Source organism: Telluria sp. AIW5 (assembly GCF_056680575.1).
The window spans coordinates 2,973,460-3,883,667 of the sequence record NZ_CM155289.1 but is presented as its reverse complement, the minus strand read 5'-3'; the positions used below and the strand labels follow the sequence as shown (position 1 = coordinate 3,883,667).

791 protein-coding genes, 4 tRNA genes, 3 rRNA genes, 8 pseudogenes and 2 riboswitches (1 of these 808 running past the window's edge) are annotated in these 910,208 nt (G+C 65.8%); of the genes and pseudogenes, 368 read left to right on the top strand and 438 right to left on the bottom strand.

What is annotated here, in order from left to right:
- From AC1MEM_RS17190 to AC1MEM_RS17180, 3 genes are all read left to right on the top strand, one after another.
- Nucleotides 1-1,024: the 3' portion of a porin gene (locus AC1MEM_RS17190; RefSeq protein WP_499472498.1), read on the top strand. Its footprint begins 2 nt before the window's first position; the window shows 1,024 of its 1,026 coding nt (coding positions 3-1,026); the start codon is cut by the window's left edge — 1 of its three bases falls inside, at nt 1; it ends in the stop codon at nt 1,022-1,024.
- A 73-nt stretch (nt 1,025-1,097) separates the two neighbouring features.
- The gene (locus AC1MEM_RS17185; RefSeq protein WP_499472496.1) at nt 1,098-1,394 is read left to right on the top strand and encodes a hypothetical protein; all 297 of its coding nucleotides are present in this window, start codon (nt 1,098-1,100) and stop codon (nt 1,392-1,394) included.
- Nucleotides 1,364-1,672 carry an MmyB family transcriptional regulator gene (locus AC1MEM_RS17180; protein ID WP_499472494.1) on the top strand — a complete coding sequence of 103 codons (309 nt, stop codon included), beginning with the start codon at nt 1,364-1,366 and terminating at the stop codon, nt 1,670-1,672. Before AC1MEM_RS17185 ends, AC1MEM_RS17180 begins: the two co-directional genes overlap by 31 nt.
- Before the next feature lie 13 nt (nt 1,673-1,685).
- Here the strand turns inward: AC1MEM_RS17180 and AC1MEM_RS17175 are convergent, their stop codons facing one another.
- Nucleotides 1,686-5,222 carry an indolepyruvate ferredoxin oxidoreductase family protein gene (locus tag AC1MEM_RS17175; RefSeq protein WP_499472492.1) on the bottom strand — a complete coding sequence of 1,179 codons (3,537 nt, stop codon included), beginning with the start codon at nt 5,220-5,222 and terminating at the stop codon, nt 1,686-1,688.
- Between the two features lie 168 nt (nt 5,223-5,390).
- On the opposite strand from AC1MEM_RS17175, the gene AC1MEM_RS17170 reads away from it, so the two are divergent.
- Complete coding sequence (locus tag AC1MEM_RS17170) at nt 5,391-5,858, top strand: Lrp/AsnC family transcriptional regulator (RefSeq protein ID WP_499472490.1); 468 nt, start codon at nt 5,391-5,393, stop codon at nt 5,856-5,858.
- Nucleotides 5,859-5,873: 15 nt separating this feature from the next.
- On the top strand, nt 5,874-7,073 hold the full coding sequence (locus AC1MEM_RS17165) for a YbfB/YjiJ family MFS transporter (RefSeq protein ID WP_499472489.1): 1,200 nt from the start codon (nt 5,874-5,876) through the stop codon (nt 7,071-7,073).
- A 51-nt stretch (nt 7,074-7,124) separates the two neighbouring features.
- Here the strand turns inward: AC1MEM_RS17165 and AC1MEM_RS17160 are convergent, their stop codons facing one another.
- Both AC1MEM_RS17160 and AC1MEM_RS17155 read right to left on the bottom strand, forming a co-directional pair.
- Nucleotides 7,125-7,481, bottom strand: coding sequence for a translation initiation factor Sui1 (locus tag AC1MEM_RS17160; protein WP_499472487.1), 357 nt, complete (start codon nt 7,479-7,481; stop codon nt 7,125-7,127).
- Nucleotides 7,482-7,778: 297 nt separating this feature from the next.
- Nucleotides 7,779-8,252 carry a hypothetical protein gene (locus AC1MEM_RS17155; RefSeq protein WP_499472485.1) on the bottom strand — a complete coding sequence of 158 codons (474 nt, stop codon included), beginning with the start codon at nt 8,250-8,252 and terminating at the stop codon, nt 7,779-7,781.
- A 248-nt stretch (nt 8,253-8,500) separates the two neighbouring features.
- Between AC1MEM_RS17155 and AC1MEM_RS17150 the strand changes: the two genes are divergently transcribed.
- From AC1MEM_RS17150 to AC1MEM_RS17125, 6 genes are read left to right on the top strand one after another with little or no spacing between them, the layout of a single operon-like run.
- On the top strand, nt 8,501-10,147 hold the full coding sequence (locus AC1MEM_RS17150) for an AMP-binding protein (protein ID WP_499472484.1): 1,647 nt from the start codon (nt 8,501-8,503) through the stop codon (nt 10,145-10,147).
- The gene (locus AC1MEM_RS17145) at nt 10,144-12,537 is read left to right on the top strand and encodes a bifunctional salicylyl-CoA 5-hydroxylase/oxidoreductase (RefSeq protein WP_499472482.1); all 2,394 of its coding nucleotides are present in this window, start codon (nt 10,144-10,146) and stop codon (nt 12,535-12,537) included. Before AC1MEM_RS17150 ends, AC1MEM_RS17145 begins: the two co-directional genes overlap by 4 nt.
- Before the next feature lies 1 nt (nt 12,538).
- Complete coding sequence (locus tag AC1MEM_RS17140; protein WP_499472481.1) at nt 12,539-13,048, top strand: MarR family winged helix-turn-helix transcriptional regulator; 510 nt, start codon at nt 12,539-12,541, stop codon at nt 13,046-13,048.
- Between the two features lie 40 nt (nt 13,049-13,088).
- The gene (locus AC1MEM_RS17135; RefSeq protein WP_499472479.1) at nt 13,089-13,943 is read left to right on the top strand and encodes an enoyl-CoA hydratase family protein; all 855 of its coding nucleotides are present in this window, start codon (nt 13,089-13,091) and stop codon (nt 13,941-13,943) included.
- A 7-nt stretch (nt 13,944-13,950) separates the two neighbouring features.
- Nucleotides 13,951-15,123 (top strand): acyl-CoA dehydrogenase family protein, encoded by a 1,173-nt coding sequence (locus tag AC1MEM_RS17130; RefSeq protein ID WP_499472478.1) that lies wholly within the window; start codon nt 13,951-13,953, stop codon nt 15,121-15,123.
- Nucleotides 15,124-15,160: 37 nt separating this feature from the next.
- Entirely contained in the window at nt 15,161-15,553 is a 393-nt protein-coding gene (locus AC1MEM_RS17125; RefSeq protein WP_499472476.1) for a RidA family protein, read from the top strand.
- Nucleotides 15,554-16,231: 678 nt separating this feature from the next.
- On the opposite strand, the gene AC1MEM_RS17120 is transcribed toward AC1MEM_RS17125, so the two are convergent.
- The 6 genes from AC1MEM_RS17120 to AC1MEM_RS17095 all read right to left on the bottom strand — a co-directional run bounded on the left by AC1MEM_RS17120 (nt 16,232) and on the right by AC1MEM_RS17095 (nt 23,662).
- Complete coding sequence (locus AC1MEM_RS17120) at nt 16,232-17,197, bottom strand: extracellular catalytic domain type 1 short-chain-length polyhydroxyalkanoate depolymerase (protein ID WP_499472474.1); 966 nt, start codon at nt 17,195-17,197, stop codon at nt 16,232-16,234.
- A 457-nt stretch (nt 17,198-17,654) separates the two neighbouring features.
- Nucleotides 17,655-18,458, bottom strand: a complete 804-nt coding sequence (locus tag AC1MEM_RS17115; protein WP_499472473.1) for an ABC transporter permease — start codon at nt 18,456-18,458, stop codon at nt 17,655-17,657.
- Nucleotides 18,455-19,141 (bottom strand): ABC transporter ATP-binding protein, encoded by a 687-nt coding sequence (locus AC1MEM_RS17110; protein WP_499472471.1) that lies wholly within the window; start codon nt 19,139-19,141, stop codon nt 18,455-18,457. Before AC1MEM_RS17110 ends, AC1MEM_RS17115 begins: the two co-directional genes overlap by 4 nt.
- Nucleotides 19,142-19,177: 36 nt before the next feature.
- Entirely contained in the window at nt 19,178-19,642 is a 465-nt protein-coding gene (locus tag AC1MEM_RS17105; protein ID WP_499472470.1) for a DUF2127 domain-containing protein, read from the bottom strand.
- 35 nt (nt 19,643-19,677) lie between these two features.
- Nucleotides 19,678-22,566, bottom strand: a complete 2,889-nt coding sequence (locus AC1MEM_RS17100; RefSeq protein WP_499472468.1) for a molybdopterin oxidoreductase family protein — start codon at nt 22,564-22,566, stop codon at nt 19,678-19,680.
- Nucleotides 22,567-22,768: 202 nt separating this feature from the next.
- The gene (locus tag AC1MEM_RS17095; RefSeq protein WP_499472466.1) at nt 22,769-23,662 is read right to left on the bottom strand and encodes a LysR family transcriptional regulator; all 894 of its coding nucleotides are present in this window, start codon (nt 23,660-23,662) and stop codon (nt 22,769-22,771) included.
- Between the two features lie 94 nt (nt 23,663-23,756).
- Between AC1MEM_RS17095 and AC1MEM_RS17090 the strand changes: the two genes are divergently transcribed.
- The 7 genes from AC1MEM_RS17090 (at nt 23,757) to AC1MEM_RS17060 (ending at nt 31,067) form a co-directional block, all read left to right on the top strand.
- Nucleotides 23,757-24,242, top strand: a complete 486-nt coding sequence (locus AC1MEM_RS17090) for a (R)-mandelonitrile lyase (protein ID WP_499472464.1) — start codon at nt 23,757-23,759, stop codon at nt 24,240-24,242.
- Nucleotides 24,223-25,173 (top strand): carboxymuconolactone decarboxylase family protein, encoded by a 951-nt coding sequence (locus AC1MEM_RS17085; protein WP_499472462.1) that lies wholly within the window; start codon nt 24,223-24,225, stop codon nt 25,171-25,173. Before AC1MEM_RS17090 ends, AC1MEM_RS17085 begins: the two co-directional genes overlap by 20 nt.
- Nucleotides 25,089-25,517: a (R)-mandelonitrile lyase gene (locus AC1MEM_RS17080; protein WP_499472460.1), complete on the top strand. Its 429-nt coding sequence runs from the start codon at nt 25,089-25,091 to the stop codon at nt 25,515-25,517. The genes AC1MEM_RS17085 and AC1MEM_RS17080 overlap by 85 nt, the downstream gene beginning before the upstream one ends.
- Before the next feature lie 260 nt (nt 25,518-25,777).
- Entirely contained in the window at nt 25,778-26,092 is a 315-nt protein-coding gene (locus AC1MEM_RS17075) for an EthD family reductase (RefSeq protein WP_499472458.1), read from the top strand.
- A 316-nt stretch (nt 26,093-26,408) separates the two neighbouring features.
- Complete coding sequence (locus AC1MEM_RS17070) at nt 26,409-27,389, top strand: aldo/keto reductase (RefSeq protein WP_499472457.1); 981 nt, start codon at nt 26,409-26,411, stop codon at nt 27,387-27,389.
- An 82-nt stretch (nt 27,390-27,471) separates the two neighbouring features.
- The gene (gene hmpA, locus AC1MEM_RS17065) at nt 27,472-28,686 is read left to right on the top strand and encodes an NO-inducible flavohemoprotein (protein ID WP_499472455.1); all 1,215 of its coding nucleotides are present in this window, start codon (nt 27,472-27,474) and stop codon (nt 28,684-28,686) included.
- 161 nt (nt 28,687-28,847) lie between these two features.
- Nucleotides 28,848-31,067, top strand: a complete 2,220-nt coding sequence (locus tag AC1MEM_RS17060) for an NADP-dependent malic enzyme (protein ID WP_499472453.1) — start codon at nt 28,848-28,850, stop codon at nt 31,065-31,067.
- A 22-nt stretch (nt 31,068-31,089) separates the two neighbouring features.
- Here AC1MEM_RS17060 and AC1MEM_RS17055 read toward each other — a convergent pair whose 3' ends face one another.
- Together AC1MEM_RS17055 and AC1MEM_RS17050 are read right to left on the bottom strand one after the other, a co-directional pair.
- Nucleotides 31,090-31,680: a DUF4123 domain-containing protein gene (locus AC1MEM_RS17055; protein WP_499472451.1), complete on the bottom strand. Its 591-nt coding sequence runs from the start codon at nt 31,678-31,680 to the stop codon at nt 31,090-31,092.
- A complete protein-coding gene (locus tag AC1MEM_RS17050; protein WP_499472449.1) occupies nt 31,677-32,255 on the bottom strand; it encodes a hypothetical protein in 579 nt (192 codons plus the stop codon). The genes AC1MEM_RS17055 and AC1MEM_RS17050 overlap by 4 nt, the downstream gene beginning before the upstream one ends.
- A 225-nt stretch (nt 32,256-32,480) precedes the next feature.
- On the opposite strand from AC1MEM_RS17050, the gene AC1MEM_RS17045 reads away from it, so the two are divergent.
- From AC1MEM_RS17045 to udk, 6 genes are all read left to right on the top strand, one after another.
- Nucleotides 32,481-33,377: a LysR family transcriptional regulator gene (locus tag AC1MEM_RS17045; protein ID WP_499472447.1), complete on the top strand. Its 897-nt coding sequence runs from the start codon at nt 32,481-32,483 to the stop codon at nt 33,375-33,377.
- 290 nt (nt 33,378-33,667) lie between these two features.
- Entirely contained in the window at nt 33,668-34,453 is a 786-nt protein-coding gene (locus tag AC1MEM_RS17040; protein WP_499472445.1) for a dioxygenase family protein, read from the top strand.
- 493 nt (nt 34,454-34,946) lie between these two features.
- Nucleotides 34,947-36,392, top strand: a complete 1,446-nt coding sequence (locus tag AC1MEM_RS17035; protein ID WP_499472443.1) for an NAD-dependent succinate-semialdehyde dehydrogenase — start codon at nt 34,947-34,949, stop codon at nt 36,390-36,392.
- Nucleotides 36,393-36,476: 84 nt separating this feature from the next.
- A complete protein-coding gene (locus AC1MEM_RS17030; protein ID WP_499472441.1) occupies nt 36,477-37,433 on the top strand; it encodes a diguanylate cyclase in 957 nt (318 codons plus the stop codon).
- Nucleotides 37,434-37,538: 105 nt separating this feature from the next.
- Nucleotides 37,539-37,841 carry a DUF5076 domain-containing protein gene (locus AC1MEM_RS17025; RefSeq protein WP_499472439.1) on the top strand — a complete coding sequence of 101 codons (303 nt, stop codon included), beginning with the start codon at nt 37,539-37,541 and terminating at the stop codon, nt 37,839-37,841.
- 168 nt (nt 37,842-38,009) lie between these two features.
- Nucleotides 38,010-38,663 (top strand): uridine kinase, encoded by a 654-nt coding sequence (gene udk, locus AC1MEM_RS17020; protein ID WP_499472437.1) that lies wholly within the window; start codon nt 38,010-38,012, stop codon nt 38,661-38,663.
- A 199-nt stretch (nt 38,664-38,862) separates the two neighbouring features.
- Here udk and AC1MEM_RS17015 read toward each other — a convergent pair whose 3' ends face one another.
- A complete protein-coding gene (locus tag AC1MEM_RS17015; protein WP_499472435.1) occupies nt 38,863-40,029 on the bottom strand; it encodes an ABC transporter substrate-binding protein in 1,167 nt (388 codons plus the stop codon).
- A 348-nt stretch (nt 40,030-40,377) separates the two neighbouring features.
- Here AC1MEM_RS17015 and AC1MEM_RS17010 point away from each other — a divergent pair, with 348 nt between their 5' ends.
- From AC1MEM_RS17010 to AC1MEM_RS16995, 4 genes are read left to right on the top strand one after another with little or no spacing between them, the layout of a single operon-like run.
- Complete coding sequence (locus tag AC1MEM_RS17010) at nt 40,378-41,433, top strand: branched-chain amino acid ABC transporter permease (protein ID WP_499472433.1); 1,056 nt, start codon at nt 40,378-40,380, stop codon at nt 41,431-41,433.
- A complete protein-coding gene (locus AC1MEM_RS17005) occupies nt 41,430-43,214 on the top strand; it encodes a branched-chain amino acid ABC transporter ATP-binding protein/permease (RefSeq protein ID WP_499472431.1) in 1,785 nt (594 codons plus the stop codon). The genes AC1MEM_RS17010 and AC1MEM_RS17005 overlap by 4 nt, the downstream gene beginning before the upstream one ends.
- The gene (locus AC1MEM_RS17000) at nt 43,214-43,960 is read left to right on the top strand and encodes an ABC transporter ATP-binding protein (protein WP_499472429.1); all 747 of its coding nucleotides are present in this window, start codon (nt 43,214-43,216) and stop codon (nt 43,958-43,960) included. Before AC1MEM_RS17005 ends, AC1MEM_RS17000 begins: the two co-directional genes overlap by 1 nt.
- Before the next feature lie 7 nt (nt 43,961-43,967).
- A complete protein-coding gene (locus tag AC1MEM_RS16995; protein WP_499472427.1) occupies nt 43,968-44,906 on the top strand; it encodes a 3-hydroxyacyl-CoA dehydrogenase NAD-binding domain-containing protein in 939 nt (312 codons plus the stop codon).
- Between the two features lie 223 nt (nt 44,907-45,129).
- Here AC1MEM_RS16995 and AC1MEM_RS16990 read toward each other — a convergent pair whose 3' ends face one another.
- Together AC1MEM_RS16990 and AC1MEM_RS16985 are read right to left on the bottom strand one after the other, a co-directional pair.
- Nucleotides 45,130-45,966 (bottom strand): universal stress protein, encoded by an 837-nt coding sequence (locus AC1MEM_RS16990; RefSeq protein WP_499472425.1) that lies wholly within the window; start codon nt 45,964-45,966, stop codon nt 45,130-45,132.
- A gap of 179 nt (nt 45,967-46,145) precedes the next feature.
- Nucleotides 46,146-47,051, bottom strand: coding sequence for a LysR family transcriptional regulator (locus AC1MEM_RS16985; protein WP_499472423.1), 906 nt, complete (start codon nt 47,049-47,051; stop codon nt 46,146-46,148).
- Between the two features lie 154 nt (nt 47,052-47,205).
- Here AC1MEM_RS16985 and AC1MEM_RS16980 point away from each other — a divergent pair, with 154 nt between their 5' ends.
- The gene (locus AC1MEM_RS16980) at nt 47,206-48,165 is read left to right on the top strand and encodes a 2-hydroxyacid dehydrogenase (RefSeq protein ID WP_499472421.1); all 960 of its coding nucleotides are present in this window, start codon (nt 47,206-47,208) and stop codon (nt 48,163-48,165) included.
- A 47-nt stretch (nt 48,166-48,212) separates the two neighbouring features.
- Here AC1MEM_RS16980 and AC1MEM_RS16975 read toward each other — a convergent pair whose 3' ends face one another.
- Both AC1MEM_RS16975 and AC1MEM_RS16970 read right to left on the bottom strand, forming a co-directional pair.
- On the bottom strand, nt 48,213-49,604 hold the full coding sequence (locus tag AC1MEM_RS16975) for a nucleobase:cation symporter-2 family protein (protein WP_499472419.1): 1,392 nt from the start codon (nt 49,602-49,604) through the stop codon (nt 48,213-48,215).
- 61 nt (nt 49,605-49,665) lie between these two features.
- Complete coding sequence (locus AC1MEM_RS16970) at nt 49,666-52,095, bottom strand: hybrid sensor histidine kinase/response regulator (protein WP_499472417.1); 2,430 nt, start codon at nt 52,093-52,095, stop codon at nt 49,666-49,668.
- A gap of 281 nt (nt 52,096-52,376) precedes the next feature.
- Here AC1MEM_RS16970 and paoA point away from each other — a divergent pair, with 281 nt between their 5' ends.
- From paoA to AC1MEM_RS16950, 4 genes are all read left to right on the top strand, one after another.
- Nucleotides 52,377-53,051: an aldehyde dehydrogenase iron-sulfur subunit PaoA gene (gene paoA / locus AC1MEM_RS16965; protein ID WP_499472416.1), complete on the top strand. Its 675-nt coding sequence runs from the start codon at nt 52,377-52,379 to the stop codon at nt 53,049-53,051.
- A complete protein-coding gene (locus tag AC1MEM_RS16960; protein WP_499472414.1) occupies nt 53,048-54,001 on the top strand; it encodes an FAD binding domain-containing protein in 954 nt (317 codons plus the stop codon). Before paoA ends, AC1MEM_RS16960 begins: the two co-directional genes overlap by 4 nt.
- 4 nt (nt 54,002-54,005) lie before the next feature.
- Nucleotides 54,006-56,207 (top strand): aldehyde oxidoreductase molybdenum-binding subunit PaoC, encoded by a 2,202-nt coding sequence (gene paoC / locus AC1MEM_RS16955; protein WP_499472412.1) that lies wholly within the window; start codon nt 54,006-54,008, stop codon nt 56,205-56,207.
- Between the two features lie 100 nt (nt 56,208-56,307).
- Nucleotides 56,308-57,909: a TerC family protein gene (locus AC1MEM_RS16950; protein ID WP_499472410.1), complete on the top strand. Its 1,602-nt coding sequence runs from the start codon at nt 56,308-56,310 to the stop codon at nt 57,907-57,909.
- A gap of 378 nt (nt 57,910-58,287) precedes the next feature.
- On the opposite strand, the gene AC1MEM_RS16945 is transcribed toward AC1MEM_RS16950, so the two are convergent.
- The 3 genes from AC1MEM_RS16945 to AC1MEM_RS16935 all read right to left on the bottom strand — a co-directional run bounded on the left by AC1MEM_RS16945 (nt 58,288) and on the right by AC1MEM_RS16935 (nt 62,017).
- The gene (locus tag AC1MEM_RS16945) at nt 58,288-59,379 is read right to left on the bottom strand and encodes a hypothetical protein (protein WP_499472408.1); all 1,092 of its coding nucleotides are present in this window, start codon (nt 59,377-59,379) and stop codon (nt 58,288-58,290) included.
- Entirely contained in the window at nt 59,379-60,797 is a 1,419-nt protein-coding gene (locus AC1MEM_RS16940) for a hypothetical protein (RefSeq protein ID WP_499472406.1), read from the bottom strand. The genes AC1MEM_RS16945 and AC1MEM_RS16940 overlap by 1 nt, the downstream gene beginning before the upstream one ends.
- Before the next feature lie 941 nt (nt 60,798-61,738).
- The gene (locus AC1MEM_RS16935; protein ID WP_499472405.1) at nt 61,739-62,017 is read right to left on the bottom strand and encodes a hypothetical protein; all 279 of its coding nucleotides are present in this window, start codon (nt 62,015-62,017) and stop codon (nt 61,739-61,741) included.
- 226 nt (nt 62,018-62,243) lie between these two features.
- Between AC1MEM_RS16935 and AC1MEM_RS16930 the strand changes: the two genes are divergently transcribed.
- A complete protein-coding gene (locus AC1MEM_RS16930) occupies nt 62,244-62,402 on the top strand; it encodes a hypothetical protein (protein WP_499472404.1) in 159 nt (52 codons plus the stop codon).
- Between the two features lie 157 nt (nt 62,403-62,559).
- On the opposite strand, the gene AC1MEM_RS16925 is transcribed toward AC1MEM_RS16930, so the two are convergent.
- Complete coding sequence (locus tag AC1MEM_RS16925; protein WP_499472402.1) at nt 62,560-64,095, bottom strand: FAD-dependent monooxygenase; 1,536 nt, start codon at nt 64,093-64,095, stop codon at nt 62,560-62,562.
- 32 nt (nt 64,096-64,127) lie between these two features.
- On the opposite strand from AC1MEM_RS16925, the gene AC1MEM_RS16920 reads away from it, so the two are divergent.
- From AC1MEM_RS16920 to cphA (AC1MEM_RS16910), 3 genes are all read left to right on the top strand, one after another.
- Complete coding sequence (locus AC1MEM_RS16920) at nt 64,128-65,420, top strand: 6-phosphofructokinase (RefSeq protein WP_499472400.1); 1,293 nt, start codon at nt 64,128-64,130, stop codon at nt 65,418-65,420.
- A 292-nt stretch (nt 65,421-65,712) separates the two neighbouring features.
- Nucleotides 65,713-67,167, top strand: a complete 1,455-nt coding sequence (locus AC1MEM_RS16915) for an iron-containing redox enzyme family protein (protein ID WP_499472398.1) — start codon at nt 65,713-65,715, stop codon at nt 67,165-67,167.
- A gap of 91 nt (nt 67,168-67,258) precedes the next feature.
- Nucleotides 67,259-69,892 carry a cyanophycin synthetase gene (gene cphA, locus AC1MEM_RS16910; protein WP_499472396.1) on the top strand — a complete coding sequence of 878 codons (2,634 nt, stop codon included), beginning with the start codon at nt 67,259-67,261 and terminating at the stop codon, nt 69,890-69,892.
- Between the two features lie 609 nt (nt 69,893-70,501).
- On the opposite strand, the gene cphA (AC1MEM_RS16905) is transcribed toward cphA (AC1MEM_RS16910), so the two are convergent.
- From cphA (AC1MEM_RS16905) to AC1MEM_RS16890, 4 genes are all read right to left on the bottom strand, one after another.
- The gene (cphA, locus tag AC1MEM_RS16905; protein WP_499472394.1) at nt 70,502-73,093 is read right to left on the bottom strand and encodes a cyanophycin synthetase; all 2,592 of its coding nucleotides are present in this window, start codon (nt 73,091-73,093) and stop codon (nt 70,502-70,504) included.
- Nucleotides 73,090-73,974, bottom strand: a complete 885-nt coding sequence (locus AC1MEM_RS16900) for a cyanophycinase (protein WP_499477671.1) — start codon at nt 73,972-73,974, stop codon at nt 73,090-73,092. The genes cphA (AC1MEM_RS16905) and AC1MEM_RS16900 overlap by 4 nt, the downstream gene beginning before the upstream one ends.
- Before the next feature lies 1 nt (nt 73,975).
- Nucleotides 73,976-74,884: an isoaspartyl peptidase/L-asparaginase gene (locus tag AC1MEM_RS16895; RefSeq protein WP_499472393.1), complete on the bottom strand. Its 909-nt coding sequence runs from the start codon at nt 74,882-74,884 to the stop codon at nt 73,976-73,978.
- A 151-nt stretch (nt 74,885-75,035) separates the two neighbouring features.
- Nucleotides 75,036-75,515 carry a DUF2244 domain-containing protein gene (locus AC1MEM_RS16890; protein ID WP_499472391.1) on the bottom strand — a complete coding sequence of 160 codons (480 nt, stop codon included), beginning with the start codon at nt 75,513-75,515 and terminating at the stop codon, nt 75,036-75,038.
- Between the two features lie 171 nt (nt 75,516-75,686).
- On the opposite strand from AC1MEM_RS16890, the gene AC1MEM_RS16885 reads away from it, so the two are divergent.
- From AC1MEM_RS16885 to AC1MEM_RS16850, 8 genes are all read left to right on the top strand, one after another.
- Entirely contained in the window at nt 75,687-76,973 is a 1,287-nt protein-coding gene (locus tag AC1MEM_RS16885) for an Hsp70 family protein (protein WP_499472389.1), read from the top strand.
- A gap of 9 nt (nt 76,974-76,982) precedes the next feature.
- A complete protein-coding gene (locus tag AC1MEM_RS16880; RefSeq protein WP_499472387.1) occupies nt 76,983-77,621 on the top strand; it encodes a 3'-5' exonuclease in 639 nt (212 codons plus the stop codon).
- 41 nt (nt 77,622-77,662) lie between these two features.
- A complete protein-coding gene (locus AC1MEM_RS16875; RefSeq protein ID WP_499472385.1) occupies nt 77,663-78,028 on the top strand; it encodes a hypothetical protein in 366 nt (121 codons plus the stop codon).
- Nucleotides 78,029-78,090: 62 nt separating this feature from the next.
- Nucleotides 78,091-79,494: a putative porin gene (locus AC1MEM_RS16870; RefSeq protein WP_499472383.1), complete on the top strand. Its 1,404-nt coding sequence runs from the start codon at nt 78,091-78,093 to the stop codon at nt 79,492-79,494.
- 10 nt (nt 79,495-79,504) lie between these two features.
- A complete protein-coding gene (locus tag AC1MEM_RS16865; RefSeq protein WP_499472382.1) occupies nt 79,505-80,416 on the top strand; it encodes a metal ABC transporter substrate-binding protein in 912 nt (303 codons plus the stop codon).
- A 2-nt stretch (nt 80,417-80,418) separates the two neighbouring features.
- Nucleotides 80,419-81,192: a metal ABC transporter permease gene (locus tag AC1MEM_RS16860; RefSeq protein ID WP_499472381.1), complete on the top strand. Its 774-nt coding sequence runs from the start codon at nt 80,419-80,421 to the stop codon at nt 81,190-81,192.
- A 198-nt stretch (nt 81,193-81,390) separates the two neighbouring features.
- Entirely contained in the window at nt 81,391-82,782 is a 1,392-nt protein-coding gene (locus tag AC1MEM_RS16855; RefSeq protein ID WP_499472379.1) for a tetratricopeptide repeat protein, read from the top strand.
- A 336-nt stretch (nt 82,783-83,118) separates the two neighbouring features.
- Nucleotides 83,119-85,251, top strand: coding sequence for a prolyl oligopeptidase family serine peptidase (locus tag AC1MEM_RS16850; protein ID WP_499472377.1), 2,133 nt, complete (start codon nt 83,119-83,121; stop codon nt 85,249-85,251).
- 335 nt (nt 85,252-85,586) lie between these two features.
- Here the strand turns inward: AC1MEM_RS16850 and AC1MEM_RS16845 are convergent, their stop codons facing one another.
- The gene (locus AC1MEM_RS16845) at nt 85,587-86,165 is read right to left on the bottom strand and encodes a helix-turn-helix domain-containing protein (RefSeq protein ID WP_499472375.1); all 579 of its coding nucleotides are present in this window, start codon (nt 86,163-86,165) and stop codon (nt 85,587-85,589) included.
- Between the two features lie 206 nt (nt 86,166-86,371).
- Here AC1MEM_RS16845 and kbl point away from each other — a divergent pair, with 206 nt between their 5' ends.
- The 6 genes from kbl (at nt 86,372) to moaD (ending at nt 93,341) form a co-directional block, all read left to right on the top strand.
- Entirely contained in the window at nt 86,372-87,586 is a 1,215-nt protein-coding gene (gene kbl / locus AC1MEM_RS16840; protein WP_499472373.1) for a glycine C-acetyltransferase, read from the top strand.
- Nucleotides 87,587-87,609: 23 nt separating this feature from the next.
- Entirely contained in the window at nt 87,610-88,566 is a 957-nt protein-coding gene (locus AC1MEM_RS16835; RefSeq protein WP_499472371.1) for an NAD-dependent epimerase/dehydratase family protein, read from the top strand.
- A 37-nt stretch (nt 88,567-88,603) separates the two neighbouring features.
- Nucleotides 88,604-89,989, top strand: coding sequence for an L-serine ammonia-lyase (locus AC1MEM_RS16830; protein ID WP_499472369.1), 1,386 nt, complete (start codon nt 88,604-88,606; stop codon nt 89,987-89,989).
- 316 nt (nt 89,990-90,305) lie between these two features.
- Nucleotides 90,306-91,781, top strand: a complete 1,476-nt coding sequence (thrC, locus tag AC1MEM_RS16825; RefSeq protein ID WP_499472367.1) for a threonine synthase — start codon at nt 90,306-90,308, stop codon at nt 91,779-91,781.
- A gap of 35 nt (nt 91,782-91,816) precedes the next feature.
- On the top strand, nt 91,817-93,079 hold the full coding sequence (locus tag AC1MEM_RS16820) for a molybdopterin molybdotransferase MoeA (RefSeq protein ID WP_499477669.1): 1,263 nt from the start codon (nt 91,817-91,819) through the stop codon (nt 93,077-93,079).
- Between the two features lie 4 nt (nt 93,080-93,083).
- Entirely contained in the window at nt 93,084-93,341 is a 258-nt protein-coding gene (gene moaD / locus AC1MEM_RS16815) for a molybdopterin converting factor subunit 1 (protein WP_499472365.1), read from the top strand.
- A gap of 50 nt (nt 93,342-93,391) precedes the next feature.
- Here moaD and dctP (AC1MEM_RS16810) read toward each other — a convergent pair whose 3' ends face one another.
- The 15 genes from dctP (AC1MEM_RS16810) to dctP (AC1MEM_RS16740) form a co-directional block, all read right to left on the bottom strand.
- A complete protein-coding gene (gene dctP, locus AC1MEM_RS16810; protein WP_499472363.1) occupies nt 93,392-94,432 on the bottom strand; it encodes a TRAP transporter substrate-binding protein DctP in 1,041 nt (346 codons plus the stop codon).
- Nucleotides 94,433-94,645: 213 nt separating this feature from the next.
- On the bottom strand, nt 94,646-94,870 hold the full coding sequence (locus AC1MEM_RS16805; RefSeq protein ID WP_499472361.1) for a hypothetical protein: 225 nt from the start codon (nt 94,868-94,870) through the stop codon (nt 94,646-94,648).
- A 10-nt stretch (nt 94,871-94,880) separates the two neighbouring features.
- Nucleotides 94,881-95,813, bottom strand: a complete 933-nt coding sequence (locus tag AC1MEM_RS16800) for an alpha/beta fold hydrolase (RefSeq protein ID WP_499472359.1) — start codon at nt 95,811-95,813, stop codon at nt 94,881-94,883.
- Nucleotides 95,810-96,013 carry a helix-turn-helix transcriptional regulator gene (locus AC1MEM_RS16795; RefSeq protein WP_499472357.1) on the bottom strand — a complete coding sequence of 68 codons (204 nt, stop codon included), beginning with the start codon at nt 96,011-96,013 and terminating at the stop codon, nt 95,810-95,812. Before AC1MEM_RS16795 ends, AC1MEM_RS16800 begins: the two co-directional genes overlap by 4 nt.
- Nucleotides 96,010-96,396: a hypothetical protein gene (locus tag AC1MEM_RS16790; RefSeq protein WP_499472355.1), complete on the bottom strand. Its 387-nt coding sequence runs from the start codon at nt 96,394-96,396 to the stop codon at nt 96,010-96,012. Before AC1MEM_RS16790 ends, AC1MEM_RS16795 begins: the two co-directional genes overlap by 4 nt.
- An 82-nt stretch (nt 96,397-96,478) precedes the next feature.
- The gene (locus AC1MEM_RS16785) at nt 96,479-97,381 is read right to left on the bottom strand and encodes an acyltransferase domain-containing protein (protein ID WP_499472353.1); all 903 of its coding nucleotides are present in this window, start codon (nt 97,379-97,381) and stop codon (nt 96,479-96,481) included.
- Nucleotides 97,378-98,274: a triphosphoribosyl-dephospho-CoA synthase MdcB gene (gene mdcB, locus AC1MEM_RS16780; RefSeq protein ID WP_499472351.1), complete on the bottom strand. Its 897-nt coding sequence runs from the start codon at nt 98,272-98,274 to the stop codon at nt 97,378-97,380. Before mdcB ends, AC1MEM_RS16785 begins: the two co-directional genes overlap by 4 nt.
- Nucleotides 98,271-98,924, bottom strand: coding sequence for a malonate decarboxylase holo-[acyl-carrier-protein] synthase (gene mdcG, locus AC1MEM_RS16775; RefSeq protein WP_499472349.1), 654 nt, complete (start codon nt 98,922-98,924; stop codon nt 98,271-98,273). The genes mdcB and mdcG overlap by 4 nt, the downstream gene beginning before the upstream one ends.
- Nucleotides 98,908-99,624, bottom strand: coding sequence for a biotin-independent malonate decarboxylase subunit gamma (locus AC1MEM_RS16770; RefSeq protein WP_499472347.1), 717 nt, complete (start codon nt 99,622-99,624; stop codon nt 98,908-98,910). Before AC1MEM_RS16770 ends, mdcG begins: the two co-directional genes overlap by 17 nt.
- On the bottom strand, nt 99,624-100,520 hold the full coding sequence (locus AC1MEM_RS16765) for a biotin-independent malonate decarboxylase subunit beta (protein WP_499472345.1): 897 nt from the start codon (nt 100,518-100,520) through the stop codon (nt 99,624-99,626). Before AC1MEM_RS16765 ends, AC1MEM_RS16770 begins: the two co-directional genes overlap by 1 nt.
- Nucleotides 100,517-100,831 carry a malonate decarboxylase acyl carrier protein gene (mdcC, locus tag AC1MEM_RS16760; RefSeq protein ID WP_499472343.1) on the bottom strand — a complete coding sequence of 105 codons (315 nt, stop codon included), beginning with the start codon at nt 100,829-100,831 and terminating at the stop codon, nt 100,517-100,519. Before mdcC ends, AC1MEM_RS16765 begins: the two co-directional genes overlap by 4 nt.
- A 20-nt stretch (nt 100,832-100,851) precedes the next feature.
- Nucleotides 100,852-102,519, bottom strand: a complete 1,668-nt coding sequence (gene mdcA / locus AC1MEM_RS16755) for a malonate decarboxylase subunit alpha (protein WP_499472341.1) — start codon at nt 102,517-102,519, stop codon at nt 100,852-100,854.
- The gene (locus tag AC1MEM_RS16750; protein ID WP_499472339.1) at nt 102,516-103,868 is read right to left on the bottom strand and encodes a TRAP transporter large permease; all 1,353 of its coding nucleotides are present in this window, start codon (nt 103,866-103,868) and stop codon (nt 102,516-102,518) included. Before AC1MEM_RS16750 ends, mdcA begins: the two co-directional genes overlap by 4 nt.
- Nucleotides 103,865-104,419 (bottom strand): TRAP transporter small permease, encoded by a 555-nt coding sequence (locus AC1MEM_RS16745; RefSeq protein WP_499472337.1) that lies wholly within the window; start codon nt 104,417-104,419, stop codon nt 103,865-103,867. The genes AC1MEM_RS16750 and AC1MEM_RS16745 overlap by 4 nt, the downstream gene beginning before the upstream one ends.
- Nucleotides 104,416-105,432: a TRAP transporter substrate-binding protein DctP gene (gene dctP / locus AC1MEM_RS16740; protein WP_499472335.1), complete on the bottom strand. Its 1,017-nt coding sequence runs from the start codon at nt 105,430-105,432 to the stop codon at nt 104,416-104,418. The genes AC1MEM_RS16745 and dctP (AC1MEM_RS16740) overlap by 4 nt, the downstream gene beginning before the upstream one ends.
- A gap of 159 nt (nt 105,433-105,591) precedes the next feature.
- On the opposite strand from dctP (AC1MEM_RS16740), the gene AC1MEM_RS16735 reads away from it, so the two are divergent.
- The 4 genes from AC1MEM_RS16735 to AC1MEM_RS16720 all read left to right on the top strand — a co-directional run bounded on the left by AC1MEM_RS16735 (nt 105,592) and on the right by AC1MEM_RS16720 (nt 108,890).
- The gene (locus AC1MEM_RS16735; protein ID WP_499472333.1) at nt 105,592-106,254 is read left to right on the top strand and encodes a GntR family transcriptional regulator; all 663 of its coding nucleotides are present in this window, start codon (nt 105,592-105,594) and stop codon (nt 106,252-106,254) included.
- A gap of 88 nt (nt 106,255-106,342) precedes the next feature.
- Nucleotides 106,343-107,587 (top strand): TIGR03862 family flavoprotein, encoded by a 1,245-nt coding sequence (locus AC1MEM_RS16730; RefSeq protein ID WP_499472331.1) that lies wholly within the window; start codon nt 106,343-106,345, stop codon nt 107,585-107,587.
- Nucleotides 107,588-107,638: 51 nt separating this feature from the next.
- Complete coding sequence (locus AC1MEM_RS16725; RefSeq protein WP_499472329.1) at nt 107,639-108,142, top strand: MarR family winged helix-turn-helix transcriptional regulator; 504 nt, start codon at nt 107,639-107,641, stop codon at nt 108,140-108,142.
- A complete protein-coding gene (locus AC1MEM_RS16720) occupies nt 108,132-108,890 on the top strand; it encodes a class I SAM-dependent methyltransferase (RefSeq protein ID WP_499472327.1) in 759 nt (252 codons plus the stop codon). The genes AC1MEM_RS16725 and AC1MEM_RS16720 overlap by 11 nt, the downstream gene beginning before the upstream one ends.
- A gap of 13 nt (nt 108,891-108,903) precedes the next feature.
- Here AC1MEM_RS16720 and AC1MEM_RS16715 read toward each other — a convergent pair whose 3' ends face one another.
- The 6 genes from AC1MEM_RS16715 to hpnC all read right to left on the bottom strand — a co-directional run bounded on the left by AC1MEM_RS16715 (nt 108,904) and on the right by hpnC (nt 113,822).
- On the bottom strand, nt 108,904-109,707 hold the full coding sequence (locus tag AC1MEM_RS16715; RefSeq protein WP_499472325.1) for a head GIN domain-containing protein: 804 nt from the start codon (nt 109,705-109,707) through the stop codon (nt 108,904-108,906).
- 9 nt (nt 109,708-109,716) lie between these two features.
- Entirely contained in the window at nt 109,717-110,493 is a 777-nt protein-coding gene (locus AC1MEM_RS16710) for a DUF1700 domain-containing protein (RefSeq protein ID WP_499472323.1), read from the bottom strand.
- Nucleotides 110,494-110,496: 3 nt separating this feature from the next.
- On the bottom strand, nt 110,497-110,646 hold the full coding sequence (locus AC1MEM_RS16705) for a hypothetical protein (RefSeq protein ID WP_499472321.1): 150 nt from the start codon (nt 110,644-110,646) through the stop codon (nt 110,497-110,499).
- A gap of 32 nt (nt 110,647-110,678) precedes the next feature.
- Nucleotides 110,679-112,097, bottom strand: a complete 1,419-nt coding sequence (gene hpnE / locus AC1MEM_RS16700; RefSeq protein ID WP_499472319.1) for a hydroxysqualene dehydroxylase HpnE — start codon at nt 112,095-112,097, stop codon at nt 110,679-110,681.
- The gene (gene hpnD / locus AC1MEM_RS16695; RefSeq protein WP_499472318.1) at nt 112,084-112,917 is read right to left on the bottom strand and encodes a presqualene diphosphate synthase HpnD; all 834 of its coding nucleotides are present in this window, start codon (nt 112,915-112,917) and stop codon (nt 112,084-112,086) included. Before hpnD ends, hpnE begins: the two co-directional genes overlap by 14 nt.
- 92 nt (nt 112,918-113,009) lie before the next feature.
- Nucleotides 113,010-113,822, bottom strand: coding sequence for a squalene synthase HpnC (gene hpnC, locus AC1MEM_RS16690; protein ID WP_499472316.1), 813 nt, complete (start codon nt 113,820-113,822; stop codon nt 113,010-113,012).
- A 294-nt stretch (nt 113,823-114,116) separates the two neighbouring features.
- Here hpnC and AC1MEM_RS16685 point away from each other — a divergent pair.
- The 9 genes from AC1MEM_RS16685 (at nt 114,117) to AC1MEM_RS16645 (ending at nt 123,380) form a co-directional block, all read left to right on the top strand.
- Nucleotides 114,117-114,203 (top strand) — tRNA-Leu (locus AC1MEM_RS16685).
- A 31-nt stretch (nt 114,204-114,234) separates the two neighbouring features.
- Nucleotides 114,235-115,575: a trigger factor gene (tig, locus tag AC1MEM_RS16680; RefSeq protein WP_499472314.1), complete on the top strand. Its 1,341-nt coding sequence runs from the start codon at nt 114,235-114,237 to the stop codon at nt 115,573-115,575.
- A 65-nt stretch (nt 115,576-115,640) separates the two neighbouring features.
- A complete protein-coding gene (gene clpP, locus AC1MEM_RS16675; protein ID WP_499472313.1) occupies nt 115,641-116,258 on the top strand; it encodes an ATP-dependent Clp endopeptidase proteolytic subunit ClpP in 618 nt (205 codons plus the stop codon).
- Nucleotides 116,259-116,433: 175 nt separating this feature from the next.
- Nucleotides 116,434-117,702 (top strand): ATP-dependent Clp protease ATP-binding subunit ClpX, encoded by a 1,269-nt coding sequence (gene clpX, locus AC1MEM_RS16670; RefSeq protein WP_499472311.1) that lies wholly within the window; start codon nt 116,434-116,436, stop codon nt 117,700-117,702.
- 270 nt (nt 117,703-117,972) lie between these two features.
- Nucleotides 117,973-120,381 (top strand): endopeptidase La, encoded by a 2,409-nt coding sequence (lon, locus tag AC1MEM_RS16665; RefSeq protein ID WP_499472309.1) that lies wholly within the window; start codon nt 117,973-117,975, stop codon nt 120,379-120,381.
- Nucleotides 120,382-120,715: 334 nt separating this feature from the next.
- Nucleotides 120,716-120,988, top strand: a complete 273-nt coding sequence (locus tag AC1MEM_RS16660; protein ID WP_435756335.1) for an HU family DNA-binding protein — start codon at nt 120,716-120,718, stop codon at nt 120,986-120,988.
- Nucleotides 120,989-121,067: 79 nt separating this feature from the next.
- Nucleotides 121,068-121,144: transfer RNA gene (locus AC1MEM_RS16655), tRNA-Asp, on the top strand.
- A 17-nt stretch (nt 121,145-121,161) separates the two neighbouring features.
- Nucleotides 121,162-121,238, top strand: a tRNA-Asp gene (locus AC1MEM_RS16650).
- 225 nt (nt 121,239-121,463) lie between these two features.
- Nucleotides 121,464-123,380 (top strand): SurA N-terminal domain-containing protein, encoded by a 1,917-nt coding sequence (locus AC1MEM_RS16645; RefSeq protein WP_499472307.1) that lies wholly within the window; start codon nt 121,464-121,466, stop codon nt 123,378-123,380.
- Between the two features lie 288 nt (nt 123,381-123,668).
- On the opposite strand, the gene mnmH is transcribed toward AC1MEM_RS16645, so the two are convergent.
- Together mnmH and AC1MEM_RS16635 are read right to left on the bottom strand one after the other, a co-directional pair.
- Nucleotides 123,669-124,724, bottom strand: coding sequence for a tRNA 2-selenouridine(34) synthase MnmH (gene mnmH / locus AC1MEM_RS16640; RefSeq protein ID WP_499472305.1), 1,056 nt, complete (start codon nt 124,722-124,724; stop codon nt 123,669-123,671).
- The gene (locus AC1MEM_RS16635) at nt 124,721-125,362 is read right to left on the bottom strand and encodes an arylesterase (protein WP_499472303.1); all 642 of its coding nucleotides are present in this window, start codon (nt 125,360-125,362) and stop codon (nt 124,721-124,723) included. The genes mnmH and AC1MEM_RS16635 overlap by 4 nt, the downstream gene beginning before the upstream one ends.
- On the opposite strand from AC1MEM_RS16635, the gene AC1MEM_RS16630 reads away from it, so the two are divergent.
- Nucleotides 125,361-126,077 carry an ABC transporter ATP-binding protein gene (locus AC1MEM_RS16630; RefSeq protein WP_499472301.1) on the top strand — a complete coding sequence of 239 codons (717 nt, stop codon included), beginning with the start codon at nt 125,361-125,363 and terminating at the stop codon, nt 126,075-126,077. The genes AC1MEM_RS16635 and AC1MEM_RS16630 overlap by 2 nt on opposite strands.
- Nucleotides 126,078-126,171: 94 nt before the next feature.
- On the opposite strand, the gene AC1MEM_RS16625 is transcribed toward AC1MEM_RS16630, so the two are convergent.
- Nucleotides 126,172-127,692, bottom strand: a complete 1,521-nt coding sequence (locus tag AC1MEM_RS16625; RefSeq protein ID WP_499472299.1) for an NAD(P)H-hydrate dehydratase — start codon at nt 127,690-127,692, stop codon at nt 126,172-126,174.
- 109 nt (nt 127,693-127,801) lie between these two features.
- On the opposite strand from AC1MEM_RS16625, the gene AC1MEM_RS16620 reads away from it, so the two are divergent.
- The gene (locus AC1MEM_RS16620; protein WP_499472297.1) at nt 127,802-131,413 is read left to right on the top strand and encodes a hydantoinase B/oxoprolinase family protein; all 3,612 of its coding nucleotides are present in this window, start codon (nt 127,802-127,804) and stop codon (nt 131,411-131,413) included.
- 119 nt (nt 131,414-131,532) lie between these two features.
- On the opposite strand, the gene AC1MEM_RS16615 is transcribed toward AC1MEM_RS16620, so the two are convergent.
- The gene (locus tag AC1MEM_RS16615; RefSeq protein WP_499472295.1) at nt 131,533-133,158 is read right to left on the bottom strand and encodes a tetratricopeptide repeat protein; all 1,626 of its coding nucleotides are present in this window, start codon (nt 133,156-133,158) and stop codon (nt 131,533-131,535) included.
- Nucleotides 133,159-133,339: 181 nt separating this feature from the next.
- Between AC1MEM_RS16615 and purL the strand changes: the two genes are divergently transcribed.
- Together purL and AC1MEM_RS16605 are read left to right on the top strand one after the other, a co-directional pair.
- Nucleotides 133,340-137,377, top strand: coding sequence for a phosphoribosylformylglycinamidine synthase (gene purL / locus AC1MEM_RS16610; protein WP_499472293.1), 4,038 nt, complete (start codon nt 133,340-133,342; stop codon nt 137,375-137,377).
- 198 nt (nt 137,378-137,575) lie between these two features.
- The gene (locus AC1MEM_RS16605) at nt 137,576-138,415 is read left to right on the top strand and encodes a hypothetical protein (RefSeq protein WP_499472291.1); all 840 of its coding nucleotides are present in this window, start codon (nt 137,576-137,578) and stop codon (nt 138,413-138,415) included.
- Between the two features lie 202 nt (nt 138,416-138,617).
- Here the strand turns inward: AC1MEM_RS16605 and AC1MEM_RS16600 are convergent, their stop codons facing one another.
- The 6 genes from AC1MEM_RS16600 to AC1MEM_RS16575 all read right to left on the bottom strand — a co-directional run bounded on the left by AC1MEM_RS16600 (nt 138,618) and on the right by AC1MEM_RS16575 (nt 143,220).
- Entirely contained in the window at nt 138,618-139,397 is a 780-nt protein-coding gene (locus tag AC1MEM_RS16600) for a peptidylprolyl isomerase (protein ID WP_499472289.1), read from the bottom strand.
- Between the two features lie 81 nt (nt 139,398-139,478).
- Entirely contained in the window at nt 139,479-140,270 is a 792-nt protein-coding gene (locus AC1MEM_RS16595; RefSeq protein WP_499472287.1) for a peptidylprolyl isomerase, read from the bottom strand.
- A 158-nt stretch (nt 140,271-140,428) separates the two neighbouring features.
- On the bottom strand, nt 140,429-140,731 hold the full coding sequence (locus AC1MEM_RS16590; protein ID WP_499472285.1) for a BolA family protein: 303 nt from the start codon (nt 140,729-140,731) through the stop codon (nt 140,429-140,431).
- On the bottom strand, nt 140,728-141,360 hold the full coding sequence (locus AC1MEM_RS16585; RefSeq protein WP_499472282.1) for a septation protein A: 633 nt from the start codon (nt 141,358-141,360) through the stop codon (nt 140,728-140,730). The genes AC1MEM_RS16590 and AC1MEM_RS16585 overlap by 4 nt, the downstream gene beginning before the upstream one ends.
- Before the next feature lie 22 nt (nt 141,361-141,382).
- Nucleotides 141,383-141,778: a peptide-methionine (R)-S-oxide reductase MsrB gene (gene msrB / locus AC1MEM_RS16580; protein ID WP_499472279.1), complete on the bottom strand. Its 396-nt coding sequence runs from the start codon at nt 141,776-141,778 to the stop codon at nt 141,383-141,385.
- Nucleotides 141,779-141,825: 47 nt separating this feature from the next.
- Complete coding sequence (locus AC1MEM_RS16575) at nt 141,826-143,220, bottom strand: protein adenylyltransferase SelO (protein WP_499472277.1); 1,395 nt, start codon at nt 143,218-143,220, stop codon at nt 141,826-141,828.
- Nucleotides 143,221-143,524: 304 nt separating this feature from the next.
- Here AC1MEM_RS16575 and AC1MEM_RS16570 point away from each other — a divergent pair, with 304 nt between their 5' ends.
- Both AC1MEM_RS16570 and AC1MEM_RS16565 read left to right on the top strand, forming a co-directional pair.
- A complete protein-coding gene (locus AC1MEM_RS16570; RefSeq protein ID WP_499472275.1) occupies nt 143,525-145,177 on the top strand; it encodes a 3-(methylthio)propionyl-CoA ligase in 1,653 nt (550 codons plus the stop codon).
- A gap of 62 nt (nt 145,178-145,239) precedes the next feature.
- On the top strand, nt 145,240-145,728 hold the full coding sequence (locus tag AC1MEM_RS16565; RefSeq protein WP_499472273.1) for a DUF1579 domain-containing protein: 489 nt from the start codon (nt 145,240-145,242) through the stop codon (nt 145,726-145,728).
- A gap of 158 nt (nt 145,729-145,886) precedes the next feature.
- Here the strand turns inward: AC1MEM_RS16565 and AC1MEM_RS16560 are convergent, their stop codons facing one another.
- Nucleotides 145,887-146,627, bottom strand: coding sequence for a hypothetical protein (locus tag AC1MEM_RS16560; RefSeq protein ID WP_499472271.1), 741 nt, complete (start codon nt 146,625-146,627; stop codon nt 145,887-145,889).
- 199 nt (nt 146,628-146,826) lie between these two features.
- On the opposite strand from AC1MEM_RS16560, the gene AC1MEM_RS16555 reads away from it, so the two are divergent.
- The 3 genes from AC1MEM_RS16555 (at nt 146,827) to AC1MEM_RS16545 (ending at nt 150,922) form a co-directional block, all read left to right on the top strand.
- Complete coding sequence (locus tag AC1MEM_RS16555; protein WP_499472269.1) at nt 146,827-148,914, top strand: 3-hydroxyacyl-CoA dehydrogenase NAD-binding domain-containing protein; 2,088 nt, start codon at nt 146,827-146,829, stop codon at nt 148,912-148,914.
- A 140-nt stretch (nt 148,915-149,054) separates the two neighbouring features.
- A complete protein-coding gene (locus AC1MEM_RS16550; RefSeq protein ID WP_499472267.1) occupies nt 149,055-150,302 on the top strand; it encodes an MFS transporter in 1,248 nt (415 codons plus the stop codon).
- Nucleotides 150,299-150,922, top strand: coding sequence for a helix-turn-helix transcriptional regulator (locus tag AC1MEM_RS16545; protein WP_499472265.1), 624 nt, complete (start codon nt 150,299-150,301; stop codon nt 150,920-150,922). Before AC1MEM_RS16550 ends, AC1MEM_RS16545 begins: the two co-directional genes overlap by 4 nt.
- 94 nt (nt 150,923-151,016) lie before the next feature.
- Here the strand turns inward: AC1MEM_RS16545 and AC1MEM_RS16540 are convergent, their stop codons facing one another.
- Nucleotides 151,017-152,717 carry an MFS transporter gene (locus AC1MEM_RS16540; RefSeq protein ID WP_499472263.1) on the bottom strand — a complete coding sequence of 567 codons (1,701 nt, stop codon included), beginning with the start codon at nt 152,715-152,717 and terminating at the stop codon, nt 151,017-151,019.
- Nucleotides 152,718-153,007: 290 nt separating this feature from the next.
- Between AC1MEM_RS16540 and AC1MEM_RS16535 the strand changes: the two genes are divergently transcribed.
- The 4 genes from AC1MEM_RS16535 to AC1MEM_RS16520 are packed head-to-tail and all read left to right on the top strand — an operon-like array spanning nt 153,008 to nt 156,270.
- A complete protein-coding gene (locus AC1MEM_RS16535; RefSeq protein WP_499472261.1) occupies nt 153,008-154,186 on the top strand; it encodes an acetyl-CoA C-acyltransferase in 1,179 nt (392 codons plus the stop codon).
- 55 nt (nt 154,187-154,241) lie between these two features.
- Nucleotides 154,242-154,544 carry a Dabb family protein gene (locus tag AC1MEM_RS16530; RefSeq protein WP_499472259.1) on the top strand — a complete coding sequence of 101 codons (303 nt, stop codon included), beginning with the start codon at nt 154,242-154,244 and terminating at the stop codon, nt 154,542-154,544.
- A 36-nt stretch (nt 154,545-154,580) separates the two neighbouring features.
- Nucleotides 154,581-155,363: an SDR family oxidoreductase gene (locus AC1MEM_RS16525; RefSeq protein WP_499472257.1), complete on the top strand. Its 783-nt coding sequence runs from the start codon at nt 154,581-154,583 to the stop codon at nt 155,361-155,363.
- A 10-nt stretch (nt 155,364-155,373) separates the two neighbouring features.
- A complete protein-coding gene (locus AC1MEM_RS16520; protein ID WP_499472255.1) occupies nt 155,374-156,270 on the top strand; it encodes an SDR family oxidoreductase in 897 nt (298 codons plus the stop codon).
- A 324-nt stretch (nt 156,271-156,594) separates the two neighbouring features.
- On the opposite strand, the gene AC1MEM_RS16515 is transcribed toward AC1MEM_RS16520, so the two are convergent.
- Genes AC1MEM_RS16515 through ygfZ form a run of 3 tightly spaced genes read right to left on the bottom strand, consistent with a single transcriptional unit; the run spans nt 156,595 to nt 158,676 of the window.
- Nucleotides 156,595-157,338 (bottom strand): NRDE family protein, encoded by a 744-nt coding sequence (locus tag AC1MEM_RS16515; RefSeq protein WP_499472253.1) that lies wholly within the window; start codon nt 157,336-157,338, stop codon nt 156,595-156,597.
- Nucleotides 157,329-157,613, bottom strand: coding sequence for a DUF4936 family protein (locus tag AC1MEM_RS16510; RefSeq protein ID WP_499472251.1), 285 nt, complete (start codon nt 157,611-157,613; stop codon nt 157,329-157,331). Before AC1MEM_RS16510 ends, AC1MEM_RS16515 begins: the two co-directional genes overlap by 10 nt.
- 1 nt (nt 157,614) lies before the next feature.
- Nucleotides 157,615-158,676: a CAF17-like 4Fe-4S cluster assembly/insertion protein YgfZ gene (gene ygfZ / locus AC1MEM_RS16505; protein ID WP_499472249.1), complete on the bottom strand. Its 1,062-nt coding sequence runs from the start codon at nt 158,674-158,676 to the stop codon at nt 157,615-157,617.
- Nucleotides 158,677-158,773: 97 nt separating this feature from the next.
- Here ygfZ and mltG point away from each other — a divergent pair, with 97 nt between their 5' ends.
- The 11 genes from mltG to lpxO all read left to right on the top strand — a co-directional run bounded on the left by mltG (nt 158,774) and on the right by lpxO (nt 166,938).
- Nucleotides 158,774-159,775 carry an endolytic transglycosylase MltG gene (gene mltG, locus AC1MEM_RS16500; protein WP_499472247.1) on the top strand — a complete coding sequence of 334 codons (1,002 nt, stop codon included), beginning with the start codon at nt 158,774-158,776 and terminating at the stop codon, nt 159,773-159,775.
- Entirely contained in the window at nt 159,772-160,386 is a 615-nt protein-coding gene (gene tmk, locus AC1MEM_RS16495; RefSeq protein WP_499472245.1) for a dTMP kinase, read from the top strand. The genes mltG and tmk overlap by 4 nt, the downstream gene beginning before the upstream one ends.
- The gene (locus AC1MEM_RS16490) at nt 160,386-161,420 is read left to right on the top strand and encodes a DNA polymerase III subunit delta' (RefSeq protein ID WP_499477668.1); all 1,035 of its coding nucleotides are present in this window, start codon (nt 160,386-160,388) and stop codon (nt 161,418-161,420) included. The genes tmk and AC1MEM_RS16490 overlap by 1 nt, the downstream gene beginning before the upstream one ends.
- Before the next feature lie 21 nt (nt 161,421-161,441).
- Nucleotides 161,442-161,819, top strand: coding sequence for a PilZ domain-containing protein (locus tag AC1MEM_RS16485; RefSeq protein ID WP_499472243.1), 378 nt, complete (start codon nt 161,442-161,444; stop codon nt 161,817-161,819).
- 31 nt (nt 161,820-161,850) lie between these two features.
- On the top strand, nt 161,851-162,372 hold the full coding sequence (locus tag AC1MEM_RS16480; protein ID WP_499472241.1) for a GNAT family N-acetyltransferase: 522 nt from the start codon (nt 161,851-161,853) through the stop codon (nt 162,370-162,372).
- 209 nt (nt 162,373-162,581) lie between these two features.
- Entirely contained in the window at nt 162,582-163,364 is a 783-nt protein-coding gene (locus AC1MEM_RS16475) for a TatD family hydrolase (protein ID WP_499472239.1), read from the top strand.
- 1 nt (nt 163,365) lies between these two features.
- Nucleotides 163,366-164,052 (top strand): ankyrin repeat domain-containing protein, encoded by a 687-nt coding sequence (locus AC1MEM_RS16470; RefSeq protein WP_499472238.1) that lies wholly within the window; start codon nt 163,366-163,368, stop codon nt 164,050-164,052.
- Nucleotides 164,053-164,196: 144 nt separating this feature from the next.
- Nucleotides 164,197-165,129: a class I SAM-dependent methyltransferase gene (locus tag AC1MEM_RS16465; protein ID WP_499472236.1), complete on the top strand. Its 933-nt coding sequence runs from the start codon at nt 164,197-164,199 to the stop codon at nt 165,127-165,129.
- Nucleotides 165,130-165,304: 175 nt separating this feature from the next.
- Nucleotides 165,305-165,505 carry a hypothetical protein gene (locus AC1MEM_RS16460; RefSeq protein WP_499472234.1) on the top strand — a complete coding sequence of 67 codons (201 nt, stop codon included), beginning with the start codon at nt 165,305-165,307 and terminating at the stop codon, nt 165,503-165,505.
- 121 nt (nt 165,506-165,626) lie between these two features.
- The gene (locus AC1MEM_RS16455; RefSeq protein WP_499472232.1) at nt 165,627-165,851 is read left to right on the top strand and encodes a DUF6139 family protein; all 225 of its coding nucleotides are present in this window, start codon (nt 165,627-165,629) and stop codon (nt 165,849-165,851) included.
- Between the two features lie 187 nt (nt 165,852-166,038).
- Entirely contained in the window at nt 166,039-166,938 is a 900-nt protein-coding gene (gene lpxO, locus AC1MEM_RS16450) for a lipid A hydroxylase LpxO (RefSeq protein WP_499472230.1), read from the top strand.
- A 57-nt stretch (nt 166,939-166,995) separates the two neighbouring features.
- Here the strand turns inward: lpxO and AC1MEM_RS16445 are convergent, their stop codons facing one another.
- Nucleotides 166,996-167,433 (bottom strand): universal stress protein, encoded by a 438-nt coding sequence (locus AC1MEM_RS16445; RefSeq protein ID WP_499472228.1) that lies wholly within the window; start codon nt 167,431-167,433, stop codon nt 166,996-166,998.
- 424 nt (nt 167,434-167,857) lie between these two features.
- Nucleotides 167,858-168,850, bottom strand: a complete 993-nt coding sequence (locus tag AC1MEM_RS16440; RefSeq protein ID WP_499472226.1) for a site-specific integrase — start codon at nt 168,848-168,850, stop codon at nt 167,858-167,860.
- A 316-nt stretch (nt 168,851-169,166) separates the two neighbouring features.
- On the opposite strand from AC1MEM_RS16440, the gene AC1MEM_RS16435 reads away from it, so the two are divergent.
- The gene (locus AC1MEM_RS16435) at nt 169,167-170,348 is read left to right on the top strand and encodes an NADH:flavin oxidoreductase/NADH oxidase (protein WP_499472224.1); all 1,182 of its coding nucleotides are present in this window, start codon (nt 169,167-169,169) and stop codon (nt 170,346-170,348) included.
- A 1,561-nt stretch (nt 170,349-171,909) separates the two neighbouring features.
- Here the strand turns inward: AC1MEM_RS16435 and AC1MEM_RS16430 are convergent.
- The 5 genes from AC1MEM_RS16430 to AC1MEM_RS16410 form a co-directional block, all read right to left on the bottom strand.
- Nucleotides 171,910-173,087 (bottom strand): IS3 family transposase gene (locus AC1MEM_RS16430; RefSeq protein ID WP_499471930.1). Its coding sequence is split into 2 segments (ribosomal slippage): nt 171,910-172,820 and nt 172,820-173,087, totalling 1,179 coding nucleotides; the frame shifts between segments, so codons are not numbered across the junction.
- A 50-nt stretch (nt 173,088-173,137) separates the two neighbouring features.
- Nucleotides 173,138-173,446 (bottom strand): hypothetical protein, encoded by a 309-nt coding sequence (locus tag AC1MEM_RS16425; RefSeq protein ID WP_499472222.1) that lies wholly within the window; start codon nt 173,444-173,446, stop codon nt 173,138-173,140.
- 624 nt (nt 173,447-174,070) lie between these two features.
- Nucleotides 174,071-176,449 (bottom strand): heavy metal translocating P-type ATPase, encoded by a 2,379-nt coding sequence (locus tag AC1MEM_RS16420; protein WP_499472220.1) that lies wholly within the window; start codon nt 176,447-176,449, stop codon nt 174,071-174,073.
- A gap of 86 nt (nt 176,450-176,535) precedes the next feature.
- The gene (locus tag AC1MEM_RS16415; RefSeq protein ID WP_499472218.1) at nt 176,536-177,120 is read right to left on the bottom strand and encodes a cytochrome b/b6 domain-containing protein; all 585 of its coding nucleotides are present in this window, start codon (nt 177,118-177,120) and stop codon (nt 176,536-176,538) included.
- A 39-nt stretch (nt 177,121-177,159) separates the two neighbouring features.
- Nucleotides 177,160-177,621 carry a universal stress protein gene (locus AC1MEM_RS16410; RefSeq protein ID WP_499472216.1) on the bottom strand — a complete coding sequence of 154 codons (462 nt, stop codon included), beginning with the start codon at nt 177,619-177,621 and terminating at the stop codon, nt 177,160-177,162.
- Nucleotides 177,622-177,942: 321 nt separating this feature from the next.
- Between AC1MEM_RS16410 and AC1MEM_RS16405 the strand changes: the two genes are divergently transcribed.
- The 10 genes and pseudogenes from AC1MEM_RS16405 to AC1MEM_RS16360 form a co-directional block, all read left to right on the top strand.
- Complete coding sequence (locus AC1MEM_RS16405; RefSeq protein WP_499472214.1) at nt 177,943-178,446, top strand: universal stress protein; 504 nt, start codon at nt 177,943-177,945, stop codon at nt 178,444-178,446.
- Entirely contained in the window at nt 178,446-181,067 is a 2,622-nt protein-coding gene (locus tag AC1MEM_RS16400; protein ID WP_499472212.1) for a cation-translocating P-type ATPase, read from the top strand. The genes AC1MEM_RS16405 and AC1MEM_RS16400 overlap by 1 nt, the downstream gene beginning before the upstream one ends.
- Nucleotides 181,064-181,888: a universal stress protein gene (locus tag AC1MEM_RS16395; RefSeq protein ID WP_499472210.1), complete on the top strand. Its 825-nt coding sequence runs from the start codon at nt 181,064-181,066 to the stop codon at nt 181,886-181,888. Before AC1MEM_RS16400 ends, AC1MEM_RS16395 begins: the two co-directional genes overlap by 4 nt.
- Nucleotides 181,889-182,063: 175 nt before the next feature.
- The gene (locus tag AC1MEM_RS16390) at nt 182,064-182,501 is read left to right on the top strand and encodes a universal stress protein (protein WP_499472208.1); all 438 of its coding nucleotides are present in this window, start codon (nt 182,064-182,066) and stop codon (nt 182,499-182,501) included.
- 7 nt (nt 182,502-182,508) lie between these two features.
- Nucleotides 182,509-182,868 carry a hypothetical protein gene (locus AC1MEM_RS16385; RefSeq protein ID WP_499472206.1) on the top strand — a complete coding sequence of 120 codons (360 nt, stop codon included), beginning with the start codon at nt 182,509-182,511 and terminating at the stop codon, nt 182,866-182,868.
- A gap of 100 nt (nt 182,869-182,968) precedes the next feature.
- A complete protein-coding gene (locus AC1MEM_RS16380) occupies nt 182,969-183,145 on the top strand; it encodes a universal stress protein (RefSeq protein WP_499472204.1) in 177 nt (58 codons plus the stop codon).
- Nucleotides 183,146-183,199: 54 nt separating this feature from the next.
- Nucleotides 183,200-184,255: an NAD(P)-dependent alcohol dehydrogenase gene (locus AC1MEM_RS16375; RefSeq protein WP_499472202.1), complete on the top strand. Its 1,056-nt coding sequence runs from the start codon at nt 183,200-183,202 to the stop codon at nt 184,253-184,255.
- Nucleotides 184,256-184,291: 36 nt separating this feature from the next.
- Nucleotides 184,292-185,116, top strand: a complete 825-nt coding sequence (locus AC1MEM_RS16370) for a universal stress protein (protein WP_499472200.1) — start codon at nt 184,292-184,294, stop codon at nt 185,114-185,116.
- 8 nt (nt 185,117-185,124) lie between these two features.
- Nucleotides 185,125-185,265: pseudogene (locus AC1MEM_RS16365) on the top strand (hypothetical protein); the annotation flags it as partial.
- A gap of 38 nt (nt 185,266-185,303) precedes the next feature.
- Nucleotides 185,304-185,732, top strand: a pseudogene (locus AC1MEM_RS16360) (poly-beta-hydroxybutyrate polymerase); the annotation flags it as partial.
- 241 nt (nt 185,733-185,973) lie between these two features.
- Here the strand turns inward: AC1MEM_RS16360 and AC1MEM_RS16355 are convergent.
- Together AC1MEM_RS16355 and AC1MEM_RS16350 are read right to left on the bottom strand one after the other, a co-directional pair.
- Nucleotides 185,974-186,561, bottom strand: coding sequence for an NAD(P)H-dependent oxidoreductase (locus AC1MEM_RS16355; RefSeq protein WP_499472198.1), 588 nt, complete (start codon nt 186,559-186,561; stop codon nt 185,974-185,976).
- Nucleotides 186,561-189,242 (bottom strand): bifunctional acetate--CoA ligase family protein/GNAT family N-acetyltransferase, encoded by a 2,682-nt coding sequence (locus tag AC1MEM_RS16350; protein WP_499472196.1) that lies wholly within the window; start codon nt 189,240-189,242, stop codon nt 186,561-186,563. Before AC1MEM_RS16350 ends, AC1MEM_RS16355 begins: the two co-directional genes overlap by 1 nt.
- 183 nt (nt 189,243-189,425) lie before the next feature.
- Between AC1MEM_RS16350 and mgtA the strand changes: the two genes are divergently transcribed.
- Entirely contained in the window at nt 189,426-192,032 is a 2,607-nt protein-coding gene (mgtA, locus tag AC1MEM_RS16345; RefSeq protein WP_499472195.1) for a magnesium-translocating P-type ATPase, read from the top strand.
- A 110-nt stretch (nt 192,033-192,142) separates the two neighbouring features.
- Here mgtA and AC1MEM_RS16340 read toward each other — a convergent pair whose 3' ends face one another.
- Nucleotides 192,143-193,042 (bottom strand): LysR family transcriptional regulator, encoded by a 900-nt coding sequence (locus AC1MEM_RS16340; protein WP_499472193.1) that lies wholly within the window; start codon nt 193,040-193,042, stop codon nt 192,143-192,145.
- A 105-nt stretch (nt 193,043-193,147) separates the two neighbouring features.
- Between AC1MEM_RS16340 and AC1MEM_RS16335 the strand changes: the two genes are divergently transcribed.
- Together AC1MEM_RS16335 and AC1MEM_RS16330 are read left to right on the top strand one after the other, a co-directional pair.
- Complete coding sequence (locus AC1MEM_RS16335) at nt 193,148-193,570, top strand: tellurite resistance TerB family protein (protein WP_499472191.1); 423 nt, start codon at nt 193,148-193,150, stop codon at nt 193,568-193,570.
- A gap of 12 nt (nt 193,571-193,582) precedes the next feature.
- Nucleotides 193,583-194,563: a TerC family protein gene (locus AC1MEM_RS16330; RefSeq protein WP_499472190.1), complete on the top strand. Its 981-nt coding sequence runs from the start codon at nt 193,583-193,585 to the stop codon at nt 194,561-194,563.
- Here the strand turns inward: AC1MEM_RS16330 and AC1MEM_RS16325 are convergent.
- The 4 genes from AC1MEM_RS16325 to AC1MEM_RS16310 all read right to left on the bottom strand — a co-directional run bounded on the left by AC1MEM_RS16325 (nt 194,474) and on the right by AC1MEM_RS16310 (nt 197,902).
- On the bottom strand, nt 194,474-195,586 hold the full coding sequence (locus AC1MEM_RS16325) for a zinc-binding alcohol dehydrogenase family protein (RefSeq protein WP_499472189.1): 1,113 nt from the start codon (nt 195,584-195,586) through the stop codon (nt 194,474-194,476). The two genes, AC1MEM_RS16330 and AC1MEM_RS16325, sit on opposite strands and share 90 nt — an antisense overlap.
- Nucleotides 195,587-195,629: 43 nt before the next feature.
- Nucleotides 195,630-196,076: an Hsp20/alpha crystallin family protein gene (locus AC1MEM_RS16320; protein WP_499472187.1), complete on the bottom strand. Its 447-nt coding sequence runs from the start codon at nt 196,074-196,076 to the stop codon at nt 195,630-195,632.
- Between the two features lie 291 nt (nt 196,077-196,367).
- A complete protein-coding gene (gene phbB / locus AC1MEM_RS16315; protein ID WP_499472185.1) occupies nt 196,368-197,090 on the bottom strand; it encodes an acetoacetyl-CoA reductase in 723 nt (240 codons plus the stop codon).
- 71 nt (nt 197,091-197,161) lie between these two features.
- A complete protein-coding gene (locus tag AC1MEM_RS16310; protein ID WP_499472183.1) occupies nt 197,162-197,902 on the bottom strand; it encodes a lipid-binding SYLF domain-containing protein in 741 nt (246 codons plus the stop codon).
- A gap of 216 nt (nt 197,903-198,118) precedes the next feature.
- Here AC1MEM_RS16310 and AC1MEM_RS16305 point away from each other — a divergent pair, with 216 nt between their 5' ends.
- On the top strand, nt 198,119-198,862 hold the full coding sequence (locus AC1MEM_RS16305) for a helix-turn-helix domain-containing protein (RefSeq protein WP_499472181.1): 744 nt from the start codon (nt 198,119-198,121) through the stop codon (nt 198,860-198,862).
- 116 nt (nt 198,863-198,978) lie between these two features.
- The gene (locus AC1MEM_RS16300; protein ID WP_499472180.1) at nt 198,979-199,266 is read left to right on the top strand and encodes a hypothetical protein; all 288 of its coding nucleotides are present in this window, start codon (nt 198,979-198,981) and stop codon (nt 199,264-199,266) included.
- Nucleotides 199,267-199,483: 217 nt separating this feature from the next.
- Here the strand turns inward: AC1MEM_RS16300 and AC1MEM_RS16295 are convergent, their stop codons facing one another.
- Nucleotides 199,484-200,008 carry a universal stress protein gene (locus AC1MEM_RS16295; protein ID WP_499472179.1) on the bottom strand — a complete coding sequence of 175 codons (525 nt, stop codon included), beginning with the start codon at nt 200,006-200,008 and terminating at the stop codon, nt 199,484-199,486.
- 219 nt (nt 200,009-200,227) lie between these two features.
- Here AC1MEM_RS16295 and AC1MEM_RS16290 point away from each other — a divergent pair, with 219 nt between their 5' ends.
- On the top strand, nt 200,228-200,614 hold the full coding sequence (locus AC1MEM_RS16290; RefSeq protein ID WP_499472177.1) for a hypothetical protein: 387 nt from the start codon (nt 200,228-200,230) through the stop codon (nt 200,612-200,614).
- A gap of 6 nt (nt 200,615-200,620) precedes the next feature.
- Here AC1MEM_RS16290 and AC1MEM_RS16285 read toward each other — a convergent pair whose 3' ends face one another.
- From AC1MEM_RS16285 to AC1MEM_RS16275, 3 genes are read right to left on the bottom strand one after another with little or no spacing between them, the layout of a single operon-like run.
- Nucleotides 200,621-201,745: an ABC transporter permease gene (locus AC1MEM_RS16285; protein ID WP_499472176.1), complete on the bottom strand. Its 1,125-nt coding sequence runs from the start codon at nt 201,743-201,745 to the stop codon at nt 200,621-200,623.
- 2 nt (nt 201,746-201,747) lie between these two features.
- Nucleotides 201,748-204,501: a ribosome-associated ATPase/putative transporter RbbA gene (gene rbbA, locus AC1MEM_RS16280; protein ID WP_499472174.1), complete on the bottom strand. Its 2,754-nt coding sequence runs from the start codon at nt 204,499-204,501 to the stop codon at nt 201,748-201,750.
- Entirely contained in the window at nt 204,498-205,571 is a 1,074-nt protein-coding gene (locus AC1MEM_RS16275) for an HlyD family secretion protein (protein WP_499472172.1), read from the bottom strand. The genes rbbA and AC1MEM_RS16275 overlap by 4 nt, the downstream gene beginning before the upstream one ends.
- A gap of 139 nt (nt 205,572-205,710) precedes the next feature.
- Here AC1MEM_RS16275 and AC1MEM_RS16270 point away from each other — a divergent pair, with 139 nt between their 5' ends.
- Nucleotides 205,711-206,853 (top strand): GGDEF domain-containing protein, encoded by a 1,143-nt coding sequence (locus tag AC1MEM_RS16270; protein ID WP_499472170.1) that lies wholly within the window; start codon nt 205,711-205,713, stop codon nt 206,851-206,853.
- A 23-nt stretch (nt 206,854-206,876) separates the two neighbouring features.
- On the opposite strand, the gene AC1MEM_RS16265 is transcribed toward AC1MEM_RS16270, so the two are convergent.
- Nucleotides 206,877-207,347 carry a hypothetical protein gene (locus AC1MEM_RS16265; protein ID WP_499472168.1) on the bottom strand — a complete coding sequence of 157 codons (471 nt, stop codon included), beginning with the start codon at nt 207,345-207,347 and terminating at the stop codon, nt 206,877-206,879.
- A 109-nt stretch (nt 207,348-207,456) separates the two neighbouring features.
- Nucleotides 207,457-207,828, bottom strand: a complete 372-nt coding sequence (locus tag AC1MEM_RS16260; RefSeq protein ID WP_499472166.1) for a hypothetical protein — start codon at nt 207,826-207,828, stop codon at nt 207,457-207,459.
- 373 nt (nt 207,829-208,201) lie between these two features.
- Between AC1MEM_RS16260 and AC1MEM_RS16255 the strand changes: the two genes are divergently transcribed.
- The 3 genes from AC1MEM_RS16255 to AC1MEM_RS16245 all read left to right on the top strand — a co-directional run bounded on the left by AC1MEM_RS16255 (nt 208,202) and on the right by AC1MEM_RS16245 (nt 212,823).
- Nucleotides 208,202-209,734 carry a L,D-transpeptidase family protein gene (locus tag AC1MEM_RS16255; RefSeq protein ID WP_499472164.1) on the top strand — a complete coding sequence of 511 codons (1,533 nt, stop codon included), beginning with the start codon at nt 208,202-208,204 and terminating at the stop codon, nt 209,732-209,734.
- A 57-nt stretch (nt 209,735-209,791) separates the two neighbouring features.
- The gene (gene ppsA, locus AC1MEM_RS16250) at nt 209,792-212,221 is read left to right on the top strand and encodes a phosphoenolpyruvate synthase (RefSeq protein WP_499472162.1); all 2,430 of its coding nucleotides are present in this window, start codon (nt 209,792-209,794) and stop codon (nt 212,219-212,221) included.
- Nucleotides 212,222-212,466: 245 nt separating this feature from the next.
- On the top strand, nt 212,467-212,823 hold the full coding sequence (locus AC1MEM_RS16245; protein WP_499472160.1) for a hypothetical protein: 357 nt from the start codon (nt 212,467-212,469) through the stop codon (nt 212,821-212,823).
- A 173-nt stretch (nt 212,824-212,996) separates the two neighbouring features.
- Here AC1MEM_RS16245 and AC1MEM_RS16240 read toward each other — a convergent pair whose 3' ends face one another.
- The 4 genes from AC1MEM_RS16240 to AC1MEM_RS16225 all read right to left on the bottom strand — a co-directional run bounded on the left by AC1MEM_RS16240 (nt 212,997) and on the right by AC1MEM_RS16225 (nt 216,113).
- Complete coding sequence (locus AC1MEM_RS16240; RefSeq protein WP_499472158.1) at nt 212,997-213,455, bottom strand: carboxypeptidase regulatory-like domain-containing protein; 459 nt, start codon at nt 213,453-213,455, stop codon at nt 212,997-212,999.
- 275 nt (nt 213,456-213,730) lie between these two features.
- Nucleotides 213,731-213,907 carry a hypothetical protein gene (locus AC1MEM_RS16235; RefSeq protein ID WP_499472156.1) on the bottom strand — a complete coding sequence of 59 codons (177 nt, stop codon included), beginning with the start codon at nt 213,905-213,907 and terminating at the stop codon, nt 213,731-213,733.
- Between the two features lie 189 nt (nt 213,908-214,096).
- Nucleotides 214,097-214,696, bottom strand: a complete 600-nt coding sequence (gene wrbA / locus AC1MEM_RS16230; RefSeq protein ID WP_499472154.1) for an NAD(P)H:quinone oxidoreductase — start codon at nt 214,694-214,696, stop codon at nt 214,097-214,099.
- A gap of 241 nt (nt 214,697-214,937) precedes the next feature.
- Nucleotides 214,938-216,113, bottom strand: a complete 1,176-nt coding sequence (locus AC1MEM_RS16225; protein ID WP_499472153.1) for a tyrosine-type recombinase/integrase — start codon at nt 216,111-216,113, stop codon at nt 214,938-214,940.
- 111 nt (nt 216,114-216,224) lie between these two features.
- On the opposite strand from AC1MEM_RS16225, the gene AC1MEM_RS16220 reads away from it, so the two are divergent.
- Nucleotides 216,225-216,815 carry a nicotinamidase gene (locus AC1MEM_RS16220; protein WP_499472151.1) on the top strand — a complete coding sequence of 197 codons (591 nt, stop codon included), beginning with the start codon at nt 216,225-216,227 and terminating at the stop codon, nt 216,813-216,815.
- A gap of 113 nt (nt 216,816-216,928) precedes the next feature.
- Here the strand turns inward: AC1MEM_RS16220 and bcaP are convergent, their stop codons facing one another.
- The 3 genes and pseudogenes from bcaP to AC1MEM_RS16205 form a co-directional block, all read right to left on the bottom strand.
- Nucleotides 216,929-218,323 carry a branched-chain amino acid transporter BcaP gene (bcaP, locus tag AC1MEM_RS16215; RefSeq protein ID WP_499472149.1) on the bottom strand — a complete coding sequence of 465 codons (1,395 nt, stop codon included), beginning with the start codon at nt 218,321-218,323 and terminating at the stop codon, nt 216,929-216,931.
- Nucleotides 218,324-218,844: 521 nt separating this feature from the next.
- Nucleotides 218,845-219,213, bottom strand: coding sequence for a DUF2784 domain-containing protein (locus AC1MEM_RS16210; RefSeq protein ID WP_499472147.1), 369 nt, complete (start codon nt 219,211-219,213; stop codon nt 218,845-218,847).
- A gap of 24 nt (nt 219,214-219,237) precedes the next feature.
- Nucleotides 219,238-221,772, bottom strand: a pseudogene (locus AC1MEM_RS16205) (alpha/beta hydrolase fold domain-containing protein).
- 285 nt (nt 221,773-222,057) lie between these two features.
- Between AC1MEM_RS16205 and AC1MEM_RS16200 the strand changes: the two are divergent.
- Complete coding sequence (locus AC1MEM_RS16200) at nt 222,058-222,465, top strand: hypothetical protein (RefSeq protein ID WP_499472145.1); 408 nt, start codon at nt 222,058-222,060, stop codon at nt 222,463-222,465.
- Between the two features lie 11 nt (nt 222,466-222,476).
- On the opposite strand, the gene AC1MEM_RS16195 is transcribed toward AC1MEM_RS16200, so the two are convergent.
- From AC1MEM_RS16195 to AC1MEM_RS16185, 3 genes are all read right to left on the bottom strand, one after another.
- On the bottom strand, nt 222,477-222,986 hold the full coding sequence (locus AC1MEM_RS16195; protein ID WP_499472143.1) for a pyridoxamine 5'-phosphate oxidase family protein: 510 nt from the start codon (nt 222,984-222,986) through the stop codon (nt 222,477-222,479).
- Between the two features lie 230 nt (nt 222,987-223,216).
- On the bottom strand, nt 223,217-224,875 hold the full coding sequence (locus AC1MEM_RS16190) for an FAD-binding oxidoreductase (protein ID WP_499472141.1): 1,659 nt from the start codon (nt 224,873-224,875) through the stop codon (nt 223,217-223,219).
- Entirely contained in the window at nt 224,872-225,624 is a 753-nt protein-coding gene (locus AC1MEM_RS16185) for an N-acyl amino acid synthase FeeM domain-containing protein (RefSeq protein WP_499472139.1), read from the bottom strand. The genes AC1MEM_RS16190 and AC1MEM_RS16185 overlap by 4 nt, the downstream gene beginning before the upstream one ends.
- Before the next feature lie 415 nt (nt 225,625-226,039).
- Between AC1MEM_RS16185 and AC1MEM_RS16180 the strand changes: the two genes are divergently transcribed.
- Nucleotides 226,040-227,248 (top strand): glycosyltransferase, encoded by a 1,209-nt coding sequence (locus tag AC1MEM_RS16180; RefSeq protein WP_499472137.1) that lies wholly within the window; start codon nt 226,040-226,042, stop codon nt 227,246-227,248.
- A 57-nt stretch (nt 227,249-227,305) separates the two neighbouring features.
- Here AC1MEM_RS16180 and AC1MEM_RS16175 read toward each other — a convergent pair whose 3' ends face one another.
- Genes AC1MEM_RS16175 through AC1MEM_RS16165 form a run of 3 tightly spaced genes read right to left on the bottom strand, consistent with a single transcriptional unit; the run spans nt 227,306 to nt 230,747 of the window.
- Nucleotides 227,306-229,129, bottom strand: a complete 1,824-nt coding sequence (locus AC1MEM_RS16175) for an asparagine synthase-related protein (RefSeq protein WP_499472135.1) — start codon at nt 229,127-229,129, stop codon at nt 227,306-227,308.
- Nucleotides 229,126-230,178, bottom strand: a complete 1,053-nt coding sequence (locus tag AC1MEM_RS16170) for an AMP-binding protein (RefSeq protein WP_499472133.1) — start codon at nt 230,176-230,178, stop codon at nt 229,126-229,128. The genes AC1MEM_RS16175 and AC1MEM_RS16170 overlap by 4 nt, the downstream gene beginning before the upstream one ends.
- Nucleotides 230,085-230,747: an AMP-binding protein gene (locus AC1MEM_RS16165; RefSeq protein ID WP_499472131.1), complete on the bottom strand. Its 663-nt coding sequence runs from the start codon at nt 230,745-230,747 to the stop codon at nt 230,085-230,087. The genes AC1MEM_RS16170 and AC1MEM_RS16165 overlap by 94 nt, the downstream gene beginning before the upstream one ends.
- A gap of 328 nt (nt 230,748-231,075) precedes the next feature.
- On the opposite strand from AC1MEM_RS16165, the gene AC1MEM_RS16160 reads away from it, so the two are divergent.
- From AC1MEM_RS16160 to AC1MEM_RS16145, 4 genes are all read left to right on the top strand, one after another.
- Complete coding sequence (locus tag AC1MEM_RS16160) at nt 231,076-231,918, top strand: hydrolase 2, exosortase A system-associated (RefSeq protein WP_499472129.1); 843 nt, start codon at nt 231,076-231,078, stop codon at nt 231,916-231,918.
- Nucleotides 231,915-232,697 (top strand): alpha/beta hydrolase family protein, encoded by a 783-nt coding sequence (locus tag AC1MEM_RS16155; RefSeq protein WP_499472127.1) that lies wholly within the window; start codon nt 231,915-231,917, stop codon nt 232,695-232,697. Before AC1MEM_RS16160 ends, AC1MEM_RS16155 begins: the two co-directional genes overlap by 4 nt.
- Nucleotides 232,698-232,795: 98 nt before the next feature.
- A complete protein-coding gene (nadB, locus tag AC1MEM_RS16150) occupies nt 232,796-234,424 on the top strand; it encodes an L-aspartate oxidase (RefSeq protein ID WP_499472125.1) in 1,629 nt (542 codons plus the stop codon).
- 71 nt (nt 234,425-234,495) lie between these two features.
- The gene (locus tag AC1MEM_RS16145; RefSeq protein WP_499472123.1) at nt 234,496-235,392 is read left to right on the top strand and encodes a DMT family transporter; all 897 of its coding nucleotides are present in this window, start codon (nt 234,496-234,498) and stop codon (nt 235,390-235,392) included.
- Nucleotides 235,393-235,418: 26 nt separating this feature from the next.
- On the opposite strand, the gene AC1MEM_RS16140 is transcribed toward AC1MEM_RS16145, so the two are convergent.
- Nucleotides 235,419-235,949 (bottom strand): hypothetical protein, encoded by a 531-nt coding sequence (locus AC1MEM_RS16140; protein ID WP_499472121.1) that lies wholly within the window; start codon nt 235,947-235,949, stop codon nt 235,419-235,421.
- Between the two features lie 144 nt (nt 235,950-236,093).
- Between AC1MEM_RS16140 and AC1MEM_RS16135 the strand changes: the two genes are divergently transcribed.
- Both AC1MEM_RS16135 and AC1MEM_RS16130 read left to right on the top strand, forming a co-directional pair.
- Nucleotides 236,094-237,011, top strand: coding sequence for an NAD-dependent protein deacetylase (locus AC1MEM_RS16135; RefSeq protein ID WP_499472119.1), 918 nt, complete (start codon nt 236,094-236,096; stop codon nt 237,009-237,011).
- Complete coding sequence (locus tag AC1MEM_RS16130; protein ID WP_499472117.1) at nt 237,008-238,066, top strand: alpha/beta fold hydrolase; 1,059 nt, start codon at nt 237,008-237,010, stop codon at nt 238,064-238,066. Before AC1MEM_RS16135 ends, AC1MEM_RS16130 begins: the two co-directional genes overlap by 4 nt.
- A 135-nt stretch (nt 238,067-238,201) precedes the next feature.
- Here the strand turns inward: AC1MEM_RS16130 and nadC are convergent, their stop codons facing one another.
- The 8 genes from nadC to queE all read right to left on the bottom strand — a co-directional run bounded on the left by nadC (nt 238,202) and on the right by queE (nt 245,821).
- Nucleotides 238,202-239,080, bottom strand: a complete 879-nt coding sequence (nadC, locus tag AC1MEM_RS16125; RefSeq protein ID WP_499472115.1) for a carboxylating nicotinate-nucleotide diphosphorylase — start codon at nt 239,078-239,080, stop codon at nt 238,202-238,204.
- The gene (gene nadA, locus AC1MEM_RS16120) at nt 239,077-240,210 is read right to left on the bottom strand and encodes a quinolinate synthase NadA (RefSeq protein ID WP_499472113.1); all 1,134 of its coding nucleotides are present in this window, start codon (nt 240,208-240,210) and stop codon (nt 239,077-239,079) included. The genes nadC and nadA overlap by 4 nt, the downstream gene beginning before the upstream one ends.
- 139 nt (nt 240,211-240,349) lie before the next feature.
- Nucleotides 240,350-241,951 carry an ABC-F family ATPase gene (locus AC1MEM_RS16115; protein WP_499472111.1) on the bottom strand — a complete coding sequence of 534 codons (1,602 nt, stop codon included), beginning with the start codon at nt 241,949-241,951 and terminating at the stop codon, nt 240,350-240,352.
- Between the two features lie 95 nt (nt 241,952-242,046).
- Nucleotides 242,047-242,964 (bottom strand): muramoyltetrapeptide carboxypeptidase, encoded by a 918-nt coding sequence (gene ldcA / locus AC1MEM_RS16110; protein ID WP_499472109.1) that lies wholly within the window; start codon nt 242,962-242,964, stop codon nt 242,047-242,049.
- A 29-nt stretch (nt 242,965-242,993) separates the two neighbouring features.
- On the bottom strand, nt 242,994-243,920 hold the full coding sequence (locus AC1MEM_RS16105) for an alpha/beta fold hydrolase (protein ID WP_499472107.1): 927 nt from the start codon (nt 243,918-243,920) through the stop codon (nt 242,994-242,996).
- Between the two features lie 277 nt (nt 243,921-244,197).
- On the bottom strand, nt 244,198-244,719 hold the full coding sequence (gene tadA / locus AC1MEM_RS16100) for a tRNA adenosine(34) deaminase TadA (RefSeq protein ID WP_499472105.1): 522 nt from the start codon (nt 244,717-244,719) through the stop codon (nt 244,198-244,200).
- Nucleotides 244,712-245,158 (bottom strand): 6-carboxytetrahydropterin synthase QueD, encoded by a 447-nt coding sequence (queD, locus tag AC1MEM_RS16095; protein WP_435756518.1) that lies wholly within the window; start codon nt 245,156-245,158, stop codon nt 244,712-244,714. The genes tadA and queD overlap by 8 nt, the downstream gene beginning before the upstream one ends.
- A 27-nt stretch (nt 245,159-245,185) precedes the next feature.
- Complete coding sequence (queE, locus tag AC1MEM_RS16090) at nt 245,186-245,821, bottom strand: 7-carboxy-7-deazaguanine synthase (RefSeq protein WP_499472103.1); 636 nt, start codon at nt 245,819-245,821, stop codon at nt 245,186-245,188.
- A 187-nt stretch (nt 245,822-246,008) separates the two neighbouring features.
- Here queE and AC1MEM_RS16085 point away from each other — a divergent pair, with 187 nt between their 5' ends.
- Entirely contained in the window at nt 246,009-246,938 is a 930-nt protein-coding gene (locus AC1MEM_RS16085) for a sensor histidine kinase (protein WP_499472101.1), read from the top strand.
- Nucleotides 246,939-247,194: 256 nt separating this feature from the next.
- A complete protein-coding gene (locus tag AC1MEM_RS16080; RefSeq protein WP_499477666.1) occupies nt 247,195-248,109 on the top strand; it encodes a sensor domain-containing diguanylate cyclase in 915 nt (304 codons plus the stop codon).
- Nucleotides 248,110-248,359: 250 nt separating this feature from the next.
- Here AC1MEM_RS16080 and AC1MEM_RS16075 read toward each other — a convergent pair whose 3' ends face one another.
- From AC1MEM_RS16075 to AC1MEM_RS16060, 4 genes are all read right to left on the bottom strand, one after another.
- Entirely contained in the window at nt 248,360-250,009 is a 1,650-nt protein-coding gene (locus AC1MEM_RS16075; protein ID WP_499472099.1) for a YsnF/AvaK domain-containing protein, read from the bottom strand.
- 24 nt (nt 250,010-250,033) lie between these two features.
- The gene (locus tag AC1MEM_RS16070; protein ID WP_499472097.1) at nt 250,034-250,420 is read right to left on the bottom strand and encodes a DUF2382 domain-containing protein; all 387 of its coding nucleotides are present in this window, start codon (nt 250,418-250,420) and stop codon (nt 250,034-250,036) included.
- Between the two features lie 253 nt (nt 250,421-250,673).
- Complete coding sequence (locus AC1MEM_RS16065) at nt 250,674-250,934, bottom strand: hypothetical protein (protein ID WP_499472095.1); 261 nt, start codon at nt 250,932-250,934, stop codon at nt 250,674-250,676.
- A 30-nt stretch (nt 250,935-250,964) separates the two neighbouring features.
- On the bottom strand, nt 250,965-251,750 hold the full coding sequence (locus tag AC1MEM_RS16060; RefSeq protein ID WP_499472093.1) for a DNA/RNA non-specific endonuclease: 786 nt from the start codon (nt 251,748-251,750) through the stop codon (nt 250,965-250,967).
- A 190-nt stretch (nt 251,751-251,940) separates the two neighbouring features.
- Between AC1MEM_RS16060 and AC1MEM_RS16055 the strand changes: the two genes are divergently transcribed.
- The 4 genes from AC1MEM_RS16055 to AC1MEM_RS16040 all read left to right on the top strand — a co-directional run bounded on the left by AC1MEM_RS16055 (nt 251,941) and on the right by AC1MEM_RS16040 (nt 253,182).
- Entirely contained in the window at nt 251,941-252,333 is a 393-nt protein-coding gene (locus tag AC1MEM_RS16055) for a hypothetical protein (protein ID WP_499472092.1), read from the top strand.
- The gene (locus AC1MEM_RS16050; protein ID WP_499472090.1) at nt 252,334-252,591 is read left to right on the top strand and encodes a DUF5985 family protein; all 258 of its coding nucleotides are present in this window, start codon (nt 252,334-252,336) and stop codon (nt 252,589-252,591) included. It abuts the gene before it with no gap.
- Between the two features lie 2 nt (nt 252,592-252,593).
- A complete protein-coding gene (locus tag AC1MEM_RS16045; RefSeq protein WP_499472088.1) occupies nt 252,594-252,863 on the top strand; it encodes a DUF5985 family protein in 270 nt (89 codons plus the stop codon).
- Nucleotides 252,864-252,930: 67 nt separating this feature from the next.
- Nucleotides 252,931-253,182, top strand: coding sequence for a hypothetical protein (locus AC1MEM_RS16040; protein WP_499472086.1), 252 nt, complete (start codon nt 252,931-252,933; stop codon nt 253,180-253,182).
- A gap of 77 nt (nt 253,183-253,259) precedes the next feature.
- Here the strand turns inward: AC1MEM_RS16040 and AC1MEM_RS16035 are convergent, their stop codons facing one another.
- The 3 genes from AC1MEM_RS16035 to AC1MEM_RS16025 all read right to left on the bottom strand — a co-directional run bounded on the left by AC1MEM_RS16035 (nt 253,260) and on the right by AC1MEM_RS16025 (nt 258,695).
- Nucleotides 253,260-254,096 (bottom strand): phytanoyl-CoA dioxygenase family protein, encoded by an 837-nt coding sequence (locus AC1MEM_RS16035; protein ID WP_499472084.1) that lies wholly within the window; start codon nt 254,094-254,096, stop codon nt 253,260-253,262.
- Between the two features lie 133 nt (nt 254,097-254,229).
- On the bottom strand, nt 254,230-254,655 hold the full coding sequence (locus AC1MEM_RS16030; protein WP_499472082.1) for an NUDIX hydrolase: 426 nt from the start codon (nt 254,653-254,655) through the stop codon (nt 254,230-254,232).
- On the bottom strand, nt 254,652-258,695 hold the full coding sequence (locus AC1MEM_RS16025; RefSeq protein ID WP_499472080.1) for a PAS domain S-box protein: 4,044 nt from the start codon (nt 258,693-258,695) through the stop codon (nt 254,652-254,654). Before AC1MEM_RS16025 ends, AC1MEM_RS16030 begins: the two co-directional genes overlap by 4 nt.
- Before the next feature lie 198 nt (nt 258,696-258,893).
- Here AC1MEM_RS16025 and AC1MEM_RS16020 point away from each other — a divergent pair, with 198 nt between their 5' ends.
- Nucleotides 258,894-259,976 carry a mechanosensitive ion channel family protein gene (locus AC1MEM_RS16020; RefSeq protein WP_499472078.1) on the top strand — a complete coding sequence of 361 codons (1,083 nt, stop codon included), beginning with the start codon at nt 258,894-258,896 and terminating at the stop codon, nt 259,974-259,976.
- 150 nt (nt 259,977-260,126) lie between these two features.
- Here the strand turns inward: AC1MEM_RS16020 and AC1MEM_RS16015 are convergent, their stop codons facing one another.
- From AC1MEM_RS16015 to AC1MEM_RS16005, 3 genes are all read right to left on the bottom strand, one after another.
- The gene (locus tag AC1MEM_RS16015; RefSeq protein WP_499472076.1) at nt 260,127-261,314 is read right to left on the bottom strand and encodes a glycosyltransferase family 1 protein; all 1,188 of its coding nucleotides are present in this window, start codon (nt 261,312-261,314) and stop codon (nt 260,127-260,129) included.
- A 555-nt stretch (nt 261,315-261,869) separates the two neighbouring features.
- Entirely contained in the window at nt 261,870-263,105 is a 1,236-nt protein-coding gene (locus AC1MEM_RS16010; protein ID WP_499472074.1) for a hypothetical protein, read from the bottom strand.
- Between the two features lie 44 nt (nt 263,106-263,149).
- Complete coding sequence (locus tag AC1MEM_RS16005; protein ID WP_499472072.1) at nt 263,150-265,414, bottom strand: hybrid sensor histidine kinase/response regulator; 2,265 nt, start codon at nt 265,412-265,414, stop codon at nt 263,150-263,152.
- Nucleotides 265,415-265,657: 243 nt separating this feature from the next.
- Between AC1MEM_RS16005 and AC1MEM_RS16000 the strand changes: the two genes are divergently transcribed.
- The 3 genes from AC1MEM_RS16000 (at nt 265,658) to AC1MEM_RS15990 (ending at nt 268,248) form a co-directional block, all read left to right on the top strand.
- Nucleotides 265,658-266,950: an NCS2 family permease gene (locus tag AC1MEM_RS16000; RefSeq protein ID WP_499472070.1), complete on the top strand. Its 1,293-nt coding sequence runs from the start codon at nt 265,658-265,660 to the stop codon at nt 266,948-266,950.
- Nucleotides 266,951-267,204: 254 nt separating this feature from the next.
- Complete coding sequence (locus AC1MEM_RS15995) at nt 267,205-268,017, top strand: DUF481 domain-containing protein (protein WP_499472068.1); 813 nt, start codon at nt 267,205-267,207, stop codon at nt 268,015-268,017.
- Between the two features lie 36 nt (nt 268,018-268,053).
- The gene (locus tag AC1MEM_RS15990) at nt 268,054-268,248 is read left to right on the top strand and encodes a hypothetical protein (protein ID WP_499472066.1); all 195 of its coding nucleotides are present in this window, start codon (nt 268,054-268,056) and stop codon (nt 268,246-268,248) included.
- 204 nt (nt 268,249-268,452) lie between these two features.
- On the opposite strand, the gene AC1MEM_RS15985 is transcribed toward AC1MEM_RS15990, so the two are convergent.
- Nucleotides 268,453-269,538: an endonuclease/exonuclease/phosphatase family protein gene (locus AC1MEM_RS15985; protein ID WP_499472064.1), complete on the bottom strand. Its 1,086-nt coding sequence runs from the start codon at nt 269,536-269,538 to the stop codon at nt 268,453-268,455.
- Nucleotides 269,539-269,742: 204 nt separating this feature from the next.
- On the opposite strand from AC1MEM_RS15985, the gene AC1MEM_RS15980 reads away from it, so the two are divergent.
- On the top strand, nt 269,743-271,179 hold the full coding sequence (locus AC1MEM_RS15980) for an App1 family protein phosphatidate phosphatase (RefSeq protein ID WP_499472062.1): 1,437 nt from the start codon (nt 269,743-269,745) through the stop codon (nt 271,177-271,179).
- Between the two features lie 186 nt (nt 271,180-271,365).
- On the opposite strand, the gene AC1MEM_RS15975 is transcribed toward AC1MEM_RS15980, so the two are convergent.
- Entirely contained in the window at nt 271,366-272,649 is a 1,284-nt protein-coding gene (locus tag AC1MEM_RS15975; protein WP_499472060.1) for an MFS transporter, read from the bottom strand.
- A 56-nt stretch (nt 272,650-272,705) separates the two neighbouring features.
- Entirely contained in the window at nt 272,706-273,023 is a 318-nt protein-coding gene (locus AC1MEM_RS15970; RefSeq protein ID WP_499472058.1) for a thioredoxin family protein, read from the bottom strand.
- Between the two features lie 297 nt (nt 273,024-273,320).
- Here AC1MEM_RS15970 and AC1MEM_RS15965 point away from each other — a divergent pair, with 297 nt between their 5' ends.
- The 3 genes from AC1MEM_RS15965 (at nt 273,321) to AC1MEM_RS15955 (ending at nt 275,686) form a co-directional block, all read left to right on the top strand.
- On the top strand, nt 273,321-273,503 hold the full coding sequence (locus AC1MEM_RS15965) for a DUF3606 domain-containing protein (RefSeq protein WP_499472056.1): 183 nt from the start codon (nt 273,321-273,323) through the stop codon (nt 273,501-273,503).
- A 169-nt stretch (nt 273,504-273,672) separates the two neighbouring features.
- A complete protein-coding gene (locus tag AC1MEM_RS15960; RefSeq protein WP_499472054.1) occupies nt 273,673-274,815 on the top strand; it encodes a mechanosensitive ion channel family protein in 1,143 nt (380 codons plus the stop codon).
- Between the two features lie 31 nt (nt 274,816-274,846).
- Nucleotides 274,847-275,686, top strand: a complete 840-nt coding sequence (locus AC1MEM_RS15955; protein WP_499472052.1) for a glucose 1-dehydrogenase — start codon at nt 274,847-274,849, stop codon at nt 275,684-275,686.
- A gap of 2,262 nt (nt 275,687-277,948) precedes the next feature.
- Here AC1MEM_RS15955 and AC1MEM_RS15950 read toward each other — a convergent pair.
- Nucleotides 277,949-280,375 (bottom strand): penicillin-binding protein 1A, encoded by a 2,427-nt coding sequence (locus AC1MEM_RS15950; protein ID WP_499472050.1) that lies wholly within the window; start codon nt 280,373-280,375, stop codon nt 277,949-277,951.
- A gap of 152 nt (nt 280,376-280,527) precedes the next feature.
- Here AC1MEM_RS15950 and AC1MEM_RS15945 point away from each other — a divergent pair, with 152 nt between their 5' ends.
- Together AC1MEM_RS15945 and AC1MEM_RS15940 are read left to right on the top strand one after the other, a co-directional pair.
- On the top strand, nt 280,528-281,022 hold the full coding sequence (locus AC1MEM_RS15945; RefSeq protein WP_499472048.1) for a MarR family winged helix-turn-helix transcriptional regulator: 495 nt from the start codon (nt 280,528-280,530) through the stop codon (nt 281,020-281,022).
- 174 nt (nt 281,023-281,196) lie between these two features.
- Nucleotides 281,197-281,730 carry a PEP-CTERM sorting domain-containing protein gene (locus tag AC1MEM_RS15940; protein WP_499472046.1) on the top strand — a complete coding sequence of 178 codons (534 nt, stop codon included), beginning with the start codon at nt 281,197-281,199 and terminating at the stop codon, nt 281,728-281,730.
- A gap of 292 nt (nt 281,731-282,022) precedes the next feature.
- Here the strand turns inward: AC1MEM_RS15940 and AC1MEM_RS15935 are convergent, their stop codons facing one another.
- From AC1MEM_RS15935 to AC1MEM_RS15925, 3 genes are all read right to left on the bottom strand, one after another.
- Nucleotides 282,023-283,147: a YbdK family carboxylate-amine ligase gene (locus AC1MEM_RS15935; RefSeq protein WP_499472044.1), complete on the bottom strand. Its 1,125-nt coding sequence runs from the start codon at nt 283,145-283,147 to the stop codon at nt 282,023-282,025.
- Between the two features lie 2 nt (nt 283,148-283,149).
- On the bottom strand, nt 283,150-284,346 hold the full coding sequence (locus tag AC1MEM_RS15930) for a cation:proton antiporter (RefSeq protein WP_499472042.1): 1,197 nt from the start codon (nt 284,344-284,346) through the stop codon (nt 283,150-283,152).
- A 215-nt stretch (nt 284,347-284,561) separates the two neighbouring features.
- Nucleotides 284,562-285,953, bottom strand: a complete 1,392-nt coding sequence (locus tag AC1MEM_RS15925) for a metallophosphoesterase family protein (protein WP_499472040.1) — start codon at nt 285,951-285,953, stop codon at nt 284,562-284,564.
- Between the two features lie 124 nt (nt 285,954-286,077).
- Between AC1MEM_RS15925 and AC1MEM_RS15920 the strand changes: the two genes are divergently transcribed.
- Complete coding sequence (locus AC1MEM_RS15920) at nt 286,078-286,848, top strand: ZIP family metal transporter (RefSeq protein WP_499472038.1); 771 nt, start codon at nt 286,078-286,080, stop codon at nt 286,846-286,848.
- Nucleotides 286,849-286,890: 42 nt separating this feature from the next.
- On the opposite strand, the gene AC1MEM_RS15915 is transcribed toward AC1MEM_RS15920, so the two are convergent.
- Nucleotides 286,891-287,541, bottom strand: coding sequence for a hypothetical protein (locus AC1MEM_RS15915; protein WP_499472036.1), 651 nt, complete (start codon nt 287,539-287,541; stop codon nt 286,891-286,893).
- Nucleotides 287,542-287,770: 229 nt separating this feature from the next.
- On the opposite strand from AC1MEM_RS15915, the gene AC1MEM_RS15910 reads away from it, so the two are divergent.
- Nucleotides 287,771-288,115, top strand: coding sequence for a DUF5710 domain-containing protein (locus tag AC1MEM_RS15910; RefSeq protein ID WP_499472035.1), 345 nt, complete (start codon nt 287,771-287,773; stop codon nt 288,113-288,115).
- Nucleotides 288,116-288,277: 162 nt separating this feature from the next.
- Nucleotides 288,278-288,814 (top strand): DUF2726 domain-containing protein, encoded by a 537-nt coding sequence (locus AC1MEM_RS15905; protein ID WP_499472033.1) that lies wholly within the window; start codon nt 288,278-288,280, stop codon nt 288,812-288,814.
- Nucleotides 288,815-288,859: 45 nt separating this feature from the next.
- Here AC1MEM_RS15905 and AC1MEM_RS15900 read toward each other — a convergent pair whose 3' ends face one another.
- The 7 genes from AC1MEM_RS15900 to cyoA are packed head-to-tail and all read right to left on the bottom strand — an operon-like array spanning nt 288,860 to nt 295,624.
- A complete protein-coding gene (locus AC1MEM_RS15900) occupies nt 288,860-289,408 on the bottom strand; it encodes a response regulator transcription factor (protein WP_499472031.1) in 549 nt (182 codons plus the stop codon).
- Nucleotides 289,401-290,744 carry an ATP-binding protein gene (locus AC1MEM_RS15895; protein WP_499472029.1) on the bottom strand — a complete coding sequence of 448 codons (1,344 nt, stop codon included), beginning with the start codon at nt 290,742-290,744 and terminating at the stop codon, nt 289,401-289,403. Before AC1MEM_RS15895 ends, AC1MEM_RS15900 begins: the two co-directional genes overlap by 8 nt.
- Nucleotides 290,728-291,558, bottom strand: coding sequence for an SURF1 family protein (locus tag AC1MEM_RS15890; protein ID WP_499472027.1), 831 nt, complete (start codon nt 291,556-291,558; stop codon nt 290,728-290,730). Before AC1MEM_RS15890 ends, AC1MEM_RS15895 begins: the two co-directional genes overlap by 17 nt.
- Complete coding sequence (cyoD, locus tag AC1MEM_RS15885; protein ID WP_499472025.1) at nt 291,555-291,965, bottom strand: cytochrome o ubiquinol oxidase subunit IV; 411 nt, start codon at nt 291,963-291,965, stop codon at nt 291,555-291,557. Before cyoD ends, AC1MEM_RS15890 begins: the two co-directional genes overlap by 4 nt.
- Complete coding sequence (cyoC, locus tag AC1MEM_RS15880) at nt 291,962-292,609, bottom strand: cytochrome o ubiquinol oxidase subunit III (protein ID WP_499472023.1); 648 nt, start codon at nt 292,607-292,609, stop codon at nt 291,962-291,964. Before cyoC ends, cyoD begins: the two co-directional genes overlap by 4 nt.
- Entirely contained in the window at nt 292,602-294,605 is a 2,004-nt protein-coding gene (cyoB, locus tag AC1MEM_RS15875; protein WP_499472021.1) for a cytochrome o ubiquinol oxidase subunit I, read from the bottom strand. Before cyoB ends, cyoC begins: the two co-directional genes overlap by 8 nt.
- A gap of 2 nt (nt 294,606-294,607) precedes the next feature.
- Nucleotides 294,608-295,624 (bottom strand): ubiquinol oxidase subunit II, encoded by a 1,017-nt coding sequence (gene cyoA / locus AC1MEM_RS15870; protein WP_499472019.1) that lies wholly within the window; start codon nt 295,622-295,624, stop codon nt 294,608-294,610.
- 139 nt (nt 295,625-295,763) lie between these two features.
- Here cyoA and AC1MEM_RS15865 point away from each other — a divergent pair, with 139 nt between their 5' ends.
- Together AC1MEM_RS15865 and AC1MEM_RS15860 are read left to right on the top strand one after the other, a co-directional pair.
- Entirely contained in the window at nt 295,764-297,119 is a 1,356-nt protein-coding gene (locus AC1MEM_RS15865) for an MFS transporter (protein WP_499472017.1), read from the top strand.
- Nucleotides 297,120-297,216: 97 nt separating this feature from the next.
- Nucleotides 297,217-297,855 (top strand): dienelactone hydrolase family protein, encoded by a 639-nt coding sequence (locus AC1MEM_RS15860; RefSeq protein WP_499472016.1) that lies wholly within the window; start codon nt 297,217-297,219, stop codon nt 297,853-297,855.
- A 52-nt stretch (nt 297,856-297,907) separates the two neighbouring features.
- Here the strand turns inward: AC1MEM_RS15860 and AC1MEM_RS15855 are convergent, their stop codons facing one another.
- Together AC1MEM_RS15855 and AC1MEM_RS15850 are read right to left on the bottom strand one after the other, a co-directional pair.
- A complete protein-coding gene (locus tag AC1MEM_RS15855) occupies nt 297,908-298,816 on the bottom strand; it encodes a ZIP family metal transporter (RefSeq protein WP_499472014.1) in 909 nt (302 codons plus the stop codon).
- A 137-nt stretch (nt 298,817-298,953) separates the two neighbouring features.
- Nucleotides 298,954-299,862 carry a manganese catalase family protein gene (locus AC1MEM_RS15850; protein ID WP_499472012.1) on the bottom strand — a complete coding sequence of 303 codons (909 nt, stop codon included), beginning with the start codon at nt 299,860-299,862 and terminating at the stop codon, nt 298,954-298,956.
- Nucleotides 299,863-300,272: 410 nt separating this feature from the next.
- On the opposite strand from AC1MEM_RS15850, the gene AC1MEM_RS15845 reads away from it, so the two are divergent.
- Entirely contained in the window at nt 300,273-300,908 is a 636-nt protein-coding gene (locus AC1MEM_RS15845; protein ID WP_499472010.1) for a hemerythrin domain-containing protein, read from the top strand.
- 45 nt (nt 300,909-300,953) lie between these two features.
- Here AC1MEM_RS15845 and AC1MEM_RS15840 read toward each other — a convergent pair whose 3' ends face one another.
- The 3 genes from AC1MEM_RS15840 to hppD form a co-directional block, all read right to left on the bottom strand.
- Entirely contained in the window at nt 300,954-301,691 is a 738-nt protein-coding gene (locus AC1MEM_RS15840; protein WP_499472008.1) for an LrgB family protein, read from the bottom strand.
- Entirely contained in the window at nt 301,684-302,034 is a 351-nt protein-coding gene (locus AC1MEM_RS15835) for a CidA/LrgA family protein (protein WP_499472006.1), read from the bottom strand. The genes AC1MEM_RS15840 and AC1MEM_RS15835 overlap by 8 nt, the downstream gene beginning before the upstream one ends.
- Before the next feature lie 218 nt (nt 302,035-302,252).
- Complete coding sequence (gene hppD / locus AC1MEM_RS15830; RefSeq protein ID WP_499472004.1) at nt 302,253-303,341, bottom strand: 4-hydroxyphenylpyruvate dioxygenase; 1,089 nt, start codon at nt 303,339-303,341, stop codon at nt 302,253-302,255.
- Nucleotides 303,342-303,408: 67 nt separating this feature from the next.
- On the opposite strand from hppD, the gene AC1MEM_RS15825 reads away from it, so the two are divergent.
- A complete protein-coding gene (locus AC1MEM_RS15825) occupies nt 303,409-303,534 on the top strand; it encodes a hypothetical protein (protein WP_499472002.1) in 126 nt (41 codons plus the stop codon).
- Nucleotides 303,535-303,605: 71 nt separating this feature from the next.
- Here the strand turns inward: AC1MEM_RS15825 and AC1MEM_RS15820 are convergent, their stop codons facing one another.
- Both AC1MEM_RS15820 and mtoX read right to left on the bottom strand, forming a co-directional pair.
- A complete protein-coding gene (locus tag AC1MEM_RS15820) occupies nt 303,606-304,316 on the bottom strand; it encodes an SCO family protein (protein WP_499472001.1) in 711 nt (236 codons plus the stop codon).
- Entirely contained in the window at nt 304,313-305,641 is a 1,329-nt protein-coding gene (mtoX, locus tag AC1MEM_RS15815; RefSeq protein ID WP_499471999.1) for a methanethiol oxidase, read from the bottom strand. Before mtoX ends, AC1MEM_RS15820 begins: the two co-directional genes overlap by 4 nt.
- Before the next feature lie 219 nt (nt 305,642-305,860).
- Between mtoX and AC1MEM_RS15810 the strand changes: the two genes are divergently transcribed.
- From AC1MEM_RS15810 to kefC, 18 genes and pseudogenes are all read left to right on the top strand, one after another.
- Nucleotides 305,861-306,274, top strand: a complete 414-nt coding sequence (locus AC1MEM_RS15810; protein WP_499477665.1) for a secondary thiamine-phosphate synthase enzyme YjbQ — start codon at nt 305,861-305,863, stop codon at nt 306,272-306,274.
- 695 nt (nt 306,275-306,969) lie between these two features.
- A pseudogene (locus tag AC1MEM_RS15805) lies at nt 306,970-307,056 on the top strand (PEP-CTERM sorting domain-containing protein); the annotation flags it as partial.
- Between the two features lie 407 nt (nt 307,057-307,463).
- Nucleotides 307,464-308,816 (top strand): hemolysin family protein, encoded by a 1,353-nt coding sequence (locus tag AC1MEM_RS15800; protein ID WP_499471998.1) that lies wholly within the window; start codon nt 307,464-307,466, stop codon nt 308,814-308,816.
- 137 nt (nt 308,817-308,953) lie between these two features.
- Complete coding sequence (locus tag AC1MEM_RS15795; RefSeq protein WP_499471996.1) at nt 308,954-309,697, top strand: TlpA family protein disulfide reductase; 744 nt, start codon at nt 308,954-308,956, stop codon at nt 309,695-309,697.
- Between the two features lie 247 nt (nt 309,698-309,944).
- A complete protein-coding gene (locus AC1MEM_RS15790) occupies nt 309,945-311,297 on the top strand; it encodes an amino acid permease (RefSeq protein WP_499471994.1) in 1,353 nt (450 codons plus the stop codon).
- Between the two features lie 215 nt (nt 311,298-311,512).
- Complete coding sequence (locus AC1MEM_RS15785; protein WP_499471992.1) at nt 311,513-312,061, top strand: TetR/AcrR family transcriptional regulator; 549 nt, start codon at nt 311,513-311,515, stop codon at nt 312,059-312,061.
- Nucleotides 312,062-313,744, top strand: a complete 1,683-nt coding sequence (locus AC1MEM_RS15780; protein WP_499471990.1) for an MFS transporter — start codon at nt 312,062-312,064, stop codon at nt 313,742-313,744.
- A gap of 5 nt (nt 313,745-313,749) precedes the next feature.
- Complete coding sequence (locus AC1MEM_RS15775) at nt 313,750-314,964, top strand: HlyD family secretion protein (RefSeq protein WP_499471988.1); 1,215 nt, start codon at nt 313,750-313,752, stop codon at nt 314,962-314,964.
- The gene (locus AC1MEM_RS15770) at nt 314,961-316,349 is read left to right on the top strand and encodes an efflux transporter outer membrane subunit (RefSeq protein ID WP_499471986.1); all 1,389 of its coding nucleotides are present in this window, start codon (nt 314,961-314,963) and stop codon (nt 316,347-316,349) included. The genes AC1MEM_RS15775 and AC1MEM_RS15770 overlap by 4 nt, the downstream gene beginning before the upstream one ends.
- 293 nt (nt 316,350-316,642) lie before the next feature.
- On the top strand, nt 316,643-317,875 hold the full coding sequence (locus AC1MEM_RS15765) for a 3-methyl-2-oxobutanoate dehydrogenase (2-methylpropanoyl-transferring) subunit alpha (protein ID WP_499471984.1): 1,233 nt from the start codon (nt 316,643-316,645) through the stop codon (nt 317,873-317,875).
- 19 nt (nt 317,876-317,894) lie between these two features.
- A complete protein-coding gene (locus AC1MEM_RS15760) occupies nt 317,895-318,938 on the top strand; it encodes an alpha-ketoacid dehydrogenase subunit beta (protein ID WP_499471982.1) in 1,044 nt (347 codons plus the stop codon).
- Complete coding sequence (locus AC1MEM_RS15755; RefSeq protein ID WP_499471980.1) at nt 318,939-320,330, top strand: dihydrolipoamide acetyltransferase family protein; 1,392 nt, start codon at nt 318,939-318,941, stop codon at nt 320,328-320,330.
- Between the two features lie 4 nt (nt 320,331-320,334).
- Nucleotides 320,335-321,732, top strand: coding sequence for a dihydrolipoyl dehydrogenase (lpdA, locus tag AC1MEM_RS15750; RefSeq protein WP_499471978.1), 1,398 nt, complete (start codon nt 320,335-320,337; stop codon nt 321,730-321,732).
- A 259-nt stretch (nt 321,733-321,991) separates the two neighbouring features.
- Nucleotides 321,992-325,276, top strand: coding sequence for a P-loop NTPase fold protein (locus tag AC1MEM_RS15745; protein WP_499471976.1), 3,285 nt, complete (start codon nt 321,992-321,994; stop codon nt 325,274-325,276).
- 233 nt (nt 325,277-325,509) lie between these two features.
- A complete protein-coding gene (locus AC1MEM_RS15740) occupies nt 325,510-326,535 on the top strand; it encodes an aldo/keto reductase (RefSeq protein WP_499471974.1) in 1,026 nt (341 codons plus the stop codon).
- Between the two features lie 130 nt (nt 326,536-326,665).
- On the top strand, nt 326,666-327,157 hold the full coding sequence (locus tag AC1MEM_RS15735) for an outer membrane beta-barrel protein (RefSeq protein ID WP_499471972.1): 492 nt from the start codon (nt 326,666-326,668) through the stop codon (nt 327,155-327,157).
- A 244-nt stretch (nt 327,158-327,401) separates the two neighbouring features.
- On the top strand, nt 327,402-327,953 hold the full coding sequence (gene kefF, locus AC1MEM_RS15730) for a glutathione-regulated potassium-efflux system oxidoreductase KefF (RefSeq protein WP_499471970.1): 552 nt from the start codon (nt 327,402-327,404) through the stop codon (nt 327,951-327,953).
- Between the two features lie 3 nt (nt 327,954-327,956).
- Complete coding sequence (gene kefC, locus AC1MEM_RS15725; RefSeq protein ID WP_499471968.1) at nt 327,957-329,762, top strand: glutathione-regulated potassium-efflux system protein KefC; 1,806 nt, start codon at nt 327,957-327,959, stop codon at nt 329,760-329,762.
- 12 nt (nt 329,763-329,774) lie between these two features.
- On the opposite strand, the gene AC1MEM_RS15720 is transcribed toward kefC, so the two are convergent.
- Nucleotides 329,775-330,452, bottom strand: a complete 678-nt coding sequence (locus AC1MEM_RS15720) for a TetR/AcrR family transcriptional regulator (protein WP_499471966.1) — start codon at nt 330,450-330,452, stop codon at nt 329,775-329,777.
- Nucleotides 330,453-330,554: 102 nt separating this feature from the next.
- Between AC1MEM_RS15720 and AC1MEM_RS15715 the strand changes: the two genes are divergently transcribed.
- The 5 genes from AC1MEM_RS15715 (at nt 330,555) to AC1MEM_RS15695 (ending at nt 335,986) form a co-directional block, all read left to right on the top strand.
- Nucleotides 330,555-332,039: a flavin-containing monooxygenase gene (locus AC1MEM_RS15715; protein ID WP_499471964.1), complete on the top strand. Its 1,485-nt coding sequence runs from the start codon at nt 330,555-330,557 to the stop codon at nt 332,037-332,039.
- A complete protein-coding gene (locus AC1MEM_RS15710; protein WP_499471962.1) occupies nt 332,036-332,845 on the top strand; it encodes an SDR family NAD(P)-dependent oxidoreductase in 810 nt (269 codons plus the stop codon). Before AC1MEM_RS15715 ends, AC1MEM_RS15710 begins: the two co-directional genes overlap by 4 nt.
- On the top strand, nt 332,842-333,801 hold the full coding sequence (locus AC1MEM_RS15705; RefSeq protein ID WP_499471960.1) for an alpha/beta fold hydrolase: 960 nt from the start codon (nt 332,842-332,844) through the stop codon (nt 333,799-333,801). Before AC1MEM_RS15710 ends, AC1MEM_RS15705 begins: the two co-directional genes overlap by 4 nt.
- A gap of 115 nt (nt 333,802-333,916) precedes the next feature.
- On the top strand, nt 333,917-334,876 hold the full coding sequence (locus AC1MEM_RS15700; protein WP_499471958.1) for an MYG1 family protein: 960 nt from the start codon (nt 333,917-333,919) through the stop codon (nt 334,874-334,876).
- A complete protein-coding gene (locus AC1MEM_RS15695; protein ID WP_499471957.1) occupies nt 334,877-335,986 on the top strand; it encodes a metallophosphoesterase in 1,110 nt (369 codons plus the stop codon).
- Between the two features lie 4 nt (nt 335,987-335,990).
- On the opposite strand, the gene AC1MEM_RS15690 is transcribed toward AC1MEM_RS15695, so the two are convergent.
- The 3 genes from AC1MEM_RS15690 to AC1MEM_RS15680 all read right to left on the bottom strand — a co-directional run bounded on the left by AC1MEM_RS15690 (nt 335,991) and on the right by AC1MEM_RS15680 (nt 338,014).
- Nucleotides 335,991-336,923: a polysaccharide deacetylase family protein gene (locus AC1MEM_RS15690; protein WP_499471955.1), complete on the bottom strand. Its 933-nt coding sequence runs from the start codon at nt 336,921-336,923 to the stop codon at nt 335,991-335,993.
- Nucleotides 336,924-337,023: 100 nt separating this feature from the next.
- Nucleotides 337,024-337,365 (bottom strand): hypothetical protein, encoded by a 342-nt coding sequence (locus tag AC1MEM_RS15685; protein WP_499471953.1) that lies wholly within the window; start codon nt 337,363-337,365, stop codon nt 337,024-337,026.
- 136 nt (nt 337,366-337,501) lie between these two features.
- Nucleotides 337,502-338,014, bottom strand: a complete 513-nt coding sequence (locus AC1MEM_RS15680; RefSeq protein ID WP_499471951.1) for a hypothetical protein — start codon at nt 338,012-338,014, stop codon at nt 337,502-337,504.
- Nucleotides 338,015-338,209: 195 nt separating this feature from the next.
- On the opposite strand from AC1MEM_RS15680, the gene xth reads away from it, so the two are divergent.
- A complete protein-coding gene (xth, locus tag AC1MEM_RS15675; RefSeq protein ID WP_499471949.1) occupies nt 338,210-339,028 on the top strand; it encodes an exodeoxyribonuclease III in 819 nt (272 codons plus the stop codon).
- Nucleotides 339,029-339,121: 93 nt separating this feature from the next.
- Here xth and AC1MEM_RS15670 read toward each other — a convergent pair whose 3' ends face one another.
- The 6 genes from AC1MEM_RS15670 to AC1MEM_RS15645 form a co-directional block, all read right to left on the bottom strand.
- Nucleotides 339,122-339,850, bottom strand: a complete 729-nt coding sequence (locus tag AC1MEM_RS15670) for an amino acid ABC transporter ATP-binding protein (RefSeq protein ID WP_499471947.1) — start codon at nt 339,848-339,850, stop codon at nt 339,122-339,124.
- On the bottom strand, nt 339,847-340,563 hold the full coding sequence (locus AC1MEM_RS15665) for an amino acid ABC transporter permease (RefSeq protein WP_499471945.1): 717 nt from the start codon (nt 340,561-340,563) through the stop codon (nt 339,847-339,849). Before AC1MEM_RS15665 ends, AC1MEM_RS15670 begins: the two co-directional genes overlap by 4 nt.
- A 7-nt stretch (nt 340,564-340,570) precedes the next feature.
- Nucleotides 340,571-341,263, bottom strand: coding sequence for an amino acid ABC transporter permease (locus AC1MEM_RS15660; RefSeq protein WP_499471944.1), 693 nt, complete (start codon nt 341,261-341,263; stop codon nt 340,571-340,573).
- Between the two features lie 10 nt (nt 341,264-341,273).
- Nucleotides 341,274-342,116 (bottom strand): ABC transporter substrate-binding protein, encoded by an 843-nt coding sequence (locus tag AC1MEM_RS15655; protein ID WP_499471942.1) that lies wholly within the window; start codon nt 342,114-342,116, stop codon nt 341,274-341,276.
- Between the two features lie 151 nt (nt 342,117-342,267).
- Nucleotides 342,268-343,179 (bottom strand): hypothetical protein, encoded by a 912-nt coding sequence (locus AC1MEM_RS15650; protein WP_499471940.1) that lies wholly within the window; start codon nt 343,177-343,179, stop codon nt 342,268-342,270.
- A gap of 95 nt (nt 343,180-343,274) precedes the next feature.
- Nucleotides 343,275-344,588, bottom strand: a complete 1,314-nt coding sequence (locus AC1MEM_RS15645; RefSeq protein ID WP_499471938.1) for a S8 family serine peptidase — start codon at nt 344,586-344,588, stop codon at nt 343,275-343,277.
- Between the two features lie 104 nt (nt 344,589-344,692).
- Between AC1MEM_RS15645 and AC1MEM_RS15640 the strand changes: the two genes are divergently transcribed.
- The 3 genes from AC1MEM_RS15640 (at nt 344,693) to AC1MEM_RS15630 (ending at nt 346,459) form a co-directional block, all read left to right on the top strand.
- A complete protein-coding gene (locus tag AC1MEM_RS15640) occupies nt 344,693-345,178 on the top strand; it encodes an RNA polymerase sigma factor (protein ID WP_499471936.1) in 486 nt (161 codons plus the stop codon).
- Complete coding sequence (locus AC1MEM_RS15635; protein WP_499471934.1) at nt 345,175-345,927, top strand: anti-sigma factor family protein; 753 nt, start codon at nt 345,175-345,177, stop codon at nt 345,925-345,927. The genes AC1MEM_RS15640 and AC1MEM_RS15635 overlap by 4 nt, the downstream gene beginning before the upstream one ends.
- Before the next feature lie 145 nt (nt 345,928-346,072).
- Complete coding sequence (locus AC1MEM_RS15630) at nt 346,073-346,459, top strand: cupin domain-containing protein (RefSeq protein WP_499471932.1); 387 nt, start codon at nt 346,073-346,075, stop codon at nt 346,457-346,459.
- 563 nt (nt 346,460-347,022) lie between these two features.
- On the opposite strand, the gene AC1MEM_RS15625 is transcribed toward AC1MEM_RS15630, so the two are convergent.
- From AC1MEM_RS15625 to AC1MEM_RS15600, 6 genes are all read right to left on the bottom strand, one after another.
- Nucleotides 347,023-348,200, bottom strand: a protein-coding gene (locus AC1MEM_RS15625; RefSeq protein WP_499471930.1) for an IS3 family transposase whose coding sequence is annotated in 2 segments (ribosomal slippage) — nt 347,023-347,933 and nt 347,933-348,200 — 1,179 coding nt in all. Because the reading frame shifts where the segments join, the coding sequence is not laid out codon by codon here.
- A gap of 1,235 nt (nt 348,201-349,435) precedes the next feature.
- Entirely contained in the window at nt 349,436-350,764 is a 1,329-nt protein-coding gene (locus tag AC1MEM_RS15620) for an RNA polymerase sigma factor (RefSeq protein WP_499477664.1), read from the bottom strand.
- Nucleotides 350,764-351,174: a VOC family protein gene (locus AC1MEM_RS15615; RefSeq protein WP_499471928.1), complete on the bottom strand. Its 411-nt coding sequence runs from the start codon at nt 351,172-351,174 to the stop codon at nt 350,764-350,766. The genes AC1MEM_RS15620 and AC1MEM_RS15615 overlap by 1 nt, the downstream gene beginning before the upstream one ends.
- Nucleotides 351,141-351,593: an SRPBCC family protein gene (locus tag AC1MEM_RS15610; protein WP_499471926.1), complete on the bottom strand. Its 453-nt coding sequence runs from the start codon at nt 351,591-351,593 to the stop codon at nt 351,141-351,143. Before AC1MEM_RS15610 ends, AC1MEM_RS15615 begins: the two co-directional genes overlap by 34 nt.
- Nucleotides 351,594-351,603: 10 nt before the next feature.
- Nucleotides 351,604-352,041 carry a YciI family protein gene (locus AC1MEM_RS15605; protein ID WP_499471924.1) on the bottom strand — a complete coding sequence of 146 codons (438 nt, stop codon included), beginning with the start codon at nt 352,039-352,041 and terminating at the stop codon, nt 351,604-351,606.
- 126 nt (nt 352,042-352,167) lie between these two features.
- Nucleotides 352,168-352,524: a YciI family protein gene (locus tag AC1MEM_RS15600; RefSeq protein WP_499471922.1), complete on the bottom strand. Its 357-nt coding sequence runs from the start codon at nt 352,522-352,524 to the stop codon at nt 352,168-352,170.
- 236 nt (nt 352,525-352,760) lie between these two features.
- On the opposite strand from AC1MEM_RS15600, the gene AC1MEM_RS15595 reads away from it, so the two are divergent.
- The 3 genes from AC1MEM_RS15595 to AC1MEM_RS15585 all read left to right on the top strand — a co-directional run bounded on the left by AC1MEM_RS15595 (nt 352,761) and on the right by AC1MEM_RS15585 (nt 354,509).
- Nucleotides 352,761-353,156 (top strand): hypothetical protein, encoded by a 396-nt coding sequence (locus AC1MEM_RS15595; protein ID WP_499471920.1) that lies wholly within the window; start codon nt 352,761-352,763, stop codon nt 353,154-353,156.
- A gap of 168 nt (nt 353,157-353,324) precedes the next feature.
- On the top strand, nt 353,325-353,870 hold the full coding sequence (locus tag AC1MEM_RS15590) for a M23 family metallopeptidase (protein WP_499471919.1): 546 nt from the start codon (nt 353,325-353,327) through the stop codon (nt 353,868-353,870).
- Between the two features lie 114 nt (nt 353,871-353,984).
- On the top strand, nt 353,985-354,509 hold the full coding sequence (locus AC1MEM_RS15585) for an ankyrin repeat domain-containing protein (protein ID WP_499471917.1): 525 nt from the start codon (nt 353,985-353,987) through the stop codon (nt 354,507-354,509).
- A 10-nt stretch (nt 354,510-354,519) separates the two neighbouring features.
- Here AC1MEM_RS15585 and AC1MEM_RS15580 read toward each other — a convergent pair whose 3' ends face one another.
- Nucleotides 354,520-356,604 (bottom strand): sensor domain-containing protein, encoded by a 2,085-nt coding sequence (locus tag AC1MEM_RS15580; protein WP_499471915.1) that lies wholly within the window; start codon nt 356,602-356,604, stop codon nt 354,520-354,522.
- 219 nt (nt 356,605-356,823) lie between these two features.
- Here AC1MEM_RS15580 and AC1MEM_RS15575 point away from each other — a divergent pair, with 219 nt between their 5' ends.
- Nucleotides 356,824-357,903, top strand: a complete 1,080-nt coding sequence (locus AC1MEM_RS15575) for a serine hydrolase domain-containing protein (RefSeq protein WP_499471913.1) — start codon at nt 356,824-356,826, stop codon at nt 357,901-357,903.
- On the opposite strand, the gene AC1MEM_RS15570 is transcribed toward AC1MEM_RS15575, so the two are convergent.
- Entirely contained in the window at nt 357,904-359,031 is a 1,128-nt protein-coding gene (locus AC1MEM_RS15570) for a branched-chain amino acid ABC transporter substrate-binding protein (RefSeq protein WP_499471911.1), read from the bottom strand. It abuts the gene before it with no gap.
- 377 nt (nt 359,032-359,408) lie between these two features.
- Here AC1MEM_RS15570 and AC1MEM_RS15565 point away from each other — a divergent pair, with 377 nt between their 5' ends.
- The 5 genes from AC1MEM_RS15565 (at nt 359,409) to AC1MEM_RS15545 (ending at nt 363,395) form a co-directional block, all read left to right on the top strand.
- Entirely contained in the window at nt 359,409-359,738 is a 330-nt protein-coding gene (locus AC1MEM_RS15565; protein ID WP_499471909.1) for a hypothetical protein, read from the top strand.
- A 384-nt stretch (nt 359,739-360,122) separates the two neighbouring features.
- Entirely contained in the window at nt 360,123-361,820 is a 1,698-nt protein-coding gene (leuA, locus tag AC1MEM_RS15560) for a 2-isopropylmalate synthase (RefSeq protein WP_499471907.1), read from the top strand.
- 75 nt (nt 361,821-361,895) lie between these two features.
- The gene (locus AC1MEM_RS15555; RefSeq protein WP_499471905.1) at nt 361,896-362,348 is read left to right on the top strand and encodes a hypothetical protein; all 453 of its coding nucleotides are present in this window, start codon (nt 361,896-361,898) and stop codon (nt 362,346-362,348) included.
- Between the two features lie 13 nt (nt 362,349-362,361).
- Entirely contained in the window at nt 362,362-363,024 is a 663-nt protein-coding gene (locus tag AC1MEM_RS15550) for a TetR/AcrR family transcriptional regulator (RefSeq protein ID WP_499471903.1), read from the top strand.
- Complete coding sequence (locus AC1MEM_RS15545) at nt 363,021-363,395, top strand: c-type cytochrome (protein ID WP_499471901.1); 375 nt, start codon at nt 363,021-363,023, stop codon at nt 363,393-363,395. The genes AC1MEM_RS15550 and AC1MEM_RS15545 overlap by 4 nt, the downstream gene beginning before the upstream one ends.
- 2 nt (nt 363,396-363,397) lie before the next feature.
- Here AC1MEM_RS15545 and AC1MEM_RS15540 read toward each other — a convergent pair whose 3' ends face one another.
- Nucleotides 363,398-363,847, bottom strand: a complete 450-nt coding sequence (locus AC1MEM_RS15540) for a MarR family winged helix-turn-helix transcriptional regulator (RefSeq protein ID WP_499471899.1) — start codon at nt 363,845-363,847, stop codon at nt 363,398-363,400.
- 72 nt (nt 363,848-363,919) lie between these two features.
- Between AC1MEM_RS15540 and AC1MEM_RS15535 the strand changes: the two genes are divergently transcribed.
- Nucleotides 363,920-364,654 (top strand): siderophore-interacting protein, encoded by a 735-nt coding sequence (locus AC1MEM_RS15535; protein WP_499471897.1) that lies wholly within the window; start codon nt 363,920-363,922, stop codon nt 364,652-364,654.
- Nucleotides 364,655-364,661: 7 nt separating this feature from the next.
- Here AC1MEM_RS15535 and AC1MEM_RS15530 read toward each other — a convergent pair whose 3' ends face one another.
- A complete protein-coding gene (locus AC1MEM_RS15530) occupies nt 364,662-365,330 on the bottom strand; it encodes a glutathione S-transferase family protein (protein WP_499471895.1) in 669 nt (222 codons plus the stop codon).
- 127 nt (nt 365,331-365,457) lie between these two features.
- Here AC1MEM_RS15530 and AC1MEM_RS15525 point away from each other — a divergent pair, with 127 nt between their 5' ends.
- A complete protein-coding gene (locus AC1MEM_RS15525) occupies nt 365,458-367,248 on the top strand; it encodes a GAF domain-containing protein (protein ID WP_499471893.1) in 1,791 nt (596 codons plus the stop codon).
- A gap of 22 nt (nt 367,249-367,270) precedes the next feature.
- On the opposite strand, the gene AC1MEM_RS15520 is transcribed toward AC1MEM_RS15525, so the two are convergent.
- Together AC1MEM_RS15520 and AC1MEM_RS15515 are read right to left on the bottom strand one after the other, a co-directional pair.
- The gene (locus AC1MEM_RS15520; protein ID WP_499471891.1) at nt 367,271-367,747 is read right to left on the bottom strand and encodes an acyl-CoA thioesterase; all 477 of its coding nucleotides are present in this window, start codon (nt 367,745-367,747) and stop codon (nt 367,271-367,273) included.
- Between the two features lie 116 nt (nt 367,748-367,863).
- Nucleotides 367,864-368,760, bottom strand: a complete 897-nt coding sequence (locus AC1MEM_RS15515; protein ID WP_499471889.1) for a MaoC/PaaZ C-terminal domain-containing protein — start codon at nt 368,758-368,760, stop codon at nt 367,864-367,866.
- A gap of 188 nt (nt 368,761-368,948) precedes the next feature.
- Between AC1MEM_RS15515 and AC1MEM_RS15510 the strand changes: the two genes are divergently transcribed.
- Nucleotides 368,949-370,001: a branched-chain amino acid aminotransferase gene (locus tag AC1MEM_RS15510; protein WP_499477662.1), complete on the top strand. Its 1,053-nt coding sequence runs from the start codon at nt 368,949-368,951 to the stop codon at nt 369,999-370,001.
- Between the two features lie 129 nt (nt 370,002-370,130).
- Nucleotides 370,131-371,042 (top strand): LysR substrate-binding domain-containing protein, encoded by a 912-nt coding sequence (locus AC1MEM_RS15505; protein WP_499471887.1) that lies wholly within the window; start codon nt 370,131-370,133, stop codon nt 371,040-371,042.
- A gap of 228 nt (nt 371,043-371,270) precedes the next feature.
- Here the strand turns inward: AC1MEM_RS15505 and AC1MEM_RS15500 are convergent, their stop codons facing one another.
- From AC1MEM_RS15500 to AC1MEM_RS15485, 4 genes are all read right to left on the bottom strand, one after another.
- A complete protein-coding gene (locus tag AC1MEM_RS15500) occupies nt 371,271-372,578 on the bottom strand; it encodes an ISNCY family transposase (protein ID WP_499471885.1) in 1,308 nt (435 codons plus the stop codon).
- 169 nt (nt 372,579-372,747) lie between these two features.
- A complete protein-coding gene (locus AC1MEM_RS15495) occupies nt 372,748-373,449 on the bottom strand; it encodes a pirin family protein (RefSeq protein WP_499471883.1) in 702 nt (233 codons plus the stop codon).
- 168 nt (nt 373,450-373,617) lie between these two features.
- Nucleotides 373,618-374,202 (bottom strand): flavin reductase family protein, encoded by a 585-nt coding sequence (locus tag AC1MEM_RS15490; protein WP_499477660.1) that lies wholly within the window; start codon nt 374,200-374,202, stop codon nt 373,618-373,620.
- An 8-nt stretch (nt 374,203-374,210) separates the two neighbouring features.
- Nucleotides 374,211-375,125, bottom strand: coding sequence for a LysR family transcriptional regulator (locus AC1MEM_RS15485; protein WP_499471881.1), 915 nt, complete (start codon nt 375,123-375,125; stop codon nt 374,211-374,213).
- Between the two features lie 126 nt (nt 375,126-375,251).
- On the opposite strand from AC1MEM_RS15485, the gene AC1MEM_RS15480 reads away from it, so the two are divergent.
- A complete protein-coding gene (locus tag AC1MEM_RS15480; protein ID WP_499471880.1) occupies nt 375,252-376,481 on the top strand; it encodes an MFS transporter in 1,230 nt (409 codons plus the stop codon).
- On the opposite strand, the gene AC1MEM_RS15475 is transcribed toward AC1MEM_RS15480, so the two are convergent.
- On the bottom strand, nt 376,450-377,250 hold the full coding sequence (locus tag AC1MEM_RS15475) for a ferritin-like domain-containing protein (RefSeq protein ID WP_499471878.1): 801 nt from the start codon (nt 377,248-377,250) through the stop codon (nt 376,450-376,452). The two genes, AC1MEM_RS15480 and AC1MEM_RS15475, sit on opposite strands and share 32 nt — an antisense overlap.
- A gap of 477 nt (nt 377,251-377,727) precedes the next feature.
- Here AC1MEM_RS15475 and AC1MEM_RS15470 point away from each other — a divergent pair, with 477 nt between their 5' ends.
- The 3 genes from AC1MEM_RS15470 to AC1MEM_RS15460 all read left to right on the top strand — a co-directional run bounded on the left by AC1MEM_RS15470 (nt 377,728) and on the right by AC1MEM_RS15460 (nt 379,330).
- Nucleotides 377,728-378,255 (top strand): PEP-CTERM sorting domain-containing protein, encoded by a 528-nt coding sequence (locus tag AC1MEM_RS15470; protein ID WP_499471876.1) that lies wholly within the window; start codon nt 377,728-377,730, stop codon nt 378,253-378,255.
- Between the two features lie 93 nt (nt 378,256-378,348).
- Nucleotides 378,349-378,603, top strand: coding sequence for a hypothetical protein (locus tag AC1MEM_RS15465; RefSeq protein ID WP_499471874.1), 255 nt, complete (start codon nt 378,349-378,351; stop codon nt 378,601-378,603).
- Nucleotides 378,604-378,658: 55 nt separating this feature from the next.
- On the top strand, nt 378,659-379,330 hold the full coding sequence (locus tag AC1MEM_RS15460; RefSeq protein ID WP_499471872.1) for a DUF1345 domain-containing protein: 672 nt from the start codon (nt 378,659-378,661) through the stop codon (nt 379,328-379,330).
- A 14-nt stretch (nt 379,331-379,344) separates the two neighbouring features.
- Here AC1MEM_RS15460 and AC1MEM_RS15455 read toward each other — a convergent pair whose 3' ends face one another.
- Nucleotides 379,345-380,529 carry a YncE family protein gene (locus tag AC1MEM_RS15455; protein ID WP_499477659.1) on the bottom strand — a complete coding sequence of 395 codons (1,185 nt, stop codon included), beginning with the start codon at nt 380,527-380,529 and terminating at the stop codon, nt 379,345-379,347.
- 77 nt (nt 380,530-380,606) lie between these two features.
- Nucleotides 380,607-381,458 carry a creatininase family protein gene (locus AC1MEM_RS15450; RefSeq protein ID WP_499471870.1) on the bottom strand — a complete coding sequence of 284 codons (852 nt, stop codon included), beginning with the start codon at nt 381,456-381,458 and terminating at the stop codon, nt 380,607-380,609.
- Between the two features lie 383 nt (nt 381,459-381,841).
- Between AC1MEM_RS15450 and AC1MEM_RS15445 the strand changes: the two genes are divergently transcribed.
- Complete coding sequence (locus tag AC1MEM_RS15445) at nt 381,842-383,044, top strand: ammonium transporter (protein WP_499471868.1); 1,203 nt, start codon at nt 381,842-381,844, stop codon at nt 383,042-383,044.
- 114 nt (nt 383,045-383,158) lie between these two features.
- Here the strand turns inward: AC1MEM_RS15445 and AC1MEM_RS15440 are convergent, their stop codons facing one another.
- Genes AC1MEM_RS15440 through AC1MEM_RS15425 form a run of 4 tightly spaced genes read right to left on the bottom strand, consistent with a single transcriptional unit; the run spans nt 383,159 to nt 387,521 of the window.
- Nucleotides 383,159-384,685, bottom strand: coding sequence for a tripartite tricarboxylate transporter permease (locus tag AC1MEM_RS15440; RefSeq protein ID WP_499471866.1), 1,527 nt, complete (start codon nt 384,683-384,685; stop codon nt 383,159-383,161).
- Nucleotides 384,686-384,697: 12 nt separating this feature from the next.
- Entirely contained in the window at nt 384,698-385,216 is a 519-nt protein-coding gene (locus tag AC1MEM_RS15435; RefSeq protein WP_499471864.1) for a tripartite tricarboxylate transporter TctB family protein, read from the bottom strand.
- A 10-nt stretch (nt 385,217-385,226) separates the two neighbouring features.
- Nucleotides 385,227-386,246 carry a Bug family tripartite tricarboxylate transporter substrate binding protein gene (locus AC1MEM_RS15430; RefSeq protein ID WP_499471862.1) on the bottom strand — a complete coding sequence of 340 codons (1,020 nt, stop codon included), beginning with the start codon at nt 386,244-386,246 and terminating at the stop codon, nt 385,227-385,229.
- A gap of 51 nt (nt 386,247-386,297) precedes the next feature.
- Nucleotides 386,298-387,521, bottom strand: coding sequence for a pyridoxal-phosphate-dependent aminotransferase family protein (locus tag AC1MEM_RS15425; RefSeq protein ID WP_499471860.1), 1,224 nt, complete (start codon nt 387,519-387,521; stop codon nt 386,298-386,300).
- Between the two features lie 251 nt (nt 387,522-387,772).
- On the opposite strand from AC1MEM_RS15425, the gene AC1MEM_RS15420 reads away from it, so the two are divergent.
- From AC1MEM_RS15420 to AC1MEM_RS15400, 5 genes are all read left to right on the top strand, one after another.
- Nucleotides 387,773-388,480 carry a GntR family transcriptional regulator gene (locus AC1MEM_RS15420; protein WP_499471858.1) on the top strand — a complete coding sequence of 236 codons (708 nt, stop codon included), beginning with the start codon at nt 387,773-387,775 and terminating at the stop codon, nt 388,478-388,480.
- A 5-nt stretch (nt 388,481-388,485) separates the two neighbouring features.
- Nucleotides 388,486-391,524 carry an FAD-binding and (Fe-S)-binding domain-containing protein gene (locus tag AC1MEM_RS15415; RefSeq protein ID WP_499471857.1) on the top strand — a complete coding sequence of 1,013 codons (3,039 nt, stop codon included), beginning with the start codon at nt 388,486-388,488 and terminating at the stop codon, nt 391,522-391,524.
- Between the two features lie 129 nt (nt 391,525-391,653).
- Entirely contained in the window at nt 391,654-392,436 is a 783-nt protein-coding gene (locus AC1MEM_RS15410) for an enoyl-CoA hydratase/isomerase family protein (protein ID WP_499471855.1), read from the top strand.
- Nucleotides 392,436-393,668, top strand: coding sequence for a CaiB/BaiF CoA transferase family protein (locus AC1MEM_RS15405; RefSeq protein ID WP_499471853.1), 1,233 nt, complete (start codon nt 392,436-392,438; stop codon nt 393,666-393,668). Before AC1MEM_RS15410 ends, AC1MEM_RS15405 begins: the two co-directional genes overlap by 1 nt.
- 1,128 nt (nt 393,669-394,796) lie before the next feature.
- Nucleotides 394,797-394,967 carry a hypothetical protein gene (locus AC1MEM_RS15400; RefSeq protein ID WP_499471851.1) on the top strand — a complete coding sequence of 57 codons (171 nt, stop codon included), beginning with the start codon at nt 394,797-394,799 and terminating at the stop codon, nt 394,965-394,967.
- 17 nt (nt 394,968-394,984) lie between these two features.
- Here AC1MEM_RS15400 and AC1MEM_RS15395 read toward each other — a convergent pair whose 3' ends face one another.
- The 7 genes and pseudogenes from AC1MEM_RS15395 to AC1MEM_RS15365 all read right to left on the bottom strand — a co-directional run bounded on the left by AC1MEM_RS15395 (nt 394,985) and on the right by AC1MEM_RS15365 (nt 405,293).
- Nucleotides 394,985-397,684 (bottom strand): bifunctional acetate--CoA ligase family protein/GNAT family N-acetyltransferase, encoded by a 2,700-nt coding sequence (locus tag AC1MEM_RS15395; RefSeq protein WP_499471849.1) that lies wholly within the window; start codon nt 397,682-397,684, stop codon nt 394,985-394,987.
- Nucleotides 397,685-397,730: 46 nt separating this feature from the next.
- A pseudogene (locus AC1MEM_RS15390) lies at nt 397,731-398,787 on the bottom strand (NAD(P)-dependent alcohol dehydrogenase).
- A gap of 92 nt (nt 398,788-398,879) precedes the next feature.
- On the bottom strand, nt 398,880-399,437 hold the full coding sequence (locus AC1MEM_RS15385; protein ID WP_499471847.1) for a DUF1003 domain-containing protein: 558 nt from the start codon (nt 399,435-399,437) through the stop codon (nt 398,880-398,882).
- 637 nt (nt 399,438-400,074) lie between these two features.
- Complete coding sequence (locus AC1MEM_RS15380; protein ID WP_499471846.1) at nt 400,075-400,272, bottom strand: hypothetical protein; 198 nt, start codon at nt 400,270-400,272, stop codon at nt 400,075-400,077.
- A gap of 172 nt (nt 400,273-400,444) precedes the next feature.
- Nucleotides 400,445-402,841: a sensor histidine kinase, YfiR-like protein-associated gene (locus AC1MEM_RS15375; protein WP_499471844.1), complete on the bottom strand. Its 2,397-nt coding sequence runs from the start codon at nt 402,839-402,841 to the stop codon at nt 400,445-400,447.
- On the bottom strand, nt 402,841-403,425 hold the full coding sequence (locus tag AC1MEM_RS15370) for a TOL_0243 family YfiR-like periplasmic protein (RefSeq protein ID WP_499471842.1): 585 nt from the start codon (nt 403,423-403,425) through the stop codon (nt 402,841-402,843). Before AC1MEM_RS15370 ends, AC1MEM_RS15375 begins: the two co-directional genes overlap by 1 nt.
- A 2-nt stretch (nt 403,426-403,427) precedes the next feature.
- Nucleotides 403,428-405,293 (bottom strand): TOL_0244 family TonB-dependent receptor, encoded by a 1,866-nt coding sequence (locus AC1MEM_RS15365; RefSeq protein ID WP_499471840.1) that lies wholly within the window; start codon nt 405,291-405,293, stop codon nt 403,428-403,430.
- Between the two features lie 748 nt (nt 405,294-406,041).
- On the opposite strand from AC1MEM_RS15365, the gene AC1MEM_RS15360 reads away from it, so the two are divergent.
- A complete protein-coding gene (locus AC1MEM_RS15360) occupies nt 406,042-408,390 on the top strand; it encodes a nitric-oxide reductase large subunit (protein ID WP_499471838.1) in 2,349 nt (782 codons plus the stop codon).
- Between the two features lie 119 nt (nt 408,391-408,509).
- Here the strand turns inward: AC1MEM_RS15360 and AC1MEM_RS15355 are convergent, their stop codons facing one another.
- The 6 genes from AC1MEM_RS15355 to AC1MEM_RS15330 all read right to left on the bottom strand — a co-directional run bounded on the left by AC1MEM_RS15355 (nt 408,510) and on the right by AC1MEM_RS15330 (nt 411,410).
- On the bottom strand, nt 408,510-409,205 hold the full coding sequence (locus AC1MEM_RS15355; RefSeq protein ID WP_499471836.1) for a succinate dehydrogenase iron-sulfur subunit: 696 nt from the start codon (nt 409,203-409,205) through the stop codon (nt 408,510-408,512).
- 160 nt (nt 409,206-409,365) lie between these two features.
- Nucleotides 409,366-409,704 (bottom strand): succinate dehydrogenase, hydrophobic membrane anchor protein, encoded by a 339-nt coding sequence (sdhD, locus tag AC1MEM_RS15350; protein WP_499471834.1) that lies wholly within the window; start codon nt 409,702-409,704, stop codon nt 409,366-409,368.
- Nucleotides 409,701-410,195 carry a succinate dehydrogenase, cytochrome b556 subunit gene (gene sdhC / locus AC1MEM_RS15345; protein WP_499471832.1) on the bottom strand — a complete coding sequence of 165 codons (495 nt, stop codon included), beginning with the start codon at nt 410,193-410,195 and terminating at the stop codon, nt 409,701-409,703. The genes sdhD and sdhC (AC1MEM_RS15345) overlap by 4 nt, the downstream gene beginning before the upstream one ends.
- A gap of 69 nt (nt 410,196-410,264) precedes the next feature.
- Entirely contained in the window at nt 410,265-410,462 is a 198-nt protein-coding gene (locus AC1MEM_RS15340) for a hypothetical protein (protein WP_499471830.1), read from the bottom strand.
- A gap of 175 nt (nt 410,463-410,637) precedes the next feature.
- Complete coding sequence (locus AC1MEM_RS15335) at nt 410,638-410,934, bottom strand: TehB family protein (protein WP_499471828.1); 297 nt, start codon at nt 410,932-410,934, stop codon at nt 410,638-410,640.
- A 257-nt stretch (nt 410,935-411,191) separates the two neighbouring features.
- Nucleotides 411,192-411,410 carry a hypothetical protein gene (locus AC1MEM_RS15330; protein WP_499471826.1) on the bottom strand — a complete coding sequence of 73 codons (219 nt, stop codon included), beginning with the start codon at nt 411,408-411,410 and terminating at the stop codon, nt 411,192-411,194.
- A gap of 64 nt (nt 411,411-411,474) precedes the next feature.
- Here AC1MEM_RS15330 and AC1MEM_RS15325 point away from each other — a divergent pair, with 64 nt between their 5' ends.
- The 9 genes from AC1MEM_RS15325 to AC1MEM_RS15285 all read left to right on the top strand — a co-directional run bounded on the left by AC1MEM_RS15325 (nt 411,475) and on the right by AC1MEM_RS15285 (nt 428,207).
- Nucleotides 411,475-415,806, top strand: a complete 4,332-nt coding sequence (locus tag AC1MEM_RS15325) for a DEAD/DEAH box helicase (RefSeq protein ID WP_499471824.1) — start codon at nt 411,475-411,477, stop codon at nt 415,804-415,806.
- Nucleotides 415,807-415,900: 94 nt separating this feature from the next.
- Nucleotides 415,901-416,647: a FadR/GntR family transcriptional regulator gene (locus AC1MEM_RS15320; RefSeq protein WP_499471822.1), complete on the top strand. Its 747-nt coding sequence runs from the start codon at nt 415,901-415,903 to the stop codon at nt 416,645-416,647.
- A 359-nt stretch (nt 416,648-417,006) separates the two neighbouring features.
- Complete coding sequence (kdgD, locus tag AC1MEM_RS15315) at nt 417,007-417,921, top strand: 5-dehydro-4-deoxyglucarate dehydratase (RefSeq protein ID WP_499471820.1); 915 nt, start codon at nt 417,007-417,009, stop codon at nt 417,919-417,921.
- A 216-nt stretch (nt 417,922-418,137) separates the two neighbouring features.
- Nucleotides 418,138-419,715 (top strand): aldehyde dehydrogenase (NADP(+)), encoded by a 1,578-nt coding sequence (locus tag AC1MEM_RS15310; protein ID WP_499477657.1) that lies wholly within the window; start codon nt 418,138-418,140, stop codon nt 419,713-419,715.
- Between the two features lie 284 nt (nt 419,716-419,999).
- On the top strand, nt 420,000-423,293 hold the full coding sequence (locus tag AC1MEM_RS15305; protein ID WP_499471818.1) for an EAL domain-containing protein: 3,294 nt from the start codon (nt 420,000-420,002) through the stop codon (nt 423,291-423,293).
- 244 nt (nt 423,294-423,537) lie between these two features.
- Nucleotides 423,538-423,990, top strand: coding sequence for a MarR family winged helix-turn-helix transcriptional regulator (locus tag AC1MEM_RS15300; RefSeq protein WP_499471816.1), 453 nt, complete (start codon nt 423,538-423,540; stop codon nt 423,988-423,990).
- A 15-nt stretch (nt 423,991-424,005) separates the two neighbouring features.
- Entirely contained in the window at nt 424,006-425,562 is a 1,557-nt protein-coding gene (locus AC1MEM_RS15295) for an MDR family MFS transporter (protein ID WP_499471814.1), read from the top strand.
- A 30-nt stretch (nt 425,563-425,592) separates the two neighbouring features.
- Nucleotides 425,593-427,047, top strand: coding sequence for an efflux transporter outer membrane subunit (locus tag AC1MEM_RS15290; RefSeq protein ID WP_499471812.1), 1,455 nt, complete (start codon nt 425,593-425,595; stop codon nt 427,045-427,047).
- Nucleotides 427,048-427,055: 8 nt separating this feature from the next.
- A complete protein-coding gene (locus AC1MEM_RS15285; protein ID WP_499471810.1) occupies nt 427,056-428,207 on the top strand; it encodes an HlyD family secretion protein in 1,152 nt (383 codons plus the stop codon).
- A gap of 9 nt (nt 428,208-428,216) precedes the next feature.
- Here the strand turns inward: AC1MEM_RS15285 and AC1MEM_RS15280 are convergent, their stop codons facing one another.
- Together AC1MEM_RS15280 and AC1MEM_RS15275 are read right to left on the bottom strand one after the other, a co-directional pair.
- Nucleotides 428,217-434,903: a PAS domain S-box protein gene (locus AC1MEM_RS15280; RefSeq protein WP_499471808.1), complete on the bottom strand. Its 6,687-nt coding sequence runs from the start codon at nt 434,901-434,903 to the stop codon at nt 428,217-428,219.
- A 130-nt stretch (nt 434,904-435,033) separates the two neighbouring features.
- Complete coding sequence (locus AC1MEM_RS15275; protein ID WP_499471806.1) at nt 435,034-436,434, bottom strand: GntP family permease; 1,401 nt, start codon at nt 436,432-436,434, stop codon at nt 435,034-435,036.
- Between the two features lie 599 nt (nt 436,435-437,033).
- On the opposite strand from AC1MEM_RS15275, the gene AC1MEM_RS15270 reads away from it, so the two are divergent.
- From AC1MEM_RS15270 to AC1MEM_RS15250, 5 genes are all read left to right on the top strand, one after another.
- Nucleotides 437,034-438,008, top strand: coding sequence for a tripartite tricarboxylate transporter substrate binding protein BugD (locus AC1MEM_RS15270; protein ID WP_499471804.1), 975 nt, complete (start codon nt 437,034-437,036; stop codon nt 438,006-438,008).
- A 136-nt stretch (nt 438,009-438,144) separates the two neighbouring features.
- Nucleotides 438,145-438,606 carry a tripartite tricarboxylate transporter TctB family protein gene (locus AC1MEM_RS15265; protein WP_499471802.1) on the top strand — a complete coding sequence of 154 codons (462 nt, stop codon included), beginning with the start codon at nt 438,145-438,147 and terminating at the stop codon, nt 438,604-438,606.
- A gap of 12 nt (nt 438,607-438,618) precedes the next feature.
- A complete protein-coding gene (locus tag AC1MEM_RS15260) occupies nt 438,619-440,121 on the top strand; it encodes a tripartite tricarboxylate transporter permease (protein ID WP_499471800.1) in 1,503 nt (500 codons plus the stop codon).
- Between the two features lie 323 nt (nt 440,122-440,444).
- The gene (locus tag AC1MEM_RS15255) at nt 440,445-441,554 is read left to right on the top strand and encodes a porin (RefSeq protein WP_499471798.1); all 1,110 of its coding nucleotides are present in this window, start codon (nt 440,445-440,447) and stop codon (nt 441,552-441,554) included.
- An 88-nt stretch (nt 441,555-441,642) separates the two neighbouring features.
- Nucleotides 441,643-442,101, top strand: coding sequence for a PaaI family thioesterase (locus AC1MEM_RS15250; protein WP_499471796.1), 459 nt, complete (start codon nt 441,643-441,645; stop codon nt 442,099-442,101).
- A 75-nt stretch (nt 442,102-442,176) separates the two neighbouring features.
- Here AC1MEM_RS15250 and AC1MEM_RS15245 read toward each other — a convergent pair whose 3' ends face one another.
- The gene (locus AC1MEM_RS15245; protein ID WP_499471794.1) at nt 442,177-443,004 is read right to left on the bottom strand and encodes an IclR family transcriptional regulator; all 828 of its coding nucleotides are present in this window, start codon (nt 443,002-443,004) and stop codon (nt 442,177-442,179) included.
- 533 nt (nt 443,005-443,537) lie between these two features.
- Here AC1MEM_RS15245 and AC1MEM_RS15240 point away from each other — a divergent pair.
- From AC1MEM_RS15240 to AC1MEM_RS15220, 5 genes are read left to right on the top strand one after another with little or no spacing between them, the layout of a single operon-like run.
- Nucleotides 443,538-444,401, top strand: coding sequence for a branched-chain amino acid ABC transporter permease (locus tag AC1MEM_RS15240; protein WP_499471792.1), 864 nt, complete (start codon nt 443,538-443,540; stop codon nt 444,399-444,401).
- Entirely contained in the window at nt 444,401-445,435 is a 1,035-nt protein-coding gene (locus AC1MEM_RS15235) for a branched-chain amino acid ABC transporter permease (RefSeq protein WP_499471790.1), read from the top strand. Before AC1MEM_RS15240 ends, AC1MEM_RS15235 begins: the two co-directional genes overlap by 1 nt.
- Nucleotides 445,428-446,192, top strand: coding sequence for an ABC transporter ATP-binding protein (locus AC1MEM_RS15230; protein ID WP_499471788.1), 765 nt, complete (start codon nt 445,428-445,430; stop codon nt 446,190-446,192). The genes AC1MEM_RS15235 and AC1MEM_RS15230 overlap by 8 nt, the downstream gene beginning before the upstream one ends.
- Complete coding sequence (locus tag AC1MEM_RS15225; RefSeq protein ID WP_499471786.1) at nt 446,179-446,886, top strand: ABC transporter ATP-binding protein; 708 nt, start codon at nt 446,179-446,181, stop codon at nt 446,884-446,886. Before AC1MEM_RS15230 ends, AC1MEM_RS15225 begins: the two co-directional genes overlap by 14 nt.
- Nucleotides 446,887-446,944: 58 nt before the next feature.
- Nucleotides 446,945-448,120 (top strand): ABC transporter substrate-binding protein, encoded by a 1,176-nt coding sequence (locus AC1MEM_RS15220; protein WP_499477656.1) that lies wholly within the window; start codon nt 446,945-446,947, stop codon nt 448,118-448,120.
- A gap of 6 nt (nt 448,121-448,126) precedes the next feature.
- Here AC1MEM_RS15220 and AC1MEM_RS15215 read toward each other — a convergent pair whose 3' ends face one another.
- The 7 genes from AC1MEM_RS15215 to AC1MEM_RS15185 all read right to left on the bottom strand — a co-directional run bounded on the left by AC1MEM_RS15215 (nt 448,127) and on the right by AC1MEM_RS15185 (nt 456,560).
- Nucleotides 448,127-448,519, bottom strand: coding sequence for a CzcE family metal-binding protein (locus tag AC1MEM_RS15215; protein ID WP_499471785.1), 393 nt, complete (start codon nt 448,517-448,519; stop codon nt 448,127-448,129).
- A 264-nt stretch (nt 448,520-448,783) separates the two neighbouring features.
- Entirely contained in the window at nt 448,784-449,989 is a 1,206-nt protein-coding gene (locus tag AC1MEM_RS15210) for a CaiB/BaiF CoA transferase family protein (protein ID WP_499471783.1), read from the bottom strand.
- A gap of 42 nt (nt 449,990-450,031) precedes the next feature.
- A complete protein-coding gene (locus tag AC1MEM_RS15205; RefSeq protein WP_499471781.1) occupies nt 450,032-450,838 on the bottom strand; it encodes an oxepin-CoA hydrolase, alternative type in 807 nt (268 codons plus the stop codon).
- Nucleotides 450,835-451,983 carry an acyl-CoA dehydrogenase family protein gene (locus AC1MEM_RS15200; protein ID WP_499471779.1) on the bottom strand — a complete coding sequence of 383 codons (1,149 nt, stop codon included), beginning with the start codon at nt 451,981-451,983 and terminating at the stop codon, nt 450,835-450,837. Before AC1MEM_RS15200 ends, AC1MEM_RS15205 begins: the two co-directional genes overlap by 4 nt.
- A 10-nt stretch (nt 451,984-451,993) precedes the next feature.
- Nucleotides 451,994-453,202, bottom strand: coding sequence for an acyl-CoA dehydrogenase family protein (locus AC1MEM_RS15195; RefSeq protein WP_499471777.1), 1,209 nt, complete (start codon nt 453,200-453,202; stop codon nt 451,994-451,996).
- Nucleotides 453,203-453,223: 21 nt separating this feature from the next.
- Nucleotides 453,224-454,405, bottom strand: a complete 1,182-nt coding sequence (locus tag AC1MEM_RS15190; protein ID WP_499471775.1) for an acetyl-CoA C-acyltransferase — start codon at nt 454,403-454,405, stop codon at nt 453,224-453,226.
- 31 nt (nt 454,406-454,436) lie between these two features.
- On the bottom strand, nt 454,437-456,560 hold the full coding sequence (locus AC1MEM_RS15185) for a 3-hydroxyacyl-CoA dehydrogenase NAD-binding domain-containing protein (RefSeq protein ID WP_499471773.1): 2,124 nt from the start codon (nt 456,558-456,560) through the stop codon (nt 454,437-454,439).
- Between the two features lie 318 nt (nt 456,561-456,878).
- Between AC1MEM_RS15185 and AC1MEM_RS15180 the strand changes: the two genes are divergently transcribed.
- The 7 genes from AC1MEM_RS15180 to AC1MEM_RS15150 all read left to right on the top strand — a co-directional run bounded on the left by AC1MEM_RS15180 (nt 456,879) and on the right by AC1MEM_RS15150 (nt 463,498).
- Nucleotides 456,879-457,685, top strand: a complete 807-nt coding sequence (locus tag AC1MEM_RS15180) for an IclR family transcriptional regulator (protein WP_499471771.1) — start codon at nt 456,879-456,881, stop codon at nt 457,683-457,685.
- A gap of 127 nt (nt 457,686-457,812) precedes the next feature.
- A complete protein-coding gene (locus tag AC1MEM_RS15175; RefSeq protein WP_499471769.1) occupies nt 457,813-458,973 on the top strand; it encodes an ABC transporter substrate-binding protein in 1,161 nt (386 codons plus the stop codon).
- Between the two features lie 69 nt (nt 458,974-459,042).
- On the top strand, nt 459,043-459,915 hold the full coding sequence (locus tag AC1MEM_RS15170) for a branched-chain amino acid ABC transporter permease (protein ID WP_499471767.1): 873 nt from the start codon (nt 459,043-459,045) through the stop codon (nt 459,913-459,915).
- Nucleotides 459,912-460,865, top strand: coding sequence for a branched-chain amino acid ABC transporter permease (locus AC1MEM_RS15165; protein ID WP_499471765.1), 954 nt, complete (start codon nt 459,912-459,914; stop codon nt 460,863-460,865). The genes AC1MEM_RS15170 and AC1MEM_RS15165 overlap by 4 nt, the downstream gene beginning before the upstream one ends.
- On the top strand, nt 460,852-461,577 hold the full coding sequence (locus AC1MEM_RS15160; protein ID WP_499471763.1) for an ABC transporter ATP-binding protein: 726 nt from the start codon (nt 460,852-460,854) through the stop codon (nt 461,575-461,577). The genes AC1MEM_RS15165 and AC1MEM_RS15160 overlap by 14 nt, the downstream gene beginning before the upstream one ends.
- Nucleotides 461,570-462,271 (top strand): ABC transporter ATP-binding protein, encoded by a 702-nt coding sequence (locus AC1MEM_RS15155; RefSeq protein ID WP_499471761.1) that lies wholly within the window; start codon nt 461,570-461,572, stop codon nt 462,269-462,271. Before AC1MEM_RS15160 ends, AC1MEM_RS15155 begins: the two co-directional genes overlap by 8 nt.
- 51 nt (nt 462,272-462,322) lie before the next feature.
- The gene (locus AC1MEM_RS15150) at nt 462,323-463,498 is read left to right on the top strand and encodes an acyl-CoA dehydrogenase (protein ID WP_499471759.1); all 1,176 of its coding nucleotides are present in this window, start codon (nt 462,323-462,325) and stop codon (nt 463,496-463,498) included.
- A gap of 56 nt (nt 463,499-463,554) precedes the next feature.
- Here the strand turns inward: AC1MEM_RS15150 and AC1MEM_RS15145 are convergent, their stop codons facing one another.
- Complete coding sequence (locus AC1MEM_RS15145; protein ID WP_499471757.1) at nt 463,555-464,799, bottom strand: glycoside hydrolase family 1 protein; 1,245 nt, start codon at nt 464,797-464,799, stop codon at nt 463,555-463,557.
- 165 nt (nt 464,800-464,964) lie between these two features.
- On the opposite strand from AC1MEM_RS15145, the gene AC1MEM_RS15140 reads away from it, so the two are divergent.
- The 4 genes from AC1MEM_RS15140 to AC1MEM_RS15125 all read left to right on the top strand — a co-directional run bounded on the left by AC1MEM_RS15140 (nt 464,965) and on the right by AC1MEM_RS15125 (nt 469,145).
- Nucleotides 464,965-465,744 carry a DUF2076 domain-containing protein gene (locus AC1MEM_RS15140; protein ID WP_499471755.1) on the top strand — a complete coding sequence of 260 codons (780 nt, stop codon included), beginning with the start codon at nt 464,965-464,967 and terminating at the stop codon, nt 465,742-465,744.
- A gap of 76 nt (nt 465,745-465,820) precedes the next feature.
- Entirely contained in the window at nt 465,821-467,167 is a 1,347-nt protein-coding gene (locus tag AC1MEM_RS15135; RefSeq protein WP_499471753.1) for an MBL fold metallo-hydrolase, read from the top strand.
- Nucleotides 467,164-467,871 carry a hypothetical protein gene (locus AC1MEM_RS15130; protein WP_499471751.1) on the top strand — a complete coding sequence of 236 codons (708 nt, stop codon included), beginning with the start codon at nt 467,164-467,166 and terminating at the stop codon, nt 467,869-467,871. The genes AC1MEM_RS15135 and AC1MEM_RS15130 overlap by 4 nt, the downstream gene beginning before the upstream one ends.
- A gap of 116 nt (nt 467,872-467,987) precedes the next feature.
- Entirely contained in the window at nt 467,988-469,145 is a 1,158-nt protein-coding gene (locus tag AC1MEM_RS15125) for a hypothetical protein (protein ID WP_499471749.1), read from the top strand.
- Between the two features lie 95 nt (nt 469,146-469,240).
- Here the strand turns inward: AC1MEM_RS15125 and AC1MEM_RS15120 are convergent, their stop codons facing one another.
- The 10 genes and pseudogenes from AC1MEM_RS15120 to AC1MEM_RS15075 form a co-directional block, all read right to left on the bottom strand.
- Nucleotides 469,241-469,891, bottom strand: a complete 651-nt coding sequence (locus tag AC1MEM_RS15120; protein WP_499471747.1) for a dihydrofolate reductase family protein — start codon at nt 469,889-469,891, stop codon at nt 469,241-469,243.
- 221 nt (nt 469,892-470,112) lie between these two features.
- Nucleotides 470,113-470,625 carry a hypothetical protein gene (locus AC1MEM_RS15115; protein WP_499471745.1) on the bottom strand — a complete coding sequence of 171 codons (513 nt, stop codon included), beginning with the start codon at nt 470,623-470,625 and terminating at the stop codon, nt 470,113-470,115.
- Between the two features lie 138 nt (nt 470,626-470,763).
- Nucleotides 470,764-471,201 (bottom strand): hypothetical protein, encoded by a 438-nt coding sequence (locus tag AC1MEM_RS15110; protein WP_499471744.1) that lies wholly within the window; start codon nt 471,199-471,201, stop codon nt 470,764-470,766.
- A 1,932-nt stretch (nt 471,202-473,133) separates the two neighbouring features.
- Nucleotides 473,134-473,342: pseudogene (locus AC1MEM_RS15105) on the bottom strand (DUF6984 family protein).
- Between the two features lie 356 nt (nt 473,343-473,698).
- Entirely contained in the window at nt 473,699-474,079 is a 381-nt protein-coding gene (locus tag AC1MEM_RS15100) for a hypothetical protein (protein ID WP_499471742.1), read from the bottom strand.
- A 53-nt stretch (nt 474,080-474,132) separates the two neighbouring features.
- Complete coding sequence (locus tag AC1MEM_RS15095) at nt 474,133-475,224, bottom strand: type I restriction endonuclease (RefSeq protein ID WP_499471740.1); 1,092 nt, start codon at nt 475,222-475,224, stop codon at nt 474,133-474,135.
- A 536-nt stretch (nt 475,225-475,760) separates the two neighbouring features.
- On the bottom strand, nt 475,761-475,988 hold the full coding sequence (locus tag AC1MEM_RS15090; protein WP_499471738.1) for a hypothetical protein: 228 nt from the start codon (nt 475,986-475,988) through the stop codon (nt 475,761-475,763).
- A gap of 1,490 nt (nt 475,989-477,478) precedes the next feature.
- Nucleotides 477,479-478,906 (bottom strand): annotated as a pseudogene (locus tag AC1MEM_RS15085) (IS1182 family transposase); the annotation flags it as partial.
- A gap of 512 nt (nt 478,907-479,418) precedes the next feature.
- Entirely contained in the window at nt 479,419-480,033 is a 615-nt protein-coding gene (locus AC1MEM_RS15080; RefSeq protein ID WP_499471736.1) for a hypothetical protein, read from the bottom strand.
- Nucleotides 480,033-481,868: an acyl-CoA dehydrogenase gene (locus tag AC1MEM_RS15075; protein ID WP_499471734.1), complete on the bottom strand. Its 1,836-nt coding sequence runs from the start codon at nt 481,866-481,868 to the stop codon at nt 480,033-480,035. Before AC1MEM_RS15075 ends, AC1MEM_RS15080 begins: the two co-directional genes overlap by 1 nt.
- Nucleotides 481,869-482,035: 167 nt before the next feature.
- Here AC1MEM_RS15075 and zwf point away from each other — a divergent pair, with 167 nt between their 5' ends.
- The 3 genes from zwf (at nt 482,036) to AC1MEM_RS15060 (ending at nt 486,322) form a co-directional block, all read left to right on the top strand.
- On the top strand, nt 482,036-483,514 hold the full coding sequence (gene zwf / locus AC1MEM_RS15070) for a glucose-6-phosphate dehydrogenase (RefSeq protein ID WP_499471733.1): 1,479 nt from the start codon (nt 482,036-482,038) through the stop codon (nt 483,512-483,514).
- 378 nt (nt 483,515-483,892) lie between these two features.
- Nucleotides 483,893-485,482, top strand: a complete 1,590-nt coding sequence (mqo, locus tag AC1MEM_RS15065; RefSeq protein ID WP_499471731.1) for a malate dehydrogenase (quinone) — start codon at nt 483,893-483,895, stop codon at nt 485,480-485,482.
- A 144-nt stretch (nt 485,483-485,626) separates the two neighbouring features.
- Nucleotides 485,627-486,322 carry a trimeric intracellular cation channel family protein gene (locus AC1MEM_RS15060; protein WP_499471729.1) on the top strand — a complete coding sequence of 232 codons (696 nt, stop codon included), beginning with the start codon at nt 485,627-485,629 and terminating at the stop codon, nt 486,320-486,322.
- A gap of 72 nt (nt 486,323-486,394) precedes the next feature.
- On the opposite strand, the gene AC1MEM_RS15055 is transcribed toward AC1MEM_RS15060, so the two are convergent.
- Both AC1MEM_RS15055 and AC1MEM_RS15050 read right to left on the bottom strand, forming a co-directional pair.
- Nucleotides 486,395-487,312 (bottom strand): cupin-like domain-containing protein, encoded by a 918-nt coding sequence (locus tag AC1MEM_RS15055; RefSeq protein ID WP_499471727.1) that lies wholly within the window; start codon nt 487,310-487,312, stop codon nt 486,395-486,397.
- 83 nt (nt 487,313-487,395) lie between these two features.
- Nucleotides 487,396-487,881 carry an Lrp/AsnC family transcriptional regulator gene (locus AC1MEM_RS15050; protein ID WP_499471725.1) on the bottom strand — a complete coding sequence of 162 codons (486 nt, stop codon included), beginning with the start codon at nt 487,879-487,881 and terminating at the stop codon, nt 487,396-487,398.
- Between the two features lie 75 nt (nt 487,882-487,956).
- Between AC1MEM_RS15050 and ilvB the strand changes: the two genes are divergently transcribed.
- Complete coding sequence (gene ilvB / locus AC1MEM_RS15045) at nt 487,957-489,735, top strand: biosynthetic-type acetolactate synthase large subunit (RefSeq protein WP_499471723.1); 1,779 nt, start codon at nt 487,957-487,959, stop codon at nt 489,733-489,735.
- A gap of 177 nt (nt 489,736-489,912) precedes the next feature.
- On the opposite strand, the gene AC1MEM_RS15040 is transcribed toward ilvB, so the two are convergent.
- Both AC1MEM_RS15040 and AC1MEM_RS15035 read right to left on the bottom strand, forming a co-directional pair.
- Nucleotides 489,913-492,453: a sensor domain-containing protein gene (locus AC1MEM_RS15040; RefSeq protein WP_499471721.1), complete on the bottom strand. Its 2,541-nt coding sequence runs from the start codon at nt 492,451-492,453 to the stop codon at nt 489,913-489,915.
- Between the two features lie 166 nt (nt 492,454-492,619).
- The gene (locus AC1MEM_RS15035) at nt 492,620-493,936 is read right to left on the bottom strand and encodes an MFS transporter (RefSeq protein WP_499471719.1); all 1,317 of its coding nucleotides are present in this window, start codon (nt 493,934-493,936) and stop codon (nt 492,620-492,622) included.
- A 172-nt stretch (nt 493,937-494,108) separates the two neighbouring features.
- On the opposite strand from AC1MEM_RS15035, the gene AC1MEM_RS15030 reads away from it, so the two are divergent.
- Nucleotides 494,109-494,747 carry an NUDIX hydrolase gene (locus AC1MEM_RS15030; protein ID WP_499471717.1) on the top strand — a complete coding sequence of 213 codons (639 nt, stop codon included), beginning with the start codon at nt 494,109-494,111 and terminating at the stop codon, nt 494,745-494,747.
- A 14-nt stretch (nt 494,748-494,761) separates the two neighbouring features.
- Here the strand turns inward: AC1MEM_RS15030 and AC1MEM_RS15025 are convergent, their stop codons facing one another.
- The 3 genes from AC1MEM_RS15025 to AC1MEM_RS15015 all read right to left on the bottom strand — a co-directional run bounded on the left by AC1MEM_RS15025 (nt 494,762) and on the right by AC1MEM_RS15015 (nt 496,153).
- Complete coding sequence (locus AC1MEM_RS15025) at nt 494,762-495,445, bottom strand: SOS response-associated peptidase (protein WP_499471715.1); 684 nt, start codon at nt 495,443-495,445, stop codon at nt 494,762-494,764.
- 21 nt (nt 495,446-495,466) lie between these two features.
- The gene (locus AC1MEM_RS15020) at nt 495,467-495,766 is read right to left on the bottom strand and encodes an antibiotic biosynthesis monooxygenase family protein (protein ID WP_499471714.1); all 300 of its coding nucleotides are present in this window, start codon (nt 495,764-495,766) and stop codon (nt 495,467-495,469) included.
- A gap of 189 nt (nt 495,767-495,955) precedes the next feature.
- Nucleotides 495,956-496,153 (bottom strand): hypothetical protein, encoded by a 198-nt coding sequence (locus AC1MEM_RS15015; protein WP_499471712.1) that lies wholly within the window; start codon nt 496,151-496,153, stop codon nt 495,956-495,958.
- Between the two features lie 229 nt (nt 496,154-496,382).
- On the opposite strand from AC1MEM_RS15015, the gene AC1MEM_RS15010 reads away from it, so the two are divergent.
- From AC1MEM_RS15010 to eutC, 3 genes are all read left to right on the top strand, one after another.
- Complete coding sequence (locus AC1MEM_RS15010) at nt 496,383-496,757, top strand: group III truncated hemoglobin (RefSeq protein ID WP_499471710.1); 375 nt, start codon at nt 496,383-496,385, stop codon at nt 496,755-496,757.
- A 119-nt stretch (nt 496,758-496,876) separates the two neighbouring features.
- Nucleotides 496,877-498,268 (top strand): ethanolamine ammonia-lyase subunit EutB, encoded by a 1,392-nt coding sequence (locus AC1MEM_RS15005; RefSeq protein WP_499471708.1) that lies wholly within the window; start codon nt 496,877-496,879, stop codon nt 498,266-498,268.
- A 9-nt stretch (nt 498,269-498,277) separates the two neighbouring features.
- Complete coding sequence (gene eutC / locus AC1MEM_RS15000) at nt 498,278-499,090, top strand: ethanolamine ammonia-lyase subunit EutC (protein ID WP_499471706.1); 813 nt, start codon at nt 498,278-498,280, stop codon at nt 499,088-499,090.
- 64 nt (nt 499,091-499,154) lie between these two features.
- Here the strand turns inward: eutC and AC1MEM_RS14995 are convergent, their stop codons facing one another.
- The 6 genes from AC1MEM_RS14995 to AC1MEM_RS14970 form a co-directional block, all read right to left on the bottom strand.
- Entirely contained in the window at nt 499,155-500,540 is a 1,386-nt protein-coding gene (locus AC1MEM_RS14995; protein WP_499471704.1) for a beta-barrel domain-containing protein, read from the bottom strand.
- Nucleotides 500,537-502,033 carry an FHA domain-containing protein gene (locus tag AC1MEM_RS14990; RefSeq protein WP_499471702.1) on the bottom strand — a complete coding sequence of 499 codons (1,497 nt, stop codon included), beginning with the start codon at nt 502,031-502,033 and terminating at the stop codon, nt 500,537-500,539. Before AC1MEM_RS14990 ends, AC1MEM_RS14995 begins: the two co-directional genes overlap by 4 nt.
- A 69-nt stretch (nt 502,034-502,102) precedes the next feature.
- Nucleotides 502,103-503,542 carry an efflux transporter outer membrane subunit gene (locus AC1MEM_RS14985; protein ID WP_499477655.1) on the bottom strand — a complete coding sequence of 480 codons (1,440 nt, stop codon included), beginning with the start codon at nt 503,540-503,542 and terminating at the stop codon, nt 502,103-502,105.
- 135 nt (nt 503,543-503,677) lie between these two features.
- Nucleotides 503,678-505,621, bottom strand: a complete 1,944-nt coding sequence (locus AC1MEM_RS14980) for an HD domain-containing phosphohydrolase (protein ID WP_499471700.1) — start codon at nt 505,619-505,621, stop codon at nt 503,678-503,680.
- Between the two features lie 6 nt (nt 505,622-505,627).
- A complete protein-coding gene (locus AC1MEM_RS14975) occupies nt 505,628-506,047 on the bottom strand; it encodes a DUF4399 domain-containing protein (RefSeq protein ID WP_499471698.1) in 420 nt (139 codons plus the stop codon).
- A 16-nt stretch (nt 506,048-506,063) separates the two neighbouring features.
- Nucleotides 506,064-506,525, bottom strand: a complete 462-nt coding sequence (locus tag AC1MEM_RS14970; protein ID WP_499471696.1) for a DUF4399 domain-containing protein — start codon at nt 506,523-506,525, stop codon at nt 506,064-506,066.
- A gap of 120 nt (nt 506,526-506,645) precedes the next feature.
- On the opposite strand from AC1MEM_RS14970, the gene AC1MEM_RS14965 reads away from it, so the two are divergent.
- Nucleotides 506,646-507,719, top strand: coding sequence for a formylglycine-generating enzyme family protein (locus tag AC1MEM_RS14965; RefSeq protein WP_499471694.1), 1,074 nt, complete (start codon nt 506,646-506,648; stop codon nt 507,717-507,719).
- 6 nt (nt 507,720-507,725) lie between these two features.
- Here AC1MEM_RS14965 and AC1MEM_RS14960 read toward each other — a convergent pair whose 3' ends face one another.
- The gene (locus tag AC1MEM_RS14960; protein ID WP_499471692.1) at nt 507,726-509,813 is read right to left on the bottom strand and encodes a serine/threonine protein kinase; all 2,088 of its coding nucleotides are present in this window, start codon (nt 509,811-509,813) and stop codon (nt 507,726-507,728) included.
- A 336-nt stretch (nt 509,814-510,149) separates the two neighbouring features.
- Between AC1MEM_RS14960 and AC1MEM_RS14955 the strand changes: the two genes are divergently transcribed.
- From AC1MEM_RS14955 to AC1MEM_RS14905, 11 genes are all read left to right on the top strand, one after another.
- On the top strand, nt 510,150-510,428 hold the full coding sequence (locus tag AC1MEM_RS14955; RefSeq protein ID WP_499471690.1) for a hypothetical protein: 279 nt from the start codon (nt 510,150-510,152) through the stop codon (nt 510,426-510,428).
- Between the two features lie 49 nt (nt 510,429-510,477).
- Nucleotides 510,478-510,753, top strand: a complete 276-nt coding sequence (locus AC1MEM_RS14950) for a hypothetical protein (RefSeq protein WP_499471688.1) — start codon at nt 510,478-510,480, stop codon at nt 510,751-510,753.
- Between the two features lie 15 nt (nt 510,754-510,768).
- On the top strand, nt 510,769-511,020 hold the full coding sequence (locus AC1MEM_RS14945; protein WP_499471686.1) for a hypothetical protein: 252 nt from the start codon (nt 510,769-510,771) through the stop codon (nt 511,018-511,020).
- 76 nt (nt 511,021-511,096) lie between these two features.
- Entirely contained in the window at nt 511,097-511,294 is a 198-nt protein-coding gene (locus AC1MEM_RS14940) for a hypothetical protein (RefSeq protein WP_499471684.1), read from the top strand.
- A gap of 279 nt (nt 511,295-511,573) precedes the next feature.
- Entirely contained in the window at nt 511,574-511,759 is a 186-nt protein-coding gene (locus AC1MEM_RS14935) for a hypothetical protein (RefSeq protein ID WP_499471683.1), read from the top strand.
- Between the two features lie 557 nt (nt 511,760-512,316).
- Nucleotides 512,317-512,595 carry a hypothetical protein gene (locus AC1MEM_RS14930; protein WP_499471681.1) on the top strand — a complete coding sequence of 93 codons (279 nt, stop codon included), beginning with the start codon at nt 512,317-512,319 and terminating at the stop codon, nt 512,593-512,595.
- 49 nt (nt 512,596-512,644) lie between these two features.
- Nucleotides 512,645-512,941, top strand: a complete 297-nt coding sequence (locus AC1MEM_RS14925; protein WP_499471679.1) for a hypothetical protein — start codon at nt 512,645-512,647, stop codon at nt 512,939-512,941.
- Between the two features lie 62 nt (nt 512,942-513,003).
- The gene (locus AC1MEM_RS14920; protein WP_499471678.1) at nt 513,004-513,255 is read left to right on the top strand and encodes a hypothetical protein; all 252 of its coding nucleotides are present in this window, start codon (nt 513,004-513,006) and stop codon (nt 513,253-513,255) included.
- Between the two features lie 56 nt (nt 513,256-513,311).
- Nucleotides 513,312-513,590, top strand: coding sequence for a hypothetical protein (locus AC1MEM_RS14915; protein ID WP_499471677.1), 279 nt, complete (start codon nt 513,312-513,314; stop codon nt 513,588-513,590).
- Between the two features lie 74 nt (nt 513,591-513,664).
- The gene (locus tag AC1MEM_RS14910; protein WP_499471675.1) at nt 513,665-513,952 is read left to right on the top strand and encodes a hypothetical protein; all 288 of its coding nucleotides are present in this window, start codon (nt 513,665-513,667) and stop codon (nt 513,950-513,952) included.
- A gap of 33 nt (nt 513,953-513,985) precedes the next feature.
- Nucleotides 513,986-514,744 (top strand): PP2C family protein-serine/threonine phosphatase, encoded by a 759-nt coding sequence (locus AC1MEM_RS14905; protein ID WP_499471673.1) that lies wholly within the window; start codon nt 513,986-513,988, stop codon nt 514,742-514,744.
- Nucleotides 514,745-514,898: 154 nt separating this feature from the next.
- On the opposite strand, the gene AC1MEM_RS14900 is transcribed toward AC1MEM_RS14905, so the two are convergent.
- The 12 genes from AC1MEM_RS14900 to AC1MEM_RS14845 form a co-directional block, all read right to left on the bottom strand.
- The gene (locus AC1MEM_RS14900) at nt 514,899-516,182 is read right to left on the bottom strand and encodes a sigma-54 interaction domain-containing protein (protein WP_499471671.1); all 1,284 of its coding nucleotides are present in this window, start codon (nt 516,180-516,182) and stop codon (nt 514,899-514,901) included.
- Between the two features lie 15 nt (nt 516,183-516,197).
- Entirely contained in the window at nt 516,198-519,263 is a 3,066-nt protein-coding gene (locus AC1MEM_RS14895) for a peptidase domain-containing ABC transporter (RefSeq protein ID WP_499471669.1), read from the bottom strand.
- 51 nt (nt 519,264-519,314) lie between these two features.
- Entirely contained in the window at nt 519,315-520,082 is a 768-nt protein-coding gene (locus AC1MEM_RS14890; protein WP_499471667.1) for a peptidylprolyl isomerase, read from the bottom strand.
- Between the two features lie 241 nt (nt 520,083-520,323).
- Nucleotides 520,324-520,539: a hypothetical protein gene (locus AC1MEM_RS14885; RefSeq protein ID WP_499471665.1), complete on the bottom strand. Its 216-nt coding sequence runs from the start codon at nt 520,537-520,539 to the stop codon at nt 520,324-520,326.
- A 91-nt stretch (nt 520,540-520,630) separates the two neighbouring features.
- Complete coding sequence (locus tag AC1MEM_RS14880; RefSeq protein ID WP_499471663.1) at nt 520,631-521,452, bottom strand: FAD-dependent oxidoreductase; 822 nt, start codon at nt 521,450-521,452, stop codon at nt 520,631-520,633.
- A 370-nt stretch (nt 521,453-521,822) separates the two neighbouring features.
- Entirely contained in the window at nt 521,823-522,362 is a 540-nt protein-coding gene (locus AC1MEM_RS14875) for a hypothetical protein (RefSeq protein ID WP_499471661.1), read from the bottom strand.
- A gap of 82 nt (nt 522,363-522,444) precedes the next feature.
- Nucleotides 522,445-524,568 (bottom strand): FUSC family protein, encoded by a 2,124-nt coding sequence (locus tag AC1MEM_RS14870; protein WP_499471659.1) that lies wholly within the window; start codon nt 524,566-524,568, stop codon nt 522,445-522,447.
- Between the two features lie 104 nt (nt 524,569-524,672).
- A complete protein-coding gene (locus AC1MEM_RS14865) occupies nt 524,673-525,452 on the bottom strand; it encodes a molybdopterin-binding protein (RefSeq protein WP_499471657.1) in 780 nt (259 codons plus the stop codon).
- Nucleotides 525,449-526,369 carry a cytochrome b/b6 domain-containing protein gene (locus AC1MEM_RS14860; RefSeq protein ID WP_499471655.1) on the bottom strand — a complete coding sequence of 307 codons (921 nt, stop codon included), beginning with the start codon at nt 526,367-526,369 and terminating at the stop codon, nt 525,449-525,451. The genes AC1MEM_RS14865 and AC1MEM_RS14860 overlap by 4 nt, the downstream gene beginning before the upstream one ends.
- A gap of 132 nt (nt 526,370-526,501) precedes the next feature.
- Entirely contained in the window at nt 526,502-528,010 is a 1,509-nt protein-coding gene (locus tag AC1MEM_RS14855; RefSeq protein ID WP_499471653.1) for an argininosuccinate lyase, read from the bottom strand.
- A gap of 118 nt (nt 528,011-528,128) precedes the next feature.
- Nucleotides 528,129-529,400 carry a cation:dicarboxylate symporter family transporter gene (locus AC1MEM_RS14850; protein ID WP_499471652.1) on the bottom strand — a complete coding sequence of 424 codons (1,272 nt, stop codon included), beginning with the start codon at nt 529,398-529,400 and terminating at the stop codon, nt 528,129-528,131.
- Entirely contained in the window at nt 529,397-530,308 is a 912-nt protein-coding gene (locus AC1MEM_RS14845) for a LysR family transcriptional regulator (RefSeq protein WP_499471651.1), read from the bottom strand. The genes AC1MEM_RS14850 and AC1MEM_RS14845 overlap by 4 nt, the downstream gene beginning before the upstream one ends.
- A gap of 157 nt (nt 530,309-530,465) precedes the next feature.
- Here AC1MEM_RS14845 and AC1MEM_RS14840 point away from each other — a divergent pair, with 157 nt between their 5' ends.
- A complete protein-coding gene (locus AC1MEM_RS14840) occupies nt 530,466-531,518 on the top strand; it encodes a porin (RefSeq protein ID WP_499471649.1) in 1,053 nt (350 codons plus the stop codon).
- Nucleotides 531,519-531,590: 72 nt separating this feature from the next.
- Entirely contained in the window at nt 531,591-532,916 is a 1,326-nt protein-coding gene (locus AC1MEM_RS14835) for a M20/M25/M40 family metallo-hydrolase (RefSeq protein ID WP_499471647.1), read from the top strand.
- A gap of 303 nt (nt 532,917-533,219) precedes the next feature.
- Here AC1MEM_RS14835 and AC1MEM_RS14830 read toward each other — a convergent pair whose 3' ends face one another.
- The 4 genes from AC1MEM_RS14830 to AC1MEM_RS14815 all read right to left on the bottom strand — a co-directional run bounded on the left by AC1MEM_RS14830 (nt 533,220) and on the right by AC1MEM_RS14815 (nt 540,578).
- Nucleotides 533,220-535,424 (bottom strand): OsmC domain/YcaO domain-containing protein, encoded by a 2,205-nt coding sequence (locus tag AC1MEM_RS14830; protein ID WP_499471645.1) that lies wholly within the window; start codon nt 535,422-535,424, stop codon nt 533,220-533,222.
- A gap of 219 nt (nt 535,425-535,643) precedes the next feature.
- Nucleotides 535,644-535,756 (bottom strand): 5S ribosomal RNA (gene rrf, locus AC1MEM_RS14825).
- A gap of 126 nt (nt 535,757-535,882) precedes the next feature.
- A 23S ribosomal RNA gene (locus AC1MEM_RS14820) occupies nt 535,883-538,774 on the bottom strand.
- Nucleotides 538,775-539,043: 269 nt separating this feature from the next.
- Nucleotides 539,044-540,578: ribosomal RNA gene (locus tag AC1MEM_RS14815) — 16S ribosomal RNA — on the bottom strand.
- Together the 16S, 23S and 5S rRNA genes form the textbook arrangement of a ribosomal RNA operon.
- Nucleotides 540,579-541,129: 551 nt before the next feature.
- Here AC1MEM_RS14815 and AC1MEM_RS14810 point away from each other — a divergent pair.
- Genes AC1MEM_RS14810 through AC1MEM_RS14800 form a run of 3 tightly spaced genes read left to right on the top strand, consistent with a single transcriptional unit; the run spans nt 541,130 to nt 545,158 of the window.
- Entirely contained in the window at nt 541,130-542,677 is a 1,548-nt protein-coding gene (locus AC1MEM_RS14810) for an amidohydrolase family protein (protein ID WP_499471643.1), read from the top strand.
- Nucleotides 542,678-542,688: 11 nt separating this feature from the next.
- A complete protein-coding gene (locus tag AC1MEM_RS14805) occupies nt 542,689-544,578 on the top strand; it encodes a S41 family peptidase (protein ID WP_499471641.1) in 1,890 nt (629 codons plus the stop codon).
- Between the two features lie 16 nt (nt 544,579-544,594).
- The gene (locus tag AC1MEM_RS14800) at nt 544,595-545,158 is read left to right on the top strand and encodes a uracil-DNA glycosylase family protein (protein WP_499471639.1); all 564 of its coding nucleotides are present in this window, start codon (nt 544,595-544,597) and stop codon (nt 545,156-545,158) included.
- Nucleotides 545,159-545,452: 294 nt separating this feature from the next.
- On the opposite strand, the gene proX is transcribed toward AC1MEM_RS14800, so the two are convergent.
- From proX to AC1MEM_RS14765, 7 genes are all read right to left on the bottom strand, one after another.
- A complete protein-coding gene (proX, locus tag AC1MEM_RS14795) occupies nt 545,453-546,502 on the bottom strand; it encodes a glycine betaine/L-proline ABC transporter substrate-binding protein ProX (RefSeq protein WP_499471637.1) in 1,050 nt (349 codons plus the stop codon).
- Between the two features lie 18 nt (nt 546,503-546,520).
- The gene (gene proW / locus AC1MEM_RS14790; RefSeq protein ID WP_499471636.1) at nt 546,521-547,630 is read right to left on the bottom strand and encodes a glycine betaine/L-proline ABC transporter permease ProW; all 1,110 of its coding nucleotides are present in this window, start codon (nt 547,628-547,630) and stop codon (nt 546,521-546,523) included.
- Nucleotides 547,627-548,862, bottom strand: coding sequence for a glycine betaine/L-proline ABC transporter ATP-binding protein ProV (gene proV / locus AC1MEM_RS14785; RefSeq protein ID WP_499471634.1), 1,236 nt, complete (start codon nt 548,860-548,862; stop codon nt 547,627-547,629). Before proV ends, proW begins: the two co-directional genes overlap by 4 nt.
- Nucleotides 548,863-549,994: 1,132 nt before the next feature.
- Entirely contained in the window at nt 549,995-550,648 is a 654-nt protein-coding gene (locus AC1MEM_RS14780) for a flavin reductase family protein (protein WP_499471632.1), read from the bottom strand.
- Nucleotides 550,649-550,672: 24 nt separating this feature from the next.
- On the bottom strand, nt 550,673-551,938 hold the full coding sequence (locus tag AC1MEM_RS14775) for an MFS transporter (RefSeq protein WP_499471630.1): 1,266 nt from the start codon (nt 551,936-551,938) through the stop codon (nt 550,673-550,675).
- 81 nt (nt 551,939-552,019) lie between these two features.
- A complete protein-coding gene (locus AC1MEM_RS14770; protein WP_499471628.1) occupies nt 552,020-553,174 on the bottom strand; it encodes an acyl-CoA dehydrogenase family protein in 1,155 nt (384 codons plus the stop codon).
- A gap of 57 nt (nt 553,175-553,231) precedes the next feature.
- The gene (locus AC1MEM_RS14765; protein ID WP_499471626.1) at nt 553,232-554,050 is read right to left on the bottom strand and encodes an IclR family transcriptional regulator; all 819 of its coding nucleotides are present in this window, start codon (nt 554,048-554,050) and stop codon (nt 553,232-553,234) included.
- A 283-nt stretch (nt 554,051-554,333) separates the two neighbouring features.
- Between AC1MEM_RS14765 and AC1MEM_RS14760 the strand changes: the two genes are divergently transcribed.
- Genes AC1MEM_RS14760 through AC1MEM_RS14740 form a run of 5 tightly spaced genes read left to right on the top strand, consistent with a single transcriptional unit; the run spans nt 554,334 to nt 560,106 of the window.
- Nucleotides 554,334-555,863 carry a 3-hydroxyacyl-CoA dehydrogenase gene (locus tag AC1MEM_RS14760; RefSeq protein ID WP_499471624.1) on the top strand — a complete coding sequence of 510 codons (1,530 nt, stop codon included), beginning with the start codon at nt 554,334-554,336 and terminating at the stop codon, nt 555,861-555,863.
- Between the two features lie 31 nt (nt 555,864-555,894).
- Nucleotides 555,895-557,097: a 3-oxoadipyl-CoA thiolase gene (locus tag AC1MEM_RS14755; protein WP_499471622.1), complete on the top strand. Its 1,203-nt coding sequence runs from the start codon at nt 555,895-555,897 to the stop codon at nt 557,095-557,097.
- Nucleotides 557,098-557,121: 24 nt separating this feature from the next.
- Complete coding sequence (locus AC1MEM_RS14750) at nt 557,122-558,345, top strand: CaiB/BaiF CoA transferase family protein (RefSeq protein WP_499471620.1); 1,224 nt, start codon at nt 557,122-557,124, stop codon at nt 558,343-558,345.
- A 31-nt stretch (nt 558,346-558,376) separates the two neighbouring features.
- A complete protein-coding gene (locus AC1MEM_RS14745) occupies nt 558,377-559,126 on the top strand; it encodes an electron transfer flavoprotein subunit beta/FixA family protein (protein WP_499471618.1) in 750 nt (249 codons plus the stop codon).
- A 26-nt stretch (nt 559,127-559,152) separates the two neighbouring features.
- Nucleotides 559,153-560,106 carry an electron transfer flavoprotein subunit alpha/FixB family protein gene (locus AC1MEM_RS14740; protein WP_499471616.1) on the top strand — a complete coding sequence of 318 codons (954 nt, stop codon included), beginning with the start codon at nt 559,153-559,155 and terminating at the stop codon, nt 560,104-560,106.
- A 45-nt stretch (nt 560,107-560,151) separates the two neighbouring features.
- Here AC1MEM_RS14740 and AC1MEM_RS14735 read toward each other — a convergent pair whose 3' ends face one another.
- Nucleotides 560,152-561,657: a L,D-transpeptidase family protein gene (locus tag AC1MEM_RS14735; protein ID WP_499471614.1), complete on the bottom strand. Its 1,506-nt coding sequence runs from the start codon at nt 561,655-561,657 to the stop codon at nt 560,152-560,154.
- Nucleotides 561,658-562,355: 698 nt separating this feature from the next.
- Here AC1MEM_RS14735 and ftsZ point away from each other — a divergent pair.
- The 4 genes from ftsZ to AC1MEM_RS14715 all read left to right on the top strand — a co-directional run bounded on the left by ftsZ (nt 562,356) and on the right by AC1MEM_RS14715 (nt 566,234).
- Nucleotides 562,356-563,480 carry a cell division protein FtsZ gene (gene ftsZ / locus AC1MEM_RS14730; protein WP_499471612.1) on the top strand — a complete coding sequence of 375 codons (1,125 nt, stop codon included), beginning with the start codon at nt 562,356-562,358 and terminating at the stop codon, nt 563,478-563,480.
- A 358-nt stretch (nt 563,481-563,838) separates the two neighbouring features.
- The gene (locus AC1MEM_RS14725) at nt 563,839-564,429 is read left to right on the top strand and encodes an HD domain-containing protein (RefSeq protein WP_499471610.1); all 591 of its coding nucleotides are present in this window, start codon (nt 563,839-563,841) and stop codon (nt 564,427-564,429) included.
- Nucleotides 564,430-564,450: 21 nt separating this feature from the next.
- On the top strand, nt 564,451-565,209 hold the full coding sequence (locus AC1MEM_RS14720; protein WP_499471608.1) for a class II aldolase/adducin family protein: 759 nt from the start codon (nt 564,451-564,453) through the stop codon (nt 565,207-565,209).
- Nucleotides 565,210-565,352: 143 nt separating this feature from the next.
- A complete protein-coding gene (locus tag AC1MEM_RS14715) occupies nt 565,353-566,234 on the top strand; it encodes a bile acid:sodium symporter family protein (RefSeq protein ID WP_499471606.1) in 882 nt (293 codons plus the stop codon).
- 7 nt (nt 566,235-566,241) lie between these two features.
- Here the strand turns inward: AC1MEM_RS14715 and AC1MEM_RS14710 are convergent, their stop codons facing one another.
- Together AC1MEM_RS14710 and AC1MEM_RS14705 are read right to left on the bottom strand one after the other, a co-directional pair.
- Nucleotides 566,242-568,485: a molybdopterin-dependent oxidoreductase gene (locus AC1MEM_RS14710; RefSeq protein ID WP_499471604.1), complete on the bottom strand. Its 2,244-nt coding sequence runs from the start codon at nt 568,483-568,485 to the stop codon at nt 566,242-566,244.
- 211 nt (nt 568,486-568,696) lie between these two features.
- A complete protein-coding gene (locus AC1MEM_RS14705) occupies nt 568,697-568,840 on the bottom strand; it encodes a hypothetical protein (protein ID WP_499471603.1) in 144 nt (47 codons plus the stop codon).
- Between the two features lie 162 nt (nt 568,841-569,002).
- On the opposite strand from AC1MEM_RS14705, the gene AC1MEM_RS14700 reads away from it, so the two are divergent.
- Both AC1MEM_RS14700 and AC1MEM_RS14695 read left to right on the top strand, forming a co-directional pair.
- Nucleotides 569,003-569,284 carry a UxaA family hydrolase gene (locus AC1MEM_RS14700; RefSeq protein ID WP_499471602.1) on the top strand — a complete coding sequence of 94 codons (282 nt, stop codon included), beginning with the start codon at nt 569,003-569,005 and terminating at the stop codon, nt 569,282-569,284.
- Nucleotides 569,285-569,330: 46 nt separating this feature from the next.
- Nucleotides 569,331-570,500, top strand: a complete 1,170-nt coding sequence (locus AC1MEM_RS14695) for a UxaA family hydrolase (RefSeq protein WP_499471600.1) — start codon at nt 569,331-569,333, stop codon at nt 570,498-570,500.
- A 45-nt stretch (nt 570,501-570,545) separates the two neighbouring features.
- Here AC1MEM_RS14695 and AC1MEM_RS14690 read toward each other — a convergent pair whose 3' ends face one another.
- A complete protein-coding gene (locus tag AC1MEM_RS14690; RefSeq protein ID WP_499471598.1) occupies nt 570,546-571,445 on the bottom strand; it encodes a LysR family transcriptional regulator in 900 nt (299 codons plus the stop codon).
- Between the two features lie 152 nt (nt 571,446-571,597).
- Here AC1MEM_RS14690 and AC1MEM_RS14685 point away from each other — a divergent pair, with 152 nt between their 5' ends.
- From AC1MEM_RS14685 to AC1MEM_RS14630, 12 genes are all read left to right on the top strand, one after another.
- On the top strand, nt 571,598-572,314 hold the full coding sequence (locus tag AC1MEM_RS14685; protein ID WP_499471596.1) for a succinate dehydrogenase/fumarate reductase iron-sulfur subunit: 717 nt from the start codon (nt 571,598-571,600) through the stop codon (nt 572,312-572,314).
- A complete protein-coding gene (locus AC1MEM_RS14680; protein ID WP_499471594.1) occupies nt 572,311-572,655 on the top strand; it encodes a succinate dehydrogenase in 345 nt (114 codons plus the stop codon). Before AC1MEM_RS14685 ends, AC1MEM_RS14680 begins: the two co-directional genes overlap by 4 nt.
- Nucleotides 572,652-573,008 (top strand): succinate dehydrogenase, cytochrome b556 subunit, encoded by a 357-nt coding sequence (sdhC, locus tag AC1MEM_RS14675; RefSeq protein WP_499471592.1) that lies wholly within the window; start codon nt 572,652-572,654, stop codon nt 573,006-573,008. Before AC1MEM_RS14680 ends, sdhC (AC1MEM_RS14675) begins: the two co-directional genes overlap by 4 nt.
- A 23-nt stretch (nt 573,009-573,031) precedes the next feature.
- Entirely contained in the window at nt 573,032-573,907 is an 876-nt protein-coding gene (locus AC1MEM_RS14670) for a fumarate hydratase (RefSeq protein WP_499471591.1), read from the top strand.
- A 2-nt stretch (nt 573,908-573,909) separates the two neighbouring features.
- Nucleotides 573,910-574,521 carry a fumarate hydratase C-terminal domain-containing protein gene (locus tag AC1MEM_RS14665; RefSeq protein ID WP_499471589.1) on the top strand — a complete coding sequence of 204 codons (612 nt, stop codon included), beginning with the start codon at nt 573,910-573,912 and terminating at the stop codon, nt 574,519-574,521.
- Nucleotides 574,518-576,260: an L-aspartate oxidase gene (locus AC1MEM_RS14660; protein WP_499471587.1), complete on the top strand. Its 1,743-nt coding sequence runs from the start codon at nt 574,518-574,520 to the stop codon at nt 576,258-576,260. The genes AC1MEM_RS14665 and AC1MEM_RS14660 overlap by 4 nt, the downstream gene beginning before the upstream one ends.
- Nucleotides 576,261-576,469: 209 nt before the next feature.
- Complete coding sequence (locus tag AC1MEM_RS14655) at nt 576,470-577,477, top strand: ABC transporter substrate-binding protein (RefSeq protein ID WP_499471585.1); 1,008 nt, start codon at nt 576,470-576,472, stop codon at nt 577,475-577,477.
- A 55-nt stretch (nt 577,478-577,532) separates the two neighbouring features.
- Nucleotides 577,533-578,336 (top strand): ABC transporter ATP-binding protein, encoded by an 804-nt coding sequence (locus tag AC1MEM_RS14650; RefSeq protein ID WP_499471583.1) that lies wholly within the window; start codon nt 577,533-577,535, stop codon nt 578,334-578,336.
- Nucleotides 578,329-579,204: an ABC transporter permease gene (locus AC1MEM_RS14645; RefSeq protein WP_499471581.1), complete on the top strand. Its 876-nt coding sequence runs from the start codon at nt 578,329-578,331 to the stop codon at nt 579,202-579,204. Before AC1MEM_RS14650 ends, AC1MEM_RS14645 begins: the two co-directional genes overlap by 8 nt.
- Nucleotides 579,205-579,217: 13 nt before the next feature.
- Nucleotides 579,218-580,189, top strand: a complete 972-nt coding sequence (locus AC1MEM_RS14640) for a hydroxyacid dehydrogenase (protein WP_499471579.1) — start codon at nt 579,218-579,220, stop codon at nt 580,187-580,189.
- Nucleotides 580,162-581,166, top strand: a complete 1,005-nt coding sequence (locus AC1MEM_RS14635) for an Ldh family oxidoreductase (protein WP_499471577.1) — start codon at nt 580,162-580,164, stop codon at nt 581,164-581,166. Before AC1MEM_RS14640 ends, AC1MEM_RS14635 begins: the two co-directional genes overlap by 28 nt.
- A 16-nt stretch (nt 581,167-581,182) precedes the next feature.
- Nucleotides 581,183-581,923, top strand: coding sequence for a sulfite exporter TauE/SafE family protein (locus tag AC1MEM_RS14630; protein WP_499471575.1), 741 nt, complete (start codon nt 581,183-581,185; stop codon nt 581,921-581,923).
- 417 nt (nt 581,924-582,340) lie between these two features.
- Here the strand turns inward: AC1MEM_RS14630 and AC1MEM_RS14625 are convergent, their stop codons facing one another.
- Nucleotides 582,341-583,672 carry a dicarboxylate/amino acid:cation symporter gene (locus AC1MEM_RS14625; protein WP_499471573.1) on the bottom strand — a complete coding sequence of 444 codons (1,332 nt, stop codon included), beginning with the start codon at nt 583,670-583,672 and terminating at the stop codon, nt 582,341-582,343.
- Between the two features lie 196 nt (nt 583,673-583,868).
- Nucleotides 583,869-584,888 (bottom strand): YeiH family protein, encoded by a 1,020-nt coding sequence (locus AC1MEM_RS14620; protein ID WP_499471571.1) that lies wholly within the window; start codon nt 584,886-584,888, stop codon nt 583,869-583,871.
- A gap of 102 nt (nt 584,889-584,990) precedes the next feature.
- Between AC1MEM_RS14620 and AC1MEM_RS14615 the strand changes: the two genes are divergently transcribed.
- From AC1MEM_RS14615 to sorB, 4 genes are all read left to right on the top strand, one after another.
- Entirely contained in the window at nt 584,991-585,929 is a 939-nt protein-coding gene (locus tag AC1MEM_RS14615; protein ID WP_499471569.1) for a LysR family transcriptional regulator, read from the top strand.
- 49 nt (nt 585,930-585,978) lie between these two features.
- Nucleotides 585,979-586,725: a GntR family transcriptional regulator gene (locus AC1MEM_RS14610; RefSeq protein ID WP_499471567.1), complete on the top strand. Its 747-nt coding sequence runs from the start codon at nt 585,979-585,981 to the stop codon at nt 586,723-586,725.
- A gap of 139 nt (nt 586,726-586,864) precedes the next feature.
- The gene (gene sorA, locus AC1MEM_RS14605) at nt 586,865-588,103 is read left to right on the top strand and encodes a SorA family sulfite dehydrogenase catalytic subunit (protein ID WP_499471565.1); all 1,239 of its coding nucleotides are present in this window, start codon (nt 586,865-586,867) and stop codon (nt 588,101-588,103) included.
- An 11-nt stretch (nt 588,104-588,114) separates the two neighbouring features.
- Complete coding sequence (gene sorB, locus AC1MEM_RS14600) at nt 588,115-588,765, top strand: SorB family sulfite dehydrogenase c-type cytochrome subunit (RefSeq protein ID WP_499471563.1); 651 nt, start codon at nt 588,115-588,117, stop codon at nt 588,763-588,765.
- Nucleotides 588,766-589,450: 685 nt separating this feature from the next.
- On the opposite strand, the gene AC1MEM_RS14595 is transcribed toward sorB, so the two are convergent.
- The 19 genes from AC1MEM_RS14595 to AC1MEM_RS14505 form a co-directional block, all read right to left on the bottom strand.
- Entirely contained in the window at nt 589,451-590,248 is a 798-nt protein-coding gene (locus tag AC1MEM_RS14595; protein WP_499471561.1) for an FRG domain-containing protein, read from the bottom strand.
- A gap of 65 nt (nt 590,249-590,313) precedes the next feature.
- Nucleotides 590,314-591,396, bottom strand: coding sequence for a porin (locus tag AC1MEM_RS14590; protein WP_499471559.1), 1,083 nt, complete (start codon nt 591,394-591,396; stop codon nt 590,314-590,316).
- Nucleotides 591,397-591,553: 157 nt separating this feature from the next.
- Nucleotides 591,554-592,507, bottom strand: coding sequence for a PDR/VanB family oxidoreductase (locus AC1MEM_RS14585; protein WP_499471557.1), 954 nt, complete (start codon nt 592,505-592,507; stop codon nt 591,554-591,556).
- 16 nt (nt 592,508-592,523) lie between these two features.
- A complete protein-coding gene (locus AC1MEM_RS14580) occupies nt 592,524-593,546 on the bottom strand; it encodes a Rieske 2Fe-2S domain-containing protein (protein ID WP_499471555.1) in 1,023 nt (340 codons plus the stop codon).
- A 17-nt stretch (nt 593,547-593,563) separates the two neighbouring features.
- Entirely contained in the window at nt 593,564-593,791 is a 228-nt protein-coding gene (locus AC1MEM_RS14575) for a recombinase-like helix-turn-helix domain-containing protein (protein WP_499471554.1), read from the bottom strand.
- A 34-nt stretch (nt 593,792-593,825) separates the two neighbouring features.
- Entirely contained in the window at nt 593,826-594,794 is a 969-nt protein-coding gene (locus AC1MEM_RS14570; RefSeq protein ID WP_499471552.1) for a VOC family protein, read from the bottom strand.
- Nucleotides 594,791-596,287 (bottom strand): aldehyde dehydrogenase, encoded by a 1,497-nt coding sequence (locus AC1MEM_RS14565; RefSeq protein ID WP_499471550.1) that lies wholly within the window; start codon nt 596,285-596,287, stop codon nt 594,791-594,793. Before AC1MEM_RS14565 ends, AC1MEM_RS14570 begins: the two co-directional genes overlap by 4 nt.
- 7 nt (nt 596,288-596,294) lie before the next feature.
- Nucleotides 596,295-597,095 carry an aspartate dehydrogenase gene (locus AC1MEM_RS14560; protein ID WP_499471548.1) on the bottom strand — a complete coding sequence of 267 codons (801 nt, stop codon included), beginning with the start codon at nt 597,093-597,095 and terminating at the stop codon, nt 596,295-596,297.
- A 10-nt stretch (nt 597,096-597,105) separates the two neighbouring features.
- Nucleotides 597,106-598,794, bottom strand: coding sequence for a thiamine pyrophosphate-binding protein (locus AC1MEM_RS14555; protein WP_499471546.1), 1,689 nt, complete (start codon nt 598,792-598,794; stop codon nt 597,106-597,108).
- The gene (locus tag AC1MEM_RS14550) at nt 598,787-599,590 is read right to left on the bottom strand and encodes an SDR family oxidoreductase (protein WP_499471544.1); all 804 of its coding nucleotides are present in this window, start codon (nt 599,588-599,590) and stop codon (nt 598,787-598,789) included. The genes AC1MEM_RS14555 and AC1MEM_RS14550 overlap by 8 nt, the downstream gene beginning before the upstream one ends.
- 13 nt (nt 599,591-599,603) lie before the next feature.
- Nucleotides 599,604-600,440 (bottom strand): IclR family transcriptional regulator, encoded by an 837-nt coding sequence (locus AC1MEM_RS14545; protein WP_499471542.1) that lies wholly within the window; start codon nt 600,438-600,440, stop codon nt 599,604-599,606.
- Between the two features lie 20 nt (nt 600,441-600,460).
- Complete coding sequence (locus AC1MEM_RS14540) at nt 600,461-601,354, bottom strand: alpha/beta fold hydrolase (RefSeq protein ID WP_499471540.1); 894 nt, start codon at nt 601,352-601,354, stop codon at nt 600,461-600,463.
- Between the two features lie 5 nt (nt 601,355-601,359).
- Complete coding sequence (locus AC1MEM_RS14535) at nt 601,360-601,899, bottom strand: cupin domain-containing protein (protein ID WP_499471538.1); 540 nt, start codon at nt 601,897-601,899, stop codon at nt 601,360-601,362.
- A gap of 17 nt (nt 601,900-601,916) precedes the next feature.
- Entirely contained in the window at nt 601,917-602,681 is a 765-nt protein-coding gene (locus AC1MEM_RS14530) for an SDR family oxidoreductase (protein ID WP_499471536.1), read from the bottom strand.
- 11 nt (nt 602,682-602,692) lie between these two features.
- Nucleotides 602,693-603,532 carry an ABC transporter permease gene (locus AC1MEM_RS14525; protein WP_499471534.1) on the bottom strand — a complete coding sequence of 280 codons (840 nt, stop codon included), beginning with the start codon at nt 603,530-603,532 and terminating at the stop codon, nt 602,693-602,695.
- Complete coding sequence (locus tag AC1MEM_RS14520) at nt 603,529-604,512, bottom strand: ABC transporter substrate-binding protein (RefSeq protein ID WP_499477654.1); 984 nt, start codon at nt 604,510-604,512, stop codon at nt 603,529-603,531. Before AC1MEM_RS14520 ends, AC1MEM_RS14525 begins: the two co-directional genes overlap by 4 nt.
- A gap of 55 nt (nt 604,513-604,567) precedes the next feature.
- Complete coding sequence (locus AC1MEM_RS14515; RefSeq protein WP_499471532.1) at nt 604,568-605,356, bottom strand: ABC transporter ATP-binding protein; 789 nt, start codon at nt 605,354-605,356, stop codon at nt 604,568-604,570.
- Between the two features lie 350 nt (nt 605,357-605,706).
- On the bottom strand, nt 605,707-606,990 hold the full coding sequence (locus AC1MEM_RS14510) for a Glu/Leu/Phe/Val family dehydrogenase (protein ID WP_499471530.1): 1,284 nt from the start codon (nt 606,988-606,990) through the stop codon (nt 605,707-605,709).
- Nucleotides 606,991-607,131: 141 nt separating this feature from the next.
- Nucleotides 607,132-608,076 (bottom strand): LysR family transcriptional regulator, encoded by a 945-nt coding sequence (locus tag AC1MEM_RS14505; RefSeq protein ID WP_499471528.1) that lies wholly within the window; start codon nt 608,074-608,076, stop codon nt 607,132-607,134.
- A 231-nt stretch (nt 608,077-608,307) separates the two neighbouring features.
- Between AC1MEM_RS14505 and AC1MEM_RS14500 the strand changes: the two genes are divergently transcribed.
- Nucleotides 608,308-608,622, top strand: a complete 315-nt coding sequence (locus AC1MEM_RS14500; protein WP_499471526.1) for a hypothetical protein — start codon at nt 608,308-608,310, stop codon at nt 608,620-608,622.
- 335 nt (nt 608,623-608,957) lie between these two features.
- Here the strand turns inward: AC1MEM_RS14500 and AC1MEM_RS14495 are convergent, their stop codons facing one another.
- Complete coding sequence (locus AC1MEM_RS14495) at nt 608,958-611,795, bottom strand: cation-translocating P-type ATPase (RefSeq protein ID WP_499477653.1); 2,838 nt, start codon at nt 611,793-611,795, stop codon at nt 608,958-608,960.
- A 180-nt stretch (nt 611,796-611,975) separates the two neighbouring features.
- On the opposite strand from AC1MEM_RS14495, the gene AC1MEM_RS14490 reads away from it, so the two are divergent.
- From AC1MEM_RS14490 to AC1MEM_RS14480, 3 genes are all read left to right on the top strand, one after another.
- Complete coding sequence (locus AC1MEM_RS14490; RefSeq protein ID WP_499471524.1) at nt 611,976-612,854, top strand: DUF6920 family protein; 879 nt, start codon at nt 611,976-611,978, stop codon at nt 612,852-612,854.
- 8 nt (nt 612,855-612,862) lie between these two features.
- Complete coding sequence (locus AC1MEM_RS14485) at nt 612,863-613,834, top strand: alpha/beta fold hydrolase (RefSeq protein WP_499471522.1); 972 nt, start codon at nt 612,863-612,865, stop codon at nt 613,832-613,834.
- A 328-nt stretch (nt 613,835-614,162) separates the two neighbouring features.
- On the top strand, nt 614,163-614,477 hold the full coding sequence (locus AC1MEM_RS14480; RefSeq protein ID WP_499471520.1) for a BON domain-containing protein: 315 nt from the start codon (nt 614,163-614,165) through the stop codon (nt 614,475-614,477).
- Between the two features lie 870 nt (nt 614,478-615,347).
- On the opposite strand, the gene AC1MEM_RS14475 is transcribed toward AC1MEM_RS14480, so the two are convergent.
- The 6 genes from AC1MEM_RS14475 to guaB form a co-directional block, all read right to left on the bottom strand.
- Nucleotides 615,348-615,962, bottom strand: coding sequence for a DUF1353 domain-containing protein (locus AC1MEM_RS14475; protein ID WP_499471518.1), 615 nt, complete (start codon nt 615,960-615,962; stop codon nt 615,348-615,350).
- Nucleotides 615,963-615,967: 5 nt separating this feature from the next.
- Nucleotides 615,968-616,249, bottom strand: a complete 282-nt coding sequence (locus AC1MEM_RS14470) for a hypothetical protein (RefSeq protein ID WP_499471516.1) — start codon at nt 616,247-616,249, stop codon at nt 615,968-615,970.
- A 45-nt stretch (nt 616,250-616,294) separates the two neighbouring features.
- Complete coding sequence (locus AC1MEM_RS14465) at nt 616,295-617,167, bottom strand: hypothetical protein (protein ID WP_499471515.1); 873 nt, start codon at nt 617,165-617,167, stop codon at nt 616,295-616,297.
- Nucleotides 617,139-617,843 carry a hypothetical protein gene (locus AC1MEM_RS14460; RefSeq protein ID WP_499471513.1) on the bottom strand — a complete coding sequence of 235 codons (705 nt, stop codon included), beginning with the start codon at nt 617,841-617,843 and terminating at the stop codon, nt 617,139-617,141. The genes AC1MEM_RS14465 and AC1MEM_RS14460 overlap by 29 nt, the downstream gene beginning before the upstream one ends.
- Before the next feature lie 873 nt (nt 617,844-618,716).
- Nucleotides 618,717-620,327: a glutamine-hydrolyzing GMP synthase gene (gene guaA, locus AC1MEM_RS14455; RefSeq protein ID WP_499471511.1), complete on the bottom strand. Its 1,611-nt coding sequence runs from the start codon at nt 620,325-620,327 to the stop codon at nt 618,717-618,719.
- Between the two features lie 130 nt (nt 620,328-620,457).
- Entirely contained in the window at nt 620,458-621,918 is a 1,461-nt protein-coding gene (guaB, locus tag AC1MEM_RS14450) for an IMP dehydrogenase (protein ID WP_499471509.1), read from the bottom strand.
- 163 nt (nt 621,919-622,081) lie between these two features.
- On the opposite strand from guaB, the gene AC1MEM_RS14445 reads away from it, so the two are divergent.
- Nucleotides 622,082-622,567, top strand: a complete 486-nt coding sequence (locus AC1MEM_RS14445; protein ID WP_499471507.1) for a DUF4124 domain-containing protein — start codon at nt 622,082-622,084, stop codon at nt 622,565-622,567.
- 18 nt (nt 622,568-622,585) lie between these two features.
- On the opposite strand, the gene AC1MEM_RS14440 is transcribed toward AC1MEM_RS14445, so the two are convergent.
- From AC1MEM_RS14440 to AC1MEM_RS14430, 3 genes are read right to left on the bottom strand one after another with little or no spacing between them, the layout of a single operon-like run.
- The gene (locus AC1MEM_RS14440) at nt 622,586-623,779 is read right to left on the bottom strand and encodes a GGDEF domain-containing protein (RefSeq protein WP_499471506.1); all 1,194 of its coding nucleotides are present in this window, start codon (nt 623,777-623,779) and stop codon (nt 622,586-622,588) included.
- A 12-nt stretch (nt 623,780-623,791) separates the two neighbouring features.
- Nucleotides 623,792-624,124: an RnfH family protein gene (locus AC1MEM_RS14435; protein ID WP_499471505.1), complete on the bottom strand. Its 333-nt coding sequence runs from the start codon at nt 624,122-624,124 to the stop codon at nt 623,792-623,794.
- On the bottom strand, nt 624,117-624,548 hold the full coding sequence (locus AC1MEM_RS14430) for a type II toxin-antitoxin system RatA family toxin (RefSeq protein ID WP_499471502.1): 432 nt from the start codon (nt 624,546-624,548) through the stop codon (nt 624,117-624,119). Before AC1MEM_RS14430 ends, AC1MEM_RS14435 begins: the two co-directional genes overlap by 8 nt.
- A 98-nt stretch (nt 624,549-624,646) precedes the next feature.
- Here AC1MEM_RS14430 and smpB point away from each other — a divergent pair, with 98 nt between their 5' ends.
- The gene (gene smpB, locus AC1MEM_RS14425; RefSeq protein WP_499471500.1) at nt 624,647-625,096 is read left to right on the top strand and encodes an SsrA-binding protein SmpB; all 450 of its coding nucleotides are present in this window, start codon (nt 624,647-624,649) and stop codon (nt 625,094-625,096) included.
- 134 nt (nt 625,097-625,230) lie between these two features.
- Here the strand turns inward: smpB and AC1MEM_RS14420 are convergent, their stop codons facing one another.
- Nucleotides 625,231-626,397, bottom strand: coding sequence for a multidrug effflux MFS transporter (locus AC1MEM_RS14420; RefSeq protein ID WP_499471498.1), 1,167 nt, complete (start codon nt 626,395-626,397; stop codon nt 625,231-625,233).
- Nucleotides 626,398-626,692: 295 nt separating this feature from the next.
- Here AC1MEM_RS14420 and AC1MEM_RS14415 point away from each other — a divergent pair, with 295 nt between their 5' ends.
- Entirely contained in the window at nt 626,693-627,115 is a 423-nt protein-coding gene (locus AC1MEM_RS14415) for a hypothetical protein (protein WP_499471496.1), read from the top strand.
- Between the two features lie 35 nt (nt 627,116-627,150).
- Here AC1MEM_RS14415 and lepB read toward each other — a convergent pair whose 3' ends face one another.
- The 3 genes from lepB to AC1MEM_RS14400 all read right to left on the bottom strand — a co-directional run bounded on the left by lepB (nt 627,151) and on the right by AC1MEM_RS14400 (nt 629,285).
- Entirely contained in the window at nt 627,151-627,834 is a 684-nt protein-coding gene (gene lepB, locus AC1MEM_RS14410; protein ID WP_499471494.1) for a signal peptidase I, read from the bottom strand.
- 99 nt (nt 627,835-627,933) lie between these two features.
- Nucleotides 627,934-628,110 carry a hypothetical protein gene (locus AC1MEM_RS14405; RefSeq protein WP_499471493.1) on the bottom strand — a complete coding sequence of 59 codons (177 nt, stop codon included), beginning with the start codon at nt 628,108-628,110 and terminating at the stop codon, nt 627,934-627,936.
- Nucleotides 628,107-629,285: a PepSY-associated TM helix domain-containing protein gene (locus AC1MEM_RS14400; protein WP_499471491.1), complete on the bottom strand. Its 1,179-nt coding sequence runs from the start codon at nt 629,283-629,285 to the stop codon at nt 628,107-628,109. The genes AC1MEM_RS14405 and AC1MEM_RS14400 overlap by 4 nt, the downstream gene beginning before the upstream one ends.
- Nucleotides 629,286-629,438: 153 nt before the next feature.
- Between AC1MEM_RS14400 and AC1MEM_RS14395 the strand changes: the two genes are divergently transcribed.
- Nucleotides 629,439-631,631, top strand: coding sequence for a TonB-dependent receptor (locus AC1MEM_RS14395; protein WP_499471489.1), 2,193 nt, complete (start codon nt 629,439-629,441; stop codon nt 631,629-631,631).
- 32 nt (nt 631,632-631,663) lie between these two features.
- On the opposite strand, the gene AC1MEM_RS14390 is transcribed toward AC1MEM_RS14395, so the two are convergent.
- From AC1MEM_RS14390 to AC1MEM_RS14370, 5 genes are all read right to left on the bottom strand, one after another.
- Nucleotides 631,664-632,473, bottom strand: coding sequence for an SDR family oxidoreductase (locus AC1MEM_RS14390; protein WP_499471487.1), 810 nt, complete (start codon nt 632,471-632,473; stop codon nt 631,664-631,666).
- A gap of 88 nt (nt 632,474-632,561) precedes the next feature.
- Nucleotides 632,562-632,930, bottom strand: coding sequence for a hypothetical protein (locus AC1MEM_RS14385; RefSeq protein WP_499471485.1), 369 nt, complete (start codon nt 632,928-632,930; stop codon nt 632,562-632,564).
- A 58-nt stretch (nt 632,931-632,988) separates the two neighbouring features.
- On the bottom strand, nt 632,989-633,909 hold the full coding sequence (locus AC1MEM_RS14380; protein ID WP_499471483.1) for an SPFH domain-containing protein: 921 nt from the start codon (nt 633,907-633,909) through the stop codon (nt 632,989-632,991).
- A gap of 23 nt (nt 633,910-633,932) precedes the next feature.
- Complete coding sequence (locus AC1MEM_RS14375; RefSeq protein ID WP_499471481.1) at nt 633,933-634,355, bottom strand: NfeD family protein; 423 nt, start codon at nt 634,353-634,355, stop codon at nt 633,933-633,935.
- A gap of 30 nt (nt 634,356-634,385) precedes the next feature.
- On the bottom strand, nt 634,386-634,778 hold the full coding sequence (locus AC1MEM_RS14370; RefSeq protein WP_499471479.1) for a hypothetical protein: 393 nt from the start codon (nt 634,776-634,778) through the stop codon (nt 634,386-634,388).
- A gap of 616 nt (nt 634,779-635,394) precedes the next feature.
- Between AC1MEM_RS14370 and AC1MEM_RS14365 the strand changes: the two genes are divergently transcribed.
- Entirely contained in the window at nt 635,395-635,535 is a 141-nt protein-coding gene (locus AC1MEM_RS14365) for a hypothetical protein (RefSeq protein WP_499471477.1), read from the top strand.
- Nucleotides 635,536-635,663: 128 nt separating this feature from the next.
- On the opposite strand, the gene ppsA (AC1MEM_RS14360) is transcribed toward AC1MEM_RS14365, so the two are convergent.
- Nucleotides 635,664-638,018: a phosphoenolpyruvate synthase gene (ppsA, locus tag AC1MEM_RS14360; RefSeq protein ID WP_499477651.1), complete on the bottom strand. Its 2,355-nt coding sequence runs from the start codon at nt 638,016-638,018 to the stop codon at nt 635,664-635,666.
- Between the two features lie 268 nt (nt 638,019-638,286).
- Here ppsA (AC1MEM_RS14360) and ppsR point away from each other — a divergent pair, with 268 nt between their 5' ends.
- Nucleotides 638,287-639,135: a posphoenolpyruvate synthetase regulatory kinase/phosphorylase PpsR gene (ppsR, locus tag AC1MEM_RS14355; RefSeq protein ID WP_499471475.1), complete on the top strand. Its 849-nt coding sequence runs from the start codon at nt 638,287-638,289 to the stop codon at nt 639,133-639,135.
- 264 nt (nt 639,136-639,399) lie between these two features.
- On the opposite strand, the gene AC1MEM_RS14350 is transcribed toward ppsR, so the two are convergent.
- Complete coding sequence (locus AC1MEM_RS14350) at nt 639,400-641,799, bottom strand: PAS domain-containing hybrid sensor histidine kinase/response regulator (RefSeq protein WP_499471473.1); 2,400 nt, start codon at nt 641,797-641,799, stop codon at nt 639,400-639,402.
- A 49-nt stretch (nt 641,800-641,848) separates the two neighbouring features.
- On the bottom strand, nt 641,849-643,390 hold the full coding sequence (locus AC1MEM_RS14345) for a hypothetical protein (RefSeq protein ID WP_499471471.1): 1,542 nt from the start codon (nt 643,388-643,390) through the stop codon (nt 641,849-641,851).
- Nucleotides 643,391-643,541: 151 nt separating this feature from the next.
- Here AC1MEM_RS14345 and AC1MEM_RS14340 point away from each other — a divergent pair, with 151 nt between their 5' ends.
- The 4 genes from AC1MEM_RS14340 (at nt 643,542) to AC1MEM_RS14325 (ending at nt 649,037) form a co-directional block, all read left to right on the top strand.
- A complete protein-coding gene (locus tag AC1MEM_RS14340; protein ID WP_499471469.1) occupies nt 643,542-644,525 on the top strand; it encodes an HDOD domain-containing protein in 984 nt (327 codons plus the stop codon).
- A 55-nt stretch (nt 644,526-644,580) separates the two neighbouring features.
- The gene (locus AC1MEM_RS14335; RefSeq protein ID WP_499471467.1) at nt 644,581-645,408 is read left to right on the top strand and encodes a metallophosphoesterase; all 828 of its coding nucleotides are present in this window, start codon (nt 644,581-644,583) and stop codon (nt 645,406-645,408) included.
- Nucleotides 645,409-645,595: 187 nt separating this feature from the next.
- On the top strand, nt 645,596-647,689 hold the full coding sequence (locus AC1MEM_RS14330) for a PAS domain-containing protein (protein ID WP_499471465.1): 2,094 nt from the start codon (nt 645,596-645,598) through the stop codon (nt 647,687-647,689).
- A gap of 1 nt (nt 647,690) precedes the next feature.
- Nucleotides 647,691-649,037 (top strand): chemotaxis protein CheW, encoded by a 1,347-nt coding sequence (locus AC1MEM_RS14325; RefSeq protein ID WP_499471463.1) that lies wholly within the window; start codon nt 647,691-647,693, stop codon nt 649,035-649,037.
- Here the strand turns inward: AC1MEM_RS14325 and AC1MEM_RS14320 are convergent.
- The 18 genes from AC1MEM_RS14320 to rpsB all read right to left on the bottom strand — a co-directional run bounded on the left by AC1MEM_RS14320 (nt 649,027) and on the right by rpsB (nt 666,772).
- The gene (locus AC1MEM_RS14320; protein WP_499471461.1) at nt 649,027-649,614 is read right to left on the bottom strand and encodes a DUF6151 family protein; all 588 of its coding nucleotides are present in this window, start codon (nt 649,612-649,614) and stop codon (nt 649,027-649,029) included. The genes AC1MEM_RS14325 and AC1MEM_RS14320 overlap by 11 nt on opposite strands.
- Before the next feature lie 35 nt (nt 649,615-649,649).
- On the bottom strand, nt 649,650-650,846 hold the full coding sequence (locus AC1MEM_RS14315) for an EAL domain-containing response regulator (RefSeq protein WP_499471459.1): 1,197 nt from the start codon (nt 650,844-650,846) through the stop codon (nt 649,650-649,652).
- 68 nt (nt 650,847-650,914) lie between these two features.
- Entirely contained in the window at nt 650,915-651,700 is a 786-nt protein-coding gene (locus AC1MEM_RS14310) for a TrmH family RNA methyltransferase (protein WP_499471457.1), read from the bottom strand.
- Nucleotides 651,697-652,380: a ribonuclease HII gene (gene rnhB / locus AC1MEM_RS14305; RefSeq protein ID WP_499471456.1), complete on the bottom strand. Its 684-nt coding sequence runs from the start codon at nt 652,378-652,380 to the stop codon at nt 651,697-651,699. The genes AC1MEM_RS14310 and rnhB overlap by 4 nt, the downstream gene beginning before the upstream one ends.
- Before the next feature lie 149 nt (nt 652,381-652,529).
- Nucleotides 652,530-653,696 carry a lipid-A-disaccharide synthase gene (gene lpxB / locus AC1MEM_RS14300; protein WP_499471454.1) on the bottom strand — a complete coding sequence of 389 codons (1,167 nt, stop codon included), beginning with the start codon at nt 653,694-653,696 and terminating at the stop codon, nt 652,530-652,532.
- A complete protein-coding gene (gene lpxA, locus AC1MEM_RS14295; RefSeq protein ID WP_499471452.1) occupies nt 653,680-654,480 on the bottom strand; it encodes an acyl-ACP--UDP-N-acetylglucosamine O-acyltransferase in 801 nt (266 codons plus the stop codon). Before lpxA ends, lpxB begins: the two co-directional genes overlap by 17 nt.
- Nucleotides 654,480-654,983, bottom strand: a complete 504-nt coding sequence (gene fabZ, locus AC1MEM_RS14290) for a 3-hydroxyacyl-ACP dehydratase FabZ (protein ID WP_499471450.1) — start codon at nt 654,981-654,983, stop codon at nt 654,480-654,482. Before fabZ ends, lpxA begins: the two co-directional genes overlap by 1 nt.
- Nucleotides 654,976-656,019: a UDP-3-O-(3-hydroxymyristoyl)glucosamine N-acyltransferase gene (lpxD, locus tag AC1MEM_RS14285; RefSeq protein ID WP_499477650.1), complete on the bottom strand. Its 1,044-nt coding sequence runs from the start codon at nt 656,017-656,019 to the stop codon at nt 654,976-654,978. Before lpxD ends, fabZ begins: the two co-directional genes overlap by 8 nt.
- Before the next feature lie 49 nt (nt 656,020-656,068).
- Complete coding sequence (locus tag AC1MEM_RS14280; RefSeq protein WP_499471448.1) at nt 656,069-656,599, bottom strand: OmpH/Skp family outer membrane protein; 531 nt, start codon at nt 656,597-656,599, stop codon at nt 656,069-656,071.
- A 41-nt stretch (nt 656,600-656,640) separates the two neighbouring features.
- Nucleotides 656,641-658,998, bottom strand: a complete 2,358-nt coding sequence (bamA, locus tag AC1MEM_RS14275; RefSeq protein ID WP_499471446.1) for an outer membrane protein assembly factor BamA — start codon at nt 658,996-658,998, stop codon at nt 656,641-656,643.
- Between the two features lie 78 nt (nt 658,999-659,076).
- A complete protein-coding gene (gene rseP, locus AC1MEM_RS14270) occupies nt 659,077-660,414 on the bottom strand; it encodes an RIP metalloprotease RseP (protein ID WP_499471444.1) in 1,338 nt (445 codons plus the stop codon).
- A gap of 2 nt (nt 660,415-660,416) precedes the next feature.
- Nucleotides 660,417-661,595, bottom strand: a complete 1,179-nt coding sequence (gene ispC, locus AC1MEM_RS14265; protein ID WP_499471442.1) for a 1-deoxy-D-xylulose-5-phosphate reductoisomerase — start codon at nt 661,593-661,595, stop codon at nt 660,417-660,419.
- An 11-nt stretch (nt 661,596-661,606) separates the two neighbouring features.
- The gene (locus AC1MEM_RS14260; protein ID WP_499471440.1) at nt 661,607-662,440 is read right to left on the bottom strand and encodes a phosphatidate cytidylyltransferase; all 834 of its coding nucleotides are present in this window, start codon (nt 662,438-662,440) and stop codon (nt 661,607-661,609) included.
- Nucleotides 662,440-663,192, bottom strand: a complete 753-nt coding sequence (gene uppS / locus AC1MEM_RS14255) for a polyprenyl diphosphate synthase (RefSeq protein ID WP_499471438.1) — start codon at nt 663,190-663,192, stop codon at nt 662,440-662,442. Before uppS ends, AC1MEM_RS14260 begins: the two co-directional genes overlap by 1 nt.
- Nucleotides 663,193-663,344: 152 nt before the next feature.
- Nucleotides 663,345-663,905 (bottom strand): ribosome recycling factor, encoded by a 561-nt coding sequence (gene frr / locus AC1MEM_RS14250; RefSeq protein ID WP_499471436.1) that lies wholly within the window; start codon nt 663,903-663,905, stop codon nt 663,345-663,347.
- 31 nt (nt 663,906-663,936) lie between these two features.
- Nucleotides 663,937-664,653, bottom strand: coding sequence for a UMP kinase (pyrH, locus tag AC1MEM_RS14245; protein WP_499471434.1), 717 nt, complete (start codon nt 664,651-664,653; stop codon nt 663,937-663,939).
- Between the two features lie 309 nt (nt 664,654-664,962).
- Nucleotides 664,963-665,871 carry a translation elongation factor Ts gene (tsf, locus tag AC1MEM_RS14240; protein ID WP_499471432.1) on the bottom strand — a complete coding sequence of 303 codons (909 nt, stop codon included), beginning with the start codon at nt 665,869-665,871 and terminating at the stop codon, nt 664,963-664,965.
- 151 nt (nt 665,872-666,022) lie between these two features.
- Complete coding sequence (gene rpsB / locus AC1MEM_RS14235) at nt 666,023-666,772, bottom strand: 30S ribosomal protein S2 (RefSeq protein ID WP_499471430.1); 750 nt, start codon at nt 666,770-666,772, stop codon at nt 666,023-666,025.
- 459 nt (nt 666,773-667,231) lie between these two features.
- Between rpsB and map (AC1MEM_RS14230) the strand changes: the two genes are divergently transcribed.
- The 7 genes from map (AC1MEM_RS14230) to AC1MEM_RS14200 all read left to right on the top strand — a co-directional run bounded on the left by map (AC1MEM_RS14230) (nt 667,232) and on the right by AC1MEM_RS14200 (nt 678,829).
- Nucleotides 667,232-668,068 (top strand): type I methionyl aminopeptidase, encoded by an 837-nt coding sequence (gene map / locus AC1MEM_RS14230; protein WP_499471428.1) that lies wholly within the window; start codon nt 667,232-667,234, stop codon nt 668,066-668,068.
- 5 nt (nt 668,069-668,073) lie between these two features.
- Nucleotides 668,074-670,653 (top strand): [protein-PII] uridylyltransferase, encoded by a 2,580-nt coding sequence (locus AC1MEM_RS14225; RefSeq protein ID WP_499471426.1) that lies wholly within the window; start codon nt 668,074-668,076, stop codon nt 670,651-670,653.
- Nucleotides 670,654-670,705: 52 nt separating this feature from the next.
- Nucleotides 670,706-671,452 carry a pseudouridine synthase gene (locus AC1MEM_RS14220; RefSeq protein ID WP_499471424.1) on the top strand — a complete coding sequence of 249 codons (747 nt, stop codon included), beginning with the start codon at nt 670,706-670,708 and terminating at the stop codon, nt 671,450-671,452.
- 1,174 nt (nt 671,453-672,626) lie between these two features.
- Nucleotides 672,627-673,469, top strand: a complete 843-nt coding sequence (locus AC1MEM_RS14215; protein WP_499471422.1) for a phosphate/phosphite/phosphonate ABC transporter substrate-binding protein — start codon at nt 672,627-672,629, stop codon at nt 673,467-673,469.
- A 13-nt stretch (nt 673,470-673,482) separates the two neighbouring features.
- Nucleotides 673,483-676,287: a putative bifunctional diguanylate cyclase/phosphodiesterase gene (locus AC1MEM_RS14210; RefSeq protein ID WP_499471420.1), complete on the top strand. Its 2,805-nt coding sequence runs from the start codon at nt 673,483-673,485 to the stop codon at nt 676,285-676,287.
- Between the two features lie 326 nt (nt 676,288-676,613).
- Complete coding sequence (locus AC1MEM_RS14205) at nt 676,614-678,059, top strand: peptide MFS transporter (RefSeq protein WP_499477648.1); 1,446 nt, start codon at nt 676,614-676,616, stop codon at nt 678,057-678,059.
- 233 nt (nt 678,060-678,292) lie between these two features.
- On the top strand, nt 678,293-678,829 hold the full coding sequence (locus tag AC1MEM_RS14200) for a GNAT family N-acetyltransferase (protein WP_499471418.1): 537 nt from the start codon (nt 678,293-678,295) through the stop codon (nt 678,827-678,829).
- Between the two features lie 106 nt (nt 678,830-678,935).
- Here AC1MEM_RS14200 and AC1MEM_RS14195 read toward each other — a convergent pair.
- From AC1MEM_RS14195 to AC1MEM_RS14185, 3 genes and pseudogenes are all read right to left on the bottom strand, one after another.
- Nucleotides 678,936-680,503: pseudogene (locus AC1MEM_RS14195) on the bottom strand (IS3 family transposase).
- 74 nt (nt 680,504-680,577) lie between these two features.
- Nucleotides 680,578-682,158, bottom strand: coding sequence for a class I adenylate-forming enzyme family protein (locus tag AC1MEM_RS14190; RefSeq protein ID WP_499471416.1), 1,581 nt, complete (start codon nt 682,156-682,158; stop codon nt 680,578-680,580).
- 61 nt (nt 682,159-682,219) lie between these two features.
- A complete protein-coding gene (locus tag AC1MEM_RS14185; protein ID WP_499471414.1) occupies nt 682,220-682,996 on the bottom strand; it encodes a crotonase/enoyl-CoA hydratase family protein in 777 nt (258 codons plus the stop codon).
- A gap of 59 nt (nt 682,997-683,055) precedes the next feature.
- On the opposite strand from AC1MEM_RS14185, the gene AC1MEM_RS14180 reads away from it, so the two are divergent.
- On the top strand, nt 683,056-683,874 hold the full coding sequence (locus AC1MEM_RS14180) for a PaaX family transcriptional regulator (protein ID WP_499471412.1): 819 nt from the start codon (nt 683,056-683,058) through the stop codon (nt 683,872-683,874).
- A gap of 108 nt (nt 683,875-683,982) precedes the next feature.
- On the opposite strand, the gene AC1MEM_RS14175 is transcribed toward AC1MEM_RS14180, so the two are convergent.
- The 3 genes from AC1MEM_RS14175 to AC1MEM_RS14165 are packed head-to-tail and all read right to left on the bottom strand — an operon-like array spanning nt 683,983 to nt 687,228.
- Nucleotides 683,983-685,332, bottom strand: a complete 1,350-nt coding sequence (locus AC1MEM_RS14175) for a hybrid sensor histidine kinase/response regulator (RefSeq protein ID WP_499471410.1) — start codon at nt 685,330-685,332, stop codon at nt 683,983-683,985.
- 12 nt (nt 685,333-685,344) lie between these two features.
- Nucleotides 685,345-686,814: a DUF7125 family protein gene (locus AC1MEM_RS14170; RefSeq protein WP_499471408.1), complete on the bottom strand. Its 1,470-nt coding sequence runs from the start codon at nt 686,812-686,814 to the stop codon at nt 685,345-685,347.
- The gene (locus AC1MEM_RS14165; protein ID WP_499471406.1) at nt 686,815-687,228 is read right to left on the bottom strand and encodes a hypothetical protein; all 414 of its coding nucleotides are present in this window, start codon (nt 687,226-687,228) and stop codon (nt 686,815-686,817) included.
- A gap of 214 nt (nt 687,229-687,442) precedes the next feature.
- Here AC1MEM_RS14165 and AC1MEM_RS14160 point away from each other — a divergent pair, with 214 nt between their 5' ends.
- Nucleotides 687,443-689,242, top strand: coding sequence for a DUF885 domain-containing protein (locus AC1MEM_RS14160; RefSeq protein WP_499471405.1), 1,800 nt, complete (start codon nt 687,443-687,445; stop codon nt 689,240-689,242).
- A gap of 224 nt (nt 689,243-689,466) precedes the next feature.
- Here the strand turns inward: AC1MEM_RS14160 and AC1MEM_RS14155 are convergent, their stop codons facing one another.
- From AC1MEM_RS14155 to AC1MEM_RS14125, 7 genes are all read right to left on the bottom strand, one after another.
- Nucleotides 689,467-689,856 carry a SpoIIAA family protein gene (locus AC1MEM_RS14155; RefSeq protein WP_499471403.1) on the bottom strand — a complete coding sequence of 130 codons (390 nt, stop codon included), beginning with the start codon at nt 689,854-689,856 and terminating at the stop codon, nt 689,467-689,469.
- Complete coding sequence (def, locus tag AC1MEM_RS14150) at nt 689,856-690,392, bottom strand: peptide deformylase (RefSeq protein ID WP_499471401.1); 537 nt, start codon at nt 690,390-690,392, stop codon at nt 689,856-689,858. Before def ends, AC1MEM_RS14155 begins: the two co-directional genes overlap by 1 nt.
- A complete protein-coding gene (galU, locus tag AC1MEM_RS14145; protein WP_499471399.1) occupies nt 690,379-691,290 on the bottom strand; it encodes a UTP--glucose-1-phosphate uridylyltransferase GalU in 912 nt (303 codons plus the stop codon). Before galU ends, def begins: the two co-directional genes overlap by 14 nt.
- 18 nt (nt 691,291-691,308) lie before the next feature.
- Complete coding sequence (gene ligA / locus AC1MEM_RS14140) at nt 691,309-693,702, bottom strand: NAD-dependent DNA ligase LigA (RefSeq protein ID WP_499471397.1); 2,394 nt, start codon at nt 693,700-693,702, stop codon at nt 691,309-691,311.
- Nucleotides 693,703-693,715: 13 nt separating this feature from the next.
- A complete protein-coding gene (locus AC1MEM_RS14135; RefSeq protein ID WP_499471395.1) occupies nt 693,716-694,882 on the bottom strand; it encodes a cell division protein ZipA C-terminal FtsZ-binding domain-containing protein in 1,167 nt (388 codons plus the stop codon).
- Entirely contained in the window at nt 694,879-698,403 is a 3,525-nt protein-coding gene (gene smc / locus AC1MEM_RS14130; RefSeq protein WP_499471393.1) for a chromosome segregation protein SMC, read from the bottom strand. Before smc ends, AC1MEM_RS14135 begins: the two co-directional genes overlap by 4 nt.
- 182 nt (nt 698,404-698,585) lie before the next feature.
- Complete coding sequence (locus tag AC1MEM_RS14125; RefSeq protein ID WP_499471391.1) at nt 698,586-701,015, bottom strand: DUF1631 family protein; 2,430 nt, start codon at nt 701,013-701,015, stop codon at nt 698,586-698,588.
- Nucleotides 701,016-701,253: 238 nt separating this feature from the next.
- On the opposite strand from AC1MEM_RS14125, the gene AC1MEM_RS14120 reads away from it, so the two are divergent.
- Both AC1MEM_RS14120 and AC1MEM_RS14115 read left to right on the top strand, forming a co-directional pair.
- Entirely contained in the window at nt 701,254-702,546 is a 1,293-nt protein-coding gene (locus AC1MEM_RS14120; protein ID WP_499471389.1) for a methyl-accepting chemotaxis protein, read from the top strand.
- A 221-nt stretch (nt 702,547-702,767) separates the two neighbouring features.
- Nucleotides 702,768-703,094: a hypothetical protein gene (locus AC1MEM_RS14115; protein WP_499471387.1), complete on the top strand. Its 327-nt coding sequence runs from the start codon at nt 702,768-702,770 to the stop codon at nt 703,092-703,094.
- Nucleotides 703,095-703,434: 340 nt separating this feature from the next.
- Here the strand turns inward: AC1MEM_RS14115 and AC1MEM_RS14110 are convergent, their stop codons facing one another.
- Nucleotides 703,435-703,995 (bottom strand): ATP-dependent Clp protease proteolytic subunit, encoded by a 561-nt coding sequence (locus AC1MEM_RS14110; protein WP_499471385.1) that lies wholly within the window; start codon nt 703,993-703,995, stop codon nt 703,435-703,437.
- A 172-nt stretch (nt 703,996-704,167) separates the two neighbouring features.
- Nucleotides 704,168-704,254, top strand: a riboswitch (glycine riboswitch).
- A 15-nt stretch (nt 704,255-704,269) separates the two neighbouring features.
- Nucleotides 704,270-704,385, top strand: a riboswitch (glycine riboswitch).
- A 63-nt stretch (nt 704,386-704,448) separates the two neighbouring features.
- Here AC1MEM_RS14110 and gcvT point away from each other — a divergent pair.
- From gcvT to gcvP, 3 genes are all read left to right on the top strand, one after another.
- Complete coding sequence (gene gcvT, locus AC1MEM_RS14105; protein ID WP_499471383.1) at nt 704,449-705,567, top strand: glycine cleavage system aminomethyltransferase GcvT; 1,119 nt, start codon at nt 704,449-704,451, stop codon at nt 705,565-705,567.
- 55 nt (nt 705,568-705,622) lie between these two features.
- Nucleotides 705,623-706,003, top strand: a complete 381-nt coding sequence (gene gcvH, locus AC1MEM_RS14100) for a glycine cleavage system protein GcvH (protein ID WP_499471381.1) — start codon at nt 705,623-705,625, stop codon at nt 706,001-706,003.
- A 123-nt stretch (nt 706,004-706,126) separates the two neighbouring features.
- Nucleotides 706,127-709,012, top strand: a complete 2,886-nt coding sequence (gene gcvP, locus AC1MEM_RS14095) for an aminomethyl-transferring glycine dehydrogenase (RefSeq protein WP_499471379.1) — start codon at nt 706,127-706,129, stop codon at nt 709,010-709,012.
- Nucleotides 709,013-709,430: 418 nt separating this feature from the next.
- On the opposite strand, the gene AC1MEM_RS14090 is transcribed toward gcvP, so the two are convergent.
- The 3 genes from AC1MEM_RS14090 to AC1MEM_RS14080 form a co-directional block, all read right to left on the bottom strand.
- Entirely contained in the window at nt 709,431-710,759 is a 1,329-nt protein-coding gene (locus AC1MEM_RS14090; RefSeq protein WP_499471378.1) for a PQQ-dependent sugar dehydrogenase, read from the bottom strand.
- Entirely contained in the window at nt 710,756-711,196 is a 441-nt protein-coding gene (locus AC1MEM_RS14085; RefSeq protein WP_499471376.1) for a DUF2231 domain-containing protein, read from the bottom strand. Before AC1MEM_RS14085 ends, AC1MEM_RS14090 begins: the two co-directional genes overlap by 4 nt.
- 309 nt (nt 711,197-711,505) lie before the next feature.
- Nucleotides 711,506-713,218, bottom strand: a complete 1,713-nt coding sequence (locus AC1MEM_RS14080; RefSeq protein WP_499471374.1) for a methyl-accepting chemotaxis protein — start codon at nt 713,216-713,218, stop codon at nt 711,506-711,508.
- A gap of 213 nt (nt 713,219-713,431) precedes the next feature.
- On the opposite strand from AC1MEM_RS14080, the gene AC1MEM_RS14075 reads away from it, so the two are divergent.
- Nucleotides 713,432-714,445: a DUF3108 domain-containing protein gene (locus AC1MEM_RS14075; protein ID WP_499471372.1), complete on the top strand. Its 1,014-nt coding sequence runs from the start codon at nt 713,432-713,434 to the stop codon at nt 714,443-714,445.
- Between the two features lie 91 nt (nt 714,446-714,536).
- Here AC1MEM_RS14075 and AC1MEM_RS14070 read toward each other — a convergent pair whose 3' ends face one another.
- The 11 genes from AC1MEM_RS14070 to AC1MEM_RS14020 all read right to left on the bottom strand — a co-directional run bounded on the left by AC1MEM_RS14070 (nt 714,537) and on the right by AC1MEM_RS14020 (nt 727,402).
- Nucleotides 714,537-716,228, bottom strand: a complete 1,692-nt coding sequence (locus AC1MEM_RS14070) for a peptide chain release factor 3 (protein WP_499471371.1) — start codon at nt 716,226-716,228, stop codon at nt 714,537-714,539.
- A gap of 149 nt (nt 716,229-716,377) precedes the next feature.
- Nucleotides 716,378-720,988, bottom strand: a complete 4,611-nt coding sequence (locus tag AC1MEM_RS14065; RefSeq protein WP_499471369.1) for a pilus assembly protein — start codon at nt 720,986-720,988, stop codon at nt 716,378-716,380.
- Nucleotides 720,989-721,055: 67 nt separating this feature from the next.
- Nucleotides 721,056-721,655, bottom strand: coding sequence for a pilus assembly PilX family protein (locus AC1MEM_RS14060; RefSeq protein ID WP_499471367.1), 600 nt, complete (start codon nt 721,653-721,655; stop codon nt 721,056-721,058).
- Complete coding sequence (locus AC1MEM_RS14055) at nt 721,652-722,812, bottom strand: PilW family protein (protein WP_499471365.1); 1,161 nt, start codon at nt 722,810-722,812, stop codon at nt 721,652-721,654. The genes AC1MEM_RS14060 and AC1MEM_RS14055 overlap by 4 nt, the downstream gene beginning before the upstream one ends.
- 8 nt (nt 722,813-722,820) lie before the next feature.
- Nucleotides 722,821-723,252, bottom strand: coding sequence for a hypothetical protein (locus tag AC1MEM_RS14050; protein ID WP_499471363.1), 432 nt, complete (start codon nt 723,250-723,252; stop codon nt 722,821-722,823).
- Entirely contained in the window at nt 723,249-723,881 is a 633-nt protein-coding gene (locus AC1MEM_RS14045; protein ID WP_499471361.1) for a pilus assembly FimT family protein, read from the bottom strand. Before AC1MEM_RS14045 ends, AC1MEM_RS14050 begins: the two co-directional genes overlap by 4 nt.
- A gap of 11 nt (nt 723,882-723,892) precedes the next feature.
- A complete protein-coding gene (locus AC1MEM_RS14040) occupies nt 723,893-724,306 on the bottom strand; it encodes a type IV pilin protein (protein ID WP_499471359.1) in 414 nt (137 codons plus the stop codon).
- Between the two features lie 184 nt (nt 724,307-724,490).
- Nucleotides 724,491-724,631: a hypothetical protein gene (locus tag AC1MEM_RS14035; RefSeq protein WP_499471357.1), complete on the bottom strand. Its 141-nt coding sequence runs from the start codon at nt 724,629-724,631 to the stop codon at nt 724,491-724,493.
- Nucleotides 724,624-725,322 (bottom strand): hypothetical protein, encoded by a 699-nt coding sequence (locus tag AC1MEM_RS14030; protein ID WP_499471356.1) that lies wholly within the window; start codon nt 725,320-725,322, stop codon nt 724,624-724,626. The genes AC1MEM_RS14035 and AC1MEM_RS14030 overlap by 8 nt, the downstream gene beginning before the upstream one ends.
- A gap of 80 nt (nt 725,323-725,402) precedes the next feature.
- Nucleotides 725,403-726,725 (bottom strand): sensor histidine kinase, encoded by a 1,323-nt coding sequence (locus AC1MEM_RS14025; RefSeq protein ID WP_499471354.1) that lies wholly within the window; start codon nt 726,723-726,725, stop codon nt 725,403-725,405.
- Nucleotides 726,722-727,402, bottom strand: a complete 681-nt coding sequence (locus AC1MEM_RS14020; RefSeq protein WP_499471352.1) for a response regulator transcription factor — start codon at nt 727,400-727,402, stop codon at nt 726,722-726,724. The genes AC1MEM_RS14025 and AC1MEM_RS14020 overlap by 4 nt, the downstream gene beginning before the upstream one ends.
- A 299-nt stretch (nt 727,403-727,701) precedes the next feature.
- Here AC1MEM_RS14020 and AC1MEM_RS14015 point away from each other — a divergent pair, with 299 nt between their 5' ends.
- Nucleotides 727,702-728,511 carry a Crp/Fnr family transcriptional regulator gene (locus AC1MEM_RS14015; RefSeq protein ID WP_499471350.1) on the top strand — a complete coding sequence of 270 codons (810 nt, stop codon included), beginning with the start codon at nt 727,702-727,704 and terminating at the stop codon, nt 728,509-728,511.
- Between the two features lie 158 nt (nt 728,512-728,669).
- Here the strand turns inward: AC1MEM_RS14015 and AC1MEM_RS14010 are convergent, their stop codons facing one another.
- The 15 genes from AC1MEM_RS14010 to AC1MEM_RS13940 all read right to left on the bottom strand — a co-directional run bounded on the left by AC1MEM_RS14010 (nt 728,670) and on the right by AC1MEM_RS13940 (nt 744,914).
- On the bottom strand, nt 728,670-730,139 hold the full coding sequence (locus AC1MEM_RS14010) for a CHASE3 domain-containing protein (protein WP_499471348.1): 1,470 nt from the start codon (nt 730,137-730,139) through the stop codon (nt 728,670-728,672).
- A 250-nt stretch (nt 730,140-730,389) separates the two neighbouring features.
- Nucleotides 730,390-731,022, bottom strand: a complete 633-nt coding sequence (locus tag AC1MEM_RS14005) for a response regulator (RefSeq protein WP_056334485.1) — start codon at nt 731,020-731,022, stop codon at nt 730,390-730,392.
- Nucleotides 731,023-731,402: 380 nt separating this feature from the next.
- Nucleotides 731,403-731,807 (bottom strand): MerR family transcriptional regulator, encoded by a 405-nt coding sequence (locus AC1MEM_RS14000; RefSeq protein ID WP_499471346.1) that lies wholly within the window; start codon nt 731,805-731,807, stop codon nt 731,403-731,405.
- A 47-nt stretch (nt 731,808-731,854) separates the two neighbouring features.
- Nucleotides 731,855-732,208 (bottom strand): integration host factor subunit alpha, encoded by a 354-nt coding sequence (locus AC1MEM_RS13995; RefSeq protein WP_290424311.1) that lies wholly within the window; start codon nt 732,206-732,208, stop codon nt 731,855-731,857.
- A gap of 114 nt (nt 732,209-732,322) precedes the next feature.
- Nucleotides 732,323-734,749 (bottom strand): phenylalanine--tRNA ligase subunit beta, encoded by a 2,427-nt coding sequence (gene pheT / locus AC1MEM_RS13990; RefSeq protein WP_499471344.1) that lies wholly within the window; start codon nt 734,747-734,749, stop codon nt 732,323-732,325.
- A gap of 84 nt (nt 734,750-734,833) precedes the next feature.
- Nucleotides 734,834-735,850: a phenylalanine--tRNA ligase subunit alpha gene (gene pheS, locus AC1MEM_RS13985; RefSeq protein ID WP_499471342.1), complete on the bottom strand. Its 1,017-nt coding sequence runs from the start codon at nt 735,848-735,850 to the stop codon at nt 734,834-734,836.
- A 190-nt stretch (nt 735,851-736,040) separates the two neighbouring features.
- Nucleotides 736,041-736,400, bottom strand: coding sequence for a 50S ribosomal protein L20 (gene rplT, locus AC1MEM_RS13980; RefSeq protein WP_499471340.1), 360 nt, complete (start codon nt 736,398-736,400; stop codon nt 736,041-736,043).
- Nucleotides 736,401-736,420: 20 nt separating this feature from the next.
- Entirely contained in the window at nt 736,421-736,618 is a 198-nt protein-coding gene (gene rpmI, locus AC1MEM_RS13975) for a 50S ribosomal protein L35 (protein WP_026354218.1), read from the bottom strand.
- A gap of 357 nt (nt 736,619-736,975) precedes the next feature.
- Nucleotides 736,976-737,446: a translation initiation factor IF-3 gene (infC, locus tag AC1MEM_RS13970; RefSeq protein WP_499471339.1), complete on the bottom strand. Its 471-nt coding sequence runs from the start codon at nt 737,444-737,446 to the stop codon at nt 736,976-736,978.
- An 89-nt stretch (nt 737,447-737,535) separates the two neighbouring features.
- The gene (gene thrS, locus AC1MEM_RS13965; protein ID WP_499471337.1) at nt 737,536-739,446 is read right to left on the bottom strand and encodes a threonine--tRNA ligase; all 1,911 of its coding nucleotides are present in this window, start codon (nt 739,444-739,446) and stop codon (nt 737,536-737,538) included.
- 219 nt (nt 739,447-739,665) lie between these two features.
- Nucleotides 739,666-739,742: transfer RNA gene (locus AC1MEM_RS13960), tRNA-Val, on the bottom strand.
- A 348-nt stretch (nt 739,743-740,090) separates the two neighbouring features.
- Entirely contained in the window at nt 740,091-741,089 is a 999-nt protein-coding gene (locus AC1MEM_RS13955; RefSeq protein WP_499471335.1) for a Bug family tripartite tricarboxylate transporter substrate binding protein, read from the bottom strand.
- Between the two features lie 95 nt (nt 741,090-741,184).
- Nucleotides 741,185-742,930, bottom strand: coding sequence for an IlvD/Edd family dehydratase (locus AC1MEM_RS13950; RefSeq protein WP_499471333.1), 1,746 nt, complete (start codon nt 742,928-742,930; stop codon nt 741,185-741,187).
- A 112-nt stretch (nt 742,931-743,042) separates the two neighbouring features.
- Complete coding sequence (locus AC1MEM_RS13945; protein ID WP_499471330.1) at nt 743,043-743,996, bottom strand: 2-hydroxyacid dehydrogenase; 954 nt, start codon at nt 743,994-743,996, stop codon at nt 743,043-743,045.
- The gene (locus tag AC1MEM_RS13940; RefSeq protein ID WP_499471329.1) at nt 743,997-744,914 is read right to left on the bottom strand and encodes a dihydrodipicolinate synthase family protein; all 918 of its coding nucleotides are present in this window, start codon (nt 744,912-744,914) and stop codon (nt 743,997-743,999) included.
- Between AC1MEM_RS13940 and AC1MEM_RS13935 the strand changes: the two genes are divergently transcribed.
- The 6 genes from AC1MEM_RS13935 (at nt 744,901) to AC1MEM_RS13910 (ending at nt 750,921) form a co-directional block, all read left to right on the top strand.
- Entirely contained in the window at nt 744,901-745,197 is a 297-nt protein-coding gene (locus AC1MEM_RS13935) for a hypothetical protein (RefSeq protein WP_499471327.1), read from the top strand. The genes AC1MEM_RS13940 and AC1MEM_RS13935 overlap by 14 nt on opposite strands.
- 42 nt (nt 745,198-745,239) lie before the next feature.
- Nucleotides 745,240-746,787 carry a UxaA family hydrolase gene (locus tag AC1MEM_RS13930; protein WP_499471325.1) on the top strand — a complete coding sequence of 516 codons (1,548 nt, stop codon included), beginning with the start codon at nt 745,240-745,242 and terminating at the stop codon, nt 746,785-746,787.
- A 72-nt stretch (nt 746,788-746,859) separates the two neighbouring features.
- Nucleotides 746,860-747,858, top strand: a complete 999-nt coding sequence (locus AC1MEM_RS13925; RefSeq protein WP_499471323.1) for a Bug family tripartite tricarboxylate transporter substrate binding protein — start codon at nt 746,860-746,862, stop codon at nt 747,856-747,858.
- A gap of 131 nt (nt 747,859-747,989) precedes the next feature.
- Nucleotides 747,990-748,886, top strand: coding sequence for a LysR family transcriptional regulator (locus tag AC1MEM_RS13920; RefSeq protein WP_499471321.1), 897 nt, complete (start codon nt 747,990-747,992; stop codon nt 748,884-748,886).
- A gap of 62 nt (nt 748,887-748,948) precedes the next feature.
- Nucleotides 748,949-749,941: a cation diffusion facilitator family transporter gene (locus AC1MEM_RS13915; protein WP_499471319.1), complete on the top strand. Its 993-nt coding sequence runs from the start codon at nt 748,949-748,951 to the stop codon at nt 749,939-749,941.
- A 32-nt stretch (nt 749,942-749,973) separates the two neighbouring features.
- Nucleotides 749,974-750,921 carry an NAD(P)/FAD-dependent oxidoreductase gene (locus AC1MEM_RS13910; protein WP_499471317.1) on the top strand — a complete coding sequence of 316 codons (948 nt, stop codon included), beginning with the start codon at nt 749,974-749,976 and terminating at the stop codon, nt 750,919-750,921.
- A gap of 121 nt (nt 750,922-751,042) precedes the next feature.
- On the opposite strand, the gene AC1MEM_RS13905 is transcribed toward AC1MEM_RS13910, so the two are convergent.
- The 6 genes from AC1MEM_RS13905 to AC1MEM_RS13880 form a co-directional block, all read right to left on the bottom strand.
- Nucleotides 751,043-751,678: a hypothetical protein gene (locus AC1MEM_RS13905; RefSeq protein ID WP_499471315.1), complete on the bottom strand. Its 636-nt coding sequence runs from the start codon at nt 751,676-751,678 to the stop codon at nt 751,043-751,045.
- Nucleotides 751,675-752,604 carry an MlaD family protein gene (locus AC1MEM_RS13900; RefSeq protein WP_499471313.1) on the bottom strand — a complete coding sequence of 310 codons (930 nt, stop codon included), beginning with the start codon at nt 752,602-752,604 and terminating at the stop codon, nt 751,675-751,677. The genes AC1MEM_RS13905 and AC1MEM_RS13900 overlap by 4 nt, the downstream gene beginning before the upstream one ends.
- Before the next feature lie 15 nt (nt 752,605-752,619).
- Entirely contained in the window at nt 752,620-753,426 is an 807-nt protein-coding gene (locus tag AC1MEM_RS13895; protein ID WP_499471311.1) for an MlaE family ABC transporter permease, read from the bottom strand.
- A gap of 150 nt (nt 753,427-753,576) precedes the next feature.
- Nucleotides 753,577-755,823 (bottom strand): RelA/SpoT family protein, encoded by a 2,247-nt coding sequence (locus AC1MEM_RS13890; RefSeq protein WP_499471309.1) that lies wholly within the window; start codon nt 755,821-755,823, stop codon nt 753,577-753,579.
- Nucleotides 755,824-755,829: 6 nt separating this feature from the next.
- Nucleotides 755,830-756,180 (bottom strand): RidA family protein, encoded by a 351-nt coding sequence (locus AC1MEM_RS13885; RefSeq protein ID WP_499471307.1) that lies wholly within the window; start codon nt 756,178-756,180, stop codon nt 755,830-755,832.
- Nucleotides 756,181-756,202: 22 nt separating this feature from the next.
- Complete coding sequence (locus AC1MEM_RS13880; protein ID WP_499471305.1) at nt 756,203-757,129, bottom strand: alpha/beta fold hydrolase; 927 nt, start codon at nt 757,127-757,129, stop codon at nt 756,203-756,205.
- A gap of 139 nt (nt 757,130-757,268) precedes the next feature.
- On the opposite strand from AC1MEM_RS13880, the gene AC1MEM_RS13875 reads away from it, so the two are divergent.
- Both AC1MEM_RS13875 and AC1MEM_RS13870 read left to right on the top strand, forming a co-directional pair.
- The gene (locus AC1MEM_RS13875) at nt 757,269-758,063 is read left to right on the top strand and encodes a 3-hydroxybutyrate dehydrogenase (RefSeq protein WP_499471303.1); all 795 of its coding nucleotides are present in this window, start codon (nt 757,269-757,271) and stop codon (nt 758,061-758,063) included.
- A 144-nt stretch (nt 758,064-758,207) separates the two neighbouring features.
- Nucleotides 758,208-758,855: a CatA-like O-acetyltransferase gene (locus tag AC1MEM_RS13870; RefSeq protein WP_499471301.1), complete on the top strand. Its 648-nt coding sequence runs from the start codon at nt 758,208-758,210 to the stop codon at nt 758,853-758,855.
- A gap of 17 nt (nt 758,856-758,872) precedes the next feature.
- On the opposite strand, the gene AC1MEM_RS13865 is transcribed toward AC1MEM_RS13870, so the two are convergent.
- A complete protein-coding gene (locus AC1MEM_RS13865) occupies nt 758,873-759,955 on the bottom strand; it encodes a DUF5694 domain-containing protein (RefSeq protein WP_499471299.1) in 1,083 nt (360 codons plus the stop codon).
- A gap of 140 nt (nt 759,956-760,095) precedes the next feature.
- Here AC1MEM_RS13865 and AC1MEM_RS13860 point away from each other — a divergent pair, with 140 nt between their 5' ends.
- The 3 genes from AC1MEM_RS13860 (at nt 760,096) to AC1MEM_RS13850 (ending at nt 762,912) form a co-directional block, all read left to right on the top strand.
- Nucleotides 760,096-760,704 carry a TetR/AcrR family transcriptional regulator gene (locus tag AC1MEM_RS13860; protein WP_499471298.1) on the top strand — a complete coding sequence of 203 codons (609 nt, stop codon included), beginning with the start codon at nt 760,096-760,098 and terminating at the stop codon, nt 760,702-760,704.
- An 87-nt stretch (nt 760,705-760,791) separates the two neighbouring features.
- Entirely contained in the window at nt 760,792-761,496 is a 705-nt protein-coding gene (locus tag AC1MEM_RS13855; RefSeq protein WP_499471296.1) for an SDR family oxidoreductase, read from the top strand.
- A 12-nt stretch (nt 761,497-761,508) separates the two neighbouring features.
- Nucleotides 761,509-762,912, top strand: a complete 1,404-nt coding sequence (locus AC1MEM_RS13850) for an MFS transporter (RefSeq protein WP_499471294.1) — start codon at nt 761,509-761,511, stop codon at nt 762,910-762,912.
- Here the strand turns inward: AC1MEM_RS13850 and AC1MEM_RS13845 are convergent.
- Nucleotides 762,909-764,411 carry a tetratricopeptide repeat protein gene (locus AC1MEM_RS13845; protein WP_499471292.1) on the bottom strand — a complete coding sequence of 501 codons (1,503 nt, stop codon included), beginning with the start codon at nt 764,409-764,411 and terminating at the stop codon, nt 762,909-762,911. The two genes, AC1MEM_RS13850 and AC1MEM_RS13845, sit on opposite strands and share 4 nt — an antisense overlap.
- 96 nt (nt 764,412-764,507) lie before the next feature.
- Between AC1MEM_RS13845 and AC1MEM_RS13840 the strand changes: the two genes are divergently transcribed.
- The 3 genes from AC1MEM_RS13840 (at nt 764,508) to AC1MEM_RS13830 (ending at nt 768,015) form a co-directional block, all read left to right on the top strand.
- The gene (locus tag AC1MEM_RS13840; RefSeq protein WP_499471290.1) at nt 764,508-765,797 is read left to right on the top strand and encodes a metal-dependent hydrolase family protein; all 1,290 of its coding nucleotides are present in this window, start codon (nt 764,508-764,510) and stop codon (nt 765,795-765,797) included.
- Between the two features lie 233 nt (nt 765,798-766,030).
- Nucleotides 766,031-767,332: a dicarboxylate/amino acid:cation symporter gene (locus AC1MEM_RS13835; RefSeq protein ID WP_499471288.1), complete on the top strand. Its 1,302-nt coding sequence runs from the start codon at nt 766,031-766,033 to the stop codon at nt 767,330-767,332.
- Nucleotides 767,333-767,556: 224 nt separating this feature from the next.
- Nucleotides 767,557-768,015: a YciI family protein gene (locus AC1MEM_RS13830; RefSeq protein ID WP_499471286.1), complete on the top strand. Its 459-nt coding sequence runs from the start codon at nt 767,557-767,559 to the stop codon at nt 768,013-768,015.
- Between the two features lie 4 nt (nt 768,016-768,019).
- Here AC1MEM_RS13830 and AC1MEM_RS13825 read toward each other — a convergent pair whose 3' ends face one another.
- Nucleotides 768,020-768,268, bottom strand: a complete 249-nt coding sequence (locus AC1MEM_RS13825; RefSeq protein ID WP_499471284.1) for a hypothetical protein — start codon at nt 768,266-768,268, stop codon at nt 768,020-768,022.
- A 176-nt stretch (nt 768,269-768,444) separates the two neighbouring features.
- Between AC1MEM_RS13825 and AC1MEM_RS13820 the strand changes: the two genes are divergently transcribed.
- The 4 genes from AC1MEM_RS13820 to AC1MEM_RS13805 all read left to right on the top strand — a co-directional run bounded on the left by AC1MEM_RS13820 (nt 768,445) and on the right by AC1MEM_RS13805 (nt 771,302).
- Nucleotides 768,445-768,828 (top strand): BlaI/MecI/CopY family transcriptional regulator, encoded by a 384-nt coding sequence (locus AC1MEM_RS13820; RefSeq protein ID WP_499471282.1) that lies wholly within the window; start codon nt 768,445-768,447, stop codon nt 768,826-768,828.
- On the top strand, nt 768,825-770,099 hold the full coding sequence (locus tag AC1MEM_RS13815) for a TonB family protein (RefSeq protein WP_499471281.1): 1,275 nt from the start codon (nt 768,825-768,827) through the stop codon (nt 770,097-770,099). Before AC1MEM_RS13820 ends, AC1MEM_RS13815 begins: the two co-directional genes overlap by 4 nt.
- A gap of 108 nt (nt 770,100-770,207) precedes the next feature.
- Nucleotides 770,208-770,825, top strand: coding sequence for a PAQR family membrane homeostasis protein TrhA (gene trhA / locus AC1MEM_RS13810; RefSeq protein ID WP_499471279.1), 618 nt, complete (start codon nt 770,208-770,210; stop codon nt 770,823-770,825).
- Nucleotides 770,826-770,915: 90 nt separating this feature from the next.
- The gene (locus AC1MEM_RS13805; protein ID WP_499471277.1) at nt 770,916-771,302 is read left to right on the top strand and encodes an energy transducer TonB; all 387 of its coding nucleotides are present in this window, start codon (nt 770,916-770,918) and stop codon (nt 771,300-771,302) included.
- 33 nt (nt 771,303-771,335) lie between these two features.
- Here AC1MEM_RS13805 and AC1MEM_RS13800 read toward each other — a convergent pair whose 3' ends face one another.
- From AC1MEM_RS13800 to AC1MEM_RS13790, 3 genes are all read right to left on the bottom strand, one after another.
- Complete coding sequence (locus tag AC1MEM_RS13800) at nt 771,336-771,734, bottom strand: hypothetical protein (protein ID WP_499471276.1); 399 nt, start codon at nt 771,732-771,734, stop codon at nt 771,336-771,338.
- A gap of 250 nt (nt 771,735-771,984) precedes the next feature.
- The gene (locus AC1MEM_RS13795; protein WP_499471274.1) at nt 771,985-772,635 is read right to left on the bottom strand and encodes a 3-oxoacid CoA-transferase subunit B; all 651 of its coding nucleotides are present in this window, start codon (nt 772,633-772,635) and stop codon (nt 771,985-771,987) included.
- Between the two features lie 35 nt (nt 772,636-772,670).
- Nucleotides 772,671-773,369, bottom strand: coding sequence for a CoA transferase subunit A (locus AC1MEM_RS13790; RefSeq protein ID WP_499471272.1), 699 nt, complete (start codon nt 773,367-773,369; stop codon nt 772,671-772,673).
- A gap of 106 nt (nt 773,370-773,475) precedes the next feature.
- Between AC1MEM_RS13790 and AC1MEM_RS13785 the strand changes: the two genes are divergently transcribed.
- A complete protein-coding gene (locus AC1MEM_RS13785; protein WP_499471270.1) occupies nt 773,476-774,069 on the top strand; it encodes a LuxR C-terminal-related transcriptional regulator in 594 nt (197 codons plus the stop codon).
- A 12-nt stretch (nt 774,070-774,081) separates the two neighbouring features.
- On the opposite strand, the gene AC1MEM_RS13780 is transcribed toward AC1MEM_RS13785, so the two are convergent.
- From AC1MEM_RS13780 to AC1MEM_RS13670, 23 genes are all read right to left on the bottom strand, one after another.
- Nucleotides 774,082-774,705 carry a 4'-phosphopantetheinyl transferase family protein gene (locus AC1MEM_RS13780; RefSeq protein ID WP_499471268.1) on the bottom strand — a complete coding sequence of 208 codons (624 nt, stop codon included), beginning with the start codon at nt 774,703-774,705 and terminating at the stop codon, nt 774,082-774,084.
- Nucleotides 774,706-774,722: 17 nt separating this feature from the next.
- Complete coding sequence (locus AC1MEM_RS13775; RefSeq protein WP_499471266.1) at nt 774,723-775,169, bottom strand: excinuclease ATPase subunit; 447 nt, start codon at nt 775,167-775,169, stop codon at nt 774,723-774,725.
- A 29-nt stretch (nt 775,170-775,198) separates the two neighbouring features.
- Nucleotides 775,199-775,786 (bottom strand): hypothetical protein, encoded by a 588-nt coding sequence (locus AC1MEM_RS13770; RefSeq protein WP_499471264.1) that lies wholly within the window; start codon nt 775,784-775,786, stop codon nt 775,199-775,201.
- A gap of 25 nt (nt 775,787-775,811) precedes the next feature.
- Nucleotides 775,812-777,035, bottom strand: a complete 1,224-nt coding sequence (locus tag AC1MEM_RS13765; RefSeq protein WP_499471262.1) for a beta-ketoacyl-ACP synthase — start codon at nt 777,033-777,035, stop codon at nt 775,812-775,814.
- On the bottom strand, nt 777,032-777,775 hold the full coding sequence (gene fabG, locus AC1MEM_RS13760; protein WP_499471260.1) for a 3-oxoacyl-ACP reductase FabG: 744 nt from the start codon (nt 777,773-777,775) through the stop codon (nt 777,032-777,034). The genes AC1MEM_RS13765 and fabG overlap by 4 nt, the downstream gene beginning before the upstream one ends.
- Entirely contained in the window at nt 777,772-778,245 is a 474-nt protein-coding gene (locus AC1MEM_RS13755; RefSeq protein ID WP_499471258.1) for a hotdog family protein, read from the bottom strand. The genes fabG and AC1MEM_RS13755 overlap by 4 nt, the downstream gene beginning before the upstream one ends.
- The gene (locus tag AC1MEM_RS13750) at nt 778,242-779,426 is read right to left on the bottom strand and encodes a beta-ketoacyl-ACP synthase (RefSeq protein WP_499471256.1); all 1,185 of its coding nucleotides are present in this window, start codon (nt 779,424-779,426) and stop codon (nt 778,242-778,244) included. Before AC1MEM_RS13750 ends, AC1MEM_RS13755 begins: the two co-directional genes overlap by 4 nt.
- Nucleotides 779,427-779,430: 4 nt before the next feature.
- Nucleotides 779,431-779,985, bottom strand: coding sequence for a DUF3261 domain-containing protein (locus AC1MEM_RS13745; RefSeq protein WP_499471254.1), 555 nt, complete (start codon nt 779,983-779,985; stop codon nt 779,431-779,433).
- Complete coding sequence (locus AC1MEM_RS13740; protein WP_499471252.1) at nt 779,963-782,329, bottom strand: MMPL family transporter; 2,367 nt, start codon at nt 782,327-782,329, stop codon at nt 779,963-779,965. The genes AC1MEM_RS13745 and AC1MEM_RS13740 overlap by 23 nt, the downstream gene beginning before the upstream one ends.
- Nucleotides 782,326-782,934, bottom strand: coding sequence for a LolA family protein (locus AC1MEM_RS13735; protein WP_499471251.1), 609 nt, complete (start codon nt 782,932-782,934; stop codon nt 782,326-782,328). The genes AC1MEM_RS13740 and AC1MEM_RS13735 overlap by 4 nt, the downstream gene beginning before the upstream one ends.
- Complete coding sequence (locus tag AC1MEM_RS13730) at nt 782,931-783,365, bottom strand: acyl-CoA thioesterase (protein ID WP_499471249.1); 435 nt, start codon at nt 783,363-783,365, stop codon at nt 782,931-782,933. Before AC1MEM_RS13730 ends, AC1MEM_RS13735 begins: the two co-directional genes overlap by 4 nt.
- Nucleotides 783,358-784,926, bottom strand: a complete 1,569-nt coding sequence (locus tag AC1MEM_RS13725) for an HAL/PAL/TAL family ammonia-lyase (RefSeq protein WP_499471248.1) — start codon at nt 784,924-784,926, stop codon at nt 783,358-783,360. The genes AC1MEM_RS13730 and AC1MEM_RS13725 overlap by 8 nt, the downstream gene beginning before the upstream one ends.
- Nucleotides 784,913-785,860: a lysophospholipid acyltransferase family protein gene (locus tag AC1MEM_RS13720; RefSeq protein ID WP_499471247.1), complete on the bottom strand. Its 948-nt coding sequence runs from the start codon at nt 785,858-785,860 to the stop codon at nt 784,913-784,915. Before AC1MEM_RS13720 ends, AC1MEM_RS13725 begins: the two co-directional genes overlap by 14 nt.
- Nucleotides 785,848-786,588: a glycosyltransferase family 2 protein gene (locus tag AC1MEM_RS13715; RefSeq protein WP_499471246.1), complete on the bottom strand. Its 741-nt coding sequence runs from the start codon at nt 786,586-786,588 to the stop codon at nt 785,848-785,850. Before AC1MEM_RS13715 ends, AC1MEM_RS13720 begins: the two co-directional genes overlap by 13 nt.
- A 1-nt stretch (nt 786,589) precedes the next feature.
- Nucleotides 786,590-787,666 carry a methyltransferase gene (locus AC1MEM_RS13710; protein WP_499471244.1) on the bottom strand — a complete coding sequence of 359 codons (1,077 nt, stop codon included), beginning with the start codon at nt 787,664-787,666 and terminating at the stop codon, nt 786,590-786,592.
- 6 nt (nt 787,667-787,672) lie between these two features.
- Entirely contained in the window at nt 787,673-789,379 is a 1,707-nt protein-coding gene (locus AC1MEM_RS13705) for an ApeI family dehydratase (protein ID WP_499471242.1), read from the bottom strand.
- The gene (locus tag AC1MEM_RS13700; RefSeq protein WP_499471240.1) at nt 789,372-789,932 is read right to left on the bottom strand and encodes a COG4648 family protein; all 561 of its coding nucleotides are present in this window, start codon (nt 789,930-789,932) and stop codon (nt 789,372-789,374) included. Before AC1MEM_RS13700 ends, AC1MEM_RS13705 begins: the two co-directional genes overlap by 8 nt.
- A gap of 4 nt (nt 789,933-789,936) precedes the next feature.
- Nucleotides 789,937-790,209 (bottom strand): acyl carrier protein, encoded by a 273-nt coding sequence (locus AC1MEM_RS13695; RefSeq protein WP_499471238.1) that lies wholly within the window; start codon nt 790,207-790,209, stop codon nt 789,937-789,939.
- 22 nt (nt 790,210-790,231) lie between these two features.
- Entirely contained in the window at nt 790,232-790,486 is a 255-nt protein-coding gene (locus AC1MEM_RS13690; RefSeq protein ID WP_193685382.1) for a phosphopantetheine-binding protein, read from the bottom strand.
- A complete protein-coding gene (locus AC1MEM_RS13685; protein ID WP_499471235.1) occupies nt 790,479-791,252 on the bottom strand; it encodes a lysophospholipid acyltransferase family protein in 774 nt (257 codons plus the stop codon). Before AC1MEM_RS13685 ends, AC1MEM_RS13690 begins: the two co-directional genes overlap by 8 nt.
- Nucleotides 791,245-791,979: a beta-ketoacyl synthase chain length factor gene (locus tag AC1MEM_RS13680; RefSeq protein WP_499471233.1), complete on the bottom strand. Its 735-nt coding sequence runs from the start codon at nt 791,977-791,979 to the stop codon at nt 791,245-791,247. Before AC1MEM_RS13680 ends, AC1MEM_RS13685 begins: the two co-directional genes overlap by 8 nt.
- A gap of 382 nt (nt 791,980-792,361) precedes the next feature.
- Nucleotides 792,362-792,781 carry an acyl-CoA thioesterase gene (locus AC1MEM_RS13675; protein ID WP_499471231.1) on the bottom strand — a complete coding sequence of 140 codons (420 nt, stop codon included), beginning with the start codon at nt 792,779-792,781 and terminating at the stop codon, nt 792,362-792,364.
- A 71-nt stretch (nt 792,782-792,852) separates the two neighbouring features.
- Nucleotides 792,853-793,629: an SDR family oxidoreductase gene (locus tag AC1MEM_RS13670; RefSeq protein ID WP_499471229.1), complete on the bottom strand. Its 777-nt coding sequence runs from the start codon at nt 793,627-793,629 to the stop codon at nt 792,853-792,855.
- Between the two features lie 222 nt (nt 793,630-793,851).
- Between AC1MEM_RS13670 and AC1MEM_RS13665 the strand changes: the two genes are divergently transcribed.
- Nucleotides 793,852-795,528 (top strand): electron transfer flavoprotein-ubiquinone oxidoreductase, encoded by a 1,677-nt coding sequence (locus tag AC1MEM_RS13665; protein WP_499471227.1) that lies wholly within the window; start codon nt 793,852-793,854, stop codon nt 795,526-795,528.
- A 193-nt stretch (nt 795,529-795,721) separates the two neighbouring features.
- Nucleotides 795,722-796,942 carry a porin gene (locus AC1MEM_RS13660; protein WP_499471225.1) on the top strand — a complete coding sequence of 407 codons (1,221 nt, stop codon included), beginning with the start codon at nt 795,722-795,724 and terminating at the stop codon, nt 796,940-796,942.
- Between the two features lie 54 nt (nt 796,943-796,996).
- Here AC1MEM_RS13660 and AC1MEM_RS13655 read toward each other — a convergent pair whose 3' ends face one another.
- The 10 genes from AC1MEM_RS13655 to AC1MEM_RS13610 all read right to left on the bottom strand — a co-directional run bounded on the left by AC1MEM_RS13655 (nt 796,997) and on the right by AC1MEM_RS13610 (nt 805,431).
- Entirely contained in the window at nt 796,997-797,962 is a 966-nt protein-coding gene (locus tag AC1MEM_RS13655) for a Bug family tripartite tricarboxylate transporter substrate binding protein (protein WP_499471223.1), read from the bottom strand.
- Nucleotides 797,963-798,075: 113 nt separating this feature from the next.
- Entirely contained in the window at nt 798,076-799,446 is a 1,371-nt protein-coding gene (gene gudD, locus AC1MEM_RS13650) for a glucarate dehydratase (protein ID WP_499471221.1), read from the bottom strand.
- A 79-nt stretch (nt 799,447-799,525) separates the two neighbouring features.
- Nucleotides 799,526-800,608, bottom strand: a complete 1,083-nt coding sequence (locus tag AC1MEM_RS13645; RefSeq protein WP_499471219.1) for a porin — start codon at nt 800,606-800,608, stop codon at nt 799,526-799,528.
- 199 nt (nt 800,609-800,807) lie between these two features.
- Nucleotides 800,808-801,692, bottom strand: a complete 885-nt coding sequence (locus AC1MEM_RS13640; protein WP_499471217.1) for a LysR family transcriptional regulator — start codon at nt 801,690-801,692, stop codon at nt 800,808-800,810.
- 156 nt (nt 801,693-801,848) lie between these two features.
- Nucleotides 801,849-802,661, bottom strand: coding sequence for a transporter substrate-binding domain-containing protein (locus AC1MEM_RS13635; RefSeq protein ID WP_499471215.1), 813 nt, complete (start codon nt 802,659-802,661; stop codon nt 801,849-801,851).
- A gap of 87 nt (nt 802,662-802,748) precedes the next feature.
- Complete coding sequence (locus AC1MEM_RS13630) at nt 802,749-803,156, bottom strand: hypothetical protein (protein ID WP_499471213.1); 408 nt, start codon at nt 803,154-803,156, stop codon at nt 802,749-802,751.
- A gap of 69 nt (nt 803,157-803,225) precedes the next feature.
- Complete coding sequence (locus AC1MEM_RS13625) at nt 803,226-803,684, bottom strand: metallophosphoesterase family protein (RefSeq protein WP_499471211.1); 459 nt, start codon at nt 803,682-803,684, stop codon at nt 803,226-803,228.
- Nucleotides 803,685-803,703: 19 nt separating this feature from the next.
- Entirely contained in the window at nt 803,704-803,997 is a 294-nt protein-coding gene (locus AC1MEM_RS13620; RefSeq protein ID WP_499471209.1) for a DUF378 domain-containing protein, read from the bottom strand.
- A gap of 131 nt (nt 803,998-804,128) precedes the next feature.
- Nucleotides 804,129-804,782, bottom strand: a complete 654-nt coding sequence (locus tag AC1MEM_RS13615; protein WP_499471207.1) for a YcbK family protein — start codon at nt 804,780-804,782, stop codon at nt 804,129-804,131.
- A gap of 124 nt (nt 804,783-804,906) precedes the next feature.
- Nucleotides 804,907-805,431, bottom strand: coding sequence for a GNAT family N-acetyltransferase (locus AC1MEM_RS13610; protein WP_499471205.1), 525 nt, complete (start codon nt 805,429-805,431; stop codon nt 804,907-804,909).
- Nucleotides 805,432-805,708: 277 nt separating this feature from the next.
- Between AC1MEM_RS13610 and AC1MEM_RS13605 the strand changes: the two genes are divergently transcribed.
- Complete coding sequence (locus tag AC1MEM_RS13605; protein ID WP_499471203.1) at nt 805,709-806,722, top strand: sulfate ABC transporter substrate-binding protein; 1,014 nt, start codon at nt 805,709-805,711, stop codon at nt 806,720-806,722.
- 253 nt (nt 806,723-806,975) lie between these two features.
- Complete coding sequence (locus AC1MEM_RS13600; RefSeq protein WP_499471201.1) at nt 806,976-807,956, top strand: serine hydrolase; 981 nt, start codon at nt 806,976-806,978, stop codon at nt 807,954-807,956.
- A 344-nt stretch (nt 807,957-808,300) separates the two neighbouring features.
- On the opposite strand, the gene AC1MEM_RS13595 is transcribed toward AC1MEM_RS13600, so the two are convergent.
- A complete protein-coding gene (locus tag AC1MEM_RS13595; RefSeq protein WP_499471199.1) occupies nt 808,301-808,438 on the bottom strand; it encodes a hypothetical protein in 138 nt (45 codons plus the stop codon).
- 243 nt (nt 808,439-808,681) lie between these two features.
- Here AC1MEM_RS13595 and AC1MEM_RS13590 point away from each other — a divergent pair, with 243 nt between their 5' ends.
- Complete coding sequence (locus tag AC1MEM_RS13590) at nt 808,682-808,945, top strand: hypothetical protein (protein ID WP_499471197.1); 264 nt, start codon at nt 808,682-808,684, stop codon at nt 808,943-808,945.
- 206 nt (nt 808,946-809,151) lie between these two features.
- Here the strand turns inward: AC1MEM_RS13590 and recD are convergent, their stop codons facing one another.
- The 4 genes from recD to AC1MEM_RS13570 all read right to left on the bottom strand — a co-directional run bounded on the left by recD (nt 809,152) and on the right by AC1MEM_RS13570 (nt 821,411).
- Nucleotides 809,152-811,119: an exodeoxyribonuclease V subunit alpha gene (gene recD / locus AC1MEM_RS13585; RefSeq protein WP_499471196.1), complete on the bottom strand. Its 1,968-nt coding sequence runs from the start codon at nt 811,117-811,119 to the stop codon at nt 809,152-809,154.
- A gap of 3 nt (nt 811,120-811,122) precedes the next feature.
- Complete coding sequence (recB, locus tag AC1MEM_RS13580) at nt 811,123-814,782, bottom strand: exodeoxyribonuclease V subunit beta (RefSeq protein ID WP_499471194.1); 3,660 nt, start codon at nt 814,780-814,782, stop codon at nt 811,123-811,125.
- Nucleotides 814,779-818,186 carry an exodeoxyribonuclease V subunit gamma gene (gene recC / locus AC1MEM_RS13575; protein WP_499471192.1) on the bottom strand — a complete coding sequence of 1,136 codons (3,408 nt, stop codon included), beginning with the start codon at nt 818,184-818,186 and terminating at the stop codon, nt 814,779-814,781. The genes recB and recC overlap by 4 nt, the downstream gene beginning before the upstream one ends.
- Before the next feature lie 78 nt (nt 818,187-818,264).
- Complete coding sequence (locus tag AC1MEM_RS13570; RefSeq protein WP_499471190.1) at nt 818,265-821,411, bottom strand: CHASE domain-containing protein; 3,147 nt, start codon at nt 821,409-821,411, stop codon at nt 818,265-818,267.
- A gap of 88 nt (nt 821,412-821,499) precedes the next feature.
- On the opposite strand from AC1MEM_RS13570, the gene AC1MEM_RS13565 reads away from it, so the two are divergent.
- Nucleotides 821,500-823,563, top strand: a complete 2,064-nt coding sequence (locus AC1MEM_RS13565; RefSeq protein WP_499471188.1) for a prolyl oligopeptidase family serine peptidase — start codon at nt 821,500-821,502, stop codon at nt 823,561-823,563.
- Nucleotides 823,560-824,108, top strand: a complete 549-nt coding sequence (locus tag AC1MEM_RS13560; protein ID WP_499471186.1) for a GNAT family N-acetyltransferase — start codon at nt 823,560-823,562, stop codon at nt 824,106-824,108. Before AC1MEM_RS13565 ends, AC1MEM_RS13560 begins: the two co-directional genes overlap by 4 nt.
- Before the next feature lie 114 nt (nt 824,109-824,222).
- Here AC1MEM_RS13560 and AC1MEM_RS13555 read toward each other — a convergent pair whose 3' ends face one another.
- Nucleotides 824,223-824,834, bottom strand: a complete 612-nt coding sequence (locus AC1MEM_RS13555; protein WP_499471184.1) for an acyl-homoserine-lactone synthase — start codon at nt 824,832-824,834, stop codon at nt 824,223-824,225.
- A gap of 211 nt (nt 824,835-825,045) precedes the next feature.
- Between AC1MEM_RS13555 and AC1MEM_RS13550 the strand changes: the two genes are divergently transcribed.
- A complete protein-coding gene (locus AC1MEM_RS13550; RefSeq protein ID WP_499477646.1) occupies nt 825,046-825,261 on the top strand; it encodes a helix-turn-helix domain-containing protein in 216 nt (71 codons plus the stop codon).
- On the opposite strand, the gene AC1MEM_RS13545 is transcribed toward AC1MEM_RS13550, so the two are convergent.
- Nucleotides 825,236-825,970, bottom strand: a complete 735-nt coding sequence (locus AC1MEM_RS13545; RefSeq protein ID WP_499471182.1) for a helix-turn-helix transcriptional regulator — start codon at nt 825,968-825,970, stop codon at nt 825,236-825,238. The two genes, AC1MEM_RS13550 and AC1MEM_RS13545, sit on opposite strands and share 26 nt — an antisense overlap.
- Nucleotides 825,971-826,321: 351 nt before the next feature.
- Between AC1MEM_RS13545 and AC1MEM_RS13540 the strand changes: the two genes are divergently transcribed.
- Together AC1MEM_RS13540 and AC1MEM_RS13535 are read left to right on the top strand one after the other, a co-directional pair.
- Entirely contained in the window at nt 826,322-831,241 is a 4,920-nt protein-coding gene (locus tag AC1MEM_RS13540; RefSeq protein WP_499471180.1) for a response regulator, read from the top strand.
- Nucleotides 831,229-832,080, top strand: coding sequence for a CheR family methyltransferase (locus AC1MEM_RS13535; protein ID WP_499471178.1), 852 nt, complete (start codon nt 831,229-831,231; stop codon nt 832,078-832,080). Before AC1MEM_RS13540 ends, AC1MEM_RS13535 begins: the two co-directional genes overlap by 13 nt.
- Before the next feature lie 305 nt (nt 832,081-832,385).
- On the opposite strand, the gene AC1MEM_RS13530 is transcribed toward AC1MEM_RS13535, so the two are convergent.
- The gene (locus tag AC1MEM_RS13530) at nt 832,386-833,012 is read right to left on the bottom strand and encodes a glutathione S-transferase family protein (protein ID WP_499471176.1); all 627 of its coding nucleotides are present in this window, start codon (nt 833,010-833,012) and stop codon (nt 832,386-832,388) included.
- 152 nt (nt 833,013-833,164) lie between these two features.
- Here AC1MEM_RS13530 and AC1MEM_RS13525 point away from each other — a divergent pair, with 152 nt between their 5' ends.
- Nucleotides 833,165-835,819 carry a M1 family metallopeptidase gene (locus AC1MEM_RS13525; protein ID WP_499471174.1) on the top strand — a complete coding sequence of 885 codons (2,655 nt, stop codon included), beginning with the start codon at nt 833,165-833,167 and terminating at the stop codon, nt 835,817-835,819.
- 67 nt (nt 835,820-835,886) lie between these two features.
- Here the strand turns inward: AC1MEM_RS13525 and AC1MEM_RS13520 are convergent, their stop codons facing one another.
- The 3 genes from AC1MEM_RS13520 to glpD all read right to left on the bottom strand — a co-directional run bounded on the left by AC1MEM_RS13520 (nt 835,887) and on the right by glpD (nt 839,639).
- Nucleotides 835,887-837,347, bottom strand: a complete 1,461-nt coding sequence (locus AC1MEM_RS13520) for a PA domain-containing protein (RefSeq protein ID WP_499471172.1) — start codon at nt 837,345-837,347, stop codon at nt 835,887-835,889.
- The gene (locus AC1MEM_RS13515; RefSeq protein WP_499471170.1) at nt 837,334-837,756 is read right to left on the bottom strand and encodes a post-PEP-CTERM-1 domain-containing protein; all 423 of its coding nucleotides are present in this window, start codon (nt 837,754-837,756) and stop codon (nt 837,334-837,336) included. Before AC1MEM_RS13515 ends, AC1MEM_RS13520 begins: the two co-directional genes overlap by 14 nt.
- A 344-nt stretch (nt 837,757-838,100) precedes the next feature.
- Complete coding sequence (gene glpD, locus AC1MEM_RS13510) at nt 838,101-839,639, bottom strand: glycerol-3-phosphate dehydrogenase (protein ID WP_499471168.1); 1,539 nt, start codon at nt 839,637-839,639, stop codon at nt 838,101-838,103.
- 194 nt (nt 839,640-839,833) lie between these two features.
- Between glpD and AC1MEM_RS13505 the strand changes: the two genes are divergently transcribed.
- Genes AC1MEM_RS13505 through AC1MEM_RS13495 form a run of 3 tightly spaced genes read left to right on the top strand, consistent with a single transcriptional unit; the run spans nt 839,834 to nt 841,683 of the window.
- Complete coding sequence (locus AC1MEM_RS13505; protein WP_499471167.1) at nt 839,834-840,451, top strand: phosphohydrolase; 618 nt, start codon at nt 839,834-839,836, stop codon at nt 840,449-840,451.
- 25 nt (nt 840,452-840,476) lie between these two features.
- Nucleotides 840,477-840,842 (top strand): hypothetical protein, encoded by a 366-nt coding sequence (locus AC1MEM_RS13500; protein WP_499471165.1) that lies wholly within the window; start codon nt 840,477-840,479, stop codon nt 840,840-840,842.
- Entirely contained in the window at nt 840,823-841,683 is an 861-nt protein-coding gene (locus AC1MEM_RS13495) for an SIR2 family NAD-dependent protein deacylase (protein WP_499471164.1), read from the top strand. The genes AC1MEM_RS13500 and AC1MEM_RS13495 overlap by 20 nt, the downstream gene beginning before the upstream one ends.
- 282 nt (nt 841,684-841,965) lie before the next feature.
- On the opposite strand, the gene AC1MEM_RS13490 is transcribed toward AC1MEM_RS13495, so the two are convergent.
- Nucleotides 841,966-844,062 carry an ATP-dependent helicase gene (locus AC1MEM_RS13490; protein ID WP_499471162.1) on the bottom strand — a complete coding sequence of 699 codons (2,097 nt, stop codon included), beginning with the start codon at nt 844,060-844,062 and terminating at the stop codon, nt 841,966-841,968.
- 442 nt (nt 844,063-844,504) lie between these two features.
- A complete protein-coding gene (locus AC1MEM_RS13485; protein WP_499471160.1) occupies nt 844,505-844,720 on the bottom strand; it encodes a hypothetical protein in 216 nt (71 codons plus the stop codon).
- 196 nt (nt 844,721-844,916) lie between these two features.
- On the opposite strand from AC1MEM_RS13485, the gene AC1MEM_RS13480 reads away from it, so the two are divergent.
- From AC1MEM_RS13480 to AC1MEM_RS13450, 7 genes are all read left to right on the top strand, one after another.
- Nucleotides 844,917-845,093, top strand: a complete 177-nt coding sequence (locus tag AC1MEM_RS13480; RefSeq protein WP_499471158.1) for a hypothetical protein — start codon at nt 844,917-844,919, stop codon at nt 845,091-845,093.
- Nucleotides 845,094-845,174: 81 nt separating this feature from the next.
- Nucleotides 845,175-845,747 (top strand): chromate transporter, encoded by a 573-nt coding sequence (locus tag AC1MEM_RS13475; protein WP_499471156.1) that lies wholly within the window; start codon nt 845,175-845,177, stop codon nt 845,745-845,747.
- Entirely contained in the window at nt 845,744-846,328 is a 585-nt protein-coding gene (locus AC1MEM_RS13470; RefSeq protein ID WP_499471154.1) for a chromate transporter, read from the top strand. The genes AC1MEM_RS13475 and AC1MEM_RS13470 overlap by 4 nt, the downstream gene beginning before the upstream one ends.
- A 106-nt stretch (nt 846,329-846,434) precedes the next feature.
- Entirely contained in the window at nt 846,435-847,274 is an 840-nt protein-coding gene (gene fghA, locus AC1MEM_RS13465; RefSeq protein WP_499471152.1) for an S-formylglutathione hydrolase, read from the top strand.
- Between the two features lie 316 nt (nt 847,275-847,590).
- A complete protein-coding gene (locus AC1MEM_RS13460) occupies nt 847,591-848,274 on the top strand; it encodes a phosphoribosyltransferase (protein ID WP_499471151.1) in 684 nt (227 codons plus the stop codon).
- Between the two features lie 32 nt (nt 848,275-848,306).
- Nucleotides 848,307-849,566, top strand: a complete 1,260-nt coding sequence (locus AC1MEM_RS13455; protein WP_499471149.1) for an SRPBCC family protein — start codon at nt 848,307-848,309, stop codon at nt 849,564-849,566.
- A gap of 4 nt (nt 849,567-849,570) precedes the next feature.
- Nucleotides 849,571-850,911 carry an erythromycin esterase family protein gene (locus AC1MEM_RS13450; protein WP_499471148.1) on the top strand — a complete coding sequence of 447 codons (1,341 nt, stop codon included), beginning with the start codon at nt 849,571-849,573 and terminating at the stop codon, nt 850,909-850,911.
- 83 nt (nt 850,912-850,994) lie between these two features.
- On the opposite strand, the gene AC1MEM_RS13445 is transcribed toward AC1MEM_RS13450, so the two are convergent.
- A complete protein-coding gene (locus AC1MEM_RS13445) occupies nt 850,995-851,333 on the bottom strand; it encodes a hypothetical protein (protein ID WP_499471145.1) in 339 nt (112 codons plus the stop codon).
- A 346-nt stretch (nt 851,334-851,679) separates the two neighbouring features.
- Between AC1MEM_RS13445 and AC1MEM_RS13440 the strand changes: the two genes are divergently transcribed.
- The 3 genes from AC1MEM_RS13440 to AC1MEM_RS13430 all read left to right on the top strand — a co-directional run bounded on the left by AC1MEM_RS13440 (nt 851,680) and on the right by AC1MEM_RS13430 (nt 856,958).
- The gene (locus tag AC1MEM_RS13440; protein ID WP_499471143.1) at nt 851,680-852,834 is read left to right on the top strand and encodes a pyridoxal phosphate-dependent aminotransferase; all 1,155 of its coding nucleotides are present in this window, start codon (nt 851,680-851,682) and stop codon (nt 852,832-852,834) included.
- Nucleotides 852,831-855,089 carry a hybrid sensor histidine kinase/response regulator gene (locus AC1MEM_RS13435; protein ID WP_499471141.1) on the top strand — a complete coding sequence of 753 codons (2,259 nt, stop codon included), beginning with the start codon at nt 852,831-852,833 and terminating at the stop codon, nt 855,087-855,089. The genes AC1MEM_RS13440 and AC1MEM_RS13435 overlap by 4 nt, the downstream gene beginning before the upstream one ends.
- Before the next feature lie 240 nt (nt 855,090-855,329).
- Entirely contained in the window at nt 855,330-856,958 is a 1,629-nt protein-coding gene (locus tag AC1MEM_RS13430; protein ID WP_499471139.1) for a Na+/H+ antiporter, read from the top strand.
- 133 nt (nt 856,959-857,091) lie between these two features.
- Here the strand turns inward: AC1MEM_RS13430 and AC1MEM_RS13425 are convergent, their stop codons facing one another.
- The 3 genes from AC1MEM_RS13425 to AC1MEM_RS13415 form a co-directional block, all read right to left on the bottom strand.
- Nucleotides 857,092-857,526: a hypothetical protein gene (locus tag AC1MEM_RS13425; protein WP_499471137.1), complete on the bottom strand. Its 435-nt coding sequence runs from the start codon at nt 857,524-857,526 to the stop codon at nt 857,092-857,094.
- Between the two features lie 153 nt (nt 857,527-857,679).
- Nucleotides 857,680-858,447 carry a type I methionyl aminopeptidase gene (gene map, locus AC1MEM_RS13420; RefSeq protein WP_499471136.1) on the bottom strand — a complete coding sequence of 256 codons (768 nt, stop codon included), beginning with the start codon at nt 858,445-858,447 and terminating at the stop codon, nt 857,680-857,682.
- A complete protein-coding gene (locus tag AC1MEM_RS13415; protein WP_499471135.1) occupies nt 858,444-858,656 on the bottom strand; it encodes a ParD-like family protein in 213 nt (70 codons plus the stop codon). Before AC1MEM_RS13415 ends, map (AC1MEM_RS13420) begins: the two co-directional genes overlap by 4 nt.
- 199 nt (nt 858,657-858,855) lie before the next feature.
- On the opposite strand from AC1MEM_RS13415, the gene AC1MEM_RS13410 reads away from it, so the two are divergent.
- Entirely contained in the window at nt 858,856-859,995 is a 1,140-nt protein-coding gene (locus AC1MEM_RS13410) for a DNA topoisomerase IB (RefSeq protein ID WP_499471133.1), read from the top strand.
- Nucleotides 859,996-860,021: 26 nt separating this feature from the next.
- The gene (locus AC1MEM_RS13405; RefSeq protein ID WP_499471131.1) at nt 860,022-861,116 is read left to right on the top strand and encodes an L-dopachrome tautomerase-related protein; all 1,095 of its coding nucleotides are present in this window, start codon (nt 860,022-860,024) and stop codon (nt 861,114-861,116) included.
- 35 nt (nt 861,117-861,151) lie between these two features.
- Here the strand turns inward: AC1MEM_RS13405 and AC1MEM_RS13400 are convergent, their stop codons facing one another.
- The 18 genes from AC1MEM_RS13400 to AC1MEM_RS13315 form a co-directional block, all read right to left on the bottom strand.
- Nucleotides 861,152-861,868 (bottom strand): NlpC/P60 family protein, encoded by a 717-nt coding sequence (locus AC1MEM_RS13400; RefSeq protein WP_499471129.1) that lies wholly within the window; start codon nt 861,866-861,868, stop codon nt 861,152-861,154.
- Nucleotides 861,869-862,125: 257 nt separating this feature from the next.
- Nucleotides 862,126-863,316 carry a nicotinate phosphoribosyltransferase gene (pncB, locus tag AC1MEM_RS13395; RefSeq protein ID WP_499471127.1) on the bottom strand — a complete coding sequence of 397 codons (1,191 nt, stop codon included), beginning with the start codon at nt 863,314-863,316 and terminating at the stop codon, nt 862,126-862,128.
- A 19-nt stretch (nt 863,317-863,335) separates the two neighbouring features.
- Nucleotides 863,336-863,824: an SET domain-containing protein gene (locus tag AC1MEM_RS13390; RefSeq protein WP_499471125.1), complete on the bottom strand. Its 489-nt coding sequence runs from the start codon at nt 863,822-863,824 to the stop codon at nt 863,336-863,338.
- Between the two features lie 282 nt (nt 863,825-864,106).
- Nucleotides 864,107-865,795, bottom strand: coding sequence for an AMP-binding protein (locus AC1MEM_RS13385; RefSeq protein ID WP_499471124.1), 1,689 nt, complete (start codon nt 865,793-865,795; stop codon nt 864,107-864,109).
- Nucleotides 865,796-865,972: 177 nt separating this feature from the next.
- Nucleotides 865,973-867,640: a 4Fe-4S binding protein gene (locus AC1MEM_RS13380; RefSeq protein ID WP_499471122.1), complete on the bottom strand. Its 1,668-nt coding sequence runs from the start codon at nt 867,638-867,640 to the stop codon at nt 865,973-865,975.
- A 76-nt stretch (nt 867,641-867,716) separates the two neighbouring features.
- On the bottom strand, nt 867,717-868,457 hold the full coding sequence (locus AC1MEM_RS13375) for a DUF3306 domain-containing protein (RefSeq protein WP_499471120.1): 741 nt from the start codon (nt 868,455-868,457) through the stop codon (nt 867,717-867,719).
- A gap of 9 nt (nt 868,458-868,466) precedes the next feature.
- Nucleotides 868,467-868,907 carry a DUF3305 domain-containing protein gene (locus AC1MEM_RS13370; RefSeq protein WP_499471118.1) on the bottom strand — a complete coding sequence of 147 codons (441 nt, stop codon included), beginning with the start codon at nt 868,905-868,907 and terminating at the stop codon, nt 868,467-868,469.
- Nucleotides 868,904-869,599 (bottom strand): hypothetical protein, encoded by a 696-nt coding sequence (locus tag AC1MEM_RS13365; RefSeq protein ID WP_499471116.1) that lies wholly within the window; start codon nt 869,597-869,599, stop codon nt 868,904-868,906. The genes AC1MEM_RS13370 and AC1MEM_RS13365 overlap by 4 nt, the downstream gene beginning before the upstream one ends.
- Entirely contained in the window at nt 869,596-870,060 is a 465-nt protein-coding gene (locus AC1MEM_RS13360; protein WP_499471114.1) for a hypothetical protein, read from the bottom strand. Before AC1MEM_RS13360 ends, AC1MEM_RS13365 begins: the two co-directional genes overlap by 4 nt.
- A gap of 22 nt (nt 870,061-870,082) precedes the next feature.
- A complete protein-coding gene (locus AC1MEM_RS13355) occupies nt 870,083-871,180 on the bottom strand; it encodes a formate dehydrogenase subunit gamma (RefSeq protein ID WP_499471112.1) in 1,098 nt (365 codons plus the stop codon).
- Nucleotides 871,181-871,189: 9 nt separating this feature from the next.
- Nucleotides 871,190-871,411, bottom strand: a complete 222-nt coding sequence (locus AC1MEM_RS13350) for a YceK/YidQ family lipoprotein (protein ID WP_499471110.1) — start codon at nt 871,409-871,411, stop codon at nt 871,190-871,192.
- Complete coding sequence (gene fdh3B / locus AC1MEM_RS13345) at nt 871,408-872,091, bottom strand: formate dehydrogenase FDH3 subunit beta (RefSeq protein WP_499471108.1); 684 nt, start codon at nt 872,089-872,091, stop codon at nt 871,408-871,410. Before fdh3B ends, AC1MEM_RS13350 begins: the two co-directional genes overlap by 4 nt.
- 31 nt (nt 872,092-872,122) lie before the next feature.
- On the bottom strand, nt 872,123-874,945 hold the full coding sequence (locus AC1MEM_RS13340) for a formate dehydrogenase subunit alpha (protein ID WP_499471106.1): 2,823 nt from the start codon (nt 874,943-874,945) through the stop codon (nt 872,123-872,125).
- Nucleotides 874,946-874,964: 19 nt separating this feature from the next.
- Entirely contained in the window at nt 874,965-875,189 is a 225-nt protein-coding gene (locus AC1MEM_RS13335) for a twin-arginine translocation signal domain-containing protein (protein ID WP_499471104.1), read from the bottom strand.
- A gap of 19 nt (nt 875,190-875,208) precedes the next feature.
- The gene (locus AC1MEM_RS13330; protein ID WP_499471102.1) at nt 875,209-875,913 is read right to left on the bottom strand and encodes a TorD/DmsD family molecular chaperone; all 705 of its coding nucleotides are present in this window, start codon (nt 875,911-875,913) and stop codon (nt 875,209-875,211) included.
- Between the two features lie 92 nt (nt 875,914-876,005).
- Nucleotides 876,006-876,155: a DUF2474 domain-containing protein gene (locus AC1MEM_RS13325; RefSeq protein ID WP_499471100.1), complete on the bottom strand. Its 150-nt coding sequence runs from the start codon at nt 876,153-876,155 to the stop codon at nt 876,006-876,008.
- Complete coding sequence (gene cydB / locus AC1MEM_RS13320) at nt 876,155-877,162, bottom strand: cytochrome d ubiquinol oxidase subunit II (protein WP_499471098.1); 1,008 nt, start codon at nt 877,160-877,162, stop codon at nt 876,155-876,157. The genes AC1MEM_RS13325 and cydB overlap by 1 nt, the downstream gene beginning before the upstream one ends.
- 1 nt (nt 877,163) lies before the next feature.
- Nucleotides 877,164-878,615 (bottom strand): cytochrome ubiquinol oxidase subunit I, encoded by a 1,452-nt coding sequence (locus tag AC1MEM_RS13315; RefSeq protein WP_499471096.1) that lies wholly within the window; start codon nt 878,613-878,615, stop codon nt 877,164-877,166.
- A gap of 259 nt (nt 878,616-878,874) precedes the next feature.
- Between AC1MEM_RS13315 and AC1MEM_RS13310 the strand changes: the two genes are divergently transcribed.
- From AC1MEM_RS13310 to AC1MEM_RS13300, 3 genes are all read left to right on the top strand, one after another.
- Entirely contained in the window at nt 878,875-880,326 is a 1,452-nt protein-coding gene (locus tag AC1MEM_RS13310) for a peroxidase family protein (protein ID WP_499471094.1), read from the top strand.
- Nucleotides 880,327-880,670: 344 nt separating this feature from the next.
- Nucleotides 880,671-881,438: a fumarate/nitrate reduction transcriptional regulator Fnr gene (fnr, locus tag AC1MEM_RS13305; RefSeq protein WP_499471092.1), complete on the top strand. Its 768-nt coding sequence runs from the start codon at nt 880,671-880,673 to the stop codon at nt 881,436-881,438.
- A 138-nt stretch (nt 881,439-881,576) separates the two neighbouring features.
- Nucleotides 881,577-881,978 (top strand): TraR/DksA family transcriptional regulator, encoded by a 402-nt coding sequence (locus AC1MEM_RS13300; protein ID WP_499471090.1) that lies wholly within the window; start codon nt 881,577-881,579, stop codon nt 881,976-881,978.
- Nucleotides 881,979-882,054: 76 nt separating this feature from the next.
- Here the strand turns inward: AC1MEM_RS13300 and AC1MEM_RS13295 are convergent, their stop codons facing one another.
- The gene (locus tag AC1MEM_RS13295) at nt 882,055-883,620 is read right to left on the bottom strand and encodes a methyl-accepting chemotaxis protein (protein ID WP_499471089.1); all 1,566 of its coding nucleotides are present in this window, start codon (nt 883,618-883,620) and stop codon (nt 882,055-882,057) included.
- A 163-nt stretch (nt 883,621-883,783) separates the two neighbouring features.
- On the opposite strand from AC1MEM_RS13295, the gene AC1MEM_RS13290 reads away from it, so the two are divergent.
- The 7 genes from AC1MEM_RS13290 (at nt 883,784) to AC1MEM_RS13260 (ending at nt 892,150) form a co-directional block, all read left to right on the top strand.
- The gene (locus tag AC1MEM_RS13290) at nt 883,784-885,004 is read left to right on the top strand and encodes a metal-dependent hydrolase (protein ID WP_499471087.1); all 1,221 of its coding nucleotides are present in this window, start codon (nt 883,784-883,786) and stop codon (nt 885,002-885,004) included.
- Between the two features lie 272 nt (nt 885,005-885,276).
- Nucleotides 885,277-886,599: a sigma-54 dependent transcriptional regulator gene (locus AC1MEM_RS13285; RefSeq protein ID WP_499471085.1), complete on the top strand. Its 1,323-nt coding sequence runs from the start codon at nt 885,277-885,279 to the stop codon at nt 886,597-886,599.
- A 462-nt stretch (nt 886,600-887,061) separates the two neighbouring features.
- Nucleotides 887,062-888,882 (top strand): hypothetical protein, encoded by a 1,821-nt coding sequence (locus AC1MEM_RS13280; protein WP_499471083.1) that lies wholly within the window; start codon nt 887,062-887,064, stop codon nt 888,880-888,882.
- A gap of 77 nt (nt 888,883-888,959) precedes the next feature.
- Complete coding sequence (locus AC1MEM_RS13275; protein WP_499471081.1) at nt 888,960-889,415, top strand: hypothetical protein; 456 nt, start codon at nt 888,960-888,962, stop codon at nt 889,413-889,415.
- Nucleotides 889,412-890,107, top strand: a complete 696-nt coding sequence (locus AC1MEM_RS13270; RefSeq protein WP_499471079.1) for a C39 family peptidase — start codon at nt 889,412-889,414, stop codon at nt 890,105-890,107. The genes AC1MEM_RS13275 and AC1MEM_RS13270 overlap by 4 nt, the downstream gene beginning before the upstream one ends.
- A gap of 15 nt (nt 890,108-890,122) precedes the next feature.
- Nucleotides 890,123-890,677: a hypothetical protein gene (locus AC1MEM_RS13265; protein WP_499471077.1), complete on the top strand. Its 555-nt coding sequence runs from the start codon at nt 890,123-890,125 to the stop codon at nt 890,675-890,677.
- Between the two features lie 24 nt (nt 890,678-890,701).
- Nucleotides 890,702-892,150, top strand: coding sequence for an acetate kinase (locus AC1MEM_RS13260; RefSeq protein ID WP_499471075.1), 1,449 nt, complete (start codon nt 890,702-890,704; stop codon nt 892,148-892,150).
- Here AC1MEM_RS13260 and AC1MEM_RS13255 read toward each other — a convergent pair.
- On the bottom strand, nt 892,053-893,162 hold the full coding sequence (locus AC1MEM_RS13255) for a glycosyltransferase family 2 protein (protein ID WP_499471074.1): 1,110 nt from the start codon (nt 893,160-893,162) through the stop codon (nt 892,053-892,055). The two genes, AC1MEM_RS13260 and AC1MEM_RS13255, sit on opposite strands and share 98 nt — an antisense overlap.
- A gap of 237 nt (nt 893,163-893,399) precedes the next feature.
- Nucleotides 893,400-894,566, bottom strand: coding sequence for a 4-hydroxybenzoate 3-monooxygenase (locus tag AC1MEM_RS13250; RefSeq protein ID WP_499471072.1), 1,167 nt, complete (start codon nt 894,564-894,566; stop codon nt 893,400-893,402).
- Between the two features lie 126 nt (nt 894,567-894,692).
- Here AC1MEM_RS13250 and AC1MEM_RS13245 point away from each other — a divergent pair, with 126 nt between their 5' ends.
- Nucleotides 894,693-895,640 carry a helix-turn-helix domain-containing protein gene (locus AC1MEM_RS13245; RefSeq protein ID WP_499471070.1) on the top strand — a complete coding sequence of 316 codons (948 nt, stop codon included), beginning with the start codon at nt 894,693-894,695 and terminating at the stop codon, nt 895,638-895,640.
- On the opposite strand, the gene AC1MEM_RS13240 is transcribed toward AC1MEM_RS13245, so the two are convergent.
- From AC1MEM_RS13240 to AC1MEM_RS13225, 4 genes are all read right to left on the bottom strand, one after another.
- Nucleotides 895,607-896,155 carry a GNAT family N-acetyltransferase gene (locus tag AC1MEM_RS13240; RefSeq protein WP_499471068.1) on the bottom strand — a complete coding sequence of 183 codons (549 nt, stop codon included), beginning with the start codon at nt 896,153-896,155 and terminating at the stop codon, nt 895,607-895,609. The genes AC1MEM_RS13245 and AC1MEM_RS13240 overlap by 34 nt on opposite strands.
- 87 nt (nt 896,156-896,242) lie before the next feature.
- On the bottom strand, nt 896,243-896,893 hold the full coding sequence (gene leuD / locus AC1MEM_RS13235; protein WP_499471066.1) for a 3-isopropylmalate dehydratase small subunit: 651 nt from the start codon (nt 896,891-896,893) through the stop codon (nt 896,243-896,245).
- Nucleotides 896,890-898,290 (bottom strand): 3-isopropylmalate dehydratase large subunit, encoded by a 1,401-nt coding sequence (gene leuC, locus AC1MEM_RS13230; RefSeq protein WP_499471064.1) that lies wholly within the window; start codon nt 898,288-898,290, stop codon nt 896,890-896,892. The genes leuD and leuC overlap by 4 nt, the downstream gene beginning before the upstream one ends.
- 28 nt (nt 898,291-898,318) lie before the next feature.
- The gene (locus AC1MEM_RS13225) at nt 898,319-899,290 is read right to left on the bottom strand and encodes a tripartite tricarboxylate transporter substrate binding protein (protein ID WP_499471062.1); all 972 of its coding nucleotides are present in this window, start codon (nt 899,288-899,290) and stop codon (nt 898,319-898,321) included.
- A 121-nt stretch (nt 899,291-899,411) separates the two neighbouring features.
- On the opposite strand from AC1MEM_RS13225, the gene AC1MEM_RS13220 reads away from it, so the two are divergent.
- Nucleotides 899,412-900,344 (top strand): LysR family transcriptional regulator, encoded by a 933-nt coding sequence (locus AC1MEM_RS13220; RefSeq protein WP_499471060.1) that lies wholly within the window; start codon nt 899,412-899,414, stop codon nt 900,342-900,344.
- 149 nt (nt 900,345-900,493) lie between these two features.
- Entirely contained in the window at nt 900,494-901,279 is a 786-nt protein-coding gene (locus AC1MEM_RS13215; RefSeq protein WP_499471058.1) for a PEP-CTERM sorting domain-containing protein, read from the top strand.
- On the opposite strand, the gene AC1MEM_RS13210 is transcribed toward AC1MEM_RS13215, so the two are convergent.
- Nucleotides 901,183-901,701, bottom strand: a complete 519-nt coding sequence (locus tag AC1MEM_RS13210; RefSeq protein WP_499471057.1) for an ankyrin repeat domain-containing protein — start codon at nt 901,699-901,701, stop codon at nt 901,183-901,185. The two genes, AC1MEM_RS13215 and AC1MEM_RS13210, sit on opposite strands and share 97 nt — an antisense overlap.
- A 204-nt stretch (nt 901,702-901,905) precedes the next feature.
- Here AC1MEM_RS13210 and AC1MEM_RS13205 point away from each other — a divergent pair, with 204 nt between their 5' ends.
- Nucleotides 901,906-902,475, top strand: coding sequence for a hypothetical protein (locus tag AC1MEM_RS13205; RefSeq protein ID WP_499471055.1), 570 nt, complete (start codon nt 901,906-901,908; stop codon nt 902,473-902,475).
- Between the two features lie 28 nt (nt 902,476-902,503).
- On the top strand, nt 902,504-902,995 hold the full coding sequence (locus AC1MEM_RS13200; protein ID WP_499471053.1) for a hypothetical protein: 492 nt from the start codon (nt 902,504-902,506) through the stop codon (nt 902,993-902,995).
- Nucleotides 902,996-903,046: 51 nt separating this feature from the next.
- Here the strand turns inward: AC1MEM_RS13200 and AC1MEM_RS13195 are convergent, their stop codons facing one another.
- Nucleotides 903,047-903,820: an IclR family transcriptional regulator domain-containing protein gene (locus tag AC1MEM_RS13195; protein WP_499471051.1), complete on the bottom strand. Its 774-nt coding sequence runs from the start codon at nt 903,818-903,820 to the stop codon at nt 903,047-903,049.
- Between the two features lie 141 nt (nt 903,821-903,961).
- Between AC1MEM_RS13195 and pcaH the strand changes: the two genes are divergently transcribed.
- From pcaH to pcaCD, 4 genes are read left to right on the top strand one after another with little or no spacing between them, the layout of a single operon-like run.
- Nucleotides 903,962-904,654 (top strand): protocatechuate 3,4-dioxygenase subunit beta, encoded by a 693-nt coding sequence (gene pcaH / locus AC1MEM_RS13190; protein WP_499471049.1) that lies wholly within the window; start codon nt 903,962-903,964, stop codon nt 904,652-904,654.
- A 12-nt stretch (nt 904,655-904,666) separates the two neighbouring features.
- Nucleotides 904,667-905,188, top strand: coding sequence for a peptidase associated/transthyretin-like domain-containing protein (locus AC1MEM_RS13185; RefSeq protein WP_499471047.1), 522 nt, complete (start codon nt 904,667-904,669; stop codon nt 905,186-905,188).
- Nucleotides 905,189-905,221: 33 nt separating this feature from the next.
- Complete coding sequence (gene pcaB, locus AC1MEM_RS13180) at nt 905,222-906,628, top strand: 3-carboxy-cis,cis-muconate cycloisomerase (protein WP_499471045.1); 1,407 nt, start codon at nt 905,222-905,224, stop codon at nt 906,626-906,628.
- The gene (pcaCD, locus tag AC1MEM_RS13175; protein WP_499471043.1) at nt 906,625-907,887 is read left to right on the top strand and encodes a bifunctional 4-carboxymuconolactone decarboxylase/3-oxoadipate enol-lactonase PcaCD; all 1,263 of its coding nucleotides are present in this window, start codon (nt 906,625-906,627) and stop codon (nt 907,885-907,887) included. Before pcaB ends, pcaCD begins: the two co-directional genes overlap by 4 nt.
- 169 nt (nt 907,888-908,056) lie before the next feature.
- Here pcaCD and AC1MEM_RS13170 read toward each other — a convergent pair whose 3' ends face one another.
- Both AC1MEM_RS13170 and AC1MEM_RS13165 read right to left on the bottom strand, forming a co-directional pair.
- Nucleotides 908,057-909,013: a PDR/VanB family oxidoreductase gene (locus AC1MEM_RS13170; protein WP_499471041.1), complete on the bottom strand. Its 957-nt coding sequence runs from the start codon at nt 909,011-909,013 to the stop codon at nt 908,057-908,059.
- Nucleotides 909,010-910,053 carry an aromatic ring-hydroxylating dioxygenase subunit alpha gene (locus AC1MEM_RS13165; protein WP_499471039.1) on the bottom strand — a complete coding sequence of 348 codons (1,044 nt, stop codon included), beginning with the start codon at nt 910,051-910,053 and terminating at the stop codon, nt 909,010-909,012. Before AC1MEM_RS13165 ends, AC1MEM_RS13170 begins: the two co-directional genes overlap by 4 nt.
- Nucleotides 910,054-910,208 lie beyond the last annotated feature (155 nt).

The following is a 910,208-nucleotide window of genomic DNA, read 5'->3' as shown; positions in this document are numbered from 1 at the left end:
GAGACACTCACGATTCATGCATTACAGCGTGGGCCTGGTCATGGCCGGCGCGTCGTTCGGGGCACTGGCCCAGGCCGGAACCCAGGTCCAGCTCTACGGGCTGGTCGGCGCCTACCTGGGCAAGATGGAGCGTAGCGGCGGCCCCGGGGCGGTGACGCAGCTGGGTCATGGTGGATTGACGACCTCGTTCTGGGGCGTGCGCGGCGCCGAGCAGCTGGGCGCCGGCTACAAGGCGATCTTTGCGCTGGAAAGCTTCTTCCAGACCGATACCGGGGGGCAGGGACGCAGCGCCGCCGACCCGCTGTTCTCGCGCAACGCCTTCGTCGGTATCGAAGGCGGATTCGGCAAGCTGGCGGTGGGCCGCCAGACCAATCCGACTTACATCAACATGGCCGTCGTGAGTCCGTTCGGGAACTCGGTCGTCTTCTCGCCGCTCGTGCTGCACAACTTCGTCGCCGGCTATAACGGTGCGCTGATCGGCGACACCGTCTGGAACAATGCGATCCAGTATGTCACGCCGCGCATCAACGGCCTGGCGGCCAACCTCGTCTATGGCCTCGGCGAAACCGCGGGCAGCACCGGCACGGCCAACCTCGGCCTGCACGCCAACTACGTCAACGGCCCCTTCAGCGCGGTCATCTCGGCGCAGCGCTTCCGCATCCCCGTCACGGCGCCGCTCGCCCAGCAGAAAGGCTATCTGCTGGGCGCCGCCTGGGACTTCAAGGCGGTCAAGGTGTACGGCTCGCTGTCAGGCTCCGAGGCTGGCGGCACGGTCAACGACACGAAGACCTGGGATCTCGGGCTCAAAGTGCCCGTAACGGCGAGCGGCGCGGTGCTGGCCGAGTTCGCGCACACGAAGCGCACGCGCGCGGCGCTGGCGGACAATCTGCGCAAGACCGCTTCGCTCGGCTACGACCACTTCCTGTCGAAGCGCACCGACCTGTATGCGGTGTACTTGCGCGACAAGCAGACCGGCTTCGACGCGGGCGACAGCCTGGCCCTAGGCATCCGCCACACCTTCTGATGCGCGAAGCGCTCCGCAGCGCCGCCCGGTTCTTTGCTAGACTGGGCGGATGAATATCGCTGCGGAGCACAGAGTGGACGTCGATCGACTGATGGAACTGGCGCAGTCGTCTGCCGCCGTGACGCGCGCCTGCGCCTGCGCGATCGAGACGTATCGCGGATGGACGCGGGTCCCGGTCGACTTTCCGCAAGCGCAGATGCGCACGGTCGCTAGCTTGCAGGGTGATCCCTATGCCGACCCGACCTATACCGAATACCGTCCCGGCGGAACGGATTACTGGTCGCCCGAGGCGCCCATCGCGCCGGCCTATTTTCCCTACAACCGCTGTACGGTCCAGCAATGCACGGTCTGCGGCCGGCACTCGTCATAGACTGGCCGCAACGCGCGCGGCGCCTGGTGGCGGAGTTTCGCGCGGAATGCGGCAAGGGCGCGGATGCGCCGCCGCTCAGGGAGCTGGTGGCGGCGCTGCAGGAGCACAGCGCTGACTTCCTGCAGTTCTGGAATGCGCAAGAAGTGCTGGTGCGCGAAGGCGGCACCAGGACCTTCATGCATCCTGCCGCCGGACGCCTGGTGTTCGAGCAGGCCACGCTGCAGCTCCAGGGACGGCCGGACCTGAAGCTCACCATGCTGCTGCCAGCCGCAGGCTGATTGCGCGAGCCGCTTATTGCACCCGCCGGATCGGGATCGCGACCGTCGGCGAGTTGAACTGCTCCACGAGCGCCAGCTGTTCCTTCTTCGCCGCCGCCATGTTCGCGTGCTTGACGTGGCCATAGCCGCGGATCTTTTCCGGCAGCTGGGCCAGCTTCAGCCCGGCGTCGAGATTGTGCCCGTTCAGCCCCGCCACGATGGCGCGCACCAGCGCGATATAGCCGTCACGCAGCGCGCGCTCGCTGCGGCGTTCCTGCGTATAGCCGAACAGGTCGAACGGCGTCGCGCGCAGGAATTTCAGGCGCGACAGCAGCTCGAATCCGCGCATCATCCATGGGCCGAAAGTGCGCTTGGCGGGAATGTCGGAACCCGGCCGTTTCTTCGACACCAGCGGCGCCGCCAGGTGGAACTGGAGCGTATAGTCGCCTTCGAACTGCTCCGCGATCATCTGCCTGAACGCCGGGTCGGCGTGCAGCCGCGCGACCTCGTATTCGTCCTTGTAGGCCATCACCTTGTAGAGGTTGCGCGCGACCGCACGGGTGATCGGCAGCCTCGATGCGGCGCCCGCGACATCGCGCTCCTTGCGCTCGATCGCGCCGACCAGGTCGAGGTACTGCTGCGCATAGGCTCCGTCCTGGTAGGCGCTCAACAGCGCGCGCCGGTACGCGATCGTCTCTTCCAGCGATTTTGGCGCCGCGAACTGGATCACTTTCGCTTCGCTGCGCTTCAGGCGCGCCAGCGCGGCCTGGTCAAAGGCGAGCACGCGCCCGACGGTGAAGGCGCGCTTGTTCATGTCGATGGCGACGTTGTTGAGTTCAATCGCGCGCATCATCGCCGCCAGGCTCACGGGGATCAGGCCGCGCTGCCAGGCGTAACCCATCAGGAGGATGTTGGCGACGATCGAATCGCCCAGCACTTCCAGCGCCACTTCCTGCGCATTCAGGGTATGGGTACCGGCTTCGCTGGCCGAGGCATGGATCTTCGCCAGCAGGTCTGCCTTCGGTACGATGGCGTCCGGATCGCCGGTGAAGGCGGCCGTCGGGATCTCGCGCTCGTTGGCGACCACGCGGGTGACGCCGCGCTGCATCACCGCCAGCGCGTCGGGCATGGCGGCGACCACCAGGTCGCAGGCGAGGATGGCGTCGGCCTGCTGCAGGTCGATGCGTACCTGGTTCAGGCGCGCCGGCGAAGCGGCCAGGCGCACGTGCGACATGACCGCGCCGCCTTTCTGCGCGAAGCCCATGAAGTCCAGCGTCGACGCGCCTTTGCCTTCCAGGTGGGCCGCCATCGTGACCAGGGCGCCGACCGTGACCACGCCGGTGCCGCCGACGCCGGCAACCAGCATCTCGAACGGCCGCTCGAAATCGTGCGGCGCGGGCGGCGGGGCCGTGGCCAGCAGCGCTTCGAGGTCGGCCAGCGTGATCGTCGAGGCGGCCGGCTTCTTCAGCTTGCCGCCGATGACGGACACGAAGCTCGGGCAGAAGCCTTCCACGCACGAATAATCCTTGTTGCACGAGGACTGTTCGATCTGGCGCTTGCGGCCCAGCTCCGTTTCCAGCGGGAGGATGGACAGGCAGTTCGACTGCACGCCGCAGTCGCCGCAGCCTTCGCACACTGCCGGGTTGATGAGGAGGCGCTTGGGCGGGTCCGGGAATTCGACGTGGGTGCCCTTGTTTTTCTTGCGGCGGCGGCGCTTCTCGGCGGCGCAGGTCTGGTCGTACACGAGCACCGTCACGCCGGCCATCTCGCGCATCTGCCGCTGCAGCAGGTCGAGTTCGCTGCGGTGGTGCACCTTCACGCCCGGCGGAAGGGCGATTCCCTCGTATTTTTCCGGCTCGTCGGTGACCACGACGGCATACGCCGCGCCTTCGCTGACGACCTGCTGCAGGATCTGGGGGACGCTGAGCTTGCCGTCGACCGGCTGGCCGCCGGTCATCGCCACCGCGTCGTTGTACAGGATTTTATAGGTGATGTTGGTGCGCGCCGCGATCGCCTGGCGAATTGCCAGGTAGCCCGAATGGTAATAGGTGCCGTCGCCCAGGTTCTGGAAGACGTGCTTTTCGTTCGTGAAGCGCGAAGCCGCGACCCAGGGCACGCCTTCGCCGCCCATTTGCGTCAGGTTCACGGTGGAGCGGTCCATCCAGGTCGCCATGAAATGGCAGCCGATGCCGGCCATCGCGCGGCTGCCTTCCGGTACTTTGGTCGAGGTATTGTGCGGGCAGCCGGAGCAGAAATAGGGTGTGCGCTTCACATTGTCGCCGCCGTTCGACAGCGCGTCGGCGCGGCAGAATGCGGGCAGGTGCTGCTCCAGCGCGAGGCCGGGGAAGCGCGGCGCCAGCCAGCCGATGAGGGCGGGCGCGATGCGCGAGGGACGCAGTTCGCCGATCGCGGAGAGCAGGGGAGCACCGTCGATCCGGGTCTTGCCGAGGATGTAGGGACGCGTCGCCGGCGGCAGGTTGTACAGGGCCGTCTTGAGCTGGTCTTCGATGACGGCGCCCTTTTCCTCGACCACCAGGATTTCGGCGAGGCCTTGCGCGAATTGCAGCAGGCGGGTGCGCTCCAGCGGGAAGGTCAGGCCCGGCTTGTAGACGCGCACACCCAGTTCTGCCAGGCGCGCTTTGGTCAGTCCCATGCGCTCGAGCGCTTCCATCAGGTCCAGGTAAGCCTTGCCGGCACTGATGATGCCGAGCGCGGCGCCGGGCGCGGCGACGATCGTCCGGTCGATCGAATTGACGGCGGCGAAGGCAGCCACGGCGCGCAGCTTTTCCTCGGTACGCGCCTCGAGCCCCAGGCTCGGCAGGTCGGGCCAGCGCATGTGCAGGCCGTCGGGCGGCGCGACGTAATCAGTGGGCGTGACGAAGGGCGCCGTCGGCCTGACCTCGATGGCGGCGCCGCCTTCGACGGTTTCTGAAATCGCCTTGAATCCGACCCAGGCCCCGGTGAAGCGCGACATGGCCCAGCCGTACAGGCCGAACTCCGTATATTCCTCGATGTTCGCGGGATTCAGGACCGGCATCGACCACGCCATCAGGGCCTGTTCGCTCTGGTGCGGCATCGAGGACGACACGCAGCCGTGGTCGTCGCCGAGCACGACCAGCACCCCGCCTTTGGCCGAGCTGCCGTAGGTATGCCCGTGCTTGAGGGCGTCGCCGGCGCGGTCCACGCCGGGCCCTTTGCCGTACCACATGGCAAACACGCCGTCGACGGTGCGTTGCGGGTCGGCGCCCACCTGCTGGGTGCCGAGGACGGCGGTCGCGCCCAGTTCCTCGTTGATCGCCGGCAGGAATTCGATCGCGTGCTGCTGCAGGATGTTCGCGGCGCGCCACGCTTCCTGGTCTACCGCGCCGAGCGGCGAACCGCGGTAGCCGCTGATGAAGCCGGCCGTGTTCAGGCCGGCCGCGGCATCCATCTTCTTCTGCATGATCGCCAGGCGCAGCAGCGCTTGCGTGCCGGTGATGAATACGCGGCCGTCTTCGCAGACCAGGTTGTCGTCGAGCCGGTAGTCCGGATAAGCCAGCGCCGCGCCGGGCGAGAAAAGGGTTTGTGGCATGTCGCCCATTGTTGTTGTCTCCAGGTCTTGTTCGTTCGCCGGCAGGTTGCAAACAGTGCTGAAGCGCCGGCTCTGCGCACCATCTTAGGCAAGCCCCGAGAACTATTTTTCCTATCTTCTCGCGTTTGGTCCTAGAATAGGCATGCCATTTCTGAAACAAGCCATAAAATGACAAATCCTTCCCTGGACAAGCAATCCCTGAAAATCCTGCGCGAATTGCAGGCAAACAGCCGGATACCGTCGGCCGAGCTGGCCGAGCGCGTGGCCATGTCGACGTCGCCATGCTGGCGCCGCCAGAAGGAGCTCGAGGAGACCGGCGTCATCGAGCGCTACGTCGCCCTGGTCGACCGGCGCAAGGTCGGGCTGCCGGTATGCTGTTTCCTGCACATCTCGCTGACCGGCCATACCGAAGGCACGGTCAAAACCTTCGAAGAGGCGATGAACCTGCGCCCCGAAGTGCTCGAGTGCTACGAGGTGACCGGCAGCTTCGACTACCTGGTGAAACTGGTGTTTGCGTCGATGGACGGGTATCACGACTTCCTGCACAACGTGCTGGTCAAGCTGCCCGGCATTTCCCAGGTCAATACGAGCGTGGCCCTGCGCGAAGTGAAGTACGAGACGGCCTTGCCGATCTAGCCGCATGGAGCCGACATGAGTTTATTGGCGGACGAAAGGGTGGGGCAGGCAGCGGACATCAAGCGCTACCAGGTGGTCCTTGCCGGCATCTGCGCCCTGATCCTGACCGTCGGCCTGGCGCGCTTCGCGTATACCCCGCTGCTGCCCCTCATGCGCGAGCAGGCCGGGCTGTCGCACCTGGCCGGTGGCTGGCTCGCGACCATCAATTACGCCGGATACATGGCAGGCACGCTGCTCGCCACGCGCATCAGCGATATTCGCTGGAAGTTCTGGGGCTACCGGATCGGCCTGGTGCTGGCGGTGCTCAGTACCGCGGCCATGGCCTGCACCTCGGATGTCGTCGTGTGGGGCGTGTTCCGCTTTCTTGGCGGCCTGTCGAGCATCGCCGGCATGCTGTTCGGTTCCGGGCTGGTGCTGAACTGGCTGGTGCGCCGGGGCTACCAGGCTGAACTCGGCCTGCATTTCATGGGCATTGGTCTCGGCATCGTGGTGTCCGGCCTCGCGGCCGGCGGGATGGCCGACTGGCTGGAATGGCGCGGCCAGTGGCTCGGGCTCGGCCTGCTGGGCGTCGCGTTCTTCCTGCCCGCCTGGTGGTGGATGCCGGAACCCGCACACATCGATGCGGCCACGGGTGCGCAGCCGGGAACACCGGTGCCGGGCCAGCACGCGTCGATGCGCCTGCTGCAGGCGATGTATTTCTGCGCCGGCTTCGGCTTCGCCATCAGCGCCACCTTCCTCGTCGCGATCCTCGTCAAGCTGCCGCTGCTCGCCGGCAGGGGCAGCTGGATCTGGGTGATCGTCGGCCTGGCGGCGACGCCCTCCTGCTTTTTGTGGGACCGGGCCGCTGCCGCGTTCGGACCGCTGCGGGCCTTGCTGATGGCGTTCGCCCTGCAGACGCTCTCGCTCCTCATCCCGGCACTCACGGACGGCGCCTTCCTCAACGTCTGCGGCGCGCTGTTGTTCGGCGCGACCTTCGTCGGGATCGTGAGCCTGACGCTGGCGCTGGTCGGCCGCCGCTTCCCGGACAATCCCGCCAAGGCGATGGCCAGGATGACGCTGGGCTATGGCGTCGCGCAGATCATCGCGCCGGCGATGGCCGGGTATATCGCCGCGGGCACGGGGAGCTACCGCAATGCCTTGCTGATCACGGCCGGGGTGATGGTGTGCGGGATGGTGGTGCTTCAGGTACTGAGCCGGGAAGGGCGCCGGGCCTGACCAGCCGGGATTGCCGGCCGCAGGCCTGGTGAAGTGATGCCCGTGCCGGTGTCAGCCGCCGGCACGCTTCGCGCGGTGGCCATGCCGTCCGAGGACCTCCATGACCAGGTCGCAGTGGTCGCCCTGCACCTCGATCACGCCATCCTTCACGGTGCCACCCGAACCGCAGGCCGTGCGCAACTGCTTGGCCAGCGCGGCCAGCGCCGTGGCGTCGAGCGCGAGCCCCTTGACGAGCGTGACGCTCTTGCCGCCCCGGCCCTTGGTCTGGCGCGACACGCGTGCCACGCCATCGCCGGTGGGGGCGGCGCTGGCCTTGCACACGCATTCCGTGAGCGGCCGCCGGCATTCCGGACACATGCGCCCGCCATCGGTGGAATAGACAAGGCCGCCTTTTGCACTGCTCTTCATGATGTACTCGAATGTCTTGGGATGGTAAGCATGCGAGTGTAGCAGTGGCGCACCGTAGGGTGGGCACTGCCCACGCGGATGCGGCCGATGCACGTCGAATCCGTCGTCGGAACACCCGGAAGTCGGAATTGCGAATACGATCAATCGAACGTTAACGCAAAAAATGACGGCGCCGTTGAGCAACTGTGAGTCCGCGTGGGCACGAGTGCCCACCCTACGGTGCGCCGCGGCCAACGGCATGATCGAAGCACGCGTTGCCTGCCTCTCCGACTGCCCGCATCTGGCCTTTCTACGACCTTAGCCCCGCCCCGGCCGCGTCGACAGCGCCACCAGCGCAGCACCTGCGGCTACGACCAGCGCGTCCTCGATCAGCCCGCTGCGGGTCTGGCCGATCCGCGCCATGGCCTGCTTACGGCCGGCCAGCGTCAGGTAGGCGAGCGGCACGGCGGTGGCGACCGCGAGCGCCGCGCCGGCCCGCTCCCGGCCCCGCGGCGCCAGGGCCGCACCGGCAATCCCTGCGCTCGCGACGCGCGCCAGCAGTCCGAGGAAGACGGTGCGGTCGGGCGCGCTCTTCATTTTGTCGCCGAACAGTTCGCCCACCCCCATCGCCATCGCACCGTATTTGAAGAGCGGGCGATCCAGGAGGGCGAGTTCTCCGGGTGTCTCACGGTCCGCGAGGCGGGCGGCGGCGATCGTCGCCATCGGCGTCATGGAGCGCGCGCTGGCGATGGCGCCGATCAGGGCGGAGGGGAGCAGGCTGGGAATATTCATCTTGACTGGTTCCTGTGCAATGGAAGTTGCTCGAAGCGCCGGACGGTCGAGCCCGGCAAACCACGATTGTAGACATCCCACACGCTCGTGGCGCCACCGAGGATTGCGCGGCCGCGCTGGCGCCGGCCGCCGGAATTGCTTGCGCCCGGAACTAGTTTAGGCTTAAAGTAGTTTGGTGATGTGCTGAGCGATCGGCATGAGGGCGCACCGAGCGTTTTCATGCTGCCCCTGGACTGGCCGGAGACACCATGAGCGGAACCGCGTACCTGGACACGTTTGCGAACGACAACCTGCCGCCACGCGAACAGTGGCCCGAGCTGCTGTTCGAACTGGACGAACTGGCCTATCCCGAGCGCCTCAACTGCGCCGCCGAACTGCTCGACGCGATGGTGGCGCGCGGCCATGGCGCCTCGACGGCAATCCGCGGCGCCAGCGTCAGCTGGACCTATGCCGGGCTGCTGGAAAAGGTCGACCGCATCGCCGGCGTGCTGCGCACCGGGCTCGGTCTCGTCCCCGGTAACCGGGTGCTGCTGCGCGGCGCCAACAACCCGATGATGGCGGCCTGCGTGCTGGCGGTCTGGAAGGCCGGCCTGATCGCCGTGCCTACCATGCCGCTGCTGCGAGCGAAGGAACTCGGCACGATCATCGCGCTGGCGCGGGTGGACGCGGTGCTGTGCGCCGCCGACCTGCTGGCGGAGCTCGATCTCGCCTGCGCGGCGCTTGAGAGCGCACCGCGTGTGCTGCCCTTCAACGACACCTCACCCGGTGCGCTCGATGGCCTGATGGCCGCCATGCCGCCGCGCTTCGAGGCCGTCGACACGTCGGCGGAAGACGTCTGCCTGCTCAGCTTCACCTCCGGCACCACCGGCCGGCCCAAGGGCACCATGCACTTCCACCGGGACGTGCTGGCGGTCTGCGACTGCTTCCCGCGCTCGATGCTGGCCACGACAAGGTACGATGTTTTCATCGGCACGCCGCCGCTTGCCTTTACCTTCGGGCTGGGCGGCCTGCTGCTGTTCCCGCTGCGTTATGGGGCATCAAGCGTGCTGCTGGAAAAACTTACGCCCGACCTGTTGCTCGCCGCAATTGCGCAGTACCGGGCCACCGTGTGCTTCACCGCGCCCACCTTTTACCGGCAGATGGCGCCGCTGGTCGAAAAGCACGACGTCGGCAGCCTGACCCGCAGCGTCTCGGCCGGCGAAGCGCTGCCGCTGGAAACGCGAAAGGCCTGGCAGGGCGCCACCGGACTGGCCATGATCGACGGCATCGGCGCCACCGAAATGCTGCACATCTTCATCTCGGCCGCCGGCGACGCCATCCGCCCCGGCGCCACCGGCCGGCCGATCCCCGGCTACCGTGCCTGCATCCTCGACGACGACGGCAAGCCGGTCGGCCCCGGCGTCACCGGGCGCCTTGCCGTCAAAGGCCCGACCGGTTGCCGCTACCTGGCCGACCCGCGCCAGCGCGATTACGTCTGCCATGGCTGGAACCTCACCGGCGACGCCTACCAGGTCGATGCGGACGGGTATTACTGGTACCAGGCGCGCACCGACGACATGATCATCTCGGCCGGCTACAACATCGCCGGGCCGGAAGTCGAGGACGTGCTGCTGCAGCATCCGGCAGTGGCCGAGTGCGGCGTGGTCGGCGCCCCCGACCCGGAGCGCGGGCAGGTGGTGCTTGCCTATGTCGTGCTGCGCGCGGGCGAAGAAGGCACGCCCGGGATGGCAAAGGCGCTGCAGGACCACGTCAAGCAGACGGTCGCGCCCTACAAGTATCCGCGCCGGATCGAGTTCCGCAGCGCCTTGCCGCGCACGGAAACCGGCAAGCTGCAGCGTTTCAAACTGCGCCAGGAAGCACGCCAGGCAGCGGACCAACCCATGGAGCAGAAATGAAGATCGTTTGCATCGGCGGCGGCCCGGCCGGCCTGTACTTCGGGCTCTTGATGAAGAAGCAGGATCCGTCCCACGACATCACCGTAATCGAGCGTAACCGGCCCTACGACACCTTTGGCTGGGGCGTCGTGTTCTCGGACCAGACCCTGGGCAACCTGGTGGCGGCCGACGAGGAAACCGCGCGCACCATCCTGCAGTCCTTCAACCACTGGGACGACATCGACGTCCACTTCAAGGGCCGCACCATCTCCTCGGGCGGGCACGGCTTCTGCGGCATCGGCCGCAAGCGCCTGCTGAACATCCTGCAGGCGCGCTGCGAGGAACTCGGTGTGCGCCTGGTCTTCGAAACGGACGTCGGCGACGACCAGGCGCTGGCAAGCCAGTACGGCGCCGACCTGGTGATCGCCTGCGATGGCCTGAACAGCCGCGTACGCACCCGTTATGTCGAGACCTACCAGCCCGACATCGACACCCGCAACTGCCGCTTCGTCTGGCTCGGCACGAAGAAGAAATTCGATGCCTTTACCTTCGCATTTGAAGAGACGGAACATGGCTGGTTCCAGGCCCACTGCTACCAGTACGACGGCGACACTTCGACCTTCATCGTCGAAACGCCGGAAGACGTCTGGCGGAAAGCGGGCCTGGCCGACATGAGCCAGCAAGAGGCCATCGCCTTCTGCGAGCGGCTGTTCGCCAAGTACCTGGACGGCCACGCCCTGATGAGCAATGCCTCGCACCTGCGCGGTTCCAGCATGTGGATCAAGTTCCCGCGCATCGTCTGCCGCGAATGGGTGCACTGGAACGCGATCGATGGCCGCCGCGTGCCGGTCGTGCTGATGGGCGACGCCGCCCATACCGCGCACTTCTCGATCGGTTCCGGCACCAAGCTGGCGCTGGAAGACGCGATCGAGCTGGCGCGCTGCTTCGAGCGCCACGCGGCGGACGGCATGGACGGGGTGCTGGCCGCCTACCAGGACGTGCGCGCGATCGAAGTGCTGAAAATCCAGAGCGCTGCGCGCAATTCGATGGAGTGGTTCGAGAACGTCGAACGCTATACCGCGATGGAGGCCGAGCAGTTCGCCTATTCGATGCTGACCCGCAGCCAGCGCCTGTCGCACGAGAACCTGCGGCTGCGCGACGCCGGCTACGTGGGCCGTTTCGAAGACTGGATCGCCAGCCGTGCCTTCGCCGAGGCCGGCCTCGAGATGCCGAGCGTGGCGGGCAGCGTGCCGCCGATGCTCACGCCGTACAAGATGCGCGGCACGGTGCTGAAGAACCGGGTCGTGGTCTCGCCGATGGCGCAGTATTCGGCCGTGGATGGCGTGGCGGGCGACTATCACCTGGTGCACCTCGGCAGCCGCGCGCTCGGCGGCGCCGGCCTCGTGTTCGCGGAGATGACCTGCGTCTCGGCCGACGCCCGCATCACGCCCGGCTGTCCCGGCATGTATACGGCCGAACACACGGCGGCCTGGAAGCGCATCGTCGATTTCGTCCACGCCGGCAGCGACGCGAAGATCGCCCTCCAGTTAGGGCACGCCGGCGCCAAGGGATCGACCCGGCGCGCCTGGGACGGCACCGACTTGCCGCTGGAAGAGGGCAACTGGCCGCTGGTGTCGGCATCGAAGCAGCAGTACCTGGAAGGCGTGTCGCAGGTGGCGCGCGAAGCCACGCACGAGGACCTCGAACGCATCAAGGCCGATTTTGTCCGCGCCACCGGCGAGGCGGCCAGGGCCGGCTTCGACTGGCTGGAGCTGCACTGCGCCCACGGCTACTTCCTCTCCAGCTTCATCTCGCCGCTGACCAACCAGCGCGAAGACGGCTACGGCGGCAGCCTGGAGAACCGCTGCCGCTACCCGCTCGACGTGTTCGCCGCCATCCGCGCCGCCTGGCCGCAGGACAAGCCGATCAGCGTGCGCCTGTCGGCCCACGACTGGGTAGACGGCGGGCTGACCCCGGACGATGCGGTGCAGGTGGCGCGCCTGTTCAAGGAGGCCGGCGCCGACATGATCGACGTCTCCTCCGGCCAGGTCAGCAAGCAGGAAAAGCCGGTGTATGGGCGCATGTTCCAGACCCCGTTCGCCGACCGTATCCGCAACGAAGTCGGCATCCCGACCATCGCGGTGGGCGCGATCTTCGAAGCGGACCACGTCAACAGCATCATCGCCTCCGGCCGCGCCGACCTGTGCGCGATCGCGCGCCCGCACCTGGCGGACCCGGCCTGGACCCTGCACGAAACCGCGAAGCTCGGCTACACCGCGATCGCCTGGCCGAAGCAGTACTATGCCGGCAAGCTGCAGCTCGAGCGCAATCTCGAACGCGAACGGCAAATGGCGGCGGCCAGCACCGGCCTCAGCCCGCAGCAAGTTGCGGCCAGATTGCTGGAAGGCTGACATGGCACGCAAACAGGCCACGCTTGCCGTCGCCACGGACGATGTACTCGACGTCGAGAGCCGCCTCACCGACGGCAACCACGCCTCGCTCAAATTGTGGCTGCGCCTGCTCTCGTGCACGACGATGATCGAAACCGAGATCCGTTCGCGCCTGCGCACGGAATTCGGGATCACGCTGCCGCGCTTCGACCTGATGGCCCAGCTCGACCGCCATCCCGAAGGCCTGCGCATGGGCGACCTGTCGAAGCGCATGATGGTCACCAGCGGTAACGTTACCGGCATCGTCGCCTTGCTCGAGCAGGAAGGCCTGGTGGCGCGCGACCCGGTGCCGGACGATGGCCGTGCGTACAGCGTCAGGCTGACGCCGGCCGGGCGGCGCGCCTTCCGGCGCATGGCGGCCACCCACGAAGGCTGGATCACGGAATTGATGGCCGGCTTGACCGAACACGAACGGACGACGCTGATGGCACTGCTGTCGACCTTGAAGCGGGGCCTTGCCGCCCCCGATTAACCGCAATTCCAGCAAAACCCAGGAAAACCCAGGAGAACCCATGCGTCACCTCAGAGGCGAACCGCAGCAGCTGCCGGGCAACCGCGCCAGCCTTGCCGATTACGCGCCGCGGCACTTCCTGTTCAGTGTGCAGGCGGGCGTGGCCACGCTCACGCTGAACCGTCCCGAGCGCAAGAACCCGCTCACCTTCGATTCGTACGCCGAGCTGCGCGACCTGTTTCGCGCGCTCGCCCATGCGGACGACGTCAAGGCGATCGTCATCACCGGCGCGGGCGAGAATTTCTGTTCCGGCGGCGACGTGCACGACATCATCGGCCCGCTGACGAAACTCGACATGCCGGGCCTGCTGGCCTTTACCCGCATGACGGGCGACCTGGTGAAGGCAATGCGCGCCTGTCCGCAGCCGGTGATATCGGCCATCGACGGCATCTGCGCCGGCGCCGGCGCCATCCTCGCGCTGGCCTCCGACATCCGCTACGGCACCGCGCGCAGCAAGACCGCCTTCCTGTTCACGCGCGTCGGCCTGGCCGGCTGCGACATGGGCGCCTGCGCGCTGCTGCCGCGCGTGATCGGCCAGGGCCGGGCGGCCGAACTGCTCTACACCGGGCGCAGCCTGGGTGGCGAGGAAGCGGAGCGCTGGGGCTTCTTCAACCGCCTGTGCGCGCCCGATGCCGTGCTGCCCGAGGCGCAGGCCTTCGCCGCCGCGCTGGCCGCGGGACCGACTTTCGCCCACGGCATGACCAAGAAAATGCTGCAGCAGGAGTGGAACATGGGCGTCGACGAAGCCATCGAGGCCGAAGCCCAGGCCCAGGCGATCTGCATGGCCACCAATGACTTCCACCGCGCCTACCACGCGTTCGTGGCCAGGGAAAAACCGGAATTTGAAGGAGACTGAACACGCCATGGCTGATACCGACTACCTGGACTGGCCCTTTCTCGACGGCCGCCACCGTGAACTGGCGCAAGCGCTCGACGCCTGGGCCGCGCAGCATATCCAGCAGCAGCACGCGCACGACGTCGACGCGGCCTGCCGCGGCCTCGTCAAACAGCTGGGCGAGGCGGGCTGGCTGAAATACGCGATCGGCGGCCGCGAATACGGCGGCGCGAGCGAGGCGATCGACACGCGCGCCGTCTGCCTGATCCGCGAAACCCTGGCACGCCATTCGGGTCTCGCCGACTTCGCGTTCGCCATGCAGGGCCTCGGCAGCGGCGCCATCACCTTGTTCGGCAGCGAAGGGAACAAGCGCGACTACCTGACCCGGGTCGGCCGCGGCGAGGCGATCGCCGCCTTCGCGCTGTCCGAGCCCGATGCCGGTTCCGACGTCGCGGCCATGGCCTGCGCGGCCACGCTCGATGGTGATCACTACGTACTGAACGGTGAGAAGACCTGGATTTCCAACGGCGGCATCGCCGATATGTATGTGGTGTTTGCGCGTACCGGCGAAGCCCCGGGAGCGCGCGGCATCTCGGCCTTCATCGTCGATGCCGGCGTGCCGGGCTTCGAGATCGCCGAGCGCATCGACGTGATCGCGCCGCATCCGCTGGCGCGCCTGCGCTTCACCGATTGCCGGGTCCCGGTATCGAAGCGCCTGGGCGAGGCCGGGCAGGGTTTCAAGGTGGCGATGGCAACCCTCGACATTTTCCGCACCTCGGTGGCCGCGGCGGCGCTCGGTTTTGCGCGCCGTGCGCTGGACGAAGCGCTGGCGCGCGCGACCTCGCGCAAGATGTTCGGCAAGACCCTGGCCGACTTCCAGCTGACCCAGGCCAAGCTGGCCCAGATGGCGACCGGCATCGACGCCGCCGCCTTGCTGACCTACCGCGCCGCCTGGCAGCGCGACCAGGGCCGGCGCGTCACGAAGGAAGCCGCGATGGCCAAGCTGACCGCCACCGAAACGGCGCAGCAGGTCATCGACGCGGCCGTGCAGATGTTCGGTGGGCTGGGCGTGGTGAGCGAACAGCCGGTCGAGCGGCTGTACCGGGAGATCCGCTCGCTGCGCATCTACGAAGGCGCGACCGAAGTGCAGCAACTGATCATCGCCCGCGAGTTGTTGGCCGAAGCGGTGCCGCGTGGCTGAGCACACCACAGAAAACGAATCAGGGAAAGGCAATCGCATGGAATTCCTGCAACCAGAGGGCTGGCCGCGGCCGCGCGGCTACGCCAACGGCATCGCGTGCTCGGGTCGGATGGTGTTTGTGAGCGGCATGGTCGGCTGGGACGCGCAGGGCGTCTTCCACACCGACGATCTCGCCGGCCAGGTGCGCCAGGCCTTGGCGAACATCGTCGCGGTGCTGGCCGAGGGCGGTGCACGACCGGAGCACATCGTGCGCATGACCTGGTATGTGCTCGACAAGAAGGAGTACGTCGCCGCCTATCCGGAGATCGGCGTGGCCTACCGGGAGCTGATCGGGCGCCACTTCCCGACCATGAGCGCGGTGCAGGTGGCCGGCCTGGTCGAGGACCGGGCGCGGGTCGAGATCGAAGTCACCGCGGTCGTGCCGGAATAGACGCGACGGCCTCGCCAGTTTCCGGGATAAACCTGCGCCCAGGGGCGACGCTCGACATGAGGCGATCCGTAGGGTGGACTCTTGAGTCCACGCGGTACCACGCATGCACCTCGAAACGCCGCGCACAGCCCAAAGCTCATGCGTAGAGCGATCTTCGCAAGCGCTGCGGCTGGCAACGGTACAAGCGCGTGGACTCAAGAGTCCACCTTACGGACCGCGAGACTCAGGCCCTGCGACGCTGCTCAGATGCGCAGGCCGCCGAGGTCTGCTGTTCGACTTGCCGGCATAAACCTGCGCCCAGGGCGACACGCGACATGAGGCGATCCGTAGGGTGGACTCTTGAGTCCACGCGGTACCACGCAAGCACCTCGAAATGCGGCGCACAGCCCAAAGATCATGCGTAAAGCGGTCTTCGCAAGCGCTGCGGCTGGCAACGGTACAAGCGCGTGGACTCAGGAGTCCACCCTACGAGCGTGTGAAAAAATCGCCATGGCTGCGTTGCATCGTCTCGCCGTACCCACGTACTGTCTTCGACGCTGCGTCGGGCGGCCGCATCCCTTGCCCTGACGTTTTTTTCACACGCTCTACGGACTGCGAGACTCAGGCCCGGCGACGCTGCTCGGCGTCGGCGAAAAGCGCTTGCACCAGGCTTGACTGGACGGGCATGAGCCCAGGCTCTCACTCCCGCATGAAGAAACGCAGCATCTCCCTGCTCGCATCGGGCCCGCGCCTGTCGGTGTAGCTGCCCTCCAGGTGTCCGCCGGACCATGCATGGCCAGTGCCGTGGATGGTCCAGTGTTCGGCGATGACGCCGCCATCCTGGCCGCGGTGCGTATGCCGCGTAAAGTTGCGGCCGCTCGTTTCGCCCGTCTCTTCGACCATCACCGTTTCCGGCGCTTCTCCAGGTGCCTGCGCCGTATAGCATTCGATCGTCTGGCGTACCACGTCGCTGGCGTTCTTCTGGTTGACGGTGCAGTCCACGTCGCCATGAAAGACGATGATCGGGATGCTGGCCGGGGGCATGGCTTGCTTGCACGACGCCAGGTCGGCGCCGTCGCGCATGGCCGACATGGCGCTCAGGCCGTCGGTCGCGCTGCCATGGGCCAGGCCGGAGTGGCAGCCGACGGCCGTGAACAGGTCGGGATAGGTGCGTCCCAGGATGACCGCCATCGCGCCGCCCGACGACAGGCCCGCCACCGCCACGCGGGCGCTGTCGACCGCATATTGCGCGATGATCGATTGCGTCACGCCTGCAATGACGGCCGGTTCGCCTTCGTCGCGTTCGTGGTGGGCCTCGTCGTACCAGTTCCAGCACCGGTTCCAGTTTGCCTGGCAAGACTGTTCGGGATAGAGCACCAGGAAGTTCTCCTGTTCGGCGAGTTCGTTCATGCCGGTGCCGAGCGCGAAATCGGTGGCGTCCTGTCCGCAGCCATGCAGCATGACGACGAGCGGCAGCGGCTCGCCGCAGTAGCTGGCCGGGACATACAGTTTATACCGCAGGGAGCGGGCGCGGGTTTCAAACAACCCGGCGATGAATTCGCCCTGGGCGGGACGGGGCGCGGCGGACCCGCGCGCACCCTCGTGCGCGGTGGCCCACGGATGGAAGCCGAAAAACGGCCAGCTGTCTGTTGCCAGGTTAATCATGTCGACCTCGTGAAACGCATAGTGGAAGTCTCCGGTATGTTTTCTCCAGTGTAGCGACATGCTGCGATGCAGCATGTCGGCGCATCGCGACAATTCGCGTAGGACCGGAACCCGAGACGGCCGGCACTGGTCCTGCGACCCGTCTGCTCGCCACTGATGTGCGCCACCGCCATGACCTTACCGTCGGCTGTCGCATACCGTAGGGTGGGCATGCCCACGCGTTACGTTCGTCGCTTGCATACGTGGCACCGACAGCTCGATCACGCATATCCGGCAGTACGAGCTGTTTGCCATAGCCGTAGGGCGGAGCATATGGTCGTAACGCATGGGCATGCCCACCCTACGGTTATGCGGCTGCCAACGAAAAAACGAGTGAAAGTGGCAAGGCTTTGCTTGCGTGACTGGCATCAGGGATGCCGGCCATATCGCCCTGTTCGAATCGAACGAGCCCTGATCGTCAGCGTTCGGTACTGGCGATCCGGTCCAGCCGCAACCGCTGGCGCTCGTCGCTCAGCGCGCGCACGGCCAGCACGGCGGCGCCCACCGATGCCAGTCCGCTGGCACCGGCCAGCAGGAACATCAGCAGGATCTGGTATTTCACCGCCTCCATCGGTTCCATGCCGGCGATCAGCTGGCCGGTCATGATGCCGGGCAGGGTGATGATGCCCGCCGCCGACATCTGGTTCACGACCGGGAGCATGCCGCGCCGCGTGGCGCTGCGCACCAGGGGTGCGACGGCCTCGCGAAACGGCGTGCCGAGCGCCAGCCGTGCTTCGATGCCGGCGCGCTCGCGCACTACCGCATCGAGCACCGCGTCGAGCGCGATGCTGGCGGCGTTGAGCACGCTGCCGAGCACGATGCCCATCAGCGGTATCGCATACCGTGGCGCGTACCAGGGGTCGGGCCGCACGGCCGTGGTCAGGGCCAGCAGGACCGTGGCGACGCCGGCGCATGCCACCACGGCCGCGCTGATGCGGTAGTTCATGTGGCGCGCCAGCCGCTGGCGGGGCCGGGTGGCGACTTCGCGCGCCGCGGCGCCGATCATGAACAGGACCACGGCCGCGGTCATGGCCGGCGAGGCGGTGGCGAACACGTAGCGCAGGACCAGGCCGACGAGCGTCAGCTGCAGCACCATGCGCAGCGCCGCGACGAGGACCTGGCGGTGCACGCCGAGGCGCAGCGCGAGCGACAGCGCGGCGTCGACGACGACCAGGAGGGCCGCGCCCAGGAGGTCCCAGGCGCCCAGGTGGATTGCACTCATCCCGGGCTCAGGTTTCCATGGTCGAGATAAAAGGTCCGCTGCGCCAGGCGCCGTGCCTGTTCGCCGGAATGGGTCACGATCAAGAGCGCCATGCCGCGCGCGAGGAAGGACCGCAGCAGGTCCTCGGCAGCCGCCACGGAGGCCGGATCGAGTGCGGCGGTGGGTTCGTCGAGCAGCAGGACTTGCGGGGCGCAGGCCAGCGAGCGCAGGAGGGCGAGCCGCTGGCGCTCGCCGGTCGACAAGCGTTCGATCGCGGTGTCGAGCGACTTCGGCGCCAGGCCGAGCGCGGCAAGCGCGCCAAGAATGAAGCCGCGCTGCGCGGGCGCGAAATGCGCGCCCGCGGTCGGCTCCCACCAGGCCGGTTCGGCCGGCTGGTAGACAACCCGGGCGCGCCAGTCCGGCGCCGCCATCGCGGCGCAGGGCCGGCCGTCGAGGAGGGCCTCGCCTTCGTGCGGATCGAGGTCGGCGAGCATGCGCAGCAGTACGCTCTTGCCGGCGCCGGACGGGCCCTGGATGGCGATGCATTCGCCGCCGTGCAGCGCGAAGTCGAAGGGGCCGGCGAAGGGCGAGCGCAGGCCGCGCACGGCCAGGCGGGCTGCCTGGGCAGGGCCAGGCGAAGGCTTCGGCTCGGGAATGGACACGGTGCGGCCCTGGGCGTTATCGACCGGTGCATTGTAAGGCACGCGGGCGCGGCCGGGCCTCTTGCCCGGAACTGGTCGTCAACGGGATGTCCGTGCACGGGCATTGCGCCGCATGCTGTAGACCATGAACCCGACGATGCCCAGGTTGACCGCCAGCAGGCAGGCGTGCAGCACGCTCGGGCGGTGGACCAGTTCCCTGAGCTCGAAGGGAACGTAGACCGCGCCGCTGGCCGCGGCAAACGCTTCGCCCCAGGTACGGCAGTACCACAAGCCGTAGGCCTCGACCAGGCGGACCAGGGAATAAGCGAACGCGCCGGCCGCGAGCTGCCAGAGACGCGCATCGTTCAGTTTGCCGGCAAGCTCCAGGAACACCCGGGGCCTGTGGGAAGCCGGATTCAGGTGCGCGTGCCGCACCAGGGACTCGGCAATTCCCTGGACGTCGTGGTGTACCAGGGAAAACAGGCCAAAGCCCGCCAACAGGACGAGGATGCCCTTTGCCGCTTCAAGCAGGGCCACGGTGCGAATCCCTTGCGAGAGATGCATCACGCTTTACTCATGGTGGCGGGCCGTCCATGCGTTCACGAAGGCACCACCAGCGTCTGCGGCGCGGCTTGCCGAATGCGCCCGTGCAGCCACTCGAGCTGGCGGGTGTTCTGGTGGCGGATCTGGCGGATGGCCGCTTCGAAGGCGTCGTCGTGCAGGGAGCGCGCGCCCTGTTCCAGGACGTCGAGCGAGATCATGCTCTCGTTGACCATCAGCCAGAGGTCGTGCAGGTCGCGCAGCATGTCGAAGCCGCCCTGTTTGCGCTGCACCAGCAGCGCCTTGTCCAGGCGTTCTGGTTCGCCCTCCTTGCGTTCGCCGTACTTCCGCACGAAAGGATCGAGCGCATCTGCCGAGGCGCGCGACCATTCTGCCAGGACGTGGGACAGCGGGCCGATGTCGGGTTCGTCCGGGTGGGTGGCGCGCAGCTGCTCGAAGCCCTTGACCAGGCGCCGCTCGCTTTCCTGCAGCAGACCGAGGTAGTCGGCCACGTGTGCGCGCTTCGGTGTTGCCTTGTTCACCCCTTCGACAAAGGCTTCCTTCATCGCGTGCAGGATGCCGCCCATGGCTTCGATGCCGGCCTCGCCAGGCGCGGCCGGGTCCATGCGCTCCGGCTGGCGCAGCGTCGGCGCTGCGACCTTCTCGATGCGCACGGAGCTGTACTTGTAGTGCGGCTGCTTGCTGACCGGGTCCCATTCATAGATCGTCAGCTCGTTGGCGGCGCGCGCCCGGCCTGGCTCGTCCCAATAGCCGAAGTGGAAGGACAGGAACACTTCGCCGGCGCCGATCCCGCCGACTTGCGCCCTGGCCTCGATGCTGCCGCGGCGCGAGGTGAGGCGGACCCAGTCGCCGTCCTTGACGCCGAGCCGCGCGGCGTCTTCCCCGGACAGCTGGACGTGGTCGTCCGGCGCGGCGGCGGCCAGCTCGGGCGAACGGCCGGTCTTGGTGCGCGTGTGGAAGTGATATACCAGGCGGCCGGTGGTGAGGAAGAAGGGATACTCGGCGTCCGGCTCCTCGAAGGGCGCCATGTAGCGCGCGCCCTTGAGGATGGCGCGCCCGCCCGGGTCGGCGGCCTTGTATTTCACGGCCGGCACCGGGGCCCCGGTGATGATGTCGTGGCCGAAATCTTCGCAGGTGTCCGCGTGGGTCCGGAACACGTGGTCCTTGTAGAGGTGGTGTTCGCCGTCCGGGTGCTCGGCGTTGCAGGGCCATGGAATGCCGGAACCCCGGCTCAGCTTTTCATAGGACAGGCCGGTGTAGTCGCAGAACTGGCCGCGCGTGCATTCCTTCCAGCCCTCGAATGCGCCTTCCGGTGTGGTCCACTTGATCAGCGGTGCGCCGTCCTTGTCGCGAAAATCCATGCGGCGCGCGAAGTCGAGGAAGATGTCCAGGTCCGAGCGGGCCTGGCCCGGCGGCTCGACCGCCTTGTGGCTGATGTGGACGGTGCGGTCGACGTTGGTGAAGCAGCCCGTCTTCTCGCCCCACAGCGCGGCCGGCAGCACGACGTCGGCCAGTTGCGCGGTCTCGGTGAGAAAAGCGTCCTGCACGACCACGAACAGGCGGGGTTTTTGCAGGATCTCGCGGATGCGCTGCAGGTTCGGCAGCGACACGGCCGGGTTGGTCGCCTGGATCCACAGCATGTGGATGGAGCCGGTCTCGCAGTAGCGGAAGATCTGCATCGCGTGGGTCGGCGGGGTCCAGTGCGGGATGATGTCCGGGTCGACGTTCCAGACCCGCGCCAGGTCCTTGATATGCGCGAAGTTGTTCCAGTTGCGGAAGGCCGGCAGGTCGCCGTCGGCGCCGCTCTCGCGGGTGTTCTGGGCGGTCGGCTGCCCGTTCATCTGCAGGATGCCGCAGCCGGGGCGGCCGATGCGGCCCAGGACCAGGTTGACGTTATTCACCTGCACGGCCGCGGCGGTGGCCTGGTTCGACTGGTACACGCCCTGCAGGCAGCTCGACAGGAGCAGTTTCGAGCTGCCGATCATTTCGGCGGCCCGGCGCAGGTCCGCTGCCGGCACGCGCGTGATTTCCTCGACCTTCTCCGGCGGGTACTCCGCCACGAGTTCCTTGAGGTCCTCGAAGCCGACCGTGTGCTTGTCCACGAAGTCCTGGTCCGCGTAGCCGCCTTCGATCAGCAGGTGCAGCAGGCCGTTGAGCAGCGCGACGTTGGTGCCGATCTTCGGGGCCAGGTGCAGGTCGGCCTCGCGCGCCGTCATGGTGCTGCGCGGGTCGATCACGATCAGCTTCGGCGGATTCGCGTGGCGGCGGCGGTCGAGCACCCGCATCCACAGCACGGTGTCGGTGTTCGACATGTTGTGCCCGACCATCATGATGCAATCGGTGGTGTCGACGTCGAAGTAGGAGCCGGGCTGGCCATCGCTGCCGAAGCTTTCCTTCAGGGCGGCGGCGGAGGTCGCCGTGCACAGGCGCGTATTGCCGTCCATGTGCGGCGTCCCCAGCCCGGCCTTGCCGATCATGCCGAGCGTGTAGTACTCCTCGAGGAAGAGCTGGCCGCTGGTATAGAAGCCGATGCCGCCGGCCGAGTACTCGCGCTGGATGCGCCGGGCGTTGGCGACGATGAGTTCCATCGCCTCGTCCCAGCTTGCCGGCTCGAGCTTGCCGTTGCGGCGCACCAGCGGCTCGGTCAGGCGATCCGGGCTGTTGTTGGCTTCCCATCCGTGCAGGCCCTTCGGCCCCAGGCGCCCGCGATTGACCACGTCCTGGGCGCGTCCGCGCACGCCGACGATGCGGCCGTCCTTGACGCCGATATCGCAGCCGCAGCCGTTCGAGCACAGCACGCAGGCCGACTGCACCCAGCGCTCGGGTTCCTCCAGCGTGCGCTGGTCGACGCGGACCGGCCACTGGTCCCGGCCTTCGTACGGCGTGCGCTCGCCCCAGATGTCGGCGATGCTGTCTCTCGATTCCATACAGTTTCTCCAAAGTGCGCGAGCAGGTTCAGGGTCGCGTCGGGGGGCCGTGCGCCGTTTTGCGCAGTGTTGTCAGTGGATTTATATCAGAATGTGACTATATTTCCGCCGCCCGGTACGGGTCCGTTAAGGGCCTAACATATGTGTCCCGACACCGAAAATAATGTTGTACGAATGGATGGACGCCTTCGGCCCATTCCCATCAGGCCCGGTGGCGCAGCGCGTCCACCACCAGCGAAAACGCGGGCGATGCCTGGCGCCGGCTCGGGTAGTACAGGTGGTAGCCGGGGAACACCGGCGTCCAGTCGTCCAGCACCCGCACCAGGCTTCCCTCCGCAACCAGGGGCTGCGCCACATCCTCGGGCACGTAGGCCAGGCCGTTGCCCTGTGCCGCCGCGGCCAGCATCTGGGGCGTGGTGTTGAAGATCATCTGTCCCGGCACCTGCACGTCCAGTTGCCGGCCATCCTTCTCGAACTCCCAGGCGTACAGGCCGCCATGTGTCGGCAGGCGCAGGTTGGCGCAGTTATGGCTTGTGAGGTCTTGCGGGACCAGCGGCGGCGCGCGCCTGCTGAAGTAGGCGGGCGCGCCCACCACCACCATCTTCATGTCGGGCGCGATGCGCACCGCGATCATGTCCTTCGCCACCTGGTCGCCGAGCCTGACGCCGGCGTCGTGGCGTTCGGCGACGATGTCGATCAGGCCGTAGCTGATCGTGATTTCGATACGCAGTTCCGGATACTCCGGCAGCAGCGCGGCCAACTTCGGCCACAGGATGGTGCTGGCCGCATGGTCGTGCGCGCTGATGCGAATCAGGCCGGCCGGCTTGTCGCGCAGCTCGCCCAGTGCCGCCAGTTCCGCTTCGATGCCGTCGTAGTAGGGGCCGACGTTCGCCAGCAGGCGTTCGCCCGCTTCGGTCGTCGCCACCCCGCGGGTGGTACGCGTCAGCAGGCGGACGCCCAGCTTTTCTTCCATCGACCGGATCGTATGGCTCAGTGCCGACTGCGACACCCCGAGCCGGGCGGCCGCACGGGTGAAGCTGCGCTCGCGCGCGACGGCGACGAAAGCGGACAAGGTATTGAGGTTGAGCTTTGCCATATGAATCTTTTGCATATCGGTTAGAAGAGTTTAGCTGTTCTCTCATGGCTCTGCCTCGCCTATAGTGCGGTGGAACCGCCTCAGGGGAGAACAAATGAAGACAGTGATTCCAAGGGCGCTGGCGCTGGCCCTGGCCCTGGCCGCGCCGGCATGCGCACAGACCGGCGCCGGCAAGCCCCCCGGGATGACCATCGCCCGCGCCGGCAGCCAGGCTTCAAGCAAGGGCCCGGCGCAGTATTTCACCGGGACCGTACGGGTCGATCCGCTGTTCGGTGTGCATGCGCCCTCGGCTACCTCGGGCGCCGCCGTGACTTTCGTGCCGGGCGCGCGCTCGGCCTGGCATACGCACCCGATGGGGCAGGTGCTGGTCGTCACCGCCGGCGTCGGCCGCGTGCAGCAGGCGGGCGGCCCAGTGCAGGAGCTCCGTCCCGGCGACGTCGTCTGGACGCCGCCCGGCGTGAAGCATTGGCACGGCGCGGCGCCGACGACGGCCATGACGCACCTGGCGATCCAGGACTCGGCCAACGGCAAGAACGTCGAATGGATGGAAAAGGTCAGCGATGACCAATACAGTAAATAAGACGGCAAACACGACGGCAAACACGACGGTAAACACGACGGTAAACAAGCGGCGCGCGGCGGCGCAAGCGCTGGCCGCCATGGCCGCGCTGTGCTGCGCAGCGGCGCAGGCCGCGCAGCCCACATCACCCAAGGAGAACCATATGGTGGCACCCGCACTCGAGCATTACACCCGGCACCTGTTGCTGGACGAGGTATGGAAGCGTCCCGGCCTGTCGCCGCGCGACCGCAGCATCGTGACCTTGTCCTTGCTGGTCGCACGCAACCAGCCGGCCGAGCTGCCGACTTACCTGAACCTGGCGCTCGACAAGGGCGTGACGCCGGGCGAGATCTCGGAGCTCGTCACCCACCTCGCTTTCTACTCCGGCTGGCCGAACGCGATGGCAGCCGTGCATACCGCGAAAGGCGTGTTCGCCGCGCGCAAGATCGGCGCCGACCAGCTGCCTGCCGCGCAAGTACCCTTGCTGCCGCTCGACAGGGAAGCCGAGGACAAGCGCGCCGCGATGGTCGAAGAGAATTTCGGCAAGGTGGCGCCGGGCGTGGTCCAGTACACGACCGATGCGCTGTTCCGCGACCTCTGGCTGCGGCCGGGCCTGGCGCCGCGCGATCGCAGCATGGTCACCGTGAGCGCGCTGGTCGCAAGCGGCCAGGTAGCGCAAATCGCCTACCACCTGAACCGCGATGGACAATGGGCTTACAGGGAAACAGGCGTCCGAGATGCTGACCCAGCTGGCCTTCTATGCCGGCTGGCCGAACGTGTTCTCGGCGCTGCCGGTCTTCAAGGACGTGTTCGCGAAACGTCCGGGCGCGGCAGCCGTCAAATAAACCACAATCAAAAGGAACAGACATGGAACTCAAACGCGTGGGCTCGCAGCCCTCCATCAAAGGCCCTGAAGCCTGGTTCACCGGCACCGTCCGCATCGACCCACTGAATGCGCCGCCGGCGCCATCGCGCGTCTCGTGCGCCAGCGTCACCTTCGAACCGTGCGCACGTTCGGCCTGGCACACCCACCCGCTGGGGCAGACGCTGATCGTGACCGCCGGCTGCGGCTGGACCCAGTGCGAAGGCGAACCGCGCGTGGAGATCCGCGCCGGCGACGTGATCTGGTGCCCGCCCGGCCACAAGCACTGGCACGGCGCGACGGCGACCACGTCGATGACCCACATCGCCATCCAGGAAGCGCTCGACGGCGTCAACGTCGTGTGGATGGAGCAGGTGACCGACGAGGAATATACGTCGGGACCGATTGCCGACGCGCCGGCGCACACGCATTGACCGCAGCACAGGGCCAGGTGCGCGGCGGCGCCCCAGGTTCGTGACGGGGCGTCCGCAATCGCGAACCCGGACCAGCGCCATCAACGCCCGCGGGAGCTACGACGAGCTGCCCGAGCCGTTCAACAGCTGGGACCTCGGCATGGTCGGGCACGACAAGGGAGTGGCACGCGCCCGGACCTCAACGTGCTACTTGCAAACTGCGCGCCAAGGGCGCACGATGAGTTCGGCTACCTGAGCCAACCACAACGAGGAGACCGACGATGATCAAGGTAAGCGTGATGTATCCAAACGGACCGGACGCCCGTTTCGACGAGGCCTACTACCGCGACCGGCACATGCCCATGGTGAAGAACCTGATGGGCGAGCATTGCAAGTACTACACGGTGGACCGGGCGATCGCCTCCGGCTCGCCTGACGCGAACGCTCCCTACATCGCGATGGGCCACCTGTTCTGCGATTCGGTCGAGGCCTTCCAGTCCAGCTTCGGTCCCCATACCAAGGCCATCATGGCCGACATCCCCAACTACACCAACCAGACGCCGGTGATTCAGATCAGCGACGTCCTGGTCGGCTGAGCCGAGCCGGGCCGTTCGCTTCGACAACCAGGGAGACACCCTGTGTACGCCGCGACGGGATCTGATATCCGTAGGGTGGGCGGGTTCCCCGCCCACGCGTTCAACCAACGCAGGAATAGTCGCGCTGCCACCAATATCGTCTTTACTCCAGCTTCCGCCCCCCAAGCCATCTGCCCCCGAGCTTGTCTTGCCTGTTTCGCGCGCACCCCATCGTCAGAGAGACTAATCAAGCGCCGCCCGCAGGCGTAGCATTGACCCTGCAAGACGGGAGCGCAGTGACCGGCGCGATCCGCGTCCACCCATACAGGAGAACACAATGCAAAAACGAACACTCGGCAACAGCGGCCTCGAAGTCTCCGCCATCGGCCTCGGCTGCATGGGCCTCAGTTACGCCTACGGCCCCGCCATGGAAGCGACAGATGCCGTCGCCCTGATCCGCGCGGCCGTCGAGCGCGGCGTCAGCTTCTTCGATACGGCCGAAGCCTACGGCGCCATCAACGAACAGGTGGTCGGCGAAGCGCTGGCCCCATGCCGCGAGCAGGTCGTCATCGCGACCAAGTTCGGCTTCCGCGACGGCGACACCAAGGCCGGCCTCGACAGCCGCCCGGAGCGCATCCGCGCGGTGGCGGAAGAATCGCTGAAACGCCTGCGCACGGACCGCATCGACCTGTTCTACCAGCACCGGGTCGACCCGAACGTGCCGATCGAGGACGTGGCCGGCACCGTGGCCGACCTGATCCGCGAAGGCAAGGTCGGGCATTTCGGCCTCTCGGAGGCGGGCGTCGACACCATCCGCCGCGCCCATGCGGTGCAGCCGGTGACGGCGCTGCAAAGCGAGTATTCTCTCTGGTGGCGCGAACCGGAAACGGAGATCCTGCCGGCGCTCGAGGAACTGGGCATCGGCTTCGTTCCCTTCAGCCCGCTGGGCAGGGGCTTCCTCACCGGCGCCATCGACGAGCACACCAGCTTCCACAGCAGCGACTACCGCAACACGGTGCCGCGCTTCAGCCAGGAGGCGCGCAAGGCGAACGGGGCGGTGGTCGAGGTGATCAAGGAGATCGCCCGCCACCAGGGCGTAACGGCGGCGCAGATCGCACTGGCCTGGCTGCTGGCGCGCAAGCCGTGGATCGTGCCGATTCCGGGCACGACCAAACTGCACCGCCTGGAAGAAAACATCGCCGCGGTGGATGTGCGGCTCGGCCCGCAGGACGTGGCCGACATCGAGAAGGCGATCGCCGCCGTTCCCGTGCTGGGCGCGCGTTATTCGCCGGAGCGGCAGAAGCTCGTCGGGCGCTGAAGGGGGGCGGCTCCCCCCGGTCCGGTGCGCCGGGCTCCCTGCGGCTGGCGGACAATCGACACCCCGACAAAGGAGACAGTCCATGCTTACTCAACAGACCAAGGACACCGTCAAGGCCACCGCACCCGTCCTCGCGGCGCACGGCTACGACATCATCAAGCATTTCTACCGCAGCCTGCTGGACGCCCATCCGGAGCTCAAGAACGTCTTCAACATGCGCCACCAGGAGCGCGGCCAGCAGCAGGAGGCGCTGGCGCGGGCGGTGTATGCCTACGCCGCCAACATCGAGGATCCCTCCTGCCTGGCGGCCGTGCTCGAAGGGATCGCCAACAAGCACGCCAGCCTGGGCGTGAAGCCCGAACACTATCCGATCGTCGGCGAGCACCTGCTGGGGGCGATCAAGGCGGTGCTGGGCGATGCCGCGACCGACGACATCATCTCGGCCTGGGCCCAGGCCTACGGCAACCTGGCCGATATCCTCATGGGCCGCGAGAGCGAGCTGCGCGAGCACACCGTCGCGGAACAGGGCGGCTGGACCGGCTGGCGCGACTTCGTGGTGGCGGCGAAGCAGCCCGAGAGCGATGTCATCACTTCCTTCGTGCTGGAGCCGGCCGACGGCCAGCCGCTGGTCAATTTCGAGCCCGGCCAGTACATCAGCCTGCGCCTGGCCGTGCCGCGCCTGGGCCTGCAGCAGATTCGCCAGTACAGCCTGTCGGATGCACCGAATGGCCGCAGCTACCGCATCTCGGTCAAGCGCGAAGGCGGCGCCGATCCGGACCAGAAAGGCTATGTGTCGACCCTGCTGCACGACGAGGTGCAGGCCGGCGACACGCTCCAGCTGGCGGCGCCCTACGGGAATTTCTTCGTCGACGTGAATGCGGCGACGCCGGTCGTCCTGATCAGCGGCGGGGTCGGGCTGACGCCGATGATCAGCATGCTCAACCGCGTGCTGCAGTCGCCGAACCGCCAGATCGTGTTCGTCCACGGCGCCCGCAACAGCAGCGTGCATGCGATGAAGGACCACCTGCGCGCCACCGCGGCGCAGCATCCGAATTTCACGACCTTCACCTTCTATAACGAAGCGCTGCCGCAGGACCAGCAGGGCAGGGATTTCGACTTCCCCGGCCTGGTCGACATCGACAGGATCGCCGACGCCATCCTGCTGCCGGACGCCGACTACTACATCTGCGGCCCGATTCCCTTCATGCGCCAGCAGCACGATGCGCTGCTCAGGCGCGGGATCCCGGAAACGCGGGTGCATTACGAGGTATTCGGTCCGGACCTGTTCGCGGAGTAGCACGCTTCGTCCCGCCGCATTTCCGGCAACCGGACCACGCCTTTGCGCCGCCGCGCTACACTTGACGCTGCATGGCGTGGCGCCAGCGCCCGCCATGCCCACGGCATACGGAAGCGCACGGCCATCGCCGAACTCACACACCAACCAGGCCAGGAGACAGCATGAGTACTGAATCGACCCAAAACGAAGAGCGCGACACCCAATTGCGCGCCGACGCCCTCGAATACCACCGCAGCCCGACCCGCGGCAAGATCGAGGTGGTCGCAACAAAGCCGCTGTCGAACCAGCGCGACCTGTCGCTGGCCTATTCGCCGGGCGTGGCCTATGCCTGCGAGGAGATCGCGGCGGACCCCGCCATGGCGGCCGAGTACACCTCGCGCGCCAACCTGGTGGCGGTGATCACGAACGGCACCGCCGTGCTTGGCCTCGGCAACATCGGGCCGCTGGCCTCGAAGCCGGTCATGGAGGGCAAAGGTTGCCTGTTCAAGAAATTCGCCGGGGTCGACGTGTTCGACCTCGAGCTGGCCGAGAACGATCCCGACAAGCTGGTCGAGGCAATCGCCATGCTCGAGCCGACGGTGGGCGGCATCAACCTGGAAGACATCAAGGCGCCCGAATGCTTCTACATCGAGAAGCAGCTGCGCGAGCGCATGAACATCCCCGTCTTCCACGACGACCAGCATGGCACCGCGATCATCTCGAGTGCCGCGCTGCTGAACGCCCTGAAGGTGGTCGGCAAGGAGATCGGCCAGATTAAACTCGTGGCCTCCGGCGCGGGCGCGGCGGCGATCGCCTGCCTCGACATGATGGTGGTGCTGGGCGTAAAACGCGAGAACATCTTCGTCACCGATTCGAAGGGCGTCATCTACGTCGGCCGCGAAGCGAACATGGAGGCCAACAAGGCGCGTTACGCGCAGCAGACCGGTGCGCGCACACTGGCCGACATCGTGCTTGAGGCCGACGTCTTCCTCGGCTGCTCGACCGCGGGCGTCCTGACCGGCGAGATGGTCAAGACGATGGCGCGCCAGCCGGTGATCCTGGCGCTGGCCAATCCCGAGCCGGAGATCCGGCCCGAAGTGGCGCGTGCCGCGCGGCCCGACTGCATCATCGCCACCGGCCGCTCGGACTATCCGAACCAGGTCAACAACGTCCTCTGCTTCCCCTACATCTTCCGCGGCGCCCTGGACTGCGGCGCGACCCGCATCACCGACGAGATGAAGCTGGCCTGCGTCACGGCGATCGCCGAACTGGCCGAAGCGGAAGCGAGCGATGTCGTGGCGTCCGCCTACGAAGGCCAGGACCTGTCCTTTGGTCCCGAGTACATCATCCCGAAACCCTTCGACCCGCGCCTGCTGGCGGCCATTGCGCCGCGCGTGGCCGAGGCGGCCGCCGCCTCCGGCGTGGCCTCGCGGCCGATCACCGACATGGCGGCCTACCGCGAGAAACTGGCGCAGATGATCTATCACACCGGCTTCTTCATGAAGCCGGTGTTTGCGCGCGCCAAGGCCAACGGCCGCCGCGTCGCATATGCGGAAGCCGACGACCGCCGTGTGCTGCGCGCGGTTCAGACGGTGGTCGACGAGGGCCTGGCAAAGCCGGTGCTGATCGGGCAAGGCGCGGCGGTCGAACGCGCGATCCGGGAAGCGGGCCTGCGCCTGAAGCGCGATGTGGATTACACGCTGGTCGAAGCCGAGGGCGACACCACCTTGCAGGGCACGCGCCTGCTGAATGCCGGCGAGGTCGACGCCCTGATCTGCGGCATGAAGGGCAGTTACGACAGCCACCTGGCGCACGTACAGAAGGAGATCGGCCTCGCGCCCGGCGCCGAGGTGATGGCGGCGATGAACGCGCTGGTGCTCGACAAGCTGACCCTGTTCATCACCGACACCTATGTCAACGACCAGCCGAGCGCCCGGGAACTGGCGGCAATCGCGCGCATGGCGGCGGATGAACTGCGCCAGTTCGGCCTCGAGCCGAAGGTGGCCCTGCTGTCGCATTCCTCGCTCGGTTCCTCCGAGCGGCCGTCGGCGCGCCGCGTGCGCGAAGCACGCGCACTGCTGGCGCAAAGCGCGCCGGGGCTGGCGGCGGTCGGCGAAATCCACGGCGACGCGGCGCTGTCGGAAGAGATCCGCTCGCTCTACGCGATCGAGGACGGCTTCGCCGGCAGCGCCAACCTGCTGGTGATGCCGTCGCTGGACGCGGCCAACATCCTGTTCAACGTGCTGAAGGTGGCGGCGGGCAAGGGCGTCACCGTCGGGCCGATCCTGCTCGGGGCGGCGAAGCCGGTGCACATTTTGAGTCCGAGCGCGACGGTGCGCCGGATCGTCAACATGACGGCGCTGGCGGCATCGAACAGGGGCGAGGGCGACCCGGCGCCTTGAGCGCCTTGCCGGATGCGCCGGATCATCCGGCGCCGGCCGCGCCGCCCGCGTCACCGTGCACCCTGTCGGACAGGGTGACGCCGACACTGCCTCCGCCTGTGTAATCGGAGCGGAACATGCGCAGGCCAGCGCCTTCGTTCGTCTCCGCCACCAGGGTATGCAAGGGGCCGAACACGGTCTGCCGTTCCTGTTTCGTACAGGTTGGCAGATACAGGTTGAGGACGCGCGGATCGTAGTAGCGGAATGCGAGGACGACGCCTTCCTCGGTCTGTACGCGCAGCAGTTTTTTGAAATGCAGCCTGTGCTGGCCCAGGCTGATGCCGGTGGGCGCGACGGCCAGGATACCCCAGGCCTTGCCCCATCCCTGGCGCAGCAGGCGGTCCGTGCTGGGCGAGCGGGCCGACAGGTGAACCAGGTAGGGCGCGGCAGCCTCGAGGCGCGGATGCAGGCGCCCGCTGAACAGGCAGGTGTATTCCAGCCCGCCGGAACGGACCAGCCGGGAAATCTCGGGATCGCGCGCTCCGTCGAGCAGCCAGTGCACCTGGGCTGTGCCGGGCCTGTCGCCGTCCGGCCAGAGTGCATCGGTCAGCTTGCCCAGGGCCCGTTTGTTCATGCGGCAGCCGCCTCTCGCTGCGCGGCCAGGCGGGCGCAGACTTCACAAAAAGGCGCTGCCTCTTTGGCGGCGCGCTCCAGCACCTCGGCAAATGCGGCCTGGTCGATGGATTCCGTCCATTCGGCCGCGGACGGTGCGCTCCCGGCGGCCTCGCGCGCTGGCGCCGCGCGCACGGGCGCGGCCGCATGCGGAGCAGGGGGCGCTTCGACCCGGCGCCGCGCCGGTGCCGGTGCCCCTCCCGCGGCCCTGCTTGCCGCGACGCCGGCAGTATCGGCGTGGAGACGGTATTCGTGGCCGACACGCCAGGTGCCGTCACGCAGTTGTCGCGCAGCGGCTGCACGGACGTCCTCATCGCTCATGCGGGTGAGGTCGTGGCTACAGGGCAGCAAGGCCTCGCGCAACGCGCGCACCGCACAGGCATCGGAAAAATGCTGGCGAAAGAAATCGTGGGACGAGCAATCATCCCAATCAGGGGTTTCCCACGGCGCGATGTGGCCGGACGCCAGCGCGCGTTCGAAATCGGATAACGACAGCAGCAGGAGGTGTCGGCCGAGCGCGTGGGTCCGTATTTGCATGCGATGTGCGTTGTCGTTTAACGGTGGCACGGTGCCGTCAGCGTCGGCGGCATGTCGGGGATCCCTGGATTTCTCTCCCGGGCCCTGGTCAGAGCGAACTTGTCCATTCGAATACCATTCCATCGCTGGTGGCGTCCTCGGCCGAACTTTTGCACGCGCGGATGGCCCCACCGGCGCTGGAATAGTCGGCGTAAAATCGCGCTTATTATTTCACTTGGCAGGACAATGGACCGTTTCCTCGAAATGCAGGTGTTCTCCGCCGTGGTCGAAGCCGGCAGCTTCACCGCCGCCGCCGACGTGCTCGACATGTCGAAAGCCGCCGTCTCGCGCTACGTCGCCGAACTCGAAGAGCGTCTCGGCGTACGCCTGCTGCACCGGACGACGCGCAAGCTGTCGCCGACGACCGAAGGCGGCATCTTCCACGCCCGCTGCCGCGAACTGCTGGGCAACCTGGACGAAGCCGAAGCCGAGATCACCTCGCGCAGCGGCGAGGCCAGCGGCCTGCTGAAAGTGAACGTGCCGGTCAGCTTCGGCCTGATGCACCTGGCGCCGCTGTGGCCGGCCTTCCTGGCGCGCCACCCCAAGCTCCTGCTCGACATCAGCCTGTCGGACCGCGTCGTCGACCTGGTCGAGGAGGGCTTCGACGCCGCGGTGCGCATTGGCCAGCTTCCGCCATCGACGCTGATCAGCCGCCGGCTTGCCTCCACGCGCCTGGTACTGTGCGCCTCGCCCGCTTACCTCGCGCGGCGCGGCGAGCCGGCCGAACCAGGCGAACTCCTCGACCATGACACCATTTCGTACAGCCTGTTCTCGACCGGCGAACACTGGCCCTTCACCGGTCCCGGGGGCGCGCAAACCGTGCAGGTGCGCCCGCGCGTGCGCACCAACAGCGGCGACACCTGCCGCGCCGCAGCCTTGCAGGACCAGGGCATCATCCTGCAGCCGACTTTTATCGTGGGGCCGGACCTGGCGGAGGGAAGCCTGCGCGAAGCCATGGCCGGCTACCGCTCGCTCGATCTCGGCATCCACGCCGTCTACCCGTCGCGCAAGTTCGTGTCGCCGAAGGTGCGGCTGCTGGTTGATTTCCTGGTCGAGGCCTTTGCGGACCCGGCGTGGGAGTGACGCCCGCGCGCCGTAGGGCGGGCATGCCCACGCGTTCGTGCCCATGCATACCGCACATTGTCCGGAGATCGCGGCGATGGCAATGACCGTGCTTTTCGACGGGCGCGGTCTCCGGGGGAGGGAGGTGGAATGCGTCGGTACGTAACGCGTGGGCAGTGCCCACCCTACGGTTGTTCCAGTTTTTGGGACAGTGTTCCCCTGTAAGCCATATTTATCCTCCGCGCCGATCCAATTAGAATGGCTTTCATGTTGACGCGGCCTCTGCCGCTCTGAAGAAACGAGGTAATCACATGGCATCCCTTCCCACCCTGTTCGTCTCCCACGGCTCCCCCATGCTGGCCCTGCAGGACAGCCCGGCACGCCGCTTCCTGGAACAGCTAGGCACGACGCTGCCGCGCCCGAAAGCCATCCTGGTCGTCTCCGCCCACTGGGAAACCGCCGGTGCCCCGGCCGTGAGCCTGGCGCGGCAACCGGAAACGATCCACGACTTCGGCGGCTTCCCGCGCGCCCTGTTCGAGATGCAGTACCCGGCCCCGGGCGCCCCGGAGACCGCCGAACGCGCCGCCGCGCTGCTCGAAGCGGCGCAGCTTCCGGTCGGCCGCAGCGCCACCCGCGGCCTCGACCACGGCGCCTGGGTCCCGCTGCGCCTGATGTATCCGCAGGCCGACATCCCGGTCGCGCAAATCTCGATCGTGCGCGGTGCCGGTCCCGCCCTGCATGAACAGATCGGCCGCGCACTGGCGCCACTGCGCGAGGAGGGCGTGCTGATCCTCGCCTCGGGTTCGCTGACACACAACCTGTACGAGTTCCGCGGCCAGGCGGTCGACGCTCCGGCGCCGGAATGGGTGAGCGAATTCGGCGCATGGATCAAGTCGCGCATCGAAGCCGATGACCGCGCCGCGCTGCTCGACTATCGGCAGGAAGCGCCGTTCGCGGTCCGGAACCATCCGACCGACGAACACCTGCTGCCGCTGTTCGTCGCGCTCGGCGCGGGCGGGCCGGGCGCGCACGCGACGCAGATCCATTCGAGTTTCGAACATGGCGTGCTCGCCATGGATGCTTATGCATTCGCCTGACACGAGCACGCACATCCGGCCTGCCGGGTAATGCCGGTCACTCGAGCCGGAAACCGGCCTTCTGACTCTGCGCCACCGCCATGACGGTACCGCCGGCTGTCGCATCACGTACGGGGTCATCGGGCATGCCCACGCGTTACGTTCGTCTCTTGCATACGTGGCGCCGACCGCCCGACCACACAGACCCGGTGGCCCGGAGCGCTAGGTAGCAGGGCGGGGCATGTGTACGTAACGCGTGGGCATGCCCACCCTACGTTGATACGGCTGCCAACGAAAAAAGACGCGTGAAAGCGGCAACGGCTTTAGCTTAAGTGACTGGCACCAGGCCTGCCGGGCGCCTGCGGCTACCTGGTCTGCATCGGCGAAGTCGTCGCGCCGCTGCTGATCCTGATCGGCAGGTGCGTGCATGCGCCTCCTCGTGGCGGCGCATGCCTGCAAGGCGGTCGCGCACGGAGTATGATCACGTTCTCAACCAAATACAGGACCTGATCCCATGACGACGTCCAGCTATCCCGACACCCGCCTCCTGATCGCCAACGAATGGCAAGACGCCAGCGGCGGCAAGACCATCCCCGTCGTGAACCCGGCCACCGGCCAGCCGATCGGCAAGGTGGCCCATGCTTCGATCGCCGACCTGGACCGCGCGCTGGCCGCCGCCCAGAAGGGTTTCGAAACATGGCGCGCCGTGCCGGCATTCGAACGCGCCGCCATCATGCGCCGCGCCGCCCAGCTGCTGCGCGAGCGCGCCGGCGACATCGCCCGCCTGCTGACCCAGGAGCAGGGCAAACCGCTGGTCGAAGCCAAGGGCGAGACCCTGGCCGGCGCCGACATCATCGACTGGTTCGCCGCCGAGGGCATGCGCGTGTACGGCCGCATCGTCCCCTCGCGTAATCCGGCCGCGCAGCAGCTGGTGCTGAAAGAGCCGGTCGGCCCGGTCGCCGCTTTCACGCCATGGAACTTCCCGATCAACCAGATCGTCCGCAAACTCGGCGCGGCCCTCGCCACCGGCTGCTCCTTCCTGTGCAAGGCGCCGGAAGAGACCCCGGCCTCGCCGGCCGCGCTGCTGCAGTGCTTCGTCGACGCCGGGATTCCGCCGGGCGTGGTCGGCCTCGTGTTCGGCGACCCGGCTGAAATCTCGTCCTACCTGATCCCGCATCCGGTGATCCGCAAGGTCACCTTCACCGGCTCGACCCCGGTCGGCAAGCAGCTGGCCGCGCTGGCCGGCGCCCACATGAAACGCGTGACGATGGAGCTGGGCGGCCACGCGCCGGTGATCGTCGCGGACGACGCCGACGTCGCGCTGGCGGTGAAAGCCGCCGGCGGCGCCAAGTTCCGCAATGCCGGCCAGGTCTGCATCTCGCCGACCCGCTTCCTGGTGCACAACGCGGTCAAGGAAGAGTTTACGCGCGCCTTCGTGGCGCATGCCGAGCGTATCAAGCTCGGTAACGGACTTGAAGAAGGCACGACCCTCGGCCCGCTGGCCAACGCCCGTCGCCTCACCGCGATGTCGAAGGTGATCGAGGATGCCCAGGCCAAGGGCGCGACGCTGGCCTTCGGCGGCAAGCGCGTCGGCGACACCGGCAATTTCTTCGCGCCGACCATCCTGGCCGACGTGCCTCTGGAAGCGAGCGTGTTCAACGACGAACCGTTCGGCCCGGTCGCCGCGATCCGCGGTTTCGACAGCCTGGAAGACGCGATCAACGAAGCCAACCGCCTGCCCTACGGCCTGGCCGGCTACGCCTTCACGCGCTCGATCAGGAACGCGCACCTGCTGATGAACCGCGTGGAAGTCGGCATGCTGTGGATTAACCAGCCGGCCACGCCGAGCGCCGAGATGCCGTTCGGCGGCATCAAGGATTCGGGCTATGGCACCGAAGGCGGCCCGGAGGCGATGGAGGGCTACCTGAACACCAAGGCGGTATCGATGGTCGGCGTGTAAGCGCATTCCACGTCTGTAAAAAAAAGGCCGCCGGTTCCGCCCGGTGGCCTTTTTGCATTGACGCAATACCATTACACTGTCGGCATGACGATTTCCACCGACCTGACCGACGGCCTCGCCGTGAATGCCCTGAATTTCCTCGACTGCGGCGTCATCGTCCTCGATGGCGAGCATCGCATCCTGCTCTGGAACCGCTGGATGACGACGCGCTCCGGCCGTTCCGCGGCGCGTGTGCGCGAGCAGTCGCTGTTCGAGGTCTTTCCAGAATTGCGCGGTTCGCGTGTCGAAGCGGCCGTGCTGGGCGCGCTGGTCGACGGCGCTGCCAAATCCGTGTCGCAAGGCCTGGAGCGCGCGCCGTTCCCGCTGCGGGAAGCCGGCAGTTTCGACGGCGCGCGTATCGAGCAGGGGATTGCGGTGACGCCGTTCAGGGAGGGCAAGGCGGCCTTCTGCACGATCGAGATCCGCGACCTAACCGGCGTGCTCGATCGCGAACGCCACCTGCTCGAACACGCCGAATCGCTGCGCGCCCGCTCGTATGTCGACGGCCTGACCGGCATCCACAACCGCCGCTATTTCGACATGACGCTCGAGCGCGAACTGCGCCGCGCCCAGCGCAACGGCGGGGCGCTGTCGCTGCTGCTGATGGACATCGATTCCTTCAAGGCCTACAACGACCACTTCGGGCACCAGCAGGGCGACACCTGCCTCATCACCGTGGCGCAGGGCCTGGCCGGCATGCTCAAACGCCCGGCGGACGTCGCCGCCCGCTACGGCGGGGAGGAGTTCGCGGCGATCCTGCCCGACACCACGGCCGGGCAGGCGGCCGGCGTGGCCGAAGCGATCCGTCTCGATATCGCCGGGCGCGCGCTGGCGCATGCGCCGGCCGCGGTCAAGGACCATGTTACGCTCAGCATCGGGGTGGCGAGTTTCAGCAAGGACCGCCTGAACGAGGCGGCGAGCCTGATCGCCGCGGCGGACGGGGCGCTGTATGCGGCCAAGCGCGGCGGGCGCGATAGGGTGGTGGTGGACGGCGAGTATTGAAAAGGAAGCGGGCTGGGACGAATCGGTGTGGACGCCAGGAGGGGCCGCAATCGGCCAAGAGCAGACGTTTGGTCGCAGTACTCAACACGTTGAAACGGAGACCCAATGAACGAACGTCCGATACCGGAAGCAGCCTTGCAAGACCCAAATTCCGTGGAAATGCTTCGGGTATGGGTGGCTGGAGGTCAACTGCATTGTTCGTTGAAAATTGGGATGTACCGTGATGGGATGGGTATCGATGAGGAGGTTGCATGGGGAACCATCCTCGCAGATGCAGCGCGTCACATCGCTAAAGCACTGCAAGATGGCGGGAACTTGAACGAGACCGAGAGCCTTGCCAAACTAGTCGCGAAGTTCAACGACGAGGTGGCCGTGCCCTCATCTGAACTAAAGGGCGAATTTGTTTGAATCGTTCCTTCCGCTTCGGGCCGAAAGCGGACGGCTGAGAGGTCTGCATTCGGCCAGGCGCAGCCGTTCACGTTCAATCCTCAAGCAGGCGTCACAAGACTACCGAAGACTGCATCCTGGTTCAAGCGTCCCCTGTCGGTTCGGCCGCCGCTCCGGTATCATGCGGGGATGAATCAGATTTCCAACCTTCCGTTTGTCATTGGTGTCGCTGGCGGCAGCGGCAGCGGCAAGTCGACGGTAACCCAGCAGGTGCTCGCTTCCTTCGGCGCCGAGATGGTGTCGGTCGTGATGCAGGACGATTACTACCGCGACCAGTCCGACCTCAGCCCGGAAGTGCGCCGCAAGCAGAATTACGACCATCCGCAGGCCTTCGACTGGCCATTGCTGGTAGAGCACGTGCGCGCGCTGCGCAATGGCGAAGCGATCGAGATGCCGGAGTACGACTTCACGATCGACAACCGCTCCAGCAAGACCATTCCGGTCAAACCGGCGCCGGTCATCGTGATCGAAGGCCTGTTCGCCTTGTACGACGCGGACTTGCGCGACATGATGTCGCTGAAGATCTTTGTCGACACCGCCGCCGACGTCCGCTTCATCCGCCGCATGCAAAGGGATATTACCGAGCGCGGCCGCACGGTGGAGAGCGTCGTCAACCAGTACCTGGAAACCGTACGCCCGATGCACAAGCAGTTCATCGAGCCGACCAAGCGTTATGCCGACGTCATTTTGCCGCACGGCGCGAATGGCCCGGCGGTCGATGTGATTACCACCAAGGTGGCGAGCGTCATCGGCCAGCTGAAAAAAGGCCAGGGTCAGGTCTGACATTCGGACACGGCCTCTTCAATGGCCTGCATGTCGGGACGCTGCTACGCGAGGGATTCCGACAGGCATGCGGCGTAGCGCGTGGACTCAAGAGTCCACCCTGCGGTCACGAACGATCGGGCTTCCTGGCTGAACCAGGGCGCATCGACAAAAAAATGGCCGGCTGAAGAGCCGGCCATCGTTTACGCTGCCCTGATGCTTACGGCACGTACTTCCACGCACCCTTTTCAACCTTGACCATCACCTGCGCGCGCTGGTCCAGGCCCTGGTGGTTGGTGGCGCTCATGTTGAAGATGCCGTGCGAGGCCGGCAGGTTCTTGATGCCCTCGAGCGAATCGCGCAGCGCGGCGCGGAATTCCTTCGTGCCCGGCTTGGCCTTCGGCAGCGCGGTCTTGGCCGCTTCCGCCAGCAGCAGCGAGGCGTCCCAGGCGTGGCCCCCAAAAGTAGACAGGCTGTCCTTGCCGAACGCACCCGTGTACTTGTTCGCATAGGTCAGCGCGGTCTTCTTGACCGGGTTCGTGTCCGGCAGCTGGTTTGCCACCAGCACCGGGCCGACCGGAACGAAGGTGCCTTCGCAGTCGGCGCCGCAGACGCGCAGGAAGTCGCTGTTGGCGACGCCGTGGGTCTGGTAGATCTTGCCCTTGTAGCCGCGCTCGCGCAGCGCCTTTTGCGGCAGCGCGGCCGGGGTGCCGGAGCCGGCGATCAGGATCGCGTCCGGGTTGGCCGACATCAGTTTCAGGACCTGGCCGGTCACCGAGGTGTCGGTGCGGGCGAAGCGCTCGTTGGCGACGACCTTGATCTTGCGTGCCGGGGCGTATTTCGCGATCTCGCCGTACCAGCCTTCGCCGTAGGCGTCGGAAAAGCCGATGAAGCCCATCGATTTCACGCCGTTGTTCGCCATGTGCTGGGTGATCGCGTTCGCCATCTGGCCATCGTGCTGGGTGGTCTTGAAGACCCAGCGCCGCTTGGCGTCCATCGGCTCGACGATGCGCGCGGCGCCGGCGATCGTGATCATCGGCGTTTCGGTTTCGGCCGCCACTTCCACCATCGCCAGCGAAGTCGGGGTGATCGAGGAGCCGATCAGCAGGTCGACCTTGTCTTCGGAGACGAGTTTGCGGGCGTTCTTGACGGCCTGGGTCGCGTCGGACGCGTCGTCGAGCACGATGTATTGCACCTTCTGGCCGCCGATCTCGGTCGGCAGCAGGCCGAAGGTGTTCTTTTCCGGGATGCCGAGCGAGGCCGCCGGGCCCGTGGTCGAGATCGAGACGCCGACCTTGATCTGCGCGTGGACGTTGAGGGCGGCGGTCAATGCGGCGAGCGCGAGGACGCTCTGGCTGATGCGGGTGAGGCGGGGCGTGCGGGTCATGCTCTCTCCTGTTGTTTTAAAAACTGCCGCGGCAAGGCGGCAAGGTGCTTCGTTCAACCGATACCTGGCCCGGCACCTGGTGGCGCCTGGACCTCCCTGGGCAATAGTATAGGCTGGCTCGGAGGAAAAAATGCCGGTTCCTCAACTGTTTTCGCATATCATTTAACCATGGCGGATGGAAAAAGGATGCCCACGCCCTGTCCGGTAGTGGAAAATTCGCACGCCACCGGCCGCATAACAACATTCACGACATCGAAAAAAGGAGGGCCTGGCGGGCAGCATCGATGCGCGGCGTGACGAGGAGACGCGTCAGGCCCCAGACAGTATCGGCATGCCCTTGGCAGCGGTATGGATTTAACGATTTTCGCCATCCTGACGCAGGACGGCATCGCCAGTGGGGCGGTCTATGTGCTGCTGGCACTGGCGCTGGTGCTGGTGTTCTCGATCACCCGCGTGATCTTCATTCCCATCGGCGAATTCCTCGCTTTCGGCGCGCTGACCATGGCCGCGCTACAAGCCGGCAAGGTGCCGCATAGCGCCGCCCTGATGCTGGTCCTCGGCCTGGCCGCCTTCCTGCAGGAAGCCTGGAGCACGCTGCGCAGCGCCGCCGGCCAGGTCAACCGCTCACGCGCGCTGCTGCTCAGCCTTGCCAAATTCGTGCTGTACCCGGGCGCCGTATTCCTGGCCGCGCGCTCGGCCGAAGGCGCCTCCTGGCCGATGATCGCGCAGCTGGCGCTCACCTTCGCCATCGTCGCGCCGATGGGGCCGATGATCTACCGCGTGGCCTTCCAGCCGCTGGCCGAAAGCCCGGTGCTGGTGCTGCTGATCGTGGCGGTCGCGGTGCACCTGGTCCTGCTCGGCCTCGGCCTCGTCATCTTCGGCGCCGAAGGTTCGCGCACCACGCCGTTCAGCGAGGCCAGCTTCACCGTCGGCTCGCTCACGGTGTCCGGCCAGAGCATCGTCGTGATCGTCACCGCGCTGCTGCTGATCGGCGCCCTGTACCTGTATTTCGACCGCACGCTCTCGGGCAAGGCGCTGCGTGCGACGGCCGTGAACCGCCGCGGCGCGCGCCTGGTGGGCATCGGCACCACGCAGGCCGGGCGCCTCGCGTTCTTGCTGGCCTCGAGCATCGGCACCCTGTGCGGCGTGCTGATCGCACCGATCACCACCATCTATTACGACAGCGGCTTCCTGATGGGCCTGAAGGGCTTCGTCGGCGCCATCATCGGCGGCCTGGCGAGCTATCCGCTGGCGGCCGGCGGCGCCCTGATGGTCGGGCTGCTGGAAGCCTATTCGTCCTTCTATGCCAGCGCTTTCAAGGAAGTCATCGTGTTCACCCTGATCATCCCGGTGCTGCTGTGGCGCTCGATCGTCCATCCGCAGATCGACGAGGAGGAGGCATGATGCGGCGTCCCCTGACTTTACTGGCGCTCGCCGCCCTCGTGTTCGGCCTGCTGCCGCTGCCGGCCTACTGGATCACGCTGGCCAACTACATCGGCCTGTACGCGATCGTCGCGCTCGGCCTGGTTTTACTGACCGGCGTCGGCGGCCTGACCTCCTTCGGCCAGGCTGCCTTCGTCGGCCTCGGTGCGTATGCGACGGCCTACCTGTCGACTGCGCACGGTCTTTCGCCCTGGCTGGGCCTCGTGTGCGGGCTGGTTGTGACCGCGGCGTCCGCGCTGTTCATCGGCGCCATCATGCTGCGCCTGTCCGGACACTATCTTCCACTTGGCACGATTGCCTGGGGCCTGTCCCTGTATTTCCTGTTCGGGAACCTGGAATTCATCGGCAAATACGACGGCATCGGCGGCATCCCCGCGATTCACCTGTTCGGCCTCGATCTCGGCTCCGGCAACAGCATGTTCTTCCTGATCTGGGCGATCCTGCTGGCCGCGGTCGCGCTGCTGCGCAACCTGCTCAATTCGCGCTCGGGCCGTGCGATCCGCGCGCTCAGGGGCGGCGGCCTGATGGCCGAAGCGATGGGCGTGAACACGGCGGCGATGAAGATCCGCATCTTCGTGATCGCCGCCTTGCTGGCCTGCGTGTCCGGCTGGCTGTATGCGCACCTGCAGCGCGCCGTGAATCCATCTCCCTTCGGCCTGAACTCGGGCATCGAATACCTGTTCATGGCCGTGATCGGCGGCGCCGGCTACCTGTGGGGCGCCATCCTCGGTGCCGTCGTGCTGACGGTGCTGAAGGACCAGCTGCAAAGCATCCTGCCGAATTTGCTCGGCTCGAACGGCAACTTCGAGATCATCGTCTTCGGCATCCTGATGGTGCTCCTGCTCCAGCATGCGAGGAACGGCATCTGGCCTTTCATCGCGCGCTGGCTGCCTTCGCGTCCTGAAGCGGTGGCGCCCGACAGTGCAGCGGCCCTGGCGCAGCGTGACAAGCCGGCCATCGGCCATCCACTGCTGGTGATCGACAAGGCGCGCAAGCAGTTCGGCGGGCTGGTCGCGGTCAACGACATGGCCTTCACCGTCAACAGCGGCGAGATCGTCGGCCTGATCGGCCCGAACGGGGCCGGCAAGTCGACCATGTTCAACCTCGTGACCGGCGTGCTGCCGGTCACGAGCGGCGAGATCCGCCTGCAGGTCGGCACGAAAGGCGGCGACGAGCTGCGCCGCATCGATTCGCTGCCCTCGCGCGAGATCGTGAAACTCGGCATCGGCCGCACCTTCCAGCACGTGCACCTGCTGCCGGAAATGACGGTGCTCGAGAACGTGGCGATTGGCGCCCACCTGCGTGCGAAGCATGGCGTGGTGTCGAGCGCGCTGGGGCTCGACCGCGGCGAGGAAACGGCGCTGCTGTTCGAGGCGCGCACGCAACTGGAGCGCGTGGGCCTCGGCGGGATGCTGTACGAGCAGGCCGGCAACCTGGCGCTCGGCCAGCAGCGTATCCTCGAGATCGCGCGGGCGCTCTGTTGCGATCCGGCGCTGCTGCTGCTCGACGAACCGGCGGCCGGCCTGCGCTACAAGGAAAAAGAGGCGCTGGCGACTTTACTCAAGAAACTGAAGGGCGAGGGCATGAGCATCTTGCTGGTGGAGCACGACATGGACTTCGTCATGAACCTGACCGACCGCCTGGTGGTCATGGAATTCGGTACCAAAATCGCGCAGGGCCTGCCAGCCGAAGTGCAGCAGGACCCGGCCGTGCTGGAAGCCTACCTGGGAGGGATCGACTGATGACGACGCCGATTCTTCAAGTGAAAGACCTGCACGTCGCCTACGGCAAGGTCGAGGCGCTGCATGGCCTGAACATTGCGGTGCCTGCCGGCCAGATCGTGACCGTGATCGGCCCGAACGGCGCCGGCAAGTCGACCATGCTCAATGCGATCGCGGGCGCGCTGGTGGCCAACGCCTCGACGCGCGGCGCGGTGCTGCTGCGCGGGGTCGATGTGGGCAGCTATCCGGTCGAACAGCGGGTCGCGCAGGGCATGAGCCTGGTGCCCGAGAGCCGCGACCTGTTCACCACCATGAGCGTCGAGGACAACCTGCTGCTGGGCAGCTACACGCGTTATAAACGGCGCGAAAAGGATTACGCGGCGCAACTGGAATCCGTGTATGAACTGTTCCCGCGCCTGCGCGAACGGCGCATGCAGGCGGCGGGCACGATGTCCGGCGGCGAACGCCAGATGGTGGCGCTGGGGCGTGCGCTGATGGCGAAACCTGCCTTGCTGATGCTGGACGAACCGAGCCTCGGCCTGGCGCCGCTGATCGTCAAGGAAATCTTCCGCGTCATCGTGCGCCTGAAGGAAACCGGCGTCGGTATCCTGCTGGTCGAACAGAACGCGCGCGCCGCGCTGCAGGCCGCCGACTACGGCTATGTGCTGGAGACGGGCGAAGTCGTGATGGAAGGGCCGGCCGCGCAACTGGCGAACGATCCGAAGGTCATCGACACGTATCTGGGACTGAACAAGAAATCTGCGTGAGGAAAAAATGAAAGATATTCGCTGCGTTGGCGTCATCGGCACCGGCGTCATCGGCGCCAGCTGGGCCGCTTACTTCCTGGCGCGCGGCTTCGACGTGTCCGCGAGCGACCCGATGCCGGGCGCCGAAGCGAAGCTGCGCGATGCGGTACGCGCCCACTGGCCGATTCTGACGCAAATGGGCCTGGCCGAGGGCGCTTCGCCGGATCGCCTGCGTTTTTCGACCGACCTGAAAGAGGCGCTGGCCGGTGTCGACTTCGTGCAGGAGAACGGTCCCGAGCGCGAAGACCTGAAACTGGCCCTGTTCCGCGAGATGGATGCGCTGTTGCCGCCCGAAGTCATCCTGGCGTCGAGCTCATCGGGCCTGTTGATGAGCCGGGTGCAGGAAGCCTGCGCGCACCCGGAACGGGTCGTGCTCGGCCATCCCTTCAATCCGCCGCACATGATTCCGCTGGTCGAAGTCATCGGCGGCGCGCTGACGTCCAGTGAGACAGTCGAGCGCGCCATGGCCTTCTACGCCGCGATCGGCAAACGCCCGATCCACGTGCGCAAGGAAGTGCCGGGTCATATCGCCAACCGCCTGCAGGCCGCGCTCTGGCGCGAAGCGTTTTATCTCGTCGAGCAGGGCGTGGCGACGGTGGCCGACGTCGACACGGCCATTGCCTACGGACCCGGGCTGCGCTGGGCCCTGATGGGACCCTTCATGAACCTGCACCTGTCGGGCGGCGAGGGCGGCATCCGCCATATGCTCGACCACCTGGGCGAACCGATCGAAAGCTGGTGGGCGGACCTCGGCACGCCGATGATCACCGAAGAGCTGAAACAGCAGCTTTCCGCCGGCGTCGAGGCGGCGCTGATTGGCCGGGACAGCACGCAGCTGGCGCCGACGCGCGACGCGCTGCTGGCTGGGTTGATCGAGGCGAAGGCAGGGACGGACAAGCTGCCCTGACGAGGGGGCTCGTATGGGGTCATTGTGGCCAATGGCCACAATGACGGGTTCACCGGGCATGCCCACCCGGACCTTCGTGTCACGTTGGCACCGCGCCGCGGGGGCCGCGAGTGCAGCCGGGAAGCCGTTTCGAGGCGCAGTCAAGTTGGCGTCAAAACGGGGCAAACACGACGCAAAGTTCCGCGTGGGCATGCCCACCCTACGATGGTCGGCCCGCGCGGCCTCAGTGCGCCACCATCACCGGCAGCGTACTGCGCTCCAGCAGCACGCGCGACACGCCGCCCAGCACCAGCTCGCGGTAGCGGCTGTGGCCGAAGGCTCCCGTCACCAGCAGCCCGGCGCCGCATGCATGCGCGATCCCGAGCAGCGCCTCGCCGACCGGCCCCGTCGTCTTCTCGGTGACGACATCGACGCTCACCCCGTGGCGCGCCAGGTACAGGGCCATGTCGGCACCGGGCTCCTCGCCGTGCAGCCCCGGTTCGCGCTCGGCATTGACCAGCGCAAGCACCACGCTGCCGGCATCCACCAGCAGCGGCAGCGCGCCCTGTACCGCGCGCGTCGCCTGCACGCTGCCGTCCCAGCCGACCACGATTTGCCCGCCGATCGGCTCGCCGGCGTAGGCCTGCGGGACCGCCAGCACCGGCCGCGCGCCGTGCATGGCCACGTATTGCGCCAGGCCGGGCACAGGATTGCGTACCCCATCGCGCGCGCCCGTGTTCAGGCCCGTGACGACCAGGTCGGCATAGCGCGACTGCAGTAGCAGCGCACGCCGATGGTCGTCCTCGGTCATGCGTTCTTCGACCGACTCCACGCCGAGCCGGCGCGCGCGTTCGGCGAATTCGCGCAGGCTGTCGCGCGCACTCGTGCATAGCGCGTTGAATTCGTCGATCGGGGTCACCGCCATCGAGCCGGTCAGCAGGGCGTAGGACGGCCAGGACAGGCCGGTGGACGCGCTGCCCACCAGATGGGCCCCGTGCGCGTTGGCCAGCTGCGCCGCGGCCTGCAGGCGTGCATCCATGGCGCTGCTGTCGTCGACATGCACGACGATGGTCTTGTACATGCTTCCTCCTGTTGTTTAACTTGCCGTAAAGCGGGGACACGGGGCGGGCACGGGAGCGGGCGGCCCGTCGCTGTGATGACTGTACGCCGCGCGGCCGGCCCTGTCAGGCGCACGAATGACAATCGTCAAATGGGTGTTCCATTTTCGCTGCGGCACTTGCCCCGCGCTTTGTCCAGCGCTCAGCCCTGGTAGCGGATCGCGTCGATCACCAGCCTCAGAGCGCGCGAGGAATGGCGCCGGCTCGGGTAATAGGCGTAATAGCCGGGCCACAGCGGACACCAGTCTTCCATCACGGAGACCAGGCGCCCGGCCTGGATGTGCGCACCCGCCATTTCGTCCGGCACGAAGCCGAGGCCGGCGCCGTCGAGGGCGGCCGCGAGGATGTGCTGGGCGCTCGTGAACACGGCCTGGCCGCGCACCCGGGCTTCGATGTCCTGTCCCTCGTGCCGGAGTTCCCAGGCATAGATGCCGCCGCTGCTGGCCAGGCGCAGGGTGATGCAGTTGTGCTTCATGAGGTCCGCCAGGGTTGCCGGAATCGGGCGGGGAACCGGACGCCGTTCGAAATAGGCGGGCGACGCGACGATGCGCATTTGCACGTCGGGTGTCAGGCGCACCGCGATCATGTCCTTGTCGACCTGGTCGCCATGGCGCACGCCGATGTCGTAGCGTTCGGCAGCGATGTCGACGATGCGGTAGTCGGCGCTGAACTCCACATGTAGATCGGGATACTGCGGCAGCAGCGGCGCGATGCGCGGCCACAGCACCTGGTCGATCACGTGGTCGATCGCGGTGATGCGGATCGTGCCGGCCGGCTTGTCGCCCAGGTCGCTGACCGCGGCGATCTCGGCTTCGATCTCTTCCAGGCGGGGCGCCACGTTCTGCAACAGGCGTTCGCCCGCCTCGGTGGGCGAGACGCTGCGCGTGGTGCGGGTCAGCAGGCGCACGCCGAGGCGCGCCTCCAACGAGCGCACGGTGTGGCTCAGGGCCGATTGCGTCATCCCGAGCTTGGCGGCGGCGCGGGTAAAACTGCGCTCGCGCGCGACGGCGAAGAAAACCAGGATGTCGTTAATGTTGTCGCGGGCCATGGGGATGTCGGGATTGGTCGTGTGGAGGGAAGCGGCTCATGAAGAGACGCACTGATTCTAACAGCGGATTGATGAAGCGCGTTCATGAGGCCGAAGCGCCGACCCGCAAGCCCTGCTTTATACTCGTCCGATCCGAAACGAATGGGAGAGCAGGGTGCGTGCAGAAATACTGTTACTGGGTTCCGGCTGGGTTGCCGAAGTCGATGACGCGCTCGCGCGCCATTTTACTTGCCACCGCATGGCGCAGGTGGCGCCGGCCGAACGCGATGCCTTCATCGAACGCATCGCCCCGAAGGTGCGCGGCGTGTACACCACCGGCACGGTCGGCATCGATGCCGCGCTGGCGGCGCGCCTGCCGGCGCTCGAGATCGTGGCGGTGCACGGCGTCGGCGTCGACGCGGTCGCTTTCGACGCACTCGACCCGCGGGGTATTCCCGTCACCAACACGCCGGACGTGCTGACCGACGATGTCGCCGACCTTGCCGTGGCCCTGCTGCTGGCGATCAACCGGCGCCTGCCCCAGCTCGACCGCTATGTGCGCGCCGGCGCCTGGGAGGCGAAGGCGCCGCTGGCGCCGGCCCGCAGCCTGCGCGGCAAGGTGGCCGGCATCGTCGGCCTGGGGCGCATCGGCAGGGCGGTGGCCGCGCGCCTGGACGTCTTCGGCATGCAGGTGCGCTACTTCCAGCGCAGCACGGCCGATTGCGCTTACCCGCGCAGCGACTCGCTGCTGGCACTGGCGCGCGAAAGCGACTACCTGGTCGTGTGCGCTCCGGGCGGCGCGGCGACGCGCGCGATGATCGACGCCGATGTGCTCGAGGCGCTCGGCCCCGGGGGCACGCTGGTCAACATCGCGCGCGGTTCGCTGGTCGACGAGGCGGCGCTGGTGGCGGCCCTGCGCGCGGGTCGCCTGGGCGCCGCGGCGCTGGATGTGTTCGCCGACGAGCCGTGCGTGCCGGCTGCGCTGCGCGAGCTCGACAACGTCGTGCTGGCGCCGCACGTGGGCAGTTTCACGGTCGAGACGCGCACGGCGATGGGCATGCTGGCGCTCGCCAACCTGCTGGCGCATTTCGAAGGGAAGCCCTTGCCGACCGCCGTTGCCCGGTCGCCGGCCTGAGTCCTTCTTTCCCGAGCTTCCGATGTGTGCGCTTTCCGCGCGCTTCCTCAGGCCGGCCCGGTATGGCGTTCCGGGCTGGCCGGCAGGAACCAGTTGAGCAGCACCGCGCAGATGCCGCCGGTGGCCACGCCCGATTCGAGGACGTTGCGCAGGGCCGGCGGCATGTGGGCCAGGAATTCCGGCACCTGCGACACGCCCAGGCCGAGCGCGAGCGAGACGGCCACGATCAGCAGCGCGCGCCGGTCGAGGTGGACGCTGGCGAGGATGTTGATGCCCGCCGCCGCGACTGCGCCGAACATGACCATGGCCGCGCCGCCCAGCACCGGCTCGGGCACGGCCTGGATCACGCCGGCCACGGCCGGGAACAGGCCGAGCACGACCAGCATCAGGGCGATCCAGATGCCGATGTGGCGGCTGGCGATGCCGGTCAGCTGGATCACGCCGTTATTCTGGGCAAAGATTGAACTCGGGAAGGTATTAAACACGCCGGCCAGCAGCGAATTGGCGCCATTGAGCAGCACGCCGCCCTTGATGCGGCGCATCCAGAGCGGGCCTTCGACCGGTTCGCGCGAGATCTTGCTCGTCGCAGTGACGTCGCCGATCGCTTCCAGCGAGGTCACCAGGTAGATCACGATCATCGGGATGAACAGCGACCACGAAAAATCGATGCCGAAATGCAGGGGACGCGGCACCTGGAACAGCGGCGCCTCGTGCATGCCGCTGAAATCGAGCCGGCCCATCGAACCGGCCAGCGCATACCCCACGGCCAGCGCGATGACGATGGCACAGCTGCGCACCCACACCACTGGCACCCGGTTGATGGCGATGATCAGCGCCAGCACCACGCCGGACAGCAGCAGGTTCTCGCCATTTGCGAAGCTGCCGTTCTGCATGGCCGCGAAACCGCCGCCCATGCTGATCAGGCCGACCTTGATCAGGGTGAGGCCGATCATCAACACGACGATGCCCGTCACCAGCGGCGTGATCATGCGTTTCACGAAAGGCAGGATGCGCGACACGCCCATTTCGACAAAGGACCCGGCCACCACCACGCCGAAGATCGCCGCCATGACGCCTTCCACCGGCGTGCCCTGTTTCACCATCAGGCTGCCGCCGGCGATCAGGGGACCGACGAAATTGAAGCTGGTGCCCTGCACGATCAGCAGGCCCGCGCCCAGCGGCCCGAAACGGCGGCACTGGACGAAGGTCGCAATGCCCGAGATCACCAGCGACATCGAGACGATCAGGTTCGTATCGCGTGCCGACACGCCCAGCGCCTGGCAGATCAGGAGGCCCGGCGTGACGATCGGCACGATGATCGCCAACAAGTGCTGCAGGGCGGCCAGGATGCCGATCAGGGGACGGGGACGATCTTCGAGGCCGAGGATCAGGTCCGATCCGGGTTGCGGCGCAGGGGCGGGCGGGGCTTGTTTGGTCATGGCTGGGCTGGAGGCAAAACCGTGATTTTACCGCGCCTTGCCCGGTGGCTCAGCCGGCGGCTCAACCGACCGGGCCGTCCGCGCCCGCATGCAGGATGCGCTCGAGCTGTCCGAGGTCGGCCGGCTTGACCAGGTGATGGTCGAAACCGGCCGCTTTCGAGAGCGTGAAGTCGTGCGCCTGGCCATAGCCGGTGAGGGCGATGAGCAGGGCGCGCGGGCAGGGACCCGCCTCGCGCAGCCGGCGCGCCAGCTGGTAGCCGTCGATGCCGGGCAGGCCGATGTCGAGGATATAGGCGTCGACCGGGCAGCCATCGTGCGCGTTGTGCGCCACGTGTGCGTCCAGCAGCGACTGGGCGTCGTCGAACAGCACGGTACTGTGCCCGCGTGCTTCGAGCGCCGCCGCCAGCGAGGCGCCCGCATCGCGATGGTCGTCGACGATGACGATGCGCCGCGGCGCCCACGGCAGCGACTGGGCCTGGGCATCCGGCGCGGCATGCAGGTCCGGCGCCGCGACGACGGGCAGGCGCAGGGTGAAGGTGCTGCCCTGGCCCTGGCCGCCGCTGGCGGCGTGCACGCTGCCGCCGTGGTGTGCGGCAATGCTTTTTACCAGCGTCAGCCCGAGGCCAAGCCCGCCCTGGGCCCGGTCGGGCGTGCGTTCGCCCTGGGTAAACAGCTCGAACACGTGCGGCAGCAGCCCGGGCGCGATACCGCTGCCGTTGTCGCGCACGGCGAGCGTCGCCACGCCGTCCTGGATGCCGAGGTCGAGTTCGATGCGGCCATGCTGCTGGGTGTACTTGGCGGCGTTGTTGAGCAGGTTCGACACGGCCTGGGTCAGGCGCGTGCGGTCGCCGCTGACCCAGGCGGGCGTGGCGGCGACGTGCATGAACAGGTCGTGGTGGCGCGCCTCGATCAGCGGGCGCGCCTGTTCGACGGCGTTGTTGACGACCGTTTTCAGGTCGACCGGTTCGCTCTCCATCTGCACCTGCCCGCGCGTGACGCGCGAAACGTCGAGCAAGTCATCCACCAGGTCGGTCATGTGCCGCACCTGGCGCCCGATGATCTCGCTGGCGCGCTTGACGTACTCGGCATCGTTGTAGCGCAGGCGCATGACCTGGGCCGCGGTGCTGATCGGCGCCAGCGGGTTGCGCAGCTCGTGGGCGAGCATGGCGAGGAATTCGTCCTTGCGCTGGTTGGCGAGGCGCAGTTCGTTCTCGGCCAGTTTCTGGTCGTGGATGTCGGTGCAGGTGCCCATCCAGCGGATGATCGCGCCGGCCCCGTCGCGCACCGGCAGCGCGCGTCCGAGCACCCAGCGGTAGTCGCCCGAACGGTGGCGCAGGCGGTATTGCACCTCGTAGGTCTCGCCGCTGGCCAGGCTGCGCGACCAGCGGGCCCAGGCCTCGTCGCGGTCGTCGGGGTGGAACATGTCGGCCCAGTGGACACCGTCGGTTTCGCCGGGAACGGCGCCGGTGAAATCGTACCAGCGGTCGTTGTAGTAATCGTGAAAGCCGTCGGGCAAGGTCGACCAGACCATCTGCGGCATGGCGTTGGCGATCGAGCGGAACTTCGCTTCGCTCGCGGCCAGCGCGGCCTGGCTGCGCAGGCGTTCGGTGGCGGTACGTGTACGCTCGGCCACTTCGCGCACGAGAGCGATGTCGTCCGGGCTCCAGCTGCGCGCCTGCGCACTGTTGACGTACACGAGCGCAACGAGCCGGCCGTCCTCGAGTACCGGCAGATTGACGAAGCCGGCGGAATCGAGCGCGACCAGCGCCTGGGCGGCATGCGCCGTACGCGGGTCGAGCCCGACATCGCCAATCGCCACCGCCGTGCCTGCCTTCAGGTCGTCGATGAAGTCGCCGAACTGGCGCAGGTCGATGGTGTCGGGAAGCAGGGCCGCGCCGGGGAGCTGCCAGTTGCCGCTAAGGCGCACGGTGTCGCCGGCGGTCTCCGCCACGGCGAACCCCACCCGGCTCGCGCCCAGCGTCTCGCCGAGGATGCGGCAGGCGCCGGCCACGATGTCCTGCGCATCGCCGCTGTCGCGTACCAGGTCGGTCAGGCGGATCAGCGCGTCGCGCCGGATTTCGATCAGGACGCGGTCGGTGACGTCCGTGCCGAGGATGAAGATTCCGCTGACGGCGCCGGCCGCGTCGCGTACCGGCTGCAGCACGAAGTCGATATAGCGCTCGCTGACGGGACCGTCGGGCGCCGCCTGCATCGCATATTTCGCGCCGGCGGCGGTGATCGGAACGCCGCTGCGGTAGACCTCGTCGAGCATGGCGACATAGCCCTGGGCGGCGACGTCCTCGAGCACCTGCGCCATGGGTTCACCCAGCACATCGCGGTGCCCGATCAGGCGCCGGTAGCCCGGGTTGATGAACTCGAACCGGTGTTCCGGGCCATGCGTCAGGGCCATGAAGATCGGCGCTTCCTCGAACAAGCCGGCGAATTCGCGCCTGCGCTGGTAATACGTGTCGTCGAGGGCCGATGCGTTCATGTTGGTTCCGGGCTGTGCTGCATGAGGGGAGATGGCGCCCTGCCGCACGCGAGCAAACGCGATGAGCAGGCTCGGCAGGACGACCCCTGAAACGGGCATCATACCTTGCCGCGGCGCTGGCCGTGCACGCCCGTCCGGCAAGCAGTCAACCGTGCCGCCCGCTATCAGGAATGTCTCTATCATAAGGCGATTGCCCAGGCGCGGCGTCCGCACGCCCGCACCTGGAACCCACCCACGCAGGGCGCCCCGCTGTGCCCATCAGTACGGAAGGCTTTGACGATATGGACGACTTGAGCGACATGAAGCTGTCGCGGCGCGACTTGCTCATCACGGGCGCGGCGGCTGCCACCAGCGCGGCGCTTCCAGCCGGGGCGCTGGCCCAGGCCGCGGCACCCCAGCCGGCGGTCCACGCAGAAACGCCGCCGCCGGCGATGGCGAAAACCACGCTGCGCGTGAACGGCCAGGCCCGCGAGCTGACCGTCGACACCCGCACGACCCTGCTCGACGCGCTGCGCGAGCACCTGAAAATGAGCGGCACCAAGAAGGGTTGCGACCAGGGCCAGTGCGGCGCCTGCACGGTCATCGTCAATGGCCGCCGCATCAATTCCTGCCTGTCGCTCGCGATCATGCACGACGGCGACGAGGTGACGACCATCGAAGGCCTGGGCCGGCCCGGCAAGCTGCATCCGATGCAGGCGGCTTTCGTGAAACACGACGGCTACCAGTGCGGCTATTGCACGCCCGGCCAGATCTGCTCGGCCGTCTCGGTGCTCGAGGAAATCCGCGCGGGCATCCCGAGCCATGTCAGCGCGGACCTGAACGCGAAACCATTGCTGAGTGTGGACGAGATCCGCGAACGCATGAGCGGCAACCTCTGCCGCTGCGGGGCCTACTCGAACATCCTCGAAGCGATCACCGAAGCAGGGGGCGCAGTCGTGAAGGGAGGCAAGGCATGAAAGCGTTTACTTATGAACGTGCCCGCACCCCGGCCGAAGCGGCCGCGGCTGCCGAGCGCCATCCCGGTGCGCGTTTCATCGCCGGCGGCACCAACCTGCTCGACCTGATGAAGCTCGAGATCGAGGCGCCGCCGCACCTGATTGACGTCAATGGCCTGAAACTGGACAGGATCGAGCCGCTTGATGGCGGCGGCCTGCGCGTCGGCGCGCTGGTACGCAACACCGACCTCGCCAGCGACCTGCGCGTGCGGCGCGATTACGCCGTGCTGGCCCGCGCACTGCTGGCCGGCGCTTCGGCCCAGCTGCGCAACAAGGCGACCACGGCCGGCAACCTGTTGCAGCGCACGCGCTGTCCGTACTTCTACGACACCAACCTGCCCTGCAACAAGCGGGTCCCGGGCAGCGGCTGTTCGGCCATCGGCGGCTATACGCGCAACCATGCCATCGTGGGCACGAGCGATGCCTGCATCGCCACCCATCCGAGCGACATGGCGGTGGCCATGCAGCTGCTGGATGCCGGCGTCGAGACGGTGCGCGCCGACGGCAGCACGCGCGTGATCCCGATCGCGGATTTCTACCGCTTGCCGGGCAACACGCCGCATATCGAGAACACGCTGATGTCGGGCGAACTGATTACCTCCGTCGTCCTGCCGCGCCCGCTCGGCGGCGTTCACGCCTACCGCAAGGTGCGCGACCGCGCCTCCTATGCGTTCGCGCTGGTGTCGGTGGCGGCGGTGGTGCAGCCGGACGGCAGCGGCCGCGTCGCCGTGGGCGGCGTCGCGCACAAACCCTGGCGCGTGCCGGCCGCCGATGCCGCCATGGCGCGCGGCGCCGGCGCCACATCGGAGGCCTTGCTCGCGGGCGCCAGAACCACGAGCGAGAACGCTTATAAAGTCCCGCTGGTCCGGCGCACGCTGGAATCGGTGCTGGTCGACGCAAAGAAAGGCTGAGGGCATGAAATTCACCACACCCGCCACCACCAACCCGATCGACCAGCTGAAGGTCATCGGCAAACCCACGGACCGCATCGACGGGCCGTACAAAACCACCGGCACCGCGACTTACGCCTACGAGCAGCATGCGGCTGCGCCGAACCCGGCCTATGGCTATGTGATCGGCGCGGCAGTCGCCAAGGGCCGCATCGCCGCGATCGATACCGCCGCCGCGAAACGCGCGCCCGGCGTGCTGGCGATCGTCACCCACGAAAACGCGGGCAAGATCGGCAAGGGCAAGTTCAACACGGCGCGCTTGCTGGCCGGGCCGGAAGTGCAGCACTACCACCAGGCCGTGGCGGTCGTCGTCGCCGACACCTTCGAGCAGGCACGCGCCGCCGCCAGCCTGGTGCGGGTCGAGTATGTCAAGGCGAAGGGCGAGTACGACCTGAAGCATGCGAAGGACAGCGCCAAACTGCCGAAGAAGGAAGAAAAGCCGGAGACGAAGACGGGCGATTTCGCGGGCGCCTTTGCCAGCGCGCCGGTGAAGCTGGACGCCACCTACACCACGCCGGACCAGTCGCACGCGATGATGGAGCCGCACGCGTCGCTCGCCGTGTGGCAAGGCGATAAATTGACGCTCTGGACCTCGAACCAGATGATCAACTGGAGCCGCGGCGACATGGCGGCGACGCTGGGCATCCCGAAGGAAAACGTGCGCCTGGTCTCGCCCTTCATCGGCGGCGGCTTCGGCGGCAAGCTGTTCCTGCGCTCGGAAGCGCTGATGGCCGCCCTCGGCGCGCGCGCCGCCGGCCGCCCGGTGAAGGTGGCGCTGCAGCGTGCGCTGATGATCAACAACACGACGCACCGTCCGGCGACCATCCAGCGCATCCGCATCGGCGCCACGCGGGAAGGCCGCATTACCGCGATCGCCCACGAAAGCACTTCCGGCGACCTGCCCGGCGGCCAGCCGGAAACGGCGGTCCAGCAGACCCGCCTGCTGTATGCCGGGCCAAATCGATTTACACAGCTCAAGCTGGCGGTGCTCGACCTGCCCGAGGCGAACGCGATGCGCGCGCCGGGCGAGGCCCCCGGCATGATGGCGCTCGAGATCGCGGTCGACGAGATGGCGGAAAAGCTGAAAATGGACCCAGTCACTTTCCGCATCGTCAACGACACGACGGTCGACCCGCAAGCGCCCGGCCGCAAGTTTTCCCAGCGCCGCTTCGTGGAATGCATGCGCCAGGGCGCCGAGCGCTTCGGCTGGAAGAACCGCAATCCGGAGCCGGGCAAGCGGCGCGAAGGACGCTGGCTGATCGGCATGGGTGTCGCTTCGGCCTTCCGCAACAACATGAACATGAAATCGGCCGCGCGCGCCCGGCTGGAAAAGAACGGCAATGTCACCATCGAAACCGACATGACCGACATCGGTACCGGCAGCTACACCATCATCGCCCAGACCGCGGCCGAGATGATGGGCCTGCCGATCGAACGGGTTGCCGTGCGCCTGGGCGACTCGGACTTTCCCGTGTCCTCGGGCTCGGGCGGCCAGTGGGGCGGCAACTCGTCGACCGCCGGCGTGTACGCGGCCTGCATGAAACTGCGCGAGGCGGTCGCGGCAAAGGCCGGGCTTGATCCGGCAACGGCCGAGTTTGCGGACGGCAGCGTGCGCCTCGGCACGCGTTCGGTGCCGCTGGCCCAGGTCGCAAGGGACGGCGAGATCACGGCCGAAGACATGATGGAATACGGCGACTTGGAAAAGAAGACCCAGCAGTCGACCTTCGGCGCGCATTTCGTCGAAGTGGCGGTCGACTCCGCCACCGGCGAGACGCGCGTGCGGCGCATGCTGGCCGTCTGCGCGGCGGGGCGCATCCTGAACCCGAAATCGGCGCGCAGCCAGGTCATCGGCGCCATGACGATGGGCGTTGGCGCCGCCCTGATGGAACACCTGGCCGTCGACAAGCGGATCGGCTTCTTCGTGAACCACGACCTCGCCGGCTACGAGGTGCCGGTGCACGGCGACATCCCGCACCAGGAGGTGATTTTCCTGGACGAGACCGACCCGATGAGCTCGCCCATGAAGGCCAAAGGTGTCGGCGAACTGGGCATCTGCGGCGTCGCTGCGGCGGTGGCGAACGCCATCTACAACGCCACCGGGGTGCGCGTGCGCGACTATCCGATCACGCTCGACAAGCTGTTGCCGAAGCTGCCGGCCTACGTCTGAGGCAGCTGATGCAGGGCGGACGGCGCCGCCGTCCACCTACGGCAAGGCCAATCGGCGCGCATGCACAGCGCTGCACCGGCGCAACGAGGAGACGCGGAACATGGAATGGCTGCTTGACCCGACCATCTGGATAGGGTTCTCCACCCTCGTCGTCCTCGAGATCGTGCTCGGCATCGACAACCTGATCTTCATCGCCATCCTGGCCGAAAAGCTGCCCCCGCAGCAGCGCGACCGCGCGCGCCTGCTGGGCCTGTCGCTGGCGATGCTGATGCGCGTCGGCCTGCTCACCATGATTTCCTGGATCGTCACGCTGACCGAGCCCCTGTTCGCGCTCGGCAGCCTGGCCTTGTCCGGGCGCGACCTGATCCTGTTGCTGGGTGGCCTGTTCCTGCTGTTCAAGGCGACCATGGAATTGCACGAGCGGGTCGAGGGCCGCACGGCGCAGAGCAGCGGCCCCGTCGAGTACGCGGGTTTTGTCGCCGTCGTCGCCCAGATCATCGCGCTCGATGCGGTCTTTTCGCTCGACTCGGTGATCACGGCGGTCGGCATGGTCGACGAACTCTCGGTCATGATGGCGGCCGTGGTGGTGGCGATGGGCGTGATGCTGTTTGCCTCGAAAGCCCTGACCCGGTTCGTGAACGCCCACCCGACCGTGGTCGTGCTGTGCCTGAGTTTCCTGCTGATGATCGGCCTGGCGCTGATCGCCGAGGGCTTCGGCTTCCACATTCCGAAGAGCTATTTGTACGCGGCGATCGGCTTCTCGGTGGCGATCGAAGCGTTCAATCAACTGGCCTCGCGTAATCTCGCGAGGGAAGAAGCCAGGGCGCCGCTGCGTGAGCGCACGGCGGACGCGATCTTGCGCATGTTGGGCGGCAAGACGGAGGCGGCAGCGCCGGGCCCGTCGGCGCAAGCGAGCGTGGCGGAGGCCTTCGAGCCGGCCGAGCGCAACATGGTCAGCGGCGTGCTGAGCCTGTCGCAACGCTCGATCCGCTCGATCATGACCAACCGTTCGGACATTTCCTGGATCGACATCGATGCCCCGGCCGAGCGCATCCGTGGCCAGATCATGGAAACGCCGCACAGTTTTTTCCCGGTCTGCAAAGGCGAACTCGACGAGATCATCGGCGTGGTGCGGGCGCGCGACCTCATGGCCGACCTGGCGCTGGGCGGCAGGATCGATACGGCCCATGTGCGCACGCCCATCATCATGCCCGAGAGCGGCGACGTATTGAAAGTCATGGACACGCTGAAACGTTCGCACGGCCAGCTGGTGCTGATCGCGGACGAATACGGCACCCTGCAGGGGCTGGTGACGCCGATCGACATCCTGGAAGCGATCGCCGGCGAATTCCCGGACGAGGACGAACAGCCGGCTGTCTCGCGCCAGGGCCCCGGCCGCTGGCGCATCGACGGCGCGGCCGACCTGCATTACGTGCAGCAGGAACTCGGTATCGACAGCCTGGTGAGCGAGAGCGACGACTACAGTTCGCTGGCCGGGTTCATGCTCGAACGGCTGGGGACGCTGCCGGCCGTGGGCGAACAGGTGGTGGTGGACGACCTGCGTTTCGAGGTGGCGGAGGTGGAGGACCGGCGTATCGCCGCCGTGCTCGTTACGCGTACCGAGGCCCCGGCGGCACCGGCACGCAGCGGCAGGAGCGCACGCGGCGCCGCTGGTCAGGGCCTGCCGCGGGCACCCGGCTGAGGCGCCCGACGGTTCCTCTTGCTTGCCAGGGTAGCAAAAACTCCGTACAGTAAGCTGGTCTGACCGTCCGCTATCGCGCCAACAGCAGGCATGAACTAGTGGTACCCGATCTTGCTCAAGTCGCACCAATATTCGGCAATGGAACCCGCTAATCTTTCGAAAATGTATCGGTGGCAGTGAAGACGAATGAGACGCCTGCGTTACCGGCGCGGTGCGTCATGAATTCAGACACGAGCTCAACGGCCCATCGACGCCTGCCCCGTAACGGTTTGCAAGGCGCCGAAGCCGGAAGACGAAGACAGAGAATGGATCCTGATGCCAGACGTGCCTTGCGCGCCGTGTGGCGCCGGGTTCCGACCTAAACGTGATCTCGGCGGTTTAAGAAAATATCGTTCTACCAACTTCCGCTAGACAAAGTGGATCGTCCGTTTTGACGGAAAGTAGATTCACCACGTCAGCTCGAGGGATACTCATCAGCGTCTTGCGGTACAAGGGAACCCGAGCCTGGCGGAGAAAGGTTGCCGGCAGCGGCGCCGGTGTATCTTTGGCACCGTTTCCTTCCGGAGCATGCGCCGAGGTATATAGTCCGGCAGTTTCGTTAAGAAACACTGGGTGGAGCGCCTCGCTGTCGAGAAGTCCGACAAACTGATCGGGCGCTACCTGTGGAAACACCCCCTCGCGCATCCAAGTCAGCGCATTTATCCAGGCATGATCAAAATTGCCGTGTCCGTCGACCTCCAGCTTTGCCTTGACCAATCGCTTGGGTGCAAAATAGGCAAAAGGCAGCCCCTGGAGCGCATACAGCCTGATTTGCAGTAACTCGTAACAGTGGGCCAAGAGATGAGCGCAAGAAGGTACGCAACTCTTGATTTCGGCGTTCCTGACATAAGACTCGTGCAAGATAGTCGGCATATGCGAGTGGATCATTAGCGGCGGCGCAGGCAGGACGCCTCGGTCTTCGGTGACTGGAGAACCGTTTGGTGGGGCATCCGTACTGCGGCAGTTGGTGATCCGGGCATTCCGAACGATATCGCCGATGGCTTTGCCAACACAGGCACCGTTTGGCAGGCCCTCGCCTTCACGCTCTACCCAGCTGAGAACGCGCTCCCACGGGTGACTGAAAGGCTGTCCCAAGAAATAAAGCGCGAGTGAAGTTGCGGTCAGGTATTCCGCATAGTTCGCGCCATAAAGGTCGCGCGACAGCGTGTGATTTAGCGATGAGCATCGTTCGATAAAGGCCCCTTGCCCCGCCATCTCGTTCCCGTCCTTCATTGCCAACAGGCCACGAGCGAAGTTGAAGAAGAAGGTTCGGAACCCGCTCGATCCACCTTCCTCGGTTGCCAATCCATCAGCAACGACCCGAAAGATCGGCTCGGAGATATCCGCCGGCCGTTTATCGCAAGTCAGGTTCATCACTACTTTCGTCAAAATTTCAAGCTTGGTATCGAATTGTTGGAAATTTAGCGACATCACATCACCTCACGCTGGAGATAAAGGAGCGGGCAAATAGGGTCCGTTTCTTCGCCAAAATCCTGTTGGGCCGTCGTTTCCAAATAATTGGAGAAATGCACTAGCGCCTTTTCAGCTGTGACGATTCTGAGAAACCCCTCGAAAATCTCCAGGCAGCGTTCGAGGGTTTGCGCTTCATTGATCGACCATCCTTCGACATAATCTTCTTTTCTAGCTACCCACTCTCTCATTCCAAGTTTTTCCAAACCATCCCGTAGCAGAGATTTGGTCAGCCAAGCAGACTGCAACAGGCGGTCTTGCAGTAAATCAGCGATTATCGTGCACAGGTATTGTTCGCCGCTACAACCGCGCCGTCCTGCGCTCTCAATCTCAAGGCGTGCCCATTCGAGCAGGCTGGCATGTAAACCCTTCTGGTTTCGTATGTCCAGGGCAAGGTCGCGTACCTTACTTTCCCTGCCCACATAACCAGCTATCAGCTGATAAACATGTCCACCGACCAAGTGAATCCAGTTCGATGTGGAAGCGATTCTAATCTCGGACCGAAAGCTTGATTTTCCCTGCCGGCGGGCTGCGATTTCGTGCATCATGCACCATTGCCACGCCAGCCCAAGTAGGTTATTGAATTGATTTGCCAAATCGGTGTCAGCCGGTCCGCCGTGGTGTGTTCTGTATACCGGTAGCGGTAGGTCAGCCACAAAAAGCGCACCTTTCCCGTCTTTTAAAGCGTTGTAAAAGGCGCCCAGCTCCTCGCCTTGCAGGAATTCTTTGAGATTGCACTTAGCGTCGAACCATTCGCGGTCCAGGTCAAAAAAGCGTATCACTGCCCGGATTTCTTGCTCCTTGCTTTCGCCATAGGCTTGATAGATGACCTTTTTCCCGTGTTGCAGGCCGGACGCATTGGCTAGGCTTTCCAAGCTATGTTCGTAATCGACAAGCAACTGGCGTTGCTCATCCAATCCGCCCAAGTGTTCTGCAGCGACAAAGATCGCTATCAGCGCCATCGCGTATATCGCGGGTTCCTGCTCGTGAAGTATGACGAAAATATATGAGAATAAAACGACGATAATGATGGACCTGGGAAGCGAAGGATGGGCAATCAGGATTGTCCTTTCTACAATATTAGGAAGTTTTCCGCCCGCCTTGTGCCAGCGTTTGGCCTTAATCTGCAACTTCGGAAGCGTGATAGCCAGGACCGTAAACAGGAAAATGTTGGCGGTTCTGCCAACCGCCTCGGACGTATTCCACGGTAGGGTTTTGATCTTGTCCGGCGACGCATATCCGATATTGTCGAGGAGGAGGTAAATCGTAATGAGAAAAGCAGCCGCGAACAATACGTGAAAAAACACGGTCGGCGGCTTGGGGTCGGCCTCTCCATTCTCGTCGGGCGGCTCGACACTGCCGAAGCGCAATGCAGTCATAGTATGCTCCTTGGGTAATGCACTACACGCGCCAAACGGTACCCGTAAATCATGCGTTGCGAGGAGTACTATTGTGGTTGATTCGCTTCTGCTGAATCAGGTCGCGGGAATAGCTTGACCGGGTTGGGATACCTGTTCCGACGGATCCCAGAGGCGTTTCTTACACGTGTCTGGTCTTTCCATAGTGCACCCCCGAATCTGGGAGAGTGGTTTAATGCACGAGGATGCGAGGCGTGAGCTTATCGACGGCGGTAGGAACTTGATTGCTGAGGGTCTCTTACGCGATGCTGATAATTCGCCATCGATCCTGCTGTTTTCTGGGGAACTGCCTTATACAGCTTGGGGAGTGGACGCTGTTGCAGGATTCAACTGAGCCTAACGCTCGCGCCGCTGAGCAGGACGCCATGCCGACCTCGCGCAGTTCGTAGACGGGCGCTCCGGCGTTGTCGTAAGACCTGAGCGTAATCAGGCCGACGCAAATAGCCAGTCCCTTTTCTTTTGCGTGGAGATAATTTGGAGTTTAATGCTGATATCGACCAGTGTCGACTTGTAAACGTAAGAGTACAGATTCTGTACCAAATACCCAACTCGTCAGATGGCGGCGTCCGGTCCACAACGCGTGGTTACATTTCGCACATGTTTACGCTACATAACTTGCATTGGAAAGCGAGTACTAAACATGAGAAAAGCCTGGTGGTTACCACAGCGCCCGAGGAAAACGCGTTCTCGAACTAATGCCTCCACTGCGGTTGAGTATTGGGTAACATGAGCCGTGCAATAAACGACCGAGATCATTAATAGTCCAGTTAGCGCCGCGACGTCTCCTTTGGGTCGATAGCGGCCGTCTGGCTTGGCTCAGTGTGCGATGTAGCCGCTCCAGGCACAAGCGCGCGCTTATGACAGCACGTCCCGGGCGCAGCGCGGCAGCTGCCGCGCCCGATTCAGACGGGGATGATCGAGGTGCCGCCGCCGGCCGCGCCGTAGTTCTGCAGGTCGCCGAAAGGCAGCCGCCGCTCGTTGAGGGCTGCCAGGATCGCCGCCAGCTGCTCTTCGTCCGGGGAGATGTAGACGATTACCTGGTCTAACTCGTTCTCGAAATAGGGGGTGTAGGGCACGTCGGTTTCCGGCATGACCTTGGCGACGAAGCGGCCGTCCTGGAGTTCGGCGAAGACCGTGACGAGGGTAGCGGCCGTGGTGCTGTTGTTGACGGTAAGTTCCATGATTCTCCTGTACGTTGGCGTTCATTGACGGTTCGATCATCGCGCCAAACCGGCTGAGGTGGCGCAGCTTTGCCGTGCGTAAATTGTCTCGGCGCGGGGCGCAGTTGCGGGCGATGACCAGCGGTAACGTGCGCACGTGTCGATAGCGAAATGCTAATTTTGCAGCCAGCGCCGTTCGCTTTCGTGTCCAGCGCCCACGCATCGTTTCATACAAGGAGGAATCATCATGCCCCAGGGAGATAAATCGTCCTATACGGACAAGCAGAAACGCCAGGCCAAGCACATCGAGGAAAGCTACGAGAAGCGCGGCACGCCGGTAGCCGAAGCGAAGCGCCGGGCCTGGGCGACCGAGAACAAGGTCTCGGGCGGCGGGAAGAAGCACTAGGCATCGCTCATCCGGTGAAGTGGGCCGGCCGCGATCGGACCCTGTGCCCACGGGGATGCGGATTATTGATCGCGGCGATGGCTGCTAACACTGCGCACGCGTCCGCGTGGGCTCGGGGCGCCCACCCTACGGCTCATACAGCCCGGGTCCGCGCACCCTACAACCTGAGTGCATTCGCGCGCAGGTAGTCGTCCAGCGCCTCGACCGACGGCGTTCCCGCGGCAAGGCCGACATAGCTGTCCGGCCGCAGCAGGTAGATGGCGTCGCGCGCCAGCCCGGCCGTGGCGCAGGCCTCCTGCCAGTCGAAGCGGCGCAGTGCCACGCCGTGCAGCGCGCACCAGGTCGCCAATTCGGCCTGCACGCTGCCGTAGACATGCACCTGCCAGCCCAGGCGCGGCAGCGGCGCAAAATTGTCGCCGCCACCGTTGTCGCCGCCAGTGAACTGCACCCAGGACAGGCGGTCGCCGCCGTGCACCTTGCCGGCATGGCCTGCGTTCAGCGGTGCTGTCCGGTAATGCACCAGGGTTTGCGAGATGGTGCGAAAGAGAAATTCGCGTGCGGCGGGCAGCTTGCCGATCAGGGGCATGATGCGCGGGACTATGCCCGTGCGCACGATCTCGGCGACGGGACCATCGGCCGTGAGGAAGCTGAAGGCGCGGTCGGTGGTGTGCACCAGGCGCTGCGCGAAGGGCAGGCGTTCGGCTTCATAGCTGTCGAGCAGGCTCTCGGGCGCCTGGCATCCCAGGACCGCGGCCAGCTTCCAGGCGAGGTTGATCGCGTCGCCGATGCCGGTGTTCATTCCCTGGCCCCCGGCCGGACTATGGATATGGCCGGCATCGCCGACGAGAAAGGCACGCCCGCGCCGGAAGTGCTCGGCCACGCGGTGATGCACCCGATAGGTCGAGAACCAGTTCACCATGCGCACGCTGATCATCAGGTTGTCGATCGCACGCTGGCTGACATCGGAAAATTGCAGGGCCTCCGGATGCGCGGCCCGGTCGTCGCGCACGGTGCCGACCAGCCGGCCGCGGCCTTGCGGCGCGGTCGCGAACACGGCGAGCAGGTCCGATTCGTCCAGGTCCAGGTTGAGCTCGCCGTTCAGGGCGGGACTGTCGCCTTCGATGTCGGCCACATAGAAGACCTGGCGATAGGTGCCGCCCGGGAAGCCGACGCCCATGATATCGCGCACCTTCGAGCGGGCGCCGTCGCAGCCGATCACCCAGCGTGCGCGGCAGCGCGCTTCGTTTCCGTGCGCGTCGAGCAGGCTTGCTTCGATGTGGTCGCCATGCTCCTCGTAGCCGGTGAGGGCGGTGTCGCGCTCGACCTCGATGCCGGCCGCTGCCAGGCGCTCGACCAGCAGCCGCTCGTGGCGATCCTGCGGGTAAATGAAGAAAAATGGGTAAGGCGTCAGCCCGGCGCCGATCGCGCCCAGGGGGATACGCGCCCGATGCTGGCCCTCGGCCCAGAGGTTGAAATACTCGATGGGATGGCCTGCGTCGACGACCGCCTGCGCCAGGTCGAGCTGGCGGTACAGCTCCAGCGTGCGTGCCTGCACCGCCAGCGCGCGCGAAGTCGTGCCGGGGCCACTCGCGGCATCGACGATGCGGGCCTTGACGCCAAAGGCATGCAGCCACAGCGCCAGCACCAGCCCGCTCGGGCCGGCGCCGACGATCAAGACCTCGGACTCATTCATGGCCGGCCCCCGCTTCGCATGTCGAGAGCACCATGCTACGCCAGATGGGCATCGAAGGTGCATCTCGCAGCGTGTCGCCGGCTGCGAAGGCCGGGCGCCGCAACAGCGTTGCGATCGTGTCCGCACCCGTGCGCCGCAAGGTCGCCCGTCCCCGCATGATGTGCGTACTGCCGTTCACAAGCGGAGGCAAGGTGACTGCACAGCTACCCGATTCTAGCCCTGGCGCGATCCGCCGCATCGCACTGCTGACCGGCGGGGGCGATGCGCCGGGCCTGAACGGCGTGATCCGCGCGGTGGTGCTGGCGGCCGAAGGACTCGGCTGGGAATGCCACGGCATCCGCGACGGCTTCAATGGCCTGCTGGCGCCCGCCACCTGTGCCGGCGAACCGGTCACGCGCCTGCGGGGGATCGACGTGCAGTCGATCGGCCACCTGGGCGGCACCATCCTCGGCAGCACCAATCGCGGCAATCCCTTGCACTATCCGGCCGTGGACGGCACCGGCCAGGTCGTCGAGCGCGACCGCACGGCGGAGGTCGTCGCATTGTGCCGGGCGCGCGGCCTCGACGCGCTGGTCGTCATCGGCGGCGACGGCTCGATGGCGATCGCACAGGCTCTGCACGCACAGGGGATGCCCGTGGTCGGGGTGCCGAAAACGATCGATAACGACCTCGACAAGACCTTCTTTACCTTCGGCTTCGATACCGCGGTCGGCTTTGCCGCCGAATGCATCGACCGCCTGCACACGACCGCCTACAGCCAGCATCGCGTGATGGTGGTCGAAGTCATGGGGCGCTACGCCGGCTGGATCGCGCTGCATGCGGGCATCGCCGGCGGCGCGCACGCGATATTGATTCCGGAAATCCCGTACCGGATCGAGGCGGTGCTGGACGCCATCGCGCGGCGCGACGCAAGCGGCCATCACCACGCGATCGTCGTCGTGGCCGAGGGCGCGCATGCGACAGGCGGCGAGCGCGAAGTCCGCCATGCGGCCGAGGCGGGGCACGCGGAACGCCTGGGCGGCATCGGCGCGCGGGTCGAGGCGCAACTGGCGGCCGCCAGCAGCAAGGAATGCCGCAGCGTCATGCTCGGGCATTTGCTGCGCGGCGGCAGTCCGTCGAGCTTCGACCGGGTAATCGCCGCCCGCTTCGGCGCGGCCGCGGTGCGTGCGCTGGCGGCGGGACGGAAAGGCGTCATGGTCGCGCTCGGACCGCAGGCGATCGAACTGGTGCCGCTCGACGCCGTCGCCGGCCATACGCGGACGGTGCCGGTCGACGGCGACACGGTCGCCACTGCCCGCGAACTGGGCATTTGCATGGGCGACTGAGAGCTGGGGTCAGGTCTGACATTTAGACACGGCCTCAGCGATACGAAGCCGAGTAAGGCAGAGGTCGTGTCCGAATGTCAGACCTGACCCCAGCTTTTTCAAGTAAGGCAGAGGTCGTGTCCGAATGTCAGACCTGACCCCAGCTTTTTCACCGCTGGATACAAAATGTAGACATTTTTACATTTTTGTAAGGCTTGTCTTACATGCTCTGGCGATGCGTGCCGATGTGCGCTGCATAGCCCAGCCCGGATAATTCCGGTAATCATTTCAACAAGATTGTGAACACAAGCCCATGACGTCATCGCTCGTTTCCAATGTATCCGTTCCACGCCAGGCGCTGCGTCGCCCCAGCGCGCCGCAGCAGGCGAAGGAACTCTACTTTGCCCTGTACGCCGATCCGCTGAACAATGCCCGCGCCGGCGAAGCCTTCCTGCGCGAGCAGGTCGCCGCCGTGCAGGACATCCCGGCCGACCTGCCGCCGACGCTCGCCCAGTTGCCGGCCTGGATCGAAGCACGCAGCGAAGCCGTGGGCATCCAGTACCGCGAATACCTGGCCGCACGCAAGGGCGGTGCACCGCGCCGTTATTTCGGCAACAAGTCGCACGCGCTGAACTTCATCAAATCGGTCGCGCCGACCAAGCTGGTCGACGGTTCCTGGCTGTATGGCATGCTGAAACACTGGGACAGCCCCGACTTCCATCCGCTGATCAAGACCTATCTCGAAGAGCTGGGCGAGGGCGTTCCGGACAAGAACCACGTCACGCTCTACCGCAAGCTGCTGGCTACCCACGGCGTCGACCACTGGGAGGGCTTGAGCGAGGACCATTTCATGCAGGGCGCGATCCAGCTGGCGCTCGGGCATAACGCCGAGCACTTCTTGCCGGAGATCATCGGCTTCAACCTGGGCTACGAGCAGCTGCCGCTGCACCTCCTGATCACGTCCTATGAGCTGAACGAATTCGGCATCGATCCTTATTATTTCCAGTTGCACGTCACGGTCGACAATGCGGCCACTGGCCACGCGCAAAAGGCGGTGCAGGCGCTGCTGGACTTGATGCCGCGCGTGGGCGACCGCGCCGCTTTCTACAAGCGGGTGCAGGACGGCTACCGCTTGAACGAACTGGGCGCGAGCACGAACTCGGTGATCGCCGACTTCGACCTGCAGGAGGAACTGGTCGACATCCTGGCCCACAAGAGCACCGTCGGCAAGAACATGCACTCGGACTATTGCCGCGTCGCGGGTCGCTCGGTCAACGACTGGCTGGCCGTACCGGGCCAGATCCCGGGTTTCCTGGCGGCGCTGGAGAGCGCGGGCTGGATCAAGCGCGGCGAAGAGGTCGAGCACAGCCGCTTCTGGCGCCTGGTCGAAGGCGAGCGCGCCGAGATGTTCGGCGTGTTCTCCGCCTACGAGCAGCAGGTGTTGCGCGACTGGATCGTGAGCGCACCGGGCGCCACGGCGAAGCAGGAGCGCACGCTGACTTACCGTGCGCGCCAGCGTACCCTCGACAACCTGGGCGGGCATGCGGACCGGAGCAGCAACTTCCCCGAGCGCGGCCTGATCCGCCGCCGCGCCGCCCGCGACACCGAGTCCGACAACGAACTCGGCCTGCTCGAACAGCGCGTGGCCGCCGCTGCCGGCAAGGCCGAAGCGATGTCGCTGCTGCTCGCGCTGATGACGCCGGCGCACCACCACAGCGCGGCCGGGCTGATGGCAACCCGCATGTACACCCAGCTGCTGGACATCTGAGATAAAGCGTATCAGTTTCACCCAACCGGTGGGCGCCCGCCGCGCGCCGGTTGCTCAACACATAAAAATAGCAACCATTAGGGACATTCTCGTGTACATCCTCGAACAACGATTCCTGCGCGGACCCAACGTCCACGCGGATACCCCCTGCCTGCTCAGCGTGATCGACCTGGAAGACCTGTACGGCGTCTCCTCGAAAGACCTCCCCGGCTTCAACGACGCGCTGCTGGACGCATTGCCTTCGCTGCACGGCCAGTTGCTGCCGACCGGCCAGCCAGGCGGCTTCGCCCAGCGCCTGCGCGCCGGCACCTATCTCGCGCGCGTGGTCGAACACGTGACGCTGACACTGCAGTCGATGGCCGGCCCGACGGTCGGCTACGGCCGTACCCGCCCGGCCAGCGGGCGTCCCGGGCAATATCGCATCGTGGTGCAGTATGCGATCGAAAAGCTGGCCGAACCGAGCTTCCAGCTGGCGGTCGACCTGGTCACGGCGCTGGCGAGCGGCGAGACCTTCGATATCGAACCGCGCCTGCAGGAACTGCGCTCGCTCGGGTCGCGCTATTCCATCGGCACCAGCACCGCGGCCGTGCTGGCCGCCGCCCACGAGCGCGGCATTCCCACCAGCCGCATCACCGACGAAGCGAATCTGTTCCAGCTCGGCTGGGGCTCGAAGCAGAAGCGCCTGCAGGCCACGACCACCGGCGACACCAGTTACGTGGCAGTGAAAATCGCCAGCGACAAGCAGCTGACCAAGGCGCTCCTGATGGAAGCCGGCGTGCCGGTGCCCGAAGGCGGCACCGTCACCACCGTCGAGGAAGCCCAGCGCATCGCGCGCCGCCTGCGCGTGCCGGTCACCCTGAAGCCGCTCGACGGCAACCAGGGCAAGGGCGTGACGACGAAATGCGCGACCCCCGAAGAAGTCGAGAAAGCCTTCGCGTTCGCCCGCGAATACGGTCGCCGCATCATCGTCGAGCGTTTCGTCGAAGGACGCGACTACCGCGTGCTGGTGGCGGGCGGACGGATCGCCGCGGCCTCGTTCCGGCGTCCGGCCCACGTGCTGGGCGACGGCGTGTCCACGATTACGGAACTGGTCGAGATCGAAAACCAGAACCCGGCGCGCGGCGCAGGCCACAGCAATGTATTGACGCGCCTGGCGCTCGACGCCCACGCCGAAGACATGCTGCGCCGCCAGGGCTATGCGCCCGACTCGGTGCCGGCGCCCGGCGTCTGCGTCGAACTGCGCAGCAACGCCAACCTGTCGACCGGCGGCACCGCTGAAGACGTGACCGACTCACTGCCCGAATCCACGCGCGCCCTGTGCGTGCGCGCGGCGAACAAGATCGGCCTGGACGTTGCGGGCATCGACATCGTCTGCCGCGACATCTCGGTGCCGCTCGACGAGCAGGGTGGGGCGGTCATCGAAGTGAACGCCGCGCCGGGCATCCGCATGCACCAGCACCCGAGCGCGGGCGAACCGCGCGACGCCGGCGAGGCGATTGTCGACGGCCTGATGGGCCAGTCGAACGGCCGCATCCCCTTGGTGGCCGTGACCGGCACCAACGGCAAGACCACGACCACGCTGATGATCGCGCACACCGCGCGCGTGGCGGGCCTGGGCACTGGCGTCACCACCACCGAAGGCGTCTTCGTGAACGGCAAGCGCCTGGTGAAAGGCGACTGCACCGGCTACTGGTCGGCGCGTACCGTGCTGTCGGCGCCGGACGTCGACTTCGCCGTGCTGGAAACGGCACGTGGCGGCATCCTAAAACGCGGCCTCGCGTTCGACCAGTGCGACGTCGGCGTGGTGCTGAACGTCGCCGCCGACCACCTCGGGCTCGACGGCGTCGATACCATCGAAGACCTGGCCCAGGTGAAGGCGGTGGTGGCAAGTTCCGCGGCGAAGGCGGTCGTCCTGAATGCCGAGGACCCGTTCTGCGTGGCGATGACCCGGCGCGCCAAACCGGACGCGGAAATCATCTACTTCTCGATGGACGCCGAAAACCCGACCTTCCTGCAGCACCTGGAAGATGGCGGGCGCGGCGCCTACCTGCAAGACAACGCCATCGTCATCGCCGACGGCAACCTGCACCAGGAACTGATGCGCGTGGAGGCGATGCCGGCCACCTTCGGCGGCCGCGCGCGCTACAACATCGCCAATGCGCTGGCCGCGAGCGCGGCGCTGATGGCGTCCGGCTTCACGAACCTGCAGATCGCCACGGGCCTGTCGACCTTTGTCTCGGACAGCAAGACCAATCCGCTGCGCACCAATGTGTTCGACGTGCGCGGCGTAACCGTGATCGTCGACTACGCCCATAACCCGGCGGCCTATGCGGCCCTGGCCGAGATGGCGCGCGCGCTGCTGCCGGGGCAACTGGTCGGCATCGTGACCGCGCCGGGCGACCGCCGCGACAGCGACCTGGTCCAGATCGGCGAAGTCTGCGGCGAACGCTTCGACGAGCTGGTGGTGTACGAGTCGCAAAGCCGCGGCCGTCCGGTGGGTGGGGCGGTCGACCTGATCATCGAAGGCATCGAGAACGTGGTCGGTCCGTCGGACACCACGCACCGCGAGATCGAGGTCGACGAGGCGATCCGCCTCGGCCTGTCGCTGTGCCGGGCAGGGGACGTGCTGGTGTTTGCCTGCGGGTCGTCGCTGAAGACCTTTATCGAGGCGTTGCGGGTGGATGATCCGGAGAGCGCGGACCGGATCGAGGCGCAGACGATTTGAGTGGCTTGAGTTGATCGAAGAGCCCCGCCGAGTGCGGGGTTTTTTGTGCCCGCGCCTTGCATGCGCACGCCTTGATTCGACGTTTGAACGCGTGGGCATGCCCACCCTACGTTACGCGACGGCCTGTGGCGGCGGTGCACCGTAGGGTGGGCATGCCCACGCGTTGATGGCGGTGACCGGTGTTTGCCTGGCCATGGTCGAGACCGTCGCGTAACGTAGGGTGGGCATGCCCACGCGTTGATGGCGGTGACCGGTGTTCGCCTGGCCATGACCGAGACCGTCGCGTAACGTAGGGTGGGCATGCCCACGCGTTGACAGCGGTGACCGGTGTTCGCCTGGCCATGATCGAGACCGTCGCGTAACGTAGGGTGGGCATGCCCACGCGTTGATGGCGGTGACCGGTGTTTGCCTGGCCATGACCGAGACCGTCGCGTAACGTAGGGTGGACATGCCCACGCGTTGACAGCGGTGACCGGTGTTTGCCTGGCCATGATCGAGACCGTCGCGTAACGTAGGGTGGGCATGCCCACGCGTTGACAGCGGTGGCTTGCCTGCGACGCCCACAAAAAAGCGGCCACGCGGGCCGCTTATCATGGAGCGATCAAGGCATCACACCGCTTCCGCCTGGATCCTTTGCGCGATCTCCGGCTCGGTCGGCCGCAGCGCCTCGGTCAGTTCCGAGATCGACGAACCGCAGCCGAACACCAGCACGTCGCCCGCCTGGCACAGGGCCAGTCCCCGGCGGATCGCACTGTGCACGTTCAGCTCGAGCGAGAGCTTGTCGGAAGCGATGCGCCCCAAACGCGCACCCTGCACCAGCAGCGCAGCCACGTCGCCATCGGCACGCCCCCGGTTTTCGGTCTCGTACACCACCAGCTCGTCGAAGCCGGCAGCGCAGGTGCGCCCAATGTCGACCAGGTCCGCGTCGCGCCGGTCGCCCGGCGCAGCCACGACGCCAACCACGCGCCCCGGCGTCATCGCGCGCGCCGTTTCCGACAGCGCCGCGTAGGCCGCGCAGTTGTGGGCATAGTCGACGATCACGGTCACGCCCTCGACGTCGAACACGTTCGAGCGCAGGGGATTGTGCTTGCTGTCGGAAACGAACGAGCGCATGCCGGCCACGATCTCGGCGTTGCCGAAACCGCTCGCGGCCAGTGCTGCGGTGGCCGCCAGCGCGTTGGCGATGTTGTAGCGCGCGCAGCCATTCAGGGACACCGGCATCTGGCGCACGTCGACCAGTGCTTCATGGCGTGCACCCGTCGCCAGCACCACGGTATTGTCTTCCAGATAGACACCGCGGCCGCCGCGCTCGAGGTGGCGCAGCAGGACCGGGTTGTCGGCATCCAGCGCGAAGTACAGCACTTCGACATTCTCCGCCAGGTCCCTGGCCATCCCCACGCAATGGTCGTCCTCGGCGTTGAGCACCACCGCGCGCGAGGCGCGCTGCGCAACCACGGCCTTCACCCGCGCCAGGTCGTCGATGGTCTCGACACCGTCCAGCCCCAGGTGGTCCGAGGACACGTTCAGTACCACCGACACGTCGCAGCGGTCATAGGCCAGGCCGCGCTTCAGGATGCCGCCGCGCGCCGTTTCCAGCACGGCGAAATCGACTTCCGGCGAGGCCAGGATGCTGCGCGCCGAACGGTAGCCGGTGCAGTCGCCCTTCATCGTCAGCTGGCCGTCGACATACACGCCTTCGGTCGTGGTCACGCCCGTGCGCAGGCCGGCCATGCGCGCGGCGTGGGCGATCAGCAGGGAAGTGGTGGTCTTGCCGTTGGTGCCGGTGATCGCGACCACGGGAATGCGGCCGTCGTCCTGGCCGAACAGGGCTTCGACGATGGCATCGCCGGCGTCGCGCGGCGTGCCGCGGCTCGGGTACTGGTGCATGCGGATGCCCGGCGCCGCGTTGACCTCGATGATGCCGCCTTTCTGTTCGCGCAGCGGTTGCGCGATGTCCTGGCAGATGACGTCGATGCCGGCGACATCCAGGCCGATGGTGCGGGCGGCGCGGATGCAGATGTCGCGCGTTTCTTCCGGCAGCAAATCGGTCACGTCCTCGGCGGTGCCGCCGGTCGACAGGTTGGCGTTGCCGCGCAGGTCGACGGTGATACCCATCGGGACGATGGAATCGACACCGTAGCCCTGTCTCGCGAGCGTGCTTTCGGCCAGCGCATCGAGCGGGATTTTGGTCAGGATGTTGGTGTGGCCTTCGCCGCGCGCCGGGTTGCGGTTCTCGACTTCCACCAGTTCGCGCACCGTGGACTTGCCGTCGCCGGTCACGCAAGGGGGACGGCGCCAGGAAGCGGCCGCGATCTTGTTGCCGGTGACGAGCACGCGGTAATCGCGCCCGGCCAGGAATTCTTCGACGATCACGTGGCGGCCGTACTTGCGGGCGTGTTCAAAAGCGCGCTCGACTTCCTCGGGCGTGGTGCAGGTCGTGGTCACGCCCTTGCCCTGGTTGGCGTCGAGCGGCTTGATGGTGGCCGGGCCGTTGAGGCGCCGGGCGACGCGCTGGGCGTCGGCCAGCGTGGTGACGGTGGAGCCCCCCGGGACCGGCACGCCGGCCTGCTCGAGCAGGGTCTTGGTCAGCTGCTTGTCGCTGGCGATGCCGACCGCGATCGAGTTGGTGGCGCCGGTGATGGTCGCCTGCAGGCGCTTCTGCTTCGAGCCCCAGCCAAGCTGGAACAGGTTCGCCTCATCCGTGATGCGCAGGTTCGGGATGCCGCGCTTGTGCGCCGCGTTGACCACGGCGCCGGTGCTGGTGCCGATCGCATAGTCCTCGGCGGTCTCGTGCAGCGCCTCGAGGGCGGGGCCGAGATCGAAATCCTCGGCGCGTGCAACGGCCTTGACCAGGTCGATCGCCGTATCGAAAGCGGCGCGCGCGACCTGCTCGGTGCGGTAGCCGCAGACGGCACGGCGCGCATCGGGCTTGCGCGGCACGTCCAGCGTCTGGCTGAAATCGGCGGGGGCGCCCGCCAGGCGTTGCAACTCCATCACGACCGGCTCGATGGCCTCGGCGGCGTTGGTGAGGCCCGCGAGGCGCGCCGCGACTTCCGGCGACAACTCCGGCAGCAGCGCCAGCAGGCGCGCGCCGAAGCCGGGCGTCGTGTCAAGGCCGGCGCCGTCGATGACGGCCATCAGGCAGGGTGCGGCCGCAAACAGGTTGGGGCCGCGCAGGAAGCGTTGTTCGATGATTCTCATGAGATCGGGTTCCGTTTCGTCACATTTTCTAAAAAATCGCGCAGCGAGGGCGACATCGGCTTCGCCAGCGGCTCCTCGTCGGTCGGCAGGTAGTAGCGGCTGCCAGCGGGCAGCAGGTGCAGGCGCACGTCGATCAGTTCGGGCGTGTCGCGTTCCTGGATGTCGGCCATGTTGGTGTCCATGGTGCGGCCGTCGACGATCGTGACCGAGCCTTCGCCCAGCACTTCGATGCCGCGTCCGCGTTCGATCACGAGGGCGGTGTCTTCGTCGATGCCGATGCCCTGTAAATACGGGTTCTGCGCCACCACCGACAAGAGCCGGGACAAGCGCTGGCGCTCCGAGAAGTGCTGGTCGATGACGACACGGTGCAGGAAGCCGAGGCCGGCACCAAGGCTGACCGCGCCTTTTTCGGGCAGCAGGTCGGTCTTGCCCTGGGCTAGCATGTGGCCCGACATGGCCGAGGCGCCGGCGCTGGTGCCGCCGATGCAGGCGCCGCGCACCTTGAGCGCCGTGTGCATCTCGGCGTCGAGCGCGGTGCCGCCGATGATGGCCAGCAGGCGTTTCTGGTCGCCGCCGGTCATGAAGATGCCGTCGGCCTCGGCCACCATGCGCACTTTCTCTTCGTTGTTCGCGTCCTGGCGGCTGGTCAGGGGCAGGTGCGCGCGCTGCTTCACGCCGAGGTCGCCGAAGGCCTTGTCATAGACTTCCCACATTTCGTCGGCGACCTGGCTGGCGGCGGTGATGACGACGATGCGTGCATGCTCGCCGCCCGCCAGTTCGACGAAACGGGTCAGGATTTCTTTGCCGTGCTTGCGGTCTTCATGGCCGCCGATGATGACGAGGTGGCCGTGGGATGCGGTGTGGTGCGGTTCGGTTTTCATGTTATTCAAGGATTTTCCCAATGGGCATATGCGTGTTGCTGCAGGAAGCTGCTTCCGTTTTGGTCACGCCGATCAGGCCGGTATCGACGTCCTTGTCGATCAGGTCGATGCCGCGCTGCAGGGCCTGCTGCAGCGGCATGCCCTGTTCCAGATAGCCGTAGACGGTGCGCGCCAGCATGTGGCGCACGATGTGTTCGCCCACGCCGGTCGCGGCGATCGCGCCCAGCGGGCCGGCATAGAATCCGCTGCCCATGATCGCGGTGTCGCCCACGCGTCCCAGCAGGGAGGGCGCGGAGCCGCCGGTCGAGCCGGCGACGGCGAAATGGCCGTCCGCTCCGCGCACGACGGCGCCAACGGTATCGTGGGCCGCGCCCGGCGGCAGCTGCAGCGGGGTCTTGTAGTTCCAGAAGCGCTCGAACATGCGGTTGTCGATGCCGGGCATGGCGGGCACGGAGCCGGCGAGCTGCTTCATCAGCTTTTCGTGCTTTTCGCGCTGGCCGGCGCTGATCGGTTTCGAGCGTTCGAAACCGAGTGCGCGGGCCAGGCGATCGGCGCCTTCGCCGGCGATGAACACGTGCGGGGTGTCGGCCACCGCGCGCGCCAGCAGGATGGGGTTGCGCACGTTGCGTACGCCGGCGATCGCGGCGAGGCGGCCGCGCGTATCCATGACCGAGGCGTCCATTTCGATGGTAGCGCCGTCCAGGCACAGCACCGCGCCGGTGCCGGCGTTGAAGCGTTCGTCTTCTTCGAGCACCATGACGGCGGCAATCGCGGCGTCGAGGGCGTCGCCCGTTTCGAGCAGCTTCTCGCGGCCGCGCTCGGCAGCCTTCTCGCAACCGTCGGCGAACGCCAGCGGCTCGCCTGCGCCCCCGTGGGTGACGATGGCGAATCCTTGCTCCTTGTTGCTCACTTTGTCTTCCTCTCTGTTGTTGCCTTGACGCTTGTGACGCTTGGCATATCTGATAGAAGATTATGCAAAATGGGATAGGAAACACCTATCGGTAGCGCCGCCGTGTGAATGTAAGAAGAAACTTACATGGAAGACAACATTTCGATTTGGGCTACAGCAGGCGTGCCGGGTGTCCCCGCATCGCGCGTGCCAGCTCCTGCGCCACCTGCTGGCGGATGGGCTCCGATACGTAGCTGCCGATCTCGACGCTGGTGCCGGGCGACTCGAGCAGGATTAGCTTGCGCGCGCGCGGCGCCGGCGGCTTGACGCGGGTGCGCAGCGGGTCGAGCCGGAACTGGCTGCGCCGCCCGGCGTCGATGCGCTCGATAACCAGGCAGCGCTCGGTGAGTGCCACGCGTTCGACGTCCAGCGCATGGCGCGCGTAATGCAGCAGGGCCCAGCCGACCGCAGCCATCTCGACCAGCGAAAACGCGAGCACGATCCAGATTCCCTGCACCAGGAAGACCAGGGCGATGCCGAACGATGCCGTGCAGAGGAGTGCATACGCCGCCGCCGACTGGCGGGGCGTCAGCGAGCAGTTGCGTTTCAGGATCCAGGTGCAGGCAGCGGCAGGGGCTTGGGCAGGGAGCATCGCATTCTCCGGCCGGAGGAAGTGTCGTTCGATTATAGGAGAGGGTGCTTTCCCGCGACGCCCGCGTGGGGCGTGACTGCAACACAACGGCCGGGCTCTGGGCTTCGCCAGAGAAGCTGATTTCTGTTAAGATCTCGCCCCTTCAAAACACGTCCCCAGACAAAGGCAGACATGACGAACGCTTGCGGCGTCGACTTCGGTACGTCGAATTCCACGGTTGGCTGGATCAGGCCGGGCCACGAGAGGCCGGGGCCAGGCCGGGCGCCGGGCGGCGCGAATGCACTGCTGACCCTCGAGGACGGCAAGGCGACGCTGCCGTCAGTGGTGTTCTTCAATGCCGACGACGAAGAGGTGCGTTACGGCCGCGCGGCCCTGGCCGACTACCTGGCGGGCTACGAAGGGCGCCTGATGCGCTCGCTGAAAAGCTTGCTGGGAACGAGCCTGATGGACGGCCAGACCGAAGTGGGCGGCCGTGCGCTGCCGTTCAAGATGCTGCTGGCCCAGTTCATCGGCGAAGTCAAACGCCGCGCGGAAAGCGAAGCCGGGCGTGGTTTCGAGCACGCCGTGTTCGGCCGTCCCGTGTTCTTCATCGACGAGAACCCGGTCGCCGACAAGCTGGCCGAGGATACCTTGCTGGAAGTGGCGCGCAGCGTGGGCTTTCGCGAAGTCGCCTTCCAGTACGAGCCGATCGCCGCCGCCTTCGACTACGAATCCCAGATCGACCGCGAGGAACTGGTGCTGATCGCCGACATCGGCGGCGGTACCTCGGACTTTTCGCTGGTGCGCCTGGGACCGGGCCGCGCCGGCAAGCCCGAACGCCGCGACGACATCCTCGCCACCGGCGGCGTGCACATCGGCGGCACCGACTTCGACAAATACCTGAGCCTCGCGTCCGTCATGCCGCTGCTCGGCTACAAGAGCGCGCTGCGCTCCGGCGCCGAGATTCCGTCGAGCTATTATTTTAATCTCGCGACCTGGCATACGATCAACCAGGCGTACACGCGGAAGAGCATCGCCCAGCTCGACGACCTGGTGCGCGACGCGCGCGAGCCGGCCAAGCTGACGCGGCTGCAGGGCCTGATCGAGGAGCGCGCCGGCCACTGGCTGGCCATGCAGGTCGAGGGCGCCAAGATCGGCCTGTCGTCGCACGAGCGGGTCGCGCTCGACCTCGACCGCCTGGCGCCGCCGGAAACGCTGACCGTGGAACGCGCGACCTTCGAGGCCGCGATCGGCCAGCTGCTCGATGCGATCGACGCCACCGTGCTGCGCCTGCTGGACGATGCGGGCGTGGCCCCGGGTGCCGTCGATACCGTCTTCTTTACCGGCGGCTCGAGCGGCGTGGGCCTGCTGCGCGCGCGCGTCGGCGCACTGCTGCCGGACGCGCGCAAGGTCGAGGGCGACCTGTTCGGCAGCATCGGCGCCGGCCTGGCACTGGACGCGCTGCGCAAATTCGGCTAAAAGGATTGCATGTCTATTTTTGAACGCCCCATCGTGATGCTCGACTTCGAGACCACGGGCCTGTCGCCCGCCATGGGCGACCGCATCACCGAGGTTGCCGCCCTGCGCATCGTCGGCGGGCAGGTGACCGATCGTTATGTCTCGCTGGTGAACTGCGGCGCGCGCATCCCCTCGTTCATCACGGGCCTGACCGGCATCACGCAGGAGATGGTCGATTCGGCGCCGCCCGTGCGCCAGGTGGTGCCGGAGCTGCTGGACTTCATCGGCAGCGATACCCTGTCGGCCCACAACGCCAGCTTCGACGAGAAGTTCCTGGCGGCGGAAGCCGACCGCCTGGGCCGCGCCTGCGGCCACGTGGGTCTCGTCTGCTCGCTGAAACTCTCGCGCCGCGTGTTCCCGGGCATGCCGAGTTATAAACTGGGCACCTTGTCGCGCCAGCTCGGCATCGCCTTTCGCAGCGCGGCGCACCGGGCCGAGGCCGATGCGGAGGTGGCGGCCGAAGTCCTGATCCATATCGGGCGCCATATCGGCAGCTCCTACGGGCTACCGCAAGTCGCGCCGGACTTGCTGGTGTCGATCAACAAGCTGTCGGCCGCCAAGGTGCCGGCCTGGCTGGGTAAATACGCGGCTGAAAAAAAGACCACGTAGTTGTTCCGTAGTTGGCTTGAGAGCATTACAATGCCGCCATCATGATGCGTCGCCGTATAGTCCACGTCCTGCTGTCGCTGCTCCTGCTGGTTTCCCAGCAGATGGCGTTCGCGCATGCGATGTCGCACCTGACCGGCAAGCTTGGCAACCCGCATCCGGTCGCGGCACTCGGCCAGCCCGACACCGATAAAGACCTTTCCAGTTCGGTCGCGCAAGACCGCAGCTGCTCCCAGTGCCTCGTCTTCGCCCAGATGGCCACGGCCGTCGGCAGCACCCCACGCCAGTTCGCGCCGCTCGACCTGCAGGACGAACGCATCATCGCGCTCGTCACCACCGAGGCCGCGCCGCGCACCGTCTGCGCCTTCCGTTCGCGCGCGCCGCCTTCTTCGATCCAGAGACCCGTTTAGCCGCCGGCCTTCCCGCGTTTGCGGGAAGCTGCCTGTCATTCTCTGTCGATTGAAAGAACACGATGTCGAAACACACCCTCATGTCGGTGGCGATCGCTGCCGCCTTTGCATTGCCCCTGTCCGCCAGCGCCGCGGACTCCCCTGAACTGGCCGCGATCCGCGCCCAGATCCAGGAAATGAAACAATCCTATGAAGCCCGCCTGCAGGCGCTCGAACAGCGCCTGCAGGATGCGCAGGCGGCCGTGGCCGAAGCGCAGAATGCGGCGGCCAATGCCCAGCAAGCAGCCGCTCCGGCCGCGGCAGCGCCGGCGGCCCCGGCGGCGCCCGCGGCGCAGGGCGACAACGCCTTCAACCCGAGCATCTCGCTGGTCCTCGGCGGTACCTTCTCCAACCTGTCTCAGGACCCCGCCACCTATCGCTTCGGCGGCTTCATGCCGCCGGTGGGCGAGGTCGGGCCGGGCAGCCGCAGCTTCAACCTGGGCGAGTCGGAACTGACCATGGCGGCGAACATCGACCCGATGTTTGCCGGCCAGCTGACCTTTGCGCTGAGCGGCGAGAACGAAGCCTCGGTGGAGGAAGCGTTCTTCCGCACGCGCGAACTGGGCGGCGGCATGAACATCAAGGCGGGCCGCTTTCTCTCGGGCGTGGGCTACCTGAACGGCCAGCACAGCCACACCTGGGACTTCGTCGATGCGCCGCTTGCTTACCAGGCCTTCTTCGGCGGCCAGTACAAGCCTGACGGCGTACAGGCACGCTGGCTCGCGCCCTTCAATACCTTCCTCGAAGTGGGTGCGGAACTGGGCAGCGGGCGCAGCTTCCCCGGCAACGACCGCAACAAGAACGGCTTCGGCGCCGGCAGCGTGTTCGCGCACGTGGGCGACGACATCGGCGACTCGGCCAGCTGGCGCGCCGGTCTCTCGTACCTGCGCACCGGCGCGGCCGAACGTTCCTACGAATTCGACGGTATCCCGAATGCCTTCAGCGGCCGGTCCTCGATCTGGATGGCGGACGCGGTCTACAAATGGGCGCCGAACGGCAATCCGACCCGGACCAATGTCAAGCTGCAGGGCGAATACATGCGGCGCAAGGAAAGCGGCACGCTGGCCTCCGGCGCGCTCGCGGACGCCTCCGCTGGCGACTACGCCGCCACCCAGTCCGGCTGGTACCTGCAGGGCGTGTACCAGTTCATGCCTTACTGGCGCGCCGGCCTGCGTTTCGACCGCCTGGCCTCCGGCAGCCCGTTCATCGGCCTGGTCGACAGCGGCGTGCTGGGCATGGACGCCTTTCCGGCGCTGGCGAGCTACAACCCGAAGCGTACGAGCGTGATGCTCGACTGGAGCCCGTCGGAATTCTCGCGCCTGCGCCTGCAGTTCGCGCGCGACGAAGCGCGTCCGGGGCGGCCTGACAACCAGGTCTACCTGCAATACATCATGAGCCTCGGCACGCACGCCGCCCACACCTTCTAAGGAGAACGAGATGACAAACCTCATGAACAAACTGGTGGCCGGCTGCACCCTCGCGCTGGCCGCCGCCCTGCCGGCGCAGGCCGCGATCAACGTCCTGACCTGCGAACCCGAATGGGCCGCGCTGACCACGGAGCTGGCCGGCGACAAGGCCAATGTCTCGAGCGCGACCAACGCCTTGCAGGATCCGCACCGGGTCGAAGCGCGTCCGGGCCTGATCGCGCGCACCCGGAATGCCGACCTGGTGGTGTGCACGGGTCTCGACCTGGAAGTGGGTTGGCTGCCCCTGCTGGTCCAGCAGTCGGGCAATGCGAAAATCGGACGCGGACAGCCGGGCTATTTTGAAGCCGGCAGCTTCGTGCCGCGCCTGGACGTCCCGACGAAACTCGATCGTGCGGAAGGCGATGTCCACGCAGCCGGCAATCCGCACGTGCACCTGAACCCGCACAACATCGCCCTCGTCAGCGCCCAGCTGGCCAAGCGCCTGGCCGCCATCGATCCGGCCAACGCCGCATACTACGCCGCGCGCCAGGCCGATTTCGCGGCCCGCTGGTCGCAGGCGATGCGCAAGTGGGAAACCCAGGCGGCGGCGCTGCGCGGCGTGGCCATCGTCGAACACCACCGCAACATGGAGTACCTGATGAACTGGTTGGGGATGCACCAGGTCGGGACCCTGGAACCGAAACCGGGCGTCGAGCCCAGCGCGGCCCAGTTGGGCCAGCTGCTCGCGCAACTCCAGCAGCAACCGGCGAAACTGGTGCTGCGCGCGGCCTACCAGGATGAACGCGCCTCGAACTGGCTGTCGCAGCGCGCGCACATCCCGGCCGTCGTGATTCCGTTTACCGTCGGTGCCGACGCCGAGAGCCGCGACCTGTTCTCGATGTTCGACACGACGGTGCAGCGCCTGACCGCGGCGGTAAAATAAACGTGGAAAACTTCGCTCAACACTTCGATTTCCTGATCGTACTGCCGGCCTTCGTCGCCGGCCTGCTGGTGCTCGCCACCCACATCCCGCTCGGCGCACAGGTGCTCAAGCGCGGGATCGTCTTCATCGACCTGGCGATCGCGCAGATCGCGGCGCTTGGCGTCATCATTGCCAGCGCGGCTGACTTCGACCCGCACGGCTGGACCATCCAGGTGGCCGCCGGCGTGGCCGCCGTGCTTGGCGCCGTGCTGCTGACCTGGACCGAGAAGCGCTGGCCCGAGGTGCAGGAAGCGCAGATCGGCGTGCTGTTCGTACTGGCGGCCACGGCCGGCCTGCTGCTGCTGGCGCACAATCCGCACGGCGGCGAACATTTACAGGATCTGCTGTCCGGCCAGATCCTCTGGGTCAGCTACGACCAGCTGCTCATGCCGGCGATTGGCGCGGTGCTGATCCTCGCCTTGCTGGCGGTGTTTCGCAACCGGCTCGGGCGGCTCGGCTTCTATCTCGTGTTCGCGCTGGCAGTGACGGCCTCGGTGCAGCTGGTCGGCGTCTACCTCGTGTTCGCCAGCCTGATCGTGCCGAGCCTGGCCGTGCGCCACTATCGCGAGGGGCGCAAGCTGCCCTTCGCCTACCTGGTCGGCATTGGCGGCTATGCGGCCGGGCTGGTGCTGTCGGTGATCCTCGACCTGCCGTCCGGTGCGCTGATCGTCTGGTGCCTGGCCCTGCTGGCGATGCTGGTCTACGCCCTCGGACCGAACCGCTCGGCGCTGTCCTGACCTTCCGGACGCCCGCTTCCAGGACCCGCCGCGCTCGCGCCCGGCGGGTTTTTTTATGGGGCGCGCACCGGCACGATTGTGCACCGTCAAACCCGTCGCGGGTCGCTGTCATTAAAATTTTGTTAATACTTATGAGGCCGCCTGACTTGATCGGGTGCCATTCGAAGGCGGCGGACGTCGACTCCAGCGGGGAACCCAATGAACCAGAAGCTCCACAACGAGAGCCACCAGACCTATCAGTGGTTCCGCGACGCCGCCGAGCGCGGCAATGCCTATGCCCAGTTCAACCTCGGCCTGATGTACAAGAAGGGCAACGGCGTCGAGCGCGACGATGCCTGCGCCGTGCGCTGGCTGCGCATGGCCGCCGCCCAGGGCCTGGCCTTCGCCCAGAACCATCTGGGCGCCATGTACTACCACGGGCGCGGCGTCGAACGCTGCGACCTCGAGGCCGCGCGCTGGTTCCGCCGCGCCGCCGAGCAGGGCGACGCCTCGGCCCAGCAAAACCTCGGCCACATGTTCCGCCAGGGGCGCGGCATGGCGATCGACCCCGAGCGCGCCCTGTCCTGGTATTACCGCGCCGCCGAGCAGGGCATGGCCGGCGCCCAGAACCAGCTAGGCGAGTGCTACCTGAACGGCGTCGGGGCCGCCATCAATTACCCGCTGGCGATGGCCTGGTTCCGCAAGGCGGCGCTGCAGGGCGAGGCCGCGGCGCAGCTGAACCTGGGCCTGATGTACCAGCGCGGGCAGGGCGTCGAGGCCAGCGCCAGCCAGGCCCTGTACTGGTTCCGCAAGGCCGCCGCCGCCGGCGACCGCAGCGCCCAGCGCGAACTCGGCATCGCCTACGCTGAAGGGCAGGGCGTGCGCCCGGACGCGCGGCGCGCCTGCGCCTGGCTGCAGCGGGCGGCCGAACATGGCGACCGCGAAGCCCAGTTCCTGTTCGCCACCATGTGCGTCAACGGCAAAGGCGTCGAGCGGGACGAGGCGCGCGCCCTCGAGTGGTACACGAAGGCCGCGAGCGGCGGCCACATGGCGGCCCAGTACAACCTGGCGAATATGTACGCCCACGGCCGCGGCACCGACCGCGACCCGGCCCGCGCCTTCGACTGGTACCGGCGCGCGGCCGAGCAGGGCGCGCCGAACGCCCAGTTCAACCTCGGCGTCATCTACGCCAACGGCCAGGGCGTCGACAAGGACGAGGCGCGCGCCGCCTACTGGTACCGGCTCGCCGCGGAACAGGGCGACGCCAGCGCCCAGAACAACCTGGGCGTCATGTACGCCAGCGGCCAGGGCCTGCCCCAGGACGACACCCAGGCCGTCCACTGGTACGAGCAGGCAGCCGAGCAGGGCCATGCGCTGGCCCAGTACAACCTGGGCGGCATGTACGGCAGCGGGCTCGGCGTGGCGCGCGACCCGGTACGCGCCTACATGTGGATGCTGCTTGCGGCCGAGGGCGGCGACAGCGCGGCCAACGTCAACAAGACGATCGTCGCGCGCCGCCTCAGTCCCGCCGAGATCGGCTGGGCGCTGGACCTGTCGCACAAGTGGCAGCTGAGTCACCGCGAGGTGCTGGCGCGGCGGGCTGCGCCATAAATCCTATCGAATCGTCGGCCTGTCGTAGGGTGGGCACTTGTGCCCACGCGGTGCGGCGGTCGATCATTGATGACGGTCGCCCTCGCTAACGACCGCGATTCGTCCGTCCGGGCCGTCATGGCGGGCCGCGTTGAATCCACCGGTGAACCGCGTGGGCATACCCACCCTACGGTACACCGCAGCCAACGTAGCGATCACCGGCCGTCAGTCACTCCGCGCTACCTGTACGTACGGGCTGCAATGCCCGGTCGCTTCCCGCCGGGTTTCGCGCTATGATTCCTCTCGGCACATTCCGCCCTCCAACGTTCCGAGAAGAATATCCACATGAATGTTCAGATGAGACACGCAAGCCTTGCCCTCGCCCTGATGACGGTGTTCGGCACCTCGCACGCAGCCGATCCGGCCGCCTGCCCGGCGGGCTCCGCGCTGACCTACCCGGTCACGGCGAAGAGCGCGCAGATCGACGATTACCACGGCACCAGCGTGGCCGATCCCTACCGCTGGCTGGAAGACGCCAACAGCGCGCAGACCAAACAATGGGTCGACGCCGAGAACGCCGTCACTCAGGCTTACCTGGGCCAGATCCCGCAGCGCGAAGCGATCCGCCAGCGCCTGACGAAACTGTGGAACTACGAGCGCTATTCGGTGCCGTCGAAAGAGGGCGGCCGCTACTTCTACAGCCGCAACGACGGCCTGCAGAACCAGTCGGTGCTGTACACGATGAAAAACCTGAACGACACGCCGCGCATGCTGCTCGACCCGAACACGCTGGCGGCCGACGGCACGGTCGCGCTGTCCGGCGTCGAAGTCAGCCCGGACGGCAAACTGCTGGCCTACGGCACGGCTGCCTCCGGCTCGGACTGGAACGAGTGGAAGGTGCGCGACATCGAGACCGGCAAGGACCTCGACGACCACATCAGATGGGTGAAGTTCTCGGCCACCGCGTGGACGAAAGACGGCAAGGGCTTCTTCTACAGCCGTTACGACGAACCGACCGAAGCGACGAAACTTGCTGCGGTGAACTACTTCCAGAAACTGTACTTCCACAAGATCGGCACCCCGCAAAGCGCGGACGTCCTCGTCTACGACCGCCCGGACGAAAAGGAATGGGGCTTCGGCGCCCATACCACGGACGACGGCAGATACCTGCTGATCACCGCGACCAAGGGTACGGCGCATAAATACCGCGTCTTCATCAAGGATTTGAGCAAGCCCGATTCGAAAGTCGTGCCGCTGATCGACAACTTCGACGCCGCCTGGGACTTCATCGACAACGTCGGCTCGACCTTCTATTTCAGCACCGACAGCAAGGCCCCGCGCCAGCGCATCGTCGCCATCGACGTGACCAGGCCGGCGGAAAGCAACTGGAAAGAGATCGTCGCCGAATCGAAGGACACGCTGTCGAATGCCCACATCGTCGGCAAGCGCCTGGTCCTTGAATACCTGAAGGATGCGCGCAGCGTCGTGCGCGTCAATGACCTGAACGGGAAACTGGTGCGCGAGATCGCGCTCCCGGGCATCGGTTCGGTGTCGGGCTTCACGGGCAAGCGCGGCGACACGGAGACCTTCTTCTCCTTCACCGGCTTCACCACGCCGACGACGATCTACCGCCTCGACATGAAGAGCGGCAAGACCAGCGTGTTCCGCCAGCCGAAGGTCGACTTCGACCCGAACGCCTACGAGACGCGCCAGCAGTTCTTCACCAGCCGCGACGGCACCAGGGTGCCGATGTTCATCGTGTCGAAGAAGGGCCTCAAGCTCGACGGCAACAACCCGACCTATTTATACGGTTACGGCGGTTTCAACATCTCGATGACGCCGGGCTTCTCGCCGGCCAACCTGGCCTGGATGGAAATGGGCGGCGTGTACGTCATCGCCAACCTGCGCGGCGGCGGCGAGTACGGCGAATCCTGGCACCAGGCCGGCACCAAACTGCAAAAGCAGAACGTCTTCGACGACTTCATCGGCGCAGCCGAGTGGCTGGTGGCGAACAAGGTGACCCAGCCGTCGAAGCTGGCGATCGGCGGCGGCAGCAATGGCGGCCTGCTGGTGGGCGCGGCGATGACCCAGCGTCCCGACCTGTTCGGCGCGGCGATCCCGATGGTGGGCGTGATGGACATGCTGCGCTTCCACAAGTTCACGATCGGCTGGGCCTGGACTTCGGATTACGGCTCGGCCGATAACGCCGACGAGTTCAAGGCGCTGGTGAAGTATTCGCCGCTGCACAACCTGAAGCCCGGTACCGCCTATCCAGCGACGATGATCACCACGGCCGACCACGACGACCGCGTGGTGCCGGCGCACAGCTTCAAGTTCGCCGCCACGGCGCAGGCCGCGCAGGCGGGCTGCAACCCGATCATCATCCGGATCGACACCAAGGCCGGGCATGGCGCGGGCAAGCCGACCGCGAAGCAGATCGAGGAAGTGGCGGATCGTTGGGGCTTCCTGACGAAGGCCTTGAAGATGTAAACGGCACAGGCGGCCTTTCGGCCGCCTGACCAGGGATGCAGACGGGCCAGTCGGATCGCGTGATTCGACTGCCCGATTTCATGCGTTTCCGGTGGTAGCTGCGTTTTGGTGAAACGCTGATCATGCGCCGTAACGCGTGGGCATGCCCGGTGAACCCGTCATTGAGGCCATTGGCCTCAATGACCCCATACGTTACACCACGGCTACAGGTTCTCATCGAGACCGTGGCGCACCGTAGGGTGGGCATGCCCACGCGTACAAGGCCGGCATTCCGCTTGCGGACCAAAACATTTGTCTGCATACGAAAAACAAATGTTTTAACACTCGGTCGTGCACTATCTATGCACCACCACCAGCAAGGCCTTCGCCTCCGTCTTCCCCACGTTCCTCACCACGTGATCCTGGTCCGCCGGGTAGCGCGCCGTCCCGCCGGCCTTCACCTTGCGCTTCGAAGTCCCGACTTCGACTTCGAGCGTCCCGTTAATCACCGTCATGTGCTCCTTGGTCCCCGGATCGTGCGCCTGCGAGGCCAGTTCGCCCCCGGGCGCCAGCGTCAATTCGTACCACTCGTACTGGCCCGCGAGCTCCATCGGCCCCAGGATACGCAACGTATAGCCGGCATGGGTGCCGGGCAGGGTGGGCGTCTCGTGCGCGTCGAGCACCCGGATCGCCTCGACCTCGCGCGTTTCGGAGGATAGCAATTCGCCGATCTGCACGCCGAGCGCGTTCGCGAGACGCCAGGTAATCGCAATGGTAGGATTCGCTTTTTCGCGCTCGATCTGCGACAGCATCGACTTCGACACGCCGGCGATGCGCGACAGGTCCTCCAGGGTCAGGCCGCGCGCCAGGCGCAGGCGCTGCAGGGTGGCGCCGACTTCGGGCGGGGCGTTGTTGGTCGGGACCAGGGTTTTCATGTGGGAGACAGCTCTAATCAGGCAGTGCTAATTTGGTGGAAGGCCGGTCCTTGCCAAGTTCAACAGGTCGGCGTAATATTCATTATATTGAATTTCAGTTCGAGATACCGAAAACACGGCGACGCAGTAAATATGTGCGACGCTCGAAGAACGGTACAGCATAGTCCAACCGCCGGTCAAGCCGGCATCACAGACGAGGAAACCAGATGAGCGAGCAAGCGAAGAACGCGTTCTACAGCGGCCTGCAACAGAACCTGTCCACCCTGCGCGACCAGGGCCTGTTCAAGCCGGAGCGCGTGCTCGCCTCGCGCCAGGGCGCCGAGGTGCAGTCCGAAGACGGGCGCACCCTGATCAATATGTGCGCCAACAACTACCTCGGCCTGTCGGGCGACATGGAAACCCAGAAGGCGGCCGAAGAAGCCCTGAAAAAATACGGCTACGGCCTGTCTTCGGTGCGCTTCATTTGCGGCACGCAAACCGTGCACAAGGAACTCGAACGCAAACTGTCCGAATTCCTCGGCACCGAAGACACGATCCTGTACGCCGCGGCCTTCGATGCCAACGGCGGCGTGTTCGAGCCCCTGTTCGACGAAAACGACGCGATCATCTCGGACGCGCTGAACCACGCTTCGCTCATCGACGGCATCCGTCTCTGCAAGGCCGCGCGCTACCGCTATGCCAACAACGACATGGCCGATCTCGAAGTCCAGCTGCAGGCCGCGACCGCCGCCGGCAAGCGCCACAAGGTGATCGTCACCGACGGCGCCTTCTCGATGGACGGCACGATCGCGCAACTGGACAAGATCGTAGAGCTGGCCGACAAGTACGGCGCGCTGACCCTGATCGACGAATCGCACGCCTCGGGCTTCCTCGGCGCGACCGGCCGCGGCACGCACGAACACTGCGGCGTCGTGGGCAAGATCGACATCATCACCGGCACCCTGGGCAAGGCCCTGGGCGGCGCAATGGGCGGTTTTACGTCGGGCCGCAAGGAAGTCATCGAGACCCTGCGCCAGAAGTCGCGTCCTTACCTGTTCTCGAACACGCTGGCCCCGATGATCGCGGGCGCCTCGATTTCGGTACTCGACCGCATTTCGAAGTCGACAGAACTGCGCGACCGCCTGATGGAAAACACCGCTTACTTCCGCAAGGAGATCGAGCGCATCGGCTTCACCATCAAGCCGGGGACCCACCCGGTGGTGCCGGTGATGCTGTTCGACGCGCCGGTGGCGCAGAAATTCGCGGCGCGCATGTTCGAACTGGGCGTGCTGCTGTCGGGCTTCTTCTATCCGGTGGTGCCGATGGGGCAGGCGCGCGTGCGCGTGCAGCTGTCGGCGGCGCATACCCGAGAGCAGCTCGACACCGTGCTCAAGGGCTTCGAGCAGGCCGGCCGCGAGCTCGGCATCCTCAAGAATATTTAATTCAGCTTAGTCTAGGAATCTACATGGAACGCATCCTCGTCATCGGCGCCAACGGTCAGATCGGCAGCGAACTGGTGTCCGCACTGGCCGCACAACACGGCGCCGCCAACGTCCTTGCCACCGACATCGGCGCCCGCAACGTCTACGGCGCGGCGCGCTACGCCCAGCTCGACGTGCTGGACAAGGCACGCCTGATGTCGCTGGTCGAGGAAGAGGGCGTGACCCAGGTCTACCAGCTGGCCGCGCTGCTGTCCGCCACCGGCGAACAGGCGCCGCTCAAAGCCTGGACCCTGAACATGGACGGCCTGCTGAACATCCTCGAAGTCGCGCGCGAACGCCTGGAAGCGGGGAAGCCTTTGAAGGTCTTCTGGCCTTCGTCGATCGCCGCCTTCGGCCCGAACACGCCGAGCGAGAACACGCCCCAGTACACGGTGATGGACCCGACCACGATCTACGGCATCAGCAAACTGGCCGGCGAGCGCCTCTGCGAGTACTACCACACCAAGTATGGCGTCGACGTGCGCAGCATCCGCTACCCTGGCATCATCAGTTTCAAATCGCCTCCGGGCGGCGGCACCACCGACTACGCGATCGCGATCTTCCACGCGGCCCTGAAGGGCGAGACCTACGAATGCTTCCTCGGCCCGGAAACCACGCTGCCGATGATCTACATGCCGGATGCGATCCGCGCTACCATCGAACTGATGGATGCGCCCGCCGACAAGGTCGTGATCCGCTCTTCCTATAACGTTGCCGGCGTGTCCTTCAACCCGCGCGAACTGGCGGTCGCCATTCGCAAGGCGGTACCGGCTTTCGAGATCGCGTATCAACCGGACAGCCGCCAGGCGATTGCCGATACCTGGCCGAAGAGCCTGGACGACAGCCGCGCGACGAGCGACTGGGGCTGGAAGGCCCGGGTCGGCATCGAGGAGATGGTGGCCAGCATGCTCGAGAATATCGACGTCGGCGCCACCGCCTGAATCAATAAAATAATAAAAATTAAAGAGACAAACCAAGATGGACATGAGCGTTTTCGATTTATTCAAGATCGGTATCGGCCCATCGAGCTCCCACACCGTGGGACCGATGGTAGCGGCGCGCCGCTTCCTGCTCGAGTGCGGGCCGCTCGATGACGCAGCCGGCGTCGAGGCCCATTTATACGGGTCGCTGGCGCTGACCGGCGTCGGCCACGCGACCGACAAGGCGGTCATCCTCGGCCTGATGGGCGAGACGCCCCAGGATATCGATCCCGATACGGTCGACGACAAGCTGGCCGAGGCCGAACTCGACGGCGTGCTGCGCTTGCTCGGCACGCAAGAGGTGCCGTTCTCGATGAAGTCGAACCTGGTCTGGCACAAGACCTCGTCCCTGCCCGAACACCCGAACGGCATGCGCTTCGTGCTGCAGCTGCGCGACGGCAGCGCCATCGAACGGATTTTCTATTCGGTCGGCGGCGGCTTCATCACGGCCGCCGGCGAAACCCAGCGCGCCCCTGAGCCGGGCGCGGTGTCGGTGCCGTTCCCGTTCGCGACGATGGCCGAGCTGCTGGCCCAGGGCCGCGAGCACGGACTGTCGATCCCGCACATGCTGCGCGCGAACGAGCTGGTACGCATGAGCGAAGCGGAGCTGGACGCGGGCCTGGACCGCATCTGGGCCGTGATGGGCGATTGTATCGCGCACGGCCTGGTGACGAACGGCCAGCTGCCGGGCGGCCTGAACGTCAAGCGGCGGGCCGCCACGCTGTGGAAGCAGGCGCACTGCGTCGAAGGCAAACGGGTGAACGAACTGCCGCACGACTCGACCCACCAGGTCACGCTGTATGCGATGGCGGTGAACGAAGAAAATGCCGCCGGCGGACGCGTCGTGACGGCGCCGACCAATGGCGCAGCCGGCATCATCCCGGCGGTGGTGCGCTACTACGCCGAAGACTGCCGTCCGACGGATGCCGTAAAAGGCATCCGCGACTTCCTGCTGACTTCCGCCGCGATCGGCATGCTCTGCAAGCGCAACGCCTCGATCTCGGGCGCCGAAGTCGGCTGCCAGGGCGAAGTCGGCGTGGCCTGCGCGATGGCGGCGGCAGGCCTGGTGGCGGCGCTCGGCGGCTCGAACGAGCGGATCGAGAACGCGGCCGAAATCGGCATCGAACACCACCTCGGCATGACCTGCGACCCGATCGGCGGCCTGGTGCAGATCCCCTGCATCGAGCGCAACGGCATGGGCGCGATCAAGGCGATCACGGCGGCTTCGCTGGCGCTGAAGGGCGACGGCACCCACTTCGTCAGCCTGGATAACGCCATCGAGACGATGCGCCAGACGGGGGCGGATATGCAGGTGAAGTACAAGGAGACTTCGCTGGGTGGGCTGGCGATACATGTGGTGACCGTTAACCACGCGGCTTGCTGATCGGCGGTGTTCCGACGCCCGCAATCTTCGCCGGCGCCCGGGTAGTCGTTGGCAGGTACTGACCGGTGGGCTTCCCGCGCCGCCGATGCGAATCGGCGGCCGGGTTTTCATTGGCACGTACGCGTGGGCATGCCCACCCTACGTTACGCGACGGCCCACGAAGGAATCGAGACGGTGGTGCACCGTAGGGTGGGCATGCCCACGCGTTACGGTGGTGTGGCCGCGAAGCGCCGCCCCCCAAAACCCTCCTTGCACAGGATTCTCCGGCGCGCACTATAATAAAAGGTCAACGCCTGCCCAACCGGAACATCCAAACATGCAATATGTGTCTACCCGCGCGACCAGCGCGTCCGCTTCCCGCAATCCCGAAACCTTCTCATCCATCCTCCTTGGCGGCCTGGCCCCCGACGGCGGACTGTTCATGCCGGCCGAATACCCGCGCGTCAGCAGCGAGGAACTCGACGCCTGGCGCAAGCTGTCCTACGCCGAACTGGCCTACGAGATCCTGCGCAAATTCGCGACCGATATTCCGGATGCCGACCTGAAGGCCTTGACGAGCAAGACCTACACGGCCGAGGTCTACCGCAACGCCCGTGCCGAGGAGCGCGCGAGCGAGATCACGCCGCTGCGCACCCTGGAAGAAGCGGGCGGACGCACATTGATCCTGCAGGCGCTGTCGAACGGCCCGACCCTGGCCTTCAAGGACATGGCGATGCAGTTGCTGGGTAACCTGTTCGAATACGCGCTGGCGAAGAACGAGGATGAGCTGAACATTTTCGGCGCCACCTCCGGCGACACCGGCAGCGCCGCCGAATACGCGATGCGCGGCAAACGCGGCGTGCGCGTGTTCATGCTCTCGCCGAGCGGGAAGATGAGCCCCTTCCAGACGGCCCAGATGTTCAGCCTGCAGGACCCGAACATCTTCAACATCGCCGTCGATGGCGTGTTCGACGACTGCCAGGACCTGGTGAAAGCGGTTTCCAACGACCTGTCCTTCAAGGCGCGCCACAAGATCGGCACGGTCAACTCGATCAACTGGGCGCGCGTCGTGGCCCAGGTCGTGTACTACTTCCGCGGCTACCTCGCGGCGACCACGAACAACGCGCAGACGGTGTCCTTCACCGTCCCTTCCGGGAATTTCGGGAATATCTGCGCCGGCCACATCGCGCGGATGATGGGCCTGCCGATCGACAAGCTGGTCGTCGCGACCAACGAAAACGACGTGCTCGACGAATTCTTCCGCACCGGCGTGTATCGCGTGCGCAAGTCCGCCGAGACCTTCCACACCAGCAGCCCGTCGATGGACATCTCGAAGGCCTCGAACTTCGAGCGCTTCATCTTCGACCTGGTCGGGCGCGACAGCGAACGCACCCACGCCTTGTTCCGCAAGGTCGACACCCACGGCGGCTTCGACCTCTCGGGCGGCCCGGGTGCCGATGGCGACGAATTCAGGCGTGTGGCCGCTTACGGCTTCGTGTCGGGCAAGTCGACCCACGAAGACCGCCTCGAGACCATCCGCATGGTGGCCGACGATTACGGCATCGTGATCGACACCCACACGGCGGACGGCATCAAGGTGGCGCGCGAACACATGGCGCCCGGCGTGCCGATGATCGTGCTCGAGACTGCGCTGGCCGCGAAATTCAACGAAACCATCCTCGAAGCACTGGGCACGGACGCCGAGCGCCCGGCCGGTTTCGAGGACATCGAGTCGCTGCCGCAGAAATTCGTGCTGATGCGTCCAAACGTCGACGAAATGAAAACCTTCATCGCCGCACATACGGGGCTGTGACGATGAGCGCTCCCGAGAAAGCAGCGCCTCGGCCGATGCTGTCGGTGCGCGAAGCGCTCGATACGCTGCTCGCGAGCGCACGGCCGGTCCAGGACATCGAGCAGGTCGCGACCCTGGAAGCCAACGGCCGCGTGCTGGCCGAGGACCAGGCATCGACGATTGCCGTGCCTTCGGCCGACAACACCTCGATGGATGGCTACGCCGTGCGCGCGCTCGACTGCGTGAATGGCGGCGCGACGCTGCGCGTGGCCCAGCGCATCCCGGCCGGCCAGGTGGGCGAGCCTCTGGCGCCCGGCACGGCGGCGCGCATTTTCACCGGCGCGATGATCCCGGCGGGGGCGGACGCGGTCGTGATGCAGGAGCAGTGCGAGGTGGGGAGCAATGCGGCGGGCGACGTGGTGACGATTCGCCACACGCCGAAAAGCGGCGAATGGATCCGGCGCACGGGCGAAGACATCCAGGCCGGCGCCACCATCCTGGCAGCGGGCACGCGCCTGCGCAGCCAGGAGCTGGGCCTGGCCGCCTCGGTGGGCCTGGCCAGCCTGCCGGTGCGGCGGCGCCTGCGCGTGGCCGTGTTCTTCACCGGCGACGAGCTGACGATGCCGGGCGAAGCGCCGGGCGGCGTGCTCGCCCCGGGCGCGATCTACAACTCCAACCGCTTTACGCTGCGCGCGCTGCTGGAGAACTTCGGCTGCGCCATCACCGATTTCGGCATCGTGCCCGACACGCTGGACGCGACGCGCGCCACGCTGCGCGCGGCGGCGCGCGAGCACGACCTGATCATCACCTCGGGCGGCGTGTCGGTCGGCGAGGAAGACCATATCAAGCCGGCGGTCGAGGCCGAGGGCCAGCTGAACATGTGGCAGATCGCAGTCAAGCCGGGCAAACCGCTGGCGTTCGGCGAAGTGCGTAAACGGAGCGGTGATGCGGGGAGCGGTGATGCGGAGGGCGGCAGCGCGTTCTTCCTGGGCCTGCCCGGCAATCCGGTATCGAGCTTTATTACCTTCCTGCTGTTCGTGCGGCCCTTCCTGCTCCGCCTGCAGGGCGTGACGGGAAACGTCGAACCGCGCGCCTGGCAGTTGCGCGCCGATTTCACGCTGCCGAAAGGCGACCGCCGCAATGAATTCCTGCGCGCGCGCGTGAATGCCGGCGGGGGCCTCGACCTGTTCCCGAACCAGGGCTCGGGTGTGCTGACCTCGACCGTCTGGGGCGATGGCCTGATCGACAATCCGCCCGGACGCACGATCAACGAAGGCGATATCGTGCGCTTCATCCCCTTCGCCGAACTCCAACACTGATACCATGCATATCGAACTGCGATTTTTCGCGTCCGTGCGCGAAGCCCTCGGCCTCGCCAGCGAACGCATAACCCTGCCCGCGGGCGTGACGACGGTGGGCGGCGTGCGCGAACACCTGGTCGAGCGCGGCGGTAGCTGGGCGACGGCCCTCGGCCACGAGCGCGCCCTGCGCATGGCGTTCAATCACGTGATGTGCGGACCGGAGACGGTCGTGGAAGAGGGCGGGGAAGTGGCGTTCTTCCCGCCTGTGACCGGCGGATAAATCCCGCCTGCCAGGGAGGTAAATCCGGGCGGCGCGGCCGCCCGGGCTCCTTACATCGAAACGATAGCCTTTTCCGCCAGCGCCATCAGCTTCGCGCAGTTGTCGCTGCGCGTGCTGAAGTCCGCCCAGGCGGTGGTGCGTGCCATCTCCTGCCACTTTTTGAGCGCCTCGCCATCCATGTCGACCACGCGCGCACCGTTGTGCGCGTACACGTTCGCCACCGCCGTGTCGTCGCCCTGGGCCATGCGCAGCGCGAATTTTTCGAGGTCGGCGCCGACCGCCATGATGGCGGCCTGCTGGTCCTTGTGCAGGCGGTCGAACACGGTCTTCGACATCAGCAGCGGCTCGAGCATGAACCAGTAGGCGCCGCTGCGCGCCGTGGTGAGCGAACGCGAAACGTCCTGCAGGCGGAACGACATCAGCGACGTCGAGGAAGTAAAGGCCGCGTCCAGCGCGCCGCTCTTCATTGCGGCATGGATGTCGTTCGAGGGCACGTTGACGATGGTCGCTCCCGCTTCCTGCAGGATCAGGTCCATTTCGCGCGAGCCGCCGCGCACCTTCAGGCCGCGCGTGTCTTCCGGCGACACGATGGGCGTGCCGCGCGCGGCGACGCCGCCGGCCTGCCAGATCCAGCTGATCACGACCAGGCCCTGGTCGGCCAGAATGCGGGTCAGCTCCTTGCCCACTTCCGCGTTCTTCCAGCCGTAGCCCTGCGCGTAGGAAGTGACCAGGCCCGGCATCAGGCCGATATTCGTCTCCGGCGCTTCCGCCGCGGCATACGACAGCGGCACCAGGGCGAGATCGAGGCTGCCCTTCTTCAGCGCGCCGAACTGGGCGTTCGGGGCCATCAGGGCGGCGTCCGGGTAGATCGAGAACTTCAGGCTGCCGCGGGTACGCTTTTCGACGTCGGCGGCGAACATGCGGCACAGGCGGTCGCGGAAGTCGCCTTCCATGACGCTGCCGCCGGGGAACTGGTGCGAGATTTTCATCGACTGCGACGCGGCCCAGGCAGTGCCAAGCCACAGGGGGCTGGACGCGATCGCGCCCAGCAGGGTTCTACGAGCCAGGATCGGCCCTGTCTTCAACGACATATTCATCCTCCAAGATGAGTAAAACGAACTACCGGGCAAATCGTGCATGCCTGAGGACACACATCGTTCACATTGGTGCCTACAAGAATATTCTCTTGATAATGATTGTCAAGAGGTATCTTATTGTCTTGACACATGCACGGTGAATAACACGCCAGTATCGCTTCCGGGGAAGCGTACTGGCGCGGGGGCCATCAAGGAGGATCGCGGAACCTACTTACGGTCGAGCGTGTCGCAGACGCGGCAGGCGATGTTGCGCTTCATGTTGCGGTAGCGGGTGCCGATGAACAGCGCCGAAGCGATGGCGGACCAGGCCAGGGCCGAGAGCAGGGCGCGCACGAAGCTCTCGCCCCCCATCATGTCGACCGCCAGCAGCAGCGCGGTCATGGTCACGACGGCGATCAGGTACTGGATGATCCAGTGGAAGGTGGACGGCATGAGATCTCCTTCAGAGGGTTTTCATGAAACGGCGCAGTGCATCGTGCACGGCGCCGGGCTGGTCGATCATGGCGAAGTGGCGCGCGTTGTCGACCGGCGCGACGTCCAGCCTCAAGGTGCCGGTCATCAGTTCCCGATAATACGCCAGCTTGTCGGCGGAAGATATGCCGCCGAGGGCGGCGCTGTCCGGGCCGTAGAAGGGCGAGAGCACGAGCACCGGGGCCTCGATCTTCGCGAGGCCCGGACGCAGGTCGAGGGCCAGCACCGCGCCCACGTAAGCGCCCACCGCGGCCGGGTCGCTGCGGCTGGTGAGCCGGGCGAGGTCGTCGGCCTTGCCCATGTCGGTCGTGCCGATCGCACGCATGTATTGCCGCTGCTGGTCGGCGAAGGCGGCAGGGGTGCTTGCCGCCATCCGCTGGCGCATCGATTCGGCCATGGGGGCGCGCTGTTCCGGGGGCATGTCCTCGGTACGCGGCATCACGGGCAGGCCGTCGATGCTGGCCGCGCCGCCGATTTGCGCAGGCAGTTCCTCGGCCAGCGCGATCGCCAGCATGCCGCCCAGGCTGTGCCCGACCAGCACGGGCTTCACGAGGCGGCGCGCAGCGATCAACTCCTTCAGCGCGCCCTTCGCCGCATCGAAGGGGTTGCCCTCGACCGCCGGACGGCCGTCGAAACCGGGCAGGGTGACGACATACACCGTGTGGCTGCCTGCGAACTCGCGCACCGTGTCCTGCCACACCCAGCCGCCGGTGGACAGGCCCGGGATCAGGATCATCGGCTGCGGGCCGCTGCCGTGGCGCTCGACCAGCATGCCCTGCACCTCGAAGCGCTCGGCGGGTGCGATCGATGCGGCGAAGCGGTTCGGCGCAGCCGGCGCCGCGTCGGCGGCGAATGCCGGGACTGCGCCGGCTACGAGAAGTGCGAACAACAGAGACGCTTTCATGCTGGCTCCTGGTCAGGGTTGAAGATGGCTTCGATCGGTTGCTGGAACAGTCGGGATATCGCAAAGGCAAGCGGCAGGCTGGGGTCGTAGCGGCCGGTTTCGATGGCGATCACGGTCTGGCGCGACACGGATAACAGCTCGGCCAGGTGGGCCTGGCTCCAGCCATGTTCGGCGCGCAGTTCGCGAATATGGTTGTTCATCGGCCGAGTAGTTTGCGGGTCAGCTGCACCACGCCCAGCGACAGGCACAGCACGCACCAGACGGTAAACATCGGCAGCTTCGGAAAGCCGGCCGTCTCGAGGAAGCCGTACGTAAAGGTCAGGCCGGCCGTGATGGCGGCGGCCAGCGCAATGTTTTCCAGCAGGCGCATGCGGATGTATTCGTCGGCGCGCTGCACCTGGCGCGCGATGGCCCAGATGGCGGCGCCGAAACCGATCATCGGGCTGGCCAGGATGGCGGTGCGCAGGACGCCGTCCGGCATCGGCCGGCCGAACCTGATCGCTGCGGTCAGGAGGATGGTGTACAGCACGAGCGCGGCGAACAGCTCGCGGTAGTAGATTCTCGCGATACGTTTTTCGTGCATGATGCGCTCCCATGTAAAGTATGCTTTACATGGTAGGCAGCGTTTTCCGGGATGTCAAGCTCCCTTTACATGCGATCGATGTTCATGCGTCGAACTGGCGTTCGACCCAGGCCACGACTCCCGCGAGGCTGCGGAACTCGGCCACCGAGCGGCAGGCCACCTGCGGGTGACGCCCCTGGAACATGCGCGCCAGCGCCGCGCCGGGCCCCAGTTCGAGCGCCACGGTGATCCCGCTCTCGACGGCCGCGTCCATGCAGGCGCGCCATTCGATCGTTTCCGCCAGCTGGCGCGACAGGTGTTCGATCGCCGCCTCGCGGGTGCCGATGCGCGCACCCGAGATCCCCGACAGCACCGGGCAGCGCCACGCGCCGAACGGGGCCGCGCCGAGGGCCGCGGCGAAAGGCTGCACGGCCGCCGCCATCAGCGGCGTATGCGAGGCGACCGCCACCGGTAGCTGCTGGACGCGCCCGCCGGCCGCTTCGCAGGCGGCGGCAAGGGCCGCATAGCCCGTACCCGGCCCGCCGGCGACGCAGGTATCTTCCCCGTTGACGATGGCGATGTGAAAACCGGCCGCCTGCGCCAGTTCGCGCGCCCGCGCAAGCGCAATCGCGCCGATGGCGGCCATCGTCTGGTCGGGATGGCGGGCGGCGGCGTGGTCCATGCCCGCTGCGCGTACGCGTGCCAATGCGACGGCATCCTGCGCAGGCAAGGCGCCGGCGATGCCATGCGCCGCCAGTTCGCCGATGCTGTAGCCGGCCGCGAGCGAGGGCGCGGGCAGGTGTGGGCGCAAGGCTTCCCAGGTCGCGAGCGTGGCGGCCACGATGGCCGGCTGCGCGGCCTGGTTCTCGAACAGGGTTGCAGCATCCAGCGCGGGCGCGCAGGCGTCGAGCAAGGCGGCGCCTGCCGGATCGCCGCGCGCCAGGTCGTACATGCCGGCATGCTGGCCGCCCTGGCCCGGACACAGGATCAACAAGCGCGCGCTCATGGCAGGGCGCCCGTCGTCGCCGCGTGCACCAGGCAGGTGGCGGCCAGCAGGTCGGCCGCGCCGCCGGGCGACAGGCCTTCGGCGACGAACAGGCGGTGGCAGTCGAGTGCCCGGGCCTGCCAGTGCGGATCGGCCGTCGCCCCGGCGTCGAGGAAGGCCTGTGCGTGTTCGCGCACCGTCTCCGCGCCGGCCGCGCCGCCCCGGTGCAACACGTTGGTGTCTTCGACGCGCGCCATCAGCGCGAACAGGGCGTCGACGCGGGCGTGCCGCATGCCGCGTCCGGCGGCCAGCGCCGCGCGCAGCGCCGGCAGGCCGGTCTCGAACACCGAGGGCAGTCCGAGCGCCGCTTCCTCGCGTGCACCACCGGCGCCGTGCAGGTCGGCCATGCGCAGGCCATTCGACTGCTGCGCGCCCGGTACCGTATGCGCCGCCAGCGCTTCGCCCCAGCGCAGCAGCAGGACCGCGCGCAGGCTCGCCGGCGTGAGGGCGATGCCCTGGGCGCGCGCCCGGCCGATGGCCGCGCACAGGAGGCCGAGGCAGAAGATGGCGCCGCGGTGGGTATTGATGCCGGCGGTCGCGCGTAGCATGCGCGCTTCGGCCTCGATGCCGAGGCGTTTCAATTCGGCGAAGGGCGCGCCTGCCGCGCCGGCCCGGCTGATGCGCGCAAAATAATGGCGCAGCGCGAACAGGCTGCGCATGAAGGTGGCGGCGTTCATGTCGGTGTGGCTGCCGTTGTCGACCAGCGAGACCAGGCCCGGTTTCGGGTACAGGGTCAGCTCGGCGTACAGGCAGTGCAGCGCCAGGCGCGCGAGCTCCCGGTGCAGCGTTTCGCCCGGTACGACGGGCGGATGCGGCGAAACAAAAGCCCTGCGGGCGGCAGCGGCGAGGTTCATCGCTCCGCCAGCATGGCAAGCAGCGCGGCGCGCTCGGCCAGGCGCACCGCGTCGACGGTTTTCACCAGCACGCGCGCGCGCGGGCCGGCGTCGCGCCACTCCTTCCAGGCCACCGCCGCGCCGCCGGGGAACACGACTTCGCCATCGAGCGGCAGCGTGTCCGCGTAGCGCGACAGCAGGGCGATTCCGGCATCGAGGTCGGCGCGGCTGACTGGCGCCAGCAGCAGGTCGATGTCGGAGGCGGGCGTCAGGTAAGGCAGGCCGGTCATGGCCTGTAGCGCGAGCGAGCCGTAGGCGCGCAGTGTGAGGCCGGCGCCGGCGCCGGCCAGGGCAGCGAGACCGGCGCGCCAGGCCGCGGGCGCGGCCGCCATCGCCTCAATCAGCCCGAGCGCAGGCAACCGCCGCTGGACGTGCGCCGCATCGACGCGCAGGCCGATGCGCTCCTTCGGCGCATCGGCGCCCGACGGCGGCAGCGCGATCCCGAGCGAGACCACGTGTCCGGGCGCGCCGACGTCGCGCCGTCGCACGACGGCCGGCCAGCCCTGGCGTTCCCACAGCGCGAGCGAACCCAGGTCGCCGGGGCGCACCGAGGCGGCTGCCTCCTTCCAACCCTGCGACGTCAGCCAGACCAGTTCATGACGCGAGTGCATCGCGCCCCGCCACGATGGCTTCGATCACCGGCTGCGCGGACTTGCGTCCGCCGCGCGCCAGGCCCAGGGCCGCGCGCTCGTCTTGCGGTGTAGCGCCTGCCAGGGCCGCTTCCAACTGCGCGGCCAGGTCGCCCTTCCAGATTTCCTGGACGCCGCCCATGCGCAGGTAGTTCTCCGGTCCCGGCGCGAAGACCGGGTTGCTCACGGCGAGTTCCGTCAGCCGCTCCTCGGGCACCTTGGTGATGCGCGCCATCGCCGGCAGGCCCATCACGCGGATGGTCGAATCCGGCAGCGCATAGCAGGCGTCGGCCATCAGGCCGCTGGTAATGAAGCCGCCGGACAGGGCCTGGTCGTACACCAGGCCGAGCACCGGATGCCCCTGCCGGCGCGCCAGTTCCACGCATTTGCCGAGGTGGGCCATGTAGCTGTTGATGCCCAACATCTCGTCGCGGTGGCGCAGGCGCTGGCCGACGGTGTCGACCAGGATCAGGATCGGCCGCCCCGGATGTTCGCGCACCGTTTGCAGGATGAAGCGCGCCTGCAGCAGCGCGATCTCGACCCCGATCGGCGCGTGGCCGGTGGTGCCGACGACGGCCACCGTCTTCTCCCCGACCCGGGCCGTCCCGCTCAGGAACAGCTCGTGTTCGACGATATCGTGCCCTGCCGGGAACAGGGCGCGCGTGATTGTATTCCAGTCCATCAGTTCGCTCCAATCCGCCAGCCGGCAACTTGTTCCACGAAAGGCCCGGCCTCCAGCAGCGGCAGGCCGCGCGGCTCGGCGACGCCGAGCGCGGCCCAGACCTGCATCGGCTCTTCCAGGCCGCCGAAGCGTTCGAGGCGCTGCGCCAGCATGGCCTGCTCGGCTTCGAGCGCGGCCAGCGTCAGCGCCGTTTCCTGGTCGCGCAGGCGCTTGAGTGTCGCCAGTGCCGCGGCGCGGAAGGCGGGCACGCTGTCGGCCACCAGTTCCTGGCAGTCGCCCAGCAGGTAGCGGTGCTTGCCGCCGGTGGTGCGCCAGACCAGGGCCCGGTCGCGCGAGTCGAATTCCTCGACGCCGGCCGCGGTCTCGATGACTTCCGGTCCCGACATCGCCAGCCGCGCTTCCTCCGACATGATGACGGCATTCGTGCAGCGTGCCACGATGCCCATGCCGCCGAAGCAGCCGTTCGCGCCGCCGATCAGTGCGATCACCGGCACCCCGGCATTCCTTGCATCGAGCACGGCGCGCATCACTTCCGAGACCGCCACCAGGCCCGCATTTGCTTCGTGCAGGCGCACGCCGCCGGATTCGAGCAGCAGCACGACCGCCGTGGGTTTTTCGGCGACAGCGCGCCGCAGCAGGCCGACCAGCTTGGCGCCGTGTACCTCGCCGACCGCGCCGCCCATGAAGCCGCCTTCCTGGGCGGCGGCAAAGACAGTCTGGCCATCCAGGCGCGCGCGGCCCACGGCCACGCCATCGTCGAAGGCAACCGGTGCGTCGAGCTGGGCCAGGTGCGGGCTGATGACGCGCGCCTTTGGAGGCAGGAACTCCACGAAGCTCCCGGCGTCGAACAGCTGCGCCAGGCGCTCGCGCGCCGACAACTCCAGGTAGCTGCTCATGCCGGCCCCCCCAGCATCGTCTCGACCGCCTGGTCGAGGCGCAGGCTGACGACGGCCGGCGTCGCGCCCATGTCGTTGATCGCGATGCGCGCGTCCTTCAGCTGCCAGCGCTCCTGGAAGTCGCGCATGACGGCTTCCCAGGTGGCGCCGAATCCCAGCGCCGCGGTGTTCACCTCGATCGCGCAGTCCCCGCCCAGCGGGCTCGATTCGATCAGCACCTCGAGGTTGCCGGAGCCGACCACGCCCACGAGTTCTGCCTGTTGCGGCAGCGCGCGGCTGCCGCCCTGAAATCGGTATGCAAGCTTTTCCATAATCTTCTTACCAGTCGTCGTTACCAGTTGCGGAAGCGCTTCGGCGGCTCGTACATGCCGTGCGATGCGCGCACCAGGTCTTTCATGTTCTTGGCCGCCAGCAGGTCGCGCGTGGCAAGCCGCTTGTCGACCCCGAGGTCTTCGGCCCGTTTGATGACGCCGCGGTCGCGCAGGTTCTCGACCATGCGGCGGTCGCGTCCGAGTCCGACCGGGGTATAGCCGGCCACGCCGCGGATCGCCTGCTCGCGTTCTTCCTCGTTGCGGCACAGGAGCAGGTTGGCGATGCCTTCCTCGGTCAGGATGTGGGTCACGTCGTCGCCGTAGATCATCACCGGCGGAATGGCGAAGCCGGCCTGCTCGGCCAGTTCCCAGGCGTCCAGCTTCTCCACGAATGCCGGCTGCATATGCTCGCGGAAGGTCTCGACCATCTGCACCACCAGCTTCTGCCCGCGCGGAATGCCTTTGCCGCCGGCGCGCGCTTCCTGCCCGGCCTTGAGCCAGGCCGGGCTGACGTGACGGCGTCCGCGAGCATCGGCGCCCATGTTCGGCGCGCCGCCGAAACCGGCGATGCGGCCAACCACCGCGGTCGACGAATTGCCCTGCAAGTCGATCTGCAGGGTCGAACCGATGAACATGTCGCAGGCGTAGTGGCCGGCCGCCTGGCACAGCGCCCGGTTGCTGCGCATGCTGCCGTCCGGCCCGACCGCAAAGACGTCGGGGCGGGCGCGGATGTATTCTTCCATCCCCAGTTCCGAGCCGAAGGAATACACGGATTCGACGAAGCCCGATTCGATCGCCGGGATCAGGGCCGGATGCGGATTGAGCGCCCAATGACGGCCGATCTTGCCCTTCAGGCCGAGGTCGGTCGCATAGGTCGGCAGCAGCAGTTCGATGGCGGCCGTATCGAAGCCGATGCCATGGTTCAGGCGCTCGACCGCATACTCGGCGTAGATGCCCTTGATGGCCATCATCGCCATCAGCACCTGGATTTCCGAGATCAGGGCCGGGTCGCGCGTGAACAGCGGCTCGATGTAATAGGGCTTCGGCGACTGGATGACGTAGTCGACCCAGTCGCCCGGGATGTCGACCCGCGGCAGCGTGTCCATGATGCGGTTCACCTGGACGATGACGATGCCGTTCTTGAAGGCGGTCGCCTCGACGATGGCCGGCGTGTCCTCGGTGTTCGCACCCGTGTACAGGTTGCCGTTGCGGTCCGCCGCTTCGGCCGCCACCAGCGACACGCGCGGCGGCAGGTCGATGAAATAGCGCGAAAACAGCTCGAGATAGGTGTGGATCGCACCGATATTGAGCTTGCCGGCGGAGGCGAGTTTCGCCACGCGCCCGGCCTGGGGACCGGAGAACGAGAAGTCCAGGCGCGAGGCCACGCCGCGTTCGAACACGTCCAGGTGTTCCGGCAGCGCCAGCACCGATTGCAGCATGTGCAGGTTGTTGATGCGCGCCGGGTCGAGGCCCGCCAGCGCCCCGGCCAGGAAATCGGCCTGCTTCTGGTTGTTCCCCTCGAGGCAGACGCGGTCGCCGCAGGCCAGCACGCTGTGCAGCAGGTCCTGGACCCGCGCGCTCGGGACGGCCTTGCCGTCCAGGTCGCGCCCCAGCACCCGGGCCGTGCGTTCCAGGCGCGCCCTGCGGTCGGCCTGCAAGGTATTCCAGACTTTGCCGGGCGCGTTCATCCTGCGCCTCCCATCAGCATGGCCGGCAGGCCGGTGGCGATCTGCGGGAACACGCACAGCAGCACGACGGCGACGAACATCAGGCCGACGAAAGGCATCACGCCGTAGATCACGTCGCGCAGCGGTATGTCGGGCGCGATGTTCTTGATCACGAAGATGTTCAGGCCCACCGGCGGGTGGATCAGGCCCATCTCCATCACGATCGTCATCACCACGCCGAACCAGATCAGGTCGAAACCGGCTTCGCGCAGCGGCGGCAGGATGATCGGCGCCGTCATCAGGATGATCGAGACCGGCGGCAGGAAGAAGCCGAGCACGATCACCATGAACAGGATTACGGCCAGCAGGATCCAGCGCGACAGGTGCATGTCGACCACCCACTGCGCGGCCGACTGGCTGATGTGCAGGTAGCTCATGACATACGAATAGAGGAGCGACATGCCGATGATCAGCAGCAGCATGGTCGACTCCTTGATAGTCGCCGCCAGGAAGGGCGACAGGTCTTTCGGGCGCCACAGCTTGTAGACGATGGCGATCAGGACGATGGCCAGCAGCGCGCCCAGGCCCGCCGTCTCCGATGGGGTGGCATAGCCGCCGTAGAGCGCGATCATCACGCCGATCAAGAGGACCAGGAAGGGCAGCACGCGCGGCAGCATTTCCACCTTTTGCGAGAGCGTGAAGTGCTCGTCCTCGAGATAGGCCGACTTCACGCCGCCGCCTTCATAGGCCGCCAGCGCCAGGCCGTATTCCTTGCGGGCGCGGTAGACGGCATAGCCGGCGAACAGCAGCACCAGCAGCAGGCCGGGGCCGATCCCGGCGAGGAACAGGCGACCCAGCGACTGCTCCGCCGCCACCGCATACAGGATCATCGTGATCGAGGGCGGCAGCAGGATGCCGAGGGTGCCGCCGGCGGCGATGATGCCGGCCGCGAAACCGGGCGAGTAGCCGCGCTTCCGCATTTCCGGGATGCCGGCCGAGCCGATCGCGGAGCATGTCGCGGGCGAGGAGCCGGCCATGGCCGCGAACAGGGCGCAGGCAAAGACGTTGGCGATACCGAGCCCGCCCGGCACCTTGTGCAGCCAGGCGTGGATCGCGCCGTACAGGTCGCGTCCCGCGGGCGACTTGCCGATCGCCGCGCCCTTCAGGATGAAGAGCGGGATCGACAGCAGGGTGATCGAGGCCATCTCTTCGTACACGTTCTGGCTGATCGTGTCGAGCGAGGACGAGGGCATGAAGAAATACATGAAGCTCGTCGCCACCAGGCCGAGCGCGAACGCGATCGGCATCCCGGAAAACATGACGACCAGGGTGACGGCGCCGTAGAGGGCGCCCAGGGTCAGGTCGCTCATGGGGCGCTCCGCTTGGTAGTGAAGTGGGCCAGCACCTGGACCAGGATCTGCAGGGTCAGCAGGGTCATCCCGGCCGCCATCATCGAATACGGAATCCACAGCGGCGGCGCCAGCGTCGAGGAGGTGGTCTGGCCGTCGACCCAGGCTTCATGGCACAGCGCCCACGATTTCCAGGCGAAGAAGGCGCAGAAGGCGAACGACAGCAGGTCGACCAGGAACAGGCGTACGGCATTCGCTTTCGGCGGCAGGATGGCTGCCAGGGCCTCGATGCCGATGTGCCCGCGGAAGGACTGCACGTAGGCGGTGCAGAAGAAGGTCACGCCGACCAGCATGAAGACCGAGGCCTCGTCCTGCCAGTCGGTCGGGGTCTTGAAGAAGTAGCGCGTGACGACCGAATAGGTCAGCACCAGGGCGGTCAGCAGCATGGCCGCCATCGACAGCTTCAGCAGCAGGCCGTTGACGCGCATCAGCAGCAGCTGGAGCGCCGCTACCGGTGCGCTGCCCGACACGGCGGGCAGCCGTGCCGTCTCTAACTCGAAGCCATGGCTCACAGGGTCTTCTCCGCCAGGGCCAGCAGCTTGGCACAGTTGGGATTGCGCGCGCCGTAATCCTTCCAGGCGGTGTTGCGGGCGATTGCCTGCCACTTCTTGATGGTGGCGAGGTTCAGGTCGACCACCTTGGCGCCGACTTTCGAATACACCGCGGCCACGGCCTGGTCGTCCGCCTGTGCTTCCTTGCGGGCGAAGGCTTCGAGCTCGCCGCCGGCGGCCATGATCGCGGCCTGCTGGTCCTTCGGCAGGCGGTCGAACACGGCCTTCGACATCATCAGCGGTTCGAACATGAACCAGTAGGCGCCGGTGCGCCCGGTGGTCAGGGCTTTCGAGACTTCCTCGAGGCGGAACGAGATCAGCGAGGTCGAGGAGGTCAGTGCCGCATCCATTGCGCCGGTCTGCATGGCGGCGTAGATCTCGTTCGAAGGCAGCGTGACGACGGCGGCGCCGGCTTCTTTCAGGATCAGGTCCATCTCGCGCGAGCCGCCGCGCACCTTCAGGCCGCGTGCGTCTTCCGGGTCGACGATCGGCTTCGAGCGCGAGGCGACGCCGCCCGCCTGCCAGATCCAGCTCACCACGACGATGCCCTTTTCGGCCAGGATGCGCGCCAGTTCCTTGCCGACCTCTTCGTTCTTCCAGCTGTAGCCCTGTTCGTAGGACGTCACCAGGCCGGGCATCAGGCCGATATTGACTTCGGGGACTTCGCCACCGGCATACGACAGCGGCACCAGCGACAGGTCGAGGGCGCCCTTGCGCATCGAGGAGAACTGCGCGTTCGTCTTCATCAGCGAGGAGCCCGGGTAGATCGAGAACTTGAGCGCGCCCTTGGTGCGCTTTTCGACCTCGGCGGCGAACATGCGGCAAAGACGGTCGCGGAAGTCGCCCTGGGTGATGGAGCCGCCCGGGAACTGGTGCGAGATTTTCAACGAGCCCGATTGTGCACGTGCAGCCTGGAACCACAGCGGGGAAGTAGCGAGCGCGCCCAGGACGGCCCTGCGAGTCATTGCGACCATTTGTATCCTCCAAGATTGTGTTTTATTTATCGGATCGTGCCGGAGTAGTCCGTATGCATCGTCCGTCTTTGTGTATACAAGAATAAGCTTAAAATAGTCGTTGTCAAGCTATACGTAGCTTTTATAATGAGATATCGAATACATGAATGGCGAGTGGATATGAAGAGCAGGTCGGAAACCCTGAAGGATGCAATCGAAGAGATGATCGCCGTCGGCAAGTTCGCCCCCGGCCAGCACCTCGACGAGACCGAGCTGGCGGCCACCTTCGGCGTCTCGCGCACGCCGATCCGCGAAACCCTGATCCAGCTCGCATCGATGGGGCTGGTCGTGATCCGTCCGCGCCGCGGCGCCGTGGTGGCCGAGCTGGGGCCGCAGCAGCTGGTCGAGCGCTTCGAAGTCATGTCTGAACTGGAGTCGGTCTGCGCCCGCCTGGCCGCGCGCCGCATGACACCAAACGAGCAGGAAGCGCTGCTGGCGGCCCACGCCGCCTGCAAGGAAGCGATGGGTTCGCAGGACCCGGACGATTATTATGTCAAGAACGAAGCCTTCCACGAGGCGATCTACGCCGGTAGCCACAACGGCTTCCTGATCGAGCAGGCGCGCAGCCTGTACCGGCGCCTGCGGCCGTACCGGCGCCTGCAGCTGCGCGTGCGCGACCGCGTCAGCAATTCGTATGCGGAACACGACGAGATGGTGCGCGCCATCATCGATGGCGACGGCGAACTGGCCGCGCGCCTGACGCGCGAACACGTCATGATCCAGGGCCAGCGCTTCGCCGATTTGATGGCCTCGCTCCCGCAACTGACGGCCGCCGCGGCCTGAGTCAGGCCTGAACCCCGGCCCGGCGGGGCTGACCGGCAGCGCCCTTGTCGTCTACAATGCGGCTCCTGTTCTTCTCTGCCGCTGCCCCATGCCGAACCCTTCCTCACCTCCACCACGCGTCGCCGTCATCGGCGGCGGACCGGCCGGCCTGATGGCGGCCGAGGTCCTGGCCGCCGGCGGCGCCCGGGTCGAGGTGTTCGACGCGATGCCCTCGGTGGCGCGCAAATTCCTGCTGGCCGGGAAGGGCGGCATGAACATCACGCATTCGGAACCCTACGCCGACTTCGTGCGCCGCTATGGCGCGCGCAGCAGCGAAGTCGCGGCCTGGCTGGACGATTTCGGGCCGGAAGCGGTGCGCGCCTGGATCCATGGCCTCGGCGTCGACACCTTTATCGGCAGCTCGGGCCGCGTCTTCCCGACCGACATGAAGGCCGCGCCCCTGCTGCGCGCCTGGCTGCATCGCCTGCGCGAAGCCGGCGTGCGCTTTCACATGCGCCATCGCTGGCTGGGCTGGGAGGGCGAGTCGCTGCGCTTCTCGACGCCGGAAGGCGAAGCGTGCGTGCAGTTCGACGCCGTCATCCTGGCCCTGGGCGGCGCCAGCTGGCCACGCCTCGGTTCGGATGGGGCCTGGGTGCCGCTGCTGGAGGCGCGCCGCGTGGAGGTGGCGCCGCTCGTGCCCGCCAATTGCGGCTTCGACGTCGACTGGTCGCAGCACTTCAGCGACAGGCATGCGGGCGCGCCTTTGAGCACGGTGGCGGTTCGGTACGAGGACCGCGATGGCGGCCGCGCGTGGCGCCAGGGCCAGTTCGTCGTGACGGGCACCGGCATCGAGGGCAGCCTGGTGTATGCGGTGTCGAGCGTGCTGCGCGACCAGATCGCCGAGAAGGGCACGGCGACGATCTGGCTCGACCTGGCGCCCGATCACGATGCCGGTCGCGTACGCGCCGAGGTCCTGCGTCCACGTGGCGCGCGCTCGATGTCGAGCCACCTGCAAAGCCGGCTCGGGATCAAGGGCGTCAAGGCGGGACTGCTGCGCGAAGGCCTGTCGCAGGCGGACTACATGGACGGAGAGACCCTGGCGGCGGGCATCAAGGCGCTGCCGCTGGTGCTGAAACGTCCGCGCCCGATCGCGGAAGCGATCAGCAGCGCCGGCGGGGTGCGCTTCGAAGCGCTGGACGCGAACGGCATGCTGCGCGCGCTGCCGGGCGTGTTCGTGGCCGGGGAGATGCTCGACTGGGAGGCGCCGACCGGCGGCTATTTGCTGACCGCCTGCTTTGCCAGTGGGCGCGCGGCGGCGCAGGGCGTGCTGCGGCGCGCCGGCGCCAAAGACTGAGCGCCGCGCATTCGCCTTGAATTTGCATTAGCGCTAATGTATTATCGGCGCATGACATCCAGGCAGACACCGGGACTGGGCGAACTCCTCCGCTATGTCGGCGAACTTGTCGAACGGGGCGCCGAAGACCACTACCGCGCGATGCACCTCGATTACCGGGCGCGCTATACACCCGTGCTGCGGGCGCTGGCTGCGGGCGCGCAAACGGTGACCGGCATTACCGGGCGAACCCGCCTGACCCAGGGGGCGATCAGCCAGACCGTCGCCCTGTTGGAGGCCGACGGTCTCGTTGCGCGCCACGCCGTGAACGACGGACGCAAGACGGGCATCGCACTCACGGCTGCGGGACGCGTCCTGGTCGGCCAGCTCGAACAGCACTGGACGGCGACGTTCGCCGCGATTGCCGCTCTCGAGGCGGAAACCGGCTATCCGCTGATCCGTAGCCTGGAAGCGGCGGCCGTCGCACTGGAACGTGAAGGATTTGCGGCCCGGGTAGCGGCCGCAACAACCGCTTTACAAAATGAACAAGCAGGAGAACAAGCACATGCCGACTGATGTCGCCTCCGCCCGCAACTGGTTCGACCAGGGCGGCCAGGACTATGCCCGCTTCCGGCCCGAGTACCCGCCCGAGCTCGGCGCCTTCCTCGCCGCGCAGGCCCGGCACCACCAGCTCGCGGTCGACGTCGGCTGCGGCAACGGGCAACTGACACGGCTGCTCGCGCCGTGCTTCGACAGGGTTGTCGGCCTGGACCCGAGTGCCGACCAGATCGCCAATGCCATCCCGCATGAGCGAATCAGCTACCAATGCGCGGCAGCCGAACAGTTGCCGCTGCCTGAAGCGAGCGCGAACCTGATCACCGCGGCCCAGGCGGCGCACTGGTTCGACCTGCCGGCGTTTTATCGGGAAGTGCGCCGGATTGCCGCGCCGGGAGCGATCCTGGCGCTCATCAGCTACGGCGTGCTCAGGCTCGAGCCCGCGCTCGACGGGCGTTTCCAGGCATTCTATCGGGATGAGATCGGGCCCTATTGGCCACCGGAGCGAAAGCTGGTCGATACCGGCTACGCGTCGATCGCATTTCCTTTCGCAGAGCGCAAGGGGCCTGCCCTCGAGATGCGCCTCGAATGGAACCTGGCCGAATTCCTCGGCTATCTCCAGACCTGGTCGGCCGTGCGCAGCGCAAAGGAAGCGGGGAGAGAAGCGCTGCTGCTGGCCTTCGCCGGGGATATTGCGGCGGCTTGGGGCGACGCCGGCGTGAAACGCGTCATTTCCTGGCCCATCAACATGCGCATCGGGGAGCTGTAAGGGCCCGGCGGCCTCAGTGATCGAAATGGACCTCGCCGCTGCCGGTGCGGCTGACGTTGCGCTGGGCCGGGTCGCCATAGACATCGACGTCGCCGCTGCCGCTGACTGCCGCCGCGAGGCTCGCATGGGCGGTGACGCTGGCGTTGCCGGAACCCGCCTGGCGTACCTTGACCTCTTCGGCACGCAAACGCTGGGCGTCCAGCGTGCCTGAACCGTTCGACACGGCCTGGAAGCTGCGCGCGGCGCCTGCCAGCACGATCGTGCCGCCGCCTGTCAGCTCGGCCTCGACGCTGTCACCATTGCCGGCATCGAGCGTCAGTTCGCCGGTGCCGTGTACCGTCGCCCTGGCGTGGCGGTAGCGGCCGTTGAAGTCGACGCTGCCCGAGCCGTTCAGTTCAAGCTCGATGCGTTCGCCCGAAAAACCGTTGATGCGGGTGTCGCCGCTGCCGTCCACGCCGACCCGGTCCAGCCCTGGCAGGGTCAGTTCGACTTCGATCGGCTGGCGGTGGCGCAGCACGATGCCGCGCGTGCCGATGTGCAGCACGCGTCCTTCCTGGCTGGTCTCGACGTTCGCCAGCAGGCGCTGTTCGCCGCGCACGACGAGGGCCGGCTCGGCCCCGTAGCGCAGGGTGAGGTCGATCGGGCCGCTCAGTTCGACCGCGCGCACCTGGCGCGTAACCGGGCGCGTCTCGTCGCCGACGATGCGCGCGTCCAGCCGTGCGGTGCCGCCCTGGGTACGCAGCGCGCCGTAGGACAGACCGATCAGGACAAAGGCGAGGACCAGCAGGCCAAAACCCACCCGTAACAGGGAACGCATCGTCTCTCCTCAACTGCCGCGCAGCAGCGACAGGTTCATTTGCAGGTAGCGTTTCACGCCCAGTGCCGCATAGCGCGTGACGACGATCGAGACCAGGAACAGCACGATCCCGCCCAGCACCATGGCCAGGCCCAGCACCGTCTGCGTCGCACGCGCGTCTTCGTCCATGTCGCTCGTAATGCGGATCCCGCCGCCGACCATCCGCTCGGCGCGGCGCACGGCGCGCGCGGTGTCGCTGCCACCCCGGCCGGCCCTGGGCTCGGCATCGGCGCCGGCATCCTTGTCCTGGGTGACCTCGATGCCCCTGTCGCCGATCGACACGCGGGTGCGCGCGCCTTCGGACACGTCGCCACCGACGATGTAGCGCAGCGGCCCGTCGAACACCAGTTCGTTGGCGCCGGCCAGGCCGCTGGCGGTGATCGCGATGCCGCTGACATACAAGGCAAAGGCGCCCGCGTACAGCGCCGCCAGCAGCGAGCCGAAGACCGCGGCGGGAATGACCATGAACAGGTTGAAGATCAACAGGCCGGCCACCGACACCAGCAGGCGCACGAGGTTGGCCGGGTTCTTCTGTTCCTTGAACGCGTGCATGTGGGCGCTGGTGCGCAGGGTCAGGGCGACCTTTTTCGGATCGTCCAGTTCGCGTGCGATCTCAGGCTCGGGCCGGCCTGCGGCCATGCCGTCGACGAAGCGCTGTTCGTACCATGCCAGGGTTTTGGCTTGCAGCTCCGGCGGCAGGCCGAGCATGGCGCGCTTGAGCGCGTCGAGGTATTCGAGCTTGCCCATCGGTCAGGCATGTCCCACGGCCAGCATCGACAGCAAGGCCTGGCCATGGGCGTTGGCGCGCACGCCGAAGAGTTCGGGCGCGACCAGCACCAGCGTGCTGGCGGCCACGAGGGCCAGCAGGAGCAGGGTGCGCAATCCGAGTCGGGCTGTCATGTCGGGGTCCGTGATCCAGGTAGTCGATGCTGCTACTGTACGGATCCGGCCTTGTCCGCGCCAGCGGCGTGCGACCGGCTGCCGTTTTTGCGGCTTGACCGGTTCCCACGCAGGATGGCCGATGCCGCCCCCTGGCCGCTCCGCACCGCCGCCTCGAGCGTGGCGGGGTAGTCGCCCGCCGTGTAGTCGCCGGCCAGCACCAGGCCGGGTAGCATCGTGGCGTTCGCCGGACGCGCCAGTCCGGGCGTGCAGGCGAAGGTGGCGCGCTTTTCCGTGATCACGCGGCTCCATGCGGGCGCGGCCAGGCCGAGGCCGGGGAAGGCCGCGTCCAGCTGCGCGGCGAGGGCACGCGCCAGGCAGTCCTGCTCCAGCGCGGCAGCGGCGCCGGCGGCACTGACCACGACCGCCAGCAGGCCGGCCTGGCCGGGGTCGAGCTGGCCGCGGTCGAACACGAACTGGCCGAAATGCTGCCGCTCCGGCGTGTCGAGCAGGGCGCAGAAGGGAAGCGGCAGGCGTACGCCCGGGCCGTAGTGCAGGTAGCAGGTGGCGATCGGCTCGTAGTCGAAGGCTTTCAGTTGCGCGGCCAGGCCGGCCGTTTCGGGGAAGGCGGCGAGCAGGGCGCCCGATTGCGCTGCCGGGGTGGCCAGCACCACCGCATCGAAGTCGCCGCGCCAGTCGGCGCCGAGCGCCTGGCCGCTGGCGCTCACTGTCCAGCTTTCGCCGCTGCGCTCCACGGCGTTCACCTTCGCGCCCGTGTGCACCGCCGCCCCCTTCGATGCCAGGTAGCGCGCGGCCGCCTGCGGGAACAGTGCGCCCAGTTCCAGGCGCGGAAGCAGCATGTCGGACGCCGCGCGCTTCGCGCCCAGGCTGTCGCGCAGCACGGCAAGGAAGACGTTGGCGGACGCACGTTCGGGGGGCGTGTTCAGGGCCGCCAGGCAGAGCGGATGCCACATCAGGCGCTGCAGGCGGGCGGTCTGGCCGAAGCGTTCCAGCAGCACGCTGACGCTGACATCGAGGTCCAGCCGCCAGCCCATCCAGCGCGCCGCGGTCGTGAAGCGGGCCAGTGCCAGCCTGTCCTCGCGCACCAGGCCTTTCGCACGCATCAGCGCGACCATCATGTGCCAGGGCGCGGGCAGGCGCGGGGCGAGGAAATCCATGCCGTCGCTCGCCGCCGGATAGCGCATCTGCAGCGGCAGGCGCAGGAAGGCCGTGGACGGGTCGACGCCGACGCGTTTCAACAGGGTGAGGGTGTCCTTGTAGGCGCCGAGCAGGATGTGCTGGCCGTTGTCGAGCAGGCGGCCGTCGATCTCGACCCCACGCGCGCGACCGCCCAGCGTACGCGCCGCTTCGAACAGCGTGACCTGTGCGCCGCGCCGCGCCAGTTCGACCGCGGCGGCGCAACCGGCCCAGCCGCCGCCGACGACGGCGACCTTGGCTTCAGCTGCGGACATAGGTCTTCCACGCCAGCCAGAGCTTGCGCAGCGGCGTGAGCGAAATGCGCTGGTTCAGCACGTGGAAGTTGTCGTGGGCGATTTCATCGAGCAGGGTGCGGTAGATCGCGGCCATCATCAGGCCGGGACGCTGGGCGCGCCGGTCCTCCTTCGGCAGTAGTGAAAGGGCCTCGTCGTACATGGCCTGCGCACGTTCGGTCTGGAAGCGCATCAGCGCTTCGAACTTCTCGCTGTGGCGCGCGCTCAAGAGGTCCTGCGCGGTCACGCCGAACTGCTGCAGTTCGTTCACCGGCAGGTAGATGCGGCCTCGGCGCGCGTCGTCGCCGACGTCGCGGATGATATTCGTCAGCTGGAACGCCAGACCCAGCTTCTCGGCATACTGCAAGGTCTGGGGATTGGCATAACCGAAGATGCTGGCCGACAGGATGCCGACCACGCCCGCCACGTGCCAGCAATACTTGCGCAGGCCCGGATAGTCGAGGTAGCGGCTCTGGTCGAGGTCCATCTCCATGCCGTCGATGATCGCCTGCAGGTGCTGCTCTTCCAGGTGGTAGACGTCGATGTGCGGCTTCAAGGCCTGGGTCACCGGATGCGTCGGCGTGCCCTTGTACATGGTCGAGACTTCGGTGCGCCACCAGGCCAGCTTGATGCGGGCCAGCGAGGCGTCGGTCGCTTCGTCGACGGTATCGTCCACCTCGCGGCAGAACGCGTACAGGGCCGTGATCGCACGGCGGCGTTCTGGCGGCAGGAACAGGAAGCTGTAATAGAAGCTGGAACCGCTCTGGACAGTCTTTTGCTGGCAGTATTCGTCAGGAGACATGTAAAAAAGGCAAGATCAGGGATGCGAATCCGCTATCTTAGCCGATGCGCGTGCCTGCCGGGTCCGCTCAATGGCTTTTTTGCTTACATTCCTCACATGCGTACGGCGGCGCGCCAGCCCATCACGAGGTAGTCGCGCTTGCCCAGTTGCGGGCGGTGGCGGAAGACGTCGTAGCCGGCCGACTCGATGCGCTCGAGGATGCGCAGCCCGCCCTGGATCACCAGCCGCAGCTCCCAGCCGATGCGGCCCGGCAGCCGGGTTGCGAGCGGCGCCCCCGAGCGCAACAGTGTGCGTGCGCGCTCGACCTCGAAGGCCATCAGCGCGCGCCATGCTGGCGTGTCGGCTTCGGCAACGATATCGGCTTCGCCGACGCCGAAGCGGATCAGGTCTTCCTGCGGCAGGTAGATGCGTCCTTTTTTGATGTCGACGCCTACGTCCTGCCAGAAATTAATCAGCTGCAGGGCGGAGCAGACAGCATCGGCCTCGTGCAGGTTTTGCGCCCCGCCGACGCCATACAGGGCCAGCATCAGGCGCCCGACCGGATCGGCCGAGCGGCGGCAATAGTCGAGGAGGGCAGGGTAGTCGGGGTAGCGGGTGGTGACCACGTCCTGGCGAAAAGCGGACAGCAGGTCGCGCAGGGGCTGCAGGGGGAGCCTGAAGTCGGCGACCACGCCGGCCAGGCGCGCGAACATCGGACGGCCCGGCACGCGCCCGGCCGCGATCTCGTCGAGTGCGGCTTCGTAGTCGGCCAGCTGCGCCAGGCGCTCGGCCGGCAAGGCATCGCCCTCGTCGGCCACATCGTCGGCCCCGCGCGCAAAGGCATAGATGGCTTCGACCGCCGGCACCAGGCGGCGCGGCAGCAGGATCGAGGCGACGGGGAAGTTTTCGTAGTGGTCGACGGGCATGCTGCTATGTGTGATGGGAAAGATGCGGCGCATTATATAAGTGTGGGCGACTCCCTGAGGCCGCCGATGACGCAGCGGTTCGTTGACTCCACGCGTTCCACCGTATGGGCAACCGGGCCGCCAGCCGCATATGTATATTGTCCATGCCCCGCACGCCGATAAAAATCACTCCTGTAGTGTCAGAAAATCCAGTAAAATACCGGGTTGAAGTTGTAGCCCCTAAACAATGGAGTGCAAGGGCGGCCGGATTTACTGTCGGGCGCCCTTTGTTTATGTGGCAGTATGCAATCCTGCGCGAGGATGGCGAAATTGGTAGACGCACCAGGTTTAGGTCCTGACGCCAGCAATGGTGTGGGGGTTCGAGTCCCCCTCCTCGCACCACGAACAATTATTTTTTTGGACGATTTTTACGATGGCAACTGCAGTCGAAACCCTGGATAAACTCGAGCGTCGCCTGACGATCACTTTTCCGCTGAGCGATGTCCGTTCGGAAGTTGAAAAACGCCTCAAGAAGCAGGCCAAGACCGCCAAGGCTCCTGGTTTCCGTCCTGGCAAAGTGCCTCTGAAAATGGTCGCAGCCCAGTACGGCTACCAGATCGAGTCGGACGTGCTGAACGACCGCGTCGGCCGCGCCTTCAACGAGGCAGCGAACGAAAACGGCCTGCGCGTTGCCGGCTTCCCGAAGATCGAGCCGAAAGAAGACGCAGCCGAAGGCATGCTCGCTTTCGACGCAACCTTCGAAGTCTTCCCTGAAGTCGTCATCGGCGACCTCGCCGGCGTCGAAGTCGAAACCGTGGCTGCCGACGTGTCGGACGCCGAGATCGACAAGACCATCGACATCCTGCGCAAGCAGCGCGTGCACTACCACACCAAGGGTGAGGCAGGCGAGCACGGCGACGGCGGCGAGCCGGTCGCAGCCAGTGGCGACCGCGTCACCGTCGACTTCGTCGGCGTGATCGACGGCGTCGAATTCTCGGGCGGCAAGGCGGAAGACTACGCCTTCGTGCTCGGCGAAGGCCGCATGCTGCCGGAATTCGAAGCAGCCACCATCGGCCTGAAAGTCGGCGAAAGCAAGACTTTCCCGCTGGCTTTCCCAGCCGATTACCACGGCGCCGATGTTGCCGGCAAGACTGCCGAGTTCACCATCACGCTGAAGAAGCTGGAATGGGCGCACCTGCCGACCGTGGACGACGAGTTCGCCAAGTCGCTGGGCATCGAAGACGGCTCGATCGAAAAGATGCGCGCCGACATCAAGATGAACCTGGAGCGTGAAGTCAACGCCCGCGTCAAGGCCCGCAACAAGGAAGCCGTGATGGACGCCCTGGTCAAAGTGACCGAGATGGACGTTCCGACCGTCATGATCCAGCAGGACGCCGAGCGCCTGGCCGAGCAGACCCGCCAGGACATGGCCCAGCGCGGCATGGACGTCAAGGGCATGCCCTTCCCGACCGAACTGTTCGCCGAAAAAGCCGAGCGCCGCGTGCGCCTGGGCCTGATCCTGTCGCAACTGGTCGCCGACAACAGCCTGCAGGCAACGCAAGAGCAGGTGAAGGCCCAGATCGAAGATTTCGCGCAGAGCTACGAAGACCCGAAAGAAGTCCTCAAGTACTACTACGCCGACCGTCGCCGCCTGGGTGAAGTCGAAGCCCTTGTATTGGAAGAAAACGTCGTCAACTATGTGCTTGGCAAGGCGAAGGTCAGCACGAAGGCCGTCGCTTTCGACGAATTGATGGGCAGCAACCCACAAGCTTGAGCGAGAGCGTAGGCTCTCTGTTTTGAGCCTCCTTTTTAAGCCCTTTTTCAAGGAACGAGACAGGTATGAACCGTAATCCGGCATTGGACACCCAAGCACTCGGCCTCGTGCCGATGGTAGTTGAGCAAAGCGGCCGCGGCGAACGCGCGTACGACATTTACTCGCGTCTGCTCAAGGAGCGCGTGATTTTCCTGGTCGGTCCAGTCAACGATCAGATGGCCAACCTGATCGTCGCCCAGCTGCTGTTCCTGGAGAGCGAGAATCCCGACAAGGATATTTCGCTCTACATTAACTCGCCGGGCGGCTCGGTCTCGGCCGGCCTCGCGATCTTCGACACGATGAACTTCATCAAGCCCGACGTATCGACGCTGTGCACGGGCCTGGCTGCCTCGATGGGCGCCTTCCTGCTCGCCGCCGGCGCCAAGGGCAAGCGTTTCTCGCTGCCGAACTCGCGCGTCATGATCCACCAGCCGTCGGGCGGCTCGCAGGGCATGGCCTCGGATATCGAAATCCAGGCCAAGGAAATCCTGTACCTGCGCGAGCGCCTGGCGCGCATCATGGCCGAGAACACCGGCCAGAGCGTCGAGCAGATTCACAAGGATACCGACCGCGACCGTTTCATGTCGGCTGAGGAATCCGTGGAGTATGGCCTGATTGATAAGGTATTGACGAGCCGCGCTTGATGCATCGCATAAGGTGTTGCTGAAAAACGCCCGGGCGCAAACACGTTCGGGCGTTTGTTTTTTATTTCGGGTAGCATGGTGGTGTACGCGTGCATTGTCGCGTGCCCCGCGCACCTTATATTCTTGCGTTATTCTTGCGGTATATTCCTAGATCTTCACACGAGACAAGCCCCCCATGTCTGACAAAAAATCCTCCAGCGGCGAAAAGCTTCTGTACTGCTCGTTCTGCGGCAAGAGCCAGCACGAGGTCAAAAAACTCATCGCGGGACCATCGGTCTTCATCTGCGACGAGTGCATCGACCTGTGCAACGACATCATCCGCGACGAGACATCGAATGTCGAATCGGTGACGGGCACCAAGTCCGACCTGCCGACTCCGCACGAGATCGCCGAACTGCTCGATCAATACGTGATCGGCCAGCAGACCGCCAAGCGCATCCTTTCGGTGGCGGTGTACAACCATTACAAGCGCCTCAAGCACCTGGGCAAGAAGGATGACGTCGAGCTGGCCAAGAGCAATATCCTGCTCGTCGGCCCGACCGGTTCCGGCAAGACCCTGCTGGCGCAGACGCTGGCGCGCATGCTGAACGTGCCTTTCGTCATCGCCGACGCGACCACGCTGACCGAAGCCGGTTATGTGGGCGAAGACGTCGAAAACATCATCCAGAAGCTGCTGCAAAGCTGCAACTACGAGGTGGAAAAGGCGCAGCGCGGCATCGTCTACATCGACGAGATCGACAAGATTTCGCGCAAGTCCGACAATCCATCGATCACGCGCGACGTGTCGGGCGAGGGCGTGCAGCAGGCACTCCTGAAACTCATCGAAGGCACGATGGCCTCGGTGCCGCCGCAGGGCGGGCGCAAGCATCCGAACCAGGACTTCGTCCAGATCGACACGACCAACATCATGTTCATCTGCGGCGGCGCCTTCGACGGCCTGGCGAAGATTGTCCAGAACCGTTCGGAAAAGGGCGGCATCGGTTTCGGCGCCAGCGTCAAGAGCGCAACCCAGCGTTCGAACAGCGAAATCATGATGGAAGCCGAGCCGGAAGACCTGATCAAGTTCGGCCTGATTCCGGAACTGGTCGGCCGCCTCCCTGTCGTCGCTACGCTCAATGAATTGACGGAAGAAGCGCTGATCCAGATCCTGATCGAGCCAAAGAATGCGCTGATCAAGCAGTATTCGAAACTGCTGGAAATGGAAGGCGCGGAACTTGAAATTCGTCCAGCGGCTTTGCACGCGATTGCAAAAAAAGCATTGGCGCGCAAGACCGGTGCACGTGGCCTGCGTTCGATCCTGGAACACGCGCTGCTCGACGTGATGTACGAGTTGCCGAACCAGCAAAACGTGGTGAAAGTCGTGGTTGATGAAAATACGATCACGAACGGCGCCAAACCTTTGCTGATTTACAGCGAAAGCGCCAAAGCCTCCGGAGAAAATTAAAAAATATCCGCGCGGAAACCACAAAAGCACTTGTGCGCTGGGAGCTTGAAGGTACAATTTACCTCAATAAAAGCATCCGGCTTCAATCGAAAAGCCACTCGTGACCCCGGTCACGTGGTGGCTTTTTCATTTCAAATCGGGATTTTATTGGAACGTCCAGATTGCATTTCGCGAATATGCTTTTTTATTCACAGAAATAATTTGACGGACGGTCTTGAGTTTTAACCGTGTACGCCCAACATCGTCTACACGCTTTTTATAAGGTATACCATGACAACTTCGAAATTAACCGAGCAAACGACGCTGCCCCTGCTGCCGTTGCGCGACGTGGTCGTATTTCCCCATATGGTAATACCCCTGTTCGTTGGCCGCCCAAAGTCGATCAAGGCGCTTGAAGCCGCGATGGAACAGGGCAAGAGCATCATGCTCGCCGCCCAGAAGGCTGCCGCCAAGGATGAACCGTCCGCTGCGGACATCTACGAGATCGGCTGCGTCGCCAACATCCTGCAAATGCTGAAGCTGCCCGACGGTACAGTGAAGGTGCTGGTCGAAGGCTCCCAGCGTGCCCGAATCGATCACATCAGCGATGCGCCGACCCATTTCGTTGCAGAACTGACCCCGCTGCTCTCGGAAGTCGGCGACGATTCCGAAGTGGAGGCGATGCGCCGCGCCATCGTCCAGCAGTTCGACCAGTACGTTAAACTCAACAAGAAAATCCCGCCCGAGATCCTCGCGTCCCTGGCTGGCATCGACGACGCCGGCCGCCTGGCCGACACCGTCGCCGCGCACCTGCCGCTCAAACTCGAGCAGAAGCAAGTCATCCTGGAGATCTTCAACGTCGCCAAGCGCCTCGAGCACCTGCTCGGCCAGCTGGAAGGCGAACTGGACATCCTGCAAGTCGAGAAGCGCATCCGCGGCCGCGTGAAGCGCCAGATGGAAAAGTCGCAGCGCGAGTACTACCTGAACGAGCAAGTCAAAGCCATCCAGAAGGAACTGGGCGAGGGCGAAGACGGCGCCGACATCGACGAGCTCGAGAAGAAAGTCATCGCCGCCAAGATGCCGAAGGAAGCGCTCGACAAGGCTACCGCCGAGATCAAGAAGCTGAAACTGATGTCGCCGATGTCGGCCGAAGCCACCGTCGTGCGCAACTACATCGATACCCTGGTGTCGCTGCCGTGGAAAAAGAAATCGAAGGTCACGAACGACCTGTCGAACGCCGAGAAAGTGCTGGAAGCCGAGCACTACGGCCTCGACAAGATCAAGGAACGCATTCTTGAGTATCTTGCAGTCCAACAGCGCGTCGACAAGCTGAAAGCCCCGATCCTGTGCTTCGTGGGCCCTCCAGGCGTGGGTAAAACCTCGCTCGGACAGTCGATCGCCCGTGCCACGAACCGCAAGTTCGTGCGCATGGCCCTGGGCGGCGTGCGCGACGAAGCCGAGATCCGCGGCCACCGCCGTACCTATATCGGCTCGATGCCGGGCAAGGTGCTGCAGTCGCTCGCAAAAGTAGGCGTGCGCAATCCGCTGTTCCTGCTCGACGAGATTGACAAGATGGGTGCGGATTTCCGCGGCGACCCGTCGTCGGCCCTGCTCGAGGTGCTGGATCCCGAGCAAAACCACACCTTCTCGGACCACTACCTGGAAGTCGACTTCGACCTCTCGGACGTGATGTTCGTTGCCACCTCGAACTCGTTCAACATCCCGCCGGCGCTGCTGGACCGGATGGAAGTGATCCGCCTGTCGGGTTACACCGAGGACGAAAAGACCAATATCGCGCAGCGCTACCTGCTGCCGAAACAGGTCAAGGCCAACGGACTGCGCGATGGCGAGATCAAGGTCGAGGAATCGGCGATTCGCGACATCATCCGCTACTACACCCGGGAAGCCGGCGTGCGTTCGCTCGAGCGTGAAATCTCGAAGATCTGCCGCAAGGTCGTCAAGATGCTGCTCCTCAAGAAGAGCGAGAAGGCGGTCGTGGTCAACGGCAAGAACCTGGACAAGTTCCTGGGCGTGCGCCGCTACGATTTCGGTGTGGCCGAGAAGGAAAACCAGGTCGGCCAGGTGGTGGGTCTTGCCTGGACCGAAGTCGGCGGCGACCTGCTGACGATCGAAGCGGTGAACGTGCCGGGCAAGGGCGGCATCATCCGCACCGGTACCCTTGGCGACGTCATGAAGGAATCGATCGAAGCTGCCCGCACCGTGGTTCGTAGCCGTGCGCAGCGCTTCGGCATCAAGGCGGAAGCGTTCGAAAAGAGCGACATCCACATCCACGTGCCGGAAGGTGCGACGCCGAAGGACGGCCCGTCCGCCGGTATCGGCATGACGACGGCGCTGGTGTCGGCCTTCACTGGCATCCCGGTGCGCGCCGACGTGGCGATGACGGGCGAGATCACGCTGCGCGGCGAAGTGCTGCCGATCGGCGGCCTGAAGGAAAAGCTGCTGGCAGCCCATCGCGGCGGCATCAAGACGGTCCTGATTCCCGAGCAGAACGTGAAGGACCTGGCCGAGATTCCGGACAACGTCAAGAACAAGCTCGAAATCGTGCCTGTTCGCTGGATCGAGAAGGTGCTGGAAATCGCACTGGAACGCCAGCCGGAGCCCATCGTCGAGGTGCCCGCCGTATCGGCGGTCGCACCGACGGCGACCACCGAAGGGCAGGGCGGTGTGGTGAAACACTGATCGAGGCCTGATCGAACGAGAGGCGCCCTGCGGGGCGCCTTTTTTATTGCGCACCCTAGGGTGGGCATGCCCACGCGGAAATGGGCGTCGCGTTTGCTTGAACCGGTGACGCGATTTCAAATCAACGGTGGGCGGTGCACATCGCGTTCCGTTGACGCATCGTTCCGCGTGGGCATGCCCACCCTACGGTGCACCCCGGCTAACAATTTGCGCTAATCCATGCATTCACGGATGAATGTTGCTTGACAGAAGCAATCCCCCCTTGTTTAATACGCGCTTGCACTTTTTGCAGGAAGGCGCAGCGCCGCCGCGTCAGAACGACTAGAGGATACGAGTGAACAAGACTGAACTGATCGAAGAGATCGCGAAATCCGCGGACATCACCAAGGCCTCGGCCACGCGTGCCCTGGATGCGATGATCGAAGCGGTGACGAACACCCTGAAGAAGAACGACAGCGTGACCCTGGTCGGCTTCGGTACCTTTACCGTCGGCGATCGCGCCGCCCGTACCGGCCGCGATCCACGCACCAAGGAACCAATCAAGATTAAAGCAGCCAAGGTTCCGAAATTTAAGGCTGGTAAAGCGTTAAAAGATGCTGTAAACTAATGCCTTCTTTGCAGTGACATGCAAATGAAACATCCTGCAAGAAGCCTGGTGCAGGATGAGGTAGTGCCCAGTGTTTTGTGGAGCGGTAGTTCAGTTGGTTAGAATACCGGCCTGTCACGCCGGGGGTCGCGGGTTCGAGTCCCGTCCGCTCCGCCACAAAACGCACAAAATTTGGAGCGGTAGTTCAGTTGGTTAGAATACCGGCCTGTCACGCCGGGGGTCGCGGGTTCGAGTCCCGTCCGCTCCGCCAGATTTTAGTGATAAGAGTGTCGTCCTGCGGACGACACGAGCGGGACGAGAAAGGATTTCCCTGCAGGGAAATCCGCGGCCGGCGGAACGTCGGCGAGTCCATCTTATCGCTTCCGAAGTCGTATTTGCGGTGCCCTTGCGGCGTCACAACAGAGAAGAGGCGAACGCGAGTTCGCCTTTTTTTTAACTTGTGCTTTGAAGCCATTTCTACAGCGATTGGTGGACCATGTTTGATTTCGTTCGTAATAACAAGCGCGTACTGCAGGTCGTCCTGCTGTTGCTGATCATTCCCTCGTTCGTGCTCGTGGGCGTGGAGAGCTACCAGAACCGCGGTGACAGCGGTGCAGGCGTGGCCAGCGTCGATGGCCGCAAGATCACCCAGCAGGAATGGGACGATGCGCAGCGCCGCCAGATCGACACCGCACGCCAGCAGATGGGTCCGCAATTCGACCAGAAAGTGTTCGAGACGCCCGAAGCCAAGCGCGAAGTACTGGAAAACCTGGTGGCCGAACGCGCCGTCAACGCCGAAATCGCGCGCAGCCACCTGACCGTTGGCGATGCCTCCATCGCCAAGTCCATCAACGCGATCGAGGCCTTTCGCAAGGCCGACGGCAGCTTCGACATGGACGCTTATCGCGCCGCCCTGGCCGCGCAGAACATGACGCCGCAAATCTTCGAAGCGCGCATGCGCCGCGACATGGCGATCCAGCAGCTGGCCGGTTCGATCCAGGCGACCGCCTTCGTGCCGCGTTCGGTCGCCAGCCGCGTGTCCGACATCAACGACCAGGAACGCGAAGTGCAGGAACTGGTCTTCCCGGTGGCGCAGTACGTGCCCCAGGTGAAAGTCACCGACGATATGGTGAAGGCTTTCTACGACAAGAACGCCACCCTGTTCCAGATCCCGGAAACCGTGAAGGCCGAGTACATCGTGCTCGACGCCGCCGCCGTGGAAGGCCAGGTGTCCGTCAGCGACGCCGAGATCGCGCAGTTCTACGAAGCCAACAAGAAGCGCTTCACCACCCCTGAGCAGCGTACCGCCAGCCACATCCTGATCACCAAGGCGCAGGGCGCCAAGCCGGCCGAAGAGGCCGCCGCCAGGGCGAAGGCCGAAGCGGTGCTGGCCGAAGTGCGCAAGAACCCGGCCGATTTCGCGGCAATCGCCAAAGCGCAATCGCAGGATCCCGGCTCGGCACCCCAGGGCGGCGACCTCGGCACGATCGAGCGCGGCGGCATGGTGAAATCGGTGGAAGACGCGATCTACGGCATGAAAGAAGGCGAAGTCAGCGGCATCGTGCCCTCGGAATTCGGCTACCACATCATCAAGGTCACCTCGGTCAAGCCGCAGACGCAGAAGTCGCTGGCTGAGGCGAAAGACGAAATCGCGGCCGAAGTCAAGAAGTCCAAGCTCTCGAAGAAATATTCGGAGCTGGCCGAGCAGTTCAACGACAGCGTCTACGAGCAGTCGGACAGCCTGAAGCCGACGGCCGACAAGCTGGGCCTGAAAATCCAGACCGTCGAGAACCTGACCCGCAAGCCGAATCCCGCACTGGGCGCCGCGCCGTACAACAACGAGAAGTTCCTGACCGCCCTGTATTCGACGGACGCGATCAAGAACAAGCGCAACACGGAAGCGGTCGAAGCCGCCCCTGCAGTGCTGATCGCCGGCCGCGTGGTCGAGTTCAAGCCTGCCGCCAAGCGTCCGCTGGCCGAGGTCGAAGCGCAAATCCGCCAGCGCGTCACCCAGGAGGAAGCGCTGCGCCTGGCACGCCAGGCCGGCGAAGCGAAGCTGGCGGCCGCCAGGGCCTCGGGCGACGCCACCGGTTTCGGCGAAGCGAAAGTGCTGTCGCGCACCAAGCAGCCGACCATCAACAGCGCCGGCGCGCTGGCCGTATTCAAGGCCGACGTGACCAAACTGCCGGCCTATGTGGGCGTCGAACTGCCGGGTACCGGGTATGCCGTCTACCGCATCGGCAAGGTGTCGCAGCCGGCCCAGCCGGACGCCACCCGCCGCGCCCAGGAAGCGCAGCAGATGGGCACCCTGGTTGGCCAGGCCGAGCTGTACAACTTCGTCGAAGCGATCAAGGCCAAGGCGAAGGTCAAGATCAATGCCGCAGGCGGCGCTGCGCCGGCCAAGTCGGAGTAAATCCAGGCGGGCCCGCGGGCCCGCCATGACGTAAAAAAAACCCGGGTGCTTGCGCATCCGGGTTTTTTTTACGTTGTACGAGACAGGGACCGCGAGGCTTTGCCGAAGGGACGTAGGGTGGGCGGCTCTACCTCTGCCGGTTGCGCAAACGCGCCGTCAATGCCGCCCACGCGTTCAAGCAGCCGGTGATCAGCCGATTCGCCCCGGCAACCGTGCGTTGAACGCGTGTGCGGCGTCATGGCCGCGTGGGCGCTCGCGCACGGGTGGAGCCGCCCACCCTACGACGTATCAGCCTGCGTGCAGCGTCTGCGCAGCCTTGACGAAATCCTGCTCCGCGATATCGCTCAATTCCAGCACCCGCGCCTGTCCGAACTGCACGAAATTGCGGTCGATCGAGCGCAGGTAGGCCGGGTCATAGTGCTCGACCAGCAGTTGGTCCACCAGCGCCGGCATCGCGCCGCCCTTGGCCAGCGCGTGCCAGGCGTCGATTTTCGCGCGCCCGTGCAGCTGGACCAGGTGGTCGAGCTGGGTATTCAGCGCTTCCGGATCGCGCGCGAAGTGTTCATAGTCTTCCATCAGCAGGCGCACGCGGTTCGGGCGCGACAGGGTGAGGGCGATGCAGGGCGAGGCGCGCATGCGCTCCATGACGGCGTCGGGCACGCGCAGGTTGCCGACCTTCTTGCTTTCGGACTCGACGAACACCGGACGGCTCGGGTCGAAGTGACGCAGCTTGTTCCAGATGCGCGTTTCAAACATCTTCTGGGTCGGCTGCGGTTCGTGCGGCAGGTGGCCGAGCACCGAACCGCGATGCGCGGCCAGCTGTTCGAGGTCGAGCACCTGGGCGCCGATGCGGTCGAGCGTCTCGAGCAGGCGGCTCTTGCCGCTGCCGGTGGTGCCGCAAATGACGCGCCAGTCGAGCTGTGGCGGCGCGTCGAGCGCGGCGCTCACGGCGGCGCGGTAGGCCTTGTAGCCGCCGTCGAGCTGGATCGCGGGCCAGCCGATCCTGGCCAGGATGTGCGCCAGCGATCCGCTGCGGTTACCGCCGCGCCAGCAGTAGACCAGCGGCTTCCAGTCCTTCGGTTTGTCGGCGAAGCGCTCCTCGATATGGCGGGCGATGTTGCGCGCGACCAGGGCCGCGCCGAGCTTCTTGGCCTCGAATGAACCGACCTGCTTGTAGAGCGTCCCGACCCGCACCCGCTCCTCGTCGTTGAGCACGGGGCAGTTGATGGCGCCGGGAATGTGGTCGAGCGCAAACTCGCCTTCGCTGCGGGCGTCGATGATGGCGTCGAAGCGGTGGAGGTCGGGAAGGATGTCGGCAAAGCTCAGTACGGCGGGGTATTTCATCGTGTGGTAATCAATTTCGAAAAGGTCGGCCAGATATTGTTCAGGATAATCGGGTGCGCTTGCGCGCTGGGGTGCAGGCGGTCGGGCTGGAACAGCGCCGGCTTGTCGGCTACGCCATCGAGCATGAAGGGCACGAGCGGCGCCTTGTATTCTTTGGAGAGCGCGCCGAACATGCCGAAGAAGCGTTCGGTATACGCGCGGCCATAGTTCGGCGGCATGCGCATGCCGATCAGCATGACCTTGGCGTGCTGCTGCTGCGACATCGTGATCATCTGGCGCAGGTTCGTTGAGGCGGCCTCGACCGGCAAGCCGCGCAGGCCATCGTTGGCGCCCAGTTCGATGACGACGACGTCCGGCTTGTGCGCCGTGAGCAGCGCCGGCAGGCGTGCGCGTCCGCCGCTGGTGGTCTCGCCGCTGATGCTGGCGTTGACGATGTTGGCGTCGATCTTTTGCGCTTTCAGCTTTTGCTCGAGCAGGGCAACCCAGCCCGCGCCGCGTGCCAGGCCGTATTCGGCCGAGAGGCTGTCACCCACCACGAGTACGGTTTTTGGTGCAGAATAGGCGCTCGCCGCGGCAAGCGCCAGGCCGGCGGCGACGGTGAATTTTTTGAATAATGCGGTTTTGAAACAAGCGAGCATGCGCGATAACCCCGAGGCTTTGAAAAATGAGTCCGCCACGATAGCGGGCGGGACGGCTGCAATCCAGGTGGAGGGCCTGTCCAAGCGGGTGGCGGACGCCAGCGGCGAACTCACCATCCTGCACAGCATCGATTTTACCGTGCAACCGGCCGAGACGCTCGCGATCGTCGGCGCATCGGGCTCGGGCAAGTCGACCCTGCTCGGGCTGCTGGCCGGCCTCGATACCCCGAGCGGCGGCCGCGTGCTGCTCGGCGGCACCGACATCTTCGCGCTCGACGAAGACGGGCGGGCGGCGTTTCGCAAGGCCAGGCTCGGTTTCGTGTTCCAGTCATTCCAGTTGCTGGCCCACCTGAACGCGCTCGAAAACGTGATGCTGCCGCTGGAACTGCGCGGCGACCGCGATGCGCGGGCGAAAGCGGAGGCGATGCTGGGGCGGGTCGGCTTGTCGAGCCGGCTGCGCCATTATCCGAAATATTTGTCGGGCGGCGAGCAGCAGCGCGTGGCCCTGGCGCGCGCCTTCGTCACCGAGCCGCCGCTGCTGTTCGCGGACGAACCGACCGGCAGCCTCGATGCGGCGACGGGGGAGGCTGTCATCCAGCTGATGTTCGAGCTCAATCGCGAGCGCGGGTCGACGCTGGTGCTCGTGACGCACGATCCGGCGATGGCGGCACGGTGTGGAAGGACGATCACGATTGCGGCGGGGAGGCTGGTTTAAGGGCGTTTTTTAACATGCATCGGTGCGTTGAACGCGTGGGCGGGAGACCCGCCCACCCTACGTCCCTGATCATCGGTATCGACAGGATTCGCGTTCAACGAACGGCCGAATCTCCGCGATCGCGAATCAACCCGTTCAACACGCCGCGTATCGCCGCCGGCAATTCCCCCGCGGTCAATCCCACCGGCCCGACTCCTTGCTCGACCAGCCGGTCGGCCGCCGCCCCGTGCATCCACACGCCCCCGATCGCCGCCTCCCACGCCGGCCAGCCCTGGGCCAGCAAGGCGCCGCACACCCCCGCCAGCACGTCGCCGCTCCCACCCGTCGCCAGCCCGGCATTCCCGGTCGGGTTGACGACCACCTCGCCATCCGGCCGCGCCACCACCGTCCCCGAACCCTTGAGCACGACCACCGCCCCCAGCCGCTTGGCCAGGTTGCGCGCCGCGCCCAGCCGGTCGGCCTGCACCTCGGCCGCCGAACTGCCCAGCAGGCGCGCGGCCTCCAGCGGGTGCGGCGTGACGATCGATTCGGCGTGGCGCCGCGTCATGCGCCCCTGAAGCTCGGTGCTGGCCGCAATCAGGTTCAGGGCGTCCGCGTCGAGCACGACGGGCGCCGCACTGTCGATGCCGTGCCCGAGCACGCGCATCGCTTCCATCGCGCCGCCCATGCCGGGGCCGAGCACCAGCACGCGGCCGGCGAGCTCGAAATCGTGGGCGAGGCGGAACATGATTTCGGGCTGCAGCGGATCGAACGCCTGGACCGGATCGATCGTCACCGCGAACACGCGCCCGGCGCCCCCGTACAGCGCACCGCGCGCCGCCAGCACGGCCGCACCGGCCATGCCGCGCGCGCCGCCGATCACGGCCAGGTCGCCGAACTGCCCCTTGTGCGAGTTCTCGCGGCGCGGCGCCAGGTATGCGCCGAACAGGGAAGGGTTGCCGATGCCGGCATGCGCCGGTTCGAACAGCGCCTCGTCGAGCTCGAGGGTCGCCACCTGCACCAGCCCGGCATGGTCGCGTCCCTCGGCCGTGTGCAGGCCGGGCTTGTCGCCGATGAAGGTGATGGTGTGGGTCGCGCGCACGGCCACGCCATTCTGGCCGGCGCCGGTACCGACAATGGTACCGCTGTCGGCGTCCAGTCCGCTCGGCACGTCGAGGGCCAGCACCGGGCAGCGCACGTCTTCGATGGCCGTCACCAGGTCGCGGTAGCGCCCCTCGAGCGGCCGTTCGAGCCCGATGCCGAACAGGCCGTCGATGACCAGCGCCCAGTCGCGCACGTCCGGTGCGACGTCGGCGAAGTTGGCGCGGCTGGCGCGGGCGCGCGCGAGCGCGTGAGCCGCTTCCGGCGAGACCTTGCCGCTCCCGGCCAGGTGCAGCACGACCACGTCGACCCCGGCTTCCCCCAGGTTGGCCGCGGCTTCCAGCGCGTCGCCGCCGTTGTTTCCCGGGCCGGCCAGTACCAGCACCGGCCGTTCGCGCGCCTCGCCCAGCAGCGCAAGGGCCGCCTCGAATGCGGCGCGGCCGGCGCGGCGCATCAGTTCGCCGGGCTCGAGCTGTTCGGCGGCGGCAGCTTCCGTGGCGCGTATCTGCGCCACGCTGTAAAGACGATTGTCCATGTGGGTTCCAAACATTTTCGTTGATGCTGCTTGTTCATGCGTTCGCGCTATTTTACGGGCGGTCCGCGCATACAATACGCGAATACCTGAAACGGGACGGAGCATTTACATGGATTGGCAGTTCTGGATCGACCGCGGCGGCACCTTTACCGACATCGTGGCGCGCCGTCCCGACGGGACCCTGGTGACGCACAAGCTGCTCTCCGAGAATCCGGAACAGTACCGCGACGCCGCCGTGGCGGGCATCCGGCACCTGCTGAACGTGGGTCCTGGCCAGCCGCTGCCGGTGGAAAGTATCGAAGCGGTCAAGATGGGCACGACGGTCGCCACCAACGCGCTGCTTGAGCGCAAGGGCGCGCCGACGGCGCTGGCGATCACGCGCGGGTTCCGCGACGCGCTGCGCATCGCCTACCAGAGCCGTCCGAAACTCTTCGAGCGCCACATCGTGCTGCCCGAGCTGCTGTACGGCCAGGTGGTCGAGGTCGACGAACGGATCGGCGCGCATGGCGACGTCGTGCGCGAGCTGGACGCGGGCAAGGCGCGGGCCGACCTGCAGGCCGTGTTCGACAGCGGCACCCGCGCGCTGGCCATCGTCTTCATGCACGGCTACCGGCACACGCGGCACGAAGCGGCCGTGGCGGGGATCGCGCGCGAGATCGGTTTTACGCAGGTCTCAAGCTCGCACGAAGTCAGCCCGATGATGAAACTGGTCGCGCGGGGCGACACCACCGTGGTCGATGCCTACCTGTCGCCGATCCTGCGTCGCTATGTCGACCAGGTCGCGGGCGAACTGCCCGGGGTGCACCTGCAGTTCATGCAGTCGAACGGGGGCCTCGCCGATGCGCGCGCCTTCCAGGGCAAGGACAGCATCCTGTCCGGCCCGGCGGGCGGCATCGTGGGCATGGCGAGGGCCAGCCGCCTGGCCGGGTTCGAGCGCGTCATCGGCTTCGACATGGGCGGCACTTCGACCGACGTCTCGCACCATGCGGGCGAATTTGAACGCGTCTTCGAGACCCAGGTCGCCGGCGTGCGCATGCGCGCCCCGATGATGAGCATCCACACGGTCGCGGCGGGCGGCGGCTCGATCCTGCATTTCGACGGCGGCCGGTATCGGGTCGGCCCGGACAGCGCCGGCGCCGATCCGGGGCCGGCCAGCTACCGGCGCGGCGGGCCGCTGACCGTCACCGATGCGAACCTCATGCTGGGGAAGATCCAGCCGGATCATTTCCCGCACCTGTTCGGACCTGATGGCGATGCGCCGCTCGACGTCGAGGTCGTGCGCACGAAGTTCGCGCAGCTCGCAAGCCGGATTCTTCAAGCGACCGGCGACGAACGTACGCCGGAACAGGTGGCCGAGGGCTTCATCCAGGTCGCGGTCGGGAACATGGCCAACGCCATCAAGCAGATCTCGGTGCAGCGCGGCCACGACGTGACCGACTATGCGCTCACCAGTTTCGGCGGCGCCGGCGGCCAGCACGCCTGCCTGGTCGCCGATGCGCTGGGCATGAAGACGGTCTTCGTCCACAGCCTGGCCGGGGTGCTGTCGGCCTACGGCATGGGCCTCGCGGACCAGGGCGCGATGCGCGAACAGGCCGTCGAGGAGCGGCTCGACGGCGGCGCCGAAGCTGCGCTGTCCCTGCGCCTGGACGCGCTGGCCGCGGCCGCGAGCGGCGATCTGCGGGCCCAGGGCGTCGCGGACGAACGCATCGCTGTCGCCAGGCGCGTGCACCTGCGCTACGAAGGCACCGATTCGGCGCTGGTGGTCGGTTTCGCCTCGGCGAGCGAGATGCAGGCGCAGTTCGAAGCCGCTTACAAGCGCCGCTTCTCCTTCCTGATGCCCGCGCGCGCGCTGATCGTCGAAGCGGTTTCGGTCGAAGCGCTGGGCCGCTCGGAAGCGCCGCCCGAGGCGATCGCCCCCCACGCGCCGCGCGAGGGGACGCTGGCGGCATTCGATACGGTGCAGATGTTCGGCGCCGGCGAATGGCGCGCCACCGGCATCTACCGCCGTGCCGACATCAGGCCCGGCGACACGATCGAGGGCCCGGCCATCGTCGCCGAGGATAATGCGACGACGGTGGTGGAAGCCGGCTGGCGGGCCGAAGTCACGCCGTACGGCCACCTCGTGCTGCGGCGCGTGCAAGCACTGCCGGAACGGCGCGCGATCGGCACCACGGCCGACCCGGTCATGCTCGAAGTCTTCAACAACCTGTTCATGTCGATCGCCGAGCAGATGGGCCTGCGCCTGCAGAACACGGCCTATTCGGTGAACATCAAGGAGCGGCTCGATTTCAGCTGCGCCATCTTCGACGCCGCCGGCAACCTGGTCGCGAATGCGCCGCACATGCCGGTGCACCTGGGCTCGATGGGCGAGAGCATCAAGACCGTGATGCGCAGGAATATCGGAATGAGCGCGGGCCGCATGCGGGCCGGCGACGTGTATATGCTGAACGACCCATACAACGGCGGCACCCATCTTCCCGACGTGACGGTGATTTCGCCCGTGTTCGACGAGGCGGGCGTGGACATCCTGTTCTACGTCGGCTCGCGCGGCCACCACGCCGACATCGGCGGCACCACGCCCGGTTCGATGCCGCCGGATTCCAGCCACATCGAGCAGGAGGGCGTCCTGATCGACAATTTCAAGCTGGTGGACGGCGCGGACGGTGTCTTGCGCGAGCGGGAAACGCGGGCGCTGCTCACCGGCGCGCGCTACCCGGCGCGCAACCCGGACCAGAACATGGCCGACCTGCGCGCCCAGGTCGCCGCCAACCAGAAGGGCGTCGAGGAACTGCACCGGATGACGGCGCACTTCGGTTTGGAGGTCGTGCGCGCCTACATGGGACACGTGCAGGACAATGCCGAGGAAGCCGTGCGGCGCGTGATCACCGCCCTCAAGGACGGCAGCTTCACCGTGGAGCTCGACAACGGCGCGCAGATCGTCGTGGCGATCACCGTCGACCGTGAGGCCCGCAGCGCCCGCATCGATTTCAGCGGCACCTCGCGCCAGCTGCCCAACAACTTCAACGCGCCGTCCAGCGTGTGCATGGCCGCGGTGCTGTACGTCTTCCGCACCCTGGTCGAGGACGAGATCCCGCTCAACGGCGGTTGCCTGAAACCGCTCGAGGTCATCATCCCGCCCGGCTCGATGCTCAACCCGCATTACCCGGCCTCGGTCGTCTCGGGCAATGTCGAGACCTCGACCTGCATCACCAACGCCCTGTACGGGGCGCTCGGCGTGATGGCGGCCTCGCAGGGGACGATGAACAACTTCACCTTCGGGAACCACCGTTACCAGTACTACGAGACGATTTCCGGCGGCAGCGGTGCGGGCGAGGGCTTCGACGGCACCGATGTCGTGCAGACCAACATGACCAACTCGCGCCTGACCGATCCCGAGATCCTCGAATTTCGTTTTCCGGTGCGGCTGGAGAGCTATGCGATCCGGCCCGGTTCCGGTGGGGCGGGGCGCTGGCACGGCGGTAATGGCGGCGTACGCCAGGTGAGGTTCCTGGAACCGATGACGGCCGCCATCTTGTCGAACAACCGGATATATGCGCCGTTCGGGATGGCCGGCGGTGCGCCCGGAGAGCGAGGGGTCAATACCGTCGTGCGGGCGGACGGCAGGGTCGAGAAGATCGGGCACATCGGGAAGGTCGAGATGGCGGCCGGGGACATGTTCGTGATCGAGACTCCGGGCGGAGGAGGCTACGGCGACCTGTAGCGAAAAAAAGCTGGGGTCAGGTCTGACATTTAGACACGGCCTCAACAATGCCCTGCCGAATAAGGCAGAGGTCGTGTCCGAATGTCAGACCTGACCCCGGCTCTTGACCCCGGCTCTCACTACGAAATACCGTACTTCCGGCGCAGCGCGAGGTATTCGGCTTCGAGGGGCGCCAGGCGCGGATGCTCGGCATCGATCGCCCGGATCTTCTCCAGCTGCGCAAAACACAACTCCCCGAGCGGGTGATCCCAGCCCAGTTCGTTGATCTGCCTGAGCACCCCGCCGGCCACCGCAACCACGACCTGCAAATTCGAAGGCGCCATGTGCAGCGCTTCGAGCAGGGTCTGCACCGCACCACGCACGTCGCCCATGTTGCGCTTTTCGTCGGCCACGCCGAGCAGGATCTGGGCCTGCGCCTTGAGCTGCTGCTGGACGCCATCGGCCAGGTCGCGCCGGCCGGCCTGGGCGAACAATTCGAGCGCGTGCTGGCTGGTGACGCCGCTGGCGGCGTCGTTCACCACCGCCATCATCACGTCCTGCGCCCCCTTGTCCAGGCGGTGGTCGAGGCAGGCGCGTACCAGCCCCAGCTTCAGCCCGGTCGACAGCCCGCTGCTCGAACGCACCGCCGTCACCGCGCCCTGCAGGTCGGCCTGCGCCGCCGCACGGTCGCCGGCCGCGTCGTGCAGGGCGGCGTTTGCGACCGCGACACAGGCCTCGGTTTCCGGACCGGCGCGCAGCGAACGCTCGAGGTCGCGCACAACGCTGGTCGCACCGGGCACGTCGCCGCGTTTCACCAGCGCTTTCACCAGGCGGACATGGTCTTCCGGATCGCGGAACTCCGAATAGCGCGCCTTGCTCACCACCTGCTTGAAGGACTTCTCGGCGGTCGCCGCGTCCCCGGCTTCGAGCGCGACCTCGCCCAGTTTGCGCAGGCGGCGCACCATGTGCGGCGAAATCGAGACCGCTTCCTCGAGGATCTTTTGCGCCTGGGCGTGGTTGCCGAGCGCCTCATGGCAGCGCGCGAGCAAATCGTAGCCGGCCATCAGGCGCGGGTTCGCGGCCACCAGCACCTGCAGGGTCTCGCGCGCGTCCTCGACGCTGCCGAGCGCAAACTGCGCGCGCGCCAGCCCCAGCGCGGCCCAGCCGAGCGGCTTGTGGTCGAGCACCTTGCGGCAGATTTCCGCTGCCTCGCCATGCTCTTTCAGGCTCACATGCAGGTCCGCGCGCAGGCGGGCGAAGTCGAGGGCATGGCGCGGATGGGCGATCTCGGCGGCCGAGGCCGAGCGGATCGCTTCGCGCACGTTGCCCTGGGCGACCAGCTGCCAGGTCGGCAGGAAGACGGCGCGCCGCTCGATGGCGCGGGCGATGCGCGCGCCCAGGGTCTCGGCCGTGAAGGGTTTGAGCACATAGTCGGTCGGCGCCAGCTCAGCCGCGCCCATGACCTTGCCGTACACGGCTTCCGAGGTCAGCATGATGAAGATCGCCCACGGACTGACCAGGCGGTGGTGGCGCAGGTCTTCGAGCAACTGCTGGCCGTCCTGGCCGTCCCCGGACCCGCTGCCAAGGTCGTATTCGCAGAGGATCAGGTCATACGAACGGCGCGTCAGCTGGCGGATCGCGGTGCCGGAATTGACGGCATACTCGATCTTGTTGATGCCCGTAAGATTGAGCATGTTCTGCAGGTTGCTGCGCATGCCCGGATTGGGGTCGATTACCAGGACCGACAGTTGGCTGTTCTCTTGCATCGTCTCTCTCATGGGCGGTGCGGCGCCGCCTGCGTTTTACGTAATGATCAATCGCTACAATACCCACAAGCGTCCCCCGGAGCAACAGGAAGAACCCCTATGCGCAGGCAATATTGTCAACCCTGTATAATAGCGGGCTATCTTCCACCCGCAGCCACGCTGCATCAACCGACTTTCAGCCATGTTGATTCTGCCGGGTTCCAATGCCCTGTCCGTATTCCGTAGCCAACGCCTCCTGAACCAACTGCAGGCAGCCGCACCCGCGATCGCCGCAGTCCAGGCCCGCTTCTACCACTTCATCGACAGCAGCGCCGCTTTGTCGATTGACGACACACAGCGCTTGACCGCCATGCTGACCTATGGCGAGCCGGTTCCCGAAACGTTGTACGAGGGCAGCACCGTCGAGTTCTTCGTCATCCCGCGCCTGGGCACGATTTCGCCATGGGCCTCGAAAGCGACCGACATCGCCCATAACTGCGGCATGACGCACGTGCACCGCATCGAGCGCGGCGTGGCCTACAAGGTGGTGCTGAAAAGCGGCATCCTCGGCAGCAGCATCGGCGCCCCGAAAAAGCTGTCGGACGAAGAGCTGGACAAGGTTGCCGCGCTGCTGCACGACCGCATGACGGACACCGTGCTGCGCAGCGCCGACGAGGCCGCGCAGCTCTTTACCGAACTCGAAGGCAGGCCGCTCGAATCGATCGACGTGCTGGGGCTGGGCCGCGACGCCCTGCTGCGCGCGAACACGGAACTCGGCCTGGCCATGTCGATCGACGAGATCGATTACCTGAACGAGGCCTTCACGAGGGCGCAGCGCAACCCGACCGACGTCGAGCTGATGATGTTCGCCCAGGCGAACAGCGAGCACTGCCGCCACAAGATCTTCAACGCCGACTGGATCATCGACGGCGTGAAGCAGGACAAATCGCTGTTCGGCATGATCAAGAACACGCACCAGCTGCAGCCGAAGGGCACGGTGGTGGCATACAGCGACAATTCGTCGATCATGGAAGGTGCGGTCGTCACGCGCTTCTTCCCGCAAGAGGGGCAGGAATACGCGACCATCACCGAGCTGACGCATACGCTGATGAAGGTCGAAACGCACAACCACCCGACCGCGATCTCGCCATTCCCCGGCGCCTCGACCGGCGCCGGCGGCGAAATCCGCGACGAAGGCGCGACCGGCCGCGGCGCCAAGCCGAAGGCGGGCCTGACCGGCTTCACGGTGTCGAACCTGCTGCTGCCGGATGCCCAGCGTCCGTGGGAAAACGCGGCGGACGTCACGGCACCCGGCGACAAGGCGGAGGCCTCGGTGTACGGCAAGCCGGAACGCATCGCCTCGCCGTTGCAGATCATGATCGACGGCCCGCTCGGCGGCGCCGCCTTCAGCAACGAATTCGGCCGGCCTGTACTGGGCGGCTATTTCCGCACCTATGAGCAGAACGCGCAGGCCGCCGGCGGCGTCTATGGCTACCACAAGCCGATCATGATCGCGGGCGGCATCGGCAACATCTCCGACCAGCACACGTTCAAGAACGACATCCCGCCCGGCAGCCTGCTGATCCAGCTCGGCGGCCCCGGCATGCGCATCGGCATGGGCGGCTCGGCCGCTTCCTCGATGGCGACCGGCACGAATACGGCGGACCTGGACTTCGACTCGGTCCAGCGCGGCAATCCGGAAATGGAACGGCGCGCCCAGGAAGTCATCAACGGCTGCTGGCAGCTGGGTGAACACAACCCAATCATCTCGATCCACGACGTCGGCGCCGGCGGCCTGTCGAATGCCTTCCCGGAAATCGTGAACGACGCCAAGCGCGGCGCGATTTTTGACCTGCGCAAGATCCAGCTGGAAGAATCCGGCATGGCGCCGAAAGAAATCTGGTCCAACGAATCGCAGGAGCGCTACGTGCTGGCGATTGCACCGGAAAGCCTGGGCGTGTTTGCAGCGCTGTGCGAGCGCGAGCGTTCGCCCTTCGCCGTCATCGGTGTCGCCACGGAAGAGCGCCAGCTGAAGGTGATCGACCAGCAGGCCGGCAACAACCCGGTCGACATGCCGATGGACGTCCTGCTCGGCAAGCCGCCGAAGATGACGCGCGACGTCAAGCACGTCGCTCTTGAACTCCCGGCAATCGATCTCACCGGCATCGAACTCGGGGAAGCCGCGCGCCGCGTGCTGCTGCTGCCGACCGTCGCCGACAAATCCTTCCTGATCACGATCGGCGACCGTTCGGTCGGCGCCATGACCGTGCGCGACCAGATGGTCGGCCCATGGCAGGTGCCGGTGGCAGACTGCGCCGTCACCGCGATGAGCCACGAAGGATACAAGGGCGAAGCGATGGCGATGGGCGAGCGTACGCCGCTGGCCGTGATCGACGCCGCCGCCTCGGGCCGCATGGCCGTGGGCGAGGCGATCACCAACATCGCCGCGGCGCCAATCGCCTCGATCGAAGACATCAAATTGTCGGCCAACTGGATGGCGGCCTGCGGCCAGCCGGGCCAGGACGCGGCGCTGTTCGACACCGTCAAAGCGGTCGGCATGGAACTGTGCCCGGCGCTGGGGATCAGCATCCCGGTCGGCAAGGATTCGCTGTCGATGCGCACTACTTGGAATGAAGGCGGGAACGACGAAGGTGGGGCCAAGTCGGTCATTTCTCCGGTGTCGCTGATCGTGTCCGCCTTCGCGCCTGTGCCGGACGTGTGCGCGTCCCTGACGCCGCAGCTGCGCGCGGACCTGGGCGAGACGGCCCTGATCCTGATCGACCTCGGCCGCGGCAAGAACCGCCTGGGTGCCTCGGCGCTGGCGCAGGTCACGCAGCAACTGGGCGACTCGGTGCCGGACGTCGATTCGGCGGACGACCTGAAAGCCTTCTTCGCCGCGATCCAGCGCCTGAACGCGGAAGGCAAGCTGCTCGCCTACCACGACCGCTCGGACGGCGGCCTGTTCGCGACCCTGGTCGAGATGGCCTTTGCCGGCCGCGCCGGCGTGTCGGTCAACCTCGACATCCTGACCATGGAAGGCGAGCACGCTTCGGACTGGGGCGACGCCAAGAACTGGACCGGCCAAGTCGGCGAGCGCCGCAACGAAATGACGCTGCGCGCACTGTTCTCGGAAGAACTGGGCGCCGTGGTGCAGGTGCGGGCCGAGGACAAGCGCGACGTGATGAACGTGCTGCGCGAGCTGAACCTCGGCGCCTGCAGCCACATCATCGGCAAGGTCAACGACCGTGGCGCAATTGAATTCACGCGCGACGCGAAAGTCATCTACAACGAGAAGCGCAGCAGCCTGCACCGCCTATGGTCGGAAACGAGCTGGCGCATTGCGCGCCTGCGCGACAATCCGGACTGCGCGGACCAGGAATACGAACGCCTGCTGGACGAAACCGATCCCGGCATCACGCCGCAGCTGAGCTTCGACCCGAGCGAGAACATCGCCGCATCCTTCATCGCCACCGGCGTGCGTCCACGCGTGGCGATCCTGCGCGAGCAGGGCGTCAACTCGCACATCGAGACCGCCTGGGTGATGCACCAGGCCGGCTTCGCCGCGGTGGACGTCCACATGAGCGACCTGATCGCCGGCCGCGCGAAGCTGGCCGACTTCCACGGCGTGATCGCGGTGGGCGGCTTCTCCTACGGCGACGTGCTCGGCGCGGGCGAGGGCTGGGCCAAGACCATCCTGTTCAACGCGCAACTAGCCGACCAGTTCGCAAGCTTCTTCGCGCGCCCGGATACCTTCGGCCTGGGCGTATGCAACGGCTGCCAGATGCTGTCGAACCTGAAGGCGATCATCCCGGGCGCGCAAGCATGGCCGAAGTTCACGCGCAACAAGTCGGAACAGTTCGAAGCGCGCTTCGGCATGGTCGAAGTACTCGACTCGCCGTCGATCTTCTTCGCCGGCATGGCGGGCACGCAAGCGCCGATCGCGATCGCGCACGGCGAAGGCTTTGCCGACTTCTCGCTGACCGGCAATCTTGACGAGGTGGTGCAGTCGCTGCGCTATGTCGATAACCGCGGCCAGGCCACCGAGCAGTATCCGTTCAACCCGAACGGCTCGCCCGGCGGCCTGACGGCGGTGACCACGCCGGACGGGCGCTTCACGGCGATGATGCCGCACGCCGAGCGCGTGTTCCGTACGGCCGTGCATTCGTGGGCGCCGCCGTCATGGGGTGAGGATGCGCCATGGATGCGCATGTTCCGCAACGCGCGCAAGTGGGTCGGCTGATTCCCTTAGTCCCTTGGCGAGCCAGAAAAAGCGCTTCTTCCGAAGCGCTTTTTTTTCGCCTCAACATTCCTGCTGTTCAATATTTCTTCGTTTAAATTCAATCGCTTAGACTGATGAGCCCGCACAATCACGCAGCGGGCCTCTTCCCCGATCATGAAGGCAGGCGGCACGGCCGCCCCCTACCAAAAGGAGACCCGGATGAATCCCGGCACCCTGTATCTGCGCGTATGCGCGCCGGCCATCCTGGCCGTCGCGCTCGCATTCGGCTTGTCCGCCCCCAGCGCCATGGCGCAGAAGGCGCCGGCGGCGGCCAGCGCGACGCTGGACGTCACCAGCAACGAGGCGACCGGGCGATGGCGCTATTCGGGCGTGGTGACGGTGCCCGCGGCCGCGGGCGCGCGGATCCTTGTCGACGGCCGCATCCAGAACCAGACCTCGCGCGAAGGGTACCGCGATGCGGCCAGGGCGGCCACGGGCGCCGCCGTGGCGCGGGCAGGGGATACGCTCGTGGTGCCGTATTCGTTCGAGGGGCCGCCCCTGACGCTGGGCGTGCTGCGCAGCGCGCTGACGGTGCAGGTGCAGGACTCCCTGCGCGACCCGGTCTTGCGCACCCTGTTCGCGGTAAGCCCGGCGGTGACGGCGAGCGCGGTCTGCGGCTGCCCGCCGAAGGGCTGCGTACGCACGCAAGGGTATTGGGGCAATAAACCGGGCGTGACCTGGCCGGCGCCCTACAGCGGCGGCGCGCTGTTCTTCTCATCAAGCCTGAGCTGGCAGCAAGTCCTCGACACGCCGCCGCGCGGCAGCGCCTACATTATCCTGGCGCACCAGTACATCGCCGCCGTGCTCAACCGCGCTGCGGGTGCGTCGGCCCCGGCAGGCGTGCAGTCGGTGATCGACGCGGCCGCCACCTGGCTGCGCAGCGGCAGCACCCCAGCCACCTGCGGACCGGGCGATTGCGCGCAGCAGAAGACCTGGGCCGGGATCCTCGATACCTACAACAACGGACAGTATCCGGGCGCGCCGAAGCATTGCGATTAAGGGCAGCGGCGCCGGCAGCAGGCTGGGGTCACGGCGGCAGGCTGGGGTCAGGTCTGACATTTAGACACGGCCTCGACGATAGCCAGCCTAAAACGGCAGAGCTCGTGTCCGAATGTCAGACCTGACCCCAGTTTTTTTTGCCGCCGCAACAATAAAAAAAGGCGCTTCCGGGGAAGCGCCTTTCTCGTTCGGCCGGTCCGAATTACTGGACCTTGGCCTTCTTCAGCAGCGACTCGCGGTATTCCGCCAGTTTGCGCTGTTGCACCTGTTCTGCGACTTGCTGCTTGACCTGCTCCAGCGGCGGGATCGTCAGTGGGCGGGTTTCTTCCAGCTTGATGACGTGGTAGCCGTACTGGGTCTTCACCGGGGTCTCGGTGATGGCACCTTTTTGCAGCGAGGTCATGGCCTTCGAGAACTCAGGCACGAAACGCGCAGGGTCGGTCCAGCCGAGGTCGCCACCATTGGCGGCCGAGCCTGGGTCCTTGCTCTGCTTGGCCAGCTCTTCGAACTTGGCGCCGCCCTTGAGCTTGGCGATGATGGCTTTCGCGTCGTCTTCCTTCTCGACCAGGATGTGGCGCGCGTGGTATTCCTTGTCCGGTGCGGCGGCTTTTGCCTTGTCGTACTCGGCCTTGATGTCGGCATCCTTGACCGGGTTCTTCTTGACGTAGTCGGCCAGCATCGCGTTGATGATGATGCTCTGGCGGGCGTTGTCGATGGCGGCCTTGACTTCAGGGCGGGCGCCGACGTTCTGCTTGTCCGCTTCCTGGATCAGCACTTCGCGGCCGATCAGGTCTTTCTTGATCATTTCGCGCAGCTGCGGCGAATCCGTGGCGCGGCCCTGGGCGACGACCTGCTTGACCATCTGGTCGACCCGCGCCGCCGGGATCGGCTTGCCGTTCACGGTCGCAACGTTTTGGGCGAAGACAGGTGCTGCCACGATGAAAGACATGGCGAGCAACAGGCGGGTTGGCTTCAAAATCATTGTTCAGATCCTATAAAAACTCGAAAAGTCGCCCGCTGGCGACGAAAGCCGGCGCCAGCGACGGCGCCGGTGGCAAACATATTACTTCACCTTTGCCTTCTTGACCATTTCCTCTTGGTAAGCCGCCAGTTTGGCCTGGGTGAGGCTTTCCGCGATCTGGGACTTTACTTCTTCCATCGTCGGCACTTTCACCGCGCGCACGTCGTCGACCTTGATGACGTGGAAGCCGGCGCCGGTCTTGACCGGGGTGTCGGTGACCTGGCCTTTGCCCAGCTTGGAGAAACCGGCTGCGAATTCAGGCGGGAAGGCCGATGGGGCCGCCCAGTCGAGGTCGCCGCCATTGGCAGCCGAACCGGTGTCCTTGCTGGTCTTGGCCAGTTCTTCGAACTTGGCGCCACCCTTCAGCTTGGCGATGACGGCCTTGGCTTCGTCTTCGGTTGCCAGCAGGATGTGGCGCAGGTGGAATTCCTTCTCGCCAGCCTGGGTTTTCGAGAAGCGGTCGTACTCGGCCTTGATGTCGGCGTCCGTCACCGGGTTCTTGGCGATGTAGTCGCGGGCCAGCTGGTTCACGACGATGGCCTGGCGCGCGCTGTCGAGCGCTTGCTTGACTTCCGGCTTCTTGTCGTAGCCTTGCTTGATGGCTTCCTGCATCAGCACTTCGCGCGAGATCAGGTCGCGCTTGATCGCTTCGCGCAGCTGCGGCGAATCCGTGCCCTGGCCCTGGGCGACGACCTGCTTGACGATCGCGTCGACGCGCGAGGTCGGGATGGCCTTGCCGTTCACGACGGCCATGTTTTGAGCGAATGCGGGCGCTGCGAGAGTCGCAGATGTGGCGATCAAGGCTAACAGCAGGCGTGCTGGCTTAAAAGTCATTATTGAATTTCCTGTGGAGGGAGTTGCTTGGACGTGATTGGTTTAGTTCTTTTTTGCAGAGCAGTTCAATCGTGATTGTGCGATACGATTCTTAAGCGAGGCTGATTAACCGGTTACTAAGCAGTTACCCGGCCTCGCTACGCGATTCCGAACCGGCCTCAGTCCCGTTCGGAAGGCGCCAGGGCCGTGATCGCCAGGGCGTGGATCTCGGCCTGCATCATATCGTGCACGGCATCATACACCAGTCGATGACGCATGACGAGTCTCAGTCCATGGAAGCGTTCCGACACGATTTTCACGCTGTAATGACCGCCGCCGGAGGCCGCGCCGGCGTGTCCGGCGTGGAGGTGCGAGTCGTCGCCGACCTCGAGCAAACTGGGGTTCAAGGCTTCCTGCAATGCGCTGCGGATGCGTTCGACGCGGGTGTCCACGCGCTTATTGGCCTTGCTATCCAAACTCATGCTTCCTCCTGGGGAATGTGCTTCATGAGCAGCATCGACTGGGCGACGGTGAACAGGAAGAAAATGGAGGTCATGCCGAAGACCTTGAAGTTGACCCAGGCCGCCGTGTTGTTGCGGAAGACAACGAAGGCCATCAGCAAATTCAGGGCGCCGAGCAGGAACAGGAAGACGACCCAGCTGTAGCCGACGCGCGGCCAGACCGCGTCCGGCAGCGGCAGCGCTTCTTCCATGGCGGTGCGCATCAGGTTCTTGCCGAAGAAGCGCTGGCTGACCAGGAGCGCCGCGGCGAACACCCAGTACAGGATGGTCGGCTTCCACTTGATAAAGTTTTCGTCGTGCAGGTAGATGGTTGCGCCGCCGAAGACGAGGATCACGAACAGCGAGACCCACAGCATGCCGTCGACCTTGCGCCGGCGCACCAGCAGGTAGCCGACTTGCAGCACGGTGGCAAAGATGGCGACGACGGTGGCCAGCATGGTCGGCGCCTGGCTGGCGACGATCTTGCCGCCCGCGACCAGGCCACCCAGGTACTGGTCGGCGATGGCAAGCGCGGCCGCTTCGTTTCCGTTCGCGATCTTGTAGACGACGAAGAACAGGGCCAGCGGGAAAAAGTCGAACAGGAATTTCATGGTGCTCCAGGAAGATCGGGTGTCAGATTTCTTCGAATCGCAGGGCGGCCGAGTTGATGCAGTAGCGCAGGCCGGTCGGCGGCGGGCCGTCCGGGAACACGTGGCCGAGGTGGGCGTCGCACACCGCGCAGATGATCTCGGTGCGCAGCATGCCGTGGGTGCGGTCGCTCTTTTCGATCACGTTGGCCGGGTCCAGCGCCTTGAAATAGCTGGGCCAGCCGCAGCCGGACTCGAACTTCGCATCGGATTCGAACAGCGGCGTGTTGCAGCAGACGCAGTAATAAATGCCGTGGTCGTGGTGGTCCCAGTACTTGCCGGTGAAGGCGCGTTCGGTGGCGGCGTGGCGCGTCACCTGGTATTCCATCGGGTCGAGCTGGGCGCGCCACTCGGCGTCGGTCTTGGTCACTTTATTGGTCATATTGGTCTTTCAAGGGTAAATCAGGAAGAGCAGAGTGGGAAAGCACCTCAGGACGAGCAGCTCACCTCGAGGTGCGCCGCCCAGTCCGGCGGCAGCGCCGCATAGGCTTCATGCCCGGGCTGCTCGTCGAAAGGCTGCTCCAGTACGGCCAGCAACGCGCGCACGCCCGCATAGTCGCCGTTCTGTGCACGTTCGATCGCCTGCTGGGCCAGATAGTTTCGCAGGATGTACTTCGGATTGACGCCGTTCATGGCAACGCGCCGCTCGGCATCGACGCTGGCCTCGGCGCGCAGGCGTTCGCGGTAGCGCACAGCCCACGCGTCGAAAGCGGCGCGGTCGATGAACAGGTCGCGCAGCGGGGCGTCTTCTTCAGGTGCGTCCAGCTTCAAATCGCCCAAGCGACGGAACAGCAGCGTGAAATCGACATGGCCGGCCTGCATGATGGTGAACAGTCCGTCGATCAGGGCGCGGTCGCCTTCGACCACGGTCGCCAGGCCCAGCTTCGCATGCAGCAAGGCATCCATCTTCGTTTCGAAGGCCGGCATGTAGACGTCGAGCGCCTGCTGGGCATCGTCGACGGTGCCGATCAGCGGCAGCAGGGCATTCCCCAGCGCATAGCAGTTCCAGTGGCCGATCGCCACCTGGTTCGCATACGAATAGCGCCCGCCCTGGTCGGTGTGGTTGCAGATGTGGTTGACATCGAAGGCTTCCATGAAGCCGAAGGGGCCGTAGTCCAGCGTCAGGCCGAGGATCGACATATTGTCCGTGTTCATGACGCCATGCATGAAGCCGACCGACTGCCAATGCGCGATCATGCGTGCCGTGCGGCGCGTGACCTCGGCCAGCAGTTCTTTATAGGGGTTCACCGCGCCGCGCAATTCGGGATAGAAGCCGTCGATGACGTAATCCGCCAGCAGCTTGAGTTCATCCGGCTTGTCGCGGTAATGCCAGTGTTCGAAGGAACCGAAGCGCACGAAGGAGGGCGCCATGCGGGTGACGACCGCGGCCGTCTCGATGTTCTCGCGCATCACGTGCTGGTTGGAACCGGTCACGACGAGGGCGCGCGTGGTCGGGATGCCGAGCGCGGCCATTGCTTCCGAACACAGGAATTCGCGGATCGAAGAGCGCAGCACGGCGCGCCCGTCGCCCATGCGCGAATACGGCGTCTTGCCGGCGCCTTTCAGTTGCAGCTCCATGCGGCCTTCAGGCCCGTCGAGTTCGCCGAGCAGGATGGCGCGCCCGTCGCCGAGCTGGCCGGCCCAGACCCCGAACTGGTGGCCCGAGTACACGGCCGACAGCGGTTCCGAGCCGGGCAGCAGCGCGTTGCCGGTGAAGGCGGCGACGAGATTGGCTTGCGCCAGGGTTTCCACGTCGAGTCCCACCAGCGCGGCCGCGCGGCTGCTGGCCGCGACGAAATACGGCGCGGGCAGCGGCGTCGGCATCAGGCGCGTGTAGAAGGCGGGCGGCAGCGCGGCGAAGCCGTTGCTCAGTTGTAGTTCGTCGGGCGTAATGGCAGCTCCATATCATAAAGAGGGAGAACAGCGGGATTCTACCGTAACGGGCCCATTCTATTCGCGCACGCCTGATCCGCAACGCCGCTTACATCCGGTAACGCGCCGCTGCGCGAGTCGGTTCAACGAATAGAACGACCGTGCTGCATCGCACCATCGAAACGTCTTGACGGGGTGCGGCGGCCCGAATCACACTCGACTGGAGTTAATAATCCGACCACTGGAGACACCCGACATGACGTCCTTCCCGAAGAGCCCGCTCATGGGCCAGATGATGAACCAGCCCCTGCTCATTTCGAGCATCATCGAATTCGCCGCCCGCCATTTCGGCAACAATGAAATCGTGTCGCGCCGCGTCGAGGGCGACATGCACCGCTACACTTACCGGGAATGCGAACAGCGCGCGCGGCGCATGGCCAAGGTGCTGGAAGGGCTCGGCGTGCGGATGGGCGACCGGGTCGCGACCCTGGCCTGGAACGGCTACCGCCACCTCGAGCTGTATTACGCGGTGTCCGGTTCGGGCGCGGTGATGCACACGGTCAATCCCCGTCTCCACCCGGAACAGATCGCCTATATCGTCAACCACGCCGAAGACCAGTACCTGTTCTTCGACCTGACTTTCCTGCCGCTGGTGGAAGCCGTCGCCGCCCACTGCAAGACCGTGAAAGGTTTCGTGCTGATGAGCGACCGCGCGCACATGCCGGCGGAGACGAAGATCGCCAACCTGCTGTGCTACGAAGACCTGATCGCGTCCAGCAGCGACGACTACGCCTGGCCGCTGTTCGACGAGAACTCGGCCGCGACCCTGTGCTATACCTCGGGCACGACGGGCAACCCGAAAGGCGCGCTGTACTCGCACCGCTCGACGCTGCTGCACGCCTACGCCTCGAGCATGCCGGGGGCGCTGAACGTGTCCTGCCTCGACGCCGTGGTGCCGGTGGTGCCGATGTTCCACGTGAACGCCTGGGGCCTGCCGTATTCGGTGCCGCTGTCGGGCGCGAAGATGGTGTTCCCGGGCGCCGCGCTGGACGGCAAGTCGCTGTACGACTTGTTCGAGGCGGAGGGCGTGACCTTCTCGGCCGGCGTGCCGACCGTCTGGCTGGGCCTGATCAACTACGCGATCCAGAACAACCTGCAGTTCTCGACCTTCCGCCGCACCGTGATCGGCGGCTCGGCGTGCCCGCCGGCGATGATGGACACGCTGATCGACAAGTTGAATGTCCACGTGATCCACGGCTGGGGCATGACGGAAATGTCGCCGCTCGGCACCACCGGCGGCCTGCAGATGAAGCACCTGGCCCTGCCGAAGGAAGAGCAACGCAAGATCCTGCAGAAGCAGGGCCATGCGATCTTTGGCGTGGACATGAAGATCGTCGACGACGACGGTGCGGAACTGCCCTGGGATGGCGAAACCTTCGGCCACTTGTATGTGAAGGGGCCGTGGATCGTCTCCGGCTATTACCGCGACGAGGGCGGCGACGTGCTCAAGGACGGCTGGTTCCCGACCGGCGACGTGGCGACCATCGACGGCGACGGCTATATGCAGATCACCGACCGCAGCAAGGACGTGATCAAGTCGGGCGGAGAATGGATCGGCAGCATCGACCTGGAAAACATCGCAATGGCGCACCCGAGCGTGCTGCAGGCTGCCTGCATCGGCGTTGCGCACCCGAAATGGGACGAGCGGCCGATGCTGGTCGTGGTCAAGCGTCCGGGGCAGGAAGTGTCGCGCGAGGAGTTGCTCGGCTTCTTCGAGGGCAAGATCGCGAAATGGTGGCTGCCGGATGACGTGGTCTTTACGGACGCGCTGCCCACTGGGGCGACCGGCAAGATCCAGAAGAACCGGCTGCGCGAGCAGTATCGGGACCACAAGCTGCCGACGGCCTAAAACGATGGGGCGCCTGCAGGGCGCCCCGGTCATCTGCACCAACACCTGATTCGAAAAAGAACATGCCGCTACCGCCAGCCCTGGATGCACCTGCCGATTTCGATTTCATCATCGGCGACTGGAATGTAAAACATCGCCGCCTGAACGCACGCCTGAGGGGCTGCCGCGACTGGACCGAATTCGACGGCCTGTCGTCGACCATGCAAACGCTGGGCGGCTTCGGCAATCTCGAGGACAACCTGCTGCATTTCCCCGACGGCGACGTCCGCGCCATCGCGGTGCGTTCGTACTGCGCCGCCTCGAAAAGCTGGTCGATCTGGTGGCTCGACGGACGCAATCCGACCGCGCTCGACGTACCGGTGGTGGGTCGCTTCTCGAACCACGTCGGCTTGTTCTTCGCCGACGATGTGCTGGACGGGCAAGCGATCAGGGTGCGTTTCATGTGGACGGCCACGCCGGGAGCGAATCCGCGCTGGGAGCAGGCCTTCTCGAACGATGCGGGCGCCAGCTGGGAGACCAACTGGACCATGGAGTTCGTCCCGCGCGCCTGACGCGGGACCTGGCGCGCCCGCAGGGTGGGCATGCCCACGCGTACGTGCCGATGCATGTTGCAACGCATCTCCCGCTCGGAAGCATGCATACCCGCTGTCGGCTTGCCTTGCCGCTGCTCCACCGTCGCGGACGCGTGGGCATGCCCACCCTACATTAATCAGGCCCGCGGGAGCAGGTGGCGGAAAGTCGGCTCGATGTTTTTCGCGTGCAGGTGGCGCACGATGTCTTCCAGCGTGGCATCGCGCAGCAGGAGTTCGTCCGAACCCTCGGCCGCGGGCGGGGCCGGCGCCATGGCGGGTGTGGGCGCAGGCTGCAAGGCCGCCAGCGCAGTGCGGAACTGCTGCGGGCCGATCATTTCGAGCTGCTCCAGGAAAGCCGCCTGGGCCACCGCCGGCGGCGCCATTTCCAGGCCCGGTTCGTCGATGAAGGAAGCGCCCATGCCGGGATGGATGAAGGCGGCCCAGCGGCCCGTGTCCTGGTTACGGCAGGGCGGCAGCTCGACCGGCCGCGTGGCCGCGTCAAGCGCGACGGCAAGCTCCGGGCAGGCGGCGTCGCGCAGTCTTTCGAGGAAGCGCTGCGCTTCGCTGGCCGGCACCGGCGTCTCGAACGACAGCCACAGGCAAAAACCCGAAGCGGCGGAAATGCTCACGCCCGGCGCCGGAAAACCATAGTTCGCCTGCAAGGCATGGGCGACCTCGCACAGGCGCGTCCAGTGCTGCCCGTCTTCCTCGTACCTGGCCTTGTCGAAGGGGATGACGAGGGCGCGCGTCATGCCGCCCGCCGTCGTCAGCGCAATGGGCGCGGTCGCTTCGCCGAGTACTTGCCGGGTCAGCAGGCCCGGGTCCACCTGGCCGGCGGGGAGGTACAAGCGCATCAGCTGCGCAATCAGTTTTTCCATGGTTTCTCTCTGTTCGGGCGCGCCGGCAAGTGGCGAGCGGCGGCTTACGGAGCGCATTCTGACACAGCGGCGCCACCATTGCCGCCTCCGGGCGGACGCCGGCAAAAAAGAGTCCAGAGGGACCCCAGGAAATAACACGACCGTACTTTTTGGCGTTATAGTTGACCGTGCTGGTTCAACCAATTAAAAAGGAAGAGACATGAGTGCAGACTACGTCGTGCATGGCAGGGTTGCCGTCATCACCCTGAACAATCCGCCGGTCAACGGCCTCGGCATGGCGACGCGGACCGCGGCCGTCGAGGCGCTGCGCCGTGCGGAAAACGACGGGGCCGTCAAGGCGGTCGTCATCACCGGCGCGGGCAAGGTGTTCTCGGGCGGCGCCGACATCCGCGAATTCAATTCGCCGAAGGCCATGACCGAGCCGACGCTGCACACCCTGATCGCCACCGCCGAGAATCTGAATAAACCCGTCATCGCGGCCATCCATGGCGTCTGCATGGGCGGCGGCCTCGAGCTCTCGCTCGGCTGCCACTACCGCGTGGCCAGTTCCGGCGCGCAGATCGGCCTGCCTGAAGTCAAAATCGGCCTGGTGCCGGGCGCCGGCGGCACCCAGCGCCTGCCGCGCGCCGTCGGCCTCGAGCAGGGCCTGAACATGATCGTGTCGGGTAACCCGGTGCTGTCGGAAAAGCTGGCCGAGACCAAATTGTTCGACAAGGTGTTCGCAGAGGGCGCTGACCTGGTGAACTCGGCCGTCGAATTCGCCAACAGCATCGCCGACGCCCGTCCGCTGCCGAAAGTGCGCAACCTGAAGGTCGATTATCCGAACCACGAAGCCTTCCTGCAATTTTCGCGCAACACCGTCAAGGCCATGGCCGGCCCCTTCCCGGCGCCGCTCGAGTGCGTCGAATGCGTGGCGGCGAGCGTGACGATGAAGTTCGAGGATGGCCTGAAGTACGAGCGCGAGCGTTTCATGGCGCTGGCCCAGACGACCGAATCGAAAGCCCTGCGCCACGCTTTCTTCGCTGAGCGCGCCGCGAGCAAGGTGCCGGACGTCCCTGCCGACACCCCGACCCGTTCGATTGCAAAGGCGGCCGTGATCGGCGCCGGCACCATGGGCGGCGGCATCGCCATGAATTTCGCGAACGCGGGCATCCCGGTGACGATCCTGGAAACGAAGCAGGAAGCGCTCGACAAGGGTCTCGCCACCATTCGCAAGAACTATGAAAACACGGTCAAGAAGGGCAAGCTGACGCCGGAAAAGGCCGGCCAGCGCATCGGCCTGATCAGCGGCACGCTCTCGTATGACGAGATCGCCCAGGCCGATATCGTGATCGAAGCCGTGTTCGAAGACCTGAACGTGAAGGAAACCGTGTTCCGCCAACTGGACGCGGTGATGAAGCCGGGCGCGATCCTGGCTTCGAACACCTCGACGCTCGACCTGGACAAGATCGCCGCGTTTACCAAGCGGCCGCAGGACGTGATCGGGCTGCATTTCTTCAGCCCGGCGAACGTGATGAAGCTGCTGGAAATCGTGCGCGGCAAGGAAACCGGCAAGGACGTGCTGGCCACGGCGCTGGCGCTCTCTAAAAAAATCAAGAAGACTGGCGTGGTTTCGGGCGTGTGCGACGGCTTCATCGGCAACCGCATGCTCGAACAATACCTGCGCCAGGCCTTCTTCCTGCTCGAGGAAGGGGTGCTGCCGGAACAGATCGACAAGGCGATCGAGAAATTCGGTTTCGCCATGGGCCCGTTCCGCATGAGCGACCTCGCCGGCAACGACGTCGGCTGGTACATCCGCAAGCGCCGCTACATCGAGACCCCGGACATCGAATACTCGAGGGTGCCGGACCTGCTGTGCGAACAGGGCCGCTTCGGCCAGAAGACGGGCGCCGGCTGGTACGACTACAAGGCGGGCGACCGCACAGCCTATCCTTCGCCGCTCGTCAACGAGATGATCCTGTCGCAGGCGCAGGCCAGCGGCGCCGAGCGCCGTACGGTAACGAATGAGGAAATCGTGCAGCGCCTGGTGTTCGCACTGGTGAACGAAGGCGCGAAGATCCTGGAAGAGGGCATCGCCCTGCGCGCGTCAGACATCGACATGGTCTACCTCACCGGCTACGGCTTCCCGCTGTACCGCGGCGGGCCGATGCTGTATGCGGACACGGTCGGCCTGCCGAATGTGCTCGAGGCCATGCGCGGTTTTTCCCGCGGCAATCACGGCGAGGCCTGGGCGCCGGCGCCGCTGCTGGAACGCCTGGCGGGCGAAGGGAAGGGCTTCAACGACTAAGCTGTTCTTCCCCGTTTGACCCACGACGCCGCTGATCCCAGCGGCGTCGTCGTTTTCGCGCCTTGGTCGGCAATATGGCAATAAGGCAATAAATAAACAATGTCGTTTACTTATTGCCGAGCCGGAGGCAGAATGGCCGCATGAGCTCCCATGGCCCGTCGACGAAACATGCCCTGCTGATCGCCAGCGCCTGCCTGCTCGGGCTGCTGTCGACGACCGGCGCCTCGCTGCCCTATCCCATCCTCGCTCCGCTGTTCGGAAACGATACCGGCAGCGCGCTGACTTCCTTCTTCGGGCTGCCGCCGAGACTCCTGCTGGGGGTCGCGCTGATGGTCAATCCGCTCGGCCTGTTGATCGGCAGCGCGGTGCTCGGCGCCATATCGGACCGCTTCGGGCGGCGGCGTATCCTGCTGTCCACCGCCGTCGGCTGTGCGCTCGGCCATGCGCTCACCGCCGTGGCCCTCGTCATGCAGTCCTATCCGCTGTTCCTGCTGGCGCGCTTCGCGACCGGCCTGCTTGAAGGAAATGGAGCGATCATGCGGGCCATGCTGGCGGAAAGGCTCACGGGCGGCTTGCGCAACCACGCACTGTCCTGGCTGAACGGCGCTTTCCACCTGGGCTGGCTGGTCGGCCCGCTGCTGGCGGGCTTCACCGTGGGCTTCTCGATCACCTTGCCGTTCGCCAGCGCCGCCGGCGCCTTGCTGCTCGGCGCGGCCCTGGCTGCGATAGCGCTGGAGCGCACGGCCGTGGCCCCGCCACCTGGCGAGCCCTGGTGGTCGGTGGCGCGCGAACGGCATGCCTTGACCCTGCTGCGCCACAGGCCGCTGCGCATGCTCTTCAGCGTCCACTTCGCCTACGCCTGCGGGGTTGCCGCCTTCTACGAGTTCTTCCCGCTGTGGCTGGTCGATGTCGGGCGCTACGAGGTAGGCCAGATCGCCTTCGTCAACATGGGCATGTGCGCACTGATGACCTTTGCCGCGCTGTTCGCCGGCCGCGCCAGCGCCCGCGACCCACGCCGCCGTGCGAGCGGCCAGGCCGGCCTGGCCGCGCTCGCCATCCTCGCGGTCGGGTTCGGCAACCTGGCGGTCGGTGTGGCGGCCATCGTGCTGTTCGGATTGCCGCACGCCTACTACAACGCGACCGTGCAGGGCTGGGCCGCCGACCAGTTCGCCGGCTATGGGCAGGGCGCCGTGATGGGCCTGCTGTCGACGACCTTTTGCCTGGCCAACATCGTGATGGCGCTGGTCGGTGGCCTGCTGGCGCTGGTCGATACCCGCAGCGTGCTGGTGGCCGGCGGCGCGATGGCGGTGTGGGCCGCCCTGGCGATGCGCAACTGGAGCGCACGCGCCATCGAGCGGCCCGCAGGCGCCGCGGTGGAGCTGCGATGAAGACCCATGACCAGATCCTGATGCTGCTCAAGACCCGTGGCCCGCAAACGGCCCAGGCGCTGGCCGGGCTGGTCGGATTGACGGCCATGGGCGTGCGCCGCCAGCTGGAAGCCGCGGTTGACGATGGACTGGTACGCTTCCTGGACAGCCCCGGCAAGGTCGGGCGGCCAGTGCGGCGCTGGATGCTGACCGACAGCGGTCATGCGCGCTATCCGGACCGGCATGCGGAGCTGACGCTCGACCTGATCCAGGGCGTGCGCACACTGTTTGGCGATACCGGTCTCGAAAAGCTCATCGCCATGCGCGAGGATGCCAGCGAGCGCGCCTACCGCGAGCGCATCGACAGCAAGGCCCCGCTCGACGACCGGGTGGCGGCCCTGGCCGCGGCGCGGTCCTTCGAGGGCTATATGGCCGATTCCGAGCCGCGGATCGATGGCAGCGTACTCCTGCACGAGAACCATTGCCCGATCTGCACTGCGGCCCAGGCCTGCCAGCAGTTCTGCCGCTCAGAACTCGAGGTATTCCGCCGCGTGCTCGGCCCGGGCACGGTCGTGGTACGCATCGAGCACCAGCTCGAGGGGGCGCGGCGCTGTACCTATCTGGTGAGCGAAGCCGGATAGGGCGGCAAGAGGGAAAACGAACGCGCGCCCGCCAGGCGGCGAAAAAAAATGCCGCTGTCTCCAGCGGCATTTTCAGTTTCCGGCAGGCTGGGGCTCAGTCGGCGGCGTAGATATTGTTGTCCTTGGTTTCGCGAACGAAGATCGCGCCGATCACGACGGTGACGAGGGCGATGATGATCGGGTACCACAGGCCATAGTAGATGTTGCCCTTGGCCGCCACGAGGGCGAACGAGATGGTCGGCAGCAGGCCGCCGAACCAGCCGTTACCGATGTGGTAAGGCAGGGACATCGAGCTGTAGCGGATGCGGGTCGGGAACATCTCGACCAGCATGGCCGCGATCGGGCCATAGACCATGGTCACGTACAGGACCAGGATGAACAGCATCAGCACCAGCATCGGCTTGTTGATCCGGGCGGCATCGGCCTTCTCGGGGTAGCCCGCCGTTTTCAGGCTGCCGGCCACTTCCTTCTTCAGCGCCGTCTCACGTGCCTTGCTGTCGGCGTCGAAGTTCAGGCCGTCCGGGGTCATGGCGGCGTTGAACGACTGGATCACCTTGTCGCCCACCTTGATTTGCGCGACCGAGCCGGCCGGCGCGTCGACGGTGGTGTAGTTCACCGAGGCGTTGGTCAGCATGCGCGTGGCGATGTCGCAGGAGGCCGGGAATTTCTTGGTGCCGGTCGGGTCGACCTGGAAGTTGCAGGTGGCCGGGTCGGCGACGACGGTGACCGGCGCCGTGGCGATGGCCTGCTCGAGGGCCGGGTTGCCGTAGTGGGTGATGGCCTTGAAGATCGGGAAGTAGGTGGCCGCGGCGATGACGCAGCCGCCGAGGATGATCCACTTGCGGCCGATCTTGTCCGACAGCGAGCCGAAGAAGATGAAGAACGGGGTGGCCAGGGCCAGTGCGACGGCCATCAGGATGTTCGCGGTCGCGCCGTCGATCTTCAGCGTTTGCGTCAGGAAGAACAGGGCGTAGAACTGGCCGGTGTACCAGACCACGGCCTGGCCCATCGTCAGGCCGACCAGGGCCAGGATGACGATCTTGGCGTTCTTCCAGTTCAGGAAGGCTTCCGACAGCGGCGCCTTCGAGGTCTTGCCTTCGGCCTTCATCTTGGCGAAGGCCGGCGACTCGTTCATCGACAGGCGGATCCAGACGGACACGCCCAGCAGCAGGACCGAGACCAGGAAGGGGATGCGCCAGCCCCATGCCGTAAACGCATCTTCGCCCATCGCGCTGCGGGTGCCGAGGATGACCAGCAGCGACAGGAACAGGCCGGCCGTGGCGGTGGTCTGGATCCAGGCGGTGAAGGCGCCGCGCTTGCCTTCAGGGGCGTGCTCGGCGACATAGGTGGCCGCGCCGCCGTATTCGCCGCCCAGGGCCAGGCCCTGCAGGATGCGCAGCGAGACGAGGATGATCGGCGCCGCGACCCCGATCGAGGCGTAGCCTGGCAGCAGGCCGACGATGAAGGTCGAGCCGCCCATGATCAGGATGGTGACCAGGAAGGTGTATTTGCGGCCGATCATGTCGCCGAGGCGGCCGAAGACCAGGGCGCCGAACGGACGGACGATGAAGCCGGCCGCGAAGGTGAGCAGCGCGAAAATGAACGAGGTAGTGGGGTCACCGAGGAAGAACTGCTTGCCGATGATGGCGGCAAGCGAACCGTAGAGGTAGAAGTCGTACCATTCGAAAACGGTACCGAGGGAAGAAGCAAAGATCACCTTGCGTTCTTCCTTCGTCATCCCCGAGGAGGAAGGCACTGCCTTGCCGCCCGCGGTCATGCCGGGTGTGATAGCCATTTGTTGTCTCCGTATAATATTTTAAAACGTCGGATAGCCGAAGCTGGGTCGGAGTGTGGACCGTTAAACTTACGTCATGCTTGCTCCAAACTTACCCGAAACTTACGGTTCATTGATGCGTTCGGTGGCGGCAAGCGGCGTGGACTTCGCTCTCATTAGTTGGACTGCATGACCGGCCGAAAAGATCCGGAACAAGGTGTTGAGGCCGGTCAGAGAATTTGCGAACGGTCGTACTTAATTGTGCTATTCTCATTTGGTCCAACATCAAAAACCATACCAGGGAGACCAGCATGCAAGACGCAGTGATCGTATCGACCGCCCGTACGGGCCTTGCCAAGTCGTGGAAGGGCGCTTTCAACATGACCCATGGCGCCACGCTCGGCGGCCACGTGCTGGCCGCGGCCATCGAACGCGCCGGCATTGCGCCCGGCGAAGTCGAGGACGTGATCATGGGCTGCGCCAATCCGGAAGGCGCAACCGGCGCCAACATCGCGCGCCAAGTGGCGCTGCGCGCCGGCTGCCCGACGACGGTGCCGGGCATGACGGTCAACCGCTTCTGTTCCTCTGGCCTGCAGACGATCGCGCTGGCGGCCCAGCGCATCATCGCGGGCGAGGGCGAGATCTTCGCCGCCGGCGGCGTCGAGTCGATCTCCTGCGTGCAGCAGGAAATGAACACCCACATGCTGCAGGACCCCTGGCTGCGTGCCAACAAGCCGGAAATCTACGGGCCGATGCTGCAGACGGCCGAAACGGTCGCCAGGCGCTACGGCATTCCGAAGGAGCGCCAGGATGCCTATGGCGTGCAGAGCCAGCAGCGCGCCGCCGCCGCCCAGGCCGCCGGCCGTTTCGACGCCGAGATCGTGCCGATGACGACCGTCATGGGCGTGGCCGACAAGGCCTCGGGACGCCTCTTGACGCGCGAAGTGACGATTTCCGCCGACGAGGGCATCCGCGCCGACACCACCATTGAAGCCGTCTCGAAAATCCGCACCGCGCTGCCGGGCGGCGTGATCACGGCCGGCAATGCCAGCCAGTTTTCGGACGGCGCCTCGGTCTCGATCCTGATGAGCCGCGGCATGGCCGAATCGAAGGGACTGCAGCCGCTGGGCGTCTTCCGCGGCTTCGCGGTGGCCGGTTGCGAGCCGGACGAGATGGGCATCGGTCCCGTGTTCGCGGTGCCGAAATTGCTGCGGAAGGCCGGCCTGACCGTCGCCGACATCGGCCTGTGGGAACTGAACGAGGCCTTTGCCGTGCAGGTGCTGTATTGCGCCGACAAGCTCGGCATCCCGATGGACGGCCTGAACGTGAACGGCGGTGCGATTGCGGTCGGCCATCCGTATGGCGTGTCCGGTGCGCGCCTGGTCGGCCACGCGCTGATCGAAGGCAAGCGCCGCGGCGTGAAATATGTCGTGGTCACGATGTGCATCGGCGGCGGGCAGGGTGCCGCGGGCCTGTTCGAGGTACTGTAACGGCGCCTGTGATTCGTAAAACCTTACAAACTTATTGCTGAGAGTCGAGAAAGATATGATCAAACACATCGTCATGTGGAAGCTGAAGGACGAAGCCGAGGGCGCCGATCGCCTCGCCAATGCACGCGAGATGAAGCGCCGCCTCGACGCCTGCGCCGGCATTGTCCCCGGCATCCTGAAATTCGAGGTCACGCTGGCCCAGCCGGGCCTGGAAGCGACCTATGACGTCGTGCTGTACTCGGAATTCGAGGACAAGGCGGCGCTCGACGCCTATGCCGTGCACCCGACGCACAAGGCGCTGGTGCCCTTCATCGGCGCCATCCGCGAAGGGCGCCAGTGCATGGACTACGAAGTGTAAGCAGCAAACCCCACCATAAAATATAACGGAGACAGCATGCGCAAACCCCAGGAACTTTTTTCGTTGCAAGGCAAAACCGCGCTGGTGACCGGCGGCTCGCGCGGGCTCGGCCTGCAGATGGCCGAGGCGCTCGGCGAGCAGGGCGCACGGATCGTGATTTCGGCGCGCAAGCAGGAGGAACTCGACGAAGCCGTCGCCCACCTGGCCGCGCGCGGCATCGAGGCGTCCGCCGTCGCGGTCGACCTGCAGGACGAAGCGAACGTGCGGCCCTTCGTCGAGGAAGCGCTGCGCCGGCTCGGCCAGATCGATATCCTCGTCAACAATGCCGGCGCCAGCTGGGGCGCCCCGGCCGAAGACCTCCCTTTGGAAGCCTGGGACAAGGTGATGAACCTGAACGTGCGCAGCATTTTCCTGGTGTCGCAGGCAGTCGCCAAGCTGTCGATGATTCCTCGCCGTTACGGCAAGATCATCAACATCTCCTCGATCGCCGGACTGAAAGGCAATGCGCCGGGCACGATGAGCACGATCGCCTATAACACCTCGAAGGGCGCCGTGGTCAATTTCACCCGCGCACTGGCGGGCGAATGGGGCCGCCACGGCATCACCGTGAACTCGATTGCGCCGGGCTTCTTCCCGTCTAAAATGACCAAGGGCGTGCTGGCCTCGATCGGCGTCGACAAGCTGGTCCAGGGTTCGCCGCTGGGACGCCTGGGCGACGACGAAGACCTGAAGGGCGCGGTGGTGCTGTTCGCTTCCGACGCGAGCAAGCACATCACGGGCCAGATCCTGGCCGTCGACGGCGGCGTGTCCGCCGTCTGAGGAGAGTCGCATGAAACATTTCAAGGGCAAGGTCGCCGTCATCACGGGCGCCGGCAGCGGGCTCGGTCGCGAATTCGCCCTCACGGCGGGCGGCCTCGGCATGAAGCTGGTGCTGGCCGACGTCCAGGCCGACGCGCTCGAGCGCACCACCGACGAATTGCTGGACCAGGGCGCGGAAGTGCTGGCGATGGTCTGCGACGTCAGCAAGGGCGCGCACGTGCAGGAGCTCGCCGACGCGGCGATCGCGCGCTTCCACGGCATCCACCTGGTGTTCAACAACGCCGGCGTCGGTTCGGGCGGCCTGGTCTGGGAAAACACGGAAGCCGACTGGGAATGGGTGCTCGGCGTGAACCTGTGGGGCGTGATCCACGGCGTGCGTGTCTTCACGCAGGCGATGCTCGAGTGCGCGAAACGCGACCCCGACTTCGAAGGCCACATCGTCAACACGGCCTCGATGGCCGGTTTGCTGAACGCGCCGGCGATGGGGGTCTACAACGTCTCCAAGCACGCGGTGGTATCGCTGTCGGAAACCCTGTACCACGACCTGCAGCTGGTGAATGCCCCGATCGGCGCCTCGGTGCTGTGTCCGTATTTCGTGCCTACGGGGATCCATCAATCGCACCGCAACCGGCCCGAAGACCTGAAGCCCGAGGTGGGGCCGACGGCCAGCCAGCTGGCGTCGCAGGCGCTGACGACCAAGGCGGTCGAATCGGGCAAGGTGTCGGCAAGCGACGTGTCGCGCATCACCTTCGAGGCGATTCGCGAGGGACAGTTCTATATCTATTCGCACCCGCAGGCGCTCGGCGGGGTGCAGGAGCGGATGGAAGCGATCGTGCAGGGCAGGAATCCGCCCGATCCGTACGCGGCGACGCCGCACCTGCGCGAGATGCTGCGTTCGAAGCTTTGACCTTGCAGGGTGGGCACTTCACTTGTGCCCACGCGGCATGGCACCGTCGATCATTCGTGCCGCGTTTCGATTGCACGGCCCTGCCAAACGCGTGGGCATGCCCACCCTACGGTGCGCTACGGCCGGGGGTTTCCCGAGGCGAATCGATGACGGCTGCGTCACACTGCGTTCGCGGCCGACAAGAATCCGCGGCGGCGGTGCACCGTAGGGTGGGCATGCCCACGCGTCACGCAACCGTCGAGCGACCCCAGTGGATCAGGCGGCCGCAGCAGGGATCATGCGTTTCGATTCTCATCCGTACCATGCCGCGTGGGCATGCCCACCCTACGGCTGCACGACCCGCTCGTGCAACTCGGCGGGCGCATTCTCGTACAGCTTCACCACCGTCGAGGTTCGCGTCCCATACCCCGGCGTCTCGATGCACACCGCCGACAGCACCCGCTCGAGATCCAGCGGCACGCCCGTTTCCGGCAAGCGCATGTCCGGCGCGCGCGTGGTGTCGGCCAGCATCTCGAAATAGGCATCCTCGGGCGCGCCCTGGCAGAGCAGGCTCGCGAATTGCGCCTTGGTACGCGTCACTTTCGGCCACGGGGCGTCGAGCAAGCCGTTCGACACGCCATAAATCCGGCCCGGTTCGAGCGGCTGGCCGTTGCGCGGGTCGTCGCCGGCGCGGTTCGAATACCAGTACAGGCTCTCGCGGTCGCCGAGCACCAGGTTGAAGCCGTTGTAGACATCCCCGCGCGCGGCAATGACCTCGAGATACTCGGCGGCCGTGAACGAACCCTTCAGGAAGTCCGCCACCAGTTCGCCACGCGAGGGCGCATTCGCGCGGCCTTCGCCGGGCGCGCGGATATTCGTCAGCGCGGCGAATTTCGGGCCGTTCGGCCCTTCGCGCGTGATGCCCATCCAGCTGCCGCCGTGTTCGAGGTCGCGCCCGGCGATCAGGTTCGGGTGTTCCGGCCACGGCGCCGCGGGGGCGGCCGGGCGGTCATAGAATTCGTCGCGGTTGGCAACGGCGATCACCGGCACGCCGGGAATCACGCGCCAGGCAAATACGATCAGGCACATGGTGGAAACTCCGTGAAAACTTCGACGCGGCGCGGACCTTCCACCAGGCCCGCGAGCCCGGCCTCGCTTGCCGCTTTTTCCAGCTCGGCGGCAAAGCTCTTCGGCACGTCGGGATAGACTTCCATCCAGGTCTGCACGCCGTTCGTGCTTTCGGGACGGCGCAGCAGGCGCGCGGCCCCGGGCTGGATCACCCGGGACTGCAGCGCACAGACCAGCGGCGCCAGGCGGTCGGCGTGCTCGTCGCGCACCTTGTAATACACGTAGAGGTCGATCATGCTAGAGGTCGAGCGCGTCCAGCGCATACGGCATCGTCAGGAAACGCAGGGGCGCGCCGGCGGCGGAGCCGAGGTGCACGTCTTCCTCCAGCGCGGCCAGCTTCATCTCGACCAGCAGGTCGGCGCCGCCTTCTCCATTCGGCGCGGCGTTGACCACCATGCCGCAGGGCTGGTCGGGGTCAGCCATGGAGAAGACTTCGTCGCCCGCACGCGCGGCCGCGTTGTCGACGCTGGCCAGCGCCGTGCGCCGTTTCAATTTGCCGAGATACTGGCTGCGGGCGACGATTTCCTGGCCCGGATAGCAGCCTTTCTTGAAATTCACACCGCCGAGCAATTCGAAGTTGATCATTTGCGGAACGAACTGTTCCTGGGTGGCAAGCGTGACCTGCGGCACCCCGGCGTGGATGGCGGCCAGCTGCCAGGCGGCGTTGCCGCCCAGCGCCAGTTCCGCAGCCAGCGCCGGCAGCGCTACCTCCGCGGATTGCGGGGAGCCCAGCCACAGATAACGCGGCGCCCCGAACGCGTCGCCGAGGCGAATCACGGTGCCGCGTTCTCCGCTCACCAATCCATACGGTGCGCCCGGCAATTCCAGGCCCTGCGCGCGCAGGGCGGCTTCGCCCTTCGCACCGCCGATGCCGATCACCGCCGCCACCGATTCTTCGTCGGTCGCATCGCGCAGTTTGGCTTTCGAGCGCATCACGAACATCGACAGGCGCTTTTGCAGCGGCGCCTGTATGGCGCGCGGCAATTGCAGCCAGACGGTGCCTGCGCTGTCGCGCCACATCAGGAAAGTGGCTTGCAGGCGGCCCTTCGGCGTGCAGAATCCCGCCAGGCGCGCCTCGCCCGTCCCGAGGTGCTCGACGTCGTTCGTCAGCTGGTTGTGCAGGAAGCGCGCGGCGTCCTCGCCGGCGACGGCGATCAGGCCGAGGTCGGTGACGGGCGCGACGAAACCGGCGGCCAGGTCGGCGGCGGTGAGGGTGCGGCCGAAGTCTTCGACCTGCGTGGCTTCATCCATATGGAAGCGGGCGTCCAGCGACGCCAGATATTCTGTCCAGTTGCTCATAAATCCAATATGCTTCGCGGTTTAGGCTTTATCATTACGGCCTCATTATAGAGTTGTCGAGCATTTCGCGCCGGAGACGGCGTAAACCCCAAATCAAATGGCATTTATAAAAAAAACTATCGTTACCGCGGTGATCGTTTCCATCGTCGCCGTCGGCGGCTTCAGCTGGTGGTCGAAGCAGCCGCTGACCTCGGCCGAGCCGCCCATCGAATTCACGATCACCCCGGGTAGCGGGGTCGGCGCGGCCGCCCAGCAGATGGTCAAGGCGGGCGTACCCGTCAATCCGACGCTGTTCCAGATCCTGGCGCGCGTCACCGGACACAGCGGGCGCATCAAGGCCGGCAGCTATGAGCTGAAACCGAACACCTCGCCGCGGCGCCTGCTGAGCCAGCTCGTGCGCGGCGAATTCGCCCAGGAAGCGGTCACCATCATCGAAGGCTGGACCTTCCGCCAGATGCGCGACGCGATCGCCGCCACCAAGACCTTGCGCCACGAAACGGCGACGCTGACCGACGCCGAACTGATGGCCAAGGTGTCGACCGAATACAAGCAGCCTGAAGGCCTGTTCTTCCCGGACACGTATTTGTTCGCGAAAGGAGCAAGCGACTTGCAGATCTACAAGCAGGCGCACCAGATGCTGCTGAGCCGCCTGAACGCCGCCTGGGAAAAACGCGCGGAAAACCTGCCGTATAAAACGCCCTACGAAGCGCTGATCATGGCCTCGATCGTCGAGAAGGAAACCGGCCAGAAGAGCGAGCGCTCGATGATTGCCGGCGTCTTCGTCAACCGCTTGCGTACCGGCATGATGCTGCAGACGGACCCGAGCGTGATCTACGGCATGGGCGCGCGCTACGAGGGCAAGATCGCCAAGAAAGACTTGCTGACCGACACGCCGTACAACACCTATACCCGCTATGGCCTGCCGCCGACGCCGATTTCGCTGCCGGGCGTGCAATCGCTCAGCGCCGCACTGGCGCCGGCGAAGACCGAAGCGCTGTATTTCGTTTCGCGCAACGACGGCACCAGCCATTTTTCGAACGACTTGAACGAGCACAACCGCGCGGTGAACCAGTACCAGCGCGGCGCGGCCAAGCCATGACCGCTCGCGGAAAGTTCCTCACCGTCGAAGGCATCGACGGCGCCGGCAAGTCGACCCATATCGGCTTTGTCACGGATTTCCTCGAGTCACGCGGCAAGACCGTCGTGACCTCGCGCGAGCCAGGCGGCACGCCCTTGGGCGAGAAGCTGCGCGAGCTGCTCTTGCACGAAAAGATGCATCTGGAAACCGAAGCCCTGCTGATGTTCGCCAGCCGCCGCGAGCACATGGCGCAGGTGATCGAACCGGCCCTGGATGCCGGTTCCTGGGTGTTGTCCGACCGGTTTACGGATGCCAGCTTCGCCTACCAGAGCGGCGGGCGCGGCATGGACCGCACTAAAATGGAAGCGCTCGAAGCCTGGGTCCATCCGCAACTGCAGCCGGACATGACCCTGTTGTTCGACGTGCCCCTGGAAGTGGCGCGCGAGCGGCTGGATGCGACGCGCACCCTCGACAAGTTCGAGCGCGAGCAGGGCGAATTCTTCGCCCGCTGCCGCGCGGAATACCTGCGCCGGGCAGCGCAGTTCCCGGGCCGCTTCGTCGTCATCGATTCGACGCGCAGCATCGCGGAGACGCAGGTGAAGATCAGTGAGGCGCTGGAGAGACTGTTGTGATGATCTTCCCTTGGCAGCAAACCGCCTGGACCCAGCTCCAGGCCATGCGCGGGCGCCTGCCGCACGCAATCCTCTTCCACGGCCCGGCCGGCATCGGCAAGGCCGGCTTCATCGAAGCCTTTGCCCAGTCGCTGCTGTGCGAAAACGTCCAGCCCGACGGCCAGGCCTGCGGCAGCTGCGCCTCCTGCGGCTGGTTCGTCCAGCACAACCACCCGGACTATCGCCGGGTGCGCCCGGAAGCGCTGGAAGACGAGCCCTCGTCCGAAGGCGACGGGGTAGAGGGCAGCGAGGGCGAGAAGAAATCGAAGTCGGCCAAGGCGCCCTCGAAAGAGATCAAGATCGAGCAGATCCGCAACCTGTCCGACTTCATGAACATCTCGACCCACCGCCAGGGCTTGCGCGTGGTCGTGCTGTATCCGGCCGAGGCGCTCAACATGCCGGCCTCGAATGCACTGCTGAAAACGCTGGAAGAGCCGCCGCCGGGCACCGTGTTCCTGCTCGCCTCGAACGGGCTGGACCGCCTGCTGCCGACGATCCTGTCGCGTTGCCGCAAGTTCGCGCTGCCGATGCCGGACCATGCCGCGGCGCTGGCCTGGCTCAAGGAGCAGGGCGTGCCGGACGCCGACAGCTGGCTGCGCGAGGAGGGCGGGGCGCCGCTCGCCGCTTTGGCCCGCTCCGCCAGCGGCAGCCGCGAGGAACTCGACGCACTGCTCGGCTTCCTGGCCCGGCCCAATGTCGAGTCGGCCTTGCGCCAGGCCGATAAACTGAGCAAGACGCCTTTGGGATCGCTGGTCTCCTGGCAGCAGCGCTGGCTGTACGACCTGCTCTCGAGCAAGCTGTCCGGTAGCGTGCGCTACTATCCGCGCTACCAGAAGGAACTTGCAGCCTTGGCCGGCAACGTGCACACTGCGAACCTGTTACGTGCAATCAAGTCCGCGAACGAACGCCGCGCCGTGGCCGACCATCCGCTGTCGGCGAAGCTGTTTATCGAGGACATGTTGCTGGACTATACAGCGTGCTGCACCAAGGTTTGAACTGAGCCTGAAAGGACCGACATGACCGGCAATACCACCGACCCGAACGCACCACTCGTGCCGCGGCCGTCGGTCCTGTCGCTTGCTATCAAGGAAAAGGCGGCCCTGTACGCCGCCTACATGCCTTTCCTGAAAAACGGCGGCATGTTCGTGCCGACCAATAAAGCGTACAAAATGGGCGACGAGGTCTACCTGATCCTGTCGTTGATGGACGACGTTAACAAATACCCGATCGCGGGCAAGGTCGCCTGGATCACGCCGGCCGGCGCCAACAACAGCAAGGCGCAAGGCATCGGCGTGCACTTTCCGCCCGACGAAACCGGCCAGCGCGCCAAGGCCCGCATCGAAGAAATCCTGGGCGCGGCGCTGCGCTCGTCGCGCGCCACGCATACCCTGTAAGCTCTCTTTTTTAGCTCATTTTTCCGCTCCAATGCCGTCCTACGTCCACCGTCTTGCCCGCCGCGATGATTTACCTGTCATCGTCGACATCTATAACTCCACCATCGCCTCGCGTGAAGTCACCGCCGACACCGAACCCGTGAGCGTCGCCTCGCGCGAAGCCTGGTTCAACGAGCACACGCCCGAGCGGCGGCCGCTGTGGGTCATCCACGATGCGAACGATGTGTCCGACGATCCGACGGTCATCGGCTGGATGTCGTATTCGAACTTCTATGGGCGGCCGGCGTACTCGGGCACGGCGGAATTGTCGATCTACATCGCCGAGGAATGGCGCGGGCGCGGGCTCGGACGGTATTGCCTGGAGCAGGCGATTGCGTTTGCGCCGAAGATCAAGGTGCATACCTTGCTCGGGTTTATTTTTGGGCACAACGTGCCGAGCCTGGCCTTGTTCCGCAAGTTCGGGTTCGAGACCTGGGCGAATTTCCCGCGGGTGGCGAACCTGGATGGGATCGAGCGCGATTTGATTATCCTGGGCAAGCGCGTCGTCGATTGATCGGGCGTTGGAACGCGTGGACTCAGGAGTCCACCCTACGGTTCCCAGCTGATTTGACCTCGGTGGATGAGCGCGCCAGGCGGTATACGTAGGGTGGACTCCCGAGTCCACGCGTCGTAGCACAGCCGTCAGTCGTCGAGGGCCCCGTCCATCCCGGATCGACATCGCCGCGCGTGACGCGACTTGCCGGCACCCCGTACAATATCGGGATGTACATCGATTCCCACTGCCACATCAATTTCCCCGAGCTCGCCGCCCGGATGCCCGAAGTCCTCGCCAAAATGGCCGAGAACCGCGTCACCCACGCCCTGTGCGTCTCGGTCGACCTGCCGGACTTTCCCTCGGTGCTCGCCCTGGCCGAGCAATATCCGCACATTTACGCCTCGGTCGGCGTGCATCCGGATTATGAAGACACGCCGGAACCAACGGTCGAGCAGCTGGTCGAACTGGCTCAGCATCCGAAGATCATCGCGATCGGCGAGACCGGCCTCGATTATTACCGCCTCGAGGGCGACCTCGAATGGCAGCGCGAGCGCTTCCGCACCCATATCCGCGCCTCGCGCGCAACGCGCAAGCCGCTGATCATCCATACCCGTTCCGCCAGCGCCGACACGATCCGCATCATGAAGGAAGAGGGCGCTGGCACGCAGGACGGTGGCGTGGGCGGCGTGATGCATTGCTTTACCGAGTCGCTCGAGGTGGCGCAAGCCGCCATCGAGATGGGTTTCTATATCTCGTTTTCCGGCATCGTGACGTTCAAGAGCGCGAAAGACCTGCAGGCGGTGGCGCGCGCGGTGCCGCTCGATCGCATCCTGATCGAAACCGATTCGCCCTACCTGGCGCCCGTGCCTTTCCGCGGCAAGATGAACGAGCCCGGCTATGTGGCCCACGTGGCGGAGTACATCGCCACCCTGAAGGAGGTGCCGCTGCGCGAAGTGGCGGACCGTACGACCGGGAGTTTCTTCAACCTGTTCCAGCACGCAAAGGCCTGACATGCATCCACCGCGCCGCCTCGTCCTCAAAAGCCTCGTCCTCGGCCTCGGCCTGGCTTGCGGCCTGTCCGTGGCGGCACCGTCGGCTCCCGCAGCGCCCGACGAAGCCGCACTGACGAAATTCTTCCGGGCGGTGCAGCTGGACGATGCAAAAACGGTGAATGCCATGCTGGGGAGCGTCGTGAATGCCAACCAGCCCAATCCCATCGGCGGCGACACCGGCCTGGTGCTGGCGCTGCGCGAAGATGCGATGGAAGTGTTCAAAGCCTTCCTCGCCCATCCCGGCACCAACCTGGAAGCCAGGGCGGCCAACGGCAATACGGCCCTGATGATGGCCGCCTTCAAGCGCAACCGTCCGGCGGTCGAGGCCTTGCTCGCCAAGGGGGCGAAAGTCAACCAGCCGGGCTGGACGGCTTTGCACTACGCCGCGGCGGCCGGCGACGACGAGATCGTGCGCCTCCTCCTCTCGCGTGGGGCCAGGGTGGATGCGGTGTCCCCGCCAAGCAGCGGCGGCTACACGCCGATGATGATGGCCGCGCGCGAAGGCCACGACGACACCGCCCTGGTCCTGATCGCCCATGGCGCCGACCGCATGCGCAAGAATACCGAGGGCCTGACCGCCGTCCAGCTCGCCGAGCGCGCCGGCAAGACGCGCGTGGCCGACGCCCTGAAGCGCGGCGGCCGCTGAGCGCCGGCGTGCAGGGCGTCGCCCGAACTGGCGGGTAATCCCGTCTTTCCTCTTTGCATCGATCGCCTGCCCGGCGTCGGATAATCTCGTCATCGAAACGATTATTGCGACACGGAAACGCCGCGTCGCCAAAGGGGATCTTCCATGCTGAACGAACGCGAAATCGAAAGCTGCTACCTCGGGCAATTCATCCCGGTCCATTATCACCACAACATGCTGATGGACCAGAACCGCATGAATGCCTTCCAGGCCGCGATTTGCCACGCCGTGCGCCCCGGCATGAAAGTGCTGGAGCTCGGCGGCGGTACGGGAGTGCTCTCGTATTTCGCGGCCCAGCAGGCCGACAAGGTGTACTGCGTGGAATTCAATCCGGACCTGGTGCTCGAAGCGCGCCGCTTCCTGGCGCTGAACCCGAACGGCCACAAGGTCGAGGTGATCCACGCCGATGCCTTCGACTACCTGCCGCCGGAGCCGGTCGACGTCGTGATCTGCGAAATGATCCACGTCGCCATGCTGCGCGAAAAGCAGGTGGCCGTGATCGAAGCCTTCAAGCAGCGCTACCTCGCACGGTTCGGCGGCCCGCTGCCGATCTTCATGCCGGAGGCGGTCGTGATGGCCGTGCAGCCCTTGCAGCAGGACTATGGCTTCCACGGTTACTACGCGCCGATCGTCCAGTTCCAGGACACGAGCGTCGCCTATCCCGGCACGGTCGAGCTGGCCCAGCCCGCGGTGTACAGCGTGCTCGACTTCGCCGAACCGGTCGACAGCCTGATCGCCTGGCGCGGCAGCTTCGCGGTAGAGCAGGACGGCTCGCTCAATGCCCTGCGTTTCGTCACCAAGAACGTGCTGTCCATCGTGCAGGAGCGGGGCACGACGATCGACTGGCTGAATCATTACCTGACGCTGCCGCTGGCCAAAGCCCTCGACGTGATCGCGGGCGACGTGGTCGAGGTGGCTTTCCAGTACCGGGCCGGGGCATCGATCCCGAGCCTGCAGGCATCGATCCGGGCGACCCTGGCCGGCGACGCAGCGGACGTTGTGGCGCCGGTCGCGCTGCGCGCCGTCGAGTTCGCATAAGCCACGCCTTGCGCGCAGCCGCCCCGGCTGACGCCCCGGAACCAGCCTCGCCCCGAGGCTGGTTCGTCGCCGTTTTCTGCAGGTCGGCCGCGCCAGGCTGCCATTCGTCGCATTCGGCGCGCGCAGGCGCCCGGCACGCCCTACACTCGCTCCACACCTTCACCTGGAGCGCACGATGTTCGGTTTCCTGCTGTGGCTGCTACTTCTGTTCTTCTGCTGGCCGCTCGCGCTGCTGGCCCTGGTGCTGTATCCGGTCGTCTGGCTGCTCCTGCTGCCGCTGAGGCTGCTGGGGATCGGCGTCGACGCCGTGTTCAGCCTGCTGCGCGCGGTGCTGCTGCTGCCGGCGCGCGTGCTCGGCCTGTCTCCGGGAAGATAAGTTCCTGCACGGCCTGGTCCGGTAGAGTGTGGGGCAATTAACAGACGCCCCGTTGCCGATCGCCTACTGTGGAGTCCTACGCTTTCATCCGAAAGCGCGCTTTCATTGTAAGGAAACGATTATGCGCCTGGACATCTACCGCAGAGCCGAAAGCGACGGCAAGTTCTCCTACTTGGCCGTGCCGGAAACTCGCAACATCCCTGAAGAAGCAACCAATACCGATTGGGAAGTGGAGGCCCGCGCCTTCGAGATCGACGATAACGCCGATCAGTTGCCCGACTATGCGATCGACAACCTGAGTGGCCAGCTCGCCGAAAAGGGCTACGCCATGACGGCGCTCCATTAATTCCGCAGTCTCGACAGCCGCCGCACAGCGCTGTTTGCTGTCGACGAATCACCTTGGCGTGCACGCTTCGGCATGCACGCGACAAGCGATGCCGGTTTCACCGGGCCTCCGACGGGCGCCCGGTGGATATGCTATTCTTGCGCCCTGTTTAAATTGATGCCGGTCGCACAAGCCGGATGGGGGCAAGATGAAGTGGGCGTTGGTCGGGTTTTATTTCCTCGCAGTTCTTCATATCCACTTCCGCGGCAGGGTACGCCTGCCGTTTGGACGGCAGCTGTTCGACCATTCGTCGTTCATGGCGCCCATCAATGTCTTCATGCACCTGTTCTCGAAGGTGCCGAGCACGCCATACATTCCCGTGCGCGATTTTGCCGAACTGGCGCCGCTGCAGGCGAACTGGCAAATCATCCGCGCCGAAGCGGAAAACATGCTGGCGCTGAAAAAGATCAAGGCAGCCGAGCAGAATGACGACGCCGGCTTCAATTCCTTCTTCAAGACTGGCTGGAAGCGCTTTTACCTGAAGTGGTACGACGCCAGCCACCCGTCGGCGCAGCGCCTGTGCCCGCAAACCTACGCCATGCTGCAGGCTATCCCGACGGTGAAAGCGGCCATGTTCGCCGAACTGCCGCCCGGCGCCAAGCTCAACCCGCACCGCGACCCGTTCGCCGGCTCGATGCGCTACCACCTGGGCCTGGCCACGCCGAACGACGACCGCTGCTTCATCGAAGTCGACGGCGAGCGCCACAGCTGGCGCGACGGCGAGGGCGTGATCTTCGACGAAACCTATATCCACTGGGCGATCAACGGCAGCGACAGCGACCGCATCATCCTGTTCTGCGACGTCGAGCGCCCGATGCGTTACCGCTGGATGGCGGCGATCAACCGCTGGCTGGGCCGCACGATGATGACGGCCGCCAGCTCGCCCAACGAAACCGGCGACCAGACCGGCCTGGTGAGCAAGCTGTTCAAGATTTCGCACGTGATGGGCCAGTACCGCCGCCGCTACAAGGCCTGGAACAAGACGGCCTACAAGGCGACCAAGGTGGCCCTGATCGTCGGCCTGGCGGCCTTCATCTACTGGATTTGAGTTCCATCCGGCACGCCGCACGGCCTGCCGGATAGCGCCGTACGGCGCGCGGCATTCCTACCGGTACACCAGCACCGGAATGCTGCTGTGTACCAGCACTTTCTGCGTTTGGCTTCCCAGCAGCATCCCCGCCACCCCATGACGGCCGTGCGAGGCCATCACGATCAGGTCGCACTGGCGTTCGCGCGCGCTGCGGATGATCGCTTCGTAGGGCTGGTCGGAGCGCGGCAGCAGCGTCGCGCAGGGCACGCCCACGGCGTTTGCCGCATTCGTCACCGTCGACAGGATTCTGGCGCCGCGCTGTTCGCTGCTGGCCAAGTACTCGTCCTCGGTCGCTTCAAGCAGCTCGGCGTCGGCGGTGAAGGTGCGGAAGTCCGGCAGGACCGTGACGCCGACCACCGATGCGCCGACTTCCTTCGCAAAGCTCACCCCGGCGAGTACGGCACGCTCGGACAGTTCGGACCCGTCGGTGGGCAACAGAATCTGCTTGTACATGATCACTCCTTGAATTGTCCGGCCTTCGCGCCTTACAAAATCCACGTGGCGGCCTTGCACCGCTTAGTCTGCGTTTCGCGGCCTGGCGCCGGTTGATCTGCGTCAAACGGGTACTCCACGGCCTGCCCTGGCCGATGTCGCGCTGCCAGGCCCGGCAGCCCGGAATGTTTGCTCTGCACTCCGCCGCTGGGGCGCTGCGGCCAGGACCTGGCGTGCGTTTCGTGCGCCGCGCAGCGACGCCGCCCGATGGAAAATCGGGCGCCCGGCAAGGGACGCATTGCTGGTAAACATCGGGGTCGGGCTGCGGTGCCGGTCTGAGTGTATACCACGCCGGGCCGGGTGCAAGGCACTTGGACGAACAGCCATTCACGTAGCGCGTCGACAGCTGCCGACACCCGCGGTGATTCGGAAACGACGAACAGTTTCAGCTCAGCGGATCGGGTTTCACGCGGGTGAGATTGTAGTCGGCGGCGGAACGTTCGAGCGCCAGGCCGAGCGCGTCCTTGAGCTCGTCGGGGCTTGTGCCACTGTCGAGCTGGCGCCTGGCGAAGGTATTGCGCAAGGTGCGCCCGCCGGAGCGCGCCAGGTCCATTCCGGCACGTTCGAAAGTCGCCCGCATCTGCACGTAGACGGTTTTCCTCGTCATCCTGGCGCCGGTCAGGTTGGCCGGGAAGACGAACTGGCCCGGGATCGCCATCGCTTCCCGCTCCTGCAGCCATGGCAGCAGCTCATCGGCACCTTCGCGGGGGAGGGTGACCGTATGTTCGTGGCTGGTGTCGTGCTTCTCGTCGGGGGTGATCGTCAGCTCGATCGATCCGTCGAGCGCGACCTGGCGCCCGACTTCCGCAATGAGCAAGCCGACCGCTTCGGACACCCGCAGCCCGGCCAGCGCGATGACGACCTGCATGGCCCGGTCGCGCCGGCGTTTCCAGCCATCGAAAGGGGTGTTGCGCCGGCGCCGTGGTGCGTCCGCGGGCAGCGCCGCGAAGAAGCGCTCCAGCTGCTCCTCGGACAGCACCCGCCCGGCCTCGTCTTTCGTCATGTGGGCGCGGTCGATGCCGAGGATGGCGCCTTGCGCCGGATTGGGCCTTACTTCAAGGTGCTCGTAGCAGCGCTCCAGCAGGCGCAGGTAACGGTAGGCGATCTTGCTGTTCAGGACGCGCTTGCCGTTCACCGTGCGCTCGATGAAGCGTGCCAGGTCGGCCTGCGTTACCGTTGAAAAGCTGAGTCCTTGCTCGAGCATCCAGCCCGCCACGTTCGCGAACATGAAAACATAGATCTTTGCCGATTCGGCGGACAAGACCCTGAGGGTACCGTCGGCGCGCAGGCGCCGGCCGGTCTCGGCGAAGGCCGTGGTGGACACGAGTTCCTTGAATGCCCGGATCGGGTCGGCATCCCACGAAGTCAGGGTGTGCATGGCAGGGCGCATCGAATTGGGAAGCTGCACCTTATCATAAGAAGGTAACTAACCGACGCACGCCCAACACCTGGACGATAAATTAAACGGTAACAACTCCGGACACATGGCGACATTCGAACAAGGCCTCCAGGAAAAGGGCGCGACCAGCTTCCCGGCCCCGTTCTGGCCGACCCTGTATGGGCACCTGGCAAAAAAGACTGAGGTCCGGGCCGCAGGACGGCTGGCGCTGAAGCGCTGTGGATGGCACGAACCGGGAGCTTATGCACCCGGTTCCTGTCTAAATTAGCTTCCCGTTTTCAGCCGGAGACAAGCAATGAACCCGGATAATACCCAACCCACGGGGCCGGCCGCCCAGGCATCCCAGCCGAGCCCACACGGCGCGATGGCCGGCGCCGCCCACGACCAGGAAGTGCCGGAAGTCGACCTGCTCAGCCCGCTAACCCTGCGCAGCCTGACCCTGCGCAACCGCATCGCCATGGCGCCGATGTGCCAGTACTCGGCCGAGGAAGGCATGGCCAACGACTGGCACCTGGTGCACCTGGGCAGCCGTGCGGTGGGCGGAACCGGGCTCGTGATCGTCGAGGCGACCGGCGTCACCCGGGACGGCCGCATTACCCCGGGCGACCTGGGCATCTGGAGCGACGACCACATCGAACCCCTGGCGCGCATCGCCCGTTTCGTGGACAGCCAGGGCGCCATTGCGGGCATCCAGCTGGCGCACGCCGGACGCAAGGCGAGCACGGCCGCGCCCTGGACGGGCGGCGCGACCCTGAAAACGCTTGAAGAGGGCGGTTGGCCGGTGGTGGCGCCGAGTTCGATCCCGTTCCATCCGGGCGATCCGGCGCCCGTCGCGCTCGACGAAGCCGGCATCGACGGCATCGTCGACGCCTTCGAGGCGGCCGCGCGGCGCGCCCTGGCAGCCGGATTCAAGGTGCTGGAAATCCGCGCCGCGCACGGCTACCTGCTGCACCAGTTCCTGTCGCCGCACAGTAACCAGCGCGATGACGGGTACGGCGGCAGCCTGGAAAACCGGATGCGTCTCGTGCTGCGCGTGGCCGAACGGGTGCGCGCCGCGGTTCCCGCCGAGCGGCCGCTGTTCGTGCGCATTTCCGCCACCGACTGGGCCGCCGGCGGCTGGGACATCGAGCAGTCGGTGGAACTGGCGCGGCGCCTCAAGGGCCTGGGCGTCGACCTGATCGACGTGTCGACCGGCGGCAATCTCCCGACCGCGCGCATTCCCGTGGCCAAGCGTTACCAGGTGCCGTGCAGCCGCCGCATCCGCGACGACGCCGACATCCTTACCGCCGCCGTCGGACTGATCACGGATGCGAAGGAGGCCGACGACATCGTCACCGGCGGCGACGCCGACCTGGTGCTGGTGGGGCGCGAACTGCTGCGCGAACCGTACTGGGCGCTGAAAGCCCAGCATGCGTTCGAGGAAGAGCCGAGCTGGCCGGTGCAGTATGGATATGCGGTGAAGCGGCGGGCGAAATAAGTGAGGATCTGTCGATTTCATCGTGGCAGAGCGCGGAGCTCGTGAGGAATTGCAACATACGCACCTCGGCACCGAACTACGCATAATCTATATTATGTCAAATACGCTTTCCATCGAGCCGGTCGATCCTACCCCTGCCGTCGTAGTCGACCGTTCGGCGAAGTAAATGTAGTCGACCGACAGAATGGTCCCACTCGTAGCGACAGCATGTTGTGATTCCTTGCACGCACGGAAAAAAATTCGACTTACTCACATCATTCTGTCGCGAGCTCGGGGGCGGCTACGCAATTCTCACGCTATTCTGTCGCTACCCAAACCTTCCTCTTATGTCGAAACAACCCGAATTCGAACACACTCACATGGTTCTGTCGCTTCTTCCTGGGCCTTGGGACGTGGGCTGACGACATATTCACATTATTCTGTCGCTTCCAGAACACTCACATCATTCTGCCGCTGGCTGGACAGCGCGCAATCACCGCTCACGCTGTCTTGTTGGGCTCGGTCTGTTTGCCACTAGTCTGGTGAGGCTTAGATCTTGAGCCGCGGACAGACGAGACACGATTCGATGCCTCGATAGTTTACCTCGTTCTGCCGTGAGGAACGGCAACAGGCGCTGGAACCATCCTTTGGAACGAACGAGCTGGACAAGGTTCCGGCAAGCTTTCGCCTTACAAAAGTCTACCTTTGGGAACACGAAATTTTGAAGTCCCGGAATGTTGCGAGCAGATTTTAAGTTATCGCTAGAGGCGTCACCGGCTCTGCGCGCCTATCTGCATTGGGCACAGGCGAAACTGCGATAGCGGAAATCGTTAGGGCCTGCCATGGCGGCAGCTGTCTTCGTACTGGTCGTGTTCCACATTGCCGAAGCCGGACTAACTTGCTTATTCAAATCGGCTGCCATGAGCAAGCGTAGGATTGCAGCGCAGGGATCCTGGGCCATCGCGTTCGAAAAGGATTTCGATTAGCTCGAAGCGACGCTACCCGATGGACGCCGGCACCTAAATTACTGGCGTCGCTTGCGATTCAGATACATCATTGCCCAACAGCGGGTTACTGCTCTGACACGGGAAAACCTGTGGGAATACCGAACTCGACAATATAAAACCTAATGTCGAGTTGGTAGCATGGCGCACTTACGATGTCGAACTATGAATTACTTAAACGCTCACCTCTAAAAATACCCTCTTTTTTCACCTGATAGCTACCTGTTTTCACGGATCGAAGCTTTTTGCGATTACGGGGTATGTGTAGATGTACGCGTTTATTGCATTTTTTTCGTGTCTATTTAGGTGTATCGCGCTACAGCCACCTCCCTGGGGAGACATTCGACGCGTCTGCGTTACTCCTAAAGTATTGGCGCCAACGCTCGCTCCATGTGTTGTCGCGCGCGGGCTCTCTTCCCCTGCTGGACCAAGCCGTGCCTGCAGTTGCCATGGGAAGGAAACACCGTCAAGAATGGATCTGTACTGAGGGCGTGGTTAAGCCACATACGGTTATTTTGCCCCCCACCCCGCGGTAGGGTTAGACGTGTTTTCCGGGGCGACTTCGTGAACTGTAGTGGTCAAGTAATTTCGGACACGACGATAGGTTCTTTTGCTGCCATGGTGCGTTCATAGACGCTGGGCGGCAGATTGCCCAATACAGAATGCAGGCGCTCGCAGTTGTAGAAGCCGGCGATGTAATTGGCCACATCAAGCTTGGCTTCGGCGTGGTTCTCGTAACTGCGCTGCCAGACGCGCTCCATTTTCAGGTTCAGGAAGAAGCGTTCAGCAACTGCGTTATCCCAGCAGTTCCCTTTGCGGCTCATGCTGCAGACGAAGCCGTGTTCGGCCAGCAAGGCCTGGTACTGGTCGCTTGCATATTGACTGCCGCGGTCGGAATGAACAACCAGTCCGGCGGCTGGCCGGCGCGCCTGGATTGCCATGCGCAAGGCATCGCAGACCAAGGTGGCTGGCATGCTCGGCGCCATTGCCCAGCCCACGACTCTGCGCGAGAATAGGTCGAGCACGACAGCCAGATACAGCCAGCCGGCGCCGGTCCGGATATACGTGATATCCGACGCATAAGCCAAGTTGGGCGCTGCTGGATTGAACTGCCGGGCGAGTACGTTTGGTGCAATCGGCAGTGCATGCTTGCTGTCGGTCGTGTGCACGAATTTGCGTTTCCAGACTGGTTTCAGGCTGGCCTGTTGCATCAGGCGGCGCACCTTGTAACGGCCTACCTGAAGGCCGCTATTGGCCAGTGCCGTAACCAGGCGACGGCTGCCGTAACTCTGGCCGCTGCTCATGAACGCGGCACGCAGATGCACGCTCGCTTTGCAAAAAGTCGGCGTGGCTGCACGACGCTTGGCTTCGTAAAATCCGGCCCGGCTCACGCCCAGCAGGCGGCAGGTTTGTGCGACAGGTACGGCCTTCATTTGCAGCTCGTCAATGAGCCGATAGCTCACTTGAGCTCGCGGGCAAAGAAGGCCGATGCCTTTTTTAATACGTCTACATCACTACGAAGCTGGCGGTTTTCCTGCTCCAGTTGCCGAATACGCTGCTGCTCAGCCGTCAGCGGTTTGCCGATGCCTGGCTGGCCTTGTTGCTCGGCCTCGTACTGCTCCATCCAACGACGGATTGCGGTCACACCGATATCCATCGTCTGGCTGACATGCGAGATGCTAAGGCCTTGTTCTTTGATCATACGGACGACCTCGAGCTTAAAGCTGGGGTCAAAATTGCGGCGTTGCCTGGTCATGTAAACTCCTTCGAAGGTGAATTATCCACCTATCGAGGTGTCCGGAGACATTAGACCACTACAAACTCTTTGACGCCTGATGCGCGTGTTTTGTGGGGACGATTCGTCTCTTCCCTCTCGCGCATGCGATCTATCTCATCGTTAAGTTGTTCGACCCTCGCGCTTTGTGCGGTTGATGTTGCGATTGCGTTGTCGCGTTGTAGGCGCATCGTCTGGGTCTCTTCTCGCGCGAAGTCACGCTCCTGAGTGAGCGTCGTCAGCGCGTTTTGAACGGCGCTAAGTTCGCCACGCAACTCCCCTGCCGCTTCCTGAACGGCGGCTTGCTCTGCGCGGAGGTGCTCTAGTGACTTGGCATGCACGTTCCGCTCGCTTGCATGTTCGAGCGTTACCCGCGAACGCTCTCGTACCATCACGATCCGAAATGCCAGTATCGTTGGGGCAAATACACCATAAGGCCCTCTGGCAGCTCATCCATGACAATCTAATGGATCCAGGACGTCTGCTGCGCGCTCTGCACACGATCGGCGGAAACGCCGGCCTGCACATGTCGTCTTTCGACAGTCCAGCTGCAGGATCAGCACTGTGGCCACATGAAAGTTCAGGACGACGGGCGGCGTTGTTCCGGCAGGGATCTGGCGCAATGTAAGCTGAGACACGGCGGCCAATTTCAGCATCGGCGACGTTGGTCGAGGTCCTGTGGCGAGCACAGTTCATGGGCTTCATGAACGCACTCTTTCACGGGATCGACTTCCCCCCGCTGCAGACATCCGAACTGCGTCCCTTGCGCGACTCTGTTCATGCCTTGGGTGTCATTGCATTATGGGCCTTTGCGATCGGTGCTTTCTTTGCGCAGGTACATAGCGCGATCTCGCACATGCATTTTCACCGCCCCGTCCGGCACGCACAGCCTGGCTGGCGCTTTCGACCTCCGCGGCTGCTGGGTCCCGGACGTCTTTCCGGTTGCATCGGGGGCTCACCGCAAGTTACTTCGCGGTGCCGCGCAGCCTGAGCGCATTGGTAATGACAGAGACTGAACTCAGGCTCATTGCCAGCGCCGCGATCATCGGCGACAGCAGCCTTCCGGTGAAGGGGTACAACAGGCCGGCAGCCAGCGGAATGCCGAGGGCGTTGTAGACAAACGCGAACGCCAGGTTCTGGCGCATGTTGCGCACCGTCTCCAGCGACAGCGAGCGCGCCCGCGCGATGCCGCGCAGGTCGCCCTTGACCAGGGTAATGTGCGCCGAGTTGATGGCGACATCGGTTCCTGTCCCCATCGCGATACCGACGTCGGCTTTGGCCAGTGCGGGAGAGTCGTTGATACCGTCGCCGGCCATGGCGACCGTCCTGCCCTCGGCCTGTTTGTGTTCGACCAGCGCCAGCTTGTCCCGCGGCGTGACTTCGCCATGCACCTCCGGAATACCGAGCTTCCCGGCGATCGACTTTGCGGTCGTGATGCCGTCGCCCGTCGCCATCACGACCGTAATGCCGGCTTCCTTCGGCGTTGCCAGCGCTTCCGGTGTAGTCGCCTTGACCCGGTCAGAGACCGCAACCAGGCCTTGCAGCTGCTGGTCTGTCGCAAGATACATCACGCTGGAACCCTCGAGGCGCCAGGCCTCTGCCTGCCCCGCCAGCGCTTGCCAATCCACCTGTTCCATATCCATGAGGGTGGTATTGCCCAGTGCGATCCGTTTGCCATCGACGGTGCCGCGGACGCCGATGCCACTGGCGGATTCGAAAGTGTCGGGCCTGGACAGCACCAAACCGCGGCTACGCGCTTCAGCGACGATCGCATGGGCCAGCGGATGCTCGCTGCCCTGGTCGATGCTGGCGGCAATCCGCAGCACCTCATGTTCGCTTCCACCGGGCACCGCCGCAGCTGCCTGAAACGCGGGCTTGCCTTCCGTGAGGGTACCGGTCTTGTCGACGATGAGCGTGTCGATCTTGCGCATGCTTTCGATTGCTCCCGCATCCCGAAACAGGATACCTTGCATAGCGCCACGCCCGGTCGCAGCCATGATGGACATCGGCGTCGCCAGTCCCAGCGCGCACGGGCACGCAATGATCAACACCGAAACGGCGTTGACGAAGCCGTACACCCAGCTGGGTTGGGGCCCGAACATTCCCCAACCTACCAGGGTCAGCAGCGCGATCGCCACCACGACCGTCACGAAGTAACCGGCGACCACGTCGGCCAGCCGCTGCATCGGCGCACGCGACCGCTGTGCCTGCGCGACCATTTGCACGATCTGCGACAGCATCGTCTGCGCCCCGACCTTTTCCGAGCGCACAATCAGGCTGCCACTGGCATTGATCGTGGCCCCGATCACCTTGTCGCCAGGGCGCTTCGTGACGGGCACGGGCTCGCCGGTCAGCATTGATTCATCGACCGCACTTTCGCCTTCCAGGACCACACCGTCGACTGGCACTTTTTCGCCGGGACGTACCCGGAGGGCGTCGCCTACGTGCACGTGGGTCAAGGGCACGTCCTCTTCCGTCCCACCTGGATTGACGCGCCGCGCCGTCTTCGGCGCCAGGCCGAGCAGCGACTTTATCGCCGCGGAGGTCTGGGCGCGCGCGCGCAGTTCCAGTATCTGACCCAGCAAGGTCAGCGATATGATGACGGCGGCCGCTTCGAAGTACACGCCGATCCGTCCATGCATCAGAAAGGTTCGTGGAAACAGTCCCGGTGCGACGGTCGCGACGACACTGTAGCCGTAGGCCGCGGCGACGCCCAATCCGATCAGCGTCCACATATTGGGCTTTCGATTCCTGACGGATTGCGCGCCTCGCACGAAGAATGGCCATCCGGCCCACAACACAACCGGGGTACTCAGCGCGAGTTCGATCCAGCTTTGCCCGGGCAGACCAGCCTGGAAGATACGATGTCCGGCCATCGCGAGCACCGTGACGATGACGGTCAGCGGCAGCGTCCACCAGAAGCGGTGCTTGAAATCGACGAGTTCCGGATTCTCCTCCTCATCCAGCGATGGCAGCACCGGTTCAAGCGTCATGCCGCAGATCGGACAGTCCCCGGGTTGTGGCTGCCGGATGTCCGGATGCATCGGACAGGTGTAGATAGTGCCCTCCCGTGCCTCCGCCGGAGATGCAGGGCTAGCCCGGGCCCGCCCAATGTACTGCTGCGGCGACAGACGGAACTTGTCGATGCAATTCGTACTGCAGAAATGGTAATCTTCGCCCTCGTACCAGATTTCCTTAGCGGGATCGCTGACGACTTTCATCCCGCACACCGGATCCGTGAACGGCTTGTTTTCAACTCCAGTCCCGTGGCGTGACCAGTCGACAGTTTCATGATCGTGGCGGTGATCGTGTCCATCGTGACGGTGGGACGAAATGTCACTCATATCCCGGCCTTTCCGGTCTTGCGGCCTCGTTCCGCCTCCGTGGTCAGCCAGCCTCGAATCGCAGGGATGGCCAATAATGCGTTTTGTTACCCATTATCGCCATGACCGGTGGCGGTCGCTGTTGGCTCAGGCGTAACGGCCATACCTTCCTGCAGCGTATGCAGTTGAAACCACCAAAAAAGTAGAACGCACACTAGCACCACAGCAGCCACGCTACGCCATGCGCTACGTATGCCATCTTGCGACCGCCCGATCTTGCGTCCGCTGATCATTGCCCTGATCAGGTTTTCCCGGTGAAGCCAACTGCTGACCAACACGCCGGCCACATGCACGCCAATCACCGCCAGCATCAGGTTCGCAAAGGTCTCGTGCAGTTCTTCTATCGTATCGCCTCCAAGCTCATAATAGGTCGCCCAACCGGAGGCGGCAACGATAACAGTCAGGAGCAAGAAGGCAATGATCGTCACCGCCCCCGCAGGATTGTGGCCAATATAATCGTCTGGGCCGCGGTGAAAAACTGTACTGAAGTAATGCATCACTTCCCTGGGACCTCGTACGAAGTTCGCAAACCGGGCATAGCGTGTACCGATTAGGCCCCAAGCCAGTCGAAACGCGACCAGGCCCGCCATGGTGTAGCCAAACGTCACGTGCAGCAGGCGCCAATTATCCATTTCATGGCAGCTCCTTGCAAGATGAGGACCGTGATCAGGTCACAGCACGTTATCCGGGCAGGCAGCCTCGCGCAGCACCAGGACCGGGACGGGTGAATAAGCGAGCACCTGCTGGGCGACGCCTCCTGTCAGCACCGGCGGGACGATGCGTCCGCCGTGCGCACCGAGGACGATCAGGTCGCAGGCATTCTGCTCCGCGGCGTGGATGATTTCGTCGCCCGGGAACGCCGAGACCGCGGTGACCGCCTGGCAGGGCACGCCTGCTTCATGGGCGAATCCCGCCACCCGGGCGGCGTGATCGATCGCGTCCCGGTGCGCGCATGCAAAGACCGCATCGAGATCGGCTTTCGTCTCCATGCCGCCCGGCCTGGCAACAGCCGGGTGCGCGACCGACAACGCCACGAGCCGGCCGGCGTTGCTCTGCGCCAGCGCAACGGCGACACGTGCGGCACGCTCGGCCAGCCAGGAACCGTCGCTGGCGACAAGTATTGCCCGGAACATCTTCCCTCCTGCAAGCCTTTGCGAGACGAGGCTCTGTTCCACATCAGGATGGAAGCCTTTACCTGAAAAAGCTTTGATGTCGATCAAATCTATTCGAATGCCGCCGGCCAGCGTGGCGCGTCTGACGCCAGCCGCCTGTGGCGTCGGGGAGATCGCTAACACGTTGTCCGGCTCGCGCAGGCCTGGTGATCCAGGCCCCGAAGCAAGGCCTGTGAACGCGCGGGCGTATTTGATCTATATCAAAGACGTAAGCGGTCTGGGCGCCCATTCTGGCAGAGCGGCCATCCGGCGTGCATAAAAATTCTTCTGCGGGAGACGGCAATGTATCAGCGCATTCTCGTTCCTACCGACGGTTCCGAGCTGGCGGCGGTCGCGGCCAATGCAGCGATCTCCTTCGCGCAGGCCTGTGGCGGCAACGTCGTCACGCTCTCCGTCGCCTACCCCGAACCCGTGCTACTGTCGGCCGAAGGAGCTGTCGCGGCAGGCACCGAGCTGGGCGTCGACGTGCTGCTCGAGCAGGCGCAGCAGTACGTCGGGCAGGTGGCGGACGCTGCTCGCCAAGCCGGTGTTGCCTGCACGGCGCTCACCGCCTACGGTTACTCGCCGGCCGACGAGATCATCGAGGTGGCCAAACGCCAGCATTGCGACCTGATCTTCATTGCCTCCCATGGACGCCGCGGCCTGAGCCGGCTGATCGCCGGCAGCGTGACCCAACGCGTCCTGGCCTACTCACCGGTACCGGTCATGGTCTATCGGCCGCACATCGCCCATGCGCGGGGTCGGATCGCCCCGGATTCCCCCGCAGCACTGCGGTCACCCGGCTGATGGGATACCGGGAGCCGCCGGCGGCAACTGGCGCCGGCCCCAGCCCGCCCGCAGCCGGCGCCCCTGTCGGGCTCGACAGTGACGAAGCGGCGCGGCGGCTCGTGCGCGACGGGCCGAACGCGCTCCCTTCCGGAGGACAGCGCGGCTGGCGCGCCATCGCCTGGCAGGCTGCGCGCGAACCGATGTTCGCGCTGCTGTTCGCGGCCGGCCTGCTCTATCTGCTTCTGGGCGAGCCGCGAGAAGGCACCCTGATGTTCGCCCTGGTCGTTGCCACGCTCGGGATGACGCTGTACGAGGAAGGCAAGGCCGAACGTGCGCTTGAGGCCCTCCGCGACCTGAGCACGCCCCGCGCAATCGTGGTCCGCGACGGCCGCCGGCTGCAGGTGGATAGCCGCGAGGTAGTCGTTGGCGACCTGTGCGCGATCAGCGAGGGCGACCGCGTTCCCGCCGATGCACTGCTGGTGGAGGGCCAGGACGTCCATGTCGACGAGTCGCTGCTGACGGGAGAATCGGTGCCGGTACCGAAAAGCCCCGCCCACGCCATCCCCGGTCACGCAACACGCCCTGGCGCAGGCGATACGGCTGCCCTGCTCTCCTGGACACTGGTGGTGCGCGGCCACGGCATCGTACAGGTCACCGCCACCGGCGCCGCGAGCGCCATCGGCGGCATCGGCCAGTCGCTGGCGGCCATGGCGCCGGAACGTTCGCCGCTGCAGAGGCAAATGGCGTCCGTAACCGCCCGCTTTGGCCTGGCCGGCGGCGCCCTGAGCCTGCTGCTAGTAGCATATCAATTGGTCCGTGGCAGCGCCCTGCTGCAGGCGCTGCTGGCCGGGCTGGCGCTGGCGCTGGCCATGCTGCCAGAGGAATTTGTGGTGGTGCTAGCCTTGTTTCCGGCCCTGGGCGCCTCGCGTCTGGCGCGCGCGAACGTCCTGACGCGCAACCTGGCCGCGATCGAAACGCTCGGCGCCACGACCGTGCTCTGCGTCGACAAGACCGGCACGCTCACCGAGAACCGGATGAGCGTGGCGGCGCTGTACGCCGGCGGCCTGGAGTGGCAGGCCGGCGCGCCGCCCGTCCAGGCATTGCCGGACGCATTGGCCGCCCTGCTCGACGTCGGCATGCTGGCGAGCCGGGCCGACGGCTTCGAGCCGATGGACCAGGCCCTGCACCGCCTCGGCGCCGAATTTCCCGACGCACTCGGCGGCGGGCGCGAGGACTGGACCCTGGCCCGCGAATACGGCATGAGCGCGGCGCTGCGCGCGGTGGCGCATGGCTGGCACGCCGGCGCCGGACAAGCCGCCATGGTGGCGGCCAAGGGCGCCCCCGAAGCCATTGCCGAGCTGTGCCACCTGCCGGCGGCCGCGTCCGCGCCGTTGCTGGCGGCAGCCGACGCGATGGCAGCGCGCGGATTGCGCGTACTGGCGGTCGCCCAGGCTGCGCACGCCAGCCGCCGCTGGCCGGACGCGGTGCACGACTTCGATTTCGTGCCGCTCGGACTGGTCGGTTTTGCCGACCCGCTGCGTGCCGGCGTCGCCGAGGCCGTCGGCGAGTGCCGCGCGGCGGGCATGCGCGTCATGATGATCACCGGCGACTATCCGGCGACCGCGCTGAACATCGGGCAGCAGGCCGGCCTGGCCGGGACGGAACCGCTGACCGGGGCGCACATCGCGATGATCAGCGAGGAAGAGCTTGCGCACAGCCTCGCGCACACCGACATCTGCGCGCGCATCGCGCCCGAACAGAAACTGCGCATTGTGCGCGCTCTGCAGCGCGCTGGCGAAATCGTCGCCATGACCGGGGATGGCGTCAACGACGCCCCTGCCCTGCAGGCAGCCCATGTCGGCATCGCCATGGGCCGGCGCGGCACCGACGTGGCACGGGAAGCGGCGGACCTGGTGCTGACCGACGACCATTTCGCCTCGATCGTGCGCGCCGTGCGTGCCGGCAGGCACGTGTATGCGAACATGCGCAAGGCAATGGTCTACATCGTGGCCGTACATGTGCCGACGGCCGGTTTGGCACTGCTGCCGGTGATGCTCGGATGGCCGGTCGTACTCGACCCGGTCCACATCGTGTTCCTCGAGCTGGTGGTCGCCCCAGCCTGCGCGCTGGCCTTTGAAAACGAGCCCGAGGACGGCGATCTCATGCAGTGCCCGCCGCGTCCACGCAATATGCCCCTGCTCGACCGCGGCACGCTCGTGCCGGCGCTGGCGCAGGGAATGATCGTGCTCGCGCTGGCGACAGCCACCTACGCATGGGCACTTGAGGCATTGGCACCCGTGCAGGCGCGGGCTATCGCTTTCACGGTATTGGTGGCGGCGAATGTGGGACTCATCTTCGGTAACCGCTCGCACAGCCTGACCGTGTTCGAATCGCTTCGCCTACCCAACCGCGTCGCCTGGCTGGTGGCCGGCACGGCCCTGGCTGCGCTCGCGGCCGTGCTCTACCTGCCACCGCTGGCCGAACTGTTCCGCTTCGCTGCGCCGACGCCGCTCCACGTGCTGGCTGCCCTCCTCATCGGCCTGGGCGCCGCCATGCCCTTCGACCTGCTCAAGCTGGCCCGGCGGCGTGCGCGGGGCGCGGCCCCGGCATCAACATCATCCGTACGGAGGAAAACATGAACTGCAAGACCATCCTGGTTCACGTCGACGAGTCCGCGCACACGGCCACACGCACCGCGCTGGCGTCGCAACTGGCGCTGCAACACGATGCCCACCTGGTCGGGGTCGCCCTGACCGGGGTGTCGCGCTACTACTACCGGGAAGGCGCGGCCGACCTGGCGCGCACCGTGCTGGCCCCCCATATGGACATGCTGTTCGCCCGGGCCGGCGCAACGCTCGACGGGTTCGAGCGGCAGGCCGACGCCGCCGGCGTACGTTCGTACGAGCGGCGGCTCGTTGACGACGAGGCCGGCGCTGGCCTGGCATTGTGCGGACTCTACGCCGACGTGCTCGTCCTCGGACAGCGCGAACCCGGCATGCCTTCCCCGCCGCCGGGAGGCGAGCTGGCGGCGCACGTCCTGCTCGCCTGTCCCCGCCCCGTGCTCGTCGTTCCCTATATCCAGCGGGACGCCGTCATCGGCAAGCGCATCCTGATCGCCTGGAACGGCAGCGTCGAGGCGGCCCGCGCCCTGAGTGCGGCGCTTCCCTACCTGCGCCGGGCCGAACGGGTTGCGGTCGCCGTCTTCCGCCCCGCGGACCAGCCAGCAGCCGATCCGGACCTCCTGCCCTACCTGAAGCGGCATGGTATCGAGGCGATCCTGCTCGAGGAGTCTCCTGGCCTTGCAGGCGGCGAACCTTTGCTGTCGCTGGTAGCCGACCAGGCTGCGGATTTGCTCGTGATGGGCGGCTACGGCCGGGCTCGCTTAAGCGAACTGCTGCTCGGCGGCGTCACACGCACGATCATGGCATCCATGACCGTCCCGGTGCTTATGGCGCACTGAGCTGTACGCACGGCGCAGCATCATTGTCCAGTGCGTCACGCAAAGTTCTTGCATTCAACTCGAAGAATTTGATTCAGATCGTAGCAATCGGCTAACAACGATCGCAGACTGTTCCGAAGCAGGGCGTCCGACGCTGCGCCATTCCTGTTCATCAAGCCATCTCAAGGAGGCACGCATGTCCAGACGGATATTGGTTCCAACCGATGGATCCACGGGCGCGAATGCCGCGGTCGACGCGGCAATCGGATTGGCCCACGACAGCGGCGCCCGCATCATTGGCCTGCATGTCACGAGCCTGCCCGTGCTGTTGAGCGAGGGGACTGGCGTTGTCGGCGTCCCACAAACCGCGGATGCCTCGAGGGAATATCTCGGCTATGTCGAGCGCCGCGCCGCCCAGGCCCATGTGCCCGTCGAGGTGCTCACCCGGCGTGCCGACGCCCCCAGCGATGCGATCCTCGCCACCGCGCGCGAGCTGCAGTGCGACCTGATCGTCATGGGCGCGCACGGCACAAACACGGCTGTCGCCCACAGGCTCGGCAGCCAGACGTCCGCCGTGCTGGCACAAGGCATGGTTCCCGTGCTGGTGGTCCCGGTCCATCGCCCGGCAGGGTGAGCCTGCCATGCGATTCAAAACCGTCCTGGTCCATGCCGACCTGTCGTGCCACGCCCAGGCACGCATCGAGCTGGCCGCCGCCATCTGCGCCGAGCACGGCGCCCACCTCGTCGGCGCGGCCATGACGGGGGTCTCGCGCGCAGTCTTTCCCAACGGTTGCGACACCAGCCCGGGCACGCTGCTCGCCAGCTACGTCGATCCGCTCGTGCAGGCGGCGCGGCGCGCCTCGTGCTGGTGGTACCGCGCATGGGGGCTGCGCCGGATTGCCCGCGCCGGGTGCTGCTGTGCTGGAACGGCAGCCGCGAAGCGGCGGTGGCGATGGCCGTCGCCGTGCCCTTCCTCCAGCGCGCAACCCATGTCAGCGTAGCCGTGTTCAGCCCCGCTTTTCCAAACGAAGCGGTCGACGCGGCGGACCTTGACGACGCGCTCGCCTTCCTCGGCCGCCATGCGGTGCGCGCCGGGCGGCCATGCGCGACCCCGGCCGCGACACCGGGAGGGCGATCCTCGACCTCGCCGCCGAACAGGGATGCGACCTGGTCGTCATGGGCTGCTTCGGCCATACACGCTTCCAGGAACTCCTGCTCGGCGGCGCGAGCAGGACCGTATTACAGGAGGCGACGCTGCCCGTGCTGATGGCGCGCTGAGAGCGAAGCTGCATAGAGGCGCCGCCGCAGTTGGGATCGAACCAGGAGAATGCCATGACGAACATGAATGCAGCCGTTTTTACCGGCCCCGGCCGGATCGTGCTGGGACGCAAACCGATTCCGCGCGCCGGCCCCGGCGAGGCGATCGTCAAGATCACGATGACGACCATCTGCGGTACCGACGTCCACATATTGAAGGGAGAATACCCCGTCGCCGACGGCCTGACTATCGGGCACGAGCCGGTCGGCACCATCGCCGAGCTTGGCGATGGCGTGACCGGCTACACGCTCGGGCAGCGCGTCGTCGCCGGTGCCATCTGCCCCTGTGGCCAGTGCTTTTCCTGCCTCGACGGCCACCAGGCCCAATGCGGTGGGCATGCCATCGGCGGCTGGCGCTTCGGCAATACCATCGACGGCTGCCAGGCCGAGTATGTGCGGGTGCCGTTCGCGATGGCCAACCTGGCGCCGATTCCCGACGGCCTGAGCGACGAGCAGGTCCTGATGTGCCCCGACATCATGAGCACCGGCTTCGGCGGCGCGGAAAACGGCGGCATCCGCATCGGCGACACGGTGGCCGTGTTCGCCCAGGGGCCGATCGGCCTGTGCGCGACGGCAGGCGCGCGCCTGCGCGGCGCGTCACGCATCATCGCCGTCGACAAGGTTCCCGAACGACTGGCGATGGCACGGCGCCTGGGGGCCGACCACGTCATCGACTACAGCGCGCGCGACCCGGTCGAGGAGATCCTGCGGCTGACCGACGGCCTGGGCGCCGACGTGGCGATCGAGGCGCTCGGCACCCAGCAGACCTTCGAAAGTTGCCTGCGCTGCCTGCGTCCCGGCGGCACGCTGTCGAGCCTGGGCGTGTATTCGGGCAAGCTAAGCCTGCCGGTCGATGCCTTCGCCGCCGGACTCGGCGACCACCGCATCGTCACGACGCTTTGCCCGGGCGGTAAGGAGCGCATGCGGCGCCTGATGAATATCGTCGCTTCAGGCAGGCTCGACCTTCAGCCCCTGGTCACCCACCGTTTCCGCCTCGAGCAGATCGAGGACGCCTACGAACTCTTCGCCAACCAGCGCGACGGTGTGCTGAAGGTGGCAGTCGTTCCCTGAACGCCTCCGGCTCTGACAACAACCGAAAGGATTCCCATGTACAAGACTATCCTCGTTCACGTGGACGACAGCCCCGGTTTCGACGCGCGGATGCATGCCGCCGCACAACTTGCCGATAGCGACGGCGCGCACCTGGTCGGCACCGCCTCGACCGGAATGTCTTTCGCCGCCTTCGCCATGCTGACCGGCTCGATGCCAGTCATGCCGGGCGAAGAATTCGACGCATTGCGGGCGACTGCCAACGCGAGCCTGGCGCGCTTCGCCGAACGTGCGCGCCAGCTCGGCGTGGAGTCGATGGAGGGGCGGATGGTCGAAGACGAGAGCCGCGCCGCGCTGCTGCTGCAGTCGCGCTATGCCGACCTGGTCGTGGTCGGCCAGGACGGACCCGACGCGCCGACCGTGCGCGGATTGCCGCAATACCTCGCGCTCCATGGGCCACGGCCGGTGCTGTCCGTGACGGCCATCCATATGGGGGAACCGATCGCCGACTGCATCGTCGTCGGCTGGGATGGCAGCGTGCCCGCACTGCGCGCGATCGACGGCGCGCTGCCGCTGCTGGCGCGCGCCCGGACCGTGCGCCTGGCACTCATCAACCCCGAGCGCGAGACCGGCCTGCATGGCGACGAACCAGGCGCCGACATGGCCCTGTACCTGGCGCGCCACGGCGTGCCGGTCGATGTGCTTGTCGAGCGCACCGAGTCGCACGCCGGCGAAGCCCTGCTGCGCATCGCGCACGACAACCAGGCCGGCCTGCTGGTCACCGGCGCGTTCGGCCACAGCCGCTACCGCGAAATCGTGCTCGGCGGCGTTACACGTCTGCTGCTCGAGCGTGCCCGGCTGCCGGTCCTGTTCGCGCACTGAGCCGCCGCATGAGCCCCCCTGACAACGCCCCGGCTGGCGTGCGCGAACGCGACGCCAGCGCCTGGCAAGGCACCCGGCATCATTACCCCGAAGAGGACGCCGCCCACGCGGCGCTCGACCTGCCCTTGCACGCCTGGCTCGGGCGCTTCACCGGCAATGTTTCGCCCGCGGCGCTGGCCATGGCCTGCAATGGTGGCACCGCGCTACCAGGAGCGTGCGCGGGGTCTCCCCGCACCACGCCGATGTGGCGACCTTCGTCGCGCGCCAACTGCTCGACGCGGTATCGCCGTCGAACTTCGTGGCGACCAACCCGGTCGTGATGGAGACGACCTGCGCGCGCGGCGGCATGAACCTGCTCTCCGGCGCAGCGCGCGCCGCCGGCGACGCCTGGCGCGCGGCCAGCGGGACCGCGCCACCTCCCAGTCTGCGGCCTGGGCACGAGGTCGCGCTCACGCCCGGACGCGTGGTGCTGCGCAATCGCCTGGTCGAACTGCTGTGCTACGACCCGGTCACGCCGCAGGTACATGCCGTGCCGCTGCTGATCGTGCCCGCCTGGATCATGAAATATTACATCCTCGACCTGTCGCCTGCCAATTCGCTGGTGCGCTACCTCGTGGCGAAGGCAGCTGGTGGCCGGCCTGGGAAGCATGGCTTGCGCAGCGCGCCGGACCGTGGGTCGCGCCACCGCCGCCGGCCGCGTCGCTTGGGCCGGCACCGGGACGCTACGTGCTGGAACCCTAGCGCCTTGCGCCGTCACGAAGCTGGCGGGAGGGAGCGGCCCTGTCCTTCGCCGTCAACGGCCGGGCCGCCCTGTCGGCGTATCGCGATCAAGCGGGACCACTGGAACCGGCCCACGATTAGCGCGCCGCGGCGCCGAGCAGGCGCAGGCGAGCGCACCAGCGCTCGACCTGCTGTGGCGTGAGCGATGCTGCGCCGCCCACGACGCTCGTGCGCACGGGCTTGATGCCGGCAAAGCCGAGAATATTGCGTTGCAGCGCCTTCAGGCTGTGTGCCCGGTAGAACCAGCGGTACAGCGCCGCCGGCATGCCCATCGTGACGATCACGCGCGCGCTTCGTCCACGCAGCAGCCCTGCCTTCAGGGGATTGCGGCTTTCCGCCGCGATGGCGAAGCCCGGACGCGCGACCTGCTCCAGGAAAGCCTTGAGCAGCGCCGGCATCTCGCCCAGCCACAGCGGATACACGAGCACCAAGTGGGTGGCGTCCCTGATCGCGTGCTGGGCCGGGACCAGCGAGGCTGGCACGCTGCCATGCTGCCATTCCTCGGCGCTATGAAGTAGGGGAAAGTCGATCAGCCCCGGCTCGATCGTCTCGACGGTATGGCACGCGCCGCGCGCGCCGTCGGCATAGGCCCGGGCCAGCACGTGGCACAGGTGGCGGCTGCCGCAATCCGGATGTCCCTGGATGATGAGGATGCGGGCAGCCATCACTTGCGTTCGTCCGTACCCAGGACGCGCTGCAGGGCGACCGTTCCGTCCCCGTCGGCGTGCACGGAAAACCCGTTGCGGCGCGCGAGCGCATGCATGCCGAGGTTCTCGGCGAGCGCGATGCCGTCGATCTCGCGCAAGCCGTGCGCGCGGCAGTAGTCGACCAGCGCCTCCATCAGGATCGTGCCCAGGCCCTTCCCCTGCAGGTCCGAGCGCACCACGATGGCAAATTCCCCGACGATGTTGTCGGGATCGGCGACCACCCGCGCAACGCCGAGCGTTTCGCGGCCGTCCGCGCCTGGTCGGGTCAGGATGAAGGCCATTTCGCGCGCGTAGTCGATCTGGGTGAAGCGCGCCAGCTGCGCGTCCGAGAGCTCGCGCGCGCTGCCGAACATTCGGAAGTGGACGTCGCGCGGGCTCAGGGCCCTGAAAAAGGCCTGGTGCGCCGGGGCGTCCTCGGGTCGGATCGGGCGCAGGGTCAACGTGCCGAGGCTGGAGTCGACCTCGCGCTCGAGCGCGTCCGGATAGGGCAGGATGGCGAAACGCGCCAACGGGTCGGCGCCGTCCGCCACCGCCAGGCGCATGCGGGCATCGAGCGCCAGCACGCCCTGGCTGTCGGCCAGCAGCGGATTGATGTCCAGTTCGCACAGTTCAGGCAGGTCGGCGGCCATCTGCCCGACCCGCACCAGCACGTCGCACACGGCGTCGAGGTCGGCCGGGGGTGTGTCGCGAAAACCGGCCAGCAGCCGTGCCACCCGGGTACGCGACACCATGTCGCGCGCCAGCACCCGGTTCAGCGGCGGCAGCCCGACCGCCTGGTCGGCGTTGGCTTCGACCGCGACACCGCCCTGACCGAACAGGACGACAGGACCGAACACGGGGTCGACCGACAGGCCGACGATCAGCTCGAGGGCGTGCGTGCGGCGCGCCATGGCCTGGACGGTAAAGCCGAACAGCCGTGCTTCGGGCCGCAGGGCCCGCACCCGCTCGGTCATGCGCGCCAGCGCCTCGCCGAGTGCTTGTGGATCGCCAAGGTCGAGGGCGACGCCGCCGACCTCGGATTTGTGGGAAATGTCGGGCGAGAGGATCTTCAGCGCGACCGGGTAGCCGATGCGCGCCGCGGCCGCCAGCGCATCCGTTTGGTCGGAGACGACCTCGGTCGCCACCGACGGAATCCCATAGCAAGCGAGGATCAGCTTCGCGTTGGCCTCGCCCACCGCTTCGCAGCGGGTTGCCATCAGGCGCGCCACGTGCGCACGCGCGCCAGCGCGGTCGGGCGGGCCCATGCGCCCGGCAGCAGGCGCCTGCATCAGAAGCGCCTGGTTGCGCCCGTAGTCGACCAGCTGCATCAGCGCACGCACGGCCTCCTCGGGCGTCTCGAAGACCGGCAGTCCGGCATCGAGGCAGAGCCGGCGCGCCTCCGCCACGCTGGCGCCGCCGAGCCAGCAGCACAGTACCGGCTTCTCGGCGGCGCGCAGCAGCGGCAGCAGTACGCGCGCGACATCCGCCGCCGGCACGATCGCGGTCGGCGCATGGATCAGCAGCACTGCATCGGCGTCGGGCGACGCGAGCAGGGCCTGCAGCGCATGGCGGTAGCGTGCTGCCGGTGCGTCGCCGACGATGTCGACAGGATTGGCACGCGGCCAGTTGGGCGGCAGGCCCTCGTCCAGCTGCGCCAGCGTGTCCGCGCCGAGCCGTGCCAGGGCGCCGTGCGCCTCCACCAGGGCGTCCGTCGCCATCACACCGGGACCGCCGCCATTGGTCAGGATCGCAAGCCGGCCCGCGCCCGGGCGCAGCCGGTGCGCCAGCATCGCCACTGCATCGAACAGCTCGGCCGTTGTATGCACGCGCAGCATGCCCGCCCGGCGCAGCGCCGCATCGACCACCAGGTCCGCGCCGGCGAGCGCACCGGTATGGCTGAAGGCGGCGCGCGCCGCGTCCGGGGCGCGCCCGGCCTTGACGATCACGGTCGGCTTCGCGCGGGCTGCGCCGCGCGCGGCCGACATGAACTTGCGCGCCTGGCGGACGCTTTCGGCATACACCAGGATGGCGTCGGTGCCGGGGTCCCCCGCCAGGTAATCGAGCAGGTCGCCGAGGTCGACGTCGGTGCCATCTCCGAGCGAGACGAAGGAGGAAAACCCGATCCCGCGTTCGCGCGCCCAGTCGAGCACGGCCGTCACCAGGGCGCCGGACTGGGCGACGAAGGCGAGGCGCCCCGGCAGCGCCGCCACTGGTGCGAAGCTCGCGTTCAGGCCGACGCCGGGCACCAGCAGGCCGACGCAATTCGGGCCGAGGATGCGCAGCAGGTAAGGACGCGCGGCGTCGAGCATGGACTGGCGCAGGCTGGCGCCTTCCGGTCCCGCAGCGTCGAGCCCGGCACTGAGCACGACCACGCTGCGGCATCCGAGCGCGCCGAGCTGGCCAACGATGCCTGGTACGGTCGCCGCCGGCGTGCACACCACCGCCAGCGCCGGCGCGCGCGGCAGGCGCGAGACGTCGGAAAATACGTCCAGGCCCAGCAGCTGGCGATACTTGGGGTTGACCGGCCAGACAGGTCCGGCAAAACCGCCGCTGACGAGGTTAGCCAGCACGGTCGCGCCCACGCTTCCGGCACGGCTGGAGGCACCGACCAGAGCGACGGAATCGGGTGCGAAAAAGGTGCTGAGGTTGCGGATACTCATCTGGACCTCCACTGGCGTGCCGCCCGCGGCGGCCACGCATCCAGCTTACGTGCACTCCTGCCAGCTCAAAACACCCCCATTTGATCTGGGTCAAATATTTCAGAAAGGAGGAGCAAGACACTGCATTCGTTACAACAACCGGTCGGCGCTGCGCCAATATGTCGGCCGCGCGGACGAAGCGACATGAGCCGGATGGGCGAAGCGGACGGGCAGTTGCGCGCGGACCTGGCAGCGATCGCTGCGCTCGACGCAGCCGCTGCCCTGCGCGCTTTCGATACCTGCGCTGCCGGCCTTACGCCTGTCGAGGCCGCTGTGCGCCTGTTGCGCCACGGGCGCAACATCGTCGCCGAACAGCGCAGTGCCCGTCCCCTTTCCCTGCTGCTGGCCGGTTTCGCACGCCCGCTGCCCCTTCTGCTGCTGGCACTTGCCGCGCTCGACCTCGGCACCGGACAGGGCATCAGCGCCGCTTTCATCGGCGCCATCGTGGTGCTGTCCTGCCTGCTCGGTTTCTTTCAGGAATACCGCTCGCAGCGCGCTGTGGAGCGCCTGCGCGCCTTGGTGCGCACCGAAGTGCAAGTGCTTCGGCCGGGCCCGGATGGCCGTACGGGGATCCCGCAAGCCTGCCCCTTGCAAGAACTGGTACCGGGCGACGTCGTGGCACTGGCTGCCGGCGACCTGGTTCCGGCCGACCTGCGCTTCCTCGAGACGGTGGACCTGTTCGTCGACCAGTCGGCGCTGACCGGGGAAGCGCTGCCCGTCGAAAAGCATGCACGGCCGCTGGCGGGCGCCGCCCAGGATGCCGATTTCGCCAACCTCGGTTTCATGGGTACCCACGTCGGGAGCGGCAGCGCCCGTGCGCTGGTGATCGCCACCGGCGCGGCGACGGGATTCGGCCGGCTTGCCGCCGCGCTGGCCGAGGCGCGCGAGCGCACCGATTTCGACCGCGGCATCGACCGCGTGGTCGGCCTGCTGATGCGCTTCATGCTGGCGATGGCGCCGCTGGTGCTGTTGCTGAACTGGGCCGGCAAAGGCGACTTTCACCAGGCCCTGCTGTTTGCCAGTGCGGTGGCGGTCGGCCTGGCTCCGGAAATGCTGCCGATGATCGTGACCGTCAACCTCGCGCGCGGGGCGCTGCTCCTGTCGACACGCGGCGTCATCGTCAAGCGCCTTGGCGCGGTCCAGACCCTCGGCGCCATCGACGTCCTGTGCACCGACAAGACCGGCACCCTGACCCAGGACCGGGTGGTGCTCGAGCGGCATGTCGATATCGCCGGCAAGGAATCCGGACGCGTCCTCGACTATGCCTACCTGAACAGCTACCACCAGACCGGGCTGCGCAATCTGCTCGATGCCGCCGTCCTGCGCCACGCCCACGTCCATGCCCGCCTCGCCGCCGGGCGCGACTGGCGCAAGATCGGCGAGATTCCGTTCGACTTCGAGCGCCGGCGCATGTCGGTGGTACTCGAACGCCCCGGCGGAGAACGGGTGCTGATCTGCAAGGGCGCGGTGGAAGAGATCGCCAGCGTCTGCGCCAGCGCTGAGCTCGACGGCAAACAGGTCTGCTTCGGCACGGGCCACGCCGCCACCCTGGGCGGCGTGGTCGAGCGCCTGAACGCGGAAGGCCTGCGGGTGATTGCGATTGCCTGGCGCACGCTGGATCCGGACGAGGCCTGCCTTACCGACCGCGCGCTGGAACGCGGCCTCGTCCTGCTCGGCTATACAGCCTTCTTCGATCCGCCCAAGGATTCGGCGGCACCGGCGATCCGCGCGCTGGCAGGGCGCGGCGTCGGCGTCAAGGTGCTCAGCGGCGACAATGCCGCCGTTTGCGCCCATGTCTGCGGCCTGGTCGGGATCGACGCGCAGGTCGTCCTGCTTGGGGCCGACGTCGACCGCCTCGACGATGCGGCACTCGGCGCCGCGGCGCCGCGCACGACCGTCTTCGCCAAGCTGAACCCCCAGCAGAAAACGCGCGTGATCCGCGCCCTCCAGGGCCAGGGTCACGTCGTCGGCTTCCTCGGCGACGGCATCAACGACGGCCCGGCGCTGCGCTGCGCCGACGTCGGCATCTCGGTCGATACGGGCGCCGATATCGCGAGGGAATCGGCCGACCTGATCCTGCTTCAAAAAAGCCTGGTGGCGGTCGACGACGGCGTGCTCGCCGGGCGCACGGTGTTCGGCAATATCGTGAAGTACATCCGCATGAGCGCCAGTTCGAATTTCGGGAACATGCTCAGCGTGCTGGGCGCCAGCGTCCTGTTGCCCTTCCTGCCGATGGCGCCGCTGCAGGTGCTGCTCAACACCCTGCTGTACGACTGCTCGCAGACGGCGCTCACGGCCGACCGCGTCGACGCCGGCTACCTGGCGCTGCCGCACCGCTGGGAGGTTGACAGCATCCGCCGTTACGTACTCTGCTTCGGCCCGCTGAGCTCCCTCTTCGACTACGCCACCTTTGCCCTGCTCTGGTTCGGCCTCGGTGCGTGGGCGAACGTCGCACTGTTCCAGACCGGCTGGTTCGTCGAGTCGCTGCTCTCGCAGACCCTGATCGTGTATGTCATCCGCACCGGCATGCCGGGCGCGGGCGCCACGCGTCCGGCAGCCGTGCTGGTGGCGGCCAGCCTGGCGGTGTGCGCGCTGGGACTGTGGCTGCCGCTCTCGCCGCTGGCGCCGCTGTTGGGAATGGTCCCGCTGCCGGGCGCCTACTGGTGGGGACTGTGGACGATCCTGGCCGCGTATGCCGGACTCACCCTGCTCGTCAAGTCCTGGCTGATGCGGCGTTTCGGCATCGGCTGAAACGGAGCCGGTCGGCACTGAGGATGCGTCCGTCCGCATCATGCACGACGACGCCGGCCGGCAAGGGGTCGAGCAAGTCGTCCGCGTATGGCACCGCCGGCCGCGCCGGTCTACGGCCCCGCGTCGAATACGGCGCCGGCGCCATCGAGGATCCGGCGCAGCGCCGGGTGGTCCTGGCGGCGCTCGACCGAGACCGCATGGAACTGCTCGACGATGGAAGGAATACGGCCCAGCTCTTCGAGCCCGTACTCGGCGCACACGGCTCCGGACAGCACCGCCGGCGCCACCATGAAGCCGGCACCGGCGCGCGCGAAGGATTTCAGCAGCGCGCCGTCGTCGAACTCGCCGACGATGATCGGGCGCAGCGCGTGTGCGTCAAGCCAGGCGTGCAGCTGGCTCTGGACCGAGGCTTGCGCTCCCGGCAACAGGAAAGGCGCATGTTCCAGGCGCCGGGGAAAGGTCCCCGGCCAGGCGCGCGTGAGCTGGGGGTGCCCGAACACGGCCAGTTCGCTTGCCCCCAGCAAGCGGCTGTAACCGCGCAGCGCGCCGCCGGGCGGCAGTGCGCGGTCGGCAATCACGAGGTCGAGCTGATGCGTGGCCAAGTCCGCGACCAGGTCCTCGAAGCGTCCTTCGCGGCAGATCAGGTGCATCGCCAGGCCGGCCTCGCGCGCCGGCTGCAGGAGCCGGAACGCCATCGTTTTCGGAATGATGTCGCAGATGCCGACGCGGAGCGTTTCCTGCCCGGTCAGGATACCGCGCCGCACCGCCTGCTCGAGTTCGTTGCCGAGATCGAAGATGCGGCTGGCGTACTGCAGCACGGTCCGGCCGGCGTCGGTCAGCTCCAGCCGCCGCCCCTGTTTCCGGAACAGGGCCTCGCCGAGCTGTTCCTCGAGCAGCCCGAGCTGCATGCTGATCGCCTGGGCCGTCACATGCAGGCGCTGTGCCGCGCCCGCCACCGTTCCCTGGGTCGCCACGGCGTGAAAATAAGCGAGATGCTTATAGTTGAGCACGTCGATACCTCAGTTTAGGTTGGCGATTCGCCCAGTTTAATCGAATTTATTTTTGGCTTGGCCCGTTCTACATTGGATGCACACCATTCACCCGAGGAGAACGCAATGAAAAGCCATGCCACCGATAGCCCCGAGGCGCTGGCGCGCATCCTGGCCCTGTCGATGATCGTGGACGGCCATGTCAGTCCGTCCGAAGTCCGCGCGTTCAACAGTGCGCCCTTCCTCCGGCAGGCCGGGGTGGACGGCGACACGTTCGACCGCGCCATCCAGGAAGTCTGCGAAGACCTGCTGGAAGCGGCGCCGCGGCATCCCGCCGGCCTGGTCGAGATCGATGCCGGCTGCCTGGACGCGATCCTGGGCGAGGTGCGCGATCCGCTGCTGCAGATCTGCATGCTCAAGACCATGCTCGACATCGTGCACGCCGACGGCCTGCTCGACAGCCGCGAAACGCTGCTGGTCAGGCGCGCGGCGCGCCGTTGGTTCCGCCAGCCGCATGGAACGAACCACGTTGCGGATAACGCGCTCTGACGGGAGAAAATCATGGAATGGCTCACCGTATTATGGCTCGGCGCACCGGCCTGGACCTGGCTGGTGTTCCTCGCGGTCGTGGTCCTGCTGCTGGTGCTGGACTTGGGCGTGCTCAACCGTGAGGACCATGTCATCGGGGTGGCCGAGAGCCTGAAGCTCTCGGCCCTGTATCTGTCGGCCGGCCTGCTGTTCGGCTTGTGGGTGATCCACGAGTTCGGCGGCGAGAAGGGACTCCAGTACTACACCGGCTTCTTGATCGAGAAAAGCCTGTCTCTCGACAATATCTTCGTGATTTCACTGATCTTCGCCACCCTGGCCATCCCGCCCGCCTACCAGCACCGCGTGCTGTTCTGGGGCATCGTCGGCGTCATCCTGACGCGCGGCGTCATGATCGGCGCCGGATCGGCGCTGGTGGCAAGCTACTACTGGACCCTGTACATCTTCGGGGCGCTCCTGGTGGTGACCGGCATCCGGATGTTCTTCGTCACGACCGGCAGCGACGACATCCGCGACAGCGCGATCCTGTTCTGGCTGCGGCGCCACCTGCGGGTGACGGATTCACTCCACGGCAACGCCTTCCTGGCGCGCGTCCCGAATGCGGCCGGCAAGCCCCTGCTGCACGCGACGCCGCTGTTCCTGGCGCTGTGCATGGTCGAGGCGACCGACGTCGTGTTCGCGGTGGACAGCGTACCGGCCATCTTCGCCATCACCAGCGACCCCTTCATCGTCTACACCTCGAACATCTTCGCCGTGCTCGGCCTGCGCGCACTCTACTTTGCGCTGGCGGCGATGGTGCAGCGCTTCGTCTACCTGAAGTATTCGCTGGCGGCGGTGCTGGTGTTCATCGGCTCGAAGATCTTCATCGGCGACCTCGTCTTCGACGGCAAGGTACCGGCTACTCTGTCACTTGCGGTCACGGCCGTACTGATCCTGTCCGGCATCGCGTTCTCGCTCTGGCGTACCCGCGCCGGCAGCGGCGGGGCGCCGGGCTAGCGCAAGCGGCCGGGCGGCGCGGCCCCTCATGCCTGCAGTGCCGGCATGAGGGGCCGCGGCGCCGTCGATCCGGCCCGCGCGCAGGTCGGCCAGGGCTTCGTTGGCCGCTTCCAGCGCGTAGGGCACGACCGTGGTCGCCACCTCGCCATGGGCGACCGCGCGGAACCAGGCGGCGCCGTCGGCACGGGTCAGGTTCGCCACCGAGCGAACGCAGCGCTCACCCCACAGCAGCGCATACGGGAAGGACGGGATGTCGCTCATGTGGATGCCGGCGCAGACCACCGTGCCGCCCCTGGCGGTGGCCGCCAGCGCCAGCGGCAGCAACTCGCCGGCCGGGGCGAACAGGATGGCGGCGTCCAGCGGCGCCGGCGGCGGCGCGGCGGCCGGTCCCGCCCAGCGCGCACCGAGGGACAGCGCGAAGTCCTGCGAACGCAGGTCGCCGGGACGCGTGAAGGCGAATATCTCCCGCCCCTGGCGCAGCGCCAGCTGGGCCAGCAGGTGGGCGGCGGCGCCGAAGCCGTACAGGCCGAGCCGCCGCGCGGCGCCGGTCATGGCATACGCGCGGTAGCCGATCAGGCCGGCACACAGCAGCGGCGCAGCGTGGATGTCATCGTAGACGGGGGGCAGTTCGAAGCAATACCGCTCGTCGGCCAGCGTATATTCGGCAAAGCCGCCGTGCCGGTCATGCCCCGTGAACAGCGCGCGTTCGCACAGGTTCTCGCGTCCGTGCGCGCAGTACGGGCAGGCAGCGCAGGAGCCGGCGAGCCAGGGCACGCCGACGCGTGTGCCCGCCGCGAAGCGCGACGACTGCGCCCCTGCGCCGGCGACCACGCCGACGATCTCGTGGCCGGGCACCAATGGCAGCAGGTGGGGCGCCAGTTCGCCATCGACAATGTGCAGGTCGGTACGGCAAACGCCGCAGGCAGTGACCCGCACCAGGATGTCGCGGCCCGATGGACGCGGCACCGGCAAGCGCGCGAGCCGCAGCGGCCGGCCGGGCGCGTCCAGCAGCATCGCCCTCATCGACGAGCCGGCCACGGCATCCTCGCCCGGACGCTGCCCTGCCTTACTGCACGGAGATCTGCTTGTGCGCCGTGCCTGGCTTCTTGGGCAGGGTCAGGTGCAGCACGCCATCCTGGTATTTCGCTTCGGTCTTGGTATCGTCGACTTCCTGGGGCAGGCTGAAGCTGCGGTATTGCGAACCGCTGTAGCGCTCGGTGTACAGGGTACCACCGGTTTTTTGCTCTTTCTCTTCCTGGATCGTCGCGCTGATCGCCACGCGGTTGCCCTCGACCGAGACCTTGATATCCTCCTTCTTGAGGCCAGGCATGTCGGCCTTGACCGTGTAGGCCTGCTCGGTTTCCGATACGTCCAGGCGAATGGCGCGTTCGGCGTCGATGCTGCGCAAGCTGGAGGACATGGGGAATTCGCGCATGAATTCCTCGATGCTGCGGAACGGGTCCATGCGCATGATGTCGCGGATGGGGTCGTAACGGGTCAGATTGCCTGCCATGGTGTGCTCCTCGATGGTGGTATGAATAAAGTCGGCGCGGCCTGTTTGGCGAACACAAGTCGCCCATGGACTCACGGCCGCGCTGATCTTTGCGCTGCATCCATGACAGGGTACGCGCATGGACAATACAAAATTTGATCGAGATCAAGATGATCCATAAGGTTTCCTTCTCTTGAGCAGATCAGGCTCCTCTCACTACGGCGTAAGACTCCTTATGTTTTCAGCTCGTGGCCGCTACAGGCAATCCCAAACGACGGATTACCATCGCTGGCCAGGAGTGAGAGGTAATGGCTACGCGAGGTACTGGCCGCCGTTGACGTCGAATGTGGCCCCAGTGATAAAAGCAGCCTGCTCGTCGGCCAGGAAGGCGACAACCCGGGCCACGTCCGTAGGGGTGCCGAGCCGGCCGACAGGTATACCTGACACGATTGCCTGCAACACGTCCGGAGCGAGTGCGGCGACCATCGCGGTGTCGCAATAGCCGGGTGCAATCGCGTTGACTGTCACATTCTTCCGTGCATTTTCCAGTGCAAGCGATTTCGTGAAACCGAAGATTCCGGCCTTGGCGGCCGCGTAATTCGATTGTCCGACCTGTCCCTTGCGCCCGTTGATGGAACTGATGTTGACGATGCGCCCATAGCCGCGCTCCCGCATGCCACCGATAGTGTGGCGGCTCATGTTGAACATCGAGCCGAGGTTCGTCTGGATGACTTCCCACCACTGCTCTGGTGTCATTCGATGGAGGGTAGAATCCCGCGTAATCCCCGCATTGTTGACGAGGACGTCGACCGGTCCCAGCTCGCGCTGGACTTGGGCGACGCCATCCGCACACGCTGCATAGTCGGCCACATCCCAGCAGAAAACAGGGATGCGCGACTGATCCGAGAACGCTGCCGCAGTTTCCTCGTCGCGGTGAAATACCGCAGCCACCTTGTAGCCGGCATCCTGCAGCGTCTTGGAAATGGCTGCTCCGAGACCGCGGGTCCCCCCGGTTACCAACGCAACTTTGCTCATGTCTGCTTCCTTTGACTTCGCCAGCATGGCAGGCTGGCCCACATGCGGTTTCTTGAACAGGCAGCTCGGGCTTAGCGCGTCGCCGCCGCGACCAGTTCTTTCATCAGTGAATCGGCCTGCGTATTGTTCGCGTTACCGGCAATGACGTCGCTGACCGACAGCGAGCGCTTGTAATACGCATTTGTAAGCTTCTGATTGAAACGCACGTCGTTGAGCTCGACCGTCGCAAGATCACCGAACAAACCTTTGGTGCCAGACCAGGCGACGATGTCGCCCGTGCCTGCCGAACCCTGCGCCAGCTTTGTCCAGTTGAAAATCGTCAACCCGGCCTTCGCATTGAGCGAGAAGTTATTCTTCTTCGTAAATTCACGGACAGCCTTATCATTCATGAGCAAGAAAGCAACGGCACCCCCTTCTGCTCCCACCTGCAGGCCGACGTTAAGGCCACCCGTGTTATAGAACACGGGGCTGCTCCAGGTGCCGTCGGCGCGTCTTGCAAGCAACATGCCAGTCCCGCCGCTGGCACCGACGCCGAGCGCGACCCGTCCGTAGGATGGAACGATAAAGACAGCTTTCGAACGCTGAAGCAGCGGGTGCATGCGAGGGTCGCTTGCCAGGTCAAGTACTACCGCGGTGGCGTCCGTCACATAAGTGCCTGCGCGCGCTTCCTGCCTTTCGGCGGATGAACTTGTGTCGGCAACCTGCCCGCCGTCAGGCGGCGCAGTCGTTTGCGCATCGACCGCCCCGGCAAGCAGGGCCAGCATTCCAAGCACTGCTGTGTGTGTCATACGGGTTCCATTCACGCTTTTCATAGGGTTCTCCTAGGGAAATGAGGTATCGGCTAAACTCGATGTTATTGCGTTGCACAACACGAAAAGTGTGCGTCAGATCAAAAAGTCGACAGCTAGCGGTGTGATACGCGAAGATCAGTAACCTGGCGAAGCGAAATGACAGGTCAGGCAGGCTTGCCCCCTCCCCCTGTTTCCCGCATACTGACCCATTGGCCGCTCATGGTCCATGGGGGACGTATGAATGATCCGATGTTCCAGGCCCGCATGATTGCGCCAGCCCGGCCGGTCGCGAATAGTCCGGACCGCGCTGTCCGTGACCTGTGTTTTCCATTCGCTATCGGCGTCCATGACATCTTTCGGTTTGATCGGCTGGCCGTGTATCCTCGGCGCCTGCTGCGCGACGACGTCCTGTTCCGCAGGGACCAGCCCTTTGCCATGGTGTACGCGGTCCGTTTCGGCCATCTGAAATCGTCGCGGCCCGATCACCGGGGGCAGCCGCATATCACCGCTTTCCACATGAGCGGCGAACTGCTGGGCCTGGATGCGATTTACACAGGACGACACGCATCGACGATGTGCGCACTCGAGGACTGCGAAGTATGGGAGCTCCCCTATGGCAGGCTCCAGGAAGCAATGCTCGATTCCGCACCCTTGATGCAGCGCTTCCATTCCGCATTGAGCCACGAGATCGTACGCGAACAAGCGGTACTGCTGTATGCGAACATGAATGGGGCCGAGCGCCTTACCAGCCTGCTGCTTGACCTGTCGTCGCGGTACGCCGAGCGTGGGTATTCAGGGCGGCGGTTCCGCCTGCGCATGTCGCGCGCCGATATCGCTAACTACCTTGGATTGACAATCGAAACCATCAGCCGCCTGCTTGGGCGCTTTCGCAATGAGGGATGGATCGCCTTGCATAAGCGCGAGATCGAGTTGCTCGATTACGAAGGGATGGAAGGCCTTCTGACGACCGCCCCCCTCTGAACCGGGAAAGCCATCAGGGAACCCGGTTGCATCCATGATGATTGAGGATAGTCCCAGCCACTGCGCTCGGGATCGATACCGTCGACGCGGTCCTGACTTTTCAAAGGTGAGCGAACATGAAGGCGAAATCCAACGACATTGCTCTCGCACTCCCCGGCGCATCCTACGATACGCTTGACGAAAAAACGAAGCGTGTCGCTCGCCACGTTGCAGACCGAACGCATATCGCCAGGGACATGTCAAAGGAAACCGCGGCGAGTATCACCTTGGGGCAACGCGCAGCCGATGCAGTGGCAGGCTTTGGCGGCTCATGGAAATTCATCGGACTGTTTGCGGCCGTCCTGGTCTGCCAGGTAGGATTGAATTCGTTTTTCCTCGTCCGCTATGCTATGAAGTCAACCTGAAAGCCGAGCTCGAAATCATGCTTTTGCACGAGAAGATCGATCTGTTGAGAGAGGGTCAGTGGAGCAGCCTGCTGGAGATTCAACAGGAGCAGATCAGACTCCTGGAAAGGCTGGTCGTCAAAGTACCGACCGGGTGATACGTTCAAGGTGCGGTGTCACGCAAAGCGCTCACGCTGCCGCGGCCGGCAAGCATCGTCGAAGCGGAGATTCACAGCGCCTACGCAGGCGCAGGCCGCCCTGGGCTATCCGTGCCCGCTGGACCATGGTTGTCCTCGCCGTACTCGGGCCTGGCCGCCTCCCCGGGGTCGCGCAAGACCAGCACCGGAATGGTCGACCAGGCCAGCACGTGCTGGGCGACGCTGCCGGTAAAGAGCGGATTGGCATCGGCGGGGCCGTGCGCGCCCATGACGATCAGGTCGCAGCCCTGCTCCCGCGCAGCGCGCACGATCTCGAGACCGGGTGTGGTCGAGATCCTGGTGCAGGTGTCGCACGCAAGACCGGCATCGTGCGCGATCCGGGCCACGGTGGCGACATGGGCACGTGCGGCCTCCAGCGCGCGGCGTACTTCGGCGCCGGCGTCGAAGTTTCCGATCGCCTCGGCCGGCAGCGAAAAGCGCGGCTGCGCGACGGAGAAGGCGACGAGGTGCCGCCCGCCGGTGCCGGCCAGCAGCGCGGCCACCTGGGCCGCGCGCACGGCCAGGTCGGAACCGTCGGTGGCAACGAAGATCTTTTCGATGAACATGGTGACGGCTCCGAATCTTTCGGTTCAGGAAGGCCACGCAGGTACAGCGGCGATACTAGCACGGGTACCTTGCCGCGGTCGGGGTCCCGTGCCGAACGGGAGAACGGAGCCACCCCGCCGGCGGCTGCCTGGATTCGGGCGTCTTTGATCTGCATCAAAGAATAACTGCTTCCCTCCCCGGACACTATTCCCTTCAATCGAAAGACATCGGGGCAAGCCATGAAGTTCCGTCATATCGCGATGCCTCCGAAAATGGCCTGCGCGGCGCTGCGCCACCGGCGCAGGCTGCTGCTGGGCCGCATCGGCGTGCTGCGCGCCGGCACCGACGCCAATTTCGCCCGGCACTTCCCCGGCTTAGTGGCTGCGGTCGAAGCCGCGTTCCGCCACGAAGAGGCACTGCTCGAACTGGTCGGTGATGCCTGCCTGCGTCCACGCCGCGCCGATCACGCCGTCATCCTGTGCGCGCTGCACCGGACCGCCTCGCAGGTAGAGCGTGGCGACCTGGTGCTGGGACGGCAGGTGCTGGCCGCCCTGGCCGCGCTGCTGGGCCAACCCGGCGCGATGCCGCCGGCCGCGCCGGCGCGCCTGGTGGCGCCACCACCCTGAACCGGATCAGCCGGCGCGCATTGCCTTGCCGAAGCGCGCCAGCGCTGCGCCGAACAGGACGGCGCCGATCCCCAGAGAGGCCAACAGTGGCCGCCATACGGTCTCGAGCCCGGCGCCGCGAAACAGGATCGCCTGGCTCACCTCGACGAAATGGGTGGTCGGCGCCAGCAGCATCGCCTGGCGCAGGAGGTAGGGAATGCTCTCGCGCGGCGTGTTCGCGCCGGACAGCATTTCCAGCGGCAGCAGCACCAGGATCACCAACATGCCGAATTGCGGCATGCTGCGCGCAACGGTCGCCATCAGGATGCCCAGCGAGCAGGTCGCGAACAGGTGCACCAGGGTGGCGGCCATGAACAGTGCGAGCGAACCCTGCACCCCGACGCCGAGGAGCCCGCGCAACACCGCCAGCAGCGCAAGGGCTGCCGCCAGCAGCACCACCGCAGCCATGGCCACCAGCTTGGCGACCATGATCTCGAGGCGGCTGACCGGCATCACCAGCAGGTGCTCGACGGTGCCGTGCTCGCGTTCGCGAATCAGGGCCGCGCCGGTCACGATCACAGACAACATGGTGATGTTGTTGACGATCTCCATCAATCCGCCAAGCCAGGCCGGCGTCAGCGCGGGATTGAAACGCGCGCGCAGCACCAGGGCGACCGGCGGCACCTGTCTACGCCCCGCCCCGAGAAAGGCGGCGACTTCGCCGAGCGCGATTGCGCGGATGTAGCCGCTGCCGGTAAATGCCTGGCTCATGCGGGTGGCATCGACGTTCAGCTGCAGCGCGGCATCGCGTCCGGCGAGCACGCGGCGCTGAAAGCCCGCCGGGATCACCAGCACGAATGTGGCGCGGCCCCGGTCCAGCCTGGCGTCCACCGCGTCGAGTGCGATCGCCTCGGGCGGCATGAACTGCGGCGGTGCGAAGGCTGCGCGGATGCGCAGCGACAAGGGCGATGCGTCCTCGTCGACGATCGCCAGCGCGGCGCGGCTCAGCGTGTCGGGCTGGGCCGTGGCCGCGACATAGACGCCGGCCGTGAAGCTGTACACGATGAGTACCAGCATCACCGGGTCGCGCGCCAGGCTCCATAGCTCCTTGATGCCGAGGCGCCAGACCTTGCGCAGCGACAGGGCTGCCACGGTCAGCGCTCCTGGCGCGGCAGCGCAAGGACTGCCAGACCCAGTATCGCCGGCACGGCGGCCAGCAAAGCCAGGAAATCCGGCATCAGCTCGTTAAAGCCGAGCCCCTTGCTGAACACGCCGCGCGCGATAGTCAGCATGTGCGAGGCCGGATACGCTTCGCCGATCGCCCGGCCCGCGCCCTGCAGCGCCGTCACCGGGTTGATTAGTCCGGCGAACTGGATGGCCGGCAGCATGGTGCCGATCATCGTGAAGAAGATGGCGCCGATCTGGCTGCGGGTAAAGCTCGAGGCGAGCAGGCCGATTCCGGTCGAGCAGATGCAGAACAGGAAAGACGCGACCAGCAGGGCCGCGACGCTTCCCCGCAGCGGCACGCCGAGCAGGCCCACGGCGGCGCCGGTCATCAGGACCGCATTGACCATGGCCAGCACCACGTAGGGCGCCTGTTTGCCAAGCAGGAATTCGCTGCGGCGCAGGGGCGTCACGTACAGGTTGACGATCGAGCCGAGTTCCTTTTCGCGCACCACGGCCAGTGCGGCCTGCATCGCGGGCAGGTTCAGCAGGAGGATGGCGATGATCGCCGGCACCATGGCCGGCAGGCTGCGCAGGTCGGGATTGTAGCGAAAGCGGGTCTCGATCGCGACCGCCACCGTCTCCGGCCCGGAGGGTCCGGCCCGGCCATCGAGCCAGTGCCGGTGCAAGCCTTCCACGTAGGCGCCCACGGTTTCGGCGCGTACCGGATTGGCGCCGTCGATCCAGGCGCCGACTTCCGCCGGGCGGCCGGCATCGACCGCCCGCCCGAAGCCGGGCGGTATCTCGATCGCCAGCGCCAGTTCGCCCGAGCGCATGCGCCGGTCAAGCTCGTCATAGCCGGACAGGGGCGGACGCCCGACGAAATAGCGGGAACCGGCGAATCCGGCGGCGTAGTCGCGGCTCAACACGGTCTGGTCGCGGTCGAGGACGGCGTAGCGCAGGTCCTCGACATCCATGCCGATGCCGTAGCCGATGACGACCATCAGCAGCAGCGAGCCGAGCATCGCCAGCGCGGCGCGCACCGGATCACGCGCCAGTTCCAGCGTCTCGCGCCGGCAGCAGGCCGCGGCGCGCATCAGCCACCCGCCCATCGGCCCGCGGCCGCGGCCGGGTGACGCGCGCGCCGGCCAGGCGGCCGGTCGATTGGCGTCGCCCTCGCCTGCCGCTTCGCGCAGCCAGGCGATGAAGGCCTGCTCCAGGGTCGCCGCGCCGCGTTCCTCGCGCAGGGCCCGGGGCGTACCGCTGGCCAGCACGCGGCCCGCATGCATCAGGGCCACGCGGTCGCAACGCTCTGCTTCGTTCATGAAGTGCGTCGAGATGAAGATCGTGACCCCGTCCTGGCGCGCCAGCCGCAGCATCTGCTCCCAGAAGCCGTCGCGCGCTACCGGGTCGACGCCCGAGGTCGGTTCGTCGAGGATCAGCAGCTCGGGCCCGTGTACCAGCGCCACCGCGAGCGACAAGCGCTGGCGGATGCCGGGGGGCAGCCGGCCGGGCAACGCGTCGAGCACCGGCACCAGGCCAAAGCGCTGCGCGAGTGCAGCGCAACGCGTGGCCGCCTGCGCCTCGGGCAGGTCGAACAGGCGCGCGTGCAGCAGCAGGTTCTGGCGCACGGTCAGTTCGCCGTACAGAGAAAAGCCCTGCGACATGTAGCCGACCCTGCGCCGCGCTTGCGGATCGCGGTGTGCCTCGGCCTGGCCGAACAGGCGTACCTCGCCAGCGCTGGGCGCCAGCAGGCCGGTCAGCATCTTCATGGTGGTGGTCTTGCCGCAGCCGTTGGAACCGATGAATCCGAAGATTTCGCCGCGGCCGATGCGAAAGCTGACGTCTCGCACCGCGACGAAGTCGCCGAAGCGGCACGACAGCCCGCTTGCCTCGATCGCCGGAACGCCGGCGTCGACCCGCAGCCGGGTGGCCGCCTGCGGCGCGGGGTGCGGTGCCACTGGCCCGCCAGTGCGCCGGGCCGGGGGCAGCAGCGCGATAAAGGCCTGTTCCAGGGTGGCGCGGCCGGTGCGCGCCAGCAGTTCGCTTGGCGATCCCTCGGCCAACACCCGGCCGCCATCGAGGGCGACCAGGCGATCGAAGCGGCTGGCCTCGTCCATGTAGGCAGTCGCCACCAGTACCGTCAACCCGGGGCGTGCGCTCCGGATCGCGGCGATCAGTTCCCAGAACTGCACGCGCGCCAGCGGGTCCACGCCCGTGGTCGGCTCGTCGAGGATTAACAAGTCGGGCTCATGAATGAGTGCGCAGCATAAGCCCAGCTTCTGCTTCATCCCCCCTGATAACTGCCCCGCAGGCCGGCCGAGAAAAGGGGCCAGGCCGGTCGCCTGCGCCAGCAAGTCGATGCGCGCGCGCCGCGCCTGGGGCGCCTGGCCGAACAGGCGCGCGAAGAACTGCAGGTTTTCCTCGACGCTGAGGGTCGGGTACAGGTTGCGCCCCAGCCCCTGGGGCATGTAGGCGATCCGCGGGCAGGCCTGGGCGCGCCACCCGGCGCGCCGCATGTCGCCGCCCAGTACCTCGACCCTGCCCTGCCTGACCCGGCGTGCGCCCGCCAGCACCGCCAGCAGGCTCGACTTGCCGACCCCGTCCGGGCCGACCAGCCCGGTCAGGGCGCCGGCCGGCACCACCAGGTCGATGCCGTCGAGCGCAGTGGCCTGGCGGTAGCGCAGGACGAGGCCGGCAACCCGCGCCGCGGCCGGCGCGCTGCCGCTCACCGCGCCATTCATTGCGCCCCTCGCAGCGCTAGTTCCGGCGGCCAGGGCTGGCGCGGGTCGAGCCGGATGAAGGCCACGCCAGGCACGCCTGCCTTCACGTGCCTGGCATACCGCTCCAGGATCGCGCGGTCGACCTGGGCCTTGACGCGGAACATCAATTTCTCGCGCTCGCTGGCGGTCTCGACCGACTTTGGCGTGAACTGGGCCGTGCTCGCGATGTAGGTGAGCGCGGCCGGCACGACGAAGTCAGGGGCGGCGTCGAGCCGCAGGCGCACTTCGGCACCCAGTGCGAGACGGCCGGCTACCGCTTCCGGTACGAAAAAGCTCATGTAGACATCACCCAGGTCGATCAGGTTCAGCACCTTGCCGCCCGCAGGCAGGACTTCGCCGGGCTGGGCCACCCGATACTGGATGCGCCCCGCGCGCGGGGCTACCAGCATGCCCTCGCGCAGCTCGGCCTCGACGCGCGCCAGCGTCGCCTGCGCGGCGGCGACCGCCGAATGCGCTCCGACCGTCTGGGCCGCTGCGGCATCGATGGTCGCACGGGCGGCCTCGCGCTGGGCCTTGGCCGCCGCCACCGCCGCCGCGCCGGCGGCGACCCGCGCGCGGTCGTCGTCGAGTTCCTGGGCCGCTGCCGCGCCGGCCCCGGCCAGGGCGGCCGAGCGCGCAAGGCGCCGTTCTGCCGCGTCCAGTTCGCCGAGCCGTTGCGTGGCCAGGGCCGCCGCTGCGGTCTCGTCGCTGCGCCGCACGGCCAGCCCGGCCCGCGCCGCGGCGACGCCATCGCGCGCCTGCTGCAGCCGCGCCAACGCTTCGTCGCGTGCGGCCTGCAGCGCCGCCAGGTCCATGCGGGCCACAAGCTGGCCCGCCCGCACGAGGTCGCCCTCGTCGACGAGGATCTCGGCAATCCGCCCGGGCTGCTGGGTGGCGATGTCGATTTCGGTCGCCTCGATGCGGCCGTTGCCGCTCACCAAGCCGGCATCCGGAGCCGGCGGACGCATGCCGCGCCAGCCCCATGCCGCGCCCAGCACGAGCAGCACGCCCAGTGCGACCGCCCCCACGCGGCGTGGCGAAGTTCGGTTCATGGCCCTCCCGGATGGCGCGTGAAGCGCTTTGACCCAAGGTAGCGCTCGCGCCTCCTGTCCGCATTTGATTCAAATCAAAGAATGACGCCGGACCGGCGCCGATGCTGGATGCCACGCCCGCCGGCGCCCAGGGGAGACCATGCCTGCTCGACCGCCACCCATACCGGCCAATGCCGTGCCCGCCCTGCACCACCTGTTCCAGCCGCTGCCGGGTGAACTCGGCGCCGCGTTCGACAGCCAGCTCGATGCCGGCATCGCCCGGCTGTTGCCGGTACTGGGCCCGGTATTCGGGCTCTTCGTGGTCCTGTTCGCGGCCTGGGACGCCTGGATCGACGCCGCGCGCGCGCCTGTGACGGTGCGCATCCGCGTGGCCCTGGTGCTGCTCGGCGCGCCCGCCTGGGCTGCCGGGAGTCAGCGCTGGAATTCCGGCCTGCGCTGTGCCTGGCTGTATGCGACCCATGTCGGAGCGATGGTGACGTGCGCGGCCATGCTGCCCGACGGCCTGGTGCTGGCCCTGCCGGGACTGACGGGGTCGCTGTTCCTGCTCGCCCTGGTCGAGCCGCGCCCGCGCCGCTTCATGCTGGCCACCCTGCCGCCCTCGCTCCTGCTGGCGCTGCTGGCCGGGCTGAACCTGCCGACAGACCCGCGTCTGCATGTGCTGCTCCTGTACGCGCTGTCCTGGCCGCTCGCCTTGTGCGTGGCGCTGGCCACCCTGCAGCTGCGGCGCCGCGCCTTCCTGGTCGAGCAGGCGGTGCTGGACGCGGTCCGTCACGACAGCCTGAGCGGCGCCCTGTCGCGCCGCTACGTGACCGAACTGGCGCAGCACGACCTGGCGCTGGCGCGCCGTTACGACCGTCCCCTGGCGCTGGCGATGCTCGACATCGATCATTTCAAGCGCGTTAACGACACCTGGGGGCATGCGGCCGGAGACCGGGCACTGTGCGCCCTGGTAGCGGCCTGCAAGGAGAACCTGCGCGCGAGCGACTACATCGGCCGCCTCGGGGGCGAGGAATTCGTCTGCGTGATGCCGGAGACCGGCGCCGGCGAGGCCATGGCCTGCGCCGAGCGCATGCGCGCCGCCGTCGCCGCGCTGCGCCTGCCGGCCGGGGAGGAGACAATGCGCTTCACGGTCAGCGCCGGCGTCGCCGTGCTGGATGCGCAGCACAGCGGCTGGGAAGCGCTGCTGCGCGCGGCCGACGCGGCGCTCTACCAGGCCAAGGAGAGCGGGCGCAACCGAACGGTGCTGGCGCGGACGCCCGCGCCGCCCGCGCGGGCAGGATGAGGCAACCGCGGGCGCCAACCGGCTTACACCCCGAGCCGGATCGGGCCGCATTCCGCGCCGCTGTCGGCCAGTACCCCGCTCCAGTCGCGGATGATGCGCCGGTACTCGATGCCGGCGCGGCGGATGCGGCGCTCCATGTCGTACAGGCCGTTGTGGTTGACATGGCCGCGCGCTTCGCGCAGCTCGATGTCCGAGTCGACCTGGTCGGCGAGGCTGTACCAGGTGAAGCCGATGATCGGGCAGCCCTCCTGGCGCAGGCGCAGCACGTTTGCCCACTGGCGCTCGAGCCAGAAGGCGGCATTCAGGTCTTGCGGCTGGTTGGTTTCCGTGTGCATCACAGGCAGCCGGTAGCGTTCGTAGTACTGGCGCGTCAGGCCATGGTAGCCCAGCACGTTCGATCCGCGCGTGCTGCCGTCGGGATGGACGACCTGCTCGCTGCCTTCGTCATAGTCGGTTCCCATGACGCTGCGTGCGCGCGACGGGCGGTGCCGCATGAAGGTGTCGGAGCGTGCGTCCGCCAGCCGTTCGCGCGCAGGTAGTCGACCATCTCCGGACAGGGCATCTTGCCGTAGTTCAGGTCGAGGGAGAGGAAGCGGTGCTCGTTCAGGTAAGCGGAGCGAACCACGGCGCGCGGATCATGGGGATGGTAATAGCGTGTCGTCTCGCTCTGCACGAACCAGGCGTCGCACACGCCGCCGATCGCCTCGGCGGCGCGCAGATTGGCCTCGACCACGTGGCCAGCGCGGTGGCGAAGGCACGGTCGTCGGCCAGCTGTTCGTTCCAGTAGCCACGTAGGGCCGAGTATTCGGCGGTCACCAGCATCTCGTTGACCGGGGTGTACAGCCAGACCCAGGGATAACGGCGAGCGAAGGCGGGCGCGTATTCGGCGAAGAAGGCGGGAAACTCCGGATTCTGGAAATCGCCCAGCCAGTCGGGCAGCTTCGCCGACGAAACCGATACGATGCCGGCGTCCATCGGGGCCGGTAACGACCGGGGCGCTGTTCTCGATGCCGGTGCAAAACGAAAAGGACTCGGTCAGCGTGGCGGGCGACAGCGGCCGGCACACACTGCCGGGAGGGATTGCACTCATGAGCATCTCCGTGGGAGGGCAAGCATGCCGGCTGCATGCCGGTGGGTCAGCCCAGCATGGCGTGCGGCAGTGCATGCGGATTGAGGCATATCAAACCACCGCCACCAGGCCCAACGCGAAATGCGCGCACAGATACTTGCTGAATTTTGATCTGTATCAATGGCAAAAAGCTCGATATCCACCTATCGTGAACAAGTCTGCCATCGCGCGGTTAAACGAGAAAGGTGCCGATTCAATGCATGCCCTGCCCTGCGCGACATGAAAACCGATCCACGACTTGCCTGGCGCACCTTCCGCTGCGTGCAGGCGGCCCTGCTCGTCGTCCTGCTGGCGCTCGCCGCCGCGCAGGCGCCCGCGGCCACTTCCGCTCAACTGCCTTGGCTCGCCGATGGCGCGAGCCAGGCGCGCATTGCCCTGCGGCTGTTGGACAATGCCGATGCGCATGGCCTCGACCCGGAACGCTACGGCGCCGCCGACCTGGCGCGCCGGCTCGACGGGCCGCGTAATCGGGACGATGCCGCGGCGTTCGAGCGCGACCTGAGCGATGCCCTGGCCCGCTACCTGGCCGACCTGCACCAGGGGCGCGCGCCCTCGGCCTACCGCAGCGCAGGCGATGCATCCGGATTTGTCCCGGCAGCGCTGCTGGCGCGGGCCTTCGCGGAGGGGCGCCTCGAGCAAATGGTGGAGGCCGCCGTGCCGGCCATCCCGCTCTATTCGAGGGTGATGACAAGCCTCGCCCACTATCGGGAACTTGCGCGCCTGCATCCGCAATGGCCGGCGCTGCCCGCCCCAGCCGGCAGCGCCGCCGGCGTCAGCTACCCGGGCGCGGACCTGCTGCGTGAACGCCTGCAGATACTGGGCGATCTCGACGCGGACGGTGCCGGGGGCGAGCTCGACCCGGGCGTCTACACTGCCACGCTGGCTGACGCCGTGCGCCGCTTCCAGGCGCGCCACGGACTCGCCGAAGACGGCGTGCTCGGGCCGCGCACGCTGGCCGCACTGGCGGTGCCCCTGCCGCACCGCGTCGCGCAGCTTGCGCTGACGCTGGAGCGCCTGCGCTGGCTGCCGCCGCTGCCGCCCGGGCGGATGGTGGCGGTCAACCTGCCGGCCTACCGCCTCTGGGCCTTCGACAGCAGCCTGGCCGATCCGGCCCCGCCTCTCGAAATGCGCATCATCGTCGGCACCGCCGCCCGCACGCCCACGCCGCTGTTCATTGGCCAGATGCGCTACCTCGAACTGAACCCGTACTGGAACGTGCCGCGCAGCATCGCGGTTGGCGAGATCCTGCCGAAACTGGCGCGCAGTGCGGCCTATCTCCAGCAGAACGACATGGAGCTGGTGGCGGCGGACGGCCGGGTACTGCCGGCCTCGGGCGCGGCACTGGCCGCACTGCGCGCCGGCACGGCGCGGGTCCGGCAGAGGCCGGGCGCGCGCAACGTGCTCGGAGCGCTCAAGTTCGCCATGCCGAACCCGATGAACATCTACCTGCACTCTACCTCGTCGAGGGAGTTGTTCGAGCGCAGCCGGCGCGACCTGAGCCATGGTTGCATCCGCGTCGAAGGCCCGGTGGCGCTGGCGCGCTTCGTGCTGGCCGATCGGCAGCGCTGGGACGAGGACGGCATCGAGACGGCGATCAAGAGCGGCAGGACGCGCACCCTGCCCCTGCCGACGCCCGTGCCGGTAGTCCTGTTCTATGCCACCGCGGTGACCGACCGCGGCGGCCGCGTCCTGTTCGCCGACGACATTTACTGGCAGGACGCGCCGCTGATCGAGATGCTCGGCCTGCGCTAAGGACCCTGTCCGCCCGCTCATCGAAAAACCGGTTTTCGCCACACAGAGGAGGATACAATGGACACCCAGCCTGCATACATTCGCTGGTTTTCGGAACTGGGCATCGGCGACGTGCCCCTGGTGGGCGGCAAGAACGCCTCGCTCGGCGAGATGTATAGCGAACTGGGCAGTCAGGGCTGCCGGGTGCCGAACGGCTTTGCCGTCACCGCCGCCGCCTACAGGGCAACGCTCGACCACGCCGGCGCCTGGGAGCCCCTGCATGCCGCACTCGACGGCCTCGACCCGGCCAGGGTCGACGACCTGGCGCGGCGCGCCGCGCAGGCGCGCGCGCTCGTGCATGGCGCGCCGCTGCCGCCGGAACTCGAGGCGGCCATCCTCGCGGCCTATGGCGAACTGCGCGCGGAGTATGGCGACACGCTGACCGTGGCCGTGCGCAGCTCCGCCACGGCCGAGGACCTGCCCACCGCCAGCTTCGCGGGCCAGCACGACACCTACCTGCACATCGAGGGCGAGGCGGCGCTCCTCGAGAGCGTGCGGCGCTGCTTCGCCAGCCTGTTCACCGACCGCGCGATCGTCTACCGCATCGAGAACGGCTTCGACCACTTCAAGGTCTGGCTGTCGGTGGGGGTGATGAAAATGGTGCGTTCCGACCTCGACTGTTCGGGGGGCGCCTTCACGCTCGACACCGAAACAGGTTTTCGCGATGTGGTCCTCGTGACCGGCGCCTACGGGCTCGGGGAAAACGTGGTGCAGGGTACGGTCGACCCGGACGAGTTCACGGTCTTCAAGCCCATGCTACGCGCCGGCAAGCGCACGGTGCTGCGCCGTACGCTGGGCAGCAAGGGAGTGCGCATGGTCTACGCCGCGCCCGCCAGCGGGACGGCCACGCGCAACGAGCCCACCACGCCGGAGGAGCAGGCCCGCTTCTGCCTTGACGACAATGCCGTCCTCGAACTGGCCGCGTCCGCCTTGCGCATCGAAGAACACTACGGAAAGCGCGCCGGGCATCCGGTACCAATGGACATCGAGTGGGCGCGGGACGGCCTCGACGGCAAGCTGTACCTGGTCCAGGCACGGCCCGAGACGGTGGCGTCGCGCCGCTCGGGCACCGAGCTCGACGAATACCGGCTCGAAGCGCGCGGCGGCGTGCTGGCGTCCGGCCGCGCGGTAGGCGGCAAGATCGCCAGCGGCACGGCGCGCGTGGTCGCCCATGCGGACGAGCTCGGGCGGTTCCAGCCGGGAGAAATCCTGGTCGCCTCGACCACGATGCCGGATTGGGGCACGGTCATGAAGACGGCCGCGGGCGTCGTGACCGACCATGGCGGCCGCACCTGCCACGCCGCCATCGTGGCGCGCGAAATCGGCGTGCCGGCGCTGGTCGGCTGCGGCGACGCCACCACGGCCATCCGCACCGGCGACGAGGTGACCCTGTCCTGCGCAGAGGGTGAACTCGGCCACGTGTATGCGGGTCGCCTGCCCTTTCGCAAGACCAGCACCGACCTGGCTGCGCTGCCGATGCCGCGCACCCACATCATGGTCAACATCGGCAATCCCGAGACGGCGCTGCGCACTTCCTTCCTCCCCAACGACGGGGTGGGACTGGCACGCATGGAGTTCATCGTCGCGGAGCACATCCGCATCCACCCGATGGCGCTGGTCCATCCGGAAAAGGTCGAGGACGCGGCGCAGCGCGCCGAGATCGCCCGGCGCACCCGCGGCTACCCCTCCCCGGCCGACTTCTTCGTGCGAGAACTGTCCGAGGGCGTCGGCACCATCGCGGCGGCGTTCTGGCCCAAGCCGGTCATCGTGCGCATGTCCGACTTCAAGACCAACGAATATGCCAGCCTGCTGGGCGGCGCCGCTTTCGAGCCGGTGGAGGCGAACCCGATGCTGGGTTTTCGGGGCGCCGCGCGCTATGCCCATCCCGCCTACGCGGAGGGCTTCGCGCTCGAATGCCGGGCCATGCGGCGCGTGCGCGAGGACATGGGCCTGGCCAACCTGCGCCTGATGATCCCCTTCTGCCGCCGCGTGCAGGAGGCGCGCGGGGTGCTGGAAGCGATGGCGCAGCACGGGCTGGAACGCGGCCGCGACGGGCTCGAGGTCTACGTCATGTGTGAGATCCCGAACAACGTGATCCAGATCGACGCCTTTGCCGCCCTCTTCGACGGCTTCTCGATCGGCTCGAACGACCTGACCCAGCTCGTGCTCGGGGTGGACCGCGATTCCGACCTGGTCGCCTTCGACTTCGACGAGCGCGACCCGGGCGTGCTCGAGATGCTGCGCCAGGCGATCGTTGGCGCCAAGCGCAACGGCCGCCACGTCGGCATCTGCGGCCAGGCGCCGTCCGACTATCCGGAAGTGGCGCGCTACCTGGTGGAACAGGGGATCGATTCGATCAGCCTGAATCCCGATTCGGTCGTGGCCACGGTGCGCAACCTGGTTGAGGTCGAGCGCGCGCTCGGGATTGCGCCCCGGGCCGTGACGTGAATCGAACCGCACTTCCCGCCAGGCGCCGCGTCTAGGCAGCCATCGGGTTTTGCACCCTGCAGGAGGCAATCATGGTCCACATGACAATCGACATGCCGGTCGTCGGAGCCCGCCCCGGGTTCACCTTGCGGACTGTGGCCGGTGGCGCGCGCGACACCGTCAGGCGCCGCTTGACGGGAGCCGCACTATGACCAATAGTTTGTTCACGCGGGCTATACATTCTTCAAACAACCGGGAGTGCGACCATGAAGACCAGTCCAATCAATCCGATGCGTGTTCTTGCAATGCTGCTCGCGGGGGCGGGCCTGGCTGCCTGCGCCTCGATGCAAGAAGGCCAGGACCATCAGCGCCATCATCCGGGACGCTCGGTGGATGCGATGGCGCCCTCTCCGGGCCAGCAGTCCGCCATGGGAGGAATGGGTGCGAATATGACCGGCGGCATGGGGCCGGCGGACACGGAAACGATGTGCGCGCGCTACCGCGGCATGCGCGACGCCCCGAATGAGCAGGCGCGGCAGGCCATGATGCCCCGGGAAATGGGCGCAATGTCGCCCGGCATGCAGCAGCAGCACATGGAAATGATGCGCAAGCAATGCCAGTGATCGCCAGCGGCCGGGTGTGGAACGCTGCGGCCGCGAAGCGCAGGCACGCTGGTCCGGTCAGGCAAACGGACGGGTTGGCGGCGGGAGGCGCCGGGCGCGGCCCCGCAGGCGACTCTCCGCCCGCGGCAAACCGGGCCGCTCGCCTGCGGTCTCGCCCTGGCAATCGCCTCCGTTCATCCGCTTTCGCCCTGGGCGGCCGGCACTACCAGGTGCAGGGGCGTGCCTTTCGCGCCGGGCCGGAGCAGCGCGTTCCCGGAAGCGGCGCGCCCCTCGATTTCTCCGCGAATGTGATAGCGGCCACCCTTCGGCAGGTCGACCAGCATGATGGGCCCGCTGCAAGTGGTGTTCAACAGCGAATGGCCGCGGGCGTCCGCAATGTCGACCTGGACGTCGCTCAGGTAACTGCCTGTGTTCGTTGCAAACGTCAGTATCAAATCATAATCGCGGGCGGCACGCTTCATCCGCCCGGCCTCATCGCTTCCGACGCCGCCGCACACATAGGTGATGCCGTTCTCGGTACTCGCCTGGGGCAGGGCATCCTTGCCGCCCCCTTCGTCCTCTTGTTGCGCATGCGTGAACGAAGCGGCGCACATCAAGCCTGCCAGCGCAGCGAACATGGTCCGGGTTTTCATGACTATTCTCCTGAACACTGAGCTCCCGTCGACAATTCCTACATCCTTGAAGTGTAGCTTCGTCGCTCCGGGTTTCAAGCAGCCTCCCGCTTGCAAGCGCGACGACGTCGGCAGAAGCTGCTGTCGTCGTACCACGCGCTAGCAATTCACGGGTTCGACTCCGGTGGGGTAAACAGGGATGCGATCCCGTCCGCGTACCGGGTGCGGATGGCCTCGCACTGGAGACGGCAAGTTGGAGTCGGCAGGCCGTTCGCCAGCCGCGCCGGGCTCTGCATTCAATTGCTTCCGGAAGCGCCGCGAAGGCCGGCGTGGTAGATGAGATGGTAGACCAGGCCAACCAGCACGCTGCCGCCGATCAGGTTGCCCAGCAAGACTGGGATCGGCAACAGCGGCAGCTGCGCCTTGGCGACGCCGACCGTCCCGCCCGCTCGGTAATCTCCTTGGGGGAGCATGCATCGAATCCAAACAGCTCAGGCATGGCCGGGGTGCAGTTGGCTTTGCATGGCCGCTCCCTTCGTATGAAAGTTGGATCGACTACATGCTGCGCCTCCTCGTGATTGAAGTACGCACAGCCGGTCAGGGTCGGGCCGGCATGAGTGACAGCACCGGGCCGGCACCCGCGATACGCCGCCCCGTCCGGCTCAACCGAACAGCTTGACCGCCGTCTTCGCCACCAGTTCCCCCTGCTGCCGCGCGCCTTCCAGTTCGTTCTGGCTCGGCTGGCGCTGCCCCTGCCCTCCCGCGATGGTGCTGGCGCCATAGGGACTGCAGCCAGTGATCTCGTCGAGCGTCATCTGCCCCGCGAAGCTGTACGGCAGGCCGACCACGACCATCCCGAGGTGCAGCAGGTTCGTGATGATCGAGAACTGCGTCGTCTCCTGGCCGCCGTGCTGGGTCGCGGTCGAGGTAAAGGCGGCGCCGACCTTGCCGTGCAGCGCTCCCCTGGCCCACAGGCCGCCGGTCTGGTCGAGGAAGGCGGCCATCTGCGACGGCATGCGGCCATAACGGGTCGGTGCGCCGATGACGATGGCGTCGTAGTCGGGCAGCTCGTCGACGGTGGCGATCGGCGCCTGCTGGTCGAGCTTGAAATGGGCGGGACGTGCGACCGCCTCGGGCACCGTTTCCGGCACCCGTTTGACGACGACCTCGGCGCCGCCGGCGCGCACGCCTTCGGCCATCGCCGTCGCCATCTGCTCGATGTGGCCATACGTGGAGTAATACAGGACCAGTACCTTTGCCATGCGACTCTCCTTCGTGAATGAATGAAAAAACGGATTCGAACAGTGCCCGGCCCGCCTGAGGGGCCGGCCCATGCTACCCCGATCCGGGTTCGCGGCGCGCCCTGCTTGTGCCCTGCCCGGCCGCAGGGGCGGCACGCCTGTGACCGCCCTCACCAGGGATGCGCGATTGCGGTACCGGATGGAGAAGTACAACATCCGGAACCGGTTGGCGCAGGAGACGCAGCGCCGCGCCGGACGGGGCTCACTTTTCCTTCTTCCCGGCGTTGCCACCCCTGGCGGCCGAGCCGATGATCTCGTCGTGGCGCTCGTGATCGGTCTTGTGCAGGTAGCCCGCCGTGGTGGCGATGTTCGCGTGCCCGGCCGTGTCCTGCAGCGTTTTCAGTTGCACGCCGTTGTTGGCGTGGTTGGTCAGCATGCTGTGGCGCAGCCAGTGGGCCGAGGCGTGGCGCAGGCTGGCGGCGATGTCGTGCAGGCCGGCACCGGCGGCGGCCAGCGCGGCTTCGGCGAAGACGCCCTTGATCGCTTCGGACGCGGCCTCGTCCGTGAGGCGGGTCACGGCCCGGCTGCGGCTCGACAGGACGAGCGGCATGCGGTCCGCGCGCGCCGTGTACGGCGGCAAACCGTAGGCTTCCCGGTATTGGCGGAGGGCATCCAGCATCTCGTCCGGGACCGGCAAGCGGCGCGGCTTGTTTCCCTTGCCCATGACGTCGAGCCACCAGCGGTCGTCGCCTTCCGAATAGATCGCGCCCATGTTCGCGCTGACGAGCTCGTTCAGGCGGGCACCGGTGTGGGCAAATGCGATCAGCAGGAAACGGTCGCGTGCACGGCGCCGGGCGGCGGCCGCCGAATCGGGCACCCGGCGCGAGACCGTCTCGACAGCCAGGGCGATTGCTTCGGGCGTCAGGTAGCGGGTGATGCGGCTGGCGATGGGGGTACGCACATTGCGCACCATCGCCGCCGGGTTGCGCCGCAGGTAGCCGGTCTGCTCGGCAAACGCCAGCAAGCCTTTCACCGCAATCATCGCCTGGCGCCGGCTGGGGTCGGACAAGGGACCGGTAAAGGGGCGGTAACGCGGGTCGCTGCGCGGCCACTTGGTCTTCGAAATCCAGTCTTCGGGAGGATTGCGCAGGAATTCCTTGTAGGCGTTCAGGTCGGCGACGTTCAGCTGGGACAGCGTTTTCTTCGCTTCTTCGCGGCACCAGGTCAGGAAGCGGAACAATTCCTTCTGGCTATTGGCGATTGATTTCGGGCTGAGTTCGCCGTTGCCGATGAATTCGCGGGCGATCTCGGCGTCGGTCTGCGCCTCGGTAATCGGGTCGTCGGCGACGCGGAACATCTTGACGTCGAGACGGGCGCTCGGGGTGTCGGCTTGCCCGGGAAGGCGTGGTGCGAGATCGATGGGGGCAAACTTGGTCATGTTGGCTTAGGGAAGTACTGTGTTTTTATACAGTATATCATGTGGCACCACCAGTCCGATACGGCTTTGTCGTGCTAATCTGCCTATATCAAACAGCCGACAGGACAAGGCATGTATCCGCTCCCGCTTACACCCGAGGACGCCCTCCTCGTCATCGACATGCAGGTCGATTTCCTCCCCGGCGGCAAGCTCGGCGTACCGAACGGGCACGCGGTGCTGGCCCCGATCAACCGGCTGCTGAGCCTGTTCAACAGCCGCGACTTCCCGATTTACGCTTCGCGCGACTGGCATCCGCCCAATCACTGCTCCTTCGTCGGGCGCGGTGGTCCCTGGCCGCCGCATTGCGTGGCCGGTACGCCCGGCGCCGCGTTTTCCGATCAGCTCGACTTGCCGGCCGGCGCGGTGGTCGTGTCGAAGGCGGATAGCGCCGACGCGGACGCCTACTCGGCCTTCAACGGCACCAGCCTGGCGGCCCAGTTGCATGCGCGCGACGTGCGCCGGGTCGTGGTCTGCGGCCTGGCCACCGACTACTGCGTGCTCAATACTGTGGTCGACGCGCTCGAAAACGGGTTCGAGGTGATCATCGTGCCGGAGGCGATGCGTGCCGTGGATGTGGCGCCCGGCGATGGCGAGCGGGCGATCGCGCGCATGACCGCGCTCGGCGCCCGGAGCGCAACGGTGGACATGCTGGCCGGGGCCTGAGCGGAGGCCTGCGGCGGCACAGCGGGGACGAAAAAAAACCTGGCCACGGCGGACGCCGGCGGCCAGGTTGTTCGTGTGTTCGCTGCCCGGCCCCAGCCGGGCAGTCGTGCGTTTTACTTGCCGTTCAGCAGCGAGCGCGAGCGCGCGTAGCCGAAGTAGACGACCAGGCCGATCACCAGCCAGACCAGGAAGGCCATCCAGGTGGTGGCGGACAGGAAGGACATCAGCGCCAGGCAGAAGATGATCGCCAGTGCCGGGACCACCGGCACGCCGGGGCAACGGAAGGCGCGGTGCAGGTCTGGACGTTTCTTGCGCAGGATGATGACGGCCAGCGACACCAGCGAGAATGCGGCCAGCGTGCCGATGTTGACCAGTTCGGCCAGCACGTCCAGCGGCACGACGGCGGCGATCAGGCCGAAGACGATGCCGACCATCCAGGTGGCGAAGAACGGGGTGCCGTATTTCGGGTGCACGGTCGACAGGCGGGCCGGCAGCAAGCCATCGCGCGACATGGCGTAGAGGATACGGGTCTGGCCGAAGGCCATCACCAGGATCACGGTGCTCATGCCCAGGATGGCCGCCAGGTCGACGAAACCGGCAACCCAGTCCTGGCCGGCATACTGCAGCGCCAGCGACACCGGGTGGTCGACGCCCTTGAAGTTCGGGAACGGGACGATGCCCGTCATGATCGCGGCAACCACCACATACAGCACGGTGCAGATGGCCAGCGAACCGATGATGCCGATAGGCAGGTCCTTGCTTGGATTCTTCACTTCTTCGGCGGCCGAGGTGACGGCGTCGAAGCCGATGAAGGCAAAGAACACGAGTGCCGCGGCGCTCATCACGCTGCCCGCGCCGAATGGCATGAACGGATGCCAGTTCTCCGGCTTGACGTAGTTGACGCCGACAACGATGAACAACAGGACGACGCCGGTCTTGATCAGCACCATGATGTTGTTCAGGCGCGCCGATTCGCGCACGCCGAGCGAGAGCATGAAGGTCAGGACCATCATGATCAGGAAGGCCGGCAGGTTGAACAGGGTGTGCACGCCGGGAACGGCGCCCGGCGCGGCGCGCAGGGCTTCGGGCAGCACCACGCCGACGCCCTTGAGCAGCGACTGGAAATAGCCCGACCAGCCGACGGCAACCGTCGAGGTCGCCAGGCCGTATTCGAGCAGCAGGTCCCAGCCGATCATCCAGGCGACGATTTCGCCGAGGGTGGCATAGGAATACGTGTAGATCGAGCCGGCCACCGGCACGGTCGAGGCGAATTCCGCATAGCACAGCGCCGCGAAGCCGCAGGCCACGGCAGCGATGATGAAGGAAAGGGTCAGCGCCGGGCCGGCCGTGACCGCGCCGGTGCCGGTCAGCACGAAGATACCCGTGCCGACAATCGCCCCGATACCCATGAGGATCAGGTCCATCGGTCCGAGGACTTTTTTGAGCCCGCCAGGCTTTTGGCTGGCCGCGACCATGGCATCGAGATTTTTCGTCCTAAAAATGCTCACTACGTGTTCTCCTGTTATTCATGATGTCTCCTCCGGTAGCCCTCGGATTATTCCGCTCGGCCATCTTGCTTGTTTGCTACGCTTGTCTGCGTCGCTTTTCAGCTTCGCTCTTCCGCTTCGCTTTTCGGCTTATTTCTCGCAAGGCCCATGTTACGCACGCGCGCCCTGCCGCGCCCGCAGGCAATGCGGACGACAGGCGTCCGCACCGCACACAGGCGGCGGCAGAGTGTCACGCCGAAGGGATCAGGTACAGACAGCACTACCGACAGCGCTACCAGGAAAAAGCGCCCGCGAACCGCCAGGCGCCGATCGACCCGCTACGTTCGCATGCGGTCGAATCGACAACGCACACGAAAAGCAATAACAATAAGCCAGCACATCCGCATTATTGCTCCGGCAACCCCTGTTGAGCAAGCGCTCGCGTCGCCGGGCCTGCTTCATTCCTCCTTTTTCGGCGGGCGCGCAGGAATTGCTTGCATGAGGGTGGGAAATGTGCCGGATGGCGGCGCTGGCAAGTGTCTTTACGGGGAGCCAGGGCGCCGGAGCCAGAGAAATGCGTATAGCACTAGGTTGACCAGCAGGACGATGCCGGCGAGGACGAACTGGATTGCGCGGGTCAGGCCGCCTGGATACAGCAGCCACACCATATAGTGCTCGACGAAACCACCTGCGTAGCCGGCCAGGCCCGCGCGCAGGCGCAGCAGGTTTTCCAGCGTCGTCAACGGACAGCCGCGCCCGCTCAGCTCGATGTACACGCCCCAGGCGGCCGCCGGCAGGTGCAGCCAGGCCAGCCGCGGCCGGCGCAGCACGATGAAGGCGCCGCAGACGACGAACAGCACGAAGGCCAGGTGGGCCAGCAGGACCAGCAGGGCTGCGGTGGCGTAGAACACGGTTTGATCCGCACGGAGCGCGGCTCAGCGCAGCGCGCCTTCGTCCGCGACGGGCCCGGAAGTCTGCGCGTCGGCCGGCGCGTCCGCAATCGAGGCGGCCCGGATGCGTTCACGGGCAAACTGGGCCAGCGCGCCAATCGCATTCGCGGCCGAGCGCAGGTAAAACGCCTGCAGGTGAAAGACATGCCAGCGTCCGCGATGGAGTTCGAAGCGGCAGGCCAGGCCGCAGGCAAGCGCGTGTTCGACGAGTTGCTCGGCGTCGGGCAGCAGGATTTCCTCATCGCCCCCCTGGACGAGCATCGGCGGCAGGCCGCGCAGGTCGCAGCGCAGCGGGTGATGGGCCTCGTCATCCGCTGCGCAGGCATACCATGCGATGCCCTGGCGCACCCAGGACGCGCGTACCATCGGATCGACGGCGGCGTTCTGGTGCGTCTCCGGACCGGGCGGCGGCATCCGGGTAACGGGGGAAATCAGCGCCAATGCCGCCGGCATGGGTGCGCCGCGTGCGCGCAGGCGGATCGCGGCGGCCAGCGCCAGCGACGCGCCCGCCGAGTCGCCGGCCAGCACGATGCTGTGCGCCGGGATCCCCGCTGCGACCATGGCGTCGTAACAGGCGAACGCATCCTCGAGCGCGGCCGGATAGGGATGCTCGGGGGCGAGGCGGTAGTCGGGCACCCAGAGCGGCAGGCGCGCATCGCGGGCGAAGCGCGAGGTGATGCTGCGGTGGGTGCGGGGATTGCCCAGGCAGAAGGCGCCCCCGTGCAGGAAGAGCACGGCCCCCTCCTCCCGTCGTTCGGGCGTGACCAGTTCGACCCGCAGGCCGCCGACCTAGACCTGGCGGTAGCTGACGCCCGGGACACCCGGCATCAGCGGCGCGAGCAGCGTAATGATGCGGCGCTGCGCGCGGGCGCTGAACGGAGGCCCGATGAAGGGCTTGAAGCAGGTGCGCAGGAAGCCGCGCTGGAAAGCCGCACTGAAACGTTCCGGCACGGAGCGTGGCGCGGCGATGGACACGGCGCCCGGCTGGCCCGGCAGGGGCGTGCTGAACCGATAGGCGAGCAGGCTCGCGCGGCGGGTCAGGACCCGGTAGCTGAAAGTGAACCCCGGCCAGTTGGCGCTGTTGCGCCCGTGCCGGTCGAGGTACCAGCTGCTGCAGCCCTGCCAGACGGTACCGGCCAGGCGCCGCTGCAGGCGGGTATTGAAACGCCGGTGCGCGCCAGGCTCGACCTCGACCGACGCCGCGCCCGCCACGCGCATCGCTTCGCGGCAACGCATGACGTGGCGCACCTGGCTCTCCAGCATATAAATGATCGAATTGTGGCCGAGGTTGGTGTTCGGGCCGTACAGCATGAAGAAATTCGGAAAGCCGGGCACGGTCATGCCGAGATAGGCTTCGGCGCCTCCGCGCCACGCATCGTTCAGGTCGCGTCCGCCGCGCCCCTGGATCGACATCGGGGCCAGGAAGTCGGTGGCGGCGAACCCGGTTCCGTAGATGATGACGTCGACCTCGTGCTGGCGGCCGTCTTCGGTCTCGATTCCCGTCGGCGTGATGCGGCGGATCGGCTCCGTCACCAGGCTGACCGAGGGTTTGGCGAAGACGGACAGGTAATCGTCGCTGACCAGGATGCGCTTGCAGCCGATCGGGTAGTCGGGCGTCAGGGCGGTGCGCAGGGCGGCGCCCCTGACTTCGCGTTCGAGCATGCGCTGGAACGGCAGGCCGACCGCCAGCCACATCATGCTCCTGAGTCGCGTGAATGCCAGGGCCCGCGCTTCGTATTTGGCGTAGATGAGACCACGATGGGCGCGCATCACCCATGGCAGGCGCCGGAACAGGTGCTTCTGCCATGGCCGGTATGGACGGTCGTTGCGCGGCTTCAAGTAGGATGGCGAGCGCTGGAAGACAAGCAGGCGCGCAAGCCGGCCCGCGATCGCCGGAACGAACTGGGTCGCCGAGGCGCCGGTGCCGATGACGGCGACACGCTTGCCGTCCAGCTGGCAGGCGTGGTCCCAGCGCGCCGAATGGAAGGCCGGGCCACGGAAGCTGTCGATGCCCGCCAGGCGCGGCAGCAGCGGACGGCTCAGCAGGCCGGTCGCGCTCACCAGCAGCCGCGCCAGGAGGCGCTCGCCGCCTGCCAGGCGCACCTCCCACAGCGCGCGCTCCTCGATGTAGCGTGCCCCCGCCACCTCGCTGCCGGGGCGGATATGCTGGGCGATCGAAAACCGGTGCACGCAGTCGTGCAGGTAGGCGTGGATTTCGGCCTGCCGGGCAAAAGTGTGCGACCAGTCGGGGTTCGGCGCGAAGGAAAACGAATACAGGTGCGAGGGAACGTCGCAGGCGGCGCCGGGATAGGTGTTGTCGCGCCAGACGCCGCCGACGTCGCCGCCCTTTTCCAGGATCAGGAAATCCTCGACGCCCGCGCGGCGCAGCGCCACCGCCATGCAGATGCCGCCGAAGCCGGCGCCGATGATCAGCGCCTCGAGAATGGCAGTCGATGCAGTGCCGGGGCTGGAGGCGGCGCCCCGCGCGGGGCCGGTGCTGGGTGGTGGCAAGGCTGTCATCTGCTGTCTCCTCGGCTTACGGACCAGGCGAACATTCCCATCCGCAACGATACACCAGGAGTCCGCTCGCGGGTCCGATTCCGTCACGCGCCGCGCTGCGCGCATGCGGCCTGCATGTTTCCCGTCCCCCAGGGCCGCGGCGCCCTGTCCAGATGCGCAGCCGCGGCCTGGGGCCGCTTCTTTTGCGCTCGATGAGTCTTCCTCCTACAGCGTCACGCTGCACACACCGATGGTACAAGAAGCCTGCGCGGGCATAATCGGGAGACTGAATCACGGGAGACCAGAATGGCTACGCAAACCTCGAACAATGCAGGCACAGGACAAGGCACGGCGTCCAACACGGCATCCAGCACGCCAGCGGACGCGGCATCGACCACGCTCGGCCTTGGCGGCCTCACCAGCGGCCAGGCCGGCGCGACGCCGCGGCACGAGACCCAGCAGGAGACCGGCGGCAGCGGCGGCGCCCAGCTGACGCACAGCACCGGCGAGATCGACTCCCCGCCGGGCCAGCGCGCAGCCGCAACGCCGGCGGCGCCCGAGCCAAGGCCGGAGGCGGACGATAGCGCAGTCCAGAGCGGCGCGCGCGGTGCCCAGGATACCCGCGGCCAGCAGGCCGGCGGCACCGGGACCGGGCTGGGATCGCCCGAGACCGGCGCGAACCAGTCGGAAGCCGACCTGCCCCCTGCGCGTTAGGTTTTTTCGGATCAGGATTGCAGCTTGATCCTCCCATGCTCTCCCGGATCGACGTCCGGGGAGGTGCCGGTCACGGCCGCCCTGGCCATCTGGAACAGGCGCACCATCTTGCTGTCGTTCGAGTCCCAGTACTCGGCGCTGTGCGGCGCAACCCGCACCAGCACGACGTGTTCATCGTCGGGACCGTGCGGGAACCAGGCCTGCACCATCGGATTCCACAGGGCGCGGATGCGTTCGCGGTCGACGACGCGCTCGGCGGTGCCGCTGATCGAGACGTACAGGCTGTCCTCCGGCTGGGCGAAGCTGACATTGACTTCGGGCTGGAGCGCGATGTTTTGCCACAGCGGCGCGTGGATCGAGGTGTAGAACCAGAGGCCGCCCTGATCGTCGGTCTCCTGGTTGGTCATTGGATGGCTGATCAGGTGGCCGTGTTCGTCGACGGTGGTAAACATGGCAAAGCGCATCGAGCGGATCTTGTCCGCCAGCGCAGCCGCCTGTACAGAAGCATTCGTCATGGACATGGTGTTTCCTTAAAGATTGGGTGAACCGACATGCTAGGCCGCGCGGCCGCAACGCTCGGTGCGGCGGCGTACGCAGGAGCACGCACGGCGGCTTCGAGCCTCCATGTGTTTAGTCCCGCGCCGCCGGAACTGGTTCGGTCGCGCAGATTGACGCCGCGCAGGTGCGACCTGGACGCGGGGCCGATACTGGCCCCTGCCCTTGCGCCCACCCAACCATGCCCACCGCAGCCCTACATCATGCCTTGCGCCACACCCGGCTGGTAGCGTCCCGGCGCCAGGATCCCGGCCGGGTCGAGCGGTGCCTTGATCGCGCCCACCGTCCGCCAGTAGCTGTCGCCCGCCGGGTCGAGCCGGCCCATCGCGTGGTTGCCGACGCGGTAGGGAATATAGCCGGCCTCGAACATGCGCCCGAAGACTTCATCATGGCAGGCCCGGGCGCGCGCGGCTTCGTCGCTGTCTTCCTTGTCGTAGGCCACGGTCAGCACGCCGCCGAGCGTGCGCTCGTTGATCATGCTGAAGGTGGCGAACAGGTCGAAGCCGTACTTGTCGAAGCTTGCCTGCGCGAGTGCATGTACGGCGAGCATGTCCTCGCCGCGCAGCGGCAGCACCGGCGAGACCCACAGCAGCCCGCAGTTGTCGCGCGCCGGGTCGGCTTGCGCGGGAAAACCAGCGGGCAGCGCCTCGCGCCGGCGCCAGTAGGCGCCGGCCAGGAAGCGTCCGTCGGGCACGCCGCGATTCATCGCGAACAGCGATTCGCCCAGTGCCACCCTGGCGCGCAGGCGCCGGCCGGCGTCCGAGCCGCCGAGCAGGCGCGCGGCAAGGGCTCCGGCGCGCAGGCTACGTTCGCTGATGAAGACCGGGCGCGCGGCGGTGCCGCGCAGGGCCCGCCGCAGTGCCGCCCGCGCCGCGCTCACCTGGGCGTGTGTGCCGTAGAGTGCGCCGGAGACGCTCCAGGCGCCGACCCCGGCTTCGCGGCGCATGGCGGCGCGCAGCACGTCGGGCAGGCGTGCGCCCTGCGGCACCGCCGTGCGCGGGAAGGTGCCGCCGCCCGACAGCACGCGCATGTCGTTGCCGATGTGCAGGATGCTGCGCAGGGTCCCGTCCAGGCGCAAGGGGCGCAGGGCGTCGACGACCGGTGCGATATCGACGTGTTCCGGCACGCTGCACAGGAAATGGTTGACGCATTCGGCCTGCGGCATCAGCCAGATTCCCAGCCTGGTCACGATCCCCATGTTCGACTGCGTGAACAGGCCGTCGAGGAAGGGACCGACCCCGTACGGGAACAGGTGGGTGGTACGCGACTGCGCATAATGGCCGAAACCGGTCTCGAGCAGGTCGCCGCCGGCCAGCACCACCTGCATGCCGGCCACGTGCTGCAGGCGGTTGCCGTAGGGCGAGTGGCCGAAGCCGCGCTCCATGATATTGCCGATATAGCTCGTATCCGGTCCGGCGCCGGTGCAATCGGCCCACAGGCGGTGGCCCTGTTCGCGCAGGTAGTCGGACAGCTGGCGCTGCGTGACGCCGGGCTCGATGACCGCGTAGGCCAGTTCCGGGTCGACGTGGATGATCCGGTTCATGCGCGACAGGTCGAGGATCACCTGGCCGGCGCCGACCGCGCAGGCGTCGCCGTAGCCCCAGTTCTTGCCGGTGCTGATCGGATACACGGCAAGGCGCGCCTGCGCGGCGATTTTCACCAGTTGCGCCACTTCCCCGGCATCCGCCGGGCGCACCAGGGCCAGCGGGAGCACCGGCCGCGCCGCCGTGCTGCGCGCATAGCGTTCGCGCGTGCCCTCGTCGGCCAGCACGTGCGCGGCGCCAACCACGCCCGCCATCGCGGCCAGCGCCGCTTCGAAGCCCGCGTGTTCCTGCAGATCGTTCAGTTGGCTCATGCCCATTCCCCTCCCCGGCACAGGGCCGTTAGGCGCGCACTGATGGCGGGTACTTCGGAGGCGGGAAAGAAATAGGGATAGAAGGAGCGCTCGCCGGCATACTCCTCGAAGCTGCCGCCCCATTTGCGGATCCTGGCGCCCATCTCGTCCAGCGGCAGGCGTAGCAGTACCGCGGGCGCGCCGACCCGGCTGCAGGGGCGCTCGCCGCCGAAGTTGGCGAACCCGAGCATGCGCTGGTAGAACGCGACGTGGCGCGGATTGACCTCGATGACGTAATCGGTGTAGCCGTGCAGCTCGCAGGCATACAGGTAGGATATGTGGATCAGCGCAGCGAAGACGCGCTTGGACATGCCGGCATCGATTGCCAGGCGCGAGGGTTCGCACAGGCGGCGCCCCTGGTGGCGCAGGATGTCGAGGCGGTCGCGGAAATTCTCGTCGGCAGGCAAGGCCGTGCCCTTGTCGAGGCACAGGCTCATCGTGCCGACCAGCTCGCCGCCGGTCTCGGCATACAGCGTCACCTTGTGCGCATCGCCCTCGCCGCTCTCGAAGGTATAACCGCGCCAGGCGTACATGCGGCGCACCAGGGCGCCGCTGTCGGCATGGCGCCCGGCCGACAGCGCGACCCGGACGCTGAATACCTGCGGCTCGGTGCGCAGCGCCGCCTGTCCGCTTGCGGGGGTGGGCCGCACGGCCGACGGCCGGGCTGGTGCTGCCTGGAACGATGCGATCGGTAATTCGTCTACCAACATGCTGGTCTCCCTGAAAAAGCGTCCCGCCGTCATTGGCGAAAACACATGACTGCCATTCAGACAAGGTCAGCAGTAAGCAGGTTCCGCGGATTTTGGCCAGATCTTTTCTATCTGAACATAGATCAAGCTCCGAAGAAGTTTGTCACAAGCACTTGGCGAATTGTCGGCCCGCAACGTGCCGTTTCGCTGCGGCACGCGAGCGCTTTGACCGGTATCAACGAGAAAAAGGGTTACGCGGTGCGCGCCACGCGCAGCCATATAATCGACAGACCTGCCGCCGCGCGCCGGCCAGGCTCTCACCGGAGACCGTCCCATGTCCTTCGTCCACCGCTCGCGGCCGGCCCGGCCACGCCGTTCTCTGCGCCCTTCTCTGCGCCGTTCTCTATCTTCCTGCGCACACCCATGAGATCCGGCCATGTTCCCGTGCGGCGCCGGGCGGGCGCTGCCTGCCATGGGTAATCGTCCCGTTGCGGCGATGACCCCGGCCTTTGCGCCGCCGCGCCTGGTCGCCCATGTCGTCAACCGCCTCGACCGCGGTGGCGCCGGTAACGGCCTGCTCGACCTCATTGCCCACATGCCGGGAGAACGCTATCGGCACGCGGTCCTGTGCCTGCGCGACCACGGCATGTTCCATCACGACTTGCGCGAGCATGGTGTCGAACTCATCGATTTGCACAAGCGCGATGGCGCCGACCCCGGCCACTTCCTGCGCATGGTGCGCGCCCTGCGCGCGCTGCGGCCCGACCTGGTTCATACGCGCAACCTCGGCGGGCTCGAAGGCCAGCTGGCGGCGGCGCTGGCCGGCGTGCGGCTGCGCGTGCACGGCGAATATGGGCGAGAATACTCCGAGCCCTCCCCCTCCCAACCGCCGAGCCTGCTGCGCCGCGCGCTGCGTCCGCTGGTCGGCCATTACATCGCCGCCAATGCCGAGCAGGAACGCTGGCTGATCGAACAGGTCGGCGCCGAACCCTCGCGCGTATCGCAGATATCGAACGGCGTCGACAGCCTCGAATTCCACCCGCGCCTCGGGCCCCACGCGGCCGTCGGGCCCGACGGCTTCATGCACGACGATGCCTTCGTCATCGGCAGCGTCGGGCGCATGGACGACGCCAGGAACGACACGACCCTGGTCGAAGCTTTCCTGCGCCTCATTTCCTCGCCCCACGCTTCGCACAGCCGGCTGCGCCTGCTGATCGTCGGCGATGGTCCGATGCGCGCCGAATGCCAGGCCATGCTGGAACGTGCGGGGGCCGGGCACCGTGCCTGGCTGCCGGGCGAGCGCCTCGATACCGCCCAGCTGATGCGGGCGATGGACTTGATGGTGCTGCCGGCTTTGGCCGCAGGCAGCGGCAAGGTGCTGCTGGAAGCGATGGCGACCGGCTTGCCGGTGGTCGCGACTTCGGTCGGCGTGCACAGGGAGCTGGTCCAGCCGGGGCTGACCGGCATCCTGGTGCCGCCCATGTCGCCCGATGTGATGGCGGCGGCGATCGCGGACTATTGCCGCATCCCGGAGATGGGCGCCCGCCACGGCGCGCGGGCGCGTGGCCAGGTGATCGCGCACCACAGCCTCCCGGCAATGGCGCGCAGCTATCTTGCAGTGTACGACGCGCTGGCGGGAGGCTGAGCACCCGCGAGCGCCGGCCCAGGCCGGAGGCCGGGCGCGGCCGGGCGCCGGTTCGGACTAGGCTTCCACCAGCGAAGCCTCGTTGCGCTGCCGTTCGGCCGCGAAACCATCCCGCCGCGCCCGCGCCAGCCACTGTTCCAGCATCAGGAGCCGCCACACCGCCTGGCCGTGGATTGCCGGGTCTTCCGGCAGGCGCCGGCCGAGCAGCAGGTCGATGAATTCACGGCGCACGATGCGGCGCCGCGCCAGGTCGGACAGGCTGTCGTAAACCAATGCGCGCAGCCGGGCGTCGCCTTGCAGCCAAGCCCCGAAGGGAAGCACCGGTGTCCCGGCGGCGACCGCAGGCAGCACGCCGTCGAGCTCGCGCAGCGCCTGGCCGAACAGGCGCCGCGGCCCCTTGCCGCTCTTGTGCGCCGGCGCCAGGCGCGCCGACATGGCGACGACCGCATCGTCCAGGCAGGGAAGCGCCGCCTGCACGCCGGCCGCTGCACAGGCGGCCGCGAAGGCGGGGACGATCCGGCACGGAAGGTCACCCTGCAACGCCAGGTCGACCGCGCGGTTGGCGGCGCTGCGCGCCTGCGCCAGCCACCATGCCTCTTCCTGCGCCGCGGCCGGCGCGCCCGGATCGACCAGTTCGAGAAAGGCCGGTTCGAACACGCTTGCCGCGCCGTGGGCAAGCAGTGCATTACGCCGGCGCAGCCGGTTCACGGGCGGCGCCATCGATTGTTCGATGCGCGTGCGCACGCGTTCGAAGGCGCCCGGCAGGCGTGCGCCGAGCCCGAACAGCAAGGGTTCGATCGCCAGCTGGCGCAGCGCCGCGGGCAGGCGTTCATAGCGGTTCGCCCGCGCCATGTGGGCGTAGCGGCCACGCCCGAACAGCTGGGCGGCGCCGAATGCGCCGTGCAGATTGCGGCAGCCATCCTCGCGCGTCATCTGCGCTGCGAACAGCATGGCGACCGCGCCGGGGTCGCCGCAGGGGGCGTCGCTCGCAGCGGCCAGCGCCGCCACGGCGTCGGCGACGTCGCCGGCATCGAGGATGTGCTCGCGGTGCCGGCTGCCGATCCGGCGCGCCGCCGCGCGCGCCCCCGCCAGGCCGCGCCCGCCGTTGGCGCCGAAGCCGACCGCGTAGCTGTGCACGGCCTCGCCGGCGCCGCGCTGCAGGAGCGTCGCCAGCAGCGCACTGGCAACGCCGCCGCCGAGCATCACGGCGTCGCGCTGGCGCGTCCTGCCGGCGTCAACGGCGCAGGACAGCGCGTCGAGCAGTTCCGTGTGCGGTGCGGCGTCGGCGGCGTGTTCCGTGTAGCGCATGCGCCAATAGCGGATGCGCTCGAGCCGGCCGCCATGCAGGTGCAGGCATTCACCGGGCGCCAGGCGGCGCTGGCCGGCAAACATCGCGCGCGGGCCGTGCACGGCGTGCAGGTACAGGTAATCGAACAGGGCCTGCGGATCGACCGTGCGCCCCGCGCCGGGGTGGCGCGCCAGCGCCTCGCTGCTGCTGGAAAACAGCAGGCTGCGGCCGGCCATCTGGTAGAACAGCGGACGCGTGGCGCAGCGGTCGACGGCCAGCAAGGCTTCGCCGCGGCGCTCGTCGAGCAAGGCGAAGGCAAAGTGGCCCGACAGCGCGGCGCAGGCCCGGGGGCCGTGGGTCCGCCAGAGGCGCGCCAGGGCCTCGACCCGTTCGCCCCAGTGCACGATCAGCAGGCCATCCTGGTGGTACAGGCTGGCTTCCCCGGGGCCGGCCGCGAGTGCGACGGCGCCCAGGCTGTGCCGGGCGCTGCGCAACTGGCGCGCGCCCGCGAAAGGCGCGGCCATCTCTTCCAGCGGCATGCCGGGCGGCTCGGTCGAGCACCACCCACAGAGTCCAGTCGCGGCGCCGCTCATGGCGCCACCTCGGCAAACAGCGGCGCCAGCTCGCCGGCCAGCAGTGCGCGGTCGATCTGGCCGTCGCGCGAACGCGGCAAGGGTGCGCGGCGCACGTCGACCATCGCCGGCAGCATGTGCTGCGGCAGGCGCGCACGGCAGGCGCCAAACAGGATCGCGGAGTCGAGCCGTGCCCCGGGCCGGGGCGTGGCCAGCACGGCGATCACCTGTCCCAGCACCGGATGGGCAACCCCGACCGCCGCAGCCTCGGCCACGAGGCCGGTGCCGACGACGATTTTTTCGACTTCGCGCCCGCTGATCCGGTAGCCGCCGCTCATGATCGTGTCGTGGCGTCCTTCGGCGAGATACAGGTAGCCTTCCAGGTCCTTGCGCGCGGTGACGCCGGGCCAGTAACCGGTGTCGCGGCCCGCCAGGCCGGCAGCCGGGGGCAGGAAGCGATATTCTTCGCTGCTGGCGCATGGATCGTTCCAGTAACCCAGGGCGATGAGCGCGCCGCGGCGCACCAGTTCGCCCGTCTCGCCCGGGGCGCATTCGCGGCCGTCCGGGCGCAGCACCAGCCAGTCCGAATACGGCGTGGCGCGCCCAATCGATCCCGGGTGCTCGTCGAGCTGCGCCGGCATCAGGCTGGTCGAGCGGCAGGCCTCGCCGATGTCGTACAGCAGGTGGATCCGGGTGTGCGGCAGCGCCGTGCGCAAGGCGGCCAGGGCATCGCGCTCGAGCCCGCCGCCGGCGCAGGCGGCGTAGCGCAGGCAATCGGCGGCGCGCGCGAGATCATGTTCGGCCAGGGCATTGAAGGTGGACGGCAAGGCGGCCAGCCCGGTAATGTCGCCGCGCTCGAGCACGCGCGCCAGCGCCGCCGGGTCGGGCAAGGCGCCGGGGACCGTGCCACGCGCCGTGCCGCCGACGGCATCGAGCACGACCGTCGCGCCGGCCGCCAGCGCCGACAGCAAGGCGTTCAGGCCGTAGTCGCCGTGAAACGGCAGCGCCGCCACCACCCGGTCGGCCGGCTTGATGCCGAGACAGCGCGCCGTCGACGCAGCGCCGGCCACCAAGTTGCGGTGCGACAGCGCCAGCGCGCGGGGCGCAGCGGGCGCACTGCCGGCACCCGGATAGACCAATGCGGCGAGCCCGGCGCTCGCCGGTGCGGGCAGGCTGGTTTGCGCGGCCGATCCCAGGAAGCTGTCCCAGGGAGCACGGGAACCCCCACGCGGCGCGGGGCGCCACCGCCATGCACGACGATGCAGCGCAGCGAAGGACAGTCCTTGAGCGCGTCGCCGAGCGCATGCAGGCCGACCGCGTCGATCACGAGCAGGCGCACGCCGCAGTCGCGCAGCAGGGCCGTGCAGCCGGCTGCGCCCAGCGTCGGGTCGACCGGAACGAAGGCGCAACCGGCGCCGGAGGCGCCCAGCAGGGCTGCCACGGCCGGCGTGGAGGCCGGGAGGCAGACCGCCACCCGGTCGCCGGCGCCGAGGCCGGCTGCGTGCAGCCCCCCGGCAAAGGCGGCGATCGCACTCGCCAACCCGGCGTAACTGATGCGCTCGACGCCGTGGCGCAGGGCGGTTGCCTGGGGTGTCCAGGCGGCTGCCGCGTCAACCAGTTCGTGTGCCAGCTGGGCCATTATTTCCTCCGATCACGCTCAAGGTAAAAATGCATGATTGAGAAAAACTGCAAACAGGTCATTGACCCTCGTCAATAGAAATTGCTCGGCCACAGCTGTGTGGGCGCAAGGTCAGCGGGCGGCACGCGTGTCTAATTGACATAAATGCACGATCGTTATGCCGACAAACCGGCCGCGACACGCCGCGCCGGCGTGCCGGGCCCCACGAGCGCGTGAACAAGCGCCATGGCTGCCTTGCATCGTCTCGCCGTACCCGCGTACTGTCTTCGACGAAGCGCCTTGCCATGAAGCTTTTTCACACGCTCTACAATGCAGGAGACACCCGGCCATGAATGCTCCGCTGCTGACCACGCCGCGCGTGGAGCCGTTTTTCTTCGATGCCGAGCCCGGCACGCGCTTTTCCCTGTACCACGCGCCCAATCCGCACGTGGCGCCGCGCGGGGCGATCCTCTACGTCCATCCCTTCGCCGGCGAGCTCAGCCGGACGCGGCGCATGGCCGCGCTGCAATCGCGCGCCTTCGCCGAGCTCGGCTATGCGGTACTGCAGATCGACCTGTTTGGTTGTGGCGACAGTTGCGGCGAATTCAACGCCGGCCGTTGGCAGATCTGGCACGACGACCTGGCCCTGGCAGCAGGCTGGCTGGCCGAGCGCGGCAGCGGCCCGCTGACGCTGTGGGGCCTGCGCCTGGGCGGCCTGCTCGCGCTCGACGCGACGGCGCGCCTGCGGGCGCGGCGCGTGCTGCTGTGGCAGCCGTTCATGAGCGGACGCGCCTGCATCAACCAGTTCCTGCGCCAGTCCGAACAACTCCAGGATCCCGCGCCCGGCGCGCCGCGCAGCACGGCGGCGCTGCGCGCGCAGTTGGCCGTGCATGGCGCGATCGAGGTGGGCGGCTTCGAAGTGGCCGTGCCGCTGGTCAAGGCCATCGATGCCTGCGACGCCGCCCACCTGGTGTTGCCGCCCTGCCCCGTGCACTGGTTCGCCTACAACGGCCCGGCGCCTTCGAAACTGGCCGCCAGCGCAGCGCGCCTGGCCGAACGCTGGCGCCCGGCCGGGGCCGCATTGCATTTTCACCCGCTCGACGGCTCGCCGCTCTGGACCGGCGACGGCGAGCTCGATTGCCCGGCGCTGCGCGCGGCGACCTGCCGTCTGTTCCTGGAGGACCCGGCATGAAACTCGAACAGCGCGCGCTGCGCTTCCACTGCGCCGGCAACGCCCTGATCGGCATCGTCGACGTACCCGAGCGGCCCCTGGTGCGCGGCATGCTGATCCTGGCCGACAGCACCCAGTACCGCGCCGGCAGCCACCGCCAGTTCACACTGCTCTCGCGCCTGCTCGCCGCACGCGGCGTGGCCGTGATGCGCTTCGACCGCGTGGGCGCCGGCGACAGCGATGGCCATGCCGCCCTGCAGGGGGTGGACGACATCGGCGCGGCGATGAAAGAATTCTTCATCCACGTGCCCGAAATGAAAGAATCCGTCATCCTCGCCACGGGCGACGCCGCCGCCGGCGCCGCCCTGTATGCCGCGGGCGATGCGCGCGTTACGGGCCTCGCGCTGCTCGACCCGCTGCTGCCGGGAGCGCCCGCCGCAGTCGGAGCCGCCGCCGAGGAAGGCGCTCCGGTGCTGCGCTACGGCCCGCGCTCGGCGGCTGACCGGCTGTTCCGGCGCGCCGCCGCTTTCCGCCGCGCTGCCAGCCGCGCCGTCGGGCGCGAGGGGCCCGGCCAGGGTGTGCAGCCCAGGCTGGCGGAGGCGCTGGCCGGCTTTGGCGGGCGCGTGCTGCTGGTCTGCGGCGGGGCCCAGCCGGCAACCCGGGATGCGGCGCGCGCGCTCGAGGGGCAGTACCCGCGCAGCCGGCGCGTCGAGATCGCCCATGCCGGCCCCGACGCGCGGCGCAGCGCCTGGCGCGACGCGGTTGCCTTTGCCTGCGCGAGCTGGCTCGGCTCCTGGTAGGCGGGAGCGGCGACGACAGGCGTAAGGACAAGATTGTCGGAAACGCATCCGCTGCAAATCGTCTATAGTGATGCTTCTGCACAAATCTTATACGCCCCATGAAATTTGACGTCGCAATCGTCGGCAGCGGCCTGGCCGGCCTGTCGGTGGCCCTGCACCTGGCGCAAACGCGCAAGGTTGCCATCATCTCGAAACGCGCGCTGCTCGACGGCGCCAGCAACTGGGCCCAGGGCGGTATCGCCGCCGTCCTCGATTCCGGCGACAGCCACGACCAGCACATCGCCGACACCCTGGTGGCCGGCGCCGGCCTGTGCGACGAAGCCAGCACGCGCTATATCGTCGAACACGGCCGCGAAGCGATCGAATGGCTGATCGAGCAAGGTGTGCCGTTCACGCGCGACGCGACGGCCGAACTGGGCTTCCACCTGACGCGCGAGGGCGGCCACAGCCAGCGCCGCATCATCCACGCCGCCGACGCCACCGGCCACGCGGTGCAGGTCACGCTCGAACAGAAGGTGCGCGCGCACCCGAACATCTCGCTGTTCGAACAGCACTGCGCGATCGACGTCATCACCTCGGACAAGCTGACCGGCAAGGGTGTCCACCGCGGCACGCCGCACCTGGTCGGCCAGCCGCGCTGCCATGGCCTCTACGTGCAGGATGAAACGAGCGGCAAGGTCCTCACTTTCGAGGCCGAGCACACGGTGCTGGCCACCGGCGGCGCCGGCAAGGTGTATCTCTACACGACCAATCCCGACACGGCCACCGGCGACGGCATCGCCATGGCCTGGCGCGCCGGCTGCCGCGTCTCGAACATGGAATTCATCCAGTTCCATCCGACCTGCCTGTACCACCCGTATGCGAAATCCTTCCTGATCACCGAGGCGATCCGCGGTGAAGGTGGCTTGCTGAAATTGCCGCCGGAAGCGGGCGCCGCAGCGGGCACGCGCTTCATGCCGGCCCACGACGAGCGCGGCGAACTGGCCCCGCGCGACGTGGTGGCGCGCGCCATCGACTTCGAAATGAAAAAGCGCGGCCTCGATTACGTCCACCTCGACATCAGTCACCAGCCGCCTGAATTTTTAAAAGAGCACTTCCCGACCATCTACGCGCGCTGCCTCGAACTGGGCATCGACATCACCAAAGAACCTATTCCCGTCGTACCGGCGGTGCACTTCACCTGCGGCGGCGTGGTCACCGACCTCGCCGGGCGCACCGACATCCCCGGCCTGTATGCAGTCGGCGAGACCGCCTGCACCGGCCTGCACGGCGCCAACCGCCTGGCCAGCAATTCGCTGCTCGAATGCGTGGTGGTGGGCCGCGCCTGCGCCAGCCAGATCGCCGCCGCCCCGCGCGTCGACAATCCGGTACTGCCGCCCTGGGACGAAAGCCGGGTCACCAACGCCGACGAGGAAGTGGTCATCGCCCACAACTGGGACGAGCTGCGCCGCTTCATGTGGAATTATGTCGGCATCGTGCGCACCACCAAGCGCCTCGAACGCGCCCAGCACCGCATCAAGCTGCTGAAGGAAGAGATCGACGAGTACTACCGCAATTTCCGCATCACGCACGACCTGCTGGAACTGCGCAACCTGGTCGATGTCGCTTCGCTGATCGTCAACAGCGCACTGTCGCGCCACGAAAGCCGCGGCCTGCACTATTCGCGCGACTATCCCGATACGCTGCCGAAAGCGCTGCCGAGCGTGCTCACCCCGGAACGGCGCTAGGATCCTCCCGTTTTCACGCAGCCCGTCGCCACGACGGGCTGCTTTCGCTTGAGCCCGCTGAACTGAATGCAATGACCCGCAAACTGAGCCTCTCCACCGCGTTGCTGCTGACCGTGCCGCCCGTCCTCTGGGCCGGCAACGCGATCGTCGGGCGTCTCGTGCGCGATGCCGTGCCGCCGATGACGCTGAACCTGCTGCGCTGGACCATCGCGCTGCTGATCCTGCTGCCGCTCGGGCGTGCCGCCTTGCGACCCGGTTCCGGCGCGCTGTCGAACTGGCGCCGCTACGCCCTGCTCGGGCTGTTCGGCATTGGCCTCTACAACTCGCTGCAATACCTGGCCCTGCAGACCTCGACGCCAATCAACGTCACCCTGGTTGCCTCCGGCATGCCGGTATGGATGCTCCTGGTCGGGCGCCTGTTCTTCAAGGCGCCGGTCCGGCCGCGCCAGGTCGGCGGCGCCCTGCTGTCGATCCTCGGGGTGCTGGTGGTGCTGTGCCGGGGCGACGTCGACCAGCTAGCCGCGCTGCGGCTGGTCACGGGCGACCTGTACATGATCCTCGCGACCATCGCCTGGTCGTTCTACAGCTGGCTGCTGATGCAGCAACGCGACCTCCCGTCGCTGCGCGCCGACTGGGCCGCCTTCCTGCTGGTGCAGGTCGGCTATGGCGTGCTGTGGTCGGCTGCCTTCACGGGCGCCGAACTGGCCCTGGGCAGCGTCGCGGTGGCGTGGAGCTGGCCCGTGGCCGCCGCCCTGCTGTACGTGGCCATCGGACCGGCGATCCTGGCGATGCGCTGCTGGGGCGCCGGCGTGCAGAAAGCCGGCCCGACGCTCGGTTCCTTCTTCATCAACCTGACGCCGCTGTTCACGGCGCTGCTCTCGTCCGCTTTTCTGGGCGAGGCGCCGCACCTGTACCACGCGCTGGCGTTCGGGCTGATCGTCGGCGGGATCGCGGTGTCGGCACGCTGAGCGGCAAGCCGGGTCGGCGCGCTGGATCAGCTTTTCTCCATCGGGTTATACGTCCACCAGACGCTGGCGATCTTCCACTTGCCCTCGACGTCCTGCATCATCTGCCAGGTCTCGATCCCGTAGTTGTACACCTTGCCGTCCTCGACGAATTCGTAATCGAACATCACCCAGGCGACGTTCTTGTCCTGGGTGATTTTCACGTTGTAGAAGCGCTCCTCGACCGGTACCTTGCTCTCGCGGATGAACTTCGCGAAATCGTGGAAGCCGCCGGCGCGCAGGCCGTTCGCGTTGGGATCGTGCATTTCTCGCGCCTTCTTGATCCACTGGGGCGCGGCCGGCGACGAGAAGGGAATGTCGGTGTTGAGCATCAGCGATGCCAGCAGCCGGATATCCCTGGTCTTGAGCGCCGCCTGGAAGTCGGCCACGACCTGCGCGATGGCGCGCTGGTCCTCGGGCGTGGTCGTGTGGCGCCCGACGTGGGCCGGCACCTCGGCGCAGACCGCGGGTGCTGCGCCTATAGCCAGCGCACTCAATGCAGCAATCAACAAGAATCGCATGATTTCCTCTTCGGTTGGGTTGGAGTCCCCACGCTATCCACGGATGAGCGATGCGGCAAGCGGCGTGTGATGAACACCCGGAATCGTGTGTCGTATGAACCCGCAACGGTGCTACGATTCCCCGAAAGGGGAGGATGCATCACGATGGCTGAGGGATTCGATGGACACGATAGCGCGGCCGAAATGGCACACCTGTTGGCGGACTTCCTGGCGCGCCATCCGAAGACACTGGTCCTGACCGGGGCTGGCCTGTCCACCGCTTCGGGGATCCCCGATTACCGCGACCGCGATGGAGTGCGGCGCGGCAGGCAGCCGATCCAGGGTCCCGAGTTCCGGCGTTCGCAGGCGGTGCAGCGCCGTTACTGGGCGCGCAGCATGATCGGCTGGCCGGTGCTGGCCCAGGCGCGGCCGAACGCGGGCCACGAGGCCCTGGCCGCGCTCGAAGCCGCCGGCCATCTCGGCGCCCTGCTCACGCAAAACGTCGACGGCCTGCACGGACGCGCCGGCAGCCATGCGGTGCTCGAACTGCATGGGAATATCCACTCGGTGGCCTGCCTCGATTGCGGGGCCAGGGTGCCGCGTGCTTTCGTGCAGGCCGAGCTGACCGCGCTGAACCCGCAGGTGGCGGGCGCCGGCGCGCAACCCTTGCCCGATGGCGACGCCCAGGTCGAGCCGGAAATGCTCGACGACTTCCGTTTGCCGGTCTGCAGCCATTGCGGCGGCGCCCTGATGCCGGACGTGGTATTTTTTGGCGATAACGTCCCGGCGGCGCGCACGGCCTGCGCGCTGGCCCGGATGGAAACGGCCGACGCCTTGCTGGTCGTCGGCTCGTCCCTGATGGTGTATTCGGGCTTTCGCTTTTGCCGCCTGGCGCACGAATCCGGCAAACCGATCGCCGCCGTCAACCTCGGCCGCACCCGGGCGGACCACTTGCTTGCCCTGAAACTCGAGCACTCGGCCGAACGGCTGCTGCCGCAGGTCGCGAGGCTGCTGCGCGCCGGTTCCGTACCGCTACCGATAGGCCTACCACCAGGCATCATCAACGAAAGGGGAGTATTTTGACGACAAAGCTGACCCGTAGCTTCAATCGCAGCATCACCGACAGCCGCTTGCGCACCGGTTTGCTCGTGGCCGGACTGGGCCTGGTCGCATCCTGGCTGGTCGTGCGCAGCAAGACCGCGCAGGCCGAACGCGAGAATCCGCCGCGCGGCAAGTTCGTCGAGGTCGACGGCGTGCGCCTGCACTATCTCGAACGCGGCAGCGGCCCGGCGCTCGTCCTGCTGCACGGCAACGGCGTGTTTGCCAACGATTTCGAGTACAGCGGCCTGTTGAACCAGCTGAGCGGACGCTACCGTGTGATCGCTTTCGACCGCCCCGGCTACGGCTACAGCGAGCGCCCGCGCAGCACGGTCTGGACGCCGGACGCCCAGGCCCGCCTGCTGCACCACGCGCTGCAGCAGATCGGCGTCGACTCGGCCATCGTGCTGGGCCATTCCTGGGGCACGATGGTCGCCATGGCCATGGGCCTGCAGGTGCCGGATTTCGTGCGCGGGCTGGTGCTGCTGTCGGGCTACTACTACCCTACCCTGCGCCTCGACGTGCCGCTCGCCGCGCCGCCGGCCATTCCCATCGTCGGCGACCTGATGCGCTATACGGTCTCGCCGCTCACCGGACGCATGCTGTGGCCGCTCACCAGCAAGCACATGTTCGCGCCACGCGAGGTGTCGGAGCGCTTCCGCCAGATGTCCCCCTGGATGGCCTTGCGGCCCGGCCAGATGCGCGCCAGCGCGGCCGAGGCGGCGCTGATGATTCCTGCCGCACTGTCGCTCTCGAAGCGCCTGGAAACGCTGCGGGTGCCGGTGCAGATCGTGAGCGGCACCCAGGACAAGGTCCTCAAGCCGGCCAGCCACTCGGAGCGCCTGCACGAGGAGCTGCAGGCCGGCGGGCAGTCGACCGAATTGCACCTGGAGCCGGGCGTGGGGCATATGGTGCATTATGCGCATCCCGAGCAGGTGGCGAATGCCGTCGATGCGATCGCCGCGCAGGTCGGGGAGCCGGTCGCAATGCGCAGTCCGCGCGCGGAAGCCTTGGCGCGGGCGAGCGAGAGCGGCGTTTAGGGAGAGCGGCGTTTAGCGAGAGCGGCGTTTGAACAGATCCGGTACCGGGTTTCGCAGCGTGGACGGGAACCCGTCCACGCGATAAAAAAATGGGCCGGATAACCGGCCCATCTTCATTCAAGCAAAGCGGCCGATTCAGCCCACGATACGCAGCGAATAATCCGTCGCCCGCACATCCTTGGTCAGGCTGCCGATCGAAATCCGGTCCACGCCCGTCTCCGCAATCGCGCGCACGGTCTCCATGTTGATGCCGCCCGAGGCCTCGAGCAGCGCCCGTCCGCCATTCACTTTCACCGCCTCGCGCATCATGTCGAGCTTGAAGTTATCGAGCAGCACCGACTTGACGCCTGCCGCCAGCGCTTCTTCCAGCTGGGCGATGGTCTCGACTTCGATCTGCACCGGGACGTTGCAACCCCGGCCCGCGTCCAGCGCCGTCGCATTGGCCAGCGCGCGCGTCACGCCGCCCGCGGCGGCGATATGGTTTTCCTTGATCAGGATGCCGTCGTACAGGGCCATGCGCTGGTTCTTGCCGCCGCCGACGCGCACCGCGTATTTCTGCGCCTGGCGCAGGCCCGGCAGCGTCTTGCGCGTGTCGAGGATGGCGGCATTCGTGCCGGCGATGACGTCGACATAGGTGCGGGTCGCCGTGGCCACGCCGGAGAGCAGCTGCAGGAAGTTCAGTGCGGCGCGTTCGGCCGTGAGCAGCGAACGTGGCGAACCGGAGATCATGCAGACCACGCTGTCCTTCGCCATCAAATCGCCCTCGGCATAGTGCCAGTCGATCTCGATGTCCTGGTCCACGGCCAGCATCACGCCTTCGAACCAGGGTGCGCCGCACAGCACGGCCGCCTCGCGCACGAGGACGCGTGCCCGTGCACGCGGTTCCTCGGGCACCAGCATGCCGGTCAGGTCGCCGGTCCCGATGTCTTCCAGCAGCGCGGCCAAAATATTTTGTTCGAACGACGCCTGCAGCTTGTCGTCAAAGGCGGCGTGGGGATTACGCAGGTTTGTCATGCCGGGCCCACATTCGAAAAGAGATTGTTATTCTGTTCCAGCGCGCCTGTTGGCAGCGCTTGTGCCTTTTTCGCGGCGGCGAAATCGAGCATGCGGTCGATCGAGCGCACGGCCTGGCGGCCGATCTCCGGGTCGACAAACACCTCGTTGGCGCCCGACTCCAGCACTTCGGCCAGGTTTTTGAGGCCGTTCATCGCCATCCACGGGCAATGCGCGCAGCTTTTACAGGTGGCGCTGTTGCCGGCGGTCGGCGCTTCGATGAAGTGCTTGCCGGGTGCGGCGGCGCGCATCTTGTGCAGGATGCCGTTGTCGGTGGCGACGATGAACTGCGTCGCCGGCAGCGTCACCGCGGCGTTGATCAGCTGGGTGGTCGAGCCGACGACGTCGGCCTGGGCCACCACGTTGGCGGGCGACTCGGGGTGCACCAGCACCTTCGCGTCCGGGTATTCGGCCTTGAGCAGGTCGAGTTCGATGCCCTTGAACTCGTCGTGCACGATGCAGGAACCCTGCCACAACAGCATGTCGGCGCCGGTCTGCTTCTGGATATACGAACCGAGGTGGCGGTCCGGCGCCCACAGGATCTTCTTGCCCTGCTCGTGCAGGTGCTTGACGATGTCGAGGCCGATCGAGGAGGTCACCATCCAGTCGGCGCGCGCTTTGACGGCAGCGCTGGTGTTCGCATAGACCACGACCGTGCGGTCGGGGTGCTGGTCGCAGAAGGCGGCGAATTCGTCGGCCGGGCAGCCCAGGTCGAGCGAACAGGTCGCCTCCAGGTCCGGCATCAGGATGGTTTTTTCGGGGCTCAGGATTTTGGCGGTTTCACCCATGAAGCGCACGCCGGCGACGACCAGCGTTTTCGCCGGATGGTCGCGGCCGAAGCGCGCCATTTCGAGGGAGTCGGAGACGCAGCCGCCGGTTTCCTCGGCGAGGTCCTGCAGGTCGGGGTCGACGTAGTAGTGGGCGACCAGGACGGCTTCTTTTTCTTTCAGGAGGCGGCGGATACGCTCTTTGAGTTCAAGCTTTTCGGCGGGCGACGGGACTGCCGGGGTGCGTGCCCAGGCCTGGGCGGTGCAGGCGTTGCCGCCTTGCGGGTGGTCGTAGTCGTAGGTCTGGATGGGCAGGATGTTCATGCGCGATGTGCTCTTCTATGTGGGCAGTAATGCCGGCGTCGAGTCAGTGGCGCCGGTTGAACGCGTGGGCGGGGGACCGCGGGGCCGCCGAGGCCCACCCTACGGGTCAGGGATCCCGGCCGCGCGGTGCATCAACGACTTAATCGATACCCTGGCTGGTCAGGTACTCTTCATAGGTGCCGCGGAAGTCGACGACTTCGTTTTCCTTCACTTCCAGCACGCGCGTGGCGAGCGAGGACACGAATTCGCGGTCGTGCGAGACGAAGACCAGCGTGCCTTCGTACTTGTCCAGCGCGATGTTCAGCGACTCGATCGATTCCATGTCCATGTGGTTGGTCGGCTCGTCGAGCAGCATGACGTTGTGGCGGCCGAGCATCAGCTTGCCGTACATCATGCGGCCCTTCTCGCCACCGGACAGCACGCGCACCGATTTTTTCACCTCGTCGCCGCTGAACAGCAGGCGGCCGAGGATCGAGCGCACGGCGAGGTCGTCGTCGCCCTCTTTCGTCCAGCGCCCCATCCAGTCGGTCAGGATGTCGTCTTTCGGGAATTCCTCGGTCGGGTCCTGCGGCATGTAGCCGACGCTCGCGTTCTCGGCCCATTTGGTACGGCCATGATCGGCGTCGAGGCCGGTGATGTCCTTGCCGCCGATGCAACGCAGCAGCGTGGTCTTGCCGGCGCCGTTGGCACCGATGATCGCCACGCGCTCACCGGCTTCGATCATGATCGAGAAGTTCTTGAACAGGGTGCGGTCGTAAGCCTTGGTCAGGCCCTCGGTCTCCACCGCCAGGCGGTGCAGCTTCTTCTCGCCTTCGAAGCGCACGAACGGATAGGCGCGCGAAGATGGCTTGAAGTCTTCAATCTTGATCTTGTCGATCATCTTGGCGCGCGAGGTCGCCTGGCGTGCCTTGGACTTGTTGGCCGAGAAGCGGCGCACGAATTCTTGCAGCTCCGCAACCTTTTCCTTGGCCTTGGCATTGTTCGCCAGCTGCTGGTTGCGCGCCTGGGTCGAGGCCAGCATGTAGTCGTCGTACGAGCCCGGATACACCTTCAGCGTGCCGTAGTCCATGTCGGCGATGTGGGTGCAGACCTGGTTCAGGAAGTGGCGATCGTGCGAGATGATGATCATCGTCGAGTTACGCTGGTTCAGCACGTCTTCCAGCCAGCGGATCGTGTTGATGTCCAGGTTGTTCGTCGGCTCATCTAACAACAGGATGTCGGGATTCGAGAACAACGCCTGGGCCAGCAGCACGCGCAGTTTCCAGCCCGGCGCCACGGCGCTCATCGGGCCCTGGTGCAGCTCGCTGGAGATTTCCAGGCCGAGCAGCAGTTCGCCGGCGCGCGCTTCGGCCGAGTAGCCGTCGTATTCGGCAACCTTGCCCTCGAGCTCGGCCGCGCGCATGTAGTCGTCGTCGGTCGCTTGCGGGTTGGCGTAGATGGCGTCGCGCTGGGCGATGGCGTCCCACAGCTCGGTGTGGCCCATCATGACCACGTCGAGGACGCGCACGTCTTCGTAGGCAAACTGGTCCTGGCGCAATTTGCCGAGGCGCTCGCCCGGGTCGAGGCTGACGTTGCCGGCCGACGGGTCGAGGTCGCCGCCGAGGATCTTCATGAAGGTCGACTTGCCGCAGCCGTTCGCTCCGATCAGGCCATAACGGTTGCCATCGCCGAACTTGACGGAGATGTTCTCGAAGAGCGGCTTGGCGCCGAATTGCATTGTGATGTTAGCTGTGGAAAGCACTGGTAGAAACCTTTAGAAGCGTGTTCGATTAACCGGGTATTTTACCATCGTGCGCGCGCGCCGGGTTGCCGGGAAGTTCACAGCTCGGCTGCAGTTCAGGCAAGGGGCAGCGTCGGGTAATCGCTCATCGTCAGCCGGAAACCTTCGGCGTTCGACACCAGGGTCGCCTGTGCGCCGAACGGGATCGTGACGTGACGCGCAATGTGCCCGAAGCTGAGGCCAGTGACGACCGGGATCGGCAGCGTCTCGCGCAGGTAGGCCAGCATGGCCTCGAAATCGTAGCCATTGTCCATCGCGCCCAGCCTGTAGCCGGAAAAGTCGCCCAGCACGAGGGCTTGCTGGCGTGCCAGCACCCCGGCCTGGTTCAACTGCAGCAGCAGGCGCTCGACCCGGTAGGGGTGCTCGGCAATGTCTTCGACGTAGAGGATGCCGTTCTCGATGCGCGGGAACCATTCCGTGCCCAGCAGCGACACCAGCATCGCCAGGTTGCCGCCCCAGACCGTGCCCGTCGCTTCGGCGCGCGGGTTGCCGCCGGCGGTCTCGATGATCGTATGCGTGGGACCGGCCAGGCAAGACCAGAAATTGTCCAGCGTGAACTCGACCGGTTCGAGCGCGCCGAAGTCGACGGCGGCGAACGGGCCGGCATAGCTGAGCGCGCCCGTTTTCGCGTACAGGCCCATGTGCAGCGCCGTGAGATCCGAGTAGCCGACGAAGAGCTTGCCGCTGGCGGCCAGCCGGTCGAAATCGATGTGGGGCATCAGGCGCGTCAGGCCGTAGCCGCCGCGCACGGCCATCACGATATCGACTTCCGGATTCCCGGCCGCCGCATACAGCGCCGCCAGGCGCGCGGCGTCGGTGCCGGCGAAACGCTGGTGGATCGCGCCGTGGTCGTAATAATTGTGCACGCGGCAGCCGCGCGCTTCGAAACGGGCGATACCGCGGTCGACGGCAAGCGGGTCCGGCACATAGCCGGCGGGCGCCACGATGGCGACGCCAAGTTGAGATGTAGTCACTGAACGGTTACTAAGTGGTCACTGAATGGTCACTGCCTGACGAAGAGGCGCGGTATTGAGTCCGGCGTCATCTTACCGCGCGCATTGGCGTCGATCAAGGCAAGCATCCGCTCGTTCAGCTGGGCCGGCAGGTCGTGCCCCATGCCCTGGATGACTTCCAGGCGTGCATCCGGGATTTGCGCCGCCGTGTCTTCGCCGCAGGCGAGCGGCACCAGCGGGTCGGCCGCGCCGTGGATGACCAGGGTGGGCGCGGTGATCGCGCGCAGCAGGCCGCTGCGTTCAGGCGCGCCTGTGATCGCCAGCATCTGGCGCGCCACACCGGCCGGGCAATAACAGCGCCGCAAGGCGCGCGCCGCACGCCGGCGCAATTGCTTTTCCGGCGTCGGATAGGCCGGGCTGCCGATGGCCTGCTGCAGCGCCACGGCCGCGTCGATGATCGACTCGACTTCGTTCGGGTTGGCGGGCCGGCGCAGCAGCGCCTCGCGCACCGCCGGGCTCGGTCCGGGCAGGCCGCGCTTGCCGCTGCTCGACATGATGGAAGTGAGGCTGAGCACGCGCTGCGGATGGCGTGCCGCGAGGATCTGCGCGACCATCCCGCCCATCGATACGCCGACCAGGTGGGCGCGCGCCACGCCCAGCGCCGACAGCACGCCGAGCGCATCCTCGGCCATGTCGTCGAGGTGGTAGGCGGGTTTCGCGGGCAGCCTGAAGCGCGACCTGAGCCAGCTCCAGGCCAGGTTCGGCTTGCCGGCGCGGTCGAATTTGGTGGACAGGCCACAGTCGCGATGATCGAAACGGATCACGTAGAAACCCAGCTCGACGAGGCCATCAACGAATTCGTCGGGCCAGCTCGTCAGTTGCATGCCGAGGCCGTGCACCAGCAGCACCGGTGCCGACTTGGCGTCCCCGGCGGTGTCGAAGGCGATGCGGATTCCGTTGGCGGTCAGCGTCGGCATGGTTGTGAAGTCGGGCTCTAAACTCGGGCTATGAAGCCGGGCTCATCCCCTGCCGCGCCAGGCGGCGGCAGATCGACGCCAGCATAACATTTTCACAGCACCCGCGGCGCCCGTGGCTGTGCGTGCGCGCCCTTGCGGCAGGGACGCCACGCTGCACGCTAAGAGCGTGTGAAAAAATCGCCATGGATGCGTTGCATCGTCTCGCCGTACCCACGTACTGTCTTCGACGACGCGTCGGGCGGCCGCATCCCTTGCCCTGATAACTTTTTCACACGCTCTAAGGGGCGGGAGTTCGACGCGCAGCGGCGCGCCGTTCGGCAAAGAAGCCTTTGAGCATGGCGCTCGCTTCCCCGGCCAGCACGCCGCCGACGACTTCGGTGTGGTGGTTCAGCACATCGTGCGCGAACAGGTCGAGCACCGAGCCGCAGACGCCGGTCTTCGGGTCGCTCGCGGCATACACGACACGCGCCAGGCGCGCGTGCATCATCGCCCCCGAGCACATCGCGCAGGGCTCCAGCGTCACGTACAGCTCACAGCCCGGCAGCCGGTAGTTGCCGAGCTTTTCGGCCGCCGCGCGCAGCGCCATAACCTCCGCGTGCGCGGTCGGGTCGTGGCGCCCGATCGGCTGGTTGTAGCCGACCGCGACCACTTGCCCATCCTTCACCACGACGGCGCCGACCGGCACTTCGCCCTCGGCCCGCGCCAGCTGCGCCTGCTCGAGCGCGATGCGCATGAAGGCGGCATCCGGCGAGACGGCATCGAGCGCAGTCGGCACGGGCGTCGGCAGGCTGTCAGGCATCGGTAATCTCGGCCCAGCAGTTCGGGGTTTCGTGCAGCACCAGTTTATGCAGGTGCAGGCCGGTGCCGAAGCGGTCGGTGTAGGCCGCCTTCAGGATGCCGAAAGCGACCTGCGCCAGGTTTTCCACGGTCGGGATGCGGTCGATCACGACCGTCTTGTGGCCGGGCAGGCTGGCCAGGAATTCGCGCACCTTGTCGTCCTTTTCGTAGACGATGAAGGCGTGGTCCCAGACGTCGACCAGGTGCTCCTTGGCGAGCGCCTTGATGTCGGAGAAGTCCATGATCATGCCGTTGTCCGAATTGCCTTCGGCCTGGATCACGGCGCCCACCAGGGTAATTTCAAGGGTGTAGCGGTGCCCGTGCAGGTTGCGGCACTGGCTTTTATGGTCGGGAATCCGGTGTCCGGCATCGAATTCGAGCTTGCGGGTAATAGTCAACATCGGGTCAGCATCAGCCTAGTAAAAAAATCAGGGGATTTGTAGCAGTTTATGGGTCTGGAGGCTGAGCTTCCACTTCGGATTGTTACGGCAAGTCTCGATGGCCAGGCGCGTGTTCTGCGCGGCCAGCAGGCCGTCCATCGGCTGCACGAAAAAGTTGTCGAAATCGAGATGCTCGTAGGCGGACAAGTCCTGGTTCGCCTGCGGGATCACCACCTTGATCTCGTTGCCCTTGCCGACGACCAGTTTCGAACCCATCTTCGGGCTCACGCAGATCCAGTCGACGCCAGGCGGCACCGGCAGGGTGCCGTTCGTCTCGATGGCGATCGTGAAGCCATGCGCGTGCATGGCCGCGATCAGGGCCGCATCCAGCTGCAGCAGCGGCTCGCCGCCCGTGAAGACGACGTACTTGCTCGGCGCGTGGGTGGCCGGCCACAGGCTGTCGATTTCGGCAGCGAGCGCTTCGGCATCGCGGAACTTGCCGCCGCGTTCGCCGTCGGTGCCGACGAAATCGGTATCGCAGAAGGTGCAGACGGCGCTGGCGCGATCCTGCTCGCGCCCGGTCCACAGGTTGCACCCGGAAAAGCGGCAGAACACCGCCGGCCTCCCGGCGTGCGCCCCTTCTCCCTGCAAGGTGTAGAAAATCTCTTTAATGCTGTAAGTCACGGTAAGCCTCTCGTCAACCTTCCATTATAACCGCCCGCCATGGGCCTTGCCGAGTGCCCGCTGGCCACCCGCCGCCGCTGTTGCACTTGCTATACGACACGGGTATTGACTCACGACAAGACAAATCGACGCAAGCCGCAGTAACTTGACGAGAGGAAATTTCTTATAGCCCGTCGGAAGGAGCGTCATGAAAACAGCCGGCTTCATCCCCGCCATCGCGATCGCATTCGTCTGCGCTGCCTGCGCTTTCGGCGCAACGCTGCCCGTGTCGACGCCCAGCCTGTCGACGCTGATGACGATCCTCTGGCTGCTCGGTGCCGGCGGCGCCATCTGCCTGCTCCTGCGCCGTGCGATCGACGCCGACGACCGCACGCGTGAGCTCGCCTCGCGCCTGGCGCGCGAACAGGACGCCCGCCGCAACGCCGAACAGATCCTGGCCGATACCCAGACGGTCCTGTCGCGGGTCGTACGCCAGCAGGACAGCGCACGCGATGGCGAGCGCGGCCGGATCGCGCGCGAGATCCACGACGAGCTCGGCGAGACCCTGCTGACCCTGCGCGTCGAACTATGCCTCATGCAGGTGGCATCGAACGGCGTCCACCCTTCCGTGCACCAGAAGAGCAGCGCCATGATCGGCACGCTCGACGTGGCGCTGCAGTCGCTGCGCGCGGTCGTCAACGGCCTGCGTCCGCTGGCCCTGGGTGAAGGCTTGCGGGCGGCGATGGAAGCTCAGCTCGACGAATTCACGCGCCTGAACGGTATTTCGCACGAGCTCGACATCGCACCCGGCACCCTGCAGGAACCCGAATGCGCCGCGTTCGACACCGAAGCGCTGCTCTACCGCGTGCTGCAGGACGCGCTCGCCGATGTGGGCCACCGGGCCAGCGCGACGCGGGTGCGTGTCGCCTTGCAGCACGGCCGCGATGGCCTGACGTTGCGTGTTGACGACAATGGCGAGGGCAGCCGGCGCTCCGCCCTGCCCTGCACTTGCGGCCTGGCGGGCATGCGCGAACGGGTCGAAGCCTCGGGTGGCGCCCTGCGTATCGGGACCAGTCCCGATGGCGGAACGATGCTCTCCCTGAAGCTCCCCTCCGCACGGGGGCTCGCGCTGAACTGAATGTCAAGCCGGAGGACATTGCTCCACATCAATAGCCCGCAGGCGCTGCGGTCGCAGAATCGGCTCTTGTCAGCAATCAATAGATTGCTCAACGGAATGTTGAAAAGGCCGACTGATGACCAGTACCGCAATGCAATGCGTGACCAATCCGGCGACCGACGGCATGCAAGCCGCGAGCGGGCACGCCGCCGCGCTGCCCGCCAGCCTGGCGAGCACCATCGCGCCGGCCGCCGACCTCGCCTTTGCCTGCCAATTGATGGAAATGCTGGCGATCCCGGCATTCGTGCTCGACAGCCGCGCCCACGTCCTGATCTGGAACCGCGCCTGTGAACGCCTGACGGGCGTGCCCGCCAACGAAGTCGTCGGTACCGACCACCACTGGCGCAGCTTTTACGACGAGCCGCGCCCGACCCTGGCCGACCTGGTGATCCAGAACCGGCTCGATGAGGTCCGCCACATCTACCCACGCCACGGCAAGACGCAGGTGACGGCCTCGCCGCTGTCGGTCGAAACCTGGTGCGACATGCCGCGCGCCGGCAAGCGCCGCTACCTGGCGGCCGACGCCAGCCCGATCTTCGACGAGCAGGGCCGCCTGAAGGCCGTCGTCGAAACCCTGCGCGACCTGACCGAGGAAAAGATGGCCCGCCTCGCGCTCGAAAAACTGGCGACGCGCGACGGCCTGACGGGCCTGGCCAACCGGCGCTGCTTCGACGAGACCCTGGCCGCCGAATGGGCGCGCGCGCTGCGCCAGCGCCAGCCAATTTCGCTACTGATGGTCGACGTCGACAATTTCAAAGCCTATAACGACGCCAACGGCCACCTGGGCGGCGACGAATGCCTGAAGCGGATCGCCACCGCGGTCGCCAGCGAGATGCGCGCCAACGACCTGGTGGCCCGCTACGGCGGCGAGGAGTTCGCCGTGATCCTGCCGAACCAGGCGCTGAAGGGGGCGGCCATCGTCGCCGAGCGCATTCGCCGCCGCGTCGAGCAATTGCGGCTGCCGAACGGCCTCGCCCCGCTGCGCCAGGTGACGGTCTCGATCGGCGCCGCCACCGCGATCGCCGGGGCCGACAATTCTGCCAACGAGCTGGTGGCCATCGCCGACGCCGCCCTCTACCGCGCCAAGCACCTCGGGCGCAACCGCATCAGCCTGCCGTTGGCCGACGGCTGAGAGCAGGCCCGAGAACGTGAAGGCCACGCCGGCGGCGCCGGCGTTTGCCGAGTGAGCGTTCTGGTGCTGATGAGGATTGGTACGGCCTGCGCTTCGCGATCCGTAGGGTGGACTCGTCCCGGGCGTCACCGCTTGACGCCGTTTGCAGGAACTGAAAAAAGGCCACGCCGATCAATGCCGGAGTGGCCTTTCGGGCCTCGCGTGACCGGAAGCGTGCCCAAAGGGGCCCTTCCGGATCAGCGCTGGCTGCTTACTTCGTCATCTTGTCCCAGCCGTGACGCACGGCCGCCTTCATGTTTTCCCAGGTCGAGCCAGTGGAGCCGGCGTTGCGGGCTTCCCAGCCGCTGCGCAGGTCGGGTTCGACTTCGTCCCATGGGCGGTTGCGGTACATCTGGCTCTGGCGCATTTCGGTGCCATAGCTGTAGGCCGGCTTGTAGCTGTCGTACCCGCTGGCGCCCGAGGTGCTGCTGTAGGTGGCGTCGTAGTGGTTACGGTAGTAGCTGTCGTCGTCGTCCGTGGTCATGCGGTCCCAGCCCGACTTGACCGCATCCTTCATTTTTTCCCATGTCGAGCCGGCCTTGTTGCCGGCGCGGGTGGACCAGTCGGCGCTCAGGTCTTTCTCGACCTCGCTCCACTTGCGGCCGCTGTACTTCTGGTTGCGCGCCATTTCCGAGCCATAGCTGTAGGCCGGCGCGTAGTCGTCGTACGAACCGCCGGTGCTGCCGTAGTTGCTGGTGAAGTGCTTGCGGTAGTAGTCGTCGTCGCTTGTCATGGCCGAACGGGCCGACCCGGCGCCGAGCTGCTCGACTTCGACTTCGGTGTGGCGCACGGTGTCCTTGATCTGCTGCTCGCGCTGCGTCACTTCCTTGTTGATCGTGACTTCCTCGACCACGCGCGCCGATTTCTCGACCACGGCTTCCTCCGCCGTTTCGCGCATCTCGATCGACTGCTCCTTGAAGGCGGCCGCATTGGCGCCGGTCAGCGGTTCGTTGACCGGACGGCGTTCGACGTTCACATGCTCTTCGCGCAGGCCGATGCTTTCGTTGACCGGCGTTTCGACGACGCGCGAGTACACGCGCACGCCGCCGCGCTGGACTTCACGCTTGCCGATTTTCAGCTGTTCCTGGACGACAGGAATCGCTGCCATGTTGGTGTCGCGTGCCATCGCGGTATCGCGCTGCATCGAGCCCGCGGTCGAGCCGGTGAGCGACGAGCCCTGCAGGTTGGCGGTCGAAGCGGCCGAGCCTTCCAGCGAGGAGCCGGCCAGCGCCCCGGTCTGCAGGTTGCCGGTGCCGGCGCCGTAGCTGCCGGTGCTCAGTTCGTCGCGCGAGCCGAGCGGCTCCTGGTAGGTGGTGCCCATCGGGTTCGGGTCGTTCAGCGACTGCTGGTTCAGTGGCAGGCGGTCGCCGTCGGACTGCAGCGACATCGAGGCGCCGCCGCTCATGCTGCCGGCGCTGCCCATCATGGCACCCGACCCTTCGGTCATGCCGATGTCGCCGCCCATGCCCCACTTTGCCGATTGCTCGTCGATGTCGATCGGGCCGAAGCCTTCGACGATGTCGGCGGCGCGCTCGACTTCCGGCTCGCTGTCGGCGTTCACGGTCAGCACGTGGTTGCCGCGCTCGATGGCGGTCGAGTACTTGGTGCTGTGTTCGTGGTGATCGGTGCCGAAGATATCGCTGAAGAAGTTCCTGATGCTGGCGCCGATACCAGGCTCGTTGTCGGTGCTGGTGGAATCGGCCGAGCTGCCGCCGGTGCTGGACATCGATCCGCCCGGTGCGGTTTCGTCCCCATGCGACAGCCGTACGTCGCTGCTCGAGAAGCCTCCCGACAGCAGTGCGTTCTTGGCGCTGACGGCGTCATTGTGATTGTCGAATACGGCGATCAAAGTATGTTGCATGATGAATCCTCCAGATGCTGTTGATTACTCCATTGGCGGGGTGCCGGATTCGTCGAAACGTTCGACACTGACCTGTTCGGCCTTCAGGACGACCTGCTCCTGGTGGTGTTCCTCGCGACGGATCCGGGTGATGTGAAGCTCTTCCTTGATGCGCACGCGGCGCTCGACAACCAGCACTTCCTCGAGGACCGGCACGACCAGCGTGTCGCCCTCGTAGCGGTTGGCGGGCGCCTCGTCCGGGGCGACGATGCGGTCGACCGGAACGTGCCGGATCTCCACCTCGTCGCGCCCCAGGCGCTCGTCGATGGTGACCGGTTGTTCGACCACGGTCTTGTGAACGCGAACACCGCGTCCCGTGTCCACCGTACGGGTGCCGATGGCGAGTTCTTCCGCGATAACGGGGATCCGCAATGGGTCCTGTGTAATTGGTTCTGCGGGGTTACCTGCCATTGATCAGACTCCGTGTGGTTGCTTGCGCGAGACAGAATCAGATTACTCCAAACCGTTGGGGCACCGCGCACCATTGACTGCTGTAAATGTTGAGGTATGAAAAACGCATAGACGGCGTAAATAAAGGCGAAACGCGAAGTCGAGAGGCCTTGAAAACGCTAAAAAAGAAAGGGGGGGACGCGGTCCGGAACCGGACCGCGGGAAGGCGGGAAGGCTAGTTGAAGGGATTGGCGACGTTCTTCACGTCGGGCGCCGGCAGTCTTTCGGGCAGCGCCTGTCCCTCGAGCTTTTCAAGCACGGCCGTGATCACTTCATGCAGGCGCCGCGCGTGCGCCAGGCCCTGCTGGTCGGCGGTCAGGTCGACGTCGCCCGAGATCGTGATGCGGTCAAGCCGGTTCTCGATCATCAGGTTATCGATCTGCAGCACGTCGGCTTCGTTCGCATACGGTACAAAGGTTTTCTTTTTCGCGGTCATGGATGGCTCCGGTATTTAAAAACGAAAGCGTCAGGAGAAAAACCCGCCCTTCTTCTGCGGGCGGACCTTCGGCAGGGCGAGCATGCGCTCCTTCTGCTGGCGCGACAGGGATGGCAGGAATTCGATGCCGACGATGCGTTCGAGTTCGGCCACCGGGATCACCTGGACCTCGGCGCCGGCCCGGTTCTCGGTGAAGTAAGCCGCGGCCGCCTTCTGGCGCGGGCTGTACACCACTTTATACAAGTGCGTCGGCACCAGCACGTTGCCGACCTTGCGCAGGCTGGTGCCGAGGAAGGCCGGGCCGGTAATGACATACAGCTGCCCTTCCTTCTTCGCCATCTTGCGCACCGCCCCTTCGATCGGCGCCCAGATGTGGCGGTTGTGGTCGCCGTCCTGCGGCACCATGTTGGCCAGCGTGAAGCTCTCGCGCTGGGTGACGCGGTCGGGCATGTCGCCGTTCGGCGTCATGTGGCCGCGGTCGAAACCGCTGCGCGCATAGTCCTCGAGCTCGGCGCGCTGGCCGCGCGGCAGGCGCGATTCCGGGTGAAAGGCATTGTCGCGCTTCATGCCCTGTGCCGACGCCACGTTTTCGGCGCGCAGGTTTTCGGCCGACCAGAGCGGGGTACGGGTGACGCCCGAGTGCATCACGGCGAACACGCCGTAGCACAGTTCGCGCGTGCTCACGGCCAGCCTGGGATTACGGATTTCGGGCGCGCGGCCGTCGGCGTATTGTTCGGGACAGCTCGATGCAAAGGCGAGTGCGGGCGCCAGCAGCGCGCAGGCCAGGCCGGCGCCGGCCAGGAATTTCTTGAACATGAATGAGTCGAAATATTGTGACGAAAGCACATTGTAGCCGACACAGTTTGGATGCGGCGAGCCCGCGCAGGACGGCGCCAGGCCGTCAATACGGGCGCACGATACGTAAATGCCGGGTGCATTGTCGACCGGAATGCTCTAGAATTGCGGCTCTTTCGATAACATTCCATACCGGAAACAGCCCCCGACAATGGAAAAGGTCCCGTTCCCGGAGGAGTTGCGGCGCTTCGTGCTCACAAGCATACCGTCCGTCCCCTTCCTTGAAGCATTGCTGTTGCTGCGCGCGAATCCGACGCAGCAATGGCATGCCGACGCCCTGGCGCAGCGCCTCTACGTGCGCGAGCGCACCGCGCAGGCGCTGCTCGATGACCTGTGCCGCGCCGGCATGATCGCGCCCTGCGCGGCGCCGCACGACGCCTGCTATCAATATCATCCGTCTTCCCCCGGGCTGGGCGAGCGCATCGACGCGCTGGCCGACCTGTACGCGCGGCACCTGGTCGAAGTCACATTGCTCATCCATTCTTCCCTTGACCGCAAGGCCCAGCAATTTGCCGACGCCTTCAAACTGCGAAAGGATTCGTAAGTGGCGGTAACGATCTATATCCTGTGCATCCTGACCTCGCTTGCCTGCACCTGGCTGCTGTTCGGCAGCTACCGGCGCACGCGCTACCGCCTGCTGTTCTGGAGCGGCGCCTGCTTCGCGGTCATGACGCTGAATAACCTGTTCCTGCTGCTCGACAAGATCGTGTTCCCGGCGATCGACTTCCTGCCTGCGCGGCTGATCAGCGCACTGGTCGCCATCCTGTTGCTGCTGTACGGCCTGATCTACGAGAAGGAATGAGCATGACCGACCTGTTCACCGGCGCCATCTGCCTGGGATCGCTCCTGATCGCGCTGTTCTTCCTGCGCTTCTGGCGCGATTCGAACGACCGCTTCTTCCTGTATTTCGCGCTCTCCTTCCTGATCGAAGGGCTGCACCGCCTGTATTCGGCGCTGCACGACGCCGGCGGCGAGGATTCGCCGCTGCACTACGTGATCCGTCTGCTGGCCTATGGCCTGATCCTGTGGGCGATCCTGGAAAAGAACCTGCCGCGCGGGGGCGACCGGAAATAGCGTGCGCCCCGCTGCTGCGCGCCCGGACATAATGAAGCCATGTGAACAGTTTGATATGGAGAACAACATGGCAACGAACGATCCACGCGGGCAGCCGCAGGCGCCGCAGACAAACACGGACGAGCACAATCGCTCCGACAACCTGCTGCCGGGCGACGAAGGCGCGGAAGACGGCCGCTTCGAAGTGGCGGAAGAAGTCAGCCTCGACATCCAGGGCGACGACGCCCGCCGCGTCGGCCAGCTGCCGGGCAATGTGAAAGATTCGATGCCCGACACCGTGGACACCGAACCAGAGGACGAGAACAAGGGCACGCCCTGATTCGCCGTCCGTAACACCCGGCGGCCCCGTTCCCCGGCCGCCCGCCGCCTCCCCTCCCATTTCCCCGAGATCCGCCCTCAGACCTTGACGCCCATGCGCAGGCCTTCGATCGTATGCGCCTGCACGATCGGCTCCAGGCGCTCGACCACGCGGCAGGTGATGTGGCGGCGCAGCTCGGGCGCGAGGCTTTCGTAATAGCCGTGGGTCAGCTGCAGGTCGTGCTTGTCCGCGTTGTGCGCGTCGGGTGCGTCGACGCCGAGCACGAACACGGGACGCGACCGGTCGGACTCGTTGGCCGTGCCGCGGTGGATCGCCAGTGCGGAGCGCCCCGAGATATCGCCCATCTTCGGCAGCTTGCGCTGCGCGCGCGCCTCGTAGCGCGGCCAGAGCTCCCGGGGCGGGAACATCGGGTCGCCGCCGGCCAGGTCGTCCCACTGGGTGCCGGGCGCGATCTCGAACGGTCCCATGTCTTCCGTCACGTCGACCGTCGTGATGTTGAATGCCAGCGAATTGATGCGCCGCCCGATCAGGGTCGCGTCCGGGGACTTGAAGTCGCGGTGCCAGGGCTGGTGCAATGCGCCGGGTCCGGGCACGTCGAAGCCGGCCTCGACGACCCGATACTCCGGCCCGAGGATGGCGCGGCAGACGGCCACCACCCAGGGATGGCCAATGATGTCGGCGAAGCCCGACACGCGTTCGGGATGCACCTCGACGTAATAGCGGTTCGGTCCCCGTGCGAGCGCGCCGCCGGGCCGGCGCTGCGCCTCCTCGAACAGCACGGCGATGTCGCGCCCGAGCCGTTCGACCCAGGTCCGTTCGAAGGCGCCCTTGCAGGCGATGATGCCGTCGCCGTAGATGCCGCCCATGATGGTGGCGACGTCGTAGGATTCAAAAGTGGTGGGTTGGCTGCTCATGGCGGTCCTCCTGTTTTCCGGGCCGGTCCATGGTACTGCGAAAGACCGCTGCCGGCGCGCACGAGGCGGGTTTTTAACCAGGGCACATGAAGCGGCGCCGGATGAACCAGCGCGATCAGCGGTTCGCGCGCCGTCACCAGTCCAGCGTCAGCAACAAAGCCCCCATCCTGGGCCAGCACAGGCGGCTGATCTCCCCGCGCCCGGCCCACCTGAAACCATCCATCTCCGGCGTCGGCTTGCCCGACTTCGGGTGCGGAAAAAAACTGGTGCAGGCCAGGTGCGCCAGGTCGCCCAGCTCGTCCCCGGCGTCGACGCGGAACAGGTGCAGGCGCTTGTCGCGCCGGTACTCGAATTCCCCCAGGTCGGCAAAACGCGCGGCATCGAAAGCGACGCCGGCCTCCTCGCGCAGCTCGCGCACCGCCGCTTCCAGGCTTGTCTCGCCCGGATCGCGCATGCCTTTCGGGATGTTCCAGGCTGCCGTATTGGTCACATGGCACAGCAGCAGCTGCCCCGCCGCGTTGAGCACCAGCGTGCCGCAGGAAACCGTGTGTTTGCTCATGTGCGTCCTTCGGTGCGGCTTTCAGTGCGTCCTTCAGTGCGTCCCTCCATCGCGGCGGCCAGCGCCTGTTCCAGCGCTTCACGGCTGACAGGCTTCGTCAAATGCTGGTCGAAGCCGGCCTGCTGCGAGAGCGCCAGGTCGCTCGCGGCGCCCCAGCCGGTCAGGGCGACCAGCACCGGGCCGCGCAGCTCGCTGCCGGCGCCGGACGATCGGATGGCGCGCGCCAGTTCGTGGCCGTTCATGCCGGGCAGGCCAATGTCGAGGAAGGCGAGATCGGGCCGGAATTCGCGTGCGGCCGCCAGGCCCGAGGGCCCGTCGTGCGCCATCCGGGTCTCGTGGCCCAAGGCGCCGAGCAGCGCGACCAGGCTCTCGGCCGCATCGTGGTTGTCGTCGACGACCAGTACCCGCAGGCGGCGCGCAGGCGCCGGCGCCGCGTGGCCGCTGGCCGCGGCCTGCTGCTGCGCGCCGTCGCGCCGCAGCGGCAGGCGCACCGTGAAGGTGCTGCCGCGCCCGCGCCCCTCGCTGAAGGCCTGCACGCGCCCGCCGTGCAGCTCGACCAGCCTGCGCACCAGCGACAGCCCGATCCCGAGTCCTCCCTGGGCGCGATCGAGGCTGCTGCGCACCTGGGTGAACATCTCGAACACCGAACCGATGGCCTCCGGCGCGATGCCGATACCGCTGTCGGTAACGGCCACCACCGCCTGCGTGCCCTCGCGCCAGGCCTGCAGCGCGATGCGTCCGCCCGCCGGCGTGTACTTGGCCGCGTTGTTGAGCAGGTTCGACAGCACCTGTACCAGGCGCGTCAGGTCGGCGTCGAGCGGCAGCGGCTCCTCGGGCAGCGTCACCTGCAGCGCGTGCTTGCCCGCCTTGACCAGCGCGCTGCTGCTTTCGACCGCCATCGAGACCGCCGTGCGCAGGTCGACCTGGCTCCTTTTCAGCTCGATGCGCCCGCGCGTGATGCGCGCGATGTCGAGCAGGTCGTCGACCAGGTGGATCAGTTGCCCGAGCTGGCGGTCCATCATCTCGTGTACGCGCCCGGCCGTGTCGGTCGCAGTGGACGCACCGGTAGCCGCATTGGCGGGCGCCATCCGCAGCAGGTCCAGGCCCGTGCGGATCGGCGCCAGCGGGTTGCGCAGTTCGTGCGCCAGCGTGGCCAGGAATTCGCTCTTGCGGTGGTCCGCTTCCGACAGATCGACCGCGATCCGGCGCAGGTCGTCTTCGGCGCGCTTTTGTTCGGTGATGTCGCGCGTGATCGTCGCCAGGCCCAGGTGGGCGCCGTCGCTGCCGTGCACGGCGAAGCCCTTGAAGTACACCGGGACCGCCTCGCCCCCGGCACGGGCCGCGAACTTCAGTTCGCCTTCCCATTTCTGCTCGGCGCCGGTCAGGGCCGGCAGCACCTCGCTGCGCACGAAAGCGCGGCAGTCGTTCGCAAAGAAGTCGAGCAGGCGCGCGCCGCCGATATCGGCCTCCAGCCCAAGGCCCGCCATCGCGCGTCCGGCCGGATTCAGGTAGACCCCGGCGCCATCGGGCGCGAAGATGCCGATGAAGTCGGACGACTGCTCGGCCACCGCCGCCAGCCGCCGCACGCCCTCTTCCGCAAGGCGCCGCTCGCTCTCGTCGCGCAGGTAGAGGGCGATGCCGCCGTCGGGGGTCGGGAAGCAGTTGATCTCGTACCAGCCGCCCCAGGAGGAGATATGGGCTTCGGACCGGGTCGCCGTGCGTTCGAGGGCGCAGCGGCGGCAGGTCTGTTCGTGGGTGCTGCCCTGCCAGTCCGGGAACAGGTCCCAGAACACGTCGCCGAACAGCTGCGAACGGTCGAGACCCGTGATGCGTTCCGCCGCCGCGTTCGCGTAGCCGATGCGCCAGCTGCCGTCCATCGCGAGGAAGCCATCGGTCATGCTTTCCAGGATCGCGTGCGAGCGCTCTTCGGCGGCCTGGCGCGCCGCGGCTTCGGCACGCTGGCCGATCACGAGGGAAGCGGTATTGGCCAGCAGGGCCAGCGCCGCTTCGTCGCGCGCGGCGCGCACCGTCCCTTCCCGGTAATACCAGCTGAAGGCGCCCAGCACCGCGCCAGCCGGCGAGAGGATCGGCAGCGCGCGGCATGCGGCCAGGCCCGCGGCCAGCGCCTCGGCGCGGCAGCGCTCCCACAACGGGTCGCTGGCGATGTCGGGACAGTCGACCGGCTCGGCGCGCCAGGCCGCGGTGCCGCCAGCGCCGCCGAGAGGCGCCATGCCGAGCCGGTCGAGCGCGTCGCGCAGGCCGCCAGGCAGGCCGGGCGCCGCCGCGTGGCGCAGGCCGCCGCCGGGGCTTGTCAACTGGATTCCGGCCAGCGCCGCACCGGCCGCGTATTCCTCGGCGGTGCGCGCCAGCAGGTCGAGCACGTCGTCGAGCGGCGCATCCGACACCGCCAGCTCGAGGGCTCCGCGCTGGCCCACCGCGAGCAGGTCGGCGCGGGTGCGCTCGGTGACGTCGACCCCGTGGACCAGGACCCCGGACACGCTGCCGTCCGGCTCGCGCAGGGCCATGTAGATGAAGTCGACGTAATACGTGTCGAGCGCCCCGCTCTCGGTGTGCAGCTGCAGGCGCACATTGCTGCCCTCGTGCGCTTCGCCGCTGCGGTAGACCGCTTCCAGCAGCTCGAACAGGCCCTGGCCCGCCAGCTCGGGCAGCGCCGCGTGGAGGGGTTTGCCGAGCAGATGGCGGCGGCCCACCAGGTCGGCGAAACGCTGGTTGGCCATCTCGAACACCATGTCCGGACCGCGCATGACGGCCATGACGGCCGGCGCCCGGTAAAAGATGTCGCGCATGCGTTCGCCCGCAGTGCGCAGCTGCGCCACCAGGCGCTCGCGTTCGCGCCCGGCGAGCTGGCGCGCGCTGATGTCGGTAAAGGTGAGCACCGCACCACCGGCGCCGGTGCCGGACTGCGACCCGTTGTCGAGCGGGTGCACCGAACAGGCCACCGGCAGGGGCGTGCCGTCCTTGCGCAGCAGCTGGGCCTCGTCGAGGCGCAGCACGCCGCCGCTTTGCACGGCGGCGAGCAGCGCCTCCTCTTCGAAGCCGCCTCCGCCTGGCGGCAACAGCGTGGCGACTGCCGCTCCGGCGAGTTCGGCCGGTGCGTAGCCGAGGCAGGCGGCGCCGGCCGCGTTGAGGAAGGTGCAGCGGCCCTGCGCGTCGAGCCCGACGATGCCCTCGCCCGAGGATTCGAGCAGGCGCGCAAAGCGCTCGGTGCTGTCGAACAGGGCGCGCTCGCTGGCCGCCAGCTGCACGGCCGCTTCGTGTTCCGCGGTGGCGTCGCGCATGATCTTGGCGTAGCCGCGGAGCTCCCCCTTTTCGCGCAGCGCGATCATCATGCCGTCGGCGAAGAAGCGCCGGCCGTCGCGCCGCAGGTGCCAGCGCCGGTCTTCCGAGCGGCCGGTGGCGCGGGCGCGCTCCGCTTCCTCGTCCGGCCGGCCGGCAGCGATGTCCTCGGGGACGAAGATCATGTCGGCCGACTGGCCGATCGCCTCTTGCGCGCTCCAGCCGGTGACGGCCTGCGCCCCCGCTTCCCACTCGGTGATGCGGCGCGCGGTGTCGGTGCCGATGAAGGCGTAGTCGTGCAGGTTATCGAGGATCAGGCGCAGCCGGCTTGCGTGCCCGCCTGCCGGTTCGGGCGCGGGCTCGGGAGCGGATGCACCGGCGCTGCGCAGGCGATCGAGTTCCAGGAACTGGCGCACCTTGGCGCGCAGCGCATGGGCATTGACCGGTTTGGGCAGATGGTCGACGCAGCCCAGCGCCTCGACCCGCTCCCAGAGAAAATCCTCGCTGTCGCCGGCCGTGATGAAGACGATCGGCACCGACTGCGCGCGCGGGTGACGGCGCATCAGTTCGGCCGTCTCGAAGCCGTCCATGACCGGCATCCGGACGTCCAGCAGCACCAGGGCGAACTCCTGCGCCAGCAGCGCGCGCAGCGCCGCTTCGCCGGAATCGACCGGTACCAGCACGGCGTCGAGGCCGGCCAGCAGCGCCTCGAGCACCGCAAGGTTGGCAGGCTGATCGTCCACAAGCAGGATACGGGGTTGGACGGCAGCGCTCATCGATAGGCAGTTGGTCGACGCGCCGGGCGCGATAGATTTGGTGAGTAATTGCGAAGAAAGCAATGTAGGCCTCAGCCTTTCAATTGTCAATTGTGCGCGCCTTCCGGCTGGCGACCCGCACACTAGCGGATCTCGCTGCCGCAGCGCAGCAAGCCTGGAGTGACAATGGATTTTACCGTTCTGAACAATACCCTGGAGAGCTGGGCGATCGCCCTCGCCGTCCTGTTGGGCGCAACGCTGGCCATGCACTGGCTGCGCCGTCTCGCCCTGCACAAGATGCAGGCGCTGTCGCTACGCACCGAGACCCTGGCCGACGACCTGGTCGCCAGGATGCTGCGCAAGACCTACCTGCTGATCCTGCTGGTGCTGGCCGCCTACCTCGCCAGCCTGGCCCTCGAACTGACCGACAAGCAGCGCCTCGTCGTGTCGCGGGTGGCGATCGCGGCCCTGATCCTGCAACTGGCGATCTGGGGCGACACCCTGCTGCGCGCCTGGCGCGACCATTACCCGGGCAACGGCGACGCGCCGCGCAAGGCCTCGCGCACCATCGTCTGTTTCATGACGCGCCTGGCGCTGTGGGTGATCGCCTTTTTGATGGTGCTGGATAACTTCGGCTTCAACATCACGGCCCTCGTGGCGAGCCTGGGCGTGGGCGGCATCGCGGTCGCCCTGGCCGTGCAGAACATCCTCGGCGACCTGTTCGCATCGCTCTCGATCATGCTCGACAAGCCCTTCGAGATCGGCGACTTCATCATCGTCGGCGACGTGCTCGGCTCGGTCGAGCACATCGGCCTGAAAACCACGCGCCTGCGCGGGCTGGGCGGCGAACAGGTGATCTTCTCCAACGGCGACCTGCTGAAAAGCCGGATCCACAACCACAAGCGCATGGAAACGCGCCGCGTCGCCTTCGTGTTGCGCGTGGCCTATGGCGCCAGCGATGCCAAGCTGGCGCGCGTGCCGGTCCTGATCCGCGAGGTGGTCGACGCCGAGCCGTCCGCCGCCTTCGAGCGCGCACACTTCTTCAACTACGGCGAGTGGTCCCTGAACTTCGAAGTCGTGTATCACTTCCAGAGCCCGGACTACATCGCCCACATGGATACCCAGCAGGCCATCCTGCTCGAGATCTACCGCCGCTTCACGCGCGAAGGCATCGAGTTTGCGCATCCGCTGTCGATCGTCAGGCTGGCCGATGCGCAGGCCTTGCCACAGCCGGAAGCCGTGCGCGCCGCGGGGGCCTTCCGGCATTAAGGAACGAACGAGGCGGCGCACGCTGCCGCCGGGTGCCGGTACCGATCACCACGTGAAATCAGTCCCCCGGACGATTCCCCCGAGCGTAAAAAAAACGTAAAAAAACCCGCCCGGCCGTCAGGCGGGGCGGGTTGCTCGACACCTGGATAATCAGGCGGCGGACTTCTGCGCGACCGGCAGCGGGCTGACGCGCGCGGCGGTGCCGGCTTCCAGCGCTTCCGCAGCGGCGGAGCGGGCCGCGCCGGGCGCCGTGGTGCTGATCAGCTCGTGCATGCGGGCGGCGGTCTTGTCCCACGAAGTGTTGGCGACGATGTCACGCATGCGCTCGAGCAGCCGGGCCTTTTCGGCTTCGTCCAGGGCCAGCATGCGCTCGCAGGCGGCGATGTACTCGTCGGCGGTCGAGGCGATGGCCACGACGTCGCCGTATGGCACCTTGACGTCGGTGATCGGGGTGCTGACGCTCAGCTTTTCCGCGGCCATGTACTCGAGCACCTTGGTCGGGCTGATGAACTTGGTCGAATCGTTCATCGCGAACGGCAGCAGGCAGAGGTCCCAGCCGGCCAGGAACTTCGGCAGTTCGTCATAGTTGCGCTGGCCCATGTAATGGACGTTGTCGGCGCGCGGCAGTTCGGCCGGGTCGATCTTGACCACGGGGCCGACCAGAACGATCTGCCATTCCGGGTGGGCCGCGGCCATCTGGCGCACCAGCTCGGTATCGAAACGCTCGTCGATCACGCCGTAGAAGCCCAGGCGCGGACCGGGGATGTTGGCCTGCTCCGGATGCGAGATGGCGGCATCAAGCGCCTGGCGGAAGTGCCTGGCGTCGACGCTGCTCGAGAAGCAGTGGGCGTTGGCGTGGCGGTCTTTCTTGGCTTCGTACAGGCTCGGGCCGCCGGTGAAGACCAGGTCGGCGATGTTGAGCAGGGCCGATTCGCGCTGCAGCAGCTGCTTCGGCGGGTTCTTGAAGGCAGCCAGTTCGTCCATGCAATCGTAGACCACCAGCGACGGGTTCAGGCCCTGCAGCAGCGGCAGCGCCATCGGGGTGTAGAACCAGACCACCGGACGCTCGCCTTCAGGGACGAGGTCGGCCAGCAGGCCTTGCAGGGTCGGGATCTGGTCGTCGTGGAAGCCATGGGTATGGAGGATCGGGGTATGCGGGCGGCACACCGTGATGTTCGGCGCGACGGCCGTCTTTTGCAGGTGTGCTGGCCCTTCGCTATGCACCGGTTCTTCGACAAGCAGGATCTGGTAGTGTTCCGCCAGGCGCGTCATCAGATGTTGTGGGCGCTGGAAGACGAAGTCCCAGCGCAGGTGGCAAAACACGATCAGGGTCGGCATGTTGATTTCCTTTCGCCTTGGTGGCGCTTTAGTTGATCTTGGGTCCGTGGCAGTCATGGCCGCGGCGGAGATGATTCACGCCTTCGCCATGAAGCCGAACGGCAGAATCGTAACATGCAAATTTACTATTATTTTCATTTATGCATCGCAACATTAGTCGCTAGAAAGGACTCCACGGAAACGCAGAGCATTTCCTCATAGGAGAGTTCGGTGTCCTGCAGGAATTTTTGTAGGCATAGTCCTACTGATATACAAGGAAATCCACTACGAAAACTCATCCATACGGGAGGCATGCGCAACCGTGCGCAGCCCCTGAAACGCGCCGCAGAGGCGGGTTGCGTGGCATGGCCGGCCGCGCCGGGAGCGAATAGAGGGTGTAGGCATACTCTGCCGTAGCGTGGGCAAAAAGCGAAGCCGTAGCGAGCGCCGGAGGGGGAAAAGGCTGCGCACGGGCCGCCGCCGGGCGCTGATGTTGCGCTGCGGCGGGGACCATGCGAGATTCAAGCGGGGTTCACGCGGGGTTCAGGCGCCTTCCGGGCGAAATTCAGGCGAAATTCAGGCTGGCGGATACGGCTGGGCACCTTCCGGATGGCCCTCCTCGTCGAAGCTGTCGGCGGTGGAGACGTCGTCGATGCCGATCGACCCGAGGGCATCGCACAATTCGTCCACTTCGGCGCCGAGGTCGGCGGCCAGGTCGACCGCCTTCGCCACGCCGCCCCAGGGCGGACCGCGGTCGAGGGCGTACAGGTTCACGCGCAGTTCGATGTGTTCGCCCGCGTCCCTCGGAGCGACGACGGCGCGCACGCGGTCGGCCGCCAGTTCCTTGCCGGCCAGCAGGCCGTTGATCTCGGAAAGCGTCCCCAGCATCGCCAGCTCGGCCACGCCCTGCTCCTTGGCGCCGTGGAACAGGTCCTGGTAGAGGAAGTCGACGCTGAGCGATTCCGGATCGGCCGCCAGGCAGCGGCGCACCAGCGGCGCCACGCGTTCGGTCCAGGCGCGGTAGCGGCGCATGCGGTCGGCGAAATACACGTCGGCGTCGATCTCGTCCTTCGGCACCGCATAGAAGGGATCGTCCACGCGTTTCAAAGAAAAGCCGAACAGGAAGCGAAGTTCCATCGCCGTCTCGTCGGGTGCGAAGCGCTCGCCGGTCCAGCCGCGGATGCTGGCCTCGAGCAGGGGCGCCGCCACCGGCTTCCGGCTCGTCATGCTGGCGGCCGCTTCGCGCAGCAGGTCCTGCAGGGTCGAAAAGCCGATGTGGTCGGCCTCGGCCAGGTCGTAGGCGTGACGCACCAGGGCGACTTTGGCCTTTGGGCTGTCCAGTTCGGCAGCGACGAAGCTGGCCGCCAGTTCCTCGTAGGCGGCGTCATCGATAAAGGTTTCCTGGGCCACCAGGCCGCCCGTGCTGCGCACGAACAGGGGGATCAGGAAGGCGTCGATCTCGAGCTCGTCCTCGCCCTCGCGGCGCAGGCGCAGCATCGCCGACTGTTCGCCGATGTGGCCGCGCAGCAGGCGGCAGGCTTCGGGATCGGTGAAGCGTGCCAGTTCGATCGCGCCGTACAGCACTTCGTCGCGCTTTTTGCGCAGCGCCTTGCGGATCGCGACCAGCAACTCTTCCTCGCGCGCGGCCGCCAGTTCCGGTTCAAGCTCCTCGCCCTCGGCCACCTCGAGCGCGAGGTCGGCCAGGGCCTGGGCCAGCGCGTCGGTATCGGGTTCGGCGGGAGTGGCGCCCTTGCGCGGCACGGGCTTCTTATTTTTCGGCATGGTCGGCTTGATGAATGATGAAAGCGCCATGGTAGCGCATCGGCCGGCCGTTACCCAATAGAGCGTTGCGCGCTCTATGTACGTTCGACCTCGGTAGGGCAAACACTGACAGTCGCCAGCGCCGCCAGGATCTCTTCCGGCTCGGCCGGCTTGGCGATGTGCATGTCGAAGCCGGCTTCGCGCGCCCTCACCTTGTCGGCCAGCTGGCCGTAGCCGGTCAGCGCGATCAGGAGCGTACCGGCGAACTGCGGCATCGCGCGCAGGCGCCGCGCCAGTTCGTAGCCGTTCATGTCGGGCAGGCCGATGTCGAGCACGAACACGTCGGGCCGCTCGAAGGCCGCCCACTCGAGCGCGCTGGCCGCATCGTAATAGGTCGAGACCAGGTGGTCGCCGGCCGCTTCCAGCAGCAGCGACAGGCTGACGGCGGCATCGATGTTGTCGTCCACCAGCATCACGCGCAGCGCCGCCGGCGGGGCGTCGCGCTTCGACTCGCGGCTTGCGCGGCGCGGACCCGGCAGCGGCGCGGCCAGCGCGGCCAGCTCGTGCTTGAGCGGCAGGCGCACGGTAAAAATGCTGCCGCCGCCGCGACCCGAACTGCTGGCGTCCACATTCCCGCCATGCAGCTGCACCAGGCTGCGCACCAGGGCCAGCCCCAGGCCGAGGCCGCCCTGGGCGCGGTCGGGCTTGCGCTCGCCCTGGGAAAACAGGTCGAACACGCGCGGCAGGAGTTCGGGAGTGATGCCTTCGCCGTCGTCGGCCACGCTCAGCGTCGCCTCGTCGCCGGCGCCGCTGAGGGACAGCTGGATCGCGCCATGCGGCGGCGTGTATTTCGCGGAATTGGTGAGCAGGTTGGCCACCACCTGGGTCAGGCGGGTCTGGTCGCCGCGCACCATCACCGGGTGCTGCGGCAGGCGCAGTTCGAGGCGATGCTGGCGATCTTCCATCAGCGGCCGGGTCTGCTCGACGGCGCGCTCGACGGCATTGCGCAGGTCGACATCCTCCAGGTTCAGCGTGACCAGCCCGCGCGTGACGCGCGACACGTCGAGCATGTCCGAGAGCAGCCGGTTCATGTGCTCGACCTGGCGCCCGATCACGTCGCCGGCGTAGCGCGCGCGGTGGCCGTCGAGGTCGGGGAGTTTCAGCAGCTGGGCCGCAGTCCCGATCGGCGCCAGCGGATTGCGCAACTCGTGGCCGAGCATGGCCAGGAACTGGTCCTTGGCGCGGTTCTCCTCTTCGGCCATCTGGCGCGCCTGCTGGGCCCGCTCGAGCTGGGACTGGCGCTCGTTGCCGGCCGAATCGCGCGTGGCCTGGGCCCGGGTCAGTTCATTGCCGGCCTGGCGCAGGGCGGCCAGCAGGCGGTCGATCTCGACGATGCGCGAGCGGCGATGCGGCGGCATTTCGCCGCGTCCGAGGCTGCTTGCCGCCTCGACCGCGCGTCGGATCGAGCGCGCATGGCTACGCCCGAACCAGGCCGCGACCGCGGCCGCACCGGCCAGTGCCGCGACCAGCGCGAGCGCGGCCGCGCGCGGCGCCCCGCCCGGCGCCGCAGCCAACGCGCGCGCCGGCGCACCGACGGCGACGACCCAGCCTGCGGCCGCATGGTTGAGCGCCACGATGCCGCGCCCGCCATTACGCAGCGGGATGTCGAGCATGCCTTGCGGTGCACGGGCGCCCGCGGCCACCACCGCCGGCGGCGCATCCTGCCCCACGAGCTCGGCGGGTCCGCTGCTCGACGCGACCAGCTTGCCGGCGCGGTCGAAGAGGTCGATTTGCCAATCCGGCGGCAGGCCGGCAGCGGCCAGCAGGTGGATGAAATGATCGGTGCCGTAGCCGACCGCCAGCACATGGCGCCGCCCGTCCTTCATGAGCGGCATGGCGACCGCGGTCACCAGCCGGCCGCTGGCGCGTCCCGGCATGACGTCGGTCACGTAAGCGCCGTCGTGGGCGAACATCTTCGCGAAATACGCGGGTTCCGGGTCGCGCGGCAACACCGACGTGCTGGCCAATGGCGCCAGGGTGTTGAACAGCAGCGCGCCGTGCTCGTCCATCAGGACGCACCAGGCGTCGTGGGGGCCGGCGGCCGCTTTCGCTTCATCATAAAAGGATGGGAGGTCGCCGCGCGCCAGCGAGGGCGATGCTGCCAGCACCCGCAGCGCGGCTACGGTCGCGCGATGCTCGCCGTCGACCAGCAAGGCCACGCGCTGGGCCGCGGCCTCCACCCGGGTGCGCGCCAGGTCGCTTTCGGCGCCGTCGAGCAGGCGCAGCGCGAAGCCGGCGAACAGGATCACCGGGACCAGGATTGCTGCAGCCATCAGATACAGGTAGGCACGGATCTGCATCACGAGCTCACAGTCGGACGGCCATCGACATGACAGCCAGCAAATCGATGATACCAATCCTGCAATGTAAAGCAAGAAAAGAGTAGAAAAACCGCCGGGAGAGCCCATGGGCATGGCCGGCCCGGCAGATTGCCGACGTTTTTGTCTTCCTCTGCGTCATGGAGGGGCCGCGGCGGTGTTATGCTTCGGTCATCCCAACCGCGCAGGCCAGGCTTTGCGCAATCATCCGGAACCCACTCGACGATGCTCGACAACTATTTCAAACTCAAGGAAAGCGGCACGGACGTACGCACCGAACTGCTCGCCGGCCTCACCACCTTCCTGACGATGGCCTACATCATTTTCGTCAACCCGTCGATCCTCGGCGACGCCGGGATGCCGAAAGAGGCCGTGTTCGTGGCCACCTGCCTCGTGGCCGCGCTCGGCAGCGCGGTGATGGGCCTGTACGCCAACTATCCGATCGGCATGGCGCCGGGCATGGGCCTGAACGCGTATTTCGCCTACGCGGTCGTGCTCGGCATGGGCGTGGCCTGGCCGGCGGCACTGGGCGCCGTGTTCATTTCCGGCTGCCTGTTCATCCTGGTCTCGGTGCTGGGCTTGCGCGGCATGATCGTGAACGGCATCCCGCATTCGCTGCGGGTGGCGATTACGGTCGGCCTCGGCATGTTCCTCGCCCTGATCGCGCTGAAGAACGCGGGCATCGTCGTCGGCAGCGAGCCGACCCTGGTCAAGGCCGGCGACCTGCACAAGCCGGAGGCGATCATGGCCATCTTCGGCTTCATCCTGATCGTCACGCTCGACCGCCTCAAGGTGCGCGGCGCGATCCTGATCGGCATCATCGTCGTCACCGTGCTGAGCTTCTTCTTCGGCGGCAACACTTTCCACGGCATCTTCTCGGCGCCGCCCTCGATTGATCCGACCCTGTTCAAGCTCGACATCCCGGGTGCGCTGAAGGTCGGCATCATCAACGTGGTGCTGGTGTTCTTCCTGGTCGAACTGTTCGATGCGACGGGCACCCTGATGGGCGTGGCCAGCCGCGCCGGCCTGCTGGTCGAAGGCAAGATGGCACGCCTGAACAAGGCCCTGCTGGCCGACAGCGGCGCGATCGTCGCCGGCGCCGTGCTCGGCACCTCGAGCACCACGGCCTATATCGAGAGCGCGGCCGGCGTGCAGGCCGGCGGACGCACCGGCCTGACGGCCCTGAGTGTGGCGGTACTGTTCCTGGCCTGCCTCTTCATCGCGCCGCTGGCCGGCGTGGTACCGGCCTACGCCACCGCGCCGGCCCTGCTGTTCGTGGCCTGCCTGATGCTGCGCGACCTCGGCGACATCGAATGGGGCGACACCACCGAAAGCATCCCGGCGGCGATCACGGCGCTGGTGATTCCGTTCACCTATTCCATCGCGGAAGGCATCGCCTTCGGCTTCATCACCTATGCGGCGCTGAAGCTGACCACTGGCCGCGCGCGCGACGTGAAGCCGGTCGTGTGGGTGATTGCGGCCTTGTTCATCTTCAAGATTGTCTATATCGGGACCTGAGCCGGCACCTGAGCGCGGACCTGAGCCGGGCTCGTCCGGCGCGCCTCCGGTTTACTGCCGAGTCGCGCCGGTGCCGCAATTTGCTCGATTCAGTTGGCTTCATACGGCATTTTTACTGCTTCTAGGATACAATCTCGGCCGAGCCCCTTTGCCGCACAGCGTGCACCGGCGCTCTTTTCCGCGATTCTTTTCCGATGACGACCGGCAGGCAGGTGGTCCAGCCCGCAAGCTGGGCCGCGGCCGCAGACAAGCTTATGAAATCATTCCCGCTGTACGCGCTGGCCCTTCTCGGCCTGGCGCACCTTCCCGCCTTCGCCGACGGCGCCGCCGACGACCTGCCGCAAATCGGCAGCATCCACAGCGCGCTGACGGTGTCGCGCCCCGAGAACATTCCCGACGGCACCTGGTTCACCTCCGCCGAACTGGGTGCGATCAGCACCTCGGGCAATACCACCGGCACCTCGATCAGCGGCAAGATCGATGCCATCCATGAAACGGCTGACTGGAGCAACGAATACGTCGTCAGCGGCTACTTCAAGGAAGACGAGATCACCGACGACGACGGCGACCGCTACCGCACCCGTTCGGCCGAGCGCTGGACCGCCTCTGCGAAAGCCGCCTACAAGCTGATGAAGGAAGGTTCGCGCGCCTTCGTCCTCGCCTCCCACGTGAACGACAAGTTCGGCGCCTACACGCGCTACAGCTCGTTCGCCGTCGGCCACGGCTCGCAGCTCTACAACACCGACGACAAGGCGCTCGACGTCGAAATCGGTCCGGGTTACTTCAGCGGCGAGCGCCCGGCGGGCGAACGTGAGAGCGGCCTGACCGTGCGTGGCGCCGCGCGTTTCCGCTGGCAGGTGAGCCCGTCGGCGGCATTCGTGCAAACCGTCAGCGTCGAGCGCGGCACCTCGAACGTGCACTCGATCGCGGAATCGGCCCTCTCCGCCAAGATCAACGACACGATGCAGATGAAGGCGGCCTTTTCGGCCCGCAACGACACCAATGTGCCGGTGGACAAGAAGAATCTGGATACGCAGACCTCGCTGACGCTGGTGTATTCGTTCTAGGGTCCCAAAGCTTGGGCCGCATGCGAGAATACGCGCATGGACCGACGAACCGACTACAAGACCGCGCTCCTGATCGACGCGGCAATCAAGACCCCGGCCTCGCAAGGAGGCACCCCGGCGCGGGTGATGGCCGGCATGGGCGTGCCCTTCGACGTGGCGCGCCGCGTGCTGACGCGGCCGGACGAGCGGCGCCATCCGCTGCCCGCGCCGGAGTTCCGGCGCGAGTCCTGAGTTTTCCGTAGGGTGGGCTCCGCCCAAAATAAACGCAAGCCCGAAGCACACCGTTTGCCGATGCGCACCGTAGGGTGGGCTCTCGAGCCCACGCGTAGGCCGGCGCAACAGACGCGGCGTCGAGCCACTGTGCGTCCGGCAGCGTTCCGGTACAGGCTCCGCCGAGTTACAGACCGTGCGTCGGCGTGGGCACAAGTGCCCACCCTACGCCTGCGGCTCGTGCACGTCCTCCACCGACACCGGTTCCGCCGCGATCTTTTCCTCGGCCAGTGCATGGTCGTCCTCGTCCGCCTCCAGCCCCTGCTGGCCGGCGCCGCGCGCGCGGTCGTAGACCAGTTCGACCAGCACCGGGAAATGGTCGGAGCCAAAGGATGGCAGGCGCCGGATGAAGCCGAGCGTGAAATGACGGCTGTGGAACAGGTGGTCGAGCGGCCAGCGCAGGAACCAGTGGTCGGCGTGGAAGGTGTTTAACATGCCGCGCCCGATGCGCGGGTCGAGCAGGCCGCTGATCTTGCGAAACAGCCGGGTCGTGGTCGACCAGGCGACGTCGTTCAGGTCGCCTGCGACGATCACCGGCGTATCGAGACCGGCCACGCTTTTCGCCACCACCAGTAATTCCGCATCGCGCTCGGTCGATTCGTCGTGTTCGGTCGGGCTCGGCGGTGCCGGGTGCAGGAAATGCATGCGCACCTTGCGCCCCGAGGGCAGCACGGCCAGCGCATGCATCGAGGGGATATCATCCTCGACCAGGAACTGGATCGCACAGTCCTGCAGCGGCAGCTTCGAATACACGTGCATGCCGTACAGGTTGTCGAGCGGACATTTCATCGCGTACGGATACGCGGGTTCGAGCACGTCCAGCCGCTCCTGCCACCAGCGGTCGGTCTCGAGCGTCACGAAGACATGCGGCTTGTGCTCGCGAATGAGGGCGACCAGGCCGTCGGTATTCCGGTTCGGCGTCAGCACGTTCGCGGTCAGGATGCGGAGACGGTCGCCCGGCGCCCCGCCCACCGCATGTGTCACTTCGTTCGGCCAGGGCCGGGTATAGGGAAGGATCCACCAGGCCTGGTAAGCGAGGCAGGCGGCGGTGGCGAGCATCAGGAGCAGCGATGCGGGTTCGCCCAGGTCGAGCAGGAAGGCCTCCGCCACCAGCACGCCGAGCGCGACGATCGCGATCTGCAGGCGCGGGAAATCGAGGTCGCGCACCCACCATTCGGTATGGCGCGACAGCGGCAGCAGCGTTGCGATGACAATCAGCACGACCAGCGTTGCGATGATGACGAAAGACATGGCGAAAGATCCTGTGGGCTGTTCGGTATCTCATGACAAGAAGACAATGCCAGCAGTATGCCCGGTTCGCATGAATCGGACTGTGCGCTAGCGTGCACAGCGCGCCGAAGGGGCAACAGTGGCCAGCCGTGCGTTGCCAGATCGACCAGATACGCGATACTGGCGCCTTGATTCAGCCAGGACGCCGCTGCGACGCATGAACCGATGACCAATCCCGCCCTCGAAACCGCCTTCCTGATCCTGACCCGCGCCGGCTTCGCCGACGTCAACGCACGCGTGGCGCCCGCGGGCGCCGTCTTCTACCTCAACCCCGGCGTCGCGCAAGCGCCCGAGATCGCGCGCCTGGCCGCGGCCGGGGCAAGGGTGCAGGTCCTGCCGCAGCCGCTGCCTCCCGGATTGTCCGGCCAGTTCGAGGCGGCCCTGCAGGCGGCGGGACTCGCTGCGGGCCGGCTCTGGATCGAGCATCCGGAACCCGAACGCCGCCCGCTCGTGCCCGAAGAAAATGTCGAACCCGGCGCGCCCGCCCTGCACGAACGCCTGGCCAGCACGGCCGGCCGCTTTGCCCGTGGCGCCCTGCGCCGGCTGCGCCAGGTCGGCACCGAGCGGCCGCTGCTGGTCCTGCCCTACCTCGGTTTCGGCAATGCGCAAAAACTCTGGATCAAGGGCCGCGTCCTCGACGAGGCGAGCTTTCGCGAGCAGACTGGCCAGGACAGCAGCTGGAGCAACCTCGTCGCGCTGTATCACCGCCTCGAATCGGACGAGGTGGCGGGCGCGCGCGTGACGGCGCATTTCGATGGGCGGCGCTGGGAGACGGTGACCGACAGCGACGGCTATTTCGAGTTCGAGATCGTTCCTGCCGCGCCGCTGGCCGGCGGCAGCCACCGCATCGACCTCGAACTGCCCGACTCGTCAGCCGACGACGGCAAGCCGGTGCGGACCGTGGCCGAGGCCTTCGTGCCGGCGCCGACGGCCCGCTTCGGCATCATCAGCGACATCGACGACACGGTGCTCTGGACCAATGTCACGAACAAGCTGAACATGGCCCTGATGCTGGCGCGCACCAATGCGCACACCCGTAAACCGTTCAAGGGCGTGGCCGCCTTCTACCGCGCGCTGCGCGACGGGGCCGGCGGCAATGAAGACAACCCGCTGTTCTACGTCTCGAGCAGCCCTTGGCACCTGTTCGGCTTCCTGGTCGACTTCCTGCGCCTGCAGGGCATTCCCGTCGGCCCCCTGCTGCTGCGCGAACTGGGCATGCGCGACGTGTTCAAGCTCACCAAACACGGCAACCACAAGCTGGAGAAAATCGCGCTGATCCTGAGTTTTTATCCGGGCATGCAGTTCGTGCTGATCGGCGACAGCGGCGAAAAAGACCCGGAGATCTACGCCGAGATCGTGCGCCGCCATCCGCAAGCGGTGCGCATGATCTATATCCGCAATGTGAACCCGGACCCGGCCCGGATCGAGGCACTCGACCGGCTGATCGAGGAAGTGAGCAGCACCGGGATTCAGCTGGTGCTGGCGCCGGACAGCGTGTTTGCCGCTTCGCACGCGGCGGCGGAGGGGCTGATCAAGGTCGACCGGCTGGCGGGGGTAAGGTCGGACAAGAAGGAAGACGACAAGTCGTTCCCGTCGGGGTAAGGCGAAATGTGGGTGTCGTGGGGCTGATGCCTGCGGCGCTATCGGGGTGCAAGGTCCGCATGGGAATGCCCATCCTACGGGACACGGTGCAGCCGGACTTGCAAGGTCTTCCGTAGGGTGGACATGTCCACGCGGATGAAAGGGGCCGTTACCTTCCCAGGCAACAGCCCCACGAACGTCAAGCGCTCAAACTCGTGCCGCCTCCGGCTGGCGTGCCGGACTACGCACCAGCAGCAGCGCAATCAAACTCAGCAGCGCTGCACCCGTCAGGTAATAGCCGACGTAGGCGATACCGTGCTTCGTCGCCAGCGAGGTCGCGACATACGGCGCCAGCGAGGCCCCGAGGATGCCGGCCAGGTTGAAGGTCAGCGACGAGCCCGTATAGCGCACGGCCGGCGGGAACAGTTCGGCCAGCAGCGTGCCGAGCGGTCCGTAGGTCAGGCCCATCAGGGACAAGCCGATCACCAGGAACAGGCCCGCCTTCGGCAGGTTGTCGGCGACGAACAGCGAACCGAAGGTCAGGCCGAAGATCATGATGGCCACGGTCACCCCGATCATCGCGGCGCGGCGTCCGAAGCGGTCGGCGATCAGGGCCGAGGGCGGGATCAGGAAGCCGAAGAAGCACACGGCGCCCAGCTGCAGCAGCAGGAACTGGGTACGCGAATAATGCAGCCCGGTCGTGCCCCAGCTCAGCGCGAACACCGTCAGCAGGTAGAACAGCACGAAGGTCGAGGTCGCCATCAGGGTGCCCAGCAGCAGCGAGCGGCCGTGCTCCTTGAACACGGTCACGAACGGCACCTTGACGCGTTCGCCCTTGTCGAGCACGGCCTGGAAGTCCGGCGTCTCGTGGATTTTCAGGCGCACATACAAGCCCACGGCGACCAGGACGGCGCTCGACAGGAATGGAATGCGCCAGCCCCAGGCGAAGAACTGTTCGTCGCCCATCACTTGCGTCAGGATCAGGAAGATGCCGCCCGAGAGCAGGAAGCCGATCGGGGCACCGAGCTGCGGGAACATGCCGTACCAGGCACGCTTGCCCGGCGGCGCGTTTTCGGTGGCGAGCAGGACCGCCCCGCCCCATTCGCCGCCCAGGCCCAGGCCCTGGCCGAAGCGGCACAGCGCCAGCAGCAGCGGCGCCAGGGTGCCGATCGTGGCATAGGTCGGCAGCAGGCCGATCACGATGGTCGACAGGCCCATCGTCAGCAGCGCCGCGACCAGCGTGGCCTTGCGGCCGATGCGGTCGCCGAAGTGGCCGAACAGGGCCGAACCGACCGGACGCGCGAAGAAGGCGATCGCGAAGGTGGCGAAGGATTGCAGCACGGCGGAGGCCGGATCGGCCGCCGGGAAGAACAGTTTCGGGAACACCAGCACGGCGGCCGTGGCGTAGATATAGAAATCGAAGAATTCGATCGTGGTGCCGATCAGGCTTGCGAACAGGACGGTCCGCGCTTTGTTGGCTGGCTGTTTCATTGACGGGTTCGCTGGCTGATTCATCGGCTGATTCGTTGGCTGTTTCATTGGCTGACTCATGGGCTCACCGCCTTCGACAGGGCTTCTCGCACCTCGTCGATGCTGTCGGGACGGGTCACGCGTGCGACCTCGGCGCCGTCCTTCAGGACCACGACGGTGGGCCACAGCTTGACCTTGAACGAGCGGCCGAGCGGCCGGCCGGGGCCGTCCTCGACCTGAATGTGCTTCGCGTCCGGGTAATCCTTCAGCGCGCCCGCGATCAGCGGCTCGCCGGCGCGGCAATAGCCGCACCAGTTGGTGCCGAAGTCGAGGGCGACGAGGCCGGGCAGCGCGTCGACCGCGCTACGCTCGGGCTGGGAGGTTTCGTAAGACATTGGGTAACTCCTCAATAGTGCCGATTCAACAAGCGTACCTGAAACACCATCGGGGAGCCAAGCAATTTATTGCACTAACGGAACGATATCGCGTTTGTGGGGCCGGCGCGAGGATTTCGCCCAGCGTAAGCACGCGCCCGTTCTCGCGCACGTTCTCATCAAGCAGTAGCGCTGCCTAACGGGAAATTTTCCTGGTTGAGCTTCAACTGGACAAAAGCTGCTCTAGGTGAAGTGCTTAACGGACGGGCACCCCTGCGGGTGGCATAGTCGTTCCAAACTCATCGATAGGAGCTCATCATGTCCGACAATCTGCAAAAATCCGGTCAGCAGGACCGTAGCCGCATCAACGTGCACGAAGAGTGGGAAGTGCGCCACTGGACCGAGGCGCTGGGCGTTACCCGCGAAGAGCTCGAACGCGCGGTGTCCGAAGTCGGCGTGTCGGCCGAGGCCGTGCGCCAGCACCTGAAGCAGCGCAAGTAAGCGTTTCGATTGTCCTGGACGCCCTGCGCGTCCAGGAAGCGCCGCGGCTCGCGCCGCGGCCACGCCGCAGCGGCAAGCCCGCTGCGCGATCCGGCGGCGCCCGCCACCGGACGATGTGTGTCCCTTGCGCGCCCTTGCGTCCCCTCTTCCGTGAAAAAAGGAGCTCATAGTGGATATCCGCGCCTTCGTCGCATCCCTCGACATCACCCTGCCCAACGCCCTGTTCGCGCTGGCCCTGGCGGTTGCCAGTTTCGTCGCCATCCATGGCGCCCTGGCCCTGTTCCGGCGCCGCCTCGACCAGCTCGGCGACGAGAGCGCGCACCGCCCGGTCGCCGAAGTGCTGCGCAAGACCCTGGCGCGCACCAGCAACCTGGTCGTCATCCTGACCAGCCTCCTGATCGGCCTGTCGGCGCTCGACCTGCCCGCGCCCTGGAATACGCGCGTCAGCCACCTCTGGTTCCTGACCCTCGGCCTGCAACTGGCGATGTACCTGCACAGCGCGATCAAGGTCACCGCGCGCCGCTATTTCCGCACCCATGAACACGTCACCGACGACGCCCAGGTCACGGTTGCCCACACGCTCATCATCTGGGTGCTGCAGACCAGCGTCTGGGTGATCTTTGCGCTTGCCCTGCTGGCCAACCTCGGCATCAACATCACTACTTTTGTGGCCAGCCTCGGGATTGGCGGTATCGCCATCGCGCTGGCGGTGCAGAACGTGCTCGGCGACCTGTTCGCCTCGCTTGCGATCGCCATCGACAAGCCCTTCGAAGTGGGCGACTTCATTTCGACCTCCGATACCTCGGGCACGGTGGAGAAGGTCGGCCTGAAGACGACCCGCCTGCGCGCCTCCAGTGGCGAGCAGATCATCGTCTCGAACGCCGAACTGCTGAAGGACACGGTATCGAACTTCAAGCGCATGGTCACGCGCCGCATCGTCTACAACCTGCGCGCGCATCCGGATACGCCGGCGGCACTGGCGGCGAAAGTGCCGACGGCGGTGGCCGAATTCATCGGCAAGCGCGACAAGGTGCGCTTCGACCGCGCCCACCTGTCCAAATACACGCAGGACTACATCGAGTGGGAGATCATCTACACGGTCCTCGACGCGGACTACAACCTGTTCATGGACACCCAGCAGGCGGTCATCCTGGCCTCGATGCAGATGTTCGTCGACCTCGGCATCTCGACGGCGCCACGTGCGCAGCAACTGCTGCTGCAGGAAGCGGTCGAACCGGATGCACCCGGCCTGCCGCAAGGCCCGGCGGTGCGCCATCCGGCAGCCTTGCGCAGCCTGCCGAAGGGAACCTGAGTTTGCGCGTTAACGTCAAGAGGAGCATGCGATGAACCAGCCGAAGCAACAGCAGCAGCCACCGGGCCGCGAGTCGGCCCTGACGCCGAAGGCCGACCACGGCGAAACCAGCTACCAGGGTTCGGGCAAGCTGGCCGGCAAGGCCACCGTGATCACCGGCGGCGACAGCGGCATCGGCCGCGCGGTGGCGCTCGCGTTTGCGCGCGAAGGCGCCGACGTCCTGGTCGCCTACCTGAACGAGCACGACGACGCCGAGGAGACCGCGCGCCTGGTGCGGGAAGCGGGCCGGCGCGCCGTGCTGGTGCCGGGCGACCTGGCCGAACCCGCCCACTGCCGCGCGATCGTCGCGCGCGCCGTGCAGGAGTTCGGCCGCATCGATGTATTGGTGAATAACGCCGCCTTCCAGATGACCCGCGATGCGATCGAGGAGATCCCGGACGAGGAATGGGACTACACCTTCCAGGTGAACATCACGGCCATGTTCCACATTTGCAAAGCCGCGGTAAAACACATGGCGCCGGGCTCGTCGATCATCAACACCGCCTCGATCAACTCCGACAACCCGAAGCCGACCCTGCTCGCCTACGCCGCCACCAAGGGCGCGATCGCCAATTTCACGGCGGGCCTGGCGCAGCTGCTGGCCGAGAAAGGCATCCGCGTCAACTCGGTCGCGCCGGGGCCGATCTGGACGCCGCTGATTCCGTCGACCATGCCGCCGGACCAGGTCGAGAGCTTCGGCCAGCAGGTGCCGATGAAGCGTCCCGGCCAGCCGGCCGAAGTGGCGCCGGTCTACGTGCTGCTGGCGTCGGACCAGGCCAGCTACATCTCCGGCGCGCGGATCGCGGTGACGGGCGGCACACCGATTTTGTGACCGGGGGCGAGCAGCCGAAGTAACGTAGGGTGGGCATGCCCACGAGTATGTGCGGCCGCCCCCCTCCACCGCTCCCGGAGACCGTGCGGCACGGGTCCGCACGCACGCGTGGACGGTGTCCACCCTACGGTGCGCGGCGGTGAGCGGCTCCGGAGACCGGTATCAATCGACGTAACGTAGGGTGGGCATGCCCACGCGTACGTGCGGCCGCACCCCTCCACGGCTCCCGGAGACCATGCGGCACGGTTCCGCACGCACGCGTGGACGGTGTCCACCCTGCGGTGCGCGGCGGTGAGCGGCTCCGGAGACCGGTATCAATCGACGTAACGTAGGGTCGGCATGCCCACGCGTACGTGCGGCCGCACCCTCCACCGCTCCCGGAGACCGCGCGGCACGGTTCCGCACGCACGCGTGGACGGTGTCCACCCTGCGGTGCGCGGCGGTGATCAGCTCCGGAGACCGGTATCAATCGACGTAACGTAGGGTGGGCATGCCCACGCGTACGTGCTCCACCGCTCCCGGAGACCGTGCGGCACGGTTCCGCACGCACGCGTGGACGGTGTCCACCCTACGTTGCGCGGCGGTGAGCGGCTCCGGAGACCGGTATCAATCGACGTAACGTAGGGTGGGCATGCCCACGCGTACGGGCGGCCGCCCCCCACCGCTCCCGGAGACCGTGCGGCACGGTTCCGTACGCACGCGTGGACGGTGTCCACCCTACGGTGCGCGGCGGTGAGCGGCTCCGGAGACCGGAATCAATCGACGTAACGTAGGGTGGGCATGCCCACGCGTACGTGCGGCCACACCCCTGCACGGCTCCCGGAGACGGTGCGGCACGGTTCCGCGCGCACGCGTGGACGGTGTCCACCCTACGGTGCGCGGCGGTGAGCGGCTCCGGAGACCGGTATCAATCGACGTAACGTAGGGTGGGCATGCCCACGCGTACGTGCGGCCGCACCCCTCCACGGCTCCCGGAGACCGTGCGGCACGGTTCCGCACGCACGCGTGGACGGTGTCCACCCTACGGTGCGCGGCGGTGATCAGCTCCGGAGACCGGTATCAATCGACGTAACGGAGGGTGGGCATGCCCACGCGTACGTGCGGCCACACCCCTGCACGGCTCCCGGAGACGGTGCGGCACGGTTCCGCGCGCACGCGTGGACGGTGTCCACCCTACGGTGCGCGGCGGTGAGCGGCTCCGGAGACCGGTATCAATCGACGTAACGTAGGGTGGGCATGCCCACGCGTACGTGCGGCCGCACCCCTCCACGGCTCCCGGAGACCGTGCGGCACGGTTCCGCACGCACGCGTGGACGGTGTCCACCCTACGGTGCGCGGCGGTGATCAGCTCCGGAGACCGGTATCAATCGACGTAACGGAGGGTGGGCATGCCCACGCGTACGTGCGGCCGCACCCCTCCACGGCTCCCGGAGACGGTGCGGCACGGTTCCGCACGCACGCGTGGACGGTGTCCACCCTGCGGTGCGCCGCGGTGAGCGGCTCCGGAGACCGGTATCAATCGACGTAACGTAGGGTGGGCATGCCCACGCGTACGGGCGGCCGCCCCCCTGCACGGCTCCCGGAAACCGTGCGGCACGGTTCCGCACGCACGCGTGGACGGTGTCCACCCTGCGGTGCGCGGCGGTGAGCGGCTCCGGAGACCGGTATCAATCGACGTAACGTAGGGTGGGCATGCCCACGCGTACGGGCGGCCGCACCCCTCCACGGCTCCCGGAGACCATGCGGCACGGTTCCGCACGCACGCGTGGACGGTGTCCACCCTGCGGTGCGCGGCGGTGATCGGCTCCGGAGACCGGTATCAATCGACGTAACGTAGGGTGGGCATGCCCACGCGTACGGGCGGCCGCCCCCCTGCACGGCTCCCGGAAACCGTGCGGCACGGTTCCGCACGCACGCGTGGACGGTGTCCACCCTACGGTGCGCGGCGGTGAGCGGCTCCGGAGACCGGTATCAATCGACGTAACGTAGGGTGGGCATGCCCACGCGTACGTGCGGCCGCACCCCTCCACGGCTCCCGGAGACGGTGCGGCACGGCTCCGCACGCACGCGTGGACGGTGTCCACCCTGCGGTGCGCGGCGGTGAGCGGCTCCGGAGACCGGTATCAATCGACGTAACGTAGGGTGGGCATGCCCACGCGTACGTGCGGCCGCACCCCTGCACGGCTCCCGGAGACCGTGCGGCACGGGTCCGCACGCACGCGTGGACGGTGTCCACCCTACGGTGCGCGGCGGAGACCGGTATCAATCCAGGGGCGTCTGCTGAGGCGGTGGTGGCGGCGGAGGCGGCACGCCTTCCATCGGCGCGTCCTGGACCTCCTCAGCCTCGTCCTGCGGCGCCGGCTCGGGCTGCGCCGGTTCGGCCGGGATGCCTTCGGTCAGGTCGCCCGGTTCGATGAATTCCTCTTCCGGTTCTTGCTGCTGGACCCGTGCCGGGGCTGGTGGACGTCCGCCGGGGAACAGAGCCTCGCGGTCGACCTTGCCGGCGTCGAGCGCGCTCCTGAAGAAGTCGCCGACCAGCAGGACCGCATTGTGGCCGCCCTGCCCCCAGTAGCTCGAACGCATCGTGACGCGGTTGTCGTTGAAGCCAACCCAGGCGCCGGCGACCAGGTTCGGATGCATCAGGATGAACCAGCCGTCCGCATTGTTCTGGGTGGTGCCGGTCTTGCCGGCGACGTCGCCGTTGATGCCGAAGCGCGAGCGCACCTGCGTGCCCGTGCCGCGATTCACGACCCCGCGCATCATGTCGATCAGGGTCACGCTCGCCGCCTGCGACATCGCGCGCTCCGGTTTGGTCGTGGCAAAGTCGGCGATCACGTTGCCGTCACGGTCGCTGATGCGGCGCACGAAGACCGGCTTGCGGTACTCGCCCTGCGCCGCGATGCTGGCATAGCTGCTGACCATCTCGAGCAGGGTCACGGGACTCGTGCCCAGCGCCAGCGACGGCACGGCGGCCAGCTTGCTCTGGCGGATGCCGAGGTTCTGGGCCAGCTTGATGACGGGCGGCAGGCCGACGTCGCGCATCACCTGGGCCGTGATCGTGTTCTTCGAGAACACCAGGCCGTCGCGCATCGTCATCTGGCGGCCGGTGGTGCCGGACATGTCGGTCGGGCGCCAGACGGTGCCGTCGGCGGCGCGGATGTCCATCACCGCGTCGACATACGGCTGCTCGGGCGGGATGCCGTTTTCCAGCGCGGCGCCATACACGAAGGGCTTGAAGGTCGATCCCGGCTGGCGCGCAGCCTGGGACACGTGGTCGAACTGGTCGCGCGCGAAATCGCGGCTGCCGACCCAGGCTTTGACTTCGCCCGTCGTCGGGTCGATGGCGACGAAACCCGCTTCCAGGCGCGCCTTCGATTCGCGCAGCTTGCGCATGAAGTCGCGGTCGCCCTTGATGCGCTTCAGGGCCGCTGCCGGCGCCTCGCCGCCCTCGACCGCCTTGCGGTAGTCCGGCGTCTCGCGGACAAAAGCGTCCAGTTGCGCGCCGTGCGTGTGCCAGTAGTAGTCGAAAGGCGCGATGCTGCTGCGCATCGAGGTGTAGGTGCCGGTGGAGGTCGCATTCGGCGGGCTCGGATTGGCCCACTCGACATCGGCCACCGCCTGCAGGGCGCTGGCCTGTTTCTCGACCGCGCGCAGCGCCGCTTCCTGCAGGCTGGTGTCGAGCGTGGTCTGCACCACCAGGCCGTCCAGTTCCAGGTCGTAGTCGTTGTCGTTGTCGTTCGCCCATTCGAGCAGCCACTTGCGCACGTGCGCGGTGAAATGGTTGTCGCGCCCGCTGCGCTCCACCTGGCGTTCGAAGTCGAGGCGCAGCGGACGCTTGATGAGCGCCTTGTAGCGCGCCTCGTTGAAGGCGCCGTGCTTGAGCATCTGGCCGAGCACCACGTTGCGGCGCGCGAGCGAACGCTGCGGATTGGTGACCGGATTGTAGTAATACGTCCCCTTCAGCATCCCGACCAGGGTCGCCGCTTCCAGCACGTCGAGCTTCGAGGCAGGCTTGTCGAAATAGGTGCGCGCCGCCATCTCGATGCCACGCGCGTTGTACAGGAAAGGCACCGTGTTCAGGTAGGCCTCGAGGATCTCGGTCTTGCTGTAGGTGTTCTCGATCTTGATCGCGGTGATCAGTTCTTTCAGCTTGCGGTTGATGCTGCGCGCGCGCCCGATCTCTTCCGGGAACATGTTGCGGGCCAGCTGCTGGGTGATCGTCGAGCCGCCCTGGGCGTCGCCCTTCAGGCTGGCCAGCATGGCGCCGCCGATGCGCGTGAAGTCGACGCCGTGGTGTTCGTAGAAGCGGTGGTCTTCGGTCGCGATGAGCGCCGTCACCACATGCGGCGACACCTGCGCCAGCTTGATCCGCTCCTGCAGGCCCTGCTCGAAGGTGCCGAGCTCCTTGCCGTCAGCCGACATGATGACGGTCGGGCGCGCGCTGCTGACCTGTTTCAGGTCGGCGATGCCGGGCGTAAGCGGAATCAGGATGATCAGGTAGACGATGAGTACGGCGGCCAGTGCGGCAAACGAGGCCAGCGCAATGATGAGCACCTGCTGGCGGCGCGAGCGGCCGGACAGGAAACCATGCGCATGGCGCACACCCGCCCTGGCCCTGCCGCCGGCGCTGCCGAACAAATCCCTGGCCTGCTGCCGGATGCCGTTCTCGGTCTTCTCGTCCTGATCCACTGTTTTCCTTGCTAAATTGATCCGCTTGCGCGCAGTATAGCCGACCGCGCGCCACGGCCGCGTCCACGGCTGCACTCGCGCCCGCAGCCCGGCCCTGGTCCCGCGCCCCCGCCGCACTCGCGACGGGATGTACTTTCGCTTATGATGTCACGATGTCTTTACAAGTTACCCCCACCGAAGTCCCCGATGCCGAACCCGCCACGCGTGTCCTGCGCCAGTTCCGCATCGTGTTCAACTCCGTCAAAACCCATTTCCGCCAGGTCGAGCGCGAAGCCGGCCTCGGCGGCGCCCAGCTGTGGGCGCTGTCCGTCATTGCCCAGTCGCCCGGCATCGGCGTCACCGAACTGGCCCGTTCGCTCGACATCCACCAGTCGACCGCCAGCAACCTGGTGCGCACGCTCACGACGCGCGGCCTGGTCTCGACCGCGCGCGATGGTTCCGACCGGCGCGGCGTCGCGCTGCGCGCCCTGCCCGCGGCCGACGCCCTCTTGAAGAACGCGCCGCTGCCCTTCGCCGGGGTCTTGCCGGACGCCTTGTCCAGCCTCGACGCGGCCACCCTGCACCGCCTGGAGGCCGACCTCGGGCGCCTGATCGCGCTGCTGGCCACCGACGAAACGAGCGCCCAGGTCCCGCTGGCCCAGCTGTAGGCGGCCGCTTACGACCCCGCTGGTATGTCGGCAGTCTTTACATCCGGCTAAGCTTGCCGATCCATGTCGTTTGCAACACCTTGTTTACATGGAAAATTAATTTCCTGGCACAAATCATGCTATTGGGAATGCACGGCCAGGGAGGCCGCATTCAACCAGACAGGGATAATAAAAATGAACAAGTCAGTGAAGAAACTGGTATCTGCCACGCTGCTGGCGCTCGCCGCAGGCTTCTCCGGGTCGGCAAGCGCCGGCACCATGCTCGGCCAGGCCCCCGATCCGGCCCTGATCGTCCAGGCCGGCGGCTTTGAATGGGTGTACGCCGGCCCATGCGCGGGGGCTGAGCCAAGCTGCGGCACCGTGCAACTGCACCACGGCTTCGAGTTCGCGACCGACGCGCAGTGGAACGCCAGCTTCACCAGCATTGCGGCGCTCGAGTCCGCATTTACCGACAACGGCAACGTCCTGTGTGCTTCGCGCTACTTCAATACGGTCTACGACCATTGCGATTTTGGCGATATCGGGGCCGGCTACATCTGGCACTCGCCCCTGGCCCCCGACCAATCCCGGCGCGACAGCGCTATCGCCGAGACCTTCCTCGTGCGCGCCGTCGACGCGCCGGCCGACGTGCCGGAACCAGGCAGCATCGCACTGCTCGCGCTGGGACTGGCAGGCTTCGCGGCTGCACGCCGCAGGCTGCCGAAATAATCGTCCACACGCTGCAGGGCCCGCCACGTGCGGTAATACCATTCAGTTAACAAGGCCGCTTCGATTCACGTCGGAGCGGCCTTTGTTCTCGAGGTCGACGCGCGGGCATGCCCGCCCTACGTTACACAGCGGTCTCGACCGACAATGACGACGGTGGCGCACCGTAGGGCGGGCATGCCGGCGCGTTATGCTGGCCCGGCTTAGCTCATCCGCGCTTGACTGAACGGCATTACGCCGCGTGCGGGCCTTTTTTTGCGTTGGAGCGCCTGACGCTCCTGGCCGGGCCGTGCCCTCAGTCGCGGTCCTCGCGGAAGCGCCGCAGCGCGGCGTCGACGATCCCCTCGGTGCTGCCCGCTTCGGCATGCGCTTCGCGCAGCATGTGGGCGTCGCTGCCGGTGTGGGTCTCGCGGCCGATGTGTTCCAGCGCGGCCTCGCTGCCGAGCGCCTTCGCATGCGGCTCGAGCCGGCGCAAGGTCGTCAGGATGTCTTCGCGCAGCGAGATCGTCTCGTGGCTCTGCGGATGCACCAGGGTGCCGTCGAGGCCGAAGCGGCAGGCCTGGAAGCGGTTGTAGTTATACACCAGGTAGTCGTCTTCCAGCGGCGGCGGCTCGTTCCCTTCGAGCAGGTAGCGGCACAGGGCCTGCATGTAGCAGGCGAGCGCCGCCGCGCGCTCGACCGTGAGCGGCGTATCGCAGACGCGCAGTTCGATCGTGCCGTATTCGGGCTTGGGGCGCAGGTCCCAGTAAAAGTCTTTCATGCTGCGCACGATGCTGGTCTTTTCCATGCGCGCGAAGTAATCGCGCTCGAAGGCGTCCCACTCCAGGATGAAAGGCGCGCGTCCCGACAGCGGAAAAGCGAACACCGAATTGAGGCGCGCCGAATTGAACTGGGTGTCGCTGCCCTGCAGGAAGGGCGATGAACTCGAGAGCGCGATGAAATGCGGGATGTAGCGGTTCAGCGCATGCAGCAAATACAGGGCTTCGTCGCCCGAGTTGCAGCCGATATGGACGTGCTGGCCGAACACCGTGAACTGTTTGGCGAGATAGCCGTAGAGCGCCGACACTTCTCGAAAGCGCGGCTTGGAAAAGATCTTACGCTGCGACCACTGCTGGAACGGGTGGGTGCCGCCGCCGCAGACGCCCACGTTCAGGCGGTCGCCGGCGCGCAGCAGCGTGTCGCGGATCTCGCGCAGTTCGGCCAGCAGTTCGCCGTGGTGGGTATGCACGCTCGAATTAATTTCGATCATGCTCTCGGTGATTTCGGGCGTGACGTTACCGGGAAAAGGCGCGCGGCCCAGGAGTTCGAGCATGTCGGGCGAGGCGGCGACCAGGTCGAAGTCCGACAGGCTGACCAGCTGCAGTTCGAGCTCGACGCCCATGGTGAGCGACTGCGATTGGGCGAATGGTGGGAGTGCCATGTTCACGCCTCCTTGATGTGACGGGTTTCATTGGCCCAGACGACGGCGCGCTGGGTGAGCACCGGGCCGAGCACGTCGAGCAGCAGCATCACGGCCGCCAGCGGCGCCAGGCTGTCGAACAGGTCGATGCCGATCCAGCGGGTCTGCTCCATCAGCAGGATCGCGAACACCGCCATCGGCGTCAGCGCCAGGCCGGACAAGGCGCCTTTTTTCGCCGAGATGCCGGAGACACGCGCGAAGGCCGTGCAGACACCCACTTTCACCAGGCCGCGCACGAGTACCAGCAAGAGGCCCAGCGCAATGCCGCCGCCCAGGTGCTCGACCTCGACCTTGGTGGCGACAAAAAAGAACATCAATACCGCCAGCAGGTCGCCCAGCACGCCGAAATTGCGCTGCGCCGGAGAGAGGACGATGCGGCGGTGGCGCGCGACAAGACCAAAGGTCAGCGCGGCCAGCACCGGCGAAAACTGCAGCACGTAGGTGATGGCCACCAGCAGCACGACCGCCAGCGCGAAGGCGAGCGTGGCATCGCGCGCGGCGTCGCGCGGGGAGGCGATCATGCGCAGCCAGAGCGGCACCAGGGCGCCGAACAGCGCGCCCAGCACGCTCGAGGCGCCCAGCACCAGCAAGCTGCTGCCGGCCGCATGGGCAAGGTCGCCCGAGGTCTGGAACACGCCGATGCCGACCACCACGTTGAAGGTGAACACGGCCATCACGCAGTTCAGCGCGGTCAGGTGCATGGCGCGTTCGGTCACCTGGCCGGCGGCGCCCTGCTCGTTCAGCACGCGCAGCAGGCCGGCGGGGGAACTCGACATCGCCAGCGAGGCCGTCAGCGCGGCCGGCAGGCTCTCCATGCCGCAGGCGCCGGCCACCACGTAGACGGCGGCGAAGGTCAGCACCGCTTCGAGCAGCGAGGTCGCGACGATCCACGGGTTGCTGCGCAGCCAGCGCAGGTTGATGCGGTAGCCCAGTTCGAACAGGATCAGGCCGAAACCGAGGTTCGCCAGCAGCATGAAGTTTTTCGATTCGGACGGCGGCAGGTAGCCGGCGGCCAGGTTGCCGAAGACGAAACCGGCGACGCCATACACGGCGATGCGCGGCAGCGCGGTCCAGCGGAAAATCAGTTCGCCGGCCATCCAGGACAGCGCGATGGCCAGCGGCCAGGCAAGTTGCAAGCCGAGATCGGCGTAGTCGGGCATGGAAACCTCCTCGATGGGCGGGAGAACTGCTGCACACCGGGCGGTGCCTGTCCCGCGAAAAAACCGCCCCCGGAATGGCACCGGGGGCGCAAAAGAAACGCAATAGCGCCTCATCGCTGATCGAAAGCCCCACCATGGCGGCGGCGCTCCGAACCCGGCCATATTGCCTGAACTATATATCCTTGGCAACTACATTTGTGCGAACGTATGGACGCTCAGTGCACCTGGCCCAGCTCGCAGCGCGACTTCCTGCCAACCACCTTGCAGCGATTGCGCTCGAGGCCGTCGCGGTCGTGGACCCGGACCAGCCAGGCGTCCGGACCCGTTCTCTCCATGGTCATGAAGCCGAAACCGTCGATCCAGGAACTCATGTGCTCGACGACGGCGCCGGGCGCCGGCGCCGTGCCCGGTGGCACCACGGCCGGCAGCGGGACGATGTCCTCGGCGGTGCCGGAAAAGCCCGCCACGAACTGGGTCGGATGATCGCTGGCGAAGCTGAGCTGCTCCCACAGGTGCACGTGGCCCGAGAGCAGCATCGACACCGATGGCGGCAGGTAGCCGGGATCGACGTCGCCGAAGGCGTCGAGCAGGCCCCTGTCGCCGCCGAACAGCGTCACCTCGCCCGTCTTGCCGTCGCGGGTGGCACCGAAGGCGAACAGCGGATGGTGGTCGACCCCGATGTTGTAGGTCGCGCCGCGCGCCAGCTGCGCGATCTTGCGGTAGCTGTCGGCATAGGCGGCGCGCCGCGGATCGGTGCCGGGCAAGCCCTTGTGGCTGGTGTTGGCGGTGTCGAAGACGATCAGTTGGGCGCCCGCGCCGAGCGGCACGGCATACGGGTCGCTGTACTCGCCCACCGCGTCGTTCGCCGGCGCATCGCAATCGCGTCCGGTTTGATAGGGGCGCGGATCGAGGTAGCGCCACCAGCCCTGGCCGGCGCGCGTGCAGCTTTCGTGGTTGCCGCGCGCGAGTACCCAGGGCGCGGCTGCGAACAGCTTGCGCGCCGGCGTGAAGAAATCCGCGGCCCAGGCGTCGAAACCGTAGCCGTAAGGGCTGCCCGCGCAGCCGGGCCGGCCGGCCGGGCACGGATCTTCGCGGTAGTGGTAGTCGCCGACATGGATGACGAGATCTGGCGCGAAGCCGGCGGCACTGGCGGCAATCCGCGCGAACGGGAACGCCGCCGGATCGTTACAGTCCTGCGCTTCCTTGCCCTTCAGGCGGCAGCCGGTATCGCCGATGACGACGATGCGTTTCGGCGCGGCTTTCGGCACCGGCAAGGCCTGGCCGGCGACGCTCGCCGTCACGCTGCCGGCGGCAATCGGCGCTTCGCAGACGAGCATCGCGCTGGAAGCCGGCGCATGCGCCTGGCCGGGCCGCCCCGGAATGACGGACTTCGGCACGCGCACGCGCATCGGCAGGGCGCGGCTATCGACGAGCAGCGGCGGACAGGTCGGCGCGGCCGTGATCAGGCGCGCGGTCGCGGCGCCATCCTCGCCGATCACGACGAAGGCGACATCGTCGGGGCCGGGATCGGCGACCAGGCCGGCGCAACCGGCCAGCAGCAAGGCTGGCAACAAGGCACACAGCCGGGCCGTTGGAGAAAAAGTCATGGCTGCTCCATGCAAAGTGGCGAATGTATCACAGCCGTAGGACGGTTTCGTGGCGCCGCCGGCGAAGCGAACGCTGCGGTTTCCCGGTTCGTCGTAACATTTTGACAAAATCGAAGGAGGCAGGATGGAACAGGTACCAATGTGGCTGCAGGCGGGATTCTGGGGGCTGGTGGCGGGAGCGGCGCTGCTGCTGGGGGCGGCGGTCAGCTACTGGGTGAAGGTGCCGGCGCGGCTGGTCGCGGGCATCATGGCCTTTGGTTCCGGGGTGCTGATCTCGGCCCTGTCCTTCGAACTGATGGACGAGGCCTACCGCACCGGCGGCTTCGCCTCGACCGCGATCGGCTTTCTCGGCGGCGCGGCCATTTACACGCTGGCGAACTGGCTGCTCGCCCACCACGGGGCGAAGCACCGCAAGCGCTCTGGCGACCAGCAGAAGAGCGAAGCGGACAAGAGCGGCGGCGGCGGGGGCGCCGCGATTGCGATCGGCGCCCTCCTCGACGGCATTCCCGAATCGATCGTAATCGGCCTGTCGATGCTCGGCGGCGGCAAGGTGAGCATGGTGGCGGTGACGGCGATCTTCCTGTCGAACGTGCCCGAGGGCCTGTCGAGCGCGGCCGGCATGAAAAAGGCCGGACGTGGCGCCGGCTATATCTTCGGCATCTGGGGCGGCATCGCGTTCGCCTCGGGCCTGGCAGCGCTGGCCGGCTACACGCTGTTCGAGGGCGTGCCGCCCGGCGGCGTGGCGGCCACCACGGCGACCGCCGCCGGCGCGATTCTCGCCATGCTGGCCGACACCATGATTCCGGAAGCCTTCGAGGAGGCCCACGATTTCGCCGGCCTGATCACGGTGGCCGGCTTCCTCGCCGCGTTCGCACTCAGCAAGATGGGCGCTTGAGAAGCCGGGGGCGGCAGCCCCGCGCCGCAAGCCGGCCCGACCTTATTTGGGCCCGAAATCGGGACGGAAGGTCACTTTCGGCGGTGTGCAGCGCTCGACGGCATGTGGCTTGCTGTCATCGTCGTCGCTGCTCAGGTAGCACTCGTCGAATACCGAGCAATAGCAGGCCGAATACGAAATCTGGTTCATCTGCTTGTGGAGCGCGTCGAACACCGGGTTCGGGGTCTTCGGCTCGTCCCAGGTGAACATGTGCACCATCGCGCCGGGACGAATCAACGAGCCCGCGATGCCGCCGCGGGCGTCGAGGCCGGCGAACCGGCCGCGGACGGGTGCGGAAGCGGCCGAACAGCATTTCTCGACCAGCTCGGCCAGGTTACGCACCGGTTCGCCCTTGAACCTGAACTCCACCCATTCGATCCGCGCCGGCCCGACGCCATTGTTTTCCAACATGTATTTCACGCGCCGGCGGAAGTCGTCGGGATCGCCCCCGCTCTTTTCCATCGACGTCGAGCGCATCAGTTCCACGTACGGATAGCTGTTCGCAGCGACCAGCTTTTCCATCGAATGGGCCGAATGCAGGCCGAGCCAGAGCGAAACGAGCGAAACGACCGCTGCGGCTACGCCGAGCCCGAGGTCGAGCCAGGGCACGCCGGTCTTGTGCGGGTGGTGGTGATGGTGACTTTCGTGTTCCAAGCCTGCTCCCGGAAAATGTTGTTCAAAATTAATAGTATAGCAATTGAACAAGGATCTGGAACATGTTGGCTTGCAAAAAATTACACTGCGAGCGCCCGAGTCGCTGCGGCAATCGTTCCTGACCGCGTTGGCTCGAGAGCGCACCCTGCACTCCGGCATATCACGCCCCGCCGCACTTCCCTTACAATACCGGGCGCCGCACCGACGCGGCTTAGCCGAAAGAACACGCATGATTCTCCTGAAGGTCCCGTACGCCGAGAAAGACGAAGCCAAGGCGCTGGGCGCGCGCTGGAACCCGACGCGCAAATGCTGGTACGTCCCCGATGGGAAAGATGCCGAGCCCTTCGCGCGCTGGGTGGCCGGCGGCGGCGCCGCCGACAGCGCCGATGGCGCACCGAAGGCGCCCTCTTCGCGCGACGCCCACGGCGCCAAGCCGGTGGTCGGATCGAAGTACGTCGAGCTCTCCCACGCCTGCAACCCGTTCGAGGAATGCGGCGAATGCCGGCCCAAGCTGATCGAAAGCGGCTGGCTGGAAGCGTACCAAGCGGTGCGCAAGCTCTTGTCCGGACTCTGAAACAAAGGCGTGTGAACACGCACTTAACCCAGCCCGCACCATCTCCCGAAGCTTGATGACAAATCCGCGAAACGCGGCAATAATATGATTCCGTAGGGAAACATATTATTGCGCGCTCACGCGTATTCCCATCAACCACCGCGAGCACGAGGGCACGCTTCAATGAAAACAGTATTCACCATTCTCATTCTCTTCATCCTGGCCGCGGCCTTCGTCGCGGTGCAATGGAAGGGGGCGAAGGGAAAAGATCGTGCAGGCTCCTACCGCGGCCGGACACTAATGACCGATAACGAACGCGAGTTCTTCGGCAGGCTCGTGGCCGCCCTTCCCGACCACTATATTTTCCCCCAGGTCGCCATGTCGGCGCTGATCGAAGCGGCCAGCAGCGACAGGAAAAAGGCGCACAGCGACCGCCTGAAGATCGCCCAGCAGCGCGCCGATTACGTGGTCTGCACGATGAGTGGCGATATCGTCGCGGTCGTGGAACTGGACGACCGCACCCATTCGGCCGCAAAAGACCAGCTGCGCGATTCACGGCTCGAACAGGCGGGTATTCGTACGGTCCGCTTCCAGTCGCGTGCCAGGCCCACCCCGGCTGCGATCCGCGTCACCGTCTGCGGTCCGGCTCCCGCCGCCCCGGCCCCGATCACCGCGGCGACGGTACCTGCCGCACACCTGGCAGCGGCAAGCCAGGCCTAAGGCGCCGGGCAGGCGCCCGGGATCGGCCAGGCAGTCGGCCTGGCCCTACTTCACCCGCTGCTTCTCCAGCTTCCGCGCCAGCGTCCTCCGGTGCATCCCCAGCCTGCGCGCCGCTTCCGAGATATTGAAATCCGTCTCGGCCAGCACCGCGTGGATATGCTCCCACTCCAGCGTCTTGATCGAGGTCGAGCGGTTCGTGACCTCGATGTCGGCATTCCCCGCCACGTGGCCGAAGGCGGCCTCGATATCGTCCGTATTCGAGGGCTTGGCCAGGTACTGGCAGGCGCCCAGCTTGATCGCCTCCACCGCCGTGCCGATGCTGGCGAAGCCGGTCAGCACGACGATCAGCATCTCGGGGTCGTGCGCATGCAGGAGCTGCACGCAATTCAAACCCGAGGAATTGCCCTTCAGCTTGAGGTCGACCACCGCATAGCCGGGGTCGTGCTCCTCCAGCACCCTGGCCGCCTCTTCATGGCCCGGCGCGTGCAGCACGCGGTAGCCGCGCCGCTCGAACGAGCGCCCAAGCGTACGCGCAAAGGCTTCGTCGTCCTCGACGATCAGCAGCAGCGGCGTCTCCAATGGCAGCTCAGACATGCTCGTCCTCCCCGCTCAGCTCGATCGAGGCGACGGGAATCGTCAGCGTCACTTCCGCACCGCCGTCCTCGCGGTTGCGCGCGGCCACGCCGCCGCCCAGGGTGCGCGCCACGTTCACCACCAGGAACAAGCCGACGCCGGCGCCGGCCCGGTTCTTGGTCGACTGGTAGGGTTTGCCGAACTGGGCCAGCATGACCGGGGCGAAACCGGGGCCGCGGTCGGACACCACCAGGCGCAAGATCCCGTCCTCGACGCTCGCCTCCAGCCCCACCCAGCCGGGCGAGGCCTCGAAGGCGTTGTCGAGGAGGTTGTCGATGGTTTGCTTCAAAGCCGAATCGAAGGCGACCGGCACGTCGTCGCCAATCCGGTTCTCGTACCCGAACACGCTCACCTGGTGGCGATCTTCCCATTCCTCGACCAGGCCGTCCAGGAAGGTGTGGAGCGTCGTGCGCACCGCCGACTCGCCGCGCGCGCTGCCGGCCGACAGCAAGATCCCGCTGACGATCGACTTGCAGCGTTTCAGTTGCGTCTGCATCTCGGCGATTTCCTCGCGCAGGTCGGGATTGTCGCGAAATTCCGGCATGCGCTTCCAGTCGCCCAGGATGACGGACAGGGTCGCCAGTGGCGTGCCCAGTTCGTGCGCCGCGCCGGAAGCGAGCAGGCCCATGCGCACGATATGGTCTTCCTCGGCGGCGCGCTGGCGCAGGTCGGCGAGATCCGCCGCCTTGGCGCGCAGTGTGCCGCTGATGCGCGAAATGAAGATGACCAGCAGTGCCGCGTTCAGGGCAAAGCACAGCAGCATCCCCTGCACGTACAGGCTGGCGATCCCGCGCGCATGGTCGAAGGGGAGCGCGAGCGGCTCGGCGAACACGGCCAGCAGGGCCAGGCAAACCAGGGTCACGGCGACGATGGTCCAGGTCGACCAGGCTTCCAGCAGCACGGCCGAGATGATGATCTGCAGCAGGAAGAGGAAAGCGAAGGGATTGGTGGTGCCGCCGGAAAGGTAGAGCTGGACCGTCAGCGCGGCGACGTCGACCAGCAAGGCCATGAACAGCTCGCTGTTGGCGACCGGGCGCCGCTCATGCCAGCGCAGGTGGCTGGCGATGTTGAAGGCGATCAGGCAGGCCAGTACCTGCAGCATGTGGACCAGCGGCAGGTTGACGTCGAAGACCAGGATCGCCGCGGCGATCGTCGTGACCTGGCCGATGACGGCGATCCAGCGCAGCTCGATGAGCTGCAGCATGTTCTTGTGACCGGCGGCGTATTCGAGGTTCGCCTCGGCGCTCGCTGCGATCGAAGGGCTTATTTTTGTGAGTAGATCAAGCTTTACTGCCATCGTTCCTTGCCTTGCCGGCTTCCCTGTCCAGGCCCGAGCGGGCAACGTACCACCACGCCCCGGCAACCATCAAAGCGAGAGCATACCAAGTGATGGCATACCCGAGGTGATTGTTTTGGAAGGAAATGACCGTCAGGCCGCCGACCGGGTGTTCCGGAGCGCTGGCAGGGTCTTGCCCGCGCGCGGCGTCGACGAAGTACGGAGCGACCTGATGCAGGCCGCGCGCCGCGGCGATGCCGGCGACGTCGCGCGAGTACCAGCGGTTTTTCGCCGGATCGTTCTCGCGCAGGAAGCCGCCGCCCGGCTCGGCGAGGCGCAGCAGGCCGGTAAGGCTATGCGGCGCGCCCGAGGCGGCCGTGCACGGATTGGCGCCCGCGCGCCGCGCAGGATAGCGCCCGGGGCGATTTTCGGCAGCGGGAATGAAGCCGCGGTTCACGAGGACGATGCTGCCATCGATCGTGCACAGCGGCGTGACCAGCCAATAGCCCGCGCCCAGTTCGGACACGGCCTGGACCGGCGTGGAGTATTCGTAGAGGAAGTGCCCGGCGAGACTGACGTGCCGGTATTCGTCCGATTCTTTGGAGACTGCAGGCCAGCGCGCAACCGGCGGTACCGCCACCGGTGCTGCGCCGACACGGGTATTCACCCGTTCGATCAGGGCCAGTTTCCATTGCAGGCGTTGCACCTGCCAGGTCCCCAGCCCCGCAAACAGCACGATCAGGAGGAGTGCGAGAACCGCCATGACCAGCCTGGCGATGCTCGTTTTGCGCCCCGTTGCCGGGACGCCCCCTGCCGGATCGTGCCGGCCCATCATGGCATGTCGTGGGCACCGTGGCCGGTAACGGCCGCTGCATCACCCATGCCGGGCATCATGTTGACGTTCATGTGGTACATGACCCAGATCGAACCCGACAGGACGATGCCCAGCAGGATCAGCGTCAGGAGCAGCGCCATCATGTTCCAGCCGCCCTCGGACTTCGCGTTCATGTGCAGGAAGTAAATCATGTGCACGACGAGCTGGACGCCGGCGAAGGCCATGATCACGAAACGGGTAGTGCCCGGATCGAGGACATTGTTCATCACCAGCCAGAACGGGATGACCGTCAGGATCACGGCCAGCGTGAAGCCGATCGTGTAGTCCTTCAGGGTGTAGTGCACCGCGTGGGCGTCGTGGTGGCCGTGGCCGTGGTCGTCATGACCGTGGTTGTGATGTTCGCTCATGGCAGCGTTCCCATCAGGTAGACAAAGGTGAAGACGAAGATCCAGACGACGTCCAGGAAGTGCCAGAACAGCGACAGGCACTGCATGCGGCGCATGTTTTCCGGCGTGATGCCGTGTTTGGCCAGCTGGACGACCAGCGTGACCAGCCACACGATACCGAACAGCACGTGCAGGCCGTGGGTGCCGACCAGCGAGAAGAAGGCCGTCAGGAAGCCGCTGCGCGACGGACCCGCACCTTCGTGGATCAGGTGGACGAACTCGTAGATCTCGAGCGTCAGGAAGCAGGCGCCGAGGATGCCGGTCACGGCCAGCCAGAGCTGGGCGCGCTTCAGGTTCTTCGCTTGCGCGGCGATCATGGCGAAGCCGAAGGTGATCGACGACACCAGCAGGAAGGCCGTGTTCAGGCCCACCAGCGGCAGCTCGAACAGTTCGGCGCCCGACGGACCGCCGGCGTAGTTGCGGCCCAGTACGGCATAGGTCGCGAACAGGCTGGCGAAGATGAGGCAGTCGCTCATCAGGTAGATCCAGAAACCCAGCAGGGTGCCGTGTTCCGGATGATGCTCGCGCACGTGGTAGCGCGAGCCGATGTCGGCGCCAGCGGCGCCGCCGTCGTGAGAACTAAGGGTAGCGTTAATGTCAGACATGGGCTTCCAGCAGTTTGGTGCGTGCATTCTCGGTACGGGTCACTTCGTCCGCCGGAATGTAATAGTCACGCTTGTAGTTGAACGTGTGGGCAATCGTTGCCGCCAGCATCGCGAAGAACGCCAGGCCGGTCAGCAGCCACATGTGCCAGATGATCGCGAAGCCGAGCACCATCGACAGTGCCGAGATCACGAAACCAGCCCAGGTGTTCTTCGGCATGTGGATCGCGACATAGCCCGCCAAAGGACGCGTCCAGCCGTTCTTCTTCATGTCGGCGAAGGTGTCGTTGTCGTACACCCGTGGGGTGAAGGCGAAGTTGTAGTCCGGCGGCGGCGACGAGGTCGACCACTCGAGCGTACGGCCATCCCATGGGTCGCCGGTGAGGTCGCGCAGCTGCTTGCGGTCACGCCAGGTGGCGTAGAACTGCATCAGGAGCGCGCCGATGCCGCCCGCGATCATCACGGTGCCGATGAACGAGATCACGAACAGCCACTGCAGCTCCGAATCCTCGAAGTGGCTCGAGCGACGGGTCACGCCCATGAAGCCGAGGATGTACGGTGGCGTGAAGGCCACCCAGAAGCCGATCGACCAGAGCCAGAACGACACCTTGCCCCAGAACTCGTTGAGCTTGTAGCCGAATGCTTTCGGGAACCAGTAGTTCATGCCTGCGAAGATGCCGAACACCACGCCGCCGATGATGACGTTGTGGAAGTGTGCGATCAGGAACAGCGAATTGTGCAGCACGAAGTCGGCCGCCGGGATCGCCAGCATCACGCCGGTCATGCCGCCGATGGTGAAGGTCAGCATGAACGACACCGTCCACATCATCGGCAGTTCGAAACGGATACGGCCGCGGTACATCGTGAACAGCCAGTTGAAGATCTTGGCCCCGGTCGGGATCGAGATGATCATCGTGGTGATGCCGAAGAACGAGTTGACGCTTGCGCCCGAACCCATGGTGAAGAAGTGGTGCAGCCAGACCAGGTAGGACAGGATCATGATGACGACGGTCGCATACACCATCGAGCTGTAGCCGAACAGGCGCTTGCCGGTGAAGGTCGAGACCACTTCGGAGTAGATGCCGAAGGCCGGCAGGATCAGGATGTACACCTCCGGGTGGCCCCAGATCCAGATCAGGTTCACGTACAGCATGGCGTTACCGCCCTTGTCGGCCGTGAAGAAGTTGGTGTCGAACAGGCGGTCCATGCCCAGCATGGCCAGCGTCGCGGTCAGGATCGGGAAGGACATCACGATCAGGATGTTGGTGCAGAGCGAAGTCCAGGTGAAGACTGGCATCTTCATCAGGTCCATGCCCGGCGCACGCATCTTGACGATGGTGACGATCAGGTTGACACCCGATAGCAAGGTGCCGACACCCGCAATCTGTAATGACCATATGTAATAGTCGACGCCGACACCCGGACTGGCCAGGATGCCCGACAGCGGCGGGAAGGCCAGCCAGCCGGTACGCGCGAATTCACCGACGAACAGCGAGGCCATGACCAGCACGGCGCCCATGGTCGTCATCCAGAACGAGAAGTTGTTCAGGAAGGGGAAAGCCACGTCGCGGGCGCCGATCTGCAGCGGCACGACGTAGTTCATCAGGCCGGTCACGAACGGCATCGCCACGAAGAAGATCATGATCACGCCGTGGGCGGTGAAGACCTGGTCGTAGTGGTGCGGCGGCAGGAAGCCGGCGTTATCGCCAAAGGAGATCGCCTGCTGGGCGCGCATCATGAGCGCGTCGGCAAAGCCGCGCAGGAACATCACGAGGCCCAGGATCATGTACATGATGCCGATTTTCTTGTGGTCGATACTGGTGATCCAGTCGTGCCACAGGGTGCCCCACAGGCGGAAGTAGGAAATGAGGCCGACAAGGGCCGCACCACCGACGAGTACGCCTGCAAAGGTAGCGAGCAGGATCGGCTCGTGGAACGGAATCGCGTCCCAGCTGAGCCGTCCGAAGATTAGCTTCGTCAAGTCAAATGAGTCTTGCATGGTTACTTCTTCACAGGATTGGTAGGGGTTTCGCAAACTTCAGCCGGCGCATCCGCCTTGGCGACCTGGCGGCTTGCGTCTTGCGGCAGTTGCCTGAGCGCGATGTCGTTGCGCACGCGTTGCATGTCTTGTGCCATCTGGTGGTTCGCGCAGACGGCGCCTTCGGCGACGCAGCGGTTCACGATCGACAGGAACAGGTTCGGCATCACGTCGCCGTACAGGCGCACCGGCTCTTTTTCCGACGGTTTCTCGAGCGCCAGGTAATCGGTGCGGCCGAGGGTGTTGCCGCTGGCCTTGGCCTTGGCCACGAAGGCGTCGAAATCGGCCTGGCTGGTGCCGCGGAAGGCGAACTTCATGTGCGAGAAGCCGTCGCCGCTGAAGTTCGAGGACTGGCCCTTGTAGTCGCCGGCCTTGTTGACCACCGCGTTCAGGGTCGTTTCCATGCCGGGCATCGTGTAGATCATGCCGGCCAGGGTCGGGATGTAGAACGCGTTCATCACGGTCGACGAGGTCAGCTTGAAGCGGACCGGGGTATCGACCGGGGCGACCAGTTCATTCACGGTAGCGATGCCCTGCTCCGGGTAGATGAACAGCCACTTCCAGTCCAGCGACACCACCTGCACTTCGAGCACCTTGGTGCCGGCCGGGATCGCACGCTTCTCGTCGAGGCGGTCGAGCGGGCGGTAAGGGTCGAGCTTGTGGGTGCTGATCCAGGTGATCAGGCCCAGCGCGATGATGATCAGGAGGGGCGCGCCCCAGATGACCAGTTCGAGCTTGGTCGAGTGATCCCAATCGGGTTCGTACCTCGCGTTGGCGCTCTTTCGATACTTCCAGGCGAACAGGACAGTCAAAATCATCACCGGAATGATGATGATTAACATCAGCAAGACCGAGACCTTGATCAGGTCGGCCTGCTGTCGTGCGATATCACCGGCCGCATTCATCGTCACCGTGTTGCAGCCGGACAGCACCGCAACAAGGAGGAGTGAAAGCCCGGGACGGACAATTTTAGGAATCATGCTAAGTATCTAACGTTACATGGGAATGAGAACATGCTACTGTAATGCCATCGGCCTTCGTTGCATATTGGACGTTTTGTCCCACCCTCGCCCAGGCAAGGGAACATTGAAAGCCGACGACTACCTGGAGACGAAGAACATGCAAAGCACAAATAACTTTGGCGGCGCCGGTGCTACTCCGGCTACTGCCCCCATCAGCGCCCCTCATAGCGGCGCCCGCAACATCAATGCCCGGGATGGCCATATCTCCCCGAGCGAAATCGCAGTCGGCGTGGTCATCGGCCGCGCCTCCGAGTATTTCGACTTCTTCGTCTACGCGATCGCTTCGGTGCTCGTCTTCCCTGCGGTCTTCTTCCCCTTCGCTGACCGGCTGGAGGGCACACTCTACGCCTTTACCGTGTTTGCCTTCGCCTTCATCGCGCGCCCCATCGGCACCATCCTGTTCATGGGGATCCAGAAGCGATTCAGCAGGGAAATCAAGCTGACCATCGCGCTGTTCCTGCTCGGCACCGCGACCGTCGTGATCGCCTTCCTGCCGAGTTATTCGCAGATCGGGACCGCCGCCATCATCCTGCTGTCGCTGATGCGCATCGCCCAGGGTGTGGCGCAGGGCGGCTCCTGGGACGGCCTGCCGTCGCTGCTGGCCCTGAACGCGCCGGAGCACAAGCGCGGATGGTACGCGATGCTCGGACAATTGAGCGCACCGCTAGGGTTCCTGATTGCCGCCGGCCTGTTTGCCTATCTGCTGGACAACCTGCAAGGCGACGATTTCCTCGTCTGGGGCTGGCGTTTTCCCTTCTTCTGCGCCTTCGCGATCAACGTCGTCGCCCTGTTCGCGCGCCTGCGCCTGGTCTCGACCTCGGAATACGCGCGCCTGCTCGATGCCCACGAACTCGATCCGGCTCCGGTTGGCGAACTGGTCAGCACCCAGGGTGCGAACATCGTCATCGGCGCGCTGGCCGCGCTGGCCAGCTACGCGCTGTTCCACCTGGTGACCGTGTTCCCGCTCTCCTGGATGCAGCTCTACGACACGCGCCCGATCGGCGGCTTCCTGCACATCCAGATGTGGGGCGCGGCGGTGGCTGCCGTCTGCATCGTGATCTCGGGCCTCATCGCCGATAAAGTCGGGCGCCGCACCACGCTCGGCACCCTCGCCGCCCTGATCGCCGTCTTCTCGGCCTTCGTGCCGATGCTGCTCGACGGCGGCGAAGCCGGCCAGAATACCTTCATCCTGGTCGGCTTCGGCTTGCTGGGCCTGTCCTACGGCCAGGCAGCGGGCGCAGTGACCTCGAACTTCGCATCGCGCTTCCGCTACACGGGCGCGGCATTGACGTCGGACCTGGCCTGGCTGGTCGGCGCCGCGTTCGCCCCACTGGTCGCGCTCGGACTGGGCGCCAACTTCGGCCTCGGTTATGTCAGCCTCTACCTGCTGTCGGGCGCGGTCGGCTCGCTGGCGGCGCTGAGCCTGAACCGCAAGCTGGAGATCCGCGACTAAGCTCCCCGCGCATCCCACCGAAAATCCGGCCGGACCGCGTGTCCGCCCGGATTTTTCTTTTTGGGGCGAGGTCTAACGGTTTTTTGCGGAGGCCGGCATGACACACAAGCTATCGACCAGCATCCCCGCCGGCGCCGCGCGGCTCGAAGGCATGCTGGAACTCCCGGCCGCGCCGATCGGCGTCGTGCTGTTCGCCCACGGCAGCGGCAGCAGCCGCTTCAGCCCGCGCAATAACCAGGTGGCGTCGGAATTGCGCGATGCCGGTATCGCCACCCTGCTGCTGGACCTGCTCACGCCGGAAGAAGACGCCAGTTACCGCAACCGCTTCGACATCGACGTGCTGTCGGGGCGCCTGCACGCGGCCGTGACCTGGCTCGGCACCGAACCCTTGACGGCGCCCCTTCCCCTCGGCCTGTTCGGCGCCAGCACCGGCGCGGCGGCAGCCCTGCGCGTGGCGGCCGACAGCGGCACGGGGATTGCCGCCGTTGTCTCGCGCGGCGGGCGGCCCGACCTGGCGGGCGCGGCACTGGGACGGGTGATCGCGCCGACCTTGCTGATCGTGGGTGGCGAGGACGGGGTCGTGGTCGAGCTGAACCGGCAGGCGTACGCGGACCTGGGGGGCGAAAAGGCGCTCGAGATCGTGGCGGGGGCGACGCATTTGTTCGAGGAGCCGGGGGCGCTGAAGCAGGTGGCCGTGTTGGCAACGGGGTGGTTTGTGAAACACTTCGAGCCCTAGGGTTTCGCAGGGTGGGCAGGCGCCCGGAACCGGTGGGCACCGAGTGCCCACCCTACGCCAGCGCCGTATCCAGCACCGTCATCAAGATGAATCCGAATATCACCGCAATCGTCGCCGTGGTCCCATTCCCGTTCTCGCGCATCTCGGGAATCACGTCATTGACGATCACGAACAGCATCGCGCCGCCGGCCGCGGCCAGGGCCACCGGCAGCATGCCGCCGGCGATCCCGATCAGGGCGACCCCGAACGCGGCGGCGATCGGTTCGATCACGCCCGACAGCACGCCCAGGCCCACCGACACCAGGCGGCTGTAGCCGACCGTGCGCAGGGCCAGCGCCACGACCAGCCCTTCGGGGACGTCCTGGATCGAGATCCCGGTGGTGAGCGAATGCGCCTTCTCGATGTCGATGCCGGCGTAGGCGACACCGATCGCCATGCCTTCAGGCATGTTGTGCAGGGCGACGGCGGTGACGAATAGCCAGGCGCGGCGCAGCGAACTGGCGCCGGCGTTGTTCTCGAGCACGTGCGCCGGCTCGATTGCCTTCCCCATCAGGAGGATGGCGCCGGCCCCCAGCATGATGCCGGTGCCCGCCAGCAGGCTCGCCTCCCACGGCCCGGCGCCCGAGGAGCGCGCGGCGGCCAGGGCCGGGATCACCAGCGAAAATGCGGTCGCGCCCAGCATCACGCCGGCGCCGAAACCGAGGAAGCAGTCGTAGGTGCGCTTCGAAAAATTCTGTGAAAACAGCACGGGCAAGGTGCCCAGCGCGGTCGCGGCGGCGGCCGTCGCGCCGCCCAGCAGGGCGGCATGCATCTTCAGGTTGGCGCTCATGAGCTGCTCGACCAGGCTGCCGAGCATGAGGAAGCAGCCGACCGAGAAGATCAGCAAGCCGATGATGCGCCGCGGCGTCAGCGCGCGCAGGAAGGCGCCGGCCCAGCCCGCCTTATGTATGTCGAGGTTCATGCACGATTCCTTCGTTCCGCCCGCACCGCACTAGCCTGCCCGGGAACAGGGTAGCGCGGAGCCGGGCGGGCACGGCGCGCGCGACGATCGGGCCGGCCATCCGGCCCGGAAAACCGGTGCGCGCCATGTCTTGGAGATTACGGCTTGCTGACGGCCGAAGCGCCCTTCGGCGTCGACGGGTCGAGGCCGAGCTCGGCGCCGGTCTGCGGATCCTTGCTCGGATCGGACATCGTGCGCTGCTGCATCTGCTTGAGCACTGCGATGTCTTCCGATGGAAGCTTCACTTCGGCTTCGCCGGAACCGCCGTCGACCGCCATCTGCTTCTCGCGGTCCGTGACGAAGTCCCACTGCGGACCCTGGTTCCATGGACCGCGCATCTCGCCGGGACCCTGGGACATATTGAAGTAGACGCTGGAGAAGCGCGGATCGACCGGCATTTTGCCTGGAGGGAAATTCGACTCCATCGAATACAGGGCTTTTTCGAAGGACTTCTGGTGCGCCACTTCGCGCGTCATCAGGAAGCCCAGCGCCTCTTTCACGCCAGGGTCGTCAGTCAGGGCGATCAGGCGCTCATAGACGATTTTCGCGCGCGCCTCGGCGGCGATGTTCGAACGCAGGTCGGCGCTCGGCTCGGTGATCGAATCGATGTAGGCCGCGGTCCAGGGCACACCGGCCGAATTGACCAGCGGCGTACCACCGCCATACAGGACCTGGGTCAGGTGGGAGTCGTTGCCGGCGCCGGTGATCTTGCGGTACATCTCGGCTTCCGTATCAACCGCCTCGGCCAACTGGCCCTTGGCGCCCTTGTTGAGCATGGCGACGATGTGGCCGATCACCTCGAGGTGGCTCAGCTCCTCGGTCGAGATGTCGTACAGCATGTCCTTGCGGCCTGGATCGTCTTCCGAGACCGCCTGGGTGAAGTAACGCATGGCGGCGGCAAGCTCGCCCTGCGGCCCGCCGAACTGCTCGAGCATCAGGTTGGCGAGGCCCGGGTTCGGTCCGGCAACGCGAACCGTATATTGCAGGCGTTTGTTGTGTGCAAACATTCCGACTCCTCCGATAGATGAAAACTAAGCGTCCACGCGAAAGCGTGCGACGCCTTCTCGAAGCGGCTGTACGGCGCTAGGCCGTCAGTCGAACGTGGCTTTATCTTGGCAGTCGGCGCCGGGCATGTAATCAGTAGCTTGGCCGTGCCGGTGTAGGACATCGGTGACAACCTGTTAAGAGACCGTTAAGCGACAGCAAATGAACTGTGAAGGAACTGCCATAGGAGGAGCTGCGCTTATCGCCACTCGGAAAGTCTACTGTCGGTTACGAAACTGTTGCCGTTCGTATCGCCCAATGGCGGCGTTTCAGGACGCGCCCTTGGCCGACAGACGGTTGCGCCCCCCTCCTACGCCGAACGCGCACGAGCCGGGCTACGATCTTGATTATTCGTCAACCTGGAGGGTCCGATATGTTTTCCATGAACCAGCTGAGCCCGACCGTCACCGACATGATCCGTTTCGATCACTCGCATGTGATGGTGACGTTTCACCAATACACGAAAGACAAGTCGCAAAGCGTCAAGAAAGCCCTGGCCGATACCATTTGCGATGCCCTCGAGATCCACGCCACGCTGGAAGAAGAAGTCTTTTATCCGGTGATGCGCCAACTCGACAAGGGCGAGCCCTTCGTGCACAAGGCCGAGCCCGAGCACAACGACATGCGCCGCCTGATCGCGGAGCTGCGCCGCACCAGCGCGTCCGATCCGCGCCACGACAAGGTCCTGTTGGAACTCATGCGCGACGTGATCCACCACGTGGCCGACGAGGAAACGACCTTGCTGCCGCAGGCCGAAACCCTGATGAGCAAGGCGCGCCTGTCCGAACTCGGCTCGCAAATGACCAGGCGCCGCATGGAACTGCTGGCGCCGAAAGCGGGCAAGCTGGCCAAGAGCCACGCGGTCGGCTTCTCGGGCAGCACGACCGCCATGGTCGTCGGCGGCTTGAGCGCTATTTTCGCGCTGCGCAGCCTGGTCAAAAAACCGGGTACGCCATCGGCCAACACCCATACCTGGGCCAACGCCAATTCGATGCCGCACGAAAGCTGATCGTATCCGACTGACCTGTAGTACCGGCGCCTGCCGGGCGGATTGCTAGCCCAGCAGGCGCATCACCATCGGCACCAGCCAGGGCGCCAGGACGGCCGTCAGGATCCCGTTCAATCCCATCCCCAGTCCCGCAAACGCGCCCATTTCAGCGCTGACCTGGAAGGCGCGCGCCGTGCCGATCCCGTGCGCTGCCACGCCCAGCGCAAAGCCGCGCGCCGCGTGCGATTCGATCTTCAACGCATTGAACAGGAAGCGCGCCGTCACCGCGCCGAAGATGCCGGTGCCGATCACCAGCACGGCGGTCAACGCCGGCACGCCGGCGAGGCGCTCCGAGACTGCCATCGCGATCGGCGTCGTCGCCGACTTCGGACCGACAGTGCGCGCCAGTTCGCCCGATCCTCCCAGCAGCAGTACCACGGCCACCGCCGACACGATCGCCGTCACGCAGCCGGTAAGGAGCGCGCACGTCAAGGGAAGAAACGCGCGCCGCATGCGCGGCAGCTGGCGCGCGAGGGGCACGGCCAGGGCTACGGTTGCCGGTCCGAGCAGGAAGTGGACGAACTGGGCGCCGGCGAAATAACGCTGGTAGGACATACCGCTGAGCAGGAGCGCGATGCTGACCAGCACGATGGCGATCGCGACCGGGTTCGCCAGCGCCGAGTAGTTGCAGCGCGCATGGATTGCCTGGGCCACGACATAGGCGCACAGCGTGATCGTCAGGCCCAGCAGGGGCGAGGCCGAGAGGTAGACCCAGAAATGGGTCAATTGCGCAAAATCAGGCATCGCCCTCTCCTTCCGGCTTCATCCTGCGCAGCACGAGGGCGGTGACGGCCAGGGTCAGCAGGGTGCTGGCGATCAAGGAAGCGGCGATCGCAAGCCAGTGGCCGCTGCCGCTGCCTGCGGCGGCGACGATGCCGACGCCGGCCGGGACGAACAGCAGGGACAGGTGGCGCAGCAATTCGTTGGCGGCCGTTTCGATGCGCGTTTGCAGCGCTGGCCAAAGCAGGAGAGAGATGAAGAGGAGCACCATGCCCGCGACGGGCCCGGGTACGGGAAGGCCGAGCAGGAAGACGGCACCTTCGCCGAGGCATTGGAACAGGAGCAGGAGTGCGAATGCGGGGAGCAAGGGTTTCCTTCGAGCGAGCCGGTATTCGTAGGGTGGAGCCGTCACTCCACGCGGTACGGCGTTCGAATATCGCCGCCGCGTGAACTTGCTATTAAAGGGAGGCAAGGATGGAAAAACGTTTCGACCGTCACGCGCCGGACGCGTGGAGTCGGGACTCCACGCTACGGTTACCTCAATGCCGGCGGTCGGATACCCCGACGCGCCAGCCCGTAAAACGACTATGCCACTTCCGCCGCCTGGCCGATCGCCCCGCGCTTTACCTGGTCGCGCTCGATCGACTCGAACAGGGCCTTGAAATTACCTTCGCCGAAGCCATCGTCGCCCTTGCGCTGGATGAATTCGAAGAATACCGGGCCCAGCTGCGCTTCGCCGAAGATCTGCAGCAGCAGGCGCGGTTTGCCGTCCGTGACCGTGCCGTCCAGCAGCAGGCCGCGCGCCTGCAGTTCCGAGGCATTCTCGCCGTGGCCCGGAATCCGGCCGTCGAGCATCTCGTAATAGGTCGCCGGCGGCGCGCTCATCAGCGGCACGCCGGCCGCGCGCAGCGAATCGACGGTCGTGATCAGGTCGTCGCAGAGCAAGGCGATGTGCTGGATGCCTTCGCCGTTGAACTGCATCAGGAATTCCTCGATCTGGCCGCCGCCCGCCTTGCCCTCTTCGTTCAGCGGGATGCGGATCTTGCCGTCGGGCGCGGTCATCGCCTTCGAGGTGAGGCCCGTGTATTCGCCCTTGATGTCGAAATAGCGGATTTCGCGGAAGTTGAACAGTTTCTCGTAAAAGCCGGCCCAGAAGGCCATGCGGCCGCGGTAGACGTTGTGGGTCAGGTGGTCGATGATTTTCAGGCCATGCCCGGCCGGGCGGCGCTCGACGCCGGGGAGGAATTCGAAATCGATGTCATAGATCGACTTGCCGTCTTCGAAACGGTCGATCAGGTACAGCGGCGCGCCGCCGATGCCCTTGATGGCCGGCAGGCGCAATTCCATCGGGCCGGTCGGGATCTCGACCGCCTGCGCGCCCAGTTCCAGCGCGCGCCGGTAGGCCTTGTGCGAATCTTGGACACGGAAGGCCATGCCGCAGGCCGACGGGCCGTGCTCGGCGGCGAAATAGGCGGCATAGCTCTTCGGCTCGTTGTTGATGATGAAATTGATCTCGCCCTGGCGGTACAGGCTTACGTCCTTCGAGCGGTGCACTGCGACCTTGGTAAAGCCCAGCTTTTCGAAGATCGGCTCGAGCACGCCCGGCGTCGGGGATGCGAACTCGACGAACTCGAAGCCCATCAGGCCCATTGGATTCTCAAACAGGTCAGCCATCTTGTTTTCCTTTTATTGCAACATTGTCTCCTCCAGACGGCGCGCGCACCGGATAGGCAGCGGCGCCGTGCGGAACCATCCAGCCGGCGTGGTGTCGCCGGCCGGCAAGCGTACGCCCGCCGCCCTGGCAGGGCTGGGCGGCGTCAACGACCGCAATGATACGCCAGTTGGGCGCCTCATCACTTCGTCATGATATCGGATCGGCATGCCCGCGGCGCAGCATGCCCGAGAACCTTGCGCGCAAGGAAGGTGTCCGAAACGGGGTCAGCGCCGCGGCTGCTCCAGCAGCAGGGTCCTGATGTCGCCCAGCAGCACGGCCGGATGCAGCCAGGAGGTCGAATAGATTTCCCGCACTTCGCCGCCGGCATCGAGCAGGTAGACCTTCAGCAGGTGGCTCAGCACCGGTACGCGCTGGCCGGCGGGCTTGATCGTGGCGACCGAGACGTCCTGGCCGAAGCCATCGAGCAGCGGCGCCAGTTCCCTGCCGTTGCGTGTCGTCAGAAAATGCCAGTCGAGGCCTTGCCGGTCGCGCCCTTCCTGTCCACCATAGCTGCGCATCGCCGCCGGCGTGTCGTATTCCGGATCGAAGCTCATGCTCACAAAGCGCACCCTGCCGCGCAAGGAGGCCGTGCCCTCGATCGTGCCCTTGAGGCTGTGCAGGGTGGCGTAGGCCAGCGGGCAGCCGTGGGGATCGGTGCAATAGGTATAGATGAACGAGAACAGCGTGACCTTGCCGGTCGTAAATTCCGACAGGCGGTGCACGCTGCCGTCGCTCTCGAGCACGATCCCGTCGGGCGCCTTCATGATCCGCTCGAGCCGGTAGCTGCCGGGGGCCGGAGGCACGAAGCCGAGCGTCGGCACGCCGGGCGGCCCGGCGGCCTGCGCCGCTGACGGAGCACCCGCGCACAAGGCGAGCGCCAGCCAGGCGGCGCCGAGGGCGGCGCGCCCCAGTCGCGGATCGCTCGCGGCCGTCACCGGGCCGCGACCCGGCCCGCGTCCGCGCCCCAGGCCGCCTGCAGCCCGGATTTGGCCCCAAATTTCATGTGGTGCGGCCGCCCCAGCTTGAGCTTGTAGAAGTCGACGTTCCATTTTTCGCTCAGCTCCTTGCCGTCCCAGGCGAACAGTTTGACGAACTGCTCGTTTTCAAGCCCGGTCTTGTCCCAGTTCGCCAGCAGCGACGAGCTCACATACACGCGCTTGCCGTCCCAGCTTTGGGAAATCATGTTGACCTGGGATCCGGTCTTCTTCGCATAGGTCTGGCGCGGCGCTTCCGGATTGCTGAGGTCGAAGTAGCGGGTGGTGCCGTCCATGAAGGTGTTGACCCAGAGTCCCTTGCCGTCCGCGCGCATCGAGATGTCGACCGGCAGCGGCGTCCTGGCCGGGTCGCCGATCGCGGCGACGTCCTTCGCCTGCCATTGGCCCTTCGTATCCTTCTTCACCAGCCACAGCTTCGAGGTGAGCGCGGTGGCGGTGATCGCCCAATCGGCGCCTTCCTTCAGCGACCAGCGGATCTCGAGCGGCGCGCCCGGCACGCTGAGGACCTGCTCGGGCTGCATCGACTTCAGGTTCCACACCACCATCGTATTGCCGAACTGTTTCATGGCGCCCTGGTCCTTGATCAGGGTGCCCAATGAAGTCATGTAATTTGTCTTGCCGGTGAAGCTGGAGCTGAGCATCGCGTTCCTGGCCGGATTGATGGCCAGGTCGTAGCCATAGCCATCGCCCCCTTTCGCGGCGGGCGCGACGGGCATGTCATAGGTCCGGATGAATTCGCCCTTGTTGTTGTAGAGGGCCATGCCGGTCTTGCCGCCGCCATCCTTCGCGTTCGAGAGCGCCCCGATCAGCATCCTGCCGGGCATCGCATAGAAGGTGTGCGGGCCGACCAGTCCCGTGCGTTTGGCGAAGTCGCCGATGGTATTGACCAGCCGCGGCTTGCCCGGGTCGGTGTGGATGTCGAACACGTAGATCTTGCTGTCGTCGAGTCCGCCGGCCCAGAGGAAGCGCCGGTCGTCGGTAAAGCCCGCGTGATGCGCCTCGCCGCGGCCGCCCACCGACACCTGGGTCACCACTTGGCCGAACTTCGGCGACTTCGGGTTGACGTCGAGCGTGACCAGCTTGTCGGAGCCGTCCCCCATGCCGGGCACGCCGAGCGTCCACACGTACAGGTAATCCTCTTGCCCCTTGACCAGGTTCGACATGTAGGGGGAGTTGCAGGTCTCGTCGGCGAGGGCAAACGGACTGTTAAAACCGAGCAAAATGACGGCAACCGCCGCCGCCCGCGTGAAGTGATTCAGTCGCATCTTGATCTCCTGTGAGGGGCTATCCGGTTCGACGCGCGGGCAGGAATGCTCCAGGCCCGCTGGCAGCATGGTTGACAAAGCAAGCATACGCTTGCCGGCCGAAAATGGCGATGCACCATGGGTGCTTTGGTCTTTCGCCACAAAGACGCCGCCGACGCGGACCTTCTGGAGTCATCCTCGCGTCGTAAAATACGCACTTTCGGCACATGGGGAGACCTGATGGCGCACCAGGCGATATTGCAGTTCCAGACCCGCGGGCGCGGCACCTTGGACATCACCCGCGACGTAGCTGGGGTGGTCGCGGAATCCGGCGTGGCCTGCGGCCTGGTGCAGGTATTCGTCCAGCACACGAGCTGCTCGCTGACGATCACGGAAAACGCCGACCCCGACGTGCGGCGCGACCTCGACACGGTGTTGCAACGCCTGGCGCCCGACGGCGACCCGGCATGGCGCCACGACGACGAGGGGCCGGACGACATGGCGGCGCACGTGCGCAATGTACTCACTGATACCGGGATCACGATTCCCGTCGGCGCCGGCCGCATGCTGCTCGGCACCTGGCAGGGCGTCTTTCTGTGGGAGCACCGATTGGCGCCGCACCGGCGCACGGTGGTGATTACGGTGTTGAATTGAAACCCCGGCCCAGCGCGCCTGGATCCTCCCTCGGGATTTCCTGAAATTACTTTGCGGAATCTATTAATTACTGTCGGAATTCTTTGCATTTGTTAACATATGTTGTTTTCAATGCAATGCGACTCCCAATAAAATCAACTGCTTAGGAAGGTGGCACGCTGCTTGCTCCTAGTGGGACTCACAGACACTAACAAGGGGTTTCCATGACAGCGTTGAAATTGAAGAGCATTCTGATTGCGGCAATCGCAGCAACGGGTTTGGTCGCAGGCAGCGCAATGGCGGCACCGACGATGGATACCTTCCTGAAGGCGTACGCAAGCCCGAACTCGGGTGCGGCCGAGGAACTCGGCTATTTTGAAGACGCCAGCGGCGAAGACTTCGCTGCGGGCGACCTGAACAAATCCGACGGCATCAACGGCGCCAGCTTCGATACGGCGACCCAGCTCTGGGTCATCAACGTCGCCCCCAGGGAGCCAGGCTACTTCCTGCTGAAGTTCGGCACGGGCGGCACCCGCACCAATGTCGACACCTATGTCTTCGAGAATACGGGCGACCTGACGCAACTGGTCTGGAGCAACTCCCAAGTGAACTTCCTGAGCGGCGGCAACTGCTCGCGCAAGGGCAGCAACTGTAACATCCGCCGCCTCAGCCACATCAGCTGGGTACCGGGCACAGTGGAGGAAGGCGGCGAAACCCCGCCGGGCGGCGAAGTGCCCGAACCGGCTTCGCTCGCCCTGCTGGGCGCGGGCCTGGTCGGACTGGCCCTGCGCCGCCGCAAGTAAGGCAGGCATGGGGCCGCGAAGAGGGCGTCCCACGACGCACCTTTTTTCGTCCGCGCATCCTGGCCCGCCCTGAGCGTATGAAAAAAGCGCCAGGGCAAGGCCTGGGGGCGAGGCCCCGAGGGCGAGGCGACATCGTCGAAGCCAGTACCCCAAAGGCCATTCGAACGCCCCGCTCCCGGCGCATCACGACAATCATCCTGGATGACGCGGCGATCCAGCGAGCACGGCGGAGCGCACGCGCACGACCGCCTGGGGCGCCGGTCGGGCTCTCCCGGCCGTCCCTGCGGTGCGGGCCACTCCTTGCCGATCATGCGATGATGTCATTTCGTTATCGATACCGGCGCCATGCAGACAAAAGGCGCCCCGGCACCGGCCCGGCAAGCCGCTGGAGACCCCACGCACACGCCATGATGACCGATATCCTGATCATCCTTTTCCTCATCTTGCTCAATGGCGTATTTGCGATGTCGGAACTGGCGCTGGTCTCGGCCAGGCGCATGCGGCTGGAAAAATCGGCCGCGGAGGGCAGCCGCGGCGCGCGCATTGCGCTCCGGCTCGCCGACGAGCCGAGCCACTTCCTCTCGACGGTGCAGGTCGGCATCACCCTGATCAGCATCTTCAACGGCGCCTTCGGCGAAGCCTCGCTGGTGGCCCACATGACGCCCCAGCTCAAGGAAGTGCCCGTGCTCGCGCCCTACGCCTACCAGGCCTCGCTCGGGCTGGTGGTGGTCTGCATCACGGTGGCGTCCATCATCCTCGGCGAACTGGTCCCCAAGCGCATCGCCATGCAGTATCCGGAGGCGATGGCGACGCTGATCGCGCCGCCGCTGCGGGTGCTGTCGACGATCATGCTGCCTTTCGTCAAGGCGCTGGCGCTGGCCACCGAAGCCATCGTCCGGCTGGTCGGGATCGGCCGCCACAAGGAAGAGGCGCCGACCGAAGAAGACATCACCGGCATGATCAAGGAAAGCACCGACGCCGGCGTGTTCGAGAAGACCGAATACGACATCGTCTCGCGTGCCCTGCGCCTCGACGACAAGCACCTGAAAGCCCTGATGACGCCGCGGGTCGACCTGACCCTGGTGGACCTCGACGACCCGCGCGAAGAGAACCTCGCGCGCGTGGCCGCGAGCCGCTACAGCCGCATGCCGGTCTGCCGCGGCGAGCGCTCGCAGATCCTCGGCTACGTGCACACGCGCGAACTGCTGGCGCAGGCCGTGCGCGCCGGCTCGCTCGATGCGATCGATATCGAGGCGGCCGTGCAGGAGATCCTCTACGTGCCGGAAACGGTGAGCGCGATGGCCCTGCTCGAGCTGTTCAAGAAGAACAATGCCGAGATCGCCCTGATCGTCGACGAGTACGGCGACATCCAGGGCATGGTGACGCTGACCGACGTGATGAGCGCGCTGGTGGGCGACGTCACCGTGATCGGCGAGGAAGGCGACCCGGACGCCGTACGGCGCGAGGACGGCAGCTGGCTGCTCGACGGCGGCGTGGCGCTGGACCGCTTCCGCGACCTGATGGAGACCAGCCTGCGCTTTCCCGGCGAGGAAGCCGGCGCCTACCACACGCTGGCCGGCTTCATGCTCTACCAGCTCGGCATCATCCCGAAGCCGGCCGACACGGCGCGCTGGGGCGACTACCTGTTCGAGGTGGTGGACATGGACGGGAACCGGATCGACCGGCTGCTGGTGACGCACGCGCCGGCGGTGCAGGAAAAAGAAGATGCCGGCGAGGAGCCGGGTCGGAGCGCCTCTTAATCTTCCATTAATACTGTTGGGCTAATCTGGACGCCTGGAGCCGGATCCACCGGCCAAAGGAGAGCGTCCTGGATGCCATCACCCTCGGGCCACTGGTCCTGCCCCTGCGCGTACTGAGCCCCCTCGCCGCGCTCGCCGTGGCCAATTGTGCCGCCTGGCTCTGGCAGCGCAAACACGGCATCGATGCCGGACCCGCCCTGTGGCGCATGACAGCCTGGGGCTTCATCGCGGCCCGCACCGCCTTCGTGCTGATGCACCTCGATACCTACCTCGAGGCGCCGTTGAGCGTCCTCGACATCCGTGACGGCGGCTTTGTCGCCTTTGCCGGCCTGCTCACGGCCTGGGCGGTCGGCTTCGAGCAGCTGCGGCGCGCGCCGCTGCTGCGCCGGCCGCTGGTCGGGGCCGCGCTGGCGGGAATCCTGGCCTGGGCGGGTGCCGGCCTTGCCATCCACGCCAGCCAGCCGTCGAACACAGCCCTGCCCGACATCGCCCTGCAGCGCTTGGGCGGCAGCGCGGTGCGCCTCGCCGAATTCAAGGGCAGGCCAATCGTCCTCAACCTCTGGGCCACCTGGTGCCCACCCTGCCGGCGCGAGATGCCGGCGATGGCGGCCGCGCAGGCCGCCAATCCGGACGTCGCCTTTGTCTTCGTCAACGCCGGCGAGGAGCCTGCGGCCGTGCGCGGCTATCTCGACGCCGGCGGCTTGAGAATGCCGAACGTGCTGCTCGACGCGCCGCTTGCGCTGGCCGGCGCCGTGGGCGCGGTCGGCTATCCGACCACGCTGTTCTACGACCGTCACGGCATGCTGGCGGCGCGCCACATGGGGGAACTGTCGCGCGCGGGGCTCGATGAGCAGATGGAAGCGCTGCGGAAAAAGCCGTAGGCGGAACGATCTATCATCCAATAGTTTATTGAGTGATAGGATATCGTCCGGAATAACCAACCCGCATGTGAAGCGGCTGACTGCCGGCGGTGACCGTAGGGTGGCATGCCCACGCGGTTGGCGGCACCGATAACAGCACAGGCGACAGCCCAACCCACGTTTGCCCCGGCGAGACGTCCGCACTACATCACCGCTGATGCTTGGATGCATTAGAATCATTGACTTTTGCAAACTGGCGCAGGCGGCAATGGCAGAACCCAAACAAGAACTCAGGCGCGGCCTCAAGAGCCGGCACATCCAGCTGATCGCCCTCGGCGGCGCCATCGGCACCGGCCTTTTCCTCGGCATCGCGCAAACCATCCAGATGGCCGGCCCCGCAGTGCTGCTCGGCTACGGCATCGCCGGCGTGGTGGCCTTCCTCATCATGCGCCAGCTGGCCGAACTGGTGGTCGAGGAACCGGTCGCCGGCTCGGTCAGCTATTTCGCCGACAAATACGGCGGCCACATGGCCGGCTTCATCGCGGGCTGGAACTACTGGGTGATGTACATCCTCGTCAGCATGGCCGAACTGTCGGCAGTCGGCATCTATATCCAGTACTGGTTCCCGGAAGTGCCGACCTGGATGTCGGCGCTGGTCTTTTTTGCGGTCATCAATTCCTTCAGCCTGCTCAACGTGAAGGCATTCGGCGAACTGGAATTCTGGTTCGCCGTGATCAAGGTACTCGCCGTGATCGGCATGATCCTGTTCGGCGGGTGGCTGCTGGTCTCGCAGTCGGCCGGTCCCGAAGCGGGGGTGGCGAATTTGTGGCGCCACGGCGGCTTCTTCCCGAACGGCGTGCAGGGGCTCGTGATGTCGATGGCCGTCATCATGTTTTCCTTCGGCGGGCTGGAACTGATCGGCATCACCGCGGCCGAAGCCGACGACCCGGCGCGCTCGATCCCGCGCGCGACCAACCAAGCCTTGTGGCGCGTGCTGATTTTTTATATCGGTGCCCTGTTCATCCTGCTCTCGCTGTTCCCGTGGCAGAAGGTCGTCAGCGGCGGCAGCCCCTTCGTGCTGATCTTCGCGGCCCTGGACAGCAAGTTCGTCGCCACCGCGCTGAACGTCGTCGTGTTGACCGCCGCGCTGTCGGTCTACAACAGCGGCGTGTACGCCAATACGCGCATGCTGTACGGCCTCGCAGCCCAGGGCAATGCGCCGCGCGCGCTGCTCAGGCTCACCCGCAGCGGCGTGCCGCTGGCCGCGCTCGGCGTATCGGCGCTGGCGACGGGCACGTGCATCGCCGTGAACTACTTCCTGCCGGCCGAAGCCTTCGGGCTGATGATGGGCCTGGCCACGGCGGGCCTGATCATCAACTGGGGCACGATCTCGCTGGTGCACCTGCGTTTTCGCGCCGTCAAGGCGGGCAAGCGGACGGGCTTTCCGAGCCCGTTCCATCCGCTGGCAAATTACCTGTGCCTGGCCTTTTTGGCGGGGATCACGGTGGTGATGTACCTGACGCCGGGGCTGCGTGTGTCGGTGTACCTGATTCCGGTGTGGCTGATCGTGCTGTGCGCGGGGTATGCCGTGCGCCAGCGCAGAAGCGCCAAATCCGGTTGACGATGGCGGCGCTGTTGCGTTTGGCGTTTGTCGTTCCTCCAGTCCGCGTGGGCACGGGTGCCCACCCTACGGCCGGCCTTATGGGCGAGCGCATACGAAACCCGTAGCGTGGGCGCCCCGCGCTTCCTCCCTTCCCCACCCGTGCGCTCACTGCGCGCGCATCGCAGTATTCTGGTAGCAAACCGACAATCAACCGGACAAGGGTGTCCACAACCATGACCCTGTTGCGCTCCGACGCCGCGCTGCGGCGCGACCAGATCCTCGATGCCGCCGACGCGGTCTTTTCCGAGCGCGGCATCACGGCCCCGCTCGACCTGGTCGTCACGCGCGCCGGCGTCGGGCGCGCGACCCTGTACCGCAACTTCCCCGATCGCGCGGCGCTGGTGGAGGCGCTGTTCGAACGCGCGATGGGCGCGCTGGAAGCCGCCGCGCCCGGACGCGAGCTGCTGGCCCTGGTCGAGCAGGTCGGCCTCGACCTGGTCGCCGCACCGGCCCTGGCCGACTACTGGCGCGCCCTCGAACCCGGCCATCCGGCGGCGAAAGCCGCGCGCGAGCGGCTGGCGCGCCTGTTCCGCGCGCCCCTGGCCGCGGCCATCAAGCGCAAATCCTGCCGTCCCGACCTGCGCGCGGCCGACCTCGTGCTCCTGTGCGGGATGCTCGGCGCGGCGCTGCGCGGCGGTACGCCCGCGAATCGCCGCACGCTGGTGCGGCGTGCCCTCGAACTGGTGGGAGACGGAGTCAAGCCGCCCGCGCGAGGACGCTAAATGGCGCAGCTGCTCCGCCCCACGCCGAACTGGGAAGAACACGAAAAGCCGTCCCTGCCCGGCTCGGCCTCGATGCCCTACCATACGCCCGCCGTGCGCCTGGCCTACGCGCTGGTCGCGCTCCTGGTCGGCATCACCGGCGGCCTCGGCAACGCGCTGGTGTCGGCCAACCTGCCCACCATCCAGGGCCAGCTGGGCCTGACGCCTTCGGAAGCGACCTGGCTGCCGGCCGCCTACGTGATGGTCAACATCACGGTGAACCTGCTGGTGTTCAAGTTCCGCCAGCAGTTCGGCCTGCGTTTGTTCGCCGAGATCGGCCTGGTCCTGTATGCCGCCGTCACCTGCCTGCACCTGATGGTGGGCGGCTTCACGATGGCGGTGGCCGTGCGCGCCGTCAGCGGCTTTGCCGGCGCCACCGCCACCACGCTGTCGATGCTCTACATGCTGCAGGCCATGCCGCGCGCCTACACCGGCAAGATGGTCGTGATCGGGGTCGGCATCCCGCAGCTTGCCACGCCGCTGGCCTGGCTGCTCTCGCCGACGCTGCTCGTGTACGGCCAGTGGCACAACCTGTACCTGTTCGAGGCGGGCCTGGCCCTGTGTTCGCTGGCCGCCGTGGTGGTGCTCAAACTGCCGCCAGGGATGTTCATCAAGGCCTTCGAGAAGCTCGACTTCCTCACCTTCGCCCTGATGGCGCCGGGGGCGGCGATGCTGGTGGCCGTGCTGGCGCAGGGCTACTCGCAGTGGTGGTTCGACGAACCCTGGCTGGCTTACCTGCTCATCGGCGCGCTGGTCCTGATCAGCGCCGCCTTGTACATCGAGCACCACCGGGAGAACCCGCTGATCCAGACGCGCTGGCTGGTCACGCCGACCGTCCTGCGCTTCATCATCGGCGCATTTTTGATCCGTTTCCTCACCACCGAGCAGACCGTCGGCGCGGTCGGCATGCTGCGTGTGCTGGGCATGGGGCCGGACCAGATGCAGCCGCTGTTCGGCGTCATCCTGATCGGCACCATCTGCGGCATCGCAGCCAGCTCGCTGACCTTCAGCCCGAAGACCCTGATCCCGCAGATCATCGTCGCCATCATCCTGTTCGGTACGGCCGCGGCCCTCGACTACGGCCGCACCAGCCTCGATCGGCCGCAGGATTTTTATGTGAGCCAGTTCCTCGTCGCCGTGGGCAGCGGCATGTTCCTCGGGCCGCTGGTCCTGCTCGGGATCACCCAGGCCCTGAAATTCGGGCCAAATTACGTGATCACCTTCAGCGTGGTGCTGTCGATGACGCAGTCGCTCGGTGGCCTGACCGGCTCTGCACTGCTCAGCACCTACCAGGTGCACCGCGAACAGGTGTATTCCAGCGACCTGGTGTCGCAACTCAATCCCGCCGACCCGATCGTCGCCCAGCGCCTGCAGCTGCAGGGCGGGATCTACCGCGGCACCATCACCGATCCGACCCTGCGCGCGGCGCAAGGCGCCGCCCTGCTGGCGCAGGTCACGCGGCGCGAAGCGAACGTGCGCGCGTATAACGATGTCTTTGCACTGAGCGGCGTGCTGGCCCTGCTGTTCCTGTTCTGGTCCCTGTTCGTGGCGATCCGCGCCCACATCCGCGACCGGCGCGCGGCCGCCCTGGCCGCCGCAGCACCCACCGATAACCCGGCGCCGGCAGGCGCCACCAAGGCTTGAAACACATGAATAACGAGCACCACCCGACCCGCGAAGAAACCGCAGCGCTTGAATGCAATCCGCCGGCACCGACCGATTCCGACGACAGCGTCGCGCCTTCCCCTGCCCCGGCGGCGGCGCAGCCCGAGGCGCCACCAAAGAAGATCAAGGCCACGCCGGTCTCGATCGGCATCATGGCGGTGGTGGCCGCCGTCGGCATCGCCCTCATCATGTGGGCCTGGAACCTGGGCCCCTTCAACAGCACGCGCGTGAGCACCGATAACGCCTACGTGCGCGGCGCGATCACCGTGCTCGCACCCCAGGTCAACGGCTACGTGGCGGAGGTGCTGGTCAAGGACTACCAGTACGTCAAGGCGGGCCAGGAACTGCTGCGCATCGACGACCGCATCTACCGCGAACGGGTGCGCGCGGCCGAGGGCCAGGTCGCGAACGCCACCGCGCAGCTGAACAACGCCGAGCAGACCCAGGCCCAGAACACGGCCACCGTCGGCTCGGCGCGCGCAAATCTCGCGGCCGCGCAGGCCGAGCAGGCGCGCGCCCGTGCCGAGCAGGCCCGGGTCGACGAACTGGCGGAACGCGGCTCGGTGTCGCTGAGCGAGCGCGATCGCGTCCGCACCTCGGCGCGCCTGGCCGCGGCGAACGTGCTGAAAGCGCAGGCCGAGATCGAGATCGCGCAGCAGCGCGTGAAAGGCACCACGGTCTCGCGCGGCGGCCTGGAAGCACAGGTCAGCATGGCACAGGCCCAGGTGGAGCTGGCGAAGATCGACCTCGCCAACACCGTGATCCGGGCGCCGCGCGACGGCCAGGTCAGCGAAGCGACCGTGCGCCGCGGCCAGTACGTCACGGCCGGCTCGCAGTTGCTGTTCCTGGTACCCGACACAATGTGGGTGGTCGCCAATTTCAAGGAAGGCCAGACCTGGCGCATGCGCGTCGGCCAGCAGGCCAGCTTCAAGGTCGATGCCTTCGAGGGCGCCGCGCTGACCGGCCACGTCGAACAGATCGCGCCGGCGACCGGTTCCGAATTCTCGGTGCTGCGGCCCGATAACGCCTCCGGCAATTTCACGAAAGTCGTGCAGCGCCTGCCGGTGCGGATCGCCATCGACCCGGACCAGGAACTGGCCGGGCGGCTGCGGCCCGGCATGTCGGTGACCGCCGAAGTGGATACCGGCGCGGCCGCACGCGAGCCGGCCCGCGGGACTGCGAACGAGAACGCCCGATGAGGCGGCGCAGCTTCAACGCCGCGCTGGCCCTGGTCGGCGCAGGCGCCCTCACCGGCTGTCTCCCTACTTACCGCGCGGTACCGGAAGCCGCACGGGTGGAGCCGCCCGGCGCATGGCGCGAGCCCGTGGCCGGCAGCGCCGCCGTCGATCCGCACTGGTGGCGCGGTTTCGGCGACCCGGTACTGGCCGGCCTGGTCGAAGCGGCATTGGCGCGCAACAGCGACGTGGCGATCGCGGTGGCGCGCGTGGACGAGGCCCGCGCCCAGGCTGAACTGGCCGAAGCCGCACGCCTGCCGGCACTGAACGGCGCGCTCGGCGTGCAGGCGGGCCGCTCCCTGACAGCGACGGGCGTCAGCACCAGCCGCTCGCTCCAGCCCGGCCTCCAGGCGAGCTGGGAACCCGACCTCTTCGGCCGCATCCGCAACCAGGTCCGCGCCGCCGGGCTGCAGTACCGGGCGACGGAAGCCGAGCGCGATGCGGCGGCGCTGTCGGTGGCTGCTACGACCGTCCAGAACTACGTCGCCCTGCTCGCCCTCGATACGCAACTGACGATCACGCGCGAGACGGTCGCCTCGCGCAACGAGGCGCTGCGCCTGGCGCAGGACCAGGCCCGCGTCGGCTATATCTCGCAGCTGCAGCTGACGCAAGCCCAGTCCGAATACCAGTCCGTGCTGGGCGCGATTCCGGAGCTGGAACTGGCGGTGCGGCGCCAGGAAAACGCGGTGCGCCTGCTGGCCGGCGAGTTGCCGGGACCTGTCGCGCGCGGCGCCGCCTTCACGGCCTTGCGCCTGCCGCCGGTGCCGGCCGTCCTGCCCTCGCAACTGCTGGCGCGCCGGCCCGACATCGCCCAGCGCGAACTGCTGCTGGCCGCCAGCGACGTCAACCTGGCCCTGCGGCGCCAGGCCTTCCTGCCGCAGGTTTCGCTCAGCGCGCAACTCGGCAGCCTGTTTATCAATGCGCTCGACTACGATCCGGTGACGGTCTGGAGCCTGGGCGGCAGCGTGCTGGCGCCGCTGTTCACGGGCGGACGCCTGGACGCGCAATACGAAGCGGCCGCCTCGCAGCGCGACCAGGCGGCGTTTGCCTACCGGCGTACCGTGCTGACGGCTTTTTCCGAAGTCGAAAATGCGCTGGCGGGCGTGCCGCGCCTCGCGCAACAGGTCGACCACGCGCGCGCGCGGCGCGACATCCTGATGCGCTCGCTGGGCTATGCGCATGACCGTTACCAGGCGGGATATGCCTCCTATCTCGAGGAATTGGATGCGCAGCGCAATCTGTACCAGGTCGAGGTGAGCCTGGTTACGTTGCGGCGCACACAGGTCGAGAACCTGATTGGGCTGTACCGGGCACTGGGGGGTGGGTGGTCGGCGGCGACCGCGCGTTGACGTCCGAACGTTTGCTTTGATTGGGGTTGTCCGTACGGTCCGCGTGCTAGGTTCGGGAACACGTGGGCGTCGGCGCGGGCGCGATCTGCAAACGGCGGGTATCACCGCGTGGGCGGAGCCCACCCTACGCCACACGCGGTGAAACGCGCCGTTTGATCATCCGCGTTCGCGCCGACATCCACAAATATGCTGCAAAGCACCACGAAAATACTTCTCTGCAATGCCCGTGCGCCCCCGCGCACGATTTATGATCTCAGCTTGCCGCACATCACCTCACAAAGGAAAAGCGCATTATGAGCCAGGGTAATCCTCTGTCGCTGCATGTCCCGGAGCCAACCGGCCGGCCGGGTTGCAAGACCGATTTTTCGTACTTACAAATGAGTCCCGCCGGCGCCGTCCGCCGGCCCGAGGTCGACGTCCTGTTCGGCGACACTGCCGACCTCGTGACCGCGCTGATCCGCGTGCTCGACGACGAAGGCAATGCCGTCGGCCCGTGGGCGCCGCAGATCGAAGTCGAACAGCTGCGCTTCGGCCTGCGCACGATGATGAAGACGCGCATTTTCGATGCGCGCATGGTCATCGGCCAGCGCCAGAAGAAGATGTCCTTCTACATGACCTCCCTCGGCGAGGAAGCCATCGGCACCGCGCACGCGCTGGCCCTGAAAGACGGCGACATGTGCTTCCCGACCTACCGCCAGCAAAGCCTCCTGATGGCGCGCGAATACCCGATGGTCGACATGATCTGCCAGCTGCTCTCGAACGAGCGCGACCCGATGAAGGGGCGCCAGCTGCCGGTCATGTACTCGGTCAAGAGCAAGGGCTTCTTCAGCATCTCCGGCAACCTCGCGACCCAGGTGCCGCAAGCGGTCGGCTGGGCCATGGCCTCGGCGATCAAGGGCGACACGAAAATCGCCTCGGCCTGGATCGGCGACGGCGCCACCGCCGAATCCGACTTCAACACCGCCCTTACCTTCGCCCACGTCTATCGCGCGCCCTGCATCATCAACGTCGTCAACAACCAGTGGGCGATCTCGACCTTCCAGGCAATCGCCGGCGGCGAGAGCGTGACCTTCGCCGCACGCGGTGTGGGCAGCGGCATCGCATCCTTGCGCGTCGACGGCAACGATTTCCTCGCCGTGTACGCGGCCTCCTGCTGGGCCGCCGAACGCGCCCGCCGCAACCTCGGCCCGACCCTGATCGAATGGGTGACCTACCGCGCCGGCCCCCACTCCACCTCCGACGATCCGTCGCGCTACCGCCCGGCCGACGACTGGTCTCGCTTCCCGCTCGGCGACCCGATCGCCAGGTTGCGCCAGCACCTCACCAGGATCGGTGCCTGGTCCGACGAGGAGCACGCACAGGTGCAGTCGGAACTCGAGGCCGAAGTCCTGGCCGCGCAAAAGGAAGCGGAACAATACGGCACGCTGGCCGATGGCCGCGTCCCGAGCGCGGCGTCGATGTTCGAGGATGTCTATAAGGACATGCCTGAACACCTGCGCCGCCAACGTCAACAATTGGGGGTGTGAGATGGTACGCGACGATGGTATGAACCCGAACGACAAAGACGTGGCCACCACGCAGATGACGATGATCCAGGCCCTGCGTTCGGCCATGGACGTCATGCTCGGACGCGACGAGAACGTCGTGGTCTATGGCCAGGACGTCGGCTATTTCGGCGGCGTGTTCCGCGCCACCGATGGATTACAGGTGAAGTACGGCAAGCAGCGCGTGTTCGACGCGCCGATTTCCGAAGGCGGCATCGTCGGCACCGCCGTCGGCATGGGCGCCTATGGCCTGCGGCCGGTCATCGAAATCCAGTTCGCCGATTATTTTTATCCGGCGTCCGACCAGATCGTCTCCGAAGCGGCGCGCCTGCGCTACCGCTCGGCCGGCGATTTCACGGCGCCGCTGACGATCCGGATGCCCTGCGGCGGCGGCATCTACGGTGGCCAGACCCACAGCCAGAGCCCGGAAGCGATGTTCACCCACGTCTGTGGCCTGCGCACCGTGATGCCCTCGAACCCCTACGACGCCAAAGGTTTGCTCATCGCCTCGATCGAGAACGACGACCCGGTCATCTTCCTCGAGCCGAAGCGTTTATATAACGGCCCCTTCGACGGCCACCACGACCGCCCGGTCGTCTCCTGGTCCAAGCACCCGATGGGCGAGGTCCCGGACGGCTACTACACGGTCCCGCTGGACAAGGCCGCCATCTTCCGTCCAGGCGCCGACCTCACCGTGATCACCTACGGCACCATGGTCTGGGTGTCGGAAGCGGCGGCGATGGAAACCGGTATCGACGCCGAGATCATCGACTTGCGCACCCTGTGGCCGCTGGACCTCGACACCATCGTCGAATCGGTGAAGAAGACCGGCCGCTGCGTGGTCGTGCATGAAGCGACGCGTACCAGCGGCTTCGGCGCGGAACTCGCGGCCCTCGTGCAGGAACACTGCTTCTATCACCTGGAAGCGCCGATCGAGCGCGTCACCGGATGGGACACGCCCTATCCGCACGCGCAGGAATGGGCCTATTTCCCCGGCCCCGACCGCGTCGGTGCCGCGTTCAAACGTGCGATGGAGGTGAAATAAATGGGTATTCACGTCATTAAAATGCCGGACCTGGGCGAAGGCATTGCCGAAGTCGAGGTCGTCGCCTGGCACGTCAAGCCGGGCGACACGGTCAAGGAAGACCAGGTGCTGGCCGACGTCATGACCGACAAGGCGACCGTCGAGATTCCGTCGCCGGTGCACGGCACCATCACTTCGCTGGGCGGCAAGCTGGGCGAAGCGATGGCCGTGGGCGCGGAACTGATCCGCATCGAAGTCGAAGGCGCCGGCAACTTCAACGGCGACACCACCGCGGCGCGGCAGCAAACGGCCAGTGCGGCACCAGCCAAGGCAAGCGCGCAGTCCACCGCCGGCACCGCCGAGGAGTTCCCGCCAATCATCGTGGCCCAACCGGAAACCGTCGTCACCACCGTGACCAGTGCCGAAACCGCGGCGCCCGCGCAGGCGGCGCCATCGCGCCCGGCGCCTGCATACACACAATCGGGCGGCGCGCCGGCGCCCGCCCACCATGGCCGCGCGCCCGGCGAAAAGCCGCTGGCCGCGCCCGCCGTGCGCCAGCGCGCCTGGGATATGGGGATCGAACTCCAGTTCGTCACCGGCTCCGGCCCGGCCGGCCGCATCAGCCACGCCGACCTCGACGCGCACGTGTCGCGCGGCCAGCAAAAGGCGGTCGAAGGCGACCGCCGCTACGCCGTATTGGAGGGCGAGCAAGCCATGCCCGTGATCGGCATGCGCCGCAAGATCGCCGAGAAGATGGCCGAGGCGAAGCGGCGCATCCCGCACTTCACCTATGTCGAGGAAATCGACGTCACCGAACTCGAAGCACTGCGCGTCCAGCTGAACGCGCGCTATGTTGGGAAAAACCCGGGCGGCCAGCGTCCGAAGCTGACCCTGCTGCCGCTGATCATGCGCGCAGTCGTGCTGGCGATCCGCAAATACCCGTCGGTGAACGCGCGCTTCGACGACGACGCCAACATCGTCACCACCTACAACCCGGTCCATCTCGGCATCGCTGCCCAGACCGACGCCGGCCTGATGGTGCCCGTCGTGAGGAATGCCGAAGCACGCGACCCGTGGTCGGCGGCCGCCGAAGTGGCACGCCTCGCCGATGCTGCCCGTACCGGCAAGGCGCTGCGCGAAGAGCTCACCGGGTCGACCATCACCATCACCAGCCTGGGTGCGCTGGGCGGCATCGTCACGACGCCCGTGATCAACCGTCCGGAAGTGGCGATCATCGGCGTCAACCGCATCGTCGACAAACCCGTCATCCTGAATGGCGCGATGGTCGCACGCAAGACCATGAACCTGTCTTCCTCCTTCGACCATCGCGTGATCGACGGCATGGTCGCGGCGGAATTCGTCCAGACCATCCGCGGCTACCTCGAGTGCCCGGCAACCCTGTTCGTGGAGTGAGCCGATGAACCAGTCCGTTACCACACTGCTTGTCATCGGCGGCGGTCCCGGCGGCTATGTCGCCGCCATCCGCGCCGGCCAGCTCGGCATCCCGACCATCCTGGTCGAAGCCGGCCAGCTGGGCGGCACCTGCCTGAACATCGGCTGCATTCCCTCGAAAGCCCTGATCCACGCGGCCGAGGAATTCGAGAAAGCCCGCCACTACGCAGGCAATTCCCCGCTCGGTATTTCGGCCGCCGCGCCGAGCATCGATGTCACCCGCACCGTCGGCTGGAAGGACGGCATCGTCAAGCGCCTGACCGGCGGCGTCGGCGCGCTCCTGAAGAAGAACGACGTGCAGGTCATCAACGGCTTCGCGCGCATCCTCGACGGCAAGACAGTCGAAGTCAAGCGGGCCGACGGCGAGGTGCAGCGGATTCGCTGCGAACACCTGCTGCTCGCCGCCGGTTCGGAGCCGGTCGAACTGCCCTTCATGCCCTTCGGCGGAAATGTCGTCTCCTCGACGGAGGCGCTCTCCCCGCAGACCATTCCGCAGCAGCTGGTCGTCGTCGGCGCCGGCTACATCGGCCTGGAGCTGGGCACGGCTTATCGCAAGCTCGGCGCGGAAGTCACCGTCGTCGAAGCCGCCGACCGAATCCTGCCGGCCTACGATGCGGAGCTGACCAAGCCGGTCGCGGCCAGCTTGACACGCCTCGGCATCGACCTGCGCCTCAACTCGTCGGTGCTGGGCATGAATGCCGCAGGCGATGGCGTGCGGGTGCAGCAGGCCAATGGCGAAGAGATTGTCTTGTCGGCCGACCGCGTACTGGTGGCCGTCGGCCGCCGTCCGCGCGCGGGCGGCTGGGGCCTCGAATCGCTGCAGCTCGACATGAACGGGCGCGCGGTGAAAATCGACGACCAGTGCCGCACGTCGATGCGCAATGTCTGGGCGATCGGCGACCTCGCGGGCGAACCGATGCTGGCGCACCGCGCGATGGCGCAAGGCGAGATGGTGGCCGAGATCATTGCCGGCAAGCGCCGCCACTTCACGCCCGCCGCGATGCCGGCGGTCTGCTTCACCGACCCGGAAGTGGTGGTGGTCGGGATGGTGCCGGGCGAGGCGGAAGCGGCCGGGATCGACGCGATTTCCGCCAACTTCCCGTTCGCGGCGAATGGCCGGGCGATGACGATCGAGTCGACGGATGGCTTTGTGCGCGTGGTCGCGCGGCGCGACAACCACCTGATCCTCGGCTGGCAGGCCGTGGGGCGCGGGGTGTCGGAACTGAGTACCGCTTTCAGCCACTCGATGGAACTGGGCGCAACCCTGGAGGATGTGGGCGGCACGATCCACGCGCATCCTACGCTGGGTGAAGCGGTGCAGGAAGCGGCGCTGCGGGCGCTCGGGCATGCGCTGCATATCTAAGCTGCTTGGTCAGACGCACCGGGTCGTCGCCACAGTTCGCCGCAGCGGACGCGGCGACGGCCCCACCCGGCGAATCGATCGATAATCCAGGCGAAAAATTACGCAAGCGCCATGTTTCGCCGTATCATTTGCTCATCAATGCCTCGCCGGCAAGGTTCACGGACTCCGACTGATCACGTCGATCGCACTCGTGACCGAAGGTGACGCCGACGTCCCCGCGCATCGCGCCTCTGCACCTTGCAGCAACCAAGGAGCCAGGATGGAAGCAAGCAGCACGGAAGGATATGTCCCGCTCTCCTCGCAGGTAGCCGCGCAATTCGATGCCGGCGTCGAAGACGCGCTCCGCCAGCTGGTCGATGGAAACGAGATCCAACGCGCAGCCACGCTGTCGACGGTCAGGCACTGGGATGAGGCCAATCGCACAGCGCTTGGCCGACGACTACGCCAGGAAATTAGCGGGCGGTTCAGCCCCGGCGCGGAAGCAAACTTCACGGAAGCGGCTCGCGATCCGAAACGCATGGCGGCCGTTCGTTCCTGGATGATCAGTACCTTACTGGTCTGCGACCCGCTTCACCCGGAAACAGTCTCGCTGCTGTGGAAAGAGATATCGGAATCGCACGAGCCCGATGAACACGTACGTTTCTGGACCCTGTCAGGCTGCCATCTAAACAAACACCCGGCCGTGGCCGAGATGGCGCGAGCGTCGCTGCACGATAGCGCCCGCCAGGTGGCCATTCTTGCGGCGGCAATCCTGAACCCCGACGACCCGGCGATCCGGACTGGTTTCGAAGAAACCATCAAGGGTAAAAACTTCGAGAAGATATGGCCGTATCTTCGTGTAATGCGAATGGTCGAGATGCCGGCGTTCGCAGACACGCTGGTCGAACTGCTCGAGCTCAAATTCGGCGACAAGGCCCTCGGCTACGATGTCTTGTTTACGCTGGCCAACCCCACCATGGCCATTGCCGCCAAGCCTTTCCTGGAACGCGGCCCGGGTCTTGCGCGAACCCTGGCCGTGATCATGGAAGCGTCGGCCGATGCGGCGCCCACGTCGGTGGACAGCTTCGCCCACCTGCTGCTCGTATTCGACCAGGCACAAGTGCAGGGACTGGTGTCGTCCTACCTGGACCAGGGACGCTATCGCACCGCCGCGCAACGGATCTTGCGGGTACTTCGGCGCCGCGCCGACAGCGCCTCAGGCGCGGACGTTCCCATCGTGAGCTATGCAACCGATGTCGTCGACGGCCAGGCCGACCAGCTGGGCGTCGCGCGCGAGGTATCGGTGCTGGCCGCCCTGATCCTGTCGAGGGAAGCGATTCCGCCGCTCGCGATAGGCTTGTTCGGGAACTGGGGCTCCGGAAAAAGCTTTTTCATGCGGATGATGCAGGACACCGCGGACGCGCTGGCGAAGCGTTCGAAGGTCTCGGGCAGCAAGCGATTTTGCGGCAATATCGTCCAGATAAAATTCAATGCCTGGCACTATACCGACACGAGCCTCTGGGCCAGTCTCGCCACCTACATCCTCGAAACGCTCAACGCCCATTTCTCGCCGATTGCATCGGTCGCCGAAGCGCAAGGCGCCGCGATGGAGCGCGTTGCCAGGGCAAGGCGCGCAGTCGACGACGCCGAGACGGAGCGCCAACAGCTGAGCGCCGTCCTGGCGCGGGAAAAGGCGACACTGAAAGCACTCGAGGCCGAACGCGAGTCCGGCCCTGTTTCCCTGTCCCGATTCTCCGCCGCCGACCTCTCCGGGGTCATCGACAGCAATCCCGCACTCAAGGAACGGATGGGAACCGCCCTCGCGAACCTGGGCCTGCCAAAAACGGTGGAAAGCATTGCGGAACTGGCGACATCGTTACGGGATGTCCGCAACGCGTCAGGCGGATTCGTCTCCTTGCTCCAGTCGCTGCTCCGCCCGCGCACGGCAGGGCTGTTCATTGCTGTGGTACTGGTGGCCGTGTTCGGCGCTCCGCACCTGTACGATGCCCTGATGGGATCGGGTTATGTCGACGGCGCGGTGGCAAGGACAAGCACCGTCATCACCGAAGTCGGCCTGGCTGCGATGGCATTTGCCAACTGGGTCAGGCAAGGCACCAGTTTCCTGCGCACGAACATCGACGCAGTCAGCAAGGCAAAGCACGACATCGAGCTCCTGCTCGCGAAAGAGAAGCCGCTGCCGTCCGAAAAAGAAAAGCAGGTCGCGGCCACAATCGAGGCGCTCGAGGCCGACCAGACGAGGCTCGCACAAGAAGCCGAAGCAGCGCAGAAGCTACTGTCGGAATCCGAAGTCCAGGCTGCGCAATCGAGCCCGACCGCACTCCTCAAACAATTTCTGTGTGACAGACTCAGTGGCGACGATTACCGCAAGCACCAGGGTCTCGTCGCCACCGTCCGCGACGATTTCGACAAACTGGGCCGGCTGATCGCAAGCCAGGACCTGCAGGACGCGAAGGCCAGGCCCATCGAGCGCGTCGTGCTGTATATCGACGACCTCGACCGCTGCCCGGCGCCGAAGGTCGTGGAAGTGCTGCAGGCGGTCCATCTGCTGTTGGCCTACCCGCTGTTCGTGGTCGTCGTCGGCGTCGATTCGCGCTGGCTGATTCACTCGCTGACCTCACATTATCGGCAACTGGCTGGCAACAACGAAAATAGCATTGATGCCGACTGGACCGCGACGCCGCAGCACTACCTCGAAAAGATCTTCCAGATCTCGTATGCGATCAAGCCGATGGACAACAAAGGATACGAGAACCTCATCGGGCAGCTCATGCCCCCCCAGGAAACCGAGGCTGCGCAAGGCGCCAGCACGCGGGACCCGCAAGCCGGTATCGCCGCGGGCCTGGATGCCTCCCCGAATGGGCTGGCCAGCGAAGCACATGGTGACACGCCTCGCGTGATCGACGGAACGGAGGCAAACGCCGGCACGGCCGAGGTCCTGGCGCGCCCTGCGGTGGCCGGACCTGGCACGGGCGCCGGTACGGCTGGCCGGCAAGAGGCCGGAAACCCCGGCGCCGCGACCAGCGAAGAAGCAAGCCAGGGCAGCGGCCCGGAATCAGGCGGCGACGCCGACATTGCGTTCCTGATCGAAGAGGCCGCAATGACCATCCATCCGCTCGAATCGGCATTCGCCAAAGAGCTGCATGAATTCATCGGTTCGCCACGCTCGGCCAAACGGCTTGCCAACCTTTACCGGATTCTCAAGGCAGGCCTTCGCAAGCATGAGCTGCCGCTGTTCGAAGGGAACGATGAGGTGCCGGGCACCTTCCAGGTACCAATGCTGTTGCTCGCGATCCTGATCCACGATTCGGCGACCGCGGAAGCGGTCTTTTCGGCCTTGCTCGCTGCCCCGCCCACCGAGTCCGGCCTGAGCGATGCCCTGGAGGGCGCCGAACTCGAACCGTCCAGGCGGCGGGAAGCGATCGCCAGGATCACCGCGATCACGTCGCGCGCGAATTTCCCGCACGACCCCGCACTATTCCGATTCTGGATTCCCAGGGTGACGCGCTTTTCGTTCGGAATGGCGCAGTTCCAGACACGCGCCTGAGCTGACCAGATCGACCTGTACGGCCTCGGCCTGGGTTACTCCTTTCCGGTCGTCCACGGCCGCCTGGAAGTGCGGAAGCCAGCCAGCGACATGACCACGATCGTGGACCGTGGCGCCTTTACGTTCCAGGGGCCACCTGCCGGCGCTCAGGACCGAAACCGGGATGACGCCGCGTCCCGGTTTTTCTTTCGTCCACCCAAGCGCGCGCCGGGCCCGGCGCCGCAGCGGGCATCATGAACGTCCGTGAACGAAGAGACAAAGGACGCATCGTGAACCAGCGCTATCGACCAATCACGCCCCTGGGCCTTGGCGGCACCGGCCTGGGCGACATGTACCATACCACGAGCGACGAGGCGGCCCGCACGACGGTGGACGCGGCATGGGAAGCCGGCATCCGCTATTTCGATACCGCGCCGCACTATGGCGCCGGCCTGTCCGAACATCGCTTCGGGCAAGCCCTGCGCCGCCGCCCGCGCGACGAATATACGCTCTCGACCAAGGTCGGCCGCCTGCTGGCGCCCGCCCCAGACGGCGAGATCGCCGCGCCCTTCGTGTCTGCGCTGCCCTTCCGGCGCGTGATCGACTATACGGCCGGCGGCGCGCGGCGCGCGGTCGAGGACAGCCTGCAGCGCCTGGCACTCGGCCATATCGACATTGTCTATGTCCACGACCTGTCGCCCGACCAGTTCAGCCGCAGCGAGTTCGAGCATTACTACGACATCGCGGCGGGGCCCGGCGGCGCCTTCGAGGGCCTGGTGCGGATGCGCGAGGAAGGCTTGATCAAGGGCTGGGGCATGGGCGTGAACACGGTCGAACCCTGCCTGCGCGCGCTGCAAGCATCCGATCCCGACATTTTCCTGCTCGCCGGGCGCTACACGCTGATGGAATGCACGCCGCTGGCAGAGTTCTTCCCGCTGTGCGCCGCGCGCGGCGCATCGGTGGTGCTGGGCGGTCCCTTCAACTCGGGCTTCCTCGCCGGCGGCGAGCATTACGACTACGCGCCGGCCAGCGCGGAGAAGCACGCCCAACGCGAACGCCTGCGCCGGGTCGCGGCGCGCCACGGAGTCGACCTGGCGGCGGCCGCGCTGCAGTTCGGCGCCGCGCATCCGGTGGTGGCGGCCACCATTCCCGGCGCGAGCAGCGCCCGGCACCTGCACCGCAACGCGGCCCTGATGCAGGTCGACATCCCGGCCGCGTTCTGGGAAGAACTGGTGGCGGAAGGCCTGCTGCCCGCCGCTGCACCGCTGCCGCCTGTATAAAACGTGAAGTTGCTGCAGCGCACAATTGACATGCTGCCAAGCAAGAAAAGTACGTAGGTGCGATAATCGGGGCTGGCCGAAACCACAAGTGTTTCGACCTTTCCATTCATCGCATGAAAAGGCAATAAAAATGTTCAAGAAAATCGCAGTTGCAGCAGCCCTGGTCGCCGCATCGTCGGCAGTGTTCGCCGCCGAACCTACCCCGTTCTACGCCGGCGTCGACGTGTCGTCGACCAAGGTCACCGGTTTCGACGACGAAGGTGGCTACGGCGCCTTCATCGGCTACAAGCTGAACCAGAGCGTCGCCGTTGAAGCCGGCTATCACCGCCTGGCCGACACCACCATCGACGGCGCCGACGTCACCGCGGACCAGACGGACATCTCGCTGATCGGCAGCGTTCCCCTGACCGACGGCTTCAGCATGTACGGCCGCATCGGTTACAACCGTGTCGACCTCAAGACCTCGGGCAACGGTTTCAGCCAGAAGGATCATAGCAACAACGCCCTGTACGGCATCGGCCTGGGCTATGCCTTCACGCCAGTCATCAGCGGCCGCCTGGAAGTGCAGAAGCCTGACAGCGACATCACCAAGATCGTCGCCGGCGTCGCCTTCAAGTTCTAAGCATCGAACCGTCCCGGTCCCCGGGGCCGGTCGGACGAAACCGGGCTGCCCGCGCAGTCCGGTTTTTTTTTCGCCGCCGCCTGCCCGGCGGAGAGCTGGGGTCAGGTCTGACATTCGGACTCCCGCCTTGGCGCGATCTCTGCCTTGCGGGTCCTTGTACCGATGAGGCCATGTCTAAATGTCAGACCTGACCCCAGCCTTCACTCGCCTGTACAATCTGTACAAGATAACAAGCCGCGCCCCTATGCCGAACCCACGCATCCTCGTGATCTACGCCCATCCGGCCCCCCACCGCTCGCGCATCAACCGCAAGCTGGCCGACGCCGCGCGCGCGCTCGACGGCGTGCTGGTGCACGACCTCTACGAGACCTATCCCGATTTCTTCATCGACGTGGCGCGCGAACAGGCGCTGCTCGAGCAGGCCGAGCTGGTCGTCTTCCTGCATCCGATCCGCTGGTACAGCATGCCCTCGCTGCTCAAGGAATGGGTCGATACCGTGCTGGAAGCCGGCTGGGCCTACGGACCGGGCGCCACCGCCCTGCTCGGCAAAGGCTACTGGCTGGCGGTGACGACGGGCAGTCCCGAGGAAGCGTATCGGCCGGGCGAGCGCCACGGGCGCCCCTTCGATGCCTACCTGCCACCCTTCGAGCAGACGGCCCTGCTGTGCGGCATGCACTGGTGGCCGCCCCACATCCTGCATGGCGCGAACGGCGCCGACGAGGCAGCCATCGAGGCCCACGTCGCGACTTTCCGCGCGCGCCTCGAGGCTTTCCTGCTGACTCCTCCGAAAGAATAAGCCATGGAACACAGCCTGCTCGCGAATGCAGTCGTCTACCTGGGCGCGGCAGTGCTCGCGGTCCCGCTGGCCAGGCGCCTCGGCCTGGGCGCCGTGCTCGGCTACCTGCTGGCCGGGATGGCGATCGGTCCGTGGGGATTGAAACTGATCACCGAGGTCGAGACCATCCTGCACTTTTCCGAGTTCGGCGTCGTGCTGCTGCTGTTTTTGATCGGCCTCGAACTGGAACCGGCGCGCCTGTGGTCGATGCGGCGGCCGATCTTCGGCTGGGGCGCGGCGCAGGTGCTGGGCGTGGCCGCGGTCCTGTTCGGCGCGGCCCTGCTGCTTGGCGTCGCCTGGCAGGTGGCCCTGGTCGGTGCGCTCGGCCTGTCGCTGTCCTCGACTGCCATCGCCCTGGCCACGCTGGGCGAACGCAACCTGATGGGCACGCCTGCGGGACAGGCCGGCTTCGCCATCCTGCTGTTCCAGGACATCGCGGCGATCCCGATGATCGCGCTGATCCCCTTGCTCGGCGTGGCTGCAAACGACAGTGCCGGCGGTGCAGGCTGGGCCGGCGCCGCGCGCCTGGGCGCAGTCGTCCTGGGCGCGATCGTCGCCGGCCGCTTCCTGGTGCGCCCGGCGCTGCGCATCATCGCCAAGTCGGAAATGCGCGAGATCTTCACCGCCTTCGCGCTGCTGCTCGTGATCGCTATCTCGCTGCTGATGCAATGGGTCGGCATGTCGATGGCGCTGGGCGCCTTCATGGCCGGCGTGCTGCTGGCCGATTCCGAATACCGCCACGCGCTGGAGACCGACCTCGAACCGTTCAAGGGCTTGCTGCTCGGGCTGTTTTTCATCGCGGTCGGCATGTCGGTCGACTTCGGTGTATTCCTCTCGAAACCCTGGCTGATCCTGGGACTGGTGCTCGGCTTCCTGGCGCTGAAGCTGGGCGTACTGTTCGCCCTTTCGGCGCGTTTCGGGATCGCGCGCGGCCAGCGCTGGCTGTTCGCCTTCCTGCTCTCGCAAGGCGGCGAATTCGCGTTCGTCGTATTCGGCGCAGCCGGCGCGGCGCGCGTGTTCAGCCCCGAGACCGGCTCGATCCTGGTGGCGGTCGTGGCGCTGTCGATGGTCACCACGCCCTTGCTGCTGCTCCTGCACGACAAGGTACTGGAGCCGCGCTACCACGGGCAAAACCTGCGCGAGCCCGATGCGATCGACGACAACGAGGGCCACGTGATCATCGCCGGCTTCGGGCGCTTCGGCCAGATCGTCGGGCGCCTGCTGAACGCGAATCGCATCCGGCTGACGGTGCTCGACCACGATCCCGACCAGATCGAGCTGCTGCGCCGCTTCGGCTTCAAGGTCTTCTACGGCGACGCCACCCGGCCGGACCTGCTGCATGCGGCAGGCGCGGGCAAGGCGCGCGCGCTGGTGCTGGCGATCGACGACATCGAGGACAGCCTCGCCCTGGCCGACGCCGTGCGCGAGCATTTCCCCGACTTGCCGATCCTGGCGCGGGCACGCAACGTCACCCACCTCTACCAGCTGATGGACCGCGGCGTCACCGTCATCGAGCGCGAAACCTTCGAATCGGCGCTGCAACTGGGCCGGCGCGTCCTGTCCCAGCTCGGCTACGGCGCCTACCGCGCGCGCGAAGCGACGCTGAAATTCCGCGAACATAACAAGGCCAGCGTGGAGGCTGTCTATCCGGTCTACAAGGACCGCGAGCAGTACGTGTCGATGTCCAAGCGCGCACGGGACGAGCTGAACGAGATGTTCGCGCGCGACCTCAAAAGCTACGAGAAGGAATCGGAGAAAGGCTGGGATTGAGCGGGACGCCGGTCACTCAAGGAGCGTCGCAGGGTGGGCGGGAACGCGCCCACCCTGCGAGCGCATCCGCACAATCCGGCCGGGCCTTGCCAGCACCATCCCGAGGCGCAGCGCCGTATCGGTCACCGTGGCCAGCGGCGGCTGGTAGCCGGCGTCGATCCAGCGCAGCGCGATGTGCATCACGCCGCCGACCACGCCGGCCTGCAGCAGCTCGTCGGACGGCGCACCGGCGGGCGCGATCTGGCGCGCGACCTCGAGCCCGATCGCGCGCAGCGCCGCATCGAAGGCCTTGTCCACTTCGCGGCTGACGCCGCGGATCTCGACCAGGTAGACGCGCGCCGACGGCGGGTCGCGCTGCAGCGCGCCGAAATAGGCGTCGAGCATGGCGCGCGCACGGGCGACCCGTCCGCGTCCCGCCGCCTGCGCCGCGGCCCTGATCTCGTCGAACACCGCATACGTGACGGCATTGAAGGACGTGACGAGCAGGTCTTCGCTGTTGCCGAACGATTCGTAGAAATAGCGTTCGGTCAGCCCGGCCGCCTCGCAGACCGCCTTGACGGTCGCCTGGCGGTAGCCACGTTCGCCGTACACGGCAATCGCCGCGGCGATCAGTTTTTCGCGGCGGTCGGCGCGGCGCTGTTCGGGAGAGACGCCGCGGTAAGCGCGCGACGCGGTCGGTTCTGGAGTCATCGCTCTATTTTGCCATAGTTGCAAGCCATCCCGCGGGTTTCAGCTTGTCATCGAGAATGTGACAATGTACAGTGTCAACACCAGAAAACGACCAGGGACATCATGCACACGGCCACCCCCAAGGGCGAAGACGCACCTCTCGACGTGTTGATCGTCGGCGCCGGCCTGTCCGGCATCGGTGCGGCGGCGATGCTGCAGGAGCGCTGCCCGGGCAAGCGCTACGCCATCCTCGAAGCGCGTACAGCGATCGGCGGCACCTGGGACCTGTTCCGCTACCCCGGCATCCGCTCCGACTCCGACATGTACACGCTCGGCTACGGCTTCAAACCCTGGGTCGATGCGAAAGCGATCGCCGACGGCCCGGCGATCCGCGCCTACATCCGCGAGACCGCGCACAGCCGCGGCATCGACCGCCACATCCGATTCGGGCACAAGGTGGTGCGCGCCTCCTGGTCGAGCAGCGAGGCGCTGTGGACGGTGGAAGCCGAATGCGGCGAAGACCGGGCCATGCGCACGATCCGCACGCGCTTCCTGCACATGTGCAGCGGCTATTACAGCTACGACCACGCTTACCGCCCGCGCTTCGAGGGCGAAGACGAGTTCAGGGGCCGCATCGTCCAGCCCCAGTTCTGGCCCGAAGACCTGGACTACGCGGGAAAACGCGTCGTCGTGATCGGCAGCGGCGCCACCGCCGTGACCCTGGTGCCCGCGATGGCCGCGACCGCCGCGCACGTGACGATGCTGCAGCGCTCCCCCAGCTACGTGGTGTCGCGCCCCTCGGTGTACGGTTTCGCGCAGCGCCTGCAGCGCCGCCTGCCCGCGGGACTCGCCTACTGGGCCACGCGCTGGCGCGTGATCGCCGAGAGCATGCTCCTCTACCGCATCGCGCGCGGCAAGCCGGAACTGGTCAAGAAGAGGATCGTGCAGATGGCCGCCCACCAGCTCGGGCCGAACGTCGACGTCGCCCATTTCACGCCCGACTACAAGCCCTGGGACCAGCGCGTGTGCGTCGTGCCCGACGGCGACCTGTTCAAGGCGCTGCGGCGCGGCCAGGCGGAAGTCGTCACCGACCATATCGCGCGCTTCACGGCGGACGGCATCGTCCTGGAATCGGGGCGCGTGCTGGAGGCCGATGTCGTCGTCATGGCGACGGGACTGTCGCTGTCGGTGCTGGGCGGCGCGCACATTACGGTCGACGGCAAGCCCTACGCACCGAACGAAGCGATGGCCTACAAGGGCATGATGCTGAGCGATATGCCCAACAGCGTCATGACCTTCGGCTACACGAATGCCTCGTGGACGCTGAAGGCCGACCTCACCGCGGCCTGGGCCTGCCGCCTGCTGAAGTACATGGACCGCAAAGGCCAGGCGATCGCCGTCGTGCGGCTTGACGCGGGTGTGGCGCCGGAGCCCTTCCTCAGCTTCACTTCCGGCTATGTGCAGCGCGCCGCGTCGCTCCTGCCGAAGCAGGGTAGCCGCCGCCCGTGGCAGGTCTATCAAAACTATTTGCAGGACATGTTCACGATCCGCTTTGGACGCATCGCCGACGGCGTGATGCGCTTCGGCCCGAAAGGAAGCTTGCCATGAACGTTTCGAACCGGGTTGCCGTGATTACCGGCGCCGGCAGCGGCATCGGCCGCGCCACCGCATACGCCCTCGCCAGGCGCGGCTGCCACCTGGCGCTGGCCGACATCGACCCCGAAGGCCTCAAGGAAACCGCCTGGATGCTGTCCACGCTCGGCGTGCGGGTGACCACCCACCCTCTCGACGTGGCCGACCGCGCCGCGGTGCGCCTGCTGCCGGACGCCGTGCACGCAGCGCACAAGCGCGTCGACCTCCTCGTCAACAATGCCGGCGTGGCGCTCGGCGGCAGCTTCGAGCAGGTCGGCGAGGACGACTTCGACTGGCTGATGGACATCAATTTCAACGGCGTGGTGCGCATGACGCGCGCCTTCCTGCCCCTGCTGCGCCATAGCGACGAAGCGCGCATCGTCAACGTGTCGAGTATCTACGGCATCGTCTCGCCGCCCGGCCAGGCCGCCTACTCGGCCAGCAAGTTCGCGGTACGCGGCTTTTCGAACGCGCTGCGCCACGAGCTCGAAGGCAGCACGGTGGCGGTGAGCGTGGTCCATCCGGGCGGCGTGGCCACCGCGATCGCGCGCAACGCCCGCGTGCCGCGCGATGCGCCGCCGGAAGAAATCGCGCGCGGGCGCAAACTGTCCGAAAAGCTGCTGCGCCTGGCGCCCGAGACGGCCGGCGAGACCATCGTGCGCGGCATCGAGCGGCGCGCCGCGCGCATCCTGGTCGGCAGCGACGCCAAATTCGTCTCCTTCCTCGAACGCCTCGTGCCCGTGAATTACTGGCGCATTCTCAAGAAAGCGACTGCCCGATGAGCATCCTCCTCACATTACTCGCACTGATCGCGCTGGTGGTCCTCGGCCTGGTGTGGTTCACCCACCGCACCGCGAACCGCATCGATGCCTTCCTGCCGCCGAAAGGACGCTTCGTCGAAGTGCCCGGGGCGCGCCTGCACGTCCGCGAGTCCGGCCAGGGACCGGCGGTCCTGCTGGTGCACGGCCTGGGCGGACAGGCCGCACACTTCGACTACGGCGTGGCCGAGCAGCTGGCGAAACACCACCGCGTGGTCGCGGTCGACCGGCCGGGCTCAGGCCACTCGACGCGCTGGGCCGGCGCGTCGGCAGACGTCTCGGCCCAGGCCGCGGCCCTGGCCGCCCTGATCGACAGGCTCGGGCTGGATCGCCCGACCGTGGCCGGCCATTCGCTGGGCGGCGCGATTGCACTGACGCTGGCGCTCGAGCATCCGGACAAGGTCGGCGCCCTGGCCCTGGTCGCGCCGCTCACGCACGTGCAGGACACGCCGCCCGCGGTGTTCCGGGCGCTGGCGATCGAGTCGACCTGGGTACGCAGGCTCTTCGCATGGACCCTGGCCACGCCCGGCGCGATCGCCGGCAGCAAGAAGGTGCTCGGCGCCGTGTTCGCGCCGGAAGCCGCGCCGCGCGACTTCGCCGTCAAGGGCGGGGGCTTGCTGAGCCTGCGCCCGCGCCAGTTCCTGGCTTCGTCCGCCGACATGCAGGCGCTGCCGGGCCACATGCCGTCGGTGCAGGCGCGTTATGGCGAGCTGACCGTCCCGACGGGCGTGCTGTATGGCCGCGAAGACGCCATCCTCGACTGGCAGACGAACGGCCAGGCACTGGCCGACAAGGTGGCCGGAGCGCGCCTGCAACTGGTCGACGGCGGCCATATGCTGCCGGTGACCCAGCCGCAAATCGTTGCAGAGTTCATCGCGCAGTGCGCGCAGTACGCCGTTCCCCTTCGCGCCGCATCCTGAACCGCGTCCGTGCAGGCGCACGCCGATCGGCCTGAACCGGTATCATCTGGCCTCAGGGCTTGTGCGCGCAGACGCGCCGCAGCCGTATTGACCGGATTTCAGGATGGGAGCAGGTATGGTAGTGGTAACGCATAGCGGCAAGTTTCACGCGGACGACGCATGGGCGGTGGCCGTCCTCTTCATCCTGTACCCGGATAGCCAACTGGTGCGCACGCGCGACACCGCCACGATCGAGGCAGCCGATTTCGCGATTGACGTCGGGGGCATCCACGACCCGGCCACGGGCCGCTTCGACCATCACCAGAAGGGCTTCGACACCGCGCGCCCGAGCGGCGTGCCCTATGCCAGCGCGGGCCTCGTGTGGCGCGAATACGGCGCGCGCTGCGTCGCCGCCCTGGCCCTCGAACACACGGGCAAGGCGCTGTCGCCGGACGCCTGCCAGCAAATGGCCTGGGCGATCGACGCCGACATCGTGCAATACCTCGACCTGTCGGACGTGGGCGCGGCCAAGAACGCGCCAGGCGGCTATGGCCTGTCGGCCGTGGTCTCGGGCTTCAATCCGAACTGGATGGACGAGCAGCGCCTGGGCTATGGCGAAGCGGCCGACGCCTACCGCCTGAGCCAGTTCCGCAAGGCGATGGCCATGCTGACCGACATCATGATCAACTCCGTCAAGTACCGGGTCGGCGCCCTGCTGGCGCTGGAACAGGTGCGCGGCGCCGAGGCGCTCGAGGGCGGCAAGGTCCTGCTCCTGAATAACGGCGCGCTGCCCTGGACGACCGTGGTGCGCAAGGAGATGCCGAAAGTCCTGTTCGTCATCAGCCACAGCATCGCCGAGCAGCGCTACATGATCCATGCGGTGCCGCTCAATGCCGAGAGCTTCGATGCGCGCGCCGACCTGCCCGAAGCCTGGGCCGGCCTGCGCGACGCGGATCTCGCGGCCGTGACGGGCGTGCCCGATGCGACCTTCTGCCACAACGGCCGCTTCATCGCGGCGGCCAAGTCGTATGAGGGCATCCGCGCGCTGGCGCGGCTCGCGCTGCAGGATGTGGCGCAAGGGGCGGTCGCCGGGTAAATGTTTTCGGTCGTCCTGAACCTCGTCGGCACCCTCCTCCACTTCTACGTCGCGCACCGCCTGTTCCGTATCGATGCGATTCGTGGGCGGGTACCGGCCAAAGCCTGGTGGCTGGGCGCGGTGCTGGCCTGGATCGTCTACCTGGCAGGCGTTCACCTGGGCGGCGACGCGCTCGACTGGCGCTGGTGGCCGGAGCAGTTCGCGTTGAACTGGCTCGGCCTGATGCTGATGATGACCATGTGCCTGCTGGTGGCGGACCTCGCGACCGGCTTCGGCCTGTGGTGGCGCGCGCGGGTGTCACGCCTGCTGGTCATCGGCGCGGTCGCTGGCGTGCTGCTGGGCGCCTTCGCGGCGTGGCAGGCGCTGCGCGCACCGGTCGTCGTCGAATATGAAGCCGCGATGAAGAAGCTGCCCGCGGCGCTGGACGGCACGGTGCTGGTGATGGTCACCGACCTGCACCTGGGGCCCCAGCGCGGCGCGGACTGGATGGCAAAGCGCGTGGCGCAGATCAATGCTCTGCAACCCGCGGCGGTCGTGATGGTGGGCGACCAGGTCGACAACAAGCCGCTCGCCGACCCGCGCCTGGCGGCCGTGCTGCGCGGTTTGAAGGCGCCACGCGGCGTCTGGGCCGTGACCGGCAACCACGAGTTTTACGGGGATGCCGAGACGACGGTTGCGCAATTCGCGGCCGGCGGCGTGCGCTGGCTGCGCGACGAGCGGGTCGAGTTGGCGCCCGGCCTGGTGCTGGCCGGGGTCGAGGACGTTGGCAGCAGGATGCGCGGCGGCGGCGATATCACCGGCGGCCTGGCGCGCGTGCTGCCCGTATCGGCGGACGAGGCAACGATCCTGCTGGCGCACATTCCGGCGAAGCCACTGATCGACATGGCCGCGGCGCGCGGCGTCGGCCTGATGCTGTCGGGGCACACGCACGGCGGCCAGATCTGGCCGTTCAGCTATCTGGTGCAGCGGCGCTTTCCGCAGCTGGTCGGGCAGCACGCGATCAGGGGGATGGAACTGGTGATCAGCCGCGGCGCCGGCAGCTGGGGGCCGCGCATGCGCCTGTGGCAACCGGGCGGAATTGTCCGGATCACGCTGCGGGCGAGATCCTGACGCGCTACCAACCCTGGCGTCCCAGGGCCTCGATCTCGAAGTCGCCATCGTCCACCAGCCGCTCCCAGCCTTCGAACTTGCCGAGGCCCAGCGAGCGCGCCATCGACAGCAGCAGGCTCTGGCCGGGCGCGGCGCGCTCGGGCTGCAGCCGGTAGACCGGGTCGGCAAAGGCGGCGGCCGGTGTCGTGAAACGCCAGCCCATGCTGCGGAACTGGCTCAGCACGTCGTCCAGCCATAGCGCGTTGATCAGGTTATGGTGCAGCAGCAGGACCTGCGGAATGTCGCGACCCTGCAGCTTCTGCGACAAGGAACGGTAAGCTTCTGCGCGCTGGCGGATGTGGGACAGGTAGGCGGCCTTGATCGGCGCAAGGTCGGCATCCGGATTCTTGCCCAGCACCTCGACCAGCTTGTCGTTCAGGCGCCAGTCGCTGGTGTCGAGCGTGACATAGGCGTTGCGGTAGCCCTGGGCCTGCAGGAAGCTGCGCATGCCGTCGCGTTTTTCCGGCGTATTCCCTTCGCGCAGGAAGGTGTAGCGGAACCATTTCTGGTACCCGGGCAGGGCTGCGATGATGCGGTCGCAGTCGAGGACCTGCTGCTGGTAGGCAGCGAGCGTCATGCCCGGCGCGTGCAGGTCCGGATGCGACATCGTGTGGTTGCCGATGGCGTGGCCGGCCTCGCCCCAGGCGCGCGCCAGCGCCAGGCCTTGAGGTTTGATGGCGCCGTTGTTGGCGGTAACGAACAGGGCCGCGCTTACCTTGTGCTTCGCGAGCGCGGCCAGCAGCGCGGCATTGCGTTCGGCCGGACCCAGGCGCGGCGTACTGGCCAGCGAGGGGCCGTCGTCGAACGTGACGGCGACCGTCTGGGCAAAGGCTGCAGGTGCGCCCAGCAGCGTGCCAAGCCAGAAAAGACGGGCGGCGAACAAATGGACAATGGACATGCTACTTCCTCGATGACGTGACGGGACCCGGTTTCGATACCGGTGCCCCGCAGTGTAATCGATCAGCCCGCTTGAGACGGGTTGCCGCCGCGGAGGTGGTTCAGCGCTTCTGCTGCCCCTTGTCCTCCGGCTTGTCGTCCTGGGCGCCTGGCGTACCCGAATGACGATTGCCCTGGGCACCGCCGCCCTGCTTGCCCATGCCTTCCAGGCCAGTGTCGACCCGTCCGTCGCCGATCGAAAAACCCTTGTCGCCTTCCGGAGCGGAACCGTCGTCGAGCAGGTCGTCGGTGCGCCCGGCCGATTGCGCGTTGCCCTCGCCCGAGAGCTTGCCTTTGTTGCCGGTCCCGCCCGCGCCCATGCTGCCGGCGCTGCTGCTGCCGCCTTTCGTGACCTGGTCCCAGGAACGGCCCTTCGCGTCCTTCTTGTCGTCGTAGGTCGACATGCTGTCCTCCTCTTTCATGGTATCCGGAGATCACAGGATGCCAGTGCGCGCCAGAACTCAGCGCACGGGAGCCATCCACGGGACCAAAAAAAAAGCGGCGCCATCGACGGCGCCGCTTCGTGTCGGCCGCAGCCGATTATTTTGCCAGGTACAGCGCGCGGCCCGACAGCTTGATGTTGCCGGCGCCCGTGATCATGTCTTCGCCGCCCGTCAGCAGGCCGCCGCCGGTGGCCTTGGCGAACTTGCCGGTGCCGCCGGTGATCTGGAAGCTCGCGTTCGAAAAGACGTATTTGGCGCCTTCGCCGGTCGGCACCATCTGGCCGCTGTAGTTGGCGAAGATCTGGTCGCCCGAGGTCGTCATGACGATGAATTTGCCGTTGCTGAAGTTGAACAGCGGTGCGACGGGCGTGATGCAGTCGGTTGCGATGAACACGACCTTGCCGCCCATCATTACGCTGTTGCCGTGGCCGCTGATGGTGCCGCCGAATTTCGACAGGCAGCGGTCCGCGGGGCCCACGGCCTCGACCAGCGTGCCTTCGACATCCAGCGTTTCCATTTTCCATTGCGCTGCCGAAGCGGAAGCGGCCGCGGCCAGCAGAAGGGTGACGGCGGCTGGACGGGCGATGGCGCGCAGGATGGAAGTGAACATGTGTGTCTCCGGAGGTAAGTAAGATTTAATAATGATATCTAGATTACAAAAAACACCGCGCACGCTCAGCAGTTTCTGTCGTTAGCAAGATACATATATTTTCAGCAACATAATTTTTGCTAATAAGTTCAGGCTGCCGTGCGCCGGTTACGGCCCGGCTGGGTTACAACACCAACTCATCACTTCGGAGAAAACATGCGCGTCGCCACCTTCAACATCAACGGCATCGGCAGCCGGCTGCCGGCCCTGCTCGAATGGCTCGAGGAAACAAAGCCGGATGTGGCGTGCTTGCAAGAATTGAAGTCGCCGCAGGAGCGCTTCCCGCTGGCCGAAATCAAGGCCGCCGGCTACGGCGCGATCTGGCAGGGGCAGAAAAGCTGGAATGGTGTCGCCATCCTCGCGCGCGGGATCGACCCGGTCGAAGTCACGCGCGGCTTGCCGGGTGACGACAGCGACGAGCAGAGCCGCTACCTGGAAGCCGTGATCGGCGACCTGGTCGTCGCCTGCCTCTACCTGCCAAACGGGAATCCGGCGCCGGGCCCGAAATTCGACTACAAACTCGCCTGGTTCGAGCGCCTTATCGCGCGCGCGCAGCAGCTGCTGGAGACGGGCGCGCCGGTCGTGATTGCCGGCGACTACAACGTGATGCCGACCGAGCTCGACGTCTACAAGCCCGAGCGCTGGCTGACCGACGCCCTGTTCCGGCCCGAGTCGCGCGACGCCTTCCATCGCCTCATGGCCCAGGGCTGGACGGATTCGCTGCGCACCATGCATCCGGGCGAAGTGATCTACACTTTTTACGATTACTTCCGGAATGCCTACGGCCGCAACGCGGGCCTGCGCATCGACCACCTGCTGCTCAGCCCAGCCCTGGCGCCGGCCCTGCGCGCAGCCGGGACCGACCACGCGATCCGCGGTCGGGAAAAGCCGAGCGACCACGTGCCGACCTGGATCGAACTGGACATGAACGCGCTCGCCCCGAAAAAGGGCGCGAAAAAACCCGGGAGCGCCTGAGAGGTCCCCAGGGCAAGGCGCAGCGTCGAAGACAGTACGCCAGTACGGCGAGACGCTGCAACGCCGCCATGGGGGCCTCTCAGGCGCTCCCGATCAGCGCTCGCTGCGGTCGGCCAGAAACTGTTGCGCGCGGGGGTGCGTCGGTTTCGTGAAGAAGTCCTGCGGGCTTCCCTCTTCGAGGATGCGGCCCTCGCTCATGAACCAGACGCGGTCGGCCACGTCGCGCGCAAAACCCATTTCGTGGGTCACGCAGACCATGGTCATGCCCTGCCCGGCCAGCTTGCGCATTACCTGCAGCACTTCGCCGACCATCTCCGGGTCGAGTGCGCTGGTCGGCTCGTCGAACAGCATGACCGGCGGGCGCATCGCCAATGCGCGCGCGATCGCCACCCGCTGCTGCTGGCCGCCGGACAGTTCGTGCGGATAGGCGTCCGCCTTGTGCGCGAGGCCCACGCCGTCGAGCAGCTCGAGCCCGTAGGCACGCGCTTGCGCTTTCGTTGCGCGCTTCAGGTTCACCGGCGCCAGCATGCAGTTCTCCAGCGCGGTGAGGTGCGGGAACAAATTAAAGTGCTGGAACACGAAGCCGATCCCGGCACGCAGCGCGTTCACGTCATGGCCGCGCGCGTGGATGTCGCGCCCATCGATGGCGATCGTGCCGCCGTCGATTTCCTCGAGCCGGTTCAGGGTGCGGATCAGGGTCGACTTGCCGGAGCCCGAGGGGCCGCAAATGACCACGACTTCGTTTTGTTCGACGCGCTGCGTCACGTCGGCCAGCGCGTGATACTGGCCGTACCACTTGTTGACCTGGTCGAGGACGATCATGGTGTCACCTTTGATGCAGGAGGGGTTGCCGATGCGGGCCGCCGGTTCAGGCGGCGTTCGAGCAGGAAGGCCAGGCGCGACAGGCCGAAGCACAACATAAAATAGGTCAGTGCCAGCACGATGTAGACCTCGACCGCCTTGGTGAACACCAGGGTGTTGACCTGGGTGGCGATGAAGGAGACTTCGGACAGGCCGATGATGTAGCCGAGCGAGGTGGCCTTGATGGTGGCCACCAGCTGGCTCACGAGCGAGGGCGACACGTGGCGCAGCGCCTGCGGCAGGATCACCAGGCGCAGCGCCTGGCCGTAGGAGAGTCCCAGCGAGCGCGCGCCTTCGAGCTGGCCTTTCGGCAGCGAGCGGATGCCCGCGGCGACGATTTCGGCGAGATACACGGCGTCGAACAGGACGAGCGTCATCAGCATGGTCGTGGCCTGCCCCGTCTTCACGCCGGTCACGGCCGGCAGGAAAAAATAGGCCCAGAACACGACCAGCAGCAGCGGCACGGCGCGCACCAGCTGTACCAGCACGGCGGTCGGCCAGCGCACGGCGCGCCAGGGGCTCACGCGCGCCACGCCCAGCAACAGGCCGAGCGGCATCGCCAGCGCCAGCGCCGCGGCGGACAAGAGGACGGTCAGCGTAAGGCCGCCGAGCGGCCCGTTCGGGTATTGGCCGACGAGGAAGTACAGCCAGTAATCGTGAACAAGTTCCAGCATCCCGGCCTCAGGTCCGCACCGGGAAGCGGCGCGCGTACAGCTGCGCGGCCAGCGAAATCGCCAGCGACACCGTCAGGTAGGCCAGCGTCGCAAACGTAAACGCCTCCACGCTGCGGAAGGTCGCCGTCTCGACGCGCGCGGCCTGGTACATCATCTCGGCCGCGCCGATGACGGTGGCGACGCTGGTGTCCTTCCACAGGTTGACCGTCTGCGACAGCAGCGGCGGCACGGCGATGCGGATCGCCTGCGGCAGTAGTACCAGGCGCAGGCTGGCGATGCGCCCGAGTCCCAGCGAACGGGCCGCCTCCATCTGCGACGCGGGCACCGCGCGCATCCCGCTGCGGATATCCTCGGCCATGTGCACGGCGGCGTACAGCGAGAGCGCGATGGTGGCGCAGATGAATTCGGGATTGCTGTCATAGAGCGCCATTTTCACCGGCTCCGGCAGCAGCTCGGGGAAGGCGAAGTACCAGAACAGCAGATGCGCCAGCAGCGGCACGTTGCGGATGCCTTCGACCACGGTCGCACCGATACCGCGCAGGACGCGGCTGGTGGAGGTGCGCATCAGCGCGATCGCCACGCCCAGCGGCAAGGCGATGATGAAGCTGGCGGCGAGGAGCTGCAGCGAGAGAATAAAACCCTGCACCAGCCAGTCGTGGTACTCGCCGGACCGGAGCAGGCTTGCATCGAAAAACGTCAACTTGTAAGACTCAGAGCTTGTCGGTGTGGATCGTGAAAGCGCGCTTGGCGATGTTCGGGCGCGTGCCCGGGCCATACCACTTGTTGAACAGTGCGTTGGCCGCGCCGCTCGTCTCCAGCTCGCGCAAGGTGGCGTCGACCACGCCCTTCAGGCCCTTCTCGCCCTTGCGCAGGCCAAGCGCGATCGATTCGACGCCGATGCTGTTTGGGAGGATCGTGAAGTTCTTCGCGGCCGGGCCCAGCTTGCCGTAATCGGCCAGCAGCGAGGATTCGTCGTTGACATAGGCGATGCCTTTGCCCTGCTGCAGGGCCTGGAAGGCTTGCTGGGTGTTTTCGAAGGTGACGATGGTGGCGGTCGGTACGGCGGCGTGGATATTCGTTTCCTGGGTGCCGCCGCGGACGGTGACGACCTTCTTGCCTGCCAGTTGCGGCAGCGCGGTGACGCCGCTCGCGGCGCGCACCATGACTTTCGAGCCGGTCACGAAGTGGGTCAGCGCGAAATCGACCTGCGATTCGCGCTCCTTGTTGTGGGTGAGCGTGGCGGCCAGCACATCGACGTGGCCCTGCTGCAGCTCGGGAATGCGCGCGGCGACCGACAGTTGCCTGAACACGGGTTTCACGCCGATCTTGTTGGCGACGGCTTTCGCCAGGTCGATTTCATAGCCGACCAGTTCGCGCGTTTTCGGGTCGATGAAGCTGTTCGGCTCGTCGGTGCCGAGCACACCGAAGACGATCTCGCCCTTTTTCTTGATGTCGGCCAGCTGGTCGGCATGGGCGCTCGCCGCGGCGAACTGGGCGGAAAGCGCGATCGCGCAACTCAGAAGGGTACGGCGCAGGGTACGGCGAGTGGCCATGAGATCTCCAACGGCTGAATAAACGAACCGTGAAGTATACGCTATATGAATGAGGGGGCGAAGGACTGAATTCCCATAAGAACATGGCTTTATGGCATAAAGGCGCAGCGCCGGGTGGTGGCGCTGCGCCTTTTCAAGCTGTTGCAAGCGCTTAGTTAGCGCCGCCGGCCTTGCCGCTGGCGCTGCCGCTGCCCTCGGCCGAGGCCGAGCCGCTCACCGAAGCCGATGCCGGTAGCTGGGCCGACCTGGCCTTGCCCGCCAGGCCGCGCGCACCGCCGACGGCAGCGCCGCCTGCGCCCTGGGCCGCGCCGCGTGCATTCGCGGCGGTGCCGGCCGCATAGTCGCGCGTGCTCGCTACCTGGCTGCGCACGGCGCCTGCCACCGGCGAGGCCGCGGAACGCGCGCTGCCGGCGGCGCTGCCGGCCAGCTCGCGTGCACTGCCGAGGGTCCCTGCCGGCGCGATGGCGGCGGATGCGCCGGCGCCGCCCTGCCCTGCTGCGCTGCCGTTCGCGCTCCCCGCGGCCGGGCTGGCCGGCGCGGCCGCGCTGGTGTCACCCGCCGCCGTACCCGCACCGGAACCGTTCGCCGCCGCGCCGCCGGTCAAGCCTGCCGTGCCGCGCCCGAGGCTGCCGGCCAGGCCTGCGTCGCCCCTGCCGCTACCGCTGCCGCTGTCCGTGGCACTGCCGGCGCCGCGCCCGCCGGCCAGGCCGGAACCCAGGCCGCCGGTCAGGCCGCCCGTGCCGCCGGCGCCGGCGTCCGCGCTGCGCCCGGATTGCGCCAGGTTGCCCACGAGGCCGCCGTTGCCGCTGCCCGAGGCCGCAGGCGCGGGGCGGTTCGGCACGGCGCGTTCGACCGGGGCCGGACGCTCGACGCGGCGCATCTCCGGCATCGGCGCCATGCCGCGCATGCCGCCGCCGAAGCCGCCGCCTCCGCCTCCGCCGAGCATGCCGCCGACGGCGCCGCCGAGGTGGCCGCCTCCGCCGAGCAATTGCGCCTGCGCCGATGCGGCGGCGGACAGGGCGAAGACGATGGCGAGCTGGCGAACGATGTTTTTGGTTTGCATGGTGGTTTCTCCTGTTAGAGGCGCTCGATTGCGCGCCGTTATCAGGAAAACGAGCGGACCCGGCCGTTTATTCCATCCATCCGAAAATATTTTTTTTATCGAAAGCGCGACGGATCGATGCGCAGCGACGCACCGACGACGCCGTGTCCGGTCGCATTGCTGACGGAATCGCTTTCGCGCACCGCCTGCGCAGCCAGCAGCGCCAGGGCGCGCGCCGCGGCGGCGCGGTCCGGCTGCGGCAGTGTCTTCGACAACAAAGCAGCCACGATCGGCGCGGCGAACGAAGTGCCGCGCACCTGGCGATACGGCGGCGCGCCCGGTGCGGCGCTGACCATCTGGCTGCCCGGCGCGGCAAACATGACTTGCGGGCCGCGTCCCGCTTCCGGCAGCGGCCGGCCCTCGCGATCGACACCGGTCACGCCGACGACGCCCGGGTAGCCAGCCGGATACAGGGGCGGCGCCGCCGGTCCGTCGTTGCCGACTGCCGCCACCAGCAAGTGCCCGCGCGCGATCATCGCCGCCACGACACGCTCGAGGGTCGCGTTCGGCGGGCCGACCAGGCTGATGTTGACGACGCCGACCCGCGAGCGCGCCATCCAGCCGAGCGCGCCCGCGATCTTGTCCGCGGAACCGCCGGTCGGGCTGTCGCAATAGATGTCGGCCGCGAACAGCCGGGTGCCGGGCGAGCCGCCGCTGAAGCGACCGGCGCGTCCGATCATCAGGGCCGCGACCGCCGTGCCGTGCGGCGCGGGGAAAGACTTGCCGCCGCAGCCGAAGGATTCGATGGCTGCATCCTCGAAGACGGGATGCGCCAGGTCGACGCCGCTGTCGACCAGGCCGACCGCGCCCTTTCCCGTCCCGGCGGCCCGCCCGGCTTCGCCCGCGCCGCCCTCGAGCGGCAACGCGCCACTGCCCGTATACAAATGATTGAAGTCGTAGGAACCGCCGGGGTCGAGTTCGCGCAGGCGCACCAACGCTTCCTGCGTGCCCAGGTTGGCGGGGACACGCAGCACCACGAGCGATTCGCCGAGCTCCGCGAAGCCTTCCTCGCGCACGATCTCGAAACCGAGGCCGGCGGCGGCGCGCAAGGCGGCGGGGCTGGGCGAATTGGCGAGGAGTTCGCGCCGCACGATCGGCTCGCCGCGCGGATCGGCCTCGACCAGCGTCGGGTGGCGCTGCAGCAGCGTTGCAACGGCGTTCAGCCGCAACGCACGCAGGTCGCCCGGCACGGTCCGCTCGAGGAGGCGCTCGCCCGGCCGCATGAGGCTGTCCAGCCCACCATGTCCGAGGGCTTGCGGCAGGTTCAGGGCCGGCAGGCGCAGTTGCGCCTGGGCGCCGCCGGCCCAGCACAGCAGCAGGGCGCAGGCCAGGCGGCCGAGGCGTTTCGCAGGAGTTTGACGAGCTGTCATGGTCGCGATCATAAAGGATGGGGACGGTGTTCATGAAAAACGATTGGCGGATGGAATAAAATCCATGCCGCCAACGTTTTATTCATGTGAACCCAGCCAACCCCATGCTTGCCAACGAACTAGCCGCCCTGCTCCCCCGGATGCGCCGCTTTGCGCGCTCCATCACCTTCCATCGGGAAGATGCCGACGACCTGGTGCAGGTCGCGATGGAGCGCGCGCTCGGCCGCAGCGAGCAATATACCGAGGGCACGCGGCTCGACAGCTGGTTGTTTCGCATCATCCGCAATGCCTGGATCGACGAGGTGCGCAGCCGGATCCGGCGTGACGACATGTTCGCGCCCGAGGAAGAAGGCGAGCACGTCGGACACGACGGCACCGAAGCCCAGCAGCAGCGGATGGCCGTGCAAAAGGCGATGAGCCTGCTGTCGGAAGAACACCGGATCGTCGTCGCGCTGGTGCTGGTCGACGGCCTGCCCTACAAGGAAGCCGCCGAGGTGCTGGAGATTCCGATGGGCACCCTTACCAGCCGCCTGGCGCGTGCTCGCGATGCATTACAGAAACTGTTGTCCGACGAAAGAGCCGTAACATGAAATTCTCCGAAGAAATCCTGATGGCCTATGCCGACGGCGAGCTGGACGAGCCGCAGCGCAGCGCGGTCGAGGCCGCCGTGCGCGCCGATCCGGCGCTGGCCGCCATTGTCGAGGGCCACCGCGCCCTGCGCGCAGACGTCTTCGCCGCCTTTGCCGGCGTACTCGACGAGCCCGTACCGCCGCAGTTGCACGCGGCCGCCGCACCCAAGGTACTGTCGCTCGACGCCGCGCGCAGCGCACGCGCCCGCGCCACCGTCGCTGCGCCCGGACCCACGGTGGCCCCGCGCAGCGCCTGGCCGCGATGGGGTGCGCTGGCCGCCACCCTGGTCGTCGGCGTGCTGGCCGGCAGCCTGTGGTTCGACGGCACCGACGCCAACAGCGGCTTCGTCAGCGCCGACGCCGGCGGGCGCCTGGTGGCGCGCGGCCAGCTAGCGGGCGCGCTGTCGCGCCAGCTCGCGAGCGACCCGGCGCCGAACAGCCCGGTACGCGTCGGCCTCAGTTTTGCCACCCGCGACGGCGGCTATTGCCGCAGTTTCAGCGTCGGCGCCAGCGCCGGCCTGGCCTGCCGCGACGGCGAAGCCTGGCGCATCCCGGTGCTGAGCGAAGCGGCCGCCGCAGGCGGCGACTACCGGCAAGCGGCCAGCACGACGCCGGCAGCCGTGCTCGACGCCATCGACGCGCGCATCGCGGGCCAGACCATGGATGGCGCCGCCGAGCGCGCGGCACGCGAGCGCGGCTGGAAGCGCTGAGCCCCACGCCCACGGCGCCGCGCGGCCCGTCCGGCGCCATCGTTCCGCGCTGGCGGAGCCCTGCGGCGGCGTGCGCGCACCTGCTATACAATCAAGGCTCCCTGGCGCCCATTGCGCGTGGCGCCAACCCTTGATCGGAGAAAACATGTCGGGCTACAGCATCAATATCGAAGAGAAAACGCTTGCGGGCAACAACTTCCGCGAAGTCCTGTACACCACCAAGCGCAGCCAGCTGGTGATCATGACCTTGCAGGCGGGCGAAGAAATCGGCATGGAACACCACGAGGGACACGACCAGTTCATCCGCGTCGAAGCGGGCGAAGGCGTCGCCATCCTCGACGGCGAAGAACACAGGCTGGAAGACGGCGTCGCCGTCGTGATCCCGGCCGGCACCGAGCACAACGTCATCAACACCTCGACAACCGAACCGATGCGCCTTTACACGCTGTACACCCCGCCCGAGCATCCCGACGGCATCGTGCACGCCAACAAGGCGGAAGCGGACGAGTACGAGAAGCAGCACGGGCATTGAGCTCGTGGGGCGAATGCCGGTCACTCAGGCATTCGTAGGGTGGGCATGCCCACGCGGAATTTCGCTTCGTGTTGGCGCCGCGGATATCGCACATGGCGCATCGTGGCTACGCGTGTCAAACGATCATTGTTGAGGCTGCGGAGCGGCCCATCCACGTGCATGCGCTTGGTCCACGCACCTAACGCGTGGGCATGCCCACCCTACGATCGATCCCCGATCACGCCTTGACCGGCACCGGGCGGCCCCGCATTCGTAGGGTGGGCATGCCCACGCGGAATTTCGCTTCGTGTTGGCGCCGCGCATAGCGCACATGGCGCATCGTGGCAGCGCGTCAAACGATCATTGTTGAGGCTGCGGAGCGGGGCATCCACGCACATGCGCTCGGTCCACGCACCTAACGCGTGGGCATGCCCACCCTACGATCGATCGCCGATCACGCCTTGACCGGCACCGGGCGGCCCCGCATTCGTAGGGTGGGCATGCCCACGCGGAATTTCGCTTCGTGTTGGCGCCGCGGATAGCGCACATGGCGCATCGTGGCAACGCGTGTCAAACTGTAGTGGTCAAGTAATTTCGGACACGACGATAGGTTCTTTTGCTGCCATGGTGCGTTCATAGACGCTGGGCGGCAGATTGCCCAATACAGAATGCAGGCGCTCGCAGTTGTAGAAGCCGGCGATGTAATTGGCCACATCAAGCTTGGCTTCGGCGTGGTTCTCGTAACTGCGCTGCCAGACGCGCTCCATTTTCAGGTTCAGGAAGAAGCGTTCAGCAACTGCGTTATCCCAGCAGTTCCCTTTGCGGCTCATGCTGCAGACGAAGCCGTGTTCGGCCAGCAAGGCCTGGTACTGGTCGCTTGCATATTGACTGCCGCGGTCGGAATGAACAACCAGTCCGGCGGCTGGCCGGCGCGCCTGGATTGCCATGCGCAAGGCATCGCAGACCAAGGTGGCTGGCATGCTCGGCGCCATTGCCCAGCCCACGACTCTGCGCGAGAATAGGTCGAGCACGACAGCCAGATACAGCCAGCCGGCGCCGGTCCGGATATACGTGATATCCGACGCATAAGCCAAGTTGGGCGCTGCTGGATTGAACTGCCGGGCGAGTACGTTTGGTGCAATCGGCAGTGCATGCTTGCTGTCGGTCGTGTGCACGAATTTGCGTTTCCAGACTGGTTTCAGGCTGGCCTGTTGCATCAGGCGGCGCACCTTGTAACGGCCTACCTGAAGGCCGCTATTGGCCAGTGCCGTAACCAGGCGACGGCTGCCGTAACTCTGGCCGCTGCTCATGAACGCGGCACGCAGATGCACGCTCGCTTTGCAAAAAGTCGGCGTGGCTGCACGACGCTTGGCTTCGTAAAATCCGGCCCGGCTCACGCCCAGCAGGCGGCAGGTTTGTGCGACAGGTACGGCCTTCATTTGCAGCTCGTCAATGAGCCGATAGCTCACTTGAGCTCGCGGGCAAAGAAGGCCGATGCCTTTTTTAATACGTCTACATCACTACGAAGCTGGCGGTTTTCCTGCTCCAGTTGCCGAATACGCTGCTGCTCAGCCGTCAGCGGTTTGCCGATGCCTGGCTGGCCTTGTTGCTCGGCCTCGTACTGCTCCATCCAACGACGGATTGCGGTCACACCGATATCCATCGTCTGGCTGACATGCGAGATGCTAAGGCCTTGTTCTTTGATCATACGGACGACCTCGAGCTTAAAGCTGGGGTCAAAATTGCGGCGTTGCCTGGTCATGTAAACTCCTTCGAAGGTGAATTATCCACCTATCGAGGTGTCCGGAGACATTAGACCACTACAAACGATCATTGTTGAGGCTGCGGAGCGGCCCATCCACGTGCATGCGCTTGGTCCACGCACCTAACGCGTGGGCATGCCCACCCTACGATCGCTCCCCGATCACGCCTTGACCGGCACCGGGCGGCCCCGCATTCGTAGGGTGGGCATGCCCACGAGGAATTCTGCGTCGTGTTGGCGCCGCGGATATCGCACATGGCGCATCGTGGCTACGCGTGTCAAACGATCATTGTTGAGGCTGCGGAGCGGCGCATCCACGCACATGCGCTTGGTCCACGCACGTAACGCGTGGGCATGCCCACCCTACGATCGATCCCCGATCACGCCTTGACCGGCACCGGGCACCCCCGCATTCGTAGGGTGGGCATGCCCACGCGGAATTTCGCTTCGTGTTGGCGCCGCGGATAGCGCACATGGCGCATCGTGGCAGCGGGTGTCAAACGATCATTATTGAGGCTCCGGAGCGGCCCATCCACGTGCATGCGCTTGGTCCACGCACCTAACGCGTGGGCATGCCCACCCTACGATCGATCCCCGATCACGCCTTGACCGACACCGGGCGCCCCCGCATTCGTAGGGTGGGCATGCCCACGCGGAATTTCGCTTCGTGTTGGCGCCGCGGATAGCGCACATGGCGCATCGTGGCAACGCGTGTCAAACGATGATTGTTGAGGCTCCGGAGCGGCCCATCCACGTGCATGCGCTTGGTCCACGTACGTAACGCGTGGGCATGCCCACCCTACGATCGATCGCCGATCACGCCTTGACCGGCACCGGGCGGCCCCGCATTCGTAGGGTGGGCATGCCCACGCGGAATTTCGCTTCGTGTTGGCGCCGCGGATAGCGCACATGGCGCATCGTGGCAGCGGGTGTCAAACGATCATTGTTGAGGCTCCGGAGCGGGGCATCCACGCACATGCGCTTGGTCCACGCACCTAACGCGTGGGCATGCCCACCCTACCATCGATCCCCGATCACGCCTTGACCGGCACCGGGCGGCCCCGCATTCGTAGGGTGGGCATGCCCACGCGGAATTTCGCTTCGTGTTGGCGCCGCGCATAGCGCACATGGCGCATCGTGGCAACGCGTGTCAAACGATGATTGTTGAGGCTGCGGAGCGGCCCATCCACGCACATGCGCTCGGTCCACGCACCTAACGCGTGGGCATGCCCACCCTACGATCGATCGCCGATCACGCCTTGACCGGCACCGGGCGGCCCCGCATTCGACCGCGCCCTTTCCTCCAGCAAGGCCCGCTCGCGCGCATTCGCGGCCATTTCCGCCGCCCGTGCAAATTCAAGAGCCGCTTCGCCCCGCCGTCCCAGCTTTTCCAGCAAATCTCCACGCACCGCGGGCAGCCACTGGTAACGCGCCAGCGCGCCGCCCTCTGCCAGCATATCGACCAGCGCCAGCCCGGCGGCCGGCCCCTTGGCCATGCCGACCGCCACCGCGCGGTTCAGCTCGACGACAGGCGAAGGGCTGACCCGCGCCAGTTCGCCGTACAGCCCGGCAATCCGGCGCCAGTCGGTCTCATCCGCCGTCCGGGCGCGGGCGTGGCAGGCGGCGATCGCGGCCTGCAAGGCGTACGGCCCCGGCGGACCGAGCAGCTCGGCCCGCGCCAGTGCGGCCAGGCCGCGCCGGATCAGGATGCCGTCCCAGCGCAAGCGGTCCTGCTCGAGCAGCAGCACAGGACGACCCTCGCGGTCGACCCGGGCGGCGGCGCGCGAAGCCTGCAATTCCATCAGCGCCACCAGGCCCAGGGCCTCCGGCTCGCGCGGCGCGAGTTCGGCCAGCATGCGCCCAAGGCGCAGGGCTTCGTCCTGCAGCGCGGGGCGCATCCAGTCGCCGCCGCTGGTGGCCGTATAGCCCTCGTTGAAAATCAGGTAGACCACTTCCAGCACCGAGCCGAGCCGCTCGGAAAGTTCGGCCGCTGGCGGCAGTTCGAAGGGCACGCGCGCCGCGCCGAGGGTGCGCTTGGCACGCACGATGCGCTGGGCGATCGTCGGCTCGGGCACGAGGAAGGCGCGCGCGATTTCGTGGGTGGCGAGGCCGCCCAGCAGTTTCAGGGTCAGCGCCACGCGCGCTTCGGTCGACAGCACCGGGTGGCAGGCGGTGAAGATCAGGCGCAGCAAATCGTCCTGGACGATGTCGTCGCGGGCAGCGTCCAGGTCGGCGAGGAGATCGGGCGCAAAGTCCGGCACAATATGGGCCTCCAGTGCTTCCAGGTCGTGGCCGATCTGGGCGCACTTTTCCCGGTAGGCCTTGTCGCGCCGCAGGTGGTCGAGCGCGGCGTTCTTTGCCGCGCGCATCAGCCAGGCGCCCGGGTTGTCCGGAATGCCGGCGGCCGGCCAATGTTCGAGCGCGGCCACCAGCGCATCCCCGGCCAGCTCTTCGGCAAGGCCGATGTCGCGCACGAGGCGCGCCACGCCGGCGACAATCTTCGCCGACTCGATGCGCCAGACCGCGCCGATGGCCTGCGGGACCGTGCCGCCCGCGCCGCCCATCAGGCCTGCGGCGGCAGCGTGGCCTGATCCATCCACGCCAGTTCCCACAGGTGGCCGTCCAGGTCTTCGAAGCCGTGGCCGTACATGAAGCCGTGGTCCTGCTTCGGGTTCGGCGCCCGCCCGCCGGCCGCGATGGCTTTCGCCACCAGGGCGTCGACTTCGTCGCGGCTCTCGCAGGACAGGCAGGTCAGCACCTCGGTCGCCTCCCTGGCGTCGGCAATCGGCTTGGTCGTGAAGCCCCGGAAAAAAGGCTCGGTCAGCAGCATGGCGAAGATGTTCTCGCCGATGATCATGCAGGCCGCGTCGTCGTTGCTGAACTGCGGATTGAATTCGAACCCGAGGCTGGAAAAAAACGCGCGGCTGCGCGCCAGGTTCCTCACCGGCAGGTTGACGAAGATTTGCTTGTGCATGGGCTTCTCCTTGATGTTGTGGCCATCAGGCCGCTTTGGCCGCAGCGGCCGCTTCCGCCTGGGCCTTCGATCGTGTTTTCGCAGCGCATCGGCGCGGACATGGTGAGCAGCATCGTCACCTTGTGGGGCGAGGCATCGATCACGGCCAGCCTGCCGCGGCGGGCCGCGCGCGAGCCCGCGAAATCACAGGCCGCGCCGGCGCCGCGCTCCGGGCCCGAACAAGTGCGTTGCAGCGGCCCCTTGTCGGCGAAGGGGTTCCAGGTCATGAAGCGGCGCAGGTCGCTGATCAGGGGCTCGATGCGCTCGGGCGGCGCGGCAATATGCGTGCTGCGCTGCACGCGGAAGGCTGCCGGCCTGCGCAGGGCCAGCAACACGACGATCACAAGCAATGCAGCGGCGAACAGGAGGATGGCCGGCATGGCGTCTCCTTCAGGCCGGGCTGGCAGCGCCGCTTGCGGATTGGCCATCTTCGAGCGCGCGGAAGCGGTCCAGCGCATCGGACTGGGTGAAATCGTCGAGCTCGAACACCTGGCGTACTTCGATCTCCGCGTCCATCCCGTCCCCACGCGGGTTGGGGAAGCGGCGCGCCCATTCGAGCGCTTCCTCGCGCGTGCGCACGCTGATCATGGTGTAGCCACCGATCATTTCCTTCGATTCGGCAAACGGGCCGTCGACGACGCTGCGCTCCTTGCCCTGGTAGCGGATGCGCCAGCCGCGGCTGCTCGGGTGCAAGCCGTTGGCGTCGAGCAGCACCCCGGCGCGCGCCAGTTCGCCGTGGTAGTCGGCCATGGCGTTGAGCAGCGCTTCCCCGGGCATGGCGCCCGCTTCGGACTCGGGGCTGGCCTTGACGATGATCATGAAACGCATGCTGTTCTCCTGTAGATGACTGAACGCGGGACCGGGCGCGGCGGATGCGGCGCTGTGGGGTCTGGCGGTTCTCAATCACACGACGAACGAACGCGGCGCGCATCGACACGCGCCGCAAAAATATTTTCAGCTTTCGTAACAGGGCGCCAGCGCACGCACCTCGACCGTCGCCCACTCGGCGGCGGGGCAGCGCGCCGCCAGCGCCACGGCTTCTTCATGGGTCGCGACGTCCACATGGAAAAAGCCTCCGATCATTTCCTTGGCTTCGGCAAAGGGACCGTCGACCGTGCTCCTCTTGCCGGCCTCGACCCGTACCCGGGTGGCGCGGCTCGACGGGGCCAGCGATTCGCCGCCCAGCAGCACGCCTTCTTCGCGCAGCGTCTCGCCGAAGCGCAGCATGCGCGCGTAGAGTTCGCGGCCCTCGGCATCGGAGCGCGTGGCACGCTGGCCGACTGCCTCATGGATCAGCAACATGTATGACATCGACTGTCCCTTAATGATGTAGACACAAGAGCAAGCAGTATGCAACGGCCAGGCAGTCGAGTAAAGCATGGGGTGCGCTTGCGGCGGGACCGGTCGCCTCAATCGTCCCTGCGGAACTTCGGTAGCGCCGCGGCCGCGTGCGACTGCTCCTACAAGGCTCTCTCCCATGCGCCTATTGTTCGGGACAGGCAAGGGGTTACCATCGGGGAACCGATCACCGACAGCAGGAGGCAGCAATGGGCGAGAATAAAGGCAAGGGCACGAAAGGCCGCAACTACGACGAACTGACGGGCGTGGGCACCAGCAGCGCAGGCATCACCGGCACCACCGGCAACCTGAACACGGGCACGCGCGATGGCGGCATCGGGATGCCCTCCCCCGGCGACAGCGGCAACCGTGCTGGAAGCCGGCAGTCGGCGGAACCGGACGATGGCGACACCACGCCGGCACTCGGACGGGGCACGCGCTCGAACGCCAGCCGGCAGCGCCAGGGCGGCCAGGGCGCCGGCAACCAGCAGAGCAGCCAGGGCGGCCAGGGCGGTGGCAACCAGCAGGGCAGCCAGGGCGAACAGGGCAAACAGGGCGGCCTTGGCCACAGCCTGGACCAGGATGTGATGGGCAAGGAGCAGTAAACACCCAGGAGGATGTCACCGGCGCGCTTCCCGGGCGCGCTTCAGCTGCGGCGAGCGCCCTGTGTCAGCACCCGGCGTTCGCCTTGTGACGTCCGGCGTCCGCGTTCCGGTCGGCGTCCTGCCATGCGCCGGGCCGGACACGGCATCGTGCTGTTGACAGGAGACCGAATGCGGACCTTGCTGCGCGGCGCCCTCCTCCTTGGCCTGTTGCTGGGCGCTTATGCCCTGTTCGGCCCCTACCTCGAGAACATGCTGTATGCGATGCGCCTGGCGTCGATGCCCGTCCCGGCGACGCTGCCGGTGCCGGTACGCGGCGTCGCGCCGAACCGTTTGGCAGACACCTGGCATGGGGCGCGCAGCGAGGGACGCAGGCACGAAGGGATCGACATTTTCGCCCGGCGTGGCACGGCGGTGCTTGCGGCCACGGAAGGCATCGTGCTGCGCGTGGGGACCAACCGGCTGGGCGGACAGGTGGTCTGGGTGCTGGGGCCCGGCGGGCAGCGGCACTACTATGCGCACCTGGACCGGTATGCGGATATCGAGAACGGCGAGCGGGTACGGGCGGGGACGGTATTGGGCTATGTCGGGACGACGGGGAATGCGGCCGGGACGCCGCCGCATTTGCATTACGGGATTTACGAGGTGGGCGGGGCGGTCAATCCGTATCCGATGCTGCGGGGCCAGGTGGAGGCGGCATTGGCAAGCGATCGGTAGACATCGGCAGGGGGCCTCGCGGAGGCTTTCTGCCAATGCACGGGCACGAACGCGTGGGCACGAGTGCCCACCCTACGGTACGCTGGGGCCAACACGAGATTTTACTGGAGACGTATGCCTACCCGAGATCCGGCGCAACTGGATGACGACACGCTGGCATTTGCGCGCCGCGTGTTTCAGTGTGCGCGCACGGGGGAGACGGACGAGCTTGCCATCCTGCTTGGACAGGGACTGCCCGCGAACCTGCGCAACGAACGCGGCGACAGCCTGCTGATGCTGGCCTGCTACCACGGCCATGCCGGGACCGCGCGCGTATTGCTCGACGCCGGGGCCGATCCGGAACTGCTGAACGACGCCGGCCAGACGCCGCTCGCAGCCGCCGCTTTCAAGGGCGATGCCGCGGTCGTGTCCCTGCTGCTCGAGCGCGGCGCGCAAGTCGATGCCGCCGGGCCCAACGGCAAGACGGCCCTCATGATCGCCGCCATGTTCAATCGCGTCGAGATGATGCGCCAGCTGATCGCACACGGCGCAGATCCGCGGGCGGTCGACGTGGCCGGTATCGACATCCGCGAGGCGGCGGCCAGGATGGGCGCGGTCGCGGCGGTCGACTTCCTCAACAAGGCGCTCGACGCGCGTTGAGGAACCTCCCTCAACGCCGGCTGCGCAGGAAGTCGGTGGCCAGCTGCGCCGACATCGGCCGGCTGAACAGGAAGCCCTGGAACAGGTCGCAATCGCAGGCGGTCAGCGTCTCATGTTGCGCGGCAGTCTCCACGCCCTCGGCCACGACGTGCAGGTCGAGCTTGTGGGCCAGGGCCATGATGCCGGCGCACAGGTCGGCGTCCTTCGCGTCGACCGCGACGTTGCGCACGAAGGAGCGGTCGAGCTTCAGGTAGTTCACCGGCAATTGCCGCAGATATGACATCGAAGAAAAACCGGTGCCGAAATCGTCGATCGACAGCGCCACGCCACCGCCGCGCAGCCGGTGCAGGATGGCAATGGCCAGGTCCGGATCGGACATCATCATCGATTCGGTCAGTTCCATTTCCAGGCCTCCCGCTTCGATCCCGTGTTCGCGCATCAGCTCGAACACGTAGTCGGGCAGCGCGGCGCTGGTCAGCTGGCTGGTGGACAGGTTGACGGCGATGGGGATGCTGCCGAGCCCGGCGTCGCGCCAGGCGGCGATCTGGCGGCAGGCCTGCTCGATCACCCAGCGCCCCAGGTGTAGTAGCAGGCCCAGCTGCTCGGCGAGCGGGATGAAATGGTCCGGCGCCACCAGGCCGACGCCGGGCCGGTTCCAGCGAATCAGCGCTTCGAAACCGGCGATGCTGCCGTCGCGCCGCATCTTCGGCTGGTAATGCAGGGCGAACTCGCTGGTGCCGACGGCGGCCCGCAGGTCGCGCTCGAGTTCGACGCGCTGGGCGACGGTCGAGCCGAGCTCGGGCGAATAGAAGCGGTACTGGTCGCGTCCATTGTCCTTGGCCGAGTACATCGCCGCCTCGGCGCGCACCAGCAGTTCCGCAGCGCCGTGGCCGGAGGCGCCGGACAGGCTGATGCCGGCGCTGAAGGTCAGGTGCAAGGGCTGGCGCAGCAGCGGGTAGGGTTGCGCCAGGCAGGCGCGGATCTGCTCGACCTGGAGCGCCACCTCCTCGCTGGTGGCCGCCTGCGGCAGGGTGAAGGCGAATTCGTCGCCGGACAGGCGCGCCAGGCTGCCCAGCGTGACCTTGCACTGCTGCAGGCGCTGGCCGACGAGCTGGATCAGCTGGTCGCCGATGCCCTGCCCGAAATTGTTGTTGATGAACTTGAACTGATCGAGGTCGATGATGACGACGGCGAGCCGGGTGCCGGCAAGCGCCGCCATGACCAGCTGCTCTCCGAGGGCCGACTCGAACATGACGCGGTTCGCGAGGCCCGTCAGCGAATCGGTGATGCGCTCGTGCTCGAGCCGCGTGCGCAGGCCGCGCAGCTCGGTGATTTCGGTCGAAAAGCCGATCAGGCAGACCGGGTGGCCGGGCAATTGCAGGGCCACCTTGCGCGACCTGAAATGGTGCTTGCAGCCGTCGGCGCCAATAATCGTTTCTTCGCGCACTTCCTCACCGGCGCCGGCCAGCACCTCGGCATCGTATTCGGCCACCCGGGCGGCGATTTCAGGCGGCATCAGCTCGCGGTCGCTGCGGCCGATCAGGTCGGGCAGCTTGCGTCCGTACAGGGCCAGCACCGGTGCGTTGGCGTACAGGTAGCGGCCCTGCTGGTCCTTCAGGTAAATGGCGGCGTCGACATTGGCGAGGATGGTGTTGAGCAGTTCGTTACGCTCGATGAGCTGCTCGACGGCGCGGCGCTCGGCCGTGATGTCGGTCGAGATGCCGCACAGGCCGCGCACGCGGCGTTCGGCATCGAACAGCGGCAGTTTGACGGTCCGGAACATCCGGCAGTCGCCATTGCGCAGGCAGACCAGTTCCTCGGTATCGACCTTTTCCCCGCGCGTCAGTGCCTGGCGGTCGGTTGCGCCGATGGTCGAGGTGGCCACGTCGACGAAGGGTTCGTCGGTCTGGCCGACGATGCTGGCCGGATCGGCGCCGAACACGGTCGCCAGCGCCTGGTTGACGAACTGGTAGCGGCCGCCGAGGTCCTTCACGTAGAACAGGGCATCGAGATTGTCGACCAGGGTCCACAGGCTCTGCAGCTGGGCCGGATCGACGCCTGCCGTGTCCACGGACGGTCCCTGCGGTGTAGTCATCCTGCCTGTCCTCCCTCGCGAGTGCGGCGTGATGGAATGGGTGCGCGGGCACCCCAGGCGGGTGCATGCGCTGCCAGTGTAGCGCCGTTGGCGGCAATTTCGGCATATCCGCAACGGCAGTCGTTAAAAAGATGCAAACTAGCCTCAACAGCAAACGACGTATTACCTTGCCGATATATTTACGCTAATCTATTGCCTGCTGATTTCTCGAGGAAGTCCATGCCCTTCGCTCCACTCCGCAGGCGCTGCCTGTCGCTGGCCCTGCTCGCCGTCCTGTCCGCCTGCGCCGTGGCGCCGCGCGAAGCCGCCCTGGTAAAAGCGGTGGAAGCGCAGGTCGCTCCCGCTTACAACGGCGTCGTGCTGGTACGCCCGGCGCGCGACAGCGCTGCCGTCGTCAAGGCCTGGGGCCAGGCGCGATTCGAGCGCCCGGTCCCGTTGACGCCCGACACCCGCTTCATGGTCGGCTCGGTGTCGAAATGGATCACGGCCGTCGCCGTGCTGCGCCTGGTCGACCAGGGCAAGCTGGACCTGGACGCGCCGGTGACCAGCTGGCTGCCCGAGCTGCCCGCCAGCAGCAGCGCCGTCACGCTGCGCACCCTGCTGTCGAACACGAGCGGCATCGAAAACGGCCTGAACCTGGCGATGAAGCGCGACAGCAGTCCCGGCCGCATGACGATCTCGGCAACCGAAGGCGCGCTGAAGTTCGGCAGCGGTCCGTTGACGTTCACGCCGGGTTCGAAGTTCGATTATTCGTCGACCAACTGGCTGATCGTCGCCGGCGTCGTCGAGCGTGCCACGGGCGAAGCCTTCACCGACACCGTCGCGCGCCTCGTGTTCGTGCCGGCCGGCGCGCGCGATAGCGGCTTTGCCGGCCCCGGCGTGGACACGCTGCCGCGCATGGCCCTCGGCTACGCGGCCGACCGCAGGGCGCGCAAGACGGTGCCATCGCCGCCGATGGCCGCGGCCGCCGGCACGGTCTACAGTACGGCGGGCGACCTGGTGAAAATTGCCGATGCGGTCTACGGCAGCGACTTGCTGACACCGGAATCGCGCAAGGAACTCCTGAGCGTCCAGCATGCGCCGGAAGACTATGCGCTCGGCGGGCGCGTCAGGCTGGTGGGGAGCGGCGCCGGCGCCCGCACGCTGGCCTGGGAAAGCGGCGTCAGCGGCGGCTATAAAACCCTGCTGGCCTACGCGCCGGGCGACGGCCGCGCCGTGGTGTTGCTGAACAATACCGACATGGCGCAGTCCGAACAGGCCAGGATTGCCCTGGCCCTGCTGGACGCGCTGGGGAAGTGATTACTTGGTCACGGCCAGCACCGCGCGGCGCCCGCCCTTGAAGGTGTAGAGGGTGATGGTGCCGTCGCGGATGTCGCCGCGCGCATCGAAAGCGATCGGGCCGGTCACGCCCTTGTACTGGATTTTCGCCAGCACCGGCAGGTAGCGCGCAGGCGCGGTCGAGCCGGCCTTCGTCATCGCTTCGGCCATCGTCATCACGGCGTCATACGCATAGGGCGCATTGATCTGGACATCGATGCCGAAACGTTTTTTGTAGGCCGCGCGGAAAGTGTCCAGAGCGGCGCGCCCGGCCGCATCGACCCCGCCCGCTTCGGCGCAGAACACCTGGCCGTCCGCCATGGCGCCGCCGGAGAGTTTATTCATCTCGTCCGAACAGATGCCGTCGCCGCCTATCATTTTCGTGTTCAGGCCGAGCTGCTTCATCTGGCGCAGCATCGGGCCGGCCACGGCGCTCATGCCGCCGAAGAAGACGAGGTCCGGCTTCGTCGCGCGGATCTTGGTGAGGATGGCGTTGAAATCGGTCGCCTTGTCGTGCGTGAATTCGCGCGCCACGACCTGCGCACCCTGCTGCTGCAGGCCCTTGGCGAATTCCACGGCCAGGCCCTGGCCGTAGGCGGTGCGGTCGTCGATCACGGCGACGCGTTTGGCGCCCATGTTCTTCACCGCATAGTGCCCCAGCGCCTGCCCCAGCTGGACGTCGTTGGCGACCACGCGGAAGGCCGTATTGAAACCTTGCTGGGTGTATTTCGGGCTGGTGCTGGACGGCGAGATTTGCGGGATGCCGGCCTGGTTGTAGATTTTCGAGGCGGGAATCGTGGTGCCCGAGGTTTCATGGCCGACGACGCCGTTCACGCGCGCGTCGACCAGTTTCTGGGCGACGCTGGTCGCCTGTTTCGGGTCGCCGCCGTCGTCTTCGGCGACCAGCTCGAAGCGGACCTTTTTACCGCCGATCGTCGTGCCGCGCGCGTTGAGGGCCTCGATTGCCATGCGGGCGCCGTTTTCGGTGTCCTTGCCGAAGTAGGCGACCGGGCCGGTGACGGCGGCGGAGTGGCCGATTTTGACGACTTCCTGGGCGTTGGCGAGGGTGGCGGTGGACAGGGCGATGGCGGCGATGACGGTGTGCTTCATGGGTTCCTCTTGATTGCGTTGACGCGGGCGCGAGGGCGGCGTCGGAAGGGGGCATGATAACAAGGATGAGCGAGGGGCGTCGGGACGGGCGGACTGTACGGGGCTGTTGCCTGTGGCGGTATCGGTGTGCATGATCCGCGTGGGCACGGGTGCCCACCCTACGGGCAGCGTTCCAGCGAGTTCAGGCAAGAACCGGGAAGTCTCGGGGTTTTGCATGAGCTCGCCGATAGCGCTGCTCGTAGGGTGGGCACTCGTGCCCACGCGGATTCAAGGCACCGCTAACAGGCCAGGCAACAGCCCCGATAACAAGCGCGAACTGCGCGCCAAAATCCACCCGGCCTGCGGCATACTGGGCCGACCCGCCACAAGGAGCCCGCATGGCCACCGAGCAATTGCGCTTTCGAACCCTGCTCTACCGCTTCATCTTTTTCGACTGGCTGTTCCAGGACGTCGGCGGCGCGCGCACACCAATCGAGCGTCATGCGGCGACCCAGCACAACCGGCGCATGAGCAAATACCTGCCGGTCTACCTGCGCCGCTGGTCCTTCCTCACCGTCCTCGATTTCGCGCTCGGCTGCCTGGTCGAACGCGCGCTGCAGGCCACCCTGCTCTCGGCCTGGTTTTTTACCTGGACCTGCATCACGGCCACCGGCACGGTCGTCATCACGGTGTGCTGGATCTTCCTGACCCAGCCGCAGCAGCACTGACTTCGGCAGCCGTCCCGCACTGCACAAATCACTGCTTGACAGCTCGACACTCTGCCCTTAGAGTCAAGTCAATGACTTCCCAACTGCATCTGTCGACCCTCCTACCGCTAACCGGCCTCCTGGCGCCGGCGCTACTACTACGCGCCTGATTCGATCGCGTTCCGGCCCTTGCCGGTGTTAAAAGTAGTTACAGGATTCGCCCGATGTTCGCTTCTCCCTACTCCACCCAGATTCTCCCGCTGCCGCTCGGCGCGCGTGCTGTCGTTCGCCTGCTGCTAAAACTACCGATCGGTTGCCGGGCCTAGCGTTTCGTGGCCCGTCCGGCAGCCCTCCGCCACTCCCGCGCCAGTCCTGGCACCCAAAATCTTTAGCAGGAGTACGAACATGTTGACCAACCCATCCGCCAAATACCGTCCTTTCCCCGCAGTCGACCTCGTTGACCGCCAGTGGCCGGCCAGGACCATCACCCGGCCGCCCATCTGGATGAGTACCGACCTGCGCGACGGCAACCAGGCGCTGATCGAGCCGATGAGCCCCGAAAAGAAGCTGCGCTTCTTCGAGATGCTGGTGAAAATCGGGGTCAAGGAAATCGAAGTCGGTTTTCCCTCGGCTTCCCAGACCGACTTCGATTTCGTCCGCATGCTGGTCGAGGAAAACCGAATTCCGGACGACGTCACCATCATCGTCCTGACGCAGGCACGCGAAGAACTGATCCGCCGCACCGTGGAGTCGGCCGTGGGTGCGAAACGCGCCATCGTCCACGTGTATAACTCGGTGGCGCCGGTCTTCCGCCGCGTCGTGTTCGGCATGAGCCAGGACGAGATCGTCCAGATCGCGGTGAACGGCACGCGCCTCATCAAGGAACTCGTGGCGCAGCATCCGCAAACGCAATGGGGCCTCGAATACTCGCCCGAATCCTTCTCGACCACCGAACTCGATTTCTCCAAGCGCATCGTCGATGCCGTCAGCGCCGAATGGCAGCCGACGCCGGCGAACCGCATGATCGTCAACCTGCCGTCGACGGTGGAAGCGAGCACGCCGAACGTGTATGCCGACCAGATCGAATGGATGTGCCGCCACCTCGAGCGCCGCGAGTCCCTCGTCATCAGCGTCCACCCGCACAACGACCGCGGCACGGCCGTGGCGGCGGCCGAACTGGCCGTGCTGGCCGGCGCCGACCGCGTCGAAGGCTGCCTGTTCGGCAATGGCGAACGCACCGGCAACGTCGACCTGGTGACGCTCGCGCTGAACCTCTACACCCAGGGCGTGCACCCGGGCCTCGACTTTTCCGACATCGACAGCGTGCGCCAGCTGGTCGAAGAGTGCAACCAGTTGCCGGTCCACCCGCGCCATCCGTATGCGGGCGACCTCGTGTTCACGGCCTTCTCCGGCTCGCACCAGGACGCGATCAAGAAGGGCTTCGCGGTCCAGCCCAGGGACGCCGTCTGGGAAGTGCCTTATTTGCCGATCGATCCGGCCGACCTCGGACGCAACTACGATGCCGTGATCCGCGTGAACAGCCAGTCGGGCAAGGGCGGCATGGCCTATTTGCTGGAGCAGGAATATGGCCTGGCCTTGCCGCGGCGCCTGCAAATTGAGTTTTCTCGCGTGGTGCAGCAGCTGGCCGACAGCAGCGGACGCGAAATCGCCGCCAGCGATATCCACGCCCTCTTCGTGCGCGAATACCTGGAACAGGAAGCGCCATATCGCTATGCGTCGCACCGCATGAATGAAAATACCGCGGCGGACGAACCGGTGCAGCTTGAGGTCACGGCCTTCGATGGCCACGTGCAGCGCGCGCTGCGCGGCGCCGGCAACGGCCCGATCGACGCCTTCGTCAACGCCCTCGGCCTCGACGTGCGCCTGATGGACTACCACGAACACGCGATCGGCTCCGGTGCGAACGCGCGCGCCGCCTGCTATGTCGAGCTGCGCGTCGGGAATGGCCCTACGCTGTTCGGCGCCGGCATCGACAGCAATATCGTGACGGCCTCGTTCAAGGCCGTGCTGTCGGCGGTGAACCGGCACCTTGCGAGCGCGCCGGAGAGCGCGCAGGAGAGCGTGACAGCACTCGCGGCCTGACGCGGCCTGACGCGGCTGGGGCTATAATTCCCCCAGCCGCGCACGCCTCGCGCGGCACGATTGTCCGGATGTTCCATGAAAAAGAGTTTGATCCTGCTGATGTGCGTCTCGGGGGCCGCGCTGGCCGACGACGGCGCCATCCTCACCTGCCGCGCGCTGCCTGACGCGGCAAGCCGCCTGGCCTGTTACGACGCGATGCCGATTGGCCAGGAACGGCCTGCCGCACCGTCCGCCCTTTCGGCGGCTTCCTCGGCCGTTTCCGATTTTGGCCGCGAGACCATCAAGAAAAAACCCGACGCACTGCCCACCGCGATCGACAGCACGGTCCCCGGCGACTTCGATGGCTGGGGTCCGAACGCGCGCATCACACTGGCCAATGGCCAGGTCTGGCGCGTCGTCGACGACAGCTCGGCCGTGCTGCCGCGCCGCGCCGGCACCAGGGTGCGCATCGAACGCAACCTGTTCGGGACGCTGTTCCTGACCGTCGAAGGCACGAACCAGTCGGCCAAGGTGCGCCGCGTCGAGTGATGCGGCCCCGCCCATGAAACGCACGCCGGAGAAGCGCCAGGCCATCCTCGACGCGGCCGCCGAGGTCTTTCGCGAGAGCGGCTACGAACGCGCGTCGATGTCCGACATCGGCCTGCGCACCGGCTTTTCGAAAACCACGCTGTACGCCTATTTCGGCGCGAAAGAGGCGCTCCTTGCCGCACTGGCCGAGGAGGCAACCGAGGCCGGGGTAACGTCGCTGCACCAGGCGCTGCACGAAGCGCTGCACGCGTCGCCGGCCGCGCCCGGCGCGGATCTCGCCGCAACGCTCGAACGCTTTGCCGGCCGCTATCTCGCCTTTGCGCTGTCGCCGCCGGTGTGCGCCCTGCGCCGCGTGCTGGTATCGATCGCCGGGCGCCCCGGCCTCGACCCGCGCTGGCGCGACCTGGGTGCGGCGCGCATCGATGCCGCCCTGGGCGGCTACCTGCGCATGCAAATGGATGCGGGCAAGCTGCGCGCCGGCGATGCGCTCGCCGCCGCGCGCCAGTTCAAGGCCATGCTCGAAGCACCGTGGTTCGACCAGGTGTTGTTCGACAGCGCCGCTGCGCCGACGCCCGCGAACGAAGACGCGCGGCTTGCCGTCGACGCTTTCCTGCGTTCCTGGCGGCCGCCTGCCAAACGCGCCGCGCGCGCCCTTCCCGCCACCGAACCACGATGAAAAAACTCGCCGTCTTTCTGCTCGCCTGCATGCCCCTCGCCCACGGCGCCGACCTCGCCAACGGCCAGCGCCTGTTCGCCACGCGCTGCGCATCCTGTCACGCGGTTGGACCGTCGGCGCGTGCCGGCTTCGGCCCGCAGCTGAACGGCATCCACGGCCGCCGCGCCGGCACGACGCCGGACTTCCATTATTCGCCCGCGATGGCGAAGTCCGGCATCGTCTGGAACGAGAAGACGCTGGCCGCTTTCCTCGATTCGCCCGGCGACCTGGTTCCGGGAACGAAGATGCGCTTCTGGGGCATGAGCGACCCGAAGCAGGTCGGCGACCTGCTGGCTTACCTGCGCAGCATGCCGCCGGCCCCGCCACGCTGAGTTCAGCCTTTGTCCGCCGCGTCCAGGTTGGCGCGCACCCGTTCCAGCAGCATCAGCAACTGTCCACGCTCCGCCTCCGGCACGCCTGCCAGCGCCTCCTCGGCCGCTGCGGCGCCGTGGCGGTGCCAGCCCGCGTGGACCGCCTCGCCGCCCGGGCTCAAACGCAGGCGCGTGCTGCGCCGGTCGAGCGCGTCGGCCCGCCCTTCCAGCAATTCCCTCTCGCGCAGCGCCTGGATCAGGCGCGTGAGCTGGGCCTTGTCGCGCCCGGAATGGGCCACCAGGTCGCTCAGCGTCGCACCCGGATTGCGCGCAAAAAAGCCCAGCACCTTGCCTTCCATGTGGGTCAACTCGGGGGACGACCCCGGCTCGGCGCCGGCCGGCGCGCGCATCTGCCGCGCGCGGTAGAGATGCATGACCGCGTGGATGGACTCGAACACGTCCTGTGCGGACACGGCCGAATTTTGGTTGACTTTATCAACGTGTTTTTTCATAATAGGAGACATTATCAACCAATATCGGGATCCATGATGGAACAAGCAAAGCCCAGGACCATCCAGCGCGTGCGCCATGAACTGCACCGGCGCGACGTCGTGGTCGCACGCGTCGAAGCGCTCGGCGCGCATTTCGCGGCGATTACCTTCCGCGCCGATGCGCTCGCCGGCTTCCTGTCGCTCTCCTTCGACGACCACGTCAAATTCATGTTCGAAGGCGAGGACGGCGAGCAGGTGCGGCGCGACTATACGCCGCGCCGCTTCGACGCACAAGCGCGCGAGCTGACGATCGAGTTCGCGCTGCACGGCGATGGCGCGGCCTCCAACTGGGCGCGCCGCGCGCAGCCGGGCGATGCGGCCGTCATCGGTGGACCGCGCGGCTCGATGATCGTCCCGCTGGACTACGACTGGCACCTGCTGGTCGGCGACGCCAGCGCGCTGCCAGCGATGCGCAGGCGGCTGGAAGAGCTGCCCGCCGGCGCGCGCGCGATCGTCGTGGCCGCCGCGGGCGAGGAAGACCGGCTTCCCTTCGCAGGCGCGGCGTCGGCCGCGGTGCGGTGGGTGGACGACGCCGATGCGCTGGCCGAGGCGGTGCGTGCGCTGGACCTGCCGCCGGGCGAAGGCTTTGCCTGGGCCGCCGGTGAAGCGGCGGCAATGCGGCGCCTGCGCGAAGTGCTGGCGCGGGACAAGGCCTTGCCGAAAGAGGCGATGCGGGTCTCGGCCTACTGGAAACGCGGCGTCGCCGACCACCACGACACGCTCGAATAGCGCAGCGTCAGGGCAAAGTCAGCGGCGCCGGCACGGTGCTGATTCCCTGCTCCCGCGCCGCAGCGGTTTCCGCTTCCTGCGCGCGCCTGAACCCGGGCCGCTCTTTCAACAGCGCGAGATAGCGCGCCACCGCGGGTGGGAACTCCTCCGCCAATCCAAGGTAGTCGGCCAGCAGCAAGGCATAGCCGACCGAGATATCGGCCATCGTGAAGCGGCCGGCACAGATGCTGTCGCGGCCCTCGAGCACGGACTCCAGCGTGCGCACCCGCCCCAGGAACCAGCGTTTGTAGTCCGATGCCACCTGCGGCGAGCGCCGCTCGGGCGATTCGAAACGTTCGTAGCGCAGGATCAGCGTCTGCGGGAAGGTCAGGGTGGCTTCGCCGAAGTGGAGCCAGTTCAGGTAAGCGCCGAAATCGGGATCGGGCGGCAGGACGTCAAGCTGGCCGTCGCCGTAGCGCGCCCCCAGGTACTGGCAAATCGCGGACGATTCCGTCATCCGCACCTCGCCGTCGAAGAAGGCCGGCACGGTGCCGAGCGGGTTGACGGCGAGGTAGCTGCGGTCGAGCGCGCGCGGCGGGAACGGCAGCAGCTTCAGTTCGTAGGTCAGTTCGAGCTCTTCCAGCGCCCATAGCGGGCGGAACGAACGCGCGGCAATGCAGTGGTACAGGGTGATCATCGGGTGCGCCTCAAGGAGGATGGTCAGGCTGTGTTTATACCATCCCGGCGCCGCGCCGCAGCATTTCCCTTTGCATACAAGCAACACTGTCGTATTATCTTCTGGTCAAACTTATATTGAACGACCAATGAAGATCCGCACCATCAGCACGCGCCAGTGGAAGATTGTCCTGTGGGCCGTCCTCCTGCTTTGCACGACCCTCTGCGCCGCCTCGCTCGCCAACTGGCGGCAAGTACTGGAGCCCGGCACTGCCGCCACGCTGCGCATCGACACCGGCTCCCCCCGCGGCCGCGACACGCGGATCAACAGCATCGAACCGGACTCGCCACTCCTGGCGCTGGGCGTGAAGGCAGGCGACGTCATCACCTTCGACGAGCGCGGCGACGCCTGGCGCATCGTCTTCGAGGCCCATGTGCCGGTCGGCATGACGGTCGGCACGGGGAGCGCGCGCCGCCATGTTACCGTGCTGCCCAGGGCGGAGACGCAGATCGATCGCGGCACGGCCACCGGCTACGTCCTCATCATGGCCAACTCGGTCGTGGCCCTGGCGCTGGCCGGACTGATCGGCCTGCGCCGCGCGTCGAGCCCGTCCGCGCGATTGCTGGCCCTGGTACTGCTGATCGAAACCTCGTTTGCCAGCCAGTTCATCGCGGGCGGCGCGCTGCTGGTCTTCGCCAGGCTGTTCATGGCGCCGCTGGTCGCCATCGTCGCCTACTGCGGCCTGTTCATGTTCAGCTGCCGCTTTCCGAACGACGACCCGGCCCACGTTCCGGCCTGGGTGCGCCGGGTGTCCGCGCCCCTGGTCCTGTGCTACCTTGCCTATAACGCGCTGGTCACCGCACACCAGTACCAGTGGATCACGCTGCCGTCCAGCCTGGGGCGCGCCCTGCCCGTCATGGTGGTGCTGTTCGTGGTCCTGTCCATCGTCAACCTGTGGCAGGCATTCCGGCAATCGTCGGGAGCGGTACGCCAGCGCGTGCAATGGGTGGGAATCGCGATCGGCTTGCGCTTCGCGCTCATGGCGGTCGGCGAACTGCCCGGCTTGCCGTTCCTGAAAACGACGGGATTCGCCGAGGTGCAAATCGTTATAACGATTTTCGCCAACATCGCCCTGGCCTACGGCATCCTGCGCCATCGGGTGTTCGACGTCGGCTTCGCCGTCAACCGCGCCCTCGTCTACGCGATCGTCAGCGTGGTGCTGCTGGTCTCGTTCGGCCTGATGGAGTGGCTGGCCCATCATTTCGTCAGTCCCGAGGAAGCCGAGAAGAATGCGCTGCTCGACGCCGGCATCGCGCTCGGCCTGTACCTGGTGTTCCACCGCCTGCGCCACAGCGTCGAGCATGTCGTCGAGCGCCTCTTTTTCCACGCCTGGCACGCGAACGAGGAGAAGTTGCGCCGTTTCGTCGGGCAGGCCGCGCACGTCAGCAGCCCCGAGGCACTGATCGAAGCCGCCCTCGCCGCGCTGCAGCGCTTTACCGGCGGCGCCGGCTGCGCACTGTATCGCCTGCACGATGGCGGCGGCTATCGCTGCGCCGGCAGGACCGGCATCGACGCGCCGCAGGCGATCGGGATCGATGATCCGCTGGCCGTCGCGCTGCGCGCCGATGGGGCATCGCTGGCGCCGGCGGACTGCGACTCGCAGCTGCCTGGGGTGCTGGCCTTGCCGATGCGCTTACGCGGGGAATTGCAGGGGTTCTTGTTGCTCGGCCAGAAAACCAATGGCGGCGCCTATCGACCGGACGAAATCGCCGTCCTGGAATTCTGCGCCCACCAGGTCGGGCTCGACCTGCAGGCACTGCGCACCGAGCAATTGCAGGCCGAGGTGGCCAGGCTGGGGCAGGAACTGGGCGCGTATGCGAAGGCGTTCGAACTGAACAGGGCGGCGCGCCCGCCCGAGGCCCTGGCGGCAGTGCGCTAGCCGATCCGGGAAGCCCCGTCGGTCAGGACTTCCTGCCGTGCAGCGCCTGGCGCGAGCGCTTGCGTTCCTCGGCCTTCTCGAAGCGGCGCCTCTGCTCTTCCGTGTCCAGCGCCAGCGGCGGCACCGCCTGCGGCTTGCGGTTCGCGTCCACGGCCACCATCGTGAAATAGCAGCTGTTCGCGTGGCGCTCGGTGCGCGCCTGGATGTTTTCGGTGACGACGCGGATGCCGATTTCCATCGAGCTGGTGCCGGTGTAGTTGACCGAGGCGAGGAAGGTCACCAGTTCGCCGACGTGGATCGGCTGCAGGAACATCACCTGGTCGACCGACAGGGTCACGACATACGAACCCGAATAGCGGCTGGCGCAGGCATAGGCCACGCTGTCGAGGAATTTCAGGATGGTGCCGCCGTGGACATTGCCGGAAAAATTGGCCATGTCGGGGGTCATCAGGACCGTCATCGTCAGTTCGTGGATGGGTCTGCCTTGGTGGTCGTTCATGTCGGTCTCGGTCAATGATGGTTGAATGCGCGGCCTGCGCCGCCGAACCATTGTACGGGGCTTTGCGCGCCTTTACTTTCAACAGTGCAATTTTCGACCGGGCTGCGGGCGCGCGTTCAGGCCAGGGTGTATGCGCCCTCGGCGGCCAGCACGCCGTCGCGGAACAGCGCATAGCGCCCTGGTTCGCTGCCGGCCGTCAGCACCGCGGTCGAACCGAGCGGGATCGGCGCCGTGAAGCGCACCGAGATCGATGCCACCCGCCGCCCCGCCGCGTTCTCGAGCGCCGCGCAGGTCCTGGCGAGCGAATGCATGCCGTGGATGATCGGCGCCGGCAAGCCCATCAGGCGCGCGCTCCAGCGCGTCAGGTGGATCGGATTCCAGTCGCCGGAGATGCGGGCGTATTCACGGCCGCTCGATGGCGATAAAGTCCAGCTGCCGATGACGGCGCCCGGCTGTGCGGGCGGCTGCTCGCGTTTGCCCGTGCCCCGGCTGCGCCCGCGCACGGCGAGGTATTTGCTGGTGCAGGTGAAGATGCGCTCGCCGTTCGACGCGCCGACGGTCTCGAGCGCGCAGTAGACGGCGCCGGAGGCCGAGGGCGGCAGGATGTCGATGCGGGTGGACAGTTCGATCGGCGCGCCGGGCGCGACGGGCGCGTGCGCGACGGACGTGTGCGCGACCAATGCGTTCTCGATGTGGACGATGCCCGCCAGCCGGTACGGGAAGGCGTCCGACAGCAAGGTCGCCATGTGGGCGCGCTGGACCGGCAGGTACCAGTAGCTGAGCGGCACCGGGCCGGGCCCAGGACCGGACGCAGGACCGGACGTGAATCCGAGCGCCGCGCCGTAGCGGGCGACGTGATCGCGGTCGAGTCCCGGCAGGGTGAAGGTCGAGAGCAAAGGCCCGGGCGCACTCGCCGGCACGGGCCGGGGCCGTTTGGACAGGACCCGCAGCACCAGGCCGGGGCCCATGGGCGGCAGCGCCGGCGCGGGGCCGGCGGCGATCGATGGACGCACGTTTTCTCCTCAATTCACGGTCGGGACGCAATCGGCCGCTTGCCATAATCAAGATCCCGCAGCCAAAATGCTGTGATTGGTCGATAATACAGGCTGACGACGCACTACCGCACTGTCGCGCATTGTAGATTCACGGAGATTGTATGAACAAAGTTGGTCCATCGACCCTGTCGATCCAGAAAAGCCTGATGCCCCTTCCAACCCCTGACCGCAAGGCCGTGCTCGAGAATCCCGGCTTCGGCCGCGCGTTCACCGACCACATGGTCACGATCCGCTACACCGAAGGCCGCGGCTGGCACGACGGCAAGGTCGAGGCGCGCGGCACGCTGCCGCTCGACCCGTCGACGATGGTGCTGCACTATGCGCAGGAAATCTTCGAAGGCCTGAAGGCCTATCCGCAGCCGGACGGCGGCGCCGCCCTGTTCCGCCCGGAAGCCAATGCACGCCGCTTCCAGAATTCCGCGACCCGCCTGGCGATGGAGCCGCTGCCGGAAGAACTGTTCCTGGAAGCCGTGCACGCCCTGGTGAACACCGACCGCGACTGGATCCCGCAAACGGAAGGCGCGGCGCTCTACCTGCGCCCGTTCATGATCGCCACCGAAGTCGCCCTCGGCGTGCGGCCGGCCGGCGAATACCTGTTCTGCGTGTTCGCCTCCCCGGCAGGCAACTACTTCAAGGGCGGCGCCGCCGGCGTGACGCTGTGGGTGTCCGAGAACTACATCCGCGCCGCACCCGGCGGCACCGGTGAGGCCAAGTGCGGCGGCAACTACGCCGCCAGCCTCGCGGCGCAGGCCGAAGCCACGCGCGAAGGCTGCGACCAGGTCGTGTTCCTGGACGCGGTCGAGCGCAAATGGGTCGAGGAACTGGGCGGCATGAACATCTTCTTCGTGTTCGAAGACGGTTCGATCCAGACCCCGCCGCTGGCCGGCACCATCCTGCCCGGCATCACGCGCGACTCGCTGATCGTGCTGGCGCGCGACCTCGGCATCACGGTGCGCGAAGAGCCCTACTCGATCGACCAGTGGAAAGCGGACGCCGCCAGCGGCCGCCTGGCCGAAGCATTCGCCTGCGGCACCGCCGCCGTCGTGACGCCGATCGGCAAGGTCAAGGGCAATGGCTACGAGGCGGCGATCGGCAACGGCGAAGCCGGTCCGGTCACCACCCGCCTCAAAACGGCGCTGCTCGACATCCAGAACGGCCGCGCCGAAGACAAGCACGGCTGGATCCAGCGCGTGTTCTAAGCGGTTTACAGCCGGGGTCTCCAACAATTGTTTATTTTTATTAAACAATTGTTGGATAGCCGGCGAAGCTGCACGGCATCGAACCACGAGCAATCGTGGTTTTTTTACAGCTAACCGATAGCGAACCGCATGCTCAAACTCAGCCTCGACGCCCTGCTCACGGTCGATACCATCGCCCGCCGCGGCTCCTTCGCCGCCGCCGCGAAAGAACTGTTCCGGGTGCCTTCGACGATCTCCTACACCGTCTCGAAACTCGAGGAAGACCTGGGCGTGCAGTTGTTCGAGCGCTTCGGCCCGCGCGTGGAACTCACGGCGGCCGGCGCCGAACTGCTCAAGGAGGGGCGCTACCTGCTGAAAGCGGCCGGCGACCTGGAACGCCGGGTGCGGCGCGTGGCTTCCGGCTGGGAGACGGAGTTTACGATCGCCATCGACTCGATGCTCTCGCCCTGCGCGCTGATGGACCACATCACCGCCTTTTACGGCGCCGCCGACCAGACGCGCCTGCGCCTGCTGAAGGAAGAACTGTCGGGCACCTGGGAAGCGCTGATCGAGCGCCGTGCCGACCTGCTGGTGGGCGCGGCCGGCATGGGACCGCCGGGCGGCGGCTACACGGCCGAGCCGATGGGGACGATCACCTTCGTGTTCGTGGTGGCGCCGCAGCATCCGCTGGCCGGGGTCACGCATCCGCTGTCGAAAAGCGACCTGGCCGCCTGCCGCGCCGTGTCGGTGGCCGATTCGGCGCGCCAGCTGCAGGCGCGCACGGTTGGTTTGCTGTTCGGCCAGGACACGCTGTCGGCGCCGGACATGCAAACAAAATACGACTTCCAGCGCGCGGGGCTGGGCTTCGGCTTCCTGCCCGAGGCCTGGGTGCGCGAGGATATCGCGCAGGGGCGATTCGTCGTCAAGGAAGTGGAAGAACCGAAGCCGGACGAGACACTGTATCTCGCCTGGCGCACCGGGGAAGAAGGCGCGGCGCTGCAATGGTGGCGCGAGCGCCTGCGCAGCGCGGGCCTGGTGTCGCGCCTGATCCTGCCGCGCTAATAGCCGTAGGGTGGGCACTCGTGCCCACGCTGTCTCACCGCTCGCATGTCGGCGACGCCGCAACCGATATCGACCATACCGACCTCGCGACCGGCCGTACGCGATTTTGTCGACCGGCGCCAAGCATCATGCGATGATCCGCGTGGGCACGAGTGCCCACCCTGTAAAGGCAAATTAGAAATGTCCGGTTTCAGCAAAATAGAAATGTCCGATTTTTTTCGGCAATTCCTAGCAGTGTTGAGGCGACTTGGATGCGACTTTGCGCGCGCTCGTTTGTTTGGCAGCGGTGACGCCGGCTGCGATCTCGGCGGCAGTGGGATTACGGTACGGACGATTGCGTTTGCGCTTCTCGGCCAGCTGATCGAGCGTGTGGTCTATCGTCTTGGTGTCGACATCGATGAAGTGTCGCGCTTTCAGGTTGCATTCTTGTACCGTATGCGGCAGCAGGTGCGTGCCTGCGCGTACTTCGATGCGTCCATCGGCAAAGGTGTAGAGCGCTACCGAGCTTCCAGCGTGGGCCCTGGCAGCGGCCGAATCCACAAGCACAAAGCGCTTCGATTCAAATTGCAGCGTCAACTTGGCACTCAGTTTTCGTTGTTCGCGGTGGGCCAGGATCAGGGACAGATCTTCATTCGATCTGACTGGGCGGTGCAGATTGATCGTGCTGTGCGCTGGTCGCTCAAAACGCTCGTTGTATTGGCAAACGAAGCTGTCGCACCAAACGTTGGCTTCAGCGATGCTGCTGATGTTTGCCAGACGCAGTTCCCGTGTCAAGCGCGCTTGCAAACTGCGATTCATGCGTTCGACCCGCCCTTTGGCTTGGGGAGAGTTGGCACAGATCAGCTCGATATCCAACTCATCGAGAGCGCGTTGAAACTGCGTCGGAGCATGGCGGTTTTGCGCAGCCGAGCGAAATACCGCAGCCTTGTCGGCATACAAGGCTCGAGGCTTGCCATGGCGCCCGAGGTAGCGCCGCGTGGCTTCGAAGTAGCCGGTGGTTGTTTCGGTTTCGGCAAAATACAGTTGCATTAGCCGGCCAGTGGCGTCATCGACGTACACGAGCAAAGCGCAATGCGGAGCACGGCCTTCGAACCAATCATGCCGGCTTCCATCGATTTGGACCAGCTCACCCAGGCAAGCGCGCCGCGTACGAGGCTGATGCAAAACGCCTGCGCGGGCGTCGCGTGGTGTCCACAAACCGCTCTCGATCATCAAGCGACGCAGCGTCTCCTTTGAGAGCACCACGTCATGGCATTCAGCCAGCTTCTCGCAAGCGAACGTGGGTGGAAAATCAGCGTAATGGTCCCGGACCAACTGCAACGCTTGCTGTGCCAAGCCTGGCTTCAGCTGGCGATTGCCAGCCTTACCGCGCTGCGCCGAGATCAACCCAGCTGGCCCGGCATCACGAAATTGGTTAGCCAGCCGCTGCACCTGCCGCGTCGTCAGTCCAAGCTGCAACGCCGCCGTTGCCGGCTTGATCTGCTTGTCGACCAAGGCCTTGATGACCTTACCCCGATCTACTTCTTTCATGTTCATGCTCCCGGTTCTGCTCATCGCCCAACTCCGACATATTCGAAGTCAACAGCTTGAATGAAATAGCAAAATCGGACATTTCTATTTTGCTAGAACCGGACATTACTATTTTGCCCTTACACACCCTACGGTGCGCATCGTGCCGTGGCATTTACAGCACTACCACTGAGCTTTACTGCGGCAGGTCGAACAGCAGCACTTCCGCATCCTGTGCGCCGCCAAGCTTCACGAGCGCTTCGGCGTCGATGCGCACCGCGTCGCCCGCTTTCAAGGCTTCGCCGTTCACTTCGAGCGCGCCGCGCGCTACGTGGACGTAGGCGATGCGGCCGGCCTGCAGCGGGAATTCCAGCGCATCACCGGCGCCCAGGATGGCCGCGTAGATCGACGCATCCTGGCGGATCGAGACCGAACCTTCACGGCCGTCCGGGGACGCCACCACACGCAGGCGGCCGGTTTTCGAGGCGGCGTCGAAATGCTTCTCTTCGTAGCCGGCCGCCGCGCCCACCTGGTTCGGCTGGATCCAGATCTGCAGGAAGTGCACGGGCTCCGTCTTCGAATGATTGAACTCGCTGTGCACCACGCCTTCGCCGGCACTCATGCGCTGGACGTCGCCGTAGCGCAGCACCGAACCGTTGCCCATGCTGTCCTTGTGTTCCAGCGCGCCCTCGAGCACATACGAGATGATTTCCATGTCGCGGTGGCCGTGCGCATCGAAGCCGCGGCCGGCGGAGACACGGTCCTCGTTGATCACGCGCAGCGGGCCAACGCCCATGTGGGCAGGATCGTGGTAGTGGCCGAACGAGAAGGTGTGCTTCGAATCCAGCCAGCCGAAGTTGGCGACGCCGCGGTCTTCGCTTTTACGTACTTTCAACATGATGCGCTCCTTTTGTTATCGGCCGTTCGAACGATTCGAATCTCGCTGCCGTCCCGGGCTCTCCCGTTCCGGCGCTGGCCGTCTTGTGCATGGAGTCCATTATGCGCGCCTGCCCCGGGAACAAAAAGCGAGTAGTTTGCCGCCCTATCATCGAAATTTTCGAACGCGTCAATCCTCGCCGGGGCCGGCGCGCATCGGCTCGCCGATCGCGTAGAACTGGCCGCCGGCCACGTGGTGGATGCTGCGCCATTCCGGTCCCGCGGTTTCAAAACGCCAGTGCCCCTCGCGGAACACGCGGTCGTCGGCCCAGGCGGCCACCACTTCGCCGATGAAGAGGTCATACACGGCCTGGTTGTGCGGTTCCGGCACCAGGCGGCATTCGAGCCAGGCCGCGCAGCCGTCGACAAAGGGCAGCGTGTCGCCGGCCATCCGCAGCAGCGTGACGCCTGCATCGAGCAGCTTGCGGGGATGGTCGTCCAGGCTGCGGTTGCCGACTTCGTTCGTCAACGCCAGCTGCGCGGCGGTCGGCACCTGGATCACGAAGCGCCCGCTCGCTTCGATCAGCGCACGCGTCCTGGTCGCCTTGTCCAGCACCACGGTGAGCTTGGGCGGCGCGAAATCGAGGGCGCAGGCCCAGGCGGCGGCCATGACGTTGTCGACGCCGGCGTGATGGCCCGAGACCAGCACCGTCGGGCCGTGCGTGAGCAGGCGGTAGGCTTTTTCCAGGGGCACCGGCTGGATGTGCTGGCTCATTTGTTCACTCATGTGTTCTCCAAAGTTGGGGGCAAGGCGCACAGCTGCGGGTTGGCCGCGAACAGGCCGGCGACCCAGTCGGCGAAGACGCGCAGCTTCGGGGTCGCCATCCGTCCCTGCGGATGGACGAGCGAGACCGGCATCGGCACGCTCGGGAAGTCTGCCAGCACCTCGACCAGCGCGCCGCTCGCCAGGTGTTCGATCACCATGTAGCGGGCAGCCTGGATGATGCCCAGGCCCTGCAGGCCGCAGGCGACATAGGCGTCGGCATCGTTGACGGCGACCGCACCGGGCAGGTGACGGCGCTGGACCTGGCCATCGACGCTGAAATCCCAGTCGAAGGGCCGCCCGGTGCGGCCCGAAAAATGGACGACGCCGCGGTGGCGGTCGAGGTCCCCGACCACGGCGGGAATGCCGTGGCTTGCGAGGTAGGCCGGCGCCGCGCAGGTCACGAAGCGCATGCTGCCGATGCGGCGCCCGATCAGCGAAGAATCGTCGAGCTCACCGACGCGCAGCGCACAGTCGATGGCGTCGCGCGTGAGGTCGGCCAGGCGGTCGGCGAGGCCGACCACCAGTTCGATGCCCGGGTAGCGCGCGTGGAATTCGGCCAGCCGCGGTATGACGATCCGGCGCCCGAGCGCACCAGGCAGCTCGATGCGCAGGCGGCCCTGGGGCGCGCCCTCGATGCCGCGAAAGCGTCCCTCCGCGGCCTCCACGGCGGCGAGGATCTCGACGCAGCGCGCGTAGAACTCGGCCCCGTCGGTGGTCAGCGACACCGAGCGCGTCGTCCGCTGCAGCAGCTTCGTGCCGAGATAGGCTTCCAGGTTCTGCATGGTCGCCGTGAGCGAGGCGCGCGGCAGGTTCAGCGTTTCGGCCGCGCGCGTAAAACTGTTCGCCTCGACGATGCGCACAAATGTCCGCATGGCTTTGATCCGGTCCACTTCGCACCCCGATTGTTCATGAAAAGTGAATTGTATAGCAGGCGAGACGGGTAATTATCTTTACAAAGGAATTCCCTAGAATGGCGGCATACCCAACAAGGAGCTTTGATGACATCCGCTACCGACCCCAGCGCCGATATTTCGCCCGGCATGATCCGCCTGCTGGCCTTTGCCGCCGGCCTGATCGTCGCCAGCCTGTACTACGCCCAGACCCTGGTCGGACCGATCAGCCAGGCCACCGGCCTCTCGCCCGAGGCGGCCGGCCTGATCGTCACGCTGACCCAGGTCGGCTATGCGCTCGGCCTGCTGTTCATCGTCCCGCTGGGCGACCTGCTGGAAAACCGCAAACTGGTGTTCGTGCTGCTGCTGGCCACCGCCGTCATGCTGGCCGCTGCCGCGTTCAGCACCAGCGGCGCGCTGTTCCTCGCGGCCTCGCTCGGCATCGGGCTCGGCTCGGTGGCGGCGCAAGTGCTGGTGCCCTTCGCCGCCCACCTGTCGCGCGAAGCGACGCGCGGCCAGACGGTCGGCAAGGTCGTCAGCGGCCTGCTGCTGGGGATCATGCTGGCGCGCCCCGCGGCCAGCCTGGTCGCCGACCACTTCAGCTGGCATGCCGTGTATGGCGGCGCCGCGCTGGCCGTCGCCCTGCTCGCCTTCCTGCTGCGCGCGCGCCTGCCGCAGCGGGTGCCGGAATCGTCCCTGCCCTACGGGAGCCTGATCGGCTCGATGTGGCAGCTCTTGACGACGACTCCCGTGCTGCGCCGGCGCGCCGCCTACCACGCCGCCATGTTCGCCTCCTTCAGCCTGTTCTGGACCGTGACGCCGCTGGTGCTGGCCGGCCCGGCCTTCCATTTGTCGCAGACGGGGATCGCGATTTTCGCGCTGGTCGGCATGGCGGGCGCCGTGGCGTCCCCGGTCGCGGGCCGGCTGGCGGACCGCGGCCACACCCTGTACGCAACGGCCGGCGCGCTGGGCCTCGGCGTGGCCAGCTTCGCGCTGCCGCTGTTCGTCCCGGGTTCGCGCGCGGTGGCGCTCGGCATGCTGGTGATCGCCTCGATCGCGCTCGACATGGCGGTGGCCGCCAACATGGTGCTGGGCCAGCGCGCCATTTTTTCGCTCGCCGCCGACGTGCGCAGCCGCCTGAACGGCCTCTTCTTCGCGCTGTTCTTCGTTGGCGGCGCCGTCGGCTCGGCGCTCGGCGCCTGGGTCCATGCGCGCCACGGCTGGGATGCCGCGTTGCTGACCGGGATGGCTTTCCCTGCCGCCGCGCTGGCCTGGTGGACGCTCGAATGGGCGGCCGGGCGCCGCCTCACGCAAAACGCGAGAGTTCCTCTTCAGTGAAACCGGCGCGCCGGCGGGCCTCGAGATTGAACGGGCCCTTTAACACCGGCGCCTTGTAGCGGACCACCAGTTCATCGTAAGTGGCGCGCAGCGGCAAAGCGCGCGCCGCGCACAGGAAGCCGTACCAGCGGTTGCCGATCTCGACGTGGCCGACTTCGTCGCGCAGGATGATGTCGAGGATCTCCGCCGCCGCGCTGTCGCCGGCCTGGGCCAGTTTCGCGCGCAGCGGCGGAATGGCGTCCAGCCCGCGCGCCTCCAGCGTGCGCGGCACCAGCGCCATGCGCGCCAGCACGTCCCCTTTCGTCTTGTCGACCATCTCCCACAGGCTGTCATGGCCGGGGAAGTCGCCGTAGGCGCAGCCGAGCGTCCTCAAATGATCGGCCAGCAGCGTGAAGTGATAGGCCTCCTCTTTCGACACCTGCAGCCAGTCGGCGTAATAGGCGTCGGGCAAGCCGGGAAAACGCCAGAGCGCATCGAGCGCCAGGTTCATCGCATTGAATTCGATATGGGCCAGCGCGTGCACCAGCATGGCGCGGCCTTCGATGGTGACCATCGAACGGCGGCCGACGAGGCGCGGTGGCACGAGTTCGGGACGCTCCGGACGGCCGGGAATGGCGCCGGCCGCTTCGAGCGCGGCCCCGCTGTCGAGCGCCAGCGCGCCGGCGGCGAAGGATTCTGCGAGCGCTGCCACCGCGAGCGTCTTGGTGAGCGGATCGGTCTCCAGCAGGCAGCGCAGGGCGCGCGCACGCAGTTCCGGGACGTCTGGCATCGTCATTCTCTTGCAGATAAAGGCGGCAGTGTAGCAAATCCGCAAGGTCCTCCGGCAATTCACAGCCAGGCCGTGCCAGAGTCGCGAGCCGATCCTGCGGCGCAGCCGCTGCGTGCGGCAACTGTCGACCGGCTGCTGTCTGTAGCGACCGGCTGCTTCCGCCCCGAAGCAGCCGTTAGCCGTTAGCCGTTAGCCGTTAGCCTGTAACTGGGCGTACGCCTCAGTCTCGGCGCGGCCGTCACCGCAAATGAGAACGCCGTCCCCATCGAGCACATGGAAGCTATGTTGCACGCCGTTTATACCTCCGGCGCCGTCGAGACCAGCCATAAAGTTAATTGCATTGGAGACAAGATGCAAGCCTCCTTACATGTCGAAGAATTTTACAATAGAAACTTACATTTCCAATAAGTCATTGGTATTATTAGATGGCATCATTATTGCTTTTAGGACTTACGTCTAAAACCAACTAAGGATGTCATGAAAAAAATTCTCCTTGCTGTTCTGCTCGCCACCATCGGCTCTGCTCACGCTGGTGTCTACACCTTCGCAATGTCTGATGCTAATGACAACACAGTTTCTGGCTCATTTGAGGGTAAAGCGCACGGCAATCTCATTACCGATCTTTCCAACATCTCTGTTGCAATCAACGGCGCGGAAATTTCCGGAAGCGGCAACCTTTATTCCGCTCAATACGTCGAGAACCAGTATTATTGGGCTCCTGGAGCAGTAGTCTCTTTTGACGGGAAAGAAAATAATTTTATTTTCATTAATAGCGACTTGGCCAATGGCGATGACAGCTACAGCGCGTTCGTGTATTCGCTCAGCTGGTACGACGAGAGCGACGCTTTCGACAGCGCTCAGAACATTTCGATGTATATGCCAGGTTCAGCTGCTTCATACGACTGGCAAGTCACTGAAGTGAGCGAAGTTCCTGAGCCAGCTAGCCTCGCCCTGTTCGGCTTGGGCCTTGCAGGCTTGGGTGCTCTGCGTCGTCGCCTGAAGTAATCTCTCAAGTTGTAAACGAAGGCCGGTGCTCACCGGCCTTTTTTTGGCCGATTTGCGCGAAAACTGTAAGCACACACACAGTGCTACTCCCTGATGGGCTTTACAGAAACGCTACCGACTAAACAGCTGCGCGAGATCAAGGAGCGAAACCGGCACTTGGCAGGCGGGCGCGCGCTGCTGTGGGAGATCAAACGGCTGCAGGCGGTCCTCTACGCCGACCAACTGCAGCGCATGCTTATCTTGCATAATTTACTTTTCTGGGGACTGTCGCTGTCGACGCTGGCGGCCAACGGCCTGGCGTTTTCCGTGGCAGGCTGGCGTCAGTTGGGCCGCGCAGCTGACTGTTAACAACAACGGCTCGTCTACAAATTTAATTCAATTTTCCTGATCGGCTTGCAGATAGATGTCTTCCACCTTCTTCCGAAACCGTTACCGCCTCTTTCACTCCCATCCACGCCTGATGAGCGCGTCCGCCGTAGGTGTGATTGTGGGAGCGGCGCTGCCGCATGGCTGGGGACTTTCCCTGAAATGCCTGGTCGGATGGAATATCGCGGTATGGCTTTACCTGGGCATGACGAGCTGGGTAGTTCTGCGCGGCGACCCGCGCCAGATAACCAGGCTGGCTGAACAAGAGGAAGCGAACGCAGTCTTTGCGCTGTCGGTCATGTCTGTCGGAGCGATGATCAGCCTGGCTGCGATCGTCATCGAACTCGCCTCCGCCAAAAGCATGACCGGAGACCAGAGACTGACGCACTACGGCCTTACAGCGGCAACGGTATTGGGCTCATGGCTTCTGGTGTCCGTTATATACAGCTTCCATTACGCCCACCTGTACTATCGTTCGCACACTGGCAACAAGCCCCTTCGATTTCCTGACGATACCCTGGAGGCCGGGTACTGGGACTTTCTTTATTTCTCGTTCACGATTGCGGTTGCAGCGCAGACCTCCGATGTCAGCATCCATTCCACGACGGCCCGCAAGGCCGTGCTCGCGCAATCGGTGCTGTCATTCGTATTCAATGCCGCGATCATTGGGATGTCGATCAATATCGCGGCCGGACTGGTGGGCAGTTAGGCGCGGTTGATCCGCTAACGCAGGTTGCCCGTATGCCCGAGCGAGTAACGCCCCGGCTGCGGCCACACGGTCAATCCATGCGGCTCGCCCCCCACCTTCACCGAGCGCACGTCGCCGCTGCCCGTATCGATCCGGTACACGACATCGTCAAATCGCCCCGCCAGCCACAGCCACTTGCCATCCGCGCTGACATTGCCCATATCCGGGCTGCCGCCATTCGGAATCGCCCAATGCGCGACGATCTTCTCGCTGGCGAATTCCAGCACGTCGACGCTGCCCGGGCCCTTGCGCTTGCCGTGGATGCGGTGCGTGCCGCGGTTGGTGATGTACAGGAATTTGCCGTCGCGGCTGGGGTACAGCCCGTGCGTGCCGGGACCGGACGGAATGAAGCCGACCTTGGTGAAACTCGCGCCGTCGATGATGTGGACGCCGTCCGCCATCATGTCGGCCACGTAGAAGCGCTTGCCGTCCGGCGAAATGCGCACGTCCTGCGGCATGCCCTTCTTGCTCGTGCAGACTTCGCTGGCGCCGGGATTGCGCGGGTCGAAGCCTTCGCGCACGCGCGTGCCGGGCATGCTCAGCTTCAGGTAGCCCAGCACCTTGCGTTCGGCGAGGTCGATCCTGGCGATCGAACCATCGAACTCGCAGGTGAACAGCGCATAGCGCCCGTCGATCGAGAACTCGGCGTGGTTGATGCCGCCGCACTTCGGCACGTCGATCGCATACTGCATCGCCATCGTGTGCGGATCGCGGAAGTCGAGCCGGCGCCGGGCTTCGGCGACCACGATCGCCGACTTGCCGTCGGGCGTGAAGTACATGTTGTAGGGGTCGTCGACCGGCACCGTCTGGCCCGGCTTGCCGGTGACCGGATCGATCGGGGTCAGGCTGCCGCTGTCCTGGCGCTCGGCGTTATTCGCGACCCACAGCGTGCGCAGGTCCCAGGCCGGGATCACGTGCTGCGGGCTGATGCCGACCTTGAAGCGGTCGACGACTTTCATCGTTGCCGGATCGATCACGCTGACGTCGTTCGAGCGCAAATTCGGCACGTACACGCGTTCGAGGTCGCCGCGTACGGCGGCGCTCAGGTGCGTCGGACCGATTTCGCTGTACAGGTTGTTCGGATCGAGGACCGGCGGCATGCCGGAAGCCGCGACGACGTGGGAGGGCCCGGTGACGACCGGTGCCTGCTTGCTACGCATGAGGATGGCCGCGCCGGCCACGATGGACAAGGCGACGATGGCGCCGACTGTTTTTTTGAATCGCACGATGGGGTTTTTCAGGGTTGCCGGGTTGGGTTCTGGTTGGGATGCGCCTCTACTACGGCGCGGATGGCGGCGACGGAGGCCTCGACGACAGCATCGACGCCGGCCTGGCCGAGCGCCGCCGTTGCGCGGCGCGGGTCGCCATTGACGCCGCCGGCCTTTCCGGCAGCGGCGCCGGCCGCGAGCAACTCCTGGCGCACCAGCCTGGGATCGACCGCCAGCGACAGCGCCGTATCGGCGAGGCCTGCGTGCAGGCCGATCTCCGCATCGCCATAACCGCGGCGCTTCAGGCCGGCCACATACGCCGTTTGCGTCGCTCCGTAATAGCCGAGCAAGGCGTGAACGCGGCAAGCTTGCCCACGGTTGACGCGGTCGGCCGCCTTTTCTTCGTTTTTCTGGTAGCCGCCGTGGTCGCCGAGGAAAAACACGTCGCGCGCGCCGTGCTGGCAGAAGCTGCGCGCGGTGGCTTCCAGCACCGATTCGAAGGCGGCGTCCGGAATCGAGATCGTGCCGGCAAAGCGCATGTGGCCGACCGGCGGCGTGATCGACCCTTCGGGCACGTAGGCGACGACCGGGGCGACGACCGCATTCCCGAGGCGCTGGGCGACGCGGCCGGCCAGCACGCGGGCGCGCACATTGTGCTTGCCGAGCACGATATGCGGCCCGCTTTGTTCGGTGCCGCCGATCGGCACCAGCACCGTGGTGGCGCCGGCTGCGATGCGGGCCTGCAGTTCGGGCGAGGTCAGGTCTTCGATATAAACGCTGGCCGGGGCGCCTGCAGCTGCCAGTACGGGGGCGGCCAGCATCGCGGCGAGGCTTGCGGCGCCGAACACCTTGCGGCGCCGGCTGTTCTGCGGATGAAGCATCGTGGGTCGTTTTCCTGGGCTGTTTCCGGCGCGTCGCGGATGCTTTCCGCGCGTCACTCTCACATCATTGTAGAGCAGGCGGTCCGGTAAAAACGGAAGTTGAGCGAGTATTCGCGGGCTCTGTTGCAAACCAGCAGTTCGGGATTGTCTTCGCTACAAGCCGGGCGCCCACGCGCCCGCTTTTAGTGCAGGCTCTGCCGCATACAGGTGCGCTAAAACGTGCGCCGAACGCACACTTTTAGTGCATCGCACGTGAAAAGCCCTGCCGCGCAGGAAAATGTCGAGAATATTCAGCACCTTGACGATGCGCCACGGGGAGGCGCGAATTTTGCTTTACCACATCCTCTCGTCTTACATTCGCACTCTTTTAGAAAGTCACTCGGATGGATGCACTACATAATGGCGCCGACACCCTGTTCGTCCTGCTCGGCGCGATCCTGATCCTGGCCATGCACGCCGGCTTCGCATTTCTCGAACTCGGCACGGTCCGCAAGAAAAACCAGGTGAATGCCCTGGTCAAGATCCTGGTCGATTTCGCCGTCTCCACGATTGCGTATTTCTTCATCGGCTACAGCATCGCCTACGGCGTCAACTTCTTTTCCGACGCCGCTGCCCTGAGCACGCGCCACGGCTTCGAGCTGGTCAAATTCTTTTTCCTGCTCACCTTTGCCGCGGCGATCCCCGCCATCATTTCCGGCGGCATCGCCGAGCGCGCGAAATTCCACCCGCAGCTGGTCGCCACGGCGCTGCTGGTCGGTTTCGTCTACCCCTTCTTCGAGGGCATCGTCTGGAACCACAACCTCGGCGTCCAGGCCTGGCTGCATACCGTCCTCGGTGCCGAGTTCCACGACTTCGCGGGTTCGGTGGTCGTCCATGCCGTGGGCGGCTGGGTGGCGCTGCCGGCGGTGCTGCACCTTGGTGCGCGCCGGGGGCGCTATACGAAAGCGGGCACGATCGCGGCCCACCCGCCATCGAGCATCCCTTTCCTTGCGCTGGGCGCCTGGGTGCTGGCAGTCGGCTGGTTCGGCTTCAACGTCATGAGCGCGCAAACCCTCGATAAAATCAATGGCCTGGTCGCGCTCAATTCGCTGATGGCGATGGTCGGCGGCACCCTCGCCGGCGTGCTGGCCGGTAAGAACGACCCGGGTTTCGCCTATAACGGGCCGCTCGCCGGGCTGGTGGCGGTGTGCGCGGGCTCCGACCTGATGCATCCGCTGGGGGCGCTGGTCACCGGCGCCATCGCCGGCGGCGTCTTTGTCTGGATGTTCACGCTGACGCAAAACAAGTGGAAGATCGACGACGTGCTGGGCGTCTGGCCCCTGCACGGCCTGTGCGGGGCCTGGGGCGGGATTGCGGCCGGCATCTTCGGCCAGCGCGCGCTGGGTGGCCTGGGCGGCGTGTCCTTTGTCTCCCAGCTGATCGGCACCCTGATGGGCGTGGCGATTGCGTTTGCGGCCGGCTGGCTGATTTACGGCCTGCTCAAGCGGCTGGTGGGGATCAGGCTCGATCCCGAGGATGAGTACAATGGCGCCGACCTGTCGATTCACAAGATCAGCGCCACGGCGGAGCGGGAGACGAGCTGGTAGGGTGGGCATGCCCACGCGTGACGCCCGCCCTAGTGTTGGCGTGCTTGTCTTCAAACGAAGCCAACAATGCGCGTCGTTCACGCGTGGGCATGCCCACCCTACGTACTGCGAAAATCAAGCAGCGTGGCCTGGCTCCGCAGCCACCGGCGCCCGCGGGAAGAATCGCTGGCGCAGCGAACCCAGCAGCGACCAGCCGAGCCCGGCCACCGCCAGCGTCATGATCGTGCCGACCAGCCCGTTGCTCCAGAAAATCTCCAGCCCGCCGCGCGAGGCCAGCATGCTCTGGCGGAACGCGTCCTCGGCCCGGTCGCCCAGCACCAGGGCCAGCACCAGCGGCGCCAGCGGGTAGTCGAGTTTCTTGAACACGTAGCCGACGATGCCGAAGGCCAGCATCAGCCAGATGTCGAACTGGGCGTTATGCACCGTGAAGGCGCCGATCGCGCACACCACCAGGATCACCGGGGCGATGATCGAGAACGGAATGCGCAGGATCGCGGCAAACAGCGGCACCGTCGCCAGCACGATGATCAGGCCCGAGATATTGCCGAGGTACATGCTCGCAATCAGTCCCCAGACGAAATCCTTCTGCTCGACGAAGAGCAGCGGACCCGGCTGCAGGCCCCAGATCATCAGGCCGCCGAGCAAGACCGCGGCGGTGGCCGAGCCGGGGATGCCCAGCGCCAGCATCGGCAGCAAGGCACTGGTGCCGGCCGCATGTGCCGCCGTTTCCGGCGCCAGCACGCCGGCGACGTTGCCCTTGCCGAAGCTGTCCTGGTCGCGGGCGAACTTCTTGGCCACGCCATAGCCCATGAACGAGGCCGCCGTGGCGCCGCCAGGGGTGATGCCCATCCAGCAGCCGATCGCCGAGGAACGCAGCAAGGTGGCGAAGTGGCGCGGCATCGTGGCCCAGGTCTTGAACACCACCTTCAGGTCGATCTTGCCGTTCTTGCCGCGGAAAGCCAGGCCTTCTTCGATCGTGATCAGGATTTCGCTGATGCCGAACAGGCCGATCACCGCCACCAGGAAGTCGAAGCCGCGCAACAGCGGTGCGGCGCCGAAGGTCATGCGCAACTGGCCGGAAATCGTATCGAGGCCGACGGCCGCCAGCACGAAGCCGACACACATGGCGATGACGATCTTCGCCTTTGCTTCCTTGCCCATGCCGATGAAGCTGGCAAAGGTGAGGAAATAGACCGCGAAGAATTCGGGCGGCCCGAAGCGCAGCGCGAACTTGGCCACCAGCGGCGCCAGGAAAGTGATCATCAACACGCCGACGAGCGCCCCGATGAAGGAGCCGGTAAAGGCGCTGGTCAGCGCTTCGCCCGCCCTGCCCTGCTGCGCCATCGGGTAGCCGTCGAAGGTGGTCGCCACCGACCAGGCCTCGCCCGGAATATTGAACAGGATCGAGGTGATGGCGCCGCCGAACAGCGCGCCCCAGTAGATGCACGACAGCAGGATGATCGCCGAGGTCGGGTTCATCGTAAACGTCAGCGGCAGCAAGATCGCCACCCCGTTCGGGCCGCCGAGCCCGGGCAGCACGCCGACGACGATGCCGAGCAGGATGCCGACGATCATCAGCCCACCGTTGTGCCACGACAGGACGGTCGAAAAACCCTGGAGCAGCGCGTTGAAGTCATCCATGTGAAGTTCCGATCAGTAACCGAACAATTGCTCGAGAGGGCCCTTGGGCAGCGGCACCGTGAACATGATTTCAAAAATCCAGAACAGGACCAGGCTGATGACGACGCCCGTGATGGCCGACCTGTACCAGGTGAATTTGCCAACCAGGCACATGAAGATGCCGATGAACAGCGCCGAGGCCACGTAGATGCCGATGAACTGGACCGCCGAGATATACACAATCAGCGGCAGCAGCACGATGGCCACCAGCTTCGCCTGGGCCTGCTCGAGGAAGGCGGAGCGGTCGTTCTTGCGCAGTGCCTGGACGACCACCACGATACTGCCCAGCAGGATGGCGATGCCCATGCGCATCGGGAAATACCCGGCCTGCGGGCCATCCTCGGCCCAGCCGGCGCCGAGCTTGTAGTTGCTCACGATGGCCAGCAGCGCGAACGCGGCAACCACGATGCCGACCGCGATTTCCATAGTCCGCTTGGTAATGACGGTCGCCGACGGCGCCACGCCACCGTGGGTCTCTTCTTGGGGAGTCATGGTGCGCCCCTTACGGTGCCATGAAACCGGCCGCCTTCATGATCTGGCGGTGGGCCTGTTCGTCCTTGCCCAGGTAGGCGCGCAGCTGGTCGCCCACCATCACGGTCGACTTCAGGGCGTTCTTGGTCACGTACTCTTTCCACTCGGGCGTGGCCACCACCTTCTGCATCAGGTCCGTGTAGTACTTCGCCACTTCCGGCGCCACCTTGCCTGGCAACATGAAGACGCGCAGCATCTGGTACTGCACGTCGAGGCCTTGTTCCTTGCAGGTCGGCACGTCGGCCCAGCTCTGGGTAGCCGTCACCTTCTCGGTGTAGGCGCTGCGCTTGTCCGCGAACAGGCACAGGGCACGGTGCTGGCCGGCGCGCCACTGCGCGATCGATTCGGACGGATTGTTCGGGTTCGAATCGATGTGCTTGCCCGACAGCTGGGTGGCTGCCTCGCCGCCTCCCTTGTACGGGATGTAGATGAACTTGACGCCCGCCGCCTTTTCCACCATCGCGGTAATGATCTGGTCCTCGCGCTTGGAGCTGGTGCCGCCCATCTTGAACTTCGACGGTTCCTTTTTCACGGCGGCCAGGTATTCCTGGACCGTCTTGTAGGGGGTGTCGCTATTGACCCAGAAGACGAATTCGTCCTGCGCCACCATCGCCACCGGCGTCAGGTCGCGCCAGTTGAAATCGAGCCCGGTCGCCAGCGGCACGGTGTACAGCCCGGACGAGGACACGACCAGCCGGTGGGCGTCGCCCGGCGTCGCCTTGATGTCGAGCAGGCCTTCGGCGCCGCTGGCGCCGGCCTTGTTCTGCACGATGATCGGCTGGCTGACCAGCTTGTGCTTGGCGATGATGCCCTGGATCGCGCGCGCCATGTTGTCGGTGGCGCCGCCGGCGCCGAAGGGCACGATGAACTCGATCGATTTGGTCGGTTCCCAATCTTTTGCCATGGCGGCGTTGGTCATGCCGAGGGCCAGGCCTGCGATTGCGAGAGAGTGCTTGAGGGTGACGTTGAAACCAAGCTTGAAGTTGTTCATGAACTGTCTCCTGTCCGGCCGTGGCCGTTATTTTTAGTGTTCTACTACGCCTTAAGCTGCCTGTTGCCGGGCGGCGCCCGGCAAGGACTCCCGCAGAGACTGCATCGCGGCAGCCACCCCGCCCGCCTGGTGCGGCACCCCGGCCAGCGCCAGGCCCATTTCCACCCCGGCCAGCGTTCCCATCAGCGTCAGGTCGTTGAAATCGCCCAGGTGCCCGATGCGGAATACCCAGCCGCTCAGCTTGCTGAGGCCCTGGCCGAGCGACATGTTGAAATTCGTCAGGATGATCTTGCGCAGCGCGTCCGCGTTGTGGCGTTCGCCATTCGCGCCCTGCGGCATGACCACCGCCGTCAGTACGCCGCTGTACTCCGCCGGGTTCTCGCACAGGATCTCCAGGCCCCAGGCACGCACGCACTGGCGGGTCGCCTCGGCATGGCGCTGGTGGCGCGCGAACACGTTCTGCATCCCTTCCTCGAGCAGCATGTCGCAGGCTTCCGACAGGCCGTACAACAGGTTGGTCGCCGGGGTGTAGGGCCAGAAGCCGTTCTTGTTGGCTTCGATGATCTCGTCCCAGGCCCAGAACGCGCGCGGCAGTTTCGCGGTGCGCGAGGCGGCCAGCGCCTTCTGCGACACGGCGTTGAAGGAGAGGCCCGGCGGCAGCATCAGGCCCTTCTGCGAGCCGGCCACGGTGACGTCCACGCCCCATTCGTCGTGGCGGTAATCGAGCGAGCCGAGCGAGGAAATCGTGTCGACCAGCAGCAGTGCCGGGTGGCCGGCATTGTCGATGGCGCGGCGCACCGCGGCGATATCCGAGGTGACGCCGGTCGACGTCTCGTTATGCACCACGCACACGGCCTTGATCTGGTGATCCTTGTCTTCCAGCAGGCGCGCTTCGATGCGGGCCGGGTCGGCGCCGCGGCGCCAGTCGTCGCCGATGAATTCGGGTTTCAAGGCAAGCCGCTCGGCCAGCCGCTTCCACAGCGTGGCGAAGTGGCCGGTCTCGTACATCAGCACCGTGTCGCCGGGGGACAGCGTATTGACCAGCGCCGCCTCCCACGCACCGGTGCCGGAAGCCGGATAGATCACCACCGGCTGCACGGTCTGGAAGACCTGGCCGATCTGGCCCAGGATTTTTTTACCGAGCTGCTGGAACTCCGGACCGCGGTGGTCGATAGTGGGATAGTCCATGGCCCGCAGGATGCGGTCGGGGACGTTGGTCGGGCCGGGGATCTGCAGGAAATGCCGTCCGGACGGGTGGGAATTCAGCTTCAACATTGCAACTCCTAGAGGAAGGGCCAACGCAGTCAGAGATATTCGATCGACGAGCAACTTTGCATACAATATACGTAAAAGCCGCAGAGTCAAGAAAATATCGTGGTGCGCTGCAACGCGCGACTGGCGCATTATTCCGCTTGCATGCGGGCAATACAAAGGGGAAACGTCCTGGGCTGCGCCCTGGGCGCGCGCCACCGCCTGCGGCTCAAAGAAACATTTACCGCCGAAATAAATCGTATACAATATATTTCATGATTCACGAACCAACATTCCCCATCCCCCCACGCCCGGCCGTCATCGACCGCCAGGGCCTGGCTTCCGCCGTCACGGTACGCCTGCGCGACATGATCATCGAGGGCACCCTGGCGCCCGGCACCCGTCTCAACGAACGGGTGCTGTGCGAACAGCTGCTGGTCTCGCGCACGCCGCTGCGCGAAGCCTTCAAGGTACTGGCCGGCGAAGGCCTGATCGAACTCCTGCCCAACCGCGGCGCCCAGGTGGCCGAGATGTCGGTGGCCGACATCGAGCAGACCTTCGAGGTGCTGGGCGCACTCGAGGCGCTGTCCGGCCAGCTGGCCTGCGAACGCATCACCGACGCCGAAGTGACCGAGATCCGCGCGCTGCATTACGAAATGCAGGCGGCGCATGCGCGGCGCGACCTGGCGACCTACTACAAGATCAACCACGAAATCCATGACCGCATCAACGCCAGCGCCCGCAACGCGGTGCTGACGACCACCTACCTGCACATGAACGCGCGCATCCAGAACCTGCGCTTCCGTTCCAACTTCAACCAGGACAAGTGGGATGCGGCGATGAAGGAACACGGCCTGATGCTGGAAGCCTTGCAGCGGCGCGACGGCCCTGCCCTGCGCGACGTCCTCGAACGCCACCTTCTCTCCAAGCGCGCCACGGTCGTGGCCGACCTGCGCGCATCGAAAGCCACCCAGGAACCCTAGACCCGATGAATGCACCCGCCGCGGCACCGATCAAGTTGAGCGAACAACTCGCTTCCCGAATGAATGGGCAAGGACTGGCAAAGCGGCTGGCCGCGGAAACCGGAGGTGAAGTCCTGTTCGACGCCGCCTCGCGCGGCCGCTATTCCACCGACGCCTCGATCTACCAGGTGGAGCCGGTCGGGGTCTTCGTGCCGCGCACCGAGCGCGACGTCGAGCTGGCGATTGCCATCGCGCGCGAAATGGGCGTGCCGATCCTGCCGCGCGGCGCCGGCACCAGCCAGTGCGGGCAGACCGTGGGCGAAGCGCTGGTCATCGACAACAGCAAATACCTGAACGCGGTACTCGATTTCGACCCGGCCGCCATGGCCGTGACGGTGCAGCCGGGGATCGTGCTCGACCACCTGAACGCCTGGTTGAAACCCCACGGCGTCTGGTTCCCGGTCGACGTCAGCACGGCGGCCCAGTGCACGCTCGGCGGCATGGCCGGCAACAACTCCTGCGGCTCGCGCTCCCTCGCCTACGGCAACATGGTGCACAACGTCGTCGCGATCGACGCCATCCTGTCGGACGGCACCGAGGCCAGGTTCCAGGACGAGCGCGCGATGCAGCATGAGGATGCGCCGCCGCGCGTGCAGGAACTCATTGCCGGCCTGCGCGCCATCGCCGCGCGCGAGAACGACGAAATCGCGCGCATGGTGCCCAAGGTGATGCGCCGGGTCGGCGGCTACAACATCGACATCTGGCACCCGCAGAGCGAACGGCCCTACACCGAGGACGGCAGCGTCAACCTGGCCCACCTGCTGGTAGGCAGCGAGGGCACGCTGGCGACGACAAAGCGCATCGTGCTCAGGGTGCTGCCGCTGCCCAAACATAAAACGCTGGGCGTCATCAACTTCCCGACCTTCCACCAGGCGATGGACACGACGCGCCATATCGTCAAGCTGGCGCCGGTGGCGGTGGAGCTGGTCGACCGCACCATGATCGAGCTGGCGCGCGACAATCCGGCCTTCCGCCCGGTGATCGACAAAGCCCTGATCGGCGCGCCGGATGCGATCCTGCTGGTGGAATTCGCCGGCGAATCGCTGGACGAGCAGCGCGCCGGCCTGGCCAGCCTGGTGGCCTTGATGGCCGAACTGGGACTGCCCGGCAGCGTGGTCGAGATGGTCGATGCCGGCGCCCAGAAGGCGTTGTGGGAAGTGCGCAAGGCGGGCCTGAACATCATGATGAGCATGCGCGGCGACGGCAAACCGGTCTCCTTCATCGAAGACTGCGCCGTGCCGCTCGAACACCTGGCCGAATACACCGCCAGCCTGACCGAGGTGTTCGCCCGCTACGGCACGCGCGGCACCTGGTACGCCCACGCCTCGGTCGGCACCCTGCACGTGCGGCCGATCCTCGACCTGCGCCGCGGCGGCGCCGAAAAGATGCGGGCGATTGCCGAAGAAGCGGGCGCGCTGGTGCGCAAGTACAAAGGCGCCTTCTCCGGCGAGCACGGCGACGGCCTGGTGCGCAGCGAATGGGTGGCCTGGCAGTTCGGCCCGCGCCTGCTGCGCGCCTTCGAGGACATCAAGAACCTGTTCGATCCGGCCGGCCTCATGAACCCCGGGAAGATCGTGCGCAGCACGCGCATGGACGACCAGTCCCTGTTCCGCTACAAGCCGGGCTACCAGCCGGCCGCGTTGAAAACGGCGCTGGACTGGTCGGCCTGGAACGTCCAGGTCGATCCGGTGACGGAGCAAAGCACGGCGCCCGGCGCCGGCGGCGACCCGGCTGGCGGCTTCGCCAAGGCCGTCGACATGTGCAACAACAACGGCCATTGCCGCAAGTTCGACGCCGGCACCATGTGCCCGAGCTACCGCGTCACCAAAGACGAGCAGCACCTGACGCGCGGCCGCGCCAACACCCTGCGCCTGGCCTTGTCCGGCCAGCTGGGCGAAGACGGATTCACCTCCGAAGCGACGCGCGAGGCGCTCGACCTCTGCGTCAGCTGCAAGGGCTGCAAGCGCGACTGCCCCACCGGCGTCGACATGGCGCGCATGAAGACCGAATTCCTCTACCACTACCAGAAGAAGCATGGCCTGTCGCGCAAGGACAAGCTGATCGCCAACCTGCCGCGCTGGGCGCCGTGGGCGGCGCGGATGCCGTGGCTGGCGAACCTGCGCGATACGGTGCCGGGGGCGGCCAGATTGTCCGAGAAGCTGTTCGGCTTCTCCGCCAGGCGCTCGCTGCCCACCTGGCGCCGCGACACCTTCATGGCCGGCGTGACGGCGCCGGTCCTGGCCCCGGAGCAGGCGGACGTCGTGCTGTTCGCCGATACCTTCAACAATTACTTCGAGAGCGAAAACGCCGTGGCCGCCCTGCGGGTGCTGCAGGCGGCCGGCTACAAGGTGCACGTGGCGCGGCCGGCGGCGGCAGACGCAGAGCCTGCGCGGCCCTTGTGCTGCGGCCGCACCTACCTCGCCAGCGGCCTGGTCGACCAGGCGAAGGCCGAGGCGCGGCGCGTGGTGGAAGCGATGCGCCCGTTTGTCGCGCGCGGCGTGCCGGTGGTCGGGCTGGAGCCGTCCTGCCTGCTCACGCTGCGCGACGAATTCCTGGTCATGGGCCTGGGCCGGGACGCGGAGGCCCTGGGCGCACAGGCCTTGCTGTTCGAGGAATTCCTGGCGCGCGAGCACGCCGCCGGCAAGCTGAAGCTGGCCTTGTCGGCGCTGCCGGAATCGCGCGCGCTGCTGCACGGCCACTGCCACCAAAAGGCTTTCGACGCGGTGCGGCCGGTGCAGACCGTGCTGGGCCTGATCCCGGGCATGAAGGTGGAGCTGATCGAATCGAGCTGCTGCGGCATGGCGGGCAGCTTCGGCTACGAAGCGAAACACTATGCCGTGTCGATGCAGATGGCCGAACTGTCCCTGCTGCCGGCGGTGCGCGCCGCCGGCGCCGACACCGTTCTGGTTGCGGACGGCACCAGTTGCCGCCACCAGATCGCCGACGGCGCGCAGCGCGAAGCCGTCCACGTGGCGCGCGTGCTGGCGCGCGCATTGTTTACGTGACCGGAATGGACCGTAGGGTGGGCGCCCCGTGCCCAGGCGTGAAGCGTGCATAGTGTCAGCCGCGATCGCAGCCAACAATGATCGTCATCCACGCGTGGGCACGGGGCGCCCACCCTACCAAAGGACAGCATGAGCGAACAGACTGGCAAAGTACACCTGACGATCGAGGACGGCGTGGCCGCCATCCTGATCGACCGCCCGCAGGCACGCAACGCAATGACCTGGGCGATGTATGAAGAACTGGGCGCGATCTGCACCCGCATCGCGGCCGACCCGTCGATCCGGGTGACGACGATCCGCGGCGCCGGCGGCGAAGCCTTCGTGGCCGGCACCGACATCGAACAGTTCAGCGCTTTCAAGGATGGGGAAGACGGTATCGCCTACGAACAGGCCATCGACGAACGCGTCGGCCAGGTCGAGAGCCTGCCGATGCCGACCATCGCCATCGTCGAAGGCTGGGCGATCGGCGGCGGCCTGGCGCTCAGCGCCGCCTGCGACTTCCGGATCGCCACGCCAGGCGCATCCTTCGGCGTGCCGATCGCCCGCACGCTGGGCAACTGCCTGTCGATGGCGAACACGGCGCGGCTGGTCGCCGCAGTCGGCGTACCGACGGCCAAGCGTCTCCTGCTGCTGGCCGAGACCATCAGCGCGGCCGAGGCCCAGGCCTGTGGTTTCGTCACGAAGGTGGCGGAACCCGACGCGCTGGAGGCGGAAGTCGCCAGCATGTGCAAGCGCCTCGCCGGTCACGCGCCGCTGACGATGCGGGTGTCGAAGGAAGCGATCCGGCGCCTGACCAATGCCGGCCTGCCCGACGGCGAAGACCTGATCCGCGCCGCCTACGGCAGCGCGGACTTCAAGATCGGCGTGAATGCTTTCCTCGACAAACAGCGCCCCCAGTGGAGCGGAACGTAATGACCAAGCCGATGATGAGCAAGCCAAAACACACCGGCCCCCTGGCCGGCATGCGCGTCCTCGAACTGGCGCAGATCATGGCGGGACCGACCTGCGGCATGATGCTGGCCGATATGGGCGCCGACGTCATCAAGGTCGAGAAGCTGCCGGGCGGCGACGATGCGCGCGCCTACCGCGAGCCGCGCGTGAATGGCGTCTCCGCGCCCTTCATGATCCTGAACCGGAACAAACGCGGCATCGCCCTCAACCTGAAGCTCGCCCAGGGCCGCGACATCCTGCTGCGCATGGTCAAGGAGGCCGACGTCCTGACCGAAAACTACCGCCGCGGCACGCTCGAAAAGCTGGGCCTCGGCTACGACGTGCTGAGTAAAGTGAACCCGGGGCTGATCTACTGCGCCGTCTCCGGCTACGGCCGCGATGGCCCGGACGCCGACAAGCCCGGCTTCGACCTGATCGCACAAGGATTTTCCGGCCTGATGTCGGTCACCGGCGAGCCGGGCGGACCGCCCGTCAAGACCGGCAACTCGATCGCCGACACCAACGCGGGCATCCTCGCCATGGCCGGCATCACGGCAGCCTACGTCCACAAACTCAAGACCGGCGAGGGGCAGGTGGTCGACACCTCCCTGATCGAGGCGGCCCTGCAGCAGACCTACTGGCAGGCAGCCATCTATTTTGCGACGGGCGAATCGTCCGGCCCGACCGGCTCCGCCCATCTGCTGACCGCCCCCTACCAGGCCTTCAAGGCCAGCGACGGCTGGATCAACATCGGCGGCGCCAACCAGGGCAACTGGGAACGGATCGCGGTGGCGCTGGGCCAGCCAGGGTGGCGCGAGGATCCGCGCTTCAGGACCAATACGGAGCGCATGGAAAACCGCGAGGCGCTGGTATCGATGATGAGCGAGATCGTGGCCACCCGCAGCAGGGCCGAGTGGATCGCCGTTTTCGACGAAGCGGGTGTGCCGGTGGGACCGGTGCACACGATCGGCGAGGCGCTGACGCACCCGCAAACGCTGGCGCGCGGGATGGTGGTGGACCTGGAGCATCCGCAGGCCGGCGCCACCAGGGCGCTCGGCTGCCCTATCCACTTTTCGAAGAGTCCGACGCGCATCGACCGGCCGGCGCCGATGCTGGGCGAGCATTCGCGCGAGCTGCTGCGCGAGTATGGCTACAGCGACGGCGAGATCGATGGGTTTGTGGATGCGGGCGTGATTGAGGAAGCGGAAGGCTGAGGCCGGAGGCGGAACTTGAGGAACTAACGTCGAAGTTCGGAAAACGCTGACGAGACAACACGTTCCGTCAGTGCAGCCTCGACACCCATGCAGATTAAAAAAGCGCGCGCTGCGCTTACGCCTGCAAAACGACGGATGGCCTGTGCCCTATATACAGTCTTGGTCAACGGATAGTTTTTTCGAACATAGGAAAGTGCACCGTGCGACAGGTGTATTGCGGGGTCATCACTGACTGTGCCGAGGGCCCGCGATAACTCGTTCATTAACATGATTCGTCTTTCAGTCGAACTGCCGTCCACTGTACCTCTGGGGTAAGGCCACGCTGCCTGCCTCGAAGACCAGGGCGTGCGCAGAGCAACAGAGGAACTACAATCAGCTTCCTTACCTGGCTCGCGTCGAAACCGGTACCCTCAGCTAAACGTCGTATCTCCCGGAATCATGGTAGTGCAGGTTGACGCGTCCTGGCGCACGGTTGAGGTGGCGCCAAGGCAATGATCGTTACCTTGGACAGTTTGGTCACCGGCGCAAACAGATCGATAAGGGGAACACGCGATATGGCAGTGTACTGTCGGGGCAAGGTCGGGTGTCCCGCTACGATCGATCTATTCCGCGCGTAAATCTGGCCCGTGTCCGCTAATTTGCGGACATAAAATAATAGTAGAGGGCACCGTATGCCGCCACGGCACTGGCCAGGACGATCGCCAGACCAAACAGCGGAAAAGTATGTTGTGGAGTCCGTCGTGTGTTCGATTGCACCGAACGAGTTTCTGCATTTGGATTTTCCAAGATCATCTCCCTATGGGGCGAGGCCCGCCTCTCTACATCAGAGATGCAAATTCCGTACCGGGGCAAGTTCAAAGGGAAATGTCGAAGATTTTCAAGGCCTTAGACGCGGCAGAAATATCTGCCAGTCCCTCTTTGTAAGAATTCCCGACGAGCGTTGCGATGCCGACACCGCTGGGTTTGTGGATGCGGGGGTAACCGAGAAGCGGCAGGCCGAGGCATTAGCGGAATACCACTCGGTCGGTGCCACGGCGGCCGCAGCGATACAGTGCCACCGATTCAATACATGCGGTACGTTGACGCGGATCGAAAACGGGCGCATCGTCCATGGTTGTTGGAGGATCCATGCGTACCCTGTTCGTTCTGGTGGACCAGATACCGAATGACGCGAATGCGGACGAGCAGGCGCTCGACGATGCGCTTGCATGCACCTTTCCGGCAAGCGACCCGGTCGCCGTTACCTTCCATTGTCCGCTGGCAGTAGCGTCAGCTCCGGCCGAAATCAGTCAACGTTAGAAGCCCGCCGGATGTACTCAGGACGCCGACGCGGAGAGCACGAGGCGAAGCTGTACAGTGTCGCCGTCCGCCATCGGCCAGACTTCAAATCCGATTGTGCGTGCCAGCCTGAGTAGCGGTGCATTCTGCGGCGAGGTTTCGCCGACGATCTCGCCGGTTCCCCGGTTCCGGCAGTAGGCGATCAGCTTGTTCATCAGTATCAGCCCGAGTCCCTGCCTTTTCAGGTCCGAACGGACGGTGACAGCGAACTCGGCCTTTACGTTGTCGGGGTCGGCAACGACACGCGCCACACCCAGCGTTTCCGGCACGCCGTCGGGCCCCGGGCAGGTCGCGATAAAGGCCATCTCGCGGTCGTAATCGATCTGCGTGAAGCGGGCCAACTGCGATGGCTGCAATTCCCGCACCCGGATGAACATGCGGTAACGCACATCCTCCGGTGTGAGTGCGTTGAAAAACGCGAGGTGGGCGGCGCCGTCTTCGGGCCTGATCGGCCGCAACATCACGGTCTTCCCATTCCACTCGATCATCTCTTCCAACTCCTGCGGATAAGGGCGAATGGCGAGCCGCAGCAATGGATCGCTTCCCTCCCCCTCCCTTGAGGCCGCAACGCGCATGCGCGCGTCGAGCGCAATCACCCCCGCGCTGTCGGCCAGCAGCGGATTGATATCGAGTTCGGCGATTTCGGGTAGGTCGGTAACCAGTTGCGCGACCTGGATCAGGGTCCGGCAGACCGCGTCGAGATCGGCCGGGGGCCGGTTGCGATATCCCGCCAGCAGTTTGGACACCCGCGTACGCGACACCATGTCGCGCGCCAGCACCATGTTCAGGGGAGGCAGGCCGACTGCGTGGTCATCCGTGACCTCCACGGCGATGCCCCCCTGCCCGAACAGGATCACCGGGCCGAACACCGGGTCCGTCGTCACGCCAACGATCAGTTCGTTCGCCTGCGGGCGCCGCGCCATCGCCTGGACCGAGAAGCCTTGCAGCCGTGCCTCCGGCTGCAACCGGGACAGCCGCTCATGCATGGCCTGCGCCGCGGCCTGCACCGCCGCCGGTGCTTCCAGGTCGAGTACGACGCCGCCGACGTCCGATTTGTGGCTGATGTCCGGCGACAGGATCTTGACCGCGACCGGGAACCCGATTGCCTGCGCGCTCAGCACGGCTTCTTCCACAGTAGGGGCGATCCGGGTTTCCACCACCGGGATACCATAGGCGGCCAGTACCTGCTTTGCTTCCGGCTCGGACAACATCTGCCGTCCGGCCGCCAGCGCGCCGCCGATTACCGCCTGTGCCCTTCCGCGGTCGGCAATAAAATCGCCCGGCACCGAGGACGGCACTTGCATCAGTAAATCCTGGTTGCGCCGGTAATGGACGATCTGCAGGAAGGCATGCACTGCCTCCTCCGGGGTGCCGAAGGTCGGGATGCCTGCCTGCGCAAACATGGCCCGCGCCTCGGCGACGGCGTCCCCGCCCAGCCAACACGCCAGGACATTGCGCGACGCGTCCCGCAGCAGCGGGACCAGCGCGTTGGCGATCTCGACGCTGGAGACAATCGCCGTTGGCGCGTGGATGAAGAGGATCGCATCCGAACCGGTGTCCTGCAACAGTACCTGGAGTGCGTCGACATAGCGCCTCGCCGGTGCGTCACCAATGATGTCCACCGGATTCGCGTGCGACCATGTGGCGGGCAGAAGTTCGTCGAGCCGGGCCAGCGTGCCCTCTGACAATGACGCCAGGCTGCCGCCGCTGCAGATCAGCTCATCCGTCGCCATCACTCCGGGGCCGCCACCGTTGGTCAGGATGGCAAGGCGTTCGCCGCGGAGCGGATGCGCACGCGCCAGGGTTTCGACCGCATCGAACAAATCCTCCGTCGACAGCACACGCAGCATGCCGGCGCGCCTGATCGCCGCATCGTACACATCGTCCGAGCCCGCCAGCGCGCCGGTATGCGAGGCCGCCGCCTTTGCTCCTTCCGGCGCACGCCCGGATTTGAGTACCAGGGTCGGTTTGCTGCGCGCCGCGGCGCGGGCTGCCGACATGAACTTGCGGGCGTGCTTCAGGTCTTCCATGTAGACCAGGATGGCGCCGGTGTCGGCATCGCTGGCGAGATAATCGAGCACGTCGCCAACATCGACATCGGCGCTGTCGCCCAAGGAAATGAATGTCGAAAAACCGATGCCCCGCGCCTTGGCCCAATCCAGCACGCCCGTCACCAGCGCACCGGACTGCGATACGAAGGCGATCCTGCCTGGCAGCGCACCGGTATGGGCGAAGCTGGCGTTCAGGCCAATGCCGGGGACGAGCAAACCCACGCAGTTCGGGCCGAGCAAGCGCATCAAACAAGGCTTTGCTGCATCGAGCGCGGCCTGCTTGAGCGTACGTCCCGATGCATCGTGCAGTGCGCCGAGGCCCGCCGTCAGTACGATAGCGGCGCGCGTTCCGCACCGCCCGAGTTCGGCAATAATGCCCGGGACCGTCGCAGGCGGCGTGCAGATCACGGCCAGGTCTGGCGCCGCGGCCAGCATCGTGACGTTCGGATAGGTCTTGCGGCCGGCCAGCGTGTCATGCTTCGGGTTGACAGGATAAATCTCCCCCTTGTAGCCACCGTCGAGCAGGTTGCGCAACACGGTCGCGCCGACGCTGTGCGGCTTGTCCGACGCCCCGATGACCGCGACCGATCGCGGGGCAAAAAGGTGTTCGAGATTTCGTACGCTCATGACCGCCTTTATGGGTGACTTTCCTGCGCCGGACCAGCGCGCCGCCTTACATCGTGATCGCGACTTTCAATACCCCATCGCGCTGGTTGGCGAACAGGTCGTAGGCCTGCTCGATCTGGTCCAGCGTAAAGCGATGGGTGACCATCGGTGCGAGGTCAACCCGGCCGGAGGCCACCACGTTCATCAGGCGGCGCATCCGCTCTTTCCCACCAGGACACAGGGTCGTGACGATACGATGGTCCCCCAGGCCGGCGGCGAAGGCGTCGAGCGGCAATGTCAATTTTCCGGAAATAGACCCCGAGGCTGGAAAGGGTGCCACCAGGCTCGAGGGCACGCAGGCAGCTTTCGAAGGTCTGTTGCGTACCGAGCGCTTCGATGGCGACATCGACACCGCGCCCGCCGGTCAGGCGCATGATCTCCGCGAGCGGATCGACTTTGGTGTAATCGATGATCACATCGGCGCCCAGCCTTCTCGACACTGCCAGGCGCGCTTCCACGCCATCGACCGTGATGATCAGGCTCGCGCCCCTGAGTTTGGCGCCGGCGGTTGCGCATAAGCCGAGTGGGCCCTGTGCGAAGACCACGACGGTATCGCCGATGCGGATCCCGCCGCTTTCCGCGCCGCCAAAACCGGTACTCATGATGTCCGGGCACATCAGCACCTGTTCGTCGGTCAGCCCGTCAGGAATGACCTCGAGATTGGCCATCGCATCGGGTACCAGCAGGTATTCTGCTTGCGCTCCATCGATCGTATTCCCAAACCGCCATCCCCCTGCCGCTTTGCCCCCGCATTGCGCTTGATGCCCATCCAGGCAGGGACTGCATTGCCCGCACGGCGTGATCGCGCCCACCACCACGCGCTGGCCCACGGCATAGCCCGTGACGCCGGCACCGAGTCCGGCAATGACGCCGACGGGCTCATGGCCGATGGTCAGCCCCGCCTTCACTGGATAATCGCCGGTCAGTATATGGATGTCTGTCCCACAGATTGTCGTGGTGCTGATCTTCACCAGCGCCTGGCCCGGACCCGCTGTTGGTATGGGTTTTTGTGACAGTTCGATTTTCCCCGGACGGAGAAATACCGCTGCTTTCATGGTGCGCATGGTCGGCCTCTATGGAGTTGCGTTCGGGGAGTGTCGAGCCCCTGCGGCCGTAATCGACCGCGGCCCTGGCTACACCGCCGCACCGGGCCGTATCAGCCCGACGCTTCCTTGACGACCAATCTCTCCAGAAGCCGGATCTGTTCTTGTTGAAGTTCCAACAAGCTGGCCCACTGACCCTCTCTCAACAGATCGATCTTTTCGTGCAGAAGCATTATTTCAAGCTCGGCTTTCAGGTTGACTTCATAGTCATGCTCCGCCACGAGCCTGTCTTTTTGCGCCTGCCGGTTCTGCGACATCAAGATAATGGGCGCCTGAATTGCCGCGAGCATCGACAGGACAAGATTAAGCAGGATATAGGGATAACTGTCGAATACATCGCCGTAGCGGACGAGGAAAAACGAATTCAATCCGACCCAGGCGACCAGCGTTGCCGCAAACAAGCCGATGAATATCCATGAGCCGCCAAAGCGCGCTACCGCATCGGCGGCGCGTTGCCCGAACGTGGAGCTTGCCGCAGTTTCCTTCGACATGTCCTTCGCGATATGTTTTCGCTCCGCGACATGCTGCGCAACACGTTTGGTTTTTTCGTCAAGCGCTTCGTAGGGCGCGCCAAGGAGTGACAGCGCTATGTCATTCGACTTCGCTTTCATGGTCGACTGTCCCGAAAAAATAAACGCCAGCATCGATACTGGGTACCCGATAACGCCAGGCAGAGAAAGCGACGTGTGCGGTGAAGTACTTCATCATGGGCGCGATAGGGACACTGCGCAAGCGATGTTTCACGTCAATGCGATCAGCTGACGCCAGCGCTGTCGCTTCAGTGCTGAAGTGAATGATTGGCATGCCCGGAGGCGCAAATTGGGCTGCGCCAATGCTTACTTGTCACCGCGCTGCCCCAACAAGGCATTTGCCCGAGACGCTGTATTTTCGCGCTGTAAGCGCTCGTGCAGACCAGCGGACGTTTCCTGAAGCAGGGCGCGTTGCAGCGCGGCTTTCTCGGAACTGGACGCCGGGCTTGGCTCGGCCTTTTTGTTGTTGTGCTTGTGCGTCGGACTCACCATGCATCCTCCTGAGAAGCGCACGATGCGCCGAATGAGCGCTCTAGTCAACGAACAAGTGTGGCGACGAAGGAGAGCGCCGCGTTCGTCTGACTCATCCGCACCCGGACCAGTCAATGCGCGCCCTTGCTGCGCTCACTGGACCGTAGATCGTCCTGGGAGGATGGGGAAGGCCGCGTGCTATACCCGCAGCGCAGCATCGCGTACCCCGGGTAAATCTTGCAGGTGGCTAGCTGACGATCAAGTGTATTACGCAGTTGTCGTGGAGGCGGCGGTGGGCGGGCTGCCGCAACACCCGGCAAGCCGTCTCGATGGTCACGCCTGCTTCGCTCAGCATGCGTGTCGCCGCGTACATTCCTTGCGCTCGCAGAATATTGATCGATGCGTTGATCAATTTAGCGATTTCATGGTTTTCACGGGATTTCATCAAACGACTATAGTCCCAGCCTTACAGCACTGTGCGGTTTATTTCAATGGCGCACAGCAATTCTGTAGGCGGGACGGGGCGAAGTCGAACTGTTCGCGTCAATGCGGGGCGCGGCCACCCGGTCGGCACTGTGAACTGACGCAAGGAGTGCTTGCCGGCGCCACCCGCCCGCCTAAACGGTCGCAACCGCCCCCTGCAAAATCGCCTCCAGCTCGTCCACCCGGTACGGCTTGGTCAGGTTCGCATACGGATGCCCCCCCTGCCCGCCTGTTGGCCCGACGCCCGATGCAATCACGATCTTCAGTCCCGGCTGCGCGGCGAGCACCGCCGCAGCCAGTTCCAGGCCCGACATCCCGGGCAGGTTCAGGTCCGTGACCAGGGCGTCGAACAAACCAGGCCGGAATGCCTCCAGACCTTCTTCGCCGGAACCGGCCGCCGTCACCTGGTGCCCCAGCATGCCCAGCACTTCCTGCAGCAAATTGCGGTTGTCCGGATCGTCCTCGACCACCAGCAAACGCAGGCCGGTGCCGGCCTCCGGTTCCTGTTCAAGGACACGCACGCTGTCGATGCGCATGCGCTCCGCCTGGCGGGTATTGGCGAACACGTGGCGGATCTTGCGCGCCAAATCCTCGCCGCGGTAAGGTTTGCTGATCAGTTCGACGCCCGGATCGAGCCTGCCGCCGTGGACGATGGCGTTGCGCGTGTAACCCGAGGTGTACAGCACCGAAATCCCCGGATGCAGCGACTGCGCCAGCTGCGCCAGCGCCGGGCCGCGCATCGTGCCGGGCATGACGACGTCGGTGAACAGCATGTCGATCCGCCCGTGCTGGCCCAGCACGATGGCCGCGGCGTCGCCATTGTCGGCGCGCAGCACGCGGTAGCCCAGCTGGGTCAGCATGTCGACCGCGGTGGCCTGCACGGCCAGGTCATCCTCGACCACCAGCACCGTTTCGGTGCCGCCCACCACTTCGCCCGCCGTCATGTCGAAGGCCGGCGCTTCCACGCTGTGCGAACGCGGCAGGTAGATCTTGATCGTCGTACCGGACCCGACTTCGCTGTAGATCTTGATATGGCCGCTGCTCTGCTTGACGAAGCCGAAGGCCATGCTGAGGCCAAGGCCGGTGCCCTCGCCTTCGCGCTTGGTGGTGAAGAAGGGTTCGAAGGCGCGCGTCAGCACGTCCGGCGGCATGCCGCAGCCGGTGTCCGAGATCGCCAGCAGCACGTACTGGCCGGCCGCCAGCTCCAGTTCGTTGGCGGCGTAATGATCGTCGAGCATCGCGTTGCCGAGTTCCAGCGTCAGCTTGCCGTCGCCCTTCATGGCGTCGCGCGCGTTGATGGCCAGGTTCAGGATCACGTTCTCGAGCTGGTTCGGGTCGACCATCGTGTTCCACAGGCCGCCGGTCACGACCGTCTCGATTTCGATGTTTTCGCCGAGCGCGCGGCGCAGCATGTCGTCCATCTCGCGCAGCACGCGACCGAGGTCGGTCGGCGCCGGCTGCAAGGGCTGGCGCCGTGCAAATGCGAGCAGCTGCGACGACAGTTTCGCGCCGCGTTCGGTCGCAAAGCGGGCCGTCGCCAGGCGGCGCTGGGCGTCCGCGTTGTCGGGCAAGGTCATGCCGAGCAGTTGCAGGTTGCCGGCGACGACCTGCAGGACGTTGTTGAAGTCGTGCGCAACGCCGCCGGTCAGCTGGCCGATCGCCTCCATCTTCTGCGCCTGGTGCAGCTGCTCGTTGGCCCTTTGCAGTTCCAGCGAGCGCGCCGCGATGCGCTCCTCGAGCGACTGGTTCAATTCGCTCAGGGCGCGTTCGACCCTGGCGCGTTCCTCGACCTCATGGGTGAGCGAGACGTTGCTGTCCTCGAGCCGGGCCGCGTGCTGGCCGATCTCCGACAGCATGGTGTTGAAGGCATCGACCAGCATGCCGGTTTCGTCGTCGGTACTTTTGTTCACGCGCTTGGAGAAGTCGCGCTGCGCAATCAGCTCGCGCACGGCGGCCGTCATCGCCTTGAGCGGCCGGGTAACGGCCGACTGCAGCCAGGCCGCAACCAGCGCCGCCACGACCAGGCTGAGCGCCAGCGCGGCGCAGAACATGTTGATGCCGCGTTCGATCCGCGCACTGAGCGGATAGGCCGAGCGCAGGTAGATCGTGCCCAGCTTTTCGCCGCCGCGGCGGATCGGACGGAAGATGTGGATGACGTTGCCGTCGATGATATGGCCCTGCGCGCTCGGCCGGCTCGGCGCCGAAAGCGCCTGCGAGCCGTCCGGCGTGACGTAAGTGACGAACACACTGCCGTCGGCGCGGTAGATGGCGGCCGCCTGCACGCTGGGGCGCACCTGCAGGCGGCCCAGGGTGGCCTCCGCGCTCGGCTTGTCCTCGAACTCGAGCGCGGCGATGCTCACCTGCGCCAGGATGTCGGCCTGCGATGCCAGCTCCTCGAGGACGCCGGTGCGGAAGTCCTCGAGGTCGTAGGCCAGGTTGGCCAGGCCCGAAACGAACACCGCGCTGAAGGTCGTCGCCATGACGGCGAACATGAATTTGCGGGAGATGGACCGGCGGATCGAACTGAACATTATTTACGTTTTTCCCTGATGACCGTCGCGGCCAGCGCCAGCAACTGCGAGCTGACGCGCAGCCCGGCTTTTTCTGCGGATTCCATCGAAATATCGAAGCGGATGCGCTCGTCCACAACCCGGAAATTAATGACGCTGCCGTGCGCCAGCGCGTCGTCCGACTCGGTGACCACCAGGATCGAGCGCGCCGTCGCCTGCTCGATCATGGCCGCGGCCCGGCCGACATAGCCGTCGCCGACGTAGAGGATATTAATGTCGTCGAGCGCGTCGCCGTTGCGCAGGCGGCGCACGGCCAGCGTGCCCTTGACCGGGTCGCGCACGGCGGACATCCGCGCCAGGCTGCCGGCGACGTCGTCGGCGCCGACGATGCCGATGACCGTGCGTGCGCCGGGCGGCGGGCCCGCGCGCGCCGGCCACTCGATGTAGTTACCGACCTTGGACAGGTAGGCGGCCTTGACGACGGACTCGGTCGGGGCGCCCGTCTGTGCCGCCGCGTCGTGTCCAACCAGCGCCGCGAACACGAACAGGATCGACCAGCGGACGCAAACCAGTCGCGCCAGCAACTTGCGGCATGCGTGCGCCATGTTTAGAGACGCCACACCAGGTTCACGCCGATCGCGCGTTCGTACACGCTGCGGTTCACACCGCCGCCGAATTCCGGGTGGTCCGCGTCGAACAGGTTGCGGCCGCTGACCGAGACGTCGAGGCCGGGCGACACGCGCCAGGTGTAGTTCGCGTCGAGCGCCGTGTAGGCAGGCACCGCCGGGGAATCGAGCTTGCCGTAGTGGCGCAGCAGCAGGTCGAGCGTCTGGCCGCGGGCGACATCCCAGGAAGCGCGCAGCTTCCAGAAATTGCTCGGGTCGCTCGTGGCGAGGCCGGTCGCCGCACTGCGGTCGCGGCTTTCCGGTTCGGACGCGGTACGGACCTGCTGGGCTACCAGGCCGGCCGACAGGCGCAGCGTTTCGGTGGCGTCCCAGGTCGACCACATCTCGATACCGCGGGTGCGGCCGCCGGCCAGGTTGCCGAACACCGATCCGGTTCCGCGCGGATTCGGCTCGAGCGTGCGCAGGTGGTCATAGTCGCTGGCAAAGGCGGTGACGGAATACGACAGCGCCGGAGTCACCTGGATGCGGTAGCCGAGCTCCAACACGTTCGCCACTTCGGACTGGAAGTCGGGTCCGCCGGCCAGCGCATAGCGCGGCACGCCGCCGACGATCGGCGGATTGGACGGGCTGTAGAAGTCGCGGTCGATGCGCGAGGGCGCGCGCACCGTGCGCGAAGCCGAGGCCCAGGTCAGGCTGCTGCCGGTCGGCTTCCATGCCAGGCGCAGGGTCGGCAGGAATTCGAGGCCGGTGTAATTATTATGTTCCAGCTTGGCGCCGGCAATCAGGCGCAGGGTGTCGGTGAGGTCGATTTCGTCCTGCACGAAGGTATTCCCCCAATGCAGGTTCAGGTCGCCCGGCAGGAAAGCGAAGCCGACGCCGTTGTCGAGCCGGTCGAAGGCCATGCGGTAACCCGCGCCCCAGACGATGCGGTGGCGCTCGGCCAGCGTGGTCGAACTTTGCAGCTGGATGTCGAGCGTATTGAGGTGCTCGATGAAGGCGCCGGGCTGGTTGCGCTCGGTGAAGTCCCAGTAGGCCTGCGCCGTCAGCTCGGAGCCGCCTTCCAGGCGCACCGCCTTGCGTCCAAGGAGGTTGGCGCCGGAGATCTTGATGTCGCGCGTGCCTTGCTGGTGCAGGGCGCCGGCATAGGCGTCGCCCTGGACGGTCGCCGTATCGGCGCCCTGCCCCCAGTCGGCGCGGAAGCCGGCCTGCGAACGCTTCCATCCGGTCAGGTTGGCGAGGCCGTTTTCGCGTTCGATGTCGTCGTGGCTGGAGGATTTCAGGTACATCCGGTAGCGCATCCCGCCGGCCAGCGCACCGCCGTAACGCACCGAACCGCTGACCAGGTCGCGGTCGGCACTGGCGCTGACCTGCGTTCCCTGGGTGGCGCCGGCGGCCTTGGTGATGATGTTGATGACGCCATTGACGGCATTCGCGCCCCACATGGTTGCGCCCGGACCGCTGATGACTTCGATGCGCTCGACGTCTTCCATCACGACGTCCTGGGCATCCCAGAACACGCCCGAGAACAAGGGCGTGTAAACGCTGCGGCCATCGATCAGGACCAGCAGCTTGTTTTCAAAAGCGCTGTTGAACCCGCGCGCCGTCACCGCGTAATTGCGGGCGTCGACCCGCGCGACCTGCAGGTTGGGCGCGAGCTGCAGCGCCTCCGGGATGGTCGCGGCGCCCGACCGCCGGATGCTGTCGCCGGAAATGACGAAGATCGATGCGGCCGCATCGGCCACCGATTCCGAACGGCGCGATACCGAGGTGACGCGCACGTTGGACAGGGCTTCCAGGCTCAGGCTGGCGATATCGTCGGGGTCGGTACCCTGGGCAGAGGCGGGCAATGCGAAAACGCTGGCTGCAATACAGACTGCTCGACGAAAATTGTGCATGGCGGGTCGAATCGATTCTTGACGATGTGGGCGGTGATATGGGCTTATTGTCACCGAGCGAAGGTGGGCACGCAGGTCGCGCTCGCGGCAGCGGATGCGGCCGCCGGACAACCTGGGCTTCGTTACGCTCGAGTGGAACACGGGATTGTATCAGGACGTGATGCTACCCTGACGAAACATTTTGGTGAAATAACAACAAGGGCGCACGGGTGGCGCGGGCCTGGACGGCACGTCCGTACATCGACGGGTTTGCGGATGCAGGCATGACCAAGGAAGCGCAAGCGTGAGCCAAGGGTCGCTCAGGCGACAGGAATCTGCGCCGTGGGCAGCGGGTTCCTGCCTCGCATCCGGCTTTAGTGAAACAGGGATCTTGCTAACCATCGGCCTGGATCGCGCCGTTCCGATTCCTGCCATTTCAAGCTCGTGGTGATAACGTGGACGTGATAGGCTGGAAACGGAGGTATCCGCAGGGCTGCAAACGAGCCAGGGACCGCAAGAGTCCGACATTTTCGCCGAGTTGCTCCTAATTCATCGTTTTGGACTCCACGAAAGCACTGGGTCTCGTGCCACTGTAGCCATGCGCGCGTACGAGACGGCCAGATCGGACATGCCAACATGAACACCACCGCTGTCGCACCGGCTGATAATCGCCCATTCGTTGCGCCTGGCCCCGCTTTATAACGGCACGACGAAAGTCCACATGAAATTGGCACTTCAACCGGTAACCGAAGACTGCGGTGCGCTGTCTCCATGGTGGATTCGTACAATCATGATTGTCATGCTGCTCGGTTTTAGCGGCCTCATCATGATTACAACGCTGTCGTACAGAAATGCTCCGCCCATCCCCAGGATAGTCCTCGACAGTCAAGGCGCCACCCTTGCGACGGGTGCGGACATCAGTGCAGGCCAAGCGGTGTTCCTGAAATACGGCCTGATGTCGAATGGCAGCATTTGGGGCCATGGTGCCTATCTCGGCCCGGACTATTCGGCCGCCGCTCTACATCGCATGGGCATTGCGAGCGCCAATACAGTGGCGCGAGAACGCTACGGCCGCATATTTTCCGATTTACCGCGCCCGCAGCAGGCCGCTGTCCATGCCGAGTCGTCGGCTATCCTCAAGATAAACCGCTACGATGCGGGAACTGCCGTGCTGCGCCTGACCGCCGCGCAAAGCGCCGCCTTTGCGGCAGAAGCAACGCTGTGGCGCGAGTATTTCCGTCATCCCATAGGCAATGGTGGCCTGAAAGCGGAGCTCATCAACGATCAGGCCGAGTTGCACCAGTTCGCAGCCTTCGTCTCATGGGCGGCATGGGCGTCGGTCACAGCGCGGCCAGGTGCGGACTATTCGTACACGAATAATTTTCCTTACGACCCGACTGTGGGCAACGTCGCAACCCCGAGCGCGTTGCTGTGGAGCGCGCTCAGTGTGACCGTGTTATTAGCCGGTATCGCCAGCGTACTGCTGGCCTTCGGCAAGTTCGATTTCCTGGGTTGGTTCACGCGAGGACGGCATGTCCACCCCCACCTGCTGCCTGGCCGCGCCAGCCCCGGCCAGGTCGCGCTGGTCAAGTTTTTCGTGTTGGTCGCCCTGCTGTTTCTGGCGCAAACCCTGGTCGGCGGCGCTGTCGCTCACTACCGCGCCGATCCGGATAGTTTCTACGGCTTCAATCTGACCCGTCTCTTTCCGGGCAACCTTCTGCGCACCTGGCATTTGCAGATGGCGATTTTCTGGATCGCTACCTCCTACGTGGCCGCGGCACTGTTCCTCGGGCGCTCGCTTCGCAACGACGAGCCACGATGGCTAGCCGGCGCGGTCCATGCCCTGTTCGCCGCTTTCGCTGTCGTCATCGTTGGCAGCCTCGTCGGCGAATGGTTGGGCATCGCGCAACTGCTGGCTAACTTCTGGTTCTGGTTTGGCAACCAGGGCTGGGAATACCTCGAACTTGGTCGTTTTTGGCAGTACTTGCTCGTGCTCGGACTATTCGCCTGGTTCGCTGTGTTGTGGGCACTCGTCCGGCCACGTTTCCTTGCGGTGCCGGCAGCAGCGCCGATCGTCAACATGTTCCTGCTGGCGGCGTTGGCAATCCCTGTCTTTTATATTCCGGCGCTGTTTTTTGGCGCAAAGACGAATTTCACAGTCGTCGACACCTGGCGCTTTTGGATTATTCACTTGTGGGTGGAAGGCTTCTTCGAATTTTTTGCCACTACCATCGTCGCGCTGACCTTCTTCCAGCTTGGACTCACCGGACGCAATGTGGCGCTGCGGGTAATTTACCTTGACGCTATCCTGTATTTTCTCGGCGGCCTGATGGGAACCGGTCACCACTGGTATTTTATCGGCCAGACCAACGTCAATATGGCGCTCTCGGCGCTGTTTTCCGTGCTCGAAGTCGTTCCGTTGACCCTCCTCACACTCGATGCCTGGGACTTCGTACGCACAACCCGGGGAGACTGCGATGTGTGTGGCAAGGCAGTCGCTATCCCACATAAATGGACCTTTTATTTTTTGATGGCAGTCGGCTTCTGGAATTTCCTCGGCGCCGGGATTTTCGGTTTCCTTGTCAACCTGCCCATCGTCAGCTATTACGAGGTCGGTACCATGCTCACGCCAAACCACGCTCATGCAGCGTTGATGGGCGTGTTCGGGATGCTGGCGATTGCGCTAATGGTGTTCGTCTTGCGCCAGACTTGCGACGACGCCACTTGGGCCGGCATCGAAAAATACGTCAAGACGGGCTTCTGGGGCACCAACGTGGGCCTCGCCTTGATGGTGGCACTCAGCCTTTTTCCGGGCGGAGTCCTGCAGGTATGGGATGTCCTTCAGCACGGCTACTGGCATGCGCGCAGCCTTGAATATATTTCCAGCCCGCGATCTCATTCGATTGAATGGTTAAGAATGCCGGGTGACCTGGTGTTTATTGTTTTTGGGGCCGCGCCGCTCGCGATTGCAGCGCTGAAGGCCTACGCGGCGCTGCGAGCGCCCGGCCGCAGGGGGTTCCTGGACAATGGCGATGCTGGAAACCCAAACCCTGCGGCAACCAAGTGTTAAGTCGTGGGACAGGGTGGCAAGACCCGCCTGGATGGCCGGTACGATGTGCATATGCACCCAGCTAAAAACCAGCTTTGCCTGGCTCGCAATTCACAATAAAAGAATGTTTGCGTTGACCATCAAAACGATTGTCTGACCAGGCGTAACCTGATTTTTTCGATAGCGCGCGAGGGCTCCAGGCCTTTCGGACAAACTTCAGTGCAGTTCATGATCGTACGGCAACGAAACAGCCGATACGCATCATTTAAGTCTTCCAGCCTTTCGTCCGTTACCTGGTCACGGCTGTCGGCGATAAAGCGGTAAGCCTGCAATAGTCCTGCGGGGCCGACGAATTTGTCAGGATTCCACCAGTACGACGGGCATTGGCTTGAGCAGCAAGCGCACAAAATGCATTCATACAAACCATCGAGCTGATCGCGCTGATCCGGGCTTTGAAGGCGCTCCTTCTCTGGCGGAATGTCGTGGTTTATCAGAAATGGTTTGATCGAATAATATTGCTTGTAAAACTGCGTCATGTCCACTACAAGATCGCGTATTACGGGAAAGCTCGGGAGTGGGCGCAATACGATAGGTTCCTTCAAGCTTCTCACAGGGGTAACACACGCCAGGCCGTTGCGTCCATTGATATTGATTGCATCGGAACCGCACACACCTTCACGACATGATCTTCGGAAAGTCAGGGAATCGTCTTCCTTCTTGATTTCCAAAATCGCATCCAGGAGCATATGGATGTCCGATCCGAGTTCAATGTCGAAATCCTGCATATATGGCCGGGTATCGGCATCCGGATCGAACCGGTAGATTGAAAATTTCACGCATGCTCCCTGTACAATATCCTGCCATGTTACGGAAGATCATACCGGACCGGACGCGGCTCTACCGGATCGGGACGTCGCGCCCTCAACCTACGGCACTATATAGTGCGAAAAATGCCGGGCGTCCTGCCAGACATGGATGCGAGTCATTCCGCGCTTCTTAACGTGACGCCAACAAAATAATTTGCATTAGTTTCAACGCCAGGCCAACCAGAACGAAAAGCAGTGCCGCGAGAACGGTGATCCGTAAGCGCAAAGGATTGACATAGTCCATTACAACATCGCGCAAGCCTACCCAAGCGTGCATCAGCAATGCTGCGAAAAAAATCGCCGTCATTGCCTGAACAGACGGGGTCGACATCCACTCATGCCATTCCGTATAAGAATGCGGCGGATTAAAAACGAAATGAAACAACGCAAACACGCAGAATAACAACATATAGACCGCCGTAAATCGCTGCACGACCCATGCTCGCAATCCGGACAGAGCTTTTTTCAAAACAACGCTCCTGCACTCAACAATGCAATGAGCACCGCACTACAATTGACGATCCACGCAGTAAGGCGCGCAACCGGCAGACTGGAGCCGATATCGATGTCGCTGAGAAGATGCCGCAGTCCTGCCAGGAGATGATGCGTCAATGCCCAGATAAACAATAAAGCCGCAGCTTTGAACGCGGATTGAGAAAACAGGCCGACCGCTTCCGTATAGCCTTCTGTATCTCGCAGGGACATTTGCAGGACGTAAATGCCAAACGGAATACCCAGTGCAAGAAGAATCCCGGTGATTCGATGCATGATCGACGTCAGGGATCCGACCGGCATCTCGATTTGCGTAAGATTGAAAAACACTGGCCTCCGGTCTTTCATTGCAACTCCAAATTCACCGTTATATTCGTCATGACCTTTTTTCTTTACATTTTCATTGTGCTCCAGCCTTTTGCGCAAACCGATGTGCGCGACATGGCAACAGCCGGAATGCTGTGACATCAAGACCCGCCGGCCAGAAGAAAGTGTCATACGGGTCGAAGCTTATGGTATGGAATGAAGCTAACCTGTTCAGCTTCCCTTTGCATCAGTACTTGCCGAACTTTCTCTCGGAACGACACGAGTGATATCGACAGCAGTTGGATCACTTGCCGGAAACGATTCATCCAGACCCTCATCGAGCAGATCGCTCTTGTGTTTGAAACTCGTTTCGACAGCCTCCTGAAAAAGGCGGAATGATGTCGATTTCGACTTGTTCAGACTACTCATTCTATTTCCCCCTACAGTCAATAAAAGGCTTGGATACAGGGTCGCTACGAATGAATGTCGCGCCACATTGATTACATACGCAAGCATGCAAACCATGTTCCAGATTTATGCAAGGAGAACGATGCCGACGTAATTTTTTGGCGAAGACAGGTGCATATCGACCTCTTCACGAATGCTAATGGTAAAACTCCACGCTGAAACGAACAACGCCAGTGATCTCAACATGATGGGGGCACTGTGGCTCGACAATACCCGGCCTGCCCGGCACAATTATGTACTCGTCTTTGTGAGGAAGTTCGATCACATAGCGCAAACTTCCCTCATGTACGACGATGCGAGCCCAAGTGTTTACGGCTGTCTTGTGATCGCGTCGAAACCCTGCTGGAATGGTTTCCTGGTTGAACTCAGGTGTTGTTTTGTATAAAACAACGTCATCAGGTAAATTTTTCACCGAACCTTTTTGCATGTGCATTGTGTAGATGTTCCAGCAAGCCCGGAAACAGAAAATTCTGGTAGTGCGGGGTGTGGGGTGCGGGCTGCGTAATGGGATATCGTTTAATTCTGCAGCTTCATGGTTTTCACGCGCGTTAATTAGAAGACTATAGTCCCAGGTTTACGGGACCGTGCGATTTATTTCAATGGCGCAGCGCAACGATGTGTGGGTATCCAGTATTGTGCGCGAGGCACTGACTCGTCGATGTCAAGGTACTGGCACCAGAAACGGTCACATTACTCAACGATTTCCTCGTGAGTACCGGCTTGTACCTGGATTGACGCCGTGTCGAAGCGAAAATACGATAGCACCGCATGCAAACGAAAAATCAGCTGTACAGGGAGGGGCATCATTAAATTCATGTTTTTCCAATGCTCGCCCCTGGCCGACACCGGCCGTTCTTCAAGGCGCAGTACAAGCCCCCTGATGCCCTGACAGGAAGCGAGAGGTTCCATGCTCACTCGAGCTTCCTGAGTCCACCCGTCTTGCCCTCACAAAATGCGCCCCCATCTGCCTCCGATGAACGATCGCGCTCCCGCCCAACACCTCCGCCATGACTTCCACCCGGCCGTCGCCGCCTGGTTCGACGCCAGCTTCCCGGCCGCGACCGAGGCGCAATTGCGCGCCTGGCCGCTGATCCAGGCCGGCCGGCCGACCCTGGTCGCCGCGCCGACCGGCTCCGGCAAGACGCTTACCGCCTTCCTGGCCGCGATCGACGACCTGGTGCGTGAAAGCGCCGACGGTCCGCTGCCCGACGAAACCCAGGTGCTGTACGTGTCGCCGCTGAAGGCGCTGTCGAACGACATCCGCGTCAACCTGGAGGGACCCTTGCAAGGCATCGGCGCCCAGCTTGAAGCGATGGGCCTGCCGCCGCACGGCATCCGCACCGCGGTGCGCACCGGCGACACCACCACCGCCGAGCGCAACGCGATGAGGAAGCGCGCGCCCCACATCCTGGTCTCGACGCCGGAATCACTGTACGTGCTGCTGGGTTCCGACAGCGGGCGCGCCATGCTCTCCACGGTACGCACCGTGATCGTCGACGAGATCCACGCGGTCGCCGGCAGCAAGCGCGGCAGCCACCTGGCGCTCAGCCTGGAGCGCCTCGACGCCCTGTGCGGGCGGCGCACGGTGCGCGTCGGTCTCTCGGCCACGCAGAAACCCTTGTCGCTGGTGGCCGATTTCCTGGTCGGGCGCGCGGGCGGCGACTGCGCGGTGGTCGACGTCGGCCACGTCCGCGCACGCGACCTCGGGCTCGAACTGCCGCCGGTGCCGCTGGAGGCCGTGATGCCGAACGAAGTCTGGGAGCGCGTCTACGACCGCATGATGGAACTCGTCGTCCTGCACCGGACCACCCTCATTTTTGTGAACACGCGGCGCATGGCCGAACGCGTCGCGCGCCACCTGGGCGACCGGCTGGGCAGCGAACACGTGGCCGCCCACCACGGCAGCCTGGCCAAGGAATACCGCCTGGAGGCCGAGCAGCGCCTGAAACGGGGCGACCTGCAGGTGCTGGTGGCGACCGCCTCGCTGGAACTGGGCATCGACATCGGCGACGTCGACCTGGTGCTGCAGGTGGGTTCGCCGCGCAACATCGCCGCCTTCCTGCAGCGCGTGGGCCGTTCGGGCCACCAGGTCGGCGGCACGCCGAAGGGCCGGCTGTTCCCGACCTCGCGCGACGACCTCATTGAATGCAGCGCCCTGCTCGACTGCGTGCGGCGCGGGGAACTCGACCTGCTGCGCATCCCGCGCGCGCCGCTCGACGTGCTGGCCCAGCAGATCGTGGCCGAAGTGGGCAGCCGCGAGTGGGGCGAGGACGAACTGTTCGCGCTGGTGCGCGGCGCCGCGCCCTATGCGGAGCTGGAACGCAGCCGCTACGACGCGCTGCTGCGCATGCTGGCCGAGGGCTACACGACCCGCCATGGCGTGCGCGGCGCTTACATCCACCGCGATGCCGCGACCCGTTCGCTGCGCGCGCGGCGCGGCGGCAAGCTGGCCGCCGTCACCTCGGGCGGCACGATTCCGGAGAACGCCGACTACACGGTGCTGCTGGAGCCGGCCGGCCTCTCGGTCGGCACGGTGAACGAGGACTTCGCGGTGGAGAGCCTGGCCGGCGACGTTTTCCAGCTCGGGAACACGTCGTATCGCATCATGAAGGTCGAAGCCGGAAAGGTGCGCGTGGAAGACGCCGGCGGCGCGGCGCCGAACATCCCGTTCTGGCATGGCGAAGCGCCGGGGCGCAGCGACGAGCTGTCCATGGGCGTGGCCCGCCTGCGCGCGGAGATCGAGGCGCAGCTGGCAGGCGGTTCAGGTGAGCCTGCGCTGGATGCGGCGGTCGACTGGCTGCTCGAACACCTTGGTTTGAACGAGGACGCGGCGCGCCAGATCGTCGATTACCTGGCCCGTTCGCGCGCATCACTGGGCGCCCTGCCGACCCACGACACCCTGGTGATGGAGCGCTTCTTCGACGAATCCGGCGGCATGCAACTGGTGCTGCACTCGCCTTTCGGCAGCCGCATCAACCGCGCCTGGGGACTGGCGCTGCGAAAACGGTTTTGCCGCACCTTCAACTTCGAGCTGCAGGCCGCAGCGACCGAAGATGCGATCATCCTCTCGCTGTCGACCAGCCACAGCTTCCCGCTCGACGAAGTCTGGCGCTACCTGAAGTCCGCCACGGCGGAACCGATCCTGGTGCAGGCGCTGTTGGATGCCCCGCTGTTCAACGTGCGCTGGCGCTGGAATGCGACGACCGCCCTCGCCCTCCCGCGCTTTGCCGGCGGGCGCAAGGTCGCGCCCCAGCTGCAGCGCATGAAGAGCGACGACCTGCTTGCCTCGATCTTCCCGGACGGCGTGGCCTGCCTCGAGAACATCGCCGGCGACCGCGAGCTGCCGGACCATCCCTTGGTCGAGCAGACGCTGGACGACTGCCTGCACGAAGCAATGGACAGCGAAGGCTGGCTGGCGCTCCTGCGCCGCATCGAAACCAATGCTGTTCGTTTGATTGCGCGCGACCTGCCTGCCCCCTCGCCGCTGGCGGCCGAGATCCTCAACGCCCGCCCCTATGCCTTCCTTGACGACGCGCCCCTGGAAGAGCGTCGCACCCAGGCCGTGATCAACCGGCGCTGGAGCGATCCGGCGACGACCGACGACATGGGTGCGCTCGACCTCGATGCGATCGCCGGCGTGGCCGAGGAGGCCTGGCCGGCTGCACGCAACAGCGACGAAGTGCAGGAGGCACTGGTTGCGCTGGCGCTGGTGACGCAACAGGAAGCCGTGGCGCGCGCAGGCTGGCCGCAGTGGCTGGAAGAGCTGGCCGAGGCGGGCCGTGCGACCCGCGTGCGCGGCGATGGCTTGCAGGCCTGGGTGGCGCTCGAACGGCTCGACTGCGTACTGGCCGCCTGGCCGGGCGCCGGGTGCACGCCGGTGTTACACATCCCCGACAGCCACCGCGGCAACGATGGCGCGCCGTGGACGCGCGACGATGCGCTGGTCGAGATCGTGCGTGCTCGGCTGACCGGGTTCGGCCCCCAGACTTTGCCTGCCATTGCGCAGGCGCTGGCCCTGCCCGACAGCACGGCGGCGATCGCGCTGGCCGCGCTGGAAGCCCAGGGCTATGTCATGCGCGGCCGCTTCACGCCCGGCGCCGAGGAAGAAGAATGGTGCGAACGCCACCTGCTGGCGCGCATCCACCGCTATACCATCAAGCGGCTGCGGCGCGAGATCGAGCCGGTCGAACTGCGCGACTACATGCGCTTCCTGTTCGACTGGCAGCACCTGACCCAGGACACGCAATGGCAGGGCCAGGACGCCCTGCCCCTGCTGCTGGCCCAGCTCGAGGGGTATGAGGCGGCGGCCGGCGCCTGGGAAGCGGACCTGCTGGCGCTGCGCCTGCGCGACTATTCGCTGCTCTGGCTCGATGACCTGTGCCGCGCCGGCAAGATCGTCTGGACCCGGATCGACGCCCCGCGCGCGGCCGCCGGCGGACCTGTCCGCGGCACCCCGATCGTGCTGCTGCCGCGCCGCCGGACGGGACTCTGGCACGCGCTGCCGCAGCCCGCCGGCGCGCCCGAGATCTCGGCGCGCGCCGCGAAAGTGCTGGACGCGCTCAAACGCGACGGCGCCATGTTCTTCGACGAGCTGCAATTCGACGCGCGCATGCTGCCGGTGGAACTCGAGACGGCGCTGGGCGAACTCGTGGCCACCGGCCTGGTCAACGCCGACAGCTTCGCCGGCCTGCGCGCGATGCTGCTGCCGGCAACCAAGCGCGCCAGCAACGACCGCAAGAAGCGCCGCGGTGCCGGACCGACGATGGAAGAAGCGGGCCGCTGGGCACTGGTGCGGCGCGTGGAGCCGGCCGAAGAGACGCCGGCCGCGCCGCCGCGCCGGCGCAAGCTCGACCCGGAGACGCTGGAACACGTCGCCATGACCCTGCTGCGCCGCTACGGTGTCATGTTCTGGCGCCTGCTGGAGCGCGAAGCGGCCTGGATGCCGTCCTGGCGCGAACTGCTGCCGGTGTATCACCGCCTGGAGGCGCGCGGCGAAATCCGCGGCGGGCGCTTCGTTGCCGGCTTCTCGGGCGAACAGTTCGCGCTGCCGGAGGCGATTCCCCTGCTGCGCGAAGTGCGCCGCCGCCCGCTCGACGGCTCGCTGGTGTGCATCTCGGGCGTCGATCCGCTGAACCTGTGCGGCACCCTGCTCCCCGGCGACAAGGTGCCGGCGCTGGGCGGCAACCGCATCCTGTTCCGCGACGGGGTAGCGGTGGCGACCGTGGTGGCCGGGAAGATCGCCTACCTGTCCGACCCCGGCCTGGAGCGCGAGCTGCTGCACGCCCGCCTGGTCGGGCGCTACTGAGGCTGCCCGGCGGTCGTCTGTCATCGGATGAGGGGGCGGCGTATAATCGCCACGCCCGTCCGGCAGGGGCGGCGCGCGACCCTTACCAACGACCATGATCCCATCTTCGCCCCCGGCAGCACCCTTGAAGCGCCACCGCAACCTGGCCCAGGGCGTCGTCGCCCACCTCTCCGACAGCATCAAGGGCGGCGCCTTGCGCCCCGGCGACAAGCTGCCGACCGAGTCCGAGATCATGCGCATCCTCGGCGTCAGCCGCACCGTGGTGCGCGAGGCGATTTCGCACCTGCAGGCGGCCGGCCTGGTCGAAACCCGGCACGGCATCGGCACCTTCGTGCTGGAGCCGGTCGCGGCGCCGATGGGGCTCGACCCGGCGACGGTCGTGACGGTGCGCGACGTGCTGGCCCTGCTGGAGCTGCGCATCAGCCTCGAGACCGAGGCCGCCGGCCTGGCCGCCGCCCGGCGCAGCGACGAGCAGCTGGCGCAACTGCGCGCGGCGCTCGACAGCTTCGAGGAATGCGCGCGGCGCGGCGTCGAGACCGTGGCGCCGGACATGACCTTCCACCTGCTGCTCGCGCAAGCGTCGGGCAACCGCTATTTCCACGACATCCTGAGCCACCTCGGCACCAACATCATCCCGCGCGCCCGCATCAATTCGGCGCGCATCGCGCAGGACGATCCGGCGCAGTACCTGGAGCGCGTGCTCAAGGAGCACGAGGAGATTTTCGGCGCCATCGCGCGGCGCGACGCCGACGGCGCGCGCGCGGCGATGCGTACGCACCTGAGTAACAGCCGGGAGAGGTTGCAGCGGGCCCAGGAGGCGAACGAAGGGGCGGCGGGTTAATCGGGGCGTGCCACGGATCGGGCGTCGTACCGCGTGGGCACAAGTGCCCACGCTACGAACAGCCACGAATCGTAGCGTGGACTCTTGAGTCCACGCGGTAGCACGGTTGCGCGTCGAAACACATCACCGTCTTCTGCGCCTGCGTTCGCGCACGCGGTTCGACTTGCATCGGCTGGACGCGTGGACTCGGGAGTCCACCCTACGTATCGCGGCAGATCGGACTTCGCGACCGTGTTTTACGCCAAATCGCATTAACTCGCCGAGCCGCTTGCCAATCCTTATTTTAGGTTGTACGATGACTGATAACTGGTGAGGCAAAAGACCGCCCGCCCTTTCAACCCGACCTGAAGGCAAAGCCCATGTTCACTCCACAAGACGTCAAACACATCCTCTCTTCCGGCCTGCTGTCGTTCCCGATCACGGACTTCGATGCGCAAGGCGATTTCAAGGCGGATACCTATGCCCGGCGTCTGGAGTGGCTGGCCCCCTACGGCGCGTCCGCGCTGTTCGTCGCGGGCGGCACGGGCGAGTTCTTTTCGCTGACGCCCGAGGACTACACGCAAGTCGTGAAGGTCGCCGTGGACACCTGCCGCGGCAAGGTGCCGATCCTGGCCGGCGCCGGCGGTCCGACCCGCATGGCGATCCGCTACGCGCAGGAAGCCGAGCGCCTCGGCGCCCACGGCATCCTCCTGATGCCGCACTACCTGACCGAAGCGAGCCAGGATGGCCTGGTCGAGCACGTCGCTGCCGTCTGCAACTCCGTGAAATTCGGTGTCGTCGTCTACAACCGCGACCGTTGCAAACTGAACGCCGGGTCGCTGTTGAAGCTGGCCGACCGCTGCCCCAACCTGATCGGCTTCAAGGATGGCATCGGCGAGATCGAATCGATGGTCACCATCCGCCGCAAGCTGGGCGACCGCTTCACCTATCTCGGCGGCCTGCCGACCGCGGAAGTGTATGCGGCCGCTTACAAGGCGCTCGGCGTGCCGGTCTACTCCTCGGCCGTGTTCAACTTCATCCCGAAGACCGCGACCGAATTCTACGAAGCCGTGCGCAGCGACGACTTCGCGACCCAGGGCCGCCTGATCGACGACTTCTTCCTGCCTTACCTCGACATCCGCAGCAGGAAGGCCGGCTACGCGGTCAGTATCGTGAAGGCCGGCGCCGCCATCGTCGGCCACCCGGCAGGCCCGGTGCGCGCACCGCTGACGGACCTGACCCCGCAGGAAAACGAGCAGCTGGCGGCCCTGATTGCGAAGCTCGGCCCGCAATAAGCGGCCTCGCCCACTGACAGCAACTAAACCGTAGGGTGGGCATGCCCACGCGTTTCGTGCATGGATCACGGCTATGTGCGTGGATGCGTCGCTCGGCAGCGCCAACGATGAGCGTTTGGCAGCGTTGCCACGGTGCGCCGTGTTCAATCAGCGGTGCCAACACGCAGCCGAATTCCGCGTGGTCTGCCCACCCTACAGAGGAGAACTATGTTGACCATCACCATCAAGGGCGAGCAGCTGATCGGCGCAGCTGCCGCGAAAGGCAGCGCAGTCCCTTTCCGCGCCGTCAACCCCGCCACCGGCGAACAATGCGAGCCCTCTTTCGGCAGCGGCACCGCCCGCGACGTCGAGCGCGCCTGTGAACTGGCCCGCACCGCCTTCGACAGCTACCGCAATACCACCCTGGAAGCGCGCGCCGCCTTCCTGGAACTGGCGGCACAGAACATCCTCGACCTCGGCCCGCAGCTGATCGAGCGCGCGATGCAGGAATCCGGCCTGCCGCAAGCCCGCCTCGAAGGCGAACGCGGCCGCACCGTGGGCCAGTTGCGCCTGTTCGCCAGGGTCGTGCGCGACGGCCACTTCCTGGCCACCGCCCTCGACTCGGCGCTGCCCGAGCGCAGCCCTCCCCGTCCCGACCTCCGCCTTTCCAAAATCGGCCTGGGCCCAGTCGCCGTTTTCGGCGCCAGTAACTTCCCGCTCGCCTTTTCCGTCGCCGGCGGCGACACCGCCTCGGCACTCGCGGCCGGCTGCCCGGTCGTCGTGAAGGCGCACGGCGCCCACCCGGGCACCTCGGAGCTGGTCGGCAAAGCGGTGCAGGCAGCGGTGAAAGCCAGCGGCCTGCCGGAAGGCGTGTTCTCGATGCTGCACGGCGACGGCCGTACCATCGGCCAGGCCCTGGTCGCGCATCCGGCGATCAAGGCGGTCGGCTTCACCGGCTCGCGCCAGGGCGGCCTGGCACTGGTGCGCACCGCCGCGGCACGCGCGGAGCCGATCCCGGTCTACGCGGAGATGAGCAGCATTAACCCGCTGTTCCTGCTGCCGGGCGCGATGGCGGCTGGTGCGGCGAAGATCGGTACCGGTTTCATCGATTCGCTGGTGCTGGGCGCCGGCCAGTTCTGCACGAACCCGGGGCTGGTGGTCGCGCTGGAGGGCGCAGCGCTGGATGCCTTCCGCGAGGCTGCTGCCGCCGCACTGCAAGGCAAGCCTGGCTCGACCATGCTGACGCCTGGTATCCACGCCGCATTTAACAGCGGCGTCGAGAAGCTGGGCAAGGAAGCGGGCGTGACCCTGGTGGCGCGCGGACAGTGCGGGACGACGGTGTGCGCCGGCCAGGCCGCGCTGTTCGAGACCGATGCGGCCAACTTCCTGGCCAATCCGGCGCTGGAAGACGAAATCTTCGGTTCGTCCTCGCTGATCGTGCGTTGCGCCGGCATGGAACAGTTGGGTGAGCTTGCCGAACACCTGGACGGGCAGCTGACGGCGACCATCTTCCTCTCCGAAGCCGACAAGGAGGCCGCGCAGGCGCTGCTGCCGGTACTGGAGCGCAAGGCGGGACGGATTTTGATCAACGGTTTTCCGACCGGCGTGGAAGTCTCACACGCGATGGTGCATGGCGGGCCCTTCCCGGCGACCTCGGACAGCCGGACGACCTCGGTGGGGGCGAGCGCGATCGACCGCTTTCTGCGGCCGGTGAGTTATCAGGATTTGCCGGGGTGGTTGTTGCCGGAGGCGCTGCGGGATGGAAATCCGTTGGGGCTGCATCGCGTCAAGAATGGTGAGTTAGTCAAGGGTTAAGCCCGCGATCATGTCTTAAGAAACGCCCGGTCGTGTATCGGGCGTTTTTTGTATTTGCAGTGCGGGCGCGGAGTTTCAGAAGGTGAAACGCGTGGGCTCGAGAGCCCACCCTAACGGTGCACCACCGCCGCAGGCTTCCAGGTAACAGCCGAACGCGGCGGGACGGGCGGCGCGCTGCCGGGTAGCGGGTTCATGGTATCGTCGGTCAAAACACTCGCAGGGCGCGTGCCACGCCGGCCAGGTGCCGGGTCGCGTCGCGCCAACTGCGATATCCGGGAGAAACGATGCCGAAGGCTGTCCTGCGGGTCTTGCACGTGCTGCTGATTGCCTCTCTTGTCCTGCCTGCGCTGGCGCCGGCAGCGCCGCTGCGCGTCGTCATGGACCAGAACTACCCGCCCTATTCCTTCCGCGATCCCGAGGGCAGGCTCGAAGGCTATACGGTCGACCTCTGGCGCTTGTGGGAGAAGAAAACCGGCCAGCAGGTCGAGCTGATCCCGGCCAACTGGGCGCAGGTGCTGCCGATGCTCGAACAGGGCCAGGCCAACGTGATCGATCCCATTTTCCTCACCCCGAGCCGTTCCTCGCGCTTCGATTTCTCGCCCGCCAACGCCTCGGTGGCGACCAGCCTGTATGCGGACGCTTCGATCGGCGGCATCCACGACCTGCACAGCCTGAAGGGCTTCGAGGTCGGGGTGCAGGCCGGCGACGCCTGCGCCGAGCAGCTCGCGCGCGCCGGCATCAAGGGCATGCGCGTGTTCCCGACCTATGAGGCCCTGCTGGGGGCGGCCGCGCGGCAGGACATCAAGCTCCTCTGCCTCGACGAAAACTCGGCCGACTACCAGCTGTACCGGCTCGGCCTGCATCGCACCTATGTGAAAGCCTTCGACGTCACGCGCGACCAGCTGCGGCGCGCGGTGCGCAAGGGCGACGGCGCGACGCTGGCGCTGGTCGAGCGCGGCATGGCCATGATCAGCGCCGACGAGCGCCAGGCCCTGCACGACAAATGGATGGGCCGGCCGCTGGTCGCCGAACGCTATACCGAGCTCCTGATCCAGGTGCTGGTGGCGCTGGGCGGCCTGGTGCTGCTCCTGATTGCCTGGCTGGCCACGGTGCGGCGCGCGGTGCGCGTGCGCACGAGCGAACTCGAACGCGAAAAGGCGCAGCTACGCACGCTGGTCGAAAGCAGTCCCGACATGGTCTGGCTGAAGGACCGCGACGGCGTCTACCAGGCCTGCAACGACCAGACCGCGAAAGTACTGGGCCGCGCGCGCGAAAACATCCTGGGCAAACGCGACCGCGACCTGTTCGGCGCCGATGCGGCCACGCGGTACGAGCGCGACGATGCCGCCGCCCTGCACGCTGCCGGACCGATCACGATCGAGGAGACGGCGCCGGACGGGCAAGCCAGGCTGCGGGTCTACGAAACCATCAAGACCCCGGTCACCCAGCCCGACGGCACGATCCTCGGCGTGCTCGGCGTGGCGCGCGACATCACCGAGCGGCACGAACAGGAGCGCACGATCCGCGAGCAGGACCGCCTGCTGCAGGAAATGGCTACCCTGGCCCAGATCGGCGCCTGGGAAATCGACCTCGCCACCGACGCCTTTTACTGGACCGTCGAACTGCTCCACATCTACGAGATCCCGCCCGGCCTGCCGGTCACGCCGGCGCTGTGCACCGCCTGCTACGCGGAGGAAGAGCGCATCCTGATCGGCAATACGCTCGACGCCGCCGCGAAAGAAGGCCGGCCGTTCACGATCGAACTGCCGATGGTCAGCGGCGCCGGCAAGCGCAAATGGGTGCGCTCGATCTGCAGCGCAGTCTTCGAAGCGGGCCGCCCGGTCAAGCTGCGCGGCACCGTGCAGGACGTGACGCAGCGGCGCGACCTCGAGGAATCGATGCGCATGGCGACCCTGATCTACCAGACCAGTCTCGAGGCCATCGTCGTCACCGACGAAGACAACCGCATCGTCGACGCCAATCCGGCCTTCACGCGCCAGACCGGCGACGAACTGCGCGCGGTCTGCGGCACCCGGCCGCGGCTGTTCGACTCGAGCATGCACGATGCCGGTTTCTACGAACGTTTGTGGCAGACGCTGCTGGCCCAGGACCACTGGCAGGGCGAAATCCTCGACCGCAACCCGGACGGCTCCTTCACGGCCAAGTACGTCGACATTCGCGCGATCCGCCATCCGGACGGGCGCGTGCACCGCCACGTGGTGCAGTTCCACGACATCAGCGAGCAAAAGCAGAAGGATGAGCTCATCTGGCGCCAGACCAATTTCGATGCCCTGACCGGCCTGCCGAACCGGCGCCTGTTCCTCGACCGCCTCGAGCAGGACCTGAAAAAGGCGGGCGGCGCCGCTGGCGGGCAAGGACAAGGCCTGGGCGTGCTCCTGCTCGACCTCGACCGCTTCAAGGAAATCAACGACAGCTATGGCCACGCAAAGGGCGATGCCGCGCTGGTCGAAATGACGCGGCGCCTGGCGCAGTGCGTCGCCGAAGACGCGACCATCGCCCGCCTCGGCAGCAACATGTTCGCGCTGGTGCTGAGCGAATTCGAGGGCCGGCGCCACCTCGAGACGACTGCCGACGCCATCATCGGCGTGATCGGCGCTCCGCTCGAACTCGGGCCCGGGAACGTGGCCTACGTCTCGGCCAGCGTCGGCATCAGCGTCTTCCCGGACGACGGCATCGACGCCGCCGAACTGGTGAGCAATGCCGAGCAGGCGGTGTACCTGGCGAAAAGCGCCGGGCGCGGGCGCTTCCAGTACTTCACGCCCGCGCTGCAGCAGCACGCGCGCGACAAGCTGGCGCTGACGAACGACCTGCGCGCCGCGCTCGCGCGCAAGCAACTGCAGGTGCATTACCAGCCGATCGTCGAGACGGCGACGGGGCATATCCGCAAGGCCGAAGCCCTGCTGCGCTGGCACCACCCGGAGCACGGCATGATCAGCCCGGCGCGCTTCATCCCGCTGGCCGAAGAGGCGGGCCTGATCCACGAGATCGGCGAATGGGTGCTGCTGGAGGCCATCGCCAGCATCGAGCGCTGGCAGCGCGCCTACGGTTTTGTCGTGGAACTGAGCGTGAACGTGTCGCCGCTGCAGTTCGAGGGGCGCGCCAGCCTGCCCTGGCTGGAGCGGGTCGTGAACGCCGGCCTGCCGCCGAACAGCATCACGATCGAGATCACCGAAGGCGTGCTGGTCTCCGACGCCGAGCAGGTCACGCGCTGCCTGCGCGCCCTGCACCAGGCCGGCGCCAAGGTCTCGATCGACGACTTCGGCACCGGCTTTTCCTCGCTCTCTTACCTGAAGCAGTTCGACGTCGACTACCTGAAAATCGACAAGTCCTTCATCAACCACCTGACCGAGGACGGCAGCGACAAGGCGCTCACCGAGGCCATCGTCGACCTGGCGCACCGGCTCGGGATCGAGGCCATTGCCGAAGGCGTCGAGACCGGCGCCCAGCGCGACATGCTGGCGGCGTTCGGCTGCGACTACATCCAGGGCTATCACTTCTCGCCCGCCGTCCCGCGCGAGGCCTTCGAGGTGTTCCTGGAACGGCAGATGGTGACCTGAGGTTTACGTAGGGTGGGCTCCGCCCACGCGGTACGGCACTCGATCAATCGAAACCGCGCCGCGAGACCGACAAAGATGGCTCCGCGAGACGGTCGGGTGCGTCCCTGCACGACCGCGTGGGCGGAGCCCGGTGAACCCGTCATCGAGGCCATCGGCCTCGATGACCCCGTACGTCTTGCGCCTTTTGCAAAAACTGATTTCATTTGATAAACTAGATAGCTACCTACCCATTTGGCACCTATCTATGTCGCAGCACCCCACCCCGACTACGCTGGAGGAACGCTTCTCCACCGCCCTGCACGCCACCGCGCGCAGCTGGCGCCTGGCGATCGACGCGCGCCTGAAAGACCTCGGCATCGGCCAGGCCGGCTGGATGACGATCGCCATGATCGCCAAATCGAAGCAGCCACCCTCGCAGCGCGAGCTGGCCGACCTGCTCGGCATCGAGGGCCCCTCGGTGGTGTCGATGCTCGACCGCCTGGAAAAAGGCGGCCTGGTGCGGCGCGCACCCTGCGCGCTCGACCGGCGCGTGAAGCTGGCCCACCTGACCGACGACGGCCGCGCGCTGTACGCCAGGGTGCGCAAGGAAGCCGATGCCTTCCGCCTCGACATGCTCGAGGGGGTGCCGCAGGCGACCCTGCTTGCCGCCGCCGAACTGCTGGAGTCCCTCCGCGCGCGCATCGAAGGCGGGGAGTAACACGTGCAGGCTTCCATGACCACTGCGGCGCCGCTGCCATCCGATAGCGAGGCGCCGCTGAACCGGCGCATGATCACGATCTCGATCATGCTCGCGACCATCATCCAGGCGCTCGACGGTACCATCGCCAACGTCGCCCTGCCCCACATGCAGGGCTCCCTGTCCGCATCGACCGACCAGATCACCTGGGTACTGACCTCCTTCATCGTCGCCGCGGCGATCGCGACCCCGCTCAACGGCTGGCTGGTCGGCCGCTTCGGCCTGAAAAAAGTCTTCCTGGTCTCGGTGGCCGGCTTTACGATCGCCTCCGTCCTGTGCGGGCTGGCCGGCTCGCTGGGGCAGATCGTCGCCGCCCGCGTGCTGCAGGGCGTCTTCGGGGCGGCGCTGGTGCCGCTCTCGCAATCGGTCCTGCTCGACATCAATCCGCGCGAAAAGCACGGCTCGGCGATGGCGGTGTGGGGCATGGGCGTGATGATCGGGCCCATCCTCGGGCCGACCCTGGGCGGCTGGCTGACCGACAGCTATAACTGGCGCTGGGTCTTCTTCATCAACGTGCCGATCGGCGCGATCGCCTTCTATGGCATCTGGCGCTACATCCGGCCCACGAAGCCTGTGCGCCGCGTGAGTTTCGACGCCTTCGGCTTCGTTACCCTGAGCCTGGCCATCGGCTCGCTGCAGATGCTGCTCGACCGCGGGGAGCAAAACGACTGGTTCGCTTCCGGCGAAACCTGGTTCGAGGCGGTGCTGCTGGCCATGAGCCTGTGCTATTTCGTCGCCCACACCGCCCTGCGCCCGGCCGGCCAGTCCTTCCTCGACTACCGCCTGCTGAAGAACCCGAACTACGTCACCGGCCTGTTCCTCATCTTCACGGTCGGCATGGTGCTGTTCGCCACGCGCGCGCTGATGCCGACCATGCTGCAGGGCCTGATGGGCTATCCGGCGGCGCTGGCCGGCCTGGTGACGGCGCCGTCGGGCCTGGGCACGATGGTGGCGATGCTGGTGGTCGGGCGCGTCACCGGCAAGGTCGACTTCCGCCTGCTGCTCGGCGCCGGTTTTGCGATCACTGCGTTTTCGCTGTGGCAGATGGCGCAGTACACGCTGGTGATGAGCCAGGCGAACATCGTCTGGCCAGGCGTGATCCAGGGCATTGGCCTCGGCCTCGTGTTCGTGCCGCTGTCGGCCGCGACCTTCGCCACGCTGTCGCCGCAGATGCGCGCCGAGGGCACCGCGCTGTATAGCCTGATCAGGAATATCGGCAGCAGCATCGGCATCGCGCTGGTGCAGACCCTGCTGGTGCGCAACACGGCGACGATGCACGCCTCGTTGACGTCGCAGGTGAACGCCGCCAATCCGGCGCTGCTGGACCCGGCAAACGGCTACAGCCTGGCGACGACCGCCGGCGCCGCACTGGTCGACAGCGAGATCGGGCGCCAGGCCTCGATGATCGCCTACACCAACGACTACTGGCTGATGATGATCCTGACCGCCGCCGTGATTCCGGCCCTGTTGCTGATCCGCCCACCGAAAGCGCAGGCCGGGCCGGCGCCGATCGACCATGCCGCCCTCGATTAACCCCGAATTTCCCTGACTAGCGATTCCACAGTGCGACACATACGACTCACCCTTCTCGCTGCCGGCGTGGCGCTGACGCTCGCCGGCTGCATCCATGTCCCCAAGGACAGCGCCACGGTGCAGGCGCCCGACTTCGCCCGCGCCCGGCACGCCGCCGCCATCGACCTCGGGGCCGACGCCTGGCCGGTCGAACGCTGGTGGCAGGACTACCGCGATCCGCAGCTCGACAAATTGATCGACGGCGCCCTGGCCGGTAACCCGAGCCTCGCGGTGGCCGCCGCGCGCGTGCGCACCGCCGGCGCCCAGCTGAACGCGGAGCGGGCCGCCGGCGGCCTGCAGGCGGGCGTGGAGACCGGCATCAACCGCCAGCGCTATTCCGCCAACGGCTTCTTCCCGGCGCCGATCGGCGGCAGCTGGTACACCGACACGACGGTGCAGGGCCGGATCAGCTACGACGTCGACTGGTGGGGCAAGCACCGCGCCCAGGTGACTGCGGCGATCGGCGAGCAAAATGCGGCCGCGGCCCAGGCCAGCCAGGCGAAACAGGCACTGGCGGCAGCCGTCGCCCAGAGCTACTTCCGCCTGCAGGTGTTGTGGGCGCGCGCCGACAATGTCGCGCAACTTGTCCGTGTCGAACAGGGCTTGCTGGCGGACCGCACGGCGCGCCTGGCGCACGGCCTGGCGACCGTGGACGCGCAGCGCAGCGTTGAACTGGAACTGGGCAAGCTCGCCGAACAGGCGGCCCTGCTCGAGACCCAGGCCGCGCGCGAACGCGAAGCCCTGCGCGCGCTGGTCGCCGCCGGCCCGGACGACCTGGCCGACCTGGAGCGCCGCCTGCCGCAGGGCGCGCAGGCAGGGCTGCCGCGCGAACTGGGCATGGAACTGCTGGCACGCCGGCCCGATTTGCAGGCCGCGCGCTGGCGCGTCGAGGCGGCGCTGGGCCGGGTCGCCGCCAGCGAAGCCGCCTTCTATCCGGACCTGAACCTGTCCGGCGCGGTCGGCCTGAACGCCGTCTCGCTGGGCAAGCTGCTGCGCGGCGCCAGCCGCACCTTCCTGGCCGGCGCCGTGCTCGACCTGCCGCTGTTCGACAGTGGCCGCCTCGACGCCGGCCTTGGCATTGCCCGCGCCGAACGCGACGCGCTGCTCGCCGAATACAACGAGTCGGTACTGAACGCGGTGCGCGACGTGGCTGCCGAAGGCGCGACGCTGCAGGGCATCGGGCGCGAACTCGCTGCCCACGATGCAGCCACCCAGGCCAGCGCCCGTCTCGTGGCCAGCGCCGAGGCGCGCCGCGCGCGCGGCCTGGCCGATCGCGCCGCCGTGCTGCAGGCGCAGCTGGAAGTACTGCGCCAGCGCGGCGCGGCCTTGCAGCTGCAGGACGCGCAGCTGCAAACCCAGGTCGCTTTGGTAAAAGCGCTGGGCGGCGGCTACCGCGCCGAACCACAGCGTGTAGCCGGCGCACCCGCAACGACACAACAACATTGAACATCGCGATGACTACCGAAACTACCCCGAACCCGAAAAAACGCAAGGCCGTCCTGCTGGGCATCACCGCCATCTTCGCCCTTGGCGGCCTGGCCTACGGCACCTATGCCGCGCTGGTGCTGTCGCAACGCGCCGAGACCGACAACGCCTATGTCGGCGGCAACCTGATCACCGTCTCCTCGCAGGTCGCAGGCAGCGTCGTCGAAATCCGTGCCGACGAAACCCAGATGGTGCAGGCGGGCGCCGAAATCGTGCGCCTCGATCCGGCCGACGCCGACGTCGCCCTGACCCAGGCCGAAGCGCGCCTCGGGACCGCCGTGCGCCAGCAGCGAGAACGCTATACGAACGTCGAGCAGCTGCTGGCCGTGGTCGAGCAACGCCGCGTGTCCCTGCAAAGCGCGCGCGAAGACCTGGCGCGGCGCGCGCCGCTGGCGGCAAGCCAGGTGGTCTCGGGAGAAGACGTGGCGCACGCCAGGCGTGCGGTCGAAGACGCGAAAGCCGCGCTCGACGTGGCCCTGAAACAGGTGGCGGCCGCGAAGTCCGCCGTGGCCGGCGTCGACCCCGCCCACCATCCGAGCGTGCTGGCGGCGAAAGCCGACTACCTCGGGGCCTGGCTGGCGGCGCGCCGCAACGCCATCGTGGCGCCGGTGTCCGGCTATGTCGCGAAACGCAGCGTGCAGGTCGGCAGCCGCGTCAACCCGGGCGCGCCGCTGCTGTCGGTGGTGCCGCTCGACCAGCTGTGGGTGGACGCCAACTTCAAGGAGTCCGAACTGCGCGACATCCGCGTCGGCCAGCCGGTGAAAATCGAAGCCGACATGTACGGCAACAAGGTCGAGTTCCACGGCAAGGTGATGGGCCTCGCGGCCGGCACCGGCAGCGCGTTTTCCCTGCTGCCGGCGCAGAATGCCAGCGGCAACTGGATCAAGGTGGTGCAGCGGGTCCCGGTGCGCATCTCGCTCGACCCAAAAGAGCTGGCCGCGCACCCGCTGCGCGTGGGACTCTCTGCCACGGTCGACGTCGACATCAGCCACAAGGAAGGCGGCGCCCTCGGCGCGATGGCGCCCGCACCGGCGCGCTATGTGACGACGGCGCTGAACCAGCCGCTGCAGCAGGCGCAGGCGGCGACGGACGCGATCGTGGCGAAAAACCTGGCGAACTAGGCGCCGCCTTCACCCTTTGGCCAGGATCCTGAGCAGGCTGTGCAACTCGGCCGGCTTGGTCAGGTGATGATCGAAGCCGCAGGCCTGCGAACGCTGGCGGTCCGCATGCTGGCCCCAGCCGCTCAGGGCCACCAGCCGGATCCCGCCGCCGTCCTCTTCCTTCTGCATCTGGCGGATCCGGCGCGCGACCTCGTAGCCATCCATTTCCGGCATGCCGATGTCGAGCACGACCGCATCCGGGCGGGTGCTGTCGACGGCCTCGAGGGCGGCATGGCCACCGTAGACGGCGTGGGCCTCGGCGCCGTGCGCGGCCAGCAGCTGGCACAGGGAATCGGCGGCGTCGCGGTTGTCGTCCACCACCAGGATGCGGCGCCCGGCCAGCGGCGCCTCCCCTGGCTCGCCCGGCGCCTCAACGCACAGCGCGGCGTTGGGACAGTCGTGCAGCGGCAGGCGCACCACGAATTCGCTGCCCTGACCGGGGCCGCCGCTGTGCGCTTCGACCGTCCCGCCGTGCAGCTCGACCAGGCTGCGCACCATGGCCAGGCCGATCCCGAGGCCGCCGTCCCTATGTCCGTTCCTGCCGTGCGGCTGGGGGAACATCTCGAAGACCTGCGGCAGCTGTTCCGGAGGGATGCCCATGCCGGTGTCGCGCACCGTCACCTGCACCTGGCCGCCGTCCCTGGCGACGCCGACCCACACCTGCCCTCCCGGCGCGGTGTACCTGGCCGCGTTGTTGAGCAGGTTGGCGAACACCTGGGTCAGGCGTACCTTGTCGGCGTCGAGCCGCAGCGCCGCGTCGCGGGGTGCGAGCGTCAGTTGCTGGCGTTTCTGCTCGAATGCGGGCAGGCAGGTTTCCACGGCGCTGTCGAGGATCTCGGCCAGGGCTACCGGCGCGCGCTGCAGGTCGACCTTGCCGCGGCTGATGCGGGTCACTTCCGTCAGGTCGTCGACCAGCCGCACCATGTGCCGCACCTGGCGCTCGACCATCGCCAGCAGGCGGTCGGCGCGGCGCTTGCCTTCCGGGAAGCGCAGGAACTGCAGCGCATTGCTGATCGGGGCAAGCGGATTGCGCAGCTCGTGCGCCAGGGTGGCGAGGAATTCGTCCTTGCGGCGGTCGGCGGTCTTCAATGCGTCCTCGGCCCGCACCGCCTCCTCGACGTCGATCGACATCCCGACCAGTCCCTGGAACTGCCCGTCCGCCGCATACCAGGGCAGCGCGTGCGATTCGAACCAGTGGTGGCCGCCGCTCCGTGTGCGCAGGCGCACGCGCTGCTGGAAGGCGTCCTCCAGGCGCAGGGCGTGCGCGACGCCATCGAGGTAGCCGGCCGCATCGTCCGGATGCAGGACGCCCTGCCAGCCGGCCCCGCGCAGCTGTTCCAGGCTGGCGCCGGTGACGTCGAGGCAGCGCCCGTTCACATAGTTCAGGGCGCCGCCGGCGTCGATCTGCCAGATCAGCCCCGGCGAAGCTTCGGCCAGCGCCCGGAAGCGCGCTTCGGTGGCGCGCAGGGCCTCTTCGGTCTGCGCGCGTTCGACCAGGTCGGCGAGCTGGCGCGCCAGCACGTCGAACAGCGTGAAGTCCTGCTCGGTGAGCCGGCGGGGGAAGCGCCAGTGGGTCGAGATCAGGCCGACCACACGTCCTGAACCGGCCCTGAGCGGCGTCGACTGGACGGCCCGGATGCCCGAGCGCCGGTACTCTTCGAGGTCCGCGCTGCCTGCCATCCCGGGGTCGGCTTCCGTGTCCTCGACGGCCACGCGCCCGTGCGTGCGCATGGCGCGCCCGCAGGTGCTGGCGTAGCACCCGTCCATGTCGCGCCAGAATTCGGCCGATAGCGGATGGAGGTTGCGGGAAGCGATCAGGCGCAGGCGCCCCGTGTTCGGGTCGAGGAACTGGATGGACGCGGCATCGGACTCGGCCAGCATCATGGCGGCCTCGATGATTTGGTCGTGCATCGCCTCCGGCCGCTGTTCCGAAATCAGGCTGGTGCTGAGCCTTTGCAGCAGTTCGGTCTTGGCCAGTTCTCCGGCCAGGCGCTGCTCGCTCGCGCGCAAGGCCACCCCTGCGCGGTGGATGTCGGTGACGTCCGTAGCGCTGTGGATGATCGCCGTCACCTGGCCGTCGTCGTCGAGCACGGGCGATTGCAGGGGGATCCACCAGCGTTCCTCGACCGTGCCATCGGGCCGCACCATGTCGTATTTCATGACCGGCATCATGTCCTGCTGCCGGGTGGCGATCACCCGTTCGAACGAGGCGCGCAGGACGCTCGAGATACCCCGGTCGGGATCATCGGGGAACCTCTCGAACAGGTGGTGCCCGACCAGGGCTTCGCGCGTGCGCAAGGTGGCGCGGAGATAGGCGTCGTTGACGCCGACGACCGTGAAGTGCGGCGCGTCGGGCGCGGTCACCACGAAGGGCATCGGTGAGGCTTCGAACAGCATGCGATAGCGTTCTTCGCTGCGGCGCAGCACCTCCTCGGTCTGTTTGCGCCCGGTGATGTCCGTAAACAGCGCAGCGACCCGCCGGCTGCCCTCGCCGCCGAGCCGGAACACGTTCAGGTCGAACACGCGCCCGAGCGTCAGCTCGCCGATTTCGACGCGTAGCGGCTGGCCCGTCTGCACGGCGCGCCCATACAACTCCGCCCATTGCGGGTTGGGGCTGCCAAGCAGCTCGGTCGCGGTGCGTCCGACGGGATACGGCATGCCCGTGTGCCGCATGAAGGCGGGATTCGCATCGAGGAACAGGAAGTCGTTCCAGTGGCCCGTGCGGTCGGCGATCACCTCGACCACGGAATAGGCCTCGTCCATCTCGTTGAACAGGGCGCGGTACTTTTCCTCGCTCGTCTGCAGCGCCTGCGCGGCGCGCAGCTTTTCGGTGACGTCGCGCCAGAAGATGGCCACGCCGCCCTCCTCGGTCGGATAGGCGTCGACCTCGAGGTGGAAGTCGTAGCCTTCGCCCGTGTAGTGGTGGGTGAAGTGCTGCTCGGCGCCCTCCTCGACCACGCGCCGGAAGGCCTGGCCCACCGGGGCGTCCACCGATTCGGGGAAGGCGTCCCAATGCGTACGCCCCAGCAGCGTCGAGCGCTCCCTGCCGAGCAGGCGCTCGGCGGCAGCGTTGACGACCAGGAGGCGGTAATCAGGGCCGAGCACGCAGTGCGCCTCGCCCATGTGTTCGAGGATGCTTTCCGCGCGCCGCTCGGCGCGCGCCGCGGCCGCCTCTGTGCGCGAACGCTCGACGGCGGCCCAGGTGCGCTCGGCGACCTCCATCAGCAGCGCCTCCGCGTCGCCTGACCAGTCACATACCTCGGTGCCGCCCACGATCAGCGACGCGACGAGGCGCCCCTGCTTGACCAGCGTAGCGACCAGCATCGAGCGCAAGCCAAGCGCCGTGTAGCGCGCACGAAACGCTGGACTCAAGCCATCGAAGTTCGCGTAGTCGCCGACGTTCAGCACGGCCCCCTTGCGGAGGATGTCAAGGAACTCCGGCACGTCCGAGACGTCGTGCGTCCCCGTGAGCGACGGAAGGCCCTCGCGCACCGCGGCGCGGAGCACGTGGCCGCGCGCGGCCGCCTCGTCCCATTCGACGTAGTAGCACCATCCCGCGGCGAGGTGCTCGCGCAGCAGTTGCGCGGCCTCGCCCTGTATCTCGGCGGCCGCGTCGAGCGGCCTGACGGCGTCAGCGAGCCGGAGCAGGAAGGCCTGGCGCTGTGCGCTCTGCTGCGCCGCCTCCTCGCCGCGCTTGAGGCGGTCGACGTCGATCACGACGGACAGGGCGCCGGTGATGTTGCCCTCGCCGTCGCGCAGGGGCGCCGAGCGCACCTCGGTCCAGGTTTCGACGCCGTCGTCGTCGGTGTACAGCATCTGCATGCCCGACGGGATGGGATCGCCACGCAGCGCCCGCGCGCCGGGGAAATCGCGGGGCTGGACCGGCGCGCCGCCAGCGTCCCAGCCGCGCCAGCGGTCCATGCGCGCAGCATCGCGCGACGGTATCACGCCGGTCGGCAAGAAACGCCGCATCCTCTCGTTGAGCATGACCGTATTGCCGGCCATGTCGACGGTGCCGATACCGACCGGCAGCGTCGCGAACGCGAGCGCCAGCCGCTGTTCGCTTTCGCGCAGGGCTTTCTCGGCCGTGCGGCGGCTGCTGATGTCGATGAAGGTCAGCACCGCGCCCTCGACGCGGCCGTAGGCCGTGCGGTAGGGATGCACGCGCACGATGTACTCGCGGCCGTCCGCCCCGCGCGCTTCGCGCTCGACCGGCTGCCCGCTGGCGAACACGCTGACGGCCTCGTCGAGCAGGCGGGTGGTTTCGAGGCGGCTGGTGATATGCGCCAGCGGCCGCCCGACGTCCGCCGGGATGATGTTGAAGATGCGGGTGACGTTCGGCGTGTAGCGCTGGATGCGCAGGCGCTGGTCGAGGAACAGGGTGGCGATGTCGGTCGAGGCGATCAGGTTGCTCAGGTCGTCGTTGGACTTGGAAGTGTCCTCGAGGCGCGCCGCCAGCTCGGCATTGACGGTGTAGAGCTCCTCGTTGCGTGACTGGAGCTCTTCGCGCTGTACCTCGAGGTCTTCGACGCTCGTGCGCAGGCCGTCCACCATGGCCTGCAAGGCCCTGTTGGCCTGGTCCTGTTCGGCGCCCGCCGCTTCGGCCTGTTCGACCAGCCGCGCCAGGTTGTGCCGGGCGTCCAGCAGGGCCGCTTCCAGCGCGCGCAGGCGCGGCCCGGCGTTCTGCTCGTCGGCGTCCGCGCTGTCGGGCGCTGGTTCGGCCGGCTCGAAGCGCACCAGCAACAGGCCTGCGGCGGCGCCATCGCCCTGCACCGGCACGGCCGACAGGCTGACGACGCGGCCCGCGCCTTCCTGGCTGTAGCGGACCGGGCCCAGGTGCGCCGCGCTGCCGCTCTGCTGGGCCTGGAACATCACGGTGCGCAGGCTGCTGCGCAATTCGGGCAGCGCCAGCGCGAGCACCTGCGTGCTCGGTTCGCCGCCGCCATAGCGCAGGAAGGCGCCGGCCCCGTCGGAAGCGTGCACGATATCGCCCTGGGCATTCACCAGCACGCTGGGCGGCGCCAGCTGGGCCAGCGTGCGCTGGTGCAGCTCGGCGAACGAGGTGGGGCGCGCGGCGGCCTGCGGCGGCGGCGCGTCGATCCTTGCTGCCCCCTGGCGCCCCCCCGCCCGCTTCGCCGGCACCAGCGGCAGGCGGTGGGCCGCCTTCACGCCGGGCCTGGCCTGGTACAGCCGGTGGCGGCCGTTGACCGCCAGGAACAGGTCGGGCGCCAGGTCCGCCGATTCGGCGCCGCCCAGGAACAGGTAGCCGCCCGGCTTGAGCGCGCTGTGGAACACTTCCAGCAGGTGGCGGTGGACGTCCCGGTTCAGGTAGATCAGGACATTGCGGCAGCTGACCAGGTCGAGGTTCGAGAAGGCCGGGTCGTGCAGCAGGTCGTGCTGGGCGAACAGGATGCGGTCGCGCAGCAGCCTGCGCACCGTGAAGTGGTCGTCCTCGAGCGAGAAATGGCGCGCCAGCCGCTCCGGCGGCACGTCGGCCGCGATAGCATCCGGATAGCGTCCGGCGCGCGCCACCGCGATCGCGCGTTCGTCGATATCGGTGGCGAAGACCTGCATCGCCGGCGCGCCGTCGATACACTCAGCGTGCTCCGCCAGCAGCATCGCCACCGAATACGCTTCCTCGCCGGTCGAGCAGGCCGTGACCCATGCGCGCAGCGGCTCTTCGGGTTTCCTGCCGTGGAAGATGCGCGGAAGGATGGTCTTCTCGAGCGCGTTGAAGGCATCGCGGTCTCGGAAGAAATTGGTTACCCCGATCAGCAACTCCTGCACCAGGGTATCCGGCTCTTGCGGGTCGTGCGCCAGCAGGCGGCAATAGGCCAGCAGGTCCGCCTCGCCGCGCACCTGCATGCGGCGCTCGATGCGGCGCAGGACGGAGGGCTGCTTGTAGTGGCGGAAGTCGTGGCCGGTGCGCGCGTACAGCAGCGACAGGATGGTGTCGAGGCCCTCCACCGAGCTGCCTTCCGCCTCGAACAGCGGGAGCTCGGGCGGGGCATGGCCGTCGAGGCCGCCTTGCCGGATCGCCTGCATGATGTCGCGCATCTCCATCAACCTGGCCGGCACCTGCGCAGCGGGCAGGACGAAATCGACCAGGCCAGAGGCAATCGCCGCCTGCGGCATGCTGCTTTCCTCTGCGTCGGCCGGCAATTGCGCCATCGCGACGCCGCCATGCTCCTTGATGCTGGCCAGGCCGGCCACCCCATCCGAGCCCATGCCGGACAGCAGCACGCCGATCGCGCGCTCGCCGTAGGCTTCGGCCAGGGTGCGAAAGAAGACATTGATGGTCATCGGTACGCCCAGCGCACACTGCGGCTTGTCGGCAACGAGGTGGCCGTCGTCCATGGCCAGGCTGCGCCCGGGCGAAATGACGTAGACCTGGTTCGGCCTCAGCGCCATGCGTTCGGTAACCTGCAGTACCGGCATGCCGGTGGCCCGCTGCAGCACCCGGTCGGCGGCGCTCGGCGCGTCCGCCTCCAGGTGCAGCACGACCACCAGCGCCATCCCCGGCGCCGGCGGCATGTTCTCGAGCAGCCGCATCAGGGCCGGCAGGCCGCCCGCGGAGGCGCCGATGCCGACGATCGGAAAGGGGCCGAAGTCCTTCAGGGATGGGGCGGGCGATTCAGTTAGTTGCTGTTCGTCCATTGCGCCGGTTCATTATTCCGTATGAGTGACGGAATGGAGTGTAAACCGGATTTAATGGCATCGAGACAATTTTTACACGCGGCGTCCGGCCCGGCGCGACGAGGGCGCGCTGCCCTCGCCCTCGTGCGGCTTACACCAGCCCAGTGAGGTAATACACGGCGATCACGAAGAACACGGCCAGCGTCTTGATGACGGTGACGGCGAAAATCTCGCGGTACGACTGCTTGTGGGTCAGGCCCGTGACGGCCAGCAGCGTGATGACGGCGCCGTTGTGCGGCAGCGTGTCCATGCCGCCGCTGGCCATGGCGACCACGCGGTGCAGGACTTCCAGCGGAATCTGCGCCGCCTGCGCGCCCTGGATGAACAGGTCCGACATGGCGGCCAGCGCAATGCTCATGCCGCCCGAGGCCGAACCGGTGATGCCGGCCAGCGAGCTGACCGACACGGCCGCGTTGACCAGCGGATCGGGAATGCTTCTCAGGGCGTTACCGACCACCATGAAGCCCGGCAGTGCGGCGATGACGCCGCCGAAACCGTATTCCGAGGCCGTGTTCATGGCGGCCAGCAGCGCGCCGCCGACGGCCGCTTTCGAGCCCGCCGCGAAGCGGTCCTTGATGCGGTTGAAGGCCGTCGCGACGACGAACAGGATGCCCAGCAGCAGCGCGCCCTGCACCGCCCAGATCGCGACCACGGTCTTGATGGACGTGGTCACCGGCGCTTTCAGGCCCGGCAGGATTTCGGGCGCGATCGTGAACGACGTGCCGTACCACTCGGGGATCATGCGGGTCAGCATGAAGTTGGCAACGCCGACGACGATCAGCGGCAGCAATGCCAGCAGAGGGTTCGGCAGCGAGGTGGAGTGAACGCGTTCCGGTTCGTTCTGCAGCGCGGTGCCATAGCCCTCGCCTTTCGCCATCGCGGCGCGGCGGCGCCATTCGAGATAGGCCAGGCCGACCACGATGATGAAGAGCGAACCGATCGTGCCGAGGATCGGCGCGGCCCATGAGGTGGTCTTGAAAAAGGTGGTCGGGATGATGTTCTGGATCTGCGGCGTGCCCGGCAGCGAATCCATGGTGAACGAAAACGCGCCCAGCGCCAGCGCACCCGGCATCAGGCGCTTCGGAATATTGCTTTGGCGATAGAGTTCGGCGGCGAACGGATACACCGCGAACACCACCACGAACAGCGACACGCCGCCATAGGTCAGCAGCGCGCAGACCGCGACGATGACGGCGTTCGCGCGCGAACGGCCGATGTAGCGCACGGCGGCGGCCACGATCGATTCGCTGAAGCCGGACAGCTCGATCAGTTTGCCGAAGACGGCGCCGAGCATGAAGACCGGGAAATAAAGCTTGACGAAGCCGACCATCTTTTCCATGAAGATGCCGGAAAAGACCGGCGCCACGGCCGAAGGGTCGGTCAACAGCACAGCGCCGAGGGCGGCGATCGGTGCAAACAGGATGACGCTGTAGCCGCGGTAGGCGGCAAACATCAGGAACGCCAGGGCGGCGAGAACAATCAGGAATGACACGGTGCTCCTCTTCTCTTTTATAGTCCGCCCGCGTCGCGGTCAGGCACATGCGGGCGGCGGTTTTTTTGCTATCTGCTACTGCGACGCACGGCGGCATGCCGCTACGTCGTGCGCTTGCGCCGGGCGCGCGAATGGCGGCCACGCAAGCGGCATGATTATTGGCGATCGTTGACGGATTTGAAATACGTAAAATTACCGTAGTAGCGCTGCACCCGATACGCCGCGCCCCTGGTGGCCAGGCCAGGTGCATTGGCCGGGCCAGCGGGCAGGAACGCAACACAGGGCGCCGCGGCAAGACCGCCTCCGGCTGCGACGCTACGACCACACCGGCCGGGCGAGCCCGGGAGACGCGCACGGCAGGCCGGTTTCGCGCCGGCTTTTGCACGGCGCGCTAATATGGATGAGCTTTTCGCCAACTGGCTATTGCGGTTTTCCCTTAGTTGCATTGCACACTATTTACTGGTACAACCATGCTGCGTAGATACCTGATCAACAACATCTCCAGTCACAACCCAAGCCCGCACACGACGGGCGGACCGGAACGATGCACCAGGTGGACGGCAGCACCACACCTATAAACAGAGACGAGGACGACATCCATGAAAATCACCCTGATGCGCGCCGCCGCATGCCTGGCCCTGTTCGGCAGCATGGCAGCGCATGCCGAGACCTACCCCACCAAGACGATCACGATGATCGTGCCGTTCGCCGCCGGCGGCCCGACCGACACGGTCGCGCGCCTGGTGGCGCAGTCGATGGGCAATAAGCTCAAGCAGCAGATCATCATCGAGAACGTCGGCGGCGCCGGCGGCACCATCGCCGCCACGCGCGTCTCCAAGGCGGCGCCGGACGGCTACACGCTGCTGCTGCACCACATCGGCCACTCGACCGCGCCTTCGCTCTACCGCAAGCTGCCGTACAACGCGATCGACAGCTTCGAGCCGGTCGGCCTGGTCACCGACGTGCCGATGACCATCGTCGCGCGCAAGGACTTCCCGGCCCGCGACTTCAAGGAATTCCTCACCTACATCAAGGCCAACAAGGATAAGGTCACCTACGCCAACGCCGGCGTCGGTTCGGCCTCGCACCTGTGCGGCATGCTGTTCATGACCGCGATCGGCACCGACCTCACCACCGTCCCGTACAAGGGCACCGGCCCGGCGATGAACGACCTGCTCGGCGGCCAGGTGGACTTCATGTGCGACCAGACCACCAACACCACCAGCCAGATCAAGAGCGGCAAGGTCAAGGTCTACGGCGTGACCACGAAGTCGCGCCTGCCGAACATGCCCGAGGTGCCGACCCTGAACGAAGCCGGCCTGCCGGGCTTCGAAGTCGCGGTCTGGCACGCCCTCTACGCGCCGAAAGGCACGCCGAAGCCGGTCATCGACACGCTCGCCAGCGCCCTGCAGACCGCGCTCAAGGATCCGAACGTCAAGCAGCGCTTCGCCGACCTCGGCACCGAACCGGTGCCTGAAGCCAAGGCCCATCCGGAAGCGCTGCGCGCCTACCTCAAATCCGAGATCGAGCGCTGGTCGCCGATCATCAAGAAAGCCGGCGTCTACGCCGACTGATCCACCGCCGCACTGACTGCGCGCCGGCGCCGGGATTGCTCCCGGGGCCGGCGCGCAGCTCCGCGCGGCGGGAGCCGTACGGCCACGGTGCCGCAAAGGCCGTGGTCAGTCATCAACAGCAATAAAGGAGCGCGTAGTGCCATCATTCATTCGCCATCCAAAGGATTTTTGGATCGGCATCATCTTTCTGTTCTTCGGCCTGGCCGCCATCATCATCGGCCTCGATTATCCGATGGGTTCGGCCGGCCGCATGGGCCCGGCGTATTTCCCGACCGTGCTCGGGGGCCTGCTGACCCTTGTCGGCGCGGTCGGCGTGATCCGTTCGCTCCTGCGTCCCGGCGAGCCGGTCGGCAAGTTCTACATCAGGGAGATCGTCCTGGTCCTGGTGGCCGTGCTCCTGTTCGGCCTGCTGATGCGCAACGCCGGCCTGGTGCCCGCCGTGCTGGTGCTGGTGCTGATGAGCGCCTATGCCAGTCCTAAATTCACCTGGGGCGCCTCGCTGCTGCTGGCCATTGGCCTGGCGGTGTTCGCGGTCGTCGTGTTCGTCAAGCTGCTTGGCTTGCCGATGCCTATCCTCGGCCCGTGGCTCGGTTTTTAAGAAGAAGACATCATGGATACCCTGCACAACCTCATGCTCGGCCTCGAAACGGCCCTCACCCTCACCAACCTGTTCTACTGCCTGATCGGCGTCTTCGTCGGCACCGCCGTCGGCGTGCTGCCGGGCCTCGGCCCGGTTGCCACCATCGCCATGCTGCTGCCGGCCACCTTCGGCCTGCCGCCGGTCTCGGCGCTCATCATGCTGGCCGGTATTTATTACGGCGCCCAGTACGGGGGCTCGACCACCGCCATCCTGGTCAACCTGCCGGGAGAATCATCCTCGGTGGTGACAGCCATCGACGGCTACCAGATGGCGCGCCAGGGGCATGCAGGCAAGGCGCTCGCCACCGCGGCGCTCGGCTCGTTCTTCGCCGGCACCGTCGCCACCGTCCTGCTGGCCCTGTTCGCGCCGCCGCTGGCCGAGCTGGCTCTGAAATTCGGCCCCGCCGAATATTTCTCGCTGATGGTGCTCGGCCTCGTCGCTTCGGTCGTGCTGGCCAGCGGCTCGCTGCTCAACGCGATCGGCATGGTGATCCTGGGCCTCTTGATGGGCCTGATCGGCACCGACGTCAACTCGGGCGCCGCGCGCTACACCTTCGACCTGCCTGAACTGGCCGACGGCGTCAACTTCGTGATCGTCGCGATGGGCATGTTCGGCATCGGCGAAATCATCCGCAACCTCGAGCACGACGAGTCGCGCACCCTGATGATGAAGAAGGTCTCGGGCCTGATGCTGACCAAGGAAGACTTCAAGCGCATCGCCGCCCCGGTCCTGCGCGGTACTTTCATCGGTTCGGCCCTCGGCATCCTGCCAGGCGGTGGCGCCATGCTGGCCTCGTTCGCGTCCTACTCGATCGAGAAGAAGGTCTCGAAGAACTCGGCCAACTTCGGCAAGGGTGCGATCGAAGGCGTGGCGGCGCCGGAAGCGGCGAACAACGCCGGCGCCCAGACCTCGTTCATCCCGATGCTGACCCTGGGCATTCCGTCGAACCCGGTGATGGCGCTGATGATCGGCGCGATGATCATCCAGGGCATCCAGCCAGGTCCGGCCGTGATGACCGAGCAGCCTGCGCTGTTCTGGGGCCTGATCGTCTCGATGTGGATCGGTAACCTGTTCCTGGTCGTGCTGAACCTGCCGATGATCGGCCTCTGGGTCAAGATGATCATGGTGCCTTACCACCGCCTGTACCCGGCCATCCTGATGTTCTGCGCGATCGGTGTGTTCAGCCTGAACAACAACGAGTTCGACGTCTACCTCATGGCACTGTTCGGCCTGTTCGGCTACATCTGCGCCAAGCTGGGTGCGGAACCGGCGCCGATGCTGCTCGGCTTCATCATCGGCCCGATGATGGAAGAGTACCTGCGCCGCGCGCTGCTGCTCTCGCACAGCGACCCGCTGGTGTTCGTCCAGCGTCCGATCAGCGCCACCATGCTGGCCCTGGCCGCCGCCGCGATGATCGTCGTACTGCTGCCTTCGCTGCGCGCGAAGCGCGAAGAAGCCTTCCAGGAAGACTGACCCAGTCCACTGACCGCTGCACCCCCCCGGCATGCATATGCCGGGGGCGCTTCTCCCCCAGCCGCAGCTCCCCGCTGCGGCGCTTCCGGACCTTCTTGTCCACATCTCTCTTGCATCTTTCCTATCTGAACAACACTTCCTGTGCGAAAGTGCACAAAGGCATCGCAACTGCCACGAAGTCGTTGACAATATTGACTCAAGAAAATACAGTTTCAGAATAGATGGCACAGTTCCACCAAGAGAAACGCCGCCGCTATACCGCTGTATCGCGATCCGGCCTCGTCGGGGCCGGAGCACCTCGAAAACCAGGAGACCGCATTAAAATGAAGAAGACCATCCTTGCAATGGCCGTGCTTGCTGCTTGCATGTCGACCGCGTCCGCCCAGACCAGCGTCACCATCTACGGCATCGTCGATGCCGGCCTCAGCCACGTTACCAATGACGGCCCGGTCGGCGACCGTACCTCGGTCGACGCAGGCCTGATGCAGACTTCCCGCTGGGGCTTCAAGGGCGTCGAAGACCTGGGCGGCGGCCTGAAGGCCCGTTTCGGCCTCGAGGGCACCCTGTCGAACGACGTCGGCACCGCCGGCGTCAACACCGGCACCCCGGCCACGACCGCCATGTTCGACCGTGAAGCAACCGTCGGCATCGGCGGCGCCTTCGGCTCGATCGACATCGGCCGCCAGAACATCCTGGGTATCGGCTCGGTCGGCCTGGCCGACCCGATGGGCCTGGCCTTCGCGGCGACCAGCCCGAACGTGCTGTTCGGCGCGCTGAACTTCGGCGCCGTCTACGGCGGCTTCGGCACCAACGGCGCCGGCAACAGCGCCCTGCGGCAGTCGAATTCGATCAAGTATGTCTCGCCGACCTTCTCGGGCGCCGGCTTCGCGCTGATGCGTGCTTTCGGCGAACAGGCCGACGGCATCCAGAAGGGCTCCTACCAGGGCGCTTCGGTGTTCTACAACGCGGGTCCGTTCGGCGTCGCCGGCGCCTACGCGCGCATGAAGAACAACCTCAACACCGACAAGCTGACCTCCTACGGCATCGGCCTGAAGTACACCCTGCCGATGGCCGTCCTCAAGGGCACCTACATCGCCAACGAAGTCGACAGCACGAACCGCAAGATCGCCGTGCTCGGCGTCGGTGTCGACGTTCCGGTCGGACCAGCCATCACCCTGACCGGCGCGTTCTACAACACCCGCCGCACCGGCGACCTGCGCGACGATTCGCAGCAGTACCACGCGATCGCCCGTTACGCGCTGAGCAAGCGCTCGACCCTGTACGCCGCGTACAGCCATGCCGCTACCGACTCCGTCATCGTCGCAACGGCCGCCGCCGGCGCGCCGCAGGCCATCAACCTGGCGCAGGGCATCGTTGCCGTCGGCAGCGATTCGGCAAACCGCTTCAGCGCAGGCGTGATGCACATGTTCTGATGCATAATGGCTGCTTGAACAGAGCTGGTTGAATCACCGCGGCGGCCCCTGGGTCGCCGCGTTCTTTTATGAACACAGGTTTTTGAACATGACACCACAAGACGACGACGGCAGCTTCGTGCCGGAAGGATTCGAGCGCCTCAAGCGGGGCGGCCCCTACATGGCGAGCCTCGGCCCCATGTATCTACGGCGCGAGCCCGGCAAGATCCTGATCGCGATGCGCATGGGCGACCGTCACGCCAACATGCGCGGCATCGTCCACGGCGGCATGCTGGCCAGCCTGGCCGACTCCAGCCTCGGCCTGGGCCTCGCGCTGTCCTGCGAGCACCGCCACTCGTTCGTGACCGTCAGCCTGAGTACCGATTTCATCGGCGCGGCGCGTCCGGGCGACTGGGTCGAAGCGCACGTGAACATCGCGCGCATCGGCTCGCGCGTGGCGTTTGCCGATTGCGAAATGATGGTGGACAACAAGCGCATCCTGCGCGCGAGCGGGGTGTTTGCGGTGATGAAGGCGCTGACGGCGGCGCAGCTGGACGCGGGTTATTGAATTTCTGGTTGAACGCGTGGGCGGCGGAGCCGCCCACGCTACGAGTCATGGCCGGCCAAGTTTCAACAGCCTGGATCAGGACTCCAGCCGCGCCGCGATCTCGATCAGGCGCGGCCGCACCTCCTCGAGCAGGAACTCCTTCGAGACGCTCGACGACGGCCCGCCGCAGTTGATCGACATGAGCTGGTTGCCGCCGATCGGCAGGAATCCCACCGCGATGCCGTTGACATCCTTCTGCCACTCGCCGAACGAGGTCGTGCAGCCGTACTGCGCATAATCCCGCTGGCCGCGTTCGATGGCTTCCAGCACCGCCTTGTAGGCCATCTCGTCGATTTCCTGGTAGCGCGCCAGGATGTCTTTCCGCTCCTGCTCGCTGGCCTTGACCAGCCACGCGCGGCCGATGGCCGATACCGCGAGCGGCATCCGCGAGCCCACCTGCAGCGCCAGGGCCAGGGCCGCCGTGCTGCGGCAGACCTCGATATAAATCATCGACAGCCGGTCGCGTACCGCGATCGAGACCGTGGTGCCGGAAAATTGGGCCAGCTCCTGCATCATGGGCCGCGCCAGCTGGCGGATGTCGAGCCGCGCGAGCATCGCGCTGCCCAGGCCCAGCGTCGCCGTGCCCAGCACATAGCGCCCGCCCGTGTCCTGCACCAGGTAGCCGAGGCGCGTGAGCGTATAGGTGAAGCGGGTGACGGTGGATTTCGGCAGGCCGCAGCGTTCGGCGATCTGCTGGTTGGTCAGCCCCTTGTCCGCCGAGCGGAAGCAGCTCAGTACTTCCAGCCCGCGCGCCAGCGCGGTGATGAAATAGCGCTCCTCGTTCTTGCGCGCGCCATCGGTGGCCTCGCCGGCGGGGCCAGTCTCGAACTGCTCGCCGGTGCTGTTGGTGCTGCTCTGCTCCATGGATGGACCCCAGTCTGGACGGTGGGAATACGAGGCGGCCGCCAGCGCAAAATGACTATGCCGGACGGGCGAGGCATGGCACACTGGCTGGGCTGTTTTGTTCGCTGCAGAGCGACCCGTCCCTCCAGGCACCGCGCGCCGCTTGCGGGTTCGCGAACAAACCATTGCTACTCAACTAAAAGTATCGTATCCTTTTTTTGTTCCATTTTACACCCTGTAGTTTCGCGTAGCAAAACCAAATCGCTGAAGTCATCGGGTACGCATACCGCGCACCCACTCCGAGGAGCGGCATGTTCACAAAGCATGTGTTGGCGAATACGAAGGCAGTGCAGGCCGCGCGCGGTCCCGCATGCGGCGCCATCCCCTCTTCCCTAACCCTTCCCAAGCCGGACTCGACGGCATGCGCACGCATGAAGCGCGTGCTTGCCGCGGCGCCCGCCCGTTCCAGGCCACGAGGTGCGCCCATGCAGTAATCGCCCCACGCCGGCAGCATCCAAATCAAAAACGATCACACCAATAATGGAGACACGATTTTGGAGCTTTTCCTGCAACAAGTCCTCAACGGGCTGACCCTTGGAGGGGTCTACAGCCTGGTCGCACTCGGGCTCACGCTCGTCTACGGCATCCTGCACGTGCCGAATTTCGCGCATGGCGCCTTCTACATGGCGGGTGCCTATTCGGCCTTCTTCATCATGACCAAACTCGGCCTGAACTACTGGTGGGGCATGCTGGGCGCGGCCGCCGTGGTTGCCCTGATCTCGGTGCTGTCCGAACGGCTGGTGTTCCACCCGCTGCGTAAAGCGCCCTACCTGCACCACATGATCGCCTCGATCGGCATCCTGCTGTTCCTCGAAGCGGGCGCGCAGGCGATCTGGGGCGCGGACTTCCACCGCATGGAAACGCCCTACACCCAGCTGCTCGAATTCGGCGGCCTGACCCTGCCCGCCCAGCGCCTGCTGATCATCGGCGCGGCCTTCCTGCTGGTCGCGTTATTGCAGCTGTTCCTGAAAAAGACCATCACCGGCGCCACCATCGTCGCCATGGCGCAGAACCGCGAGGGCGCGGCCCTGGTCGGCATCGACGCCAACCGGGTCGCCATGCTCACCTTCGCCATTGCCGGCGCGCTGGCCGGCATGGCCGCGGTGTTGTACGCGCCGATCAACCTGGTCTACACCTCGATGGGCAACCTGGTGATTACCAAGGCCTTCGTCATCATCGTGCTGGGCGGGATGGGCAGCGTGCCGGGTGCGATCGTGGGCGGCCTGATCATCGGCTTTGCCGAATCCTTCGGCGCCTTCTACATCTCGACCGACTACAAGGACATCATCGCCTTTGCCTTGCTGGTGCTGATTTTGTCGGTGCGTCCGCAGGGCCTGTTCGCGAAGGGAGCGACCTGATGAAATTCTTTAACTCCACCACCGGCTGGCTGCTCCTGCTGGCCCTCGCCCTGGCCTTTCCCTTCCTGGCCGGGAACGACTACCACCTGACCGTGATGTCGACCGCGTATATCTTCGCGATCGCCACGATCGGCCTGAACCTGATCACCGGCTATACCGGCCAGTACAACCTGGCGCACAGCGGCTTCATGGCCGTCGGCGCCTACACGGTCGGCATCCTGACGGTCGATCATCACGTGCCGTTCTGGATCGCCTTCGTGCTGGCCGGCGTGGTCGCAGCCGGCATCGGCTTTTTCGTCGGCCTGGTCTCGCTGCGCCTGAAAACCCACTTCTTCTCGATCTTCACCCTGTGCGTCGGCTACATCATGTACCTCGTGATCGAGAAGTGGGAAAGCCTGACCCACGGCACGGTCGGCATCATCGGCATCCCGGCGCCGCCCAACATCGGCAGCATCGATTTCACCGAGCCGCGCCCGCAGTACTACCTGGTGCTGTTCTTCCTGGTGCTGAGCCTGTGGACCATGCACCGCATCGTGCGCTCGCTGCTGGGACGCACCTTCATGGCGATCCGCAACGGCGACGACCTGGCCCAGGCGCTCGGCATCAACCTGATGCGCAACAAGCTGCTGGCCTTCATGCTGTCGGTGTTCTTCGCCGGCCTCTCGGGCGGCCTGTATGCGGGCTTCGTGCGCTTCATCGGGCCCGGCGTGGCCAGCGTCGAGCACACCTTCGACATGACGATGTACATGCTCATCGGCGGCATCGGCACCCTGCTCGGCCCTCTGCTCGGCGCCATCGGCGTGCCCTGGCTGACCCAGTATTTGCAGGTGCTGCAGGACTTCCGCTTCGTCGTCTTCGGCCCGCTGCTGGTGATCCTGGTGATCTTCCTGCCCTACGGGATCGTCGGCACCTGCATGAACCGCAAGCGCCGCAACGAGGCGATGCGGGAAGCGCTGGCTGCGCAGGCAGCAGCGCCGGCGGCCCCGCGCGATGTGCCGTCGATCCCCACCGCGAAAGGAGCCACCCATGCTTGAAATCGAGTCGCTCACCAAGCGCTTCGGCGGCCTGGCGGCCGTCAACGACGTCAGCGTGCGGTTCGCGCGCGGCACGATCAACGCCATCATCGGCCCGAACGGCGCGGGCAAGACCACCTTCTTCAACCTGGTCAGCGGCGCGATCGCACCGACGACGGGAAAGGTGGTATTCGACGGCCGCGACGTGACCGGCCTGCGTGCCGACCAGGTGGCGCGGCTCGGCATGGCGCGCACCTTCCAGAGCACCACCCTGTTCGATACCGCCACCGTGCTGGATAACCTGATCGTCGGCCACCGCCTGCGCACGAAGTCCTCGCTGCTCGACGTCGTGCTGGGGACGAAGCGCTTGAAGGACGAAGAACGGATCTGCCGCGAAAAGGCGCGCGCCGCGCTCGATTTCGTGGGCCTCGGCCACGTCGAAAACCGCATCGCCGGCGACATCTCGCAGGAGGAAAGAAAGCGCGTCGCCTTTGCCCTGGCGCTGTCGACCGATCCGACCCTGCTGCTGCTGGACGAACCGGCGGGCGGCGTGAATCCCGAAGAGACCGTGGGCCTGGCAAACCTGATCCGGAAGATGGCGGCCAGCGGGCTCACCGTCTGCCTGATCGAACACAAGATGGACATGATCATGAACCTCGCCGACAAGATCCTGGTGCTGAACTATGGCGAAAAGATCGCCGAAGGCACGCCCGCCGAGATCCGCGCCAACCCGGTCGTGATCGAAGCCTACCTGGGGAGCGAACATGCTGCGGCTTGACAAGGTCTCCCTGTCCTACGGCAGCTTCCGCGCCCTGCACGAGGTCTCGATCCATGCGGATGAAGGCGAACTGGTCGTGCTGCTCGGCTCGAACGGCGCCGGCAAAAGCTCGATCTTCCTCACCATGAGCGGGCTGCAGAAAGCCAGCACGGGCAGCATCCGCTTCGGCAACCACGAGCTGGTGGGCCGCAAGCCCTCGCAGATCGTGGCCGATGGCCTGGTGCACTGCCCGGAAGGACGCAAGCTGTTTCCCGGCATGTCGGTGCTGAAGAACCTGACGCTGGGCGCCTATGTGCACCGGCGCGACGCAAAAGGAACGGCGAAGACACTCGAGGAAGTGTTCGAACTGTTCCCGATCCTGTTTGAAAAAAAGGACCAGCCGGCCGGGTCGCTCAGTGGCGGCCAGCAGCAGATGGTGGCGATCGGCCGCGCGCTGATGGGCCGGCCGAAGGCGCTGCTGCTGGACGAACCCTCGCTGGGCCTGGCGCCGCTGGTGGTCAAGCAGATGTTCGAGGTGATCGCGCGCATCAACAAGGCGGGCACCACGGTGCTGCTGGCCGAGCAGAACGCGTATGCGGCGCTGAACATCGCCAGCCGGGCCTATGTGATCGAACAGGGCCGCATCGTGATGGAAGGCGGACGCGAGGAATTGCTGAACAATGCGCAAGTGCGCAAGGCGTATATCGGGGCGTAGACCCCAACCCACCGAGTAGCACCCACAACAAGTAAATCAGGAGACCGCAAAAATGAAATTGCAAACCAAATTGTCCCGCCGTACCGTGCTGGCCGTGGCCGCGGCCACCCTTGCTTTTGCCGCCGGCGGCGTGCAGGCGCAGGAAGTCATCAAGATCGGCTTTTCCGGCCCCCTGAGCGGCGGCGCAGCCCTCTACGGCAAGAACGTCTTGAGCGGCATGGAAATGGCGGCGGCGGAAATCAATGCCAAGCCGCTCAGCATCGGCGGCAAGAATTACAAGGTCGAGATCGTCGCCCTGGACGACAAGTACAACCCGGCCGAGACCGGCATCAACGTGCAGCGCTTGGTGCAGCAGCACAAGACGGCCGCCGTCCTCGTGCCGCACTCGGGCGGCATCTTCGCGGTGCAGGCCTTCAACGAAAAAGCGAACCTGCTGCTGCTGGCCTATACCAGCCTGCCGCAGGTCACCGAGCGCGGCAACAAGCTGACGATCCGCATCCCGCCTGATTTCACCGGCTACATCGCGCCGTTCACCAAGGCCATGATGGCGAAGCACGGCAAGAACGTGGCCATGCTGCAGGCCGACCACGACTACGCCAAGGCCTGGGCAGCGATGTTCAAGCCGGCCTGGGAAGGCGCCGGCGGCAAGGTGGTGTCGGAAAACCCGATGTCCTACAACAAGGCCACCGATTTCTACAGCGGCGTCAGCCGTGCGATGCAGTCGAAACCGGACGTCATGTTCATTGGCGGCGCCTCCGAGCCGACCGCACTGGTGGCCAAGCAGGCGCGCGAACTGGGCTTCAAGGGCGGCTTCATCATCCTCGACCAGGCCAAGATCGACGAAATGGCCAAGGTAGTCGGGGGCCTGGCACCGCTGGAAGGTTCGATCGGCGTGATGCCGCTGGCAAACGACGACCGTCCGGAAGCGGTCGCCTTCACCCAGCGCTATCGCAAGCTGAACCCGGGCAAGGATCCGAGCACCGAGATCAGCCTGAACTACACGGCCGTGCACGCGACCATCAATGCCATGAAGCTGGCCGGCACCACGACCGACGCCACGGCGATCCGCGCCAAGATGGAAAAGGCGTTCACCTCCCTGCCGCCGGAATACAATCCGAACGACATCGACGGCCTGGACAGCAAGGGCGGTACCATCGCCAATGTCATCCTGGGCACGGTCGAGGGCGGCAAGATCAAGGGCCAGTTCCTGCGCGCCATGAACGCCGGCAAGTAATTACACTCAGCGTGCCATTACCGGCGCGGCCATGCCGCGCTGGTAGTCGCTGTGGTTGAAGTCGGCGTGTTCCGAGTAGCGCGGATCGGGCGCGATGTAGACAAGGACGTCCCGGCCCAGGGCGCCGGCCGGCGCTACCTGGTTCAGGCTGAACACCTGGACAATCGGGCTGGTGTCGAAGGACCAGCCGAATTCCTGGCCGCCCGACTGGAAGCGCACGACATCGCCGCCGGTGACGTTGATGTAGTGGACGCCGGGTGTGAGTGTGACGGTACGGTTGGCTGCCGCCGGCGGAACCGGGGTGCCGAGCAGGTCGGCGCGCGGGGGGACCGCGGTGGCCGACATGCAGGCCGTCAGCATCGTGAGGATGACGGCTGGGACAAGCGGACGTGATGACATGATACGCTCCAAGAACGGAAGAATCTCCATTCAATCTAGCTCTTGGATCGCGGAATTGAAGCGCGACAGGGACAAATAATTTCGGGTGTTGGTGGCGGGCACGGAGACGCCGACCATGAAGATCACGCGGAACGATGCGCTGACGCGGCTCTATTCCAACCGCCGACAGTTGTGCAGGGTGTGCGGGGCCAAATGCGTCAACGCGGTGCATGCGTCCGCGTGGGCACCGGGTGCCCACCCTACGGTGCACGACGGCAAACTCGCTTACACCACGCCGCGTTCCTTCAAGCCCTTCAAGGTATCTTCCGACAAGCCCAGCAAGTCCGCCAGCACTTGATTCGTCCCCTCCCCCAGCGTCGGCGGCGCACTGCGCACCGGCAAGCGTTCGCCATCGAAACGATAAGGCGAAGCCATCACGTCGACAGTACCCGCCACTGGATGCGGCATCTTGTTGACCAGCCCGGCCTCAGTTGCGCGCTGCGAGGTCATCGCCTCGTATAACCCCGCCACCTCGCCGCAGGGAATGCCGACCTTGCTCATCCGCTCCAGCAGCTCCTTGCGCTTGCGCCCCGCCACCGCCTGGCGCAGCTGCGGCACCAGTTCCTCGCGGTGGATGGTGCGGTTCAGGTTGGTCTTGAAGCGCTCGTCCGCCGCCAGGTCCGGCCGTTCAATGACCTCGGTGCAGAAACGCAGGTACTGGCTGTTATTGCCGACTGCGATCACCAGCGGACCGTCTTCGGCCTCGTACACGCCATACGGCATGATCGACGGGTGGGCGTTGCCGTAGCGCGGAGGATCGTTGCCGCGCAAGAGTGCTTCGAGGCCATAGTAAGCGGTGATCATCAGGCCGCAGTCGAACAGGGCCATGCCGATGTGGCGGCCAAGGCCCGTCTTTTCGCGGTCGTACAGCGCGGCCAGCACGCCTTGCGCCGCATACATGCCGGTCATCATGTCGACCGCGGCGACGCCGAATTTCAGCGGCGGCTGGGTCGGCTCGCCGTTCAGGGCCATCAGGCCGGCCTCGCCCTGGATCACGAGGTCGTAGCCGGGACGCGCCGCTTCCGGCCCGGTGCGGTCGTAACCGGTGATCGAGCAGTAGATCAGGCCCGGCTGCTCTTCCTTCATCTGCTCGTAGCCCAGGCCCAGGCGCTCGATGTCGCCGAACTTGAAGTTCTGGATCACGACATCGCTCTTGCGAATGAGGTCGCGCGCGATCTGCTGGCCTTCCGGGGTTTTCAGGTCGAGGCAGACCGAGCGCTTGTTGCGGTTGACGCTGTTGAAATAGGCCGTCTCGGTGGCGCCCACGCGCATGCCCCAGTCGCGCGTGTCGTCGCCGCGTACCGGGTGCTCGACCTTGATCACTTCGGCGCCGAGGTCGCCCAGCACCATGGCGCACCAGGGACCGGCCAGCACCCGCGACAGGTCGAGGACGCGTACACCGGCCAGCGGCAGGGAGGATTTTGTTGTCACGTTCAGTCTCCGTTCTACGCCCGGCGCCTTGGCGCCCGAACGCTATTCTTGTTGCTGCTTGCCGCGCAGGGCGGCGAAATCGGGCACGCGTTTCTCGAAGAAGGCCTTGATGCCTTCCTGCGCCTCGTCGTCGCCCTGCGATTGCGCCATCAGCTGCGCTTCCAGGTCGAGCTGCTCGTCCAGGCTGGCGTGGCCGGCATGTTCGCACAGGCGCTTGATGCGCTCCGCCGCGTTGGCCGGACCTTGCGCGATGCGCTCGGCCAGTTGCACCGCTCCGGCCACGGCGGTGCCGCGCTCGACCAGCCGGTTGACGGCGCCCAGCGCATGCAGGCGTTCGGCGGGAATCCGTTCGCCCAGCAGGCACAGCTCCATCATCTGCTGGCGCGGCAGGAACTCCGACAGGAAAGCCGTCGCGCCGCCGTCGGGACTCAGGCCCACCTTCACATACGCCATCGTGAAGAAGGCATTGTCGGCGGCCACCAGCATGTCGCAGGCGAGCGCCATCGACATCCCGGCGCCGGCCGCGCCGCCCTCCACCGCCGCGATGATCGGCTTCGGACAGGCGCGCAATGCGCGGACCAGGTCGTGCAGGCGTCCGATCTTCTCCAGGCGCCCCTCGACCGGCAGCTCGCGCCGCGTCGCCAGCTGGCGCAAATCGCCGCCGGCGCAAAAGAAGTCGCCGTCGCCGGCGAAGACGATCGCGCCGATGGCAGGATCGGCCGCAGCCTCATTCAAGGCCGCGGGCAAGGCGTCGTACAGCGCCGGCGTGATCGCATTGCGCGCTTGCGGGTTGCTGTTGATGAGCACCCGCACCGAGCCTTCGGTGCGTACCAGCAGGCCCGCAGTCATACCTGAGATGCCGCTTGCCGGCCGAGCGCAATATAGCGCTCGAGGTGATGGTCTTCATCGCCCAGCTGGTGGTCGATCATCACCAGGCGCTTGGCATAGTGCGCCAGCGGCAGTTCCCAGGTCATGCCGATGCCGCCGTGGAGCTGGATGCATTCCTCGGCCACCTTGGTACCGATACGGCCGATGCTCATCTTCGCCGCAGACAGCGCTCGCTCGCGGGTGATGCGGTCCGCGTCGAGTGCCGCCGCCGCGTTGATCACGGCGGAGCGGGCCTGCTCGATTTCCAGCAGCAGGTCGGCCATGCGGTGCTGCAGCGCCTGGAAGCTGCCGATCGGGACGCCGAACTGTTTGCGCGTGCGCAGGTAGTCGAGCGTGGCCGCCTTGGCCGCTTCCATCGCGCCCAGCGCTTCGGCGCACAGGGCCAGGATGCCGCGGCCAGTCGCACGTTCGAGCGTCGCGTAGCCCTCCCCCTCGGCACCCAGCAGCGCGCCGGCGTCCAGCAGCACGTTCTCGAAGCGCAGTTCGGCCACATGGCCGCCGTCGATGGTCGGCGTGCCCTGCACCGTCACGCCTGCGGTGCCAGCCGGGACCAGGAACAGCGAGATGCCGTTTTCGTCGTCGATCGCGCCGGCCGTACGGGCCGACACGACGAACACGCCGGCCTGCTCGCCCAGCGCCACGACCGATTTGACGCCGTTGAGCGCCCAGCCCTCGCCCTGGCGGGTGGCCAGCATGCCCACGCGCGCCAGTTCGTAATGGGTGTCCGGCTCGTCGTGCGCGAAGCTGGCGATGGTGCTGCCGTCGGCGATCGCGGCGAGCAGGCCGCGCTGCGATTCGTTGCCTGCGGCGGCAATCGCTTCGGCGGCCAGTACGGCGCTGGTGAGCAGCGGTTCGATCACCAGGCCACGGCCCAGGGCTTCGAAGACGATGGCGATATCGAAACCGCCGCCGCCGAAGCCGCCGTCTTCCTCGCGCATCAGGACGCCGATCGCGCCCAGTTCGGCGAAATGATTCCACATCTCGGGCGAATAACCTTCAGCGCTGGCGGCGATCTTGTTGCGCGTCTCGAAGCTGTAGCGCTCGGCGATGAAGCGGTTCAGGCTGTCGGCGAGCATGCGCCGTTCTTCGGTGTGTTCGAAATTCATGGTGTCTTCCTCACAGGCCCAGGATCATCTTGGAGATGATGTTCTTCTGGATCTCGTTGGAGCCGCCGAAGATCGACAGCTTGCGGTTGTTGAAGTACTGGGCCGTGGCGGCCGCGGCGAAATCGGGGCCGACCTGCGGGCCGTGGTAGTCGGCGTCGAGCATGTCCTGCGTGAACGGGCGCGCATGCACGCCCATCGCGCGCCGCGTCAGCGAAGTGATCTCCTGGCGGATCTCGGTGCCGCGGATCTTCAGCATCGAGCTCTCCGCACCCGGCACACCGCCGCCCGCCACCGCCGCGATCACGCGCAAATTCGTCGTCTTCATGTTCTCGAGGTCGATCTCGACGCGGGCCAGGCGCGCCGCGAACGCCGGATCGTCCAGCAGCGGCTTGCCGTTGCGGGTCTGGCGCGCAGCGACGCGCTTCAGGCGTGCGAGGGCGGCCACCGAGAAGCCGACGCCCGCAATATTGGTGCGCTCGTAGGTCAGCAGGTACTTGGCACAGGTCCAGCCGGCGTTTTCCTCGCCCACCAGGTTCTGGACCGGGACCCGCACGTCGGTGAAGAAGACTTCGTTGACTTCATGCTCGCCGTCGAGCGTGATGATCGGACGCACTTCGATGCCGGGCGAGTTCATGTCGATCAGCAGGAAGCTGATGCCGGACTGCTTCTTCGCCTCGCGATCGGTGCGCACCAGGCAGAAGATCATGTTGGCGTGCTGGCCGAGCGTGGTCCAGGTCTTCTGGCCGTTGACGATGTAGTGCTCGCCCTCGGCATCGGTACCGCGTACCGCCGTCGTTTTGACGGCCGCCAGGTCGGAGCCGGCGCCCGGTTCCGAATAACCCTGGCACCACCAGTCGTCGCCGTTCAGGATGCGCGGCAGCCAGTAGGCCTTCTGCTCTGCGTTGCCGTACTTGATCAGCACCGGGCCGAGCATGTTGACGCCGAAGGGCACGATGCGCGGCGCGTGGGCGATGGCGCTCTCGTTCTCGAAGATGAATTTTTCGATGGCGGTCCAGCCCGGGCCGCCGTATTCCTCGGGCCAGTGGTTCGCCAGCCAGCCGCGTTCGTTCAGCACGGCGTGCCACTCTTCCATGTCGGCCTTGGACAGGTGCTTGCCCTCGGCGACTTTATCCGACAGGCGCGCCGGCAGTTTCTCGGCCAGGAAGGCGCGCACTTCGGCGCGGAAGGCTTCTTCTTGCGGGGTGAAATTCAGGTCCATAGGTATTCCTTAAATGCGTCCTCAGAAGATCTCGAACAGGCCGGCGGCGCCCATGCCGCCGGCGATGCACATCGTGACGACGGCATATTTTGCGCCGCGGCGGCGTCCTTCGAGCAGCACGTGGCCGGCCAGGCGAGCGCCGGTCATGCCGAAGGGGTGGCCGATCGAGATCGCGCCGCCGTCCACGTTCAGGCGCTCGTCGGGAATGCCGAGGCGCTGCTGGCAGTAGATCGCCTGCGAAGCAAAGGCTTCGTTCAGCTCCCACAAGTCGATATCATTGACCGTCAGGCCAAAGCGCGCCAGCAGTTTCGGCACCGCGAACACGGGACCGATGCCCATCTCGTCCGGCTCGCAGCCGGCCACCGCCATGCCGCGGAAGGCGCCCAGCGGTTTCAAACCCAGGCGTTCGGCTTCCTTCGCTTCCATCATCACGCAGGCAGACGCGCCATCGGACAGCTGCGACGCGTTACCGGCCGTGACGAATTTGCCTTCGCCCATCACCGGCGCCAGTTTTGCCAGGCCTTCGTAGGTGGTGCCACGGCGGTTGCAGGTGTCTTCGCCGATCGTCACTTCGCGCTTGGTCACGGCCTTGGTTTCCTTGTCGGTCACCGCCATCGTCGTCGTGCAGGCGACGATCTCTTCCTTGTAGCGCCCGGCCAGCTGGGCCTCTTCCGTCTTGCGCTGGCTCTCGAACGAGAAGCGGTCCTGCGCTTCGCGCGAGATGCCGTAGCGCGCGGCGACGATGTCGGCGGTCTCGATCATCGGCATGTAGAGCGCCGGCTTGTTTTCCAGGATCCACGGGTCCATGCCCGAGTCGCCGGAGTCACGCGTGCGGATCTGCGAAATCGATTCGACGCCGCCCGCGATCACGGCCGGCGCACCGTCGACGACGATGCGTCCGGCGCCGATGGCGATCGCCTGCAGGCCCGAGGCGCAGAAGCGGTTCACGGTGGTGCCGGCAATCGTGATCGGCAGGCCGGCGCGGATGACGGCCTGGCGCGCGACGTTGCGGCCGGTCGTGCCTTCCGGGTAGCCGCAGCCGAGGATCGCGTCCTCGATCAGGCTCGGGTCGATGCTAGAGCGCTCAACGGCGGCGCGCACGGCAAAGGCGGCCAGTTCCGGGCCGGAGGTGATATTGAATTCGCCGCGGTGCGCTTTCGTGAGCGGGGTGCGGGCGGTTGAAACGATGACGGCTTCGCGCATGGCGAGTCTCCTGTAGGTGTTTCTAGGTATGTTATTTATTCAGGCTGGCGAAATTCGCGCCCCGTGCAACGAGGTCGACCAGCAGCGGGGAAGGCTTCCAGAACAGCGGATCTTCCTTGGCGAATTCCTGGATGTCGGCCAGGATTTTGTCGAGGCCGACCGTGTCGGCATAGTGCATCGGGCCGCCGCGGTAGCGCGGGAAGCCGTAGCCGTGGACAAAGGTCACGTCGACGTCGAGCGGACGCAGGGCGATTTTCTGGTGCACGACGTTCGCCCCTTCGTTGATCATCGCCGCCAGGTAGCGGCGCACGATTTCTTCGTCGGTGAAGGTCCTGGGCGTGATGCCGGCGCGCTGGCGTTCGGCATCGATGATCGCTTCAACTTCCGGGTCCGGCGTGCCGATGCGAGCGCCTTCCGGATAGAGGTAGTAGCCGCGGCCCGTCTTCTGGCCGAACCAGCCGCGCTCGGCCAGGCGGTCCGGGATCTGCACATAGCGCGCTTTCGGATCGCGCGTGGCGGCGCGGCGCTTGCGGGTGGCCCAGCCGATGTCGCCGCCGGCCAGGTCGGAGACCTGAAAGGGTCCCATCGGATAGCCGAAATTGCACACCGCCTTGTCGATCTGGTAGGGCGAGGCGCCGTCTTCCATGATCGCCTGCGCCGCCGCGCCATACACGGCGAGCACGCGGTTGCCGATGAAGCCGTCGCAGACGCCGGCGCGCACTGCGGTTTTTTTGAGCTTCTTCGCCAGTTCGAAGGCGGTGGCGACGACATCGGCTGCGACCTTCGCCGGCACGACGATCTCGAGCAGCTTCATGATGTTCGCCGGCGAGAAGAAGTGCAGGCCGATGACGTCCTGCGGACGCGCGGTCGATGCGGCGATCTGGTCGATGTCGAGGTAGGAAGTGTTCGTCGCCAGCACGGCGCCCTGTTTGCAGACGCGGTCGAGTTCCTTGAACACGGCCTGTTTCTCGGCCATGTCTTCGAACACCGCTTCGATCACGAGGTCGACCTGCGACAAGGCGTCGTAGGCGGTGCTGCCGCTCCAGCGCGCCATGATGGCGTCCTTGGCCTCAGGCTTGATGCGGCCCTTGGCGACCAGGCCGTCGTAGACTTTTTCGACGTTCGCGCGGCCACGGGCCAGCGCTTCCTCGTCGCGCTCGATCATGACGACCGGCAGGCCGGCGTCCAGCACGGCGACCGCGATGCCGGCGCCCATGGTGCCGCCGCCGATGATGCCGACGCTGGCGATTGCGCGCGGCTGGGCCGAGCGGGTCTCCGGCGATTTGGCCGCTTCGCGCTCGGCGAAGAAGGCGTGCACCAGGCCGGCGCGCTGCGGGCTGTCCAGGCATTCGATAAAGAGCTTGCGCTCCAGCGCCAGGCCGTCGGTGAACGGCAGGTCCAGTGCGCCCTGCACCGCATCGACGATTTTCAGGGGCGAGAACAGTCCGCGCGCTTTCTTACTTGTTTCCGCACGGGCGGCGTCGATGGCCGATTGCGTCGCGGCGCGATCGGACAAGGCGCCTGCTTCGCTGGTGCGGCTGGGCGCTGCGTTGGAATCGATGAGTTCGCGGGCATAGGCGATGCCGGCGGCGGCCGCGTCCTCGCCTTCCATCAAACGGTCGACCAGGCCGAGCTTCGCCGCTTCCTTCGCGCCGATGTGGCGGCCGCTCAGCATCAGGTCCAGCGCGGCCGGCGCGCCGACCAGGCGCGGCGTGCGCTGGGTGCCGCCGGCGCCGGGCAGCAGGCCAAGCAGCACTTCCGGCAGGCCGAGTTTGGCCGTGCCGAGCGCCACGCGGTAGTGTGCGCCGAGCGCCACTTCCAGGCCACCGCCGAGGGCCGCGCCATGGATGGCGGCGACGACCGGCTTGGTGCAGGCTTCGATCCGGTTGCAGACGTCGGGCAGCGCGGGCGCTTGCGGCGGCTTGCCGAATTCGCGGATGTCGGCGCCGCCGAGGAAGTTGCGGCCTGCGCCGGCGAGGACGACAGCCTTGATGGCCGGGTCGGCGTCGGCCGCCTCGATGGCGGCGAGCAGGCCGCGGCGCACGTCGACGCCGAGCGCGTTCACAGGCGGATTGTCGATGGTGACGAGCAGGACGTCGTCATGGCGGGTGGACGTGACGGCGGCGGGTGCGGCGGCGGGTGCGGCAGAGTTCATCAAGCCTGTCTCCTCATGGTGGTATGCGCTGAGCGTTTCGCTGTGCGGAATTATGTTTTGCAGATTGCGGCAAAAATAACGATACTCCATTTCCGACGCCGGTGTAAATGCCCATGTTGAAACGTCTTTACCGTAAGGACGCCTCGCATTTCCCGCGGGAATTTGATAGCTCATCCACGCTGTCATAGGGGAAGGTGTCGAAACGTTTCGCTGTGCGAACTACCATTTCACGAAACAGTTGACACTCTTCTTTCGCTTGTGTGAATATCCGGCCAGACCTGACCCCAGACGCCAGGCACCGAGACAACGAAAGAACCCATGCAAGACGAAATCGAATCCTTCGAAGACGATGCAGCCAAGGACCGCCAGTTCGTGACGGCCCTGGCACGCGGCCTCGAGATTTTGCGCTGCTTCCGCCCTGGCGAGACCTATCTCACCAACAGCGAGATGGCCAGGCGCACCTCCATGCCCAAGCCGACGATTTCGCGCCTCACCTATACGCTCACCAAACTGGGCTACCTCAGCTATTCCGCCGACCAGGGCCGCTACCAGCTCGGCGCCGCCGTGCTGGCGCTCGGCTATACGCTGCTGGCGAACATGGACGTGCGCAAGCTGGCCCGTCCCGCGATGCAGGAACTGGCCGAATACGCCCAGTGCAGCGTGGCGATCGGCATCCGCGACCGCCTCTCGATGGTGTATGTGGAAGCCTGCCGCGGCAGCGCGGCCGTCACCCTGCGCCGCGACGCCGGTTCGCGCATTCCGCTGGCGACCACCGCGATGGGCAAGGCCTATTTGTGCGGACTGCCCCAGAACGATCGCGACTTCCTGATGGACCACATCCGCCTGCAGACCGAGACCAACTGGCCGAAGATCAAGGCCGACCTGGAACAGGGTTTCCGGGATTACCAGGACCGCGGCTTCTGCCTGTCCTCGGGCCTGTGGGACATGAACATCAGCGCCGTCGGCGTACCCCTGGTCGACCCGGACCCGGCCAAGACGATGGCCTTCAATTGCGGCGGCCCCTCCTTCTTGCTGCCGAAGGAAAAACTGATCGAAGACCTCGGCCCGCGCCTGGTGCAGCTGGTGCGCAACGTGGAAATGAGCATGGGACGGAACCTGGGCTGAGCGCAGGGCTTGCCCGGGATGTGCAGAACCTTGCCGGCGGCATGACACCCGCCGGTGCAACAAAGCAGGTCCCTTGACGGGGACCCGATGGTGAACATTAGTGAACACAACTGAGAAGGTGGAGACAATGAAGAAGACAACAAGCATCGCCCTGGCAATCATGGCAGTTTTTGCTACCGGCGCGCAGGCAGATGAGCTGCTGGTCGGCGTACAGATTCCGCTGACCGGCCCCCTGGCCCGGGTCGGCATGGGCACCCAGGAAGGCATCCGCGTCGCCGCCGAGGTGTTCAACAAGACCAACGGCAAGCACACGATCAAGCTGGTGACGGTCGACGACGAGTCGGCCCCTGCCAAGGCGGTCGCCGCGGTCGAGAAGCTGGCCAGCGAAGGCGTGGTCGCCATCACCGGCGGCTACGGCTCGAACAACATCTCGCCCGCCTCGGACGCGGCGAACAAGCTGGGCCTGGCCTACATGACCTCGGGCGGCGTCGACGACGGCCTGGTGGAAGCCGGCCGCAAGAACTTCTTCCGCATTAATAATACGGCGGGCTACCAGAAGGCCCTGGTCGGTTTGATCTCGGACCTGGGCGTGAAGTCGGTCTCGATCATCTACTCGACCAAGGACGCGACCCAGGGCCTGGCCACGGACGTGCAGAAAACCCTGGCCACCAAAGGCATCAAGGTCGGCATGCACGCCTTCGATCCGGCGATCACCGACTTCAAGCCGATCCTGAACAAGGTCAAGCTGCAGGACCGTTCGGAATTCATCGCCATGGTCGGCTACGAGAATGACTATGTCGGCATCCTGCGCGCCGCACGCGTGCTGAAGCCGTCCTCGGTGAAAGCCATCGCCGGCGTCTGGTCGCTGGCCACGCCGAAAATGGCGGCCGACTTCCCGGACCTGATGCCGAACGTGTACGGCACCGCCGTCCTGCCTTACCCGGTGAATTTCACTTCGCCCGAGGGCAAGGCCTTCGCCGACGGCTACAAGAAGCTGCACAACAAGGACCCGGACTACCTGGGCCAGTTCGGCTATGTGCAGTCGATGCTGCTGTTCGAAGCGATCGCACGCGCCGCCGACAAGGGCACGCTGAAAAAAGGCGGCGTGATCGACGAACTGCGCAAGACCGACAAGCAGACCCTGATCGGCCGCGTGCAGTTCAACGCCAAGGGCGACAACCCGAACTTCGTGCAGCGCATGGGACAGCACCAGGGCAAGCAGGTTGTCCTCGTCTGGCCAAAAGAGTCCGCCAACGGTAAACCAGTTTTCCCTGGCGTGCCCTGGTAAGGAAGTAGCCGGGAGCGCGGCTGACTGAGGCCGCGCTCCCGCCCGCATGAACTCAATTGGAATGCAGACATGACGGAATTAATATTGCAGGCCGTGTACTCCGGCCTGCTGCAGGGCGGCTCGTATGCGCTGATCGCCCTGGGACTGGCGCTGGTGTTCGGCGCCATGAAAGTGATCAACCTGGCGCACGGCGAACTGGTGCTGCTGGCCGCCTACATCGCCTACACGGTCGAAACAAAGCTCGGCTGGAATCCGGCCGCGGCGATCCCGATCGCGGTGGTCATCGTGACGGCCACCTCGGCCGCACTCTACTTCGTGGTCGGCCGCATCAAGACCAACCGCGAAATCAATTCGCTCACCCTCACCTATGGCGTGGGCGTGATCCTCACGAATATCGTCCTGATGATCTGGAGCGCGGACGTGCGCGCCACCAGTTCGGCCTGGATGCAGGAAGCCTTCCAGGTCGGTGACCTCTACAGCATGCGCAGCGAAGTGCTGTTCTTCTTAGTCTCGATCGTGCTGATCGTGGCCCTGTGGTGGTGGCTCTCGCGCAGCTGGTACGGCCGCGCGGTGCGCGCCGTCTCGAGCAACCGCGACGCCGCCAAACTCATGGGCATCAACCCGGGCCGCACCGAACTGGTCTCCTTCCTGGTCGCGGGCCTGCTGGCCGCCTTTGCCGGCGTCGCCCTGTTCAGCTATGGCACAATCACCCCGGCCACCGGCGGCGTGCTGACGGTGAAAGCCTTCATCATCACGGTGCTGGCCGGTATCGGCTCGATTCCGGGCGTCCTGATCGGCGCGGTCCTGCTCGGCATCGCCGAGTCGCTGACCGTCACCCTGGCCAGCTCGGCCCTGCAGGAACTGGCCGGCATGGGACTCTTCCTGCTGGTGCTGTTCGTCATGCCGAACGGCTTGTTCGGTGCTACCAAGAGGCGCGGATGAAACTCAACAAAACCTTGATCGCGGTCCTCGTGGCCGCCTACATCGGCGTGCCGCTCCTGTTGGGCAGCAATGCCTACGTCATGAGCCTGGTGATCGCCTCGCTCGTCATCGGCGGCATCGCCCTGTCCTGGGCCCTGCTGGGCAACCTGGGCGGGATGGTCAGCTTCGGCCACGCGGCCTTCTTCGGCGTCGGCGCCTATACCTCGGCCGTGCTGTCGATGCAGCATGGGGTGCCGGTCTTTATCGGTATCCTGCTGGGCGGCGTCGGCGCGGTGGTCGCGGCGCTCGTCATGCTGCCGGTGCTGCGCCTGCGCGGCCCCTACTTCGCGCTCGCCATCCTGGCCTACGCCCACATCTTCCGCATCCTGGCCACGGAATGGCAGTCGGTCACGGGCGGTTCGGGCGGCATCGCCAGCATCCCGCGCCTGCCTGAACTGTTCGGCTTCGACTTCGCCGGCAAGACCGGCAACTACCTGGTGATCCTCAGCATCGTGCTGGTGTTCGCCCTGGTCTACGACATGATCCGGCGCAGCCCGCACGGCCTGGCCCTGCGCGCCATGCACGACAGCGAGGATGCGACGCGCGTGGTGGGCGTCAACAATACGCTGCTGAAGGGCCTGATGCTGATCGTCTCGGCCTTCATGTGCGGCGTGGTTGGCGCTTTCAATGCCCACTACATCAACTTCCTGGAACCGGACTACGCGTTCAGCGCAGGCTGGGTGACGATCCCGATCGTCGCGGCCATCTTCGGCGGCTACCGCACGATCACCGGTCCCCTGGTCGGCGCGGTCGTGGTCTACCTCGTCGACCAGCTGTTCGTGAAGAACATCATGCCGACCGGTCACCAGCTGGTGCTCGGCGTGGTGCTCGTCGCGATGATCATCTCCAGTCCCGACGGCCTGTTCGGCCTGGCGCGCAAGTTCATGAGGAAAAAAGATGCTACAGCTTGAAAACGTGACCGTGCGCTTCGGCGGCCTGACTGCCGTGAACGACGTGTCGCTCAACATCGGCACCGGCGACGTCGTCGGCCTGGTGGGCGCGAACGGCGCCGGCAAGACCACGCTGTTCAATGCCATTTCCGGCCTGGTGCGCCCGACCGCGGGCCGCATCGTGTTCGACGGCGTGGACGTGTTGAAGGCGCCGATGTACCAGCGTGCCCGCATGGGCATCGGCCGTACTTTCCAGGTGCCGCAGCCGATGCACGAGCTGAGCGTGCGCCAGAACCTGCAGGTGGCGCAGCGCTTCGGCACCGGACGCCTCGACGAGCGCCGCCTCGACGAGATCCTCGACTTCACGGGCCTGGCAGCAAAAGCGGGGCGCGACGCCTCCACCGGCCTCGCGCTGACCGAACTGAAGGCGCTGGAAGTGGCCAAGGCCCTCGCCACCGACCCGAAACTGCTGCTGCTCGACGAGGTGCTGGCGGGCCTGGAAACCAACGGCAAGCGCGCCTTCATGAACATGCTGAAGGGCCTGCACGAAAAATTCGCGGTCGGCATCTGCATCATCGAGCACGACATCGAAACCATCAGCAACCTGTGCCAGCGCGTGGCGGTGCTGAACTTCGGCCAGCTGATCGCCGAAGGCACGCCGGCCGAGGTGTTCAAGGATCCGGCTGTCGTAAAAAGCTATACGGGAGCAGACCAGGGAGCGGACCATGCTTGAGATTACCAACCTGCGCGCCGGCTACGGCGCGATCAACGTGCTGTGGGATCTGTCGCTCACCGTCCAGACGGGCAAGCTGACCACCATCATCGGCTCCAACGGCGCCGGCAAGACGACGCTGCTGCGCGCGATCACGGGCCTCATTCCCGTGGCGCAGGGTTCGATCACGCTCGACGGCAAACCGCTGAACGGCATGCCGACCTGGCGCATGAACGAAGTGTCGATGGCGATGATTCCCGAGGGGCGCATGGTGTTTCGCGACATGACGGTCGAGGAAAACCTGATGATGGGCGCGTTCGCGCCGCAGCATCGCGCCAACGCCGCCGCCAACCTCGAAAGATCGTATGTCATGTTCCCGCGCCTGCGCGAGCGCCGCAAGCAGCTCGCCGGTTCGCTCTCGGGCGGCGAAGCGCAGATGCTGGCGATGGCGCGCGGCCTGATGAGCGACCCGAAACTGCTGATCATCGACGAGCCTTCGCTGGGCCTGGCGCCGGTGATGGTCAACGAACTGTTCGAGATCCTGGCGCGCCTGAAGGGCGACGGGCGTACCATCGTGCTGGTGGAGCAGAACACCCAGCGCGCGGTCGGCATCGCGGACCACGTTTACCTGATGCAAAGCGGGAAAGTCGTGCTGTCGCAAGCGGCTTCGGAAGTGAGCCTGGAACACCTGCACGACCTGTATTTTGCGCGCTGATTTCGCGCCTTATTTTCGTGCCTTAGTTACCTAAATTTTAAAGAGACCATCATGACCAAAACGGCATTCCACTGGGACGATCCGCTGCTGCTCAACAGCCAGCTCACCGACGACGAGCGCATGATCCGCGACGCCGCCGCCTCGTACTGCCAGGACAAGCTGCAGCCGCGCATCCTCGAGGCCTTCCGCCACGAGCGCATGGACAATTCCATCTTCCGCGAAATGGGAGAGCTGGGCCTGCTGGGCCCGACGATTCCCGAGCAGTACGGCGGCCCCGGCCTGAACTACGTCGCCTACGGCCTGATTGCACGCGAAGTCGAGCGGGTCGACTCCGGCTACCGCTCGATGATGAGTGTGCAGTCGTCGTTGGTGATGGTGCCGATCTACGAGTTCGGCAACGAAGAGACGAAGCAGAAATACCTGCCGAAGCTGGCCACCGGCGAATGGATCGGCTGCTTCGGCCTGACCGAGCCAAACCACGGCTCCGACCCCGGTTCGATGGTGACGCGCGCACGCAAGGTCGAGGGTGGCTATTCCCTCACCGGCAGCAAAATGTGGATCACCAATTCGCCGGTGGCCGACGTCTTCGTGGTCTGGGCCAAGGACGACGAAGGCGCGATCCGCGGCTTCGTGCTCGAGAAGGACTGGAAAGGTTTGTCGGCGCCGGCGATTCACGGCAAGTTCGGCCTGCGCGCTTCGGTCACGGGCGAGATCGTGATGGACAATGTGTTCTGCCCCGAGGAAAACGCCTTCCCTGACGTGCGTGGCCTGAAAGGTCCGTTTACTTGCCTGAACTCGGCCCGCTACGGCATCGCCTGGGGTGCGCTGGGTGCGGCAGAGGCTTGCTGGCACACGGCGCGCCAGTACACGCTGGACCGCCAGCAGTTCGGCAAACCGCTGGCCGCGAACCAGCTGGTGCAGAAGAAACTGGCCGACATGCAGACCGAAATCACGCTGGGTTTGCAAGGCTGCCTGCGCCTGGGCCGCATGAAGGACGAGGGCACGGCCGCCGTCGAAATCACCTCGATGATGAAGCGTAATTCCTGCGGCAAGTCGCTGGACATCGCCCGCACCGCGCGCGACATGCTGGGCGGTAACGGCATCTCGGACGAGTTCGGAATCATTCGCCACATGGTCAACCTGGAAGTCGTGAATACGTATGAAGGCACGCACGACATCCACGCGCTGATCCTGGGCCGCGCACAGACCGGTATCGCCGCGTTCTGATCTGAGCTGTCACTGAGCGCCCGGCTATCCCTTCCCAGGGCTGGCCGGGCGTTCCATTAATGCCAGTCCTTGTCCGGCTGCATATTCAGCCGCTGCGCCGCATCGATCACATCCTGCAATTCCACCGGATCGCTGTACGGGTCCTCGTCGAGCTGCGTCACCCGGTTCAGCTCCTTTTGCCAGCGCCGCAGTTCGTCGACAAAGGCCTGGTCCGGCACCCGCGCCAGGTCGCCGTCGGCCTCGACCAGGTCGCAGATGCCGTTGTGTACCCACTCCCCCGTATGCCAGTCCGGCATGTCCACGGCGGGAAACAGGCAAATGCCCTGCAGGTCCATGCCACGGCGCACCGCCGCCAGCGATTCACCCATCACGTCCCGCAGCCAGTCGGCGCGGCCATGTTTCAGGCCGCTCGTTTCGCCGATGATCATCGGCCGCCGGTAGCGTTCCCACACCATGCCCAGCATGTCGCACAGCGGCGCGATGCGGTCGTCCCCGGGCGGCAGCGCCGCATGCGGGCCGTGCTCGCGGAATTCCATCTGCCCGAAGGAGTAGACGTTGGCGCCGACGATGTCGAGGATCTCGGGCGATCCGCCAAGCTCGGGATGTTCGCGGCCGCCGATGATGTCCCAGGCAAGGAAGGTGTCGACACAGGTTTCGTGCTCCGCGGCCTGCGCCTGGTCGGGACGATCGCGCGGCGCCACCACCCGCACCAGCGGATCGACGTGCACCATGCGCGCCCCGGGGTCGACTTCGCGGATCGCCTTGACCCCGGCGATCGCCGCCTTGCACAGGGCCAGGCGCAGCCGGATGCGGTCCTCACGGCTGCAGCGGTAGGGGGCGGCCCAGCCCCATTCCCCGGCGCAGAAGGAAAAGAAGATAATTTCGTTGATGGGCGTGAAGAAATGCGGGCCGCGCACCTTCGGCACCACGTATTCGGCGGCGGCCCGGCAATAGTCGGCAAAACGGCGCGTGAAGGCGTCCGAAAACGGGTCCAGGTCGTCCGGATAGCCGTAGTGGCAGAGGTCCCAGATCGGGGTCACCTTGTTCGCGTTCATGGCGGCGATATAGCGGTCTACGTGCGAGAGATCGTAGTGGCCGCCCTTGTCCACCATCGGCCATGGGATGCCTTCGCGCGCCACGGCGATGCCCAGGCTGTTGAGCAATCGGTAATCGTCGGCAGCATGGCGGTCGTGCGCGGTTTCCGCAACCAGGTTGCGCCGCACCCCGTCGCCCCACGAAAAACTGGAGCATTCGAAGCCGGACAGGAAGAATGTGGGGAAGATCCCCGGACGCCGGGCCATGCGCGCCTCCTTTCGGTGTCGCTGGTGGGTTGGACAGCTTGAGCCGGCAGGATGCCACAAGCGCGCCGGCGCCGGCACGCAATACCGGCCGCAGCCATCCGGACGCTTGAAACTGCCCGAACTGGTGCAATATTGACCATTCAGACCAATGTGGAGGGTGACACCATGAGTCCGCAAGATACCCAGTTACTGCAGGATTTCCTGAACCAGCTCGTGCAGGCGCGCGACCTGCCGAAAGACCCCGAGGCCGAGGCCATGATCCAGCAGGCCGTGGCCCGCCAGCCCGATGCTGCCTACCTGCTCGTGCAGCGCGCCCTCTTGCAGCAACGGGCGCTCGACAATGCCAAGGCCGAGATCGCGCAGTTGCAGCGCCAGTTGCAGGGCGGCTCGCAAGGCGGCGAGTTCCTCGACCCGAATGCCTGGGGCAACAGTGCCGGCCAGCGCCAGCAGGTCCAGGCGCAAGGCTACGCCGGCCAGGCGCCCCAGCAGCAGTATCCGCAACAACATCCCCAGCAATTCCAGCAGCCTTACCAGCAGCCTTACCAGCAGCCTTCGATGCTGGACCGCGCGAGTGGTTTCTTCCGGGGCGGCAACATGGGTGGCATGGGCGGCGGCATGGGCGGTGCGCTCGGCAGTATCGCCTCGACCGCGGCCGGCGTCGCGGCCGGTGCCTTCCTGTTCCAGGGCCTCGGCAACCTGCTCGGTCATCATAATCACGACGGCAACGGCTTCCTCGGCAATAACGATGCCTTCTCGTCGCTGACCTCGCCGATCGAGGACTTCCAGAACAGCGGCGGCGGGCACGACACGTCCAGCAGCCTGCTCGGCGATAGCGGCCTCGACAACAGCGCGGGCAATTCCCTGCTCGACGGCATCGGCTCGGGGACCGACGATTTTGCCGGCGATAACTACGACGGCGGATCGGACGAGGGCCTGTTCAGCTGAGACTGCGCAGACCCGCCGTGTTAACATGGCGGATTGGCCGGGCAGCTTTCTTCCCGGCTCCACCCTCACGCTTTCTATGCCGCTTCAACTTTCCCGGATCCTGCACGCCGGCTACCTCTTCGAATGCGAGGGTACACGCCTCGCCTTCGATACGATCTTCGAGAATCCCTTCAGCCGCAACTGCCACGCCTTTCCGGCGGTGCGTTTCGAGCGCGAGCAGATCCGGCAGCAGCGTTTCGATGCGGTCTTCATCTCGCACTTCCACGACGACCACTGCTCGCTCGAGAGCCTCGACCTGCTGGACCGCGCGACGCCCATCCACATCTACTGCCTGTTCGACGAACTGTTCGACATGGTGCGCGCGCTGGGGTTTGTCCACGTGCAGCCCCTGCACATCGACGTCCCGGTGCACGTCGGGCCGTTCACGGTTACGCCGCGCATCGCGATGGATCCGGACGTGGACTCGATGTTCCAGGTCGAAGCGGACGGACTGAAGGTGCTGAACGTGGTCGACTCCTGGATCGATCCGGACACCCTGCCGGCGCTCGCCGCGCACGGCCCCTGGGACATGGTGTTGTGGCCCTTCCAGACCATGCGCGAGATCGAGGTGCTGTCGCCGTCGCGCGCCTCGCCTGCGCCGGCGACGCTGCCGTCCGAGTGGATCGAGCAGCTGCAAGCCTTGAACCCACGCTATGTCGTGCCGAGTTCCTGCCAGTTCCTGCAGGAGCCCTGGTCCTGGTACAACTATGCCTTCTTCCCGATCAGCTATCGGCAATTTCAACAGGAAGTCGAAGCCGCGCTGCCGGCTGCGCGCGTGGTGCGCATGAACCCGTCCGTCTCGATGCGGCTTGACCGCGCCTCGCTCGCGCCCGCGCCTGCCCTCGACTGGGTCGTTCCGGTCGGCGAGCAGGATGTCGATTACGCGTACGATCCGGCGGCAATCGCACCGGCGACCGGCGAGATCGCGCGCCGCTTTCCGGCTTTATCCGCCGCAGCGGCCGAACGCGTGACGGCATACTGCGACACCGGCCTGCTCGACCGGTACCGCGACATGGAACTGCCCGAGGACAGCTATTTCGAGCAGCCGCGCATCTGGCGTCTCTCGGTCTTCGATCACACGGGCAGCGGCACGCATTGGCACTACCGCGTCGAGAAAGACAGCATCGAAGCCGTCGGCAGCGACGCCGCGCCCCTGGCCTGGACCACGGAGATCCCGGCCGCCAAGCTGCTTGCAGCGCTGGAATCGGGCGAGTCCCTCACCTCGATGTACATGCGGATCAACGACACGCGCTTCGACGATGCCGTCGAAGCCGACCTCGCGGCGGCCGAACTGGTCGACGACCCCTTGATCCGCTGCCTGTTCAACGACGCCTTCGGCGCCTATCAGGCCGCACAATTACGCCGTTTGAAAGAAGCTGAATGACCATCACCATCCTGCCCTACCGCGCCACCCTCGAACAAGCCTGCGACTGGCTGGAACAGCAAACCGAATCGCCCTGGACCCTGGCGCGCCTGATCGAACACGGCGTCACGCCCTATGTCTGGCTCGACTACGACGCCGCCTGTCCGGAGCTGTTCGGCGACGCCAACGGCGGCTATGCCGCGCCGATTTTTTACGAGGGCGACACCGCACGCCTCGCAGCCGGCAGCGAGGACGTGCTGATCACGATCACCAAAGACGCGTACAAGATCGTGACCACCCTGCCCGCACCGGGCTTCCGGCGCGAACTGCACGAGCTGCGCTTCCTGAAAAAGGAGCTGGAAAAGCTAGTCAAGACGGTCAAGCGCGCAGCCCTGCCGCAGCCGGAACCGAAGCCGGCGGCCGAATCGACGGCGGGCATCTTCAAGGAACAGGCGCTCGCCGCCTTCGGGCCGCTCGTGAAACTGAACCTCGACACGGCGCTGGCGGAAGGCGGCGGCATCTTCGGCGACGACGGCGCCCGCATCAAGGCAAGCACGAAGAAGGCGAAGTCGAAGATCGTCTGGAACCCGGTCGTGCTCGCGCTCGGCCTGCACGACGTGTACCGGGTGCCGCTGCGCGGTTTGTCGCGTACGTTCTCGGCGCATGAGTTCCTCGACCCGTGGCGCGAGGAGTGGGAACGCAGTTTGCGGCTGCTGGGGCATTGAACACAGGCGGGCCTGTTCCTGCCAAACAAGCCCATGTCTGCTCGCGAACTGAACTAACGTGATTTCCAAAAAGCGCTAAGCTCTAGCCTCTGGAACTGAGAAGTGGGCAGCACATCATGAAGACGCAATTGCTTGAAGACATCGGCCAAAGCGCTGCATTACCCCTCGTGCCTCCCAAAATAGTCGATGCCGCGAAGGCAGGCAAACAGGTCCCGGACCGTGCGCCTGCAGAGAACGGGGCGCCCTCCAGGTCCCGGTTCGATGGCGCCTGGCGGCAGAAGCCTGCCGGGGAGCCGCCGGTTGCCACGACGACGCAGGCAGCTGAACAACCGGCAGCCCTGGAGTTACACAGCCTCATTGAGGAAATCGCCGCCCTGGAGGCGCAGTACGTGCCTCCAGGACCGCAGCATGACCCCGCCATTGCGGCGGTCGAGCCCCTGCACGCGCTGGACATGTCCGCAGCCGAGCCCCTGCACATGCCCGCCGCTCCCGCAGCCGAGCCCACGCGTGCCCCGCACCCGCCGCACAGTGCAACTTCGCTGCAAGACCCTGTGTTCGACTTCACGCCAGCCTCGCCGGCATTGCAGGAAGCTGATCCGTTCACGCCTGCCACGAGCTGGCCTGCGCGGTCCGGGCGGCGCTATCTGCTCTGGGGCGCGTGCGTGCTTGCAGCTGCCCTGCTCATCCTGGGCGGCCGGTGGCTTTACGAGGGGCGCAACGATGCCCGACCGCTCGTGCCCAGCGCCGATAAATCGAAAGTAGCGCCCCAGGCCGATGAGGCCCTGAAGCTGCCAGCGATGGCAGCAAAAAAGCCGCTTACGCCGCAAGCTGACGCTGAGCTGCATGCACCGCCCGCCGTGCCGGCGAGCCCTCCTTCACCTGCCGTGCCGCCGCTCGTGATGCTGGAACCTGATCCGCCTGCTGCCGCCAAGGGGAAACAGTCCCCTTCATCGGACCGGATCGGGCCTCGGAAGCCGCCGAAGCGTGAACCAGCGGCGGACCAGGGGTCTGCTTCCCCGAAACCGAAGCCGTCGGCCCGGAAGGCACACGAGCAGGCCCGCAGGGCGGCCGTACCGGCATCGGAAAAGCGCGAACGCGAGCCCGCCCCCCGGCCGGCACGCGCATCGGCGATTGCGAAAGAAACACCGGCGGAGCGAGACACCACGATGGCCGCAACGTTGAGGGCATGCAAGGAACATGGATATCACGCGGCGCAATGCATCAAGCGCGCGTGCAGCCTGACCAAATATGGGTTTGCCTGCCGCGCGCCCTGAGTGGCCGCTCAGCTTGCCCGAAGGGGCACACTCATCGGCTCCATTGTGGAGGCGTAGGTGTACAACCTCTGCATCATTGACGCCTTCTCAACCTATTACTGTTCCTTCCGCAGCACGACGTGCGTTGCGGATGCGGTCGGCACGTGCTCGGTGCAACGAAATCCCAGGCTTGGCAGGTCCAGCCCCGCGAACAAGGATTCCCCCGATCCCAGCAATACCGGGGAGATTGCCAGGTGCATCTCGTCGATCAGGCCGGCGCGCAAATACTCGCGAATCGTCGCCACGCCGCCCCCCAGGCGCATATCCTTGCCGTTTGCTGCCTGGCGGGCTTGCGCGTAAGCGGACTCGATGCCGTCGGTGACAAAATAAAAGGTCGTGCCGCCTTTCATCTCCAGCGGCGGACGGGGATGATGGGTCAGCACGAATACGGGGACATGATACGGAGGTTCCTCTCCCCACCAGCCTTTCCACTCGTCGTCCCGCCATGGTCCACGGACTGGGCCGAACATGTTCCGGCCCAGGATCCAGGCGCCGACGTTGTCGAAGCCGCGCGCGGCAAAATCGTCGTCCGGGCCGTCGACGCCCTTGCTTGCGTCTCCCATCATGCGCTGGAAAGTGCGGGTGCCGCGGAACCACCCGTGCAGCCCCTGCGCGCGCTCACCCATTGGATTTTCCAGGCTCTGGTTCGGGCCCGCTCCAAAGCCATCGAGCGATATGCTGAAGCTTCTTACTTTTAGTTCGGACATCGTGTCTCCTTATAATCGGCGTCGAGTTTGCTGCTGGTCGCACGCAGGCTCGCTCTTGCAAACCAGCCGGCGTACCCGCTGTAGATGTTCAATGACCGGCAACCCGGGGCGATTCGGTCCCTCTGCATGCTTGGGAATCTTAATATAGTTTCAGGTCGTCATTTCAGCGAATTGGCCCGCTCATGGTCGATAGCAGCTATCGTGACCGGCCGCTTCCGACCTTAGCGGTCGTTGGACCATTCCAAGAATTCGCCAACAGTGTCCGGCGACGCCAGCTCCAGCAACGCCTTTGCAAGCTCGTGTTGACCCTGCGCGGCGGCCGTGGCAGACAAGGCAAAGGCCGTAAAAGCAGCGCTCCACTGCTTTTTTGCAGCACTTGCCACCAGTGCGGGGACACGTTTCAAGGCATCAAAGTAACCTGCTGCCAGCTCATCTGGAACGTCGACGCTATTCTTATGCCGGCAGATTTCGATCCATGCTGGGAAGTGAAAATACACCTCGGTCACACCTTCTGGTGAGCTAGCAATTGCCTCGATAACGTGCGGAACCGCAGCAAACGAAGCCGAGTACACGTCGCATTGGTGGGCAAGGGAGCTCCATAGGCTGAACCACGGTTCGGAACTGCCGTTATCGCTGGGTAAGGCCGACAGCTGCCGAAGAAGCTCAGGAATCTTCGCAGCGCTGCCGTATGCATCGCGCAACTCACCCCACCGTGGACTACTCAGTTCCAGCATCTCTTGTCCTTTTATCATTCGATGCACAGCCTAATCTGCCAACGTCTGCTCCTGACCGGTAACGCACCTATTTCAACATTCGCGGCTGACCTATGGCAAATTTTTAAAGGGCGAACCTAGGAGCCGACGTGACTGTTTTTACTTTGCAAACGGCTGTTCGACAACGTATTTGATGCGAGCACTCGTTGCTTCAAGGACATTGACACGGAGCCCCTTGAACACGACGGTCGTTTTGCCGTTGCTCTCGAGGTCATAAAGAACGTCTTGTGTAAATGCTGGCCTAGCCATGTCATTTGCAAATTCACGATACGACAGCTTAATTGTGCCCTTTGACAGGCCTTGATATAGCAGCTCTCGCCGGAACTTGCTTTCCTGTGAGGTCTCGATTGCCGCGCCTTTGACGACGCTGTATCCCACCGGCCGTGTCAATGGAAATACACGGTCCCTATTCCTGAACATTACATAGTCGAACCGATTGGCGTCGCTGTAATCGAGCAGACATGCATGCGCAGGCCCGCCGACGCCTGGCGTTGTCACAAACTGCCAGCATACTGCCTTGCGGCCCATAGTATTCATAAGCTGCCCACTCCGTCCTGCCTCGACGCTTAGCTTATGGCCCAAGTCCATTGTCGCGGTCGCAGGTTGGGTTAGCGTTACCGTAGCTTCTTGACTAGAGGTCGTTTGCGATTCCGCATACATCGTATCCCCTGTCTCTGCCGTACTCGCGATTCCAACTTGGGGAATGGAGCGCACTCCATGCGTCAGCAGCAGCGCAGGAGCAGGATCCGACACGTATGCGGGAGTGCTGACACAACCCGCGAACGCTGTAACACATCCCGTTAGCACGGCTAGCGGCCCAAAATTTTTCATTTCCATGGAAGTAGCAGCGAAGAGAAGTTAAGTGCAGGAAATTATATTGTTGAAATTGCAAAACCACAAGTTTTTGTCTGCAATCGACTGATGCGCGGTCTGAACGGCTGCTAGCGACCTATTGTGACCGGCGCTTTGATCGGATAAGGAAAACACAACGCTGCGAGCCGAGGGTGGAATTTGGCCCGGCTACCTTAAGAGTCCGCTTCCGGCCGTCAGCGGACGTATTGTAGCGTCCGCTTACGACCCTAAGCGAACGGTCGAACAGTGGCCAATCGTGGTTGCACATTGATGAATAGCACCAGATCACGAACCGTATTTATCTTCCCGTAGAAAGGGTTGTTTTCGGTCTCATCGAGCGAGTGCCCAGATCGCGCAGCAATGTCCACCAACAAGTCCTCGATGTCTTCGTAGTCTATGTGCAAGTCGTCCAGGAGTGAGTCCGATGCGCGCACGGGGAAGGCCTGTATGTATGACTTCATCAGTTGCTGGATCTCTTGATGTGCTGCACGAATGACCCAGGTATCAACATGCCTAGTCGAGAACCTCTGTGCAAAGGTGCAGATCGATTCCTCATCACGGATGCTGCACATCCTCTCAAATCTGCGCTTTTCCCGTCTGTTGACGACGGTCACGTGAACACAGAACGCAAGGATCAGAAAGGCTGTAATGCACCGGGCCATGTTCGACGAGGAATAGACAAAATACCCGAACCCAGCCAACAAGGCTCCCAGCAACCACACCCACGAGATGCCCTTCTCGCTGCGAGGTGGAATGAGTCTTGATGGAGAGCGCATAGTTTTCACCCTTCGATAGGTTGAAACGACTGTCTGCTTTTGGCCGAAAGCAGATCTATTGTAGCGTCCGCAAACGACCCGAAGCAGACCCTCGTCACCGCTAAAGCACCGTAATGGCATTGAGAGGCATGTCGTCGAAGTTGAGGAATGCAGGGATCGTTCCGGACAGTGGATATTGTGAGAGCCATTCCATTTGTTCGCAAACCGGGCCGTGTTTTCCGCGTGACCGGCAGCGGGCTCAGGTGTAGTATTAATTTTCTTATAACCAAGGGGATAATTATGAGATTACCAATTGTTGCTGGTGCTCTACTTGCTCTATCCGGCTGCGCGACCGAGGTTGTATCAACCCGGGCCGCAAGCCCTATCCCATCTGGGCAAATATTGGAGCCAAAAATGCTCCAGCCCGTCGCAGGGGCAGCGTCGCTCATCCTGAAGCGCGACTCCGGAATAAACAACGGGGCTTGTAACTTCCGACTCTACGTGGACGGTCGTCCGTTCGCTGACATTGGGACAAGCGAAAAAGTGCAAATCTATGTGTCGCCGGGCGAGCACATACTCGGTGCGATGTCGAATGGAATTTGCTTTGCCGGCAATGCCGAGACAACGACGACACTCACTGCGGGACAGGTTCGGACGTATCGTGTGAGCGTCGGATCTGGAGGCGAATTGAAGCTGCAACCTACAGCCTTCTAGTACTCGAACGGACATGCGTCCGACCGCCATATAGGCGGCTCATCAATGATACGGGCCCTAGGTCGGCAATTGCTTTGACGCAGTGCCGATTGCGGATCTATTGTAGTGCCCGCTAGCAACCCGGAGCCGACGTACAACTCTTCGGTACTCAGGTTTTGATTATCACACGCTTAAAAGCCAGGTATTCATGGAGCGAAGGAAAGTCGACCTTCCACATGTCGAGTTCATAGAGTCGCCCATTTATGTCCGCATTGAGCGCGATGCTACTGGAACGCCGTCGCGATCCAAGTATGTCGCTTCTACAACGCAACTGCCTATGGAGCGACGCTCGTCACCCGCGAATTGAAGGCTACCCATCCGCCATCATCCACGTGGCGTACCTCAGCACGCTCTAGTTGGCGAAGCAGCCGTTCGGCTGCCCCTCGAGTGTACAAGTAGAGCGCGCACGAGTGAATCCTCTTCAATTTTCGGAGTGGGCGAAAGCCGTTTTGACTCTGGTCTGCCATCACATCTCCCTTCTAATTTGAAAACCCACGGCCTTTGCTCGTGTGGAATGTCCGCTCCTGGCCGAAAGCAGACCTATAGTAGCGTCCGCTAACGACCCAAAGCGGACGGCGTTGTAGAGCGCCCTGTGCACTGATTCGATCAATATTATGTAGAGTTAAAAAAGCGCGACTGTTTCGGTCGCCCACTACAACAGGCCGTGCGCGTTCTCAGGCCTCTGTCCGATTCTCCAGCGAGCAATGCCTATTATACGGAACTAACGAGTTTTCCTGAATAACGAAGGTTCTATAGGCTTGATCTTTGGCCATACCCGCCACGGCCATTTGATACTGAGTGCCGGAGAGGCCCGTGAAGCTAATCGTCATCACCACTGAGCCACTCGCTCCGTACATAGCCTGTTGCCGCCACGGTGCCCCTAAAACAGAGACTCCTCGAAAACGAGCGCTTTTGTGGTAGCAGCTTAAGGTCTGCATGGCAAAGTCCGCGAGACTTGAACGCAACTGTAGTACGTCAACTTGTCCCGGTTCGTTATACTGCTTAACCGCTTCTGCAGTTGCTTGCGGATTCTTCAACGCAAGCGCTAAAATCATTGACACTGGGTCCATCTGGCTATCAATCGTTTTTGAGCGTGGCTGAAAAACCGTCAGACTTCGGTTTTAGGAAGATGAAGCATCAGAGCCGAGCGAATCGCGTCGGAATGATTGTAGAGGTCTTCAACTTGCGACAGGGGAAACCGCTCCTCATCCTTATTTTCGTTAAACAAGCCAACCGCCAACTTTTCGGTATTGTTGAAGCGCAAGCGACAAATCGGCTTACGGTTGTTATCGTCCAGAAGAATGGCGCAGTAGGTTTGTGCATCTCGCATATGGATACGCTTCAGGGGCACACAGTCTCGCAGGATAGCCCGGACAATGTGGAATCCTTCGATCTCTTCAGCAGTAGTAACGATCTGGTCCCCGTCCTTTTCCTTTACTACTACCGGGGAAGGAGTTGAAGGTGGTTCTTGGGTTAACGATAGCTCTGGGGTCATCGCTCCCTTCAAACGTTCATTGATGCGTTCACTTATCAGGGATTCGAATGCGCGTTTAGTAATCAAAGTAAACTGCTCTTTAACCACCGGCGTGAAGCGCTTCCCACCAAGCAGGTCAGCCGAGAGGAGTCGAACCAGTTCCTCGGATGGGTTAGTCATCCATTCAGCTAACCGCCACTGAATAATTCGGGTGAACTTAAGATCACTGGCGGTAGTCAGAATCGTGTCAACGTTAAATAGCGCTTTCGCAAATTTCTTGAGTTCGTCTACATCTCGATCTTTGAAGTCAAGGATGTTGAACTCGAAGAATGGCTTCTCGTCCATCTTGTTAGGCTGCTCTAAATCGGTAAAGAAGCGGTAGATCAGCCCATTGGTCAAGACGCCAAACCTCGCTTCAGTAACGTGGAAGTACCGAAAAAGTTGGCCCGCGTGGTTGATGCTGAGGTCACCACCGCTCTTTTTGCACTCGAACAAAATAATGGGCTGCCCATCCTTGAGGATGGCATAGTCGACCTTCTCGCCCTTTTTTGTTCCGACATCCGCAATAAGCTCCGGCGTGACCTCTGTCGGGTCAAACACGTTGTATCCAAGTGCTTGGATAAACGGCATGACCATCGCGTTTTTGGTAGCTTCTTCGGTACTGACCATATCCTTCGTCAACGCGATGCGCGACGAAAGCGCTCGAAGCTGATCAACTAAATCCATTTGTTCTTCCCTCAATCTCATTTGTCGGCTCCGACCGTTTCGTGATGGACGGAAGATTCTTTCACTATCGACCACAGTTTTGCACGAAATGCATTCAAAGAGCAACTTTTGTAAAGCCTTAACTCCGGCTTGTGCAGAAGCTTACAAAGTACGAGGTGACACGTCAGCGCATCCCTGTCGCTGTCGCAACGGTCGATGAGCTTCAAAACTATGAGTGGAAGGACTGGCCAGCAGAGTTGATGTGGATGAACATCGCATAGACAGCAGAGCGAGCCAAGTACCTATGCTGGTCTGACTCCACGATCCCGGTGGCGTATCGCAAGAAAGACAAGCACACGAGCTGCGTCGTGAAGCACCCAAGAAGGGCTAGCTATGGGCAAACGGAGAGTCATGGATCTAGAACAGCAAGCAACGCTAACTTGAGTTGATCATCGAGCGATGGTCAGACGATATCGATCAATGCAGTGCCTTACCGGGAATGAAGGGCAATGCTATCCAGAGCGGCCAACTCCCTATCATCACATTGCTAAATTTGCTTACTTCATTTCAACAAATCCGCACGTTTCCTGATGCTGCTGGCAAGCAAGCCGAAGCTGCTTCAGAATCTCGATAGCACGGATTTTTTCAAACTCCACCAAGATGTCATAAAGTGGGTTTGATTCAAGCCGTTCAATGGCGGTGTTACAAATAAGTGATACTGCAAGAATTCCCTCATGTGGAGTCAGGAAATTTTGTGCGTCAAGCGGATAACTACTTTGCGTCATGATGTGCCTCCTATTGCTGTGGAAAAATCGAACTTGCCCCGTAATTCAGATTTTTCTTCCGCCGCCACCAGCACAGACAGTGCGAGTGTAAGGTCGTGGATGAGGGAACGCAAGGCAGGAAATAAGAAAAGGGACCTTTCAGTCGCTTTTTCAATATTCGCTCGCTATGAGCAGGCACGTCGAACTTCGTTCGGCCTTAGTAATCACGTAAATTTTTGCCCCATCGATGACGTACGTGGAGAAGATGCGGTCCCCGACCACTATCGCCGCTTTGTTCGCACGCTTGTTATCGGCTCCGAGGTCACCCTAATCGTCCACTTGGTGGCGCTGCAACAGAGCGATTGCAGTCCTGCCCGACGTCTGCAATCGACCCATTGCGGACGTTCGCTACGTGGAAACGCACTTTGGCATAGCGATCATCTGTTGACGACGTCGCTGACAGTTACCCATCCCTTATGAATGATCAGTGTACGAATTATCCGACAAACCATACATACGCAGTCCTGCACAATTGCTGAGCGTCGGCACAGTAAAATTGGCCAACGCGAACCGCAATTGACCCACAATGATTTATGTCCTTATCCTTGAGAAGGACCCCACTCTTCTACGATCTGTGCTAGATATGGTGGAAAAGTCTCCCTGCCGAGTAGTGGGAGTGCAAGACGTACGTCATGCATATAATGCTTTGGCTGGGGTTAGATTCGATGTTTTGATAGCCGGTCTGTCACCTGATGATCTACACATTGCAGACTTCATATGTGAAGCGAAAATTAAGTTTCCCTGGTTACGAGTAATTGCTGGAACTGTTCATACCATGAATACCCGTCACACCCGTTTGGTCGACGCGTATTTAAGTTCCTCCCCATCGCCTTGTGAAGTGAAAGCAGTCTTGCGGTTGCCTTGAAAAGGCGTTGGAAGCCTTGTGCTGATCGTCCGCGACGCGTCGCCCCCGGCAGCTCTAAACCTTAATACGGCCTGTCCAGTTAGGTTTCTACCTCGTTTGCGGCGAATTATACGGACGGCGGTCTCTAAATGGACCGTTCGTACCCAAGACTCGCGCGATCACATCGTCTGGGACGCCATGCGTACGCAACATCGATGTCAGTCGATGAGAATGGCTGCTGTTGAGCAAAGCCAATGCTGCATCCACATAGGCTGCTTGAATGTAATTCTCGCGGCGGCATACATATGCTTGGCTATTAGGCATGCGATTTCTCCTACTGCCAGACGGTCGGGCGGAGAAGAGTCGCTGGTCCCTTCGCGGCAGATTTTCAGCCTACCATGCATAGATGCTATCTCCACACGTCTGCTTCTGGTCCAGGCTGTGTAAAAACTCAAACCGACGAACTGCAAGCCGAATTGTGCGGGCCTGGGCTGATTCTGGAAGATAGAGACGCGTTCGAGGCCTTGTAATCCCACTTGAGCATTTTCAGCAAGGCCATTAAGGAAAACGCTTCAAGCAGGCCTTGGCGGGTCAGAAAATGGGCGTACGCCCTGATTGCAGCCAGCATTCCCTGCATGCCAAGTAACGACATCAAGCGCCTGAAGTTATAGGCAAGCACGTGCAGGCTCATCTCGGCCTTGACGCGCTCCAGTCCTTTCGTCAGGAAGTGCGTCGCCCCCATCCACGCCTTGATCGTCGCGTACGGATGCTCGACAGTCGAACGCCGGATTCGCATTGCGTCCGGCGTCTGTTCCAGACGCGCCTGCATTTCATCGAGCACGTCTTGATGTTCCCAGCGGGTCACCCGCCGCTGCGAACTCGGCGTGCACTGGTTTTTGAGCGAACAGCCCTTGCAGTTCGAGCTCCAATAGCGGTGGTTCGTCATTCCTTTCTCGACACTCGAGAAGCGCCAAATCAGAGATTCGCCTGCCGGACAGCGGTATTCGTTCTTTTGCGGGTCGTAAATGAAGTCAGCCTTGTCGAATCGACCGTCGGCCTTGGCTCCGGAGGTTTTCGTAGGTGGCACCAAAGCTGAGATGCCCGCCTCATGACAGGCCAGGATTTCTTCGCCCTTGAAGTAGCCGCGGTCGGCAATTGCCGTCAGTGTCGTCGTGCCGATGGCAGCACGGGCTTTCTTGGCCATGCCAGACAACTGGTCGCGGTCGCTGCCGTTATTTGTGACCTCGTGTTCGACAATCAAATGATGTTTAGCGTCGACTGCAGTTTGCACGTTATAGCCAACGATGCCTGAGCCGCGCGTCATCATCGAGCGCGAGTCCGGATCAGTGAGTGAGATCTGCGTTTCCCCAGTCTCCATCAGCTTCGCTTCGATTTCCTTGAGCGTTGCCATTTGCGATTTCATCGCCGCGATCTTGTCGTTCAGACGAGCGGTTTTCGACTTTGCAGTGGCTGGTTCCTGACGGTCAGCCGTATCAAGTTCTGCCAGGTAGCGACCGATATTCGCTTCGATCTCCGCCATCCTGCGCTTGAGTTTGGCATCGGTAAAATTGCGGTCGCTGCTGTTGACGGCCTTGAACTTGCTGCCGTCGATCGCGACGACCGCATCCGAGAAAAGATCCAACTGCTGACACAGAACGACGAACTGCCGGCAGACTTTACCAATTGCCTTACCGTTATCTTTCCGGAAGTTCGCTATCGTCTTGAAGTCGGGCGCCAGGCGTCCGGTGAGCCACATCAGCTCGACGTTGCGCTGGGCCTCGCGCTCAAGCCTTCGGCTCGATTGAATCCGATTGAGGTAGCCGTAAATGTACAGCTTGAGCAGCACGGCGGGATGGTAGGCCGGCCGACCCGTCTTCGCCGGCGCCACCCGAGCAAAACCCAGGTTGGCGAGATCAAGCTCGTCGACGAACACATCGACTACACGAACCGGATTATCGTCGGCCACGTAGTCGTCCAGGTGTTCGGGCAGCAGCGTGCCTTGTCCGCGGTCTTCGCCCTCAATAAAGCGCTTCATTTAGCACCCGAAGTGATGAGATACTGGCTTAACGTTTACTACACTGGCGCCGTTTACACGACCTACGTTTTTACACAGGCTGGGCCGAAAGCAGACCTATAGTAGCGTCCGCTAACGACCCGAAGCGGACCTTGCGTTCTTCGCTTCGAACTCCCGAACATAGTCCTCGACCGGAAGTGTGGTTCCCGCGACTTCGACAGATCCAGTCAACTTACTCACTAGGATCGGCCCATTGCCCGCCAATGCATGAACAAAGTCTCCCGCCGCCACGAAATCCGACGTCTGATAGGTGTACGCCAGCGTGGCTGGAGTCTCGAGCGGGCAAGGCATCAGCACAAGCTGGTCGCCACATTGTTGTGCTATTCGAGCTAGACACTGCTCTGCAAGAGCGCGGCAATTCACATTACTAAGCATTTTGGCTCCTGTGGGATGACCGCTTCTGGCCGATTGCAGACCATCTGAAATACGCACCGACCAACTTTGTTGATGAGCAGACGGCATTCTTGTACACGCTAGCTTGTTGGCGGAACGTCCGCCTCGAACGTCGCCTTCGCCGCCAGGAAGCGTCGCAGCGCCGTCTCCGGATCCAGCCCGGCCATCACCAGGTTGACGACTTCCCTCTTGTCGCCCGAGGTGATGTTCTTGCACGCCTCCCGGTGGGCGCTGAAATAGGCGTACCAGGACACTTCCGCCGGGCGCTCCTTGCGCAGCTTGAAGCGGACGGGCACGCCGGCGCGCGCGGCGCGTACGTAGTCGGGCAGCGTCGTGGCGACCGGCGACCAGTCGAAGGCGGCAATCGCCTCGCGCTCGGCCTCCCACTCGCCCACGTATCCGGGGCCGGGCCGCATGGTGGCCGAATGCACCGCCAGCGCCGCCAGGTTTGGATATGCGTGCTCCTTGCAGAACTCGGCCACGAAGCGCAGCTTCATCGCGATGCCCAGCACTTCCGCGCGGCCCATTGCCGCATCCTTCGGGTCGAGGAAGCGCGCCAGCTCGAGCAGCCCGGCGTACGCTATCGGCGCGCCGTCGGACTTGCGTGCATGGTGCACCAGCGCCTCGACCAGGCGCGCGCCGATCTCGATGTCGTTCAGCGTCAGCTGGGTCGTCGGGTCGAAAGCGTCCGCCATCAGAACCACGCATCCCGCATGTCGAGCGTCGTCGTGTCGATCGTTGCGAGCAGCTCAAACTGCTGCGCCGACTTCGGCAATTCCCAGTTGAAGAAATAGCGGCAGGCCTGCAGCTTGCCGCGGTAGAAATCGTCCGCTGCGTCATGGCGTGCGGCCACCAGCGCCTGCTCCAGCCACATCCAGGCGATGACGACATGCCCGACCGCTTCCAGGTACAGGCTGGCGTTGGCCAGGGTCTTGTTCATGTCGCCGGCGCCGTACAGGGTCGCCGTCACCGCGCCGATGCGCTGCCACAGCGCCTCGAGCTGGGCGGCGTAAGCGTGCAGGTCGGGCGAATCGGCCGAACGCGCTTTCGCCACCGTGGCGGCGACTTCCTCGCTCACCGCCTTGAAGAGCGCGCCCTGCTGGATCGACACCTTGCGTCCCAACAGGTCGAGGCCGTGGATGCCATGCGTGCCTTCGTGGATCGGGTTCAGGCGGTTGTCGCGATAGAACTGCTCGACATTGTATTCGCGCGTGTAGCCATAACCGCCGTGGACCTGGATCGCGAGGCTGTTCGCCTCCGTGCACCACTGCGAAGGCCAGGACTTGGCGATCGGGGTCAGGAAGTCGAGCAGCATGCCGGCGCGCGCCTGCGCTTCCGGCGAGGCGCCCGTGCGCTGCTCGTCGACCAGCCGCGCGCAATACATGATCAGCGCCAGCGCACCTTCGGTATAGGCCTTCTGCGCCAGCAGCATGCGCCGCACGTCGGTGTGCTCGATGATCGCGACCTGCGGTTTGGCCGGGTCCTTTTCGGCCGGATGGCGGCCCTGCGGGCGGTTGCGCGCGTAGTCGAGCGCGTGCAGGTAGCCGGTCACGCCGAGCACCGTGGCGCCGAGGCCAACGCCGATGCGCGCCTCGTTCATCATGTGGAACATGTTGGCGAGGCCCTTGTGCGGCTCGCCGACCAGGTAGCCGATCGCGCCCGCCTTCCCCGCGGGCTTGAACTTGCCTTCGCCGAAATTGAGCAGGCAGTTGGTCGTGCCGCGGTTGCCCATCTTGTGGTTCAGCCCTGCCAGCGCGATGTCGTTGCGCTCGCCGAGCGAGCCGTCTTCATTGACCAGGTATTTCGGCACGATGAATAGCGAGATGCCTTTCACGCCCGGGATCAGCTTGCCGTCCGGTCCGGGGATCTTCGCCAGCACCAGGTGCACGATGTTTTCGCTCAGTTCATGTTCGCCGGCCGAGATCCACATCTTGTTGCCCCGCAGCCGGTACTGGCGCTCGCCTTCCGGACCGTCGACCGGATCGGGCTCGGCGCGGGTCGTGATGTCGGACAGGCTGGAGCCGGCCTGCGGCTCCGATAAACACATGGTGCCGAAGAAGCGCCCTGCCAGCTGGGGGCGCACGAATCGTTCCACCTGGCGCGGCGTCGCCGTTTTCAGCAGCGTGTTCGCGTTACCCATCGTGAGGAAGGTATAGGCGGAGGTCGCCACGTTCGCGGCCGTGAAGTACGCGCCCGCCGCTTTGGCGACGACGTAGGGCAGCTGCATGCCTTCGTATTCGTAGTCGTGCCCGGCCGCCATGAAACCGGCCGCGCAGAAGGCGTCGAGCGCGGTTTTTACCTCAGGGATGATCGTGACCCGCTCGCCATCGAAATGCGGTTCCTGCGCGTCGCTTTTTTTGTTATGCGGCGCGAACAGGTCGGTCGCTATCTGCTCGGCGCTGTCGAGCGCCGCGTTGAAGGTTTCGCGGCTGTGGTCCTGGTAGCGTTCGCGCGCGGTCAGCGCTTCGACGTCCAGCCATTCGTAGAGCAGAAAATCGATGTCGCGGCGTTTCAGGATGGTCGATTCCATGTGTCCCCTTTTTTGTCATTCGGTCCATGGCAAGGATAACCGATCCGCACCGCAGTGTTGAAGGAGGCGCCCCGATTCGATTTTGCGATCTAGGCTATAGTTATCGACACCGAAACACGTCCATGCCCTGTCCGCCTGGCATCGACGACACTTTTTGAGCTGAAAACATGATCCACGCTTCTGCACCCGCCTCCGCGCCCGATTCCACCCTTCCCCTCGACATGACCATCTTCGGGGGCATGGGCGACCTGGCCATGCGCAAACTCCTGCCGGCGCTGTACATGGCTTACCTGCACGGCAACCTGCCGCCGTCGACCCGCATCCTGTCGACCGGCCGCCAGCCCCTCGCGCGCGACGCCTATCTCGCCCACGTCGAAGCGCATTCGCGTTCCTTCATCGCCGGCGAGAACTTCAACGACAAGACCTGGGACGGCTTCCTGCAACTGCTGCAGTACGTCGTGCTCGACGTGCAGGCCGCGCCCGATTTCTCGGCCCTGGCCGCGGCCTCGCGTCCGGGCGCCGAGCGCGTGTTCTACCTGTCGACCGCGCCCGCGCTGTTCACCACCATCTGCGACAAGCTGGCGGCATCCGGCCTGGTCGACGCGAATGCGCGCGTGGTGCTGGAAAAGCCGCTTGGCACCGACCTCGCCTCGGCGATCGAGATCAATGAGGCAGTCGGCAAGCACTTCGCCGAGTCGCAGATCTACCGGATCGACCATTACCTCGGCAAGGAGACCGTGCAGAACCTGATGGTGCTGCGCTTCGGGAATTCGATCCTCGAACCGATCTGGCGCGCGCCGAACATTTCGAGCGTGCAGATCACGGTGGCCGAGGAAGTGGGCGTCGGCAGCCGCGCGGGCTTCTACGACGGCACCGGTGCGATGCGCGACATGGTGCAAAACCACCTGCTGCAGCTGCTGTGCATCGTGGCGATGGAACCGCCGACCTCCCTCTCTCCGGACGCGGTGCGCGACGAAAAGCTGAAGGTGCTGCGTTCGCTGCGCCGCCTCGGCCTGGCCGACATCGCACGCGACACGGTGCGCGGCCAGTACGGCCATGGCGTCAGCGGCAACCAGGAAGTGCCGGGCTACCATGAAGAACGCAACGTGCCGCCCGAGTCGCGCACCGAAACCTTCGTCGCCCTGCGCGCCCACGTCGATACCTGGCGCTGGTCGAAAGTCCCGTTTTATCTGCGCACGGGCAAGCGCATGGCGCGCCGCTCCTCGAAGATCGTCATCGAGTTCGCCAATCCTCCCTTCCCGCTGTTCCCCGGCGCGCCGGGCGGCGTGGCCAACCGGCTCGTGATCGAGCTGCAGCCCGAGGAAGCGATCAAGCTGCAGATCATGGCCAAGCAGCCGGGCACCGGCATGCAGATGCAGCAGGTCGCGCTCAACCTCGACCTGCAATCGGCCTTCCAGCAGCGCCGCGCCGAAGCCTATGAGCGCCTGCTCATCGACGTCGTGCGCGGCCGCCTGACCCACTTCATGCGCCGCGACGAACTCGAGGCGGCCTGGGCATGGGCCGATCCGATCATCGACGGCTGGGCCACCCTGGGCGAGAAGCCGCATGCCTATGCGGCCGGCTCGTGGGGGCCGAGCGAATCGTTCGCGCTGCTGGCGCGCGATGGCTTCAGCTGGGTCGAATAAAGCCTGACGCCAGCGCGTGACGACGGCGCCGCGGCGCCGCGTCACGCCCTCCCTGGAACGCCGCCGTCTCGCTCCAGGCCGGCAGATTCAACACGGCCGCCCGGCCGTGATCTTCCTGCGCGCATGCGCGCACCTCCCCGCACCGCCTCGACGCCACCCCGGCACAGCTCCCTCCGTAGTATCCGATATTACAGAAATGTAATCTTCAACATTAAAATGTGTCCAGATGGCATGGATGGGGCGATGCGCACCCACCGGCTGCAGGCTGCGCCGATGCGCGCCCGGCAGACCGCCACGCATCTGCGCAACGCAGGAGAGACAACACCTGGTCCGCCCATTTGCAATGGTTTTATAAGAATCGATTCGGAAATAAGCTTCATGCGTAAATTGCTAGTAGTTGCAGTATCTTCGACCCTCCTCGCCGCCTGCGAAAAAGTGCCGGCCCCTGTCGGCGACAAACCGGCGGACGTAGTCCTGATCGGCGCCGGCGTGATGAGCGCCACCCTCGGCACCATGCTCACCGAACTGCAGCCAGACCTGAAGGTCGAGATGTTCGAGCGGCTCGATTCCGTGGCCGCCGAAAGTTCGGATGCGATGAACAACGCGGGCACCGGCCACTCCGCCTTCATGGAACTGAACTACACGCCCGAAGCCGCGGACGGCAGCATCGAGACGAAGAAGGCGGTCGACATCAACGAGCAGTTCGAGGTCTCGAAACAGTTCTGGGCCTACCAGGTCAAGCACGGCTACCTGCCGGATGCGCGCGCCTTCATCAACAACGTGCCCCACATCGCTTTTGTCTGGGGCGACGACAATGTCTCCTTCCTGCGCAAGCGCTACGCCGCCCTGCAAAAGGAAAACCTGTTCAAGGGCATGGTCTACAGCGAAGACCAGGCGGAGATCGCCAAGTGGGCGCCGCTCGTCATGAACGGCCGCGACAAGAACCAGAAGGTCGCCGCCACCCGCATGGACATCGGTACCGACGTCAATTACGGCACCCTCACCCGCACGATGGTCAAGAACCTGACCGAGAACAAGCACATGGCGCTGCACCTGCGCAGCGAGGTGCGCGACATCAAGCGCAGCGCGGACGGCACTTGGCTCGTCACCGTCAAGGATCTCGCCACCGACAAGCTGCAGACCGTGCGCGCGAAGTTCGTCTTCGTCGGCGCCGGCGGCGGCGCGCTGCCGCTGCTCGAGAAGTCGGGCATCCCGGAAGCGAAAGGCTACGGCGGCGTGCCGGTCGGCGGCCAGTTCCTGGTGACGAACAATCCTGAACTGGTCAACCAGCACCACGCCAAGGTCTACGGCAAGGCCTCTGTCGGTTCGCCGCCGATGTCGGTGCCGCACCTCGACACCCGCATCATCGACGGCAAGAAGACCCTGCTGTTCGGGCCTTTCGCCACCTTCTCGACCAAGTTCCTGAAGAACGGTTCGTGGATCGACCTGCCGGCGGCGATGGGGTCCGACAACCTGCGTCCGATGCTGCAGGCCGGTTACGACAACATCCCGCTGACCAAATACCTGGTCGAACAGGTGATGCTGAACCCGGAAGACCGCCTCAAGACGCTGCGTGAATACCTGCCGACCGCGAAGCTGGAAGACTGGACCCTGGCCACTGCTGGCCAGCGCGTGCAGATCGTGAAGGACTCGCCCAAGGGCGGCCTGCTGCAGTTCGGTACCGAAGTCGTGGGCTCGGCCGACGGCAGCATCGTCGCCCTGCTCGGCGCCTCGCCGGGCGCGTCGACCGCCGCGCCGATCATGCTCAAGGTACTCAAGCAGTCGTCCTTCAAGACGGCGCTGGAGACCCCGGCCTGGCAGGCGAAAATGAAGGAGATGGTGCCGTCGTATGGCCAGAAGCTGAACAAGGACCCGGCGCTGGCCAACCGCGTGCGTCACTACAGCAGCGAAGTGCTCGGCCTGAAGGCGTTCACGCTGGACGAGCCGCATGCAGTCGCGCAGCAGTAAATTCTCGTAGGGTGGGCTCCTGAGCCCACGCGGTACGCGCCCAAGCCCCTGTTCGCAGGGGCTTTTTTTGCGTCGTTTCCTCCCCTTGTACAGACACGCTATCATGGCGGGCTAAACCGCAATCTCTCGTCAAAGGCAGTGACAGTGTTCGATGTTCTTTCCCTCGACATGGGGGCCGCCATGAAAACCCTGGTGCTGACGCTCGACCTGGTCGGCACCTTCGTCTTCGCCCTCTCCGGCGCCACCGCCGGCGCACGCCGCCGGCTCGACATCTTCGGCGTGCTGGTGCTGTCCTTCGTCGCCGCGAACTCGGGCGGCATCGTGCGCGACCTGCTGATCGGCGCCACGCCGCCGGCCGCGATCAGCGACTGGCGCTATCTCGGTGTCTCGATGCTGGCCGGGGTCGTGATCTTCTTCTGGTACCCGCTCATCAACCGCCTGCGCAGTCCCGTGCTGTTTTTCGACGCGGTCGGGCTGGCGCTGTTTTGCGTGGCGGGCGCGCAGAAGGCGCTGGTCTATGGACTGGAACCCGTGATGGCGGCGCTGCTCGGCATGCTGACCGGGATTGGCGGCGGCATCGCGCGCGACGTGCTGCTGTCGAACGTGCCGGCCGTGTTCAGGTCGGACATTTATGCGGTCGCCGCGCTTGCCGGCGCCGCGGTGGTGGTGATCGGCGACGCGCTGCACTTGCCGACCACGGCGACGGCGATCGCCGGTGCACTGCTCTGCTTCGGCCTGCGCATGGCGGCCGTGCGCTTCGACTGGCATTTGCCGCGCGCGCGGGTGCCGGACCAGGCGGGCGGGCAGCGCGAAGTCGACGAGCGGGACGATAACCGGTGATGGTCGGTGCACAACGGGGCTTGCAGGGTGGGCATTCATGCCCACGCCGTATGGCACCGTTGCGCAGCGTCGTCAGGAAGGATCGGCATCGAGCACCGCCGGCCTGGTGCGCGACCAGCGGTTCGAGGACAGCGAAAACGTCAGCGAGCGCACCTGGTGGAACCAGCCGGCCGGCACGTAGAGCATGTCGCCCGGACCGACGGTGCATTCGACCAGCGCCGCCTGGCGCGCCAGCGGGAAGCGCTCGAAGTCCGGCGCTTCCGGATCGAAGGGAGAACCGAACAGCAGCGCGTTCGCTTCACGCGGATAGAGGAATGCGTCGTGGTGCGGCGGCGCGAGGAAGATGCGTTTCGAACCCCAGACCTGGACAAAGATATTGTCGTCGTAGTCGGCGTGCAGCGGCGTCACCGTCCCTGCGGGGCCGAGCCAGAAGCGCGGCGGGCCGGGCTTCGTGAAATACGCGGGCCAGTGGCAGAAGCGGTTCAGTTCGCGCAGTTCGAGGTTGCCCAGGTACGGCGGCAGGCCCGCGGCGCCGGCTGCGGCGAGGTCGAGGTATTCGAGCATCGACATGTCCCGCATCGCGCGGTCGGCCGCGAAAGCGGTGTTCACGTAGTCGCCGACCCGGGCCCGCACCGGGAGCGCGCTGAAGCGCTCGCGCAGGGTCTGCGGCGTGAGCGCGGCGAGCGGCCAGTGGCTGGCCACGCCCGGCATCAGGAAGGGCAGGCCCGCGGCGGCGCGCTCACGGAAGGCAGCCGCGTCGAGCCGGCCGGTACGCGGGATGTCGGCCATCGACGGCAGCGCGCGTGCCGAGGCCTTGATCGCCTCGCGCATGGCATCGATCGAGTCGACGCCGCGCATTGCGGCATCCCTGTGCGCGCGGGCTTCCAGCCGTGCGCGCGCTTCCTCGCTCGTTGCCGCCACCAGGCGCGGCGGCAGGCGCCCCACGCTGGCCGCCGGTTCCGGCAGCGCCGGATCGTTCTTCTCTACCATGTACCCCGCCGCAATCCGCGATCGTTCCAAAGGCCGCGAGCATAGCGCATCGGCGTCCAATCTTCCAGCGCTCGCCCGCTACCTCAACTCGTCAATGGCGTGTCTTCCTTCTTCAGGGTGCGCAGCACGAAGCTCGACTTGCTGTGGCGGATGCCGGGAATCATGTAGAGCTGTTCGCGCAGCAGCCGTTCGTAGTCGCGCGTGTCCTTGACTGCGATCCGGATGAAGTAATCGTAGTCGCCCGAAATCAGGAAGGCTTCCAGGACTTCGGGAATCGACTGCAGCGCACGGCCGAATTCCTGCAGGGTCTCCTGGCTGTGGCTGCCCAGGGTCACCTGGACGATCACCGTGTCCTGGTAGCCGATCTGCGCCAGGTCGACCTTGACCGTATAGCCCTGGATCGCCCCCGCGTCCGTCATCCGCTTGATCCGGTTCCAGCACGAGGTGGTCGACAGGCCGACCGCCTTGCCGATCTCCTGCAGCGGCGTACGCGAGTCCTCGAGCAGGATGCGCAGGATGGCGAGATCCTGCTTGTCGAAAGATTTTCCGAATTCGTCCGTATTTTCCATAAGGTTTTCACTCAAAGAGGTAAATCGGCTGAAATTATGAAGCACTTTCACCCCGGCGGGCGATAAACTTTTCGCATGAACCATTCAGAATCCACTGCCCTGCTTCGGGCTGCCGAGGCGCCCGGCACGCTCACCGGCGCACAAGTCCTGTTGCGTACCTTGGTCGAAGCCGGCGTCGATACGGTGTTCGGCTATCCCGGCGGCGCCGTGCTGCCGCTCTACGACGCCTTGTACGGGGAGCCGCGCCTGCGCCATGTGCTGGTCCGGCACGAGCAGGCCGCGGTGCATGCCGCGCAGGGCTATGCCCGGTCGACCGGCAGGCTGGGCGTGGTCTTCGTCACCTCCGGGCCCGGCATCGCGAACACGACCTCGGGCCTGCTCGACGCGCTGTGCGACTCGATCCCGGTGCTGTGCATCAGCGGCCAGGTCGCGACCACCGCGATCGGGACGAACGCCTTCCAGGAATGCGACGCGCTCGGGATTTCGCGCAGCGTGACGAAGTGGAATGCGCAGGTCGCGGCCAGTGGCGAGGTCGCCGCGACCGTGCGCGAGGCCATCCGCCAGGCGATGCACGGCAGGCCGGGACCGGTGCTGGTCGACTTCCCGAAAAACATCCAGGCGCAGGAGGTGGCCGTGGATGCGGACGCGGCGTTCGCTGCCCGCGCCGAGCCTTGCCGCCGGGCCTGTGATGTCCCCGCCGACGCGGCGTTCGAGCAGGCCGCCGCGCTGATCGCCGCATCGACGCGTCCGGTCTTCTATGGCGGCGGCGGCCTGGTCAACTCCGGCGAGGCCGCATGCGCGCTGTTCGCGGACCTGGTGCGGGCGAAAGACGCGCCCTGCACCCTGACCCTGATGGGACTCGGCGCCTTTCCGGCATCCGATCCCCGCTGGCTCGGGATGCTGGGCATGCACGGGACGCTCGAGGCGAACCTGGCAATGCACGAGGCGGACCTCGTGGTCTGCGTCGGCGCGCGCTTCGATGACCGGGTCACGGGCCGGCTCGACCATTTTTGCCCGGATGCGCGCATCATCCACGTGGATATCGATCCGGCCTCGATCGGCAAGGTCGTGCCGGCCGACGTCGGGCTGGTGGGCGATTGCCATGCGGTGCTGTCCAGGCTCAAGCGCGCCTGCGACGCCATCCGCAGCGCGCCGCCCCCGTTGACGGCCTGGTGGCAGCGGATCGGGCACTGGCGCGCGCTGCGCTGCCTCGATTTTGCGCCTGCCGCGCCGGCGATCTCGCCGCAGGCGCTGATGCATGCGCTGGCGGTCCGGCTGGCGGGGAAGGACGCCATCGTTTCCACCGACGTCGGCCAGCACCAGATGTGGGCGGCCCAGTACCTGGGTTTCGACAAGCCGCGGCGCTGGCTGACCTCGGGCGGCGCGGGGACGATGGGATATGGCCTGCCGGCCGCGATCGGCGCCCAGGTCGCGCATCCTGGTCGCCTGGTGGCCTGCGTCAGCGGCGACGCCTCGATCCTGATGAATATCCAGGAGCTCGCCACGGCGGTGCAGCACCGCTGCCCGGTCAAGGTGATCCTGTCGAACAACGGCTGCATGGGCATGGTGCGCCAATGGCAGGAGCTGCACCACGGCGAGCGGTACAGCCACAGCTATGCGGAGGCGATGCCCGATTTCGTTGCCCTGGCCCGGGCCTTCGGCTGGCGCGCGCGCCGGGTCGAGGACAGCGGCGAACTCGATGCGGCGCTGGCGGAGTGCCTGGCCTCAAGCGGCCCCTTCCTGCTCGACGTCGCGGTCGAGCAAACGGAAAACTGCTTTCCCATGATCCCCTCCGGTCGCGGGCACCATGAAGTCATGCTGTCGAAAGGCCGCACCTGGGACGGCGCTGCATGAAGCGCGGCCCTGTGCGGGCGCGTATGGACACAGGAATCGTCACCGAGCGCGACCTGATGTTCAACGACTTTGCCGGTCCGGGCGGATCATTTGTAAAGAACTACTATTGCAGCCCGCTCAACGATATGGCCGGCGTCCAGCCGCCGATGAGCGCCGGGACGGGCAAGGGTCGGCGCACTAACGCGCGCACAGCAGCTGTTCGAAGGCCTCGGCGGGCATCGGCTGGTGGAAGTGGAAGCCCTGTCCATAGTCGCAGCCGGCATTGCGCAGCAGCAGCGCCGCCTGCTCGTCGCCGATCCCCTCGGAGATGACGCGCATGCCCAGCGTGTGGGCCATCGCGATGATGGTCTTGCAGAGCGCCAGCTGGCGGCTTCCGGCCTGGATGTCGCCGACGAAAGCGCGGTCGATTTTCAGGAACTCGAAGCGGTATTGCTGAAGGTAGGAGAGCGACGAATAACCGGTGCCGAAGTCGTCGAGGGCCAGCGCCAGGCCGCGCTCGTCGAGTTCGTGCAGCCGGTCTTCGACCGCGAGGTCATGCTGCAGGAGCGAACCTTCGGTGACTTCGACCACGACGGCATGGCGCGGCAGGCCCTGCGCCGTGTAGAAGTCCATGCAGCGCGCAAAGCTTTCTGCGCCTTTCGTGATCTGCAAGGGCGACACGTTGACGCTCACCTGGATATCGCGTCCCTCGGCCAGCACCCAGCGCGCGGTGTCCGCCACCGCGGTGCGGAAAGCCCATTCACCGATCTCGAAAATGAGGCCGGTCTCCTCGGCCAGCGGGATGAACTCGACCGGGCTGATCCAGCCGCGCTCGGGATGGCGCCAGCGCAGCAGCGCTTCCGCCTTGACGATCTTCCCGGTGTCCATCTCGACGATCGGCTGGTAGTGCAGCTGCAGCTCGCCGCGTCCGGCAGCCTGGCGCAGCTCGTCGCTGGTGCGGCGCCGCTCCTGGGCACGCGCCTGCATCGCCGGCGAGAAGTAGGCAAAGCGGTTGCGGCCCAGGTGCTTGGCCGCATACATCGCCTGGTCGGCGTGCTTCAGGAGGCTGTCGGCGTCGCCCGCGTCGCCGGGAAAGTGCGTGACCCCGATGCTGGCCGAGAGGTGCAGGGTTTCGCCCTCGATGTGGAAAGGCTGCGACATCGCCTCGATGATGCCCTGCGCGACGCGCTCGATCACCTGCGGGTCTTCATTGGCCTGGTCATGCAGGTCGACCAGCAGGACGGTGAACTCGTCGCCGCCGATCCGGGACACGGTGTCCGTGTCGCGCGTACAGCGCAGCAGGCGCTGGGCCGCTTCCTTGAGGAGCTCGTCGCCGGCCGGGTGTCCGAGCGTGTCGTTGACTTCCTTGAACTGGTCGAGGTCGATGTACAGCAGCGAGAACGCCGGGTGTTCGCCGCGATGGGTATTCCTGATCGCCTGGCGCAGGCGGTCGAGGAACAGGTGCCGGTTCGGCAGGCCGGTCAGGCTGTCGTAATTGGCCTGCCGCCAGAGCAGCTCCTCGTCTTTTTTGGCGCGGGTGATATCGCTGGCGATCTCGATGTAGTGGCGCACCGCGCCGTCGGCGAGCCTGACCGCGGTGACCGAGCGCTGCTCGGCGATCAGGTGCCCGTCCTTGTGCCGGCTCCAGACTTCGCCGCGCGAGTGGCCCCTCGCCAGGGCCTCGGAACGCAGCGCCTCGTGGGCGCATTCCCGCTCCATGTCCACGTTGTACAGGTCCGCCGTCTGGCCGATGATCTCTTCCTTGTCGTAGCCGCGCATGCGGGTGAACCCGGGGTTGACCATGATGATGCGCCCGGCCGCGTCCGAAATGGCGATTGAATCGCTGCTGTGCGCAAACACCAGCGAGGCGCGTTCCATCGCTTCCTCCGCCTCCCTGGCGCGGGTGATGTCGGAACAGGCGCCGAACACGCGGTCCACGCCGCCGCCCTTCCCCGGCACGGCGCGGCCCTGGCAGCGCAGCCAGACCCAGTGCCCGTACAGGTGGCGGATGCGCAGTTCGACCGAGAAGGTGGCCATGGCCCCGGAGCCGAGCTGCACCAGCGTCGCGCGCGCCAGCGGCACGTCGTCCGGATGCACGAGGCGCTGCAGCCTGCCGTCGTCGAACTCGAAGGAGTCGGACACGAAACCGAGGAGGTGGCGGCAGTGCTCCGACAGCGAGACCTGGTTGCTGCCGGCATGCCAGTCGAACGAACCGGAGCCGGACGCCTCGAGGGCCAGCCGCGAGCGTTCCTCCAGCTCGGCGAGCCTCTCTTGCGCCTGGGAGCGCTCGGTGACATCGTGGACAGTGCCGATCAGCGTTGTGCCGCTGCCATCGGCGGACGGCACCGGCGTCACCGTCACCTCGCCGATTTTTTTGCCCGTCGGGTAGTGCGAGACTTCATCCCAATGCACGCTGCTGCCGGTCTCGATGGCGTGCCGGTAGTTGGAATGCACGAGCGCGATCGATTCCGGCGGAATCACTTCCTCGATGAATTTACCCACGACCGCCGACGCCGGAATGCCGGTCGTGGCCTCGAACGCCGCGTTCACGTAGATGAACCGGTAGCGCTCCGGCAGCGTCACCTCGAGTACGAAAATGACGTCGCGGATACGGTGCTGGAGGAAGGAAAAGACGCCCGCTTCGATGCGCCCGGCCTGGCCGTGAGCGCCGGGAGCGCCAGGCTGGGCCGCCGCCGGGGAAGATGGGTCGCGGTCGCGTTCGTCATTTGGCAGAGTCATCGGCCTGGTCTGGCTGTAATTGGACGAGATGATGGCGCCGGCAAGTTCCGCTCGGCCGTCGCGCCCGTGGACCAAAGTGCTGATTATAATATACGCAACATCGTGGCGCGCAAAATGGGGATCCGTGCGCGGCGAACCGTGCGCGGCCAGGCGCGGCCTTTGACACTCACTCCAGTGCGCGGTTGCGCGACTCGACGTCGACGCACAGGATCGCCAGCGCGCCGATCGCGAGGAAGGCCGCTAGCATCCCGAGCGCCAGCGTGAACCGGGTCGCCATCACGGGCGCCACGATCATCGGCGCAAACAGGCCGCCGAAACGCGCGACGGCGCCCGCCATCCCCATCCCGCTGGCGCGCAGGTCGGTCGGATACACCTCGGGCGTGAACGCGTACAGCGCGCCCCAGGTGCCGAGCAGCGCAAAACTCATCAGCAAGGTCGATCCGACCACCAGCGCGGTGGCGCTGCCGAAGCTGTAGCACAGGCAGCCGGCGGCGCTCAGCAGCAGGAAGCCGACCAGGGTCGGTTTGCGCCCCCAGCGCTCGACGCCATAGGCCGCCAGCGCAAACCCCGGCAGCTGCACGAGTGCCAGCACGATCAGGAATTCCTGGCCGCGCATATAGCCGAAACCCTCGGCGCTGAGGCGCACCGGCAGGTAGACGAAGACGCCGTAATAGGCGATCGAGATCAGCGCCCAGGCCACGAGCAGCGCGACGCTCCTGCGCCGCAGCGCGCCGGAAAACAGCGCGCCCAGCGTACGATTGACAGGGAGCTCGGGGTGCAGCGCCGGGATCGTCACGCTGCGGCCGTTGACTTTGGCGATCCGCTCCAGCACCGCGCGCGCGCCCTCGGCATTCCCGCTGCGATTGAGGTACATCGGCGACTCGGGAATCGAGAGGCGCAAGACCACGCCGACCAGGGCCGGGATGCCGGTCACGAAAAAGATCGCGCGCCAGGCATCGTCACCCCAGCGCAGCGCCACCAGGGCCAGCACCGCCAGCAGGATCGTGCCGACCGCCCAGAACGATTCGAGCAGCACCAGCCAGCGCCCGCGCCGCTCGGCGGGCAAGAATTCGGCCATCATCGTGTAGTCGACCGGCAGCGTGCCGCCCACGCCGATGCCGGTCAGGAAGCGCAGCGCGAGCAGCCAGGCAAAGTCGGGCGCGAACGCGGACGCCACGCCGAAGCAGGCGTCGATCACGACTGCCGCCATCAGCACCGGCCGCCGTCCGATGCGGTCGGCCAGGCGGCCGAAGACAAAGGCGCCGACCAGCATCCCGACGAAGAACAGGGTGCCGGTTTCGAGGGCGCGCGGCATCGCGATCCCGAAGGTCTTCGCAATCGATGGCGCGCTGAAGCCGATCGACAGCACCTGCATGGCGTCGGCCATCCAGACCAGCCCGAAAATCAGGAACAGGCGATACTGGAACTTGCCGACGCCGGCCAGCTGGATGCCTTGCTCCACTGTGGTGGGCGAGGTGGACATTGTTTGCCTCCGAATCTGAAGAATCTCAATCATGTTGTTGTGTGGAGCAGCCTGCCGCGCCCAGTGCGCCGGAACGACCCGCCGCGAACCGTGCAATGGGAGACGCAGTCTCACAAAAGCTTGTGCAACGGGCGCCAGGCATGGATGATCCTCTTTTTACCGCGAACCGACCATGCCGACCTGCCACCCCTGTTTCAATGACCACGGACAGCCCGTCGTCCTCCATACCCCGTCCACGCCCACGCCCCTGGCGCACTGGGACGACGCCACGCAGATCGCGACCGTCGTTCCGGGCGGCGCCCTCCCCCCGGTGCTGAACGGTATTCCACTCGCCCCCTGGGACGAAGCACCCGACACCACGCAGGGCTGGAGCGCATGTGCCGCCTACCCGGCGCTGGAAGAGCCGCCCTTCGTTCTCCCGCCCGGCCTGGCGCCGGCGGCCGGCGTCGTTATCCTGGAAGACGACGGGCGCGTGTGGCTGGTGGCGCCGTCGAACGGTTTCGGCGGCTACGCGGCGACCTTCCCGAAAGGCCGGGTCGACGCCGGCACCAGCCTGCCCTGCGCCGCCGTGCGCGAAGCCTTCGAGGAGTCGGGCCTGCAGGTGCGGATCATCGGCTTCCTGGCCGATGCGAAGCGCACGCTGACCTTCACCCGCTACTACCTCGCGCGCCGCAGCGGCGGCAGCCCGGCCCGCATGGGGTGGGAGTCGCAGGCCGTCCACCTGGTGCCGCCGGGGCGCCTGCGCGAAGTCGCCGTGCATCCGAACGACGTGCCGGTGATCCAGGCGCTCGAGCGCTGGCTCGGGGCCTGAATCGCGGCCCCGACTCAGAACAGTTCGAGGTTGGGCGACGCTGCGGCTGCCTTGCGCGGCGCGGAAGGCGCCGGCCAGTCGCGCATGCGCGCCGCCGGATAATGCCGCAGGAAGCTGCGCGCCCTCTCCGTATCGGTACACACGAGCCAGTCGCCGACGTCCTCGCGCGGGACGATGACGAGCGACCGCTTCTCGTCGTCCGGCTTGTGCATGCGGCCCATCAGCGCGTGCCCGTCGGCGTTGATGGTGATCTGGGTGAACGATGACGCAACCGTGCCGTCGGGCTCCGGCCAGTCCCGCCACAGGCCGGCGACGAAGAACAGCGACTCGTCGGCCATCCCGATCGCATGCCGCACGGCGCGCCCGCTCTCGTAACAAGGCTCGTAGAACCAGGCCATCGGCACCGCGCACAGCTGCAGCCGGCGCCAGGCCAGGGCAAACGAGCGGCGTTCTCCCAGCGACTCGGCGCGCGCATTCATGGTGTCGAAAGGTTTGATTTCGGGCGGGATCTGGCGCCGCGGGACCATGCCGTAACTGGCGAGGCAGGCCGCCGGGCGGCCATCGGCACCCGCACGCAGGATCGGGGCGGCGTAATCCTTCCAGGTCTCTTCCGGCCAGCGCCAGTCGGCCGGCAAATCGCTGAAGGCGCCGAGCGTGCCGAATTGTTCGGGCGTGGGAGGACGGTAGTTGACGCACATGGTGCCTGGTGCTCGCGCGGCTCAGAAGCCTTCGAATACGGTGTCGAGGTGGGTGACGTTCGGCGCGCCGTCGAAGCAGTGGCCGACCAGGCGGCGCCACTCCTGGAAGTCCTCGCTGCCGCGGAAGTGGACGTTATGGTCTTCGACCGTCTGCCAGCGCACCAGCAGGCGGTAGGCCTGCGGATTCTCGATGCCGCGCTGGAGCTGCATGCCGGCGCAGCCACGGGCGCGCTGGAACAGGGGCGTTGCCTGGCGCACGCCGGCTTCGAATTCGGCTTCCATGCCGGGCTTGATCAGGAGTTCTGCGCTTTCGAGGACCATTGTTTTTCCTTTTGCCGGGATCGAGGATGCGCAGTGCTTGCGCCCGGGAGCGATTATGCCATGGGTCATCCGGGGCCGGGACTGCAGGCGATTCCTCCAGCGGTGGCGGCTCCTGACGGAACAACGAAAAAGGCGCCCGAGGGCGCCCTTTGTCCTGGCAGCGGAGGCGCGCACGCCCCTCCGGCAGTATTATTGCGCGCGGGCCGCTTTCGACAGCACGCGGACTGCCGCCGGGCTGACCGAGTCGCTGCGGCCGGCTGCGCGATACAGGCGCCAGATGTCGCTGGTGTCGACGTCGCTCGCGAAGAACAGTGGTGTGAACAGTTTGTTCACGCCGTTGATGATGGATTGCAGCGGGGACGATGGGAGCGATAGCGTAGTAGACATGGGAGACCTCTTCATATGTTCGTTACCCCTAAGTATCGGCTCTTTGAGATAAAAATCAAATTGCATGTTCGAATGATCGTCATTCGCAAACCGCATAACCCCTATGAGAACGCCCGCTTCCCGATCATCTCCGAGGAGCATTAAATCTGCCACAATGGCGTCGTGGGCCCGCCTCGGCCTCACGCGCCGGCAGCCACCGGGCATCCTTCTCCTTGACATAACGATCTCCATGTACTCTGAACTGAACCGCGCTTCGATCACCATCCTGGTCAACGATTTCTATACCGATATCCGGCGCGACAGCCTGCTGCAGCCGGTGTTCGACGGCGCCATCGGCAGCGATTGGGAACCGCATCTCGGGCGCATGGTTGACTTCTGGTGTTCCGTCATGCTGGCCAGCGGCGAGTTCAAGGGGAACGTGTTCGGCAAGCACATGGCGCTGCAAGGCATCGAACCGGAATTTTTCCGGCGCTGGCTGGGCCTGTTCGAGACCCATGTGCGGCGATTGTTCCAGCGCGCGGTGGCCGAGGAATTCCTGCTGGCGGCGCGGCGCATCGCCGCCAGCCTGCAATACGGCTTCTTCGGGCGCGTCGAGGTGACCTGAAACGGCGATGTGGGCAGGGGAACGTAAATGTGGCAGGATCACCGCTGATGCCGCGCTGATGCCGCATTGAAGCAGCCTTCCCGATGCACCGTTATGGTGTAACTACAGCGGAGCGAGCCATGAGCCAGATATCCCATCAAGTCGGCAGCCGCACCTACACCTTCGCTGGCCTGCGCGAAGTGCTGGCCAAGGCTTCCCCCGCGCGCTCCGGCGACTGCCTGGCGGGTGTGGCGGCGGGCAGTGCGGAAGAACGCGTGGCCGCGCAGATGGCGCTGGCCGACCTGCCTTTGACGACCTTCCTGAACGAGGCGGTGGTGCCTTACGAGACCGACGAGGTCACGCGCCTGATCGTTGACGGGCACGATGCTGCAGCATTTGCATCGATCCGCCACCTCACCGTCGGCGGCTTGCGCGACTGGCTGCTCGGCGACGAGGCCGACGCGGCGCTGCTCGCCCGGACCGCGCCGGGCATCACGCCCGAGATGGCGGCCGCCGTGTCGAAAATCATGCGCATCCAGGACCTGGTGCTGGTCGCCCGCAAGTGCCGGGTCGTCACCCGCTTTCGCAATACGATCGGCCTGGCCGGCACGCTCTCGACCCGCCTGCAGCCGAACCACCCGGTCGATGACGTCTCCGGCATCGCGGCCAGCCTGTTCGACGGCCTGATGTATGGCTGCGGCGACGCCGTCATCGGCATCAACCCGGCCACCGATAATGTCGCGCAGGTGGTCAGGCTGGTCACGATGCTGGGCGAGATCATCGACCGCTATGCGATCCCGACCCAGTCCTGCGTGCTGACCCACGTGACCAACACCCTCGCCGCGATCGAACGCGGCGCGCCGGTCGACCTCGTGTTCCAGTCGATCGCCGGCACCCAGGCGGCCAACGCCAGCTTCGGCATCGACCTCGCGCTGCTGAAGGAGGCCCGCGCGGCGGCCCTGTCGCTGGGTCGCGGCACGCTGGGGGAAAACCTGATGTACTTCGAGACCGGCCAGGGCAGCGCACTGTCGGCCAACGCCCACCACGGCCTCGACCAGCAGACCTGCGAGGCGCGGGCCTACGCCGTGGCGCGTGCCTTCCAGCCGCTGCTGGTCAATTCCGTGGTCGGCTTCATGGGGCCCGAATACCTGTACGACGGCAAGCAGATCACGCGCGCCGGCCTGGAGGACCACTTCTGCGCCAAGCTGCTGGGACTGCCGATGGGCGTCGATGCCTGCTACACCAACCACGCTGAAGCCGACCAGGACGACATGGACGTGCTCCTGACGATGCTGGGCGCAGCCGGCTGCAGCTTCGTGATGGGCGTGCCCGGCGCGGACGACATCATGCTGAACTACCAGACGACCTCCTTCCACGACGCCCTGTATGCACGCCGTGCGCTCGGCCTGCAGCCGGCGCCGGAGTTTCTCGCCTGGCTGCGCGGCATGGGCATTTTCAGCGGCGACGGCGAGGTCACGCTCGGCCGCTCGCTGCCGGCGCCCTTCCAGCGCGCGCTGGCGCAACTGTCCTGAGGAGGCTGCATGTCGGATCCCAGCACGAACTTGGACCCCGGCGCCGATCCCTGGCAGGCGCTGCGCCGGTTCACGACCGCCCGCATCGCGCTCGGGCATACCGGCGTCAGTCAACCGACAGCCGCCCAGCTCGACTTCCAGCTGGCCCATGCCCGCGCGCGCGACGCCGTGCACCAGGCGCTCGACAGCGCCAGCCTGGCGCAGGCACTCGCGGCGGCCTGGCCGGCGGCGTCCCCCGCCCTGCTGCTGCACAGCGCGGCCGAAACCCGCAACGTGTATTTGCAGCGGCCCGATCTCGGCCGCAGGCTGGACGCGCCATCGCGCGCGCTGCTGCCGGCCCGGGGCGGCCCAGGTCCCTGCGATCTCGCCATCGTGGTCGCGGATGGCTTGTCCGCCCGCGCCGTCGTGCAGAACGCCGCGCCCCTGCTGCAGGCGCTGCACGCACGGCTGGCGATGGAAACGTGGGCGCTCGCGCCCCTGGCGATCGTCGAGCAGGGCCGCGTGGCCGTCGGCGACGAGGTCGGCGAGCTGCTGGGCGCGCAGCTGGTCGTGGTGCTGATCGGCGAGCGTCCGGGCCTGAGTTCGCCCGACAGCATGGGCTTGTACCTCACCTGGGCGCCGCGCGTCGGCCTGACCGACGAGCGCCGCAACTGCATTTCGAACGTACGGCCTGCGGGGCTGGGTTATGAAGATGCGGCGGGCAAACTGCACTACCTGCTGGGCGAGGCGCGCAGCCGGCAGCTGAGCGGCGTCGGGCTCAAGGATGAGACGGCCGGCGCGGAGGTGGTGGCCGATGGTGGCCAGCGTCCTTTTTTGCTTTAGCTCGCGGAACGGTCGAACGCTACCCGAAGGGGCCGGATCACGCCTTATTGACCGGCATTGGATCTCATCCGCCGATATCCCTGAACGGATCCAGCGCCAGGTCGATCATCCGCCGCTCGCGTACGACAATCTCCGCCACCGCCGTCATCCCGTAGCGCAGCGGGTACGTCGTCTCGCCCACCCTGTATTCGGTCCGGTCGAGCGACACGCGCCCCTCGTACACCGGCTGCTTCGTCGCGAGCGAGGGCTTGGTCGCCGGCGAGATGAATTGCAGGGTGCCGCGGATCAGTCCATAGCGCTGGTAGGGGAAGGCGTTGAACTTCAGCTGCACCGGCAACCCCTCGCGCAGGAAGCCGCGGTCGTGCTCCGCGATCTCGATCTTCAGGATCGGCTTCGCGTCCTTCGGCGCGATGCCGCCCAGGGGCGCGTTGGCCTGGATCTTGTCGCCGGGCTGGGTCGAGGTCACGTCGGTGATCACGCCGTCGACCGGCGCAACAATGCGCAGGAAGTTTTCCTTGTCGATGTTTTCAAAACGGATGCGCGCCGCCGCATCGGCGACCAGGCGCGCGGTCTGCACCTGCAGCCGCAGCTTGTCTTCGGCGTTCGCCACCTCCCGGTCGGCGGAGGCCGACTGCAGGCGCAGCTTGTCGAGCTGCTGGCCGCTGGTTTCCAGTTCCGACCTGGCCTGGGTCGATTCGATGCCCTGCCTGGCCGCCAGCTCGGTCGTACGTGCCTGCGCCACGCGCAGGGCGTTGTCCGCCGCCTGCAGCGCGTTTTTCTTGCTTTCCACCTGCAGCTGCGACACGCCGCCGCCGCCGGGCAGGGCGAACAGCCGCGCATACTTGTCGGCCTCGTCCTTCGCGGCGTCGCGCGCGCGCCGGGCGTCCTCGACATTCGTGCGCGCTTCCTGCTGCTGCGCGCTCTGGCCCTGCGCCAGCCTGGTGGTGCCCTCCTGCAGCCGGCGCTGGTGCTGGCGTTCCTCGACGGCGGCCGCTTCCTTCAGGGCGGCGGCGTTGCGTTCCAATAGCGCTTTCTTTTCGGGGAATTCCTTCCACTCGCGCTCGGCGTCCTCGAGCTTCAGGCGCGCCTCGAGGGCATTCCTGGCCGCCTCGATCGCGCCGCGTGCGTAGATGCGCGCGACGACATCGCCCGCCTTTACCGGCTGGCCCTCGGCGATGTAGATGTTCGACAGTTCGCCGTCGATCGGGGCGTACAGCCGGCGCACTTCGGACGCGGGGGCAAGGGTGCCGTTGGCCGTCACCAGCACGTCGGCGTGGCCGAAAAAGGACCAGACCAGGCCCGCCACGACCAGCCCGACCATGCCGTAGACCAGCGCCTGGGTGAAGCGCCAGGGATCGGCGGTGAGGATCGAAATGCCTTCGGCGCTATGTTCTTCGAGCGCCTCGGAGAGCGGCGTCAGGGCCTGCGGCTTGATCCAGTCTCGTTTCATGAGCCGCCCCTTGCGAGCGCGAGCCGGCGCAGGTCGCTCAGCGCATCGGCGTAGGCGTCGCGGAAAGCCGGCACGTGGGCGGAGATGGCCTCGAAGGCGCGCTGGTGCGCTTCGTTCTGGTCTTCCCATCCCTTGAGCAGGCGCGCGATCCGGTCGCCATCAGCGGCGTTGCGTACCGGCGCCTGCGCCCCACCCCGGCCCGCCACGAAGGTTTCCAGCGCGACAATCCAGTCGAGCTCGTCGAGCAGGGGCGCGAGCTCGGCGTTGTTTCGAGCATGGCGGCGCATCGCGGAGAGCTGTTGCGCCGCTTGTTCGAAGCGACCCGCCTTGAGCGCAGCCATCCAGGCCGGCAGGTTCGCCTTGAGCAGTGCTTCCGTACCGAGCGACATGAGCCGGGTGTCGCCGGGGTCGCTCGCCAATGCCTCATCGGCCCTCGCCGCGGCCTGCGCATATGCCCCGCCGTCGAGCAGCCGCTCGACGTCGCGCTCGGAGCGATTGATGCCGTATATCGCCCACGCCAGCACGATGACCGGCGCCAGTGCCAGCAGCCCCCGGCGCCGCCAGCGCCGCAGGTCCGGCTGTCCCTCCCCTCCGAAGGCCGCGTACAGCCCGGAGAACATGGCCGCGGCCCTGCCCTGGGGCGCCTGCGTATCGTCCCGCGCCACGGGCGCAGCCGCCGCCGGGTCGCCCGGCGCATCGGCGGCGGGGGCCGCGTCGACGCAGAAAATATCGAGGAAGGAATCGGCCGCCGCGACGAAGGTGGTGCGGTCCGCGTCCAGCGCCGGCGCGGCGCCGACCGTGCCGATGCGCGTGAGCGTCGGGTCGCGCGGGGCCGCTTCCCACTGCAGCGCGAGCCGGTAGACGAAGTGGCGCCCGCCGAAGGCGAGGACGTCGCCCTCGTGCAGCGCGACCGCGTGCTCATCGAGACGAACGCCGTTGACGAAGGTACCGTTGGTGCTGCCCAGGTCCTCGATGTGCAGGTCGCCGCCCTTGAGGAAGATGTGCGCGTGACGGCGCGACAGGTAGTTCAGCTGCAGCGGCTCCGCGTCCTTGTAGCGCGCGAAGGTGTCGTCGGCCTTGCTGACCATGAAGGGAAACTCGCTGACGACGATCGGCTGCAGGCCGGCTTGCGCATCTTCCGGCACCAGGACCAGGCTGGCCAGCCTGGCATGCGCAGGCTGCAGCGCCGCACTTTCGAATTGCACGCGGTAGGCGAGCGTCGTGCCGAGGCCAAGCACGTCGCCGTCCTGCAGCGCGGTGATTCCCGGCCGGACCGAAAGGCCGTTGACGGTGCTGCCGTTCTTGCTGCCAAGCTCGGCAAAATAGACGGCGCCATGCTCGCAGAAGATGCGCGCGTGACGGCGCGACAGGCCGGCGGCCAGCCCCGGAGGATAAGCGTCGAATGGCGCTTCGGTGCGGCCGATCGCGAACAGGCTGTCGTGGATCTGGATGGGTTCGAGCTCGGGATGCGACACCGGCGCAAGCACGATCATGCGCCGGCCTGCATGCGGGGGGTGCGCAGCGGCGGGCATGGCAGCCGGCGCCATCACCGGCCGCTCCGGCTACCGCGGCGCCGCATTGCGCACCTCGTTGCGTACATTCTCCGACGGCCAGCCGCCGCCCAGCGCCTTGTAGAGCGTCACGGTATCGGACAGGATCTGCTGGTGGTTGGCCAGCAGGGCCAGTTGCGAGGCCAGCAGCGTGCGCTCGGCTTCGAACACTTCCAGCTGAGATACCATCCCCTCCTTCAGCTGCGCCTCCACCTGCGCGGCGACGACGCCGAGCCGTTCGGACTGCTGCTCGAGTTCGACGCGCTGGCGCCGGTGGGCGTCGAGATTGACCAGCGCGTTTTCGACTTCCTCGAAAGCGGCCATGACCACGCGCCGGTATTCCCCTTCGGCCACGCCGGTGCGCGCCTCGGAGGTTTTCAGGCGCGCCTTGACGCTCGGGTCGAAGATCGGGAAGTTGATGCTCGGTAGCAGGCCGAAGGTAAAGGATTTCAGCAGCGAACCGAGCGCGAAACTCGAGGTGCCGCCGCGCCCGGTCAGGCTGATCGAGGGCAGCTGGGCCAGCTTGGCCTGGCCCACCAGGTCGTAGGCCACCAGCACCCGGTATTCGGCGGCGACGACGTCGGGCCGGCGCTTGAGCAGCTGGGACGGCAGCCCTTCGGGGACCGCCGGCAGCTGCACCCGTCCTTGCAGGGAGCCGGGCGGCACCGTGAATTCCCCGGCCGGGGTACCGAGCAGGGTCGCCAGCGCATTGCCGGCCAGCGCGCGCAGGCGCCCCAGCTCGATCAGGTCGCGGCTCAACTGGTTGATTTCCGCGCGCTGCTGCAGCACGCGGGTCTGCGGGACCAGGCCTCCCTGCAGCATGGCCTCGAAGGTGGCGAGGATGGCCCGGTTCTTGTCCAGGGTCTTCTGCTGCTGCCTGATCTGCTCGTCGAACTGCATGATCTGGAAATAGGTCGTCGAGACGTCCGACACCAGGGTCAGGTAGCCGGCGCGCCAGTCGGCCTCGGTGGCCCGGAACTCGGCGCTCTGCGCTTCGACGCCCTTGGCCACGCGGCCCCAGACGTCGATGTCCCAGTTGACCTGGGTGCCGAGGTTGAACTGTTTCGTGAACTTCTGCCCGGTGCTTTTTTCAAAACTCGCGCCCGCCCCGGCATCGAGGGTCGGCAAGGCGCCGGCGCGCGCTTCGCCGATTTCCGCGCCCGCCACCCGGATCCGCGCGGCCAGCACCTTGAGGTCGAAATTCTCCCCCAGCGCGCGCGCGACCAGCGCGTCGAGATAGGGATCGCGAAAGCCTTTCCACCAGTCGGGCGCGATCATCTCGGCTGGCGCCACCGGCAGGTCCTTCTGGCTCGACCAGGCCGCCTTGCCCGGGACGCCGGGAGTCTGGTAAGGCTTCATGCTGACGTCGGGACAGCCGCACAGCAGCGCGGCGGCCGCCGCCGCAAGCGCGCAGTTCCGTAGGGTGGGCGGCTTTGCCGCCCACGCGGTGATAGCTGCAATATGAACGGCTGCACTGTGCGTTGGACGCGTGGGCGGGAGCCGCGGGGCCGCCGAGGCCCACCAGACGGTGAAGCGATACAAGCTGGTTTGTAAGTTCATATTCCACCTCGTGGGCCGGCCCGGCCGTCATGCATGGGCGCGCGCCTCCCATCCTTTCGAATCGACGAAGACCTTGAACAGGCGCGCATCGAGGTGGCCAACGCGGCATTCCTCCGCGATGAGGTCCAGCGCGCGCTCGACCGGGACCGCCTCCTTGTAGGGACGATCGCGCGCGGTCAGCGCGTCGTAGATGTCGCTGATCGTCAGGATCCGCGTTTGCAGGCTGATCTCGCTCCCCTTCAGGCCCATCGGATAGCCCGATCCGTCGAGCTTCTCGTGGTGGCCGTGGGCGATCGCCGGCACGCCGGCCAGCTCGCGGGTCCAGGGAATCAGGATCAGGAAGGAATACGAATCGGCCACATGGGCCTCGATCTGGCGCCGTTCGTCCGGCGTCAGGCAGCCTTTGGCGATGTTGAGCGCACCGAACTCCTCCTCGCTGAGCAGGTGGAAATCGGGCTCGTCCATGCCGGGACAGGCATGCCGGCGGATCGCCTCGAGTTCGGGCAGCGGCGCGGTGTGCGAAATCGCCGGCTCGTTGGCGCGCACGATGGTGGCGAAGAAGGCGTCGAGCCGCTCGCCCTCTTCCTCCAGTTGCGCTTCGATGCGCTCGCACTCGCGGCGGTAGCTGGTCATGCCCAGCTCTTCCTCCAGGTGGCGCAGCGCCAGGCCGCGCCAGGCATGCCGTTCGAGGCAGGCGCGCGCGTAGCGGAAGCGCTGTTCCAGCAGGCGCATGTCGGCATGGTGCAGCTTTTTCTCCTTGCGCAGCACGTGCTCGCGCACGCCGACCTTGCCGAAATCGTGCAGCAGCGCCGCGTAGCGGATCTCGCGCAGCTGGGCGGGCGTGAAGGCGGCGCGCCGCAGCGTGGCATCGTCCGCGTGTTCGAGCGCCATGGCGAGGTTCTCGGCGTAGCCGGCCACGCGGAAGGAGTGCCCGGCCGTGACCGGGTCGCGTTCTTCGATCGCCTGCACCGACGCACACACAAAACCATCCAGCAGGCCCTTGATATCGGAATACAGCTGGAAGTTTTTCAATGCCACCGCGGTCTCGGCGCACACGCCGCTGAGGATTTCGAGGTCGGCTTCCTGGAAGGCGTGCGGATCGGACGAGGTGTCGACCTGGATCAGGCCGAGCACGTCGTCGCCCAGGATCAGCGGCACGCACATGACGGACAGGATCGACTGCGCCACGATCGATTCGTGCGCGGCATAGTGCCGGTCGGCCAGCGTGTCGACCGACAGGATCGCGCGCTTCCTCACCAGTACCTGGTCGACGATGGTATGGGAGATGCGCACCTGCGACGGATCTTCTGCAGCGCCGCCGCGGCGCCGGGCGGCGACCGGGCGCGGCGAATCTGCTTCGCCCCCGCACAGCATGATGAAGGCGCGCTCGGCCGCCGGGAACAGGTCGAAGATGAAGTTCATGATCTTGTCGAACAGCGTGTCCTGGTCGGTGACCGCGCCAAGCGCGATGCTCACCTGCGCCATCGCGTGCAGCTGGTGCATCGTTTTCTCGAGCTCGCCGCGGCCGGCCCTGGCGGTGTCGACTACCGGCGCGAAGCGGGTAGCGTCGACCGAGCGCGTGATCACGGTATTCGCCGCAGCGCGCTCGGGCAGCATCAGCGAATGAAAGACCAGCTGCGCCGACGCCAACCCCAGTTCGTCGCCGTCGCGCAGCAGGTGCCAGGCGCCAGGTGCGAGCCGCTCGCCGCACACGAAGGTGCCGTTGCGCGAGTGCAGGTCCTCGACGAAATAGCTGGCGCCGCGGCGCCGGATGCGCGCGTGGCGCCGGCTGATGGTCTGTTCCGGGATGCAGATGTACTTGTCATCGGCGAGCGCGTCCTGCCGGTCGCGCCCGAGCACCGCCTCTTCGTGCAGCGGAAACACGGTCGGCCCCGGCGCTTGCGCCCCCATCCATTCGACATAGGCCCTCACCGGGTCGCTGGCGGCGGCAAATGCCGCGTTTGGTTCCATACAGGTTCACTTGACAGTGATCGTAATTTTTCTGGACATGACGGGCGGCGTATGGGGGACGTGGTTTTCGTCGCCCATCAATAATTGCAGCGTGTGTCTCCCGGGCGCAAGCTCGATCATCGCTTCCGTTTCGCCGGCCCCGTAGTGCAAATGGTTGCGGTCCGACGGAATGGCCTGCCCTGCGGGCGGCGGATCGGTGTCGATCAGGAGGTGGTGGTGGCCCGTGTTTTGGAACGCCACGCCCTTGGGTGCTACGCCCATGTAGCGCAGGCCGAACCAAACGCGGAACGGTTTTCCGGCAGCGATCACTTGGCCATCGGACGGCCAGCCGATGTAGCAATAGGCATTGGCGGGTGCGTTCGTGGCGTCGGTCGGCGTGGCGGCCAGCGATGTCATCAGGGCCAGTGCAACGAGCAATATCCGCATTATGTGCTCCCGTGGCTTAGCGAACCGTGACGGTGATCTTCTTCGATACAACGGGCGGCGTGTGCGGGACATGGTTCATGTCGCCGAGCAGCAGTTGCAGGGTGTGCGTGCCGGGCGGCAGCTCTACCCTGGCTTCGGTCTCGCCTGCGCCGAAATGCAGATGGTTGCGGTCGTTGGGAATCGGTTCCGTCATCGACGGCAATTCGGTATCGATCAACAGGTGATGGTGCCCCGTGTTCGGCACCGCGGTGCCCTTCGGCGCGACGCCCATGTTCCGCAGTCCCATCCGCACCCAGAACTTTCCGCCGCTGATCACCGTGCCCTCGTGTGGCCAGATGAAATAAACCTGGGCGTTGGATGGACCGGGGGATTGTTGCGCGGCAGGCTCGGCCGCGGCTGCAAGCGCCGCACCCGCCCCTGCTGCAAGCGATTCGAGGACTGCCGCTGACAATGCAGCGAGCACGATGGTCTGGCGCATGATGTGTTACTCCAGCCGAGGTCGTACGGAAGTGCGCTTCTATACTTCCAAATCTGGCACACTCTCAGTCAGACCGCAAGTCAATTCCTAGCAAACGCAGTCCCGATAGAGGAGCCGCTCATGTGGCACAAGCTGTTGATGGTTTGCGTACTGGCGGGGCCCGCTTTCGGATATTGCGCCAATGCACAAGAGGGTGCGCTCGAAACGAAATCTTTGGGAATTGTCCCGAGAGCGAGTCCCGAACAGTTCGAACTCGCGTTCTGGAATTCGGTCAAGGACAGCGCGCACGCGGCCGATTACGAGGCTTACCTGAAGGCCTATCCAAAGGGGCGCTTCGCGGCCCTGGCGCAGGCGCGAATGGCCCGTTTGCGCACGGCGCCGGCCCCGCGCGGGGCAGCTCCGCCGCCCGCGGCGCAAGCGTCACCCGCCAAGAGGGCTGCGCCGCCGGCAAGCGCCCCGCCAGCGGTGGCGCAGGCTGGGGCGGAGACCAGAGATTGCCCGTCTTGCCCGGTGCTCATTTCGCTTCCGCCCGGCTCCTTCACAATGGGGAACAATGCCAGTGACCCTAGCGAGAAGCCAGCGCACCAGGTCGCTATCGGTGCTCCTTTTGCGATCGGAAAATACGAAGTCACCGTGCAACAGTGGAATGCCTGCGTGAGCAATGGCGGCTGCCCGAAGATCGCCCAGCCAGCCAATACCAACCCGGATGCACCAGTGCGCGACGTCAGCTGGGATGACGCACAGCGGTACGTGAAATGGCTCGGCGCGTCCAGCGGCAAGCCCTACCGGCTCCCTACCGAAGCCGAATGGGAATACGCGGCCAGGGGCGGAACGGCCACGGCATATTGGTGGGGCGCGCAGATGGCACAGGGAAAAGCTAACTGCAAGGAATGCGGACAACCCTGGAGCGGCGACGCGCCGGCGAAAGCGGGAAGCTTCGCCGCCAACCCCTGGGGCCTGCACGATACCAGCGGCAGCGTCTGGGAATGGGTGAGCGACTGCTGGCACAACAATTTCAAGGAGGCGCCTGCCACTGACAGCGCATGGGACGAGCCGAATTGCACAGTCCGCGTGATCCGCGGCGGTTCGTGGCGCGAGGGGGCCGCCTACATGGTCGCCTCGACACGCTTCAAGTACGACGCCGCCGTGCGCCAGTCGCAGAATGGGTTCAGGGTTGCACGCAGCCTGCGTTAAGCCCCGCTAGCGCCGCGGGGGCCTGATCGCGACCGGCAGGAATTCGATCCCGATCTTGCCGGGGCCGCTATGCGCCTGGCTATGCCGCAGGTTTTTCCGCAGTTCCGCCAGGTAGTCGGGCGCCGGCTCCGACTCGCGCCGCAGCGTTTCGAAGAGCGGTGCCGGCGTCGTCACCAGCACCACGACCAGTTCGGACCCGGGCGACCTGCCGATCCTCCAGTCGCCTGGCCTGCCAATCGTCGCGCTATGGTTCGGTGGCGCCTTGTTGTCGAGCGCGAGCGCATTCGGCAGCAGATGAATGACCGTGCCGTCGGCCATGTACGCATCCACGGACACGAACGCTTCCGCGCTTGGGGTCGTCATATCGACCATCAGCGAATCGCCTTCGGCCAATATCGGTCTGGAGCCAGCGCTGGCCCCAGCCAGGCGCAGCGCGCCGCCGGTCCCGGCCTGGCGGTGCGCGGTCCAGTAAGGCCCCAATGCCGAGATTACCGGGCAGCTGCTGGGTTCGACCTCGTGCACATCGAGCGTCACCGCAGCCACGCCGGGCAGCGCGGCAAGCGTTTCCTTCACCTTTCCCGCGCCTGCCGCCTTCGATACGAAACCCTGGACCTCCGCCGTATCGGCGCGCATCGTAACGGCCAGGGCCGAACAGGGGATGCGTGACAGCGCAGCAGCAAGGACGGCCGGTGTCGGCGCCGGTATTGCGGGCGCCGCAGGGGGGCGCGCGGGTCCGGCCGCCGGCGTCCGAGCCGGCGCCTGCGCCTGCGCCTGCGCCTGCGCAGTGGCGGCCGGCGGGGCGCCGCCGGGAACGCGGGCCTCGCGCCCGAGGTACAGCCAGGCGGCCAACCCGAGCGCGCCGAGCGCAAGCATGCCTGCGCCCAAAGCGGCCAGCATGCCATGGCGCGGTTTCGGGGCACCTGCGCCGAACTCGTCGAGAAAGCGCGTCACCGTGGGCGTGCGCGCTTCGCGCTCCAGCGCCAGCCCGCAGCGGAGCGCCTGCCATTGCGCTCGCCCCAGCTTCGCAGGGCGCTGCGGCTTCATGCCGGCGCCGCGCGCCTGCGCCGAGGACAGGCGGTTGAATGGGTGGTGCCCGGTGAGGAGTTCGTAGGTGATGCAGGCCAATGCGTAGATGTCGTCGCGCGGATCAGGCTCGCGCTGCTCGAGCATCTCGGGGCTCGCATATGCCGGCGTGAGGGCGCCAAGGCTGCCCGGGTCGAATACGGTAACGTCTACATCTTCTTCGGTGTTCTGGAACACGCGCGCGATGCCGAAATCGATGACCTTGACCACGCCAGTGTCGGTCAGGAACACGTTGCCGGGCTTGAAGTCGCAATGGACGAAACCGCGCCCGTGCGCATAGGCCAGCGCATTGCCCATGCCGGTGACGATGGGCTGCACTTCGGCGTAGGGCAAGCCGGCAAATCCCGGCGCACGCAGCACCTGGCTCAGCGCTTTTCCCTGCAGGTATTCCATGGTGAGATAGACCATCTGCCCGTCGCGATCGAAATCGTAGACCGACACAATGTTCGGATGCGCCAACGCCTGCGCCTTGCGGGCCTCGCGTTGCAGAGCGATGAGCGACTTCGGGTGGCCGCGGAACTGGACGTTGAGCACCTTGATGGCGATATACGGCTTACGGTCGGAGGCCTCGAGCTTGCGCAGGTCGAGCGCCTTGTAGACAGTGCCCATGCCGCCGAACCCGATGCATTCTTCCAGCACGAAGCGGCCGTTGAGCGTTTCGCCGACGCCTTTCATGCGCTCCGGCTCGGCCTCGTCCAGGGCTTGCCGGGAGCGCGCTTCCGATAGAGGCGGATCTTGCGCAGCGGTGCGCGCGCCTGGCTGGGTCTGGACAAAGGTATCGTCCCCGCCGAGACGCTGACGGTTCGCGATCAGGCCCCCGATGCGCTGCTGCACTTGCGTGTAAATCTCGCTAGGGAGCGGTTTGCGCGCGTGCTCCTGGCTGAGGAGCTCGAGCAGCCGGCTCCCGCTTTCGGGAGCGCTTTCCAGCACCTGGTCGAGTTGCGCGAAAAATTCGGGCCGCTGCAAGGCGCCACTCTGGAAGCGATGAATCGCATTGGCGAAACTGTCCATGATGTGATCGTATAAATCAGAGGCCGCTACTGTGAGACTAGCATGAACTGGCAGGCGATCAAGCGTTTGCGGCGCTCAATCGGACAAGGCCGGGCACATGTCTGGCCGCTCCAGACACTTCGCCGGAACCTGTTGGGCCTGACCGTTCACTTGGCCCGCCCGAGGCGGCAACGGCTTGCCCCCTGCCACGCGTCTTTTTAAATAAATCCTTCATATTCAATGACTTGCGTTCGCGCGCGCCGCGCCGGAAAGACCTGGCACGCCTTTCGCTATATGTCCATTGAGCGCAAACGAAATGCCTCACTCGACACCACTTACCACTTCAGGAGAATCACCATGAAAAGCTTGATCATCACCGACCTGGCCCGCACCGAACAACTCGATCGCAACGCCATGAGCGCTGTGCGCGGAGGCTTCAGCATGGGCACGCCCGGCTACGCATTCGGCGACGTCAATTATGCGCCGAGCTTCGACTCGTCGATCAAGGCGACCCAGAACCTGGCGCAAATGCAGGAGGTGGTGACCGCCACCGCTAACGGCTCGGCTTTCCTGGGCGGCGTGAGCGTCGACAGCCACGTCGACCAGAACGGTAACAACAAGATCATCCGCCGCTGATCCTCGCCCCGACATCGTTCAATCATTCTCGCATCCATAGGAGCACACCATGAAAACCCTGACCATCAAAGACCTGGCACGTACCGAACAACTCGAGCGCGGCGCCATGGCGGCCGTGCGCGGCGGCTGGAGCATGTTTGCGCCGTCCTACAAGATGGGCGACCTGAACTACGCGCCAAGCAGCGACTCCTCGATCACGGCCGCCCAGAACCTGTTTCAGCAGCAGAGCGTGGCCACGCTCACTGCCAATGGCTCGGCCTTCGTCGACGGCGTCGCCGTGCATAGCGGCGTCCACCAGAACGGCGAAAACAAGATCGTCGGCTAAGGCAAGGAGAATCTCATGTCAACCATCGCAATCGCAGACCTGGCGCACGCCGCCGAACTGGACAGCCATGCAATGGCGCTCGTCCACGGCGGCAGCGGCTTCGGCAAGGATGTCAATGTGAACGTGAACGTGAACCAGCAGATCGGCCAGTTCCAGCAGATCGGCATCAATGTCCTCAACAACAACGGCGTGATCGGCCCCGGCTTCGTCGGCCCGGACATCGGTGTCTCCGCGGCACTCTGGGCCGAGAACAAGGTGTTACTCTGATTCGACCTGTCCCAGTCGTACTCCATCCCAGCAATGGGATGGAGTTCGTTAACTTTCTTTAACCGAAGGAGGCAGCATGGCTACCATCGTCATCAAGGATTTACCGGAAAGTACCGAGCTCGATCGCCAGGCAATGCACGCGATCGCGGGCGGCGCGCGATTTCGTTCAAGTGGCGGCGTCCTGCGTCCCGTCGTGCGCAAAATCCACTTGTACGACCCTGCTCCCGGCCGCAGCGCCAGCGGGCGCGCAGCGCCCAGGCCACCCGCTCGCTGAGAACCGTACGCTTCACGCCGAACCGTTCAGTTAAAAGCTGAACGGTTTTTTTTGGGCCCTGCCTGGTACCCGGGCCATAGTGTCGGGCCGGTGCCGACACCGGCCCGACAAGCCGTTGGCCTGGCGCCGACAATGTGCGATCTGTCCCCAGCCATCGGCTGGCGCTCTCCCTGGAACATGCTCTTCCCGCAAGCTGGCACGTCTCGTGCTCCATTGACCGAGTGGGCGAAAGAAAACGCCCTCGACCTTTTCCGAAACCAGCGATCCAAGGAGAACATCATGAACATCCACAAGCACATGGAAGCGATCTTCGTCGTCACGCTCGTCATCGTCACGACAGGCACCTTCGCGCTCGACAGCGTGCGCGGGGCCGACGCAGGCGTATCGGCATCCGCGGCACGCGAGCGCGCGACGTCCGTCCGGACTGTCGTGGTGCGCGCGCCGGCGCTCCCGCGGCAGGCGTGAGCGCACGCAGGCAGCCGTGCGCACGCACGGCTGCCTGCGCTGAACCCGCATCCACGCATCGCCCTCCCACCTGCGTCCCTTCGCACTACTTCCCTCCAGCCCCAAGCGGGCACTTCGCTCTCCCGATCATGAATGCCTGACGCGGCTCGGCGAGCCCGGCGTCGGCTTGCGCTTTCCATGTTGCGCTCGCGCGCCTCGTGGGCCCCGCAATCCGGACTGCGTCCCGAGGAGGCGGCAACCCTATGCCACGAGGACACAAGTGTCCATGCCTCAAACCCGCGCTGCCGCGAACCCTGGCGCGCAGCAGAATGGAAGCTGTTGTGCCGTACCAGACAGACCGCGGCGAAGTGTTGGCCCCACACCGACGCCCGCTACTTCCGAACGAAATGGCAAGCGCACCACGCCAAGGGCAAATTTGAGTCAAACACTATACAAATCAATTACTTACGAGTGGCGATGCAAGATGCCGACGGACCTGGCACGCCTTTCGCTATATGTCCATTGAGCGCAAACGAAATGCCTCACTCGACACCACTTACCACTTCAGGAGAATCACCATGAAAAGCTTGATCATCACCGACCTGGCCCGCACCGAACAACTCGATCGCAACGCCATGAGCGCTGTGCGCGGAGGCTTCAGCATGCGCACGCCCGGCTACGCGTTCGGCGACGTCAATTATGCGCCGAGCTTCGACTCGTCGATCAAGGCGACCCAGAACCTGGCGCAAATGCAGGAGGTGGTGACCGCCACCGCAAACGGCTCGGCTTTTCTGGGCGGCGTGAGCGTCGACAGCCACGTCGACCAGAACGGTAACAACAAGATCATCCGCCGCTGATCCTCGCCCCGACATCGTTCAATCATTCTCGCATCCATAGGAGCACACCATGAAAACCCTGACCATCAAAGACCTGGCACGTACCGAACAACTCGAGCGCGGCGCCATGGCGGCCGTGCGCGGCGCCATGGCGGCCGTGCGCGGCGGCTGGAGCATGTTTGCGCCGTCCTACAAGATGGGCGACCTGAACTACGCGCCAAGCAGCGACTCCTCGATCACGGCCACCCAGAACCTGTTTCAGCAGCAGAGCGTGGCCACGCTCACTGCCAACGGCTCGGCTTTCGTCGACGGCGTGGCTGTCCATAGCGGCGTCCACCAGAACGGCGAAAACAAGATCGTCGGCTAAGGCCCGAGACTGCGCGGCGGCCCTGTCGCCGCGCAGCCCCGTCACCATTCAAGGAGAAACCCATGTCATCCATCGTCATCCAGGATCTGGCGCACAGCGCCCTGCTCGACCGTCCAGGCATGTCGCTTGTACGGGGCGGCAACGCCTTCGGCAAGGACGTCAACGTGAATGTCAACGTGAATCAGCAGATTGCCCAGTTCCAGCAGATCGGCATCAACGTCCTCAACAATAATGGCGTGATCGGCGCCGGTGTCAAAGGCCCGGACATCGACCTCGCTGCCGCCTTATGGGCCGGAAACAAGGCAGTGTTCTAAGGCTCTGCATCCCGGAGTGGAGCAATCGGTTCAGATATGAATTCAGGAGAAGCACCATGAACACCCTGACTATCAACGACCTCGCTCGCAGCGAACATCTCGATCGCCCAACCATGGCGGCCGTGCGCGGCGGCTGGAAAGTGGGCGCCCCTGCCTGTTCGTTTGGCGACCAGAAGTTCGCCGGCAGCAGCGACTCGTCGATTACTGCCGCGCAGAAGCTGGTGCGGAGGCAGGAGGTCGTGACAGCAGCCGCCAAGGGCTCGGCCGTCCTGGGCGGCCTGGACGCCGGCAGCCAGGTGTCGCAGAATGGGGAGAACGAGAGCGTGCGACGCTGACCGGCCAAATTTCATCTACACTGGGGACACCGCTTCCCCAATGCAGCCCTTCCTTCCGAACACGGAGATGCATCATGGCCAGCATTACCATCAGCGACCTTCCGAACAGCACGACGCTCGACCGCAAGGCAATGTCCGCCATCCGCGGCGCCGGTGCGCCTTGGGTATTCGGATGGATCAGGCCCTTCGTCGACGCGGCGCCGAGCCAATTCCCGGTGATTAATTTCTATCAGATTAATAATTTCGCCGACCAGATGATCAACCAGTTCCAGACCGTCTCGGTGAACAATACCGGCGCCAATTCCACGCTCAATGTCGTGGTGGATGAAAGCAGCGTCAACAAGGCGCTTCTGGGCAGTTAGCGCCGGGAATAACCATGCAACCTGGACAATGCAATGGGCCTCGATACCGATCTGTGTTGGACCTGCGCCGCGCGCACTGACATCGGCCTGGTGCGTAGCCGTAATGAGGATGCGTATCTGGCCCAGCCGCAGCGTGGCCTGTGGGCGGTGGCGGACGGAATGGGCGGCCATGCCTTTGGTGACTTCGCCAGTGGCGCGGTGGTCGACGCGCTGGCCGGGCTGCCGGCGTCGGCAACCCTGGCCGCGTCGATCGCGCTCGCGCGCGCGCGTCTGACCGCGGTCAACGAAGCACTGCAGGCCGAAGCGACTAAACGCCGGGTGCCCGTGATCGGAAGTACCGTCGCCGCCCTGCTCGCCCTCGGGGACGAGGCCGCGTGCCTGTGGGCCGGGGACAGCCGGATTTACCTGTACCGCCAGGGGCGCCTGCAACAGCTCACGCGCGACCACAGCCAGCTCGAAGCGCTCAGGGAGCGCGGCGGCGATCTGGCCGCCCTTGCCGCCAGCCCGAACATAATCACGCGTGCGGTGGGTGCGGCCGACACGATCGAGTTCGATGTCGCGACCCTGGCGGCGCGCGACGGCGACATTTTTCTATTGTGCAGCGACGGGCTCAGCACGCCGGTCGATGAGCCGGCCATCCTGGCGGCGCTGGCGCCGGGCGACTGCGACCGGGCGGCGCAGGAACTGGTCGCGCTGGCCCTGGCCGCCGGGGGGCGCGACAACATCACGGTGGTAGTAGTGCGGGTGGATGATGTGTCGGGGGACAAGACGGTCGTGAACCCGGCCTTGTGAGCAACGGCGTTGTAGGGTGGGCGGCGGAGCCGCCCACCCTACAAGAGCGGCGAGCACGACGTTATCGATATGCACGCGTGCGTTGGACGCGTGGGCGGGGGACCGCGGGGCCGCCGAGGCCCACGCTACGATGCGCGGCCTGTCACTCGTAAACTCAGTGCTCCTTGCGAAAATCTTTTGAATGCAGGCCGTGTTTCTTCAGCAGGATCTGCAGGTGCGAGCGGTTCATGTCCCAGCGCCGCGCGAGCTCGGCCACCGTGCCGCCGACTTCCTGCAGGCCGCGCTCGAGGCAGCCGCGTTCGGCCTCGTCGCTCGCAGCCCGCTTCGCTTCGGCAAGGGAGATGTCTGCCCCCGCCGTCGGGGCGGCGGACACCGGCGTGGCCGCCGCCATGGGCCGGATGTCTTCCGGCAGGTGCGACAGGTCGGCCGCCTCGCCGGCCAGGCAGGAGATGCGGTACATGATGTTGCGCAGCTCGCGGATATTGCCAGGATACGCATACCGCAGCAAAAAGTCGCGCAAGCGCGGCGTCAGGGCCACCGGCGCGCGCTTCAATGCCTCGGCCGATTCGTCGCCGTAATACGCGATCAGGAGCGGGATCTCGTCCTTGCGCTCGCGCAGCGGCGGCAGCGTCACGTGGATCACGCTGAGCCGGTAGAACAGGTCTTCGCGGAAGCTGCCCTGCTCGATCAGCTTGCGAAGGTTCTTGTTGGTTGCGGCGACGATGCGCGCGTCGACCGAGATCGTTTCATCGGACCCGACGCGCTGGATTTCGTGCGACTGCAAGACGCGTAGCAACTTCACCTGTCCGGGCAAGGGCAATTCCCCGATCTCGTCGAGGAAGATGGTGCCCTTGTGCGCACTTTCGAACTTGCCCTTGCGGTCATTCGCGGCGCCCGTGAACGCGCCCTTCTTGTGGCCGAACAGTTCCGATTCGAGCAGGCTATCGGGAATCGCGCCGCAGTTGACCGAGATATAGGGTTTGTCGGCGCGCGAACCGTTGGCGTGGATGACCTTGGCCATTAGCTCCTTGCCGGTGCCGCTCTCGCCGTCGACCAGCACCGGCAGGTCGGTGGGCGCCGCCTTCTCGGCGATTTCAAGCGCGTCGAGCAGCTTCGGGTTGTCCCCGAACGTGCCCTCGAACACGAAGCTGCGCGCCAGCAGCGCCCGCCGGCGCTCGCCGGTCGCCGGTTCAATGGCTGGTTCGGCCGCGGAGTCGACGCGGCGCTCGGCCCCGATGGCCTGCACGAAACGCTCCTTGTGCGACAGCCCCATGACCTCGTCGCGCAGCGTGTTCGCCTGGCGCAGCAGTTTTTCGATGTCCGGCCGCTCGAGCCCCGTCGACCAGCGCAGCGTCGAGCGCATGATCTCGATCTTTTCCAGCAGGGCCGCGTACGACATCGCCGAGCCGCGCTCGCCGCCGGGGTTGTAGAGTTTCATCGATGTTTTACCCCTTCATTCGCCCTGCCCCAGCTGTTTTTGTACCAGTTCGTAGTACATCCCGCGCCGGGCCAGCAGCTCTTCGTGCCGTCCCTGCTCGACGATCTTGCCCTCGTACAGCACGACGATTTTATCGGCCCGCATGATGGTGCTGAGCCGGTGGGCGATGATCACGGCAGTGCGCCCCGCCAGGATCGCTTCCATGTTCGCCATGATGTTGCTCTCGGACTGGGTATCGAGCGCCGAGGTCGCTTCATCGAAGACCAGCAGCCGCGGGTCGTGGTACAGGGCGCGCGCGATGCACAGCCGCTGCACCTGGCCGCCGGACAGGCCGACGCCGCGCTCGCCCACTACCTGCTCGTAGCCGAGCGGCATCTTGGAAATAAACGCGTGGGCGTCGGCCATCTTTGCCACCTCCTCGATGCGGCGCCGGTCCGGGCTCTCGTCGCCGCTGGCGATGTTCTCGGCGATCGTGCCGGAAAACAGCAGGTTGCTCTGCATGACATAGCCGACTTGCGCCCGATAGTAATCCTTGTCGATTGCGCTCATCTCGTAGCCGTCGACCACGATCTTGCCGTCGGTCGGCGGATAGAAGCCCACCAGCAATTTCGCCAGCGTCGTCTTGCCGGACCCGCTGCGCCCGACGATCGCCACCAGCTCGCCCGGCTTGATATCGATGCTGATATCCTCTAACACCCACGGCGTGTCCTCGCCGCCGTAACGGAAATACATGCGTTCGAGTTTCAGTTCACCCTGTAAATCGGGCAGCACCACGCGCGAGGCCAGGTCGCCCGGCTTTTGTTCCGGCTCGATATCGAGCACGTCGCCGAGGCGTTCCATGGCGACGGTGGCGTCCGCCATCCGGCTCCACAGGCCGACCAGTCCCATCAGCGGACCCAGCACGCTGCCCATCAGCGCATTGAAGGCCATCAGCTGGCCAATCGTCAGCTCGCGCGCCAGTACCAGGCTGGCGCCGGCCCACAGGATCACGATGGTGGTGGCTGAATTGAGTACCTGGCTGGCGAGCCCGACCAGGATGTTGAAGGAGGCCGAGCGGTACTGCACCTCGAGTGCCTTGACGTACTTCTTTTCCCACTTCAGGCGCACCGGGCGTTCGCTGCCCATCCCCTTGACGGTTTCGATGCCGCCCAGCGCTTCCATCAGGAAGGATTGGGCATCGGTCGATGCATTGAACACCTCGCGCGCGTAGTCCTTGATCTTCGGCGTCACCAGCACGGTCAGCGCGATGATCGGAATCACGAAGCCGATCAGCAGCAGGGTCAGCTTGACGTTGTACAGGAACAGGATCGTGAAATAGATAAAGACCATCAGCAGGTTCAGCAGGGTCGTGACGGTCGACTCGGTCAGAAAGGCGCGGATCGTCTGGTTTTCCGAAAAGCGCGCCAGGATATCGCCGGTCTTCCTCTTGGCGAAGAAGGAATACGGCAGGGACATGGTGTGCTTGAAGAACTGCGCCATCATCGAAAAATCGAGGTTGCGCACCATGTAGTTCGACAGGTAGGCGCGCAGCGTCGTCATGACCTGGCTGAACACGGTCGAAATGACCAGGCCCAGGATCAGTAGGTGCAGCAGGCCGAAGTTCTGGTGCACCAGCACGCCGTCGAGGATGTTCTGGATGATCATCGGCGGCACGATGCCCAGCATCTGGATCACGAAGGTGGCAAGGAAGAGCTGCAGCAGGATTTTCCGATACGGCTGCAGGTAGGCGACGAAACGCAGCCAGGGCGAACGCGCCACATCGAGCTTTGCCAGTTGCTGGCCCGGCGTGAACACGAGGCAGGTGCCGCTCCAGCCGCGTTCGAACTCCTCCACGCTCATTTTGCGAAAGCCCACGGCCGGATCGGCCATCCACACCTGTCCGGGCGACACGCCGTAGACGATGACGTAGTGGTAGCCCTCCCAGTGCGCGATAAAGGGCAGCTCGAAGCCCAGCAGCGCGTCGAAGGTGCATTGCAGCCCGCGCGCGCCGAAGCCCAGCGCCTCGCCCGCGCGCGCCAGGCTGTCGAGCGTTGCGCCCTGGGTGGTGACGTTGGCGAGTTCGCGCAGCTTACCCAGCGTCATGTTGATGCCGTAATGGCGGCACAGCATCGCGAGGCAGGCTGCGCCGCAATCCATTTCCTCGGCCTGTTCGACCAGGGCGAAGCGCTTGATGATCTTTTCGCCCGCCTTCGGGGTTGAGGCAAGGTCGAGCACGACCGGACGCTTGCGCCGTTCCGCCAGGCGTTTCTGGCGCTGCAGTTCGCGCTCGAAAAAGCGCACCCGGTCCTCGATCACCTCGCGGAACCTGGCGTTGCGCTCGAGGATGAAATGCGCGGACTTTTCCGGAATCACGAGCAGCACCGCCTCGCCCGTCGCCAGCACGGACGCCGGCTGTTCCTGGCGCATCAGGCAGGCCTTCTCGCCGAAGATCTCGCCCGGCCCCAGCGTCGCCAGCACATATTCATCGTCGGCATCGTGCACCACGACCCGCACCTGCCCCTGGCGCACCACGTACAGGCGGCGGTCGTCGCGCGTGTCCTGCTTCAGGATCTCCTTGCCGGCGCCGACGCGCTTGACGCCGACGCTGCGCACGAATTCTTCCAGCTCGGGTTTGTCTACCTTGCCGCGCAGGTCGAACAGGCGCGCCACCAGCCCGCCCGCCGAGCTGAGCGCCACATAGTTGTTGATGAAGTCGAGCGCAGCGGCATTCCGGGCGAGGAGAGGCTCGATGGCGCTGCGTGGAATGAACCACAGCTCGGTCTTGAGCGCGGCGCGGGTCGACAGTTCATGCTGGTGTGGCCGCAGCATGGCGACCTCGGCGAAGACTTCGCCCGCCTTGCGCACCCCCATGCTGATTTCCTTGCCGTGTTCTTCCGCGAACACGCGCACTGACCCGGACTTGATGATGTACAAGCCGTCTGCCGACTCCCTGGCAGTGGAGATCGTGTCGCCGAAGGCATACGCGCGGATCTCGATTGCCCTTGCGAGCTGCTCGCGTTCCTCAGGCGTGAAGACGGACAGGATTTCGACAGACGCCAGGAACTCGCTCGATGCCTCTCGCTGCTGCGTTGATGCGTCCATATCCTTCCCTGCCGGGCTTGCGGGTCAAGCTGCGTCTTGGCGGGGGCGTGGTCAGCCCTGTCGCGCCGGGCAGGCCTCGATGATGTGCTCCTGTGCCCGGGCCGCCAGCCATTCCTCGCGCAGCAGGCGCCGCACCTCGACCGCCGTTTCTTCGTCCAGCGTGGCCGGATGCTTCGCATTCACGGCGTAGATTTCATACAGCGTGCGGTCACTCGAGGGAAACGGGCCGAGCAGGTCCCCGGCCGCGGCATTGAAAACGCGCGCTTCGAGGTCCGGCCTGAGGGAACCGCGCAGCACCTTGCCGATCAAGCCCCCGTTCTCGCGCGCCTCGCCGACCGAATGTTCACTCACCATCTCGCGGAAGCTCTCCGGATCCTCGGCCAGCGCCGACATCATCTCCTTCGCCTTGCCTTCCGAATCGAGCACGATATGGCTGATTTCGACGCTGTCGAATTTGGGTGAGTTCAGCTTGAAGAAGTGTGCAACAGCCGCGTCGCTGCATACCTGTGCCATCATCCTTTCGTGGTATAGGCCGTCGGTGATGAAGTCTTCGAACTCGTCCAGGCTCACTCCGAGCGCGTCGAGGTAATGATTCATGTCAGCCGCCCGGTGCAGGCCCTGGATGCGACGAAACTGGTCGGCACGCTCCTGGATCTCTTCCGCAGCGACCTGTAATCCCTGCTTCCTGGCCGCCAGCACGGTCAGCTTCTCGCGCACCAGTTGCTCGACAAGTCCTTCGAACTGTCCGGTAAGCTTCAAGGTCCGGATGAAGTAGTCGGTGTCGATTACCTCATCGTCGATGCGCACAATCCCAGCCATGGGTTCTCCTCGAGCTCATGTCGTTGCATGCAGGCGATCAGCTGCGCTCGCCTGGCCTTTACTTGGGGCAATTGGCCAAACCGCGCCGGAATTCCGACGCTATCCTTATTGTTTTAGCAGCCGCAGCGGCGAATTGCAATGCCGCCGCTGTCCATGTGTCGGACTCCCGTGCGGAGGATTTGTTCCGCGGAGACTGCTGTCCTGCGTTCCGGGCGGTCAGTCATTCTCCACGGAATCCCGACTAGACGACCCTGACGCCGATATCGCCTGTGAATATGCCCATTTCCAGCTCAAAATCGTCGACCACGCCGCCGGGCCGTCCGTCCACCAGCACGGACATGCCGCGCCCGCCGTGCACATGTCTCATTTCCTCGGGAGACAGCGAACGGACATCGCTGCTGTCCTTGTCTGCGTACGAGTGCGTGGTCGACAGGTCCTTGATGATCAGCTTTTCCATGATAGTGCTCCTTGATGCGATTGAAGGGGAAGGAAAGCGCTTGCTGCGCGCTCGCCATTCACCATGCATGGAATGTGCCAGGCCGGTGGCGTCATACGGAATGCACGGGCTGCCCGGTGGCGTGCGCGGTTTTCGCCAGATCCTGTCGTATGGGAACCAACAGATGACGGATCGGCGTTGGGTGCCGCCCAACGAATTGGTGGATGCTATACGGCGAGAGTGATCGAAGAGTCGGGTTTGGCGCCTTCCGTGCGGGGGGACGTGCGGCTGTTGCCTGCCCTGTCATCGATATGTTGAATCCGCGTGGGCATGAATGCCCACGCGGATCGTGAAAACCACGGACCCCACAGGCAACAGCCCTACGCCCGCCCGCACACATCAGCAGGCGCGAGTTCAGGTTCGACACGACCACGCGCGCATCGAGCCGTTCGCCCCTGGCGGTGACGACGCCGGTGGCACGGCCCTTCTGCAGCAGGACCTCGTCCACCGGGCACCCGGTGTGGATCTCCACGCCGAGGCTGCGCGCCACCTTCGCCATCGCCTGCGTGATGGCGCCCATGCCGCCGATGGCATGCCCCCAGGCGCCCTTCTTGCCGTTGACTTCACCGAACACGTGGTGCAGCAGCACATAGGCCGATCCGGGCGAATACGGGCTGGCGTAGTTGCCCACCACGCTGTCGAAGCCATACACGGCCTTGATCGGCGCGCTCTCGAACCAGCCGTCCAGGTAGTCGCCGGCCGATTTGGTAAAGAGGTCGAGCAGTTCGCGCTGGACCGAGAGCGACAATGAACGCATCCGGTTGCCAAGCTTGCCCGCCTTGATGAGTTCCGGCAGCGCGGCGAGCCAGCTGCCCTGCACCCGGTTCGGCGGCGTCTGCAGCACCAGGTCCGCGCAGCAGGTCGGCCGCGGCATCCAGGTGGCTGTTGTAGGCGGCGAGCCGGTCCGCGTCGCGCTGCGAGAATCTGGCGACTTCCGCGGCCGTGCGGCCGGCGCCGATCTTCAGGTAACGCGTATCGTCGAGCGGGAGGAAACTGGACAGCGGCCGCTCGACGATGCGCAGGCCGTGCGCGGCCAGGTTCATGTCCCTGATGACCTTGGGGTTGAGCAGGGAGACTGTGTTAGGCCGCGACCGAGTTGCGGAACCTTGATGTTTGCGATGTCCTGGTCCGGCCCGCGCGTCGACCTCAAGAACAAAGGCCGCTCCGATGTAAATCGAAGCGGCCTTCTTAACTGAACGGCATTACCCACCGGAGTGGGCTTGGGTCATTCCGCCGCGAGGGGCTTACTCTGCCGCGTCGAGGAAGAAGATGGCCCAGGCCTTCGCCGGCGCCTGCTCGGTCGGCTTCTCGACCTGCAGCTGGGCGCAGTCTTCCGCCACCAGGCTGCGCCAGTTGCGCACGCCCGCGTTGGCGAACAGGGGATTGGCCTTGGCGCCGAGGCTGATGTCCAGCGCCAGCCGGGCGTTGCGCGGTCCCGACTTGTCGTAGCTGACGCCGCGCAGCTCGATCCCGAACGCGGCCAGCCACGGTTCCCACAGGCCGGATTCGGCGCCCTTGACGATACGGCCCAGCATCTCGTCCAGCGAAACGCCTTTCTTGACCACGCCGCGTAGCAGTTCCAGCGATGGCGCGAAGCGCGCATCCGTGCCTTGCTTGCCGGCGCCGCGGTCGGCGATCGCCTTGATCTCTTTCGAGAAGGTTGCATCGCGCTCGGTGTAATCGCGCACGCGGTCGTAGAAGCCGCCGTCGATGAAGGGGTTTTCCGGGCGTCCTGCAGGGGCGCCGGCTGGTTTACCCGATGGGGGCTGTTTTTTGTTCGTCATGGCTTTTGAAACGTCGATGTAAGGGCGGGAGTTTAACACTGCTGGTTTCACAGGGAGCGCAAGGCCCGCGGACATGCCCGTGTCATGTCCGCCCAAGGACATCCCCGATCGCAGCCCTGCTCTGCGCCACCTGCACCGCATCGTGTTGCAGCAAGCTCAAGCGCCGCTGCAGCGGCGCCCATCCCGGCCACTGCGCGATCCAGACCGTCCGCCCGTCAGGCGACGCCGGTCCAGCGCCAGGCGCCGCTCCCAGGCTGGCCCTTACCTCGCCGAACATGCGCTCGAGCGCGGCCTCGACCTCCGCGGCAGGCAGGTTCTCCGCGTAGCGCTGCAACAGCAGGCGCAGCGCGGCCATGTGGGCCACCAGCAGGTAGTTCTGCACCGTGAAGCGGTTCAGTTCGTCCGGGGCGCGCTGCTTGTCCGCCGGTTCGTCGAGCATGCGGCCAAGTGCCGCGCTGAGCGTCGCGAGGCTGTCCATGAAGCGTTTGCGGCTGATGCGATAGCCGACGTCGTCGCCGGTACGCCTCAGCAGCAAGTCGGCGGCGGCGTCGATGTATTTGCGGTTGGCGTCGAGTACCGCATCGACCAGGCGCGGCAGGTTCTGGTACTCCCAGCTCGGCAGCACGTAGCTGAAGAAGGTGGCGATCACGGTGCCGAGCAGCGTGTCCAGCAGCCGCTCGCTGATGGCGTTGGCGCCATGCGGCACCGTCAAGCCGATCAGCAGCAAGGCCTGCACGCTCGCGGCGATCGCGGTGTAGCGGTATTTGATGGACAGGAATGCGGGCGCGGCCGCGGTCGCGACGAACAGGAAGCCGATCAGGATGACGGGCGAGTGGACAAAGTGCAGGATCACGGCGGTGATCATGCAGCCGATCAGGGTACCGATCAGGCGGTCGGCGCGGCGCTGGCGGGTAAAGCTGAAGCTCGGTTTGAGGATCACGGCAATGGTCAGCGCCGTCCAGTAACCGTGCGACTTGTAGGGCAGCCAGTCGGCCGAGACGAGGCCGACCGAAATCGCCATCGCCACCCGCAGCGCGAAGCGGAAGGTCGGCGAGGTCCAGCGCAGGTTGGCCAGCAGGATGCCGATGCTGAAGCGCTGCTGGGTGAGGAAGGGCGTCATGTCCGTATGGGGCACCAGCGGCAGCGCGCCCCGGGACGCCTGGCTGGCGGCATGCAGGCGCGCGATCATCGCGATCACCTCGCGGATCTTGTTGGAGGTGGCGCGCAGCACCGCCTGCGCCTCGAAGGCCCCGCCCTCGCCCGAGGGTAGCGCGCGCAGCATTTCCTCGAGCGCGCGCAGCTCGTCGCGGTAATCGATCTCCGGGCGCGAGGGCTGGTTGCGCGTCATTGCGTAGGCCACCGCTTCGATGTCGCGCGCGGCCTTGCCGATCAGGTCGCCCAGCAGGGGCAAAATGGGGCCGTCGGCGAAATGCTGGCGCAGTACGCCGTAATCGGTGTGGGTCGACAGGACCAGTTCGTACAGGTCGAACATGGCGTAGTGCACCTGCACCAGGATGGCCTCGTCCGGCGCCGGCTTGCCACGCAGGATCAGGTCGCGCGATGCCTGCTGCCGCTCGGCCAGCGTGCTTTGCTGGCGTACCAGCTTTTCCATCTGGGCCGGCAAGCTGATGGCCATGTCATAGCAGCCGCCCTTGATGCTTGTATATGCCGCCAGTTCATACAGCGCTTCGGCCAGCACCTGCTGCTTCAGGCGGCGCTGCAACATCCACACGACGACCATGGCATACGTCATGTAGCCGGCGCCGCCGGCAAAGAACAGGGCGCCATGGCGCAGCGCCTGCAAGGGCGTGGCCGGCGCTTCGCTCGAGAGCATCATCACGAACAGCGCCGCGAACTGCAGCGGCATCGCCTTCCTGCCGTAGACCACCATCATGCTGGCAAGGAAAGAGACCAGCACGATGACGGTGAGCAGGACCCACTCCACTTGCGAAGCCAGGCTGACCAGCAGCGCCACCACCGAGCACAGCAGCACACCGGCCAGCATTTCGTTGAACTTGTGGCGCAGCGGGCTGGGCATGTCCATCAGGCTGGTGCACAGGGCGCCGAATGCCACGGCCATCGCGGTCGGCAGGTCGGCGATGGCGTAGGTCAGGAAGGTCAGGCCGACGATGCCGGTGGCGATCCGCAGGCCGGTGTAGAAGTAGTGACTGAAGAGGAAGGTACGGGGAGCGAGGGCGTAGTGCATGGGTTCGGGTCGCTCGCTTTCCGGACGGGACAAGCGCGGCAGGGAATGATGAGTTAATTATAACTCGGCGGCGGGCGCGACCTGAACCCGGGCCCGTGCCGAGCTTAGATCCCCGCATACCACTCGTACCCGAGGTCCTCCCAATAGCCTCCCTTGCCGCGCCGAACAGACTCCAGGCGCTCCACGAGATCGATCCGCATCAGGTACTTGGCCTGTTTGTAGCCGAGCTGGCGCTCCACGCGCAGGCGCAAGGGCGCGCCGTTCTTGACCGGCAGCGGCGCGTCGTTGAGCGCATAGGCGAGGATGGTCTGGGGATGGCCGGCCTCGACCAGGTCGATGCTTTCGTAATAGGTCGACCCCGGTGCCTCCACATCCGAACCGTCCATCGGGTCGGCGCAATGAAACACGACGTAGCGCGCCGCCGGCAGCGGCCGCACCCGCAACAGCACAGCGCGCAGCGGCACGCCGGTCCACTTGCCGATCACGCTCCAGCCCTCGACGCAGTCATGGCGCGTGATCTGCGTGCGCGACGGCATCGCCTGCAGGTCGGCCAGGCTGTACTGTGCCGGCCGCGCGACCAGTCCGCCGACCCGCAGCCGCCAGGCGCGGAACTGGCCGGCCAGCAGCTGCCGGTACAGGCTGCTGTCGGGCATCGCCGTACCGTTGCTGCGGAACTCGTCGGCAACCTCGTCTTCGGTAAATTCCTGTGCCATGGCCCCGGCCCCGGTCAGCAGCGCCTGCGCGCGCTGGCTCAGGAACTGGGCGTTGCGCAGCATGCCGTTGAAGGAATCGCTGGCCGCCAGGCGATCGCAGCCGCCCAGCGCCCCCGGCAAGGCCGAGCCAAGGGCCAGCCGGAGGAAGCGCCGGCGCGCGATCGCGATCATGGCGCCGGCTCCTCGCGCTGGTGCTCGTGCTGGTGCTCGTGCTGGTGCTCGTCCGCCCGCTCGTCCTCGGGCAGGCGGTAGTAGCCCGTGATCATCGAGCGCAGGTTGTTCCACAGCCCGCTGACGATCACCTCGAACACGTGCACGACGACAAAAGCAAGCAGGCAGAAGGCCGCCACGAAGTGCAGCGTGCGCGCGGACTGGCGCCCGCCCAGGATCCCGACCCAGCCGCCGAACAGGGCGTCCAGCCGCGGCGACATGCCGAGGCCCGCCAGTACGACCAGCGGCAGCAGGACGAAGATCACGGCAAGGTAGCTGAGGTTCTGCAGCACGTTGTAGCGCCGGGCGGCCTCCCCTGCCGGATGGCGAAACAGCAGGTGCTCCCTGATCGAACCGCCAATCCCGCGCAGCTCGGCCTTGCTTGGCAGCAGGTCACGCCGCAGGTGGCCGCTGAAGAGCGTGAATATCACGTACGCAATGCCGTTGAGCACGAAGACCCATGCAAAGAACAGGTGCCAGTTGCGCGCCGTCGCCAGGTATTGCCGGCCCGGGATCGTGGCCCAGGAAGGGAAGGCGCGTTCGGTCTGCTGCGCCGCGCCCTCCTCATGCGAAGCACCCAGCACGCCGTCCGTATTGAAGGCATGCCTGAAGGCGTGCGTGCCGACCTGCGTCACGCCGTGCGGCGCGCCGTCCGGTCCGGGCCGGGCAGTAATCGACAGCAGCGGCGCATCGAAGTCGGAATGCGTGCCCCAGTACAGGTGCGGATGGGCGTTGAAGATGCCGAGCCCGCTCATCAGCATCAGGAAGAAGCTGACGACGTTAATCCAGTGCATGACACGGATCGGCAGCCGATGCCGGTAGAACAGCCGGCGCCCGCTTGTGGCGGCCGGCTTTGCCGGCACGTTGAAAAGACGCATCGTCCTGCCTCCGAAGGCCCGGGGTTTCCTGTCGTTCGACCGCCCGGACCGGCAAAGGTTCCGCGCGAGCGGGCGTTGCGCTTCAGGATCGGGCCTCAGGATCGGGCTTCAGGATCCGTGCGCCATCCGCTGTCAATGATGCGTCAGGAGTGTATCGAAATCATGGTCGAGCCTGGCCAGCGAAGACGCGATCCTGGCGCGCCTTTCCTTTGTCCATGCGTCCTGCTGCGCCAGCTTTTGCCGTGCCGCTTTCAGCATGCGCTCCATCTCGGCCGGCTGCGGGCCGCCGACGGTGGCGCGGTTGTGGACGATGGAAACAGGGTCGAGGGTCGCGCGGAATTCCATTTCGCTCATCGGCAGTTCGGCGCCGCCCTGGTCCTTGATGGCGTCCCGATAAATGCGTTTGGCCTCGGCGTATGGAAAATCGCTCGGCCGGATCCTGTTGGCCTTGGCGTAATCGACGATGTCGGATGCAAAATGGTGCCCTTCGCGGAATGGCAGCTTGTATTTCCGCATCAGCACGTCGGCCAGCTCCTGCGAAGCGGTCCAGTCGCTATTCAGTTCTTCCAGCGCACGTTCCGGATCGATGACCAGGGCATTCAGGATCTTGTCCCAATCCTGCAAAACCTTGATCGCGCTGTTGACCATCTCCTTGTTCGGCTTCACTTCCTTCGCGTCTCCCATGCCTGGCGGGATGTTGTGTGCGCCAATGACAGGCCCCATCGCCAGCGTGATGGCTGCCGACGCATTGCGACGCGTCGAATTGAGCAGGCCCGGATTGCGTTTTTGCGGCATGGCGCTGGACACATAGGTATTGCCGCCGCCTTCGCTCAGCAGGATCCACGGACGCGGCTGCGCATATTGCGTCATCACGTCTTCGATAAAGCTGCCGGCATGGAGCGCGATGCTGGTGACGATGGAAGCAGCCTCGACCGGATGATCGACCGCCGCGATCTGGTGCGCATCGTAGGCATTGTCCGCGATGGCCGCAAACCCGAGGTAATCGGCCATCCTGGTCCGGTCCAGCGGCCAGCTCGTGCCGTTGAGGACGGTGGTGCCCATCGGGGATTGATCCAGGCGCGCGTACGCCTCCCGGATGCGCTGCGCATCGCGCTCGAGGCCGGCGGCGTGGCCGAGCAGGTAATGGCCGTAGCTGTTCGGCTGGGCTGCAACGCCATTGGTGTAGTTGGGCACGATCGTGTTGGCATGCTTCTCCGCCAGGCGCACGACGGTGGCGGCCGTCTTGTTCAGTTGCTCGGCCAGCTTCAGCATGTCGTCGCGCAGGATCGCCGCACGGTAAGTGGCGTGCATGTCCTGGCTCGAGCGGCCCGCATGCAGCAAGGTGACCTCCATGCCGTCGGCCTGGATCAGCAGCGGCTCGAAGGTAATGACGGTCGACGGGCGTTTTCCGCCCGGCTGGTTGCCGTCGTTGATGACCTTCGCAATGCCGGCGGCAATGCGCGGCACCGCCGCCTTGTCCAGCAGGCCCTGGCTGGAATTGATGACGGCCGTGGCCTTGTTCATCTCGCCGAGCCAGTAGAACTCGTCGCGGTTGCCCGCCTGCTGGGCGCTGGCCGTCGCAAGGCAGGCAAGCTGGCCCATCATCAGTAAGGCAAGCGGAAGGATTTTCGGTTTGAACATGGGCGGCTGTCTCTTTGGTTATGGTGGAAAGCCGACTATAGATCGGACCTTACCATATGTAAAATATGTCCGATATGGCCGATCGATATGAAAAACGTATGGAATTACGCTACTCCTGTCATGCCCCGGAATCCGGGCCGGGCACGCAGGCCCGTAGTTTTTCGCGGTCGAGCGTGCCGCTCCAGGCCGAAATCGCGATGCACGCCACGCCGTTGCCGATGATGTTCGTCAGTGGCCGGCATTTCAGCAAGCGCTCGATGCCGACGATGAACACGAGACTGGACTCGGGAATGTCCGGCACCGCCGCCAGTGTCGCGGTCAGCGCGATGAAGGCGGCGCCCGCCACGCCGCTGGCGCTCTTGGAGGTGATCATCGCGACCGCCAGGATCCCGAGGCACTGTCCCGGGCTGAGCGTGATTGCCAGCGCCTGCGACAGGAAGACGATGGCCGCGGCAATATAGATGTTGCTGCCGTTGAGATTGAAGGAATATGCGGCAGGCAGCACGATGCTGACGACGGATTTGGGACAACCGGCGCGCTCCAGCTTTTCCATCAGCCGGGGCATGGCCGTCATCGAGGAGGCGGTGCCGGCCACGAGCATCAACTCGTCGCGGATGTAGGCGAGGAAGCGCAGCAGCCGGAAGCCGGACAGGCGCGCAATCGGACCCAGCACCGCCAGGATGAAACAGGCGCTCGCGACATACAGCGTGCCGACCAGCTTGAGCAGCGACGCGACCGATACCAGCCCGTATTTGCCTACCGTGAAGGAAATGGCGCCGAAGGTGGCGAGCGGCGCCGCCTTCAACACCAGGCTGAACAAGCTGAACAGCCAGCCGGACAGGCGCTCGCACCATGCCGACAGGCGCGCGCCGCGTCCGCCGGCCAGCGCGAGGCCGCAGGCCAGGGCCAGCACCAGGGCCTGGAGGACGCGGCTATTGGCGAGCGCCTGTGCAAGCGCCTGCAGCAGCGTCGGCACGGCGGCGGCGCCCGGCAGTGCGGCGCCCGGCAGTGCGGCGCCCTGCAGCGGGGGGACCTGGAAGCCGATCCCCGGCGCCAGCAGGGCCGCGGCGGCAAAGCCCGCCAGCAGCGCAAGCGCGGACATCGCTTCGAAATACGCGAACACCTTGATGCCGATGCTGCCGACCTGACGGAGGTTGTCCAGGGTCGACAGGCTGGCGGCGACCGTGAAAAACACGATCGGCGTCACCATCAGTTTGACGACGGCGATGAACAGGTCGCCCAGCGGCTTCATCTGTACGGCGCGCGCCGGGTCGAGCAGGCCCAGCAGGGTCCCGGCCGCGATGGCGCATGCGAGCTGCAGGAAGGGATTGGAACCGATCGCCTGCCACATGGCCGGCTTGTTTGTGTTACGCGGCTTTTCTTCGATCATGCGAGCAGTTGCGTGACCATGTCCACGAAATGCCGGGCCGCCGGCAACAGGTCGTGCTCCCGCCTCACCAGCGTCAACGGCGCGCACAGCCCGGGGCCGCCATCCCGGATCCGGCAATAGACAACGCTGTCGGCATGGAAGCCCTGCATCGATGCCGGTACCGCCGAGATGCCGACGCCTCCCGCGACGAGGCTGATATTGGTCAGCATGCGATCGACCTCGGCCACGATCTGCGGGGTAAAACCGGCGCGCTCGCAGGCGTCGATCAGGTTGGAATACATGCCCGGGGCGCCATGCCGCCGGACCAGGATGAAGCGCTCGTCCCTGAGCGATCCGAGGGAGATGAGCGGCATGCCACCCGCGCGCCGGCCTTGCAGCAACGCATGGCCCGCCGGCAGCACCAGCAGCATTTCCTCTTCCACCAGCCGCTGGTACACGATACCGGGCAGAGCGCCGACGGGCAGGCGCACGAAGCCCAGGTGAAGCTTGCCTTCGGCGATCGCCTCGGTCAGTTCGGCTGCGTTGCCTTCCCTGAATTCGATGCTCACGCCGGGCCAGGCTTCGCGGTAGGCGCGGACGATCTTCGGGATGAAGGCATGGGCCGCGGCGGAGCTGGTGAAGCCCACCGCTATGGCGCCGGCGGAGCCGTCTGCAACGCGGCGCGCGCGCATGGCGGCCTGGTCCACGTTGTCCAGGATGGCGCGCGCCTCGGCGAGGAAGGTGGCGCCCGCCGGCGTCAGCTCCGCGCCCTTCGGATGGCGCCGGAACAGGCTGAAGCCCAGTTCCTGCTCGAGCGCGCGGATCTGCTGGCTCAGCGGCGGCTGCTGCATGCCCAGCCGCTCCGCCGCCCGCGTGAAATGCCCTTCGTCCGCCACGACCAGGAAGTAACGCAAGTGCCGCAACTCCATGTCCCCTCCATCTGGATATTCTTAATGTATCGAAATTGGCAATCCGAGATATTTTACATTTGGAAAGAATCTTCATACCATTTGTCCGCACTCAAACTGGTGAGCGTGTGGCATTCCGCACACAGCCGCCTGCATCCGATATAAAAAGGGGAGACAAATGAAAATGAAATTACTCGGGCTTGCCATCCTCGGCACGCTGTCCGCCAACGCCATGGCGCAATCGAACGTGACCATGTATGGCTCGATCGATGGCGGCCTGCGCGAACTCACCAACGTCAACCCGGCCGGCGACAGCCAGCTGACCATGTCGTCGAACGGCACCTTCCGCTCGAATCGCCTCGGCTTCAAGGGCAGCGAAGAGCTGGGCGGCGGACTGAAGACCAATTTCGTGCTGGAGCTTGGCTTCGTCAGCGGGACTGGCGCGCTGAACAATACCTCCAACCAGCTGTTCCAGCGCGAGGCCCGCGTCGGCCTGTCGGGCGACTTCGGCAGCATCGACATCGGCCGCCAGTACACGATCGCCTACAAGACGATCCTGGCCTTCGACCCGTTCAACTACCGCTACCCGAGCATCACTTATGCCCTGTCGTCCACCGCCGGCACCCGCGACAGCAACGCGCTCGTGTACAGCAAGCGCGTCGGCGACGTCACGGTGCGCGCCGGCTACGCGCTGGGCGAAGTTGCCGGCAGCACGGCGAATGGCTCGAAGGGCGCCATCGGCGCCGTGTATGCGCGCGGACCGGTCAGGCTGGGCGCCGTGTACACCAGGGCCAAACAGAATGTCGACGCCACGGCGACCCCCGCCTACCGTGACTACAAGCACTACGCACTCGGCGGCGCCTACCTCTTCGGCGCGGTGACGGCCTCCCTCGGCTATGTCAACGAGAAGCAAGCCACCCTGGGGCTCGACAACACGGCCGAATGGGAATGGGCCGGCCTTTCCTGGAAGCTGGACCCGCGGATCAACATTACCGGCGCCTGGTACCGCAACACGGTTTACAACAACAAGGCCAGCGCCAAGGCGGCTGCGGGCGACGGCAAGAAGGACCAGTTCATCGTCGGCATGACCTACGACTTCTCGAAGCGCACCAATTTCTACGCGGAAGTCGATTTCAACAAGCTCGACGGCGCCTTCGCCAAGGGCGGCACCAAGGCGCTCGACCAGACGCACCAGACCGGCATCGCAGCCGGCATCATGCACATGTTCTAAGCAAGGTCGCGGGCATCACGCTAGAATGCCCGCGTTCGTTTTTGCAAACTAGAATCAACACGGAGACTTTTCATGCAGCTCGCATCACAGCTTACAACGCGCCTGTCCGCACTCGCGCTCGCGCTTGGCGCCGCCTTCGGTCCTTCCTGCGCCAGCGCCCAGGATGCCAACCCCGCCGCCGAGCTTGCGCGCCTGCTGGCCAGCCCGACTTTCAAGGCCGCTGCGGCCACCATCGACAAGGACCATGGCCGCATCGTCGAAGACGGCATCAAGCTGGCCGAAATCCCGGCGCCGCCCATGAAGGAAGCGGCGCGCGCCAAGGCCTATGAAAAGATGCTCAAGGACGCGGGCCTGGCCGACGTCAAGATCGACGAGGAAGGCAATGTGCTCGGCGTGCGCAAAGGCGCCCGGGGCGACGGCAAGTTCGTCGTGGTGGCGGCCCACATCGACACCGTCTTCCCCGCCGGGACCGACGGCAAGGTGAAACGCGAAGGCACGAAGCTGTACGCACCGGGCATTGGCGACGACACGATGAGCCTGTCGGTGCTGCTGGGCTTCATCCGCGCGATGGACGCCGCCCACCTCAAGACGCGTGACGACATCCTGTTCGTCGGCACCGTCGGCGAAGAAGGCCCGGGCAACCTGCGCGGCGTGCGCCACCTGTTCACCAAAGGCCAGTACAAGGGCAAGATCAAGAGCTTCTTCTCGGTCGAGTCGGCGGACGTGGGCACCGTCACCAACCTGGGCGTCGGCTCCAAGCGCTACCACTTCACCTTCAAGGGCCCGGGCGGCCACAGCTTCGGCGCCTTCGGCCTGGTCAACCCGATGTTCGCACTGGGCCAGGCGGCGACCGAGTTCTCGCGCATCCAGGTGCCGGCCTCGCCGAAGACCACCTACAGCATCGGCCTGATCGGCGGCGGCACGTCGGTCAACTCGATTCCCGTGTCCGGCTGGATGGACGTCGACATGCGCTCCGAATCCGTCGCCGAACTCAAGCGGGTGGAAGAGCGCATGCTGAAGATCGTGCAGGAAGCGGCCGACGGCGAAAACTTCGCTCGCTCGACCAAGGAAGGCAAGATCACGGTCGACGCCCAGCTGGTCGGCGACCGGCCGGCCGGCATGGTCGCAGTGGACTCGCCCTTCGTGCAGAGCGCGAAGGCAGCGATCGAAGCCGGCGGCTACAAGTTCGCGACCAAGGGCAGCTCGACGGATTCGAACATGCCGATGAGCCTGGGCATCCCTGCCCTGACGATCGGACGCATGGGACCGGACAAGTTCGGCCGCATGCACTCGACCGACGAGTGGATCGATGTCGAAAAAGGCCCGATGGTGAAGGCCATGACGACCTGCCTGTCGATTATCCTGGCAGCGACCGGGGTGGAGCTGGACGGCAAATAAGCCACGCAGCCGCCCGATGGTAAAAAACCCGCCGAGGCGGGTAATGCCGTTCAGTTAAGCGCGGATGAGCTGCCCCGGGCGAGGACAACGCGCGGGCATGCCCAGTGAACCCGTCATCGAGGCCATTGGCCTCGATGACCCCGTACGGTGCGCCACCGTCGTCATTGTTGGTCGAGACCGCTGTGTAACGTAGGGCGGGCATGCCCGCGCGTCGACCTCAAGAACAAAGGCCGCTCCGATGTGAATCGAAGCGGCCTTCTTAACTGAACGGCATTACGCCGAGAGGCGGGTTGTCTTTTTTACTTAACGCGATCGCGCCGCGGCCTCGGCCCGCGCCCTGTGCAGTTTCTTGTAACTGTCGATCAGGCGGTGGTGCCTGTCGAGGCCTTCCAGCTGCATGCTCGTCGGCGTCAAGCCAAAAAAACGGACGCTGCCATCCACCGAGCCCAGCACCGCGTCCATCCGCGCATCGCCATACATCCGGCGGAAATTGACGACGTAATCGTCCAGTTCCAGCGCATCATCGAGCTCCACTTCCAGCACCACATTCAAGGCCTGGTAGAACAGCCGGCGTTCGACGGTGTTGTCGTTGTACTGCAGGAAGGCGCCCACCAGTTCGTGGGCCTCTTCGAACTCGTTCAACGCAAGGTTAATCAGCAGCCTCAACTCGAGAACGGTCAGCTGCCCCCACTCGGTGTTCTCGTCGAACTCGATACCGATCAGGCTGGCGATATCGGAGTGCTCGTCCAGCTCGTTGTTTTCCAGGCGGTCCAGCAGGGCCTCGAGGCTGTCATCGTCCAGGCGATGCAGGTTCAGGATATCTTCGCGGAACAGGAGCGCCTTGTTGGTGTTATCCCAAACCAGGTCTTCCACCGGATAAATTTCCGAATAGCCTGGCACCAGAATCCGGCAGGCGACGGCGCCGAGCTGGTCGTACACTGCCGTGTAGACCTCCTTGCCCATGTCCTCGAGAATGCCGAGCAGGGTCGCGGCTTCCTCGGCATTCGAGTCCCTGCCCTTGCCGGAGAAATCCCACTCGACAAAATCGAAATCGGCCTTGGCGCTGAAAAAGCGCCAGGACACGACCCCGCTGGAGTCGATGAAGTGCTCGACGAAGTTATACGGCTCGGTCACGGCTTCGCTGGCGAAGGTCGGCTGGGGCAGATCGTTCAGGCCCTCAAAGCTGCGCCCCTGCAGCAATTCCGTGAGGCTGCGTTCCAGCGCCACTTCGAAGCTCGGATGGGCGCCGAAGGAGGCAAAGACGCCGCCCGTGCGCGGGTTCATCAAGGTGACGCACATCACCGGATAGGTCCCGCCCAGCGACGCGTCCTTGACCAGCACAGGGAAGCCCTGCTCTTCCAGTCCCGCGATGCCGGCCAGGATGCCGGGATATTTCGCCAGTACCTCCTGCGGCACGTCGGGCAATGCGAGCTCGCCTTCCAGGATTTCGCGCTTCACCGCACGTTCGAAAATCTCGGACAGGCATTGCACCTGTGCCTCGACCAGGGTGTTACCGGCGCTCATGCCATTGCTGGCGTAGAGGTTCTCGACCAGGTTGGAGGGGAAATACACGGTCTCGCCATCCGAATGCCGCACATACGGCAGCGAGACGATGCCGCGCTCCACATTGCCGGAATTGGTATCGATCAGGTGCGAACCGCGCAGCTCGCCGTCGGGATCGTAGACGCCCATGCAGTACTCGTCGAGAATCTCGCCGGGGACCGCATCGTCAGGGCCCGGCTGGAACCAGCGCTCTTCCGGGTAATGCACGAAAGCCGCGTTGGCGATGTCTTCGCCCCAGAACACACCCGCATAGAAGTGGTTGTTGTTCAGGCGCTCGATATACTCGCCGAGGGCCGAGGCCAGCGCGCTTTCCTTGGTCGCGCCCTTGCCGTTGGTGAAGCACATGGGCGAGTGCGCGTCGCGGATGTGCAGCGACCACACGTTGGGCACGATATTGCGCCAGGAAGCGATCTCGATCTTGATGCCCCAGCTCGCCAGCTGCGCCGACATATTGGCGATGGTTTGCTCCAGTGGCAGGTCCTTGCCGGGGATGTAAGTCAGCGCGTCGGCGGCCGGATTCAAAGTCAGCAGCGCCTGGGCGTCAGCGTCCAGGTTCGCGACTTCCTCGATCACGAACTCCGGTCCTTCCTGCACCACTTTCTTGACGGTGCAACGCTCGATCGAACGCAGGATGCCCTGGCGGTCCTTGTCCGAGATATCCGCCGGCAGTTCGACCTGGATCTTGAAGATCTGCTTGTAGCGGTTTTCCGGGTCGACGATATTATTCTGCGAGAGGCGGATATTTTCGGTCGGAATATTCCGGGTATTGCAGTACAACTTGACGAAGTAAGCCGCGCACAGGGCCGATGAGGCCAGGAAGTAATCGAAGGGGCCAGGCGCCGAGCCGTCTCCCTTGTAGCGGATGGGCTGGTCGGCGATGACCGTGAAGTCGTCGAACTTGGCTTCCAGTCGCAGCTTGTCGAGAAAGTTGACTTTGATTTCCATGGAAATTCCAGATAAATAGTGTGCAAAATACAAAGCCCTGTCAGAGCAGGGCTTTGTAGGTCAAGGCAAAAACAGCGTGAAGTCCTATGGTAGGCCATTCCCATGCGATGTTCAATGGTGGGCCAGCCAACCGAAACGCAGTGTCGCTGCAAAAAAAATCCAATGCCAAAAAGCAAAAAACCCCGCTGAGATCACTCAACGGGGTTTTCTTTATAACTAGCCTGACGATAACCTACTTTCACACTGGTTGCAGCACTATCATCGGCGCAAAGTCGTTTCACGGTCCTGTTCGGGATGGGAAGGGGTGGGACCGACTTGCTATGGTCATCAGGCATAACTTGTACGAGCGGCGTTCCCTGATGGGCAACGTGCTCAGAATCTGGAGGAAGTAAAGTTTCGGGTAGTGTGATCAACAAACAGCACACTGTATTCGAATTTCTATGACCTGCTAAGGTTATAGGGACAAGCCGTACGGGCAATTAGTACTGGTTAGCTTAATGCATTACTGCACTTCCACACCCAGCCTATCAACGTCCTGGTCTCGAACGACCCTTCAAGGAGCTCAAGGCTCCGGGAAATCTCATCTCAAGGCAAGTTTCCCGCTTAGATGCTTTCAGCGGTTATCTCTTCCGAACTTAGCTACCCGGCAATGCCACTGGCGTGACAACCGGTACACCAGAGGTTCGTCCACTCCGGTCCTCTCGTACTAGGAGCAGCCCCCTTCAAATTTCCAACGCCCACGGCAGATAGGGACCAAACTGTCTCACGACGTTTTAAACCCAGCTCACGTACCACTTTAAATGGCGAACAGCCATACCCTTGGGACCGGCTACAGCCCCAGGATGTGATGAGCCGACATCGAGGTGCCAAACTCCCCCGTCGATATGAACTCTTGGGAGGAATCAGCCTGTTATCCCCAGAGTACCTTTTATCCGTTGAGCGATGGCCCTTCCATACAGAACCACCGGATCACTATGTCCTACTTTCGTACCTGCTCGACTTGTCGGTCTCGCAGTTAAGCACGCTTATGCCATTGCACTATTAGCACGATGTCCGACCGTACCTAGCGTACCTTCGAACTCCTCCGTTACACTTTAGGAGGAGACCGCCCCAGTCAAACTGCCTACCATGCACTGTCCCCGATCCGGATAACGGACCAAGGTTAGAACCTCAAACAAACCAGGGTGGTATTTCAAGGATGGCTCCACGAGAACTGGCGTCCCCGCTTCAAAGCCTCCCACCTATCCTACACAGATTGGTTCAAAGTCCAATGCAAAGCTACAGTAAAGGTTCATGGGGTCTTTCCGTCTAGCCGCGGGTAGATTGCATCATCACAAACATTTCAACTTCGCTGAGTCTCGGGAGGAGACAGTGTGGCCATCGTTACGCCATTCGTGCAGGTCGGAACTTACCCGACAAGGAATTTCGCTACCTTAGGACCGTTATAGTTACGGCCGCCGTTTACTGGGACTTCAATCAAGAGCTTGCACCCCATCATTTAATCTTCCAGCACCGGGCAGGCGTCACACCCTATACGTCCACTTTCGTGTTTGCAGAGTGCTGTGTTTTTATTAAACAGTCGCAGCCACCAGTTTATTGCAACCCGTTCATCCTTCCACAGTAAAGTGGTCAAACTACAAGGGCGTACCTTTTCCCGAAGTTACGGTACCAATTTGCCGAGTTCCTTCTCCCGAGTTCTCTCAAGCGCCTTAGAATACTCATCTCGCCCACCTGTGTCGGTTTGCGGTACGGTCTCGTATGACTGAAGCTTAGAGGCTTTTCTTGGAACCACTTCCGATTGCTTCGCAGCACAGGGCCGCTCGTCCCACTCCCTTGAATTACGCACCCGGATTTGCCTAAGTGCCTTCTATGAAGCAGAAACTGACTATTCCAACAGTCAGACAACCTTCCGCGATCCGTCCCCCCATCGCATCATACGACGGTGCAGGAATATTAACCTGCTTCCCATCAGCTACGCATCTCTGCCTCGCCTTAGGGGCCGACTCACCCTGCTCCGATGAACGTTGAACAGGAAACCTTGGGCTTACGGCGTGGAGGCTTTTCACCCCCATTATCGCTACTCATGTCAGCATTCGCACTTCTGATACCTCCAGCATCCTTCACAAGACACCTTCGCAGGCTTACAGAACGCTCTCCTACCATATCGATCAAAGTACAAGTACTTCGAAAAATATCCGCAGCTTCGGTGACTGGCTTAGCCCCGTTACATCTTCCGCGCAGGACGACTCGATCAGTGAGCTATTACGCTTTCTTTAAATGATGGCTGCTTCTAAGCCAACATCCTGACTGTTTTAGCCTTCCCACTTCGTTTTCCACTTAGCCAATCTTTGGGACCTTAGCTGGCGGTCTGGGTTGTTTCCCTCTTGACGCCGGACGTTAGCACCCGACGTCTGTCTCCCAAGCTCGCACTCATCGGTATTCGGAGTTTGCAATGGTTTGGTAAGTCGCAATGACCCCCTAGCCATAACAGTGCTCTACCCCCGATGGTGATACTTGAGGCACTACCTAAATAGTTTTCGGAGAGAACCAGCTATTTCCAAGTTTGTTTAGCCTTTCACCCCTACCCACAGCTCATCCCCTAATTTTTCAACATTAGTGGGTTCGGACCTCCAGGGCGTGTTACCGCACCTTCATCCTGGCCATGGGTAGATCACTTGGTTTCGGGTCTACACCCAGCGACTGTCGCCCTGTTCGGACTCGATTTCTCTACGGCTCCCCTATTCGGTTAACCTCGCCACTGAATGTAAGTCGCTGACCCATTATACAAAAGGTACGCCGTCACGGAACAAGTCCGCTCCGACTGTTTGTATGCACACGGTTTCAGGATCTATTTCACTCCCCTCCCGGGGTTCTTTTCGCCTTTCCCTCACGGTACTGGTTCACTATCGGTCGATTACGAGTATTTAGCCTTGGAGGATGGTCCCCCCATGTTCAGACAGGATTTCTCGTGTCCCGCCCTACTTGTCGTACGCTTAGTACCACCGTTTGAATTTCGTGTAAGGGGCTATCACCCTCTATGGCCAACATTTCCAGGTTGTTCCACTATCCAATCGACTATCACGTACAGGCTCTTCCCATTTCGCTCGCCACTACTTTGGGAATCTCGGTTGATTTCTTTTCCTGCAGCTACTTAGATGTTTCAGTTCGCCGCGTTCGCTTTGCATACCTATGTATTCAGCATGCAATGACCTAAAAGGCCGGGTTTCCCCATTCGGAAATCTGCGGATCAAAGTGTGTTTGCTCACTCCCCGCAGCTTATCGCAAGCTACTACGTCCTTCATCGCCTGTAATCGCCAAGGCATCCACCATGTGCACTTATTCGCTTGTCCCTATAACGTTAGCTCCTGGCGCGCAGTTACCCACCTGCCAGGAAGCGGTCATAGAAATAAGAGTACAGCTTGTTGCATGTTTGTTGATTTGTTACTACCCTAAGTGTGCACTTTTACATGCACGCTTAAAAAAACTTTACTTCTTCCAGATTGTTAAAGAACAAAACTACACTTACTTAAAGCCGTGGCTTTAAATAAGTACAGTCTTTTTCAACAGCCGATAAGTGTGGACGTTTGGTGACTGGGTTCAAGACCCGGTGCTACTCTAGAAAGGAGGTGATCCAGCCGCACCTTCCGATACGGCTACCTTGTTACGACTTCACCCCAGTCACGAATCCTACCGTGGTAAGCGCCCCCCTTGCGGTTAAGCTACCTACTTCTGGTAAAACCCGCTCCCATGGTGTGACGGGCGGTGTGTACAAGACCCGGGAACGTATTCACCGCGACATGCTGATCCGCGATTACTAGCGATTCCAACTTCACGCAGTCGAGTTGCAGACTGCGATCCGGACTACGATACACTTTCTGGGATTAGCTCCCCCTCGCGGGTTGGCGGCCCTCTGTATGTACCATTGTATGACGTGTGAAGCCCTACCCATAAGGGCCATGAGGACTTGACGTCATCCCCACCTTCCTCCGGTTTGTCACCGGCAGTCTCATTAGAGTGCTCAACTAAATGTAGCAACTAATGACAAGGGTTGCGCTCGTTGCGGGACTTAACCCAACATCTCACGACACGAGCTGACGACAGCCATGCAGCACCTGTGTTCAGGTTCCCTTTCGGGCACTCCCTGATCTCTCAAGGATTCCTGACATGTCAAGGGTAGGTAAGGTTTTTCGCGTTGCATCGAATTAATCCACATCATCCACCGCTTGTGCGGGTCCCCGTCAATTCCTTTGAGTTTTAATCTTGCGACCGTACTCCCCAGGCGGTCTACTTCACGCGTTAGCTGCGTTACCAAGTTAATTAAAACCCGACAACTAGTAGACATCGTTTAGGGCGTGGACTACCAGGGTATCTAATCCTGTTTGCTCCCCACGCTTTCGTGCATGAGCGTCAATCTTGACCCAGGGGGCTGCCTTCGCCATCGGTGTTCCTCCACATCTCTACGCATTTCACTGCTACACGTGGAATTCTACCCCCCTCTGCCAGATTCAAGCCTTGCAGTCTCCATCGCAATTCCCAGGTTGAGCCCGGGGCTTTCACGACAGACTTACAAAACCGCCTGCGCACGCTTTACGCCCAGTAATTCCGATTAACGCTTGCACCCTACGTATTACCGCGGCTGCTGGCACGTAGTTAGCCGGTGCTTATTCTTCAGGTACCGTCATTAGTGGAGGATATTAGCCCCCACCGTTTCTTCCCTGACAAAAGAGCTTTACAACCCGAAGGCCTTCTTCACTCACGCGGCATTGCTGGATCAGGCTTGCGCCCATTGTCCAAAATTCCCCACTGCTGCCTCCCGTAGGAGTCTGGACCGTGTCTCAGTTCCAGTGTGGCTGGTCGTCCTCTCAGACCAGCTACTGATCGTGGCCTTGGTGAGCCTTTACCTCACCAACTAGCTAATCAGATATCGGCCGCTCCAGGAGCACAAGGCCTTGCGGTCCCCTGCTTTCATCCTTAGATCGTATGCGGTATTAGCGTAACTTTCGCTACGTTATCCCCCACTCTTGGGTACGTTCCGATATATTACTCACCCGTTCGCCACTCGCCACCAGGGTTGCCCCCGTGCTGCCGTTCGACTTGCATGTGTAAAGCATGCCGCCAGCGTTCAATCTGAGCCAGGATCAAACTCTTCAGTTCAATCTCTGTTTGTTGGCATTGCTGCCACCGCTATTGCTAGCGGGTCGCTCACTCAAAATACTGACCGCTATCTCATTGCTGAGACAACGTATTTCTTTTTTGTGAACATTTGATAATTTAAGTAATCAGTGACCGAAGCCACTGGCACCTCCATCAAACGCCCACACTTATCGACTGTTAATTTTTAAAGAACTTGTTCTGTATTGCATCTTGCTACCTAGCGACAAAGCGTTTTGTTTGTCAGCAGCAGAGAGATGAGATTATGCAGTGTTTCGCGTTTTTCGTCAACCTCTTTTTTGTTGCGCCGCAGATTCCGCGGTTCCTTTTGTCAACACAACACCTTGATTTCGTTGTCGTTTTCAGCAGGAGGCGAATTATAGCGAACCCCGACGGGGGTCCGCAAGTCCTTTATTTGCGCCATACTCCTCCATCAATTCCTTTCGGCTACTCCCTAACGGTTGAGATCCGCGCGCCAAGCGAACTATCGACCGCAGCACCCCTCTAACGGATGGGTTGTGAACCGTGATGCGCATCGCGCCAGGGAGGTAGCCGTGAGTCTCGTGATCGCTGGTCGAATCGTTCCGCTCACGCTGGACGGCGACATCGCCGCCTCCGAGCAGGACAGCTTCCGCGACAAGGTCTGGATTGGCGACGACGGCCGTGTGGAACGCATCACCCGCCGCAACGCGGCCGGCCCGAGAAGCGGCTTCGACAAGGCTGTCGTGCTTGACGTGGGCAGCAACCTGGTATTGCCGGGCTTCGTCGATCTCCACAGCCACCTCGCTTACGCGGCCTTGCCCCTTTGGAGCGTGCCCGGAAGGACCGAGCCCTTCCCGCACCACGACGCGTGGCCGTCGGCGCATTCGTACCCGGGCGATATCACCTGGCCTGCCTACGCCTTCATCGAGGCGGCGCCGCACGAGCTCCTGGCCTATGCGGAAGTGCGCGCGCTAATTGGCGGCACCACGAGCATCCAGGGTTCGCCACCCAAGAATCGTCCATTGGACAGCTGGATGGTTCGAAACGTCGAGGACGAGACCTTCGGCGGCAGCGTCGCCGCCGCCCGCATACTCGCGTCGACCTTGCCCCTCAAGCCGGAAGTGCTCGCGGCACGGTCGGCCCAGATGAAGTCGGGCGCCGGCTTCATCTATCACTGCGCGGAGGGCCAGCCCAACTCCATTGTCGCGCGGGAGTACCAGAGCGCGCGACGCTGCGGCTGCCTGCAACGCGGATTCATCGCCATCCACACGAACGCGGTGAACCCGGATGACTATGCCAGCTGGACCGAGCCGGGGGCGATCGTCTGGTCGCCGTTTTCAAACGTCTGGCTATACGGCAGCACAACGGACGTTCCCGCTGCACTCGAACGGAAGATCCTGGTGTGTATCGGGTCCGACTGGGGCCCCTCGGGAACGCGCAACGTCCTCGGCGAAATCAAGGTTGCCGCGCTGGTCAGCAAGAGCCGGGGCTGGAAGCTGTCCCCCTTCGACCTCGTTCGCATGATTACCTGCGTCCCCGGCGACGCGCTGGCGGGACCATGGGGCGTCCAGGCCGGGCGTCTCCAGCCGGGAGCACTGGGCGATGTCGTCGTCATCCGGGCCAGGCGGTCCGCGGATCCGTTCGCGGCAGTACTCGCGGCAACCGAACAGGATGTCCAGCTGGTCGTCGTCGGCGGCCGCCCGCTCTACGGCGACCCGGACCTCATGAAGGCCGCGGCGGCCAGGTTTCCTTCGACGCTGACGGTGGCGGGAGCGCAGCGCACGCTGTCCATGGCGAAGTCGGTGGACCAGCAGGAACCATGGACCTTCGCGCAGGTCCGGGCGCGGATGGAACAGGTGCGGGCCAATCCGAAACAGGAAATCGACACCGCCCGGAATGCATTCGCGGTGGGCCGGTTGGCGGACGCCCTGCCCCGACTGCGGCTGGCGCTCGACATGCCGCTGGGACGCGTGCCCGTCGGCGGCTTGCCCAAGGATCTCGACGACATCGTCGTTCCCCCTATCCAGCGGCTCGATCACGACTCGGCTTTCTTTGCTGCGATCAAAGGACGCGGATTCCACGGCGGCTTGCTCGACGACCTGGCCGGGTTCTATTCGTGAGGCACACGACGATGGCAACCAGCGCGTCACTGTTCAAATCACAAGCCGGGGTGCTCCTCTCCAGCCACGCCGGCCTGCTCGCGGTAAACCACGCCGTGATGCCCGAGCCATCCGCGTACCACCTGGACGCCGCCGATCGGATCGCCGTGGCGGATGCCCTGCTGACGGCGATTGGCGGCGCATATTGCCACCTGCTCCAGAAGCGCGCGGGGTATGCGAATGACCCTGTGCAGGCGCTTCAGTTGCTGCGCATGCGCGCAGCCAGCATGAGCGAGGCGGAGTTCCATCTTGTCCTGACCGGCATCGTCGTCGACCTGCGCGATGCCCACACCATGTACGCCGGACCGAAGTCGCTCGCCGACGCGGTTGCCCAGCTGCCTTTCCTCGTCGAGCAGTATGGCGCGACCGACGCGCCTTCCTTCCTGGTCACCAAGGTCGGAGACACCAGGCTCATCAAGGATACCGGCTTCAAGGCAGGCGTGACCCTCGAGACCTGGAACGGCGTGCCGTTCGAGCGCGCGGTGGCAATCCACGCCGACCGGGAAACGGGCGGGCGCCCGGATGCGCGCCTGGCCCGTGCCCTCGAATCGCTGACCTTCCGCTCGCTGCAGTATGGCCCGCCACCCGACGAGATGTGGGTGGACGTCGGCTATCGTGAAGCCGAGGGCAAGCCGGTACGCGAGGTGCGCATTCCCTGGCGCATCGTCCGGCCGGGCCGTCCCGCCGCCGGCGTTCGCGCCGGCACGCACGCCGCGCTGCGCCTGGCGCTGAGCCCTGCGGCGGAACAGGTGCGGCGGGCAAAGAAGCTCATGTTCTCGGGCAAGCAGTGGCAGGCCGAGGGGCAAGCCCGGCTGGTGGCCAGGGATGCCGGCTGGTTCGAAACGCGCTTTCCGGACGCCTTGTCGGCCAGGACGATCCAGATGGACGCGCGCGGCGAGGTCGGCTACATCCGCATCTGGAGCTTCGATGTCGAGGACCATGAAGCCTTCGTCAACGAGACGATTCGCCTGCTCGGGCAAATGCCGGACACGGGACTCATCATCGACTTGCGCGGCAATCCTGGCGGCCTCATCTGGGCGGCCGAGCGCCTGCTGCAGCTGTTCACCCCGAACACGGTCGCGCCGACGCGGTTCAGCCTGGTGGCGACGCCCCTGACCCGCGCCATGGCCGGGAGTCCCTTCAACCGCATGGAACTGGAGCCGTGGATTGCCTCGCTCGATTCCGCCATCTCGACGGGCGAGGCATACTCGCAGGCCTTGCCGATCACCGATCCCGCCTGGTGCAACGATGTGGGGCAGCACTACGGCGGACCTGTGGTCTGCGTGGCCGACGCCAACACCTATTCCTCCGGCGATCTCTTTTGCGCCGGCTTCGTCGACAACGAAATCGGGCCGCTGGTCTGTGTCGGCGAGGCCACCGGCGCCGGCGGCGCCAACGTGTGGACGAGCCAGAACCTGGCCGACGCACTGGATGGCACGGAGTTCGCCCTTCCCGCCCTGGCCAAGGGCGTGCGCTTTACGCTGGCATTGCGCCGGGCGGTGCGCAGCGGGGATGCCGCGGGCGTGCCGATCGAGGACCTGGGCGTCGGCGGCCTTCCCTATGCGATGAGCAGGCGCGATGTCCTGGACGGCAATGCAGACCTGCTCGCCTGGTGCGGGCAGTTGCTGGCAGGCGCGCCGCGCACGAGCCTGCACGCGACGCTGGGAAGATCCGAAGTCACTGTCACGACGACTGGCCTGGACGAACTCGAGATATATGTCGATGGCAGGCCCGCCGCAGCGGCACGGCCCATCACGGACGGGGTGTCGACGCTCCCCCGTCCCACGGCGGGCAAGACGTTCGAGATCGTGTGCCGCCGGGCCGGCCAGGTGGTGCAGCGACGTAAGCTGACGATGGTGTAGCCATAGGGAGACAAGCATGCCGATACCGTTCTGCCCCGGGTACGCGCACGAGCCATTTCGTTCGCTCGTCGAATCGTATCCCGACACCACGCTCTATCCCGCCGACGCCTTCCGGGTCGAGTGGGGCCCGATCTTCCACCGTGGACGGCTGGACGGAACGGCCCGGATACTTGTCCTCGGACAGGACCCGGCCCAGCACGAAACCATCGCCAGGCGAATCCTGATGGGAACCGCAGGGCGCCGGGTGCAGGGCTTCCTGAACAAGCTCGGCATCGACAGCAGCTATGTCATGCTCAACGCGTTTCTCTATTGTGTCTACGGCAAGGGCGGAGCGCGGCATATTGGTAACGCCGGCATCGCGGCGTATCGGAACAGGTGGATCGGCGCCATCCTGGATGGCCAGATCGCGGCCGTCCTTGCCTTTGGCACGCTTGCGGACAAGGCCTGGAAGATGTGGCTCGCATCGCCTGACGCGGCGGGACGTGCCGTGGTGGCCTACCGCAAACTCCCGCATCCGACTTCCCCGGAGTCGGCTGGCGGCGATGGTGCGGCAGCCACCGAGGCGATGCTGGAGGCCTAGAATGCCGGCCTTGCCGCGCTGGCGCCCGCGCTCGTGCCGCCTGATACGCCGGGGCCGATCTTGCCATACGGGAGCGCTTTCACACCAGCGGACCTGCCAGGCATCCCGCAGCAAGACCTGCCCGCGGGTTCACCACCCTGGATGGGGACCACGACCGGCTGGGCCCTGCGGGACGGGGCCACCGCCGTCGAAAAGCGATTCAATATCAGGGTGACGGCGTCCGCTGCCGAAGACTGAAAGCGCAAGCTGGCACGCCATGCACATGCTCGAATTTGGCCGTGCATTGCTTCCCGATCAGGGTTTCGCCGCCGCCAGCGCCTGCGCGATCCAGCTATCGAATAGCGGCTGGTGGTATTTGATCCAGCCTGCCGTATGGCGCGCGATATCGGCCTGCGTGTTTTCGCCACTGCGCATGCGCTCGTTCTGCGCGTTGATGTCGGCAATCGGCAGCCGCATGACTTCAAACAGCTTGACGGCCGCTGGATTTTTCTCGGCCCAGGCGCGATTGACGACGATACGCGTGGTGTTCACGGAAAATCCATAGTCGCTGCCGTCGTCGAGACGGGTACTGGCCTTTTGCGGATTCGACGAGAACGGCACTTGCAGCCACACGACATCCTTTCCCGGCACCAGTACCCCGCTTACCCAGTAGGGTGTCCACGTGTAGTACAGGATGGGTTCGCCACGCTTGTAGCGGCCGATGGTATCGGCGATCAGTGCGGAATAGCTGCCCTGCACGTGCGTGACCGTCGCGCGCAACTTGTAGCCGTCCATATGATGCTCGATCATCGCCTCGCAGCCCCAGCCCGGATCGCAACCGGTCAGGTCGGCCTTGCCGTCGCCGTCATGGTCGAACAGCCTGGCCACGGCCGGGTCGCGCAGCTGGTCGATATTCGTGATCCTGTACTTCTCGGCCGTCGCCTTGTCGATCAGGTAGCCTTGTGCGGCCGGACCGGCATAGTGGCCCGTGCGCAGCAGCCTGGCGTCGCCGCCCGCATTGTTGTAATAGTCCTGGTGCAGAGGGTCCCAATGCACCGCGAGGAAGGTCGCGTCGCCATTGGCAACGGCGATGTGCGCGGTCGGATAGGCGACTTCCTTGATCGGCTGCGGCTCGTAGCCCAGCTTTTCCAGGGCGCGATCGACCAGCATGGTCTGGAAGGTTTCTTCGGCGACCGAGCTTTGTAGCGCCTGCACCTGGATGCCCTTGCCGGGCAGGCCGGCATCCGGCGTTTGCGCCATGGCGAGGCTGGTGGTCAAGGTCAGCGCAACGAGCGCCAGCGCCGAAAACCATTGAAACCTGCGCTTTGTTTTATACGTGATGTTGAAGTGTTCAATATGATGCATCGATATCCTTTATTCTCATTAGTGTGCGCCGGCGGGCGTCGCTGGCGCGGCCGCTTCGCCGCGCGCTGAACTGCCCCGCACCCGGCGCAGGATGAAACCAGCCGGGCCCGTCTCGTACCAGTGACGCACGCCACGCCGCGGCTGCCCCATGGCTTGCGTCAGGCGGTCGAGCGTGATGGCGAGCAGGACAATACCAAGACCGCCCACGGTCGCCAGGCCCATGTCCAGGCGGCCAATACCGCGCAATACCATCTGGCCCAGGCCACCGACCGCGATCATCGAGGCGATCACCACCATCGACAGCGACAACATCAGCGACTGGTTGATGCCCGCCATAATCGACGGCATGGCCAGCGGAAACTGCACGCGGGTCAAGAGCTGCCAGGGCGAAGCACCATAGGCGCGCGCGGCTTCGATCAGGTCGGGACGCACCTGGCGAATGCCGAGATTCGTCAGGCGCACCAGCGGCGGCAAGGCGAAGATGATGGTCACGATCACGCCGGGCGCATTGCCGATACCAAACAGCATGACCACCGGCACCAGATAGACGAAGGCAGGCGTCGTCTGCATCGCGTCCAGCAGCGGGCGCAAGATATTTTGCGCACGGTCGCTGTTGGCCAGGAGTATCCCCAAAGGCAAGCCAATGACCATGCAAAAAGCAAGCGAGGTCAGCACCAGCGACAGCGTGATCATCGCTTCCGGCCAGACGCCCAGCATCGACAGGACCAGCAATGCCAGCACGGTGCCGATGGCCAGCGCGCGGCTGGTGAATTGCCAGGCCAGCAAACCGATGATGGCGATCACCGCCAGCGACGGCGCGGCCAGCAGCACGTAGCCCGCACCGGACAGCGTCGCGTCGATCGGCGCCCGCACGGCCTGGAAAAACGGGCGAAAATGTGCGACGACCCAGCCCAGGCCCTGGTTGATCCAGGATTCCAGCGGCAGCGAGCCATCGAAGAGTTGCGTCAGGTGGAAGCCGGTGGCGTGCCCGGGCGTGACGGCGGGCGCTGCCGCGTCGAGCCAGGAAGTGTCGCCCGGCGGGGTCGGCAGCCATGGGTTGACCTGGGCTGCCTGCTCAATGCCTGGCGCAACCGCGGGTTCTGCTGCGGTAACAGTGCTGGAATTCATGCGTGTCCTTTTTTTGTGTGTGGCTCGGCAATGGCGGGTGTATCGCGGTCGAGGAACTTCAGCAAGGTGGTCTTGCTGATGGCGCCGCGGAAGCTGCCGTCGCTGGCCACCACCGGGACCGCATACGGCAGTTGCGCCACCTGGCCGAACAGGCCGGCAACGGGCTCATCTGCATTGATGGCCTGCACATCCGGCAGGTAGGCATGCGCCAGGCCCAGTGGACCGGTATGGCCGTCAAGCGCAGTGCGCAGCGAATCGACCGATACCAGGCCGAGGAATTTACGCTCGGGATTCACGACATAGGCGTAGGCCCGGTCCTGCTCCTCCAGCATCGACAGCACCGCACGCGAACCGCGGGCAGGCGATTCCGACACCACGATCTGGCTCTTGCGGGCAATATCGCCGGCCTTGAAGACGGCCGCCGCATCGACACCGCGCACGAAGTTGCGCACGTAATCGTTGGCAGGCTTGCGCAGGATTTCTTCCGGCGTGCCCACTTGCACCACATGCCCATCTTTCATGATGGCGACCCGGTCGCCGATGCGCATGGCTTCATCGAGATCATGCGAAATGAAGACGATGGTCCGCCGCTTGATCTGCTGCAGGCGCAGCAACTCGGACTGCATTTCCGTGCGCATGATCGGGTCGAGTGCGGAAAACGCCTCGTCCATCAGCAGGATCGATGGATCGCACGCCAGTGCGCGGGCCAGTCCCACGCGTTGCTGCATGCCACCAGACAATTCGTCGGGATAACTGGCGCCGTAACCCGCGAGGCCGACCTGCTCGAGCGCTTGCCGGGCCAGCGCATGGCGCTCGGATTTCGCAATGCCGGCCAGCTCCATGCCGAAGGCCGTGTTGTCGAGCACGGTGACATGCGGCAGCAGCGCGAAGGACTGGAACACCATGCTGATGTCCTTGCGGCGCAGGGCGCGCAGCTGCGCATCCGGCAGGGTATTGATGTCCTTGCCGTCGACCAGGATGCGGCCGGCGGTAGGCTCGATCAGGCGATTGAGCATCCGGACCAGGGTCGACTTGCCCGAACCGGACAGGCCCATGATGACGAAGATCTCTCCCGCCTCGATGGTAAAGCTGGCGTCGAACACACCGATCGTGCATTCGGTCTGGGCCAGGATGTCCTGCTTGCTGGCCCCTTGATGGACCAGTGCCAGTGCCTCTTCGGGCTGGTCGCCGAATACTTTGAAGACATGGTCGATGATGATTTGTTTTGCCACGTTGTTCTTGTCCTCCGATTTGGCAAATGAAATGAAACCCTGCAGCCATTGGCGCTAACGGGAATCGACAAACCCCAGGCCGTCGGCAATGCAGCGGCGCACGGGCGTACGCAAGCGACGGAAAGGGGCGGGACACGCTTTTCCGGCGCATGCCGGTGCTGGGTGTCGTGGGCGCGTTAAAAGAGGCTGGGTTCAGGACTTTTAACCACGCAGGCGCCATGCAGATGCATGACACCGGTGTTTAACGAAAAAAGTGCGTCAAACGATTACTGGATGTGGGCGCATGGCCCTGGATTATTTTCCACGCAATAGGTGGAAAATACGGTGAAGCAGAGGTGTTACTGAGGGTATTTGTTATAAACAGGCGGCAATTATAGTGCAAAAATATATGAAAGTCAATTGTCGATACCAAGCCAGATGTGCTAGTAATGTTTTCCAGCGTACAGACAGTGTTGCACTTTGACTATGCCGTCGTTTAGCTTGCAGGCTTCCACCTGCCCCGTTCACCTGAAGACCGCAGGCAGTCAAATGTTGCCACAACCAGCAATGCAGAACAGTACTTCCCGACTCTTGTCGCGTTCGGCGTCGGTCGTGAGATATTGTCCGTCTGCGCTGGGTTGGCTTTTGCTTCGAGAGCCACGCGACAGGCCGGCCGGAGCCCTCCTCCTGCATGCTTGCCTGGAGTATCGTTAACTCGTCTGGAGTCGTTAGCGTCTCGTAAGTCGTCTGTTCTTGATTTGTACGTTGGTTAGTTACATTTTTATGATAGAGACCGCGGCTGGTTCCCCGCCGTGGCCAGCGGAAATGGTGCTCATCCCTCCAGGTCGCGAATGCCGTGCGGCGCGCCATCAGGAACGACATCATCGCTCTCGCCGCGGGCGGCGACTGGTGGAAGGCCACCGAAGCGGTGTAGCAAATAGCAGCCGAGCCCGAAAATCAGCCGGCAATGACGTTGCCAGGGGGCGAAGCGGCAAAGCGCGCAAAAACGCTGGCCTGATGATAAGAACAATCAGGCCAGCCATTACCTCCAGAAAAGTTTCTCCCGCCTTGCTACAGCGGTACATTCGGCCTGGGCTTCACCCTCCCCGCCCGCGCAGGCGCCATGGCGCGCGCCGGCCGGCTACGGAACGGCTCAGCCGTTCGGTCCGTCGCGGCGCAGGCGGGTGTCCACTTCGCGCACCCGCACGTAATTCGCGCGCCCCAGGCGTCCCACCGGCCGGGTCTCGACCTGCTCCAGCAGGTCGACACGGTGGTTCTGCTCGCCCTTGCGGCCGACGTACACCGCCTCGTCGATGTGCACGTGCTCGACGCTGCCCATGATCCATTTGTTGGCCCCCATATCGAGGATGTCGTGGACCCTGCACTCGTAGGCGATCGGCGCACGCGCAACGCGCGGCGGCTTGACGACGCAGCTGGGCGCCTCGGCCAATCCGGCGTAGCGAAACTCGCTGTCGCCAGGCGCGAGGTCGGCCGCCGTCTTGACCATCTCGTCCATCAGGTACTCGGGCACGATATTGACGACGAATTCGCGCGTCGCAATGATGTTCGCGTAGGTGTCCTTGGGTATCCAGTCTCCGGCATGGTTGTCGCCGCGCGGGCCGCAGCTGAAGCCCAGCACCGGGGGCGACGGCGAGACGACGTTGAAGAAGCTGAAGGGCGCGATGTTGGACACCCCCTCGGCGGACACGGTGGACACCCAGGCGATCGGACGCGGCACGACGGAGTCGCGCAGCAGGAAGTACATTTCAGTTGGCTGAAAATCGGCGGTGGAAAGCGAAATGGTCATGATGGCTGATTGATGTACGTGAGTTTACTTCTGGGGATCGTAAAGTTTTTCCTTGATGAACAGTGCCGGCACGACTCCGCAAAGGAAGTATGCCGCGCCCATCACCAGGAAGCCGAAGCCGATCGAGCCGGTCGTGGCGAGGTAGCCGATACACGCCGGGGCGATCGCCGCACCGACCCGGCCGACGTTGTAGGCCCCGCCCACCGCCGAGCCCCGGATCGAGGTCTCGAAGCTTTCGGTCATGTAGGTGGCATTCACGCCATACGGTATCCCGTAGAGGAAGCCGAACACGACCAGCAGGTAGACGATGTTGCCAGGCGAGTTGTAGAACACGATCACCGGCAGGAAGATGGCGGTGCCGATCGCACCGAAGGCGAACACGGCGCGGCGCCCGAAGCGGTCGGCGAGCCAGCCGGCGGCGATTTTGCCGACGATCATGGCGACATAGGTGCCGACCATGTAGCCCGTCATCGCCTTGAAGTTCATGTGCAGCTCTTTTTCGAGATAGGTCGGCATCCAGTTGTTGACACCGTAGTAGCCGAACTGCAGGAAGCCCGCGGTCAGCGCCCACAGGATGAACATGCGGCGCTGGGCAGGATGGGCGAAGATGCGCTTCATCGTGCTTTCCTTCTTCACCCGGCGCGTCACGCCCGCCGCCTTGTCCGCGGCGAGTTTCTTGCGCGCCGCGATCCAGGCGGCCGGTTCCGGAACGATGCGCTGCATCAGCACGGCCAGGACGACCGGGATGATCGCGATATAGAACAGCCAGCGCCAGCCGTAGGTCGGCAGGATCCAGCCGGCCAGCAGCGTGGCCACGACGTAACCGACCGACCAGCCGGCCTGCAGGGTGCCGAGGACAGTGGTGCGGCGCTCGGTCGGTACATATTCGGCCATGAGGGTGTTCGATACCACGTACACGGCGCCCAGGCCGAGTGAGGCGACGAAGCGGAAGAAGGCGAATTGTTCGAAGCTCCGGGTGCTGCCCAATACCGCGGTGCCGACCGAGAACAGGACGATCGTGACGACCACCGTGCGCACCCGCCCGAAACGGTCGGCGGCCATGCCGCCGAAAATCCCGCCGACGGCCATGCCGGCCAGCGTGATACTGCCCAGCGCACCTGCCTGCACCTTGGTCAGGCCGAATTCCTTCGTCAGGCTGGCCAGGCTATACGACAGGAACATCAGGTCGGCCCCGTCGATCATGAGCGACAGGAACGAGAAAGCGAAGACGACCATCCATATATTTTTATTTTCCGCCACGGTCACGGCGCGTTTTGCTGCAACTTCCATAACTCCTCCAAGGATGGAACGCGCGCGACGAAGGAGACGCCGCGCGATAAAGAAAGAACTGCGAGAACTGGGAAATCGAATTTACAGCTGTGCGTTCCTGATCATGCCGCGGGCGATGACCAGTTGCTGGATCTGGGTCGTGCCCTCGTAGATGCGGAACAGGCGCACGTCGCGGTAGAAGCGCTCGATTGCGTATTCGGACACGTAACCGGCGCCCCCATGGATCTGTACCGCGCGGTCGGCCACGCGGCCGCACATCTCGGAAGCGAACATCTTGCAGCAGGCCGCTTCGGTCGAAATGTCTTCCTTGTTGTCGCGGCGGCGCGCCGCATCGAGCACCATGGAACGCGCCGCGTAGATCTCGGCCTTGCTGTCGGCGAGCATGGCCTGGATCAGCTGGAACTCCGCGATCGGCTTGCCGAACTGCTGGCGCTCGAGCGCATAGCGCAAGGCGTCGTCGAGCATGCGCTCGGCCGCACCGACACAGATCGCCGCGATATGCAGGCGCCCCTTGTCCAGCACTTTCATCGCCGTCTTGAAGCCGACGCCTTCCTTGCCGCCGATGATGTTCGCCGCCGGCACGCGGCAGTTGTCGAAGATGACGTCGGCGGTGTGCGCGCCCTTCTGCCCCATCTTCTTGTCGGTCTTGCCGATGAAAACACCCTGCGTGCCCTTCTCGACGATGAAGGCCGAGATGCCGCCCGAACCTTTGATCTCGGGGTTGGTGCGCGCCATCACGGTGAAGATGCCGGCTTCCGGCGCATTGGTGATGAAGCGCTTGGTGCCGTTGATGACGTACTCGTCGCCCTCGCGCCGTGCCGACGTGCGCAGCGATGCCGCGTCCGATCCGGAGCCCGGCTCGGTCAGCGCGAAGGAGGCGATCAGCTCGCCCGAGGCCAGCTTCGGCAGGTAATGCTGCTTCTGCTCCTCGGTGCCGTCGACGATCAGGCCCTGCGATCCGATACCGTTGTTGGTGCCGATCAGGGAGCGGAAGGATGGCGAGGCCTTCGCGATCTCGAATGCGACCAGCACCTCTTCTTCCATCGTCAGGCCCAGGCCCCCGTATTCCTCGGGGATGCACAGCCCGAACAGGCCCAGCTCGCGCATGTCGGCGACGACGCCTTCCGGGATCTCGTCTGTTTCCGCTACTTCATTTTCCGCCGGCACCAGACGTTCCCGCACGAAGCGGGACAGGGTGTCCAGTAGCACAGTCATGGTTTCTTGGTCACGTATCATTTTTTTCCTATTGCTTTGCTGCGTATGCGGCGTCGCGTCATGCGCCGCCGCGGGTTATCAAAGAGCGATCCTGCCCATCGAGCCGCCGACTTTCCTCACCAGCTCAACCAGCGCAGGGCCGATCTTGTCCTGCAGGTGTTCACGGGTGCATTTGAACGCGGGCATGCCGCAGTTAAAGGACATCATCATTCCGTCCGGCGCACAGAACGGCACGCCGACGCCGCAGGTATCCTTGTCCCACTCGCCGATCGAGATGCAAAAGCCGTGTTCGGCATGGTCGCGCAGTCCCTGCTCGATGCCGGCACTGAGTACGGGCCAATGGTCCTCGTCGCGCAGGCGGACCTGGTCCAGCAAAAATGCGCGGTCGGGGGCCGGCAGGCCGGCCAGGTAGGCGCGCCCCATGGCGGAAGTGGCGAGCGCAAGCCGGGTGCCGACGCCGCGCTGCAAGGTGATCGACGCACTGCTGCGCACCGATTCCACATACACCATCGACAGCCGGTCGCGCACGCCGAGCGAAACCGAGGCCTGGGTACGCTCGGCGAGTTCGCGCATCAGGGGGCGCGCCACTTCGCGCACGTCGAGCCGCGACAGCATGGCGTAACCCAGCGACAGCACGCCGGCGCCGAGCCGGTACTTGCCCTGGGCTTCCAGGTGTTCGAGATAGCCGAGGCCGGCAAGGGTGCCCGCAAGCCGGGCCACGGTCGGTTTGGGAATGCCGCTGCGGCGCGCCAGTTCGGAAATGCCGATTTCGCGCTCGTTCAGTCCAAAGCAGCGCAACAGTTCCAGCCCGCGGGCCAGCGCGGTGACGAATTGCCGCTCCTTGCCCTGCCCTTCGTCGTCGAAATGTTGAATGTCGCTGTCGTCAATCGTGTTCATGCCGCATCTCCTTGCGCGTTTTCTCGGGTTGCGATCTACCCAGCCGTCTCCTGGCTACCTCAAACATCGTGTCATATCAATTCTGGTGATGTCAAGTATTTCAAACCGATGGTCCACTATGCGAACCGTTAATAATCGAAATCAATTTTCCTGATACAAGATGCGCCGGGTTCTTTACAACCGGAGCATTTTTTAATATTCTGAATAGCGTTTTTTTGAACCATCGGTCCACTATGCGGACCGCACAGTAACCCGACCATCGGGCAAAAAAGGACAAACAGCAATGAATTCGACTCCCCCGGCGCGGGACCTGCTCGGCATCGTCGGCTGCGGCCTGATGGGCCGCGGCATCGCCCAGATCGCCATCCAGGGCGGCATCCCCGTCATCCTGCACGACAGCCGTCCCGGCGCGGCCGAAGAAGCCTGCGCCGCGATCGGCGCGACCCTGCGCAAGCTGGCCGACAAGGGCAAGATCAGCGCCGGCGACGCGCAGGCCGCCTGCGCGCTGCTGTCGGCCGCCACCGCGCTGGACGAGCTGGCGCCCTGCACCGCCGTGATCGAGGCCATCGTCGAGAAGCTGGCCGCCAAGCAGACGCTGCTGCGCCAGCTGGAGGCGGTGGTCGGCGCCGGCTGCATCCTCGCCACGAATACCTCCTCGCTGTCGGTTACCGCGATCGCCGCCGCCTGCGAACATCCGGGCCGCGTGGCCGGCTTCCACTTTTTCAGCCCGGTACCGTTGATGAAGATCGTCGAGGTAATCGCCGGCCCATTGACGGACGCGGGTGTGAGCGAACGCCTGACCTCGATCGCGCGCCGGATGGGCCATACCCCGGTGCGGGCCAGCGACACGCCCGGCTTCATCGTCAACCACGCCGGACGCGGCTACCTCACCGAGTCGCTGCGCATCCTGGGCGAAGGCATCGCGCCGTATCCGGAACTGGACCGCATCCTGCGCGACGCCGCCGGCTTTCGCATGGGGCCGTTCGAGCTGCTGGACCTGACCGGGCTGGATGTCTCCCAGCCGGTGATGGAATCGATCTACGACCAGTATTACCAGGAACCGCGCTTCCGGCCGTCGCCGATCGCGCGCCAGCGCCTGCAGGCCGGGCTATTGGGGCGCAAGAGCGGGCGCGGCTTCTATGTCTACGAAGACGGCAAGAAGCAGGAATCCGCCGAATCGGCGCCGGTACCGGTGCCGCCGCGCGCCGCCATTCCTGTCTGGCTGAGCCCAGCCGACGCGGCAGCCTGGCCGGCGGTCAGCCAGCTGCTGGACGCACTCGGCGCCGAGCGCGACGGCGGCGCGCGTCCGGCCGCGGACGCGCTGTGCCTGGTCTTGCCGGTCGGGCAGGATGCCACCAGCCTCGCGGTCGCCGCGCAGCTGGACCCGGCGCGCACGGTGGCGCTCGATCCCCTGTTCGTCGGCGGCCGGCGCACGCTGATGACCACCCCGCTCACCGCCCCCGGTTTCCGCGACGCCGCGCATGCGCTGTTCGCGGCGGACGGCGTGCCGGTCTCGGTCATCCGCGACAGCGCCGGCCTGGTATGCCAGCGGGTGCTTGCCGCCATCGTCAACATCGGCGCCGACATCGCCCAGCAAGGCATCGCCAGCCCGGAGGATATCGACAAGGCGGTGACACTCGGCCTCGGCTACCCCAGGGGCCCGCTGGCGCTCGGCGATGCGCTCGGCGCCGCGACCGTCCTGCGCATCCTGGACGGCCTGTTCGATTTCTACCGCGACCCGCGTTACCGTCCGAGTCCGTGGCTGAAGCGCCGCGCCATGCTGGGCGTCTCGCTGCTCACGCCGGAACACTGACCCACACTTTTCAAGAACAACCAGGAACAACATGCTCGACGCTTACATCTATTCCGGCCTGCGCACCCCGTTCGGCCGCCTCGCCGGCGCCCTCGCCCCGGTTCGTCCGGACGACCTGGCCGCTGCCCTCATCCGCAAGCTGGTCGCCGATTCGCCTTTCGACGCCGCGCAGATCGAGGACGTGATCCTCGGCTGCGCCTGCCAAGCCGGCGAGGACAGCCGCAACATCGCGCGCCATGCGGTGCTGCTGTCGGGGCTGCCGCCCACCATTCCCGGCCAGACCGTCAACCGCCTCTGCTCCAGCGGCCTGGCCGCGGTGCTCGATGCGGCGCGTGCCATCACCAGCGGCGAAGGCGAGCTGTATATCGCCGGCGGCGTGGAGAGCATGAGCCGCGCGCCCTTCGTGGTGGCCAAGAGCGAGTCGGCCTACGGGCGCGAATTCAAGGTATTCGACTCCGCCATCGGCGCGCGCTTCCCGAATCCGCGCATTACCGAACAATACGGCGGCGACACGATGCCGGAAACCGCGGACAACGTGGCGCATGACCTGGGCTTGAGCCGCGAGGACAGCGACCGCTTTGCGGCACTGTCGCAAGCGCGCTTCGAAGCGGCCCGGGCCAGCGGGTTCTTCGCCGGGGAGATCATGCCGGTCGAGGTAGCGACCGGAAAGAAGACCCCACCGCGCGTCGTGGCCGAGGATGAGCATCCGCGTCCCGGCACCACCTTCGAGTCCTTGGCCAGGCTCAGGGCGCTGCATGAGGGCGGCGTCGTGACCGCCGGCAGCGCGTCGGGCGTGAACGACGGCGCCGCCGCCATGCTCATCGGCAGCCGGACCATCGGCGAACGGGCCGGCGTCAAGCCGATGGCGCGCATCCTGGCCGGCGCCGCGGTCGGCGTCGAGCCCCGCATCATGGGCGTCGGCCCGGCCTACGCGATCCCCAGGGCGCTGGAGCGGGCCGGCCTCACGCTGGCCGACATGGATGTCATCGACATCAACGAAGCCTTTTCAAGCCAGGTGCTCGGCTGCCTGAAGCTGCTGGACGTCGCCTTCGACGACCCGCGCGTCAACCCGAACGGCGGCGCCATCGCGGTCGGCCATCCGCTCGGCGCATCCGGCGCGCGCATGGCGCTGAGCGCAGCGCGCGAGCTCGAACGCCGCGGCGGCCGTTACGCGGTCCTGAGCCTGTGCGTCGGCGTCGGCCAGGGCCTGGCCGTCGTCATCGAACGCATTTAACGCATCTGACTCAAGGAGAGCCGCATGGCTGGAGCACTGTCACATATCCGCGTCCTCGACCTGACGCGCGTCCTCGCCGGACCCTGGGCCTGCCAGATGCTGGCGGACCTCGGCGCCGAGGTCATCAAGATCGAACGCCCGGGCAGCGGCGACGACACGCGCGCCTGGGGGCCGCCCTACCTGAAGGACCAGGACGGCAAGGATACCCGCGAGTCCGCGTACTTCCTTTCCACGAACCGCGGCAAGAAGTCCGTCACCCTCGACATTTCGACCCCGCAGGGGCAGGCAATCGTGCGCAAGCTGGCGCTCGAGAGCGATGTCTTCATCGAGAACTACAAGGTCGGCGACATGGCGCGCTACGGCCTGTCCTACGAGGACCTGAAGGAAGCGAACCCGCGCCTGGTCTACTGCTCGGTCACCGGTTTCGGCCAGGACGGCCCGATGGCGGGCTTCGCCGGCTATGACTTCATCATCCAGGGCATGGGCGGGCTGATGAGCATTACCGGCGAACGCGACGACCTGCCCGGCGGCGGACCGCAAAAGCTCGGCGTCGCATTTTCGGACCTGATGACCGGCATGTATTCCAGCGTCGCCATCCTCGCGGCGATCGAAAACCGCCACAAGACGGGCCAGGGCCAGTACATCGACATGGCGCTGCTCGACGTTCAGGTGGCCGCGATGGCCAACATGAACATGAACTACCTGACGTCCGGCGTGGTGCCCAAGCGCCAGGGCAATGCGCATGCCAACATCGTGCCCTACCAGGTGTTCCGCACGAAGGAGGGTCATATGGTGCTGGCCGTCGGCAACGATCGCCAGTTCGTGAAGTTCTGCGCCATCGCCGGCTGTCCGGAACTGGCCAGCGACGCGCGATTCGCGAAAAACGCCGACCGCGTCAGGAACCGGGAGATCCTGGTTCCGATGCTGCAGGAGGTGCTCCTCGGACGCACCACCGCGGAATGGGTCGCGCCGCTGGAGGCGGCCGGCGTGCCGTCCGGCCCCATCAACGACATCGCGCAGGCCTTCGAGCATCCGCAAGTCAAGCATCGCAAGATGAAGGTGGACTTGCCCCATCCGCAGTCGGGCACGGTGCCGTCGGTGGCGAACCCGATCAAGTTCTCGGATACGCCGATCACCTATCGCAGCGCGCCGCCGCTGCTCGGGCAGCACACGCAGGACATCCTGTCCACGCTGGGCGGCCTGTCCGAAGACGAGATCAAGGCGCTGGGCGACCAGGGCATCATCTGAACATCACAATATCAATGAAATGGAGATCGACATGAAAGTCCTGGTACCGGTCAAGCGCGTGGTCGACTACAACGTCAAGGTGCGGGTGAAGTCCGACGGCACCGGCGTCGACATCGCCAGCGCCAAGATGAGCATGAACCCCTTCGACGAAATCGCGGTCGAGGAAGCGGTACGACTCAAGGAAGCCGGCAAGGCGACCGAGATCGTCGCCGTTTCCTGCGGCCCCAGCCAGTGCCAGGAAACCCTGCGCACGGCGATGGCCATCGGCGCCGACCGCGGCATCCTGGTCGAAACCGGCGAAGAGCTGCAGCCGCTGGCCGTCGCCAAGCTGCTCAAGGCCCTGGCCGACAAGGAACAGCCCGGGCTGATCATCCTCGGCAAGCAGGCCATCGACGACGACTGCAACCAGACCGGCCAGATGCTGGCCGCGCTTCTTGGCTGGGGCCAGGCCACCTTCGCCTCGAAAGTGCTGGCCGAAGACGGCCGCGTCACCGTCGCCCGCGAGGTCGATGGCGGCCTGGAAACCGTCGCATTGGCGCTGCCGGCGATCGTCACCACCGACCTGCGCCTGAACGAGCCCCGCTACGTCACCCTGCCCAACATCATGAAGGCGAAGAAGAAGACCCTGGACGTGGTCAAGCCGGCCGACCTCGGCGTGGATGCGGCGGCGCGCCTGAAGACGCTGAAAGTGACCGAACCAGCCAAGCGCAGCGCCGGCGTCATGGTCAAGGACGTCGCCGAACTGGTCTCCAGGCTCCGGAACGAAGCCAAAGTCATCTAATTCAATATACAGAGCAGAGGAACATCATGGCCGCACTGGTAATCGCAGAACACGACAATGCCCAGCTCAAGGGCAGCACCCTGAACACCGTCACCGCAGCCGCGCAATGCGGCGGCGAGGTGCGCGGTGAAGTCCATATCCTGGTAGCGGGCCACAAGGCCGGCGCCGTGGCCGAAGCCGCAACCAGGATCGCCGGCGTCACCCGGGTCCTGCTGGCCGATGCGCCGCAACTGGCGGACGGACTGGCCGAGAATGTCGCCGAACAGGCGATCGCGCTGGCCGCCGGCTACAGCCACATCCTGGCTCCCGCCACCGCTTACGGCAAGAACATCCTGCCGCGCGTGGCGGCCCGGCTGGACGTGGCGCAGGTGTCGGAAATCACCAGGGTGCTTTCGCCGGACACCTTCGAGCGTCCGATCTACGCCGGCAATGCCATCGCCACCGTGCAATCGTCCGACGCGGTGAAGGTCATCACCGTACGCAGCACCGGCTTCGATGCGGCGCCGGCAGATGCGTCCGCAAGCAGTCCGGCGGCGCTCGAGACGGTCGCCGCGGTCCCTGACGCCGGCAAGTCGGTGTTCGTGTCGCGCGAACTGGCGAAGTCGGACCGCCCGGAGCTGGCGGCGGCCAGGGTCATCGTCTCGGGTGGGCGCGGCATGGGTTCGGGCGAAGCCTTCAAGGTCCTGGAGCCACTCGCCGACAAGCTCGGTGCGGCGATGGGCGCCTCGCGCGCCGCGGTCGACGCGGGCTTCGTGCCGAACGACTGGCAGGTCGGCCAGACCGGCAAGGTCGTGGCGCCGCAGCTGTACATCGCGGTGGGCATTTCCGGCGCGATTCAGCACCTGGCGGGCATGAAGGATTCGAAGACCATTGTCGCGATCAACAAGGATCCGGAAGCGCCGATCTTCCAGGTCGCCGATTATGGCATCGTCGGCGACCTGTTCGACATCGTTCCCGAACTGAGCGCCGCCCTGGGTTGAGCGCAAGGGCCTGTTTGTACAAAACGGCCCGCGTGCAGCACGCGCTTATGAGCGCCGGCCTGCCGCGGAGGTAATTTGCCTGTGGCGTGCTGCCAGGTCCTGCTCGAGCTTCGGGTCGCGGCCGTAGATATCCCTGGCAAAGCGCAGCCGCCCTTCACTGTCGACGGTGGCGGTGGCGTAGAAAATCACAACGGGAACCGCATGGACCAGGTCGACGTGCCGGGTCGGTCCCGGCTGCAGCGCATCCTGGATCGTGTCGGCGTTCCATCCACGCTGCCGGCTCAGCACGTACTGGGCCAGGGCGGCCGGATGTTCGACCCTGATGCAGCCGTGCGACAGGTCGCGCCGGCTGCGCTCGAACACCTCGCGCGCCGGGGTCGAGTGCAGGTAAATGTCCATCGGGTTAGGCATCGCGAACTTGATCGCCCCCAGCGCGTTCTTCGGTCCCGGACGCTGACGCACGCGCGCCCGGCCTGCCCGCAGGTCCGCCACGCTGGCGCCTGGCGGCACCGTCTCCATCCCGTTCTGCGTGAGGTAGGCCCGGTTGCGCTCGATCCTGGGCAGGAATTCCTTTTCGACGATGCTGCGCGGGACGTTCCAGTACGGATTGAACTCGATGTAGCGCATCTGGCCAACGAACAGCGGGGTTTCCGTCTTGATCGCGGAGCCGACCACGACCCGCATCTCGAGCGGGGCCTCGGCGCTGCCCGCACCATCGTTGACCGCAGTAGCGTTAACATTATGGAGCGCCGACAGGCGGTAAGCCGGCAGGTTGACCACGATGAGCGGGCCGGGGCCGAAATCCGGCAGCCAGCGCAGGCGCTCGAGCGTCAGTTCGAGCTGGCGGACGCGCTGCGCCGGCGGTACATTGAGGGCCTCGATGGTGCCACGCCCGAGCACGCCATCATCACCGAGCCCATGACGGGCCTGGAAATGCCGGACGCCCTCCGCCATCGGCTCGCTGTAGCTTCCCTCGGGCGGAGGCGGCGCATCGGCCGGCAGGTCGCCCAGCAGCACCAGGCGGGCGTGCAGTGCCTTCGCGGCCGGATAGGCGCCGCCGGGCACGAGCCTGGCGCCCGGTCGCGGCAAGGCCGGATACGGCTGCCCGGACAGCGCGCGATACCTTGACAACGCCTCCTTGACGCGCCCGTACTGCCAGACTCTCGGCTCGGCCGCTTGCACCGCCGCCTGCAGCCTCCCCGCGGCGAGTCCGGCACGCAGGCGCTCGACCGGGTCATATTGCACCAGGCGCGGATCAGGCAGGCGGGTGTGATATTCGGAGCGCACGCGGCCGACGCGCAGGTCGGCCAGGTAGTGAAGCATGGCCGAGGTAAGCGCGACGTCGAACCGGGCCGTATCGGCCTCGCCGGAGCGCAGTTGCCGCTGCAGCGAGTCCGTGCCGTAGTCGAGCGGATCCAGGCCCTGCAGCCTGGCGCGGCGCAGCACCCACAACGCGGCCGCCGCAGTCGACGGATTCCAGGCTGGCGCATACTTGCGCGGGGCGTAGAACCGATCGAGCCAGCCGCGTTCGTCGTATGGGCTCGCGGGCACCGCGGGCGACTGTGAGGCCTGGACGGCCAGGGTATGGATGGCGGCGGGGGCCGGCTGCGCGAGGGAGGGACGGGAGACGAGCGCCGCGACTGCACAGAGCGCGAGCGCAGCGCCGATTTTCTGGCGGAGCTTCATTGATACTTTCGAACGATGGCAACCCTGCGTTACCGAGCCGCATCATACGCTTCGCGCCCGACAATGCCCAGCAGCGGGACGATTCGTCCTCCTCAAAAAAAGGGAACAACCCGGGGCACGCAATAAAGGTCCGGTCGTGCTGCCTGTTGCGGATCAGGAACCCCGGTTGAAGTCCGGCCAGCCCGGCAGCTTGCCGCTGCCGGTTCAACATTCGTGCTCCACATAGGGCGTTCTGGTTTGGGACCCTCCTCCCTGGATGCCTGCCGGGATGATTGTTATCCTTGGTCGTAGTCGTTGTCGCCGGCGCCCGGCCAGTCTGTGCCAGCGCAATTCACCGTTGGTTAGTTACATTTGTATAGCCAGCATTTACCTCCCTCCGGTCCTGGGTGCTGCCAGCCTTTCACGACGATTGCACACGCTCTTACAAATGGTTTCGATTTGAAGCGTTTACACGCTTTCGCGTGCGCGCCCCAGCAAGTAGTCTATTGGGCTCGGCATTAGCCAGCACGCGGCGCGGCAGGCGCGCGGCCGCCGATCGCACTTTCTTCAAAACGGAGTCTTCCTTGTCCGAATCAAACATTCCCAACCCGGCGACGGTCATCAAAATCATCGGTGTCGGCGGCGCCGGCGGTAACGCCGTCAACCATATGGCCTCCTCCGGACTGTCCACCTTCGAATTCATTTGCGCGAATACGGACGCGCAAGCCCTGTCGAATACCCAGACCGAAAAACGCATCCAGCTTGGCGAGAGCGGCCTGGGCGCCGGCAGCGACCCGATGGTCGGACGCGAAAGCGCCACGCGCGAACGCACCCTCATCGCCGAGGCGCTCAAGGGCGCCGACATGGTATTCATCACTGCAGGCATGGGAGGCGGCACCGGCACCGGCGCCGCCCCCGTGGTGGCCGAAGTCGCGCGCGAGCTGGGCATCCTGACCCTCGCCGTGGTGTCGAAACCGTTCGAGTTCGAAGGCCCGCGCCGCATGCGCGTGGCCGAAGAAGGCATCGCGGCGCTGGCGCGCTGCGTCGACTCGCTCATCATTGTCCTCAACAGCCGCCTCGAGGAAGTCCTGGGTGACGATGTCACGCAAAAGCAGGCCTTTGCGGCCGCCGACGAGGTGCTGAGCAAGGCGGTGACCGGCATCGCCGACATCATCGCCGTGCCAGGAATGGTCAACGTCGATTTCGAGGACGTCCGCACGGTGATGCGCCAGACCGGCATGGCGATGATGGGCACTGCCCAACACGCCGGCGACGACCGTGCAGCCAAGGCAGCCGAGGAGGCAATCGCCTGTCCGCTGCTCGATGGCGCCAACCTGCGCGCCGCGCGCGGGGTGCTGGTCAACATCGCCGCATCCGAGGAAACGTTGAGGCTGCGCGAAACCAAGCTCGTGATGAACACGATCTGCGCACAGACCAACGAAGACGCCATCATCAAATTCGGCGCGGTCTTCGACGACACGCTGGGCGAGGCCATGCGCGTGACGGTGGTGGCCACCGGCTTGAACCGGCCCAGCGACTTCACGCTGGGTACGAGACGGTCATCGGTGTCGCGTGTCGGCGCCCAGCCACCGTCGGTCCTGCGCCAGACCGCATCGCACGCGCCAGTCCGGGCGGCGTCGGCCCAGCACGAGATGCGAGGTGCCACGTCGCGCCAGTCCGCCTCACCGTCCGGTGAGGATGCCCAGTAAGGCTGGCGGCGGGACACCCTCCCCGGCAGCGCCATCGGCGCAGCAGATGCGCCCGCCGACCCGGTTTTCGCTGGGTACAGTCCCCGGCGGATCAGCGCATCAGGCCCTTGATCACGTCGGGGCCGAAACCCAAACCCTTGCATCACCCATGCCTCGACGGCGCCAGCCTGTCCTGTGGCGCGCCGCCGTCCGTGCTGCGCAGGAAGGCGCAGGTGTGCGCGCGCGCGCGCCTGCCCGAACACGCCCAGGATCGCCTTTCATTGAATAAAAAAATATTAACCAGAAAGCGCTACCTGTCATACCATCGGTAGAGAACCACGGCGGTTCTTCCAAGAACAAGAAACAGGAGACGACAACGATGAATTTGCGCGCAAATTTCAGCAACATGCAGGACAGTACGCGGGAAGACTGGCAGTTGATCGGCCAGGAATTTGTGCCCTATGCGAAAGCCCTGCCCGACCGCATCATGGCGCACCTGAAAATCCTCGAGGGCGACTACGGCGGCTTCCCGGTCGACCGCTATACGCATTCGCTGCAAACCGCTACCCGGGCCTTGCGGGATGGGCGGGACGAGGAATACGTCATCTGCGCACTGCTGCACGATATCGGGGACACGCTGGGCAGCTTCAACCACCCCGATATCGCGGCCGCCATCCTGAAACCTTTTGTGAGCGACGCCAACCACTGGATGGTGCAGAACCACGGCGTATTCCAGGGCTATTACTTCTTCCATCACCTGGGCTTGAACCGCGAGATGCGCGACCAGTTCGCGGGCCATCCGTTTTATGACACCACGGCCGAATTCTGCGACCTGTATGACGCGCCGGCATTCGACAGGCACGCGGAAACACTGCCGCTCACCGAATTCGAGCCGATGCTGCGCCGCGTGTTCGCCAAGCCGCGCCGCAGCATTTACAAGGCGGAGTCGCCTGCCGAACAATCTGCCTGAACATCGCCGAAGGAAACCGTCATGCATATCCCCTCCATGAAAGACCAGGTCAGCGCAGACGAGTGGCAACTGCGCTGCGACCTCGCCGCCTGTTACCGCCTTGTTGCGATGTACGGCTGGACCGATCTGATCTTTACGCATATCAGCGCCCGGGTCCCCGGGCCTGAGCACCACTTCCTGATCAACCCCTACGGAATGATGTTCGACGAGATCACCGCCTCGTCCCTGATCAAGGTGGACCAGGACGGCAACAAGCTTTCCGAATCGCCGCTGCCGGTCAACCGCGCCGGTTTCGTCATCCACAGCGCCATCCACGCCGTGCGCGACGATGCGCAATGCGTGATCCACACCCATACCCGGGCCGGGGTGGGCGTCAGCGCCCAGCGCGATGGCGTGTTGCCGGTCTCCCAGCAATCGATGTTCGTCCTCGCCTCGCTGGCGTATCACGACTACGAAGGCGTCGCGCTGCACGACGCCGAAAAGCCGCGCCTGCAGGACGACCTGGGCACGGCCAATTTCCTCATGTTGCGCAACCACGGCTTGCTGACGGTCGGCGCCAGCATCCCCGATGCCTTCCTGTCGATGTACATTTTCGAGAGCGCCTGCCAGATCCAGCTGGCCGCACAGGCGGGGGCCGGCGAACCGCGCATGATTGCGCCGGAGATCCTCGGCACCACCGCCGAATCGATGAAGGTCCAGACCTCGGGTCTGGGGGGCGCCTTCGCCTGGCCTGCGCTGCTACGCAAGCTCAACCGCGTCGACGAGAGCTACCTGACCTGAGCCCCTCCTGACCCGGCCGGCGCGCCGGCCCTGCCCCACCCCGCCCTGCGTCCTCGATGGCAGGGTCGAGGGACAGGCCGGCTCCCTCGGCCCACCGTTCGTGTGATGTTGTTCTTCCCTATACAAACAATAAGGAGACATGAATGAACAGTTTTATCACGCTGTTGCCGACCCTGCTGATCGGCGCACTCGCCCTGATCATGTTCGGACTGGGGCTGTCGCTCACCGTTGCCGACTTTCGCCGGCTGCTCGGGCATCCCAAACCGGTGGTACTGGCGCTCGTGCTGCAGGCATTGGTGCTGCCTGCCGTCTGCTACGGCCTGATCGTGGCGCTGGACGTGTCGCCCGTGTATGCCGTCGGCCTGATGCTGCTCGCCGCCTCACCGGGCGGCGTATCGGCAAACCTGTACAGCCATCTTTTCGGCGGCAACGTCGCCATGAATATCTCGCTGACGGCCATTAATACGGTGCTGTCGATCGTCAGCCTGCCGCTGATCGGCAACTTTGCGATCAATACCTTTGCCCGCACTGGCCAGGTGGTGCCCATGCAAACGGGGAAAGTGATCGAAGTGATCGGCATCGTGCTGGTGCCGGTGGTGATCGGCATGTTCGTGAAAAGGCGGGCGCCGGCCTTTGCCGCCCGCTCGGAGAAACCCATGAAGCGCTTTTCGATGGTGGTGCTGGCTGCGCTGGCGCTGATCGCCATGGGCAAAGAGTGGACCGCGCTGACCGCCTCGTTCGCCTCGATCGGATCGGCCGTCATCGCCTTCAACGCCATCAGCCTGGGACTGGGTTACACCGTGCCGCGCCTCATGGGACTGGACAAGCCGAATGCGATCGCGATCGGCTACGAAATCGGCATCCATAACTCGACGCTGGCGATTTTTGTCGCGGTATCGGTGCTGGGCGACTTCAAGCTGATGGTACCGGCGGCGATCTACTCCGCCAGCATGTACGTGCTGGCGACGGCCTTCGGTTTTCTCGTGCTGGGGAGGCAGCCGGCCGTGGTCGCGGCGCGGGCCTGAGGTCGATTCAATCGAGGGCACTCTCCAGCGGTGCCATCTCGACCGCCACGCCGGACAGGACTGCGTTACCCGACAAGGGGTCGCGCAGGTTCTCATCAAACAGCGCGTTCAGGTTGACACCGGGCCGCCCGGCCGCCACGCCAAGACGGGTGCCGGCCAGGTCATGGCCCCAGCCATGGGGCAGGCTGACCACGCCCGGCATCATCTCGTCGCTCACTTCCACCTGCACCTCGATGCGCCGCGCGCCCGCCGTTACGCAATTACGCAGTTGCGCCATGCCGCCGTCAAACAGGCCGAGCCGGGCGGCGTCAGTCGGATGAACGAGCGCCGTGCAGCGGTAGGCGCCCTTGGCCAGCACCGGCAGGTTGTGCATCCAGCTGTTGTTCGAGCGCAGCTGGCGCCTGCCGACGATCACGAGGTCCGGTGCGGGCGCGGCCAGATCCGCCGCCACACGCGCCAGGTCATCCTGCAGCATCGGCGGGGCCAGTTCAATCTTGCCGGACGGCGTGCGCAAGGCTTCCGGAATCCGCTGGGTCATCGGTCCGAGGTCGATGCCGGACGGGGCTTGCCTGATTCGCGCCAGCGTGAGGCCGCCGGGCACCCCGCCGAACTGGTCGCCGTAAGGGCCTGTGCGCAAGGCCAGGTCGAGCAAGCGCTCCGGCCCGCGCTGCGGGGCCAAGGCCGCCATCCCCTGCGCGGCGGCCGGACCGAACAACTTGTCGAGCTCCTGCTGCAGCGCGGCGTCGTCCAAGGCCTCGATGTCGGCCCTGGCACCCTGCCCTTTCGCGATCGCGGCGATGCGCAGCAGGCTTTCCCATTCATCAGGCTGGCCGAGCTGGCGAGGGAGCACCGGCGGGCTGTAGCGCGCGTGATTATGGTGCGAGAACTGGGTGAAGGTGACGTCGTAGTGCGCGTCCTCCAGCGGCGACGGCCCCGGCAGGATCACATCGGCGTGGCGCGAGGTTTCGTTGAGGTAGATGTCGAGGCTGACCATGAACTCCAGAGCGTCCAGCGCGGCGGCCAGGCGCGGGCCGTTGGGGCTTGACAGCACCGGGTTGCCGGCGATCGCGATCAGCGCCTTGATCTGTCCCGGGCCGGGCGTATCGATTTCTTCGGCCAGGCAGGTGATCGACAGCTCGCCCGCCACCTCGACGGCGCCAGAGACGCGCGAGCGATGGCGGCCGCTGACGACCCCGCGGCCGACGCCCGGCTTGCCGCGTGTGTTGGCGCCGAATGCCGCGGCCTTGGGAAACATGGCGCCGCCCTCCTCGTCCAGGTGGCCGGTCAAGACATTGATCACATCGATCAGCCAGGAGCACAGGGTGCCGAACTGCTGGGTGCAGGTGCCGATGCGGCCGTAGATGGCGGCGCGCGGCGTCGCGGCGAGCGTACGGGCCAGGCTGCGGATGGTGGCGGCATCGATGCCACAGCGCGCCGCAACGCGTTCCGGCGCGTAGTCCCTGACGGCCGCAGCAAGCTCCTCGAACCCGTTGCAGTGCGCGGCCAGCCTGCCTGGCCGCACCAGGCCTTCGTCGAACAAGGCTTGCACCATGCCGAGCAGGAAAAAGACATCGGCGCCGGGACGAATGAAATGGTGGGCATCGGCCACCTCGGCGGTCTCGGTGCGGCGCGGGTCCACCACGACCATCTTGCCGCCACGCGCGCGGAGTGCCTTGGCCTTGCCGCGGAAGTCAGGCACGGTCCACAAGCTGCCGTTCGATACCATCGGGTTGGCGCCGAGGATCAGCAGGAAGTCGCACCGTTCGATATCGGGGACGGGAACCGACAGCCAGCTCCCGAACATGAGGCCGACGGACAGCATCTTGGGGACCTGGTCCACGCTCGATGCCGAGAACATGTTGCGGGTGCCCAGTGCCTTGGCCAGGCGCGGGAAGTAGAGCATCAGGCTCATCTTGTGCGAGGTCGGGTTGCCCAGCACCGTCGCCACCGCGTCCGGCCCGCCGGCCGCGATGATCGGCGGGAGGCGCCGCTCGATCTCGGCATACGCCTCCTCCCAGCTCGCTTCGACGAACTTGCCGTCACGCTTGATGAGTGGCACGCGCAAGCGGTCGGGGTCGTCGTGCAGGTCCTTGAGGCCGATCGCCTTGGGGCACAGGAAGCCCTTCGAGAACACGTCGTTCTGGTCGCCGCGAATGCGGACGACACGGCCCCCTTCCAGGTCCAGTTCAAGGCCGCAACTGGCCTCGCAGAAGGGGCAGATACGGTGGGCGACTGCAGTCGGACTTGTCATGGCGACCCTTGAAAAAGGAAAATCGAACGGTCGTTCGATTGTGGGTCAGGGATGCGGCGACTGTCAAGCAGCAAGCGGAGGCAGGAGACGTGACCCTGCGCCCTGCAGCACACTACACGGGCCGGCGGCGATGAAAGGTCAGCGGGCTGTACGGCACGGGCCGGCGGCGGCGGCGGCGGCGGCGGCGGCGGCGAACGCAGGATGCCGGGCTTCATCGCCCGACGACGCGCATCTCGCAAGGCTTGCAGTCGAAGCGCAGCGTGTAGGTGTCTTCGCCCGTGCTCAAAATCATCGGCTCGGCCCGCACCTGGTCTTGCACACCCTGCACGCCCTTGGCCTGTTTCGGGCGCTCCATACCCGCTGGCGGACGACGCCGTTGCCAGCCCGGCCGAGCCGGTCCTGGCATCGGGTCTCGACAAACGGATTTATTCATATAGATGATATGGTTGACAGCGCACGCCGAACTGGTTTAGCATGGATTCACGGTCGCACTGAAGCGGCTGACAAGGAGACTGAAATGATTCATTTCGTGGTGCATGAGGAAGGCGACGCAGTCGGTACGGTCGTGGTCGAAGGCGTCAAGTCCGGTACGCCCCTGACCGGCTGGATCATGGAGCAGGACCGGATGGTCGAGGTGCGTACCGTCAGCGACATCCCCATCGGCCACAAGATCGCGCTGAAGCCGCTCGCGGCCGGCGACACCGTGTTCAAGTACGGCGTCGACATCGGCAAGGTGGTCGCGCCGATCGCGGCTGGCGAACACCTGCACGTCCATAACGTGAAGACCAAGCGCTGGTAAGCCGCGCCGTATTCGTCCAGTCCAATCGCATCCAAGGGAACCCAACATGATCACCAAAGAAACCACCTTTCTCGGCTATCGTCGCGAAAACGGCCGCGTCGGCGTGCGCAACCACGTCATCATCCTGCCGGTCGACGACATCTCGAATGCCGCCGCCGAAGCGGTGGCCAATAACATCAAGGGCACCATGGCGCTGCCGCACCCGTACGGACGGCTGCAATTCGGTGCCGACCTCGAGCTGCACTTCCGTACCCTGATCGGCACTGGCTCGAACCCGAACGTGGCGGCCGTCGTCGTCATCGGTATCGAGCCGGCGTGGACGCAGCTGATCGTTGACGGCATCGCCGCCACCGGCAAGCCGGTACAGGGCTTCGCCATCGAAGGCCACGGCGACCACGACACCATCATGCGTGCCTCGAAGGCCGCCCGCGTGCTGGTGCAGGGCGCTTCCGAAAAGCAGCGCGAAGAGTGCCCGATCAGCGAGCTGTGGGTATCCACCAAATGCGGCGAGTCCGACACCACCTCCGGCTGCGGTGCCAACCCGACGGTGGGCAACGCCTTCGACAAGCTGTATGCGGTCGGTTCCACGCTGCTGTTCGGCGAAACGTCGGAACTGACGGGCGGCGAGCACCTGGTGGCATCGCGCTGCGCCACGCCCGAGGTCAAGGAAAAATTCATGACCATGTTCAACAAGTACCAGGACATGATCAATCGCTACAAGACCTCAGACCTGTCCGACTCGCAGCCAACCAAGGGCAATATCGCCGGCGGCCTGACCACGATCGAGGAAAAAGCACTGGGCAACATCCAGAAGATCGGCAAGCACTGCAAGGTGGACGGCGTACTCGACAAGGCGGAAGCGCCGACCGGTCCGGGCCTGTGGTTCATGGATTCGTCGTCGGCCGCGGCCGAGATGGTGACGCTGTGCGCGGCGGCCGGCTATGCGGTGCACTTCTTCCCCACGGGCCAGGGCAACGTGATCGGCAACCCGATCCTCCCGGTCATCAAGATCTGCGCCAATCCGAAGACGGTACGTGTGATGGAAGAACACGTCGACGTCGATACCTCGGGCCTGCTGCAGCGCGAGATCAACATGGACGGCGCCGGCGACCTGCTCCTCGAGGCGATGCTGCGCACCGCTAACGGCCGACTCACCGCCGCCGAGGCGCTGGGGCACCGCGAGTTTGTCCTTACCCGTCTGTACGAAAGCGCTTGACCGCGCACGGCCGGGCCACGGGCCCGGCCGCATCCTTCCGTGGCGCTATCTGCGCCGCTTCCCGGGCGCTCCGGCCTCGAAATAGGTCTTCAGGGCCCCGGTAAAGCGCATCCGGCTATGCCGGGTGCGTTCGCACAGCCCGACCCGGCGCTCGACCGTCACCCCCGGTAATACGATCACCTGCAGGGACCGGTCCTTTTCCCAGTCGACGTTGGCCAGCTTGGGCACGATCGACACACCGAACCCCTGGCGCACGATCTCCACGCTCGCTTCCACCGAATTGAGCTCCATCTCGTCGCGGGTGGTCACGCCGCACTGCTTCAGCACGTCCTTGACCAGGTCGCCGGTCCAGGTGCGGCGGTCGAAACGGATGAAGGGCGCGCGCCGCAGCACATCGAGTGGACGTTCCGGCAGCGCGAAATGAGGACGGCGCGGCACGATCAACACCATCGGCTCGGTGTACAGGCGCGTCCACAGCAGGCCGGCCGGCAGGGCGCGCGGCGGTTGGGTCATCACCGCGGCATCGAGTTCACCCCGTTCGACCTGATGGGCAAAATCACTCGACATGCCGGCGAACAGCTGGATCTGCAGCCTGGGATGCTCCCGCTTCAGGCTCCATAAGGCATCGGCGAAGGCGCCCATCAGCGCGGACACCAGCGCCCCCATCACCACCTTGCCCGACAACTCGTCGCTGTCGCCGGAATCGGCCAGCGCCTCGTAGCAGGCCAGCAGTTCCTCGACCTGGGGTACCGCCTTGCGGCCGGCAGTATTGAGCACCACCGCGCGTGGGCCACGGTCGAACAGCACCTGGTTGAGGTCTTCCTCGAGCGCCCGCACCTGCAGCCCGACCGCAGCGGCGGTCAGTCCGATTTCCTTGCCGGCGGCAGCGAAGGTGCCGAATTTCGCGACTGCCAGGAAGGTCTTGAGTGTACGGATGGACGGCATGGAGGAACACCTCGTTCAATGGGAAATCGATGCCTTCAATAATAAAGAATTTCTTTATCTCGTACAAATAAAGTATAGCTTTCGCTTTCGTCAGTGATCTTCCAGAATAGCTGCACAGGGATCGGTGCGGTGCATAAGGGAGCGACGACAGCATGACGACGAATCTTGAAGTGAAAGTGTGGCGCGGCAAGGAGGACGGCGGGTTCGTCACCTATGAAGTCCCGCGCCTGGACAGCCAGACCGTCCTCGACGTGGTGACCTACATCCAGCGCCACCTCGACCCCGGCCTGAGCTACCGCTACGCTTGCCGGGTCGGCATGTGCGGCTCCTGTGCCATGAATATCAACGGCAAGGCTGGCTGGACTTGCCGCTCGCACGTCTCGCACGTGGCCGCTGGCGGCAAACTGGAAATCGCGCCCCTGTCGAACTTGCCGGTGGTCAAGGACCTGGTGGTCGACATGACGGAATTTTTCGATAAGTGGGCGCGGGCCAAGGGCAGCTTCAAGGGCGTGCTTACCCGCTACGACCAGTTCGCGCGCGTCGAACCGGCGTCGAAGCAGCGCCGCGCCGCCGACGCCGGCATCGAGTGCATCGGCTGCGCCGTGTGCTATTCCTCCTGCGACGTGGTGGCCTGGCGCCCCGACTACCTCGGGCCCGCCGCGCTGAACCGTGCCTGGACCCTGGTCAACGACGTACGCGACATCGCACAGCCGGAACGCATGCGTGCCGTCGCCGGCGATGCCGGCTGCCATTCCTGCCATACCCAGGGCTCGTGCACCGAACGCTGTCCCAAATCGCTGGCCCCGACGGCCGGCATCGCCGGCCTCAAGCGCCTGGTGGTCAAGGCCGCTCTTGGAGGCCTCGAATGAGCGCGCTGGCGACCCAGGTGCGGCTGTGGTACTGGCAGCGCATGAGCGCCGCAGTGCTGGCTGCCTGCACCCTGATCCACCTCGGGATCATCATCTACGCCGTCCGCAGTGGCCTGAGCGGGGGGGAGATCCTCGGCCGCACCCACGGCAGTATTACCTTCGGAATTTTCTACACTGTTTTCGTGCTCGCCTGTGCGGTCCACGTACCAATCGGCATGGCCAGGATCCTGCAGGAGACGCTGGACTGGGGCGAGAAGCCGGTCTGGACCGTGGCCGGCCTGTTCGGCGCGCTGCTGTTCGTGACCGGCCTGATCGCAGTATATGGAGTGGTACTCACATGAGGCGAACCAATGACTATCGCGCACGCAATCATCCGGCCTATTGGGCCTTCCTGGTCCACCGCCTGTCGGGCTTTGCGCTCGCACTGTTCCTGCCCGTTCATTTTTGGGCGCTGGGCAAGGCGATCCACGGCGAGGCCGCCCTCGACGGCTTCCTCCGATTTGCCGACCGCCCTTTCTTCAAAATCGCAGAATGGGGACTGGTGGTCCTGCTGGCGGCCCATATGAGCGGCGGGGTGCGTCTCTTGCTGATTGAATTCGGGCCCTGGTCCGGGCTGCGCAAGAACTGGATCGCCGCCAGCGCCGGGTTTGCCGGCGCCACCGGCATGGCCTTCGCGCTCGCGCTGGTCATGTGAAACACTGCAACGAAAGGGAAGCAATGGAAATCGACCTGCCGGCCGTTGAAGAAGCTGCCAAAGAACTCTACATCCGGGCCCTGAAGATCCTGCCGCCCGACATCAAGGATGGTTTCGGGCGACTCACCAGTACCGAGACCGCGCCACGCGCCAGGACCATCCTCGCGACGATGGTAAAGAACATCGAGGTGGCCGAGGAAAACGACAACCTCCTGTGCCAGGATACCGGCATCCCGATCTACAACGTGAAGATCGGGAGCGGGGTCCGCTTCGACGGTCATGCCCTGCAGGCCGCCATCCGGCGCGGTTGCGAGCGGGCCACGCGCGAGCATCCGCTGCGTTCCTCGGTGGTCCACCCGCTCACGCGCAAGAACCAGCACAGCTCTTGCGGCATCGAAGTCCCGGTGATCCACATCGACTTCAGCGATCGTGCCGGCGCGTTCGAGATCCAGATGATCCCCAAGGGCAGCGGCTCGGAGAACAACTCGTTCCTGAAGATGGCGGTGCCGGCCGAGGGCATCGACGCGATCAAGGCCTTCGTGATCGACTGCGTCGTCAATGCCGGCGGCAAGACCTGCCCACCGACCATCGTCGGGGTCGGGATCGGCGGCACCTCCGACCTGTGCGTGGCGCTGGCCAAGCGCGCCGCCGTCCGCCCGCTGGGCAGTGCCTGCGCCGACGAGGAAGGAGCCAGGCTCGAGCGCGAACTGTCCGACGCCGTGAACCGGCTCGGCGTCGGCCCGCAGGGCCTCGGCGGCGACTCGACCGCCTTTGCCGTGCACATCGAGCTCGCTGCGACCCACATCACGATGAACCCCATTGCCGTTAACATGCAATGCCATTCGGCGCGCCGGGCGAAGGCCAGCTTCACGCCCGAAGGCGTCACCTACGGATTCTGATCATGGCCCATTACGAACTGAGCACGCCTGTCAGCGAAGAGCAGGTTCGCCAACTGCGCGTCAACGACACCGTCACCCTGCAGACCACCCTCTTCGGCATCCGCGACGCCACCCAGATCCACATGCTCGACCGCGGCCGCAGCACCCGCTTCGACCTGCGCGGGCATGCGGTGATCCACACCGCACCCAATGTGCGCAAGGTCGACAGGAGCGGCGCTTTCCCTGCCGGCTACGCGCCGGTGTGCATCGGCACCACGACCAGCGACCGCATGGAGCGCTTCACCCGCCCGCTGATGGAGCGCCATGGCGTGCGCCTGATCGTCGGCAAGGGCGGGCTGCGCGACGGTTCGCAGGAGGCGTTCCGCGACATCGGTGGCGCCTACCTGGCCATCGTCGGCGGCACCGCGGCGCTCGAAACCACCTGGATCGAGCAGATCGAGGACGTCGACCTCGATGACCTCAATCCCGAATCACTGTGGAAATTTCGCATCAGGAATTTTGGGCCGCTGCTGGTCGCCATGGATAGCCATGGCGGCAGCCTGTACGCGGAAATCAAGCAAGACGTGGAGGCGCGGCGCCGTGCGGTGCTGGCCAGCCTGGGGGTGCCGGCATGAGCAAGCTGAAACGGGTGCAGACCGATATCCTGATCCTCGGTTCCGGCGGGGCCGGCCTGTTCGCTGCGCTGCATGCGCACCAGACCAGCCCGACGCTGAAGATCACGGTCGCGGTCAAGGGCCTGCTGGGCAAGTGTGGCTGCACGCGCATGGTCCAGGGAGGCTACAACGTGGCCCTGGCCGAGGGAGATTCGGTCGAGCGCCACTTCATGGACACCATCGAAGGCAGCAAGTGGCTGGCCAACCAGGAACTGGCGTGGACGCTGGTGACCAAGGCAGTCGAGCGCATCCACGAACTGGAAAACGAGCTCGGCTGCTTCTTCGACCGCAATCCTGACGGCACTGTCCACCAGAAGGCCTTCGCCGGCCAGACCTTCGACCGCACCGTGCACAAGGGCGACCTGACGGGAATCGAAATCATCAACCGCCTGTCCGAGCAGGTCTGGGCACGCGGCATCGAGCGCCTCGAGGAATACCGCGCCATCGAACTGGTCAAGACAGCCGACGGCAGCGCGCTGGCCGGCGTCCTGATGATCGACATGCGCAGCGGCGAGTTCGTGTTCGTGCAGGCCAGGGCGGTGCTGCTGGCCACCGGCGGCGGACCCACCATGTACAAATTCCACACGCCGTCGGGCGACAAGAGCTGCGATGGCCTGGCCATGGCGCTGCAGGCCGGGCTGCCGCTGCGCGACATGGAGATGGTGCAGTTCCACCCGACCGGACTGCTGGCCGGAACCCATACACGCATGACCGGCACGGTGCTCGAGGAAGGCCTGCGCGGGGCCGGCGGGTGGCTGGTCAATGGCGAGGGCGACCGTTTCATGACCAATTACGACGCGCGCGGCGAGCGCGCCACCCGCGATATCGTCTCGCGCGGGATCTACGCCGAGATGCGTGCGGGCCGCACCACGCCCAACGGCGGCGTCTACATCCAGATGTCGCACCTCGGTCCGGACAAGGTGCGCAAGCAGTTCAAGGGCATGGTCGAACGCTGCGGCGACTGCGGCTTCGACCTCGCCGGGGGCAAGGTCGAGGTAGTACCGACGGCGCATTACATGATGGGCGGCGTGGTGTTCCGGCCCGACTGCAGCACCGGCCTGCACGGCCTGTTCGCAGCCGGCGAGGATACCGGCGGCGTGCACGGCGCCAATCGCCTCGGCGGCAACGGCGTGGCCAATTCCACCGTGTTCGGCGGGATCGCCGGCGACAGCATGGCCCGCTGGACCGAAGCCAATCCAGGCTGGCGCGCGCCCGACGAAGACGCGCTGGCGCGCAGCATCGCCGCGCATGAAGCGCCGTTCGCGCAAGCCGCGGGAGACCTCGGAGCGATCCGCGACGACCTGTACGAATGCATGTGGAGCGATGTCGGCATCCTGCGCACCGAACAGGGCCTGCGCCGCGCCATCAGCCGGCTTGAAGCGCTGGCGGCCCGGCTGGCCGCGACCGGCGTCCAGGACGGCGAGCGCGCCTTCAACCTCAGCTGGCACGACTGGATCAACCTGCGCAACCTGATCTCGGTAAGCCAGGTGATCGCGGCTGCGGCCCTGGCCCGCGAGGACTCGCGCGGCGCGCATTTCCGAGAAGACTTCCCGCTGCCTGGCGAGCTGGAAAATTCCAGCTACACGGTCGCGCGCGTCGAGCACGACAGGCTGACGCTGCTGCGCGAGCCGGTCCACTTCGATCGCGTCCGGCCTGGCCAGACCATCCTCGAAGACGAAGCGAACGCTACCCTGGCCTGAGCGCCTTTCCCACCCAGAACGAACCGCGCAAGCACGCTCCGGCCTTGCTAACTTATTTAAATCATATAGTTGAATCTACGTATAAATTGGTCTAGTATTGACCCGTCACACAAGCGTTCAGCGATCGAAATCAAGCACTCAAGCGGGGGTTGGAAAAAATTGCGGAAAGCGAGGCCTCCCCCGGTCACCCATCCTTGGAGGAGACTTCCATGCAATTCAGATCCATTTTGTCCATTGCCCTCGGCACCGTGCTGTTGACCGCAGCCGCGGTCAGCCATGCCGAAGTGGCCGAGCTGAAAATCGCCGGGCAATACGGCATCAGCTACCTGCCCCTGATGATCATGGAGGAGCAAAAGCTGGTCGAAAAACATGCGAAGGAGGCCGGCATCCCCAACCTGAAGGTGACCTGGGCCAAGTTCGCCGGCGGGAACGTCATGAACGACGCGCTGCTGTCGGAAAGCCTGCACTTCGCCGCCGGCGGCGTGGCCCCGCTGGTGACCTTGTGGGCCAAAACCCGCGGCAGCTACGACATCAAGGCCGCCGCCGCACTGAACTCGATGCCGCTTTACCTGAACACCCGCAACCCGAAAGTCAAATCGATCAAGGACTTTACCGACAAGGACAAGATCGCGCTGCCTGCGGCAAAGGTGTCGATCCAGGCGGTGACGCTGCAGATGGCAGCCGAGCAGGCCTTCGGCCCGGGTCAGCAGAACAAGCTCGATGCGTTGACCGTGTCGATGAGCCACCCGGACGCACAGGCCGCGATCCTGTCCAATTCGAGCGAGATCACCGCGCATTTCAGCTCCCCGCCCTTCCAGTACCAGCAGCTCGAAAAACCCGAGATCCACACGGTTCTCAATTCGTATGACGTGCTGGGCGGGCCGGCCACCTTCAACCTGGTGTGGACCACTTCCAAATTCCGCAACGAGAACCCGAAGATCTACGCATCCTTCATCAAGGCGCTCGACGAATCGATGGCGATGATCAACCGCGACAAGCGCTGGGCGGCCCAGACCTACCTGCGCCTGTCGCGCGACAAGGACAGCATCGACGACCTCCTCAAGATACTCAACGATCCCAACGTGAAGTACACGACCACCCCGCAGAACGTGGTCAAGTACGTCGATTTCATGCAGAAGATCGGCTCGATCAAGGCCAAGCCGGACTCCTGGAAGGACCTGTTCTTCCCCAACGTGCACGCCCTGCCCGGCAGCTGAATCGAGGCGCCATCCGATTTTCATCCCCGACGATATCCAAGAGGAAGCCATGGACATGAGAGCTATTCCAACGACCGATCCGACGCCCCTGCTCGATGTACGCGACGTCACGCTGCAGTACAAGACCAAGGAGCACCTGGTGACCGCGACTTACCGCGTCAACTTCCAGGTCTTCAAATCCGACCGCTACGTGTTGCTCGGCCCTTCGGGCTGCGGCAAGTCGACCCTGCTCAAGGCGGTGGGCGGCTACATGGCGCCGACCGAGGGCGAAATCCGCCTGAAAGACAAGGTGGTGACCAGGCCGGGCCCCGACCGAATGATGGTGTTCCAGGAGTTCGACCAGCTGCTGCCCTGGAAGACGGTCAAGGAAAACGTCATGTTCCCGCTGTGCGCGTCGGGCAAGCTGAGCGGCAAGGCGGCAGAGGAAAAGGCCATGCAATACATCGAGAAGGTCAACCTCGCTAAATTCTGCGACCACCACCCGCACATGCTTTCGGGAGGGATGAAGCAGCGCGTGGCGATTGCACGAGGCATGGCGATGGAACCGGACGTGCTGCTGATGGACGAACCCTACGCCGCCCTCGACGCCCTGACCCGGCGCAAGATGCAGGACGAATTGCTCCAACTGTGGGACGACACCCACTTCACGGTGCTCTTCGTGACCCACTCGATTCCCGAAGCGATCAAGTGCGGCAGCCGCATCCTGCTGCTGTCGCCGCACCCGGGCCAGGTCAAGGCGGAACTGGCCAGCGTCCCGCGCGACTGCAGCGATCCGCAGGCCGCGAAGCAGCTCGAAACCGAAATCCACCAGATGCTTTTCGCAGACGATATCGAAGCCCAGGAGGTGCAGCATGTCTAAGGATGCCGTTCTATTCGCCAGGCCGCCGATCCACCGCGTGCCGCTCGACTCCTCGGCCTTCGGCGTGGTGGCCAAGCCCTTGTCGACCTTCGAAAAGTGCTACAACATCAGCGCCCTGCGCAAGGCCGCCATCCTGCTGGTGCTGGTGCTGGTGTGGGAGATCGGTGCGCGCATGCTGAACAACGAGCTGCTGTTCCCGACCTTCCTCGCCACCGCCAAGGCCTTCGTTACCGGCATCGCCAGCGGCGGCCTGCTGCTCAAGGTGTGGGCCTCGCTCAAAGTGCTGCTGATCGGCTATTCGAGCGGCATCGCACTGGCCGCGCTGCTGACCGCGATCGGCATCGCTTCGCGCATCGGCACCGACTTCCTCGAAACCCTGACCTCGATGTTTAACCCGCTGCCGGCGATTGCGCTGCTGCCGATCGCGCTGATCTGGTTCGGCCTCGGCAACGGCAGCCTGGTCTTCGTGCTGGTCCACTCGGTGGTGTGGGCGGTGGCACTGAATACCCATTCGGGCTTCCTGGCAGTGTCGAACACGCTGCGCATGGTAGGCAAGAACTACGGCCTCGGCGGCTTTGCCTATGTGTCGAAAATGCTGATACCGGCTGCCTTTCCCAGCATCCTCACCGGCCTCAAGATGGGCTGGGCCTTCGCCTGGCGCACACTGATCGCGTCCGAGCTGGTATTCGGCGTCAGCTCCGGCTCGGGTGGCCTGGGCTGGTTCATTTACGAGAACAAGAACATGCTGGAAATCCCGAACGTGTTCGCCGGCCTGTTGACGGTGATCCTGATCGGCCTGGCCGTCGAGAACCTCATCTTCCGCACGGTGGAAAACCATACCGTGCGCAAGTGGGGCATGCAGAACTGATCCGGGAGCCGACATGCACATCATCATTTGTGAATTCATGGACGAGGCCTCGGTGGACACACTGCGCCGGCGCTTCGACCTGACCTACGACCCAACCCTGGTCGACCGCCGCGACGAACTGCTGGCCAAGCTCGCGGGTGTCGATGCCCTGGTGGTGCGCAACCGCACCCGTGTCGACGCCGAGTTGCTGGCCGCGGCGCCGGCCCTGCAGGTGGTCGGCCGCCTCGGCGTCGGGCTCGACAACATCGACGTCGATGCCTGCGCGGCGCGCAAGGTGGCAGTGATTCCCGCCACCGGCGCGAATGCGCTGGCGGTGGCCGAATACGTCATCGCCACCACCATGCTGCTGCTGCGCGGCGCCTACACCTGCAACGCCGAGATGGGCGCGGGGCTGTGGCCACGCCCGCGCCTGTCGGAAGGGCGCGAGACCGGCGGCAAGACGCTGGGGCTGATCGGCTTCGGCGCGATCGGCCGGCTGACGGCCAGACTGGCCCAGGGGCTCGGCATGCAGGTCATCGCCTACGACCCGATGCTGACGGCCGACGCGCCCGCGTGGCGCGAGCTCGGTGTCGCCTGCGCCTCGCTCGAGAACCTGCTGCGCACGGCCGACGCGGTCAGCCTGCACGTGCCGCTCACAGCCGACACACGCGGCCTGATGGACGCACGCCGCCTTGCGCTGATGAAGCCGGACGCGGTGCTGATCAACACGGCGCGTGGCGGCATCGTTGACGAGGCCGCACTGGCCGCCGCCCTGCGCGGCGGGCGCCTCGGCGGGGCCGCGCTCGACGTGTTCGACCAGGAACCGCTGGGCGCCGGCTCGGCACTGGCGGACGTCCCGAACCTGGTGCTGACACCACACATCGGCGGCGTGACGCGCGAATCGAACGAGCGGGTCAGTTCGCTCATCGCCGACAAGATCGCCGAATTCCTCCTCGCCACCCCATCCACGGAGCAGTCATGCCCAGACTTAGCATTGAACAGTTGACCCGGCTCGCCGTCACCGCGCTCGAGCGCGCGGGTGCGGGCCCGGAAATGGCGGCCGTAACGGCGGCCGCGCTGGTGTCGGCCGAAGCGCAGGGACTCGCCTCACACGGCCTGTCACGTGTGGCGCAGTACGCCGGCCACTTGCGCCACGGCCGCGTCAACGGCGCCGCCGAGCCGCGCCTGCAGCAGTCGCGGCCAGCCGCGCTGCTGGTGGACGCGCAGGAAGGACTGGCATTCCCCGCCTGCGCACTGGCCGTGCGCGAAGCCGTCAAGGCGGCGTCGGCCTGCGGCGCAGCGTTCGCCGGCGTCACCAATAGCCACCATTTCGGCATGGCGGCCGAGCACCTGATGCCCGTCGCCGCGGCGGGTATGGTCGGCCTCGCGTTCGGCAATTCGCCGGCAGCGATGCCGGCGTGGGGCGGACGGCGTGCGCTGTTCGGTACCAATCCGATTGCCGCCGTGTTCCCGCGCCGCGGCGCACCGCCCCTGGTGATCGACCTGTCGCTGTCGGAAGTCGCGCGCGGCAAATTAATGGTCGCCGCCAAGGAAGGCAAGCCGATTCCGCAAGGCTGGGCGCTCGACAAGGACGGCAACCCGACCAGCGACCCCAAAGCCGGCCTGGAAGGCATGATGCTCCCGGCCGGCGGCGTCAAAGGCGCGATGCTGGCACTGGTCGTCGAGCTGCTGTGCTGCGCGCTGACCGGCGCCGCCTTCGGCTTCGAGGCCGATTCCTTCTTCACCGAGGAAGGCAACCGGCCGCGTATCGGCCAGGCCTTCCTGGTAGTCGATCCGGGCGCGCTGGCGGGCAACGAGGTGTTCTACGAACGCATCGAAACATTGGTGGGGGCGATGCTGGCGGACGCCGACGTCCGCCTGCCCGGCCAGCGCCGGCAAGCGCTCGCCAGCGTCGCCGCGCACGACGGCATCGAGATTTCGGCCGCCCTCGCAGAGCAGCTCGAAGCGCTGGCGCGCGCTTAGCGCAGGCGGCGCCCACATGCTGGCAATCGAGCTCGAAACGGCCGTGCTGGTGGGAGCGGTCGTGGTCCTCGCTTACACGGTGTTCGGCCTGACCGGCTTCGGCTCGTCAATTACGGCGATGCCGCTGCTGGTCCAGCTGATTCCCCTGCACACCGCGGTCGCCATGATGCTCATTTTCGACCTGGCGGGCGGCCTGCTGCTGGGCCTCAAGAACCGGCGCGTGGTCGAGCGCCGCGAATTGCTGCGCCTGGTGCCGATGATGTTGGTCGGCATGGGAATCGGCATCGTGCTGCTCGTGAATGCGCCGGAGCGGCTGCTGCTGCTGACCCTCGGTGGCTTTATCCTGGCGTATTCCGCGTGGAGTTTGCTGTTCAATCCCCGCCTGGAGATCATCCGCGGCGCCTGGGCGGTGCCGCTCGGGATCATCGGCGGTGTGTTCACGGCCTTGTTCGGCACGGGCGGGCCCATCTATACGATCTATCTTGCGCGGCGCTTGCCGGACAAGCTGGTGCTGCGCGCGACGATCAGCTCCCTCATCTTCATCAGCGGACTGTCACGCCTGGTGCTCTTCACCGGCGCCGGCCTGTACCGCGAGCATAGCCTCCTCCTGCTGGCGGCGGTGCTGCTGCCGTTCGCGCTCGGTGGGCTCTATCTTGGCAACCACCTGCACGGAAAGCTCGCCCCTGCCCGCGTGGTGCAGGTGATCTGGGTGATCCTGATCGGCGGCGGCGCCAGCCTCGTTCTGCGCAACTGGTAGCTTTCTGCCGAGGACGCGATCCTCGCTGCAGGGTCGGCCGCGCTCCCCTGCCTTCTCTTGCTTCAAACGGCATGCCCTCGCCAACAGGAGGCACTTCTGCGGGCAGCGTCCCTGCTGCCGTTTGCACCTGACTGGCTTTATCCTGGAAACCGCCTGCACGGGAAGCTCGCCCCTTGCTGGGTAATGCAGGTGATCCGCGAGCTCCTGCACGGCAGGGGCGCCAGCTTCGTCCTGCACTACTGCCAGCTTTCCTGCGCAAGGACTTCGTGCTCGCTGCGGGGCCGGTTATGCTGCCCTACCCGCCCGTTGCCCCGATGCCCAGGACGTAAAAAAACTCCGGGAACGGCTGTGGCCGCGCCCGGAGTCATACGGCTTGTCGTGTGCGTACGACTGTGGTCGATGCAGCGCAAGCTCGTTTCAGGAGCCGGCCCGGGCCACCAGGTGCGGCGCCAGGACTGGCAATGCGGGCGACGCTTCCGGTTCGGCCAAGTCCGCCTGCTCACCGTCGAGCACACGACGCGCCTGCGCCAGGTCGATCTCCCCTTCCCAGCGCGCCACCGCCACCGTCGCCACCGCATTGCCAACGAGGTTAGTCAGCGCGCGGATCTCGTTCATCAGGCGATCGATGCCGATCACCAGCGCGATGCCAGCCACGGGCAGCAGGTTTGTCGACGACAGCGTTGCGGCCAGCGCCACCAGCGCCGCGCCCGCAACGCCGGCACCGCCCTTCGAGGTCAGCAGCAGGATCGCCAGCAGCCCCAGTTGCTGCCACAGACTGAGATCGATGTTGAGCGCCTGGGCAATGAAAATCGAGGTCATCGTCAGGTAGATCGCCGCGCCGTCAAGGTTAAACGAATAGCCGGTCGGAACCACCAGCCCGACCACCGAACGCGAAATCCCCAGGCGTTCGAGCTTTTGCATCAGCTGGGGCAGTACCGATTCGGTACTTGCGGTGCCGAGCACGATGAACATTTCTTCCTTCAGGTATTTGATCAGCTTCCAGAGCGAGATCCCGGCCATGCGCGCCACCGAGCCGAGCACGAGCCCAACAAACAGGAGCGTGGTCGCGTAGTAGCAGACGATCAGCAGCGACAACTGCTGCAGCGTGCCGATGCCGAATTTGCCGACGGTGAAGGCCATTGCGCCGAAGGCACCCAGCGGGGCAAGCTTCATGACGATACCCACCACGCCGAGCAGGATTTTTCCGAACTCGTCGATGACCTCACGCGCCTTCTGGCCGCGATCGCCCAGCGCAGACAGGCTGATACCGAACAGCATCGAGAACAGGAGCACCTGTAACAGGTTGTTTTTGGCGAAGGCGTCCACAACCGACGAGGGGATGATCGCCACGATGAACTGCATGGTGGTTTGCGGCTGCGCCTTTTGCGCGATCTGAGCCACCGCCCCGCTATCCAGGCTGGCAAGGTCGGCGTTGATGCCGGCGCCAGGCTGCACAATGTTGGCAACCAACATACCGAGGATCAAGGCCAGCGTGGTAACAACTTCGAAATACAGGATGGCCTTGCCGCCGACGCGACCAACTTTCTTGAGGCTTTCCATGCCAGCAATGCCCGACACGATCGTGCAGAAAATGACAGGGGTGATAACCATCTTGATGGCGTTGATAAACGCGTCCCCGAGGGGCTTGAGATCGGCGCCAACTTTGGGATAAAAGTGGCCGACTGCGATCCCGGCCACGAGTGCAATCACCACCTGGAAATACAAACTACGATGCAACGGCTTCTTCATCTTTGCTCCTCCACGCCCTAAGGGCTAGTTAGTTCCCGTGCGGTTCAAAGCCATCTGATGATCCACCATAGCGGTGGGCACTGAGAATCGAAAATAAGCGCTGAAACACAGCTTCACGTTGGATTTCCTGTCGGTTTTCGGCACCTCATCAAACATATCATATGGATGATCGACTGCAAAAAAATAAGCTTTATCCTCAGAGGATCATGTGGACGATACGGTTGATAGCGTAGCCACCCACCAGCAGGAAGGCGAACAAGACGGCCGCCAGGAGGATCGGCCTGAGGCCGGCCTGGCGAATCGCGCCGACGTGGGTGCGCAAGCCCAGCGCACCCATCGCCATTGCGAGGAGCACGGTGTCGATTTGGACGATCGCGCTGACCACGGGCGCCGGCAGCAACTGCAGCGAGTTGAAACCACTGGCAGCGATGAACAGCACGGCGAACCAGGGAATCATGATCGGGCGTTTTCCAGTCTCATGCTCGCTGATCCCGATGCGGCTGCTCAGGATCACCAGGAAGGGCGCCAGCATCATTACCCGCATCATCTTCTCGATCACAGCGGCGGAAGCGGCCTGTTCGCTCACCGCCTTGCCCGCCACCACGACCTGCGCCACTTCGTGGATGGTGGAACCAACATAGAGGCCGTACGCCTGCTCCGACAGCGCCAGGTAGGGATACAGCAGCGGATACAGGAACATGCCAACCGTGCCGAAAATGACCACCGTGGCTACTGCCACGGATACCTTGTTGGCCTGTCCTCGCACCACAGGTTCGGTCGCCATGACTGCGGCGGCGCCACAGATCGCGCTGCCGGCGCCGATCAGCATCGAGGTCTGGCGGTCGAGGCCGAATACCCGTGTACCGAGCTGCACTGCAACGGTGAACGTGGTGGCGATCACCAGTATGTCGACCAGCACGCCGGCCCAGCCGATGTCGCCGATCTGCTGGAAGGTGATGCGAAAGCCGTACAGGACGATCCCCAGGCGCAGAAGACGCGCCTTGGAAAAATCGACACCCGGGGCACAGGCCGGGGCGATGCGCATAAAGATCGTATTGCCAAGCAAGATGCCGAGCACGATGGCAATGGTGAGCGGGCTGGCGCCCCACTGCGCGACGGCCGGCAGCGAGGCGACCAGCATCGACGCTGCGGCGATCGCACCGACAAGCGCCAGCCCGGGGGCGTACTGGTTCGCGAAGGATGGGGAAACGGTCATGTTGTTTTCTTTCTGGAATCGGGTACGGCCAGACTACCGCTGTGGCAAGCACATTGAAAACGAGTTATATTGATATAATCGATCAGTAAAATTGATATACAAATGCTGCGTACCACACTCAGGCAAACCGAGGTATTCGTCGCCATCGCCCAGAAGGGCAGCGTGACCCAGGCAGCCGCAGCGGTCGGGATCACCCAGTCGGCCGCGAGCATGGCCTTGGCCGACTATGAAAACCAGCTGGGGACCAAGTTGTTCGATCGGGTTGGAAAGCGCCTGGTGCTGAACGCGGATGGGCGGTCGCTGTATGCAAAAGCGGTGGAAATGATCGATCGCGCCCACGAGATGGAAATGCTGTTCACGGAAAGCGGCCGCGCCGTCGACCTGCGGCTGGGCGCGAGCTCCACCATCGGCAACTACCTGTTGCCACAGCTGATAGGCGGATTTCGCGCATTGCGGCCCGGCAGTCGCTTCCAGCTCGACGTCGGCAACACCGGGCACGTCATCAATGCCGTGCGCCACTTCGAAATCGACATCGGCTTCGTCGAAGGGCCGTGCCAGAGCATCGACATCGACGCCATCTTCTGGCAGGCGGACGAACTGGCGATCTGCTGCGCGCCTGGTCACGCGCTGGCCTTGCCGGGCGCGGTCACGGTCGATGCCTTGCGCTCGGCCGACTGGATCCTGCGCGAAAAAGGGTCGGGTACGCGCGAAGTGGTCGAGCAAATGCTGATGAGCCAACTGGGCGACATTCGCCTCAGCATGGAGCTGGGCGGGACCGAGGCCATCAAGCGTGCGGTCGAGAGCGGGATGGGGATTTCCTGTCTGCCCAGGATTGCATTGACGGGCGCTGTGGAACGGGGCAACCTCATTGCCCTCGACACACCGTTCCTGAAGTTGACGCGCGCTTTCCACATTCTGCTGCACAGGGACAAACACCGTTCCGAGCCGATCCTCAGCCTGCTCAGGTGGTGCCAGGACAAGGCCCACCAGCGTTATGCGGCCGGAATTCAATTAGGTGATCTGTATGTATCTGAGCCATGACAGGCGAGAATTTGCTATCATGTAGCCACGATTATCCCTGACTCATTTTATGCAACAACTCTTTCGTTCTGACATGCCCCACGGTGCGCCCCTTTATCAAGAGGTCAAGCACAAGCTGATGGAGTCGCTGCGCGATGGCGAGTGGAAGGCGGGCGAGATGATTCCGGCCGAAAAACGACTGTGCGAACGCTTTGGCGTCAGTGTAGGAACCCTGCGCAAGGCCGTCGATGAGCTGGCCGCCGAAAATATCCTGATGCGCCATCAGGGGCGCGGCACCTTCGTCACTTCCCACAGCCAGGACCGCTATATGTTCGGCTTCTTCCATATCTGTGGCAAGGACGGTAAAAAGGAATATCCAAAGGTGGAATTCGTCAGCCTGGCGCTGGGAAAGGCTGACGCCGACAGCGCAAGGCGACTCGGCATTCGCACCGGTGCCAAGGTGTATCGCATCATTAATCGGCTCAGCCTTGCGGGGAAACCGGTGATCGTCGACGACATCATGCTGCCCGAACGGTTTTTCAGCGACCTGGCCGAGGTCCACGTGCGCGAACGACGCACGACGCTCTATCAGCTCTACCAGGACAGTTTCGGGGTGGCCGTGCTGCGCACCGAGGAACGTCTGGAGGCACAGGGCGCGAACGGGGAAGTGGCCGCCCTGCTCGGGCTCGAACAAGGTACTCCGCTGCTGCACATTATCCGGCGCGCCATGACCTTTCGTGACGAAGTGGTGGAGTTGCGTCACTCTTACGTTTTGACCAGCAATCACGAATACTTTGTCGATAATCCCTTGTCATGACACACCAGGATGTCGGCCAGCTTGCCCGTATCGATGGAAGTCGATGAGCGCGCGGATGATGGCAAGGCGGTGCTGACGAGCGTACGAAAAGCCGGCAAGCTGCGGCACAGGTAGTCCAACCATAAGAACGGAGACCAGTATGACCAAGCTTCCCCCGGCGCCAGAGCGTCGTGCTTTCCTGCGCAAGGCCGGCGCGCTCGGCGCCGTTGGCGCCTTCGGCAACCCGGTCCTGGACGCACTGGCGGCCGAACCGGGCCAACTGACCCTGCCCTTCGCCAACGGCGCGCGCTCGCTGGTGGCTTACCCCCAGAAGCGCCCGCTGATCCTGCTGACCGCGCGTCCGCCCCAGCTCGAGACCCCCTTCGGCGTCTTCAACGAAGGCGTGATCACGCCCAACGACGCGTTCTTCGTGCGCTACCACTGGGCCGGCATCCCCACCTCGATCGACGCGCAGACCTATCGCCTGCACGTCGGCGGCAACGTCAACACGCCGCTCGAACTGTCGCTGGCCGACCTGAAGCAGCTGGCCGACGGCGTCGAACTGGTCGCCGTCAACCAGTGCTCAGGCAATAGCCGCGGGTTCTCGACGCCGCGCGTCAACGGTGGCCAACTGGCCAATGGCGCGATGGGCAATGCGCGCTGGACCGGGGTCCCCCTGAGTAAGGTGCTGGAAAAGGCCGGTGTCAGGGCCGGATCGGTTCAAGTGGCATTCAACGGCCTGGACAAACCTCCTGTCGGCGACGGCCCGGACTTCATGAAGGCGCTCGACATCGACCACGCGCTCGACGGCGAGGTCATGCTGGCCTGGCAGATGAATGGCGCCGACCTGCCGGTCCTGAACGGCTACCCGCTGCGCCTGGTAGTGCCCGGTTACTACGGCACCTACTGGGTCAAGCACTTGTCCGACATTACCGTTACGGACAAGGTATTCGACGGCTTCTGGATGAGTGCCGCCTACCGCATCCCGGCCAACCCCTGTGCCTGCACCGAGCCCGGCAAGCCGGCCGCGAAAACGGTGCCGATCGGCCGCTTCAATGTGCGCTCCTTCATCACCAGCCTGGCCGATGGTGCCCAGGTGCCGCGCGGGCGCCAGACCGTGGTGCGCGGCATCGCCTTTGATGGCGGCCAAGGCATCGCCGAGGTCGCCTTCTCCGCCGACGGCGGCAAGACCTGGCAGGCGGCCCGGCTGGGCAAGGACCTGGGCCGCTATTCTTTCCGCGAATGGAGCACGGCCTTCACGCCGTCGCGCAAGGGCGAGCACCAGTTGCTGGTGCGCGCCACTAACCGCATCGGCCAGGGCCAGCCGACCACCGCCCTGTGGAATGCGCCCGGCTACATGCGCAATGTGGTCGAATCCGTACGCGTCGTTGCGGTATGAGGAGCCGTGCGATGAAACCATTCCTGCTGTCTCTGCTGCTGGGTACCGCCGTTCCCGCATTCGCCACCGAGATCCGGCTGCCGCCGGAAACGGCCCAGTTCAAGCCCAGCACCCTGCCCGGCTACGCGCTGGTGCAGCGCAACTGCATGACCTGCCACTCGGTGCACTACGTTCAGACCCAGCCGGCTACGTCACCGCGCAGCTACTGGGAAGCCACCGTCAAGAAGATGAAGCACCCCTTTGGTGCCCAATTCGACGACACCGACATCCCGGCCATGGTCGATTACCTCGTCAAGGTCTACGGCGCCGAGCAGGGCGGCGCGGACACGGTGGCGTCCATCGTACCCGCGTCGACGCACAGCCCGGCGGCGGCCCGGCCGGCTTCCGGGCCCGCGAAAACGGGCGGAGCAATGCTCGATGCCAAGGCGCTGCTCGCGGCCAACAACTGCCTGTCCTGCCATGCGGTCGACAAGACCGTCGTCGGCCCGGGCTACAAGGCGGTCGCGGCCAGGTATGCCGGTACCGCAGGTGACGAGGCGGCGCTGGCGAAGAGCATCCGCGGCGGCGGCGCAGGCAAGTGGGGGCCGGTGCCGATGCCGCCCTACGACCAGCTGAGCGAGGAACAGGCGCGCAGCCTGGCGCGCTACGTGCTATCGCAGTAAGGCCGGCAGCCGGTCCCGGCCGGAGGAGGCGCAATCGTGGAGGACATTCGCGGCACCGTTTCGATCTGTACGGGGCCCCGTTTGACGTCCATTCGGTAGTGCGGGTCCGCGTGGGAGATCCACCCCGGAAAGGGAGATGCGATTTCACGCCTGTGGCGGCAAACGCACCTGGAGTCCACCTGGCCGCGAATCCTGCTGGGCAGGAAGGTGAACTTCGAAACGGGGACGGAGCACGCGTTGCGCTTCGCCTGCGGCCGGCTCGGCCTGTCCCCCCAACGACCCTCCCGGCTGCGGCAGCGATTGAAATTCGTACAAGCCAACCGTGTTTCAAAAGGCCGGCCAAGCCTTCTACACAGGCTCGATCGCCAGCGCTATCCCTGCCTCATGCCAATGCGCCTGATGCGTACCGCAGACCTGCCTGCGGTTAGCCGGTTTGCAGCGTCATCGCAAAATTTACTTTGGGAACCCTCACTCCCACTCGATCATCAATGGCTGAGCCAATCCCTTGATTCTATTCGTGCTTCCAGCACGGAAGCTGAACCATACCATTGGTGATACCATCATCGGTGAACAGGAACGGTCCAGTGAAAAGCCCATCGAAGCACCGTGCCCACTCGACCGGGTTAACCGTCGAGTCAAGGCTGGATGCCGCATACCTGTGTGCCAGCGGTTTCATGACTGGCACTCAGGCCTGGTCACCGGTTGCAAGACCAGCGGCGCCCGCCCAGATGACCTCCAGCTCCATGCCGATCGAACGTGCCAGCCCATCGAGGTCGGGGAACAGCGTGGCGTTCGTGATGTTCATGCGATAGAGCGCCTTCATCGCTTCCTCGCGCACAGAGAGTGGCAGAACGATTTTCTGCAGCAAGGTGTCGGCCCCCTCGTAGTACCGCAGGATCCCGTCCAAGGGTTTGTCCAGCATGCCAGGGACTACCAGCGTGCCGGATTGCGCCACCAGCCGGCGGTCCATCTCGGTCGGCTCACCGGTCCAGATGATTGCATTCGTGTTGGGCAGGAAAACCCGGCCAAAATTATCCGGCTGGCGCGGATCGATGCTGTTGCGGTCCATGTCGGGCTGGCCGTGCGGCACCGCAACCCACAAGCGCGGCGTATTCAATGCATAGACGGCGGCGTCATCGGTTGCCCGCTCCAGCGCGAAGAATGCCGCCACAAACGGCGATTTCGTGAAGTCCAGCAAACGGGTTGGTGCGCCGTGGTGCTGCATCAGTGCCAGACAGCGCAGCGCATTGTCCAGCACCGTGGGATCGCCGAGGTAATTGTGCGCCTTGCGCCGGAAGATGCGGATCGCCCTTTCCTCGCGCTGACGCCAGCTGGCCTGGTCCGGGATGTAGGCGTGCAGGTAGCGCGCCAGGGAAGTCAGCAGCGGCCAGCGCGCATCCTGTTGCCCACGAAAAGCCCAGCCGTCCAGCTCGGCGCTGAGCGACATGAAGTCGTTCCATGTAGTAACGTGCACTTCTTTCATTGCTTCCCTATCGCAGCACAGACGGTCGACGTCGTTGCAGGAAGTCTAGCACCGGCGCGGCCCGATCAGAACGAGTGGTGCAGGCCGGCCGTCGTCACCAGCTGCTTGTCGTCGGACGAGGCGCCCGTATTGTTCTGGAAAGCCCTGGTTGCCGAACCGCCCGCCTTCTGGTACGCCGCCTGGATGTAGAACTCGGTGCGCTTCGAGAAGGCATACACATTGCTGACGCTGACCTGGTTGTAGCGCGCATCCTCCAGGCGGGTATGGGTGTACCCGAGGTTAAGAGTGGTCTGGGGTGCGTAACGGAAGGCTGCGCCAAGGTCCACATTCCTTTGCTCGAAGCCAGGAGCGGCCGGCAGCTCGACGCGGCTCTGGGTGTAGAGCGCATTCAGGCGCAAGTTGCCGACGGTGTAGCCGGCGCCGCCCGCCCAGGTCGTCAGGGTGTCGAACACGGTCGTCGCGTTGCCCAGCCCGAGGGTGGTCAGGAAGCCTCCTGCGTAACCGGCAGTGCGATCGTTCTGGCGGCTGTAAGCAAGGGCCAGCCGCAGTGGACCTTTCGTGTAGTTGGCACCCGCACTCAGGTTGCGGTTCGTGCTGGAGCTCCCCGGCTGCTCGCCCAGCCCGGCCATCGCGCTCACCGTCACGCCACCGAAGGCCGGCGAGGTGTAGCGCACCGAATTATTGAATTGGTAGGTGTTCGCCACTGTATCCAGGTTCCCCGGGTGGAACAGGTAGAAATTGGTCAGCTGGAAGCCGTTGCTCAGCTTGCCCGCGTAGTCGAATACGATGTCAGGCATATTGCCCAGCGTGACGGTGCCGAGATTGCCCGACAGCCCGACGACGCTGGCTCGGTTGAACAGCCGGCCTGCGTTGGTCTGGCTGCCGGTGTCGGTGGAAAACCCGCCCTCGAGCTGGAAGAACGCCTTCATGCCACCGCCCAGGTCTTCCGTACCGCGGAATCCGATGCGGTCCGGCTGCATCGTGCCCTGGTCGACCCGCGTCACTGAACTACCGCCCAGGTCATTGATATAGGCCACGCCGGCGTCCAGGCTGCCGTACACGGTGACGCTGCTTTGGGCCTGGGCGCTGCCCGCAAGAGCGCAGCCGAGTGCTGCATGGACTGCCATGGTGGTCAGGTGCTTTTTCATTCGAACTCCCCTTTTTCTAACGGCATTTGCCGTGTTTCATTAATAAAACAGTGGTTCAGGTGTGATTCGGGCACAAAAAAAACCGGACCCAGGCTGGTCAGGTTTTTCACGTAATACGGCCGGGCAAGGCGTCTCGTTTCCTCGCCCGGCTGCGGAGTTAGAGGTCGAGCACCAAGCGGCGGCTCTTGCATCCGGACACGCATACCATCATCGTCTTGCCGGACTCGCGCTCGGCCTTGGTGAACACGCCGTCGCGATGCTCCGGCATGCCGTCCAGCACGGTGGTCTCGCAGGAGCCGCACACGCCTTCCCGGCAGCTGTGATCGACATTCACGCCCGCTTCGAGCAGCGCGTCGAGCAGCGATTTCCCGGCCGGGACCAGCACCAGCTTCTGCGAGCGCGCCAGCTGGCATTCGTACTCGCTGCCCTGCATCGCAACCACCGGTTCGGCCGGCGCGAAGCGCTCGACATGCACATTCGGCAGGCCCAGCTCGGCACAGCTGCCCTCGAAAGCAATGAGCATCGGCGTCGGGCCGCAGCAATAAAAATGCGCCTGCGCCGATTTGCCGGCAAGGTAGGCGCGCAGGTCGGGCGGGCCGCCCGCTTCGTCGTTGAAGTGGGTCTGCACGCCGGCCTCGCCCAGCAGCGCATCGACGAAGGCGGCTTCGGTCCGGCTGCGCGCGCAGTACAGCAATTCGACCGACTTGCCCAGGCGGCGCAGTTCATTGAGCATGCCGTAGATCGGCGTGATGCCGATGCCGCCGGCGATCAGGACCGTGTGCGGCGCCCCTTCCTCCAGCGGGAAGTTGTTGCGCGGCGCGCCGATCGTGATCGTGGAGCCGACCCGCAGTTGTTCGTGCACGTAGCGCGATCCGCCCCGGCTGTTGCGGTCATGCAGGACGCCGATCACATAGCGGTGGCGCTCCTGCGGCGAATTCCACAGCGAGTAGCTGCGCACCACACCGTTCGGCAGGTGCAGGTCGATATGGGCGCCGGCGGCGAACGGCGGCAGCGCGTCGCCCTGGGGCGACACCAGCTCGACGCTGACGATGCCGCTGGCTTCGAAGCGCATGGCCTGCACGCGCACGGCGATCTGTTGGCTGTTGCTCATGACGGTACTCCGGTAATCAGGCCGCGGTTTCGGCGGCGGCAAGCTGGGCCTTGGCCAGGGCGCGCAGGTGGCGGCGCAGGCGCACGATGCCCATGTCGTGCTGGTACAGCATTTCGCGCTGGTTGGCGTCCGGCTCCATCGCTTCCAGGATCGCACGGTCCTGTTCCAGCACGTGCCAGTGGCGCGCCTCCAGCCGGTTCTTGTACAGGAAGCGCCAGGTGTCGCGCTGCCAGCCTTCGACCTTGCGCACACGCCAGAAGAAGATGGCGGTGACGCCTTCTTCCATCGGCGCATAGCCGCCGATGATGATGAAGTTGCCGCCCGGGCCGCCCGTCTTCGGGTAGGGAATTTCGAGGCGCATCCACTGGATGCCGGTCTCGCCGTACTCGGTCCAGTCGAAGTTCACGCCGCGCTGGCCTTCTTTCTCGAACACGAAGCCATGGTCGGTGTCGCGCACGCGGAAGGCGGCGGTCGATTCGCCCTCGGCCATCGAATGCGACTGCTTGTGGAGAAACGTGCCGTGCATCGGATCGAGCACGTTGTCGAGCGCATAGCGGTAGTCGCCGTTCCATTCGGCGTAGCACAGGAAGTTCGAGTACGCCGGGTCGGTCAGTTCCGGCGGCAGGTTCAGCGGCGGCGCTTCGGCCAACTCCTTGCTCGCGTTGTAGAGGAAGATGGCGCCGGCCGCTTCCTGCACGTGGAAGGAGCGGGTCGCCTTGGCGCCTTCGAGCTTGCAGCCCGGGCTGCCCGGCACGCTGGTGACCACGCCGTCGAAGCGCACCTGCACGCCGTGGTAGCCGCAGGCGATGCGGTCGCCCAGCACGATGCCGAGCGACAGCGGTGCCCCGCGGTGCGGGCAGTGGTCTTCCAGCGCATGCAGGGTACCGTTGGCTTCGCGCCAGAGCACGATTTTTTTACCGAGGCGCCGCAGCGACACGGGTTTGTCGGCCACGAAGCCCGAAGGGCAGATCGGGTACCACAGGTCGGTCAGGCCGGCTGCGAGGACGGCGTCGATTGGGTCATTGGCTTGGGTTCTCATCACGATGTCCTTTTCAATCAGCATTCGGCAGCCAGGCGCGCGATCTCGGCCTGGTACGACTGTTCGGTCCATTCGCCGCCGCCCGGGTAGTTCGGGCCCGTGCGGTTCAGGTGCGCCACCAGGGCGGCGAGTTCGGTGATGCCGGACGCGAAAGCGCGTTCGATCGAGTCGCCCAGCAGGTCTTCCCAGGACGTCGGCGCGCGGCGGCGGGTTTGATGGGCATTCAGGTAGCGTTGTGCTTGCATGATGTTCTGCTCCGGATTCTGATTCTGTTGGGGGTCAGGATTTCGTTTTTTCGGTCAGGAACTTGCCTTCGGGGGCCTTGGCGTTGCGCTGGCGGCGCGTATGGCCGTCCAGTCCGCCGTCGATCGCCCACTCGGCAAACACGGTCGGTCCCGGCTCGAATTCGCGCGCCTCCCACTGCTCGTCGAGCTGGTCTTCGTCGGCGTAGTACTCGATCAGGCCGCCGGCCGGATTGCGGAAGTACCAGAAATAGGCCGAGGAGATCGGATGCCGGCCCGGTCCGAGCTGGGTGTCCCAGCCCTGGCGCGAGATGTGCATGCCGCCGCCGAACACTTCGTGGATGTCGCGCACCGTGAAGGCCACGTGGTTGAGGCCCACTTTCAGGTCCGGCGTCTGCAGCAGGAACAGGTCGTGGTGCCCGCCGACGTTGGCGCAGCGCAGGAAGGCGCCGCGGCCCGGGTAGCGGTCGGACGGCACGAAGCCGAAGTGACGGCAATAGAAGTCCTCGCAGGCCTGCACATCCTTCACGAAGAACACCACGTGGCCGACCTCGACCGGCTCGGCGCGCTCGTAGGCCGGGCTGCGCTGGTTCATGCGCGGGCGGTTCGACCAGGTGTTCATCTGGGCGCACTCGACCTCGACATCGTGCTTGCGCGTTACCTGGAAGCGCACCGCCAGGCCGTTCGGATCGGTACAGCCGATGCGGTCCGGCGTGTCCACGGGATGCGGCAGTGCGCGCACGATGCCGCGGAAGCGCTCCAGCACTTCCTGCGAAGCGACGCCCCAGACGACTTCGCGCAGGGTCGGTCCGGCTTCGATCGCCGGCGGCAGCGCCGGGTCGTCGATGGCGCGCACGATCACGCGGCAACCGTTCATGCATTCGAATACCAGCGCGCTGCCGCTCTCGTCGACCAGCTTCAGGCCCCAGTCCGTAAAGAAGATCTTGCAGGCCGGCAGGTCGTCCGCGCCGTAGGTGATTTCGTCGATACCAAGTACGTCCATCATTTCGCTCCATGCGCCCACGGCAGTGGCATGTCGTTCATGCCCCAGTAGACGCTTTTCTGTTCCATGTATTGCAGGATTCCCAGCCGTCCCTTCTCGCGTCCGAGGCCGCTGTCGCGCCAGCCGCCGAACGGCGTCGAGATCGAGAACTGCTTGTAGGTGTTGATCCACACATTGCCGGCCTGCACCGCGCGCGCATAGCGCCACGCCTTCTTGTAATCCTGCGTCCAGATGCCGGCCGCCAGCGCGTACACGCTGTCGTTGGCCTGCGCGATCAGGTCTTCCTCATCCTCGAAGGGCATCGCCACCAGCACCGGCCCGAAGATCTCTTCCTGGCAGATGCGCATGTCGTTACGCACGTCCTCGATGATCGTGGGCAGGTAGTAATTGCCCTTCTCGAACTCTACTCCCGGCGGCCGCATGCCGCCGGTGCGCAGGCGCCCTCCTTCGGACACGCCGAGCGCGACATAGGATTCGATGCTGTCGCGGTGGCGCGCGGTAATCAGGGGTCCCATCTGGGTGCGCTCGTCGGCCGGGTCGCCGACGCGCAGCGCAGCGGCGCCCTGGGCCAGGCGCTCCATGAAGCTGTCGTAGATGCTGTGCGCCACGAACAGGCGCGAACCGGCGATGCAGGATTCGCCCGAGGAGCTGAAAATCCCGTACAGCACCCCGGCCACCGCATGCTCGATGTCGGCGTCCTCGAACACGATGGTCGGCGACTTGCCGCCCAGTTCCAGCGAGACCGGCATCATCTTGTCCGCGGCGATATGGGCGATGTGCTTGCCGGTGCTGGTGCCGCCGGTGAACGATACCCTGCGCACCAGCGGGTGCAGGGTGATGGCGTCGCCGATCACCGAGCCCTTGCCCGGCAGGACACTGACCATGCCCGCCGGCACACCGGCCTCCTCGCAGATGCGGGCCAGTTCCAGCGCCAGCAGCGGGGTCACCTCGGCCGGTTTCACCACCACGGCGTTGCCGGCCGCGAGCGCCGGCGCCAGTTTCTGCGCTTCGCTGGCGATCGGCGAATTCCACGGCGTGATCGCGGCCACCACGCCCATCGGCTCGTACACGCTCATGGTGAGATTGTCGCCACGCGCCGGAGTGATGGTTTCTTCCAGGGTCTCGCAGGCGGCGGCGAAGAACTGGAAGGTCGCGGCGGCGCTGGCCACCAGGTTGCGCGTCTCCGTGATCGGCTTGCCGTTGTCGAGGCGCTGCAGCTGGGCCAGGTCCTCACCGCGCTCGCGGATCAGCTGCGCCACCCTGTACATCACGGCGGCGCGCTCATGCGGCTTGCGCTGGGCCCAGCCGCTGGTGCGGAAGGCATGGTCGGCGCCCGCTATCGCTTCCTGCACGTCGGCCAGGCTGGCCGCATTCAGCCAGGCCACCGGTTCGCCGGTAGCGGGATACAGCGTGGCGTAGCGGTCGCCGCCGCCCAGGCGCCACTGGCCCGCAACGCAGATCTCCTGCGTGATGCTCGGATCGAATGTTCTTGTCATGATGCCCTCAGATCGACAGTGCATGTGCGCGGTTGTTCAGGGCGCGCACGACACTGAACACGGTCAGCGCCGAAGTTTTCGGATTGGCCGCCAGCGGCTTGCCGCGCATGGTCAATTCAAAATTGCCGAACGCGCCCTTGGCTTCCACGTGGTGCACGTTTTCGGTAGCGTGTGGATCGGCCAGCAAACGCACCCGGGTGTGGTCCAGGCCGAGGCCCGCCAGCGACAGGGTGGCGGCCACGTTCGCGTTCTTCGGATACAGTCGCGCCGCTTCACGCGCCGAGCCTTCGAAGATCACCACCGCCTCGGTAAGGGCGTCGAGGTCGAACAGCCCCTCCGCCGGCGTATCCTTCCACGCCCCGGCCGGCTTGCGGCCGGTGTACACGACCGAGTCGAGGCCGCCGATGCGTGCCGCAGCCAGCGCGTCGATGGCGCCGATCGCACCCGACAGCAGCTGCACCTGGGTCTTGCCGCGCTGCGCCGCCTGTTCGAGTTTCTCGGCCAGGCCCTCTTCCGACAGGGCGCCCACCGAGACCACCATGCAGGGGATCCCGCTTTCGAGCGCCGGGATGATGTGCTCTTCGATGGCGCGGTGGCCCGCGCATTCGATCAGCAGGTCCGGGCGCGAACCGTTCAGGCCCACCCCTACCCTGGCCAGCGGCGCCAGGCGGCGGACGGTGGCGCCGGCGTTCTCCAGCGCGTTTTCCGGCACCACCACGAGGTCGAACACGACTTCCGGATCGCTCTTGAGCAGCTCCATCACGCCCACGCCAATCGCGCCGCAACCAATCATCGATACGTGCAACATAGGATTCCCCTCAAGCGGTGGCCAAAGCGGCTTCAGGCACGGCGTTCTTGACCGGCGGACCCGCGAACGCGGTCTTGAAACTGCCGATGGACAGCATGTCGATCTCCAGCAGGAAGGGTCCGGGCTCGGCCAATGCCCGCTCCAGGGCCGCGCCGGCGTCGGCCAGGCTGGACACCCGCGCATGGCGCAGCTGCAAGGACTGCGACAGCAGCGCGTAGTCCGGCGTATGCAGGTCGACGTAATGGCGGCGGCCGCCATACTGCACGTCCTGGATGTTCTTGATCACGCCATAGCCCTTGTCGTTCATCAGCACGATCACCATGTCGGCCTTTTCCTGCACCGCGGTGGCGAGTTCGCCCAGGTTCAGGATGAAGCCGCCGTCGCCGGCCAGGCAGAAGGTCTTCTTGCTAGAAGCGCTGACGGCGGCACCCACGGCCGCGCCGATGCCCATGGCCAGTCCCTGTCCGATGCCGCCGCCGAGCGCATGCACGCCGGCCAGCGGATCGAAGATGCGCAGGTAGCGGTTGCCCCAGGTGGAGTTCGACACCGTCACGTCGCGCACCCAGTTGAAGCTGCGTCCGGCCGCCTCCTGCAACTCTTCGACCAGCGCGCTGTAGGGCCCGAGGCCGTCGACCAGGCCGGCGACTGCGCTGTCGCGCGCCTTCTGCAAGTCCTTCATGAAAGCCGGATCGATTTTCATTTTTCCTTCGAGCCGGTCCGCAAGCCCTTCCAGCGCCAGTTCGGCGTCGCCGCAGACGAAATGATCGCTCTTGTAGCAGCGGCCCTCGGCGGCCGGGTCGGCATCGATCCGGTACAGGGGACGCGGCAGTTTCAGTTCGTACTTCAGCGTTTCGTTGCCGCGCAGGCGGGACCCGACCACCACCATCGCATCGCAGCCCTGGTAGAACTGCTCGACCGGCTTGTGCAGGTTGAAGGCGCCCAGCGATTGCGGATGGTCTTCCGGCACCACGCCGCGGCCCTGGGTGGTCGTGACCACGCCGAAGCCCATCGCCAGCAGGCGCTGCACCTGTTTCGACGCACCGCGGCTGCCGCCGCCCAGCCACAGCATCGGGCGCCGGGCCTGCGCCAGTTGCTGCGCCAGCGCGTCGAGCGCATGCGCGGGCGGCTCGTTGCGCGCAATCGGCAAGGGCCGCAGGTCTCCCGGCGCGTCGATCAGCGCGGCCTGGATGTCGATCGGGATCTCGACGCTGACGGGACCCATCGGCGGGGTCAGCGCGATCTGCACGGCCTGTTTCACGGTGCTCAGCGCCGTATCCACGCTGCGGATGCGGAAGGCCGCTTTCGACACCGCTTTCAGCATCGTCAGCTGGTCCGGCGCCTCGTGGATATACGACAGGCTCTGGTCCAGGTAGGGCGTTTCGATCTGGCCGGTCAGGTGCAACAGCGGCGTGCCGGCGGTCAGGGCTTCGACCATGGCGCCGGACGCGTTGCCGGCGGCGGTGCCGGTGCTGGTCAGGCAGACACCGAGGCTGCCGGTGGTGCGGGCATAGGCATCGGCCATGTTGGCACCGCCCGCTTCGCCGCGCGCCGGCACGAAGCGGATCCGGCCACGCTCGCCGAACGCATCCAGGATCGGCATGTTGTGGATCGAGATGACGCCGAACGCCGCCTTCACGCCGCACTCTTCGAGGAAAGCCGCGATCGCGCAGCCGACGGTAATTTTGGGGGTATTAAACATGACGGGAAAGTCCTCCGGAGACATCGATATGGCTGCCTGTTGTGTATGAGGAAAGCGGCGACGCCAGGAACAGGATGGCGCGTGCTGCTTCCTCGGGAAGGCCGAGACGGCCCAGCTGGATCTGTTTTTTGCGCGCCAGGCTGGCGCTCCACTGGCCCCAGTCCTGGGCGCGCTCCGCGTCGGGCCGGGCTTCGAAACGGCGGCGCCACTGGCCCGATTCGACCAGGCCGATCAGGATGCCGTTGACGCGCACGCGGCTCGGCGCAAACTCGGTGGCCAGCGAGCGCACCAGGTTATGGACCCCTGCGCGGGCGGCGGAGGTGGCGACCATGTGCGGCTCGGGCTGCACGGCAAGCAGGGAATTGACGCAAACGATCGCGGCATCCGGCCGGCTTTGCAGTTGCGCCAGGAAGGCACGGGTCGGACGCAGGATCGAGAAGAATTTCAGCTGCAGCTCTTCCAGCCAGGCCTCGTCGGTGGTGTCGGCGAAGGTCGACACGCGCCCCTGCCCGGCATTGTTGACCAGGATCGTGGCGGCGCCCAGTTCAGCGTCGACACGGGCGGCGAAGGCGGCCACCTGGTCCGGGTCGAGCACGTCGCAGCGCTGTGCAAGCAGCCGCCCTTGCGGGAAGCGCTGGCGCAGTTGGGCCACGGCGCGTTCGAGGCGGTCGCCATCCCGGCCGCACAGGGCGACATCGGCGCCGGCTTCCAGCAGCAGCTCCACGGTGGCGTAGCCGATGCCGGAAGAACCGCCAGTCACGACGGCCACGCGGCCGCCAAGATCGGTCATGCGCATGATGGGCTCCTCCTCAGCGCTGCCACAGGTTGACGACCTGGGCGGTTTCGGTGGGTGCGTGATCCAGCAGCCGCGACAGCTCGTCGGCCGCCGCGCGCACGCGGGCCACCACGAAGTCCAGCTTGTCGGCGGCGATGCGCGGTTCGGGGATGGTGGCGCCGAGGGCCGCGACCACCTTGCCGCTGTGGTCGCGCACCGGCGCCGCCACGGTCGAGATGCCGCGCTCGAAGAAACCCTCTTCCAGCACATAACCGCGCTCGCGGTCGCGCTGCACCATGTTGAACAGGTCCAGCACCGTGTGCGGCGTGTTCTCGCTGTACACCTTCAGGTGCTCTTCCGGATAGAGTTCGCGCAGCTGCGGCAGGCTCATGTCCATCAGGAGCACGCGGCCGAGCACGGTGGCATGCACCGGCAGGCGGGTGCCGACGTTGACCGTGCTGGTGAACGGCGCTGCGGTCGACGACTTGGACACGTAGATGATCGAGCGGCCATCGCGCACCACGAGATTGGTCGAGTACTGGAGCTCGTCGCGCAGGCGTTCCAGCAGCGGCCGGCCGATCTCGGTCAGTTCCAGCGATGCCAGGTACTCGAAGCCGAGGCGCAGGACCGACATGCCGAGACGGTAGTCGCGGCCACCGGGGTTACGCTCGACAAAGCCCATCCGTTCGAGCGTGGTCAGGAGGCGGAACACGGTGGAACGCGGCACGTCCAGACGCTTGGCCAGTTCCGGTGCCGAAAGGTTCTTTTCCTGCCTGCTGAATTCGCACAGCAGGCGCAGGCCGCGCTCGAGACCGGGTACAGTGTATTTGTCCGCGCTGTCGTCGTCGGCTTGTTCAGGCTTGTTGCTCATAGTCGTCTCGTTAAATGTTGTCAGTTCAGGATCGCGCGGGCGGCCGCTTGCGGCTGCTCGACGTAACACGCATGGCCCGCAGCGGGGATCATCCCGAAGGGGAAGCCGAGCAGCCGTGCCACGCCGCGGCTGTCCTCGGGCGTCGTCACCGTGTCGGCCGCGCCGCACCACACTTTGCCGGGCAGCTTCGCCGCGGGCTGCGCATGGTTCTCGATGGCGTCGCCGCACAGCAGGTGCACCGCCTGGGTGTAGCCGGCCGGATTCAACTGCGCCATGTTCCAGCGCACCCAGTCGCGCTGGACCGGGGTGGCGCCGTCCGACAGCAGGCGCGCCGAACGTTGCGTCGCCATGCCATGGATGCCAAGCTCCCCCAGCGTCGACAGGCGTTCCCGCGTCACCTGCGCCCCCTGCTCCAGCCGCGCCTGCACGCCATAACCGCGCGCTGGGCTGAGCAGCACCAGCTTTTCCAGCGAACCCGCATGGCCGGCCGCATAGGCCGCAGCCATCAGCGCGCCAAGCGAATGGCCGACCAGGGTGAAGCGCTCGATGCCCAGCGCCTGCACCAGCTGGCGCAGGCACACCGCGTAAGCCCGGGCGTCGGGACGGGTGCTGGCCAGCAGCGTGGACTTGCCGTAGCCGGGCGCGTTCCAGGCGATGATCCTCGCGCCCGGGGTGCTGCGGGACAGTTCCAGCGCACACGGGAGCCAGGACGCCGCGCCGGAGCCGATCCCGTGCAGCAGCACATATACCTGGCTGGCCGCCTGGACCGCTGCCTGCGGCGGCGTGTCGGCGACGAGTTCGCGGTAGGACACGGTGCCGCCTTCGACGGCGACGCTGCGTTCCGGGAAACGGCGCGCCAATTCGGACAGTGCGCTCTGCAGGCCGTCCGCTTCCGGTGCGATGGCGTGGTTCATGTCGTTCAGCCCCGTTTGATCTTGGTCAGCGGATGTTCCGGCGGATAGGTCGGCGTGAGCGGCTTCTGCGCGCCGAGCATCACGCACATCAGCGCGTCTTCCTCGCCGATGTTGATCTCCTCGCGGTAGACACCGGGCGGGATCGACACCACGTCACGGTCGGTCAGGATGGTCTCAAAGCGCTCGCCGTCCTTTTCCAGCACCAGCTTCAGCTTGCCGCGCAAGACGAAGAACACTTCCTCGACGTCGACGTGCAGGTGCGATGGGCCTTCGTGGCCGGCCGGGATGATCATGGTCGAGAAAGTGAAGTTCTCGGACGGGATCACGCTGCTGTCGTTGGCCACGCCGGTGCCGCCGGTGCCGATGTAGCGCATCTGCGCGCGGCCGTATTTCGGATCGAAGTCGGCCTGGAACTTCAGGGCATTCCAGTCGTACTTGCGGGTCTCGAAGCGCGCCACGCGGGTATTCATCCATTCTGCGAAGCTGGCGCCGTCGGGCTGGTCCCAGCTGCGTTTCATCTGATTTTGTCCGGACATATCGTTCATAGTGAAGCTCCTGATGGTTAATTCATGACAAAGCCGCCATTGACGGCAAGGGTCTGGCCGGTGACGAAGCGGGACAGGCCGGACAATGCGAACAGCACGGCGCCGGTCACGTCGTCCGGAACCTGCAAGCGCTGCAGGGCGCGGCCGTCCTGGTAGGTCTGGTAGCGCTGCGCCGGCACGTACTCGGTCGCTTCGACTTTCGTCAAGCCCGGCGCGATAGCGTTCACGGTGATGTTGTGCGCGCCCTCCTCGCGCGCCAGCGAGCGGGTCATGCCGATGATGGCGCCCTTGCTGGCCACGTAGGCGAGCAGGTTCGGCGCACCCCACAGCGGCGTATCGGACGCCAGGTTGACGATGGCGCCCTGGCCGGAAGCACGCAGCGCAGGCAGGCAGGCATTGGTCATCAGCCAGGTACCGCGCACGTTCACGTCCATCACCCTGTCCCACAGTGCGATGTCGAGCTGCTCGGACGAGCGGCCGCCGGAATTGGTGATCGCTGCGTTGTTCACGAGGCCATCAAGCCCACCCAGCCAGCCGGCAGCGGCAGCGGCGCAGGCATCGATCGACGCCGGATCGGCCATGTCGAGTGCGAAACCGTGCACGTCCAGGCCGCGCTTGCGCAGGGTGGCGACGCTGTCGTCCAGCACCTCATGCAGGATGTCGGCCAGCGCCACTTGTGCCCCGGCTTCGGCGATGGCCGTGGCGAAGGCCAGGCCGAGGCCCCGTGCAGCGCCGGTGACGAGCACCTTGCGTCCGGCCAGGAGTTGAGAAGTATTGTTCATGACGTCTTTCCTTATTTGGTGCTGGTGGCGGCACGCGGCAGGTAATGCAGCACACGGCGTTCGGCCCACACGACAGCGCCGTAGGTCAGGATGCCGGTCAGTGTCAGTGCGCAGATGGCGACGAACACGGCTGCCGTATTGCCCTGGCCCTCGCCGTCGACCAGCAGGAAGCCCAGGCCCTTGTTGCCGCCCACCAGTTCACCCACCGTGACGCCGATCACGGCGAGGGTCGAGGCGATGCGGAGGCCGGAAAACAGTGCCGGCAGCGCCGAGCGGAATTCGACCAGGCAGAAGATTTGCCAGCGGGTCGCATTCAGGGTGCGCACCAGGTTGACCATGTCCGGGTCCACGGTGCGGATCGCCGACAGCACGTTGATCATCACCGGGAAGAACACGATCAGCACGGCCACCAGGATCTTCGGATAGACCGTGTAACCGAGCCACATCACGAACAGCGGTGCGAATGCCACTTTCGGTGCGATCTGCAGCGCCAGGATGTAGGGCGACAGCATCGCTTCGGCACGCGGCGACAGGCCCAGCGCAACGCCGACGCCAAGACCGAGCAGCGAGCCGAGACCGAAGCCGGCCACCACTTCGGTCGCGGTGATGCCGAAGTGGCCCAGCAGGTCGCTGTTGTGCCACATGAAGACGGCTTCGTGCATGACGCGGCTAAAGCGCGGCAGGATGAACTCGGGCATGCCGAGCAAGGCGGGTCCCCACTCCCAGGCCGCGAGGAACAGGGCCAGCACCAGCAGGCTGCCGGCCACGGTCAGCGCTTTCTCGCGCAGCACGGGATTCGCTTTTGGCAGCGGTTTTACTTCGGTGGTGGCGATCGTCGTGGCCGTATTCATTTGGCACCCGCCACGATGAACTGGTTGGTGTACAGGTCGCCGACGGCGGCCGCCTTGCTGACGATGCCTTCGCTGACGTAGAACTTCTGGACTTCGGCCATGCGCGCGCCATCGATCTGGCCCAGCGGCTTCTGGTTCGCGTACACGTACTTGCGGTACATGTTGAAGGTCTGCTCGACGCTTGCTTCCTTGCCCTTGTAGGACGGGACGGCGGCCACATAGGCGGCAGTTGCCGCTTTCGGGTCGTTCATGATGTCTTCCATGCCGCGCAGCGTCGCGCGCACCAGGCGCCGGAGCAGGTCGGGCTTGGTTTTGATGGTCTCGTCGGAGGCGAGGATGGCCTGGGCCATGCTCTTGAAGCCGTTGGTCTCGATGATGTCGACCTTGGCGCCGGCCTCCGTGGCGCTGACGATCCAGTCCGGCACGCCCGCCATCGCCTGCGCTTTGCCTGCCGCGAATACCTGCCACACGCCGGACGGACCGGCGGCCTGGATCGCCGCATCGCTCTTGCCCAGGTCAAGGGTCTTCATGTTGCCCAGCAGCGCGTAGTAGGTGGTGTCGGTGTACGACATCACGGTGATCGTCTTGCCCTTCAGGTCGCCCAGCGACTTGATGCCCCCGTTCTGGTGGACACCGAGCATCGTCAGCGAGCCGGCGCCCAGCACTGCGATGGCCTTCACCGGCACGCCGTTGGCGCGCACGATGATCGGGGTGTCGCCGATGGCGCCGCCAATCAACGCGTTGCCGGACCCGATCTGCTTGGCCACGTCGACGCCGCCCCGGGCGGCGACGAAGTTCACCTTCAGGTTTTCGGCCGCGTAATAGCCCTTCTGCTGCGCGACCATCCACGGCGCGAAGGCCAGCGTGTTCGGTGGCGCGGGCAGCAGGTAAGTCACTTCCTCCACCGCCGCCAGCGCCGGAGTAAGACCGGCAAACGCAAGAGCGGCGCCGATGCCGACGCTTGCGAGGATTTTTTGCATGCTCATAAAGACTCCCGATAAATCGTAAGTTGACGTGCTTGGCTTGTAGCCTTGACTAGTGCAGCTCGGCTTCCTGGTTCTTGCCCACTTTCAGCAGTTCCATCAGGCGGCCGGCCAGCGGACCGATTTCAGGCAGCCTGCGGCGTTCGAGCGGATTCTCGCGGTGCGGCAGGTCGACGACGATTTCTTCGATGATCGTGCCGGGACGTTCGCTCATCACCAGCAGGCGATCCGACAGCGCAATGCCTTCGATCAGGTCGTGGGTGATAAAGAGTGCGGTCTTCTTTTTCTCGTACAGCATCTTCGCCAGGTCCTGTTGCAGGATCATCTTGGTCTGCGCATCCAGTGCCGAGAACGGTTCATCCAGCAGCAGCACCTGCGGGTCGACGGCGAGGGTCCGGGCGAGCGCCGCGCGCTGGCGCATGCCGCCGGACAGCTGGTAGGGGTAATGGTCTTCGAAGCCCTTCAGGTGGCACTTGGCGAGCAGCTCGTTGGCGACACGCTGGCGTTCCTTCTGGCTGACGCCGTCGATTTCGAGTCCGAGGGCGACGTTGTCGCGGATGGTCCGCCATGGCATCAGCAGATCCTTCTGCAGCATGAAGGCCACCTTGCGCACCGGCTTGGTGACGAGTTCGCCGCTGACATACACCTCCCCTGCGCTGGGCAAGTAGAGGCCGGCGCCCATGTTCAGCAGCGTGCTCTTGCCGCAGCCCGAGGGGCCGATGATGGACACCACTTCGCCGCTGCGAATCGAAATGTTGACATTGGTAACCGCTGCACGCGGTTGTGAGGTTTGCCGGTCGATGAAACTCTTGCCGACTTTACGGAATTCGATTTCGATCATATGTCTCTCACAGTGTGCAGCGCAGAGTGCGCTGTTCTTTGTCTCATATACGAAACAGCGATTCGTATATGATTCATGCCGTGACTGAAATATAGCAGACATTTTTGGCTTGTCTACCAATCCGTTTCAAATAAAAATTCACGTTTTATATATGAGACATTCGCACCGCTGATGAGCGTTTTTTAATTCTTGGAAGCACTGAAATGCCGGGTTTTCCCTATTGCTGTGCAGAGGTGTACCAGGATGTCGTTGGCAAAAACAGACACAGGGAATGGGCATGTGACGGACGCGCCAGTTGTCGGCGCGTCCTGGAGGGAATTGATTACGGAGCCCGAACGGTCAGCCGGGCATCAGGGGTACAGGCCGCGCACTTCGCGCGCCTGCAGCACCCGGGTGCAGGCAAGAATGAAGGTCGCGGTGCGCAGCGAGACCTTTTTCTCTTTGGCGACGCTCCATACGGCATTGAATGCACTCTGCATGATGCGGGTCAGGCGTGCATCGACTTCCTCTTCGGACCAGAAGAAGCTGGAAAAATCCTGCACCCATTCGAAGTACGAGACCGTGACGCCGCCGGCATTGGCCAGCACGTCCGGCACCACCATGACGTCCTTGTCCGCCAGGATATCGTCCGCTTCCGGCGTGGTCGGGCCGTTGGCGCCCTCCAGCACCAGTTTGGTACGGATGCGCAAGGCGCGCTCCGCGGTAATCTGCTGCTCGAGCGCGGCCGGGACCAGGATGTCCGATTCGATCCCCCAGAAGGCCTCGCGGTCCAGGCACTCCTCGGCGCCCGCGAATCCCTGCACGCCGCCGGCTTCGGCCACATGCGCGTGCAGCTGCGCAATGTCGAGGCCACCCTGATGCACGACGACACCGGTATGGTCCTGGACGGCGATGATCTTCGCGCCCGCCTCGGCGAACAAGGATGCCGCCACGCCGCCGACGTTTCCAAAACCCTGCACCGCGATGCGCGCCCCGCCGATCGCGACGCCGCGCTGCATGGCCGCTTCGCGCCCGACCACGAATACACCGCGCCCGGTCGCCTCGCGGCGGCCCAGGGAGCCGCCCAGCGAAATCGGCTTGCCGGTGACGACGCCGGTCGACAGGTTACCCTCGATCATGGAGTAGGAATCCATCATCCAGGCCATGACCTGTTCGTTGGTGTTCACGTCCGGCGCCGGGATGTCCTTGGCAGGGCCGATGATCAGGCTGATCTCGCTGGTATAGCGGCGCGTCAGGCGCTGCAGTTCGCCTTTCGAGAGCAGCGCCGGATCGACCCGGATACCGCCCTTGGCCCCGCCGTACGGCACATTCACGGCCGCGTTCTTGACCGTCATCCACGCGGACAGGGCCATGACCTCCGGCAACGTGACGTCCTGGTGGAAGCGCACGCCGCCCTTGCCCGGGCCGCGCGACAGGTTGTGCTGCACCCGATACCCCTCGAAGTGGGCGATGCTGCCGTCATCGCGCTCGATCGGCACGTCCACGGTCAGGATGCGCTTCGGACGCTTGAGCGTCTCGACCCAGCGCGACAGGCTCCCCAGGTACGGGGTGACGCGGTCGATCTGTTCCAGGTACTGGCCCCAGGGGCCGAGGTGGTCGGGATTCAAATAGGAAGGCAGTGCATGGTGCGTCATGGTGGGCTCCGGTATTCGCGTTGTGGTGGATCGCGGCGCCGGCCGAGGCCGGGCTGCCGACGAGCGAATCATAGGTTGCACCACCGCTCCGGGGCCAATGCTGCTTGCGCATCCGGCCATGCACAAAAAGCATCGCGCCAACTAGGGAGACCGGCGCTTCGCCGGCGCAGGCTGCCGCGCGGCCAGGAATTCCCATAGCTGCGCCACGATCTCCTTGCCCGGCCGTGTGCCCGACGGGCGTTCGCGATAGAGGCGGATGTCCATCTCGATTTCCCACTTCCCGGCCTCACCCGCCGCTGCGAGCTGCCGCTGCCGGACTTCACGGCTGACGGCGGACTCGGGCAGGAACGCCAGGCCGTGCCCTTCCAGCGCCATCATCTTCAAGCCTTCCGCCATGTCGGTCTCGTAGCGCTTGTCGAGGTATAAGCCGGGTGCCGTGTCGGCCAGGATCAGGTCGACCATCCGTCCCAGATAGGCATTCGTCGTATACGCCAGGAAGGGTACGGGCGCGCCCTTGCTGCCGGGCAGGCGGCAGCCCGGCTGGCCGGTCCTGTCGCAGCGGGCGTAGGCGCGCAGCACTTCCCGCCCCAGCACCAGCATGTCGTAGCGGCCAGGGTCGAGCTGCACCGGCTGGCGCGGATGGTGATAGCACAGCAGCAGGTCGCAGCCGCCTTCCACCAGCTGCAGCACGGCGTCATGCACGTTCAGGGCGATCAGGCGGCTGGTAACCGGTGCGAACTCGCGTTCCAGCACGGTGAGCCACTTCGGTACGAAGGTGAGCGACAGCGTGTGCGGGACAGCCAGATCGATCGTCGTCCGCCCGGCGACACGCTTGTGCCGCAGCAGTTCGCGCACCCCGTTGATCTGGCTTAGCATCTCCAGCGCCTGTTCGTAGAACACCAGGCCGGCAGGCGTGACGCGGGTAGGAAAGGTGGTGCGATCGATCAGATCCGTTCCCAGCCAGCTTTCGAGCGAGCGGATACGCCGCGAAAAGGCCGGCTGGGTGACATGCCGCATCTGGGCCGAGCGGCTGAAGTTCCTGGTCTCCACCAGCGAAATAAAATCCTCCAGCCATTTCGTTTCCATGCGAAGTCTCGTGCTGTTGCGTTAACCACGCATTCTAACGTGCGCCTTGTCGTCGTAGACCTTGACCAGGTCTCTATGCCTCAGGGAGATATCTCACATCACCACAAAGAATTAGCGCCCGATGCTGCGCTGCACAATAATGGATGTGACTCCTCTATCCTCGGGCAGCAGTGCTATCCGGCAGACCTGCCCCAACGCTGCCCTCCTCTCCACTCTAGAATTAAAGAACTGATGATGAAGAAATCAATCGCACTTTTCTGCTTCGCCCTCTGCACCGGTGCCAGCTCCGCAGCCCAAGCCGCAAACAATGGCGACGCCTCCTGCGCGCAACTCTCTTCCGACATCGCTGCCCGGAGCGCCCTGTTCGTAAGAGTCGCCGGCGCTGCGCCGGAGCTGGCCGGCATCACGCCGGCGGCCCCTGCAGCCGTGCTGCAACGTGTCCGCGACAAAGAAGTCGCGCTGCACAATATTGCCAATGAAATCTGGTCCTTGCGCACGCGCATGGCCTATCTTGATTGCACCCAGGCCAAGACCTTCGCTTACTGAGCGGTATGCGCCGGCTGCTCCGGCAGTTGCGCCGGCCGCTTGATGTCGGTCGGCTTGATAAAGTAATTGTTAATGCTTCGGTCGGCGGTGGAAGGTCAGCGGGCTGTACGGCACGGCGGACGGCGGCGGCATGCGCAGGATGCCGGGCTTCATGGCCCCGACGACATGCATCTCGCAGACTTGCAGTCGAAGCTCAGCGTGTAGGTGTCCTCGCCCGTGCTCAAAGTCATCGGGTCGGCCCACAGTAGCGGCGCGTAAGCCGGCGCTTGGCCTGGATCCCGCCCCCGGACTTTATGTACTCGAGCATTAGAGCAGGCAATGCCGTGGATCACTGCCTACGGATCCCGGTAGCGATCGCGGCCCGACTGGACCTGGAACACCGGGCGCCGTGCCGCACGGCTCCATAGCTTGCGCAGCTCGCTGGACCACAGAACGATACTGGCCATCGCCGCGCATGTCAGCCACTGGCCGAACTCCAGCGGAACGGTGCCGAACGCGGTGTTCAGAAACCCCAGGTGGACCACGCAGGCTTGCAGTACGAATGACAAGGCAACCGCGCCCCATAACCACCCGTTCGCAAACAGATGGCGGAAGGCGCTTTCGGTGTGCGAGCGCGCGTTAAAGCAGTTGAACAACTGGGCGAGTACGAGCACTGTAAAGCCGGCGGTACGGGCACTATCGAGATCCCGCGTCCCTTCGATCAGCCCCCCGGGCAAGTACATATCGATCGTCAACAGCGTGACAAGCGCCATGACGAGGCCGGTCTGGAGCACGCTCGCCCACATGGCCGCATCGATCACCCTGTCGCCCAGCAGTCGGGGCTTGCGTGCCATGACGTCGTCGGTCTGCGGGTCGACACCCATGGCCAGCGCAGGCCCCGCATCGGTCAGCAGGTTAATCCACAGGATCTGGGTTGCCAGCAGGGGAAGTGCGACCGCTCCGTCAGCGTCGGCAAGTCCGATAAGCCCACCCAGCACCACGCCCAGGAACACCGTCAAGACCTCGCCCATGTTCGACGACAGCAGGTAACGCAGGAATTTCCTGATGTTGTCGAAGATTCCCCGGCCTTCGCGTACTGCGTGCACGATCGTCGCGAAATTGTCATCGGCGAGGATCATCTTTGCGGCTTCCTTGGTGACCTCGGTGCCGGTCACGCCCATGGCGATGCCGATGTCTGCCGACCTGAGCGCGGGGGCGTCGTTGACGCCATCGCCGGTCATCGCCACCACGTTGCCATCGGCCTGGAGTGCGTCGACGATTCGCAACTTGTGTTGCGGGGCTACCCGCGCGTAGACGGAGGTCTTGCGCACCGCTTCGGCGAACCCGGCATCGTCGAGCTTATCGATGTCGAGGCCCGTCAGCACCGGGGCGCCGGCCTCGACGATGCCGAGATCTGCGGCAATGCGGCCCGCCGTGCGCGGATGATCTCCTGTGATCATCACGGTTCGGATGCCGGCCCGGCGCGCTTCGCGAATGGCCCGGCCTGCTTCTTCGCGGGCAGGATCGATAATGCCCGCCGTACCGACGAAAATGAGCTCCTGTTCGAGAAGTTCGTCGGGTGCGGTCTCTTCCCCCGGCGCCAGTGGCCTGTAAGCGACTGCCAGCGTGCGCAGCGCGGAATCGGACAGCGTATCGACGTCCGCCAGAATCCGCTTGCGCATGTCGTCGTCGAGTTGAACCACGTCGGCCCCGTTCCGCATCCGAGTGCACCGCTGCAGCAGTACGTCGGGGGCGCCCTTGGTGACTATAACGAGCTCATCATTGTGTTCATGGTCGACTTCGAGGCTGGACATCATTTTGCGCTCGGACGAGAACGGGATTTCCCTGATACGCGAAAAGCGCAATGCACGGCGTCCGGCAACACCCAGCTTTTGCTCGGCGACCAGAAACGCCGCTTCCGTCGGGTCGCCCTGTATTTCCCATCTTCCCTGCGCAGACTTCTGCAATTGGGCGTTGCTGGCAAGACTTCCTCCGCTGAGAAGGACAATATTTTCCGCCAGGAGTGGTCCAAGGCCCAACGTGATTCCCTCCTCCTCGACCTTGCCTTCCGGCGCATAGCCGACGCCGGTGACGTGGGTCGTACCCGAACTCGTGATGATGCGTTCGATGGTCATCTCGGAACGTGTCAGGGTGCCGGTCTTGTCGGAGGCGATGACGGTCGCGGATCCCAGGGTTTCTACGGATGACAGCTTTTTGACGATAGCGTGATGGGCCGCCATCCGCCGCACCCCCATGGCTAGCACGACCGACAAAATCGCCGGGAGCCCTTCCGGAACGGCCGCGACAGCAAGGGACACGCCTACCAGCAAGGCATCGACGACGTCGCCCGTCGTTCTGATTTCCGACAGTAACAGGATGGTTCCGACCACGATGAGGGCGATCACGACGACCGCCATACCAAGCATGCGACCGATATGAGCGATCTCTTTCTGCAGGGGCGTGGCCTCTTCCTTCGTGGCGTCGAGCATTCCGGCGATCGAACCCATCTGGGTTGCCATTCCGGTTGCGGTAACGATGGCGCAGCCCGTACCCTGGACGACGGCGGTGCCTTTGAAGACCATGTTGACCTGGTCCGCCAGCGAAACCGGGCCGGGCAGTGCTGCAAGGTCCTTGAGCACCGCTTCGCTTTCGCCGGTGAGCGATGCTTCCTGAACGCGCAAAGAGGCCGCGCGAACCAGGCGCGCATCGGCGCCAACTGCATCGCCCTCCCCCAGCAAAAGCAGGTCGCCGCGCACTAGTTGGGAACTGGGTACGCGCATCACCGTCCCCTCTCGAATCACCGAAGACGAGACCGCGGTCATCCGCCCCAGCGCCGCAACAGCGTTCTCGGCCTTTGCCTCCTGCACATAACCAAGCATGCCATTCAGGAGCACGACGACCCCAATGACGGCCGCATCGACGGGCCATCCCGCCAAACCTTCAACGAACCAGGCGGACAGAGAAATCGCCACCGCCGCCAACAACAGGTAGACCAGCGGATCCTGGAAATGCGACATAACCCGTCGCCAGGGCGGCTGGCGTAGCGTAGCGCGCAATTCGTTGGGCCCATCCTCCGCCTGCCGATGGTGGACCGCGTCTGCTGTAAGGCCACTTTCTACATCGGTTCCGAGTGCACTTGCGACCTCATCGGTCTCTCGAAGCGAAAAATCCTGGATCTTGTTTGGTATCGGCATCTCTCGTCCGGATAGGCGCTTCATGGTCAGGAGATTCAGCTTACCGGGACATCAGTACCATAAAAACGGCTTCAGGCGGCAAGGCTTCGCGCTTGCCCGGGAACTCCGCTGTTCGCGAACGAATGAGTGCATACTGCAAAGCAGTCTATCCAGTGTCATGGGTGATACAAAGGAGTTCAAATGACCTGGCAGCCATGGTCAGGCCTGGTTTTCTGCTTGCTGGTGGCCGCTGCCGTGGGCATCTCCGCTTTTGGGTCGAGACGGTGGAACGACGCGATGCTGACGCTCGCCAGGGGGCTGGAGGCGGCCCGAATCGTCGCGCCGGACGATTCAGCACGTCCGACCCGCTACTCCTCGCGCGAGCTGGAAGGCTTGCCTGCGCCCGTGCAACGCTACTTCCGTGCGGTACTGAAGGAAGGCCAGCCAATCATTGCGGCCGCGTCGATTGCACTTGCCGGCAGCTTCAACATGTCGGCAACGGGCGAACAGTGGAAGCCGTTTATTTCGCAGCAACGCGTCGTGACCCGCCGACCAGGTTTCTTGTGGAATGCAGAAATCTCGATGCTTCCGGGTTTGAAGGTACGCGTGGTCGACAGTTACATCGCCGGCAAGGGTCTGCTGCACGCCGCCATCCTGGGCCTATTCACGACGGCCGACCTGAGTGGACGCGGCGAAATCGCACGTGGTGAATTCATGCGCTTCTTCGCCGAGGCGGCCTGGTACCCGACCGTGCTGCTGCCCAGCCAGGGGGTGCGATGGGAAGCATTCGACGACCGCGCGGCAAACGCCACCATTGTGGACGGCCTGCTCACGCTGACGCTGCTGTTCAGGTTCAACGACGCCAACCTGATCGACTCCTTCCGTGCCGAGGCGAGGGGCGGCGCCATGGTCGGCAAGGAAATGGTCATGCTTCCTTGGGAAGGTCGCCTCTCGGACTACCGCACGCGCGACGGGATGACCGTGCCGTTCGCGGGCGAGGTCGCGTGGATGCGGCCTGAAGGGCGCAAGCCGTATTTCACCGGCAACGTCACCTCGCTGGTCTACGAGTTCACGCCGTGAGTCGGCGCATGACACGCACGGGCCTTGTTGCTGGTGCGATCATCGGAATCGCAGCGCTGGTCATCTGGTGGCGCTTCGACAGTGACATCCAGCAAGCCCGCGCCCGCGTCGCGCACGGCAGCGTGCTCGTCGGCACCCGCTGCGGCCCCATCGAATACCAGGAGGCCGGAACAGGCATTCCGCTGTTGGCCGTCCACGGCAGCGGCGGCGGCTACGACCAGGGCATGGCTTTCGCAGGCGCGCTGGCACAGCAGGGCATCCGGGTGATCGCAATGTCGCGTTTCGGCTACCTGCGTACGCCAATGCCCGCCAACGCATCGGCGGCAACGCAGGCCGATGCCCATGTCTGCCTGCTCGATGCGCTGGGCATCAGCCGGGCCAGCGTCCTGGGCGGCTCCGCCGGCGCGCCCTCGGCTTTGGCGTTGGCCATCCGGCATCCGGAGCGGGTGAATGCGCTGGTACTGATGGTGCCGCTGGCCTACAAGCCACCGACACTGACCGACTCGGCACCACCGTTGCCGCCGTCGGTAGAGAACGCGATGATGCGCTTGATCGACTCGGACTTCCTGTTCTGGTCTGCGCTCCACCTCGCGCGCGATCAATTGATCAAGGTCGTGCTGGCTACGCCACCCGAGCTGTTTTCCAGCGCGACTCCGAAGGAGCGGGCACGGGTGAATGCGATGTTGGAAAACATCTTGCCCGTTTCAGCCCGAGCAAAAGGCTTGGCCTATGACACGGCAGCGGGCAAGCGTCTCGCGCCCGCGGCCCTGGCATCGGTCCGTGCGCCGACGCTGGTGATCAGCGCGCGTGACGATCGGTACGGCACTTACGCCAGTGCGCAATACACCGCGAGCCGAATTGCCGGCGCTCGGTTTATCGGCTTTGACGAAGGCGGACATACCTGGATTGGCCACGGCGACGAAGTGATGTCTGAGGTAGCAAAGTTTCTGATGGCGCCTGCTCCCCCGACCCGGGAGTGAACGCGCATCAGGCTGACACGGATGCTGGCGCCGAATGTAGCAAACACTGGAAGTATTGCCACGGATTATTTTTATGACTCTGAGCGCTACCGAACGGATGAGCACTTTTCGAACGCGCATAGTGGGTCTATAGCCAGTGCTGAGTAAGCGGGCAACATGGCAATCCTACCGTCATGTTCACCGGCGTACGCCGAAATCGAGCATATGAAGAAGTTGCAATGAGCGTCCGATACGGTTATGCAAAAGCAGTGAATTTCTCTACCTCATGCCCTGGCGGTGAGCTCACCTGAGCACGAATAAACTCTACAACCACAAAAAGGAACACCTCATGAAAATCACCCAACGTCTCGCCACCGCTATCTTCGCCGGTACACTCGCCTTCGCCATGGTCGGCTGCGCTTCGGGCCCGCACAAGGAAAGCGCAGGCGAATACGTCGACGACAGCGCCATTACCGCCAAGGTGAAAGCGGCGATCTTCAACGAGCCGACCTTGAAATCTGCCGAAATCAACGTTGAGACATTCAAAGGAACCGTTCAACTCTCCGGCTTCGTTGCGCAGGCAGCGGACGCTTCGAAAGCTGCGACAATCGCTCGCAGCGTCAAAGGCATCACCTCCGTGAAGAATGACATCCGCGTGAAGTAATTTGGCGAATTAACGGTGCCGACGCTTCATGTCGACACCGTGTTCTACCGTGACCACGAGTCGCACCGCTCCCGTGGCCAGCTCCTGCTGGCCATTACTTTTTCACGACGCAAACGCCCAGCGCTCAAGTCCGAACGCGTTACTACCTCAGCATCGCGATCCTTCTCATTCTGCCACTCGGCAACACATCACGCGGACCGGCGACGATGGAAGGTCAAACAAAAAAAGCCCCTGAAATCAGGGGCTTCGTTTTGCTCTACTGTCTGAGCTGGTCAGCTACTGCCGAGTCTAAAATTACTCCCACTCGATTATCAATGGCTGAGCTATGCCTATGAATTGCTTAGTATTTTCGTGGCACTTCTGGTCCAGTACCATTCACGATACCATGCCAAGGAAATCGATCTTTGACCCGGCAACACTAGGCATTACCTCGAATTTACCCTACTGCGGCCACGATTCCTGCCGTCGAGTCCTATGTACATGGTATCGCGAACGATCTGCTGCCGACCAGACTCGAACTAAGCGGCCTCTACGAAAGCCGGGGCGATTCAGTTTTGAACCAAAAGGACGCTGTTGCCGGTCGCGATAGAACGTGGTCCAGGTCAGGATACCCTCTTGCTACACTAAAACGATCATCGATTGTCACGATTGTCCGCCACTGCACCCGTAATCACCGGATGGATGAAAGTGTTACTAGATAGGGTGTAGTGCCTGCATGCAGTCGTTCGACGAGGATGAGAAACGCCATCAAGCACACAATGATCACCCTGCTACTCATCGTCGAATCGCATAGTTACGAACAGAACGATGGTTCTCGCTCACCCGGTGCCGCGCGCCTGGCGGCGAAGTGCACAGCACATAACAAAGCGATCACGGGTTGGCGACGAAAACGTTGCGTGTCTTCCAGTTCGCCCAACGCGTTGTGGGGTTGGTGGGATATACCCTCAGAATGCGTCGCTCTCCTAACGTCTTCAGTCGTGCGTTTTCGTCCCAGGCACTTTTTCCTCCCGCACGGACCCCAGCGTAGATAGCGGTGGCTACTGGACCGGCCACGCGGAATTCTTTCATCATCTGTCGAAGCACTGCGTCTGCCTTGGCGCGCGTCGTGGTTTGTGTCCAGTACAGATAGTCGTGTACCACGGCGGGGTAAGTGTAGTCGCCGTCCGGTGGGAGGATGGACCAAGCGATACGGGGAATGCTGGCGAAGTCTGTCACAAACCCGACTGGCACCGACACCGGCGCTAGCGCACTCCCGGGCTCATCCGGCCTCCACTCGATCTTCTTGGTCAGGTAATAATAGCGGTCGGCAAAGCGCTGGACGGTTAACATGCCGTTAGCACTGCCAAGATGCTTCATCCACTTGCGCATCCACCTGTCGGCCGCCTCTGGGTCGGCATACGGCTCTGCAGCCGCAACCGTCTCCTCGGCGCGCCAGATGGCGGCCGCTGCCGCTACCTTCAGCAATTGTCGTCTTTGCATTGCCATGCCCTTTATCGTGTTTTCAACTGTTCTTCCACGGTCCCTCCAGATTCGGTCAGCAATTCGGTCAGGTAGTGATTGATGGCCGTTTGACGTGCGCAGTCGCCGACCGCTAACAGGACCACGCCAATCGAACCGTAATCCGAGCGCACATCGGGGGCTCCCGCGAAACGCAATACATCCGCGACGATCGCCCCGGCGCCCCCTGGACCGCACACCGGCGGCTTTTCATAAATAAGCATTTCGAGTTCCCCTTTTTCCTTGGCGAGCCTCGAAAGCACAGACTTGCTCATGCCTGTCTGCGCTTCCAGCACCGCCGGCGGTAGGCGCTTGAATCCTTAGTCACGCAGGAGGCGAACGACGGCCGCATTTGTATCGCGCAACATGCTTAACTTGTCATTGTCGTCCCTATCGCCCCGGTTCTTTTTGAATTCGAAGGTGACACTTTCTCGCCGCGCAGCCAGATGCTGCTTGCGCGCTATCTCATCGAAATCGGTGGTCATCGTCGCATTGTCGTCAACGTGCAAGGTCCAGTCGCCGATTTGCCGGGTTTGGCCCGTCGCAGCCATGCTCTGCCCAGCGGTTGTGAAGCTTATAAATTCGAGCGCCGAAGGGGTGTCACCGCGCAATCCGGGGTCTGTCTTGGCGTACCCGTGCACAATCGTTCCGGGGCCGTTCGGGCCTGAACGCAAGACGGACACGAAGCCGAACTCGAACGCCGCCACCTCGGCAAGGGATTGCGGAAACATGGAGGCTTGGACCCTCGCCGTGTCGCCTGTAGAGATTGAACAGGCAGCCGCCGCGTCAAGATAAGCCTTTTCGACTTTGGCCTGGGGTTCGTCATAGTGTGCCTGATACGCTTTTATCAGGCTCAAAACGGCTGGCCGGAAACAGTTCAAATTCGCACCGCGCGGTCCAGGCGCTTCGACGCAGGTAAAGGATGCGAGGAACGGCACCGGTGGAACGCTCAGCAAGCAGAGCGCCGTGCCCTTGCGGGCCATGCGGGAAGCGTACTGCCGCTCAAGCTCGTCGCGTGGCGCGCGGCATGCACGAGCGGCCGCTGGGGGATGCATGAGCTGCTCGATCACCTCTTGCAGCGGTTCGCACGCGTCCAATCCGTGGAGCGACAGGCCGCCCCAGGCATACCCAGAAGCACACGCCGCCGCGAGAAAAAACGCAGCCCTATGGCCCATTTGAAATGATCGTCGCATACAGATCCTCCTGAAACACCTCACTTAATTGAGAGAGCGGAGTGCCAGTCTGCTGCGGTCGTCCCACGACGCCCAGCCGGAACGCTGCAGTACGCTGGGCAGGCGTGCCGTGTGCACGCTCCGACTCCTTCCGGTACAGGCCATTCAACTTCACATGGTTCTGAAATTCGTTGCGGCTCAAATCGGGCAGGACACGGCGAAACAGAACACCGGCGAGATAATCTGCACCAAGCTCGATCCGAAGCGAATCGTAACGGTTGGTCAGCGCATCGAATCCGCCAGCGGCCTCGAGCTGTACGACGTGCGACAACTCGTGCGCCACCGGCGCGAGCACGCTGCCAATTACCTCCGGGGGGTAGGTGATGGTGTATTTGGACTGCATACCGGGTTTGGTTCTGAAGACATTTCCCGGGCAACCACTGAAAGCGATCGATGCGCGCGGCACGCCGACCGCGGCGATTAGTTTGAGGATCTGCTCGTTATGGCCGAGGTCGAGTGGGTCCGGTTTCGTACAGGGACCGACCGGTGTCTTCGAGTCGCCAACCGTCGTACCAAATAAACACCGTGGTTTGCTGGTATCCGTTGCCCAGCCCGACGGCGCCGCTATGATGCAGAACGCAAGCATCGCTTGGCCCAGCAGCCGGATCGCATGGTGCCGTGTTCGATGGGTTCTCATGCGCAGACGCTCTGCCAAGAACAGCTACCGGTGGGGCAACAAGCATGGCGAACCTGCGGATGTGTGAAGCCAGCCGCAAACGCGGCCCGGTACGGCTGGTCGCGTACCTCGATCAACAAGTCCCGGCCTGGCGCAGGCTGACAATGGCTGCCCGCGCGGACAGGGCCTGCGATAGATCTAGTTCGACTCGGTGGCGGCGCCGCCGCTCGCGCGGTCGCGTCTGACGCCGAGCAGCGCGTCGCGTTGCTCATACTACATACCTCCACGACCTCGGCAGCAGTTACGCTTCCCTCCAACGTCTCAGCATCTTGGACGCGCTGCAAACAGTGCAAAACAGTCGGGTCGACAGCGAGCGTGGCGGTGAGCGGCTTCCCTATCAGTTTCGTTCAATATAATACAACCCTCTGCCGCCAGAAAGAGGAGTTCAGCTCTTTCATCTGGTCGACAACGGTTTGAACTGCCATGCCTCTTCTTGAAATGCGATCAGTAAATCGCCACAAGTTTGTTGGACTCTTGCGAGCTTCAATGAACTTCCCTTACCCTCATAGGGTTGCAAACTACAATAAGGCTCCGAAACTCAGTGAGCAAGGCCAATGCAGAATCCTGATCTGCGAATGCTTGAGGTGAGGATGGAGTTGATCCCACCCCGCAACAGCAGCCGCCGCTGTAAAGCCCGTTACCGCCATGGCAGAGTTTTACGTAGGCCAGCTGACCTAGAGCGCGAGCTTCGCTCGTGACTAGCCAGCTTCGATCGGATCGACTACGAATCTTGCGCGGCCTTAAGGTTACCCTCGTCGGATCTCCTAAGCTTAAAAAGCTCGCCGAAGCGAGCTCCTTTCAAACCCATAAAAGAAGAGTTTCCGAAAGAAAACCCTACTCCCACTCAATCGTCGCCGGCGGCTTCCCCGAAATATCATAAACAACGCGATTAATCCCGCGCACTTCGTTAATGATGCGATTGGAAACCTTCCCCAGCAGCGAATGCGGCAAGTGCGCCCACTGCGCCGTCATGAAGTCCAGCGTCTGCACCGCGCGCAGCGCCACCACGTACTCATAGGTCCGCCCGTCGCCCATCACGCCCACCGATTTCACCGGCAGGAACACGGCAAACGCCTGGCTGGTCGCTTCGTACCAGTTCACCGGCGCCTTGCCGGCGTCGATGCCGGCCACTGGCGGCAGTTCGAACGGGGTGTTGCGCAGTTCTTCGATGAAGATAGCGTCGGCTTCGCGCAGCAAATCCGCGAATTCCTTCTTCACTTCGCCCAGGATGCGCACGCCCAGGCCCGGGCCCGGGAACGGGTGGCGATACACCATGTTGTGCGGCAGGCCCAGCGCGACGCCGAGCTTGCGCACTTCGTCCTTGAACAGTTCGCGCAGCGGTTCCAGCAGTTTCAGGTTCAGCGTTTCCGGCAGGCCGCCCACGTTGTGGTGGCTCTTGATGGTCTGGCCTTTCTTGCCCTTGCCGGCCGATTCGATCACGTCCGGATAAATCGTGCCCTGCGCCAGCCACTTGGCGTTGACGCGTTTGCCGGCTTCGACCTGGAACACTTCGACGAACTCGCGGCCGATGATCTTGCGCTTTTGCTCCGGGTCGTTCACGCCGGCCAGGTGGCCGAGGAACTGGTCTTCGGCATCGATGCGGATGACCTTGACACCCAGGTTCTTCGAGAACATGTCCATCACCATCTTGCCCTCGTCCTTGCGCAGCAGGCCGTGGTCGACGAAGACGCAGGTCAGCTGGTCGCCGATGGCGCGGTGGATCAGGGCCGCGGCGACGCTCGAATCGACGCCGCCGGACAGGCCGAGGATGACCTCATCCGTGCCGACCTGGGCGCGAATCTTCTCGACGGCTTCGCCGATGTAGTCGGGCATGTTCCAGTCGGATTTGCAGCCGCAGATGTCGTGCACGAAGCGGCCGATGATGGCCTCGCCTTGCGTCGTGTGGGTCACTTCCGGGTGGAACTGCAGGGCGTAGAAGCGGCGCTCTTCGTCGGCCATGGCGGCGACGGGGCAGCTGTCGGTGGAACCCATCAGCTTGAAGCCTTCCGGCATTTCCAGGACCTTGTCGCCGTGGCTCATCCAGACCTTCAGCATGCCGTGGCCTTCATCGGTGACAAAGTCGTTGATGCCGTTCAGCAGCTTGGTGTGGCCGCGGGCGCGCACTTCGGCGTAACCGAATTCGCGCAGCTTGCCGTTTTCGACCTTGCCGCCGAGCTGGGCGGCCATGGTCTGCATGCCGTAGCAGATGCCGAGCACGGGGACGCCGAGTTCGAACACGGCTTGCGGGGCGCGTGGCGAGTCGCCTTCCAGCGTGGAGTTGTGGCTACCGGAGAGGATGACGCCGGAGGCGCCGTAGTTGCGGACGAATTCGTCGTCGACATCGTACGGGAAGACTTCGGAGAAAACGCCGGCGTCGCGGACGCGGCGGGCGATCAGTTGGGTGACCTGGGAGCCGAAGTCGAGGATGAGGATTTTGGAGTGCATTGAGGCAGTCAAAAGTAAGAATTTTTTGGTCGCGGGCGGGGATGCGGCGCGGAGGTTCACAGGGTGATACCGCGTGGGCGGAGCCCACCCTACGTATAGAAAAAGCGGCCGTTGTCGGCCGCTTTTTCTATTATTCCGAACGGTAGTTCGGCGCTTCCTTGGTGATCTGGACGTCGTGGACATGCGACTCGCGCATGCCCGCCGAGGTGATCTCGACGAATTCCGCCTTTTCGCGCAGTTCGTCGATCGTCGCGCAGCCGCAGTAACCCATCGACTGGCGCACGCCGCCGACCAGTTGATAGATGATCGCGAGCACGCTGCCCTTGTAGGCGACGCGGCCTTCGATGCCTTCCGGTACGAACTTGTCGGCCTTGGCTTGCGCGTCCTGGAAGTAGCGGTCGGCCGAACCTTCGGCCATCGCGCCCAGGCTGCCCATGCCGCGGTAGGATTTGTAGCTGCGGCCCTGGTACAGGATGACTTCGCCCGGCGCTTCTTCGGTGCCGGCGAACATCGAGCCCATCATGACGGTCGAGGCGCCTGCTGCCAGTGCCTTCGAGATGTCGCCCGAGAAGCGGATGCCGCCGTCGGCGATGCAGGGCACGCCGGTGCCGGCCAGCGCTTCGGCCACGTTCGAAATGGCCGTGATTTGCGGCACGCCGACGCCGGCGACGATACGGGTGGTGCAAATCGAGCCAGGGCCGATGCCGACCTTGACCGCGTCCGCGCCGGCTTCGACCAGCGCACGTGCGGCACCTGCGGTAGCGATGTTGCCGCCGATGACGTCCACGTGCGGGTAACGGGTCTTGATCGACTTCACGGCGTCCAGGATGCCTTGCGAGTGGCCGTGGGCGGTATCGACCACCAGCACGTCCACGCCGGCCGCGACCAGCAGCTCGACGCGTTCCTTGTCCTTCTCGCCCACGCCGACCGCCGCGCCGACGAGCAGCTTGCCTTGCGCATCTTTCGATGCGAACGGGTGCTCGTGCGACTTCATGATGTCTTTCACGGTGATCAGGCCGCGCAGTTCGAAGGCGTCGTTGACGACCAGCACGCGCTCGAGGCGGTGCTTGTTCATCAGGCGTTTGGCTTCTTCGGTGTTCGCTTCCTCGTTCACGTACACGAGTTTTTCGCGCGGGGTCATCTTGGTGCGCGCTTCGGCGTCGAGGTCTTCCTCGAAACGCAGGTCGCGGTTGGTGATGATGCCGACCACTTGCTTGCCTTCGACGACCGGGAAGCCGCTGAAGCCGTGCTGGTGCTGCAGCGCGATGACGTCGCGGATCTTCATGTTTGGCGGCACGACGATCGGGTCGCGCAGCACGCCGGCTTCGAAACGCTTGACGCGTGCTACTTCGCGGGCCTGGTCGGCCGGGCGCAGGTTCTTGTGGATAATGCCGATGCCGCCTTCCTGCGCCATCGCGATGGCCAGGCGCGCTTCGGTCACGGTATCCATCGCGGCAGAGAGCAGCGGGATATTGAGCGTGATGTTGCGGGTCAGCTTGGTGCGAAGGGAGGTGTCGGCCGGAAGAACATTCGAGTAGGCCGGGACGAGCAGCACATCATCGAACGTGAGTGCTTTTTGAAGTAGACGCATAGCATTTTCCTATAGGCGCAAAAGCGAATTATACAGAATGCAGCCAAAGTCGTCGCACGTTGGGGAAAAAAGACTCCGCAGCGCCCTTCCGGCATCGCTTCGTTGACACTCACGGCGAATCATGGAGAATCGCAGTTAGTTACCACGGGAAATATTTTTGACCATGTCTTTGCACCTCCGCCTTGCCGCCCTGCTCCTCGTCTCCTGCGCCGGCGCCGCGCAGGCCCAGTTCGTCTGGATCGCCCCGAACGGCACGCACGTGTATTCGGACCAGCCGCCGCCGCCGGGCACGCCCGCCTCAAAAATACTGAAAGCACCGGGCCGCGCGGCCCCGGCGCAGGAGACGCCCGAGGCTCCGGCAGCCGCTGGCGCAGTGCATCCAACAGCGCCGACCCTGGCCGAGCGCGAGGCCGACTACCGCAAGCGTGCCAAGGCGCGCGAGGAAGCCGACAACAAAACCGAGTCGGAGGCCAAACGCGCGGCCGCCCACGCTGCGTATTGCGACGGCGTGCGCAAGAACCAGCGGATGTACCAGTCGGGCGTCCGTATTGCCGAAGTCGGCCCCGACGGCCAGAAACGCTACCTGAGCGATGCCGAGCGCGCCGCGGCGAACGAACGCGCAACGCAGCAGGCGAACGAGTGCCGCTGAACTGCGGCCGCCTTGTCCTCAGCCGCGTTCCTTACTGACCGGCACACGTTCCACGCGCGGCGGCGCCGGCGCGCTGGCCACCCGGTTCCGGCCATCGGCCTTGGCCGCATACAGCGCGGCATCCGCGCGCGCCATCAGGTTCGCCAGCGTTTCACCAGGCGCCAGCGTGGCCACACCGATACTCACCGTGTAGCCAACGGGCAGCGCCGACGCGGCAAGCTGGAGCGAGCCGTCCAGCGCCGTCAGCAGCCGCGCGGCGACCTCCATTGCCGTCCGGTGATTGGCATCGGGCAGCAGCACGACGAATTCCTCGCCGCCCAGCCTGGCGCAGTAATCGATCTTTCGGATTACCTCTTGCGCGTGGCTCACGATCTCGCGCAGCACGCGGTCGCCCGTCGCATGGCCGTGGGTGTCGTTGATGCGCTTGAAGTGGTCGGCATCGAACACCAGCAGCGAGAGGGAGTTCCCGAGGCGTTCGGCGCGCGCGTGCTCGTGTTCGGCAAAGGTGAAAAAGGCACGGCGCGACCAGGCGCCCGTCAGGTGGTCGTGGTCGGCGGCCCAGGCGGTCTCGCGCAACACCTGGGCATTGGCCATCATGACCGCGCCCAGGGTCAGGGCCGGCAAGGCCAGCGTGCCGGTGGCGAAGAAGGCCAGGTTCCAGGCGCCCGGGTCGAGGAAGCCCAGGGGTGTGCCGACCTGCAGGGCGTAGAAAGCGCCGCGGCACGCATGCACCGTCCCGAGCACGAAGGCGGCGCGGCGGGTGAACAGGAAGGCATAGCGCAGCCGCGGCTCGCGCGTGACCGGAATCGTGCGGCCGATCGCGAAATACACCCCCGCGTGGAAGACCGACACCACCACCGAACGCATCGGCAGCACGTCGATCGCGTAATGAAAGAAGACGAGGCCCGCCATCGCCGCCAGCATGCCAAGCAGGAGGCGGCGTGCCGGCACCGGCAAGGCGAGATGGCGCCGGAAACCGGCCAGCATCAGCGCGGTCGAGGCGAGGAAGAGCGCATTCGCCGCTTCGATCGACAGCAGGTCAGGCAGGACGCCGCGCGAGGCGAACAGCAGCAGCGCCAGCACGGCGCAGGCATTCGCCTGGCCCCATGCGCGGATGCCCTCGACCTTGCTGCCCCGCAGCGAGGACAGCACGAACAGCATCACGACCGACAGGGCCGTGGTGACCAGCAACAGGCTCAGCGCACTCAGCATGCGTGGACGGCCTCAGGCAGCACGGTTGGCTGCCGTCGCGTCCTTTTTTGCCGCGCGCTTGCGCCGCGAATCCTTGGGGTCGGCGACCAGCGGACGGTAGATCTCGATGCGGTCGTGCGCGCGCAAGACCGTGTCGAGCGACTTTTTCTTCGCGAAAATGCCGACCGGCTGGGTCACCAGGTTAATGTCCGGGAAGGCGGCCAGCACGCCGCTGGCCTCGATCGCCTGGCCGACCGTCGTGCCCGGCTCGACGGCGAGCGGACAGAGGAACTCGTGCTGCGCCGTGGCGTAGCAGACCACCACCGCGACCTTCCCGGCCACGGATTCAGCCACGCGTTCAGCCATATACCGCCTCGGCCCGCTTGCAGAAGGAATCGACCATGTTATTGGCGATCATGCCGAACACGGGGCCGACGATCTGTTCGAGGATAATGCTCGAGAACTCGTACTGCATGTCGAAGTCGATCTTGCAGGCGTCGGCGCGCAGGGCCTTGAAATTCCAGGTACCTTCCAGCATTTTGAAGGGGCCATCGACCAGGTGCATCTTCATCTGGGTCGGACGGAGGTTGTGGTTCTGGGTCGTGAAGCTCTGCTTCACGCCGTGGAAGTTGATGCCGAGGCTGGCGACCAGCTTGTCCTCGCTGCGTTCGAGCAGCTTGACGCCGTTGCACCAGGGGAGGAACTTTGGATAATCTTCCACCTTCGCCACCAGATCGAACATCTGTTCGGCGCTATAGCCCAAGAAAACTGATTTGTGCACTACTGCCATTGGTCAACCGTTTGTTATGATGTTGGACAAGTTGCATTTCGTGCCGCGCCAAGCCGCGACAGCAGTAGTTTAACCGACCCGCGGATTTTCGCTATTTCATGAGCATCGCTGACAATAAAAAAGCATTTTTCGACTACTTCATCGAGGACCGCTACGAAGCGGGCCTGGTGCTCGAGGGCTGGGAAGTCAAGGCCATTCGCGACGGACGCGTGAACATCAAGGAAGCCTACGTCGTCGTGCGCGGCGACGAGCTCTTCCTGTTCGGCTGCCACGTGAGTGCGCTGACGACCGCCTCTTCCTTCAGCCACCCGGAAGCCCTGCGCACGCGCAAGTTGCTGCTGCACCGCGCCGAAATCGACAAGCTGCGCGGCAAGGTCGAGCGCTCGGGCTATACGCTCGTGCCGCTCAACCTGCATTACAAGGGCGGGCGCGTGAAGTGCGAAGTCGGCCTGGCCAAGGGCAAGAAGCAGCACGACAAGCGGGCGACCGAGAAGGATCGGGATGCCAAGCGCGAGGTGCAGTCGGCGATGAAGACGAACCGGCGTTGACTGGCGGCGCGGTGTGCACACGTCCGTAAAACGCGTGGGCATGCCCACCCTACGTTATGCATCAGTCCGTAGCTCCGGCGTAACGTAGGGTGGGCATGCCCACGCGTAACGTTTGAACAGCCCGCGGCTGATGATCACGCCAGCTTGCTCCCCCTCCACGCCCCAAAACTCAACACCAGCCCCACTCCCACCCCGCAGGCCAGCTTGAAGGCGCTGTCGAACAGCAGCGGCGCCACCAGCCCCGACACCAGCGCAAACGACATCATCTGGATAAACCCCAGCATCGACGAGGCCAGCCCGCGGTTGTCCGGGAACAGCCCCAGCGCCGTCATCTGCACCGCCGGCATCGCCACCGCGAGACCGAAGGTATAGATCGCCAGCGGCAGCACTGCCCAGGGGATCTCGGCCTTGAAGAACGCGTTGTAGCCGATGTTCAGTACCGCCGCCGCCAGCATGGTGCCGAACCCGATCCACTTCATGCGCGCCGCCGGCACGTGCGCCGCGCGCTTGCCGCCCCAGGCCGAACCCGCCACCATGCCACCGATCAGTGGAATGAACATCCAGGCAAAAGCCGTCTCCGGCAGCCCGAGAATGTTCATCACGAAATTGGCTGCCGAACCGATGTACAGCGACAGCCCGCCGAAGGACAAGCCGACCGACAGCGACAACAACAGGAACTGCGGATTGCGCAGCACCTTCAGGTAATTTGCGGCAATCGTCCCCGGATGGAAGGCCTGGCGCCTGTCGACCGGCAGGCTTTCCGGCAGCAGGCGCAGCGTCAGCACGATCAACAGGGCGCCAAAGGCCGCCAGGAAGAAAAAGGTCGAGCGCCAGCCGAAATGCACGTGCAGCCAGCCGCCCAGGATCGGCGCGATCGCCGGCGCCAGGCCGAACACCATCATCATGTTCGACATCATCTTCTGCGCCTCGGCGCCCTTCAGGCGGTCCTGCACGACGGCCTGGCCGATGACCGAGCCGGCGCCGGCCGACAGGCCCTGCAGCGCGCGGCAGGCGAGCAGCCAGCCGAAGGTCGGTGCGAACGCGGCGCCGACCGAGGCCAGCGTATAGATCGCGAGCGCGACCAGGATCACGCGGCGGCGGCCGAAGGAATCGGACAGCGTGCCGTAGAACAGCATCATGAAGGCAAAGCAGAACAGGAAGACGGACAAGGTCTGCTGGACGGCGACCGGGCCGACGCCGAAGTCGCGGCCGATGGCCGGCATCGAGGGCAAATAGGTGTCGATCGCAAGCGCCCCGGCCATGCCGAGCATGGCCAGGACGACGGTGAGAATTCTGTACATCGGGGACTTTCAGTAGAGCGAGGAAGGGCGAGATTGTACAGAACATTATCCCAGCTCATCGGCGCCCGCCTCGCTCACCGGAACCCGATACAAAACCCGGGATGTGGCTGCCGATTGTGTGTCATGTCGCGCCGATCTGGTTTCGGCCGGAACGAGATTGTTTCGTCATGGAGCGCACGGCGGCCTTGTGCCTGGCGGACGCCGCCCTAGACTGAGACAGCCGCAATCGGCGCCGCCCCAGGCGTCCGCTGCGGCTCCTGCCTGGAATAGCCAACCGATTCGTGAAGGAATCATCATGCGCCCCCTCTCCCTCCTGTTTCCCGCAAGCCTGCTCCTGCTGGCCTCGAGTACGTTTGCCCAGACCACACCCTATCCGCAGCCCGACGCGTCTTCGACCTCGACCGTGCAGGTGACCGCGCCCGTCAAGACGCTCCGGATCGCCGATGACCAGGCGTATGCGCTGCGCGGCACCTATGCCATGTCGAACGGCTGGACCCTGAAGGTGCGCCCTACATCGCGCTACATCGACGCCGCGATCGACAACGAGCAGCCGCTGCGGCTCCGGCAGGTCGCCGACGACCGCTTCGTCTCAGGCGACGGCAATGTGACGATGGAATTCAACCGCGGCAACATGGGCGATGAAATGACGATGAGCTATGTCCCCGACCAGCGCATGGCACAGGTCGTCGTCATCTCCGCGCGCGTGGCGCAGCGCTGAGGGAGGCTGCACGAGCGCGGCTGCACGAGCGCGCCTCAATCGTGCAGCGACATCCCGAAGCGGTCGAAGCGCGGCGCCCAGTTCCCGAGCATATCGGCCGACACCAGCACCCGCTCCGCGCGGCCGATCAGCAGCTTGCGCGGCACGAAGCCGATGTAGCGCGAATCGGCGCTGTTGTCGCGGTTATCGCCGAGCATCATGTACTGGCCCGGCGGCACCGTCACCGGCCCGAAATTGCGCGCCGGCGTATTCACTTGCGGGATGAACTGGACACGGCGCTGGTGGCCGTCGACGTGTTCGCTGATGCGCAGCGCCGGCACCTGGTCGTGCCCCGTTCCCCCTTCGGCGGGCTCCATCACCTGCTGGACGCCATCGTACTGCGCCGGTTTTCCATTGATGACCAGCATCTCGTTACGCATCTCGACCACGTCGCCTGGCAGCGCGACCAGGCGCTTGATCAGGCGCGTGCCGTCTTTCGGCGAACTGAAGGTGACCACGTCGCCGCGCTGCGGCTCGCCCGTATGCGCGACGATCGTGTCGGTGAGCGGCAGTTTCAGGTCGAAAGCGAGACGGTTGACGAACACGACGTCGCCCTCGAGCAGGTTCGGGCGCATTGAGGAAGACGGAATCGGATTCCAGTCCGCGACCGCCGTTCGGAACACGCCGAACAGCACCATGAACAATATAAAACCCTTGTTGGCGCGGATGAAGTCCTTCATTGCAGTCTCCCGATGTGGTGTTGGTGTCATCACTTTATACGGGGCAATTCTTTAGCAAAGCTTAAGCTTCAGGCAACTTAAGGATGGCTTCAGGGAGGCCTAGCTGCGCCAGCCGCGCAGGCCATACCAGAGGCCCGCGGCCACCGGCGCACCGAGCGCGAAAGCGGACAGGATGTCCCAGATCCCGTCGCCCAGCAAGGCGCTGACGAGGCCGACGGTGGTCAGCAGCCCGAGCATGATCGGCATGCCCCACAATTTCAGGAAAGCCCGGCTCATCGCCCTTCCCCGCTGCGCACCAGTGCCGGCTCGGCGAGGTCCTGCGCCGGCTTGAGCGCACGCGCCGCCGGCGCCGCGCGCCCGCGCTTGATCCACAAATACAGCCCGCTGCCCAGCACGACGATGGTCGCAAGATCGAGCAGCGCCCACAGGAATTTCATCCAGCCGCCGCCGTAGTCGCCGAAGTGCAGCGGCTGCGAGACCAGCAGGCCGGTCAGGTACCACGGCAGCGCACGCTGGTCGGTAATGACGCCGGTCTGGGCGTCGATCAGCACCGGCTTGTACAGGCGCGAGGAAAACGCCGCGTTGCCGCGCATGTACACGCCGTAATGATGAGGGCTCGCAAACGGCGTCCCCGGAAAGGCGACGAAGCCGACCTGCATGCCGGGCGCCGCGCTTTCGGCGCGCTTGATGGCCGCATCCATCGAGGCCAGATGCGTCGGCGGCGGCGCACCCTTATACGGTTCGAGCATGGCGGCGATTTCGGTCGCCTGCCAGTATTTCAGCAGCACGTCGGCCCAGGTATTGACCATGCCCGTCGCGCCGACCACCAGCGCCCACACCAGCGTGACGATGCCCAGCAGGTTATGCAGATCCAGCCACTTGAGGCGCTGCGTGCGGCCGTGGCGCACCGTGCCGAAGTCGAGCTTGCGCATGAAGGGCGCATACAGCACGACCCCGCTGACGATGGCCACCAGCAGCAATAGCCCCATGAGGCCCAGGAACAGCTTGCCGTACAAGCCGGCGAACAGGTCCACGTGCAGGCTGAACATGGTCGACATGAAGGCCCCGCCCTCGAAGGCCGGCTCGGTGATGACCCTGGCCGTGCGCGCGTCGACCGCGATCGGCTTGTAGTGTTCGTCCGTCGGGTGGTCGCCCAGCGTCAGGTTCCAGATCGCCGGTTCGTCCGCCTCCTGCGAGATGTACATCACGATCTTGTTCGGATACAGGGCGCGGCCGGCGGCGATCACCTGGTCGATGTCCGCGCGCGGCGGATGGGCTGCAAGCGCGGGCGCCAGGGCGGGAGCCTCGACGTCATTGCCGAGCAGGTGGCCGATTTCGTGGTGGTAGATCAGCGGCAGGCCCGTCAGGCACAGCAGGAGCATGAAGACGGTGCAGACCAGGCTGCTCCATTTGTGGATCCAGCTCCAGAGGCGTAGGGAATGCGGTGACATGGGAGTGCGAAAGAAGATGAGCACAGATAATAATGGTTCTCATTTACAGCCGCAAGCTTCGCGTGCATAATAATGATAACCATTCTCATTGAACCACTTCTCATCAAGCCGCTTCTCATCGAACCGCTTCTCATAGAACAACAACGACGACTCATGAACCAGTTTCGCCTGACTCCCCTCGCCTTTGGCGCTTTCCTTGTCGCGGCGGGCAATGCCGCCGCCCAGACCAGCACCGCTCCCGGCGCCATCGAACAACCGATCCAGACCGTCGTCGTCACCGCCTCGGCCGACGCCTCGGCCCAGGGCCTGCCGAAGGATTACGCGGGCGGCCAGGTCGCGCGCGGCGGCCGCATTGGCCTGCTGGGCAATGTCGACATGATGGACACGCCCTTCAACACGACCAACTACACGCACGCGCTGATCCAGGACCAGCAGGCACGCAGCGTGGCGGACGTCGTCCAGAACGACCCCTCGGTGCGCGTTGCGCGCGGCTTCGGCAATTACCAGGAGCTGTACGTGATCCGCGGCTTCGCCGTGAACTCGGACGACCTGGCCTACAACGGCCTGTACGGCCTGCTGCCGCGCCAGTTCGTCGCTTCCGAACTGCTCGAGCGCGTGGAAGTCTTCCGCGGCGCGAACAGCTTTGTCAATGGCGCGGCACCGGGCGGCGGCGGCATCGGCGGCATGATCAACCTGGTGCCGAAGCGCGCGCCGAATGCGCCGCTGAACCAGGTGACCGTGGGCGTGGAGAGCGGCGGCCAGCTGGTCGGCGCATTCGATCTCGCGCGCCGCTTCGGTCCCGAGGGCCGCGCCGGCCTGCGCATCAACGGGGTGCGCCGCGATGGCGAAACGGCGGTCGACCGCGAAGAGCGCAAGTTGAGCGTCTTCTCGATCGGCGCCGACTACCGCGGCCGCGGCTACCGCGTGTCGGCCGACGCCGGCTACCAGAACCACCGCCTGGACAATGCGCGTCCGAGCGTGACGGTGGCTGCGGGCCTGCCGATCATCGCAGCGCCAGGCGCCGCCAGCAACTGGGCCCAGCCCTGGACCGTATCGAAGGAACGCGACGTCTTCGGCACCCTGCGTGCCGAAGTCGATCTCGGCCAGGATGCGGTCGCGTGGGCTGCCTTCGGCGCGCGCAAGGGCGACGAATCGAATATCCTGGCCTCAGCCACGGTGACGGCGCTGGACGGCAGCGCCACCATGACCCGCTTCGACAATGTCCGCGAAGACGACGTGAAGACCGGCGAAATCGGCGCGCGCACCACCCTGCGTACCGGTTCGCTCAGGCACACGCTGTCGGCCACCGCATCGGGCTTCCATTCGGAATCGAAGAACGCCTATGCGCTGGGCGACTTCGCCGGCTGGTCGACCAGTATCTACCGCCCGGTCGACGTGGCCGCGCCGCCGACCGGCTTCTGGCCCGGCGGGAACATGGGCAATCCCCTCCTGACCCGCAAGACCACGCTCTCGAGCACCGCCGTCGCCGACACCCTGTCCTTCGCCGGCGACACGGTCCTGCTGACGCTCGGCCTGCGCCACCAGCGCATCAAGGACACGGGCTTCGACTACCTGTCCGGCATCGAGAGTTCGCGCTACGCGTCGAGCGCCAACACGCCGGTGGCAGGCCTGGTCTACAAGCCGGCGCCGGGCGTCTCGCTGTATGCGAACTATATCGAAGCACTGCAGCAGGGAACGGTCGCCAGCAGCGGCGGCTTCGGCGCGCCGCTCGCCAACGAGGGCGCGGTGTTTGCCCCCTATGTCTCGCGCCAGAAGGAAATCGGCGTGAAAGTCGATACCGGTAAATTCGGCGCCAGCGCGGCGCTGTTCACCACCGCCCAGCCGCAAGCCTATGTCGCCAACAACACCTTCGGTTTGTTCGGCGAGCAGAGGAACCGCGGCCTGGAGCTGTCCGTGTTCGGCATGCCTGCGAAAGGCCTGCGCCTGCTTGGCGGCGCGACCCTGCTCGACAGCGAACAGCGGCGCACCCTGAACGGCGCCTTCGACGGCTTCGAGGCGATCGGCGTGCCCAAGATGCAGTTGAACCTGGGCGCCGACTGGGACGTCCCCGGCGTGCACGGCCTGTCGCTGAATGCCCGCGCCCTGCACACCGCGCGCCAGTATGCCGATGCGGCCAACCTGCAGAAGCCGCCGTCCTGGTCCCGCCTCGACATCGGCGCGACCTGGACCACGCGCGTGATGGAACGCGACCTGACCCTGCGTGCCCGCATCGACAATGTCGCGAACCGGAGCTACTGGGCTTCGGCGGGCGGTTATCCGGGTTACGGCTACCTGGTGGCGGGCGCGCCGCGTACGGTAAGCGTGTCGGGGTCGATCGACTTCTGATGCAGGCGCAGGTCGGCGCAGGTCGGCGCAACTCAGTGCGGCTTGACCTCGTCCTTCAGCGCCGCCAGCGCGATCCGTTCGACCACCCCGGGCGCCAGCAGCTTCATGAAGCGCCCGATCTTCCCCTTCGCGGACATCACCACTTCCCGCTTGCGCGCGTTCATTCCCTCGATGATCAGGCGCGCGCATTCCTCGACGCTCATCGCGCCCTCTTCCTTCAGGGCGCTCGTCCCGGCCGCCTCGCCTTGCGCATTGAAGCCCCGGTAGCGGATCTTCGTGGCGACCACGCCGGGATAGGCCGTCGTCACGCTGACGCCAGCGCCTTTGACTTCGGCCCGCAGCGCCTCGAAAAAGCCGGTCATCGCGAACTTCGTGGCGCTGTAGGCGGTGCGGCCCGGCACGCCGACCAGTCCCGCCAGCGAGGATACGGCAACGATGCTGCCGCGCGCGGTTTTGAGGTGCGGGAGTGCCGCCTGCGTGCACCAGACCGCCCCCCACAGGTTCACCCGCATCAGCTCCTCGTACCAGTCGAGGTCCTCGACCTCTTCGAACAAGGCGTGGGCCGAGCGCCCGGCGTTGTTGACCAGTACATCGATGCGCCCGAAGCGTTCGACGGCGCTGATGACCAGCCGGCGGCACTGGATCTGCACCGAGACGTCGGTCGGCACGGTGAGCGTCTGCGCGCCCAGGGCCGCGCATTCTGCCGCGACGGCGTCGAGCTGCGCCGCGTTGCGCGCCGCCAGCACCAGCGCAATGCCGGTGCCCTCTTTCGCCGCCAGCTGGCGCGCCATCTCGGCGCCGATACCGTCCGAGGCGCCGGTGATGACAAGGACGCGCGTCATGCCCGGGCCTTCGCGACCTGCCGCGCGCCGGAAACCGGTCTGCGGTCAATGTGGAGATTCAACATACATCCTTTCTCATCAATAAGCATCAGCGCAGCACCTGCGCCAGCGCGCCCAGCATCACCGCGGCGATCATCAGCACGCCGAAGCCGAGGCAGCGCAGCAGCGCGCCGAGGCGCTTGCCGCGTGGCCGGCTGCGCAGCAGGTAGATCGGCACGACGATCGGGGTCAGGACGACGATGCCGACGCTCATCCAGCGCGAGCGATGGAAGCGGCGCGCTTCGCTGTCGAGCCGGTACCAGTAGAAGGGCAGGAAGGTCGACAGGAATGCCCACAGCAGCGCCCACGGCAACGCCCACCACAAAGGAATTTGCGGCGCGTCGAGGCTGGCCGCGTCGATCGCTCCCGCCACCAGCATCAGTACCAGCAAGGCATACAACACATGCTTCGCGCGCATCCCTCCACCTCCCTTTTTCCACGTTCGACAGCCCGGCAGTACGGGAATTCGCCGCCGCTTATTTCTGCGTTTTCACAATCTGCAGCGCGCTCGCAATCAGCCCGCTCATCTCGCCCAGGTTGGCCGGCACGATGATCGAATTATTCGTCTTGGCCAGCTTGCCGAAGGCGTCGACATAGTGTTCGGCCACGCGCAGATTCATCGCGTCTTCGCCGCCCGGATCGCGGATCGCGGCGCCGACCTGGCGCAATGCCGTGGCGCTGGCTTCGGCGATGGCGACGATGGCGCTGGCCTCGCCCTGGGCGCGGTTGATCGCGGCCTGGCGCTCGCCTTCGGAACGGGCGATCGAGGCTTCGCGTTCGCCGCTGGCGATGTTGATCTGCTCCTGGCGTCTTCCTTCAGACGCCGCAATCAATGCCCGTTTTTCGCGTTCGGCCGTGATCTGGCGCTGCATCGAATGCAGGATCTCGGCCGGCGGCGTCAGGTCCTTGATTTCATAGCGCAGCACCTTGACGCCCCAGTTCGCGGCCGACTCGTCGATCGCGTTGACGATGGTGGTGTTGATGTGGTCGCGCTCCTCGAAGGTCTTATCCAGTTCCATCTTGCCGATCACCGAGCGCAGCGTCGTTTGCGCCAGCTGGGTGATGGCCTGGATGTAGTTCGAGGCGCCGTAGGAGGCGCGCATGGCGTCGGTCACCTGGAAGTACAGGATGCCGTCGACCTGCAGCTGGGTGTTGTCCTTGGTGATGCAGACCTGGGGCGGCACGTCGAGCGGGATTTCCTTCAGCACGTGTTTGTAGGCGATGCGGTCGATGAACGGGATCACGATGTTCAGGCCCGGCGCCAGCGTCGCGTGGTATTTGCCGAGGCGCTCGACTACCCAGGCGTGCTGCTGCGGCACGACATTGATCGTCTTGAAGACGAACACGATCGCGATGATGAAAATGACCAGCGCTACCGTTCCGAACGTGAATTCCATGAGCATTCCTTATCAATCAGTTTCTATGAGTTTGCGACGATGAGGCGGCTGCCCTGCACTTCGACGATGCGGAACTCGCCGGCCTCCGCCAGCGCGCCCGGTCCCAGCTCGACATCCCACAGCGCGCCGCGGTACATCACGCGCGCGCGGCCATCCTGCCAGGCGGGCACGGCCACCCGGGCCCCGATGTCGAGGTTCACGTTCTGGTCGCGGCCGGGGCTTTGCCTGGACGGGCGGCCGAAACGGCTGCGGTGCAGGATGCTGGTGGCGACCAGGCCGATGGCGGCCGCGACCAGGGTCTGGATCGGCCCGCTCAGGCCCAGCAGCGCCGCGATGCCGCCAAAGGCGAGGCCGATGGCGATCATCAGCAAATAAAAGGTGCCGGTGAACAGTTCGGCGATCACCAGGATCCCCGCACCCACCAGCCAGTTCATCCAATCGAGCATATCGTTCTCCTCAACCCACTTTGAACACGTTCAGCCGCTCTTGCGCGGGGTGAAAATCGGCGACACCGCCGCCTTGTCCTGGGGCGCCTTGCAGGCACGTTCGCAACGCTGGTACGTGCTTTCGCAGGCGGCGGTGCGCGCGATGCGGCGATTCTGCACGGCCGTGCGCTCGCCGGCGCGGGCGGCCTCGGACACCGGCGCGCCGGTCCTGGCGGCCGTGCGCGCGAACTCGTTTTTCTCCTGCATCACCAGCAAGCCTTCGCCGTCTTCGGCCGCCAGCTGTTGCGCGTCCGCCTTGCAGGCACGGCGCTCGCTGTCGCAGACCGAGTGGCAGAAACCCGGGTCGGCGGCGAGCACGGTGTTCGAGGACAGAACGCCGAACAGAACGCCGGCCAAGGCGGCAATCGTGAAGGCAAGGCGCATGCAATTCTCCAGTCATGTGAGAAACACTCGCCGCCGCAGGGTGACAAGGCTTTCCAAAAGTCTAACGTGTTCTGGTGCCGAGTCAAGACATTTGTTGCCTTAAGGCTATTGGCAGATTTTTATCGATGATGCTGAATGGGCACGGCAACAGCGGGCGCCCGGCGGATCTGTGGTATGCGGTCTGGCGCCACGTTTTCGCCTGGCCGTAGGGTGGACACCCCGTGCCCACGCGGATGCACGATCATGGTTGGCGGTATTCGCCCCGAGAAGGCCGGTACGAGTCAGATTCGCCGAATGATCATTGGAGATCCGTATCGATGATGTGGATTGTCGCGCCGGAACGAGGTTAACACGGCGCATAGTTCCGCGTGGGGCCTAGCGGGGAATTCGGACAGCATGCTGCCGGCCCGCGAGGCGCCCTGCCCGACAGGGCAGGGCTCGGAGTGCCCACCTTACAAAACTGGCCGAAATATCGAACAATCCATTCACCGTCCCCATACCTGACATTGCTAATTGGAATTGGCGCTGCCGCCAGATGAAGCCTATAACGGGAGTATCGGCGATCCGTGCACCTCCGCTTTTCGCGCGGCGCCTCAATGCAATCCCGGGAGATGGAATGAAACACGTATTGAAGACTGTCGCGCGCCTGCTGATGCGCGTCGCCCGCCACCGCGCTGAGCAGTTCATGCAGCGCCAACGCCAGGTGAACGCCAACCTCGCGGTGGACTACCGGTCGAACGCCGGCGGCTGGAACTAAAACCGGGCAAGACTGTACGAAACAAAACGCCAACCACCCCGGTTGGCGTTTTTTTGCCCGGTCGCGGGACGAAAAAAAAATCCCCCGCCACCCCGAGGGTGAGCGAGGGATGTCCAGCGCAGCGAAGCTTACATCGCCGCCAGCTTCTGCCAGGTCTCGATCACCGAGTCAGGATTGAGCGACATCGATTCGATGCCCTCTTCCACCAGCCACTGCGCGAAGTCAGGATTGTCCGAAGGACCCTGGCCGCAGATGCCGATGTACTTGCCCTGCGCGCGGCAGGCCTTGATCGCCAGCGACAGCATCGCCTTCACGGCCGGGTCGCGCTCGTCGAAGTCGGCTGCCAGCAGCGGCATGCCCGAGTCGCGGTCCAGGCCCAGGGTCAGCTGGGTCAGGTCGTTCGAACCGATCGAGAAGCCGTCGAAGAACTCGAGGAAGCGATCGGCCAGGATGGCATTCGACGGCACTTCGCACATCATGATGACGCGCAGGCCGTTTTCGCCGCGTTTGAGGCCATATTTGGCCAGCAGGTCGATGACCTTCTCGGCCTGGCCCAGGGTGCGCACGAACGGGATCATGAGCTCGACGTTGGTCAGGCCCATCTCTTCGCGCACGCGTTTCATGGCAATGCACTCCATCTCGAAGGCTTCGGCGAAGTCTTCGGCCAGGTAGCGCGCGGCGCCGCGGAAGCCCAGCATCGGGTTTTCTTCGTCCGGCTCGTAGCGCGAACCGCCGATCAGCTTCTTGTACTCGTTCGACTTGAAGTCCGACAGGCGCACGATGACAGGCTTTGGCCAGAAGGCGGCGGCGATCGTCGCCACGCCTTCGGCCAGTTTATCCACGTAGAAGGCCTTCGGCGAGGCGTGGCCGCGGGCGACCGACTCCACTGCCTTCTTCAGGTCGGCATCGATGTTCGGGTACTCGAGGATGGCCTTCGGGTGCACGCCGATGTTGTTGTTGATGATGAACTCGAGACGCGCCAGGCCGACACCGTTGTTCGGCACCGACTGGAAATCAAAAGCAAGCTGCGGGTTGCCGACGTTGAGCATGATCTTGGTCTTGATCGGTGGCAGTTCGCCGCGCGAGACTTCCGTGATTTCCGTTTCCAGCAGGCCGTCGTAGATCTTGCCCTCGTCGCCTTCGGCGCAGGAGACCGTCACAAACGTACCGTCCTTCAGGATCTCGGTCGCGTCGCCGCAGCCGACGACGGCCGGCACGCCCAGTTCACGCGCGATGATCGCCGCGTGGCAGGTACGGCCGCCGCGGTTGGTGACGATGGCCGAGGCGCGCTTCATGACCGGTTCCCAGTTCGGGTCGGTCATGTCGGCCACCAGCACGTCGCCCGGCTGCACGCGTTCCATGTCGGCCGGGTCGGTAATCACGCGCACGGGACCGGCGCCGATTTTCTGGCCGATCGCGCGGCCGTGGGTCAGCACGGTACCGGTGCCCTTCAGGCTGAAACGCTGCTGGGCGTCGGTGGCCTTCTGCTGCGACTTCACGGTTTCCGGACGCGCCTGCAGGATGAACAGTTTGCCGTCGCGGCCATCCTTGCCCCACTCGATGTCCATCGGACGGCCATAGTGGTTCTCGATGATGACGGCATATTTTGCCAGCTCGACGACTTCGGCGTCGGTCAGCGAATAGCGGTTGCGCATCTCGATCGGTACGTCGACGGTTTTCACCGAACGGCCGGCTTTCGCCTCGTTGGTGAACTCCATTTTGATCAGTTTCGAGCCGATGTTGCGGCGGATGACCGGCGATTTACCCTGCTGGAGCATCGGCTTGTGGACGTAGAACTCGTCCGGATTGACCGCGCCCTGCACCACCGTCTCGCCCAGGCCGTAGCTCGAGGTGATGAAGACGACGTCCTTGAAGCCCGATTCGGTGTCGATCGTGAACATGACGCCGGCGGCGCCCAGGTCCGAGCGCACCATGCGCTGCACGCCGGCCGACAGGGCGACCTCGGCGTGGGTGAAGCCCTTATGCACGCGATACGAGATGGCGCGGTCGTTGTAGAGCGAAGCGAAGACGTGCTTCATTGCTTCCAGCACGTTGTCGATGCCGACCACGTTCAGGAAGGTCTCCTGCTGGCCCGCGAACGAGGCGTCCGGCAGGTCTTCCGCGGTGGCCGAGGAGCGCACGGCAAAGGACATCTCGGCGGTGGAGTCGGCGACCAGGCGCTCGTAGTAGCTGCGGATTTCGTTTTCCAGGCGCGGCTGGAACGGGGTCTCGACGATCCACTGGCGGATTTCAAGACCGGCCGCGGCGAGCGAACGCACGTCGTCGATGTCGAGCCCTTCCAGGCGGGTGGCGATGCGGTCGGCCAAGGACGGGCCGCCATCGATCGAATGCTCGAGGAAGTCGCGGAAGGCCTGGGCCGTGGTGGCGAAGCCGGTCGGCACGCGCACGCCGGCTTCGGCGAGCTGGCTGATCATTTCGCCGAGCGACGCGTTCTTGCCGCCGACCGATTCGACATCGGTCATGCGCAGGTTTTCGAACGGAGCGACGTAGACGCCGGCGCCCTGTTCGGGGTCTTTCAATGCTGCATTAGACAGGTTAGTCATAATAAAACACCTTACTTGATGATAGAAACCTTGTGGCGCGGCTGCGGGCGTGTGTTCTTGTTATTCTTGGCGCGGTGCAGCACAATGCAAAAACCGTTGCCGAGCATTCTACCCCGTGTGCCCCGGATTCACATCGCACAACATTCCAAACTCGCTGCAAACCCGATAGCATTGACAAAAAAATATCATGACAGATGATGCCCGCACTCCGCTTCCCTCGCCACCGCGCACCGTGTTCTTCGTGTCAGACGGTACCGGCATCACCGCCGAGACCTTCGGCCACGCGGTGCTGAGCCAGTTCGAGATGCGTTTCCGCCAGATCCGCATCCCCTTCATCGACACGCTGGAAAAGGCCAGGGACGCGGCGCGCCGCATCAATGAACACTACGCCGCCGACAACCAGCGCCCGATCGTCTTCTCGACCCTGGTGAAACACGACCTGTCGGGCGTGATCCGCGGCTCGAACGGCATGCACATGGACCTGTTCCAGACCTTCGTCGCGCCGCTCGAGATGGAATTGGGCGTGAAGTCCACCCACACGATCGGCCGCATCCACAACGTGGTCGACTCCGAGGAATACAAGAACCGCATCGAGGCGATCAATTTTTCGCTGGCGCACGACGACGGCCAGTCGCACAAGAACCTGGCCGAGGCCGACGTGATCCTCGTCGGCGTGTCGCGTTCGGGCAAGACGCCGACCAGCCTCTACCTGGCGATGCAATACGGGATCAAGGCGGCCAACTATCCGCTCATCCCCGACGACTTCGAGCGCGGCAAGCTGCCGTCCTCGCTGCCGCCCTTCAAACACAAGCTGTTCGGCCTGACGATCGCGCCCGAACGCCTGACCCAGATCCGCGAGGAGCGCCGCGCCGGCAGCAAATATGCGTCCATCGAGAACTGCCGCTATGAAGTGAACGAGGCGGAGATGATGATGAAGCGCGAGGGTATCCGCTGGCTGTCCTCGACCACCAAGTCGATCGAGGAGATCGCGACGACGGTGCTGCAGGAGATCAAGCCCGATCGGCGCGAGTACTAAAAGGACCCGGGACATAGTGCCTGTCAGTCAAGGCGTAATCGGCCATTGTCGTAGGGTGGCACTCCGTGCCCACGCGTTTCGTGCGCGGATCACGGCCAGGTACGTGGAAGTGTCGCTCCGCAGCGTCAACAATGATCGTTTGGCACGCGTTGCCACGATGCGCCATGTGCGACACCTTGGTCGCCAACACGGTGCGGAATTCCGCGTGGGCACGGAGTGCCGACCCTACGGTGCCTGCCTGGCTTAGCGCCCCCCCGACGTTTCTCAAGGCCTTTGCGACGCCATCGCCAGCACCTGCGCCAGCCTGTCCGTATCCATCGGCTTCACGAAATGATGCTCGAAACCGCTCGACTTCGACAGGATGCGGTCGTGCGCCTGGCCGTAGCCGGTCAGCGCGATGAACAACGCTGAACCGGTCGCCGGATCGGCACGCAGGCGGCGCGCCAGCTCGTAGCCGTCCATCTCCGGCAGGCCGATGTCGAGGATGAAGACCTCGGGCGGCTCGGCCCGCGCGGCATCGATCGCCTGCACCGGATGCGCTTCCACCCGCACGCTGTGGCCCTGCGCTTCGAGCAGCACGGCCAGCGACTCGGCGGCGTCGACATTGTCGTCGACGATCATGATGCGCAGCGGCGCCAGGCCAGGCAAGGCGCTTGCCGCACCCGCCAGCTGGTCCTTCACGCCCTGCTCCACCGCCGGCAACCGGATCGTAAACGTGCTGCCCGCGCCCGGACCGGCGCTCGCGGCCGACACGGTGCCGCCGTGCAGCGCCACCATGTTCTTGACCAGCGCCAGGCCGATGCCGAGACCCCCTTGCGCGCGGTCCGGCGTGCGTTCGGCCTGGGTGAAGAGCTCGAAAATCTGCGGCAGCAGCCTGGCCTCGATGCCGATGCCGTTGTCGATCACGCTGATATCGACCCGGCCCTCGCCGGCATGCACGGCGAGCGTGATCTCGCCCCCCTGCGGCGTGTATTTCGCCGCGTTGTTCAGGAGGTTGGCGATCACCTGCACCAGGCGCGTGCGGTCGCCCAGCACGGTCGCCTGCGACGCATCGGTGCGCACGGTGAGCGCGTGGTGGCGCGCTTCGATCAGGGGCCGGGCCTGCTCGACGGCGTTCGAGACGGCGGCCTTGATGTCGACCAGTTCCTTTTCCAGCTCGACCAGCCCGCGCGTGACGCGCGACACGTCCAGCAAATCGTCCACCAGCGCCGTCATGTGTTTCACCTGGCGGCTGATGACTTCACTCGCCTTTTTCGTACGCAGGTCCGTGGCATTCGTCAGGCGCAGCATTTCGGCGGCGGTGCTGATCGGCGCCAGCGGGTTGCGCAGTTCGTGCGCGAGCATGGCGAGGAATTCGTCCTTCTTGCGGTTCGATTCGCGCAGCTCGAACTCGGCCTGGTATCGCTCGGTCACGTCGACCGTCACGCCACGCATGCGCACCGCCTGTCCATCGGCGTCGAACTGGACCTTGCCGCGGCTGTCCAGCCAGACCTGGCGGCCGTTGTCGGGACGGATGAAGCGCACCACTTCCTGGTAGGTCCCGGTGCCGGCGATTGCCTTGCGGTGGGCGTCCTCGATCTTGTCGCGGTCGTCGGGGTGGATATGCTCGCCGACGGCGTCCATCCCGTCCGGCGAGAAGCCGAGCACGAGGCCGATGTTGTCCGAGTGGGCCAGTTCGCCGCTGGCGAAGTTCCAGTCCCAGACCGCCATCCGGGTCGCGTCCATGCCGTCGCGCAGTCGCTCGTCGCTTTCGCGCTTGGCCGCTTGCGCCTCGACCGAATCGGTGACGTCGTAGCCCTGCGCGAAGATGCCGATCGTGGTGCCGTACTGGTCCTTGTAGGGCTGGTAGACGAGGTCGATATAGCGCTGACTGATCGGACCGCCGGGCACGCGCTGGATCCCGAGCGGCATCGCGCGCGTGGTCCAGGCCTCACCGGTGCGGTAGACCCGGTCGAGGAATTCCTCATACCCCTGGCCCACCGCTTCCGGCAGCGCGTCGAATACCGGTTTACCGATCAGTTCGCGGTGCCCGACCAGCTGGTAATACGCCTCGTTGACCATTTCGAAGACGTGCTTCGGCCCCATCAGCACGGCGACGAAACCCGGCGCCTGGTTGAACAGGCTCCTCAGGTGTTCGCGCTCGTTGTTGAGGATGCGCGACAGCGCCTCGTGCATCTGGGCGCGGTTGAAATTCTCGGCATTGGTCTCGCCCGGCGGCGTGAGCTGCAAGGTCGCGACCTCGGACTGCTGGTCGTAGCGATACAGCTCGGTGACGTCGACCGCATTCTGGAACACCAGCACCGGCTTGCCGTCGGTGTCCAGCACCGGCGTGTGCACGGTGCTCCAGTAGCGCTCTTCGTATTTCTTCCCTTCCGGCGTGTTCACTTCGACCGCATAGCGGACAAAGGCCGTGGTATCGGGCTCGCCCTTGGCCAGGGCGCGCAGCAGCGAGGCTCTCACCTCGTCGACGTTGGTCGTTTCCGGATTGCTCTCTTCGGGCGGAAAGGCCTCGAAGACGTAGCGTCCGACGAGTTCTTCCTTGGTGCGCTGGACCGAGCGCAGGTAGGCGCCGCTGGCGCCGACGATCGTCAGGTCGGGCCCCGTCACGAGATAGGGATAGGGCGAGACGCGAAACAGCGCCTGGTAGTCCGATAAGGTCATCATGCGTGGAATTGTCGCATGGATGAGCGCGCACGGCCATGCGCTCCGGGTGTCAGGGCCGGCGCCGCGCCAGGTCGGCCTCGATCGCCTTCGACAGCGTCTCGATCGACCACACCAGGTCGCGCACCTCGACCTGCGGCCGGTAGAACTGGCCATTGGCGCGCTTGCGGTTCACATACACCTTGTTCGGCACGATCACGGCCGCGCGGCCCCCAGGCAGCTCGGCGACCCGGACGTCCATGTAGGTCGAGTCGGCCGAACTCGGGGCGCCGACCAGCACCGTGTTCGGGAAGCGCGTAAAGACGTCGAGCGCATCGAGGCAGGCGCTGGCGCAGTTGCCCGGCACGACCACGTACAGGGGCCGCGTGAAGGGCGGGCCGTCCTGCGCCTCGTCGATGGCCGGCGGCCCGGCTTCGTCCTGCTCCACGTGGAAGGGTTTGCCCTGGTCGAGCGCCGCGCGCATGCCTTGCGCGGTACGCCGGATGCGCGCCGCCGATGCGAGGCTGCCCTCGCGCGCCAGCCGTTCGGCCAGCTCCGTCACGTAAGCGGTGTTGCCGGGCGAGGCGCGCCACCAGACCTCGACGCCGGCATCGTAGGCGGCGCTCTCCTTGTCGACGCGTGCCTTGCCCCACAAGGCCCGGGCGAATTCCTGGCTCCAGTCCGAGGAACCGCCCTGGTTCTTGCGCAGGTCGACCACGACCGCGTCCGCGGCCAGCCAGCGCGTGCGCCGGGCTTCGATGTCCCGGTACAGCGCGCGGTAGGCGGCGCGTTCTTCCTCGTTCGGATGGAAGGTCGGCATCGACACCCATATCAGGTTCTTGCGCGGCTCGGTCACGCCGACCGGGCGCGCGTCGCCGCCGCTGCTCTCGGCGAGCAGGCGCTCGCCCTCGGCGTCGAGGGCGCGCCAGGCCAGCACGTGCTGGACCGCCTTGCCCTGCGCTTCGAAGGTGCAGCGCCGCGGCAGCGCGATGAAAGGGTTATGGTCGTCGCGGAAGACGCGGCCCGCCCGCGACCACCACTGGCCCGCTTCGTCGACCCGGCCCTGGAAGCCGAACACGTTGTCGCGGATGAGCTGCTGCGCGTCCTTGCCGTCGCAGCCGCGCAGCTTGCTGCCGATGGCCGGCTGGCCAGCCTGGGACGCGAATACGTACAGCCCGTCGCCGCGCCAGACGGTGACGAAGCCGGGCCAGCGCTCGGGCGGGAGAATCGACGGGTCCAGCTTCGGGAACATGCCGGCGTGGCCATCGCGGATGCGCACGTTGAAGCCCGCCAGCGCGGCGACATAGCCGGGCGCGTCCGCCACCTTGTCCGCCAGCGCCAGTCCGTGGCGGCGCGCCGCTTCCAGGTTGGCCGAAAAGCCGGGATTGCGCGGATCGAGCGCGCCGGGGTGATTGTCGCGCGTGACCTGCACGGCGGCCTCGATATCGGCCTGCGCGGCGGCGCGCCAGGCCTCGGGCGTGGTGGGCAAAGCTGGCGGCAGGATCGGGCCGCCGGCGCAGGCCGGGGCCACGGCCGCGGCCAGGACAGCCAGGCCGGCCAGGCCGGACAACAGATGCTGCTTCAGGCCTTGCGGCAGGTACGGAAAGCGCGGCATGGGCTCCTCATCGGCGGAATGTTCAAAATCTTGCCAGAGTACCACCCCGCGGCCATCCGAAAACTCATCAATTCTCACACCCGTCCCCTATGCCGGCCCCCTGCCTCATGTAGAATCCCCGTGGTGGCATTCTTCATGGACGGCAGCGACAATGGGTTGGTTCGGCAAATCGAAAGGCGGCGAAGCCGCACCCAGGACGGCTGCGGGCGTGCAGGCTCCGGCGCAGGCCGCGTCCGCTGCACCCGAGCCGGCCACCACCGCCGAGATCGACGCCGCGTACTACCGCTGGCTGGCCGCCGCGCCCCCGCCGCGCGCCGCGGCGCAGCTCGAACTGCGCATCCTCGACGAGCTGGCCCGGCTCGCGCAGGCGCCGGTGTCCGGCGCCGCCCTCGTGCCGCGGGTGCCGGAAATCATTCCCCGGCTGATGCGCACCCTGCAGGGCGAGGACATGAACGCGGCCGAACTGTCGCGCCAGCTGAGCCAGGACATGGTGCTGGTGGCCGAGGTCTACCGCGAAGCGAACCGGCCGGCCTACCTGCCGCGCTACCATTCCGGCCCGCCGGTCAACAGCATGCAGGGCGCGATCATGCTGCTCGGGCAGAACGGCATGCGCATGCTGCTGGCGCGCGTGGCGTTTCGTCCAATCGTCAGCATGCAAAGCGGGCGCCTGGCCAAGCGCACCGCGCCCCTGATCTGGCGCCAGTCCGAAAAGAGCGCGCTCGGCGCCAGCCTGCTGGCCCCAGGCCTGCGTGCGAATGCCTTCGACGCCTACCTGGCCGGGCTGATGGAAAACGTCGGCCTGGTGGTCGCCTTCCGCCTGGTCAACCAGCTCTGCGCCGACGATGCCCTGCCCTGGTCGGACGCCTTCATTGCCGGCCTGTTCGGGCAGGCGCGCATCCTGTCGGCGCGCATCGCCGCCTTGTGGGAGTTCCCGGAGACTGTAGCGGCGGCGATCGAAGCCGCGGGCCGGCCGGATGCGCCGGCGCTGGCGCAGGCACTGGCCCTCGGGGACCGGCTGGCCAAGCTGCGCATGCTGGTCGACGCGGCCGAGTATGCACCGGACGATCCGTTCGTCGTCGATGGGCTGAGCGAGGCGGCGCGCGCCGTATTGGACAAGCTGCAGGACGAAGAGTAGGCCTGGAGCGGGCGCGTTCGCGGCACGCCCCCGCTGATCTGGCTATACTGCCGCCATGCGCATACAGCTGTTTTCCGACCTCCATCTCGAACGCTACCCGGTCTTCCAGCCGGCACTGGCGCCCGACGCCGACGTGATCGTCCTCGCCGGCGACATCGGCTCCTACCAGAACGGCTCGCGCCTGGGCGGCAGCGACTTCGGCCTCGAACGCTTTTCGCCGGCGCTGGGCGCGACAAACGCCCGGGTGCTTTACGTCCCCGGCAACCACGAATACGACGGACTCGAGTTCGACGAGGCGCATGCCCGCCTGCGCGAGACCTGCGCCCGCCTCGGCATCGCCTGGCTCGAGCGCGAGACCGTGATCATCGACCATGTCCGTTTCATCGGCACCACCCTGTGGTCGGATTTCGACGCCCTCGCCGCCGGCCACGAATTAACGAAACAACTGCAGCTGCGCGAAAAGGCGCTGCGCGCAGCCAACTTTTACCTCAACAAGAACACGACGCTGCGTGGCGGCGAGCCGGTGCTGGCCGACGGCTGGCGCGCCATGGCGCTCGACTGCCAGGCCTGGCTGCGCGCGGCTCTCGGCACGCCCTTCGACGGCCTCACCGTCGCCGTCACCCACTTCGCGCCCAGCCTGAAAAGCGCCGACCCGCGCTATGGCGTCACGGCGGGTACGGCGGGCTTCTGCAACGCGCTCGAGGACCTGTTCCCGCTGGCGGACGTCTGGATGCACGGCCACCTGCACTGCCTGAACGATTACCTCGCCTCGGGCGTCGAGAACGGCCGCGCCTGGTCCTGCCGCGTCGTCGCCAATCCGCTCGGCTACCTCAGCAAGGGCGAGCAGGAAGGCTTCCGGCCCGAGCTCGTGATCGAGCTGTAGCGCGGCCGGTCCGCCCGCACGGCGCCTGGCGGCGTTGCACAATGGCAACGTCGATGCAAATTTACCGATATTGATGGTTGCTTAGTGCGTAGTCGAAAGATACAATCCTGTTTCTTTCAAGAAATTGATTAAATTGCGGCCGCGTCTCCCACGGCCTCTCTTCGGTTTCCAACTTCGACGCCCACTCATGCCAACTTCCGCCGAACAAATCCTCTCGCCAACGTCCGACCCGCGGCTCGACCTGGCGCTCGCTGCGCTTGACGCCATCCACCGCGTGCAGGCGGTTGTCGAATTCGATTTGAACGGCAAGGTGGTCCACGCCAACCACAACTTCCTCGAGGCGATGGGCTATGCGCTGGACGAGGTCGTGAGACAGCACCACAGCATGTTTTGCCCCGACGACTACACCGAATCGCAGGCCTACCACGCCTTCTGGCACGAACTCGGCCAGGGCCATCCCTGCAGCGGCGAGTATATGCGCCTCGCCAAAGGCGGGCGCCCGGTCTGGCTGCAGGCCTCCTACAACCCGGTGTTCGACACCGAGGGGCGTCCGGTCAAGGTGATCAAGTTCGCGACCGACATCACCGCCGCCAAGCTGCAGAGCGCCAACAACGCCGCCAAGATCGACGCGATCAACCGCGTGCAGGCCGTGATCGAGTTCGGCCTCGACGGCCGCATCCTCGACGCCAACGACAACTTCCTGCAGACGATGGGCTACAGCCTGGACGAGATCCGCGGCCAGCACCACCGCGTCTTCTGCGACCCCGCGCACGCGGCCTCGGCGGCCTACGCCGAATTCTGGTCGCACCTTTCGGCGGGCGAACTGCACGCCGGCGTCTACAAGCGCCGCCACAAGAGCGGGCGCGATGTCTGGATCAACGCCTCCTACAATCCGGTGTTCGGGCCGGACGGCAAGCCGATCAAGGTCATCAAGTATGCGACCGACGTCACCGTCCACGTCCAGCGCAACGCGGAATTCGAAGGCAAGAACCAGGCCGTCGACCGGGTCCAGGCGGTCATCGAATTCGACCTGCAGGGCAAGGTGCTGCACGCGAACGAGAACTTCCTGAAGGTGATGGGCTATGGCCTCGATGAAGTACGCGGCAACCACCACCGCATGTTCTGCGACCAGGCCTTTGCCCATTCGCCCGAGTACCTGGCATTCTGGGAGCGCCTCGGGCGCGGCGAATTCAATGCCGGCGAATACTGCCGCATCCGCAAGGACGGCAAGCAGGTCTGGATCCTGGCCTCGTACAACCCGATCTTCGATGCCGACGGCAAGCCGGTCAAGGTGGTGAAATTCGCCACCGACATCACGGCCCGGAAACGCATGGGCGCCGAGATCAAGGGCAAGCTCGATGCGATCGGGCGCTCGCAGGCCGTGATCGAATTCGACATGCGCGGCAATGTCGTGAGCGCGAACGACAACTTCCTGCGCACCATGGGCTATGCCGAGGAAGAAGTGCTGGGCGCGCACCACAGCATGTTCTGCGAGGGCGACTACGTGAAAAGCTCGGCCTACCGCCACTTCTGGGCCAACCTGGCGCAGGGCCAGTTCCAGTCCGGGCGCTTCAAGCGGCGCGGCAAGCACGACGCCGACATCTGGATCCTGGCGACCTACAATCCGATCCTCGACGTCAACGGCAAGCCCTACAAGGTCGTCAAGTTCGCGATGGACGTGACCGACCAGGTGCACCGCGAGGAACTGGTCAGCGCCAAAGTCAAAGCCATCTCCGGCGTGCTCGCTTCGCTGTCGCAATCGATTTCCGCGATCGCGCGCGGCTCGCAGCAGTCGGCCGAGATGGCCGGGCGGGCCCAGGCCGACGCGGCCGCCGGCAGCAAGCTGCTGGGCCGTTCCCGCGAAGCGATCGAAGCGATCCAGAAGGCCTCGGGCGACGTCCACGAGATCATCGAGACGATCGGCGACATCGCCGGCCAGACGCACCTCCTCGCCTTCAATGCCGCGATCGAAGCGGCGCGCGCCGGGGAGCACGGCAAGGGCTTCTCGGTCGTCGCCAACGAAGTACGCAAACTGGCCGAGAAATCGGCCCTCGCAGCGCGCGAAATCACGAAGCTGATCAACGAGACCGTGGCCCGCGTCGGCGAAGGCAGCCGCCTGTCCGGAGAAGTCGAGGACGCGTTCGCGCGCATCGTCGATTCGGTCGCGCGCACCAGCACCTCGGTCGGCGAAATCCACGAATCGACCAGCGCCCAGGCCGGCGCCACGCACGACGCCTCGTCGCTGCTGGCCGAGCTCGAACGCGTCGCGACGGCAGGCTGAGATGGGCGCTTCCCTGCCTGCGCGGTCCGCGTGCCTGGCCGCCGCCGGCATCGGCGCGGTCCGCCTCGGCATCCCGGTCGAGGCCGTGGTGCAGGCGATTGCCGTGCCGGAAAACCCCGCGCTGCTGCCGCGGCGCCAGGGCGCGCTGTGCAGCATCATCCTGCACGAGGGCGTGCTGGTGCCCGTGGTCGACCTGGCGCGCTGGGTCGATGTCGGGACCGCGCGCAGCGGGCGTAGCGGCTCCGCCCGCATCCTGGTGTTGCGCGCGGCCGGACGTACCATTGGCCTGCAGGTCGACTCGGTCGACGGCCTGGTCGAGCTGCCCCGGGAGGCGATTGCGCGCCTGCACCATGACGACAGCGAGGAGGAAGTATTTCACAGTGCTGCGCGGGTGCCGGGCAGCAGCGCTATCCTGAGCGTGCTGGATGTCGACCGCCTGGCCACGCTTGCCGCGAGCTGGCACGCCGGCGATGCGCAGGAGCCGCTGCCGCAAGCCACCGCCCCGCAGCTTGAACAGGCGACCCGCGACTACGCGCTGCTGCAGCTGGACGGGGTCCGGCTCGGGATCGCGGCCGCCGACCTGATCGAAGTCATGCCGATGCCGGCGCTGGGGCGCTTCGGCGGCGGCATCGACAGCGCCTGGTGCCGCTGGCGCGGCCGTCACCTGCCGGTGCTCGCACCAGGCGCCCTGCCCGGCCTGCCGGACGCGGACACGGCGCCGCTGCTGGCCGTGGTCGAACATGGCGGATTGGCGCTCGGCCTGCCGCTACGGGCCGCATTGGCGCTGCAGGCCTTTGGTGCTGCTGCCTGCGGCGAAGCCGGCGCCCTCACGGCGACCGTCTACGGCGCGGACGGCAAGGAGCTGCGCCTGCTCGATACCGCCGCCCTGTTCGCGCGTTTTCCCGAAGCGCTGCTGAGCAAGGAGGCGCCGGTCGCCGCGACCGGGCCAAGCGCGGCCCGGGACGGCGGCATCGTCAACGACAGCGCCTACATCGTATTCGAGGCCGGGCAACTGGCTGCGACACCGATCGCCGCGGTCGAACGGATCCTGCCCCTGGCGCCGGGCGTGCCTGGCACGACGATGCCGTGGGGTGGCGCCGCTATTGCGCTGGTCGACCTGCGCCCGCCGGCGCAAGCAGGCGCGCCCGGCCATGTGCTGGTGGTGTCGAATGGTGCGCAGCCGGCCGCTTTCGTGGTCACGCGCGTCGAGCTGCTGGTGCCGAGCGGCAGCGGCAGGCTGTATCGCCTCGGCACCAGGCCGGGCCGCGAGCTCGACTTCATCACGGTCGATGCAATCGGGGGCCAGGTGAGCTACCGGATCGTCGACCTGCCCGGCTTCAAGGGGTGATCGCGGCGCGCTCTTCGCGCGTCAGCACGCGCGGCGCGCGGATCGGCGCGCCGGCCGCATCGAAAAAGGGATTGTCGCGGTAGCCCCCGCCGATGCGGGCCTTGACCAGCGTGGCGCCGATCCTTGCCACCGCCAGCACGGCGCGCACCGGCGTCGCTTTCACTGCCCCATGGGCTGAGGCCGTGTTGGCGGTGAAGCGGGAACGCCCCAGCACGCGGTCGAGTTCTTCGGCTGGGGCGTCGAGGCAGGCGCGCACCAGCCCGACATACGACATTTTCGGATCGCGCGGCGTATTCCCGACCGGCGTATCGCAGCAGGACGCATACCAGCGGTAGATGCCTTTGGGGCTGAGCGACATGCATGCCAGGTGTTCGATCCCCGCGGTGAAACGCACGGCAGCCGGCAAGGCCGCCTCGACTTCGGTGCCGCCGGCAGCATCGAGCACCTGCACTTCCGCTCTCAGGAAGCGCGCGAAGGCCTGGCAATCCTTGCAGTAGCAAACTGCACGCGCCGCCACGCGCTGAGCATCCACCTCACCCTGCAGCTTGCCGCAGCGGCAACGCAACGCAATATTCATCCGCCTTCCCCCTCAGTGAGAAAATCGAAGCGGGCTCAGAAAAAGTGACGCCAGTCTTCCAGCCAGCCCGGGAAGGCACTGGCTTCCATCGGATTGGCGATATGGTAGCCCTGCGCGTAGGTGCAGCCCAGGCCCTGCAGGAAGTCCCAATCCTGCCGCGTTTCCACGCCCACCGCGACCGACATCCGGTCCAGGCTGTGCGCCAGGCCCAGGCAGGAGCGCAGTACGGTGCCGAGCGGACGCCGCTTCGAGGCGCCGTCGACGAAGCTGCGGTCGATCTTGAGTTCGGTGAACGGGATGCGCGCCAGCAGTTGCAGGTTCGAGCGCCCGGTGCCGTAGTCGTCGATGGCGAGGCCGAAGCCCATCATCCGCAGGCGCACCAGGCGCTCGATGAAGTTCGGGTCGGTGTTCAGCACCGAGGACTCGGGCATCTCGAAGGTGATGTAGTCGGGCAGTACCGCGTGGCGGCCGAGGCAGGCGGTAATCTGGCGGATGAAGGCCGGGTGCGCCAGCGTCTCGGGGGCCAGGTTGATCGAAATCGAGATCTGCGTGCCCTGGTCGTGCAGCCAGCGGCAGCGCTCGACCGACAGCTCGATCATGCTCCAGTCGAGAAAGTCGATGCGGTTGTTCTGTTCCAGGGCCTCGATGAAGGCGCCGGGGCCGAGCAGGCCGTGTTCCGGGTGGTTCCAGCGGGCGAAGGCCTCCAGGCCTTTCACCCGGCCGGTGGCGAGCTCGATCTTCGGCTGGAAGAAGGGCTCGAATTGGCGCTTTTGCAGGCCGTTGCCGATTTCGGCGAAGGTGAAGCGCGGCGTGCTCTCGACCGCGCCGTGCATGGCGCCTGGTGCGTAGTTGTCGAGCAGGGGTTTGAGCTTGGCGGCGGTGACCGGCTTGGAGATGGAACCGAGCAGGTCGATGCCGTAGGCCTGGGCCAGGGTCTCGACCGAGAACAGCAGGTTGGCCGGCTGGGCGCCGGTGACGACGAGGCTGATGCCGGAATCGAGTCCTGCCAGGTTGCGGATCAGCTCCAGCCCATCCATGCCGGGCAGCGCCAGGTCGATGATGGCAACGTGCACGCGCGGCGTGAAGCCGGCCTGGAAGGAGCGCAGCGCCATGTGGCCGTCGGGGACCTCGGTGACGCGGGTCGCGCCCAGGCGCCCGAGCATCTCGACCAGCGCGGCGCGCTGGGTGCTGTCGCCCTCGGCTACCAGAAAATGCAAATGCGCGATGTCCATCTTGACTCCACAGGTTGTTGGCGCGAGCTTACAAGGTCAGGAGCTTACCCCAGCGGCACCAATGCCGTCTATGCTGCGCGCTGGCGCAGCTGCTCGAAGAAGCAGATCGCCGCGGCGGCCGCCACGTTCAGCGACTCGACCTGGCCCGCGTGCGGGATCACGACCTGGTGGCTCGCGCGCGCCATCAGGTCGGCGGCGACGCCCTGTCCTTCGTGGCCCAGCAGCCAGGCCACCGGACCGCGCAGGTCGACCTCGTACAGCTTTTGCTCGGCATAGCCGCTCATCGCCAGCACGGAAATGCCGGATGCATCGATCAGGGCGGCGAGATCGACGTTCTCGAAGATCTCGAGCACGAAGTGCGCGCCCATCGCCGCGCGCAGCACCTTCGGCGACCAGCAGAAGGCGGTGCCGGCGCTGCAGAACACCTGGGTGATGCCGGCCGCGCCGGCGCTGCGCAGGATCGAGCCGACATTGCCCGGATCCTGCACGCCGTCGAGCAGCACCGCCGACACGGTCAATGCCTGCGGCTGGACCGGGGCCGGGGTCTCGACCATGAACAGCAGGTTCACGCCATGTTCGACCTGGCTGAGGGCGCCGAACAGCGCGTCCGGCAAGGCGGTGACGTGGCCGCGCAGGCTTTCGCAGCGCGCGACGATGTCAGCGACTTCAGGGTTGTGCAGCGCGCCTTCCGAGACCACGCAGTGGCCCGGGGCGCCGCGCAGGTCGAGCCAGGACTGGCACAGGTGGACGCCGTCGAGCAGCGTGCGCCCGGCCTTGCGGCGCGCCTGCGAGCTGGCGGCCAGCGCCTTGAGTTCCTTGTAAAACGGGTTATCGCGCGAGCTGACGGTCTTCATGCGAACGCGGCACCTTCGAGTACGCCGTCAATCGCGGGCGCTGCGAACAGGTCGACCTGCAGCAGGTTGCGCACCGGGGCGAACGAGCGGCGATGCACCGGCGACGGGCCGTGCAGGCGCAGGCGTTCCAGGTGGAGCGCGGTCGAATAGCCCTTGTGCTGGTCGAAGCAGTATTGCGGATACTGCGCGTGCAGGCGCACCAGCTCGGCGTCGCGCGCGGTCTTGGCCAGGATCGAGGCGGCCGAGATTGCGTGGCACTTGTCGTCGCCCTCGATCACGGCGTGGGCGCGGATCGCCATCGGTGGACAGCGGTTACCGTCGATCAGGGCGATGGTCGGCAGCGTCGAGAGCGCTTCGACGGCGCGGCGCATCGCCAGCATGGTGGCGTGCAGGATGTTCAGGGTGTCGATCTCTTCGCAGGAGGCTTCTGCAATCGCCCAGGCCAGCGCGTATTCGCGGATCTGCGGCGCCAGCTCGTCGCGACGCGCCTCGGTCAGCTTTTTCGAGTCGCGCAGGCCCTCGATCGGCCGCTTCGGGTCAAGGATGACGGCGGCGGCGTACACCGGACCGGCAAGCGGACCGCGGCCGGCCTCGTCGACGCCGCAGACGATGTCGAGGTCGGTGAAGGGACGCAGCCGCGGCGGCAGGCCTGGGTAGAAGTTGACGCGTTTTTTGCTCATGATGCTTGTGTTGTTGATTCTATGTTCAGGGGCGGTGTCTGGAAGACGCGATTCGACCCGGATCCGTGCGTAACGCGTGGGCATGCCCACCCTACGGTATGCATCAGTCCGTGGCTGCGGTGTACCGTAGGGTGGGCATGCCCACGCGTTTACGGACGGATGATTCGCAGCACAGCCTCTGCACTCAGCGCGGCGCTGTCGCGCAGGAGGCCATGATGCATCTCCATGAAGCGCGACGCAAGCCGGTCGCGTCCCGCCGCGTCGTTCAGTTGCGTCCATACCGCATCGGCCAGCGCTTCCGGCGTCACCGCGTGCTGCAGCAGTTCCGGCACCAGGAACTCGCGCGCCAGGATGTTCGGCAGGCCGATCCAGGGCTGGTAACCCATGTGGCGCATGATTTCCCAGGACGCGCGCATGACCTTATATGCAATCACCATCGGCTTCTTGAACAGCGCCACTTCCAGCGTCGCCGTCCCCGAGGCCACCAGCACCGCGTCGGCCGCGGCGATCGCGGTATGCGAGTTGTCGACCACCTTGATGTCGATGTCTTTCAAACCCGCCTGCGCCACGATCTCGTCGAAATACACGCGCTGCCTGTCGCCCGCCATCGGCACCACGAATGTCAGGCCGGGGTCGCGTTTTGCAAGCAGCCCGGCCGCGCGCACGAACGGCTCGGCCAGGTATTTCAGTTCGCCCATGCGGCTGCCCGGCATGACGGTGACGACGCGTGCATCCGGCGCGAGGCCCAGCGCCGCACGTGCCGCCGCCACATCGGGCAGCAGCGGGATCGTTTCCGCCAGCGGATGGCCGATATAGGTCACCGGCACGCCGGCATCCTTGTAGATCTGCTCTTCGAACGGGAAGATCACCAGCATGTGCGAAACCGCGCGCTGGATCTTCTTGATGCGCCCGCCGCGCCAGGCCCAGATCTGCGGGCCGACGAAGTGCACGGTCGGTATCCCGCCTGCCCTCAACTGCTCTTCCAGCCCGAGATTGAACCCGGGGTAGTCGGCGCCGATGAAGGCGGCCGGACGTTCTTCCAGCAAGCGGTCGCGCAGGCGGTTCTGGATGCCCTTGATCTCGCGGTAGCGCGGGATGATCTCGAAGAGGCCGCGCACGGTCAAGGTCTCGAGCGGAACGTCCGACACCAGCCCCTGCTCGATCATGCGCGGGCCGCCGATGCCGTGGAAGCGCGCGTTGGGGAGGTGGGGACGCAGCCCCGCCAGCAGGCGGGCGGCGAGAATGTCGCCGGACACCTCGCCGGCGACCAGGGCCAGGCTGATCTCCGAAGACGCGGCTTCAGCGGACGATGCCACGGGTGGCTGCGCCGAGGAAGTCGCGCATGGCGCGGATATCGGCCGCCGCGTCGGGCAATGCCTCTTCTTCCTGGACCAGGGCCGCCTTGGCTTCTTCCAGCGTCAGGTTCGAGCGGTAGATCAGCTTATAGGCACTGCGGATGCCGTCGATCTGGCTGCGCGTGAAACCGCGCCGTTTGAGGCCTTCGACGTTGACGCCGCGCGCGCCGGCCGGATTGCCCGACACCAGCACGAAGGGCGGCACGTCCTGGGTCAGGCTGGTGTACATGCCGATGAAGGCATGCGCGCCGATCTTGCAGAACTGGTGCACGCCGGCGTAACCCGACAGGATGGCGTGGTCGCCCACGTGGACGTGGCCGGCCAGCTGGGCGTTGTTCGAAAAGATCGTGTGGCTGCCGACCTGGCAGTCGTGCGCCAGGTGCACGTAGGCCGAGATCCAGTTGTCGTCGCCCAGGCGCGTGACGCCCTCGTCCTGCGCGGTGCCCAGGTTGAACGTGACGAACTCGCGCACGGTGTTGCCGCTGCCGATTTCGAGGCGGGTGGGCTCGCCGTTCCACTTTTTATCTTGCGGCGCGGCGCCGATCGAGCCGAACTGGAAGAACTTGTTGTCCTTGCCGATCGTCGTATGGCCTTCGATGACCACGTGCGGACCCACGACCGTGCCGGCGTCGATGCGCACGTTCGGGCCGATGATCGAATACGGGCCGACCTCGACCGAGCTGTCCAGCTCGGCCTTCGGATCGACGATCGCAGTCGCGTGAATCCTGGGAACTGCGTTCGTCATTACTGCCCCGCTGCTGCCGGCGCCTTGGCTTCGGCGTTATCGTTGGCGCGGATGGTGCACATCAGTTCACCCTCGACCGCGACCTTGCCGTCGACGCTGGCGGTGGCCTTGTACTTCCAGATGCCGCGCGAGACGCGCAGGATCTCGACGTCCATCACCAGCTGGTCGCCAGGCCCGACCGGGCGCTTGAAGCGCGCGTTGTCGATGCCGACGAAATACACGACCGAATTCTCGTCCGGCTTCACGTCCATCGTCATGAAGGACAGGATGGCGGCCGTCTGCGCCATCGCCTCGATCATCAGCACGCCCGGCATGACCGGCTGGTGCGGGAAGTGGCCATTGAAGAATTCTTCGTTGACGGTCACGTTCTTGATCGCGGTGATGCGCTTGCCCACTTCGACGTCGAGCACGCGGTCGACCAGAAGCAGCGGATAGCGGTGCGGCAGGTATTCCTTGATCTCGGTGATGCCGAGGGTACGCTTTGCGGTGGTAGTGTCAGTCATGTTCGCGCTTATTTTGGTCGGTAATCGTTTTAATTGTTTTTTCGAGGGAGCGGAGCTTGTCGCGCATCGTGTTCAGGTTCCGCACGATGGCTGCCGATTTTTCCCACTCGGCGTTCTTCGCGAGCGGATAAAAGCCCGTGTACTGGCCCGGTTCGAGCACCGAACGCGAGACCATGCTGCCCGAGGAGATGTGCACGTTGTCGGCGATCTCGAGGTGGCCCAGCACCATCGCCGCGCCGCCGAAGGTGCAGCGGCTGCCGATCTTCGCGCTCCCGGCCACGCCGACGCAGCCGGCCATGGCCGTGTGCGCGCCGATATGGCAGTTGTGGCCGATCTGGATCTGGTTATCCAGCTTGACGCCGTCTTCGATGACGGTATCGGCCAGTGCGCCGCGGTCGATCGAGGTGTTCGAACCGATGTCGACGTCGTCGCCGATCAGCACGCGGCCGGTCTGCGGGATCTTGATGTACACGCCCGCTTCGTTGGCGAAGCCGAAGCCGTCGCCACCGATCACCGCGCCCGAGTGGACGATGCCGCGCGCGCCGATGCTGCATTTCCTGTGGAAGGTGACGTTGGCGAAGAGGTGCGTGCCCTCGCCGATGACGCTTTCCTTGCCGATGAAGCAGCCGTGGTCGATGACAGCGCCGGCTTTCACCACCGCGCGGGCTTCGATCGTGACGTGCGGCCCGATGTGGGCCGTCGTATCGATGTGCGCCGACGGATCGACGACCGCGCTCGGATGGATGCCCGGCACGGGCGCGGCTTCTTCCAGCGACACGAAGTATTGCGCGGCGCGTGCGAAATAGGCGTAGGGGTTGGTGGTGACGATGCGCGCACCGGTATAGGTGGCGGCGACCGACGGGTCGTCCAGCGGCGACAGGATCAGCGCCGCGGCTTCGCTCTGGGCGGCCAGCGCGCGCAGCTTGCTGTTGGAGAGGAAGCTGATCTGGCTGGGGCCGGCGCTGTCGAGCGGCGCGATCGAAGCGACCATGAGGTCCGGGTCGCCGGTCAGCTGGCCGCCGAAGCGCTCGACCAGGTCGCCGAGGCGCACGCCCGGCTGTGTTTGTTCGCGATGTTCCAAAATATTACTTGTCCAGCTGTTTCAGGATCCGGTCGGTGATGTCGATGCGCGGGCTCGACCACGCCGCTTCCTGCAGCACGGCGTCGAGCTTTTCCTGCTCGGCGATCTGTTCGATCAGTTTATAGGCCCTGGTGGCGATGGCCGCGCGCTCTTCGCTCTTGCGCTGCATGAGGTCTTCGGTGAACTCGCGCTGCATGCGCTGCACGTCCTTCTCCATGTCGAACAGTTCGCGCGCGCGGCGGGTGCGTTCGATGTCGGACAGGCGCGGCGCGTCGGCGTCGAACTTTTCGCTCATCTGCTTGAACTTCGCCACCATCTCCTCGGTCGTCTTCTGGCGCTTCGAGAATTCGGCCTGGATCTTGGCATCGGCCGCCTTGGCCATTTTCGATTCGGTCATCAGGCGCTCGGTGACCACGAAGCCGATGCGGCTCGGGGCCGTCTGCGCCCCGGCCAGCGGAGCGGCAGCGCACAGGGCTGCCAGCAGCAGCGCATGCGGCAAGGTGCGTGGCAGGGAGGCTATCGGATTTTTCAACATATTTCTCCGCGATGAAAGGGGTGGAGCCGATGGGCGCCCGGTCAGAAGCCCGTGCCCATCTGGAACTGGAAGCGCTCGAGCCGGTCGCCCGGTTTCGCGTTCAGGGGCTTAGCATAACTCAAGCGCAGCGGACCCACCGGCGAAATCCAGGACAGGCCGATACCGGCGGCGTAGCGCAGCTCGCCGAGCATGATCTTCGACTTCTCCTGGTACACCTGGCCGCCGTCGACGAAAGTGAACCAGCGCAGGCTGCGGTCCTTGCCGCCGCCCGGGAACGGGAACTGCAGCTCGGCGCTGCCGATCACGCGCTTCGAGCCGCCGATGGCGTCGCCATACACCGGGTCGACCACGCCCAGGGTCGAGCTCTCGTAGCCGCGCACCGAACCGATGCCGCCGGCATAGAAGTTTTTAAATACCGGATACGAGTTCTTGCCGATGCCCTTGCCGTAGTCCAGCTCGCCGCGCAGGGCCAGCGTCATCCAGGAGGTCAGCGGACGATACCACTGGTGCTCGTAGACGGCGCGGAAGTATTTCGAATCGCCGATGAGGTCGACCTCGAGGTTGGCGCGCTGGTAGCGGCCGATGGTCGGCGTCAGCGCGCTGTCGCGGCTGTCGCGGCCCCAGGCCACGGTCAGCGGGATCGAGGTGCTCTTGCCGGTGCCGACGCCGTAGGTCGTCGGGTCGGCCGGGTTGTTCGGCCCGCCATTCTGGGCCACGAAATTGCGGTACAGGGCCGGGCTGGTGGAGTCGGTTTCGAGCGAGGTGCGCTCGAGGCCCGCGCCGAAGTAGACGGTGTCGATCTCGGAGAACGGCACGCCGAAGGTCATGTTGCCGCCCGTCTGGCGCACCGTGTAGGAACCGATGTTCGTCAGCGGCGGCCGCGTCGTGCGCAGGTAAAGCTGGAAGGCGCGCGAGATGCCGTCGTCGGTGAAGTACGGGTTCGTGTTCGAGAACGCGATGGTGCGGCTGTACTTCGAGGTGTTCAGGTCGATGCCGACGGTCTGGCCGCTGCCGGCGAAGTTCGCCTGCTGCACCGAGGCCGTGAAGGTGAATTTCTCGGCCTGCGAGAACGAGCCGCCGACCATGAAGTTACCGGTCGGCCGTTCCTCGACCGTCAGGTTGACGTCGACCTGGTCGCTGGTGCCCGGCGACTCCGGCGTGTCGACTTTCACTTCCTTGAAGTAGCTGAGGCGGTCGACGCGGTCGCGCGAGAGCTTGACCTTGTCGGCGTCGTACCACGAGCCTTCGAACTGGCGGAACTCGCGGCGGATGACTTCGTCGCGGGTGACGGTGTTGCCCGAGATGTTCACGTGGCGCACGTAGGCGCGCTTGCCCGGATCGACGACGAAGGTGAAGGCGACTTCGCGCTTCTCGCGGTCGATCTGCGGTTCGGCGTTCACGTTGGCGAAGGCGTAACCGAACTGGCCGAGGCGCGCGGCGATGCGCTTGTTCGACGCTTCCTGCAGCGCGCCGGAATAGGTCTTCCCCGGCTGCAGGACGATCAGCTGGCGCAGCTCTTCCGCGCGACCGAAGGTCTCGCCTTCGAGCTTGACGCTCGAGACGGTGTACTTCTCGCCTTCGGTGATGTTGATGGTGAGGTAGATGTCCTTCTTGTTCGGCGTGATCGAGACCTGGGTCGATTCGACGGTCGCCTCGAGGTAGCCGCGGTCGAGGTAGAAGGACTTGATCGCTTCCAGGTCGCCGGTCAGCTTGGTCTTCGAGTACTGGTCGGCCTTCGAGTACCAGGTGAACCAGCCCGAAGTGGACAGCTCGAACACCTTGCGCAGCTCCTTGTCGGAGAAGGCCTTGTTGCCGACGATGTTGATGCCCTTGATGCGCGCGATCTCGCCTTCGTCGACGTTGAACATGACGTTCACGCGGTTGCGCTCGATCGGGGTGACCGTGGTCGTGATCTTCACGCCGTACAGGCCGTGCGACAGGTACTGGCGCTTGAGTTCCTGCTCGGCGCGGTCCACTGCGGCCTTGTCGTAGATTTTCGCTTCGCCGACGCCGATGTCTTTCAGCGCCTTGACCAGCATGTCCTTCTCGAATTCCTTGGTGCCGGTGAAATCGACCGTGTTGACCGCCGGACGTTCCTCGACCAGCACCACCAGCACGCCGTTTTCTTCTTCGAGGCGGATGTCCTTGAAGAAGCCGGTCGCGTACAGGGCCTTGATCGCGGCGATGCTCTTGTCGTCGTCAAAGGTCTCGCCCACGCGCACCGGCAGGTAGCTGAACACGGTGCCGGCTTCGGTACGCTGGATGCCTTCGATGCGGATGTCCTTGACGACAAACGGATTGACGGCAAGCGCAGGAGACGCGCACAGGGCAAGCACGGCTGCGCCGATCAGGCTGCGGCGAATGAACGGCAGGGCAAAACGATCTGGTTGTGATTTCATTGGCTAATCAGTCATTGGACAACGTACATATTCTTGTTTGCCGGTGGCGAGCGCGCAGCGCTCCAGGCCATGAAGGCCCTAGAGCCGCTGCGAGAGGTCATTGAAGATGGCGAGCGCCATCAGCATGAACAGCAGGGCCACCCCCGCGCGCTGTGCGAATCCCTGGATTCGCTCGGACAGGGGACGCCCGGTCAAAACTTCCAGCGAATAATACAGCAAATGCCCCCCATCCAGCACTGGAATTGGTAACAGATTCATTACACCGAGGCTCACGCTGACGACCGCGATGAAGCCCAAAAAGGTCGCCAGGCCCATGCGTGCGGTCTGTCCGGCGTAGTCCGCGATCGCGATCGGACCGGTGATGTTCTTCAGCGAGGCTTGCCCCGTGACGATCTTGCCGATCATCTTGAACGTCAGCGCCGTCATCTCCCAGGTACGGCGCGCGCCCTTGGCCACGGCCTCGAAGGGCCCGGCCTGCACCGTGACGCGCTCGATGGCCTGCGCCAGCTGCACGCTGGCCAGGCCCTGCCCTTTCGCGTCCTTCGCAGGCGTGAGCGACAATGCGAGGGTTTGACTCCCGCGCCTTACCTGCAGCTGCAGCGTGCGGCCAGGCGCGGCGCGTACCGCCTGCACGAAGTCCACCGCACTGGCGAAGGGCTTGCCGTCGGCGCCGAGCACGACGTCGCCCGGCTGCAAGCCGGCGCGCTCCCCCGCCCCGCCCGCAGCCGCCTTCTCGACGCGCGGCATGCCGATCCAGACGTCCAGGCCCAGCATCGTCATCAGGTCGGCGTCGGGGCCGGGCTCCTTCACCGACGCGGCGGGAATCGTGGCCGCGTACTGGCTGCCGTCGGCGCCGCGCACGGTGAGGTGCGCATCGATCTTGTCGACGGCGAGATGGGTCAATTGCCAGCGCAGGTCGGACCAGGCGGCAACGGGCTCGCCGTTCACGGCGACGATGCTGTCGCCGCCGCGCAGGCCGGCGACCCAGGCCGGCGTGTTCGAGGCCATCGGGCGCAGCTTCGTGCCGGGTTCTTCGGTGCCATGCATGAACAGGGCCGCAAACAGGAGAATCGCCAGCAGGAAGTTGGCAACCGGGCCGGCGGCGACGATGGCGATGCGCTTCCAGACGTTCTGGCGCATGAAGTCGCGCGCGCGGTCCGCTTCGTTGGTCGGCGTGGTGGCCGGGTCGCGGCTGTCGAGCATCTGCACATAGCCGCCCAGCGGCAGCGCCGACACGGCCCATTCGGTCTGGTCGGGGCCGAAGCGGCGCGACCACAGGACCTTGCCCATGCCCACCGAGAAGCGCAGCACTTTCACGCCGCAGGCGCGCGCGACCCAGTAGTGGCCAAGTTCGTGGAAGACGATGAGCGGCCCCAGCGCCAGCAGGAAGGCGGCCGCGGTAAACAGGAAGCCCATGGTCAGCTCCGGGAGATGGTGGCGACGATGGTTGAGGCGGCGACGCGGGCGCGCGCATCCTGGGCCATCACGGCCTCGATGTCGCGCGCCGCGCCGTGTGGATTTTCGTCCATCACGCGGCGCACGACGCGGTCGATGTCGCGAAAACCGATGCGCTCGTTGAGGAAAGCGTCGACCGCGATTTCGTTGGCGGCGTTCAGCAGGGCCGGCGCCGTGCCGCCTTCACGCAGGGCGTCGAAGGCGAGCGCGAGGCAGGGGAAGCGCACGTAGTCGGGCTTGTGGAACTGCAGCGCGCCCATCGTGGTGAGATCGAGCTGGGCCACACCCGAGTCGATGCGCTCCGGGTAAGCGAGCGCGTGCGCGATCGGCGTGCGCATGTCGGGGTTGCCGAGCTGGGCCAGCACCGAGCCGTCGACATACGAGACCATCGAGTGGATCACGCTTTGCGGGTGGATCACGACCTCGATCAGGTCGGCCGGGGCGCCGAACAGCCAGTGCGCCTCGATGACTTCCAGGCCCTTGTTCATCATGGTCGCGGAATCGACCGAAATCTTGCGGCCCATCGACCAGTTCGGGTGCTTGCAGGCCTCAAGCGGGGTCACGTCTTCCAGCGTCTCGACGGCGCGGTTCAGGAAGGGGCCGCCGGACGCGGTCAGCAGGATTTTCGCCACGCCGGAATTCGCCGGCGTGCGTGCGTAATTGCTCGGGAGCGATTGGAAAATTGCATTGTGCTCGCTGTCGATCGGCAGCAGGGTCGCCTTGTGCTCGCGCACCGCGTCCATGAACAACTGGCCCGACATGACGAGCGCTTCCTTGTTCGCGAGCAGGATTTTTTTACCGGCGCGCGCTGCGGCCAGCGCCGGTGCCAGGCCGGCCGCGCCGACGATCGCCGCCATCACGGTGTCGGTATCGGGGCTGGAGGCGATTTCGCACAGGGCCGCTTCGCCGTGGGCGATGTCGATGTCCAGGCCTTGAAGCAGGCGCGCCAGTCCGGCCGCCGCCTCGGGCGTGCCGACCACCGCGCGCTGCGGGCGGAAGGTGCGGCATTGCTGCGCCAGTTCTTCGACGCGGCTGTGCGCGGAGAGTGCGTAGACACGGTACTGTTCGGGATGGCGCGCGAGCACGTCGAGCGTCGAGACGCCGATCGAGCCGGTGGCGCCCAAAATGGTGATGCTTTGCATGGTAAAACTCCTTACAACCAGGCGCCGATCAGTGCCGCCAGGGGCAGTACCGGTACCAGGGCGTCGATCCGGTCGAGCACCCCGCCGTGACCGGGCAGCAGGTTGCTGCTGTCCTTCATTGCGGCGCGGCGCTTGAGCTGGGATTCGAACAGGTCGCCGACGATGCTGGCGGCGACGATCAGGATCAGGATGGCATACGTGGCAGCCCAGCCGAGGCTGGCCTGCACGCGGACCGGGAAGGTATTCGCCAGCGCGTCCCTGCCGAACACGATCACCAGGGTGGCGATCACGAGTACGGCGATGCCCCCGCCGATCGCGCCTTCCCAGGATTTGCCGGGCGAGATCGATGGGGCCAGTTTACGCTTGCCGAAAGCTTTACCGGAAAAGTAGGCGAAGATGTCGGCGGCCCAGACGATGGCCATCACCGACAGCAGGTACAAAGGCGAATACGAGAACAGCGCGGCAATGGCGGCGAAGCAGCCGACCAGGGCCACGGCATAGGTGACGCTCAGCAGCGTGTTGGGGGTGCTGTCCAGCGCCGGCAGGCCGATCTTGAGCGAGGGCAGGAAGCGCAGCGCCCACAGCAGCAGGCTGACCACGAACCAGAAGGTCGGGGCCGCGCCCTTGTTGGCGACGAAAAAGGTCCAGGCAAAGGCGGCGGTCCAGAACACGGCGACCACGAGCGCCTTGCCGGAGGTCGGATTGAACAGGCGGAAGGTTTCCCAGATAGCGGCGCCGAAGAACACGGTCACCACCACCGCGAAGGCCGTGAAGTTGTTGGAATACAGGACCGGCAGCAGGACTGCCAGCAGCACGAGCGCGGTGAGGATCCGGGTTTTCAGCATCAGCTTTTTTTCTTGGCCACTTGTTCGCCGGTGCGGCCGAAACGGCGCTCGCGGCTCTGGTAGGACGCGATCGCCGCGTCCAGCGACTCGACCGAGAAATCCGGCCAATAGGTGTCGGTAAAATACAGCTCGGAATAGGCCAGCTGCCACAGCAGGAAGTTCGAGATGCGCTCTTCCCCGCCGGTGCGGATGAACAGGTCCGGCTCGGGCGCGTAGGCCATCGCCAGGTGCGGCGCGAGCATGTCTTCGGTGTAATCCGTCACGCCAGGATTGCTTACCACCATCTTGCTGGTCGCCTGCATGATGTCCCAGCGGCCGCCGTAGTTGGCGCACACGCTGACGGTCAGGCGCGTATTGCCGGCGGTGCGGCGCTCGGCATTGGCGATCATCTCGCGCAGCTTGGCATCGAAGCGCGACAGGTCGCCCACGACTTTCAGGCGGATGTTATTCGCGTGCATCTTGGAGACTTCACGCTCGAGCGCGGTGACGAACAGGCGCATCAGGAGCGACACTTCTTCTTCGGGGCGGCGCCAGTTTTCCGAGGAAAACGCAAACAGGGTCAGGTATTCGACCCCGCGTAGCACGCAGGCTTCGACCACGCCGCGCACCGCTTCCACGCCCTTGACGTGCCCGGCCACGCGCGGCAGCAGGCGCTTCGTCGCCCACCGGCCATTGCCGTCCATGATGACGGCGATATGGCGCGGGACGGCCGGCACGTCGGGAACTACGGTCGTCGAACTCTTAAAGATCATAAATCCATTGCCAATCATGGCGATTACGGTAAGAAAGCGGGCGCTTTCCGGATTGTGCCCGGCAAGCGTTCGCTCCTGCCATTCAATTACTATTCGTTACTTCTTGCGCGCCGGCAGGCCGATGCCTGCTACCTGGTCCGGCGCCAGACATGTTACACGGTCAGGACTTCTTTTTCCTTTTCCGCGAGCAGCTTGTCGATGTCGGCGACGAACTTGTCGGTCAGCTTCTGGATATCGTCCGAGGAGCGGCGCTCGTCGTCTTCGGAGGCCGTCTTGTCCTTGACCATCTTCTTCAGCTGCTCGTTGGCGTCGCGACGGATGTTGCGCACGGCAATCTTCGCGTCTTCGGCTTCCGACTTGCACAGCTTGACCATTTCCTTGCGGCGCTCTTCGGTGAGCGCAGGGGTCGGCACGCGGACCAGTTCGCCGAAGGTGGACGGGTTCAGGCCCAGGTCGGAATCGCGGATCGCTTTTTCGATCGTGCTCAGCATCTTCTTTTCATACGGCTGCACGCCGATGGTGCGGGCGTCGATCAGCGTCAGGTTGGCGACGCCGCTCAGCGGGGTCGGCGAACCGTAATAGTCGACCATGATGTGGTCGAGGATGCCGGTGTGGGCACGGCCGGTACGCACCTTGGCCAGGTCGGCACGCAGGGTTTCGATCGACTTGGTCATGCGCTCTTGCGCATTCTTTTTTACGTCAGCTAAGGACATGCTGCTCTCCTGTTATTGGGTATGTCAGTTATTAAACGTGTACCAGTGTACCTTCGTCTTCGCCCATGATCACCCGCCTCAGGGCGCCCGGCTTGACGATCGAAAACACCTTGATCGGGAGTTTCTGGTCACGGCACAGCGCGAACGCGGTGGCGTCCATCACCTGCAGTTGCTTCGAGATCGCCTCGTCGAACGAGATCGACTCGTAACGGGTGGCGTTCGGGTCCTTCTGCGGGTCGGCGGTATAGACGCCGTCGACCTTGGTGGCCTTCAGGACGATCTCGGCGCCCACTTCGGCGCCGCGCAGGGCGGCCGCGGTGTCGGTGGTGAAGAAGGGGTTGCCGGTGCCGGCGGCGAACACGACGACCTTGCCCTCTTCGAGGTATTGCAGCGCTTTCGGGCGCACGTAAGGCTCGACCACCTGGTCGATGCCGATGGCCGACATCACGCGCGCGGTGATGCCGACGTGGCGCATCGCGTCGGCCAGTGCCAGCGCGTTCATGACGGTGGCCAGCATGCCCATGTAGTCGGCGGTGGCGCGGTCCATGCCCTGCGCACCCGGCGCGACGCCACGGAAGATGTTGCCGCCGCCAATCACGACCGCCAGCTCGACACCCAGCTCCGCCACTTCCGCGACGTCGGCGACCATGCGATCGATGGTCGCGCGGTTGATGCCGAACTGATCGTCGCCCATCAGCGCTTCGCCAGACAGTTTAAGGAGGACTCGTTTGTAGGCTGGTTTTGTCATGATGAAGCGCTCTCCTAAATGTTTGATTCGAATTCGGGTCCGGCTGCAGGCTGTGCCTGGAGCCTCATCTGCAAATGTACAGATGGCGGGCAAAAGAGCGCGCACGCTCCGTAGGGTGGGCGCCCCGTGCCCACGCGGAATGGGGCGTCATGTCAACGCCTGCCATGCCCTCGAACACGGCAAACACGATGCCGGCGTTCGCGTGGGCACGGGGCGCCCACCCTACAAACCCGGCCGTTTCGCCCGATGCGGATAAGCGGACCGTAAACGACCAGGTTAAAAAAACGGGCCTTGCGGCCCGCTTTCACATTACTGCTTGTTGGCAGCCATCTGTGCTGCAACTTCTGCTGCGAAGTCGTCGACCTTCTTCTCGATGCCCTCGCCCACGACGTACATCGTGAAGCCCTTCACCGTGGTGTTGGTGGCCTTCAGCATCTGCTCGATCGACTGCTTGTCGTTCTTGACGAAGGTCTGGTTCAGCAGCGACACTTCTTTCAGGTACTTCTGGACCGAACCTTCGAGGCGCTTGGCCAGGATTTCCGGCGACTGGGCAGGCTTGCCTGCGGCAGCGGCTGCGTCAGCATCTTCCTGGGCCTTCAGCTGGGCGACCGAACGCTCTTTCTCGATCAGTTCGGCTGGCACGCCTTCCGACGACAGGGCGACCGGCTTCATCGCGGCGATGTGCATCGCGACGTCCTTGCCGACTTGCTCGTCCGCACCGTCGTAGTCGACGATGACGCCGATACGGCTGCCGTGCAGGTAGGAAGCCAGCTTGCCGGTGGTCTCGAAACGCTGGAAGCGGCGCACGGTCATATTTTCACCGATTTTGCCGATCAGTGCCGAACGCAGTGCGTCGAAGGTCTGGCCGCCGACGTCCAGCGCCGACAGGGCTGCCACGTCGGCAGGGTTCTGTTCGGCGACCAGCTTGGCTGCCAGGTTGGCCATGGCCATGAATTCGTCGTTCTTGGCGACGAAGTCGGTTTCGCTGTTGATTTCGACCAGCGCGCCGACGTTGCCGGAGATGTAGCTCGCAACCACGCCTTCGGCGGTGATGCGTGCCGATGCCTTCGATGCCTTGCCGCCCAGCTTGACGCGCAGGATCTCTTCGGCACGACCCATGTCGCCTTCGGCTTCGGTCAGGGCCTTCTTGCATTCCATCATCGGTGCGTCGGTCTTCGCGCGCAGTTCACCTACCATCGCTGCAGTAATCGCTGCCATGTTTTTCTCCTAAATGTGTTCAGAGTCGCGAACGCCACGGTGAGCGTCCACTCGATAATTTCTTACTAATTCTGTACTTAAAAAAAGGGGTGCGCAGCCATGGCCCAGCACCCCTTTTTTAGTCGCGGCAGGCGCCCGGCCCGCCTACAACTTATGCCTGCTCGGAGACTTCGACGAAGTCGTCGCCGCCGGCCTTGACCATTTCAGCAACTTCGTTGGTGGCGTTGGCACGGCCTTCCAGGATCGCATCGGCGACGCCGCGTGCGTACAGGGCGATGGCTTTCGACGAGTCGTCGTTACCAGGGATCACGTGGGTGACGCCTTCTGGCGAGTGGTTGGTATCGACGATGCCGATGACCGGGATGCCCAGCTTGCCGGCTTCGGTGATCGCGCCCTTGTGGTAGCCGACGTCGACGACGAAGATTGCGTCAGGAACGCCGCCCATCTCCTTGATGCCGCCGATCGATTTCTGCAGCTTGATCATTTCGCGCGAGAACATCAGGGCTTCTTTTTTCGACAGCTTCTCGACCGAACCGTCTTCCACTTGCGCTTCCATGTCCTTCAGGCGCTTGATCGAGGTCTTGATGGTCTTGAAGTTGGTCAGCATGCCGCCGAGCCAACGCTGGTCGACGTAAGGGACGCCAGCGCGCTGGGCTTCAGCGGCGATGAGGTCACGCGCCTGGCGCTTGGTGCCGACCATCAGGATCGTGCCGCGGCTGGCCGAGATCTGCTTGATCGTCTTCATCGCATCCTGGTACATCGCCATGGTCTTTTCCAGGTTGATGATGTGGATTTTGTTGCGATGGCCGAAGATGAACGGTGCCATCTTTGGGTTCCAGAAACGGGTCTGGTGGCCGAAGTGAATACCGGCTTCCAGCATTTCGCGCATAGTAACGGACATGTAATTCTCCAGGGTTAAATTCTTGAATATCGGCCAGTCACCCTTTGGGGCACCCTTGGCGGCCGGATTCGCGATTTTGAATAAATAAAATAAACAACTTTGACAACATTGCCGGACCTCAGCCCAAGCAACCCGAGATTCTAACGGGATTTGGTGCTTATTTCAAGCGTTGCGTGTCGGGCGCAGCGCATTCGCGTATTACCTTGCCGGCTCTTTGCAGCCGTAACGCGTGGGCACAAGTGCCCACCCTACGGCGCACGACGGCCGGTAGCAAGCCCATGGAACGGTGGTGCACCGTAGCGTGGGCCGGGCGGCGAACCGCTCGCGAGCCCACGCGTTCGCAGCGCATGATCACCCGCACAGCATCGCCCGCCACCAGCAGCATCCCTTATAATGTGGGGAACATTGCAAGGCGCGTCACTGCGCCCGCCCTTACCGATTCGCCTCACGACCTATCTTATGTCCATCTCCATCAAAACCCCCGACGAAATCGAAGGCATGCGCCTGGCCGGCCGCCTCGGCGCCGAAGTGCTCGACTACATCACGCCGTTCGTGAAGGCCGGCGTCACCACTGGCGAGCTCGACCGCCTGTGCCAGGCATACATGACGGACGTGCAGGGCACGGTCCCGGCGCCGCTGAACTACGCGCCGCCCGGCTATCCGCCCTTCCCGAAAGCCGTCTGCACCTCGGTCAACGACGTCATCTGCCACGGCATCCCGGGCGACAAGGTGCTCAAAAGCGGCGACGCGCTGAACATCGACGTCACCGTCATCACGAAGGATGGCTTCCACGGCGACAACAGCCGCATGTTCCTGATCGGCGAACCGTCGATCCTGGCGCGCCGCCTGTCGGAAGTGACCTATGAATGCATGTGGCTGGGCATCTCGAAAGTCAGACCCGGCGCTTATCTGGGCGATATTGGCCACGTGATCCAGCAGCACGCGGAAAAGAACGGCTACAGCGTGGTGCGCGAGTTCTGCGGCCACGGCATCGGCAAGGTGTTCCACGAAGAGCCGCAGGTGCTGCACTACGGCAAACCGGGCACGCTGGACAAGCTCGAGCCAGGCATGATCTTCACGATCGAACCGATGATCAACGCCGGCCGCCGCGACATCAAGGAAATGCCGGACGGCTGGACCATCAAGACGAAAGACCGCAGCCTGTCGGCCCAGTGGGAACACATGATCCTGGTCACCGAGACCGGCTATGAAGTCCTGACCACTTCCGCCGGCACCCCGCCGCCGCCCGCGATCGTCGCCGGGACCCCTCCACACAAAGACGCCGTCGCGGCGTAAGCAGCATGTCCGCCGCCGCCCTCGACGACGCCCGCCCGGAACTCAAAGCCAGGCTCAAGGCCGAACGCCAGGTCCTGTTCGCGGCCTTCCGCGAGGACGGCAAGCCGGAAAAGCTGCTGCGCGGCCTGCGCCAGTGCGTCGACGACATCCTCAGCGACGCATGGGCCGCGGCGCGCCTGCCCGCCGACACGGCGCTGGTCGGCGTGGGCGGCTATGGCCGCGGAGAACTCTTCCCCTTTTCCGACGTCGACCTCCTGATCCTGCTCGGCGCGCCGCCGAATGCGATCACCCAGGCCAAACTGGAAGGCCTGGTGCAGTTGCTGTGGGACCTGGGCCTGGAGATCGGGCACAGCATCCGCACGGTCGACGAGTGCCTGGTCGAGTCCGCGGCCGACATCACCGTGCAAACGAGCTTGCTGGAAGCGCGGCTGGTCACGGGGGACGCGGCGCTGTTCGACCAACTGCAAACGCGCTACCAGCAGGCCCTCGATCCGCAAGCCTTTTTCCAGGCCAAGACGGCGGAAATGCGCCTGCGCCACGCCAAGTTCGAGTACACCGCCTTCTCGCTGGAGCCGAACGTCAAGGAAAGCCCCGGCGCGCTGCGCGACCTGCAGGTCATCCTGTGGGTCGCGAAAGCGGCGGGCCTCGCCAACTCCTGGGGCCAGCTCGCCACACGCGAACTGATCACCCAGGACGAGGCGCGCCAGCTGATGGAAAAGGAGCGCGCCTTCAAGGACATCCGCGTACGCCTGCACCTGCAGACCAACCGCCGCGAAGACCGCCTGCTGTTCGACGTGCAGACGGCGATTGCCGAATCTTTCGGCCTGGAGTCCGACCCGCCCGGCCCCGGTGCGCGCCGCGCCAGCGAATACCTGATGCAGCGCTACTACTGGGCCGCGAAAACGGTCACGCAGTTGAATACCATCCTGCTGCAGAACATCGAGGCGCTCCTGTTCCCGCAGCCTTCCGAACCGGTGCCCATCGACACCTGCTTTAACAATGTTGGCGGCTTCATCGACATCGCGCACGACGACACCTTCGAGACGACGCCCGCGAGCATCCTCGCCATTTTCGTGACGATGACCGAGCGCCCCGACATCAAGGGCATGACGGCGCGCACCACGCGCGCGCTCTGGCATGCGCGCAACCTGATCGACGATGCCTACCGCGCCGATCCCGCCAACCGCGCCAACTTCCTGCGCATCCTGAAAGCGCCGCAAGGCCTGGTGCACGCGCTGCGGCGCATGAACGACTTCGGCGTGCTGGGACGCTACCTGCCGAATTTCCGCAACATCGTCGGCCAGATGCAGCACGACCTGTTCCACGTCTACACCGTGGACCAGCACATCATGATGGTGGTGCGTAACCTGCGCCGCTTCACGATGGCCGAACACGCGCACGAATACCCGTTCTGCAGCCAGCTGGTCGCCAACTTCCGCGACCGCTGGTTGCTGTATGTGGCCGCCCTCTTCCACGACATCGCCAAGGGCCGCGGCGGCGACCACTCGGAACTCGGCATGGTCGACGCGCGCGAATTCTGCACGGACCACGGCTTGTCCGGGCCCGACACCGAACTTGTGGTCTTCCTCGTCGAACAACACCTGACGATGTCGCAGGTCGCGCAAAAGCAGGACCTGTCGGACCCGGACGTGATCGCCGCCTTTGCCGCCGTGGTGAAGGACGAGCGCCACCTGACGGCCCTGTATTTGCTGACCGTGGCCGACATCCGCGGCACCAGCCCGAAGGTGTGGAACGCCTGGAAGGCCAAGCTGCTCGAAGACCTGTACCGCATCACGCTGCGCGTGCTGGGCGGCGAGCCGCATTCGGCCGACCGCGAACTGCGCATGCGCCAGCAGGAGGCATTGGCCACGCTGCGCCTGTTCGGACTGCCGGCCGACGCCCACGAGGCGCTGTGGGACCAGCTCGACGTCGTCTACTTCCTGCGCCACGACGCCTCCGACATCGCCTGGCAGACGCGCTGCCTGTACGACAAGATCAAGAGCGCCAGGCCGGTGGTGCGGGCGCGCCTGGCGCCTGCCGGCGCCGGGATCCAGCTGACCGTCTACCTGAAGGACCAGCCCGACCTGTTCGCGCGCATCTGCAGCTATTTCGACCGCAAGAATTTCAGCATCCTCGACGCCAAGATCCACACCACGCGCGACGGCTATGCGCTCGACACCTTCCTCGTCACCGAGGAGAACTTTGCGAAAAACTACCGCGACATCATCAGCCTGATCGAGCACGAGCTGTGCGAGCTGCTGACCTCGAACGCGCCGCTGCCGCCGCCCACGCGCGGACGCCTGTCGCGACTGTCGCGCCACTTCCCGGTCACGCCGAGCGTCGAACTGCGCCCGGACGAACGCGGCCAGCACTACCTGCTCTCGATCGCGGCCAACGACCGCACCGGCCTGCTGTACGCGATCGCCAGCGTGCTGACGCGCTACCGCATCAACCTGCACACGGCGAAGATCATGACCCTGGGCGAGCGCGTCGAGGACGTGTTCCTGGTCGACGGCCCGAATTTGTCGAATGCGCGCGTGCTGGTGCAGCTGGAAACCGAGCTGCTGGACGCGCTGGCGATCTGACGCGGTTAAACTGATACAAGCTATCTCACTTCTCACTTACTTTTTTTGACTCATGACCGAACCGCTCCGCCTCTCCAAACGAATGTCCGAACTGGGCCTGTGCTCGCGCCGCGAAGCCGATGAATGGATCGCGCGCGGCTGGGTGCGGGTCGACGGCAAGGTCGTCTCGGAGCTGGGCAGCAAGGTGCTGCCCGACCAGCGCATCACCGTCGAGCGCCAGGCCGCGGCCGAACAATCGAAGCGCGTCACCGTCCTGATCAACAAGCCGGTCGGCTACGTGTCGGGCCAGGCCGAAGACGGCTATACCCCGGCCGTGGCCCTGATCAAGCCGGAAAACCGCTGGCCGGACGATCCTTCTCCGGAACAGTTCCACCCGACCCAGCTGCGTTCGCTGGTGCCGGCGGGACGCCTCGACATCGACTCGGTGGGTTTATTGGTGCTGACCCAGGACGGGCGCATCGCCAAGCAGCTGATCGGCGAGACCACCTCGATCGACAAGGAATACCTGGTGCGGGTCGAGTACACCAAGCCGGGCAAGCTGCCTGATGCCGACCTCAAGAAGCTGTGTTTCGGCCTGTGGATGGACGGCAAGCCCCTCTTGCCGGCCAAGGTGCGCTGGCAGAACGAGGACCAGCTCAGCTTTACCCTCAAAGAGGGCAAGAAGCGCCAGATCCGCCGCATGTGCGACATGGTCGGCCTGAAGGTGCTGGGCCTGAAACGCGTGCGCATCGGCCGCGTCAAGCTGGGCGACCTGCCGGTCGGCCAGTGGCGTTACCTGCAGGCGGACGAGCAGTTCTGATCCCGCAGCGTTTTGCCGAAAACCTAACCGCGCTCTTGGCGGCTTGAGCGATCCGGAGGGTGGAATCTTGAGTCCACGCGGTAGAACAGCCGCGTATCAAAACAAAGAGTTGAGCCGCGACTGCGGGAGATCGCCTGTCTGGCGTCGTGATTGTCGGGAAGCCGCCGAACCGCGACCTCTGCACCGCGTGGACTCAAGAGTCCACCCTACGGACCCTGGCCGGCCGGCAGTGGCGCTATTGCAGGCGGCCGAACAGTTCTGATCCCGCAGCGTTTTGCCGAAAACCTAACCGCGCTCTTGGCGGCTTGAGCGATCCGTAGGGTGGACTCTTGAGTCCACGCGGTAGAACAGCCGCGTATCGAAACAAAGAGTTGAGCCGCGACTGCGGGAGATCGCCTGTCTGGCGTCGTGATTGTCGGGAAGCCGCCGAACCGCGACCTCTGCACCGCGTGGACTCAAGAGTCCACCCTACGGACCCTGGCCGGCCGGCAGTGGCGCTATTGCAGGCGGGCGAACCGTCCTGATCCCGCAGCGTTTTGCCGAAAACCTAACCGCGCTCTTGGCGGCTTGAGCGATCCGTAGGGTGGACTCTTGAGTCCACGCGGTAGAACAGCCGCGTATCGAAACAAAGAGCTGAGCCGCGACTGCGGGAGATCGCCTGTCTGGCGTCGTGATTGTCGGGAAGCCGCCGAACCGCGACCTCTGCACCGCGTGGACTCAAGAGTCCACCCTACGGACCCTGGCCGGCCGGCAGTGGCGCTATTGCAGGCGGGCGAACAGTCCTGATCCCGCAGCGTTTTGCCGGAAACCTAACCGCGCTCTTGGCGGCTTGAGCGATCCGTAGGGTGGACTCTTGAGTCCACGCGGTAGAACAGCCGCGTATCGAAACAAAGAGTTGAGCCGCGACTGCGGGAGATCGCCTGTCTGGCGTCGTGATTGTCGGGAAGCCGCCGAACCGCGACCTCTGCACCGCGTGGACTCAAGAGTCCACCCTACGGACCCTGGCCGGCCGGCAGTGGCGCTATTGCAGGCGGACGAACAGTTCTGAGCGGGGGCCGCCGATGGGCGGCATTGCAACAAAAAAGTTGCTATCAGGCACTTTTTGATGGTTTTCTGTTATAGTCCACACCCTGCGCACATCGCGCCCGTCTCTCCACTCTCCACCATCATGCGCATGTCTTTACGGGCCGGCTTCGCCCTGTCGCTGGCCCTGGCCTTGGCCAATCCAGCCCAGGCGGCGAACACCCCCGCCTACAATTTTTCGCCCGTGAACCAGTACAACCTGCAGGTCTCGGCCAGCTTCTGGAACCCGATCGTGCGCTACGTGTCGCATAAAAGCGGCGTGCGCCTGAACCTGAAGCTGGGCCGCACCTCGGCCGACACCACGAGTTTCGTGCTGACGCGCGAAGTCGACTTCGCCTTCACCAACCACCTGTTCAGCCCCGAACGCGCCAAGCTGGGCTGGACCGTCTTCGGCCGGCGCGACGCGGCGCCCGTGCGCGCCCAGATCGTGGTCCCGGTCGACTCGCCCGTGCGCGGCCTGGCCGAGCTCGCAAACAGCACCGTCGTCTTTCCCGGCCCCGAAGCCCTGGTCGCCTACAAGGTGCCCTATGCCCAGCTGCTGCGCGAAAAAGTACCCGTCACGATCGCCTTCGCCGGCAACATGGACGCCGCCTTCACCCAGCTCTTCAGCGGACGTGCCAAAGCGGCCGGCGCGAATTCCCAGCTGGTGGAGAACTATGCCGGGCGCGAAAACAAGGCGTTCCGCGTGCTGTGGAGCTCGGCCCCGTTCAACGACCTGGCGCTGATGGCGTCGGACCGTGTGCCGCCGGCCCAGGTGCGCGCCGTGTCCCAGGCCTTCCTCGGCATGGCCAACGATCCGGAAGGGCGCCGGATCCTGCAGGCGGTGTCGGAACTGGTCCACGAGGCCGAGCCGGTGCGCTTCGTTCCGGCCACCGACGCCGATTATGCGGCCTACCGCCACTTCTACGAGGCCGCCCCGGCCCAACTCCGCTAAGCCAGGCCTTTCCATGCCGAGACTCGTCCATTTCCTGTTGCCGCGCTCCCTCGTCGGCCGCGTCTTCGCCCTGTTTGCAGTGAGCATGCTCGTGTTCAGCGGTGTCGGAATGGGCATGTTCTACCGCCACCAGTACCTGCAGCACGTCGAGGAAACCCAGGACGCCGCCAACACCCTGGTCGAGGTGGCGGCGCAGGCGGTCGAGGACAGCGCACTGATCGGCGACTACGACACCGTCAAGCGCACCCTGTCGTCGATGATGGTGCAGTCGCCGTTTCGCAGCGCCGTCTTCATCGACATGAGCGGCGGCGCGATCCGCGTCGACGCCCCGCCCGATGCCTCGCTGGCACCCGCGCCGGCCTGGCTGCACGAACACATCGCCCGCGAACTGTACGACGTCAACCGCGTCGTCGCCGCCGGCGGCAAGGATTACGGCGTGCTGCGCCTGCAGTTCGACGAGCGCAGGATCGCTTCGCAATTGTGGCTGCTGCTCCTGCAGTCGGCTGCGCTGGCGGCCGTCGTGCTGGCGATCAGCCTGGCCGTGGCGCGCGCCCTGCTGGCGCGCTGGCTGAAAAACCTGGGCAGCCTGCGCTTCCACGGCGAGGACGGCGCCGCGATCGACCCCAACGCGCCGCTCGAGATCCGCGCAGCGATCCAGGCTGTGAACCGCAGCGCCGCCAGCATGCGCGACGAATACGGCCAGCGCATCGCGGGCCTGATGAATTCCCTCGTCCAGCACAAGAGCGCGCTCGACCAGGCGGCGATCGTGTCCGAAGTCGACCGCGAGGGCGTTGTCACGGCCGTGAACGAGCAGTTCGTGCGCCAGTCGGGCTATCCGCGCGAGCAGCTGGTCGGCCGCAGCCTCGCCCAGGGCGGCAGCGGCTGGTCGCCTTCGAACACCGTCTGGCGCGGCGAAGTCGCGGTGCCCGGCAGCGAGGGCGAACGCCAGTGGTACCGCACCATCGTCCCCATCTTCGATGCCGCGAACGCGATCGACAAATACATCTGCATCGATTTCGACATCAGCGAGCGCAAGGAATTCGAGGACGCGATCGTGCGCAACGCCATGCGCCAGGGCCTGATCGCGCGCCTCGGGCGCAAGGCGCTCGAAGCGGGCCCGCTGGCCGACCTGTTCGAGATGGCGGCAAAACTCGCCTGCGACGGCCTCGGCGTACGCCATGCGGCCTTGTTCGGCTTCGACCCCGATGCCGGTACGGCCTGCCTGCAGGCGGCGTCCGGCTTCCCGGCCGCCGCGCCGCAGGCAGCTTTCCCTTGCCCCGCCGGCCCGGCGGCGAGCGAGGCGCTGGCACGCTGGAGCGCCGGCCTGCTCGGCGTCGAACGGGCCGGCAGCAGCATCGACACGGTCGTCGTCTGCGCCGGCCGCCCGTTCGGCGCGCTGGCCATCTGCGCACCCGAAGCACGCACCTTCCAGGAAGACGAAGACGCCTTACTGGAAGGCCTCGGCAACATCCTCGCCACCGCGGTCGAACGCGAGGACGCGCGCAACCGTCTCACGTATCTCGCCCAGTTCGACGCCCTGACCGGCCTGCCGAACCGCCACCGCCTGGGCGCCTGCCTGGAAGAAGCGATCGCGAATGCCGCCGCGGGCGGGCAGCGCGCCGGCGTCATGTTCATCGACCTCGACCGGTTTAAAAGCGTCAACGACATGTTGGGCCACAGCGTCGGCGACGAGCTGCTGGCGCAGGCCGGCGCGCGCCTGCAGGATTGCGTGGGCGCGCTCGACGTCGTGGCGCGCCTCGGCGGCGACGAATTCGCCGTCGTCCTGCCGCAGCTCGATGCGGCGAACGAGGCCGAGGGCCTCGCGCGGCGCATCGTCGAGGCCCTGTCCCAGCCTTTCGTGCTGCAAGGCCAGCAACTGTTCGTCTCGGCCAGCGTCGGCATCGCGGCCTACCCCGACGACGGCGTCGACGCCGCCACCCTGCTCAAAAGCGCGGACACGGCGATGTACAGCGCCAAGCAGAACGGCCGCAACAACTACCAGTTTTATCTCGCCGAGATGAACGCCAACGCCGCGCTGCGCCTGCAGACCGAACACCAGCTGCACCTGGCGCTCGAGCGCGGCGAATTCGAACTGCACTACCAGCCGAAGGTGAAGCTGGCCACCGGCGCCGTCAGCGGCTTCGAGGCCCTGCTGCGCTGGCGCCATCCGGAGCGCGGCCTGGTCGCGCCGTATGAGTTCATTTCCATCCTCGAGGAGACGGGCTTGATCCTGCCGGTCGGCGAATGGGTGATCGCCGAAGTGTGCCGCCAGTTGCGCGCCTGGTCGGCGCTGTACGCATCGGTGCCGCCGGTGGCGATCAACCTGTCGGCGCGCCAGCTCGGCCAGGCGGGTTTTGCGGACACCGTGCGCGCGCTCGTCGAGGCGGCCGGGGTCGATCCGTGCCTGCTCGAATTCGAGCTGACCGAGTCGATGCTGATGCTCGACCCGGAGGCGGCCGTGCGCATCCTGACCGACCTGAAACGCCAGGGCATGCGCCTGTCGGTCGACGATTTCGGCACCGGCTACTCGAGCCTGGCCTACCTGAAGCGCTTCCCGCTCGACGCCCTGAAAATCGACCGCACGTTCGTGCGCGACCTGCCGGGCGACAGCGACGACGCGGCCATTACCAAGGCCGTGATCAGCCTGGCGCACAGCCTGAACCTGAAGGTGGTGGCCGAAGGGGTCGAGACGATCGGGCACCTGGACGCGCTGCGGGCGTATGGCTGCGACGAGATCCAGGGATATTACATCGGCCGGCCGGTGCCGGCGGGCCAGTGCGAGGCTTTGCTGCAGAACGAAATCGCGCTCGCGGCGTAACGTAGGGTGGGCACTCGTGCCCACGCGGTGATACGCACCGGCTCCGCTTTCGTGCTCCATGATCTTGCGGCCGACGATCACCGCGTGGACTCGGGAGTCCACCCTACGTACCGCTCTGCGCAAGCACCTCCTCCCGCGCACAGTTGAGTTAATACTGAACGCCCCACGCCCTCTCCTGCCAGCATTGCATCTTCCCTTGCCCTCGCGTAGCATGCAACGGCTTGCTTCCGGTCACGAGCTGGAAACGACAGTCAATACAACAAGGAGATAAATTGAAAACGGAAATCCTGCCGTACAGCCAGACCCGGTCCTTCGTCACCGTCTGGATGATCGAGTTGTGGGAGCGCTTCGGCTATTACGGCATGCAGGCGCTGATCGTGTACTTCATGGTCCAGCGCATGGGCTTCGAAGACAGCCGCGCCAACCTGGTCTGGGGCGCGGCCGCGGCACTGATCTATGTCGCACCGGCCATCGGCGGCTGGATCGGCGACAAGGTGCTGGGCACCAAGCGCTGCATGGTGCTGGGCGCGATCATCATGTCGATCGGCTACGCGCTGATGGCGGTGCCGACGACCAATACCTGGTTCCTGTTCTCGGCACTGGGCGTGATCGTGGTCGGCAATGGCCTGTTCAAGCCGAACACCGCCAACCTGGTGCGCAAGATCTACGAAGGCGACGACTCGAAAATCGACAGCGCCTTTACCATGTACTACATGGCGGTGAACGTCGGCTCGACCTTCTCGATGCTGGCCACGCCGGCGATCAAGGATTACTTCAACGCGGCCCACGGCAGTGAAATCGGCTGGCACGTGGCCTACGGCGTGTGCAGCGTGGGCCTGGTGATCGGCGTTCTCTCCCTGCTGATGATGCGCGCGACCATCCGCCACGTCGGCTCCCTGCCGGACGAGCGCCCGCTCGACCTCGGCAAGCTGGCCATGGTGCTGGCCGGCGGCGTGGTGGCGGTCGGCGTCTCGGCCATGATCCTGCAGTACCAGACTCTCGCCCGCATGTTTGTCTATCTCGCCGGCGTGGTGGTGCTCGGCATCTTCGTGCACCTGATCCGCAAGAGCGAACCGAGCGAACGCGCCGGCCTGATCGCGGCCCTGGTGCTGACGCTGCAGACCGTGTTCTTCTTCATCTTCTACCAGCAGATGTCGACCTCGCTGTCGCTGTTCGCGCTGCGTAACGTCGACCTCGACTTCAGTGTGCTGGGCGCCCACCTGTTCACCTGGTCGCCGGCACAATTCCAGGCGCTGAACGCGATCTGGATCATGGTGCTGAGTCCGGTCCTGGCGATTGCCTACACCCGCGCCGGCCGTAGTGGCAAAGACCTCTCGATCGCCGCCAAGTTCGCGCTCGGCTTCGCGTCGGTGGCGGTCGGCTTCTTCACCTACGGCGTCGCCGGCCAGTTCGCCGTCAACGGCCTGACTTCGTCGTGGATCATGATCGCCGGCTACGGCCTGTATTCGCTGGGCGAGCTGCTCGTTTCCGGCCTCGGCCTGGCAATGATCGCGCGCTATGTGCCGGCGCGGATGGGCGGCTTCATGATGGGCGCCTGGTTCGTCGCGACGGGCATCTCGCAATACCTGGGCGGCGTGGTGGCGAACTATGCCAGCGTGCCGCAAGGCATGACCGACCCGCTGCAAACGCTGCCGATCTACACCAGCCTGTTCAACAAGCTGGGCATCGCGGCCGTGATCTGCACGCTGATCGCCCTGTCCGTGCTGCCGCTGATGCGGCGCCTGACGGCGACGCACAACGCGCACCAGTAAGCGTGCGTGAGGAAGGGCCGGTTCGCCGGCCCTTTTTTTATGTTGGTCGTTGTGCACCGTAGGGTGGGCACTCGTGCCCACGCGGTTCAACGTCGGCATTGACGCAACGTCCCCGCGAGTACGCGACGTCGCAGCCCGAATCAGGCCGTTCGACATGTACACGCCGCACCGCGTGGGCACGAGTGCCCACCCTACGGTACACCGCCGCCAACGTATTTTCGAAAGAAATACCAATGACCATACTGACCACCGAACGCCTGCGCCTCGAACCCATCGACGACCACCACTTCGACGGCCTGCAGGCCATGAACCGCCTGCCCGACGTGATGCGCTTCATCACCGGCACGCCCGAAACGCCCGAGCAGACCCGGCACATGATCGAGCTCGTCAAGAGCCGCTGGGCGCAATTCGGCTTTTCATGGTGGGCCTTCATCGAGCGCGATACGGACCGGCTGGTCGGCGCCGGCGCCATCCAGTACCTGGGCCGCGACCCGGCCAACCCGCACGAAATCGGCTGGCGCCTGGTACCCGACAAATGGGGCCAGGGACTGGCCAGCGAAGCGGCGCGGGCGATGGCCGGCTGGGCCTTCGAGACCCTCGATGCGCCGCTGCTCGTTGCCGTCTGCCTGCCCGACAACGACAACTCGGCGAAGGTGATGCAGAAACTCGGGATGCGCTACCGCGGACTGGAAACCTGGTACGAACGGCCGCACGCCGCCTACGAGATCACGCGCGAGCAATGGCAGGCAAGGAGCTGGGGTCAGGTCTGACATTCGGACTCCCGCCTCGGCGCGACCTCTGCCTTGTTCGGCAGGCTATCGTTGAGGCCGTGTCCAGATGCGGTGGTTGTCAAGCTAGTTGTCGCGTGAGCAGCCGTTAAGCTGTTCTTCTAAAAGCCGGCATATTGGTCGCCGGCGCTGTGGTTTCGCTGATCGCGTGGTCGGGGTTGAGATGCACTTCCCTGATCGGCGACCAGTTGCGTATGGACCCGGTCCAACGCAGCGGATTGGCCTCACGTGCGGCGTTGTAGACGGCTGTGCGGGCTGCCAGCAACACGTGGTGGAGGCCCGCGTGACGTTGGGTCGGCGTCACGAAGTTGATGGTGCTGTGACGGTGCTCGTTGTTATACCAGCGCACGAATCTGGCCACCCAGTTGCGTGCGTGTGCGAGGTCCGTAAATGCTTTACCGGGATAGTCGGGGCGGTACTTCAAGGTCTTGAACAAGGATTCCGAATATGGGTTGTCATTGCTGACGGCCGGCCGGCTGAACGAAGGCATCACGCCCAGTGCCTGCAAGGTCGCCAGCATGGTCGCGCCCTTCATCGGGCTGCCATTGTCGGAATGTAGAATCACCTGGTTGGGCTGGATTTTTTCACGTGCACAGATGTCGCGCATGACCTCGGCCGCAAGGTTGCTATGCTCGTCCCGATAAACCTGCCAGCCAACGACCTTTCGGCTGTAGATATCGATGAACATGTACAGGTAAAAATAGATTCCCTTTACCCCGCTCGGCAAATAGGTAATGTCCCAACTGTAGAGCTGGTTAGGCGCCGTGGCACAGATGGCGCGCGGTTTGCTGCGCTCTTGAACCGGCCGCGCCGCCTGCCGATGCTTGACCAGGCCAGCGCTTCGCAACACCCGATAGAACGTCGATTCGGAGGCCAGGTAAGTGCCCTGGTCGGCCAGGCGCGGCACGATCTGGCTAGGCGGCATCTGGCCAAACTCGGCCGAGTTGGCGATAGCGAGAATCTCTTCACGCTCTCGCGCCGTCAACGCATGAACTGGTTGTTGGACGCGCGTCGTACGCCCATCGGGCGCAGCACCGACTAGCTTCCAGCGCTGCAATGTGCGCAAGCTCAAGCCGATGATTTCACATGCTTTGGTATGGCGCGCTCCCGAGGAAACGGCTTGGGCGACCATCGCGACGATATCGGCCCGCGCTGCGGGCAAGGTCATTTGACCTCGTCCTCCCACAGCGCATTGAACTTTTTTTGCAATAAGAGCAGCGCTGCGGCCTCCGCGAGTGCTTTATCTTTACGATCCAAATCCCGGCGCAATTTGTCTATCTCTTGCTGCAGGCTGCGCATCTCGCGTGTATCGACGGGGGCGGTCGGCTTTGCATCCAGGCAGAACCCGGTACGCCAGGCTTCAAGATGGTGCACGAACAGCCCACGCTCGCGGCACCAGGCCTGCAGCGCTTCCTCATCCAGGGCGTGCGTTTCGTGCAGCGCCACCAGCTGCTCGCTTCGGCTCCAGTCCTGCGGCCGCTTTTCCCTGTCAGAGGACGCTTTCAACATATATAAATTCTTTCTGCGAATCCAGTTCTTGACCGTGTACACATTGACGTGCAGGTCGTCGGCAACGTCCTGTATGGTGCGCTTGCCGCGAGAATACACCTTCACCAAGGCTTGTTCGATGAAGGCGTCGGAATACAGTTTGCTCATGTTGTCTCCTAAATGTGAGGCGACAACTAGCGTGACACAGGGGGGATGTCAGACCTGACCCCAGCATTGGCCCCTTACAATTCGCCCAGCGCGTCGCGCAAGCCCTTGCGGTTCATCTTGCCGACCGCCGTCTTGGGCAGGCTGGCGGCGTACACGACCCGGCGCGGCTTCTTGTACGAGGCCAGCATGCCGGCGACGTGCGCGATCAGCTCCGCTTCGCCCGGCGCGTGCCCGGCCCTCAGGACCACGACCGCCGTGACGAGCTCCACCCACGTTTCGTCCGGCATCCCGACCACCGCGCACTCGCGCACCGCCGGATGCGTCAGCAGCGCATTTTCCACCTCGCTCGGATAGACGTTGTAGCCGCCGGTGATGATCATGTCCGAGGTCCTGTCCTTCAGGCGCAGGAAACCCCGTTCGTCGAACACGCCGATGTCGCGCGTGCGCACCCAGCCGCCTTCGATGAAGGTCTCGGCGTTGAGGGCCGTCGCATTGTAATAAGCCTTGATGGCCGAAGGCGCGCGCACGGTGATCTCGCCCGGCATGCCTGCCGGGACCTCGTTGCCGGCCTCGTCGAGCAGCCGGATCTCGACATCGACCGCGCCCTGGCCGCAGGTGCCAAGCAGCGCATCGACGTGGTCCTCGGGCCGCAGCACCGCCAGGCACAGCGGCACCTCGGTCTGGCCGTAATACTGCCAGAAGCGGTGCCGCCCCCAGGCGGCCATCGCGCGTTCGATGACGGCGCGCGGCATCGGCGATGCGCCGTAGATGACGTATTTCAGGGAGCCGACGTCCGCGCCGCCGACATCCGGGTGCTCGAAGAGCATTTGCAGCATGGTCGGCACCAGGTTGATGGCGGTGACGCCGTGCTGCGCGATCGCGCCCAGGAACTGACCCGGCTCGAAGCCGGGCAGGATGACGGTACGGCCGCCGCGCAGCCAGAACGGCAGCACGAACACGCCGCTGGCGTGGATCAGCGAGGCCGCGTGCAGCATGACGTCGTCCGGCGTGGGATTCAACAGGTTGAGCAGCACGTTGCGGCAGATGGCCGCGTAGCTGGCCTGGGTATGCTGGGCAGCCTTCAGCATGCCGGTGGTGCCCGAGGTGTAGAGCGTCAGCACCACGTCGTCGGGACCGATATCGATGCGCGGCGGATTCGCGGGGAATGAGGCCAGGTGCCCGAGGAAATCGGGCGACTGCGCGCCGCTGGCGCCGATGCCGAAGCAGCGCAGGCCGGGCAAGGCGGCGCCGAGGGCTGCCGCCTGTTCCGCCTGGCCCGGACCGAAGACCAGGCAGGTGCAGCCGGACTCCTTCAGCATGCGCGTGTGCTCGCCCAGCGACAGGCGGGTATTGAGCGGAACCCGGTTCATCCCCGCTTTCACGCAGGCGAAGTCGATCGGCACGCTGTACAGCCCATTGTTGAGCAGCAGCCCGATCCTGCTGCCCTGGGGGGCCAGTCCCAGCAGGGCATGGGCGAGCCGGTTGCTGGTGGCGTCGACCTCGGCAAAGGTCATGCTCTGGTCGCCGAAGACGATGGCGGTGCGCGGCCCGTGCTGCGCGGCTCCGCGCCGGATCAGTTCGAGGTAGGTCGGCCCCCGGGTCGAGGGCATCCCGACGTGGATTCGGTCGCGGTTCCGTTTCAGCTGCCCTTGCATCGATTTCTCCCTGTCTGCGTTGATGTCGATAACAACGATTGCCCTGCCCCGGCGCCGCGCTTCAGGGGTCGAAACTGCCGTGGCGCCCGGCGCCGTGAACGAACTGGCGGGCGCCGGCCACGCCTTCGGCAAAGACCATCGGGGTTCCCTGCGCGCCCTCGCGCCGCAGCGCCTCCGGCAGCGCCAGCTCCCACTGTTCGTAAGCGGAGCGGCGGTCGGCCAGCATGCAGCCTTGCGGGAACGCCGAAATTGCCCGCGCCAGCTCGCACGCACGGTCGAGCGCGGTGCCGGGCGCCGCCAGATAGTTCACCAGCCCCATGCCGAGGGCCTCGGGTGCGCCGACCGCGCGACCGGTCAGGATCATGTCCAGCGCGCGGCCCATGCCGACGATGCGCGGCAGGCGCACCGTGCCGCCGTCGATCAGGGGCACGCCCCAGCGCCGGCAGAACACGCCGAACACCGCGTCCTCGTCCGCCACGCGCAGGTCGGCCAGCAGCGCCAGTTCGAGGCCGCCGGCCACCGCGTAGCCGCTGACCGCGGCAATGAGCGGCTTCGACAGCTGCATGCGGGTCGGCCCCATCGGGCCGCCTCCGCCGCCGCCTGGGTCGAGTTCGTTGCGCAGGGCGGGATTGCCGACTGCGGCCAGGTCGGCGCCGGCGCAGAAGTTGCCGCCCGCGCCGGACAGCACGGCCACGTGCAGGGACGGGTCGGCGTCGAAACGTTCGAAGGCGGCGCGCAGTGCGGCAGCGGTGGGGCCGTCCACCGCGTTGCGGCAATCAGGGCGGTTGAGCGTGATCGCGCAGACCGCGCCGTCGGTCGTGAAAAGGACGTCATTCATGCATTGCTACCCAGGCAGTAATGCGTCCATACTATGAATTGTTTCTTTATTACGCAACTATGGACACTGCATGTAATATCGCGCGCCGCCGCTCGAGGGCGCCCGAGGTGATACTCGACCTCTTGATGGCGAACGGGACGGCCTTGTCCTCGCAGGTGCTGTGCCGCGCCGGCGCCGTCATGCACCTCAGCGAGACGGCCGTGCGCGTGGCGCTGACACGCCTGTGCGAACAGGGCAAGCTGCGGCAACCGGCCCGTGGCCTGTACGCGATCAGTCCGGCGTCACGGCCGCTGTTTCGCGATCTGGACGCATGGCGGGGCAAGGAAGGAAGCATGGTTGCCTGGAACGGCGACTGGGTGGCCGTCCACGACACGCTGGTGCAGCGGTCGGACAAGACCGCATGGCGGCATCACTGCCTGGCCCTGGCCCTGCGTGGGTTCGCCCAGTTCGAGCCCGGCCTGCACCTGCGGCCGGACAACCTGGAAGGCGGAATCGGCGGACTGCGTTCCGGGCTCGCGGGCCTCGGCCTGTCGCCGCAGGCGATGGTGTTCCGGCTGACCGGCCTCGACGAGGTCCGGCATGCGCGTGCGGGCGGCCTGTGGAAAGCCGATGCCCTGATACGGCAGTATGCTGCGCTCGCCGGCGCGCTCGATGCCCATACGGAGGTCTTGCGGCAGGACGGCGTGGTCGAGGCCTTGCGCGAGTCGCTGCTGCTCGGGCGCGAAGCCATCGGCCTGCTCGTGCGCGATCCCCTGCTCCCGCCCGAACTGATGCCGCCGCAGGCCCGGCAGACGCTGATGGCCGCCGCCGGCAGGTACCAGGATGCGGCCCGCCGCCTCTGGCGCCACTGGATACGGGAAATCGGCGAGTCTCCCTGAGCGACGCCAGCTTGGCCATTCACCGTAGGGTGGACGGCTTCGCCGTCCACGCGTTCAGCCAGTAGCTGGATTAACACTCACGTGGGCGGGAGACCCGCCCACCCTACGTCAGGCGCGGGCGGCGACGAGTGCCAGCAGCGCGTCCGGATTGACCGGTTTGACGAGGTAATGGTCGAACCCCGCCTGCGCGGCGCGGGCACGGTCCTCGGCCTGGCCATAGCCCGACAGGCCGATGGCCACCGGCCGCGCGCCCCCGTCCGTGGCGCGCAGGCGCGTCATGACTTCCAGCCCATCCATGCCGGGCAAGCCGATGTCGCAGACGACGACGTCGAATTGCTGTTCGAGCAGCGCGTCGAGCCCCGCCTGGCCGTCCGGTGCCGTGTGCACCTCGTGCCCTTCCATGTCGAGGAAGGCCTTGAGCGTTTCGCAGGCGTCGGCATTGTCTTCGATGATCAACACCCGGCAGCCGCCGCCCGGCGCCCCATCGCGCTCAGGCAGGGGCGGCGCCGTTTCGGGCAGCGCGCAGGCCGGCAGGCGCAGCGTGAAGCGGCTGCCCTTGCCGACGCCCGGGCTGTCGGCTTCGATCATGCCGCCATGCATGGCCACCAGGTTGCGCACCACGTTCAGGCCCACGCCCAGGCCGCCTTCGGAGCGCGCAAGCGAACGCGGCCCCTGGGTGAACAGGTCGAAAATATGGGGCAGCACTTCAGGCGCGATGCCGGTGCCGTTGTCGCTGACGACGGCGACGACCTGGTCGCCATCGCGCGCAACCCGCAGGCCGATGCGACCGCCGTCGCCCGTGTATTTCGAAGCGTTGCCGATCAGGTTGGTAAACACCTGGGTCAGGCGCACGCGATCGCCGCGGATGGCCAGCTCCTCGGCGGGCAGGTCGAGGTCGAGGTGCTGCTTGCGCTCGTTAATGCGGGGCAACACGGTTTCGAGCGCCTGGTCGATCGTGCCCGACAAGGCCACAGGCTCCGGGTTCAGGGTGATCTTGCCGCTGCTGATGCGCGCGGCGTCGAGCAGGTCGTCGAGCAGGCAGGACATGTGGTCGACCTGGCGCCGGATGACTTTGGAGAAATTGAGCAGCTGCGGGGTGGCATTCGCCGAGCGTTCCAGCAGCATCGAGGACATGCTGATCGGCACCAGGGGATTGCGCAGTTCGTGCGCCAGCATGGCGAGGAATTCGTTCTGGCGCCGGTTGGCCGCTTCGGCGTCGTCGCGCAGTCCCTGGGCGCTGATCGCGGCGACCACCAGGTTCTCGTTCGCTTCGCGCAGGCGCGCCACGCTTGCTTCAAGGTCTTCCTTGCCCTTGACGGCGGCGCGCAGGCGCGCGACCTCCTGTTCCAGGCTCCCGATATGGCGCAGCAGCGCGCCGGTATAGGCATCCGGCTGCACCTGCGCCTCCGAGGAATCATGGGAACGCTGCATCGAGCCGGTCTCGTCTTCGTGAAACATTCCCTGTTCTCCTCATCTGGGCGCCAGGCCCCGTGCCGATCCGCCCCCTAATACACCGGCGACTTCGGTCGGAAGTTCATCGACTTCCAGGCCCTCGTCGGTGATGCGGTAGGCGCGGAAATCGGTGCTGTGCTCGCAGCCGCGCACCTTCACGACATTCATGAACTTTTGCAGCCTGCCATCGACCTCCGCATAGCGCAGGGCGACGATCGCATCGGTCAGGAAAGGAATATTCGCCTCGCCGAAGCTCAATTCGGTGAACACGTCGTTCAAGCCGATGGTCACGATGGCGCTGACGCCCTGCTTGGCGACCTCGGTCAACAGCCGGAAAACGGCCAGGCGCAGGTCCGCGTGGTATTCAGGCGCCATGTACAGACCGAACTCCGAGAGTGAATCGATGACCAGCCGCTGGGCGCCGGTGCGCTGCAGGGTTCGCATCAGTTCGTCGATCAGTTCGTCCACCGTGAGGTCGAGCAGGCGGCTCTCGACCACGGCGACGTCGCCGTTCTGTACCATCTCGGCCATCTCGGCGTTGCGCAGGCGCGGCGTGCCTTTTTCGAAATACAGGGCCACGCCCTTCTCGCCCAGGCGCGCGCCCTCTTGCAGGAAGCGGGTGGCGATGATGGTCTTGCCCGAGCCGGTCGGGCCCGATACCAGCATCGTATGCCCTTGCGGCATCCCGCCCAGCATCAGGCGGTCGAGTCCCGGCACACCGGTCGAGATGCGCTGCGGATTGCGGTCGATCTCGCCGCCCGGAAAACGGTCGTCCGCCAGCGGCGGCAGGATGCGCGGATAGGCGCGCAGGCCGTCGTCGGTGATGCGGAAATTGTGCGAGCCGGCCAGGTGGGCGCGGCCACGCATCTTCATGACGCGTATCTTGCGCACCACGGTGCTGTGTTCGTGCACCTGGGTCAGCGACAGCATGCCGTCGGCCACCGTCATGATCGGATTGGCTTCCGGATCGGAATTGGCGTATTCGCCGATGAGGAAGGTCGTCGCCTGCCAGCTCGTCATGCGCGTGCCGAGCTCCTGGATAAAATATTGCAGGTCGGCCACGCCTTCGTTGCCGGCTTTCGCCGTCTGCACCACCGAGCGGAACGAGTCGACAAACACGAGCGAGGGCGAAAACGCCTCGACCTCGGCCATGATGCGTTCCAGCACGCCGCTGAAGTCGCCCGTGCGCAGGCTTTCGCTCAGGTTCACGTAGCGGATCGCCGGACCGACCTTGCTCATGTCGAAGAACGAGAACTGCTGCTGGTAGCGCAGCATCTTCAGCGGCGGCTCGCCCAGCACGGTGAAGAACAGCGCGCGCCGTTCGGGCGTGGCGAGGGCGAACATGATCTGGTGCGCCAGCGTCGTCTTGCCGCTGCCGGGAGGGCCGGCGACGAGGTTGAACGAAAACTCGGGAAGTCCGCCGCCAAGAAGCGTGTCCAGTCCCGGCACACCTGTTTGCAAGAGCCCCAAGGCTACTTTATCGCTCATTTACTTCTGCTCCTGTCCATGCTTCTGCCCGTTTCCGCTTTCTTGTGCGACGTGTAACAGCTGTTTCGTTAACGCTTCGCCGATCAAGCTACCCAGCAGCGTCGTGAAAGTATCGAGCAAGGCGCGATTCGCATCGGCTGCATGCCCGTGTTCGATCTCGTTCAGGGTTCTGGTCAGGGACGTCAAGAGGTCGGCCACGGGCCGGGTGCTGTCGCAGGTCCCGAGGTGCGTGAAGCGCCCGGTGGACAGGCGCACCGCACGCCCGAACAAGGCGCAAAAGCCGCTTTCGCCGATCAGGGGCGTGAGCTGTTCGCTCAGGAGCATCCACGGCGCCACGAGCGCCGCGGCGCCGGCGCTATCGGTCTGGTCGGCATCGTTAGGCGGCCATGGCCGCCGGCCGTCGTTTTGGTCCATGCTCGCTGTTCAGCTGTCGTTTGTTATGTATTCCGCTCGCCGTGTGGCTGGCTGAAGCATGATTATAGAGGCAATGCGGACAATTTTATTAAATTCACATGCAGACAAGGTGAATTCCTACGTCGGCGTCCGCTTTCCAGGCAAGTTTTCTGGCGAGCTCCACTTCGCTGCGACATAATTAATGCAGGCAGAAAATAACAGGCGAGGAAGCGAGATGAGGAAACAAAGCGTGGCCAGCGCGCTGTGCGCGGCAGGCCTGTTGATGTTCGGGCAGGCCGCCGCCGCCGCTGGCCCCGCCCGTTCCGGCAGCGATTCCGCCGTCCCTGTGCGTTCCACCGCCGCGGCCGATGCGCGCTTCGCGGCGATCCACCGGGCCGAGTGGGCATGGCGCGTGAAGGAGCGTCTCGCGGACGACGACGCCGCCCCCGACCCGGTGGCGAGCGACTTCGAGCGCGTCGATGCCACCACGCAGGCCGCGCGCCTGGCGTACTGGCAGGGCGTACTGCGCCGCCTCGACGGCATCAATGCGGCCGCCCTGTCGGCGCCCGAGCAAATCAACTACCAGGTCTACCGCGCCCAGATCGCCGCCTTTGTCGAAGCGCTGCGCTTTCGCGAGTACGAGCAGCCGGTCAATGCCGACAGCGCCTTCTGGACCGACGTGACCTATGGCGCGCGCCAGTCCCTGGCCAGCGCCGCCGACTACCGCAACTACCTCGCCCGTTTGCAGCACCTGCCGCGTTACTTCGACGAGCAGATCGCGAACATGCGCGCCGGCCTGGCGCGCGGCTTCACGCCGCCGCGCGTGACCCTGGCGGGACGCGACAGCGCGCTCGTGTCGGTGGTCGAGGCCGCGCCCGAAGACACCGTGTTCTACACGCCGTTCAAGAACATGCCGGCGTCCATTCCGGCCGCCGAACAGGCCGTGCTGCGCGCGCAGGCGGTGGCCGCGATCTGGGAAGAAGTCCAGCCCGCGTACGCGGCAGTATTGACATTCATGCGCGCGCAGTACGTGCCCGGCGCGCGCACGACGCTGGCCGCGACCAGCCTGCCGGACGGGCCCGCCTATTACCAGTCGAAGATCGTCGAGTTCACGACGACGTCATTGAGCGCCGACGAGATTCACCGCATCGGCCTGATGGAGATGGCGAAGATCCGCGCCGAGATGATGGAGACGATCGCGCAGTCCGGCTTCCACGGCGGCCTGCCCGCCTTCCTGCATTTCCTGCGCAGCGACCCGCAGTTCTATGCGAAGACGCCGGAGGAGCTGCTGATGCGCGCGGCCTGGATCGCCAAGAAATTCGACGGCAAGGCCGGCCAGTACTTCGGCTACCTGCCGCGCCAGCGTTTCGCGATCCGTCCCGTCCCGCCTGACCAGGCGCCCTGGTACACGGCCGGCCGCGGCGGCCCCGGCGTCTATCTGGTCAACACGTACAACCTGCCTGCGCGCGCGCTCTACAGCCTCCCTGCACTGACGCTGCACGAGTCGGCGCCGGGCCACGCCTTCCAGATGCCGGTCGCGCTCGAACAGAAAGACGTGCCGCCGTTCCGCCGCGCCTATATTTCGGCCTTCGGCGAAGGCTGGGCCCTGTACGCCGAACGCCTGGGCGCCGAGATGGGCATCTACGAGACGCCGTATGAAGTGTTCGGCATGCTCAGCTACCAGGCCTGGCGCGCCGCCCGCCTGGTGGTCGACACGGGCATCCACGCGAAGGGCTGGACCCGCGAGCAGGCGCAGGCCTACCTGCGCGAGAACACGGCGCTGTCGGAGCATGAGGTGACGACCGAAGTGGACCGTTACATTTCTTGGCCAGGGCAGGCGCTGTCGTATTACCTGGGGGAGATGGCGATCATGGAAGCGCGGGCGAAGGCGGAGCAGGCACTGGGCGCGAAATTCGACATCCGCGCCTTCCACGACACGGTGTTGCAACTCGGCTCGGTGCCCTTGCCGGTGTTGTCCGCGCGGATCGACCGCTTCATTGCGGAAGGCGGCAAGAGCCCCTACCCGAAGGGGTAAGCGGTCGCGCATGGCGCCGATAACGCTTGCCGCAGGGTGGGCGGGTCTCCCGCCCACGCGGATTCAAGGTGCCGCAAACAGCACAGGCAACAGCCCCGGGAACCGTCGCGAGTCGGCTGATCGTGCGATCGCAAACGCTACCGACGCGCCGCCGCCGTACCGCGTGGGCACGAGTGCCCACCCTACGGTGCTTGACGGCCGCAGGTGGGATTTACCGGATCAAGTCACGCACCCTCGCGCAGCCAGGCGCGCGCGGCGTCGATGTCGTCATAAAACACCCGGTCCTCGCCCTCGAAAAAGGCGATGCGCGCCAGGTAGGCGATCCGGGTACCGGGCACCAAGATCGCCCTGCGCAGCTTCAGGCCATCGAGTCCACCGTCGAGTTCCTGCTGCATCAGCGCCACCTCGGCCCCGGGCGCGATCATGCCGCGCGCGTCGTACAGCACGCGGCGCAGGCCGGTGTCGTGCGCAAGTGCGAGCACGCGCCGCTGGCACGCTCGCAGGACCGCTTCGTTCATCTGGCCGCGCTGTTCGACCAGCAACAGGTCGCCGCTGACGCATACCTTGAGCGATGCGTCGAGCGAGGCGTCGAGCGTGTCATCCTGCGCGCGCATCAATCGTCCGCCGCCGGATCGAGCCCCGGGAACATCACGTCCGTAAACCCGAAGCGCGAAAAGTCCGTAATCCGCATCGGATACAGGATGCCCAGCAAATGGTCGACCTCGTGCTGCACCACACGGGCGTGAAAACCGTCGGCGTCAACCCGGATCGGCTTGCCGAACTGGTCGACGCCCTCGTAGCGCAGGCGCGTAAAGCGCGGCACGCTGCCGCGCAGGCCGGGCACCGACAGGCAGCCTTCGAAGCCCTCTTCCATCTCGTCCGACAAAGGCGTCAGCACGGGATTGAGCAGCACCGTTTCCGGCACCTGCGGCGCCTCGGGATAACGCGCGTTGTGCGCGAAGCCGAAAATCACCAGCTGCAGGTTGACGCCGATCTGCGGCGCCGCCAGTCCCGCGCCATTCGCATGGTGCATGGTGTCGAACATGTCGGCCACTAGGGCCGCCAGTTCGGGCGTGCCGAATCCGGTCACCGGCTCGGCCACGCGCAGGAGGCGCGGGTCGCCCATTTTGAGGATCTCACGTACCGCCATGTGCTTTCTCCTTTGCCAGCTCATCTGCCAACCCCGCCAGGAATTCGCTGAAGCCGGCGGCCGTTTCCGGATGCTTCAGTCCCATCGCGGCGGTCGCCTGCAGGTAGCCCAGTTTCGAACCGCAATCATAACGCCGTCCGGCATAACGGTAGGCGAGCACGCGTTCTGCGCGCATCAGGGCGGCGATGCCGTCGGTCAGCTGGATCTCGCCGCCCGCCCCCTGGCCGAGGTTTTCGAGGTGGTCGAAGATGGCACCGGACAGCACGTAGCGCCCGACCACCGCCAGGGTCGACGGCGCCTCTTCCGGCAAGGGCTTTTCGACGATGTTCGACACCAGTTCCAGGTTGCTGCGGTAGCGGTCGGCCTTGACGATGCCGTACTGGCGCGTGTTCGCGCGCGGTACGTCCTGCACCGCCAGCAGGCTGCACTTCTCGTAGCCGTAGACTTCGGTCATCTGGGCCAGCACCGGGCGGGTGCCGGGGTCGGTGTCCATGAAGTCGTCGGCCAGCAGCACGGCGAAGGGTTCGTCGCCGACCACCGGGCGCGCACACAGCACGGCATGGCCGAGGCCGAGCGGCGCCGACTGCCGGATGTAGATGCAGGTGACGTTCTTCGGGATCACGCCGCGCACCAGCTCGAGCAGCGCGGCCTTGTTGGCCGCTTCCAGCTCCGCCTCGAGTTCATAGGCCTTGTCGAAATGGTCCTCGATCGCGCGCTTGTTGCGGCCGGTGATGAAGATCATCTCGGTGATGCCGGCGGCGACCGCCTCCTCGACCGCGTACTGGATCAGCGGCTTGTCGACGATCGGCAGCATCTCCTTCGGCTGCGCCTTGGTGGCGGGCAGGAAGCGGCTGCCCAGGCCCGCGACGGGAAAGACGGCCTTGCGTATGGTGTTCATCGTTGATGCTCTCCGTATTCAGTTGGCATTCGCCTGCGCCAGCAGGGCCAGCAGGCCGGCTTCGTCGAGCACGGTCACGCCCAGCGACTCGGCCTTGGCCAGCTTGCTGCCGGCTTCCGCACCGGCCACCACGTACGAGGTCTTCTTCGACACGGAACCCGAGACCTTGCCCCCAAGCGCCTCGATCAGCGCGCCCGCATCGTCGCGCGACATGGTGGGCAGCGTCCCGGTCAGCACGAAAGTCTGGCCCGCGAGGCCGCCTTCCGGCGCATCCGCCGCCTCCTCGGGCAGCTGCTCCAGCAGTTCGCCGCGCAGCAGCGACAGCGCGGCAATCGTCGCCCGGTTGTCCGGCACCGCCATCCACGCTTCGAGCGCGGCGACATTCGCTTCCGGCAGGCCGAACACGCTGAACACGCGCAGGTGCGCCAGGTCGTCCAGCGTGCGCCCGGCCAGCAGCTGGCGTGCGCGCGGCTCGGTCAGTTTCGGGATGTCGAGCGCGGCCAGCAGCGCCACCTCGTCGAGGCGTTCGCGCAGCGCCGCTTTCGGCGCATGCTCGCCTTGCGGGGCCACGCCTGCCGCCAGCAGGGCGTCGAGCGCGGCCTGGTTCTTCTCTTCCGCGAAGAAGTCGGCGATCGATTCGGCCACCGTGCCGCCGATATCGGGCAGCACGCGCAGCAAAGCGGCAGGCGCGCGGCGCACCAGCGCCAGCGATCCCAGCCAGTCGGCCAGGGTCTTCGCCGTCGATTCGCCGACGTGGCGGATGCCGAGTGCGAACAGCAGGCGCTCGAGCGGCGGCTGTTTGCTGGCGGCGATCGCCGCGAGCAGGTTATCGGCCCATTTGGTCGGCACCTTGCCCTGTTTGACCGTCTCGGGGACACTGCCGTCGCGCTCGTCGGCCAGGCGTTTCATGCGCAGCAGGTCGTCCAGCCTCAGCTTGTACAGGTCGGCCACGCCGTGGATCAGGTCGCACTCGACCAGGCTGTCGATGTAGCGGTCGCCGAGACCCTCGATGTCCATCATGCGGCGGCCGGCGAAGTGGCGGATCGCTTCCTTGCGCTGGGCCGCGCACGAGAGCCCGCCCGAGCAGCGGGCGATGGACTCGCCTTCTTCGCGCACCACGTGCGAGCCGCAGACCGGACAGCTCGCGGGCAATGTGTAGATCACCGGCTCCGGCACCGGCCGGCGCTCGAGCACCACCGACAGCACTTCAGGGATGACGTCGCCGGCGCGGCGCACGACGACGGTGTCGCCGACGCGCACGTCTTTTCTCCGCACTTCGTCTTCGTTGTGCAGGGTCGCGTTCGTGACGGTCACGCCTCCTACCGACACCGGCACCAGGCGCGCGACCGGGGTGATCGCCCCGGTGCGCCCGACCTGCACGTCGATTGCCGCAACAACGGTCAATGCTTCCTCGGCCGGGAATTTATGGGCCAGCGCGAAACGCGGCGCGCGCGACACGAAGCCGAGCGCGCGCTGGTCCGCCAGGCGGTCGACCTTGTAGACGACGCCGTCGATTTCGTAAGGGAGCGCCGAACGCTTTTCCCCGATGCCGCGGTAGTAGCCGAGCAAGCCGTCGCGGCCCGTAACGACTGCTCGTTCTTTCGACACCGGCAGGCCAAGCCGGTCGAACCAGTCGAGCACCTTCGAATGCGATTCCGGCATAAGGAAGTCTGCAGGCGCGCCTTCGAGCAAGCCGATGCCATAGGCGAAGAAGCGCAGTTTGCGCTGGGCGGTGATGCGCGCATCGAGCTGGCGCAGGCTGCCGGCGGCGGCATTGCGCGGGTTCGCGAACTCCTTCTGGCCGGCGTCGCGCTGGCGCTGGTTCAGGCGCGCGAAGTCTTCCTTGAACATCAGGACTTCGCCGCGCACCTCCAGCACTGCCGGGATCTCGTCGCCGTGCAGGCGCAGGGGAATCACGCGCACGGTGCGGATGTTGGCGGTCACGTCTTCGCCGGTGTAGCCGTCGCCGCGCGTGGCGGCCTGCACGAACACGCCATTTTCATAACGCAGGCTCATCGCCAGGCCGTCGAATTTCAGCTCGGCGGCGTAGGCCACTTCGCGCGCGTTCAGGTGAAGGTCCAGCCCTTCGCGCACGCGGCGATCGAAGCTGTCGACGTCTTCATCCTGGAAGCCGTTGTTCAGCGAGAGCATCGGCACCGCATGGGTCACCTGTTTGAACTCGGGGATGGGTGCGGCGCCCACGCGCGAGGTCGGCGTGTCGGGCGACACGGCTTCCGGGTGCGCCGCTTCGAGTGCCTGCAGTTCGCGGAACATGCGGTCGTACTCGGCGTCCGGAATCGTCGGCGCATCGAGCACGTGGTAGTTGTAGATGTGGCGGTTCAGTTCCTGCACCAGCGCCGCCATGCGCGCCAGGTGCTCTGCGCCTGCAGCAGATTCGTCACTCGCTTGCATAATCACTGCGGCCTCAGCTGAACAGGCGCAGCGCGCGGGTCGAGCCGGCCGGAATGTCAGCCGTTTCCATCTCGCTGCAGAATTCCTTCACCTGGTCGGCGATTTCCGTCAGCGTGGAATCGAGCAGCGGCTGCTCGAAGTCGTCGACCATCGTCGCGTCCAGGCGCAGCACCAGGTCTTTCGCTGCCTTGACCATGGCGCCGAAGCCGTCGCGGCTCGGGGCCACGCAAGGCACGTCGAGCAGCAGCGTCAGGCGGTCGGTGCTGTCGGCGCCGAGCGTGACGTTGGTCGAGAGCGTGAACAGCACGCCGCCCGCGCCGTCCGGCATGGCGAAGCGGCCATCGGGACGGACGTCGAAGCCCGCCTTCTCCAGCGCGCCGATCAGGGTCGCCATCGCCCACGGCGCGCCGTTCGATTTCAGGTTCACGCCCAGCTGGGCATCGTGACCGGCGACGAATTTGTGCAGGGTGCGCGCTTCGCTCATCACTTCGATCATGTCCGGCACTTCCGGCTCGGCGCCGATTTCGTCGGCCACCGCGCGCAGGCGCGTGACCAGTTCCGAGTATTCGAGTTCGTTCAAGGCCGTGGTACGGGTCGCCATCTGCACGCCGGCCTGCAGCTTGGTGTAGGCGCCGCCATGGACGATCGGCTCCCAGTCGCCATTGACGGCCAGGCCGATGTAGTGGATCGGCTTGTTGCCGACGCGGCGCAGTTTCAGCAGCGCCGGCAGGATCCTGTCGCCGCGCGCCGCGCCTTCCAGCGCCAGCGGGATCATGCAGTCGATCAGCGGGTCGACCAGGTTCTCGGCCAGTTCGGCGGGCGGCGTGTCCGGCGTGGCGCCGGGCGGCAGCCCGGCGGCCAGCGGCGCGACGGGCTCCAGCGCAGCGGCGCTGCCGCCGGCACCGGCGGTGTCGCCCGCACCCGCGGCCACGCCGCTCGAGGCGCCGGTGCCGAAGCCCGGCTCGACCGGCCCCATCGACGGCGTGGCACCGAGGTCGAGTATCGGTTCGCTGCGTTCGGCGGGCGTGCCGTCGGGACGCATCAGGACGTCGTCATGGTCGGATGCGAACGCGCGCTCGACGCTTTTGCGCGCCTTGTGCTCCTGCCATTTGTTGTAGGTGATGACGCCGACGACGAATACGCCGCCCGCCGCGATCAGGCTCATTTGGAAGTCTGTCATGCTGCTTGTGCCTCTTGTGCGAAATGGGTGGCGGACTCCATGTCCACCGCCACGATGCGCGATACGCCCTGCTCCTGCATCGTCACACCGATCAGTTGGTTGGCCATTTCCATCGCAATTTTATTGTGCGAGATGAAAAGGAATTGGGTATGTTCGGACATGCGCTTGACCATGCGGCAGAAGCGCTCGGTATTGGCGTCGTCCAGCGGCGCGTCGACCTCGTCCAGCAGGCAGAACGGCGCCGGGTTCAGGCGGAACATCGAAAACACCAGGGCCGTGGCGGTCAATGCCTTCTCGCCGCCCGACAGCAGATGGATGGTCGCATTCTTCTTGCCCGGCGGCTGGGCCATCACCTGCACGCCGGCATCGAGGATCTCGTCGCCCGTCATGACAAGTTTGGCCTGGCCGCCGCCGAACAGGATCGGGAACAGTTCCGAGAAATGGTTGTTGACGCGCTCGAAGGTGTCCTGCAGCAGGTCGCGCGTTTCCTTGTCGATGCGGCGGATCGCGTCTTCCAGCGTGGCGATCGCCTCGTTCAAATCGGCGTTCTGGGAATCGAGGAAGCGTTTGCGTTCGCTGGCGGTGGCCAGTTCCTCCACTGCCGCCAGGTTGACCGCGCCCAGCGCCGCGATCGCATTCGTCAGGCGTGTCACCTCGCCCTGCAGGTATTGCGGCTTCAGCTCGGGATCGAGCTTGGTGGCGAGCGTCGCTTCGTCGGCGCCGGTGGCGGCCAGCGCTTCGGCGAACTGCTCCTGGTTCAGGCGCGCGGCCTGCTCCTTCAGCTGCATCTCGGTGATGCGGTCGCGCTGCGGCTGCAGGCTGCGCTCGGAGCCCATGCGCGATTCTTCCGCGTGGCGCAGCTGCTGCGCGACCTGGTCGAGTTCATGGCGGGCGTCGGACAGCGCCTTTTCCTGGGCGGTGCGGCGCTCTAACAGTTCCTGCAGGCCCTCGTGCGCGCTGCCGCTTTCCAGCGCCGTCAATTCCGCCTGGCCGCTCGCGAGCGATTCGGCCACCTGCGCCGCCTGTTGCGTGGCGGTGGCGATGCTGCGCCGCAGTTCCTCGATCCGCGCGCGGCCGGTCTTCTCGGCGAACAGCGCTTCTTGTGCGCCGCGTTCAAGCTCGCGCAGCTTGTCGCGCGCTTCGGCCAGCGCCGCTTCGCGCTGCAGGAACAGCGTTTGCCCATCTTCGAAACCGCCCTGCAGCTCGGCCAGCTCCATGTCGAGCTGCTCGAACTGCTGTTCGGCTTCTTGCTGGACCATGCGCTGCTCTTCTTCCTGGGCCGCGATCTCGGCCAGGTCGACGTCGATCTGGCTGCTGCGCTGGTTGAAGCGCGATTCGACTTCGTTCTGGCGCACGACCTCGATCTGCAGCGCATGGGTTTCGCGCTGCAGCGTGGCGATGCGGGCGCGCGTGTCCTGCAGGCGGCGCGTGAGTTCCGTGACGCGCGCGTCGGCGCGCGTTGCGCGGGTACGTGATTCTTCGGTAAGCAGGACCTGGGCGCGCAGCTGGGTGGCCGTGTTGTCGATGTCGTGCTGGCGCTGCAGCATGCCGTCCTGCTCGGCGTCGGCCGCGTAGAAGCGCACGCTGGAGCTGGTGATCACATGGCCCTGGCGCGTCACGAAACTGCCCCCCTGGGGCAGCTTCGCGCGTTCGGCGAAGGCATCGGTCGCCGTCTCGGCGGCGAACACCAGGTGCAGCCAGTCGTTCAATACGCCGCGCAGGCCGGGGTCGTTCAGCTGCAGGAGGCTGGCGAAGGATTTCAGGCCGGGCGCCGTCGCGGCCGCCGGCGCGCCTGGGGCCGGCGCGTACAGGGCCAGGCGCGCCGGTGGCGCGTCGCCGACAAAGGCCTTGGCCCAGTCGATGTTCGACAGTTCCAGCGCGCCGGCGCGTTCGCGCAGCACGGCCTCCAATGCCGTCTCCCAGCCCTCCTCGACCTGCGCCTTTTGCCACAGGCGCGGCAGGCCATCGAGCTCGTGTTTCTTCAGCCAGGGAGCGACCTTGCCCTGGGTTTGCACGCGCTCCTGCATCTGCTTCAGGGCCGACAGGCGCGCATCCAGCTGCGCGTTCTTGCTCGCTTCCGCCTGGGCCTGGGCTTGCGCTTCGCGGCGCTCGGTCTCGGCGGCGTCCTGGCCGGCGGCCGCTTCTTCCTGCAGCAGGGTCTGTTCTTCCAGGGCTTCCTGCTTTTCCTCGAGCTGCAGGCGCAGGTTGGCGAGATGCGCACTGTCGGGCGGCGCGAGCATTTTCTTTTCCGCCTGCAGGCGTTCACGGCGCGTAGTGAGACCGGTGAGGATGTTGCCGGCATTGCGGCCGTGAGCCGCGGCCAGTTCGATGCGCTGGCGCACTTCGCCGATGCGTGCACGCGCTTCGTCGCCGCGGCGCTGGGCTTCGCGCCAGGCGGCGTCGAGTTCCGGCAGGCGCTCGCTCTGCGCTTCGACCGCGATCTGGGCGCCCTCGGCGCGCGCCGCCAGCTCCTCGACCTTCCAGGTCGCTTCCTCGATCTGCTCCTCGAACTCCCGCGCCTGCGCCAGCCATTGATCGCGCTGGGCGGCCAGGGTGCCGAGCTGGTTCTGCAAACGGGTGCGCGACTCGATCACGAACTTGATCTGCGCTTCCAGGCTGCCGATCTCGGCATTGGTCTGGTACAGCGCGCCCTGCGCGGTGTGCAGGCGGTCGCCAACGGCAAAATGATGCTGGCGCAGGTGCTCGAGTTCGAGTTCGACGTTGCGCAGCTTCGCGGTCTGCTCTTCCAGGCTGTTCTGCGCTTCTTCCATCTCGCGGAACCAGCGCGTCTGTTCAAGTTTGGCTTCGTTCCTGCGCAGCAGCCAGAGCAGCTTCTGTTTTTCCTCCTGGTCGCTTTGCAGCTGGTGGAAGCGGTTCGCGACCGCGGCCTGGGCCTCCAGCTTGTCCAGGTTGGCGTTCAGTTCGCGCAGGATGTCTTCGACGCGCAGCAGGTTTTCGCGCGTGTCCGATAAGCGGTTCTCGGTTTCCCGGCGGCGTTCCTTGTACTTCGACACGCCCGCCGCCTCTTCGAGGAAGACGCGCAGTTCTTCCGGGCGCGACTCGATGATACGGGCGATCATGCCCTGGCCGATGATGGCGTAGGCGCGCGGGCCGAGGCCGGTGCCGAGGAAGATGTCCTGGATGTCGCGCCGGCGTACCGGCTGGCCGTTGATGTAGTAGGTGGAGGTGCCGTCGCGCGTGAGGGTACGCTTGACCGCGATCTCGCCGTACTGGCCCCACTGGCCGGCGGCCTTGCCCAGGCTGTTGTCGAATACGAGTTCGACCGAAGCGCGGCCCGAGGGCTTGCGGTGGGTGGAACCGTTGAAGATCACGTCCTGCATCGACTCGCCGCGTAGCTCGGACGCTTTCGATTCGCCCAGCACCCAGCGCACGGCGTCGATGATGTTCGACTTGCCGCAGCCATTCGGGCCGACCACGCCAACCAGTTGCCCAGGCACCTGGAAATTGGTGGGATCGACGAAGGACTTAAATCCCGACAATTTAATGGAGGATAGTCGCACGTTTGCTTCGGCTTACTCGGGAATCGATAAAGGACGCATCATACCATCTGTTGCTTGCTTTTCGGCCAAGTTTGCGGGCAGACAGGCGAACGCGGCCTCGGTGCACCTGCGCGGCTTTGCCCCGTGCGGGCCGCCGGGCGTCATGGGCGAGGAATGCGGTGGGTATGCAGGGCGGGCAAGGGTCAGCCGGCGGCGCGCAGCGGGGCCGGATCGCTCGATGGATCGCCCGGTGCATCGTTCCTGGCGTCCTGCAGCGCCTCGGTCAGCACGCGGCCGACCACGCCCTCGATCCCGGCGACCCGGACCGAGCCGGCGCGCAGGGCCTCGGCCAGCTTTTCGGCGGGCAGCGAGAACGCTTCCTGGCGCGGTCCGCCCGAGAAAATGAAGAGCGTGCGCAGCGGGCTGACCCAGGCCAGCTTGAGCTTGCGCACGCCGCCGTCGGGCTGGCTGAACTCCAGTCTCGCCCCGCGCTCCAGGGTGTCGACAAGGCTGAGGGCGTCGTCCGGCTCCGGCATTTCGTCCTGGGCAGCCTGTTCCCGGGCGATGCGGCGCAGCGCGTCCTGCTGGGCCGCCTCGACCGCGATTTCCAGCTGGCGTTCGGGCGACAGTTCGAGCGGCGCGCGCACGATCGAGAGGTGGCATTTCGCCAGGTCGGCGAAAAACTGCAGGCGCTCGGCGTCGCGCCACTTGATCGCATCGAGCCACTTGTTGAGTGCGGTGAGCAGCCCCGGCAGCCTGGCGATGAGCGCCTTGCGCTGTTCCTGCGTGGCTTTCGGCTTCACCGTCCAGACCAGTTCGTCCATCGCCTGGGTGGCGTTCCGCAGCGCGCCGGGGCGCTCTTCCTCGATCATATAGGCGAAGGTCAGCACGTCGACCCAGCGCTGTTCGAGGAAGCTCGACACGACGCCCACCAGTTCGCCATCGGCCACGCGCACGCGCACCGCCTGGCGCGCCGAGCGCGCGGCGACGGCCTGGCGTTCGATTTTCGTGGCCCGCGCGATGGGCGCGGCGATCGCCTCTTCGGCCGCGCGTTCTTCGACCGCCAGCTGGGCTTCGAGCTCGGCCACCGCCTCGGCAAAGGCAGCCGGCCGGGCGTCGGCCTCGCGCCCGATCCGCTCGACCCCGCGCTGCATGGCCTGCACCACCGGATCGTCGACGCTCTTGCGGCCTTCCCAGCCCATGTTCGAGAGCAGGTCGATCATGCGCCGTGCCGGGTGCGTTTCCTCGAAGAAGAAGTCCTGGTCGAGCAGCGCGGCCTTGAGCACCGGCACCTGCAGGAAGCGGATCAGTTCGCGCGTCTCGAGCGGGATGCTGTCGTCGAGCAGCACGGTCTCGAAAATGCGCGACAGCAGGTCGAGCGTCGTTTCTTCGCCGCGCGACAGGGCGCCCTGGGGCAGGCCCTGCTTCAGGCGCGGCAGGTAGAAGACATTGTGCGGCGCTGCGGAGACGCCGCTGGCGGACGGCGCCGTCGGTGCGGCGGGCAGTTGCAGGCCGGCCAGCAGCGCGAGCAAGGAGCCGGGCTGGCCGAAAGGGGCGGATGGCGCTCCGGCCGCGCCGGCGAACGGCGGCATGGCCGCTTGCGGGCCGGCGCCGGGCGCATGACCGCTGCCCGACACGAAGCCGATTGCCGGCGCCGTCGCGCCGTGGGGCGCCGCAGCGAAACCGGGATAGGCCGCGACGGCCGGCACCTGGGCCGCGGCCGTCACCGATGCGCCGGACAGCGAGGGATGCGCGGCGCCGGCCACAGCGCCGGCGTCCGTCGCCACGCCGAACCCGGCCGCTGAACTCGGCCGCCATCCATTTCCTTGCGGCATATCCGGCAAGTCCGGCACCAGGGCAGGCGCGCCCTCCCCGTCCGCCCCGCCGAGCAGGCTGCGCAGTTGCCGTGCCAGCGCCGCGTCCATGCCCGGGCGGCGCGCGCGGGCCGTCTCCGTCGTCTTGCTGATGTGGAAGCGTTCGCGCGCGCTCTTGCCGCGTGCGCGCAGGGACGCATCCAGCGTCTCGAGGAGCAGCCCCAGGTCGAGGAAATGTTCGGGGCGCAGCAGCGGCAAGAGCACCGGGTGGTCTTGCGGGTCCGGGGTAAAGGCGCGCCAGGCGTCGTGGATGGCGCCCAGGACGACGTCGGGGCGGAAGGGGTTCTGGCCAGGGCGCAGCAGGCCGCGCCCGAGCAGCAGGCCGATGCGCACGCACAGGCTGGCCAGCACTTCGGAATGCGCGATCTCGAAAGGCCGGCACAGCGCGCCGAAGGCGACTTCATTGTCCGTCACCTCGAGCGGCACCAGGCTCAGCGAGACGGCCTCGGCCCGGGTTTTAGCGCCGGGCACCAGTTCATCGACGGCCTCGCGCAGGGCGCGCTCGATCGCTTCGCCGGCGAGGTGGACGAAGGCGTAAGCATTGTTTTTCAGGAGCGTACCGGCCCTGGCGCGGCGGTAGGCCGCTTGCGGATCGAGGCCGGCCGTGGTCATGTCGCCCATCGCCGCGGCCAGCCGGTTGACCATCGCGGTCAATTGCTCGTTCGCGCAAGCGGCGGCGTCGCGCACGAGTTCGGCCAGCACCTCGCGCGGGAGCGCGGGCGGCCTGGAACTCGGGACGTCGTTGGCGGCGTGGGCCATGGCTGCTTCTTCCTGTGGCGCACACGCGCCGACACGGTATTGTTGCACATTATTTCCATAAGGCAATAGTGGCGCTTCGAAAACCACACTTTCGCCATGCGCTGTGCAGCGGCGGCGCTCCTGCGTTCACGGCATCCGGGGCCGGACTCTTTAGCTTGCGATCACGCAAACGTCACCCTTTTTTGTTTCCTTAACATAACAAGGTCCCCCTTCACCCATCCCGCCCGAGGAAGCTTCCATGAAACAGATTCGTCAGCTCGACACCCGGTTCAAGATCGTTGGCGCATTCACGCTGCTGTTTGCGCTGGGCGCCGCCTGCACCTGCTGGCTGCTGACCCAGCTGGGCGAGGCCGCCGCGGCGCTGCGCGGCAGCGTCCTGCTCTTCCTGGGCATGGGCGCGGCCATCACCGCGCTGCTTGCCTTCTGGCTGGTGCGCGAGGCAAAGCGCCCCCTGCACGAAGCCTTGCGGGTGGCCGAGCGCCTGGCCGAAGGCGACCTGCGGGTACGCACGGGGCCTCCCGCCGCGGGCGAAGCGGGTGCGCTGATGGCGGCCCTGGCCGCGACTGCCGGCAAACTGGCCGGCATGATCGGCGAGGTGCGCGCCGGCGCCGCCGGGATCGCCACGGGCACCACGGAAATCGCCACCGGCAACATGGACCTGTCGGGACGCACCGAGCAGCAAGCATCATCGCTGGAAGAAACCGCCTCGTCGATGGAAGAACTGACGGCCACCGTCCGCCAGAACGCCGATTCGGCGCATACGGCCAGCAAACTGGCCTTGTCTGCGTCGGAGGTCGCCGTGAAAGGCGGCGCGGTCGTCACCGACGTGGTCGGGACGATGGCCTCGATCAACGACTCCTCGAAACGGATCGCCGAGATCATCGGCGTGATCGACGGCATCGCCTTCCAGACGAATATCCTTGCCCTGAACGCGGCCGTCGAAGCCGCGCGCGCCGGCGAACAGGGACGCGGCTTCGCGGTCGTTGCCTCCGAGGTGCGCAGCCTGGCGCAGCGCTCGGCGGCGGCCGCCAAGGAAATCAAGGAGCTGATCGACGATTCGGTGGCCAAGGTCGATGCCGGCACCCTGCTGGTCGACAAGGCCGGGCGCACGATGGATGAAGTGGTCACCAGCGTCAAGCGCGTCACCGACATCATCGGCGAGATCGCCGATGCCAGCGCCGAGCAGACCGCCGGCATCGAACAGGTGAATGGGGCGATTGCCGCGATGGACCAGGCGACCCAGCAAAACGCGGCCCTGGTCGAGCAGTCCGCCGCCGCCGCTGCCGCGGTGCGCGAACAGGCCGAAGCCCTGGGCCGGGCCACCGGCGGCTTCGTGCTCGCGAGCGATGCAGCGGCGCTCGAGGCCGCCCCGGCACGCGCAGCGACCGTGCGCCAGTTGCCGGCGGCGAAGAACGCTGCGCCGGCAGCGCGCAAGAAGGCCGCCAAAGCCGCTCCCCCGGCGCCCGCAAAAGTGGTGACGCCAATTCGCCGTGCGGCGACGAAACCGGATATGGACTGGGAGGAGTTTTAATGGTTTCCAAGGAAATCGCCAGGCATCGCTAACGAAAAACATTGAAGTATTTGAGGCATCGATTATTTTCAATATGTAGGAACCCATCCTACACGGGCTCAGGCGGTCATCCGATACCGGTTCAACAGTACGGCTCGCATGATTGCAACACCGAAAACCGCTGAAGAAACTCAGTAGTTCGGAGAGCAGGCATATTTCTCAACAATTGAAAGGAAATAATCATGGCCTCGAATCAAAAGCGCACGCAAGGTGGTACCCCTGAGCAGCACGCAGAAGCCGGTCGCCAGAGCCACAAGAACGACGGCAACAAGCAATCCGGTTCGGGCGCCGGTTCGCGTTCGGGCGGCGGCTCGGGCACCCGCGGCGGCACTCCTGAACAGCACGCCGAAGCCGGCCGCCAGAGCCACAAGAACGACGGCAATAAGCAATCCGGCTCGGGCTCGGGTTCGCGTTCGGGCTCCGGTTCCGGCTCGGGCATGCGCGGCGGCACCCCGGAGCAGCACGCGGAAGCCGGCCGTCAAAGCCACAAGAACGACAACAAGCGCTGATGCGCTTCCGGCCCTTACCCGAGGTAAGGGTTAAATAAAAGAGCTTGGACCGCTGACGCGATCCAGGCTCTTTTATTATCTGCAGGGACACTTCCCGATTAACTCATCGGTATGAAACAAGCATATTGCCGGTTATCGGAAGCGCATGCTCCTTTCATTATTCCCAAGCCGGCCGGATATTGTCGAGTTAGTCGGACAGCACATATTATTTGCACCCAGCCATCATTCGATTCATTATATTTGCACAGGCCTGCGGGGCTTTCCAAAAGAAAAGGCCGGCACCAACCCGCGCCGGTCGAACCGATGCAGGCGGGTGCCGGCCCGTGCCGGACGTGCGCGCTCAGATGTTGCGCAGGATGGCGCCCTTGGGCGGCATGAAGTCGGCGACCTCGTTGATCATGCCGGCAACTTTGGCGTCGCGCGAGTTGAGGTGCAGGTCGGAATACTGGTGGATGGCCCACTGCTCGGGCGTCAGCTCGACATGCTTGCGCAGGATCGACTCCGTGCGCGCATCGTCCGCGCGCAAGCCATCGACGATGATGTTGAGTGCATCCGGCCGCGAACCGGGCGAAGCCGTCGCATGCGACTTGTGCACCATGAAGCGCGCCGTTTCGCTGGCGTAACGGCGGTTGCCCGCCAGGTACATGATGACGGCAATCGAAGCGACCGCCCCGCCGTTGTACATCACGAACTCGATCGGAGACTTCGACATGAAGTTGTACAGGCACAAGCCATCGCTGACATAGCCGCCATTCGACTGCACCAGCACGTGGGCCGTTTCGATGCCGTCCTCGGTCATGTGGCTGGCCGCTTCGAACACGCGGTGCACCATGTCGCTGTTGACGTCGCCCGACAGGGTGAACCAGGCCTCCTTGCTGTGTTTTCCTTGATCTTCGCTCATAGTCTTGTTATGCCCCGCAAAGTGTGGACCCCAGTTTAGCAAATCGAGGAAAAAGCCTGCGCGCACGCCCGCCAACGGTGCGCGGGCACGCGGCGACGCTCGACAGCCCGATGCCCGGCGGGATATCCGGCCCCGCGACATTGACACAAGGCGGAGGGTGACATATTCTCCACAGTCTTGATCGGGAGAGCGCAGCCGCATGCTGCCGCCGAAGGGGCATCACCCAAAAACTCTCAGGCAAAAGGACCGGTCAGGGGTCGGCGCGCATGGCGTGCGGATCAACTCTGGAGAGCGGCCGAGGTGTCAACCCTGCGGCCCACCGAAGGGGCAGGCGGTGGTTGGCATTCACCTATCCGCTATCTCTCAGGTACCAAGGACAGAGGGGCGCGCAGCGCACGCATGGAGCCAACCGGCCTGCGTGGCAGCTCCCCTATATTCTGCCCTGAGGATTCCATGACGCTCAAAGCGACCCCGCTCAATTCCGCACACCGCGCCGCCGGCGCCAAGATGGTCGATTTCGGCGGCTGGGACATGCCCGTCAACTACGGCTCGCAAATCGAAGAACACAATGCCGTCCGCACCGACGCCGGCATGTTCGACGTTTCGCACATGTGCGTCGTCGACCTCGAGGGCGCCAATGTCCGCGCTTTTCTCCGCGGCCTGCTGGCGAATAACGTCGACAAGCTGCAGGTCGCCGGCAAGGCGCTCTACTCGTGCATGCTGAACCCTGAAGGCGGCGTCATCGACGACCTGATCGTCTACTTCTTCCGCGAAGACTGGTTCCGCCTGGTGGTCAACGCGGGTACCGCCGAGAAGGACGTGGCCTGGATGCGCCAGCAGAACGAGGCCACCAACAGCGGCCTCACCATCACCCAGCGCCGCGATGGCGCCAATGCGATTGCCCTGGTCGCTGTCCAGGGCCCGAACGCACGTGCCAAGGTGTGGGAAGTGCTGCCGACGGCGAAAGCCGCATCCGAGGCGATGAAGCCCTTCAACGTCGTGATCGTGCCCGACACCCCCTTCGGCGAAGCGATGGTCGCGCGCACCGGCTATACCGGCGAAGACGGTTTCGAGATCGGCGTCCCGGCGACCCAGGTCGAGGCGCTGTGGAACGCGCTGGTGGCCGCCGGCGTCAAGCCGGCCGGCCTCGGCGCACGCGACACGCTGCGCCTCGAAGCGGGCATGAACCTCTACGGCATGGACATGGACGAGAACGTGAACCCGCTCGACGCCGGTCTCGCCTGGACCATCGACCTGGTCTCGGAGCGCGACTTCATCGGCAAGGCAGCGCTGCAGGCCAAGGGCCAGCAGGCGCAGTTCCTCGGCCTGATCCTGCGCGAAAAAGGCGGCATCCTGCGCGCCCACCAGAAGGTCGTGGCGGCATCCGGCGCCTTCGGCGAAATCACCAGCGGCACCTTCAGCCCGTCGATGCAGCAGGCGATCGCCCTGGCGCGCGTGCCGATGGACGTCGCGATCGGCGACACCGTGCACGTCGAGATCCGCGACAAGAAGCTGGCCGCGACCGTCGTCAAGCTGCCTTTCGTCCGCAACGGCAAAGTCCTGGCCGCGTAAAAAATTCGCTTCAAAACCTTTATATAATACTGCCACCATCCAACCTGGAGCCCCAATGAACATCCCAACCGACCTGAAATACACCGAGTCCCACGAGTGGGTCCGCCGCGAGGAAGACGGCACCCTGACCGTCGGCATCACCGATTTCGCGCAGGACGCACTGGGCGACATCGTGTTCGTCGAACTGCCGCAGGTCGGCAAGACCTTCACGGCCGGCGACGACGCCGCCGTGGTCGAATCGGTGAAGGCAGCCAGCGACATCTACGCCCCGGTCGGCGGCACCGTTACCGAAGTCAACCAGTCGACCGCCGACGCGCCTGACTCGATCAACACCGACGCCTTCGCTGCCTGGCTGTTCAAGCTCAAGCCGACCGACGCCGCCGCGTACGACGGCCTGATGGACGCCGACGCCTACGGCAAGTCGACCGGCAACTGATATTGAAATGCCTGTGCGGCGCACCGCTTGCGCCGCACGCTTATTCAGCAAAACTCGTCCCCATATTCCTCCTTTAGTCCGGCCGGCCCTGCCCGCCCCCGTCTCCTCTTTTTGGCCACCACCATGACCCGCACCAGCCTCACCCAACTCGAAGCCCGCGATTCCTTCATCCCGCGCCACATCGGCCCGTCCTCGTCCGAAGAAGCGGCCATGCTGTCGACCCTCGGCTACCCATCGCGCGCCGCGCTGATCGACGCGGTCGTTCCCGCCAACATCCGCCGCAAGGACAAGCTCGACCTGGGCCAGTTCTTCGAGCCGCTGCCCGAGCAGGCAGCGCTGGCGAAACTGAAGTCGATCGCCGCGAAGAACAAGGTGATGAAGTCGGTCATCGGCCAGGGCTATTACGGCACCCACACGCCGGGCGTCATCCTGCGCAACATCTTCGAAAACCCGGCCTGGTACACCGCCTACACGCCCTACCAGCCGGAGATCTCGCAGGGCCGCCTGGAAGCGATCCTGAACTTCCAGCAGATGATCACCGACATGACCGGCATGGGCATCGCCAACTCGTCGATGCTGGACGAAGGCACGGCCGCCGCGGAAGCGATGACGCTGGTCCAGCGCGTCGGCAAATCGGCCTCGAAAGTCTTCTACGTCGCCGACGACGTGCTGCCGCAGACGCTGGAAGTGATCAGCACGCGCGCCGAGCCGATCGGCGTCGAAGTGCGCACGATTGCAGCGGCCGACATCGAGTCGCTCGACGAGACCTGCTTCGGCGTGCTGCTGCAATACCCTGGCGTGAACGGCGAAGTGCGCGACTACCGCGTGGCCTGCGAGAAGCTGCACGCGGCCGGCGCGATGGTGATCGTCGCCGCCGACCTGCTGGCCCTCACCATGCTCACGCCGCCGGGCGAATGGGGCGCGGACGTGGTCGTCGGTAACAGCCAGCGCTTCGGCGTGCCGCTCGGTTTCGGCGGCCCGCATGCCGGCTACCTCGCCACCCGCGACGAATACAAGCGCTCGATGGCCGGCCGCCTGGTCGGCGTCACCGTCGACGCGCAAGGCCAGTCCGCCCTGCGCCTGGCGCTGCAGACCCGCGAACAGCACATCCGCCGCGAGAAGGCGACCTCGAACATTTGCACCGCCCAGGTGCTGCTGGCAGTGATGGCGGGCATGTACGCGGTCTACCACGGCCCGCAGGGCTTGACCCGCATCGCCCAGCGCGTGCACCGCATGACGGGCATCCTGGCGACCGGCCTGCAGCAGATGGGTTACGCGCTGGCCAATGAAACCTTCTTCGACACGCTGACGATCAAGACCGACCGCGCCGCCGAACTGCACGCCGCCGCCACCGACGCCGGCGTCAACCTGCGCCGTGTGGATGACCAGCACGTCGGCCTGTCGCTCGACGAGACCACGACCCGCGAAGACATCGCGCTGCTGTTCTCGGTCTTCGCCAACGGCCAGCCTGTGCCTGACGTCGAAGCGCTGGACAAGGATGCGGCCGACGCTTTCCCGTCCTCCCTGGCCCGTACCAGCGCCTTCCTGACCCACCCGACCTTCAACCGCTACCACGCCGAGCACGAGATGCTGCGCTACCTGCGCTCGCTCGCCGACAAGGACCTGGCGCTGGACCGCACGATGATCCCGCTCGGTTCGTGCACGATGAAGCTGAACGCGACCTCCGAGATGATCCCGGTCACCTGGCCCGAGTTCTCGAACATCCACCCCTTCGCCCCGGACGACCAGACGGTCGGTTACCGCGAGATGATTTGCCAGCTGGAAGACATGCTGTGCGCCGTCACCGGCTACGCCGCCATCTCGCTGCAGCCGAACGCCGGTTCGCAGGGCGAGTACGCGGGCCTGCTCGTGATCCAGAAATACCACCAGGCGCGCGGCGAAGGCCACCGCAACATCTGCCTGATTCCGTCCTCGGCCCACGGCACCAACCCGGCGTCGGCCAACATGGTCGGGATGCAGGTCGTGGTGACGGCCTGCGACGAGAACGGCAACGTGGACCTCGCCGACCTGAAGAAGAAGGCCGAGCAGCACAGCGCCAACCTGGCCTGCGTGATGGTGACCTACCCGTCGACCCACGGCGTGTTCGAAGAAGGCATCCAGGAACTGTGCGAGATCGTGCACAGCCACGGCGGCCAGGTCTACATCGACGGCGCCAACATGAACGCGCTGGTCGGCGTGGCCGCGCCGGGCGCTTTTGGGGGCGACGTCAGCCACCTGAACCTGCATAAAACCTTCTGCATCCCGCACGGCGGCGGCGGTCCCGGCGTCGGCCCGATCGGCGTCGGCGCGCACCTGGCGCCCTTCCTGCCGAACCAGCGTTCGACCGGCTATGTACGCAGCGAAGACGGTATCGGCGCGGTCAGCGCGGCGGCCTACGGCTCGGCCTCGATCCTGCCGATTTCGTGGATGTACATCGCGATGATGGGCGCCGAAGGTTTGACCAACGCCACCGAAACCGCGATCCTGAACGCGAACTACATCGCGCGCCGCCTGGCGCCGCATTATCCGGTGCTGTACACGGGCCACGACGGCCTGGTCGCGCACGAGTGCATCATCGACCTGCGCCCGCTGCAGGACAAGACCGGCATTTCGAACGAAGACGTGGCCAAGCGCCTGATGGACTTCGGCTTCCACGCGCCGACCATGAGCTTCCCGGTACCGGGTACGCTGATGATCGAGCCGACCGAGTCGGAGTCGAAGATCGAGATCGACCGCTTCATCGAGGCGATGATCACGATCCACGCCGAGATCGTCAAGGTCGAGCGCGGCGAGTACGACAAGATGGACAATCCGCTCAAGGGCGCGCCGCACACGGCGGAAGTGGTGACGGCCGACGACTGGCAGCATACGTACTCGCGCGAAGTGGCGGCCTTCCCGGTGGCCTCGCTGCGCAAGAAGAAGTACTGGCCGCCGGTGGGGCGTGCGGATAACGTGTATGGCGACCGCAACCTGTTCTGCGGGTGCGCGCCGATCAGCGATTACGAATGATCGAGTAATCTCCGGCCGGTAAAACAAACGGCGGCGCAAAGAGCAATCTCTGCGCCGCCGTTGTCGTTTCCGGAGACTGTGCGGCTACGGAGCCGCTGTACCGCGTGGAGTCAGGACTCCGGTGAAACCGTCATTGATGCCATTGGCATCAATGACCCCATACGATTAGTGGTATTCGTAGGGTGGACTCCCGAGTCCACGCGGTACGGCGCGTGATTGGTCGAAACACCAATCAGCGATCACGGATAATCGTTGATCGATAGCCAGCCAATAAGACAAACGGCGGCGCAGGGAGATATCCCTGCGCCGCCGTTATCGTTTCTGGCGTGCTGTGCGGCTTCGGAGCGGTCCGACCGCGTGGGCACTCGTGCCCACGCCGTACGGCGCATGATCGGTCGCACCGCACGTGCCGTCGCGATTACTTCGCCGCCGTCACCCGCCAGATCACATTACCCACGTCATCCGCGAACAGCAATGCGCCTTCCGCATCCTGTGCCAGGCCAACCGGGGCGCCGTACAGGTCTTTTTCGTCAGCCGAATGGAAACCGGTCACGACAGGCTGTGCCGGTCCGTTCGGCATGCCATTTGCAAACGGCACATACACGATCTGGTAGCCACTCAGCGGGGTGCGGTCCCAGCTACCGTGCTCGCTGACAAATGCGCCGCCGCGATACTTCTCGGGCAGGCCGGTTCCGGTGTAGAACCAGAGTCCCAGTGCGGCCACGTGCGAACCCAGAGCGTAATCCGGCTTGATGGCTTTCTTGACCAGGTCCGGACGCTGCGGCATGACGCGGTGGTCGACGTGCTGGCCGTAATAGCTGTAAGGCCAGCCATAGAAACCTTTTTCCTGGACCGAGGTCATGTAGTCCGGAACCAGGTCCGCGCCGATTTCATCGCGCTCGTTGACGATGGTCCACAGCTTGCCGGTCTTCGGCTCGAACTGCAGGCCGGTCGGATTGCGGATGCCCGAGGCGAAGACACGGCTGGCACCGGTTGCGGCATCCACTTCCAGCACGGCAGCGCGGCGGTACTCGACCTCCATGCCGTTTTCCGTGATATTGCTGTTCGAGCCGCTGCCGACATACAGCTTCCTGCCATCCGGGCTGGCCACCAGCGCTTTGGTCCAGTGGTGATTGACCGTGCTCGGCAGGTCGCCCAGTTCGGTTCCCGGATCCGACATCTTCGTCTCGCCCGGGGTGTAGTGGTACTTCATGATGTTGCCGGTATTGGCGACATACAAGGTATCACCGACGAGCTGGATGCCGAATGGGGAATGCAGGTTTTCGATATAAACGTGCTGTTCCCACTCACCGGTGCCACCGGCTTTTTTGCGCAGCAGGGTGACGCGGTTGCCGCCCTTGCCGCCCTTGCCCGAACGGCCTTTGACGATACCGGCAATCACCTGTTTCGGCGTCGTGACCGCTTCTTCGCCCGGACCATTTCCTTCGACGACCAGCACGTCCCCATTCGGCAGGACGAGGAGCTGGCGCGGGTGCAGCAGGTTCGAGGCGATCTTTTCGATCTGCAGGCCGTCGGCGACCTTGGGCGTTGCATTGCCCTTCCAGCCCACGCCGCCCGGCACCTGCATCGGCGGGACCATGAAATCCTGCGCTTTCGGCAGGACCGGGCTGGCGCCGACCTGCTGGGCAGGATCGACCCTTTCCTTGTCGCCGCAACCACTCAACAGCAGCGAAATACCGGCTGCCATCCCCAGTGCAGCGCACCACCCTTGCTTATGCTTGTTCATGCCCGAATTCCTTCAAGATTACTTTTTTTGCCAGCCGATACGATTCTTCCGATGGCCATCGCGGCGACCGTCAGCACGGACAGCCACAGCGCAGCCGGCATCGTCCCATAAGCGTCGCGGCTGTGCACGAACGCATTGACGAGCGCGGCGACGATAGCGATCACGTTGAGCCAGAAGTTCATCGTCTCGCCCCCGGTCCGGACCCGGTTTTTTCCGAACCAGACGCGGCCGAGATTAATCAGCTGCGGCACGATGGCGAACACGAGGCCCGCGCTGACGAGCCAGGCCGCGCCTTTGATCCAGAATACGTTGGCGGTTTTCGCATAAACGATATCGGCGATCAGCACGGCTACAAAAAACCCGAAAGGTATCGGGTCAAGCAGATTGAAAACCGCGGACGTCACACTGAAACGTGACGAATTTGTGTTGACTGTCATGAGGTTGCCCTGGTTAGTATAAAAACGATGTGCGCCCTAGATACCACAATGCGGCATTTGGTTCCACATGACGGTATTATATCCGCCCGATGGCAAAGCGGTTAGAGGGCCCCTTCAGGCAGATTGCCTGAAAGCGGCTTCGCGCGGCGCCGCGCATGATGGGTTCGCCTGGCGGCGTCATGCCCGCGTCGCGTCGTTAACGCAGGACGGCCGGCATGGCGCCGGCCGTTCTTCCGCTTTTTTCAGTTGCCGGGCCAGTTGGCCGCGACCAGGGGGCAAATGCCGCAGGTCGCGCCGGCGCCCGCCGGATCACGAATCGCGGCGCGAGGCCAGGCGCAGGTGCGGCCGCGGCGCTTTTCTCCGCTCCACCCGCGGTGCGATGCTTGCGTCGCGCCGGCCATCCTTCAAGACGTCGCGCATGTCGATCTCGGCCACGCTCGACGGCCGCACCGGCTCCGGCACCTGCACCGCTTCATCCAGCCGGAAGGTCGCCACCGCCTTCGACAGGGTCAGGGCCTGCATCTGCAGCGTGCGCGCCGCTTCGGCCGCCTCTTCCACCAGCGTCGAATTGCGCTGCGTGACCTGGTCCATCTGCACGATCGCCTCGTTCACTTCCGACAGCCCGCTGGCCTGCTCGGCATTCGCGGAGCTGATCTGGCTGATGATGTCGCCCACCTGCTGCACCGACACCGCGATCGTCGCCATGCTGGTGCCGGCCTGCGCGGCGAAGGCGGTGCCGCCCTCGATCTCGGCCACCGACTGGTTGATCAGTTCGCGGATCTCGCGCGCGGCGGCGCCGGTGCGCAAGGCCAGCGTGCGCACTTCTCCCGCCACCAGCGCGAATTCGCGGCCCTGGTCGCCGCCGCGCGCCGCTTCAAGTGCCGCGTTCAGCGCCAGCGTGCCCGTTTCCACCGCGATCGCGTCGATCTGCTGGGTGATCTCGCCGACCCGGCAGGCGCTGCCCTTGACCGACTCCATCGTCGTCACCAGGCGCTCGGCGACATTGCCGCCCTGCTGGGCCACGTCGGTGGCCGAGGCGGCGAGCCGGTTGGCTTCCTGGGCGCTGTCGGCGGTCAGGTTCACGGTGTGGGCCAGTTCCTGCATCGAGGACGCCGCGTGTTCGAGCGAACTGGCGCGGAAGACGGCGCGCGTGGTCAGGTTCAGGTTGCCCAGCGCGAGGTCGCGCGAGGCCGTGCCGATCGAACGCGCTGATTCGAGGATCGTCCGCAGCGTCCCGTTCAGGTTGCGGATGCTGGCATCGAGGGCGCGCGAGGTTTCCGCGATCTCGTCGTTGCCGTAGACCCGGTCCTTGACGGTCAGGTCGCCGCTGGCGAGGTCCACGACCGCCGCGCCGATGCTGCGGACCTCGGCCAGCAGGGTACGCCGCACCGCCACGGTGATCCCGAGCGAGACCCCGATCGCCAGCAGGATCACGCAGGGCATCAGCCAGGTCATGGCGCGAAAGTCGTCGGCGGCGCTGTCGGACGCGGCCTGCGACAGCGACTGTTCGAGCTGCGACAGCGCGTTCAGGCGCTCGGCGACGTCGGCAAAGGCGGTTTCCGCCTTGCTCATCGCGTTGGCGCTGATCGACTGGTCGTCGCGCGCCAGTTCGATCACGTCGACCGCCGCCTGCACGTAGCGTTTGTAGGCCGAGGCCGCCCCGTCGACGAGACGGCGCTCGGCGCCACCCGGCGGCGTCATCCGCGCCAGGCGCTGCAGGCCCGCTTCGGTCAGCCCCTGCTGGCGGTCGATGTCCTGGATCAGGGGCGCGATCCGGGTTTTCGGGAAGCTGCCGCCGATCCAGGTCTGCAGCTGGTAGATCTCGGCATGTCCGCGCTGTGCGGTGAATATCAGGTCGCTGGCGGCGCGCATGTGGGCGGCGCGGCGCACGACGATCTCTTCCAGCGAGGCGTTCTGGCGCACCATCGCGTACCAGGCGCCGCAGGACAGCAGGACCAGCAGCACCAGCACCACGCCAGGGGCAAGCAGCAGCTTGGGACCGATCTTCAGGCGGGAAAGCATTTCAGCACCCCCTCATGACAATCAACGAAGCGGCGCCATGGGCCGCGGCAGGGAAACGCTGGTGCTTGTGCATGATGGCCTCGCAGTTCGACAATACGCGATATTTCTTTAACGCATTCGGCCAATCTACGGCATCGCACGGCCACGCCATTGACCGTAATCAACACCTTCCCGCAGGTGGACAATTGCAGACAGGTCGGACACACTAGCGCCATGAAGATTGCCGTCCACCTGGCCCGGCACCGGCGCCTGGTGGCGCTGGCCGGGCTCTCCCTGCTGCTGCACCTGCTCGCCCTTGCCTGCATCGACGCCCTGGTCAGTCCCGCGCCCCCGCGTATCGGCGCCCCGCTCGCGCTGCGCCTGGTGCGCGCGGGCGGCGCGCCGGTGCGCCAGGCGGTGGCCGCGCAGACGGCCCCGGCGCCGGTTGCGGCCGCTGCGGCGCCGCTGCCCGAAAAACCACACCCGGCCCTGCCGCCCATGCAGCCGCTGCTCCCCGCTCCCGATGCCATCGCAGGCGCAGCCGCGCCGGTGCCCGCTTCCAGCGCGGCGCCCGGCAGCGCCCCGCTGCAGATGCCCGGCCGCTACCGCGTGCGCCTGCCACCCTCGTCGCGCCTGCGTTATGCGGTCACGCGCAGCGCGCCCGGACAGGACGTGGTCGCGGGCGAGCCGGCGGAGCTGAGCTGGGAGCGTGCGAATGGCGCCTACCGCCTGCGCCTCGATGGCGTACTCGGGCAGCTCGAAAGCGAAGGCGGCGAGGACGATGCGGGCATCGCGCCGGCGCTCGCGCGCGAAGCGGGGCCGGCGGGCGGCGCCCAGGCGACCCGTTTCAACCGCGCGGAAGGGCGCATCGAGCACGGGCCGCTGGCCCCCAGCGATCCGCTACGCCTGGGCAGCCAGGACCGCGCCTCGGTCCTGCTGCAGCTGGCGGGCATCGGCCTGGCCGAGCCCGACCAGGTGCAGGACACGGTCGATGTCGTGGTGGCCGGCAGCGGCGGCACGCGGGTCGACCGCTGGCAGGTCGTCGGCAGCGAAGACCTGGCCACCCCCGCCGGCGTGTTCGCCACCGTGCGCCTGGCCCGGCTGGCGCCGGCCGGCGAAGCCCGCGTCGAAGTCTGGCTGGCCGAAAAGCACAACTGGCTGCCGGTGCAGCTGCGCGTGACGCAGCCGGACGGCACGGTCGGGAACCAGCTGGTGACCAGCATCGAAACGCAGGCGCCGGCAATGTAGCCCTGTGCCGGGCAGCCATAAAAAAACGGATTCACGACGACCGTGAATCCGTTTTTCAAGTGCGCGGCCAGCGCCGGAGCGCCTTGCCCGCTTAGCCCAGCCTGGCCGCGTGCTCGCGCGTCGCGTGGAACACCAGCTTCGGCCAGCGTTCCTGGGTCAGGCGCAGGTTGACGCCCGAGGTGGCGAGATAGGCCATGTTGCCGGCCGCATCATAGGCCACGTTGTGCCCGAGCTGCACCTCGAAGTCGGACAGCGACTTCTTGTCGTCGGAAGACACCCAGCGTGCGCTGCTGATGCTGGACGATTCGAACACGGCATCCACGCCGTATTCATTGAGCAGGCGGCTCGCCACCACTTCGAACTGGAGCACGCCGACCGCGCCCAGGATCAGGTCCGAGCCCAGCACCGGCTTGAAGACCTGCACCGCGCCCTCCTCGCCCAGCTGCTGCAAGCCTTTATGCAGCTGCTTCATCTTCAGCGGATTACGGATGCGCACCGTGCGGAACAGGTCCGGCGCGAAGTACGGGATGCCGGTGAAGGTCAGCATCTCGCCTTCCGAGAAGCTGTCGCCGATCTGCATGTTGCCGTGGTTCGGCAAGCCGATGATGTCGCCCGCGTACGCCTCTTCGACCTGCTCGCGCGAGGACGCCATGAAGGTCACCACCGACGACAGCTTGACTTCGCGCCCCAAACGCAGGTGCTTGACCTTCATGCCCTTTTCGAAACGCCCCGAGCACACGCGCAGGAAAGCGATGCGGTCGCGGTGGGCCGGGTCCATGTTGGCCTGGATTTTGAAGACGAAGCCGGAGAACCTCGGTTCGCTCGGTTCCACGGCACGCACGGTGGCGTCGCGCTCGCGCGGCGCCGGGGCCCAGTCGACCAGCGCCGAGAGGATCTCGCGCACGCCGAAGTTGTTGATGGCCGAACCGAAGAACACCGGCGTCTGCACGCCCGACAGGAAACGCTCGAGGTCGAACGGGTGGCTGGCGCCGTGCACCAGTTCCACTTCCATTTTCAGCTGCTCGATTTCGAGCGGGAACATCTCGGCCAGCTTCGGGTTGTCGATGCCCTTCAGGATTTCGAAAGCGCCGTCGGCTTTTTCTTCCCCGGCCTTGAACAGCATGATCTCGTCGTTGAGCAGGTGGTACACGCCGCGGAAGTTCTTGCCCATGCCGATCGGCCAGGTCACCGGCGCACATTCGATCTTGAGCACCGACTCGAGTTCGTCGAGGAGTTCGAGCGGATCGCGCGTTTCGCGGTCGAGCTTGTTCATGAAGGTGACGATCGGCGTATTGCGCATGCGGCAGACGTCGAGCAGCTTGATCGTCTGCGCTTCCACGCCTTTCGCGGCATCGATCACCATGAGGGCCGAGTCGACCGCCGTCAGCACGCGGTAGGTGTCTTCCGAGAAGTCCTGGTGGCCGGGCGTGTCGAGCAGGTTGATCACGTGGTCGCGGAACTCGAACTGCATGACCGAGGACGCGACCGAAATGCCGCGCTGCTTCTCGATGTCCATCCAGTCGGAGGTGGCATGGCGGCCGCTTTTCCGGCCCTTGACGGTACCGGCGAGCTGGATCGCGCCCGAGAACAGCAGCAGCTTCTCGGTGAGCGTGGTTTTACCCGCGTCGGGGTGGGAAATGATGCCGAAGGTGCGGCGGCGCCCCACTTCGCGGGCGATCGCCGCGGGTGCGCGCGTGGCGGCGGGGACGCCGGCGTCGGCGGGATCGTTACCGGCAGCGTCGGCGCTGTTGCCGGTTACTTGGATGTCAGGATCGTTGGACATAGTCGAGCCCCATTGGCCCAGATGAAGAAAACCCTCGATTTTACCGATTCCCGGGCGGCACGTGTGAAGAGAATGCGCACCTGGCGGGGGCATTGCCGCCCCGGCCCGGCCGCATGGACCGGCGCTCTGCGCTGCCCTTGTGCGCAGGCTTACTCGCGCACGCGGCGCCAGCCGGTACGCGTCGCCGGCTCCGAGACCGCCGATTGCACGGCCGAATCGGTCATGGTGCCGTCGGCGTTGGTCGTGATCTGGCGCGCATTGCCCTTCGGGAGCGTGATGATGATCGAACCGACCGCCGCGGCCGAGTTGGACAGGGTCTGGCCGGCCACCATCACCTGGCCCGTGGTGCCGTCGACGTTGATCGCCGTCAGCGGCTCGCCGGTGCAGACGTTGACCTGGTAGACGTTGCTGGTGCCGCCCACCTTGCAGCTCGACGAGGAACTCGGCATGTTGGTCACCATGTTCAGCGCCCCATACACGATCTGCGGATCGAGGTTGACGCGCTCGCCGCTGTTCTGGTCGAAGTCGAGATACCAGCCCTGCTGGGTCGCGAGGTCGATCTTGACGCCGTTGATCGAATAGGCGGTGCTGGTGCCGGCCACCTTCGCCAGGTTCTGGCGCGCCATCGCGGAGGCGCTGCGCCACTGGGCCGCGCTGATCGGCGTGCCGGAATCCTTGAGCACGTAAGCGCTCTGGACGTCGGTGTTGCCGACGTCGGGCAGGTCGAGCAGGCGGCCGGTGCCGAAGGCGACCACGCGCTGCAGCGCGCTCGTCTCGGTGCCGTCGGCGGCAACGCCGTTCACCATGCACATCGTGACGTCGGGGCTGGTGGTGACCGGCTGCTTGACGCCGGCGTCGCCCATCCTGATCAGCGTGGGGACGCCTTGCGTGGTGAAGTCGAAGCGCCACATCTGGCCGAAATTGTCGCCGCCATACACATAGGTGATCAGCGGATCGGTGTTCGGGTTCTCCGAAATCGCGGTGATGCGCGCGAAGCCCGACGGCGTCGTGGCGTCGCCCGCGCCGGTGCCGACCTTGGCCAGCACGTGGCCGCTGGCGCTATCGACCACGTACAGATAGCCCTTGCCGTCGCCGCCGGCCACGCCGTCGCTTCCCGGCACGTTGTTGTAGCCGGAAGTCAGCAGCACCACCCAGTGCACGGCGCCGGCGCCATCCTTCCAGGTGCCCATCTGCGGATTACCGAACGAGAGGCCGAGGTCGGCATCGAAATTGGCGCCGCTGCAGACGGCCGGGTCGGCGCACAGTTCCCACAGCGCGGCCGGGTTGTCCGGGTCGGTGACGTCGAGCGCGTAAAAGCCGCGCCCGCCCGCATTCAGGCCCGCCACCAGCACCGAACGCCATTGGTCGCCGATCTTGACGTCGGCCACTGCGGGCGAACCGTCGACCGTGAACTGGTGGCCGGTGGCATAGGTGGTGCTCGCCTGGGTGTACAGCTTCTTCATCGTGATGCGCGGCGCATAGGCCCATATCTCTTCGCCGGTCCCCGCATCGAAGGCGTGCAGCATGCCGTCGTTGGCGCCCACGAACACGGTCGGCTGGCGGTCGGCGTTGTCCGCCTTGTACGTGAAATAGGCCTCGTCGGTATAGGCCTTGCGCGGATCGCGCAGGTAGGCCGGCTTCGAGGAGGCGATATCGCCCAGCACGATCGGCAGCGGCGCGGTGAGGCCGGCCGGGATGGTCGCCGTCTTGCTGTAGGCGCGCAGCAGGATGTCGTTGGCGTGCTGCTGCTGGCCGCGCAGCCAGTTGACGATGTTCGCGCCGTTGTCGACGATCTTGCGGTCGGCCGCGTTCAGGGTCGCGCATTGCGGCAGCAGGCTGCATTTGTTCGTGAACCAGCCCTGCTCGGCCGCGGACATGGCCGTGAAATCGAAGTTCTTGAGGACGCCCTCTTCCGCGTTGAGCATCAGGATGCGGCGCGAATCGGTGGCCGCCCCGACCTTGCGCCCGACGATATCGGACGAGATCCAGGTCGCCTTCGGCAGCACGGCGCCGGTGACGATGTCGATCTTCTTGCCCTGCAGTTCGCCGTACCAGCGCACCGTGGTGAAGGTGGCGGCGAAGATGTCGTTGTCGGCCTGCGACACGTTCGGGGTCGAGGTGGCGGCCGCGGCGGCGGCGCCGATCTTGACCTCGATGTTCGACAGCGCCGCGCGCAGGCCGTCGATCACCTGCAAGGGGTCGGAGGCGCTGAAGTACTTGCCGTGGCCGTTGACCGCCGCGTGCCACAAATCGTCGACGCGCGACTGGTAGGCGGCGCTGCCCGAGTCGTCGCCGGTGCTCGGGTTCGGCCAGTTGTAGGCGCCGCCGCCGTTCCACGGGCAACCGCTCGTCACGCCGGTGACCAGCTTGTAGAAGTCGCTGCCGACCGCGGCGGCCGTATCGTATTTCGGGTCGTAGGTCATGATGCCGTCCACGCCCAGGCCGAGGGCGTAGGTATTCATGTGCAGGCGGGTGTTTTCGCCGGCCGCGGCGGCGACCAGGCCGTCCTGGTCGTTCCAGTTCTCGAGCGAGGGGCGCAGCGAGGTGGTCTTGTCGTTCGAGCCGCCGTTGTACCAGTACAGCGCGACGTCGGCCAGCGAGTTGGCGGACTGCGTGGCCGGGTCGACGCAGCCCTTGGCGCGCGAGCAGAAGCGGGTCGCGCTCTCGACGTTGTCGTTGTTGACCACGTCCCCGGCGGCGGCGCCGTTCCAGTAGCCGTCGGTGGTGACGAAGGTGAAGTTCTGCTGGCAGGGGAACTGGATCACCTCGTTGCCGGCGCTGTAGTTGTAGGGCGAGCGGTTCGCGTACATCTTGCCGATCGCATGCAGGGCCTGGCGGATCGGGGTCGAGCCGCTGGTGGACATGCCGTACAGCGCGCTGTACCAGGCGGTGCGCGACGAACCGGCGAAGGGCTTGGGCGCCTTCATCGCGCCCTCGGCGGCGGCCACGGAGAGCGACACGATGCCGACGTTGTAGTTGTCGCCGATCGGCTGGAAGGCCTGGCCGACGGCCGTCTTCATCATCTGGTTGCGCGTCTTGTAATAGGCGTACCAGTTGGCGAAATTGGTCATCTCTTCGTCGTAGGTACAGGCCGATGCCGCGCAGTCGCTGCGCGCCGGCGCCTTCGGATAGCTGGTCCTGGTCGAGACGATGTCGGTGCGCACGAACACCGAGGCGCCCAGCGGCGTAACCGCGTTCGGCACGCCGTCGGTCGCGGCCGCGCTGGCGCCGAAGCTCAGGTAGGTGGTCTTGCTGGCCGTGTTGTTCGACAGCGAACCGAGGGCGATGTTGTCGCCTTCGGCGTCGACCGAGGTGTTGACCAGGCAAACGACGTTGTTCGACGCGGCCTCGCACAGCGGCGTCGTGTTGCTGGTGCCGCCCACATAGGCCGTGATGGTGCCGCTGCTGCCGATCTTGTTCTTGATCGCCAGCGCCACGGCGGCGGCGTTCACGCCTTTCGAGAAGCTCAGGCCGCTGGAAAACAGCTGGGTGCCGCCGAAGGTGAGGCCGCCGAGCACCTCATTCTTCTTGCTGTTGGTGGTGCCGCTGACCGTCAGCAGCGCGGTGACCGAGCTGCCCGAGGAGACGATCAGGTCGCGCCCGGCGCGGCTGCCGTCGGAGGCCAGCGTGCAGGGGCCGACCGCCTTGCCGGTGGTGCCCGCGGGGCAGCTGATCGGCACCACCGCCACCACGCTGTTGCTCTCGAGCGTGATGCCGAAGCTCGAGCAGGCCGGCACGCCGGTCACGCTCGGCGTGCGCACGCAGGCCGTGTACTGGGCCGCGAGGCCCGTCTTCGCGATGATGGAGGCGGCCAGCGCGTTCGCCACCGCCGCCTGTCTGGTCGCCGTGTTGGTGCCGCTGCTGGCGGTGACGGCCGCGTTGGTCAGCGTGAAGGTGCCGTCCGGCTCGACGACCGAGACGCTGTTGATCTTCGCCGAACTGGTCGTACTCGATGCGCCGATGGTGATGGTGCCGTACCAGTCCGGGTTGCGGTTCGGGTCAGAGAAGCGCGGATACTTGAAGTTGCCGACGTACTTGGCCTGGCAATTGGTCAGCGCGCGGCTGTCGCACCAGCGCACGCGCGCCGGTTCAGGGTAGCCCGCCGGCGCCGGGGCATTCACCGCGGTGACGCGGCAGTTCGTGAGGGTCGCGTCAGTGCAGTATTCGGCGACGTTGATCGTGTAGTAGTAGGGATTCGCGGTGAAGCTTTGCGCCGTATAGCGCACGTCGTTCGGGTAGGCGTAGCCGCTGGTGTTGTAGCCGCAGTTGCCGCCGCTGTCGCACCAGCGCAGGTCGGGGAAGCCGGCGGCGAGGTTGGTCTTGTTGACGTCGTTGCCCAGCAGGTCGGTGTTGTTGACGTTGAAGCCGTCGGTGGTGACCGAGGTCCAGTCTGTCGTTTTGGAACGCGTCATGGAGTCGAACGACACGCCGTTGCTGTCCACGGGGGGCAGGTAGCGCACCTTCGGGTTGTAGTACTGCTTGTTGAAGTCGGCGCTGGCAAACGGCGGGTCGCCGATGCGGCAGCTGCGCGTGCCGCCGGCCATCGTGGCGCGCGAACGGCAGGTGCTGGTGTCGTCGACGTAGTCGGGGGTGAAGGTGCTGACCATCGAGCCCGAGTTATCGTAGAGGAGCATCAGGTTCGGCTTGACCGTGCCGGTGCCGGTGATGTTCAGCAGCGGCAGCTGGGCGATGCCGGTGGGGCCGGCCTGGGCCGCGGTGGCCAGCAGCAGCAAGGCAAACAGGGAGAGGAGACGATTCATAAGGCGATCCATGCGGGTGTCCATTTCATCGGCCGCCACGGGCCTTGGGGTTCGGTGCGCGCGGCCGTCAGCCGCCGATCAGCACCATCATCTGGTTGACGACATTGCCGCCGCGCGCGCCATCCATGCGCGCCGTGACCAGGTAATGCACGCGCGGGATGGCGGTGTAGCGCGGCGCCGGAATCGCGAGGCTCGCGCCGGCCGCCACCGCGCTGCCCGCCGCCGACGGATTGTCGCTGGTCTGGACGCAGGTGTTGTCCTTGTCGTTGTAGGGCAGCGGCCGGTCGCACATGCGGTGGATCACGTATTCGATGCGTTGCGCGCCCACGGTGACCGTGGTCGAGCCGAGCCAGAAGGCAGGCGAACGCACGCCGTCGTTCGGATCATAGGTCGCCATGTAGCCGGACGCCGCCACGTTCGTGTCGAGCAGCCCCTTCTTGCCCATGGAGGTCGCCCGCAGCCACTTGTAGCCTGCGTCCAGGCCGTAGTCCACCGCGCGGCTCTGGGCCGAGTCGTAGGCCAGGTTGGCGGCCGTCAGCGTGGTCGTGTTGCTCGACTTGAGCAGGTAGATGCTCGAGATGAGCATCACCAGCAGGATGACCAGCATGACCGGCAGGGCGATGCCGGCCTGGTTGCGCGCTGGCCGTTGCGTCGAGGGCTTCATCATGGGTTCCAGTTCGCGTTGCGCAGCGGGACGATCGTTTCGAAAACGCGGTAGCGGTAGCAGCGCCAGTCGGCCGTGTCGCCGGCCACCGCGACGTCGACGCTGATCGGCACCGCGGCCACGCTGGACGGCTCCCTGCTGGCGAAGACGCTCGGCTGGACGGTCGTGCTGGTGCAGGCGGCGCCGGTGGCCGCCCGCTCGCGCGTCTTGCTGCGCGCGACCACGGCGATGCGCAGGGCCGCCAGGTGTTCGTAGTCGCCGGCGCTGCCTACCGTGCCGTTGGCGTCGGCGTCGATCATGGTGGCCGACCAGGCGCCGACGCGCAGGTTGGTGCGCGCCGCGAAAGCGTTGCCGGTGCGTGTGTCGAAGCCGTATTGCGCCTTGATCGAGACGATGTTGTCGGCGACCGTCGCCGGCGCCGCACTGGTGCCGGCCATGTCGGTCGAGCGCAGGCGCAGGAAGCCGTTGGCGACCGACCAGGTATGCAGCGATAGCGTGGCGGCCGGCCCGAGGTTGAATACGCGCGTTTCGCCGCCCTTGAAATTCATGCCCAGCGAGCCGGTGTTGTAGCGGAAGTTGGCGCCGCCGGCGACCATCAGGAAGGCCGCGCCGCCCGGCTGTTCCGACACCTGGGCCAGCGCGCAGTCGCCCGTCCTGCCCTCGGGCGCGACCACGACCACGTCGCCGGTCTTGAAACCGTAGGACGGCTTGCGGTCGACGTTCAGGCGCGTGCCGCCGATGTAGTCGCTTTCCACCCGCACGGTGCCGGTGCCGGTCGGCGAACTGCCCGAGTACAGGCTGATCGTGTCGGGCGCGCTGCCGTTCGACTCGATGATGGCCGGCGCCAGCGGGCGCACGGTGCCGGCGCCGCGCGGCGCGGGCGCCAGCACATAGCCCGCATTGTCGTTGAAGCGCGTATTGCAGCCGAGCAGCAGCGGGTCGTTCAGGCCGAAGCCGGCCTGCTGGGCGTCGGCGCTGATCGAAAACATGGCCAGCATCCCGTTCTGCATCGAGTCCGAGCTGCCCAGCGCCGACTGCTTGCTCTGTTCGGAACCCGTGATCAGGCGGATCGCGAACACCAGCGCCAGCATGCCGATGGCCACGCTCACCAGCAGTTCGACAACCGAGAAGCCGCGGCTGCGGCGTGTGGAAAAGCGCATGCCCGCTCCTAGATGTAAGCGCGCACGGTGTGCGTGTTGGCGGGTGCGTCGGCCTTGCGCTGCCAGCTGATCGCGATGGTCACGTTGGCCGCCCCGCCGCCGGTGCCCGGCACCACCGTGACCGCGACCCGGGCGCCCGGGATGCTTTTCCGCGTCGCGGCGTACCAGGGTGCCAGGCGCGCGCCCGGCGTGCCGCCGGTCGCCAGCGTGTAGTCGGACAGGCTGTCCGGGTCGGTCGTCATCACGCCGATCAGGCGTTCGGCGGCGATGGTTGCCTCGGCGCGCATGCCCGCGTCCGACAGCGCCGAGTAGGCGCGCGCCTGCAGGCCGATCGTGCCAAGCAGGCCGATGGCGAGCAGCACGGCCGCAAGCAGCGCTTCGAGCAGGGCGACGCCGCCCTGGCGGCGCATTGGTCTGGACATCAGCGGTCTGGACATCATGGCGGACACCTTTGTGGGTCGCTGGCGGCGACCAGCGGTTTGCAGCGGATGACGTTGCCGGCCAGCGTCAGCACGACGGCGGTGACGGGCGCTGCGCTGGCCTGTGTGCCGGCGGGCGTCAGGTCGATGCGCTCGATGCGTGGGGCGATGGCCGGATCAACCCAGCCGAGCGGCGTGAAATACACGGCGCGCGCGTCGTCCGGGCCGATCGTTTGCGCCAGTTCGGCGGCTGGCGGCAGCGTCCCGGCGCTGCGCCGCAGCGACTTGAAGCCTTTCGCACCCAGCGGGTCGCGCGTGGCGGCGGCGGCCGTCGTCGACCAGTTGGTGCTGATCTCGTTGCAGGGTTCGTCCGAGCGGGGGAAGCAGACATCGATCTGCCAGTCGAACTGGCCGTTGCCCGTGTTCTCGATGAGCACCAGGCGGCTGGCGCCGTTCTGGGTCAGCGCCTGGTTGCGCGCCATGGCGAAGCCTTCGGCATAAAACTGACCGGCGGCGGCCACCTTGCCGGCATAGATCCAGCTACTCATGCGCGGCATGCCGATCGACAGCACGATGCCGAGAATCGACAGTGCGATCAGGGCCTCGAGCAGCGTGAAGCCGCGCGTGGCGCATTTGGAGCATGTGCGCATGGCCGCCTGCCTCATTCGCTACACTTCCCGCCCTTGTCGCGCACCCAGCAGCTGGTACTGGTCGCCCAGCCGCTCGGCACGCCGGTGGTGGCGCGCCGCCCGTTCTGGTCGATCGTGAAGACAAAGCCGAGGGCGCCGTTCTTGCCGGTGGCGCTGATGGTGTAGGCGGTATCGGTGGCGCTGTCGAGCTTGAAGCTGAAGTTGTCGGTCGTGGCCGGCAAGGCCGTGAAACCGGTGTAGGCATTCGTGTTCGACCAGTGCTGCTCGAGCGCCGGCTGCACGCCCGCCAGGCCCGAATACGCATCGGTCAGGCGCGTGCGCAGCACGTAGCTGCCATAGGTCGGCACGGCGATCGCCGACAGAATGCCGATGATCGCGACCGTGATCATGAGTTCGATGAGCGTGAAGCCAGCCTGAGGTTTCATGTCGGTTCCCGAGGGTTGGAGGCGCCGCCTCGAGGAAGCGTCACGCCGGAAAGAAAAGTTGCCTTGGGAGAATAATACCGCAGGAAGCTTGCATTACCCTGAGGAAATGCTGACAGCAAGCTGACAGACGTGACGTGACGCGGCGCGACGTGCGCGCGGCGTCTGCGACCGGCCAGGCCGCGCCTCAGATGTCCGGCACGATGCGAATCACCGGCGCCCGGCGCGGCGCCTTGTCGCGCAGCGGGTCGGGCGAGGCCGCCGCGACCAGCGACAGCGCGCGCAACTGGCCCACCAGCAGCGCCATTTTGCGCTCCCGTTCAGCCATAGACCCTGAGCACCCGGTCGCGCACGCCCGGCGCACGCACCAGCATGTTGTTTTGCCAGTGGCGCGCCGCGTTCGGGATGCCGAGCGCGAAGCCCGCGAGCCGCGCCACGCCCGGCTGCTCGTCGAGGCGCAGGAAGGAGTCTCCCCTGCCCTCGTCGTTGCGGTCGGGCAGCAACCAGCGGTTCTCCTTGACCTCCGGCCTCCCGTCGATCGGATGATGCTTGCGTTCCGCTTCGAGCTTGACGCCGAAGGTCGGCCACAAGGGCAGCGGCGCGTCGAACAGGTGGATGGGGAAATTCGAACAGATGCCGCCGTCGGAAAACCAGCAACGCTCGAAGCTGCGCTTCGCGAATACCTGCTGTTCGTAGTCGACCGCGTACAGCGGAATGGCGCTGAGCAGGAAGGGAAAGCTCAGGCTCAGCCGGGCGGCGAACACGACCGGCAAATCCTTCGCCGGCGGCAGCACCAGCATGCCTTCGGGCAGCACGTGCGGCTGCGCCTCGTGGCGCTCGGCGTCGTAATCGGCCGCCTTGTCGACCATATGCCGGATCACGTTCGGCGGAAACCATGCCTCGAGCTCCTTCGGCCGGAAGAACAGGGCCTGGTCCCTGTCTTCGTTCGGGAAGCGATAAGGCCGGCCGTGCGTGACATTGGTCGTCATCACCTGGAACTCGACGTAGCGCCAGGACATCGTCCCCGCGGCCTGCAGCCTCCATTGATGACTATCGCGCAGGCGAATTCAGGCGTCAATCGAATCCTGAACAGCGCGCTTCAGGGGAAATTGACCGTGAACACGGCCCCGCCGCCCGGCGCGTCGGACAGCCTCAGTTCGGCGCCATGCAGGCTGGCGATGTCGCGCACGATGGCGAGGCCCAGGCCGCTGCCATGCGTTCCTTCGTCGAGGCGCACGAAGCGTTCGAACACCTGTTCGCGCAGATGGGCCGGGATGCCCGGGCCGTTATCCTCGACGCGCAGCGTGCTCGCCGCGTGCGCGCCCGCGTCCGTCGCTGCGCCGCAGCCGACCGTGACGCGGCCGCCGCGCGGCGTATAGCGCAGGGCATTGTCGACCAGGTTGTCGACCAGGTCGCGCAGCAGGAAGCGGTCGCCGTGCACGGGGGCGGGCGCCAGTTCGAAGCCGAGGTCGATGTCGCGGCGCGCCGCCTGTTCGACAAAGGCCTGGATGCTGTCGGCAACCAGGTCCGACAGGTCGAGCGGCGCCAGGCGCGCGCGCGCAAAACGGTTCGGCTCGGCGCGCTCGAGCGAGAGCAGCTGGCTGGTTTGCCGGATCATGCGTTCGTTCGCCTGCAGCATCAGGTCGACCGAGCGCCGCGTGTCGGGGTCGCCCGCATGGCGCGCCGCCAGCCATTCGAGCTGCAGGCGCAGCCCGGCCAGGGGCGTGCGCAGCTGGTGCGCGACGTTCGCGCGAAATTCGTCCTGGGCGCGGGCGCCCGCATCGATCCGCCCCAGCAAGGCATTGAAGGCGCCGACCACCGGCACCAGCTCGCGCGGCATGTGGGCGTCGTCCAGCGGCGCGAGGTCGGCGCTGCCGCGCGCGTCGAGGCGGGCGCGCAAACGGGCCAGCGGGGACAGGCCATTGCCGACCGAGAACCAGACCAGGCCGACCAGCGCCAGGCTGAACAGCACCTCGAGCAGCACCAGCGAGCGGACGATGGCCGCCCTCACCTGCTGGCGCGCGCGCGTGGTGCGCGCCAGGCTGACGCGCAATCCGCCGCCCCCTGCGACCTCGGCCACGGCGACCCGCACCGGTTCGCCGTCCAGCCGGGCGTCGAGCAGGCCCGGCCGCTGCGGAACGGGGAGGCGCGGGGCGCCGGCCAGCAGCCGCCCGCTGCCATCGTGCAAGGCGGCCCAGCTCGATTCGCCGGCGCCATCGTCGGCCTGGGCCAATACCGGCGCGAGCGCGTCGCCGGCACCTACGCGCGCAGCCAGCGTGGCGGCGTCATGGCGCAGGCTTTCGTCGAACGCGAACTGGGCCGGCGTCCAGGCCAGCAGGTAGGTGAGCGCGGCCGCGCCCAGGTTGACAACCAGGATCGGGCCGACCAGCCATTTCAGCAGCCGCCCGCGGATACTGCTCATGCCCCGGAGGCGGGGGGAGCAGCTTCGAGCAGGTAGCCGAAACCGCGGATGGTGCGCAGTGCGAGGCCGGCGCCGTCCAGCTTCAGGCGCAAGCGCGAGACATAGACTTCGACCGCGTTCAGGGTCAGGTCGTCGCCCCAGGGCGCGATGGTGTCGATGATCTGCTGTTTCGAGACAACCCGTCCCACTTGCTGCAACAGGTATTCGAGCACGGCCCACTCGCGCGCCGACAGTTCCAGGGCTTTGTCGCCGATGCGCGCGCGGCGCGCCCCGGAGTCGAACACCAGGTTGCCGAGGGAGATGACACCGGTCTTGGGCGCGTTACGCCGGGCCAGGGCGCGGATGCGCGCCACCAGTTCCGCCGTGGCGAAGGGTTTTACGAGATAGTCGTCGGCCCCGAGTTCGAGGCCGCGCACCCGGTCCTCGATGGCGTCGCGCGCGGTCAACAGGAGCACCGGTGTCGTGTCGCCGCGCGCGCGCAGGCGGCGCACGACGTCGAAGCCGTCGATGCCGGGCAGGCCGATATCGAGGACGGCCACTTGCGGGGGATTGCGCTGCAACTGGGCGTCGGCCTGCAGGCCATCGACGGCCAGTTCGACCAGCATGCCATGGCCCTGCAGGGTGCGGGTCAGGCCGTCTGCGAGGACGGCGTCGTCTTCGACGAGTAGGACATGCATGCGCTGGAGGAAGAAAAAATGGTTGCGGACGCGGCCATTATGGAGCAAATCGTCGTGTCGCCAGGAAAAAAGGGCTGGCGCCGGCCATATTTGGCCTGATTTCGGGCATCTTTCCCAGTAGGACTGGGCTGACAAGACAGCATGCGACCTGCCTACACCCGTGCAACCCCTAATCTTATGTTCGCCAACAGACGGAAGCCTTATCGTAGCCACATCGCGATTGAGACTATGTCAACTAAGTGTCAACAAGTCTCGAGGAAGTCGCACTTCATGCAGCAAGTCAGATAAGAGGACAGAAAATGAACAACGCTCAACTCGGTGGTGTCACGCAAAAAGCACAATCGGTCAATCAGCTTCTTTCGACCAAAGAGGATATCAAAGCGGCGTCCCGTCCAGTTGTCAGTTTCAGCGGCACCCAGCAAAACGAACTGCTGGCAGCCCTTCCCCGCCAAGACCTGGAAACCCTGTTCGAGCACCTGGAACTCGTTCCTATGCCATTCGGCAAAGAACTGTTCGAGTATGGCAGCAAATTGGAATACGTGTATTTCCCTACGACCTCAATCGTGTCGCTGCTGTATGTGATGGAAGACGGCGCCACCACCGAGATCGCCGTCGTCGGCCACGAAGGTGTGGTCGGTGTGTCGCTCTTCATGGGCGAGCGCGCCATGTGCAGCGCCGTCGTGCAGAGCGCCGGCTACGGTTACCGCCTCAAAACCCAGTTCCTGCGTGACGCCTTCATGGCCGGCGGCGCCCTGCCCCAGCTGCTGATGCGCTACACCAACGCCCTGTTCGCCCAGATGGCCCAGAACGCCGTGGGCGGGCGCCACAGCTCGATCGAGCAGAAGCTCTGCCGCTGGCTGCTCGACCGCCTGGACCGTTCGCCAGGCAACGAGCTGAAAGTGACCCAGGAACTCATTTCGATCATGCTCGGCGTGCGCCGCGAAAGCATCACGGCAGCGGCCGGCAAGCTGCAGGATGAAGGCCTGATCCAGTACCGCCGCGGCAACATCACGGTCCTCGACCGCACCGGCCTGGAAGAGTATGCGGGCGAATGCTACAAGGTAGCCAAGACGGAATACGACCGCCTGCTGATGGATGTGGCGCGTTGATGGAATGTGAATGAGAAAACGGCGTCTGCCGTTCAGTTAAGAAGGCCGCTTCGATTCACATCGGAGCGGCCTTTGTTCTTGAGGTCGACGCGCGGGCATGCCCGCGCGTTATGTTGGAGCCGCCTCCCCCACGACGCTAGGCATCCGTCCAGCGAGTGTCAAGCAGCAAATCTTCCCAAGTTGTCGCTCCCGACCGCCGGCAGCTCCGGCGCATGCCCCGGCGGCGTCTCCGCGACGGCGCCGTCCTCCGGCGCCAACGCCGGAATCCGCGCACGCACGCAGGTCCCGACCCCGTTCACCCCGCGCTCAACGTCGAGCTTCCCGCCCAGCAGCAAGGCGCGCTCGCGCATGCCCAGCAAACCGTGCGATTTCGAACCAACCAATGCATCGGGCGCGATGCCGATGCCGTCGTCCGTCACCTCGAGCGCGAGCGCATCGTCTTCGCGTGCCAGGTGCACGATCACGCTGCGCGCCTGCGCATACTTGGCGATGTTGTTGAGCGACTCCTGCACGATGCGGAACAGCGCGATCGCATGCATCGGCCCGACGCTGTCGACCTCGCCATCAACCAGCACATCGCAATCGAGGCTCGTCACCCGCGCATAGTCGGCGCAATAACTCTGCAGGGCCGCGGCAAGGCCGAGGTTGTCGAGCAGGCTCGGGCGCAGGTCTTCGACGATGCGCCGCTTGAGTTGCACCGTATCGACCAGGGTCGCGCGCGCGCGCGCCAGCATGGCGGCCAAATCCGGCCGGCTGGTGCGCAATTGCTCGCCCACACTGGCGAGATCCATCCCGATCGCTGTCAGGTTCGCGCCCATTTCGTCGTGCAGCTCGCGCGCCAGGCGCGATTTTTCCTCTTCCGACACGTGGATCAGGTGGCGCGACAGCACCGACAACTGCTCGGTACGGCGCGCAACGGTGGTTTCGAGCTGGTCGTTGGCCAGTTGCAAGGCATGTTCGGCCCGCGCGCGCGCCGTAAAACTGCGCTGCACCAACTGGTAGAACAGCAGCAGCACCGCGATCGCGGCGGCATTGATGCCCAGGCCGAGAATGACGGCATGCCGGTATTGGTCGTAGAAGGCGGCGCTGCGCGCGTTCAGCAATTCGTTCTGTTCGCTCAGCATGATCACGACCTGCAGGCGGATTTCGTCGCTGTCGCCTTCGCCTGGCGCGCCGGTGATGGTCAGGATTTCCTTCAGGCCGCCGTCGCGGTAGATGGTGACGGCCTCGTTCATCATGCGCAACTGGTGCTCGACGAGGGTACGCAACTGGGCCAGGTTCTTTTGCTGCGACGGATTGTCGGCGAGCAGCGCGCTGAGTTTTCGAAGTTGCGTGTCGATCCGGGCCGGCGCGGCTTGCACGGTGCCCAGGTAACTGGGCGAACCCGACAGGAAATAGCCGCGCATATTGCTCTCGGCATCGGTGACGAGCAGGTTCAGGTGCTGCAACTCGTCGGTGACCTTGGTCGTCTGGTCTTGCAGGGAATTAGCGGCCTTCAGCCCGTCCAGGTTGCGCAGCAGGAAGATGCCGTTGACGAGCAGGATCATCACGCAGGCGAAGCACAGCAGGGTCTTGTACAGGGGAAGCGAACCCGCGCGTTTCGGGAGGGGATCGGTGGAGAAGTACATCTGCTGAGTTCCTTTCGCGCAACTTGCCGGACGGCCTGATTATAGTCGTTGTCCGACTTTAATGCAGCGCAGCAATCTTGTTGAGTAAAGGGATGAGACAGAATGCACTCGCGGGCCGCCCTTCGCCGCCGCACCGGATGCCGGTTCGGCGAGGGCGAACGCTGCACCTTGACGCTCATGCGACCCTGGAGGCCGCAGTGCCGGGCCGGAGCCCGGCAAAGGCGAGCGCCGGGCGGCGCTCGCGACCCGCTCAATCGAGCAGGTTGTTTTTCATCGCGTAATAGGTCAGGTCGCTGTTCGACTGCAAGCCCATCTTTTCCATGATGCGCGTACGGTAGGTGGACACGGTCTTGATCGACAGCGACAGCGCATTGCCGATATCGGAAACGGTCGCGCCCTTCGCGAGGCGCAGGAACACCTGGAATTCGCGGTCCGACAGCTCGGTATGCAGTGCCGTGTTCGGATCGCGGTCGAAGCTTTGCGCCAGCAATTCGCCAACGGTCGAGCTCACATAGCGGCGGCCCTGGAACACGGTACGCACGGCGGTCTTGAGCTCGTCGGCATCGCATTCCTTGTTCAGGTAGCCGTTGGCGCCCATCTTGAACAGGTTCAGCGCATACTGCTGCGCCGGATAGCCGGAGAGAATCAACACCGGCAGGTTCGGCTGGCCCTGGCGGATGGTACGCAGGATGTCGATCCCGCTCTGGTCGGGCATGGCGATGTCGAGCAGCAGCACGTCGCAAATCTCGCGACGGGCAATGTCCAGCGCCTCGCGGCCGGTGGCGCCTTCAGCGACGACTTCGAAATCGCCGGACGAGGAGAAAATCTGTTTGAAACCTGCTCGAACTATCTGGTGGTCGTCACAAATGGCAACGCGTATCATTGTCTTCCCTTAAATTTTCCTGGAACAGGAAAGTGCCGGGGAATCTTACCCGGCTGTCATGCGTTGGTGGGCCGCATGTAACATTTTAGCACTCCGGCGCCCTACTACAACAGCGCACGACTGCCGTGTTAAGCGAACATTAATTCGAGAGCCCCGATCCACCCCGCAGAGCGTGTGAAAAAATCGCCATGGCTGCGTTGCATCGTCTCGCCGTACCCACGTACTGTCTCGACGATGTCGCCTTGCCCTGACAATTTTTTCACACGCTCCTCAGCGTGGACTCGGCGATTCCCTGTGGCACTTTCATGCAGCCGGCATGCCCGCCCTCGCGGCTCGATGGCATCGCTGCCGCGACGGTCCAATTGTCAGTCTTGTCTGAATCAAGCAGGCCGTACGCCCTGCTTGAGCAGGGCGACGATGTCGAGCAGTTCCGCGCGCAGCCTGGCCGTGTCGACGCCGGGCGCCTCCTCGACCTGCACTTCCTCGATGCCGCCGGCCAGGTTGCTGGCGCGGCTGTCGAGCTTGTTGCGCGCACCGCTGATCGTGAAACCTTGTTCGTAGAGCAGTTCGCGGATGCGCCGGATCAGCAGCACTTCGTGGTGCTGGTAATACCGGCGGTTACCACGGCGTTTGACCGGCTTCAGCTGAGTAAATTCCTGCTCCCAGTAGCGCAGCACGTGCGGCTTGACGCCGCACAATTCGCTGACTTCGCCGATCGTGAAGTAGCGCTTCGCCGGGATCGGCGGCAGCGCGGTCAGTTCAGTCTTGTTCGGGCGATCGTTCATGGCTCACTTATTAAACGCAGTTCGCAAACACAGCTGGCGGGACGCACTCAGGCGGCACGCGCCAGCGATGCCGGGCTGGTTTCTTCAACCATGCCCTTCAGTTTCTGGCTGGCGTGGAAAGTCACAACGCGGCGCGCCGTAATCGGAATCTCTTCCCCGGTTTTTGGATTGCGGCCCGGCCGCTGCGGCTTGTCGCGCAACTGGAAGTTGCCGAAACCGGACAGCTTGACGGCCTCGCCACGCTCGAGCGCGTTGCGGATCTCGTCGAAGAAGGTCTCGACCATGTCCTTGGCTTCGCGCTTGTTCAGGCCGACCTGCTCGAAGAGCAGCTCGGCCAGCTCGGCCTTGGTGAGGGTCGGCAGGTCCTTTTCCGCTTCTTTCCGTACCCGCGCTACCTGCATCGCACGATGCAGGTCGGCCGCCAGGGCCTCCTGGAATACGGCCGAATCAACGTCGTTGTTATTAATTTTGAAGCCCTGCCTTCGATGTGGACATGTTTTGGACGCGTTGCAAACTTAGCCGCGCAGTTTTGCGCTGTGTTTTTCTCTTGCGGCCTCAGCCACGGTAGCCATCACGGCCTCCACGACATCGTCCTGCAAGGTCGATTGAGTATCTTGCAAGCTAAAGCGGAAAGCAAGCGATTTTTCGTCCGCGTCCAGCCCCTTGCCGCGGTATTCATCAAACAAAACAACGGCTTGCACGATCTTGCCGTTCGCGTGGGCAGCCAGCGCCGACGTGAAGGCATCGATCACGGACTGGGCCGCAACGTCCTGTTTGACGACCAGCGCGAGGTCGCGCGTGGCGCCCGGGAACTTGGAAATCTCGGTGTAAGCCGGGACGACGCGCGCCGAGAGGGCGGCCGCATCGACTTCGAACAGCACCGGCGCCTGCGGCAGGTCGTACTTCTGCAGCCAGCGCGGATGCAGTTCGCCGATGAAGCCGACCACGCGGCCATCGAGCTCGACATTGGCGCAGCGGCCCGGATGCAGCGCCGGGTGCTCAGCCTTGACGAAGCGTACCATACGCGGCGAAAACAGCGCTTCCAGGTCGGCCTTGACGTCGAAGTAGTCGACGGCGCGGGTCGCGGCGCCCCACTGTTCGTCGATGGCCGGGCCGTAGGCCATGGCGGCCACGCGCTTCGGCTGGTCGAAACCGGCCACGGTCAAAGGGCCATCCGTCGTGACGTCGTTGCGCTTGAACACGGCACCAACTTCGAACACGCGCACCCTGCCCGCCTTGCGGTTCAGGTTGTAGCGCACGTTGGCCAGCAGGCCGCCGATCAGGGTCGAGCGCATCACGCTCATCTGGCTGGCGATCGGGTTCTGCAGCTTGATCGGGGTGTCGTTGGCCGCGAAATCCTGCTCCCAGACGCTTTCCACGAAGCTCATGTTGACGACTTCCTGGTAGCCAAGATCCGCTAACTGATGCCGCACGGCGAACAGCGAACGGCTGTTTTCCGGCTCGATCAGCATCGCGCTCGGCGCCACCGGCGGGTTGGCGGGAATGTTCTCGAAGCCATACACGCGCGCGACTTCCTCGATCAGGTCTTCCTCGATCTCGATATCGAAACGGTAGGACGGTGCCGTCACCGCAAACTTGCCCGCCTCATGCGTGAACGGCAGGTGCAGGCGCGTGAAGATGTCGGCGACCATCTCGTCGGTAATCGGCACGCCGATCACTTTTTGTGCGCGCGCCGTGCGCAGAACGACCGGCTGACGCTGCGGCAGGTTCGCGACCTGGTCGTCGACAGGGCCGACTTTCGTCTCGGGCGTGCCGCAGATCCCGAGGATCAGCGCCGTGATGCGCTCGATGTGTTCCACGGTCGTCGCGTAGTCGACGCCGCGCTCGAAGCGGTGCGCCGCATCGGTGGAGAAATTGTATTTGCGGGCACGGCCCTGGATCGCGTTCGGCCACCAGAAGGCTGCTTCCAGGTAGATATCGGTCGTGTCGAGCGTGACGGCGGTCGAGTCGCCGCCCATGATGCCGGCCAGCGATTCGATTTCCTTCTCGTCGGCGATGACGCCGACCCACTCGTCGACCTCGACGGTGTTGCCGTTCAGGAGCTTGAGCTGTTCACCTTTCCTGCCCCAGCGCACGTCCAGGCTGCCGTGGATCTTGTTCATGTCGAACACGTGGGACGGACGGCCGACTTCCAGCATGACATAGTTCGAGATGTCGACCAGGGCCGAGACCGAACGCTGGCCCGAGCGCTCGAGGCGCTGCTTCATCCAGTCGGGCGTCGCGGCTTTCGCGTTCAGGCCGCGGATGACGCGGCCGGTGAAGCGGCCGCACAGGTCCGGCGCGGAAATGGTTGCCGGCAGGACTTCGTCCATCGTCACGGGAACCGGCACCGTCGTCGGCAGGTGCAGCGGCGTGCCGGTGAGCGCGGACACTTCGCGCGCCACGCCCAGCACCGACAGGCAGTCCGCCTTGTTTGGCGTGAGCTTGATGGTGAACTTCAGGTCGTCCAGGCCGAGGTAGTCGCGGATGCTCGCGCCGACCGGCGCATCCGCCGGGAGTTCCATCAGGCCGCTGCTCTCTTCCGAGATTTTCAGCTCTTTCGCCGAGCACATCATGCCCTGCGACTCGACGCCGCGCAGCTTGCCTACCTTGATCTCGAAAGGCTTGCCGTCGGCGCCGGGCGGCAGCACGGCGCCGGCCTTGGCGCAGATCGCCTTCATGCCGGCGCGCACGTTCGGCGCGCCGCAGACGATGTTCAGCAGCTCGCCGCTGCCGACGTTCACCTGGCAGACGTTGAGGCGGTCCGCGTTCGGGTGCTTGGCCACCTCGACCACTTCGGCCACGACCACGTTCGAGAACGGCGGGGCGACCGGCTCGACCTCTTCGACTTCGAGGCCGGACATCGTCAGCAAATGGGACAGCTCATCCGAAGTCATCTTCGGATCGACCATGGAACGGAGCCAGTTTTCGGAGAATTGCATAATCTTTGCCTTGTAACTGCGCTTGTAAGCGCTCGACGTACTGCTTAGCTATTTATTATTTGCCGTACTGAATCGGCGACCGGATTAATTAAACTGCTTCAGGAATCGCAAGTCGCCTTCATAGAACAGGCGCAGGTCATTGATTCCGTAACGCAGCATCGTCAGGCGCTCGAGGCCGGAGCCGAACGCAAAGCCGATGAATTTTTCCGGATCCAGGCCGAAATTGCGCACCACGGTCGGATGCACCTGGCCGGCGCCCGACACCTCGAGCCAGCGGCCCTTCAGCGGTCCCGAACCGAAAGCGATATCGATTTCGGCTGACGGTTCCGTGAACGGGAAGTAGGAAGGACGGAAACGCACCTGCAGGTCGTCGGTCTCGAAGAAGGCCTTGACGAAGTTCAGGTAGACACCCTTCAAGTCGGCGAAGGAAATGTCCTCGCCGATCCACAGGCCTTCGACCTGGTGGAACATCGGCGAGTGGGTGGCGTCGCTGTCGACGCGGTAGGTGCGGCCCGGCGCGATCACCTTGATCGGCGGCGTGTGCGTGCGCGCGTAGCGCACCTGCATCGGGCTGGTGTGGGTGCGCAGCAGCAGCGGCTTGCCGGTGGTGTCATTGCCTTCGATATAGAAGGTGTCCTGCATCGAACGCGCCGGGTGGTTTTCCGGGCTGTTCAGGGCAGTGAAATTGGTCCAGTCGTTTTCGATTTCCGGGCCGTCGGCCACGTCGAAACCGATCGAGCGGAAGATCTGCTCGACACGCTCCCAGGTACGCATCACCGGGTGGATGCCGCCCATGGCGCGGCCGCGGCCGGGCAGCGTGACGTCGATCGACTCCGCATTCAGGCGAGCTTCGAGCTGGGCATTCGCCAGTGCGTCGCGGCGGCCGGTCAGTGCCTGTTCGATTTTTTCTTTTGCGGCATTGATCAGGGCGCCCTGCGCCTTGCGCTGTTCAGGGTCGAGCTTGCCGAGGCCCTTCATCAGTTCGGTTACCTGGCCGGTCTTGCCGAGGTATTTTGCTTTTGCGTTTTCCAGCGCGGCCGCATCCGGGGCGGCGCCAAAGTCAGCCTGGGCCGAGACGACGAGTTCTTCGAGCGAGTTCATGCTTGTTCTTTTCCTGTATTGAGTGGCAGGAGCCACAGGTCATCTGCAATTGTAGCGTGAACGCAACGCTTTGTTCAATTCACACCGCAAACTTACAGGACCCATAATCAAAAACGGGGCACAGGTAAAAAACCGTGCCCCGCTCTTTTTGCGCTACGTTGCCGTAGCGCTATTTGCTAGCAAACTGCTATCAGGCAGCCAGCTTGGCCTGGACGGCAGCGACGATCGCGGCGAAGGCCGGCTTGTCGTGCACGGCCATGTCGGCCAGAACCTTACGGTCCAGTTCAATCGCGGCTTTTTTCAGGCCGTTCATGAACGCGCTGTAGGTCATGCCGTGCGAACGCGAAGCCGCGTTGATACGGGTGATCCACAGTGCGCGGAAGACGCGCTTCTTGTTGCGGCGGTCGCGGTATGCGTACTGGCCAGCGCGCATGACTGCTTGCTTGGCAACACGGTATACTTTTGAGCGACGGCCACGGTAGCCTTTTGCAAGCTCAAGAACCTTCTTATGACGGGCACGCGCAGTAACCCCACGTTTAACTCTAGGCATATTAGCTCCTTAGTGTGAGATTAAGCAGATGGCATCATGCGGTAGACGCTGGTCACGTCCGACGCATTGATGTTACGGGTGCCGCGCAGCTGACGCTTGTTCTTGGTGGTCTTCTTGGTCAGGATGTGACGCTTGAACGCCATACCCGATTTCACAGTACCGCCCGGACGCACGCGAAAACGTTTCTTCGCGCTGCTTTTGGTTTTCATTTTTGGCATAGTCATCTGTCCTTTTCACGGACAGCCTCATATCTAACAGGATTGCAGGTGGCAACTTGCTGTCGCGCTTAGATGCCTGCTTTCACTTGTTTTGCAGCGGATGCGAGTCCGCTACAACCTGCTTCTAAAAACAGGAACCGCAGATTCTAACACAGGTTGTGTCGGGTAGGGTGGGCACTTGTGCCCACGCGGTGATACGTAGCAGCGAGATCATCGCACGGGAAATCGGGGCCCATTCCGATCACTGGGTAAACGGAAGACCCGGCACCCCACGAAGCACAAACGACACAGGGCCGGGACCGGCGCTGCAGCTGACTGCAACACCGGTCCCGGCCCTGGAATTATTCGCTTGAAGAATTACTTGTTCTTCTTCGGCGCGATAATCATGATCATCTGGCGACCTTCCATCTTCGGGAACTGCTCGACCTGGCCATACGGCTCCAGGTCACCCTTCAGACGTTCGAGCATGCGGAAGCCGATATCCTGGTGCGCCATCTCGCGACCGCGGAAGCGCAGCGTGATCTTGGTCTTGTCGCCCTCGCCCAGGAACTTGATGAGGTTACGCAGCTTGATGCTGTAGTCGCCTTCATCGGTGCCCGGGCGGAATTTGACTTCCTTGACCTGGATGATCTTCTGCTTCAGCTTGGCTTCGTGGGCCTTCTTCTGTTCCGAGTACTTGAACTTGCCGTAATCCATGAGGCGGCAGACCGGCGGGACCGCGTTCGGCGCGATCTCGACCAGGTCGACGTTCTTTTCTTCGGCCAGACGGAACGCGTCAGCCAGGCTCACAATGCCTAGCGGCTCGTTGTCCACCCCGGACAAACGCATTTCGGGGTGATTGATCTCGCCATTGATGCGATGAGCAGACTTGTCAGTAGCTATGTTGTTTCCTTTTAATGTCTGAATAACCGGCCGGCTTACCTGGCTTTCGAATTGACTTCGCCAGTCAGGCGCTCGATCAGGGCATCGATGGACATGGTGCCCAGGTCGACATTGCCCCGTGCGCGCACGGCCACGGTGTTTGCTTCACGTTCCTTGTCGCCAACAACTAAGATGTATGGCAGTTTTTGGACGGAATGTTCGCGTATTTTATAGGTAATCTTCTCGTTCCGCAAATCAGCGTGAACGCGCAGGCCCGCCTTCTTCAGGCGCTCTTGCACCTCTTTCACATAGCTTGCCTGTGCGTCAGAAATGTTGAGCACAGCCACTTGCACAGGCGCGAGCCAAAGCGGCAGCGCGCCCGCGTAGTTCTCGATCAGGATGCCGATGAAGCGCTCCATCGAGCCGACGATCGCGCGGTGCAGCATGACCGGCACCTTGCGGGTATTGTCTTCCGCAACGTACTCGGCGCCGAGGCGGCCCGGCATCGAGAAGTCGACCTGCATCGTACCGACCTGCCATGGACGGCCGAGGCTATCCTTCAGGTGGTACTCGATCTTCGGGCCGTAGAAGGCGCCCTCGCCCGGCAATTCGGTCCACTCCACGCCGCAGGCGCGCAGCGCCGAACGCAAGGCTTCTTCCGCCTCGTCCCAGACTTCGTCGGTACCGATGCGGCTCTCCGGACGCAGCGCGAGCTTGACGTCGATATTGGTGAAACCGAAGTCGTCATACACTTCCATCGCCTGGGCGTGGAAGGCGGTGACTTCCGCCTCGATCTGCTCTTCGGTACAGAACACGTGGCCGTCGTCCTGGGTGAAGCCGCGCACGCGCATGATGCCGTGCAGCGCGCCCGAGGACTCGTTGCGGTGGCACTGGCCGAACTCGCCGTAGCGCAGCGGCAGGTCGCGGTAGCTCTTCATGCCCGAGTTATAGATCTGCACGTGGCCCGGGCAGTTCATCGGCTTCAGGGCGTAGGAACGGTTCTCCGACTCGGTCGTGAACATGTTTTCGCGATAGTTGTCCCAGTGACCGGTCTTCTGCCACAGGGTGACGTCGAGGATCTGCGGCGCCTTGACTTCGTCGTAGCCGTTGACCTGGTATTTGTGACGCATATATTGCTCAACCTGCTGCCAGATGGTCCAGCCTTTCGGATGCCAGAAGATCAGGCCTGGTGCTTCTTCCTGGAAGTGAAACAGGTCCAGCGCCTTGCCGAGTTTGCGGTGGTCACGCTTTTCCGCTTCTTCCAGCATGTGCAGGTATTGCTCCTGGTCTTCCTTCCTGGCCCAGGCGGTGCCATACACGCGCTGCAGCATCTCGTTGTTCGAGTCGCCGCGCCAGTAGGCGCCGGCCAACTTCATCAGCTTGAAGACTTTCAGCTTGCCGGTCGACGGCACGTGCGGGCCGCGGCACAGGTCGGTGAAATTGCCTTCGGCGTACAGCGAGACGTCCTCGCCTGCCGGAATCGACGAGATGATCTCGGCCTTGTAGTCTTCGCCGATCGATTTGAAATAGGCGACAGCTTCGTCGCGCGGCAGCACGCGGCGGGTCACCGGCTCGTCGCGCTTGGCGATCTCCGCCATTTTCTTTTCGATCTTGGCCAGGTCTTCCGGGGTGAACGGGCGCTTGTACGAGAAGTCGTAATAGAAACCGTTTTCGATGACCGGGCCGATCGTGACCTGGGCTTCCGGGAACAGCTCCTTCACCGCGTAGGCCAGCAGGTGGGCGGTCGAGTGGCGGATGACGTCCAGGCCTTCGGGGTCCTTGTCCGTCACGATCGCCAGGTCGGCGTCCTGTTCGATCAGGAAGGAAGTGTCGACCACTTTGCCGTCGACCTTGCCGGCGAGTGCCGCCCTGCCAAGGCTCGGGGCGATGGAGGTCGCCACCTGGGCGACCGTCACGGGGCCGTCGAATTGACGGCTGGAGCCATCGGGAAGTCGCACGTTAAGCATAGTGATCTCCATTTGGCGCGCCGCGCCGAGTATGTTGAAAAATTCGTTAAAAAATTTGAAACTTGAAATCTCTGGACGAAAAAAAACGCGGGCTAGCCGCGTTATTTCAAGTGTGTCGAGTCAAAAGAACACCCTACCGCGTCTAGCGATTCCCCCACAACTTCGTTGTAGTTCGCGGTGTCATAACCGTGGATGCCTTTCTAGCTCTTACAAGTATTCTGGTGGGCGGTGCAGAATTCGAATCTGCGACCCCTTGGATGTCGACCAAGTATTCTAACCAGCTGAACTAACCGCCCAATGACGTGCATTATAGGGGGTGCGTCGGCGTCGCGCAAGGGTTGTTCGGATTTATGCCAACGCGACCGGGAGACGCGGGGATTGCCGGCGTCGGGAACGCATCTGTTGGTGGGGCTGTTGCCTGCCCTGCCGCGGGGGCCTCCGAACCGCGTGGGCATGCCCACCCTACGGTGCGCTACCGGCTGTAGCAAGTTCATGGAACCGTTGTGTAACGTATGGGGTCATTGTGGCCAATGGCCACAATGACGGGTTCACCGGGCATGCCCACGCGGATCGCGAACACCGATAACATCACAGGCAACAGCCCCACGTCCGCCCGCACACGATGTTCGCGGCCATGCCGACGCTCAATCCACCGTGATCTTCTGCTCCTCGATCACCTTGGCCCACATCGAAATCTCCTTCCTGATGCGCTCGGCCGTCTGCTCCGGCGTGGTCGAGATCGCAAACGCGCCCTGCTTCAGCAGCTCCTCCTTCACGTCCGGCTGCTGCAGGATCTTCACCAACTCCGCGTTCAGGCGGTCGATGATCGGCTTCGGTGTGTGGGCAGGCGCCAGCACCCCGAACATCGAGCTGACCGAGAAACCGTCCAGGCCCTGTTCGTCCGCGGTCGGCACGTCCGGCAGCATCGGGATGCGCTGCGGCGTGGTGACGGCGAGCGCGCGCAGCTTGCCGGCCTTGACGAAGGCCTGGGCGGCGGGCACGGTTTCGACCATGGTCAGCACGTGGCCGCCGACCAGGTCGTTCATGGCCGGACCGCTGCCCTTGTACGGCACGTGCACCATCTTGACCCCGGCAAGACGCTGGAACAGCTCCGCCCCCATGCGCTGCGGCGCACCCGGACCCGAGGACGCATAGGTCAGTTCGCCCGGCTTCGATTTGGCGTAGGCGATCAATTCCTTGATGTTCTTCACCGGGACCGAAGGATGGACCACGAACACCAGCGGCACGGAACCGGCCATCGTGATCGGTGCGAAATCCTTCTCGAGGTTGTAGTTGATCGTCTTGCGCTCGAGCGTCTGGATGATCGAGTGCGAAGTCACCGCCGCCATCAGCAGCGTGTAGCCGTCGGGCGCGGACTTGGCGACGCTGGCGGCGCCGATATTGCCGCCGGCGCCGCCGCGGTTATCGACAAAGACCTGCTGCCCGAGCGCCTCGGTCAGCTTCTGCGCGAGGACGCGGCCGATGATGTCGGTGGCGCCGCCGGGCGGATACGGCACGACCAGCTTGACCGGCTTGTCGGGATAGGCGGCGTGCGCAAGGCCGGGCAGCCCGGCCAGCGCGAACGTCAGGCCGGCAGCCATCGCGATGCACGTGCGGCGGCGGCCGATCGAAGATTTTGTCATGAAGTCTCCTGGTGATGATGAATGCCCGGTTACCCGGGCGGGGGCACGAATCTTCCCGTTCGTTTTTTATTCAGGGCCGCGGCGCCGTTCGCACCTCAGTCCCCGCGCGGAGTGCGGTCCCGGGTCCCGGAGGCGCGCAGGAAATCGAAGTCGGCGCCCTGGTCGGCCTGGGTGACGGACTTCAGGAACAGCTTCTTGTAGCCGCGCCCGGCGCTCGGCGGCGTGACCGGATTGGCCTGGCGGCGTTCGTCGAGCTCCGCCTCCGGCACCAGCAGGCTGATCTCGCGATTCCTGACGCTCAGGCGGATGCGGTCGCCGTTTTTCACATACGCCAGCGGCCCGCCGATTGCCGACTCCGGCGTCACGTGCAGGACGATGGTGCCGGCGGCGGTGCCGCTCATGCGGCCGTCGGAAATGCGGACCATGTCCTTCACGCCGGCGCGCGCCAGTTTTTTCGGAATCGGCAGATAGCCCGCTTCCGGCATGCTGGCGCCCAGCGGGCCAATGTGCTTCAGGACCAGCACGTCGTCGGCATTCACGTCGAGCGCCTCGTCGTCGATGCGTGCGGCCAGGTCCTCGATGTTCTCGAACACCACGGCACGTCCCTCGTGCTCCATCAATTGCGGGTCGGCGGCCGACTGCTTGATGATCGCGCCGCCCGGCGCCAGGTTGCCGCGCAGGACGGCGATCCCGCCCTGCGGATAGATCGGCTGCGCGAACGGGCGCACCACGTTCTGCGGGAAGCCGCGGCCCGCCGCTTCCAGTTCCTCGCCGAGCGTCCTGCCGGTGACGGTCAGCGCATCGAGGTGCAGCAGCGGCTTCAATTCGCGCAGCAAGGCATGCACGCCGCCGGCCTTGTGCAGGTCTTCCATGTAGTACTGGCCGGACGGCTTCAGGTCGATCAGCACCGGCGTCTCGCGGCCCATGGCGTCGAGTCGTTCGAGGTCGATGTCGATCCCGAGGCGGCCCGCCATCGCGGTCAGGTGGATGATGCCGTTGGTGGAGCCGCCAATCGCCAGCAGGACCCGCAGCGCGTTCTCGAAGGCCTTGCCGGTCATGATCTGATCCGGCTTGAGCCCTGCCTTCGCCAGCGCCACCGCCGTGGCGCCCGTCTGCTCGGCCACGCGGATGCGGTCGGCCGTCACCGCCGGCGGCGTTGCGCCGCCCGGCACCATCATGCCCAGCGCTTCGGTCACGCACGCCATGGTGCTGGCGGTTCCCATCACAGAACAGGTGCCGACGCTGGCCACCAGCTGGTTGTTGACGTCGGCGATTTCCTCGTCGTTGATTTCGTCGGCCCGGTACTTGCCCCAGTAGCGGCGGCAGTCGGTGCAGGCGCCCACCCGCTCGCCCCGGTGCGAACCGGTCAGCATGGAGCCGGTCACCAGCTGGATGGCGGGGATGCCGGCCGAAGCGGCGCCCATCAGCTGCGCCGGCACGGTCTTGTCGCAGCCGCCGATCAGCACCACCGCATCCATCGGCTGGGCGCGGATCATTTCCTCGGTGTCCATCGACATCAGGTTACGCAGGTACATGGAGGTCGGCGATGCGAAACTCTCGTGGATCGAAATCGTCGGGAAGTCCATCGGCAGGCCACCGGCCAGCATGATGCCCCGCTTGACCGCCTCGATCAGCTGCGGCATGTTGCCGTGGCAGGGGTTGTAGGCGCTGCCGGTATTGGCGATGCCGATCACCGGGCGGTCCAGCGCATTGTCCGTATAGCCCGCGCCCTTGATGAAGGCCTTGCGCAGGAAAAGCGAGAAGCCGTTGTCGCCATAGCTGGTCAGGCCCTTGCGCAGGCCGGTCGCCGTTTGTTCGTCTTTCTTGTCTGAGTCTGCCATGTGTCCTCGATATGCTGAACGCGTTGATCATCTGTGGATGACCAGAGTATTAAATGTCTAAAAAACAAAACAAAGGTGCTGCAGCCATCTTCAAACGATAAAACTATTTGGTTTACGCAGGCTGCACGGGCGTCAGCACCGTCCCGTCGCCGAAGAACCGGCGCAGGTTGTCCAGCGTCAGGCGCGCCATCGCCGCACGGGTTTCATGGGTAGCGCTGCCGATGTGCGGGCTCAGGACGACGTTCTCGAGCGCGAAGAAACGTTCGTCGATGGCCGGCTCGTTCTCGAACACGTCGAGCGCGGCGCCGGCGATGCGGCGCCCTTCCAGCGCAGCGAGCAGCGCGGTTTCGTCCACCACTGATCCGCGCGCCACGTTGACCAGGTACCCCTCGGGCCCGAGCGCGTCCAGCACGGCGGCGTCGACCAGCCGCCGGGTCCCCTCCCCGCCGGGCGCAATGACGACCAGCACGTCGGACGCGCGCGCAAGCGCCAGCAGGTCGGGCTGCCAGGGCCAGTGCAGGTGCTGGTCGGTGCGCCCGTGGTAGGCGATCGACACGCCGAAGGGTTCCAGCCTGCGCGCGATGTCCTTGCCGATCCGTCCCAGGCCGACGATGCCGACCCGCTTGCCGGCCAGCGTTGTCGCAAGCGGAAAGACGCCCTCCTTCCACGCGCCGCTGCGCACGTGCCGGTCGGCCTGGGGCAGGCGCCGCAGCAGCGACAACAGCAGGCCGATGCACAGTTCGGCCACCGCATCGTTGAGGACGTCCGGCGTGTTGGAGACCAGCACGCCATGGTCGCGCGCGGCGGCCAGGTCGATCAGGTCGTAGCCCACGCCCATCGACGCGATCACGCCCAGGCGCGGCAGGCGCTCGATGACGCTGCGCGGCACGGCGTAGTTACCGCGCGTGACGATGCCGCGCACGCGTTCGCGCAGGGCGGGATCCATCTCGATCTGCTCGATCGTGTGGCAACGGAATTCGCTGTCGATCAGGGTTTGGGCGGATACCGGAAAGGTCCCGATCTGCAGCAAGTCGTGCATGAGGTGCTGGTTCGCGAGCGCCGCCATTTACAGTCCCGGCATCGAGAAGTCGAGCGCCTCCAGTGCCGCCAGCAAATCGCTGCGCTGGTGTGCCTCGAGCTTCACCAGCGGCGGGCGCACGGTGGCGTAGCCCGCGTCGTCCGCCCAGTGGGCAACGGCGGCCTTCAGGGCTGGAATCATCGGGAACCTGGCAAAGGCGCCGCGCACCGCATCCAGCGCTTTCTGCTGCTCGTCCGCATCCGCGGCCTGCCAGGTCTCGAACAACCGAACGATGGCCCCCGGATTGACATTGCCGGTGGCGGTGATGCAGCCGGCGCCGCCGGCGCGCAGGGTGGCAAGCAGGAAGCTCTCGCTGCCGGCAAATACGCTGAACCCTTGTGGCCCGAAGCGTTCCAGCATGCCGCGGGTGTTATCCCAGTCGCCCGAGCTGTCCTTGATGCCGGCGATCGTGCCCGGGTAGGCTTCCAGCAGGCGCTCGATCAGGTCGAAGCCGAGCGGCACGTTCGAGACTTGCGGGATGTGGTACAGGTAGATGCGCAGGCGCTCGTCGCCCACGCGCTGAATCACTTCGCTATAGCTGGCAAACAGGCCATCGTCCGAGACACCCTTGTAGTAAAACGGCGGCAGCATCAATACCCCGCCGGCGCCGTGACGGACGGCCGCCCGGGTGAGTTCGACCGTATCGCTCAGGGCGCAGCAACCGGTCCCCGGCATCATGCGCGCGCCCGGGATGCCGGCATCGACCAGGGCCTCGAGCAGCCCGATTTTTTCCGGCGTCGACAGCGAATTGGCTTCCGAGTTGGTGCCGAAGACCGCCAGGCCGAGGCCCTGGTCGAGTACCCACTGGCAGTGGCGCACCATGCGTTTCGCGTCGGGCGACAGGTCTGCCGAGAAGGGAGTGATCACGGGCGAAAAAACGCCGCGCAGGCCGGTGGAAGTAGTCATCGTTGCTCCGTTTATTGAATGCCCTCATGCGAGCGCGTGGGCTGGTCGGACGATTATTGACTGGTTATTTCTATTAAAAAACAGCGTGATGCTGTTTTTTAAAGATAAAACTTTTATGGTTTCGGACCGGGAGAACGATGCGCAGAGCCGTAGGGTGGGCGGATTGGCGCAACGGGAAGTCCGACGTCCGGGTCGAGCCGCCCACCCTACGAGAACCAAAAATAATTTGCGTTTGAAGATGGAGAAAGAAGATTGTTTTCACCTTTCAGTAATGGAAAGATGAAGCGCATTGTCGTACCCAACTTTCACCTTCACAGAGCGCTCCATGATTGCCACCACCGAGAAGCAGATCACCGGCCCCATCATTCGCCTGCACCCTGCCGACAATGTCGTCGTCGCCCGCGTCAACGTCGCGATCGGGACAAACGTGCCGTCCGAATACTTCACCTGCCGCAGCCAGGTGCCGGCCGGTCACAAGATCGCCGCCCGCGACCTCGTCGCCGGCGAGCCCATCCTGAAGTACAACGTCTGCATCGGCTTTGCGGCGACGAATATCCCCGCCGGCACCTACGTCCATTCCCACAACACCGAATTCCGCGAGTTCGACCGCGATTACGCGCACGGCCGGGACTACCTTCCCGCCGAGCTGCTGCCGCGCGAGCAGCAGGCGACTTTTGAGGGCATCGTCCGCAGCAACGGACAGGTAGGGACCCGCAACTACATCGGCATCCTGTCGACCGTGAATTGTTCGGCCACCGTCGTGCATCGCATCGCCGAATGGTTCACGCCGGAGCGCATGGCCGACTATCCGCAGGTCGATGGCGTGGTCGCCCTGAGCCACGGGCTCGGCTGCGGCATGGAGATGTCGGGCGAGCCGATGGACCTGCTGCGCCGCACGCTGGGCGGTTATGCGCTGCACGCCAACTTCGCCGCGGTGCTCATCGTCGGCCTCGGATGCGAGCGCAACCAGCTGGCGGCGCTGCTGAAAGACCAGGGACTGGAAGCGAACAATCGCCTCCACACCTTCGTCATGCAGGAAACCGGCGGCACCCGCAAGACGATCGCGGCGGGTATCGAGGCGGTGCGCGGCCTGCTGCCCGAGGCAAACAATGTGAGGCGCCAGCCGGTGCCGGCCAGCCACCTGAAAATCGGACTGCAGTGCGGCGGCTCCGACGGCTTCTCGTCGATCACGGCGAACCCCGCGCTCGGCGCGGCCGTGGATATCCTGGTGCGCCATGGCGGCACCGCCATCCTGTCGGAGACGCCCGAGATCTACGGCGTCGAACATACGCTGACCCGGCGCGCGCGCAGCATGGAGGTCGGGCAGAAGCTGATCGAGCGCATCCGCTGGTGGAAGGACGAGTACTCGCCGGGCCGCGACGTGCAAATCAACGGCAATGTCAGTCCGGGCAACCAGATGGGCGGCCTCGCGAACATCTTCGAAAAGTCGCTCGGCTCCTCGATGAAGGGCGGCACCACCGGCCTGATGGAGGTGTACCGCTATGCCGAACAAGTCACCCAGCCAGGCTTCGTGTTCATGGATACGCCGGGCTTCGACCCGGTCTCGGCGACCGGCCAGATCGCGGGCGGCGCCAACCTGATCTGCTTTACCACCGGACGCGGCTCCATGTTCGGCGCCAAGCCGACGCCCTCGATCAAGCTCGCCACCAATACGCCGATGTACGAGAAGCTGCTCGAGGACATGGACATCAACTGCGGCGAGATCCTCGACGGCACCGCGACCGTCCAGCAGATGGGGCAAAAGATCTTCGAGCTGATGCTGCAGACGGCTTCCGGCAGCCGCACCCGGAGCGAGGAACTCGGCCTGGGCGACCATGAGTTCGTGCCCTGGAATATCGGCGTCGTCAGCTAACGCCAGGCGACATGCCATCGGGGGGCGGCAGCGCTCCCCGCAACCATAAAAACAATCATCAAGGAGATTACCGTGCTGTCCACTATTTCAACTGCGCTGCGGCGTGCGTTCCTGCCTGTCTCGCTGGTCACCGTGACCGTCGCTTCCGCCATCGCCCTGCCCGCACAGGCGAACGGCTATCCGGACAAACCTATCCGCATCGTGGTGGGATTCGCGCCGGGCGGCGGCGCCGATATCGTCGCGCGCCAGATCGGCAACCAGCTGTCCGCGCAGATGGGCCAGCCGGTGATCGTCGAGAACAAGCCCGGTGCGACCGGCACCATCGCCGCGGCCAACGTGGCGGCGTCCGGCGCCGACGGTTACTCGATGATGCTGGCATCGCAGTCGACCATGGTGATCGCGCCCAGCATGTATCCGAAGCTGCCCTTCGACCCGGTCAAGGACTTCACCCCGGTCACGCAGCTGGTGTCGATGCCGCTGGTGCTGGTGGTCCACCCTTCCGTGCCGGCCACTACGGTCAAGGAACTGGTCGAGCTGGCGAAGAGCGGCAAAGTCGCCAACTATGCCTCCTCGGGCAGCGGCGGGCCGCAGCATATCGCCGCCGAACTGTTCAACCTGAAGGCCGGGGTCAAGCTCACCCACGTGCCGTACAAGGGCGAATCGTCCGCGCTGACGGATGTCGTGTCGGGGGTGGTGCCGGTGATGTTCGCCAACCTGCCCGTGGTCGCCGGCTTCATCAAGTCCGGCAAGCTCAAGACCATCGCCATCTCCAGCCTGGCGCGCTCGCCCAGCCTGCCGAACGTGCCGACGGTGGCGGAATCGGGCTTTCCCGGCTTCGAGGTGCTGACCTGGTACGGCTTGTTCGCCCCTAAGAATACGCCGAAGCCGGTGATCGGCAGGATCAACAGCGAGGTCGACCTGGCGCTCAAGAACCCGGAGCTGCTCGCCAAGTTCGCCCAGCAGGGGCTGACGGTGGTGGGCAGCGACACCGACCAGTTCTCGGCCTTCATGAAGACCGAACTGCCGAAATGGAGCACCGTCATCCGCAGCGCCGGGATCCATGCGGACTGACCACGCGGCCCGCGCCCCTGCCGCCCGGGGGCGATCCGCGCTATCATCCCTTCGGTAAATCAGGACAGCGCCCGTTGCGAGGCCGATGACGGTCACGTGGGCGCGGCCGACCGACGGGGAAGACGCCAGCCATGGATACACAGTACGTACAGAGTTTTGTTACCGTGGTCGAATGCGGGTCGATCGCGGAAGCAGCGCGGCGCCTGAACCTCACCGCGGCGGCGATCGCGGCGCGCGTGCGTGCGCTCGAAGAGGAGCTGGGCACGCCGCTGGTGCAGCGCGCCGGCCGCCGCGTCAAGCCGACCCAGGCCGGGCTCAAGATCCTGGAACGGGCCCGCCATGTACTGCGCGACGTGCGCGACCTGCGCGCCATCGCGAACGACGAGACCAGCATCGGCGAACTCAGGCTGGGCGTGTCGGCCTCGGCCCTGACCGGCTTCCTGCCGCCAGTGCTGCGCAGCTTCTACAGCAGCCATCCGAAGCTCAAGGTCTTCATCGAGCCGGGCACTTCCAGCCATCTGTACCCGCGGGTGCTCAAGGGCGAGCTCGACGCCGCCATCATCGTCGAGCCCCAGTTCCTCATCCCCAAGGGCCACGAATGGCGCCAGCTGGTGGAGGAGCCCCTCATCGTGCTGGTGCCCCCAGGCCTGGCCGCGCGCGAGCCCTTCGACCTCATCGCCAGCGAACCCTTCATCCGTTATGACCGCACGGTCTGGGGAGGACGGCTGGCCGACCGTTACCTGCGCCAGCACAACCTGCACCCGAACGAACGGCTGGAAATCGACGGCCTGATGGCGATCGCGACCCTGGTATCGGAGGGCCTGGGCGTCTCGCTGGTCCCGGACTGGGCGGCGGACTGGATGCACCGCATGGGCCTGGTGCGGCTGGCCTTGCCGCACCAGGCGCCGGTACGCCGCATGGGGCTCTTGTCCTCCCTGTATTCGCCGCATGCGCAGCTGGTCGGGGCGTTCTATGAAGAGGCCTGCCGGGTGATCGGGGCGCCGGCTGCGGCGGCGCAAGCGGCCTGACAGGTCTACTCGGCGCCGATATCCATTACACTGCCGGCTTGTCCACACTTCACGAAGCGCCCATGTCAGCCGAGCACGCCGCACCGACCTCCGACCACCTGCACGCCCACCTCGACGGCGACGCCAGCCACGGCCATTTCATCGAGGCGCGCAGCCAGAAAGCCCTCGGCATCGCGCTGGCGATGACGCTGCTGTTCGCGCTGATCGAGGTCGTCACCGGCTTCATGTCGAATTCGCTGGCGCTGATCTCGGACGCCGGCCACATGGTCACCGACGCCGCTGCCCTCGGCCTGGCCCTGCTGGCCCAGCTGATCGCCAAGCGCCCGCCGTCGAGCCGCCATTCCTTCGGTTTCGTGCGCGCCGAGGCGCTCGCCGCTTTCGTCAACAGCCTGGCGATGCTGGCCCTGGTCGCCTGGATCGTCTGGGAGGCGGCCCATCGCCTGGCGCATCCGCAGGCGGTGCAAGGCGGCGTGGTGCTGGTGGTGGCGGCGATCGGCGCGGCCATCAACCTGGTCGTCGCGTATGTGCTGTCGCGCGACAGCGACAGCATCAATACCCGCGCGGCCCTGGTCAACGTGATGGGGGATTTGCTCGGATCGGTGGCGGCGATCGCCGCCGGCGCCGTCATCTATTTCACCGGCTGGGTGCGGATCGACCCGATCCTGTCGATCTTCGTCTCGCTGCTGATCCTGAAGTCGACCTGGGGCATCCTGCGCGAGTCCTACCACTTCCTGATGGAAGGCGTGCCGCACCATATCGACTACCTGACGGTGGGCGCGGACCTGGCCGGGGTCGACGGCGTGCTGTCGGTGCACGACCTGCACGTCTGGGACATGTCGCCCGGCCACCCGGCCCTGATCGGCCACCTCGAGATCCGCGATCTCGCCGAATGGCCGCTCGTCCTGCGCCGCGTGCAGGCGATGCTGTTCGAACGCCACGGCATCGACCATGTCACGCTGCAGCCGGAAGCGCTGGATGGCCTGCCGCTGGACGCCGCGCTTTGTCAGATTCCGTGTAAGCCTGCTCTTACCCCGCACGGGCACGCGCGCCGATAGGACCGGCCGCTGCCTTTTCCGATAATGGGTGCATGAGCGAACTTACCGAACGCGTATTCGATACCCTCGTCATCGGCGGCGGCCCCGGCGGGCTGACGGCCGCCATCTACCTGCGCCGTTTCACGCGCAACATCGTCGTCGTCGACAAGGGCAACAGCCGCCTGTGCCTGATCCCCGTCTCGCACAACTATCCCGGTTTTCCGGAAGGCGTGCCGGGTGGGCAGCTTCTTCGCAACCTCACGGACCAGCTCCGCAATTACGGGGGTGACGTCGTGCATGGCGAGATCACCGATTTGCGCCTTGAAGACGGCCATTTCGTCGGCGATTACGTCGACGACGCCGGCGACACGCACCAGATCCGCGCGCTCACCGTGCTGCTCGCGACCGGCGTGGCCGATGCGGGCCTGCCGATCGAACACTGGCGCGAGGCCGTCGCCTGCGGCGCGGTGCGCCTGTGTCCCGTGTGCGACGGCTACGACGTCATGGACCGGCGCATCGCGGTGGTCACCTCGGAAACCAACCCGGTCGGCCACGCCCTCTTCATGCGCTCGTTCAGCGCGGACGTGACCCTGTTCGACCGCGGCAAGGAATCGATGCTGAGCGATGAGGACCGGCGCCAGATCGAGGCGGCGGGCGTGCGCTATGTCGAGTCGCCGCTGCTCGGGGTGTCGATGAGTGCGGACATGAAACCCATCTTGAATACGCTTGACGGCGAGAGCCGCGAGTTCGATGTGTTTTATCCGATCCTGGGGGAGTCGGCGAGGTCGGGCCTGGCATCGAAGCTGGGGGTGGAGACGGCGGAGTGCGACAAGGTGCTGGTCGATGATCATCAAAGGACGACCGTACCCGGGCTGTATGCGATTGGCGATGTGGTGCGCGGCTTGAACCAGATTGCGGTGGCGGCCGGGCAGGCGGCGATTGCGGCGACCACGATTCATAATGCCTTGCCGTGGGCCTTGCGGCCAAAAAAGTCCGCGTAACGAGATTTCAGGGGCCGGTTGAACGCGTGGATGGCAGAGCCGTCCACCCTACATCGTCGCCCGTAGGGTGGACGGGTTTCCCGTCCACGCGTTCAACGCACCGTCGCTGCCTACGGACGCCTTACTTCGTCCCCGACGCCAACGCGATGCGTCGCTTGATCTGCTCAACGGCCGTCGTATTGCCCGCCGCCTCTGCACGCTGCGCCTGCACCCCCAACCACATCAGCAAGGGCCTTCGCCACCCCTGCCCCGACGCTGTCTCGGTCGCCACCTCGATATCCCCCGGCGTAATCCGCCCCGCCTTGAACAAGGCCCCTGCCGCAACAAGCTTCGACAAGGGCTCCGCCACGCCGCTCAAGGACCCGCTCGACACCACCGCCCGATGCTGCTCCGGCAAGGACGCCACATCCAGCCCTTCCCAGCGCCCGGCGAGATAAGCCGCATACGCCCGCTGCGTCGGCGAAGCGTCCGCCGCCAGCGCAGCAAACCCCGGACAATCCCCGAACTCCAGGCTCGCCGCTAGCGTCGCACAGCGCACCAGCTCTACCTGGGCCACCAGGTCGGCGCGCCCGGTGCTGCTGGTCTCCCGCCGGGCGCGCACGAACTCCGCATTGGCCGCCGCCGTGTTCCCGCGCAGGTAGTCATCGGTAAACCCGTCGAGCGCATCCTTCGCATTGGGCTGCCAGCTCGGTGGCGCCGGCTTGCTGGCACAACCGGCGAGCAGCAGCATTGCCGCCATCGTCGTCAAGATTTTCATGGCAGCTTGATCTCCTCGTTCTTGCCGGCGAACGGCCACTTGCGGTTGACCTGGTCGACCAGGCGATTCACCTTGCGCAGGCTGGCGTCGACTTCACCGCGCAAGGCGCCCAGGTCTTCGGTGGCGACGCGCGCATTCGCGCCGACCGCCTGCGCCTCGACCAGCACGGCGTCCACGCGTTTCAGGGTAGCGCGCGCATCCTGCAGCACGCCCTGCAGCTCGACCACCGCCGCCTGCGCATCGTCGACCACGCCCTTCTTGCCGTACAGGCGCTGGTCGGTTTTTGCCAGCAGGCCGTCCAGGCGCTGCAGCGTGCCGACGAATTTCTTCGCCTCCTCGTCGCCCAGCGCCCCGCTCAGCAAGCCATACCTGCCGGACAGGCGGCCGGTCAGCGTTTGCAGGTTCTCGAGGCTGCCGGCGACACTGGACCCTTCGGCCGTCATGCTTTCCAGGTTGTTGAGCAGGGACCGGGCCGTGGCGACGAGGCCGGGGATCTCGGCGGTGACGTCGCCGCGCAGGATCGGGCGCACCTCGCCGTCCTTCAGGGGCGCGTCGTCGAGTATCCCGGTAAAGGCGCGCAGGCGGGTTTCGCCGACCACGCTGCGTTCCAGCGTGAAGACGGAAGACGCGCGCAGCCATTTGGCATCCGACTTCGACACGTCGACCAGCACCTGCACCTTGCCGTCTTTCGCCAGTTCGACCCGGCGCACGCGCCCGATCGGAAAGCCGGCGAAGGTCATGTCCATGCCGGGAATGACGCCTTCCGAATTCTCGGTGGTCAGCACCAGCCGTTGCGTCGGCTCGAACACGCCGCGCGCATACATCACGTACAGGACAAAGGCGATGATCAGGGCGGAGACAAGGCCCAGCAGGATCATCGCCTTGGTTTCAACATGGGCCGGCTCGTCAGGTGTCGTATCGATCATGGGTCAGGTAATGGGTCAGATGTACTTCAGGGCCAGCGAGGCGCCTTCGATCAGCAGCAGCACGAACAGCAGGCGCAGCGCGCCGGGCTGCACGCTCGATGCCAGCCGGCGCGGATAGCGCTGCAGTTCGAGGATCGCCGCGGTCGGGATCACCGCCACGGCCAGGCCGAACAGCACGGTTTTCAGCACGAAGCCGATCGTGACGACCGGGTCGAACACCCGGCCGACGGTGCGCGTGTAGTCGGGCAGGCCCCAGGGCGACAGGCCGTAGACGTTCAGGTAGGCCAGCACCAGCACGATGGTCGAGCTGACCATGGCCAGGCTCAGTACCGAGAAGGCGTTGGCGAACAGCTGCGGCACCAGGTCGCGCCGCAGGCGGCGCAGGGCTTCGGCGTTCACCTCGGCGGTGGGCAGGCCGGCGCGCGCCAGGCCCAGGCTCGATGCGTCGAAGGCCATGCTCGAACGCAGCGCGGCGAACAGCGCGGCGGACAGGGGAATGAGTTCGAGCACCAGCACCCGCACCACCATCTCGAGCGCGTAGCGCGACAGGCCGTAGCTCATCGCCGTGACGAGCACGATGCGGATGACGACGAGGCTGATCAGGGCGGACAGCACCGTGAACCAGGGCAGCACCTGCCAGCTGCTGGCGTGGATGTAGCGCGCGGTGACGTGGCGGGTGCCGCGGTTGTAGGTCGAGGGCGAGAGCGCGGTGACGACGGCGATCGCACCGAGGTGGAACATGTACCACCAGCTGCGCAGGTAGCGCAGGAAGGCGAGGCCCCAGAGGCTGGGGCGGATGGCAAGGTGGCGAGGTCGGCGCATGGCTATATGATACGGTTTTGTCAACGTGGCATCAAATTACGTATCATGTAGGGTGGGCATGCCCACGCGGAATGGTGCGCAGTGTCAGGCGCGAACAATGACCGCCGGTCCGCGTGGGCATGCCCACCCTGCGGTACGCAGCCGTTCCGATTATTGACGCCGCGCCTCCTGCACGCCCGTCACCTCGGTAATCGACGACAAGGCCTTCTGCAACTGCGCCGTCGACCCGATCTCCGCCGTGAACACCATGCGCGCCTGCCCTTTGGTCGTCTGCGTATTCACGCCGATCACGTTGATCTTCTCGCGCAAAAACGCATCCGACACGTCGCGCAGCAACCCCTGGCGGTCGATCGCGAGGATGAAGATGTCAACCGGGTACACGGTCTCGATCACACCCTTGCCCCAGTCGGTCTGGATCACCCGTTCCGGCGCCTTGGACCGCATCTCCGCGAAGTTCTTACACGACAGCCGGTGAATCGACACGCCCTTCCCGCGCGTGACGAATCCGACGATCGGGTCCGGCGGCGCCGGCTTGCAGCACTTGGCCAGCATCGTCATCAGGCCTTCGGTGCCGACCACCAGCACGCCCGATTTGGCACCCTGCTCGACGCTCGAGGCGCGGCTCTTGTTGACCACCGCCGCGTCGTCCGGCGGCGGCGCTTCCACCGCTTCGTGCAGCGCCGCTTCCACATGGCGCAGGCTGAATTTCTCCTTGCCGACGGCGACGAACAAGTCGTCGACCCTGGCAAAGCCGAGTTTATGCGCGAGCGCTTCCAGGTTGACGGCGGTCTTGCCCTCGCGCTGCAGCGATTTTTCGACCAGGGCCCGGCCCTGCGCCAGGGTCTCGGCCAGTTCCAGCGCGTGGAACCAGGCGCGGATCTTCGAGCGCGTGCGGCTGCTGACCGTGTAGCCGGGGCTGAGCCAGTCGCGCGACGGCCCGGCGCTGCCGGCCGGTCCCTTGGCGGTGATGATCTCGCAGGTCTGCCCGTTTGCCAGCGGCGTATTCAGCGGCACCATGATGCCGTCGATCTTGGCGCCGCGGCAGCGGTGACCCACTTCGCTGTGCAAATGGTAGGCGAAATCGATCGGGGTCGCGCCCACCGGCAGTTCCAGCACGCGCGCCTGCGGCGTCAGCACGAAAATGCGGTCGTCGAGCGTGGTCGCTTTCAGTTTCTCGACCCACTCCTTCTGGTCTTCTTCGGCGGCGACGACGTCGGCGCCGTTGGTGACATCGCTCTTCCAGGCCAGCAGCTGGCGCAGCCAGGCGATCTTCTCGTCGTATTTCTGACTCTTGAAGTTGGAGCCGCCTTCTTCCTTGTAGCGCCAGTGCGCGGCCACGCCGTACTCGGCGAAGTTGTGCATCTCCTGGGTGCGTACCTGCACCTCGAGCGGCCGCCCGTCTTCGGCGGTGACGACCGTGTGCAGCGAGCGGTAGCCGTTCGGCTTCGGGCGCGCGATGTAGTCGTCGAATTCGCTCGGGATCGGGGTCCAGATGTTGTGCACCAGGCTCAGGACCGTGTAGCAGGTCTTTTCGTCCTGGACGATCACGCGGAAAGCCCGCACGTCGTACAGCGAGGAGAAATCGAGGTCCTTGCCGCGCATCTTGTTGTAGATGCTGTAGATGTGTTTCGGCCGCCCGCTCACCTCGGCCTTGATGCCGGCCGCGTGCAGCTCGCGCTGCAGGCGTTCGATCGACGAGGCGACGAAACCTTCGCGCGCCATGCGTTTTTCTTCCAGCATTTTGGCGATGCGCTTGTAGGTGTCCGGCTCGAGGAAGCGGAAGGCCAGGTCTTCCAGCTCCCACTTCAGCTGCCAGATGCCGAGGCGGTTGGCCAGCGGCGCATACAGGTCCATCACCTCGCGCCCGTAGTCGTGGGTCAGCTCGTCGAAGCGCTTTTGTTCGGCGAACCAGCGCAACGTCGTGATGCAGGAGGCGAGGCGGATCAGCACCACGCGCATGTCGGTCGCCATTGCGAGCAGCATCTTGCGCAGGGTTTCCACCTGCGCCACGGCCTGCTGGGCCGCGTTCTTGCCGCGCCCGATGGCCTGCTGGCCGACGGTGAGGTCGCGCAGGCGGATCAGCTGCTGCACGCCGCGCACCAGGCTGGCCACCTCGGGACCGAACAGCCGTTCCAGGGTTTCCACCAGCGGCGGCTCGACCAGCACCAGCTCGAACAACAGGCCGGCGATGCGGGTTTCGACGTCGCTGCGCAGGTAGGCCAGCGTGCCGGCCACGCCCAGCGAAAATTCGAAGGCGTTCTCGCCCGACCAGCAGGCGCGCTCGCCGTACGCGGCTGCCGCGTAGTCGAGCGCGTGCTGGACGCGCACGCATTCTTCAGGACTCAGGCCGTTGACCAGCTGGGTAGTGGCGTCGCCGAGTGCGGCGGTGGAAACCATCGACGATCAGCGCAGTGCGGCGGTGACGACGACCTCCACCAGGCAGGCCGGATTGGCCAGCTTCGCTTCGACCGTGGCGCGCGGCGGCGTGTGGCCGGCGGCAACCCATTCGTCATAGACCGCGTTCATGCCGGCGAAATGCGCCATGTCGGCGATGTAGATCTGGGTCATCAGGATGCAGGTCTTGTCGCTGCCGACTTCCTGCAGCAGGCGGTCGACGTGGCCCAGCACTTCGCGCGTCTGTCCCTCGATGTCCTGGGTGGTGTCGTCGGCGATCTGGCCGGCGAGGTAGATGGTGCCATTGTGGACGGCGATTTCGGACAGTCGCTTGCCTACGTGAAGTCGTTTGATTTCCATGTTCTCTTTCTTGCTAAGGGTGTTAAAAAGCCGTTAAAAATTCGCGTGCGATCGCGATCTGGTCCTCGTGCACGAAGGTGGGCGCATGTCCCACGCCGGCGATCTCGACCAGTTGCGGTTTCGGTCCGCGCGTCGTCATCCGTTGCGCCGTCTCGTGCGACAGCAGGTCGGACAATTCGCCGCGCACCAGCAGCGTCGGACAGCTGATCGCATCCCAGGCGCGCCACAGCGCCGCCTCGTCCTGCTTCGCGCGTTCGACGCCCATCGTCTTGAACGGCTGGGCCAGCGCCAGGTCGTAATGGCGCACCCATTCGCCGTTCGGCTCGCGGCGCAGCACATCGCGCGCCAGCTTGTCCCACTCGTCATCCGAATGCGGCCCGAACGAGGTCGACACGTCGCGCACGAAGCGCGCACCGGCGGCGTAATCCGGGAAGCGCAGGTCCTGGCCGATGTAGTCGGCGATGCGGTTCAGCGCACTGCCGTCGAGCGCCGGACCGATGTCGTTCAGGACCATGCGCGTGATCGGCGAGCCGGGAAGCGAGGCCAGCACCATGCCGATCAGGCCGCCCATCGAGGTGCCGAACCAGGCCACCTTGTCGTCGCCCCTCGCGGTGACGCGTGCAACCAGGGTCACCATGTCGGCCACGTATTGCGGCAGCGCGTACAGCTGCGGATCGGCCAGGCGCCCGGAGCGTCCGCGCCCGGCGACATCGGGGCAGACCACGCGATACGTATCGCTCAGGTCGCGCGCCAGCGCATCGAAGTCGTCGGCCACCCGGGTCACGCCATGCACGCAGACCAGCACGCGGTCGTTCTCCGGATCCCCCCATTCCTTGTAGGCGATCCGGTGCAGGCCGGCGGGCGAGCTGCACTGCACGCTTTTGAGTGTCGCTTCGCCCTTCGCTTCGCTCCGCAGTTCGCTCCGCACTTCGCTCCGCACTTCGCTCATTTCTCTGCTCTCCGATGACAATATTGGCACGCCGTTAAGTCCAGTCCGACATTTTAACTGGCCGAGCGATTAGAATTCTACCAATTCCGCGGAAGAACCCCGATCACCTACCTCCATCACCTACCTTACAGAGGAAACAATGAAATCGAACATGCTAAGCGGTAAAACGGCACTCGTCACCGGCTCGACCTCCGGCATCGGCCTCGGGATCGCGCGTTCGCTGGCCGAACAGGGCGCCAATATCGTCTTCAACGGCTTCGGCGACGCCCAGCAGATCGAGAAGCTCTACACCGACATCGGCCAGGAGTTCGGCGTGCAGACCGCCTACCACAATGCCGACATGTCCAGGCCGGAACAGATCGAGGCGATGATGGCGTTTGCAAGCGAAAAATTCGGCGGCGTCGACATCCTGGTGAATAACGCGGGCATCCAGCACGTGGCGGCGGTCGAGGATTTCCCGGTCGAGAAATGGGATGCGATCATCGCGATCAACCTGACTTCCGCCTTCCACACCACGCGCCTGGCCCTGCCCGGCATGAAGCAGAAAAACTGGGGCCGCATCATCAACCTGGCGTCGGTGCACGGCCTCGTTGGTTCGGCGCAGAAGTCGGCCTATGTCGCGGCCAAGCACGGCCTGGTCGGTTTCACCAAGGTCACGGCGCTGGAGACCGCGCAGACGGGCGTCACCTGCAACGCGATCTGCCCGGGCTGGGTCCTGACCCCGCTGGTACAAAAGCAGGTCGACGACCGCGCCGCCCGCGAGAGCGTGTCGAACGACGACGCGAAGCGCGGCCTGCTGCTTGAAAAGCAGCCGTCGGGCGAATTCGTGACGCCGGACGAACTGGGTGCGCTGGCCGTGTTCTTCTGCTCGCCGGCCGCCTCGCAGGTGCGCGGCGTGGCGTGGAACATGGACGGCGGCTGGGCCGCCCAGTAAACGTAGGGTGGACTCCGTCCACGCGGTCTTTCGTGCCGATGCATACCCCACCGGTCGCAACGACCGCCGGCGGACGCACCTGTGCGATACGCGTGGGCGGAGCCCACCCTACGTATTTCGCCTCCATCCCCACATCACCGACGCATGCAAAATTTTGAAAAGCGGCGCGACCGCTTCGACCTCTTCGACCGCATGGACAGCCCCGCGGTCAACCTCTGTTTCACCCTCGACCTCCCGGATTACCGCCCCTGGTGCAGGGAACACGGCCTGCCGCCCTTCCACGTGCTGCTGTGCGCCGTCCTGCGTTCGATTTTAAAGATCGAGAACTTCCGCTACCGCGTCTTCGAAGGCGAAGTCATCGCGATCGACCGCCTGATGCCCTCCTTCACCGTCGTCAACCAGAACAATGACCTGAATTTCGCCCTGTTCGACTGGTCCGACGACCTGCGCACCTTCGTCGCGCGCGGCATTGAAGCGCGCGACCGGGCCTGCGCCATGACGGCCCTGAACAACCAGTACGCGGCCCTTTCGCCGCGCGCGTGCAAGGACCAGGTCTTCATCACCTGCATTCCCTGGCTCGATTTCACGTCGATCCAGCACCCGATGGCCAGCCTCGGCGCACCCGACATCCCCTCGCTGGCCTGGGGCCGGTTCAGGGACGGCCCGGACGGACGCCTGCAGTTGCCGTTCTCGGTGCAGGCACACCACGGCTTCGTCGACGGCTTCCACATCCACCAGCTGGCGCAGCAGATCGCGGCCGAGCTGGACGGCTTCATGGCCGGCCAGCCCTAGGCAGCCCGACGGGCCAGTCAAGGCAAGGCCTGGTTCAGCACCTTCTCCGCATCCACGATATCAACCCCCTGCAGCTGCCCCAGCCAGCTGTCGAACCACGGCTTGTGCGAAGACCCGACCACGGTCAGCACGCGTGCGCCCGGCCGTTCGCGGAAGGTCTCGCGGATGTTAGCGACCATGCGCAGGTTGCGGATTTCCCAGCCGCCGACCCATATCTGCGGATAGCCCTCTTTCGATACCGCGCGCATCGATGGCACGACGTTGGCCTCGGCCGCGGCGCGCAGGTGGCCGGGATCGTTGACGGCGCGGTACAGCGGCAACAGGTCCGGCGCACGCCTGAGCGGCGCTTCGATCGCTTCGAGCGTTTTGAAGGCGCCCCCGTTGGCCCAGGCGGCCTCGATCGAACTGAGGAAGGCCTTGGTATCGGCTACGTCGATGAGGTCGCCCGTATGGTTGTCGATCGCATGCACGCGCGCCAGGCCGAGCCGCGCGGCCAGACGTGCGGCGATCTGGTAGCTCTCGTTGTTAAGCTTGCCGAGTTTGACGAGCTGCTCGACGAGTGCCGCGTCCAGGCCGTCGCCCGGGCGGCGCTCGCCAGCGGGCAGCTGCAGCCACTGCACATAGGCCGAGGCGCGGTCGTAGGATGCGAGGAACAAGGCGGCAAGATGGCGGCGCTGGGCTGGCGTCGGCTGCGCCGGCCAGGCCTTGAGCAGCTTGTTCGCCTCCGCCATCGCCGCCGGCGCGTCGAGCCCCGTCGCGGCGCGGGCCGCGTCGACCGGCGGGCAGTAATCGGCACCGTACTTCACCGGATGGCGCGCGGCGAGGTCGCATTCTTCGCCATTCTCGGTCTCGATGGTGATGATCTCGGGCTTGAAGGCGGCCAGGCGGTCGAGTACGCCATCGAGCGCGGACGCATCGAAGGCCGGCATGGTCCGCAAGTGCACGGTCCCGAGCACCAGCACCTGCGCGCGCGGCCCGGCCATGTCGCGGTCCAGCCCCGTCAGGTCGATTTGCGCCTGCGCCGTGAATGGCCAGGCGAGCGCCAGCAGCGGCGCCAGCAAGCCTGCCGCAAGGCGGCCTTGTGCACGGATATTTCCCATCGAACTACTCCAGAACAGTTGTTGATGGGGACAATGTATGAAAGACAAGCCCAATGCTCAACAGCGGACCGACAGGACGCCGGTTTCGCGGTCCAGGCTGCCAAAAATACCGCTTGACGCGCAAATATGACGGTCATAATATGAAGACCATCATATTTGCAATCCCCGCCATGAACGCCGAGTCCAAACAGAACCGCCGCGAACAATCGCACGCGCGCATCCTCGACGCCGCCGCGCGCGTCCTGCGCCGCCAGGGCTATGCCGGGGTCGGCGTGGCCGAGGTGATGAAGGAAGCGGGCCTGACCCATGGGGGCTTCTACGCCCACTTCAAATCGCGCGACGCCCTGCTCGCGGCCGCCATCGAACACGCGGCGGCCGACAGCGCCCGGGGCCTGACGCGCCGCATCGCCTCCCTCCAGGAAGCAGGCGCGAGCCCGGTGCGCGCGCTGGTCGAAGCCTATCTCGCCGACCTCCACTACGCCAGCCGCGAGCGCGGCTGCGTGGTGGCGGCGCTCGGGTCGGAGATGCCGCGCCAGAGCGAAGAATTGCTGGACGTTTCGCGCGCGCGCGTCGCCGCCCTGGTCGAGCGCGCACGCGCCGCCTTGCCGCCGGAGGCGCCGCCGGAACAGGCCTTCCTGCTGGCGAGCAGCCTGGTCGGTGCCCTGCAGATGGCCCGCGCGCTCGGCGACGAAGGGCGCGCCCTGCTGCCGGCCACCCGCGACGCCCTCATTGCCCGGTACGAAACCTGAACACCCGGCTGCGCTCGTCCGCAGCCTTTCTTGACACACGAATATGACGATCATCATATTTTAAAAACCAGCCTGAAAGGAACGACCATGAAACTGCTGGACGCCACCGCCTTCGTCACCGGCGCCAACCGCGGCCTCGGCCTGGCTTTCGCCCGTCACGCCCTCGCCCACGGCGCGCGCAAGGTCTACGCCGCCGCGCGCGACCCGGCATCGATCACGCTGCCGGGCGTGGTGCCGATCGCGCTCGACATCACGAATGCGTCGCGGGTCGCCGCCGCCGCGCGCGACGCCGGCGACGTCACCTTGGTCGTCAACAACGCGGGCATCGCCAGCATCAAGGGCCTGCTGGACGAAGACAGCATCGACGTCACCCGGCGCATGATGGAGACCAATGTCTACGGCCTGCTGCGCGTGAGCCAGGCCTTCGCGCCCGTCCTGAAAGCGAACGGCGGCGGCGCCCTGCTCAACGTGCTGTCGCTGTCGAGCTGGCTGAGCGCGCCGGTGCTGGCGGCTTATGCGGTGTCGAAAGCGGCCGCCTGGAGCGTCACCAATGGGCTGCGCAATGAATTGCGCGACCAGGGCACGCAGGTGCTGGGCCTGCACGTCGGCTTCATCGACACCGAGCTCACGCGCGGCTTCGATGCGCCGAAACTCTCGCCCGACTTCGTCGTCGCGCGCGCTTTCGAGGCCTTGGCGAAGGGCGACAGCGAAGTGGCGATCGACGAGTTCACGCAGCAGATCAAGCGCGGCCTGTCGAACGAACCCGGCATCTATATCGACGGCGCACGCTGATCGGAACAGACCATGACTACCCCGACCCTTGCGCCCGCAGCCGCTGTCCCGCGCCTTGCAAGCTCGCCCTGGCCGACCTTCTGGATCGCCTGCATCGCCGTCTTCCTGGTCTCGATCGACAGCACGGTGCTGTTCGCCGCCTTCGGTGCCTTGACGGCCGCCTTCCCGGGCGCCACACCGGCCGACCTGTCCTGGGTGCTGAACGCCTACACGGTCGTGTATGCGACCATGCTGATTCCCGCCGGCGGTCTGGCCGACGCCCATGGCCGCAAACGCGTGTTCCTGTTCGGCGTCACGCTGTTCCTCGCGGCCTCGGCGGCCTGCGGCATGGCCGACAGCGTGCCGCTGCTGATCGCGGCGCGCGTCGTGCAGGCCCTGGGCGCAGCGCTGCTGACGCCCGCTTCGCTCTCGATCATCCTCGACGCCTTCCCGAAAGAGAAGCGCACGGTGGCGGTCAGCCTGTGGGGCGCGGTCGGGGGCCTGGCCGCCGCGATCGGGCCCAGCCTCGGCACCACCATCGTCGAGCACCTGGGCTGGCAATGGGCCTTCTACATCAACCTGCCGCTGGGCGCGGTGTCGCTCTGGTTCGGGGCGGCGCGGCTACGCGAGGCAAAGATCACAGGCAAGGCCGCGCGCATCGACCTGGTCGGCATGCTGCTCCTGATCGTGGCCGTGGGCGCAGTCGCGATGGCGATCACCCAGCTCGATTCGCCGCGCTGGAGCCGGCTCGAACTCGGCGCACTGGCGGCGACCAGCGCGATCGCCTTCGGCGCCTTCATCGCCTGGGCGAAGACCAGCAGCGCGCCGCTGGTCGACCTGGCCCTGTTCGCGAACCGCAGCTACAGCGCGGTCAACCTGGCCACGCTCGCTTTCGGCACGGCGTTCGCGATGATGTTCTTCGCCTTCTTTTCCTACATGACGCGGATCTGGCATTTCAGCCTGCCGCTCGCGGGCCTGGCCGTCACGCCCGGCCCCCTGATGGTGGTGCCGACCGCGATCATCGCCGGGCGCATCGCGGCGCGCACCGGGCACCGTCCCCTGCTGGTGATCGGTTCAGTCGTGTATGCGGCGAGCGGCCTGTGGCTGCTGCTGATGCCGGGCGCCGAACCGGCCTACGCAACGCGCTGGCTGCCGGGCCTGTTCCTGAGCGGGATCGGCGTCGGCATGGTGCTGCCGTCCCTGTCGGGCGCCGCGGTGGCCGGCCTGCCGCAGGCGCAGTACGCGGTCGGCAGCGCGGTGAACCAGGCCACGCGCCAGCTGGGATCGGTGCTGGGCGTAGCGATCACGGTGCTGCTGATCGGCCATGCCGACCTCACGCGGGCAGACTTCCTGCCGCTCTACAGCCTGCACGTGGCGCTCGCACTGCTCACCGGCGCGCTGTGCCTGGCAGTGAAAACGCGCCCTGTCCAGCGCTAGGTCGCGCGCAGCACCAGCAGGTGGCCTGTGACCTCGACGCCATGCTCGCTGCGCAGCGCTGCCCGTTCGGCTTCGAGGATCGCGAAGCCGTGGGCTGCGGCGAGGCGCTCGAGGTAGGCCAGCGCGTGGGCGTAGCGGTTCGAGGGCAGCAGCCTGAAGTCTCCCCGCTCAGCCGCTTCGACCGAGAAGCAGAACCAGCCGCCGGGCCGCAGCGCGGCGCGCACCTGGCTGAACAGGACCTGCAGGTCGCCAAAATACACGAGGACGTCGGCGGCGACAACGAGGTCGAAGGCTTGCGGACGATCCCCGAGGAAGGCTTCGATGTCGGCGCAGACCAGTTCGTCGTACAACCCGGTGGCGCGCGCCTGCGCCAGCATCTTGTCCGACAGGTCAACCCCGCACAGGCTGACCGAGACCGGGCGCAGGAAAGGCGCGCACAGGCCGGTGCCGCAGCCGAGATCGACGGTGGCGAGACCGGCGGCGCTCACATGGCGCCCGAGCGCTTCGGCCAGCAGCACAGGCGTGCGGTAGCCCAGTACGCCGGTGAGGTGATGGTCGAAGTGGTCCGCGTACTGATCGAACAGGGCCTTGACGTAATCCGCCGGCGCCCGCCCGGGCGGCGCTCCGACGCCGAGCGCGGCCAGCGCGAAATCGATCTGGCTCGGGTCTTGCGCGAGACCGCGCGCCGTTTCGTAGGCGCCAACGGCGTCATCACGCCGGCCCAGCGCCAGCAGCGTGTCGCCGCGCTGCTGGTGGCTTGCGGCGTAATCGGGCCGGAGTGACAGCGCCGTGTCGAAACACGACAGCGCTTCCTGCGGCCGCCCCAGTTTCAGCAGCGCCAGGCCGCGGCCCGTGTACGCCTCGGGCGCCTTCGCATCGCTTGCGATGGCTTCGTCGTAGGCGTCCAGGGCTGCATCGAAAGCGCGCAGCCCGAACAAGGCGTTCGCGCGCACGCAGGATGCTTCGGCGTAAGGCCGCCGCTCCGCAAGCGCCCGTTCGCTGCTATCGAGCGCCGCTGCGGCCTCGCCCAGCGCGAGCAGCGCGATCGCGCGGTTGCACCAGGCTTCCGGATACGAAGGACGCAGGTGCAGGGCACGCTCGTAACTGTCGACCGCTTCCGGGAGCCGGCCGAGTTTGCGCAGGGCGTTGCCGCGATTGCTCCAGGCGAGCGCATGGCCGGGGTTCAGGCGCACGGCCGTGTCGTAGCTGGCCAGCGCCTCCTCGCTGCGCCCGAGGTCCTGCAGCGCCGCGCCGAGGTTGCAGTGGGCCGCCGCCTGCCCCGGGTTGATGGCGAGCGCCCGGCTGATCAGCGCCACCGCTTCCGGCGCATCTCCCTGCTGGCGCGAGGTCACGCCGAGCAGGTGCAGCGCATCGAACTGGCGCGGCGCCATGCCCAGCACCTGCCGGTAACGTGTTCCCGCCTCATCGAGTTTGCCCGCCTGGTGCAGCGCGACGGCTTCCTTCAACAGTGCCGCGATGCCTGCTTCTTCCTGCCCCATGTGTTCCCCTGCCAGTGAATCCGGCCGCCAGCATACCGCACGCAAGCCGCGCAGGCTCCGCTATGATGGCGTTCTCATCACTCGACGGACGACGCCATGCGGACCTGGACCCGGAAATTTGCGCTGACCACCCTCCTTCTCATCGCCGCAGCCGGCGCGTGCGCGGCCGAGCCACGCAGCCTGCTGCTCTCCGCCGACCGCGTCTGGACCGGCGAAGGCAGGCCGCACGCCGGCTGGGCGGTGCTGGTAGTGGATGGCCGCGTGAAGGAAGTGGGTCCGGCGGACGCCATCGGCGCACCGCCGGATGCCGAGCGCGTTTCCTTGCCTGGCCAGACCCTGATCCCCGGCCTGATCGACCTGCATTCGCATGTGCTCCTGCATCCGTATAACGAGACCACCTGGGACGACCAGGTGATCAAGGAACAGGTCGAGTACCGCACCCTCCTGGCCGGCAAGCACGCCGCGGACACGCTGCAGGCCGGCTTCACCACCCTGCGCGACCTCGGCACCGAAGGCGCGAACTATGCCGACGTCGGCATCAAGCGTGCGATCGAACAGGGTGTGGTGCCCGGCCCGCGCCTGCTGATCGCGACGAAGGCGATCGTGGCCAGCTTCAGCTACGGCCCGGCCGAGCGCAGCTACCGGCCCGACATGGAAATTCCCTATGGCGCCCAGCAAGCCACCGGCGTCGCCGAGGTGACGAAGGCGGTGCGCGAGCAAAGCGCGCACGGCGCGGACTGGATCAAGTTCTACGCCGACTACCGCACCGGCGTCGACGGCAGCAGCCGTCCCACCTTCACGCTCGAGGAGATGAAGGCAATGGTCGACGCCGCCCACGTCACCGGCCGCAAGGTGGCGGCGCACGCCAGCACCGACGCGGCGATCCGGCTCGCCGTGCTCGCCGGCGTCGACACGATCGAGCACGGCTACGGCGCCTCCGAGGCGACCTTCCGTTTGATGAAGGAACGCGGCACGGCCTATGTGCCGACGCTCACCGCGCCGGAAGCGATCGGCGAATACTTCCAGAAGCACGTGCGCGGCGGCGCGCCGACCGCGGGCATGCAGGAAGCGGCGCGCGCGTTCGCACTGGCGCGCAAGGTCGGCGTCGTGATCGGCAACGGCAGCGATGTCGGCGTCTTCACCCACGGCACCAATGCGCGCGAGCTGGAGTGGATGGTGCGGCTCGGGATGACGCCGACGGAGGCGCTGCGCGCGGCCACCGTCGTCGCGGCCGGGATACTCGGCAAGGGCAAGGAACTGGGCCAGCTGGCGCCGGGGGCGCTGGCCGACGTGGTTGCGGTCGAGGGCGATCCGACGGTCGATATCGCTGCGCTGCGCAAGGTGGGGTTCGTGATGAAGGGCGGGAAGGTGTATCGCCGGCCGTAAGGCTGCCGGCTTCGCGAACCCGAGATCAAGGACGCAGGGTGGGCGGCATCATTCACGACTTTGATATGAGCGATAAGTACAGGCGAGCCGAAGCGTCGTCGTTCGTACCGTCGTGTTGCGCATATCACGCAAGCGCATGACCGGCATTCACGGGGTTGGGGATATCCACAATAGCGGCTATAGTGAGATTTGGTGATCATGGCGACACCACCAACCTCTCATGAAGAGTTGTCATGAAAAAGCCTTTCTATAAAATTTTGTACGTGCAGGTGCTGACCGCCATCGTTCTCGGCGTGCTGCTCGGCGTGTTCTACCCTGAACTCGGCACCAAGATGAAGCCTCTCGGAGACGGCTTCATCAAACTGATCAAGATGATCATCGCCCCCGTCATCTTCTGCACCGTCGTTGCCGGTATCGCCGGCATGCAGGACATGAAAAAAGTCGGCCGCGTCGGCGGCAAGGCCCTGCTGTACTTCGAAGTCGTCTCGACCTTCGCCCTCGCCATCGGCCTGATCGTCGCCAACGTCGTGAAACCGGGCGCCGGCTTCAACGTCGACGTTGCCCACCTCGATGCGAGCTCGATCGCCCAGTACACCGACAAGGCCAAGCACCAGAGCACGGTCGACTTCCTGCTCAACATCATCCCGAACACCTTCGTCGATGCCTTCGCCAAGGGCGACATCCTGCAGGTGCTCCTGATCGCGATCCTGTTCGGCACGGCGCTGTCACTGCTGGGCGAGCGCGGCCGTCCAACGACGAAGATCATCGAAGACTTCTCGCATGCCATCTTCGGCGTCGTGAACATCGTCATGAAGCTGGCCCCGATCGGCGCTTTCGGCGCGATGGCCTTCACCATCGGCAAATACGGCCTGGCCTCGCTGATCCCGCTGGCTAAACTGATGGGTTCGTTCTACCTGACCTGCGGCCTGTTCGTCGTCGTCGTGCTCGGCACCATCGCCAAGCTGACCGGCTTCTCGATCTTCAAGTTCATCGCCTACATCAAGGAAGAACTGCTGATCGTGCTCGGCACCAGCTCCTCGGAAAGCGCCCTGCCGGCCCTGATGCGCAAGCTCGAAAAGCTCGGCTGTTCGAAGTCGGTCGTCGGCCTCGTGGTTCCGACCGGCTACTCGTTCAACCTGGACGGCACCAACATCTACATGACGATGGCCGCCCTGTTCGTGGCCCAGGCAACGAATACCGAACTGACCCTGCTGCAGCAGCTGACCATCCTGGCTGTCGCCATGCTGACCTCGAAAGGCGCCTCCGGCATCACCGGCGCCGGCTTCATCACCCTGGCCGCAACGCTGGCCGTGGTGCCGACGATTCCTGTTGCCGGCATGGCCTTGATCCTCGGTATCGACCGCTTCATGAGCGAATGCCGCGCCCTGACCAACTTCGTCGGCAATGGCGTCGCCTCGGTGGTCGTGTCGAAGTGGGAAAACGAGCTGGACCACGAGCGCATGGATGCGGTGCTGTCGGGCCACTATGTCGAAGAGCACGCCAAGCACGTGCCGGCGATGCGCGAAGCGGCTTGATTTTCAGCTGATCGCCTTTCCCAAAAACCGCGCTTCGGCGCGGTTTTTTTATGGCCGCACGTGTTATGGCGCCAGGAATGGCCGTGCGGTTTGCGCGCGGTGTACCGCGTGGACTCGAGAGTCCACGCGTACGTGCCTACGAGCACCCGACCGCAACCATACTTGTTGCCGTTCGCATAACCCCATGCTACGCTCGCGCCCATCATTCCAACCGAGACCCGTCGATGCGCCTGCCCGTCCTCGCCCTCGCGACCCTGCTCGCCCTGCCCTTTACCTCAACCGCGGCCGGACCGGCGACGGCGCCAATCTACGACGCCGCACTCGCCAAATCCCTCGGCGCCGACGCGCGCGGCATGCGCCCCTACGTGCTGGTCATCCTGAAAACCGGCCCGAAAAAAATGCCCGCGGGCGAAGCACGCGACGCCATGTTCAAGGGCCATTTCGCCAACATCGGCAAGCTCGCCGGCGAAAAGAAACTGGTGCTGGCCGGCCCGCTCGACGGCAAGGAAGGCCGGCGCGGCATCTTTGTCTTCAACACGCCCGATATCGAGACGGCGAAAACCTGGGTCGCCACCGACCCGGTCATCATCAACGGCGAAATGGCCGCCGAGTTCCACGAGTTTTATGGTTCGGCCGCGCTGATGATGGTGAACGAGGTCCACGGCAAGATCGAGAAAAAGTAGCCCTTCACTCCAGCCTGAACACCACATCCACCGGCTGTACCAGCTTCAACGCATCGACCGACAGGAAATCGCGCGCCTCCGCATCCGCCGGCGGCGAACGGCCGCCGCTGTAGTCGGCGCGCACCAGGCCCAGCGCCGCGCCCATGTTTTTCACGCCGCCCGGCGTTACCGCCGTGACCGCGCCCAGCTTGCGGCGCGCGCCCCTGGCGATGATCTCGGCGCGCCGGCAGCGCCAGCGCAGCCACGAAGGCAAGTTGTTTGAGCATGACGTCTCCTGTCGGTGGTCTTTGAACAGGGAGAATAATCGTTTATAGACAAAACTGTCTACTTATTCCGGAGCAGGCGCGCGCGCCACAAAAATAACGTAGACATTCTTTTCTAGACAAGATAATCTAGATTCATCCAGCCAGTTTTCTCGAAGGAAGCGCCATGCCCACGCCTGCCGATGCACCCAAGCCGACCGCGGCCGAACTCGACCTGCTGCAGGTGTTGTGGCCGCTCGGCGCCGCCACGGCGCGCCGGGTACATGAATCAATGCAACAGACGCGCCCCGAGGTCACCTATGCCACCGTGCTGCGCCTCATGCAGATCATGCACACGAAAGGCTTGCTGACCCGCGACGAGAGCGAACGCTCGCACGTCTACGCGCCGGCCCAGCCCCAGGACTCGCTGCAGACCAATTTGATCAGGGACCTGATGCAACGCGCCTTTGCCGGCTCGGCCAAGGCGCTGGTACTCGCGGCCCTGAAAAGCGGCATTTCGAAGAAGGAACGCGCCGAGATCGAGAAGCTGCTGAAGGAGGACGGGCAATGACCGGACAGGAACTGGTCGGCCACGTCGGCGCCACCCTGCTCGACTCAAGCTGGCAGTGCGCATTGATCGGCCTGGAGGCCGCGTGCGCGATGATCGGGCTACGCAAGGCACGCCCGCAGACGCGCTATGCCGTGGCCTGCATGCATCTGCTGCTGTGCTTGCTGTGGCCGGCGGTCGAATTGATCGCACGCCTGCACGGCGGCGCGACAGGCGCAAGCGGCACTCCTGTGCTGGCGGGTATGCTGCCCGGTTCGGGCGACGCCGCGGGCGACAGTTGGCGCGGCTTCCTGCAGGCGCACCTGGCCTGGGTGGTCACCGGCTGGGCCGCGTGCGCCGGCGCCCTCGGCCTGCGCCTGGCGCTCGGCCTGGTGTGGATCAGGCGTGCGGCCAGCACGCAGCGCACCGATGCGCAGTGGAACGCGCGCCTGTCGACCATGGCAACGCAGTTCGGCATCACGCGCGCTGTGCGCCTGCGCGTGGTCGATGGGCTCACGAGTCCCGTCACCGCCGGCTGGTGGCGCCCGGTCGTGCTGGTGCCGGCCTCGCTCCTGTCGGGCATGCCGCCCCATCTGCTGGAGGCCCTGCTGGCCCACGAACTGGCCCATGTGCGGCGCGGCGACTACCTGGTCAACCTGGCGCAGAGCCTGATCGAAACCATCCTGTTCTACCACCCCGCGGTCTGGTGGCTCTCGCACCGCATCCGTGTCGAGCGCGAACTGATCGCGGACGATATCGCGGCAAGGCAACTGGGCGAACCGCGGCGCCTGGCCCTTGCGCTTTCCGAGCTGGAACGTCTCCAGTTCTCAACCCACCACCTGGCCCAGGGGGCCAACGGAGGAGATCTCATGTCACGTATCAAACGACTGATTCGTCCCGAAACGCAGGCAATGAACTGGAAAGCCGCGCTTCCGGTGCTGGCCATGGCGACCGCCTGCATCGCCGGCTGCGCCGGGACGGCCACACCCCCCGCCGACGCGCTCGGGCCGGACGCCATTACCACCAGGCCGGTTGCCCGCTTCGATTCCTGCGCCAAACCGGAATACCCGGCAGAGGCACTCGCCCGGCGCCTCGAGGGCACCGTGACGCTGCGCTTCCTGGTCGATACCGACGGCAGCGTGGCCGAAGCGCTGGTGGCGAAGTCGAGCGGCGACGCCTCGCTCGACGAAGCGGCGCGGGTCGCGATCGCCAGGTGCCGGTTCACGCCGGCGCTGGCGGGCGGCAAGCCGGCGCGTGCCTGGGTGCCGGTCCAGTACGTCTGGTCGCTGGGGTGAAAAAGCGACAGGGCCGCACGCGTTCCTGCCGGATCAGTCAGCAAAAATCCGCCCGCGATAGAATGAGGAGGCGGCAGCACTGAGGCCGACTTGTCACCGGGAGGCGCCATGCAACACGGCGAAAAGCTCAACACCATTACCCACCTCGGCGGAGCGCTGCTTGCCTTCGGCGCCAGCATCCCCCTGCTGGCGCGCGCCTTCAACGCCAACGGCCACCTGGGTTTGCTCAGCACCGCCGTCTATGCCGTCTCGCTGGTCCTGATGTACGCCTGCTCGACCGCCTACCATGGCGCCAGCGGATCGCTGAAGCAACTGCTGCAGCGCTTCGACCACCTCAGCATTTATCTGCTGATCGCCGGCAGCTATACGCCCTTCTGCATGCTGATGTTCTCCAACCGGGAAGGCTGGCTCCTGCTCGGGGTCGTCTGGGGCCTGGCGATTGTCGGCATCCTGCAGGAAACCCGGCCGCACCGCGGAGCGCGGGTGCTGTCGATGCTGGTCTACCTGGCGATGGGCTGGTCCGCGGCGACGATGCTGGGGCCGCTGCAGGAAGGCCTGGGGACCGCCGGCTTCGCCTGGCTGCTGGGCGGGGGCCTGGCCTATACGGGCGGCATCGTGTTCTATGTGCTCGATGCGCGCCTGCGCCATGCGCACGGCATCTGGCATCTGTTCGTGCTGGCGGGGAGCGTGGCGCACTACATCACGATCTATTGGTACGTGCTGTAGTTGCTGGGCGCGCAGCCGCGCGTCACATAAACTCATCCATATGAAGCGGGTCGGCTGTCTGCCTCCGCCATAACAACGACCGGGGAAGTGATGCGCAGCGAGATAAACAAAGCGAAGTTCCTGAGCACTTTGGCGCTACTGCTTGCCAGTGCGGCGACGACGAGTTGCGCCGTGCAAACGCCGGCTGCCCCGGTGCCATCGCGTGCCCTTGCTCTGTTTCATCCCTCCTGCATGCCCCGGTATCCAATGGAGTCGGCCCAGCGCGGAAGCCAAGGGACGGTCGATCTCAATTTTTTCGTTGAGACCGACGGACGCGTTTCGGAGAGCCGGATCGATCGCTCGAGTGGCGACCCCTTGCTCGACAACGCTGCCTTGAATGCGCTGAAGGGCTGCCGCTTCAAACCTGCCACCAGCGCCGGTCAACCGGTCGCGCAATGGACTACGGTTCATTACGTCTGGACGATCGAAACGGACTGAGCGGACGTCGCGTCGATGACCAGTTTCAGCTGGTTATATACGCACGCGTCGCCACAACAGCGCTGCGCTTGCAGCACACAGCGCTAGCGCCAGCACATTGACGATCAACACGCCGCCAGGCAGGTGCACGACGACCGACAGGCTCAAGGCGCCGCGCAAGGGGTAGGCGTCCGCTGAATGGTAGGGATGGTAGCCGGCGAGCTGCAGGCCATAGAATGCCAGTCCAAGCGCGTGCCCAGGCAGCCGCGTTCGCCATGGAAGGACGCCCGACAGCAGGCCCAGCAGCGAGAGCAGTAGCAGGCTGGCGCCCGCGCTGCCGGCGGCTATCCACACGATCAGGCCGAGCGCTGCGTTGACGATCGTTATCGTCGCTACGACGCGTTCGATCTGCGTCCACGACAAAATGCTCGGAATGCCAGCGTGCGCTTTCAATGATTCTCGCAGATCGAAAAAAGTGGAGTGACTTGGTAGCGTTCGAAGCGGCGGTGTACGCCCAGTGATCGCTTTTCGCGGGGACGCTCTGTTACCGGTGTCTGCTATCGACCGGCCGATAACGGACACCAAGCTCAGCCCAGTGTACGAGCTAGTTTGCCTCTGTGACAAGTCGTTGTTTGCTTCGGCCTAAAATAATAAAGCCCGGCAACCGCCGGGCTCTCGCACTGCCATCAGCCTTCTCAGCTCGTCAGACCGCCGAGACGTCCAGCTCAGCCGCAGTCGCCTCGACCAGCTGTTCCTTCGTCACGCCCGGCGCCAGTTCGACCAGTTTCAGGCCCTTGTCCGTGACGTCGATCACGCCGAGGTCCGTGATGATGCGGTCCACCACGCCGACACCGGTCAGCGGCAGGTCGCATTTTTTCAGGATCTTGTGCGAGGTCGCGCCATCCTTGGCGGTGGCGACGTGTTCCATCACCACGACCACGCGCTTGACGCCGGCCACCAGGTCCATCGCGCCGCCCATGCCTTTCACCATCTTGCCCGGGATCATCCAGTTGGCGAGGTCGCCGTGTTCCGAGACCTGCATCGCGCCCAGGATGGCGAGGTTGATCTTGCCGCCGCGGATCATGCCGAAGGAATCGGCCGAGCTGAAGTAGGCGGCGCCCGGCAATGCCGTCACGGTCTGCTTGCCGGCGTTGATCAGGTCGGCGTCGACCGCATCATCCGTTGGGAAGGGGCCGATGCCGAGCAGGCCGTTTTCCGATTGCAGGAAAACTTCGATGTCCTGCGGCACATAGTTGGCCACCAGGGTCGGCAGGCCGATGCCCAGGTTCACATAGAAACCGTCCTGCAGTTCCTTTGCCGCGCGCGCGGCCATTTCATCACGAGTCCATGCCATGTTCTGTCTCCGAAGGTGATCTTGAATATCGTCTTTTAATTCGCGCGCACGGTGCGCTGTTCGATGCGCTTTTCCGGCGTCGGATTGTGGACGATGCGGTGCACGAAGATGCTCGCGGTGTGCACCTGGTCCGGATCGATCTCGCCGATCTCGACCAGCTCTTCGACTTCGACGATGCAGACCTTGCCCGCGGTGGCGACGTTCGGGTTGAAATTGCGCGCGGTCTTGCGGAACACCAGGTTGCCGGCCTTGTCGGCCTTCCAGGCTTTCACGAGGGACACGTCCGGCACGAGGGCCAGTTCCATCACGTAATTCTCGCCGTCGAATTCGCGCGTTTCCTTGCCGTCGGCTACGATGGTGCCGTAGCCGGTTTTGGTGAAGAAGGCAGGAATGCCGGCGCCGCCGCAACGCAGCTTTTCGGCCAGCGTGCCCTGGGGCGTGAATTCGAGCTCGAGTTCGCCTGCCAGGAACTGGCGTGCGAATTCCTTGTTTTCGCCGACGTAGGAAGCGATCATCTTCTTGATCTGGCGCGTTTCCAGCAGCTGGCCGAGGCCGAAGCCGTCCACGCCCGCGTTGTTGGAGATGGCGGTCAATTGCTTGACGCCCGAGTCGCGCAGCGCTTCGATCAGCGCTTCCGGAATGCCGCACAGGCCGAAGCCGCCGACGGCGATCATCTGGCCGTCTTGAACGATACCGGCCAGTGCCGATGCCGCATCAGGATACACTTTGTTCATACCCGTCCCTTTTGTAAATTGGCTTGTCAGCCGTTTATGTACCGCAGAGTAGAATCCCAGCATAGAATACGCCGATTCAAAGCACAATACCGTAGAACTACCGGCCATGGCCCTGCCCTTGCACCAAGACACGCTTCCAGTGAATCCATCCTACGCCATCGATTACGAGATGATTTTCCAGCATGCACCGGTTGGCATGTGCATCTCCGTCAACCGCGTCATCCAGTCCTGCAACCTTGCGCTGGCGGCGATGTTCGGCTACGACCGGGGTTACCTCGACGGCCAGTCGTTTGCCGTGCTCTACCCGACGATGGACGAATTCCTGCGCACGGGCGACCGCATCGTGCCGATCATGAACGCCAGGGGCCGTTATTCCGACGAGCGCATCATGCGCCGCGGCGGTGGCGAGCTGTTCTGGTGCCACGTGACCGGGCGCGCGCTGAACGCCAGCGAGCCGCTCGGCGCGGGCGTGTGGACCTTCGAAGATGTGAGCGAAAAGCGGCCGGTCACGGCCTCGCTGACCCCGCGCGAACGCGAGATCGCGGCGCTGCTGGTCGAGGGCAAGACCAGCAAGGTGATCGCGCGCGAGACCGACCTCAGTCCGCGCACGGTGGAGATGCACCGGGCGAAACTGATGCGCAAGTTTTCGGCGTCGACCTCGTCGGAACTGGTGCACAAGCTGGTGGGCGTGGCGCGCTAGCGCGGCCGCTCCTCAGGCAGCGCTCATGAACCCGGCCGTGTCGATCACGGCCGGCTGCGCTTCCAGGGGCCGGGGGCTGCTCAGGACGAGCGCCAGCCCGGGCAACGCGAAACAGTGATCATGGGCGCCCTCGCGCCCCAGTTTGATGTGCGCCTCATGGCGGCACCATTGACGGTAAAAGGCATGCAGGCGCGCCGTTTCGTCCAGCGCCGCCAGCGCCGCCGCGGCCTCCGTCCCGAAGGCCTGTTCGGCGAGGGCGACCAGGTCGCGCGCCGGATCGATGCGCTCGATGTCGAGTCCGACCGGCGACTCCAGGCTGACCGCGCAGGCCACCCACGGCCCGCTGTGCGAAATACTCAGGCCCAGCCTTGGCCGCTCGGGAGACACCAGCGCCGGCGCATTGCCGGGCCGCTCGAGGAGTTCGACCGTGCCTGGCGCCACGCCAAGCAGTTCGCCGATCGCCATCCGCAGCAGCACGCGGCCGGCGACGAACTGGCGGGCCCGCTCGGCGCGCACGAAGCGCGCATGGCGCAAGCGCTCGGCCTGGCTTAGCCAGCGCAGGCCGGCCTCCAGCGCAGTCCCGGGCAAGGCCGCGCTGTCGACCAGCCACAGCAGCGTGTCGCCGCGTGCAGGCACCGGCGTCTCCGCTCGCTTTAGTTCGCGATCTTGACGAAGTCGCCCTTGAGCGCAACGCCCGACATCATGGCGCCGTCATGGCACTCGAACTCCGAGTCGCTCAGCACTTCCACGTTCTTGTAGTTACTGGCAATGTTGATGACCGCGTTCGCGCCCAGTTCGCGGGCGCGCGCCTGCAAGCGCAGCATGGCCGACAGGAAGGCCCAGTTGCAGGCTTTTTCCGCGCTCTTGCCGAAGGAATTGGTCTTCTGGCTGGTCTGGTCGGTACCGAGCTTCTGCAGCACTTTCGGCGTCTTTGCGTTGCCGAAGTAAAACTTCACCGTGTCGCCCAGGCGACCCTGGGCGTCGTTGTCGGCCATGGCGCCGGCCAGCGGCAGCATCAGCTTCGTGTCGCGCGCTTGCGCAGGGAGGGTGCTACCGGCGGCGGCTGCGGCGATGGCGATGCTCAGGACGATTTTTTTCATGTTGTTGTTCCTCGAAAGAGTGGGTGGGATCAGTTTGCGGCGACGGCGTTGTCGTCGGCGCCCGACGGGCCGCCGACGGCGTCTTCGTAGTTGGCGATCACATAGTCGCTTGCCAGTCTGGCGACGCGGGTCAGCATCATGTTGTCGTTCACGCCCAGGGAGAAGCCGCCGCTCATCGCGTTCGAACGCTGGAAGAATTCCGGCGTCGCGATGACCTTGCCAGCCTGGTCACGGAAGGTCACGCGCATCAGGACGCCCGAGCTGCCGGCGAGCGGACCGAGGAAGACGCGCTTGGTCGTGCTCTTGAACGACATCTCTTCGACGATCGGCTCGACGGTCAGGGTACGGCCATTCGCCGGGCGGCTGTTCCACTGCTGCAGCGATGGTGCGAGGTCCTTCTCGAGGTTGGCGCCGATCTTCGCCAGCGCGGCGGTGTTGCCCTTGTAGCCGGCCTTGAAGGCGACCGGCCTGACCTCGATGCGGCCATACTGCGAGAAGGCCGTGGCCGGTGCGGGGTTGTTGGTCGACGATGCCTTGATGCTGGTGGCACAGCCCTGGATGAGCGGCAGGGCGACGAGGGCTGAGGCGACCAGCAGTGCGCGACGCGCGTTTTTCATTATTTTCCCTTGAAGTGTTGGAGGACTACCGTTTGAAAATCAGCGACGTATTAATGCCGCCGAACGCAAAATTGTTCGACATGATGTATTCGCAGTCGAGCCGGCGTCCCTCGCCGCGAATGTAGTCGAGCTCCCCGCACTCGGGGTCGACCTGGCTGAGATTGATGGTCGGGGCGAACCAGCCCTCGTGCATCATCTCGATACTGAACCACGCCTCGAGTGCGCCGCAGGCGCCCAGGGTGTGGCCCATGTAACTCTTCAGGGAACTGATCGGCATGCGCGGGCCGAACAGCGCGGCCGTGGCCTGGGTCTCGGCCAGGTCGCCCTGCTGGGTCGCGGTGCCGTGCGCGTTCACGTAGCCGATCGCTTCCGGTGCCAGGCCCGCGTCCTGCAGCGCCAGTTCCATCGCCATCTTCATGGTGGCGGCATTCGGCTGGGTCACGTGGGTGCCGTCGCTGTTGGTGCCGAAGCCCACCAGTTCCGCGTAGATGGTCGCGCCGCGCGCCAGCGCGTGTTCGCGCTCTTCCAGGATCAGGGCGCCGGCGCCCTCCCCGATCACCAGGCCGTCGCGACCGGCGTCGAAGGGACGCGGCGTCGCCTGCGGCGTGTCGTTGCGCGTGCTGGTGGCGAACAGCGTGTCGAAGACGGCGGCTTCGGTGGCGCAGAGCTCCTCGGCGCCGCCGGCGATCATGGCCGTCTGGCGGCCGCTTTTGATCGCCTCGTACGCATAGCCGATGCCCTGGCTGCCCGAGGTACAAGCCGAGGAGGTCGTGATCACCCGTCCGGTCAGGCCGAAAAAGACGCCGATATTCACGGGCGCCGTGTGGGCCATCATCTTGATGTAGGTGGTGGCGTTGATGCCGCGCGTGGTGCGCTCTTCCATCATGCGGCCGAAGTCGCCGATGGCGCTCGGCGTGCCGGCGGACGAGCCGAAGGACACGCCCATGCGGCCGCTGGTGAGCAGCGGATCGTCGAGCAGGCCGGCGTCGAGCAGCGCCAGCTCGGTGGCGCGCGTGGCCAGCAGCGCGACGCGGCCCATGCTGCGCGTGGTCTTGCGGTTGTAGCGCTCGGACAGCGCGAACGGCGCGGCCGGGGCGCCGAGCCTGGTGTTCAGGCCATCGTAATCGGACCAGTCGTTCATGTGGACGATGGCGTTGCGGTAGGAACCGAGGCGATCGCGGACCGTGGCCCAGTCGTTGCCGATCGGGCTGATGCCGGCCATGCCGGTGACGACGACGCGGTGGTTCATGCGAGACCTCCATTCACGGAAATGACCTGGCGGGTGACATAGCCGGCGTCTTCCGACAGCAGGTAGCTGACCGCCGCCGCCACTTCTTCGGGACGGCCGACGCGGCGCGCGGGAATCATCTTGAGCGCTTCTTCCATCGGGACCTCGCCGATCATGTCGGTCTCGATCAGGCCTGGCGCCACGCAGTTGACGGTGATGTTGCGCTTGGCCAGTTCCAGCGCCAGCGCCTTGGTCGCGCCGATGATGCCGGCTTTCGCCGCGCTGTAATTCACCTGGCCGCGGTTGCCGACCAGGCCCGATACCGAGGCCATGGTCACGATGCGGCCGGGTTTGCGGCGCTGGACCATCGGCATTACGAGCGGATTCAGGACGTTGAAGAAACCGTCCAGGTTGGTGCCCAGCACCTGGTCCCACTCTTCGCCGGTCATCGCCGGGAAAGCCGTGTCGATCGCGACGCCGGCGTTGCAGACCACGCCGTAGTAGCAGCCATGCGCCTCGATGTCGGCCGCCAGCGCGGCGGCCGTGGCCTCGCGCTCGCCGATGTCGAACTGCAGCACGCGCGCGCTGCCGCCGCCGGCGGCGATTTCGGCCGCGACAGCGTCGGCCTCATCGCGCCGGCTGCGGCAATGCACGACCACGCCATAGCCCTCGCGCGCCAGGCGCAGGGCGATCGCCTTGCCGATGCCGCGCGAAGAGCCGGTGACCAGGACACTCAGCACACTCTTCTCCTTACTACTCATTCGGAACTCCGTTGCAAAAACTCTTCTACGTTATCGGGCTGGAAGACGGTGATCGTGGCGCTCGCCAGCTCAGTCCCATCCTTCCCGTCGGTGATACGGCAGTCGAACGCACCCAGGCCGTTGTCGCCCTGCAGCGCGCGCTGCACGTGGATATTCAATACGCTGCCGACCGCGAAGGCCGGCAGCGCGCAGGCATAGCGCCGGGTGCCGAGCAGGAAGCCGACGTGCACCGGTTCGCCGCGCTGGCGCGCCGCGAAGCCCGCGTGGGCCGCCACCGCCTGCGCCATGTATTCGACGCCGACCCAGGCGCCCACTTCCCCGCCGCTGCAGAACATCGAGTCCGGGCCAATGCGCACCTGGGCGTCCAGGGTCTCGGCATCGGCCGCCAGCAGGGTACCCAGCAGCGACATGGCGCCGCTGTGCGGCACCAGCGTGTGGATGTCGGGAAGCGCAGTCACGAGCACACTCATGGCAACCTCCCGAACACCAGCGCCGCATTCGAGCCGCCGAAGGCGAACGAGTTACTCAGCGCGTAGCGGATCGGACGGCCCAGGCGCTGGCCCGGCTGCGCCAGGTTCAGCGCCGGCAGCGTGGCATCGCGCTCGCCGTCCCACAGGTGCGGCGGCAAGATCCCTTCCTCGTTATCGTCCTGCATCGCAAGCCAGCAGAACGCTGCCTCGACCGCCCCGGCCGCGCCCAGCGTGTGGCCGGTGAAGGGCTTGGTCGAACTGACGGCCACCTGCGTGCCGAACAGGTCGGCCACGGCGCGCGACTCCATCGCATCGTTCTGCACCGTCGCGGTGCCGTGCAGGTTGATGTAGTCGATGGCGCCCGCGTCGATGCCGGCGCGGCGCAGGGCCTCGTTCATCGCGATGCGCGCGCCGCCGCCGTTCGGATCCGGCGCCGACATGTGGTGGCCGTCGGACGACTCGCCCCAGCCGCACAGGGCGACTGCGGCCGGCTCGCGGCTCATCAGGAACAGGGCCGCGCCCTCGCCCAGGTTGATGCCCTTGCGGTTCGCGCCGAGCGGATTGCATTGCACGGGGCTGACCGATTCGAGCGCCGAAAAGCCGGCGACCGTGAAGCCGCACAGGGTGTCGACGCCGCCGGTGACGACCGCGTCCACCAGGCCCATGCGGACCAGGCGCGCGGCGCTGGCCAGCGCCTTCGCGCTCGATGAACAGGCGCTCGAATGGACGCAGGCCGGACCGGTAACCTTCAGTTCATGCGCCAGCAGCGCGGCGGGCGAACCCATTTCCTGCTGGCCGTAGTGAAAGCCGGCAGGCAGCTCTCCGCTGGCCAGGTGCGCGGCGATGGCGCTCTCGGTCGCGCCCACGCCCGAGGTGCTGGTGCCGACGATGACGCCGACCCGGCCCGCGCCGTAGCGGGCAATCGCCGCGTCCACCGCGGGCCGGATTTGCGCCAGCGCGGCCAGGGCCAGCGCGTTGTTCCGGCTGCGCAGCGGCAGCGGCAGGTGGTCGACGCCAGGGAGCGCGGCCTCGACGCGGCCGAGCGGCAGCGTGCGGCCAGGGGAGCAGGCGTCGGACAGCGTCAGGCCGCTGGCCGCCTCGTCCAGCAGGCGGCGGCGGATCGTGTCGCGGTCGGCGCCCAGCGCGCAGACCAGCGCGCAATCGTTCAGGTAAATCATCATCTATTCACTCGCTGGCCGACTCGATGGTCAGCTTGTATTTGTAGCGCAGGTTGTCGAGCACCGCCTTGCCCTTCCAGCGCGGGGTGCCGCTGTAGTCGATCGTGGCCACGACCTCGCCTTCGCGGCGCAGCGTGCGGCGCAGTCCATGCTCTTCGATGGTCCAGCCGGCCGGCAGCGCCTGCGCGATCGCGGCAACGGGCCACACGGTCAGCTGCACGTCTTCCAGCACGTCCGCGGCGCGCACCTGCTTCGGCAGCATCGGGTGGCGCCACTCGGTCAGCTCCTTGCCGTCAAATTCGAGGCTCAGCACGCGCATGCCGAGCGCGAGCCCCACCAGGCTGACCCGGGCCGGGTCGACTTCGAGCGCGGCATCGAGGTCGTTGGTACCGCCGGGGCGCTGTACGGTCAGGTGCTGCTGCACGCTGATCGATTCGCCCAGCGCGCTTGGTGCCAGGCGCAGGCCGAGGCGCGCCGGCAGTTCTTCTTTCTTCGTGCAGCCGGCCAGCAGCAGGATTGCTGCCAACACTGCGGCGCGGTCAAGCCAGGACGGGCGAAACATGGGGTTCCTCCTTGGTCAGGGTGAAGCATGGGGCGCCCAGCCAGACCAGCGCGGTCCCGACCAGCATCGTCAGGCCGAAAGCCTGCAGCGCCGGGGTGCCGGACAGGCCGAGCAGGCCGAATGAAAGAATGGTGCTGGCGGCCGACAGGCCGACCGCGAGCCAGGGCGCATCGTCGCCGCGTCCATGCTCTTCCTGCATGAAGATGCCGTAGTCGACGCCGACACCGAGCAACAACATCAGCGCCAGCACGTGGAACAGCTGCAGGCTCTGGCCGGCAAAGCCGAGCAGCGCCAGGGTCAGGAGACTCGCCATCGCGGTCGGCGCCAGCACGCGCCAGGTGCGGCCGCGGTAGCGCGGGAACAGCACCGCGAACACCACCACGTAGGCGCCGAGCAGGACCCAGCCCATGTTGGCGCGGTAGCGTCCCAGCACCGAGGATATGCCGCCGACCTTGTCGACCCACTGCACCCCGGCCAGGCCTTCGGCCGCGCGCGCGAGCGATGGGATCGACGCATAGCGCATGCCGCGCAGGGCCACGATGCTGGCGTATTCCCCTTCCACCTTGCCCAGCCACAGATGGCGCCACGGCTCGCTGGCGGACGTGCGCAGGAATTCATCCAGGCGCAACGGCTCGCTGTTGGCGCGCAGGTGTGCGCGGGTGGCTTCGACCCAGGCGCCATCCTCGCCGATTTCGTGGGCGAGCTGCGCCAGCGGTCCGGCGCCGGCCAGCAACCGGGAGTCGATCAGCGCCTGGCGCTCGTCCTGGACGCGCAGCGAAGGCACCCAGTTCGACAGTGCCTGGTAGCCGGCGATGTCGCCCCCCTTGATGAGCGGATCGAGGCGGCGCTTGAGCGACTCCTCGCGCTGCAGCACCTCTTCGTTCGAGGCGCCGCGCACCAGGTAGTACTGGACCGGGCTCGGGGCGTCGAGCAGCTTGCTCAACTTGATCTGGTCGCGCACCAGCGCCGGCGGCGAGGATTGCAGCGAGCGGATGTCGTCGTTCACCTTCAGGCGCGACCAGCCGGCGGCCATGAAGACGCCCAGCAGCGCGACCAAGAGCAGCGCCGCCGGCTGGTTTGAAAAGCGCGGCCAGCGTGCGGCCAGCCCCCGGTAGCGGCGCGCCAGCGGGCCCATTTTCAGCGTGCGCGGGCCGATCAGGGCCGGAAACCAGCAGACCACCGTCAGCCAGGCGAACACCAGGCCCAGGGCCGAGAACACCGCCATGTGCCGCAGTCCCGGGAAGGGCGTGAGCGCCAGGCCGAGGTAGCCGATGACGGCGGCCAGCAGGGTCAGGCCGAGGCCAGGCAGCAGGCGCCGCAGCAGGCGCGGCGAATCGAGCTGGGGGTCGGCGCCGAGGCGGTGGCACAGGAAATATATGCCGTAGTCCTGGGCCACGCCGATCAGGCTCGCACCGAAGACGAGGGTCAGCAGGTGGATCCGCCCGAACAGCAGCCAGCACACCGACAGCGCACCCAGGAAGCCGATGCCGATCGCCAGTACGATCAGGGAAATAGGTTTCACCGAACGGAAGGTCAGCCAGGTCAGCAGCACGATGCCGACCAGGGAACCCGCGCCGATGGTGTGGATCTCGCTGCTGGCCTGGCGGCCGGCGGCTGCCGCATGCAGCACCACGCCGGCCTGGATCACTTCGGCGGACGGCACGGCGCCGCGGGCGGCCAGCGTGGCCGCGTCCAGCAGCGGCACCACGGCGCCTTGCGCGCCCAGCGAGAACGCAGATTGTTTCAGGGTATAGGTGAGCAGCACATACTCGCGTCCTTCTCCCGTCACGAACAGGCGGCCGTCGCGTGGACGCACCGGGGTTTCGCCGGCACGCTCCTGCATCCAGCCGGCGAACAGGCCGAAGGGATCGTCGCGGAAGGCGCCCAGCTTCGGCCCGGAGAACGCGCTGTACAGGCGCGCCATGGCGGAATCGACCCAGAAGCGCGCCGGCTCCTCGCGCAGCTGGCGTTCCTGGGCGGCCCCGACCAGCAGGCTGCCGTGGCGCTGCAGGCCAGCCAGCCAGCCGGCTTGCGCCTCGTCGCCGATCGCGTCGAAACCGATCAGCGCGCCGTGCGGCGCCAGCGCGGCGCGGTAAGCATCGGCCGCGCGCCGGGCGTCGCTCCAGTCTCTGGCGCCGACCAGCACCACGACGCGCTGCTGGGCGCTGTCGACCATGTGCGTGAACGACTGCTGCAAGACCGGGTCGCGCTCGTCCTGCGGCAGCAGGGCCAGGATGTCGGTGTCGGGCACGATGCGCTGGCCCAGCCAGAGCCAGGCGTTATGCCCGACCAGCAGGCAGACGACGAGCGCCCAGAGCAGCGCGAGGCGTTTTTGCGTGATCACAGCAGCGCCGCCTCTTCAGGCAATACGGCGCCCGGCCCCGTCTTGATGTCGGAAAAAACGATCGTCGTCTTGTCGCCGCTCTCTTCCGCCATCTGGATGCTGCGCACATAGGCCGCGCCGTCGAGCGAAATCGCGCCGATGGCCCGCGCCAGCGCCGCGCTGCGTGCTTTCAACGCGACCTTCCAGCCGCCCTCGGTGACGGAACCGTCGACCTCGAACAGGGTGTCGAGCTGGCCCAGGTCGCCCGCCAGCAGCGAGAACAGGACGCCGTTGATCATGCGTACCGTCGGTTCCTGGGTGGCGTCCAGGCGCATCGCGACACGGTCGCCCTGCAGGTGGACGATCTCGTCGCGCTTCAGGCGCAAGGTGTTCGGGAAGGGTTTCAGGGTGCGCCACAGCACGCCCTTGCCGGCGATGACGCAGAAGCGCCCGGTCGACAGCAAGGGTTTTTTCATGCCGGCCAGCTGCTTCGATTGCTCGAAGCGGCCGCACAGCTGCTCCGGTTTGGCGAGCATGGCCTGGATCTTCGCGATCGGTGCCGCGGCGTGGGCGCTGCCCGCGGCGCAGGAGGCGGCCAGCAGGACGGTGAGGAAAACACGTTTCATGGTGCGGGTACTCCCAGTTTTTCGAACAGGATGGCGGGCGAGACGAAGCACATCTCGCCGCTCTGGATGTCGACCGCGACCTGGGTCGTGGTCGCGCGGTTCAGGCGCTTGCCGGTGGCGAGGTCGCTGATCAGGTAATCGATGCGCAGGCGGTTCTCCCACTCGACGATCTCGGCGCGCAGCAGCAGGCGCTGCCCGAAAGCGGCGGGACCGGCGTAGCGCAAATTCATCTCGATGATCGGCCACATGTAGCCCGATTCCTGCATCTGGCCGTAGTTGTAGCCGATCTTGTCGAGCAGTGCGCAGCGCGCGACTTCCAGGTATTTCACGTAATTGCCGTGCCAGACGATCTGCATCGGGTCGAGGTCGAAGAACTGCACCGCCATCTCGACTTCGGCGAACCAGCGCGCGGGGGTTTTCGCCTTACGCATACAGGCTCCAGGCCTGGGCGCGGATGCGGCCCAGCAGCAGGTGCAGCTCGGGATCGAGGCGGCGGTCTTCGACGACCGGCGCGATGTCCTCGCCCAGCAGGTCCATCATGCGCGCCAGCGGCGCAGGCAATGCACGCGAGGCGTCCAGCCTGGTGCGCAGCCAGACGCCCTGGCGCACCGTGACCAGCAGCGCGGCCGCGACCTGTTCGACGAGTTCGAGCACGCGCAGGCAGTCGCGCGCGGCGATCGTGCCCATGCTGACCTTGTCCTGGTTATGGCATTCGGTCGAGCGCGAGAACACCGAGGCAGGCATGGTCAGTTTCAGCGCTTCCGCGGTCCAGGCCGAGGCGCTGATCTGCAGGGCTTTCAAGCCATGGTTGATCGCGGCGCGCGGGCCTTCGGCGCCCGACAGGTTGGCCGGCAGGCCCTGGTTGTAGCGGGCGTCGACCAGCAAGGCCATCTGGCGGTCCAGCAGGTCGGCCAGGTTCGCCACCGCGTTCTTCATGCCGTCCATGGCGAAAGCGATATGGCCGCCGTAGAAGTGGCCGCCGTGCAGCACGCGTTCGCCCTCGGCGTCGATGATCGGGTTGTCGTTCGCGCTGTTCAATTCGTTTTCGATGGCGTCGCGGAAGAAGGGCAGCGCGTCGGCCAGCACGCCGATGACGTGCGGTGCGCAGCGGATCGAATAGCGGTCCTGCAGGCGCTTGCCGTTGCGTTCCAGCTGGCCCGCGTATTCCAGGTCCTGGCGCAGCCAGGCCGCCACGTTCTGCATGCCGGCGTGCGGCTTCACCGAAAACAGGGTCTCGTCGAAATGGTGGTCGTTGCCGTCGAGCGCGAACGAGGCGAGCGCCGTGATGCGGGTGCTCAAACGCGTAAGGTAATCGGCGCGGTCCCAGGCCAGGCAGGCCAGGCCCGTCATCACCGCGGTGCCGTTCATGATGGCCAGGCCCTCTTTCGGGCGCAGGCGCAGCGGGGTGATACCTGCCTGCGCCAGCGCCTGCGCCGCCGGCACCTGCACGCCGTCGCGCAGCACTTCGCGCTCGCCGCACAGCACAGCCGCAAGGTAGGACAGCGGGGTCAGGTCGCCGCTGGCGCCGACCGAGCCTTCGCTCGGGATCAGGGGCAGCAGGCCGGCGTCGAACAGGCGCACGATCTGCTCGAGCAGGCCCACGCTGACGCCCGAGAAACCTTTCGACAGCGAGGCCAGGCGCGCGCCCATCACCGCGCGCGTCTGCGCCGGGTCCAGGTGCGCACCCAGGCCGCAGCCGTGGTAGGTGTACAGGTGGTGCGGCAGTTCCGACACGAGCGACAGCGGAACGTCCACGGTGCAGGAGTCGCCGTAGCCGGTGGTCACGCCGTAGATGGCGCCGTCTTCGCGCAGCAGGCGGTCGAGGAAGTCGGCGCCCTTCGCGATCGCGGCGCGGAAGGCGGGGTCGTTCGAGAGTTCCGGACGCGCCGCGCCGCGCGCGATGTCGACGATGTCGCCGAGCGCCAGGCGCTCGCGGTCGAAGCGCACGCTGCGCTGGGGGGCGGTGGTAGTGCTGGGGCTAGTGGGCTGCATCTGCGCGTTCCGGATCGGGTAACTGCCAAAAATCGTAAAAGTTGAACCACTCCAGCGGCGCGCGCCGGGCATGGTGTTCGAGGCGCGCCGCATACTCGCCCGCCAGTTCGGCCAGCGCTGCATCGCGCGTACGGCGCGGCAGGCTGACCGATTCGCGCAGGCGCTCGAAGTGGATCTCGTAACGCTCGCCCTGGCGCGCCGCGAACATCGCATACAGCGGGCAGCCGAGCACCGATGCCATCACGTAGGGGCCGACCGGGAAGGCGGCCGCCTGGCCCAGGAAAGGAGCGAATGCCACGCGCGGGTTCGGTGCGACCGGCACCCGGTCGCCGGCAATGACGACGAACTCGCCGCGGCCGATCCGTTCGGACAGTTCCATCGCCATCGCGGGCGTCATCTCGGTCACCTGCATCAGGTTCATCCCGCTGCGCGGATCGAGCTTCGCCAGCATCTTGTTGAAGGCCTGCGCGTGCAGCGTATGCACCAGCACCGTGATCTTCAGGCCCGGCGTCTCCATCGACAGCGCGCGGCTGAGGTCGAGGTTGCCCAGGTGCGAGCACACCAGCAGCGCGCCCTGGCCCGCGCGGATGCGCTGCAGGAGCGGCTCGGCGCCATGCACGCTGACGCGGCCATAGTCGAACAGGCCGCCCCAGAGCAGCATCTTGTCGAGGATGGTCTCGGCAAACGCGCCGAAATGACGCAGCACGCCGGCCAGGTTGGCCGGTGCGCCGACCCGGCGCAGGTAGTCGCCCGAGACCCGGCGCGCACGTCCCTGGGTCGCCACGTACCACAACAGCACCGGATAGAGCACGATGCGGAAGGGCCAGCGGCCGAACACGCGGCAGACCCAGAACAGCAGGCGCATGCCGGCAACGAAGCTCGCTTCGTTGATGGCCGCCCAGTGGCGCGTATCTGGAGAGCTTACGTGCGCCATCTGCGCCCCACCAGGGAAGGAATCCGCGGCAGCATGCCGAAGAATAGGGCCACATGCATGCGCGTGATCAGGACGTTATCGGTCCATGCCTTGAAATGCGAGACGCCGTCCTCCGGATAGCCCACTTTGGTCGGCAGGTTGGCCACCTCGACCCCGTCCCAGTACAAGCGCACCAGGATCTCGATGTCGAAGTTCATGCGCAGGCCCAGGCGGCGCCGCCTTGCCAGCGCCAGCACCGGCGCCACCGGATACACGCGGAAGCCGCACATCGAATCGCGGATCGCCAGCGACAGCGTATTGATCCAGACCCAGACGTGGGTGAGGTAGCGCGCATACAGGCGCAGCGCCGGGACCGACTCGTCGTACACCGGGCAGCCCGCGATCACCGCCCCCGGCTGTGCGCGCGCGGCATCGAGGAAGTGCTTGACGTCGGCGACGCAGTGCTGGCCGTCGGCGTCGACCTGCAGCACGTGGCTGTAGCCGTCCTTTGCCGCGCGTGCGAAGCCGGTCAGCACCGCCCCGCCCTTGCCCTGGTTGACCGCGTGGCGCTCGAGCACCACCTGTCCCGCATGCGTTGTCGCCAGTGCGTCGAGCGTCGCCGCGCAGGCGGGCGAGCTGCCGTCGTCGACCAGAATCACGGTCAGGCCGTGCGCGAGCACCTGCCCGAGCACCTTGCCGATCGCGTGCTCGTGGTTGTAGACGGGAATGACGACGCAGGGCTGGAACATCTCAGGCGGCCCTGGCGAAGCGCAGCAGCGAGTGGCAGTAGCCGATGCCGTCGCGCGCGGTGACCAGGTCCAGGCCCGCCGCTTTCGCGAGGCGCACGTAGTCTTCGCTTTCGTAGACCTTGCTGTTGCCGCTGGCGAGGTTGTTGAAGTAGGGCGAGGTGTTGATCAGGCAGTAGGAAGCGATGTCGTAGCGCTGGCGGTCCCAGAAGGTGTCCATGACCAGCACCTGGCCGTTCGGCGCCAGTGCGGCGGCCACGCGCTGGAAGATGCTCGCGATCGCGGCTTCCGAGAAGCAGCTCAGGAACTGGCTCATCCAGATCAGGTCCATCCCCGGCGGCAGCGCGGCGGCGTCATCCAGCAGGTCGGTCGGGTGCAGGCTGGCGCGTTCGCGCAGGCCTGCGTCCTGCAGCGCCTTGTCGGCCACGGCGAGCTGGCCCGGCAGGTCGACCAGGTGCAGTTTCACGGACGGGTTGGCGCCCAGCGCGGCCAGCGTAAACTTGCCGGTATTCGCGCCGATGTCCATCACGCGTTTCGGCGCGGTCGCGAACACGTCCGGCAGGATGTCGGGGAAGGAGGAATCCGAGTAATAGTGGTCGAAGGCGAACCAGCTGCCGCGCGCCGGCTCCGGCAGCTGCGCCAGGCCCTGGTAGACGGTCGGCCAGTCGCCGAACACCTTCAGGCCCAGCGGCTTTTCGGCGTCGAGCGACTGTTCGAGCGAGAACAGCGCCTGGTAGCAGACATCATGGTTGAAGTCGATGTTGACCTGGGTGATCGGGTCGGTCAGCACGATGAAGCCGGCCTTGTCGAGCACGTAGCGGCCTTCGCTCAGGTAGACCACGCCGGCGGACAGGCAGGTTTCCAGCACCACCTTCAGCACATACGCCGTCCAGCGGCCGCTTTCCGCCATCTGCCCGACCGACAGGCCGGTGTCGCCGGCGTCCGCGATCGCCTGCAGCATGCCGCGCTTCCACGCATAGCGCACGCACTGGAACACGACCGGGCCGTAGGCGATCTTCTGCGCTTCGAAACGGGCCTCGAAGGCGCTCTGGCGCTCCGGCGAAAATTTTTTATTCAACATGGTCGATCAGGTCCCCAACAGGATGCGGCCGCTCGCGTGTGCGCCGGCTTCGGAAAAATAACGGAAATTCAGGCTGCCTTTGACGGCGTCCCAGGTCAGCTCCAGCCGCACCGGCACCTGCGGCCGGATCATCTGCTGGAACTTCAGGGCGTTGATGCCGGCGAAGGCGCCGGCAAGGCCGAAATGCAGGCGCCCGTAGTGGAGCGCCCAGTCGACCTGCACCACGCCCGGCAGCACCGGCGCCACCGTGAAGTGGCCGTCGAAATACAGCAGCTCCGGCGGCACCACCAGCTCGAGCAGCTTGCGCGCGGCCTCGTCCTCGAGCAGGCGGACCTGCGGGAAGCGCGGGCGCGCCGGCGCGCCGGCGTCGGGCAAGCCCAGCAGCGCCAGCAGGTCGGCCTGGGTGGTCTTGCCCTGGGCATTGACCGGCAGGCGCGCGAGAAAGCGCCAGCGGCGCGGCAGCGCGACCGCGTGGGTCGAGTCGGCCAGCGCGGTACGCAGGCGCGCGCTCAGTGCCTTCTTGCCGCCCGCCTCGAACAGGGCCTGCCCGGTTTCGGTGGGCACCGCGAAGGCGGCCAGCGACTGGCGCGCGCCGCCGTCGAGGCAGGCCAGCACGCGTGCCTCGCGCACCAGGCCGGTCGCGCACAGGGCGGCCTCGATCGCGTCGAGCGAGACGCGCTTTTCTTCGATCTTGACGATGCGGTCGGCGCGGCCGCGCAGCACGAAGCGCCCGCCGCCGGTCGCTTCGACGCGGTCGGCCAGGCGCTGCCAGCCGCCGGCCGGACCGGAAGTCAACTCCAGCAGGCCGTCGGCGTCGGCACGCCATTCGACGCCAGGGAACGGCGTCCAGGCCTCAAAGCCGCCCGGCGCACGCTGACGCCAGGCCACGCCGCCGGTCTCGGAGCTGCCGTAGACTTCGATCGGGGAATGGCCGAGCAGGCTGCGGGCATGCAGGGAGGCCTCGTGCTCGAGCATGCCGCCCGAGGAGAACACGGCGCGCAGTTGGGCCGCGCCCTGCCAGTCGAGGTGTTCCGGCAAGCGCTTCAGGTGCGCGGGGCTGGCCAGCAGCAGGCAGGGCCCGGCACCCAGGCGTGGGGCCAGGGTTTCCGGGAACTCGTGGCGCGCCGCCTCGACCGGACGGCCGGCCAGCAGCGGCCACAGGACGCGGAATAGCAGCCCGTAGATATGGTGGTGCGAGACCGTCGACAGCACGGTGGCGTCGCCGACGAGCGCACCGAAGGCCGCCTCGAGCGCGGCGATCTCGGAACCGAGCTGCGAGAAGCGCTTGCGGATCGCAGTGGGGGCGCCGGTGCTGCCGGAGGTGTGGACGACCAGCGCGGGGAAATCCGGGCCGGGGGTTTGCCACTCGGGCGCACAGTCGTCGCTCGCTGAGGGCGTGCACGGCGCATGCGCGGCCGGGAACTCGCCCCAGAAGGCGCCGACTTCCCCTGCCAGCGCGGCGCAGCTGGCGGGCAGCGTGTCGGCGACCAGCCATGCGGTCTTCCCGGCCAGCCAGGCGCCAATCAGGGCCGCCGCGAATTCGAGGCTGTCGTCGATGTACACGGCGACATCGCGCGTGGCGGTGCGGCGGCCGAGCGCGGCCCAGGCACGCGCGCGGGCCAGCAGTTCGCCATGGGTGACCGGCGCGCCGTTGCGCCAGCCCGCCAGCGCCTCAGGCGCGCGCGCTGCGAGGCGAGGAAAAAAATCAGACATGATGCAACCGTTTATGATGCAGCCGTTTAAAGCGCATGCGCAGCAGGTATTCGCCGCCGAACATCAAACCCATCAGCACGTAGGAAACGACGCCCGTGTAGAGCGACCAGACGGCATCCGGGGAAAACAGGGCGGTGCCGAGGCAGACCGCGCCATTGGCGACGAAGAACACGCACCAGGCCTGGGTCACGCGCCGGGTGTAGCGCACGGCTTCAAGCGGCAGTTCGGGCTCGCGCAGGCGCGCCAGCCGCTCGATCATCGAGGGGCCGGACAGCAGGCTGCCGCCGAAAGCGGCCAGGAAGGCGGCGTTCACCAGCACCGGATACAGCTTGAGCGGCAGCACGGCGTTCGAGCCGACTGCCAGCGCCACCAGCACCAGGGCGCCCAGGGCGCTCCAGCGCGCCGCCGCGCTCAGCTTGAGCCGCGGCAGGCGGCTGGCCACCGTCAGCAGCAGCAGGCCGGCCAGCCAGCGCGGCTCGATGCTGCCGTGGCCGAGCCAGATGGCGAGGGGATACACCAGCGTCAGCGCGATGGTCAGGGCATTCCACAGCACGAAGTTACGCCGCCTGCTCTTCCGCGAGGCCGGCCAGTGCGTTCACGACGTCGTCGATCGTGCGGATGGTCTTGAACACCTCGGGCTGCAGGCGCTTGCCGGTCGTCTGCTTCAGTTTCACGGCCAGGTCGACGGCGTCGATGCTGTCGATGTCCAGGTCCGTGTACAGGTTCGATGCCGGCGTCAGCGCGTCGCGATCGAGCTCGAACATCTCGGCCAGCAGGTCCGCGATCCAGACAAACAGTTCGTCGCGGTTCATATCGTTAATTGCTACCATGGCCTGCTCCTTCTTCTACTTACTACTTTTTGCGGTTGGCTTCGATCATCGCGGCAAGCGCGCGTACCGAAGCGAAATGACGGCGCGTTTCCTGCGATTCGGCCGACAGCGTGATGCCGTAGCGCTTTTGCAGCGCCACGCCGATTTCCAGCGCGTCGATCGAATCGAGGCCCAGCCCTTCGACGAACAGGGGCGCCTCGCTGTCGATGTCGGCGGGGGCGATGTCTTCCAGCTGGAGGACGTCGACGATCAGTTCTTTCACTTCCTGTTCAAGCATGGTGCTGGCCTTCTTCCATAAAATAACGTTGCAGGTATTCGGTGAGGCGGCGCGCCGCCATCACGTCGGGGATGCCGGGGCCGGTGAAGGACTCGATGCCGATGTCGTCCTTCACTTCGATGCGAAAGCGCGCCTGGCGCGGCGGCACCTGCCACCACTTGTCGCCCTTGCCCAGGGTCGGCGGCTGGCATGCGATCAGCACCGGCGTTACCGGCCGGGCGCCGCGCACGGCGATGTTGGCCGCGCCGCGCTTGAGTTCGAGCGTGCCGCCGCGCGGCGTACGCGTCCCTTCCGGGAAGACGATCAGGTTGCCGCCCGCGCGCAGCGAGGCGATGCAGTCGTCGACCAGTTCCGGGCCGCGGTCGTTGCACACATACGCGGCGGCGCGCACCGGGCCGCCGGTAAAGGGGTTGTTCCACAGGCCACCCTTGACGATGCAGTCGGCATTGCGCACGAACGCGATCAGGAACACCGTGTCGATCAGGGTCGGGTGGTTCGCCAGGATCAGCTGGCCGGCGCGGTCGAGCTTGTCGAGGCCATGCACTTCATAGCGCAGCACGCCGAGCCCGTTCATGAGGCCGACGAAGGCGCGAAAGCCGAGGCGGATCGTGGCCCGCGCCGCGCGCACGCGGGCCCGCGGTTCGCGCACGCACAAGGCCAGCAGCGGAAACACGATCACGCGCAGCAGCAGCCCGCCCAGCCCGAACAGGGCGAAGGACAGGCCGGTGGCAAACACGCGCCAGCCGCGCCAGAGGGCGTCAAGCATCGCGGCTCCAGGTCCAGTGGTGCGGCCCCGCCCTGCGTTCGAGCGGCGCGCCCTCGCCGAGCTGGAAGCGCAGCACCTCGAGGCCGCCCGGGGTCGAGCTTGACTCAGCGTGGCCGGCGGCGCCGCGCCAGGACAGGCGCACGGCGTCCTCGCCTGCCGGGACCATCGCCCAGGCAAAGGCGAAAGGCTGCTCGGTGCAATCCTCGAAATGCCCAAGCGGTGCGGGCAGCGGCTCGTCGCAGGCGACCAGCAGCACCATCGGCGCGCCGTCGGCCAGCAGGCCGCAGGCTTCGATCACCGCGTGTTCGAGCGTGGCGCCGCCTGCCGCCAGCGCGATATGGTTGGCGCGGTCGGCGCGCGCGATCGAGAACAGGCCGGCGCTGGCATTGTGCACCGCCAGCCCGAAGGCGGTCGGCGACAGCGGCTCGCCGCGCGCCAGTTCGCGCAGCAGTTCTATCGCGCGCCCCACTTCGCCGTGGCGCGAACAGAAGACGGTCGGCACGTCGGCGTCCTGGCCGAGGCAGGCATAGGCCACCTCCAGCGCCATGCGGCCGAGAAAGCCGGCACGGCGGCGCAGCATCGCCGGCATGGCCGCCACTTTCGGCTCCTCGCCCGGCACGATCGTCCACGGCGCCTGCGCCCATGCCGACCACTGCTGCGGCGAGCTCACGCCCGGCGCCCAGGCCGCGTGGCGCGCTATCGAAAAGAGGACGTGGTTATCAGGCATGGCGAATGGAATGGAGAAACAAAAACAGAAAGAAAACCCAATCGTGCGGCGTTAAATATTAGTGCGAATTATAATGCTTGGTTTTGCCTGAAGGAATAAACGGCGGGAAGCGCAAGGCCAATTCACAACAAATCGCCTCGTTTATTTAGCTTCAATCGACAAAAAGCCTGCAATACGCTATTGATAATGCGCGCGGCATGATTTTTACTGGCAATGACGAGGGCGGCTGCGATGCTTGCCGCATGAATTGCGTGCAGGAAGGTAAAGCAAGGAAGGACTCAGGCCAGGCGGCATATTGCCACACCGCAAGACGTTGAATTCTCACCGATTGTCACGAAACGGAAATTTTTTTGGCATAAAAAAAGCGCCACAGGCGCTTTGTTCAGGCTGAAGGCAAGCGTTCCCGTATCCCGTCCGGCAAGGGCACCGACTTCTCCGCCCTGAAATCCACCCACACGATCTTCGCCGCGCCCTCGGCATGCAGCGCTCCGGCCTGCCCCTCTTCGCCGACCAGGCGGATCTCGTGCATCACCTCGAAGCTCGAGCGCCCCGGCGGCCCGGCATACGAGCTGACTTCGATCTCGGCCGGATACTTCAGCTGCTTGAGGAAGGAACAGCGGGCATTGATCAATACCGGCCCGATGCCGGCCGGATCGGGCAAGGCGCCGATTTGTTCGAGCCAGGCGATGCGCGCCGTTTCGATATAGCGGAAATAGACGGTGTTGTTCACATGGCCCATCGCGTCCATGTCGCCCCAGCGTACCGGCATACGCATCGTGTGGATCAGTTTTTTGTCGCTCATGCTTCAGGCTCGTTTGCGTTAAAAAAGAAATGGCGCCGCTGCCGGCGCCATTCTTTATTTTACGACAGCGCTCAGGAGGCCGTCATGCCGTCGTCCGCCGTGATGATGGCGCCATTGATGAAATGCGCTTCCTCGGCCGCGAGCAACAGCAGCAATCCGTCCAGGTCTTCCGGCTTGCCGGGGCGCTTGCGCGGCAGCAGGTCGATCAGCTTTTTTCCCTGCTCGGTTTCGAAATAATCCTCGTTCATCTCGGTCGAGATATAGCCCGGGCAAATCGCGTTCACGTTGATGCCGTACTTGCCCCATTCGACCGCCATGGCCTTGGTCATCTGCACCACGCCCGCCTTGCTCATGCAGTACACGCCGATTTGCGGCAGCACGCGCAGGCCGGCCACCGAGGCGATGTTCACGATGCGGTGCTGCTTGCGCGGGTCGCCCTTGGCGCGCTGGATCATGCGCTTGGCCGCCTGCTGCGCGACGAAAAACGCGCCGCGCAAATTGGTGTCCATGATGTACTGGTAATCGTCCTCGGTCACGTCGAGCAGGGGCTGGGTACTCTGCACGCCCGAGTTGTTGATCAGGATGTCGATCGGCCCCGCTTCGGTCTCGGCGTGGGCGATCGCGGACTTGATGCTGGCCAGGTCCGTCACATCGAGGTTGACCACGTGGGCGGCGCCGCCGTCGGCCTCGATTTCGGCGCGCAATTCCTTCAGCCGTTCGGTGCGGCGCGAGGCCAGCACCACTTGCGCGCCGGCGCCGGCCAGGGCCTTCGCAAAGCGGGCACCGAGGCCGCTCGATGCGCCGGTGACCATCGCAATTTTTCCTTCAAAATTTACTTCGATGCCCACATTGGCTCCTGTCCTGTTGTACTCCGACACGGATGATGTCGAAGGCATAATGATGTCACAGATTGCCGTTAGCAGATCGCCCCATCTGATAATCGGGCAAAAATCGGGCAAAAATCAGGGCACATTCCCCCTAAAATAGCGCCCAAAGTTGCATTCGGGCGGAAAAACCCGCACACTCGTGCTTAAATTTTTGAGCTTAAAACTTTTAACCTTACCAAGACCATGACAGAGACAACCAACATCCTCGAACAATACGGCCCGCGCGAAGCGATGGAGTACGACGTCGTCGTCGTCGGCGGGGGCCCGGCTGGCCTGTCGGCGGCGATCCGTCTGAAGCAGCTGGCGCTTGAGAAAGGCCAGGAAGTGTCGGTCTGCGTCCTCGAGAAAGGCGGCGAAGTCGGCGCCCACATCCTGTCGGGCGCGGTCATGGATCCGATTGCCCTGAATGAATTGTTCCCGAATTGGAAGGAACTCGGCGCACCGCTCAACACCGCCGTGACCGAAGACCGCGTCCTGTTCCTGACCGAGACGAAGGCGCGCGCCACGCCGTCCTTCATGATTCCGAAGATGCTGACCAACCACGGCAACTACATCGTCTCGCTGGCGAACGTGGTGCGCTGGCTCGGCCAGCAGGCCGAAGCGCTGGGAGTCGAAGTCTTCCCGGGCTTCCCGGCGGCCGAAATCCTGTACAACGACGACGGTTCCGTCAAAGGTGTCGCGACCGGCAACATGGGCGTGGACCGCGAAGGCAAGCCGACCGATGCGTTCCAGTTAGGGATGGAGTTGCACGCGAAATACACCTTCTTCGCCGAAGGTTCGCGCGGCCACCTCGGCAAGCAGCTGATGGCGAAATACGACCTGAATGCCGGCAAGGACCCGCAGACCTACGGCATCGGCATCAAGGAATTGTGGGAGATCGACCCGGCCAAGCACCAGCCGGGCCTGGTCATCCACACGGCCGGCTGGCCGCTGGACAACAGCACCTATGGCGGCTCCTTCCTGTATCACCTGGAGAACAACCAGGTCGCGGTGGGCTTCGTGGTCGGCCTGGCCTACCAGAATCCGTACCTGTCGCCGTACGAGGAATTCCAGCGCTATAAAACGCACCCGGCGATCCGCGGCTTCTTCGAAGGCGGCAAGCGCATTTCGTATGGCGCGCGCGCCATTACCGCAGGGGGTTTGCAATCCTTGCCGAAAACCGTGTTCCCGGGCGGCGCCCTGATCGGTTGCGACGCCGGCTTCCTGAACACCAGCCGCATCAAGGGCAGCCACAGCGCGATCAAGACCGGCATGCTGGCCGCGGAAAGCGCGTTCGAGGCCCTGGGCGCGGGACGCCAGCACGACGAACTGGTGGCGTACCCGGCGGCCTTCGAGCAGTCGTGGCTGTACAAGGAATTGCACGCGGCGCGCAACTTCAAGCCGTGGATGAGCAAGGGCCTGTACCTGGGCACCGTCATGACCGGCATCGACCAGATGATTTTCAAGGGCAAGGCGCCCTGGACCCTGCGCCACAAGCACGCCGACCACGAGATGCTGCGCCCGGCTTCCGAGTTCACGCCGATCGTGTACCCGAAGCCGGACGGCAAGCTGACCTTCGACCGTTTGTCGTCGGTGTTCATCTCGAACACCAACCACGCCGAAGACCAGCCGGTGCACCTGACGCTGAAGAATCCGAACATCCCGGTCGAGGTCAACCTGGCCAAGTACGCCGGTCCCGAGCAGCGCTACTGCCCGGCGGGCGTGTACGAGTTCGTCAAAACCGACGCGGGCCAGGACCGCTTGCAGATCAACGCGCAGAACTGCGTGCACTGCAAGACTTGCGACATCAAGGATCCGACGCAGAACATCGTGTGGGTGACGCCGGAGGGTGGCGGCGGGCCGAATTATCCGAATATGTAACTTTAACGGGCGCCGCTGGCGCCCGTTTTTTATTGGTCCGCCTGCGCCGGACGCCGAAAGGCGCCGCCCCGGCCACGCACCCCGCTGATCGTTGTTTTGCGGCAACCAACACCGACCAATCTCCCCTTGGCCATTCCGGCAACAATTCCCCCCATGTGATAATCCTGCTTTGCAATCCCACCAATATTCACCGATGCCACGTTCCACCCCGCTCCGCCCCGCCCTCCTCTGCACCCTGCTCGCCGCTGCCCCGGCGTTCGCGCAAACGCAAACGCCCTCCTACCTCATGACCCGCATGGCCCAGCTCCCGGAATACAGCCGCGGCGGCGACGCCGTCCGCGTCTACGGCACGGTCGACCTGGGCATGATGTATACGAAGACCGACAACGCGGCTGGCCGCTGGCAGCAGCAAAGCGGCGGCGCGAATACCTCGAAACTGGGTATCTATGCCTCCGAGGACCTGGGCGGCGGCCTGAAGGCGGAAATGAAACTGGAAGCCGGCATCAATGCCGACACCGGCGCCCAGCAGGCGAGCGCCCTGTTCAACCGCGAATCCTGGATCGGCCTGAAGTCGAACAGCTGGGGCACGGTACGCGTCGGTAACCAGATCAATGCGATGCTGCCGCTGTTCATCGACCCGTTCGCGCTGGTGACGACCAATTCGGTCTACACCTGGGTCGCCGGCGGCGCCATGCAGGGTCCGCGCGGCGTGGGGGCGAATACCGACCTGGGTCCCGGCTCGGGCACGATTCCGGTGCGCGTGCCGAAGTCGGTCACCTATGCCACCCCGCGCCTCGGCGGGTTCGCCGCACAGGCGCTCTGGGCCTCGAACCCTTTTGCCTCTAACTCGACCAGCACGAGCGAGCCGTCGACCGGCACCCGCGCAGGGGTGGTCTCGTACAACGCCGGCCCGGTCTACCTGGCGGCGAGCCTTATCCAGTCCTGGAGCAGCCCGGTCGTCGTGTCGGCGGGCCTGCCGGCGCAGTCGGTGCGCACCGACATCCCGTCGGTCGGCGCGATTTTCGATAGCGGCAAGCTGGTGCTTTCGACCTCGTACGCGCGCATTTCGCCGCAGCTGGCCCAAAGCGGCGAAGCGCAGATCGTCACGCTCGGTGCGATCCTGCCGCAGGGCCGCCTGACCTGGCGCGCCTCCGCCGTCCACCGCGCTACCGAGGGTGCGCGCAATGCTGCCGGCGCCCTTGTCGACTCCTCGGCGCTGGGCCTGATGCTGGGCGTCGATTACGATCTGTCGCGCCGCACCGGCCTGTATGCGCGCGCCGGCTCGGTGCGCAACTTCGGCGCCTCGACCATCATCCTGAACGGCGTGGCACTGCCCTTCGAGGCCGGCAGCACGGTCCCACAAACGGGCATCGAGACCCGGACCTACTCGCTGGGCCTGTTCCACCACTTCTAAAAACGAACGGCGCGGGTCCGCAGGCCCGCGCCGTCTGTTTTATGCGGCGTTAATTCAGTCGAGCGTGATCTTGCCGACCTCGATCACGTTCTTCCAGCGGGCCTGTTCGCTCGCCAGGAACTGTTCGAACTGCTCGGGCGTATCGGCGACGACCTCGAAGCCCTGGTCGGTCAGCTTGGCCTTCAGGTCCGGATCGTTGAGCGCGGCGACAATCGCGCCGTGCAGCTTGGCCTTGACGTCCTTCGGCAAGCCCTTGGGTGCGGCGATGGCCTGCCACGAATAGATCTCGACGCCGGGAATGCCCGACTCCGCCAGCGTCGGCAGCTTCGGCAGCACGGCCGAGCGTTGCTCGCCGGTGACGGCCAGGGCTTTCAGCTTGCCGGTCTTGATGTAGGGGAGCGCGGCGTTGATGTTCACGAACGAGACGTCGGTCTGGCCGCCCAGCAGGTCGGTGATGGCCGGCGCGCCGCCCTTGTAGGGCACATGCAGGCCGCTGGTGCCGCTCTTCTGCCAGAACAGTTCGGCCGTCAGGTGATCGGAACTGCCGTTGCCCGAGGAGGCGAAGTTGACCTTGCCCGGGTTCTTTTTCAGGTAACCGACGAATTCCTGGATGGTGTTGGCCGGCAGGTCGGGCCTGGCAACCAGCACGTTCGGCGCGCGCACCGCGACCGTCAGCAGGTCGAAGTCGCGTTGCGGGTTATAGGCGAGGTTCTTCTGCAGGAACTGGTTGACGGCATACACGCCGATCGATGCCACCATGACGGTATAGCCGTCGGCAGGCGCACGCTTGACCAGCGAGGCGCCGATCGCACCGGTGGCGCCGGGACGGTTGTCCACGACCCAGGGCTGGCCGAAGCGCGCCGTGATCTTCGGCCCGATCGCGCGGGCGATCGCGTCGGTGGACCCGCCCGGCGGGAACGGCACGACCACCGTGATGGCCTTATCCGGCCAGGCCGCCTGCGCGGCCGACACCAGCATCATGCTCGACAGCACACCAACCAGCAACTTCTTAGCATTCATTTCGCGTCTCCTGATTATTTTAATTGACCGACTTGCTGCACATGGTCCGCTCGCGCGGAAGTGAGACAGACCGTATCACCGGCGCATGCAGCCGGCAATACGCGCCCGGGATTTCAGCGGACCAGGCAGGGCCGCTTGGCGTCGAACTTCCAGTCCGGCACCAGGAATTGCATCGCCGCCGCATCGTCGCGCGCGCCCAGGCCCATGTTGCGGTAGGCCTGGTGCGCCTTTTCCAGTTCGGCCATGTCGATCTCGATGCCAAGACCCGGCTTTTCCGGCACGCGGATCATGCCGCCGGCGATGGTGAGCGGCTCTTTCGTCAGGCGCTGGCCGTCCTGCCAGATCCAGTGGGTGTCGATGGCGGTGACCTTGCCGGGCGCCGCGGCGCCGACGTGGGTGAACATCGCCAGCGAGATGTCGAAGTGGTTGTTCGAATGCGAGCCCCAGGTCAGGCCGAACATCTGGCACAGCTGGGCCACGCGCACCGAGCCTTGCATGGTCCAGAAATGCGGGTCGGCCAGCGGGATGTCGACCGACTGCAACTGGATCGAGTGCGCCATCTGGCGCCAGTCGGTGGCGACCATGTTGGTCGCGGTCGGCAGGCCGGTCGCGCGGCGGAACTCGGCCATCACTTCGCGGCCCGAGAAACCGTCCTCCGCGCCGACCGGGTCTTCCGCATAGGCCAGGATGCCGTGCTTGTCGCGGCAGACGCGGATCGCGTCCTTCAGCAGCCAGCCGCCGTTCGGATCGAGCGTGCAGCGCGCTTCCGGGAAGCGCTCGTGCAGGGCGACGATCGCTTCCATCTCGGCGTCGGCACTCAGCACCCCGCCCTTCAGTTTGAAGTCGTTGAAGCCGTAACGTTCCCTGGTCGCTTCGGCCAGGCGCACGATGGATTCCGGCGTCAGGGCTTCTTCGTTACGCAGGCGGAACCAGTCGTTGCCGGCGTCCGGCTCGGCGCGGTAAGGCAGGCCGGTTTTCGTGCGGTCGCCAATGTAGAACAGGTAACCCAGCATCTCGACGGCATCCCGCTGCATGCCTTCGCCGAGCAAGGCGGCGACCGGCACGTTCATGAACTGGCCCAGCAAATCGAGCAAGGCCGATTCCACCGCGGTGACGGCGTGGATCGCCACGCGCAAGTCGAAGGTCTGCTGGCCGCGGCCGCCCGCATCGCGTTCGGCAAAGGCCGTGCGCATGCTATTGAGCACCTTGTTGTACTCGCCCAGCGTCTTGCCGACGACCAGCGGACGCGCATCCTCGATCGTCTGGCGGATTTTTTCGCCGCCCGGGACTTCGCCCAGGCCCGTGTTGCCGGCGCTGTCGGTCAGGATCACGATATTGCGGGTGAACCAGGCGCCGTGGGCGCCGGAGAGGTTCAGCAGCATGCTGTCCTTGCCGGCGACAGGGACAACGCGCAGGCCTGTGATGGTTGGGGTGCCCGAAGGAGTGGCTTTTGATGCGGGCGCTTTTGAAGCGGCAGTGTTCATGTTCGATTCCAGGGTACGCGATGGGTGAAAATGATGTGGCGGGCCGCTTCACGGGGCCGCGATGCCCGCCGTCTTCCCGTCAGAACGTGTGGCGCAGGCCGAGGTTGTAGCCGGTGTTGCCGCTGCCCGCCTCGGTATTGTTGGCAACCGTGTAGCCGGCGCCGTTCCGGTTGTTGACGTGGCCGTAGGCCGCATACACGCCGCTGCGCTTCGACAGCGCGTACAGGTAGCCGATACCCCAGGCGCTGGCGTCCTGGTCGAAGGCGGTGCGGTCGTCCTTGTGCATGACGGAGGCCATCAGGGTGCCCTGGCCCAGCGGTGCGCTCAGGCCCAGCAGGATCTCGCGGCCGTCGGTGGACGCGGTCGGCTTGACGCCGCCATACGGATTGTTGGGATTGCCCAGCGGCGCGGCGTTGTAGCCCTTGTCGACGTTGAAGCCGGCGTGCAGCTTGACGAATTTGAGGTCGTAGTTGGCAGCCAGCAGCGTGTTCCTGCCGCTCCGTCCGCCGGCCACGGGCGCCAGCGCATTCTTGTTGTTGTAGGCGAGGCGTACATTCAGCGGGCCCTTCGCATAGCCGATCGCGCCGCCGTACTGGCGGCCATCGGCGCTGTGGGCCTGCTCGCCGAGGCTGTAGGCCAGGTCGACGCTGACGCCCGCGTAGTTCGGCGAGGCGTACGTGACCGTGTTACTGGTGCGGACGTTGGCGCCGTTGTCCGCAAACAGGGCCTTCGAGCTGCCGGCGTAACCGGTGCCGAACGGGTCGGCGACTGCAGCGAGCGCGTTGTGCCAGGGCGTGTACTGGCGGCCGACAGCCACCGCGCCGGCCTTGCCCTTCAAGCCGACGAGGGCCTGGCGATTGAAGATGGTGTTGTCCGCGTCGAGGGCGCCGGTATCGATCTTGACGCCGGTTTCCAGCGTGAAGAAGGCCGACAGGCCGTCGCCGAGCTGCTCGGTGCCGCGAAAACCGATGCGCGAGGCCGAGGCGGCGCCGCTGGTGATCTTGTTGATGTGTCCGGCGCTGCCGCCGCTTTCGCCGACGAACGCGGCGTCCATGATGCCGTAGATCGTGACGTTGGTTTGTGCCTGTGCCTGTACCGCCGGGCCGAGCAGTCCAAGCGCAGTGATGGCCAACCTGGTGCCTACCTTCGTGCCTGCCTTCATGCGTGTCTCCATTATTTTTAGGTATGCAAGGCCGGGCACGATCAACGCCGCGCTTGATCCGGTGGTGAGGGGAGTCCTGTCAGCGGCATGCAGCGCGGAACAGGGTTTCTTGCATGAAAACAATCATAGGCGCGAACTGATTCACGAACAAACCAATGCTTGACACGCCCGATTCAACAATTGAATTGATGGACGTAGGTCAAGGGACCCGGAAATTGGGCAGGATATCGCGCTTGAACAGTTGAAGAATCGGATTGTCGTTATCGCGGCGCCAGGCGCAGACCATGCGTACCGGCTCGGTCGCGACCCGGCGCACGACGATGCCGTCGAAATGCAGGCGCGTCGCGCCCTCCGCCACCAGCGCGGCGCCGATGCCCGCGTTCACCAGCGCCAGCATCGTATGCACCTGGCCGATGTGTTCGACGATGTCGGGCACGACGCCGGCGCGCTCGAAGCGTTCGCTCAGCATCTGGTGGAAGGGTCGCGCTTCATAGGGCGAATACATCACGAAAGGTTTGCCGTGCAGGTCGGCCAGGGTCGGCGCGAGCGGCCATTTGTCGGCCTCGTCCTTGGGAATGGCCAGCATCAGCGCTTCGGTCGCCAGCAATGCCGACTCCAGCTCGGCATTCAGCGCATGCGGGCGCATCAGGCCAAGCTCGATCTGGCCCGCGTTGAGCGCTTCGACCTGCCCGGTGCTGACCTGTTCCTTGAGCGTGAGCACCACGCCCGGCGAGTGTTCGCGCAGGCGCCGCACGACTTCGGGCAGCAGGCTGTAGCCCGCGCCGCCGGTAAAGCCGATCGACAGCGTGCCCTGCTCGCCCCTGGCCACGCGCCTTGCCGTGAAGGTCGCCTCTTCCGCCATGCGCAGGATGCGCGCCGCTTCCGGGAAGAAAGCCTTGCCGGCGGCCGTCAGGCGCACGGTGCGGCTGTTACGTTCGAGCAGGCGTGCGCCGACATGGTGCTCGAGCAGGCGGATCTGGCGCGACAGCGGCGGCTGGGTCATGTTGAGGCGCTCGGCTGCCCGGCTGAAATGGAGTTCTTCGGCCACCGCCACGAAGCAGCGGAGCTGGCTGATTTCAAACATGGTGCGTTTTCCTGTCGGTCATTCGACGCTGCGTCAAGCCTGGTGGGCGCGGTTCAGGCGCCGCTCGGCCAGGCGCTGGGCCTGTTCGGACACGAGGCTGAGCAGCCGGTAGATCGTCGGCGCGGCATCAATCAGCAGCGCAAACAGCGCCATCGATCAGCGCGCCGGGCGCGAGGCGTCGGTGCCGAACCACCGGGTCGACATGGCGGCCAGGCTGCCGTCGGCCTGCAGCTCTGCCAGGGCTTGATCGACGGCCGCCCTGAACTTCGGATTCCCTCTGCGCAGTGGTATGCCCACGCGCTCGACGGCGCCGACCCGCGCGCCGGCCTTGATCGGCAGCTGCGAATTCTTCAGCAGGTAAGCCACCATCAGGCTGTCGTTGAGCGCCGCGTCGATGCGTCCGAAGGCGAGGTCCTGCAGGTTCTCGGGCACGGCCGGATAGCTTTTCACTTCGATGCCGGGCACCGCCCTGGCCTGCTGCTCGAACACGCTGCCCTGCCCCACGCCGATCGTCTTGCCCTTCAGGTCGCCCAAGGTCTTGTAGGCCGCGCCGTCGTTGCGGCGCACGATGAGCTGGGGCGAGGAATACGTATAGGGCCGGGAAAAGTCGAAGGCCTGCTCGCGTTTGGCGGTGATGCCGACCTGGCTGACGATGAGGTCGTACTTGCCGGCCGCCAGCCCCGCCAGGATGGCCGACCATTCGGTGGTCACGAACGCCGGTTTGAGGCCGAGTTTCGCCGCGACGGCCCTGGCGACATCGACGTCGTAGCCGGCCAGCTGGCCCGACTTGCCGTCCTTGAAATTGAAGGGCGGATAGGTGCCCTCCATGGCGATACGCAGGGTGCCGCGCGCCTTGACGGTGTCGAGCAGGTCGGCGGCCGCGGCGGGCCAGGTCCAGGCGAGCGCCAGCACGGTCGCAGCAAGCCCGATGGCGCGGCGGCGCGAAGGAATAAGGGGCGGCGTGCGCATCGGCGTTGCTCTCCGTTAAAAAGCGAATGGTGCTTTTATAACCGAAAAATGCGCCGCGGGTTGAGGAAAAGTGTATTCAGAAATGATTTAATAAGCGCGCGCCTGGCCGCGCCCGCCGAAGCGGTGGCCGACCACCAGCGTCGTGCTGGCGACCAGGCTCGACAGGCCGATGACCAGCTGGATCAGCTTGTCGGCCGGCAGCAGCCAGTAGGAGCCGCGCGGAATCTCGGCGCGCGTGGCGGCCACGATCAGCGGCGCGACCCAGTTGGCGTCCTGGTCGACGTCGAGCACGATCGCGTCTTCCAGCGTCTGCATGTAGATGTTGCCGCCCTCGGCCAGCGTGAAACAGATGCCGTAGCCGGTTTCCTGCGGCTTGATCAGCTCTTGCAGGGCCTGGTCGTGCTCGGCGATCCAGAGTTCGACGTCCTGCGGCGTTTCGAGGTGGATCCAGGGGCGGGGGCGGAAGCGTGGCGGTGTGTCGAGCGGAGCGGTCATCGGTTGCGGAAAAAGATCAGCGGCAAAGGAACTATCCTACGGCATTTCGGGGCGGACGTACATGGAGCCTTAGCCAAGCAAGGTGACGATGCGGGGACGCACGCTGTCGCCCTCGATGATCAGCTCGGCCGCCGAGATCGGCAGGCTGAACCTGCGCCGTCCGGCGCTGCCCGGATTGACGTACAGGACGCCCTTGCGCTCGACGCAGGAAGGCCGGTGCGAGTGCCCCGAGACGACGACGCGCACGCCGCTGGCCGCCGGGTCGATGTCGAGTTCCTTGATGTCGTGGATGGCGTGCAGCAGGACCGGCCCGATCGCCAGGGACGCGCTCACCGGGATGGCCCGCGCCCAGGCCTCGCGGTCGTTGTTGCCGCGTACGGTCGTGAGCGGTGCGATCTGCGCCAGGCGTTCGAGGATGGCGGGGTTGCCGATATCGCCGCCATGGACGATGAAATCGCAGCCGGCCAGGAAATCGAGGGCTTCGGGGCGCAACAAGCCATGCGTGTCGGAGATGAGTCCGACACGCACGCGCCCGGTGTCGCCGGGCTTAGTGATGACGCTTCGCCCCGGCCATCTTCGCCGTCGTATAGATCGAGTACAACGCGGCCAGGCCGACCAGCACATAGATCAGGCGTGCCGCCGGGCTGCCGGGGCCGAAGATGGTGGCGACCATGTCGACCTCGAACAGGCCGACCAGGGCCCAGTTCAGGCCGCCGATGATCAGCAAGGCCATCGCCAGGTAATCGACTGCCGACATGGCCGAGCGGCCGCCCTCGCGCATGGTGCTGCGGCGCTCGGGGCCGGTGCGGCGATCCATCGTCGGTGCGTTCATCGTTGCCATAGGGTTCTCCTTCAAAAGATCAGGCGATCAATTGGCCATCCGGCAATGGGGACATTGCCGGTGCAGATCTCAAGATAGCAAAAACCGGCGCGATGATGGCGCCCGAAAGCCTGTCAGGCCTGCCAGGCCTGTCAGCCCTTCCAGGTACGGTTCAGGCCCGTGTCGGCGTGGATCCAGCCGCCTTTGGGGCCGGAACGATAGTAATAGCCGACGCCGCCCTGGCGGAAACTGCGGATCAGGCCGCCCAGCACTTCCTCGTTCAGACTGGAAATGCGGATATCGGCCGCCTTGCCCGTCATGTGCAGCGACTTGCGCGCCGCCGGCACGCCCGCTTCGATCAGGCGCGCGTTCGAGGCCGGGGTGCGGTAGCCGGAGAGGATCTCGAGCGGCTGCTCGAGGCCGTAGCGCGCGATGAAGGCTTGCGTGCCCCACAGCATTTCGAGCAGCTTGGGGTCGATCGGTGCGGTCTCGCGGCCGTTCACGTCGCGCAGCAGGTGGCACAGTTCCTGGTAGGCGGAGTCGATCACTTCGCCATCTTTCCAGTACAGGAGTTTGGCGCGTTCGCCGCTTTGCGGACGGGTGACGGACAGCGTGCGCGGCTTGACCCAGAAGTCGAGGTCGAGCAGTTGGGCGTCGAACAGGTCGGGAGGAGGCGTCAGGTCGGCCGGCGCGGCTTGCTGCGCGGCCCGGGCTTGCCCGACGAGGGCCGGGGCGAAGCTTGAGGACACCAAGCCAAGGGCGGACAGGCGCATGCCATGTTCAAGGAAATCTCTGCGGGAAGACATAAGGCACTCATCTTTTCGAAGCCCGTACTATAACTGAACGGGTTGCCTGACAAAAGACGTGTCTTGTTGCTTATTAGGTGCAAATTCGCAAGCGTTTGTAAGCCTTGATGCTCGTCGAGTGCAATTACTGGCTGCAATTGCAGAAACGTTTGCGCTTCGCGTCGGCATCCTGCGGATCGGCATCGAGCTGCTTCCACATCAGGCTGCACTCGAGCCCGAAGCAGGATTTTTCGAGGCCGGCGTTCGCATAGCCATGGCGTTCGTAGAAGGTGGCGCTGCTTTCCGGGCTGTGCAGGCTGAGCTTGCGGATGTCCCAGGCGCGCGCCTGCTCCTCGACGGCGGCCAGCAAGGCGCGGCCGACGCCGATGCGCAAGGCGCCGGGTTCGACATAGCACAGGGCGACCTTGCCGGCCTGGGTCAGCAAGGCCAGGCCCAGCAACTGCCCGTCGCGCTCGGCGACGATGGCGTGATTCGTCGTGGAGGCGAACCAGGCAGCGACGGTCTGCGGCGTCTTGTTGGCGAGCCAGGCGTCGAGGACCGCGGGCCGGCCGTGGTGGTCCGGCGCGCAGACCTCCTCGATCGAGCGGCGCAACAGGCTGCAGGCCGAAGCTGCATCAGCCGGTACTGCTTTGCGAATGTCGATACCCATGAACTTGCCCAGTGACTCGTAATGACCGTTTCCATTGCCCGGTAGCACGCTTTTGACGGCCCGGCGAATGACCGGACTATACACCGAAAGCCGCAGAGCCTGCCCGGACCCATGCATATATTGCGCGAACTCCACGGCTATGTTTCAACAGCAATACACCTTGTCCGGTCAGGTTCTAAGCATATGACGAAAGTATTCTTCCGTTTTACTCCGAATAAATGGAACATCAATGCTGTTCCCACGCAGTTCCCTCCTGTATTGAAAGAGCGAGAAAAACATGCCACATACTCACGTCAATTCCCTGCGTCGCTGGATCCTGCTGCTTACCGTCGGCGCCGCGCTACCGCTCACGGCAAGCGCCGCCAACCCCGAGCTGCTGAACGTGTCCTACGACGTGGCGCGCGAATTGTACAAGGACGTCAACCCGGCCTTCATCGACAGCTGGAAAAAGAGCACGGGCGAAACCGTCACGATCAAGCAGTCGCACGGCGGCTCGAGCAAGCAGGCGCGCGCCGTGGCCGACGGCCTGGAAGCGTCGGTGGTGACGATGAACCAGGCCAACGACATCGACATGCTGGCCGACCGCGGCCTCGTCGCCAAAGACTGGGCGAAGAAATTCCCGAACAATGCGGCGCCCTATTACTCGACCATGGTGTTCCTGGTGCGCAAGGGTAATCCGAAGGGCATCAAGAACTGGGACGACCTGGCCAAGCCGGGCGTGCAAGTGATCATCCCGAATCCCAAGACCGCCGGCAACGGCCGCTACACCTACCTCGCGGCCTGGGGCTCGGTCCTGAAAAAAGGCGGCAACGAAGCGCAGGCGCGTGAACTGGTCGGCAAGATCTTCAAGAACGTGCCGATCCTCGATGCCGGCGGCCGTGCCGCCACCACCACCTTCACCCAGCGCCAGATCGGCGACGCCCTGGTGACCTTCGAGAACGAAGTGAGCATGGTGCGCGCCGAGTTCGGCGACAACTTCGAAGTCGTGTATCCGAGCGTCTCGATCCTGGCCGAATCGCCGGTGGCCGTGGTCGACAAGGTGGTCGACCGCCGCGGCGTGCGCAAGCAGGCAACGGCTTACCTGAACTTCCTGTACTCGCCGGCGGGCCAGGAAATCGGCGCAAAGCACTACCTGCGCGTGCGTAACGAAGCGGTCATGAAAAAGTTCGCAGGCAACTACAAGCCGATCACGCTGTTCTCGGTCGACGACCTGTTCGGCGGCTGGCGCAATGCCCAGAAGCGCCACTTCGACGATGGCGGCGAGTTCGATAAAATCTACCAGGCCAAGTAAGCGAGGAAGTCACTGAGGGAATAAGCATTCTCTTTGCGATCGGGTACGTTAATTGCCGCTCTATAAAGGCCCTGTAACAACGCAGGGCCTTTTTGGGCTGGAAATATCACAGTTGAAGCTGCTTTTTCCCTGTGCGCCATAGACATAGAGAAACGTGGGTGCTATCGTCCCCTCTTTGGTGTGCCCTATAGCAAGACAATGCGGCGCCACCCCCCGGCGCCTGGCCTCAACCCGACACCCTACCCTGACACCCATGATGAAAAAACTGTTCGCCGCCGTCCTGTTGTCGATCTCGTCTGCTGCCGCAATCGCGGTGCCGTTCGGCTCGCAATCGGTGCTCGTGGTCGAAGATGACACCGGCAAGGTATTGCTGGAAAAGAACGCCGGCGCCATCGTGCCGATCGCCTCGCTGACGAAATTGATGACCGCGATGGTCATCCTCGATGCGAAGCAGGACATGAACGAGCTGATCGAGATCGATCGCAGCGACGTCGATACCCTCAAGCACAGCACCTCGCGCGTGCCGGTCGGCGCCAGCATCCCGCGCGCCGACGTGCTGCAACTGGCCCTGATGTCCTCGGACAACCGCGCCGCCGCTTCGCTGGCCCGTACCTACCCGGGCGGCGTGCAAGCCTTCAAGGCGGCCGTGCGCCGCAAGATCGCCGCACTCGGCATGACCAATACCGTGATCGAAGAGCCGACCGGCCTGTCGCCGAACAACCGTTCGACCGCATCCGACCTGGTCAAGATGGCGCAGGCCGCGAGCCACTATACGGAAATCACCGACCGCACGACCGACGCCAAGAACCTCATCAGCATCAACGGCCGCGAAGTCGAATACCACAACACGAATCGCCTGGTCGGCGCCAAGGGCTGGGACATCGGCCTGTCGAAAACCGGCTACACCCAGGAAGCGGGCCGCTGCCTGATCATGAACATCAAGGCCGCGGGCAAGAAGGCGACCCTGGTGCTGCTCAACGCCGGCGCCTCGTCGGTGCGGGTGCTCGACGCGCTGAACATCCGCCGCTACATCAGCGGCGAACAAGCACCGACTGCGCGCGTGGCCCGCGCCGACAGCCCGATGAAGGCCAGCAGCCATGCGCCGCGCATCAGGGCCAGCGCCGTGGGCCTGCGCAGCGGCCACGCAGCGAAGGCCAAGGGCAGCGTCCGCGCCCGGGCGAAGGTCGTGCCGACCAAGAAGAAGGTCGTCGTGGTGCGCAAGCGCCGCGACTGATCGATCGGGCCGGCGTGGGCCGGCGGGTTGCAGCATCAAAAAAGGGATCTCCGGCAGCGGATATCCCTTTTTTTACGCCGGTCGCGACGCGTGCGCTGCCCGTTCGGCGCGCCAAAAACAAAGCCCCGCATCGGCGGGGCTTTCGTTTGCTGCCTGCGCGCCGGGCGGGGGTCCGGCATGACTGCCTGGAGCCTATCCCAGTAGCCCGGAGTCGCTGCTAGCGCGCCTGACAAACGCGTGCGGCGTTGCTCGTCGTTGCATGGCTAGCCATGCGGCCTCCTCGCGCCTTGCCCGCGCTTGCCATGCATCGCTATCAGCTTCCCCCGGACTACTGGGATAGGCTCTTACAGCGGCGGCATTGGGCCGTTGGTGTACGGAATGCCCGACAGTTCGAAGGCGCGGCGCAGTTCGGCGCCGAACTTGCGCAGCCAACTACGGAAGCTGCTCTTGGCCGGCGTGGCGAAAATCGTGGTCGTGTTCATATGCGGCTCCTGTAGATTCGTTTGCGTTCGTCGATGCATGAAGCTTACGTGCGACCAAGATATAAATCCAATTCCTGTTTTGGATATTCGACATAGCCGGCGCGCATATCTCCAGGGGGGAACATCATTGCCGCAGCGGAACTGTTATCACGACGGCGCATATATGGGGCGAGTCCCGGCCCGGGCGCTGCCTGCCCGGCATCGCGGGTAAAATGCGGGTCAACTAACTTTTGAGAGCCAACAATGAAAAAAACCGACCTTGCCAAAAGCGACGCCAAGAAGATCATGGGCCAGATGGGCGCGCGCGGCAGCGCCTTCGGGGCCGCCGAGGCCGCACCGGTCGACAAGCGCGAACAACGCGAACGCGACCGCGCGCTGGGGCTGGTGCCGTTTGCGGTGAAGCTCAATGGCGAGCTGGTGGCGAAGCTGCAGGCCCTGGCCAAGGAGCGCGGCATCGACATGAACCAGCTGGTCGACGAGCTGGTGCGCAAGGGGCTGGGAGAGTAAGTCAAAGCCCGCCGACCTGCGCTCGTAGGGTGGACTCCCGAGTCCACGCGGTCAGGCGCTCGATCGATCGAACGGGTGCCATGGCACGCGGGCGAGAAACGTGGCGAACACGCGCCGCCGGGCCGATGGCGCTCTTTTCCTCGAGCGCATACGATGTAACGCGTGGACTCGGGAGTCCACCCTACGTTACCTTGCTGCCGCAGGAATCAGCGCTCGATCAGGTGGCGCAAGCCGCTCGCCCGGTGCGTCCTGCGCGCCACGGCGTCGGCCAGCACCGACGCATTCGGCGACACCAGCGTGAACTCGGCACTGGCACGCGTGATGCCCGTATAAACCAGCTCGCGCGTCAGGATGCCGTGGCGATCCTCCGGCAGCACCAGCACCGTGTGGCGGAACTCGGAACCCTGCGACTTATGCACCGTCATCGCAAACGCCGTCTCGACGCTGCGCAGGCGCGTGGCCAGCACGCTGCGCACATCGTCGCCTTCCAAAAAGTACACGCGCAGCGAGCCGGGACGGGCCGGGTCGGCCAGCGTCAGGCCGATGTCGCCGTTGAAGACGCGGGTGCCGTAGTCGTTGCGGGTCACCATCACCGGACGCCCGACATACCACTCGCCCGCGCGGCGCAGCAGGCCCGCCGTTTGCAGGCTCGCTTCGATCGCCGTGTTCAGGCCCGCCACGCCCCACTCGCCCTCGCGCACCGCGCACAGGATGCGGAAGGCCTCGAAGCGCTGCAGGACCTGACGTACCCACTCTTCATGTACCCAGTCCTCGTGTGGGCCGCCCGGTCCCGCGCGCAGCAGTTCGAGGTAGGGCTGGTAGCCGGCCAGCGCCAGGCTCACGACCTGGTGCTGGTGCGCGCCCTCGATCCAGCGCAGGGCGCCCTCGCCGCCGCCGCGCAGCACGGCTTCGGCGGCGGGCGCATCGCCGGCGTTGACGGCCAGCGCCAGTTGCCCAATCGGCCCGCCGAAGCGGCGGCTGTGGCGCAGCATGACCGTCTGCTGGGCCAGCGGCCCGGCGCCGCCCAGGTATTCCGGCGGCAGTTCCTCGCCGCTGGCGGCCAGCACGTAGTCGGCGGTCTCGCGGCTGTAGCCGCCGGCCTGGGCGTCGTGGCACAGGTCGCCCAGCACCGCGCCCGCCTCGACCGAGGCCAGTTGGTCCTTGTCGCCCAGCAGGATCAGGGTCGCGCCGGGCGGTAAAGCATCGAGCAGGCTGGCCATCATCTCCAGGTGCACCATCGAGGCTTCGTCGACGATCAGCACGTCCACGTCGAGCGGATTGCCGGCATGGTGGGCAAAGGCGCGCGTGTCGGGACGCGCGCCCAATAAACTGTGCAGGGTGCGCGCCGCGCCCATGCGGCTGGTGAGTTCGCGCAGCGGCAGCGCTTCGCCCACGCGCTCGGCGAGATCGGTCAGCGCCTTGTCGATCGACTGCTTCAGGCGCGCGGCGGCCTTGCCGGTCGGCGCGGCGAGGGCGATGCGCTGCTGGGCGGCATCGGGGGCGACGGCGAACAGCAGCGCCAGCAGCCGCGCCACCGTATAGGTCTTGCCGGTGCCCGGACCGCCGGTGATGATCGCGACCGACCCGCGCAGCGCCACGGCGCAGGCGAGCTTTTGCCAGTCCGGCTTTTGCTCGGCGCGCTGCGAGGCGAACAGCAGGTCGAGCCAGGTGCGCACCCCGTGCAATTCGACCGGGCGGCTGGCGGCGGCGCGCTCGCGGATGCTGTCGGCCACCAGGGTCTCGTCGCGCCAGTAGCGGCGCAGGTAGAGGCGTTCGCCGTCGAAGACCAGGGGCGCGCCGTAGTCGAACTCCTCGACCTGCCATACCTGTTCGCAGGTGGCCAGTTGCGCGGCCCAGGCCCTGGCATTCTTCGGCAGCGGCGCCACCGTGCCGGCCAGCGCCTGCCACTGCTCCTTCGTCCAGCCAAGCAGGCCTGCAGGATCGTGCGCCAGGTCGGCCAGCTGCAGGCAGCTGTGGCCACGCCCTTCGAGTTCGGACAGCACCAGCGCCGCCAGCAGCACCGGCGGCGTGACCGGGTTTGGCACCGATCCCAGCGAATCGATGAAGCGGGCAAAGGCGATCGACAGCCGGCGCAGTTCACCGGCCTCCTGCAGGCGCGCCGCTTCCTCCCACAGGGCTGCAGGCGATGCCGCTGCTTGTACGTCATGCTTCATGCCTCAGCCCCTCCCGAGCAGTTGGTCCAGGCCGTCGAGCAGTTCGACGTCCGGTTCGAGCAGGCAGCAGCCGTGCGTCGCGGTGTTGGCGATCCCGCGCAGGAACAGGAACACGGCGCCGCCCAGCTGCTGCGCCGCGTCGTAATCGTCGCCGAGCCGGCTTTTCAACAAACGGTGCAGCGCCAGCATGTAGATCGCGCCCTGGATGTCGTAACGGTGTCCGGCCATGCCCTCTTCCATCGCGCGCTTCGTGTAGGCGGCGTCGTTTGGGCCGAGCGCATTCGACTTGTAGTCGAGCACCCAGTATTTGCCGGCGTGTTCGAACACGAGGTCGGCGAAGCCCTTGAGCATGCCGTGCAGCGCGCGCTCCGGCAGGGTCGGGCGCGCCGCCTTGCCCAGCAGCCGGCGCCGGCACAGATGGTCGAGTTTCGCGAGGTCGAGGCCCTCGCTCGGGAACCAGAACTCCATCTCCGGCACCGTCTCGGTGATTTCGCTCAGACTGGCGCCGATCGGCGGCAGGCGCGTCGCCACGATGGTGCGCAGCCAGGCGATGGCGTCGTCCAGGCGGTGGCCCCAGCCGGCGCGCTCGATGCGCTGCGCCAGGCGGGGCTCGAAATTCGCGAAGTTCGGATCGTCGATGCTGTCGAAGCCTTCCTGTCCGATCCATTCGAGCTGCTCGTGCAGGAAGTTGCCCGGCACCGAGCCGCGCGGGAAGCGGTGCCAGGGCGCGTCCTCAAGTCGTGGCACCAGCGGCGGCGCCGCTTCCTCGTCCTCGAGCAGGGTTTCCTCGGCCGCGCGCATCGGCGGCGCCGTCGTGTGGCGCGTGATCGAGGTGAAGGAACCGATAGCCCAGTTGCGCTCGAAGTCGGCCTGGAAAGGCGCGGCCTCGACCAGCGCAGGACGGACTTCGACGCGGTCGAGCAGCGTGCAGCCGTCGAGCGGATCGAGCGTGTGCAGCTCGATGCCGGCGCAATCTCCGCGCAGGCGCGCAAGATGCTCGCGCACGGCGCTGGTGGCAACCGGCGCGCCGCCGCTGAGCAGGTAGCCCAGCGCCGACTCGTGCAGCATGTTCTCGCCCTTTTTGCGGCTCGCCACGGCCGCCACGCCCAGCCACAGGAAGTGGCGCGCACGGGTCAGCGCGACGTACAGCAGGCGCAGGTCTTCTTCCAGGCGCGCCCGGTCCACCGCCGCCAAAGCTTCGTCGGACAGCGCCAGGTCGATGCGCCGGCCGCCATCTTCATGCACGTACTCGAAGAAGCTGCGCCGGCGTTTATCCGTCTTGCGCGCACTGGCCGCGAACGGCAGGTAGACCAGCGGGTATTCCAGGCCCTTCGACTTGTGGACCGTGATGACCTTTACCAGCTCGGCGTCGCTTTCCAGGCGCAGCACGCGCTCGTCGCCGCCCTCGCCAAGCCCCTCGATCTGCTCGGCGAACCAGCGGATCAGCGCCTGCTCGCCATCGAGCTGGGTGCTGGCTTCCTGCAGCAGTTCGGCCAGGTGCAGCAGGTTGGTCAGGCGCCGCTCGCCGCCGGGTTCGCGCAGCAGGCGCGCCGGCAGGCCGAGTTCGTGGATGAAGCGGCGCAGCATCGCCAGCACGCCCTGGCGCTGCCAGGTCGCGTGCAGGGCCTTGAGTTGCTCGACCCGCTCTTCCCACACGGTTTCGTCGCCGGACAGCCGCGCCAGTTCCGACAATGGCAAATCGGCCGTGCGCGTGGCCAGCGCCGCCCGCGCCAGCGTGCCGTCGAGGGGACTGGCGACCGCATACAACCAGCGCAGCACGTCCGCAGCCTCCTCGCTCTCGACCACCGAATCCTTGTCCGACAGGTAGACGCTGGCCACCTTCCGCCGCATCAAGGCCTGGCGGATCGCCGCCGCCTCCTTTCGGTCGCGCACCAGCACGGCGATATCGGCCGGCTGCAGGCGCGTGAAGCGCCCGCCCAGCTGCTCGGGATCGGGCTCGGCGAAACCGACCTGCGGGTCGTTCAGCAGCGTGACGATGTGCTCGGCGCAGTGCTGGGCGAAGAAGGCGCGGTGCTCCTCGGCCTTCATCTCTTCCAGCTCGGTGGTGCACATCGCCAGCGCCTGGTAGGGCCCGTCGACGCCGACCAGCTGCGCGCCACGGCCCGCCGCGCGCACCGATTCGAAAGGCAGCGGATTGACGTTCCCGCGCCGGAAGCGGAAGGCGCCGGCGGCGTGGCCGGGATGTTCCTGGTCGCCCTCGGCATGCCGGAACAGCCGGTTCACGGCCTCGACCAGCGCCACCGTGGACCGGTAGTTCGTGCCGAGCTGGTAATGCCTGCCTTCGGTGGCCTCGCGCGCGGAGAGGTAGCTGTGGATGTCGGCGCCGCGGAAACCGTAGATCGACTGCTTCGGGTCGCCGATCAGGAACAGGCCCTGGTCCGGGTCGTTCGCCTCGACCCGGTACAGCAGGTTGAAGATGTGGTACTGGTCGGGCGAGGTGTCCTGGAATTCGTCGATCAACGCGACCGGGAACTGGGTCACGATGCGCTGGCGCAGCGCCTCGCCGTTCGGGCCTTCGAGCGCCTCCTTCAGGCGCGCCAGCATGTCGGCAAAGCCGAACTGGCGGTTGCGCGTTTTCAGTTCCGCCATGCGGCGCGCAACGTGGCCGGCCGCGTGGCGCAGCAGCGCGTGCCCGAGCGGCTCGATCGTGTCCAGCGCCGCGCGCAAATCGTCGGTACAGCCGAAGCAGTCCGGCACGACGGCATGGAAGCCTGAGCCGAAGGCATCCTCGATGCCGTGCGGCGTCAGGCGCTTCCAGGCGGTCTCGTTCATGCTTGGCTCGACCAGCGCGCCGTCCCTGGCCCATGCGCGCAGTGCCTCGAACCATGCGGGCACCGAAGCGGCGCGCATCTTGTTGCCGTTGAAGGCTTTCGGATTGCGTTCGCGCTGCTGCGCGATCCAGCGCTCCATCTCGTCGGCGCGTTCAATCCAGCCTTCCTTCAGGCGCGCGAGCTCGGCCTGCTGGCTGCGCTGCACGCGCGCCACCAGGCTGGCCAGCGGTTCGGGGTCGGGCATGCCGAGGGTTGCGGTGCGCCCCACCAGGTCGCGCACGGCCGCCTTCATGACCTCGACATCGCGCCAGCAAGCCAGCACCGCGCCGAGGCAAGCGCTATTCATCGGATACACGTGCTGGCGCCAGTAATCGTGGGCCGCGTCTTCGAACAGCGGACGCTCGTCGCTGACCAGTTCCTCGTCGAACAGGCTGCCGCTGTCGAAGGCGTGCTCGCGCAGCATGCGCTGGCACCAGGCGTCGATGGTGAAAATCGCCGCTTCGTCCATCGTCTCGGCCGCCAGTACGAGGCGGTGCGCCGCGACCTGGCGCTCGCTGCCGCTGGCATAGCTGCTCGCCAGCTGCTCGAGGTAGGGGTCGGATTCCTTGCCCTCGCCGCGGAAGTAGGCGGCCGCGCCGACCAGGCGCTCGCGCACGCGGTTGGCCAGCTCGCGCGTGGCCGCGCGGGTAAAGGTCATCACCAGGATCTGCGAGGGCAGCAAGGGACGCACGAAAGCGTCCGGCCCGCCGTGGCCGAGCACCAGGCGCAGGTAGAGCGCGGCGATGGTCCAGGTTTTACCCGTGCCGGCGCTGGCCTCGATCAGGCGCGAACCGTGCAGCGGGAACGTCAGGGCGTCGAGGAGCTGGCTCATTGTGCTTGCTCCCCATGCGGCTTGACCTGGATGTGGTTGGCCAGCCATGCCGCCAGGCCGCCGTACAGGGCTTCGGCCAGGTCCGGCCAGCCGCCGGCGGCCACCAGCAGGCTGAACTCCGGCCACAGGCGCGCCAGGCAGGGCTCCCGTTCGACTTCGCCCTGCAGTTCGTAGTCGCCGTCGTAGACCATGCGCGGCTTGCCGTCGGCCAGGTGCGCCAGCGCCGTCCTGCAGGCCACGGGCAGCGGCGCGTTCAGGTTGTGGCGCCAGAGCGCGGCGATGTCTTTCAATACGGCCAGGGCGAGCTCCCGTTCAATGGGCGCCATCGTGATGGTTGCGTCGCGCGCGACGAGGTAGCCGGTCACGGCCGCACCGGCGGCGCTGGCGGCGAGCTGGCGCAGCCAGGCATCGATCAGCTTGTCGCCGCGCGGCGCGTTCGATTTATCGAGCACTTTCGAGGAAACCTGCATCAGCCAGACGGTCTGTTCGCCGTCGGTGCGCAGGCGGTCGATCCAGTCTTCCAGCAGCACGCCGTCCAGGTCGAGGCTGAGCGCCAGCTTCGGCGCCGGCGCGGGGAAGCGCCTGCCCAGTTCCAGCCAGGCGCGACGCACCGGCACCAGGCCCTCGACCAGTTGCTGCTGCCACTGCCGCCCAACGAGGCCGATCGGCAGCACGCCTTCGCGCGCCAGGCGCTCGGCGCGCGCATCCAGCATTTGCCGCACTTCGTCGAGCTCCTCGGCCTCGCCGGCGTCGTCGAGCAGGCTGTCTTCGAGGAAGTAACGGTCGAGCGCATCAAGCGAGAACGGTTCTTCGTCCTCGCCGATGACTTCTGCCGCATTGAACACGACGCCCAGGCGCCGGCGGAAGAAGTAGCGCGCCGGCTGCTTCAAAAAACTCGCCAGTTCGGACAGCTTCAGGCGGAAGTCCGCTTCCAGTTCGTACGGCGGCAAGTCGTCCAGTCCATCCCCGGCGTCGAGACCATCGCTTTTGCCATAGGCGGCCCGCCATTCGCGCGCATAGGTCAGCAAACCGCCCTCCTCGAAATAGCGGCGGCTGAAGGGCTGCAACGCGTGTTCGACCGTGAGCGTACCCAGGTCCAGGTCCCAGCCGGCGTGCAGGTAGTCGCGCAACTGCGCCACCAGCACCGAGGCCGGCTGCTCGCTGTTGTCGCGCACATTGCGTCCGACCCAGCTGATGTACAGCTTGTCGCGCGCGGCCAGCAGGGCTTCGAGCATCAGGTAGCGGTCGTCGTCGCGGCGCGAGCGATCGCCGGGGCGGCTCATGCCCGGCATGGCCAGCAGGTCGAAATCGTTTTGCGGCGTGCGGCGCGGGAAGTCGCCATCGTTCATGCCGAGCAGGCAGACGGCGCGGAAGGGCACCGCGCGCATCGGCATCAGGGTGCAGAAGGTGACGCCGCCGGAGACGAACTGGTGGTTCAGGGTCGGCTGGTCGATCTGGCCGAGCCAGGCTTCGCGCAGCACCGCGAGCGGCACCGCCTCGTCGAAGCCGCCGGCTTCCGTCATCTCCATCCAGCAGTTGAGCGCTTCGCCCAGCTGGGCCAGGGTGATGCGGTCGCCCTCCTCGCGTCCATCGAAAAAGGCGGCCAGCAGCGCGCGCGCCTGCACGCCCCACTCGGCCGGGGTGCGCGACTCGGCCAGGCGCGCGCGCCACGCGAGCAGGCAGTCGACGAACTGGGCCAGCGAGCCGGCCAGGGCCGCATCGAGCCCGCCCACTTCAGCGTAGGGTTCGATGTCGCCGAAGCGTGCGCCGGCGCCGCTGGCGTAGCCCAGCAGCATGCGCCGCACGCCGAAGATCCAGGCATTCTGTTCGCCGGCCGCGCCCAGGCCGAGGCCTTCGCGGTGCGCGCCGTCCAGGCCCCAGCGCACGCCGGCGCCGTCGATCCAGGCGCCCAGCGTATGCAGGTCGTCTTCATGGATGCCGAAGCGGGTTGCGACGGCCGGCACGTCGAGCAGGTCGCGGATTTCGCTCTGGCGGCAGCGCTGCTGCGGCAGGCGCAAGAGCCACTCGAGGGCGACCAGCAAGGGGTTCACGCTGCGGTCGCGCGTGTCGCCGATCTCGAAGGGGATGTTGCGCAGGTCATTTTTGCGGTGCTGGTCGAACACGGCGTGGATCGCGGCCGAAAAGGTGTCGATGTCCGGCACCATGACGACGATGTCGCGCGGGCGCAGCGACGGGTCCTGCTCGAACCAGGACAGCAGCTGGTCGTGCAGCACCTCGACCTCGCGCTGGGTGCTGTGGGCAACGTGGAATTCGATCGAGCGGTCGTCAAGGGGCGGCGGCTCGTGCGGGTGTTCGGACAGCGGGCGCAGGTCGCGCACGGCGGCCTGCACCTGCTGCAGCAGGGTCTCGCCGTCGCCCTCGGAGAACAGGTCGACCCGCAGTTTGGCAATCCCTTCGGTCTCGGGCCGGCCCGCCTCGTTGTCGAATTCGTCGAGCATGCGCACGAAGTCGCGTCCCTGGCGGCCCCAGCTCGCCAGCAGCGGATGGCTGTGTGCGTGCAGTTCCTCGATCGGCAGCGTGGCGAGGTCGACGCCGTCGCGCGCCGGCTGGCGCTTGTGCGCGGCCTTTAATAGTTCGCGCCCTTCGATGATGTCGCCCCAGTAGAACTGGCAAGGGTTCGGCACGGCCAGCAGGACCTGCGTATGGCGCGAGAGCGCGGCGATCGCCTGCAGCGTCTGGTACGGCAGGGCCGACATCCCGAACAGCACCACGCGCCGCGGCAGGCGCCCGCTCGGCGGATCGCCGGACAGGATCTTTGCCACGAACACTTCGTGGATCGCGGCGCGGCCGGTGCCGCGCTGCATCGGCGGCACGCTTTCGTGCACGGCGCGCCACAAACGCGCCTGCCAGCACTGGTCGGGGCCGAGCGGCAGCGGCTCGCCGCCGGCGCGGCGCAGCTGGTCGCGCCCGATTTCCCAGTCGGTCAGCCAGTCTGCGCGGTACACCTGGTACTGGTCGTACAGGTCGGCCAGGCGTTCGGCCAGCTGCAGCCGGCGCTCCGGGCAGCCGTCGCCGAGAAAGTGCGTCAGCGGCGCGAATACCGGCTCCTTCAAGAGCGTCGGCAGCAGGCGCATCAGGCGCCAGGTGAGCGGGTCGCGGTCGAAGGGCGAGCGGTTCGGCACGCGTTCGCGCCCCAGCATGGCGCGGTAGGCTTCCCACAGGAAGCGCGCCGGCAAGGCCACGCGCGTGGCCGCGCACACGCCGAGCTCCTCGGCCAGCGCGATTTTCAGCCATTCGGCAAAGCCGTTCGACTGCACCAGGATGGTCTCCTGCTCCAGCGGTCCGAGCGGGTGCCCGCGCAGCCAGTCGAAGACGGCTTCGCGCAGCATTTCCATCTGGTTGCCGTGCAAAATCAGCAGGCCGGGAGTGATCGTGGTGGACATCTGGGGGCGGGGTCGATTGGGCAGCTCAGGCGCAACAGGATACTCTTTTTGCGCGCCCGGCGAAAGGTAGCCGAATGCTCACTGCCCATCCGTGGCGCGGGCGCCAAGGTCTGTTGCGACCTGGCGTTCGAGGCGCGCAAAAGTGCTGCGCAGACGTGCTCCCAGCGCCCTTGCCTGCCCAGCGGCCCCGAGCTCGTGCTGGCGCTCGAGCTCGGCGCAGAGATCGGCGAAGCCGAGCGCGCCCACGGCCCGCGCCGAGGATTTCAGGCGGTGGGCCACGGCGCCTGCGCGCGCGAGGTCGTTCGAGACCAGCGCGATGTCGATCTCGGCCAGGCCTTCGCGCGCGCTGTCGAGGAACATGAAAGCGAACTTGCGCATTTTGCCCGGGTCGCTGCCGAAGGTCGATGCCAGCACGCCCGTGTCGAGCGGCGGCAGCGCCCCGGCCGGCCGGCCGGCGGCGGCAGGCCCGGCCGGCGCGTCGGCGGAAGGGGCCTGCGCCGCCGCTTCCGGTGCCGCCGCCCCGCTGCCGTGGGCCTGGCGCGCGGCTGTCTTGCCGGGCACCAGGCCAGGCGCGGCTTCGCCGCCATCCGCGCCCTGCTGCCCACGCCCGTGCCCGCGTTTGTGTGCAATTGCGCGCGCGATCGTCGCCGCCAGGTGCTCGGGCGCCACCGGCTTGGTCAGGAATTCGTTCATGCCGGCCGCCATGCAGCGCGCCTGGTCCTCGACCCCGGCGTTCGCCGTCATCGCGATCACCACCGCCTCGCGCAGCGCGGGGTCGGCGCGGATGCGGCGGGTCGCTTCGAAGCCGTCCATGACCGGCATCTGCACGTCCATCAGCACGCAATCGACATGCCAGCTCCGCATCAGCGCGAGCGCTTCGCTGCCGTTGGCGGCGACGGCGACCGTCGCGCCGGCGTTTTCCAGCAGTTCGCGCCCGACCTGCTGGCTGAATACATTGTCCTCGACCAGCAGCACGGCGGTGCCGTCGAGGCGCTGGCCGGATGCGGCCGTCAAGGGCGCGGCCTTGCGCAGCGGGCGCGCCTCCTGCGCCCCGCCCTGCCCCAGTCGGGCCGTGAACCAGAAGGTGCTGCCGCGCCCCGGCTCGCTTTCGACCCCGGCTTCGCCGCCCATCAGCTCGGCCAGTTGCTTGCTGATCACGAGGCCCAGTCCCGTGCCGCCATAGCGCCGCGTGGTCGAGGGATCGGCCTGGTGGAAGGGCGTGAACAGCTGCGCCACCTCGGCCGGGTCGATGCCGATGCCGTGGTCTTCGACTTCGAAGCGCACCAGCGTCTCATGGCCGAAGGCGCGCAGCGCCCGTGCACGCACCTTGACGCTGCCGCGCTCGGAAAACTTGACCGCATTGCCGACGAAATTGAGCAGCACCTGTTCCAGCCGCAGCGGATCGCCGCGCAGGGGGCGCGCCAGTTCCGGGGCGATGTCGAATTCGAAATGCAGGCCGCGGGCGGCGGCGGTCTCCCCGAGCTGGGTTTCGAGGTTGCGCATCAGGGCGTCGAGTTTGAAGTCGACCACTTCCAGCTCCAGCCGCCCGGCTTCGATCTTCGAAAAGTCGAGGATGTGGTTGATGATCCCCAGCAGGTGCTGGCCCGAATGCCCGATCTTTTCCAGGTAGTCGCGCAGCTTCGGTTCGACGGCGGCTTTCAGTGCGAGGTGGGTCATGCCGATGATCGAATTCATCGGCGTGCGGATCTCGTGGCTCATGTTCGACAGGAAGTCGCTTTTCGCCTGGTTGGCGGCATCGGCCGCGGCTTTCAGCTGGTGCAGTTCGGTGACGTCGGTGGCCACGCACAGCACGCTGCCGACATCGCCGTCGAGCCGCACCGGCACCGTCACTTGCCACAACTGGCGCGGTCCGCCGTCGAGATCGACCTCGACCTGGCTGGCGCGGCGCTTGCCGTCGAACACGGCGCGTTCGCGCTCCCAGGCGGCGTCGGCCAGGTCGGCCGCCATCACTTCGCGGTCCGTACGGCCGACGATGCGTTCGGCACCCTGGCCCAGCGCCAGCGCCATCTTCGCGTTGACGTAACGGAAGCGGCGGTCGCGGTCCTTCATGAAGACAAAGGCATCGAGGTTGTCGAGCACCGTGTCGAGCAGCGTGCGCTGTTCGATGGCGGTGCGGCGCGACCAGTACAGCGACAGGAACAGGCTGTACACCAGCAAGGTGGCGGCAAAGCCGGTCGCCAGCGCGATGAGCGGCAGGTTGTGGTCGAGCGGCAGGTAGAGCGCGCTCTTGGGCGCGCTGAAACGCGCCTTCCACAGGCCTCCCCCAAACTCGACCGGCAGGACGGTGGTAAAGCTGCCCGCATCGTCCCCGGCCCGGGCAGGCAGGCCGCCGTCGCCATACAGCAGGCGGTCGCCGGGAGCGATGCCCAGCCGATGCGTGGACTTGCCGGGCGTGGCGGCGAACAGCGCCAGCGAAACCGGGTCGCCGGCATCCCCGCCGAGCGCCTGTTCGACCAGGGCCGGCACCGAGAAGGCGATGCCGACCCCGCCGGTATAGGCGGCGCGGCGTTCGGCCACGGTGGCGGGCGTCCGGCCGCCGCGATAGACGGGCGCGCGCATGTTCAGGGCCAGGTGCGGCGTCGGGCGCGGCACCTGCACCGGGCTGCCCGAGGCGCTGATACCGCCGCTGTCGCGCGCACGGTCCATCGCCCCGGCCACCGCCGGATTGGCGCCGATGTCGACCCCGAAGCGCTCGCGCATCCGGTTCGGCGGCTCGATATAGGTCAGCACCGTGTAGCTGGGGCGCCGTCCGGCCGGCCGGATCGTGAAATCCGGGTAGCCGTCCGGATCGAGGCTGCGGTCGGCGCGCACCTGCGCTTCGAAGGCCGGGCGATCCGCATCGCTCACGGCCGGGGTCCAGGAGACGGCGTCGATCGCCGGGTAGTTGGCGGCCAGGTCGAGCGCCGTCACGTAGCGATGGAACTGCAAGCGCGTGACCGGGCCGTCGCCGGCGGCGAACAGCGAGACCAGCGCGCGCGTGACATCGGTGTACGACTTGATGGCGCCGGCCAGGCGTTCCTGGGTGGCGTGCGCCCGGTTCTCGAAGCGGCGCAGCGCTTCTTCTTCGACCGCGCGCGAGGCGGCCATGTGCAGCATCGCCCCGACCAGCAAGGCCAGCCACAGGCCGGCGCCCCACAGCACGACACGCGTCGTGCCGCGTGCGCCGGCGGCGGCGCCGATGCTGCGGGTGATCGAGAGGGCCATCGCTCGTTATGCCGTCTGGGTAGATGAAAGATTGTTGATAGTATACGCTAACGCTCCGCCATGGGGCCCTGGACAGTAAGGATGACGGATGCAAACAGCGGCAGAAAAAGGGGCGGAAGCGAACCTCCCCGGATCGGCGGTGCCGGACGACCCCAACGCATGGCTCGAAGACGTCGGCGGCGACGAGCAACTGGCCTGGGTGCGCGCACATAACGCGCGCTCCGAACAGGCGCTCGGGGGCGCGGCGCACGAGGCCTTGCGCGCGCGACTGCAGTCGATCCTCGACGCGAAGGAGCGCATTCCTTACGTGCGCCAGCACGGCGCGCATGTGTACAACTTCTGGCGCGATGCGGTTCACGAGCGCGGCATCTGGCGCCGCACGACGCTGTCCGAATACCGCAAGGCCGCGCCGCACTGGGAAACGGTGATCGACCTCGATGCATTGGCGCGCGACGAGCACGAGAACTGGGTCTGGGCCGGCGCCACCTGCCTCGAACCGCATGGCGCGCGCTGCCTGGTCTCGCTCTCGCGCGGCGGAGGCGACGCCGGCGTGGTGCGCGAATTCGACCTCGATGCGCGCGCCTTCGTGAAGGACGGCTTCGCCCTGCCCGAATCGAAGGGCAGCGTGCACTGGATCGACCAGGACCGGCTGTTCGTCGCCACCGATTTCGGGCCGGGCTCGATGACCGCCTCCGGCTATCCGCGCATCGTCAAGGAATGGCGGCGCGGCACACCCTTGTCCAGCGCGCGCCTCGTCTTCGAGGCCGATGCCAACGACCTGTCGGCGTCGGCCAGCAAGGACATGACGCCCGGATTCGAGCGCGAATTCGTCACCCGCCAGATCGGCTTCTACAGCAGCGAACTGTTCCTGCGCGAGGACGGGCGCCTCGTGAAAATCGACAAGCCCGAGGACGCGACTGCGTATGCGGTGCGCGACCAGTTGCTGGTCGAACTGCGCTCGGACTGGAACGTCGCCGGACGACACTGGCCGCAGGGCGCCCTGCTGGCCATCGATTTCGCAGCCTTCATGCGCGGCGAGCGCGGTTTCGAGGCGCTATTCACGCCGACCGCCACCAGTTCCCTCGACGGCGTGGCCGTCACGCGCAGCGCCCTGCTGCTCACGGTCCTCGACAAGGTCAAGAACCGTCTCGTCGAACTGCGCCGCCAGGACGGCCGCTGGCTGCGGCGCGAGCTTGCCGCGCCCGGCATCGGCACCCTCGGCGTGAGCGCGCTGGACGAGACCGCGTCCGACGACTACTTCCTCACGGCGACCGACTTCCTGACGCCGACCACCCTGTACCTTGGCCGCACGGGCAGCGACACGCGCGAGCGCCTGAAGGCGATGCCGGCCTGGTTCGACCCGGAACCGTACACGGTGTCCCAGTTCGACGCGCGTTCGAAAGACGGCACGCTGGTGCCCTATTTCGTCGTCATGGCGCGCCATGCGCGCCTGGACGGGCGCAATCCGACCGTCCTGTATGGCTATGGCGGTTTCGAGGTCGCGCTCAAACCGGCGTACAGCGGCTTGATCGGCGCCGGCTGGCTGGAACAGGGCGGCGTGTATGTGCTGGCGAACATCCGCGGCGGCGGCGAATTCGGTCCGCGCTGGCACCAGGCGGCGCTGAAGGAAAATCGCCAGAACGCCTTCGACGATTTCCTGGCGGTGGCGCAGGACCTCACCGAACGGAAAATCACCAGCCCGCGCCACCTCGGCATCATGGGCGGCAGCAATGGCGGCCTGCTGGTCGGCGCCGCCCTCACTCAGCGTCCCGAGCTGTTCAAGGCCGTGGTCTGCCAGGTGCCGCTGCTGGACATGCGGCGCTACCACAAGCTCCTGGCCGGCGCGTCGTGGATGGGAGAGTACGGCGATCCGGACGATCCGCAGCAGTGGAAATTCATCGGTCGATACTCGCCCTACCAGAATGTGGTCGCGGACAGGCACTATCCGCGCGTGCTGTTCACGACGTCGACCCGCGACGACCGCGTTCATCCGGGCCATGCGCGCAAGATGGCGGCGCTGATGGAAAGCCAGGGACACGACGTGCTGTACTGGGAAAACCTGGAAGGCGGCCATGCGGGGGCCGCCAACAACACGCAGCAGGCGCGCATGTGGGCGCTGACCTATACTTTTTTGCGCAAGGAATTGACATGAAGGCAGGCGCGGAGATGGCCGCACAAGCGTGCAAGGGCGAGGCCCTCGTGCGGCCGCTGGGCGCGCACGAGTGGCCGCTGTATCGCACGCTGCGCCTGCGTTCGCTGGCCGACGCGCCCGAGGCCTTCGGCATGCCGCTGGCCGAGGCCGAAGCCCGCACGGACGACGATTGGGCCTGGGTGCTGAACCTGGGCGCCAGCTCCGGACGCGATTGTCCGCTGGTGGCGGAACTTGACGGCATCCCCCTGGGGCTGGCCTGGGCCAAGGTCGATGCGGACGATGCGTCGCTCGTCAACCTGTTCCAGGTCTGGGTCGCACCCGAGGCCCGTGGACGCGGCCTGGCGGCGGCGCTGCTCGATGCGGCGCTTGGCTGGGCACGTTCGCGCGGCGCGCGCGCGATGCAGCTCGGCGTCGTGTGCGGGAACGATGCGGCCCGGCGCCTGTACGGACGCGCCGGGTTTCGCGATGCCGGCGCACCGGAGCCGCAGCGCCCGGGCTCCAGTCAATTCGAGCAGCGGATGCGGCTCGAGCTAACCGGTTCGTAGGGTGGGCATTCATGCCCACGCGGTATCCCCGCCGGACGGTGATGGCTTCGTTTGAGGACAAGCACGCCAACCCGGAGCCGGCTTCACGCGTGGGCATGCCCACCCTACGCATGCTTACTGCGGCAGCCCATGCCCCCGCTGCTTGCCCGCCCCAAACCGCACGACAGCCGGATAGCTCGCATCGATATCGACGTACAGCGCAACCGCCGTCTCGACGCCGATGACCATCGGCTCGCCGAGGCGCTCGGTAACGATGCCGGCGCGGCGCAGCAGGCGTTCGATCGCGGTCGTGGTCACCGTGACGTACTTGGCGATGCCGTGCTCGTAGCCGTAGCGGGTGATCGCGGCGAACGACTCCATCGTGATCGCGGAGAAACCGAACTCGCCGCTGCCGCCGGTCTCGATGGCAAAGCGCGACAGCTCCCAGATGTGTTCGTCGCAAGGAGCGGGCTGTCCATGCAGCAGTTGCGGGAACGAATCCTTGAGCATGTAGGGACCGTCGGTCGGCAACAAACGCCAGCAGCCGCGCAGGATGCCCTCGCCCGGCTCGCGCATCATCATGTAGTGCGGTTCGAGCGCATCGTAGCCGTCGATTTCCATCCCCGACAACACCGGCACCTCCCAGCCAAGCCGGCCCTGGAACACTTTTGCGCGAAGCGTGTGCATCTCGCGGAGATCGCGGGATTGAAATTCGCGCCGTGCTGCGATATTGATTTGCAGTGCCATGTCGTTCTCCCTGTGTGTTGACAAAAATATCTATGCGACAGGCATGAAGCGTCATGCAAAGCGGGCACCGGCGGTACTAGCAAGATTGCTAGGTGGCTAGGAAGTAACACGGTGGAATACTAAGTTTTTCACTCGTTCAACAGGGAGACCGGCCATGCCAAACGACTTCATCAGCGAATCCATGCTCGTCCGTCCGGGCGCGCATCCTGTCATGCCGATGCCGATGCCCATGCGGGCGCCGCACGCTGACCTGCGCCAGTTCCGCATCAGCAAACGCGAAAGCCAGGAAAAATTCTGGGGGCGGTTCGGCGTCACCCAGTCGAGCGGCAGCCGCTTCGAGACCGGACTCGCCATTCCTGCGCCGGTGGCGATCCTGTTGAAGCTCTACGTCAACGGCAAGCTCAACGATGGCGATCTTCAGGGGTAAGCAGTCCCAGCGCGATTGCCTTGACCACCGCCTGCTGACGTGTATTGACGTTGAATTTCTGGCGCACGTTGGCCAGATGGAAGTTGACAGTGGCTTCGGAACAACGGGTGATCATCGAGATCTCCCATGAGGATTTGCCCGCCATGACCCAGTTGAGCACCTCCAGCTCACGCCGGGTCAGGCGCGGCACCGCTTCGCCGCCCGCCGGGTGCGCAAACGGGATCGAGGCGGCGAAGGAATAGTCGCGGATCAGCGTCAGGTCGGCCATGCAATGGGCGATATCGCGCAAAAATTTTTCGCCCGGCGCGGCGTCCGACGCCAGGCCGAGCAGTCCGACCTCGCCGTTCGGACCGTGGATCGGCAGCGTCACGCCCGTGCGCATGCCATACGCGCTAGCCTCTTCATACAGGATGCGCCCCCCTGCGCTGGCAAAGGCGTCCGGCTCCCAGATGATCGGTAGCGTACTGATCAGGCAATGGCCGACCGTCGGATCGACATAGGCGAAACGCTCGGCATCGTAGCGTTCGCGCCACGCGGGATCATAATTGCTCTGGACGAAGGCGCTTTCGTACTGCTGGTGGCGCGAGTGGACCACGGCATACATCACATGTTCGAAGCCGACCGCGCCGGCCAGGTCCAACATCTCCTGACGCCACGAATCGGCATCTTTTGAGTCGAGTAGCCGCACTAGCTGGGCAGTTTCAATCATAGCGCTCGCTCCCTGGTCGGACGCGGTGGATTATGCTAATTGCATACTGTAAAGAAATCATGCACTCTAGCAATTCTAACAAGTCTCATGCAGGTTTAGCCAGCTTTTTTGTAGTAATTTCGCCACGACTATTTTTACGGGAAAAACAATCGTGCGCTGCCAAACCGGCGTTTCCGTTACCCTCCTGCGCTTGTTTGCAAAGTTTTCCTAAGTGCAATTTTAATCTGGCCCAGAGCTTGACTTGATATCGCACAAGAGTATCGTCTCACATTTCTATTTAACAGTTTCCCCTGCGCGAGGCTTTTCGCCCTGGGTCGACAAGAACGCTTCCAAAACAAGGATCAAACGTCGATGAACACAATGACCGACATGGCCGAACAGCTGGACGTCAAGCTCCTGCTGGCAACGCTGATGGCCCTGAAAAAGGGTGACTTTTCGGTACGGATGCCTTCCGACTGGACCGGCGTGTCGGGCAAGATCGCCGACACCCTGAACGACATCATCGAAACGAAGTCGAAGATGGTCGAAGCCGTGACCGACGTGTCGCGCGTCGTCGGCCGCGAGGGCCACCTGACCCAGCGCGCGGACGTGCCGGGCGTGGTCGGCGGCTGGAGCACCCTCATTAGTTCTGTCAACTCCCTGATCGACGACCTGGTGCGCCCGACCACCGAAATGGCGCGCGTCATCGGCGCCGTGGCGAAGGGCGACCTGTCGCAGACCATGGCGCTGGAAGTCGACGGCCACCCCCTGAAGGGCCAGTACCTGCGCGCCGCAACGACCGCGAACACGATGGTGGAACAGCTCTCCTCCTTCTCTTCCGAAGTAACGCGCGTGGCGCGTGAGGTCGGCACCGAGGGTAAACTCGGCGGCCAGGCGCAGGTGAAAGGCGTTGCCGGTACCTGGAAGGACTTGACCGACTCGGTCAACTCGATGGCGGGTAACCTGACCTCCCAGGTGCGTAACATCGCGGAGGTGACGACCGCCGTGGCGAACGGCGACTTGTCGAAGAAGATTACCGTCGACGTGCGCGGCGAGATCCTGCAGCTGAAAGACACGATCAACGTCATGGTGGACCAGCTGCGTTCCTTCGCATCCGAGGTGACGCGCGTGGCGCGCGAGGTCGGTACCGAAGGAAAACTGGGCGGCCAGGCCTACGTGCCGGGCGTGGGCGGTACCTGGAAGGACTTGACCGACAACGTGAACTTCATGGCCTCGAACCTGACGGGCCAGGTGCGTAACATCGCGACCGTGACGACCGCGGTGGCGAACGGCGACCTGTCCAAGAAGATTACCGTGGACGTGAAGGGCGAGATTCTCGAACTGAAGAACACGATTAACGTGATGGTGGACCAGCTGTCCTCGTTCTCCTCCGAGGTGACCCGTGTGGCACGAGAGGTGGGTACCGAAGGAAAGCTGGGCGGCCAGGCGCAGGTGAAGGGCGTGGCGGGTACCTGGAAGGACTTGACCGACTCGGTGAACTCGATGGCGGGTAACCTGACCGGCCAGGTGCGTAACATCGCGGACGTGACCACCGCCGTGGCAAACGGCGACTTGTCCAAGAAGATCACGGTGGACGTGAAGGGCGAGATTCTCGAGCTCAAAAACACCATCAACGTCATGGTCGACCAGCTGAACTCCTTCGCATCCGAGGTGACCCGCGTCGCACGGGAAGTGGGTACCGAGGGCCGCCTGGGCGGCCAGGCGAACGTGCCGGGCGTTGCAGGTACCTGGAAAGACTTGACCGACGGCGTGAACTCGATGGCGGGTAACCTGACCGGCCAGGTGCGTAACATTGCGGACGTGACGACCGCGGTGGCGAACGGCGACCTGTCGAAGAAAATTACCGTGGACGTCAAGGGCGAGATTCTCGAACTGAAAAACACGATTAACGTCATGGTCGACCAGTTGTCCTCCTTCGCATCCGAGGTGACCCGGGTCGCGCGTGAGGTGGGTACCGAGGGTAAACTCGGCGGCCAGGCCTACGTGCCGGGCGTCGGCGGTACCTGGAAGGACTTGACCGACAACGTGAACTTCATGGCCTCGAACCTGACGGGCCAGGTGCGTAACATTGCGGCGGTGACGACCGCGGTGGCGCGGGGTGACTTGTCGAAGAAAATTACCGTGGACGTGAAGGGCGAGATTCTCGAACTGAAGGACACGATCAACGTCATGGTCGACCAGCTGTCCTCCTTCGCATCCGAGGTGACGCGCGTCGCCCGTGAGGTGGGTACCGAGGGCAAGCTGGGTGGCCAGGCAAACGTGTCCGGTGTCGCCGGCACCTGGAAAGACTTGACCGAGAACGTCAACCAGCTGGCGGCCAACCTGACCAACCAGATGCGCGCGATTGGTGAAGTCGCGACCGCGGTGACCCGTGGTGACTTGTCGCGTTCGATCCAGGTGGAAGCACGCGGCGAGGTGTCCTACCTGAAGGACAACATCAACGAGATGATCCGCAACCTGAAAGAGACCACGCAGAAGAACGCGCAGCAGGACTGGCTGAAAACCAACCTGGCCCGCTTCACGCGACTCCTGCAGGGCCAGCGCGACCTGGGCGCGGTGACGAAACTGATCCTGTCCGAGCTGGCCCCGCTGGTCTCGGCCCACCACGGCGTGTTCTACATGATGGACTCGCAGGAAGCCGATGCACGCCTGCGCATGATCGCCTCCTACGGCTATCGTTCGAACCGCAAGCTGCCGACCTCGTTCTCGCCGGGCGAAGGCCTGGTGGGCCAGTGCGCGCTGGAGAAGACCCGCATCTGGCTGACCGACGTGCCGCGCGATTACATCGTGGTGTCGTCGGGCCTGGGTTCTGCGCCGCCGAACAACATCGTCGTGCTGCCGATCCTGTTCGAACAGCAGGTCAAAGCGGTGATTGAGATCGCCTCCCTCGACCGCTTCACCGAAACCCACCTCTCCTTCCTCGACCAGCTGATGGAGTCGATCGGCGTCGTCCTGAACACGATCGAGGCGAACAGCCGTACCGAGTCGCTGCTGACCCAGTCGCAGTCGCTGGCGCAGGAACTGCAGCAGACCAACCAGGAACTGGCCGAAAAGGCGCGCCTGCTGTCCGAGCAGAACATCGAGGTGGAACGCAAGAACCGCGAGGTCGAGCAGGCCAAGCTGGCGCTGGAGGAAAAGGCGACCCAGCTGGCGCTGTCCTCGAAGTACAAGTCCGAGTTCCTGGCGAATATGTCGCACGAACTGAGGACCCCATTGAACTCGCTGCTGATCCTGGCGCAGCAATTGTCGGATAACCCCGAGGGCAACCTGTCCGGTAAACAGGTCGAATTCGCGAAGACCATCCACGGCTCCGGTTCCGACCTGCTGACCCTGATTAACGACATCCTGGACTTGTCGAAGATCGAGTCGGGTACGGTGACCCTGGACGTGTCGGAATACCGCTTCGCCAACCTGCGCAACTATGTGGACCGCACCTTCCGCCACATGGCCGAAGCCAAGCACCTCGGCTTCCAGGTGGACCTGGCGGAAAACCTGCCGACCGCGGTGATGACCGATACCACGCGTCTCCAGCAGGTGTTGAAGAACCTGCTGTCGAACGCGTTCAAGTTCACCAGCCACGGCCAGGTCGCGCTGAATATCAGCCTCGTGACCAGCGGCTGGACGGCGGACCACCCGCACCTGCTGCATGCGGACGCAGTGCTGGCGTTCTCGGTCAGCGACAGCGGCGTCGGCATCCCGTCGGACAAGCTGCAGCTGATCTTCGAAGCCTTCCAGCAGGCCGACGGTTCGACCGCGCGCAAATACGGCGGTACGGGTCTCGGCCTGTCGATTTCGCGCGAACTGGCGCGCCTGCTGGGCGGCGAAATTCGCGTCGAGTCGACCGTCAACGTCGGTTCGACCTTCACCCTTTACCTGCCATACAACCGCGCCGGCTTCATCAACTACGAAGCGACGCGCCAGCCGCAACCGGCGCGCCTGGTGGCGCCAAGCGCGGCACCGATGGCAGCGCCCGTGGCCTATGCCCTGCCTGACGCGGCCGAGGATGGCAACGTGGCCACGATCGAAGTCCAGGCGCCGACCAACAGCAACCTGGTCGAATACGCCTCGATGCTGGACGACCGCGGCCTGATCGCCCCGGGCGACCCGTCGGTGCTGATCGTGGAGGACGACGACCGCTTCGCCAAGACCGTACTGGAATTCGCCCGCGAAAAGAACTTCAAGGGCATCGTCACCCACCGCGGCGATTCGGCCCTGTCGCTCGCCCGCGACTACCTGCCGTCGGCGATCCTGCTCGACATCGACCTGCCGGACATCGACGGCTTCACGGTGCTCGACCGCCTGAAGCGCGACCCGAGTACCCGCCACATTCCGGTGCACGTGGTCTCGGCACTGCGCGAGCGCGAGCGTGCGCTGCGCCAGGGTGCGATCTCGTTCATCAGCAAACCGATGGACCGCGAGGCGCTGAATGAGGAATTCACCCGCATCCAGAAGTTCCTGGTCGGCGGCAAGCGTTCGCTGCTGGTGGTGGAAGACGACATGGCCCAGCGCGAGTCGATCGTGGCCCTGATCGGTGACAGCGACCTGCACATGGTGACGGTGGAGACCGGCAAGGCGGCCCTCGAGGCGCTGGAAGCCAATCACTTCGATTGCATGGTGCTCGACCTGACGCTGCCGGACATCTCGGGCTTCGACCTGCTCGACGAAATCGGCAAGAAGCCTGCCCTGCGCGACCTGCCGATCGTGATCTATACCGCGCAAGAGCTGAACCGCAAGGAAGTCACGAAGCTCAAGAAGTATGCGAAGACCATCGTCATCAAGGACGCCCGTTCGCCGGAGCGCCTGCTCGATGAAACGGCACTGTTCCTGCACCGTTCGCACGCTTCGCTGCCGGAACTGCAGCGGCGCATGCTGGAGGAGATCCACGCGGCCGATGGCGGCCTTGCGGGCCGCAAGGTGCTGATCGTCGACGACGACCTGCGTAACATCTTCGCGCTGTCCTCGCTGCTGGAGCGCCAGCAGATGCAAGTGCTCTTCGCCGAGAACGGCCGCGACGGCATCGAAGTGCTGGAAAAGGATCCGAGCATCGAGATCGTCCTGATGGACATCATGATGCCGGAGATGGACGGCTACGACACGATGCGTGCCATCCGTCGTATTCCGAAGTTCAAGTCGCTGCCGATCATCACCCTGACCGCGAAAGCGATGAAGGGCGACCGCGACAAGTGCATCGCCGCCGGCGCTTCCGACTACATCACCAAGCCGGTCGATGTGGCGCAGCTGCTGTCGCTGATGCGAGTGTGGCTGCATTGACCGCCTTCGCCGCCTTCGCCGCCTCCCTGGCGGTCGAGGAGCTGGAAATCGACCTCTTGCTTGAAGCTCTCTTGCAACGGCACGGTTACGATTTCCGCGACTACGACCGCCAGCTGGTGCGGCGAAAGCTCCTGGGCGTGATGGCCGCGCGCGAGCTGAAGACCGTCTCGGCGCTGCAGGAGCGCGTGCTGCATGAACCGGGTGCGGCTTCCGCCGTGCTGCGCGCGCTGGCGCTTGCGCCGGCCGCTTTGTTCGACAACCCGGCCTGCGCCCGCCAGGCGCGCGAGCTGCTCGCCGCCAACCTGCGTTCGGCGGCGCTGCCGAAGGTCTGGCTGGCCGAATGCGCGGGCGTCGGCGAAGCCTGGACGCTGGCGATCCTGCTGCACGAGGAAGGCCTGTTGAATCGCACCGAGATTTTCGCCACCATGGCCAACGACGAGTTGCTGGCCGAGGTGCGCGAAGCAGGCATCGATGCGGCTTCGCTGGCGGCGCTGCAGGAGCATTACCTGCAGGCTGGCGGTACCGGTGAATTGGCCGGGTATTTCGAGGTGAAGGACGGCCGCGCATTGCTCCTGGCCCGCCTGCGGTCGCGCATCACCTGGGCCGGGCACAACCTGGTGACGGACGCTTCGTTCAACGAGTTCCAGGCCATCATCTGCTGCCGCGCGCTGGCCGACTTCGGCCCGATGCTGCGCCAGCGCGTGCTGCGGCTGTTTCACGAGAGCCTGGCGCGCTTTGGCGTGCTGGGAATCGACCGCGAGCTGGCGCCGGGGGATGCGCATGCGTCCGCCTACAAGCCGCTGCCGGGGGACTTGCCGTGGTATCGCAGGGTGGAGTGAAGGTATTTGCTTCGTTGAAGGGCGGCGTGTGCCGCCCTTTTTTATTGGTCGGACGCTACGGGCCTGGCATACCCGTAGGGTGGGCGGGTCCCCCGCCCACGCGGTGATCGTTACCGGCTCCGTGATCGTGCTGGATGATCTTGCCGCAAACGATGGACGCCTGGGCTGCTCCGCGCAAACGGGCGCGGCCTGCCAATTCCGCGCCGCGCTCACCCGACAACACCGCGCGACCGTCCGCGTGGGCACGGGTGCCCACCCTACGGGTATCGAACAGCGCGGTCATTTGAACCGATTACATTGGGCGGCTATTTCGACCCCACCGCGCTCGGCCGTTCGGCGATCTGGTCGCGCCAGGCCTGCAAATGCGCCATCCCCTCCTCGCCCGGCTTGAACCGCAGCAGGCCGCGGCCGAATTCGAGGGCGCAGAAGGCGGTGATGTCGGCAATCGTGAAGCGCTCGCCCGCCACATACGGCTGGCGCGCCAGCAGCTGGTCGAGCCAGCGCGCGGTGATGCGCATCTTGTCGGCTTGCGCGGCGCCGAAATCCTTGAACTGCGGCGTTTCGAGTACCGCCAGCGCCGGGTGGGTGTGGCGCGCGCTGCTGGCCGTTTCCAGCAGCAGGTGCAGTTCCATGCGGCGGTCGGCCATCTCGATGAAGGCGCGCTCCTCGAAATCCACGCCCATCAGGTTCGGCTCCGGATGCAGGCCTTCGAGATACGTGCAGATCGCACGCGTCTCGCTCAGCACGCGGCCGTCGTCGAACTCCAGCGCCGGCACGCGCCCGAGCGGGTTTTTCGCCATGAAGCGCTCGCTGCGCTGCTCGCCGGCGAGGATGTCGACCATCTCGGTCTCGATTCCCGTGATGCCCTTTTCGAGGATGAACATGCTCACCCGGCGCGGGTTCGGCGCATGGCTGCTGATATACAGTTTCATAGGTCTCCTTCGGATGGTTGTCGTCTCATGCCTTGGGGATCATAGCCGCAAACGGAGCGCACGCGAAAGCGCGCCCTTACCAGATTGACATGCCCATGCGGGAAGGCTAGATTGGCGGATTGCCTCGCGCGCCCTCCGACGAAAGAATCTCCATGCACCGCAGCCTGTTGTCCGCCGCCCTCGCCCTTGCCTTTGCCGGTTTTGCCGCCCTCCCCGCCGCCGCCGCACCTGCCGCCACCAAAGCCGCCATCGAGGCGACCACCCAGCTGCCGCGCGGCGTGCGCCCGCTGCACTATGACATCGCCATCATCCCGGACGCGAAGAACGCCAGCTTCAGCGCGCGCGTAGCGATCGACCTCGAGATCACGGCGCCGACGAACAGCATCACCCTGAACGCGGCCGACCTGAAGTTCGCCAGGGCCACGCTGGCGCCGACGTCGGGCGCGGCACAGGATGCGAAGATCGCCGTCAACGACGCAGCGCAGACCGCCACCTTCAGCTTCGCCCGGCCGCTCGCGCGCGGCCGCTACCGGCTCGCCATCGACTACAGCGGCGCGATCGGCAGCCAGGCCGTCGGCCTGTTCTCGCTCGACTACAACACGACAGAAGGCAAGCGCCGCGCCCTTTTCACCCAGTTCGAAAATTCGGACGCGCGGCGCATGATCCCGTCCTGGGACGAGCCGGCCTACAAGGCGAGCTTCGCCCTGCGTGCCACCGTGCCCGCCGGCGAGATGGCGGTCAGTAACATGCCGGTCAAGTCCAGCACCACGCTGCCGGACGGCCGTGTCGAGCTGCGCTTCGCCGATACGCCGAAGATGTCCACTTACCTGCTGTTCTTCGCGCTGGGCGACTTCGAGCGCGCCACGGCAAACGTCGACGGCACCGAACTCGGTGTCGTGACGCGCCGCGGCAGCCTGCCGCAGGCCGCGTTCGCGCTGGCGTCCTCGCAGGCGGTCCTGCGCGAATACAACGACTACTTCGGCGTGCGCTATCCGCTGCCGAAACTCGACAACATCGCCGGCCCCGGCCGCAGCCAGTTCTTCGGGGCGATGGAAAACTGGGGCGCGATCTTCACCTTCGAATACGCGCTGCTGCTCGACCCGGCCATCTCGACCCAGCACGACAAGCAGGAAGTCTTCGCCACCGCCGCCCACGAGATGGCGCACCAGTGGTTCGGCGACCTGGTCACCATGCGCTGGTGGGACGACCTCTGGCTCAACGAAGGCTTCGCCTCGTGGATGGAGTCGCGCATGACGGCACGCCTGCACCCGGAATGGAACACCTCGCTGGAAGCCGTGAACAGCCGCGACGGCGCGATGCGCCGCGATGCGCTGGCCACCACCCACCCGGTGGTGCAGCATGTCGCGACCGTGGAGCAGGCCAGCCAGGCTTTCGATACGATCACCTACCAGAAGGGCGAAGCCGTGATCCGCATGCTCGAAGCCTATGTCGGCGAAGACGCCTGGCGCCGCGGCGTGCGTGCGTACATGCGCGAACACGCCTACGGCAACACGGCCTCCAGCGACCTGTGGCGCCAGGTCGAGCGCGCCGCCGCCAAGCCGGTCACCGCGATCGCCCAGGACTTCACGCTGCAGCCGGGCGTGCCGCTGATCCGCGTCGCCGAGCCGGTGTGCAAGGGCGGCAGCATGACGGTCGCGCTGAGCCAGGGCGAATTCTCGCGCGACCAGCCGGCGCGCAAACCCTTGGGCTGGCGCGTGCCGGTGATCGCCAAAGCCGCGAACGGCAAGGGCGAGGCACGTACGCTCGTCGCCGGCGGCAAAGGCAAGCTCACCCTGCCGGGCTGCGGCCCGGTGGTGGTCAACGCCGGCCAGAGCGGCTACTACCGCACGCTGTACAGCCAGCACGGCTTCGCCGAATTGACCGGACAGTTCGCCGCGCTGGCGCCGATCGACCAGCTCGGCATGCTGTCCGACACCTGGTCGCTCGGCATGGCAGGCCTGCAGCCGGCCTCGAACATCCTCGACCTGGCCGAGGCCACCCCGGCCGGCGCCGATCCGCAGGTCTGGGCGCTCGTCGCGCGCAGCTTCGGCAGCCTGCATGCGATGTATGGCGACGACAAGGCCGGCCGCGCGCGCCTCGATGCCTATGCCCTCAAGCGGCTGGCGCCGGTAATGGCGCAGGTCGGCTGGATCGCGCAGGCCGGCGAGCCGACCTCGCACGCCAACCTGCGCGCCCAGCTGATCGGCACCCTGAGCCAGCTCGGCGACCAGACCACGATCGACGAGGCGCGCCGGCGTTATGCGGCAATGGGGACCGATCCGTCGGCGGTGCCGGGCGCGCTGCGCAAGACCATCATGGCGGTCGTGGCCGAACACACGGACGCCGCCGGCTGGGAAGCGCTGCGCCGCGCCGCGCAGGCGGAAAAATCGCCGATGATCAAGGATGCGATGTACGCGCTGCTGGCCTCGAGCGACGACCGCGCGCTGGCCGAACGCGCGCTGGCGCTGGCCTTGACCGATGAGCCGGGCGCGACCAACGGCGCGGCGATGATCGCGGTCGTCTCGCGGTCGCACCCGGAACTGGCCTTCGATTTCGCGCTCGCCAACATGAAGGCGGTCAACGAGCGGGTCGACGCCACCTCCCGCAGCCGCTACATGCCTGGCCTGGCCGGCAACGCCACCACGCCCGCGATGATGGAGAAGGTGCGCGCCTATGCCGAGGCGCACATCGCGCCCGAGGCGCGGCGCGATGCCGACACCGCGATTGCCGGGATCAAGGACCGCATCAAGGTGCGCAGCGAACGGATGCCGGAGATCGATGCCTGGCTGGCGCGGCACGCGAACTAAGACGGCAGTAAAAAAAAGACCCGCGGGCCGCACTGGCCCGCGGGTCTTTTTCATTCGGCGCCGGCAGTTACCAGCCGATGTCCTTCAGCAGTTCGAAGGTCAGGTCGATCGGCGCCATCAGCGAGTGGGTCAGGTCGGCATTGATCGATGGCTCCATCAACAGGTTGCGCGAGGCCGCCGTGTTGTAGTGCGAGACCGACGAACCCGGCTGGTAAGGGTTGGGCGTGAACATTGTCACGCGGCGCTGCGCGTCGGCACCCGCCATCAAGCTCTTCGAGCGCTCGAACTTGCCCACGGTGCCGGCCGCATTGCCGTTCGGTTTCGTCAGGCTGGCGGCGATCAGCGCGCCGTCGGCTTGCGTCACCCGCACTGCCGGGATCGTGATCGCCGGATCGGCGCCGCCCATGCCCACCACCGGGCCTGGCGCATTGTCGGCCACGATCACGCCGATGGCGCCTGCCTCCTGCGCATTCCTGACCTTGACCGCGAAGCCGCAGGTGCCGCGGCTGACCAGGGCGATATTGCGGCGAACCGCCGCGGCATTGGCTGCATTGAAGGGCGTGCAGGCCGAGCCGGGGCTGTCCGCCTGCATGGCGACCTGGGCGATCTGGCCGGTGAGCGGCGAGCCGTCCAGCTTCGGACCGAAATCGGCTTCGCCCACGGCGAACAGGTCGCCGGCGAGCGCTTTGGCGCCGGCGCCGACGATGCGCAGCTGGGGCGTGGCGGTCAGCACCGAACCCGCGGCTGCGGTCACGCGGGCACCGGTCCAGGACAGGGCCGACGCCTTGAGCGAGGATGCGGCGCGCTCGGCATCCGTCATGTCGACCCACAGCTTGTTGGTCGTGTTGTCGAGCAGGTTGTGGTCCCACACCGACGGGTAGCCGGCGAACTGCGCGCCGGTTGCACCGTTGGTAAAGGTCTGGAAGCCCAGGCCGTGACCCATTTCATGCAGGAGCGTGGCGACGAAGTCGATGTTGTTGCCTTCGTTCGCGTCCAGGCCGAGGTAGAACGCGCTGCCGGCCAGGCAGTCAGCCTTGCCGAGTTCCGAATTGAAACGGGCATTGATCTGGGCACCCGGGGTGTCCGAAATCTCGCTGCCGTACAGCTTGTTGGCCAGTGCGTACGAGTAGATGGTGCCGGCCTTCGGCGCCCCCGGGAAATCGGCGAACACCTGGGTGGCGCCGGCGCTGCCGAGGACGGCGCCGGTGGCGGTGCAAGGCAGCGGCGTGAACTGCGCATTGATCACGATCGGTACCGGGCTGGTCAGGGTCGCACCCCAGATGTTGGCGGCGTGCGTGAACGCGATCAGGCGTTGCTGGCCGATGGTGGTGCCGGCATTGCCGCCGACGGGTGTGGCCAGGGTCGGGTCGTTGAAGCCGACGCCAGGCCCGTTCAGGTTGTTGATCACGATTTTGGCAGCGGCCTGGGCCGAGCCCATCGCGCCGCAGGACAGGGCCAGGGCGGCGGCCACCAGGCTCAAGCTTGGGCGCAAATTCGGCAGCATGGTTGGGCGCTTACTGGACTTCATGCTGGTGCTCCTCGGAATGCGTGGTCACTGGATTGTTCAGGGCGGATTCGGCGGCGGTTTTGCCATGGATGCAGTCGGCTTCGAGTTTGCCGTCGGCCGTGCGATGCACCACCGAGTACGACACCGACTCTTCATCGACGTAGGCTGCCGCGACGCCGTTCTGCTGCAGGCGCACGACGCCTGCAGCAGGGGCGCCGGCGGCCTTGCGTGCGGCTTTCTGGGCGGCGCGATCGGCGGCGCGCAGGTCGTTCAATTGTTTTGCTTCAACGGCGGTCGCGTTGCGCAGCTTGCCGGTGCGCGGGTCTTTGTGAACGGTCTGGCTGTCCTGTCCGGCGGCGAAAGCCGAACCGGCGAACGCCAGCGCCGCGATGGCGGCGACCTTGCGCAAGGTGGATACGGGGGTGTGCATATTTCTTGTCTCTCGGAAAAATATACTTCGATCGGTGCAGCGCTGTCCCGGTCTTGGCGCCGGTTGGTCGAGACTATAGCTTCGGCGACAAACAAACCGAGCAAATCGCCATGCAAATATTGTATTGTTATGGAACAAAAGTCACATATATTCTTCGGCTAACCCTGCTAAACGCCGGATGAATGTTGTCTTTTTGACCCGTTGTTTTGCCCACACAGGATTCTGTCGCAGTGGAAATATTCGCTCGTTTTTAGCGCGTCAGCGAACCGGTCGGCGCATAAAAAAACCCGCGGGCGCGCTGCCTGCGGGTTTTTTTGCTTTCCACACTTTTAGCCTGGCCGGACCTACAGCGCCAGCGCCCCCTGGCGCGCTGCGATCCACTCGTCGATTAGCGCGGCGCTGCCCGGCGCCACGTGCAAGCCCAGCTTGCTGCGCCGCCACAGGATGTCGGCACTGCCGCGCGCCCATTCGTGCTGCATCAGGTAGTCGATTTCGGCCGCATACAACCCCGGCACCACTTCCTCCCCCATGTCGTCCAGGCAGTCGCGGCGCGCCAGCAAGGTATGGATGCGGGTGCCGTATGCACGCGCGTAGCGCTCGAACAGGGGCGGCGGCAGCCACGGGTAGCGTCCGGCCTGGTGCGTGCTCCAGGCGGCGAATTCCAGCACGCCGCGCTTGGTGGGACGCGGACCGTACAGGTCGCCGCCCGGCAGGCAGGCCTGTTCGGTCCAGCCGGGAACTGCGCGGCCGAGCGCCCCGCCGATCCAGTCCACGGCCTGCTCGGCCAGCTTGCGGCTGGTCGTGATCTTGCCCCCGAACACAGACAGCAGCGGCGCCCCGGCCAGGTCCGGCTCGAGCCTGAAATCGCGCGTGGCCGCCGACGCGCTGGCGGCCGCGTCCTCGACCAGCGGACGCACGCCGGAATAGCTCCACAGCACGTCGGCGGGCGTGACCTGGCGCGTGAAATAGCGGTTCACCAGCTGGCACAGGTAACGCGTTTCCTCGGCGCTGATCGCCACCTTGTCGGGCTCGCCGCGGAAATCGACGTCGGTGGTGCCGACCAGCGTGAACGCGCCCTCGTAGGGCAGCGCGAACACGATGCGTCCGTCCGGGTGCTGGAAGATGTAGGCATGCGGATGATCGAACAGGCGCGGCACGACGATGTGGCTGCCCTTGATCAGGCGCAGCGCCTGGCCGCCCGCCGCCTGCGTGGCGCCCTGCAGGAAGCGCGCGGCCCAGGGACCGGCGGCGTTCACCAGGCAGCGCGCCGTCACGTGCAGGGGCCGGTCCTCGCCCTCGATCGATGCGCGCCAGCCATCGGGATGGCGTTGCGACACCATGCAGCGCGCGTGGGTGAGGATGACGGCGCCGCGCTCGCGGGCGTCGAGCGCGTTCAGCACCACCAGGCGCGCATCGTCGACCCAGCCGTCGGAATACATGAAGCCGCGCGTGAACTGCGGCAGCAAGGGCGCGCCGGCCGGATGGCTGCGCAGGTCAACAGAGTGCGAGCCGGGCAGGAACTCGCGCCGCGCCAGGCGGTCGTACAGGAACAGTCCGGCGCGGATCAGCCAGGCCGGGCGCGCACCGGCATCATGGGGCATCACGAAACGCAGCGGCCGCATGATGTGGGGCGCGCTGCGCAAGAGCGTTTCGCGCTCGATCAAGGCCTTGCGCACCAGGCCGAATTCGTAGTGTTCGAGGTAGCGCAGGCCGCCGTGGATGAGTTTGCTGGACGCCGAGGAGGTGTGCTGGCCCAGGTCGTCCTTTTCGCACAGCACGACGCGCAGGCCGCGCCCGGCCGCGTCGCGCGCGATCGCCGCGCCATTGATGCCGCCGCCGACGATCAGTACGTCGCACTCGTAACGCTTGATGGTGTCATCCACGGGGCCTCCTTCAGATCGCAAACCGATCCAGTGTATGCCGCCTCGTTTTCTCCATATTCGCATGGATCAATGGGTCCGGCGGCAGGAAATTCGCCGCGTGCAGCGCCGCAGGATGCCCGGGCGCACCCCGGCCGCGGCCAGCCGCCGGGCCTGTGTAAAATCGCGGGTATGAAAACACGCTTTCGTCACCGCTGATGGGCCAGCAACGCGCCTGGGTACGCATGCCCTCGGGCAAACGCCTCGACTTGCTGAACCCGACCCCTTTCGACTGGGACGACGCCGACCTCGCGCTCGGCCTGGCCCGGACCTACCGCTGGGGCGGGCACTCGGCCTGGCCCCTGCCCCTGTCCGTGGCCCAGCACTCGATCACGGTCATGCTGCTGCAGCGCGCCGCGCTCGGGCGGGTCGATCCCCTGCTCGAACTGCGGGAACTGCTGCATGACGCCGAGGAAGGCCTGCTCGGCTTCGATGCGCTCTCGGTCATTAAACCTTTCCTGGGCGAAGGTTTCCGGGCGCTGAGCCAGCGCCTGGAACAGGTGGTCTTCCTGCGTTACGGGCTGCCGTCCTGGACGCCGCTCGAGCACGCGCGCCACAAGCGCGCCGACCGCCTGGCGGCCGCCAGCGAAGCCGTGCACGTGGCCGGCTGGTCGCCCGAGGAAGTGCGCAGCACGCTCAAAATCCAGGCGGCGGTGCTGCAGGACGATCCGCTGGCCGCCGCATATGGCGGCACGCCCTGGGAGCCGTGGCCGCCGGCGCTGGCCTGCGAACGTTTCCTGGCCGAACTGCATCGCCTGGTGGCGGCGATTCGCTAACAATGCGTCGACAAAGGAGAAGTGCATGAAACGAATCGTCGTTCTGGCCGCAGCGCTGGTGCTTGCTTCGCCGGCTGGCGCGGCCTGCCCTGCGGCCGACCGCCTGGTTGACACCTACGGCATCTCGTTTTCCGGTTTCAGGAAGGCGCTGCCGGAAGCGCCGCCGCCGGTCGAGCATGGCGCGCGGACCGCGGACCTGGTCGTCATACGCCTGCCGGACCGGAAAGGCGAGGTGCCCGATGGCTTCATTCACTCGGCCCTGATCAACAAGGCAAGCAGGCAGGCCTGGATCCGGCGCAAAGGCGGTTTCGTTCCGGTGGACAAATGGTACGGTCCGGTAAAACTGGACAGCGTGAACCTGGAGGGCTGCGTTGTCGACGCCTGGCGCTGACACCGGCGCCGGGCTGCCGCCTGGTCCCCTCGAACAGGCCGCGCAGTTGCTGGCCGGTGCGGGATCGCTGCTGATCTGCGCCGGCGCCGGCATGGGCGTCGACTCCGGCCTGCCCGACTTTCGCGGCAGCAGCGGCTTCTGGCAGGCCTACCCGGCCCTGCGCGATTCCGGCATCGACTTCCACGAGATCGCCAACCCGGCGGCCTTCGCCTCCGACCCGGCCCTGGCCTGGGGATTCTACGGGCACCGGCTGCAGCTTTACCGCAACACGGTGCCGCATGTCGGCTTCGCCATCCTGCGCGACCTGGCGGCGCGCATGCCGGGCGGCGCTTTTGTTTTCACGAGCAATGTCGACGGCCAGTTCCAGCGCGCCGCGTTCGAGGAGGCGCAGATCGTCGAGTGCCATGGCGCCATCGACCAGCTGCAATGCACGCTGCCCTGTTCGAACGCGACCTGGCCGGCCCGGGGTTTCACGCCGCTCGTGGACGAGCACGCCTGTCGGCTGCGTTCGGAACCGCCCCGCTGCCCGCACTGCGGTGCGCTGGCGCGCCCAAATATCCTGATGTTCAACGACAGCCGGTGGATCGCCGACCGCACGGATGCGCAATTCGCACGGCTACGGCGCTGGCGAGCAGGCGTGCGCGGCCTGGTCGTCGTCGAGCTCGGCGCCGGCGTCGACATTCCATCGGTGCGTCGCATGAGCGAGATGCAAGGCGTGCCGATCGTGCGCATCAATCCGCGCGCGCCGCAACTCGACGGCCATCCGGGCCTTGCCATTCCGCTCACGGCGCGCGCGGCGCTGCAGACCATCGCAGACTTGATCAATCATAAACAATCGTAGCCAAGTCATTGATTTTAAAAGGATTGCCCCGATATCCACAAGAATTGTGGATAACTATGTGGACAAGCGCCACTTGACAAGCCGCAAGCGCAGTATTGATGCGGGTTTCAACAAAATGCCCAATCTACAGGCAAAAATTGTGTCCTTTAAAATCAATGGCTTGCACGAACTGATCTTTCGTTCACAGCGGCCTTATCAGCAAATTCCTACAAAGTCCTACAACGGGGGATAAGTCAGCCTTGGAGCTCCTGCCCGGCGGTTATCTCCGTATTTACTTCCCGCTTACTTCCATGCGTTCCGCGCCCGGTCGCGCACCAGCATCCGCACGCTTTCCGGCATCGGGGTTTTCGATTTCGCCGTGTCGGCCGTGATCCAGACGCATTCCTCGAAATGCTTGAGCATGGCCGGCGTCACGAAGCGGGTGCGCGCCGCGTAGACGTGGCGGTCGCCCATCTGCGCTTGCTGCTTGATGAAGAAGCGGTTCGGCACCACCAGGTGCAGGTGCTCCCTGGCGCGCGTCATGGCCACGTACAGCAGGCGCCGCTCTTCCTCGATTTCCTCCGCGCTGCCGGTACTCATGTCGGACGGAATACAGCCGTCGACAACATTGAGCACATGCACCGATTTCCATTCCTGGCCCTTGCTCGAGTGAATTGTCGACAGGATCAGGTAATCCTCGTCCAGCAGCGGCGGACCGGCGCGGTCGCTGGTCGCTTCCGGTGGGTCGAGCGTGATCTCGGCGAGAAAACTTTCGCGCGTGCCATGGCCGCCCGCCAGTTGCGCCAGCTGGGCGACGTCGGCCGCGCGCACCGTGGCATCGTCGTGCAGGCGCTCGAGGTGCGGCAGATACCAGTCGCGCACCAGCTCGATATCGGCCGGCCAGCGCAGCCCTGGCGTGCGCAGGCGGCGATACAGGGTGACGAAATCCTGCCAGTCGCCCCCGCTTTTGGACGGCGCGGCAAAGGCTTCCACGGCGTCGATGGCTTCCGGCGCCTCGGCCACCGCATCCAGCAGGCGGGTAGCGGTGGCCGGACCGATACCCGGGATCAGTTGCAGCACCCGGAAACCGGCCATGCGTCCGTTCGGATTCTGGGCAAAGCGCAGCACGGCCAGCACGTCCTTGATGTGCGAGGCTTCCAGGAATTTCAGGCCGCCGAATTTGACGAAGGGAATATTCCGGCGCATCAGTTCGAGTTCCAGCGCCGCGCTATGGCTGGCCGCGCGAAACAGCACGGCTTGCGTGGTCAGCTTGATGCCGGCTTCGCGGTGCTCGAGGATGCGCTTGCAGACCCAGCGCGCCTGTTCGGCCTCGTCGGGAATCAACACGAGCTGCGGCAGGCTGCTGGCGACTTTGTCGGTCCACAGCGTCTTGGCGTGGCGCTCGAGCGCACCGGCAATGAGCGCATTCGAGGCGTCCAGGATCGGCTGGGTCGAGCGGTAATTGCGGTCCAGCGTGATCACCTGCGCCGGCTGCGTGAACTGGCCGGGAAAGTCGAGGATGTTGCGCACCGTCGCGCCGCGGAAGGAATAGATCGACTGGGCATCGTCGCCCACCACCATCACGCCATCGCCTCCCGGCTTCATGCCGGTGATGATGGTGGCTTGCAAGCGATTGGTGTCCTGGTATTCGTCGACCAGTACGTGGTCGAACAGGCCGCCGATCTCCGGTCCGAGCTCGGGGTCGGAGGCCATCTCGGCCCAGAACAGCAGCAGGTCGTCGTAGTCGAGCACGTTCTGTTCCTGCTTGGCGTCGACATAGGCGCCGAACAGGCGTTTCAGCTCCGCTTCCCACTCGACGCACCAGGGGAAGGTGCTCTGCAGCACGAGGTCGAGCGGCTCGCGCGAATTGACCACGCGCGAATAGATCGACAGGCAAGTCCCCTTCAAGGGAAAGCGCTTGGCGGTTTGGGTCAGGCCGATCTCGTGGCGCACCAGCCCCATCAGGTCTTCGGAGTCGCCGCGGTCGTGGATGGTGAACGATTCGTCCAGGCCGATGCGGCCGGAAAACTCGCGCAGCAGGCGCGCGCCGATGCTGTGGAAGGTGCCGGCCCACGGCAGGGTCGCGACGCCCTGGCTGCTCCCTCCCATGATGCGCTGCAGGACATTGCCTGCGCGTTGGGTCATCTCGTTGGCGGCGCGCCGCGAGAACGTCAATAGCAGGATCCGCTGCGGATCGGCGCCCGCCATGATCAGGCGGGCAACCCGGTGCGCCAGCGTATTCGTCTTGCCGGAACCGGCGCCCGCCACCACCAGCAAGGGCCGGGCCGGTGCGCCACGGGCCGATGTGCCAATATCGTGCTCGACCGCAGCGCGCTGCTCGGGATTGAGGCTGGCGAAGGGGTCGTCGGTCGTGGGCACAGCAGCGGCGGCAGCGGACATGGGGAAGTGGCAAATAGTAAACAACGCAACTGTACATTTGTCCAGTAGCGCTTCGCAAGTGCATTTTGCACTCGCCCTCCCCTGCCCTGTTGTAAAAAGCTTGCACGAACGCTCGACGAAGTTCGCCTGTTACATGATCGCCCTACGCTAAGTGGCCGTAACTAAAGAACTTTTCCGGATATCCACAAACTCTGTGAATAACTTTGTGGAAAAGATGGGGCTTGACAGCCGGAAAACGCGTCCGTATGCGGCTTTCAACAACTTGCCCATTCGACGGGCAATGCTGAATTGATGGAAAATCAATGACTTGCGAGATCATGTGCAGAACCATGAGGAATTGCGGCAAACATGAAAAAAAGCAATTTATGTGTATAAGCTGCCCCGCAGGTCACGCGACAAAGCTGACGCTTTGACATCAAAAACAGATTACGGACGGAAACTTTCAGGAGCGGGCGCGGCGCCGGTGCGGCTCCAGAAGCACGCGCTCGATGACGTCGACGCCGATATCGCGAGCGCGCAGGAACTCAAAGGCAGACATGGTATTGGCACTGCCCTGGACTGCAATGCCGGCATCGACGATGCGGCGCTGGCGCGCATCGGTGCGGGATTCGTCCATGGCGGCCAGCAGGTTGATGCGCTCGACTGAAGCTTGCTCCATCGTGACCTCGACTTGTCAGGTTGAATGCTGTTAAGTATTCGGATGCTGTGAAGTATTCATCAATACAAAACAATGTCAATGTCAACTTCTTATCGAAAAGTGTAAAAATTTGAATAGGCGACTTTCCCAAGAGAGCGCCACCGCGCAATCGATCGTCCTAGAATGGCCGTGTTCTCCATCCACCTGCGAGGCAACCATGGCTACGACTCCCGAACCCGACCTGAACCCTGGCGACGAAGCTTCCCCCGGCACACCCGGCGCCGGCGAAGACGTCTGCGAAGCCTGCTCCGGCAGCGGCAAGCTGGCCGACGGCAAGCAATGTCCGCAATGCGGCGGCAGCGGGCGTGTCATGCGCGGGATCGGCGGCGGCTAAGAGCCCAGGCTCCAGGGGCAAACCCCTTGGCGAGCTGGTTCGTGCCGTGACAGAACGCCGGGCGGGCGCGATAATGGCGCGATGACCTCACCGCCCGTCCTCGACCGCCCGCGTCCCGCATCCCTGCCCGACCTGTTTTTCTCCTTTACCTTCCTGGCCCTGCAGGGCTTCGGCGGCGTGCTCGCGGTCGTCCAGCGCGAGCTCGTCGAGCGCAAGCGCTGGCTGAGCCACGAGGAATTCATCGAGGACTGGGCGGTGGCGCAGATCATGCCGGGGCCGAACGTCGTCAACCTGTCGATGATGATCGGCGCCCGCTATTTCGGCCTGCGCGGCGCGCTGACGGCGCTGGCCGGCATGCTGGCCGTGCCGCTGGTGCTGATCCTGCTGCTGGCGGTCCTGCATGCGCGCTTCGCCGATAATGCGCAGGTGGCCGGCGCCCTGCGCGGCATGGCGGCGGTCTCGGCCGGGCTGATCGCGGCGGTCGGCCTCAAGATGTGGGCCGCACTCAAGCGTAACCCCGTGCCCCTGCCCTGGTGCCTGGCGATCATCGTGGCCGGCTTCGTGCTGGTCGGGCTGTTGAAATTCCCGCTCGCCTGGGTGCTGCTCGTCCTCGGCGGCCTGGGCTGCGTACTGGCTTACCGGGGGCTGCGATGAACGCCGCGATCCACATCACCCTCGCCTGGCACGACTGGCTGAACCTGTTCGGCCACTACCTGTTGCTGTCGATGATGTCGCTCGGCGGGGCGATCTCGACGACCTCTGAAATGCACCGCTTCCTGGTGGAGCAGCATGGCTGGCTGACCCAGGCCCAGTTTAACGATTCGATCGCGCTGGCCCAGGCCGCGCCCGGGCCGAACGTGCTGTTCGTCGCACTGATGGGCTGGAACGTCGGCATGAACGCCGGCAGTACCGCGGCCGCCTTCCTCGGCGTGCTGGTCGCGATGACCGGCATCCTGCTGCCCTCGACCATCTTTACTTACCTGGTCGCGCAATGGGGCCACCGCAACCGCGAGTTGCGCGCCGTGCGCGCCTTCAAGCAGGGCATGGCGCCGGTCGTGATCGCCCTGCTGCTGTCGACGAGCTGGATCCTGGCCAGCTCGGCGGGGGGCGATGGTTATCATTGGCCGCTGTGGCTGCTTGCGCTGGCCAGCTGCCTCGTCATCTGGCGTACGAAGCTGCACCTGCTGTGGATGCTCGGCCTGGGCGCGCTGTTGGGGGCGCTCGGCGTCGTCTAGGGTGCTTTCCTGGAGGCGCGGCGCCGCCGCCGCGCCCCAGCCGTGCGTCCAGCACGAGGCTTGCCGAAATGGCATACTTGCGGTACCAACGCACCCGGACCCTCCCATGACCACACTCATCAGCGAACACGCCAGCTTCGGCGGCATCCAGCGTTTCTACCAGCACGATTCCAGCGCCATCGGCCTGCCGATGCGTTTTTCGGCCTACCTGCCGCCCGGCCATGAGGGCAAGCAGCTGCCGGTGCTGTTCTACCTCGCCGGCCTGACCTGCACCGAAGAGACCTTCGCCATCAAGTCCGGATTCCAGCGCGTGGCCGCCGAGGAAGGCCTGATCGTCGTCGCGCCCGACACCAGCCCGCGCGGCGCCGGCGTGCCGGGTGAAACCGACAGCTGGGACTTCGGCGTCGGCGCCGGCTTCTATGTCGACGCGACCGAAGCGCCCTGGTCGCGCCACTACCGCATGAACAGCTACATCCTCGAACTGCGCGAACTGGTGCTGCGCGAGTTCGGCGCCGATCCGGCGCGCTGCGGCATCTTCGGCCACTCGATGGGCGGCCACGGGGCACTGGTGCTGGCCCTGCGCAATCCGGAACTGTTCCGGTCGGTATCGGCCTTTGCACCGATCGCCGCCCCGAGCCGCTGCCCGTGGGGCGAAAAAGCCTTCGGCGGCTACCTCGGCGCGGACCGGTCCAGCTGGCGCGCCTGGGATGCGACCGAGCTCGTCGCCGAAGGGCCCGTGCGCTTCCCGCAAGGTATCCTTGTCGACCAGGGACTGGCCGATAAATTCCTGCCCGACCAGCTCAATCCGGACGTCTTCGAGGCCGCCTGCCGCGCCGCCGGCCAGCCCCTGACCCTGCGCCGCCACCCCGGCTACGACCACGGTTATTACTTCATTGCCAGCTTCGTCGAAGACCACCTGCGCTTCCACCGCCGCCAGCTCGGCTGACGCCGCCTTCCTTTCTTATGGACCGCCGGAATGGATATCAGTTCCGGCCGCTCGCCCCCTTTCTGCCCTCCCGCAACGCCGCCGCAACGCGGACGCGCACCGCCTTTTGAATCCTTGAAAATACCGCCGTGCCGCCCTATAAAACAGGTGCGGCGGCACACCGTGCGTCACGCGCGCCCAATAGAAAATTCCGCAGGGCAAACGGGCGGCGCGACAGCGAAAACGTGGTGTATTCTGAAATTTCAGCACGTGAGTGCGTGCGCAGTTTTACCTTGTCCTTCGGCTGCGACCCGGGGTGCATGGTGGGGTGATCACGATGGTCGAGGTACGCCAGTTCAGGAATCGCGCGCAGGCCGGCAAGCTGCTTGCGAAAGCGCTTGGCGCCTGGGCGCACCAGCCTGATGCGATCGTGCTCGGACTGCCGCGCGGCGGCGTGCCGGTTGCCTTCGCAGTGGCGATGACGCTCGGCCTCGAGCTCGACATCCTGCTCGTGCGCAAGCTGGGCCTGCCTGCCCAGCCCGAGTATGCGATCGGCGCCGTCGGCAGCGGTGGCGTGCAGGTGCTGCAGCCGGGCGTGCCCGGTTTGATGGGTGTCACGCAGGAGCAGGTCGACGCGATCGCCGCCCGCGAGCTGCTGGAAATCGAACGGCGTACCCGCCTCTACCGGGGCGGGCGCGCGCCGCCGGTGCTGGCCGGCCGCGTGGTGATCATCGTCGACGACGGCATTGCCACCGGCTCGACGATGCTGGCCGCGGTGGAAGTCGCGCGCCGGCATGCGGCGCGGCGCGTCGTCGTCGCCGCGCCGGTCGCCCCGCCCGACACGCTGGCGGCGCTGGCGCCGCTGGCCGACGACGTGGTCTGCCTGGCCGCGCCCCTGCGTTTTCGGGCGGTCAGCCAGTGGTACGAGGCCTTCGACCAGACGAGCGACGAGGAAGTGCAGGACTTGCTGGCAATGGCCTGGCGCAGCGGGGCGGAGCGTCCGCCCGGCACGCAAGCGTAGCAACCGAAGCAACCTAACAGAGAGGACGGAACATGAGACACACCACCCCTACCGACAGCAGCATCGAAGCGAGCGACCTGGCCAAGTTGCTGGGCGGGGCCGCCGCCGGCGCCCTGCTGATGTACATGCTCGACCCTGACCGCGGCAGCGCACGACGCGCCACCTCGACCACGGCCTTGCGCACCGCGGGTTGGCGCACTGGCAGTGCGCTCGGCAATGCCTGGCACGGCATTGGCGAGCGCATCGGCAAGGCTGCCAGCCATGCCACGGAGGCGGCCGGCGAGATGCTCGACGACGCCGGCAAGGCCACCGGCAAATATCTCGACGACGCCAGCTCGACGGCCGGCAAATACGCGGACGAGGCCGGCTCGCGTGCCGGCAAATACATGGACGAAGCGGGTTCGCGCGCCGGCAAATACGTGGACCGCATGCTCGAATCGGCCAAGCCCAACGGATCGGCGCGCCGCACCTACGACGACGCCCTCGAGGGCGCCTCGCGCATGATCGACGATGCGTCGAGCAGCGCCAGTGCCGCCGCCTCGCGCTTCGGCAGCATGGCCAGCCAGGCCGCCGGCAGCGCCGCCAAAGCACTGCACCTCGACAACCGCGACGACCTGTCGGCCCTGCTGCGCAACCCGGCGGTGGTGGGCGCAGGCCTGCTTGGCCTGATCGGGCTGTTCCGTCGCTCGCCGCTGGGCGCCGCCGCCGCCGTGGCCGCGCTCGCCTACGCGGCACGCGGCAGCAGCAGCGGCTCGCTCCTCTCGAACCTGCTGGGCAGCGGCAGCAGCCGCGGCCGCGGCATCGACCTGGAAAAAACCATCCGCATCGACGCCTCGCCGGGCGAAGTCTACGAGATGTGGAACAACTACGAGAACTTCCCGCGCTTCATGTCGCATGTGGTCGAAGTGCGCGACATGGGCCACCGCCGTTCGCACTGGGTGGTGCAGGGTCCGGCCGGCACCCACTTCGAATTCGATTCCGTGCTGACCGAGCAGTCGAAGAACCGGCGCCTGGCCTGGCGCAGCGAGCCTGGCGCGCAGATCCCGAACTCCGGCTCGGTCGAATTCGAACCCTACCGCGGCGGCACCCGCGTCACCGTGCGCTTCTCGTACTCGCCGCCGGCGGGCGCACTCGGCCACGGCCTGGCTTCGCTGCTGGGCTCGGACCCGAAACAGCAGATGGACGACGACCTCGCGCGCATGAAGGTTTTCATCGAGCGCGGCGCCACGCATCATGGCACTGCGCACGATCCCGCGATGCGCGAGAAATCGGGCAGCCGCTTCCTGCACTGACGCCATGACGGCCGCGATCGACATCACCGCGGCCGCGCTCGCGGCCGCCGCCCGCCCGCTGACCGGCGGGCCGGGCGACTACGACGCCCTGATGAAGCTCGTGGGCGACGCCCGCTTCGTGCTGATCGGCGAAGCGACCCACGGCACCCACGAGTTCTACGAGGAACGGGCGCGCATCACCCAGCGCCTGATTCGCGAAAAGGGATTCACCGCGGTGGCGGTCGAGGCCGACTGGCCCGACGCCTACCGCGTCAACCGCTATGTGCGCGGCGAAGGCAGCGACGCCGACGCGGACGCGGCGCTCTCCGGCTTCGAGCGCTTCCCTGCCTGGATGTGGCGCAACACCGACGTCTCCACCTTCATCGACTGGCTGCGCACACACAATGCCGGCGTCAAGGCTGGTCCCAAGGTCGGCTTCTACGGCCTCGACCTGTACAGCCTGTTCACCTCGGTGCGCGAAGTACTGAACTACCTCGACGGGGTCGACCCGGCTGCGGCCGCGGAAGCACGGCGGCGCTATGCCTGCTTCGACCATTACGACGAAGACAGCCAGCACTACGGCTACGCCACCGGCATCGGCCTGTCCGAATCCTGCCAGCAAGGGGTATTGACCCAGCTGCAGGCACTCCAGCAGCGCGCCCTGGACTACATGCAGGGCGACGGCGCCTCGGGCGAGGACGCGTTTTTCTACGCGCAGCAGAACGCGCGCCTCGTCAAAAACGCCGAGGAATACTACCGCACCATGTTCCGCGGCCGCGTATCGTCCTGGAACCTGCGCGACAGCCACATGGCCGAAACCCTCGATGCCCTTGCACGCCACCTGTCGAAGGACGGCGAGCCCGCGAAGATCGTGATCTGGGAACACAATTCCCACATCGGCGACGCACGTGCCACCTACATGGGCGACCTGGGCGAATGGAATGTCGGCGAACTGGCGCGCAAGGCCTATCCGGGCCAGACCTGCCTGGTCGGCTTTTCGACCTACGACGGCCACGTGACGGCGGCCTCGGAATGGGACGGTCCGGCCGAGCGCAAGCGCGTGCGCCCCGGCATGCCCGGCAGTTACGAGGAATTGCTGCACCACGTCGGCCTGCCGCGCTTCTACCTGAACCTGCGTGACGACAGCCCGGAGCGCCGCCTGCTGCTCGACCAGCGCCTGGAACGGGCCATCGGCGTGCTCTACCTGCCGCGCAGCGAACGCCAGAGCCATTACTTCAATGCCCAGCTGGCCCGGCAGTTCGACGCCATCATCCACATCGACCGCACCAACGCCCTGGTGCCGCTCGACGCGACCAGCGGTTGGCACTCGGGCGAGCCGCCGGAGACCTTTCCGGAGGGGATTTAGGGCGGAGAATCCAAGGGCCGGCCTGTCGCTTGTGCGCAGCACCACCGGCCCTCCCCCCGCCCTGCCGGACACGACCGGGCGATTCAGGCCCGGTTCGGCGGATTGCGCGCGGCGTCGATGTCGAGCGCGCCGTTGTGGTCGAGGATGGCCGCCGCGCGCGCCAACTGGGACGCGTCGGCGACCGTCACCGTCACCACGCAATGGCCGGCGTGTTCGCCCGGCACGAACACGTCTTTATAGTCGGTGCCGCCTTTGACTTCCGGCGAATCGCCGACATAGAAATTGCCCTCGCCCGGTCCGGCCTCGTCGATGCCAACGGAAATGTCGATACCCTCGCGGTCGAAGCCTTCGGCCAGCAAGCCCTTGCGTGCCTGCTCGGCCGCTTCGTAGTTAGGCAGCATGCGTACGATCTGGTTGTTCATGGTCGCTCCATTCTTGCAGTTGTCATCACCCTACCAGAATCCCTTTTGCCGCGGCGCTCGCCCGCACCGCGGCACACGCGCCCGCGCCTGTTGGCCTTTGAACACGCCAGAAACGGAACGGCCCGATTGCATCCTTTCGCGCTCGCCTCGCGGCAAATTTTTAGTACAATCAGGAAATGTTGTGGCCAGCGGAAGCCACACGGAGAGCGCGTGAAAAAATCGTCAGGGCAAGGCGCGTCGTCGAAGACAGTACGCGGGTACGGCGAGACGATGCAACGCCGCCATGGCGTTTTTTTCACACGCTCGGAGACATCGTGTCGACTACTTATTCACAGCACATAATAAAATGAAAATCTCGCACCGCATTGCCGCCTCCCGCCCCCTCGCAACGACGGCCATGCACGGCCGCGTCGAAGCGTTCCGCAACGAAGGCATGGGCATCATCGATTTCTCGATCGCGATCTCGCACTTCCCGCCCCCCGCTTCCGTGCTCGACGCCGTGGCGCGCGCTGTCCAGGAAGAACGCACCATGCCCTACACGGGCGTGGCCGGTGCGCTCGACGTGCGCCGCAGCCTGTGCGCCAAGCTCGCCCGCGAAAACGGCGTCGCAGCCGAGGCGGGCGAGATCATCGTCACCAACGGCGCCAAGCAGGCGCTCTACGAAGCGCTGTATGCGATGACCGATCCGGGCGACAGCGTACTGATCTTCAAACCGCACTGGCCGGCCTATGTCACCACCTGCCAGCTGCTCGGCCTGGCCCCGGTACTGGTCGACCTGCCCGAGGCCGTGACGCCGGAAACGCTCGCCGCCTGTCCGCGCGCCGACCTGGTCATCATCAACAATCCGCACAACCCGAGCGGCAAGGTATTTACGCGCGCCGAACTCGAACACCTGCGCGACTGGATCGAGGCCGGCGGCGCCCAGGTCATCGTCGACGAGAGCTACGAGCACCTCAGCTTCGGCCCGGTCCATACCAGCTTCGCCAGCCTCTGCGACTGGCGCCGGATTGGCGTGGTGTCGCTGTTCTCGGCCTCGCAAAGCTACGCGATGATGGGCTGGCGCCTCGGCTTCGCGCTGGCGCCGGCGCCGATTGCCGAAGCGATGAAGACGCTGCAGGGGCCGATCACGGCCGCCGCCTCGCACCTGGCGCAGGTCGCCACCGCCGCCGCTTTCGAATGCGGCCCGCAACAGCACATGATCGACGAGTACCGCGCGCGCCGCGACGCCGTGTTGCGCCACGTGCGCGAAGTGCCGTGGATCGACATGCATTGCCCCGAGTCCGGCCCCTACCTGTGGGGCGACGTGCGCAGCCTGACGCATGACACCGAAGCCTTTGCCGAAGCCCTGCTGGCCGAAGAAGGCGTGGCCATCATGCCGGGCGACGCGCTCGGCGTGCCGGGCTTCATCCGCATCGGCTATATCTGCGACGATACCTTCACGCTGATGGAAGGCCTGCGGCGCCTGGTTGCCTTCGGCGACCGGATGGCGGCGCACCGATGAACGCTTCCCGTCCGCCTTCGCGTCCACCTGCGCGTCCACCCTTCAGGCTCAACAGCCTGCGCAGCCGGCTGATGCTGCTGGTCGCGCTGGCGATCCTGCCGCTGGCCCTGATGACGATTCTCGGCGGGCTGCGCGAGCGCGAGCAGGCGATCGAGGCGTCGCAGGAAAACCTGCGCCGCCTGACCAATCTTGCCGCCGCCAACGAAGCCCAATCGGTCGAGCGCGCGCGCCAGATCCTGGTCGACCTGGCCAGCGTGCCCGACCTGCTGGGCGAAACGCCGCGCTGCAATGCGCTGCTGGCGGACGTCCTGGACCGCAACGAAGGCTATGTCAATTTCGGCCTGATCCAGCTGAACGGCGAAATCAGCTGCAGCGCCGTGCCGATGCTTCATCCGGTGAACCTGGGCGACCGCAGCCACTTCAAGCGCGCCATCTCCGAGCGCCGCTTCATCGCCGGCGACTACGTGTTCGGCCGCGTGATCCGACGCCACACGATCAACCTCACCTATCCCGTGATCGACCGCAGCGGCAAGGTGGTCGCCGTCGTCTTCGCGGCGATGGACCTGGCCGGCCTCGACACCTTTGTCGCCGACATCAACCTGCCGCCCGGATCGGTGCTGGTGACGACCGACGCCAACGGCACGATCATCTCGCGCCGGCCCGACCCCGAGCGCTGGTTCGGCGTCAAGGTCTCGGGCCGGATGCGCGAGGCGATGAAGGGCAGCGGCCGGCGTGCCGTCGTACTGCGCGACGACGACGATATCGAACGCCTGCACACCTTTGCCCGCGTGGGTGCGCCCTCGCTGTCGGACTACACGGTCACGATCGGCATCCCGGTCGAGACCGTGACCGCCGGCGCGCGCCGCGCCCAGCTGATGTCGCTGATCGGCCTGGCCGCCACCACCATGCTGGCGCTGCTGGCGGCCTGGCTCGCGGGCGACGTGCTGATCGTGCAGCGCGTGCGCAAACTGATGGACACGGCGCGCCGCATCGCCGCCGGCGACCTCGACGCGCGCTCCGGCATCGCCTACGAACGCGAGGAAATCGGCCAGCTGGCCGAGGCGCTCGACGAAATGGCCGCGACGCTCCAGAAGAAGGAAGCGGCGCGCGCCCTCGCCGAACGCGAACTGCGCGCAGCCGACCAGCGCAAGGACGAATTCCTCGCCATGCTCGCGCACGAGCTGAGGAACCCGCTGGCGCCGATCAGCACCGGCGCGCATCTGCTCAAGCTGCTCCACTCGGACAACGCCCAGATCACGCAAACCTGCGCCATCATCGCGCGCCAGGTCGAGCACATGACTGGCCTGGTGGATGACCTGCTCGACGTCTCGCGCGTGACGCGCGGCCTGGTCTCGATCTCGACCCAGGTGCTTGACCTGAGGAAGGTCATCGACGACGCGGCCGAGCAGATCCGCCCGCTCATCTCGACCCGCCGCCACAGCGTCGTGCTCGACCTGCCGCCGACCCCGGCCACGGTCAAGGGCGACCACAAGCGCCTGGTGCAGGTGGTGGCCAACCTGCTCAACAACGCCAACAAGTACACGCCCGAGGGCGGGCGCATCGAACTGCAACTGCATGAGAACGGCCCGGACTATGTGCTCACCGTCAGCGACGACGGCATCGGCATGGAGCCGCAGCTGGTGGCCCGCGTATTCGACCTCTTCACCCAGGCCGAACGCACCCCGGACCGCTCGCAGGGCGGCCTGGGCCTGGGCCTGGCGCTGGCGAAAAGCCTGGTCGAACTGCACGGCGGCACGGTGCATGCGCACAGCGCGGGCCTGGGCCGCGGCAGCACCTTCACCGTGCGCCTGCCGCGCCACACCCAGGACGTCCTGGTGCCGGTGGCCCAGACATCGGGCCATGCGCAGCCGGTCAAGCCCCTGAAAGTGATGCTGGTCGACGACAACCTGGACGCCGCCCACACGCTGCAGCTCTTCCTCGCCGCCGGCGGCCACCGCGTCGAAATCGCCTACAGCGCCGCCGACGCGGTCGACCTCGCGCGCGTGTTCGTGCCCGACGTCTGCCTGCTCGACATCGGCCTGCCCGACTTCGACGGCAACGAACTCGCGCGCCGCCTGCGCCGCCTGCCGCAAGCGACGAACGCCACGCTGGTCGCCATGACCGGCTACGGCCGCCAGCAGGACCGCGACGCCGCGATGGCGGCGGGCTTCGACGGCTACATGGTCAAGCCTGTCAATACGATGGAGCTGTCGGACCTGCTGGCCGAAGCCTCTGCGGAGAAGCATCCGCGGTAGTCCGGGATTCGACCACGCATGCGATCTGTTGTGGCCGTGTATCCCGGATACGCACGTATCGCGTGGGCATGCCCACCCTACGTTATGCCACTGCCACGGACGTAGCGCACCGTAGGGTGGGCATGCCCACGCGGATGTGCCGATGCGCACCCATGCCGACGACATGTCCGGCGGCTTCGCCTCGTCCGACACCCTCTCCCGCATTCCCGTATCATGCCATCTCAACATCAAGGAGCATGAATGGAATCGGTAGGCGTAGTTCTCGCGATGCTGCTGGCGGTCATCGGCAGCGGTTACCTGGTGCGCCTGTTGCCCTTCGCGGTGCCGCTGCCGCTGGTGCAGATCGCCCTCGGCGCCGTGATCGCGGGCGTCCTCAAGCGCGGCGTGGCGCTCGACCCGGAAATCTTCTTCCTCCTCTTCCTGCCGCCCCTGCTCTTCCTCGACGGCTGGCGCATCCCGAAAGTCGGCCTGTTCCGCGACAAGGGAACCATCCTCGAACTGGCGCTCGGCCTGGTCGTCTTCACCGTGCTCGGGGCCGGCTTCCTGATCCACTGGCTGGTGCCGACCATGCCGCTGCCGGTCGCCTTTGCCCTGGCCGCGATCGTGGCCCCGACCGATCCGGTCGCCGTGTCCTCGATCGCCGCCCGCGTGCCGATCCCGCACCGCCTGATGCACATCCTGGAAGGCGAATCGCTGCTGAACGACGCCACCGGCCTGGTGTGCTTCCGCTTTGCCGTGGCCGCCGCCATGACCGGCGCCTTTTCGCTGGCCAGCGCTTCGCTGACTTTCCTGTGGGTGGCGCTCGCGGGCATCGCCTGCGGCGTCGCGATCACGGTCAGCGTGACGTTCGTCCAGCGCGTGGCCGGCCAGCGCCTCGGCGAAGAGCCGGGCTCGCCGATCCTGGTCAACCTCCTGATTCCCTTCGGCGCCTACCTCGCGGCCGAACACATCGAAGCCTCCGGCATCCTGGCCGCCGTCTCGGCCGGCGTCACGATGAGCTATGTCGAACTCTCCGGGCGCGCGCTGGCGACCACCCGCGTGCGGCGCGCCGTGGTCTGGGACACGGTGCAGTTTTCGCTGAACGGCGTGATGTTCGTGCTGCTCGGCGAGCAGTTGCCCGAGATCGTGCAGCGCGCCATGCGCGACGCGCGGCTGGACGCCAACATGAGCCCGACGTCGGTGCTCGGCACGGCGCTCGCCATCAGCCTGGCCCTGATCCTGCTGCGCCTGCTCTGGGTCTGGGTCTCGCTGCGCCTGACGATCCTGAAAGCCCGGCGCCACGGCCAGAAGGTCTATACGCCCAACTTCCGGCTGGTGATCGCCACCTCGCTGGCCGGCGTGCGCGGCGCAATCACGATGGCGGGCGTGCTGACGCTGCCCCTCACGCTGCCCGGCGGCGCGCCCTTCCCCGGGCGCGACCTCGCCATCTTCTACGCCAGCGCCGTGATCATCGTGTCGCTGGTCGTTGCCAGCATCGGCCTGCCGCGCGTGCTGCGCAACCTCGAGGTGCCGGCCGAACCGGCCGAACTGGCCGAAGAAGACCGCGCGCGCCACGACGCGGCGCTGGCCGCGATCGCCGCGATCGACAAGGCGGCGCACAGCCATGCCGACGGAGACATCGACGCCGACGTGCACGCCAGTGCCGTCGACCATGTGCGCGGCGTCTACGAGCACCGGCTCGGCGTGGGCGGCCTCTATGACCCGTCGCGCGTGCGCGTGGCCGAGCAGGCCGAACGCGAATACCGGCTCGCCGCCCTGCAGGCCGAGCGCACGGCAATCCTGGCGCTGGTGCACGCGCGCGAACTGTCGGACGAGATCGCGCGGAAATTGCTGCGCGAGATAGACCTGGTCGACGCACGCTACGGCTGAGCGGCCGGCGACACCGATCGTCGCGCCCGTGCCGCAAACAGCGCGCGCCCGTGGCCTTGTTCCAACGCCGCGGGAAAGCGCAAGCGCGGCCATTGTCAGGCACACGACACTGCGCCAGAATCTGCTCAAGCATTCACGACGGAAGGAAGCGGCGATGACGATGCGGGACTCTGGCAACCTCGTCCAGGCAGCGGCCGCCGGACGCGCCGTGGGCGCATTGTTCTTCGGCTTTTTCGGCAGCGTCCTGCTCGAGGTGTGGAGCAGCCGGCTTGGGGCCGGCCTGCCGCTCGCGCTGGCGATCGCCGCGCTCGGCCTGGCCCTGCTCGTTGCCGCCGCGCTGCGCTACCGCCGCCACGCGCCGGCCCTGGCGCAGGAAGCCGATACGCCCGAACGGCAGCGAGCCGGCCGCGTGTTCAAGCTCGTGAACATCGTCGAGTGGGTGCTGATTTTGGTGCTCGGGAACGTGATGGCGAACCTGGGATGGGGCGATTGGGTGGTGCCGATGGCGATCGTCGTGATCGGCCTGCACTTCGTGCCGCTGGCGCAGGTGTTTCGCAACCCGCCGCATTACGTGACTGCATTCGCCATGGTCGCGTTTGCGCTGTCCTACCCCTTCCTGGCATCGGGCGGCGCGCGCGATCCGGTCGGCTTTTTCGGCACCGGACTGATTCTGCGGGCCAGCGCCGCTTGGGCCTTGCGTCCGGCCCGTAGTTCCTGGTTCTTAGTTCAGGGCCTGTTCGCCAGTGCGCAAGGTCAGCACGCGCACGCCGTTGGCGGTCACGGCCACCGTGTGCTCGAATTGCGCCGACAACTGCCCGTCTCGGGTAACCACGGTCCAGCCATCGTCCTCGGTGCGCACCGAGCGCCGTCCCTGGTTCAGCATCGGCTCGATGGTGAACACCATCCCTTCGCGCAGCACCAGGCCGGTCTTCGGCTGTCCCCAGTGCAGCACTTGCGGCGGCTCGTGCATCTCGCGTCCAATGCCATGCCCGCAATATTCGCGGACCACCGTGTAGCCGTTCTTGCGCGCATGGCGCTCGATCGCATGGCCGACATTGCCCAGCGTGGCGCCGGGACGCACCGCCTTGATTCCTTTCCACATCGCCTCATACGTGACTTGCACCAGCCGCCTGGCCAGCGGCGCCACTTCGCCCACAAGATAGGTCTTGCTTGAATCGGCGATATAACCGTTTTTCTCGAGCGTGATATCGAAGTTCACGATATCGCCGCTTTGCAAAATCTCGGCCGCGGACGGCACCCCGTGGCAGACCACGTTGTTGCGCGACGCGTTCAGTGCGTAGGCATAGCCGTACTGCCCCTTGCTGGCCGGGCGTGCCTCGAGCGACTCGACGATCAGGCGCTCGACCAGGTCGTTGACTTCCATCGTCGACATGCCGATCAGCTGCAAGCGGTCCAGGTGGCCGAACACCTCCGCCAGCAACTTGCCCGACTCCGCCATCAAGGCGATCTCTTCCGGCCGCTTGGTCATGCCGACGCCACCGTGATCGTCTCGTCCGCGATGCCCGCCGCGCGCAATTCGCGCGTCACGATCTCGTTGAAACTCAGGGTCGGGTTCATTTCGGCCAGCATGCCGATCTTGACCCAGAAGGCCGCCTGCGCGTTGATCGAGCGGTGCGATACCGCGCTTGCCTTGCGGATCTGGTCATGCAGATCGTCGTCCATGTTCACAATGCCCATCTCATCTCCAAATATACGTTCCGTATATGGATCATATATCCGGACGCGTAGACAGCGCAAGCGACCTGTAATCTTTTGGCTACATTCTCGCGCTACTGTCCCGCCCCAACAGGTGCTGCGCCTGCGTTAGCTCCCGAACGGAGCACCCATGCGAAAAGCGTAAGATCGGTCCGGCATATTTCACTCCCGAGCCGCTTCCATGACCCTCGACGCCCAGACTTCGCAAGACACGGTACCGCTCAGCGACCCGCCCGCCGCCGCCAAGGCGGCCGGGCTGCGCTATGTTCACGACGACCGGCCCGGCATCCGGCGCGAGCCGGCCGAGGAAGGTTTCACTTACTTCTCCGCCAAGGGCGAACGCATCGAGGACGAGACGACCCTGAAGCGCATCAAGTCGCTCGTCATCCCGCCGGCCTGGACCGACGTCTGGATCTGCCCGCAGGCCAACGGCCACCTGCAAGCCACAGGACGCGACGCGCGCGGACGCAAGCAGTACCGCTACCACACGAAATGGCGCACCGTGCGCGACGAAGTGAAATACGAGCGCATGATCAACTTCGGCAAGGCCCTGCCCGGCATTCGCGCCGAGGTCGACCGCGCTTTGAAACTGCCCGGCCTGCCGCGTGAAAAAATGCTGGCGACCATCGTCTACCTGCTCGAGGCGACCATGATGCGGGTCGGGAACGAGGAATATGCGCGCACGAACAAATCGTTCGGCTTGACGACTTTACGCAACCGCCACGTGAAGGTTGACGGCAGCGATGTCGAGTTCAAGTTCCGGGGCAAGAGTGGCGTGTACCACAAGATCCATGTCCAGGACCGGCGCCTCGCGCGCATCATCCGCAGCACGCGCGACCTGCCGGGCCAGGAACTGTTCCAGTACATCGGCGACGACGGCGAGACCCACAGTATCGACTCATCCGACGTCAACGACTACCTGCGCTCGATCACGGGCGAAGACTATACGGCCAAGGATTTCCGCACCTGGTCGGGCACGGTGCTGGCCGCCCTCGCCCTGCAGGAATTCGAGAAGTTCGACTCCGAAACCCAGGCCAAGAAGAACGTCGTGCGCGCCATCGAGTCGGTGGCGCAAAAGCTCGGCAACACGCCCTCGGTCTGCCGCAAATGCTATGTGCACCCGGCCGTGCTCGACGCCTATATGGAAGGCGCCGCGCTTGGAACTTTAATGCTGGAAGCCATGCGCGAGCGCACCGAACAGCAGCTGGTCGACGACCTGCAGGCGCTCCAGCCCGAGGAAGCAGCCGTGCTCGCCATGCTGCAGCAGCGCCTCGCCCGCGAAGCCGAAGCCTCGGCGGCCAGCCAGAAAGAGGCAGCCTGAGCCATTCAACCACACCAAGGACACCCATGAACGACAAGAAGACCGTATCCACGTTTGACTTGCAGGAAGGCCAGTGCAGCATCGAATGCGTGGCCCGTTTCGAGCATCAGGTGACGGGCGTCACCGTGTCCGAAGATAACCGTATTTTCCTGAACTTCCCGCGCTGGACCGAGGACGCGCCGGTGTCCGTGGCCGAACTGCTGGCGGACGGCAGCGTGAAGCCTTATCCCGATGAGGAATGGAACAGCTGGCGCAACGCCCGCAAGGACGAGCTGACGCCGGAAGACCACTGGGTCTGCGTGCAGAGCGTCGTCGCCGACGGCCGCGGCAGCCTGTGGGTGCTGGACCCGGCCGCGCCGGCGCAGAGCCACGTGGTCGATAAAGGCCCGAAGCTGGTGCGCATCGACCTGGCCACGAACAAGGTCACACAAACCATCGCGTTCGGCGAAGACACCGCTCCCCAGGGCTCCTACCTGAACGACGTGCGTTTCTCGAACGACGGCAAGTTTGCCTATATCACCGACTCGGGCATGAAGGGCGCAATCCTGGTGGTCGAGCTCGCGAGCGGGAAAGCCGCGCGCGTGCTCGACGGCGACGACGCGACGCAAATGAAAAAGGGGCTCGACGTGAAAGCCGACGGCAAGGTCCTGCGCCGGCCGGACGGGCGCGGGGTCGAGTTCTCGGCCGACGGCATCGAGCTCTCCGGCGATGGCGCCTGGCTGTACTGGCAGGCGATCAAGGGCGACACCCTCTACCGCATCAAGACGGACGTGCTGCGCGGCGCCGGCATGCGCGGCGAGGACGTTTCAGGCGCGGTCGAGCCCTACGGCATCAATGGCGTGAACGACGGCCTGCTGATCCCGCGGGGGACCAACCGCATGCTGCTCACCAGCGTGGAGAAGGACGCGATCCGCATGCGCGACCTGGACAAAGGCCCGGACGCGCCCCTGCAGACGCTGGTCCACGACAAGCGCCTGCGCTGGCCCGACACCTTCAGCCAGGGCCCGGACGGCGTGGTCTATGTCACGACCTCGCACATCCAGGACTCGGCCTTCTTCAAGCCGGATGCGCCGGCGGCGCTGCCGACCGAACTGTGGAAGCTGCGGGCGGCCGGGAAATAAGGGTCGGCAAATAACGGCCAGCCGATACCGCCGGCTCAGGTAAAGGCCGTTTCCACTTTTTCCGTTTGCGTCGCCCTGACGACACCCTCCCCACCTCCCAGCGAGCCGGCGGAAATCGGCCAGCGCGATTCGAGGAAATGGTCCATGTCGACCCACGCGGTCGAGACCTGGTTGCTCTGGTTACCGGCGAGAATGCGAAAAGCGGAATCGGACTCGCCGGTATAAAAGCCGCCATGCCCGAGGCCGCTGCTCCTGCTTCCTCTCCAGAACACCATGACTGCGCCTCGCCGCGGGCCGGTCGGATCGCCGAAACTGCTCCACTGCCGGGCACCGAGTACATTGCCCGGCAATACCTCTTCGGGAAGCGAGGAAGCGATGCAGTGCCCGACGAACAAGCCGCACCACGGGACATCGTCACCCGAATAGTGGAGATCGAGGTTATCCGCCCAGCGCATGATGGCCGGGTTGTTCACGTCTCCACCTGCTTCCTTCGTTCCCAGCAAGTGTTCGGCCTCGATCATCCATGGCAGCACGGGTCCGCCATTCATCCGCTCTTCGCCTCCAAACAGCTTCCTGCTCGTCAGCGGTCCGACCATGCCGTCGGCAAGCAGGCCGACGCTTTCCTGGAACGCTTTCACCCCGGCGATCGTTTGCCGCCCCCAGATGCCATCGATAACCCCCGGCAGAAATCCCTTTTCCAGCAGCGCCTGCTGGATTCTCTTGACGGCCGAACTCCCCATGATTGCCTCCATCGACATCCCATCCCTGCCCAGGCATCGATGGTGCGAGTGCTCGGGAAACAATGAAAACGATTACCGGCCGCGGCAATGCACGGCGCAGCCGATCGCCACCCCTGGACATGCATCTTCCTGAAGTACACCTTCATTAAAGACGCCATGCAGGGTGAATGCAATGCCGTCACGCGCTGTGTAAGATCTTGTGTCGCGGCGTGGGCGCTTTCGTTCCGGGATGAATGACTTGCGGGCCAGGGCTGTTGGCGGGGGCGGCCTCAGGTTGCCGAATGCTGGAACACCTGGCGCAGGTAGGCCATGAAGGTCTCGTCGGTGCACATCGACTTGCCTGGCGTGTCCGACAGCTTCGCCACCGGCTGGTTATTGCAGCGGGTCAGCTTCATGACGATGTTCAGGGCTTTATAGGGCGTGTCGTTGGTGAGCTGGGTGCCGATACCAAAACCGGTCTGGGTGCGGTCGGCGAAATGGCGGTACAGTGCCAGCGCTTTCGGCACCGTCAGCGCGTCCGAAAACACGAGGCGCTTGGTGCGCGCATCGATGCGCAGCCTGGCGTAATGCGCCAGCGCCTTTTCGCCCCACTCGGTCGGGTCGCCCGAATCGTGGCGCAGGCCGTCGAACAGCTTGGCGAAATACAGGTCGAAGTCGGCGAGGAAGGCATCCATGCCGACCACGTCGGTCAGCGCCGTGCCGAGGTCGCCGCGGTATTCCTGCACCCAGTCCTCCAGCGCCGCCTTCTGGAAATCGCGCAGGCGCACCGGGAAAGCCTGGAAGGCCTGCATGTATTCGTGCGCCATGGTCCCGATCGGCACCAGGTTGTACTTGCGCGCCAGGTGCACGTTCGAGGTGCCCTTGAAGAACTGCGGCAGCTCGCGCGCCAGCGTCTCGACGACCTCGTCCTGCCACTCCCCCGAAAAGCGGCGGCGCACGCCGAAGTCGAAGAATTCGAAGGGGTTGGTCAGCTTCGGTTCCTCGTCGAAGGCGCGGAACTGTTCGATCTTCAGCGCCAGGCGCTTGCGCGCTTCAGTGATCGCGGCTTCCTGGTCGAAGCGGCGGAAGTAGAGTTCGTTGACGATGTAGAGCACGTAAATTTCGAAGCCCATCACATGCACGACCGGACCCGACGCGCGGATGCGCAGGTGCGGGCCGTCGGTTTCGACGGTGATGAATTTGCGCTGGAAGCGGAACACCGTGAGGAAATCGGCGAAGTCGCTCTTGATGAAACGCAGGCCGCGCAGGTAGGCGATTTCCTCGTCGGTAAACAGCATCTCGCACAGGTGGTCGAGTTCGCGTTCGACTTCTTCCTTCAGCTCGGCCAGCGGATAATCCGGCTGGTTACGGCACAGGAATTCGTATTCGCCATGCGCGTTCGGATGGCGGTGCAGCAGCGCCTGCCACATCGTGAATTTATAAAGATCGGTTTCCAGCAGGCTGCGGACGATGGGCTTCATGGGTGGTTCCTTGGCGGCTTTACGCCTTTTTCTTTTGACGCTTTTTTGGGGCGAGCATGGTGCCGCTGCAGCCGGGCGTACCGCAGCGGCAGGCGAACAGTTTCTTCAGGGCGGGCGTATGGCGCTCGTCGTAGATGAGCGCGTAATTGTAGTTCAGTTCCTGGCCGGGCTCGATCGGATGCAGCGCGTGGATGTAGACGCGGCCGTCTTCCTCGTAGGCTTCGCAGTTGGGCGAGCAGGCATGGTTGATCCAGCGCGCATCGTTGCCGCGGCGGCCGCCGTCGATCACGCGGCCGTCGTGCAGGCTGAAGTAGAAGGTATGGTTGATCGGGCCGCCTCTCTCTTCCGCGCGCTGGGTCGCATCGTCCCAGCTGATGCGTTCGCCCTTGTATTCGATGATGCGCTCGCCGGCATCGATGTGGCGGCGGGCAAAGACGCCGTTGCCGTGGATGGGGGACTTCTTCACTTCATAGGCCGGGTCGGCCTTGGCTGCGGGTTTGGTGGGCATCGAGGATTGCAGGAATGGGCGGACTGTGGCGGCATGCCGGAAACAACATTTCTATTATTGTACGTTCTTCCGGCCGGCGCCGCACATGAGTTCGTGGCTCCCGCTTGCGGCTCCCGCTTGCGGCTCCCGCTCGCATGTCCGGCCGCGAGCCGCCGCGCACCGTAGGGTGGGCATGCCCACGCGGTGATCCGCACCGGCTCCGCTTTCGTGCGCGCTGATCTTGCGGCCACGTATCACCGCGTGGGCACAAGTGCCCACCCTACGGTGCACCGCCGCCGCGGACTAGCCGAGGTCTTCCTCGCGGAACTCGATACCGGTGCCGGGCACGGGTCCGGACCCATCGCCGCGCGTCGCTTCCTGCTTGCGCAATTCCACCCGGCGGATCTTGCCCGAGATGGTCTTCGGCAGTTCGCGGAACTCGATGCGGCGGATGCGCTTGTACGGCGCCAGCCGTTCGCGCGCAAACGCGAAGATTTCCTGTGCCAGCGCGCGGCTCGGTTCGACGCCCTGGCGCAGGGTAATAAACGCTTTCGGGACCGACAGGCGCAGCGCGTCCGGGCTCGGTACGATCGCCGCTTCCATCACCATCTCGTGTTCGACCAGCACGCTTTCCAGCTCGAAGGGGCTGATGCGGTAGTCGGAGGATTTGAAGACGTCGTCGTTGCGTCCGACGTAAAAATAATAGCCGTCCTCGTCGACGAAAGCGGTGTCGCCGGTGTGATAGAAGCCGGCGCGCATCACGTCCGCCGTCTTTTCCTCGTCGCCCTCGTAGGCCAGCATCAGGCCCAGCGGCCGCTGCGCGAGTTTCACGGAGATTTCGCCCTCCTGCGCGGGCGCATCGTCGCTGTCGAGCAGGGCAATGCTGTAGCCCGGCAGCGGGCGGCCCATCGAACCCGGCTTGACCAGCTGGCCCGGCGGGTTGCCGATCTGGGCGGTGGTCTCGGACTGGCCGAAGCCGTCGCGGATACGGATGCCCCAGGCGCGCTCGACCTGCTCGATGACTTCCGGGTTGAGCGGCTCGCCCGCGCCCACCAGTTCGCGCAGCGGCGGCTGCCATTGCGTCAGGTCTTCCTTGATCAGCATGCGCCAGACCGTCGGCGGCGCGCACAGCGAGGTGACGCCGCAGCGCTGCACCGTCTCCAGTGCCGCTTTCGCGCTGAAGCGTTCGTAGTTGTAGACGAACACGGTCGCGCCGGCATTCCAGGGAGCGAAGAAGCAGCTCCAGGCGTGTTTTGCCCAGCCCGGCGAGGAGATGTTCCAGTGCACGTCGCCACGCTGCAGGCCGATCCAGTACATGGTCGACAGGTGGCCGACCGGATAGCTTTGATGGCTGTGCAGCACCAGCTTCGGCTGGGCCGTCGTGCCGGAGGTGAAGTACAGCAGCAGCGGATCGTCCGCGCGCGTCTCGCCCTTCGGTGTGAAGACGCTCAGCACGCGCCGGCAATCGTCGAAGTCGTGCCAGCCGTCGATGCTGCCGCCGACCGCGATCCGCGTGTAGTTCCCCGTCACGCCCTCGAACTTGTGCGCCTCGGACACCTGGGCGATCACGTGGCGCACCCGGCCGCGCTCCATGCGGTCCTGGAGGTCGGCGGTGGACACGAGCATCGTCGTCGGCACCAGCACGGCGCCGAGCTTGATACCGGCCAGCATGATTTCCCAGAGTTCGACCCGGTTCGGCAGCATCAGCAAGACCCGATCGCCGCGTTCGACGCCGCATTGCTGCAGGTATTGCGCGACCTGGCTCGAGCGGGCCGACATGTCGGCGAAGGAAATCTTCTGCTCGCGGCCGTCTTCCTCGACCACCCACAGCGCCGCGGCGTGGTTATCCTTCGCCTCGTGGTCGAAGAAATCGAGCGCCCAGTTGAAGGTATCGAGCTTCGGGGCCTGGTAGTCGCGCCAGGCGGTGTCGTAGTCGGTACGGTGCTGCTGCAGGAAGTCGCGAGCGTGAACGAAACGCTGGTAAGGGGTCATGTTGTCTCCAGTGCGCGGTTGCGGGCCGGCCGCGCTCCTTGCCGGGACAGATTGAAGCCCGGAGCAGGATGCGGCCTTGTGTTTTTTATTGTCTATTTGCGCACATTGTGCCATGGCTTGGCGGCAGGTGCGCGTGCGATGCAGGCCGGATGCGGTCCGGCCCCCGTGTCGATTGGTTCAGCGCGGGCGGCGCAGCGGGACGGCGAGTTCGCCCTCGGGCTGCATCATGTCGATCACGCGGCAGTCGCCGCACATCTTGAGGCGGTCGAGGTTGCCGGCGAAGGCGGCGTGCTGCGACAGGCGCGACAGCATGTTCTCGATCATGTGCAGGGTGCCGAAGGGTTTGCTGCAGCGGATGCAGTGGAAAGGCTGGGATTCGTTCAGCACCACCGTCTGCTTGCGGGTCTCGCCAAAGGCCATGCGCGGCACCAGCGTGATCGCGTTTTCCGGGCAGGTGTTCGCGCACAGGCCGCATTGCACGCAGTTCTGCTCGACGAAACGCAGCTGTGGCGCGTTCGGGGTGTCCATCACGGCCGAGGTCGGACAGGCGCCGACGCAGGCCATGCACAGGCTGCACGTCTGCTTGTTCACGGCAATGGCGCCGAACGGCGCGCCGGCCGGCAGCGGCACGGCGTCCGGCTGCTGGCGCGCGTGGCGCAGCAGGTGGTCGAGTGCGTAGTCGAGCGAGTTGCGCTTGTCCTGGGCCAGGTTGAAGGTCGCCGCCTGCGCCGGAACCTCGCCGCGCGGCGCGTGCTGCAGGGCGACGGCAAGTTCCTGCGCGCCGTCGATGCGCAGCAACTGGAAGTGCGGACCGGCATAGCCGAGGCCGTCGAGCACCGTCTGGGCGACGCGCATCTGGGTCTCCAGCGCGGCGGCGTATTGCGGCGCTTCGGCATCGGTCATCAGCACCGTGATGCCGGCCGCGCCATAGCTCAAGGCCGCCAGCCACAGGTCGATGCCGGTCGAGGCCGTGTGATGCAGGGCCATGGGGATCACGCGGCCGGGAACGCCGGCCTCGCCTGCCGCCGCTTCGATCAGCGGCGCGCCGCCTTCGCTATGGAAAAGCAGGACCGGGTCCTGGCCGCCCGCTTCGAAGTAGGCGCGCAGCGCCGCCTTGATGCGGCTGCCGGTATGCGCGGCCGACGGATAGGCGTAACTCATCGCGCCGGTCGGGCAGACGGTGCCGCAGGCGCCGCAGCCGGCGCACAGATACGGGTTGACCTTGACGCGGTCGCCGTCGCCGACGATCGCCTTGGCCGAGCAGACCTCGATGCAGGCCGTGCAGCCGGTCAGCCCGTTGCGGCTGTGGGCGCACAGGCGCTCCTTGTAGGCGAAATACTTCGGCTTTTCGAAGTCGCCGGTCATCTCCATCATCTCTGCAACGGCCGCGCGGCGCGCCGCATCGTCGGGGCCGGGCGCGTAATAGCCGTGCGGATGCTGGTGGGTCGAAATCAGCGGGCTCGGGCAAAGGTCGAGCACGAGGTCGAACTTGCCCTGCTGGGCCGGCTGTCCCGGCGCCTGCCAGCGCGCCTCGAAGGCGCCGAGCCAGCCGGCCACGGCGACGCTGCGCGCAAGGAACACCGGATACAGGCGCTCGCCGACGTCGACATTGTCGAGCAGGAGCAGCGTGACCGGCAGGCTGCTTGCCAGGTGCTCGGCCCAGGCCAGCGCCTGCACCGAACTGCCGACGACGAGGGTGCGGCCGCCCGAGCGGTAGCTGACCGCGGCATTCGCCTCGAACGGGGCAATAGCGTCGGCCGCGAGGATGGCGGCGGTCTTGGCGAGGGCATTGCGGCGTTCCTGCAGCGGATCGCCGGCCTGCCCTTCCAGAAATCGGATGTTCATGCGTTACCTTGGAAAAATTGCATATTGGGAGCTTGGAGATTGGGAGCTTGCAGATTGGCCCGGGGGCGAATGCCGATCAAAGGCCTGCCTCTGCATTCTGCGCGCGCGGGCTGTGGAGTGCAATGGTGTCGCCGTCTTGCCCGATGGCATGCGCCGGCAGCGTGGGCGCCGGGTGCGCGACGATCGATGTGTCCGCATCGGGCCCGAAGTGGACAGGCGTGTCCGGAACCGAAGCGTCGGGAGCGGGTTCGCCGGCACCCTGCTCAGGCGCCGCTTCCACAACGATGGCCTGTTCCGCTTCGGCCAGCTCGCCCTCGACCGCCCGCAATGCCGCATCGGCCGGTGCATCGCGCGCGGCAAGGCGTGCCAGCTCGGCCTGCACTTCCTCGGGACGGCGCAGCACGCCGCGCGCGTGGCTGAGGGCGGCAAGCATCGTCGCCGACACAGGATCGGGCTTGTTGTAGTCGTCCATGTACATGTCGAGCCGGTCCATCACGTTGAAGTGCGGATCAGCGAACAGTTTTTTCAGCGCCAGGCGGCGCACGTCCTTGTCCACGCCCTGGCTGACGAAGGCGGAAAAGTCGGATTGCGGCGTCAGCCGGGCGGCGTCCTCGAGCGTGGGCGCGGGCCGGTCGGGAACCTGTCCTGCTTCGCCTGCCTGCGATGGGGGAAGCCCGGAGCCACCCACGGCGCCGGGCGCGGCCGGCGGAACAGGCGCGGCGGGCGCGGCAGGACGCGGCTCTGCAAGCTCGGCCTCGGCCTCGCCGCCGCTCGCCTTCACGCGCGCCCAGCGGCGCAGGAATCCTTCTTCGGGCATCGCCGCTCCTTATCCGTGCTGGCGGCCGCGGCGCGGCTTCGGCGTGTAGTGCTCGCGCAGGTAGCCGGCGACCCAGGCATAGATTTCGGCCGGCATCGTGACGCCGTCGGCGGCTTCGCCCGAATCGAACATGCGCGTGCCCTCGACATAGCTGACCGAGGCGCGTGCCGGCATGGCGCGGCCGTCTTCCATGCGCCACAGCACGAATACCTTCGACTCCGCCGCCATCACGTTCTCGTAATAGCCTTCGTTTTCGTCGGTGTAGAGCTCGAGTTCCAGGCCCGAGACCAGGTAATAGTCGCGTTCAGGGCTCTCGCCCAGTATCTGCAGGCGCGGCAGGTTTCCGCGGTCGGGAACGACGCCGACGGCGGACCAGGCCTCGTCGGCCCAGCGGTGCTGCAGCGTGCGGCGCTGCATGACCACCGCGATCGGCATGCTGGACATCTTCATTCGTGCTTGATCTCTTTGGCATTGCCCTTGTCGACCGCCGGCGAGGCGCCCTTCGGTACCGACTTGGTCGGCGCCTGCTTGACGTCCGCGCTCGGGGTGGCGGTGCCGAGCTTTTCGCTCTTGATCGGCACGTTGGCCGACTCCAGCGCCTGCCGGCTGCGCGGCGCCGCGCCGTTGCCGGGAGACGCCGCCGCATTGCCGGCCGGGGTGCCGGTGATCGTATTGGCCGAGACACCGGTGGCGCGTGGAGCGACGCCCGGCATCGGCGTGCCGGTGATCGCCACGCCCGTCGTCTGCACGGCGGCCCGGACCGCACCGCTCGGCGGCGCTGCGGGCGCCGCCGCCGCCGTGGCAGCCGCTCCCGGCACTCCCGGCACTCCCTGCACGCCGGCTACGGGCGCGCCGGGAGCCGCGGGCGCGGGCGCCGCTGCGATGGCGACCGGCGCGTGCGTGGCCCAGCCTTTCGAGGCGGCCTGCGAACGCCAGCGGCTGCTGAGGGCGTCCATCGAGGCGGTCAGTTTTTCCTTGGCCTGCGCGGCCTCGGCGGCCGCCGCAGCCTTCTTGTTGGCCGCCGCCTCCTGCTGCGCCGGGGTCAGCGCCGGAACCGGCAGCGCGGCCAGGGCGGCGCCGGCGCTCCCCAGCAGCACCAGCGCGGCGATGGCCGAATGCCTGATCTTAAAAACATGCATCATTTATCCCCCGTCAGTGTGCCGGGCGCCGCCGCCGGCTTGCTGTCATGGTTCGCGGCCGCGCCGGCCCCGACCGGCGCGTCGACGCCGGCCGCCGGTGCGTCGGCCGGCATCTTGCCGCTGTCGCCGGGCGGCTTGTTACCGCCCTGCATGGCGCCGGTGGGCGTGGTCACGCCCTGGGTCGGTCCCTGTCCGGTTTCGGTCACGGTGCCGCCCATCGCGGCGCCGCCGGTGTTGCCGCCGGCTCCGCCGGCAATATGCGGGGTGCCGCCGGCATACACCGCATTCGTCTCCGGCTTGGCGCTGCGCGCCATGACCTGGCCGCTGGTGCCGCCGCCAGCCGTGACCTGGCCGGGATACTTTGTCTGGGTCACGCCGCTGGCTGGATTCGCGTGGCCGCGGTCGCACCCGGCCAGGGCGGCGCAGGCGGCGAGAAGGCTGATCGTCAGTAAGGATGCTTTCATGGTCGACCTCAGTGTGCGGGGCTCAGTGTGCGGGACCGGGGCGCGGCCTGGTCGGCGGCACCTGGCCTGGACGCGCGCCGCTGCCTTCCGGCGCGGCGCCCGGTTGTGCTCCCTCGACCCAGAGCGCATGGTGCGCCCTGGCCCAGTTCTCGTCGACGCTGCCGTGGCGCATCGCCTCATAGGCGCCGGGCGTGCCCAGCGTGCCGATATAGATGTGGCCCATGGCCGCGGCCATATAGAACGTGGCGCCGGCGACGTGAAGATAATTTGCTATCTGCATCACGTAGCGGGTCTGGCCGAAGTTCACGAAGTCCAGTACCAGGCCGGTGATCGACATGACCAGGCCCAGCAGCGTGACGCCGAACCAGAACCAGGCTTTTTCGCCGGCATTGAAGAAGCCAGCCGGCACGTGCTTGTGCGAGACCAGCCCCCCGCCCTGCTTCACCCACTGCCAGTCGATGCGATTGAAGAAGTTACGCCGCAGGAAAGTGAAGAACATCAGGATCGAGCACAGCACGAACAGCGGCCCGACCACGTTGTGCAGGTATTTGGAGATGATCGCAACCCAGGAAAACAGCGTATGCCCCATCCAGGGCATCAGGATGTTCTTGCCGAACATGATGATGATGCCGGTGACCGCCAGCGCGATGAAGGCAAAGGCCGTCGCCCAGTGCACGATGCGTTCCCAGCTGTTGAAGCGCTGGATGCGCCGGCCCGTCGGCGACGGCTCGACCCTGGCCGCGCCGCCCACGGTGCGCCAGAACACAAAGATCAGCAGCGGCACCGCCAGCAGGATGGTGCCGGTGGCCAGTGCGATCGGTCCGTTGCGCAAGGTGCGCCAGGTATTGCCGCCGCGCTGGACGATGACGTTCGCTTCGGTGGTGCCGTACTGGCCCAGGTAGTGGCGGTCGATATGGACCCGGCCCGAGGCGGCCGAGTCGAGGCCGGGTTCGCGCACACGCGAGTCGCCCTCGACCTGCAGCATCGTCTGCTCTTCGGCATAGGCCGGGACCGCCTTCTTGTTCGGCACGCCCGCCCATGCGGAGGCCAGCGTCAGGGAAAACGCCAAAGCCAGCATCAAGGCGAACAGCGCGCGCACGGCATTGAATTGGGCTCGCATGGTCGGCTCCTAGGGATTGGCGCGGTTGTACTCGTTCTGCTGGTTGTTGCGATTGATGATCGCAGCGTTCCAGGAGAACTTGTCGTTATGGAACAGCGTCTGGAAATGGCGCGTGTCCTTCTTGCCCGCGTATTGTCCCTTGACCCAGGCCGGATGCTGCTCCACCTCCAAGCAGCCGGACAGGGCCAGCACCAGCGGCATTGCCGCGATCAGTAGCAATCGTTTTTTCATAGCGGCAGGCTCCCCGGATCGTTCTGGCTCGCGTCAGGTTGCTGGTTCACGCGCGGCAGGTCGCCCGTGGCCTTGCGCGGGCCGCCGCGCTTGTTCGGGCCGTAGGCGATCTTCCAGCCCCACAGTTCGGGACCGTAGCCGCGCGTTTCGACGCGCTGGCGGTAGATGTCGGCAATCAGGTTCGCCTCTCCGCCCAGCAGGGCCTTGGTGCTGCACATCTCGGCGCAGGCCGGGAGCTTGCCCTCGGCGATGCGGTTGCGGCCATATTTCTTGAATTCTTCGTCCGACGTGTCCGCTTCCGGTCCGCCTGCACAGAAGGTGCACTTGTCCATCTTGCCGCGGTGGTTGAACAGGCCCGTGGACGGGAACTGCGGCGCGCCGAACGGACAGGCGTAGTGGCAGTAGCCGCAGCCGATGCACTGGTCCTTGCTGTGCAGGACGATGCCGTCCTCGGTGTGATAGATGCAATTGACCGGGCACACTGCCAGGCAAGGCGCGTCGGTGCAGTGCATGCAGGCGATCGATACCGAGCGCTCGCCCGGCACGCCGTCGTTGATGGTGACGACGCGGCGCCGGTTCACGCCCCAGGGCGTTTCGTTTTCGTTCTTGCATGCGGTAACGCAGCCGTTGCAGTCGATGCAGCGCTCGGTATCGCAAATGAATTTCATCCTTGCGGACATGGTTATCTCCTGTTCGGTTTCCGCAGGTTCGTCAGGCGCGCACGAGGCGGCACAGCGATACCTTGGTTTCCTGCATCATCGTGACGGCGTCATAGCCATAGGTCCAGCCGGTGTTGATCGCCTCGCCGCGCACGGTTGGCGCGCCGCCTTCCGGATAGTGGCGCTCGAGATCGTCGCCCATCCACCAGCCGCCGAAGTGGAACGGCGCCCAGACCAGGCCCACCGGCACCCGCTCGGTCACCATCGCCATCATCTTCAGGCGCGCGCCGGTCGGCGTCTCGATCCAGACGAAGTCGCCGATCTTGATGCCGCCCTGGACCGCGTCGCGCGGATTCACCTCGACGAACATGTTCTGCTGCAGCTCGGCCAGCCACGGGTTCGACCGGGTTTCCTCGCCGCCGCCCTCGTATTCGACCAGGCGGCCCGAGGTCATGATCATCGGGAAGTCCTTCGAGAAGTCGACTTCCTGCACCGATTTGTAGAGCGTCGGCAGGCGCAGGAAATTGGCCTTGTCGTCGTAGGTCGGGTATTTGGCGACCAGGTCGCGCCGCAGCGACATGATCGGCTCGCGGTGGGTCGGGATCGGGTCCGGGAAGTTCCACACATTGGCGCGCGCCCGCGCGTTGCCATACGGTGCGCAACCATGCGCGATGACGACCCGGATGATGCCGCCCGAATTATCCGTCTTCCAGTTCTTGCCCTCGGCCATGGCCTGCTCCTGGGGCGTGAGTTCGGCCCACCAGCCCAGTTTCTTCAGGAACACGTGGTCGAACTCCGGATAGCCGGTATCGAGTTCGGAATCCTTGTTGGTCGAGCCGTCGGCGGCCAGCAGGGTCTCGCCGTTGTGCTCGACGCCCCAGTTGGCGCGGAATGGCAGGCCGCCTTCGGCCACGCTCTTGCTGATGTCGTACAGGATCGGCGTGCCCGGGTGCTTCATCTCGGGCGTACCCCAGCATGGCCACGGCAGGCCGTAATAATCGCCCTTGCAGGGACCGGACTCGGCACGCAGCGTGGTCGGGTTGAAGGTGTGCTTGTTCTCCATGTGGAGCTTGAGGCGCTCGGGCGAGCAGCCGGTGTAGCCGATGGTCCATAACGAGCGGTTCATCTCGCGCAGGATGTCCTCGATGACCGGCTCGTTTTGCACGACCTTGATGTTCTTGCACAGTTCGTTATGAAAGCCGAATTTCTTGGCGAACAGGTACATGATCTCGTGGTCGGTCTTGCACTCGAAGAGCGGCGCAATGACGCGCTCGCGCCACTGGATCGAGCGGTTCGAGCAGGTCACCGAGCCATACGATTCGAACTGCGAGGCGGCCGGCAGCAGGTAGACGCCGTCGGTGCGGCCGTGCATGGACGCCGTCATGCTCGGGTACGGGTCGATCACGACCAGCATGTCGAGCTTTTGCATCGCCGCCTTCATGTCGGGCAGGCGGGTCTGGCTGTTCGGCGCGTGGCCCCAGTAGACGACGGCCTTCAGATTGGACGGCTGGTCGACGTACTGGTTTTCTTCATTCACGGCGTCGAACCAGCGCGACACGGTGACGCCGGGCTTTTCCATCAATTCCTTGGAACCGAAGCGCGACTGGATCCAGTTGTAGTCGACGCCCCAGGCATTCGCGAAGTGCTTCCAGGCGCCTTCGGCCAGGCCGTAGTAGCCGGGCAGCGAGTCGCCGTTGGGGCCGACGTCGGTCGCGCCCTGCACGTTGTCGTGGCCGCGGTAGATGTTGGCGCCGCCGCCGGGAACACCGATATTGCCCAGCGCCAGCTGCAGGATCGACAACGCGCGCACGTTGGCGGTACCGACGTGGTGTTGGGTGATGCCCATGCACCAGACCACCGACGAAGGCCGGTTCTTGGCCAGCATCTCGGCCGCCATGCGCACCGAGGCTTCGGGCACGCCGGTAATGTCCGAGACTTTATCGGGCGTCCATTTCGCCACTTCCTTGCGCACGTCGTCCATGCCGTAGGTGCGCGCGGCGATGTATTCCTTGTCTTCCCAGCCGTTATTAAAAATGTGCCAGAGGATGCCCCAGACCAGCGGGATGTCGGTGCCGGGACGCACGCGCACGTAGTGGTGGGCGAAGCGCGCCGTGCGGGTGAAGCGCGGGTCGACCACGATCATCTTCGCGCCCAATTCCTTGGCGTGCAGGAAGTGCAGCATCGAGATCGGGTGCGCCTCGGCCGGATTCGAGCCGATGAACATCACGGCCTTGCTGTAGTGCAGGTCGTTGAACGAGTTCGTCATCGCGCCGTAGCCGAAGGTCTGGGCCACGCCCGCGACCGTCGTCGAGTGGCAGATGCGCGCCTGGTGGTCGCAGTTGTTCGAGCCCCAGAAGGACATGAACTTGCGCAGCAAATACGACTGCTCGTTGCTGTGCTTCGAGCTGCCGATCAGCATCAGCGAATCGGGACCGGATTGCTGGCGCAGCTGCAGCAGCTTGTCGCCGATTTCGTTGATCGCCTGGTCCCAGGAGATCCGGGTGTACTTGCCGTTGACCAGCTTCATCGGGTAGCGCAGGCGGTGTTCGCCGAAGCCGTGCTCGCGCACCGAGGCGCCCTTGGCGCAGTGGGCGCCCATGTTGATCGGCGACTCGAAAGCCGCTTCCTGGCGCACCCAGACGCCGTTGCTGACCATGGCGTTGACCGAGCAGCCGACCGAGCAGTGGCTGCAGACGGTGCGTTTCAGTTCGGTCTTGACGGGCTCGGCGGCCGCGGGATCTGCCGCTTGCGCCGGCTCGATGACGTTCAGCGGCAGCTGGCGCGCCAGCGCCCCGGCCCCGGCCGCGACGCCGGCCCCGACCAGGAACTTGCGCCGCTTGACGCCTTTGTCGTTGGAACTCTTTACTAAAGACATGGCTGGTCTCCGGGTACGCTCACCAGTAGGCGGCGGTTTTATAGTAATGACGAATGTGCTCCGTCTCGTGGTAGCCGCGTTTGACTTCCGGCTTCGCCGCCTCCGCGGGCGCCAGTTCAGGCTTCGCGTCGGCGCCGCCGGCGACCACGGCCAGCGCGCCCAGCGGCGCGGCCTTCAGGAAGCTGCGGCGCGACGGGTCCGGTGTCGGCTCCCCTGCCCTGGTTTGCTCGTGCTTGGTGTCCATCGCTTTTTCCTCGCTAGGGTTAAACATCGAAGCCGTCCTCCACCGCGAATGCTTCGGCTTCGATCGCCAGCAGCGCGGCGACGAAAGCCGCGATCAGCCGGTAGAAATTGGCACCCTCGGCGCTGCATATGTCGTTCAGGCAGCGCGCATACCAGGGCGCGATGCGCGACTCGAAAAAGGCTTTCTGGCGGGCCAGCGGCTGGCGCGGGATGCTGGCGCCGCCGGCGATCAGCACGCGCATCGTTTCGCACAGCACGCCGAGATGGTCTTCCGATTCGCCGGCGCCGCGCACGCGCCCGATGCCGAAGACGGCCAGGTCGGCGCGCAGTTCGGCCAGCGGCGTATCGTGCATGAAGCCCGACAGGTAGAGCGAGCCGTAGGGATTGACGGCGGGCGTGCCGCTGCTGATGAAGAGAAGGTCGAATTCGTCGGCCACCGCGGCGGCGTCCATGACGCTCGCGGCCAGCACCAGTTTTTCCCAGGCGTCGGACAAGGCATGGTCGCCGCCTTCGGCCAGGATCGGGTCGGCCGCGGCAAGGCCGGCGAGCAGCGCCGCGTCGGGCGGGGCCAGCAGCAAGCGGGCCGCGAGGGCATATAAATCGCTGCGTGCCTGGTCTTCCGGAGCGAGCGGCAGGAGCAGTGGCAGCGGCGCGGCGACCGGAGCGCCAGCGCGGACGGCGTCATGCGCCGTGGATGGGGGAGTACTGGTTGATGCAGACTGCATGGACACTGGCGCCGCTCCGTTAGTAAATCTTCATTGAAAGTGTAGTCTCTCGTCCACAATTCCCGCGCACGGTTGAACTTTTTTGTCCACTTTCAGCGCATCCCGGCGGCATGCATGATCATCCGGATCAGGCTGGCGACGACATACAGCGCCAGCACCCCGCCCGCCCACAGCACGAACATCCAGCCGAGGCGCCGCAGCCAGAGGCGGCGCTGCGGCTTGTTTGCGAGGGAGTCCCGCATCAGTGATACCCCGCATCAGCCTTGACCTTGCCGCGGAATACCCAGTACGACCAGACCGTGTACATCAGGATGATGGGCAGGATGAAGAGCGTGCCGACCAGCGCGAAGCCCTGGCTCGCCGGCGGCGAGGCCGCTTCCCAGATCGTGATGAAAGGCGGGACGATGTGCGGCCAGATGCTGATCGCCATGCCCGTGTAGCCGAGGAAGACCAGCGCCAGCGCGGCCACGAACGGCCAGCGATGCGGGTTGCCCTTCAATGAACCGAGCAGCACCACAATCGACAGCAGCACCAGCACCGGCACCGGCATCAGGAAAACGATGTTCGGGAAGCTGAACCAGCGTTCCGCCACCGCCGCATCGCGCAGCGGGGTCCAGATGCTGACCACGACCACGGCGGCCAGCAGCATCAGCGCGAACGGGCGCGCCACCTGCACCATGCGGTCGTGCAGCTCGCCCTCGGTCTTCATGACCAGCCAGGTGCTGCCCAGCAGCGTGTAGGCGATCATGACGCCGAAGCCCGCCAGCAGCGGGAAGGGCGCGACCCAGTCGAGCGGGCCGCCGGCGTAGCTGCGGCCCGAGACGGTGATACCGTTGAGGAAGGCGCCGAGCGAGACGCCCTGGAAATAGGACGCGACCACCGAGCCGCCGATGAAGGCCTTGTCCCACAGGTGGCGCCGGTTGTCCTTGGCCTTGAAACGGAATTCGAAGGCCACCCCGCGAAACACGAGGCCGATCAGCATGAAGATCAGCGGCAAATACAGCCCGGTCAGGATGATCGAATACGCCACCGGAAAGGCCAGCAGCAGGCCCTCTCCTCCCAGCACCAGCCAGGTCTCGTTGCCGTCCCAGACCGGCGCGACCGTATTCATCATCGTATCGCGGTCGCGTTTTTCTTTAACGAACGGGAACAGCATGCCGATGCCGAGGTCGAAGCCGTCCAGCACCACATACATGAACACGGAAAAATAAATGATGACGGCCCAGATGACCGAGGTGTCGATGCCCATGTCAGTCTCCCTTGCGGCCTTGCGGCAGGCTGCCGGCCGTGCCGTCGTCGTCATTGTCGACGTCGGCCGCCGACATCGGCCGCATCGGGGTGCGCTCTTCGCCCGGTCCGCCCGCGGTCGCCCGGTGCAGCTCGAAGGCCTGCGGGCCCTTCCGCATCATGCGCAGCACGTACACCACGCCCGCGCCGAACACGAACAGGTAGGCCGCGACGAACAGGGCCAGCGTCAGCGCGACCGACGCCGCGCCGTGCGGCGAGACGGCGTCGGCTGTCCTCAGGACGCCGTACACCACCCAGGGCTGGCGTCCGACTTCGGTCGTCACCCAGCCGGCCAGGATGGCGACCAGCCCGGCCGGGCCCATGCACAGGGCCGCGCGCAGGAAGAGCCGGGTGGTAAAGATGCGCCCTCGCCTGCGCAGCAGCAGGCTCCAGGCGCCCAGTGCGATCATCAACAGGCCCAGGCCCACCATCAGCCGGAAGCTCCAGAACACGATCAGGGAATTGGGCCGGTCCTCGCGCGCGAACTCCTTCAGGCCGGGGATCTGGCCGGCCCAGGTGTGCGTGAGGATGAGACTACCCATGTGCGGCACCCCGACCGCGTAGCGGGTCTTCTCGGCATCCATGTCCGGTATGCCGAACAGCAGCAGCGGTATTGCCTCGCCCGGCTCGTTCTGCCAGTGTCCTTCCATCGCGGCCAGTTTGGCCGGCTGGTGTTCGGCGGTGTTCAGGCCATGGAAGTCGCCGATCACGGCCTGGATCGGCGCGACCAGCAGGATCATCCACATCGCCATCGACAGCATCTTGCGCACCGCCGGGTTGTCGGACCGGCGCAGCAGCTGCCAGGCACCGGTCGCGCCGACGATCAGGGCGGTGGTGAGATAGGCGGCCACCACCATGTGCATGAGCCGGTACGGGAACGAGGGATTGAAGACGATCGCCAGCCAGTCGGCGGGCACCATGCGGTTGCCCTCGATGGCATAGCCCTGCGGCGTCTGCATCCAGCTGTTGGCGGCCAGGATCCAGGTGGCGGACACGAGCGTGCCGGCGGCCACCATGCAGGTGGCGAAGAAATGCAGCCCCGGACCGACCCGGGTCCAGCCGAACAGCATCACGCCGAGGAAGCCGGCTTCCAGGAAGAAGGCGGTCAGCACCTCGTAGGCCAGCACCGGCCCCATGATCGAGCCGGCGAACTCGGACATATAGGCCCAGTTGGTGCCGATCTGGTAGGCCATCACGATACCGGAGACCACGCCCATGCCGAACATGACGGCGAAGATCTTGAGCCAGAAGTGGTACAGGTCGACATACACCTGGCGCTTCGTCCTCAGCCAGGAGAACTCGAGGACGGCCAGGTAGCTGGCCAGGCCGATCGTGACCGCCGGGAACAGGATGTGGAAGGACATCGTGAACGCGAACTGGAAGCGTGCCAGATCCAACGCCGATACGCCGAACATGTGCTCTCCTCGTGGACTGCGGTGTCCAGAATCTAGCATGGCTCAGGGCGCGCACAATTGGCAATCGGGCGGGAACGGATGCCGATTAACTGTTGCGTCCTTTTTATCCGGCCTGCATGAAACGCAGATAAGGCTTCATTGTCGTTTTTATCGGTGACACTATTTATTCAGTTGCCCGCTCGCACTGTCTTTTGGGCTAACAGATATTTATCTGCTGCAAAGATATTTCCTTCCAAACGAGTCGTCGGCACTTAACTTTGTGGGAATCCTGTATGCGTGCGAGATATCATGGCGAACCCCTTGCGACCCCGCTGTTGACGGAAGGCGAAACCGGCCGGTTCGGATTCATGTTCGGGGACCTCGCGGCCAGTCCCGAAAACCGCCTGGCCAGTTCATCGATCATGACATCACCCTGACCGAATTCGAGCGCAACGCGCAAGGCCAGCCGGCCGATATTTTCAACGTCATCAAACTGCCGGATTTTCCGGTATTGACGCCGCAGCAGGTGATGGACAGCCTGGTGAACCGGCGCACCGGCGTGCTCGATCTCGACAGCGTCTACAAGCTCGACGGTGCGGAAGGGACGACGGATTCCGATGGGTACATGGTGATGGGAAAAGTTACCGAGGTTCCTGAAGAGTTCCGGCCGATCAAGACCGCCGATCTCCACCATGACCTGCCGCGGCTCCCTCCCCAGGAAGACCAGGACCTCGATCGCAAGGCCATCATCGGCGATCCCCGCAACGACGAGAACCTGATCACGGCGCAGATGCATGTCGCCTTCCTGCGCTCGCATAACGCGCTCATGAAACGGGACGGGCTCACTGCGGAGCAGGCACGCATGGCCGTGCGCCGGCGCTACCAATGGGCGGTGCTGCATGATTTCCTGCCCAGGATTTGCGCGCCGGCCGTGGTGGAACAGGTGCTGGCGGGCGGGCCGTCCGCCTGGAGGGCCGACGGTCTTTCAGCGCTCTTCATGCCGGTCGAATTTTCCGCCGCGGCCTATCGCTTTGGACATTCGATGGTACGGCAGGAATACGATTACAACGACACGTTCAAGCCTGAAGGCGGACTGGCTCCCGCGACCTTCAACTTCATGTTTACGTTTACCGCCTTGTCCGGCGACATTGCCCCACTCCCCGGGCCGGATAAACAGTTCCCGTCCCTGCCGAACAACTGGATCATCGACTGGGTCAGGTTTTTCGAACAGGGCGACACGGCCGGCCGGAATCCCGCACGAAAAATCGATTGCCGGATCAGTCCCGAATTGAGCAAGCTGCGCGATACCGCCGGCATGCCGATCGAATCGATCATGGGTCGTCTTGCCGCTCGCAACCTGTTGCGGGGTTATTTACTCGGACTGCCGACCGGCCAGGCGGTCGCCCGCCGGACCGGCCGCGAGCGACTGGCCGAAGACACGATTCTTGCTGCGGTTCCCGCGTCCAACCGCGCGCGTTTCATCGCCGCGGGTTTTCACAAGGCCACGCCGCTGTGGTTCTACATTCTTGCCGAGGCCGCGGCAGTTTCCGACGGCAACCATCTGGGGAATGTCGGAAGCCTGATCGTTGCGGAGACCTTGTGGAACCATGTCAGGTTCGCCGATGACAGTGTGGTGGCGAATCCGCCCTCCGATGCCGAGCTGGGCACGGGAGAATTCACCCTGCGCGGCTTGATCCGCATCGGCCAGGACGCCGCATTGCCGCCTTTGTGACAGGCGCTGCACCTTGCTGGCCGCCGCTGCACTTGTTGACCGCCGCGTAACGTAGGGTGGGCACGCCCACGCGGAACGCGCTGCAGCGTTGGCCTGGTTCCAGTGTCGTGGCTCGTATTCAGGAGTGCGTCCGGATGCGTGGTTCGCGGCACCTGTTCCGCAAACACGATGCGACATTCCGCGTGGGCATGCCCACCCTACGTCGCACCGCAGCCGCGCTCTGTCGGCCGTCGCCGCGTCCTGGCGATCGATCTATCCGCCGTCCCGATCCACGGCAGTATCAGGAAACCCGGCGCATCCGGCCGAGCGTCTATAATCGGGCGACCACTCCTTTCTCCATTCCCATGCGCCAGGCCCTCCCACTTCCCGCCGTAGCGCCGATCAGCCTCGGCGCCATCAAGGCCAGCTGCAGCGCCTGCAGCATGCACCAGCTGTGCCTGCCGATGGGACTCGACGCCGCCGACATCACCCGGCTCGACCAGGTCATCGGCGCGCGCCGGCGCCTCGCGCGCGACGAGCGGCTGTACACGATGGGCGAACCGTTTCGCAACCTGTACGCGGTGCGCTACGGCCACTTCAAGACCTACCAGGTGAATGCCGCGGGCGAGCAGCAGATCACCGGCTTCCAGATGGCCGGCGAACTGCTCGGCATGGATGCCATCAGCGGCGAGCGCCACCAGTGCGACGCGGTGGCGCTGGAAGACAGCGAGGTATGCGAGATCCCGTTCGCGCGCCTGGAAGAGCTGTTCGGCCAGGTCCCTGCCCTGCTGCGCCACTTCCACCGGATCATGAGCCGTGAAATCACGCGCGAGCAAAACGTCATGCTCTTGCTCGGCAACATGCGCGCCGAGCAACGCTTCGCGGTGTTCCTGGTGAACCTGTCGGCCCGCTACGCCGCGCGCGGCTATTCGCCGACCGCCTTCGGCCTGCGCATGTCGCGCGAGGACATCGGCAATTATCTCGGCCTGACGATCGAAAGCGTCAGCCGCCTGCTGTCGCGATTCAGGAAACAGGGCTGGATCGAGGTCGACAAGCGCGAGGTGGTCCTGCTCGAGCCGGCCAGGCTGAAGGCGATCGCCGCCGGCACCGACCAGTGCAGCCCGATGGCCTGAGGCGGTCCTCCACTTGCCCCGGCACGCCGCGCCCATGACGCCGCCGCCCAAGCTGGCGCGCGCATCCGTCGGAATCGGCTAGAGTATTTTCAACGCTGCTTTTTTGAAAACACCCACTATTTGATTCCAGGAAACCGCATGCCCATCTCGCAATCCCTCCACGAAGAAGTCGCCAGGCGGCTCGGCGCGGCCCGTGAAGCCGCACTCGCCACCGCGCGCGCCCGCCTGGACGCCGATCCTTCGGGCGACGAGCCGCCCGTCATCTCGCCGCGCGCCCACCTCGTCCAGAACGACGACGCCCCGACCGCCGAAATGATCGCCCACGACGAAGAACATTTCGCCGACCACGAAACCGCCCTGCTGCACGAGATCGACGCCGCCATCGGCCGCCTCGAATCGGGCGGCTACGGCATCTGCGAATCCTGCGGCTGCGAGATTCCCGAACAACGCCTGCTGGCCACGCCGACGGTGCGCACCTGCGTGCCCTGCCAGGAACGCATCGAGCGGGAAGAAGGCACGGGCCGCGGGCCCACGATGTAAAGCAGGGCCGGCACTGCACCCGGTGGCCGAAGGCCGGAATCGGCGAACGATTCACACCGGTCGGAGTGCCCGAACGTCACGCTATCGCGGCCGGCGCTCGCCCGAACTTGAATACCGACAGCGCCTGCGACAGGCGCGCCGCTTCTTCCGCCACATTATGCGAGGCCGCCGCCGACTGTTCCACCAGCGTCGCATTCTGGCGCGTGATCGCGTCCAGTTCCGCCATCGCGGCATTGACTTCGCCGATTTCGCCGCCCTGCTCCCGGCTGGCCTGGGTGATGTCGTGCATGATGCCGGCCGCGTCCCGCACCGAGGCGACGACCTCGCGCATGGTCTGGCCGGCTTCGCCCACCAGCGCATTGCCCTGCGCTACCTTTTGCACGGAATCCTCGATCAGGGCCTTGATTTCCTTCGCCGCGCCGGCCGAGCGCTGGGCCAGGCTGCGCACTTCGCCGGCCACGACCGCGAAGCCGCGGCCCTGCTCGCCGGCGCGGGCGGCCTCGACCGCCGCGTTCAGCGCCAGGATATTCGTCTGGAACGCGATGCCGTCGATCAGGCCGATGATGTCGACGATACGCGCGGCCGAGCTGCTGATCTGGCCCATGGTGGCGCCGACCCGTTCGACCGCATCGCCGCCACGGCCGGCCACGCTTGCCGCCGCGCCCACCAGGCCGTCGGCGCGGTGGGCGCTGTCGGCATTGCGGCCGGCGGCGCCGGCCACCTGCCCGAGGGTGGCGACAGTCTGCTCGAGGCTGGCCGCCTGCGATTCGGTGCGTCCCGCGAGGTCGACGTTGCCGGCGGCAATGTCGCGCGTCGTGGTCTCGATCGAGCGCACGTTGCTGCGCACGTCGCCGACGATGGCCTGCAAATTGATGTTCAGCTGGCGCAGTGCGCGCAGCAGCCGGCCGAACTCGTCGCTGCGGCCCGTCTCGGGCAGGTGCAACAGGTCGCCGCCGGCCAGCGCATGCACGGCGGCCGTCGCTTCGCGCAGCGGCGCCAGGATCGCTTGCCGCAGCCCGGCCCAGGCCGCGAGCGTGGCCAGCACGCCGAGCGCAGCCACGCTACGCCACAGCGCGCCATCGGCAGCCAGGCCGAACGCAGCCAGCATGGTCGCCTGCATGCCCATCACCAGGCCCAGGCGGCGTCCGAGCGGCAGTCGGCGCAGGCCGGCCAGGCGCGCCACCAGGCCGGTGCGTACCGCACGCCCGCCGCGGATGACCAGCGCGCCCTGTTCACCGGAGCGGAACTTTCGGTACAGCTCGCTTGCGCTTGCCACCTGTTCGCGCGTCGGCGTGGTGCGCACCGACATGTAGCCGATGACGCGGCCGTCTTCCTTGACCGGCACCACGTTCGAGACCACCCAATAAAAGTCGCCGTTCTTGCGGCGGTTCTTGATCATCCCGGTCCAGGGCTGGCCGGCCTGCAGCGCCTGCCAGAGGTCGGCGAAGGCCTCTGGCGGCATGTCGGGGTGGCGCACGATGTTGTGCGCCTTGCCCAGCAGCTCGTGCTCGGGGAAACCGCTGACTTCGATGAAGCTCGGGTTGACGTAGGTGATGCGGCCCTTGGTGTCGGTCTTCGAAACGATCGACTGGCCTGCTTCCATCCGGTATTCGATGCCGGTAACCGGCAAATTGCTGCGCACGATGCTCTCCAATATTGCCGCATGGCAAATTTATAAGCGGCCGATTGTACCGAAGAGTATTCTTCGAAATCCTTGATCTGGGTCAAAAATTTGCGCTTGACTGTTCGGAACCGGGAGTATGTGCTCAGCCCGCGCAGCGGGGAGCGGATGCTAATATTGCTCGATGGACAATCTTACCCACTCCCTCGTCGGGTTCGCGCTCGGCGAACTGACCCACCGCCTGCTGCCGCGCGAGGCGGATCCGGCCGGCGCCCCGATGCGGCGCCGCCTGTTGCTCGCCGGCGCTGCGCTGGCCAGCAATTTCCCCGACGTCGACCTGGTCCTGACCTCCCTCGCCCCTGAACCGCTCGGCTACCTGCTGCACCACCGCGGCCACACGCACACTCTGCTCTGGGCCCTGCCGCAGGCGCTGCTGCTACTGGCCGTGCTCTGGCTGTCCTGGCCGGCGGCGCGCGCCCTGTTGCGCACCAGCAGTCCGGCACGCCGGGGACTGCTGGCGGCGGTCGGCGCCGGGCTGCTGCTGCACCTGGGCATGGACGCGCTGAACGTCTACGGCATCCACCCGTTCGCGCCCTTCGATCCGCGCTGGTATTACGGCGACATGGTTTTCATTGTCGAGCCCATGTTCTGGCTGGCGCTGGGCACGCCGCTGGCGGCCCATGTGGCGCACCGCGGGTGGCGCCGCGCCCTGCTGGCACTCCTGCTGCTGGTGCCGGCGCTGTTCACGCTGGCCGGTTTCCTGCAGTGGGGCTCCCTGCTGGCACTGGCGGCGGTGTGGGCGCTGGCACTCGTCGTCACGCGCCGCGCCGGAGAACGGGCCGCGCTGCTGGCCGGGGTGGCGCTGAGCCTCGGCTTCGTGCTGCTGCAAGGGGCGATGTCCCAACAGGCGCGGGGCGAACTGCGCGCCGCGCTGGGGCGGGACGACCCGTCCGCGGTGATCCTCGACCTGCCCTTGTCGGCATTTCCCGCCAATCCGCTGTGCTGGGGCGCGATCGCCGTGACGCGCGAGGGGCCCGACGGCTACCGCGTGCGCCGCGGCGTGCTGAGCCTGGCGCCGGGCATCACCCCGGCTGCCGCCTGTCCGGCGGCGATCGGCGGAGTACGCGTGGCCCCGGGCGCGGCGCCGCTCGCCTGGGCCTGGGAAGAGCGCGGATCGCGGGCGGCGCTGCGCGCCCTGCGACAACGCGATTGCCGCTTCGACGCCTGGCTGCGCTTTGCGCGCGCGCCCTCGTTGGCCAAGGGCAGCGCCACCGATGTGCGCTACGGCGTCGCGGGTGCGCCGAATTTCTCGACCCTGCGGCTCGATCCCGGGGCGGGGCGGCCCTGCTCGCCTGATTGGCCGCACTGGGGCTATCCGCGCGCCGACCTCCTCGGCCTGCCCTAGCCCTGGAGCACCGGGCAAAGCCCTTATGGCGGCGTTGCATCGTCTCGCCGTACCAACCTACTGCCTTCGACGCTGCGTCTTGCCCTGAGGGCTTTGTTTGGCGCTCCTGGTCCGGCGTCAAGCCCCATGCATTGTCGAGTTGGTAACAGAACACGGCCATTTCGCTTGCATTGTATGCAACGAGATTTATACAGTATGCTTACCCAAAGTTACAGGACAGGCAGGCGAAGCCGGCGGTATTCTTCGCGCCCTGTCCGGACCGGGGAGGCTGGATGGTTCCGAAACGATTGCTCTGCATTTCGCCCGACGACCTGGCCGCGGTCGACCGCTTGCAGGCGGACATGCCCGACTGGCAGATCCGCACCGTGCGCAGTGTCGACGAAGCGCGTGCCGAGCTGCGCCAGGACGGCTGGCTGGTCGGGCTCTTGATGCAGGTGATCGGGTCGCGCCCGTATCTCGAGGTCGAGCGCTTCCTGCGCCAGCACAGCGCCGTGCAATGGATCGGGGTATTTCGCGCCGAGGCCCTCGCGGCGCCCGGCTGGCGCGACCTGGTGGCCGACTACCTCTGCGACCACCACACGCTGCCGCTCGACACGCGCCGTCTCGCCGCCACGCTTGGCCACGTCCACGGGCACGCGCTCTTGCGCCGTCCGCTGGCGCGCGCGGGTGCGGCGCCCTCCGCCCTGATCGGCAGCTGCGATGCGATGGACCGCCTGCGCAGCCAGGTCGAACGGGTCGCCAAGGTCGATGCCCCGGTGCTGATCTGGGGCGAAAGCGGCAGCGGCAAGGAACTCACGGCCCAGGCCATCCACCGCCAGTCGCTGCGCTCCACCGGTCCGCTGGTACCGATCAACTGCGGTGCCATCCCGCCCAACCTGATCCAGTCCGAACTGTTCGGCTACCAACGCGGCGCCTTTACCGGCGCGGCGCGCGACAAGGTCGGCCTGATCGAGTCGGCCAACGGCGGCACGCTGTTCCTCGACGAAATCGGCGACCTGCCGAAAGACCTGCAGGCGAATTTGCTGCGCTTCCTGCAGGACAAGACCATCCTCCGGCTCGGCGCCACGCGCGCCATTACGGTCGACGTGCGCGTGATCTCGGCCTCGCACGTGGACCTGCAGCGGGCGGTGGCACGCGGCGATTTCCGCGAAGACCTGTATTACCGGCTCAGCGTGCTGCCCGTCAGCGTGCCTTCGCTGCGCGAGCGCCGTGAGGACCTGGTCGAACTGGCCGAGCACTTCTTCCAGCAATACTCAGCCGACAAGTCGCCACGCCTGAAAGGCTTCAGCAGCCGGGCCCTGGCGGCGATCGCGGCCCATGACTGGCCGGGCAATGTGCGCGAACTGATCAACCGCGTGCGGCGCGCGCTGGTCATGGCCGACGGCAAATGGATCGAACCGGACGACCTCGACCTCGTCATGCCCTCGCCGCCGATCGAAGCCGTGCTCGACGATGCGCGCTGCAGTTCCGAGCGCCACGCGATCCGCACCTGCCTCGACCGCACCGGCCAGAACGTCAGCCGCGCCGCGCGCGACCTCGGCGTCTCGCGCACCACGATGTACCGGCTGCTCGCCAAGCACGGCATGCGGCCCTGAGCGCGCGCCACGTCTTCCCTCCCCTTCCTTGCGCTATATCCCTGCGCTCCACACCTGGGCCCGCGTCCGGCCCAGGCCTTTTGCGTCCCGCCTTCCCGTCAGCTCAGGCACAGAATACAGATCAGTGACACAAGGGGGTAGCAAGGACCATAAGCCGGCACCAGGGCGGTTCACCGCCCGTTGGCTCGGCCCAAGCCGCTACCGCCGAGTCGACCCGAGCAGACACTGTCCACCTCCGGCTCTGCCAAACGGCACACAAATGTGCCGGTTCCGTTACAGCTTCATCGCATTAGATTCCTGATAACAATGGCGATACGCAATTTCATCAGTTGAGCATGGAAACGTCCTTGGCTATCAACGATTTGAACAGCCGATTGGCATCTGGCATCCGTCTTGCATAGACACAGATTCAGCTGGTATGACCGCCAGTCGAACTCAACCACACACCCGAGGGGAATTTGCATGAACAAGACTTTGCTCGTCACTGCCCTGTCGCTCGCTTTCGGCCTGAATGCCCAAGCCCAGACGACGGACCCGACCACGGATAACTCCGACAATTCGACTGTCACCCGTACGGTGACGCGGACCACCGACAATTCGAATCAAGGCAACGACTCGTCGACCACCACGACCGACAACTCGAACCAGGGCAACAATTCCTCCACCCATGACAGTTCGGGCCAGAATCGCAGCAGCGGCGGCGCGGACGCGGCGGCTGTCGGCGCGGTCGCCGCCAACAACGGCGGGAGTGCGACCTCGACCTTCTCGAATGCCTTCAACACCTCCAGCGCCACCGCCAACAGCACGCTGAACGGCACCGTGACCGGCAATGCGATCAACAACATCGGCAACGTCGTCAATAACACGGGCGGCGCCAACGGTGCGGCGGCCACGGGCGGTGCGGGCGCCGGCGGCTGGGGCGGCAACGCGCGCGGCGACGGCGGCGCGGGCGCCTCCGGCACCGGTGGCACGGCAGCCTCGGGCTCAACCGGCGGCAATGCCGGGACCGGCTCTGCCGGCACCGGCAGCGCGATCGCCGGTGCGGCAACGGCTGGCGCCGGCGGCGCCGGCGGCCTGGCCTCGGGCGCATCGAGCGGTGCGGGTGCCTCGGGCGGGGCGGGCGGGGCCGGTGGTTCGGGCGGCTCCAGCGGTAACGCCGGCGGCGGCACCGGCGGCGAGGGCGGCATGAGCGGCGCCGGCACCGGCGGCGCCGGCGGCGGGGCAATGGGTGGCGACGGCGGCAACGGCGGCAACTCCGGCCGTACCGTGGCGGGCGCAGGCGGCTCCGGCGGCATGACCGGCACGGCAGCGGGTGGCGCCGGCGGCAACGGCGCTGCGGGTGCGGCCGGCGGCATGGGCGGCGCGGGCGCATCGGGCGGGCGCGGCGCGGCAGGCGGCATGGTGACCGTGGGCGGCGCGACGACCAGCGGCGACGCCAGCGGCGCGGGCGCCACTGGCGGCAGCACCACGGCCTCCAGCGGCAGCGGCGCATCGACCCCTGATTCGACCGGCGGCGCCAGCGGCGCGGCTACCGGCGGCGCCTCGACCGGCACCGGCGGCACTGTGACCGGCGGCGGCAACGTGGCAACGGCCGGCAGCGGTACCGGCGGCGCGGGCGGCACGGGTGCGGCCGGCGGCGCGGGCGGCGCAGGCGCGACGGGCGGCAACGGCGGCACGGCCGGTTCGGGCGCGACCGCCACCAACACCGCGGGCACGGGCGCAGCGGGCGGCACGGCAAGCGGTGGCACCGGCGGCGCGGGCGCAGCCCTGTCGAGCAGCGGCGGCGCGGCAGGCGCCGGCAGCAGCGGCACGGGCGGTGCAGGCGGCTCGGCCACGGCTGGCACCTCGACCGGCGGTGCGGGCGCGACGGCAGGCGCAGGCGGCGCGGGCGGTTCGACCGGGCTGGCTACGAACACCGGCGGCGCGGGCTCGACCGGCGGCGCGGCCACTTCGGGCAGCGCCACCAACGGCTCGACAACCTCGGGCGCGGCGACGGCCGGCGCCGGCGGCGCGGGCGGCACGGGCGGGGTGGGCACCGGCGGCATGGGCGGCGCGAGCGGCGCCAACACCGCGGGCACCGGTACCGGCGGCGCCGGCGGCACGGCGACCGGCGGTGCTGGCGGCACCACCACCGTCGACGCGGGCAGCTTCGACATGTCGAACGCCATGTCCAACGTCGGCCAGTCGGCTGCCGGCGTGACGGTCCTCAGCCAGAACAACGGCTTCTCGTCCCTGATCCAGCAGAGCGTCAACGTCCAGAGCAACCTGGCCGTCGGCCGCTGAGATGGTCATCCGGTAGCACGCTAGTACGGACTGCCGCGCCCCCCGGCGCGGCAGCATTCCGGATCCAGGGAGACACGATGAACACGATTTTTGCACGCAAGCGTTTGCACCGGGCCTGCGCCATCGCGCTGGCCGCTGTGTTGGCCGGTCACGCCGTCGCCGGCGAACCGGTCGCGACGGCACCCGCGCAAACCCGCACGCCCGCGCTCGACGGCATCGCCCAGGTGCTCACCGCACCGGCCCTGCTTGCGCCGCAGGCGCAGCGCAGCACCCTTTCCATCGGCGGCGACACGTTGCAGGCGGTCGATGTCGACAAGCTCGAGCACGAACGCGGCCGCGCCGACACCGTCCTCAACGACACCAAAATCAACGGCGACGTGGCGAACAACAGCGCCACCAACGTCACCACCGGGTCGAACACGATCGACGCCGGCTCGTTTGCCAACATGTCCGGTATTCCGGTGGTGATCCAGAACAGCGGCGCCAACGTGCTGATCCAGAACGCCACGGTCGTCAACCTGCAGTTCAAATGAAACGTCCACTGCTTGCCTGGTCCCTCGCCTTGCTGCTCGCCCCGGCCCTTGCCGGGGCCGGCGCGGACGCCGCTGAGCTATCGTTGCCCAACGGCATGCGCGTCGGCAGCATGCCGGTCAAGAGCATGAAGGACTTGCGCTTCCAGGCCACGCTGCGCCAGCAGTACGACTTCAGCTGCGGCTCGGCCGCGCTGGCCACGCTGCTGACCCATCACTACGACACACCGACCTCGGAACAAGTCGCGTTCGAGGAAATGTACATGAGCGGCGACCAGCAAAAGATCCGGCGCGACGGCTTCTCGCTGCTCGACATGCAGCGCTACCTGAAACACCACGGCTTCACGGCGAACGGCTTCCAGCTTCCCCTCGACAAACTGATCGAAGCGAAGCTGCCCGCCATCGTCCTCATTTCCGACAACGGCTACCAGCACTTCGTCGTGGTCAAGGGGGCCGACGATGGCCGCATCCTGCTGGGCGACCCTTCGCGCGGCACGCGCCTCATGGCGCGCGCGCGCTTCGAGTCGCTCTGGGCCAACCGGATCCTGTTCGTGATCCACGAGGGTCCCGTCAAACCCGGCTTCAACCAGGCGGCCGACTGGCGCAACGCGCCGCGCGCACCGATCGGCGAAGGCGCCAGCCGCGCGCTGGAAAGCACCTACGGGCTGCCGAAATTCGGCCCCGGCGATTTTTAAGTGCAAGGACTCACCATGCGGTTCATTACTTCCCTGCCGCTCCTGCTGCTGTCGATGGCGGCGCACGCCGCTGCAGCGACGGATTCCCCTCCCAATGCGGCTCCCGATGCGCCTGCGCCGGCACGCATCGACGCAGACAGGGCCTCGCCCTTCGACGCCGCCAACGCGGTCGACGGCGCCACCCTCGACGGCGCGCGCGGCGGCTTTCTCACGGGCGACGGGCTGATGGTCAACCTCGGCCTCGAGCGGCTCGTCAGCATCAACGGCAACGTTGTCGAGCGCACCGAACTGCAGCTCGGCGACATCGGCAAACTGGCACGCGGCGAAGCGGGCATTTCGCCCCAGGCGCTCGGCGAATTGCGCCTGATCCAGAACGGCGACGTGCGCACGATGGCCACCAATGCGCAGAACCTGCTCGGCGGCACCGTCATTCAGAACACGCTGAATGACCAGGTGATCCGGAACCAGACCTCCATTAACGCCACCGTGAACACGGCCGGAATGTTACGCGCGCTCAATTTTGGAACAAGCCTGAATAATGCTTTGTCAACAGCCGTAGCGCCCCGCTGACGGCCCACCACCTTGGAGAGACCAATGCAGAAAATCCCGGCCCTGTGTGCAGGCGCCCTCGCCGTCAGCGCGGCGTTCTGCGCCCTTCCGGCGCAGGCACAATCCGTCGAGGAACTGGTCGAGCAGGTCAAGGCGATGCGCCAGCAGCTCGATGCCCAGCGCACCCGTATCGATGAGCTCGAGCGCGACGTGCGCGCGGCGCGCACGACGGCGCCCCAGCCAACGCCGGCCGCCGCCGATCCGATGCTCGCCGGCAGCGCCGTGTCGAACGCGGCGCTCGACGGCACGCGCGGCACCGGCAATGCGCCGCTCAACCCGGCACCGAGTTCGCCGCTGGCCGCCGGGCTGGCGCTTCCCGCTTCCGCGACCCGGCTCGACAGCATGCGGGGAACCGGCGCCGGCGCCGGCGCGCCCCAGCAGCCGGCGGCACCGGCCGCCCCGGTCGGCGGCCCGGCCAGCGCCCCCACCGCGGCGACCAACACTGCCGCCGTCGGCCGCGCCCCGAGCGACAACAGCCGCCAGCGGGAAGTCGCGCCGATCTTCGAGCAGCCGGGCGTGCTGACCCCGCGCGGAAAATACGTGTTCGAGCCGGCCATCCAGTATGCTTATTCATCGAACAATCGGGTGGCCCTGGTCGGCTATACCGTCATCCCCGCCCTGCTCATCGGCCTGATCGACGTGCGCGAAGTAAAACGCAACACGACCACCGCCACCGCAACGCTGCGCCGCGGCATCACCAACCGTTTCGAGGTCGAGGCAAAGCTGCCGTACGTATACCGCAGCGACGCCACCGTCAGCCGCGAAGTCTTCACCGGCACTGCCGTGGAGCGCGTTTTCGAGACCAGCGGCAAGGCGATCGGCGACGTCGAACTGGCGGGACGCTACCAGCTCAACGACGGCGGCGCCGACAAGCCGTATTTCATCGCTGGCCTGCGTTATAAATCGCGCACCGGCAAGGATCCGTTCGAGGTCACGACCGATTGCCAGCGCCGCTGCATTGGCGAAAACATCACCGGCAGCGGCCTGCCGCTGGAACTTCCGACCGGCTCGGGCTTCCATTCGCTGCAGCCAAGCCTGACCTGGCTGTTCCCGTCGGACCCGGCCGTGTTCTTCGGCAGCTTCAGCTACCTGCACAACTTCAAGCGCGACGTCTCGCGCACCGTGCTCAATGGCGAGAAAGAGTCGCTCGGCACGGTTGCACCGGGCGGCGTGTTCGGCTTCAACTTCGGCATGGGCCTGGCCCTGAACGACAAGGCCTCGTTCAGTGTCGGCTACGATCACAACTCGGTCGGGCGCACCAAGCAGTCCGGCGTGACCGTCCCCGGTTCGGTGCGCCTGCAGCTCGGCACCCTGCTGATCGGCTACTCCTACCGCCTCAGCGACAAGAAGACCCTGAGCGTGGCCGTCGGCGCGGGCCTGACCCGGGATACGCCGGACGTGACGCTGATGGTGCGGGTGCCGATGTCGTTCTGAGCCTGGTGTGCGCCCGTGCCGGTGCGGGCCGAAAAAATCCGCCGAATGGCCATCGCATGCCCGATGCGTGTCTCATCGATTGCACGGTGGACGCGCAGCCGCGCCCATTGCTTGCTTCGCGTTGTGACTTCCCTTGGTGACTTCCTTTGAACCAGTAGGGCTGGCGCATCCAGAGCCCGTACAGGCGGTGCCCCTGCGCTTCGAGCGCCAGCACGCGCTCGGCGTTATAGGCCAGCTCGCCAACGAGCAGTATCTTCAGGCCGTCCGGCGCTGGCGGCGCTGCGGCCTCCGCGCGCAGGCCCCGGTACTGCGCCACCTCGTCGATGGCATTCCCGACCGAGGTATGAAAACGCAGCGGCGCCGCCACCCGGTAATGCTGGTGGAAAGGATTGATGCCGCCAAGCGGCTCCCGCATCAGCTTGTGGCGCTGCAGCGGATGGTCGACCCATTCACAGCTGAGCTGCCCGGTGCCGACGAAACGCCCGAGGCCGCGCAGCCTTCCCCAGAACAGCCGCTCGAGATCGTCCGATTCGAGTTCGCCGCGCTCGAGCCAGCGCGTCGGGCCACGCCGGTGCAGGCATTGCACCAGCTGCAGCCAGAACTCCGGGATCGCCCCTTCCGCGCTGCGGTTGTAGTGGTGGCGCAGGCCGGAACAGGCCAGCACGGCGCCCGGATCGGCGTCGAGCGCCGCGCACAACTGCGCGAGGTGATCGCGGTAGAACAGGTCGTCGCTGGGCAGGTAGGCGACCAGTGGCGCCCGCGCCCGCTCCAGGCCCGCGTTCAGTGCCCGCCCCAGGCCTTCATTGCGTTCGTGGCGCAGGTAGTGCAGGCGCGGATCGTCGCGCCAGGGCGCCAGCGCCGCATGCGTCGCGCCGGACGCGCCGTCGTCGATGACGATCGCTTCCCAGTCGGCCAGCGACTGCGCGCACAGGCTTGCCAGTGCGCGCGGCAGGAAGGCCTCCTGCTCGTAGCTGGGCATCAGGACACTGACGCGCGGCGCTGGTCCGTTCATGACAGCAGCCTGGCGCAATGGCGGCCGCAGTCACGGGCGTGTAAAGCGGCGGCGGCAGGGAAACGCAGGTGCGTTGGCGCGTGCATGAGCTCGGCTAATCCTTGATGAGATAGATCGAGCTTAGGTCCGCAGGCCCGGCACCGTTTGCGGCGCATCAGCCGTCGCCGCGGAACTGTTCAGTTGCTTGCGACTCTGACTTGACGGGCTGATGCAGCGTTGGTGTGAAAGCTGGTCTGCTCAGAACGCTCCGACGTAATTTTCCGCCAGCGCGGTCCGCAAGGCCCGTGAAGCAACGATGTTCTCCAGTTCCGCCCGCTGGATGCGGCGCTCGAAGGGAGACGCATCGGCAAAGGTATGCAGCAGCCGCGTCATCCACCACGAAAAATATTCCGCGCGCCAGACGCGTTTCAAGGCGGTTTCCGAATAGCCGTCCAGTCCCTCCTCGCTGCCGCCGTGGTAGAAGGACAGCAGCGCCTGCGACAGGATGCGCACGTCGGAAATGGCGAGGTTCATGCCCTTGGCCCCGGTCGGCGGCACGATATGGGCCGCGTCGCCCGCCAGGAACAAGCGGCCGTGGCGCATCGGCGCACACACGAAACTGCGCATGCCGATGATGCCCTTCTGGAAGATCTTGCCCTCTTTCAGTTTCCAGCCATCGTTATGTTCCAGGCGCGCATGCAATTCCGACCAGATGCGGTCGTCGGACCAGTTGTCGACCTTGTCCTGCGGATCGCACTGGAAATACAGGCGCTGGACGGTCGGCGAGCGGGTGCTGACGAGGGCGAAGCCGCGCTCGTGCTGGGCGTAGATCAGCTCGTCCGACGAAGGCGCCGATTCGACCAGGATGCCGAACCAGCCGAAGGGATAGACGCGCTGGAAATCCTCGCGCGTCCCCGCCGGAAAGGCCGGGCGCGAGACGCCGTGGAAGCCATCGGCCCCGATCACGAAATCGGCGCCGATGCGCCGCGCCTCGCCGCCGTGGACGAAGCTCACCGCAGGCTGCGCGCTGTCGATGTCGTGCAGCGCCACCTCGCTTACCTCGAAGCGCAGGTCGCCGCCGGCTTTGATGCGCGCCGCCACCAGGTCGATGATGACTTCGTGCTGCGGATAGACTGTGATCGACTGGCCGGTCAGTCCGGTGAGGTCGACGCGATGGCGCTGTCCGCCGAAAGCGAACTCGAAGCCGTGGTGCAGCGCCCCTTCGCGCTGCATGCGTTCGCCGACGCCCGCCTCGTTGAGGATGTCCATGCTGCCCTGCTCGAGCACGCCGGCGCGGATCGTCGCCTCGATGTCGGCGCGGCTGCGGCTTTCCAGCACGACCGATTCGATGCCCTGCAGGTGCAGCAGATGGGAAAGCAGAAGGCCGGCCGGGCCGGCGCCAATGATGGCGACCTGGGTTTTCATGATGGTGTCTCCGGATACGTTTTAGTTAACACCATCCTAGTGCCGGGAGGCGCGGATAAGAATGGATCAAACCCGAAAAAACTTGTACTATTTTTACACCTACCCAATCAGCAAACCACACTTCCCATGCCTGCCATCGCCACCGCCCTGCCCTCCAGCGTTCCCGAATTCGCCCTTTACGGCGAAGCCACGCGGGGCACGGATGCCGAAGCCGTGCACATCGAGCTGATCGAGACGCGCAGCCGCAAGCATGACTGGCACATCGGCACCCATACCCATGCCGGCCTGTTTCAGGTACTTTTTTTATTCGAAGGACAGGTCCGCGCGAACATCGACGGCGACCTGTGGGAGTGCGATGCGCCGGTGGCGCTGACCATCCACCCGTCGCTCCCGCATGGTTTCGATTTTTCGGAAGAAGCCCATGGCTACGTGCTGACGGTCGACCAGAACATGCTGTTCGCGGCCGCCGGCCACGAGGGCGACCTGTTTTCGCCGCTGTTCGTGCAGCCGCTCGCCGTCAGCCTCGGCGCCGCGCCCGAGCTGCTGGCGCGCATCGAAGCGCTGCTGCAAAACCTGATCCATGAGGCCTCCTGGCCGCGCCACGGCCACACGCTGATGCTCGAATGGCTGGCGCGCAGTGCGCTGCTGATGCTGGTGCGGGTGCAGGCCGAGCGCCGCATCGCCGACACCTCCGGTCGCGGCGACTTCGAACTCTTCAGCCGCTTTCGGGTCGAGGTCGAGCGCCATTACAAGGAACAATGGCAGGTCAAACAGTATGCGGACGCCATGCGCGTGGCGCCGACGCGCCTGAACCGCCTGTGCCTGAAACTGGCCGGCAAATCGGCCTTCGAGATCACGCAGGACCGGCTGATGCTGGAAGCCTGCCGCAAGCTGACCTATGTGCCGGCCGGCGTGTCGAGCATTGCCTACGAACTTGGTTTCCAGGACCCAGCCTATTTCAGCCGGCTGTTCAAGAAATTGATGGGAGTGACGCCGAAGGCATTCCGGCAGCAGGCGCAGTTGAAGGCCGCGCCCGGCGCTCAGGCGCTGAATTCCGCCTTCAGCAGTCCGTAGACGTGATGATCGATCAACGCGCCATGCAGGCATTCGTCCTGGCGCAGCAGCCCTTCCCGCACAAAGCCCAGCCGCTCCGCGACGCGTGCGCTGCGCTCGTTGCCGGCCGCGCAGCGCAGCTCGATCCGGTTCAGGCCGAGCGGCCCGAAGCACCATGCCAGCACTGCCCGCAGCGCCCCGGTGACGATGCCCTTGCCGGCGAAGCGGCTGCCGACGAAATAGCCGATGCCGGCCTTGCGGTCGCCATGATCGATGTCTTTCAGGCGCACCGAACCGCACAAGCTGTCGCCGATAAACAGGTGCCATTCGAAGACCTCGCCTGCCTCCGCGCGCACCGTGGCCGCTTCCAGGTGCGCCGCGGCCGCCTCGGCCGAGTCCAAGGTCGCGACCAGCGGCAGCCAGGCATTCAGGTAATCTTTGTCCTGCCGGACCAGTTCGGCCAGCATGGCGGCATGACCGACGGAGACGGGAACGAGGGCGACGCCGCAGGCGCTATCGAGTCGAACGGGTTGCACAGGCTTCCTTCAGGCATGGGTCCGGCACGGCAGGCCAGGATGGGCATGCCGTAGGGCAAGGACATACGATAGCATGCCCCGCCGGCCTCAGGACGGCAGCCCGTCCAGCCTGGCGCGCGCGCCTGCGGCCACATCCTTCAGCCACGGATGGTCCTGCTGCCAGCGCCCGGCAAATGCCTGGATCGCAGGCAGGTGCTGCAGGGAAGCGCCCAGCATGTCGAGCCCATCCATGAACATGCGGCGATGGCGCTCGCTCAGCGTGAAACGCGCCGTGCCCGCGGCACTGCCCACCTCCAGCCGTTCGACGTCGACGCGGACCTCGAGCGGACTGGTCGACGTCGCCGCCAGCGCGAACAGGCGTTCCATATAGTCTTCCGGCACCGTGGCGAGCATGAGGCCATTGTTCATGGCGTTCGAATAGAAAATCTCGCCGAAGCTCGACGCGATCACCGCCCGCACGCCGAACTGCTGCAAGCCCCACACCGCATGCTCGCGGCTCGATCCGCAGCCGAAGTTGGCGCCGCCCAACAAGATCGGCGCGTTCGCGTAGGCCGGCTGGTTCAGCAGGAAACCGGCACGTGGCGCCCCGGCCGCGTCGAAGCGCAGGTCGTAGAGGATGCCGCGGTCCAGGCCCGCCTTGTCGATGCCCCGTAAAAACTGCTTCGGGATGATCTGGTCGGTGTCGAGGTTGGCGATCGGGAGCGGCGCGGCGGCTCCCTCGATAAGCGTGTGCGTCATTGTGCGTGCTCCAGCAGGGTGCGGACATCGGTGATCTTGCCGGTCACCGCGGCGGCGGCGGCCATGGCTGGGCTCATCAGGTGGGTGATGGCCCCGCGGCCCTGGCGCCCTTCGAAATTGCGGTTGGTGGTCGAAGCGCAGCGAATGCCCGGCGCGAGGACGTCGTCGTTCATCGCCAGGCACATCGAGCAACCCGGCTTGCGCCATTCGAATCCGGCCGCGATCAATTGCGCCGCGATGCCTTCGCGCTCGGCCTGCTCCCGCACCGCGCCCGAGCCGGGCACCACCATCGCGCGCACGCCGGGAGCGACCTTGCGGCTGCCCACGACTTCGGCCACTGCGCGCAGGTCTTCGATGCGGCCATTCGTGCAGGAACCGATGAACACGTGGTCGATGTCGATGCCTTCCAAAGGCATGCCGCTGGCCAGCCCCGCGTACTGCAGCGCGCGCGTGTCCGAGGCGTGGCGTGCTTCCGGCACGCGGCCGGTGACCGGCATGGCCTGGTCGGGACTCGTGCCCCAGGTCACGATCGGCGCCAGCCCGGCGGCCTCGAAGGTGTACTCGACGTCGAAGCGGGCATCCGGATCGGAAGCCAGTTGCGCCCAGTGCGCCTGGGCGCGCGCGCGCAGCGTCGCATCGCCGGGCAGGTCCGGGCAGTGGTCCAGCACATAGCGCGCCGCCGTTTCGTCCGGGGCGATCAGGGCGCCGCGCGCGCCCGCTTCCACCGCCATATTGCACAAGGTAAAACGCGCCTCGATGCTCAGCGCGTCGATGGTCGATCCGCAGAATTCGACGACATAGCCGCGCGCACCCTGGGCGCCGATGCGGGCAATCACCATCAGCACCAGGTCCTTGGCCGTGGTCCCGGGCGGCAGCACGCCGTCGATGCGGATGCGCATGTCGCCGGCCATGCGGTAGACCAGGGTCTGCGTGGCCAGCAGGTGCTCGACCTCGGTGGTGCCGATGCCGAAACCGAGCGCCCCCAGCGCGCCATAGGTCGTCGTGTGGCTGTCGCCGCAGATGACCACCATGCCGGGACGGATCATGCCGTGCTCCGGCGCGATCACGTGCTCGATGCCCTGGAACCGGTCGTTGGTGTCGAACAGCGGGATGCCGTGGCGCTCGCAGTTGCGCTTCAGGTTGCTTGCCTGGAGGGCGGAATCGCCGTCCGCGATGATGCGCAGCTTGTCCGCATGGGTCGGAATGATGTGGCTGACGGTGGCCACGTTCTGGCCCGGATACAGCGTCGTCAAACCACGCTCGGCGAGGCCGGCGAAGGCCTGCGGACTGGTGTACTCGTTCATCAGGTGCAGGTCGGCGTACAGCAGGACATTGTCCGCATCCAATTTCACGACGGTATGCGCATCCACCAGCTTGCGATAAAGGGTCTTGCTCATTTCAATGCCTGTTCAATGACTATTCGGGTTAGTCGGCGGTGATGCCGCGGGCCTTGATCAGCTTGTTCCAGGAAGCGAGTTCCTGGGACAGGCGCGCCTGGGCCTGGGCCGGCGTGGAGGGAATCGGGTCGAAGCCGTCCTTGACCAGCTTGTCTTTCAGTTGCGGCGAGGAGATCGCCTTGTTCAGCGCGCCGTTGAGCTTGTCGATGATCGGCTGCGGCGTGCCGGCCGGGGCGAACACGATGAACCAGGTCTCGAAGCTGTAGCCCGGCGCGCCCGATTCCGCCAGGGTCGGCACGTTCGGCAGCAGCGGCGAACGGGTCGGCCCGGTGACGCCGATGGCGCGCAGCTTGCCGGCCTTTACGTGCGGCACGACGGCTGACAGCACCGGAAAGCTCATGTCGACGACGCCGGCCATGGTGTCGACCAGTGCCGGGCCGCCGCCCTTGTACGGGATGTGGCGGATGTCGGCGCCGGTGACGTCCTTGAACAGTTCGGCGGACATATGGAAGGTGCTGCCCGGACCGGCCGAGCCGTAGTTATAGCCGCCCGGCTTGGCCTTGACGGCGGCCAGCAGTTCTTTCGTGTCCTTCGCGGGGAAGGCCGGGTTGACGACGAGCACGTGCTGCGAAGTCGCGACCATGCCGATCGGCGCCAGGTCCTTCACCGTGTCGTAGGGCATCTTCGCGAACAGCGAGGGATTGATCGCCAGCGAGACGGTCTGCAGGCCGATCGTGTACCCGTCCGGCGTTGCCTTGGCGACGGCGTCGACGCCGATGTTGCCGCCGGCGCCAGCCTTGTTCTCGATGTAGATATTGCCACCGACCGCTTTCGCCCATTCATCGGCAATCCGGCGCGCGACGATATCGGCGCTGCCGGCCGGTGCGTAGGGCACGATGAGGCGGATCGGCCGCGCGGGATAGTTCTCGGCGTGGGCAAGGGTCGTCGTACCGGTCATACAGCAGGCGGCAAGCGCCAGCAGGGCTAGTTTGATCTTCATGGTCTCCTCCGGTGGATGGAATGCATCAGGTCCGGATCGCTGCCGGACAGCACCATGATATTAGAAATAAGAACTCGTATAATGAATATTGATTAACTTGATTCGGTCGCGGGAGTTACGAATGGATGGACTCGACGATTTGTCGTTCTTTGCCCTGGTGGTACGGCGCGGCAGCCTGGCGGGCGCGGCCCAGGAGCTCGGCATTACGCCGCCGGCCGTCAGCAAGCGCCTGGCCGCGCTCGAGGCGCGCCTGCGGGTACGGCTGCTGAACCGGACCACGCGACGCATGAGCCTCACCCCGGAAGGCGAAACCTATCTCGGCGAAGGCCAGCGCCTGGTGGCCGAACTGGAAGCGCTGGAGCGCAAGATTTCCGGCGGCAGCGTGGTGCCGCAGGGCCTCTTGCGCATCAACGCCACCCTCGGCTTCGGCCGCAAATACGTGACGCCCGAACTGTCCCGCTTTGCGCGCGCCTATCCCGAGGTCGAGGTGCAGATGCAGTTGAGCGACCGGCCGGTGAACCTGGTCGAGCAGGCTTTTGATCTGGCGATCCGCTTCGGCGAACAGCCGGACGCCCGCATCACCGCGCGCAAGCTGGCCGACAACCGGCGCTTCCTGTGCGCCTCCCCCGCCTACGTCGCCGCGCATGGCCTGCCGGCCTCACCGCGCGACCTGTACCGGCACAGCTGCATCGTGCTGCGCGAGAGCGACGAAATTTACGGCAGCTGGCAATTCCGTTCGGGGACGCGGCAGGAGACGGTCAAGGTCCGCGGGCCACTCAGCACCAATGACGGCGAGGCGGCGCTGTCGTGGGCGCTGGATGGGCACGGCATCGTGCTGCGCTCGGAATGGGATGCCGCGCCTTACCTGCGCTCGGGGCGGCTGGTGCTGCTGCTCGAGGACTGGGATGCGCCGCCGGCGGATATCTACATCCTGTTTCCGACCAGGAGCCATTTGCAGGCGAAGACGCGGGCGATGGTGGATTTCATGCTGGAGGCGTTTGCGGACCGGCGCAGGACGGAGAGGACACGGAACAGGGGCGATTTGATCTGGTGAGCTGATCGCTTCTGATTCTGACGGAAAACTTTACAGTCGAACCGGCAAAAATTTCCTTAAGAAAGTTAAGTTACTGTTTTACAAGTAATATTTACTTCTGGCATGGTTCCTGCTCTGTTTGTCATTACACAAACCAGATTGGGGATTCCATGAAAAACGTCTTGAAGGTAACGCTCGCCGCTGCTGCTCTCCTCGCCGGTGCCGGCGCCCATGCCGGCGTCATCACCGACACCGGCGCAGCTGCCTACTGGGGCAGCGATTCGCACGGTTACGGCGACGTGGTCGGCGACAGCAACTTCTACATCCATGGCGCGACCATTACCCGCGCCGGCGATCAACTGACGATCGGAATCTCCACCAACTTCGCCGGCCACGCGGGCATCGACGCGAATCTGACCACGGGTGGCATCGGCTATGGCGACGTGTTCCTCGCCCAGAACTGGACGCCTTATGGCAGCGACGCCAACCATGTCTACGACAACGCCGGCAACGGTACCGTGTGGTCGTACGGCTTCAGCCTCGACGACCGCTACAGCAACACCGGCGGCAGGTTCAAGCTCTATCAACTCACGGGCGGGACCAACGCCGCCGGCATCAAGATGAGCGAATCCTTCATGAGCTGCGCCCTGGCCAGCGCCTGCTATTACCGCGATGGCCAGGCGACGGCCGTGGACAGGGCTGCCGCGAGCGTGATCGACACCGGCCTCGTCGGTACCTGGACGGTCACCACGGACCAGGCGCTGGAATTCAAGATCCTGGCCTCGTCGACCGACCTGCTGAACTACACGTCGATCGCCATGCACTGGGGCGAGACCTGCCAGAACGACGTCATCGAAGGTCAGGTGAACATGGTTCCCGTGCCGGGCGTGTTGTCCTTGATGGCGCTGGGGCTGGCCGCCCTGGGGGCGAGCCGCCGCCGGGTGCGGCGCGGCTGATTGTTCGACACCGGGGGTGCGATATCAAGCGCCGTGAGCCCGGATTCAGTCGCCATCGTCGCATCGCTATGGGGCAGGAGCAGCGCAACGCAGCGCTCACTGCCGCTGGAAGCAGCCCGCATCAAGGCAGTCCATCCGTCCGCGTCGCGCGCCATCGGGTCGCCGGCCGGCAAAAGCAACTCGACGCATCCCGGGTGTCCAAAGGACGCAAGCATCAAGGCGGTCTCGCCATCCCTGTCGCTTGCGTTGGCGTCGCTCCAGGGCAAAAGCAACTCGACGAATCCCGGCTCGCCTTCCACGCACGCGAGCATCAAAGCCGTGCGCCCCCAGCAATCACTGTCGCGAGCTGCAGCCGTGTCCTTCTTCAAAATCCGTCTTAACTCGGGCAGGTTTTTCCGTTCAACCGACGAAAAAATGTCCACGTCGTCCGACTCCGATGCGAGCGCCTGGCCCGTCGTCCATCACACAATGCCAAACGTGGAGGAAGTTACAAGGAATCAGTTGTTCGAGGTACCTGGCGGGGGGCAGGCAGGCGCAATCTCACCTTGTACAGGCCGCCCTTCTTACTATACTGATTGAATGCGCAGCCAAGCCGCCTTCAATTCGAATAACAAGGGGATCGACAAATGCAGACTTCACCGATGCTGCGCCGCGGCGCATGGTTGTTGAGCGCCGTCCTGGCGACCACCGCCTGGTCCTCGCTCGCGGACGACAGGCACGACGATGGCAGCGATAACCGTGTCCAGCGCGGGTTCGAACTGGTGCCGAAAGGCGTCAAACTGAACATGATGGGAAAGGACCGTGCGCTCGTTGGGCTGGGCAGTTACAACGTCAACACAGGTGGTTGCATCGATTGCCATAGTCATCCGACCTATGCGCCGGGGAGCGACCCCTACCTGGGGCAACCCGAGATGATCGACGCGACCCAATACCTGTCCGGCGGGCGACAGTTCGGCCCGTTCATCACCGCGCCCAACCTGACCCCGGACCATGCCGGCAGGCCTGCGGGCCTGACCCGCGCCCAGTTCATCAAGACACTGCGCACCGGCCATAATCCACATGACCCGGCCGGACAAATCCTGCAAGTGATGCCCTGGACGACGATCGGGAAAAAGACCGACCGCGACCTTGAATCGATGTTCGAATACCTGCGCGCAATTCCTTCATTGCCCGACAATCCACACCCCGGGCCTTGATGCAGGCAGCAGTTCACCGATTGTTTCCATGAAAATCCGCATGCTGATCGCTACCGCGGCGATACTCTCCTGCAGCGTCACGGCCAGGAGCGCGCCGTCGAGCCTCTCCCCGGCCGATCAAGCCTCCGCTTTCAAGGCAGCTGGTTTCACGCTGATGGGCAAGCAGTGGCGCAATTGCGACGACCCGACGCCGTCCTACTCTCCGGGCGAGGTCGCCGAAGTGCGTGACCTGAACGGCGACGGACGGCCCGAGGCCCTGATCACCGAGGGCGGCACTTACTGTTTCGGGAGCACTGGCGCCGGATACACGCTGGTGTCGAAACAGGTGGATGGCGGCTGGAAAAAGGTAACAAGCGGGACAGGCGTTCCCACCTTCCTCACAGTCAAGGGCAAGGATGGCTGGCCCGACATCGAGGTCGGCGGCCCGGGCTTCTGTTTCCCGGTCGAACGCTGGAACGGCAGGGAGTACGCGCTGAATCGGTATCAGTACGAGGGAAAGTCCTGCCGTCCGAATCGGTAAACACGCAGCGCGGTGGCGTATCGTGCATCCGCCAGGCCCTGCGCGGCAGGCTTACAGCAGCGCCCCCAGCTCCACCTGAATCTTGATCATCGCCGGCAAACACCGCTCGACCATCTGCTCGATCGGCAGCCGTCCCGCGTGCACGCTGACATTCATCGCCGCCACCACGTCGCCGCGGAAGTTCTTCAAAGGTACGGCAATCGCGCGCAGGCCCAGTTCCAGCTCCTGGTCGACCAGCGCATAACCCTGCGCCCGCGCCCGGGCAATCTCCAGCGCCAATCGCTCACGATGCACGATCGTATGCTGGGTAATCGCCTCGGGATGGGCGCGTTCGAGAAACGATTCGATTTGAACCTGCGGCAAACTCGCCAGCAGCATGCGACCGTTGGCCGTGCAATACGCCGGCACCCGCGTGCCCGGCTGCAGCGTGGCCGACACCAGTTGCCCCGCACTGACCGCCGCCACGCACACCAGCTGGTCATGGTCGAGCACGCCGACCGAGGCCGCCTCCCCCAGCGAATACGCGAGCCGGTACAGCAGCGGCTGGGCGATGCGCGGCAGGCGGGCGGAATGCAGGTAGCTCTGGCCGAGGCGCAGCACGGCCGGCGTCAGCGAGAACAGCTTGTTCTCGTGGCGCATGTAGCCGAGGTGGGTCAGCGTGATCAGGTAGCGGCGCGCGGCGGCGCGCGTCAGGCCGGTCGCGTCGGCGACCTCCGCGATGGTCAGGCGCGAACGTTCCTGGTCGAAGGCTTCGATCACCTTCAAGCCTTTTTCAAGGCCGGCGACGAGGTCGCGTTCGAGAGGAGCGTCGGTTTCGGTAGGCATACGAGCAAAAAAATAGGGATTTGTGCGAGTATCGCACACAGTGTGCGCATTGCGGAGCAGCCCGCACCTTGACCGCTTGTGAGCCCGGCAGGGCTGGCCTACTATTTCCGGCATCGACAACATCAAATGAAGGAGACCGCCGTGAAATTCGATCCGATCGAGCCGGGCATTTATCCCGAGCTCATCTACCCAGCCTACAAATCCACGGTCAAACGGGGGCCGCAGCAAGCCGCACTGCGCATCGAAGCGCCGGTGCCGGCCTCGCAGAACATCGTCGTCGCATCAAGCATCCTGCTGCCGAACGATACCGACCTCACCGCCCATGGCGCGAGCGAGCCGCTGGGCGAGAAGATCGTCGTCACCGGCCGCGTGCTCGACGAAGACGGCAAGCCGGTGCGCAATTCCCTGGTCGAAGTCTGGCAAGCCAACTCGGCCGGCCGCTACTGGCACAGCCGCGACCAGCACGCCGCCCCGCTCGATCCGAATTTCCACGGCCTGGGCAAGATGATGACCGACGACGAGGGCCGCTACCGCTTCGTCACGATCAAACCCGGTCCCTACCCATGGGGCAACCACGACAAGGCATGGCGCCCGGCGCATATTCACTTCTCGATGTTCGGCAACGTGTATGCGCAGCGCCTCGTCACGCAGATGTATTTCCCCAGCGATCCGCTGTTCGACTACGACCCGATCTTCCAGAGCGTGCCGGACGAAGCGGCGCGCCAGCGCCTGGTCTCGCGCTTCAGCCTCGAATACACGGTCGGCAGCGAAATGCTCGGCTACGAATTCGACATCGTCCTGCGCGGACGCAACGCTACGCCGATGGGCCTTTAAGGAGAAGACCAAATGAGCAACATCACCACTTCGCAAACCATCGGCCCCTTCTCGCACGAAGCCTGGCAATGGGCCGTCGATGCCTGCATTCCCGGCAACCTGAAAACGACCGGCGAGACCGTGCTGGTGTCCGGCGTCATTTACGACGGCGACGGCGCCCCCATCAACGACGCCCAGATCGAAGCCTGGACGCCCGCCGCCGCGGCCGCCGAACCGGAACAGATGATCCCCGGCTTCCGGCGCGTGCCGAGTGGCGCGGACGGCGAATTCAGCCTGCGCGTCTCGCTGCCCCAGGCGGCCACGCAGGGCGAGCCCCTGATGTACGTGACCGTCTTCGCGCGCGGCCTGGTGCTGCACCAGTTCACCGCCGTCTTCCTCGAGGACGACGCGGGCCTCGCCGGGTCGAGCATCCTGAACCAGGTGCCGGAAGCGCGCCGCGCGACCCTGCTTGCGCGCCGCACCGGCGACGGGCAATATCACTGGGATATCCGGATGCAGGGCGAAGCGGAAACCGTCTTCTTCGACTACGCATAAGCCGCGACAGGAGGCGCAGTACAAGGATAATCCATGAGCATATCGATCTTCGACAGTTTCCTCACTACCCCCGACATGATCGACGTGTTTGACGACGCGGCCATCGTCGGGGCGATGTTCCGCTTCGAGCAAGCGCTCGCGCGCGCCCAGGCCGAGGAAAGCCTGATCCCCTCCACCGCGGCCACTGCGATCGCGGGCGTCTGCAAGGCCGAGCTGTACGACATCCCGGCCCTGATCCACGCCGGGCGGCGTGCCGGCAGCCTTGCCATCCCCCTGGTCAAAGAGCTGACCAAGACCGTCGCGCTCTACGACGAAGCGGCGGCGCGCCATGTGCACTGGGGCAGTACCAGCCAGGACGTGATCGACACGGCGCTGGTGCTCGTCACGCGCGAGGCCTTGCAGCTCCTTGACGACGGCTTGCAGGCCTTGTGCGCTCACCTGATGGCGCTGGCGGAGCAGCATCTCGCGACGCCCGTGCTGGCGCGCACGCTGATGCAGCCGGCACAGGTGACGAGTTTCGGTTTTAAAGTTGCCGGCTGGCTGGCGCCTCTGGTGCGTGCGCGCTCCTCGCTGCGCGCAGCCGCCGAACGCGCCTTGCAGCTGCAACTGGGCGGCGCGGTCGGCACCTTGTCCGTCATGAAGGACAAGGGAGCGGTGGTCGCCGAACGCGTGGCCGCGCAGCTCGGGCTGGAAGTGGCCGACGCCGCCTGGCATACCCAGCGCGACGAATGGGTGCGGCTCGGGATGGAAGTCGCCGTACTCACGGGGAGCCTGGGCAAGCTGGCGACGGACCTGAGCCTGATGGCGCAGGGCGAGATCGCGGAACTGGCCGAACCCTCGGGCAATGGCCGCGGCGGCTCGTCGGCGATGCCGCACAAGAGGAATCCCGTATCGAGCATGATCGCCCTTGCCGCCGCGCGCCGCACGCCCCAGCATGCGGCAGCGCTGCTGTCCTGCATGGACCAGCAGCACGAGCGCGGTCTCGGCAACTGGCAGGCGGAGCTGGCCGAGTGGCCGCCGCTGTTCCTGTCGGCCCACGGTTCCCTGCGCGCGCTGAACGACGCCTTTGCCGGCTTGAACGTCGACCGCGAGCGCATGCTGGCCAATATCGGCGCGCTGCACGGCCTGGTGTTTGCCGAGAGTGCGTCGAGCTACCTGGCCGGCGCCATCGGCCGTCCCGCGGCGCACGCGCTGCTGGAAGGGTTGACGCGCCGCGTCACCACGGAGGGCCGTCCGCTCGACGCCTTGCTCATCGACGCCGTCAAGGCCGATCCGCAGCTCGCGGCGCACGTCGACCTGCAGGTGCTCGCCACCCACTTCGATCCGGTTGCCGCCCTGGCGCCGGCACACCACCTGGCCGAGCGCCAGTTGCAAGCCCTGCGTCCGCGCATCGCGGAACTGGACGCCACCCACCCTTTTCGAAAAGACGATAACGCATGAGTTTCGATCCACTTGACCACGATTTCGAACGCGGCCTGCAAAACCGGCGCAACGTACTGGGCGACGCCTGGGTCGACCGTTCGATCAACAACGCCAACAGTTTCAATGCCGATTTCCAGAACCTGATCACGCGCTTCGCCTGGAACGAGATCTGGGGCCGCCCGGGACTGGACCACAAGACGCGGCGCGCGATCGTCCTGTCGATCACCATCGCGCTCGGACGCTGGGAAGAGTTCGAGCTGCACGTGCGCGCGGCCCTGCTGGGCGAGGAAGGCAGCCGCCTCACGCCCGACGAACTCAAGGAAATCCTGATGCAGTCGGCGATCTACGCCGGCGTGCCGGCCGCGAACACGGCCTTCAGCCACACGCTGGCGATCCTGCGCGAAGTGGGTGAGCAGGTCGGCTATGTGCTGGAGCCGTCCGCGCCTGCCGGCGCCGTGCATTCCGGCGTCGGCCGCGAAGGCCGTACCGCCAGCAGTCCTGCCCTGCACTACAGCGTGCGCGAACCGCGCAGCGGCAAGGCGCCGCGCCATACGGTCGTGCTGAGCCATGCGCTGGGCTGCGACCTGACGATGTGGGATGCACTCGCCAATACGCTGGCTGCGGACTGCCGCGTGATCGCCTACGATCATCGCGGGCATGGCAGTTCGGATTCACCGGATGCGCTGTACACGATGGCGGACCTGGCCGACGACGCCGCGCGCCTGTTGCGCGAAATCGATGCCGGCCCGGTGGTGTGGGTCGGTCTGTCGATGGGCGGCATGGTCGGCCAGGAGCTGGCGCTGCGCCATCCCTCGCTCGTGCGGGCGCTGGTACTGGCGAATACCACGAGCGGCTATCCGGAAGCGGCGCAGGCGGTGTGGGAGCAGCGTATCGACACCGTGCGCGCTTCCGGCATCGAGTCGATTGCCGATGCGGTGATGGGGCGCTACTTCCATGATGCGTTCCGCGCGCAGAAGGCGGCGACGGTGGCGCGCTACCGCCGCCGGCTCGTCACGACCGATGCGGTGGGCTATGTCGGCTGCTGCAATGCGGTGGGCAAGGTCGATACCGCTTCGCGTCTCGGCCGGATCGCGGTGCCGACACTGGTGATTGCGGGGGAGCTGGACCAGGGGACGCCGGTGGCGATGGCCGAGGCGCTGGTTGCGGGCATTCCGGGCGCGCGGCTCGAGGTGCTGAAGGACGCGTCGCATTTGAGTGCGGCGGAGCAGCCGGAGGCGTTTGCGGCGAGTGTCGTGGGGTTTGTCGGCGGGTTGTAAGCGAGACGGTAGTTGTAGGGTGGGCTTCGCCCACGCGGTACACCGCTTGCATGCCGCAGCTGTCATGCAAACGGTGCGGTATGCAAGGGCGCGCCCGCGTGGGCGGAGCCCACCCTACATAGCGTGGCTCATCCACATCGCCGGGCCCCGCCCGCGACCGAAAACACCATCACAAATCCAGCACCAGCACCGGCGTTTTGGAGCGCGAACAGCACGGCGTAAACTGATCGTTCGCCGCCTGCTCTTCCTCCGTCAAATACATGTCGCGATGATCCGGCACGCCCTCGATCACGCGCGTCAGGCAGGTGCCGCAGACACCCTCCTCGCACGAATACGGCACCTCGACGCCCGCCTCGAGCAGCACCTTGATCACCGTCTGCCCCGCCGCCACCGTCACCACCTTGCCGCTCGATGCCAGCTTCACATCGAAGGGCTGGTCGCCCGTCGTGTCCACCGCGGCCGCGCTGAAGTACTCGACATGCAGCTGCGCCGCCGGCCAGCCCTGCGCCTTCGCCGTCCCCAGCACGTACTCGATGAAGCCCTGCGGCCCGCACACGTACAGGTGGGTGTCGGCGGCGGGATTCGCCAGCAAGGCCGCCATGTCGAGCTTCTGCGCCGCGTCGCCGCTGTCGTAATGGAAGTGCACCAGGTCGCGCAGGTGCGATTCGCCCAGCCGTTGCTTGAACGCCGCCTTCTCCGGCGAACGCGCGCAGTAGTGCATCTCGAAGGCGGCGCCCTTCGCCGCCAGCGTCTCCGCCATCGCCAGGATCGGCGTCACGCCGATACCGCCGGCGAGCAGCAGCGTGCGCCTGGCGTCCACCAGCGGGAAGTGGTTCTTCGGTGCCGAGATATTCAACACCGAGCCGACGTCGATATGGTCGTGCATCGCCTCCGAGCCGCCGCGCGAACCGGCGTCGCGCAGCACGCCGATCTGGTAGCGGTGGGTCTCGATCGGCGCGTTGCAGAGCGAGTACTGGCGCACCAGGCTGCCCGGCAGATGGACGTCGACGTGGGCGCCGGCTTCGAAGGCCGGCAGCGCAGCGCCGCTGGTGGGCACCAGCTCGTAGCTGCAGATGCCGTCGGCCTCGTCATGCTTGCTCGCGACGCGAACCTCAATGGTGCTCATGGCGCGAACTCCCTGGTCTGCTCTTTCGTCAGCCACGCATCGATGATGCGGCGCGACTGCACGCCGCCGGCGTCGATATTGAGCATCAGCAGCTTGCGCTCCGGGTGGCGCAGGATGTTCTGCTGCTGCAGTTCCAGCATCTCGCGGTCTTCGCCGAAAATCTTGCCCTGGCCTTCGCGGATCGTGTCCGTCAGCGCGGCATCATCGGGTTTGAAGTTGCGCGCCATGCCCCAGAAATACCAGTGCGAGGTCTCGGTTTCCGGCGTGATGAAGTCGACCACGATCGAGGATGCCTTGTGCTCGGCTGGCGCGTGGTAGCCGCCCTTGCCCGCATGCGCGACGCCCACTTCGATCATCACGTGGCTCGGCGCATTGAAGCGGCAGATCTGCCAGCGGTCGACCGGCACGTCGTCAGCGAGGCCATTGCCGCGCAGGGCCGCCTGCCAGAACGGCGGCGCCATGATGTTCTCCATGAAGCGGCTCGTGATCACCTGCTCGCCCTCGACTTTCGTCGTCACCGGCGCCTCGTCGATTTCCTTCTGGCCGATCGTCGACGCGTGCACATAGGTCTCGTGGGTCAGGTCCATCAGGTTGTCGACCATCAGGCGGTAGTCGCAGTTGATGTGATACAGGCCGCCGCCGTAGGCCCATTCGGGATTCTCGGCCCACTCGAGGTGGTGGATGGTGGCCGGGTCGGCCGCTTCCTTGTCGCCGGTCCAGACCCAGATGAAGCCGTAGCGCTCTTCGACCGGATAGCTGCGGATGCAGGGAAAGCCGCGCACGCGCTGGCCCGGCATGCTGATCGGCTTGCCCTCGCAGCCCATTTCCAGGCCGTGGTAGCCGCAGACCAGGTTGCCGTCGCGGACGAAGCCGAGCGAAAGCGGCGCGCCGCGGTGCGGGCAGAAATCCTCGACCGCGGCGACCTTGCCGCCCTGGCCGCGGTAGAACACGATTTTTTCGCCGCAGATCTGGCGGCCGAGCGGCTTGCCGTCGATTTCATCCGGGGTGCAGGCCACGTACCAGGCATTTTTTGGGAACATCTCGTCTCCTTTGGTTTAATATTCAGTGCACTGAATGTGGAAAAAGTATCACGCGTTTGCGGCACGAAGTAAACTAGGATTTCAACATTTTTGATGGTGCGATGCACCAATTAGCTACTAAGAAATATGCCTACAGAAAAAGCACATGCGGAGCG

Excerpts from the sequence above, each read along its gene's own strand:
- AC1MEM_RS16835 (WP_499472371.1), top strand. The coding sequence starts at position 87,610 with ATGGAACGCATCCTCGTCATCGGCGCCAACGGTCAGATCGGCAGCGAA.
- AC1MEM_RS17115 (WP_499472473.1), bottom strand. The coding sequence starts at position 18,458 with ATGAGTGCAATCCACCTGGGCGCCTGGGACCTCCTGGGCGCGGCCCTC.
- AC1MEM_RS14515 (WP_499471532.1), bottom strand. The coding sequence starts at position 605,356 with ATGATCGAAATCGAATTCCGTAAAGTCGGCAAGAGTTTCATCGACCGG.
- rseP (WP_499471444.1), bottom strand. The coding sequence starts at position 660,414 with ATGGGCTTCCTGTTTACCGCGGCCGCCTTCCTGCTGGCGCTGGGGCCG.
- AC1MEM_RS13365 (WP_499471116.1), bottom strand. The coding sequence starts at position 869,599 with ATGATGCATGTTTTTAAGATCAGGCATTCGGCCATCGCCGCGCTGGTG.
- AC1MEM_RS17175 (WP_499472492.1), bottom strand. The coding sequence starts at position 5,222 with ATGCCACAAACCCTTTTCTCGCCCGGCGCGGCGCTGGCTTATCCGGAC.
- AC1MEM_RS15400 (WP_499471851.1), top strand. The coding sequence starts at position 394,797 with ATGCGTACCCTGTTCGTTCTGGTGGACCAGATACCGAATGACGCGAAT.
- fnr (WP_499471092.1), top strand. The coding sequence starts at position 880,671 with ATGCGCCAGGCCCTCCCACTTCCCGCCGTAGCGCCGATCAGCCTCGGC.
- AC1MEM_RS16550 (WP_499472267.1), top strand. The coding sequence starts at position 149,055 with ATGAGCTCCCATGGCCCGTCGACGAAACATGCCCTGCTGATCGCCAGC.
- AC1MEM_RS13255 (WP_499471074.1), bottom strand. The coding sequence starts at position 893,162 with ATGAACGGACCAGCGCCGCGCGTCAGTGTCCTGATGCCCAGCTACGAG.
- hppD (WP_499472004.1), bottom strand. The coding sequence starts at position 303,341 with ATGGCTGACCTGTTTGAGAATCCAATGGGCCTGATGGGCTTCGAGTTC.
- AC1MEM_RS13280 (WP_499471083.1), top strand. The coding sequence starts at position 887,062 with ATGAACAAGACTTTGCTCGTCACTGCCCTGTCGCTCGCTTTCGGCCTG.
- AC1MEM_RS16055 (WP_499472092.1), top strand. The coding sequence starts at position 251,941 with ATGGAAAAGGTCCCGTTCCCGGAGGAGTTGCGGCGCTTCGTGCTCACA.
- AC1MEM_RS13315 (WP_499471096.1), bottom strand. The coding sequence starts at position 878,615 with ATGTTCGGCGTATCGGCGTTGGATCTGGCACGCTTCCAGTTCGCGTTC.
- AC1MEM_RS14175 (WP_499471410.1), bottom strand. The coding sequence starts at position 685,332 with ATGTTTCACGAAGACGAGACCGGCTCGATGCAGCGTTCCCATGATTCC.
- ygfZ (WP_499472249.1), bottom strand. The coding sequence starts at position 158,676 with ATGAGCAACTGGACAGAATATCTGGCGTCGCTGGACGCCCGCTTCCAT.
- AC1MEM_RS15925 (WP_499472040.1), bottom strand. The coding sequence starts at position 285,953 with ATGACTTTTTCTCCAACGGCCCGGCTGTGTGCCTTGTTGCCAGCCTTG.
- AC1MEM_RS15910 (WP_499472035.1), top strand. The coding sequence starts at position 287,771 with ATGATTCTCCTGAAGGTCCCGTACGCCGAGAAAGACGAAGCCAAGGCG.
- AC1MEM_RS17170 (WP_499472490.1), top strand. The coding sequence starts at position 5,391 with ATGACAAATCCTTCCCTGGACAAGCAATCCCTGAAAATCCTGCGCGAA.
- AC1MEM_RS14685 (WP_499471596.1), top strand. The coding sequence starts at position 571,598 with ATGACGACGAATCTTGAAGTGAAAGTGTGGCGCGGCAAGGAGGACGGC.
- AC1MEM_RS15765 (WP_499471984.1), top strand. The coding sequence starts at position 316,643 with ATGAGCCAGGGTAATCCTCTGTCGCTGCATGTCCCGGAGCCAACCGGC.
- leuA (WP_499471907.1), top strand. The coding sequence starts at position 360,123 with ATGTTGACCAACCCATCCGCCAAATACCGTCCTTTCCCCGCAGTCGAC.
- AC1MEM_RS14910 (WP_499471675.1), top strand. The coding sequence starts at position 513,665 with ATGGCCAGCATTACCATCAGCGACCTTCCGAACAGCACGACGCTCGAC.
- AC1MEM_RS13375 (WP_499471120.1), bottom strand. The coding sequence starts at position 868,457 with ATGCCCGAAGAAGGATTCCTGCGCCGCTGGGCGCGCGTGAAGGCGAGC.
- AC1MEM_RS16730 (WP_499472331.1), top strand. The coding sequence starts at position 106,343 with ATGCCGAACCCTTCCTCACCTCCACCACGCGTCGCCGTCATCGGCGGC.
- AC1MEM_RS15230 (WP_499471788.1), top strand. The coding sequence starts at position 445,428 with ATGCTTGAAATCGAGTCGCTCACCAAGCGCTTCGGCGGCCTGGCGGCC.
- AC1MEM_RS15680 (WP_499471951.1), bottom strand. The coding sequence starts at position 338,014 with ATGTTCACTTCCATCCTGCGCGCCATCGCCCGTCCAGCCGCCGTCACC.
- AC1MEM_RS13995 (WP_290424311.1), bottom strand. The coding sequence starts at position 732,208 with ATGCAGGTAGCGCGGGTACGGAAAGAAGCGGAAAAGGACCTGCCGACC.
- AC1MEM_RS14560 (WP_499471548.1), bottom strand. The coding sequence starts at position 597,095 with ATGTTGCACGTATCGATGATTGGTTGCGGCGCGATTGGCGTGGGCGTG.
- AC1MEM_RS13690 (WP_193685382.1), bottom strand. The coding sequence starts at position 790,486 with ATGCTTGAACAGGAAGTGAAAGAACTGATCGTCGACGTCCTCCAGCTG.
- AC1MEM_RS13410 (WP_499471133.1), top strand. The coding sequence starts at position 858,856 with ATGACCCTCGACGCCCAGACTTCGCAAGACACGGTACCGCTCAGCGAC.
- AC1MEM_RS16970 (WP_499472417.1), bottom strand. The coding sequence starts at position 52,095 with ATGAACGCATCGGCCCTCGACGACACGTATTACCAGCGCAGGCGCGAA.
- AC1MEM_RS16255 (WP_499472164.1), top strand. The coding sequence starts at position 208,202 with ATGAAAACCGATCCACGACTTGCCTGGCGCACCTTCCGCTGCGTGCAG.
- AC1MEM_RS13880 (WP_499471305.1), bottom strand. The coding sequence starts at position 757,129 with ATGAGCGAAGTGCGGAGCGAAGTGCGGAGCGAACTGCGGAGCGAAGCG.
- AC1MEM_RS16845 (WP_499472375.1), bottom strand. The coding sequence starts at position 86,165 with ATGAAAACCCTGGTCCCGACCAACAACGCCCCGCCCGAAGTCGGCGCC.
- AC1MEM_RS13600 (WP_499471201.1), top strand. The coding sequence starts at position 806,976 with ATGATGAAAAAACTGTTCGCCGCCGTCCTGTTGTCGATCTCGTCTGCT.
- AC1MEM_RS16140 (WP_499472121.1), bottom strand. The coding sequence starts at position 235,949 with ATGCGATTCTTGTTGATTGCTGCATTGAGTGCGCTGGCTATAGGCGCA.
- AC1MEM_RS16725 (WP_499472329.1), top strand. The coding sequence starts at position 107,639 with ATGACATCCAGGCAGACACCGGGACTGGGCGAACTCCTCCGCTATGTC.
- AC1MEM_RS15140 (WP_499471755.1), top strand. The coding sequence starts at position 464,965 with ATGAGTCCGCAAGATACCCAGTTACTGCAGGATTTCCTGAACCAGCTC.
- AC1MEM_RS14775 (WP_499471630.1), bottom strand. The coding sequence starts at position 551,938 with ATGGAAGTTGCAGCAAAACGCGCCGTGACCGTGGCGGAAAATAAAAAT.
- AC1MEM_RS16515 (WP_499472253.1), bottom strand. The coding sequence starts at position 157,338 with ATGTGCCTGATCGTATTTGCCTGGCGCGTGATTCCCGGCGTGCCGGTG.
- AC1MEM_RS16245 (WP_499472160.1), top strand. The coding sequence starts at position 212,467 with ATGAAGACCAGTCCAATCAATCCGATGCGTGTTCTTGCAATGCTGCTC.
- AC1MEM_RS13220 (WP_499471060.1), top strand. The coding sequence starts at position 899,412 with ATGGATGGACTCGACGATTTGTCGTTCTTTGCCCTGGTGGTACGGCGC.
- AC1MEM_RS16540 (WP_499472263.1), bottom strand. The coding sequence starts at position 152,717 with ATGGCTATCACACCCGGCATGACCGCGGGCGGCAAGGCAGTGCCTTCC.
- AC1MEM_RS16985 (WP_499472423.1), bottom strand. The coding sequence starts at position 47,051 with ATGGCCCGCGACAACATTAACGACATCCTGGTTTTCTTCGCCGTCGCG.
- AC1MEM_RS15470 (WP_499471876.1), top strand. The coding sequence starts at position 377,728 with ATGAAAAAAATTCTCCTTGCTGTTCTGCTCGCCACCATCGGCTCTGCT.
- AC1MEM_RS15800 (WP_499471998.1), top strand. The coding sequence starts at position 307,464 with ATGATGACCGATATCCTGATCATCCTTTTCCTCATCTTGCTCAATGGC.
- AC1MEM_RS15455 (WP_499477659.1), bottom strand. The coding sequence starts at position 380,529 with ATGCGTAGCAAGCAGGCACCGGTCGTCACCGGGCCCTCCCACGTCGTC.
- AC1MEM_RS14420 (WP_499471498.1), bottom strand. The coding sequence starts at position 626,397 with ATGTACAGAATTCTCACCGTCGTCCTGGCCATGCTCGGCATGGCCGGG.
- AC1MEM_RS16015 (WP_499472076.1), bottom strand. The coding sequence starts at position 261,314 with ATGCCGACCCTGATCGTGTTTTGCCACCTGCGCTGGGACTTCGTCTTC.
- AC1MEM_RS13695 (WP_499471238.1), bottom strand. The coding sequence starts at position 790,209 with ATGGTAGCAATTAACGATATGAACCGCGACGAACTGTTTGTCTGGATC.
- AC1MEM_RS14070 (WP_499471371.1), bottom strand. The coding sequence starts at position 716,228 with ATGTCCAACGATCCTGACATCCAAGTAACCGGCAACAGCGCCGACGCT.
- AC1MEM_RS13735 (WP_499471251.1), bottom strand. The coding sequence starts at position 782,934 with ATGAAACGTGTTTTCCTCACCGTCCTGCTGGCCGCCTCCTGCGCCGCG.
- AC1MEM_RS17100 (WP_499472468.1), bottom strand. The coding sequence starts at position 22,566 with ATGGAATCGAGAGACAGCATCGCCGACATCTGGGGCGAGCGCACGCCG.
- AC1MEM_RS14330 (WP_499471465.1), top strand. The coding sequence starts at position 645,596 with ATGCCAACTTCCGCCGAACAAATCCTCTCGCCAACGTCCGACCCGCGG.
- AC1MEM_RS14845 (WP_499471651.1), bottom strand. The coding sequence starts at position 530,308 with ATGGAGTTGCGGCACTTGCGTTACTTCCTGGTCGTGGCGGACGAAGGG.
- AC1MEM_RS13350 (WP_499471110.1), bottom strand. The coding sequence starts at position 871,411 with ATGAAAAAACGATTGCTACTGATCGCGGCAATGCCGCTGGTGCTGGCC.
- AC1MEM_RS15005 (WP_499471708.1), top strand. The coding sequence starts at position 496,877 with ATGAGCCAGATATCCCATCAAGTCGGCAGCCGCACCTACACCTTCGCT.
- mtoX (WP_499471999.1), bottom strand. The coding sequence starts at position 305,641 with ATGCGACTGAATCACTTCACGCGGGCGGCGGCGGTTGCCGTCATTTTG.
- AC1MEM_RS14610 (WP_499471567.1), top strand. The coding sequence starts at position 585,979 with ATGCAACAACTCTTTCGTTCTGACATGCCCCACGGTGCGCCCCTTTAT.
- dctP (WP_499472363.1), bottom strand. The coding sequence starts at position 94,432 with ATGTCGTTGAAGACAGGGCCGATCCTGGCTCGTAGAACCCTGCTGGGC.
- AC1MEM_RS14015 (WP_499471350.1), top strand. The coding sequence starts at position 727,702 with ATGAACAACGCTCAACTCGGTGGTGTCACGCAAAAAGCACAATCGGTC.
- AC1MEM_RS14890 (WP_499471667.1), bottom strand. The coding sequence starts at position 520,082 with ATGGCTGGGATTGTGCGCATCGACGATGAGGTAATCGACACCGACTAC.
- AC1MEM_RS16395 (WP_499472210.1), top strand. The coding sequence starts at position 181,064 with ATGAACTGCAAGACCATCCTGGTTCACGTCGACGAGTCCGCGCACACG.
- AC1MEM_RS13570 (WP_499471190.1), bottom strand. The coding sequence starts at position 821,411 with ATGGCCCTCTCGATCACCCGCAGCATCGGCGCCGCCGCCGGCGCACGC.
- AC1MEM_RS14415 (WP_499471496.1), top strand. The coding sequence starts at position 626,693 with ATGCGCCCCCTCTCCCTCCTGTTTCCCGCAAGCCTGCTCCTGCTGGCC.
- AC1MEM_RS15075 (WP_499471734.1), bottom strand. The coding sequence starts at position 481,868 with ATGGAATCGACCATCCTGAAACGCCGCGACATCGATTTTCTGCTCTAC.
- AC1MEM_RS15415 (WP_499471857.1), top strand. The coding sequence starts at position 388,486 with ATGAATGCACCCGCCGCGGCACCGATCAAGTTGAGCGAACAACTCGCT.
- AC1MEM_RS14115 (WP_499471387.1), top strand. The coding sequence starts at position 702,768 with ATGGCCTCGAATCAAAAGCGCACGCAAGGTGGTACCCCTGAGCAGCAC.
- AC1MEM_RS16225 (WP_499472153.1), bottom strand. The coding sequence starts at position 216,113 with ATGACCAAGTTTGCCCCCATCGATCTCGCACCACGCCTTCCCGGGCAA.
- AC1MEM_RS16335 (WP_499472191.1), top strand. The coding sequence starts at position 193,148 with ATGAAAAGCCATGCCACCGATAGCCCCGAGGCGCTGGCGCGCATCCTG.
- def (WP_499471401.1), bottom strand. The coding sequence starts at position 690,392 with ATGGCGGTACGTGAGATCCTCAAAATGGGCGACCCGCGCCTCCTGCGC.
- hpnD (WP_499472318.1), bottom strand. The coding sequence starts at position 112,917 with ATGTCTCCTGACGAATACTGCCAGCAAAAGACTGTCCAGAGCGGTTCC.
- AC1MEM_RS14445 (WP_499471507.1), top strand. The coding sequence starts at position 622,082 with ATGTCTTTGCACCTCCGCCTTGCCGCCCTGCTCCTCGTCTCCTGCGCC.
- AC1MEM_RS14945 (WP_499471686.1), top strand. The coding sequence starts at position 510,769 with ATGTCAACCATCGCAATCGCAGACCTGGCGCACGCCGCCGAACTGGAC.
- AC1MEM_RS15205 (WP_499471781.1), bottom strand. The coding sequence starts at position 450,838 with ATGACTGCGGGCCTGCTGGTACGCACCGAAGGCTCGGTGCGGGTGCTC.
- AC1MEM_RS16720 (WP_499472327.1), top strand. The coding sequence starts at position 108,132 with ATGCCGACTGATGTCGCCTCCGCCCGCAACTGGTTCGACCAGGGCGGC.
- wrbA (WP_499472154.1), bottom strand. The coding sequence starts at position 214,696 with ATGGCAAAGGTACTGGTCCTGTATTACTCCACGTATGGCCACATCGAG.
- kbl (WP_499472373.1), top strand. The coding sequence starts at position 86,372 with ATGAGCGAGCAAGCGAAGAACGCGTTCTACAGCGGCCTGCAACAGAAC.
- nadA (WP_499472113.1), bottom strand. The coding sequence starts at position 240,210 with ATGAACATCCTGCCCATCCAGACCTACGACTACGACCACCCGCAAGGC.
- AC1MEM_RS14855 (WP_499471653.1), bottom strand. The coding sequence starts at position 528,010 with ATGTTCAAACCGAAAATCCTTCCGCTTGCCTTACTGATGATGGGCCAG.
- AC1MEM_RS16850 (WP_499472377.1), top strand. The coding sequence starts at position 83,119 with ATGAGACACGCAAGCCTTGCCCTCGCCCTGATGACGGTGTTCGGCACC.
- AC1MEM_RS16785 (WP_499472353.1), bottom strand. The coding sequence starts at position 97,381 with ATGAGCGCGCGCTTGTTGATCCTGTGTCCGGGCCAGGGCGGCCAGCAT.
- AC1MEM_RS15475 (WP_499471878.1), bottom strand. The coding sequence starts at position 377,250 with ATGCCAGACGTCCCGGAACTGCGTGCGCGCGCCCTGCGCTGCCTGCTG.
- AC1MEM_RS15845 (WP_499472010.1), top strand. The coding sequence starts at position 300,273 with ATGTTTTCCATGAACCAGCTGAGCCCGACCGTCACCGACATGATCCGT.
- AC1MEM_RS16410 (WP_499472216.1), bottom strand. The coding sequence starts at position 177,621 with ATGTTCCGGGCAATACTTGTCGCCAGCGACGGTTCCTGGCTGGCCGAG.
- AC1MEM_RS14185 (WP_499471414.1), bottom strand. The coding sequence starts at position 682,996 with ATGAATGACGTCCTTTTCACGACCGACGGCGCGGTCTGCGCGATCACG.
- AC1MEM_RS15745 (WP_499471976.1), top strand. The coding sequence starts at position 321,992 with ATGGAAGCAAGCAGCACGGAAGGATATGTCCCGCTCTCCTCGCAGGTA.
- AC1MEM_RS16165 (WP_499472131.1), bottom strand. The coding sequence starts at position 230,747 with ATGGCCCAGCTGGCACACGAACTGGTTGACGCGGCAGCCGCCTGGACA.
- AC1MEM_RS14655 (WP_499471585.1), top strand. The coding sequence starts at position 576,470 with ATGCAATTCAGATCCATTTTGTCCATTGCCCTCGGCACCGTGCTGTTG.
- AC1MEM_RS14340 (WP_499471469.1), top strand. The coding sequence starts at position 643,542 with ATGGGTTGGTTCGGCAAATCGAAAGGCGGCGAAGCCGCACCCAGGACG.
- AC1MEM_RS16465 (WP_499472236.1), top strand. The coding sequence starts at position 164,197 with ATGCTGAACGAACGCGAAATCGAAAGCTGCTACCTCGGGCAATTCATC.
- AC1MEM_RS16585 (WP_499472282.1), bottom strand. The coding sequence starts at position 141,360 with ATGAAATTCCTGTTCGACTTTTTCCCGCTGGCCCTGTTCTTCGTCGTC.
- AC1MEM_RS15095 (WP_499471740.1), bottom strand. The coding sequence starts at position 475,224 with ATGGATTTAGTTGATCAGCTTCGAGCGCTTTCGTCGCGCATCGCGTTG.
- AC1MEM_RS14550 (WP_499471544.1), bottom strand. The coding sequence starts at position 599,590 with ATGCGCATGACCGATCTTGGCGGCCGCGTGGCCGTCGTGACTGGCGGT.
- AC1MEM_RS13400 (WP_499471129.1), bottom strand. The coding sequence starts at position 861,868 with ATGGAGGCAATCATGGGGAGTTCGGCCGTCAAGAGAATCCAGCAGGCG.
- AC1MEM_RS15260 (WP_499471800.1), top strand. The coding sequence starts at position 438,619 with ATGGATACCCTGCACAACCTCATGCTCGGCCTCGAAACGGCCCTCACC.
- AC1MEM_RS14085 (WP_499471376.1), bottom strand. The coding sequence starts at position 711,196 with ATGACAGTCAACACAAATTCGTCACGTTTCAGTGTGACGTCCGCGGTT.
- AC1MEM_RS17070 (WP_499472457.1), top strand. The coding sequence starts at position 26,409 with ATGCAAAAACGAACACTCGGCAACAGCGGCCTCGAAGTCTCCGCCATC.
- AC1MEM_RS16440 (WP_499472226.1), bottom strand. The coding sequence starts at position 168,850 with ATGCACACCCTGACTTCGTGGGATGCCGACCCGATCCGGGCATTCAAG.
- AC1MEM_RS16270 (WP_499472170.1), top strand. The coding sequence starts at position 205,711 with ATGCCTGCTCGACCGCCACCCATACCGGCCAATGCCGTGCCCGCCCTG.
- AC1MEM_RS15035 (WP_499471719.1), bottom strand. The coding sequence starts at position 493,936 with ATGTCCACCTCGCCCACCACAGTGGAGCAAGGCATCCAGCTGGCCGGC.
- AC1MEM_RS16035 (WP_499472084.1), bottom strand. The coding sequence starts at position 254,096 with ATGAGCAGCCAACCCACCACTTTTGAATCCTACGACGTCGCCACCATC.
- AC1MEM_RS13195 (WP_499471051.1), bottom strand. The coding sequence starts at position 903,820 with ATGCCTACCGAAACCGACGCTCCTCTCGAACGCGACCTCGTCGCCGGC.
- AC1MEM_RS14020 (WP_499471352.1), bottom strand. The coding sequence starts at position 727,402 with ATGCATGTCCTACTCGTCGAAGACGACGCCGTCCTCGCAGACGGCCTG.
- AC1MEM_RS15435 (WP_499471864.1), bottom strand. The coding sequence starts at position 385,216 with ATGACTCCCCAAGAAGAGACCCACGGTGGCGTGGCGCCGTCGGCGACC.
- AC1MEM_RS16520 (WP_499472255.1), top strand. The coding sequence starts at position 155,374 with ATGAAACATTTCAAGGGCAAGGTCGCCGTCATCACGGGCGCCGGCAGC.
- AC1MEM_RS13730 (WP_499471249.1), bottom strand. The coding sequence starts at position 783,365 with ATGCGTAAGGCGAAAACCCCCGCGCGCTGGTTCGCCGAAGTCGAGATG.
- sorB (WP_499471563.1), top strand. The coding sequence starts at position 588,115 with ATGAAACCATTCCTGCTGTCTCTGCTGCTGGGTACCGCCGTTCCCGCA.
- AC1MEM_RS15565 (WP_499471909.1), top strand. The coding sequence starts at position 359,409 with ATGGCCACCGAGCAATTGCGCTTTCGAACCCTGCTCTACCGCTTCATC.
- AC1MEM_RS14995 (WP_499471704.1), bottom strand. The coding sequence starts at position 500,540 with ATGAAACGAGACTGGATCAAGCCGCAGGCCCTGACGCCGCTCTCCGAG.
- AC1MEM_RS13475 (WP_499471156.1), top strand. The coding sequence starts at position 845,175 with ATGACCTCACCGCCCGTCCTCGACCGCCCGCGTCCCGCATCCCTGCCC.
- AC1MEM_RS14900 (WP_499471671.1), bottom strand. The coding sequence starts at position 516,182 with ATGAAACTCTACAACCCCGGCGGCGAGCGCGGCTCGGCGATGTCGTAC.
- AC1MEM_RS16630 (WP_499472301.1), top strand. The coding sequence starts at position 125,361 with ATGCGCGATAACCCCGAGGCTTTGAAAAATGAGTCCGCCACGATAGCG.
- pyrH (WP_499471434.1), bottom strand. The coding sequence starts at position 664,653 with ATGACAAAACCAGCCTACAAACGAGTCCTCCTTAAACTGTCTGGCGAA.
- AC1MEM_RS14350 (WP_499471473.1), bottom strand. The coding sequence starts at position 641,799 with ATGATGACCTTATCGGACTACCAGGCGCTGTTTCGCGTCTCGCCCTAT.
- AC1MEM_RS16045 (WP_499472088.1), top strand. The coding sequence starts at position 252,594 with ATGACCGACCTGTTCACCGGCGCCATCTGCCTGGGATCGCTCCTGATC.
- AC1MEM_RS13745 (WP_499471254.1), bottom strand. The coding sequence starts at position 779,985 with ATGTTTCGCCCGTCCTGGCTTGACCGCGCCGCAGTGTTGGCAGCAATC.
- AC1MEM_RS15380 (WP_499471846.1), bottom strand. The coding sequence starts at position 400,272 with ATGAAATCCCGTGAAAACCATGAAATCGCTAAATTGATCAACGCATCG.
- AC1MEM_RS15200 (WP_499471779.1), bottom strand. The coding sequence starts at position 451,983 with ATGAATTTCGAACACACCGAAGAACGGCGCATGCTCGCCGACAGCCTG.
- AC1MEM_RS13490 (WP_499471162.1), bottom strand. The coding sequence starts at position 844,062 with ATGTCCGCTGCCGCCGCTGCTGTGCCCACGACCGACGACCCCTTCGCC.
- AC1MEM_RS14440 (WP_499471506.1), bottom strand. The coding sequence starts at position 623,779 with ATGCTGAGTGCGCTGAGCCTGTTGCTGGTCACCACGGCCCTGTCGGTC.
- AC1MEM_RS13285 (WP_499471085.1), top strand. The coding sequence starts at position 885,277 with ATGGTTCCGAAACGATTGCTCTGCATTTCGCCCGACGACCTGGCCGCG.
- rnhB (WP_499471456.1), bottom strand. The coding sequence starts at position 652,380 with ATGAGCAAAAAACGCGTCAACTTCTACCCAGGCCTGCCGCCGCGGCTG.
- AC1MEM_RS13940 (WP_499471329.1), bottom strand. The coding sequence starts at position 744,914 with ATGACTACTTCCACCGGCCTGCGCGGCGTTTTTTCGCCCGTGATCACT.
- AC1MEM_RS15500 (WP_499471885.1), bottom strand. The coding sequence starts at position 372,578 with ATGAACATGAAAGAAGTAGATCGGGGTAAGGTCATCAAGGCCTTGGTC.
- recC (WP_499471192.1), bottom strand. The coding sequence starts at position 818,186 with ATGTCCACCACGATCACTCCCGGCCTGCTGATTTTGCACGGCAACCAG.
- AC1MEM_RS16885 (WP_499472389.1), top strand. The coding sequence starts at position 75,687 with ATGACGAACGCTTGCGGCGTCGACTTCGGTACGTCGAATTCCACGGTT.
- AC1MEM_RS15425 (WP_499471860.1), bottom strand. The coding sequence starts at position 387,521 with ATGTTGAAGCTGAATTCCCACCCGTCCGGACGGCATTTCCTGCAGATC.
- AC1MEM_RS16935 (WP_499472405.1), bottom strand. The coding sequence starts at position 62,017 with ATGGAACTTACCGTCAACAACAGCACCACGGCCGCTACCCTCGTCACG.
- AC1MEM_RS15420 (WP_499471858.1), top strand. The coding sequence starts at position 387,773 with ATGATTCACGAACCAACATTCCCCATCCCCCCACGCCCGGCCGTCATC.
- clpP (WP_499472313.1), top strand. The coding sequence starts at position 115,641 with ATGAACCGTAATCCGGCATTGGACACCCAAGCACTCGGCCTCGTGCCG.
- AC1MEM_RS14940 (WP_499471684.1), top strand. The coding sequence starts at position 511,097 with ATGGCTACCATCGTCATCAAGGATTTACCGGAAAGTACCGAGCTCGAT.
- AC1MEM_RS13380 (WP_499471122.1), bottom strand. The coding sequence starts at position 867,640 with ATGAACATCCGATTTCTGGAAGGGCAGGCCGGCGATCCGCTGCAGGAA.
- AC1MEM_RS16220 (WP_499472151.1), top strand. The coding sequence starts at position 216,225 with ATGTATCCGCTCCCGCTTACACCCGAGGACGCCCTCCTCGTCATCGAC.
- AC1MEM_RS13225 (WP_499471062.1), bottom strand. The coding sequence starts at position 899,290 with ATGAAGATCAAACTAGCCCTGCTGGCGCTTGCCGCCTGCTGTATGACC.
- AC1MEM_RS17135 (WP_499472479.1), top strand. The coding sequence starts at position 13,089 with ATGCGTCACCTCAGAGGCGAACCGCAGCAGCTGCCGGGCAACCGCGCC.
- AC1MEM_RS16475 (WP_499472239.1), top strand. The coding sequence starts at position 162,582 with ATGTACATCGATTCCCACTGCCACATCAATTTCCCCGAGCTCGCCGCC.
- AC1MEM_RS15975 (WP_499472060.1), bottom strand. The coding sequence starts at position 272,649 with ATGAAACAGCCAGCCAACAAAGCGCGGACCGTCCTGTTCGCAAGCCTG.
- eutC (WP_499471706.1), top strand. The coding sequence starts at position 498,278 with ATGTCGGATCCCAGCACGAACTTGGACCCCGGCGCCGATCCCTGGCAG.
- AC1MEM_RS17085 (WP_499472462.1), top strand. The coding sequence starts at position 24,223 with ATGACCAATACAGTAAATAAGACGGCAAACACGACGGCAAACACGACG.
- kefF (WP_499471970.1), top strand. The coding sequence starts at position 327,402 with ATGCCGAACCCACGCATCCTCGTGATCTACGCCCATCCGGCCCCCCAC.
- AC1MEM_RS15270 (WP_499471804.1), top strand. The coding sequence starts at position 437,034 with ATGAAAATCACCCTGATGCGCGCCGCCGCATGCCTGGCCCTGTTCGGC.
- AC1MEM_RS13715 (WP_499471246.1), bottom strand. The coding sequence starts at position 786,588 with ATGTTCCAGCCCTGCGTCGTCATTCCCGTCTACAACCACGAGCACGCG.
- AC1MEM_RS14575 (WP_499471554.1), bottom strand. The coding sequence starts at position 593,791 with ATGCAAGCACAACGCTACCTGAATGCCCATCAAACCCGCCGCCGCGCG.
- AC1MEM_RS13865 (WP_499471299.1), bottom strand. The coding sequence starts at position 759,955 with ATGGGAAATATCCGTGCACAAGGCCGCCTTGCGGCAGGCTTGCTGGCG.
- AC1MEM_RS15495 (WP_499471883.1), bottom strand. The coding sequence starts at position 373,449 with ATGTTGAAAGTACGTAAAAGCGAAGACCGCGGCGTCGCCAACTTCGGC.
- AC1MEM_RS13165 (WP_499471039.1), bottom strand. The coding sequence starts at position 910,053 with ATGTTCCCAAAAAATGCCTGGTACGTGGCCTGCACCCCGGATGAAATC.
- AC1MEM_RS13610 (WP_499471205.1), bottom strand. The coding sequence starts at position 805,431 with ATGGGTATCGACATTCGCAAAGCAGTACCGGCTGATGCAGCTTCGGCC.
- AC1MEM_RS15670 (WP_499471947.1), bottom strand. The coding sequence starts at position 339,850 with ATGATCGTCCTCGACCAGGTCAACAAGTGGTACGGCCAGTATCACGCG.
- AC1MEM_RS14405 (WP_499471493.1), bottom strand. The coding sequence starts at position 628,110 with ATGAGCCGGGCTTTCCTGAAATTGTGGGGCATGCCGATCATGCTCGGG.
- AC1MEM_RS13915 (WP_499471319.1), top strand. The coding sequence starts at position 748,949 with ATGTCAGCCGAGCACGCCGCACCGACCTCCGACCACCTGCACGCCCAC.
- mltG (WP_499472247.1), top strand. The coding sequence starts at position 158,774 with ATGGCATTTATAAAAAAAACTATCGTTACCGCGGTGATCGTTTCCATC.
- AC1MEM_RS13300 (WP_499471090.1), top strand. The coding sequence starts at position 881,577 with ATGCCCATCTCGCAATCCCTCCACGAAGAAGTCGCCAGGCGGCTCGGC.
- AC1MEM_RS13590 (WP_499471197.1), top strand. The coding sequence starts at position 808,682 with ATGAAAAAAACCGACCTTGCCAAAAGCGACGCCAAGAAGATCATGGGC.
- AC1MEM_RS16855 (WP_499472379.1), top strand. The coding sequence starts at position 81,391 with ATGAACCAGAAGCTCCACAACGAGAGCCACCAGACCTATCAGTGGTTC.
- AC1MEM_RS16240 (WP_499472158.1), bottom strand. The coding sequence starts at position 213,455 with ATGAAAACCCGGACCATGTTCGCTGCGCTGGCAGGCTTGATGTGCGCC.
- AC1MEM_RS15015 (WP_499471712.1), bottom strand. The coding sequence starts at position 496,153 with ATGTCTACTACGCTATCGCTCCCATCGTCCCCGCTGCAATCCATCATC.
- AC1MEM_RS15450 (WP_499471870.1), bottom strand. The coding sequence starts at position 381,458 with ATGCTTCATCCGCAGAACAGCCGGCGCCGCAAGGTGTTCGGCGCCGCA.
- AC1MEM_RS16605 (WP_499472291.1), top strand. The coding sequence starts at position 137,576 with ATGAATCCCGGCACCCTGTATCTGCGCGTATGCGCGCCGGCCATCCTG.
- AC1MEM_RS16830 (WP_499472369.1), top strand. The coding sequence starts at position 88,604 with ATGGACATGAGCGTTTTCGATTTATTCAAGATCGGTATCGGCCCATCG.
- thrC (WP_499472367.1), top strand. The coding sequence starts at position 90,306 with ATGCAATATGTGTCTACCCGCGCGACCAGCGCGTCCGCTTCCCGCAAT.
- AC1MEM_RS15940 (WP_499472046.1), top strand. The coding sequence starts at position 281,197 with ATGAACAAGTCAGTGAAGAAACTGGTATCTGCCACGCTGCTGGCGCTC.
- AC1MEM_RS14710 (WP_499471604.1), bottom strand. The coding sequence starts at position 568,485 with ATGACAAGTCCGACTGCAGTCGCCCACCGTATCTGCCCCTTCTGCGAG.
- AC1MEM_RS14950 (WP_499471688.1), top strand. The coding sequence starts at position 510,478 with ATGAAAACCCTGACCATCAAAGACCTGGCACGTACCGAACAACTCGAG.
- AC1MEM_RS15370 (WP_499471842.1), bottom strand. The coding sequence starts at position 403,425 with ATGGCGCACGCATGCCGCAAGTTGCTGGCGCGACTGGTTTGCGTCCGC.
- AC1MEM_RS15955 (WP_499472052.1), top strand. The coding sequence starts at position 274,847 with ATGAACCAGCCGAAGCAACAGCAGCAGCCACCGGGCCGCGAGTCGGCC.
- AC1MEM_RS16710 (WP_499472323.1), bottom strand. The coding sequence starts at position 110,493 with ATGGGCAAGCTCGAATACCTCGACGCGCTCAAGCGCGCCATGCTCGGC.
- AC1MEM_RS15215 (WP_499471785.1), bottom strand. The coding sequence starts at position 448,519 with ATGTCATCACGTCCGCTTGTCCCAGCCGTCATCCTCACGATGCTGACG.
- AC1MEM_RS16735 (WP_499472333.1), top strand. The coding sequence starts at position 105,592 with ATGAAGAGCAGGTCGGAAACCCTGAAGGATGCAATCGAAGAGATGATC.
- AC1MEM_RS14335 (WP_499471467.1), top strand. The coding sequence starts at position 644,581 with ATGCGCATACAGCTGTTTTCCGACCTCCATCTCGAACGCTACCCGGTC.
- AC1MEM_RS13425 (WP_499471137.1), bottom strand. The coding sequence starts at position 857,526 with ATGCGGCGGGTTGCGAAACACCTGCGCCAGCGGCACGAAGTGCAGGCC.
- AC1MEM_RS16870 (WP_499472383.1), top strand. The coding sequence starts at position 78,091 with ATGTCGAAACACACCCTCATGTCGGTGGCGATCGCTGCCGCCTTTGCA.
- AC1MEM_RS13595 (WP_499471199.1), bottom strand. The coding sequence starts at position 808,438 with ATGAACACGACCACGATTTTCGCCACGCCGGCCAAGAGCAGCTTCCGT.
- AC1MEM_RS15685 (WP_499471953.1), bottom strand. The coding sequence starts at position 337,365 with ATGTCGACCTACGACGACAAGAAGGACGCGAAGGGCCGTTCCTGGGAC.
- sdhC (WP_499471592.1), top strand. The coding sequence starts at position 572,652 with ATGAGGCGAACCAATGACTATCGCGCACGCAATCATCCGGCCTATTGG.
- AC1MEM_RS13900 (WP_499471313.1), bottom strand. The coding sequence starts at position 752,604 with ATGATCGATACGACACCTGACGAGCCGGCCCATGTTGAAACCAAGGCG.
- AC1MEM_RS16080 (WP_499477666.1), top strand. The coding sequence starts at position 247,195 with ATGGAAATGCTGGCGATCCCGGCATTCGTGCTCGACAGCCGCGCCCAC.
- AC1MEM_RS16995 (WP_499472427.1), top strand. The coding sequence starts at position 43,968 with ATGAAAGATATTCGCTGCGTTGGCGTCATCGGCACCGGCGTCATCGGC.
- AC1MEM_RS17030 (WP_499472441.1), top strand. The coding sequence starts at position 36,477 with ATGACGATTTCCACCGACCTGACCGACGGCCTCGCCGTGAATGCCCTG.
- AC1MEM_RS14725 (WP_499471610.1), top strand. The coding sequence starts at position 563,839 with ATGAATTTGCGCGCAAATTTCAGCAACATGCAGGACAGTACGCGGGAA.
- AC1MEM_RS14690 (WP_499471598.1), bottom strand. The coding sequence starts at position 571,445 with ATGCCGTCCATCCGTACACTCAAGACCTTCCTGGCAGTCGCGAAATTC.
- AC1MEM_RS15030 (WP_499471717.1), top strand. The coding sequence starts at position 494,109 with ATGCCGACCTGCCACCCCTGTTTCAATGACCACGGACAGCCCGTCGTC.
- AC1MEM_RS16455 (WP_499472232.1), top strand. The coding sequence starts at position 165,627 with ATGCGCCTGGACATCTACCGCAGAGCCGAAAGCGACGGCAAGTTCTCC.
- AC1MEM_RS14475 (WP_499471518.1), bottom strand. The coding sequence starts at position 615,962 with ATGGCAATGCAAAGACGACAATTGCTGAAGGTAGCGGCAGCGGCCGCC.
- AC1MEM_RS14875 (WP_499471661.1), bottom strand. The coding sequence starts at position 522,362 with ATGACGAACAAAAAACAGCCCCCATCGGGTAAACCAGCCGGCGCCCCT.
- AC1MEM_RS16620 (WP_499472297.1), top strand. The coding sequence starts at position 127,802 with ATGGATTGGCAGTTCTGGATCGACCGCGGCGGCACCTTTACCGACATC.
- AC1MEM_RS13910 (WP_499471317.1), top strand. The coding sequence starts at position 749,974 with ATGAGCGAACTTACCGAACGCGTATTCGATACCCTCGTCATCGGCGGC.
- paoC (WP_499472412.1), top strand. The coding sequence starts at position 54,006 with ATGAAATTCACCACACCCGCCACCACCAACCCGATCGACCAGCTGAAG.
- AC1MEM_RS15920 (WP_499472038.1), top strand. The coding sequence starts at position 286,078 with ATGGAACAGGTACCAATGTGGCTGCAGGCGGGATTCTGGGGGCTGGTG.
- AC1MEM_RS14585 (WP_499471557.1), bottom strand. The coding sequence starts at position 592,507 with ATGAGCAACAGCCAACAGATCGCCGTGCGCGTGCAGGCCATGCGCTTC.
- AC1MEM_RS15530 (WP_499471895.1), bottom strand. The coding sequence starts at position 365,330 with ATGATCACCCTGTACCACTGCATTGCCGCGCGTTCGTTCCGCCCGCTA.
- AC1MEM_RS14595 (WP_499471561.1), bottom strand. The coding sequence starts at position 590,248 with ATGAAAGAAGTGCACGTTACTACATGGAACGACTTCATGTCGCTCAGC.
- AC1MEM_RS16135 (WP_499472119.1), top strand. The coding sequence starts at position 236,094 with ATGGCTGAGGGATTCGATGGACACGATAGCGCGGCCGAAATGGCACAC.
- AC1MEM_RS15280 (WP_499471808.1), bottom strand. The coding sequence starts at position 434,903 with ATGGACGAACAGCAACTAACTGAATCGCCCGCCCCATCCCTGAAGGAC.
- AC1MEM_RS16030 (WP_499472082.1), bottom strand. The coding sequence starts at position 254,655 with ATGAGCAAACACACGGTTTCCTGCGGCACGCTGGTGCTCAACGCGGCG.
- AC1MEM_RS13640 (WP_499471217.1), bottom strand. The coding sequence starts at position 801,692 with ATGTTTGAAATCAGCCAGCTCCGCTGCTTCGTGGCGGTGGCCGAAGAA.
- AC1MEM_RS13680 (WP_499471233.1), bottom strand. The coding sequence starts at position 791,979 with ATGCCTGATAACCACGTCCTCTTTTCGATAGCGCGCCACGCGGCCTGG.
- AC1MEM_RS16020 (WP_499472078.1), top strand. The coding sequence starts at position 258,894 with ATGGATTTTACCGTTCTGAACAATACCCTGGAGAGCTGGGCGATCGCC.
- AC1MEM_RS13655 (WP_499471223.1), bottom strand. The coding sequence starts at position 797,962 with ATGAATGCTAAGAAGTTGCTGGTTGGTGTGCTGTCGAGCATGATGCTG.
- AC1MEM_RS13445 (WP_499471145.1), bottom strand. The coding sequence starts at position 851,333 with ATGAACAACCAGATCGTACGCATGCTGCCTAACTACGAAGCGGCCGAG.
- AC1MEM_RS13620 (WP_499471209.1), bottom strand. The coding sequence starts at position 803,997 with ATGGCAACGATGAACGCACCGACGATGGATCGCCGCACCGGCCCCGAG.
- AC1MEM_RS15135 (WP_499471753.1), top strand. The coding sequence starts at position 465,821 with ATGCCGCTTCAACTTTCCCGGATCCTGCACGCCGGCTACCTCTTCGAA.
- AC1MEM_RS13660 (WP_499471225.1), top strand. The coding sequence starts at position 795,722 with ATGCCACGTTCCACCCCGCTCCGCCCCGCCCTCCTCTGCACCCTGCTC.
- AC1MEM_RS16460 (WP_499472234.1), top strand. The coding sequence starts at position 165,305 with ATGTTCGGTTTCCTGCTGTGGCTGCTACTTCTGTTCTTCTGCTGGCCG.
- AC1MEM_RS16480 (WP_499472241.1), top strand. The coding sequence starts at position 161,851 with ATGCCGTCCTACGTCCACCGTCTTGCCCGCCGCGATGATTTACCTGTC.
- AC1MEM_RS16200 (WP_499472145.1), top strand. The coding sequence starts at position 222,058 with ATGGCTACGCAAACCTCGAACAATGCAGGCACAGGACAAGGCACGGCG.
- AC1MEM_RS14580 (WP_499471555.1), bottom strand. The coding sequence starts at position 593,546 with ATGAGAACCCAAGCCAATGACCCAATCGACGCCGTCCTCGCAGCCGGC.
- AC1MEM_RS14025 (WP_499471354.1), bottom strand. The coding sequence starts at position 726,725 with ATGAGCAGTATCCGCGGGCGGCTGCTGAAATGGCTGGTCGGCCCGATC.
- AC1MEM_RS16715 (WP_499472325.1), bottom strand. The coding sequence starts at position 109,707 with ATGCGTTCCCTGTTACGGGTGGGTTTTGGCCTGCTGGTCCTCGCCTTT.
- udk (WP_499472437.1), top strand. The coding sequence starts at position 38,010 with ATGAATCAGATTTCCAACCTTCCGTTTGTCATTGGTGTCGCTGGCGGC.
- AC1MEM_RS14470 (WP_499471516.1), bottom strand. The coding sequence starts at position 616,249 with ATGAGCAAGTCTGTGCTTTCGAGGCTCGCCAAGGAAAAAGGGGAACTC.
- mdcB (WP_499472351.1), bottom strand. The coding sequence starts at position 98,274 with ATGAACCTCGCCGCTGCCGCCCGCAGGGCTTTTGTTTCGCCGCATCCG.
- AC1MEM_RS14485 (WP_499471522.1), top strand. The coding sequence starts at position 612,863 with ATGACACGCACGGGCCTTGTTGCTGGTGCGATCATCGGAATCGCAGCG.
- AC1MEM_RS15055 (WP_499471727.1), bottom strand. The coding sequence starts at position 487,312 with ATGGTAGAGAAGAACGATCCGGCGCTGCCGGAACCGGCGGCCAGCGTG.
- AC1MEM_RS16405 (WP_499472214.1), top strand. The coding sequence starts at position 177,943 with ATGTATCAGCGCATTCTCGTTCCTACCGACGGTTCCGAGCTGGCGGCG.
- AC1MEM_RS17005 (WP_499472431.1), top strand. The coding sequence starts at position 41,430 with ATGATGCGGCGTCCCCTGACTTTACTGGCGCTCGCCGCCCTCGTGTTC.
- AC1MEM_RS15555 (WP_499471905.1), top strand. The coding sequence starts at position 361,896 with ATGAAAAAGAGTTTGATCCTGCTGATGTGCGTCTCGGGGGCCGCGCTG.
- AC1MEM_RS14635 (WP_499471577.1), top strand. The coding sequence starts at position 580,162 with ATGCCCAGACTTAGCATTGAACAGTTGACCCGGCTCGCCGTCACCGCG.
- AC1MEM_RS15505 (WP_499471887.1), top strand. The coding sequence starts at position 370,131 with ATGCTCAAACTCAGCCTCGACGCCCTGCTCACGGTCGATACCATCGCC.
- AC1MEM_RS16370 (WP_499472200.1), top strand. The coding sequence starts at position 184,292 with ATGTACAAGACTATCCTCGTTCACGTGGACGACAGCCCCGGTTTCGAC.
- AC1MEM_RS15645 (WP_499471938.1), bottom strand. The coding sequence starts at position 344,588 with ATGACAGCTCGTCAAACTCCTGCGAAACGCCTCGGCCGCCTGGCCTGC.
- AC1MEM_RS16325 (WP_499472189.1), bottom strand. The coding sequence starts at position 195,586 with ATGAGGGCGATGCTGCTGGACGCGCCCGGCCGGCCGCTGCGGCTCGCG.
- AC1MEM_RS16945 (WP_499472408.1), bottom strand. The coding sequence starts at position 59,379 with ATGTCGCTAAATTTCCAACAATTCGATACCAAGCTTGAAATTTTGACG.
- mdcC (WP_499472343.1), bottom strand. The coding sequence starts at position 100,831 with ATGGAAAAGCTTGCATACCGATTTCAGGGCGGCAGCCGCGCGCTGCCG.
- AC1MEM_RS13455 (WP_499471149.1), top strand. The coding sequence starts at position 848,307 with ATGAGACACACCACCCCTACCGACAGCAGCATCGAAGCGAGCGACCTG.
- AC1MEM_RS15715 (WP_499471964.1), top strand. The coding sequence starts at position 330,555 with ATGCACACGGCCACCCCCAAGGGCGAAGACGCACCTCTCGACGTGTTG.
- lpdA (WP_499471978.1), top strand. The coding sequence starts at position 320,335 with ATGAACCAGTCCGTTACCACACTGCTTGTCATCGGCGGCGGTCCCGGC.
- AC1MEM_RS13435 (WP_499471141.1), top strand. The coding sequence starts at position 852,831 with ATGAACGCTTCCCGTCCGCCTTCGCGTCCACCTGCGCGTCCACCCTTC.
- phbB (WP_499472185.1), bottom strand. The coding sequence starts at position 197,090 with ATGAGCAAAGTTGCGTTGGTAACCGGGGGGACCCGCGGTCTCGGAGCA.
- AC1MEM_RS13635 (WP_499471215.1), bottom strand. The coding sequence starts at position 802,661 with ATGCGCACGCCGCCCCTTATTCCTTCGCGCCGCCGCGCCATCGGGCTT.
- AC1MEM_RS14170 (WP_499471408.1), bottom strand. The coding sequence starts at position 686,814 with ATGAGCGATAAAGTAGCCTTGGGGCTCTTGCAAACAGGTGTGCCGGGA.
- leuD (WP_499471066.1), bottom strand. The coding sequence starts at position 896,893 with ATGACGCACACGCTTATCGAGGGAGCCGCCGCGCCGCTCCCGATCGCC.
- AC1MEM_RS13450 (WP_499471148.1), top strand. The coding sequence starts at position 849,571 with ATGACGGCCGCGATCGACATCACCGCGGCCGCGCTCGCGGCCGCCGCC.
- AC1MEM_RS14390 (WP_499471487.1), bottom strand. The coding sequence starts at position 632,473 with ATGACGCGCGTCCTTGTCATCACCGGCGCCTCGGACGGTATCGGCGCC.
- AC1MEM_RS15120 (WP_499471747.1), bottom strand. The coding sequence starts at position 469,891 with ATGTCCGAACTAAAAGTAAGAAGCTTCAGCATATCGCTCGATGGCTTT.
- AC1MEM_RS14005 (WP_056334485.1), bottom strand. The coding sequence starts at position 731,022 with ATGATACGCGTTGCCATTTGTGACGACCACCAGATAGTTCGAGCAGGT.
- AC1MEM_RS15900 (WP_499472031.1), bottom strand. The coding sequence starts at position 289,408 with ATGTCTGAGCTGCCATTGGAGACGCCGCTGCTGCTGATCGTCGAGGAC.
- AC1MEM_RS13555 (WP_499471184.1), bottom strand. The coding sequence starts at position 824,834 with ATGGCACTGCAAATCAATATCGCAGCACGGCGCGAATTTCAATCCCGC.
- AC1MEM_RS15525 (WP_499471893.1), top strand. The coding sequence starts at position 365,458 with ATGAAGATCCGCACCATCAGCACGCGCCAGTGGAAGATTGTCCTGTGG.
- AC1MEM_RS14545 (WP_499471542.1), bottom strand. The coding sequence starts at position 600,440 with ATGAGCAACAAGCCTGAACAAGCCGACGACGACAGCGCGGACAAATAC.
- msrB (WP_499472279.1), bottom strand. The coding sequence starts at position 141,778 with ATGACCAATAAAGTGACCAAGACCGACGCCGAGTGGCGCGCCCAGCTC.
- recD (WP_499471196.1), bottom strand. The coding sequence starts at position 811,119 with ATGAAGCATGACGTACAAGCAGCGGCATCGCCTGCAGCCCTGTGGGAG.
- AC1MEM_RS13405 (WP_499471131.1), top strand. The coding sequence starts at position 860,022 with ATGAACGACAAGAAGACCGTATCCACGTTTGACTTGCAGGAAGGCCAG.
- AC1MEM_RS13765 (WP_499471262.1), bottom strand. The coding sequence starts at position 777,035 with ATGAACCACCGCGTCGTCGTCACCGGCATGGCCGGCATCAGCCCGATC.
- AC1MEM_RS15550 (WP_499471903.1), top strand. The coding sequence starts at position 362,362 with ATGAAACGCACGCCGGAGAAGCGCCAGGCCATCCTCGACGCGGCCGCC.
- AC1MEM_RS16950 (WP_499472410.1), top strand. The coding sequence starts at position 56,308 with ATGGAATGGCTGCTTGACCCGACCATCTGGATAGGGTTCTCCACCCTC.
- AC1MEM_RS15735 (WP_499471972.1), top strand. The coding sequence starts at position 326,666 with ATGTTCAAGAAAATCGCAGTTGCAGCAGCCCTGGTCGCCGCATCGTCG.
- AC1MEM_RS15130 (WP_499471751.1), top strand. The coding sequence starts at position 467,164 with ATGACCATCACCATCCTGCCCTACCGCGCCACCCTCGAACAAGCCTGC.
- rbbA (WP_499472174.1), bottom strand. The coding sequence starts at position 204,501 with ATGAATGGCGCGGTGAGCGGCAGCGCGCCGGCCGCGGCGCGGGTTGCC.
- AC1MEM_RS13390 (WP_499471125.1), bottom strand. The coding sequence starts at position 863,824 with ATGCCCACCAAACCCGCAGCCAAGGCCGACCCGGCCTATGAAGTGAAG.
- AC1MEM_RS15170 (WP_499471767.1), top strand. The coding sequence starts at position 459,043 with ATGACGGAATTAATATTGCAGGCCGTGTACTCCGGCCTGCTGCAGGGC.
- AC1MEM_RS14520 (WP_499477654.1), bottom strand. The coding sequence starts at position 604,512 with ATGCAAAAAATCCTCGCAAGCGTCGGCATCGGCGCCGCTCTTGCGTTT.
- AC1MEM_RS14505 (WP_499471528.1), bottom strand. The coding sequence starts at position 608,076 with ATGGAAACGAAATGGCTGGAGGATTTTATTTCGCTGGTGGAGACCAGG.
- nadC (WP_499472115.1), bottom strand. The coding sequence starts at position 239,080 with ATGACAAACCTGCGTAATCCCCACGCCGCCTTTGACGACAAGCTGCAG.
- AC1MEM_RS14920 (WP_499471678.1), top strand. The coding sequence starts at position 513,004 with ATGTCATCCATCGTCATCCAGGATCTGGCGCACAGCGCCCTGCTCGAC.
- AC1MEM_RS15740 (WP_499471974.1), top strand. The coding sequence starts at position 325,510 with ATGAACGTCCGTGAACGAAGAGACAAAGGACGCATCGTGAACCAGCGC.
- gcvH (WP_499471381.1), top strand. The coding sequence starts at position 705,623 with ATGAACATCCCAACCGACCTGAAATACACCGAGTCCCACGAGTGGGTC.
- ilvB (WP_499471723.1), top strand. The coding sequence starts at position 487,957 with ATGAACCATTCAGAATCCACTGCCCTGCTTCGGGCTGCCGAGGCGCCC.
- AC1MEM_RS13275 (WP_499471081.1), top strand. The coding sequence starts at position 888,960 with ATGAACACGATTTTTGCACGCAAGCGTTTGCACCGGGCCTGCGCCATC.
- AC1MEM_RS15025 (WP_499471715.1), bottom strand. The coding sequence starts at position 495,445 with ATGTGCGTCAACTACCGTCCTCCCACGCCCGAACAATTCGGCACGCTC.
- AC1MEM_RS14640 (WP_499471579.1), top strand. The coding sequence starts at position 579,218 with ATGCACATCATCATTTGTGAATTCATGGACGAGGCCTCGGTGGACACA.
- AC1MEM_RS14375 (WP_499471481.1), bottom strand. The coding sequence starts at position 634,355 with ATGCTCGATTGGATGAACTGGCTGGTGGGTGCGGGGATCCTGGTGATC.
- queD (WP_435756518.1), bottom strand. The coding sequence starts at position 245,158 with ATGTTGACTATTACCCGCAAGCTCGAATTCGATGCCGGACACCGGATT.
- AC1MEM_RS16300 (WP_499472180.1), top strand. The coding sequence starts at position 198,979 with ATGAAGGCGAAATCCAACGACATTGCTCTCGCACTCCCCGGCGCATCC.
- AC1MEM_RS16865 (WP_499472382.1), top strand. The coding sequence starts at position 79,505 with ATGACAAACCTCATGAACAAACTGGTGGCCGGCTGCACCCTCGCGCTG.
- AC1MEM_RS16590 (WP_499472285.1), bottom strand. The coding sequence starts at position 140,731 with ATGAGTTTGGATAGCAAGGCCAATAAGCGCGTGGACACCCGCGTCGAA.
- AC1MEM_RS13470 (WP_499471154.1), top strand. The coding sequence starts at position 845,744 with ATGAACGCCGCGATCCACATCACCCTCGCCTGGCACGACTGGCTGAAC.
- AC1MEM_RS14215 (WP_499471422.1), top strand. The coding sequence starts at position 672,627 with ATGTCTTTACGGGCCGGCTTCGCCCTGTCGCTGGCCCTGGCCTTGGCC.
- AC1MEM_RS14225 (WP_499471426.1), top strand. The coding sequence starts at position 668,074 with ATGTCCGCCGCCGCCCTCGACGACGCCCGCCCGGAACTCAAAGCCAGG.
- AC1MEM_RS13485 (WP_499471160.1), bottom strand. The coding sequence starts at position 844,720 with ATGGAGCAAGCTTCAGTCGAGCGCATCAACCTGCTGGCCGCCATGGAC.
- cydB (WP_499471098.1), bottom strand. The coding sequence starts at position 877,162 with ATGGGCATCGACACCTCGGTCATCTGGGCCGTCATCATTTATTTTTCC.
- AC1MEM_RS13890 (WP_499471309.1), bottom strand. The coding sequence starts at position 755,823 with ATGGTTTCCACCGCCGCACTCGGCGACGCCACTACCCAGCTGGTCAAC.
- AC1MEM_RS14800 (WP_499471639.1), top strand. The coding sequence starts at position 544,595 with ATGCCGATACCGTTCTGCCCCGGGTACGCGCACGAGCCATTTCGTTCG.
- AC1MEM_RS14010 (WP_499471348.1), bottom strand. The coding sequence starts at position 730,139 with ATGTACTTCTCCACCGATCCCCTCCCGAAACGCGCGGGTTCGCTTCCC.
- AC1MEM_RS15610 (WP_499471926.1), bottom strand. The coding sequence starts at position 351,593 with ATGCCGGCCATCCTCCTGTTCGCCGCTGCATTGCTTGTGATCGTCGTG.
- AC1MEM_RS13895 (WP_499471311.1), bottom strand. The coding sequence starts at position 753,426 with ATGCGCCGACCTCGCCACCTTGCCATCCGCCCCAGCCTCTGGGGCCTC.
- AC1MEM_RS16310 (WP_499472183.1), bottom strand. The coding sequence starts at position 197,902 with ATGAAAAGCGTGAATGGAACCCGTATGACACACACAGCAGTGCTTGGA.
- AC1MEM_RS13705 (WP_499471242.1), bottom strand. The coding sequence starts at position 789,379 with ATGTCTGATTTTTTTCCTCGCCTCGCAGCGCGCGCGCCTGAGGCGCTG.
- AC1MEM_RS14380 (WP_499471483.1), bottom strand. The coding sequence starts at position 633,909 with ATGGAATTCACGTTCGGAACGGTAGCGCTGGTCATTTTCATCATCGCG.
- AC1MEM_RS13820 (WP_499471282.1), top strand. The coding sequence starts at position 768,445 with ATGCCCACGCCTGCCGATGCACCCAAGCCGACCGCGGCCGAACTCGAC.
- AC1MEM_RS16805 (WP_499472361.1), bottom strand. The coding sequence starts at position 94,870 with ATGCCGTCCACCTTCCACTGGATCATCCAGTACCTGATCGCCGTCGTG.
- AC1MEM_RS14665 (WP_499471589.1), top strand. The coding sequence starts at position 573,910 with ATGGCCCATTACGAACTGAGCACGCCTGTCAGCGAAGAGCAGGTTCGC.
- AC1MEM_RS17000 (WP_499472429.1), top strand. The coding sequence starts at position 43,214 with ATGACGACGCCGATTCTTCAAGTGAAAGACCTGCACGTCGCCTACGGC.
- AC1MEM_RS15600 (WP_499471922.1), bottom strand. The coding sequence starts at position 352,524 with ATGTCATACATGTTGCTGATCCATGAGGCAGTCGGCCAGCGTGCCACG.
- AC1MEM_RS15320 (WP_499471822.1), top strand. The coding sequence starts at position 415,901 with ATGATCCCATCTTCGCCCCCGGCAGCACCCTTGAAGCGCCACCGCAAC.
- AC1MEM_RS16510 (WP_499472251.1), bottom strand. The coding sequence starts at position 157,613 with ATGATCGACCTCTACGTGTATTACAAGGTGCGCGACGAGCACGCCGAC.
- AC1MEM_RS14720 (WP_499471608.1), top strand. The coding sequence starts at position 564,451 with ATGCATATCCCCTCCATGAAAGACCAGGTCAGCGCAGACGAGTGGCAA.
- AC1MEM_RS14075 (WP_499471372.1), top strand. The coding sequence starts at position 713,432 with ATGAAGATTGCCGTCCACCTGGCCCGGCACCGGCGCCTGGTGGCGCTG.
- AC1MEM_RS14480 (WP_499471520.1), top strand. The coding sequence starts at position 614,163 with ATGAAAATCACCCAACGTCTCGCCACCGCTATCTTCGCCGGTACACTC.
- AC1MEM_RS14970 (WP_499471696.1), bottom strand. The coding sequence starts at position 506,525 with ATGCGCCAGACCATCGTGCTCGCTGCATTGTCAGCGGCAGTCCTCGAA.
- AC1MEM_RS14260 (WP_499471440.1), bottom strand. The coding sequence starts at position 662,440 with ATGCTGAAAACCCGGATCCTCACCGCGCTCGTGCTGCTGGCAGTCCTG.
- AC1MEM_RS15575 (WP_499471913.1), top strand. The coding sequence starts at position 356,824 with ATGCCCTTCGCTCCACTCCGCAGGCGCTGCCTGTCGCTGGCCCTGCTC.
- AC1MEM_RS14465 (WP_499471515.1), bottom strand. The coding sequence starts at position 617,167 with ATGCGACGATCATTTCAAATGGGCCATAGGGCTGCGTTTTTTCTCGCG.
- AC1MEM_RS15760 (WP_499471982.1), top strand. The coding sequence starts at position 317,895 with ATGAACCCGAACGACAAAGACGTGGCCACCACGCAGATGACGATGATC.
- hpnE (WP_499472319.1), bottom strand. The coding sequence starts at position 112,097 with ATGTCCGCAGCTGAAGCCAAGGTCGCCGTCGTCGGCGGCGGCTGGGCC.
- lpxO (WP_499472230.1), top strand. The coding sequence starts at position 166,039 with ATGAAGTGGGCGTTGGTCGGGTTTTATTTCCTCGCAGTTCTTCATATC.
- AC1MEM_RS15985 (WP_499472064.1), bottom strand. The coding sequence starts at position 269,538 with ATGTCTTTCGTCATCATCGCAACGCTGGTCGTGCTGATTGTCATCGCA.
- AC1MEM_RS16625 (WP_499472299.1), bottom strand. The coding sequence starts at position 127,692 with ATGGACAATCGTCTTTACAGCGTGGCGCAGATACGCGCCACGGAAGCT.
- AC1MEM_RS16570 (WP_499472275.1), top strand. The coding sequence starts at position 143,525 with ATGACGTCCTTCCCGAAGAGCCCGCTCATGGGCCAGATGATGAACCAG.
- AC1MEM_RS15990 (WP_499472066.1), top strand. The coding sequence starts at position 268,054 with ATGGACCGACGAACCGACTACAAGACCGCGCTCCTGATCGACGCGGCA.
- AC1MEM_RS13290 (WP_499471087.1), top strand. The coding sequence starts at position 883,784 with ATGGACAATCTTACCCACTCCCTCGTCGGGTTCGCGCTCGGCGAACTG.
- AC1MEM_RS15840 (WP_499472008.1), bottom strand. The coding sequence starts at position 301,691 with ATGCCTGATTTTGCGCAATTGACCCATTTCTGGGTCTACCTCTCGGCC.
- AC1MEM_RS15050 (WP_499471725.1), bottom strand. The coding sequence starts at position 487,881 with ATGGAAAATACGGACGAATTCGGAAAATCTTTCGACAAGCAGGATCTC.
- AC1MEM_RS16925 (WP_499472402.1), bottom strand. The coding sequence starts at position 64,095 with ATGAATGAGTCCGAGGTCTTGATCGTCGGCGCCGGCCCGAGCGGGCTG.
- AC1MEM_RS15860 (WP_499472016.1), top strand. The coding sequence starts at position 297,217 with ATGACACACAAGCTATCGACCAGCATCCCCGCCGGCGCCGCGCGGCTC.
- AC1MEM_RS16555 (WP_499472269.1), top strand. The coding sequence starts at position 146,827 with ATGAGTGCAGACTACGTCGTGCATGGCAGGGTTGCCGTCATCACCCTG.
- AC1MEM_RS14765 (WP_499471626.1), bottom strand. The coding sequence starts at position 554,050 with ATGAACACGATTGACGACAGCGACATTCAACATTTCGACGACGAAGGG.
- AC1MEM_RS16800 (WP_499472359.1), bottom strand. The coding sequence starts at position 95,813 with ATGAAAGCGTCTCTGTTGTTCGCACTTCTCGTAGCCGGCGCAGTCCCG.
- AC1MEM_RS13905 (WP_499471315.1), bottom strand. The coding sequence starts at position 751,678 with ATGAAAATCTTGACGACGATGGCGGCAATGCTGCTGCTCGCCGGTTGT.
- map (WP_499471136.1), bottom strand. The coding sequence starts at position 858,447 with ATGACCAAGCGGCCGGAAGAGATCGCCTTGATGGCGGAGTCGGGCAAG.
- AC1MEM_RS14840 (WP_499471649.1), top strand. The coding sequence starts at position 530,466 with ATGAAAATGAAATTACTCGGGCTTGCCATCCTCGGCACGCTGTCCGCC.
- AC1MEM_RS14365 (WP_499471477.1), top strand. The coding sequence starts at position 635,395 with ATGAAACACGTATTGAAGACTGTCGCGCGCCTGCTGATGCGCGTCGCC.
- AC1MEM_RS15785 (WP_499471992.1), top strand. The coding sequence starts at position 311,513 with ATGACCCTGTTGCGCTCCGACGCCGCGCTGCGGCGCGACCAGATCCTC.
- AC1MEM_RS14060 (WP_499471367.1), bottom strand. The coding sequence starts at position 721,655 with ATGATGAAGCCCTCGACGCAACGGCCAGCGCGCAACCAGGCCGGCATC.
- AC1MEM_RS15895 (WP_499472029.1), bottom strand. The coding sequence starts at position 290,744 with ATGGCAGTAAAGCTTGATCTACTCACAAAAATAAGCCCTTCGATCGCA.
- AC1MEM_RS16645 (WP_499472307.1), top strand. The coding sequence starts at position 121,464 with ATGTTTGATTTCGTTCGTAATAACAAGCGCGTACTGCAGGTCGTCCTG.
- AC1MEM_RS13550 (WP_499477646.1), top strand. The coding sequence starts at position 825,046 with ATGCCGATGCCGATGCCCATGCGGGCGCCGCACGCTGACCTGCGCCAG.
- AC1MEM_RS14035 (WP_499471357.1), bottom strand. The coding sequence starts at position 724,631 with ATGGCTGAACGGGAGCGCAAAATGGCGCTGCTGGTGGGCCAGTTGCGC.
- guaB (WP_499471509.1), bottom strand. The coding sequence starts at position 621,918 with ATGCGTCTACTTCAAAAAGCACTCACGTTCGATGATGTGCTGCTCGTC.
- AC1MEM_RS15590 (WP_499471919.1), top strand. The coding sequence starts at position 353,325 with ATGCGGACCTTGCTGCGCGGCGCCCTCCTCCTTGGCCTGTTGCTGGGC.
- ppsA (WP_499472162.1), top strand. The coding sequence starts at position 209,792 with ATGGACACCCAGCCTGCATACATTCGCTGGTTTTCGGAACTGGGCATC.
- hmpA (WP_499472455.1), top strand. The coding sequence starts at position 27,472 with ATGCTTACTCAACAGACCAAGGACACCGTCAAGGCCACCGCACCCGTC.
- rpmI (WP_026354218.1), bottom strand. The coding sequence starts at position 736,618 with ATGCCAAAAATGAAAACCAAAAGCAGCGCGAAGAAACGTTTTCGCGTG.
- AC1MEM_RS15850 (WP_499472012.1), bottom strand. The coding sequence starts at position 299,862 with ATGTTTGCACACAACAAACGCCTGCAATATACGGTTCGCGTTGCCGGA.
- AC1MEM_RS13775 (WP_499471266.1), bottom strand. The coding sequence starts at position 775,169 with ATGAAAAAAATCGTCCTGAGCATCGCCATCGCCGCAGCCGCCGCCGGT.
- zwf (WP_499471733.1), top strand. The coding sequence starts at position 482,036 with ATGATCCACGCTTCTGCACCCGCCTCCGCGCCCGATTCCACCCTTCCC.
- kdgD (WP_499471820.1), top strand. The coding sequence starts at position 417,007 with ATGTTCACTCCACAAGACGTCAAACACATCCTCTCTTCCGGCCTGCTG.
- AC1MEM_RS13540 (WP_499471180.1), top strand. The coding sequence starts at position 826,322 with ATGAACACAATGACCGACATGGCCGAACAGCTGGACGTCAAGCTCCTG.
- AC1MEM_RS13860 (WP_499471298.1), top strand. The coding sequence starts at position 760,096 with ATGAAGACCATCATATTTGCAATCCCCGCCATGAACGCCGAGTCCAAA.
- AC1MEM_RS15605 (WP_499471924.1), bottom strand. The coding sequence starts at position 352,041 with ATGCGTTTCATGATCATCGTCAAGGCCAGCCCCGAGTCCGAAGCGGGC.
- mnmH (WP_499472305.1), bottom strand. The coding sequence starts at position 124,724 with ATGAAATACCCCGCCGTACTGAGCTTTGCCGACATCCTTCCCGACCTC.
- gcvT (WP_499471383.1), top strand. The coding sequence starts at position 704,449 with ATGACGCTCAAAGCGACCCCGCTCAATTCCGCACACCGCGCCGCCGGC.
- gudD (WP_499471221.1), bottom strand. The coding sequence starts at position 799,446 with ATGAACACTGCCGCTTCAAAAGCGCCCGCATCAAAAGCCACTCCTTCG.
- AC1MEM_RS14180 (WP_499471412.1), top strand. The coding sequence starts at position 683,056 with ATGGACACTGCATGTAATATCGCGCGCCGCCGCTCGAGGGCGCCCGAG.
- AC1MEM_RS16765 (WP_499472345.1), bottom strand. The coding sequence starts at position 100,520 with ATGAGCAGCTACCTGGAGTTGTCGGCGCGCGAGCGCCTGGCGCAGCTG.
- AC1MEM_RS16940 (WP_499472406.1), bottom strand. The coding sequence starts at position 60,797 with ATGACTGCATTGCGCTTCGGCAGTGTCGAGCCGCCCGACGAGAATGGA.
- AC1MEM_RS13835 (WP_499471288.1), top strand. The coding sequence starts at position 766,031 with ATGAAAAAGCCTTTCTATAAAATTTTGTACGTGCAGGTGCTGACCGCC.
- AC1MEM_RS16075 (WP_499472099.1), bottom strand. The coding sequence starts at position 250,009 with ATGCAACATACTTTGATCGCCGTATTCGACAATCACAATGACGCCGTC.
- AC1MEM_RS17155 (WP_499472485.1), bottom strand. The coding sequence starts at position 8,252 with ATGAATATTCCCAGCCTGCTCCCCTCCGCCCTGATCGGCGCCATCGCC.
- pcaCD (WP_499471043.1), top strand. The coding sequence starts at position 906,625 with ATGAGTTTCGATCCACTTGACCACGATTTCGAACGCGGCCTGCAAAAC.
- tsf (WP_499471432.1), bottom strand. The coding sequence starts at position 665,871 with ATGGCAGCGATTACTGCAGCGATGGTAGGTGAACTGCGCGCGAAGACC.
- AC1MEM_RS15650 (WP_499471940.1), bottom strand. The coding sequence starts at position 343,179 with ATGCAAACCAAAAACATCGTTCGCCAGCTCGCCATCGTCTTCGCCCTG.
- AC1MEM_RS16420 (WP_499472220.1), bottom strand. The coding sequence starts at position 176,449 with ATGAGTGACATTTCGTCCCACCGTCACGATGGACACGATCACCGCCAC.
- AC1MEM_RS16600 (WP_499472289.1), bottom strand. The coding sequence starts at position 139,397 with ATGATTTTGAAGCCAACCCGCCTGTTGCTCGCCATGTCTTTCATCGTG.
- AC1MEM_RS13340 (WP_499471106.1), bottom strand. The coding sequence starts at position 874,945 with ATGTCTTTAGTAAAGAGTTCCAACGACAAAGGCGTCAAGCGGCGCAAG.
- AC1MEM_RS15295 (WP_499471814.1), top strand. The coding sequence starts at position 424,006 with ATGACCACTGCGGCGCCGCTGCCATCCGATAGCGAGGCGCCGCTGAAC.
- AC1MEM_RS14030 (WP_499471356.1), bottom strand. The coding sequence starts at position 725,322 with ATGTCCTGGCGCTACGTCGAGTTCCAGGTGATGACGACCAATGTCACG.
- AC1MEM_RS13855 (WP_499471296.1), top strand. The coding sequence starts at position 760,792 with ATGAAACTGCTGGACGCCACCGCCTTCGTCACCGGCGCCAACCGCGGC.
- ppsA (WP_499477651.1), bottom strand. The coding sequence starts at position 638,018 with ATGACCGATGTCGAATCGGTCGGCGGCAAGAACGCGTCGCTCGGCGAA.
- AC1MEM_RS14280 (WP_499471448.1), bottom strand. The coding sequence starts at position 656,599 with ATGTTGAAAAATCCGATAGCCTCCCTGCCACGCACCTTGCCGCATGCG.
- AC1MEM_RS16795 (WP_499472357.1), bottom strand. The coding sequence starts at position 96,013 with ATGAACAACCATATTCGCGAACTGCGCGCCGAACATGGCTGGAGCCAG.
- AC1MEM_RS15865 (WP_499472017.1), top strand. The coding sequence starts at position 295,764 with ATGCAAAGCACAAATAACTTTGGCGGCGCCGGTGCTACTCCGGCTACT.
- AC1MEM_RS14205 (WP_499477648.1), top strand. The coding sequence starts at position 676,614 with ATGATCGAGTTGTGGGAGCGCTTCGGCTATTACGGCATGCAGGCGCTG.
- AC1MEM_RS14165 (WP_499471406.1), bottom strand. The coding sequence starts at position 687,228 with ATGGACCAAAACGACGGCCGGCGGCCATGGCCGCCTAACGATGCCGAC.
- AC1MEM_RS15305 (WP_499471818.1), top strand. The coding sequence starts at position 420,000 with ATGCCGAAGGCTGTCCTGCGGGTCTTGCACGTGCTGCTGATTGCCTCT.
- AC1MEM_RS13415 (WP_499471135.1), bottom strand. The coding sequence starts at position 858,656 with ATGGGCATTGTGAACATGGACGACGATCTGCATGACCAGATCCGCAAG.
- AC1MEM_RS14110 (WP_499471385.1), bottom strand. The coding sequence starts at position 703,995 with ATGAGCGAAGATCAAGGAAAACACAGCAAGGAGGCCTGGTTCACCCTG.
- AC1MEM_RS14050 (WP_499471363.1), bottom strand. The coding sequence starts at position 723,252 with ATGATGTCCAGACCGCTGATGTCCAGACCAATGCGCCGCCAGGGCGGC.
- AC1MEM_RS13790 (WP_499471272.1), bottom strand. The coding sequence starts at position 773,369 with ATGAACAAAGTGTATCCTGATGCGGCATCGGCACTGGCCGGTATCGTT.
- AC1MEM_RS15520 (WP_499471891.1), bottom strand. The coding sequence starts at position 367,747 with ATGAACGACCACCAAGGCAGACCCATCCACGAACTGACGATGACGGTC.
- AC1MEM_RS14960 (WP_499471692.1), bottom strand. The coding sequence starts at position 509,813 with ATGGACAGTTTCGCCAATGCGATTCATCGCTTCCAGAGTGGCGCCTTG.
- lpxA (WP_499471452.1), bottom strand. The coding sequence starts at position 654,480 with ATGACGAACGCAGTTCCCAGGATTCACGCGACTGCGATCGTCGATCCG.
- AC1MEM_RS13920 (WP_499471321.1), top strand. The coding sequence starts at position 747,990 with ATGGATACACAGTACGTACAGAGTTTTGTTACCGTGGTCGAATGCGGG.
- AC1MEM_RS16635 (WP_499472303.1), bottom strand. The coding sequence starts at position 125,362 with ATGCTCGCTTGTTTCAAAACCGCATTATTCAAAAAATTCACCGTCGCC.
- AC1MEM_RS13265 (WP_499471077.1), top strand. The coding sequence starts at position 890,123 with ATGCGGTTCATTACTTCCCTGCCGCTCCTGCTGCTGTCGATGGCGGCG.
- thrS (WP_499471337.1), bottom strand. The coding sequence starts at position 739,446 with ATGCTTAACGTGCGACTTCCCGATGGCTCCAGCCGTCAATTCGACGGC.
- tadA (WP_499472105.1), bottom strand. The coding sequence starts at position 244,719 with ATGCCTGACAGCCTGCCGACGCCCGTGCCGACTGCGCTCGATGCCGTC.
- AC1MEM_RS16595 (WP_499472287.1), bottom strand. The coding sequence starts at position 140,270 with ATGACTTTTAAGCCAGCACGCCTGCTGTTAGCCTTGATCGCCACATCT.
- AC1MEM_RS14965 (WP_499471694.1), top strand. The coding sequence starts at position 506,646 with ATGTGGCACAAGCTGTTGATGGTTTGCGTACTGGCGGGGCCCGCTTTC.
- AC1MEM_RS16820 (WP_499477669.1), top strand. The coding sequence starts at position 91,817 with ATGCTGTCGGTGCGCGAAGCGCTCGATACGCTGCTCGCGAGCGCACGG.
- AC1MEM_RS14650 (WP_499471583.1), top strand. The coding sequence starts at position 577,533 with ATGAGAGCTATTCCAACGACCGATCCGACGCCCCTGCTCGATGTACGC.
- AC1MEM_RS14870 (WP_499471659.1), bottom strand. The coding sequence starts at position 524,568 with ATGCACTACGCCCTCGCTCCCCGTACCTTCCTCTTCAGTCACTACTTC.
- AC1MEM_RS13205 (WP_499471055.1), top strand. The coding sequence starts at position 901,906 with ATGCAGACTTCACCGATGCTGCGCCGCGGCGCATGGTTGTTGAGCGCC.
- AC1MEM_RS15490 (WP_499477660.1), bottom strand. The coding sequence starts at position 374,202 with ATGAGCCAGCACATCCAGCCGGTGCCCCTGGAAAAAGCCTACCGCCTG.
- AC1MEM_RS15245 (WP_499471794.1), bottom strand. The coding sequence starts at position 443,004 with ATGGAGCAGAGCAGCACCAACAGCACCGGCGAGCAGTTCGAGACTGGC.
- AC1MEM_RS16975 (WP_499472419.1), bottom strand. The coding sequence starts at position 49,604 with ATGACCAAACAAGCCCCGCCCGCCCCTGCGCCGCAACCCGGATCGGAC.
- AC1MEM_RS13440 (WP_499471143.1), top strand. The coding sequence starts at position 851,680 with ATGAAAATCTCGCACCGCATTGCCGCCTCCCGCCCCCTCGCAACGACG.
- AC1MEM_RS15010 (WP_499471710.1), top strand. The coding sequence starts at position 496,383 with ATGTACTCTGAACTGAACCGCGCTTCGATCACCATCCTGGTCAACGAT.
- AC1MEM_RS17130 (WP_499472478.1), top strand. The coding sequence starts at position 13,951 with ATGGCTGATACCGACTACCTGGACTGGCCCTTTCTCGACGGCCGCCAC.
- AC1MEM_RS15325 (WP_499471824.1), top strand. The coding sequence starts at position 411,475 with ATGAACGATCGCGCTCCCGCCCAACACCTCCGCCATGACTTCCACCCG.
- AC1MEM_RS14780 (WP_499471632.1), bottom strand. The coding sequence starts at position 550,648 with ATGACCATTTCGCTTTCCACCGCCGATTTTCAGCCAACTGAAATGTAC.
- AC1MEM_RS15100 (WP_499471742.1), bottom strand. The coding sequence starts at position 474,079 with ATGATTTTAGCGCTTGCGTTGAAGAATCCGCAAGCAACTGCAGAAGCG.
- AC1MEM_RS15020 (WP_499471714.1), bottom strand. The coding sequence starts at position 495,766 with ATGGTCCTCGAAAGCGCAGAACTCCTGATCAAGCCCGGCATGGAAGCC.
- fghA (WP_499471152.1), top strand. The coding sequence starts at position 846,435 with ATGACCACACTCATCAGCGAACACGCCAGCTTCGGCGGCATCCAGCGT.
- AC1MEM_RS13525 (WP_499471174.1), top strand. The coding sequence starts at position 833,165 with ATGCACCGCAGCCTGTTGTCCGCCGCCCTCGCCCTTGCCTTTGCCGGT.
- mgtA (WP_499472195.1), top strand. The coding sequence starts at position 189,426 with ATGAGCCGGATGGGCGAAGCGGACGGGCAGTTGCGCGCGGACCTGGCA.
- AC1MEM_RS15965 (WP_499472056.1), top strand. The coding sequence starts at position 273,321 with ATGTCCGACAATCTGCAAAAATCCGGTCAGCAGGACCGTAGCCGCATC.
- AC1MEM_RS15340 (WP_499471830.1), bottom strand. The coding sequence starts at position 410,462 with ATGAGTAGTCTGAACAAGTCGAAATCGACATCATTCCGCCTTTTTCAG.
- clpX (WP_499472311.1), top strand. The coding sequence starts at position 116,434 with ATGTCTGACAAAAAATCCTCCAGCGGCGAAAAGCTTCTGTACTGCTCG.
- AC1MEM_RS14220 (WP_499471424.1), top strand. The coding sequence starts at position 670,706 with ATGACCGAACCGCTCCGCCTCTCCAAACGAATGTCCGAACTGGGCCTG.
- AC1MEM_RS15855 (WP_499472014.1), bottom strand. The coding sequence starts at position 298,816 with ATGAACCTCGACATACATAAGGCGGGCTGGGCCGGCGCCTTCCTGCGC.
- AC1MEM_RS15440 (WP_499471866.1), bottom strand. The coding sequence starts at position 384,685 with ATGGATGACTTCAACGCGCTGCTCCAGGGTTTTTCGACCGTCCTGTCG.
- AC1MEM_RS15190 (WP_499471775.1), bottom strand. The coding sequence starts at position 454,405 with ATGCGCGAAGCCGTCATCGTTTCAACCGCCCGCACCCCGCTCACGAAA.
- AC1MEM_RS13480 (WP_499471158.1), top strand. The coding sequence starts at position 844,917 with ATGGCTACGACTCCCGAACCCGACCTGAACCCTGGCGACGAAGCTTCC.
- AC1MEM_RS16290 (WP_499472177.1), top strand. The coding sequence starts at position 200,228 with ATGAAGTTCCGTCATATCGCGATGCCTCCGAAAATGGCCTGCGCGGCG.
- AC1MEM_RS16415 (WP_499472218.1), bottom strand. The coding sequence starts at position 177,120 with ATGGATAATTGGCGCCTGCTGCACGTGACGTTTGGCTACACCATGGCG.
- AC1MEM_RS17035 (WP_499472443.1), top strand. The coding sequence starts at position 34,947 with ATGACGACGTCCAGCTATCCCGACACCCGCCTCCTGATCGCCAACGAA.
- AC1MEM_RS13815 (WP_499471281.1), top strand. The coding sequence starts at position 768,825 with ATGACCGGACAGGAACTGGTCGGCCACGTCGGCGCCACCCTGCTCGAC.
- AC1MEM_RS13755 (WP_499471258.1), bottom strand. The coding sequence starts at position 778,245 with ATGAGTGTGCTCGTGACTGCGCTTCCCGACATCCACACGCTGGTGCCG.
- AC1MEM_RS14865 (WP_499471657.1), bottom strand. The coding sequence starts at position 525,452 with ATGATCGCGATCGCGCGCCGGCGCTTCCTCCGGCTGGCCCTTGGCTCG.
- ispC (WP_499471442.1), bottom strand. The coding sequence starts at position 661,595 with ATGCAAAGCATCACCATTTTGGGCGCCACCGGCTCGATCGGCGTCTCG.
- mdcA (WP_499472341.1), bottom strand. The coding sequence starts at position 102,519 with ATGAACGCGCCCGGCAAAGTCTGGAATACCTTGCAGGCCGACCGCAGG.
- AC1MEM_RS14460 (WP_499471513.1), bottom strand. The coding sequence starts at position 617,843 with ATGAGAACCCATCGAACACGGCACCATGCGATCCGGCTGCTGGGCCAA.
- AC1MEM_RS13460 (WP_499471151.1), top strand. The coding sequence starts at position 847,591 with ATGGTCGAGGTACGCCAGTTCAGGAATCGCGCGCAGGCCGGCAAGCTG.
- AC1MEM_RS15665 (WP_499471945.1), bottom strand. The coding sequence starts at position 340,563 with ATGCTGGAACTTGTTCACGATTACTGGCTGTACTTCCTCGTCGGCCAA.
- AC1MEM_RS14860 (WP_499471655.1), bottom strand. The coding sequence starts at position 526,369 with ATGCGTCTTTTCAACGTGCCGGCAAAGCCGGCCGCCACAAGCGGGCGC.
- AC1MEM_RS16190 (WP_499472141.1), bottom strand. The coding sequence starts at position 224,875 with ATGAGCCAACTGAACGATCTGCAGGAACACGCGGGCTTCGAAGCGGCG.
- AC1MEM_RS15080 (WP_499471736.1), bottom strand. The coding sequence starts at position 480,033 with ATGGCGGACGCTTTCGACCCGACGACCCAGCTGACGCTGAACGACATC.
- AC1MEM_RS16560 (WP_499472271.1), bottom strand. The coding sequence starts at position 146,627 with ATGGAAAAACTGATTGCGCAGCTGATGCGCTTGTACCTCCCCGCCGGC.
- AC1MEM_RS13615 (WP_499471207.1), bottom strand. The coding sequence starts at position 804,782 with ATGTCTTCCCGCAGAGATTTCCTTGAACATGGCATGCGCCTGTCCGCC.
- infC (WP_499471339.1), bottom strand. The coding sequence starts at position 737,446 with ATGCGTTTGTCCGGGGTGGACAACGAGCCGCTAGGCATTGTGAGCCTG.
- AC1MEM_RS15110 (WP_499471744.1), bottom strand. The coding sequence starts at position 471,201 with ATGAATACTATGGGCCGCAAGGCAGTATGCTGGCAGTTTGTGACAACG.
- AC1MEM_RS17090 (WP_499472464.1), top strand. The coding sequence starts at position 23,757 with ATGAAGACAGTGATTCCAAGGGCGCTGGCGCTGGCCCTGGCCCTGGCC.
- AC1MEM_RS13500 (WP_499471165.1), top strand. The coding sequence starts at position 840,477 with ATGAAACGAATCGTCGTTCTGGCCGCAGCGCTGGTGCTTGCTTCGCCG.
- recB (WP_499471194.1), bottom strand. The coding sequence starts at position 814,782 with ATGAGCCAGCTCCTCGACGCCCTGACGTTCCCGCTGCACGGTTCGCGC.
- AC1MEM_RS14540 (WP_499471540.1), bottom strand. The coding sequence starts at position 601,354 with ATGAACCACGCCATCGCACCGGAAGCGGACGGCCTGCAGAGCGCACTG.
- AC1MEM_RS15545 (WP_499471901.1), top strand. The coding sequence starts at position 363,021 with ATGAAAAAACTCGCCGTCTTTCTGCTCGCCTGCATGCCCCTCGCCCAC.
- AC1MEM_RS16385 (WP_499472206.1), top strand. The coding sequence starts at position 182,509 with ATGCGATTCAAAACCGTCCTGGTCCATGCCGACCTGTCGTGCCACGCC.
- AC1MEM_RS15185 (WP_499471773.1), bottom strand. The coding sequence starts at position 456,560 with ATGAACTCTGCCGCACCCGCCGCCGCACCCGCCGCCGTCACGTCCACC.
- AC1MEM_RS17140 (WP_499472481.1), top strand. The coding sequence starts at position 12,539 with ATGGCACGCAAACAGGCCACGCTTGCCGTCGCCACGGACGATGTACTC.
- AC1MEM_RS15980 (WP_499472062.1), top strand. The coding sequence starts at position 269,743 with ATGACCAATCCCGCCCTCGAAACCGCCTTCCTGATCCTGACCCGCGCC.
- AC1MEM_RS15720 (WP_499471966.1), bottom strand. The coding sequence starts at position 330,452 with ATGACTCCAGAACCGACCGCGTCGCGCGCTTACCGCGGCGTCTCTCCC.
- AC1MEM_RS13370 (WP_499471118.1), bottom strand. The coding sequence starts at position 868,907 with ATGAAGATGTCCAGCATGCCGATCGCGGTGGTCATGCAGCGCCGCACG.
- AC1MEM_RS15385 (WP_499471847.1), bottom strand. The coding sequence starts at position 399,437 with ATGAAAGCGAAGTCGAATGACATAGCGCTGTCACTCCTTGGCGCGCCC.
- AC1MEM_RS14740 (WP_499471616.1), top strand. The coding sequence starts at position 559,153 with ATGGCCGCACTGGTAATCGCAGAACACGACAATGCCCAGCTCAAGGGC.
- AC1MEM_RS14695 (WP_499471600.1), top strand. The coding sequence starts at position 569,331 with ATGATCACCAAAGAAACCACCTTTCTCGGCTATCGTCGCGAAAACGGC.
- AC1MEM_RS15510 (WP_499477662.1), top strand. The coding sequence starts at position 368,949 with ATGCCCCTTCCAACCCCTGACCGCAAGGCCGTGCTCGAGAATCCCGGC.
- AC1MEM_RS14645 (WP_499471581.1), top strand. The coding sequence starts at position 578,329 with ATGTCTAAGGATGCCGTTCTATTCGCCAGGCCGCCGATCCACCGCGTG.
- AC1MEM_RS14345 (WP_499471471.1), bottom strand. The coding sequence starts at position 643,390 with ATGCCGCGCTTTCCGTACCTGCCGCAAGGCCTGAAGCAGCATCTGTTG.
- AC1MEM_RS13750 (WP_499471256.1), bottom strand. The coding sequence starts at position 779,426 with ATGATGATTTACCTGAACGATTGCGCGCTGGTCTGCGCGCTGGGCGCC.
- AC1MEM_RS14915 (WP_499471677.1), top strand. The coding sequence starts at position 513,312 with ATGAACACCCTGACTATCAACGACCTCGCTCGCAGCGAACATCTCGAT.
- AC1MEM_RS13335 (WP_499471104.1), bottom strand. The coding sequence starts at position 875,189 with ATGGACACCAAGCACGAGCAAACCAGGGCAGGGGAGCCGACACCGGAC.
- AC1MEM_RS13945 (WP_499471330.1), bottom strand. The coding sequence starts at position 743,996 with ATGGCGGCGCTCGCGAACCAGCACCTCATGCACGACTTGCTGCAGATC.
- AC1MEM_RS16145 (WP_499472123.1), top strand. The coding sequence starts at position 234,496 with ATGACCCGCAAACTGAGCCTCTCCACCGCGTTGCTGCTGACCGTGCCG.
- AC1MEM_RS15225 (WP_499471786.1), top strand. The coding sequence starts at position 446,179 with ATGCTGCGGCTTGACAAGGTCTCCCTGTCCTACGGCAGCTTCCGCGCC.
- AC1MEM_RS16435 (WP_499472224.1), top strand. The coding sequence starts at position 169,167 with ATGAACCCGGATAATACCCAACCCACGGGGCCGGCCGCCCAGGCATCC.
- AC1MEM_RS14830 (WP_499471645.1), bottom strand. The coding sequence starts at position 535,424 with ATGGAAATCAAAGTCAACTTTCTCGACAAGCTGCGACTGGAAGCCAAG.
- AC1MEM_RS16900 (WP_499477671.1), bottom strand. The coding sequence starts at position 73,974 with ATGAAAACCGAACCGCACCACACCGCATCCCACGGCCACCTCGTCATC.
- AC1MEM_RS13630 (WP_499471213.1), bottom strand. The coding sequence starts at position 803,156 with ATGACCGCTCCGCTCGACACACCGCCACGCTTCCGCCCCCGCCCCTGG.
- AC1MEM_RS16545 (WP_499472265.1), top strand. The coding sequence starts at position 150,299 with ATGAAGACCCATGACCAGATCCTGATGCTGCTCAAGACCCGTGGCCCG.
- AC1MEM_RS16010 (WP_499472074.1), bottom strand. The coding sequence starts at position 263,105 with ATGGCGCTTTCATCATTCATCAAGCCGACCATGCCGAAAAATAAGAAG.
- AC1MEM_RS13955 (WP_499471335.1), bottom strand. The coding sequence starts at position 741,089 with ATGACAAAATCTTCGATCGGCCGCCGCCGCACGTGCATCGCGATGGCT.
- AC1MEM_RS15705 (WP_499471960.1), top strand. The coding sequence starts at position 332,842 with ATGAGCATCCTCCTCACATTACTCGCACTGATCGCGCTGGTGGTCCTC.
- AC1MEM_RS15640 (WP_499471936.1), top strand. The coding sequence starts at position 344,693 with ATGCTTGCCAACGAACTAGCCGCCCTGCTCCCCCGGATGCGCCGCTTT.
- AC1MEM_RS13930 (WP_499471325.1), top strand. The coding sequence starts at position 745,240 with ATGATTGCCACCACCGAGAAGCAGATCACCGGCCCCATCATTCGCCTG.
- AC1MEM_RS15770 (WP_499471986.1), top strand. The coding sequence starts at position 314,961 with ATGAGGCGGCGCAGCTTCAACGCCGCGCTGGCCCTGGTCGGCGCAGGC.
- AC1MEM_RS17010 (WP_499472433.1), top strand. The coding sequence starts at position 40,378 with ATGGATTTAACGATTTTCGCCATCCTGACGCAGGACGGCATCGCCAGT.
- AC1MEM_RS15710 (WP_499471962.1), top strand. The coding sequence starts at position 332,036 with ATGAACGTTTCGAACCGGGTTGCCGTGATTACCGGCGCCGGCAGCGGC.
- AC1MEM_RS13430 (WP_499471139.1), top strand. The coding sequence starts at position 855,330 with ATGGAATCGGTAGGCGTAGTTCTCGCGATGCTGCTGGCGGTCATCGGC.
- AC1MEM_RS14835 (WP_499471647.1), top strand. The coding sequence starts at position 531,591 with ATGCAGCTCGCATCACAGCTTACAACGCGCCTGTCCGCACTCGCGCTC.
- AC1MEM_RS14625 (WP_499471573.1), bottom strand. The coding sequence starts at position 583,672 with ATGAAGAAGCCGTTGCATCGTAGTTTGTATTTCCAGGTGGTGATTGCA.
- AC1MEM_RS17180 (WP_499472494.1), top strand. The coding sequence starts at position 1,364 with ATGCACGGTCTGCGGCCGGCACTCGTCATAGACTGGCCGCAACGCGCG.
- lon (WP_499472309.1), top strand. The coding sequence starts at position 117,973 with ATGACAACTTCGAAATTAACCGAGCAAACGACGCTGCCCCTGCTGCCG.
- AC1MEM_RS16260 (WP_499472166.1), bottom strand. The coding sequence starts at position 207,828 with ATGGACGCCGGCATCGTATCGGTTTCGTCGGCGAAGCTGCCCGACTGG.
- AC1MEM_RS16875 (WP_499472385.1), top strand. The coding sequence starts at position 77,663 with ATGATGCGTCGCCGTATAGTCCACGTCCTGCTGTCGCTGCTCCTGCTG.
- AC1MEM_RS15995 (WP_499472068.1), top strand. The coding sequence starts at position 267,205 with ATGAAATCATTCCCGCTGTACGCGCTGGCCCTTCTCGGCCTGGCGCAC.
- AC1MEM_RS14925 (WP_499471679.1), top strand. The coding sequence starts at position 512,645 with ATGAAAACCCTGACCATCAAAGACCTGGCACGTACCGAACAACTCGAG.
- AC1MEM_RS16380 (WP_499472204.1), top strand. The coding sequence starts at position 182,969 with ATGCGCGACCCCGGCCGCGACACCGGGAGGGCGATCCTCGACCTCGCC.
- AC1MEM_RS16195 (WP_499472143.1), bottom strand. The coding sequence starts at position 222,986 with ATGTCCATGACGAATGCTTCTGTACAGGCGGCTGCGCTGGCGGACAAG.
- AC1MEM_RS16920 (WP_499472400.1), top strand. The coding sequence starts at position 64,128 with ATGCTACGCCAGATGGGCATCGAAGGTGCATCTCGCAGCGTGTCGCCG.
- AC1MEM_RS17050 (WP_499472449.1), bottom strand. The coding sequence starts at position 32,255 with ATGCAAATACGGACCCACGCGCTCGGCCGACACCTCCTGCTGCTGTCG.
- AC1MEM_RS17045 (WP_499472447.1), top strand. The coding sequence starts at position 32,481 with ATGGACCGTTTCCTCGAAATGCAGGTGTTCTCCGCCGTGGTCGAAGCC.
- AC1MEM_RS15165 (WP_499471765.1), top strand. The coding sequence starts at position 459,912 with ATGAAACTCAACAAAACCTTGATCGCGGTCCTCGTGGCCGCCTACATC.
- AC1MEM_RS16535 (WP_499472261.1), top strand. The coding sequence starts at position 153,008 with ATGCAAGACGCAGTGATCGTATCGACCGCCCGTACGGGCCTTGCCAAG.
- AC1MEM_RS14525 (WP_499471534.1), bottom strand. The coding sequence starts at position 603,532 with ATGAATACGGCCACGACGATCGCCACCACCGAAGTAAAACCGCTGCCA.
- AC1MEM_RS16235 (WP_499472156.1), bottom strand. The coding sequence starts at position 213,907 with ATGCTCCCCCAAGGAGATTACCGAGCGGGCGGGACGGTCGGCGTCGCC.
- AC1MEM_RS13720 (WP_499471247.1), bottom strand. The coding sequence starts at position 785,860 with ATGGCGCACGTAAGCTCTCCAGATACGCGCCACTGGGCGGCCATCAAC.
- fdh3B (WP_499471108.1), bottom strand. The coding sequence starts at position 872,091 with ATGTCCGCAAGGATGAAATTCATTTGCGATACCGAGCGCTGCATCGAC.
- AC1MEM_RS14555 (WP_499471546.1), bottom strand. The coding sequence starts at position 598,794 with ATGTTTAATACCCCCAAAATTACCGTCGGCTGCGCGATCGCGGCTTTC.
- sdhC (WP_499471832.1), bottom strand. The coding sequence starts at position 410,195 with ATGTCACAGCATTCCGGCTGTTGCCATGTCGCGCACATCGGTTTGCGC.
- AC1MEM_RS14745 (WP_499471618.1), top strand. The coding sequence starts at position 558,377 with ATGAAAGTCCTGGTACCGGTCAAGCGCGTGGTCGACTACAACGTCAAG.
- AC1MEM_RS13870 (WP_499471301.1), top strand. The coding sequence starts at position 758,208 with ATGCAAAATTTTGAAAAGCGGCGCGACCGCTTCGACCTCTTCGACCGC.
- AC1MEM_RS14615 (WP_499471569.1), top strand. The coding sequence starts at position 584,991 with ATGCTGCGTACCACACTCAGGCAAACCGAGGTATTCGTCGCCATCGCC.
- AC1MEM_RS17145 (WP_499472482.1), top strand. The coding sequence starts at position 10,144 with ATGAAGATCGTTTGCATCGGCGGCGGCCCGGCCGGCCTGTACTTCGGG.
- AC1MEM_RS15250 (WP_499471796.1), top strand. The coding sequence starts at position 441,643 with ATGACACCACAAGACGACGACGGCAGCTTCGTGCCGGAAGGATTCGAG.
- AC1MEM_RS15405 (WP_499471853.1), top strand. The coding sequence starts at position 392,436 with ATGACCAAGCCGATGATGAGCAAGCCAAAACACACCGGCCCCCTGGCC.
- AC1MEM_RS13710 (WP_499471244.1), bottom strand. The coding sequence starts at position 787,666 with ATGTTGAATAAAAAATTTTCGCCGGAGCGCCAGAGCGCCTTCGAGGCC.
- proX (WP_499471637.1), bottom strand. The coding sequence starts at position 546,502 with ATGCATCATATTGAACACTTCAACATCACGTATAAAACAAAGCGCAGG.
- AC1MEM_RS14565 (WP_499471550.1), bottom strand. The coding sequence starts at position 596,287 with ATGACAAGAACATTCGATCCGAGCATCACGCAGGAGATCTGCGTTGCG.
- AC1MEM_RS16400 (WP_499472212.1), top strand. The coding sequence starts at position 178,446 with ATGGGATACCGGGAGCCGCCGGCGGCAACTGGCGCCGGCCCCAGCCCG.
- AC1MEM_RS15620 (WP_499477664.1), bottom strand. The coding sequence starts at position 350,764 with ATGGGCGGCGCGGGCGGCACGGTCCCGCAGGCCATCGGCGCGGTCTGG.
- AC1MEM_RS14045 (WP_499471361.1), bottom strand. The coding sequence starts at position 723,881 with ATGCGCACATGCTCCAAATGCGCCACGCGCGGCTTCACGCTGCTCGAG.
- AC1MEM_RS14190 (WP_499471416.1), bottom strand. The coding sequence starts at position 682,158 with ATGCAAGGGCAGCTGAAACGGAACCGCGACCGAATCCACGTCGGGATG.
- AC1MEM_RS13885 (WP_499471307.1), bottom strand. The coding sequence starts at position 756,180 with ATGGAAATCAAACGACTTCACGTAGGCAAGCGACTGTCCGAAATCGCC.
- AC1MEM_RS14715 (WP_499471606.1), top strand. The coding sequence starts at position 565,353 with ATGAACAGTTTTATCACGCTGTTGCCGACCCTGCTGATCGGCGCACTC.
- uppS (WP_499471438.1), bottom strand. The coding sequence starts at position 663,192 with ATGATCTTTAAGAGTTCGACGACCGTAGTTCCCGACGTGCCGGCCGTC.
- AC1MEM_RS16615 (WP_499472295.1), bottom strand. The coding sequence starts at position 133,158 with ATGCAAGAGAACAGCCAACTGTCGGTCCTGGTAATCGACCCCAATCCG.
- AC1MEM_RS15630 (WP_499471932.1), top strand. The coding sequence starts at position 346,073 with ATGTCGGGCTACAGCATCAATATCGAAGAGAAAACGCTTGCGGGCAAC.
- AC1MEM_RS17125 (WP_499472476.1), top strand. The coding sequence starts at position 15,161 with ATGGAATTCCTGCAACCAGAGGGCTGGCCGCGGCCGCGCGGCTACGCC.
- fabZ (WP_499471450.1), bottom strand. The coding sequence starts at position 654,983 with ATGACTGACACTACCACCGCAAAGCGTACCCTCGGCATCACCGAGATC.
- AC1MEM_RS13250 (WP_499471072.1), bottom strand. The coding sequence starts at position 894,566 with ATGAAAACCCAGGTCGCCATCATTGGCGCCGGCCCGGCCGGCCTTCTG.
- AC1MEM_RS14125 (WP_499471391.1), bottom strand. The coding sequence starts at position 701,015 with ATGGCCCACGCCGCCAACGACGTCCCGAGTTCCAGGCCGCCCGCGCTC.
- AC1MEM_RS17060 (WP_499472453.1), top strand. The coding sequence starts at position 28,848 with ATGAGTACTGAATCGACCCAAAACGAAGAGCGCGACACCCAATTGCGC.
- trhA (WP_499471279.1), top strand. The coding sequence starts at position 770,208 with ATGCAACACGGCGAAAAGCTCAACACCATTACCCACCTCGGCGGAGCG.
- AC1MEM_RS14680 (WP_499471594.1), top strand. The coding sequence starts at position 572,311 with ATGAGCGCGCTGGCGACCCAGGTGCGGCTGTGGTACTGGCAGCGCATG.
- AC1MEM_RS16960 (WP_499472414.1), top strand. The coding sequence starts at position 53,048 with ATGAAAGCGTTTACTTATGAACGTGCCCGCACCCCGGCCGAAGCGGCC.
- AC1MEM_RS16265 (WP_499472168.1), bottom strand. The coding sequence starts at position 207,347 with ATGCGGCACCGCCCGTCGCGCGCACGCAGCGTCATGGGAACCGACTAT.
- cyoC (WP_499472023.1), bottom strand. The coding sequence starts at position 292,609 with ATGTCTGACATTAACGCTACCCTTAGTTCTCACGACGGCGGCGCCGCT.
- AC1MEM_RS13325 (WP_499471100.1), bottom strand. The coding sequence starts at position 876,155 with ATGCGGGACTCCCTCGCAAACAAGCCGCAGCGCCGCCTCTGGCTGCGG.
- AC1MEM_RS17040 (WP_499472445.1), top strand. The coding sequence starts at position 33,668 with ATGGCATCCCTTCCCACCCTGTTCGTCTCCCACGGCTCCCCCATGCTG.
- AC1MEM_RS13200 (WP_499471053.1), top strand. The coding sequence starts at position 902,504 with ATGAAAATCCGCATGCTGATCGCTACCGCGGCGATACTCTCCTGCAGC.
- AC1MEM_RS14805 (WP_499471641.1), top strand. The coding sequence starts at position 542,689 with ATGGCAACCAGCGCGTCACTGTTCAAATCACAAGCCGGGGTGCTCCTC.
- AC1MEM_RS16000 (WP_499472070.1), top strand. The coding sequence starts at position 265,658 with ATGCTCGACAACTATTTCAAACTCAAGGAAAGCGGCACGGACGTACGC.
- AC1MEM_RS13385 (WP_499471124.1), bottom strand. The coding sequence starts at position 865,795 with ATGACCCCTTACCAGCGTTTCGTTCACGCTCGCGACTTCCTGCAGCAG.
- AC1MEM_RS14955 (WP_499471690.1), top strand. The coding sequence starts at position 510,150 with ATGAAAAGCTTGATCATCACCGACCTGGCCCGCACCGAACAACTCGAT.
- AC1MEM_RS16485 (WP_499472243.1), top strand. The coding sequence starts at position 161,442 with ATGACCGGCAATACCACCGACCCGAACGCACCACTCGTGCCGCGGCCG.
- pheS (WP_499471342.1), bottom strand. The coding sequence starts at position 735,850 with ATGAACTCGCTCGAAGAACTCGTCGTCTCGGCCCAGGCTGACTTTGGC.
- AC1MEM_RS15090 (WP_499471738.1), bottom strand. The coding sequence starts at position 475,988 with ATGACGCAAAGTAGTTATCCGCTTGACGCACAAAATTTCCTGACTCCA.
- AC1MEM_RS16930 (WP_499472404.1), top strand. The coding sequence starts at position 62,244 with ATGCCCCAGGGAGATAAATCGTCCTATACGGACAAGCAGAAACGCCAG.
- AC1MEM_RS13185 (WP_499471047.1), top strand. The coding sequence starts at position 904,667 with ATGAGCAACATCACCACTTCGCAAACCATCGGCCCCTTCTCGCACGAA.
- AC1MEM_RS15535 (WP_499471897.1), top strand. The coding sequence starts at position 363,920 with ATGATGGAACAAGCAAAGCCCAGGACCATCCAGCGCGTGCGCCATGAA.
- AC1MEM_RS14490 (WP_499471524.1), top strand. The coding sequence starts at position 611,976 with ATGACCTGGCAGCCATGGTCAGGCCTGGTTTTCTGCTTGCTGGTGGCC.
- AC1MEM_RS13565 (WP_499471188.1), top strand. The coding sequence starts at position 821,500 with ATGCAAACAGCGGCAGAAAAAGGGGCGGAAGCGAACCTCCCCGGATCG.
- AC1MEM_RS14065 (WP_499471369.1), bottom strand. The coding sequence starts at position 720,988 with ATGAATCGTCTCCTCTCCCTGTTTGCCTTGCTGCTGCTGGCCACCGCG.
- AC1MEM_RS15635 (WP_499471934.1), top strand. The coding sequence starts at position 345,175 with ATGAAATTCTCCGAAGAAATCCTGATGGCCTATGCCGACGGCGAGCTG.
- paoA (WP_499472416.1), top strand. The coding sequence starts at position 52,377 with ATGGACGACTTGAGCGACATGAAGCTGTCGCGGCGCGACTTGCTCATC.
- rpsB (WP_499471430.1), bottom strand. The coding sequence starts at position 666,772 with ATGTCCGTTACTATGCGCGAAATGCTGGAAGCCGGTATTCACTTCGGC.
- AC1MEM_RS14980 (WP_499471700.1), bottom strand. The coding sequence starts at position 505,621 with ATGGAACCAAACGCGGCATTTGCCGCCGCCAGCGACCCGGTGAGGGCC.
- AC1MEM_RS13685 (WP_499471235.1), bottom strand. The coding sequence starts at position 791,252 with ATGCTTGACGCCCTCTGGCGCGGCTGGCGCGTGTTTGCCACCGGCCTG.
- AC1MEM_RS16060 (WP_499472093.1), bottom strand. The coding sequence starts at position 251,750 with ATGTTCAAGAAATTCCTGGCCGGCGCCGGCCTGGCCTGCGCGCTGCTG.
- AC1MEM_RS17095 (WP_499472466.1), bottom strand. The coding sequence starts at position 23,662 with ATGGCAAAGCTCAACCTCAATACCTTGTCCGCTTTCGTCGCCGTCGCG.
- AC1MEM_RS13605 (WP_499471203.1), top strand. The coding sequence starts at position 805,709 with ATGCCACATACTCACGTCAATTCCCTGCGTCGCTGGATCCTGCTGCTT.
- AC1MEM_RS15445 (WP_499471868.1), top strand. The coding sequence starts at position 381,842 with ATGGATGCACTACATAATGGCGCCGACACCCTGTTCGTCCTGCTCGGC.
- AC1MEM_RS14895 (WP_499471669.1), bottom strand. The coding sequence starts at position 519,263 with ATGGACGCATCAACGCAGCAGCGAGAGGCATCGAGCGAGTTCCTGGCG.
- AC1MEM_RS15615 (WP_499471928.1), bottom strand. The coding sequence starts at position 351,174 with ATGCACAAGCAAATCTTCGTCAACCTGCCGGTGAGGAACCTGGCGCGC.
- AC1MEM_RS17160 (WP_499472487.1), bottom strand. The coding sequence starts at position 7,481 with ATGAAGAGCAGTGCAAAAGGCGGCCTTGTCTATTCCACCGATGGCGGG.
- AC1MEM_RS13675 (WP_499471231.1), bottom strand. The coding sequence starts at position 792,781 with ATGAGCGACAAAAAACTGATCCACACGATGCGTATGCCGGTACGCTGG.
- AC1MEM_RS13530 (WP_499471176.1), bottom strand. The coding sequence starts at position 833,012 with ATGAAACTGTATATCAGCAGCCATGCGCCGAACCCGCGCCGGGTGAGC.
- AC1MEM_RS15695 (WP_499471957.1), top strand. The coding sequence starts at position 334,877 with ATGTTTTCGGTCGTCCTGAACCTCGTCGGCACCCTCCTCCACTTCTAC.
- frr (WP_499471436.1), bottom strand. The coding sequence starts at position 663,905 with ATGTCCTTAGCTGACGTAAAAAAGAATGCGCAAGAGCGCATGACCAAG.
- AC1MEM_RS15930 (WP_499472042.1), bottom strand. The coding sequence starts at position 284,346 with ATGCCCGACTACGCCGATCTCGGCTTGCAACTTGCCTGGCCGCTGGCC.
- AC1MEM_RS14535 (WP_499471538.1), bottom strand. The coding sequence starts at position 601,899 with ATGAACGATATGTCCGGACAAAATCAGATGAAACGCAGCTGGGACCAG.
- AC1MEM_RS16350 (WP_499472196.1), bottom strand. The coding sequence starts at position 189,242 with ATGAGTATCCGCAACCTCAGCACCTTTTTCGCACCCGATTCCGTCGCT.
- AC1MEM_RS14570 (WP_499471552.1), bottom strand. The coding sequence starts at position 594,794 with ATGATGGACGTACTTGGTATCGACGAAATCACCTACGGCGCGGACGAC.
- AC1MEM_RS17165 (WP_499472489.1), top strand. The coding sequence starts at position 5,874 with ATGAGTTTATTGGCGGACGAAAGGGTGGGGCAGGCAGCGGACATCAAG.
- bamA (WP_499471446.1), bottom strand. The coding sequence starts at position 658,998 with ATGAAATCACAACCAGATCGTTTTGCCCTGCCGTTCATTCGCCGCAGC.
- AC1MEM_RS13830 (WP_499471286.1), top strand. The coding sequence starts at position 767,557 with ATGCGCCTGCCCGTCCTCGCCCTCGCGACCCTGCTCGCCCTGCCCTTT.
- AC1MEM_RS16790 (WP_499472355.1), bottom strand. The coding sequence starts at position 96,396 with ATGCACGAAAAACGTATCGCGAGAATCTACTACCGCGAGCTGTTCGCC.
- AC1MEM_RS15585 (WP_499471917.1), top strand. The coding sequence starts at position 353,985 with ATGCCTACCCGAGATCCGGCGCAACTGGATGACGACACGCTGGCATTT.
- AC1MEM_RS15155 (WP_499471761.1), top strand. The coding sequence starts at position 461,570 with ATGCTTGAGATTACCAACCTGCGCGCCGGCTACGGCGCGATCAACGTG.
- rplT (WP_499471340.1), bottom strand. The coding sequence starts at position 736,400 with ATGCCTAGAGTTAAACGTGGGGTTACTGCGCGTGCCCGTCATAAGAAG.
- leuC (WP_499471064.1), bottom strand. The coding sequence starts at position 898,290 with ATGAGCAAGACCCTTTATCGCAAGCTGGTGGATGCGCATACCGTCGTG.
- AC1MEM_RS13215 (WP_499471058.1), top strand. The coding sequence starts at position 900,494 with ATGAAAAACGTCTTGAAGGTAACGCTCGCCGCTGCTGCTCTCCTCGCC.
- AC1MEM_RS14495 (WP_499477653.1), bottom strand. The coding sequence starts at position 611,795 with ATGCCGATACCAAACAAGATCCAGGATTTTTCGCTTCGAGAGACCGAT.
- AC1MEM_RS15810 (WP_499477665.1), top strand. The coding sequence starts at position 305,861 with ATGGCGCACCAGGCGATATTGCAGTTCCAGACCCGCGGGCGCGGCACC.
- AC1MEM_RS17150 (WP_499472484.1), top strand. The coding sequence starts at position 8,501 with ATGAGCGGAACCGCGTACCTGGACACGTTTGCGAACGACAACCTGCCG.
- AC1MEM_RS16185 (WP_499472139.1), bottom strand. The coding sequence starts at position 225,624 with ATGTTGGTAGACGAATTACCGATCGCATCGTTCCAGGCAGCACCAGCC.
- AC1MEM_RS16085 (WP_499472101.1), top strand. The coding sequence starts at position 246,009 with ATGAAAACAGCCGGCTTCATCCCCGCCATCGCGATCGCATTCGTCTGC.
- purL (WP_499472293.1), top strand. The coding sequence starts at position 133,340 with ATGTTGATTCTGCCGGGTTCCAATGCCCTGTCCGTATTCCGTAGCCAA.
- AC1MEM_RS13665 (WP_499471227.1), top strand. The coding sequence starts at position 793,852 with ATGACAGAGACAACCAACATCCTCGAACAATACGGCCCGCGCGAAGCG.
- AC1MEM_RS14905 (WP_499471673.1), top strand. The coding sequence starts at position 513,986 with ATGGGCCTCGATACCGATCTGTGTTGGACCTGCGCCGCGCGCACTGAC.
- AC1MEM_RS13520 (WP_499471172.1), bottom strand. The coding sequence starts at position 837,347 with ATGAAGTCCAGTAAGCGCCCAACCATGCTGCCGAATTTGCGCCCAAGC.
- AC1MEM_RS15330 (WP_499471826.1), bottom strand. The coding sequence starts at position 411,410 with ATGGAACCTCTCGCTTCCTGTCAGGGCATCAGGGGGCTTGTACTGCGC.
- AC1MEM_RS13840 (WP_499471290.1), top strand. The coding sequence starts at position 764,508 with ATGCGGACCTGGACCCGGAAATTTGCGCTGACCACCCTCCTTCTCATC.
- AC1MEM_RS13770 (WP_499471264.1), bottom strand. The coding sequence starts at position 775,786 with ATGAAAAACGCGCGTCGCGCACTGCTGGTCGCCTCAGCCCTCGTCGCC.
- AC1MEM_RS15180 (WP_499471771.1), top strand. The coding sequence starts at position 456,879 with ATGCAAGACGAAATCGAATCCTTCGAAGACGATGCAGCCAAGGACCGC.
- AC1MEM_RS16490 (WP_499477668.1), top strand. The coding sequence starts at position 160,386 with ATGATCTTCCCTTGGCAGCAAACCGCCTGGACCCAGCTCCAGGCCATG.
- AC1MEM_RS15235 (WP_499471790.1), top strand. The coding sequence starts at position 444,401 with ATGAAATTCTTTAACTCCACCACCGGCTGGCTGCTCCTGCTGGCCCTC.
- AC1MEM_RS16390 (WP_499472208.1), top strand. The coding sequence starts at position 182,064 with ATGTCCAGACGGATATTGGTTCCAACCGATGGATCCACGGGCGCGAAT.
- cyoB (WP_499472021.1), bottom strand. The coding sequence starts at position 294,605 with ATGCAAGACTCATTTGACTTGACGAAGCTAATCTTCGGACGGCTCAGC.
- AC1MEM_RS13875 (WP_499471303.1), top strand. The coding sequence starts at position 757,269 with ATGAAATCGAACATGCTAAGCGGTAAAACGGCACTCGTCACCGGCTCG.
- AC1MEM_RS16890 (WP_499472391.1), bottom strand. The coding sequence starts at position 75,515 with ATGCTCCCTGCCCAAGCCCCTGCCGCTGCCTGCACCTGGATCCTGAAA.
- AC1MEM_RS14880 (WP_499471663.1), bottom strand. The coding sequence starts at position 521,452 with ATGCCGCGGCCGACCTGCTGCGCGGACCTGGTGCTGCAGACGCCGCCG.
- AC1MEM_RS14630 (WP_499471575.1), top strand. The coding sequence starts at position 581,183 with ATGCTGGCAATCGAGCTCGAAACGGCCGTGCTGGTGGGAGCGGTCGTG.
- proW (WP_499471636.1), bottom strand. The coding sequence starts at position 547,630 with ATGAATTCCAGCACTGTTACCGCAGCAGAACCCGCGGTTGCGCCAGGC.
- AC1MEM_RS17105 (WP_499472470.1), bottom strand. The coding sequence starts at position 19,642 with ATGCATCTCTCGCAAGGGATTCGCACCGTGGCCCTGCTTGAAGCGGCA.
- sorA (WP_499471565.1), top strand. The coding sequence starts at position 586,865 with ATGACCAAGCTTCCCCCGGCGCCAGAGCGTCGTGCTTTCCTGCGCAAG.
- AC1MEM_RS14530 (WP_499471536.1), bottom strand. The coding sequence starts at position 602,681 with ATGAACAATACTTCTCAACTCCTGGCCGGACGCAAGGTGCTCGTCACC.
- dctP (WP_499472335.1), bottom strand. The coding sequence starts at position 105,432 with ATGGTCGCAATGACTCGCAGGGCCGTCCTGGGCGCGCTCGCTACTTCC.
- pheT (WP_499471344.1), bottom strand. The coding sequence starts at position 734,749 with ATGCAATTCTCCGAAAACTGGCTCCGTTCCATGGTCGATCCGAAGATG.
- AC1MEM_RS14040 (WP_499471359.1), bottom strand. The coding sequence starts at position 724,306 with ATGAAACCTCAGGCTGGCTTCACGCTCATCGAACTCATGATCACGGTC.
- AC1MEM_RS14395 (WP_499471489.1), top strand. The coding sequence starts at position 629,439 with ATGAACCAGTTTCGCCTGACTCCCCTCGCCTTTGGCGCTTTCCTTGTC.
- AC1MEM_RS15780 (WP_499471990.1), top strand. The coding sequence starts at position 312,062 with ATGGCGCAGCTGCTCCGCCCCACGCCGAACTGGGAAGAACACGAAAAG.
- AC1MEM_RS17080 (WP_499472460.1), top strand. The coding sequence starts at position 25,089 with ATGGAACTCAAACGCGTGGGCTCGCAGCCCTCCATCAAAGGCCCTGAA.
- AC1MEM_RS16575 (WP_499472277.1), bottom strand. The coding sequence starts at position 143,220 with ATGCCGACGCCGCTGCCCGCGCCGTATTTCGTCGCGGCCAGCAGCCGC.
- AC1MEM_RS13360 (WP_499471114.1), bottom strand. The coding sequence starts at position 870,060 with ATGAAAGCATCCTTACTGACGATCAGCCTTCTCGCCGCCTGCGCCGCC.
- AC1MEM_RS13260 (WP_499471075.1), top strand. The coding sequence starts at position 890,702 with ATGCAGAAAATCCCGGCCCTGTGTGCAGGCGCCCTCGCCGTCAGCGCG.
- AC1MEM_RS14620 (WP_499471571.1), bottom strand. The coding sequence starts at position 584,888 with ATGACCGTTTCCCCATCCTTCGCGAACCAGTACGCCCCCGGGCTGGCG.
- AC1MEM_RS13545 (WP_499471182.1), bottom strand. The coding sequence starts at position 825,970 with ATGATTGAAACTGCCCAGCTAGTGCGGCTACTCGACTCAAAAGATGCC.
- AC1MEM_RS16040 (WP_499472086.1), top strand. The coding sequence starts at position 252,931 with ATGGCAACGAACGATCCACGCGGGCAGCCGCAGGCGCCGCAGACAAAC.
- nadB (WP_499472125.1), top strand. The coding sequence starts at position 232,796 with ATGAAATTTGACGTCGCAATCGTCGGCAGCGGCCTGGCCGGCCTGTCG.
- AC1MEM_RS14850 (WP_499471652.1), bottom strand. The coding sequence starts at position 529,400 with ATGATCGAAGAAAAGCCGCGTAACACAAACAAGCCGGCCATGTGGCAG.
- AC1MEM_RS14935 (WP_499471683.1), top strand. The coding sequence starts at position 511,574 with ATGAACATCCACAAGCACATGGAAGCGATCTTCGTCGTCACGCTCGTC.
- AC1MEM_RS17055 (WP_499472451.1), bottom strand. The coding sequence starts at position 31,680 with ATGAACAAACGGGCCCTGGGCAAGCTGACCGATGCACTCTGGCCGGAC.
- AC1MEM_RS16530 (WP_499472259.1), top strand. The coding sequence starts at position 154,242 with ATGATCAAACACATCGTCATGTGGAAGCTGAAGGACGAAGCCGAGGGC.
- AC1MEM_RS13645 (WP_499471219.1), bottom strand. The coding sequence starts at position 800,608 with ATGAAGGCAGGCACGAAGGTAGGCACCAGGTTGGCCATCACTGCGCTT.
- mdcG (WP_499472349.1), bottom strand. The coding sequence starts at position 98,924 with ATGCACTCGCGTCATGAACTGGTCTGGCTGACGTCGCAGGGTTGGAAG.
- AC1MEM_RS14700 (WP_499471602.1), top strand. The coding sequence starts at position 569,003 with ATGATTCATTTCGTGGTGCATGAGGAAGGCGACGCAGTCGGTACGGTC.
- AC1MEM_RS14090 (WP_499471378.1), bottom strand. The coding sequence starts at position 710,759 with ATGAACAAGCATAAGCAAGGGTGGTGCGCTGCACTGGGGATGGCAGCC.
- xth (WP_499471949.1), top strand. The coding sequence starts at position 338,210 with ATGCGCGTCGCCACCTTCAACATCAACGGCATCGGCAGCCGGCTGCCG.
- AC1MEM_RS14200 (WP_499471418.1), top strand. The coding sequence starts at position 678,293 with ATGACCATACTGACCACCGAACGCCTGCGCCTCGAACCCATCGACGAC.
- AC1MEM_RS16915 (WP_499472398.1), top strand. The coding sequence starts at position 65,713 with ATGACGTCATCGCTCGTTTCCAATGTATCCGTTCCACGCCAGGCGCTG.
- AC1MEM_RS15595 (WP_499471920.1), top strand. The coding sequence starts at position 352,761 with ATGGGCGAGAATAAAGGCAAGGGCACGAAAGGCCGCAACTACGACGAA.
- AC1MEM_RS16470 (WP_499472238.1), top strand. The coding sequence starts at position 163,366 with ATGCATCCACCGCGCCGCCTCGTCCTCAAAAGCCTCGTCCTCGGCCTC.
- AC1MEM_RS16355 (WP_499472198.1), bottom strand. The coding sequence starts at position 186,561 with ATGGCTGCCCGCATCCTCATCATCCAGGGACATCCGGATTGCGGCAGC.
- AC1MEM_RS16275 (WP_499472172.1), bottom strand. The coding sequence starts at position 205,571 with ATGAACCGAACTTCGCCACGCCGCGTGGGGGCGGTCGCACTGGGCGTG.
- AC1MEM_RS14385 (WP_499471485.1), bottom strand. The coding sequence starts at position 632,930 with ATGCGCGCGAAGCATGTGTTGTATGCCTTGCTGGTACTGATGCTGGTG.
- AC1MEM_RS15300 (WP_499471816.1), top strand. The coding sequence starts at position 423,538 with ATGTCGCAGCACCCCACCCCGACTACGCTGGAGGAACGCTTCTCCACC.
- AC1MEM_RS15125 (WP_499471749.1), top strand. The coding sequence starts at position 467,988 with ATGAAGACGCAATTGCTTGAAGACATCGGCCAAAGCGCTGCATTACCC.
- AC1MEM_RS16375 (WP_499472202.1), top strand. The coding sequence starts at position 183,200 with ATGACGAACATGAATGCAGCCGTTTTTACCGGCCCCGGCCGGATCGTG.
- AC1MEM_RS16880 (WP_499472387.1), top strand. The coding sequence starts at position 76,983 with ATGTCTATTTTTGAACGCCCCATCGTGATGCTCGACTTCGAGACCACG.
- AC1MEM_RS15700 (WP_499471958.1), top strand. The coding sequence starts at position 333,917 with ATGGTAGTGGTAACGCATAGCGGCAAGTTTCACGCGGACGACGCATGG.
- AC1MEM_RS13725 (WP_499471248.1), bottom strand. The coding sequence starts at position 784,926 with ATGCAGCCCACTAGCCCCAGCACTACCACCGCCCCCCAGCGCAGCGTG.
- AC1MEM_RS14500 (WP_499471526.1), top strand. The coding sequence starts at position 608,308 with ATGATGAAGAAATCAATCGCACTTTTCTGCTTCGCCCTCTGCACCGGT.
- guaA (WP_499471511.1), bottom strand. The coding sequence starts at position 620,327 with ATGCACTCCAAAATCCTCATCCTCGACTTCGGCTCCCAGGTCACCCAA.
- AC1MEM_RS14930 (WP_499471681.1), top strand. The coding sequence starts at position 512,317 with ATGAAAAGCTTGATCATCACCGACCTGGCCCGCACCGAACAACTCGAT.
- AC1MEM_RS14770 (WP_499471628.1), bottom strand. The coding sequence starts at position 553,174 with ATGATACGTGACCAAGAAACCATGACTGTGCTACTGGACACCCTGTCC.
- AC1MEM_RS14120 (WP_499471389.1), top strand. The coding sequence starts at position 701,254 with ATGAAACAGATTCGTCAGCTCGACACCCGGTTCAAGATCGTTGGCGCA.
- AC1MEM_RS14080 (WP_499471374.1), bottom strand. The coding sequence starts at position 713,218 with ATGCTTTCCCGCCTGAAGATCGGTCCCAAGCTGCTGCTTGCCCCTGGC.
- hpnC (WP_499472316.1), bottom strand. The coding sequence starts at position 113,822 with ATGCCCGTCGACCACTACGAAAACTTCCCCGTCGCCTCGATCCTGCTG.
- lepB (WP_499471494.1), bottom strand. The coding sequence starts at position 627,834 with ATGAAGGACTTCATCCGCGCCAACAAGGGTTTTATATTGTTCATGGTG.
- AC1MEM_RS14320 (WP_499471461.1), bottom strand. The coding sequence starts at position 649,614 with ATGAATATTGCGTTGCGTTGCCGCTGCGGCAAGCTGCAGGGTGAGGTG.
- AC1MEM_RS15775 (WP_499471988.1), top strand. The coding sequence starts at position 313,750 with ATGAATAACGAGCACCACCCGACCCGCGAAGAAACCGCAGCGCTTGAA.
- pncB (WP_499471127.1), bottom strand. The coding sequence starts at position 863,316 with ATGAAGCCCATCGTCCGCAGCCTGCTGGAAACCGATCTTTATAAATTC.
- AC1MEM_RS15755 (WP_499471980.1), top strand. The coding sequence starts at position 318,939 with ATGGGTATTCACGTCATTAAAATGCCGGACCTGGGCGAAGGCATTGCC.
- AC1MEM_RS15970 (WP_499472058.1), bottom strand. The coding sequence starts at position 273,023 with ATGTCTTACGAAACCTCCCAGCCCGAGCGTAGCGCGGTCGACGCGCTG.
- AC1MEM_RS14990 (WP_499471702.1), bottom strand. The coding sequence starts at position 502,033 with ATGATCGTGCTTGCGCCGGTGTCGCATCCCGAGCTCGAACCCATCCAG.
- AC1MEM_RS16175 (WP_499472135.1), bottom strand. The coding sequence starts at position 229,129 with ATGAGCGGCGCCGCGACTGGACTCTGTGGGTGGTGCTCGACCGAGCCG.
- cyoD (WP_499472025.1), bottom strand. The coding sequence starts at position 291,965 with ATGAGCGAACATCACAACCACGGTCATGACGACCACGGCCACGGCCAC.
- AC1MEM_RS13560 (WP_499471186.1), top strand. The coding sequence starts at position 823,560 with ATGAAGGCAGGCGCGGAGATGGCCGCACAAGCGTGCAAGGGCGAGGCC.
- map (WP_499471428.1), top strand. The coding sequence starts at position 667,232 with ATGTCCATCTCCATCAAAACCCCCGACGAAATCGAAGGCATGCGCCTG.
- kefC (WP_499471968.1), top strand. The coding sequence starts at position 327,957 with ATGGAACACAGCCTGCTCGCGAATGCAGTCGTCTACCTGGGCGCGGCA.
- AC1MEM_RS15690 (WP_499471955.1), bottom strand. The coding sequence starts at position 336,923 with ATGTCCATTGTCCATTTGTTCGCCGCCCGTCTTTTCTGGCTTGGCACG.
- ppsR (WP_499471475.1), top strand. The coding sequence starts at position 638,287 with ATGACAGATGATGCCCGCACTCCGCTTCCCTCGCCACCGCGCACCGTG.
- AC1MEM_RS13270 (WP_499471079.1), top strand. The coding sequence starts at position 889,412 with ATGAAACGTCCACTGCTTGCCTGGTCCCTCGCCTTGCTGCTCGCCCCG.
- AC1MEM_RS16770 (WP_499472347.1), bottom strand. The coding sequence starts at position 99,624 with ATGGACTGGAATACAATCACGCGCGCCCTGTTCCCGGCAGGGCACGAT.
- AC1MEM_RS15360 (WP_499471838.1), top strand. The coding sequence starts at position 406,042 with ATGAAATTGGCACTTCAACCGGTAACCGAAGACTGCGGTGCGCTGTCT.
- AC1MEM_RS13850 (WP_499471294.1), top strand. The coding sequence starts at position 761,509 with ATGACTACCCCGACCCTTGCGCCCGCAGCCGCTGTCCCGCGCCTTGCA.
- AC1MEM_RS14210 (WP_499471420.1), top strand. The coding sequence starts at position 673,483 with ATGCCGAGACTCGTCCATTTCCTGTTGCCGCGCTCCCTCGTCGGCCGC.
- AC1MEM_RS14000 (WP_499471346.1), bottom strand. The coding sequence starts at position 731,807 with ATGAACGATCGCCCGAACAAGACTGAACTGACCGCGCTGCCGCCGATC.
- AC1MEM_RS15145 (WP_499471757.1), bottom strand. The coding sequence starts at position 464,799 with ATGGCCCGGCGTCCGGGGATCTTCCCCACATTCTTCCTGTCCGGCTTC.
- AC1MEM_RS14310 (WP_499471457.1), bottom strand. The coding sequence starts at position 651,700 with ATGAAGACCGTCAGCTCGCGCGATAACCCGTTTTACAAGGAACTCAAG.
- AC1MEM_RS16705 (WP_499472321.1), bottom strand. The coding sequence starts at position 110,646 with ATGACAGCCCGACTCGGATTGCGCACCCTGCTCCTGCTGGCCCTCGTG.
- galU (WP_499471399.1), bottom strand. The coding sequence starts at position 691,290 with ATGAACACCATACGCAAGGCCGTCTTTCCCGTCGCGGGCCTGGGCAGC.
- AC1MEM_RS14430 (WP_499471502.1), bottom strand. The coding sequence starts at position 624,548 with ATGGCAGTAGTGCACAAATCAGTTTTCTTGGGCTATAGCGCCGAACAG.
- AC1MEM_RS14370 (WP_499471479.1), bottom strand. The coding sequence starts at position 634,778 with ATGCGCCTTGCCTTCACGATTGCCGCCTTGGCCGGCGTTCTGTTCGGC.
- fabG (WP_499471260.1), bottom strand. The coding sequence starts at position 777,775 with ATGAGTAGTAAGGAGAAGAGTGTGCTGAGTGTCCTGGTCACCGGCTCT.
- AC1MEM_RS16105 (WP_499472107.1), bottom strand. The coding sequence starts at position 243,920 with ATGCCGACGCTGACCGCCAACGGAATCCGCATCGCCTTCGACACCGCC.
- AC1MEM_RS13515 (WP_499471170.1), bottom strand. The coding sequence starts at position 837,756 with ATGCACACCCCCGTATCCACCTTGCGCAAGGTCGCCGCCATCGCGGCG.
- AC1MEM_RS15410 (WP_499471855.1), top strand. The coding sequence starts at position 391,654 with ATGAGCGAACAGACTGGCAAAGTACACCTGACGATCGAGGACGGCGTG.
- AC1MEM_RS15570 (WP_499471911.1), bottom strand. The coding sequence starts at position 359,031 with ATGAAGCACACCGTCATCGCCGCCATCGCCCTGTCCACCGCCACCCTC.
- AC1MEM_RS16330 (WP_499472190.1), top strand. The coding sequence starts at position 193,583 with ATGGAATGGCTCACCGTATTATGGCTCGGCGCACCGGCCTGGACCTGG.
- AC1MEM_RS15285 (WP_499471810.1), top strand. The coding sequence starts at position 427,056 with ATGACTACCGAAACTACCCCGAACCCGAAAAAACGCAAGGCCGTCCTG.
- AC1MEM_RS15395 (WP_499471849.1), bottom strand. The coding sequence starts at position 397,684 with ATGAGCGTACGAAATCTCGAACACCTTTTTGCCCCGCGATCGGTCGCG.
- AC1MEM_RS15655 (WP_499471942.1), bottom strand. The coding sequence starts at position 342,116 with ATGGCCACTCGCCGTACCCTGCGCCGTACCCTTCTGAGTTGCGCGATC.
- AC1MEM_RS15040 (WP_499471721.1), bottom strand. The coding sequence starts at position 492,453 with ATGACTCTGCCAAATGACGAACGCGACCGCGACCCATCTTCCCCGGCG.
- AC1MEM_RS14155 (WP_499471403.1), bottom strand. The coding sequence starts at position 689,856 with ATGCGCGCGCAGGATGACACGCTCGACGCCTCGCTCGACGCATCGCTC.
- AC1MEM_RS17015 (WP_499472435.1), bottom strand. The coding sequence starts at position 40,029 with ATGACCCGCACGCCCCGCCTCACCCGCATCAGCCAGAGCGTCCTCGCG.
- cyoA (WP_499472019.1), bottom strand. The coding sequence starts at position 295,624 with ATGATTCCTAAAATTGTCCGTCCCGGGCTTTCACTCCTCCTTGTTGCG.
- AC1MEM_RS13845 (WP_499471292.1), bottom strand. The coding sequence starts at position 764,411 with ATGGGGCAGGAAGAAGCAGGCATCGCGGCACTGTTGAAGGAAGCCGTC.
- AC1MEM_RS14760 (WP_499471624.1), top strand. The coding sequence starts at position 554,334 with ATGAATTCGACTCCCCCGGCGCGGGACCTGCTCGGCATCGTCGGCTGC.
- moaD (WP_499472365.1), top strand. The coding sequence starts at position 93,084 with ATGCATATCGAACTGCGATTTTTCGCGTCCGTGCGCGAAGCCCTCGGC.
- AC1MEM_RS16180 (WP_499472137.1), top strand. The coding sequence starts at position 226,040 with ATGTTCCCGTGCGGCGCCGGGCGGGCGCTGCCTGCCATGGGTAATCGT.
- gcvP (WP_499471379.1), top strand. The coding sequence starts at position 706,127 with ATGACCCGCACCAGCCTCACCCAACTCGAAGCCCGCGATTCCTTCATC.
- AC1MEM_RS16320 (WP_499472187.1), bottom strand. The coding sequence starts at position 196,076 with ATGGCAGGCAATCTGACCCGTTACGACCCCATCCGCGACATCATGCGC.
- AC1MEM_RS15945 (WP_499472048.1), top strand. The coding sequence starts at position 280,528 with ATGTCTTTACAAGTTACCCCCACCGAAGTCCCCGATGCCGAACCCGCC.
- AC1MEM_RS15480 (WP_499471880.1), top strand. The coding sequence starts at position 375,252 with ATGACATCCGCTACCGACCCCAGCGCCGATATTTCGCCCGGCATGATC.
- AC1MEM_RS13355 (WP_499471112.1), bottom strand. The coding sequence starts at position 871,180 with ATGCGAGCCCAATTCAATGCCGTGCGCGCGCTGTTCGCCTTGATGCTG.
- AC1MEM_RS16155 (WP_499472127.1), top strand. The coding sequence starts at position 231,915 with ATGAAACTCGAACAGCGCGCGCTGCGCTTCCACTGCGCCGGCAACGCC.
- smpB (WP_499471500.1), top strand. The coding sequence starts at position 624,647 with ATGAGCATCGCTGACAATAAAAAAGCATTTTTCGACTACTTCATCGAG.
- AC1MEM_RS15195 (WP_499471777.1), bottom strand. The coding sequence starts at position 453,202 with ATGGACCTGAATTTCACCCCGCAAGAAGAAGCCTTCCGCGCCGAAGTG.
- AC1MEM_RS15790 (WP_499471994.1), top strand. The coding sequence starts at position 309,945 with ATGGCAGAACCCAAACAAGAACTCAGGCGCGGCCTCAAGAGCCGGCAC.
- AC1MEM_RS14885 (WP_499471665.1), bottom strand. The coding sequence starts at position 520,539 with ATGGAAAAGCTGATCATCAAGGACCTGTCGACCACGCACTCGTACGCA.
- tmk (WP_499472245.1), top strand. The coding sequence starts at position 159,772 with ATGACCGCTCGCGGAAAGTTCCTCACCGTCGAAGGCATCGACGGCGCC.
- AC1MEM_RS16445 (WP_499472228.1), bottom strand. The coding sequence starts at position 167,433 with ATGTACAAGCAGATTCTGTTGCCCACCGACGGGTCCGAACTGTCCGAG.
- AC1MEM_RS13170 (WP_499471041.1), bottom strand. The coding sequence starts at position 909,013 with ATGAGCACCATTGAGGTTCGCGTCGCGAGCAAGCATGACGAGGCCGAC.
- AC1MEM_RS13245 (WP_499471070.1), top strand. The coding sequence starts at position 894,693 with ATGCCTGCCATCGCCACCGCCCTGCCCTCCAGCGTTCCCGAATTCGCC.
- AC1MEM_RS16525 (WP_499472257.1), top strand. The coding sequence starts at position 154,581 with ATGCGCAAACCCCAGGAACTTTTTTCGTTGCAAGGCAAAACCGCGCTG.
- AC1MEM_RS14400 (WP_499471491.1), bottom strand. The coding sequence starts at position 629,285 with ATGTCACCGCATTCCCTACGCCTCTGGAGCTGGATCCACAAATGGAGC.
- cphA (WP_499472394.1), bottom strand. The coding sequence starts at position 73,093 with ATGAGAATCATCGAACAACGCTTCCTGCGCGGCCCCAACCTGTTTGCG.
- AC1MEM_RS15160 (WP_499471763.1), top strand. The coding sequence starts at position 460,852 with ATGCTACAGCTTGAAAACGTGACCGTGCGCTTCGGCGGCCTGACTGCC.
- AC1MEM_RS15430 (WP_499471862.1), bottom strand. The coding sequence starts at position 386,246 with ATGAACAACTTCAAGCTTGGTTTCAACGTCACCCTCAAGCACTCTCTC.
- pcaB (WP_499471045.1), top strand. The coding sequence starts at position 905,222 with ATGAGCATATCGATCTTCGACAGTTTCCTCACTACCCCCGACATGATC.
- AC1MEM_RS14590 (WP_499471559.1), bottom strand. The coding sequence starts at position 591,396 with ATGAAAAAGCACCTGACCACCATGGCAGTCCATGCAGCACTCGGCTGC.
- AC1MEM_RS14660 (WP_499471587.1), top strand. The coding sequence starts at position 574,518 with ATGAGCAAGCTGAAACGGGTGCAGACCGATATCCTGATCCTCGGTTCC.
- AC1MEM_RS15485 (WP_499471881.1), bottom strand. The coding sequence starts at position 375,125 with ATGCGGACATTTGTGCGCATCGTCGAGGCGAACAGTTTTACGCGCGCG.
- AC1MEM_RS16990 (WP_499472425.1), bottom strand. The coding sequence starts at position 45,966 with ATGTACAAGACCATCGTCGTGCATGTCGACGACAGCAGCGCCATGGAT.
- AC1MEM_RS15465 (WP_499471874.1), top strand. The coding sequence starts at position 378,349 with ATGGGCTTTACAGAAACGCTACCGACTAAACAGCTGCGCGAGATCAAG.
- AC1MEM_RS13950 (WP_499471333.1), bottom strand. The coding sequence starts at position 742,930 with ATGGCAGACTCAGACAAGAAAGACGAACAAACGGCGACCGGCCTGCGC.
- AC1MEM_RS16305 (WP_499472181.1), top strand. The coding sequence starts at position 198,119 with ATGAATGATCCGATGTTCCAGGCCCGCATGATTGCGCCAGCCCGGCCG.
- AC1MEM_RS15375 (WP_499471844.1), bottom strand. The coding sequence starts at position 402,841 with ATGTTCAGTTCGATCCGCCGGTCCATCTCCCGCAAATTCATGTTCGCC.
- AC1MEM_RS14325 (WP_499471463.1), top strand. The coding sequence starts at position 647,691 with ATGGGCGCTTCCCTGCCTGCGCGGTCCGCGTGCCTGGCCGCCGCCGGC.
- AC1MEM_RS16005 (WP_499472072.1), bottom strand. The coding sequence starts at position 265,414 with ATGCAGATCCGTGCCTACCTGTATCTGATGGCTGCAGCAATCCTGGTC.
- AC1MEM_RS13330 (WP_499471102.1), bottom strand. The coding sequence starts at position 875,913 with ATGCAGTCTGCATCAACCAGTACTCCCCCATCCACGGCGCATGACGCC.
- AC1MEM_RS13795 (WP_499471274.1), bottom strand. The coding sequence starts at position 772,635 with ATGGCATGGACTCGTGATGAAATGGCCGCGCGCGCGGCAAAGGAACTG.
- AC1MEM_RS14055 (WP_499471365.1), bottom strand. The coding sequence starts at position 722,812 with ATGCGCTTTTCCACACGCCGCAGCCGCGGCTTCTCGGTTGTCGAACTG.
- AC1MEM_RS16065 (WP_499472095.1), bottom strand. The coding sequence starts at position 250,934 with ATGACCGCGAAAAAGAAAACCTTTGTACCGTATGCGAACGAAGCCGAC.
- AC1MEM_RS16295 (WP_499472179.1), bottom strand. The coding sequence starts at position 200,008 with ATGTTCATCGAAAAGATCTTCGTTGCCACCGACGGTTCCGACCTGGCC.
- AC1MEM_RS17025 (WP_499472439.1), top strand. The coding sequence starts at position 37,539 with ATGAACGAACGTCCGATACCGGAAGCAGCCTTGCAAGACCCAAATTCC.
- AC1MEM_RS13805 (WP_499471277.1), top strand. The coding sequence starts at position 770,916 with ATGCGCAGCGAGATAAACAAAGCGAAGTTCCTGAGCACTTTGGCGCTA.
- AC1MEM_RS16160 (WP_499472129.1), top strand. The coding sequence starts at position 231,076 with ATGAATGCTCCGCTGCTGACCACGCCGCGCGTGGAGCCGTTTTTCTTC.
- AC1MEM_RS14160 (WP_499471405.1), top strand. The coding sequence starts at position 687,443 with ATGAGGAAACAAAGCGTGGCCAGCGCGCTGTGCGCGGCAGGCCTGTTG.
- AC1MEM_RS14315 (WP_499471459.1), bottom strand. The coding sequence starts at position 650,846 with ATGGACATCGCGCATTTGCATTTTCTGGTAGCCGAGGGCGACAGCACC.
- AC1MEM_RS15905 (WP_499472033.1), top strand. The coding sequence starts at position 288,278 with ATGAAAACAGTATTCACCATTCTCATTCTCTTCATCCTGGCCGCGGCC.
- AC1MEM_RS14670 (WP_499471591.1), top strand. The coding sequence starts at position 573,032 with ATGGAAATCGACCTGCCGGCCGTTGAAGAAGCTGCCAAAGAACTCTAC.
- AC1MEM_RS14510 (WP_499471530.1), bottom strand. The coding sequence starts at position 606,990 with ATGACGCACCATGCACTGCCTTCCTATTTGAATCCCGACCACCTCGGC.
- AC1MEM_RS15935 (WP_499472044.1), bottom strand. The coding sequence starts at position 283,147 with ATGGCACTCCCACCATTCGCCCAATCGCAGTCGCTCACCATGGGCGTC.
- mqo (WP_499471731.1), top strand. The coding sequence starts at position 483,893 with ATGCGTAAATTGCTAGTAGTTGCAGTATCTTCGACCCTCCTCGCCGCC.
- AC1MEM_RS15175 (WP_499471769.1), top strand. The coding sequence starts at position 457,813 with ATGAAGAAGACAACAAGCATCGCCCTGGCAATCATGGCAGTTTTTGCT.
- AC1MEM_RS14705 (WP_499471603.1), bottom strand. The coding sequence starts at position 568,840 with ATGGAGCGCCCGAAACAGGCCAAGGGCGTGCAGGGTGTGCAAGACCAG.
- AC1MEM_RS17075 (WP_499472458.1), top strand. The coding sequence starts at position 25,778 with ATGATCAAGGTAAGCGTGATGTATCCAAACGGACCGGACGCCCGTTTC.
- AC1MEM_RS15335 (WP_499471828.1), bottom strand. The coding sequence starts at position 410,934 with ATGCACATGCAAAAAGGTTCGGTGAAAAATTTACCTGATGACGTTGTT.
- AC1MEM_RS17120 (WP_499472474.1), bottom strand. The coding sequence starts at position 17,197 with ATGATTAACCTGGCAACAGACAGCTGGCCGTTTTTCGGCTTCCATCCG.
- AC1MEM_RS13505 (WP_499471167.1), top strand. The coding sequence starts at position 839,834 with ATGGGCCAGCAACGCGCCTGGGTACGCATGCCCTCGGGCAAACGCCTC.
- AC1MEM_RS15150 (WP_499471759.1), top strand. The coding sequence starts at position 462,323 with ATGACCAAAACGGCATTCCACTGGGACGATCCGCTGCTGCTCAACAGC.
- AC1MEM_RS16565 (WP_499472273.1), top strand. The coding sequence starts at position 145,240 with ATGCCGCTACCGCCAGCCCTGGATGCACCTGCCGATTTCGATTTCATC.
- AC1MEM_RS14750 (WP_499471620.1), top strand. The coding sequence starts at position 557,122 with ATGGCTGGAGCACTGTCACATATCCGCGTCCTCGACCTGACGCGCGTC.
- AC1MEM_RS15115 (WP_499471745.1), bottom strand. The coding sequence starts at position 470,625 with ATGCTGGAACTGAGTAGTCCACGGTGGGGTGAGTTGCGCGATGCATAC.
- AC1MEM_RS13785 (WP_499471270.1), top strand. The coding sequence starts at position 773,476 with ATGGCCCTGCCCTTGCACCAAGACACGCTTCCAGTGAATCCATCCTAC.
- AC1MEM_RS14135 (WP_499471395.1), bottom strand. The coding sequence starts at position 694,882 with ATGACAGACTTCCAAATGAGCCTGATCGCGGCGGGCGGCGTATTCGTC.
- AC1MEM_RS14435 (WP_499471505.1), bottom strand. The coding sequence starts at position 624,124 with ATGGCTGAACGCGTGGCTGAATCCGTGGCCGGGAAGGTCGCGGTGGTG.
- AC1MEM_RS15580 (WP_499471915.1), bottom strand. The coding sequence starts at position 356,604 with ATGACTACACCGCAGGGACCGTCCGTGGACACGGCAGGCGTCGATCCG.
- AC1MEM_RS14975 (WP_499471698.1), bottom strand. The coding sequence starts at position 506,047 with ATGCGGATATTGCTCGTTGCACTGGCCCTGATGACATCGCTGGCCGCC.
- AC1MEM_RS14755 (WP_499471622.1), top strand. The coding sequence starts at position 555,895 with ATGCTCGACGCTTACATCTATTCCGGCCTGCGCACCCCGTTCGGCCGC.
- tig (WP_499472314.1), top strand. The coding sequence starts at position 114,235 with ATGGCAACTGCAGTCGAAACCCTGGATAAACTCGAGCGTCGCCTGACG.
- AC1MEM_RS15255 (WP_499471798.1), top strand. The coding sequence starts at position 440,445 with ATGAAGAAGACCATCCTTGCAATGGCCGTGCTTGCTGCTTGCATGTCG.
- AC1MEM_RS15460 (WP_499471872.1), top strand. The coding sequence starts at position 378,659 with ATGTCTTCCACCTTCTTCCGAAACCGTTACCGCCTCTTTCACTCCCAT.
- ligA (WP_499471397.1), bottom strand. The coding sequence starts at position 693,702 with ATGCAAGCGAGTGACGAATCTGCTGCAGGCGCAGAGCACCTGGCGCGC.
- AC1MEM_RS16750 (WP_499472339.1), bottom strand. The coding sequence starts at position 103,868 with ATGAGCGACCTGACCCTGGGCGCCCTCTACGGCGCCGTCACCCTGGTC.
- AC1MEM_RS15890 (WP_499472027.1), bottom strand. The coding sequence starts at position 291,558 with ATGATGGGCCGGCACGATCCGGCAGGGGGCGTCCCGGCAACGGGGCGC.